756 protein-coding genes, 9 tRNA genes, 3 rRNA genes, 19 pseudogenes and 2 riboswitches (2 of these 789 cut by a window edge) are annotated in these 887,994 nt (G+C 72.5%); of the genes and pseudogenes, 494 read left to right on the plus strand and 293 right to left on the minus strand.

Going from position 1 to position 887,994, the window contains the following annotated elements; translation table 11 throughout:
* The 14 genes from CP967_RS25530 to CP967_RS25600 form a co-directional block, all read left to right on the plus strand.
* A protein-coding gene (locus CP967_RS25530) for a peptidoglycan D,D-transpeptidase FtsI family protein (protein ID WP_150490223.1) crosses the window boundary here: on the plus strand, positions 1–246 show its end. 1,752 nt of this gene lie to the left of the window's left edge; the window shows 246 of its 1,998 coding nt (coding positions 1,753–1,998); its start codon lies beyond the left edge, outside the window; the stop codon is at positions 244–246.
* Between the two features lie 16 nt (positions 247–262).
* Positions 263–1,981 (plus strand): UDP-N-acetylmuramoyl-L-alanyl-D-glutamate--2,6-diaminopimelate ligase, encoded by a 1,719-nt coding sequence (locus CP967_RS25535; protein WP_150490224.1) that lies wholly within the window; start codon positions 263–265, stop codon positions 1,979–1,981.
* Positions 1,982–1,985: 4 nt separating this feature from the next.
* Positions 1,986–3,407: a UDP-N-acetylmuramoyl-tripeptide--D-alanyl-D-alanine ligase gene (locus CP967_RS25540; RefSeq protein WP_150490225.1), complete on the plus strand. Its 1,422-nt coding sequence runs from the start codon at positions 1,986–1,988 to the stop codon at positions 3,405–3,407.
* Positions 3,404–4,474, plus strand: coding sequence for a phospho-N-acetylmuramoyl-pentapeptide-transferase (gene mraY / locus CP967_RS25545; RefSeq protein ID WP_150490226.1), 1,071 nt, complete (start codon positions 3,404–3,406; stop codon positions 4,472–4,474). Before CP967_RS25540 ends, mraY begins: the two co-directional genes overlap by 4 nt.
* A complete protein-coding gene (gene murD / locus CP967_RS25550) occupies positions 4,471–5,889 on the plus strand; it encodes a UDP-N-acetylmuramoyl-L-alanine--D-glutamate ligase (protein ID WP_150492044.1) in 1,419 nt (472 codons plus the stop codon). Before mraY ends, murD begins: the two co-directional genes overlap by 4 nt.
* A 107-nt stretch (positions 5,890–5,996) precedes the next feature.
* Complete coding sequence (gene ftsW, locus CP967_RS25555) at positions 5,997–7,460, plus strand: putative lipid II flippase FtsW (protein WP_190175054.1); 1,464 nt, start codon at positions 5,997–5,999, stop codon at positions 7,458–7,460.
* A gap of 6 nt (positions 7,461–7,466) precedes the next feature.
* Positions 7,467–8,561 (plus strand): undecaprenyldiphospho-muramoylpentapeptide beta-N-acetylglucosaminyltransferase, encoded by a 1,095-nt coding sequence (gene murG / locus CP967_RS25560; RefSeq protein ID WP_150490227.1) that lies wholly within the window; start codon positions 7,467–7,469, stop codon positions 8,559–8,561.
* Between the two features lie 50 nt (positions 8,562–8,611).
* Positions 8,612–9,406: a cell division protein FtsQ/DivIB gene (locus tag CP967_RS25565; RefSeq protein WP_150490228.1), complete on the plus strand. Its 795-nt coding sequence runs from the start codon at positions 8,612–8,614 to the stop codon at positions 9,404–9,406.
* Positions 9,407–9,683: 277 nt separating this feature from the next.
* The gene (ftsZ, locus tag CP967_RS25575) at positions 9,684–10,901 is read left to right on the plus strand and encodes a cell division protein FtsZ (protein ID WP_150490230.1); all 1,218 of its coding nucleotides are present in this window, start codon (positions 9,684–9,686) and stop codon (positions 10,899–10,901) included.
* 29 nt (positions 10,902–10,930) lie between these two features.
* Positions 10,931–11,653 carry a peptidoglycan editing factor PgeF gene (gene pgeF, locus CP967_RS25580; protein WP_373300351.1) on the plus strand — a complete coding sequence of 241 codons (723 nt, stop codon included), beginning with the start codon at positions 10,931–10,933 and terminating at the stop codon, positions 11,651–11,653.
* A 4-nt stretch (positions 11,654–11,657) separates the two neighbouring features.
* Positions 11,658–12,377, plus strand: a complete 720-nt coding sequence (locus CP967_RS25585) for a YggS family pyridoxal phosphate-dependent enzyme (RefSeq protein WP_150490231.1) — start codon at positions 11,658–11,660, stop codon at positions 12,375–12,377.
* Positions 12,378–12,505: 128 nt separating this feature from the next.
* Positions 12,506–13,123: a cell division protein SepF gene (locus CP967_RS25590; protein ID WP_150490232.1), complete on the plus strand. Its 618-nt coding sequence runs from the start codon at positions 12,506–12,508 to the stop codon at positions 13,121–13,123.
* An 89-nt stretch (positions 13,124–13,212) separates the two neighbouring features.
* Positions 13,213–13,509 (plus strand): YggT family protein, encoded by a 297-nt coding sequence (locus CP967_RS25595; RefSeq protein WP_150490233.1) that lies wholly within the window; start codon positions 13,213–13,215, stop codon positions 13,507–13,509.
* A 49-nt stretch (positions 13,510–13,558) separates the two neighbouring features.
* A complete protein-coding gene (locus CP967_RS25600; protein ID WP_150490234.1) occupies positions 13,559–14,695 on the plus strand; it encodes a DivIVA domain-containing protein in 1,137 nt (378 codons plus the stop codon).
* Between the two features lie 170 nt (positions 14,696–14,865).
* On the opposite strand, the gene ileS is transcribed toward CP967_RS25600, so the two are convergent.
* Entirely contained in the window at positions 14,866–18,015 is a 3,150-nt protein-coding gene (ileS, locus tag CP967_RS25605) for an isoleucine--tRNA ligase (protein ID WP_150490235.1), read from the minus strand.
* A 562-nt stretch (positions 18,016–18,577) separates the two neighbouring features.
* On the opposite strand from ileS, the gene CP967_RS25610 reads away from it, so the two are divergent.
* From CP967_RS25610 to CP967_RS25630, 5 genes are all read left to right on the plus strand, one after another.
* Positions 18,578–19,237: a TraR/DksA family transcriptional regulator gene (locus CP967_RS25610; protein ID WP_150490236.1), complete on the plus strand. Its 660-nt coding sequence runs from the start codon at positions 18,578–18,580 to the stop codon at positions 19,235–19,237.
* A 58-nt stretch (positions 19,238–19,295) separates the two neighbouring features.
* Positions 19,296–19,907 carry a signal peptidase II gene (gene lspA, locus CP967_RS25615; protein ID WP_150490237.1) on the plus strand — a complete coding sequence of 204 codons (612 nt, stop codon included), beginning with the start codon at positions 19,296–19,298 and terminating at the stop codon, positions 19,905–19,907.
* Between the two features lie 100 nt (positions 19,908–20,007).
* Positions 20,008–20,949, plus strand: coding sequence for an RluA family pseudouridine synthase (locus tag CP967_RS25620; RefSeq protein ID WP_150490238.1), 942 nt, complete (start codon positions 20,008–20,010; stop codon positions 20,947–20,949).
* Complete coding sequence (locus tag CP967_RS25625; protein ID WP_150490239.1) at positions 20,946–21,422, plus strand: GNAT family N-acetyltransferase; 477 nt, start codon at positions 20,946–20,948, stop codon at positions 21,420–21,422. Before CP967_RS25620 ends, CP967_RS25625 begins: the two co-directional genes overlap by 4 nt.
* Before the next feature lie 119 nt (positions 21,423–21,541).
* Positions 21,542–23,128, plus strand: a complete 1,587-nt coding sequence (locus CP967_RS25630) for a Na+/H+ antiporter (protein ID WP_150490240.1) — start codon at positions 21,542–21,544, stop codon at positions 23,126–23,128.
* Positions 23,129–23,151: 23 nt separating this feature from the next.
* Here the strand turns inward: CP967_RS25630 and CP967_RS25635 are convergent, their stop codons facing one another.
* Positions 23,152–24,288, minus strand: coding sequence for a mechanosensitive ion channel family protein (locus tag CP967_RS25635; RefSeq protein ID WP_150490241.1), 1,137 nt, complete (start codon positions 24,286–24,288; stop codon positions 23,152–23,154).
* Between the two features lie 36 nt (positions 24,289–24,324).
* Between CP967_RS25635 and CP967_RS25640 the strand changes: the two genes are divergently transcribed.
* A complete protein-coding gene (locus CP967_RS25640; protein ID WP_150490242.1) occupies positions 24,325–24,903 on the plus strand; it encodes a dienelactone hydrolase family protein in 579 nt (192 codons plus the stop codon).
* A 72-nt stretch (positions 24,904–24,975) separates the two neighbouring features.
* On the opposite strand, the gene CP967_RS25645 is transcribed toward CP967_RS25640, so the two are convergent.
* From CP967_RS25645 to CP967_RS25660, 4 genes are all read right to left on the minus strand, one after another.
* The gene (locus CP967_RS25645; protein ID WP_150490243.1) at positions 24,976–26,625 is read right to left on the minus strand and encodes an alkaline phosphatase D family protein; all 1,650 of its coding nucleotides are present in this window, start codon (positions 26,623–26,625) and stop codon (positions 24,976–24,978) included.
* A gap of 175 nt (positions 26,626–26,800) precedes the next feature.
* Entirely contained in the window at positions 26,801–27,616 is an 816-nt protein-coding gene (locus CP967_RS25650; protein ID WP_150490244.1) for a DsbA family protein, read from the minus strand.
* Between the two features lie 48 nt (positions 27,617–27,664).
* Positions 27,665–28,390 (minus strand): hypothetical protein, encoded by a 726-nt coding sequence (locus CP967_RS25655; RefSeq protein WP_150490245.1) that lies wholly within the window; start codon positions 28,388–28,390, stop codon positions 27,665–27,667.
* A 37-nt stretch (positions 28,391–28,427) separates the two neighbouring features.
* Positions 28,428–29,762, minus strand: coding sequence for a DUF2252 domain-containing protein (locus tag CP967_RS25660; protein ID WP_229888321.1), 1,335 nt, complete (start codon positions 29,760–29,762; stop codon positions 28,428–28,430).
* Positions 29,763–29,932: 170 nt separating this feature from the next.
* Here CP967_RS25660 and dnaE point away from each other — a divergent pair, with 170 nt between their 5' ends.
* Entirely contained in the window at positions 29,933–33,472 is a 3,540-nt protein-coding gene (gene dnaE / locus CP967_RS25665; RefSeq protein ID WP_150490247.1) for a DNA polymerase III subunit alpha, read from the plus strand.
* Positions 33,473–33,557: 85 nt separating this feature from the next.
* On the opposite strand, the gene CP967_RS25670 is transcribed toward dnaE, so the two are convergent.
* Positions 33,558–33,737, minus strand: a complete 180-nt coding sequence (locus CP967_RS25670; protein ID WP_150490248.1) for a hypothetical protein — start codon at positions 33,735–33,737, stop codon at positions 33,558–33,560.
* 270 nt (positions 33,738–34,007) lie between these two features.
* On the opposite strand from CP967_RS25670, the gene CP967_RS25675 reads away from it, so the two are divergent.
* The 4 genes from CP967_RS25675 to CP967_RS25690 all read left to right on the plus strand — a co-directional run bounded on the left by CP967_RS25675 (position 34,008) and on the right by CP967_RS25690 (position 38,241).
* A complete protein-coding gene (locus CP967_RS25675) occupies positions 34,008–35,288 on the plus strand; it encodes an NYN domain-containing protein (RefSeq protein ID WP_150490249.1) in 1,281 nt (426 codons plus the stop codon).
* Between the two features lie 138 nt (positions 35,289–35,426).
* The gene (locus tag CP967_RS25680; protein WP_150492047.1) at positions 35,427–36,410 is read left to right on the plus strand and encodes an ABC transporter ATP-binding protein; all 984 of its coding nucleotides are present in this window, start codon (positions 35,427–35,429) and stop codon (positions 36,408–36,410) included.
* Between the two features lie 37 nt (positions 36,411–36,447).
* A complete protein-coding gene (locus CP967_RS25685) occupies positions 36,448–37,296 on the plus strand; it encodes an ABC transporter permease (RefSeq protein WP_150490250.1) in 849 nt (282 codons plus the stop codon).
* Positions 37,297–37,428: 132 nt separating this feature from the next.
* Positions 37,429–38,241 carry a DUF2567 domain-containing protein gene (locus CP967_RS25690; RefSeq protein WP_150492048.1) on the plus strand — a complete coding sequence of 271 codons (813 nt, stop codon included), beginning with the start codon at positions 37,429–37,431 and terminating at the stop codon, positions 38,239–38,241.
* 34 nt (positions 38,242–38,275) lie between these two features.
* Here the strand turns inward: CP967_RS25690 and ybaK are convergent, their stop codons facing one another.
* The 4 genes from ybaK to CP967_RS25710 form a co-directional block, all read right to left on the minus strand.
* A complete protein-coding gene (ybaK, locus tag CP967_RS25695) occupies positions 38,276–38,773 on the minus strand; it encodes a Cys-tRNA(Pro) deacylase (protein ID WP_150490251.1) in 498 nt (165 codons plus the stop codon).
* A gap of 10 nt (positions 38,774–38,783) precedes the next feature.
* Positions 38,784–39,572, minus strand: coding sequence for an LON peptidase substrate-binding domain-containing protein (locus CP967_RS25700; protein WP_150490252.1), 789 nt, complete (start codon positions 39,570–39,572; stop codon positions 38,784–38,786).
* Between the two features lie 5 nt (positions 39,573–39,577).
* Entirely contained in the window at positions 39,578–40,621 is a 1,044-nt protein-coding gene (locus CP967_RS25705) for a hypothetical protein (RefSeq protein ID WP_150490253.1), read from the minus strand.
* Between the two features lie 275 nt (positions 40,622–40,896).
* On the minus strand, positions 40,897–42,498 hold the full coding sequence (locus tag CP967_RS25710; RefSeq protein ID WP_150490254.1) for an oxidoreductase: 1,602 nt from the start codon (positions 42,496–42,498) through the stop codon (positions 40,897–40,899).
* Between the two features lie 161 nt (positions 42,499–42,659).
* Between CP967_RS25710 and hisD the strand changes: the two genes are divergently transcribed.
* From hisD to bdeA, 9 genes are all read left to right on the plus strand, one after another.
* Positions 42,660–43,982, plus strand: coding sequence for a histidinol dehydrogenase (gene hisD, locus CP967_RS25715; protein WP_150490255.1), 1,323 nt, complete (start codon positions 42,660–42,662; stop codon positions 43,980–43,982).
* Positions 43,979–45,109, plus strand: a complete 1,131-nt coding sequence (locus tag CP967_RS25720) for a histidinol-phosphate transaminase (RefSeq protein WP_150490256.1) — start codon at positions 43,979–43,981, stop codon at positions 45,107–45,109. Before hisD ends, CP967_RS25720 begins: the two co-directional genes overlap by 4 nt.
* Complete coding sequence (gene hisB / locus CP967_RS25725; protein WP_150490257.1) at positions 45,106–45,699, plus strand: imidazoleglycerol-phosphate dehydratase HisB; 594 nt, start codon at positions 45,106–45,108, stop codon at positions 45,697–45,699. Before CP967_RS25720 ends, hisB begins: the two co-directional genes overlap by 4 nt.
* Positions 45,696–45,863, plus strand: coding sequence for a hypothetical protein (locus tag CP967_RS34150; RefSeq protein ID WP_167535442.1), 168 nt, complete (start codon positions 45,696–45,698; stop codon positions 45,861–45,863). Before hisB ends, CP967_RS34150 begins: the two co-directional genes overlap by 4 nt.
* A gap of 10 nt (positions 45,864–45,873) precedes the next feature.
* Positions 45,874–46,515: an imidazole glycerol phosphate synthase subunit HisH gene (gene hisH, locus CP967_RS25730; protein WP_150490258.1), complete on the plus strand. Its 642-nt coding sequence runs from the start codon at positions 45,874–45,876 to the stop codon at positions 46,513–46,515.
* A complete protein-coding gene (gene priA, locus CP967_RS25735) occupies positions 46,515–47,240 on the plus strand; it encodes a bifunctional 1-(5-phosphoribosyl)-5-((5-phosphoribosylamino)methylideneamino)imidazole-4-carboxamide isomerase/phosphoribosylanthranilate isomerase PriA (RefSeq protein ID WP_150490259.1) in 726 nt (241 codons plus the stop codon). Before hisH ends, priA begins: the two co-directional genes overlap by 1 nt.
* Positions 47,237–47,635, plus strand: a complete 399-nt coding sequence (locus CP967_RS25740; RefSeq protein WP_150490260.1) for a RidA family protein — start codon at positions 47,237–47,239, stop codon at positions 47,633–47,635. Before priA ends, CP967_RS25740 begins: the two co-directional genes overlap by 4 nt.
* The gene (gene hisF / locus CP967_RS25745; RefSeq protein WP_150490261.1) at positions 47,632–48,387 is read left to right on the plus strand and encodes an imidazole glycerol phosphate synthase subunit HisF; all 756 of its coding nucleotides are present in this window, start codon (positions 47,632–47,634) and stop codon (positions 48,385–48,387) included. The genes CP967_RS25740 and hisF overlap by 4 nt, the downstream gene beginning before the upstream one ends.
* Positions 48,388–48,583: 196 nt before the next feature.
* Positions 48,584–49,519, plus strand: coding sequence for a bis(hydroxyethyl) terephthalate hydrolase (gene bdeA, locus CP967_RS25750; protein ID WP_150490262.1), 936 nt, complete (start codon positions 48,584–48,586; stop codon positions 49,517–49,519).
* Positions 49,520–49,588: 69 nt separating this feature from the next.
* Here bdeA and CP967_RS25755 read toward each other — a convergent pair whose 3' ends face one another.
* A complete protein-coding gene (locus CP967_RS25755; RefSeq protein ID WP_150490263.1) occupies positions 49,589–50,407 on the minus strand; it encodes an alpha/beta fold hydrolase in 819 nt (272 codons plus the stop codon).
* Between the two features lie 161 nt (positions 50,408–50,568).
* On the opposite strand from CP967_RS25755, the gene CP967_RS25760 reads away from it, so the two are divergent.
* The 3 genes from CP967_RS25760 to CP967_RS25770 all read left to right on the plus strand — a co-directional run bounded on the left by CP967_RS25760 (position 50,569) and on the right by CP967_RS25770 (position 56,696).
* Positions 50,569–53,319: a LuxR family transcriptional regulator gene (locus tag CP967_RS25760; RefSeq protein WP_229888320.1), complete on the plus strand. Its 2,751-nt coding sequence runs from the start codon at positions 50,569–50,571 to the stop codon at positions 53,317–53,319.
* A 204-nt stretch (positions 53,320–53,523) separates the two neighbouring features.
* The gene (locus CP967_RS25765) at positions 53,524–54,873 is read left to right on the plus strand and encodes a PucR family transcriptional regulator (RefSeq protein WP_150490264.1); all 1,350 of its coding nucleotides are present in this window, start codon (positions 53,524–53,526) and stop codon (positions 54,871–54,873) included.
* Positions 54,874–55,094: 221 nt separating this feature from the next.
* Positions 55,095–56,696 carry a sodium/solute symporter gene (locus CP967_RS25770; protein ID WP_150490265.1) on the plus strand — a complete coding sequence of 534 codons (1,602 nt, stop codon included), beginning with the start codon at positions 55,095–55,097 and terminating at the stop codon, positions 56,694–56,696.
* Between the two features lie 99 nt (positions 56,697–56,795).
* On the opposite strand, the gene CP967_RS25775 is transcribed toward CP967_RS25770, so the two are convergent.
* Positions 56,796–57,428 (minus strand): TIGR03085 family metal-binding protein, encoded by a 633-nt coding sequence (locus CP967_RS25775; RefSeq protein WP_150490266.1) that lies wholly within the window; start codon positions 57,426–57,428, stop codon positions 56,796–56,798.
* An 84-nt stretch (positions 57,429–57,512) separates the two neighbouring features.
* Between CP967_RS25775 and hisI the strand changes: the two genes are divergently transcribed.
* From hisI to CP967_RS25825, 10 genes are all read left to right on the plus strand, one after another.
* On the plus strand, positions 57,513–57,893 hold the full coding sequence (gene hisI / locus CP967_RS25780) for a phosphoribosyl-AMP cyclohydrolase (protein ID WP_150490267.1): 381 nt from the start codon (positions 57,513–57,515) through the stop codon (positions 57,891–57,893).
* Between the two features lie 11 nt (positions 57,894–57,904).
* Positions 57,905–59,413, plus strand: coding sequence for an anthranilate synthase component I (locus CP967_RS25785; protein WP_150490268.1), 1,509 nt, complete (start codon positions 57,905–57,907; stop codon positions 59,411–59,413).
* Positions 59,413–60,066: a TIGR02234 family membrane protein gene (locus CP967_RS25790; protein ID WP_150490269.1), complete on the plus strand. Its 654-nt coding sequence runs from the start codon at positions 59,413–59,415 to the stop codon at positions 60,064–60,066. Before CP967_RS25785 ends, CP967_RS25790 begins: the two co-directional genes overlap by 1 nt.
* 136 nt (positions 60,067–60,202) lie before the next feature.
* On the plus strand, positions 60,203–60,454 hold the full coding sequence (locus CP967_RS25795) for an HGxxPAAW family protein (RefSeq protein ID WP_150490270.1): 252 nt from the start codon (positions 60,203–60,205) through the stop codon (positions 60,452–60,454).
* A gap of 225 nt (positions 60,455–60,679) precedes the next feature.
* Positions 60,680–61,207 carry a DUF2752 domain-containing protein gene (locus CP967_RS25800; protein ID WP_229888319.1) on the plus strand — a complete coding sequence of 176 codons (528 nt, stop codon included), beginning with the start codon at positions 60,680–60,682 and terminating at the stop codon, positions 61,205–61,207.
* Between the two features lie 112 nt (positions 61,208–61,319).
* Entirely contained in the window at positions 61,320–62,129 is an 810-nt protein-coding gene (gene trpC, locus CP967_RS25805) for an indole-3-glycerol phosphate synthase TrpC (protein ID WP_150490271.1), read from the plus strand.
* A gap of 47 nt (positions 62,130–62,176) precedes the next feature.
* A complete protein-coding gene (gene trpM, locus CP967_RS34835; protein WP_150492051.1) occupies positions 62,177–62,353 on the plus strand; it encodes a tryptophan biosynthesis modulator TrpM in 177 nt (58 codons plus the stop codon).
* Between the two features lie 171 nt (positions 62,354–62,524).
* On the plus strand, positions 62,525–63,805 hold the full coding sequence (gene trpB / locus CP967_RS25815) for a tryptophan synthase subunit beta (RefSeq protein ID WP_150490272.1): 1,281 nt from the start codon (positions 62,525–62,527) through the stop codon (positions 63,803–63,805).
* A complete protein-coding gene (trpA, locus tag CP967_RS25820) occupies positions 63,802–64,620 on the plus strand; it encodes a tryptophan synthase subunit alpha (RefSeq protein ID WP_150490273.1) in 819 nt (272 codons plus the stop codon). Before trpB ends, trpA begins: the two co-directional genes overlap by 4 nt.
* Positions 64,621–64,689: 69 nt before the next feature.
* A complete protein-coding gene (locus CP967_RS25825) occupies positions 64,690–65,514 on the plus strand; it encodes a DsbA family protein (RefSeq protein ID WP_150490274.1) in 825 nt (274 codons plus the stop codon).
* Positions 65,515–65,802: 288 nt separating this feature from the next.
* Here the strand turns inward: CP967_RS25825 and paaK are convergent, their stop codons facing one another.
* Positions 65,803–67,173 (minus strand): phenylacetate--CoA ligase PaaK, encoded by a 1,371-nt coding sequence (gene paaK / locus CP967_RS25830; RefSeq protein ID WP_150490275.1) that lies wholly within the window; start codon positions 67,171–67,173, stop codon positions 65,803–65,805.
* A 369-nt stretch (positions 67,174–67,542) separates the two neighbouring features.
* Here paaK and paaA point away from each other — a divergent pair, with 369 nt between their 5' ends.
* From paaA to lgt, 6 genes are all read left to right on the plus strand, one after another.
* On the plus strand, positions 67,543–68,520 hold the full coding sequence (paaA, locus tag CP967_RS25835; RefSeq protein WP_150490276.1) for a 1,2-phenylacetyl-CoA epoxidase subunit PaaA: 978 nt from the start codon (positions 67,543–67,545) through the stop codon (positions 68,518–68,520).
* Positions 68,517–68,810 (plus strand): 1,2-phenylacetyl-CoA epoxidase subunit PaaB, encoded by a 294-nt coding sequence (gene paaB, locus CP967_RS25840; protein ID WP_150490277.1) that lies wholly within the window; start codon positions 68,517–68,519, stop codon positions 68,808–68,810. Before paaA ends, paaB begins: the two co-directional genes overlap by 4 nt.
* Positions 68,811–68,819: 9 nt before the next feature.
* Positions 68,820–69,647 (plus strand): 1,2-phenylacetyl-CoA epoxidase subunit PaaC, encoded by an 828-nt coding sequence (gene paaC, locus CP967_RS25845; protein WP_150490278.1) that lies wholly within the window; start codon positions 68,820–68,822, stop codon positions 69,645–69,647.
* The gene (gene paaD, locus CP967_RS25850; protein ID WP_150490279.1) at positions 69,641–70,147 is read left to right on the plus strand and encodes a 1,2-phenylacetyl-CoA epoxidase subunit PaaD; all 507 of its coding nucleotides are present in this window, start codon (positions 69,641–69,643) and stop codon (positions 70,145–70,147) included. The genes paaC and paaD overlap by 7 nt, the downstream gene beginning before the upstream one ends.
* Positions 70,147–71,253, plus strand: a complete 1,107-nt coding sequence (gene paaE / locus CP967_RS25855) for a 1,2-phenylacetyl-CoA epoxidase subunit PaaE (RefSeq protein ID WP_150490280.1) — start codon at positions 70,147–70,149, stop codon at positions 71,251–71,253. The genes paaD and paaE overlap by 1 nt, the downstream gene beginning before the upstream one ends.
* A 128-nt stretch (positions 71,254–71,381) precedes the next feature.
* Entirely contained in the window at positions 71,382–72,404 is a 1,023-nt protein-coding gene (gene lgt / locus CP967_RS25860; RefSeq protein WP_150490281.1) for a prolipoprotein diacylglyceryl transferase, read from the plus strand.
* Between the two features lie 116 nt (positions 72,405–72,520).
* Here lgt and CP967_RS25865 read toward each other — a convergent pair whose 3' ends face one another.
* The 7 genes from CP967_RS25865 to CP967_RS25895 all read right to left on the minus strand — a co-directional run bounded on the left by CP967_RS25865 (position 72,521) and on the right by CP967_RS25895 (position 80,535).
* Positions 72,521–73,333: an HpcH/HpaI aldolase/citrate lyase family protein gene (locus CP967_RS25865; RefSeq protein WP_150492052.1), complete on the minus strand. Its 813-nt coding sequence runs from the start codon at positions 73,331–73,333 to the stop codon at positions 72,521–72,523.
* Positions 73,334–73,401: 68 nt separating this feature from the next.
* On the minus strand, positions 73,402–74,598 hold the full coding sequence (locus CP967_RS25870; RefSeq protein WP_150490282.1) for a CaiB/BaiF CoA transferase family protein: 1,197 nt from the start codon (positions 74,596–74,598) through the stop codon (positions 73,402–73,404).
* A complete protein-coding gene (locus CP967_RS25875; protein WP_150490283.1) occupies positions 74,595–75,473 on the minus strand; it encodes a ribokinase in 879 nt (292 codons plus the stop codon). Before CP967_RS25875 ends, CP967_RS25870 begins: the two co-directional genes overlap by 4 nt.
* Positions 75,470–76,837: an ADP-ribosylglycohydrolase family protein gene (locus CP967_RS25880; RefSeq protein ID WP_150490284.1), complete on the minus strand. Its 1,368-nt coding sequence runs from the start codon at positions 76,835–76,837 to the stop codon at positions 75,470–75,472. The genes CP967_RS25875 and CP967_RS25880 overlap by 4 nt, the downstream gene beginning before the upstream one ends.
* Positions 76,834–78,021 carry an ADP-ribosylglycohydrolase family protein gene (locus CP967_RS25885; protein ID WP_150490285.1) on the minus strand — a complete coding sequence of 396 codons (1,188 nt, stop codon included), beginning with the start codon at positions 78,019–78,021 and terminating at the stop codon, positions 76,834–76,836. Before CP967_RS25885 ends, CP967_RS25880 begins: the two co-directional genes overlap by 4 nt.
* Positions 77,963–79,246 carry an ADP-ribosylglycohydrolase family protein gene (locus CP967_RS25890; RefSeq protein ID WP_229888318.1) on the minus strand — a complete coding sequence of 428 codons (1,284 nt, stop codon included), beginning with the start codon at positions 79,244–79,246 and terminating at the stop codon, positions 77,963–77,965. Before CP967_RS25890 ends, CP967_RS25885 begins: the two co-directional genes overlap by 59 nt.
* Complete coding sequence (locus CP967_RS25895) at positions 79,243–80,535, minus strand: ADP-ribosylglycohydrolase family protein (protein WP_229888328.1); 1,293 nt, start codon at positions 80,533–80,535, stop codon at positions 79,243–79,245. The genes CP967_RS25890 and CP967_RS25895 overlap by 4 nt, the downstream gene beginning before the upstream one ends.
* A 274-nt stretch (positions 80,536–80,809) precedes the next feature.
* Between CP967_RS25895 and CP967_RS25900 the strand changes: the two genes are divergently transcribed.
* From CP967_RS25900 to CP967_RS25910, 3 genes are all read left to right on the plus strand, one after another.
* Positions 80,810–81,541: a VIT1/CCC1 transporter family protein gene (locus CP967_RS25900; RefSeq protein ID WP_150490286.1), complete on the plus strand. Its 732-nt coding sequence runs from the start codon at positions 80,810–80,812 to the stop codon at positions 81,539–81,541.
* Positions 81,542–81,915: 374 nt separating this feature from the next.
* Positions 81,916–86,475, plus strand: a complete 4,560-nt coding sequence (gene gltB, locus CP967_RS25905) for a glutamate synthase large subunit (RefSeq protein ID WP_150490287.1) — start codon at positions 81,916–81,918, stop codon at positions 86,473–86,475.
* Complete coding sequence (locus CP967_RS25910; protein WP_150490288.1) at positions 86,468–87,928, plus strand: glutamate synthase subunit beta; 1,461 nt, start codon at positions 86,468–86,470, stop codon at positions 87,926–87,928. Before gltB ends, CP967_RS25910 begins: the two co-directional genes overlap by 8 nt.
* A gap of 188 nt (positions 87,929–88,116) precedes the next feature.
* Here CP967_RS25910 and CP967_RS25915 read toward each other — a convergent pair whose 3' ends face one another.
* Positions 88,117–89,040 carry a rhomboid family intramembrane serine protease gene (locus tag CP967_RS25915; RefSeq protein ID WP_150490289.1) on the minus strand — a complete coding sequence of 308 codons (924 nt, stop codon included), beginning with the start codon at positions 89,038–89,040 and terminating at the stop codon, positions 88,117–88,119.
* Positions 89,041–89,365: 325 nt separating this feature from the next.
* Here CP967_RS25915 and CP967_RS25920 point away from each other — a divergent pair, with 325 nt between their 5' ends.
* The 3 genes from CP967_RS25920 to CP967_RS25930 all read left to right on the plus strand — a co-directional run bounded on the left by CP967_RS25920 (position 89,366) and on the right by CP967_RS25930 (position 92,269).
* On the plus strand, positions 89,366–89,863 hold the full coding sequence (locus tag CP967_RS25920; protein WP_150490290.1) for a pyridoxamine 5'-phosphate oxidase family protein: 498 nt from the start codon (positions 89,366–89,368) through the stop codon (positions 89,861–89,863).
* Between the two features lie 293 nt (positions 89,864–90,156).
* Positions 90,157–90,360 carry a cold-shock protein gene (locus tag CP967_RS25925; protein WP_003969786.1) on the plus strand — a complete coding sequence of 68 codons (204 nt, stop codon included), beginning with the start codon at positions 90,157–90,159 and terminating at the stop codon, positions 90,358–90,360.
* A 226-nt stretch (positions 90,361–90,586) separates the two neighbouring features.
* Complete coding sequence (locus CP967_RS25930; protein ID WP_150490291.1) at positions 90,587–92,269, plus strand: DEAD/DEAH box helicase; 1,683 nt, start codon at positions 90,587–90,589, stop codon at positions 92,267–92,269.
* Between the two features lie 212 nt (positions 92,270–92,481).
* Here the strand turns inward: CP967_RS25930 and CP967_RS25935 are convergent, their stop codons facing one another.
* From CP967_RS25935 to CP967_RS25945, 3 genes and pseudogenes are all read right to left on the minus strand, one after another.
* On the minus strand, positions 92,482–93,540 hold the full coding sequence (locus tag CP967_RS25935; RefSeq protein ID WP_150490292.1) for an ankyrin repeat domain-containing protein: 1,059 nt from the start codon (positions 93,538–93,540) through the stop codon (positions 92,482–92,484).
* Positions 93,541–93,590: 50 nt separating this feature from the next.
* Positions 93,591–94,502 carry a hypothetical protein gene (locus CP967_RS25940; RefSeq protein WP_150490293.1) on the minus strand — a complete coding sequence of 304 codons (912 nt, stop codon included), beginning with the start codon at positions 94,500–94,502 and terminating at the stop codon, positions 93,591–93,593.
* A 130-nt stretch (positions 94,503–94,632) separates the two neighbouring features.
* A pseudogene (locus CP967_RS25945) lies at positions 94,633–96,416 on the minus strand (glycoside hydrolase family 35 protein).
* A gap of 257 nt (positions 96,417–96,673) precedes the next feature.
* Between CP967_RS25945 and CP967_RS25950 the strand changes: the two are divergent.
* The 4 genes from CP967_RS25950 (at position 96,674) to CP967_RS25965 (ending at position 102,980) form a co-directional block, all read left to right on the plus strand.
* The gene (locus CP967_RS25950) at positions 96,674–97,009 is read left to right on the plus strand and encodes a chorismate mutase (protein WP_150490294.1); all 336 of its coding nucleotides are present in this window, start codon (positions 96,674–96,676) and stop codon (positions 97,007–97,009) included.
* A gap of 301 nt (positions 97,010–97,310) precedes the next feature.
* On the plus strand, positions 97,311–99,857 hold the full coding sequence (pepN, locus tag CP967_RS25955; RefSeq protein ID WP_150490295.1) for an aminopeptidase N: 2,547 nt from the start codon (positions 97,311–97,313) through the stop codon (positions 99,855–99,857).
* Positions 99,858–100,095: 238 nt separating this feature from the next.
* On the plus strand, positions 100,096–101,565 hold the full coding sequence (locus CP967_RS25960) for a pyridoxal phosphate-dependent decarboxylase family protein (RefSeq protein WP_150490296.1): 1,470 nt from the start codon (positions 100,096–100,098) through the stop codon (positions 101,563–101,565).
* Entirely contained in the window at positions 101,562–102,980 is a 1,419-nt protein-coding gene (locus CP967_RS25965; protein ID WP_150490297.1) for a lysine N(6)-hydroxylase/L-ornithine N(5)-oxygenase family protein, read from the plus strand. Before CP967_RS25960 ends, CP967_RS25965 begins: the two co-directional genes overlap by 4 nt.
* A 133-nt stretch (positions 102,981–103,113) precedes the next feature.
* Here CP967_RS25965 and CP967_RS25970 read toward each other — a convergent pair whose 3' ends face one another.
* Positions 103,114–104,931, minus strand: coding sequence for a bifunctional metallophosphatase/5'-nucleotidase (locus tag CP967_RS25970; RefSeq protein ID WP_150490298.1), 1,818 nt, complete (start codon positions 104,929–104,931; stop codon positions 103,114–103,116).
* 294 nt (positions 104,932–105,225) lie between these two features.
* Here CP967_RS25970 and pyk point away from each other — a divergent pair, with 294 nt between their 5' ends.
* Positions 105,226–106,659, plus strand: coding sequence for a pyruvate kinase (pyk, locus tag CP967_RS25975; RefSeq protein ID WP_150490299.1), 1,434 nt, complete (start codon positions 105,226–105,228; stop codon positions 106,657–106,659).
* A 9-nt stretch (positions 106,660–106,668) separates the two neighbouring features.
* Here pyk and CP967_RS25980 read toward each other — a convergent pair whose 3' ends face one another.
* Complete coding sequence (locus tag CP967_RS25980) at positions 106,669–107,448, minus strand: helix-turn-helix domain-containing protein (protein WP_150490300.1); 780 nt, start codon at positions 107,446–107,448, stop codon at positions 106,669–106,671.
* A gap of 111 nt (positions 107,449–107,559) precedes the next feature.
* Positions 107,560–107,632, minus strand: a tRNA-Leu gene (locus tag CP967_RS25985).
* A 100-nt stretch (positions 107,633–107,732) separates the two neighbouring features.
* On the opposite strand from CP967_RS25985, the gene CP967_RS25990 reads away from it, so the two are divergent.
* Positions 107,733–108,389 (plus strand): ANTAR domain-containing response regulator, encoded by a 657-nt coding sequence (locus CP967_RS25990; protein ID WP_150490301.1) that lies wholly within the window; start codon positions 107,733–107,735, stop codon positions 108,387–108,389.
* Between the two features lie 78 nt (positions 108,390–108,467).
* Here the strand turns inward: CP967_RS25990 and CP967_RS25995 are convergent, their stop codons facing one another.
* The 7 genes from CP967_RS25995 to CP967_RS26025 all read right to left on the minus strand — a co-directional run bounded on the left by CP967_RS25995 (position 108,468) and on the right by CP967_RS26025 (position 117,730).
* Positions 108,468–109,184, minus strand: coding sequence for an ABC transporter ATP-binding protein (locus CP967_RS25995; RefSeq protein WP_150490302.1), 717 nt, complete (start codon positions 109,182–109,184; stop codon positions 108,468–108,470).
* Positions 109,181–110,116, minus strand: a complete 936-nt coding sequence (locus CP967_RS26000) for an ABC transporter ATP-binding protein (RefSeq protein ID WP_150490303.1) — start codon at positions 110,114–110,116, stop codon at positions 109,181–109,183. The genes CP967_RS25995 and CP967_RS26000 overlap by 4 nt, the downstream gene beginning before the upstream one ends.
* Positions 110,117–110,121: 5 nt before the next feature.
* Positions 110,122–111,921 carry a branched-chain amino acid ABC transporter permease gene (locus CP967_RS26005; protein WP_150490304.1) on the minus strand — a complete coding sequence of 600 codons (1,800 nt, stop codon included), beginning with the start codon at positions 111,919–111,921 and terminating at the stop codon, positions 110,122–110,124.
* A 5-nt stretch (positions 111,922–111,926) separates the two neighbouring features.
* Positions 111,927–112,856, minus strand: a complete 930-nt coding sequence (locus tag CP967_RS26010) for a branched-chain amino acid ABC transporter permease (protein ID WP_150490305.1) — start codon at positions 112,854–112,856, stop codon at positions 111,927–111,929.
* A 108-nt stretch (positions 112,857–112,964) separates the two neighbouring features.
* Complete coding sequence (locus CP967_RS26015; RefSeq protein WP_150492054.1) at positions 112,965–114,179, minus strand: branched-chain amino acid ABC transporter substrate-binding protein; 1,215 nt, start codon at positions 114,177–114,179, stop codon at positions 112,965–112,967.
* Between the two features lie 623 nt (positions 114,180–114,802).
* The gene (locus CP967_RS26020; protein WP_150490306.1) at positions 114,803–115,273 is read right to left on the minus strand and encodes a PaaI family thioesterase; all 471 of its coding nucleotides are present in this window, start codon (positions 115,271–115,273) and stop codon (positions 114,803–114,805) included.
* A 186-nt stretch (positions 115,274–115,459) separates the two neighbouring features.
* Positions 115,460–117,730 carry an FdhF/YdeP family oxidoreductase gene (locus CP967_RS26025; protein WP_150490307.1) on the minus strand — a complete coding sequence of 757 codons (2,271 nt, stop codon included), beginning with the start codon at positions 117,728–117,730 and terminating at the stop codon, positions 115,460–115,462.
* 178 nt (positions 117,731–117,908) lie between these two features.
* Here CP967_RS26025 and polA point away from each other — a divergent pair, with 178 nt between their 5' ends.
* A complete protein-coding gene (gene polA / locus CP967_RS26030; RefSeq protein ID WP_150490308.1) occupies positions 117,909–120,623 on the plus strand; it encodes a DNA polymerase I in 2,715 nt (904 codons plus the stop codon).
* A 97-nt stretch (positions 120,624–120,720) separates the two neighbouring features.
* Here polA and CP967_RS26035 read toward each other — a convergent pair whose 3' ends face one another.
* Positions 120,721–121,767, minus strand: a complete 1,047-nt coding sequence (locus CP967_RS26035; protein WP_229888317.1) for a DUF4184 family protein — start codon at positions 121,765–121,767, stop codon at positions 120,721–120,723.
* 199 nt (positions 121,768–121,966) lie between these two features.
* Here CP967_RS26035 and CP967_RS26040 point away from each other — a divergent pair, with 199 nt between their 5' ends.
* A complete protein-coding gene (locus CP967_RS26040) occupies positions 121,967–123,664 on the plus strand; it encodes a lytic transglycosylase domain-containing protein (protein WP_150490309.1) in 1,698 nt (565 codons plus the stop codon).
* A 96-nt stretch (positions 123,665–123,760) separates the two neighbouring features.
* Here CP967_RS26040 and CP967_RS26045 read toward each other — a convergent pair whose 3' ends face one another.
* Positions 123,761–126,358, minus strand: a complete 2,598-nt coding sequence (locus CP967_RS26045) for an ATP-dependent RNA helicase (RefSeq protein WP_150490310.1) — start codon at positions 126,356–126,358, stop codon at positions 123,761–123,763.
* Between the two features lie 145 nt (positions 126,359–126,503).
* The gene (locus tag CP967_RS26050) at positions 126,504–127,331 is read right to left on the minus strand and encodes a class I SAM-dependent methyltransferase (protein ID WP_150490311.1); all 828 of its coding nucleotides are present in this window, start codon (positions 127,329–127,331) and stop codon (positions 126,504–126,506) included.
* Between the two features lie 400 nt (positions 127,332–127,731).
* On the opposite strand from CP967_RS26050, the gene rpsA reads away from it, so the two are divergent.
* Entirely contained in the window at positions 127,732–129,240 is a 1,509-nt protein-coding gene (gene rpsA / locus CP967_RS26055; RefSeq protein ID WP_150490312.1) for a 30S ribosomal protein S1, read from the plus strand.
* A 183-nt stretch (positions 129,241–129,423) separates the two neighbouring features.
* Here rpsA and CP967_RS26060 read toward each other — a convergent pair whose 3' ends face one another.
* The gene (locus tag CP967_RS26060; protein ID WP_150490313.1) at positions 129,424–130,374 is read right to left on the minus strand and encodes a right-handed parallel beta-helix repeat-containing protein; all 951 of its coding nucleotides are present in this window, start codon (positions 130,372–130,374) and stop codon (positions 129,424–129,426) included.
* A 374-nt stretch (positions 130,375–130,748) separates the two neighbouring features.
* Between CP967_RS26060 and CP967_RS26065 the strand changes: the two genes are divergently transcribed.
* The 3 genes from CP967_RS26065 to CP967_RS26075 all read left to right on the plus strand — a co-directional run bounded on the left by CP967_RS26065 (position 130,749) and on the right by CP967_RS26075 (position 132,766).
* Positions 130,749–131,687, plus strand: coding sequence for a PAC2 family protein (locus CP967_RS26065; RefSeq protein WP_150490314.1), 939 nt, complete (start codon positions 130,749–130,751; stop codon positions 131,685–131,687).
* Positions 131,688–131,733: 46 nt separating this feature from the next.
* On the plus strand, positions 131,734–132,336 hold the full coding sequence (coaE, locus tag CP967_RS26070) for a dephospho-CoA kinase (RefSeq protein ID WP_150490315.1): 603 nt from the start codon (positions 131,734–131,736) through the stop codon (positions 132,334–132,336).
* A 61-nt stretch (positions 132,337–132,397) separates the two neighbouring features.
* Entirely contained in the window at positions 132,398–132,766 is a 369-nt protein-coding gene (locus tag CP967_RS26075; protein WP_150490316.1) for a tetratricopeptide repeat protein, read from the plus strand.
* 34 nt (positions 132,767–132,800) lie between these two features.
* Here CP967_RS26075 and CP967_RS26080 read toward each other — a convergent pair whose 3' ends face one another.
* A complete protein-coding gene (locus tag CP967_RS26080) occupies positions 132,801–133,124 on the minus strand; it encodes a DUF6343 family protein (protein WP_381818067.1) in 324 nt (107 codons plus the stop codon).
* A 90-nt stretch (positions 133,125–133,214) separates the two neighbouring features.
* On the opposite strand from CP967_RS26080, the gene CP967_RS26085 reads away from it, so the two are divergent.
* Positions 133,215–134,345 (plus strand): ADP-ribosylglycohydrolase family protein, encoded by a 1,131-nt coding sequence (locus CP967_RS26085; protein ID WP_190175052.1) that lies wholly within the window; start codon positions 133,215–133,217, stop codon positions 134,343–134,345.
* Between the two features lie 100 nt (positions 134,346–134,445).
* Positions 134,446–134,571: pseudogene (locus CP967_RS34840) on the plus strand (SAM-dependent methyltransferase); the annotation flags it as partial.
* Between the two features lie 67 nt (positions 134,572–134,638).
* On the opposite strand, the gene CP967_RS26095 reads toward CP967_RS34840, so the two are convergent.
* Positions 134,639–134,995: a hypothetical protein gene (locus CP967_RS26095; protein WP_150490318.1), complete on the minus strand. Its 357-nt coding sequence runs from the start codon at positions 134,993–134,995 to the stop codon at positions 134,639–134,641.
* A gap of 220 nt (positions 134,996–135,215) precedes the next feature.
* Between CP967_RS26095 and CP967_RS26100 the strand changes: the two genes are divergently transcribed.
* From CP967_RS26100 to CP967_RS26110, 3 genes are all read left to right on the plus strand, one after another.
* On the plus strand, positions 135,216–136,211 hold the full coding sequence (locus CP967_RS26100) for a slipin family protein (protein WP_150490319.1): 996 nt from the start codon (positions 135,216–135,218) through the stop codon (positions 136,209–136,211).
* Between the two features lie 465 nt (positions 136,212–136,676).
* Entirely contained in the window at positions 136,677–139,775 is a 3,099-nt protein-coding gene (locus tag CP967_RS26105) for a DEAD/DEAH box helicase (RefSeq protein ID WP_150490320.1), read from the plus strand.
* Positions 139,772–141,049 carry an SWIM zinc finger family protein gene (locus CP967_RS26110; RefSeq protein ID WP_150490321.1) on the plus strand — a complete coding sequence of 426 codons (1,278 nt, stop codon included), beginning with the start codon at positions 139,772–139,774 and terminating at the stop codon, positions 141,047–141,049. Before CP967_RS26105 ends, CP967_RS26110 begins: the two co-directional genes overlap by 4 nt.
* Positions 141,050–141,191: 142 nt before the next feature.
* Here the strand turns inward: CP967_RS26110 and CP967_RS26115 are convergent, their stop codons facing one another.
* Positions 141,192–141,818, minus strand: coding sequence for a TetR/AcrR family transcriptional regulator (locus CP967_RS26115; RefSeq protein ID WP_229888316.1), 627 nt, complete (start codon positions 141,816–141,818; stop codon positions 141,192–141,194).
* Positions 141,819–141,972: 154 nt separating this feature from the next.
* On the minus strand, positions 141,973–142,395 hold the full coding sequence (locus CP967_RS26120; RefSeq protein ID WP_150490323.1) for a MarR family winged helix-turn-helix transcriptional regulator: 423 nt from the start codon (positions 142,393–142,395) through the stop codon (positions 141,973–141,975).
* Between the two features lie 175 nt (positions 142,396–142,570).
* Between CP967_RS26120 and eno the strand changes: the two genes are divergently transcribed.
* Positions 142,571–143,857, plus strand: a complete 1,287-nt coding sequence (gene eno, locus CP967_RS26125) for a phosphopyruvate hydratase (protein ID WP_150490324.1) — start codon at positions 142,571–142,573, stop codon at positions 143,855–143,857.
* Positions 143,858–143,982: 125 nt separating this feature from the next.
* Positions 143,983–144,561, plus strand: a complete 579-nt coding sequence (locus CP967_RS26130; protein ID WP_190175051.1) for an HXXEE domain-containing protein — start codon at positions 143,983–143,985, stop codon at positions 144,559–144,561.
* Between the two features lie 145 nt (positions 144,562–144,706).
* Here the strand turns inward: CP967_RS26130 and CP967_RS26135 are convergent, their stop codons facing one another.
* Complete coding sequence (locus CP967_RS26135; RefSeq protein ID WP_150490325.1) at positions 144,707–145,348, minus strand: cysteine peptidase family C39 domain-containing protein; 642 nt, start codon at positions 145,346–145,348, stop codon at positions 144,707–144,709.
* Complete coding sequence (locus CP967_RS26140) at positions 145,345–146,556, minus strand: pyridoxal phosphate-dependent aminotransferase (RefSeq protein ID WP_150490326.1); 1,212 nt, start codon at positions 146,554–146,556, stop codon at positions 145,345–145,347. Before CP967_RS26140 ends, CP967_RS26135 begins: the two co-directional genes overlap by 4 nt.
* Before the next feature lie 86 nt (positions 146,557–146,642).
* Here CP967_RS26140 and CP967_RS26145 point away from each other — a divergent pair, with 86 nt between their 5' ends.
* Positions 146,643–147,338, plus strand: a complete 696-nt coding sequence (locus CP967_RS26145; RefSeq protein WP_229888315.1) for a winged helix-turn-helix transcriptional regulator — start codon at positions 146,643–146,645, stop codon at positions 147,336–147,338.
* 146 nt (positions 147,339–147,484) lie between these two features.
* Positions 147,485–147,925 (plus strand): cupin domain-containing protein, encoded by a 441-nt coding sequence (locus CP967_RS26150; protein ID WP_150492057.1) that lies wholly within the window; start codon positions 147,485–147,487, stop codon positions 147,923–147,925.
* A gap of 13 nt (positions 147,926–147,938) precedes the next feature.
* Here the strand turns inward: CP967_RS26150 and CP967_RS26155 are convergent, their stop codons facing one another.
* From CP967_RS26155 to CP967_RS26165, 3 genes are read right to left on the minus strand one after another with little or no spacing between them, the layout of a single operon-like run.
* Complete coding sequence (locus tag CP967_RS26155) at positions 147,939–148,304, minus strand: nuclear transport factor 2 family protein (RefSeq protein WP_150490328.1); 366 nt, start codon at positions 148,302–148,304, stop codon at positions 147,939–147,941.
* Positions 148,305–148,363: 59 nt separating this feature from the next.
* Positions 148,364–148,738 carry a fluoride efflux transporter CrcB gene (gene crcB, locus CP967_RS26160; protein WP_150490329.1) on the minus strand — a complete coding sequence of 125 codons (375 nt, stop codon included), beginning with the start codon at positions 148,736–148,738 and terminating at the stop codon, positions 148,364–148,366.
* Entirely contained in the window at positions 148,735–149,208 is a 474-nt protein-coding gene (locus CP967_RS26165; protein WP_150490331.1) for a fluoride efflux transporter FluC, read from the minus strand. The genes crcB and CP967_RS26165 overlap by 4 nt, the downstream gene beginning before the upstream one ends.
* A gap of 189 nt (positions 149,209–149,397) precedes the next feature.
* On the opposite strand from CP967_RS26165, the gene CP967_RS26170 reads away from it, so the two are divergent.
* The 10 genes from CP967_RS26170 (at position 149,398) to CP967_RS26215 (ending at position 158,350) form a co-directional block, all read left to right on the plus strand.
* A complete protein-coding gene (locus CP967_RS26170; RefSeq protein ID WP_150490332.1) occupies positions 149,398–150,360 on the plus strand; it encodes an urea transporter in 963 nt (320 codons plus the stop codon).
* Positions 150,361–150,413: 53 nt separating this feature from the next.
* Positions 150,414–150,719, plus strand: coding sequence for an urease subunit gamma (locus tag CP967_RS26175; RefSeq protein WP_150490333.1), 306 nt, complete (start codon positions 150,414–150,416; stop codon positions 150,717–150,719).
* Position 150,720: 1 nt separating this feature from the next.
* The gene (locus tag CP967_RS26180) at positions 150,721–151,644 is read left to right on the plus strand and encodes a sirohydrochlorin chelatase (RefSeq protein WP_229888327.1); all 924 of its coding nucleotides are present in this window, start codon (positions 150,721–150,723) and stop codon (positions 151,642–151,644) included.
* Positions 151,641–152,087: an urease subunit beta gene (locus CP967_RS26185; protein WP_229888314.1), complete on the plus strand. Its 447-nt coding sequence runs from the start codon at positions 151,641–151,643 to the stop codon at positions 152,085–152,087. Before CP967_RS26180 ends, CP967_RS26185 begins: the two co-directional genes overlap by 4 nt.
* Entirely contained in the window at positions 152,087–153,811 is a 1,725-nt protein-coding gene (gene ureC / locus CP967_RS26190) for an urease subunit alpha (protein ID WP_150490334.1), read from the plus strand. Before CP967_RS26185 ends, ureC begins: the two co-directional genes overlap by 1 nt.
* Before the next feature lie 14 nt (positions 153,812–153,825).
* Positions 153,826–154,575, plus strand: coding sequence for an urease accessory protein UreF (locus CP967_RS26195; RefSeq protein ID WP_150490335.1), 750 nt, complete (start codon positions 153,826–153,828; stop codon positions 154,573–154,575).
* Positions 154,576–154,632: 57 nt separating this feature from the next.
* Positions 154,633–155,253 carry an urease accessory protein UreG gene (gene ureG, locus CP967_RS26200; protein WP_150490336.1) on the plus strand — a complete coding sequence of 207 codons (621 nt, stop codon included), beginning with the start codon at positions 154,633–154,635 and terminating at the stop codon, positions 155,251–155,253.
* Between the two features lies 1 nt (position 155,254).
* The gene (locus tag CP967_RS26205; protein WP_150490337.1) at positions 155,255–156,220 is read left to right on the plus strand and encodes an urease accessory protein UreD; all 966 of its coding nucleotides are present in this window, start codon (positions 155,255–155,257) and stop codon (positions 156,218–156,220) included.
* A 48-nt stretch (positions 156,221–156,268) separates the two neighbouring features.
* Positions 156,269–157,624: an ammonium transporter gene (locus CP967_RS26210; protein WP_150490338.1), complete on the plus strand. Its 1,356-nt coding sequence runs from the start codon at positions 156,269–156,271 to the stop codon at positions 157,622–157,624.
* Positions 157,625–157,711: 87 nt separating this feature from the next.
* Positions 157,712–158,350, plus strand: coding sequence for a nucleoside/nucleotide kinase family protein (locus CP967_RS26215; protein WP_150490339.1), 639 nt, complete (start codon positions 157,712–157,714; stop codon positions 158,348–158,350).
* Between the two features lie 34 nt (positions 158,351–158,384).
* Here CP967_RS26215 and CP967_RS26220 read toward each other — a convergent pair whose 3' ends face one another.
* A complete protein-coding gene (locus CP967_RS26220; protein ID WP_150490340.1) occupies positions 158,385–158,930 on the minus strand; it encodes a methylated-DNA--[protein]-cysteine S-methyltransferase in 546 nt (181 codons plus the stop codon).
* Positions 158,931–158,985: 55 nt separating this feature from the next.
* Complete coding sequence (locus tag CP967_RS26225) at positions 158,986–159,858, minus strand: glycerophosphodiester phosphodiesterase (protein WP_150490341.1); 873 nt, start codon at positions 159,856–159,858, stop codon at positions 158,986–158,988.
* Positions 159,859–160,073: 215 nt separating this feature from the next.
* On the opposite strand from CP967_RS26225, the gene CP967_RS26230 reads away from it, so the two are divergent.
* From CP967_RS26230 to CP967_RS26250, 5 genes are all read left to right on the plus strand, one after another.
* Complete coding sequence (locus CP967_RS26230) at positions 160,074–160,949, plus strand: MHYT domain-containing protein (protein ID WP_150490342.1); 876 nt, start codon at positions 160,074–160,076, stop codon at positions 160,947–160,949.
* Between the two features lie 39 nt (positions 160,950–160,988).
* Entirely contained in the window at positions 160,989–163,115 is a 2,127-nt protein-coding gene (uvrB, locus tag CP967_RS26235) for an excinuclease ABC subunit UvrB (protein ID WP_150490343.1), read from the plus strand.
* A gap of 131 nt (positions 163,116–163,246) precedes the next feature.
* Entirely contained in the window at positions 163,247–163,825 is a 579-nt protein-coding gene (locus tag CP967_RS26240; protein WP_018848651.1) for a TerD family protein, read from the plus strand.
* 119 nt (positions 163,826–163,944) lie between these two features.
* A complete protein-coding gene (locus tag CP967_RS26245; protein WP_150490344.1) occupies positions 163,945–165,954 on the plus strand; it encodes a TerD family protein in 2,010 nt (669 codons plus the stop codon).
* Positions 165,955–166,242: 288 nt separating this feature from the next.
* Positions 166,243–167,244 carry a TerC family protein gene (locus CP967_RS26250; protein WP_150490345.1) on the plus strand — a complete coding sequence of 334 codons (1,002 nt, stop codon included), beginning with the start codon at positions 166,243–166,245 and terminating at the stop codon, positions 167,242–167,244.
* A 116-nt stretch (positions 167,245–167,360) separates the two neighbouring features.
* On the opposite strand, the gene CP967_RS26255 is transcribed toward CP967_RS26250, so the two are convergent.
* Positions 167,361–168,017 carry an MBL fold metallo-hydrolase gene (locus tag CP967_RS26255; protein ID WP_150490346.1) on the minus strand — a complete coding sequence of 219 codons (657 nt, stop codon included), beginning with the start codon at positions 168,015–168,017 and terminating at the stop codon, positions 167,361–167,363.
* 10 nt (positions 168,018–168,027) lie between these two features.
* Positions 168,028–168,717 (minus strand): maleylpyruvate isomerase family mycothiol-dependent enzyme, encoded by a 690-nt coding sequence (locus CP967_RS26260; RefSeq protein ID WP_150490347.1) that lies wholly within the window; start codon positions 168,715–168,717, stop codon positions 168,028–168,030.
* Between the two features lie 175 nt (positions 168,718–168,892).
* On the opposite strand from CP967_RS26260, the gene uvrA reads away from it, so the two are divergent.
* The 14 genes from uvrA (at position 168,893) to CP967_RS26330 (ending at position 186,226) form a co-directional block, all read left to right on the plus strand.
* Positions 168,893–171,883 (plus strand): excinuclease ABC subunit UvrA, encoded by a 2,991-nt coding sequence (gene uvrA, locus CP967_RS26265; RefSeq protein ID WP_150490348.1) that lies wholly within the window; start codon positions 168,893–168,895, stop codon positions 171,881–171,883.
* Positions 171,884–172,108: 225 nt separating this feature from the next.
* Positions 172,109–172,537: a Rieske (2Fe-2S) protein gene (locus CP967_RS26270; RefSeq protein WP_150490349.1), complete on the plus strand. Its 429-nt coding sequence runs from the start codon at positions 172,109–172,111 to the stop codon at positions 172,535–172,537.
* A gap of 71 nt (positions 172,538–172,608) precedes the next feature.
* Positions 172,609–174,666 carry an excinuclease ABC subunit UvrC gene (gene uvrC, locus CP967_RS26275; protein ID WP_150490350.1) on the plus strand — a complete coding sequence of 686 codons (2,058 nt, stop codon included), beginning with the start codon at positions 172,609–172,611 and terminating at the stop codon, positions 174,664–174,666.
* The gene (rapZ, locus tag CP967_RS26280) at positions 174,663–175,643 is read left to right on the plus strand and encodes an RNase adapter RapZ (RefSeq protein WP_150490351.1); all 981 of its coding nucleotides are present in this window, start codon (positions 174,663–174,665) and stop codon (positions 175,641–175,643) included. The genes uvrC and rapZ overlap by 4 nt, the downstream gene beginning before the upstream one ends.
* 14 nt (positions 175,644–175,657) lie before the next feature.
* Entirely contained in the window at positions 175,658–176,677 is a 1,020-nt protein-coding gene (locus tag CP967_RS26285; protein ID WP_150492058.1) for a gluconeogenesis factor YvcK family protein, read from the plus strand.
* Positions 176,668–177,657, plus strand: a complete 990-nt coding sequence (gene whiA / locus CP967_RS26290) for a DNA-binding protein WhiA (RefSeq protein ID WP_150490352.1) — start codon at positions 176,668–176,670, stop codon at positions 177,655–177,657. The genes CP967_RS26285 and whiA overlap by 10 nt, the downstream gene beginning before the upstream one ends.
* Before the next feature lie 813 nt (positions 177,658–178,470).
* Entirely contained in the window at positions 178,471–179,481 is a 1,011-nt protein-coding gene (gene gap, locus CP967_RS26295; protein WP_150490353.1) for a type I glyceraldehyde-3-phosphate dehydrogenase, read from the plus strand.
* Between the two features lie 107 nt (positions 179,482–179,588).
* Positions 179,589–180,800 carry a phosphoglycerate kinase gene (locus CP967_RS26300; protein WP_150490354.1) on the plus strand — a complete coding sequence of 404 codons (1,212 nt, stop codon included), beginning with the start codon at positions 179,589–179,591 and terminating at the stop codon, positions 180,798–180,800.
* A gap of 6 nt (positions 180,801–180,806) precedes the next feature.
* A complete protein-coding gene (gene tpiA, locus CP967_RS26305; RefSeq protein WP_150490355.1) occupies positions 180,807–181,595 on the plus strand; it encodes a triose-phosphate isomerase in 789 nt (262 codons plus the stop codon).
* 121 nt (positions 181,596–181,716) lie between these two features.
* The gene (secG, locus tag CP967_RS26310; protein WP_028440313.1) at positions 181,717–181,950 is read left to right on the plus strand and encodes a preprotein translocase subunit SecG; all 234 of its coding nucleotides are present in this window, start codon (positions 181,717–181,719) and stop codon (positions 181,948–181,950) included.
* Positions 181,951–182,061: 111 nt separating this feature from the next.
* Positions 182,062–182,397, plus strand: coding sequence for an RNA polymerase-binding protein RbpA (locus tag CP967_RS26315; protein ID WP_147962889.1), 336 nt, complete (start codon positions 182,062–182,064; stop codon positions 182,395–182,397).
* A gap of 156 nt (positions 182,398–182,553) precedes the next feature.
* Positions 182,554–184,206 carry a glucose-6-phosphate isomerase gene (gene pgi, locus CP967_RS26320; protein WP_150490356.1) on the plus strand — a complete coding sequence of 551 codons (1,653 nt, stop codon included), beginning with the start codon at positions 182,554–182,556 and terminating at the stop codon, positions 184,204–184,206.
* A 2-nt stretch (positions 184,207–184,208) separates the two neighbouring features.
* Positions 184,209–184,712: a PH domain-containing protein gene (locus CP967_RS26325; RefSeq protein WP_150490357.1), complete on the plus strand. Its 504-nt coding sequence runs from the start codon at positions 184,209–184,211 to the stop codon at positions 184,710–184,712.
* Positions 184,709–186,226, plus strand: a complete 1,518-nt coding sequence (locus CP967_RS26330; RefSeq protein ID WP_150490358.1) for a PH domain-containing protein — start codon at positions 184,709–184,711, stop codon at positions 186,224–186,226. The genes CP967_RS26325 and CP967_RS26330 overlap by 4 nt, the downstream gene beginning before the upstream one ends.
* Positions 186,227–186,242: 16 nt before the next feature.
* Here the strand turns inward: CP967_RS26330 and CP967_RS26335 are convergent, their stop codons facing one another.
* Positions 186,243–187,421, minus strand: coding sequence for a SagB/ThcOx family dehydrogenase (locus CP967_RS26335; RefSeq protein WP_150490359.1), 1,179 nt, complete (start codon positions 187,419–187,421; stop codon positions 186,243–186,245).
* A gap of 689 nt (positions 187,422–188,110) precedes the next feature.
* Here CP967_RS26335 and CP967_RS26340 point away from each other — a divergent pair.
* The 6 genes from CP967_RS26340 (at position 188,111) to CP967_RS26365 (ending at position 194,049) form a co-directional block, all read left to right on the plus strand.
* The gene (locus CP967_RS26340; protein WP_150490360.1) at positions 188,111–188,479 is read left to right on the plus strand and encodes a hypothetical protein; all 369 of its coding nucleotides are present in this window, start codon (positions 188,111–188,113) and stop codon (positions 188,477–188,479) included.
* A gap of 49 nt (positions 188,480–188,528) precedes the next feature.
* Complete coding sequence (locus tag CP967_RS26345) at positions 188,529–189,755, plus strand: acyl-CoA dehydrogenase family protein (RefSeq protein ID WP_150490361.1); 1,227 nt, start codon at positions 188,529–188,531, stop codon at positions 189,753–189,755.
* Positions 189,752–190,753, plus strand: a complete 1,002-nt coding sequence (locus tag CP967_RS26350; protein WP_150490362.1) for a hypothetical protein — start codon at positions 189,752–189,754, stop codon at positions 190,751–190,753. Before CP967_RS26345 ends, CP967_RS26350 begins: the two co-directional genes overlap by 4 nt.
* Positions 190,750–191,676, plus strand: coding sequence for a HesA/MoeB/ThiF family protein (locus CP967_RS26355; RefSeq protein WP_150490363.1), 927 nt, complete (start codon positions 190,750–190,752; stop codon positions 191,674–191,676). Before CP967_RS26350 ends, CP967_RS26355 begins: the two co-directional genes overlap by 4 nt.
* A gap of 121 nt (positions 191,677–191,797) precedes the next feature.
* Positions 191,798–193,231 carry an MFS transporter gene (locus tag CP967_RS26360; protein WP_150490364.1) on the plus strand — a complete coding sequence of 478 codons (1,434 nt, stop codon included), beginning with the start codon at positions 191,798–191,800 and terminating at the stop codon, positions 193,229–193,231.
* A gap of 50 nt (positions 193,232–193,281) precedes the next feature.
* On the plus strand, positions 193,282–194,049 hold the full coding sequence (locus CP967_RS26365) for a LuxR C-terminal-related transcriptional regulator (RefSeq protein ID WP_208838878.1): 768 nt from the start codon (positions 193,282–193,284) through the stop codon (positions 194,047–194,049).
* 66 nt (positions 194,050–194,115) lie between these two features.
* Here CP967_RS26365 and CP967_RS26370 read toward each other — a convergent pair whose 3' ends face one another.
* Positions 194,116–194,640: a winged helix-turn-helix domain-containing protein gene (locus CP967_RS26370; RefSeq protein ID WP_150490365.1), complete on the minus strand. Its 525-nt coding sequence runs from the start codon at positions 194,638–194,640 to the stop codon at positions 194,116–194,118.
* 513 nt (positions 194,641–195,153) lie between these two features.
* Here CP967_RS26370 and CP967_RS26375 point away from each other — a divergent pair.
* Positions 195,154–195,354 (plus strand): hypothetical protein, encoded by a 201-nt coding sequence (locus CP967_RS26375; RefSeq protein WP_150490366.1) that lies wholly within the window; start codon positions 195,154–195,156, stop codon positions 195,352–195,354.
* Positions 195,335–196,591, plus strand: a complete 1,257-nt coding sequence (locus tag CP967_RS26380) for a beta-ketoacyl-[acyl-carrier-protein] synthase family protein (RefSeq protein WP_268253017.1) — start codon at positions 195,335–195,337, stop codon at positions 196,589–196,591. The genes CP967_RS26375 and CP967_RS26380 overlap by 20 nt, the downstream gene beginning before the upstream one ends.
* Before the next feature lie 121 nt (positions 196,592–196,712).
* On the opposite strand, the gene CP967_RS26385 is transcribed toward CP967_RS26380, so the two are convergent.
* Positions 196,713–198,437, minus strand: a complete 1,725-nt coding sequence (locus tag CP967_RS26385) for an alpha/beta fold hydrolase (RefSeq protein WP_150490367.1) — start codon at positions 198,435–198,437, stop codon at positions 196,713–196,715.
* 360 nt (positions 198,438–198,797) lie between these two features.
* Between CP967_RS26385 and CP967_RS26390 the strand changes: the two genes are divergently transcribed.
* Positions 198,798–199,859, plus strand: a complete 1,062-nt coding sequence (locus CP967_RS26390) for an esterase/lipase family protein (RefSeq protein ID WP_150490368.1) — start codon at positions 198,798–198,800, stop codon at positions 199,857–199,859.
* 67 nt (positions 199,860–199,926) lie between these two features.
* Here CP967_RS26390 and pgl read toward each other — a convergent pair whose 3' ends face one another.
* From pgl to tkt, 5 genes are read right to left on the minus strand one after another with little or no spacing between them, the layout of a single operon-like run.
* The gene (gene pgl / locus CP967_RS26395; RefSeq protein WP_150490369.1) at positions 199,927–200,709 is read right to left on the minus strand and encodes a 6-phosphogluconolactonase; all 783 of its coding nucleotides are present in this window, start codon (positions 200,707–200,709) and stop codon (positions 199,927–199,929) included.
* Positions 200,706–201,740 (minus strand): glucose-6-phosphate dehydrogenase assembly protein OpcA, encoded by a 1,035-nt coding sequence (opcA, locus tag CP967_RS26400; RefSeq protein WP_150490370.1) that lies wholly within the window; start codon positions 201,738–201,740, stop codon positions 200,706–200,708. The genes pgl and opcA overlap by 4 nt, the downstream gene beginning before the upstream one ends.
* Positions 201,737–203,269: a glucose-6-phosphate dehydrogenase gene (gene zwf, locus CP967_RS26405; protein WP_150490371.1), complete on the minus strand. Its 1,533-nt coding sequence runs from the start codon at positions 203,267–203,269 to the stop codon at positions 201,737–201,739. Before zwf ends, opcA begins: the two co-directional genes overlap by 4 nt.
* A 5-nt stretch (positions 203,270–203,274) precedes the next feature.
* Positions 203,275–204,393: a transaldolase gene (gene tal / locus CP967_RS26410; RefSeq protein WP_150490372.1), complete on the minus strand. Its 1,119-nt coding sequence runs from the start codon at positions 204,391–204,393 to the stop codon at positions 203,275–203,277.
* Positions 204,394–204,427: 34 nt separating this feature from the next.
* Positions 204,428–206,515: a transketolase gene (tkt, locus tag CP967_RS26415; protein WP_150490373.1), complete on the minus strand. Its 2,088-nt coding sequence runs from the start codon at positions 206,513–206,515 to the stop codon at positions 204,428–204,430.
* A gap of 290 nt (positions 206,516–206,805) precedes the next feature.
* On the opposite strand from tkt, the gene CP967_RS26420 reads away from it, so the two are divergent.
* Both CP967_RS26420 and CP967_RS26425 read left to right on the plus strand, forming a co-directional pair.
* Positions 206,806–207,759, plus strand: a complete 954-nt coding sequence (locus CP967_RS26420) for a heme o synthase (RefSeq protein ID WP_167535443.1) — start codon at positions 206,806–206,808, stop codon at positions 207,757–207,759.
* Positions 207,760–207,854: 95 nt separating this feature from the next.
* On the plus strand, positions 207,855–208,208 hold the full coding sequence (locus tag CP967_RS26425) for a hypothetical protein (protein WP_150490374.1): 354 nt from the start codon (positions 207,855–207,857) through the stop codon (positions 208,206–208,208).
* A gap of 114 nt (positions 208,209–208,322) precedes the next feature.
* On the opposite strand, the gene CP967_RS26430 is transcribed toward CP967_RS26425, so the two are convergent.
* The 3 genes from CP967_RS26430 to CP967_RS26440 all read right to left on the minus strand — a co-directional run bounded on the left by CP967_RS26430 (position 208,323) and on the right by CP967_RS26440 (position 211,146).
* Entirely contained in the window at positions 208,323–209,342 is a 1,020-nt protein-coding gene (locus CP967_RS26430; protein ID WP_150490375.1) for a COX15/CtaA family protein, read from the minus strand.
* A gap of 113 nt (positions 209,343–209,455) precedes the next feature.
* Positions 209,456–210,223 (minus strand): ABC transporter permease, encoded by a 768-nt coding sequence (locus CP967_RS26435; protein WP_150490376.1) that lies wholly within the window; start codon positions 210,221–210,223, stop codon positions 209,456–209,458.
* Positions 210,220–211,146, minus strand: a complete 927-nt coding sequence (locus CP967_RS26440; RefSeq protein ID WP_150490377.1) for an ABC transporter ATP-binding protein — start codon at positions 211,144–211,146, stop codon at positions 210,220–210,222. Before CP967_RS26440 ends, CP967_RS26435 begins: the two co-directional genes overlap by 4 nt.
* A 526-nt stretch (positions 211,147–211,672) precedes the next feature.
* Between CP967_RS26440 and CP967_RS26445 the strand changes: the two genes are divergently transcribed.
* The 9 genes from CP967_RS26445 (at position 211,673) to CP967_RS26485 (ending at position 218,802) form a co-directional block, all read left to right on the plus strand.
* On the plus strand, positions 211,673–212,425 hold the full coding sequence (locus tag CP967_RS26445; RefSeq protein WP_150490378.1) for a helix-turn-helix transcriptional regulator: 753 nt from the start codon (positions 211,673–211,675) through the stop codon (positions 212,423–212,425).
* Entirely contained in the window at positions 212,422–213,843 is a 1,422-nt protein-coding gene (gene sufB / locus CP967_RS26450) for a Fe-S cluster assembly protein SufB (RefSeq protein WP_150490379.1), read from the plus strand. Before CP967_RS26445 ends, sufB begins: the two co-directional genes overlap by 4 nt.
* Before the next feature lie 65 nt (positions 213,844–213,908).
* Positions 213,909–215,090: a Fe-S cluster assembly protein SufD gene (sufD, locus tag CP967_RS26455; RefSeq protein WP_150490380.1), complete on the plus strand. Its 1,182-nt coding sequence runs from the start codon at positions 213,909–213,911 to the stop codon at positions 215,088–215,090.
* 1 nt (position 215,091) lies between these two features.
* Positions 215,092–215,409: a bifunctional 3-phenylpropionate/cinnamic acid dioxygenase ferredoxin subunit gene (locus CP967_RS26460; RefSeq protein WP_037876151.1), complete on the plus strand. Its 318-nt coding sequence runs from the start codon at positions 215,092–215,094 to the stop codon at positions 215,407–215,409.
* A 7-nt stretch (positions 215,410–215,416) separates the two neighbouring features.
* Complete coding sequence (gene sufC / locus CP967_RS26465) at positions 215,417–216,181, plus strand: Fe-S cluster assembly ATPase SufC (RefSeq protein WP_150490381.1); 765 nt, start codon at positions 215,417–215,419, stop codon at positions 216,179–216,181.
* Positions 216,178–217,446 (plus strand): cysteine desulfurase, encoded by a 1,269-nt coding sequence (locus tag CP967_RS26470; protein ID WP_150490382.1) that lies wholly within the window; start codon positions 216,178–216,180, stop codon positions 217,444–217,446. The genes sufC and CP967_RS26470 overlap by 4 nt, the downstream gene beginning before the upstream one ends.
* 25 nt (positions 217,447–217,471) lie before the next feature.
* On the plus strand, positions 217,472–217,927 hold the full coding sequence (sufU, locus tag CP967_RS26475; protein WP_280116538.1) for a Fe-S cluster assembly sulfur transfer protein SufU: 456 nt from the start codon (positions 217,472–217,474) through the stop codon (positions 217,925–217,927).
* Positions 217,924–218,262 (plus strand): metal-sulfur cluster assembly factor, encoded by a 339-nt coding sequence (locus CP967_RS26480; protein ID WP_150490383.1) that lies wholly within the window; start codon positions 217,924–217,926, stop codon positions 218,260–218,262. The genes sufU and CP967_RS26480 overlap by 4 nt, the downstream gene beginning before the upstream one ends.
* 174 nt (positions 218,263–218,436) lie before the next feature.
* Positions 218,437–218,802: a VOC family protein gene (locus CP967_RS26485; RefSeq protein ID WP_150490384.1), complete on the plus strand. Its 366-nt coding sequence runs from the start codon at positions 218,437–218,439 to the stop codon at positions 218,800–218,802.
* Between the two features lie 340 nt (positions 218,803–219,142).
* On the opposite strand, the gene CP967_RS26495 is transcribed toward CP967_RS26485, so the two are convergent.
* The 7 genes and pseudogenes from CP967_RS26495 to CP967_RS26530 form a co-directional block, all read right to left on the minus strand.
* Complete coding sequence (locus CP967_RS26495; protein WP_229888312.1) at positions 219,143–219,949, minus strand: hypothetical protein; 807 nt, start codon at positions 219,947–219,949, stop codon at positions 219,143–219,145.
* 179 nt (positions 219,950–220,128) lie between these two features.
* The gene (locus tag CP967_RS26500) at positions 220,129–220,584 is read right to left on the minus strand and encodes an NUDIX domain-containing protein (protein ID WP_150490385.1); all 456 of its coding nucleotides are present in this window, start codon (positions 220,582–220,584) and stop codon (positions 220,129–220,131) included.
* A 774-nt stretch (positions 220,585–221,358) separates the two neighbouring features.
* Positions 221,359–222,162, minus strand: coding sequence for a helix-turn-helix domain-containing protein (locus tag CP967_RS26510; protein ID WP_229888311.1), 804 nt, complete (start codon positions 222,160–222,162; stop codon positions 221,359–221,361).
* 38 nt (positions 222,163–222,200) lie between these two features.
* On the minus strand, positions 222,201–222,731 hold the full coding sequence (locus CP967_RS26515) for a DUF6879 family protein (protein ID WP_341874677.1): 531 nt from the start codon (positions 222,729–222,731) through the stop codon (positions 222,201–222,203).
* Positions 222,697–222,963, minus strand: a complete 267-nt coding sequence (locus CP967_RS26520) for a hypothetical protein (protein ID WP_150492065.1) — start codon at positions 222,961–222,963, stop codon at positions 222,697–222,699. The genes CP967_RS26515 and CP967_RS26520 overlap by 35 nt, the downstream gene beginning before the upstream one ends.
* A gap of 369 nt (positions 222,964–223,332) precedes the next feature.
* Positions 223,333–223,380, minus strand: a pseudogene (locus CP967_RS35275) (hypothetical protein); the annotation flags it as partial.
* A 792-nt stretch (positions 223,381–224,172) separates the two neighbouring features.
* Positions 224,173–224,352: a hypothetical protein gene (locus CP967_RS26530; RefSeq protein WP_150490388.1), complete on the minus strand. Its 180-nt coding sequence runs from the start codon at positions 224,350–224,352 to the stop codon at positions 224,173–224,175.
* 327 nt (positions 224,353–224,679) lie between these two features.
* On the opposite strand from CP967_RS26530, the gene CP967_RS26535 reads away from it, so the two are divergent.
* Complete coding sequence (locus CP967_RS26535; protein WP_150490389.1) at positions 224,680–227,460, plus strand: glycosyl hydrolase; 2,781 nt, start codon at positions 224,680–224,682, stop codon at positions 227,458–227,460.
* A 492-nt stretch (positions 227,461–227,952) separates the two neighbouring features.
* On the plus strand, positions 227,953–229,422 hold the full coding sequence (locus CP967_RS26540) for a VCBS repeat-containing protein (RefSeq protein ID WP_229888310.1): 1,470 nt from the start codon (positions 227,953–227,955) through the stop codon (positions 229,420–229,422).
* An 89-nt stretch (positions 229,423–229,511) separates the two neighbouring features.
* Here CP967_RS26540 and CP967_RS26545 read toward each other — a convergent pair whose 3' ends face one another.
* Together CP967_RS26545 and CP967_RS35480 are read right to left on the minus strand one after the other, a co-directional pair.
* Entirely contained in the window at positions 229,512–229,886 is a 375-nt protein-coding gene (locus tag CP967_RS26545; protein WP_150490390.1) for a hypothetical protein, read from the minus strand.
* Between the two features lie 491 nt (positions 229,887–230,377).
* Complete coding sequence (locus tag CP967_RS35480) at positions 230,378–230,587, minus strand: hypothetical protein (protein ID WP_150490392.1); 210 nt, start codon at positions 230,585–230,587, stop codon at positions 230,378–230,380.
* A gap of 103 nt (positions 230,588–230,690) precedes the next feature.
* On the opposite strand from CP967_RS35480, the gene CP967_RS26560 reads away from it, so the two are divergent.
* Both CP967_RS26560 and CP967_RS26565 read left to right on the plus strand, forming a co-directional pair.
* On the plus strand, positions 230,691–231,521 hold the full coding sequence (locus CP967_RS26560) for a helix-turn-helix domain-containing protein (RefSeq protein WP_150490393.1): 831 nt from the start codon (positions 230,691–230,693) through the stop codon (positions 231,519–231,521).
* Positions 231,518–231,727 (plus strand): DUF397 domain-containing protein, encoded by a 210-nt coding sequence (locus CP967_RS26565; RefSeq protein WP_150490394.1) that lies wholly within the window; start codon positions 231,518–231,520, stop codon positions 231,725–231,727. Before CP967_RS26560 ends, CP967_RS26565 begins: the two co-directional genes overlap by 4 nt.
* An 83-nt stretch (positions 231,728–231,810) precedes the next feature.
* Here CP967_RS26565 and CP967_RS26570 read toward each other — a convergent pair whose 3' ends face one another.
* From CP967_RS26570 to CP967_RS26585, 3 genes are all read right to left on the minus strand, one after another.
* Positions 231,811–232,446 carry an HAAS signaling domain-containing protein gene (locus tag CP967_RS26570; RefSeq protein WP_150490395.1) on the minus strand — a complete coding sequence of 212 codons (636 nt, stop codon included), beginning with the start codon at positions 232,444–232,446 and terminating at the stop codon, positions 231,811–231,813.
* Positions 232,443–232,817, minus strand: coding sequence for a PadR family transcriptional regulator (locus CP967_RS26575; protein ID WP_150490396.1), 375 nt, complete (start codon positions 232,815–232,817; stop codon positions 232,443–232,445). Before CP967_RS26575 ends, CP967_RS26570 begins: the two co-directional genes overlap by 4 nt.
* Positions 232,818–233,254: 437 nt before the next feature.
* Positions 233,255–233,851 (minus strand): TetR/AcrR family transcriptional regulator, encoded by a 597-nt coding sequence (locus CP967_RS26585; protein WP_150490397.1) that lies wholly within the window; start codon positions 233,849–233,851, stop codon positions 233,255–233,257.
* Between the two features lie 152 nt (positions 233,852–234,003).
* On the opposite strand from CP967_RS26585, the gene CP967_RS26590 reads away from it, so the two are divergent.
* From CP967_RS26590 to CP967_RS26610, 4 genes are all read left to right on the plus strand, one after another.
* Positions 234,004–236,547, plus strand: a complete 2,544-nt coding sequence (locus CP967_RS26590) for an MMPL family transporter (RefSeq protein ID WP_150490398.1) — start codon at positions 234,004–234,006, stop codon at positions 236,545–236,547.
* An 82-nt stretch (positions 236,548–236,629) separates the two neighbouring features.
* A complete protein-coding gene (locus CP967_RS26600) occupies positions 236,630–237,220 on the plus strand; it encodes a hypothetical protein (protein ID WP_150490399.1) in 591 nt (196 codons plus the stop codon).
* A gap of 98 nt (positions 237,221–237,318) precedes the next feature.
* Positions 237,319–237,750 carry a hypothetical protein gene (locus CP967_RS26605; RefSeq protein WP_150490400.1) on the plus strand — a complete coding sequence of 144 codons (432 nt, stop codon included), beginning with the start codon at positions 237,319–237,321 and terminating at the stop codon, positions 237,748–237,750.
* A gap of 110 nt (positions 237,751–237,860) precedes the next feature.
* A complete protein-coding gene (locus tag CP967_RS26610) occupies positions 237,861–238,235 on the plus strand; it encodes a hypothetical protein (protein WP_150490401.1) in 375 nt (124 codons plus the stop codon).
* Between the two features lie 237 nt (positions 238,236–238,472).
* Here CP967_RS26610 and CP967_RS26615 read toward each other — a convergent pair whose 3' ends face one another.
* The 4 genes from CP967_RS26615 to CP967_RS26630 all read right to left on the minus strand — a co-directional run bounded on the left by CP967_RS26615 (position 238,473) and on the right by CP967_RS26630 (position 241,748).
* Positions 238,473–238,946: a hypothetical protein gene (locus CP967_RS26615; RefSeq protein ID WP_150490402.1), complete on the minus strand. Its 474-nt coding sequence runs from the start codon at positions 238,944–238,946 to the stop codon at positions 238,473–238,475.
* Positions 238,947–238,948: 2 nt separating this feature from the next.
* A complete protein-coding gene (locus CP967_RS34845; protein ID WP_229888309.1) occupies positions 238,949–239,425 on the minus strand; it encodes a hypothetical protein in 477 nt (158 codons plus the stop codon).
* 244 nt (positions 239,426–239,669) lie between these two features.
* On the minus strand, positions 239,670–240,395 hold the full coding sequence (locus CP967_RS26625) for a dienelactone hydrolase family protein (protein ID WP_150490403.1): 726 nt from the start codon (positions 240,393–240,395) through the stop codon (positions 239,670–239,672).
* Between the two features lie 489 nt (positions 240,396–240,884).
* The gene (locus CP967_RS26630; protein ID WP_150490404.1) at positions 240,885–241,748 is read right to left on the minus strand and encodes a carbon-nitrogen hydrolase family protein; all 864 of its coding nucleotides are present in this window, start codon (positions 241,746–241,748) and stop codon (positions 240,885–240,887) included.
* Positions 241,749–242,081: 333 nt separating this feature from the next.
* Between CP967_RS26630 and CP967_RS26635 the strand changes: the two genes are divergently transcribed.
* Together CP967_RS26635 and CP967_RS26640 are read left to right on the plus strand one after the other, a co-directional pair.
* Entirely contained in the window at positions 242,082–242,309 is a 228-nt protein-coding gene (locus CP967_RS26635; protein ID WP_167535444.1) for a DUF397 domain-containing protein, read from the plus strand.
* A 171-nt stretch (positions 242,310–242,480) separates the two neighbouring features.
* Complete coding sequence (locus tag CP967_RS26640) at positions 242,481–243,185, plus strand: hypothetical protein (protein WP_150490406.1); 705 nt, start codon at positions 242,481–242,483, stop codon at positions 243,183–243,185.
* A gap of 24 nt (positions 243,186–243,209) precedes the next feature.
* Here CP967_RS26640 and CP967_RS26645 read toward each other — a convergent pair whose 3' ends face one another.
* Complete coding sequence (locus tag CP967_RS26645; RefSeq protein ID WP_244338979.1) at positions 243,210–244,247, minus strand: glycerophosphoryl diester phosphodiesterase membrane domain-containing protein; 1,038 nt, start codon at positions 244,245–244,247, stop codon at positions 243,210–243,212.
* A 382-nt stretch (positions 244,248–244,629) separates the two neighbouring features.
* Between CP967_RS26645 and dapD the strand changes: the two genes are divergently transcribed.
* Entirely contained in the window at positions 244,630–245,628 is a 999-nt protein-coding gene (gene dapD / locus CP967_RS26650; RefSeq protein WP_150490407.1) for a 2,3,4,5-tetrahydropyridine-2,6-dicarboxylate N-succinyltransferase, read from the plus strand.
* Here the strand turns inward: dapD and dapA are convergent.
* A complete protein-coding gene (gene dapA, locus CP967_RS26655; RefSeq protein WP_150490408.1) occupies positions 245,625–246,548 on the minus strand; it encodes a 4-hydroxy-tetrahydrodipicolinate synthase in 924 nt (307 codons plus the stop codon). The genes dapD and dapA overlap by 4 nt on opposite strands.
* Positions 246,549–246,744: 196 nt before the next feature.
* Here dapA and CP967_RS26660 point away from each other — a divergent pair, with 196 nt between their 5' ends.
* From CP967_RS26660 to CP967_RS26680, 5 genes are all read left to right on the plus strand, one after another.
* Entirely contained in the window at positions 246,745–247,410 is a 666-nt protein-coding gene (locus CP967_RS26660) for a DUF4232 domain-containing protein (RefSeq protein ID WP_150490409.1), read from the plus strand.
* A gap of 360 nt (positions 247,411–247,770) precedes the next feature.
* Positions 247,771–249,264, plus strand: a complete 1,494-nt coding sequence (locus tag CP967_RS26665) for a hypothetical protein (protein WP_150490410.1) — start codon at positions 247,771–247,773, stop codon at positions 249,262–249,264.
* 237 nt (positions 249,265–249,501) lie between these two features.
* A complete protein-coding gene (locus CP967_RS26670) occupies positions 249,502–251,835 on the plus strand; it encodes an esterase-like activity of phytase family protein (RefSeq protein WP_150490411.1) in 2,334 nt (777 codons plus the stop codon).
* A gap of 432 nt (positions 251,836–252,267) precedes the next feature.
* Entirely contained in the window at positions 252,268–253,749 is a 1,482-nt protein-coding gene (locus CP967_RS26675) for an alkaline phosphatase PhoX (protein WP_150490412.1), read from the plus strand.
* A 187-nt stretch (positions 253,750–253,936) separates the two neighbouring features.
* The gene (locus tag CP967_RS26680; RefSeq protein ID WP_150490413.1) at positions 253,937–254,167 is read left to right on the plus strand and encodes a hypothetical protein; all 231 of its coding nucleotides are present in this window, start codon (positions 253,937–253,939) and stop codon (positions 254,165–254,167) included.
* A gap of 137 nt (positions 254,168–254,304) precedes the next feature.
* On the opposite strand, the gene CP967_RS26685 is transcribed toward CP967_RS26680, so the two are convergent.
* Together CP967_RS26685 and CP967_RS26690 are read right to left on the minus strand one after the other, a co-directional pair.
* On the minus strand, positions 254,305–255,540 hold the full coding sequence (locus CP967_RS26685) for a TerD family protein (RefSeq protein WP_190175047.1): 1,236 nt from the start codon (positions 255,538–255,540) through the stop codon (positions 254,305–254,307).
* A gap of 127 nt (positions 255,541–255,667) precedes the next feature.
* Positions 255,668–256,477 (minus strand): NAD-dependent epimerase/dehydratase family protein, encoded by an 810-nt coding sequence (locus CP967_RS26690; protein WP_150490414.1) that lies wholly within the window; start codon positions 256,475–256,477, stop codon positions 255,668–255,670.
* A 341-nt stretch (positions 256,478–256,818) separates the two neighbouring features.
* Here CP967_RS26690 and CP967_RS26695 point away from each other — a divergent pair, with 341 nt between their 5' ends.
* Positions 256,819–257,778 carry a 5-dehydro-4-deoxyglucarate dehydratase gene (locus tag CP967_RS26695; RefSeq protein ID WP_150490415.1) on the plus strand — a complete coding sequence of 320 codons (960 nt, stop codon included), beginning with the start codon at positions 256,819–256,821 and terminating at the stop codon, positions 257,776–257,778.
* Positions 257,775–258,962, plus strand: coding sequence for a hypothetical protein (locus tag CP967_RS26700; RefSeq protein WP_150490416.1), 1,188 nt, complete (start codon positions 257,775–257,777; stop codon positions 258,960–258,962). Before CP967_RS26695 ends, CP967_RS26700 begins: the two co-directional genes overlap by 4 nt.
* 145 nt (positions 258,963–259,107) lie before the next feature.
* Here the strand turns inward: CP967_RS26700 and CP967_RS26705 are convergent.
* Positions 259,108–259,332, minus strand: a pseudogene (locus tag CP967_RS26705) (MFS transporter); the annotation flags it as partial.
* Between the two features lie 266 nt (positions 259,333–259,598).
* Here CP967_RS26705 and CP967_RS26710 point away from each other — a divergent pair.
* From CP967_RS26710 to CP967_RS26785, 16 genes are all read left to right on the plus strand, one after another.
* Positions 259,599–260,255 (plus strand): GntR family transcriptional regulator, encoded by a 657-nt coding sequence (locus tag CP967_RS26710; protein ID WP_150490417.1) that lies wholly within the window; start codon positions 259,599–259,601, stop codon positions 260,253–260,255.
* Between the two features lie 50 nt (positions 260,256–260,305).
* Positions 260,306–261,208 (plus strand): dihydrodipicolinate synthase family protein, encoded by a 903-nt coding sequence (locus tag CP967_RS26715; protein WP_150492069.1) that lies wholly within the window; start codon positions 260,306–260,308, stop codon positions 261,206–261,208.
* The gene (gene araD / locus CP967_RS26720) at positions 261,205–262,956 is read left to right on the plus strand and encodes an L-arabinonate dehydratase (RefSeq protein WP_150490418.1); all 1,752 of its coding nucleotides are present in this window, start codon (positions 261,205–261,207) and stop codon (positions 262,954–262,956) included. Before CP967_RS26715 ends, araD begins: the two co-directional genes overlap by 4 nt.
* A gap of 247 nt (positions 262,957–263,203) precedes the next feature.
* Complete coding sequence (locus CP967_RS26725) at positions 263,204–264,157, plus strand: carbohydrate ABC transporter permease (RefSeq protein ID WP_150490419.1); 954 nt, start codon at positions 263,204–263,206, stop codon at positions 264,155–264,157.
* Complete coding sequence (locus tag CP967_RS26730) at positions 264,154–265,068, plus strand: carbohydrate ABC transporter permease (RefSeq protein ID WP_150490420.1); 915 nt, start codon at positions 264,154–264,156, stop codon at positions 265,066–265,068. Before CP967_RS26725 ends, CP967_RS26730 begins: the two co-directional genes overlap by 4 nt.
* Complete coding sequence (locus CP967_RS26735) at positions 265,065–266,252, plus strand: Gfo/Idh/MocA family protein (protein ID WP_150490421.1); 1,188 nt, start codon at positions 265,065–265,067, stop codon at positions 266,250–266,252. The genes CP967_RS26730 and CP967_RS26735 overlap by 4 nt, the downstream gene beginning before the upstream one ends.
* Positions 266,249–267,076, plus strand: coding sequence for a DUF6807 domain-containing protein (locus tag CP967_RS26740; RefSeq protein WP_150490422.1), 828 nt, complete (start codon positions 266,249–266,251; stop codon positions 267,074–267,076). The genes CP967_RS26735 and CP967_RS26740 overlap by 4 nt, the downstream gene beginning before the upstream one ends.
* A complete protein-coding gene (locus CP967_RS26745; RefSeq protein ID WP_150490423.1) occupies positions 267,073–268,638 on the plus strand; it encodes a glycoside hydrolase family 43 protein in 1,566 nt (521 codons plus the stop codon). Before CP967_RS26740 ends, CP967_RS26745 begins: the two co-directional genes overlap by 4 nt.
* A 102-nt stretch (positions 268,639–268,740) precedes the next feature.
* Positions 268,741–270,075, plus strand: coding sequence for an ABC transporter substrate-binding protein (locus CP967_RS26750; protein WP_150490424.1), 1,335 nt, complete (start codon positions 268,741–268,743; stop codon positions 270,073–270,075).
* A 194-nt stretch (positions 270,076–270,269) separates the two neighbouring features.
* Positions 270,270–271,106, plus strand: a complete 837-nt coding sequence (locus CP967_RS26755; RefSeq protein WP_150490425.1) for a rhamnogalacturonan acetylesterase — start codon at positions 270,270–270,272, stop codon at positions 271,104–271,106.
* Positions 271,107–271,491: 385 nt separating this feature from the next.
* Positions 271,492–272,835 (plus strand): pectate lyase family protein, encoded by a 1,344-nt coding sequence (locus tag CP967_RS26760; RefSeq protein WP_150490426.1) that lies wholly within the window; start codon positions 271,492–271,494, stop codon positions 272,833–272,835.
* Positions 272,836–272,939: 104 nt separating this feature from the next.
* Positions 272,940–274,043 carry a pectinesterase family protein gene (locus CP967_RS26765; protein ID WP_150490427.1) on the plus strand — a complete coding sequence of 368 codons (1,104 nt, stop codon included), beginning with the start codon at positions 272,940–272,942 and terminating at the stop codon, positions 274,041–274,043.
* 125 nt (positions 274,044–274,168) lie between these two features.
* Positions 274,169–275,296, plus strand: a complete 1,128-nt coding sequence (locus CP967_RS26770; protein WP_229888307.1) for a dienelactone hydrolase family protein — start codon at positions 274,169–274,171, stop codon at positions 275,294–275,296.
* A gap of 857 nt (positions 275,297–276,153) precedes the next feature.
* A complete protein-coding gene (locus tag CP967_RS26775) occupies positions 276,154–279,780 on the plus strand; it encodes a laminin G domain-containing protein (RefSeq protein ID WP_150490428.1) in 3,627 nt (1,208 codons plus the stop codon).
* Positions 279,781–279,869: 89 nt separating this feature from the next.
* Positions 279,870–286,649, plus strand: coding sequence for a polymorphic toxin-type HINT domain-containing protein (locus CP967_RS26780; RefSeq protein WP_150490429.1), 6,780 nt, complete (start codon positions 279,870–279,872; stop codon positions 286,647–286,649).
* Positions 286,603–286,971, plus strand: a complete 369-nt coding sequence (locus CP967_RS26785; protein ID WP_150492071.1) for an Imm53 family immunity protein — start codon at positions 286,603–286,605, stop codon at positions 286,969–286,971. The genes CP967_RS26780 and CP967_RS26785 overlap by 47 nt, the downstream gene beginning before the upstream one ends.
* A gap of 241 nt (positions 286,972–287,212) precedes the next feature.
* On the opposite strand, the pseudogene CP967_RS26790 reads toward CP967_RS26785, so the two are convergent.
* A pseudogene (locus tag CP967_RS26790) lies at positions 287,213–287,969 on the minus strand (transposase family protein).
* A gap of 323 nt (positions 287,970–288,292) precedes the next feature.
* The gene (locus CP967_RS26800) at positions 288,293–288,796 is read right to left on the minus strand and encodes a hypothetical protein (RefSeq protein WP_150490430.1); all 504 of its coding nucleotides are present in this window, start codon (positions 288,794–288,796) and stop codon (positions 288,293–288,295) included.
* A 117-nt stretch (positions 288,797–288,913) separates the two neighbouring features.
* Here CP967_RS26800 and CP967_RS34850 point away from each other — a divergent pair.
* Positions 288,914–289,069 (plus strand): annotated as a pseudogene (locus CP967_RS34850) (hypothetical protein); the annotation flags it as partial.
* Between the two features lie 400 nt (positions 289,070–289,469).
* Here CP967_RS34850 and CP967_RS26815 read toward each other — a convergent pair.
* A complete protein-coding gene (locus CP967_RS26815) occupies positions 289,470–290,267 on the minus strand; it encodes a hypothetical protein (RefSeq protein WP_150490431.1) in 798 nt (265 codons plus the stop codon).
* The gene (locus CP967_RS26820; RefSeq protein ID WP_150490432.1) at positions 290,264–290,836 is read right to left on the minus strand and encodes a SigE family RNA polymerase sigma factor; all 573 of its coding nucleotides are present in this window, start codon (positions 290,834–290,836) and stop codon (positions 290,264–290,266) included. Before CP967_RS26820 ends, CP967_RS26815 begins: the two co-directional genes overlap by 4 nt.
* A 337-nt stretch (positions 290,837–291,173) precedes the next feature.
* Here CP967_RS26820 and CP967_RS26825 point away from each other — a divergent pair, with 337 nt between their 5' ends.
* Positions 291,174–291,770, plus strand: a complete 597-nt coding sequence (locus tag CP967_RS26825; RefSeq protein ID WP_150490433.1) for a hypothetical protein — start codon at positions 291,174–291,176, stop codon at positions 291,768–291,770.
* A gap of 126 nt (positions 291,771–291,896) precedes the next feature.
* On the opposite strand, the gene CP967_RS26830 is transcribed toward CP967_RS26825, so the two are convergent.
* The 3 genes from CP967_RS26830 to CP967_RS26840 all read right to left on the minus strand — a co-directional run bounded on the left by CP967_RS26830 (position 291,897) and on the right by CP967_RS26840 (position 294,830).
* Positions 291,897–293,348 carry a peptidoglycan D,D-transpeptidase FtsI family protein gene (locus tag CP967_RS26830; RefSeq protein ID WP_150490434.1) on the minus strand — a complete coding sequence of 484 codons (1,452 nt, stop codon included), beginning with the start codon at positions 293,346–293,348 and terminating at the stop codon, positions 291,897–291,899.
* A 198-nt stretch (positions 293,349–293,546) separates the two neighbouring features.
* A complete protein-coding gene (locus CP967_RS26835) occupies positions 293,547–294,056 on the minus strand; it encodes a GNAT family N-acetyltransferase (protein ID WP_150490435.1) in 510 nt (169 codons plus the stop codon).
* Positions 294,057–294,059: 3 nt separating this feature from the next.
* The gene (locus tag CP967_RS26840; protein ID WP_150490436.1) at positions 294,060–294,830 is read right to left on the minus strand and encodes an IclR family transcriptional regulator; all 771 of its coding nucleotides are present in this window, start codon (positions 294,828–294,830) and stop codon (positions 294,060–294,062) included.
* A 193-nt stretch (positions 294,831–295,023) separates the two neighbouring features.
* On the opposite strand from CP967_RS26840, the gene CP967_RS26845 reads away from it, so the two are divergent.
* On the plus strand, positions 295,024–296,544 hold the full coding sequence (locus CP967_RS26845; RefSeq protein ID WP_150490437.1) for an aldehyde dehydrogenase (NADP(+)): 1,521 nt from the start codon (positions 295,024–295,026) through the stop codon (positions 296,542–296,544).
* The gene (locus CP967_RS26850) at positions 296,541–297,152 is read left to right on the plus strand and encodes a DUF1349 domain-containing protein (RefSeq protein ID WP_150490438.1); all 612 of its coding nucleotides are present in this window, start codon (positions 296,541–296,543) and stop codon (positions 297,150–297,152) included. The genes CP967_RS26845 and CP967_RS26850 overlap by 4 nt, the downstream gene beginning before the upstream one ends.
* 188 nt (positions 297,153–297,340) lie before the next feature.
* Here the strand turns inward: CP967_RS26850 and CP967_RS26855 are convergent, their stop codons facing one another.
* Entirely contained in the window at positions 297,341–298,447 is a 1,107-nt protein-coding gene (locus tag CP967_RS26855; protein WP_150490439.1) for a CU044_5270 family protein, read from the minus strand.
* Positions 298,444–299,094, minus strand: coding sequence for an RNA polymerase sigma factor (locus CP967_RS26860; RefSeq protein WP_150490440.1), 651 nt, complete (start codon positions 299,092–299,094; stop codon positions 298,444–298,446). The genes CP967_RS26855 and CP967_RS26860 overlap by 4 nt, the downstream gene beginning before the upstream one ends.
* A 152-nt stretch (positions 299,095–299,246) precedes the next feature.
* Here CP967_RS26860 and CP967_RS26865 point away from each other — a divergent pair, with 152 nt between their 5' ends.
* From CP967_RS26865 to CP967_RS26875, 3 genes are all read left to right on the plus strand, one after another.
* The gene (locus CP967_RS26865; RefSeq protein ID WP_150490441.1) at positions 299,247–299,870 is read left to right on the plus strand and encodes a DJ-1/PfpI family protein; all 624 of its coding nucleotides are present in this window, start codon (positions 299,247–299,249) and stop codon (positions 299,868–299,870) included.
* Between the two features lie 144 nt (positions 299,871–300,014).
* On the plus strand, positions 300,015–300,752 hold the full coding sequence (locus CP967_RS26870) for a DsbA family oxidoreductase (RefSeq protein ID WP_150490442.1): 738 nt from the start codon (positions 300,015–300,017) through the stop codon (positions 300,750–300,752).
* Positions 300,753–300,937: 185 nt separating this feature from the next.
* The gene (locus tag CP967_RS26875) at positions 300,938–301,999 is read left to right on the plus strand and encodes an aminotransferase class V-fold PLP-dependent enzyme (RefSeq protein WP_150490443.1); all 1,062 of its coding nucleotides are present in this window, start codon (positions 300,938–300,940) and stop codon (positions 301,997–301,999) included.
* A 142-nt stretch (positions 302,000–302,141) separates the two neighbouring features.
* Here CP967_RS26875 and CP967_RS26880 read toward each other — a convergent pair whose 3' ends face one another.
* On the minus strand, positions 302,142–303,176 hold the full coding sequence (locus CP967_RS26880; RefSeq protein ID WP_150490444.1) for a LacI family DNA-binding transcriptional regulator: 1,035 nt from the start codon (positions 303,174–303,176) through the stop codon (positions 302,142–302,144).
* A gap of 42 nt (positions 303,177–303,218) precedes the next feature.
* Positions 303,219–303,632 (minus strand): annotated as a pseudogene (locus tag CP967_RS35485) (carbohydrate ABC transporter permease); the annotation flags it as partial.
* A 386-nt stretch (positions 303,633–304,018) separates the two neighbouring features.
* Here CP967_RS35485 and CP967_RS26895 point away from each other — a divergent pair.
* Both CP967_RS26895 and CP967_RS26900 read left to right on the plus strand, forming a co-directional pair.
* Positions 304,019–304,498: pseudogene (locus CP967_RS26895) on the plus strand (Tn3 family transposase); the annotation flags it as partial.
* 81 nt (positions 304,499–304,579) lie between these two features.
* Positions 304,580–305,442 (plus strand): annotated as a pseudogene (locus tag CP967_RS26900) (IS5 family transposase).
* Positions 305,443–305,519: 77 nt separating this feature from the next.
* On the opposite strand, the gene CP967_RS26905 reads toward CP967_RS26900, so the two are convergent.
* A complete protein-coding gene (locus CP967_RS26905; protein ID WP_150490445.1) occupies positions 305,520–306,122 on the minus strand; it encodes a TetR/AcrR family transcriptional regulator in 603 nt (200 codons plus the stop codon).
* Between the two features lie 120 nt (positions 306,123–306,242).
* Here CP967_RS26905 and CP967_RS26910 point away from each other — a divergent pair, with 120 nt between their 5' ends.
* The 3 genes from CP967_RS26910 to CP967_RS26920 all read left to right on the plus strand — a co-directional run bounded on the left by CP967_RS26910 (position 306,243) and on the right by CP967_RS26920 (position 310,153).
* On the plus strand, positions 306,243–307,121 hold the full coding sequence (locus CP967_RS26910; protein ID WP_150490446.1) for a 4Fe-4S domain-containing protein: 879 nt from the start codon (positions 306,243–306,245) through the stop codon (positions 307,119–307,121).
* Positions 307,122–307,574: 453 nt separating this feature from the next.
* The gene (locus CP967_RS26915; protein WP_229888306.1) at positions 307,575–307,937 is read left to right on the plus strand and encodes a recombinase family protein; all 363 of its coding nucleotides are present in this window, start codon (positions 307,575–307,577) and stop codon (positions 307,935–307,937) included.
* 170 nt (positions 307,938–308,107) lie between these two features.
* Positions 308,108–310,153 carry a beta-galactosidase gene (locus CP967_RS26920; protein ID WP_150490447.1) on the plus strand — a complete coding sequence of 682 codons (2,046 nt, stop codon included), beginning with the start codon at positions 308,108–308,110 and terminating at the stop codon, positions 310,151–310,153.
* 67 nt (positions 310,154–310,220) lie between these two features.
* On the opposite strand, the gene CP967_RS26925 is transcribed toward CP967_RS26920, so the two are convergent.
* A complete protein-coding gene (locus CP967_RS26925) occupies positions 310,221–311,234 on the minus strand; it encodes a VOC family protein (RefSeq protein ID WP_150490448.1) in 1,014 nt (337 codons plus the stop codon).
* A 155-nt stretch (positions 311,235–311,389) separates the two neighbouring features.
* On the opposite strand from CP967_RS26925, the gene CP967_RS26930 reads away from it, so the two are divergent.
* Positions 311,390–312,223 carry an NAD(P)H-binding protein gene (locus tag CP967_RS26930; RefSeq protein WP_150490449.1) on the plus strand — a complete coding sequence of 278 codons (834 nt, stop codon included), beginning with the start codon at positions 311,390–311,392 and terminating at the stop codon, positions 312,221–312,223.
* Positions 312,224–312,374: 151 nt separating this feature from the next.
* Here the strand turns inward: CP967_RS26930 and thpD are convergent, their stop codons facing one another.
* From thpD to CP967_RS26955, 5 genes are all read right to left on the minus strand, one after another.
* On the minus strand, positions 312,375–313,271 hold the full coding sequence (thpD, locus tag CP967_RS26935; protein WP_150490450.1) for an ectoine hydroxylase: 897 nt from the start codon (positions 313,269–313,271) through the stop codon (positions 312,375–312,377).
* 3 nt (positions 313,272–313,274) lie between these two features.
* Positions 313,275–313,673, minus strand: coding sequence for an ectoine synthase (locus tag CP967_RS26940; RefSeq protein WP_150490451.1), 399 nt, complete (start codon positions 313,671–313,673; stop codon positions 313,275–313,277).
* 203 nt (positions 313,674–313,876) lie between these two features.
* Positions 313,877–315,139 (minus strand): diaminobutyrate--2-oxoglutarate transaminase, encoded by a 1,263-nt coding sequence (ectB, locus tag CP967_RS26945; RefSeq protein WP_150490452.1) that lies wholly within the window; start codon positions 315,137–315,139, stop codon positions 313,877–313,879.
* Between the two features lie 156 nt (positions 315,140–315,295).
* Positions 315,296–315,823, minus strand: coding sequence for a diaminobutyrate acetyltransferase (ectA, locus tag CP967_RS26950; RefSeq protein WP_268253016.1), 528 nt, complete (start codon positions 315,821–315,823; stop codon positions 315,296–315,298).
* Between the two features lie 360 nt (positions 315,824–316,183).
* Positions 316,184–317,290: a pyridoxal-phosphate-dependent aminotransferase family protein gene (locus CP967_RS26955; RefSeq protein ID WP_150490453.1), complete on the minus strand. Its 1,107-nt coding sequence runs from the start codon at positions 317,288–317,290 to the stop codon at positions 316,184–316,186.
* Positions 317,291–317,408: 118 nt separating this feature from the next.
* Here CP967_RS26955 and CP967_RS26960 point away from each other — a divergent pair, with 118 nt between their 5' ends.
* Both CP967_RS26960 and CP967_RS26965 read left to right on the plus strand, forming a co-directional pair.
* Entirely contained in the window at positions 317,409–318,509 is a 1,101-nt protein-coding gene (locus tag CP967_RS26960) for an amidohydrolase family protein (RefSeq protein ID WP_150490454.1), read from the plus strand.
* Positions 318,510–318,837: 328 nt separating this feature from the next.
* A complete protein-coding gene (locus CP967_RS26965) occupies positions 318,838–319,917 on the plus strand; it encodes an SCO1860 family LAETG-anchored protein (RefSeq protein ID WP_150490455.1) in 1,080 nt (359 codons plus the stop codon).
* A 264-nt stretch (positions 319,918–320,181) separates the two neighbouring features.
* On the opposite strand, the gene cobC is transcribed toward CP967_RS26965, so the two are convergent.
* Complete coding sequence (cobC, locus tag CP967_RS26970) at positions 320,182–321,693, minus strand: Rv2231c family histidinol phosphate aminotransferase CobC (protein ID WP_150490456.1); 1,512 nt, start codon at positions 321,691–321,693, stop codon at positions 320,182–320,184.
* A gap of 221 nt (positions 321,694–321,914) precedes the next feature.
* Between cobC and CP967_RS26975 the strand changes: the two genes are divergently transcribed.
* Positions 321,915–322,637 (plus strand): ZIP family metal transporter, encoded by a 723-nt coding sequence (locus tag CP967_RS26975; RefSeq protein ID WP_150490457.1) that lies wholly within the window; start codon positions 321,915–321,917, stop codon positions 322,635–322,637.
* 35 nt (positions 322,638–322,672) lie between these two features.
* Here the strand turns inward: CP967_RS26975 and CP967_RS26980 are convergent, their stop codons facing one another.
* The 7 genes from CP967_RS26980 to CP967_RS27010 all read right to left on the minus strand — a co-directional run bounded on the left by CP967_RS26980 (position 322,673) and on the right by CP967_RS27010 (position 331,212).
* Positions 322,673–324,067: a cobyrinic acid a,c-diamide synthase CobB gene (locus CP967_RS26980; protein WP_150490458.1), complete on the minus strand. Its 1,395-nt coding sequence runs from the start codon at positions 324,065–324,067 to the stop codon at positions 322,673–322,675.
* Positions 324,064–324,672, minus strand: a complete 609-nt coding sequence (gene cobO, locus CP967_RS26985) for a cob(I)yrinic acid a,c-diamide adenosyltransferase (RefSeq protein WP_150490459.1) — start codon at positions 324,670–324,672, stop codon at positions 324,064–324,066. The genes CP967_RS26980 and cobO overlap by 4 nt, the downstream gene beginning before the upstream one ends.
* The gene (locus CP967_RS26990; protein WP_150490460.1) at positions 324,672–326,699 is read right to left on the minus strand and encodes a putative cobaltochelatase; all 2,028 of its coding nucleotides are present in this window, start codon (positions 326,697–326,699) and stop codon (positions 324,672–324,674) included. Before CP967_RS26990 ends, cobO begins: the two co-directional genes overlap by 1 nt.
* Positions 326,696–328,297 (minus strand): cobyric acid synthase, encoded by a 1,602-nt coding sequence (locus CP967_RS26995; protein ID WP_229888305.1) that lies wholly within the window; start codon positions 328,295–328,297, stop codon positions 326,696–326,698. The genes CP967_RS26990 and CP967_RS26995 overlap by 4 nt, the downstream gene beginning before the upstream one ends.
* Positions 328,294–329,286 (minus strand): cobalamin biosynthesis protein, encoded by a 993-nt coding sequence (locus CP967_RS27000; protein WP_150490461.1) that lies wholly within the window; start codon positions 329,284–329,286, stop codon positions 328,294–328,296. Before CP967_RS27000 ends, CP967_RS26995 begins: the two co-directional genes overlap by 4 nt.
* Positions 329,287–329,414: 128 nt before the next feature.
* Positions 329,415–329,542: riboswitch (cobalamin riboswitch) on the minus strand.
* Positions 329,543–329,700: 158 nt separating this feature from the next.
* Complete coding sequence (locus CP967_RS27005; protein ID WP_150490462.1) at positions 329,701–329,922, minus strand: hypothetical protein; 222 nt, start codon at positions 329,920–329,922, stop codon at positions 329,701–329,703.
* A 12-nt stretch (positions 329,923–329,934) separates the two neighbouring features.
* Positions 329,935–331,212, minus strand: a complete 1,278-nt coding sequence (locus CP967_RS27010; RefSeq protein ID WP_150490463.1) for an inorganic phosphate transporter — start codon at positions 331,210–331,212, stop codon at positions 329,935–329,937.
* 271 nt (positions 331,213–331,483) lie between these two features.
* On the opposite strand from CP967_RS27010, the gene CP967_RS27015 reads away from it, so the two are divergent.
* From CP967_RS27015 to CP967_RS27040, 6 genes are all read left to right on the plus strand, one after another.
* Positions 331,484–332,182 carry a class II aldolase/adducin family protein gene (locus tag CP967_RS27015; RefSeq protein ID WP_150490464.1) on the plus strand — a complete coding sequence of 233 codons (699 nt, stop codon included), beginning with the start codon at positions 331,484–331,486 and terminating at the stop codon, positions 332,180–332,182.
* A 95-nt stretch (positions 332,183–332,277) separates the two neighbouring features.
* Positions 332,278–333,408 (plus strand): alpha/beta hydrolase, encoded by a 1,131-nt coding sequence (locus CP967_RS27020; protein ID WP_150490465.1) that lies wholly within the window; start codon positions 332,278–332,280, stop codon positions 333,406–333,408.
* 185 nt (positions 333,409–333,593) lie between these two features.
* Complete coding sequence (locus tag CP967_RS27025) at positions 333,594–334,892, plus strand: hypothetical protein (RefSeq protein ID WP_150492074.1); 1,299 nt, start codon at positions 333,594–333,596, stop codon at positions 334,890–334,892.
* Between the two features lie 203 nt (positions 334,893–335,095).
* On the plus strand, positions 335,096–336,694 hold the full coding sequence (locus tag CP967_RS27030) for an ABC-F family ATP-binding cassette domain-containing protein (protein ID WP_150490466.1): 1,599 nt from the start codon (positions 335,096–335,098) through the stop codon (positions 336,692–336,694).
* Positions 336,695–337,032: 338 nt separating this feature from the next.
* On the plus strand, positions 337,033–337,254 hold the full coding sequence (locus tag CP967_RS27035) for a helix-turn-helix domain-containing protein (RefSeq protein ID WP_006123601.1): 222 nt from the start codon (positions 337,033–337,035) through the stop codon (positions 337,252–337,254).
* A gap of 152 nt (positions 337,255–337,406) precedes the next feature.
* Positions 337,407–338,198 (plus strand): enoyl-CoA hydratase/isomerase family protein, encoded by a 792-nt coding sequence (locus CP967_RS27040; protein WP_150490468.1) that lies wholly within the window; start codon positions 337,407–337,409, stop codon positions 338,196–338,198.
* Positions 338,199–338,262: 64 nt separating this feature from the next.
* Here CP967_RS27040 and CP967_RS27045 read toward each other — a convergent pair whose 3' ends face one another.
* Complete coding sequence (locus tag CP967_RS27045) at positions 338,263–338,958, minus strand: hypothetical protein (protein ID WP_150490469.1); 696 nt, start codon at positions 338,956–338,958, stop codon at positions 338,263–338,265.
* Positions 338,959–339,050: 92 nt separating this feature from the next.
* Between CP967_RS27045 and CP967_RS27050 the strand changes: the two genes are divergently transcribed.
* The 5 genes from CP967_RS27050 to amaP are packed head-to-tail and all read left to right on the plus strand — an operon-like array spanning position 339,051 to position 341,402.
* A complete protein-coding gene (locus CP967_RS27050) occupies positions 339,051–339,542 on the plus strand; it encodes an Asp23/Gls24 family envelope stress response protein (RefSeq protein ID WP_150490470.1) in 492 nt (163 codons plus the stop codon).
* Between the two features lie 36 nt (positions 339,543–339,578).
* A complete protein-coding gene (locus CP967_RS27055; RefSeq protein ID WP_014045172.1) occupies positions 339,579–339,770 on the plus strand; it encodes a hypothetical protein in 192 nt (63 codons plus the stop codon).
* Positions 339,767–340,123, plus strand: a complete 357-nt coding sequence (locus CP967_RS27060; RefSeq protein ID WP_150490471.1) for an Asp23/Gls24 family envelope stress response protein — start codon at positions 339,767–339,769, stop codon at positions 340,121–340,123. Before CP967_RS27055 ends, CP967_RS27060 begins: the two co-directional genes overlap by 4 nt.
* Complete coding sequence (locus tag CP967_RS27065) at positions 340,120–340,818, plus strand: DUF6286 domain-containing protein (RefSeq protein WP_150490472.1); 699 nt, start codon at positions 340,120–340,122, stop codon at positions 340,816–340,818. Before CP967_RS27060 ends, CP967_RS27065 begins: the two co-directional genes overlap by 4 nt.
* 5 nt (positions 340,819–340,823) lie before the next feature.
* Positions 340,824–341,402 (plus strand): alkaline shock response membrane anchor protein AmaP, encoded by a 579-nt coding sequence (gene amaP, locus CP967_RS27070; RefSeq protein WP_150490473.1) that lies wholly within the window; start codon positions 340,824–340,826, stop codon positions 341,400–341,402.
* Between the two features lie 32 nt (positions 341,403–341,434).
* Here amaP and CP967_RS27075 read toward each other — a convergent pair whose 3' ends face one another.
* The 5 genes from CP967_RS27075 to CP967_RS27095 form a co-directional block, all read right to left on the minus strand.
* On the minus strand, positions 341,435–342,190 hold the full coding sequence (locus CP967_RS27075) for an SDR family oxidoreductase (protein WP_150490474.1): 756 nt from the start codon (positions 342,188–342,190) through the stop codon (positions 341,435–341,437).
* 4 nt (positions 342,191–342,194) lie between these two features.
* Complete coding sequence (locus CP967_RS27080) at positions 342,195–343,988, minus strand: glycoside hydrolase family 15 protein (protein ID WP_150490475.1); 1,794 nt, start codon at positions 343,986–343,988, stop codon at positions 342,195–342,197.
* 71 nt (positions 343,989–344,059) lie between these two features.
* A complete protein-coding gene (locus CP967_RS27085) occupies positions 344,060–344,854 on the minus strand; it encodes an SURF1 family cytochrome oxidase biogenesis protein (protein WP_150490476.1) in 795 nt (264 codons plus the stop codon).
* 67 nt (positions 344,855–344,921) lie between these two features.
* Positions 344,922–345,155: a hypothetical protein gene (locus CP967_RS27090; RefSeq protein ID WP_073747930.1), complete on the minus strand. Its 234-nt coding sequence runs from the start codon at positions 345,153–345,155 to the stop codon at positions 344,922–344,924.
* Positions 345,156–345,218: 63 nt separating this feature from the next.
* Positions 345,219–346,226, minus strand: a complete 1,008-nt coding sequence (locus CP967_RS27095) for a DEDDh family exonuclease (protein WP_150490477.1) — start codon at positions 346,224–346,226, stop codon at positions 345,219–345,221.
* Positions 346,227–346,366: 140 nt separating this feature from the next.
* Between CP967_RS27095 and CP967_RS27100 the strand changes: the two genes are divergently transcribed.
* A complete protein-coding gene (locus CP967_RS27100; protein WP_150490478.1) occupies positions 346,367–347,086 on the plus strand; it encodes a VIT1/CCC1 transporter family protein in 720 nt (239 codons plus the stop codon).
* A gap of 35 nt (positions 347,087–347,121) precedes the next feature.
* Here CP967_RS27100 and CP967_RS27105 read toward each other — a convergent pair whose 3' ends face one another.
* Positions 347,122–350,217 (minus strand): NACHT domain-containing protein, encoded by a 3,096-nt coding sequence (locus CP967_RS27105; RefSeq protein WP_150490479.1) that lies wholly within the window; start codon positions 350,215–350,217, stop codon positions 347,122–347,124.
* Between the two features lie 151 nt (positions 350,218–350,368).
* Here CP967_RS27105 and CP967_RS27110 point away from each other — a divergent pair, with 151 nt between their 5' ends.
* From CP967_RS27110 to CP967_RS27120, 3 genes are read left to right on the plus strand one after another with little or no spacing between them, the layout of a single operon-like run.
* Complete coding sequence (locus tag CP967_RS27110; RefSeq protein WP_150490480.1) at positions 350,369–351,280, plus strand: sterol desaturase family protein; 912 nt, start codon at positions 350,369–350,371, stop codon at positions 351,278–351,280.
* Positions 351,277–351,984, plus strand: coding sequence for a lysoplasmalogenase (locus CP967_RS27115; protein ID WP_150490481.1), 708 nt, complete (start codon positions 351,277–351,279; stop codon positions 351,982–351,984). The genes CP967_RS27110 and CP967_RS27115 overlap by 4 nt, the downstream gene beginning before the upstream one ends.
* A 12-nt stretch (positions 351,985–351,996) precedes the next feature.
* A complete protein-coding gene (locus CP967_RS27120; protein WP_150490482.1) occupies positions 351,997–353,040 on the plus strand; it encodes a zinc-dependent alcohol dehydrogenase family protein in 1,044 nt (347 codons plus the stop codon).
* A gap of 73 nt (positions 353,041–353,113) precedes the next feature.
* Here the strand turns inward: CP967_RS27120 and CP967_RS27125 are convergent, their stop codons facing one another.
* The gene (locus CP967_RS27125; RefSeq protein WP_150490483.1) at positions 353,114–354,643 is read right to left on the minus strand and encodes a S8 family peptidase; all 1,530 of its coding nucleotides are present in this window, start codon (positions 354,641–354,643) and stop codon (positions 353,114–353,116) included.
* 291 nt (positions 354,644–354,934) lie between these two features.
* Between CP967_RS27125 and CP967_RS27130 the strand changes: the two genes are divergently transcribed.
* The 3 genes from CP967_RS27130 to moaA all read left to right on the plus strand — a co-directional run bounded on the left by CP967_RS27130 (position 354,935) and on the right by moaA (position 358,076).
* Positions 354,935–355,300 carry a DUF485 domain-containing protein gene (locus tag CP967_RS27130; RefSeq protein ID WP_150492076.1) on the plus strand — a complete coding sequence of 122 codons (366 nt, stop codon included), beginning with the start codon at positions 354,935–354,937 and terminating at the stop codon, positions 355,298–355,300.
* The gene (locus tag CP967_RS27135) at positions 355,297–356,934 is read left to right on the plus strand and encodes a solute symporter family protein (protein ID WP_150490484.1); all 1,638 of its coding nucleotides are present in this window, start codon (positions 355,297–355,299) and stop codon (positions 356,932–356,934) included. Before CP967_RS27130 ends, CP967_RS27135 begins: the two co-directional genes overlap by 4 nt.
* Positions 356,935–357,086: 152 nt before the next feature.
* Positions 357,087–358,076 carry a GTP 3',8-cyclase MoaA gene (moaA, locus tag CP967_RS27140; protein ID WP_229888304.1) on the plus strand — a complete coding sequence of 330 codons (990 nt, stop codon included), beginning with the start codon at positions 357,087–357,089 and terminating at the stop codon, positions 358,074–358,076.
* Between the two features lie 2 nt (positions 358,077–358,078).
* Here moaA and CP967_RS27145 read toward each other — a convergent pair whose 3' ends face one another.
* Positions 358,079–358,327 carry a hypothetical protein gene (locus tag CP967_RS27145; RefSeq protein WP_150490485.1) on the minus strand — a complete coding sequence of 83 codons (249 nt, stop codon included), beginning with the start codon at positions 358,325–358,327 and terminating at the stop codon, positions 358,079–358,081.
* A gap of 243 nt (positions 358,328–358,570) precedes the next feature.
* Complete coding sequence (locus CP967_RS27150; protein WP_167535446.1) at positions 358,571–358,948, minus strand: DUF3099 domain-containing protein; 378 nt, start codon at positions 358,946–358,948, stop codon at positions 358,571–358,573.
* Between the two features lie 226 nt (positions 358,949–359,174).
* Here CP967_RS27150 and CP967_RS27155 point away from each other — a divergent pair, with 226 nt between their 5' ends.
* Positions 359,175–359,450, plus strand: coding sequence for a GlsB/YeaQ/YmgE family stress response membrane protein (locus CP967_RS27155; RefSeq protein WP_150490486.1), 276 nt, complete (start codon positions 359,175–359,177; stop codon positions 359,448–359,450).
* Between the two features lie 76 nt (positions 359,451–359,526).
* Here CP967_RS27155 and tyrS read toward each other — a convergent pair whose 3' ends face one another.
* From tyrS to CP967_RS27170, 3 genes are read right to left on the minus strand one after another with little or no spacing between them, the layout of a single operon-like run.
* The gene (gene tyrS / locus CP967_RS27160; RefSeq protein WP_150490487.1) at positions 359,527–360,795 is read right to left on the minus strand and encodes a tyrosine--tRNA ligase; all 1,269 of its coding nucleotides are present in this window, start codon (positions 360,793–360,795) and stop codon (positions 359,527–359,529) included.
* 53 nt (positions 360,796–360,848) lie between these two features.
* Entirely contained in the window at positions 360,849–362,243 is a 1,395-nt protein-coding gene (locus CP967_RS27165) for a metallopeptidase TldD-related protein (protein WP_150490488.1), read from the minus strand.
* Entirely contained in the window at positions 362,240–363,763 is a 1,524-nt protein-coding gene (locus tag CP967_RS27170) for a TldD/PmbA family protein (protein ID WP_150490489.1), read from the minus strand. The genes CP967_RS27165 and CP967_RS27170 overlap by 4 nt, the downstream gene beginning before the upstream one ends.
* Positions 363,764–364,017: 254 nt before the next feature.
* On the opposite strand from CP967_RS27170, the gene fabG reads away from it, so the two are divergent.
* The 3 genes from fabG (at position 364,018) to CP967_RS27185 (ending at position 366,097) form a co-directional block, all read left to right on the plus strand.
* Complete coding sequence (gene fabG / locus CP967_RS27175; RefSeq protein ID WP_150490490.1) at positions 364,018–364,737, plus strand: 3-oxoacyl-[acyl-carrier-protein] reductase; 720 nt, start codon at positions 364,018–364,020, stop codon at positions 364,735–364,737.
* A gap of 5 nt (positions 364,738–364,742) precedes the next feature.
* On the plus strand, positions 364,743–365,510 hold the full coding sequence (fabI, locus tag CP967_RS27180) for an enoyl-ACP reductase FabI (protein WP_150490491.1): 768 nt from the start codon (positions 364,743–364,745) through the stop codon (positions 365,508–365,510).
* Positions 365,511–365,728: 218 nt separating this feature from the next.
* A complete protein-coding gene (locus CP967_RS27185) occupies positions 365,729–366,097 on the plus strand; it encodes a hypothetical protein (RefSeq protein WP_150490492.1) in 369 nt (122 codons plus the stop codon).
* Between the two features lie 29 nt (positions 366,098–366,126).
* On the opposite strand, the gene CP967_RS27190 is transcribed toward CP967_RS27185, so the two are convergent.
* Entirely contained in the window at positions 366,127–366,801 is a 675-nt protein-coding gene (locus CP967_RS27190; protein WP_150490493.1) for a FadR/GntR family transcriptional regulator, read from the minus strand.
* 168 nt (positions 366,802–366,969) lie between these two features.
* Between CP967_RS27190 and CP967_RS27195 the strand changes: the two genes are divergently transcribed.
* The 4 genes from CP967_RS27195 to CP967_RS27205 all read left to right on the plus strand — a co-directional run bounded on the left by CP967_RS27195 (position 366,970) and on the right by CP967_RS27205 (position 369,343).
* A complete protein-coding gene (locus CP967_RS27195; RefSeq protein WP_150490494.1) occupies positions 366,970–368,244 on the plus strand; it encodes a CynX/NimT family MFS transporter in 1,275 nt (424 codons plus the stop codon).
* Between the two features lie 4 nt (positions 368,245–368,248).
* Positions 368,249–368,365 carry an SGM_5486 family transporter-associated protein gene (locus CP967_RS35155; protein ID WP_268253071.1) on the plus strand — a complete coding sequence of 39 codons (117 nt, stop codon included), beginning with the start codon at positions 368,249–368,251 and terminating at the stop codon, positions 368,363–368,365.
* 153 nt (positions 368,366–368,518) lie between these two features.
* Positions 368,519–368,728: a hypothetical protein gene (locus tag CP967_RS27200; RefSeq protein WP_150490495.1), complete on the plus strand. Its 210-nt coding sequence runs from the start codon at positions 368,519–368,521 to the stop codon at positions 368,726–368,728.
* Between the two features lie 96 nt (positions 368,729–368,824).
* Positions 368,825–369,343: a SixA phosphatase family protein gene (locus CP967_RS27205; protein ID WP_150490496.1), complete on the plus strand. Its 519-nt coding sequence runs from the start codon at positions 368,825–368,827 to the stop codon at positions 369,341–369,343.
* A gap of 114 nt (positions 369,344–369,457) precedes the next feature.
* On the opposite strand, the gene serB is transcribed toward CP967_RS27205, so the two are convergent.
* Complete coding sequence (gene serB, locus CP967_RS27210; RefSeq protein ID WP_150490497.1) at positions 369,458–370,714, minus strand: phosphoserine phosphatase SerB; 1,257 nt, start codon at positions 370,712–370,714, stop codon at positions 369,458–369,460.
* A 321-nt stretch (positions 370,715–371,035) separates the two neighbouring features.
* On the opposite strand from serB, the gene CP967_RS27215 reads away from it, so the two are divergent.
* The gene (locus tag CP967_RS27215) at positions 371,036–373,696 is read left to right on the plus strand and encodes an ABC transporter ATP-binding protein/permease (RefSeq protein ID WP_150490498.1); all 2,661 of its coding nucleotides are present in this window, start codon (positions 371,036–371,038) and stop codon (positions 373,694–373,696) included.
* Positions 373,697–373,840: 144 nt separating this feature from the next.
* Here the strand turns inward: CP967_RS27215 and CP967_RS27220 are convergent, their stop codons facing one another.
* A complete protein-coding gene (locus CP967_RS27220) occupies positions 373,841–374,587 on the minus strand; it encodes a transglycosylase SLT domain-containing protein (protein ID WP_167535447.1) in 747 nt (248 codons plus the stop codon).
* A 444-nt stretch (positions 374,588–375,031) separates the two neighbouring features.
* Here CP967_RS27220 and CP967_RS27225 point away from each other — a divergent pair, with 444 nt between their 5' ends.
* The gene (locus CP967_RS27225; RefSeq protein WP_150490500.1) at positions 375,032–376,177 is read left to right on the plus strand and encodes a GAF domain-containing sensor histidine kinase; all 1,146 of its coding nucleotides are present in this window, start codon (positions 375,032–375,034) and stop codon (positions 376,175–376,177) included.
* Entirely contained in the window at positions 376,170–376,814 is a 645-nt protein-coding gene (locus CP967_RS27230) for a response regulator (protein WP_150490501.1), read from the plus strand. The genes CP967_RS27225 and CP967_RS27230 overlap by 8 nt, the downstream gene beginning before the upstream one ends.
* Positions 376,815–377,074: 260 nt before the next feature.
* Here the strand turns inward: CP967_RS27230 and CP967_RS27235 are convergent, their stop codons facing one another.
* Positions 377,075–377,854 carry a hypothetical protein gene (locus CP967_RS27235; RefSeq protein WP_150490502.1) on the minus strand — a complete coding sequence of 260 codons (780 nt, stop codon included), beginning with the start codon at positions 377,852–377,854 and terminating at the stop codon, positions 377,075–377,077.
* A gap of 177 nt (positions 377,855–378,031) precedes the next feature.
* Here CP967_RS27235 and CP967_RS27240 point away from each other — a divergent pair, with 177 nt between their 5' ends.
* The 4 genes from CP967_RS27240 to CP967_RS27255 all read left to right on the plus strand — a co-directional run bounded on the left by CP967_RS27240 (position 378,032) and on the right by CP967_RS27255 (position 381,266).
* Positions 378,032–378,832 carry an ABC transporter ATP-binding protein gene (locus tag CP967_RS27240; protein ID WP_150490503.1) on the plus strand — a complete coding sequence of 267 codons (801 nt, stop codon included), beginning with the start codon at positions 378,032–378,034 and terminating at the stop codon, positions 378,830–378,832.
* Between the two features lie 63 nt (positions 378,833–378,895).
* The gene (locus CP967_RS27245) at positions 378,896–379,324 is read left to right on the plus strand and encodes an NfeD family protein (protein WP_150490504.1); all 429 of its coding nucleotides are present in this window, start codon (positions 378,896–378,898) and stop codon (positions 379,322–379,324) included.
* A 161-nt stretch (positions 379,325–379,485) separates the two neighbouring features.
* Positions 379,486–380,415: an SPFH domain-containing protein gene (locus tag CP967_RS27250; RefSeq protein ID WP_150490505.1), complete on the plus strand. Its 930-nt coding sequence runs from the start codon at positions 379,486–379,488 to the stop codon at positions 380,413–380,415.
* 77 nt (positions 380,416–380,492) lie between these two features.
* Positions 380,493–381,266 (plus strand): sulfite exporter TauE/SafE family protein, encoded by a 774-nt coding sequence (locus CP967_RS27255; RefSeq protein WP_190175482.1) that lies wholly within the window; start codon positions 380,493–380,495, stop codon positions 381,264–381,266.
* Between the two features lie 67 nt (positions 381,267–381,333).
* On the opposite strand, the gene CP967_RS27260 is transcribed toward CP967_RS27255, so the two are convergent.
* The 3 genes from CP967_RS27260 to CP967_RS27270 all read right to left on the minus strand — a co-directional run bounded on the left by CP967_RS27260 (position 381,334) and on the right by CP967_RS27270 (position 383,454).
* Positions 381,334–381,849 (minus strand): HNH endonuclease, encoded by a 516-nt coding sequence (locus CP967_RS27260; protein WP_150490507.1) that lies wholly within the window; start codon positions 381,847–381,849, stop codon positions 381,334–381,336.
* A gap of 141 nt (positions 381,850–381,990) precedes the next feature.
* Positions 381,991–382,524 carry a YbhB/YbcL family Raf kinase inhibitor-like protein gene (locus CP967_RS27265; RefSeq protein ID WP_150490508.1) on the minus strand — a complete coding sequence of 178 codons (534 nt, stop codon included), beginning with the start codon at positions 382,522–382,524 and terminating at the stop codon, positions 381,991–381,993.
* 147 nt (positions 382,525–382,671) lie between these two features.
* Positions 382,672–383,454 (minus strand): sporulation protein, encoded by a 783-nt coding sequence (locus tag CP967_RS27270; RefSeq protein ID WP_150490509.1) that lies wholly within the window; start codon positions 383,452–383,454, stop codon positions 382,672–382,674.
* 248 nt (positions 383,455–383,702) lie between these two features.
* On the opposite strand from CP967_RS27270, the gene CP967_RS27275 reads away from it, so the two are divergent.
* From CP967_RS27275 to CP967_RS34360, 6 genes and pseudogenes are all read left to right on the plus strand, one after another.
* Positions 383,703–384,344 (plus strand): DNA-3-methyladenine glycosylase, encoded by a 642-nt coding sequence (locus CP967_RS27275; RefSeq protein ID WP_150492078.1) that lies wholly within the window; start codon positions 383,703–383,705, stop codon positions 384,342–384,344.
* Positions 384,345–384,928: 584 nt separating this feature from the next.
* A 16S ribosomal RNA gene (locus CP967_RS27285) occupies positions 384,929–386,454 on the plus strand.
* Between the two features lie 302 nt (positions 386,455–386,756).
* Positions 386,757–389,881 (plus strand): 23S ribosomal RNA (locus CP967_RS27290).
* A gap of 128 nt (positions 389,882–390,009) precedes the next feature.
* Positions 390,010–390,126 (plus strand): 5S ribosomal RNA (gene rrf, locus CP967_RS27295).
* Together the 16S, 23S and 5S rRNA genes form the textbook arrangement of a ribosomal RNA operon.
* Positions 390,127–390,630: 504 nt before the next feature.
* A pseudogene (locus CP967_RS35535) lies at positions 390,631–391,191 on the plus strand (DEAD/DEAH box helicase); the annotation flags it as partial.
* A 432-nt stretch (positions 391,192–391,623) separates the two neighbouring features.
* On the plus strand, positions 391,624–392,394 hold the full coding sequence (locus tag CP967_RS34360; protein ID WP_194492916.1) for a tetratricopeptide repeat protein: 771 nt from the start codon (positions 391,624–391,626) through the stop codon (positions 392,392–392,394).
* Between the two features lie 105 nt (positions 392,395–392,499).
* On the opposite strand, the gene CP967_RS27305 is transcribed toward CP967_RS34360, so the two are convergent.
* Entirely contained in the window at positions 392,500–393,801 is a 1,302-nt protein-coding gene (locus CP967_RS27305) for a DUF1015 family protein (RefSeq protein WP_150490511.1), read from the minus strand.
* A 66-nt stretch (positions 393,802–393,867) separates the two neighbouring features.
* Between CP967_RS27305 and CP967_RS27310 the strand changes: the two genes are divergently transcribed.
* From CP967_RS27310 to CP967_RS27325, 4 genes are all read left to right on the plus strand, one after another.
* Positions 393,868–394,896, plus strand: a complete 1,029-nt coding sequence (locus tag CP967_RS27310; RefSeq protein WP_150490512.1) for an HAD hydrolase-like protein — start codon at positions 393,868–393,870, stop codon at positions 394,894–394,896.
* 74 nt (positions 394,897–394,970) lie between these two features.
* Positions 394,971–396,032 (plus strand): FecCD family ABC transporter permease, encoded by a 1,062-nt coding sequence (locus CP967_RS27315; protein WP_150490513.1) that lies wholly within the window; start codon positions 394,971–394,973, stop codon positions 396,030–396,032.
* 116 nt (positions 396,033–396,148) lie between these two features.
* A complete protein-coding gene (locus CP967_RS27320) occupies positions 396,149–397,168 on the plus strand; it encodes a FecCD family ABC transporter permease (protein ID WP_150492079.1) in 1,020 nt (339 codons plus the stop codon).
* Between the two features lie 92 nt (positions 397,169–397,260).
* Positions 397,261–398,061, plus strand: a complete 801-nt coding sequence (locus tag CP967_RS27325) for an ABC transporter ATP-binding protein (RefSeq protein ID WP_150490514.1) — start codon at positions 397,261–397,263, stop codon at positions 398,059–398,061.
* Positions 398,062–398,073: 12 nt separating this feature from the next.
* Here CP967_RS27325 and CP967_RS27330 read toward each other — a convergent pair whose 3' ends face one another.
* Positions 398,074–398,424: an SCP2 sterol-binding domain-containing protein gene (locus CP967_RS27330; protein WP_150490515.1), complete on the minus strand. Its 351-nt coding sequence runs from the start codon at positions 398,422–398,424 to the stop codon at positions 398,074–398,076.
* 42 nt (positions 398,425–398,466) lie between these two features.
* On the opposite strand from CP967_RS27330, the gene CP967_RS27335 reads away from it, so the two are divergent.
* The 5 genes from CP967_RS27335 (at position 398,467) to CP967_RS27355 (ending at position 404,244) form a co-directional block, all read left to right on the plus strand.
* A complete protein-coding gene (locus CP967_RS27335; protein ID WP_150490516.1) occupies positions 398,467–398,835 on the plus strand; it encodes a hypothetical protein in 369 nt (122 codons plus the stop codon).
* 7 nt (positions 398,836–398,842) lie between these two features.
* Positions 398,843–399,658, plus strand: a complete 816-nt coding sequence (locus CP967_RS27340) for a TlyA family RNA methyltransferase (protein WP_150490517.1) — start codon at positions 398,843–398,845, stop codon at positions 399,656–399,658.
* A 35-nt stretch (positions 399,659–399,693) separates the two neighbouring features.
* The gene (locus tag CP967_RS27345) at positions 399,694–400,623 is read left to right on the plus strand and encodes an NAD kinase (RefSeq protein WP_150492080.1); all 930 of its coding nucleotides are present in this window, start codon (positions 399,694–399,696) and stop codon (positions 400,621–400,623) included.
* 166 nt (positions 400,624–400,789) lie between these two features.
* Entirely contained in the window at positions 400,790–402,535 is a 1,746-nt protein-coding gene (gene recN, locus CP967_RS27350; RefSeq protein ID WP_150490518.1) for a DNA repair protein RecN, read from the plus strand.
* 545 nt (positions 402,536–403,080) lie between these two features.
* Entirely contained in the window at positions 403,081–404,244 is a 1,164-nt protein-coding gene (locus tag CP967_RS27355) for a glycosyltransferase family 4 protein (protein WP_150490519.1), read from the plus strand.
* 27 nt (positions 404,245–404,271) lie between these two features.
* On the opposite strand, the gene CP967_RS27360 is transcribed toward CP967_RS27355, so the two are convergent.
* Positions 404,272–405,927, minus strand: coding sequence for a PucR family transcriptional regulator (locus CP967_RS27360; protein WP_150490520.1), 1,656 nt, complete (start codon positions 405,925–405,927; stop codon positions 404,272–404,274).
* A 1,890-nt stretch (positions 405,928–407,817) separates the two neighbouring features.
* On the opposite strand from CP967_RS27360, the pseudogene CP967_RS27370 reads away from it, so the two are divergent.
* A pseudogene (locus CP967_RS27370) lies at positions 407,818–408,055 on the plus strand (transposase); the annotation flags it as partial.
* Between the two features lie 295 nt (positions 408,056–408,350).
* On the opposite strand, the gene CP967_RS27375 reads toward CP967_RS27370, so the two are convergent.
* On the minus strand, positions 408,351–410,153 hold the full coding sequence (locus CP967_RS27375) for a glycoside hydrolase family 15 protein (protein ID WP_150490522.1): 1,803 nt from the start codon (positions 410,151–410,153) through the stop codon (positions 408,351–408,353).
* Between the two features lie 439 nt (positions 410,154–410,592).
* Between CP967_RS27375 and CP967_RS27380 the strand changes: the two genes are divergently transcribed.
* The 14 genes from CP967_RS27380 to CP967_RS27445 all read left to right on the plus strand — a co-directional run bounded on the left by CP967_RS27380 (position 410,593) and on the right by CP967_RS27445 (position 426,090).
* On the plus strand, positions 410,593–412,263 hold the full coding sequence (locus CP967_RS27380) for a CTP synthase (protein ID WP_150490523.1): 1,671 nt from the start codon (positions 410,593–410,595) through the stop codon (positions 412,261–412,263).
* 76 nt (positions 412,264–412,339) lie between these two features.
* Entirely contained in the window at positions 412,340–412,966 is a 627-nt protein-coding gene (locus tag CP967_RS27385) for an NUDIX domain-containing protein (protein ID WP_150490524.1), read from the plus strand.
* Positions 412,967–413,230: 264 nt separating this feature from the next.
* Positions 413,231–415,294 (plus strand): tetratricopeptide repeat protein, encoded by a 2,064-nt coding sequence (locus tag CP967_RS27390; RefSeq protein ID WP_150490525.1) that lies wholly within the window; start codon positions 413,231–413,233, stop codon positions 415,292–415,294.
* A 162-nt stretch (positions 415,295–415,456) separates the two neighbouring features.
* Complete coding sequence (ald, locus tag CP967_RS27395) at positions 415,457–416,572, plus strand: alanine dehydrogenase (RefSeq protein ID WP_150492081.1); 1,116 nt, start codon at positions 415,457–415,459, stop codon at positions 416,570–416,572.
* A 382-nt stretch (positions 416,573–416,954) separates the two neighbouring features.
* Positions 416,955–418,073 carry a ParA family protein gene (locus tag CP967_RS27400; protein ID WP_150490526.1) on the plus strand — a complete coding sequence of 373 codons (1,119 nt, stop codon included), beginning with the start codon at positions 416,955–416,957 and terminating at the stop codon, positions 418,071–418,073.
* On the plus strand, positions 418,070–418,636 hold the full coding sequence (locus tag CP967_RS27405) for a hypothetical protein (RefSeq protein WP_150492082.1): 567 nt from the start codon (positions 418,070–418,072) through the stop codon (positions 418,634–418,636). Before CP967_RS27400 ends, CP967_RS27405 begins: the two co-directional genes overlap by 4 nt.
* 104 nt (positions 418,637–418,740) lie before the next feature.
* Entirely contained in the window at positions 418,741–419,880 is a 1,140-nt protein-coding gene (locus tag CP967_RS27410; RefSeq protein WP_150490527.1) for a segregation and condensation protein A, read from the plus strand.
* Entirely contained in the window at positions 419,877–420,527 is a 651-nt protein-coding gene (gene scpB / locus CP967_RS27415; protein WP_150490528.1) for an SMC-Scp complex subunit ScpB, read from the plus strand. The genes CP967_RS27410 and scpB overlap by 4 nt, the downstream gene beginning before the upstream one ends.
* Complete coding sequence (locus CP967_RS27420) at positions 420,527–421,675, plus strand: pseudouridine synthase (RefSeq protein ID WP_150490529.1); 1,149 nt, start codon at positions 420,527–420,529, stop codon at positions 421,673–421,675. Before scpB ends, CP967_RS27420 begins: the two co-directional genes overlap by 1 nt.
* Before the next feature lie 139 nt (positions 421,676–421,814).
* Complete coding sequence (gene pnuC, locus CP967_RS27425; RefSeq protein WP_150490530.1) at positions 421,815–422,471, plus strand: nicotinamide riboside transporter PnuC; 657 nt, start codon at positions 421,815–421,817, stop codon at positions 422,469–422,471.
* A complete protein-coding gene (locus tag CP967_RS27430; protein ID WP_150490531.1) occupies positions 422,468–423,601 on the plus strand; it encodes an AAA family ATPase in 1,134 nt (377 codons plus the stop codon). Before pnuC ends, CP967_RS27430 begins: the two co-directional genes overlap by 4 nt.
* The gene (locus CP967_RS27435; RefSeq protein WP_150490532.1) at positions 423,598–424,344 is read left to right on the plus strand and encodes an NUDIX hydrolase; all 747 of its coding nucleotides are present in this window, start codon (positions 423,598–423,600) and stop codon (positions 424,342–424,344) included. The genes CP967_RS27430 and CP967_RS27435 overlap by 4 nt, the downstream gene beginning before the upstream one ends.
* On the plus strand, positions 424,341–425,363 hold the full coding sequence (locus tag CP967_RS27440) for an ADP-ribosylglycohydrolase family protein (RefSeq protein ID WP_150490533.1): 1,023 nt from the start codon (positions 424,341–424,343) through the stop codon (positions 425,361–425,363). The genes CP967_RS27435 and CP967_RS27440 overlap by 4 nt, the downstream gene beginning before the upstream one ends.
* A 52-nt stretch (positions 425,364–425,415) precedes the next feature.
* A complete protein-coding gene (locus tag CP967_RS27445) occupies positions 425,416–426,090 on the plus strand; it encodes a maltokinase N-terminal cap-like domain-containing protein (RefSeq protein ID WP_150490534.1) in 675 nt (224 codons plus the stop codon).
* Positions 426,091–426,142: 52 nt separating this feature from the next.
* Here CP967_RS27445 and CP967_RS27450 read toward each other — a convergent pair whose 3' ends face one another.
* A complete protein-coding gene (locus CP967_RS27450; RefSeq protein WP_150490535.1) occupies positions 426,143–426,838 on the minus strand; it encodes a nucleotidyltransferase domain-containing protein in 696 nt (231 codons plus the stop codon).
* Between the two features lie 206 nt (positions 426,839–427,044).
* Here CP967_RS27450 and CP967_RS27455 point away from each other — a divergent pair, with 206 nt between their 5' ends.
* The 4 genes from CP967_RS27455 (at position 427,045) to der (ending at position 431,194) form a co-directional block, all read left to right on the plus strand.
* Complete coding sequence (locus CP967_RS27455) at positions 427,045–428,130, plus strand: prephenate dehydrogenase (protein WP_150490536.1); 1,086 nt, start codon at positions 427,045–427,047, stop codon at positions 428,128–428,130.
* Between the two features lie 156 nt (positions 428,131–428,286).
* On the plus strand, positions 428,287–429,003 hold the full coding sequence (gene cmk, locus CP967_RS27460) for a (d)CMP kinase (protein WP_150490537.1): 717 nt from the start codon (positions 428,287–428,289) through the stop codon (positions 429,001–429,003).
* Entirely contained in the window at positions 429,000–429,668 is a 669-nt protein-coding gene (locus CP967_RS27465) for a lysophospholipid acyltransferase family protein (RefSeq protein ID WP_150490538.1), read from the plus strand. The genes cmk and CP967_RS27465 overlap by 4 nt, the downstream gene beginning before the upstream one ends.
* A 56-nt stretch (positions 429,669–429,724) precedes the next feature.
* Entirely contained in the window at positions 429,725–431,194 is a 1,470-nt protein-coding gene (der, locus tag CP967_RS27470) for a ribosome biogenesis GTPase Der (protein ID WP_150490539.1), read from the plus strand.
* 163 nt (positions 431,195–431,357) lie between these two features.
* Here the strand turns inward: der and CP967_RS27475 are convergent, their stop codons facing one another.
* Positions 431,358–431,687, minus strand: coding sequence for a hypothetical protein (locus CP967_RS27475; RefSeq protein WP_150490540.1), 330 nt, complete (start codon positions 431,685–431,687; stop codon positions 431,358–431,360).
* Between the two features lie 137 nt (positions 431,688–431,824).
* Positions 431,825–432,631, minus strand: coding sequence for a hypothetical protein (locus tag CP967_RS27480; protein WP_150492083.1), 807 nt, complete (start codon positions 432,629–432,631; stop codon positions 431,825–431,827).
* Between the two features lie 324 nt (positions 432,632–432,955).
* On the opposite strand from CP967_RS27480, the gene CP967_RS27485 reads away from it, so the two are divergent.
* Both CP967_RS27485 and CP967_RS27490 read left to right on the plus strand, forming a co-directional pair.
* Positions 432,956–434,239, plus strand: a complete 1,284-nt coding sequence (locus CP967_RS27485) for a glycosyltransferase (RefSeq protein ID WP_150490541.1) — start codon at positions 432,956–432,958, stop codon at positions 434,237–434,239.
* 579 nt (positions 434,240–434,818) lie between these two features.
* Positions 434,819–435,034: an I78 family peptidase inhibitor gene (locus CP967_RS27490; protein WP_150490542.1), complete on the plus strand. Its 216-nt coding sequence runs from the start codon at positions 434,819–434,821 to the stop codon at positions 435,032–435,034.
* Positions 435,035–435,135: 101 nt separating this feature from the next.
* Here CP967_RS27490 and CP967_RS27495 read toward each other — a convergent pair whose 3' ends face one another.
* Entirely contained in the window at positions 435,136–436,323 is a 1,188-nt protein-coding gene (locus CP967_RS27495) for a phosphatase PAP2 family protein (RefSeq protein WP_150490543.1), read from the minus strand.
* 521 nt (positions 436,324–436,844) lie between these two features.
* Between CP967_RS27495 and CP967_RS27500 the strand changes: the two genes are divergently transcribed.
* Both CP967_RS27500 and CP967_RS27505 read left to right on the plus strand, forming a co-directional pair.
* A complete protein-coding gene (locus CP967_RS27500; RefSeq protein WP_150490544.1) occupies positions 436,845–438,590 on the plus strand; it encodes an MFS transporter in 1,746 nt (581 codons plus the stop codon).
* A 76-nt stretch (positions 438,591–438,666) separates the two neighbouring features.
* Positions 438,667–439,875, plus strand: coding sequence for an acyl-CoA dehydrogenase family protein (locus CP967_RS27505; RefSeq protein ID WP_150490545.1), 1,209 nt, complete (start codon positions 438,667–438,669; stop codon positions 439,873–439,875).
* Positions 439,876–439,950: 75 nt separating this feature from the next.
* Here the strand turns inward: CP967_RS27505 and CP967_RS27510 are convergent, their stop codons facing one another.
* Positions 439,951–440,391, minus strand: a complete 441-nt coding sequence (locus CP967_RS27510) for a cell division protein SepF (RefSeq protein ID WP_150490546.1) — start codon at positions 440,389–440,391, stop codon at positions 439,951–439,953.
* 311 nt (positions 440,392–440,702) lie between these two features.
* On the opposite strand from CP967_RS27510, the gene CP967_RS27515 reads away from it, so the two are divergent.
* The 3 genes from CP967_RS27515 to CP967_RS27525 all read left to right on the plus strand — a co-directional run bounded on the left by CP967_RS27515 (position 440,703) and on the right by CP967_RS27525 (position 443,772).
* Positions 440,703–441,902, plus strand: a complete 1,200-nt coding sequence (locus CP967_RS27515; RefSeq protein WP_208838880.1) for a DUF5685 family protein — start codon at positions 440,703–440,705, stop codon at positions 441,900–441,902.
* Positions 441,903–442,054: 152 nt separating this feature from the next.
* On the plus strand, positions 442,055–442,996 hold the full coding sequence (locus CP967_RS27520) for a DUF1684 domain-containing protein (RefSeq protein ID WP_150490547.1): 942 nt from the start codon (positions 442,055–442,057) through the stop codon (positions 442,994–442,996).
* 293 nt (positions 442,997–443,289) lie between these two features.
* Positions 443,290–443,772: a hypothetical protein gene (locus CP967_RS27525; protein WP_150490548.1), complete on the plus strand. Its 483-nt coding sequence runs from the start codon at positions 443,290–443,292 to the stop codon at positions 443,770–443,772.
* Between the two features lie 60 nt (positions 443,773–443,832).
* Here CP967_RS27525 and CP967_RS27530 read toward each other — a convergent pair whose 3' ends face one another.
* Positions 443,833–444,762: a DUF4231 domain-containing protein gene (locus tag CP967_RS27530; RefSeq protein ID WP_150490549.1), complete on the minus strand. Its 930-nt coding sequence runs from the start codon at positions 444,760–444,762 to the stop codon at positions 443,833–443,835.
* 211 nt (positions 444,763–444,973) lie between these two features.
* Here CP967_RS27530 and fxsA (CP967_RS27535) point away from each other — a divergent pair, with 211 nt between their 5' ends.
* From fxsA (CP967_RS27535) to fxsT, 4 genes are all read left to right on the plus strand, one after another.
* On the plus strand, positions 444,974–445,138 hold the full coding sequence (fxsA, locus tag CP967_RS27535; protein ID WP_150490550.1) for an FxSxx-COOH cyclophane-containing RiPP peptide: 165 nt from the start codon (positions 444,974–444,976) through the stop codon (positions 445,136–445,138).
* Positions 445,139–445,193: 55 nt separating this feature from the next.
* On the plus strand, positions 445,194–447,476 hold the full coding sequence (gene fxsBH / locus CP967_RS27540) for a radical SAM/SPASM protein FxsBH, inactivated beta-hydroxylase extension form (RefSeq protein WP_150490551.1): 2,283 nt from the start codon (positions 445,194–445,196) through the stop codon (positions 447,474–447,476).
* A 78-nt stretch (positions 447,477–447,554) separates the two neighbouring features.
* Positions 447,555–448,928, plus strand: coding sequence for an FxsC protein (gene fsxC, locus CP967_RS27545; RefSeq protein ID WP_167535523.1), 1,374 nt, complete (start codon positions 447,555–447,557; stop codon positions 448,926–448,928).
* A complete protein-coding gene (gene fxsT, locus CP967_RS27550) occupies positions 448,925–452,857 on the plus strand; it encodes an FxSxx-COOH system tetratricopeptide repeat protein (protein WP_150490553.1) in 3,933 nt (1,310 codons plus the stop codon). The genes fsxC and fxsT overlap by 4 nt, the downstream gene beginning before the upstream one ends.
* An 81-nt stretch (positions 452,858–452,938) precedes the next feature.
* On the opposite strand, the gene CP967_RS27555 is transcribed toward fxsT, so the two are convergent.
* A complete protein-coding gene (locus CP967_RS27555; protein WP_150490554.1) occupies positions 452,939–453,823 on the minus strand; it encodes an alpha/beta fold hydrolase in 885 nt (294 codons plus the stop codon).
* A gap of 358 nt (positions 453,824–454,181) precedes the next feature.
* On the opposite strand from CP967_RS27555, the gene CP967_RS27560 reads away from it, so the two are divergent.
* Positions 454,182–455,255 (plus strand): S1 family peptidase, encoded by a 1,074-nt coding sequence (locus CP967_RS27560; RefSeq protein WP_150490555.1) that lies wholly within the window; start codon positions 454,182–454,184, stop codon positions 455,253–455,255.
* Positions 455,256–455,351: 96 nt separating this feature from the next.
* Here the strand turns inward: CP967_RS27560 and CP967_RS27565 are convergent, their stop codons facing one another.
* From CP967_RS27565 to CP967_RS27585, 4 genes are all read right to left on the minus strand, one after another.
* The gene (locus CP967_RS27565; protein WP_150490556.1) at positions 455,352–456,578 is read right to left on the minus strand and encodes a vWA domain-containing protein; all 1,227 of its coding nucleotides are present in this window, start codon (positions 456,576–456,578) and stop codon (positions 455,352–455,354) included.
* Between the two features lie 122 nt (positions 456,579–456,700).
* Entirely contained in the window at positions 456,701–457,975 is a 1,275-nt protein-coding gene (locus CP967_RS27575; protein WP_150490557.1) for an AAA family ATPase, read from the minus strand.
* 115 nt (positions 457,976–458,090) lie between these two features.
* Positions 458,091–459,527: a hypothetical protein gene (locus tag CP967_RS27580; protein ID WP_150490558.1), complete on the minus strand. Its 1,437-nt coding sequence runs from the start codon at positions 459,525–459,527 to the stop codon at positions 458,091–458,093.
* Positions 459,528–459,696: 169 nt separating this feature from the next.
* Positions 459,697–460,869 carry a serine hydrolase domain-containing protein gene (locus CP967_RS27585; protein WP_150490559.1) on the minus strand — a complete coding sequence of 391 codons (1,173 nt, stop codon included), beginning with the start codon at positions 460,867–460,869 and terminating at the stop codon, positions 459,697–459,699.
* A gap of 854 nt (positions 460,870–461,723) precedes the next feature.
* On the opposite strand from CP967_RS27585, the gene CP967_RS27590 reads away from it, so the two are divergent.
* The 9 genes from CP967_RS27590 to CP967_RS27630 all read left to right on the plus strand — a co-directional run bounded on the left by CP967_RS27590 (position 461,724) and on the right by CP967_RS27630 (position 471,271).
* On the plus strand, positions 461,724–463,184 hold the full coding sequence (locus CP967_RS27590; protein WP_150490560.1) for a nitroreductase family protein: 1,461 nt from the start codon (positions 461,724–461,726) through the stop codon (positions 463,182–463,184).
* 7 nt (positions 463,185–463,191) lie between these two features.
* Positions 463,192–464,631, plus strand: coding sequence for a class I adenylate-forming enzyme family protein (locus CP967_RS27595; RefSeq protein ID WP_150490561.1), 1,440 nt, complete (start codon positions 463,192–463,194; stop codon positions 464,629–464,631).
* A gap of 31 nt (positions 464,632–464,662) precedes the next feature.
* The gene (locus CP967_RS27600) at positions 464,663–464,926 is read left to right on the plus strand and encodes an acyl carrier protein (protein WP_150490562.1); all 264 of its coding nucleotides are present in this window, start codon (positions 464,663–464,665) and stop codon (positions 464,924–464,926) included.
* A complete protein-coding gene (locus CP967_RS27605) occupies positions 464,919–465,638 on the plus strand; it encodes a dihydrodipicolinate reductase C-terminal domain-containing protein (RefSeq protein ID WP_150490563.1) in 720 nt (239 codons plus the stop codon). The genes CP967_RS27600 and CP967_RS27605 overlap by 8 nt, the downstream gene beginning before the upstream one ends.
* Positions 465,635–466,384 (plus strand): class II aldolase/adducin family protein, encoded by a 750-nt coding sequence (locus CP967_RS27610; RefSeq protein WP_150490564.1) that lies wholly within the window; start codon positions 465,635–465,637, stop codon positions 466,382–466,384. Before CP967_RS27605 ends, CP967_RS27610 begins: the two co-directional genes overlap by 4 nt.
* A 130-nt stretch (positions 466,385–466,514) precedes the next feature.
* Complete coding sequence (locus tag CP967_RS27615; protein WP_150490565.1) at positions 466,515–467,813, plus strand: MFS transporter; 1,299 nt, start codon at positions 466,515–466,517, stop codon at positions 467,811–467,813.
* A gap of 52 nt (positions 467,814–467,865) precedes the next feature.
* Positions 467,866–469,311 carry a condensation domain-containing protein gene (locus tag CP967_RS27620; RefSeq protein WP_150490566.1) on the plus strand — a complete coding sequence of 482 codons (1,446 nt, stop codon included), beginning with the start codon at positions 467,866–467,868 and terminating at the stop codon, positions 469,309–469,311.
* Positions 469,308–470,135 carry an HAD family hydrolase gene (locus tag CP967_RS27625; RefSeq protein ID WP_167535450.1) on the plus strand — a complete coding sequence of 276 codons (828 nt, stop codon included), beginning with the start codon at positions 469,308–469,310 and terminating at the stop codon, positions 470,133–470,135. The genes CP967_RS27620 and CP967_RS27625 overlap by 4 nt, the downstream gene beginning before the upstream one ends.
* Entirely contained in the window at positions 470,132–471,271 is a 1,140-nt protein-coding gene (locus CP967_RS27630) for an acyl-CoA dehydrogenase family protein (RefSeq protein WP_150490568.1), read from the plus strand. The genes CP967_RS27625 and CP967_RS27630 overlap by 4 nt, the downstream gene beginning before the upstream one ends.
* 172 nt (positions 471,272–471,443) lie before the next feature.
* On the opposite strand, the gene CP967_RS27640 is transcribed toward CP967_RS27630, so the two are convergent.
* Positions 471,444–472,472 (minus strand): DUF3533 domain-containing protein, encoded by a 1,029-nt coding sequence (locus CP967_RS27640; protein WP_150490569.1) that lies wholly within the window; start codon positions 472,470–472,472, stop codon positions 471,444–471,446.
* A gap of 481 nt (positions 472,473–472,953) precedes the next feature.
* Complete coding sequence (locus tag CP967_RS27645) at positions 472,954–474,528, minus strand: alkaline phosphatase D family protein (protein ID WP_150490570.1); 1,575 nt, start codon at positions 474,526–474,528, stop codon at positions 472,954–472,956.
* Between the two features lie 167 nt (positions 474,529–474,695).
* Between CP967_RS27645 and CP967_RS27650 the strand changes: the two genes are divergently transcribed.
* Complete coding sequence (locus tag CP967_RS27650; RefSeq protein WP_150490571.1) at positions 474,696–476,174, plus strand: trifunctional class I SAM-dependent methyltransferase/NUDIX hydrolase/VOC family protein; 1,479 nt, start codon at positions 474,696–474,698, stop codon at positions 476,172–476,174.
* Between the two features lie 44 nt (positions 476,175–476,218).
* Here CP967_RS27650 and CP967_RS27655 read toward each other — a convergent pair whose 3' ends face one another.
* Positions 476,219–476,962, minus strand: a complete 744-nt coding sequence (locus tag CP967_RS27655) for an SDR family NAD(P)-dependent oxidoreductase (RefSeq protein ID WP_150490572.1) — start codon at positions 476,960–476,962, stop codon at positions 476,219–476,221.
* Positions 476,963–477,069: 107 nt separating this feature from the next.
* Entirely contained in the window at positions 477,070–477,573 is a 504-nt protein-coding gene (locus CP967_RS27660) for a ribonuclease FAU-1 family protein (RefSeq protein WP_150490573.1), read from the minus strand.
* Positions 477,574–477,727: 154 nt separating this feature from the next.
* Between CP967_RS27660 and CP967_RS27665 the strand changes: the two genes are divergently transcribed.
* The gene (locus CP967_RS27665) at positions 477,728–478,102 is read left to right on the plus strand and encodes a GntR family transcriptional regulator (protein ID WP_150490574.1); all 375 of its coding nucleotides are present in this window, start codon (positions 477,728–477,730) and stop codon (positions 478,100–478,102) included.
* A gap of 86 nt (positions 478,103–478,188) precedes the next feature.
* Here CP967_RS27665 and CP967_RS27670 read toward each other — a convergent pair whose 3' ends face one another.
* Positions 478,189–479,283 carry a DUF5925 domain-containing protein gene (locus tag CP967_RS27670; protein ID WP_150490575.1) on the minus strand — a complete coding sequence of 365 codons (1,095 nt, stop codon included), beginning with the start codon at positions 479,281–479,283 and terminating at the stop codon, positions 478,189–478,191.
* A 360-nt stretch (positions 479,284–479,643) separates the two neighbouring features.
* Here CP967_RS27670 and CP967_RS27675 point away from each other — a divergent pair, with 360 nt between their 5' ends.
* On the plus strand, positions 479,644–479,907 hold the full coding sequence (locus CP967_RS27675) for a hypothetical protein (protein ID WP_150490576.1): 264 nt from the start codon (positions 479,644–479,646) through the stop codon (positions 479,905–479,907).
* A gap of 336 nt (positions 479,908–480,243) precedes the next feature.
* On the opposite strand, the gene CP967_RS27680 is transcribed toward CP967_RS27675, so the two are convergent.
* The 3 genes from CP967_RS27680 to hmgA form a co-directional block, all read right to left on the minus strand.
* Positions 480,244–481,473 (minus strand): type ISP restriction/modification enzyme, encoded by a 1,230-nt coding sequence (locus tag CP967_RS27680; RefSeq protein ID WP_150490577.1) that lies wholly within the window; start codon positions 481,471–481,473, stop codon positions 480,244–480,246.
* 115 nt (positions 481,474–481,588) lie between these two features.
* Positions 481,589–482,365, minus strand: a complete 777-nt coding sequence (locus CP967_RS27685; protein WP_150490578.1) for a GntR family transcriptional regulator — start codon at positions 482,363–482,365, stop codon at positions 481,589–481,591.
* Positions 482,366–482,413: 48 nt separating this feature from the next.
* A complete protein-coding gene (gene hmgA, locus CP967_RS27690; protein WP_150490579.1) occupies positions 482,414–483,733 on the minus strand; it encodes a homogentisate 1,2-dioxygenase in 1,320 nt (439 codons plus the stop codon).
* A gap of 197 nt (positions 483,734–483,930) precedes the next feature.
* On the opposite strand from hmgA, the gene CP967_RS27695 reads away from it, so the two are divergent.
* From CP967_RS27695 to CP967_RS27710, 4 genes are all read left to right on the plus strand, one after another.
* Positions 483,931–484,659, plus strand: coding sequence for a TetR/AcrR family transcriptional regulator (locus CP967_RS27695; protein ID WP_150490580.1), 729 nt, complete (start codon positions 483,931–483,933; stop codon positions 484,657–484,659).
* Between the two features lie 254 nt (positions 484,660–484,913).
* Complete coding sequence (locus tag CP967_RS27700; protein ID WP_150490581.1) at positions 484,914–487,094, plus strand: molybdopterin oxidoreductase family protein; 2,181 nt, start codon at positions 484,914–484,916, stop codon at positions 487,092–487,094.
* 202 nt (positions 487,095–487,296) lie between these two features.
* Positions 487,297–488,691, plus strand: coding sequence for an aldehyde dehydrogenase family protein (locus tag CP967_RS27705; protein ID WP_150490582.1), 1,395 nt, complete (start codon positions 487,297–487,299; stop codon positions 488,689–488,691).
* Positions 488,692–488,736: 45 nt separating this feature from the next.
* Entirely contained in the window at positions 488,737–489,816 is a 1,080-nt protein-coding gene (locus CP967_RS27710) for a Zn-dependent alcohol dehydrogenase (protein WP_150490583.1), read from the plus strand.
* Between the two features lie 108 nt (positions 489,817–489,924).
* On the opposite strand, the gene CP967_RS27715 is transcribed toward CP967_RS27710, so the two are convergent.
* The 6 genes from CP967_RS27715 to CP967_RS27740 all read right to left on the minus strand — a co-directional run bounded on the left by CP967_RS27715 (position 489,925) and on the right by CP967_RS27740 (position 496,154).
* The gene (locus CP967_RS27715) at positions 489,925–490,869 is read right to left on the minus strand and encodes an endonuclease/exonuclease/phosphatase family protein (RefSeq protein ID WP_208838881.1); all 945 of its coding nucleotides are present in this window, start codon (positions 490,867–490,869) and stop codon (positions 489,925–489,927) included.
* Positions 490,870–491,135: 266 nt separating this feature from the next.
* On the minus strand, positions 491,136–493,394 hold the full coding sequence (katG, locus tag CP967_RS27720; RefSeq protein WP_373300457.1) for a catalase/peroxidase HPI: 2,259 nt from the start codon (positions 493,392–493,394) through the stop codon (positions 491,136–491,138).
* A 145-nt stretch (positions 493,395–493,539) separates the two neighbouring features.
* Positions 493,540–493,836, minus strand: coding sequence for a DUF6510 family protein (locus tag CP967_RS27725; RefSeq protein WP_229888672.1), 297 nt, complete (start codon positions 493,834–493,836; stop codon positions 493,540–493,542).
* An 18-nt stretch (positions 493,837–493,854) separates the two neighbouring features.
* A complete protein-coding gene (locus CP967_RS27730) occupies positions 493,855–494,565 on the minus strand; it encodes an FAD-binding oxidoreductase (RefSeq protein WP_150490584.1) in 711 nt (236 codons plus the stop codon).
* A gap of 2 nt (positions 494,566–494,567) precedes the next feature.
* Positions 494,568–495,167, minus strand: a complete 600-nt coding sequence (locus CP967_RS27735; protein WP_150490585.1) for a sulfite oxidase-like oxidoreductase — start codon at positions 495,165–495,167, stop codon at positions 494,568–494,570.
* A gap of 159 nt (positions 495,168–495,326) precedes the next feature.
* Positions 495,327–496,154: an alpha/beta fold hydrolase gene (locus tag CP967_RS27740; RefSeq protein ID WP_150490586.1), complete on the minus strand. Its 828-nt coding sequence runs from the start codon at positions 496,152–496,154 to the stop codon at positions 495,327–495,329.
* 602 nt (positions 496,155–496,756) lie between these two features.
* On the opposite strand from CP967_RS27740, the gene CP967_RS27745 reads away from it, so the two are divergent.
* Positions 496,757–497,338: a GNAT family N-acetyltransferase gene (locus CP967_RS27745; protein ID WP_150490587.1), complete on the plus strand. Its 582-nt coding sequence runs from the start codon at positions 496,757–496,759 to the stop codon at positions 497,336–497,338.
* 76 nt (positions 497,339–497,414) lie between these two features.
* On the opposite strand, the gene CP967_RS27750 is transcribed toward CP967_RS27745, so the two are convergent.
* The 3 genes from CP967_RS27750 to CP967_RS27765 all read right to left on the minus strand — a co-directional run bounded on the left by CP967_RS27750 (position 497,415) and on the right by CP967_RS27765 (position 500,199).
* Positions 497,415–498,401, minus strand: coding sequence for an Acg family FMN-binding oxidoreductase (locus CP967_RS27750; protein WP_150490588.1), 987 nt, complete (start codon positions 498,399–498,401; stop codon positions 497,415–497,417).
* 596 nt (positions 498,402–498,997) lie between these two features.
* A complete protein-coding gene (locus tag CP967_RS34365) occupies positions 498,998–499,207 on the minus strand; it encodes a hypothetical protein (protein ID WP_190175106.1) in 210 nt (69 codons plus the stop codon).
* A gap of 134 nt (positions 499,208–499,341) precedes the next feature.
* On the minus strand, positions 499,342–500,199 hold the full coding sequence (locus tag CP967_RS27765) for a class I SAM-dependent methyltransferase (RefSeq protein WP_150490589.1): 858 nt from the start codon (positions 500,197–500,199) through the stop codon (positions 499,342–499,344).
* Positions 500,200–500,315: 116 nt separating this feature from the next.
* Here CP967_RS27765 and CP967_RS27770 point away from each other — a divergent pair, with 116 nt between their 5' ends.
* Positions 500,316–500,903, plus strand: coding sequence for a TetR family transcriptional regulator (locus CP967_RS27770; protein WP_150490590.1), 588 nt, complete (start codon positions 500,316–500,318; stop codon positions 500,901–500,903).
* A gap of 333 nt (positions 500,904–501,236) precedes the next feature.
* Here CP967_RS27770 and CP967_RS34875 read toward each other — a convergent pair.
* From CP967_RS34875 to CP967_RS27790, 4 genes and pseudogenes are all read right to left on the minus strand, one after another.
* A pseudogene (locus CP967_RS34875) lies at positions 501,237–501,462 on the minus strand (DUF6879 family protein); the annotation flags it as partial.
* Positions 501,463–501,480: 18 nt separating this feature from the next.
* Positions 501,481–502,410 (minus strand): DMT family transporter, encoded by a 930-nt coding sequence (locus CP967_RS27780; protein WP_150490591.1) that lies wholly within the window; start codon positions 502,408–502,410, stop codon positions 501,481–501,483.
* Positions 502,411–502,515: 105 nt separating this feature from the next.
* A complete protein-coding gene (locus CP967_RS27785; RefSeq protein ID WP_150490592.1) occupies positions 502,516–503,256 on the minus strand; it encodes an ArsR/SmtB family transcription factor in 741 nt (246 codons plus the stop codon).
* Positions 503,257–503,270: 14 nt separating this feature from the next.
* Positions 503,271–503,945: a TetR/AcrR family transcriptional regulator gene (locus tag CP967_RS27790; protein WP_150490593.1), complete on the minus strand. Its 675-nt coding sequence runs from the start codon at positions 503,943–503,945 to the stop codon at positions 503,271–503,273.
* Positions 503,946–504,010: 65 nt separating this feature from the next.
* Between CP967_RS27790 and CP967_RS27795 the strand changes: the two genes are divergently transcribed.
* Both CP967_RS27795 and CP967_RS27800 read left to right on the plus strand, forming a co-directional pair.
* Entirely contained in the window at positions 504,011–505,162 is a 1,152-nt protein-coding gene (locus CP967_RS27795; protein WP_150490594.1) for an acyl-CoA dehydrogenase family protein, read from the plus strand.
* 169 nt (positions 505,163–505,331) lie between these two features.
* Positions 505,332–505,955 carry a TetR/AcrR family transcriptional regulator gene (locus CP967_RS27800; protein ID WP_150490595.1) on the plus strand — a complete coding sequence of 208 codons (624 nt, stop codon included), beginning with the start codon at positions 505,332–505,334 and terminating at the stop codon, positions 505,953–505,955.
* 143 nt (positions 505,956–506,098) lie between these two features.
* Here the strand turns inward: CP967_RS27800 and CP967_RS27805 are convergent, their stop codons facing one another.
* Positions 506,099–506,560, minus strand: a complete 462-nt coding sequence (locus CP967_RS27805) for a MaoC family dehydratase (protein WP_150490596.1) — start codon at positions 506,558–506,560, stop codon at positions 506,099–506,101.
* Between the two features lie 162 nt (positions 506,561–506,722).
* Here CP967_RS27805 and soxR point away from each other — a divergent pair, with 162 nt between their 5' ends.
* On the plus strand, positions 506,723–507,196 hold the full coding sequence (gene soxR / locus CP967_RS27810; RefSeq protein WP_150490597.1) for a redox-sensitive transcriptional activator SoxR: 474 nt from the start codon (positions 506,723–506,725) through the stop codon (positions 507,194–507,196).
* Positions 507,197–507,354: 158 nt separating this feature from the next.
* Here the strand turns inward: soxR and CP967_RS27815 are convergent, their stop codons facing one another.
* Complete coding sequence (locus tag CP967_RS27815) at positions 507,355–507,966, minus strand: hypothetical protein (RefSeq protein WP_150490598.1); 612 nt, start codon at positions 507,964–507,966, stop codon at positions 507,355–507,357.
* A gap of 282 nt (positions 507,967–508,248) precedes the next feature.
* Between CP967_RS27815 and CP967_RS27820 the strand changes: the two genes are divergently transcribed.
* Together CP967_RS27820 and CP967_RS27825 are read left to right on the plus strand one after the other, a co-directional pair.
* Positions 508,249–511,086, plus strand: coding sequence for a penicillin acylase family protein (locus tag CP967_RS27820; protein ID WP_150490599.1), 2,838 nt, complete (start codon positions 508,249–508,251; stop codon positions 511,084–511,086).
* A gap of 75 nt (positions 511,087–511,161) precedes the next feature.
* A complete protein-coding gene (locus CP967_RS27825) occupies positions 511,162–511,653 on the plus strand; it encodes a GNAT family N-acetyltransferase (RefSeq protein WP_150490600.1) in 492 nt (163 codons plus the stop codon).
* 55 nt (positions 511,654–511,708) lie between these two features.
* Here CP967_RS27825 and CP967_RS27830 read toward each other — a convergent pair whose 3' ends face one another.
* Entirely contained in the window at positions 511,709–512,974 is a 1,266-nt protein-coding gene (locus tag CP967_RS27830; RefSeq protein WP_150490601.1) for an exo-beta-N-acetylmuramidase NamZ family protein, read from the minus strand.
* 172 nt (positions 512,975–513,146) lie between these two features.
* Between CP967_RS27830 and CP967_RS27835 the strand changes: the two genes are divergently transcribed.
* From CP967_RS27835 to CP967_RS27850, 4 genes are all read left to right on the plus strand, one after another.
* Positions 513,147–513,911 carry an SDR family oxidoreductase gene (locus CP967_RS27835; protein WP_150490602.1) on the plus strand — a complete coding sequence of 255 codons (765 nt, stop codon included), beginning with the start codon at positions 513,147–513,149 and terminating at the stop codon, positions 513,909–513,911.
* Positions 513,908–515,575: an AMP-binding protein gene (locus CP967_RS27840; protein ID WP_150490603.1), complete on the plus strand. Its 1,668-nt coding sequence runs from the start codon at positions 513,908–513,910 to the stop codon at positions 515,573–515,575. Before CP967_RS27835 ends, CP967_RS27840 begins: the two co-directional genes overlap by 4 nt.
* 68 nt (positions 515,576–515,643) lie before the next feature.
* Positions 515,644–516,237, plus strand: a complete 594-nt coding sequence (locus tag CP967_RS27845; RefSeq protein ID WP_150490604.1) for a TetR/AcrR family transcriptional regulator — start codon at positions 515,644–515,646, stop codon at positions 516,235–516,237.
* A 165-nt stretch (positions 516,238–516,402) separates the two neighbouring features.
* A complete protein-coding gene (locus CP967_RS27850; RefSeq protein WP_150490605.1) occupies positions 516,403–517,185 on the plus strand; it encodes an isoprenyl transferase in 783 nt (260 codons plus the stop codon).
* Positions 517,186–517,231: 46 nt separating this feature from the next.
* Here CP967_RS27850 and CP967_RS27855 read toward each other — a convergent pair whose 3' ends face one another.
* Both CP967_RS27855 and CP967_RS27860 read right to left on the minus strand, forming a co-directional pair.
* Entirely contained in the window at positions 517,232–518,446 is a 1,215-nt protein-coding gene (locus tag CP967_RS27855; protein WP_150490606.1) for an acyl-CoA dehydrogenase family protein, read from the minus strand.
* Between the two features lie 8 nt (positions 518,447–518,454).
* Positions 518,455–519,477, minus strand: coding sequence for a phosphotransferase family protein (locus CP967_RS27860; protein WP_150490607.1), 1,023 nt, complete (start codon positions 519,475–519,477; stop codon positions 518,455–518,457).
* 141 nt (positions 519,478–519,618) lie between these two features.
* Here CP967_RS27860 and CP967_RS27865 point away from each other — a divergent pair, with 141 nt between their 5' ends.
* Positions 519,619–520,911, plus strand: coding sequence for an enolase C-terminal domain-like protein (locus CP967_RS27865; protein WP_150490608.1), 1,293 nt, complete (start codon positions 519,619–519,621; stop codon positions 520,909–520,911).
* A 46-nt stretch (positions 520,912–520,957) separates the two neighbouring features.
* Positions 520,958–521,893, plus strand: a complete 936-nt coding sequence (locus CP967_RS27870) for an NADP-dependent oxidoreductase (protein ID WP_150490609.1) — start codon at positions 520,958–520,960, stop codon at positions 521,891–521,893.
* A gap of 84 nt (positions 521,894–521,977) precedes the next feature.
* On the opposite strand, the gene CP967_RS27875 is transcribed toward CP967_RS27870, so the two are convergent.
* The 4 genes from CP967_RS27875 to CP967_RS27890 form a co-directional block, all read right to left on the minus strand.
* On the minus strand, positions 521,978–522,289 hold the full coding sequence (locus tag CP967_RS27875; protein WP_150490610.1) for a DUF202 domain-containing protein: 312 nt from the start codon (positions 522,287–522,289) through the stop codon (positions 521,978–521,980).
* The gene (locus CP967_RS27880) at positions 522,286–522,660 is read right to left on the minus strand and encodes a YidH family protein (protein WP_150492088.1); all 375 of its coding nucleotides are present in this window, start codon (positions 522,658–522,660) and stop codon (positions 522,286–522,288) included. The genes CP967_RS27875 and CP967_RS27880 overlap by 4 nt, the downstream gene beginning before the upstream one ends.
* Before the next feature lie 86 nt (positions 522,661–522,746).
* Positions 522,747–523,286, minus strand: coding sequence for an NUDIX hydrolase (locus tag CP967_RS27885; protein WP_150490611.1), 540 nt, complete (start codon positions 523,284–523,286; stop codon positions 522,747–522,749).
* On the minus strand, positions 523,273–524,196 hold the full coding sequence (locus CP967_RS27890; protein ID WP_150490612.1) for a DMT family transporter: 924 nt from the start codon (positions 524,194–524,196) through the stop codon (positions 523,273–523,275). The genes CP967_RS27885 and CP967_RS27890 overlap by 14 nt, the downstream gene beginning before the upstream one ends.
* Positions 524,197–524,428: 232 nt before the next feature.
* Here CP967_RS27890 and CP967_RS27895 point away from each other — a divergent pair, with 232 nt between their 5' ends.
* The 3 genes from CP967_RS27895 (at position 524,429) to CP967_RS27905 (ending at position 529,314) form a co-directional block, all read left to right on the plus strand.
* Positions 524,429–526,084, plus strand: coding sequence for an FAD-binding dehydrogenase (locus CP967_RS27895; RefSeq protein ID WP_150490613.1), 1,656 nt, complete (start codon positions 524,429–524,431; stop codon positions 526,082–526,084).
* A 610-nt stretch (positions 526,085–526,694) separates the two neighbouring features.
* On the plus strand, positions 526,695–527,657 hold the full coding sequence (locus tag CP967_RS27900) for a hypothetical protein (protein WP_150490614.1): 963 nt from the start codon (positions 526,695–526,697) through the stop codon (positions 527,655–527,657).
* Between the two features lie 79 nt (positions 527,658–527,736).
* The gene (locus tag CP967_RS27905) at positions 527,737–529,314 is read left to right on the plus strand and encodes an APC family permease (RefSeq protein WP_150490615.1); all 1,578 of its coding nucleotides are present in this window, start codon (positions 527,737–527,739) and stop codon (positions 529,312–529,314) included.
* Positions 529,315–529,399: 85 nt separating this feature from the next.
* Here CP967_RS27905 and CP967_RS27910 read toward each other — a convergent pair whose 3' ends face one another.
* Entirely contained in the window at positions 529,400–530,797 is a 1,398-nt protein-coding gene (locus tag CP967_RS27910; RefSeq protein ID WP_150490616.1) for a GntP family permease, read from the minus strand.
* Positions 530,798–530,808: 11 nt separating this feature from the next.
* Positions 530,809–531,318: a gluconokinase gene (locus CP967_RS27915; protein ID WP_150490617.1), complete on the minus strand. Its 510-nt coding sequence runs from the start codon at positions 531,316–531,318 to the stop codon at positions 530,809–530,811.
* Positions 531,319–531,448: 130 nt separating this feature from the next.
* Here CP967_RS27915 and CP967_RS27920 point away from each other — a divergent pair, with 130 nt between their 5' ends.
* The 3 genes from CP967_RS27920 to CP967_RS27930 all read left to right on the plus strand — a co-directional run bounded on the left by CP967_RS27920 (position 531,449) and on the right by CP967_RS27930 (position 534,071).
* Complete coding sequence (locus tag CP967_RS27920; protein WP_150490618.1) at positions 531,449–532,150, plus strand: FadR/GntR family transcriptional regulator; 702 nt, start codon at positions 531,449–531,451, stop codon at positions 532,148–532,150.
* A gap of 206 nt (positions 532,151–532,356) precedes the next feature.
* The gene (locus tag CP967_RS27925) at positions 532,357–533,442 is read left to right on the plus strand and encodes an S-(hydroxymethyl)mycothiol dehydrogenase (RefSeq protein WP_150490619.1); all 1,086 of its coding nucleotides are present in this window, start codon (positions 532,357–532,359) and stop codon (positions 533,440–533,442) included.
* Complete coding sequence (locus CP967_RS27930) at positions 533,442–534,071, plus strand: MBL fold metallo-hydrolase (protein ID WP_150490620.1); 630 nt, start codon at positions 533,442–533,444, stop codon at positions 534,069–534,071. Before CP967_RS27925 ends, CP967_RS27930 begins: the two co-directional genes overlap by 1 nt.
* A 57-nt stretch (positions 534,072–534,128) precedes the next feature.
* On the opposite strand, the gene CP967_RS27935 is transcribed toward CP967_RS27930, so the two are convergent.
* On the minus strand, positions 534,129–535,073 hold the full coding sequence (locus CP967_RS27935; RefSeq protein ID WP_150490621.1) for a pseudouridine synthase: 945 nt from the start codon (positions 535,071–535,073) through the stop codon (positions 534,129–534,131).
* Positions 535,074–535,213: 140 nt separating this feature from the next.
* A tRNA-Leu gene (locus tag CP967_RS27940) sits at positions 535,214–535,301 on the minus strand.
* A gap of 201 nt (positions 535,302–535,502) precedes the next feature.
* Here CP967_RS27940 and CP967_RS27945 point away from each other — a divergent pair.
* The 3 genes from CP967_RS27945 (at position 535,503) to CP967_RS27955 (ending at position 538,239) form a co-directional block, all read left to right on the plus strand.
* A complete protein-coding gene (locus CP967_RS27945) occupies positions 535,503–536,837 on the plus strand; it encodes a M20/M25/M40 family metallo-hydrolase (RefSeq protein ID WP_150490622.1) in 1,335 nt (444 codons plus the stop codon).
* A gap of 199 nt (positions 536,838–537,036) precedes the next feature.
* The gene (gene chpH / locus CP967_RS27950) at positions 537,037–537,270 is read left to right on the plus strand and encodes a chaplin ChpH (protein ID WP_150490623.1); all 234 of its coding nucleotides are present in this window, start codon (positions 537,037–537,039) and stop codon (positions 537,268–537,270) included.
* Positions 537,271–537,411: 141 nt separating this feature from the next.
* Positions 537,412–538,239: a chaplin gene (locus tag CP967_RS27955; protein ID WP_150490624.1), complete on the plus strand. Its 828-nt coding sequence runs from the start codon at positions 537,412–537,414 to the stop codon at positions 538,237–538,239.
* Between the two features lie 145 nt (positions 538,240–538,384).
* Here the strand turns inward: CP967_RS27955 and CP967_RS27960 are convergent, their stop codons facing one another.
* Positions 538,385–538,573, minus strand: coding sequence for a DUF5703 family protein (locus CP967_RS27960; RefSeq protein WP_150490625.1), 189 nt, complete (start codon positions 538,571–538,573; stop codon positions 538,385–538,387).
* A 47-nt stretch (positions 538,574–538,620) separates the two neighbouring features.
* Here CP967_RS27960 and CP967_RS27965 point away from each other — a divergent pair, with 47 nt between their 5' ends.
* Complete coding sequence (locus CP967_RS27965; RefSeq protein WP_150490626.1) at positions 538,621–539,280, plus strand: hypothetical protein; 660 nt, start codon at positions 538,621–538,623, stop codon at positions 539,278–539,280.
* A 185-nt stretch (positions 539,281–539,465) separates the two neighbouring features.
* Here CP967_RS27965 and CP967_RS27970 read toward each other — a convergent pair whose 3' ends face one another.
* Together CP967_RS27970 and CP967_RS27975 are read right to left on the minus strand one after the other, a co-directional pair.
* Complete coding sequence (locus CP967_RS27970; protein WP_150490627.1) at positions 539,466–541,823, minus strand: ATP-dependent DNA helicase; 2,358 nt, start codon at positions 541,821–541,823, stop codon at positions 539,466–539,468.
* Complete coding sequence (locus tag CP967_RS27975) at positions 541,820–542,803, minus strand: aldo/keto reductase (RefSeq protein WP_150490628.1); 984 nt, start codon at positions 542,801–542,803, stop codon at positions 541,820–541,822. The genes CP967_RS27970 and CP967_RS27975 overlap by 4 nt, the downstream gene beginning before the upstream one ends.
* A gap of 145 nt (positions 542,804–542,948) precedes the next feature.
* On the opposite strand from CP967_RS27975, the gene CP967_RS27980 reads away from it, so the two are divergent.
* Together CP967_RS27980 and CP967_RS27985 are read left to right on the plus strand one after the other, a co-directional pair.
* Complete coding sequence (locus tag CP967_RS27980; protein ID WP_150490629.1) at positions 542,949–544,001, plus strand: LLM class F420-dependent oxidoreductase; 1,053 nt, start codon at positions 542,949–542,951, stop codon at positions 543,999–544,001.
* A 173-nt stretch (positions 544,002–544,174) separates the two neighbouring features.
* Positions 544,175–544,963, plus strand: coding sequence for a ferritin-like domain-containing protein (locus tag CP967_RS27985; RefSeq protein WP_150490630.1), 789 nt, complete (start codon positions 544,175–544,177; stop codon positions 544,961–544,963).
* Positions 544,964–544,978: 15 nt separating this feature from the next.
* Here CP967_RS27985 and corA read toward each other — a convergent pair whose 3' ends face one another.
* Positions 544,979–545,965, minus strand: a complete 987-nt coding sequence (gene corA, locus CP967_RS27990) for a magnesium/cobalt transporter CorA (protein ID WP_150490631.1) — start codon at positions 545,963–545,965, stop codon at positions 544,979–544,981.
* A gap of 113 nt (positions 545,966–546,078) precedes the next feature.
* Here corA and CP967_RS27995 point away from each other — a divergent pair, with 113 nt between their 5' ends.
* The 4 genes from CP967_RS27995 to mshC all read left to right on the plus strand — a co-directional run bounded on the left by CP967_RS27995 (position 546,079) and on the right by mshC (position 549,707).
* Positions 546,079–546,801 carry a histidine phosphatase family protein gene (locus CP967_RS27995; RefSeq protein ID WP_150490632.1) on the plus strand — a complete coding sequence of 241 codons (723 nt, stop codon included), beginning with the start codon at positions 546,079–546,081 and terminating at the stop codon, positions 546,799–546,801.
* A 105-nt stretch (positions 546,802–546,906) separates the two neighbouring features.
* Positions 546,907–547,500: a DUF3090 domain-containing protein gene (locus tag CP967_RS28000; RefSeq protein WP_150490633.1), complete on the plus strand. Its 594-nt coding sequence runs from the start codon at positions 546,907–546,909 to the stop codon at positions 547,498–547,500.
* Positions 547,461–548,375, plus strand: coding sequence for an SCO1664 family protein (locus tag CP967_RS28005; protein WP_150490634.1), 915 nt, complete (start codon positions 547,461–547,463; stop codon positions 548,373–548,375). Before CP967_RS28000 ends, CP967_RS28005 begins: the two co-directional genes overlap by 40 nt.
* A 102-nt stretch (positions 548,376–548,477) precedes the next feature.
* Positions 548,478–549,707, plus strand: a complete 1,230-nt coding sequence (mshC, locus tag CP967_RS28010) for a cysteine--1-D-myo-inosityl 2-amino-2-deoxy-alpha-D-glucopyranoside ligase (protein WP_150490635.1) — start codon at positions 548,478–548,480, stop codon at positions 549,705–549,707.
* A gap of 133 nt (positions 549,708–549,840) precedes the next feature.
* On the opposite strand, the gene CP967_RS28015 is transcribed toward mshC, so the two are convergent.
* Positions 549,841–550,917 (minus strand): PAC2 family protein, encoded by a 1,077-nt coding sequence (locus CP967_RS28015; RefSeq protein WP_150490636.1) that lies wholly within the window; start codon positions 550,915–550,917, stop codon positions 549,841–549,843.
* A gap of 231 nt (positions 550,918–551,148) precedes the next feature.
* Between CP967_RS28015 and CP967_RS28020 the strand changes: the two genes are divergently transcribed.
* Together CP967_RS28020 and CP967_RS28025 are read left to right on the plus strand one after the other, a co-directional pair.
* Positions 551,149–552,522 carry an L-fuconate dehydratase gene (locus CP967_RS28020; RefSeq protein ID WP_150492089.1) on the plus strand — a complete coding sequence of 458 codons (1,374 nt, stop codon included), beginning with the start codon at positions 551,149–551,151 and terminating at the stop codon, positions 552,520–552,522.
* Complete coding sequence (locus tag CP967_RS28025) at positions 552,519–553,292, plus strand: SDR family NAD(P)-dependent oxidoreductase (protein WP_150490637.1); 774 nt, start codon at positions 552,519–552,521, stop codon at positions 553,290–553,292. The genes CP967_RS28020 and CP967_RS28025 overlap by 4 nt, the downstream gene beginning before the upstream one ends.
* 53 nt (positions 553,293–553,345) lie before the next feature.
* Here the strand turns inward: CP967_RS28025 and CP967_RS28030 are convergent, their stop codons facing one another.
* The 5 genes from CP967_RS28030 to CP967_RS28050 all read right to left on the minus strand — a co-directional run bounded on the left by CP967_RS28030 (position 553,346) and on the right by CP967_RS28050 (position 559,321).
* Positions 553,346–554,017 carry a FadR/GntR family transcriptional regulator gene (locus tag CP967_RS28030; RefSeq protein WP_150490638.1) on the minus strand — a complete coding sequence of 224 codons (672 nt, stop codon included), beginning with the start codon at positions 554,015–554,017 and terminating at the stop codon, positions 553,346–553,348.
* 110 nt (positions 554,018–554,127) lie between these two features.
* Complete coding sequence (locus tag CP967_RS28035; RefSeq protein WP_150490639.1) at positions 554,128–555,738, minus strand: glycerol-3-phosphate dehydrogenase/oxidase; 1,611 nt, start codon at positions 555,736–555,738, stop codon at positions 554,128–554,130.
* Between the two features lie 5 nt (positions 555,739–555,743).
* Positions 555,744–557,279 (minus strand): glycerol kinase GlpK, encoded by a 1,536-nt coding sequence (gene glpK / locus CP967_RS28040; protein ID WP_150490640.1) that lies wholly within the window; start codon positions 557,277–557,279, stop codon positions 555,744–555,746.
* 52 nt (positions 557,280–557,331) lie between these two features.
* A complete protein-coding gene (locus CP967_RS28045; protein ID WP_150490641.1) occupies positions 557,332–558,123 on the minus strand; it encodes an MIP/aquaporin family protein in 792 nt (263 codons plus the stop codon).
* A 433-nt stretch (positions 558,124–558,556) separates the two neighbouring features.
* Positions 558,557–559,321, minus strand: coding sequence for an IclR family transcriptional regulator (locus tag CP967_RS28050; RefSeq protein WP_150490642.1), 765 nt, complete (start codon positions 559,319–559,321; stop codon positions 558,557–558,559).
* Positions 559,322–559,558: 237 nt separating this feature from the next.
* On the opposite strand from CP967_RS28050, the gene metH reads away from it, so the two are divergent.
* From metH to CP967_RS28065, 3 genes are all read left to right on the plus strand, one after another.
* Positions 559,559–563,071, plus strand: coding sequence for a methionine synthase (gene metH, locus CP967_RS28055; RefSeq protein ID WP_150490643.1), 3,513 nt, complete (start codon positions 559,559–559,561; stop codon positions 563,069–563,071).
* 141 nt (positions 563,072–563,212) lie between these two features.
* Positions 563,213–563,941: an HAD family hydrolase gene (locus CP967_RS28060; protein ID WP_150490644.1), complete on the plus strand. Its 729-nt coding sequence runs from the start codon at positions 563,213–563,215 to the stop codon at positions 563,939–563,941.
* 375 nt (positions 563,942–564,316) lie between these two features.
* Positions 564,317–565,909 (plus strand): ABC transporter substrate-binding protein, encoded by a 1,593-nt coding sequence (locus tag CP967_RS28065; RefSeq protein ID WP_150490645.1) that lies wholly within the window; start codon positions 564,317–564,319, stop codon positions 565,907–565,909.
* Between the two features lie 57 nt (positions 565,910–565,966).
* On the opposite strand, the gene CP967_RS28070 is transcribed toward CP967_RS28065, so the two are convergent.
* Together CP967_RS28070 and CP967_RS28075 are read right to left on the minus strand one after the other, a co-directional pair.
* Positions 565,967–566,638, minus strand: a complete 672-nt coding sequence (locus CP967_RS28070; RefSeq protein ID WP_150490646.1) for a response regulator — start codon at positions 566,636–566,638, stop codon at positions 565,967–565,969.
* Positions 566,578–567,667, minus strand: a pseudogene (locus CP967_RS28075) (RecB family exonuclease). Before CP967_RS28075 ends, CP967_RS28070 begins: the two are co-directional and overlap by 61 nt.
* Positions 567,668–567,726: 59 nt before the next feature.
* Between CP967_RS28075 and CP967_RS28080 the strand changes: the two are divergent.
* The 3 genes from CP967_RS28080 to CP967_RS28090 all read left to right on the plus strand — a co-directional run bounded on the left by CP967_RS28080 (position 567,727) and on the right by CP967_RS28090 (position 570,762).
* The gene (locus CP967_RS28080; RefSeq protein ID WP_150490647.1) at positions 567,727–568,977 is read left to right on the plus strand and encodes a site-2 protease family protein; all 1,251 of its coding nucleotides are present in this window, start codon (positions 567,727–567,729) and stop codon (positions 568,975–568,977) included.
* A 58-nt stretch (positions 568,978–569,035) separates the two neighbouring features.
* Entirely contained in the window at positions 569,036–569,944 is a 909-nt protein-coding gene (locus tag CP967_RS28085) for a tRNA (adenine-N1)-methyltransferase (RefSeq protein ID WP_150490648.1), read from the plus strand.
* Between the two features lie 218 nt (positions 569,945–570,162).
* Positions 570,163–570,762, plus strand: coding sequence for a hypothetical protein (locus CP967_RS28090; protein ID WP_150490649.1), 600 nt, complete (start codon positions 570,163–570,165; stop codon positions 570,760–570,762).
* A 55-nt stretch (positions 570,763–570,817) separates the two neighbouring features.
* On the opposite strand, the gene CP967_RS28095 is transcribed toward CP967_RS28090, so the two are convergent.
* Positions 570,818–571,129: a ferredoxin gene (locus tag CP967_RS28095; RefSeq protein ID WP_150490650.1), complete on the minus strand. Its 312-nt coding sequence runs from the start codon at positions 571,127–571,129 to the stop codon at positions 570,818–570,820.
* 241 nt (positions 571,130–571,370) lie between these two features.
* Between CP967_RS28095 and arc the strand changes: the two genes are divergently transcribed.
* The 6 genes and pseudogenes from arc to prcA all read left to right on the plus strand — a co-directional run.
* Positions 571,371–573,137, plus strand: coding sequence for a proteasome ATPase (arc, locus tag CP967_RS28105; RefSeq protein ID WP_150490651.1), 1,767 nt, complete (start codon positions 571,371–571,373; stop codon positions 573,135–573,137).
* Positions 573,138–573,373: 236 nt separating this feature from the next.
* Positions 573,374–574,885, plus strand: a complete 1,512-nt coding sequence (gene dop, locus CP967_RS28110; protein WP_150490652.1) for a depupylase/deamidase Dop — start codon at positions 573,374–573,376, stop codon at positions 574,883–574,885.
* Between the two features lie 120 nt (positions 574,886–575,005).
* Positions 575,006–575,224 (plus strand): ubiquitin-like protein Pup, encoded by a 219-nt coding sequence (locus CP967_RS28115; protein WP_150490653.1) that lies wholly within the window; start codon positions 575,006–575,008, stop codon positions 575,222–575,224.
* A 206-nt stretch (positions 575,225–575,430) separates the two neighbouring features.
* Positions 575,431–575,565 (plus strand): annotated as a pseudogene (locus tag CP967_RS34880) (endonuclease VII domain-containing protein); the annotation flags it as partial.
* Entirely contained in the window at positions 575,517–576,362 is an 846-nt protein-coding gene (prcB, locus tag CP967_RS28125) for a proteasome subunit beta (protein ID WP_150490654.1), read from the plus strand. The pseudogene CP967_RS34880 and the gene prcB, both read left to right, overlap by 49 nt.
* 55 nt (positions 576,363–576,417) lie before the next feature.
* Positions 576,418–577,218 (plus strand): annotated as a pseudogene (gene prcA / locus CP967_RS28130) (proteasome subunit alpha); the annotation flags it as partial.
* Positions 577,219–577,377: 159 nt separating this feature from the next.
* On the opposite strand, the gene CP967_RS28135 reads toward prcA, so the two are convergent.
* Positions 577,378–578,403 (minus strand): LacI family DNA-binding transcriptional regulator, encoded by a 1,026-nt coding sequence (locus CP967_RS28135; protein ID WP_150490656.1) that lies wholly within the window; start codon positions 578,401–578,403, stop codon positions 577,378–577,380.
* 126 nt (positions 578,404–578,529) lie between these two features.
* On the opposite strand from CP967_RS28135, the gene CP967_RS28140 reads away from it, so the two are divergent.
* From CP967_RS28140 to CP967_RS28195, 12 genes are all read left to right on the plus strand, one after another.
* A complete protein-coding gene (locus tag CP967_RS28140; protein WP_150490657.1) occupies positions 578,530–579,789 on the plus strand; it encodes an MFS transporter in 1,260 nt (419 codons plus the stop codon).
* Between the two features lie 9 nt (positions 579,790–579,798).
* Positions 579,799–581,160 carry a Pup--protein ligase gene (gene pafA / locus CP967_RS28145; RefSeq protein WP_150490658.1) on the plus strand — a complete coding sequence of 454 codons (1,362 nt, stop codon included), beginning with the start codon at positions 579,799–579,801 and terminating at the stop codon, positions 581,158–581,160.
* Between the two features lie 336 nt (positions 581,161–581,496).
* On the plus strand, positions 581,497–582,441 hold the full coding sequence (locus CP967_RS28150; protein ID WP_150490659.1) for an FKBP-type peptidyl-prolyl cis-trans isomerase: 945 nt from the start codon (positions 581,497–581,499) through the stop codon (positions 582,439–582,441).
* 44 nt (positions 582,442–582,485) lie between these two features.
* On the plus strand, positions 582,486–582,860 hold the full coding sequence (locus CP967_RS28155; RefSeq protein WP_150490660.1) for an FKBP-type peptidyl-prolyl cis-trans isomerase: 375 nt from the start codon (positions 582,486–582,488) through the stop codon (positions 582,858–582,860).
* A gap of 151 nt (positions 582,861–583,011) precedes the next feature.
* Positions 583,012–583,965: a helix-turn-helix transcriptional regulator gene (locus CP967_RS28160; protein ID WP_150490661.1), complete on the plus strand. Its 954-nt coding sequence runs from the start codon at positions 583,012–583,014 to the stop codon at positions 583,963–583,965.
* Positions 583,966–583,981: 16 nt separating this feature from the next.
* Entirely contained in the window at positions 583,982–584,938 is a 957-nt protein-coding gene (locus tag CP967_RS28165; RefSeq protein ID WP_150490662.1) for a helix-turn-helix transcriptional regulator, read from the plus strand.
* Positions 584,939–584,973: 35 nt separating this feature from the next.
* Positions 584,974–585,249, plus strand: coding sequence for a hypothetical protein (locus CP967_RS28170; RefSeq protein WP_150490663.1), 276 nt, complete (start codon positions 584,974–584,976; stop codon positions 585,247–585,249).
* Positions 585,250–585,285: 36 nt separating this feature from the next.
* On the plus strand, positions 585,286–585,483 hold the full coding sequence (locus tag CP967_RS28175; RefSeq protein WP_150490664.1) for a hypothetical protein: 198 nt from the start codon (positions 585,286–585,288) through the stop codon (positions 585,481–585,483).
* A gap of 219 nt (positions 585,484–585,702) precedes the next feature.
* Positions 585,703–585,996: a Sec-independent protein translocase subunit TatA gene (tatA, locus tag CP967_RS28180; protein WP_150490665.1), complete on the plus strand. Its 294-nt coding sequence runs from the start codon at positions 585,703–585,705 to the stop codon at positions 585,994–585,996.
* Between the two features lie 48 nt (positions 585,997–586,044).
* Positions 586,045–586,989 (plus strand): twin-arginine translocase subunit TatC, encoded by a 945-nt coding sequence (gene tatC, locus CP967_RS28185; RefSeq protein ID WP_150490666.1) that lies wholly within the window; start codon positions 586,045–586,047, stop codon positions 586,987–586,989.
* An 18-nt stretch (positions 586,990–587,007) separates the two neighbouring features.
* Complete coding sequence (locus CP967_RS28190; protein WP_150490667.1) at positions 587,008–587,898, plus strand: diacylglycerol kinase; 891 nt, start codon at positions 587,008–587,010, stop codon at positions 587,896–587,898.
* 94 nt (positions 587,899–587,992) lie between these two features.
* The gene (locus tag CP967_RS28195) at positions 587,993–590,824 is read left to right on the plus strand and encodes a DEAD/DEAH box helicase (protein ID WP_150490668.1); all 2,832 of its coding nucleotides are present in this window, start codon (positions 587,993–587,995) and stop codon (positions 590,822–590,824) included.
* A gap of 100 nt (positions 590,825–590,924) precedes the next feature.
* Here the strand turns inward: CP967_RS28195 and CP967_RS28200 are convergent, their stop codons facing one another.
* The 8 genes from CP967_RS28200 to CP967_RS28235 all read right to left on the minus strand — a co-directional run bounded on the left by CP967_RS28200 (position 590,925) and on the right by CP967_RS28235 (position 598,767).
* Positions 590,925–591,386 carry an SPW repeat protein gene (locus tag CP967_RS28200; protein ID WP_150490669.1) on the minus strand — a complete coding sequence of 154 codons (462 nt, stop codon included), beginning with the start codon at positions 591,384–591,386 and terminating at the stop codon, positions 590,925–590,927.
* A gap of 88 nt (positions 591,387–591,474) precedes the next feature.
* Positions 591,475–592,416 carry an ADP-ribosylglycohydrolase family protein gene (locus CP967_RS28205; protein WP_150492091.1) on the minus strand — a complete coding sequence of 314 codons (942 nt, stop codon included), beginning with the start codon at positions 592,414–592,416 and terminating at the stop codon, positions 591,475–591,477.
* Between the two features lie 289 nt (positions 592,417–592,705).
* Positions 592,706–593,350 carry a fasciclin domain-containing protein gene (locus CP967_RS28210; RefSeq protein ID WP_150490670.1) on the minus strand — a complete coding sequence of 215 codons (645 nt, stop codon included), beginning with the start codon at positions 593,348–593,350 and terminating at the stop codon, positions 592,706–592,708.
* A 110-nt stretch (positions 593,351–593,460) separates the two neighbouring features.
* Positions 593,461–595,080: a molybdopterin-dependent oxidoreductase gene (locus CP967_RS28215; protein ID WP_373300384.1), complete on the minus strand. Its 1,620-nt coding sequence runs from the start codon at positions 595,078–595,080 to the stop codon at positions 593,461–593,463.
* Between the two features lie 347 nt (positions 595,081–595,427).
* Complete coding sequence (locus tag CP967_RS28220) at positions 595,428–596,183, minus strand: anti-sigma factor (RefSeq protein ID WP_150490672.1); 756 nt, start codon at positions 596,181–596,183, stop codon at positions 595,428–595,430.
* Positions 596,180–596,764 carry a sigma-70 family RNA polymerase sigma factor gene (locus CP967_RS28225; RefSeq protein WP_150490673.1) on the minus strand — a complete coding sequence of 195 codons (585 nt, stop codon included), beginning with the start codon at positions 596,762–596,764 and terminating at the stop codon, positions 596,180–596,182. The genes CP967_RS28220 and CP967_RS28225 overlap by 4 nt, the downstream gene beginning before the upstream one ends.
* Before the next feature lie 190 nt (positions 596,765–596,954).
* On the minus strand, positions 596,955–597,797 hold the full coding sequence (locus CP967_RS28230) for a siderophore-interacting protein (protein ID WP_150490674.1): 843 nt from the start codon (positions 597,795–597,797) through the stop codon (positions 596,955–596,957).
* A gap of 61 nt (positions 597,798–597,858) precedes the next feature.
* The gene (locus tag CP967_RS28235; RefSeq protein WP_150492092.1) at positions 597,859–598,767 is read right to left on the minus strand and encodes a 5'-3' exonuclease; all 909 of its coding nucleotides are present in this window, start codon (positions 598,765–598,767) and stop codon (positions 597,859–597,861) included.
* A 264-nt stretch (positions 598,768–599,031) separates the two neighbouring features.
* On the opposite strand from CP967_RS28235, the gene CP967_RS28240 reads away from it, so the two are divergent.
* From CP967_RS28240 to CP967_RS28250, 3 genes are all read left to right on the plus strand, one after another.
* Positions 599,032–600,159 (plus strand): quaternary amine ABC transporter ATP-binding protein, encoded by a 1,128-nt coding sequence (locus CP967_RS28240; RefSeq protein WP_229888405.1) that lies wholly within the window; start codon positions 599,032–599,034, stop codon positions 600,157–600,159.
* Entirely contained in the window at positions 600,152–602,785 is a 2,634-nt protein-coding gene (locus CP967_RS28245; RefSeq protein WP_150490676.1) for an ABC transporter permease/substrate binding protein, read from the plus strand. The genes CP967_RS28240 and CP967_RS28245 overlap by 8 nt, the downstream gene beginning before the upstream one ends.
* 291 nt (positions 602,786–603,076) lie before the next feature.
* Positions 603,077–603,622, plus strand: a complete 546-nt coding sequence (locus CP967_RS28250) for a helix-turn-helix domain-containing protein (RefSeq protein WP_150490677.1) — start codon at positions 603,077–603,079, stop codon at positions 603,620–603,622.
* Positions 603,623–603,643: 21 nt separating this feature from the next.
* On the opposite strand, the gene CP967_RS28255 is transcribed toward CP967_RS28250, so the two are convergent.
* On the minus strand, positions 603,644–604,795 hold the full coding sequence (locus CP967_RS28255) for a TDT family transporter (protein WP_150490678.1): 1,152 nt from the start codon (positions 604,793–604,795) through the stop codon (positions 603,644–603,646).
* Positions 604,796–604,865: 70 nt separating this feature from the next.
* Here CP967_RS28255 and CP967_RS28260 point away from each other — a divergent pair, with 70 nt between their 5' ends.
* Positions 604,866–605,849 (plus strand): LysR family transcriptional regulator, encoded by a 984-nt coding sequence (locus tag CP967_RS28260; protein WP_150490679.1) that lies wholly within the window; start codon positions 604,866–604,868, stop codon positions 605,847–605,849.
* A gap of 25 nt (positions 605,850–605,874) precedes the next feature.
* Here CP967_RS28260 and CP967_RS28265 read toward each other — a convergent pair whose 3' ends face one another.
* Together CP967_RS28265 and CP967_RS28270 are read right to left on the minus strand one after the other, a co-directional pair.
* Positions 605,875–606,603: a gamma-glutamyl-gamma-aminobutyrate hydrolase family protein gene (locus tag CP967_RS28265; protein WP_150490680.1), complete on the minus strand. Its 729-nt coding sequence runs from the start codon at positions 606,601–606,603 to the stop codon at positions 605,875–605,877.
* Between the two features lie 114 nt (positions 606,604–606,717).
* The gene (locus tag CP967_RS28270; RefSeq protein WP_150490681.1) at positions 606,718–607,458 is read right to left on the minus strand and encodes a FadR/GntR family transcriptional regulator; all 741 of its coding nucleotides are present in this window, start codon (positions 607,456–607,458) and stop codon (positions 606,718–606,720) included.
* A 74-nt stretch (positions 607,459–607,532) separates the two neighbouring features.
* Between CP967_RS28270 and CP967_RS28275 the strand changes: the two genes are divergently transcribed.
* From CP967_RS28275 to CP967_RS28285, 3 genes are all read left to right on the plus strand, one after another.
* Positions 607,533–608,942 carry a glutamine synthetase family protein gene (locus CP967_RS28275; RefSeq protein ID WP_150490682.1) on the plus strand — a complete coding sequence of 470 codons (1,410 nt, stop codon included), beginning with the start codon at positions 607,533–607,535 and terminating at the stop codon, positions 608,940–608,942.
* Between the two features lie 133 nt (positions 608,943–609,075).
* Entirely contained in the window at positions 609,076–610,452 is a 1,377-nt protein-coding gene (locus CP967_RS28280; RefSeq protein ID WP_373300379.1) for an aldehyde dehydrogenase family protein, read from the plus strand.
* 6 nt (positions 610,453–610,458) lie between these two features.
* Complete coding sequence (locus tag CP967_RS28285) at positions 610,459–611,283, plus strand: 3-oxoacyl-ACP reductase (protein ID WP_150490683.1); 825 nt, start codon at positions 610,459–610,461, stop codon at positions 611,281–611,283.
* Positions 611,284–611,315: 32 nt separating this feature from the next.
* Here the strand turns inward: CP967_RS28285 and CP967_RS28290 are convergent, their stop codons facing one another.
* The gene (locus tag CP967_RS28290; protein WP_150490684.1) at positions 611,316–612,518 is read right to left on the minus strand and encodes an amino acid deaminase/aldolase; all 1,203 of its coding nucleotides are present in this window, start codon (positions 612,516–612,518) and stop codon (positions 611,316–611,318) included.
* Positions 612,519–613,219: 701 nt separating this feature from the next.
* Between CP967_RS28290 and CP967_RS28295 the strand changes: the two genes are divergently transcribed.
* The 4 genes from CP967_RS28295 to CP967_RS28310 all read left to right on the plus strand — a co-directional run bounded on the left by CP967_RS28295 (position 613,220) and on the right by CP967_RS28310 (position 618,920).
* Positions 613,220–614,092, plus strand: a complete 873-nt coding sequence (locus CP967_RS28295) for a hypothetical protein (RefSeq protein WP_150490685.1) — start codon at positions 613,220–613,222, stop codon at positions 614,090–614,092.
* The gene (mycP, locus tag CP967_RS28300; protein WP_150490686.1) at positions 614,089–615,327 is read left to right on the plus strand and encodes a type VII secretion-associated serine protease mycosin; all 1,239 of its coding nucleotides are present in this window, start codon (positions 614,089–614,091) and stop codon (positions 615,325–615,327) included. The genes CP967_RS28295 and mycP overlap by 4 nt, the downstream gene beginning before the upstream one ends.
* A gap of 62 nt (positions 615,328–615,389) precedes the next feature.
* Positions 615,390–616,154 carry an SseB family protein gene (locus tag CP967_RS28305; RefSeq protein ID WP_150490687.1) on the plus strand — a complete coding sequence of 255 codons (765 nt, stop codon included), beginning with the start codon at positions 615,390–615,392 and terminating at the stop codon, positions 616,152–616,154.
* 93 nt (positions 616,155–616,247) lie between these two features.
* Entirely contained in the window at positions 616,248–618,920 is a 2,673-nt protein-coding gene (locus CP967_RS28310; RefSeq protein ID WP_150490688.1) for a SpoIIE family protein phosphatase, read from the plus strand.
* A 33-nt stretch (positions 618,921–618,953) separates the two neighbouring features.
* On the opposite strand, the gene CP967_RS28315 is transcribed toward CP967_RS28310, so the two are convergent.
* Positions 618,954–619,319, minus strand: a complete 366-nt coding sequence (locus tag CP967_RS28315) for a DUF1844 domain-containing protein (protein WP_150490689.1) — start codon at positions 619,317–619,319, stop codon at positions 618,954–618,956.
* A 404-nt stretch (positions 619,320–619,723) separates the two neighbouring features.
* On the opposite strand from CP967_RS28315, the gene infC reads away from it, so the two are divergent.
* The 9 genes from infC (at position 619,724) to CP967_RS28360 (ending at position 629,675) form a co-directional block, all read left to right on the plus strand.
* Positions 619,724–620,371 carry a translation initiation factor IF-3 gene (gene infC, locus CP967_RS28320; RefSeq protein WP_150490690.1) on the plus strand — a complete coding sequence of 216 codons (648 nt, stop codon included), beginning with the start codon at positions 619,724–619,726 and terminating at the stop codon, positions 620,369–620,371.
* A gap of 120 nt (positions 620,372–620,491) precedes the next feature.
* Complete coding sequence (gene rpmI / locus CP967_RS28325; RefSeq protein WP_014044927.1) at positions 620,492–620,686, plus strand: 50S ribosomal protein L35; 195 nt, start codon at positions 620,492–620,494, stop codon at positions 620,684–620,686.
* Positions 620,687–620,802: 116 nt separating this feature from the next.
* Positions 620,803–621,186, plus strand: a complete 384-nt coding sequence (gene rplT / locus CP967_RS28330) for a 50S ribosomal protein L20 (RefSeq protein ID WP_003970214.1) — start codon at positions 620,803–620,805, stop codon at positions 621,184–621,186.
* A 180-nt stretch (positions 621,187–621,366) separates the two neighbouring features.
* Positions 621,367–622,206: a TrmH family RNA methyltransferase gene (locus CP967_RS28335; RefSeq protein ID WP_150490691.1), complete on the plus strand. Its 840-nt coding sequence runs from the start codon at positions 621,367–621,369 to the stop codon at positions 622,204–622,206.
* 144 nt (positions 622,207–622,350) lie between these two features.
* Positions 622,351–623,505, plus strand: coding sequence for a sensor histidine kinase (locus tag CP967_RS28340; RefSeq protein WP_150490692.1), 1,155 nt, complete (start codon positions 622,351–622,353; stop codon positions 623,503–623,505).
* Positions 623,506–623,652: 147 nt separating this feature from the next.
* Complete coding sequence (gene pheS, locus CP967_RS28345) at positions 623,653–624,780, plus strand: phenylalanine--tRNA ligase subunit alpha (RefSeq protein WP_150490693.1); 1,128 nt, start codon at positions 623,653–623,655, stop codon at positions 624,778–624,780.
* A complete protein-coding gene (pheT, locus tag CP967_RS28350; protein ID WP_150490694.1) occupies positions 624,780–627,293 on the plus strand; it encodes a phenylalanine--tRNA ligase subunit beta in 2,514 nt (837 codons plus the stop codon). The genes pheS and pheT overlap by 1 nt, the downstream gene beginning before the upstream one ends.
* Before the next feature lie 421 nt (positions 627,294–627,714).
* Positions 627,715–629,055, plus strand: a complete 1,341-nt coding sequence (locus CP967_RS28355; RefSeq protein ID WP_150490695.1) for an NsdA family TPR-like regulatory protein — start codon at positions 627,715–627,717, stop codon at positions 629,053–629,055.
* A 104-nt stretch (positions 629,056–629,159) separates the two neighbouring features.
* Positions 629,160–629,675: an NUDIX domain-containing protein gene (locus CP967_RS28360; RefSeq protein ID WP_373300377.1), complete on the plus strand. Its 516-nt coding sequence runs from the start codon at positions 629,160–629,162 to the stop codon at positions 629,673–629,675.
* Between the two features lie 146 nt (positions 629,676–629,821).
* Here CP967_RS28360 and CP967_RS28365 read toward each other — a convergent pair whose 3' ends face one another.
* On the minus strand, positions 629,822–630,682 hold the full coding sequence (locus CP967_RS28365; protein ID WP_150490697.1) for a 3-hydroxybutyryl-CoA dehydrogenase: 861 nt from the start codon (positions 630,680–630,682) through the stop codon (positions 629,822–629,824).
* A 198-nt stretch (positions 630,683–630,880) separates the two neighbouring features.
* Here CP967_RS28365 and CP967_RS28370 point away from each other — a divergent pair, with 198 nt between their 5' ends.
* Positions 630,881–632,182 carry a glycoside hydrolase family 10-like protein gene (locus CP967_RS28370; RefSeq protein WP_150490698.1) on the plus strand — a complete coding sequence of 434 codons (1,302 nt, stop codon included), beginning with the start codon at positions 630,881–630,883 and terminating at the stop codon, positions 632,180–632,182.
* Between the two features lie 58 nt (positions 632,183–632,240).
* Here CP967_RS28370 and CP967_RS28375 read toward each other — a convergent pair whose 3' ends face one another.
* The 4 genes from CP967_RS28375 to CP967_RS28390 all read right to left on the minus strand — a co-directional run bounded on the left by CP967_RS28375 (position 632,241) and on the right by CP967_RS28390 (position 636,228).
* A complete protein-coding gene (locus CP967_RS28375) occupies positions 632,241–632,621 on the minus strand; it encodes a peptidase inhibitor family I36 protein (RefSeq protein WP_150490699.1) in 381 nt (126 codons plus the stop codon).
* Positions 632,622–632,800: 179 nt separating this feature from the next.
* Entirely contained in the window at positions 632,801–634,789 is a 1,989-nt protein-coding gene (locus CP967_RS28380) for a CASTOR/POLLUX-related putative ion channel (protein ID WP_308436156.1), read from the minus strand.
* 213 nt (positions 634,790–635,002) lie between these two features.
* Positions 635,003–635,206 carry a DUF1918 domain-containing protein gene (locus CP967_RS28385; protein ID WP_150490701.1) on the minus strand — a complete coding sequence of 68 codons (204 nt, stop codon included), beginning with the start codon at positions 635,204–635,206 and terminating at the stop codon, positions 635,003–635,005.
* 14 nt (positions 635,207–635,220) lie between these two features.
* Positions 635,221–636,228 (minus strand): DMT family transporter, encoded by a 1,008-nt coding sequence (locus CP967_RS28390; protein ID WP_150490702.1) that lies wholly within the window; start codon positions 636,226–636,228, stop codon positions 635,221–635,223.
* On the opposite strand from CP967_RS28390, the gene CP967_RS28395 reads away from it, so the two are divergent.
* From CP967_RS28395 to CP967_RS28405, 3 genes are all read left to right on the plus strand, one after another.
* A complete protein-coding gene (locus CP967_RS28395) occupies positions 636,227–637,675 on the plus strand; it encodes an aminotransferase-like domain-containing protein (RefSeq protein ID WP_190175104.1) in 1,449 nt (482 codons plus the stop codon). The genes CP967_RS28390 and CP967_RS28395 overlap by 2 nt on opposite strands.
* A gap of 10 nt (positions 637,676–637,685) precedes the next feature.
* Positions 637,686–638,123: a GNAT family N-acetyltransferase gene (locus tag CP967_RS28400; protein WP_150490703.1), complete on the plus strand. Its 438-nt coding sequence runs from the start codon at positions 637,686–637,688 to the stop codon at positions 638,121–638,123.
* A 195-nt stretch (positions 638,124–638,318) separates the two neighbouring features.
* A complete protein-coding gene (locus CP967_RS28405; RefSeq protein ID WP_150490704.1) occupies positions 638,319–638,879 on the plus strand; it encodes a histidine phosphatase family protein in 561 nt (186 codons plus the stop codon).
* Between the two features lie 81 nt (positions 638,880–638,960).
* On the opposite strand, the gene CP967_RS28410 is transcribed toward CP967_RS28405, so the two are convergent.
* Both CP967_RS28410 and CP967_RS28420 read right to left on the minus strand, forming a co-directional pair.
* A complete protein-coding gene (locus CP967_RS28410; RefSeq protein WP_167535451.1) occupies positions 638,961–639,926 on the minus strand; it encodes a CU044_5270 family protein in 966 nt (321 codons plus the stop codon).
* Positions 639,919–640,551: an RNA polymerase sigma factor gene (locus tag CP967_RS28420; RefSeq protein ID WP_150490706.1), complete on the minus strand. Its 633-nt coding sequence runs from the start codon at positions 640,549–640,551 to the stop codon at positions 639,919–639,921. Before CP967_RS28420 ends, CP967_RS28410 begins: the two co-directional genes overlap by 8 nt.
* Positions 640,552–641,085: 534 nt before the next feature.
* Here CP967_RS28420 and CP967_RS28425 point away from each other — a divergent pair.
* Positions 641,086–642,297 carry a serine hydrolase domain-containing protein gene (locus tag CP967_RS28425; RefSeq protein ID WP_373300376.1) on the plus strand — a complete coding sequence of 404 codons (1,212 nt, stop codon included), beginning with the start codon at positions 641,086–641,088 and terminating at the stop codon, positions 642,295–642,297.
* Between the two features lie 283 nt (positions 642,298–642,580).
* On the opposite strand, the gene CP967_RS28430 is transcribed toward CP967_RS28425, so the two are convergent.
* The 3 genes from CP967_RS28430 to CP967_RS28440 form a co-directional block, all read right to left on the minus strand.
* Complete coding sequence (locus CP967_RS28430; protein ID WP_150490707.1) at positions 642,581–643,741, minus strand: acyltransferase family protein; 1,161 nt, start codon at positions 643,739–643,741, stop codon at positions 642,581–642,583.
* Positions 643,734–644,693 carry an alpha/beta hydrolase gene (locus CP967_RS28435; protein WP_150490708.1) on the minus strand — a complete coding sequence of 320 codons (960 nt, stop codon included), beginning with the start codon at positions 644,691–644,693 and terminating at the stop codon, positions 643,734–643,736. Before CP967_RS28435 ends, CP967_RS28430 begins: the two co-directional genes overlap by 8 nt.
* 238 nt (positions 644,694–644,931) lie before the next feature.
* A complete protein-coding gene (locus tag CP967_RS28440; RefSeq protein WP_150490709.1) occupies positions 644,932–645,795 on the minus strand; it encodes a LysR family substrate-binding domain-containing protein in 864 nt (287 codons plus the stop codon).
* 116 nt (positions 645,796–645,911) lie between these two features.
* On the opposite strand from CP967_RS28440, the gene CP967_RS28445 reads away from it, so the two are divergent.
* The gene (locus CP967_RS28445) at positions 645,912–646,319 is read left to right on the plus strand and encodes a DUF5997 family protein (RefSeq protein ID WP_150490710.1); all 408 of its coding nucleotides are present in this window, start codon (positions 645,912–645,914) and stop codon (positions 646,317–646,319) included.
* Positions 646,320–646,364: 45 nt separating this feature from the next.
* Here the strand turns inward: CP967_RS28445 and CP967_RS28450 are convergent, their stop codons facing one another.
* Positions 646,365–647,786 (minus strand): hypothetical protein, encoded by a 1,422-nt coding sequence (locus tag CP967_RS28450; RefSeq protein WP_373300375.1) that lies wholly within the window; start codon positions 647,784–647,786, stop codon positions 646,365–646,367.
* 207 nt (positions 647,787–647,993) lie between these two features.
* Here CP967_RS28450 and argC point away from each other — a divergent pair, with 207 nt between their 5' ends.
* The 5 genes from argC to CP967_RS28475 are packed head-to-tail and all read left to right on the plus strand — an operon-like array spanning position 647,994 to position 652,920.
* A complete protein-coding gene (gene argC / locus CP967_RS28455) occupies positions 647,994–649,022 on the plus strand; it encodes an N-acetyl-gamma-glutamyl-phosphate reductase (protein ID WP_150490711.1) in 1,029 nt (342 codons plus the stop codon).
* 47 nt (positions 649,023–649,069) lie between these two features.
* The gene (argJ, locus tag CP967_RS28460; RefSeq protein ID WP_150490712.1) at positions 649,070–650,224 is read left to right on the plus strand and encodes a bifunctional glutamate N-acetyltransferase/amino-acid acetyltransferase ArgJ; all 1,155 of its coding nucleotides are present in this window, start codon (positions 649,070–649,072) and stop codon (positions 650,222–650,224) included.
* Positions 650,221–651,165 carry an acetylglutamate kinase gene (gene argB / locus CP967_RS28465; protein ID WP_150490713.1) on the plus strand — a complete coding sequence of 315 codons (945 nt, stop codon included), beginning with the start codon at positions 650,221–650,223 and terminating at the stop codon, positions 651,163–651,165. Before argJ ends, argB begins: the two co-directional genes overlap by 4 nt.
* Complete coding sequence (locus tag CP967_RS28470) at positions 651,162–652,358, plus strand: acetylornithine transaminase (RefSeq protein WP_150490714.1); 1,197 nt, start codon at positions 651,162–651,164, stop codon at positions 652,356–652,358. The genes argB and CP967_RS28470 overlap by 4 nt, the downstream gene beginning before the upstream one ends.
* A 25-nt stretch (positions 652,359–652,383) precedes the next feature.
* Positions 652,384–652,920, plus strand: a complete 537-nt coding sequence (locus tag CP967_RS28475) for an arginine repressor (protein WP_150490715.1) — start codon at positions 652,384–652,386, stop codon at positions 652,918–652,920.
* Between the two features lie 121 nt (positions 652,921–653,041).
* On the opposite strand, the gene CP967_RS28480 is transcribed toward CP967_RS28475, so the two are convergent.
* Positions 653,042–653,641 carry a pyridoxamine 5'-phosphate oxidase family protein gene (locus CP967_RS28480; RefSeq protein WP_150490716.1) on the minus strand — a complete coding sequence of 200 codons (600 nt, stop codon included), beginning with the start codon at positions 653,639–653,641 and terminating at the stop codon, positions 653,042–653,044.
* Between the two features lie 234 nt (positions 653,642–653,875).
* On the opposite strand from CP967_RS28480, the gene argH reads away from it, so the two are divergent.
* A complete protein-coding gene (argH, locus tag CP967_RS28485; RefSeq protein ID WP_150490717.1) occupies positions 653,876–655,309 on the plus strand; it encodes an argininosuccinate lyase in 1,434 nt (477 codons plus the stop codon).
* An 85-nt stretch (positions 655,310–655,394) separates the two neighbouring features.
* On the plus strand, positions 655,395–656,366 hold the full coding sequence (locus CP967_RS28490) for an aldo/keto reductase (protein ID WP_150490718.1): 972 nt from the start codon (positions 655,395–655,397) through the stop codon (positions 656,364–656,366).
* 10 nt (positions 656,367–656,376) lie between these two features.
* Here the strand turns inward: CP967_RS28490 and CP967_RS28495 are convergent, their stop codons facing one another.
* Positions 656,377–656,886 carry an HAD domain-containing protein gene (locus CP967_RS28495; protein WP_150490719.1) on the minus strand — a complete coding sequence of 170 codons (510 nt, stop codon included), beginning with the start codon at positions 656,884–656,886 and terminating at the stop codon, positions 656,377–656,379.
* Positions 656,887–657,115: 229 nt separating this feature from the next.
* Between CP967_RS28495 and CP967_RS28500 the strand changes: the two genes are divergently transcribed.
* Positions 657,116–657,667, plus strand: a complete 552-nt coding sequence (locus CP967_RS28500) for a TetR/AcrR family transcriptional regulator (protein ID WP_150490720.1) — start codon at positions 657,116–657,118, stop codon at positions 657,665–657,667.
* Complete coding sequence (locus CP967_RS28505; protein ID WP_150490721.1) at positions 657,664–659,220, plus strand: MFS transporter; 1,557 nt, start codon at positions 657,664–657,666, stop codon at positions 659,218–659,220. The genes CP967_RS28500 and CP967_RS28505 overlap by 4 nt, the downstream gene beginning before the upstream one ends.
* 127 nt (positions 659,221–659,347) lie before the next feature.
* On the opposite strand, the gene CP967_RS28510 is transcribed toward CP967_RS28505, so the two are convergent.
* The gene (locus CP967_RS28510; RefSeq protein ID WP_150490722.1) at positions 659,348–660,019 is read right to left on the minus strand and encodes a lysophospholipid acyltransferase family protein; all 672 of its coding nucleotides are present in this window, start codon (positions 660,017–660,019) and stop codon (positions 659,348–659,350) included.
* A gap of 245 nt (positions 660,020–660,264) precedes the next feature.
* Between CP967_RS28510 and CP967_RS28515 the strand changes: the two genes are divergently transcribed.
* The 3 genes from CP967_RS28515 (at position 660,265) to CP967_RS28525 (ending at position 662,605) form a co-directional block, all read left to right on the plus strand.
* Positions 660,265–661,425 carry a glycerophosphodiester phosphodiesterase gene (locus tag CP967_RS28515; protein ID WP_150490723.1) on the plus strand — a complete coding sequence of 387 codons (1,161 nt, stop codon included), beginning with the start codon at positions 660,265–660,267 and terminating at the stop codon, positions 661,423–661,425.
* A gap of 117 nt (positions 661,426–661,542) precedes the next feature.
* Positions 661,543–662,064: a sigma-70 family RNA polymerase sigma factor gene (locus CP967_RS28520; RefSeq protein WP_150490724.1), complete on the plus strand. Its 522-nt coding sequence runs from the start codon at positions 661,543–661,545 to the stop codon at positions 662,062–662,064.
* Between the two features lie 37 nt (positions 662,065–662,101).
* Positions 662,102–662,605, plus strand: a complete 504-nt coding sequence (locus CP967_RS28525) for a GNAT family N-acetyltransferase (protein ID WP_150490725.1) — start codon at positions 662,102–662,104, stop codon at positions 662,603–662,605.
* Positions 662,606–662,723: 118 nt separating this feature from the next.
* Here CP967_RS28525 and CP967_RS28530 read toward each other — a convergent pair whose 3' ends face one another.
* Together CP967_RS28530 and CP967_RS28535 are read right to left on the minus strand one after the other, a co-directional pair.
* Positions 662,724–663,161, minus strand: coding sequence for a hypothetical protein (locus CP967_RS28530; RefSeq protein WP_150490726.1), 438 nt, complete (start codon positions 663,159–663,161; stop codon positions 662,724–662,726).
* Positions 663,162–663,163: 2 nt separating this feature from the next.
* A complete protein-coding gene (locus tag CP967_RS28535) occupies positions 663,164–663,523 on the minus strand; it encodes a hypothetical protein (protein WP_150490727.1) in 360 nt (119 codons plus the stop codon).
* Between the two features lie 660 nt (positions 663,524–664,183).
* Between CP967_RS28535 and CP967_RS28540 the strand changes: the two genes are divergently transcribed.
* The 8 genes from CP967_RS28540 to CP967_RS28575 all read left to right on the plus strand — a co-directional run bounded on the left by CP967_RS28540 (position 664,184) and on the right by CP967_RS28575 (position 675,560).
* Complete coding sequence (locus CP967_RS28540) at positions 664,184–665,251, plus strand: methionine ABC transporter ATP-binding protein (RefSeq protein ID WP_167535452.1); 1,068 nt, start codon at positions 664,184–664,186, stop codon at positions 665,249–665,251.
* Complete coding sequence (locus CP967_RS28545; protein WP_150490728.1) at positions 665,248–665,919, plus strand: methionine ABC transporter permease; 672 nt, start codon at positions 665,248–665,250, stop codon at positions 665,917–665,919. Before CP967_RS28540 ends, CP967_RS28545 begins: the two co-directional genes overlap by 4 nt.
* Before the next feature lie 73 nt (positions 665,920–665,992).
* Positions 665,993–666,853, plus strand: a complete 861-nt coding sequence (locus CP967_RS28550; RefSeq protein WP_150490729.1) for a MetQ/NlpA family ABC transporter substrate-binding protein — start codon at positions 665,993–665,995, stop codon at positions 666,851–666,853.
* 137 nt (positions 666,854–666,990) lie between these two features.
* Positions 666,991–667,641 (plus strand): GNAT family N-acetyltransferase, encoded by a 651-nt coding sequence (locus tag CP967_RS28555; RefSeq protein ID WP_150490730.1) that lies wholly within the window; start codon positions 666,991–666,993, stop codon positions 667,639–667,641.
* A gap of 311 nt (positions 667,642–667,952) precedes the next feature.
* Positions 667,953–669,188: a precorrin-6y C5,15-methyltransferase (decarboxylating) subunit CbiE gene (cbiE, locus tag CP967_RS28560; RefSeq protein ID WP_150490731.1), complete on the plus strand. Its 1,236-nt coding sequence runs from the start codon at positions 667,953–667,955 to the stop codon at positions 669,186–669,188.
* A gap of 334 nt (positions 669,189–669,522) precedes the next feature.
* Positions 669,523–673,167 carry a nicotinate-nucleotide--dimethylbenzimidazole phosphoribosyltransferase gene (gene cobT, locus CP967_RS28565; RefSeq protein WP_150490732.1) on the plus strand — a complete coding sequence of 1,215 codons (3,645 nt, stop codon included), beginning with the start codon at positions 669,523–669,525 and terminating at the stop codon, positions 673,165–673,167.
* Between the two features lie 196 nt (positions 673,168–673,363).
* A complete protein-coding gene (gene cobA, locus CP967_RS28570; protein ID WP_150490733.1) occupies positions 673,364–674,605 on the plus strand; it encodes a uroporphyrinogen-III C-methyltransferase in 1,242 nt (413 codons plus the stop codon).
* 130 nt (positions 674,606–674,735) lie between these two features.
* Positions 674,736–675,560, plus strand: a complete 825-nt coding sequence (locus CP967_RS28575; RefSeq protein ID WP_150490734.1) for a TrmH family RNA methyltransferase — start codon at positions 674,736–674,738, stop codon at positions 675,558–675,560.
* Positions 675,561–675,620: 60 nt separating this feature from the next.
* On the opposite strand, the gene CP967_RS28580 is transcribed toward CP967_RS28575, so the two are convergent.
* Positions 675,621–676,970 (minus strand): serine/threonine-protein kinase, encoded by a 1,350-nt coding sequence (locus tag CP967_RS28580; protein WP_229888403.1) that lies wholly within the window; start codon positions 676,968–676,970, stop codon positions 675,621–675,623.
* 206 nt (positions 676,971–677,176) lie between these two features.
* Between CP967_RS28580 and CP967_RS28585 the strand changes: the two genes are divergently transcribed.
* From CP967_RS28585 to CP967_RS28600, 4 genes are all read left to right on the plus strand, one after another.
* Positions 677,177–677,434 carry a hypothetical protein gene (locus tag CP967_RS28585; RefSeq protein WP_150490735.1) on the plus strand — a complete coding sequence of 86 codons (258 nt, stop codon included), beginning with the start codon at positions 677,177–677,179 and terminating at the stop codon, positions 677,432–677,434.
* 187 nt (positions 677,435–677,621) lie between these two features.
* Entirely contained in the window at positions 677,622–677,828 is a 207-nt protein-coding gene (locus CP967_RS28590; protein WP_150490736.1) for a hypothetical protein, read from the plus strand.
* Positions 677,829–678,325: 497 nt separating this feature from the next.
* On the plus strand, positions 678,326–679,327 hold the full coding sequence (locus CP967_RS28595) for a phosphotransferase family protein (protein WP_150490737.1): 1,002 nt from the start codon (positions 678,326–678,328) through the stop codon (positions 679,325–679,327).
* 64 nt (positions 679,328–679,391) lie between these two features.
* Positions 679,392–679,676: a TFIIB-type zinc ribbon-containing protein gene (locus tag CP967_RS28600; protein WP_014157293.1), complete on the plus strand. Its 285-nt coding sequence runs from the start codon at positions 679,392–679,394 to the stop codon at positions 679,674–679,676.
* A 171-nt stretch (positions 679,677–679,847) separates the two neighbouring features.
* Here CP967_RS28600 and CP967_RS28605 read toward each other — a convergent pair.
* The 5 genes from CP967_RS28605 to CP967_RS28625 all read right to left on the minus strand — a co-directional run bounded on the left by CP967_RS28605 (position 679,848) and on the right by CP967_RS28625 (position 680,291).
* Positions 679,848–679,919, minus strand: a tRNA-Val gene (locus CP967_RS28605).
* A gap of 23 nt (positions 679,920–679,942) precedes the next feature.
* Positions 679,943–680,014: transfer RNA gene (locus tag CP967_RS28610), tRNA-Val, on the minus strand.
* A 19-nt stretch (positions 680,015–680,033) separates the two neighbouring features.
* Positions 680,034–680,105, minus strand: a tRNA-Val gene (locus CP967_RS28615).
* 1 nt (position 680,106) lies between these two features.
* A tRNA-Cys gene (locus CP967_RS28620) sits at positions 680,107–680,180 on the minus strand.
* A gap of 38 nt (positions 680,181–680,218) precedes the next feature.
* Positions 680,219–680,291, minus strand: a tRNA-Gly gene (locus CP967_RS28625).
* A gap of 163 nt (positions 680,292–680,454) precedes the next feature.
* Here CP967_RS28625 and CP967_RS28630 point away from each other — a divergent pair.
* From CP967_RS28630 to CP967_RS28640, 3 genes are all read left to right on the plus strand, one after another.
* On the plus strand, positions 680,455–681,543 hold the full coding sequence (locus CP967_RS28630; protein ID WP_150492098.1) for a chorismate-binding protein: 1,089 nt from the start codon (positions 680,455–680,457) through the stop codon (positions 681,541–681,543).
* A complete protein-coding gene (locus CP967_RS28635; protein WP_150490738.1) occupies positions 681,540–682,361 on the plus strand; it encodes an aminotransferase class IV in 822 nt (273 codons plus the stop codon). The genes CP967_RS28630 and CP967_RS28635 overlap by 4 nt, the downstream gene beginning before the upstream one ends.
* A gap of 157 nt (positions 682,362–682,518) precedes the next feature.
* Positions 682,519–683,358, plus strand: a complete 840-nt coding sequence (locus CP967_RS28640; protein ID WP_150490739.1) for a GNAT family N-acetyltransferase — start codon at positions 682,519–682,521, stop codon at positions 683,356–683,358.
* 90 nt (positions 683,359–683,448) lie between these two features.
* Here CP967_RS28640 and CP967_RS28645 read toward each other — a convergent pair whose 3' ends face one another.
* On the minus strand, positions 683,449–683,964 hold the full coding sequence (locus CP967_RS28645; RefSeq protein ID WP_150490740.1) for a DsbA family protein: 516 nt from the start codon (positions 683,962–683,964) through the stop codon (positions 683,449–683,451).
* A 183-nt stretch (positions 683,965–684,147) separates the two neighbouring features.
* Between CP967_RS28645 and CP967_RS28650 the strand changes: the two genes are divergently transcribed.
* The 3 genes from CP967_RS28650 to CP967_RS34155 all read left to right on the plus strand — a co-directional run bounded on the left by CP967_RS28650 (position 684,148) and on the right by CP967_RS34155 (position 686,149).
* Positions 684,148–684,609, plus strand: a complete 462-nt coding sequence (locus CP967_RS28650; protein ID WP_150490741.1) for a hypothetical protein — start codon at positions 684,148–684,150, stop codon at positions 684,607–684,609.
* Between the two features lie 220 nt (positions 684,610–684,829).
* Complete coding sequence (locus CP967_RS28655) at positions 684,830–685,849, plus strand: LacI family DNA-binding transcriptional regulator (RefSeq protein WP_150490742.1); 1,020 nt, start codon at positions 684,830–684,832, stop codon at positions 685,847–685,849.
* Between the two features lie 144 nt (positions 685,850–685,993).
* Positions 685,994–686,149: a hypothetical protein gene (locus CP967_RS34155; protein ID WP_167535453.1), complete on the plus strand. Its 156-nt coding sequence runs from the start codon at positions 685,994–685,996 to the stop codon at positions 686,147–686,149.
* A 16-nt stretch (positions 686,150–686,165) separates the two neighbouring features.
* On the opposite strand, the gene CP967_RS28660 is transcribed toward CP967_RS34155, so the two are convergent.
* Together CP967_RS28660 and CP967_RS28665 are read right to left on the minus strand one after the other, a co-directional pair.
* Entirely contained in the window at positions 686,166–686,723 is a 558-nt protein-coding gene (locus tag CP967_RS28660) for a CGNR zinc finger domain-containing protein (RefSeq protein ID WP_150490743.1), read from the minus strand.
* Between the two features lie 487 nt (positions 686,724–687,210).
* Positions 687,211–687,624, minus strand: a complete 414-nt coding sequence (locus CP967_RS28665) for an SsgA family sporulation/cell division regulator (RefSeq protein WP_003959770.1) — start codon at positions 687,622–687,624, stop codon at positions 687,211–687,213.
* A 190-nt stretch (positions 687,625–687,814) separates the two neighbouring features.
* Between CP967_RS28665 and CP967_RS28670 the strand changes: the two genes are divergently transcribed.
* From CP967_RS28670 to CP967_RS28705, 7 genes are all read left to right on the plus strand, one after another.
* Positions 687,815–688,288 (plus strand): TIGR02611 family protein, encoded by a 474-nt coding sequence (locus CP967_RS28670; RefSeq protein WP_150490744.1) that lies wholly within the window; start codon positions 687,815–687,817, stop codon positions 688,286–688,288.
* A 54-nt stretch (positions 688,289–688,342) separates the two neighbouring features.
* Positions 688,343–688,414 (plus strand) — tRNA-Val (locus CP967_RS28675).
* Positions 688,415–688,683: 269 nt separating this feature from the next.
* Positions 688,684–689,970 (plus strand): ABC transporter substrate-binding protein, encoded by a 1,287-nt coding sequence (locus tag CP967_RS28685; protein ID WP_150490745.1) that lies wholly within the window; start codon positions 688,684–688,686, stop codon positions 689,968–689,970.
* Positions 689,971–689,989: 19 nt separating this feature from the next.
* Positions 689,990–690,976 carry a carbohydrate ABC transporter permease gene (locus tag CP967_RS28690; protein ID WP_373300382.1) on the plus strand — a complete coding sequence of 329 codons (987 nt, stop codon included), beginning with the start codon at positions 689,990–689,992 and terminating at the stop codon, positions 690,974–690,976.
* Entirely contained in the window at positions 690,973–691,833 is an 861-nt protein-coding gene (locus CP967_RS28695; protein ID WP_150490747.1) for a carbohydrate ABC transporter permease, read from the plus strand. The genes CP967_RS28690 and CP967_RS28695 overlap by 4 nt, the downstream gene beginning before the upstream one ends.
* A 10-nt stretch (positions 691,834–691,843) precedes the next feature.
* Positions 691,844–692,434: a hypothetical protein gene (locus CP967_RS28700; RefSeq protein ID WP_150490748.1), complete on the plus strand. Its 591-nt coding sequence runs from the start codon at positions 691,844–691,846 to the stop codon at positions 692,432–692,434.
* A gap of 64 nt (positions 692,435–692,498) precedes the next feature.
* Positions 692,499–695,246, plus strand: coding sequence for an exo-rhamnogalacturonan lyase family protein (locus CP967_RS28705; protein WP_150490749.1), 2,748 nt, complete (start codon positions 692,499–692,501; stop codon positions 695,244–695,246).
* Positions 695,247–695,298: 52 nt separating this feature from the next.
* Here the strand turns inward: CP967_RS28705 and CP967_RS28710 are convergent, their stop codons facing one another.
* Entirely contained in the window at positions 695,299–697,755 is a 2,457-nt protein-coding gene (locus CP967_RS28710) for an SCO7613 C-terminal domain-containing membrane protein (RefSeq protein ID WP_190175103.1), read from the minus strand.
* Between the two features lie 101 nt (positions 697,756–697,856).
* Here CP967_RS28710 and CP967_RS28715 point away from each other — a divergent pair, with 101 nt between their 5' ends.
* Together CP967_RS28715 and CP967_RS28720 are read left to right on the plus strand one after the other, a co-directional pair.
* Positions 697,857–698,303, plus strand: a complete 447-nt coding sequence (locus CP967_RS28715; RefSeq protein WP_150490751.1) for an SRPBCC family protein — start codon at positions 697,857–697,859, stop codon at positions 698,301–698,303.
* 39 nt (positions 698,304–698,342) lie between these two features.
* Positions 698,343–698,414, plus strand: a tRNA-Val gene (locus tag CP967_RS28720).
* Between the two features lie 77 nt (positions 698,415–698,491).
* Here the strand turns inward: CP967_RS28720 and CP967_RS28725 are convergent.
* Positions 698,492–699,217 carry a 3'-5' exonuclease gene (locus CP967_RS28725; RefSeq protein ID WP_150490752.1) on the minus strand — a complete coding sequence of 242 codons (726 nt, stop codon included), beginning with the start codon at positions 699,215–699,217 and terminating at the stop codon, positions 698,492–698,494.
* Between the two features lie 249 nt (positions 699,218–699,466).
* Between CP967_RS28725 and thrS the strand changes: the two genes are divergently transcribed.
* On the plus strand, positions 699,467–701,443 hold the full coding sequence (thrS, locus tag CP967_RS28730) for a threonine--tRNA ligase (protein ID WP_150490753.1): 1,977 nt from the start codon (positions 699,467–699,469) through the stop codon (positions 701,441–701,443).
* 29 nt (positions 701,444–701,472) lie between these two features.
* On the opposite strand, the gene CP967_RS28735 is transcribed toward thrS, so the two are convergent.
* Positions 701,473–702,150, minus strand: a complete 678-nt coding sequence (locus CP967_RS28735) for a potassium channel family protein (protein WP_150490754.1) — start codon at positions 702,148–702,150, stop codon at positions 701,473–701,475.
* A gap of 66 nt (positions 702,151–702,216) precedes the next feature.
* Here CP967_RS28735 and CP967_RS28740 point away from each other — a divergent pair, with 66 nt between their 5' ends.
* A complete protein-coding gene (locus CP967_RS28740) occupies positions 702,217–702,789 on the plus strand; it encodes an HIT family protein (RefSeq protein WP_150490755.1) in 573 nt (190 codons plus the stop codon).
* A gap of 71 nt (positions 702,790–702,860) precedes the next feature.
* Here CP967_RS28740 and CP967_RS28745 read toward each other — a convergent pair whose 3' ends face one another.
* Together CP967_RS28745 and CP967_RS28750 are read right to left on the minus strand one after the other, a co-directional pair.
* A complete protein-coding gene (locus CP967_RS28745) occupies positions 702,861–704,531 on the minus strand; it encodes a hypothetical protein (RefSeq protein ID WP_150490756.1) in 1,671 nt (556 codons plus the stop codon).
* Between the two features lie 448 nt (positions 704,532–704,979).
* Positions 704,980–706,381 (minus strand): annotated as a pseudogene (locus CP967_RS28750) (GTP-binding protein).
* Between the two features lie 331 nt (positions 706,382–706,712).
* On the opposite strand from CP967_RS28750, the gene pgsA reads away from it, so the two are divergent.
* The 15 genes from pgsA to CP967_RS28825 all read left to right on the plus strand — a co-directional run bounded on the left by pgsA (position 706,713) and on the right by CP967_RS28825 (position 722,458).
* Positions 706,713–707,393: a phosphatidylinositol phosphate synthase gene (gene pgsA, locus CP967_RS28755; protein WP_150490757.1), complete on the plus strand. Its 681-nt coding sequence runs from the start codon at positions 706,713–706,715 to the stop codon at positions 707,391–707,393.
* Entirely contained in the window at positions 707,390–708,364 is a 975-nt protein-coding gene (locus CP967_RS28760; RefSeq protein ID WP_150490758.1) for a phosphatidylinositol mannoside acyltransferase, read from the plus strand. Before pgsA ends, CP967_RS28760 begins: the two co-directional genes overlap by 4 nt.
* Positions 708,361–709,521: a glycosyltransferase family 4 protein gene (locus CP967_RS28765; RefSeq protein ID WP_150490759.1), complete on the plus strand. Its 1,161-nt coding sequence runs from the start codon at positions 708,361–708,363 to the stop codon at positions 709,519–709,521. The genes CP967_RS28760 and CP967_RS28765 overlap by 4 nt, the downstream gene beginning before the upstream one ends.
* Positions 709,522–709,687: 166 nt before the next feature.
* The gene (locus CP967_RS28770) at positions 709,688–710,233 is read left to right on the plus strand and encodes a hypothetical protein (protein ID WP_150490760.1); all 546 of its coding nucleotides are present in this window, start codon (positions 709,688–709,690) and stop codon (positions 710,231–710,233) included.
* A 303-nt stretch (positions 710,234–710,536) separates the two neighbouring features.
* Positions 710,537–711,457, plus strand: a complete 921-nt coding sequence (pdxS, locus tag CP967_RS28775) for a pyridoxal 5'-phosphate synthase lyase subunit PdxS (protein WP_150490761.1) — start codon at positions 710,537–710,539, stop codon at positions 711,455–711,457.
* A 7-nt stretch (positions 711,458–711,464) separates the two neighbouring features.
* Complete coding sequence (gene pdxT, locus CP967_RS28780) at positions 711,465–712,058, plus strand: pyridoxal 5'-phosphate synthase glutaminase subunit PdxT (RefSeq protein WP_150490762.1); 594 nt, start codon at positions 711,465–711,467, stop codon at positions 712,056–712,058.
* 61 nt (positions 712,059–712,119) lie between these two features.
* Complete coding sequence (locus CP967_RS28785) at positions 712,120–712,872, plus strand: YebC/PmpR family DNA-binding transcriptional regulator (RefSeq protein WP_150490763.1); 753 nt, start codon at positions 712,120–712,122, stop codon at positions 712,870–712,872.
* 130 nt (positions 712,873–713,002) lie between these two features.
* Complete coding sequence (gene ruvC, locus CP967_RS28790) at positions 713,003–713,536, plus strand: crossover junction endodeoxyribonuclease RuvC (RefSeq protein ID WP_150490764.1); 534 nt, start codon at positions 713,003–713,005, stop codon at positions 713,534–713,536.
* A complete protein-coding gene (ruvA, locus tag CP967_RS28795; protein ID WP_150490765.1) occupies positions 713,533–714,159 on the plus strand; it encodes a Holliday junction branch migration protein RuvA in 627 nt (208 codons plus the stop codon). The genes ruvC and ruvA overlap by 4 nt, the downstream gene beginning before the upstream one ends.
* A gap of 198 nt (positions 714,160–714,357) precedes the next feature.
* Positions 714,358–715,443 carry a Holliday junction branch migration DNA helicase RuvB gene (gene ruvB, locus CP967_RS28800; protein WP_150490766.1) on the plus strand — a complete coding sequence of 362 codons (1,086 nt, stop codon included), beginning with the start codon at positions 714,358–714,360 and terminating at the stop codon, positions 715,441–715,443.
* A gap of 164 nt (positions 715,444–715,607) precedes the next feature.
* Complete coding sequence (gene yajC / locus CP967_RS28805) at positions 715,608–716,048, plus strand: preprotein translocase subunit YajC (protein ID WP_150490767.1); 441 nt, start codon at positions 715,608–715,610, stop codon at positions 716,046–716,048.
* 147 nt (positions 716,049–716,195) lie between these two features.
* A complete protein-coding gene (gene secD / locus CP967_RS28810) occupies positions 716,196–717,944 on the plus strand; it encodes a protein translocase subunit SecD (protein ID WP_150490768.1) in 1,749 nt (582 codons plus the stop codon).
* A gap of 1 nt (position 717,945) precedes the next feature.
* Positions 717,946–719,049: a protein translocase subunit SecF gene (gene secF / locus CP967_RS28815; protein WP_150490769.1), complete on the plus strand. Its 1,104-nt coding sequence runs from the start codon at positions 717,946–717,948 to the stop codon at positions 719,047–719,049.
* Positions 719,050–719,054: 5 nt separating this feature from the next.
* Entirely contained in the window at positions 719,055–719,600 is a 546-nt protein-coding gene (locus CP967_RS28820; protein ID WP_373300381.1) for an adenine phosphoribosyltransferase, read from the plus strand.
* A gap of 242 nt (positions 719,601–719,842) precedes the next feature.
* Positions 719,843–722,458, plus strand: coding sequence for a RelA/SpoT family protein (locus CP967_RS28825; protein WP_150490771.1), 2,616 nt, complete (start codon positions 719,843–719,845; stop codon positions 722,456–722,458).
* A 126-nt stretch (positions 722,459–722,584) separates the two neighbouring features.
* On the opposite strand, the gene CP967_RS28830 is transcribed toward CP967_RS28825, so the two are convergent.
* Together CP967_RS28830 and CP967_RS28835 are read right to left on the minus strand one after the other, a co-directional pair.
* Complete coding sequence (locus CP967_RS28830; RefSeq protein ID WP_150490772.1) at positions 722,585–723,814, minus strand: DUF349 domain-containing protein; 1,230 nt, start codon at positions 723,812–723,814, stop codon at positions 722,585–722,587.
* A 213-nt stretch (positions 723,815–724,027) separates the two neighbouring features.
* Positions 724,028–724,813 carry a peptidylprolyl isomerase gene (locus CP967_RS28835; protein WP_150490773.1) on the minus strand — a complete coding sequence of 262 codons (786 nt, stop codon included), beginning with the start codon at positions 724,811–724,813 and terminating at the stop codon, positions 724,028–724,030.
* A gap of 150 nt (positions 724,814–724,963) precedes the next feature.
* On the opposite strand from CP967_RS28835, the gene CP967_RS28840 reads away from it, so the two are divergent.
* The 4 genes from CP967_RS28840 to CP967_RS28855 all read left to right on the plus strand — a co-directional run bounded on the left by CP967_RS28840 (position 724,964) and on the right by CP967_RS28855 (position 729,396).
* Positions 724,964–725,650, plus strand: coding sequence for an MBL fold metallo-hydrolase (locus CP967_RS28840; RefSeq protein ID WP_150490774.1), 687 nt, complete (start codon positions 724,964–724,966; stop codon positions 725,648–725,650).
* A gap of 14 nt (positions 725,651–725,664) precedes the next feature.
* Positions 725,665–726,927, plus strand: coding sequence for a histidine--tRNA ligase (hisS, locus tag CP967_RS28845; RefSeq protein WP_150490775.1), 1,263 nt, complete (start codon positions 725,665–725,667; stop codon positions 726,925–726,927).
* 365 nt (positions 726,928–727,292) lie between these two features.
* Entirely contained in the window at positions 727,293–727,937 is a 645-nt protein-coding gene (locus CP967_RS28850) for a vitamin K epoxide reductase family protein (protein ID WP_150490776.1), read from the plus strand.
* Positions 727,938–728,022: 85 nt separating this feature from the next.
* Entirely contained in the window at positions 728,023–729,396 is a 1,374-nt protein-coding gene (locus CP967_RS28855; RefSeq protein WP_150490777.1) for a replication-associated recombination protein A, read from the plus strand.
* Between the two features lie 10 nt (positions 729,397–729,406).
* Here the strand turns inward: CP967_RS28855 and CP967_RS28860 are convergent, their stop codons facing one another.
* Positions 729,407–730,102 carry a DUF2470 domain-containing protein gene (locus CP967_RS28860; protein ID WP_150492099.1) on the minus strand — a complete coding sequence of 232 codons (696 nt, stop codon included), beginning with the start codon at positions 730,100–730,102 and terminating at the stop codon, positions 729,407–729,409.
* Between the two features lie 188 nt (positions 730,103–730,290).
* Between CP967_RS28860 and rpsD the strand changes: the two genes are divergently transcribed.
* The 14 genes from rpsD (at position 730,291) to nusB (ending at position 744,541) form a co-directional block, all read left to right on the plus strand.
* Complete coding sequence (gene rpsD / locus CP967_RS28865) at positions 730,291–730,905, plus strand: 30S ribosomal protein S4 (protein ID WP_150490778.1); 615 nt, start codon at positions 730,291–730,293, stop codon at positions 730,903–730,905.
* Between the two features lie 277 nt (positions 730,906–731,182).
* Positions 731,183–731,623: a DUF948 domain-containing protein gene (locus CP967_RS28870; RefSeq protein ID WP_150492100.1), complete on the plus strand. Its 441-nt coding sequence runs from the start codon at positions 731,183–731,185 to the stop codon at positions 731,621–731,623.
* 7 nt (positions 731,624–731,630) lie between these two features.
* Positions 731,631–731,996: a hypothetical protein gene (locus CP967_RS28875; protein WP_150490779.1), complete on the plus strand. Its 366-nt coding sequence runs from the start codon at positions 731,631–731,633 to the stop codon at positions 731,994–731,996.
* Entirely contained in the window at positions 731,996–734,665 is a 2,670-nt protein-coding gene (gene alaS / locus CP967_RS28880; RefSeq protein ID WP_150490780.1) for an alanine--tRNA ligase, read from the plus strand. The genes CP967_RS28875 and alaS overlap by 1 nt, the downstream gene beginning before the upstream one ends.
* Positions 734,666–734,682: 17 nt before the next feature.
* Complete coding sequence (gene ruvX / locus CP967_RS28885) at positions 734,683–735,147, plus strand: Holliday junction resolvase RuvX (RefSeq protein WP_190175109.1); 465 nt, start codon at positions 734,683–734,685, stop codon at positions 735,145–735,147.
* Between the two features lie 99 nt (positions 735,148–735,246).
* Positions 735,247–737,049: an endolytic transglycosylase MltG gene (gene mltG / locus CP967_RS28895; protein ID WP_150490783.1), complete on the plus strand. Its 1,803-nt coding sequence runs from the start codon at positions 735,247–735,249 to the stop codon at positions 737,047–737,049.
* Positions 737,036–737,866, plus strand: a complete 831-nt coding sequence (locus CP967_RS28900) for a shikimate dehydrogenase (protein ID WP_150490784.1) — start codon at positions 737,036–737,038, stop codon at positions 737,864–737,866. Before mltG ends, CP967_RS28900 begins: the two co-directional genes overlap by 14 nt.
* Before the next feature lie 133 nt (positions 737,867–737,999).
* Positions 738,000–739,184: a chorismate synthase gene (gene aroC, locus CP967_RS28905; RefSeq protein ID WP_150490785.1), complete on the plus strand. Its 1,185-nt coding sequence runs from the start codon at positions 738,000–738,002 to the stop codon at positions 739,182–739,184.
* Entirely contained in the window at positions 739,181–740,827 is a 1,647-nt protein-coding gene (gene aroB / locus CP967_RS28910) for a 3-dehydroquinate synthase (RefSeq protein WP_150490786.1), read from the plus strand. The genes aroC and aroB overlap by 4 nt, the downstream gene beginning before the upstream one ends.
* Entirely contained in the window at positions 740,824–741,267 is a 444-nt protein-coding gene (gene aroQ, locus CP967_RS28915; protein WP_150490787.1) for a type II 3-dehydroquinate dehydratase, read from the plus strand. The genes aroB and aroQ overlap by 4 nt, the downstream gene beginning before the upstream one ends.
* 119 nt (positions 741,268–741,386) lie before the next feature.
* The gene (locus CP967_RS28920; RefSeq protein ID WP_150490788.1) at positions 741,387–742,271 is read left to right on the plus strand and encodes a Pro-rich N-terminal domain-containing protein; all 885 of its coding nucleotides are present in this window, start codon (positions 741,387–741,389) and stop codon (positions 742,269–742,271) included.
* Positions 742,272–742,356: 85 nt separating this feature from the next.
* On the plus strand, positions 742,357–743,463 hold the full coding sequence (locus tag CP967_RS28925) for a M24 family metallopeptidase (protein WP_150490789.1): 1,107 nt from the start codon (positions 742,357–742,359) through the stop codon (positions 743,461–743,463).
* A gap of 77 nt (positions 743,464–743,540) precedes the next feature.
* Positions 743,541–744,107 carry an elongation factor P gene (gene efp, locus CP967_RS28930; protein ID WP_150490790.1) on the plus strand — a complete coding sequence of 189 codons (567 nt, stop codon included), beginning with the start codon at positions 743,541–743,543 and terminating at the stop codon, positions 744,105–744,107.
* A 2-nt stretch (positions 744,108–744,109) separates the two neighbouring features.
* The gene (gene nusB / locus CP967_RS28935) at positions 744,110–744,541 is read left to right on the plus strand and encodes a transcription antitermination factor NusB (RefSeq protein WP_150490791.1); all 432 of its coding nucleotides are present in this window, start codon (positions 744,110–744,112) and stop codon (positions 744,539–744,541) included.
* Positions 744,542–744,720: 179 nt separating this feature from the next.
* Here nusB and bldD read toward each other — a convergent pair whose 3' ends face one another.
* The gene (gene bldD / locus CP967_RS28940; RefSeq protein ID WP_014157378.1) at positions 744,721–745,221 is read right to left on the minus strand and encodes a transcriptional regulator BldD; all 501 of its coding nucleotides are present in this window, start codon (positions 745,219–745,221) and stop codon (positions 744,721–744,723) included.
* Positions 745,222–745,442: 221 nt separating this feature from the next.
* On the opposite strand from bldD, the gene pyrR reads away from it, so the two are divergent.
* From pyrR to CP967_RS29010, 14 genes are all read left to right on the plus strand, one after another.
* Positions 745,443–746,027 carry a bifunctional pyr operon transcriptional regulator/uracil phosphoribosyltransferase PyrR gene (gene pyrR, locus CP967_RS28945; RefSeq protein ID WP_150490792.1) on the plus strand — a complete coding sequence of 195 codons (585 nt, stop codon included), beginning with the start codon at positions 745,443–745,445 and terminating at the stop codon, positions 746,025–746,027.
* Positions 746,028–746,119: 92 nt separating this feature from the next.
* The gene (locus CP967_RS28950; RefSeq protein WP_150490793.1) at positions 746,120–747,136 is read left to right on the plus strand and encodes an aspartate carbamoyltransferase catalytic subunit; all 1,017 of its coding nucleotides are present in this window, start codon (positions 746,120–746,122) and stop codon (positions 747,134–747,136) included.
* Positions 747,137–747,138: 2 nt separating this feature from the next.
* Entirely contained in the window at positions 747,139–748,425 is a 1,287-nt protein-coding gene (locus tag CP967_RS28955; protein WP_150490794.1) for a dihydroorotase, read from the plus strand.
* Complete coding sequence (locus CP967_RS28960) at positions 748,422–749,000, plus strand: PH-like domain-containing protein (protein WP_150490795.1); 579 nt, start codon at positions 748,422–748,424, stop codon at positions 748,998–749,000. The genes CP967_RS28955 and CP967_RS28960 overlap by 4 nt, the downstream gene beginning before the upstream one ends.
* Positions 748,997–750,139 carry a glutamine-hydrolyzing carbamoyl-phosphate synthase small subunit gene (gene carA / locus CP967_RS28965; protein ID WP_150490796.1) on the plus strand — a complete coding sequence of 381 codons (1,143 nt, stop codon included), beginning with the start codon at positions 748,997–748,999 and terminating at the stop codon, positions 750,137–750,139. The genes CP967_RS28960 and carA overlap by 4 nt, the downstream gene beginning before the upstream one ends.
* Complete coding sequence (carB, locus tag CP967_RS28970) at positions 750,132–753,440, plus strand: carbamoyl-phosphate synthase large subunit (RefSeq protein WP_150490797.1); 3,309 nt, start codon at positions 750,132–750,134, stop codon at positions 753,438–753,440. Before carA ends, carB begins: the two co-directional genes overlap by 8 nt.
* A 285-nt stretch (positions 753,441–753,725) precedes the next feature.
* Positions 753,726–754,835 (plus strand): quinone-dependent dihydroorotate dehydrogenase, encoded by a 1,110-nt coding sequence (locus CP967_RS28975; RefSeq protein WP_150492101.1) that lies wholly within the window; start codon positions 753,726–753,728, stop codon positions 754,833–754,835.
* Positions 754,832–755,671 (plus strand): orotidine-5'-phosphate decarboxylase, encoded by an 840-nt coding sequence (gene pyrF, locus CP967_RS28980; protein WP_150490798.1) that lies wholly within the window; start codon positions 754,832–754,834, stop codon positions 755,669–755,671. Before CP967_RS28975 ends, pyrF begins: the two co-directional genes overlap by 4 nt.
* A 244-nt stretch (positions 755,672–755,915) precedes the next feature.
* Entirely contained in the window at positions 755,916–756,239 is a 324-nt protein-coding gene (locus CP967_RS28985; protein ID WP_014044803.1) for an integration host factor, read from the plus strand.
* 38 nt (positions 756,240–756,277) lie between these two features.
* Positions 756,278–756,895 carry a guanylate kinase gene (gene gmk, locus CP967_RS28990; protein ID WP_150490799.1) on the plus strand — a complete coding sequence of 206 codons (618 nt, stop codon included), beginning with the start codon at positions 756,278–756,280 and terminating at the stop codon, positions 756,893–756,895.
* Between the two features lie 174 nt (positions 756,896–757,069).
* Positions 757,070–757,342, plus strand: coding sequence for a DNA-directed RNA polymerase subunit omega (gene rpoZ / locus CP967_RS28995; RefSeq protein WP_003970369.1), 273 nt, complete (start codon positions 757,070–757,072; stop codon positions 757,340–757,342).
* 197 nt (positions 757,343–757,539) lie between these two features.
* Positions 757,540–758,742 (plus strand): bifunctional phosphopantothenoylcysteine decarboxylase/phosphopantothenate--cysteine ligase CoaBC, encoded by a 1,203-nt coding sequence (gene coaBC / locus CP967_RS29000; RefSeq protein ID WP_150490800.1) that lies wholly within the window; start codon positions 757,540–757,542, stop codon positions 758,740–758,742.
* 305 nt (positions 758,743–759,047) lie between these two features.
* Complete coding sequence (gene metK, locus CP967_RS29005; protein WP_150492102.1) at positions 759,048–760,256, plus strand: methionine adenosyltransferase; 1,209 nt, start codon at positions 759,048–759,050, stop codon at positions 760,254–760,256.
* Positions 760,257–760,388: 132 nt separating this feature from the next.
* Positions 760,389–762,533: a primosomal protein N' gene (locus CP967_RS29010; RefSeq protein ID WP_150490801.1), complete on the plus strand. Its 2,145-nt coding sequence runs from the start codon at positions 760,389–760,391 to the stop codon at positions 762,531–762,533.
* Between the two features lie 136 nt (positions 762,534–762,669).
* Here CP967_RS29010 and CP967_RS29015 read toward each other — a convergent pair whose 3' ends face one another.
* Complete coding sequence (locus tag CP967_RS29015; protein WP_150490802.1) at positions 762,670–763,215, minus strand: hypothetical protein; 546 nt, start codon at positions 763,213–763,215, stop codon at positions 762,670–762,672.
* Between the two features lie 313 nt (positions 763,216–763,528).
* Here CP967_RS29015 and fmt point away from each other — a divergent pair, with 313 nt between their 5' ends.
* The 4 genes from fmt (at position 763,529) to CP967_RS29035 (ending at position 768,080) form a co-directional block, all read left to right on the plus strand.
* On the plus strand, positions 763,529–764,461 hold the full coding sequence (fmt, locus tag CP967_RS29020) for a methionyl-tRNA formyltransferase (protein ID WP_150490803.1): 933 nt from the start codon (positions 763,529–763,531) through the stop codon (positions 764,459–764,461).
* A 124-nt stretch (positions 764,462–764,585) separates the two neighbouring features.
* On the plus strand, positions 764,586–766,019 hold the full coding sequence (locus CP967_RS29025; RefSeq protein ID WP_150490804.1) for an RsmB/NOP family class I SAM-dependent RNA methyltransferase: 1,434 nt from the start codon (positions 764,586–764,588) through the stop codon (positions 766,017–766,019).
* A gap of 254 nt (positions 766,020–766,273) precedes the next feature.
* A complete protein-coding gene (rpe, locus tag CP967_RS29030; RefSeq protein WP_150490805.1) occupies positions 766,274–766,957 on the plus strand; it encodes a ribulose-phosphate 3-epimerase in 684 nt (227 codons plus the stop codon).
* A gap of 130 nt (positions 766,958–767,087) precedes the next feature.
* The gene (locus tag CP967_RS29035) at positions 767,088–768,080 is read left to right on the plus strand and encodes a sugar-binding transcriptional regulator (protein ID WP_190175388.1); all 993 of its coding nucleotides are present in this window, start codon (positions 767,088–767,090) and stop codon (positions 768,078–768,080) included.
* Between the two features lie 112 nt (positions 768,081–768,192).
* Here CP967_RS29035 and CP967_RS29040 read toward each other — a convergent pair whose 3' ends face one another.
* Positions 768,193–769,245: a terpene synthase family protein gene (locus CP967_RS29040; RefSeq protein ID WP_150490807.1), complete on the minus strand. Its 1,053-nt coding sequence runs from the start codon at positions 769,243–769,245 to the stop codon at positions 768,193–768,195.
* 401 nt (positions 769,246–769,646) lie between these two features.
* On the opposite strand from CP967_RS29040, the gene CP967_RS29045 reads away from it, so the two are divergent.
* The 5 genes from CP967_RS29045 (at position 769,647) to CP967_RS29065 (ending at position 776,265) form a co-directional block, all read left to right on the plus strand.
* A complete protein-coding gene (locus tag CP967_RS29045) occupies positions 769,647–771,113 on the plus strand; it encodes a GuaB1 family IMP dehydrogenase-related protein (protein WP_150490808.1) in 1,467 nt (488 codons plus the stop codon).
* 225 nt (positions 771,114–771,338) lie between these two features.
* Positions 771,339–772,799 (plus strand): aldehyde dehydrogenase family protein, encoded by a 1,461-nt coding sequence (locus tag CP967_RS29050; RefSeq protein ID WP_150490809.1) that lies wholly within the window; start codon positions 771,339–771,341, stop codon positions 772,797–772,799.
* Between the two features lie 116 nt (positions 772,800–772,915).
* Positions 772,916–773,371, plus strand: coding sequence for an Lrp/AsnC family transcriptional regulator (locus CP967_RS29055; RefSeq protein ID WP_150490810.1), 456 nt, complete (start codon positions 772,916–772,918; stop codon positions 773,369–773,371).
* Positions 773,372–773,722: 351 nt separating this feature from the next.
* Positions 773,723–774,520, plus strand: coding sequence for a carbon-nitrogen hydrolase family protein (locus tag CP967_RS29060; RefSeq protein WP_150490811.1), 798 nt, complete (start codon positions 773,723–773,725; stop codon positions 774,518–774,520).
* A 53-nt stretch (positions 774,521–774,573) separates the two neighbouring features.
* Entirely contained in the window at positions 774,574–776,265 is a 1,692-nt protein-coding gene (locus CP967_RS29065; RefSeq protein WP_150490812.1) for a flavin monoamine oxidase family protein, read from the plus strand.
* Between the two features lie 45 nt (positions 776,266–776,310).
* Here the strand turns inward: CP967_RS29065 and CP967_RS29070 are convergent, their stop codons facing one another.
* The 3 genes from CP967_RS29070 to CP967_RS29080 form a co-directional block, all read right to left on the minus strand.
* Positions 776,311–777,012 carry a DUF5995 family protein gene (locus tag CP967_RS29070; protein WP_190175389.1) on the minus strand — a complete coding sequence of 234 codons (702 nt, stop codon included), beginning with the start codon at positions 777,010–777,012 and terminating at the stop codon, positions 776,311–776,313.
* 163 nt (positions 777,013–777,175) lie between these two features.
* The gene (locus CP967_RS29075) at positions 777,176–778,582 is read right to left on the minus strand and encodes a uracil-xanthine permease family protein (protein WP_150490813.1); all 1,407 of its coding nucleotides are present in this window, start codon (positions 778,580–778,582) and stop codon (positions 777,176–777,178) included.
* 133 nt (positions 778,583–778,715) lie between these two features.
* Positions 778,716–779,945: an MFS transporter gene (locus CP967_RS29080; protein WP_150490814.1), complete on the minus strand. Its 1,230-nt coding sequence runs from the start codon at positions 779,943–779,945 to the stop codon at positions 778,716–778,718.
* A 165-nt stretch (positions 779,946–780,110) separates the two neighbouring features.
* Between CP967_RS29080 and CP967_RS29085 the strand changes: the two genes are divergently transcribed.
* Positions 780,111–781,328, plus strand: a complete 1,218-nt coding sequence (locus CP967_RS29085) for an ROK family transcriptional regulator (RefSeq protein WP_150490815.1) — start codon at positions 780,111–780,113, stop codon at positions 781,326–781,328.
* Between the two features lie 184 nt (positions 781,329–781,512).
* Here CP967_RS29085 and CP967_RS29090 read toward each other — a convergent pair whose 3' ends face one another.
* Positions 781,513–783,840, minus strand: coding sequence for a chitinase C-terminal domain-containing protein (locus CP967_RS29090; protein ID WP_150490816.1), 2,328 nt, complete (start codon positions 783,838–783,840; stop codon positions 781,513–781,515).
* Positions 783,841–784,237: 397 nt separating this feature from the next.
* Positions 784,238–784,368, plus strand: a riboswitch (FMN riboswitch).
* A gap of 160 nt (positions 784,369–784,528) precedes the next feature.
* Between CP967_RS29090 and ribD the strand changes: the two genes are divergently transcribed.
* The 10 genes from ribD to CP967_RS29140 all read left to right on the plus strand — a co-directional run bounded on the left by ribD (position 784,529) and on the right by CP967_RS29140 (position 793,147).
* A complete protein-coding gene (gene ribD, locus CP967_RS29095; protein ID WP_150490817.1) occupies positions 784,529–785,629 on the plus strand; it encodes a bifunctional diaminohydroxyphosphoribosylaminopyrimidine deaminase/5-amino-6-(5-phosphoribosylamino)uracil reductase RibD in 1,101 nt (366 codons plus the stop codon).
* Positions 785,630–786,250, plus strand: coding sequence for a riboflavin synthase (locus CP967_RS29100; RefSeq protein ID WP_150490818.1), 621 nt, complete (start codon positions 785,630–785,632; stop codon positions 786,248–786,250).
* Positions 786,247–786,891, plus strand: a complete 645-nt coding sequence (locus CP967_RS29105) for a nicotinamide mononucleotide transporter family protein (protein ID WP_150490819.1) — start codon at positions 786,247–786,249, stop codon at positions 786,889–786,891. The genes CP967_RS29100 and CP967_RS29105 overlap by 4 nt, the downstream gene beginning before the upstream one ends.
* Positions 786,888–788,168: a bifunctional 3,4-dihydroxy-2-butanone-4-phosphate synthase/GTP cyclohydrolase II gene (locus CP967_RS29110; protein ID WP_150490820.1), complete on the plus strand. Its 1,281-nt coding sequence runs from the start codon at positions 786,888–786,890 to the stop codon at positions 788,166–788,168. Before CP967_RS29105 ends, CP967_RS29110 begins: the two co-directional genes overlap by 4 nt.
* A 26-nt stretch (positions 788,169–788,194) precedes the next feature.
* Positions 788,195–788,680, plus strand: coding sequence for a 6,7-dimethyl-8-ribityllumazine synthase (gene ribH, locus CP967_RS29115; RefSeq protein ID WP_150490821.1), 486 nt, complete (start codon positions 788,195–788,197; stop codon positions 788,678–788,680).
* Positions 788,681–788,714: 34 nt separating this feature from the next.
* Entirely contained in the window at positions 788,715–788,987 is a 273-nt protein-coding gene (locus tag CP967_RS29120; RefSeq protein WP_150490822.1) for a phosphoribosyl-ATP diphosphatase, read from the plus strand.
* Positions 788,988–789,074: 87 nt separating this feature from the next.
* Positions 789,075–789,923 carry an ATP phosphoribosyltransferase gene (hisG, locus tag CP967_RS29125; RefSeq protein WP_150490823.1) on the plus strand — a complete coding sequence of 283 codons (849 nt, stop codon included), beginning with the start codon at positions 789,075–789,077 and terminating at the stop codon, positions 789,921–789,923.
* Positions 789,924–789,989: 66 nt separating this feature from the next.
* Entirely contained in the window at positions 789,990–790,469 is a 480-nt protein-coding gene (locus tag CP967_RS29130) for a PH domain-containing protein (protein ID WP_150490824.1), read from the plus strand.
* A 186-nt stretch (positions 790,470–790,655) separates the two neighbouring features.
* Entirely contained in the window at positions 790,656–792,035 is a 1,380-nt protein-coding gene (locus CP967_RS29135; RefSeq protein ID WP_150490825.1) for a hemolysin family protein, read from the plus strand.
* The gene (locus tag CP967_RS29140; protein ID WP_150490826.1) at positions 792,032–793,147 is read left to right on the plus strand and encodes a hemolysin family protein; all 1,116 of its coding nucleotides are present in this window, start codon (positions 792,032–792,034) and stop codon (positions 793,145–793,147) included. The genes CP967_RS29135 and CP967_RS29140 overlap by 4 nt, the downstream gene beginning before the upstream one ends.
* 54 nt (positions 793,148–793,201) lie before the next feature.
* On the opposite strand, the gene CP967_RS29145 is transcribed toward CP967_RS29140, so the two are convergent.
* Both CP967_RS29145 and CP967_RS29150 read right to left on the minus strand, forming a co-directional pair.
* Positions 793,202–795,112: an AAA family ATPase gene (locus CP967_RS29145; protein ID WP_150490827.1), complete on the minus strand. Its 1,911-nt coding sequence runs from the start codon at positions 795,110–795,112 to the stop codon at positions 793,202–793,204.
* A gap of 415 nt (positions 795,113–795,527) precedes the next feature.
* Positions 795,528–796,148, minus strand: coding sequence for a uridine kinase family protein (locus CP967_RS29150; protein ID WP_150490828.1), 621 nt, complete (start codon positions 796,146–796,148; stop codon positions 795,528–795,530).
* Positions 796,149–796,357: 209 nt separating this feature from the next.
* Between CP967_RS29150 and CP967_RS29155 the strand changes: the two genes are divergently transcribed.
* Complete coding sequence (locus tag CP967_RS29155) at positions 796,358–797,755, plus strand: peptidase C39 family protein (protein WP_150490829.1); 1,398 nt, start codon at positions 796,358–796,360, stop codon at positions 797,753–797,755.
* A 416-nt stretch (positions 797,756–798,171) separates the two neighbouring features.
* Here the strand turns inward: CP967_RS29155 and CP967_RS29160 are convergent, their stop codons facing one another.
* From CP967_RS29160 to CP967_RS29220, 12 genes and pseudogenes are all read right to left on the minus strand, one after another.
* Positions 798,172–799,002, minus strand: coding sequence for a DUF1295 domain-containing protein (locus CP967_RS29160; protein WP_150490830.1), 831 nt, complete (start codon positions 799,000–799,002; stop codon positions 798,172–798,174).
* Positions 798,999–800,285, minus strand: a complete 1,287-nt coding sequence (locus tag CP967_RS29165; RefSeq protein WP_150490831.1) for an SAM-dependent methyltransferase — start codon at positions 800,283–800,285, stop codon at positions 798,999–799,001. Before CP967_RS29165 ends, CP967_RS29160 begins: the two co-directional genes overlap by 4 nt.
* Complete coding sequence (locus CP967_RS29170) at positions 800,282–801,619, minus strand: SAM-dependent methyltransferase (RefSeq protein WP_150490832.1); 1,338 nt, start codon at positions 801,617–801,619, stop codon at positions 800,282–800,284. The genes CP967_RS29165 and CP967_RS29170 overlap by 4 nt, the downstream gene beginning before the upstream one ends.
* Positions 801,616–802,320, minus strand: coding sequence for a DUF1365 domain-containing protein (locus CP967_RS29175; protein ID WP_308436226.1), 705 nt, complete (start codon positions 802,318–802,320; stop codon positions 801,616–801,618). Before CP967_RS29175 ends, CP967_RS29170 begins: the two co-directional genes overlap by 4 nt.
* A 71-nt stretch (positions 802,321–802,391) precedes the next feature.
* Positions 802,392–803,654 (minus strand): NAD(P)/FAD-dependent oxidoreductase, encoded by a 1,263-nt coding sequence (locus tag CP967_RS29180; RefSeq protein WP_229888631.1) that lies wholly within the window; start codon positions 803,652–803,654, stop codon positions 802,392–802,394.
* Between the two features lie 445 nt (positions 803,655–804,099).
* On the minus strand, positions 804,100–804,417 hold the full coding sequence (locus tag CP967_RS34160; RefSeq protein WP_167535285.1) for a PIG-L family deacetylase: 318 nt from the start codon (positions 804,415–804,417) through the stop codon (positions 804,100–804,102).
* A 127-nt stretch (positions 804,418–804,544) separates the two neighbouring features.
* Positions 804,545–805,576: pseudogene (locus tag CP967_RS29185) on the minus strand (IS701 family transposase); the annotation flags it as partial.
* A gap of 160 nt (positions 805,577–805,736) precedes the next feature.
* A complete protein-coding gene (locus CP967_RS29190; protein WP_150490834.1) occupies positions 805,737–806,444 on the minus strand; it encodes an SMI1/KNR4 family protein in 708 nt (235 codons plus the stop codon).
* Between the two features lie 366 nt (positions 806,445–806,810).
* A pseudogene (locus CP967_RS35490) lies at positions 806,811–807,230 on the minus strand (winged helix-turn-helix domain-containing protein); the annotation flags it as partial.
* A 271-nt stretch (positions 807,231–807,501) separates the two neighbouring features.
* Positions 807,502–808,029 carry a GFA family protein gene (locus tag CP967_RS29210; RefSeq protein WP_150490837.1) on the minus strand — a complete coding sequence of 176 codons (528 nt, stop codon included), beginning with the start codon at positions 808,027–808,029 and terminating at the stop codon, positions 807,502–807,504.
* Between the two features lie 30 nt (positions 808,030–808,059).
* Positions 808,060–809,163: an NUDIX hydrolase gene (locus CP967_RS29215; RefSeq protein ID WP_150490838.1), complete on the minus strand. Its 1,104-nt coding sequence runs from the start codon at positions 809,161–809,163 to the stop codon at positions 808,060–808,062.
* Positions 809,164–809,208: 45 nt separating this feature from the next.
* A complete protein-coding gene (locus tag CP967_RS29220) occupies positions 809,209–809,985 on the minus strand; it encodes a PIG-L deacetylase family protein (protein WP_150490839.1) in 777 nt (258 codons plus the stop codon).
* 1,098 nt (positions 809,986–811,083) lie between these two features.
* Here CP967_RS29220 and CP967_RS29225 point away from each other — a divergent pair.
* Positions 811,084–811,852, plus strand: a pseudogene (locus CP967_RS29225) (IS5 family transposase).
* 9 nt (positions 811,853–811,861) lie between these two features.
* Here CP967_RS29225 and CP967_RS29230 read toward each other — a convergent pair.
* The 7 genes from CP967_RS29230 to ppk2 all read right to left on the minus strand — a co-directional run bounded on the left by CP967_RS29230 (position 811,862) and on the right by ppk2 (position 819,797).
* Complete coding sequence (locus CP967_RS29230) at positions 811,862–812,176, minus strand: CPCC family cysteine-rich protein (RefSeq protein WP_208838882.1); 315 nt, start codon at positions 812,174–812,176, stop codon at positions 811,862–811,864.
* Positions 812,177–812,544: 368 nt separating this feature from the next.
* Positions 812,545–813,138 (minus strand): TetR/AcrR family transcriptional regulator, encoded by a 594-nt coding sequence (locus CP967_RS29235; protein ID WP_150490840.1) that lies wholly within the window; start codon positions 813,136–813,138, stop codon positions 812,545–812,547.
* Positions 813,139–813,684: 546 nt separating this feature from the next.
* The gene (locus tag CP967_RS29240) at positions 813,685–815,934 is read right to left on the minus strand and encodes a cytochrome P450 (RefSeq protein WP_150490841.1); all 2,250 of its coding nucleotides are present in this window, start codon (positions 815,932–815,934) and stop codon (positions 813,685–813,687) included.
* A gap of 19 nt (positions 815,935–815,953) precedes the next feature.
* Positions 815,954–817,114 carry a serine hydrolase domain-containing protein gene (locus CP967_RS29245; protein WP_150490842.1) on the minus strand — a complete coding sequence of 387 codons (1,161 nt, stop codon included), beginning with the start codon at positions 817,112–817,114 and terminating at the stop codon, positions 815,954–815,956.
* A 50-nt stretch (positions 817,115–817,164) separates the two neighbouring features.
* Entirely contained in the window at positions 817,165–817,977 is an 813-nt protein-coding gene (locus CP967_RS29250) for an SDR family NAD(P)-dependent oxidoreductase (protein WP_150490843.1), read from the minus strand.
* Between the two features lie 259 nt (positions 817,978–818,236).
* Positions 818,237–818,836 carry an alkyl sulfatase C-terminal domain-containing protein gene (locus CP967_RS29255; RefSeq protein ID WP_150490844.1) on the minus strand — a complete coding sequence of 200 codons (600 nt, stop codon included), beginning with the start codon at positions 818,834–818,836 and terminating at the stop codon, positions 818,237–818,239.
* Between the two features lie 25 nt (positions 818,837–818,861).
* Positions 818,862–819,797 (minus strand): polyphosphate kinase 2, encoded by a 936-nt coding sequence (gene ppk2, locus CP967_RS29260; RefSeq protein ID WP_150490845.1) that lies wholly within the window; start codon positions 819,795–819,797, stop codon positions 818,862–818,864.
* 304 nt (positions 819,798–820,101) lie between these two features.
* Between ppk2 and CP967_RS29265 the strand changes: the two genes are divergently transcribed.
* Entirely contained in the window at positions 820,102–820,977 is an 876-nt protein-coding gene (locus CP967_RS29265) for an alpha/beta fold hydrolase (protein ID WP_150490846.1), read from the plus strand.
* 112 nt (positions 820,978–821,089) lie between these two features.
* Here CP967_RS29265 and CP967_RS29270 read toward each other — a convergent pair whose 3' ends face one another.
* The 10 genes from CP967_RS29270 to CP967_RS29315 form a co-directional block, all read right to left on the minus strand.
* Positions 821,090–822,346 carry a sulfate adenylyltransferase subunit 1 gene (locus tag CP967_RS29270; RefSeq protein WP_150490847.1) on the minus strand — a complete coding sequence of 419 codons (1,257 nt, stop codon included), beginning with the start codon at positions 822,344–822,346 and terminating at the stop codon, positions 821,090–821,092.
* A 2-nt stretch (positions 822,347–822,348) separates the two neighbouring features.
* The gene (gene cysD / locus CP967_RS29275) at positions 822,349–823,284 is read right to left on the minus strand and encodes a sulfate adenylyltransferase subunit CysD (protein WP_150486837.1); all 936 of its coding nucleotides are present in this window, start codon (positions 823,282–823,284) and stop codon (positions 822,349–822,351) included.
* Positions 823,281–823,841 (minus strand): adenylyl-sulfate kinase, encoded by a 561-nt coding sequence (cysC, locus tag CP967_RS29280; protein ID WP_150490848.1) that lies wholly within the window; start codon positions 823,839–823,841, stop codon positions 823,281–823,283. Before cysC ends, cysD begins: the two co-directional genes overlap by 4 nt.
* A gap of 84 nt (positions 823,842–823,925) precedes the next feature.
* A complete protein-coding gene (locus CP967_RS29285; protein ID WP_150490849.1) occupies positions 823,926–825,278 on the minus strand; it encodes an MFS transporter in 1,353 nt (450 codons plus the stop codon).
* Between the two features lie 60 nt (positions 825,279–825,338).
* Positions 825,339–826,184 carry a class I SAM-dependent methyltransferase gene (locus tag CP967_RS29290; RefSeq protein WP_150490850.1) on the minus strand — a complete coding sequence of 282 codons (846 nt, stop codon included), beginning with the start codon at positions 826,182–826,184 and terminating at the stop codon, positions 825,339–825,341.
* Between the two features lie 119 nt (positions 826,185–826,303).
* Entirely contained in the window at positions 826,304–827,446 is a 1,143-nt protein-coding gene (locus CP967_RS29295) for a hypothetical protein (RefSeq protein WP_150490851.1), read from the minus strand.
* A 72-nt stretch (positions 827,447–827,518) separates the two neighbouring features.
* Positions 827,519–828,250, minus strand: a complete 732-nt coding sequence (locus CP967_RS29300; protein WP_150490852.1) for an SDR family NAD(P)-dependent oxidoreductase — start codon at positions 828,248–828,250, stop codon at positions 827,519–827,521.
* Positions 828,247–828,999, minus strand: coding sequence for a sulfotransferase-like domain-containing protein (locus CP967_RS29305; RefSeq protein WP_150490853.1), 753 nt, complete (start codon positions 828,997–828,999; stop codon positions 828,247–828,249). Before CP967_RS29305 ends, CP967_RS29300 begins: the two co-directional genes overlap by 4 nt.
* A gap of 61 nt (positions 829,000–829,060) precedes the next feature.
* A complete protein-coding gene (locus CP967_RS29310) occupies positions 829,061–830,287 on the minus strand; it encodes a transaldolase family protein (RefSeq protein WP_150490854.1) in 1,227 nt (408 codons plus the stop codon).
* Between the two features lie 48 nt (positions 830,288–830,335).
* Positions 830,336–831,016 carry an HAD-IA family hydrolase gene (locus tag CP967_RS29315; RefSeq protein ID WP_167535455.1) on the minus strand — a complete coding sequence of 227 codons (681 nt, stop codon included), beginning with the start codon at positions 831,014–831,016 and terminating at the stop codon, positions 830,336–830,338.
* A gap of 358 nt (positions 831,017–831,374) precedes the next feature.
* On the opposite strand from CP967_RS29315, the gene CP967_RS29320 reads away from it, so the two are divergent.
* From CP967_RS29320 to CP967_RS29345, 6 genes are all read left to right on the plus strand, one after another.
* Complete coding sequence (locus CP967_RS29320) at positions 831,375–832,199, plus strand: AfsR/SARP family transcriptional regulator (RefSeq protein ID WP_150490856.1); 825 nt, start codon at positions 831,375–831,377, stop codon at positions 832,197–832,199.
* A gap of 75 nt (positions 832,200–832,274) precedes the next feature.
* Positions 832,275–833,633, plus strand: a complete 1,359-nt coding sequence (locus tag CP967_RS29325) for an MFS transporter (protein WP_150490857.1) — start codon at positions 832,275–832,277, stop codon at positions 833,631–833,633.
* Between the two features lie 78 nt (positions 833,634–833,711).
* Positions 833,712–834,944, plus strand: coding sequence for a methionine adenosyltransferase (gene metK / locus CP967_RS29330; protein WP_150490858.1), 1,233 nt, complete (start codon positions 833,712–833,714; stop codon positions 834,942–834,944).
* 94 nt (positions 834,945–835,038) lie between these two features.
* Positions 835,039–835,908 carry a methylenetetrahydrofolate reductase gene (locus CP967_RS29335; RefSeq protein ID WP_229888666.1) on the plus strand — a complete coding sequence of 290 codons (870 nt, stop codon included), beginning with the start codon at positions 835,039–835,041 and terminating at the stop codon, positions 835,906–835,908.
* A 116-nt stretch (positions 835,909–836,024) separates the two neighbouring features.
* Positions 836,025–837,008: a carbohydrate kinase family protein gene (locus CP967_RS29340; protein WP_150490860.1), complete on the plus strand. Its 984-nt coding sequence runs from the start codon at positions 836,025–836,027 to the stop codon at positions 837,006–837,008.
* Positions 837,009–837,083: 75 nt separating this feature from the next.
* On the plus strand, positions 837,084–838,193 hold the full coding sequence (locus tag CP967_RS29345; RefSeq protein WP_150490861.1) for a transaldolase family protein: 1,110 nt from the start codon (positions 837,084–837,086) through the stop codon (positions 838,191–838,193).
* A gap of 119 nt (positions 838,194–838,312) precedes the next feature.
* Here the strand turns inward: CP967_RS29345 and pabB are convergent, their stop codons facing one another.
* Positions 838,313–840,505, minus strand: a complete 2,193-nt coding sequence (gene pabB, locus CP967_RS29350) for an aminodeoxychorismate synthase component I (protein ID WP_150490862.1) — start codon at positions 840,503–840,505, stop codon at positions 838,313–838,315.
* Positions 840,506–840,559: 54 nt separating this feature from the next.
* Positions 840,560–841,321 carry a methyltransferase domain-containing protein gene (locus tag CP967_RS29355; protein WP_150490863.1) on the minus strand — a complete coding sequence of 254 codons (762 nt, stop codon included), beginning with the start codon at positions 841,319–841,321 and terminating at the stop codon, positions 840,560–840,562.
* Positions 841,322–841,594: 273 nt separating this feature from the next.
* Here CP967_RS29355 and CP967_RS29360 point away from each other — a divergent pair, with 273 nt between their 5' ends.
* Positions 841,595–843,559: a helix-turn-helix domain-containing protein gene (locus CP967_RS29360; protein WP_150490864.1), complete on the plus strand. Its 1,965-nt coding sequence runs from the start codon at positions 841,595–841,597 to the stop codon at positions 843,557–843,559.
* Here the strand turns inward: CP967_RS29360 and CP967_RS29365 are convergent.
* Together CP967_RS29365 and CP967_RS29370 are read right to left on the minus strand one after the other, a co-directional pair.
* Positions 843,499–844,695, minus strand: a complete 1,197-nt coding sequence (locus CP967_RS29365; RefSeq protein ID WP_150490865.1) for an IS701 family transposase — start codon at positions 844,693–844,695, stop codon at positions 843,499–843,501. The two genes, CP967_RS29360 and CP967_RS29365, sit on opposite strands and share 61 nt — an antisense overlap.
* Before the next feature lie 215 nt (positions 844,696–844,910).
* Positions 844,911–845,528 (minus strand): CGNR zinc finger domain-containing protein, encoded by a 618-nt coding sequence (locus tag CP967_RS29370; RefSeq protein WP_150490866.1) that lies wholly within the window; start codon positions 845,526–845,528, stop codon positions 844,911–844,913.
* A 151-nt stretch (positions 845,529–845,679) separates the two neighbouring features.
* Here CP967_RS29370 and CP967_RS29375 point away from each other — a divergent pair, with 151 nt between their 5' ends.
* From CP967_RS29375 to CP967_RS29385, 3 genes are all read left to right on the plus strand, one after another.
* Positions 845,680–846,165, plus strand: a complete 486-nt coding sequence (locus CP967_RS29375) for a TetR/AcrR family transcriptional regulator (protein ID WP_150490867.1) — start codon at positions 845,680–845,682, stop codon at positions 846,163–846,165.
* A 325-nt stretch (positions 846,166–846,490) separates the two neighbouring features.
* Positions 846,491–846,634 (plus strand): SCO1431 family membrane protein, encoded by a 144-nt coding sequence (locus CP967_RS29380; RefSeq protein WP_150490868.1) that lies wholly within the window; start codon positions 846,491–846,493, stop codon positions 846,632–846,634.
* 324 nt (positions 846,635–846,958) lie between these two features.
* Positions 846,959–848,131, plus strand: a complete 1,173-nt coding sequence (locus CP967_RS29385) for an acyl-CoA dehydrogenase family protein (RefSeq protein WP_150490869.1) — start codon at positions 846,959–846,961, stop codon at positions 848,129–848,131.
* 143 nt (positions 848,132–848,274) lie between these two features.
* Here the strand turns inward: CP967_RS29385 and CP967_RS29390 are convergent, their stop codons facing one another.
* Positions 848,275–848,673, minus strand: coding sequence for a hypothetical protein (locus CP967_RS29390; protein ID WP_150490870.1), 399 nt, complete (start codon positions 848,671–848,673; stop codon positions 848,275–848,277).
* A gap of 203 nt (positions 848,674–848,876) precedes the next feature.
* On the opposite strand from CP967_RS29390, the gene CP967_RS29395 reads away from it, so the two are divergent.
* From CP967_RS29395 to fxsA (CP967_RS29410), 4 genes are all read left to right on the plus strand, one after another.
* Positions 848,877–849,317, plus strand: a complete 441-nt coding sequence (locus tag CP967_RS29395; protein ID WP_150490871.1) for an Lrp/AsnC family transcriptional regulator — start codon at positions 848,877–848,879, stop codon at positions 849,315–849,317.
* Positions 849,318–849,389: 72 nt separating this feature from the next.
* Positions 849,390–851,039: an amidohydrolase gene (locus tag CP967_RS29400; RefSeq protein WP_150490872.1), complete on the plus strand. Its 1,650-nt coding sequence runs from the start codon at positions 849,390–849,392 to the stop codon at positions 851,037–851,039.
* A gap of 588 nt (positions 851,040–851,627) precedes the next feature.
* Positions 851,628–852,395 carry a polyprenol monophosphomannose synthase gene (locus CP967_RS29405; protein WP_150490873.1) on the plus strand — a complete coding sequence of 256 codons (768 nt, stop codon included), beginning with the start codon at positions 851,628–851,630 and terminating at the stop codon, positions 852,393–852,395.
* A gap of 120 nt (positions 852,396–852,515) precedes the next feature.
* Positions 852,516–853,109 carry an FxsA family membrane protein gene (gene fxsA / locus CP967_RS29410; RefSeq protein ID WP_150490874.1) on the plus strand — a complete coding sequence of 198 codons (594 nt, stop codon included), beginning with the start codon at positions 852,516–852,518 and terminating at the stop codon, positions 853,107–853,109.
* A 93-nt stretch (positions 853,110–853,202) separates the two neighbouring features.
* Here fxsA (CP967_RS29410) and CP967_RS29415 read toward each other — a convergent pair whose 3' ends face one another.
* The 4 genes from CP967_RS29415 to yczE all read right to left on the minus strand — a co-directional run bounded on the left by CP967_RS29415 (position 853,203) and on the right by yczE (position 856,692).
* Positions 853,203–853,577 (minus strand): RNA polymerase-binding protein RbpA, encoded by a 375-nt coding sequence (locus CP967_RS29415; RefSeq protein WP_014044757.1) that lies wholly within the window; start codon positions 853,575–853,577, stop codon positions 853,203–853,205.
* Between the two features lie 265 nt (positions 853,578–853,842).
* Positions 853,843–855,213 (minus strand): MFS transporter, encoded by a 1,371-nt coding sequence (locus tag CP967_RS29420; RefSeq protein ID WP_150490875.1) that lies wholly within the window; start codon positions 855,211–855,213, stop codon positions 853,843–853,845.
* Between the two features lie 40 nt (positions 855,214–855,253).
* Positions 855,254–856,024 carry a glycerophosphodiester phosphodiesterase family protein gene (locus tag CP967_RS29425; protein WP_150490876.1) on the minus strand — a complete coding sequence of 257 codons (771 nt, stop codon included), beginning with the start codon at positions 856,022–856,024 and terminating at the stop codon, positions 855,254–855,256.
* The gene (gene yczE / locus CP967_RS29430) at positions 856,021–856,692 is read right to left on the minus strand and encodes a membrane protein YczE (protein WP_150490877.1); all 672 of its coding nucleotides are present in this window, start codon (positions 856,690–856,692) and stop codon (positions 856,021–856,023) included. The genes CP967_RS29425 and yczE overlap by 4 nt, the downstream gene beginning before the upstream one ends.
* A 98-nt stretch (positions 856,693–856,790) precedes the next feature.
* On the opposite strand from yczE, the gene CP967_RS29435 reads away from it, so the two are divergent.
* The gene (locus CP967_RS29435) at positions 856,791–858,290 is read left to right on the plus strand and encodes an SCO1417 family PLP biosynthesis transcription factor (RefSeq protein WP_150490878.1); all 1,500 of its coding nucleotides are present in this window, start codon (positions 856,791–856,793) and stop codon (positions 858,288–858,290) included.
* Positions 858,291–858,331: 41 nt separating this feature from the next.
* Here CP967_RS29435 and CP967_RS29440 read toward each other — a convergent pair whose 3' ends face one another.
* Together CP967_RS29440 and CP967_RS29445 are read right to left on the minus strand one after the other, a co-directional pair.
* Positions 858,332–859,933 (minus strand): hypothetical protein, encoded by a 1,602-nt coding sequence (locus tag CP967_RS29440; RefSeq protein WP_150490879.1) that lies wholly within the window; start codon positions 859,931–859,933, stop codon positions 858,332–858,334.
* 38 nt (positions 859,934–859,971) lie between these two features.
* The gene (locus CP967_RS29445) at positions 859,972–860,166 is read right to left on the minus strand and encodes a hypothetical protein (protein ID WP_033304229.1); all 195 of its coding nucleotides are present in this window, start codon (positions 860,164–860,166) and stop codon (positions 859,972–859,974) included.
* A gap of 307 nt (positions 860,167–860,473) precedes the next feature.
* On the opposite strand from CP967_RS29445, the gene CP967_RS29450 reads away from it, so the two are divergent.
* From CP967_RS29450 to CP967_RS29480, 6 genes are all read left to right on the plus strand, one after another.
* Positions 860,474–860,866 (plus strand): ankyrin repeat domain-containing protein, encoded by a 393-nt coding sequence (locus CP967_RS29450; protein ID WP_150490880.1) that lies wholly within the window; start codon positions 860,474–860,476, stop codon positions 860,864–860,866.
* Positions 860,867–861,101: 235 nt separating this feature from the next.
* Complete coding sequence (locus tag CP967_RS29460) at positions 861,102–862,520, plus strand: HEAT repeat domain-containing protein (protein ID WP_150490882.1); 1,419 nt, start codon at positions 861,102–861,104, stop codon at positions 862,518–862,520.
* Between the two features lie 159 nt (positions 862,521–862,679).
* The gene (locus CP967_RS29465; protein WP_150490883.1) at positions 862,680–866,297 is read left to right on the plus strand and encodes a hydantoinase B/oxoprolinase family protein; all 3,618 of its coding nucleotides are present in this window, start codon (positions 862,680–862,682) and stop codon (positions 866,295–866,297) included.
* Positions 866,298–866,402: 105 nt separating this feature from the next.
* Entirely contained in the window at positions 866,403–867,929 is a 1,527-nt protein-coding gene (locus tag CP967_RS29470; protein ID WP_150490884.1) for a hypothetical protein, read from the plus strand.
* A 67-nt stretch (positions 867,930–867,996) separates the two neighbouring features.
* Entirely contained in the window at positions 867,997–868,908 is a 912-nt protein-coding gene (locus CP967_RS29475) for a hypothetical protein (RefSeq protein WP_150490885.1), read from the plus strand.
* A 64-nt stretch (positions 868,909–868,972) separates the two neighbouring features.
* Positions 868,973–873,763 carry a hypothetical protein gene (locus tag CP967_RS29480; protein WP_150490886.1) on the plus strand — a complete coding sequence of 1,597 codons (4,791 nt, stop codon included), beginning with the start codon at positions 868,973–868,975 and terminating at the stop codon, positions 873,761–873,763.
* A gap of 69 nt (positions 873,764–873,832) precedes the next feature.
* Here CP967_RS29480 and CP967_RS29490 read toward each other — a convergent pair whose 3' ends face one another.
* Positions 873,833–874,288, minus strand: a complete 456-nt coding sequence (locus CP967_RS29490; RefSeq protein WP_373300453.1) for a hypothetical protein — start codon at positions 874,286–874,288, stop codon at positions 873,833–873,835.
* A gap of 474 nt (positions 874,289–874,762) precedes the next feature.
* On the opposite strand from CP967_RS29490, the gene CP967_RS29495 reads away from it, so the two are divergent.
* Genes CP967_RS29495 through CP967_RS29510 form a run of 4 tightly spaced genes read left to right on the plus strand, consistent with a single transcriptional unit; the run spans position 874,763 to position 878,953 of the window.
* Positions 874,763–877,492 (plus strand): sensor histidine kinase, encoded by a 2,730-nt coding sequence (locus CP967_RS29495; RefSeq protein WP_150490887.1) that lies wholly within the window; start codon positions 874,763–874,765, stop codon positions 877,490–877,492.
* Positions 877,489–877,932, plus strand: coding sequence for a roadblock/LC7 domain-containing protein (locus CP967_RS29500; protein WP_150490888.1), 444 nt, complete (start codon positions 877,489–877,491; stop codon positions 877,930–877,932). The genes CP967_RS29495 and CP967_RS29500 overlap by 4 nt, the downstream gene beginning before the upstream one ends.
* A gap of 9 nt (positions 877,933–877,941) precedes the next feature.
* Positions 877,942–878,367 carry a DUF742 domain-containing protein gene (locus tag CP967_RS29505; protein ID WP_150490889.1) on the plus strand — a complete coding sequence of 142 codons (426 nt, stop codon included), beginning with the start codon at positions 877,942–877,944 and terminating at the stop codon, positions 878,365–878,367.
* Entirely contained in the window at positions 878,348–878,953 is a 606-nt protein-coding gene (locus CP967_RS29510) for a GTP-binding protein (RefSeq protein WP_150490890.1), read from the plus strand. The genes CP967_RS29505 and CP967_RS29510 overlap by 20 nt, the downstream gene beginning before the upstream one ends.
* A gap of 194 nt (positions 878,954–879,147) precedes the next feature.
* On the opposite strand, the gene CP967_RS29515 is transcribed toward CP967_RS29510, so the two are convergent.
* Positions 879,148–879,495, minus strand: a complete 348-nt coding sequence (locus CP967_RS29515; RefSeq protein WP_150490891.1) for an Mpo1-like protein — start codon at positions 879,493–879,495, stop codon at positions 879,148–879,150.
* A 127-nt stretch (positions 879,496–879,622) separates the two neighbouring features.
* Positions 879,623–880,429 carry a M15 family metallopeptidase gene (locus CP967_RS29520; RefSeq protein ID WP_150490892.1) on the minus strand — a complete coding sequence of 269 codons (807 nt, stop codon included), beginning with the start codon at positions 880,427–880,429 and terminating at the stop codon, positions 879,623–879,625.
* 60 nt (positions 880,430–880,489) lie between these two features.
* Between CP967_RS29520 and CP967_RS29525 the strand changes: the two genes are divergently transcribed.
* Positions 880,490–880,987 carry an NUDIX domain-containing protein gene (locus tag CP967_RS29525; protein ID WP_150490893.1) on the plus strand — a complete coding sequence of 166 codons (498 nt, stop codon included), beginning with the start codon at positions 880,490–880,492 and terminating at the stop codon, positions 880,985–880,987.
* On the opposite strand, the gene CP967_RS29530 is transcribed toward CP967_RS29525, so the two are convergent.
* Positions 880,978–883,347 (minus strand): glycoside hydrolase family 31 protein, encoded by a 2,370-nt coding sequence (locus tag CP967_RS29530; protein ID WP_150490894.1) that lies wholly within the window; start codon positions 883,345–883,347, stop codon positions 880,978–880,980. The genes CP967_RS29525 and CP967_RS29530 overlap by 10 nt on opposite strands.
* A 219-nt stretch (positions 883,348–883,566) precedes the next feature.
* On the opposite strand from CP967_RS29530, the gene CP967_RS29535 reads away from it, so the two are divergent.
* Both CP967_RS29535 and CP967_RS29540 read left to right on the plus strand, forming a co-directional pair.
* The gene (locus CP967_RS29535) at positions 883,567–885,543 is read left to right on the plus strand and encodes an acetoacetate--CoA ligase (RefSeq protein WP_150490895.1); all 1,977 of its coding nucleotides are present in this window, start codon (positions 883,567–883,569) and stop codon (positions 885,541–885,543) included.
* A gap of 79 nt (positions 885,544–885,622) precedes the next feature.
* A complete protein-coding gene (locus CP967_RS29540; RefSeq protein ID WP_150490896.1) occupies positions 885,623–886,558 on the plus strand; it encodes a hypothetical protein in 936 nt (311 codons plus the stop codon).
* Positions 886,559–886,650: 92 nt separating this feature from the next.
* Here CP967_RS29540 and ptsP read toward each other — a convergent pair whose 3' ends face one another.
* Positions 886,651–887,994, minus strand: the 3' portion of a protein-coding gene (gene ptsP, locus CP967_RS29545) for a phosphoenolpyruvate--protein phosphotransferase (protein WP_150490897.1). The gene runs 327 nt beyond the window's last position; 1,344 of the gene's 1,671 nt are visible here — the last part of the coding sequence; the start codon falls outside the window, past its right edge; it ends in the stop codon at positions 886,651–886,653.

Here is an 887,994-nt window from a genome sequence, read left to right on the forward strand (position 1 = left end):
GTCGACCCCGTCCGGGGCGTCTACAAGGGCTACACCTCCTCCTTCGCCGGCTTCGCGCCCGCCGACGACCCCCAGATCGCCGTGTACTGCGCGATCCAGAACCCCACCGAGGGCAGCTACTTCGGCGGCCAGATCTGCGGCCCGATCTACAAGAAGGTCATGGAGTTCGCCCTGAAGACCCTTCAGACCCCGCCCTCCGGCACCGCCCCCGCCCGGCTGCCGGTCTCCTTCGAGCCCGGCGAGTGAACTCGGGAAGACACACGTGACGACCATCACCCCGGACCCCGGGAACCGGAACGACAAGTACCGCGACCCCGGCCCCTCACTTCGCGATCGGCCGGGTCCGCCCGGTACGCTCACCGCCGTGCCCCACCCCGATCAGTCCCAAACCACGAAGGACGCTCCTGTGACCTACCCGGGAGCGCCCCGGCCGGACCGGCTCCGGCCGACTTCCCTCGGCGAGCTGGCAGCGCGCATCGGCGCCGCACCGCAGGAGTCCGGTGAGGTCACCGGAATCACCCACGACTCCCGGGCCGTGCGTCCGGGTGACGTGTACGCGGCCCTTCCCGGCGCCCGCTTCCACGGCGCCGACTTCGCCGCCCAGGCCGCGGGGCTCGGTGCCGCGGCCGTCCTCACCGACCCGGCGGGCGCCGGGCGGGCGGCCGCCACCGGGCTGCCCGTGCTGGTCACCGCGGAACCGCGGGCCCGCATGGGCGAACTCGCCGCCGAGATCTACGGGCACCCGGGCGCCGGCCTCCTCCAGATCGGCATCACCGGGACGTCCGGCAAGACCACCACGGCCTACCTCGTCGAGGGCGGCCTGCGCGGAGCGGGACGCAGCACCGGGCTGATCGGCACCGTCGAGATGCGGATCGGCGACGAGCGCATCAAGTCCGAGCGCACCACCCCCGAAGCCACCGACCTCCAGGCGCTGTTCGCCGTCATGCGGGAACGCGGCGTCGAGGCGGTCGCCATGGAGGTCTCCAGCCACGCCCTGGTGCTGGGCCGGGTCGACGGCTGCGTCTTCGACGTCGCCGTCTTCAACAACCTCAGCCCGGAGCACATGGAGTTCCACTCCGGGATGGAGGACTACTTCCAGGCCAAGGCGCAGCTGTTCACCCCGCGGCGCAGCAAGCTGGGCGTCGTCAACTTCGACGACGAGTACGGCCGCCGGCTCGTCGACGAGGCGTCGGTCCCCGTCGTCACCTTCTCCGCCGAGGGCCACCCGGACGCCGACTGGCGGGCGGCGGACGTCGAAGTCGGTCCGCAGGACAGCCGGTTCACGGTGCTCGGCCCAAAGGGCGAGCGGATCACCGCCAGGGCGCCGCTGCCCGGGCCGTTCAACGTCGCCAACACCCTGGCCGCGATCGTCACCCTGGCCGTGGCCGGTGTGGACCCGCAGACCGCCGCCGACGGCGTCGCCGCCGTCCCCGGGGTCCCCGGCCGGCTCGAACGCGTGGACGCCGGACAGCCCTACCTCGCCGTCGTCGACTACGCGCACAAGACCGACGCCGTCGAATCCGTACTGCGCTCCCTGCGCAAGGTCACCGAGGGCCGGGTGCACATCGTGCTCGGCTGCGGCGGCGACCGTGACACCACCAAGCGCGGTCCGATGGGCGCGGCGGCGGCCCGGCTCGCCGACACGGCCGTCCTCACCTCCGACAACCCCCGCTCGGAGGACCCGCTGGGGATCCTCGCCGCCATGCTGGCCGGCGCCGCCGAGGTACCCGTCCACGAACGCGGCGACGTCCTCGTCGACGCCGACCGCGCCGCCGCCGTCGCCGCCGCCGTGGCCCGCGCCGAGCCCGGTGACACGGTGCTGGTGGCCGGCAAGGGGCACGAACAGGGCCAGGACATCCACGGCGTGGTACGGCCCTTCGACGACCGGCAGGTCCTGCGTGAGGCCATCGAGCGCTCCCGCGCACGCGTGGACACCGCACCCGACCACGCACACACCCACGAGAACAACAGTCAGGGATGACCAAGTGATCGCCCTTTCCCTCGCCGAGATCGCCGAAATCGTCGGCGGACGCCCGCACGACATGCCGGACCGCTCCCTCGTCGTCACCGGCCCCGTCGTCATCGACTCCAGGGAGGTGCGGCAGGGGTCCCTGTTCGCGGCGTTCGCCGGTGAACGCGTCGACGGCCACGACTACGCGTCGCGCGCCGTCGAGGCGGGGGCCACGGCCGTACTCGCCGCCCGGCCCGTGGGCGTCCCGGCGATCGTCGTGGACGACGTCGTGGCGGCGCTCGGCGCCCTCGCGCGCACGGTCGTCGAGCGGCTGGGGGCCACCGTCGTCGCGCTCACCGGCTCGGCCGGCAAGACGTCCACCAAGGACCTCGTCGCCCAGCTGCTCCAGCACAAGGCCCCGACGGTCTGGACACCCGGCTCCCTCAACAACGAGATCGGCCTGCCGCTCACCGCGCTGAGCGCCACCGCCGAGACCCGGCACCTGGTCCTGGAGATGGGCGCCCGTGGCGTCGGCCACATCCACTACCTTGCCACGCTCACCCCGCCGAAAATCGGCCTGGTGCTGAACGTGGGCAGCGCCCACCTCGGCGAGTTCGGCAGCCGCGAGGCGATCGCCCGGGCCAAGGGCGAACTCGTGGAGGCCCTCCCCGCCGACGGCGTGGCGGTGCTCAACGCCGACGACCCGCTCGTGCGGGCCATGTCCTCCCGCACATCAGCCCGGGTCGTCCTCTTCGGAGAGGCCACGGATGCGGACGTACGGGGAGAGAACGTCCGGCTCACGGACGACGGGCGCCCCGCTTTCGCGCTCCACACACCTACCGGGTGCAGTGACGTGACCTTGCGCCTGTACGGTGAGCACCACGTGTCGAACGCGCTCGCCGCGGCCGCCGTCGCCCATGAGTTGGGCATGTCCGTGACCGAGATCGCCGAGGCGCTCTCCGGGGCGGGCACCCTCTCCCGCTGGCGCATGGAGGTCACCGAGCGTCCGGACGGTGTGACGGTCGTCAATGACGCCTACAACGCGAACCCCGAATCCATGAAAGCCGCACTCCGTGCGCTGGCCGCCATGGGCAAGGCCTCACGGGCGGAGGGGGGACGCACGTGGGCGGTGCTCGGTCAGATGGCCGAGCTCGGTGACGCGTCGCTCGCCGAGCACGACGCGGTCGGACGGCTCGCCGTCCGGCTCAACGTCAGCAAGCTCGTCGCTGTCGGGGGACAAGAGGCCTCCTGGCTGCAACTGGGCGCATATAACGAGGGTTCGTGGGGTGAGGAGTCGGTGCACGTGTCCGACGCACAGGCGGCCGTCGACCTGTTGCGCAGTGAACTGCGCCCGGGAGACGTCGTGCTGGTGAAGGCGTCCCGGTCGGTCGGCCTGGAGAAGGTCGCCCTGGCACTGCTGGAGAACGCGAACGAGGGCGAGGTCGCCGTCCGATGAGGCAGATCCTCTTCGCGGGAGCCATAGGGCTCTTCCTGACCCTGGTCGGCACACCGCTGCTGATCAAACTCCTCGCCCGCAAGGGCTACGGGCAGTTCATCCGGGACGACGGCCCGCGCACGCACGGCAGCAAGAAGGGCACGCCCACGATGGGCGGCATCGCCTTCATCCTGGCGACGATCATCGCGTACGTCCTGGCGAAGGTGATCACCGGCGAGGAGATGCGCTTCTCCGGCGTCCTCGTCCTGTTCCTGATGGCGGGCATGGGGCTCGTCGGCTTCCTCGACGACTACATCAAGATCGTCAAGCAGCGCTCGCTCGGTCTGCGGGCCAAGGCGAAGATGGCCGGCCAGCTGATCGTCGGTATCGCCTTCGCGGTGCTCTCGCTCCAGTTCGCGGACATCCGCGGCAACACCCCGGCCTCCACCCGGCTCTCCTTCGTCGAGGACTTCGGCTGGTCCATCGGACCGGTGCTGTTCGTCGTCTGGGCGCTGTTCATGATCCTCGCCATGTCCAACGGCGTGAACCTCACGGACGGTCTGGACGGCCTGGCCACCGGCGCGTCGGTGATGGTCTTCGGCGCGTACACCTTCATCGGGCTGTGGCAGTTCCAGGAGTCCTGCGCCAACGCGACCACCCTCACCAACCCCGAGGCGTGTTTCGAGGTACGCGACCCACTCGACCTCGCCGTCGTCGCCTCGGCCCTGATGGGCGCCTGCTTCGGCTTCCTGTGGTGGAACACCTCACCCGCGAAGATCTTCATGGGCGACACCGGTTCGCTCGCCCTCGGCGGCGCGCTCGCCGGCCTCGCGATCTGCTCGCGCACCGAATTCCTGCTGGCCATCCTCGGCGGCCTCTTCGTGATGATCACCATGTCGGTGGTCATCCAGGTCGGCTCCTTCAAGATGACCGGCAAGCGCGTCTTCCGCATGGCACCGCTCCAGCACCACTTCGAACTCAAGGGGTGGTCCGAAGTCCTTGTCGTGGTCCGCTTCTGGATCATTCAGGGCATGTGCGTGATCGTCGGACTCGGCCTCTTCTACGCAGGATGGGCAGCCAAGAAGTGAGCAACGTGGACTGGCAGGGCACACACGTCACGGTCGCAGGGCTCGGCGTCAGCGGCATCCCCGCGGCCCGCGCCCTGCACGAGCGCGGGGCACTGGTCACCGTCGTCAACGACGGCGACGACGAGCGTTCCCGCGCCCAGGCCGCCGGACTGGAGGCGCTCGGGGTCACCGTGCGCCTCGGCGACGGCGACACCCTGCCCGAGTCCACCGAACTGGTCGTCACGGCCCCCGGCTGGAAGCCCGGCAAACCGCTCTTCCAGGCAGCCGCCCGGGCAGGCGTCCCCGTCTGGGGCGACGTCGAACTCGCCTGGCGGCTGCGGGGGCCGGACGCCGCGCCCTGGCTCGCGGTCACCGGCACCAACGGCAAGACCACGACCGTGCGGATGCTCGCCTCGATCCTCGAAGCGGCCGGACTGCGCACGGCCGCGGTCGGCAACATCGGGGTCTCCCTGCTGGACGCGGTGCTCGGCGAGGAGACGTACGACGTCCTCGCCGTCGAACTCTCCAGCTACCAGCTCCACTGGGCGCCCTCGCTGCGCGCCCACTCCGCGGCCGTACTCAACCTGGCCCCGGACCACCTCGACTGGCACGGCTCCATGGACGCCTACGCGGCCGACAAGGGGCGGATCTACGAGGGCAACAGCGTCGCCTGCGTCTACAACGCGCAGGACCCGGCGACCGAGCACCTGGTACGCGAGGCCGACGTCGAGGAGGGCTGCCGGGCGATCGGCTTCACCCTCTCCACCCCCGGGCCCTCGCAGCTGGGCGTGGTCGACGGGATCCTCGTCGACCGGGCCTTCGTGGCCAACCGGCAGAAGCAGGCCCAGGAGCTGGCCCAGGTCGGCGACGTCGACCCGCCCGCCCCGCACAACATCGCCAACGCCCTGGCCGCCGCCGCCCTCGCCCGCGCCTTCGGCGTCGAGCCGGCCGCCGTACGCGACGGGCTGCGGTCCTTCCGCCCCGACCCCCACCGCATCGAACACGTCGCGGACGTCGCCGGGGTGAGCTACGTCGACGACTCCAAGGCCACCAACACCCACGCGGCCGAGGCGTCGCTCGCCGCCTACGAGCCGATCGTCTGGATCGCCGGCGGCCTCGCGAAGGGCGCGACCTTCGACGAACTGGTCACCGGCGCGGCGAAGCGGCTGCGCGGTGCCGTGCTCATGGGCGCCGACCGTGCGCTGATCCGCGAAGCACTGGCGCGACACGCCCCCGAGGTACCGGTCCTCGACCTGGACCGGACCGACACTGGGGCGATGTCCGAGGCCGTCCGGGAAGCCGCGCGGCTCGCCCGGCCGGGGGACACCGTCCTGCTGGCACCGGCCTGCGCCTCGATGGACATGTTCGTCAACTACAACAAGCGGGGCGAGGCGTTCGCGGACGCGGTCCGCGAACTCGCCGGCGAGAGCGCCTGACGGGCCCGGACCCCGTACCGTCCCGGGGACGGGGCACGTGTGGCACCGCCGCGGACCCGGGCTCCCGGCACCGGCCCCGGGCACGAGCAGTGGAGGGGACAGCGACCATGCCGGCAGACGAGAGCCCAGCCGCGCGCGGAGCGGAACGCCCGTGCGCGACCGCGGCGTTCCGCCGGGCGCTCACCCCGCGCCCGCTCGCCCGCCCGGCCGCCGCGCTGTACGCGGGCCACGACGCGCACCTCCTCCTGCGCAGCCGCCCCGCCACCGGCACCCGGCGGCCCCCCGGCCCCCGCGGCGGCGGCAGGCGCCCAGAGGCGCCCTCCCGGCCCCCGCGGGGCGCCGCGCTGAGACGGCTCCACGAGCGGGCCCGCCGGGCCTGGGACCGCCCCCTGACCGCGTACTACCTGATCCTCGGGGCCGGTCTGCTGATCACGGTCCTCGGCCTCGTGATGGTCTACTCGGCCTCCATGATCAAGGCGCTGGAACTCGACAAACCCAGCACCTACTTCTTCCGCAAGCAGTTCCTCGCCGCGGTCATCGGCGCCGGTCTGCTGCTGCTGGCCTCGAAGATGCCCGTGAAGCTGCACCGGGCGTTCGCCTACCCGCTGCTCCTGGCCACCGTCTTCCTGATGGTCCTGGTCCAGGTGCCGGGGATAGGGATGGCGGTCAACGGCAACCAGAACTGGATCTACCTCGGCGGCCCCTTCCAGCTCCAGCCCAGCGAGTTCGGCAAGCTGGCCCTCATCCTGTGGGGCGCCGACCTGATGGCCCGTAAACAGGACAAACGGCTGCTGGGGCAGTGGAAGCACCTGCTGGTGCCGCTCGTCCCGGTCGCCTTCATGCTCCTCGGGCTCATCATGCTCGGCGGCGACATGGGGACCGCGATCATCCTCACCGCGATCCTGTTCGGCCTGCTCTGGCTGGCCGGGGCCCCCACCCGGCTCTTCGCCGGGGTGCTCGCCTTCGCGGCGGCCATCGCCTTCCTGCTGATCAGGACGAGCCCCAACCGGATGTCCCGGCTGGCCTGCATGGGCGTCAGCGAACCCGACGAGAACGGCGGATGCTGGCAGGCGGTCCACGGGATCTACGCGCTGGCGTCCGGCGGGTGGTTCGGATCCGGACTCGGTGCCAGTGTGGAAAAATGGGGTCAACTGCCCGAACCGCACACCGACTTCATCTTCGCCATCACCGGGGAGGAACTGGGTCTGGCGGGGACGCTGTCGGTACTCGCCCTGTTCGCGGCTCTAGGCTATGCGGGTATCCGCGTGGCCGGACGCACGGAGGACCCCTTCGTGAGGTACGCAGCGGGAGGCGTGACCACCTGGATCACGGCGCAGGCCGTGATCAACATCGGTGCGGTGCTCGGCCTGTTGCCGATCGCCGGAGTCCCGCTGCCGCTGTTCTCCTACGGGGGCTCGGCCCTGCTGCCGACCATGTTCGCCGTCGGACTCATGATCGCCTTCGCGCGGCAGGATCCGGCGGCGAAAGCGGCCCTGGCCACGCGGAGGCCCGGGGTCAGATGGAAGACGATGAGACGGCGCGTCATGAAGCGTCCGTCCGGAGAGCGGTGAATTTCGGTGCATGTCGTACTCGCCGGCGGGGGGACCGCCGGCCACATCGAGCCCGCGCTTGCCCTCGCAGACGCCCTGCGCAGGCAGGACCCGACCGTGGGTATCACCGCCCTCGGCACGGAACGCGGACTCGAGACCAGGCTCGTACCCGAGCGGGGGTACGAACTGGCGCTGATCCCCGCCGTACCGCTGCCGCGCAAGCCCACACCCGAGCTGATCACCGTGCCGGGACGGCTGCGCGGCACCATCAAGGCCGCCGAGCAGGTCCTGGAGCGCACCGGGGCGGACTGCGTGGTCGGCTTCGGCGGCTACGTCGCCCTCCCCGGCTACCTCGCCGCCAAGCGCGCGGGTGTGCCGATCGTCGTCCACGAGGCCAACGCCCGCCCGGGCCTGGCCAACAAGATCGGCTCCCGCTACGCCCACGCCGTCGCCGTCTCCACCCCCGACAGCAAACTGCGCGGCGCCCGCTACATCGGCATCCCGCTGCGCCGCACCATCGCCACCCTCGACCGCGCCCGGGTGCGGCCGGAGGCCCGCGCCGCCTTCGGGCTCGACCCCAACCTGCCGACCCTGCTGGTCTCCGGCGGTTCGCAGGGCGCCCGGCACCTCAACGAGGTGGTCCAGCGGGTCGCGCCGCTGCTCCAGCGGTCCGGGATCCAGATCCTGCACGTGGTCGGCCCCAAGAACGAACTGCCGCGCATCGACAACATGCCCGGGATGCCGCCCTACATCCCGGTACCGTACGTGGACCGGATGGATCTGGCGTACGCCGCGGCCGACATGATGCTCTGCCGCGCGGGCGCGATGACCGTCGCCGAGCTCTCCGCCGTCGGGCTGCCCGCCGCCTACGTCCCGCTGCCCATCGGCAACGGCGAACAGCGGCTCAACGCCCAGCCGGTGGTGAACGCCGGCGGCGGCCTGCTGGTGGACGACGCGGCGCTCACCCCCGAGTGGGTGCAGGGCAACGTCCTGCCGGTGCTGTCGGACCCGCACCGGCTGTACGAGATGTCCCGCGCAGCCGCGGAGTTCGGCCGCCGGGACGCCGACGACCTGCTCGTCGGCATGGTGTACGAGGCGATTGCCGCACGCCGCCAGGCGTGAGGCGGTGCGGACCCGGGGCGCGCGCCCCGGGTCCGGCGTAAGGAGCGAGCGTGGCCGGACCGACGACCGCCCAGCGCGGAGCAGCCCACCTGGCCGACACCCCGGCGGGACCGCCGGGGACTTCTTCCGGCGGGCGCCGGCTGAGCGGCCGCGTGCGGCTGCTCTTTGCCGGGGCCGCGGTGCTCCTGGTGGCCGCGGCCGCCGTCTGGACCCTGTACGGCTCGTCCTGGTTCCGGGTCGAACAAGTGACCGTCACCGGAACCGATGTGCTGACCCCGGCCGAGGTGGAGGCCGCCGCGGCGGTCCCGGTGGGAGACCCGCTGCTGTCCGTGGACACCGGCGCAGTCGAGGCGCGGCTGGCCCGCGAGCTGCCCCGGGTGGACTCGGTGGACGTCGTGCGGTCGTGGCCGGACGGCATCGGCCTCGAAGTGACCGAGCGGAAGCCGGTGCTGGTGCTGGAGAAGGGCGCGAAGTTCATCGAGGTGGACGCGGGAGGCGTGCGTTTCGCGACAGTGGGCAGGAGGCCCGCACACGTCCCGTTGCTGGAACTGGAACCGGAACGGTCACCGAGTCTGCGTCGTTACGGCGCGGAACGGCTGCTCCGGGAAGCGGTCCGGATCGCGGGAGACCTTCCGGCCGGGGTGGCCGGGGAGACGAAGGCGGTGCGGATGACCTCGTACGATTCCGTTGTCCTGGAACTGACCCGGGACCGGACGGTGCTCTGGGGCAGTGGTGAACAAGGGCCTGTGAAAGCACGTGTTCTCACTGCTCTCATGAAATCGTCACCCAAAGCGGGACACTTCGATGTGAGTGCCCCCAGCGCCCCTGCGGTGTCGAAGAGTTGACGCGCATATGGCCAGGCCAGCACCCTGGTTGGTCAGCGCTACGGGTGATCACATAGGGTGAAAAGAAAAACGGGAGGTTCGGCGTGTTCGTTGAACACGCGCCACTTGTCGACTTAGTGTCCTGTCCGGAAGAGTCCATGAGGCAGACACACTGGTAACCCTAAACTTCAACGTTAGGGTTCGGGTCGGCGTCCGGACCGTCCCCATTCGACATCCGTCGTCGCGGCGGTGCCACCGCAGAGCGACGACACGTAACTCGAGGCGAGAGGCCTTCGACGTGGCAGCACCGCAGAACTACCTCGCAGTCATCAAGGTCATCGGTGTCGGCGGCGGTGGTGTCAATGCCATCAACCGAATGATCGAGGTCGGCCTCAAGGGCGTCGAGTTCATCGCGATCAACACCGATGCGCAGGCACTGCTGATGAGCGACGCCGACGTCAAGCTGGACGTCGGCCGTGAACTCACCCGTGGCCTCGGAGCCGGGGCGAACCCCGCCGTCGGCCGGAAGGCGGCGGAGGACCACCGTGAGGAGATCGAGGAGGTCCTCAAGGGGGCCGACATGGTCTTCGTCACCGCCGGCGAAGGCGGCGGCACCGGCACCGGCGGCGCCCCCGTCGTGGCCAACATCGCCCGCTCGCTGGGCACCCTGACGATCGGTGTGGTCACCCGCCCGTTCACTTTCGAGGGCCGGCGCCGGGCGAACCAGGCGGAGGACGGCATCGCCGAACTCCGCGAAGAGGTCGACACCCTCATCGTCATCCCCAACGACCGGCTGCTCTCCATCTCGGACCGCCAGGTCAGCGTGCTCGACGCCTTCAAGTCGGCCGACCAGGTGCTGCTCTCGGGTGTCCAGGGCATCACCGACCTGATCACCACCCCCGGCCTGATCAACCTCGACTTCGCCGACGTCAAGTCGGTCATGTCCGAGGCCGGTTCCGCCCTCATGGGCATCGGCTCGGCCCGGGGCGACGACCGCGCGGTGGCCGCGGCGGAGATGGCGATCTCCTCGCCGCTCCTGGAGGCGTCCATCGACGGCGCCCGCGGTGTCCTGCTCTCCATCTCCGGCGGCAGCGACCTCGGTCTCTTCGAGATCAACGAGGCGGCGCAGCTGGTGAGCGAGGCGGCCCACCCGGAGGCCAACATCATCTTCGGCGCGGTCATCGACGACGCCCTCGGCGACGAGGTGCGTGTCACCGTGATCGCGGCCGGTTTCGACGGCGGCCAGCCGCCCGCCCGCCGCGAGAACGTCCTCGGGGCGAGCACCGGCAAGCGGGAGGAGCAGGCCCCGGCCCGCGCCCCCGAGCCGGTGCGTCCGGCGAGCACGCTCGGTTCCGTGCCCGCGCGCGAGGAGCCCCAGCAGGTCCCGGCCGAGCAGCCGGCGCCGGTGGCGAACGAGACCTCGCTGCCCCCGGTCGCCCCGGCGCACGTCCCGACGGCCCGTCCCTACCAGGACACCCAGGCCGAAGAGCTGGACGTACCGGACTTCTTGAAGTGATAGATCCGCAGCACCCGGTGAAGACCGCGGTGGCTTCGACGGGCGGCGCGCACTTCGCCTTCACCGACAGGTGGGGCGGGGTGAGCGCCGCTCCGTACGAGCAGCTCAACCTCGGCGGCGCGGTCGGTGACGACCCCGCCGCCGTCCTCGCGAACCGCACCCTCGCCGCACGGGGCCTCGGCCTCGACCCGGAGCGGGTCGTCTGGATGAACCAGGTGCACGGCCGCGACGTCGCCGTGGTCGACGCCCCGTGGGACGGGGCGTCCCGGATCCCCGCGGTGGACGCGGTGGTGACGGCCCGCCGCGGACTGGCGCTGGCGGTGCTCACCGCCGACTGCACCCCCGTCCTGCTCGCCGACCCGGTGGCGGGCGTGGCCGCGGCGGCCCACGCGGGCAGGCCCGGTCTGGTCGCGGGCGTCGTGCCGGCGGCCGTCGAGGCGATGGCCGCGCTGGGCGCGGAGCCGTCGAGGATCGTCGCGCACACCGGGCCGGCGGTCTGCGGCCGGTGCTACGAGGTGCCCGAGGACATGCGCGCCGAGGTGGCCGGGGCCGTTCCTGCGTCCTGGTCGACCACGGGCTGGGGCACCCCCGCCGTGGACGTCACCGCCGGGGTCCACGCGCAGCTCGAAGCCCTCGGGGTGGGCGAACGGCACCGTTCGCCGGTCTGCACACGGGAATCCGGTGACCACTACTCGTACCGCCGCGACCGCACCACGGGGCGGCTCGCCGGTTATGTCTGGCTGGACGGATAGGGCGATGACGGATCGTAAGGACCAACTCGCGGCGAACCTGGCACGGGTGGAGGAGCGCATCGCCGCCGCCTGCGCCGCGGCCGGCCGTGAGCGGGAGGAGGTGACCCTCGTCGTGGTCACCAAGACCTACCCCGCGAGCGATGTGCGGATCCTGCACGGACTCGGTGTGCGTCATGTCGCCGAGAACCGTGACCAGGACGCGGCCCCCAAGGCCGAGGCGTGTGCGGATCTGTCGCTCACCTGGCACTTTGTCGGACAGCTGCAGACCAATAAGGTGCGTTCCGTGGTCGGTTATGCCGATGTGGTGCAGTCGGTGGACCGGGTCAGGCTGGTCACCGCGCTCTCGGCGGCGGCGGTGAGGAACGGGCGGGAACTCGGCTGCCTCCTGCAGGTGGCACTCGACGCGGAGAGCGGCGAACGCGGTGACCGCGGAGGCGTCGCGCCGGACGGCGTCGGGGAACTGGCGGCCGCGGTGGAGGCCGCGCCCGGACTCCGGCTCGACGGGCTGATGACCGTCGCCCCGCTCTCCGGGGTGTACGCGGGCCGTCAACGCGAGGCGTTCGACCGGCTGGTGGAAATCTCATCCCGCCTGCGCGGGAACCATCCGGCTGCCAACATGGTCTCCGCGGGAATGAGCGGGGATCTGGAGGACGCGGTGGCGGCCGGAGCGACACATGTACGCATCGGTACGGCGGTGCTCGGAGACCGACCCCGGCTCGGGTAACGTCGCGAAGCAAGTCGGACCACAGCAGAAAATATGGTCATTGCCACCCGAAAAGGGCAAGACCGGAGTGGATCTCGGGCACTTGGTGACACGAATGCCGATCCACCACAGAGCGGAGGACTCGGAGCATGGCCGGCGCGATGCGCAAGATGGCGGTCTACCTCGGCCTCGTGGAGGACGATGGGTACGACGGTCCGGGGTTCGACCCCGACGACGAATTCGAACCCGAGCCGGAGCCCGAGCGGGACCGGCGGCGGCATCAGCCCGCACACCAGGTGGAGCGGGAGCGCGAGCGTGAGGAACCGGTACGCGCGGTGACGCCGCCCGCCCCGCGCGAGCCGGTTCAGCTACCGGCGGACAGCCCGCGACCCGCCCGGATCGCACCCGTGGCATCCATCACACCTGACCGCCCGAACCTGGAGAAGAACGCACCGGTGATCATGCCCAAGGTCGTGTCCGAGCGGGAGCCCTACCGCATCACCACGCTGCACCCCCGTACCTACAACGAGGCCCGTACCATCGGGGAACACTTCCGCGAGGGCACTCCGGTGATCATGAATCTCACCGAGATGGACGACACCGACGCGAAGCGACTTGTCGACTTTGCCGCGGGACTCGTCTTCGGTCTCCATGGCAGCATTGAGCGAGTGACGCAGAAGGTGTTCCTGTTGTCGCCTGCTAACGTCGATGTCACGGCGGAGGACAAGGCCCGTATCGCAGAGGGCGGGTTCTTCAACCAGAGCTGAGAACACGACACCGGGAACAACCCGGCCGCGAGGCCGGTGCCGGCCGGGAGGCCGGGTCACGAAAGCCAGGGGAGAGGGAAGCGCGGGACATGGGCGTCGCACTGGATGTGGTCTATATCGCGCTGATGTGTTTCCTCATCGTGCTGATCTTCCGGCTGGTCATGGACTATGTCTTCCAGTTCGCACGTTCATGGCAGCCAGGCAAGGCGATGGTGGTCGTTCTGGAGGGCACTTACACTGTCACCGATCCACCGCTGAAGCTTCTGCGGCGGTTCATACCGCCGTTGCGTCTCGGGGGCGTGGCACTTGACCTGTCCTTCTTCGTTCTGATGATCATCGTCTACATTCTGCTCAGCATCGTGGGCAAGCTAGCGAGCAGCGTGTGAACGATACGGTCTTGCCGACTGCCGACGACTACGTAGAGGTGAAGAAGAGATGCCGTTGACCCCCGAGGACGTGCGGAACAAGCAGTTCACGACCGTCCGCCTCCGAGAAGGCTATGACGAGGACGAGGTCGATGCCTTTCTCGACGAGGTCGAAGCGGAACTGACCCGTCTGCTCCGTGAGAACGAGGACCTGCGGGCCAAGCTGGCCGCCGCCACGCGCGCGGCCGCACAGAACCAACAGCAGGGTATGCGTAAACCTCCGGAGCCGCAGGACCGGCCGGGGGCCCCGGTGCCCGCCGCCATATCGGGCCCGCCGGTGCAGCAGCAGCCCCCGCAGATGGGTCCCCCCCAGCTGCCCGGTGGAGCTCCGCAGCTGCCCGCCGGCCCCAGCGGCCACGGCCCCCAGGGCGGCCACGGCCCCGGTCCGCAGGGCCCGCACGGCCCCGGCCCCATGCAGGGCGGCCCCATGGGCGGTCCGATGGGCGGTCACGGCCCGCAGCAGATGCAGCCGCCGCAGATGCAGCAGCAGATGCAGCCGCCGCAGATGCAGCAGCCCGGCCAGGGCCCCGGCGGCGACAGCGCCGCCCGTGTCCTGTCCCTGGCCCAGCAGACCGCCGACCAGGCGATCGCGGAGGCCCGTTCCGAGGCCAACAAGATCGTCGGTGAGGCGCGCAGCCGTGCCGAGGGCCTGGAGCGCGACGCGCGGGCCAAGGCGGACGCGCTGGAGCGGGACGCGCAGGAGAAGCACCGTGTGGCGATGGGCTCGCTGGAGTCGGCCCGCGCGACGCTGGAGCGCAAGGTCGAGGACCTGCGCGGCTTCGAGCGCGAGTACCGGACCCGTCTGAAGTCCTACCTGGAGAGCCAGCTGCGCCAGCTGGAGACCCAGGCCGACGACTCGCTGGCCCCGCCGCGGACCCCCGCGGCCGCCTCGCTGCCGCCGTCGCCCTCGCTGGCTCCGGCCGGTGCGGGTGCCATGGGGCACGGCATGGGCGGCGGCAACCACGGCAACCCGCCGATGGGCGCCGGGAACCAGTCGATGGGCGGTGCGCCGTCGTACGGCGGGCAGCAGCAGATGTCGCCCGCGATGACGCAGCCGATGGCACCGGTGCGGCCGCAGGCGCCGCAGCCGATGCAGCAGGCGCCGTCGCCGATGCGCGGCTTCCTCATCGACGAGGACGACAACTGAGCGCTGGGCGCGCGGTGAGCGCGTAGCCGTCGGCAGGCTGTGAGGGCCGGGCCCCGGGGATCTTCCCCGGGGCCCGGCCCTTGTCGTACGCCGTACGCGCGAGGGAGGGGCCGGGAACGGCGCTGCCCGGCCGGGTGGGACCGGCCGGGCAGCGCGGGACGGGCGGTGGATCAGTGAGCCGTCCTGCGGAGGCGGAAGGTGAGGCCCAGCGCCTCGTCCTCGAACGGGGAGCCGTACGAGTCGTCCGCCTCGCCCTGGGCGTAGTCCGGGGCGAGGACCTCGTCCGCGATCAGCGACGCGTGCTCGGTCAGGGCGGCGGCCGTCTCGGGGGAGGCCGAGGTCCAGCGGACCGCGATGCGGTCGGCGACGTCCAGGCCGCTGTTCTTGCGGGCCTCCTGGATCAGCCGGATCGCGTCACGGGCCAGGCCCGCCGCCCGCAGTTCCGGGGTGATCTCCAGGTCCAGGGCGACCGTGGCGCCGGAGTCCGAGGCCACCGACCAGCCCTCGCGCGGGGTCTCCGTGACGATGACCTCCTCCGGGGTGAGGGCGACCTGCTCGCCGTCCACCTCGACGGTGGCCGTGCCCTCACGCAGCGCCAGCGACAGCGCGGCTGCGTCCGCGTCCGCGACGGCCTTCGCCACCGCCTGGACGCCCTTGCCGAACCGCTTGCCCAGGGCCCGGAAGTTGGCCTTGGCCGTGGTGTCGACGAGGGAGCCGCCGACCTCGGAGAGCGACGCCAGCGACGAGACGTTCAGCTCCTCGGTGATCTGCGCGCGCAGTTCGGGGGAGAGCGCCTCGAAGCCCGACGCCGCGACCAGGGCCCGTGAGAGCGGCTGGCGGGTCTTGACCCCGGACCCGGCACGCGTGGCACGGCCCAGCTCGACCAGGCGGCGCACCAGCGCCATCTGCGAGGAGAGCGCGGGGTCGGCCGCCGCCGGGTCCGCCTGGGGCCAGGAGGACAGGTGCACCGACTCCGGGGCGCCGGGGGTCACCGGGACGATCAGGTCCTGCCAGACCCGTTCGGTGATGAACGGGGTCAGCGGGGCCATCAGCCGGGTGACCGTCTCCACCACGTCGTGCAGCGTGCGCAGCGCGGCCTTGTCGCCCTGCCAGAAACGGCGGCGCGAACGGCGGACGTACCAGTTGGACAGGTCGTCCACGAACGCGGAGAGCAGCTTCCCGGCACGCTGGGTGTCGTAGGCCTCCAGTGCCCGGGTGACCTGCTCCACCAGGGTGCCCAGCTCGCCCAGCAGCCAGCGGTCCAGCACCGTGCGGCCGGCCGGGGCCGGATCGGCCGCGGACGGCGCCCAGTGGGACGTACGGGCGTACAGGGCCTGGAAGGCGACCGTGTTCCAGTACGTCAGCAGGGTCTTGCGGACGACCTCCTGGATCGTGCCGTGGCCCACCCGGCGCGCCGCCCACGGGGAACCGCCCGCCGCCATGAACCAGCGCACCGCGTCGGCACCGTGCTGGTCCATGAGCGGGATCGGCTGGAGGATGTTGCCCAGGTGCTTGGACATCTTCCGGCCGTCCTCGGCGAGGATGTGGCCGAGGCACACCACGTTCTCGTAACTCGACCTGTCGAAGACGAGCGTGCCGACGGCCATCAGCGTGTAGAACCAGCCACGGGTCTGGTCGATGGCCTCCGAGATGAACTGCGCCGGGTAGCGGGACTCGAAGACGTCCTTGTTCTTGTAGGGGTAGCCCCACTGCGCGAACGGCATCGAACCCGAGTCGTACCAGGCGTCGATGACCTCCGGGACGCGGTACGCCTCCAGCTGGCAGTTCTCCTGCGAGCAGGTGAACGTGATCTCGTCGATGAACGGCCGGTGCGGGTCCAGGGCCGACTGGTCGCGCCCGGTCAGCTCCGAGAGCTCGGCACGGGAGCCGACGCACGTCAGGTGGCCGTCCTCGCAGCGCCAGACCGGCAGCGGGGTGCCCCAGTAACGGTTGCGGGAGAGCGCCCAGTCGACGTTGTTGTCCAGCCAGTCGCCGAAGCGGCCGTGCTTGACCGAGTCCGGGAACCAGTTGGTCTTCTCGTTCTCCTCCAGCAGCCGGTCCTTGACCGCCGTCGTACGGATGTACCAGGAAGGCTGCGCGTAGTAGAGCAGCGCGGTGTGGCAGCGCCAGCAGTGCGGGTAGCTGTGCTCGTACGGGACGTGGCGGAAGAGCCTGCCGCGGGCGGCCAGGTCCTCGGTGAGCGCCTCGTCGGCCTTCTTGAAGAACACCCCGCCGACCAGCGGCAGGTCCTCCTCGAACGTGCCGTCGGGACGCACCGGGTTGACGACCGGCAGGCCGTAGGAGCGGCACACGGCGAGGTCGTCGGCGCCGAAGGCGGGGGACTGGTGGACCAGACCCGTGCCGTCCTCGGTCGTGACGTACTCGGCGTTGACGACGAAGTGCGCCTCGGCGGGGAAGTCGACCAGGGCGAAGGGGCGTTCGTACGTCCAGCGTTCCATCTCGCGGCCGGTGAAGGACTCGCCGGTCGGCTCCCAGCCCTCGCCCAGCGCCTTCGCGACCAGCGGCTCGGCGACGACCAGCTTCTCCTCGCCGTCGGTCGCGACGACATAGGTGACGTCCGGGTGGGCGGCGACGGCGGTGTTGGAGACCAGGGTCCAGGGCGTGGTCGTCCACACCAGCAGCGCGGCCTCGCCGGCCAGCGGGCCGCTCGTCAGCGGGAAGCGCACGAAGACCGAGGGGTCGACGACCGTCTCGTAGCCCTGGGCCAGTTCGTGGTCCGAGAGGCCGGTGCCGCAGCGCGGGCACCAGGGGGCGACCCGGTGGTCCTGGACCAGGAGGCCCTTCTTGAAGATCTCCTTCAGCGACCACCACACGGAGTCGACGTACTCCGGGTCCATCGTCCGGTAGGCGTCGTCCAGGTCGACCCAGTACCCCATGCGGGTCGTCAGCTCGGCGAACGCGTCGGTGTGGCGGGTCACCGACTCCCGGCACTTCGCGTTGAACTCGGCGATGCCGTACGCCTCGATGTCCTGCTTGCCGCTGAAGCCCAGCTCCTTCTCGACCGCGAGCTCGACCGGCAGTCCGTGGCAGTCCCAGCCGGCCTTCCGGCCGACGTGGTAGCCCTGCATGGTCCGGAAACGCGGGAACACGTCCTTGAAGACGCGGGCCTCGATGTGATGGGCGCCGGGCATGCCGTTGGCGGTCGGCGGCCCCTCGTAGAACACCCACTCGGGGCGGCCCTCGGACTGTTCGAGGCTCTTGGCGAAGACCTTGCTCTCACGCCAGAAGTCGAGCACGGCGTGTTCGAGGGCGGGCAGGTCGACCTGGGCGGGTACCTGGCGGTACTGCGGCGATGTCATGTGCGGTTTCCTCCGGCGGACGGCTTCCACTTCCGTCGGAGGGACGAGAGCCGGCCGGCTCCCGCGGTACCACCCTCCTTGGCCCCGGGCGTGCGCCCGCGGCCCCCTCATTGGGGTCGCGATGCCGGGTCTAGTGGCCTCGCACCCGGGGCGGTGCCCACGGGCCGAAGTTTTCTTCCGGCGGCTCCGGGGTGATCTTCACGACGCGCTCGCCCCCGGGCTCCCACCGTCCCCGGGTCGCTACGGGCTGCCTACGACGCTACTCGTCCCATCCACGCCTCTCGCTGCGCTCAGTGTACGGGGCCGTACGGGCGACGGCCGACCGGTCGGAACCGCGCAAGGCGTGTCCGCCCCGGACGGCCCCGCCGGTACGGCCCGCTCCCGGCCGGTGACCCGGGGCGGATTACCGCGCGGTGAGCTGGGCACAACGCTGGGGGGCACACCACCGTCCGGCGCGGGAAGGGCGAACCGGCGGCGTGCCCCGTTGCCGCGGAGGCGGGGCCGATCTATCGTCCCAGCACGATTCGCGCGCAAGATCACCTTATGTGAAGGGGCCGCGGCCATGGTGGCGGAGAAGAGCGCCGACGGGGAAAGCTCCGCGGGTCCACACCCGGACGCGGACCGGAAGCCGCCGGTGAAGAAGAGCGCGGCGGCCAGGAAGGCCGCGGCCAGGAAGGCCGCACAGGCCACGGGGGCGGCCGAGGCCGCCGAGCAGACGGGAGCCCACACGGTGGTAGCCAAGAAGAGCGCGGACCGGAGCACAGCGGCAGTGGAAGGGGCCCCGACCGCGGTGCCCCCGGCCAGGGTCGCCGCCGCGACGGCGCCGGGTGACCTCGCGGTCAGGCCGGGGGAGGACCCCTGGACCGCCGAGGAGGTCGACGAGGCGCGCACCGGGCTGACCGGCGAGGCCGTACGGCTGCGCAGCGAGCTGGAGGCCTCGGGCGCCGCCCTGGCCGGCCTGATGCGGGACTCCGGGGACGGTGCGGGCGACGACGACGCGGACACCGGGACCAAGAACATCACCCGGGAGCACGAGCTGTCGCTCGCGGCCCACGCCCAGGAGACGCTGGACCAGACCGAACGCGCCCTCGCCCGGCTCGACGCGGGCACCTACGGGCTCTGCGAGGTCTGCGGCAAACCGATCGGCAAGGCCCGGATGCAGGCGTTCCCCCGCGCCACCCTCTGCGTGGAGGACAAACAGAAGCAGGAGCGGCGGGGCTGATCCGTCCGGTGTTGTCGTACCCTCGTCCTCAGTCAGGCACCTAGGTTGAGGGACTCACGTGGCAGAGGCGGAGCGCATCATCGGTACGCCGGAAATCCCCGATGCCGAGGGGGCTGACGGAGCTGCGGCCCGGCAGCCCTCCGAGGGCGCGGACCCGGCCGGCGAGGCCCGGGGCGGCGGCCGGGGCAGGAAGAAGATCCCCGTTCTCCTCGGCGTGGCCCTCCTGGCCTATCTGCTGGACCTGGTCAGCAAGATGATCGTGGTCGCGAAGCTGGAGCACGAGGAACCCATCGAGATCTTCGGCGACTGGCTGAAACTCGACGCGATCCGCAACGCCGGTGCCGCGTTCGGGATCGGCGAGGCGTTCACCGTGATCTTCACGGCCATCGCGGCCGTCGTGATCATCGTGATCGTCCGGCTCGCGCGCAAGCTCTACAGCCTGCCCTGGGCGATCGCCCTGGGGCTGCTGCTGGGCGGGGCGCTCGGCAACCTCACCGACCGCATCTTCCGGGCCCCGGGCGTGTTCGAGGGCGCGGTGGTCGACTTCATCGCCCCCGCGCACTTCGCGGTCTTCAACCTCGCCGACTCCGCGATCGTGTGCGGCGGCATCCTCATCGTCATCCTCTCCTTCAGGGGCCTGGACCCCGACGGGACCGTGCACAAGGACTAGGGACTAGGGACCGCACCAGGGCCGGGGCCGCGCAGGGGTCAGGGGCCCGATCCGCCGCCCGAGGCCCGGGGCACCGGGCGGCGCAAGGCATACTCGACTGGTGAGCACGTATCCCGAGGTCCGCACCCTGCCCGTACCCGACGGCCTGGAGGGCGAGCGCGTCGACGCCGCCATCTCCCGTATGTTCGGTTTCTCCCGCACCAAGGCCGCCGAGCTCGCGGCCGCCGGCAAGGTGCAGGTGGACGGGGCCGTCGCCGGGAAGTCCGAACGGGTGCACGGCGGGGCCTGGATGGAAGTGGAGATGCCGCAGGCACCCGCTCCCGTCCAGGTCGTCGCCGAGCCCGTCGAGGGCATGGAGATCGTGCACGACGACGACGACATCGTCGTCATCATGAAGCCGGTCGGTGTCGCCGCCCACCCCAGCCCCGGCTGGACCGGTACCACCGTCATCGGCGGGCTGGCCGCGGCCGGCTACCGGATCTCGACCTCGGGCGCGGCCGAGCGGCAGGGCATCGTGCACCGGCTGGACGTCGGCACCTCGGGCCTGATGGTCGTCGCCAAGTCCGAGCGGGCCTACACCCTGCTCAAGGGCCAGTTCCGCGACCGGGTGGTGGAGAAGAAGTACCACGCGCTGGTCCAGGGCCACCCCGACCCGATGAGCGGCACCATCGACGCCCCCATCGGCCGTCACCCCCAGCACGACTACAAGTGGGCCGTCACCGCCGAGGGCAAGCCCTCCGTGACGCACTACGACCTCATCGAGGCCTACCGCGCGGCCAGCCTGCTCGACATCAAGCTGGAGACCGGGCGCACCCACCAGATCCGGGTGCACATGTCCGCCCACCGCCACCCCTGCGCCGGCGACCTCACCTACGGCGCGGACCCCACGATGGCCAAGCGTCTCGGACTCACCCGGCAGTGGCTGCACGCGGTCCGGCTGGGCTTCGAGCACCCCTCGGACGGCCGCTGGGTCGAGTTCGCCAGCGAGTACCCCGAAGACCTGCGGCGGGCCCTGGACATCATCGCCGAGGAGAGCCGGTGACCGGACCGGAGACCTCCTTCAGCACCCGCCGCGCCGACGGCGAGAGCGACCTCGCGGCCTGCTTCCAGGTCCGAAAGGACGTCTTCGTCGGTGAGCAGAACGTGCCCGAGGAGATCGAGTACGACGCCTACGACACCACGGCGGTGCACGTCGTCGCCGTCGCCGCCGACGGCACCGCCCTCGGTACGGGCCGGCTGCTGCACGGCGAGGACGCCGCCGGGAAGACCGGCGGTGACCCCGCCGTCGGCTCGCTGGGCCGCCTCGCCGTGACCGGCCGGGCCCGCGGCCTGGGGGTGGGCGCGGCGCTGGTCCGCGCCATCGAGGCCGAGGCCCGCGGACTGGGCCTGACCGCCGTCGACCTGCACGCCCAGACCCACGCCCTCGGGTTCTACGAGCGCCTCGGCTACACGGCGTACGGTCCGGAGTTCCCGGACGCCGGCATTCCGCACCGGGCCATGCGCCGGGCCCTGTGACCCGCGGCCCCGCCGGGGCGCCGCCGGAGGACCGGCTTCCGCATGGCAGGCTGGTACGCCTCACCGGCTGACCACCGGACTCCGAGCGAGCCCGGCCGTGCTGCGGAAGGCGAAGACCCGTGGACCAGATGGCGCTCCTGCTCCTGCTGCTGCTCGGAGCGGTGGTCACGGTGCCGCTGGGAGAGCGCCTCAAGCTGCCCGCCCCGGTGCTGATGACGCTCGCCGGGGTCGCGATGGCGTTCGCCAGTTTCGTCCCCGACATCGACATCCCACCGGAGTTCATCCTCCCCGCCCTGCTGCCGCCGCTGCTCTACGCCTCGGTGCAGCGCACCTCGTGGCGGCAGTTCGCGGCCAACAGGCGGCCCATCTTCCTGCTGGCCGTCGCCCTCGTCTTCGTCACGACCGCGGCGGTCGCCGCCGTCGCCGACGCCGTCGTCCCGGGTCTGCCGATCGCCGCCGCCGTGGCGCTGGGGGCCCTGGTCGCCCCGCCCGACCCGGTCGCCGCGACGGCCGTGGCCGGGTCGCTGGGACTGCCCCGCAGGCTCGTGTCGATCCTGGAGGGGGAGGGCCTGTTCAACGACGTCACCGCGATCGTGCTCTACCACGTGGCGATCGCGGCCGCGGTGAGCGGCAGCTTCTCGCTGCCCGAGGCATTCGGCCTGCTCGTCCTGTCGGCGGTCGTCGCCGTGGTGGTCGGGCTGGTGCTCGGCTGGCTCACCATCAAGCTGATGGGCCTGCTCGGCGACGCCACCCTCCAGGTCGGCCTCACCCTGCTGGTGCCGTTCGTGAGCTACGTACTCGCCGAGGAGCTGATGGGCTCCGGGGTGCTGGCCGTCCTCACCACGGCGCTCTTCCTCGCCGAGCACACCGCGGACGCCGACGACGTCCAGGGGCGGCTCACCGGCCGCTCCTTCTGGGAGATCGTCGACACCCTGGTCACCGGGGTCGCGTTCGGCCTCATCGGACTGGAACTCCACAGCGTCTTCGGCACGGCCGCCGGGCGGCTGCCGGAACTGCTGGGCTGGGGACTCGCCGTCGTCGCGGTCGTCGTCGGGGTGCGGCTGCTGTGGCTGCTGCCCGCGACCTGGCTCGCCCAGCGGATGCACACCCGCCGCGACTACAGCGAGGAGATCCCCACCAGCTGGCGGGAGACCGTCGTCATGTGGTGGGCGGGCATGCGCGGGGTCGCCTCGGTCGCCCTGGCCCTCGCCATCCCGCTGGAGACCGACGACGGCGCCCCCTTCCCCGGCCGGGACGAGATCGTCTTCATCGCCTTCACCGTCATCATGGCCACCCTCGTCGTCCAGGGGCTGACCCTGCCCTGGCTGGTGCGCAGACTGGGCGTACGGGCGGACACGGACGCCGAGCGGGCGCTGGAGCGCGACCTCGCCGTCCGGGCGGCGGGGGCGGCCAAGCGCTGCCTCAAGGAGATCGAGGCGCGGGAGGACCTCCCCGACGAGGTCGTCGAGCGGCTGCAACGCGCCGCGTACGACATCGGGGCGCGGATCAGCCCGGACGTCGTCGACGAGGAACGGCGCGAGGCGTACGCCCGGCGCGCGGAGCGCTTCAGGGCGGTCAGCCGCGTCCAGCGCGACATGCTCTCGGCCGCCCGCCACGAGGTGCTGGCGGCCCGCAACGAGCCCGGCTCCGACCCGGAGGTCGTGGACCGGGTGCTGCGCTACCTGGACGTACGCAGCCTGCGCTGAAGACCCGGCCCGGAGCGCGCCGGTCAGCCCCGGCCGGTGCGGGGCGCCGGCTCCCGGTCCGCCGCGCGGTCGGCCTCCGCCGCCGCCTCGGCGGCGGCCGGCTCCGGCAGGCTGACGCCGGGCGGCGGCACGGCGGCGGCGGTCGCGACCCGGGGCAGGGCGTACGGGTGGTTGTCGCGCAGCCAGGCGATCAGCTGCTCACGCACCGCGCAGCGCACCGTCCAGATGTCGTCCGCGTCCTTCGCGGTGACCACGGCCCGCACCTCGATGGTCGTCGGTGTGGTGTCGGTCACCGCCAGCGACCAGTCACGCCCGTCCCAGGCGGAGCATCCGCGGAGGATCTCGCGCATCTGCTCCCGCATCGCGGGCAGCGGCGCCGAGTGGTCGAGCTGGAGGTAGACCGTGCCGGTCATCTGGATGCCGCCGCGCGACCAGTTCTCGAACGGGCGGCTGGTGAAGTAGGAGACCGGCATGGTGATCCGGCGCTCGTCCCAGGTCCGTACGGTGAGGAAGGTCAAAGTGACCTCCTCCACGGTGCCCCACTCCCCGTCGACCACCACCGTGTCGCCGATCCGCACCATGTCGCCGAAGGCGATCTGGAAGCCCGCGAAGAGGTTGCCGAGCGTCGACTGCGCCGCGACACCGGCGACGATGCCGACCACACCGGCCGAGGCCAGCATCGAGGTGCCGACCGTCCGCATCGCCGGGAAGGTCAGCAGCATCGCGGCGACCGCCACCGTCGCCACCACCGCGGTGACCACCCGCTGGATGAGCGTCACCTGGGTCCGGACCCTGCGTACCCGGGCCGCGTCGCGCGAGGCCGAGGCGTAGCGGGCGTAGGAGGACTCCACGATGGTGGCCGCGATCCGGATGACCAGCCAGGCCGATGCCGCGATCAGCACCAGGGCCAGGGCCCGGCCGATCCCGGTCCGGTGGTCCCGCACCAGGTCCAGGCGTATCTGGGTGTAGGAGGTGCTGAGCAGCGCGGTGCAGAGGACCACCTGAAGGGGAGGGCGGCAGAGCCGCAGCAGCCCCCACAGAGGCGTCTCGTGGTGCCGCGCGTCGGCCCGCCGCAGCAGCAGGTCGACCAGCCACCCCACCGCGAGGGTGATCACCAGGGACCCGCCCACCACCAGGAGCGGGCGCAGTACGTTCTCCATTCCTCGTCCTCCATGCATCGGGGCACAGCTGGCACCATGGGGCCCATGAACATCATGCTTTTCCACTCGGCCTACGGTCTGCGACCGGCTGTGCACGCGGCCGCGGACCGGCTGCGTGCAGCCGGGCACGAGGTGCGCGTGCCCGATCTCTTCGAGGGCCACACCTTCGACACGGTCGAGGAGGGGATGGCCTTCAAGGACGGCGTCGGCAAGGACGAGCTGCTCAAGCGCGCGGTCATGGCGGCGGCGCCCTACTCGGACCAGGGCCTGGTGTACGCCGGGTTCTCCTTCGGCGCGTCGGTGGCGCAGACCCTGGCACTGGGCGACGCGAAGGCGCGCGGGCTGCTGCTGCTCCACGGCACGTCGGACATCGCGCAGAACGCCACGGTGGAGGAGCTGCCGGTGCAGCTGCACGTCGCCGACCCGGACGCCTTCGAGTCCCCGGACTGGCTGAACAGCTGGTACCTCCAGATGCGGCGGACCGGGGCGGACGTCGAGATCTACCGCTACCCCGGTGCCGGGCACCTGTACACCGACCCGGACCTGCCCGACTTCGACAAGGCCGCCGCCGACCTGACCTGGAAGGTCTCGCTCGGCTTCCTGGCCACCCTGTAGAGCCGCGCCACGGCACGGACGCGTACCGGTCCCGCCCCGGCGGCGGGACGGGACCGGTACGGGCAGGCGCCGTCAGTGCACCGGGGCGTCCGCCCGCTCGGCCCTCTGGGTGCCGCTGAGGGTGCGGTACGAGCGGACCCAGGAGGACACCGCGTCCTTCGCGGTCTTGTCCGAGACCTTGTAGTAGTCCATCTGGGAACGCTCCGCCGTGACGTCCAGGACGCCGTAGCCGTGCGAGTCCAGGTCGACCCACTTCACATGCCGGTTGGCGGCCCTGAGTGCCGTCGCCGCCACGAGGGAGACCGTCTGGGGGGCGACCCGCAGGATGTCGTCGAGGTTGTCCGAGGTCACCGACGTCACCACGAACTCGGTGGCCGCGGAGGCGGACAGCGGGTACGTCGCCGCCTTCACGGGCACGTCGTTGGCCCACGCCATGTGGATGTCACCGGTCAGGAACACCGTGTTGGTGACCGAGTGGTCCCGCAGGTGCGAGATCAGCTCCTCGCGGTCGGCGGTGTAGCCGTCCCACTGGTCGACGTTGACCGCCAGCCCCCCGGACGGCAGGCCCAGCAGTCCGGCGAGCGGGCCCAGCAGATGGGCGGGCAGCGACCCGAAGGCGACCGGCGAGATCATCACGGAGGTGCCGACCAGCTTCCAGACGGCGTCCGAACCAGCCAGCCCCGCCTTCAGCCAGTCCAGCTGGGCCCGCCCGGTGATGGTCCGCTCCGGGTCGTCCACCGCGCCGTCGCCGATGGACAACTGCTCGGAACGGAAGCTGCGCAGGTCCAGCAGGTGCAGGTCGGCCAGGCGGCCGAAGCGCAGCCGGCGGTGGACGGTGCCCTCGGTGGAGGTGCGTACCGGCATCCACTCGAAGTACGCCTGCTTCGCCGCGGCCACCCGGTCCCGCCAGGCCCCCTCCGTGTCCGGGCTGTGGTTCTCGGCCCCGCCCGACCAGGCGTCGTTGGCGAACTCGTGGTCGTCCCAGATGGCGATCACCGGGTGGGCGGCGTGCAGCGCCTGGAGGTCGGGGTCCGTCTTGTACGTGCCGTGCCGGACGCGGTAGTCGGCCCGCGTCGTTATCTCGTGGAGCGGGGCGTGGGGGCGTACGACGGTGTCCTGGGTGGGGTAACTGCCCGAGGCGTACTCGTAGATGTAGTCGCCCAGGTGCAGCACGGCGTCCAGGTCGGGGCGCGCCGCGAGATGGCGGTACGGGGAGAACCAGCCGGCCTCCCAGTTGGCGCAGGAGACCACCCCGAAGCGGACACGGCCGACAGCCGCGTCCGTTCCGGGCGCCGTGCGCGTGCGGCCGACGGGGGAGAGGACCGGCTGTCCGTCACCGGCCGAGAAGCGGAACCAGTACGTGGTGGCGGGGCTCAGACCGCGTACGTCCGCCTTGACGGTGTGGTCCGACGCCGCCCGGGCGACGGTGGTGCCGCGGGCGGTGATCCGGGTGAACGCCTTGTCCTCGGCTATCTCCCAGGAGACGGCGGTGTCGGCGCCGAGGCCCGAGCCGGGCACGGCCCCGGGGGAGGGCGTGACGCGGGTCCACAGGAGGATGCCGTCGGGCAGGGGATCGCCCGAGGCGACACCGTGCAGGAAGGCGGGACCGTCGGCGGCGCGGGCGCCGGTGGCGGTGACGAGCACGGGGACGGCGACCGCGGTGGCGGCGGCTGCCCTGACGACCGTGCGGCGGGTGGGTGCGGAGAGGTCTCGTCTGGTCACGGACGATCACCCTACTGGCGGGTAAGCCGAACAGGCAGGCGAACACGGGAAGTTCGCCTGCCTGTCAGCCGTCCGACGCCCGCAGCGGTGCCGGCGGCCCGGCGGGGGCCGGTGGTCCTCCGCCGGACCGGGCCCGGCGGAGCCGCCGGGCGGCTTCTCCGCCGCCCGGCGCGGATCAGCCCTTCAGGGCCTTGTCGATCGCCGCGGTGAACTCGGCCTCCGTCATGGGCGCGTTGTCGCTGCCCTCGGCGGTGACCTTCTTGCCGTCCATCATCAGCGTCGGGGTGCCCTGCACCCCGCTCTTGTCGAAGGCCCCGGACATCTTCATCGCCCAGGCGTCGTACGTCCCGTCCTCGACGGCCTTGCGGAACGCCTCGTTGCCCTTCAGCGCGTCCACCGAGTCCGCCACCTCGATGAGGTAGTCGTCCTTGGCGAACTTGTCGTCGCTCTCCTGCGGGTGGTACTTCGCGGAGTACAGGGCGGCCTTGTAGTCGAGGAACGCCTCCGGGCTCACGTCGAGCGCGGCGCCCAGGGCGCTCAGGGCGTTCTTGGAGCCCTCGCCGTTGTCGGTGTTGTCGATGAAGGTGGCGCCGACGTACTTGACCTTGTACTTGCCGGCCTCGACGTCCTTGGCGACCGTCTCGCCGACGCCCTGCTCGAACGTGGCGCAGATCGGGCAGCGGGAGTCCTCGTAGAGTTCGAGGGTCTTCTTCGCGCTGTCCTTGCCGATGACCACGGTCGTGCCGTCGTCGCCCGTGGTGTTCTTCGGGGCCGTGACGTTCTTGGCGTCCGACGCGGCCTCCCAGGCGGAGGGCTTGTTCAGCTGCATCACGCCGTAGCTGACACCGCCCGCGACGGCCAGGACGGCGACGACCGAGACGCCGACGACGATCTGCTTGCGGGTCTTGTCCTTCTTCGCCTGGCGCTCGCGCTCCGCGCGCAGCCGCTCGCGGGCGGCGGACTTGTTCTCGTGGCTGTTGCGCTTGCTCATGGGGGTTCTCCGGGGGTGGATGGGAAGGTGAGCGGGGTCACCGCGTACTCAGGCAGGGAGGTGTGCCGGGCGCGGGGGTCCCCTCCGTCCCACGGAGTGCACCAGGAGGCGGGCCGCGGAGAGCGGGCCCGGACGTCCCACCGGACGGGCGCGGCGCGGCGCCGGACGGCGGACGGCGCCCACCGCGGCGACCGCGGTGAGCAGCGGGCGGAAGGCGACCGCGCCGGCCGCGCGCAGCAGCGCGGCCAGGGCCGACTCGCCGCGCCGCAGCCAGGCCGCGGCGAGCAGTCCGACCGAGACATGGGCGGCCAGCAGCAGCCACGGCACGGCCGGCCCCGGCGAGGCCAGCAGGGCGGCGGCACGGTCGCCCGCGCCGGTCACCCCGGCCAGGGGCGCCCCGACCGCGGCCACACCGGTCAGCGAGCCGGAACCGGGTTCCGTCCCGCCGCCGCAGAGCACGTCCACCCCGACGGAGCGCAGCGGACCCGCGATCGGGCCGCCCGCCGCTCCGTAGCAGAGGTGCTGGCCCGTGGTGAAGACCGTGTCCGCGGCCAGCTCCAGCGGGACCAGCAGCCCGGCGATCGCCCCGAAGCCCCGCTCCCGTCCCGCCAGCGCGAACGCCACGGCGAAGACCACTCCCGCCAGCAGCGCTATCGACACCAGCGGCAGCGGGACCCGGGAGAGCAGCACATGGGAGGCCGAGGAGAGCGTGACGACGAGCGCGGTGAACAGCGCCGCGCGTACCGCTCTGACCGGGGTCCCTGAAACGTCCATCGCCGCAGAGTGTGCCATGTGTCCCTGTAAGCGGTCGCTAAGATCCGCGCAGCCCGGGGATCCGGCCGTTGCGGAACAGGTCCACGAAGATCTGATGATCGGCACGGGCGCGGGCGCCGTACCCGTGGGCGAAGTCGACGAGCAGCTCCGCGAAGCCCTCCTCGTCGGCCGCGATGGCCGCGTCGATCGCCCGCTCCGTGGAGAACGGCACCAGCGAGTGGCCGCTCTCGTCGTCGGCCGCCGCGTGCATCGTCGCCGTCGCCCGGCCGAGGTCGGCGACGACCGCCGCGATCTCCTCCGGCTCGTCGATGTCGGACCAGTCCAGGTCGACCGCGTACGGGGAGACCTCGGCCACCAGCTGGCCGGACCCGTCCAGCTCCGTCCAGCCCAGCCACGGGTCGGCGTGCGCCTGGAGGGCGCGCTGCGAGATCACCGTGCGGTGGCCCTCGTGCAGGAAGTACTCCCGCACGGCGCGGTCCGTGACGTGCCGGGAGACCGCCGGGGTCTGGGCCTGCTTGAGGTAGATCACGACGTCGTTCTCCAGGGCGTCGCTGTTGCCCTCCAGCAGGATGTTGTACGAGGGCAGGCCCGCCGAGCCGATTCCGATGCCGCGGCGGCCCACCACGTCCTTCACCCGATAGGAGTCGGGCCGGGCCAGGCTTGACTCCGGCAGGGTCTCCAGATAGCCGTCGAACGCCGCCAGGACCTTGTACCGGGTCGCGGCGTCCAGGTCGACCGCCCCGCCGCCGGCCGCGAAGCGGCGCTCGAAGTCCCGGATCTCCGTCATCGAGTCCAGCAGCCCGAACCGGGTGAGGGAGCGGGCGGCGCGCAGCGCCCCCAGCAGGGGGCCGTCGGCGGTGTCCAGGGTGAAGGGGGGCACCTCCTCGTTCTTGGCGCCGGTCGCCAGGGCGTGCACGCGCTCGCGGTACGCGGCGGCGTAGACCCGGACCAGCTCCGTGATCTGCCCGTCGCTCAGCGCCTTGGCGTAGCCGATCAGCGCGACGGAGGCGGCGAAGCGCTTGAGGTCCCAGGTGAAGGGGCCCACGTAGGCCTCGTCGAAGTCGTTGACGTTGAAGACCAGCCGGCCGTTGGCGTCCATGTACGTACCGAAGTTCCCGGCGTGCAGATCGCCGTGGATCCACACCCGGCTCGTCCGCTCGTCCAGGTACGGGCCGGTGCGCCGCTCGCGGTCCAGGTCGGCGTAGAACAGGCCGGCCGAGCCCCGGTAGAAGGCGAAGGCCGAGCCCGCCATCTTGCGGAACTTGACCCGGAAGGCGGCCGGATCGGCGGCCAGCAGCTCCCCGAAGGCGGTGTCGAATACGGCGAGGATCTGCTCCCCGCGCTCTTCCGCGCGGGCCTGCGTGTCCGGCATCGCTGGGTGCCTCCTGGGGTGCATGGCGTTCATGACACATGGGACGGGCGTCCCCGCACCTCCAACGCGCGGGGCCCTCCCGGAGTGCCCGACGTCCGCCGCCGTCACGACGTAGACTTCCAGGCTGTCCCCCCACCGCCCGTCACCCGTTCCCCCGGAGGCACAGCGCCGTGACCAAGCCGCCCTTCACGCACCTGCACGTCCACACCCAGTACTCACTGCTGGACGGTGCCGCGCGGCTCAAGGACATGTTCGAGGCGTGCAACAGCATGGGCATGTCGCACATCGCCATGACCGACCACGGCAACCTGCACGGCGCCTACGACTTCTTCCACTCGGCCAAGAAGGCCGGGGTGACGCCGATCATCGGCATCGAGGCGTACGTCGCCCCCGAGTCGCGCAAGCACAAGCGGAAGATCCAGTGGGGCCAGCCGCACCAGAAGCGCGACGACGTCTCCGGTTCCGGCGGTTACACCCACAAGACGATCTGGGCGGCGAACAGCACCGGGCTGCACAACCTTTTCCGGCTCTCCTCCGACGCCTATGCCGAGGGCTGGCTCCAGAAGTGGCCGCGCATGGACAAGGAGACCATCTCCCAGTGGTCCGAGGGCCTCATCGCGTCCACCGGCTGCCCCTCCGGCGAGGTGCAGACCCGGCTGCGGCTCGGCCAGTTCGACGAGGCGGTCCAGGCCGCCTCCGACTACAAGGACATCTTCGGCGAGGGCCGGTACTTCCTGGAGCTGATGGACCACGGCATCGAGATCGAGCGCCGGGTCCGCGACGGGCTGCTGGAGATCGGCAAGAAGCTGGGCATCCCGCCGCTGGTCACGAACGACTCCCACTACACCTACGCGCACGAGGCCACCGCGCACGACGCGCTGCTCTGCATCCAGACCGGCAAGAACCTCTCCGACCCGGACCGCTTCCGCTTCGACGGCACCGGCTACTACATCAAGTCCACCGACGAGATGTACGCCGTCGACTCCTCCGACGCCTGGCAGCAGGGCTGCGCCAACACCCTGCTCGTCGCGGAGCAGATCGACACCGCGGGCATGTTCGAGAAGCGCGACCTGATGCCGAAGTTCGAGATCCCCGAGGGCTACACCGAGGTCACCTGGTTCCAGGAGGAGGTCCGGGCCGGCATGGCCCGCCGCTACCCCGGCGGTGTCCCCGAGGACCGGCAGAAGCAGGCCGAGTACGAGATGGACATCATCATCCAGATGGGGTTCCCGGGGTACTTCCTCGTCGTCGCCGACTTCATCATGTGGGCCAAGAACAACGGCATCGCGGTCGGCCCCGGCCGGGGGTCCGCGGCCGGCTCGATCGTCGCCTACGCCATGGGCATCACCGACCTCGACCCGATCCAGCACGGACTGATCTTCGAGCGCTTCCTCAACCCGGAGCGCGTCTCCATGCCCGACGTCGACATCGACTTCGACGAGCGCAGGCGCGTCGAGGTGATCCGGTACGTCACCGAGAAGTACGGCGCCGACAAGGTCGCCATGATCGGCACCTACGGCAAGATCAAGGCCAAGAACGCGATCAAGGACTCCGCCCGCGTCCTCGGCTACCCCTACGCCATGGGCGACCGCCTCACCAAGGCGATGCCCGCCGACGTCCTCGGCAAGGGCATCGACCTCAGCGGCATCACCGATCCCAAGCACCCCCGCTACGGCGAGGCCGGCGAGATCCGGGGGATGTACGAGAACGAGCCCGACGTCCAGAAGGTCATCGACACCGCCAAGGGCGTCGAGGGGCTCGTCCGGCAGATGGGCGTGCACGCGGCCGGCGTGATCATGTCCAGCGAACCCATCGTCGACCACGCCCCGGTCTGGGTGCGGCACACCGACGGCGTCACCATCACGCAGTGGGACTACCCCCAGTGCGAGTCGCTGGGCCTGCTCAAGATGGACTTCCTGGGCCTGCGCAACCTGACGATCATGGACGACGCCATCAAGATGGTGAAGGCCAACAAGGGCGTCGAGCTGGAGATGCTCGCCCTGCCGCTGGACGACCCCAAGACGTACGAACTGCTCTGCCGCGGTGACACGCTCGGGGTGTTCCAGTTCGACGGCGGCCCGATGCGCTCGCTGCTGCGCCAGATGCAGCCCGACAACTTCGAGGACATCTCCGCCGTCTCGGCCCTCTACCGGCCGGGCCCGATGGGCATGAACTCGCACACGAACTACGCCGAGCGCAAGAACGGCCGCCAGGAGATCACCCCGATCCACCCGGAGCTGGAGGAACCGCTCAAGGAGACGCTCGGCCTGACCTACGGCCTCATCGTCTACCAGGAGCAGGTCCAGAAGGCCGCCCAGATCATCGCCGGCTACTCGCTCGGCGAGGCCGACATCCTGCGCCGCGTGATGGGCAAGAAGAAGCCGGAGGAGCTGGCGAAGAACTTCGTCCTGTTCCAGGCGGGCGCCAAGAAGAACGGCTACTCCGACGCCGCGATCCAGGCCCTCTGGGACGTCCTGGTGCCCTTCGCCGGATACGCGTTCAACAAGGCGCACTCCTCCGCCTACGGCCTGGTCACCTACTGGACCGCCTACCTCAAGGCCAACTACCCGGCCGAGTACATGGCGGCACTGCTGACCTCCGTCAAGGACGACAAGGACAAGTCGGCGGTCTACCTCAACGAGTGCCGCCGCATGGGCATCAAGGTGCTCCCGCCGAACGTCAACGAGTCGGAGTCCAACTTCGCCGCACAGGGTGACGACGTGATCCTCTTCGGACTCACCGCCGTCCGCAACGTCGGCCAGAACGTCGTCGACTCGATCATCCGGTGCCGCAAGGCCAAGGGGAAGTACTCCTCCTTCCCGGACTTCCTGGACAAGGTCGAGGCGGTCGTCTGCAACAAGCGCACCGTCGAGTCCCTCATCAAGGCGGGCGCCTTCGACGAGATGGGCCACACCCGCAAGGGGCTGGTCGCCCACCACGAACCGATGATCGACAACGTGGTGCAGGTCAAGCGCAAGGAGGCCGAGGGGCAGTTCGACCTCTTCGGCGGGATGGGCGAGGAGGAGAGCAGCGAGCCCGGTTTCGGCCTCGACGTGGAGTTCTCCGACGTCGAGTGGGAGAAGTCCTACCTCCTCGCCCAGGAGCGGGAGATGCTCGGGCTCTACGTCTCCGACCACCCGCTCTTCGGGCTGGAGCACGTGCTGTCCGACAAGTCGGACGCCTCGATCTCCCAGCTCACCGGCGGCGAGCACGCGGACGGCGCGATCGTCACCGTCGGCGGCATCATCTCCGGCCTCCAGCGCAAGATGACCAAGCAGGGCAACGCCTGGGCCATCGCCACCGTCGAGGACCTCGCGGGCTCCATCGAGTGCATGTTCTTCCCCGCCACCTACCAGCTGGTCTCCACCCAGCTCGTCGAGGACACCGTCGTCTTCGTCAAGGGGCGCCTGGACAAGCGCGAGGACGTACCGCGCCTGGTCGCCATGGAGATGCAGGTCCCCGACATCTCCTCGGCCGGGACCAACGCGCCCGTCGTGCTGACCATCCCCACGGTCCGGGTCACCCCGCCCATGGTGAGCCGGCTCGGTGAGGTCCTCGGCAACCACCGGGGCGACACCGAGGTGCGCATCAAGCTCCAGGGGCCCCGCAAGACCACCGTCCTGCGGCTCGACCGCCACCGGGTCAAGCCCGACCCCGCGCTCTTCGGCGACCTGAAGGTGCTGCTCGGCCCGTCCTGCCTGGCGGGCTGACCGCACCCCGCGCGCGAGGGCGCCCCGCCGGTCCGCCGGCGGGGCGCCCTTCTCCGGTTCTCGGCCGGTCCCGGTCTGGAGCCGGTCAGTTGTGGCCGAAGCGGCGCTGGTGCTTGCGGGCGACGTCGGCGGGGCTGCCCTGGGCCTGCGACTGTGCCTGCGTCTGCGACTCGTACGCCGTCGACCTGGCCTGCTCCGTGCCGCGCTCGGCGGCGGAGGAGCGGTCGTGCTGGGCGCCCTGCTTGCGACTCTTGTTCTTGGCCATGGTGATGCCTCCTCGGGCGGATCTCGGGGCCAGGACCGCTGTCAGACTCACATAGCACCCGATAAGCCGCATGTTGGATCATCACTCAGTGTGATTCGCGCTGTATCATGCCCGGTTTTCCCGGTCCGCCACGCCGATGATCGAGTTCCGGACCTTAACGCCCCCGCCGTCGGGCAGACTCGAAGGAAACCGCGAGTAAGCGAACCCCGAACAAGCGGACCACCCCCCACGTACGCGTCCGCTGATCCGTTCCCGAATTCCTGGAAGAGGGTGGAACGCGTGGACCGTTGCGTCGTCCTGGTGGACGCCGGTTACCTGCTGGGTGCGGCCGCGAGTCTGCTGGCCGGGGAGCCCGCCCGTTCCCGCATCACCGTCGATCACGCGGCCCTGATCCAGGGCCTGCGCGAGCGCGCCGAGGCCGATACGGAACAACCCCTGCTCCGCATCTACTGGTTCGACGGCGCGCCCGACCGCGTACCGCAGCCCGAGCACCGGCGGCTGCGCGTGATGCCGCGGGTGACGGTCCGGCTCGGCGCCCTGACCCGCAGCGACGGGCGGTGGGCGCAGAAGGGCGTCGACGCCGCGATGCACGCCGAACTCACCGAACTGGCCAGGAACCGCGCCTGCTCCGACGTGGTGCTGGTGACCGGCGACGGGGACCTGCTGCCCGGACTGATGTCCGCCAAGGAACACGGGGTGGCCGTCCACCTCTGGGCGGTCCAGGCCGCCGACGGCGACTACAACCAGTCCGAGGACCTGGTCGCCGAGGCCGACGAACGGCGGGTGCTGGACCGGGCCTGGATCACCAAGGCGGTCCGGGCCAAGGACATCGGGGGCGTGTGCGCCCCCACGCCCGCACCGCGCCCCGAGATCGCCGCGATCCTCTCCGCCCCGCTGCCCGAGGCCGCCCTGGCCGCCTCGGCCGAGCGGGCCTCCGAGGCCCAGGCAGCCGCGGCCCGCAACGGCTCCGCCGAGCCGGCCGCACGCGCACGGACCGCCCCACCGCAGCCCCCCGCCCCCGGCGGCAAGGGCGGCGTCCCCACGCCCAAGGACCTGGCGGGCCTGCGCGCCCCGGCCGAGCGCGTCGCCGCCCCCGCCGGCCAGCCGCCGGCCGCCAACGCCACCCTGCGCTGGTCCTCGGACCGGGGCTGGGTGGAACGCGGCGGACCGCTCGGCGAGCCGCCCGAGACGGCCTCCCTGCCCACTCTGGCCCAGCTCACCAGCGCCGAACAGCGCTGGGCCGACCGGGAGGAGGACATCACCACCGTCGGCGGCGACCCCTTCGAGGTCGGCCAGGTCTTCGCCCGGCGCTGGATGGAGCGCCTCCAGGAGACGGCCCTCCTGCAGAAGCTCTCCACCATGTACCCGCGCATCCCGCACCGCATCGACGGCGAACTGCTGCGGTACGCCGCCCGGTTCGGCCTGCTCGCACACAAGGACGACCAGATCGACGAGCACGACCGGTACGCGATCCGGGCGGGCTTCTGGCGCGAGATCGACGTGACGACCGCCGCCGGACACCTCCCGCTGGGGGAGCAGGGAGTGTCCTGAGAGCGGCGCCGTCCCCCCGGAGAGCGGGCCCGGCGGCGCGGCACTGTCCGGACCCGGACGCGATCCGGGGCGCCCGACCCCGTACCCTCGTACCTCGTGAGTACGGGCGCAGCGCAGGCACAGACGCAGAACCGGACCGTGTGCGCGGTACGTGATCTGGTCAGGACCTACCCCGCCGTGCGCGGGCGACGCGGCCGGCCCGCCACTCCCGAGGTGCGCGCCACCGACGGGATCAGCCTCGACGTCCGGCGCGGCGAGATCTTCGGGCTGCTCGGACCGAACGGCGCCGGCAAGTCCACCCTCGTACGCCAGCTCACCGGCCTGATGCGGCCCGATTCCGGCAGTGTGGAGGTGCTGGGGCACGATCTGGTGCGCCACCCCGAGCGGGCCTCCCGGCTCATCGGCTACCTCGGCCAGGAGTCCACCGCGCTCGACGAACTGACCGTCTCCCTGGCCGCCGAGACCACCGGGCGGCTGCGCGGACTGCCGGTCGGCGAGGCGCGGGCCGCGCGGGACGAGGTCCTGGAGGAACTGGGACTGACCGAACTCGCCGGGCGGCCCCTGAAGAAGCTGTCCGGAGGCCAGCGGCGGCTGGCGTGCTTCGCCGCCGCACTCGTCGGTGAGCGCCCCGTCCTCGTCCTCGACGAGCCGACGACCGGGATGGACCCGGTCGCCCGGCGGGCCGTGTGGTCCGCCGTCGACCGGCGGCGCGCCCGGCACGGAACGACCGTCCTGCTGGTGACCCACAACGTGATCGAGGCCGAGACCGTCCTGGACCGGGTCGCCGTCATGGAGCGGGGCAAGGTCATCGCCTGCGACACGCCGACCGGCCTCAAGGAGCGGGTCGCGGGCGAGGTCCGGGTGGAGCTCGTGTGGCGGGAACGGGCGCCGCTGGACGTCCCCGAGGTCGCCGCGCTCCGCGCGTCGGCCCAGGAGTCGGGCCGCCGGTGGGTGCTGCGGCTGGGCCCCGACGAGGCGCGGGCGGCGGTCGCCGCGGTGACCGGCGGGGCGGCCTTCTCCGCGCTGGACGACTTCACGCTGGCCACCCCCAGCCTGGAGGACGTCTACCTGGCACTCGGCGGGGACGCGTCCGGAGCCGCCGGGGGACTGGTGAAGGCGTGAACATCAACCGTGTGAAGACGAAGGGGAGCAGCGCCAGGTGACGAGCACCGTTTCCGCCCAGGCCGCACAAGGGGCGGACGGCCACCCGGCCCGTCCCGCCGGCCGGCCCGGCCACCCCGGTCCGGCCACCCCGGCGCCGCTCGCCCCGCGGGCCGGACTGCTGCCCTCGATGGCGGCGGTCTACCGGGCGCAGCTGTCACGGGCGAGGGTGGCCCGGATCCCGCTGCTGTTCGTCGCGACCTTCCAGTCCGTCGGGATCATGGTGCTGATGCGCGGGGTCGTCGACGGCGGTTCCGAGGCGCGGGCCGTGGTCGCCGGCTCCAGCGTGCTGGTCGTGGCCTTCGTCGCGCTCAACCTGCTCGCGCAGTACTTCGGCCAGCTCCGGGCGAGCGGCGGCCTCGACCACTACGCCACCCTGCCGGTACCGCCGGCCGCGGTGGTGCTGGGGGCGGCCGGCGCGTACGCCTCCTTCACCGTGCCCGGGACGATCGTCACCGCGGTGGCGGGGAGCGTGCTCTTCGGGCTGCCGCTGACGCATCTGTGGGTGCTCGTCGCCGTCATCCCGCTGTCCGGGGCCGCGCTCTCCGGCCTCGGGGCGGCCTGCGGGCTGCTGGCCCCCCGGGCCGAGCTGGCGACGCTGCTGGGGCAGCTGGGCATGTCCGCGGCGCTGCTGCTGGGTGTGCTGCCGGCCGAGCGGCTGCCCGGCCCGGTGGGCTGGGCGCGGGACCTGCTGCCGTCGACGTACGGGGTGGAGGCTCTCGCCCGGTCCTTCGACGAGCGCCCCGACTGGGCGGTCGTGGGGATCGACCTCGGGGTGTGCGCGGCGGTGGGCGTGCTGTCGCTGGCGGTGGCCACCTGGGCGTACCGGCGGGCCGCGGTGCGCTGAGGACCCGGCCGCGTGCCCGGGGCGTACGGCCAGTGGTCCGTCATCGGCGCCACGTCGGGCTCGACCCGGCCGCGTACCCGGGGCGCACGGCCGGAGCGTGCCCCCGGCCCGGCCGGTCCGGGGGCCGTCGGGATGCCGAGGTCCGGTGCGGCGGCGGCCGGGGCGGCCTGGCACGATGGCACGGTGAACGCACCGTCGACGCCGCCGCACCAGCCCGATCCCCACGACCCGTGGCAGGCTCCGCCGTCCGGGGCCCGTCCCGTGGCCGGCCTGCTGCCGCCGGACGCGGCCGAGCGCCGTGCGGAACTCGTCCAGGGCGCGGTGACCGCCCTGCTGCTGACCTGCGCCGGTCTGGTGCTCGGCCTGCTCTGGCTGTGGCTCGCCCCGCGGGTTCCGCTGGTCTCCGACGACACGGCCGTGTTCCTGAAGGACAGCGAGGGCGAACAGGCCATCGGGGCCGACGGCACCTTCGTGCTGCTGGCCCTCGCCTTCGGCCTGGTGTCCGCCGTGGCGGTCTTCCTCCTCCGCAGGCGCGGCGGCGTCCCGCTGGTGGCCGGCCTCGCCCTGGGCGGGGTGCTCGGCTCGCTGCTCGCCTGGGGCGTCGGGACCTGGTTCGGTCCCACGTCGGACGTGGTGGCCCACGCCAGGGAGGCCGGCAAGGGCGTGACCTTCGACGCCCCGCTGGAACTGCACGCGGTCGGTGCGGCGGTGCTGGCCTGGCCGGTCGCGGCGATGATCGTGCACCTCGCGCTGACCGGACTGTTCGGGCCGAGGGACCCCGAGCCGGAGTGGGAGCCGTTCGGCGGCCCCGGCAGCGCGTCCGCCGGCCCCGGGTCCGGGCCGGCGGACGGTACGGGCACGGGGGACGGGCCGGCGGCAGGGCCCGCCGGGTCCCCGGGGGCGGGCGGGGCCGCGGGGGCGGGCGGGTGGCCCGAGCGGCCGTAGACCGGGCGCCCGGGGTCGCGGGAGCGGGCAGCCCTCAGGCGCGGCCGATGGGCGCCAGGACGGCCCGGGTGAGCGCGGCCAGGTCGGCGGGGGCGAGTTCGACCTCCAGGCCCCGGCGGCCCGCCGAGACGCAGACCGTGGCGTGGCCGTCCGCCGAGGAGTCGAGCACCGTGCGCAGGCTCTTGCGCTGGCCGAGCGGGGAGATGCCGCCCCGGACGTAGCCCGTGGTCCGCTCCGCCGCCGCGGGGTCCGCCATCGCGGCCCGCTTGCCGCCCACCGCCGACGCCAGGGCCTTCAGGTCCAGCGAACCGGCCACCGGCACCACCGCGACGACCAGCTCGCCGTCCACGTCGGCCACCAGGGTCTTGAAGACCCGGTCCGGGGAGACGCCGAGCGCCTCGGCCGCCTCCTCGCCGTAGGACGCGGACGCGGGGTCGTGGTCGTAGGAGTGGACGGTGAACGCGGTACCCGCCGCGGTCAGCGCGACCGTCGCCGGGGTACCGCCCTGCTGCTTCTTCGTCTTCTTCGCCATGGGGCCGGTCTCAGTTGGGGTGGGTGGGGGAGCGGGTCAGGTCGACGGCCGGCAGCGACGGGAGGTGCCGGATCAGCGCGGTCTCCCCGCGCAGCAGGGCCAGTTCCTCACGCAGCCGCGTGGCGGCGTCCGGCGCCTGGAGCAGCCGCTGCTTCACCGGGACGTCCAGGACGGTCGCGGCCGCCACGAGGTAGGAGACCACCAGCGGGTCGTCCGGAAGTTCCGCACCGGTGGTCAGAGAACGCTCGTCGGCCCCGGCGAGCCGCTTCCGGTAGCTGCGGAAGGCCCGCAGGACGCTCTCGGCGAGGGCCCGCGTCTCGTCGTCCGCCCGCTTCGCGCCGGCCTCGTCACCCTCCCCGGTGCCCGGGTCCTCCGGGACCTCCTCGACCTCGGCGGTCAGGAACGGCCCGCCCGCGTCGACCGAGAGCAGCCTGACCCGGGTGGTGCCGGTCGCCAGGACCTCGTAGCTGCCGTCGGCCCGCTCCCTGATCTTGGCGGCGTCGGCGACACAGCCCATCCGGTGGAAGGACTGGACCGGATCGGGGCCGAAGCCCTCCCCCGGGGCGCGGCCGGCGGGGTCCGGAGCCGGGGCGGAGCCCGGCATCCCGGTGCCCGTGAGGGCCGTCTCACGGCCGTCGCGGATCGCGACCACCACGAAGCGGCGCGGTTCGTCCGCGTCGGCCCCGGCGAGTTCGCGCATCATGGCGCGATAACGCTCCTCGAAGACGTCGAGAGGGAGCACGAGGCCGGGGAACAGCACCGCGTTCAGCGGGAAGAGGGGCAGGCGAGCGGTGGTCACAGCGCTCAAGCGTAATGGCCGCGCGGCGCGCCGTGTCCGAACCGCCCGCGGGCCGGCGCCCAGGAGGCCGCTTCGAGGCGTACCGCCGCCCTGGCGTCCAGGAACCCGCCCAGCGCGTCGTCGGCCAGGAACGCCCAGGGGAAGGACGTGGCGTACGGCCCGATCAGCCGGAACTGCTCCAGGGCGTCGGCGGTCCTGCCCCGTGCGGACAGGACGCAGGCCAGGAGGTTGCGGACCTCGGCCGGCCAGGGGTCGCCGGCGGGAAACCCCGCGGACAGCCGGATCGCCGCGTCCGCTGCCGCGTCGATCCGGTCCTCCCGCACCGAGGACGCCCGCCCGGCCGCCACGGGGTCGCTGAGCAGCGCGAACGCGGCCCGCACGGGCAGCGCCTGCACCAGGGAGTCGGCGGCCGCGTCCTCGGCCGCCCGTTCGGCGAAGTCGAAGCACTCGCGGTGCGAGCCGTACCAGGCGGCCGAGAGGTACTGGAGCGCGGCGACGTGGCAGCCGTAGTGGTGCCGGGAACGCGTCAGGGCCTCCTCCCACAGGACCTCGAACACGGTGTGCGGGGCACGCGTGCCCCGGGCGTGGTCGAGGGCGAGCCGCCACGGCACCGGGTCACGGGGTTCGGCGTCGGCGGCCGCCGTGACCATCGGCCCCACCTCGCGCAGGAGTTCCGCCTGCGCGGGGGAGGCCCAGGCCCGCCGCACGGCCAGCTGCGCCTTGACGAGCAGGGCGTCGGGGTCGCCCGGGGCGGCGGACAGCCACTCGGTCAGCCAGCCGTCGCGGCTGTCGGCGAACGCCGCCAGCCGGGTCAGGAAGCGGTCGCGGATCTCCCAGTCGGCGGCCTCCCGGGTCGCGGCGAGGAGCTCGGCCGCGGGCCCGAACTCTCCCAGGGCCGCCGCCACCAGCGCGGGTGAGAGCCGCTCCTCGGGGGCGTCGAGCAGTACCGCGTCGTCGGCGGTCAGCCCGGCCGAAGGCACCGGGCGGCCATGCCGGGACGCGCGCGCGGAGCTCAGCAGTGCACGAAGGAATGCCATGGTGCAGACCATTGAAAAGCGCTGGTCCGGGCGGCGCCAGGGGAGCCCTGTGAATCTTCTGTGGCGAGTGGGAGGGTTGTACCGGAGAAGTTCAAGACACGGCAAAGGAAACGGGCCGGCGGCCCGGGCCGGGTCCGGGGCCGGCGGTCCAGGCCGGGGTCCGGGTCCGGCGGTCCGCAGAGGCCGCCGGCGCCCGGAGGGGCGGGCAGGTCCCCGGAGGGCCGGACGGGCCTCCGGAGGGGCGGGCCGGACGGGCCCCGCCCCCGCGGCGGGGGCGCCCGGCGCGGTCAGCCCCGGCGCAGCAGCCGCGAGGCCCCGGCCGCCACCGTGGTGGCCAGTATCCACCCCAGCAGTACGAGGACGGCCGCCCCCCACTGCCAGCTGCCCTCCATCCGCCAGTAGCCGTCCTGGCCGAGATTGATCACCGGCACCAGCAGGTCCAGCGCGTACAGCGCCGGGTTCCACAGCGGATGCTCGTCCTGCTTGATCGCCGAGGGCCGGTACTGCGAGAAGGCCACCGCCCCCGCCGCCCACAGCACCGCCATCCACACCAGGGCCCGCCCCGGCCGGTAGCCGTACGCCACCGCCCAGTCCTGGAGGTACCCCCACATCCGCCCCGCCATCGGCAGGGTCTCCCGCCGCCGGCGCTGCTTGGCCAGCAGCACCTCCCGGGCGTCGGCGTCCTCCCCGCAGCTGCGCAGCACCGTCGCCAGGCGCTCGTACGGTTCCGGTACGTACTCCGGGGTGGCGGCCAGCACCCACTCCAGGCGGCGGGAGAGCGGGAAGTGGCCGTACGGGACGAGGTTCTCGTACACGAAGCCGCTCATGGCCAGCCCGCCCGGGCCCGGCCAGCTGGTCGAGACGTCGATCAGCGTCACGACCTTCGCGCCGTTCAGCACGACGCGGCCCTCCTCCGGGCGCTCCAGGTTGAACCGCAGCTCCGGCACGACGATCCGGCGCAGCGACAGCTCCTCCTGGCCCGCCAGTACGAACCGGGCCTTGTGCAGGTCGACCGCGTCCCCGAACCGCCCGTCATCCAGCCGCGCCGCCCCCCTGCACTCGAAGACCTGGGAGCGGGTCCCGGGGGCCGGCCCGGCGCCGCGGGCGATACCGAACGGGGGAGTGGCGCCCTGGTACCCGGTGTCGACGCTCACCCACGCCTCGCTCAGGTAGAGCGTGCGCTCCACGGTCAGCTGCGGGGCGTTCAGCGCCCGCCGCCCGTCCGTGGCGCGCAGCCGGCTGCCGCGCAGGCTCAGCGACCCGCCGACGGTGGCCCCGCGCAGACTCAGCTCGCCCCGGGTCTCGACCATCTCGGCCTGGAGGTCCTGCGCCACCGTCATCCCGTCGCCGACGAAGGCGCGGCCCCGCCGGTCGGGCCCCACGGAGAGCTGGCTGATCAGCAGGTCCGTGCCGATCTGGGCGTCGGTCAGCCTGATGCCCCGGTCGATCCGGCAGCGCGGCAGATGGAGATCGCCCTCCGTGCGCAGCCGGGCCGCGTCCAGCCGCGGGATCACACAGCCCGCCATCCGCAGCGTGGTGAAGTGGCACTCGGGCAGCACGACCTCCTGCTCGAAGCGGCACCCCGTCAGCTCGACGTACGGCGACACCCGGCCGCCCGCCAGATCCAGCTTCCCCGTGATCCGTACGCCCCGGAGCTTCAGCGCCGCCACCCGGCCCGGCCGCGCGGGCGGGCCGTCCAGCAGCAGGCGCGCCACCGTCCGCGCGCCCACGCTGCGCTCGGGGCCCCAGACGTGCGGGGCGAACGGGTCGTCGCGCACCGGGTCGCGGGAGCGCAGATCGTATGTCGTGCCGTTCCGGAAGGACTGCCACATGCCCAGTTCCGCGGCGCTGAGCCCGTCCGGGATCTGGCCGTCGTGCGGTTCGGTCACTGCCTCACCTCCGCCGCGCGCGGATCGGCCCGCGCCTCGTACAGTCGTTCTTCCCGTTCCGTGACCATGTGAAAGCTAACGGTCACCTGTGACAGCCGGGACGTGTATCAGCCAGTGATACGGGCGGCCGGGTGCCGTGGGCGGTCTGAGAGAATTGGTGTGTGATCTCTCGAATCGATCTGCGCGGCACCGCCCTCCCCCGGGGCGGCGACCTGCGCGACCTGCTGCCCCGTGCCGAGTTCGACGTGGAAGCCGCCCTGGAGACGGTGCGGCCCATCTGCGAGGACGTACGCCATCGTGGCTCCGCGGCAGTGATCGACTGGGGGGAGAAGCTCGACGGTGTCCGCCCCGCGGCGCTGAGGGTCCCGGCCGCCGCGCTCACCGCCGCCCTGGAGGAGCTCGACCCCGCCGTGCGCGCCGCGCTGGAGGAGTCGGTCCGCCGCGCCCGCCTCGTCCACCGCGAGCAGCGCCGCACCACCCACACCACCCAGGTCGTCCCCGGCGGCACCGTCACCGAGAAGTGGGTGCCCGTCGGGCGTGTCGGGCTGTACGTCCCCGGCGGCCGTTCGGTCTACCCGTCCTCCGTCGTGATGAACGTCGTCCCCGCCCAGGAGGCGGGCGTCGAGGGCGTCGCCGTCTCCTCCCCGCCGCAGAAGGACTTCGGCGGCCTGCCGCACCCCACGATCCTGGCGGCCTGCGCGCTGCTCGGTGTGGACGAGGTGTACGCCGCCGGAGGCTCCCAGGCCGTCGCGATGTTCGCGTACGGCACCGAGGAGTGCCTGCCCGTCGACCTGGTGACCGGCCCCGGCAACATCTACGTCGCCGCCGCCAAGCGCCTCCTCAAGGGCCGTATCGGCATCGACGCGGAGGCCGGCCCCACCGAGATCGCGATCCTCGCGGACGCGACCGCCGACCCGGTGCACGTCGCCGCCGACCTGATCAGCCAGGCCGAGCACGACCCGATGGCCGCCGCCGTCCTCGTCACCGACTCCGAGGAACTGGCCGCCGCCACCGAGGCCGAGCTGGCCCCCCAGATCGCCGCGACCAAGCACGTCGCCGACCGGATCGAACCGGCCCTCGCGGGCAGCCAGTCCGCGATCGTCCTGGTCGACAGCATCGAGGACGGGCTGAAGGTCGTCGACGCGTACGCCGCCGAGCACCTGGAGATCCAGACCGCCGACGCCGCCGCCGTCGCCGGCCGGGTCCGCAACGCCGGAGCGGTCTTCGTCGGCCCGTACGCGCCGGTCTCCCTCGGCGACTACTGCGCCGGCTCCAACCACGTCCTGCCCACCGGCGGCTGCGCCTGCCACTCCTCGGGCCTGTCCGTGCAGTCCTTCCTGCGCGGCATCCACATCGTCGACTACACGCGCGACGCGCTCGCCGAGGTCGCCCACCACGTGGTGACCCTCGCCGAGGCGGAGGACCTCCCCGCCCACGGCGCCGCGGTCAAGGCCAGGTTCGGGTGGAAGGTGCCCCAGCAGTGACGACTCCCGCCCCGGCGAACGGCAACCCCTGGGACGAGCTGCCCCTCCGCGACGAGCTGCGCGGCCAGTCCCCGTACGGAGCCCCCCAGCTCGACGTACCGGTACGGCTCAACACCAACGAGAACCCCTACCCCCTGCCCGAGGCCCTCGTCGAGAGGATCGCCGAGCGCGTCCGCGAGGCCGCCCGCGACCTCAACCGCTACCCCGACCGCGACGCCGTCCAGCTCCGCACCGAGCTGGCCCGCTACCTCACCCGCACCACCGGTCACGAGGTCGGCGCCGCGCACGTCTGGGCCGCCAACGGCTCCAACGAGGTCCTCCAGCAACTGCTCCAGACCTTCGGCGGCCCCGGGCGCACCGCGATCGGCTTCGAACCGTCGTACTCCATGCACGCCCTCATCGCCCGCGGCACCGGCACCGGCTGGATCTCCGGACCGCGCAACGAGGACTTCACCATCGACGTCGCAGCGGCGAGGAAGTCGATCGCCGAGCACCGCCCCGGCGTGGTCTTCATCACCTCTCCCAACAACCCCACCGGGACCGCCGTCGACGCGGCCGCCGTCGTGGAGCTGTACGACGCCGCGCAGGCCGCCGGCCCGTCGATGGTCGTCGTCGACGAGGCGTACGGCGAGTTCAGCCACAGCCCCTCGCTGCTCCCGCTGATCGAGGGCCGGCGCCACCTGGTGCTCTCACGCACCATGTCCAAGGCCTTCGGCGCCGCCGGACTGCGCCTCGGCTACTTCGCCGCCGACCCCGCCGTCGTCGACGCGGTCCAGCTGGTGCGGCTGCCGTACCACCTCTCCTCGGTCACCCAGGCCACCGCGCTCGCCGCCCTGGAGCACACCGATACCCTGCTCGGATACGTCGACCGGCTCAAGAGCGAGCGCGACCGGCTGGTCGCCGGGCTGCGGGAGCTCGGCTACGACGTCACCGACTCGGACGCCAACTTCGTGCAGTTCGGCCGCTTCGCCGACAGCCACACCGCCTGGCGGCGGATCCTCGACCGGGGCGTGCTGGTCCGGGACAACGGCGTACCGGGATGGCTGCGGGTCTCCGCGGGGACCCCACAAGAGAACGACGCGTTCCTCGATGCGGTGCGCGAACTGAAGAAGGAGCACGACGCATGAGCCGCGTAGGCAGGGTGGAACGGACCACCAAGGAGACCTCCGTACTCGTCGAGATCGACCTCGACGGCACCGGCAAGGTCGATGTCGCGACCGGTGTCGGCTTCTACGACCACATGCTCGACCAGCTCGGCCGCCACGGCCTGTTCGACCTCACGGTCAAGACCGACGGCGACCTGCACATCGACTCGCACCACACCATCGAGGACACCGCCCTCGCGCTGGGGTCCGCCTTCCGGCAGGCGCTCGGCGACAAGGTCGGCATCTACCGCTTCGGCAACTGCACCGTCCCGCTGGACGAGTCGCTCGCCCAGGTCACCGTCGACCTCTCCGGCCGCCCCTACCTGGTGCACACCGAGCCCGAGAACATGGCGCCGATGATCGGCGAGTACGACACGACGATGACCCGGCACATCCTGGAGTCCTTCGTCGCCCAGGCACAGATCGCCCTGCACGTCCACGTGCCCTACGGCCGCAACGCCCACCACATCGTGGAGTGCCAGTTCAAGGCCCTGGCCCGCGCCCTGCGGTACGCCAGCGAGCACGACCCGCGCGCCGCCGGCATCCTGCCCTCCACGAAGGGCGCCCTGTGACCGGCCTGAACACCATCCTGATCATCGCCGGCCTCTTCCTGGCCGGCGGCGTCTACTCCTTCTGGAAGCAGGGCCTGCCCAAGGGCGTCGTCGTGCTCCTCGGAATCGGCTCCGTGATGTGCCTGGTGGCGGGCATCCTGCGGATCCAGGGACTCTGGGACTGAGGTAGCGGCAGTGAGCGACAAGAAGAAGGTCGTGGTCTTCGACTACGGCTTCGGCAACGTGCGTTCCGCCGAGCGGGCCCTGGCCCACGTCGGCGCGGACGTGGAGATCACCCGGGACTTCGACCGGGCGATGAACGCGGACGGCCTGCTCGTCCCCGGCGTCGGCGCCTTCTCCGCCTGCATGGACGGGCTGAAGAAGGCCCGCGGCGAATGGATCATCGGCCGCAGGCTGTCCGGCGGACGCCCCGTCATGGGCATCTGCGTCGGCATGCAGATCCTCTTCGAGCGCGGCATCGAGCACGGGGTGGAGACGGAGGGCCTCGACGAGTGGCCCGGCACCGTCGGCCCCCTGAAGGCCGACGTCGTCCCGCACATGGGCTGGAACACCGTCGAATCCCCCGAGGGCTCCCAGCTCTTCGCCGGCCTCGGCCCCGAGGAGCGCTACTACTTCGTGCACTCCTACGCGGCGCACGACTGGTCCCTCGAAGTGACCAACGCCAAGATCCGTGCCCCCAGGATCACCTGGGCCACGCACGGAGAGCGGTTCGTGGCCGCCGTGGAGAACGGCGCGCTGTGGGCCACCCAGTTCCACCCCGAGAAGTCCGGCGACGCCGGCGCCCAGCTGCTGACCAACTGGATCGAGACGCTGTAATGCCGAACCTTGAACTGCTCCCCGCCGTCGACGTCCGCGACGGCCAGGCCGTCCGCCTGGTCCACGGCGAGTCCGGCTCCGAGACCTCCTACGGCTCCCCGCTGGAGGCGGCCCTCGCCTGGCAGCGCGCCGGCGCCGAGTGGCTGCACCTGGTCGACCTGGACGCCGCCTTCGGCACCGGCGACAACCGCGCGCTGATCGCCGAGGTCGCCGGCGCCATGGACATCAAGGTCGAGCTGTCCGGCGGCATCCGCGACGACGCCTCGCTCGCCGCCGCCCTGGCCACCGGCTGCCGCCGGGTCAACCTCGGCACAGCCGCCCTGGAGACCCCCGAGTGGGTCGCCGAGGTCATCGCCGGACACGGCGACAAGATCGCCGTCGGCCTCGACGTCCGCGGCACCACGCTGCGCGGCCGGGGCTGGACCCGCGACGGCGGCGACCTCTACGAGACGCTGGCCCGCCTGGACTCCGAGGGCTGCGCCCGCTACGTCGTCACCGACATCGCCAAGGACGGGACCCTCCAGGGCCCCAACCTGGAACTGCTGAGGAACGTCTGCGCCGCCACCGACAAGCCGGTCGTCGCCTCCGGCGGCGTCTCCTCGCTGGACGACCTGCGGGCGATCTCCTCGCTCGTCCCCGAGGGCGTCGAGGGCGCCATCGTCGGGAAGGCGCTCTACGCCAAGGCGTTCACCCTGGAAGAGGCGCTGAAGGCGGTCTCCGGATGACGGACCCCGTACGCCGCATCTCCTCCGGCGGCCCCTGGGAGGACACCTTCGGGTACTCCCGGGCCGTCGCCCTCCCGAACGGTCTCGTCCTGGTGTCCGGCTGCACCTCGGTGGCCGACGGCAGGATCGTCGCCGGCAGCCCGTACGAGCAGACCCTCAACGCCTTCCAGGTGGCCTTCGACGCGCTGGCGCAGGCGGGCCTGGGCCGTGAGGACGTCGTCCGCACCCGGATGTACCTCACCCATACCCGGGACACCGACGAGGTGGGCCGCGCCCACAAGGAGCTGTTCGACGCCGTGCGCCCCGCCGCCTCCATGATCGTCGTGTCCGGGTTCGTCGACCCGGGCCTGGTCGTCGAGGTCGAGGTCGAGGCCTACCGGGGAGGGACGCGATGAGTCTCGCCGTACGGGTCATCCCGTGCCTGGACGTGGACAACGGCCGCGTCGTCAAGGGGGTCAACTTCCAGAACCTGCGTGACGCGGGGGACCCCGTCGAGATGGCGAAGCTCTACGACGCCGAGGGCGCCGACGAGCTGACCTTCCTGGACATCACCGCCTCCAGCGGCGACCGCGAGACCACCTACGACGTGGTGCGGCGCACCGCCGAGCAGGTGTTCATCCCGCTCACCGTCGGAGGCGGTGTGCGCACCGCGGACGACGTGGACAGACTGCTGCGGGCCGGGGCCGACAAGGTCGGGGTCAACACCGCGGCCATCGCCCGCCCCGAGCTGATCCGGGAGATCGCCGAGCGCTTCGGGCGCCAGGTGCTCGTGCTGTCCGTCGATGCCCGGCGCACCCCGGAGGGCACCTTCGAGGTGACCACCCACGGCGGGCGCAAGGGCACCGGCATCGACGCCGTCGAGTGGGCGCACCGGGCCGCGGAGCTCGGCGCCGGGGAGATCCTGCTCAACTCGATGGACGCCGACGGCACCAAGGACGGCTACGACACCGAGATGATCAAGGCGGTGCGGGCACACGTCACCGTCCCAGTCATCGCCTCCGGTGGCGCCGGCCGGCTGGAGGACTTCGCCCCCGCCGTCGAGGCGGGCGCCGACGCGGTCCTGGCCGCGTCCGTCTTCCACTTCGGTGACCTGCGGATCTCCGAGGTCAAGGGCGCCCTGCGGGAGGCCGGGAAGCCGGTCCGCTGAAACCGCCGCGGAGACGGCCGGTCGCCGAAGACCGGCCATCTCGCCGATGCCCGGGAGCCGGGTGCACCGCCAGAGTGGCCACCGCCAACGAATGACGGCGGTGGCCCACGCGGTGCATCCCTCCGAGAACCCCCGGACGACGGGTCCCCTCGGTGGCCGCGGCGCGGTTCACGCCACGACCGAGAGGACCCCCCTCGTGCAGCAGCACCTCCCCTCCGGCGACGTCTCCCCGCGCCACCCCCGGACGACGAAGAGCCGCTCCCGTACCGTCAGGGGCGCCCTGGCCGGCGCCGCCGCCACCGCCGGTCTGCTGATCTCGCTGGTGCCCGGCGGGGCACAGGCCGCGGACAACCCGTACGAGCGCGGCCCGGCGCCCACCCAGTCGAGCATCGAGGCGCTCCGCGGCCCGTACGCCGTCTCGGAGACCTCCGTCTCCTCGCTCCGGGTCAGGGGCTTCGGCGGCGGCACGATCTACTACCCGACGTCCACCTCGGACGGCACCTTCGGCGCGATCGCCATCTCGCCCGGCTTCACCGCCTACCAGTCGAGCATCGCCTGGCTGGGCCCGCGGCTCGCCTCGCAGGGCTTCGTCGTCTTCACCATCGACACCAACACCACGATGGACCAGCCCGCGAGCCGTGGCGACCAGCTGCTCGCCGCCCTCGACTACCTCACCGGGGAGAGCTCGGTGCGCAGCCGGATCGACACCTCCCGGCTCGGCGTGATGGGCCACTCCATGGGCGGCGGCGGCACGCTGGAGGCCGCGAAGGAACGCCCGTCGCTGCAGGCGGCGATCCCGCTGACCGGCTGGAACCTCGACAAGACCTGGCCCGAGGTCAAGACCCCGACCATGGTCATCGGCGCGGACGGCGACACCGTCGCGTCCGTCACCACCCACTCCAAGCCCTTCTACAACTCGCTGCCCAGCTCGCTGGACAAGGCGTACCTGGAGCTGCGGGGGGCCAGCCACTTCACCCCGAACACCTCCAACACCACGATCGCGAAGTACAGCATCTCGTGGCTGAAGCGCTTCATCGACAACGACACCCGCTACGAGCAGTTCCTCTGCCCGCTGCCGTCGGCCAGCCTCACGATCGCCGAGTACCAGGGCACCTGCCCGCACACCTCCTGATCCCGGGACGGCGGGGCCGGACCGCGCGCGCCGCGGTCCGGCCCCGCCGCGTGCCCGGCCTTCGGGGCGTCAGGCCCCGGTGCCCTTCGCGGTCTCCGCGCCCGCCCCGCCCCCGGAGTCCCGCGCCAGGAACGCGGTGAGCGCGCCGGCGAAGCCCGGTTCGCGGACCACGGTCAGATGGTCGCCGGGCAGCACGGCCAGCTCCGCGCCCGCTATCGCGCCGGCGAGCACCCCGGGCCGTACCGCGAGCGGGTCGTCCTCCCCGGCCAGCACCAGGGTGGGCACCGAGATCCGCTCCAGGGGCAGCGCGCCCCGGTGGACCGCCCGGATCTGCGCGGCCAGCGCGAACCGGTCGGCACCCGACGCCTCGGCCAGGACCCGGAAACCGCGGGCGCTTTCGGGCACGTCCGCGGGATCATCGGCGGTCAGGGCGGCGGACACCAGCTCCGGGGGCATCGCCCGGGTGTCCAGGCCGCCCACCTCCACCGCCCCGGCGCCGATCCCGCCGACCACCAGGCGGCTCACCCGGCTGTCGCCGGCCGCCGTCAGCAGCGCGACCACCGCGCCCATGGAGTAGCCCGCCAGATGCACCCGGTCCGCGCCGATCCGGTCGATCAGCCCCCGCACGTCACGGGCCATCAGCGCCTCGCCGTACCGGGCCGGGTCGTGCGGCCCGTCGGACCCGCCGTGACCGCGCGCGTCCAGGGCGTACACCTCGCGCCCCCGCGACACCAGGGCCTCGACGACACCGGGGCCCTCCCAGTTCAGACGGGCGTGGGCGGCGAAACCGTGCAGCAGCACCACCGGAGGGAGGGCCGCCACCGGCTCCCGGGACCAGGAGTGGTAGCGCAGGGTGAGACCGTCGTGGGTACGCAACTCATGAGTCATGCGGCGACGTTACGGGCCGTGCCCGGCCCGCCCGGCCCGCGCTGTGCCCGTGCACAGCGCTCCCGGCCGGGCGTTGGGAGCCCGCACCGCACCCGGCCGGCCGGGAACCGGGAGCGGACGCGCGTCTTCCGACGCTGTTTACGCAGAAGTAACGTCGAAGGGTGACCCCATCGACGACCGTGCACAGTCCGCTCCGGCTGTACGGCCGCAGCGGTGAACTCGCCATCCTGGAAGCCCTGTTGACCAGACTGCGGGCGGGTGACGGCGGAGCCCTCGTACTCACCGCGCCCCCCGGGCTCGGCCGCAGCGCCCTGCTGGGGCACGCGGCCGCCCACCACCGCGACCGCCACCACGGCCCGGTGCTCCACGCCTCGGCCGCCCCCGCGGAACAACGGCTGCCCTACAGCGGGCTGCACGCCCTGCTCTGCTCGGCCCCGGGCCCGCTCCCCGTCCCGGCCGACCGGATGCCGCGCTCCGGGCTCACCCCCGGCGGCCTGCTCGGCCTGCTGCGCCGGCTCGGCGCCGACGCGCCCCTGCTCGTCTGCGTGGACGACGCCCACGCCTGGGACCCCGAATCGCGGGCCGCGCTCGGCTTCGCCGCCCGCAGGCTCGGGGCCGGCAGCCGCGTCACGGTGCTGGTGTCCGCCACGGAGGAGACCGCCTTCACCGGGCTGCCCACGCTCCGGCTCGGCCCGCTCGACGACGACGCCGCGGCGGCCCTGCTGGACCGGCTCACCGACGCCACCGGTGACACCGATCCCGTCGTCCGCAGCGAACTGCTGCGGGAGGCGTCCGGGAACCCCCGGCTGCTGGCCGGGCTCGTCGGACGGCTCACCCCCGACCAGCTGGCCGGGCGCACCGCCCTGCCCTACCCGCTGCCCGGCGCCGAAGGCGTCCTGGACGCCCACGCCGCCCACCTCGACCACCTCGCCCCCGAGACCCGCACCCTGCTCCTGCTGGCGGCGGCCGCCCAGGAGCACGAACCCGACGGGGCGGGCGCGGACGCCGCCCTCCTGCTGCGCGCGGGAGACCGCGCGGGCCTCTCGCCCGCCCACCTCGACCGCGTCCTCTTCGCCCCGGCCGGCGGCACCGGGGCCCTCCAGCGCGCCGGCAGCCGCGTGCACTTCAGCCACCCGCTGCTGAGCCGGGCGGTGCTGCACCGGGCGGCACCCGGCCGCCGCCGGGCCGTCCACGAACTGCTCGCCACCCTGCTCGACGGGCCCGGCGCGCCCACCCTCCCCGCCCTCGTCCAGCGGGCCTGCGCCGCCCCCGGCCCGGACGCCGCGCTCGCCGCGCAGATGGAGGCCGCCGCCACGGCCCCGCGCCCGCACGCCGAACGCTCCGCCGCGCTCGCCCGCTCCGCCACCCTGTCCACCGACGAGGACCGGCGCTCCGCCCGTTTCGCCGCCGCCGCCGAACAGGCCCGGCTGGCCGGGGACACCGGCCGGGCCCGCGCCCTGCTCGCCCGGGTCGGCGCCGGAGCCGCCCAGGGCGCCGCCCCCTACGTACGGGGCATGCTCGCCCTGCGCGACGGGCCGGCCGCCGACGCCCGCGAAGTGCTCCTCGCCGCCGCCGCGCTGCTCGCCCCGCACGACCCCCGCCGCACGCTGGAGGCGCTCTTCGGCGCCGCGGAAGCCGCCTGGGACATGGGGGACGCCATCGCCTACCTGGACGCCATGACCCGTATCCCCGGCACCGGGGCCGACCGGCCCATGGCGCAGTACCGGGCCGGGATGTGCGCCGTGCTCGGCGGCCGCACCGAGCAGGGCCACGCGCTGCTGCGGTGCTGCCTCGACGCGGTCGAACGCGCCGAAGGGGCGGGGGAGCTGATGCGGGCCGGGGCCGCCGCCCTGGTGCTGGGAGAGATCGACGCCGCCTGCCGGGCCGGCGCCCGCGCACTGGCCGCCGTACGCACCCGGGGCCCCGAGGCCATGCTGCCGCAGGCCCTGGAACAGCTCGCCTACGCCGAACTCCGCGCCGGACGGCACGCCAGGGCCCGCGCCCACGCACTGGAAGGACTGCACGCGGCCCGCCGCACGGGACAGCCCAACGCCGCCACCCATCTGCACGCCGTGCTCGCGCTCGCCGCCTCCGTGGAAGGGCCGGCCGAGGCGTGCGCCGCCCACGCGGACGCGGCCCTGGCCGGCGCGGGCCCCCACGGCCTCACCCAGGCGGCCACCCTCGCCACCTGGGCCGTCGCCCGCGCCGACCTGGCGGCCGGACGGCCCGGCGAGGCGGCGGCCCGGCTCGGGCCGCTGGTCCGCCCCGGGCCCGCCACCGGGCACTTCGCCACCCGGCTGCTCGCCGTCCCGTGCTACGTCGAGGCGATGGCGCTCTCCGGCCGCACGGAGGAAGGAGCGGATGAACTGGAAGCGGCCGTAAGGGAGTTCACTCTCTGGGCCACCCGGACCGCCGACCTCCAGACGCCCGCCCTGCTCGCCCGCTGCCGCGCCCTGCTCGCCCCGCCGGACCGGGCCGCCGCCTGGTACGAGCAGGCCCTGGCCCATCACGACCGGGCCGGCGGCGACTTCGAACGCGCCCGCACCCAGCTGCTCCACGGCCAGTGGCTGCGCCGCCGCCGCCGCACCCGGGAGGCCCGCGGCCCGCTGCGCGACGCCCTGGTGGCCTTCGAACGCTGCTCGGCGCGTGCCTGGGCGGACCGGGCGGGCGGGGAACTGCGGGCGGCCGGCGAGGCGGTCGACGTACCGGACCCGGGCGGGGCCGGACCGCTGGCCGGGCTCACCCCCCAGCAGCAGCGCATCGCCCGCTGCGTGGCCGAGGGCGCCACCAACCGCGAGGTGGCGGTACGGCTCTCGGTCAGCCCGCGGACCGTCGACCACCACCTGCGCAACGTCTTCGCGACGCTCGGGGTCCGCTCCCGCACCGAACTGGCCCGGCTGCTGGACCGCTGACACCCCTGGGCGGCGTCCGGCACGCCCTGTTACCGGGAGGTTGCAGGACCGTGATGAGAAGAACGGCGCACACCCCTAGGTACCGACCGGGCGGTATGCCATTCTGCGGACGTCAGGATCATTCGGTGTGCGTGTGCCCGATGCCGGGCCGCGCGCACCGGGGCCGGTCCGTCCGGATCCGGCCGATTCCCGGTGGAGGCCGCCATGCCACAGGTCGTACGTTCACGGATCAGGGCGCTGCACGGAACCCCTCCCGCCGCGCCGCTGCCGCGCCGCTTCCGCTCGCTGGCCGACCGCGAGGCCGTCACCGTGCTGCACCGGGCCGCCCGTGTGCTGATGGACGCGCTGCCCGAACTCACGGACCGGCTCGTCGAGGCGCTGCGGGACCAGGAACCCGGCTACCGGGCCGCCATGGAGACCGAGCCCACCGAGATCTGGCAGGAGGTCCACCACTCGCTCCGGCACAACGTCGCCTCGCTGATCAGCCCCCGGGAATGCCGGGACGCGGCCCACCGCACCTCCCGGTGGATCGGCGAGACCCGTGCCGAGCAGGGCGTACCGCTCGACGCGGTGACGCACGCCTTCCGGATGGGCGGGGCGATGGTCTGGCAGGACCTGGTGGACGAGACCGCCCGGAGCCGGCCCGAGGACGTCCGGCTCCTCGTCCATGTCGCGGCCGACGTCTGGAACTTCGTCGACGAGCACTGCGCGGTGGTGGCCGAGGCCTACCGGCAGGCCGAGCGCCGCCTCGCCTGGCGCCGGGAGAACCAGCAGCGCCTGATGACGGCCGCCCTCCTGGACGGCACCGCCCGGATCGCCGACCTGCCGGACGCCGCCGCGGCACTGGGCCTGCCGGTGCACGGACGGTACGCCGTACTGGCGGTCGCCCCCGCCCACCGCGCCCCGCACGGCACCGAACGGCCGCCGCTGACGCTGGGACCGGGACGGACGGTCCTCTGGCACACCGCGGCCGACGCCGAACTGGCGATCGTGGCCCTGGACGACGGCGAGGGGGAGCCGCCCGGCCCGGACGGCGCCGGCCCGGCACCCGGGGACACCGCCGGGGAGCCGGGCGGCCCCGGCCGGGCCGAACCGGCCGCGATGGCGGCGGAGCTGACGGCCCCGCCCGGCACCCGTACGGGCATCAGCTCCGTCGTGGAGGGGCTCGCCGCGGTCGGGGAGGCCCGGCGCCTCGCGGAGACCGCGCTGCGCGCCTGTCCGGCGTCGGGCGGCACGATCCTGCTCGACGAACACCTGCCGGCCGCGCTCGTGGTCTCCGCGCCGGGGCTCGGGACCGCGCTGGCCGACCGGGTCCTCGGACCGCTGGACCGGCTCGACCCGGCGGACCGGGACGTCCTCATCGAGACACTGACCGCCTGGCTGGACTCCGACGGCTCGGCGCAGCGGGCGGGGGCACGGCTGTACTGCCACCGCAACACGGTGCTGAACCGGATGCGGCGGTTCGAGCAGTTGACCGGGCGCTGCCTGACCCGGCCGACGGACGCCGTCGAGGTGTCCCTGGCCCTGGCGGCACGGCGGCTGCTGACGGGCTGACCGGACCCGGCGCGGAAGCCGCCGCACCGGCCCTTGCGCCGGGGGAGCGGAGCCCCGTCCGCACACGGCTTGCCTTGTGCGCCAGCACAGTTGTGGGGGCGGCGGGGTGTACGGGCGCCGCGCCCACCGGCCCGGGGCTGTACCGGGACGCACCCGCCTGGTGCCCTGGCGCGCATGCCCTTCGCTGCCCCCGTCACATCCGCACCGGTGGAGCACACCCGGTGAGCGGCTCGTTCGACGCCCGGTCCCTGGCCGTGGTCATCTTCCTCGGCTTCGTCGCCGTCTCCCTGCTGCTGTGCGGGCTCGCCGCCGCCGACCAGGACGACCCCGACCACTTCTACGCGGGCGGGTCCTCCCTCGGTCCGGTCGGCGGCGGGCTCGCCATCGCCGGCGACTACGTGTCCGCCGCCACCCTGCTGTCCACCACCGGCTCCGTCGCGCTCGCCGGGTTCGACGGGGTGCTGTTCGCCCTCGCCACCGTCGCCTCCCTGGTGCTGGTAATGCGGCTGTTCGCCGAACGCCTGCGCCGCAGAGGCGTGTTCACCCTCGGTGACTTCCTCGCCGACCGGCTCGCCGACAACTCGGTCCGCAGGGCGCTGGGCGTGGCCACCCTCGTGGTGCTCGCCCCGCTGCTGATCGTGCAGCTGACCACCGCCGGGCACGTCATGACCGCCATGTTCGGCCTGCCCGAGGGCGCGCTCACCGGATGCACCGTCGCCAGCGGGACGCTGATGGTCTGCTACTCGGCGTTCGGCGGGATGCGGGGGACCGGGTACATCCAGATCCTCAAGGTCGCCGTCGTGCTGGCCGCGGTCACCCTGCTCGCCGGTCTCGTCCTGGCCCGCTTCGGCTGGTCGCCGTCGGCCCTGTTCGACGCCGCCCGGGAAGGCAGCGGGGCCGGGGACGACTACGCCGGGCCGGGGCTGCAGTTCGGCCACGGGCTCGCGGGCGGGCTCGACCTGATCGGCTTCCAGCTGACCCTGGTGCTCGGTGCCGCCTGCATGCCGCACATCACGATGCGGCTGCACCCGGTACGCGACGCCCGGACCGCGCGCCGCGCGGGCGTCTGGGCGGTGGCCCCCGTCGCCGTCCTGTGCGCCGGCATCGTCGTCGTCGGGCTCGGCGCCTCCGCGCTGGTCGGCCGGGAGCTCCTGTACGCCGCCGACCCCGCCGGAGGCACCTCGCTGCTGATGGTGACCGGGGCGCTGGACCCCGCCGCCGGCGGCCCCCGTGAGAGCCCGCTGTTCGCGCTCGTCGCCTGTGCCGCCTTCGCCACCACCCTGGCCGCGGTGGCCGGCATCACGCTGGCCGCCGCCTCCTCCCTGGCCCGCGACTTCACCACGAAGTCCGGTGCGCAGGGCGCGGGCAAGGCATCCGGCCGGGAGATCCGGCGGGCCCGCCTGGCGGTCGTCGCGATCGGCGCCGCCGCCGTCCTGCTCTCGGCTTACACCCACGACCGCAACCCGCAGGTCCTGCTCTCCCTGTCGTTCGCCGCCGCGGCCTCCGTGCTGCCGCCCGTCCTGTTCCACGCCCTGTTCCGGCCGGGTTTCGGGGCCCGGGGGGTGCGCTGGACGGTGTACGGGACCCTGCCGCTGATCGTCGTCCTGATGGTGCTGTCACCGGCGTTCTCCGGTACGCCGGTCGCGCTCTTCCCGGAGTGGGACTTCGCCGTGTTCCCGCTGCAGACCCCGGGGCTCGTCACCATCCCCGCCGGCTTCCTGCTGGGACTGCTGGCCTCACGCGCGAAACCCCCCGGCGCCACGCCCCCGGGCCCCCGGCACCGGGCCCGCTGGACACCGGCACGGGCGGGCACCGGCGCCTGAACCCGGCCGTACGCCTTCCGGCGGGCGGTAGGGGGCGGAGCCCCGAGGGGCCCCGGCAAAAGGGGCGCCACGAGCCGGGCGCCCCTCCGCCGGACCCCCCTAGAGACCCAGCTCCGCCGTGTGCAGCCGGGCCAGCGCGTCCTTGTCGCCGTCCAGCTCCACCCGGGCCGCGTCCTGCCGCCCGGCCGCGAACAGGAGCAGCTCCCCGGGCTCCCCGGTGACCGTCACCACCGGGGTCCCCCGGTGGGCCACCACCGTCTGGCCGTCGGGGCGGCGCAGCACCAGGCCCACCGGGGCGCGGCGCCCCATCACCCGGGCCGTCTTCTCGGTACGGGACCACAGCACATCGGCGAAGACCGGGTCCAGCTCGCGCCGCGACCAGTCGGGCTGGGCCCGGCGCACGTCCTCCGCGTGGAGGTAGAACTCGACGGTGTTGGCCGCCTCGTCGATCTGCTTCAGGCCGAAGGGGGACATCCTCGGCGGCCCCGTACGGATGAGCTGGATCAGCTCCTCGTACGGCTTCCCGGCGAACTCGGCCTGCACCCGCTCCAGCCGGTTCTTCAGCGCGCCCAGCAGGATCCCGCCCGCCGCGTCCGCGCGGCGCTCACGCACCACGACGTGGGCCGCCAGGTCCCGGGTCCTCCAGCCGTCGCACAGGGTCGGGGCCTCGGGCCCCGCCGCTTCCAACAGGTCGGCGAGCAGAAGACGTTCACGCTTCGCATGGGTCGACATGCCCGCCAGCGTACGACCGGGGCCGCCCGTCCGCCCAGTGGACGCGCGCCCGGGGCCCGCGTCCGGGCGCGGCACAATGGGCGCATGACCAGCACGCCCGGCCCCGCACCCGCCAGCAGTCTCGATCCGGCCGTCGCCGCCCGCCTCAGGCGCGGCGCCGACGGACTCTTCCCCGCCATCGCACAGCAGTACGACACCGGTGAGGTGCTCATGCTCGGCTGGATGGACGACGAGGCGCTGCACCGCACGCTCACCACCGGCCGCTGCACCTACTGGTCACGCAGCCGCCAGGAGTACTGGGTCAAGGGCGACACCTCCGGCCACGTCCAACGGGTGAAGTCCGTCGCCCTGGACTGCGACGCCGACACCGTCCTGGTGAAGGTCGACCAGACGGGCGCGGCCTGCCACACCGGCGACCGCACCTGCTTCGACAAGGACGTCCTGCCCCTCACCGGACCCCGGTAAGGTCTGCCGCCATGGATCTCGAGACCTTCCGCAAGCTCGCCGTCGACCGGCGTGTCATCCCCGTCAGCCGCCGGCTCCTCGCGGACGGCGACACCCCGGTGGGGCTCTACCGCAAGCTGGCCGACGAGCGCCCCGGCACCTTCCTCCTCGAGTCCGCCGAGAACGGCCGCACCTGGTCCCGGTACTCCTTCATCGGCGTACGCAGCGCCGCCACCCTGACCGTCCGCGACGGGCAGGCCCACTGGCTCGGCACCCCGCCCGTCGGGGTCCCCCTCGACGGGGACCCGCTGCACGCCCTGCGCGCCACCGCCGAGACCCTGCACACCCCCCGCGACCTGGTCGGCGACGAGGGCCTGCCGCCCTTCACCGGCGGCATGGTCGGCTACCTCGGGTACGACGTCGTACGCCGGCTGGAGAAGATCACCGAGCACGGCGGCGACGACCTGCGGCTGCCCGAGCTGACGATGCTGCTCACCTCGGACCTCGCCGTGCTGGACCACGGGAACGGCACGGTCCTGCTGATCGCCAACGCGATCAATCACAACGACACGGACACCGGGGTCGACGAGGCGTACGCGGACGCCGTCGCCCGCCTCGACGCCATGGAACGCGACCTGTCCCGGCCGGTGCCCAACGCCCCCGCCGCCCTCCCGCCCTCCGAGCTCCCGCCGTACACCGCCCGGTGGGGCGGCCCGGACTACCAGGACGCCGTCGAGGAGGTCAAGGAGCGCATCAGGGCCGGCGACGCCTTCCAGGTCGTCCCCTCCCAGCGCTTCGAGACCCCCTGCACCGCCTCGGCGCTGGACGTCTACCGGGTGCTGCGCGCCACCAACCCCTCGCCGTACATGTACCTCCTGCGCTTCGACGGCTTCGACGTCGTCGGATCGAGCCCCGAGGCCCTGGTCAAGGTCGAGGACGGCCGGGCCATGCTCCACCCGATCGCCGGGACCCGGCACCGCGGCCTCACCCCGCAGGAGGACCAGGCGCTCGCCGAGGAACTGCTCGCCGACCCCAAGGAGCGGGCCGAGCACCTGATGCTGGTCGACCTCGGCCGCAACGACCTGGGGCGCGTCTGCGAACCGGGCAGCGTGGAGGTCGTCGACTTCATGTCCGTCGAGCGGTACTCGCACGTGATGCACATCGTGTCCACGGTCACCGGACGCGTCGCGGACGACCGCACCGCCTTCGACGTCCTCACCGCGTGCTTCCCGGCCGGCACCCTCTCGGGCGCCCCCAAGCCCCGCGCCCTGCAGATCATCGAGGAGCTCGAACCCACCCGCCGCGGGCTGTACGGCGGCTGCGTCGGCTACCTCGACTTCGCCGGCGACTCCGACACCGCCATCGCCATCCGCACCGCCCTGCTCCGCGACGGCACCGCCTACGTCCAGGCCGGGGCCGGGGTGGTCGCCGACTCCGATCCCGCCGCCGAGGACACCGAGTGCCGCAACAAGGCGGCCGCCGTACTGCGCGCGGTGCACACGGCGAACCGGCTGAGGCCCGACGGAGGCCGTGAGGGATAGTGGAGTACGTGACTGCTGTCCCCGTACCCCAGCCCCGTACCCGAGCCGCCGCCCCCGAGGGCGCCGGAAGCCGCCGCAGCCTGGCCGCGGGCCTGCTGCTCGGGGCGGCCGGTGCCACCGTCGTCCTCCTCGCCTCCGGCCAGACCTGGGCCGAGGGCCGGGCGGCCGTCGGCGGCGGTGCCCTGCCGCTCAGCGCGGACGGCCAGGACATCACCGGGCTGCCCGCGGCGCTGGCCGTGGTCGGCCTCGCCGCCCTCGTCGCCGTCTTCGCGGTCCGCAGGGCCGGCCGCCTGGTCGTCGCCGGGCTCCTCGCCCTCAGCGGGCTGGGCGCCGGCCTCAGCGCCTACGCGGGCGCCTCGGACCGCGGCACCCTGGACGAGATGGCCGCGCAGACCACCGGGAACGCCTCGGCCACCGTCCAGGCCCTCAGCCACACCGCCTGGCCCTACGTCACCGCCGCCGGGGGCCTGCTGATCCTGCTCGCGGGCCTGCTGGCCCTGCGCTTCGGCAGCCGCTGGCCGGCCATGTCCGGCCGCTACGAGCGTGACGGCACCCCCCGCCCCCGCAAGGCCGCCCCCGTCACGGACCCGGACCGTCCCGAGGACCTGTGGAAGGCGCTGGACCGCGGCGAGGACCCGACGCGCGAGGCATGACCCCCCACCTCACGTCCCGCCGGTCCGTGCGGGACAATGGCCATGAGCTTCCAGTACAGCGCAGCAGCCTGTACGGCGAAGTGGTCCGTACAGCGAAACAGCGAACTTCCAGCGCAACACCAACGAGGAGCAACTCATGGCGGGCAGCAGCCACGGACACACCCCGGCCGCCTGGACCGGTGTCATCATCTCCTTCATCGGCTTCTGCGTCGCCGGCCTCTTCATGGTGGCGGCGAGCCCGGCGGGCTTCTGGGCCGGCATCGGCGTCGTCCTCCTCGGCGGGGTCGTCGGCTACGCCATGAAGATGGCGGGCCTCGGCATGCCGAAGGAGTCGGACGAGACCATCGCGGCCCGCAACCGCGCCGCGCGGGCCCAGACCGCTTCCTGACCCACGGCCGTACCGGCCCGCCCGCACCGGTTCCGGCCCGCGCCGGCCGCCTGTGCCGCACCGGCTCCGGGCCCGCGGCCCGGCGGTCCGCGTGCGCGGTACGGGCCACGGCCGGCGGCCGCGGGAGCCCCGGCCCGGACCCGCCGCACCGCGGTACGGGCCGACACGCGAGGCGCAGCCCCCGGCGGGCTGCGCCTTTCCGTGTCCCCGGGGCACAATCGGCGGGTGGACGCCTCAGCTACCCCCGCCCCGGACCCCGCCGCCCCCGCACCCGCCGGTCCGCCGTACCCCGGAACCCGGCCGGCGCCGGGCGCACCGGGCAGCGGGCAGCCGCCCCCGCGGACCCCCGCCCGGGCCTCCCGGCTCCGCGGCCTCCTCGCTCCCGCGGGCGTCATGGCGGTCGTCGTCGGCGCGTTCGGCTACGTGGCCGCGGTGGACCCCAACGAGTCCGGTCACTACCCGGCCTGCCCCCTGCTCCGCTTCACCGGGGTGTTCTGCCCCGGCTGCGGAGGGCTGCGCAGCGCCCACGCCTTCGCCCACGGCGACCTCGCCACCGCGTTCGGCGCCAACGCGGCCGCGGTCCTCGGCTACGCCGTCTTCGCGGCGGTGTGGCTGCTCTGGGTGGTCCGGGCCGCTCAGGGCAGGCAGCTGCGGATCGGTCTGACGAACACGCACTGGTGGGCGGTCGGCGCCGCCCTCCTGGTCTTCTCCGTCGTACGGAACCTGCCGTTCGGCTCCGCCCTGGCCCCGTGAATGCCCAGCTGGTGGGACGGACGGCCACCGGATGCGGACCCGGTGCCTTCCTGCGGATACCATCGATACGGCTGATCCTGTTCCATCACCGTTCCGGAAGGGGGCCGCTCACGTGAGTGTGCTCGACGAGATCATCGACGGCGTCCGCGCCGACCTCGCGGAGCGGCAGGCGCGCGTCAGCCTCGACGAGCTCAAGGAACGCGCCGCGCGCGCCCCCCGGGCCAAGGACGGGGTCGCCGCCCTGCGCGGCGAGGGCGTGACCGTCATCTGCGAGGTCAAGCGCTCCAGCCCTTCCAAGGGCGCCCTGGCCGCCATCGCCGACCCGGCCGCGCTCGCCGCGGACTACGAGGCCGGCGGCGCGTCCGTCATCTCCGTACTCACCGAGGAGCGCCGCTTCGGCGGGTCCCTCGCCGACCTGGAGGCCGTCCGCGCCAAGGTCGACATCCCCGTCCTGCGCAAGGACTTCATCGTCACCTCCTACCAGCTGTGGGAGGCGCGCGCGTACGGCGCCGACCTCGCCCTGCTGATCGTCGCCGCCCTCGACCAGGAGGCCCTGGTCTCCCTCATCGAGCGCGCCGAGTCGATCGGCCTGACGCCGCTGGTCGAGGCCCACGACGAGGAGGAGGCCGAGCGCGCCGTGGCCGCCGGGGCGAAGATCGTCGGAGTGAACGCCCGCAACCTGAAGGACCTGAAGGTCGACCGCTCCACCTTCGAGCGGGTCGCCCCCGAGATCCCCGACCACATCGTCAAGGTCGCCGAGTCCGGCGTCCGCGGTCCGCACGACCTCATCGCCTACGCCAACGCCGGCGCCGACGCGGTGCTGGTGGGCGAGTCGCTGGTCACCGGCCGCGACCCCAAGGCGGCCGTGGCCGACCTGGTCGCCGCCGGAGCCCACCCGGCGCTCCGCCACGGACGGGGCTGATCCAGGCCGTGTCCCCCGTCCGCCCCGCGCCCGGCGCCCTGCCGGGCCTGTGCCCCGTGGCCGCCCCGGCCAGGGAGCCGCACGCCCCGCTGGCGCGCGGCTGCCGGCCGCGCGGCTGCCGCGCGCCCGCCCGGCGCGTGCACGGACGGCGGGTGCGGTACGTGATCGGCGACGAGCCGGGACAGGTCAACGGGATGCGATGGCGCCCGGGGTCCGCGCCGTAGCGAGCCCCGGACGTCCACCGGCCCTCCGCAGCACCAGGGGGAGCCGCTCTCCGTGCCCGGAGGGCTCCGGACGGCCCGCCGTACCCGACCGCCCTGCGGCCGGTACGGCGCTCTGCCCACGGCGCATACGGTGCCATCACCCGTTGCGATGTTCCGAGGAGCACGTCGAAAATGTCGTCCGACTTCTTCATTCCGGACCCGGAGGGTCTGATCCCCAGCGCCGAGGGCTACTTCGGCGCGTTCGGTGGCAAGTTCATCCCGGAGGCGCTGGTCGCCGCCGTGGACGAGGTGGCCGTCGAATACGACAAGGCCAAGGCCGATCCGTCCTTCGCCGCCGAGCTCAACGAGCTCATGGTCAACTACACGGGCCGCCCCAGCGCCCTGACCGAGGTGCCCCGCTTCGCCGAGCACGCCGGGGGGGCCCGCGTCCTCCTCAAGCGCGAGGACCTCAACCACACCGGGTCGCACAAGATCAACAACGTGCTCGGCCAGGCGCTCCTCACCCGGCGGATGGGCAAGACCCGGGTCATCGCGGAGACCGGCGCCGGACAGCACGGTGTCGCGACCGCCACCGCCTGCGCCCTCTTCGGGCTCGAGTGCACCATCTACATGGGCGAGATCGACACCGAGCGGCAGGCGCTGAACGTGGCGCGGATGCGGATGCTCGGGGCCGAGGTCGTCGCCGTGAAGTCCGGCTCCAGGACGCTCAAGGACGCCATCAACGAGGCGTTCCGCGACTGGGTCGCCAACGTCGACCGTACGCACTACCTCTTCGGCACGGTCGCGGGGCCGCACCCCTTCCCGGCGATGGTCCGCGACTTCCACCGGGTGATCGGGGTGGAGGCGCGCCGCCAGATCCTGGAGCGCACCGGCCGGCTGCCCGACGCGGCGGTCGCCTGTGTCGGCGGCGGGTCCAACGCCATCGGGCTCTTCCACGCCTTCATCCCCGACCCGGACGTCCGGCTCATCGGCTGCGAGCCGGCCGGGCACGGGGTGGAGACCGGTGAGCACGCGGCGACCCTGACCGCGGGGGAGCCCGGGATCCTGCACGGTTCCCGCTCCTACGTCCTCCAGGACGACGAGGGCCAGATCACCGAGCCCTACTCCATCTCGGCCGGTCTGGACTACCCGGGCATCGGTCCCGAGCACGCCTACCTCAAGGACGTCGGACGCGGCGAGTACCGCGCGGTCACCGACGACGCCGCCATGCGGGCGCTGCGCCTCCTCTCCCGTACCGAGGGCATCATCCCGGCCATCGAGAGCGCGCACGCGCTGGCCGGGGCCCTGGAGGTCGGCAGGGAGCTCGGCAAGGACGGGCTGATCGTGGTCAACCTGTCCGGCCGGGGCGACAAGGACATGGACACGGCCGCGCGCTACTTCGGTCTGTACGACGGAGCGGACGCGGTCGTCGAAGCCGATGCGGCCGACGGGGACGTGGAGGTCACCAAGTGAGCGGCAACCGAGAACTGCTGAGCGACACCCTGGCCAGGACCGCCTCCGAGGACAGGGCCGCGCTGATCGCCTACCTGCCCGGGGGGTTCCCGACCGTCGAGGGCGGCATCGCCGCGGTGAAGGCGGCCGTCGCGGGCGGCGCCGACGTGATCGAGGTCGGCCTGCCGCACAGCGACCCGGTCCTCGACGGGCCGGTCATCCAGACCGCCGACGACATCGCGCTGCGCGGCGGGGTCCGGATCGCCGACATCCTGCGCACGGTCCGCGAGGCGTACGAGGCGACCGGTGCGCCGATCCTCGTCATGACGTACTGGAACCCCGTCGACCGCTACGGCGTGGAACGCTTCACCGCCGAGCTCGCCGAGGCGGGGGGCGCCGGGTGCATCCTGCCCGACCTGCCGGTCCAGGAGTCCGCGCTGTGGCGGGAGCACGCTGAGAAGCACTCCCTGGCCACCGTCTTCGTCGTCGCCCCGAGCAGCAAGGACGAACGGCTCGCCACCATCACCGCCGCCGGGTCCGGTTTCGTGTACGCCGCCTCCCTGATGGGCGTGACCGGAACCCGGGAGTCCGTCGGTGAGCAGGCTCAGGAGCTGGTGCGCCGCACCCGCGCGGCCGGCGAGCTGCCGGTCTGCGTGGGCATCGGCGTGTCGACCCGTGAGCACGCCCGGCAGGTCGCCGGCTTCGCGGACGGGGTGATCGTCGGATCGGCCTTCGTCAAGCGGATGCTGGACGCCCCGGACGAGGCGGCGGGGCTGGAAGCGGTCCGCGCGCTGGCGGGCGAACTCGCCGAGGGCGTGCGCGGGCGCGGCGTCTGACCGTCATCCTTCCGGGTGGACCTGGGACCGGGGAGGCGCTCGCGCGCCTCCCCGGTTCGTTTGCGCGGTGTGAGTGAGAACAGCCAAGAGCGAAAGAGAACCGCGCGTGACCGGCTCGTCCAGCAGCGTGAGCTGGACCGGGCGCGCGACCGCAGGCGCCGCACCCTGATCGTGTCGGCCGCCGTGGTGGGGGTGCTGGCGTTGGCCGCCGTCGTCGGCCTGATCGCGGCGAACACGGGGAAGGACGGGGGCGGCGGCACGGCGGGCCCGGTGGTGGCCCCGTCCGGGGCGACGGGGAAGGACAGGCTCGCCCTCCGGGTCGGGGCCGGCGACGCCCCGGTGACGCTCACCATCTGGGAGGACTTCCGCTGCCCGGTCTGCGCCCAGTTCGAGAACGCCTTCCGGGAGACCGTCGCGGAGCTGGTGGACAGCGGCCAGGTCAAGGCGGAGTACCACCTGGCCACGATCATCGACGGCAATCTCGGCGGCAGCGGCTCCCTGCGGGCGGCCAACGCCGCCGCCTGCGCGCAGGACGCGGGTGAGTTCGCCGCCTACCACGACGTCCTCTACCGGAACCAGCCCCCCGAGGCCGACGACGCGTTCGGCGACAACGCGAAGCTGATCGAGCTGGCCGGCGAGGTGAAGGGCCTGGACACCCCCGCCTTCCGCGACTGCGTGGAGGACGGCGCACACGACAGCTGGGTCGAGGAGTCGGACAAGGCGTTCTCGGAAGGCGGTTTCCGGGGGACACCGACCGTGCTGCTCGACGGGGAGTCCGTCTTCCCGAAGAAGGGGGACGAGGAGATCTCCGTCGCCCGCCTCAAGAAGTGGGTGGCCGACGCCGGCAGGGGCAAGGAGCCGGGCAGGGTGAGCGGGACCCCTCCCTTGTCCTGAGACCGGACCGCGCCGGGGCGTGGTCCCCGCCGGGGCCGGGGTGCGGATCCTGTCGGGGGCGGGATACGCACCCCACCGGGACCGGGGCGTGGTTCCCACCGGAACCGGGGTGTGTTCCCCACCGGCACGGGCCGGCTTCCGGACCGGTCGGCTCGCGGGCGGACCCTTCGGGCCGGCCGGATCGGGCCGGCCTGATCCGGCCGGTACCGGATCGGGCCGGCCGTTCCGGATCAGGCCGGCCGGCCCCCGGCCCCGGCCGTCCGGGGCTGTGGCCGGCCGGGGCCCTGGTCAGGTGCCGCGCAGGTCCTTGATGCGGTGGATCTTGCCGAGCGAGCGCTCCAGGGTCTCCGGCTCCACGACCGTCACCTCGACGCTCACCCCCACACCGTCCTTCACACCCTGCGCGATCGCCTCCGCCGCCGCCTCGCGCTGCCCGGCCCCGGCCCCGGGCCGGGCCTCGACGCGCACCGTCATCCGGTCCATCCGCCCACGGCGGGTGAGCTCCAGCTGGAAGTGCGGCGCGACGGCGGGCGTGCGCAGCACGATCTCCTCGATCTGGGTGGGGAAGACGTTCACCCCCCGCAGGATGATCATGTCGTCGCTGCGGCCGGTGATCTTCTCGATCCTGCGGAACGCGGGCCGCGCGGTCCCCGGCAGCAGCCGGGTCAGATCACGGGTCCGGTAGCGGATGACCGGCAGCGCCTCCTTGGTGAGGGAGGTGAGGACCAGCTCGCCTCGTTCCCCCTCGGGCAGGACGGCGGTCTCGAAGGGATCGACCACCTCGGGGTAGAAGTGGTCCTCCCAGACGTGCAGACCGTCCTTGGTCTCGGCGCACTCCTGCGCGACGCCGGGGCCCATGACCTCGGAGAGGCCGTATATGTCGACCGCGTGGATGTCCATGCGGTCCTCGATCTCCCGTCGCATCTCCTCCGTCCACGGCTCGGCCCCGAAGATGCCCACCTTCAGGGAGGTGCCGCGCGGGTCGACGCCCTGCCGCTCGAACTCGTCGAGCAGGGTGAGCATGTAGGACGGCGTGACCATGATGATCTCGGGCTCGAAGTCCGTGATGATCTGGACCTGCCGTGCCGTCATGCCGCCGGAGGCCGGGATCACGGTGCATCCGGCGCGCTCGGCCCCGTAGTGCGCCCCCAGGCCGCCGGTGAACAGCCCGTAGCCGTAGGAGATGTGGACCTTGTGCCCGGGGCGCCCGCCCGCCGCCCTGATGGAGCGGGCGACCAGGTCCGCCCAGACGGACAGGTCCCGCTCGGTGTAGCCGACGACCGTGGGGCGGCCGGTGGTGCCGCTGGAGGCGTGGACGCGCCGTACGTCCTCCATGGGCACGGCGAACATGCCGAAGGGGTAGGTCTCCCGCAGGTCGGCCTTGGTGGTGAAGGGGAAACGCGCCAGGTCCTCCGGCGTGCGGCAGTCCTCCGGGGCGACCCCGGCCGCGTCGAACTTCCGCCGGTACAGCTCCACGTTGTCGTACGCGTGACGGAGGGTCGATCTGAGGCGGCCGAGCTGAAGCGCCCTCAGCTCCTGCGCGTCAAGGCGCTCGGCGCCGTCCAGGAGGTCCTCGGGGAGGGCATCCCCCAGGCGGGCGGGGCGGTGCCCCGCGGCCGTCCGCGCCGGAGCCGCCACGCCCTTCGGTTCGGTACTCATCGCGACTCCCTCGTCGTCGTGCCCCGCGTGCCGTCCGCCGCGCCGCCCGGTGTCCCGGCGGTCCGGTGCCGGCCGCCCCCGCTGCGCTGGTGGACCGCTGTGCCGTCCGCCGGGCCGCACCGGCGGCGGACGCCACCGCCGTGGCGCACGTGTTCCGGGGGCGTTCCCGCGGCACGGGCCCGCGCACCGGACCCGTCTGCCGACCGACCATTCGGTCAGCATGCGCCACGGGCTCAGTAATCCAGCCGTGCCCGCCCCGTGTCAAGGGGCCGCGACTCCGCGCCGGCCCGGTCCGGCCGGGGTCTTGCCTGGCGGAGGAAGACGCGTCACACTGGACCGAACGAATGGTCGGTTGGGAAGTTGGTATCGATGACGACGACAGGCCCCGCCGAGGCGCCGCCCCCGGAGCCCGGGCAGAAGCACTTCGACGCGACGATCGCGCGCGACCAGCGGATCGAGCCGCGTGACTGGATGCCGGACGGATACCGGGCAACGCTCATCCGGCAGATCGCCCAGCACGCGCACTCGGAGATCATCGGGATGCAGCCGGAGGGCGAGTGGATCACCCGCGCCCCCTCGCTGCGCCGCAAGGCCGTCCTGCTCGCCAAGGTGCAGGACGAGGCCGGGCACGGCCTGTACCTGTACTCGGCGGCGGAGACGCTCGGCGCGGACCGCGCCGACCTCACCGAGCGGCTGATCGAAGGCCGCCAGAAGTATTCGTCGATCTTCAACTACCCCACGCCGACCTTCGCCGACGTCGGCGTGATCGGCTGGTTCGTCGACGGCGCGGCGATCTGCAACCAGGTGCCGCTCTGCCGCAGCTCGTACGGGCCGTACGCCCGTGCGATGGTGCGGGTCTGCAAGGAGGAGTCCTTCCACCAGCGCCAGGGCTACGAACTGCTGATGACGATGATGCGCGGCACCGAGGCCCAGCGCCGGATGGTGCAGGACGCGGTCGACCGCTGGTGGTGGCCCTCCCTGATGATGTTCGGCCCGCCCGACGACGCCTCGCCCAACTCCGCCCGGTCGATGAGCTGGAAGATCAAGCGGCACAGCAACGACGAACTGCGCCGGCGGTTCGTCGACATGACGGTCCCGCAGGCGGCCGCGCTGGGCGTCACCCTGCCCGACCCCGAGCTCCGCTGGAACGAAGAACGCGGCCACCACGACTTCGGCACCCCCGACTGGGACGAGCTGGCCCGGGTCATCAAGGGCGACGGCCCGTGCAACACCGAGCGGATCCGGCGACGCCGGGCCGCCCACGAGGAGGGCGCCTGGGTGCGCGAGGCGGCCACCGCCCACGCGGCCAAGCAGGCGGCCCGCGACCAGGAAGGAGCGGCGGCATGACCCCCGGCAAGCAGGGCTGGCCCCTGTACGAGGTGTTCGTACGCGGAAAGCGCGGACTCAACCACGTCCACGTCGGTTCGCTGCACGCCGCCGACGACGCGATGGCGCTCACCCACGCCCGCGACCTGTACACCCGGCGCAACGAGGGCGTCAGCATCTGGGTGGTGCGCTCGCAGCACATCGCCGCCTCCACCCGCGACGAGAAGGACCCGTTCTTCGCCCCCAGTGCCGACAAGGTCTACCGGCACCCCACCTTCTACGACATCCCCGACGACATCCCCCACATCTAGGAGCAGGGCATGAGTGACGACCGCGTCCACACGGCCCTCGCCGAGGGGGACCAGGACGGCACCCGGTGGGCGTTCGGCACCGGTTTCGAGGATCCCCTGCACGGCGTGGACACCTCCGTGCCCGAAGACATGGACACCGTGGCGCTGGCCGCACAGTGCGTGGCCCTCGCCGACGACGCCCTGGTCAGCGCCCAGCGGCTCGCCGAATGGATCACCCGGGCACCCGAACTGGAGGAGGAGGTCGCCCTGGCCAACATCGGCCTCGACCTCCTCGGCCAGGCGCGCCTGCTGTACGCCCGGGCCGGCCGGACCGACGGCACCGGCCGTGACGAGGACGCCTACGCCTACCTCCGCGACGCGGACGACTTCCGCAACGTGCGCCTCGCCGAACTCCCGGGCGGTGACTTCGCCTTCACCGTCGTGCGGCTGCTGGTGCTGTCCAGCTGGCGCCTCGCGCACTTCGGGCAGCTCACCGGCCACCGCGACCCGGTGCTGGCGGCCGTCGCCGCCAAGGGCGTCAAGGAACTCGCCTACCACCGCCAGTACGCGGCCGAGTGGACCGTGCGGCTGGGAGACGGCACCGAGGAGTCGCACCGCCGGACGGCCGAGGCGCTGGAGCGGATCGTCCCGTACCTGGGCGAGCTGTTCAGGGCCCACGACGTGCGGGAAGAGGTCCTCGCCGATCTGCGGCAGGTCACGGAGGCGGCAGGGCTGGACCTGCCCGCGAGCAGGCCGCTCCCGGAGAACGGCCGCGACGGCGAACACACCGGACACCTCGCCCCGCTGCTCACCGAACTGCAGAGCGTGGCCCGGGCGCACCCGGGGGCGACATGGTGACCGCCCGGGCCGACTCCCGGCGGGCCCGGCGGATCGCCGAACAGGTCCCGGACCCCGAGCTGCCGATGCTGACCCTGGCCGACCTCGGTGTCCTGCGGGACGTAGAGGTGGGCGAGGACGGCACCGTCGTCGCCGGCCTCACCCCCACCTACTCCGGCTGCCCGGCCATGGCGGAGATGCGCGCGGACGTCGCGGCCCGGCTGCGGGACGCGGGCTACGCCCGGGTGGAGATCCGCACCGTCCTCGACCCGCCGTGGACGAGCGACTGGATCACCGAGACCGGCCGCCGGAAGCTGGCCGAGCACGGCATCGCCCCGCCCGCGGCCGCCCCGCGCGGGCCCGTAGCCCTCGTCCTGTCGCCCACCCGGCGCACGGTGCCCTGCCCGCGGTGCGGTTCGCCGGAGACCGAGGAGACCTCGCGCTTCTCCGCCACGTCCTGCAAAGCGCTCCGGCGCTGCCGCGCCTGCCGTGAGCCGTTCGAGTACGTCAAGGAGATCTGATGGCCCCGCCCGCCCCCGCCACGGCGGTACCCACGCGCCCCCGCCGCCGTCCGGCCTTCCACCGGCTGAGGGTCGCCGCGGTGGAGCCGCTCTGCGCGGACGCCGCCGCCGTCGGCTTCGAGATCCCCGAGGACCTCGCCGAGGAGTTCGCCTTCGCCCCCGGCCAGTCGCTGACCCTGCGGCGCGAGATCGACGGCCGGGACGAACGCCGTTCGTACTCCATCTGCTCGCCGGCCGGTTCCGCGCCCCGTATCGGGGTGCGGGTCGTGCCCGGCGGCCTGTTCTCCTCCTGGCTGGTCCACGACGTACGCCCCGGCGACACCGTCGAGGTGATGGCGCCCACCGGCTCCTTCACCCCCGACCTGGGCACGCCGGGCCACCATGTGCTGATCGCGGCGGGCTCGGGCATCACCCCCATGCTCTCCATCGCCGAATCGGTCCTGGCGGCGGACCTCGCCTCGGCCGTCACCCTCTTCTACGGCAACCGCCGCTCCGGCACGGTGATGTTCGCCGACGAACTGGCGGACCTGAAGGACCTGTACCCGGACCGCTTCCAGCTGGCCCATGTGCTTTCCCGGGAACCCCGCGAGACGGAGATCCTCTCCGGCCGGCTGGACGCCGGGCGGCTCTCCCTCCTCATAGGGGCCCTGGTCGACGTGCGGACGGCGGACCACTGGTGGCTGTGCGGACCGCACGGCATGGTCCGTGACGCCCGGCAGGTCCTGGCCGGTCTCGGTGTCCCCGGGGACCGGGTCCACCAGGAGCTGTTCTTCGCCGACGACGAACCCGTCCACGGGGCCCGCCACGAGGAGGCCGGCCCCGGCGGCCTTGTCAGCGAGGTGACCGTGACCCTCGACGGCCGCTCGACCACCGCCTCCCTGCCCCGGGACCGGACCCTCCTCGACGGCGCCCAGCGCACCCGCCCCGACCTGCCCTTCGCCTGCAAGGGCGGTGTCTGCGGCACCTGCCGGGCCCTGGTGACAGACGGCGAGACGGAGATGCGGCGCAACTTCGCCCTGGAACGGGCCGAGGTCGAGGCCGGTTACGTGCTGACCTGCCAGACCTATCCGGTCTCCGGGAAGCTCTCCGTCGATTACGACAGCTGACGCCGCCGTGACCCCGCCACGGTGCCGGGCCGCCGCCCCGCGGAGGCCCGGCACCCGGCCCGACCCGCGACGAAGTTGCCGCACTGCTTGCCATACGTGCACTCCGGCAAGGTAGCGTCGACCCCGCCATGAACCTTGCCTTCATTCCCAGCCCGTCGACCGGCGTGATCGAGCTCGGCCCGATCCCGCTCCGCGGCTACGCGTTCTGCATCATCATCGGTGTCTTCGTCGCCGTCTGGATCGGCAACAAGCGCTGGATCGCCCGGGGCGGCAAAGCCGGCACCGTCGCCGACATCGCCGTCTGGGCGGTGCCCTTCGGTCTCGTCGGCGGCCGGCTCTACCACGTCGTCACCGACTACCAGCTGTACTTCAGCGACGGCGAGAACTGGGTCGACGCCTTCAAGATCTGGGAGGGCGGCCTCGGTATCTGGGGTGCCATCGCGCTCGGCGCGGTGGGCGCCTGGATCGGCTGCCGCCGCCGCGGGATCCCGCTGCCCGCCTGGGCCGACGCCCTCGCCCCCGGTATCGCCGTCGCCCAGGCCATCGGCCGCTGGGGCAACTGGTTCAACCAGGAGCTGTACGGCAAGCCGACCGACGTGCCGTGGGCGCTGGAGATCAGCGAGGGCGCCAACCGGGTGGCGGGCACCTACCACCCGACCTTCCTGTACGAGTCCCTGTGGTGCGTCGGTGTCGCCCTGCTGGTGATCTGGGCCGACCGCCGCTTCGAGCTGGGACACGGCCGGGCGTTCGCGCTGTACGTCGCCGCGTACTGCGCGGGCCGCGGCTGGATCGAGTACATGCGGGTCGACGAGGCGCACCACGTGCTGGGCCTCCGGCTCAACGTGTGGACGGCGATCATCGTCTTCGCCCTGGCGGTCACCTACATCGTGGTCTCGGCCAAGATCCGGCCCGGCCGCGAGGAGATCGTCGAGCCGGCCGCGGCGGAGCGGGCCGGGGACGGGACCCCGGACGCCGGAAGCGGCGCCGAGGACACCCAGGACACCGAGGGCGCCCCGGACGGCCAGGACACCGGCGGCGGCGCCGGGGGCACGGGAGCGGAGGCACCCGCCGGCGGTGCGGACCCCGGGCCGTCCGACGAGGACACCACCCCGCGGAAGGACGCCTCCCCGCAGAAGGCCGAGAAGAGCTGACGGCTTCCACGCCGCGAAGGGCGGGTGGGCCCGGTTCCCCGGAACCGGACCCACCCGCCCTTCGCGCTGCCCGGGGCCGTCCGCCCCCGTGCGCCCGCACCGTCGCGTCCCCGCGCTCAGCCGGCGTCCCCCCGGTGTGCCAGTGACAGGGTGCGCCGGGCCGTGGCGAGGACCGCCGCGTCCACGAACCGCCCGTCGGGCAGAGCCTGCGCCCCCCGTTCGGTGCGGGCCGCCTCCACGATCTGCTCCGCCGCCTCGATCTCCCGCGCGGTGGGCCGGAACGCCGCCTCGATCACCGGGAGCTGCCGGGGATGGATCGCGGCCCGGCCCAGCAGGCCCAGCCCCCGGCCGTGCCGGCAGGAGTCCCGCAGCCCCGCGAGGTCCCGCACGTCGGGGAAGACCGACATGACCGGCGGGGCCAGCCCGGCCGCCCGGGCGGCGACCACCACCCGGCTGCGCGGCCAGTCGAGCCCGGTGTCGTCCCGTACGCCCAGGTCGGCCCGCAGGTCCGCCTCGCCCAGGGCGACGCCCCGTACGCCGGGATGGGCGCCCGCGATCGAGTACGCGTGCTCGACGGCCAGCGCCGACTCCAGCAGCGGGTACAGCCCGACCCCCGGTGCCAGCGCGGCGACATGGTGCACCGACGCCGCGTGCGTGATCTTCGGGAGCCGTATCCCGGCCAGCCCCGGCAGCGCGGCCAGCGCCCGTACGTCGTCCTCCCCGTGGACCCTGACATGGACGGGGACCCCCGCCGGGTCCGCCGTGAGGGGATCGGACAGGAGCTCCGCGGTCGCCGCCCTCGCGTACTCCTTGCGGTCCGGCGCGACCGCGTCCTCCAGATCGACGATCACCACGTCCGCCCCCGCGCCGAGCGCCTTGCGCACCACTTCGGGCCGGTCCCCGGGGACGTACAGCCAGGTGAGCGCCACGGCCGCGGGGCCCGCGGCACCTGCCGGGCCGCCCGCCGCGCCCCCGGCCGGTCCGGGGGCCCGGACCCTCACAGCACCCCGTCCGCGCGCAGGGAGGAGATCCGCTCCGCGGACAGGCCCAGTTCCGCCAGGATCTCCTCCGTGTCCGCGCCGTGCGGACGGCCCGCCCAGCGGATCGCCCCCGGTGTGCCCGACAGCCGGAACAGCACGTTCTGCATCCTGAGCGGTCCCAGCTCCGGGTCGTCCACCTCGACGAGGGTGCCCAGGGCCCGGTACTGGGGGTCCTCCATGACGTCCCGGACGTCCTGGACCGGTGCGATCGCCGCCTCGGCCTTCTCGAACGCGGACACCGCCTCCTCCCGGGTGCGCCGGGAGACCCAGTGACCGACTGCCTCGTCCAGTTCGCCGGCGTGTTCGGCCCGGCCCGTCCCGGAGGCGAACCACGGCTCCTCGGTCAGCTCCGGCCGCCCCACCAGCCGCATCACCCGCTCCGCGACCGACTGGGCCGAGGTGGAGACCGCCACCCAGTGCCCGTCGGCGGTCCGGTAGGTGTTGCGGGGCGCGTTGTTGCGGGAGCGGTTGCCGGTGCGCGGCTGGACGTAGCCGAGCTGGTCGTACCAGAGCGGCTGCGGCCCCAGCACCGTCAGGATCGGTTCGATGATCGCCATGTCGACCACCTGGCCCTCGCCCGTCCGGTCGCGCCCGGCCAGGGCCGTCATCACCGCGTACGCCGTCGCGAGCGCCGCGATCGAGTCGGCGAGCCCGAACGGCGGGAGGGTCGGCGGGCCGTCCGGTTCGCCGGTGACCGCGGCGAACCCGCTCATCGCCTCGGCGAGGGTGCCGAAACCGGGGCGGCGGGCGTACGGGCCGAACTGGCCGAAGCCGGTGACCCGGGTCAGCACCAGGCGGGGATTGACGGCCCGCAGCTCCTCCCAGCCCAGCCCCCAGCGCTCCAGGGTCCCGGGCCGGAAGTTCTCGACGACCACGTCGGCCTCCGCGGCCAGCCGCAGCAGGACGTCCCGCCCGCCGGGGCAGGACAGGTCCAGCGTCATGGTGCGCTTGTTGCGGCCGAGCAGTTTCCACCACAGGCCGACCCCGTCCTTCGCGGGACCGTGCCCCCGGGAAGGGTCCGGCTTGAGCGGATGCTCGATCTTGACGACCTCGGCACCGAAGTCACCGAGCATGGTGGCCGCGAGCGGCCCGGCGAAGAGCGTGGCGAGGTCCAGGACCCGCAGACCGGCCAGGGGGGCGACGGACTCGTTCACGCCGCCTCGGTCCCACCGCGGCGGGGCAGGGACGCCGAGGCGCCGGGCCGCCGGACGCAGAGCGCGGCCGAGGCCGAGGCCAGGGACTCCGGCACGGCCCGGCCCTCGGCCAGTGCTGCCGCGAGGGTGCCCACGAAGGCGTCCCCGGCGCCGGCCGTGCCGGCCGCGGTGGCCTCCGGAGCCGGGAACAGGACGGGCTCCTCGCCCCTCGCCGCGTACAGGCAGCCCCGGGCGCCGAGGGTGACGACCACCTCCGGGACCTGCCGCAGGAGGATCTGCGCGGCGGCGTGCGGATCACCGAAACCGGTGAGCGCGGCCGCCTCGTGCTCGTCGGGGACCAGCAGGCCGACCGCGTCCAGCAGCCCCTCGGGCAGCGGCCGTACGGGGGAGGGCGTCAGGACGGTCCGTACGCCCAGGGAACGCGCGGCGCGTGCCGCGTCGGTCACCGCGGCCGCCGGGAGTTCCAGCTGGAGCAGGAGGAGGCCGGCCGACGCGATGGCGGCACGCTCGCCGGGGCCGAGTCCGGTGACCGTGCCGTTGGCGCCGGGGACCACCACGGCCGAGCGGGCGCCCCCGTCGTCCACGACGATGTGCGCGGTACCGCTGGGGCCCGGGACGGTGTGCAGCAGGCCCGTGTCCACACCGGCCTGTTCCAGGTGCGCCCGCAGCAGCGGGCCGTACCCGTCGGTGCCGACCGCGCCGATCATCACCACCTCCCCGCCGGCCCGGGCGGCGGCGACGGCCTGGCCGGTCCCCTTGCCGCCGGGTACGGCCGCGAACTCGCGGCCCGTGACGGTCTCCCCGCGCCCGGGCGCCCGGGCGACGTGGGCGACCAGGTCCATGCTGGTGCCGCCGAGCACCACGATCACTGTCATGGGCGGTGTACCTCCTGGTGGGTGAGAGCGGCGAGGGAGTCGAATCCGATGCCGTCGAATCCGGCGACGGACGTGGCGAGACGGTTCTTGAGCGGGGCCGTCCACCTCTCCGGCAGGGCGTCGGGCCGCCCGGCCAGCAGCCCCGCGAGGGAGCCGGCCGTGGCCCCGTTGGAGTCCGTGTCCCAGCCGCCGGACACCGCCAGGCAGACGGACCTGCCGAAGTCGCCGTCCGCGCGGGTGAGCGCGGCGGCCAGCAGCGCGGCGTTCGGCAGGACGTGCACCCAGTGATGGGTGGCGGCGTAGACGGCGTGCAGCCGGTCCACGACGGTGTCGAACCCCTCCTCCTCCCGGGCCGCCGCGATGCCCAGGCGCACCGCGCGGGCGTAGCGGGAGCGGGGCGGCACCACCCGCAGCCCGGCCGCGAGGCACCCGTGGACGTCGCTCTCGCCCCCCGCCGCCTCGGCGAGCGCGGCCGCGGTGAACATCGCCCCGTACACCCCGTTCGCCGTGTGGGACAGGACCGCGTCCCGGTGGGCCTGTCCGGCGGCCCCGCCCGGGTCGCCGGGGTGCGTCCAGCCGTGCACGTCCGCCCGGATCTGGGCGCCGATCCACTCCCGGAAGGGGTTGCGGTACCGGGCGGTGTCCGGCGGTTCGAGTCCCGCGAGGAGGTTGCGGTACGCGAGGCGCTCGGCGGTGAAGACCCGGCCCGCCGGGAGTTCGTCCAGCCACAGCCGGGCGACGTCACCGGTGGTGAACCCCCGGCCGTGGCGCCGGTACAGCAGCAGCGCCAGCAGGGGGTAGTTGAGGTCGTCGTCCTCCGGCATCCCGTCGATGTTCCCGGCGAGCGAGGTGGCCGCCGAACGCCGGTTCCACGGGTAGGCGGCGGCCAGTTCGCCGGGCAGCCCGCGGTCGGTGAACCAGGTGTCCAGCGGCCAGTTGCCGGTGGCCCGCGCCAGTGCGCGGATGCCCTCCAGGGGGAGCTTCTCGACCGGCTTGCCCAGCAGGCAGCCGGCCGCCCGGCCCAGCCAGGCGGCGTGCAGCCGCGCCGGCCCGAGCGGTACCGGGCCGTCCGGGCGGGCCGGCCACCGGGGGCAGGCGTCCCGGATCGCCGCCAGCTCCGTCGGCTCGTCATCCGCCGACGGGTTCTCCAGCAGGGCGAGTTCGTCCAGCAGCTGCCCGGCCAGCGCACGCAGCCCGGGCGGCGCCGGGGCCGCGGAGGCGCCCGCCCGCTCCGGCGCGGGGGAGCCGCCCGCCGCGTACCAGCGCCGCTCGACCCCGGACGCGTCCCGGCCGTCGAGCGCCGCCTGGCGCAGCTCATGGCCCACCAGGTCCTCCGGCTGCGCCCAGGTCAGGCGTACGGTCATCGCGGGCCGGCCAGCGCGGCGAACGCCGACTCGTGGGCCCGGCGGCGGGCGGTGTCCCGGCCGAAGACCTCACGGGCCACCTCCGCCAGAGTCCTGGCCGGTGCGTGCAGGTCCAGGCGGCTGGCGTCGGCGACCGTCTTCGCCCACTCGCCGGGGACCGCCCGCTCGCCGTGCAGCGCGCCCGCGATCGCCCCGCTCATCGTCGCGATGGAGTCGCAGTCCCGGCCGTAGTTGACCGATCCGAGCACCGCGTGCCGGTAGTCGCCGCCGGCCACCAGCAGCATGCCGAGCGCCACGGGCAGCTCCTCGACCGCGTGCAGCCGGGACGGCCGCCGGGCACCGAGCGAGGGGTCGCGGTAGTGCGGGCCCACCGTGTCGAAGGGCGCCACCGCGGCCCGTAGCGGAGCCAGCGCCGACTCGAAGTCCGTGTGGCCCGAGGCGGCTTCGCAGACCGCCTCGATCGCCGCGCGCGTCCCGTCCTTGGCGAGCGCCAGGCAGGTGTCGACGACGGAGGAGGGCGTCGCCCCCGGCACGCAGGCCGCGGCCACGGCGGCCGCGAGGACCCCGGCCGCCTCCCGCCCGTACGAGGACTGGTGCGCTCCGGCGACGTCCAGTGCCTCGGCGTACGCCGCCCGGGGGTGGGCAGCGTTCACCAGGCCGACCGGCGCCATGTACATCGCCGCACCGCAGTTGACGATGTTCCCGGAGCCCGCCTCACGGGGGTCGGCGTGCCCGTAGTGCAGCCGTGTGACGATCCACTTCTCGGCGAGGAAGATCCGCTGGAGGGGCAGCGCCTCGGCCTCCAGCTCCGGGATCCAGCGGGGGCGCGACATCAGGTCGGGCACGAGGTGGTCGGCGACCGCGTACGCGTCGAGGTGGTCGCGCACGGTGTCGTAGACCCGCACCAGCGCGTGGGTCATCAAGGTGTCGTCGGTGACGTGCCCGTCACCCTTGTGGTACGGGGCGATCGGCCGCGCGGTGCGCCAGTCGTCGCCGTGCCAGGGGCCCACGACGCCCCTCACCCGGCCGCCGTGGCGCTCGGCGATCTGCTGCGGGGTCCAGCCCTCGACGGGGCCGCCGAGCGCGTCGCCGACGGCCGCCCCGACGAGTGCGCCGGTGATGCGTTCATCCAGGGTGAGCGTCGTGGTGTCCGGCCCGGCCACTGCGGGCGTTCTGGGTGTCATGCCGGAATTGTCCACCCGGGGTGGCCGGTTCCGTGGCTGCCAGCATCCCGGCGAGTTCGATCAGGTCCGTTCCGGCGAACAGCGGCAGCGCGCAGCCGGCCAGGGTGCGGCAGGACTCCCGCCAGCCCGCCGGGACGGTGCCCGCCCCGCCCAGGGCGCCGGTCAGCGCACCGGCCAGGGCGGGCGCCGAGTCGGCGACCCGCGACAGGCAGGCCGCCGCGGGCACCGCCTGGGCGAACCGGCCCCGGGCCGCGGTCGCCAGGGCCAGGGCGACGGGCACGGTCTCGGCGGCGGCGATCCCGTAGCTGTAGACGTGGTCGACGATCTGGTGCTCCAGCACGGGCACCAGGGCGAAGGCCCCGTCCGGCTCGCCCGCGAACTCCCGGGCCAGACGCACCGCGTGGACCGCGTTCCGGGCGATCTCGGTTCCCTCGGGCAGTTGTCCGAGCGCGGCGTCCACCGCGGTGGTGACGTCCGCCCCGGCCAGCGCCTCGGCGATCGCGGCGGCGATCGCGCGGGCACCGTGCACCCCGTCGCCGTCCTGCGTGTAGCGGGCGTCGAACTCGGCGAGCCCCGCCGCTGCGGCCGGGTCCCCGGGGTGCACCACCGCGAGGACCGCGGCCCGCACACAGGCCGCGTCGTCGAAGTAGTGCGGGTTGTCGTGACCGGTGGCGGGCGGGCGCAGCCCGGCGGCGAGGTTGCCCAGCCCGGCCCGTACCGAGATCCGTGCCCGCAGCGGCAGCACGGCGGACTCCACCTCGGGCGCCCGGGCGCTGGCGGCGGCGACCTTCGCGGCCAGCGCGTTCCAGGACCGGTCGACCGCGTCCCGCATCCGCCGCCCGGGGGACAGGCCCGGCGCGTGGCAGGCCGCCGCGGCCAGCACCGTCCGGGCGGTGAAGGCGGCCCACTCGGCGTCGTCGGACGGCCCGAGCCGGAGGGGTTCGGGCGGCTGGTTCAGCGCGATCGGCACGGGGAGCGTGGTCGTCGCGTTCTGCTCGGCGAAGGTGTCCAGCTCCCGGGTGAGCCGCCGGGTCCACTCGGGCATCCGGGCCGCCCGGTGCCGTGCGGCGGGCCACCCCGCGGCGTCCCCCGCCGCCAGGCCGAGCAGCAGCCCCTCGGTCCGGGCCCGCCGGCCGGGGGCGGGCGTACGGGGCCGCGGGCCCTCCCGGCCCTCCCCGCCCGCCGGGCGCGTCCCGGTGCCGGCGGCGCCCGTGCGGGCGGTCATCGGACAGCCCCCGGACCGGCGGCGCCGGTGGCGGCCGTGGCCGCCGGTCCGGGCACGGCCTGCGGGGCGGCCGTGAAGGCCCCCGGACCGGCGAGAGCCCCGGCACCGGCCGCCCCGCCGTGCCAGGAAGGCGTCCCGGGCCCGCCGTGCCAGGAAGGCGTGCCCGTCCCGCCGTGCCATGAAGGCGCCCCCGTCCCGCCGCGTCCGGGAGGCGCCCCGGGCCCGCCGGGGTCGTCAGGGTCGTCCGGGGTCAGCAGCCCCGCGATGTCCAGCACGTGATACCCCCGCATCGACGGCAGGCAGCTTCCCCGGACCGGCCCGATCGCCGACGCCCAGTCCCGGGGGATCACCGACGCGCCGTGCAGCGCCCCCGCGAGCGCCCCCGCCACCGCCGCCGTCGTATCGGCGTCCCGCCCCATGTTCACCGCCGTCAGCACCGCCGTACGGAAATCGCCCCGCGCCGCCGTGAACGCGCCGAAGGCCAGGCCGACCGCCTCCGGTGCCAGGTCCGTCCAGGGGTAGCCGCCGATCACCACGGCCGAGCGCACCGCCCGTTCCCCGGTCAGCCGGTCCGGGTACGAGTGCTGCGCCGCGGTCACCGCGCGCCGCAGCGAGCGGGCCGTCCAGGAGTCCATCGGTACGACCGAGAGGGCGGCGGCCACCACCGAGGCGGGGCCCGCCCCCACCATCGCGGCGGCCACCCCGGCCGCCACCGCCTGCCCGCCGTAGATGCCCTCGCCGTCATGGCTGACCTGGCCGTCCACCGCGACCAGCCGGGCCGCCTCGGCCGGCCGGCCGGCCGCGAACACCCCGAACGGCGCAGCCCGCATGGCCAGCCCGTCGCTCCAGGCGTGCCGGTGCTGGGCCGAGATCGGGGCGGCGAGCCCGCGCCGCAGGTTCTCCAGCGTGCCGCGCTCGCTGAACCCGGCGCCCCGGAAGGGGCCTTCGTCCAGATCGGCGATCCAGCGGTGCCAGGCCCGTTCCACATGGGAGACGGTCAGCGCCGAACCGTGCCGGGCCAGCAGCAGCCCCGAGAAGATCGCGTACTCGGTGTCGTCCGTCCCCGCCGGGTCGTCACTGACGAAGCCCGTGATACGGCCCCAGCGGCGGCGGATCTCCGAGGGCCGCATGTTCTCCGCCGGGGCGCCCAGCGCGTCCCCGACCGCCAGCCCCAGCAGGGCCCCCCGCGCCCGGTCGGCCCTCCCGGCCGCCGCCGTCCCGCACCCCGCGGGGCCGCCGGGCGGCGTGCCCCCGCGCCGCTCCGCCGGACCGTCCGTCCTCAGCTCCATCGCGTCGACCTTTCGCTCGTGCGGAGCCATCCGCAGAGTGGTCCCCGCGGCCGCGCGGACCACCTGTGCGATGTGTCCCCCGCAGCCCCCGGTCCCTGGCCGGGAAATCAGACAAAAGGGCCACACGGGGGACGCCGGAGAAGGGCCGCAGGCGGCGGTAAGTACGGCCTTCCTTGCTGGCGGGAGGCGTTTTTCGTGCGTACTTTCGACAACCTGAGAGAGGGATGACCCATGGGCCCGGCGTATGGGCTCCCTCCCGGGGAAGGGGAGAGCTGTGTCCATCATCGAGACCGATGCCGTCCTGCACGAGGCCCACCGGGACAACCACACCCACCGGGACGTGAACGGCGGCTGGCTGCGGCCCGCGGTCTTCGGGGCCATGGACGGGCTCGTCTCCAACCTGGCGCTGATGACGGGCGTCGCCGGGGGAGCGGTCTCCCAGCAGACGATCGTCATCACCGGCCTCGCCGGCCTGGCCGCCGGAGCCTTCTCCATGGCGGCCGGTGAGTACACCTCCGTCGCCTCGCAGCGGGAACTCGTCGAGGCCGAACTCGACGTCGAGCGCCGTGAGCTGCGCAAGCACCCCAAGGACGAGATGCGCGAACTCGCCGCCCTGTACGAGTCCCGCGGGGTCGAGCCCGCGCTGGCCGGGGAAGTGGCGCGGCAGCTCTCCAGGGACCCCGAGCAGGCGCTGGAGATCCACGCCCGCGAGGAACTCGGCATAGACCCGGGGGACCTGCCCTCGCCGCTCGTCGCCGCCCTGTCGTCCTTCGGGGCCTTCGCGCTCGGCGCCCTGCTGCCCGTCCTGCCCTACCTGCTCGGCGCCACCGCGCTGTGGCCCGCCGTGCTGCTGGCCCTGGCCGGCCTCTTCGGCTGCGGCGCGGTGGTGGCCCGGGTGACGGCGCGCACCTGGTGGTACAGCGGACTGCGCCAGCTGCTGCTCGGCGGGTCGGCCGCGGCGATCACCTACGGTCTGGGCACACTGTTCGGCGTCGCGGTCGGCTGAGCGGACGTCCGCACAGATGTGACGTACGTCTTGGCGCGCGTCCCTGGCGGATCAGGAGGACGGCCGTAAAATGAGACGCTATGCAGTGCCGCACATAAGTACCCATTACCCGGTGGTTTCGACCGCGTGACCGCTGGGAAAGAGCCGTAGGCACCGCGGGCAACGACGCCTGCTCCCTGCGGCCCTCCCGGACCTTGATCCACCTGGATCGTCCGGCCGCGCGCCACTTCCACCGCCCTCGCGCGGTGTCCGCATAATGGAACGCTCCATTCGCTTTTTGAGAAGCGCTCCATCATGTAATCTGCACAAACTTTCGCAGAGGGCCAACGTCGTCCCTCGGCACAGCACATGCCACGACGACGACGGGAGAGCCGATGCGTTCCGACGCCTGGTCGCCCATGGACGGTCGCCCCGCCCAGCAGGGGATGTACGACCCCCGTAACGAACACGACGCCTGCGGTGTCGGGTTCGTGGCCACTCTGACCGGTGTGGCCAGCCATGAGCTGGTCGAGCAGGCGCTGACCGTGCTGCGCAACCTCGAACACCGCGGCGCCACAGGATCCGAGCCCGACTCGGGCGACGGCGCCGGAATCCTGCTCCAGGTCCCGGACGCCTTCCTCCGCGAAGAGACCGCCTTCACGCTCCCCGAAGCCGGCTCCTACGCCGTAGGCATCGCCTTCCTGCCCGCGGACGACTCCGCCCAGGCCGTCCGGCGGATCGAGAAGATCGCCGGCGAGGAGGGCCTCGACGTCCTCGGCTGGCGCCAGGTCCCCACCGCCCCCGACATCCTCGGCAACGGCGCCCGCGCCACCATGCCCGAGTTCCGCCAGCTGGTCGTCGCCGACGGCGAGAGCACCGGCATCGCGCTGGACCGCAAGGCGTTCACGCTGCGCAAGCGCGCCGAGCGCGAGGCCGGGGTGTACTTCCCCTCGCTCTCCGCACGCACGATCGTCTACAAGGGCATGCTCACCACCGGGCAGCTGGAACCGTTCTTCCCGGACCTCTCCGACCGCCGCTTCGCCACCGCCGTCGCCCTGGTGCACTCCCGCTTCTCCACCAACACCTTCCCGAGCTGGCCGCTCGCCCACCCGTACCGCTTCGTCGCGCACAACGGCGAGATCAACACGGTCAAGGGCAACCGCAACTGGATGAAGGCCCGCGAGTCCCAGCTCGCCTCCGGCCTCTTCGGCGACGCCCCGCTCGACCGGATCTTCCCCGTCTGCACCCCGGACGCCTCCGACTCCGCCTCCTTCGACGAGGTCCTGGAGCTCCTCCACCTCGGCGGCCGCTCGCTGCCCCACTCGGTGCTGATGATGGTCCCCGAGGCGTGGGAGAACCACACCTCCATGGACCCGGCCCGGCGCGCGTTCTACCAGTACCACTCCACGATGATGGAGCCCTGGGACGGCCCGGCCTGCGTCACCTTCACCGACGGCACCCAGGTCGGCGCGGTCCTCGACCGCAACGGGCTGCGCCCTGGCCGCTACTGGGTCACCGACGACGGCCTCGTCGTGCTCTCCTCCGAGGTCGGCGTCCTGGACATCGACCCCGCCAAGGTCGTCCGCAAGGGCCGCCTCCAGCCCGGCCGGATGTTCCTCGTCGACACCGCCGAGCACCGCATCATCGAGGACGACGAGATCAAGGCGTCCCTCGCCGCCGAGCACCCCTACGGCGAATGGCTGGAAACCGGCGAGATCCAGCTCCAGGACCTCCCCGAGCGCGAGCACATCGTCCACACCCACGCCTCGGTCACCCGCCGCCAGCAGACCTTCGGCTACACCGAGGAAGAACTCCGCGTCATCCTCGCCCCGATGGCCCGCACCGCCGGCGAACCGCTCGGCTCCATGGGCACCGACTCGCCCATCGCCGCGCTCTCCGAGCGCCCCCGGCTGCTCTTCGACTACTTCACCCAGCTCTTCGCCCAGGTCACCAACCCCCCGCTGGACGCCATCCGCGAGGAACTCGTCACCTCGCTGCGCTCCCCGCTGGGCCCCGCCGGCAACCTGCTGGAGCCCACCGCCGCCTCCTGCCGCAACGTCACCCTGCCGTTCCCCGTGATCGACAACGACGAGCTGGCCAAGCTGATACACATCAACGCCGACGGCGACATGCCGGGCATGAAGGCCGCCACCCTGGCCGGCCTCTACCGCGTCGGCGGCGGCGGCGAAGCCCTGGCCGCCCGCCTCGAACAGATCTGCGCCGAGGCCGACGCCGCCATCGAGGACGGCGCACGCCTCATCGTCCTGTCCGACCGGCACTCCGACGCCGAGCACGCGCCGATCCCCTCGCTCCTGCTCACCTCCGCCGTCCACCACCACCTCATCCGCACCAAGCAGCGCACCCAGGTGGGCCTGCTGGTCGAGGCCGGAGACGTCCGCGAGGTCCACCACGTCGCCCTGCTGATCGGCTACGGCGCCGCCGCCGTCAACCCGTACCTGGCGATGGAGTCCGTCGAGGACCTCGTCCGCGCCGGCACCTTCATCGAAGGCGTCGAGACCGAGCAGGCCATCCGCAACCTCATCTACGCCCTCGGCAAGGGCGTCCTGAAGGTCATGTCCAAGATGGGCATCTCGACCGTCGCCTCCTACCGCGGCGCCCAGGTCTTCGAGGCCGTCGGCCTCGACGGCGCCTTCGTCGACCGGTACTTCAACGGCACCGCCACCAAGATCGGCGGCGCCGGACTCGACGTCGTCGCCCAGGAGGTCGCCGCCCGGCACGCCAAGGCGTACCCCGTCTCCGGCATCGCCGCCTCGCACCGCGCACTGGAGATCGGCGGCGAGTACCAGTGGCGCCGCGAGGGCGAACCGCACCTGTTCGACCCGGAGACGGTCTTCCGCCTCCAGCACGCCACCCGCAACCGCCGGTACGACATCTTCAAGAAGTACACGGACCGGGTCAACGAGCAGTCCGAGCGCCTCATGACGCTCCGCGGCCTGTTCGGCTTCAAGGAGGGCCGCGCCCCGGTCCCCCTCGACGAGGTCGAGCCCGTCTCCGAGATCGTCAAGCGCTTCTCCACCGGCGCCATGTCGTACGGCTCCATCTCCAAGGAGGCGCACGAGACCCTCGCCATCGCCATGAACCAGCTGGGCGCCAAGTCCAACACCGGTGAGGGCGGCGAGGACCCGGACCGCCTGTACGACCCGGCGCGGCGCTCCTCCATCAAGCAGGTCGCCTCCGGCCGCTTCGGTGTGACCAGCGAATACCTGGTCAACGCGGACGACATCCAGATCAAGATGGCCCAGGGCGCCAAGCCCGGCGAGGGCGGCCAGCTGCCCGGCCACAAGGTCTACCCGTGGGTCGCCAGGACCCGGCACTCCACCCCGGGTGTCGGCCTGATCTCGCCCCCGCCGCACCACGACATCTACTCCATCGAGGACCTGGCCCAGCTGATCCACGACCTCAAGAACGCCAACCCGGCCGCCCGCATCCACGTGAAGCTGGTATCCGAGGTCGGCGTCGGCACGGTCGCCGCGGGCGTCTCCAAGGCCCACGCGGACGTCGTCCTGATCTCCGGCCACGACGGCGGCACCGGGGCCTCCCCGCTCACCTCGCTCAAGCACGCGGGCGGCCCCTGGGAACTCGGCCTCGCCGAGACCCAGCAGACCCTGCTGCTCAACGGCCTGCGCGACCGCATCGTCGTCCAGACCGACGGCCAGCTCAAGACCGGCCGCGACGTCGTCATCGCCGCCCTCCTGGGCGCCGAGGAGTTCGGCTTCGCGACCGCTCCGCTCGTCGTCTCCGGCTGCGTCATGATGCGCGTCTGCCACCTGGACACCTGCCCCGTCGGCATCGCCACCCAGAACCCCGTCCTGAGGGACCGGTTCTCCGGCAAGGCCGAGTACATCGTCAACTTCTTCGAGTTCATCGCCGAAGAGGTCCGCGAACTCCTCGCCGAACTCGGCTTCCGCACGATCGAGGAGGCCGTCGGCCACGCCGAACTCCTCGACACCGAGCAGGCCGTCACCCACTGGAAGGCCCAGGGCCTCGACCTGGCCCCCCTCTTCCACGTGCCCGCCCTGCCCGAGGGCGCCGTACGCCACCGGATCGCCGAGCAGGACCACGGCCTGGCCAAGGCCCTCGACAACGAGCTCATCAAGCTCGCCGCCGACGCCCTGAACGCCGGCAGCGCCGAGGCCGCCCAGCCCGTCCGCGCCCAGATCGCGGTCCGCAACATCAACCGCACCGTCGGCACGATGCTCGGCCACGAGGTCACCAGGAAGTTCGGCGGCGCGGGCCTGCCCGACGACACCATCGACATCACCTTCACCGGCTCCGCCGGCCAGTCCTTCGGCGCCTTCGTCCCCCGCGGTGTGACCCTGCGCCTGGAGGGCGACGCCAACGACTACGTCGGCAAGGGCCTCTCCGGCGGACGCGTCATCGTCCGCCCCGACCGCGGCGCCGACCACCTCGCCGAGTACTCCACCATCGCCGGCAACACCATCGGCTACGGTGCGACCGGCGGCGAACTGTTCCTGCGCGGCCGCACCGGCGAACGCTTCTGCGTCCGCAACTCCGGCGCCACCGTCGTCTCCGAGGGCGTGGGCGACCACGGCTGCGAGTACATGACCGGCGGCCACGCCGTCGTCCTCGGCGAGACCGGACGCAACTTCGCCGCCGGCATGTCGGGCGGTATCGCCTACGTGATCGACCTGGACCTCGACAACGTCAACACCGGCAACCTCGGCGCCGTCGAAACCCTCGACGACACCGACAAGCAGTGGCTGCACGACGTCGTGCGCCGCCACCAGGAGGAGACCGGCTCCACGGTCGCCGAGAAGCTGCTGGCCGGCTGGGACACCGCGGTGACCCGGTTCAGCAAGATCATCCCGTCCACGTACAAGGCAGTGCTCGCCGCCAAGGACGCCGCTGAGCTCGCCGGTCTCTCCGAGCAGGAGACCACCGAGAAGATGATGGAGGCGGCGACCAATGGCTGACCCCAAGGGCTTTTTGACCACGGGCCGCGAGGTCGCGCGGACCCGCCCCGTCCAGGAGCGCGTCAAGGACTGGAACGAGGTCTACGTTCCCGGCTCGCTGCTCCCGATCATCAGCAAGCAGGCGGGCCGCTGCATGGACTGCGGCATCCCGTTCTGCCACCAGGGCTGCCCGCTCGGCAACCTCATCCCCGAGTGGAACGACTACGCCTACCGCGAGGACTGGACCGCCGCGTCCGAGCGGCTGCACGCCACGAACAACTTCCCGGAGTTCACCGGGCGGCTGTGCCCGGCCCCCTGCGAGTCGGCGTGCGTGCTCGGCATCAACCAGCCGGCCGTCACCATCAAGAACGTCGAAGTCTCCATCATCGACAAGGCCTGGGACAACGGCGACGTCACCCCCCAGCCCCCCGAGCGCCTCTCCGGCAAGACCGTCGCCGTCATCGGCTCCGGCCCCGCCGGACTGGCCGCCGCCCAGCAGCTCACCCGGGCCGGCCACACGGTCGCCGTCTACGAGCGCGCCGACCGCATCGGCGGCCTCCTCCGCTACGGCATCCCCGAGTTCAAGATGGAGAAGTCGCACATCAACCGCCGCATCGAGCAGATGCGCGCGGAAGGCACCAAGTTCCGCACCGAGATCGAGATCGGCCGCGACATCGACGCCGCGAAGCTGCGCCGCCGTTACGACGCCGTCGTCATCGCCGCCGGCGCCACCGTCTCCCGCGACCTGCCGGTCCCCGGACGCGAACTGAACGGCGTGCACTTCGCGATGGAGTACCTCCCGCTCGCCAACAAGGTGCAGGAGGGCGACCTCACGGTCTCCCCGATCACCGCCGAGGGCAAGCACGTCGTCGTCATCGGCGGCGGCGACACCGGCGCCGACTGCGTCGGCACCGCACACCGGCAGGGCGCGGCCTCCGTCACCCAGCTGGAGATCATGCCGCAGCCGGGCGCCGAGCGGAACGCCGGCCAGCCCTGGCCGACCTTCCCCATGCTCTACAAGGTCACCTCCGCGCACGAGGAGGGCGGCGAGCGGGTCTACTCCGTCTCCACCACCCGCTTCGAGGGCGACGAGGACGGCAACGTCCAGGCCCTGCACCTGGTGGAGGTGGAGTTCAAGGACGGCAAGCTGGAGCAGAAGCCCGGCACCGAGCGCCGCATCCCCGCCCAGCTCGTCACCCTCGCCATGGGCTTCACCGGCACCGACCAGGCCAACGGCCTCGTCCAGCAGTTCGGCCTGGAACTCGACGAGCGCGGCAACATCGCCCGTGACAAGGACTACGCGACCAACGTCGAGGGCGTCTACGTCGCCGGCGACGCCGGCCGCGGCCAGTCCCTCATCGTCTGGGCCATCGCCGAGGGCCGCTCCGCGGCACGCGGCGTGGACCGCTTCCTGACCGGCAACAGCGCCCTGCCCGCCCCGATCCGCCCGACGGACCGCTCCCTGACGGTCTGACCCGGGCCCCACGACGTCCCGTACAACGGCGTACGGAACTCCACGCGGCGCCCGCCCCTGTCCCCGACCAAGGACCAGGGCGGGCGCCGCGGCACGCCCGCACCCCTCCGGGACGTACAGGACGGGACCGGACCCCGCCCGGGAGGAAGCCCCCGGACGGCCCGGAGACGGCCCGGGGGAGCGCGCCGTCAGGCGGACCCGGTCAGCGCGGCCGTCCGCACCAGCACCACCACGGCCAGCAGCACCACCAGGACCGCGCCGCCCGCCAGCTGCGCCGCCGAGGTGCGCAGCTTCGCCGGCGCGTAGGCCAGCCCGTACGTCACCAGCCCGCCGGCCAGCAGCCCGCCCAGGTGGCCCTCCCACGAGGTGAACGCCGCGGAGATCACCATCCACAGCAGGAAGCCCGCCAGGAAGCGGTTGACCGGCCCCATGTCCCGGCCCAGCCGCCGGTTGATCACGTAGAACGACGCCGCGAGGCCGAAGATCGCCCCCGACGCCCCGACCGCCGTGTCCAGCGGCGAGACCAGGTACACCAGCACCGAGCCGCCCACCGCGGCGAACAGGTACAGCGCCAGGTACCGGGCCCGGCCCAGCTGCCCTTCCACGACCCGGCCCAGGTTCCACAGCGCGAACATGTTGAACACCAGGTGCATCACCCCGAACGAGGCGCCGGGCGGCAGGTGCAGGAACGCGCCGGTCAGCAGCCGGTACCACTCGCCGTCGGCCACACCCGTCAGCTCGAACCCCGGGAAGACCCCGCTCTCGTAGGCGTAGTAGTCCCCGTTCACCCGGTCGACCAGCGCCGCCCCGAGCACCCCGAACCGGTCCACCACGTCCGGCCGGACGATCTCGACGACGTACGCCAGGACGTTCAGCAGCATCAGCGTGTACGTCACGACCGGAGCGGCCGCCCGCGGCACGGCGCCGCCGAACAGCGAACGCGCCTGACGGACCGAACGCTGCCCCTCCTTCACGCACTCCACGCAGTGATGGCCGACCGCGGCCTCCCGCATGCAGTCCGGGCAGATGTACCGGTCGCAGCGCGTGCAGCGCACATACGTCTCGTACGACGGGTGGCGGTAACACCGGGTGGCGGCGGCCTCGGCCTCCATGGCCGGCTCCTTCAATCGTGGACGGACAGGAGGGCCGCGGGGCGCGGCGGCGCTCAACATAGCGAACGCCGGTGAACGGCCCGCAGCCGGGTCGCCGGGCCCCGGCGCCGCGCCGCCGCCCCCGAGTCCCGTCGGCCACCGGCCGGTCCGGGACCGCCCCGGGCCCCTGACGGCCGTCGGCGAAGGCCCGGCCCGCCCCGGGCCCCTGACGGGCCGTCGGCGAAGGCCCCGGCCCGCCCCCGCCCGGACGCTCCGCCGGGACGGCACGGAAGGAACACGGGAAATCCCGACAGAAGGTGTCGGGATCACCCTGTTCCATGGGCTCATGACACGTTCCTGGGAAGACTTCCGAACCGACCAGCCGGCCTTCGCCGACACGGTGCGCGAGAGGTTCGAGCGGTACCGGCACCACGTGCTGGCCACCCTGCGCGAGGACGGCTCGCCCCGGGTCACCGGGCTGGAGGCGACCTTCGGCCGGGGCGAACTGTGGCTCGGCATGATGCCGGGCTCCCGCAAGGCACTCGACCTGCGGCGGGACCCGCGCTTCGCCCTCCAGGCCAACCCCGGCCCCGACGACTCGATGTCCGGCGGAGACGTGAGGATCTCCGGGCGGGCCGTCGAGGTGACGGACCCGGACGTCCTGGCACGCTTCGTCCAGGACGTGTCACCCCCCGAGCCGTTCCTCCTCTTCCGCGCCGAACCGCAGGAGGTCCTCCGCACCAGGACCGACGGCGACGATCTCGTCCTCCAGGTGTGGCGCCCCGGCCACCGGCTGCGCACCCTGCGCAGGGGCGGGGACGAGCGCCCGCCCCGGGAGATGTGACGTATCCGGCCCGACGGCGGACCGGGCCGGTCCGCACACCGGTCCCGGCCCCGCGGCGGGGCCGCACGACACGCCCGGAGACACGCCGGCCCACTCCGATCCGCCGCTCGGGCGCCGGACGTGCTACGGTTACCGAGTTGCAGTTTTGGTACCCATGAACTTTATGTGCGCCTGACGGGAACTCTCCTCAGGCGCATTATTGTTTTCCGGCTTTCTCCGGGTGGGGCTAATGCGGCGACTTGGAATCCGTAAAGTGCGGATTTCCGGCACTGCACCTCTTTTAGGAGAATGACATGGCTACTGGAACCGTGAAGTGGTTCAACTCGGAAAAGGGCTTCGGCTTCATCGAGCAGGACGGCGGCGGCGCCGACGTCTTCGCCCACTACTCCAACATCGCCACCTCGGGCTTCCGTGAGCTCCAGGAGGGCCAGAAGGTCTCCTTCGACGTCACGCAGGGCCAGAAGGGCCCGCAGGCGGAGAACATCGTCCCGGCCTGATCGCCGGACGCGTACCTCGCAGCCGGGGCCCGCACCGTGTAGGTGCGGGCCCCGGTTTGTGCTGTCTCCGACTCACCCCCACCCGGTCCCCCGTACCGGGAGTTCCCGCATTCCGGGACAACTGCTCCGTGCTCGCATCCTGGGGCGCACATCCAGCAGTCCACAGCAGTCGGCGGTCCGCAGCAGTCGGCAGTCACCCAGGAATCCCCCAGGAGGGAATTTCCGTATGACCCGTTTCGAACGCCAGAACCGAACCGACGGCAGCCGCCCCGCGAAGGGCCGCGGCACCGGCCGGGCACAGACCGGCACCCGGGGAGGCAGCCGCGGCGGCCCGTCCCGCCGCAAGTCCGTGCCCGCCCAGGGCGGCGACTTCGCCCTGCCGGAGACCGTGACCCCCGCCCTGCCCGCCGTCGAGGCATTCGCCGACCTGGACATGCCCGCCGCGCTGCTGAAGACCCTCGCGGCCCAGGGCATGACCGAGCCGTTCCCCATCCAGGGCGCCACCCTGCCGAACTCGCTGGCCGGCCGTGACATCCTCGGCCGCGGACGCACCGGCTCCGGCAAGACCCTCGCCTTCGGCCTGGCCCTGCTCGCCCGCACCGCCGGCCGCCGCGCCCAGCCGCACGCCCCGCTGGCCCTCGTCCTCGTCCCCACCCGGGAACTCGCCCAGCAGGTCACCGACGCGCTGACGCCGTACGCCACCTCCGTCAACCTGCGTGTCGCCACCGTCGTCGGCGGCATGTCGATCGGCCGGCAGGCCGGGACGCTGCGCCGCGGCGCGGAGGTCCTCGTCGCCACGCCCGGCCGGCTGAAGGACCTCATCGAGCGCGGCGACTGCCGGCTGGACGAGGTCTCCGTCACGGTCCTGGACGAGGCCGACCAGATGACCGACATGGGCTTCATGCCGCAGGTCGTCGGACTGCTCCAGCAGGTCGAGGCCGACGGGCAGCGGATGCTGTTCTCCGCGACCCTCGACAAGAACATCGACCGGCTGGTCCGGATGTTCCTCACCGACCCGGTGGTGCACTCGGTCGACCCGTCGGCCGGCGCGGTCGTCACCATGGAGCACCACGTGCTGCACGTGGCGGACGAGACGGACAAGAAGGCCGTCGCCGCCCGGATCGCCGCCCGCGACGGACGCGTGATCATGTTCGTCGACACCAAGCGCGCCGCCGACCGCTTCGCCAAGCGGCTGCTGGCCAGCGGTGTCCGCGCCGCCGCCCTGCACGGCGGCCGGTCCCAGCCGCAGCGCAACCGCACCCTGGACCAGTTCAAGAACGGCCAGGTCACCGCACTGGTCGCCACCAACGTCGCGGCCCGCGGCATCCACATCGACGACCTCGACCTGGTCGTCAACGTGGACCCGCCGACCGACCACAAGGACTACCTGCACCGCGGCGGGCGTACCGCGCGCGCCGGTGAGTCCGGAAGCGTCGTCACCCTGGTGCTGCCCGCGGAGAAGCGGGACATGACCCGGCTGATGGCCGACGCGGGCATCACACCGCGCACCACCCGGATCACCTCCTCCGACGAGGAGCTCGCCCGGATCACCGGTGCCCGCGAGCCGTCGGGCGTCGCCGTCGTCATCGAGGTGCCGCAGCCCACCCCGCCGGCCGCCCGCACCCGCACCGGCGCCACCGGCACCGGCGCCGCCCGCTCGGGCAGCCGAGGACGCGGCCGCCGCCGCTCCACGGGAGGCGGCACGGGCACGAGCGCCGCCGCCGGCACCCCGCAGGGCGGCGGCACCGGCCGCGGCACCACCCGCACCGGCGCCCAGGGCACGGCACGCACCGGCACGGGCACCGCCGGCACCCGGGGCGGCGCGCGTGGCGGCGCGGGCGGATCGGCCCGCCGGGCCGCGTCCGGCGGCACCGGGGGAGCCCCGGGCCGGAACCGCCGGGCCGCCTGACCGTACCCCGCCGCTCGTACACAGCCGCCCGGAACGGGAGGCGCCGGAACACCGGACGCCCCCGCGCCGGGCGGCCGCGTGTCCACAAGACCTCCCGGGCCACGGCGTTCCTCCCGGGCCACGGCGTCCCTCCCGGGCCACGGCGGAGTACCCGCCGCCCGGCCCCGGGAAGGCGCCCGGCCCACGGGCCCGAGGCCGTGGAGGGCCGGGCCCTACGGCCCGTACGCGGCCAGTGCCCGCTCCGCCGTCTCGGCCGCGGCCGGATGGACGGCGTCGCGGGCCAGGACCTGGAGCAACGGCACCGCACGGGCCGCGAACGGCTTCGCACCCCCACGGAAACCGAGCCGCGCCAGCACCTGCGCGCCCAGCATCTGCCGTGACGGATCCGCGCTCGCCGCCCACGCCGACGCCGCCTGGAACGTCTCCTCGTCACCGCGCAGCCGCAGCACCCGCACCACCTCCCGCCAGTCGTCCAGATCCTGGTCCCCGCCCCGCAGGGCACGCCCGGCCAGCTCCTCGAACGAGGCCCGCGCCCCCAGCTCCTCCTCCAGCAGCGTCGCGATCGCCCCGTGCCCCGTCTCCTGGTCCTGACCCGCGAACGGCACACCGTCCCGCAGCAGTTCGACCGTGACGAGCACCCCGCCCGGCACCGGGGAACGGCGTACGGTACTCCGGTGACCGGGCCCGTGTGCGGCGATCAGGGCGCGGCGCAGCTCGTCCGCCACGTCCACCGCCAGCAACCGCCGGGCCTCCTCCAGCGCGGGACGCAGATCCGAGGCGCCGTACCGCAACAGGGCCCGCACCGTCGCCGGGGAACCGCGCCGCGCGGCGACCACCAGCGGGGACTCACCCTGCGGGCCGGGCAGATCCGGATCCGCACCGTGGGCCAGGAGCAGCTCGGCGATCCGCGCCCGCCCCAGCCCGGCCGCCCAGCGCAACGCGGTGAAATCGAAGTCCTCCCGCAGATCCGGGCCGGCCCCGGCCGCCAGCAACGCCTCCACCACCTCGGTGTGACCACCGCACACCGCCCCGCACAGCGGCAGGTCGCCCCGGCCCGGACCGCCGCCCCCGTCGGGGTCGGCCCCCGCGGCGAGCAGCAGCCGCACCGTCCCCGGCAGATCCTCGACGGCCGCCCGGTACAGCACGGCCGTGCCGTCCTCGTCACGGGCGTCCGGGGACGCACCGGCCCGTAGCGCCCGCACGACGGCGTTCTCACCTTCGTACAGCGCCTCGAACAGGCCGCGGTCGGCTCCGACAAGGTCGTTCGTCATACAACGACCCTACGGCGGCACCGGTCCTCCCCGGATTCCCGGCCCACCCCTCAGGTGTCGCACTCCAGCACCGTCCGGCACAGCCCGCACCGCGCCCGCACCCACCCCCGGACCGGGACCCTCACCCGCTGATGACAGACCGGACAGGAGAAAGCGACCCGCAGCCCGTCCGGCCCGCCCGTGAACACGTACTCCGCCCCCGCCTCCCCGGGGCCGCCCAAGCGGCCCCGGGCCTCACGCCGCTCCCGGGCGTAACGCCACCGGTCCGCCCGCCCCGCCCCCCGCAGCGGAGGCCGGCGCAGATCACGCAGCGCCTCGGCCCGGCCCACGGTGTACGCGGTGTACGCCTGCGGGCTGGTGAACCACACCGACGGATCCTCACCGAAGACCAGCGCCCGCTTGGCCAGGACGTACCCGAACTCCTCCGGCGTGAGGTAACCCAGCTTCTGGCTGGACACCGCGTCCTGCCGGAACGCGTCCAGCAGCAGCCACCCCGCGCCGAGATAGGCCGTCACCGTGTCGGTGAGGATCTCGTTGTCCCGCTCACCGGGGAACTCCAGCCCCAGCCGGTGCAGCAGCACATGGGTGACCTCATGGGCCAGCGCCGCGCCGACATCCCGCCGGTGGGTACGGAAACGGTCGTTCAGCTCGACGAAGTACTCCGGCCCCGCGGTGAGTTCGACCGCGGCGGCGTGCTCCATCCGCCGGAACCCCACCACGACCCTGGCCCGCGGCAGACGGAGGTGCCGGACCAGCGCGCCCGCCACCCGCTGCGCGCCGGGATACAGGTCGTCCGCGTCGCCGAACGCCACGTCCTCCGGGGCGATACCGGTGGCGTAACGGGCCACCCCCTCAGGAGACAGCCGGCGGTACAGCGCGGTGATCGCGGAGCGGACCGTCTCCAGATGCGGGAAACCACGGACCACCGGCCCGCCGCCGGCACCGGCCCCGCCCTCACCCATGTCCCCGCCCTCCCTCACCGCCACCGGCCGCCCCACGACAGGACACCCGCCGGGCGGACACACCCTCACGCGAAGGAGGACGCACCGGGGGACCGGAGGGTTGGCCGCCCCCGGAGACCGGACCGGACCGTCAGCCCTCCCGGACCGGCACCCCCGGCCCCAGCTCCAGCACCGGGCCGCCCGCCCCCTCCAGCTCCAGCACCCACACCTCGTTGGTGCCCTCACGCAGCACCGGACCCGGGACGTACAGGGTGTGCTGCGGACCCGCCGACCAGTAACGGCCCAGACAGAAACCGTTCACCCAGGCGAACCCCCGCGTCCAGCCGGGCAGCCGGAGCCCGGCATGGCCGGCGCCCGCGGTCCCGGACAGCTCCGCATACCCCCGGAACAGACCCGTGGGACCCGCCTCCCGCACATCACCGAACGGCACCCCCTCCACCGCACCGGGCTCCCCGAACGCGTCCAGCCGCAGCGCCCGCGCCCGCACCCCGTGCAGGAACTGCCGCTCGTGCAGCACCCCGCCCGTGATGCCCTTGGACTCACCCAGCCGCGGCCCGTAGTTGACCCGCCCCAGCGACTCCACCCACAACTCGACCCGGGCGGGACCCGCCACCGGCTCCGGCAGGGTGTGGTCCTCCTCGGTGAGCACCCCGGCCCGCACCCCGTCGACGTACACCACCGCCCGGTCCCGCAACCCCGCGACCCCCAGCGGGTACGGCCGCCGGGGCCCCGGCACCCGCACCTCGTACCGCACCAGCCCCCGGTCCACCCCCAGGTCCTCGAACGTCGGCGGGACACCGTGCGGGCCGGACTCCGGATCGCCCAGGGCGGCCAGCACCCCGGACAACGGCGCCCCCTCCGACAGGCTGACCCGCACCGGCCCCGCGAGCCCGGCCGGCGCGGGCGGCGGATCGGGCAGCGGCCTCTCCGCGTACTCCGCCAGCACCTCGCGCAGCGCCCAGAACTTGGGGGTGGCCCGCCCGTACTCGTCGACAGGCGCGTCGTAGTCGTACGAGGTCACCGTCGGCAGCAGCGCCCCGTCCTGCAACGGCCCCGAACGGTTCGCGCCCGCCCACCCCGCGAAACTCGTCCCCCGTGCGCCATGTACACATTGACCGACGCCCCGCACTCCAGGATCTCCCGCAGCTCCTCCGCCGCCCCGGCCGCGTCCCGCACCACCGGCTCGACCCCCCACTGCCCGAACCAGCCGCACCAGAACTCCATACACATCAGTGGCCCGTGCGGACGGTGCCGGCGCAGCACCCCGAACCCCTCACGCGCCCCGGAACCGAAGTTCGCCGTGGCGAGGACCCCGGGCACCGAACCACCCGACAGCATGTGGTCCTCCGGCCCGTCCGAGGTGAACAGCGGCACCGTCACCCCGCACCGCCGCACCAGGGCGGCCAGCTCCTCCAGATACACCAGGTCCGAGCCGTAACTGCCGTACTCGTTCTCCACCTGCACCATGACCACCGGCCCGCCGGCCGTCACCTGGCGCTCCGCCACCTGCGGCAGCAGCTCCCCGAACCACCGCGCGACCGCCGCCGTGTACCCGGCGTCCCGGGTCCGCACCCGCCGCCCGTACCGGCCCGTCACCCACGCGGGCAGCCCGCCGTTCTCCCACTCCGCACAGATGTACGGACCCGGCCGTACGACCGCCAGCAGCCCGGCCCCCCGCACCGCGTCCAGGAAACGCCCCAGCGCCCCCACATCACGGAGGACACCCGGCGACGGCTCATGGAGATTCCACGGCACATACGTCTCCACGCAGTTGAGACCCATCGCACGCAGCATCGCCAGCCGGTGCGTCCACTGCGCCTCATGGACCCGGAAATAGTGCAGAGCACCCGACAACAGCCGGAACGGCCTGCCGTCCAGGGAGAAACCATCGTCCACCACCGCGAAACCGGTCATCGTGCCGGGCACTCCTGTCCACCGATCGGGAACCGGCCCCCAGACTGGCCCCCGGACGGCCCGGCCGTCCACGGGGCGTGACCACCGGACCAGGGACGCACCGGACCAGGGGCCCACCGGACCAGGGGCCCACCGGACCAGGGGCCCACCGGCGCAGGGATCCACCGGTGCAGGAGGGAGCGGGGCCGGAGGCCCGCCCGGCCCGGTTCCGCGCACCGGACACCCCGGCAGGACCCGCCCCGATACGTCTAAGCTCCATGACCATGAACGAGATCGACGAGCCGGTACGCGCGGAACTGAACCGCCTGCGCGAAAGCATCGACAACATCGACGCCGCGGTCGTCCACATGCTCGCCGAGCGCTTCAAGGCGACCCAGCAGGTCGGCCACCTCAAAGCCGAACACCACCTGCCGCCCGCCGACCCCGCACGCGAAGCACGCCAGATCACCCGGCTCCGCCAGCTCGCGGAGAGCGCCAGACTCGACCCGGCGTTCGCGGAGAAACTGCTGAACTTCATCGTCGCCGAGGTCATCCGCCACCACGAGCGCATCGCCGAACAGACAGGCAACGGAACCCCCGGCACACAGGCCTGAACCCCGCCACGGGGAGCGCGGGACCAGCACGGAGCACGTGGGCCTGCCCCCGGCACATGGACCCGGACCCCGGCACGGGGGGCGCGGGACCAGCACGGAGCACGTGGACCCGGCCCCCGGCACGTGGACCCGGGGCCCCCGCACAGGGGGCGCGGGACCAGCACGCGGGACGTGAACCCCGGCACGGGGGAGCGGGCCCGGCACAGCAGGCGCGAACCCCGCCACCACACCCGGCCGACCCCCGTCAGCCCTGCGTGAACCCGCCTCCCCGCACCACAGCCCGTACGGCAGCATGACCCCCATGTCCGTACTGACGCGCGACGAAGCGCAGACCCGTGCCCACCTCATCGACGTACACCGGTACACCGTCGACCTCGACCTCACCACCGGCGAGAACACCTTCGGCTCCCGTACCACCATCCGGTTCACCGCCAGAACCCCCGGTGACACCTTCGTCGAACTCAAGCCGGAGACCCTGCACACCCTCACGCTCGACGGACAGCCCCTCGACCCCCACCACCTCGACGGCAACCGCTACCCCCTCCACGGCCTCACCGCCGGCCCCCACGAACTCACCGCCGACACGACGATGCGCTACTCACGCACCGGCGAGGGCATGCACCGCTTCACCGACCCCGCCGACGGCGAGACCTACCTCTACACCCAGCTCTTCCTCGACGACGTCCAACGCGTCTTCGCCGCCTTCGACCAACCCGACCTCAAAGCCGCCTTCGACATCACCGTCACCGCACCCCCCGCCTGGACCGTCCTCGGCAACGGCACCGCCACCCGGACCGCCGAAGGCCACTGGACCCTCACCACCACCCCACCCATCTCCACCTACCTCGTCGCCGTCGCCGCCGGACCCTGGCACTCCGTCACCACCCACCACGCCGGCATCCCCTTCGGCATCCACTGCCGCCGCTCCCTCGCCCCCCACCTCGACACCGACGCCGACGAGATCCTCACCCTCACCCGCGCCTGCTACGACCGCTACCACGAGAAATTCGACGAGCCCTACCCCTTCGACTCCTACGACCAGGCCTTCGTCCCCGAATTCAACGCCGGCGCCATGGAGAACCCCGGACTCGTCACCTTCCGCGACGAATTCGTCTTCCGCTCCGCCGTCACCGACACCGAACGCCAGACCCGCGCCATGGTCATCTCCCACGAGATGGCCCATATGTGGTTCGGCGACCTCGTCACCCTCACCTGGTGGGACGACATCTGGCTCAACGAGTCCTTCGCCGAGTACATGGGCTACCAGACCCTCACCGAAGCCACCCGCTTCACCGGCACCTGGACCGAATTCGGTGTCTCACGCAAAGGCTGGGGCTACGACGCCGACCAACGCCCCTCCACCCACCCCGTAGCACCCCACCCCGACGCCGTACCCGACACCGCCTCCGCCCTCCTCAACTTCGACGGCATCTCCTACTCCAAGGGCGCCTCCGCCCTCCGCCAACTCGTCACCTGGCTCGGCGAGAAGGACTTCCTCGCAGGCATCAACACCCACTTCGCCCGCCACAAATTCGCCAACGCCACCCTCGCCGACTTCATCGACAACCTCGCCACCGCCACCGACCGCGACGTCCACACCTGGGCCACCGACTGGCTCCGCACCACCGGCCCCGACACCCTCACCGCACAGACCGACACCACCCGGAACACCTGGACCCTCACCGTCCACCACACCGGAACCCGCCCCCACCGCATCGCCGTCGGCGCCTACGACCACACCCTCGACACCCACACCGGAACCACCCGCCTCGCCCCCCGCGAACACTTCGAACTCGACATCCCCCAACACACCCCCACCACCCGCCCCGGCCCCCGCCCCGCCCTCGTCGTACCCAACGACCACGACCTCACCTACGCCAAGATCCGCCTCGACCCCACCTCCTGGAACACCGCCCTCACCCACCTCTCCGCCATCCCCGACGCCCTCACCCGCGCCGTCATCTGGAACACCGCCCGCGACATGGTCCGCGACGGCGAACTCCACCCCACCACCTACCTCACCGCCGCCCGCACCCACCTCCCCCACGAAACCGACCTCGCCCTCCTCCAAGGCGTCCTCACCTTCGCCCACACCCACATCACCGACCGCTACCTCACCCCCACCGAACGCCCCACCGCACTCACCACCCTCACCGCCCTCTGCCGCGACCTCCTCCGCCGCACCGAAGGCCTCACCCCCAACGACTGGGAACACACCACCCCCCACACCACCGACCCCGGCCTCCGCCTCACCGCCGTACGCCACTTCATCGACGCCGCCACCCAACCCGACACCATCCAGGACTGGCTCCACGACGGAACCGTCCCCGGCGGACCACACCTCGACCCCGAACTCCGCTGGCGCATCCTCACCCGCCTCGCCGTCCTCGGCGCCACCGACACCACCACCATCGACCACCACCTCGCCGCCGACCCCAGCGCCACCGGCCAGGAAGGCGCCGCCCGCTGCCGCGCCGCCCTCCCCACCCCCGAAGCCAAAGCCACCGCCTGGAACGCCCTCTTCCACGACGACACCCTGTCCAACTACCTCTTCACCGCCACCGCCCAAGGCTTTTGGCAACCCGAACAGAGCGACCTCCTCCACGACTACGTCCACCGCTACTACACCGACGCACCCGCCCTCGCCACCCGCCGGGGCCCCGCCATCGCCGAAGCCGCCGGCCGCCACGCCTTCCCCGCCCACGCCATCGACACCGACCACCTCACCACCGGCACCACAGCCCTCGACGACCCCCGGCTCACCCCCGCCCTCCACCGCAAACTCACCGACCAACTCGACGACCTGCGCCGCGCCCTCGCCGTACGCCGAGCCACCACCACCCCCTGACCGGCCCCACACCCACCCACCCACCCCGCAACCGTGCCCGGCCCCCCACCACACGAGGAGCCGGGCACAGACATACGGAAAACGCACACCCACGGCACCCGGAAGGACACACCCCCCACCGACCGAACACCCATACCCCTTTCGGATCCAGATCGTTGAGCTAAGGGTTGCCTTTCAACCGGCCCCAACCGAAGAACACGGACCAGCCGACACGACCACCCGAAGGACCCCACCACCCATGCCCACCCCACCCCTCGCGGGCGGCACCGCAGGCCCCACCCACCTGCGCCCCCTCCTCGACACCGTCCTCACCGCCCTCCACGACGGCGCCACCCGCCGCAACGGCCCCCTCCCCGCCGGCGGACCCGACACCGTCACCCACCACACCCGCACCACCACCGGACCCGTCCTCCCCGACCACGGAACCGGCCCCCACCACGCCCTGCGCACCCTCGTCACCGCCCTCACCGAAGGCGCCGCCGACCCCGCCCACCCCCACTGCGCGGCCCACCTCCACACCCCACCCCTCGCACTCGCCGCCGCAGCCGACCTCGCCGCCTCAGCCCTCAACCCCTCCATGGACTCCTGGGACCAAGCACCCGCCGCCTCCGCCCTCGAAGCCGACCTCACCCGCACACTCGCCACCGAGATCTACCCCCACACCCCCCACCCCGACGCCGTCATCACCACCGGCGGCACCGAAGCCAACCAACTCGCCCTCCTCCTCGCCCGCGAACGCCACGGCCCCCTCCAGACCATCTGCGCCGCCAACGCCCACCACAGCATCACCCGCGCCACCTGGCTCCTCGGCCTGCCCCGCCCCGTCGTCATCCCCGCCCCCCGCGGCGTCATGGACCCCACCGCCCTCCACGACGCCCTCACCACCCTCACCGGCCCCCTCCTCGTCACCGCCACCGCCGGCACCACCGACACCGGCCGCATCGACCCCCTCGACCACATCGCCGACCTCACCACCACCCACGGCGCCGACCTCCACATCGACGCCGCCTACGGCGGCCCCCTCCTCCTCAGCCCCACCCACCGCCACCTCCTCACCGGCCTCCACCGCGCCCACACCGTCACCCTCGACCTGCACAAACTCGGCTGGCAACCCGCCTCCGCCGGCATCCTCGCCGTCCCCGACCACCACCACCTCACCCCCCTCCACCACCACGCCCCCTACCTCAACGCCGACGACGACACCGAAGCCGGCCTCCCCGACCTCCTCGGCCGCTCCCTGCGCACCACCCGACGCCCCGACGCCCTCAAGATCGCCGTCACCCTCCAAGCACTCGGCCGCGACGGCCTCGCCGACCTCATCGACCGCACCCTCACCACCGCACACCACCTCGCCGACCTCATCGACCAGCACCCCCACCTCCAGCTCTACGCCCGCCCCACCATCAGCACCGTCCTCTTCCGCCCCACCGGCACCGACGACACCCACGTCGCCACCATCCGCCGCACCCTCCTCGACCAAGGCCACGCCGTACTCGGCCGCGCCCACGCCGACGGCCGCCTCTGGCTCAAAGCCACCCTCCTCAACCCCCACACCACCCCCGAGGACCACCACCGCCTCCTCACCCTCGTCACCCACACAGCCACCCGCACCCGCACCACCCCGGCCCCCGCACCCCGCCCGGCCGCACCCCCCGCCCCCAGGACCCCCGCACCCCACACCACCACGGAAGGCAGCAACCCCCGATGACCGAGCCGGCCACCCACAAGAACACCCACCGGATCCACGACCTCACCGGTATCGGCCTCGGCCCCTTCAACCTCTCCCTCGCCGCCCTCGCCCACCACACCCCCGGCCCACCCCTCACCACCGCCTTCTACGAACAACGCCCCGCCTTCCACTGGCACCCCGGCCTCCTCATCGACGGCGCCACCCTCCAGGTCCCCTTCCTCGCCGACCTCACCACCCTCGCCGACCCCACCAGCCCCTGGACCTTCCTCAACTACCTCCGCACCCACGACCGCCTCTACCCCTTCTACTTCGCCGAGCAGTTCCACATCCACCGCGCCGAATACGACGCCTACTGCCGCTGGGTCAGCGAACAACTCCCCACCACCCACTTCAACCACCACGTCGACGCCATCCACTGGAACCCCGACCACTCCCACTTCGACGTCGACTGGACCCGAACCCACCCCGACAACACCACCCGCACCACCGGCCGCACCCACACCCGCAACATCGCCCTCGGCATCGGCACCGCCCCCTTCGTCCCCGAACCCCTCCGCCCCCTCACCGACACCCCCCACCTCCCCGTCATCCACTCCGCCGACTACCTCGACCACCGCGAACAACTCCTGAGAGCCGGCCACATCACCGTCATCGGCTCCGGCCAGTCAGGCGCCGAGATCTTCCTCGACCTCCTCCGCGCCCGCCCCCACGGCACCGAACGCATCCACTGGCTCGCCCGCACCCAGGCCTTCGCCCCCATGGAGTACTCAAAACTCGGCCTCGAACACTTCACCCCCGACTACACCCGCTACTTCCACGCACTCCCCGAAGACGTACGCGACACCCTCGTCCCCCAGCAGTGGCAACTCCACAAAGGCATCGACACCGACACCATCGCCGCCATCCACGACGAGCTCTACCGCCGCACCCTCCACGGAGGCTGGCCCGACGCCACCCTCACCCCCGGCGTCACCGTCCGCACCGCCGGCCGCCTCACCGGCAACCGCATCGAACTCCACCTCGAACACACCCAGCAGAACACCCGCACCACCCTCACCACCGACGCCGTCGTCCTCGCCACCGGCTACCGCGAACGCCCCCTCGGCACCCTCCTCACCCACATCACCCCCCACCTCCGCCGCGACGACCACGGCCGCCCCCGCATCGACACCCACTTCCGCCTCGACCTCGACCCCGCCATCACCGGCAACATCTACGTACAGAACGCCGAACGCCACACCCACGGCGTAGGCGCACCCGACCTCGGCCTCGCCGCCTGGCGCAGCGCCACCATCCTCAACAACCTCACCGGCACCAACCCCTACCCCCTCCCGCAGCGCACCGCCTTCACCACCTTCGGCCTCACCCCCCACCCCACCCCCCGCATCCCCGGCCAGCACCGGCCCCGCACCCCCCTCACCCACCACCACTGACCTCACCCACCACCACTGACCCACCCCGCCCCACACACCAGAACCCCACCCCAGCACCCGCACCCCGGCACCCGCACACACGAAAGCGGCCGCCCCCTCGAAAGAGGAGACGGCCGCCACCACACCGACCCGGTCAGAAAACCGGCACACCATCCCGCGTCAGACGCCACCCCACCGAAGCGAACTCAGCAGGATCCACCGTCCCCTTCTCCCGCACCCACCCGATGATCGTGTTCCGGATCTCCTCCGAATCCGCCCACACCTGCTCCGCACCCGGCACATGCGGAAAATTACCCCCGCCACTCGCCCGGTAATTGTTCACCGCGAACACGAACCGCGCCGCCGGATCCACCGGCGCCCCCTCGAACGACAACCCCACGATCCGCGAACCCACCGGCTGCGCGATATCGATGTCGTACGACACACCCGACACCACGTCGTAGTTGTAATCCGGAATACCCTCAGCATTCGTCAGCGCCGACGTGTCCACCGGCACCCCCGCAGCCGTCCGCACGTAATACCGCGCCGAATACTCCAGATAATCCTTCACCTGAGCACCCGTCAACAGCCGCGCCTCCAAGGTGTTCTCGAACGGATACAACCCCGCCGCATCCCTGATCGTCACCTCACCCGCCGGAATCCCCGCCGTACGCGAGAAACACGCAGCCTGCGACAACACCGGCAACCCCGCGTACGCCCCACCCGCCAACGCCGCCCGCACCGTCTCCACCTGCACCAGATTGATCAGATCGATGACCGGCTCGTCCTTCCACGGCGCATCCGCCGTCGACATCGCCGCCACCGACGTACCGATCACCTGATTCACATACGCCACCACCTTCGCATGCTCATCCCCGAGCAACGACGTGATCCGCGCATCCTCCTCCACCGTGTTCGAATTCAGCACCTGGGCCCCCACCTTCTCGACCACCCAACGCCCCTTCTCCCACACCACATCGAAATCGAACAACGTCAACCGCTGCCCCCACTTCAACGGCTCCGACAGAACAACCCGCTGCCCCGTCTCCTTGTTCGTCACAAAATACTCAGGGATCTCCGCATGCGCGTGCCCCACCAGAATCGCGTCGATCCCCGGAACCTGCTCCGCCATCAGACCCGCCGCATTCTCCACATACGGCACCTGATCCCCGTACGACGACGTACCCGACGAACCCGAATGCGCCGAAACGACCACCACATCCGCACCCATCGAACGCAACTTCGGAACCCACTTCGCCGCCTGCTCCTCAAGACCCGGGAACACCATCCTCCCGCCCACGTTCGCCTTGTCCCAGATCGCGATACCAGGATTCGTCAACCCCAGAACCGCCACCCGCACATCACGACCGTGCGGCGTACGCAAACGCTTGATCACATACGGAGTGAACGCCGGCCGCAACGACTTCGCATCCAGCGCGTTCGCCCCCAGCAACGGGAAATCACACTGCTCCTCGAACTTCCGCAGCAACGGAATCCCGTAATTGAACTCATGGTTTCCGAGCGCCGCCGCGTCATAACCGATCCTGTTCATCGCCGACGCCATCGGATGCACCGGCCCACTCCTCGCCGTGATCGGATCGACCTTCGCGTAGTAGTACGAAAGCTGAGTGCCCTGGATCGTGTCACCCGCATCGATCAGCAGCGTATTCCGCCGGCCCCGCTCCTCACGCACCCGATCCACCAACGTCGAGATCTTCGCCAGACCCACATCGTTGTGCGCCTTGTCGTCGAACTCCGCATCGGTGAAGTAATCCCAGTTGAACACGTTCCCATGGAGATCCGTCGTCCCCATCACCGTGAACGAGTACCGCCTCGCCGGACGGCCGCGCCCCTGCCCGACCCCCTCGCCCCCGGCCGCGGCAGCAGGCCCCGCCACCACCCCGCCCGCCAGCGCCGCACCAGCACCGGCAACAGCCGAACCACCCAGGAACGCCCTACGGTTCAACGCCATGCCCAACTCCTCGTCCACGTACATCCGAGCGAACAACGCGCGTAGATTCTGACCCGGCCATCCCGCCCCGCAACACCCCGCACAGGTTGCGATCTGATGACCACCGGCGACACCCCCGCCCCGCCACACCCCCCGGCGCCGCACCCCGCCCGGCCCCACCGGAACACCCCGCCCCCGCTCAGAAGAGCACCCGCCCGCACAACTAAACAGTTGTCAATAACCTTTCACCAAAAGGATGTTGGACTGTCAGACAGACCCAATTTCCTACCCGTAGGTAAGGTCTAGGGTCGAACCATGCGCCGAGCAAAAATCGTTTGTACCCTGGGCCCCGCAACCGACACATACGACCAGATCAAGGCACTGGTCGAAGCCGGAATGAACATCGCCCGCCTCAACCTCAGCCACGGCACCTACACCGAACACGAACAGCGCTACCACCACGTACGCAAAGCCTCCGAAGAAACCGGCCGCAGCGTCGGAATCCTCGCCGACCTCCAAGGCCCGAAGATCCGACTCGGCCGCTTCACCGAAGGCCCCGTACTCCTCGAACGCGGCGACGACTTCACCATCACCGTCGAACCCGTCGAAGGTGACCGCCACACCTGCGGAACCACCTACCCAGGACTCGCCACCGACGTCACCCCCGGCGAACGCATCCTCATCGACGACGGCCGCGTCACCCTCGAAGTCACCCACGTCGACGGACCCCGCGTCCACACCACCGTCATCGAAGGCGGCATGGTCTCCGACCACAAGGGACTCAACCTCCCCGGCGTCGCGGTCTCCGTACCCGCCCTCTCCGACAAGGACATCGACGACCTCCGCTGGGCCCTGCGCACCGGCGCCGACATCATCGCCCTGTCCTTCGTACGCACCGGACGCGACATCGACGACGTCCACCGCATCATGGACGAGGAGAACCGCCGCCTCCCCGTCATCGCCAAAGTCGAAAAACCCCAAGCCGTCGACAACATCGACGACATCGTCGCCGCCTTCGACGGCATCATGGTCGCCCGCGGAGACCTCGGCGTCGAAATGCCCCTCGAACAAGTCCCCATCGTCCAGAAGCGCGCCATCAAACTCGCCAAACGCAACGCCAAACCGGTCATCGTCGCCACCCAGATGCTCGACTCGATGATCGACAACTCCCGCCCCACCCGCGCAGAAGCCTCCGACGTCGCCAACGCCGTCATCGACGGCACCGACGCCGTCATGCTCTCCGGCGAAACCAGCGTCGGCACCTACCCCGTCGAAACCGTCGCCACCATGGCCCGCATCGTCGAAGCCGCCGAGGAAGACATCCTCGCCAAGGGCCTCCCGCCCCTCACCGAACGCAACAAACCCCGCACCCAGGGCGGATCCGTCGCCCGCGCCGCCGCCGAGATCGGCGACTTCCTCGGCGCCAAGTACCTCGTCGCCTTCACCCAGACCGGCGACACCGTCCAACGCCTCTCCCGCTACCGCTCACCCATCCCCCTCCTCGCCTTCACCCCCGACGAAGCCACCCGCGCCCGGCTGAACCTCACCTGGGGCGTGGAAACATTCCTCGGACCGCACGTGGACTCCACAGACGCGATGGTGGCCCAGGTGGACGAGGAACTGCTGCGCATCGGGCGGTGCGAGAAGGGCGACGTGGTGGTCATCACGGCCGGCTCCCCGCCGGGCGTCGCCGGCACGACGAACCTGGTGCGGGTGCACCACATCGGCGAGGACGACAGCCCGGCGTGACGGCCGTCGTCAGTACTTCGGCCCGACGTGAGCGTCCATGAGGGCGACGGACGCCCGTCGGGCTACGGAGATGTTGTACTCCTTGCCCGCACGGGTGCAGTGGGTCCACTCGATGCCGAGCTTGTCGAGGGTGTCGGTGTACAGGCGGCGGATGTCGTCCGAGACGTTGGTGAACCAGTAGCGCGGGTACTCGTAGCGCTTGCGCTCACCTCCGATGAGGCGTGTGGTCCAGTTGATGCTTCTGCAGCCGTCGGAGTGGATCAGGCCGCGGATGAACTCCCACGGGTGGGCGTCCACGATGTCCTGCTGCCAGGGGGCGAGCACAATCGGACGTTCGTGCTTCTTGCCCGGACCATGTTGAGGGAAAAGGCAAGTCCAGTGGCTTGTGAAGGACTTGACCTCGATGCAGCCGTCCCGATGACGTCGGCCGATGCGGGGCATGGGCATCACCTGCCTCATGGCCGCCTCGGCTTCGTCGATCACTCCGGGCCACGCCTTGTCGCAGAAGACCGACAGGTGATGTTGCCTGGGCTTGGAGACGATGTGGCCGTCGCCGAGGTACAGGCCCAGTAGATAGGCGTAAGCCACCCGGTCGAAGGTGCGGCCTGTGCAGAGGGGGCAATCGGTAGGGCGTACGTACTGCACTCCATGTTGTTTGCGGTCCTCGTGTAGCCACCAGCCGATCGTTCCACGAGGCACGTTGAGGAGTTCTGCGGCTGCCCGGTTGGTGACCCCGCTGCGCAAAAGGGCGAGCGCTTCGTCACGTATCGACGGATTGTGCTGTTCCATGCCGTGAAGTCTTGTGCGACATTCGCGAATGGGTGCCGGATTCGAAGAGGCGTTCACCGGCAAGGGTGAAGATCACCAATATGCGGGTCAACCTTGGAATCGAAGGAGAAGTGCCCCGAGTCGGATTCGAACCGACGCTGTATGGGTTTTGAATCCATGGCCTCTACCGCTGGGCTACCGGGGCCCCTTCGAAACGAAGGATACCGAAGACCCTCCGTGCCTCAAACATACCGTAACTAGGTAGGCTCTTGGGAGCAGCACCCCTGTCTTGACCAAGGAGCCCCGTGACCACGCCCGAGTCACCCCAGCCCGAAGGCACCGTCGGCGACGACAAGTCGCACGTCCCGCCGATGACGACCCGCGTCGTCATCGCCGAGGACGAGGCCCTGATCCGTCTCGACCTCAAAGAGATGCTGGAGGAAGAGGGCTACTCGGTCGTCGGTGAGGCCGGGGACGGGCAGCAGGCCGTGGAGCTGGCCCGGGAGCACCGGCCGGACCTGGTCATCCTCGATGTGAAGATGCCGGTTCTCGACGGGATCTCCGCCGCCGAGAAGATCGCGGGGGAGTCCATCGCGCCGGTCCTGATGCTGACCGCGTTCTCGCAGCGGGAGCTGGTGGAGCGGGCCCGGGACGCCGGGGCGATGGCGTATCTGGTGAAGCCGTTCAGCAAGAGCGACGTGGTGCCGGCGATCGAGATGGCCGTGTCCCGGTTCGCGGAGCTGAAGGCGCTGGAGAACGAGGTCGCGGACCTGGCGCAGCGGCTGGAGACGCGGAAGCTGGTGGACCGGGCCAAGAGCATTCTGCAGACGGATTACGGGCTGTCGGAGCCGGCGGCGTTCCGGTGGATCCAGAAGACGTCGATGGACCGGCGGATGTCGATGCAGCAGCTGGCGGAGGCGCTGATCGAGGATGCCGAGGAGAAGAAGAAGGCGGCGGAGTAGGCGCTGTCGGCGGGTGTACGGAGGAGGCCCGCTCCCGGGTGAACCGGGGGCGGGCCTCCTTCGTGTGTGTGGCGGGTGTCAGTCCTCGCCGAGGTATGCCTTGCGGACGGATTCGTCGTGGAGGAGGTCTGCTCCGGTGCCGGAGAGGACGACCTTGCCGACTTCCATGACGTGGCCCTGGTCGGCGAGGGAGAGGGCTGCCTGGGCGTTCTGCTCGACGAGCAGGATGGTGGTGCCGGCGGCCTTGAGTTCGACGATGGTTTCCATGATCTTCTGCATCATGATCGGTGAGAGGCCCATGGAGGGTTCGTCGAGCATGAGCAGTTTGGGCTGGGACATGAGGGCGCGGCCCATGGCGAGCATCTGCTGTTCGCCGCCGGAGAGGGTGCCTGCGGCCTGTTTGCGGCGTTCGCCGAGGATGGGGAAGAGGTCGTAGGCGCGCTGGACGTCCTTCTCGATGCCTGCTTTGTCGCTGCGGAGGTAGGCGCCGAGGAGGAGGTTCTCGGTGATCGTCAGCCGGGGGAAGATGTGGCGTCCCTCGGGGGAGTGGGCGAGGCCCAGGGAGACGATCTTGTGGGCGGGTACGCCGGTGAGGGGTTTGCCGTCGAAGGTGATGCGTCCCGAGGTGGGTTTGAGGAGCCCGGAGAGGGTGCGCAGGGTGGTGGTCTTGCCGGCGCCGTTGGTGCCGATGAGGGTGACGACCTGGCCGGCTTCGACGCTGAAGGAGATGCCTTTGACGGCTTCGATCTTGCCGTAGGCGACGCGGAGGTCCTCGACTTCGAGCAGTGCGGTCATCGGTTGTCCTCCTCTTCTTCTTCGGTGCGGGTGTCGGTCCCGGTGGGTGTGCCGGTTCCGGGTGTACCGGTTCCGGGTGTGCCGGTCTTCGCGGTTGTGGCCGCGGTGGCGGCTTCGGCGGCTTCGACCTCGGCGGCTTCTTCGGCGCCGGGGGCGCCTTCGAAGGGGGTGCCGAGGTAGGCGGCGATGACGCGTTCGTCGCTCTGGACTTCGGAGGCGGTGCCTTCGACGAGTTTCTCGCCCTGGACGAGGCAGGCGACGCGGTCGCAGAGGTTGAAGATGAAACGCATGTCGTGCTCGATGACGAGTACGGCGATGCCCTGGTCGCGGATGGCGAAGATGAGTTCTTCGGTGACGCGGGTTTCCTGGGGGTTCATGCCGGCGGTGGGCTCGTCCAGGAGGAGGAGGCCGGGGTCGCTGGCGAGGGCGCGGGCGATTTCCAGCTTGCGCTGGTCTCCGTAGGGGAGGTTGCGCGCGAGGTGGTCGGCTTTGCCCGCGAGGCCGATGAACTCCAGGAGTTCCATGGCGCGTTCGCGGCTGGCGTTCTCGGCTCTGGTGAAGCCGGGGAGGCGCAGCAGGGCGGACCAGAGGCCTTCTTTGGTCCTGGTGTGGCGTCCGACGAGGACGTTTTCCAGGACGGTCATGTTGGCGAAGAGGCGGATGTTCTGGAAGGTGCGGGCGATGCCTGCCTGGGTGACGAGGTGGGGCTTGGGGGGCAGGACGGTGCCTTTGTAGCTGACTTTGCCTTCGGTGGGGATGTAGAGGCCGGTGAGGCAGTTGAAGAAGGTGGTTTTGCCGGCGCCGTTGGGGCCGATGAGGCCGACGATTTCGCCTGCGTTGACGGTGAGGTCGACGTCGCGTACGGCGGTGAGGCCGCCGAAGCGCATGGTGACGCCGCTTGCGTCGAGGACGGTGGTTGTGGTCGTGGTCATGGTGGTCACGTCCCCGCCTTGGTGGTGCCGGCGGCCTGGTCGGTGAGTGGTGTGTCGGGTGGTACGTCGAGTTGGCCGGTCTCGTGGAATTCGAGTTTCTTCCTGCGGTCGGCGACGAGGCCTTCGGGGCGGAAGCGCATCAGGAGGATGAGTGCGATGCCGAAGAGGAAGAGCTGGTAGTCCTGCATGAACTGGAGTTTGGCCGGGATGAGGTAGAGGAGTGCGGCGCCGACGAGGGGTCCGCTGAGGGTTCCCATGCCGCCGAGGATGACGGCGGCGAGGAGGAAGGCGGAGTTGGGGGGTGCGGAGCCGGCGAACTGGTACTGCTCGGGGGTGACGGTGTAGGAGACGTGGGCCTGGACGGTTCCGGCGAGGCCGGCGAGGGCGGCGCCGAGTGCGAAGGCGAGGAGTTTGAGCCGGAAGGCGTTGATGCCCATGGCGGTGGCTGCGGTCTCGTCTTCGCGGATGGCGACCCAGGCGCGGCCGATGCGGGATTCTCCGGAGCGTCGGAAGACGAGGACGACGACGGCGGTGAAGAGGAGCATCAGCAGGTAGTAGTTGGCGGACCGGCCGAGGGTGAGGCCGCCGATGTCGTGGCTGATGCCGAAGTCGAATCCGAAGAGGTTGAGGTCGGGGATGCTGGGGATGCCCTGGGATCCGTTGGTGAGGTCGGGGCCGCTGACGCCGTTGAGGTTGTTGACGGTCAGGCGGAAGATCTCTCCGAATCCGAGGGTGACGATGGCGAGGTAGTCGCCGCGCAGCCGGAGGGTGGGGGCGCCGATGAGGACGCCGAAGATGAGGGAGGCTGCGGCTCCGGTGAGGACGGCGGCCCAGAAGGGGAAGTGGACGCCGACGGGGGACATGGGGGAGCCGGAGACGAGTGCGGCGGCGTAGGCGCCGACGCCGAGGAAGGCGACGTAGCCGAGGTCGAGGAGGCCGGCGAGGCCGACGACGACGTTGAGGCCGAGTGCGACGGTCGCGAAGATGAGGATGTTCGCGCCGATGAGGGCGTACTGCTCGTTCTGCTGGGTGAAGGGGAAGCAGAAGGCGGCGACGAGTGCTGCGGCGAGTGTGACGTTGCGGTGTTCGGTGGTGAGTGCGGTGAGGCGGGCTATGAGTCCGGCCCGGGTGAGTGCGGTGAAGCCGAAGGCGAGGGTGATGAGGTAGCCGATGAAGAGTTCGGCGTATTCGGTGTCGATGCCGTAGGTGAGGAGGTGGAGGCCCAGTCCGAAGGAGACCGCGATGATGAGGATTCCGGCCCAGGCGGGGAGTGCTTCGGCGCGGCTGGGTGCGGGTGCGCTCAGGCTGTTGCGGAAGCGGGTGAGTGCGCTGGGGGTGGTGGTCTCGTCGAGGGGCTGGTCGCTGGGGAGTGCGAGGGATGCGGTGGCGGCGGTGAGTGCGCCGGCGAGGCTGATCCAGGCTCCGGGTTCGAGTTCGACGAGGCCGAGGAGGTTGCCGTTGCCGTCTTTCTTCACGATGACGGCGATGACGGTGTAGGCGGTGGTGGCGAAGGTGCCGAGGGCGAGGAGTCTGACGGGGCTGTGGGTGCCGCCGGGGGTGAGCCAGCGCAGGCCCTTGATGCCGTAGCCGGAGAGGGCGTAGAGCAGGGTGAGGGTGGCGCTGACGAGGGTGAGGACCTGGAGTCCGCCGGGGTATCCGGTGACGGTGAGGTCTCCGGGGAAGGTGGAGGTGTAGGTCCAGGCGAGGAAGGTGCCTGCGAGGGCGGCGGCGGCGCCGGTGGTGGTGATGGCGCGGGCTGCCGGTGTGGGCAGGGGGAGCAGGGCGGGTGCGGTGTGGGTGGTCATGGGTATCACGCCCTGTCCGAGACTCGTTCGCCCAGGAGGCCCTGGGGGCGGATGAGGAGGACGAGGATGAGGAGGGCGAAGGCCCAGACGTCCTTCCAGCCTCCGCCGCCGAAGAGTTCCATGCCGGGGATGTCGCCCATGTAGCCGGTGGCGAGGGCTTCGGCGACGCCGAGGACGATGCCGCCGAGCATGGCGCCGTAGATGTTGCCGATGCCGCCGAGGACGGCTGCGGTGAAGGCTTTGAGGCCCATGATGAAGCCCATGCGGAAGCCGATCTGGCCGTTTTTGAGTCCGTAGGCGACGGCGGCGACGGCGGCGAACGCGGCACCGATGGCGAAGGCCATGACGATGATGCGGTCGGTGTTGATGCCCATGAGTTTGGCGGTGTCGGGGTCCTGGGAGGTCGCTTGCATGCCGCGGCCGGTGCGGGTCTTGGAGACGAAGAGGCCGAGGGCGAGCATGCAGACGGGGGCGGCGATGAGGACGAAGAGGTCGCCGCGTTGGACGGTGGCGCCGAGGAGGTCGATGCCTTCGCCCTTGAACTGGGGGAAGGAGCGGTCCTTGGTGGCGTCGGGGTACCACATCCATACGGCTTGCTGGAGTGCGAGGGAGAGGCCGATGGCGGTGATGAGGGGGGCGAGGCGTGGTGCTGTGCGCAGGGGCCGGTAGGCGAAGCGTTCGGCGGCCATGCTGATGGCGACGGCGCAGATGACGCCGCCGGCGATCATGAGGGGTATCGCGGCGAGGAGGGAGAGTCCGGACGGAAGCCCGAGGTAGACCGTGAGGGCGCCGAAGCCTCCGATCATGAAGATCTCGCCGTGTGCGAAGTTGATGAGCTGGATGATTCCGTAGACCATCGTGTAGCCGATCGCGATGAGTCCGTACATCGCGCCGAGGATGAGTCCATTGGCCAGCTGTTGCGGCAGTTCGTTCACCGCAGGGCCTCCGTGGAGTGGTTCGGATATGGCACCGCGCGGGAGTGCTCGTAGCGCTCCCGCGCGGTTGTGTGCGTGCGCTTGGGTGCCCGGTTTCCGGGGCGGGTGTTACTTGACGGCCTCGCTGAGCTTGGAGGTCCACTTGCCGCCGGTGACCTGGTAGGCGGTCATCATGGTGTTGGTGGTGTCGCCGTATTCGTCGAAGGAGACGGGGCCGGTGACGCCGTCGAACTTGACCTTGTCCATGGCTTCGAGGACCTTGGCGCGGGCGTCGTCGGGGAGCTTGCCGTCGTTGTCGGCGAGGGCGATCTTGACGGCCTCGATGATGGACCAGGTGGCGTCGTAGGTGCCGCCGCCGTAGGCCTCGTAGGCGTCCTTGTATCCGGCGGTCTTGTAGTCGGCGATGAACTTCTTGGCGGAGTCGAGTTCTTCGACGGGCTTGCCGACGGAGGTGGCGATGTCGCCTTCGGCCTTCTTGTTGAGGCTGATGAAGTCGGCGCTGTACATGCCGTCGCCGCCCATGAGGGGGATCTGGACGCTGTCCTTGAGCTGCTGGCTCAGGGGTGCGCCGGCGGGGTATTCGCCGCCGTAGTAGACGGCTTTGGCGCCGGAGCCCTTGACCTTGGTGACGACGGAGTTGAAGTCGCGGTCGTCGGGGTTGATGTGGTCGGTGCCGACGATCTTGCCGCCGAGTTCGGTGAAGGTGTTCTTGAAGGAGGCGGCGAGGCCGGCGCCGTAGGGCTTCTGGTCGTCGATGAGGTAGACGTCCTTGATCTTCGCCTTGTCGAAGAGGTAGTTCGCGGCGAAGGCGCCCTGGATGGCGTCGGTGGTGGCGGTGCGGAAGTAGGTCTTGTAGGGGCGCTTCTTGTCGCCGGTCTTCCAGTTGTTGCCCTGGGTGAGCTCGGTGCCGGTGTTGGCGGGGGAGATCTGGGTGAGGCTGGCGTCGTTGAGGGGCTTCTGCATCGACTGGGAGACGCCGGAGTTCAGCGGGCCGATGACGCCGAGGACGTTCTTGTCGCCGATGAAGGTGGCGGCGTTCTGCTGGCCGACGGAGGGCTGGGCCTGGTCGTCGAGTGCCTTGAGTTCGAAGGTGACGCCGGGGACGACCTTCTCCTTGTTGGCGATCTTGATGGCGAGGTCGGCGGAGTTCTTCATGCCGAGGCCGAGGGCGGAGAGGTCGCCGGTCAGGGGGCCGTCGAATCCGATGACGACTTTCTGGTTCTCGCCGCCGCCGCCGTCACCGCTGTTCTTGTTGTCGTCGCGCGAGCCGCAGGCGGTGAGAGTCAGTGCTCCGGTGGTGAGGACTGCGGTGAGTATGAGCAGTGAACGGTGTCGCACGAAAGGTCCTTTCCCTGGCGCGGCTTCCTCTGCTTGAGGTGCCGTGGTGTTCGCCGGGCCGTACTGGTGGATACAGGCCGTGCAGCAGTCGCGCCCGGCGGCGCGGTGACTGGCCGTGACTCTAAGCGCAGGTGCGGGGGTGCGGGACGGGTCCGCTGATGATGTGACTGTCTTGTTATGCCATGGGGAAGGCTTGGTGGTCGCAGTGTGGACATGTGCGGCTTTTTCCCTGGCGGTGAAGTGACCGCATGGTGAGAACTCGCAGCTCTGCTAAGGGGCTTGGGGTGATCTTGGTGCTGTCGCGCGAATCGGGGCGCAGCGGGCGTGCCGGAACGGGCGGGCCGGGGTGGGCGGGGGCGGCCGGCTGTGGTTCGTGTATGGCGCAGTTGTTACGCAGTGTTACATCTGTGGGGTATGCCGGGTGGTCCGGTGGGGGTCCGGGGCCGGGTCGGTGCAGTGGCTCATGGAACGGCGGTGCAGGTCAAGGGGGTTGACCGTGTCCATGGGTCAACTGATGTGCTGTGCACCGGATATGGGTCTGCCCGGTCCGGAATACGGTGTGTATCGCGGGCCGGGCAGGGGGTGGGGCGGGGGAGGGCCGGGCCGGATCAGCCGGCGGCGGGCCGGGGGGCGTCGCGCAGGAGGCAGGTGAGGCGGGCGGTGCAGACCCGCTTGTCCTGGTCGTCGGTGATGACGATCTCGTAGGTGGCGGTGGTGCGGCCGCGGTGGACGGGGGTGGCGACGCCGGTGACGAGGCCGCTTTGGACGCCGCGGTGGTGGGTGCAGTTGAGGTCGACGCCGACGGCCAGCTTGGCGGCGCCGCCGTGCAGCATGGAGCCGACGGAGCCGAGGGTCTCGGCGAGGACGGCGGAGGCGCCGCCGTGGAGGAGCCCGTAGGGCTGGGTGTTGCCCTCGACGGGCATGGTGCCGACGACGCGGTCGGCGGACGCCTCGACGATCCGTACGCCCATGCGCTCGCCGAGGTGGCCGGCGGAGAAGAGTGCGGGGAGGTCGACGCCGAGTGCGGCGTATTCGTCGATGATCTCCTGGGGGAACGTGGGTGCGATGTGCTCGCCCATGGGTGCGGCTCCGATCGTCCGTGCGGTTCGTTGCTGTGCGCACCGTTCTTATCAGACGGGTGAGCGGACGCTTAGAGCTCCTGCGGAAGAGGTGCCCGGTGCCCGGCCTGCGGTGTCCCCGTTCCGTCCGGCCTCCCGGGGCCCGTCCGGGGGCGTTCTTCCGGACGGGCCCCGGGGCCGGAGGGGTCAGGGGGTCTCCAGGCGGATGACGACCGATTTGCCGGCCGGGGTGTTGCTGGTGTCGGCCGTGGCGTCGAGGGGGACCAGGACGTTGGTCTCGGGGTAGTACGCGGCGGCGCAGCCGCGGGCGGTGGGGTAGTGGACGACGCGGAAGCCGGGGGCGCGGCGTTCGGTGCCGTCGTGCCATTCGCTGACGAGGTCGGTGTAGGCGCCGTCGGCCAGGCCGAGGGCGCGGGCGTCGTCGGGGTTGACGAGGACGACGCGGCGGCCGTTCTTGATGCCGCGGTAACGGTCGTCGAGGCCGTAGACCGTGGTGTTGTACTGGTCGTGGGAGCGCAGGGTCTGCAGGAGCAGGCGGCCTTCGGGGAGGCGGGGGTATTCGACGGGGGCCGCGGTGAAGTTGGCCTTGCCGGTGGCGGTGGGGAAGCGCCGTTCGTCGCGCGGGGCGTGGGGGAGGGCGAAGCCCCCGGGTGCGGCGACGCGGGTGTTGAAGTCCTCGAAGCCGGGGACGACGCGGGCGATGCGGTCGCGGATGGCGGCGTAGTCGCGTCCGAACTCCTCCCAGGGGGTGGTGGAGGCGGGGCCGAGGACGGCGCGGGCGAGGCGGGCGACGATGGCGGGTTCGGAGAGCAGGTGAGGGCTCGCGGGGGTGAGGTTGCCGCGGGAGGCGTGGACCGTGCCCATGGAGTCCTCGACGGTGACGACCTGCCTGCGCCCCGCCTGTACGTCCTTGTCGGTGCGGCCGAGGGTGGGCAGGATCAGTGCGCGGGTGCCGGTGACCACGTGGGAGCGGTTGAGTTTCGTGGAGACGTGGACGGTGAGGCGGGCCTTGCGCATGGCGGCCTCGGTGACGTCGGTGTCGGGAGCGGCGGCGACGAAGTTGCCGCCCATCGCGAAGAAGACCTTGGCGTCGCCGTCGCGCAGGGCCTGGATGGAGCGGACGACGTCGTAGCCGTGGTGGCGCGGCGAGGTGATGCCGAATTCCTTGTCGAGGGCGTCGAGGAAGGCGGGGGCGGGGCGTTCGAAGATGCCCATGGTGCGGTCGCCCTGGACGTTGGAGTGGCCGCGTACGGGGCAGACGCCGGCGCCGGGGCGGCCGATGTTGCCGCGGAGCAGGAGGAAGTTGACGACTTCGCGGATGGTGGGGACGGAGTGCTTGTGCTGGGTGAGGCCCATGGCCCAGCAGACGATGGTGCGCTTCGAGGCGAGGACCAGGGCGAGGGCCTGTTCGATCGCGGTGCGGTCGAGGCCGGTGGCGGTGAGTGTCTCGTCCCAGTCCGCGGCGCGGGCGGCGCGGGCGAACTCTTCGTAACCGTGGGTGTGTCCGTCGACGAAGGCGGTGTCGACGGCGCCCTCGGTCTCGATGATCAGCTTGTTGAGGAGGCGGAAGAGCGCCTGGTCGCCGCCGAGGCGGATCTGCAGGAAGAGGTCGGTGAGGGCGGTGCCCTTCAGCATGCCGCGGGCGGTCTGGGGGTTCTTGAACCGTTCGAGGCCGGCTTCGGGGAGCGGGTTGACCGAGATGATCTTCGCACCGGCGGACTTGGCCCGTTCGAGGGCGGAGAGCATGCGGGGGTGGTTGGTGCCGGGGTTCTGTCCGGCGACGATGATCAGGTCGGCCCGGTGGAGGTCTTCGAGGCTGACGCTGCCCTTGCCGATGCCGATGGTCTCGGTGAGTGCGGAGCCGGACGACTCGTGGCACATGTTGGAGCAGTCGGGGAGGTTGTTGGTGCCGAACTCGCGGGCGAAGAGCTGGAGGAGGAAGGCGGCCTCGTTGCTGGTGCGGCCCGAGGTGTAGAAGAGGGCCTCGTCGGGGGAGGCGAGCGCGGTGAGCTCCTCCGCGATGATTCCGAAGGCGCGGTCCCAGGTCACGGGCTCGTACCGGTCGGCGCCCTCGGGCAGGTACACGGGCTGCGTGATGCGGCCCTGCTGGCCGAGCCAGTAGCCGCTGCGGCCGGCGAGGCCGGCGACGGGGTGGGCGGCGAAGAAGCCGGGGGTGACGCGGCGCAGGGTGGCTTCCTCGGCGACGGCCTTGGCGCCGTTCTCGCAGAACTCGGCGGTGTGCCGTTCGTCGCCCTCGGGCCAGGCGCAGCCGGGGCAGTCGAAGCCGTCCTTCTGGTTGACCTTGAGGAGGGTCCGGGCGGTGCGGCGCAGGCCCATCTGCCGCTGGGCGACGCGCAGGGTGTGGGCGACGGCGGGGAGTCCCGCGGCGGAGTGCCGGGCCGCTTCGACCCGTGGTGCGTCCTGGACCGGGTCGCCGGTCGGGGGCTCGGTGGCCATGGTGCTCCCCTTCGTCTTCGCTTCGCTGCTCCTCGATCCTGTCACGCGGCGGGGGCGGGCCGGGTGCGGAGGGCGGGGGTGGTGCGCGGGGCGTGCGGCGGGGGGTGCGGTGGTTCTCCAGTGGGGTGCGAGTGGCAGCCGGTCCGGATTGTCGGTGGTACGTGGCAGGATCGGGGGCGTGGCTGAGACGGCATCGAAGAAGACGGCAGACAACCGACCGCGCCTGCTCCTGATGGACGGGCACTCCCTGGCGTACCGGGCGTTCTTCGCCCTGCCCGCGGAGAATTTCACGACGGCGACGGGGCAGCCGACGAATGCCGTGTACGGCTTCATGTCGATGCTGGCGAACACGTTGCGTGACGAGGCGCCCACGCACTTCGCGGTGGCGTTCGACGTGTCGCGCAAGACGTGGCGTTCGGCGAAGTTCCCGGAGTACAAGGCGAACCGCTCCAAGACCCCCGACGAGTTCAAGGGGCAGGTGGAGCTGATCGGTGAGCTGCTGGACGCGATGCACGCGGACCGGTTCGCGGTCGACGGGTTCGAGGCGGACGACGTCATCGCGACGCTGGCCACCCAGGCCGAGGCGGCGGGTTTCGAGGTGCTGATCGTCACCGGTGACCGGGACTCGTTCCAGCTGATCACGGACAGCGTCACGGTGCTGTACCCGACGAAGGGCGTGTCGGAGCTGACCCGCTTCACCCCGGCGAAGGTCGAGGAGAAGTACGGCCTGACCCCCGCCCAGTACCCGGACTTCGCGGCGCTGCGCGGCGACCCGTCGGACAACCTTCCGGGCATCCCGGGGGTGGGGGAGAAGACCGCGGCGAAGTGGATCAACCAGTTCGGTTCGTTCGCGGAGCTGGTGGAGCGTGCCGACGAGGTCAAGGGGAAGGCCGGGCAGAACCTCCGGGACCACCTGGACGCGGTGAAGATGAACCGTGTGCTGACGGAGATGGTCCGGGACGTGGAGCTGCCCAAGGGGGCCACCGAGCTGGAGCGCGCCCCGTACGACCGCACGGCGGTGACGGGGGTGCTGGACGTCCTGGAGATCCGTAACCCGAGTCTGCGTGAGCGGCTGATGGCGGTGGACCCGGGCGCGGCCGGGGCGGAGGCCGCCCCGGCGCCGGCGGCCGGTGTCGAGCTGGACGGCGCGGTGCTGGGCGCGGGTGAGCTGGCGCCGTGGCTGGAGGAGCACGGCACCGAGCCGCTGGGCATGGTCACGGTGGACACCTGGTCGCTGGGCGCGGGCGAGGTGACGGAGGTGGCGCTGGCGGCGGCCGGCGGTGCCGCGGCCTGGTTCGACCCCTCCGGGCTCGACGAGGCCGACGAGCAGGCGTTCGCCGCGTGGGCGGCGGACCCCGCGCGGCCCAAGGTCATGCACAACGCGAAGAACGCCATGCGGGTCTTCCCCGAGCGGGGATGGCGGCTGGCCGGGGTCACCATGGACACCGCGCTGGCCGCCTACCTGGTCAAGCCCGGACGCCGTTCCTTCGCCCTGGACGCGCTGTCGGTGGAGTACCTGGGCCGGGAGCTGGCCCCGGCCGCCGCGTCCGACGGGCAGCTGGCGTTCGGCGCGGACGAGCGGGCCGAGGCCGATGCGCTGATGTCGCAGGCGCGCGCGGTGCTGGACCTCGGTGACGCGTTCGCGGTGCGGCTGGAGGAGGTCGGAGCCACCGGCCTGCTGCACGACATGGAACTGCCGACGTCCCTCCTGCTGGCCCGCCTGGAGCGGGCGGGCATCGCCGCCGACCGGGCGCACCTGGAGGGCATGGAGCAGCAGTTCGCCGGTGCCGTGCAGCAGGCGGTGAAGGAGGCGCACGCCGCGGTGGGCCGGGAGTTCAACCTGGGCTCGCCCAAGCAGCTCCAGGAGGTCCTCTTCGGGGAGCTGGCACTGCCGAAGACGAAGAAGACGAAGACGGGGTACACCACGGACGCCGACGCCCTGGCGTGGCTGGCGGCCCGGACCGAGCACGAGCTGCCGGTCATCATGCTGCGCCACCGCGAGCAGGCGAAGCTGCGGGTGACGGTCGAGGGCCTGGTCAAGACGATCGGCGGTGACGGCCGCATCCACACCACGTTCAACCAGACGGTCGCGGCGACCGGCCGGCTCTCCTCGACCGACCCCAACCTGCAGAACATCCCCGTGCGTACGGACGAGGGCCGGGCGATCCGCCGGGGCTTCGTCGTCGGCGAGGGCTTCGAGTCGCTGATGACGGCCGACTACAGCCAGATCGAGCTGCGGGTGATGGCGCACCTGTCCGAGGACGCCGGTCTGATCGAGGCGTTCACCTCGGGGGAGGACCTGCACACGACGGTCGCCTCCCAGGTGTTCGGCGTCGAGAAGTCCGCGGTCGACGCGGAGATGCGCCGCAAGATCAAGGCGATGTCCTACGGACTGGCGTACGGGCTCTCGGCGTTCGGGCTGTCCCAGCAGCTGAACATCGAAGCGGGCGAGGCCCGTGCGCTGATGGACACGTACTTCCTGCGGTTCGGCGGGGTGCGTGACTACCTGCACCGGGTGGTGGAGGAGGCCAGGGCCACCGGATACACGGAGACGGTCTTCGGCCGCCGCCGCTACCTCCCCGACCTGACCAGCAGCAACCGGCAGCGGCGGGAGATGGCGGAGCGGATGGCGCTCAACGCCCCGATCCAGGGGACGGCCGCCGACATCGTCAAGGTCGCGATGCTGAAGGTGGACCGGGCGCTGAGCGAGGCCGGGCTCACCTCGCGGATGCTGCTCCAGGTCCATGACGAAATCGTCCTGGAGATCGCCCCGGGCGAGCGGGAGCGGGTCGAGGAGATCCTGCGGCACGAGATGTCGACGGCGGTCGAACTCCGGGCGCCGCTGGACGTGTCGGTCGGCGTCGGAGCGGACTGGGAGTCGGCGGCCCACTGACCCCGCCGCACCGCCCCTGCCCCGCTCTCCGGGAGCGGGGCGGTGCTTCATCCCCTGGTGCCGGGCGGCGCTTCGCCCCTGGCTCCGGGCGGGTGCTTCACTCCCCGGGAGCGGGGCGGCCGTCCGCCGCCCCGTGACGGCCGGGTACGGCCCTCGTCGGCTCCGCGGCCCCCGTCGGCTCCGCGGCTCCTGGCAGTGCCGCGGCTTCGGCCGGACCCGCGGCCCCCGCGGGGCCCGTGCCTCCGGCCCGGCCCGCGGATCCTGCCGGGCCCGCCGGGGAAGGGCGGCCGGGACGCGGGCGCAGCCGCATCCACGCCCCGTACAGCAGCAGTCCGGCCGCCAGACCGGCCCCGGCTCCGAAGCACGCGGTCGGGATGATGTCGAGCGGGGTGTCGACGCGCCCGAAGTAGGCGTACCAGCGGGCGCACCGGTGGGCGGTGCCCAGCAGCACGCACAGCCCCAGCAGCGCGGCCGCCCAGCGGCGTTCCGCCCGGCCGAGCACCGGCAGCGACGCGGGCACGGGGGCGGGGCCGGTGCGCCGCAGACCGCTCGCCGTGAACCACACCAGGACCGCCAGGGCCAGTGCCGAACTCCCGTACTGCACCAGCTGGAACACCGGATGGCCGCCGACGCTCCCGCCGAGGGCGGGCACCAGCCGGGTGCCCCACCGGCCGTGGTGGGTGAAGGCGTCCCACACCACATGGGTGCCCGCGCCGACGACCGCGGACAGCACGAACCACCCGCCCCGGACGAACCACCCGCCCCGGACGAACCACCCGCCCCGGACGACCCGCCCGCCCCGGGCCGCCCGTGAGGTCCCCGGCTCACCGCCGTGCCCCCGTACGAACGCGTGCACCCGCCCCCGCCACCCGGCGGGCAGCAGCGCCACCAGCGGTTCCCGCAGCATCAGCCAGAGCGCCACCAGCACACCCGTGACGAGGACGTCCACGGTGAACACCCCCAGGACGGAATGGGTCACCTCACCGAACTCCATCGCCCCCGGAACGACGGTGTCCGCGTAGTACGTCAGGTCGGGCGCGAAGGAACCCGCCACCAGTGCCGAGGCGACGAACGGCCCGCGGCCCGAACCGGATCCGCGGATTCCCGGCAGGACGGCGGCGGCATGGCTGAGGGTGAACGGCATGGCGGCAAGTATGTGCGAGCCCGGGCGGGCCGCCCGGCGCCCTGAGACGAACAGCACCTGACGACATGCCTGTCCGGACGTGAAAAATCGGTAAGAACCGGCCGGGGGGCGGTGTCCGGGCAGCACAAGGTGCCGTAGGGTCACCGGAGTCCTCGCGCTGGGGAGCGCGGACAGCCGACGAGGGGGAGGACCCGGACACATGGCAGCGCAATTCGGCCGCCGGCTGCGCAAGGGAGCGACCAGCACCGCGGTCGCCGCGGCGGCGGTGGCGGCACTGGCCGCCTCGCAGGCCCCTTCCGTGACGGCTGACGACGCCGCGAACGGGGATCGGGCGGCCGCCGGCAACACCGACTCCCCGGACGGCGCGGCCACCGGCAACTCGCCCTACCACACCGACCTTCCGCCGCTCACCACGCCCGGCCCGCCCGGGACGTCCACCGGCATCCCCGCGACCGGGAGCACCCAGTCGGGGATACCCGCGACCGTCCTCGACGCGTACAAGAAGGCCGAACGCGAGGTCGCGGGCACCGATCCCGCGTGCCGCCTGCCGTGGCAGCTGCTGGCCGCGATCGGCAAGGTCGAGTCGGGCCAGGCCCGCGGCGGCAAGGTCACCGCCGACGGCACCACCCTCTCCCCGATCCTCGGCCCCGCCCTCAACGGGCAGGGTTTCGCGCTGATCCGCGACACCGACGACGGCGCGTACGACGGTGACTCCACGCACGACCGGGCGGTCGGCCCGATGCAGTTCATCCCGTCCACCTGGGCGACCTGGGGCCAGGACGGCAACGGCGACGGCCGCGAGGACCCCAACAACATCTACGACGCGGCGCTGGCCGCCGGACGCTACCTCTGCGCGGGCGACCGCGACCTGGCCCTCGCCGCCGACCTCGACCGGGCCGTGCTGAGCTACAACCACTCGCAGGAGTACCTGCGCACGGTGCGCTCCTGGTTCGACTTCTACAACCGAGGCACCCACGAGGTCCCCGACGGCACCGGCGTCCTCCCCTCCGGCCGGACCAGCGGCAGCACCGGCCAGGGCGGCGGCTCCCCGGCCACGGCCTCCCCGAAGCCCAGCTCCTCCCCGAAGCCCGGCGCCACACCGGCCGGTTCCGGCGGCGGTACGAAGCCGAGCCCGGAGCCCACCACCCCGAAGCCCGGCGGCACCACCACCCCGGCGCCCGACCCGACGACACCCCCCGCCACCCCCTCCCCCGCGCCGAGGCTCGGGTCCCTGCGGGACGCGGGGACGGGAACCCTGGCCGCCACGGCGGGCGAGGCCTTCGCCGAACGCGTCACCGTGCAGGCCCGGAACACCCTGGGCGACCCGCTCGCCAGGACCGAGGTGACCTTCACCGTGACCGGCTCCGACGCCCGGTTCCCCGGCGGCGAGGCCACGGCCACCCTGGTCACCGGGGCCGACGGCACCGCCACCGCACCGGTGCTGACCGCCGGTGAGAAGACCGGGACGTTCACGGTGACGGCCACCGCCGGTACCGTGCGGCCCTACACCGTCACCTTCACGGCGAGCGTCACCGCCCGCCGGGCCGACGCGATCACCCGCACCGGCGAGGAAGCCCTGACGGCCACCGCCGGCTCCGAGTTCGCCCCTGTCGAGGTCAGGACGACGTACAAGGGAACCGGCCTCGCCGACACCTCCTTCACCGCCGTGATGACCACCGACGCCGCCGCGCCCGCCGAGAACACCGAGGGCCCGTACTTCGAGACCACCGGCGACAAGCCGGTACGTACGCTCACCCTGACGACCGGCCCCGACGGCACCCTGGAACTCCCGCGGATCCACGCCGGCGACACCGCGGGCACCTACCTGCTCCGCCTCACCACCGGGAGCGGCGCCACGCTCACGCTCACACTCACCGTCCAGGAACCGCCCGCCTGACCCGCCGTCCGCGCACACGGCAGCCCCGGCCGGACCCGCTCCGGCCGGGGCCGCCGCGCGTACCGGCCGGGGCCCGCACACGCGGGCCGCGCCGGCTCACTCCCGGCGCGACCGCGCCGAAGTGGAACGTGTCGCCTTCACCGACGCCGGGTCCTCCGGCCAGGGATGCCTGGGGTAGCGCCCCCGCAGCTCCGCCCGCACCGCCCGGTAGCCCTCCCGCCAGAACGACGCCAGGTCCGCCGTCACCGCGGCCGGACGCCCGGCGGGGGACAGCAGGTGCACGAGGACGGGCACCCCCGCCACCCGCGGTGTCTCCCCCAGCCCGAACAGCTCCTGCAACTTCACCGCCAGTACGGGCTGTTCACCGCCGTACTCCACCCGGATCCGCGAACCGCTCGGCACCTCGATCCGCTCCGGGGCCAGCTCGTCCAGCCGCCCCGCCTCACCCGTCGCCCACGGCAGCAGCCGCCGCACCGCCTGCCCCGCGTCGATCCGCGCCAGATCCGCCCGCCGCCGCGCCCGCGACAGCTCCGGCTCCAGCCACTCCTGCGCCCGCGACAGCAGTGCACCGTCCGACACATCCGGCCACGGCGCCCCCAGCACCCGGTGCAGGAACCCCAGCCGGGCCCGCAGCGCCCGGGCGTCCCGGCTCCAGCCCAGCAGTCCCGTCCCCTCCCGGCCCAGGCCCTCCAGCAGCGCGCCGCGCACCAGGGCGGGGTCCGGATCGCGCAGCGGACGTACCGACAGCTCGATGGCGCCGAGCCGCTCCACGGCGCGGGCCACCACATCGCCGTCCGCCCAGCGGACCTCCTCGCCCGCGAACCGCAGCCGGTCCGCGGCCGACAGGGCGGTGTCCTCGTCCACCACGGCCGCGAGCCTCACCCGGGCCGACGCGGAGTGCGCCGGCCGGTCGGCCACCGCGACGGCCAGCCAGGGAGCCCGGCGCAGCGGCGAACCCTCCCGCAGCCCGGCGCCGGTACCGGACGCCATCAGGAACGCCCCCTCACCCCTGGCCCGCGCCACCCGCTCGGGGAACGCCAGCGCGGCCACCGTCCCGGCCGCCGCGTCGTCCGTGCCCCCGGGCCCGTCACCGGGGGCCGCCCCCGGCCCGCCCGCCCCGGACAGGCCGCCTCCGCCCCGCGCCCCCGGACCGGACGGCGCCCCCGCGCCGCCCCGGCCACCGCCCCGGGCGCCTTCCAGCGCCGAGGACAGCCGCCGTACCTCCTGCCGCCAGCGCGCCGCGTAGGCGTCACCGCCCCGCCGCGCCGTCCGCAGGGCGGCCGCCAGGTCGTCGCCGTACTCCCGCGGCGGCTCCTCGCCCAGCAGGGCCACCACCTCCGCCGCCCGGCGCCCGCCCACCTCCTCCGCCCCGTCGAGCAGGGCCCGGCCCAGGCGGGGGTGCAGGCCCAGCCGGGACATGCGTACGCCCCGGGGCGTCGCCCGGCCCGCCGCGTCCACCGCGCCGACCGCCGTCAGCACCTCCCGCGCCGCCCCCATCGCCCCGGCCGGCGGCGGATCCAGCAGGGCGAGACCCGAGGCGTCCGGATCACCCCAGCACGCCGCCTGGAGCGCGAACGCCGCCAGATCGGCCACCTTGATCTCCGGCGACGGGAACGCGGCGAGCCGCCCGTCCTCCGCCTCGTCCCAGCAGCGGTACACCGCGCCCGGCGCCTCACGCCCCGCCCGGCCGGCCCGCTGACGGCCCGTGGCCCGCGAGGCCCGCACCGTCGTGAGCGCGCTCAGCCCGCGGGCGTGATCCACCCGGGGCTCCCGGGCCAGCCCCGAGTCCACGACGACCCGCACCCCCGGCACCGTCAGGGACGACTCCGCCACCGACGTCGACAGCACCACCCGGCGCCCCCGCACCGGCCCGGCCAGCACCGCGTCCTGGACACCGGCCGGGGCCCGCCCGTGCACCTGGAGCACCTCGGCGTCCACCCCGGCGAGCAGCCCCGCCACCCGGCCGGCCTCCCCGACGCCCGGCAGGAAGCACAGCACGTCGCCGTCCCGCTCCGCGAGCGCCCGGCGCACCACCGCCGCCACATGCGCCAGGAACACCGGATCCACCCGCGTCCCGTGCGGCGGGCGCGTCGCCGAGGACGGCGGCGCCCACACCGTCTCCACCGGGTACGACACCCCCCGGGCCTCGACGACCGGCGCGTCACCCAGCAGCCGGGCCCAGCCCTCCGCGTCCGTGGTCGCCGACGCGGCGACCAGCCGCAGGCCGGGCCTGAGCGTCGCGCGTACGTCGAGGAGGAACGCCGCGACGGTGTCCGCGTCCAGGTGCCGCTCATGGCACTCGTCGATGATCACCACATCGGTCCCGGACAGCTCCTGGTCGCGCTGGAGCCGCTGGAGCAGCACCCCGGTGGTCACCACCTCCACCACCGTGTCCGGGCCCACCAGGCGCTCCCCGCGCACCGTGAAGCCGACCCGCCCGCCGGCCCGCTCCCCGAGCAGCCACGCCATCCGCCGCGCGGCCGCCCGCGCGGCGATCCGGCGCGGCTCGGCGACCACGACCCGGCGCACCGGCCCGTCACCGGTCAGCCCGGCGAGGACCAGCGGCACCAGGGTCGTCTTCCCCGTCCCGGGAGGCGCGCAGAGCACCGCCGCCCCGTGTTCGTCGAGCGCCCGCCGCAGAGCGGGCAGGGCGGTGCGTACGGGCAACTGGTCCAGGGCGTCGCTGCGGATCACGCCCCCAGTCTCGTCCCTCCGCGCCGGGCGCCGGGACGCCGGGGCGCGCGGACCGGCGGAGGCGCTGCCCCGAAGGGCGCGGACCCGAAGGGTGCGGAGCGTCAGGCCCCCGGCCCCCGCGGCCCCGGCCGCCCGGGCCGGCGGGTCACCGGGCGGGCCGGTCGTCCCGTTCGCAGACGAAGACCGCGGTGCCGGGGATCAGGCTGCCGCGCAGCGGGGACCAGCCGCCCCACTCCTGGCGGTTCCAGGCCGGCCACTCGGGCTCCACCAGGTCCGTCAGCCGGAACCCGCCCGCCACCACGTCCCGGACCCGGTCACCCAGCGTCCTGTGGTGCTCGACGTACACCGCCTCGCCCCGCTCGTCCTGCTCCACGTACGGCACCCGGTCGAAGTAGGAGGAGGCCACCGAGAGCCCCTCGGGGCCAGGCTCGTCGGGGAAGGCCCAGCGGATCGGGTGCGTCACGGAGAAGACCCACCGGCCGCCGGGGCGCAGCACCCGGTGGACCTCGCGGAAGACCTGGACCGGGTCGGCGACGAAGGGCACCGCCCCGTAGGCGGAACAGGCCAGGTCGAAGGAGTGGTCCCGGAAGGGCAGCGCACCCGCGTCCGCCTCGACCAGGGGCACCCGGCCGCCGATCCGCAGGGCGTGCTGGAGCTGGCGGTGGGAGAGGTCCAGGGCGACGGGACGGGCCCCCTGGGCGGCCAGCCACCGGGAGCACTGGGCGGCGCCCGCCCCGATCTCCAGGACGTCCAGGCCGTCCAGGGAGCCGGCCGGGCCCAGCAGGGCGGCGTCGGCCTCGTCCAGCCCTTCCGGCCCCCAGACGAAGCGGTCGTCCCCGAGGAAGGCCCCGTGGTCGCTCTGGTACTCGTCGGCGTTCCGGTCCCACCAGCCGCGGTTCGCCCGGCTGCTCTCCGCGCCCCCGGCGTCCCGGCGCGTCGCTTCAGGTTCCCACCCGTGGATCTCTTGGCTCATCGTGCCCGTCGTTGTAGTTTGCCTTCACCCGCCGCGGGCGCCCCGCGCACGCTCCGTGCGCCGGAAGCGCCCCCGTGCGCCCGCGACACGCCGCAGGGGACCGATCCGGCCTCGGCGGACGTGAGTTGTGCCGGGGTATGGGGCGTTGTGCCCCGGGTGTGCGCCTTCGCGCATTGACCCTGCCCGGCTGCCCCCGTATGCTACAAGTTGCGCTGCGAGCCTGCGCGCTTCAGACCTAGCAGGCCGCGCTCGCGTCTGTTGCATGTCCCCTCGGTTGTCGAGGCGCCTCCCGGTCATCGGGTCGGGTGCTTTCCAGGCTGTCCGGCGTCTGCAGAGGCGATACGGGCTTTCGGCGTAGCAGTACCTACGACTCACTGTCCGTACCGGAGCCCTTTCCCACATGACGAGCAGCACCGAGACCACCGCCACCACTCCGCAGGTTGCGGTCAACGACATCGGCGACGCGGACGCGTTCCTCGCGGCGATCGACGAGACGATCAAGTACTTCAACGACGGCGACATCGTTGACGGTGTCATCGTCAAGGTTGACCGGGACGAGGTTCTCCTCGACATCGGTTACAAGACCGAAGGTGTCATCCCGAGCCGCGAGCTCTCGATCAAGCACGACGTCGACCCCAACGAGGTCGTCAAGGTCGGTGACGAGATCGAGGCCCTGGTTCTCCAGAAGGAGGACAAGGAAGGCCGCCTGATCCTCTCGAAGAAGCGCGCTCAGTACGAGCGTGCCTGGGGCACCATCGAGAAGATCAAGGAAGAGGACGGCATCGTCACCGGTACCGTCATCGAGGTCGTCAAGGGTGGTCTCATCCTCGACATCGGCCTCCGTGGCTTCCTCCCGGCGTCGCTCGTCGAGATGCGTCGTGTGCGCGACCTCCAGCCCTACGTGGGCAAGGAGCTCGAGGCGAAGATCATCGAGCTGGACAAGAACCGCAACAACGTGGTCCTGTCCCGCCGTGCCTGGCTCGAGCAGACCCAGTCCGAGGTGCGCCAGACGTTCCTCACCACCCTGCAGAAGGGTCAGGTCCGCTCCGGCGTCGTCTCCTCGATCGTCAACTTCGGTGCCTTCGTGGACCTGGGTGGCGTCGACGGTCTGGTCCACGTCTCCGAGCTCTCCTGGAAGCACATCGACCACCCCTCCGAGGTTGTCGAGGTCGGCCAGGAAGTCACCGTCGAGGTCCTCGACGTGGACATGGACCGCGAGCGCGTCTCCCTGTCGCTCAAGGCGACGCAGGAAGACCCGTGGCAGCAGTTCGCCCGCACGCACCAGATCGGGCAGGTCGTTCCCGGTAAGGTCACCAAGCTGGTTCCCTTCGGTGCGTTCGTGCGCGTCGACGAGGGCATCGAGGGCCTGGTCCACATCTCCGAGCTGGCCGAGCGCCACGTGGAGATCCCGGAGCAGGTCGTCCAGGTCAACGACGAGATCTTCGTCAAGGTCATCGACATCGACCTCGAGCGCCGTCGCATCAGCCTCTCGCTGAAGCAGGCCAACGAGGCGTTCGGCGGGGACCCGGCGTCGGTCGAGTTCGACCCGACCCTGTACGGCATGGCCGCGTCCTACGACGACCAGGGCAACTACATCTACCCCGAGGGCTTCGACCCCGAGACCAACGACTGGCTCGAGGGCTTCGAGGCTCAGCGCGAGGTCTGGGAGACCCAGTACGCCGAGGCGCAGCAGCGCTTCGAGCAGCACCAGGCCCAGGTCATCAAGTCCCGCGAGGCCGACGAGGCTGCCGCTGCCGAGGGCGCTGCCGCCCCGGCGGGCAACGCCCCGGCCGCCTCCGGCGGTAGCGGTGGCTCCTACTCCTCGGAGTCCTCGGACAACTCCGGCGCCCTGGCGTCGGACGAGGCCCTCGCCGCGCTGCGCGAGAAGCTGGCCGGCGGCCAGAGCTGACGCTCCGGCTCCGGTAGCCCGGCGGTCGCGGTAACCGCCGAGCTGTAGTCGCCCATGAGGCCCGCCCCCTTCCCGGGGGCGGGCCTCATGCGTGTGCGCGCCCCCGTACCGCGCCCGGAGCGTACGCCGAGCCGGCGCAGCGCCCCTCCGAACCAGCAGGAGGGGCGCGGGGAGGGGAGGCGCTCAGGGCGTCACGGGGATGTTGGTCAGGCCGTTGCCACCGGTGACCGTGTTGCTGCCGTACACCGTGGTGGGGCAGGCGGGGGAGAGGTTGGTGACGTTCACGGCCAGCCGCAGGGCGCCGGTGGCGCCGGTCAGATCCGAGACGTTGCCGCGGAAGACCGTTCCGCAGCCCCAGCCGGCCCGCTGGGTGTGGGTCTCGTAGCCGTTGTTCGTGGTGCGTACGCCCCGGTTGTTCTCGACCAGCACGTCGTTGCCCTTCACGTCGACCCAGGAGTCGTCGTAGTTGGCGCCGGTCAGCCCGCTGCCGTCGAAGGTGTTGCCGATGACGTGTGTCCCGGTCGTGCCCTCCTTGATGTCGATGTTCTCGCCTCCCACGCCCGGACCGATCACATTGCCCGTGATCAGCACCCCGTCACTGCGGTCGGTCAGATCGCCCGCGGTGCCGACGTACACGCCCTCGCCCATGCCGCGCCCGTCGTGGCCCGTGTCATGGATGCGGGAGTCGCGGAGTACGCCGCCCCGGCTCGACCTGCGGAAGTGGACGCCCTCCATGTCGAGGTCGTGGACGGTCACCGAGTCGATGACCACCCCGGCCGCGGCGTCCGTGACGATCCCCTTCTGGCCGCCGGTGACGGTGACGCCGTACACCGTCCAGTACGACGCCCCGTTCAGATGCAGGCCGTAACCCCCGCCCGCCTTCAGCACGGCGCGCTCCGAGCCGGTCACCGTGATCCGGGCCGCGGCGGTGGCCGGCACGGTCGCCTTGAAGTTGCCGGTGTAGGTGCCGTCGGCGAGACGGATCGTGACCCCGGGCACCGCCGCGGCCAGCGCCGCCTTGAACTGGGCGGCCGTGGACACCTCGACGACCGCCGCCCCGGCCGCCGCGGACGGCAGCGCGCCCACGGTCAGCGCGCCGGCGAACAGGACGGGGAACAGGACGCGTACGCGCATGGGAGCCTTCCCGCCGAAGTGCCCGCCGGCGCTCGCGCGCCGAGGGGTGAAACCGCTCGGAGACGCTAGAGCTGAGACATGATCATGTCAAGGTCTGGACCAGGGGTCGGAGCGGAACGGGCTTCCCGTGCGCGGACCGGCGGGTCCCCGCACGCGGACCGGCGGCTCTTGCGCGCGGACCGGCGGTGCGCCACGCCCGGATCGGAGGGCGCCCCCGGAGGAGCGGAGCGCCGCCGTGTGCCGGGGCGACGGCCGCGCCGCGCGGCGGGCCCCTCATCTGACGGTGTGTGAAAGAGGCATGAAGACCGTGCGCGCGGGAATGCTGAGGCGGCTCGGTGTGTTCTTGTCCAGGAACACGAGGAGGAGCGGTAACCGTGCCTGATCCGCAGAGTTTGTACGAATGGGAGCCGAAGGGCCTGGCAGTCGTCGACATGGCGCTCGCCCAGGAGTCGGCCGGCCTGGTCATGCTCTACCACTTCGACGGCTACATCGACGCGGGTGAGACGGGCGAGCAGATCGTCGACGGTCTTCTGGAGGCCCTGCCGCACCAGGTGGTGGCCCGCTTCGACCACGACCGGCTCGTCGACTACCGCGCGCGGCGCCCGCTGCTCACCTTCCGGCGCGACCGCTGGACCTCCTTCGAGGCCCCGACGCTGGAGGTCCGGGTCGTCCAGGACGTCACGGGTGCGCCCTTCCTGCTGCTGTCCGGGCCCGAACCGGACGTGGAATGGGAGCGGTTCGCCCTCGCCGTCGAGCAGATCGTCGAACGGCTCGGCGTCCGCCTCGCGGTCAACTTCCACGGCATCCCGATGGGCGTCCCGCACACCCGCCCCGTCGGCATCACCCCGCACGGCAACCGCACCGACCTCATGCCCGGGCACCACAGCCCGTTCGACGAGGCCCAGGTGCCCGGCTCGGCGGAGGCGCTCGTCGAGTACCGGCTGATGGAATCCGGACACGACGTGCTCGGCGTGGCGGCCCATGTGCCGCACTATGTGGCCCGCTCCGCCTACCCGGACGCGGCGCTCACCGCGCTCGAGGCGATCACTGCGGCGACCGGCCTGGTCCTGCCGAGCGTCGCGCACACCCTGCGCACGGAGGCCCACCGGACCCAGACGGAGATCGAGCGGCAGATCGGCCAGGGCGACGAGGAACTCGTCGCCCTCGTCGAGGGGTTGGAGCACCAGTACGACGCGGTGGCGGGCTCCGAGAGCCGGGGCAACCTCGTCGCGGAACCGGCCGATCTCCCCTCGGCCGAAGAGATCGGCCAGGAGTTCGAGCGCTTCCTCGCCGAACGCGAGGGCGACGCCTGAGGATGACGCCTGACGGCGCGCCCGGCGCGCCCCGTAAGCTCACCGCATGCTGAAAGTGGGCCTGACCGGCGGGATCGGCGCCGGCAAGAGTGAAGTGTCACGGCTGCTCGCGGGGTTCGGGGCCGTGCTCGTCGACGCGGACCGGATCGCGCGCGAGGTGGTGGAGCCCGGCACCCCCGGGCTCCGGGCCGTCGTCGAGGAGTTCGGCCCGGACATCCTCGACGGTGAGGGCGCCCTGGACCGGCCCGCGCTCGGCGCGGTCGTGTTCGCCGACCCGGAGCGCCTGGCCGCGCTCAACGCCATCGTCCACCCGCTGGTCCGAGCCCGTTCCGCCGAACTGGAAGGGGCCGCCGACCCCGGCGCGGTCGTCGTCCACGACGTCCCCCTGCTCACCGAGAACGGCCTGGCCCCGCTGTACGACCTGGTCGTCGTGGTGGACGCGTCCCCCGCCACGCAGCTGGACCGGCTGGTGCGGCTGCGCGGAATGACGGAGCAGGACGCCCGCTCCCGTATGGCCGCCCAGGCCACCCGCGAGCAGCGACTGGCCGTGGCCGACCTGGTCATCGACAACGACGGCCCCCTCGACGAGCTGGAACCCCAGGTCCGCGCGCTCTGGTCGCGGCTGACCGCGCGCGCCGCCGAGGGCTGAGGCGGAATACCGGGGCGCGGGCCGGGCGTTGAAGGGCGGAAGGAGAGGGAAGGATACGGCCGTGCCCGAGAACAACCCGGAAACGCATGTCATCGACTTCCGCGCGGCGGAGCAGCTGCTCGCCGCGCGGGACCCGCGGGGCGCCGTCAAGCTGCTGGACTCGGTGATCGCCGCCCACCCGGAGAACACCGCCGCCCGTCTGCTGCGGGCGAGGGCCTTCTTCGCCGCCGCCCAGCTCCGTCCCGCCGAACTCGAATTCGAACTGGTCCTGGAGCGGGAACCCGACAACGCCTTCGCCCACTTCGCGCTGGCCCGGACCTTCCAGCGGGAGGGCCGCCCCGAACAGGCGACCCGGCACTTCCGGCTCGCCGCCGCCCTCGACCCCAAGCCGGAGTACCTGCGGGCAGCGCGCTTCGACGAGCCCTCCTGACGTCTCCCCCGGGGCCTGCCCGGCCCCGGGGCGGTCAGCGGCGCCCCGGCGGCCCCGGCCGGTCCTGCGGAGGGTCGTACGGCGGGACGTCGCGTCCCGGCTGGTAGCGCGGACCCTGGCGGATACGGCGGATCACCACCAGCAGGTCGACGGCCACGAGCAGCAGCAGGACCCCGCAGGCCGCCGCCCATCCGGGCCGCCCGGCCACCCAGAACGCCACCAGCCCGAACGTCGCCCACGCCACGCCCCATAGACTCAGCCAGAGTCGCATCCGCAGGGGACTGCGGGCGGTGGACGGTTCGCTTCCGGTACGCATCGGCATCGCCTCCCCCTCCCAGCATGACCCCGCGGCGGACATACGGAAAACGATGCCGGGCCATGTGCGGAGAACGGGCCCGGACACGACGGGGGGCGGGCTGTGCACACCACCGGGCCGATGGGGGACACGATGAGGCGGGACACCGGTGAGGGGGCCCGCGCGGACACCGCCGTCCGCCGCGCCCGGACGCGCGGCACCCTGCTGGGCGGAGCCGTCGGGGACGCCCTCGGCAACCCCGTCGAGTTCCTCTCGCTGGACGGTATCCGCCGCGCCCATGGCGAACAGGGCGTACGAGGGCTCACGGCGGACGGCGACGGTGTCACCGGACGGATCACCGACGACACCCAGATGACCCTCTTCACCGTCGAAGGACTCATCCGCGCACGCGTCCGGGCCAGGAGCACGGGCACGCCGGGCGCGGAGTACGCATGCGTCCGCGACGCCTACCTGCGCTGGCTGGACACCCAGAACCACCCCGCGCCACCGGCCCCGGGCGGTGGCGACACCGTACGGAACGGCCGGCTCCGCCGGCATCCCTGGCTGTACGCCCGCCGGGCCCCCGGCAACGCCTGCCTGACCGGGCTGGCCGCCGGCCACGTCCCCGGCCCGGACGCGCCGCTCGGGAAGCCGGGACCCGTCAATCCGCAGTCCAAGGGTTGCGGGACGGTGATGCGCTCGGCGCCCTTCGGACTGCTGGGCGCCGATGCGCGCACGGCCTTCGAGCTGGCCGCCCGGTGCGCGCGGATCACCCACGGCCACCCCACGGGCGCCTACGCGGCGGGAGCGCTCGCGGCGATCGTCACCCACCTGCTGGAGGGTGACTCCACAGCCGGAGCGGTACTGCGGACGACGGACCTGCTGAGCCGCTACGACGGCCACGAGGAGACCACGGCCGCCCTGCGCGCGGCCGTGGATCTGGCGGCCCGCGGCCGTCCGTCCGCCGGGCACGTCGAGAGCCTGGGCGCGGGCTGGGTCGCCGAGGAGGCGCTGGCCATCGGCGTGTACTGCGCGCTGGTGCTGCCGGACGCCGACGGTGTCGCCGAGGCGCTCCTGCTCTCCGTCAACCACTCGGGCGACAGCGATTCCACCGGCAGCGTCTGCGGCAACCTGCTCGGCGCCCGCCACGGGGACATGGCCCTGCCCGCGTCCTGGCTGGCCGCGACCGAGGGCCGGGCCGTCATCGCCGAACTCGCGGACGACCTCTCCCTGGAGCTGGAGCAGCGGGTGGTGTGGCCGCAGGACCGCTACCCGGAGTGCTGACACGGCTCCGCAGCGGGAACGCCCGCCTCCCGCCCCTCGTCGGACCGGCACGGGACAACGGCAGGCGCGCGAAAGGCATGCGGGGACGGGCCCCGGCCCGATCACACCGGACGGCCGCGCGGTCGAGCTGCACACACGGCTGTCCGCGGGGGACGAGCCGGACGTGATCGAAGCGGCGGTGCCCGCCGGTGCCGCCCTGCTCGGACTCGGCCGCCGGACCGCCCCCGGGCACGGCGCGTCCGGGGCCCGGTGCGGTCGGCGCTCCGGCGGAGGGGCCGTCCCGGGCAGGCGGGTCAGTGGACGAAGCGGTAGCTGCGCCAGGGCAGGCTGGGCGGCGCCTTGACGTCGGTGAACGTGGTGGCCACGTAGGTGGTCCCGCCGCCGGTGCAGTCACCGGTGCGGTAGAGGACCATGTCGATCAGCGTGCGGTTCACGACCTCGAACGCGCCGGAGGACGCCATCCGGTGGCAGCCCTTCACGGACGGGCTGTTCACGCTGACGGTCTTCTCGCCCTCGGTGACGTAGGTGACGGGGCCCACCGCCGTGCGGCCGAGACCCGAACAGCCCGCGAGGGCGACGATGAGCAGGACGGCGCCTGCGGCGACGCCGGTGCGGCGGCCTCGGCGGGGGCGGGGGGCGGTCACGGACATGGCGGGGTCCTCGTCTGCTCGTCCGGCTCATCGGTACGTCACAGGGACGTGCTGGCGCTGGCCACCCTGCCGTCTCGCCGTGATCCCGGCATCCGGTGCGCGCCCGGCCGGGGCCGCCGGCACCCGGACAGAGGTTCGACGGGTGCGCATATGGGGCATATCGTGGTAATAGGGCTGAACGAGCGGGCGCCTCGGGGCGCCTCGGACGCAGGGGGCCGCCATGGTCCAGGAACTGGTGACAGCGGCGGTGGCGCTGCTGGCCGTGTGCGTGCTCTACGCGCTGTCCGCGGCCCGGGTGGTCAAGCAGTACGAACGAGGAGTGGTGCTCCGGCTCGGCCGGCTCCACGACCGGGTACGTGACCCCGGCTTCACCCTGATCGTCCCGGGGGTGGACCGGCTCCGCAAGGTCAACATGCAGATCGTGACGATGCCGGTGCCCGCGCAGGACGGCATCACCCGGGACAACGTGACGGTCCGGGTCGACGCGGTCATCTACTTCAAGGTGGTCGACGCGGCGAGTGCCGTGATCCAGGTCGAGGACTACCGGTTCGCGGTCTCGCAGATGGCGCAGACCTCCCTGCGTTCGATCATCGGCAAGAGCGACCTGGACGACCTGCTGTCCAACCGGGAGAAACTCAACGAGGGGCTGGAGCTGATGATCGACAGCCCGGCCGTGGGGTGGGGCGTGCAGATCGACCGGGTGGAGATCAAGGACGTGTCGCTGCCGGAGACGATGAAGCGTTCCATGGCCCGGCAGGCCGAGGCCGACCGTGAACGCCGCGCCCGGGTCATCAACGCCGACGCGGAGCTCCAGGCATCGAAGAAGCTGGCCCAGGCGGCCGGGGAGATGTCCAGCCAGCCGGCGGCCCTCCAGCTGAGGCTCCTGCAGACGATGGTCGCCGTCGCCGCGGAGAAGAACTCCACCCTGGTCCTGCCGTTCCCCGTCGAACTCCTCCGCTTCCTGGAACGGGCGCAGCCCCGGCGGGAAGAGCAGAACCCGCCGCAGCACAGCGGGCCGCCCCAGGAGCCGGCCGCGGTGCCCCCGCCCACCGGTTCCGGCGCACCCGTACCCACCGGCCCGGACACCGCGGGCCCGGACGCACCCGTACCCGCCGGATCCGGTGCTGCCGGACCGGACACGTCGGAGACCGGCACCGCCGGACAACCGGAGCCGCCCCGCCGGAGCGGGGCGCGCCGGACCGGCGCGGCACCGTGACCGTTCCGCCGTCCGTACCCGGCGGGGCGCCGCCTCCCGAACCCGGCCCCCCGCCGGGCCGCGGGCCGAAGGGCCCGCTGCCGCGGCCCGGGCCGGACCTCGCCGGTCTCCCCGCCGGTCTCCCCGCCGTACAGGAGGAGCCGGGGCCGTCCCGGAGCAGGCCCCGCCCGGGAGGCATCCCACGACGGGGTGCCGGCGGCCGTCCCTCCGGCTGAGCGCCGTCCGCCGGGAGCGCGCGCCCGGCCCAGGGAGAGCGAGTGCCCGCCCCCGGGCGCCCGGCCGGAGCGCGAGCCGCTGCCGGGCACCCGGGGGCGGGCACCTCGCCGCCCGCCCCGTGGGAGCCGGGACCCGACCCCTCCGCCCGGCCCCGGCGACGGGCAGGTCAGGCGTTGTCGGACCCCCCGCCTAGACTCGCCGGAGCAGGGAGAGAACCAGGGGCAGGACCGGGCGGGAGGGGCGGTGGACATGGCACGGCGCATGCGGGACGAGGCGGTGGACCGGCTGCTGCGGTGTGCCGCGGTCCACCTTCCGGCCCCGCTGCCCAGGGACGGCCGGATCGCCTTCTGGGACCCCGAGGAGCGGGCCGACTTCACGGGCGCCGACGGCGGCCCGTTCGCCGGTGAGCCCTTCGCCGCGCGACCGCGCGGTGCGGAGCGTCTTTCCCCGGGACCTTCCGGTCCCCCCGGAGACCACACCGGGGAAGGCCCCCTCGCGGCGTCCTCCCCCCGCGACTCTCCCCCCGGGGAGGCGTCTCCCGCGGCTCTCCCCGCCGGAGGACCCGCCGCCGGCCGGCCCGCGCCCGGCGGGCAGCGGCAGCCGGAATACTCCGTCACCGAGCTGACGGTCGTCGCCCGGCACGGCTCCGACGGGGTCCGCCGCCGTAAGGTCCCGGCCCTGACGATGTCCCTCGCCACCGCCCTGCCCCTGCTCGCCGCGGCCCGCCACCGCGTGTCGGCGCACCCCGCCACCCGGGCGTGGGGCGCCGCGGCACTGCACGCGCTCACCCTCGTCGCCCGGGGGCGGCTGCTGCCCGGCCTCACCGCCGACGACCACGACGCATGGCGGGCCGGGCCGCGTGACGCGGAGGACATCGCCCACCTCCGGGCGATCGCCGCCGCCATGCCGCCCGAGGGCCACGCCGTCCCGGTGCCCGGCACCCCTCTGCGGCTCCCCGAGCCCCAGGCCCTGCTCGGGGCCTTCCTCGACGCGGTCGCCGACACCCTGCCCCGCACCCCCGCCGCGGCCCACGCGATGGGCGCGCCGTTCGCCGCCCGGGAACCGCAGGAACTGCCGGACGCCCGGGCCTGGGCGGTCGAGGTCGCAGCCGGACTCGACGCGGGCGTGCGGGTGTCCCTGCGCCTGGACCTGTCGGCGTACGAACTCTTCGACCGCGCGGGCGGGCCGGACCCGTGCACCGGGGGAGCGGAGGCCGGGGAAGGCAAGGGCCGAGGGGCCCGCCACGCCGCCGCCGCGATCACCCAGGTGCACAGCCTGGCCGACCCGACGTACGTCACCGACGCCGCCGCCTTGTGGAACGGCGGGGCGGGGGAGCCCTTCGGACCGCGGGCGAGGATCGACGCGGTGCTCGCCCTGCGCCGCGCCGCCCGCGTCTGGCCCCCGCTGGAGCGCCTGCTGGACCAGCCCGTCCCCGATGTCCTCGCCCTCACCGAGGACGAGCTGTACGAGCTGATCGGGGACGCCGGGCCGCGCCTCGCGGCGGCCGGCGTCGCCGTCCACTGGCCGCGCGAGCTGGCCCGCTCCCTGACCGCCGCCGCCGTCGTGCGTCCCGCGCCCGGCTCGGCCACCGACGGCACCTCCTTCTTCGACGCGGGACAGCTGTTCGCGTTCGACTGGCAGCTCTCCCTCGGGGAGGAGCGGCTCACCGAAGCCGAGATGGACGTGCTGGCGGAGGCCCACCGGCCGATCGTGCGGCTGCGCGACCAGTGGGTGGTGGCGGACCCCTCGCTGGTCCGCAGGGCACGCAAGCGCGAGCTCGGACTGCTCGGCCCGGTGGACGCGCTCGCGGTCGCCCTCACGGGCAGCGCCGAGGTCGACGGCCGGCAGGTCGAGGCCGTCCCCGAAGGCGCCCTGGCCGAGCTGCGCTCCCGGGTCCTGGACGAGGACGCCACGCTCCCGCCGCCTCCCGGTCTGCACGCCACCCTGCGCGACTACCAGCTGCGCGGACTGGCCTGGCTGGACCGGATGGCCTCACTCGGCCTCGGCGGCTGCCTCGCCGACGACATGGGGCTGGGCAAGACCATCACGCTCATCGCACTCCACCTGCACCGCGCCCACCCCGCGCCCACCCTGGTCGTCTGCCCCGCCTCCCTCCTCGGCAACTGGCACCGCGAGGTCAACCGGTTCGCCCCCGGCGTCCCCGTGCGCCGTTTCCACGGCGCCGAGCGGACCCTCACCGGCGTGGACGCCGGCTTCGTCCTCACGACGTACGGCACGATGCGCTCCAGCGCCGAACAGCTCGCCGGACACACCTGGGGGCTGGTCGTCGCCGACGAGGCGCAGCACGTGAAGAACCCGAACTCCTCCACCGCGAGGGCTTTGCGCACCATTCCCGCACCCGCCCGGATCGCCCTCACCGGCACCCCCGTCGAGAACAACCTCTCCGAGCTGTGGGCCCTGCTCGACTGGACCACCCCCGGGCTGCTCGGACCGCTCAAGGCGTTCCGGGCCCGGCACGCCCGGATCGTGGAGAGCACCGGCACCGCCGCCGGCCTGGGCAACGACGAAGCGGTGGAACGCCTCTCCCGGCTGGTCCGCCCCTTCCTCCTCCGCCGCAAGAAGTCCGACCCGGGCATCGCCCCCGAGCTGCCGCCGAAGACCGAGACCGACCACCCCGTCTTCCTCACCCGCGAACAGGCCACGCTCTACGAGGCCGCCGTGCGCGAGACGATGACGCTCATCGAGAACTCCGAGGGCATCACCCGCCGCGGCCTGATCATGAAGCTCCTCGGCTCGCTCAAGCAGATCTGCAACCACCCCGCGCAGTACCTGAAGGAGGAGGCGACCCGGCTCCCCGGGCGCTCCGGCAAGCTGGCCCTGCTCGACGAACTCCTCGACACGATCCTCGCCGAGGGCGGCTCCGTCCTGGTCTTCACCCAGTACGTCTCGATGGCCCGTCTGCTGGCCGCGCACCTCGCCTCCCGTGCCGTCCCCACCCAGCTGCTGCACGGCGGAACACCCGTGGCCGAACGGGAGCGCATGGTGGACCGCTTCCAGTCGGCGGAGGTCCCCGTCTTCCTGCTCTCCCTCAAGGCCGCGGGCACCGGCCTCAACCTCACCCGCGCCGCCCATGTGATCCACTACGACCGCTGGTGGAACCCCGCGGTCGAGGAGCAGGCCACCGACCGGGCGTACCGCATCGGCCAGACCCAGCCCGTGCAGGTGCACCGGCTGATCGCCGAGGGCACCGTCGAGGACCGGATCAGCGAACTGCTGGTATCCAAGCGGGCCCTCGCCGACGCCGTGCTGGGCTCCGGCGAAACCGCGCTGACCGAGCTCAGCGACCGTGACCTGGCCGACCTCGTCGCGCTCCGGAGGGAGACATGAGCCCTGCCACGAGCCCGGCCGCCCGCCCCGGCCCCGACGATCTGCGGCGCACCTTCGAAGCGGTCCCGGCCCGCACCAGCGACCCCGGCGGGCCGTTCGCGGACAGCTGGTGGGGACGCGCCTGGGTCGACGCCCTGGAAACCCTGTCGATGGACGAGGGCCGCCTCGCCCGCGGCCGGGTGTACGCCGACGGCGGCCACGTCGCCGCCGTGACCGTGACCCCCGGCCGGGTCATCGCCTACGTCCACGGCAGCCGCCCCCGCCCGTACCGGGCGGAGCTGAGACTGCGCACGTTCTCCGCGTCCGACTGGGACACCTTCCTCGACGCCGCCGCGGCCCGGCCCGGCCATCTGTCCGCGCTGCTGGACAAGGAGATGCCGCACTCCCTGGCCGACACGGCCGAGGAGACCGGCATCAGACTGCTGCCCGCCGCCGGGGACCTGGAGCCGGACTGCTCCTGCCCGGACCGGGACCGGCCCTGCAAGCACGTCGTGGCGCTCTGCTTCCAGGCCGCACGGCTCCTGGACAGCGATCCGTTCGTCCTGCTGCTGATGCGCGGCAGAGGCGAGCGCGAACTCCTCGACGAACTGGGCCGCCGCAACGCCGAGCACTCCGCGCGCGAGCGTCCGGCCGCGCCCGCCGCTCCCTCGGTCCCCGCCCGGGAGGCGTTCGCCGGCCGTTTCCTGCCGCCGCTGCCCGCGCCGCTGCCCCTACCCGCGCACCCGGGGGAGCCGCCCTCGTACCCGGAGCTGCCCGGGGCCCGTGACCCGCTCGGCCTGGAACACCTCGCCTCCGACGCCGCGGCCCGCGCCCACGCGCTGCTGACCACCGGTGACGACCCGCTCGCCGGCCTCACCACCTGGCAGGACGCGGTACGGATCGCCGCGTCGCGGCCCACCGCCGGGCTCACCGCCACCACCCGGGCGCTCTACCGGGAACTGGCCTTCGCCACCGGCCGCAGCACCACCGACCTCGCCCGGGCCGTGGCGGCCTGGCGGCAGGGCGGGGCGGCAGGCCTGGCGGTCCTGGAAGAGCCGTGGGACCCGCCGGCCGGCCCGTTCGACCGGGCGCGCCCCGCCCTCGCCGCCGCCGACTTCCCCCGCTTCACGCCCTGGCGCAACCACCTCACGAGTCCCGGCGGGACCCTTCAGCTCCGCTTCGGCCGTGACGGCCGGTGGTACGGCTACGAATCGGACCGGGGCGCCGACGACTGGTGGCCCCGAGCCGCACCGGATACCGACCCGGTCGCCGCGCTCACCGCCCTGCGGATCTGAACGCCCGTGGGCGCGCCGGGTGCGGCGGCCCGTCAGCTCCGCCGGGGCACCAGCGGTGCGATCGCCGGGACCGTGCACAGCGGCGACGTCACCCATGGCACGGATCCTGTGCCGCTGTACGCGCCATGGAGCGTACGGACACTCATGGGGACGGCGCCGGGGAGCCCGCTCCCGGCGGGCGAGCAGCGGTGAACGAGGGGAGCACCGCGTCGACCACCTCCGCGGCGAAGCCCTCCGGCAGCCGGGCGCGGCGCAGTACCGCCCGCACCCAGACCGCGCCGGCCAGCAGGTCCAGCAGCAGCATCGGGTCCGCGCCGGGCCGGAGTTCGCCGCGCTCCGCCGCGCGGCGGAAGACCGGTTGCTCACGCGTGAACCGGTCGGCGAAGAAATCACGTGCGAGCAGGGCGAGTTCGTCGTCCGGCGCGTCGCTGCCGGAGGCCATCGCACGGACGACGGACCGGGTGTCCGGCCCGGTGAGGAGGCCGGCGATCTGCTCGGTCAGCCCGATCAGGTCCCCCCGCAGCGACCCCGTGTCGGGCACATCGATGCCGAGCGTCCCGCCGTGCAGCAGGGCCGCCCGCAGCAGAGCGGGCTTCGAGGGCCACCAGCGGTAGATCGTCGTCTTGTTCACCCCCGCCTCCCGGGCGACGGCCTCGATGGTGAGACCCGCGTAACCGCGTTCCGCCAGCAGACGCAGGGCCGCGTCATGGATCGCCCCCGCGGCACGGGGGCCGGCACCGGGAGCCCGGCGGGGGTTCTGATCGGACAAGGCGGCTCCAGGGACGTGGTGCGACGGGGCGTTGTGCATCCTGGCACAGCGCCACCGGCACCACCCCGACGGGTGAACACCCCCGGACGGCCGGCGCCCCCGGCCGGGACCGGCGGGCCGTCACGGTGTCCCCGCGAACCCTTGGGTACAACCCTCAGCGTGACGCGAGCCGCTCCATCAGCCCGATCCCACGAGCCAGCAACTTCCTTTCCTCCCCGGTCAGTTCAGCCTCGATCGCCCGTGCGAGCCAATCCGCCCTGCGCTCCCGCTCCTCCTCCAGGAGCGCGCGCCCCGAGGCCGAGAGCTCGACCAGGCTCTTGCGGCCGTCGGTCGGATGTGCGCGGCGGGTGATCAGTCCCTGCTCCATCAGCAGACCGACGGCGCGAGCCATGGACTGCGGACGCACCCGCTGGCCGGCCGCGAGCTCGCTGGTCGTCATGGCGCCGTTGCGGTCCAGTTCGCCGAGGACGGCCACCTGGCCGAGCGGCATCTGGTCCTCGAGCTTCACGCGCCGCGTGAGCTTTCCCATCGCTGTGCGCAGTTCGGCCGCGACGGCGGCGGATTCCGGGAGGGGCATACCGCACTTTAACGCAGGACCTGACGCCCGCCTGCGCAGCTCAACTGTACAGCACATCTGAACAGCTAATCTGTACAGTTGAACTGAACAGCATTGCTGTATGGTTTTGTGTGCCGGGTCCAGCGCCACCGTCGTCGCAGCCGGATCCCGGCACGTGCCAACGGGAAGGACTCCCATGACCGCCATCACCTCCGTCACCGGCCGCCGCGTCCTCGACAGCAGGGGCAACCCCACCGTCGAGGTGGACGTGGAACTGGCGGACGGGTCCCTCGGCCGGGCCGCGGTCCCCTCCGGCGCCTCCACCGGTGCCCGCGAGGCCGTCGAACTCCGCGACGGTGACCCGGCGCGCTGGCACGGCAGGGGTGTCGACCGCGCGGTGCGCCACGTCGGCACGGAGCTCGCCGCGGCCGTCATCGGCCGCGACGCGGAGGACCAGGCCGGACTCGACGCCGCCCTCGTCGCGGCGGACGGCACCGCCACCAGGTCCCGGCTCGGGGCCAACGCGATCCTCGGGGTCTCCCTGGCGAGCGCCAAGGCCGCGGCGGCGGCCCACCGCCTGCCGCTGTACCGGTACCTCGGCGGGGCCGGTGCCCGGCTGCTGCCCGTACCGATGATGAACATCGTCAACGGGGGCGCGCACGCCGACAACCCCCTGGACTTCCAGGAGTTCATGGTCGCCCCGGTCGGCGCGGAGACCTTCGCCGAGGCCGTCCGGATGGGCTCGGAGATCTTCCACTCCCTGCGCCGAGACCTGCTCGCGGCCGGACACTCCACGGGTGTGGGCGACGAAGGGGGCTTCGCGCCCGCTCTGCGTACCGCCGAGGAGGCCCTCGACTTCGTCATGACCGCCGTCGAGCGCGCGGGATACCGGCCGGGTGCGGACGTCGGACTGGTCATGGACCCGGCGACGTCCGAGTTCTTCCGTGACGGCGTCTACGACTACACCGGGGAGGGGGTGCGGCGCACGCCGGCCGAACAGGTCGACTACCTGGCCGGGCTGATCGACGCCTACCCCGTCCTGTCGGTCGAGGACCCGATGGCCGAGGACGACCTGGAGGGCTGGCGGGAGCTCACCGCGCGGGTCGGATCGCGCTGCCAGCTCACCGGGGACGACGTGTTCTGCACGAACGAGGCCCTCCTGCGCGAGGGCATCGATTCGGGGGTCGCCAACTCGGTTCTGGTCAAGGTCAACCAGGTCGGCACCCTGACGGAGGCCCTGGCGACCGTCTCCGCCGCGCACCGCGCGGGCTACACCGCCGTCATGTCGCACCGCTCGGGCGAGACGGAGGACACCACGATCGCCGACCTGGCGGTGGCCACGGGCTGCGGCCAGATCAAGACCGGCTCGCTGTCCCGCTCCGACCGCACCGCCAAGTACAACCAGCTCATCCGTATCGAGGAGCAGCTGGGCGGGAGCGCGCGGTTCGCGGGCGCGGAGGCGCTGCGCCGCCGGGACCAGTAGGGGCCCAGGTGGAAGAGGCGCCCGACTGCGCTTGCCCCCGGAGCGGTACCGGAGTAGAAATGCAACGCAACGTTGCGTTGCATTCAGGGGTCGCGATCCGCCATGGAGGCGGCCGAGGGGGAGGGATGGACCAGCGGAAGGTGTCCGGCGCGGTGACCTGGGGGCTGTTCGCCGCCTGGGCGGTGCACGACCTGGAGGAGCTGGCCACCATGGCCCGCTGGGCGGCGGACGCCCGGCCCCGGCTCCAGGAGCGCTTCCCCCGGGTGCCCGGCCGGGTGTGGGAGCGGCTGGACCTTCGGCAGCGCGAGGCGGCCACCGCCATCGGCCTGATGGGCGGAGTCGTCGCGGCGGCTTCGGCGGCCGGGGCGCGCAGCGGGGGCCACAGCCCCTTCTTCGGGACCGCGGTGGCCGGATTCGGGCTGCACGGTGCGGTCCACCTGGCGCAGTCCGCGGCCTACCGCGGCTACACCCCCGGCGCTGTGACCGCCGCGCTGGTCGTCCTCCCGTACTCGGTCCGGGTGGTCCGGCGGCTGTCGGCGGCCGGGGTGCCTCCGGTCACGGGGCGTTCGGCCGCCGTCGGCCTGGCACTGTTCCCCGTCGCCGCGGTCGGGGTGCACGGCATCGCCCGCCGGCTGAACCGCCGGCGCCACGGCCCCGCTGTCCGCGAGGGGGCCGGAAACCGCGCTGCCGTACCCCGGACGTAGCACAGGCACCCTCGGGCCCCGGCACCCCGGACGTGGCACAGACATCCCCTCGGCCCCGGCACCCCGGACGTACCGCAGGCCCTTCCCGGGCCCCGACGGGACGCCTCCGCCGGGGTGCCGTCCGGTGCGGGCCCGCCGCGAGGTCTCACGCCCCGGCGCCCCGGCCGTCCCCGGCTTTGGGCAGCGAGACCCCCCGGCCCGCGAAGAACCGCTCGAACACCGCCAACGGCAGATCGGCGGCCCGGGTCGGTGCCGAGATCCCCGACGGGTTGTGGAAGTGCACTCCCACGCCCCCGGCCGCCGACCGGCCGGTCACCAGCACCAGGTGCCCGCCCCGCGCCGGGGCCGGCCGGTCCGGGTACCGGATCGCGAAGTGCACGGACGCCATCACGCTCCGCCCCGCGTCCAGCAGCCCGAGCAGCTCGGGGGAGGCCAGCCGCCGGTGCACGACCGCGTCGAGACCGTGGACCTCGCGCGCGTACCGGGCGAACGGGTCGTACACCAGCCCCCGGATCGTCCCGTCCGCGTCCTCGGTGTAGGCGTCGTACGCCCGGGCCCCGTCCCGCAGGGCGAACAGCGGCGGAGCACCGGCGCCGAGCGCCATCCGCAGACAGGCCATACCGCACAGATGGCCTGCCCAGCGCGCGTACTCGGCCGGCGACACGGCCCCCGACACCGCCCAGTCCGGGTCCTCGGCCGGATCGAGCCCGCGCTCCACGATCGCCTCCACCAGCCCCGGCGAGGCGAACTGGGTGAGGGCCGGGACACCGCAGGCCGGGCAGCTCACTGCCGGTACCCGTGCAGGAAGCGGCCGATACGGCTGATCGCCGCGTCGAGGTCGTCGGCGTGCGGCAGGGTCAGGATGCGGAAGTGGTCCGGGCGGGGCCAGTTGAAGCCCGTGCCCTGCACCACCTGGATCTTCTCCCGCAGCAGCAGGTCCAGGACGAACCGCTCGTCGTCGACGATCGGGTACACCTTCGGGTCGATACGCGGGAACGCGTACAGCGCTCCCTTCGGCTTCACGCACGAGACCCCGGGGATCTCGTTCAGCCGCTCCCAGGCGCGGTTGCGCTGTTCGTGGAGCCTGCCGCCCGGTGCCACCAGCTCCCGGATCGACTGACGGCCGCCGAGCGCGGCCTGGATCGCGTACTGCGCCGGGGCGTTGGGGCAGAGCCGCATGGAGGCGAGCATGGTGAGCCCCTCCAGATAGCTGCGGGCGTGCTGCTGCGGGCCCGACACCACCATCCACCCCGAGCGGAACCCGGCGACCCGGTAGGTCTTGGACAGTCCGCTGAAGGTGAGGCAGAGCAGATCCGGCGCCAGTACGGCCACCGAGTGGTGTTCGGCGTCGTCGTAGAGGATCTGGTCGTAGATCTCGTCGGCGAAGACCATCAGCCCGTGCCGGCGCGCCAGGTCGAGCATGCCCTCCAGGACCTCCCGTGAATACACGGCGCCCGTCGGGTTGTTCGGGTTGATGATCACCATCGCCCGGGTGCGGTCGGTGATCTTCGAGGCCATGTCGGCGAGGTCCGGGTTCCAGTCCGCCCCCTCGTCGCAGGTGTAGTGCACGGCCCTGCCGCCCGCGAGCGTGGCGACCGCGGTCCACAGCGGATAGTCCGGACTCGGGATCAGGATCTCGTCGCCGTCCTCCAGCAGCGCCTGCACGGCCATGGAGATCAGCTCGGACACGCCGTTGCCCAGGAAGACGTCGTCCACCCCGACCTCGGCCAGCCCCATCGCCTGGTACCGCTGCGCCACCGCGCGGCGGGCGGACAGGATGCCGCGTGAATCGGTGTAACCGTGCGCCTGGGGGAGCATCCGGATCATGTCCTGGACGATCTCCTCCGGGGGCTCGAAGCCGAACAGTGCCGGGTTGCCCGTGTTGAGGCGCAGCACGCTGTGGCCGGCCTCCTCAAGGGCGTTGGCCTGCTCGATGACCGGTCCCCTGATCTCGTAACAGACCTCGTTGAGCTTGCTGGACTGCCGGAACTCCATCTGGTGCCTCCCCGACCCGAATTGCGATACTTGGTTTTACCAAGCCAGTGCTTGGAAAGTCCAACAACATGTCTAGACTGCGTTGCATGCCACGTCAGCAGCAGCCAGCGACACGCACTGCCCGCCGCCGGAGTTACGACCAGTTCTGCGCCGCAGCCCGCGCCCTCGACACCGTCGGGGACCGGTGGACACTCCTGATCGTCCGTGAACTGCTGGCCGGACCGCGCCGCTACACCGATCTGCACGCCGACCTGCCCGGTGTCAGCACGGACGTGCTGGCCTCCCGGCTCAAGGACATGGAGCAGAACGGCCTGGCCGTACGCCGCAGACTCCCGCCGCCCGCCGCCGCCTCGGTCTACGAACTGACCGGCCGCGGCCGCGGACTGCTCCCCGTCCTCACCGCGCTCGCCCACTGGGGCGCGCCCGCGCTCGCCGAACGCCGTCCCACCGACGCGGTCCGCGCCCACTGGTTCGCCCTCCCGCTGCTCCGGGCCGTGCGGGGGCTGGGCCCCGGAACCGTCGAGGTCAGGCTGGACGAAGGGGAGTTCCACCTCCGCACGGGGCCGGAGGTGCCGGAGGAGAGCGCCTACGGCTACGGCCCCGCCCCGGACGCCGATGTCTCGCTCGTGCTCGACGCGGAACTCTGCCTGGCGCTGGGGGACGACGACTGCACACTCGCCGAAGCGGTCGCCGACGGCCGGGTCCAGGTGCACGGCGAGAGCGTGCTCGCCGAGGAGCTCCGTGCCCACCTGCCACGCGCATCACCGGTGACCACCGCGTAACTCGCGCGTACCGTAAGGGCTTTCCTGCGGTACGGCGACGAGTGAGGGAGCTGTCCATGCGATTCGGCGGCACGGCGGACACGGACGGACGGGCGGCGGGGAGCGGCCCGGGGAACGGTACGCGGAGGAGGGTGCCGCGCACGGTGATGCTGATGGGCGCCTGCGTGGCCGCCCTCGGCCCGGTGTCCGCGGCGGCCGTCGCGACACCGGGCGGCGGCGTGAGCGGCACGGTCGTCGCGAAGGGGACCTCCGAGGGAGAGCTGAAGGTGCGGGCGCCCGAGGGCCGTGCCGATGTGACCTTCCGGGAGATCGTCGTGGAACCAGGGGGCTCGACGGGCTGGCACACCCACCGGGGGCAGCTGATCGCCGTGGTCCAGTCCGGGACGCTGACCCGGACGCTCCACGACTGCTCCACCGAGGTGACCCCCGCGGGAACCTCGTTCATCGAACCCTCGGGGGCCGGCCACCGGCACATCGGCCGGAACCTGGGCACGGAACCCGTCGTGCTGTGGGTGACCTACCTGCTCCCCGAGGGCAGCGAGCTCTCCGACGACGCCGAGGCCGCCGACTGCCCGCCGGGGAAGTGAGGCGGCCCGCCGCTCAGCCGGCGGGCGTCTCGCCGTACGCGCCGAAGCCGGAGGCGACCAGCCCGTTCCGGAAGACCAGCACCTCGCTCACCCGGCCCCCGGCCTGGTTGCGGTAGTCGATCACCAGGGCGTCGACACCCGCCCGGACGTCCACCACCTCGAACTCCAGGCCGGGGATCTTCTCCAGGCCGGTGGCCCAGTACGCGCGCAGCGCGGCCTTGCCCCGCACCGTGCCCACCGGGTCACCGGTCAGCCGGGCGATCATGGGGGAGCTGAACGTCACGTCGTCGTGGTAGTGGGCCAGGATGCGGTCCAGGTCGTGGGAGTTCCAGTCGTCCTGCCACCGGGCCGCGAACTCCTGGGCGAAGGTGAGGTCCATGCGGCCCATCATGCGGCAGGGCACCGCCGCCGCGGGGGGAAACCGGCCGGCCGGGACGGTCAGAAGACGGCGTCGGCCACCGCGGCCCCGGCGAACGAGAGCCCGACGCCGGCCACCAGGCTGACCAGCAGATACGAGCCGGCGGTGGCCACCCGCCGGGCGGAGGTCAGCGTCAGCAGCTCGTAGGAGAAGGTCGACCACGTCGACAGCGCCCCGCAGAACCCGGTGGCCAGCAGCAGGTGCACCCGCGTCCCGAGATCCCCGTCCGTGGCGCCCTGGGAGACGAAACCCAGCACCAGGCAGGCCGCGGCGTTGGCCGCCAGGGTGCCCCAGGGGAAGGTGTTGCCGAAGCGGTACTTGGCGTCCACGCCGAGCAGATAACGCACCGGCGCGCCGACGAGCGCGCCGGCCAGGACCAGCAGCCAGTCGGTCATGCCGCACCCTCCCGGGCGCCCCGGCCGGGCCTCCCGAAGGCGGCATGGGCGAGCAGCGCGCCCGCCGTCACCCCCACCAGGGCCGCGGCGACCGTGCCCAGCAGGTTGCCCACCGCGTAACCGGGGCGGTCCTCGTCGAACAGCTGGCGCACGTCGTCCGTGTAGTGCGAGAACGAGGTGAAACCGCCCAGCACCCCCGTCCCCAGCGCCGGGCTGAGGAGGCGGGGCGCCGAGGGGAACCTCAGCTTGAGGGCGACCATGAGGACTCCCATCAGGAAACAGCCCACCGCGTTGACCCCGAGGATCGTCCAGGGGAAGTCCGCGGGCCCGGTGGGCCACAGGCGCTCCGCGCCGTAGCGGGCGGCCGCCCCGGCGGCTCCGCCGACCGCGACCGCGACCACGACGGAAGCCTGGACGCCCGGATGGTGATCAGGGTGCGGGTGGGTGTGCAACGCCATCTTCTGGAGCATGGGCGCACCGTAATGGTGCTGATCAGGAAGAATTGAGAGATTTTCCTCTTTCCTCTCCTTTTGCTTCGAATGGCTCAAGCAATCGGTGCATACCGTGGCAAGGCGTCAGAAACTGGCTAGCGTGCGGGTCGAGCGCAGTCCGTTTCGCGTCACCGCAGGCCCGTGTCCTTCCGAGAGCTGGAGCCATCCGTGCCCGTCGCCGAACCGGACGTCATCGCCAAGCTGCAGAAGAAGGAGCCCGCGGGCTTCCTGCTCGCCTCGGTACGGGGAGTGGGCCAGGTCGACTTCCAGCCCCTCCTGTGGACCGGCGTCCTCATCCTCGGTTCCCTGTGGGGGGCCGGCTGGGAGTACGGACTCTTCGCGACCCTGGGCGCCCTGTCCGCCACGGCCGCCGCCTACCTGCTGGGCGTCGACCGGTCGAACATCGCCCTCGGCCTCCAGGGGTTCAGCGGATGCCTGACCGGTATCGCCCTGTGGGTCTACCTGGGCAACCACGGCTCCACGTACGTGCTCACCCTCGTCGGCGCGGTCATGTGCGTCGTCATCAACGCGACCCTGACGGCCTTCCTCGCGCCGTACAAACTCAACGCCATGACCGCGCCGTTCTGCATCGTCACGGCGGTCATGGTCATCGGGGCCCCCTCGTACGGCCGGCTCTGGCACGGAGCGACGCCCCCAGCGGCCGATCCCACCTACGGGGGCAGCGGACTCACCTGGTCCGACCTGTGGCGGGCCTTCTTCACCAACGTGTCCCAGGTCTTCCTCGTCGACGAGTGGTGGGTCGGCCTCGTCATGCTGGTCGCCCTCACCCTCGCGGGATGGCGCGTCGGCCTCTTCGCCGCGGCGGGAAGCATCGTCGGCATCCTGGTGGCCTGGGCCTTCGGCGCCCCCGACGCGCAGATCGCCAACGGCATCTTCGGGTACAACGCCGTCCTGGTCTCCATCGGCATGGGCACGGTCTTCCTGGCGGCCACGGCGTGGAACTGCGTCTACACCCTGATCGCGGCAGGCGCCGCCACCGCCCTGACCGCGTCCCTGACCACGCTCTTCGACACCTTCGGCGGCCACACCTTCACCTGGCCCTTCAACCTCACGACCTGGGCGTTCATGGCCGCGGTCCCGTTCTTCCCGAAGATCCTCCGCACCGGCTGACCACTTTGCCCCTACCGCCCGCCCCACCCAGAAATCCGAGAAAGGCACCGACGATGAACCTCGCCCCCCGCGAGATCGACAAGCTGCTGGTGTACGTGGTGGCCGACCTGGCACGCAAGCGTCAGGGGCGCGGACTCAAGCTCAACTACAGCGAGTCCGTCGCCCTGATCACCGAAGCGATCCTGGAGGCCGCCCGGGACGGAAAGAGCGTCGCCGACTGCATGGAACTCGGCCGCCACGTCGTCGGAGAGAAGGACACCATGCCGGGCGTACGGGAGATGCTGGGCCTCCTGCAGGTCGAAGCCTCCTTCGTGGACGGCACCAAGCTGGTCTCCTGTCACGACCCCATCGGTGGCTGACGTGTCCGGCCGCTGCCGCCTCGTCGCCGTCTGCGGCCACGAGGCCGACGGCGGCGAAGCACTGCGCGGCCTCGCCGGTCCGGAGACGGCCGTCGTCACCGGCGGACGCGAGCTGATCCGGGCCCTCGCCGGACTGCGGCGGGCCGGGGAGAAGGCATGCGTCCTGCCGATGACCCTGGGCAGGGACCCCGAACTGGTCGCGGACACCGCCCGTACACTCCGCGCGCTGCCCGCCGCTCAGGTGTCCGGGACCCTGCTCGCCGAACCCTTCGGTACCGCACAGCACCTGACCGCCTGGCTGCGTGCCGCGGCCGGCCGGGTGCCGGCGTCGGCGGCGCTGCTCGTCACCGCGCCCACCGCCGGCCCGTTCGACGACGCCGAGCTGTACCGGGTCGCGCACCTGGTACGCAGCCACGGCCGCCATGAACTGGTCGAGGTCGCCCTGACCGGAGGCGTCCCCGGCCTGGCCGAGGGGGTGCGGCGCTGCGGACTGCTCGGTGCGCCCGAGGTGGCGGTGCTGCCCGCCGCGTTCCACCTGCCCCGCCTGCCCGGCGCGTTCGGCACGGCGGTCACCTGCGCCGGTCCGCTCCTCTCACGTGCCGCGCTCGGCCGGGTCATGGCCGAGCGGATGGCGGACGCCCTTCGCCGATGGGACGAACACGGCGACGACGGCATCGCGTCCGGCCTCACCGCGGCCGACGACCACGGCCACTCGCACACCCATCCACCGGGCGAGGACCACCACCACGGACACGGCCGGCCGGCCGCCACGGGACACGGCCACACCCACGCGGCGCACGGTCACACCCACGCGGCGCACGGTCACACCCACGCGGCACACGGGGAGCACGACCACGATCCCGCGTCCACGCATACGCACCCGCAGGTCCGCCGAGCGGACCGAGCCATCAGGAGCACCGTATGACATTCCGTCAGAAATACCTGTACGGCAAGGAACCGGTGGAGATCAACGCCGGCCGCCGCACCACGAAGCTCACCGTCCACAACACCGGCGACCGCGCCGTCCAGGTCGGCTCGCACTACCACTTCTTCGAGGTCAACTCGGCGCTGTCGTTCGACCGGCAGAAGGCGCTGGGCATGCACCTCAACATCCCCGCCGGCACCTCCGTCCGCATCGAACCGGGCGGCTCACGCGAGGTCGAGCTCTGCGAGTACGCCGGGACCGGGCGGCTGGTCGGTTTCAGCGGCCTGCTCAACGGCAGCCTCGTCTCGCACCCGCTGAGGGTCGAGGCGGTCCGCAAGGCCATCGAACGGGGCTTCGAGGGCGCGGGGCAGAGCGAGGGGACCGGCGCCTCCGACAGCGACGGCAAGGACAAGCCGAAGGCCAAGAAGAAGGGTTCGCACTGATGCCCATCCTGCCGCGCAAGCAGTACACCGACATGTTCGGGCCGACGGTCGGTGACCGGTTCCACCTCGGGGACACCAACCTCGTCGTCGAGGTCGAGAAGGACTACAGCGAGGGCCAGTACGGCGACGAGGTCCTGTACGGCGGAGGGAAGACCATGCGTGACGGCATGGCCTCCGACCCGCAGGCCACCGCCGCCCAGGGAGCCCTGGACACCGTCATCACCAACGTGGTGGTGATCGACCCGGTCGTCGGTGTCGTCAAGTGCGACATCGGGATCAAGGACGGCTTCATCGCCGGCATCGGGAAGTCGGGCAACCCGCAGACCCAGGACCGGGTCGACGCGGGCCTCATCATCGGCCCCGGCACGGAGGCCATCGCCGGCGAGCACCTCATCGCCACGGCGGGCGCCATCGACAGCCACGTCCACCTCATCGCGCCCCAGCAGGCGGAACAGGCGCTCACCAACGGGATCACCACGCTCATCGGCGGCGGCACCGGCCCCTCCGACGGGAGCAACGGCACCACCTGCACCCCCGGCCCGTACAACATCGCCCGGCTCCTCCAGGCGGCCGAGAGCATCCCGGTCAACATCGGGATCATGGGCAAGGGCAACGGCAGCCTCCCCGAAGCCCTCAACGAACAGGTCGTCGCCGGCGCCTGCGCCCTGAAGGTGCACGAGGACTGGGGCGCGACGCCCGCCGTGATCGACAACGCGCTCAGCGTCGCCGACCAGCACGACGTCCAGGTGGCCATCCACACCGACAGCCTCAACGAGAGCGGGTTCTTCGAGGACACCCGTTCGGCGATCGACGGCCGCACCATCCACACCTTCCACAGCGAGGGCGCGGGCGGCGGCCACGCCCCCGACATCCTGCGGGTCACGGGCGAGCCGAACATCCTGCCGTCCTCGACCAACCCCACGCTGCCGTACACCAAGAACTCGGTGGACGAGCTGCTGGACATGGTCATGGTCTGCCACCACCTCAGCCACGACATCCCCGAGGACGTCTCCTTCGCCGACAGCCGGGTGCGCGCCGAGACCATCGCCGCCGAGACCGTGCTGCACGACCTGGGCGTGATCAGCATGTTCTCCTCGGACTCGCAGGCCATGGGCCGGGTCGGGGAGTCCGTCACCCGCTGCTTCCAGACCGCCCACCACTGCAAGGACAAGCTCGGCCCCCTGGAGGGCGACTCCGAGCGCAACGACAACCAGCGGGTGCTGCGCTACCTCGCCAAGGTGACCATCAACCCCGCCATCGCCACCGGGATCTCCGACTACATCGGGTCGATCGAGAAGGGCAAGCTGGCCGACATCGTGCTCTGGCCCATCCACTCCTTCGGGGCCAAGCCGAAGATGGTGATCAAGGGCGGCATCATCTCCTGGGCGCAGATGGGCGACCCCAACGCCTCCCTCCCGACCCCCCAGCCGGTGATCTACCGGCCCATGTTCGGGCAGTACGGGAAGGCCCAGCAGTCCACCCACGTCACCTTCATGTCCCAGGCCGGCATCGCGGCGGGCGTCCCCGAGGAGCTGGGCCTGGACCGCACGGTGCTGCCCGTGCGGCGCACCCGGACCATCGGCAAGCACAACATGGTCCGCAACAGCGAACTGCCCGAGGTCAAGGTCGACCCCGAGACGTTCAAGGTCACGCTCAACGGCAAGGTCGCCACCATCGACCCGGCCGAGAAGCTGCCCCTCAACCACCTCTACTTCCTGGTCTAGGGCGGATCCGGGCGATGTACCAGGAAGAACGCCCCGCCCCCGGCACCGGCCCCACGACAGGGGCCGGTGCCGGGGAGCCGGCTCTGCGCCATCTGCTGATCGGCCTCCAGCTGACCGACTCGGCCTTCCCGAGCGGTTTCTACACGCTGTCGCACAGCCTGGAGGGCTTCGCCCAGGCCGGCGAGACCGACCCGGCGAGCCTGCCGCTGCTGCTGGAGTCGCTGCTGCTGCACGGGGTCGGCCCGGCCGACGCCACCGCCCTCGCCCTCGCCCACCGCGCCACCCTGGCGGGGCGGGCGGAGGAGGTGGCCGCCGTGGACGAGCACCTGTTCGCCACCAAGCTGGGGCAGGAGATGCGCCTGGCCGCCACCCGGACCGGACGCCAGCTGCTGGACCTGGCGGGCGAGGTCTACGGATGCCCGGAGATCGGTGACTACCACGCACGCGTCGTACGCCGAGAGGTCCCCGGGACCCAGGCGGTGGCCGCCGGGATCGTCTACGCGGCCACCGGCGTCCCGGTCCGCCAGGCCGTGGCCTGCGACCTGTTCGCGTTCTGCGCCAGCTTCGCGGGTGCGGCCCTCCGTCTGCGGCTGACCGACCACCGCAAGGCCCAGAGCATGCTCCACGGGGCCGCCCCCGTCATCGAACGGGCCGTCGAAGCCGCACTGCACCGGGAGCTCGCCGACGTCGGCGCGACGGTCTTCGCCTCCGACATCATGTCGGGCCGTCACGAAAGGGCCGAGGCCCGGCTCTTCGCCAGCTGAACCACCGGCCCCGCCCCGGGGCCGCCCCCCCCTCACGAACCAGAACCAGGGAGCACCATGGACGACAACGTACTGCGCGTCGGGATCGGCGGACCGGTCGGCTCCGGCAAGACGGCGCTGATCGAGGCGCTGGTGCCGCTGCTGATCGCACGGGGCAACCGCCCCTCGGTCATCACCAACGACATCTACACCCAGGAGGACGCCCAGCACATCCGCCGCACCCTCGCGGGCACCCTGGAGCCGGAGCGCGTCGTCGGCGTCGAGACGGGCGCCTGCCCGCACACCGCCGTACGGGACGACCCCACGATGAACCTGGCGGCGGGCGCCGAGATGCTGGAGCGCTTCCCCGACACCGACACGCTCTTCTACGAGTCCGGCGGCGACAACCTCACCCTGACGTTCAGCCCCGCCCTCGTCGACGTCTTCGTCTTCGTCCTGGACACCGCCGAGGGCGAGAAGATGCCCCGCAAGCGCGGTCCGGGCATCACCGAATCCGACCTGCTGATCATCAACAAGACCGACATCGCGCAGTACGTACGCACCGATCTCGGTGTCATGGAGTCCGACGCCCACAGGGTCCGCGACGGCCGCCCCGTCCTCCTCACCGACTGCCTGACCGGTGCGGGCGTCGAGGACGTCGCCGGCTTCATCGAGTCGCGCCGCAAGGTGCTGATCTGACATGGCGCCCACCCCGCTCCCGACCCGGTCCGACCGTCTCGACCCCGGTTACTACGGGGCCGGCCGGCTGCCCCCCGAGGTGGCCGCCCTGGCCTCGGTACCGGACACGCTCACCCCCGGCTCCCCCGCCAAGGTCGGCGTCCTCGATCTGGGCTTCGCCGTGCGGGGTGGGCGCACCGAACTCGTCGAGCGCTACCAGAAGACCCCCCTCCAGATCATGCGCCCGCACTGGACCGACCCCGCGCTGCCCGGCATGGCCCAGCTGCTGCTGATGGCCACCGGCGCCGGCGTCGCCCAGGCGGACCGCTACCGGATGGACTTCCGGTGCGGGCCCGGCACCCAGGTCCACCTGACCACCCAGGCCGCCACCAAGATCTTCCGGATGGAGCACGACTACGCCAGCCAGCGGGTGCACCTGACGGCCGAAGAGGGGGCCTACGTCGAGTACCTGCCGGACCCGCTGATCCCGTTCGCGGGCGCCCGGTTCTACCAGCGCACCGAGGTCACGGTGGCTCCCGGGGCCACGGTCGTCCTGGGGGACACCGTGACGGCGGGGCGGCTCGCCCGGGGGGAACGCCACACCTACCGGGTCGTCGCGGCCGACCTCCGCGTCACCCGCCCCGACGGCACGCTCCTGGCCCTGGACACCCAGCGGCTGGCGTCCGGCGCACGGACCCCGGGGGACAGCGTCCTGGGCCCGGCGGTCTTCGCCGGACGCGACCACGTCTCCTCGCTCTTCGTCGTCACCGACCGCGTCCCGGCCGGAGAGATCGCCGACGCGCTGCACGAGGCGGTCGCCGGCCACGGCGTCCTGTACGGGGTGAGCGTGCTGCCCCGGGACTGCGGGGCGTGGCTGCGGCTCCTCGACGACAGCCCCGTGCGGGTCGCGGGCGCCCACACGGCCGCCTGGCACGCCGTACACCTGCTGCTCACCGGCTGTCCGGCACCCGCCACGCGCAAGACGTGACCCTCCCGCCCACCCGCCCCGACGCACCCCCAGCGAGGTAACACGCCGATGAACACCGCCCCCGCGCCGATGCCGCCGGCGTACGACTCCGGCGACACCGCCTGGCTGCTCGCCTCCACCGCCATGGTGCTGCTGATGACGCCCGGACTGGCGTTCTTCTACGGCGGCATGGTGCGCACCCGGCACGTGCTGATGATGATCAAGATGAGCTTCGCCGCGCTCGCCTTCGGCACCCTGGTCTGGTGGATGATCGGCTACACCCTGGCGTTCGGGCCCGACGTCGGCGGCGCCGGGATCATCGGCAACCTCGACCACGTCTTCATGAACGACATCGGGCTGACCACCCTGACCGGACACATCCCGACCTATGTCTACAGCACCTTCCAGATGGGCTTCGCCGTCATCACGGTCGCGCTGATCAGCGGCTCGATCGCGGACCGGGCCACGATGAAGGGCTGGCTCGTCTTCGTCGTCCTGTGGCTGCTCATCGTCTACGTCCCGCTCGCCCACTGGGTGTTCGACCAGGACGGGTGGATCGTCAAGCACCTCGGCGCGCTCGACTTCGCCGGCGGACTGCCGGTCGAGCTGAACTCCGGGGTCGCCGGACTCGCCGTGGCGCTCGTCCTGCGGGCCCCGCGTGACTTCGCCCGCCGGGAGGAACGGCCCAACAACATCCCGCTCGTGGTGATCGGCGCCGCGCTCCTCTGGTTCGGCTGGTTCGGCTTCAACTCCGGTTCCGCGCTGAGCGACCAGGGCACCGCGGCGGCGGCCTTCATCAACACCCAGCTGGGCGCGGCCGGGGCCATGGTGACATGGCCGCTGGTCGAGAAGTGGCGCACCGGCAGGGTCACCACCATGGGGGTCGTCTCGTCCGCCGTCGCCGGCATGGTGGCCATCACCCCCGCCTGCGGCGAGATCGACACGCTCGGGGCCGTCGTCACGGGGCTCGTCGTCGGCGCGGTCAGCGCCTACGCGATCACCCTGAAGTACCGCTTCGGCGTGGACGACACCCTCGACGTGGTCGGGGTGCACGGGGTCGGCGGCTTCATCGGCCTGATCATGGTCGGGCTCTTCGCCACCGCCCGGATCAGCGGCAAGAAGGGCCTCTTCGAAGGCGGCGGCTGGTCCCTGCTGGGCAAGCAGCTCGTGGCGATCGTGGCGGTGATCGCGTTCTCCTTCGTCCTGACCTGGATCATCGCGAAGGCGGTCGACCTGACCGTGGGCTTCCGCGCCAGGGAGGAGTACGACAACGTCCCCGGCGAGGACGAGGAGCGCGCCTACGACTTCCGTACCGCCGAGAAGCTGGAGGACGTGGTGGACGCCGGCCGGCGAGGACGTCCTGCCAGGAGCGACGAGGAACTCGTCCGGGAGATCACCGCACTGCTGCGGAACCGCGAGCGGTAGGGCGCGGAGCTCCTCCCCGGGGCCCGCGCCCTCCCGGGGCCCGTGCCCGCCCCGCGGCCCGGCCGTCCGCGGCGCGATGATGGACCGGTGCGATTCGAACCGATCACCTGGGAACGACTGACCGCGGCCCTCGCCGGTCACGCCGACGGCCTCCGGCCCGCCGACGGCGGCACCCGGCTGCGGATCGGTGTCGACGGCGCCCCGGCCGCCTGCCCCGGCGAGCGGGCCGAACACCTCGCCGAGGCGCTCCGGGCCCGCGGACGTGCCGTACTCACCGTGTCCACCGCGGGGTTCCTGCGTCCGGCGAGCCTGCGGTTCGAACACGGCAGGCAGGACCCCGACGCGTACGCCGACGGCTGGTTCGACACCGGGGCGCTGTGGCGCGAGGTGTTCCGGCCCCTGGAACCCGGTGGCAGCGGGCGGGTGCTGCCCGACCTCTGGGACCCGGTCACCGACCGGGCCACCCGCAGCCCCTACCGGACCCTGCCGGACGGCGGGGTGCTGATCCTGCACGGGCCACTGCTCCTCGGCCACTGGTTCCCCTTCGACCTGAGCGTCCACCTCGCCCTGACCCGGGGCGCCCTGCGGCGGCGCACCGGGGAGGGGGAGCGGTGGACCCTGCCGGCCTTCGCGCGGTACGAGGACGAGGTGGCGCCCGCCGGGAAGGCCGATGTGGTCGTACGGACCGACGACCCGCACCGGCCCGCGTGGACGGGAACGGGCTGACGGACCGCCGGGCGGACCCCTCTGCCCGGAACCCTCAGAAGAGCGGCTGCGGGAGCACGCCCTCCAGCTCCAGCAGCCGCCGCTTGGTCTCCAGGCCGCCCCCGAACCCGCCGAGGCCCCCGTCACTCTCCACCACGCGGTGGCACGGCACCACCACCGGCAGCGGATTGGAACCCATGGCCGCGCCCACCGCCTGGGCGGCCCCGGGCTGCCCCACCCGGGCGGCGAGGCCGCCGTACCCGACGACCGTGCCGTAGGGGACGCCGGACGCCAGCTCCCGGAGCACCTCACGGGGGAAGCCGGAACTCAGCGACCAGTCCAGAGGGAGGCCGAACTCCCGCAGCGTGCCGGCGAAGTACGCGCCGAGCTGACGCACCGGCTCCGCGAGCCGCGCCGAGTCCGGGGCGTGCACCGGCTCGGCGCCCAGCCGGCTCCGCAGCCCCTCCAGCACCGCCTCGCACACCGCGGGGCGGGCGTGGAAGGCCACGGTCACCAGGCCGGTGTCCGTCGCGGCGAGCAGCAGCGCTCCGATGCCGCTCTCCACGACGGTCCAGTGCGGTCCCCGCGCATCGCTCTCCATGCGCCCACCGTACGGCCCGGCGCCGGCAGCGGGGCCCCGGCGGGGCGCGGACCCGTCAGCGGGTGGCGTCCCGGACGAGGTCGGGGTTGTTGGAGATGATGCCGTCGACGCCGTAACCCGCGACCCTCGCCGCCTTCTCCGCGTCGTTGACCGTCCAGGTGTTCACCCGCAGCGGCTTGCCGTGCGCGCCCTTGAGCTTCTGGACCTCGGCGACGTAGTCCGCGTCGATCGTCGTGTACGACGGGTTGATCTGGTCCGTGAACGCCGCGTACGCCGGCAGATCGGCCACCGCGGGAGTGCCCAGGAAGCCCGTCACGACGTCCGGGCGCTGCTCGTGGACAATCTTCACACTCTCTGCACCGAAGCTCTGGACGACCAGGCGGTGCTTCACATGACCCCGGTCGAGCCACCCCTCCTGGCGCAGGACCCGCAGGATCTCCTTCTCGATCCCGGGGTAGGTCGCGGGGCTCTTGATCTCCAGGAGCAGCTTCTGGCGGTTGCGCTCGACCCGCTGCAGATAACTCTTCAGGGTCGGGACCCGGGCGCCGGTGAACTCCGCGCCGAACCAGCTGCCCGCGTCCAGTTTCGCTATCTCCGCCGCGGTGAAGTCCTTGACGGCCCAGGGGGCGCGGTCCGGGTAGACCTGCTCGGCGTCGGTGGTCCGCGCCAGGGTGGTGTCGTGCATGACGACCAGCACGCCGTCCGCGGTGCGCTGGACGTCGTTCTCCACCCAGCTGATCCCCAGGTCGTCGGCCGCGTCCACCGCGGCCAGCGTGTTCTCCGGGGCGTAGGCGGAGGCGCCCCGGTGGGCGTAGACGACGGGGGTGTCCCCGGCGCCGGCGGCCTGGGTCTGCCCGGCGGACAGCAGGACGCAGCCGCCGAGCAGGGCGGCGACGGCGGTGGAGGCGGTGGCGGTGCGTGCGGACACGGGTACTCCTCGCATCGGGGTTGCGGTCCAGCCGAGAGTCGCATCCGGCTCCCAACGGAAGGGAGGGCGGCGATGGCCACAATGTGAACGGAATGTTGGGTACCGGAACGGCGGGCCCCGCGGGGACGGATAAAATGCCGCTCCTACGTTTGCCTGCCGGGCCTCGCCCTTTAGGGTCACCCCCGAACCCGGGCCTCCGTGAAGGGCGTACCAGCATGCAGGGCACAGTTGACGGTTTCAGTTACGGCCTCGTGACCCCCGTCGTGGCATTCCTCATGGCCTGCCTCGGGGCGGCCCTCGGACTGCGCTGCACCACACGGTCGCTGCGCGCGCGGAGCGCCGCCCGGGCCGGCTGGCTCGCTCTCGGGGCCACCTCCATAGGGTCCGGGATCTGGACGATGCACTTCGTGGCGATGCTCGGCTTCAGCGTCCGGGGGACGCCCGTCGCCTACGACAGGCCGCTCACCTTCGCCAGCCTCGCCGTGGCGGTCGTGATGGTCGGCATCGGCATCTTCATCGTCGGCTACCGCGGCGCCACGCGCATGGCCCTGGTCACCGGCGGCACGATCACCGGCCTCGGGGTGGCCTCCATGCACTACCTGGGCATGGCCGGGATGCTCTTCGAGGGGCGGTTCGCCTACGACACGCTCACCGTCACGCTCTCCGTCGTCATCGCCGTCGTCGCGGCGACCACCGCGCTGTGGGCGGCCGTCTCCGTCCACGGCTTCCTGCCCAGCCTCGGGGCCAGCGTGGTCATGGGGGTCGCCGTCAGCGGTATGCACTACACCGGAATGGCAGCGCTCCACGTCCATCTGGACCCCGAGGCCGTCCCGGTGCGGGGCGACACCCCCGTCTCCCTGCTGCTGCCGATGCTGATCGGGCCCGGCTGCTTCCTGCTGCTCGCCGGTGTGGTCGTGATGGTCGACCCGATGGTGGTGGCGGGCGGCGGCCCCGTGCCGGGCGACGCGCACCGGGCCGGGCGCGGCCACGGGCACGACGGCCGGGGGAGCACCGCCGCCCCGGTCCAGCGGCACCGCGCACCGTACGAGACCGCCGCCCGCGGGGGGTACCGGCAGTCGCGGAAGAGCTGATCCACCGCCGTTGTCGGTGGGGCGCCGTACGGTGGATCCATGCGGCCCGTTTCCCAGATCGAACGTACGGTGGCGCCCTTCGAGGTCGTCAGTCCCTACCAGCCCAGCGGCGACCAGCCGGCGGCCATCGCCGAGCTGGAGCGGCGCATCAGGGCGGGCGAGAAGGACGTCGTCCTGCTCGGCGCGACCGGCACCGGCAAGTCGGCGACGACCGCCTGGATGATCGAGAAGCTCCAGCGCCCGACCCTCGTCATGGCCCCGAACAAGACACTCGCCGCGCAGCTGGCCAACGAGTTCCGCGAGCTCCTGCCGAACAACGCGGTCGAGTACTTCGTCTCGTACTACGACTACTACCAGCCCGAGGCGTACGTCCCGCAGTCGGACACCTACATCGAGAAGGACTCCTCGATCAACGAGGAGGTCGAGCGGCTGCGCCACTCCGCCACGAACTCCCTGCTCACCCGGCGCGACGTCGTCGTGGTGGCCTCCGTGTCCTGCATCTACGGCCTCGGCACACCGCAGGAGTACGTGGACCGCATGGTCCGGCTCCAGGTCGGCGACGAGGTCGACCGGGACGACCTGCTGCGCCGCTTCGTCGAGATCCAGTACACCCGCAACGACCTGGCGTTCACCCGCGGCACCTTCCGGGTGCGCGGCGACACCATCGAGATCTTCCCGGTCTACGAGGAGCTCGCCGTCCGCATCGAGATGTTCGGTGACGAGATCGAGGCGCTCTCCACCCTCCACCCGCTCACCGGCGAGGTCATCAGCGAGGACCGCGCGCTCCACGTCTTCCCCGCCAGCCACTACGTCGCCGGACCCGAGCGGATGGAGAAGGCCGTCAGCGGCATCGAGCAGGAGCTGGCACAGCGCCTGGCCGAGCTGGAGAAGCAGGGCAAGATGCTGGAGGCCCAGCGGCTGCGGATGCGCACCACGTACGACATCGAGATGCTCCGCCAGATCGGTACCTGCTCCGGGGTCGAGAACTACTCGATGCACTTCGACGACCGCGCCCCGGGCACCGCCCCCAACACCCTCCTGGACTACTTCCCCGAGGACTTCCTCCTCGTCCTGGACGAGTCGCACGTCACCGTCCCGCAGATCGGCGCGATGTACGAGGGCGACGCCTCCCGCAAGCGGACCCTGGTCGACCACGGCTTCCGGCTGCCCTCCGCGCTGGACAACCGTCCCCTGAAGTGGGAGGAGTTCCTCCAGCGGATCGACCAGACGGTCTACCTCTCCGCCACCCCCGGCACGTACGAGATGTCCCGCGGCGACGGATACGTCGAGCAGATCATCCGGCCGACCGGGCTCGTCGACCCCGAGGTCGTCGTCAAGCCCACCGAGGGCCAGATCGACGACCTGGTCCACGAGATCCGCAAGCGCACCGAGAAGGACGAGCGGGTCCTGGTCACCACCCTCACCAAGAAGATGGCCGAGGACCTCACCGACTACTTCCTGGAGCTGGGCATCCAGGTCCGCTACCTCCACAGCGACGTCGACACCCTGCGCCGTATCGAACTGCTGCGTGAGCTGCGCTCCGGGGAGTACGACGTCCTGGTCGGCATCAACCTGCTCCGCGAGGGACTCGACCTGCCCGAGGTCTCCCTGGTGGCCATCCTCGACGCGGACAAGCAGGGCTTCCTCCGGTCGGGCACCTCGCTGATCCAGACCATCGGCCGTGCCGCCCGTAACGTCTCGGGCCAGGTCCACATGTACGCCGACCGGATCACCCCGGCGATGGCCCAGGCCATCGACGAGACCAACCGGCGCCGCGAGAAGCAGATCGCCTACAACACCGAACGCGGAGTCGACCCGCAGCCGCTCCGCAAGAAGATCAACGACATCGTCGCCTCCATCGCCCGCGAGGAGGTCGACACCGAACAGCTCCTCGGCACCGGCTACCGCCGGGCCAAGGACGCCAAGGACACCAAGGCGCCCGTCCCCTCCCTCGGCAGGACCGCTCCGGGGGGCGGGGCAGTCAAGGAGGGTGCCGCCGTCACCGACCGGCCCGCCGCCGAACTCGCGGGGATCATCGAGGAGATGACGGACCGCATGCGGGCCGCCGCCGCCGACCTGCAGTTCGAGGTGGCCGCGCGGCTGCGTGACGAGGTGGGCGAGCTCAAGAAGGAGCTGCGGCAGATGAGGGAGGCGGGACTGGCCTGACGGCCGGGGCGCGCGATGTTGCAGGACCGACACAAAAACGGCCCGTCCCTGCTTCCCGCCCCCGTGGACTGCGTAGGGTTCGGGGAAACCGCACACCGAGGGTTGCGGGGCAAGCGGAGAGGGGACAGCGCGTGACGGTCAACATGACCAAGGGCCAGGCCATCAGCCTGCAGAAGAGCGACGGGGGGACCCTGACCGCGGTACGGATGGGGCTCGGCTGGCAGGCGGCCCCGCGCCGCGGGCTGTTCGGCTCCCGCACCCGGGAGATCGACCTGGACGCCTCGGCGGTGCTGTTCGCCGACAAGCAGCCCGTGGACGTCGTGTTCTTCCGCCACCTGGTCAGCGACGACGGTTCGGTGAAGCACACCGGCGACAACCTGGTCGGCGGCGCCGGCTCGGGCGGCGACGACGAGGCGATCCTCGTCGACCTCCAGCGGGTCCCGGTCCACATCGACCAGATCGTCTTCACGGTGAACTCCTTCACCGGCCAGACGTTCCAGGAGGTGCAGAACGCCTTCTGCCGCATCGTCGACGAGACCAACGGCCAGGAACTCGCCCGCTACACCCTGGACGGCGGCGGCCAGTACACCGCCCAGATCATGGCCAAGGTGCACCGGGCCGGCAGCGGCTGGAAGATGACCGCCCTGGGCAACCCGGCCAACGGCCGGACCTTCCAGGACCTGATGCCGGCGATCCTGCCGCATCTGTAGCGGCGGACGGGGCCGCGGGCCCCGTCCACGGAACAGCACGAGCAGCTCCCGGAGGCGTCCGCCGCCGGGAGCTGCGCCCATGGCAGGGCGCCACACGGAACGTCGAGGGGGACAGGGCGATGACGGCCGAACTGGTCCGGGGGCAGAACCACGCCTTGCCCCAGACCCGTCTGGAGATCAGGGTGACGGCGGGCTCACCGGTGGTGGCCGGGGCCACCCTCGCGGACGAGGGCGGCACCGTCCACGGCGCCGAATGGGTCGCCCACCCCGGCGCTCCCCGGCTGCCGGGCCTGGAGGTGCCCCGGCAGGCCGCCGCAGGCCACCGGCTCGCCGTCGACCTCGGTGCCCTGCCCGAGGCGGTCCACCGCGTCACCGTACTGCTGGCCCTGCCCACCGGGCCGGGCCGGCCCGTCCGGTTCGGGGCGGTGGCGGCGCCGTTCGTGGCGGTCACCGGGCTCGACGGCACCGAGATCGCCACCTTCACCCTCACCGGCCTGGACTCCGAGTCCGCGGTCACGGCCCTGGAGCTCTACCGCCGCCAAGGCGCCTGGAAGGTCCGCGCGGTCGGCCAGGGATACGCCGCGGGCCTCGCCGAGATGCTCGCCGACCAGGGGCTCACGGAGGCGGCGGAGCTGGCCGCCTCGATACAGGAGGCCGTCGCCTCCGGGCTCGCCCGCTCCGTGGCGCCCCCGCCGCCGCGTACGCCGGACGGGGAGCGGGCCCGCCGTCCCGCACCGCCCGCCGCCCCGCCGTCCGGACCGGCGGCCACGACGCCTCCGGCCGTCACATCCCCGGCCATGACGCCTCCGGCCATGACGCCTCCGGCCGTCACGCCGGCCCCCGGACCGTCCGGTGACGCGGGCGGCGGTGTGCCGTATGCCGGTGCGCCGGGCGGTCCCTCCGCGGGTCCCATCAGCTACGCCCACCCCCGCCGTCAGACCTCCGCACCGCCTCCGCCGCCCTCCACGGCCCCTCCGGCGGCCCCGGGACAGCCCGCACGGCCCGTCGCGGGTGACGCCACCGGCTGGTCGATGGACGAACGCCTGTACAACCAGATCTGGGGCATGTTCGAGGACCTGGCGCGGGCCGTCGCCGCCTACCGCAGCGCCGTGGACTTCGCCGAGTCCCGGATGGACCAGGAACTCGAACGGACGCTTTCCGACCCCCGCAGCCGCATCGGCGGCACGGGCGACCTGGCGAGAGCCGCGGCCAGGGCCAAGTGCGAGGAGCTCACCGCGCGGGCCCGCGAGGCACTGGACCGCGACCTGGCCCAGCTCGCCGCGGAGTCCGGCGTCGTCGAGCCCGCGCTCCCGGCCCCGTACGCGGGCTGGGACAACCCCGTCTGGCACGGCTACCGCGTGCCCATGGAGATCCCGATGGCGCTGCGCCTGGGGGATCTGCACCTGCCCGAGCGGGCCGACCTGCGAATCCCCCTGCTGGTCCGGCTGCCCCTGGAGCGCGGTATCTGGATCGACAGCGGCCGTACGGCCTTTGAGGCCGCCGCGGCGGCGGGCGGGGGCCGGCTGCGGGCCCTGGCCATGGAGACCGCCGTCGCCCTGGCCGCACGGCTGCTCGCGGCCTACCCGGCGGGGGAGTTCTCCGTCCACGTCATCGACCCCGCCGGTTCCGCCGCGGGCCCCCTCGCCCCGCTGACCGCGTCCGGCGTCCTGTCCTCCCCGCCCGCCACGGGCCCCGCCGGGGTGAGCGCCGTGCTGGCCCACCTCACCCGGCGGGTCGACCTGGTGCAGATGGCGGTCAGGGCCGGTGCCGCGGACTCGCTCCCGCCCGATCTGGACACCGGCGAGCAGTTGCTCGTCGTCAACGACTTCCCGCACGGTTTCGACGACCGGGCCGTCACCCAGCTGCGCTACCTCGCCGACGAGGGTCCCTCGGCCGGCGTACACCTGATGATGGTGGCCGACCGCGAGGACGCCCGCGCCTACGGGCCCCTCCTCGACCCGCTGTGGCGTTCCCTGCTGCGCGTCACCCCGGTCGCCGACGACCACCTCGCCGATCCGTGGGTGGGGCACGCCTGGACGTACGAGCCGTCCCGGATACCGCCGGGCAGCCGCGTCCTGGAACAGGTGCTGGCGCTGGTGGCCGCCGCCCGGCGGACCGGACACCGCTGAGGCCCCCGCGCCGGGCCGGAGCCCGTGCCGACCGGACGGATACAGGAACGGCACAACCCCTCCGAGCTGGCCTTTTGATCAGCTTTTGCCTGGAGCTTTACCTTATCTTGGTGCTTCCTGTACTGTTCTTCGAGCGGAGGGGAGTACTCCCGATCGCGGCGTTCCCGTCAGTACGGACTGTGACCGGTCCCGGGGCGCCGGCCCGGCGCGCAGCCCGCGCCCCGGGTGGAAGAGACCTCCGGCAGCGACGACGCTGATCCATAGCCGTAGTGAACTGCCGGAGGCGCAGTGGACGTTTCATGGACCCTCTGGGCGCTGACCATTTTCGGTCTGGTCGCCCTCATCTCCGTCGACTTCTTCATCGGGCGCAAACCCCATGACGTGTCGACCAAGGAAGCCGGAATCTGGACGGTCGTCTGGATCGCGCTGGCCGTGCTCTTCGGACTCGGTCTGCTGGTGTTCGGCGAGAGCCAGGCATCGGGCGAGTTCTTCGCCGGCTTCGTCACCGAGAAGTCGCTCAGTGTCGACAACCTCTTCGTCTTCATCCTGATCATGGCGAAGTTCTCGGTGCCCTCCCACCTCCAGCAGCGGGTGCTGCTGATCGGTGTGCTGATCGCCCTGGTGCTGCGTGCGATCTTCATCGCGGCCGGCGCCGCGGTCATCGCCAACTTCTCGTGGGTCTTCTACATCTTCGGCGCGTTCCTGATCTACACCGCCTGGAAGCTGATCCAGGAGGCGCGGGCGGACGAGGACGAAGAGGAATGGGAGGAGAACCGCCTCCTGAAGTCGGTCGAGCGCCGTTTCGGTGTCGCCGACCGGTACCACGGGACCAAGCTCTTCATCCAGAAGAACGGCAAGCGCGTCCTGACCCCGCTCATGGTGGTCATGCTCGCCATCGGCACCACCGACGTGCTGTTCGCGCTGGACTCCATCCCGGCGATCTTCGGCCTGACCCAGGACCCGTACATCGTCTTCACCGCCAACGCCTTCGCCCTGATGGGCCTGCGTCAGCTGTACTTCCTCATCGGCGGTCTGCTGAAGAAGCTGGTCCACCTCAGCTACGGGCTCTCGGTGATCCTCGGGTTCATCGGCGTCAAGCTGGTGCTGCACGCGCTGCACGAGTCCGGGGTGCACGTCCCGGAGATCTCCATCGCGTTCTCCCTCGCCGTCATCGGCGGTGTCCTGGTGATCACCACCATCACCAGCCTGATGGCCACCAGGAAGCAGGCGGCGGCCGAGAGCGTGGAGCAGGCGAAGAGCGACGACGAGAACGTCGGCGCCGAGAAGTAACCCGCCCGCGGCACGGTGCCGCACCTGACACGGCCGGTGGCCGGGGCCCGGAAAGGGGTCCCGGCCACCGGCCGTGGTGCGTCGGCCCGCGGTCACGCGGGGCGGGCCGCCCGTCTTCACCAGCCGCGTGCGCGCCACTCCGGCAGGTGCGGGCGCTCGGCGCCGAGCGTGGTGTCGTGGCCGTGCCCCGGGTAGACCCAGGTCTCGTCCGGCAGCGGGCCGAAGAGCTTGGTCTCCACGTCGTGGAGCAGGTGCGCGAACGCCTCGGGGTCCTTGTGCGTGTTGCCCACGCCCCCGGGGAAGAGGCAGTCCCCCGTGAAGAGGTGCGGGGCGCCGTGCGGGTCGTCGTAGACCAGGGCGACGGAGCCCGGGGTGTGGCCCCTGAGGTGGCGGGCGGTGAGCGTGACCTCGCCCACCCGCACCGTGTCACCGTCCTCCAGGAGCACGTCCGTGCCGACCGGGATGCCCTCGGCGTCGTACCGTCCGGCGAAGGTGCGCGCGCCGGTGGCCCGGACCACCTCGGCCAGGGCCTGCCAGTGGTCGCCGTGCCGGTGCGTGGTGACCACGGAGCCGATGCCGTCCTCGCCGATCAGCCGCAGCAGTGTGTCCGCCTCGGCGGCCGCGTCGATCAGGAGCTGCTCACCGGTGGCCCGGCAGCGCAGCAGATAGGCGTTGTTGTCCATCGGCCCGACAGCGACCTTGGAGATCATCAGATCGGTCAGTTCGTGCACGTCCGCGGGCCCGCCGACCCTCACCGCTCCGCTGTACGTCATACGCCGCAGCCTATAGCGGAGGCAGCGCCGGGAGGGCGCCGCCTTCCACCGTGAGCCCCGAGCCGTCGCGGCGCCCGCAGAGCCAGCCGAGGATCTCGGCCGCCGTGCCCCGCACGGTGACCGGGGCGCCCTCGGCGCCCCCGCCCGTGGTCCAGATCCTGCCGTCCCCGGTCACCGCGGTGGTGGCGACCACACCGGGGTGCCCGGCGAACCGCTCGGCCAGGAAGTCGTTCTCCCGGACCACGAACTCCTCCGGGAGGTCCTCCAGCCCGTAGCCGAGGCCCAGGTCCACATGGTGCAGCCCGACCTCCGCCCAGCGGCGGAAGGGCACCCGCCACGCCTGGTCGGTCACACCGTTGCGCAAGGTGACTGTCCGCGACCAGTCGGCCGGCTCAGCGGCGGCCGCCAGGAACGCGTCCCCGCTCTCCCGCAGGTCGGCGAGCTGGGCGGCGGGCGTACGGGTCGCGTCCCGCTCGATCTCGGCGTCCCGGGTTTCGCTGTTCGCGTACATCGGCCGTCCCCGGAGAACATTCACGAGCGCGTCGGCGTTACGTGAGACGTGGGCGAGAACATGGCCGCGGCTCCAGCCCGGCAGGCGCGAGGGCGCTTCGAGTGCGGAGCCGTCCAGTCCGCCCGCGGCCTCGAGCAGGCGATCGGTCGCCTCACGTACGGCTTCCAGGTCGTGCGCATGATCGATCATGACCCGAGCGTAGCCGCCGACACTCGTTCGGGTGAAGGCGTCCGCGACCGGCCGTAAATCGAATGCGCGTGCTATACGCTCGAAGTCGAAAGCACATCACATCGCTGTGGCGCCCCCCATACCCTGGGGCCGGAGCGCAGTTCCCCGCTTCACCCGAAGAAAGGTGCGGACCGGCGTGGCCGACCGTCTCATCGTCCGTGGCGCGCGCGAGCACAATTTGAAGAACGTCTCGCTCGATCTCCCCCGCGACTCCCTCATCGTCTTCACCGGGCTGTCCGGGTCGGGCAAGTCCTCCCTCGCGTTCGACACGATCTTCGCCGAGGGGCAGCGGCGTTACGTGGAGTCCCTCTCCTCGTACGCCCGGCAGTTCCTCGGCCAGATGGACAAGCCGGACGTCGACTTCATCGAGGGCCTCTCGCCCGCTGTCTCCATCGACCAGAAGTCGACCTCGCGCAATCCGCGCTCGACGGTCGGCACCATCACCGAGGTCTACGACTACCTCCGGCTGCTCTTCGCCCGGATCGGCAAGCCGCACTGCCCCGAGTGCGGCAGGCCCATCTCCCGCCAGTCGCCGCAGGCGATCGTGGACAAGGTGCTCGCGCTGCCCGAGGGCAGCCGGTTCCAGGTGCTCTCCCCGCTGGTGCGCGAGCGCAAGGGGGAGTTCGTCGACCTCTTCGCCGACCTCCAGACCAAGGGCTTCAGCCGGGCCCGGGTCGACGGCGTGACGGTCCAGCTCTCCGAGCCGCCCCAGCTGAAGAAGCAGGAGAAGCACACCATCGAGGTGGTCGTCGACCGCCTCACGGTGAAGGAGAGCGCCAAGCGCCGCCTGACCGACTCCGTGGAGACCGCGCTGGGCCTGTCCGGCGGCATGGTCGTGCTCGACTTCGTCGACCTCGCCGAGGACGACCCCGAGCGTGAGCGGATGTACTCCGAGCACCTCTACTGCCCGTACGACGACCTCTCCTTCGAGGAGCTGGAGCCGCGCTCCTTCTCCTTCAACTCGCCCTTCGGCGCCTGTCCGGAGTGCACCGGCATCGGCACCCGGATGGAGGTCGATCCGGAGCTGCTCGTCCCGGACGAGGACAAGTCCCTGGACGAGGGTGCGATCCACCCCTGGTCGCACGGCCACACCAAGGAGTACTTCGGGCGGCAGATCGGCGCGCTGGCCGAAGCCCTCGGATTCCGCACGGACATCCCCTGGGCGGGGCTGCCGCAGCGTGCCAGGAAGGCCCTGCTGTACGGCCACAAGGTCCAGACCGAGGTCCGCTACCGCAACAGGTACGGCCGCGAGCGCGCCTACACCACCCCGCGCTTCGAAGGCGCCGTCCAGTACGTCAAGCGGCGCCACGGCGAGGCGGAGAGCGACTCCAGCAGGGAGCGCTTCGAGGGGTACATGCGAGAGGTCCCCTGCCCCGCCTGCGAGGGCACCCGGCTGAAGCCGATCGTGCTCGCGGTCACGGTGATGGAGAAGTCCATCGCCGAGGTCGCCGCGATGTCGATCAGCGAGTGCGCCGACTTCCTGGGCCGGCTGAAGCTGAACGCCCGGGACAAGAAGATCGCCGAGCGTGTCCTCAAGGAGGTCAACGAGCGGCTCCGCTTCCTCGTCGACGTCGGCCTCGACTACCTCTCGCTGAACCGCGCCGCCGGAACCCTCTCGGGCGGCGAGGCGCAGCGCATCCGGCTCGCCACCCAGATCGGTTCCGGGCTGGTCGGCGTGCTGTACGTCCTGGACGAGCCGTCCATCGGGCTGCACCAGCGCGACAACCACCGGCTGATCGAGACCCTGGTCCGGCTGCGGGACATGGGCAACACCCTGGTCGTCGTCGAACACGACGAGGACACCATCAAGGTCGCCGACTGGATCGTCGACATCGGCCCCGGCGCCGGTGAGCACGGCGGGAAGGTCGTCCACTCCGGTTCGCTGAAGGAGCTGCTGGCCAACGAGGAGTCGCTCACCGGCCAGTACCTCGCCGGCAAGCGGGCGATCACGGTCCCCGACGTCCGGCGGCCCGTCGACCCGAAGCGGCGGCTCACGGTCCACGGCGCCCGGGAGAACAACCTCCAGGACATCGACGTCTCCTTCCCGCTGGGCGTGCTCACGGCCGTCACCGGCGTCTCCGGCTCGGGCAAGTCGACCCTGGTCAACGACATCCTCTACACCCACCTGGCACGCGAGCTGAACGGCGCCAAGTCGGTCCCCGGGCGGCACACCCGGGTGGACGGCGACGACCTCGTCGACAAGGTCGTCCACGTCGACCAGTCGCCGATCGGGCGTACCCCCAGGTCCAACCCGGCCACCTACACCGGCGTCTTCGACCACATCCGCAAGCTGTTCGCGGAGACGATGGAGGCGAAGGTGCGCGGCTACATGCCGGGCCGGTTCTCCTTCAACGTCAAGGGCGGCCGCTGCGAGAACTGCTCGGGCGACGGCACGATCAAGATCGAGATGAACTTCCTGCCCGACGTGTACGTCCCGTGCGAGGTCTGCCACGGAGCGCGCTACAACCGGGAGACGCTGGAGGTCCACTACAAGGGCAAGTCCATCGCGGAAGTGCTGGACATGCCGATCGAGGAGGGCCTGGAGTTCTTCGAGGCCGTCCCGACGATCGCCCGCCACCTGCGCACGCTCAACGAGGTCGGCCTCGGGTACGTCCGGCTCGGCCAGTCCGCGCCGACGCTCTCCGGCGGCGAGGCGCAGCGGGTGAAGCTGGCGAGCGAGCTGCAGAAGCGCTCCACCGGGCGCACGGTCTACGTCCTGGACGAGCCGACCACCGGTCTGCACTTCGAGGACATCAGCAAGCTCATCACGGTGCTCTCCGGCCTGGTCGACAAGGGCAACACGGTGATCGTCATCGAGCACAACCTCGATGTCATCAAGACCGCCGACTGGGTGGTCGACATGGGCCCCGAGGGGGGCAGCGGCGGTGGCCTGGTGGTCGCCGAAGGCACCCCCGAGGAGGTCGCGGCGGCACCGGGCAGCCACACCGGAAAGTTCCTCCAGGACGTGCTGGGCGCGGAGCGGACCGATGCGGCCGCGCGGAAGCCCGCCCGCAGGACGGCGGCGAAGAAGACGGCCGTGGCGAGGAAGACGGCCGTGGCGAAGACCGCCGGACCGGCCGCCGCGAAGCCCGCGGCCCGGAAGACGGCGCGGGCCCGGAAGGCCTGACACCGCCCCTCCCGGCACACCGTCCGCGGGCGGCCCCCTCACGGCGGCCGCCCGCGGCGCTCCGCCGGGGCGGTGGGCGGGGGCGGTCGGAAGGGCGTGGTTCTCCGCCGGTATCGTCAGTTCTGTCGCCGATGCCTTCCGGCGCGGCCCGTGCCCCTTCCCCGCGGCACTCGGCGCCCCGGACCCATCGGACGGCCCCTTGTCCCCCCGACCAGTGGAGACCCTATGTCCGGCCTGCCCGCCGCCCGCCGCACCGTACTGAAGGGCGCCGCTCTCGCCGGTGCCGCCGGGCTGGGAGCGGCCGCCTGCTCCACCGATTCCAAGCTGGGCCACGCCGAGACACCCACACCCACGGCCCCCGTCCAGCTCGGCTCCCCGGACGAGGTGCCCGTCGGCGGCGCGAAGCTCTACCGCGAACAGCGGGTCGTGGTGAGCTGCCCGGCCGAGGGCCGGTACAAGGCCTTCAGCGCGCAGTGCACCCACGCCGGCTGCCTGCTGGACAAGGTCGAGGGCAACGAGGGCAACTGCCCGTGCCACGGCAGCCGCTTCGACATGACGACGGGCAAGGCCCTCAAGGGTCCGGCCACGGTGCCGCTGCCCGAGGTCCCGGTCAGGGTCGAGGGCGGGAAGCTGGTGGCGGGCCCCGAGGCCTGACCCGCGCCGGGGGCGGTCGCGTCCTTCCCGGAGATCCCGCTGTGTCACCGCCCGCAAGTAGGGTGTGAGACATGGCAGACCCCTCCAGCTACCGCCCCGCGCCGGGAGAGATCCCCGACACCCCGGGGGTCTACAAGTTCCGCGACGAGCACCGCCGGGTGATCTACGTCGGCAAGGCGAAGAACCTGCGCCAGCGCCTGGCCAACTACTTCCAGGACCTGGCCGGCCTGCACCCCCGTACGCGCACGATGGTCACCACGGCCGCGTCCGTGGAGTGGACCGTGGTCTCCACCGAGGTCGAGGCGCTGCAGCTGGAGTACTCCTGGATCAAGGAGTTCGACCCCCGCTTCAACGTCAAGTACCGCGACGACAAGAGCTACCCCTACCTCGCGGTCACCCTGAACGAGGAGTTCCCGCGCGTCCAGGTCATGAGGGGCGCCAAGAAGAAGGGCGTGCGCTACTTCGGCCCGTACGGCCACGCCTGGGCGATCCGCGAGACCGTCGACCTGATGCTCCGGGTCTTCCCCGTGCGCACCTGCTCCGCCGGGGTGTTCAAGAACGCCGCGCGTACCGGCCGGCCCTGCCTGCTCGGCTACATCGGCAAGTGCTCGGCCCCCTGTGTCGGGCGGGTCACCCCCGGTGAACACCGCGAGCTGGCCGAGGACTTCTGCGACTTCATGGCGGGCCGGACGGGCACCTACATCCGCCGCCTGGAGAAGGAGATGGCGCAGGCGGCCGAGGAGATGGAGTACGAGCGGGCCGCCCGGCTGCGTGACGACACCGAGGCGCTCAGGCGGGCCATGGAGAAGAGCGCCGTGGTCCTCGCGGACGCCACCGACGCCGACCTGATCGCCCTCGCCGAGGACGAGCTGGAGGCCGCCGTCCAGATCTTCCACGTCCGCGGCGGACGCGTCCGGGGCCAGCGCGGCTGGGTCACGGACAAGGTCGAGGCCGTCGGCACGGCGGACCTCGTCGAGCACGCGCTCCAGCAGCTGTACGGCGAGGAGGCCGGGGACGCCGTGCCCAAGGAGGTGCTCGTCCCCGCGCTCCCGGAGGACCCGGAGGCCGTCGCCCAGTGGCTCGCCGGACGCCGGGGCTCCCAGGTGAGCCTGCGCGTCCCGCAGCGGGGCGACAAGAAGGACCTGATGGCCACGGTCCAGCGCAACGCCCAGCAGGCGCTGGCCCTGCACAAGACCAGGCGCGCCTCCGACCTCACCACCCGCTCGCGGGCCCTGGAGGAGATCGCCGAGGCCCTCGGGCTGGGCGCCGCGCCCCTGCGCGTGGAGTGCTTCGACATCTCGCACCTGCAGGGTGACGACGTCGTCGCGTCCATGGTGGTCTTCGAGGACGGTCTGGCGCGCAAGAGCGAGTACCGCCGCTTCCAGATCAAGGGCTTCGAGGGCCAGGACGACGTCCGGTCGATGCACGAGGTCATCGGGCGCCGTTTCCGGCGCTACCTCCAGGAGACGGAGCGGACGGGGGAGTGGGGGGAGGCCCCGGCACCGACCGGCCCGGCACCCGCCACGGGCGGCACCGCCCCGGCGGGACCCCCGGACGCCGCCGGGGCCGAAGCGGCCGCGGAGGATGCGCGCGACGACGACGGCCGCCCGAAGCGCTTCGCCTATCCGCCGCAGCTCGTCGTCGTCGACGGCGGGCAGCCGCAGGTCGCCGCAGCCAAGCGCGCGCTGGACGAGCTGGGCATCGACGACATCGCCGTGTGCGGGCTCGCCAAGCGGCTGGAGGAGGTCTGGCTGCCGGACGAGGACGACCCCGTCGTCCTGCCGCGTTCCAGCGAGGGCCTCTACCTCCTGCAGCGCATCCGCGACGAGGCCCACCGCTTCGCCATCACCTACCAGCGCGCCAAACGGGCCAAGCGCGTCCGCAGCAGCCCCCTGGACGACATCGCCGGTCTCGGGGAGACCCGCAAGCAGGCGCTGATCAAGCATTTCGGCTCCGTCAAGAAGCTGAGGCAGGCGACGATCGCCGAGATCTGCGAGGTCCCGGGGATAGGCCGTCGCACGGCGGAGTCGGTGGCCGTCGCCCTCGCCGGGGCAGCGCCGGCCGCACCGGCCGTCAACACGGCCACAGGAGAGATCATCGAAGAGGACGACGGGGGCAGTACGCCATGACCGAGCACACGCAGGACCACGGTGACGAGCAGGCGCACCACCGGACCGACCGAACAGACGGAGCAGCAGACGTGAGTACGGGAAGCGCCCTGGACCAGGCGGACGCCGGCACGCCGCCCATCCCCGAGCTGGTGATCATCTCGGGGATGTCGGGGGCCGGACGCAGTACGGCGGCCAAGTGCCTGGAGGACCTCGGCTGGTTCGTCGTCGACAACCTGCCGCCCGCCCTGATCCCCACCATGGTGGAGCTCGGGGCCCGGTCCCAGGGCAACGTCGCCCGCATCGCCGTCGTCGTCGACGTACGGGGCCGCCGTTTCTTCGACAACCTCCGGGAGTCCCTCGCGGACCTGGAGGCCAAGCACGTCACCCGGCGGATCGTGTTCCTGGAGTCCTCCGACGACGCGCTCGTACGCCGCTTCGAATCGGTCCGCCGTCCGCACCCCCTCCAGGGCGACGGCCGGATCGTCGACGGCATCGCCGCCGAGCGCGACCTGCTGCGCGAGCTGCGCGGCGACGCCGACCTGGTGATCGACACCTCCAGCCTCAACGTGCACGAACTGCGGGCCAAGATGGACGCCCAGTTCGCCGGCGAGGAGGAGCCCGAGCTGCGGGCCACCGTGATGTCCTTCGGCTTCAAGTACGGCCTGCCCGTCGACGCCGACCTGGTCGTGGACTGCCGCTTCCTGCCCAACCCGCACTGGGTCCCGGAACTGCGTCCCTTCACCGGCCTCAACGAGGAGGTGTCCGACTACGTCTTCGACCAGCCCGGCGCCAAGGAGTTCCTCAACCAGTACACGGAACTGCTCCAGCTCATCGCGGCCGGCTACCGCCGTGAGGGCAAGCGCTACGTGACCATCGCCGTCGGCTGCACGGGCGGCAAGCACCGGTCCGTGGCCATGTCGGAGAAGCTGGCCTCCCGGCTGGCCACGGAAGGGATCGAGACCGTCCTCGTCCACCGGGACATGGGGCGCGAGTGAGCAGCAGCCGCCCTCTGCGCCGGCACCGGCTGAGCAGGGCCACCGCGGCCCTCTCCGGCCGCAAGCGCGGCGCGCAGCCCAAGGTCGTCGCCCTCGGCGGCGGCATGGGCCTGTCGGCGTCCCTCACGGCCCTGCGCCGGATCACCGGCGACCTCACGGCCGTGGTCACCGTCGCCGACGACGGCGGCTCCTCCGGCCGGCTCCGGGAGGAGCTGGGCGTCCTGCCGCCGGGCGACCTGCGCAAGGCGCTGGCCGCGCTCTGCGGGGACGACGAGTGGGGCCGGACCTGGTCCCAGGTCATCCAGCACCGCTTCGAGTCCAGGGGCGACCTGCACGGGCACGCGGTGGGCAACCTGCTCATCGTCGCCCTCTGGGAGCAGCTCGGCGACCACGTCCAGGCACTCGACCTGGTCGGCAGACTGCTCGGCGCACACGGCCGGGTACTCCCCATGTCCGCGGTGCCCCTGGAGCTCCAGGCCCTCGTCCGGGGCCACGAACCGGGGCGGCCCGACGACGTCGTCACCGTACGGGGACAGGCCACGGTCGCCCTCACGCCCGGTGAGGTGCAGTCCGTCCACCTGGTCCCGGCCGATCCTCCGGCGGTCCCGGACGCGGTCACGGCCGTCCTGGACGCCGACTGGGTGGTGCTCGGCCCGGGGTCCTGGTTCTCCTCGGTGATCCCGCACCTGCTGGTGCCGGAACTCCTCGACGCGCTGGTATCCACGAAGGCGCGTAAGGTCCTCTCCCTCAACCTCGCTCCGCAACCCGGTGAAACCGAAGGGTTCTCACCGCAGCGTCATTTGGAGGTTTTGGGACGACACGCCCCTAAACTCGCCATGGACGTGGTGCTTGCCGACGAGGCCGCCGTGCCCGACCGTGAGTCCCTCGCCGATGCCGCCGAGCGGCTCGGAGCAGCGGTCGAGCTGGCGCCCGTGGCCTCACCCGACGGTGTTCCGATCCATGATCCGGAGCTGTTGGCCGCCGCGTACGACCGTATTTTTCGGATGCATGGAAGGATCGGCCCATGGCGATGACGCCGGCGGTGAAGGACGAAGTCTCCCGGCTTCCCGTGACCCGGACCTGCTGCAGAAAAGCCGAGGTCTCGGCGATTCTCCGGTTCGCGGGCGGGCTGCACCTGGTGAGCGGCCGGATCGTGATCGAGGCCGAGCTGGACACGGGCATCGCGGCCCGCCGGCTCAAGCAGGACATCCTGGAGATCTTCGGGCACAACTCGGAGCTGATCGTGATGGCCCCCGGCGGGCTGCGCCGCGGTTCGCGTTTCGTCGTACGGGTGGTGGCGGGCGGGGACCAGCTGGCCCGCCAGACCGGTCTGGTGGACGGCCGGGGCCGCCCCATCCGCGGGCTGCCCCCGCAGGTGGTCTCGGGGGCCACCTGCGACGCGGAGGCCGCCTGGCGCGGGGCGTTCCTGGCCCACGGCTCACTCACCGAGCCTGGCCGTTCCTCCTCGCTGGAGGTGACCTGCCCCGGTCCCGAGGCCGCCCTCGCCCTGGTCGGCGCCGCACGCAGGCTCTCCATCGCCGCCAAGGCGCGCGAGGTGCGGGGGGTGGACCGGGTGGTCGTCCGTGACGGTGACGCCATCGGCGCGCTGCTGACCCGCCTCGGCGCCCATGACGCGGTGCTCGCCTGGGAGGAGCGCCGGATGCGGCGCGAGGTCCGGGCCACGGCCAACCGGCTCGCCAACTTCGACGACGCCAACCTCCGGCGTTCCGCGCGGGCCGCGGTGGCCGCCGGTGCCCGGGTCGGCCGTGCCCTGGAGATCCTGGGGGAGGAGGTCCCCGAACACCTGGCGGCGGCCGGGCGGCTGCGGATGGAGCACAAGCAGGCCTCCCTGGAGGAGCTGGGCGCGCTCGCCGACCCGCCGCTGACCAAGGACGCGGTCGCCGGCCGGATCAGGCGCCTGCTGGCGATGGCCGACAAGCGGGCCCAGGACCTCGGTGTCCCGGGCACGGAGTCCACCCTCAGCGAGGAGATGGCCGACGGCCTCGTCGGCTGACCCGCACGCCGCCGGCCGGCGTCCCCCGGGCTCCCCGGCCCATGGGACGCCGGCCGGCGGCGTGTGCGGTGTGTGCGCGGAGCGGGAGCCCGTACGGAAACGAGGGGAATCGGCGGGATCCGCGGAGCGGAAGTCAATTCCCCATCGCTTGAGAACGCCTCCGCACAATTGAGCGGCCGGTGTTCCGGATGGCGGTGATCCGGGCGGCGGGAGATCCGGTGGGCGGAAGGCGTCTTATTGCCCGGGGCCGTGTCCGGCCCGCCCGGCAGGCCGAAAAGTATGACCCCGGCAATTTTATCGGTTGAGAAGCCTTCCGCACAATTGAGCGGAAGTTCTGGGTGACCGTGCCGGTACTCTCCGGAAGTGGGCCGTCCGGCATATTCGCCGGGTGAGGGCGAGGGTGCCCGATTGAGCGCGGGGGCGCCCCCCGGAGCGCCGCCGCCGCGGTCCGCGCGCACACCGGGACGGTGATTTCCGGTCGTGAACCAGCCGGTGGGGCCGCCGTGCTGATGGCCCGTCAGTCCGGCCCGCGGGCCGGGTCCCGGCGGTCGTGGCCCCGGGTTGCGGCCGCAAGGGGCCTGTTCGGGACCGGGGTTGGCGGCCGGTGGCCGTCCGGGCGCGCGGCGCGGTATTCGCCCGGTGTCCCGGTCAAAGGGGCGTGCCCCTACCCGGGAGTACGGATATCCCTCTTGATAGCGCCCCTCTCGATGTCACTCCGGAGCCCGCGGAGAGGTAGGGTCGTAGGCGGTCGGGGACATCCCTATAAAACTCGCCGGAAACGAAAACCGGCGTACCTAACGAGGAGATCGGTTCGTGACGATCCGCGTAGGCATCAACGGCTTTGGCCGCATCGGTCGTAACTACTTCCGCGCGCTGCTCGAGCAGGGTGCGGACATCGAGATCGTGGCTGTCAACGACCTGGGTGACACCGCGACCACGGCCCACCTGCTGAAGTACGACACCATCCTGGGTCGTCTCAAGGCAGAGGTCAGCCACACCGCCGACACCATCACCGTCGACGGCCACACCATCAAGGTGCTCTCCGAGCGCAACCCGGCCGACATCCCCTGGGGTGAGCTGGGCGTCGACATCGTCATCGAGTCGACCGGCATCTTCACCAAGAAGGCCGACGCCGAGAAGCACATCACCGGTGGCGCCAAGAAGGTCCTCATCTCGGCTCCGGCCAAGGACGAGGACATCACCATCGTGATGGGCGTCAACCACGAGAAGTACGACGCGGCCAACCACCACGTCATCTCCAACGCCTCCTGCACCACCAACTGCGTGGCGCCGATGGCCAAGGTCCTCGACGAGAACTTCGGCATCGTCAAGGGTCTGATGACGACGGTCCACGCGTACACCAACGACCAGCGGATCCTTGACTTCCCGCACAAGGACCTGCGCCGCGCCCGCGCCGCCGCCGAGAACATCATCCCGACCACGACCGGCGCCGCCAAGGCGACCGCCCTGGTCCTGCCCCAGCTCAAGGGCAAGCTGGACGGCATCGCGATGCGCGTCCCGGTCCCGACCGGCTCCGCCACCGACCTCGTGGTCGAGCTGCAGCGCGAGGCCACCGTGGACGAGGTCAACGCCGCGTTCAAGAAGGCCTCCGACGACGGCGCCCTGAAGGGCTACCTGGCGTACACCGAGGACCCGATCGTGTCCTCGGACATCGTCAGCGACCCGGCCTCCTGCACCTTCGACTCCTCCATGACCATGGTCCAGGAGGGCAAGACGGTGAAGATCCTCGGCTGGTACGACAACGAGTGGGGTTACTCCAACCGGCTCGTCGACCTGACCGTCTTCGTCGGCGGCCAGCTCTGATCCTAGGATCGGTAGACACTCTGATGTGAGCAACGGGCTCGGCCGGCGTGACGACGCGCCTGCCGGGCCCCTTGCATGCTTCCGACCTCCAAGGAGTACCGCTACAGATGAAGACGATCGACGAACTTCTCGCCGAAGGGGTCGCGGGCAGGCGGGTATTCGTCCGCGCCGACCTCAACGTGCCGCTGGACGGCACCACGATCACCGACGACGGCCGTATCCGCGCCGTCGCGCCGACGATCGCCCGGCTCGCCGAGGCCGGTGCGCGGGTCGTCGTCGCCTCGCACCTGGGCCGCCCCAAGGGGGCCCCGGACCCCGCCTTCTCGCTGGCCCCGGCCGCCACCCGGCTCGGTGAACTGCTCGGCGCCGACGTGGCGTTCGCGTCCGACACCGTCGGTGACTCCGCCCGCGCCACCGTCGCCGCCCTCACCGACGGCCAGGTGGCCGTCCTGGAGAACCTGCGCTTCAACGCCGGTGAGACCTCCAAGGACGACGCCGAGCGCGGCGCCTTCGCGGACCGGCTCGCCGAACTCGCCGACATCTACGTCGGTGACGGCTTCGGCGCCGTCCACCGCAAGCACGCCTCCGTGTACGACCTCCCGGCCCGGCTGCCGCACGCGGCCGGCGCCCTGATCGCCACCGAGGTCGGCGTGCTGAAGAAGCTCACCGAGGACGTCGAGCGCCCGTACGCCGTCGTCCTCGGCGGTGCCAAGGTCTCCGACAAGCTGGGCGTCATCGACCACCTGCTGGACAAGGCCGACCGCATCCTCATCGGCGGCGGCATGATGTTCACCTTCCTCAAGGCCCAGGGCCACGAGGTGGGCGGCTCGCTGCTCCAGGAGGACCAGATCCCGGCCGTCCAGGGCTACCTCAAGCGGGCCGAGGAGCTCGGCGTGGAGTTCGTCCTCCCCGTCGACGTCCTGGTCGCGGACAAGTTCCCCGACCTGAAGACCAAGGCTCCGGCGAACCCCACCGCGGTCGCCGCCGACGCCATGCCGGCCGGACAGATGGGCCTGGACATCGGCCCCGAGTCCGCCGCGCTGTACGCGTCGAAGCTCGCCGACGCGGCCACCGTCTTCTGGAACGGCCCGATGGGTGTCTTCGAGCACCCGGACTACGCCGAGGGCACCCGGGCGGTCGCCCAGGCCCTGGTCGACTCCCAGGGCTTCAGCGTCGTCGGCGGCGGGGACTCCGCCGCCGCCGTCCGCATCCTGGGCTTCGACGAAAACGCATTCGGACACATCTCGACCGGTGGCGGCGCCAGCCTCGAATACCTCGAGGGCAAGACGCTTCCCGGCCTCGCCGCACTGGAGGACTGACCTTTCATGACTGCTACTGCCCAGGGCCGTACCCCGCTGATGGCGGGCAACTGGAAGATGAACCTCAACCACCTCGAGGCCATCGCCCACGTCCAGAAGCTCGCCTTCGCGCTGGCCGACAAGGACTACGAGGCGGTCGAGGTCGCCGTCCTCGCTCCCTTCACCGACCTGCGCTCCGTGCAGACCCTGGTCGACGGCGACAAGCTGAAGATCAAGTACGGCGCCCAGGACATCTCGGCGCACGACTCCGGCGCCTACACCGGTGAGATCTCCGGCCCGATGCTCGCCAAGCTGCGGTGCTCCTACGTGGCCGTCGGCCACAGCGAGCGCCGCCAGTACCACGGCGAGACGGACGAGATCTGCAACGCCAAGGTCAAGGCCGCCTACCGCCACGGCCTCACCCCGATCCTCTGCGTCGGCGAGGGCCTGGACATCCGCAAGGCCGGCGACCAGGTCTCCCACACCCTCGCGCAGCTCGACGGCGCGCTGAAGGACGTCCCGGCCGAGCAGGCCGAGTCGATCGTCATCGCGTACGAGCCGGTCTGGGCCATCGGGACCGGCGAGGTCGCCACCCCCGAGGACGCCCAGGAGGTCTGCGGCGCGATCCGCGGCCGGCTCGCCGAGCTGTACTCGCAGGAGCTCGCCGACGCCGTGCGCATCCAGTACGGCGGCTCGGTCAAGTCCGGCAACGTGGCCGCGATCATGGCGCAGCCCGACGTGGACGGCGCCCTGGTCGGCGGCGCGGCGCTGGACGCCGACGAGTTCGTCAAGATCGTCCGCTTCCGCGACCAGTGAGTATGCCCTAGCGCCGATCCGTCGTACCCTTGCGGGGGCCAGGGGGGTGATACCCCTCGGCCCCCGCTGTTCGCACACGCAGTCCGCAGTCCCGAGAATTTCCGGAAAGTAGGAGCCAGCCGTGATTTTGGCGTTCGAGATCGCCCTGATCGTCTTCAGCCTGCTGCTGATGCTGCTGGTGCTGATGCACAAGGGCAAGGGCGGCGGCCTCTCCGACATGTTCGGCGGCGGGATGCAGTCCTCCGTGGGCGGCTCCTCGGTCGCCGAGCGCAACCTCGACCGCATCACCGTGGTGATCGGTCTGCTGTGGTTCGCGTGCATCGTCGTCCTCGGCCTGCTCATCAAGCTGGACTGACGGCGCCTTCGGACAATTCCCTGTGACGGTGTAACTCCTTCTACTGGACGCGCGTTGGGCCTTACGTAGACTGGGGCAACCTCGAGCACCATCACGCAGGGAGTTACGACCGTGGCAAGTGGCAACGCGATCCGGGGAAGCCGGGTCGGAGCGGGGCCGATGGGGGAGGCCGAGCGGGGCGAGTCAGCTCCTCGCCTCCGCATCTCCTTCTGGTGCTCGAACGGGCACGAGACCCAGCCCAGCTTCGCCCATGACGCGCAGGTACCGGAGACCTGGGACTGCCCGCGCTGCGGTTTCCCGGCCGGGCAGGACCAGGACAGCCCGCCGGCCCCCCCGCGCACCGAACCGTACAAGACGCACCTGGCGTACGTGCGTGAGCGGCGCAGTGACGCGGACGGCGAGGCGATCCTCGCCGAAGCCCTCGCCAAGCTCCGCGGCGAGATCTGATCCTTCCGTCCACCGGCCGGCCACCCCACGGGTGCCCGGCCGGTGCCGGTGTGCCGCCCGGTGCCCCGACGTGCTCCGCTAGGCCCTCCTGATCAATTAGGTTGGAGGGGCAGCGGGGATGTTGCAGGTACCAAGAAGAAGTGGGCGATTCCCGGGATGAACGCACAAAGCCGAACCAAGCTCAGTCAGCTGCCCGAATGGACGGCCCTCGCCAAGCACCGCGAGGAGTTCGGCCGGACACACCTGCGGCAGCTGTTCGCGAAGGAGCCGGAGCGCGGGAGCGCGTACACCCTCAGGGTCGGCGACCTCCACATCGACTACTCCAAGCACCTGGTCACCGACGAGACCCTGGGGCTGCTGCGTGACCTCGCCGCGGCCACCGGCGTCGCCGGGCTGCGGGACGCCATGTTCCGCGGCGAGAAGATCAACACCACCGAGGACCGCGCCGTCCTGCACACCGCGCTCCGCGCCCCCAGGAACGCCGTGATCGAGGTCGACGGCGAGAACGTGGTACCGGCCGTCCACGCGGTCCTGGACCGGATGGCCGCCTTCGCGGACCGGATCCGGGCGGGCGAGTGGACCGGGCACACCGGCAGGCCCGTCAAGAACATCGTGAACATCGGCATCGGCGGCTCCGACCTCGGTCCCGCCATGGCGTACGAGGTGCTGCGCTCCTTCACGGACCGCTCGCTGACCGTCCGCTTCGTCTCCAACGTCGACGGCGCCGACCTCCACGAGGCGGTACGCGACCTGGACCCGGCCGAGACGCTGTTCATCGTGGCGTCCAAGACCTTCACCACCATCGAGACCATCACCAACGCCACCTCCGCCCGCGACTGGCTGCTCACCGGACTGAGGGCCGGTCAGGAGGCCGTCGCCAAGCACTTCGTGGCACTGTCGACCAACGCGGACAAGGTCGCGGACTTCGGCATCGACACGGCCAACATGTTCGAGTTCTGGGACTGGGTCGGCGGCCGCTACTCCTACGACTCGGCCATCGGCCTCTCGCTGATGATCGCCATCGGCCCGGAGCGTTTCCGGGAGATGCTCGACGGCTTCCACCTCGTCGACGAGCACTTCCGCACCGCCCCGGCCGAGGAGAACGCCCCGCTGCTGCTGGGCCTGCTGGGCATCTGGTACGGGCAGTTCTTCGACGCGCAGTCCCACGCGGTCCTGCCCTACAGCCACTACCTGTCCAAGTTCACCGCCTACCTCCAGCAGCTGGACATGGAGTCCAACGGCAAGTCCGTGGACCGCGACGGGAATCCGGTGGAGTGGGAGACCGGCCCGGTCGTCTGGGGCACCCCGGGGACCAACGGCCAGCACGCCTACTACCAGCTGATCCACCAGGGCACCAAGGTCATCCCGGCGGACTTCATCGGCTTCGCGTCCCCGGTCCAGGACCTGCTGCCGGGGCTGATCGCCCAGCACGACCTGCTGATGGCCAACTTCTTCGCGCAGACCCAGGCCCTCGCCTTCGGCAAGACACCCGACGAGGTGCGGGCGGAGGGCGTGGCCGAGGAGCTGGTGCCGCACAGGACCTTCCACGGCAACCACCCCACGACCACGATCCTCGCCGAGCGGCTCACCCCGTCGGTGCTGGGCCAGCTGATTGCGCTGTACGAGCACAAGGTCTTCGTCCAGGGCGCCGTCTGGAACATCGACTCCTTCGACCAGTGGGGGGTCGAGCTCGGCAAGGTCCTCGCCAAGAAGATCGAGCCGGTCCTGACCGAGGGCACCGGCGGTGAGGACCTGGACAGCTCCACCGCCCAGCTGGTGGCGGCCTACCGCGCACTGCGCGGCCGCTGACCGTGGGAACGGGGGAGGGGGCGGTACGGCTGCGCCCGCCGCGCAACGCGCCGGCGCGGCAGGCGGCCGGCTGGTGGCGGGCCCGGTGGCTGCTGCTGACGGCGGCCCCGGTGGCGGTGCTGGGCGTCCTGGGGGCGCTCATCACCCCGGCCAGGTTCTGGCTGCTGCTGCCCGCCGCGGTGCTGGCGGCCGTGGGACTGCTGTGCGCCGCCCTCCTCCCCGTGTGGTGGTTCCGTACGCACCGCTGGGAGGTCACCGGGGACGCCGTCTACGTGCGGACCGGGGTGTTCCTGCGGAAGTGGCGGATCGCGCCGATGTCCCGGATCCAGACCGTGGACACCGTGCGCGGCCCGCTGGAGCAGCTCTTCGGGCTGGCCACGGTCACCGTCACCACCGCCTCGGCGAAGGGCGCCGTGCGGATCGCGGGTCTGGCCCACGAGACGGCCGCCGAGCTCGCCGGACAGCTCACCCGGCTCACCCGGGACACCCCCGGGGACGCCACATGAGCACCGACGCGGACGCCGTGGGCCCGCCGTGGCGGCGGCTCCACCCGCGTACGGTCCTGGTCACCGCGCTCGTCACGGCGGGGGTGGCGGCGGGCGCCGCCGTACCCGTCGTGGCGGGGCTGTCCGGGTGGCTGGGATACCCGGCGGCCATCGGCTGGGCCCTGGCCGGAGCGGCCGTCCTCATCGGGTGCGCCACCGCCGGCGACCACGTCCGCCTGCGGCGCACCCGCTACCGCGTCGGCACCGAGCGCGTGGAGCTGCACACCGGGCTGCTGCTGGTCAAGCGGCGTTCGCTGGCCCGCGAGCGGATCCGTACCGTCGATCTCACCGCCCACCCGCTGCTGCGGGTCCTGGGACTGGTCACGGTACGGATCGGTACGGGGGACCGGAGCGGCGGTGAATCCCCCCTGGAACTCGACCCGGTGAGCCGGGCCGAGGGCGAGCGGCTGCGCCGCGAACTCCTGGACCGGGCCGCCGGGCCCTCCCCGGACGCGCACCGGGAGGGCGAGCTCGCCGTCCTCGACCTCCGCTGGATCCGTTACGCACCGGTCTCCTTCGCCGTCCCGGTGCTGGGCGGCGCGGCGGCCGGCGGTGTGATGCAGGTCAGCGAGTGGGCCGGGGTGCAGGGTGAGGTGATCGGCTGGGTCGGCGACCGGTTCAGGGACACACCGGTGCTCTGGACGGTCACGGCCCTGGTGGCGGCGGCGCTGGCCGCCGGGGTGGCCGGGGCCCTCGGCCTCTGGGCCGAGATGTGGTGGAACTACCGCCTGGAGCGCGAACCGGGCGGCACCCTGAGGGTCAGGCGCGGCCTGCTGACCTCCCGCTCGATCTCCTTCGAGGAACAGCGGCTGCGCGGGGTGGACCTGGTGGAGCCGCTGGGCGTCCGGCTGGCCGGTGCCGCCCGGGTGGACGTCGTCGCCACCGGCCTGGTGAAGGACGAGGAGGCGAAGAACCTCGACCACAGCACCCTCCTCCCGGCCGTTCCCCGGGCCCTGGCCGACGCGGTCGCGGCGAAGGTGCTGCGGGAACCCCTCTCGCCGGCCGCCGCCCCGCTGACCGCGCACCCGCCCGCGGCGCGCGGCCGGCGGCTGCGCCGGGCCGTCGCCGCGGCGTCGGCGCCCGTGCTGCTCCTGGCGGTGCTGGGCGCCTGGCTGACCCCGGTGCTGCTGTGGGCCGCGCTCGGCTGCGCGGCCGTGCTCCTGCCGCTCGCGGTGGCCCTGGCCCTGGACGCCTACCGGTCGCTGGGGCACACCCTCAGCGGTGCCTATCTCGTGACCCGCTCCGGCAGCGTCCGCCGCTCCACGGCGGTGCTGCAGCGGAGCGGCGTGATCGGCTGGACCGTGAAGCAGTCCGTCTTCCAGCGCCGGGCCGGGCTGATCGACCTCACCGCCACCACGGCCGCCGGGGCGGGCGCGTACACCGTGCGGGACGCCGGTACGGCGGAGGGGCTCGGCTTCGCCGCCGAAGCCGTCCCGGGGCTGCTGGAGCCTTTCCTGGAGCGCGGCAGCCCCTGAAGGAGCCCCGGGGGCCTCAGGGGCCCGAGAGGACGGTGGCGCCGAACGCGGCCACGCCCGCCGGGGGCGGGGCGTCCTCGTCCACCGGAGCGGGGCGGCCGGCGGCCAGGACGTACAGCGGGACGGAGCCGGTGCCGTCCAGGCCGCAGCGCCCGGCGACCTCGGAGTCGCGGAAGGCCCCGGTCTGGGCGGGGCCCAGGCCGAGCGCCGTCGCGGTCAGCGCGAAGGTCTGCCCCAGGTGCCCGGCGTCGAGGAGGCAGACCCGGTAGGCGCGGGGCGTCGGGTACTTCAGGCTCATCCGCTCCAGCCGTGCGGCGAGGACGACGAGGAAGGCGGGGCGCCCGGCCCACGCCTGGCCGGCGCAGAGGTGTACGGCGTCCTCGGGGGTGCAGCCCTCCGAGAGCAGTCCGAGCGCGTGCTCCAGGCCGTCGTAGTGGTACCAGCCCGGGTCCAGGCCGTCGACCCGGAGGGCACCCACATAGGCGTCGATCTCCTGCCGGGAGCCGCCCTGCGGGCTGGTCCGCCGGTACAGGGCGCCCCGGCCGCAGTCGATGAAGTCGACCGGCCCGAAGGTGGTGGCCAGCAGGGAGGCCAGGGTCTCCAGGGACACCGGGGCGCCGGTGAAATCACGGTGGGTACGGCGGTCGTACAGGACCTCGTCGAAGGGGGCCCTCAGCCCGGCCGGCCGCCGGGGCAGCAGGACGCGGGGAGCGTCGGGGAACCCGGTGAACAGCGGGGGCCGCGGGCCGGGCGCCTCCTGCGGTCCGGGGGCCGGGAGGCTCCCGGCGGGTGCGGGGTCCGGGGCGTCCGGCGTGGAAGGCGCGGAGCCCGGGGCGTCCGGCGTGGCGGGCGCGGGGTCGTAGACGCCCTGGGTGGCGTGGTGGAAGAAGGACGCCTCCGGCATCCAGGAACCCCACCGGCGGGCGGCCCGCTCGTCGTCCAGGGCTTCCTCGCTGCCGTGGAGCAGCAGCGCCCCGCAGCGGACCAGGGCCGTCACGGCCTCCTCGGCGGTCTCGGGCGCCAGATGGCCGAGCAGCTCCACGGCCTCACCGGGCGTGGTCCAGTCCTCGAACGCCGCCAGGACCTCCGCGGCGGCCGGGTGCAGGGCCGTGGGCATGCCGTGCGGGTGGGGGTGGACGACGAAGGCGCCGTCGTGCCAGTAGCAGGTCAGACAGCGGGAACGACGCAGACGCACAAGGACTCCGGAACAGGGGTGGGGAGAAACGGGACACCGGTGCGGGGCCGGGGCCGGTGAGGGGGGAAGGGGTGCCCCGGCCCCGCACGTCTGGGATCAGGCCTGGCGGTAGGCCCACGTCCAGTTCCAGCTGGAACTCTCACCGGCCCTGGGGCGGTCGGCCCGGACCGCGGCCTGAGCCCTCATCTCGATCCTGCGCATGTGTCACCTCCTTTCCGGGTGCGGTGTGCCTGTGTCACCGCGGTTTCTCCCGGTGACTTCTCCATGACGCTCCACAGAATTGCTCCGGCGCAAGAGGCGGCCCGCTCCATCACCCGATCGTGGTGGAATTCATGGCCTTGACTATTTCTCTGTGTCGCATTCCTGGGCAGTGGAATCACGGGCGGTGAGGGTTTTCGTATACGGTCGCCCCCTTGCCCGCGCCTGCTCGGTCCCGGGGGTGCGCCGGATCCGGGAGCAGTGCGCGATGACAGGCATTGCAGCAGCTCAGAGCGGTGAAGAGGGCTGCGCTTACCGATTTCTTTCAGTCTTTTTTCGGCTACCTGTCGATGCGGGCCGGGCTTCCGGGGCGGTGTCCTAACGTGCTCGGCGTCGACGCTCGCCGAATAGGTGGACCTGTCCGGCGGCGAAGAATCGCGCCAGCCGTCGAATCGCGAAGGAGAAGCATGAGCCTATTTCCGTCCAGCGAAATGGCCTACGACGTTTTCGGGAAACTTTTCACCGTGCTGCTCGCGGACGAGCAGTTCGTGGAGAAGGCCCGCAGGGAGTCGCTCTCGGTCCAGCTGGTGCACAGCAAGCCGGACTGCCGGATCTTCGTCTCCCCCGAAGGCCTGGTCCTCGGGGACGAGACGCCCTTCAAGCCGGCGATCACCCTCCGGATGTCCTGCGACACGGCGCACGCGCTGTGGATGGGACGTCTGCTGGTGCCCGCCGCCGTCGCCACCGGCAAGGTCCGCATCCGCGGCCGTATCGCCAAGGTGCTGGAGCTGGTCCCGACGCTCAGGCCGGCCTTCGACAGCTACCCGGCCATCGCCGCCGAATTCGGTGTCGACGGCTGACCCGGGCCGCCCCGCCCCCACCCACCACACCACCGAGGAGCCCCACCGCATGACCGCCGACGCGCACGCCGCCCCCTCGCCGGAGCTGAACTTCGACACGCTCCCGCCCGAGGTGCAGCGGCTCAAGGAAGAAGCACGGGAGTTCGCACAGGACATCGTCGCGCCCAGGGTCCAGGAACTGGACCGGGCACCGGCCGAGGACTTCGACTGGGACGTCGTACGCCGCGGCCACGAGATCGGCCTGACCCGGGCCGCGGTCCCCTCCGACCACGGCGGCCTCGGCGTCGGCATGCTCGGGGTCGCGGTCGCCCTGGAGGAGGTGGCCGCCGTGTGCCCGGGCACCGCACTCGTCTTCGGCGCCACCATGCTCGGCCAGGCCCCGCTCCTGCTCTCCGGCGACCCCCGCCTCCAGGCCCGCTACCTGCCGCTGTTCTCCGGTGACGAGCCGGTGCTCGCCTGCAACGCGGTGACGGAGGAGGACGCCGGCTGCGACCTGATCATCCCGGCCAACGCCGTCCACGCGCGCAACGTCATGACCGCACGGCGCGACGGCGACAGCTATGTGCTCACCGGCAGGAAGCGGTTCATCACCAACGCCCGCTTCGCCGCCTTCGCCTCCGTGTTCGCGAACATGGAGGGCAGCCCGGGGGCGAGCGGGCTCACCTCCTTCATCGTGCCCCTGGACCTCCCCGGAGTGGTCCGGGGACCGGTCGCCGACAAGATGGGCTACCGGGCCTGCCTGGGCAGCGAGCTGGAGTTCACCGAGGTCCGCGTCCCCGCCGAGAACATGATCGGCGGCGAGGGCGAGGGCATGGCCATCAACATGGCCCAGAGCAACATGGCCCGCGCGGCCGTCGCCGGCATCTCCACCGGCGTGGCACGCGGCGCGCTGCGCCAGGCCGTCGACTGGGCGGGCGAACGGGTACAGGGAGGCCTGCCGCTGCACCGCCACCAGTTCACCGCGGCGAAGCTGGCGGACATGAGCGCCAAGGTGGACGCCGCCCGGCTGCTGTACCTGCACGCGGCGAACACCGTCGACACCCAGCTCCCGCCCCCCGTCTACGAACCCGCCGTCGCGAAACTCTTCGCCGACCGGGCGGCCATCGAGGTGGCCGACGCGGCGATGTCCCTGGTCGGCGCACGCGGCTACCTGCGCTCCTACGGGGTCGAGAAGATGCTGCGGGACGCCTACGGCACACGTGTCTACGAGGGCACGCCCGAGGTGCTCGCGCTCGCCGTCACCGAGAGCCTCTACACCGAGGACGACGCCGAGTGAACGCCGACCTGCCCCGCCGCGCGAAGAGTGACGGGCCCGCCGGCCGTACCACCGTCCCCACCTCCGCCGACCCCGTCGGCTCGCGTGCGCTGCGCTACGTCGCCGACATCATCGAGCTGCACGAGCGGCTCAGCTACCGGCAGCTGCCCGCGGAGATCACCGGCACCCCGATCTACCACGCCCAGGACCCGCACAGCGGACTGGTCACCCTCACCGCGCGGGACAGTCAGTTCCCCACCCGCTACCTCAGGGGCATCCTCGGCTTCCGCCTCGCCCAGTACCTCCGGCTGAGCTGGATCTCCGCCGACCTCGTCTACCGGACGGCCGCCTACCACGAACCGCTGCCCCGGCCCGGCGGCCTGGAGAGCATCCACACCGTCACCCTCTGCTCGCGCACCGGGAGGATCCGCGGATACGTCGGGCTGAGCTGCTCCACGGACGCGGTGAGCCTGCCCCTCGACTCCCCCCGCCGCGCCCTGTTCCCGACCGAGACCGCCCACGGCATCGACCTGCTGGGACAGTACGCGCGGCCCGGCCTGGGAACCCACCAGGCGTTCGAGCTCAAGCGCTTCCTGCGGGACCAGGCGATGCCCCTCGGCATCCAGCACGACCGGGTGCCGTGGCACCTCATGCTGGGCATGGGCGAAGCGATGGTCCAGCTCGGCGACTCCATCCGCCTCGTGCTCGGCGACGCCAAGGAGCACGTGGCCCTGCGCCATCTGCGGCTGGCCGGCTTCGACCTCCGGGTCGTCGAGGGCACCGATCCGAGCCTGCCCCCGTCGGACCCGCTCGCCCCCATCTACCGCCAGGACGTCCTCGCCAAGCCCTTCGTCGCCCCGGTCCCCGACGACCTGCCCTGGTACGCCGACGTCGTCCGCTCCTACCTGGACGGCACCAGCGACCTCACCTCGTACCACGCGATGGTCGCCAGGCTCGCCGCGCGCAGGCAGCGGACCGACGGCCCCCTGATCCCCCGACAGCGCGGAGGTACGGCATGACACCGCACGGCATCGGCCGGACGGACGACGACGCGGAGTCGGTGCCGCACAGCGCCTTCTACGAGGAACTGACCATCCGGAACACCGGCGTCGTCCGGGCCGGCGCACAGCGCGCCCTGCGCCGGGCGACCGTCCTGGTGGCGGGATGCGGGTCGATCGGCGGGGCCGCGGTGGAGCCGCTGACCCGGCTCGGCGTCCAGCGCTTCCTGGTGGCCGACCCGGGGACGTACGAACTGAACAACCTCAACCGGCAGAGCGCGGTCGCCGCCGACATCGGCCAGAACAAGGCCGCCGGCGCGGGCGAGCGGATCATGGCGATCAACCCGCACGCCCGGGTGACCGTCTTCACCGAGGGCGTCACCTCCGAGACCGTGCAGCGGCTCACCGCGCCCGCCCAGCTGATCATCGACGGGGTGGACGTCACCACCGGTGAGGGGTGGCGGGCCAAGCACCTGCTGCACCGGGTGGCCGCCCAGCGGAAGGTCCCCCTCATCACCGGCTGGGACATGGCGGGCACCCAGTACGTGCGCTGCTACGACTACCGCAGGATCCGTGAGCCCTTCGACGGCGACATCACCCTGGCCGACATCGAGCGCATGGACACCTGGGACCTCCTCAGGCGTGCCGTGCCGCTGCGCCGGGTGCCGGCCGAGATGCTCGCGGAGATCCGCGCGAACCACACGAAGGCGGACTACAGCTTTCCCCAGGTGGCCTACACCGCGACGGCGTTCGGGGTGCTGAGCTCCTACATGGCGGTACGGCTCCTCGCCGGGGCCCCGGTACGCCAGGAGATCAGCGTCGATGTGCACCAACTCGCCAGGCCCCTCGGGCCGCGCTGGCTGAACCGGCTGCGCCGGCCGGTCGAACTCGCGGCCCTCGTCCCGCCGATGCTCCGCCTCGTACGCGGCGCCGGCAGGCACTGAACCGGTCCGCACCCGGCGGCTCCGGCGGCCGGCCCGCTCCCCACGGGGCCGGCCGCCGGTGGTCGGTGCGGCCGTACGCCCACCACCGGGAAAGCGGCACACCACTCGGAAGAGGTCAATCATGCGTGTCCCGAACCGGAACGTGCTGTGGACGTTCCTGTGCTGCGGCCTGGCCGTGGCCATGGTGTCCCTCGACAACCTGGTCGTCATCACGGCCCTGCCGGCCATCCGCGAGAGCCTCGGCGGCGACATCCAGCAACTCGAATGGACCGTCAACGCCTACACCCTCACCTACGCCGTCCTGATGCTGCCCGGCGCCGCCCTCGGCGACCGGTTCGGCCGGCGGCGGATGTTCGTCATCGGCCTGGGCGTCTTCACCGCCGCGTCCGCGGCCGCGGCGCTCGCCCCCGACATCGGCGCTCTCATCGCGGCCCGGGCCGTCCAGGGCCTCGGAGCCGCGGCACTGATGCCGCTCAATCTGACCCTGCTCACCGCGGTGGCCCCGGCGGCCCGCCGCGGCGCCGTCCTCGGGGCGCTCAGCGCCGTCGAAGGACTGGCCATCGCGACGGGCCCGCTCCTGGGCGGGGTGATGGTGGAACACCTGACCTGGCAGTGGATCTTCTGGATCAACGTGCCGATCGGGCTGCTCCTCCTGCCGCTCGGCCGGTGGAAACTGGCCGAGAGCCGCGGCAGCCACGCCCGGCTGGACCTCACCGGGACGGTCCTGGCCGGCACCGGACTGTTCGGCATCGTCTTCGGCCTCATCCAGGGGCCCACGGACGGCTGGACGAGCACCGGGGTCCTGACCGCGCTGACGGGCGGCACCCTGGTCCTGGCGGCCTTCGTCGTCTGGGAGCTGCGGACCGAGATGCCGATGTTCCCGATGCGGCTCTTCCGCCACCGGACCTTCAGCGGCATGAACGCGGCGGGGCTCCTGATGTTCGCCGGGATGTTCGGCTCGGTCTTCCTGCTCACCCAGTTCTTCCAGGGGCCGCGGGGCTACTCCCCGATGGAGGCCGGACTGCGCATCCTGCCCTGGACCATGGTGCCCGTGTTCGTCGCGCCGCTGGTCGGATTCCTCTCCGACCGGATCGGCGGCCGTCCCATCGTGGCCCTCGGACTGACCTTCCAGGCGTGCGGCCTGGGCTGGATCGCGTTCCGCATCTCACCGGAGGTGAGCTACGCGTCGCTGGTCCCGGCCCTCGTCCTGTGCGGACTCGGCATGACCTTCTACTTCTCCCCGACCGCGAACCTGGTGATGAGCGCGGTCCGGGCCGAGGACCGGGGCATGGCCTCGGGGTCGGTCAACGCGCTCCGCGAACTGGGCGGCGTCCTCGGGGTCGCCGTACTGGCCTCCGTGTTCACCGCCCACGGCGACCTCACCACCCCGGACAGGTTCACCGACGGCATGGTCCCCGCGCTGTGGCTCGGATCCTGCATCGTCGCGGTGGGCGCCCTGGCGGTCCTCGCGACCCCGAGGCACCCGCACCGGCGGGCGGCCGCCGGCAAGGACTCCGGGGCGAGCGCACCGGAACCCGAAGGCGCCCCGGCCTGAACCCGCCCCGACCGGTGGACCGCCCCCGCCCCCGCCCCGCTCCGGCCCCGGTGCGGCCGCCACGGCGTGATTCCACGCCCGAGAGAACGGAGAGACCGATCACCGCACCCGTCCGTGTCCTGCTCGTCGACGCCCGCTCCATCACCCGCGCAGGCATCCGGGCCGTTCTGGAGCAGGACGAGACCATCGCCGTGGCGGGGGAGGCCAGCGACGCCGCCGGAGCCGAGCGTGAGACGGCGGGCGCCGGCCCCGACGTGCTGCTCGCCGACGCCCAGTCACCCGGACTCGACGTGATCGGCATGGTCACCGCGCTGGCCACGCGGTTCGGCGCCGGCATGCCGGGCGTCCTGCTGATGACCCAGCACACCGACGAGGCCGCACACCAGGCCCTGCGGGCCGGCGCGAAAGGCGTGGTGCTGAACCGCGCCACGCCCCGGCAGCTGCTGGCCGCCGTCCACATGGTCGCGGCGGGCTACGCGGTCCACGCGGGCCCCGGGCCGTCCGGTCATCCGGACCGGGGCGACGGGCCCTGGCCGCCGGCGGGCTGCCGCCCGGGAGCGGGTCCGGAACGCGCACGCGCGGAACTGCTGACCCGGCGTGAACGGGAGGTGCTCCGGCTCCTCGCCCGCGGCCTCAGCAACGCCGAGATCTCCGCCGAACTCGTCCTCGGCGAAAGCACCGTCAAGTCACATGTGCAGCACCTGCTCGACAAGCTCCGGCTGCGCAACCGGGTGCACGCGGTGATCTACGCGCACCGGACCGGGCTGGTGCCCGCCGGGTGCGCCTGCCCCGGCCCGCGGCAGCCCGCCGAGCCGTGACCGTGCCGTCTTCCGGCACTTCTCGCGGTGCCCCTGCCGAGGACCGCGCCGGCAGGGGCACCGCGCTCAGGCCGGCCCCTCCAGCAGATAGCCCCGCCGGCTGGCGGTGCGCAGACGCAGCCCCAGGGGCAGGACCCGGCGGCGGATCCTCATGACGTGCAGGTCCAGGGCGTTCCTGCTCGCCGTGCTGTTCCGGGTACTGAGCAGGGCGAGCAGTTCATGGCGTGACACCAGGCTCCCGAAACGCTCCACAAGAGGCCGTAGCAGGTACATCTCGGTCGGGGACACGGGCACGACCCGGCTGCCGTACCTGAGCAGCCCGTCATGGTCCAGGGCCGGCACGTCACGCGACGCGGCCCTGGCGCGCAGCGCCGAGACCCGCGCGGCGAAGTCCTCGCGGGTGATGGGTGAGCGGACCCAGTCCTCCCGCGCGTCGGTGGACATCGGGGGCGTCGCCCCGTTCTCGATCACCAGCAGGCGCAGGGCGCCCGTACGCCGGTGATGCTCCAGCCTCGACGCTTCGAGAGGCCAGCGGACTACATGGACCTTCTCCTCGACCGAGGCCGTCCGGACCGTCGTGATCTGCGACATGAATCTCCCTTTCTTGGATTCTGCGGGAGAACGAAAAATCTCTGTAAATAACCCTCGGGTGTACCGGCCGCTCATTCTGTTTTAGCGTGTGCCGAGGTTGAGGGGTGAATGTGGGAACTGTTTCCCGCAACGTCCTACTTTACTATGCAGCATTCCTGAGGCTGATGGCAATCAGCAATAGCCGAAGGAATTGTACGACAAGTCGGAAAGTATTCGATCACGGTTCTGAGGGCGTCGCACTTCTCTCCCGGGAGGTGCGGTGAACCTCTACTCCCGTACAGGCAGGGGGAGTTCACTCTCCTCCTCAAGGGTGACGGCTCCCCTGAAAGGAGGAGTGGAAAATCAGCTGAATATCTGAAGCGGCCTCCGGTGGCGCACGCATAGGTTGGGCTCCGGTGGCAGTGCGGACGCCCTGCCACCGGTAAGCGTGCCGAGTCCCCGGCATTCCTTCGGACTGCTGATCGAACGGCTTTTTCAAGCCATGCAGGGTGTAAATTGAATTCAGGAGGCGGTATGAGTACGACCGTGGAAACCAATTCCGGTGGACACGTGGACGGAGCGGCCCCCACCCTCGCCCGTGACCCCGCGCAGGTGGCAGCCACCCGCGATCTGCTGCTGGCCGTGATGGCCCTCACCGCAGCCGGCCTCAGCAGCCGCGCCGGGCGCCCGGCCCCGTCGCCCGAGGGAGCCTCCCGTGCCGCGTACGCCGGGTGAGACCCCGGCCGGGCCGACCGCCCGGCAGAAGCGCGAGGTGCTGGTGACGGGCATGGGGGCCACTACCCCGCTGGGCGCCGACACCACCACCACCTGGGAGGGGCTGCTGGCCGGCCGGTCCGGTATCTCCCGGATCGACGCCCCGTGGGCGGCTGGGCTCCCGGTCCGTATCGCGGGCCCCATGGAACAGGACCCGTACACCGCGGTCGAGCGGATCCGGCAGCGGCGGCTGGACCGCAGCCAGGCGGCGGCCCTGGTCGCCGCCGAGGAGGCGTGGTCCGACGCGGGGCCGCCCGAGGTCGATCCCGCCCGCTTGGCGGTCGTGGTGGGAACCGGCATCGGCGGCGCGCTGACCATACTGGACCAGAACGACCGGCTCAGGGAGCACGGACAGCGCAGCCTCTCCCCGTACACGGTGCCCCGGCTCATGCCCAACGGCGCCTCGGCGGTGGTCAGTCTGGCCGTCGGGGCCCGTGCCGGCACCCACGCGCCGACCAGCGCCTGCGCCTCCGGCGCCGAGGCCATCGCGGTGGGCGCCCTGCTGATCCGGGCCGGCCGCGCCGACGTGGTCCTCGCCGGCGGCACCGACGCCTGCCTCCATCCCCTCTCGCTCGGCGCGTTCGCCCGGATGCGGGCCCTGTCCCTGCGCAACGACGCCCCCGACCGCGCGTCCAGGCCCTTCGACCGGCGGCGGGACGGCTTCGTGATGGCCGAGGGGGCGGGCATGGTGGTGCTGGAACGGGCGGAGTTCGCACAGGCGCGGGGCGCCCGCGTCCACGCCGCGCTGGCCGGCGCCGGCGTCACCTCCGACGCCCACGACATCACGCTGCCCGACGCCCGGGGCCAGGCGCGCGCCATCGGGGAGGCGCTGCGGGACGCCGGTCTGACCGGCCGGGACATCGGCCACGTCAACGCCCACGCCACCGGTACGCCCCAGGGGGACGTCGCCGAGTCCCGGGCCGTCCGCGCCGCGGTGGGAACGCACCCGGTGGTCACGGCGGCCAAGTCCGCCACCGGCCACCTGCTGGGCGCGTCCGGTGCGGTGGAGGCGATCCTCACGGTGCTGGCCCTGAAGAACTCCGTCGTGCCGGCAGTACGCAACCTGGAGGAGGTGGGGGACGGCATCGAACTGGACCTGGTGACCGGGCTGCCCCGCACAGCCGGCGCCACCGCGGCCCTGTCGACGTCCTTCGGCTTCGGCGGCCACAACGTCGTGCTGGCCTTCACCCGTGTCTGACCACCGCACGAGCCGCCGTACGGGTCTTCGGCCGGACCGCCGCACGGACGGCCCGCCGGAACGCACCGCACCCGGCGGGCCCCCGGACCCGTGCAGGCTGCGCTGGCTGTGCGGAACCCGCCTACCGGGCGGCGGTCCGCTCCCGCACCGCGACGAGGAGGGCCGCCACCTCGTCCGGGTGGGTCAGCTGCGGGTAGTGGCCCGCCGACGCGATCTCGGTGACCGGCAGACTGCTCGGCTCCTCAAGCGGGTCCAGCGCCCCCACGACCAGCTCCACCGGGCAGGCGACCTGCCCCAGGGCCTCACGCAACGGCCCCCGCTGCCGGTACGCGGAGCGGAGGGCGGCGACCACCCGGAGCGCCGCCCCGGCCCGCCGCAGGTTCGCCACCGCCCCGTCGAGGGAGCCGTCGTGCGGCAGGCCGAGCGAGTCGGCCAGCCGCTCGGCCGACATGGTGCGCAGGACCGGCACGGCGAGCGGGGAGCGCGTCGGCCACGAGGACGCCGGCTGGAGGAAGGCGGGGGAGACGAGCACCAGCGCCCCGACCCGGTCCGGGTACCGCAGCGCGTACCGCAGGGCCGGCCCGCAGGAGTACGAATGAGCGACCAGGACCGGCCTGCCCCGCACCGGGGCGAGGAGCGCCGTCAGCCACGCGTCGTGCGACTGGCGGGGCAGCCCGGACCGGCCGAACCCCGGCAGATCGGCCGCCAGGGTGCGCCCGCCCGTCCGGGCGGCCACCGGCGCCCAGGAATCGGCGTCGACCGGCAGCCCGTGCAGGAACACGTGGTCCGGGGCCTCCCGGTCGCCCGTCACCCACGTCCGGTCCGCCCCGACCTGCTGGAACCCGTACGGAGGGGCCGGCGCCGGGGACAGGCCGAAACGGGAGGCGACCAGGTCGTCGGCCCACCGGCGCAGGACCTCGTGCACCGGAGGCATCTCCAGCCCCGCCGACTCGGCGAGACTCCGGGCGGACGAGGTGTCGTAACGGTCGGTGGAGAGGAAGGAGAGCGTCTCCGGGTCGGCCTTGGTGACCGCGCGGGGCAGCCGCTTCAGGACCTCGACGGGGACGGAGCGGCGCGGGGCGGGCACCCCCATGTGCTCCGCCAGGAAGGCGATCAGCCCCGGCAGCGCGGGCGTCGCCTCGTCGAGCAGCCAGTAGGTGCCCTCCGCGCTTTCCGGCTGCCCGGGGAGGGAGGCCAGGAACCGTACGAGATAGCCGAGTTCGACCACGGGCAGGAAGACGTCGGGGCCCCCCGGCAGGGCGGCGAGCCGGCCCCGCCAGAGCTGGCCGACGAGATCGGCGAGCCCGACGTACTGGCCGGGGCCGGCCACGGTGGCCGGGTTCACGACGGTCAGCGGGACGCCGAGTTCGCGGGCGCGCCCGCGGACCGCCGCGTCGCCCTCCCGCTTGGACGCCTCGTACGCGCCGTCGCGCGCGTAGTCGGGGCGGTCCGCACCGGCCGCGGCCATGCGGTAGCCGCTGATGTGCACCAGCCGGCGCAGCCGGGGCCGGGCGGCCGCCCACTCGGCCACCCGCACGGCACCGGTCACGTTGACCGCCCTGGCCTCATCGGGGGACATCCCGAAGGCGAACCGGGCGGCCGTGTTGTACACGTCGCGGACCTCGTCCAGGCCCTGCTCCGGCAGGCCGAGCCCGGGCCGGGTGATGTCCGCGGTGAGGACGGTGAGCCGGCCGGTGGCGGCACCCCGGTCGGTGAGCCACCGGGTCAGCCGGTCGCCGCCGCCGTGCACGGCCGCGGCGACCTCCTCGCCGCGGCCGAGGAGTTCCAGGACCAGCGAGCGGCCGATGAAGCCGCCGGCGCCGAAGACAACGGAGTTCACGGGCATGCCATCTCCTTGCGGCCGGGCACGGGTGACGACGTCCCACGTGTCGGAGGGGGGCCGAGCGGGCTCACGGGCCGCCCGGGCACGACGCCTGCCACCGTACAGGGGCCGTCACTCGCTGTGAACGACACCGTTCGCGGCACCACCCGAACGCGCCGTGGCGTACGCCGTCCCCCGGCGCCTGCCGCCGGCCCGCCCGCCGGACCGGCCGACGGCAGGCGCCGGGAAGGCGGCGGGGTACGCCAGGGAACCGGCCGGCGCGCCCGGAGCCCGCCAGACGGAAGGTCTTTCACCCCAACGGATGACACACCACTCAGGCTCGCGCGCCACCCGGCCGCGAGAAACCGTCCGGGAGGCACCTCCATGCGGTTCCCGTTCCCCCACACCGGCCGCCCCGCCCACACCACCCGCCCCGGCCGCGCCCTTCCGCGCCGCTCGCTGCGCAGGGCGGCGGTCCTGCTCGCCGTGCTCGGCGCCCTGCTCCCCGCCGCCGCCGGCGCCGCCCCGTCCGCCCTGGCCGGCCATCCGGCACACCCGCGTGCCGCCGCTCCCGCGAGCGAGGCCGACGGGGGCGACGGGGCCGACTGGAAACGCGCCTTCCTCGCCTCCGTCGACCACCCCGACGCCCCGCCGCCCGGAGCGGACGACCCCGGCTGCCGCCCCGACGCCCGGCACCCCCGGCCCGTCGTCCTCCTCCACGGGACCTACGAGAACGCCTCCAGCAACTGGAGCCATCTCTCACCCCGGCTGAAAGCCGACGGCTACTGCGTCTTCGCCGCCAACGTCGGCGCGCCGCCGGGCGACGTCCTCAAGGGCCGGGCCGCCGTCCCGCTGTCCGCCCGGGAACTCGCCCGCTTCGTCGACCGGGTGCTCGAACGGACCGGGGCCCGCCAGATCGACCTCGTCGGCCACTCCCAGGGCGGCGGGATCCTGCCGCGCCAGTACCTGAAGTTCGCCGGCGGCACCGACCCCGCGGACCCCGCCCGCAACAAGGTGCACCACCTGATCGGCATCGCCCCGGCCAACCACGGCAGCACCGTCTCCGGACTGGCGACCCTCGCCCAGCGGCTGCACGTCCTCGCCCCGGCAGCCGCCATCGGCGGGCAGTCACTGGCCGACCAGACGATCGGCTCCGCGGTGAACCTGAGGCTCGACGCGGGCGGCGACACCCTGCCCGGCGTCCGCTACACCACGGTGGTCACCCGCCGGGACCTGATGGTCACCCCCTACGAGCGCCAGTACCTCCACCCCGCGCAACCCACCCACCCGGTCACCAACCTCACCCTCCAGGACATCTGCCCGCAGAACCGCACGGGCCACATGGGCACCCCCTACGACCCGCTCGTCGTCCGGCTGGTACGCAACGCCCTCGACCCCTCGACCGCCCGCCCGCCGGAGTGCGCACCCACCACCGGATCGGACTGAACCCCCGGGAACACGAACGGCCCGGCCCGCCCCGAAGGGCGGACCGGGCCGTGGCCACGCGTCCCCGTCAGACGGCCGCGGGCCGGTACAGCGTCCGCGGCAGCAGGGAGGCCGCTGCCGTGTCCAGCAGCCACAGGGTGCGGTCGAGACCGTACGCCCCCGCCGCCGGGGCCTGGATCTCCCCGGCCCCGGACAGCGCGGTCCGGACCGCCTCCGCCTTGTCCTCGCCGGCGGCGAGCAGCCACACCTCGCGCGCCGCCCGGATGGCGGGCAGCGTGAGCGAGACACGGGTGGGCGGCGGCTTCGGGGCACCGTGCACCCCGACGACGGTGCGCCCGGTCTCGCGTACCGCCCGGAGCTCCGGGAAGAGCGAGGCCACATGGGTGTCCGGGCCGACACCCAGCATCAGGACGTCGAACGCCGGTACGCCCCCGTGGTCCCCGGGCCCGGCCGCCTCGGCCAGCCGCTGCGCGTACCCGGCGGCGGCGGCGTCCGCGTCGTCGCCGTACGGCCCGTCGGAGGCGGGCATCGCATGGACCCGGGACGGGTCCACCGGCACCGCGTCCAGCAGAGCCGCACGGGCCTGGGTGACATTGCGCTCCGGGTCGCCCTCGGGCAGGAAACGCTCGTCGCCCCACCACAGGTCGAGCCGCGACCAGTCGACCGCGTCCCGGGCCGGAGCGGCGGCCAGCGCGGCCAGCAGGCCGTTGCCGTTGCGCCCGCCGGTGAGGACCACCGACGCGGTCCCGCGGGAGGACTGGGCGTCCACGACCGCGGTGATCAGCCGGGCGGCGGCGGCCTGGGCCATCAGCTCCTTGTCGCGGTGCACGACGAGCTGCGGAGCGCTCACTTGGACGCCGCCTTCTTGACCGCCGCCCGCTTCGCCGCGGGAGCGCCCGCGCCCGCGGCAGCGGCCGGGGGCTTCTGCCCGGCGTCGGACGCCGACGCCCCGTCGGGCCCGCCGAGGCGTTCCACCCCGAACTTCACCGTCGACGCGTAGATGTTGTCCGGGTCCAGCCGCCGGAGCTCCTCGGCGAGGAGTTCGGCGGTCTCCCGCCGCTTCAGCGCGACCGCGCGGTCGGGCTGGCCCACCATGCAGAGCGTGGCGAGCGAACCGTCGGCCCGGTCCAGGACGATGGCGCCCTTCTTCGTCTCCATCCGGACCGCCGTCAGCCCGGGACCGCCGGACAGGGTGCGCTCCACCGGGATGCCCAGGCGGTCCGCCAGCCACATGGCCAGCAGCTCGCAGCTCGGGTTGTCCGACTCGCCCTCGACCGTCGCCGAGACGATCTCGGCCGGCTGCTGGTCGAGCGCCGCCGCCAGCATCGAGCGCCACGGCGTGATCCGGGTCCACGACAGGTCGGTGTCGCCCGGCTGGTAGGTCGCCGCGCGCACCGCCAGCTCGTCGAGCGGGTGCTCGGCCGAGTAGGTATCGGTGATACGGCGCTGGGCGAGCGCGCCCAGCGGGTCCTTGGCCGGGTCGGCGGGAGCGTCCTCCGGCCACCAGACCACCACCGGGGCGTCCGGCAGCAGGAGCGGCAGGACGACCGACTGGGCGTGGTTGGCCAGCTCGCCGTGCAGGCGCAGCACGATCGTCTCGCCCGAGCCCGAGTCGGAACCGACCCGGATCTCGGCGTCGAGGCGCGCGTCGCGCCGGGCGCGCGGCGAACGGCTGACCCGCTTGATCACCGCGATGATCCGCGAGGGGTGCTCGCGCGAGGAGTCGCCCGCCGCCTTCAGGGCGTCGTAGGCGTTCTCCTCGTCGGTGACGATCACCAGGGTGAGCACCATGCCGATGGCCGGCGTACCGATCGAACGGCGCGCCGAGATCATCGCCTGGTTGATCTTGCTGGAGGTGGTTTCCGTGAGGTCGATCTTCATGGCCGGCGCCAGCTCCGTCCGTCGCGTGCGAGCATCTCGTCCGCCTCGGCCGGACCCCAGGTTCCGGCCGGGTACCGGGCGGGCTTTCCGTGCTTGTCCCAGTACTCCTCGATCGGGTCGAGGATGTTCCAGGAGAGCTCGACCTCCTGGTGGCGCGGGAAGAGGTTGGCGTCGCCGAGCAGTACGTCCAGGATGAGCCGCTCGTACGCCTCCGGGCTGGACTCCGTGAAGGACTCGCCGTACGCGAAGTCCATCGTGACGTCCCGCACCTCCATGGACGTGCCCGGCACCTTGGAGCCGAACCGCACCGTGACGCCCTCGTCCGGCTGCACCCGGATGACCAGGGCGTTGCCGCCCAGCTCCTCCGTGGCACCCGACTCGAAGGGCAGGTAGGGGGCGCGCTTGAAGACGACCGCGATCTCCGTGACCCTGCGGCCCAGCCGCTTGCCGGTGCGCAGGTAGAAGGGCACGCCCGCCCAGCGGCGGTTGTTGATCGTCAGCTTGACCGCGGCATAGGTGTCGGTCTTCGACTTGGGGTCGATGCCCTCCTCCTGGAGGTAGCCCGGCACCTCCTCGCCGCCCTGCCACGCGTGCGTGTACTGCCCGCGCACCGTGTGCTTGCCGAGGTCCTCCGGCAGCTCCACCGCGGTGAGCACCTTCAGCTTCTCGGCGACCAGGGCCTTGGGGTGGAAGGAGCCGGGCTCCTCCATCGCCGTCAGCGCCAGCAGCTGGAGCAGGTGGTTCTGGATGACGTCACGGGCCGCGCCGATGCCGTCGTAGTAACCGGCCCGGCCGCCGATGCCGATGTCCTCGGCCATCGTGATCTGGACGTGGTCGACGTACGACCTGTTCCAGACCGGCTCGAACATCGTGTTGGCGAAGCGCAGCGCCAGGATGTTCTGGACCGTCTCCTTGCCGAGGTAGTGGTCGATGCGGAAGACCTCGTTCGGCGGGAAGACGTCGTGCACGAGCTGGTTCAGCTCCTGCGCGCTCTCCAGGTCGTGCCCGAACGGCTTCTCGATGACGGCCCGCCGCCAGCTGCCCTCCGTCTGGTCGGCCAGCCCGTGCTTCTTGAGCTGCTCGACGACCTTGGGGAAGAACTTCGGCGGCACCGAGAGGTAGAAGGCGAAGTTGCCGCCCGTGCCCTGGGCCTTGTCGAGCTCCTCGATCGTGGCCCTGAGCGTCTCGAAGGCCACGTCGTCGTCGAAGTTGCCCTGGACGAAGCGCATCCCCTGGCTGAGCTGCTGCCAGACCTCCTCGCGGAACGGGGTGCGGGCGTGCTCCTTCACCGCGTCGTGGACGACCTGCGCGAAGTCCTCGTCCTCCCAGTCGCGGCGGGCGAAGCCGATGAGCGAGAAGCCCGGCGGCAGCAGGCCGCGATTGGCCAGGTCATAGACGGCAGGCATCAGCTTTTTACGGGACAAATCGCCCGTGACGCCAAAAATCACCAGCCCCGACGGCCCCGCGATACGCGGGAGCCGCCGGTCCTGGGCGTCACGGAGCGGGTTGGCTCCGGGAACACCAGACAAGGTGGTCAGCCCTTCGAAGGAGCGAGGCGGTCGAGCTCGGCCCCGGTCGACTTGAGCAGGTCGTTCCAGGCGGCCTCGAACTTCTCGACGCCCTCGTCCTCGAGCAGCTGCACGACGTCGTCGTAGTCGACGCCCAGCTCCTTGATCGCGTCGAGGTCGGCACGCGCCTGGTCGTAGCGGCCGCCGACGGTGTTGCCGGAGATCTCGCCGTGGTCGGCCACGGCCTCCAGGGTCGCCTCCGGCATGGTGTTGACCGTGTTCGGGGCGACGAGGTCGTCGACGTACAGGGTGTCCTTGAGGGACGGGTCCTTCACGCCGGTCGAGGCCCACAGCGGGCGCTGCTTGTTGGCGTGCGCCTTGTCGAGGGCGGCCCAGCGGTCGCCCGCGAAGACCTCCTCGTACGCCTCGTAGGCCAGCCGGGCGTTGGCCAGGGCCGACTTGCCCTTGGCGGCCTTCGCCTCGTCGGAGCCGACCGCGTCCAGCCGCTTGTCGATCTCGGTGTCCACGCGGGACACGAAGAACGAGGCCACCGAGTGGATCTCGGAGAGGTCCAGGCCCGCGGCCTTGGCCTTCTCCAGACCCGCCAGGTAGGCGTCCATGACCTCGCGGTAGCGCTCCAGCGAGAAGATCAGCGTGACGTTGACGCTGATGCCCCGCCCGATCGTCTCGGTGATCGCCGGCAGGCCGGCCTTGGTCGCCGGGATCTTGATGAGCGTGTTCGGCCGGTCCACCAGCCAGGCCAGCTGCTTGGCCTCGGCGACCGTGGCCGCCGTGTCGTGCGCCAGGCGCGGGTCCACCTCGATGGAGACCCGGCCGTCCTGGCCCTCGGTGGCGTCGAAGACGGGGCGCAGGATGTCGGCGGCGTCCCGCACGTCCGCGGTGGTGATCATGCGGATGGCTTCCTCGACCGTCACCTTGCGGGCGGCGAGGTCGGCGAGCTGCTGCTCGTAGCCGTCGCCCGAGGAGATCGCCTTCTGGAAGATCGACGGGTTGGTCGTGACACCCACGACGTGGCTCTGGTCGATCAGTTCGGCGAGGTTGCCGGAGGTGATCCGCTTGCGAGACAGGTCGTCCAGCCAGATCGCCACGCCCTCGTCGGAGAGGCGCTTGAGTGCGTCTGTCATGAGAATTGCATCTCCTACTAGTCGTATAACGGCGTCAGCGCGCGGCGGCCGCGAGAGATTCCCGGGCGGCGGACGCCACGTTCTCCGCGGTGAAGCCGAACTCGCGGAACAGCACCTTCGCGTCGGCCGAGGCGCCGAAGTGCTCCAGCGACACGATCCGGCCCGCGTCACCCACGTACCGGTACCAGGTGAGGCCGATGCCGGCCTCGACGGCGACGCGCGCCTTCACCGACGGAGGCAGCACGCTGTCCTTGTAACCCTGGTCCTGCTCCTCGAACCATTCGACACACGGCATGGAGACCACACGGGTCGGCACACCGGCCGCCTGGAGCTCCTCGCGGGCGCCCACGGCCAGCTGGACCTCGGACCCGGTGGCGATCAGCACGACCTCGGGGGCGCCGCCCTCGGCGTCGAGGAGCACGTAACCGCCCTTGGCCGCGTTCTCGTCCGCCGGGTAGGCGGGCAGGCCCTGGCGGGACAGCGCCAGACCGTGCGGGGCGCCCTTGCCGAACACCTTGGTGTGGCGGCGCATGATCTCGCGCCAGGCGGTGACCGTCTCGTTGGCGTCGGCCGGGCGCACGACGTTGAGGCCCGGGATGGCGCGCAGCGAGGCCAGGTGCTCCACCGGCTGGTGGGTCGGGCCGTCCTCGCCGAGACCGATCGAGTCGTGCGTCCACACGTACGTCACCGGCAGGTGCATCAGCGCGGACAGGCGCACGGCGTTGCGCATGTAGTCGGAGAACACCAGGAAGGTGCCGCCGTAGATCCGCGTGTTGCCGTGCAGCGCGATGCCGTTCATGGCCGCGGCCATGGCGTGCTCGCGGATACCGAAGTGGATCGTGCGGCCGTACGGGTCGGCCTCCGGCAGCGGGTTGCCCGCCGGCAGGAAGGACGACGTCTTGTCGATGGTGGTGTTGTTCGAGCCCGCGAGGTCGGCGGAGCCGCCCCACAGCTCGGGGACGACACTGCCGAGCGCCTGAAGGATCTTGCCGGAGGCCGCGCGGGTGGCGACGCTCTGGCCCTCCTCGAAGACCGGGAGCTTCTCCTCCCAGCCGGCCGGGAGCTCGCCCGCGGCGATCCGGTCGAACTCGGCGGCGCGCTCCGGGTTGCCCGTCCGCCACGCGGCGAAGGACTTCTCCCACTCCGCCCTGGCCTCACGGCCGCGGTCCAGCGCCCGGCGGGTGTGCCCGATGACCTCGTCGGAGACCTCGAAGCTCTGCTCCGGGTCGAAGCCGAGGACGCGCTTGGTGGCCGCGACCTCGTCGGCGCCCAGCGCCGAACCGTGCGAGGCCTCGGTGTTCTGGGCGTTCGGGGCCGGCCAGGCGATGATCGAGCGGGCCGCGATGAAGGAGGGGCGCTCCGTCTCGGCCCTGGCCGCCTGGAGCGCCTTGTAGAGGCCCTCGGGGTCCAGGTCGCCGTTGGGCAGCTGGTCGACGCGCTGGACGTGCCAGCCGTAGGACTCGTACCGCTTGACGGTGTCCTCGGAGACGGCGGTCTCGGTGTCGCCCTCGATGGAGATGTGGTTGTCGTCCCACAGCAGCACGAGGTTGCCCAGCTTCTGGTGGCCGGCCAGCGAGGACGCCTCCGCGGAGATGCCCTCCTGGAGGCAGCCGTCACCCGCGACGACCCACACCATGTGGTCGAAGGGGGAGGTGCCGGGGGCCGCGGCCGGGTCGAAGAGGCCGCGCTCGTAGCGGGCGGCCATGGCCATGCCCACCGCGTTGGCGACACCCTGGCCCAGCGGGCCGGTCGTCGTCTCGACACCGGCGGTGTGGCCGTACTCCGGGTGACCCGGCGTCCTGGACTCCCAGGTGCGGAAGGCCTTGAGGTCGTCCAGCTCCAGGCCGTACCCGGCGAGGTAGAGCTGGATGTACAGGGTCAGGCTGGAATGGCCCGCGGACAGGACGAAACGGTCACGCCCGGTCCACTCGGGGTCCGCCGGGTCGTGGCGCATCACCTTCTGGAAGAGGGTGTACGCGGCGGGAGCCAGGCTCATGGCCGTACCCGGGTGGCCGTTTCCGACTTTCTGTACGGCGTCCGCGGCCAGGACGCGGACGGTGTCCACGGCCCGCTGGTCCAATTCGGTCCACTGGAGGTCTGTGGTGGTCGGCATGGTGCTCACCCTGAGTCAGGGCTCCTCTCCGATGTCGTAAACCGGTGACTGGTTGACCGCACCGGGCAAGGCCGAGCCTACCCCCGTCCGAAGGCCCGGCTTCTGCCCTTTCCACAGTGCGGGCGACCTGCGGAGTTTCGTGTGACGTATGAGCGCGGCCGCTCACTTCTGCGCCCCCTCAACACGACCCCACCCCCGCGAAGAGCGGCGTATGCGCAACGTCTACAGTGGTCTGGTTCGCGCAAGTCCTTACCGGGCGCCACCGTGTCCGGGAGCTTGCTGGGATTTCTCTGTCAGGGGTGTGCGTGACGGCCGTCGAGTCCCGACCCGCGGGGGTCGCCTTGACTCCGAGCCCGGCGGGCCAGCGCCCGTTCGCGGCCCGCATCAAGGCATTCGTGGCGCTTACCAAGCCGCGCATCATCGAGCTGCTGCTCATCACCACCGTTCCGGTGATGTTCCTCGCCGCGCAAGGTGTGCCCGACCTGTGGCTCGTACTCGCCACCACCGTCGGCGGATATCTCTCCGCCGGTGGAGCGAATGCGCTCAACATGTATATCGACCGGGACATCGACGCGCTGATGGACCGTACGTCGCAGAGGCCGCTGGTCACCGGGATGGTGACGCCCCGTGAGTGTCTGGCCTTTGGAATCGCCCTCGCGGTGATTTCCACGGTCTGGTTCGGACTTCTCGTCAACTGGCTCTCGGCGGCTCTCGCACTCGGCGCACTTCTGTTCTATGTCGTCGTCTACACGATGCTGCTGAAGCGCCGCACCTCGCAGAACATCGTCTGGGGCGGAATCGCCGGCTGCATGCCCGTCCTCATCGGATGGTCCGCCGTGACCAATTCGATGTCCTGGGCCGCGGTCATTCTTTTCGCCGTCATCTTCTTCTGGACGCCGCCGCACTACTGGCCGCTGTCGATGAAGGTCAAGGACGACTACGCCCGGGTCGGCGTCCCGATGCTCCCGGTCATCGCCTCCAACCGGGTCGTCGCCCGCCAGATCGTCCTCTACAGCTGGGTGATGGTCGCCGTCTCGCTGCTGCTGACGCCGCTCGGCTACACCGGCTGGTTCTACACGGCGGTGGCGCTGCTGTCCGGAGGCTTCTGGCTCTGGGAGGCGCACGGCCTGCAGAACCGGGCGAAGGCCGGGGTGACCGGTGCCAAGCTCAAGGAGATGCGGCTGTTCCACTGGTCCATCACCTATGTGTCGCTGCTCTTCGTCGCCGTCGCGGTGGACCCCTTCCTCAGGTAGACCCGCAGACAGCTCCGCCGACGGGCGGGGGACGTGGCCCAGGCCACGCCCCCCGCCCGTCGCCACGTCATCTACCCGTCGGTAGCATCCTGTGCATGGCTAAGACCGCAGAGCAGCAGACGGACGACAGCAGGCAGGCGGCCCGCGCGGAGCGCAAGGCCGCCCGGCTCGCCAAGCAGATCGACTCCTTCGCCAAGGCGCACGGCGGGGCCGAGGGCCAGCTGGCGTACATCGGCCAGACGGGCACCCGCATCGTCCTCGTCGGCGAGGACGGCGGCTGGGGCGACCTGGTGGCCCCTTCGTACGCCGTCGCCGAGAGCGCCACGCGCAAGGCCGGCATCACGATGCACGAGGACTTCGACGGGGAGTTCGCGGCGAAGGTCCGCACCGGGCCGTACGAGTGGTCCCGGATGGCGGGCATCCAGGTCGGCGGCCCGTCCAACGGCTGAGCGCCCCGCTTCCCGGCCCCTTCGGGCAGGCGCCCGCCCGGCCACGCGAGAGCCCCCGCCACCACGCCCCTTCCGGGGCCGGTGACGGGGGCTCTCTCCGCCGGGTGCGGGGTGTCAGGCCGCGGGCGCGTGCTCCGGGAGCTCCTGTGCGGCGGGGCCGGGCACGGCGGTGTCCGGGGCCGCCGGGCGCTCGCGCAGCGACAGCAGCACCCGCAGGACCGCGATCCACACCAGGCACGAGCCCAGCATGTGCAGGCCCACCAGGATCTCCGGCGTGTCCAGGAAGTACTGCACGTACCCGATGACGCCCTGGGCCAGCAGGACGAGGAAGAGCTGGCCGGCCCGGCGCCGGGGGACGGCCGGAGCGTCCACGGCCTTCAGCACGAACCACAGGGCGACCGACAGGGCCACCACGATCCACGCGAGGTCCGCGTGCAGCTGCGAGACCAGCTTCCAGTCGACCGGGATGCGGTGGACGTCGCTGGAGTCACCCGCGTGCCTGCCCGCGCCGGTCACGACCGTACCGACGGCGACCAGCAGGCCCGTGGCCACGACCAGCAGCCAGGTCAGCTGCGAGACCGCCTTGCCGACCAGGGGCTTCGGCTCGGCGTCGCCCTCGTCGATGCGGTACCAGGTCAGTACGGCGACGGTGATCAGGGCCGTGGAGAGCAGGAAGTGGGCCGCGACGGTGTACGGGTTCAGCCCCACCAGGACGACGATGCCGCCGAGCACCGCGTTGCCCATGACGATCCAGAACTGGAGCCAGCCGAGCCGGGTGAGGCTGCGCCGCCACGGCACGGCCGAGCGGAGCGCGATGATCGCCCAGCCGACCGCCGCGCACAGGACGTAGGTCAGCATCCGGTTGCCGAACTCGATGGCGCCGTGCAGGCCCATCTCGCTGGTCGCCGTGAGGCTGTCGTCGGTGCACTTGGGCCAGGTGGGGCAGCCGAGGCCGGAGCCCGTCAGCCGTACGGCACCGCCGGTGACCACGATGACCACGGCCATCACGATCGCGGACATGGCGGCACGGCGGACGATCCGGTGGGACGGCGTCCAGCGTTCGGCGATGAACTGGAGCGGGTTCCGCGTGGCTTGAGCGACTTCGGCTCGGGTCAGCTTGGGCACGGGCACCATGGTAAGCGGCGGCTTGTGCAAGGTTTCACGAGGGGGACGAGTCGGCCCGAACCGTCACCCGCCGAGAGGGCCGGGGGCACCGTCGGTCACTTCCGGCGGAAGGGGGCCGCCGGTCACTCCCAGCGGAAGAACCTCGCCGCCGCGCCCAGCCCCAGCACCGCCCACACCGCGAGGACGCCCAGGTCGCCCCACGGCATCGACGCGCCGTGCTGGAGGACGTCCCGCAGCCCGTCGGAGAGCGCCGAGATCGGCAGCAGTCCCAGGACCTGCGCCACCGCGTCCGGGAACCTGTCCAGCGGCACGATCACCCCGCCGCCGACCAGCAGCAGCAGGAAGACCAGGTTGGCCGCCGCCAGGGTCGCCTCCGCCTTGAGGGTCCCGGCCATCAGCAGGCCGAGCCCCGAGAAGGCCGCCGTGCCCAGCACCAGGAGCAGCAGTACGGGGAGCGGGCCGCCCTGGGGCGACCAGCCCAGGGCGAAGGCGATGACGGTCAGCAGGACCACCTGGAGCACCTCGGTGACCAGCACGGCGAGGGTCTTCGCCGTCATCAGCGCCCAGCGCGGCAGCGGGGAGGCGGCCAGCCGCTTGAGCACGCCGTAACGCCGCTCGAAGCCGGTGGCGATCGCCTGGCCCGTGAAGGCCGTGGACATCACCGCGAGGGCCAGGATCCCGGGCGTCAGGAAGTCGACGGGCTCGCCCGTACCGGTGTCCACGATGTCCACCGACCCGAACAGCACCAGCAGCAGGGACGGGATGACCACGGTCAGCAGCAGCTGCTCGCCGTTGCGCAGCAGCATCCGGGTCTCGAACGCGGCCTGCGCGGCGATCATGCGGCCCAGCGGGGCGGCGCCGGGGCGCGGGGTGTACGTACCGGCGCTCATGCGCGCAGCTCCTTGCCGGTCAGTTCCAGGAAGACGTCCTCCAGGGTGCGCCGCTCCACCGAGATGCCCTGCGGCATCACCCCGTGCCGGGCGCACCAGGAGGTGACCGCGGCCAGCAGACCGGGGTCGACGGTGCCGGTGATGCGGTAGGAGCCGGAGGCGGTCTCGGCCGCCTCGCTGCCGTCGGGCAGCACCTTGAGCAGTGAGCCCAGGTCCAGACCGGGGCGGCCGGTGAAGCGGAGGGTGTTCTCGGCGCCGCCCCGGCACAGCTGTTCGGGGCTGCCCTGGGCGACGACCCGGCCCGCGTCGATGACGGCGACGTCGTCGGCGAGCTCCTCGGCCTCGTCCATGAAATGGGTGGTGAGGACCACCGACACGCCGTCCGCCCGCAGCTCGCGGATGAGCTCCCAGGTGGAGCGGCGGGCCTGTGGGTCGAGGCCCGCGGTCGGCTCGTCCAGGAAGACCAGCTCGGGGCGGCCGACGACGGCCATCGCGAGGGCCAGGCGCTGCTGCTGGCCACCGGAGAGCCGGCGGTAGGCGGTGCGTCCGCAGCTGCCCAGTCCGAGGCGTTCGACGAGGGCGGGGACGTCCAGCGGGTGGGCGTGCAGCTTCGCCGTGTGGCTCAGCATCTCGACGGCGCGGGCTCCGGAGTAGACGCCGCCGGACTGGAGCATCACCCCGATCCTGGGGCGGAGCCGCGCCGCGTCGGCGACGGGGTCGAGGCCGAGGACCCGTACCGTGCCGGCGTCGGGGCGGCGGTAGCCCTCGCACATCTCGACGGTGGTGGTCTTGCCGGCGCCGTTGGGGCCGAGGACCGCGGTCACCGCGCCCGCCGGGACCGCCAGGTCCAGGCCGTCCACCGCGGTCTTGTCTCCGTACCGCTTCACCAGGCCCCTGGCCTGCACGACGGGCTCACTGCTCATGGCGGACCAGTCTAGGTCCGTCCCGCGGGGCGGCTTCGCGCAGGGAGCGGTCCGGCGGTTTCCGGCCGCCGGACCACCGGATCGGGCCGGGTTCCGCCGGACCGGAGGCGGCGCCGGAGGCCGGGGCTCCGGCGTGACGGCCGGAGGGACGGGGCCCGTGCCGGGTTCCGGCCCGGCGCCGGAGACCCGGACGCGCGTCGGGTACGGCCGTGTGTCCACCGTGGAGGCCGCCGGCGGCCGGCCGGACCGGCGCCCCGCCGTCGACGGGGACAAGGCGGGGGAAGGCACTGGTCAGCTGCCTCCGGGGCGCCGGGCGGCCGGGCCCGGCCACCCGGCCGGAGGCCCCCGTGGGACCCGCCCGGACCGCGCCGGCGCCGGACGGAGCCCCCCTGGCCGGCGCCGGTCCGGGACGGCGTAGATCAACATTTCCGCAGGTCAAGTTAGGTCTGCCTAAGTGATGCACGGCACCGCGCCCGGATCCGGGCGCGGCTTGTCAGGCCCGAATGAATTACGCAACAATGGCGTTGTGAAATACGTGGGCGAGACTCCGCAGGAGGACCTCGCGACCGGTGAGCGCTCGACACGCAACCGCGTCGCGCGATCCATCCTGGACCACGGACCGTCCCTCGTCGCCGACCTGGCCAAGCGTCTCGGCCTCACCCAGGCCGCCGTGCGCCGCCACCTCGACGCCCTCGTCTCCGACGGCGTCGTCGAACCCCGCGAGCAGCGGGTCTACGGCGCGCGGACCCGCGGCCGCCCCGCCAAGGTCTTCGCCCTGACGGACTGCGGGCGGGACGCCTTCGACCAGTCGTACGACAAGCTGGCCGCCGACGCGCTGCGCTGGATCGCCGCCTCGGGCGGGGACGAGGCGCTCGTCGCCTTCGCCCGCGCCCGGATGGCCGCGCAGTCCGAGTCCTACCGCGCCGCGGTCGAGGCCGCGGACCTCGAAACACGCACCCAGGCTCTGGCCAAGGCCCTGTCGGCCGACGGGTACGCTGCTACGGCGCGCAGCGCGCCGGCCCCGCAGCAGGGCGAGCAGCTGTGCCAGCACCACTGCCCGGTCGCCCATGTCGCCGAGCAGTTCCCGCAACTGTGCGAGGCGGAGACGGAATTCTTCTCCAGCCTGCTCGGAACCCATGTGCAGCGCCTGGCCACCCTCGCCCACGGCGACGGCGTGTGCACGACGTTCGTCCCGCGCAGCGGCCCCACGGCACCACCGCAGACTTCACAGAACACCCATCCAGCATCCGCAAGCACGGCCGGGAGGAACCCCGCATGACACTCCCCACGGAGACTGCCCACCCTGAGCTCGAGGGCCTGGGCACGTACGAATTCGGCTGGGCCGACTCCGACGAGGCAGGCGCGGCGGCGAAGCGCGGCCTGTCCGAGGCGGTCGTCCGCGACATCTCCGAGAAGAAGAACGAGCCGGAGTGGATGCTGAAGCTCCGTCTCAAGGGCCTGAAGCTGTTCGAGAAGAAGCCCATGCCCAACTGGGGCTCGGACCTCTCCGGCATCGACTTCGACAACATCAAGTACTTCGTGCGCTCCACGGAGAAGCAGGCGGAGTCCTGGGAGGACCTGCCCGAGGACATCAAGAACACCTACGACAAGCTGGGCATCCCGGAGGCGGAGAAGCAGCGCCTGGTCGCCGGTGTCGCCGCCCAGTACGAGTCCGAGGTCGTCTACCACCAGATCCGCGAGGACCTGGAGGAGCAGGGCGTCATCTTCCTCGACACCGACACCGCGCTCAAGGAGCACCCGGAGCTCTTCAAGGAGTACTTCGGCACCGTCATCCCCGTCGGTGACAACAAGTTCGCCTCGCTGAACTCCGCCGTGTGGTCCGGCGGCTCCTTCATCTACGTCCCCAAGGGTGTCCACGTGGACATCCCGCTCCAGGCCTACTTCCGCATCAACACGGAGAACATGGGCCAGTTCGAGCGGACGCTGATCATCGTCGACGAGGACGCCTACGTCCACTACGTCGAGGGCTGCACCGCGCCGATCTACTCCTCGGACTCGCTGCACTCCGCGGTCGTCGAGATCATCGTGAAGAAGGGCGGCCGCTGCCGCTACACGACCATCCAGAACTGGTCGAACAACGTCTACAACCTCGTCACCAAGCGCGCCGTGGCGTACGAGGGCGCGACCATGGAGTGGGTCGACGGCAACATCGGCTCCAAGGTCACCATGAAGTACCCGGCCGTCTACCTCATGGGCGAGCACGCCAAGGGCGAGACCCTGTCCATCGCCTTCGCGGGCGAGGGCCAGCACCAGGACGCCGGCGCCAAGATGGTCCACATGGCCCCGAACACCTCCTCCAACATCGTCTCCAAGTCGGTGGCGCGAGGCGGCGGCCGTACCTCCTACCGCGGCCTGATCGAGATCGGCGAGGGCGCCCCGGGCGCCAAGTCCAACGTGCTCTGCGACGCCCTGCTCGTGGACACCATCTCCCGCTCGGACACCTACCCGTACGTCGACGTCCGCGAGGACGACGTGTCGATGGGCCACGAGGCGACCGTCTCCAAGGTCTCCGAGGACCAGCTCTTCTACCTCATGAGCCGCGGACTCACCGAGTTCGAGGCCATGGCGATGATCGTGCGCGGTTTCGTCGAGCCGATCGCCAAGGAGCTGCCCATGGAGTACGCGCTGGAGCTCAACCGGCTGATCGAGCTGCAGATGGAGGGCTCGGTCGGCTAGCACGGCCCCCCGCCGACCGTCTCCCCCCAGAGTTCTTGACTGAGAAAGCGAGCACTACGACAGCCATGGCTGAGGCTCAGAACATCCCGGTGGGCTCCACCACCGCCGGTTCCATCGCGGTGGCCGCCGAGTCGACCGTCGCCACGCGCATGAGCGCGCCCCCGTCCTTCGACGTCGCGGACTTCCCCGTCCCGCACGGCCGTGAGGAGGAATGGCGCTTCACTCCGCTGGAGCGGCTGCGCGGCCTGCACGACGGCACCGCCGTCGCCACCGGGAGCGGCGTCAAGGTCACCGTCGAGGCGCCCGAGGGCGTCACCGTGGAGACCGTCGGCCGGGACGACGCGCGGCTCGGCAGGGGAGGCGCCCCGGTGGACCGGGTCGCCGCCCAGGCGTACGCGTCCTTCGAGCAGGCGTCGGTCGTCACCGTCGCCAAGGAGGCCGTGCTCACCGAGCCGATCCGCATCGCCGTGCACGGCGAGGGCGGTGTCGCCTACGGGCACCAGGTGATCGAGCTGGGCGCCTTCGCCGAGGCCGTCGTCGTCATCGACCACACCGGTGACGCGGTGCTCGCCGCCAACGTCGACTACGTCCTGGGCGACGGTGCGAAGCTGACCGTCGTCTCCGTCCAGGACTGGGACGAGAAGGCCGTGCACGCCGGCCAGCACAACGCGCTGGTCGGCCGGGACGCCTCCTTCAAGTCCGTCCTCGTCACCTTCGGCGGCGACCTGGTCCGCCTCCACCCCCGGGTCGCCTACGCGGGCCCCGGCGGCGAGGCGGAGCTCTTCGGGCTGTACTTCACCGACAAGGGCCAGCACCAGGAGCACCGCCTCCTGGTCGACCACAACACCCCGCACTGCAAGTCCAACGTGGCCTACAAGGGCGCGCTCCAGGGCGAGGGCGCCCACGCCGTGTGGATCGGCGACGTCCTCATCCAGGCCGCCGCCGAGGGCACCGACACCTACGAGATGAACCGCAACCTGGTCCTCACCGACGGCGCCCGGGTCGACTCCGTACCCAACCTGGAGATCGAGACCGGCGAGATCGTCGGCGCCGGCCACGCCTCGGCGACCGGCCGTTTCGAGGACGAGCAGCTGTTCTACCTCCAGTCCCGCGGTATCCCGGAGGAGGAGGCCCGCCGGCTCGTCGTGCGCGGCTTCTTCGCCGAACTGGTCCAGCAGATCGGCCTGCCCGACGTCGAGGCCCGGCTCCTCGACAAGATCGAGGCCGAACTGAAGGCGTCGGTCTGAGATGGCCTTCGTCCGCGCCTGCGCGCTGAGCGAGCTGGAGGAGGACACCCCCAAGAGGGTGGAACTCGACGGCACGCCGGTCTCCGTCGTCCGCACCGAGGGCGAGGTGTTCGCGATCAACGACATCTGCTCGCACGCGAACGTCTCCCTCTCGGAGGGCGAGGTGGAGGACTGCTCGATCGAGTGCTGGCTGCACGGTTCCAGCTTCGACCTCCGCACCGGCAAGCCGTCCGGCCTTCCCGCGACGCGCCCCGTCCCCGTATACCCCGTAAAGATCGAAGGGGACGATGTGCTCGTCTCCGTCACCCAGGAGTCCTGAGTCACCCATGGCAACGCTTGAAATCCGCGACCTGCACGTCTCCGTCGAGGCGGACAACGCCACGAAGCCGATCCTCAAGGGCGTCGACCTGACCGTGAAGCAGGGTGAGACCCACGCCATCATGGGCCCGAACGGGTCCGGCAAGTCCACCCTCGCCTACTCGCTGGCCGGCCACCCCAAGTACACGATCACGGGCGGCACGGTGACCCTGGACGGCGAGGACGTCCTGGAGATGTCCGTCGACGAGCGGGCCCGCGCCGGCCTGTTCCTCGCCATGCAGTACCCCGTCGAGATCCCCGGCGTCTCGGTCTCCAACTTCCTGCGCACCTCCGCCACCGCCGTCCGCGGCGAGGCGCCCAAGCTGCGCACGTGGGTCAAGGAGGTCAAGGAGACGATGGCCGGGCTCCAGATGGACCCCGCCTTCGCCGAGCGCAACGTCAACGAGGGCTTCTCCGGCGGTGAGAAGAAGCGCCACGAGATCCTTCAGCTGGAGCTCCTCAAGCCGAAGGTCGCCATCCTCGACGAGACCGACTCCGGCCTCGACGTCGACGCCCTGCGCATCGTCTCCGAGGGCGTCAACCGGGTCCGCTCCACCGGTGAGGTCGGCACCCTGCTGATCACCCACTACACGCGGATCCTCCGCTACATCAAGCCCGACTTCGTGCACGTCTTCGCCGACGGCCGCATCGCCGAGTCCGGTGGCGCCGAGCTCGCCGACAAGCTGGAGAACGAGGGCTACGAGGCATATGTGAAGGGTGGCGCTTCCGCGTGACTGACGCCCGACAGGGGCTCTCCGGCCTCCTCGACACCGAGGCGATCCGTAAGGACTTCCCGATCCTGGACCGCACGGTCCACGACGGCAAGAAGATCGTTTACCTGGACAGCGCCGCGACCTCGCAGAAGCCGCGCCAGGTCCTCGACGCGCTCAGCGCGTACTACGAGCGGCACAACGCCAACGTCCACCGCGGTGTGTACACGCTCGCGGAGGAGGCCACCGCGCTGTACGAAGGCGCCCGTGACAAGGTCGCGGCCTTCATCAACGCGCCCAGCCGCAACGAGGTGATCTTCACCAAGAACGCCTCGGAGTCGCTGAACCTCGTGGCCAACATGCTCGGCTGGGCCGACGAGCCCTACCGGGTCGACAGCGACACCGAGATCGTCACCACCGAGATGGAGCACCACTCCAACATCGTGCCGTGGCAGCTGCTCGCGCAGCGCACCGGCGCGAAGCTGAAGTGGTTCGGCATCACGGACGACGGCCGGCTCGACCTGTCGAACATCGACGAGATCATCACCGAGAAGACGAAGATCGTCACCTTCACGCTGGTCTCCAACATCCTGGGCACCCACAACCCGGTCGAGAAGATCATCCGCCGCGCCCAGCAGGTCGGCGCCCTGGTCTGCGTCGACGCCTCGCAGGCCGCCCCGCACATGGTGCTCGACGTGCAGGCGCTCCAGGCCGACTTCGTGGCCTTCACCGGCCACAAGATGGTCGGCCCGACCGGTATCGGCGTGCTCTGGGGACGGCAGGAGCTCCTGGAGGACCTCCCGCCCTTCCTCGGCGGCGGCGAGATGATCGAGACGGTCTCGATGCACTCCTCGACCTACGCCCCGGCTCCGCACAAGTTCGAGGCCGGTACGCCCCCGATCGCCCAGGCCGTCGGCCTCGGCGCGGCCGTGGACTACCTCACCTCGGTCGGCATGGAGAACATCCACCGCCACGAGCAGGCCATCACCGAGTACGCGGTGCGCCGGCTCCTGGAGGTGCCCGACCTGCGGATCATCGGTCCGGCGACGGCCGAGGACCGCGGGGCGACGATCTCCTTCACGCTCGGCGACATCCACCCCCACGACGTGGGCCAGGTACTCGACGAGCAGGGCATCGCGGTCCGGGTCGGACACCACTGCGCACGGCCGGTCTGCCTGCGGTACGGAATTCCTGCGACGACGCGAGCGTCGTTCTATCTGTACTCCACGCCGGCCGAGGTCGACGCCCTGGTGGACGGCCTGGAGCACGTGCGGAACTTTTTCGGTTGATGGCGACACGGCTGAGGGTTGACTGGTGAAGCTGGACTCCATGTACCAGGAAGTGATCCTGGACCACTACAAGCACCCCCACGGGCGTGGCCTGCGGGACGGCGACGCCGAGGTGCACCACGTCAACCCGACGTGCGGCGACGAGATCACGCTCCGCGTGAAGTACGACGGCGAGACCCTCGCCGACGTCAGCTACGAGGGGCAGGGCTGCTCCATCAGCCAGGCCAGTGCCTCCGTCCTCAACGACCTGCTGGTCGGCAAGGAGCTGAGCGAGGCGCAGAAGGTCCAGGAGGCGTTCCTGGAGCTGATGCAGTCCAAGGGCCAGCTGGAGCCGGACGACTCGATGGAGGAGCTGCTGGAGGACGCGGTCGCGTTCGCCGGTGTCTCCAAGTACCCGGCCCGGGTCAAGTGCGCGCTGCTGAGCTGGATGGCGTGGAAGGACGCGACGGCGCAGGCGCTGTCCGAAGGGAAGACGGCATGAGCGAGAACGAGACTCTTACCACCAAGCCGGCCTCCGAGGAGGAGGTCCGCGAGGCGCTGTACGACGTGGTCGACCCCGAGCTGGGTATCGACGTCGTCAATCTGGGCCTGATCTACGGCATCCACATCGATGACGCGAACATCGCCACTCTCGACATGACCCTGACGTCGGCGGCCTGCCCGCTGACCGATGTGATCGAGGACCAGGCGAAGACCGCGACCGAGGGGATCGTCAGCGAGCTGCGGATCAACTGGGTCTGGATGCCGCCGTGGGGCCCGGACAAGATCACGGACGACGGCCGCGAGCAGCTTCGCGCGCTGGGCTTCAACGTCTGAGCCGTACTGCCGGGCTCCGAGGTCCGAGCCGTACCGCCGGGCTTTGACGTCCGAGCCGTACTTCCTCCCGTGAGGTGGCCCTTTTCCGGCCACGTCCCGTCGCGCACAGATGAACGGCCATGCCCTCCTTCCCGCTCTTGTGAGCGGGAAGGATCTTCCAGGAGACTGGCGGGCATGGCCGTTCACCTGCATCAGATCGCTGTCGACACCCATGACCTTCCCTCACTCGCCCGTTTCTGGTGCGCGGTGCTGGACTGGAAGGTGCTGTTCGAGGACGAGGGGGAAATCGTCATCGGCGCGGACGAGACGGCGCGGCCCGGTATGTGCTTCCTCCCCGTACCGGAGGGCAGGACCGCCAAGAACCGCCTCCACATCGACCTCGCCCCCGACGACCGGGACGCGGAGGTCGAGCGCATCATCGGGCTGGGGGCGACGCGGGTGGACGTGGGGCAGGGCGGGGACGCCACCTGGGTGGTGCTGGCCGACCCGGAGGGCAACGAGTTCTGCGTGCTCAGGCCGCGGAAGACGCTGACGGACTGAGGTGTGGCCCGCAGGCCCCGTACGCCACTTGGGCGTGCGGGGCGTTTCGCTGTCTGTGCGTGTGCCTCTACGGGCCCGCAACACGTCTTTGAGGATATCGAGTCGGGCACTCTCGCTGTGGACCGCCCGATCCCCTCGGAGTCCGCGTTGATCCAGCGATGGGGCGTGGCACGGGAGACCGCTCGCTGTGCGACACCTGCGGGAACTCGGGTACGTCTGCACCGTGCCGCAGCGGGGCACGTACGTGTGCGACCGCGGCGAGGATGAGCGCCAGGACGCGCAGTAGCCCCGTCCGCGCGCCACGGGGGCAGCACACGGGCGGGGCCGACCAGGTGACCGCCTATGCGGTCAGTCCGGGTCCGAAGTAGCCCGGGGTCCGGAACAGGCCCGCGAACGTGCCGGGGCCGTGCCGGTCGTCGAGCCATGCGCCGAGCGCCGTCGTGTCGCCACTGATGACGGCCGCGAGCAAGCGCGTGTGGCACTCGCACTCTTCCCCCGGGGCGAACTCCCCGAGGAAGTTCAAGTACCGGCGGTTGACGCCTATTTCGTAGTTCCGAAGTGCGGCGGCGTATTGCGCCCGCTCTGCGCTTTCCGAAACGTCCACCACTCGCTGGCTGTCCTGTTCGGTGAGCGTTCCCGTCATGTCCCGGAACGCGAGTGCACCGAGAACGTCTACGGGGCCCGTGATACCGAAGTGCTCAGCGGCTCTCCGGGTGATGGAGCGCGCTTCCCTGTCGCACGCGCCCTCCATGACGACTCCCAGATTCCGCGTGTGGCGGCTTCCGTGTCCGTCGGCTACCGAGTACTGCTGTCCTGTCGCGCGGCGGTAGTTGATTCCGTACTGAGTGCGCACGGGCAGGCCCGCCACTTCCACATATCGCCGACGCGATCCGTAGTGAAGACAGTCATGGGAGTACGCGCGAAGCAGGTCGAGAAGTGCCAGCGCGGGGCGCTCGGGGGTTCGTCGTTCCATGGGGCCGTGCATAGTGATGACGGCGACCATTTGAAGATGCCGGTATCCCTGGTCCGGGTGGTGGAATCCGCCGAAGGCTCCGGGGCGCGTGGACTCACAGCCGACCAGAACACGGTCGAACGGCAGTATCCGAGACAGCCCGTAGTGCGCGTATCGGCGCTTGGCATCCTCCACACCAGAGTGAAAGGGCGTGGTGTCGACACCATCGGCCGCCCATCGGCTGAGGATTTCCGAGAGTGGGCGGAAAACGTGGGCGGGGTGCTTGTCCGTGAGTGGGGATGCATCGGCGCGCATGGCGGAAAGGGCTGCCAGTGTCCGCGTTCCCATGACGGACTCGTTCGGGGCGAGTTCCGTTAAGTCGGGGAACCCGTCTTGATGAGCTGAATGTGAGACTCCTGCATCCCCTCCGGGAGCATGTCCGGGCTGAACCATTTCGCCTCCAGAATCTCGAAGCCGTCAATCTTGAGAGTCCCGCCCACGTGCAGAGCCTCGTACGCGATTTCCACGCGGAGTTTGTATCCGCTGGTCACTTGGACGAGTCGCCCCGGCACCACGTCAAGGCCCGTTTCTTCTTTGACTTCGCGAACAATGGTCTTCGGGAATTCCTCGCTCTTGATGGCGTATCCGGTAGGAAGACCCCACGGGCGGTCGGCGGGCCACATGCGGTGTTTCAGCAGCAGGACTTCCCCCGCCTCGTTGCGCACAATTCCCGTGACGCCGACCATGAATTTGGCATGCGCGAACCACAGGACACGCCATTGCAGCGGGCCGCGAATCAGCTTCCACATCCGCGCAACGATCCGCTTCATATGCACCCTTTCGATGAGGCAAGCACGTCCGGCGCTTGCGATGCTGGCTCAACCTGTGCCGTCGGGTGCAGGTCACGCCCAAACTTCTGCGGACCTGCCTCCGCCGCTCGACCTGACCAGGGTTTCCCCCGCCGGGGCGGGGGTCAGAGACGGTCTGCCGCCGCGAGGGTGGGAAGTGCTGTTGCGGGAGCAGCGACTGTGAAGACGAGCGCCGCCCATCCGAAGCAGCGGACCCGGCTCACAGGCTGTCCCGCCGGGGGGATGCAGTCCGGGCGGTCCTCGGGGTGGAACGGCGACGGGGGCGCGTCGGGCCCGGGAGGCGGAGCACGCGCGATGCCGCGTTCGGAGCCCCGCCGTACTGGTCCCACCACCCGGGCGGGGAGTTCGCGTAAGGGCCGCCCGGGTCGGTGTCTCTATGAGGCTCACGAGCTACGGGGCCGGGAGAGGGCGCGTGGGGCGTTGGTGACGCCGTGTCGGAGGGGCGGTCATCGCTGCGCGTCCGCGAGATGCCGGCTCATCCGCACGTTGCGGTCACTTACGCGGCTCGCGTCACCGTTCGCCTTGGCATGGTCGCGGTCCATGGCGCCTGTGCCGCAGTGCGCGCATCCCGGTACCGGCTTTGGTTCAACATCCAACCTCAGTGGCAAGGCCACTGGTGCACTTGGGCAGGTGTGGCGCTCGCTCATGCCGACCCCTTCACGTCGTCTGGATCACGACAATGCTAGGAAGGACAAGGCCTCAACTCACAGTTGATTGCACGTGATTGCAGACCAGTCAGACGAGTGAGTCCCGCGCCTTACAGATCAACGCACGTGCCCGTGCGCCGTGTACAGCCATGCCGGCGAGCTTGGAGTAGGCATCCGAATAGGCCTTGATCTCGCTGGGCTGAGTCAGCGTCAAGTAACCAGATACCAACTCCACATTGACTTGCGTGTTGTCATAGATCCAAAAGTTCTCAACGGGAAGTTGTGGGCGCTGCTGGGCGACAGGGATGACGCCGAGACTGATATTAGGAAATCTGCCTAAAGTGAGTAGGTGCTCTAGCTGTTCTTCCTGGGTTTCCGCAGTGCTAAGCGTATTCCTGAGAACAGGTTCTTCGATCAAGAAAGCAAATGCCCGTTGTCCCTCATGCAGTACTCGCTGTCGTTCCATGCGGGCCGCCACCGCGTCTGCCACGTCATCCATGGGCACCCGCTGCTGCTGAATTGCCCGAAGCACGTCTTCGGTGTACTGATAGGTTTGAAGGAGTCCGGGAAGTGCCCACACGCTATACGAGCGGAAACGACGTGTGCGCTGGTATAACGGTAGCCTTTCCTCTTGGGATCGTTTGAGTCCCGTGCGCTCCAGTCGGCGCCACGTCAGCCATGTGCCCTCTGCGGCCCGGAGTGATGCGATCAAGTCGCCTGTTTGATCCTCGGCGTCACACGCACGACACCACAACCGAATATCGTTCTCGCTCGGTTGTGTCTTCGCTGTCGAGATCCGGGAAACCTTTGAAGGGTGCCAGCCGCACAGGGCTGCGAGATCCTTGCCATCCAGCCCGGCATCCTTGACCAAATCGCGAAGGCGATTCGCCAAGGCTCGCCGAGCCTCTTGGACGCTAGATGATGATTGCACTAGACCGGCTTGTACTCCTCATGAGGCGTGGCCCGCTCCCAGACGGAATTGAATGCAGCAATGCACCACGCAGCCAAGGTTGCGTCGTTTACGTACTCTCGTTCCGTCAGAACACCGTCCCCGCTGAAGTGATGGAAGAGTGCCAACTCGCCGTCGAATACCCAGAAATCAACGGCGGGCACCGCGAGATCTTTTGCGTGACGCCGAGGAAGCCAACGAACATCCTCACCGGCAGCGATATTGGTCACCGCATAGGCGTGCTCCCACCGAACATATTCAGTCAGAGGCTCGGATACTACGCGTGCACGACGAACCGAGACCCCACGCGAAACGGCAGCCTGTACCGTCTCATGCCAGCCTTCCCACCAGTCCGCACGATTGTCCGGCGTGAACGTGCGTCGACCCTCACGCCATTCGAGGAAATCGGGGTCAGTACTTGCGTACTGATCACGTACCTCTAGATGGATTGCGGTTCGCCGTGCCCGAGACAGGGGCTCACGTGCCGGGGGCTTCATCGGCGGTGTCTCCATCCGGTCGAGGAATGTACTGGATCATGACCTTCGGTAACCGAATGATCGCTTCGTGGTCCGGAACCTCCGTGCCGTGGCCGGGAATCGAACCGATCTCCTGGCATGCCTTCACCTCCTCCTCGGTAGCCCGGTAGGACTGGATCAGCAGGTCTCCACTGTCCTCGTCCAGCCAGATGGTGGGTGAGTCGTCCTTACCGGTGGTCGGGATGATCCCCAGGAAACGCAAGCGCATGACCTCTCCCTGTGCCGATCCGATTGCAGCAGATTGCTTGAGCGTTGCCCACTCGGCCCTCTCGGTCAAGAGCCTCCATCCATAGGGCCGTTGACGCAATGCGGCAGCCCCCCGCGCCGCCGCCCCGGTGTGGGCGATGAGCGCGGGGATTCTGCGTCGGCGTGGGGACGGGGGTTCATTTCGGGAATTCCTCCGTACTGGCAACCAGCACGTCGCGGAGCGATGTGGCGACGAGAGCGGCCGGCACAGCGGCGAGCCGTTCAAGGTCCTCGGGTCCGTGGTCGTGCTCCTCGCCGAGCCACAGCACGCGCCCTCGAACTCGGTGGTGTTCTTGAGCTGGTGACAGCCGTGGCACAGGGCCTGAACGTCGCTGTCCACGTCCTCACCGCCGAGGGACGGCGGGCGTACGTGGTCCACTTACGCCCCGTCCGCGGGGAAGTCGCCCAAGCGCCAGGCGCACCAGGCCGGGCCCCGTTCCTGGACTCGCCGGCGGGGCCTCGCAGCAGCGTTCCGGCGGTTCGCCCGTCGTCGTCCCCGTGCCCGCCGAGAGCGGACCGCCCGGCCGACCCTCGTACGCCCCGTGATGGGCCTTGCAGCGGCCCCGACGGGTCGCCAGCCCGGTGCAGTCGATACAGCGCATGTGCGCCCCCTGTCAGTGGTGTGTCATACGTTGAGCAGATGACTTCAACCGAGGACCCGTCCGAGCCCGCGCCGGGCTACCGACGTTTCGCTGGTCGATGCTCCGTGTGTGAACTCGGGCTCCAGTGGGAGGCGTACAGCCACACCGCGTTGGTAGACAGCGAGGGGTCATCGATGTGCGCCCCGACACGGAGCAAGCATGAATTGATCTAGCGCCCGCTTTTGGATCCGAACCGGGGAACTCTGCGGGCTGCGTACGGATCTCCCCATGGAGGGGGCGGGTGCCGCGCACCTCCAGCCGTTGGGTCAGCGGGCATGATCGTCGTCCTGGCGCTCATAGACGCGTCGGGACGACGTGGGGACCGCACGGTCTTGCAACCCCGTTCGGCGCCCCCGGTCAAAGGAGGGACCGAAGGTTTCCCGAGGGGCCGAAGGGTGTCGATGGTGACGACAGGGGCCCCGATTTCTCTTTCTCTTAGGTTTTTCCGGGTTACCTCAAAAGTATTGAAACTCGACACCCTCTCGCCTCTCGCTGTGAGCGGCCCGCCCGAAGGGCAGCCGGCGAGGGCTTCACGTGTCCGTGTCCTTACGTTCCTTGTTGTCGATGCTGCGGGAGTCGAGAACCGCGCCGATGCGGTCGAACTCCTCACGGGTCATGATCGGCTCGGCCGTGGCCATGACCTGGTTGCCCTCTGCGTCGCGCTGCCGCTCGGGGCTGGTGGTCTCCTCGGTCAGAACGGAGAGACGCACGCACCGCACACCCCGGAGGGCAACGAGTGCCGCGTGCCCGGGCCGCGGAAGGCGCCGACGGGCCGAGGCGCCTGTGGTGGCGCTGCCCGCCGGTGCCCGAGGGGCACATGGCCGCAGGTGTTCCCACCCTCTGTAACGGCCGGGCCCCGTATGAGGGCCCGTCCCGTCAGGTCTCGAACACAAGGTCACGTGGCGTCGCGGTCCGGTGCGCCCAACTGCCGTTCGTGTGTGTTCTATTGACACCGAAGTTTCAGGGGTTTTACGTTTCCCGGACACGCTTGAGAGCGCTCTCAGGCGTCCCCCCCCCAGGATCCCGAGGTGCTGCCCATGCGAACCTCCCTGTCCAGATCTGCCGCGGCGGCCGTGCTGACCGTTGCCCTGGCCGCCGCCGGCCTGGGGCCTGCGGCGTCCCCGGCCGCAGCGGCCACCGTCCCCGCAGGCTCCGGCAGTTACAGCGACACCCGTCCCGCCGGTACGTCCGGTCCCACCACCGGCACGGGTGCGCCGGTGACCCCCAAGCTCACCGCCGCGGCGAGGAACAAGCCCGTGCCCACCAACGACTGGTGGTCCTCGCTCGCCTACCAGCGCTACGGCGACAACCCGTACTCCACCCCCATGTACGGGCATCCGCTCACCTACCAGGCCACCTCGGGCGGACTGCAGGTCGGCTATCCCACCGCACCCGCGATCGTCGGTGACGGCCGCCAGTACGAGTACGCCCACAAGGCCGACCTCACCGTGGGCCTCAGCGGTCTCAACTCACCGGACACCAAGGCCGACGCCTGGTCCGACTGGACGGTCACGCCCTACTGGTCCGACGGCACCCGGACCCTGCGTACGACCATCGGGCACGGCATGCCCTTCGTGTACGCCGAGGGCTCCGGCGGCGACGCCCGCATCACCACGGCGAGCACCCCCACCGTCTTCGCCGACCAGGGCAACGTCCTCGGCCTCACCGTCGCCGGCCACCACTACGCGCTGTTCGCCCCGACCGGCAGCGACTGGTCGGTCTCCGGCTCCGCGATCACCGCGGGGCTCGGCGGGAAGAACTACTTCTCCCTCGCCGTGCTGCCGTCCACGGACGCGCTCGCGACCTACCGGAAGTACGCCTTCAGCTTCGTCACCGGCTCCACGGTGGGCTGGGCGTCCGAGGGCGGCACCGTGAAGGCGACCTACACCCTGACCACCGAGGCCAAGGAGGGCACCGAGCGCGGCACCGTCCAGGCGCTGTACCGCCACCAGTGGCTGCACACCCCGGACCCGCTCACCTCCTGGACCTACGTCTCCCCGCGCGGAACGATGAAGGTGCGCGAGTCGGCCTCCTTCACCACCAGCCAGCGAAGCGCCGGTGTGCTGCCCGCGCTGCCCGCTTCGCCGGGCGTGGACAAGGCCCGTCTGACGGGATACCTGAACGAGGTGGCGAACGCCTCCGACCCGTTCTCCGGTGCCACCGACACCTACTGGACCGGCAAGGCGCTCGGACGCCTCGCCCAACTGGTGCCCGTCGCCGACCAGATCGGCCAGACCGGCATCCGGGACAAGCTGCTGGGCCTGATGAAGGGCCGCCTCCAGGAGTGGTTCACAGCGGGCGGTGCCAGTGAGTTCAGTTACGACAGGGACTGGAAGACGCTGACTGGCTACCCGGCCTCGTACGGCAGCGACACCGAACTCAACGACCACCACTTCCACTACGGCTACTACGTGTACGCGGCGGCCGTCATCGCCCAGTACGACCAGGCGTGGGCCGCGGACTCCGCCTGGGGGACCATGGTCAAGACCCTGGTCCGCGACACCGCCAACCCCAGCCGCACGGACACCGCGTTCCCGTTCCTGCGCGGCTTCGACGTGTACGCGGGCCACAGCTGGGCCTCCGGCCACCAGGGCTTCGCGGCGGGCAACAACCAGGAGTCCTCCTCCGAGTCCGTGAACCTCAGTGCCGGACTGGTCCTGTGGGGCGCCGCGACCGGCGACACCGGGCTGCGCGACCTGGGCAGCTACCTGCTGACCACCGAGTCCGAGGCGATCACGCAGTACTGGTTCGACGCGGACCGGCAGGTCTTCCCGTCCGGCTTCGGACACGGCACCGTCGGCATGGTCTGGGGCAGCGGCGGGGCGTACTCCACCTGGTGGACCGCGAACCCGGAGGAGATCCACGGCATCAACGTCCTCCCGGTCACCGGCGGTTCGCTGCACCTGGCCCGTGAGAAGGCCGCCATCGGGCGGAACATCGCGGAGATGGAGCGGGAGAACGGCGGGCCGGCCGTCGAGTGGCGCGACCTGCTGTGGGAGTTCGAGGCCCTGGCCGACCCGGCGGCGGCGAAGGGCAAGTGGGACGCGGGCAACGCCGGTTACACGCCGGAGCAGGGCGAGTCCAGGGCCCACACCTACCACTGGATCACCACGCTCGACAGCCTGGGCGCACCGGACATGACGGTCAGCGGCTCCATCCCCACCTCCGCGGTCTTCACCAGGAACGGCGTCCGCACCTACAGCGCCCACAACCACGGTTCCACCGCCCGGACCGTCACCTTCTCCGACGGTGCGACGCTCACCGTCCCGGCCCGGTCCACGGCCACCGGCACGGGCACCGGCGGCGGCGGTCCGGATCCGGAGGAACCGGGTCCCTCCACCGGCAACACCTTCCGGCTGAAGTCCGGCGGCGTCCTCACCACCGCCACGGACGGAGCGGCGGGAGCGGACACCCTGGCGGCCGCGGACGGGATCAACCGGGACGGCACGCCGTACCGGCCGACGGTCTACGAGGTCAAGGGGGTCGACGGGACGCTCGACCCCGGCGCGGCCACGACGTTCCGCCTCAGGGTCGACGCGGGCACGACGGTGGGCCTCGCCCCGCAGGTCAGGGTCGGTTACGACCTGACCGGGGACGGCACCTTCGACCGGACCGAGACCTTCCGGTACTTCGCGACCGACCCGGTCGCCGGCTGGGAGGAGTACACCCAGGCGGTGGGCACCAAGGCGGTGACCGGCAGCCTCGGCGACCTCAGGGGCGGGACGGTGCGCCTGGAGATCTGGAACGCGCTGGGCAACGCCACGTCCCGGGTGCAGACCGGCACGGAGGCGGCGGTCCTGCGGATCCCGTACGTCTGACCATCCAGCAGGTGGCCTCACCGCGCCAGGGGCGCGGTGAGGCCACCTGCCGTTCCCCTGGATGCGGATGCGGATGCGGATGCGGACGTGGATGTTGACGTGGACGTGAGGGGCGGGGCCGGGGCCTCGTACGGGGCCGTCCGCCGGCCGGATGCGCGAGCACCATGCCGAAGCGCTGGAGTCACCGCAGGCACTCCTGTGACGGGCCGTGACGTGGACTTCGGCGGCGGTGGGCTTTCCGGCCCCTCGCGGAGCCGGCCCGTCTCCGTGAGGAAACCGTCGCCACTGGAGAAGGGGGCGCAGGCGCGTCGCAGCTCGCGCCTCATGCCGCGGGACCGAGTGCGGCCCTTCCACGGAAGCTCGCTCCGCGTACAACCCTTGGCCGGAACCGATCGTCCTTACGTGTGCAGAGCAACTATCTCTCGAACGCGCGGAAACCACCGGGTGAACGATTCCGGGACGTTCCGCGCGTTCTTCCCGCAAGGAGTCCGCGTGACATCCCGTGCAACCGCCACACGTCTGGTCCTCGCCATCGCTGTGGCATCCGCCGTCATCAGCCTGCCGGCCGCCGCCCAGGCCGTCGCCCCCTCCGCCCCCGCGGGAGCGGCAGCCGCCCCGGCCGGGCTCCAGGCCGACTTCAACGGCGACGGGTACGGCGATCTGGCGTTCTCGGCACCCGGCGCCACTGTCAACGGCTTCGCGAACGCCGGGTTCGCCGGAGTGGTCTACGGGTCGAGCAGCGGCCTGAAACCCACCACCAAGCAGGTCATCACGCAGAACTCGGCGGGCATACCCGGCGTGGCGGAGGCGGGTGACGGCTTCAGCGGCACGCTCGCTTCCGCCGACCTCGACCAGGACGGCTACACCGATCTGGTGGTCGGCTCGCCCGGTGAGCAGGACGGCACCGCCGTACGGGCGGGGGCGCTGTCGGTCGTATGGGGCGGCCCGACCGGTCTCTCGGGCGGCGCCACGCTCCTGGTGGGCACCGCGTCCAGCGAGGTCGGCAGCGAGCTGGCCGTGGGCGACTTCGACGGGGACGGGGCGAAGGACCTCGCCACGTTCCGCCACGACGACCTCCAGGTCCTGTCCGGTCCGTTCACCCGTGCCGGAGCCGCGACCGCCGTCGCCCTGACCCCTGACACGGACGACAACCGCTGGCTCGACCTCGCGGCGGGCGATGTCGACGGTGACGGGCGCGACGACCTCGTCGGCCTGGCCCACAACGGGAACGAGGACGACCGGCGGCGCGTCAGCGTCGCCGCGGGCGGCACCTCCGGCCCGGGAGCGTTCAGCGAGGTGGCCGGCGGCAACGGGTCCGGTCTGGAGGCCGGGGAGACCCTCGCGGTCGGCAACATCAACGGTGACGCGTACGCCGACTTCGTCGTGGGCCGGCTCGAAGGTCACGACAGTGACGCCGAGAACCCCCTCTCGCTCGGCGGCATGATCACCTATGTGCCGGGTGGTGCCACGGGCGCCCAGGGCGCCAAGGCGAAGGTCTTCAACCAGGACTCGGCGGGCATCCCCGGCGCGGCCGAGCGCGGCGACCTGTTCGGTTCGTCCCTCGCCATCGGTGACACGGACGGGGACGGTTACGGGGAGGTGGCGGTCGGCGTCCCGGGCGAGGCGCTCGGGACGACCGCGCGGGCGGGCGGGATCGTCGTCCTGCCCGGTACGGCGGCGGGACCGACGGGGACGGGTTCCACGGGCTTCAACCAGGACACCCAGGGGGTCACCGGCACCGCCGAGCAGGGCGACCTGTTCGGCGGCGCCGCCGCCTTCGTGGACGGTGACAGGAACGGCCGCGCCGAACTCGCCGTGGGCGCCCCGGGCGAGAACGCCGGTGAGGGTTCGCTCTGGGTCCTGCCGTCCATGACGTCCGGCACCGGCTCCTTCACCTTCGGGCACGGCACGCTGGGCACGGTCGCGGTGAAGGCGGCCCTCGGGTCGTCCTTCAGCCGTTGACCCGCGCCCGTGCCGCCCCTGTGCCGGAGCGGCACGGGCCCGGGGGAGCCCGTCACGCCGCCGGAAGCCGGAGCGGAGGCCCGGGGCGGTCACTCCCAGCGGTCCGGGTTGCGGTCGATGTCGTCCCAGAGGGCCTGGCGTACGGGGTCCTCGACGTCCCAGGAGTGGTCCGCCGGGTGCTCCTCGTACAGCTCGCACGCGTCACCGCCGGCCGCCTTCACCGGGCACCAGGGCAGGGCGAGGAAACGGTGCCGGGAGCCGTTCCACAGGAACCAGATCGCCCCGTCCCGGGCGTCCTCGTCCCACACGTGGTCGGCGTGCTCGCCGTCGTGCCCGTCCCCGAGTTCACACACCGCGTGCCCGGACACGGCCTTCGTGGGGTGCTCGGGCGGGTCGCTGGACATGAGGAGCTGGACGATCGTCTCCACGGGCGGCAGGCTCGTGAACGCGGTGCACTGCAACATAGGGGCGTCCTGGTCGGAAAGGCCCGCCGCCTGTGCCGGCCCGCAGGGCGGCCGGGGGCGGGGCTCTTCGGTGGTGGGGGCTTTTTGGTGGTGGAGGGCTCTTCGGTGGTGGGGGCTCTTCGGGGGCGGGGCGAACAGGTGCGGACGAACGGTCGCGGGGTGGTGTTCCCGCCGTGGACAACGATGCCGTGCGGGGTCGCGCTACGGTGAGTTCCGGGGAAAGTGCTGACGCGGCCGACGAGACCCGCTACCGGACCGGTCGGCAGGTCAGGGGAGGTGCCGGACCGACCGGAACGACCCGCGCAGGCCGTTCTCCTCGGTGACCCGCGCGCGCAACTCCCGTAGTACGGGGGAGTCCTGGCCGGCTCCACCGGCTTCACCGCTTCCGGCTGCCCCCTCTTCCGCGTACCCCTTCCGGGTGATGCACCGTGCGCACGCGCACGGCGGGAAGAGCAGCGGGTTGAACTCGGGCAGGGACGACCCCGGCCCGGTCACGTCGCCTTCCGTTCCGGACAGTTCTCCGTCTCCCGGTGGCGCCGGAGCAGCACCCGGCAGTCCGTGGCCGCGCTGGGGTCGTGCCGCGCGGTGGCCACGGCCTCGGCCAGGAGGAGTTCCTGGCACCTCCGGCAGTCGGCGGGTGTGTTGGGGGCCGGGACCTGCGGCGGTTCCTGCCCAGAGGGAAAACCGACAGATGCACACACGAAAAGCACCTCTCCGTAGTCGTTTCGCTACACAGCGGGCTCAGCGTGGCTTACGGTTCTCTTATCCTCAACTTGCGGATGATGCTTGGAGGTTTGAGTAGCGGTGGTGAACCGTAAGGAGCTGAACCCGGAAGAGTCACCCAAAGCACGCTTCGGTCAACGGTTACGCCTGCTGAGAGAGGAGCGCGGGTGGACCCAGGAGGAGCTGGGAACGCGCATGGGCTGCTCCGGGACACATATCTCAGCTGTTGAAACTGGCCGACGTCCTCCAACTCTTCGTTTTGCGCGCGGCGCCGACAGAACGTTTGGTACCGGCGGCAAGCTGGAGCGTCAGAGCCTCGCTCTTCGGCAGACGGCGTTGCTGGAGGGGTTCCCGGAGTACGTGACACATGAAGCGCGAGCGGCGGAGATCAGGCTTTACGAAGTCGGGGTCATGCCGGGGATACTCCAGACACCGGAGTACGCGTCAGCGCTCACTGCTCGTACGGTTGAGCGAGGCGTGATCACCCCCGAGCAGGGTGAGGAACGCAACGCCCTCATCGCGATGCGTCAAGGAGCCGTCAACCGGACGCCGGCGCCACTTGTGTTCGTGGTGCTGGATGAAAGCTGCCTGAGACGGCCGGTCGGCAATGCTGCTGTCATGGATGGGCAGTTCGCTCGGCTGGTGGAGTTTGCGGGCTTGCCGAACACCGTCTTCCAGGTCGCGCCCTTCGCTCTGGGCGATCGTCGCCCGCTCAGCTTGCCGCTGTACATCCTGACGATGGAGAACCGGGCTCTGGTTTCGTACGCGGAGTCCGCCCAGCGTGGCCAGTTGGAGCGGGAAACCGCTTCAGTCGTGCCCTTGCTGACCGCTTACCATCAGCTACAGGCTGAAGCGCTGTCCCAGGCGGATTCCGTAGCCATGATCAAGCAGTTACGAAAGGGCACCCTGTGACGACCGACTCCATCCACTGGTTCACGTCCTCATACAGCGAGAATGGTGGCGCCTGCGTCGAGGTCGGCGCCGGGCTTATCGCTTCGCACGGAGTTGTTCCGGTGCGTGACTCGAAGAACCCCGGCGGTCCGGTGCTGGACGTGACCGCGCCCGCGTTCGCCTCGTTCGTGGCGGGTGTCAGGGCCGGGCGGTTCGGCGCTCTCTGACCGTGTGCCGCCGGGGCGATCCGCTCGCTCCCGGGCTGCCTCCGCTGCGCGGGCGGGGCGGGGGCAGCCCCAGGCCGGGGGCCTCAGACGCGGCGGACCCGCCAGAGCCATGCCGCGACGCCGGCCAGCAGGGCGAACACCACCAGGTTGGGCAGGAGGGCGGCGCCGTCCTCCTGTGAAGTGCCGTTGGACAGGTTCCAGGTGGCGAAGAGGACGCTCGGCAGCACGGCGGTGAGCAGGACGCCGGTGGTCTTCTGAACTGCCGTCCAGTGCACCGAGGTGCACAGGAGCACCGCGCCGACGATGCGGAACAGGACGCCGAACAGCGGTCCGGGCTGGGCGGAGAAGACCATCATGAACGGCAGCGAGAGGGTGAGCATCAGGAGCGGGACCAGGGGGTGCACCTTGCCGCGCCGGGCGGGCGGAGCCCCTCCGTCCCCGGCGGGGATCCCGGTCGGGCCGGCCGTCCAGGCTCCCGCTCCGGTTGCCCCGGCCGTGCCGTGACCCGCCTCGGCCAGCGCCGTCGCCGCGATGGTGCGCGGGTCCCCGAGCTCCGCCAGGATCTCGGCGGGCGAGGCGTCGGGGCGTTCGGCGCGGGCCACCTCTATGTGTTCGGCCAGGTCCGCGAGGAGTTCCTGGCGGCGGTCGGCGGGGAGGGCGGAGGCCTCACGCCCGACAGCGGAGAGGTAATCGCGCACGAGGTCGGCGGAAGTCTTCATGTGTGGTCTCCGGTGGGGAGGTACGGGGTGGTGAGGAAGGTGTCGACGGCATCGCGGAAGCCGGGCCAGACGCGGGTGAACTCGTCCAGCGCGGCCCGGCCGCTGTCGGTGAGCGCGTAGTAGCGCCGGGGCGGTCCGGAGGCGGACTCCTGCCAGGTGGTGGTGACCAGGTCGTCGCGGCGGAGGCGGGAGAGCAGCGGGTAGACCGTGCCCTGGCTGGTGGCCAGGGCACCGGACTCCTCCAGGGCCTGGAGGAGCTCCACGCCGTAACGGGGGCGGTCCCGCATCAGGGCGAGCACGCAGTACTCCAGGACACCCTTGCGCAGCTGGGCGGCTGCCCGTGCCTGCTTGGTCGAATCGCCTGGTTCCATGCGATGCAAGATACCTGGTGCGGCAAGTGAATGAGAAGGGGGGGCGTCGGCCCGGCCGCCGACGCTCCGTACCCGCTGCCCCCCGGAGGCGGCCCTGAGCGCTCCCCGGGCTTCGGGCGGACCTGGGCGCGGGTGCCGATCCTCTCGCTGAGGATCCTGTCGCGGGGGATGCCGTGCCTGCTGAGCGCATCGAGCTGGGAGCCGGGTCCCTGCCCGAGGGGCGGGCACCGCGCGTACCCGCGACGCGGATGCCCGTGCTCGGCAGGTCCGGGGCGATCGACGCCGGCGGCGGGGTGTCCGGCCGCCATGGCCTGCCCGGCCGCTATGACCTGCCCGGCCCCGGCCCGCGGCCGGCCGGGGCCGGCATCCGCAGCGCCTTTTTCAGCCGGGGCACCTTCGTGAAGCGGCGGGCCCGCGAGCCGCCCGGGCGGGGTGTGTCACGGGTGCTGCGGCAAGTCGTCGTCCGCGAGCAGCCGGCGCGTCGCTCCCGCCGCGAAGTCGGACACGGTCGTCAGATCGTCGCCCTGGTCGATTCTGCGGATGCACGCGTCGACGACTGCCTGGACCACCGCCACGATCAGCTCGGGCTGTGGCCGCCCCAGTTCGCGCACGACGCGGGCGAGTGCCTCATGGAGTGAGACGTGCAGATTCCTCACCCGCTCCCGCGCCGACGGGGAGAGCGAGTCGCGCGAGAGCGCGGCCAGCCAGCCGTGGGTGCCGCGAGCCGCCTGTTCGAGGTTGGCCCTGACGTAGGCGGCGGCCTGGGCGGCGGGCGTGGTCTCGGCTGCGATGGCCTGCTCCACCGCGTCGATCCAAGCGGGGAATTCGCGGGTGACGACGAGTTCGAGCAGGTCGTCGATGGAGTTGAAGTAGCGGTAGATGCTGTTGCGGGCGATCCCGGCCCGCGCGGCGACGGCTCCGGCTGTGAGGGCTTCGGCGCCGCCCTCCTCCAGGATCTCCTCGGCCGCGTCGATCAGCTGCGCGAGCCGCTGGGCCCGGTGCTCCCGGACGCTTCCGGCTTCGATCTTGGGCATTTTCTCCGCTTCACCTCGGGCAGTGTGCCGTCTCCCGCCAACCTACCCCTGCGCCCGGGAGGCCGAGCGGGCGTGTTAGCTTGCACAACTTAGAGACACCCTGTCGCTAAGTTCTGTCCGTGCCTCCTGCCGAAGGCTGCCCGATGCAACCGATGAACTCCCCCGCTCTGCTCCGATGTCTCCTGGGATCGAGGAAGCGCGCCGCCGTCGTGGTGGCCTTCTGGGTCCTGATCGCGGGCCTCCTCGCCGGGGTCGCCCCGGCCCTGGAGTCCGTCGAGGACAACGCGTCCGCCAACCTGCCGCCCGCCGCCTCGGACTCCATGAAGGCCCGTGATCTCGTCCGCGCCCAGCTTCCGGGCCAGGACGCGACGCCGGCGGTCATCGTGGTACGCGGCAAGGGCACCGACGCCGAGGCGAGCGCCGCGCAGGCGGTCGCCGCCATCACCTCGGCCCTCTCCGGGACCAGCCGGCCTCACCATGTCGTGAGCGTGGTCTCCACGGTGACCGCTCCCGACGCCGCGGCCGGGCTGGTCTCGCAGGACCGCGGTGCCCAGCTGGTCATCGTGCCCATGAAGGGAAGCCCTTCGGACGAGTCCTTCCAGAACGCGGTCGACGCGGTGCGTGACCTCGCGTCCGACCGGGCCGGGCCCGCCGACGTCGCGGTGACCGGCCCCGCCGGGATCGCCACCGACACCGTGAAGGTCTTCAGCGGCGGTGACAAGGTCCTGCTGCTGGCCACCATCGTGCTCGTCCTGATCATCCTGCTGGCGATCTACCGCTCGCCCCTGATGGCGCTCGTGCCGCTTCTCGCCGTGGGCGTGGCCATGCGCGTGGCGGAGACGCTCGGCGCGATTCTCGCGGACGCCGGGATCATCACGGTCAGCTCCCAGACCGCCTCGATCATGACCGTGCTGCTGTTCGGGGTGGGCACGGACTACGCGCTGATCATCACCGCCCGCTACCGCGAGACCCTGCTCGACGAGCCGGACCGCGCCCGCGCGATGCAGACCGCCGTGCGCCGCACCGCCGAGTCCGTCCTCGCCAGCGCCTCAACCATCGTGCTCGCCATGTTCGCCCTGCTCGTGGCCGCCTCCCCGGCACTTCACGGCTTCGGACCGTACCTCGCTCTGGGCGTGGCCGTCATGGCGCTGGTGGCGTTCACCTTCATCCCCGCCCTGGTCCTCCTGCTGGGCAGGGGCGTCTTCTGGCCCGGGGGCGTGGACAAGGCCGCCGAACGCGGTCGCGGCGCGGGCATCTGGCACCGCGTCGCCGCCCTGGTCGCACGGGCCCCCGTCAAGGTGGCCTCGGCCGTGATCGCGCTCCTCGTGGTGCTGAGCGCGGGACTGCTCGGCTACCAGGAGAGCTTCAACACCCTCAGCGGCTTCCGCGCCGCCACCGAGTCGGAACGCGGGCAGCATCTCATCCAGGAGGAATTCGGGCCCGGCGAGATCGCGCCCAGTACCGTCGTCGTCCACTCCCAGGACAGCCTGCGCTCCAGCCCCGCACCCGCCGGGATCGCCACCGCGCTCACCGACGCCGACCACGTCAGCCGTGTCGCGGACCCCCGCATGGGCAAGGACGGCAAGACCGTCTTCTACGAGGTCGTCCTCGACCTCGACCCCTACAGCTCCAAGGCGCTCGACGCGATCGGCCCCCTCGAGCAGGCCACCCGATCCGCGGCCCAGGCCGCCGGAGTGCAGGACGCCACGGTGCTCATCGGCGGCGAGACCGCGCAGAACGCCGACATACGCTCCGCTCTCGACCGCGACACGATCCTCATCGTGCTCCTGGTCCTGGCCATCGTCACCGCGGTCCTCGTCCTGCTGCTCCGCTCGCTCCTCGCCCCGCTCTACCTCGTCGCGACCCTGATCCTGTCGTTCCTGGCCACCCTGGGCGCCACCACCTTCTTCACCGTGACCGTCCTCGGTGACGACGGCATCGGCAACCGCGTCACCGCGTACATCTTCGTCTTCCTCGTCGCGCTCGGCGTCGACTACAACATCTTCATCATGAGCCGGTTCAAGCAGGAACTGCGCACCCGGCCCCCGGCGGAAGCGATCACCGCCGCCCTGACACGCACCGGCGGCGTCGTCTCCTCCGCCGGCCTCATCCTCGCGGCGACCTTCGCCGTCCTGATGACCCAGCCGATCCGCGAACTGTTCCAGTTCGGCTTCGCCATGGCCTTCGGCATCCTGCTGGACACCTTCCTCATCCGCCCGCTCCTGGTCCCCGCCATCGTCCGCCTGCTCGGCGACCGCGCCCTGTGGCCCGCACGCCAGGGCACCCCGAAGGCGCCTTCCACGCCCGCCTCCGGACCGCCTTCCGCCGGTGTGCCGGCCGCACGGGCCGCCGACACCGGCTCCAGCCTTCTGCTGCGCGCGTTCTCCTGGATCGCGATCATCGAAGCGTGCACGTGGGCAGGTCTGCTGGCCGGGATGTACCTCAAGTACATTCCCGAAACCACCGAACTCGGCGTACGGATCTTCGGCGCCCTCCACGGCGCCGCCTTCATCGTCTACGTGTCCCTGACCGTCCTGATCGCGATCCGTCTGAAGTGGCGGCTGGGCCGGACCACGGTCTTCGCCCTGCTGGCCGCCGTACCCCCGTTCATGACCGTCGCGTTCGAGATCTGGGCCCGCCGCACAGGCAGGCTCCCTCAGCCGGCCGCGGACCCGAGCCCGACTCCAGCCCTGTAACGGGTCAAACGAGCGGTGTAAATCGGGTTGTTGAGGGCTACTGACGTGCTGCGGAGAGTCGGCCGTCGAGGATGATGCGGGGATGACTGATCAGGGCTCCGCCGCGATTCCGGCGCTGGTACTCGATGACGAGCACGTGTCGGTGCTCGTCGGTGGCCCGGTGAGCACGGAGCGCTTCATGGTGGGGGATGCCAGCATCCCCATAGGCCGGGCGGGGACGGTGATCACCGTGGAAGCGGGTGCCCCGCCCGGCAGGAGCGGTGTGTGGAGTGCGGAGAAGGTCCGTCTGACCGGGCCCGCACCGGCTTCGGTCACAGAGCGGCTGATGGGATCGCCCTGGGCCGCGGACGAAAGCTCGTTGCCGATACACATTGCGGTCCGCCTTGGAGAGCAGACCCTGTACCTCGGCACTGCCGAGGTGAGCCGGGCCGGTACGGCCGACGGGGTTCTCACCGACTGCGAACTGCGCTTTGAAGCACCCCTGGGCCGACAGCTCCTCAACCGGGTGCGCCCACCGCTTCCCGCCGTAGACCTGCCGGGCCTGGAGTGGCTCAGGAACGTGAAGGATGATCGTGCGGCAGCGCTGGAACAGTTCATCACGGCTGGTATCCGGACGCAGACGCCACCGAACCACCTGCCGCCCGCTCTCCCTCGTGCCTGCCTTCTGGACTGAGGCAGCTGTACCGGCTCGCGAGGCAGCGGCCGGGCGCCCTCGGAACCCAGAACAGCATCCTGCCCGAACCGGACCTGCACACCGACCACCTGGGGGAGATGCTTGTCTTCGGCGTCGAGAACCAAGGAGGCTTCTTCTGGTCGCTCCTGTGGTCCCTCGACGGACCTGAGGCCGATCCGACTGTCTGGTTCCGTGAATTCGACGAGGAACCGATCGCCGAACAAGAACCGCTCAGCGGCTTCCTGATCCAGTTCTCCCTCTTCGAGGCCTCCATGAGTGCCGACTACGTGGCGCTGCCGCGCAGACTCACGGCGGCACAGGCCGCCCGGCTCACCGAAGCGCTGCACCTTGTGCCTCTGCGTCCTTTCTGGCCGTGGGCACCCACCCACTTCTACGTGGCCCCTGGCCTCGTCGTGCATGTCAGCAGCGAGGACGGCGAAGAATTCGATGTCTGGGCCGGCGCCAGCCACCGAAGCGCTCTGGCACCGCTAGCCGATCTGCCCGTCGACTGGATCCGCTTCGACGGCTGACATCGCGAGCCCGGCGACGGAGTCGACGGATGACCCCGGCCCTGACCGTGGGCAGCAGCACGGCAGAGGATCTCGCTTGAGATCGATGCCCCGAGGGGGATACTCGCATGATGAGCCGCAGCACATCGTCTGAAGCGATCGAGCGGGGGTGGGACGAGCCCTGGTACCGGATCCGTTCGGAGGGCTTCGAAGCATCGTTCCTGCCCAGCGACGGCGAGGACTTGGACGAGGTCTGCAACGTCGATGTCTTCGTCACTATGGAGGATGGATCTCGTTGGACCGCGACCGTGTTCACCGTCACGGAAGTCGAGCGCCTGATGAAACTCTGGGCAGGAACTGACGAGGCCCTCGGGGGCCGGTACTTCTGGGTCTCGGACGGTTTGATCGTCAGGGATCCCGGCATCGACAACATGACCGCCGTGATCACCGGACTGATCGAGAACGGCGAGTTCTCCGAGGTCTTTCAGCGGGTGACCAACCACTGATGAGGCTCTCGGTCGCCGGAAGCGGGGTGGGTCGTCAGGCCACATCGTTGTCCCGCTCGATTGCTTCGAGGCGGTTCTTGAGCCGGCAGCCGACCTCGTCGACAGCCTTCCGCCGCCTCTCACCGACCGAGCAGTGGAGTGCCGGACCGCGGATCTCAACGCATCAACAACTGCCTTTCCTCATCCGCACGCGGGTGGGGGCGTTCACGTGTACGCCGACAGGTGCCATCTCACCGGTCATGTGCTGAGCCGTGCATCACGCTGCACCCCCTCCCAGTAGTGGGTGGCGGCCGTGACGACCACGTGGAAGTCGTGCAGCGACATGACCGCGACGTGGGGCGTGCGCGTCCCCACGGGTGGTTCGGCGGGCTCGCCGATCACGATCGCGTTCGTGCCGTGGACATACCCATGGACCAGGCAATGGTCGAGGGACTCGGCAGCCCCCAGCAGCGACGCATCGTTCAGAGCGGCCTCGGAACGCAACACGGACAGCGCCGCGGCCGGGTCGGCGTCGGGCCGGGCCAGACGCGGGTCCTCAAGCCTGGCCATGTTCTGCAGAGCAAAGATCATCGAGCCGAGGATGCAGGGCTCTGAATCGCCCATGATGATCGAGTCCACGATGAGCTGGAAACGAAAGAAACGCGCATCCCAGGGGTCACCTGCTGGGGTCAAGATCAGCCCGAATCGGCCGTCGTCGGTTGAGATGCGCATGCTTATGAACTCCCGTGGTGTTCCTCGGTTTCTGATGCTGGAAGCTGCCGAGCGGCGTCACCGTAGCGGATGGCGGTCTTCTCGTCGATGCCGAAGACGAGCGCGAGGTGGAGCGGGTCGGCGCCGTGGGTGAGAGCCTCTTCGAGCTGCCGGTCGACGCGGAGCCGTTCCAGGGTGGCGGCGAGGTTGCGGGTGGCCCGGGTGGTCCAGAGCTTGCCGGCCGGGCCGAGTTCGGCAGGGGTCTTCTGGGTGATCAGCAGGCGGGGGCCGACCGTGTTCGGCCAGCGGCTGCGGCGGTGCCCGAGCCAGCCAGGACGGCACGCCCGACGTCCCCGCGGACGGTGCCGTCCGCCAGCCCCACCGAGGCCCGCACGAGGACGAACCCGGCAAGTACGTCGGTTGGTCCCGAACCACTCCAGTTCCTCAGCCGGGACCGGATCGCGGAACTCGCGCAGACCGCGTACGGCTGCCGGTGCCAATCCGAGCTTCCTCACCTTCACCCCGATCACAGGTTGACCGGACGAAGTGGGGGCACTTCAAGAATCCTGAAGTTACATCGCTGGCTCGAAGGACATCGCAAGGGGACAGAACACCCTGGCCATGGGGACGAGGACTCAGCAGTGCTCAGGGGAACTCGCGGGATGCCGCACAGGCGTTGGAGCCGGACGGAGACGGGGGCGACGGTGGCGGGCAGGAGCCGGGCGTCAGGAGCAGCCGAGCGGATCAATCCGCGACGGGCAGGCACTCGGCGAGCAGAGCGACGACGTCACGCCAGGCCCGCTGTGCGTGACGTGGGTGGTGGCCGACGCCGGGGCGCACGGTGTGGCCGACCGTCGGATGGTGGAAGGCGTGGAGGGCTCCGCCGTAGACCACGAGGCGCCAGTCGACGCCCGCGGCCTCCATCTCCGCCGTGAACGCGTCCCGTTGGGCGGGCGGCATGATCGGGTCCTCTGACCCGACCCCGGCCCACACCGGGCAGCGGATGCGTGCCGCCTCGCCCGGCCGGCCCGTGGTGAGCGCGTTGACCGTCCCGATCGCGCGCAGATCGGCACCGTCGCGACCGAGTTCCAGCGCGACCGCGCCCCCGGTTCCGTAGCCGATGGCGGCGGTCCGGCCGGGGTCGGCCCGTGGTTCGGCACGCAGCACGTCGAGCGCGGCGTGACCGATCCCTCGCATCCGGCCGGGGTCGGCGAGCAACGGCATGCAGCGGGCCAGCATGTCCTTTGGGTCTTCCAGATAGCGTCCACCGTGGAGGTCGAAGGCCAGCGCCACGTACCCGAGTCCGGCCAGAGCCTCGGCCCGGTGGCGCTCGACATCGCTGAGCCCCACCCCCTCGGGTCCGATCAGGACCGCGGGCCGGCGCCCGGTGCCGGCCGGGAGCGCGAGGTGTCCGATCATCGTCAGGTTGTCGGCCGGGTATTCGACCGTGCGGGTGGTGACCGTCGTCATGCGACTGGACGGTAATGACCGTTGCGCCCGCTCCGGGGTGGTGTTCACCGACGGCAGACAGCGGTCTGTGCCGACTGCGGTACCCGGACGTGTTGTTTCCCGTCGGCAGGCGACGGCACGCTTGAGTGGTCAACGCACCACCCGCAGGCGATCATGTGACCGCGGAGGCACAGGTGCGTGCCTACGGGTACTCGGCGGCTCGGCAGGACGAGGTCCGGAGGCGGTGATACGAAGGACGGCCGTTCAGCTTGACCGGGCGGGTACTCCTGGTGGCGAACCTCGTCCACAAGCGGATCCCGACCGACCCGAAGCCCACCGGCCGCCAGGACCTGGCCCTTCACGGGGACCGGGGCCGAGGACCCGTCTGCCAGGGACTCTGTCGTCGCGTAGGACCGTCCCACTCGTGGCTCGCCAGACGACGAGGGGAATCACCGGCCCGTCGAGAAGCGGCCGTGCGGGCCCCTCTTCGTCCGGGGTGCTGAGGGCGGATCAGCCGAGCCGGTGCCAGGCGCGCGCCTCAGTGGCCGTGTCCCGCAGATCGCGCAGCATCGGTTCCGAATCGCGGACCGTGAGCAGAGCTTCCGGATCGAGGTCGGCGGTGATCAACTCCGGGTGATCCGCACCGGCTTCGGCGAGGGGGCGCCCGTCGGGGCCCCAGATGGTGCTGGAGCCGCAGGCGTCCCAGCCCCCTGTCGTGCCGATGTGATTGGCCAGCACGACGTAGCAGGTGTTGTCCAGGGCCCGTGCGGGAAACCACGTGCGCAACTCGTGGTGCCCGTTGCCGACGCCGAACAAGGCGCCGACGACGTAAGCGTGACAGCCGTCCAGCGCTGCCGCACGGGCGTGCTCGGGGAAGCCGGAGTCGTAGCAGATACCCAGTCCCAGACGCCAGCCGTCGAGCTGGAGTGTGCACCCGGCCGTGCCTTCGCGGTAGATCTCGTGTTCCGATTTGAACAGGTTCTGCTTGTCGTAGCGGGCGACCAGTTCCCCGCTCGTGCCGATGGCCAGTGCCGAGATGTACAGGTCACCTTGATCGTGGACAGCAGCACCGACAACGGCAACCGTGCCGGTCTCACGGCAGGCTTCGGCGATGGGATCCAACCGCGGGTCGCCGGCTCCCACAGCGTACCTGCGCGGGTCGGCCCGGATGAGATCGGGCTCGTAGCCGCTGAGGAACTTCTCCGGGAAGACCACGAGCCGGGCCCCCGCCCGTCCGGCCTCACGAACCATGGCCGCTGCGGCGGCCGCATTCGCCTCGATGTCCCCGGCCGCTGCCTGAGCCTGCGCGGCAGCTATGCGTATCGGGCGCGTGGGAAGCGGGTGGGTCTGACGCTGAGCTGCATGTTCTCTCACGGTTCTTCAGCGTACCGCCCTCCTTCGCCCACTCGTCCACGCCCCTGGACGGGCTGACAGCCGGGGCGCGCCCACTGCTGTTCGGCGGGATCACCCCGCAGCGACGAGGCGGAGTGCCTGAGGGGTCGAGCCCTCGCCCCGAGCGGATGGGGGAGCCTGCGTGTCCGGTGCCCAGGCACTGCCCGGCATGTGCCGTGACCGGCAGACCGGCCGTCAGGGGCCGGGATCAGCGTGCGGTGAGTTCGGCGCTTTCTGATCTTGTGTGGCCGGGGTGCGCCCGTCACCCTGGGACTGCCTCCGCTTCGTCGGGCGGAGTGGAGGCGATCCCAGGCCATGACGGAAGGGCATCCCGTGACGACCGGTTCCCCTCGTTGGTTCACCTCCTCGTACAGCGACAACGGCGGCGCGTGCGTCGAGGTCGGTGCCGGGCTCGTCGCCTCGCGCGGCGTGGTCCCGGTGCGTGACTCGAAGAAGCCTGGCGGCCCGGTGGTGGACGTGGGCGCGCCCGCGTTCGCCGCGTTCGTCGCCGGTGTCAGGGCGGGAGGGTTCGCCACCGTCTGACATCCCGGCGTCACCGGCGCACGACAGCTCCGGGCCGCCCCACCGTGCCGGGCAGGGCAGGGTGGGGCGGCCGCAGGTCACGGCGGACCGTTCCGGGCCGGGGGACGGGTCTCCTCGCCGTGAGGTACGAGGCGGCCCGAAGCGGGCCTGTGCGGAGAGGGGCCGACGCCTTTGAAGCGTGCGGATGCCGTCAGGGCCACCTGGCTGTGCACCCGGCAGGGTTTCGTCGCGATCCGGGCTCTCGCACGGAACGGAGTGCTCGCCGCGGAGACGGTGGCGGTGGACGTCGTGCCGGGGTTCCCCGCCGTCGCGCCGTACATCGCCGACGTGGCGGAAACCTGTCTGGCCATCAGGATCGCCCGGTCGGACGGCGCGGACCCCCTCACGGCGCTGCTCGACGGCTGGGCGGCGGCCGGGCCGGTCGGCAGGTACTGGCTGGCCGAGACGGTACGGGACTACGCGGGGCGGAGCGCCTATCAGGGGCTGATGACGGCGGTGGGGAAGGACCCCTCGTCGTTCCCGGACCGGGGGGCGGACACCTCCGGCCGGTCGCGGCGGGTGGCCTGGTGCAACAACATCCTCCTGGCCGGCTTCCTCGACATCCGTGAGCTGGCGGCCCCCGGCGGACCGCTGGGGGAGGACGACGCGGCGCTGCGCAGGATCGAGGACATCGCCGACACCTGCCACCGCCTCCCGTGCCCCGACGGGCTGCCCGCCGTGCTGAGGCCCTGGCTGATCCGTCAGGAGCTCCGGGGCGGCTGGAGCTCCAACTCCGAGTCGGGGCGCCGCTGGTGCCGGGAGCGGTCCGAGGCCGGGGGCCTCCGTCCACCGGCCGCGATCCGGCGTCTCATCGCCCCCGACCGGGCGAGCGGGTGAGACCCCGGACCGGGGGAGGGCAGGTCACCACCGCGGGGCGCCACCGCCCGGGTACGGCGGGGGGTAGTGGCCCTGCGGGGGGAGGCCGGCGGCCTCGGTGAGGGCCGGGGCGAGGTCCTCCGTGCGGATCCGGCGGTCGATGTACAGCAGCGAGGTCACCACCTGGGGGAAGGTGGTGACGATGATCTGGGAGACCATCTGCCCCAGCAGCATGGCCACCATGTAGCCGCCCATCATGACCAGCACCGCGGCCACGCTCGGCTCCGGACCCAGCGACGCGCTGCCCAGCACGCTGGAGAACATGCCGAGGAACATGAACGGCAGCTGGACGAAGTAGCCCGCCACCCCGGCTATCGCGTACACGAGCAGGGTGATGCCGAAGACGCGCCACCAGTCACCGCGTATCAGCTGGGCCGAGCGGCGCATGGCGTCGACGGGGCGGCGCCCCTCGATGACCACGACCGCCGGTGCCAGGCAGAACCTGATCGCGATCCACACCGCCAGCGGAGCCGTCGCCAGGGCCCCGAGGATGCCGAGGACGGACGCCGTGACGGAACCCGTCCCGCTCTCCGCGGTGGCCGAGATGACGATCATCCCGATGAGCGCGACCATCAGGAGCAGCACCGGGACGATGATGACCAGCGCGGTGAGGAACACCGCCCCCATGACCGGGAACAGGGCGGCCCAGGCGCGGCGCCACACCGCGGCGAAGGTGACGGCCCGCCCCAGGACGGCCTCCTGCACCACCGCGGGCACGGCCGCGTACATCAGGCCCGAGACGACCAGCATGGTGGCGATCCCGAGGACGGCCAGGCAGATCCCGGCGATCACGAGGGTGGAGACGTCACCGGGAGCCGGGTCCTCGTCGTACCCCAGCGCCACCATGCGGTCCAGGGTGTCCGAGACCGCGGAGTAGGCGACGGCGACCGCCACCGCCATCAGCAGCAGCGCGCCGCCGTACAGGGCGGCGGACAGTCCGATCAGGTGCTTGAAGTACTTGCCCAGCGTGGCGAACGCCCCGCTGAACACATCGCCCAGCTTCAGCGGCGCGAGCGGTATCACCCCCGGTTTCGGCGCCGGCACCCAGCCGCCCCAGCCCGGCGGCACGGGCGGCGCACCGTAGGGGGCACCGCCGTGCGGCGCACCCCCGCCCGGTATGCCCCCGTACGCGTCGCCACCCTGTCCCGCGTCCTGTGTCACCGCTGCCCCCGCCGTGTCGTGTTGTTCCGCACCTGCTGACCGGTACGACTGTGTGACCGGTCGGAATACCGTAGCGCCCCGTGCTGCGTACACCTGTACGTATCCAGGTGCGCGGATGCGTACAGGGGGACACGGGCCGCCGGGCGCCGGCCTCGCCGTGGCGGGTGTGCGGTGGCCGGTCCGGGCCCTGCTGCCTCCTGAGACCGGTTCGCCCGCGCGGCACCCGGCCGGTTAGGTTCTGTCCATGACCGACACGACTTCCCAGGGCTCCGCCCGCACCACCGGCGCCGTCGCCGCCGGCCTCGCCACCATCGCCGGTGACGGCACCGTCCTCGACACCTGGTTCCCCGCCCCCGAACTGGTCGCCGACCCCGGCCCGGCCGGCACCCAGCGCCTGAGTGCCGAGGAGGCGGTGAACAAGCTGGGCGAGGGCGCCGCCAGGGCGATCGGTGTGGACGCCCGCCGCGGTGTGGAGACCGTCGCCGTGAACACGGTCATCTCCTCGCTGGACGACAAGCCGCTCGACGCGCACGACACCTACCTGCGCCTCCACCTGCTCTCGCACCGGCTCGTCCGGCCCCACGGGCTGAACCTGGACGGCATCTTCGGTTTCCTCGCCAACGTCGCCTGGACCTCGCTCGGCCCGGTCGCCGTCGACGACCTGGAGAAGGTCCGGCTCAACGCCCGCGCCGAGGGCCTGCACCTCCAGGTCACCTCGGTGGACAAGTTCCCGCGCATGACGGACTACGTGGCCCCCAAGGGCGTACGCATCGCGGACGCCGACCGGGTCAGGCTCGGCGCGCACCTGGCCGCCGGCACGACGGTCATGCACGAGGGCTTCGTCAACTTCAACGCCGGTACGCTCGGCACCTCCATGGTCGAGGGCCGCATCTCCGCGGGCGTCGTCGTCGGTGACGGCTCCGACATCGGCGGCGGCGCCTCCACCATGGGCACCCTCTCCGGCGGCGGCAAGGAGCGCATCGCCATCGGCGAGCGCTGCCTGATCGGCGCCGAGGCCGGGGTCGGTATCGCGCTCGGTGACGAGTGCGTCGTCGAGGCCGGGCTCTACGTCACCGCCGGCACCCGGGTGACCATGCCCGACGGGCAGGTCGTCAAGGCCCGCGAGCTCTCCGGCGCCTCGAACATCCTCTTCCGCCGCAACTCCGTCTCCGGTGCCGTCGAGGCCCGCCCCAACAACGCGGTCTGGGGCGGCCTCAACGACGTCCTGCACAGCCACAACTAGCTCGTAGCCGCCAGGAGTTCCTCCAGCGTCCGCCGCAGCCCGGCGACCGTACCCCGGTCGGCGGGCTGCAGCGGTTCGCGGACCGGGCCCGTCTCCAGCAGCGCCTTCACCGTGACCGTGCCGGGCAGCCCCGCGGCCATCACCGCCTCCACCAGCGGGGCCGTCAGCCCGTTCAGCCGGGCGGCCCCGCAGGTGTCGCCCGCGTCGAACGCGTCCAGCACCGCCCGCATCTGACGGGGCGCCACATTGGCGACCGTGCTCACGTAGCCCGCCCCGCCGAGGGCGTACAGCGGGAGGTTCAGCTCCTCGCAGCCCGAGTAGTACGCCAGCGAGGTCCCGGCCATCACCCGGGTGGCCGCGAGCAGGTCGTACGAGCAGTCCTTGACCGCGACGACACGCGGATGCTCCGCCAGCCGCAGCATCGTCTCCGGCTCGATCCGGGTGCCGGTGCGGCCGGGGATGTCGTAGAGCATCAGGGGGATGCCGGTGGCCTCGGCGACCCGCAGGAAGTGGGCCCGGACGGCGTCCTGCGGGGGACGGCTGTAGTACGGGGTGACCACCAGCAGCCCGTCCGCGCCCGCCGCCTCCGCCTCCCGGGCGAGACGGACCGTGTGCCGGGTGTCGGCGCTGCCGACCCCGGCGACCAGCCGCACCTCCTCGCCGACCGCTTCCCGCACCGCCTTCAGCAGGGCCGTCTTCTCCGCGTCGTCGGTGGTCGGCGACTCGCCTGTGGTGCCGTTCAGCACCAGCCCGTCGCAGCCGCCCGCCACCAGTGCGCGGGCGTGCCGCCCGGCCGCCTCCGTATCCAGGTCACCGGCGGCGGTGAACGGGGTGACCATGGCGCAGAGGGTGCGGCCGAAGGGCCCGGACGGCCGCGCGGGTCGGGGCGGGACGGAGGGGCGTGCCGGTGTCGTCGTCATGTCCGCAGTGTCGGCCGAGCAGACTGTGCAGGTCCACTTAGATCTTCTGGGTGTGAAGGTGAAGCAGAGCTGAAGAGTCGGGCGCGGGTGCCGGTGCCGCCGGGTCTGGCATGATCGAACGGGTGAGCGGTCGGCGGGGCCCGGCGGCCCCTCGCGGGCGGTTCGTGCCATTCGTGCCAGGGGGAGAGTGCGGAGCATGCGAGTACGGAACACGGTCGCGGCGCTTCTCGGCGCGGCCGGGGCGCTGGCACTCACGGGGTGCGCGGGCTTCCTCGTGCCGGCAGGGGAGGGGGAGCCCGATCCCACGCCGAGCAGGGCGTACGCCACCGGCCGGCCGGCCCCGCCCTACGCGGAGTCCCTGCCGGGCTCCCCGCCTCCCGTACCGGCCGCCCCCACGGCCCAGGCGCCCCCGCAGGGCGCGCCGGGCATCACCGCCCCGGCGGAGGACTGCCCGGCCTCCGGGGTGAGCGTCGGGATGGGGGAGGTGCAGACGGCGATGTTCCACCGCGCCGTCGTGCTCACCCTGACCAACTGCGGCACCGAGGACTACCCCGTCCGCGGCTACCCGGCCGTCCGCGCGCTCGACGACGGCGAACGGATCCCGGTCCCGGTGAACGCGGGCGGATCGATGTTCGGCCCGGACCCGGGGCCGAAGAACATCACGCTGAAGCCCGGCGGCACCGTCAAGTCCGTCCTGGCGTGGGTCTCCACGAAGGAGGGCGGCGACCTCATCGAGGGCGACGCCCTGGAGATCGCCGCGGCCCCCGACGCGGGCGCCCGGGTCTTTCCGCTGGAAGGCCACGACCTGCGCCTGATGGACGAGTTGAACACCACGGCCTGGCGCACCGAACTCGCCCGCTGAGCGGACGGGTGGCCGCGCGGGCGGGCAGGACGGGCGGACGGGCGGGCAGGCGGGACGGGGCCGCGTCCGGGCCGGGCACGGTGTGCGCGTGGGCCGGACGCGGCGTGCGCGTCGGGCGGTGTACGGCGTGCGGGCGGGGCGGAGCCGCGCCCCGGGGCGCGGGGGCGGCCCTCGGAGCCGCGGACGGAGGGGGAGCGCGGAGCCCCCACGAGGCCCCGTCCTCGGGCGGAACCGGGCGGCACGGGACGAAATACGTCTACGCTGGGACGCCGGTCCGCCCGCGACTCGGTGCAGTGACGGGTCCTCCCGTCGAGGCGGGCCGCTCGCACCCACCCCGCGTACCGCCCGAGGAGACCCCTGATGTCCGCAGAGCGCCCCTCCCTGCCGCCCGTACGGCTGCACTCCGAAGCCGAACTGGCGCGGGACGCGCTGGCCGCTCCGCTGCTCGCCCGCGCCGTCCGGCTCGCACGCTGGGCGGGACCCGATACGCGGGTCGGCGCCGGCGGCGAACTCGTCGAGGCCCAACTGCCCGCCGCCGCCGCGCACCTCGGGCTCGCCGACGACGAGGACGGGGCCGCCTACGCCAGCGAGGCGTGGCGCCTCGCGGTCGACACCGGGCTGGTGGACGTGGAGGACCCGGAGGACGCCGCCGTGTCCGGCTCCGGTGACGACCCGGCCGGTGAGGCCGGGGGGACCGTCACCGCGGGCGACAACCTGGCCCTGCTGACCGGGGGTTCCCCGCAGGACGTCCTCGGGATCTGGCTCGACGGCCTGGAGGCCGTGCACGCCGACGCCACCGCGCCCGCCTTCGACGACTTCGCCGACCTGGTCAACGAGGACGGCAGCGTCGACTTCGACGCCCTGGACTGGGACCCGGAGGCCGAGGCGGAGTTCCTCGACGGCGTACTCGGCAACCTCTACCTGCTCACCCTCTCGGAGAACGGCCCCGGGAACGGCCCCGTCCCGCTGCCCGCGCTGGCCGCGTCCGTCGTCGTCCCCGACGACATGGACGAGCCGACCGACGAGGTCCTGGAGGAGGTCTCGGAGGCGATGATGCGGCTCGACGACCAGTTCCGGGTCCTCGAACCCATGGGGATCGTCGAGTACCGGCCGGTGGACGAGACGCTGCTGGCCGGCGAGGGGGAGGACGGCGGGGACGGCCCCGAACCCGACGACGAGGACATGACCCGGTACGGCATGGTCCGCCTCACCCCGCTCGGCCTCTACGGCATCCGCGAACGCATGCTGGAGGCCGGGGTCGACGCCCCCGCCGTCGGCGACCTCGCCGACAAGGGCGCCGACGCTCTCCTCGACGGCATCGCGTACTACCCCGAGGACGCCGCCCGCGCCGAGGTGGTGCTCTGGCTCGCCGGGCGCGAGGACGAGGGGATCACCGCCGCGGCGGCCGAACTCCTCGCCGCCGCCCGGGGGTCCGACCAGGGCGGCCCCCTGCGCCGGCTCCACTGCCAGGAGGCCCTCGCGTCGGCCGGCCCGGAGGCCGAACCCGCGGTACGCGCCGTCCTGGACGACCCCGAACTCGGTGGTCTGGCCCGGGTCTGGCTCGTGGAACGAGGCGCCACCGACGTGCCCGCACCGCCCGAGGCGATGGTCTTCTGGCTCGCGGTGGACACCATCGCGGCCCAACTGGACGCCGACGGGGACATCGAGGAACTCCAGGAACTCGTGGAGGGGCTCAGCGGCCGGCACAGCGGGTTCTTCGACGAGGTCTGGCGCGTCGACCACCCGGCGACCGCCGAGGTCCTGGAGGCGATGGGCCGCCTGCACCGCGACCGGGGGACGGCCAAGGCGGCACGCAAGGCGGCCTACAAGGCGCGGTCGCGGCAGAAGGACTGACCGGGAGAGCGAGATGGGCGGGCGCGGCCGCGGCCCTGCCGCCACGGCCGCGCCCGCCCGCCGGTGCTGCCGGTGTCCGGCGGTGCTCCTGATATCCGCCGGTGTCCGGCGGTCCTCCCGGTGTCCCCGGTATCCGGCAGTGTTCCCGGTCTTCGCCGTCCGTTCACCGGGCCGTCCACCGGCACCGGCCCACGGCTGGGAGCATCCGGTTCCTCAGAGGAACGAACCGGAGGAACGATGCTCCCGAAGAGAACCTGTGCCGCGCTCGCGGTCCTGGCCGTGACCGCGGGCACCCTGGTGGGCGCGGGTGTGGCCAACGCGGGCCAGAACCACGGCGGAGGCGACCGCGGACCGAGGCCGGCGGCCTTCGAACGCACCGCCACCTACCCGGTGTTCCAGAACCGGCCGGCCGGCGAGGACGCCGCGGCGCAGACGGTCGCCGAGATCTCCGCGACCAGCGAGGACGGCCGCACGCTGGTCTACACGGACGCCGCCGCCAAGCGGATCGGCTTCCTCGACATCAGCGACGCCGCCCGGCCGAAGGGCCTCGGCACGCTCTCCCTGGCCGCACTGGGCGACGCCGAGGACGAACCGACCTCGGTGTCGGTCGTCGGCCCGTACGTCCTGGTCGTCGTGAACACCAGCGCGAGCCACACCCGGCCGTCCGGCCGCCTCGACGTCATCTCGCTGCGCACCCGCGAGCGGGTGGCCCGCCACGACCTGGGCGGCCAGCCCGACTCGATCGCGATCAGCAAGGACAAGCGGTACGCCGCCGTCGCCATCGAGAACGAACGCGACGAGGAGGCCGCCCCGGCCGGCGGTGAGGAGGGCGGACTCCCGCAGGCACCCGCCGGGTTCGTGCGGATCATCGACCTCAAGGACCCCTCGCCCGCCCGGTGGACCACCCGCGCGGTGCCGCTGACCCGGGCGGACGGCTCCGCACTGCCCGCCCTGGTGGCCGCGGGCATCACCGAGCCCACCGACCCGGAACCGGAGTACGTCTCCGTCAACAGCCGCGGCCAGCTCGCCGTGACCCTCCAGGAGAACAACGGCGTCGTCCTGATCGACCTCGCGTCCGGGCGCCTCACCAAGGCGTTCGGCGCCGGTACGGTCTCCCTCGACGGCATCGACACCGCCGAGGACGGTGTCGTCGACCAGAGCGGATCCCTCACCGGCGTACCGCGTGAACCGGACGCGCTCGGCTGGATCGACGACCGCTACCTGGCCACCGCCAACGAGGGCGACTGGAAGGGCGGCACCCGCGGCTGGACCGTCTTCGACAGCCGTACCGGCATGGTGGCCTGGGACGCCGGCAACACCTACGAGCACATCGCGGCGCGCCACGGCCTGCTGGACGACGGCCGCTCCGAGAACAAGGGCACCGAACCCGAAGGGCTGGCGATCGCCGCCTACGGCGGGAAGCGCTACGCCTTCGTCGGCTCCGAGCGCGGCAACTTCGTCGCCGTCTACGACGTCAGCAGGCCCACCCGGCCGGTGTTCGAGCAGGTACTGCCCACCACCAACGGCCCCGAGGGACTGCTGCCGGTCCCCTCGCGCGGACTCCTCGCCGTCTCCAGCGAGGAGGACGACGCCGGGGCCGGGGTACGCGCCTCGGTGAGCCTGTTCCGCCTGGGCGGGGGCGCCCCCGCCTTCCCGTCGCTCGTCTCGGCCGACGGCCCCACGGGCGCGCCCATCGGCTGGGGCGCGCTCGGCGCGCTGTCGGCCGTGCCGGGCCGCCCCGACGAGCTGTACACCGTCACCGACGCCGCGTACTCCACCACCCGCATCCTGACGGTCGACACGGGCGGCGGCCCGCGACGGGGCCCCGCCGTCATCACACGCGAGCTGACCGTCAAGGACGCCACGGGCGAGCCCGCCGACTACGACGCCGAAGGCATCCACGCCCGGCCCCAGGGAGGCTTCTGGCTGGCCGTCGAGGGGAGGACGGGCGCCGGCAACCAGCTGGTACGCCTGGACCGGAACGGTGTCACCCGGCAGGTCGTCCCGCTGCCCTCCGACGTCGCCGCGGGCCTCGGCGCGCAGGGCTTCGAAGGCGTCACCGCCACCACGGACCGGCGGGGCCACGAGATCGTCTGGACGGCGCTGCAGCGCCCGTCCTCCACCGACCCGGCCGGAGTGGTCCGGCTCGGCCGCTACGACGTCCGGGCCGGCACCTGGAGCTGGTACGGCTACCGGCTCTCCACCACCGCCACGGCCGGTGACTGGATCGGCCTGTCCGAGATCACCGTGTCCGGCGGCCGGCTCGCCCTCGTCGAACGCGACAAGCTGAACGGCCCCGCGGCCCGGGTGAAGCGGATCCACACGGTCCCCCTGCCGGAGGGCCCCGCCCCCGAGGGCACCCTGCCGGTCCTGCCGAAGACCCTCGCCCACGACGTGCTGCCCGCCCTGCGGGCCACGAAGGGCTGGACGCAGGAGAAGCTGGAAGGCCTCACCGTCGCCGGCAACGGCCACGTCTACGCCGTCACCGACAACGACGGCCTGGACGACTCCACGGGCGAGACGGTCTTCCTCGACCTCGGAAGAGCCCGCAAGGTACTCGGCGGGCACTGACCCGCCCGCCGACGGGGGAAACGGCCGCCTCCACCGCACCGCGGTGGAGGCGGCCGCCGCGTACCGGGGCCGGCCGGGAGCCGGGAGCCGGGTGCCGGGTGCTGGATGCTGGGTGCCCGTCCCGGACCGCCGTGAACGGCCGGCCGGCCCTGGTGACGGGTGGCTCCGGATGATTCCCGGTGCTTTCGCGGCGAACGCCCGTACCGTCCGGGACGGCGGGGCGCGCTCCAGGGTGCCTGCGCAGAGCCATCGGCCCTTTCCGGACCGGGAGTGGCCGGTAATGGCCGGAGGTAAGGGTGGGTTCGTCCCTGTATCGGGGGCGCATTGGTGTACAGGACGCCGGAGGGCCGGGTCGCGTTCAGCTGGAGTTGGGGGGCGGCAGGGATCGTGATCACGCCAACCACACGGTTCACGTTGCACCAGGAGTCCGCGATGTCCTTCACGCGCAGGGAATTCACCAGATCGTCCGCTCTCACCGGCGCGGGCATCGCCCTCACCGGGGCCGTCGGGGCGCTGGCGACCGCCCCCGGCGCACTGGCCGCCGAGGACGCCCGGCACGGGAACGGCCACGGGGACGGCCACGGCCATGGGAACGGCCACGGCCACGGTCACGACAAGGAGCTGGGCTACGGGCCGCTGATCGACGACCCGAAGGGGATCCTCGCGCTGCCCGCCGGGTTCTCGTACCGCATCGTCACCCACAGCGGTGTCACCAGGCTGGAGAGCGGCGAGTTCACGCCCTCGAACCACGACGGCACCGCAGCCTTCGAGGGCCGTCGCGGAGTCACCCTGCTCGTCAACAACCATGAGCTGTCGGGCACCCGCGCCGGATGGAAGTACCCGGTCCCCCTCACCGAGGGACTGGTCTACGACCCGGTCGCGGCCGGCGGCTGCACGGTCGTGGAGACCCGCGCCGACGGGCGTACCGCCGAGTGGGTCGGCATCGCCGGTACGTCCACCAACTGCGCGGGCGGCAGCACCTCCTGGGGCACCTGGCTGACCTGCGAGGAGACCGAGGACAAGGCCGGCAAGAACGGACTGCTGAAGGACCACGGCTACGTCTTCGAGGTCGACCCCTACGACCGGCGCGCCAACCGCGACCCGCGGCCCGTCAAGGCCTTCGGCCGGTTCGCCCACGAGGCCGTCGTCATCGACCCGAAGCGCGGCCACGCCTACCTGACCGAGGACGCCTCCGGCCCCAACGGGCTCCTCTACCGCTGGGTCCCGCCGCACGGCTTCACGCACGGGCGCGGCAAGCTGCGCACCCTCGCCGACGACGCGGGCGTCCTCCAGGCCGCCAGGTGCTTCGACAGGAAGGGCGTGTTCGTCGACGACCTCTCCCGGGCCACCGAGACCGGCACCGTCTACGGCGTGGACTGGGCCGACGTGCCCGACCGCGACGCGAGGACCGTCTCGATCCGCAAGCAGTTCACCGACGGGCAGGTCACCCGCGGCCGCAAGCTGGAGGGCATGTGGTGGGGCGACGGCGGCGCCTACTTCGTCTCCTCCTTCGCCCGCGGGGAGAGCCCCGTCGCGCACGACGGGCAGGTCTGGTTCTACGACCCGAAGCGCCGCACCATGACCCTCAAGGTGCTCCTCGGCGTCAACCCGGACCCGGACGCGGACGGCGCCTTCGACGGGCCGGACAACATCACCGTCTCCCCCTACGGCGGCATCGTCATCTCCGAGGACGGCGACGGCATCCAGCACCTCTTCGGCGCGACCGACAGCGGCCGCACCTACCCGATCGCCCGCAACGACCTCAACGCCGGCACGGAGGAGGACCCCTCCTACAGCGAGATCGCCGGAGTCACCTTCTCCCCCGACGGGAAGACGCTGTTCGCCAACATCCAGAACCCGGGCATCATGCTCGCCATCACCGGACCCTGGAAGCGCCAGCCGAACCGGCACTGACACCCCGGGCGCGCGGCGCGCGGCGGGACCCGCCCGCGCACCGCGCGGCCGCGGCCGGCCCCGGCGCGGCCGGGGTGTTCCGGGAGCCGCCGCCCGGGCCCCGCACGGGGAGGGGAGCGGGGGGAGGGACACGGGGGAGGGACACGGGCATGGCGCCGTGTGCCCTCGAAGGCGCATACTCAAGGTAATGAAACAGTCAGCCGGATCCCGGCGTCACCTGCCCTCCAGTCCCTTCAACCGCCCCGCCCAGGCGGCACCACCGGTGGAAAACTTCGATGTGGGCGACCGGGTGTCGCATGACCAGTTCGGACTCGGCCGCATCCTTGCCGTCGAGGGCGACAACGACGCAGTGCTCATCGACTTCTCCGGGCGCCAGGGAAGGATCCTGAGCCCGTACTCCAAGCTGATCAAGCTCTGACTCGCGTCACCCCTTCGCCCCCCGGGACGCCCCCGGGGGGCGAAGCCGTCGCCAGGCCGGGCCCCGGAGCCGCCCCGGCCCCGGGCCCTTCGGACGGCCCCGGGCCCCGGGCGCGTCCGGGGCCCGGCCCGCGCCGCTCAGAGCGACTTGGCTGCCGGCTTCACCATCCCGCGGACGGTCCGTGACTTCACGAACTCGCCCATGGCGGTCATCTCCCACTCGCCGGAGAACTGCTTGATCAGCTTGGCCATCATCACGCCGGTCTGCGGCTCCGCCCCCGTCAGGTCGAAGCGGACCAGCTCCTCCCCGGTGGCCGCGTCGATCAGCCGGCAGTACGCCTTGGCGACCTCGGTGAACTTCTGGCCGGTGAAGGAGTTGACCGTGAACACCAGGCCCGTCGCCTCGGCGGGGAGCCTGCCCAGGTCGACGACGATCACCTCGTCGTCACCGGCACCCTCCCCGGTGAGGTTGTCACCGGAGTGCTTGACGGCGCCGCCGAGAATGGAGAGCTTGCCGAAATAGCAGCTCTCCAGATGGTTGCGCTGGGGGCCGTAGGCGATCACCGAGGCATCCAGGTCGATGTCCTTGCCCCGGAACGCGGGCTCCCAGCCGAGCCCCATCTTCACCTGGGAGAGCAGCGGACGGCCGCCCTTGACCAGGGAGACCGTCTGGTTCTTCTGGAGGTTGACCCTGCCCTTGTCGAGGTTGATCCGCCCGGAAGCGGCGGGCGCCGCGGGCGCGGGAGGGGCCGGCGGAGCGGGCGGGGCCGCCGCGTGGGCGATGCGCGGGTCCAGCGGCGCGACGGGCGGGGCCGCCGGAGCGGGCGTGGCCGGGGGAGCCGGTGCCGCCACCGGCGCGGGGGCCGGGGCGGGCTCCTCGACCGACACGCCGAAGTCCGTGGCGATGCCCGCGAGGCCGTTCGCGTAGCCCTGGCCGACCGCCCGGGCCTTCCAGGCGCCGTTGCGCCGGTAGATCTCGATGACCAGCAGTGCCGTCTCGCCACCGAGCTGGGGCGGGGTGAAGGTGGCGATCGCACCGCCGTCGTCCGCGTTGCGCACGGTGGCGGTGGGCTCGACGCCCTGGAAGGTCTGGCCGGCGGCGTCGGGGCTCGCGGTCACGACGATCTTCTCGATGCCCGCCGGAACCGCCGCGGTGTCCACCACGATCGCGTCGGGGGACGTGCCGCCGCCGGAGCGGTAGGTCACGCCGGGCCCCGAGGGCTGGTTGTAGAAGATGAAGTCGTCGTCGGAGCGCACCTTGCCGTCGGCGGTGAGCAGCAGGCCCGAGACGTCGAGCCGCACCGGGGCGGCGACGTCCACCGCCACACGGGCGACGGAGAGAGGGATGTTCGAGCCGGGGGTCATTGCGGTCATGTCGGAGGTAACGAACGACCTGGCTTTGCCGTTCCCTTACCTTCCGGGTTATGGCCCGTACGGCCCAGCGCGCCCCCGCACCCCTGTTCGCGCAGGGGGCGCGGGGCGGTCCGGGCGGGCGCCCGGCTCAGTGGGGCCAGAGCGGCGGGTTCGTCACGAAGTGGCCGCCGACGCGGGCGTGGTCCGGGTTGTCCGGGTCCAGCTCCCCCTGCTCGGCGATCAGCTTGTCCGCGTACTGCTCCGAGTCGTCCTGCGGCTCGTAACCCAGCCCGCGGGCGGTCGTCAGGTCCCACCACAGGCGGGTGTTGGCGGACGAGCCGTAGACCACGGTGTGCCGCACGTCCTGGGCCGTCAGCGCGGCGTGGAAGAGGCGCGCACCGTCGCCGGGGCTCATCCACACCGACAGCATCCGTACCGAGGTCGGCTCCATGAAGCAGGAGCCGATCCGCACCGAGACGGTCTCCAGCCCGTGCTTGTCGGAGTAGAGCTGCGCCAGGTCCTCGCCGAAGGACTTGGACAGGCCGTAGAAGGTGTCCGGGCGGCGGGGCGTGCCGATGGGGATCAGCGGATCGCCCTCCCCGGGGCGCGGTGTGTAACCGATGGCGTGGTTGGACGACGCGAACACGATCCGGCCGACGCCCTCCTCCCGCGCCGCCTCGTACAGGTTGTACGTCCCCTCGATGTTGGAACGCAGGATCTTCTCGAAGGGGGCTTCCAGCGAGATGCCCGCGAGGTGGATGATCGCGTCGACCCCGCGTACGGCCTCGCGCACCGCCTCCTTGTCGCAGAGGTCGGCGACGACGGCGTCCGGTTCGCCCTCGACGGGGACCACGTCGAAGAGGCGGAGTTCGTAACCGTAGGCGGGGAGCAGCCCCCGCATCAGGGTGCCGAGGCCGCCTGCGGCGCCGGTGAGCAGGACGGTGCGGGGAGCGGGCATACGGGATCTCCTCGGTACGGGGCGCGGCGGCGGGCCCGGGGCACGCGGACGGCGGTGCCGTGCCCGGCGCGGTACGGGCCGCGGCCCGTACGGGCAGGGCGGGGCGCACGGGCAGGACGCAGCCACGCGGGTGCGTCAAATCCATGGATGACATTCACATGCGTGGACAAGCTAAGAAGCCCGGGCGGATCCCGTCAAGTGTGACCCGGAAGATGGGATTCCGCATGGGTGCCGCCGCCCCTGTCTTGACCGGCGCCGCGCAGCTGCCTTAGCGTGACCGTGTTCATGAATATGGACACCGATCATAATTGTGCACGCCTGAACCTGCTCAGGGAGCGCCCGTGACCTCAGCCCCCCTTGCCGCCCGCCTCACCGACGCCGCCGGGCCGCTCTTCTTCCCCGTCACCGCCTACCGCCCGGACGGCGGTATCGGCCTCGAAGCCTTCCGCGCCCATGTGCGGGCCGGGGTCGACGCCGGCGCGGCCGCGGTCTTCGCCTGCTGCGGGACCGGTGAGTTCCACGCGCTGACGCCGCAGGAGTTCGGGCAGGTGGTCGCCGCCGCCGTCGAGGAGACGGCCGGGGCCGTGCCCGTCGTCGCCGGAGCCGGCTACGGCACCGCCCTCGCCGTCCAGTACGCCCGCATCGCCGAGGAGTCGGGCGCCGACGGGCTGCTCGCCATGCCCCCCTACCTCGTGGCGGCCGGCCAGGAAGGGCTGCTCGCCCACTACACCGCGCTCGCCGCCGCCACCCCGCTGGAGACGATCGTCTACCAGCGGGACAACGCCGTCTTCACCCCCGAGACCGTCCTCGCCCTCGCCCGGACCCCCGGGATCATCGGCCTCAAGGACGGGTACGGCGACCTCGACCTGATGCAGCGCATCGTCAGCGCCGTACGCACCGGTCTGCCCGACGGGGACTTCCTCTACTTCAACGGGCTGCCCACCGCCGAGCTCACCGGCCTCGCCTACCGGGGCATCGGCATCACGCTCTACTCCTCCGCCGTCTTCGCCTTCGCCCCCGACATCGCCCTGGCCTTCTTCCGGGCCCTGGCCGACGGCGACGACGAGCAGGTGAACGCGCTGCTGGACCACTTCTACCGGCCGCTGGTCGAACTGCGGGCCAAGGGCCGCGGCTACGCCGTGTCGCTGGTCAAGGCGGGCGTCCGGCTGGAGGGCCTGGACGTCGGCACCGTACGCACCCCGCTCACCGAACCCCCCGCAGAGCACATCGGGGAACTGGCCGCGATCATCGCGGCCGGCCGCGCCCTGCTGGAGAAGCACCGCACGGAGGAGGACGCGTGAAAGCCTCCGCCTTCGTCTACCCCTGGGACGTCGTCGGCGACCCCGGCGCCCCGGCCCGGCTGGCCGGCCTCGGCGTCCAGCAGGTGACCCTGGCCTCCGCCTACCACTCCACCCGGGCCCTGACCCCCCGTCACCCCGGCCACAGGATCGTCACCGCGGAGCACGCCGCCGTGCTCTACCCGCCCGACGAGGCCCGCTGGAAGGGCCGCGGACTGCGCCCGTACGAGCAGAGCTGGGTGGCGGGCCGGGACCCGTACGCCGAGGCGGCCGGGGCCCTGGCCTCGGCGGGGCTCCAGGTGCACTCCTGGGTGGTGCTCGCCCACAACTCCCGGATGGGCGCCGAACACCCGGAGACCTCGGTGGTCAACGCCTACGGCGACCGCTACCCCTGGGCCCCCTGTATCGCCCGGCCCGACGTCCACGCCTACCTGGTGGACCTCGCGGCCGAGGCCGCCGTACGCCCCGGGGCATCCGGTACCGAACTGGAGTCCTGCGGCTGGTACGGCTTCGCCCACCTGCACGCCCACGACAAGACCGCGGGCGTCGGCCTCGGGGACGCCGCCCAGTACCTGATGTCCCTGTGCTTCTGCCCGGACTGCCGGGCCGGGTACGCGACGACGGGCCTGGACCCCGACGCCCTGGCCGCCGCCGTGCGGCGCGCCCTGGAACCGGTCTGGGCCGGACCGGGCTCCGGCGCCGCCGGCTGGGAGGGCGTACGCGCCCTGCTCGGCGCGGACCTCGCCGACGCCACCCGGCAGTGGCGCGACCAGGTCGCCCGCGGCCTCCAGGAAGCCGCCGTCGCCGCCGTGCGCCGGGAGGCGGGGGAGGGCTTCCAGGTCCTGCTGCACGCCGACCCCGCCTCCTACCGCACCGGCGCCAACGCCGGTGTGGACCCCGGCCGCATCCTCGCCACGGCGGACGGGGTGGTGCTGCCCTGCACCGGCGGTGACGCGGCGCGCGAGGCCGTCCTCGGGCCCTTCGCCGAGCCCTCCGCCCGGCACGGCGGAGTGCTGGCGGCCAACTTCTCCGTGGTCGGCGGCATGGGCGGCAGCCCCGCCACCCTGGCCCGGGACGCGGCCCACGCCCGGGACCTGGGCGCCACCGAGATCCGGCTGTACCACGCGGGCCTGGCCTCCGGGCCGGACCTGGACGCCGTCCGGGAGGCCCTCACGGCGTCCGGCTGAGAGGCGGGGCCGGGGGCCTTCCCGACCCCCGGCCCAGCCACCCCGCGACGCCCAGCCCCGCCACCGCCAGCAGCACCCGCACTCCCACGCCCGCGGCGAACAGGGCGGTCCCGGCCGCCGCGAAGCCCCGCTCCGGCGGCGCCCCCCTGCGGGGGAGGCGGTCGGCGAGTGCGCCGAGAGCCGGTCCGGCCAGGACCGGCGCCCACATCGCGAACACGGTCAGGCCCGCCCAGGTGTCCGACCCGGTCAGGGACTTGACCCAGATCCCGGCCGTGAGCCACATCGCCGACGTGCCGAAACCCGAGACCAGCAGACCCGTCAGGCAGAGCACCGCCGTGCGGTCCCCAGCCACCCCGCGCACCACCCGCACCCGCCCGCCCCCCGTCCCCGGCGCATCCCGGCGGGAGCGCTCCGGCGGCCATGGTGGCCGCTGAGGAGGGCCCGCCGGATCGGGCAAATGCCTTAGACCCAGCGGCAACAGGCACTCGGATGCCGCTCAGGCGAAAGACCTCGGAACTTCTTTCGTCAGAAGCGTTGACGAAACATTCAGGCCCGCTCTAGCTTCATCGCGTCGTACTTCGTACGTCATATATGAGACGCGATACGCCATACGCGAGATGCGAGAGCCCTGCACCCATGACCTTTGCGCCAGCACCGATCCCCTCCCGGACCCAGTACGTGCTGGAGGCGGTCAAGCACGCCATCCTCACCGCGCAGCTGAGACCGGGACAGGCGCTGGTGGAGACCGAACTCGCCGCACAGTTCGGGGTGTCCAAGACGCCGGTGCGTGAGGCGCTCAAGACGCTCGCGGGCACCGGCCTGGTGGTCATGAGCCAGTACAAGGGCGCCACCGTGCGCCTGGTCGACGCGGCCATGGCCCGGGAGGTGTACGACGTACGCCTGCTCCTGGAGCCCGAGGCGCTGCGCCGCTCCATCACCCGCAAGGCATCGCTGGAAGCCGCCCAGGAAGCCCTGGAGCGGTCCGACTCGGCCATCGACAAGGCGGACCGCTCGCTGGCCAACCGCGACTTCCACCGCGCCCTCTACCTGCCCTGCGGCAACCCGCTGCTGGCCCGGATGCTCGACGAGGTCCGCGACCAGGCCGCCCTGGTGTCGACCGTCGCCTGGTCCGCCAACCCCTCCTGGGAGCGCGAGGCGGCCGAGCACCGGAAGATCCTCGCCCTGGCACTCGCCGACGACGCGGCGGCCGCGGCGGGGGCCCTCCACGACCACATCGCATCGTTCGTACGCCGCGCGTTCCCCGACGACGAAGACGGGGGTGACACGGCGTGAACAACCAGCTGGACCTGAACGACCAGCACTTCGACGAAAGGCCAGTCCGCATGGACCTCTCCCCGCTGAAGGCGGCCCTCGCAGACGTCGTCGCGATCCCGGTGACCCCGTTCGCCGAGGACGGCACCATCGACACCACGGCGCACCGCGCCCTGCTGCGCAGGCTCCTCGACGGCGGCGTCCGCATCGTCACCCCGAACGGCAACACCGGGGAGTTCTATGCGCTGACCCCCGACGAGCGGCGCGCCGTCACCGAACTGACCATCGAGGAGGTGGCCGCGCGGGCCACCGTCCTGGTCGGTGTGGGACACGACGTGCCGACCGCCGTGGCCGCCGCCGAGCACGCCGGATCCGCCGGCGCCGAGATGGTGATGGTGCACCAGCCCGTCCACCCCTACGTGGCGCAGGACGGCTGGATCGACTACCACCGGGCCATCGCCGAGGCGGTCCCCGAGCTCGGTGTCGTCCCCTACATCCGCAACCCGCTGCTGTCCGGCGACAAGCTGGCCGAACTCGCCGACAGCTGCCCCAACGTCATCGGCGTGAAGTACGCCGTCCCCGACGCCGCCCGCTTCGGCGCGTTCGCCCGGGACGCCGGCCTGGAGCGCTTCGTCTGGGTCGCGGGGCTCGCCGAGCTGTACGCCCCCTCCTACTTCGCCACCGGCGCCACCGGCTTCACCTCCGGCCTCGTCAACGTCGCCCCCGGCGTCTCCCTGACCATGCTGGAGGCGCTGCGGGCCGGCGACTACACGGCCGCGATGAAGGTCTGGGAGCAGATCCGCCGCTTCGAGGACCTGCGCGCCGACCGGCAGTCCGCCAACAACGTCACGGTCATCAAGGAGGCCCTGGCCTCCCTGGGGCTGTGCCGCCGCGACGTACGCGCCCCGAGCCGGGTGCTGCCCGAGGCCCAGCGCGCCGAGGTCGCCGAGCAGATCGCCGGGTGGTCCGTATGAGCGACACCACCACGGGGACGACGGGGCGCCGCATCGCCCCCGAGGAGCTGCGCAGCCACCAGTGGTACGGCACCGACGGGCTCCGCTCGTTCAGCCACCGGGCCCGCACCCGGCAGCTCGGCTACCTCCCCGAGGAGCACCTGGGCAAGCCGGTCATCGCGATCCTCAACACCTGGTCGGACATCAACCCCTGCCACGTCCACCTGCGCGACCGCGCCCAGGCGGTCAAGCGGGGCGTCTGGCAGGCGGGCGGCTTCCCGCTGGAGTTCCCGGTCTCCACCCTCTCGGAGACCTTCCAGAAGCCGACCCCGATGCTCTACCGCAACATGCTGGCCATGGAGACGGAGGAGCTGCTGCGCTCCTACCCCGTCGACGGGGCGGTGCTGCTGGGCGGCTGCGACAAGTCGACGCCCGCACTGCTGATGGGCGCCGCCTCCGTGGACCTGCCGACGGTCTTCGTGCCCGCCGGACCGATGCTGCCGGGCCACTGGCGCAACGAGGTCCTCGGCTCCGGCACGGACATGTGGAAGTACTGGGACGACAAGCGTGCCGGGCTCATCGGTGACTGCGAGATGGGCGAACTGGAGAACGGCCTCGCCCGCTCGCCCGGCCACTGCATGACCATGGGCACCGCCTCCACCCTGACGGCCGCGGCCGAGGCACTCGGCGTCACCGTGCCGGGCGCCTCCTCCATCCCGGCCGTGGACTCCGGCCACGACCGGATGGCGGCGCAGTCGGGACTGCGGATCGTCGAACTGGTGTGGCAGCAGCTGACGCTGTCGAAGATCCTGACCGCCGACGCGTACGAGGACGCGGTCGCCACCGTGCTGGCCCTCGGCGGCTCCACCAACGCGGTCATCCACCTGATCGCGATGGCCGGCCGCTCCGGGGTGAAGCTCACCCTGGACGACTTCGACCGCATCGCCCGCACCGTCCCGGTCCTCGCCAACCTCCGCCCCGGCGGCGCGTACCTGATGGAGGACTTCCACTTCGCCGGGGGACTGCCCGGTTTCCTGTCCCGGCTCACCGACGTCCTGCACCTGGACCGCCCGACCGTCGCGCACACCACGATGGGCGAGCAGATCGAGGGGGCGCTGGTCCACAACGCGGACGTCATCCGCGACCGGGACGACCCGCTGGCCGAGGAGGGCGGCGTGGCGGTGCTGCGCGGCAACCTCTGCCCCGACGGCGCCGTCATCAAGCACATCGCCGCCGAACCGCACCTGCTGCGCCACACCGGCCCCGCGGTCGTCTTCGACGACTACAAGGAGATGCAGCGCACCATCAACGACCCGGCCCTGGCCCTCACCCCGGACCATGTGCTGGTGCTCCGCAACGCCGGCCCCAAGGGCGGCCCCGGCATGCCCGAGTACGGCATGCTGCCGATCCCCGACTACCTGCTGAAGCAGGGCGTACGGGACATGGTGCGGATCTCCGACGCGCGGATGAGCGGCACCAGTTACGGGGCGTGCGTGCTGCACGTCGCCCCCGAGTCCTTCGTGGGCGGACCGCTCGCCCTCGTCCGCACCGGTGACCTCATCACCCTGGACGTCGGGGCCCGGCAGCTGCACCTCGACGTCACCGAGGAGGAGCTGGAGGCCCGCAGGGCCGCGTGGACACCGCCGCCCGCCCGCTACGGGCGCGGCTACGGAGCGCTCTACCAGGACCAGATCACCCAGGCCGACACGGGATGCGACTTCACCTTCCTGGCCCGGCCGGGAGAAGTGCCCGACCCGTACGCGGGCTGACCCGCCGGCCGGAGAATTCAGCGCACCGACTGTCCGGCATACCGAACGCCATGCGGTAAGCGCTTGCACAACGCGGAGAGCGACGGAAGCGCCTCCCCGGAGCACACGCACCACCCCGAGCACACGCACCACCGAGAGCACCGGCACCGCCCCGAGCCCCGGCACCCCGAGCCCCGGCACCACCTCAAGCACCGGCACCACCGAAAGCACGGCACCCCCAGCACTTCCCAGAGATCGGAGACGCGTCATGGCCCAATCCGCAGCCGTGGCCACACCGCCGCCCAAGGCGAAAAAGCCCGAGCAGAAGGCGCCCAAGCGACGTACGGCCAGCCCCCGCCGCCTGCCGTATCTGCTGATCGCGCCCGCGGGCCTGCTGATGCTGGGCTTCATCGCCTACCCGGTGATCAGCGTCTTCTACTACAGCCTCCAGAACTACAACGTCACCAAGCCGTGGCGGAACGGCTTCGCCGGACTCGACAACTTCACCCGGATCTTCACCGAGGACGACCAGTTCTGGTCGACGCTCGGCTTCAGCGCCCAGTGGGTCTTCACCCAGGTCACCCTCCAGCTGGCACTCGGCCTCGCGCTCGCCCTGATCGTCAACCAGACCTTCATCGGACGCGGCATATCCCGCGCCCTGGTCTTCTCGCCCTGGGCCGTCTCCGGCGTGCTGACCAGCACCATCTGGATCCTGCTCTACAACTCCTCGACCGGTTTCAGCCGCTACCTCGCGGACGCCGGCATCGGCGACTACGGCACCTCGGTGCTCTCCGACACCGGAACGGTCTTCTGGGCCGCCACCGTCACCGAACTCTGGCGCGGGGTCCCCTTCTTCGCCATCCTCATCCTCGCCGACCTCCAGTCCGTCTCCAAGGAGCTGTACGAGGCGGCGGCGGTCGACGGCGCGGGACGCTTCCGGCAGTTCTTCCACATCACCCTGCCGCACCTGCGCGACGCGATCATCCTCGCCACCCTGCTGCGCGGGGTCTGGGAGTTCAACAACGTCGACCTGCTCTACACCCTCACCGGCGGCGGACCGGCCGGCGAGACCACCACCCTGCCCCTCTACGTCGCCAACACAGGCATCGAGGGCCACGACTTCGGATACGCGTCCGCGCTCACCACCGTCGCCTTCGTGATCCTCCTCTTCTGCTCGATCGTCTATCTGCGCCTGAGCAAGTTCGGAGGCGACCACAAGTGACTGCCGCACTCGTAGAGAAGAAGGACAGCGCACCGGGGAACGCACCCCGCCCCAGCTCCCCGCCGCCGTTCTCCGCCCGCCGCCCGAAGCGCGAGCGCGCCTTCGACGACGTACCGCGCTGGCAGATCTATGTGCCGCTCGGCATCTACCTGCTCTTCACGCTCATCCCCTTCTACTGGATGCTCCTCTTCGCCGTACGGCCCGCCGGCTCCACCTCGCTGGTGCCATGGCCGATGACGGGGGAGCACTTCTCCAAGGTCTGGAACGAACGCAGCTTCGCCGTCTTCTTCCAGAACAGCATGATCGTCGGCGTCGCGACGCTGATCGCCACCACCCTGGTCGCGCTGGCCGGCGGATACGCCCTGGCCCGCTTCGACTTCAAGATCAAGGGCGGCTTCATGCTGGCCCTGCTCTGCTCGCAGTTCATCCCGGGCGCGCTGATGCTCGTCCCGCTCTTCGAGATCTTCAAGAACCTCCAGCTGATCAACTCCCTGGTGAGCGTGGTCATCGCGGAGACCGTCTTCCAGCTCCCCCTGTCGATCATCCTGATCAGCGGATTCATCAAGAACGTCCCGGTGACCCTGGAGGAAGCCGCCTGGGTGGACGGCTGCTCGCGCTTCAAGGCCTTCTGCGCGGTCGTGCTGCCGCTGCTGCGCCCCGGGCTGATCGCGGTGGGCTCCTTCGCCTTCGTGCACAGCTGGAACCACTTCCTGTTCGCCCTGATGTTCCTCAGCGAGCAGGACAAGCAGACGATCCCGGTCGGCCTCAACACCCTGATCGGCGCGGACAGCGTGGACCTCGGCGCACTGGCCGCGGGCGGTGTGATCGCCGCGGTGCCCGTGGTGATCGTCTTCGCCTTCATCCAGAAGTGGCTCATCACCGGCTTCAGCGCCGGCGCCGTGAAGGGATGAGGAACGTGCCGACACACGCCACCACCCCCCTCCCCATCGTCCTGGCCGGAGCCCGGGGACACGGACGCTGGCACCTCGCCAACATCCGCCGGCTCCAGCACCAGGGCCTGGTCAGGCTGGCCGGCGTCTGCGAACTGAACCCGCTCACCGACACCGAACTGGAGGCGTTCGTCGGGGAGATGCCCGAGCAGTCCGGCGACTTCGGGGCGCTCCTGGACTCCACCGGCGCCCGCGCCGCCGTCATCTGCACCCCGATCCCCACCCACACCGCGCTGGCACTGACCGCGGCGGCCCGCGGTGTCCACCTCCTCCTGGAGAAGCCGCCCGCCGCGACCTTCGACGACTACGCCCGGATGGCTGACGGCGTACGGGAGGCGGGCATCGCCTGCCAGGTCGGCTTCCAGTCCTTCGGCTCACACGCCGTGCCCGCCGTCAAGGAACTCGTACGTTCCGGCGCCATCGGCGAACTGAAGGGGATCGGCGCCGCCGGGGCCTGGGTCCGAGACGACCTCTACTTCCGGCGGGCGCCGTGGGCGGGCCGCCGCAGGCTCGGCACCACCGACGTGGTCGACGGGGTGCTCACCAACCCGCTGGCCCACGCCGTCGCCACCGCACTCGAACTCGCGGACCGGGGAACGGCCGAGGACGTCCTGTCCATCGAGACCGAACTCTTCCGGGCCCACGACATCGAGGCCGACGACACCAGCTGCGTCCGTGTCACCACCACCGGGGGCCTCCCCGTCACCGCGGCGGTCACCCTCTGCGCCGAACAGGCCGGGGAACCCTATGTGATCGTCCACGGCGACCGGGGCCGGATCACCTTCTGGTACAAGCAGGACCAGGTCCTGGTCCAGCGCGCCGGACACGGCCCCGAGGAGACCGTGCACGGGCGGACCGACCTGCTGGAGAACCTCGTCGGCCACCTGGTGCGGGGCACCGCACTGCTCGTACCGCCCGAGCGCACCGGCGCCTTCATGCGGGTCGTCGAGGCCGTGCGCACCGCCCCCGAGCCGGCCGCCCTCCCCCAGGACGTCTGGCACACCCTGCCCGCCGGCACCGGCGACGGCGTACGGCGCGTCGTGCCCGGCATCGACGCCCTGGTCGCCGCCGGGGCGGACACCCTCAGCCTCTTCTCCGAACTAGGCGCCCCCTGGGCGCGGCACAGCGAGGTGAGCACCCCATGACCACCACCGCCCTCCTCAGCTGCGGCGGGCGCCCCGTCGGCCGCTACACCTACGGCGGCGAGGCGGTCACCCGCCCCTATCTCCACCCCGTCACCACCCTCGCCGGCGTCCCCGTCACCGAGGAACGCCCCGCCGACCACATCCACCACCTCGGTGTCTCCGTCGCCGTCCCCGACGTCGCCGGGTACAACTTCTGGGGCGGCCGTACCTACGTCCGCGGCCAGGGCCCCACCGCACTCGACAACCACGGGGCACAGCGCCACCTCGGCTGGAAGCTCCGCGACCCGGACGGCTTCGTGGAGGAACTCGGCTGGGAGGCCGGCGGCGCCGAACTCCTGCGCGAGCACCGGACGGTGGCCGCCGTCGAGCTCACCGGCACCGCCTGGGCGCTGGACCTCTCCTTCTCGCTCACCAACCGCGGCGAGAAGGACCTGTCCATCGGCAGCCCCGCCACCAACGGCCGCCCCGGCGCCGGGTACGGCGGCTTCTTCTGGCGCGCCCCGAAGGAACCCGCCGCCCCCGCCGTCTTCAGCGGCACCCTCGACGGCGAGGAGGCCGTGCACGGCAGGGCCGCCGACTGGCTGGCGCTCGCCGGCGACGGCTGGACCCTGGTCTTCGCCGGGGCCACCGAGGAGACCCGGCGCGACCCGTGGTTCGTGCGGACCACCGAGTACCCGGGCGTCGGCTCCTCCCTCGCGGCCGGCACCCGGCTCCCCGTACCCGCCGGGGCCACCGTCGTCCGCCGCGTCGTCACCGTCGTCGCCGACGGCCGGCTCGACCGGGAGGCCGCAGCCGCCCACGTCCGCAAGGTGGTCACCGCGTGAACCCGCCCTGGACCGCCGACCTCGGTGACGGCACCTACCGCAACCCGGTGCTGAACGCCGACTGGTCGGACCCCGACGTCGTGAGCGTGGGGGAGGACCACTACCTCACCGCCTCCAGCTTCGGCCGGTTCCCGGGGCTGCCCCTGCTGCACTCCCGGGACCTGGTCAACTGGACCCTGGCCGGCCACGCCCTCGACCGCCTGGAGCCCGCCTCCGAGTTCGTCGTCCCCCGCCACGACTGCGGGGTGTGGGCGCCCTCGCTGCGGCACCACGCCGGACGCTTCTGGATCTTCTGGGGCGACCCCGACCACGGCATCCAGCAGGTCAACGCCGAGCGCGTCGAGGGACCGTGGACCGCGCCGCACCTGGTCAAGGCGGGCAAGGGCCTCATCGACGCCTGCCCGCTGTGGGACGAGGAGACCGGCGAGGCCTACCTCGTACACGCCTGGGCCAAGTCCCGCTCCGGCGTCAAGAACCGGCTGACCGGCCACCGGATGAGCCCCGACGGGCGCACCCTGCTCGACGAGGGCACCACCCTGGTCGACGCGGACACCATCCCCGGCTGGTTCACCCTGGAAGGCCCCAAGCTCTACCGCCACGACGGCTGGTTCTGGATCCTCGCCCCCGCCGGAGGCGTGGAGACGGGCTGGCAGGGAGCCTTCCGCTCCCGCGACTTCTTCGGACCGTACGAGGAACGCGTCGTCCTGGAACAGGGCCGTACCGCCGTCAACGGCCCCCACCAGGGCGGCTGGGTCCGCACCGCGGCCGGAGAGGACTGGTTCCTGCACTTCCAGTCCAAGGGCGCCTACGGCCGGGTCGTCCACCTCCAGCCGATGCGCTGGAGCGAGGACGGCTGGCCCGTCATCGGGGACGCGGGCGAACCCGTCGCCGTGCACCGCAAGCCCACCGCCCCGGCGCAGCCCGTGACCGCGCCGGCCTCCGGTGACACCTTCCCCGGCGGCCGGCCCGGCCCGCAGTGGCAGTGGACGGCCGACCCCCGGCCGGAGTGGACCGGGGAGCACGACGGGCACGGGCTGCGGCTCACCTGCGTACCGACCGCCTACGCCCACGACCTGCGGGTCCTGCCCAGCGTCCTGGTCCAGCGGCTGCCCGCCGAGGAGTTCACCGCGGAGGTGGACCTCGCCCTGCACAGCGGCGTACCCGGAGCCAACGCCGGACTCGCCGTGCTCGGCGACGCCTTCAGCTGGATCGGCCTGGAGGCCGGCCCCGACGGCACACCGCTGCTCGTCCACCGGTACGCCGAAGGCGTCGCCGAACACGAACGGGACGCCGAGTACTCCCGCCCGGCACCCGGCGGACGGGCCCGGCTGCGCGTCGAGGTCACCACCGGGGCGCGCTGCCGCTTCCTCGCCGACACCGGCGACGGCTTCCGCCCCTCGGGCCAGGTCTTCGCCGCCACCCCGTGGCGCTGGGTCGGAGCCCTGCTCGGCCTCTTCGCCACCGCGCCGGCGGGCACAGAACCCGCCGGAACGGCCCACTTCACCGACTTCCGTACCGCCGCACCCGCTCCCGCCGGCAGCGGCACCCGCACGGGCGCCTGAGCCCGCCCCCCGACCGCCCCCCACGGCACGTACCGAACAGCACCCATCGAACAGCACCTGCGACACCAGCATTCACGACAGATCGAGAGAGAAGAGCCGACGATGACCATCTCGAAGACGCAGCGGGGGCGCGCCGCGGCCGCGGTCTCCCTCACGGCGGTGCTCGCCCTGACGGCCACCGCGTGCGGTGACGACGGCACCAGCTCCGGCAGCGACGGCAGCGGCAAGGGCGAGATCACCTTCTGGGACAACAACGGTGGTCCGCGCACCGCCATCTGGACCGAGATCATCAAGGACTTCGAGAAGAAGTACCCGGACATCAAGGTCAAGTACGTCCCGATCCCGATCGCCGACGTCCAGTCGAAGTACGACACGGCCATCGCGGGCGGCGGTCTGCCCGATGTCGGCGGTGTCGGCACCGCCTACCTCGCCAACATGGTGTCGCAGGAGGCCCTGGAACCCCTCAACGACCGGATCGAGGACTCCACGCTCCAGGGCAAGCTGGTCGAGAGCATGGTGGCCAGCGTCACCTCGGCCGCGGGCCGCGGGGACGACATGTACACCGTGCCGACCTCCGCGAACAACGGTGTCCTGTGGTACCGCACCGACCTGTTCGAGGCGGCCGGGCTGGAGGCGCCCACCACCTGGGCCAAGTTCTACGAGGCCGCGGACAAGCTGACCGACGCCAAGAACAACAAGTTCGGCTACACCATCCGCGGCGGGGCGGGCTCCATCGCCCAGGCCCTGGACGCCGTCTACGGCCAGAGCGGCATCACCTCGTTCTGGGACGGCGACAAGACGACGCTCAACGACCCCAAGAACGTCGAGGCGCTGGAGAAGTACGCCGGCCTCTTCAAGAAGACGACGCCGGCCGCCGACGTCAACAACGACTTCACGAAGATGGTCGCCCAGTGGGACACCGGCACCATCGGCATGCTGAGCCACAACCTCGGCTCCTACCAGGACCACCTCAAGGCGCTCGGCGAGGAGAAGTTCGCCGGCATCCCCGCCCCCATCGGGGACAGCGGCACCCGCGTCCAGGTCTCCAACCCCGTCGACGGTCTCGGCCTCTTCAAGTCCAGCGAGAACAAGGACGCGGCCTGGAAGTTCATCGAGTTCGCGGCCTCCCACGAGTCCAACAGCAAGTGGAACGAGTCCGCGGGCGCCATCCCGGCCAACACCGAGGCCGCCAAGGACCCGTGGATCAAGGAGTCCGAGCCGACCTCCCTGGCCGCCGGTGCCCTCACCGACGGTTCCACCAAGGTCGTGGACCTGCCGTACTACCTGCCGGACTGGAACAACATCAGCAAGGCCGACAACGAGCCCGAGTTCCAGAAGCTGCTGCTCGGCAAGATCACGGCCAAGGACTTCCTGGACAAGATGGCCGATGAGCTGAACGAGGCCAACAAGGAGTGGCAGGAGCGGAGCAACGGCTGAGCCGTCCCTCCCGCCACGGCCGGCACCCCGATGACCGGGGGACCGGCGGCGGTCAGGGTCGCGCCCCGCCGCCGGTCCCCCCTCAACCGTGCACAATCGGTACGCGCGTCACACACGCCCTTCACGTCACGCGCAGCTTTCACAGGTCCCGGCAACCCGGGACTCCCAGAGGTCCGAGAGAGGCAGTACCACCTGTGTCACTCACCCGCAGACAGACCGCAGCCGCGCTCCTGGCGCTGCCGCTCGCGCTGATCGCCACCCCCGCCGTCGCCCAGCAGGCCGGCTCCGGCGGCAGCAAGCCCCGGCTCCGCACCCTGCACATCGCGGGTGACTCCACGGCCGCACAGAAATACGCCGACGCCGCACCGGAAACCGGTTGGGGCATGGCCCTCCCGTTCTTCCTCGGCCGTCACCTCGCGGTCGCCAACCACGCCGTCAACGGCCGCAGTTCCAAGAGCTTCATCGACGAGGGCCGCCTCACCGCCCTGCTGCACCGCGTCGCCCCCGGCGACCTCGTCCTGGTCCAGTTCGGGCACAACGACGAGAAGACCGAGGACCCGGCCCGCGGCACGGACCCCTGGACCACCTACCAGCAGTACCTGCGCCAGTACCTCGACGGCGCCCGCAGGCGCCGGGCGCAGCCGGTCCTGATCACCCCGGTGGAGCGCCGCAGGTTCGCCGCCGACGGCACCGCCAAGCCCACCCACGGGGAGTACCCGGCGGCGATGCGCGCCCTGGCCGCCGAGGAAGGGGTGCCGCTGATCGACATGCAGGCCCTCTCCCTGGCCCGCTGGCAGGGACTCGGCCCGGACGGGACCGAGGCCCTGTTCAACTGGCTGGAACCCGGCGAGTCGCCGAACTACCCCGACGGCCGCCAGGACAACACCCACTTCAGCCCCGCCGGTGCCGTCGAGGTGGCCCGGATGACCACCCGCGCACTCCGGGACCGGGGAGTGCTCGTCCCGGGCGACGTCCGCAGTCTCGGCGCGCCGGTCTCCGGGCACCGGATCGTCTGGCCGCAGCCCGCCTGAGCCGGCACCCCGCCACGCCGGCGTGGCACCGGGGCCGTCCTCCTCGCGGGGACGGCCCGACGGGCCCGCCCCGCCGGCACCACCCGCCCCGCCCGTACCGCCGGACCGCACCGCCCGCGTCCGGCCGTACCACCCGCACCACCCGCGTACCGCTCATGCCGTGCGCGTACCGCCCGCACCACGTGTACCGCCCGCACCACGCGTACCCACCGCACCACGCATACCGCTTGCGACGCTTCCGCGACGTCCGCGCGGTGCCGGCCGGTACCGCCCCGGCCGCGTCCTGGGCCTCCGGCGCCCAGGGCCGCCCGCAGAACCCCACCCCCCGCGCGCACCACCCGCACCACCTCACCAGTCATTCCCGTACGACAGTGAAGGATCCGTCATGCCCGCACGCATGCGAAACGTCCGCGCCATCGCCGTGGTGATGGGCTGTGCCTCGCTCGCCCTCGCCGTGAGCGTCCCCGCCCAGGCCGCCCACGGCCACGGCCACGGCAACGGCCACAAGGGGATCGAGCGCGCCGTCCTCCCCGAGGGCGACGGCTGGGCCGCCGCCGAGGGCTCCACCACCGGTGGCGCGAACGCCACCCCGGACCACGTCTACACGGTCACCAACCGCGCCGAGCTGATCGCCGCGTTCCGGGACGCCGGCGACGCCCCCAAGATCGTCAGGATCGCGGGCACCGTCCACGGCAACTCCGACGCCAACGGCACCCCGATCGGCTGCGAGGACTACCAGCAGGACGGTTACACCCTGGAGAAGTACCTCGCCGCCTACGACCCGGCGGTCTGGGGCACCGAGGAGGTGCCCTCCGGCCCGCTGGAGGACGCCCGCGCGGCGTCCGCGAAGCTCCAGGCGGCCGCCGTCAACGTCAACGTCCCGTCCAACACCACGCTCGTCGGCGTCGGCGAGAACCCGACGGTCATCGGCGCGAGCCTCCAGGTGAAGGGCGTCTCCAACGTCATCATCCGCAACATCAACTTCGAGGACACCTACGACTGCTTCCCCCAGTGGGACCCCACCGACGGTGACAACGGCGCCTGGAACTCCGAGTACGACAACCTCGTCGTCTACGGCTCCGACCACGTCTGGGTCGACCACAACACCTTCAGCGACGGCGACCGTCCCGACGCCGGCCAGCCGTACTACTTCGGCCAGGTCTACCAGCAGCACGACGGCCTCTTCGACATCGTCCGCGGCGCCGACCTGGTCACCGTCTCCTGGAACGTCCTCAAGGACCACGACAAGACCATGCTCATCGGCAACAGCGACAAGGCCGGTGACACCGACCGGGGCAAGCTCCGCGTCACGCTGCACCACAACCTCTTCAAGGACGTGAAGGAGCGCGCGCCCCGCGTCCGCTTCGGCCAGGTCGACTCGTACAACAACCACTTCGTCGCCACCAGGGGTGCCGCCTACGGCTACACCTACGGCATCGGCGCCGAATCGCACCTGGTCGCCGAGCACAACGCGTTCACCGTGCCCAAGGGCTTCGACAAGGCCACCATCCTCAAGAAGTGGTCGGAGTCCTCCCTCACCGCGGGCGGCAACTACGTCAACGGCCGCAAGACCGACCTGATAGCCGTGCACAACGCGGGCGTCCCCACCGAGCACCTCACCGAGGGCGCCGGCTGGACCCCGACGCTCCGCACCAAGGTCAACCACCCGCTCGTCGTCCCCGTACTCGTGGGTCTGAAGGCCGGCGCCGGCAAGGCGCGCGCCAACTGACCCACCCCTGACCGGCCGGAGCGGCACCGCACCCTTCCACCACCCCGGAAGGCGCCGCTCCGGCCAGCCCGCCCCACCCCCCGCACGGACCAAGGAGTACCGCCATGCCCAGCAGACGCAGCGCCCTGTCCCTGCTCGCCGGCGCGGGTGCCGCCCTCGCCCTCTCCACCCCCGCCGCCCAGGCCCGGCCCGCCCGCCCCCGCCCCTTCGGCCGCTACGGCTCACCCGGCCGCCGCCTCGACCCGCTCACCCTGTACGTCGACCCGCACGGCCGCGGCGACCACACCGACGTACGCGCGGCCCTCGCCGCGGCCACCGGTACCGGGCACACCCTGGTCATCGCCCCCGGCACCTACCGCGGCACGCTCTCGGTGTCCGCCTCGCGGACCGGCCTCACCCTCATCGGCGCGAGCGGCGACCCCCGCGACACCGTCATCGTGTACGACAACGCGGCCGGCACCCCCAAGCCCGACGGCTCCGGCACGCTCGGCACCAGCGGCTCGGCCACCGTCACCGTCCAGGCCGCGGACTTCACCGCCCGCGACCTGACCTTCGCCAACGACTGGCTGCGCTCGGACAACCCCGGGTACACCGGTACCCAGGCCGTCGCCATCAAGGTCCAGGGCGACCGCTCGGCGTTCCACGGCTGCCGCTTCCTCGGCCACCAGGACACGCTCTACGCCGACTCCCTCTCCCTCACCTCGTTCGCCCGGCAGTACTACCGGGACTGCTACATGGAGGGCGACGTCGACTTCGTGTTCGGCCGGGCCACCGCCGTCTACGACCGCTGCCACTTCCGCACCCTGACCCGCACCGACCTGGCCGCGGCCCCCTACGGCTTCGTCTTCGCGCCCAGCACCGCCGGGCCCAACCCGCACGGTTACCTGGTCCTGCGCTCCCGCGTCACCAGCACCGCCCCCGACGGCTACTACAAGCTGGCCCGCCCCTGGGTGCCCTCCTCCGACCCCACCGCCCACCCCATGCTGACCGTCCGGGACAGCCACCTCGGCGCCGGCATCGACGCGGCCGCCCCGTACGGCACCATGTCCGCCGGATTCCCCTGGCAGGAACAGCGCTTCGCCGAGTACCGCAACACCGGCCCCGGCGCCCGGACCACCGTCCCCGGCAACCGCCCCCAGCTGAGCCGGTCCGAGGCCCGTGCCCACACCCCGGCCGCCTACCTCGGCGACTGGTGCCCCTACGCGTGACCACCCCGCCGGACCCGGCCCCTTCGGCCACCACCCGGCCGGACCCGGCGGCGCCCGGCCGGGCCGTCCCCGGCCGGACCTCCTCCGGTCCTGCCGCGGCCGGCGCTGCCGTGTCCGGTCCTGCCGTGGCCGGCGCTGCCTTCTCCGGCCCGGCCTCCTCCGGGCTGGTCCACGGGGTACTTCCCGCCTTCCACGGACTCCTCCGGGAAGAACTCACCTTCCCCCTCTCCCGGGAGAACTCCGCGGCGCGGGACTTCGGCACCTGGCGTGCCGGGGCCCGCGCCGCGGTGCACGGACTGCTGCTCCGGCCGCCCGGCGCCGACGCGCCCTTCGAACCGGTCACCCTCGACGCACATCCCCGCGCCGGCTACACCGCCCGCACCGTGGAGTTCGCCCTCACCCGCTACAGCCGGACCCGGGGCTCCCTGCTGCTGCCCGACGGGCCGGGTCCCTTCCCCGCGGTCCTGGTCCTGCACGACCACGGCTCGGAGTTCACGATCGGCAGGGAGAAGGCCGTACGCCCCTGGGCCGCCCCGGACCGCCTCGCACGGGCCACCGCCTGGACCGCCCGGTACTACGGAGGCAGGTTCACCGGTGACGAGCTGGCCTCCCGCGGCTACGCCGTGCTCGCCGTCGACACCCTCGGCTGGGGCGACCGGGGCCCGCTCACCTACGCCGGCCAACAGGCCCTGGCCGCCAACCTCTTACAGCTGGGCACCTCACCGGCCGGCCTCGCCGCCCACGAGGACCACCGCGCCGCGGCCTTCCTCGCCTCACTGCCCCAGGTGGACGAGCACCGTGTGGGAGCGCTCGGCTTCTCCATGGGCGCCTACCGCGCCTGGCAGCTCTCCGCCCTGTCCGACGACATCCGCGCGGCCGCCGCCATCGGCTGGATGACCACCCTCCGCCACCTCATGACCCCCGGCAACAACGCCCTGCGCGGCCAGTCCGCCTTCCACACGCTCCACCCGGGCCTGAGCCGCCTCCTGGACATCCCGGACGTGGCGTCCCTGGCCGCCCCCAAACCCGCCCTCTTCCTGACGGGCGGCGCGGACCCCCTCTTCCCGCCGGCCGGTGCCGCGGCGGCGTACGCGAAGCTGCGCCCGGTCTGGGCCTCCCAGGACGCCACCGACCGCCTCACCACCGAGATCTGGCCCGGCCAGGGCCACACCTTCGGGACGGGAATGCAGGAGGCGGTGTACGACTGGCTGGACCGGTGGGTGGGCGGGGGAGGGAGCCGGGGCCGGGTCTGAAGGGAACCGGTGTGTACGGGGTCCGGAAAGAGACCCCGCGCGACGTGTCCGGCAGTCGTTTCCAGCCGTCTTCGAACCGTCCTTCCCTAATCCTTTTCCATGTCGGCGAACACGTCCGAATTCTTCCTCGGTGCCGATCCGGGCCGAGGCGGCGAGCAGGTCCCGTCTGCCCGTCCAAGTAGGGTGATGCCGCCTTTTTCGCCTTCTCTCGCTGAAATTGGCTGTTCATTACGTGTAACGGTCATGTTCTTGACAGGGGTCAAGTCCCCGTTATTGCATTCGTTGACTGTGCGTCGTCGTGCGTTCACGCGCCCACCAGGGGTGGCCCTCGCACATTTCTGTGGGGGTGGGTGTGGTTATCAAATCCGGCATGTCTGGAATTCCTGTTGCGGTGGGCTTCGCGGTGGATCTTCCGGCCATCGCTGCTGGAGCGAGTGCCACGGGGCGGCCCCCCGTGTTCGCCGCGGCCTCCCGCGCGGGCACCGCCATCCCGGACCGTGACGGATACGGCCGAGCCGACACCGTTGTCACCGGACCACCGGACCACCGGACCACCGGCAACCGTGAACGGTCTCGAACGGGCGAGGCCGGCCCATGTGCTCCCCGGCGAGGGCGGGGGCGTGGGGGAACTCCCGAAGACCGCGCCCGGGGCGGGTGTGGCTCCTGAGGCCGGCGGCCGGTCCGGGGAACCGCCCCGGACGGCCAGGTGCCGGCCCGTCGGCCGGACCTGTAGCTCCGACGCCCTCCCGGCCGTCGGCATCTCCGATAAGGGCGCCGTGTTCGCCGCGGCCGGGTGACCGGCGGCAGATCCCGCCACCCCCATCGAACGACCAGACAGAAGAGAGCGGACCACGACCGTGAACAGACGTGATGACCGGGCAAGACGCCGCAGACCAGGCGTCGCGGTCACCCTGGCGGCCCTGCTCGCCACCGGCCTGGGCCTCGTCGCCCCGTCAGGAGCCCTCCCCCAGGCGGCAGCGGCCCCCGCCGACGACGGTGCCACGGCAGGGACCCGTGCCGCGCAGGAGGCCGCGGCCGGCCAGGGCACTCCTGTTGAGATACCCGGCCTGCGTGACGAGCGCAGCACCACGGTGGCCAACCCGGACGGCACCTTCACCACCACCACCGCCGTGCAGCCCGTCCGGACCCTCAAGGACGGGAAGTGGACGGACATCGACGCCACACTCGTCCGCCAGAAGGACGGGGCGTACGCGCCGAAGGCGGTACCGGCGGCCATGTCCTTCTCCGGCGGGGGCACGAACACGTTCGCCACCATCGGCCGGGACGGCCGTACGCTGTCCCTGGACTGGCCCGGTGAGCTGCCCGAACCCGCCGTCGAAGGCCCGACCGCGACCTACCCGGAGGTGCTCCCGGGGGTCGACCTCCAGGTCACCGCGAGCGCCGAGGGCTTCTCGCACCTGATCGTCGTCAAGGACGCGGAGGCCGCCGAGAACCCGGAACTGGCCGAACTCAGCCTGCCCGTCCACGCGTCCGCGGTCGAACTCCGGACATCCGAGGACGGCGGCCTGACCGCGACGGACTCCGCGGGCGGCACGGTCTTCGAGGCCCCCGCCCCGCTGATGTGGGACAGCGCCCAGGGCGAAGACACCGGACCGGCCGTCGCGAGGATGCAGGCGCCCACCACGGCCGCCCCCGCCGCCGGCAGCCCGCAGGAGACACCCCCGGACGGCACGCAGATCGCCGACGTGGCCCTCGACGTCACCGCGGACACCCTGACCCTGACGCCGGACCGGGAACTGCTCACCGGTGACGACACGGTCTACCCGGTCTACATCGACCCCGTGGTCAAGACGGCGAACCGCAGCGGCTGGACCATGGTTTCCTCGTACCACTCGTCGGCCGAGTTCTGGAAGTTCGGCGACGACGAAGGAGTCGGCCGCTGCCCGGCCGACGTCTCCTACCGCTGTGCGAGTTCCTCGGACACCAAGCGGCAGTTCTTCGCCATCCCGACGGCGCAGTTCGAGGGCAAGGACATCATCTCGGCCGAGTTCGGCGTGACGATGGTCCACACCTACAGCTCCTCCGCCAAGGAGGTCCAGCTCGGCAGGGTCAACTCCTCCGGGGCGAGCGCGATCAGCTCCGCCACCAACTGGGGGAACCAGCCCTCCCTGAAGGAGACCATCGGCAGCAAGTCGCCGACGAACCCCGCGGGCTCCTGCACCTCGACGAACCAGAACGTACGGTTCGACATCAAGAGCACGGTCCAGAAGGCCGCGGACAGCGGCTGGGACACCACGACGTTCCGGCTGCGCGCCGGTGACGAGGGCGACTACTCGTACTGGAAGCGGTTCTGCGGCAACGCCCAGCTGGAGGTCAAGTACAACCGGCCCCCGCTCGCCCCCGCGATGAGCGCTCTGACCATGTCACCGGGCGGCTCGTGCGAGTACGGGAACGCGGACGGCCACTACGTCTCCTCGGCCCCCGTGCTCAACGCCACCATCCGGGACTACGACCACAACGACATCGCCGGTTACGCGGAGAGCCTGAAGGCCCGGTTCCACATCTTCTGGACCAAGGACGGGAAGCTGGTCGAGCACTACGCCACCACCGGCGCCCGGACCACGACCGGCACCGGCCAGACCGGGTCCGCGTCGTTCAAGTACAAGGTGGGGTCCGACCTCAGCACCGACTCGTACGCCGGTTTCACCCTCCCGTCGAACACCACGATCGGCTGGGACGTCCAGGGCCACGACGGCACGGCCTGGGGCCCGTGGAGTTCCGCGGGCACCGCCACACGCTGCGAGTTCATCTACGACGCGTCGACTCCCGCCGCACCGGTGATCACCTCCGCGCAGTACCCGGACGACGACGCCTGGCACGCCGGTGTCGGTGACTACGGGAGCTTCACTCTGGACTCGCCCTCCGCCGATGTGGCCCGCTACCAGTACCGGTTCACCGGCGGGGCCTGGACGACGGTGAACACGGCGGCCCCCGGCGGCCCCGCGACGGTGAAGTTCATGCCGACGTCCGAAGGGCCGTGGAACCTGGAGGCCAAGGCGGTCGACGCGGCGGGCAACGCGCAGAAGACGGTGATGGGGTACCAGTTCCTCGTCTCCGACGGCCGGGCCCCCGTGGGAGGGTGGACCCTCGGTGACGTCGCGGGCTCCGGCTCCGCGGCCGGCACCGGCTCCTCGCCGGCCGCGGAACCCGGCACCGGGGTCGGCTTCGGTGCCGCCCCCGGCCCCCTCGGCGACGCCGACACCTTCGCCCGGCTGGACGGGACCGGGAACGCCTACCTGGACACGGGCAGGCACATGGTCAACACCACGGCCGGCTTCTCGGTCAGCGCCTGGGTGTCCCTCCCCGAGGTCCCTACCGAGGACCGGACCGTGGTCAGCCAGGACGGCACCGGTCTGCCCGGCTTCGACCTGGGGTACGACGCGGGCACCCGCCGCTGGGCCTTCCGCGCCCCGTTCAACGACCTGGAGTCCCTCGGCGACTGGCAGGTCACCGGCGGCAAGGTGGTGCCGGGCGCCTGGACCCACCTCGTGGGCTCCTACGACGGGGTCACGGGCGAGATGAAGCTGTATGTCGACGGCATCGCCGTCACCACGACCGTGAAGCGGCTGACGCCCTGGAACGCCATGGGCTCCCTCCAGATCGGCCGCAGGCTGGCCCTCGACGGGTACACCGCCCACTTCAAGGGCGGCATCGCCGACGTCCAGGTCTACGACCGTGTGGTCACCGCGCCGGAAAGCGCGGACCTGGGCGGCATCGTGGCACGGCAGCTCGCCTACTGGGACGTCGACAGCGCCCCCGGAGGCACGGCACCGGAGGCGGCGGGCGGCACAGGGCTGACGCTCGGCGGCGGCGCGGCCATCTACACACCGGCACCGGGCTGCGACCCGGAGGCCGACCCGGAGTGTGTCGAGACCGCCCCCGAGGACCCCGTATGGGGTGACGGGCATCTCATGCTCAACGGCACCGACGCCTATGCGGCACGGGCGGCCGGACTGCTCTCCCCGCAGGACAGCTTCTCGCTGACCATCCGCGCCCGGCTCTCCTCGGCGTCGCCGGCGAAGGACCAGACGGTCCTGTCCCTGACCGGAGCGAAGGGCAGTGCGCTCACGGTCGGCTACTCGGCCGCCGACAGCCGGTGGATCCTCACCGCCACCGATACGGACTCGGACACCCCGGTGACCACGACCGCGAAGGCTACCGGCTTCCTGCCCAGCACAGGACTCACGGGCGATCATTTCGCCCTGGTCTACTCGGCCGTCTTCGGCGACGTGGTGCTCTACGTCAACGGAGTGGAGAGCGCGCGGGTGCCCTGGGACAACACCTGGGACTTCACGGCCACCGCTCTCCAGGTGGGCAGGACCCTGACGGGTACGACGCCCTCCGCCTTCCTCTCCGGCGCCGTCGACGAGGTGCGCCTGTTCCAGGGAGCGCTGGACGCCAGCCTCGTGAACCTGGTCAGGGGCCTCGCGGACGACACCAGCATCGAAGCCACCCTGACCTGATCCCCGGCCCCGCCTCCGGACCGGACGGCACACGTCCGGTCCGGAGGCGGGGCCATCGACCCTTCCCACGTCTGACGACGGAGTTCCGCATGCGCGCATCCCCCTTCCGAAGATCCCGAATCCGCCTGTCGGCCCGACGCGTACGCAACGGCGTACTGGGCGTGTCCATAGCGCTGGCCGTCGGCCTGCTGCCCCAGTACGCGCCGGAAGCGGCCGCGGACGACGGGATCACCCGGCCGCACTCCGACAGCGGACTCGACGACCCGGTCTCCGGGCACAACGGCACCGCGAAGAAGTACACCGGTACCGACGAAGCCGCCCGTGCCGAGGTCACCGAGGCAGCCGACGTACGCTGGCCGAAGGCCGCCTCCGACGAGGTCGCGGTCGCCGCGAAGGGCTCCAGGGGCGCCCAGGCCGAAGGACTTCCGCTGAAGGTCGTGGCCACCGGCCGCACCAGCCCCAGCGCCGTCCGGCTGGCGGTCCTGGACCGTGACGCCTCCGAAGCCGCGGGCGTCGACGGCCCGTTGATGACCGTGTCCCGCAGCGACGAGGGCACGAAGAGCGGACCGGTCGGCGTCACCCTCGACTACGGCGGCTTCGCCGAGGCGTACGGCGGGGGCTACGGCTCCCGGCTGCGGCTGGTGACCTATCCGCAGTGTGTGCTCACCACTCCCGAGCGGCCGGAGTGCACGGTGGCGACCCCGCTCGCCACCAGCAACGACGAGTCCCGCACCACGCTCACCGCCAAGGTCCCGGCCGCACCCGAGGCGACCGTGGCCGACGGCACCGCCCGGGCCGCCTCGGCCCCGGTGACCGTGCTCGCCGCCACCGCCGGGACGTCCGGCGGCCAGGGCGACTACGGTGCCACGCCCCTGAAGGCGTCGTCGGAGTGGAGCGTCTCCAACTCCTCCGGCGTCTTCAACTGGTCCTACCCCATCAGCGCCCCGCCGGTGCCCGGCGGGCTGGGCCCGCAGGTCGCGCTGGCCTACAACTCCCAGTCCGTGGACGGCCAGACGGGGGCCACGAACAACCAGGGGTCCTGGATCGGCGAGGGCTTCGGCTACGAGCCCGGATTCATCGAACGCCGGTACAAGCCCTGCAGCGACGACGGCCACGACGACACCAACGGCGACCAGTGCTGGGGCTACGACAACGCCACGATCTCCCTGGCCGGCGGCACCACGGGCCAGCTGATCAAGGACGACACCACCGGTGAGTGGCACGTCAGCTCCGACGACTTCTCCAAGATCGAGAAGCTTGCCGGCGCCACCAACGGTGACGACAACGGCGAGTACTGGAAGGTGACGTCGGCCGACGGCACCCAGTACTACTTCGGCCGGAACCGGCTGCCCGGTTTCGCGACCGGCAACGAGACCACCAACTCCGCCTGGACCGTGCCCGTCTACGGGGACGACAGCGGCGAGCCCTGCTACAAGGCCGCCCTCGCGGACGCCTACTGCGACCAGGCGTGGCGCTGGAACCTGGACCACGTCGTCGACCCGCACGGCAACACCATGTCGTACTTCTACGGCACGGAGACCAACTACTACACCCAGGGCCTCAAGACCGGGGAGAACGGCAAGCCGTACATCCGCGGGGGCTACCTCAAGCGCATCGACTACGGTCAGCGCGAGGGCAAGGAGTACTCCACCAAGCCGTCCGCCCGGGTGCTCTTCACCCTCGCCGAGCGCTGCGTGGGAGACCTCACCGACTGCTCCGCGGCGGCCCTGAAGGACGACACGGCGGCGGACTGGCCGGACGTCCCCTGGGACCGCAACTGCAAGGCCGGGGCCAAGTGCCCGGGGCAGAACTCACCCACCTTCTGGACGCGCAAGAAGCTCACCGAGATCACCACGCAGATCCGCAACGGTGACACCACCTACGAGAACGTCGACCGCTGGAAGCTCGGCCACACCTTCACGGACAACGGCGACGGCTCCAAGTCGCTCTGGCTGAACACCATCGACCACGACGGTCTGGTCGGCACCGATGTGTCGGTTCCGTCCGTGCGGCTCTACGGCACGCAGCTGGCCAACCGCATCGACGTACCGGGCGACAACGTCCAGCCCTTCCACCGCTTCCGCCTGCACGGCGTGGAGAGCGAGTCGGGCAGCGTCCTGTCCGTCACGTACTCGTCCCCGCAGTGCACCCCCTCGACCCTGCCCGAACCCGGCAGCTCGACGGTGCGGTGCTACCCGGTCAAGTGGAACCCGCCGGGGGTCGAGGACCCCGTCACCGACTGGTTCAACAAGTACGTGGTCACCTCGGTGACCGAGTCCGACCTGGTCACCGGCAGCCCCGACCAGACCACCACCTACACCTACCTCGGTGACGCGGGCTGGCGGAAAGCGCGGCCCGACGGCCTCTCCAAGACCGACTACCTGACGTGGAGCGACTGGCGCGGCTACGGCAAGGTCCGGGTGGAGTCCTCGGACGGCAGTGTCAGCCCCTCCAACACCAGGTCCGAGCACACCTTCTTCCGCGGCCTGCACGGGGACACCGATCCGGACGGAGGGACCCGCTCGGTCAGTGTGACCGCCTCCGACGGGAAGACCTACGAGGACTCCGACTGGAAGTCCGGCACCGAACTGGAGACGACGACCTACAACGGGGACAAGATCGTCTCCAAGTCGGTCAACGTGCCGTGGACCAAGGTCACCGCCACCCGCGTCAAGGACTGGGGCACCTCCACCGCCCGTTTCGTGCGGCCCGGCCGCTCCGACACCTATGTGGCGCTCGACGGCGGAGCCTGGCGGCAGACCGCCGGCACCACCTCGTACGACGACAAGGGCCGCGCCGTCCAGGTCGCGGACTACGGTGAAGTCGACGTCGCCGACAACCAGTGCACCCGCACCGAGTACGCCGACAACCCCGGCAAGCACCTCTACAGCTACGTCTCCCGCGTGGAGACCGTCGCGGTCGACTGCGGCACCACCCCCGACCGCTCCAAGCACGTCGTCTCCGACGAGCTGACGTTCTACGACGGCACCACCACGCTCGGCGCCGCCCCCACCAAGGGTGAGCCGACCCTGCTGAAGCGGCTGGCCTCGCACAACGGCACGACCGCCACCTACCAGGAGGTCTCCACCGCCACCTTCGACGCCTACGGCCGCCCGCTGGTGGCGACCGATGCGGCGAAGACACCCGTCACCAACGTCTACAAGGACAACGCGTACGGCCTGGCGGTCTCCAAGACCGTGACCAACGCGCTCGGCTGGGCGGCCACCACCGAGTACGCCCCCCAGTGGGGAGCGGTGACCGCGCACACCGACGAGAACGGGAAGCGCACGGACCTCGCCCACGACGGGCTCGGCCGTACCGTGTCCGTCTGGCTTCCGGACCGCGCCAAGGCGGACCACACCCCCTCCATCACCTACGAGTACGGGATCCGCACCAACGGCCCCAACTACCTCCGTACGCGGAAGATCCAGGCGGACGGGGGCTCCTACAGCGACGAGTACACGCTGTACGACGGCCTCCTCAGGCCCCGGCAGATCCAGACCAAGGGCGAGAAGGGCGGACGTCTGGTCGCCGACACCTACTACGACGGCTCCGGACGCGTCGTCACCACCAACGACACCTACTACACCTCAGGCGCCCCCTCGTCCACGCTGTTCGTCCCGCTGAACGAGGACATCGACGCCCAGACGGTGACCGAGTTCGACGGCGCGGGCCGCACCACCGCGGCGATCCTGAAGGTCGCCGGGGTGGAGAAGTCCCGTACCACCTACAGCTACGGCGGCGACCGCGTCCACGTGGACCCGCCGAACGGCCAGACGCCCACCACGACGATCACGGACGCCAGGGACCGCACCGTCGAGCTGCGCCAGTACACGGGCGACAAGCCGCTCGTGCCGGGCACGGCCAACGACTACGTGTCCACCACGTACACGTACACACCGGCCGGGCAGCTGGGCAAGCTCACCGACGACAAGAACAACGTCTGGTCCTACACCTACGACCAGCGCGGCCGTAAGACGGGGTCGGTGGACCCGGACACCGGATCCACCGGCTACACCTACGACGACCTGGACCGCCTGGTCTCGACCACGGACGCCCGCAAGAACACGCATTCCACGGTCTACGACCAGCTGGGCCGGCCTCTGGAGACCTGGCAGGGGGCCCCGGTCACCGGGACCAAGCTGTCCGTCTCCAAGTACGACACCGTGGCGAAGGGCGAGCTGTACGGCACGTACACCTACAAGAACGGCGCCGTCCTGTCGTCGGTCACCTACCCGAAGCTCAGCGACGACCTCGAACCGGCCACGACGAAGTACTACCTCTCCAAGACCGCCGAGCCCGAACTGGGCGGCACCTACCAGTTCGACACCGAGTACAACGCCGACGGCACCGTCGGCACGCAGACCTTCCCCGGCGGAGGCGGCCTCTCCGCGGAGACGGTCTCCTACGACTACGACGACCTGCGGCGTCCGGTCGGCATGAGGACGTCACTCGGCGGAATGCGCTACGTCAGCGACGTCGGCTACTCGGCGACGAACCAGCTGACCGGCCTGGAGCTGACCACCGGCGGGACCGGCGCCAAGAAGGTCTGGCTGAACTACACCTACGAACAGGGCACCAACCGGCTCATCAACTCCAAGGTCGGGGTGGAGGGCGCCAGCTCCTTCATCTACGACGCCCACTACGCCTACGACGCGGGCGGCAACGTCCGGTCCGTCGTGGACGCACCGGCCGCCGGCACCACCGACACGCAGTGCTTCCGCTACGACGGCCTGCGCCGGATGACCGACGCGTGGACCTCGAAGGCCGCCCCGAGCAAGGCGGTCGGCACCGGCGCCACGGACACTGCCTGCGCCTCCGCGCCGTCCGCCACGACCGTCGGCGGCACGGCACCGTACTGGTCCACCTACGCCTTCGACACCCTCGGCAACCGGACCTCCACGACCAGCCACGGCACCGGCGGCTCCGCCACCTCCACCACGGCCTACACCTACGGGGAGAACGGCGAGGGCCCGCACCAGCTCACCAGCACCGTCGAGAACACCGCGGCCACGTCGACGACGCCCGCGGTCAAGTCGACCGACACCTACACCTACGACGACACGGGCAACACCGAGAACCGGGTGATCGGAGGGGACACCCAGAAATTCACCTGGGACAGCCGGGGCGAACTGACCAAGGTCACCAACGCGGACGGCACCACCACGGACTACGTCTACGACGCGGCCGGCAGCCGGCTGCTGAGCAAGACGGCGTCGGAGGCCACGTTCTACCTGCCCGGCATGGAACTCCACCTCACCAGGTCCACCGGTGAGGTCAAGGGGGCGCGCTACTACAGCCTGGCCGGCCAGACCCTGGCGGTCCGCGACACCGGCGGCGTCACCTTCCTCGCCTCGGACCACCACAGCACGGCCCAGATCACCGTGGACGCGGCGACAGGCGCCACCCAGCGCCGCCGGATGGACCCGTTCGGCCTGGCCCGCGGGCAGTCCCCGACGGACTGGGTGGACGACAAGGGCTTCGTCGGCGGCACCGTGCAGAAGTCCACCGGACTCACCACGCTCGGGGCACGCGAGTACGACCCGGGCACAGGCCGGTTCATCTCCGCCGACCCGCTCATCGACCACAGCGACCCGCAGCAGATCAACGGGTACGCGTACAGCCTGAACAACCCGGTCACCTTCTCGGACCCCGACGGCCTGATGCCCGACGACTGCATGTTGGTCGGCATCAGCTGCACCAAGAAGAGCAACAGCTGGGACATCAAGGCGACTCCGACCTACTACACGTACTACAGCGTCCAGGCACCCACGGAGACCCCGGCCCAGTACAAGGCCCGTGAGGCGCAGAACTCGGCGAACATCGCCAAGCAGCGGACCATCGCCGCCGCCAAGGAACTCGCCCAGATCGTCGCCAAGGAACTCGGCATCACCGATGCCCTGGACTGCTTCACCACCGGCGCTCTGGGAGCCTGCGGGGCGACGGCCGTCAACGTCGCGTCCAGCCTCGTCGGCGGTCTGCTCGGCAAGATGTTCAGCAAGTACCTCTTCAAGTGGAAGAAGGCCGAGGAACTTCTCACCCGCTTGACGGAGCTGGGCGACGAGCTCATGAGCAGGGTCAAGGACTGGTACAGCAAGACGAAGCTGGCCCAGCGCTATGGAGGCTCGTGCAAGGTACCGAACAGCTTCACATCCGGCACACGTGTCCTGATGGCCGACGGCACCACCAGACCGATCGAGGACGTCGACATCGGTGACGAGGTCCTGGCCACCGATCCGGAAACAGGAAAGACCGTGGCCCGCAAGGTCACGGCCGAGATCACGGGCAACGGCCTGAAGCACCTCGTCAAGGTCACCATCGACACCGACGGTGACAAGGGCGACAAGACCGCCTCGGTCACCGCGACCGACGGACACCCGTTCTGGGTCGAGGAGCTCGGTGACTGGATCGACGCCACCGATCTCAAGGCCGGCGAATGGCTCCGCACGAGCGCCAAGACGTACGTCCAGGTCTCTGCGGTCGACCGCTGGACGGCGGCGGGCGAGACGGTTCACAACCTGACTGTCAGTGACCTGCACACGTATTATGTTGTAACAGAGGGCATAAGCGTCCTGGTTCACAACATGGGGCGAAAGCCCGGGCAGCGGCCGAACTATGATGCGGAAGGCCCTCACACCACGTTTGTGCGCCATGGGGAGACGGGGCAAATCAAGAAATACGCGGAGTGGGCGCCGCAATCGAATCCCCGTAATCCGGCGCCATTCGAACTCGTGAAGAGATTCGACCTGGAGGGCCCCTTCCATACGAACGCGGACGGTACGAAAGTGGAAACCCCGCATATTAACTCTCCTAATGGAGGTGATGCGCGTGTGCTCGAAGACTGGGAGAAGCCCCTCGGGTGTCCCTGACAAGGATCGAGGGATTCAATTCATTCAGTCCTGGTACGCATCGAATTGCAATGGGGAATGGGAACATGAATTCGGTGTTCGCATGGCCACATCAGACAACCCCGGATGGCATATCGAAATCGATGTGACTGAAACCGATTTGGAGGGTGTTCATGTGGCGCGTGAAAAACATGAACTCCTGGAAGGGAGGTGGATGATCGCATGGAGCGATGGAGTGGTCTTCCAATTGGCCTGCGATCCGCTTTCCCTTTGTTGTGTGGATGTATTCTTCGAGGAAGTAGCTGGTAAGGCTGCTGCCTGTGCGGGGGATACCCTCGCGTAGTCTCGATCTTTCGTGACGGCCCGTCGGTTCTCGGCGGGCCGTTTCGGCAGTTTGGGTTGGTGATGGGCACGCGGGCGACCCGACTGCCGCGTTAGGCGGGCGCCGGGTTCCCTGACTTCGACGGGGTGCTGCTCGCGGTACTGTCGGCGGTCGCTGCAGATCTGACTGCGCCTGTGGCGCTGTGTCGGAGGCATTCCGGGCACCGCCGCCGTGGACCGTGTACACGGAGCCTCTTCCAACCTCACGCTGACGCGTGGTGAAGGACAAGAACGGCCTGGACGATCGCGGTGATGAGGTTGGTGCTGCAGCGGAGCTTCCACAGAAGGCGCCAGCCCTTCAGAGTGGCCATGGCCTGCTCGCTGAGACAGCGGATCTTGGCGTGCGTGCTGTTGAGCCGACGCTGCCACCGCTTGAGGCGACGGCCTCGGGACGGGACGCGGACAGGGTGGCCGGCTCCCTGGTACGCCTTGTCCGCCCAGCACTTCAGCTCGGCCGTGGCGAGTGCGTCGATGATCCCGTGGGTCCGTGCGGCGGTCAGGTCGTGAGCAGACCCGGGCAGGGCGGGGGAGGTCCACAGCAGCCGGCTGAACGGATCGGTGAGGACCTGAACGTTCATGCCGTGGCGCTTGTGTTTCCCGGGGTGGTCCGGGGTGTCGGCGGCGATCCGGTCGATCGGCAGGAGGGTGCCGTCCAGGATCACGAACGCCTTGGTCCGGATGGGTTTTCATCGCCTCGGTCAGGGTCGGGGCGAGGGTGGTCAGGAGGTCGATGACCTCACATATGTAGCGAGAGACGGTCGCGATGCCGATGCGGAACCCGGCGGCGAGCCGGGCACAGGTGTCGCCGCATCGCAGGCGGGCCAAGGCGAGCAGGGCCTGTCGGGCCGTGGGCGGACACCGCCGGCGCGTCCCGGCCTCCCGCCTCCGGGCCTGCAGTCGAGCACTCAGGTAGCGCAGGGTGCGGCTGGACAGATCAATCGACGACGGGCAGACAAGCACGCGAAGCTCCTGGTGGGGCACGGCGAATCTTGGCCGTGACACCTCCTGCCAAGAGCTTCATCGCGCTGCAGAGCCGCCCAAGTGACCTACACCGCCGTCAGGTTGGAAACAGCTCAAGGACGATTTTTCCGTCCGCTACATCAACCGGGAAGAGAACCAGGAAGCAGGCCGTCCTCTGGGCGCCTGGTACCACAGTGACCGGATCCTCGACTGGGAAGCCTTCACCGTCACCATCGGCGACTGACACTCCAGCAGTGATACTCCGGTAAACCACCGCAGGGCCGTCCCCATTCGGGGCGGCCCTGCGGTCCCTTCGGCGCGGCTCAGGCGGGGGCGGTCCGCCAGATCTGAACCAGACAGAACTGATCCTCCCCACCCAGAGCGGCCTCATGACCGACGGGCGTGGCCAACACGTCGGAACAACCCTGCAGGGGAGAGGCGAAAGGACCCGCGTCCGGGTTGAACACCCACTGCCACCGCATCCGGTACGTGCCCGGCGACGGCAACACCAGCGGAATCTCCCTTAGCCCGCCGTCGACGGTCTGCAAACCAAGGTCGCCCTCAGGAAGGTCCACCTCGACCTCCTCGCGCCCCGCCCACTGACCGGGCGGCAGCGTCGGTGCCATGGTCCACGACTCCAGACGTATCACCGTCGTGCCCACCTCCGACGGCACCTGCAGATACACCAGTCCCGGCCCCGGAAGCAGCCACTTCGATTTGTCCGCATCATCATCGAATGTTTCAGCCCCCATGGTCGTGTCGACCAGCCCGAACAGTCGATAGCTCGCCGACACCGTCGTATCGCATGAATCCAGCAACCTACCCATCAAGCACCTCGCAAGTCGAGGGAAACACCGCTCAATGGCAGTGCCGCCACCGACTGTAAACGCAAGGAAGGCGCCTTGTTCTTATTGATCAGAAACGCTTTGGGTTTATGCTCGTTGATGGTGTGTGAGCGATCTGGTGGGGATGCGCGGGCCTGGCCGTCGGACGCGCAGGAGGCCGTGCGGTTGCTGGCGGTGTCCGCGCTGGTAGGGGGTCGGGACCGGGCAGAGGTTGCCTCTCTGTTCAAGGTGTCGGCCAGGGCCGTGGACAACTGGTGGGTGAAGTGGCAGGTCGGCGGCCGGGATGCACTGCTCTCCCGCCCGCGAGGCCGTCGCGTGGGTGAGCATCAAGTCCTGTCGGAGGCCGAGCAGGCAGCCGTCCGGCAGGCGGTCCTCGATCACCTACCCTTTGACCTGGGGCTTTCGGGTCAACTGTGGACACGGGGGCAGATAGGCGCGCTGATCTTCAAGGTGTACCGGGCCGCTTCACCGAGCCCGGGTGGGCAAGTACCTCAAGCGTTGGGGGTTGACCTTCCAGCGTCCGGACAAGCGGGCGGTCGAGCAGGACCCGGAAGTCGCGTCGGCCTTCTCCCGTACGCCCGGGACCTCAGTGTGCGCCGACAGCGAACTACGCGGACTGGCGGTCGGGGAGGGAACCGGCCGCGGGGCCGCGTACTCACCGTGCCGTGGTGAAGTCCCCGCCCACCGAAGTCTGTTCACCGGCCGCGCGGGCCCGGACCGTGTAGTCGTCCCGGCCCGTCACCCGGTCGCCCTCGGCGTGGTTGTACTGCCCCGCGAAGGTGTGCGTCCCGGCCGGCACGCCGCGGCCCGGCTTCAGCGTCCACCGGTACACCAGGAAGCCGCCCTCCTCCTCGGCCGTCGCCGTGAAGTCGGAGTCCGGCAGCGAACGCCACGCGCCCGTGCTGTTCACCCCGCCGTTCAGCGCGATCCGCAGCTCCACCGTGAGCGCGGACAGCGGCTGCGAGGCCCTGAGCGTCAGGGTGCTCTGCGCCCAGTACCGGTTGGTGTTCGGATCCACCGTGCCCTTCGACCAGAGCGGCCCCGCCTCCGTGGGCAGCGCACCGCCGCGCACCGGTTCCCCTGACGCCGGGTCCTTGGGAGCGGCCGGGGAACCGGAGACCGCCGGGGCCCCGGAAGCCGTCGGCGTCCCGGAATCCGTGGCTCCGGTGCCCGGCGTCTCCGGAGACGCCGGCCCGGCCGCCTGCTGCCCGCCCTCCCGCTGCCCGGCCCCCGTCTGGGCCACCGCGAACGCCCCCGCCGCCAGCACCCCGCAGACCGCCACCGTCGCCCCCGCGACCCGCAGCCACGGCATCGGCGCACGCGGCGGCCGGGCCGGGCGCTCCGGCGCCTCCCCGGCCATGCCCCGTTCGATCCGGGCCAGCATCCGTGCCCGGTCGGGGTGGTGCCCGGCGGCGGCCGAACGCAGCCGCTGCCGCAGATCCTCGTCGTTCACTGTCTTCCTCCGGTGCGCTGTGCCGCGACGGCCACCTGTACCCGGGCAGCCGGTGCTTCGGGTCCCAGCAGCCGTTGCAGCTCCGCCATACCGCGCGAGGTCTGGCTCTTCACCGTACCGACCGAGATCCCCAGGACCAGAGAGGTGTCCCGCTCCGAGAGGTCGAACGCGTGCCGCAGCACCACGCACGCCCGTTTGCGGAACGGCAGGCACCGCAGGGCCCCCTGGACGTCCACCACCGCCGACACGTCCGGATCCTCCACCGCGTAACCGTCGCCGGCGCCGCGCGGAGCCCAGAACAACGCGATCCTGCGCCGCTCCCGCACCGCGCTGCGGATGCGCGTACGGGCCAGGTTGGCCACCACCCCCCGCGCGTACGCCAGCGGGTGGTCGGCGTCGCGTACCCGGTCCCAGCGGTGCCAGAGAGCCAGCAGCGCGTCCGCCGCCAGATCGTCCGCCGCGTCCGCCTCACCGGTCAGCAGATGGGCCAGCCGGGCGAGTTCGGCGTAATGCGCCTCGAAGAAGGCGTGGAACTCGGCGGCAGCGGCATCGTCCACGACTGTGCCCACGGGTACCTCTTCTCTGCACGGGATCCCTGCGCGCCCGAACGGGCCGGTCATGTCGCTGTGTACGTTCCCACGCGCGCCCACGGGGTCGAGAGATTACCAATGTGCCCCCGGGGACGCTTCGGCACGGTTACGTATCCCAGTAAGGCGTAACACGGGGAAAACCTGAAGCCCCCAGGGCAGGTGAACCGTGCGGCCGCCGCCGGACCGCCCGTCAATCCGCTCGCCTCCCGCGCCACTCGGGACGATCATGCGGGGATGACCCCATCCCGTACGCCTCAGCACGTTCGCCCTGCGCCAGGTCCCGGCCCCCGACTACTGGGCGCAGGTACGCCCCTGGGTGGACGGCGGGGACCTGCTGGCCGGGCTGCACCCCGGCGGACTTTCGAGCTTCAGCCACCGGGACTTCCTCGGTCCCGCGCGGGACCGGCCGTTCGCGGCCACCGGCCGGCCGCGCAGGATCGAGCTGTCGGACAACGACTGCGTCCCCGCCTGCTGCGGAGGGGTCTTCGTCACCGTCCGGCGCCAGGACGACCGTGTGGTCTGGTCGTCCTGGGAGAACACCCACGACTCCCGCGCGCCGCTCCCCGGCGCCCTCCACTTCGACGCGGCCCGCTACGACGGGGAACTGGCCCGTGCCGCGGCGGACCACACCTGGGAACGGACGGTGGACACCACGGCCCGCCTGCTGCTGCGCGCGATCGAGGACAGCGGCTGGTCCGAGCGGTGGGGCTGCGTCCTGGAGGGCGTGGCCCCCGTCCAGTACGACCCCCTCGACAGTGCCGGGCCCCCGACGGTCGAGGTGGACTTCCGGCTCCCCGGCGGGGGGCGGGGCTCCTACGAACTCCCGGTCGCCCCGCACATATCCGTCGAGGAGCAGGTACGCGCGTTCACCGAGCGGGTCATGGCCGGCGACCCCCACGAGGCCGCCTGCTGACCGGACGCCGCCCCGGGGCCGCCTGCTGACCGGACGCCCCCCGGGGGCGTGGTGCCCGTCCCCCGGGCGGTGTCCGGCCCGGCGAGGTCCTTGCGCGGGGAGGGCTCCTCCGCCCCCGCCGTAGCGTCACCTCCCCAGCGCCGCCGCCATCATCTTCTGCGCGACCGGTGCCGCCAGCCCGTTGCCGCTGACCTCCGAGCGGGCCGCGCCGGAGTCCTCCACGACCACCGCCACCGCGACCTGCTTCCCGGTCGCGTCGTCCTTCGCGTACGAGGTGAACCAGGCGTACGGGGTGTTGCCGTTGTCCACGCCGTTCTGCGCGGTGCCCGTCTTGCCGCCGACCTCGGCGCCGTCGATCCGGGCGTTGGTGCCGGTGCCCTCCTGGACGACCGTGACCATCGCGCTGCGCAGCTGCTCGGCGGTGGACGGTGACACCACCCGCTCGGTGTCGCCGTCCTCGTAGGTCCGCAGGGCCGCGCCGCCGGAGCCGGTGACCTCGGAGACCATGTGCGGGGCCGCCAGCTCGCCGCCGTTGGCCAGGGCCGCGGAGACCATCGCCATCTGCATCGGCGTCGCCGTCACCTCGAACTGCCCGATGCCGGTCAGCGCGGTCTGCGCGTCGTCCATACCGGTGGGGTAGACGCTGGTCGCCGCGCGCACCGGCACGTCCAGCTTCCCGGTGTCGAAGCCGAAGGCGTCCGCGGTCTCCTTCACCTTCTCCTGGCCGAGGTCGGCCGCCGCCTTCGCGAAGACGTTGTTGCAGGAGTACTTCAGCGCGGTGCGCAGGGTGGCGTCCTCGCAGGGGGCCGAGGCGTTCTCGTTGGTCAGTACCGTCCGGGTGCCCGGCAGGGTGTAGGGGGCGGGGCTCTCCGTCGGCTCGTCGACCGAACCGTACAGCCCGTTCTCCAGGGCCGCCGCCGCGACCACCAGCTTGAACGTCGAACCGGGCGGGAGCGGCTGCCGCAGGGCCCGGTTGAGGAGCGGTTTGTCCTCGTCGTCCAGCAGCGCCTGCCAGGCGTCGCCGTCCGTCGTCCCGCTGACGGTGGACGGGTCGTACGACGGGGTGGAGACCATGCCCAGGATCCGCCCCGTCTCCGGGTCCATGGCGACCGCGGCGCCCCGGTCGTCGCCGAGCGCCTCGAAGGCGGCCTTCTGCACCTTCGGGTCGATGGTCGTCACGACCGACCCGGGGTCCGGCCGCTTCCCGGTGAGCAGGTCCGCGGGGCTGCCGAGCCGGGTGTCGGTCCCGTCCAGTACCTCGCCGTAGATGCCCTCCAGCTGGGTCGCCCCGTACGCCTGCGAGCTGTAGCCCGTGACCGACGCGTACAGCTCCCCGTCGGTGTAGGTGCGCTTGTAGCGCAGGTCGTCGTCCTGTGTCTCCTTCGAACCGGTGACCGGGGAACCGGCCACGATGATGTCGCCCAGCGGGTGCGCGTACCGCGCGATGGTGTTCCGCCGGTTGTGTTCGTCGTCCGCGAGCGCCCGGGCCTCGTACGCCTGCACCCAGGTCGCCCGCACCAGCAGGGCGAGGACCATCAGCAGACAGAAGACCGAGGCGCGCCTTATCGTCTTGTTCATCCCGGGAAGGGACGAACGGGGCCGCGGCGGACGTTCCCGTTCGTGGCGCTTCTCACCGGTTTCTCACCTGGGCGTCCCAGGACCTCCCCGGGGTCACCGGGTCTTCACCGGGCGTCCCCGGACCCCGCGGCGCGTTCCCCGGGGCTCCGGATCCTCCCGGCGCGTCCCGCTCCGGGCCGGTCCTCCCGGCGCGCCCCCTCAGCCGTCCAGCCGGAACAGCAGCTCGTCCGTCTCCTCGCCCCGGGCCTCGGCGTACCCGCGGTCCGTGCCCGTCACGGTGAAGCCGCACCGGGTCAGCACCCGTACCGAGCCGGTGTTGTCGGCCGCCGCGCGGGCGTACAGGGGGCGCTCCGGTACGAGCTCCAGCAGGGCCCGGAGCGCGGCGGTCGCCAGGCCCCCGCCCCAGTGCGCGCGGTCGATCCAGTACGTGACCTGCCGCTCGGCCGGCGAGCCGTACACACCGGCGTTGCCCACCACCCGCCCGTCGTGGAGCACCGTGCGCATGACGATCGTGTCCGAGGCGCGGATGCGCTGCCAGTGGGCGTCGAACATCGCCCGGTCCGAGGGGTCGGCGCTGGTGAAGGCGGCGACCCGGACCGCCTCGGGATCGCTCATGAAGGCGAAGAACAGGGGCAGGTCGCCGTCCCGCACCTCACGCAGGGTGACTGACGGCCGTTCCGGTTCCCCGGGGACGGGGGAGGGGCACACGGTTCAGAGCCTCCGGGTCGCCAGGGTGAGCCGGTCGCGGGCGTCGAGCAGGGCGTCCTTCACCGTCTGCTCGTGGGCGGGCGTGAGCCGGGCGACCGGGACCGAGCAGCTGATCGCGTCACGCGCCGGGGTGCGGTAGGGGATGGCGACACCGAAGCAGCGCAGCCCCAGCGTGTTCTCCTCGCGGTCCACCGCGTACCCCTGCTCACGGACCAGGCGCAGCTCCTCGATGAGCTTCTCGCGGTCGGTGATGGTGTGCTCGGTCAGCGCGGGCAGCGTCTCGGGCAGCATCTTGCGGACCTGCTCGTCGCTGTGGGTCGCCAGCAGCGCCTTGCCGAGCGAGGTGGAGTGCGCGGGCAGCCGGCGGCCGACTCGGGTGAAGGGGCGCAGGTAGTGCTGGGACTGCCGGGTGGCCAGGTAGACCACGTTCGTCCCGTCCAGGCGGGCCAGGTGGATGGTCTCCGTGGTGTCGTCGGAGAGCCGGTCCAGGGCGGGGCGGGCCGCGGCGACCACCTCGTCACCGTCGATGTAGGAGGTGCCGACCAGCAGGGCCCGCACCCCGATCCCGTACCGGGTGCCCGTCGCGTCGGTCTCCACCCAGCCGAGCTCCACCAGGGTGCGCAGCAGCATGTAGAGGCTGGACTTGGGATAGCCGACCGCCTCCTGCACGGCCGCCAGCGAGTGCATGCCGGGACGCCCGGCGAAGTACTCCAGGAGCTCCACCGTCCGTACCGCTGACTTGACCTGTGTCCCACCGGCCTCGGCAACCGCCATCGCCCTGTGCCCCTTCCGCCTCTTCTTGTACGACCTTGCTGGTACAGCAGTGCTGTACGGCCTGCGCAACGCTGCGACTTCTTGCCAACACGGAACGCCCGGAAATAGAGTCCCTGTGTATTCACGTTCAGGAACGCTGTTCAGAATACCGAACACTTCCTGATTGTGTGGCAGTGGAGCGGAAGGAAACACGGTGGCAGCAGCACCAGTCTGGAGTGTCGACCCCCGAACCGGGAACCCGCGCGAGCAGGTTGCGGTGGAGGCCACAGCGCAGGAGGTCGACCGCGTGGTCAGGGCCGCGCACGCGGTGCGCGACGCGCTGGCCGACCGCACCGTGCGCGCCGCGTTCCTGCGCACCGCGGCCGATCTCCTCACCGGCGCGAAGGAGCACGTGGTCGAGGCCGCCGACGCGGAGACCGCCCTCGGCCCGACCCGTCTGACCGGCGAACTCGCGCGCACGGCAGCCCAGTTGCGGGCCTTCGCGGAGGTCGTCGAAGAGGGCGCCTACCTCGACATCCACATCGACCACGAGGACGGCAGCCGGACCCCGCCGTGGCCTGACCTGCGCCGCGTCAAGGTCCCGCTCGGTGTCGTCGCGGTCTACGCCGCCAGCAACTTCCCGCTCGCCTTCTCCGTCCCCGGCGGCGACACCACCAGCGCGCTGGCCGCGGGCTGCCCGGTCGTCGTCAAGGCGCACCCCGACCACCCGGCCACCTCGGAGCTCTGCGCCTCGCTCCTGCGCAGGGCCGCCGCCCAGCAGGGGCTGCCCGAGGACGTGGTGACCGTGATCCACGGCTTCGAGGCCGGGGTCGAACTGGTCAGGCACCCGCTGGTCTCCGCCGTCGGGTTCACCGGTTCCGTCCGCGGCGGACGGGCCCTCTTCGACGCGGCGGCGGCCCGCCCCGTCCCGATCCCCTTCCACGGCGAGCTCGGCTCCCTCAACCCCGTCGTCGTCACCGAGGCCGCCGCCGCCGAGCGCGCGGAGCAGATCGGCGAGGGCCTCGGCGGCTCCATGACGATGGGCTCCGGCCAGTTCTGCACCAAGCCGGGCTTCGTCCTCGCCCCGTCCGGTGAGGCGGGCGACCGGCTGGTGAAGTCCCTGACCGGGACCGTCAGCGGCACCGGCGCCGGGGTCATGCTCGACCACCGGATGCGGGACGCCTTCGTCGCCGGGGTCGCCGAACGCGCCGGACTCCCGGACGTGGAGAGCCCGGTCACCCCGGGCGCGGGCGGCGAACACACCGTCGCCGCCGGCTTCCTCACCGTCCCCGCCCGGCGGCTCGCCGAGGAAGGCCCGCACGACACGCTCCTGGAGGAGTGCTTCGGACCGGTCACGGTGATCGCCCGCTACGACTCCGAGGACGAGGTCACCGCCGTCCTCTCCCGCCTCCCCGGCAACCTCACCGCCACCCTCCAGACCGCCGTCGACGGGGACGACGCGAGCGCCGCGTCCCTCCTGCCGGCGCTCGTCCCGCTGGCCGGACGCGTCCTGGTCAACGGCTGGCCCACCGGCGTCGCGGTCGCCCCCGCCCAGCACCACGGCGGCCCCTACCCGGCCACCACCTCCACCTCCACCTCCGTCGGAGCCACCGCCATCGAGCGCTGGCTGCGCCCGGTCAGCTACCAGTCGGTCCCCGACGCCCTGCTGCCGCCGGAACTCCGCGAGGACAACCCGCTCGGCCTGCCGCGCCGGGTCGACGGGCGGCGCGCATGAGCACCGGACCGCACGGACTCCCCTTCCCGCTGGAGGCGTTCGGCCCCGACGGCCGGTGGGAGCACACCGACGGGGTACTGACCGGCCGGGCCGGCGCCCGGCAGGACCGTTTCGTCCCGCCGGGCGGCGACAGCCTGGAGTCCGTCTCCGACGCACCCAGGCTGCTGGGCGCCGCACCGGAGGGCGACTTCCGGCTCAGCGCCCGCGTGACGGTGGACTTCGCCGCGGCCTTCGACGCGGGGGTCCTCTACCTCCACGCCGGGGACCAGGAGTGGGCCAAGCTCTGCATGGAGCTCTCCCCTGAACTGCCCACCATCTGCTCGGTCATCACCCGAGGCCACTCCGACGACGCCAACTCCTCGGTGGTGGACGGCAACAGCGTCTGGCTGCGGCTCAGCCGCACCGGCGACGCCTACGCCTTCCACGCCTCGGACGACGGCGAGAAGTGGACCTTCGTCCGCACCTTCGCCCTCGGCGCCCCGGAGCGGAAGGCCGACGTCCGGATCGGCTTCCTCGTCCAGTCACCGACGGGCGAGGGCTGCCGGGCGGCCTTCGACCACATCGCCCTCCTGCCCGGGGGCCTCGCCGACCTGCGCGACGGCAGCTGACACCACCCCGCGCGCTCCCGCGGCCCCCCCTTGCCCTTCCCGTAACCGCGGAAGGGCACGGGGGCGCGCCTCAGGGCCGTACGCCCGGCCGGGGGCGCCTCAGGGCCGTACGGCCGATGGGAGCGCGCCTCAGGCCGTACGCCCGGCGGGGACGTGCCTCAGGGCCGTACGCCCGGCGGGGACGTGCCTCAGGGCCGTACGCCCGGCCCGTCCACCACACCCCAGGCTTCGCGTACCTCGGTCATCTCGAAACCGGTGTCGGGAACGGCGGCCTCCGGGGGCACACCCGGCGGCTCCGGCACCACAGACTCACCCCCGCCCACCGGGATACGCACACCGACGGGGGAGGCGTGGGCGGTCTCGCCCAGATAGGCGTACGTCCCCGCGTCGAAGAAGATCTCCTCCCTGCCCCGGCCCCCCGGGGACGAGGAGCCGGCGCCCTCCCTGACGACGGCGATGGCCGCACGCCCCAACGGATCGGTGACGCCCTTCTCCACCCGTACCCCCGGGATCTCCGAGAGCGCCCGGAACAGACCCGCCTGGACGTTCGGCGGGATCAGGACGGAACGGTAGAGGACGTGGACCTCCCGCCAGTCACGCTCCGCCCGGCTCTCCCCCTCGATGTCGCCGATGGCGTGCTCCTCGCGGATCCGCTCCATCATGCGGTCCGGATCGCTCGGCAGCGTGGCCAGGAAACGGTAGAACTGCCGCTGCGACCGGTCGTCGTACCCCTCCTCCTTCCGCTTCTCCTCCTGGTCCGGCCCGTACCAGACCTGGAGTTCGTCCGGATCGAAGCCCGAGATGTCCCCGGACGGAGGGACACCGGGCAGCCGCGCCGCCCCCGTGCCGTCCCAGCGGGTCCACTCCTCCGAGGTCTGCGGCTCGCCCTGGCCCGTCAGCGTGGTCTTCTCGTACACCCACTGCTCGGGTTCCGGTTCGGTGGCCGTGCGCTTCTCCACCGTGGCCGCCGCCAGTTCCAGGGTGTCGGCCGAGGCCCGGGCGGACAGCACCCGGCGCCCGTCGGCGGGACCGGCGGCCGGGCCGTCGCCGGGCAGCGTCACCACCACCCCGCCGGCCAGCGCGAACACCCCGGCCACCGCGGCCCCGAGCAGCACCGCCCGGCGCCCCGGCAGCGCGGCGCGTACGTTGCGGGCGGGCGGCACGACGGGGTGCCGGACTCCCCGCTCCTCCCGTCGGCACGCCTCCAGGAGCCGGGCGCGCTGCTCCGCCAGCCGCTCGTCGCCGGGGCCGGGGGCGTCCGCCCGCAGGGCGCGTGTCTCGGACAGCTCGTTCATACGGCTTCTCCCTTGCCGGTCAGACGCGGTTCGAGCGGGTCGCCGAAGGGGCTGTACGCGCCGGCGGCGGTACGCAGCTTCCTGCGGGCCCGGTTGAGCCGGGAACGGACGGTGCCCACCGGGATGCCGAGGGCCTCGGCGATCTCCTGGTAGGTGAAGTCCGCCCAGGCGAACAGCAGCAGCACGTCCCGGTCCCCCTCGGACAGCGCGGCCAGAGCCCTGGCCAGCGGTCGGGAGGCGGCCTGGGCGGCGACCCGGTCGTCCGCGGAGTCGGTCCAGCTCGCCGCCACCGGGTCGTGGCCGGTACGGGCCAGCAGCTTCAGCGCCCTGACCTCCTCGCGCCGGTGCCGGCTGATCAGCTTCGCCGCGATGCCGTACAGCCAGGGCCGGACACCGGCGCGCCCGCTGTCGTAACCGGCCCGGATCCGGAAGGCGGTGAGGAAGGTCTCCGCGGTGACGTCGTCGGCCGCGTCACGGCCGAGCCTTCGTGCGACGTACCGGTGGATGGCGGGCGCGTACCGGTCGAAGAGCTCCGCGAAGCGCTCCGGTTCACCCAGCGACGCCGCGACCAGCGCGGCGTCTCCCGGGTCGGTGCCGACGCCGGAGGCACCGGCCCCTGGGGAAGGGCGGCCCAGCGATTCAGTCATGGGGGTCCGTCGGTCGGAGGAAGTGGACAGCGTTCACCTGTACTTGCCGTCCGGCCGCGAACGGGTTCACGCGGTGGACCCGCCGACGGGGTCCACCGGACGGATCCACCCGGACCGGCGGCGGACCGGGGCGGCGGACCTATGCTGCGGTCATGGACATCGTGATCCCGCTCTTCGACGACTTCGAACCGCTCGACGCGATCGGCCCGTACGAGATCCTCGCGTACGTGCCCGGCGCCACCGTCCGGTTCGTCACGGACGAACCCGGCCCGGTACGGGACACGTTGGGCTCCCTGCCGGTACACGTCCCGGTCCGCTACTCCGAGGTGGAGCACTGCGACGTACTGCTGGTCCCGGGCGGGGGCAGCTTCCGGACCATGGCGGACGACCCCGCCTTCCTCGACTGGGTACGCCGGATCCACACCGGCACCCGCTTCACCACCTCGGTCTGCACCGGCTCCCTGGTGCTCGGCGCGGCCGGCCTGCTGGACGGCCTGACCGCCACCACCCACTGGGAGGCCGCCGCCCAGCTGGAGGCGTACGGCGCCTCCTACACACCCGAGCGGGTGGTCCGGCACGACCGGGTGATCACCTCGGCCGGGGTCTCCTCCGGTATCGACATGGCCATCCGGCTGGCCGCCCTGCTCACCGACGAGGTGACCGCCCAGGCGATCCAGCTCTACACCGAGTACGACCCCCAGCCCCCCTTCGACACCGGCTCGGTCACCAAGGCCCCGGCCGAGGTACTGGAACGGGCCCGCACCCTGGGGCGCTGAGCCGCTGAGCCGCTGAGCCGCCGGGCCGGTGCCCCGCCCGGCCCGGCGGCGGCCCCGGGGAATCAGTCACTCCCCCCGTGCGTTGAACCGGCGGCGGAGGCTGCCTCCGCGCTGGTTACGGCAGAGCTGGAGAGAAGAAGAGTCATGCGCGTCGAGATCTGGAGCGACATCGCCTGCCCCTGGTGCTACATCGGGAAGGCCCGCTTCGAGAAGGGCCTGGCCGGGTTCGCCCACCGCGACCGGGTCGAGGTGGTGCACCGCTCCTTCGAGCTCGACCCCGGGCGCGCCAAGGGCGACACCGAGCAGGTGATCGGCATGCTGGCGCGCAAGTACGGCCGGACCCCCGAGCAGGCCAGGGAGATGGAGGGCAACGTCGCCGCGAACGCCCAGGCCGAGGGCCTGGGGTACCTGACCGAGGGGCGCGACCACGGCAACACCTTCGACATCCACCGGCTGCTGCACCTCGCGAAGGCCCGCGGCCTCCAGGACGAGCTGCTGACCCTGGCCTACCGGGCCAACTTCGCCGAGGAGCGTTCCGTTTTCGACGACTCCGTGCTGGCGGACATCGCCGCGGAGGCCGGTCTCGACGCGGACGAGGTGCGCGCGGTGCTGGCCGACCCGGAGGCGTACGCGGACGAGGTGCGGGCCGACGAGCAGGAGGCCGCCCGGCTCGGTGCGACCGCCGTGCCCTTCTTCGTGTTCGACCGGCGGTACGGCATATCCGGCGGCCAGCCCTCCGAGGTGTTCGCCCAGGCGCTGGAACAGGCGTGGAAGGACCATGAGCCGGCCGGCCTCGTCCCCGTCGGCGGTGACGCGGCGGCCTGCGACGCGGACGGTGCCTGCGAGGTGCCCCCGGCCGGCGCGCCGGAGCGGAGTGCGTGAGCACGGCGGGCGGTGAGCGCGGCACCCCGCGGGTACGGCGGTGAGCGCGGCTCCCCGCAGGTACGGCGGGTGAGTATGCGCCCGGGGCCGTCCGCCGGGCGGCTCCGGTGCGCGGCCGTCCGCCGGGCGGCCCGGCCGGACCGCCCTCGTTGACCCGGGCCTGGGGGGCGGTCAGGCTGGGCCGCATGGAGACCTCAGCGATCGACCGGGCCCGCACCACCGAGTTCGCCCCCGACACCGTCTACCTGAACACGTCCAGTTGCGGCCTGCTGCCCCGTGGGACCGTCGATGCCGTCACGACGCTGGCCGAAGAGAACGCCCTGGGCCGCCGGCCCGGCGGCGGGGACCACGGTACGGTGGCGGCGGCCCGGGACGGCTTCGCCCGTTTCACCGGAACCGACGCCGGGCGGGTCGCGGTCGGCGGGTCCGTCGCCGGCCAGGTGGCACTCGTCGCCGCGTCCCTGCCAGCCGGATCCGAAGTCCTGGCACCCGAGGGCGAGTTCAGTTCGGTCGTGAGCCCGTTCGCGCAGCGCGGGAACCTGAAGATGCGGTACGTGCCGCTGGCCGGGCTGGCCGACGCGGTCCGGCCGGACACCGCGCTCGTCGCCTTCTCGGCGGTCCAGTCCTCCGACGGCAGGGTCGCCGGCCTGGAAGCGGTCCGGGAGGCGGCGGCCGCGTACGGCGCCCGCACCCTCCTGGACGCCAGCCAGGCCGCGGGCTGGCTGCCGCTGGACACCGGCGCCTACGACTACACGGTCACCGGCGCCTTCAAGTTCCTGCTGTGCCCGCGGGGCACCACCTTCCTCACGGTCACCGAGGAGGCGCAGGAGACGCTGCCGGCCCTGCACGCGGGCCTGCTCTCCGCGCAGGACCCCGACGCCGCCCTCTACGGGCCGGTCCAGCGGCTGGCGGACGAGGCCCGGCGCTTCGACGAGCCGGTCTCGTTCCTCTCGTACGCGGGAGCGGCGCACTCGCTCGCCCTGCTCGACGGGATCGGCGTGGACACGCTGCACGCCCACGCCACCGGACTCGCCGCCCGCTTCCGCGCCGGGCTGGCCGGTCTCGGGCACGAGGCGGTGCCCGGCGACTCCGCGGTCGTGGCCGTCCCCGGGCTCGGCAGCCGGCAGCCCGTGCTGGCCCGCGCCGGGATCGTCGTGTCCCAGCGGGCCGGGAACCTGCGCGCGGCCTTCCACCTGTACAACACGGAGGCCGACGTGGACCGCGCGCTGGACGTGCTGTCCGGCTGAGGCGGGGCGAGGGCGCGGAAGGGCGGGCACGGGGGAGCCGGCGCGCAGGCGGGGGCGCCGGAGGAGCGGGCGCGGGGCGAGGGCGGGGAGGGAGCCGGGCCGCGGGAGCGGAGTCGCGGGCCCCGGGAGGGCCCGCTCACGCTCACGCCGAGTCCCGCCGCACCAGCTCCGTCGGCAGGATGACCGCGGCCGGGTCGTCCCCACCGATCCGGGCCAGCAGCACCCGTACCATCTCCGAGCTGATCCGGTCCCACGGCTGGCGGACCGTCGTCAGCTCGGGGCGGGCCGCGAGGGCGGCGGGGGAGTCGTCGAAGCCGCCGACCGCGACGTCCTCGGGGACCCGCCGGCCCGCCCGCTCCAGCGCCGCCAGGACACCCTGGGCCATCAGGTCGGAGCCCACGAACACCGCGTCGATGTCCGGGGCCCGCTCCAGCAGCAGGGTGGCCGCGGCCTCCCCGCCCGCCCTGCTGTAGTCGCCCGGCACGATCAGCGCGTCGTCCGGCGGCAGCCCGCACTCCGCGAGCGTCGCCCGGTAACCGGCCAGCCGCTCCACCCCGCCCGGGGTGTCCAGCGGACCGGTGACCGTCGCGATCCGGCGGCGCCCCGACCCGTACAGGTAGCGCACCATGTCGCGGGCGCCGCCCAGGTCGTCGGCGGCCACGTAACTGACCTTCGAGCCCTGGCCCAGCGGCTTCCCGCAGGCCACCAGCGGCACCCCGGCCTCGTGGAGCCGGGCGGCGACCGGGTCGCCGGAGTGGCTGGAGACCAGCAGCACCCCGTCCACGTGCCCGGCGATGTAGCGCATGTTGCGGCGGCGCTCGGCCTCGGACCCGGCGATCATCAGCAGCAGCGGGATGTCGTGCGCGGCGAGCGCGGCGGTGCAGCCCCGGAGCAGCACGTTGAAGTTGGGGTCCTCGAAGAACCGCTCCTGCGGCTCGGTCAGCAGGAACGCCACCGAGTCGGAGCGGCCGGTGATCAGCGACCGGGCATGCCGGTTCACGGTGTAACCGGTCCGCCGGATCGCGTTCCGCACCGCGTCGAGCGCGGCCGGGCTGACATTGTGCCCCCCGTTGAGCACCCGGGAGACGGTGCCCCGGGAGACCCCGGCCTCCCGGGCGACGTCATGGATCGTCGGAGGCCGGCGGCGTCCCGTGCCGTTCTGTTCTGTGCGGCTCATGGTGCAAGATCTTTCATCAGGAGGAGCCCTGGTGAGGAGCTGTCAGGACTTTACGGCGCCGGAGAGCAGGTCCAGGCTCCAGAACCGCTGGATCACCAGGAAGAGCGCGATCAGCGGGATGATCGCCAGCAGTGCCCCGGTGATGACCAGCGTGTAGAGCGCCGGGGTGTTCGAGCCCTGCTGGAGCAGTGTGTAGAGCCCCAGGGTGACCGGGAACTTCTCGTCGTCCCCGAGCATGATGTACGGAAGCAGGAAGTTGTTCCACACCGCCACGAACTGGAACAGGAACACCGTCACCAGCCCCGGCAGCATCATCGGCAGCGCGATGGCGCGGAAGATCCGCCACTCGCCGCCGCCGTCCGTCCGGCCCGCCTCGATCACGTCGGCGGGCACGGCCGCCGTCGCGTAGATCCGGGCCAGGTACACGCCGTACGGGGAGAGGACCGCCGGCAGCAGTTTGGTCGGGAGGGGCGGAGCGCTCATCAGGATTCCCCCTGCTCGTACGGGAGTTGGACGCCTTCAGGAAGCCGGAGGGCAGGGCGGGGGCGGCCGAGAAGACGGGCTCGGGCAGCTCGGTGGCATCCAGCGGGTAGAGGAAGGGGCTGACGTCCGGCAGATGGAGGAAGCCCCACATCAGCGCGGCGACGACACCCGGGATCGCGTACGGCAGGAAGATCGCCGGCCGGGAAAAGCCGCGCAGCCGGACCCGCTCTGTGTCCAGGAGCAGGGCGAACAGCAGGGCCAGGCCCAGCATCACCGGGACGGTGATCACCCCGTGGCCGAGGACGCGCGGCGCCCCGCGCAGCAGCTCGGAGTCGGACAGGGCGTCACCGTAGTTGGCGCCGGACCTGTTGTTCGAGGTCCACTCCTGAACCGGCTTTCTGGACTCCTTCAAGCACGTGTCCGACCGGCCCACCCGCACGGAGGGGCTGCTCGTCTCCCTGGCGGCACTGCTGGTGGCGGTGGGCTGCAGCATCGGCCTGACCCCGGTCATCGACACCACCAACACCCGCAAGGCGCTGACTTGCTCACGGCTGTCCCACGTGGATCAGGACTATCTGCGCGCGGACACTGTCGCCGCGGCGAACGCCGCGCTGATCACCGCGCAGTCCCGTATCGGGCTGGCCCAGATATGGGGCGGTGGGCTGCTTGCCTCTGCCGACGGGCTGCGTTTCGTCGTCCCCGTCAAGAGCGTCAACGCTGCTCCCTCGCCCAAGTATTACGGATACAAGCGGGGACCGGCCTGGCTAAATGCCGTCAATGACCAGATCGCGGGGATCGGCGCGATGGTCGTGCGCGGTCCCCCGCGCTACAGCCTGTATGCCTTCGCGGACGACGAAGGCTGACGAGGACTGCACCTGGACTCGCCGCCGGACCGCTCTAGGCCATTTCGTTTGGATCAGTTGGTCGTTGGTCCGGGTGTGCCGTTGACTGACGCGCAGTGGGCGCGGATCGAGCCGTTGCTCCCGGACCGGACGCCGAAGCGGGGTGGCCGCTGGCGTGACCATCGTGAGGTGATCGACGCGATCGCCTACAAGTTCCAGACCGGTACGCAGTGGGTGCACCTGCCGGAGAAGTACGGCAACTGGCGGGGTGTCTACAACCGGCTGCGGATGTGGGCCGTCGACGGTACCTGGGAGCGGGTCTTCACCGCCCTGGTGGCCCAGGCCGACGCCGACGAGGACGTCAGCTGGGCCGTCTCGGTCGACTCCACGATCGTGCGGGCCCACCAGCACGCGGCCGGGGCCCGTAAAAAGGGGCCCCGGCCGGCGAACCCGGCGACCACGCCATCGGCCGTTCCCGCGGCGGACTGACCACGAAGATCCACCTCGCCGCCGATGCCCGCTGCCGGCCCCTCGCGTTCGTCCTCACCGCCGGACAGGCCGGTGACGCACCTGCCTTTCCCGAGGTCATGGCCCGCCTGCGGGTCCCCCGTCGGCGAGGACGACCCCGCACCAGGCCGGACGTGGTCCTCGCCGACAAGGCATACTCCTCCCGCGCCATCCGCGAACACCTGCGCAAGCGCGGCATCCGGGCCGTGATCCCCGTCCCCGCAGACCAACGCCGCCACCGGCTCCGCCGAGGCAGCCGAGGCGGCAGACCACCAGCCTTCGACCGCGAGACCTACAAACAGCGCAACACCGTCGAGCGGTGCATCAACCGCCTCAAACAGTGGCGAGGCATCGCCACCCGCTACGAGAAAACCGCCACCATCTACCTGGCCGGACTCCACGTCGCGGGCATCTTCCTCTGGTCCGCCCGATGATCCAAACGAAACTGCCTAGGCCTCTTCGGGCGTGGGGCGCCCATCATTCTGACCTGTTGGATGGCTGAGCTCGCGGCTCATGCCTGACGGTATTCCGGATTCGTCGTATGGATACCGTTTTCGAGCGTGCGGATGACAGTGGAGACGATGCCGTGCCTCGGCAGCCCACATGCCTCGGCGTCCTGGTACCCGGTGTACACCAGCGACCAGAGCACACGTTGGATCCAGGCGGGAGCGACGTCCGGGTCGAAGGCGCCTTCGGCTTGCCCGCGCTTGATGAGAGTGAGCACCGGGTCGTCGAGAGGCTCCGGTGTCTTTGCTGCGCCGTGGCCTTCCAGAACGCGTGGATCGCCGAAGAGGAATACCAGCCGCTCGCCGACCGCCACCATCGCCGTCACCAGCCTGCGCATCGCCTCGATGGGGGAGCCCTGGTCGATGGCCGCGCCGGCCACCGACTCATCGATCGCTGCGATGGAGTCCTCGATGGCTGCGCTGATGAGCCCGGTGCGGTCGGAGAAGTGGCGGTGCAGTGTTGTGCGGCCGACACCGGCGGCGTCTGCGATATCCGCCAGCGTGGCGTGATAGTCGCGGCCGAGCACAGAGGCGGCCGCGCTGAGGATGGCGCGGCGTGTACGAGTGCGCGTTCGTGCTCCTGCGGCCTCGGGGCCAGGCTCCTTCATGCTGGTCACTGTACTACCGAACCCCAATAAGTTACTTTGCTGATCATTAATGGAACATCGATGTTCCATTAGGTGATACGTTTGTCCCCCAGGTGACCTTTGCCCGGAGGAGGAACGGCGATGGCCCGCAGAGACCGGCGTCACCCTGAGAACGTGGCCGGAGACTGGTTTGTCGACGACCGCTGTATCGGCTGCGGAGGTTCGGTCTCGCTCGCGCCGACGCTGTTCGGGCCGGCAAGCGACGGCGAGCATTTCGTCATGACCCGCCAGCCGGCCACCGAAGGTGAGATCCTGCAGGCACAGCTCGCCGCCGAGGTGTGCCCGTCCCGGTCGATCGGCACCGAATCCGGCGTGACGTGGCGGCGACACCACCCCTTGGAGATCACACCCGGCACCTGGCGGACGGGCTCGAACTCGCCCGGAACCGCAGGCGGCAACGCCTTCCTCGTGCAGCGCGCCGAGGGCAACCTCCTCGTCGACGCGCCGCGCTTCACCCCGTCGCTCTGCGCCTGGATGGAATCGCTCGGTGGAATCACGACGATCTTGCTGACGCACCGCGACGACGTCGGCGACGCCGAGCGCTATGCCGATGCATTCGGCTCTCAAGTGGTCATCCATGCCGCCGACGCTGAAGCCGCCCCATTCGCAGGCCGGATCCTGAGAGGTGTCGAGACCTGCGAGGTTGCCGTCGGCGTGCTGGCGATCCCCACCCCCGGGCACACCGAGGGACACGTTATGTACCTGAATGACGACGGCACCCTGTTCACCGGCGACTCGCTCGGCTGGGACCCCTATCGTCATGACCTCGGCGCGGAGCCGTCCGTGTGCTGGTACTCCTGGCCCGCCCAGGTCGGCTCACTCCAGCGGCTCGACGGCTTCAATTTCGCACGGGTCGTTCCCACCCACGGCACGATGAGCCCGACGCTCGAACCGGGCGACATGCGTCGGCGGCTGCAGGCGCTGGTCGCCCGCCTGCAGCGCGACCTGGCGGACGAGTAGCACGCTCCACTCGCACGGGTCCGCGGCGCTGACGCGGACTGTGCGAGTGGAGCGTGATGTGCGGGCGGTCGGACGGTTCCCGCGTCGCCAGGCGCTGCCGGAGTCGGTGGTCGGCAGGCGCGCGGCACCGCTGAAGCCGTCTTGGGGCCACCACGCCGATCGGTACGGCCCCATCCGCGTGACGACCTTCAAGAGACCTTCGTTTCCGGAGATCACCCCGCAGTGTCGGCCAGGTCTCGCAGAGTCTTCAAGAACCCCCTGGGAAACCGGGGTCATCCAATAGCCCCGGACCACCGTTTCCTGACAAGGTTCGGGGCCGCCTCCCGCACCGGCCGAGCCGGGCCTCCTCGCCTCCGAACCCCTCGTCCGCACCGAAATCAAGACCGGATACGCCCGGGTCTCAACCGGCAGGCAGGAACTCGAGCGATAGTTCGACATACTCACCGCCGCCGGATGCCGGAAGATCTTCGCGGGCAAGAAGTCCGGCAAGAACATGCTCCCCCCGAGCTGAAGGCATGTCACGAATTCCTCGGCCCCGGCGACGCCCCCGTCGTCCCCTCGCTCGACCACTACGGCCGCAGCCTCCAGGACCTCATCAACATGGCCGCCGAACTCCGCACCCGCGGGATCGGCTTCACCTCGCTGCACGAGAACCTGGACACCACCACCCCCGGCGGCCGGCTCGTCTTCCACGGCTCCGCGGCTCTGGCCGAGTTCATCCACGAACCCATCGTCATCGGCGCCGACGAGGGACTGGCCGCTGCCCGCGAGCGCGACGGCCGACGGCCGGTCCAGCGCTGTGAGCGTTCACAGTAGAGAAACGAAACCGACACTTGTCAATGGTTGTTGCTGTGCGGTTATGTTGACCTTGGCGCCGCGCTGCTGCGGTTGTCGTGCTGTTCCCGCGCTGCTCAGGTGGCGCTGTGTGCGTGTGCACGTTCCCAGAACTTATTCCAGTGAGCCACCCTCTGAGCCAGGAGACGCCGATGTCGCACCCCGAACCCGCTCCCGCACCGGCCGGCCTGCGCAGACTGGCCTTCGGCGGCGACTACAACCCCGAGCAGTGGCCCGAGGAGGTCTGGCACGAGGACGCACGCCTGATGCGGGAGGCGGGCGTGACCATGGTCAGCGTCGGGATCTTCTCCTGGGCACTGCTGGAACCCGACCCGGGCCGCTACGACTTCGGCTGGCTCGACCGCCTGCTGGACCTCCTGCACGTCAACGGCGTCCGCGCCGACCTCGGCACCCCCACCGTCGTACCGCCGGCCTGGTTCTACCGCGCCCACCCCGAGGCCCTCCCGGTCGGCAAGGACGGCGTCCGGTACGCCTTCGGGGCGCGCGGCGCGATCTGCCACAGCTCCACCGCCTACCGCGAGGCCGCCGCCGGCATCACCGAACAGCTGGCCCGCCGCTACGCGAACCACCCGGCCCTCGCTATGTGGCACGTCCACAACGAGTACGGGGTCCCGGTCAGCGCCTGCTACTGCGACAGCTGCGCCGCCCACTTCCGCCGCTGGCTCACCGCCCGCCACGGCTCGGCCGACGCCGTCAACGAGGCATGGGGGACCGCCTTCTGGGGCCAGCGCTACCGCAGCCTCGACGAGATCGAACCGCCCCGCACCGCCCCCACGGTCGGCAACCCGGCCCAGCAGCTGGACTACGCCCGCTTCGCCGACGCCACCATGCGCGAGAACTTCACCGCCGAACGCGACATCCTGCACCGGCTCTCGCCCGGCATCCCCGTCACCACCAACTTCATGACCGCGCTCAGCCAGTGCGAGTCCGTCGACTACTGGGCCTGGGGCCGCGAGGTCGACCTCGTCACCAACGACCACTACCTCATCACCGACGGCCGCCGCACCCACGTCAACCTCGCCATGGCCGCCGACCTCACCCGCTCGGTGGCCGGCGGCGCCCCCTGGCTCCTGCTGGAGCACTCCACCAGCGGCGTCAACTGGCAGCCCCGCAACCCCGCCAAGCGTCCCGGCGAGATGGCCCGCAACAGCCTCGCCCACATCGCCCGCGGCTCCGAGGGCGCCATGTTCTTCCAGTGGCGGCAGTCCCGGCGCGGCGCCGAGAAGTTCCACTCCGCGATGGTCCCCCACGCCGGCACCGACTCCCGGGTGTGGCGTGAGGTCAGCGCGCTCGGCGCGGACCTCGGCCTGCTCGAAGGCGTCCGGGGCACCCGGACCGTCGCCGACGTCGCCATGCTCTGGGACTGGCAGTCCTGGTGGGCGCAGTCCCTGGACTGGCGCCCCAGCGAGGACCACGACGCCCGCGAACGCGCCGACACCTTCTACGCCTCGCTCTACGACCACCACCTCACCGTCGACTTCGCCCACCCCGACGCCGACCTGTCCGCCTACCCCCTGGTCGTCGTCCCCGCTCTCTACCTCGCCACCGAGGAGACCGGCCGCAACCTGCGCCGCTACGTCGAGCGGGGCGGCACCCTCGTCGTCTCGTACTTCTCCGGCATCGTCGACGCCGACGACGCCGTGCACCCCGGCCCCTACCCCGGCGCCCTGCGCGACGTCCTGGGCCTGACGGTCGAGGAGTTCTCCCCGCTCCTCGCCGGCGGCACGGTCCGTCTGACGACCCCCGAAGGCGCCCCCCAGGGCCCCGGACTCACCGGGGACGTCTGGTCGGACGTGATCGTCCCGCGCGGTGCCGAGACCTGCTGGTCGTACGCCGACGGCGTCCCCGCCGGCCGCCCCGCGATCACCCGCAACCGGCTGGGCGAGGGCACGGCCTGGTACATCTCCACCCGGCTGAGCGGCCCGGACCTGGACGCCGTGCTGGACCGCGCCCTGGCCGACGCCCGGATCGCACCGCGCACCTCGCTCGCCCGCGACGTCGAGGCCGTACGCCGTACCGGGGAGAGCGGCAGCTACCTCTTCCTGATCAACCACACCGGCACCGCGGCGGAGGTACCGCTGGAGACCCCCGGCACCGAACTCCTCACCGGTGAGCGGGCCGGGAAGGAGTGCACCGTCCCGGCCGGTGCCGTCCGCGTCGTACGCCTCGACGGCTGAGCCGCCGGACCGCGCACACGGGGCCGCCCCCGGAGGTGAGAGGCCGCGGCCCCCGCCCGCAGTACCTTCAGCCCGTCGGCGGGGCGCCGTACCACCTCCACGTGGTGAGCCGCTCCCGGCCCGGCAGGTCCGCACGGCCGGTGGACCACAGCAGCACGGTCCACCGGTCCGCGTCGTCCGGGGCGTCCGGGAAGAGCCGGGCCAGCACCCGGCCGCACAGATCCCCGGGCGGCGCCCACTCCAGCCCCAGCCCCCGGGCGATGTCGTACGCGTGCACCAGCGTCTCCACCACCCCCATCGCCGCGAACCCCTCGGGGTCCGACACCCCGAACACGTGGTGCGCGCGCAGGTCCGGTGAGGCCGTGCGCACCATCGCCGCGAGCAGGGCACCGCTCGCCTCCACGGTCTCCAGCAGCCCCGCGACCCCGGCGGACGGGTCGGCGAAGACCGAGTTCGCCGGCCCGCCCTCACGGTCCGGCGCGTACCTGAACGCCACCTCACGGTCCTGCGGGGGCCTGCGCGGGCCGAGTTGCACGGCGTACGCGAACAGGTCGTCGCCCAGGTGCTCGGCGGTCTCCCAGCAGTCCCACGCCAGCCCGCCGGCCGGTACCCGCCAGTCCCGGCCGGCGGCGGCCGCGAACGTGTCCACCACGAGCCGCACCGCGAGGTCCACGTCATCGGCGGTCACCGGCAGCCGTGCCCCGGTCAGCAGGGCCCGCTCGGCCGTCCCGCACTCCACGCAGAACTCGTTGCCCTCCGGATCCGCCAGGGTCACCCAGCCCCGCCCGTTCGGCTTGCGGTGATCGGCGACCAGGGCCGCGCCGAGCTCCAGCAGCCGCTCCACCTCCGCGTCCCGGGTGCGGTCCTCGGGCCGTAGGTCCAGATGGACCCGGTTCTTGCCGTGCCTGGGCTCGGGCACCATGACGAACAGCAGCGCGGCCCCCGGCGCCTCCACGAGTGCCTCGGGATCACCGGGCGCGTCCTCCCCGGACACGGAGGAGCCGAGCACCCCGGCCCAGAAGAGGGCCAGCCGGTAGGGGTCGGAGCAGTCGATGGTGATGTGCTGCACGAGAGACGTCATGGAGGCCACTGTTCCCTCCGGCCGCGGGCGCGGTCCAGCGGATTGTCCGCGCGCGAGCGGGCCGGGGCGCCCCGGAGGACTCCTTGACCTGAAGCAAGGTCGAGGTCCTAGCGTCACGGTGTACCGGCTACCGCCCGACGACAGGAGAAGACCCCGTGATCCTCGTGACCGGAGCCACCGGAAACATAGGAAGAGCCCTCGTACGGGAGCTGTCGGCGTCCGGCGCCGGGCCGACGGGAGGACTCACCCGCGACACCGCACGGGCCGGGTTCCCCGAAGGGGTCGAAGCCGTCGAGGGCGACCTCGCCCGCGCGGACTCGCTGGAACCCGTGCTGAGGGGGGTGCGGTCGCTGTTCCTCGTGTCACGCGTGGGCGAGGACGCCGGGATCATCCGGACCGCCCGGCAGGCGGGCGTGGAGCACGTGGTGCTGGTCTCGTCCATCACCGTCCGGACCCATCCGCATCTGGGCCCCGCGCGCGAGAACGCGGACGTCGAGCGGCTGCTCAGGGACAGCGGCATGGCGTGGACGGTCCTGCGGCCCACGCAGTTCGCCTCGAACGCGCTGTGGTGGGCGGAGACGATCCGGGAACGGGGGACGGTCCGCGCACCCTACGCCGACACCGGCCTCCCCACGGTCCACCCCGCGGACATCGCCTCGGTGGCCCGGGCGGCACTGACCGGGCCCGGCCATCACGGGCGGACGTACGAACTGACCGGCCCGGAGCGGATCACGGCCCGGCAGCAGGCCGCGGCCATCGCGGAAGTACTGGGGCGGGAGGTGCCGTTCGCCGAGGCAGGCCGTCAGGAGGCCCACCGCCGGATGGCCGCCTTCATGGGCGGCGAAGCCGCTGACGCGGTGCTCGACCTGATGGGCGGCGACGTCAACGACGAACTGCTCGCCGTCCGCGACACGGTCGCCCGGATCACCGGCGCACGGGCCAGGACGTTTCGGCAGTGGGCCGCGGAGAACGCCGCCGACTTCCGCTGAGCCGCCCGGCCCGGGCCCGGCACGGCCCGCGCGGCGGCCGGCCGTCCCGGCCCCGGAGGGCGGCCCGCCCCCGCGGACGACGGCGCCGCCCGGGCACGCGGCGGGGGCGGGGCGCACCAGGCGCCCCGCCCCTGCCGACCGGCGTACGCCGCTACCTCACCGGGGTGAAGTCCCGCGCCCCGATGAACTCGGGCCGGCGGATCGGAGCCGCGAAGGGCTCCTGGGCGGTGTTCTCGACACTGTTGAACACGATGAAGACGTTGCTGCGCGCGTACGGGGTGATGTTGTCCCCCGAGCCGTGCATCGCGTTGCAGTCGAACCAGGTCGCCGAACCCGCCTTGCCCGTGAAGAGCCTGATGCCGTGCCGGTCGGCCATCTTCGTCAGCGCCTCGTCGGACGGGGTGCCGGCGTCCTGCATCTGGAGGGACTTCTTGTAGTTGTCCTTCGGCGTCTCGCCCGCACAGCCCAGGAACGTCTTGTGCGAACCGGGCATGATCATCAGCCCGCCGTTGGTGTCGAAGTTCTCCGTCAGCGCGATGGAGACCGACACGGTCCGCATGTTCGGCAGCCCGTCCTCGGCGTGCCACGTCTCGAAGTCCGAGTGCCAGTAGAAACCGGAGGCCCCGAAGCCGGGCTTCACGTTGATCCGGGACTGGTGGACGTAGACGTCGGAGCCCAGGATCTGGCGGGCCCGGCCCACCACACGCTCGTCGCGGACCAGCCGGGCGAAGACCTCGCTGATCCGGTGGACCTCGAAGACGGACCGTACGCTCTGCGACTTCGGCTCGATGATCGAACGCTCGTCGGCCCGGACCGCCGGATCGGCGATCAGCCGGTCCAGTTCGGCGACGTACCCCGTCACCTCGTCCGGAGTGATGAGCTGGTCGATGGCGAGGAAGCCGTCGTGCTCGAAGGACTGGAGGTCCTTCGCGGCGATGGGCCCGGGCGCGCCCGGCGCGGACCAGATGACCGGGTCCTGGCGGGGAGTGGTCATCTCGGCGGCGCCGCGCGTGGGGTAGAGGTCGGTTCGCGCTTCGGCGGTGGTCATGGTTCAGCCCTCCTCGGTCAGCAGCGGGTAGACACCGTTCTCGTCGTGGTCCTCCCGCCCGGTGACCGGAGGGTTGAAGACGCAGACGCAACGGAAGTCGGTCTTCGGCCGCAGCGTGTGGTGCTCGTGCCCGTCCAGCAGGTACATCGTGCCCGGCGAGATCCAGTGCTTCTCACCGGTCTCGTCGTTGGTGAGTTCGGCCTCACCCTCGGTGCACAGCACGGCCTCGATGTGGTTGGCGTACCACATCGACGTCTCCGTGCCGGCGTACAGCACGGTCTCGTGCAGGGAGAAGCCCACCTTCTCCTTGGCGAGCACGATGCGCTTGCTCTCCCACGTACCGGAGGCCGACTTGATGTGCCGGTCGGTGTTCTCGATGTCACTGAACGAACGGACGATCACGGTGTGATGGTGCCTTTCTGCTCGGTACTGCTCATTCGGTGCCCGTGCCGGGAGCCTTCCCCGGCCGGGCGGTCTCGGTGCCCCGGCGCGCCGCACTCCGTGCCACCGGCCGGGGGCGGCGGGCCGGCGGCGAGGGGCGGCGGCCCCCGCCGTGCGGCGGTGTGCGCCGTCCGGCGGTGCGGTGCGCGCCGTGAGGGCGGGTGTCAGGCGGTCTCGCGGACGGACCGGGCCAGCGTGCGCAGACCCTCGTCCAGCTCCTCGGGGGAGATGGTCAGCGGCGGCAGCAGCTTCACGACCTCGCTCTGCGGGCCCGAGGTCTCCAGCAGCAGACCGAGCTCGAAGGCGCGGGCGCAGACGGCGGAGGCCCGCGCGGGGTCGGTGAACTCCAGGCCCCAGACCAGACCGCGGCCCCGGAACTGCGCCTCGGCCTCCTCGCCGCAGATCGCCAGCAGGGTCTGCTCCACCTGCTCGCCGCGGGCCAGGGTCTGCTTCTCCATCTGGCCGTCCGCCCAGTAGGCGTCGAGGGCGGCGGCGGCGGTCACGAAGGCCGGGTTGTTGCCGCGGAAGGTGCCGTTGTGCTCGCCCGGCTCCCAGATGTCCAGCTCGCCCTTGAAGAGGCAGAGAGACATCGGCAGGCCGTAGCCGCTGATGGACTTCGACAGCGTGACGATGTCCGGGACGATGCCGGCCTCCTCGAAGGAGAAGAACCCGCCCGTACGGCCGCAGCCCATCTGGATGTCGTCGACGATCAGCAGCATGTCCTGGCGGTGGCACAGGTCCTGGAGCGCGCGGAGCCACTCGGCGCGGGCCACGTTGATGCCGCCCTCGCCCTGCACGGTCTCCACGATCACCGCGGCCGGCTTGTTCAGCCCGGAACCCTGGTCCTCCAGGAGCCGCTCGAACCACAGGAAGTCCGGGACCGTGCCGTCGAAGTAGTTGTCGAAGGGCATCGGGGTGCCGTGCACCAGCGGGATGCCCGCACCGGCCCGCTTGAACGCGTTGCCGGTCACCGCGAGCGACCCCAGCGACATGCCGTGGAAGGCGTTGGTGAAGGAGACGACGGACTCACGGCCCTTGACCTTGCGGGCCAGCTTCAGCGCCGACTCCACGGCGTTGGTGCCGGTCGGGCCGGGGAACATCACCTTGTACGGCAGGTCGCGCGGACGCAGGATCACGTTCTCGAACGTCTCCAGGAACGCCCGCTTGGCCGTCGTGGCCATGTCCAGGCCGTGGGTGATGCCGTCACGCTCGATGTAGTCGAGCAACGCGCGTTTCAGCACCGGGTTGTTGTGCCCGTAGTTGAGTGATCCGGCACCGGCGAAGAAGTCGAGGTACGAGTGGCCGTCCTCGTCCGTGAGCCGGGCGCCCTGCGCACGGTCGAAGACCGCGGGCCAGCCGCGGCAGTAGCTCCGTACCTCCGACTCCAGGCTCTCGAAGACACTCAGGGCGGGCGGGGTGATGGTCACAGCGGATCTCCTGCTCGACGAGGGGTGTGACGGGTGGCGGGTGAGGCGGGCGCCGGGCGCTCCGGACGAGGCGTACGTCCGCCGGAAGGGGCGGTCACGGACACGTCGTACACGGCCCGGTAGGCCGGAGGGGGTGTACTTCCGGGCGGCCGGGACCTACGCGAACGGTCCGATGCGGTACAGGACTTCCGGCAGGTGCGTCCCCTCGGGGAACAGCCCGCCGTCGAAGAGGACCTCACGCTCCAGCGGCACGTCGTGGCGCTGCGCGTAGGAGGTGAACAGCCGGTCGGAGGCCGTGTTGTCCGGGGTCACGGTCGTCTCGACCGCGTCCAGGCCCCGCTCGGCGGCGACACGGGAGGTCAGCGCGTCCAGCAGCTCGGCGGCCAGCCCCCTCCCGCGGTGCGCGTGGTCCACGGCCACCTGCCAGACGACAAGGGTCCCGGGACGGTCGGGCCGGAAGTAGCCCGTCACGAAGGCGACGGGCTCGCCCTTCTCGTCGCGGGCGACCACGGAGGTCGCCGCGAAGTCACGGCACCACAGCAGGTAGCTGTACGAGGAGTTGAGGTCCAGGACCTCGGAATCGCGGGCGATACGCCAGATCGCGGCTCCGTCCTCCACTCGCGGGGTGTCGATCGTCAGGAATTCGGTTCGGGCACGGGCAATATCTGCTGGTGCGGCGGTCATGGGAATTGAATTTACCCAGCAAAAATCGAAATTGCATCGGCGCAAAGGGTTGGGCGGAAGCGGCTCCTGTGTTATCACGCGGGCGTGAGACGAGCCGATTCGCGTGAAGATTTCCCGCGATTTGGCATGGATTTTTCCGACATAACGCCCAGCTGTGTGGAGTTGGTCACAGGGTTGTAACTCTCCTGACACGCGCTCGGATCGAGTGATTCGAGCGCCCCCGAAAGAGCGGAGTTTAGGTTCGGGAATCGGGGGCAAAAGAATGCGGGGAGCTGCTTGGAAAAGCAGCTCCCCGCATTTGCCGATAATGTGTGCGCAGAGGTCCGGAGAGGGCGCCCGGAGACCTCCGTGCCCTTCGGGTCAGCCGCCCGGCCAGGTTTCGGAGACGGCCTTGCGGGCAGCATCCAGATCGGCCGGACGGCCGGTGTCCGCCAGTGCCGAGCCGAGGGCGGACAGCGAGGAGAGCACGGCCCCCCGCGTCGCGTCCACGCCGTAGTGGTTGACGCGGATCATCTCCGAGGAGAGCGCCCCGCCGCCCGCGATCAGCGGCAGCGAGGGGTCGGCCGCGAGCGCCCGCGCCACCAGGGCGGAGGCGTCGACCCCGGCCGGCGTACGCAGCGTCGTGGCCACCGGCGCGGCGTCCCGGGCGTCGTGGACGTACGGCCCGAGACCGCAGCCCAGCGCCAGGGCGCCCGCCCGCGTGGCGGCGGCGGCAGCGGCGTGACGGGCCGTCAGCGTGTCCAGGCCCTCCGCCTCGATCCGCTCCACACACGCCTCCAGTGCCAGCATCTCCAGCTGGGCCGGGGCGTGCGGGAGCGCGGTGCGGCCCGGGTCGATCCAGCGGGCCTTCCAGTCCAGCAGGGAGAGGTAGGAACGGCGGGGCGCCCGCGGGTTGGACTCCATCCGCTCCCACGCCCGCGCGCTCACCGACACCGCCGACACCCCGGCCGGCCCGCCCATCGCCTTCTGCGCGCCGATCACGCACAGGTCCACGCCCCACGCGTCCGGCAGCAGGGGCTCGGCCCCCACCGACGCGACGGCGTCCAGCATGAACAGCGCGCCGTGGGCGCGGACCACCTCGCCGATCTCCGCGACCGGGTTGGTGTTGCCGGTCGCCGCCTCGGCGTGCACCAGTGACACGAAATCGATCTCCGGGTGTGCGGCCAGCGCCTCCTCCACCTGCGCGGCGGTGACCGCGGTGTGGAAGGGCACCGCGAGATCGACGACCTCCGCGCCGCAGTCCCGCAGCCAGTTCCCGAAGGTCTGGCCGTAGGGGCCGGTCACGACGTTCAGGGCGGTCGAACCGGGGCGGGCGCCGCCCCGGATGCAGCCCTCCAGGGGCAGCAGCGCCTCGCCTTGGGTGATCACGACGTCCTGCTCGGTGGCGAGGAGGCCGGCCACCCGGCGCTCGATCGCAGCGAACCGTGCGGCGGTGAGCGGTGGGAGGTCGAGGAAGGGGTGCGTCACGGGAGTGCTCTCTTCGAATCTGTCGTTCCGCTGTGTCGTTCCGCGATCAGCGCTTGCGCGTTCGAGGGTACCGAGCACGCCCCGCGGGCCCGGACGGTGTGCCTCGTACAGTGCACACATGAGCGATCACGAGCCGGCGCGGACACTGAGGATCACGGGGCGGGTGCTGCTGGGCCCCGACGACGTCAGGGACGAGGTCTGGGCCGTCGGCGGCCGGATCACCCACGAACGGCCGCCCGGCGCCGACGACGCACTCACCCTCACCGGCTGGGCGCTGCCCGGCCTCGTCGACGCCCACTGCCACGTCGGCCTCGACAAGCACGGCCCGGTGGACGCCGCGACCGCCGAAGCGCAGGCGCTCACCGACCGCGATGCCGGAGCCCTGCTCGTCCGGGACGCCGGATCGCCCTCGGACACCCGGTGGATCGACGACCGGGAGGACCTCCCCAAGATCATCAGAGCGGGCCGGCACATCGCCAGGACCCGCCGGTACATCCGCAACTACGCCCATGAGATCGAACCGGGCGACCTGGTCGCCCACGTCGCGCGGGAGGCGCGGCGCGGCGACGGCTGGGTCAAACTGGTCGGTGACTGGATCGACCGCGACGCCGGCGACCTGACCGCCTGCTGGCCGCGCGGCGAGGTCGAGGCGGCCATCGCCGAGGCCCACCGGCTGGGCGCCCGGGTCACCGCGCACTGCTTCGCCGAGGACTCGCTGCGCGACCTGGCCGAGGCCGGGATCGACTGCGTCGAGCACGCGACCGGCCTCACCGAGGACACCGTCCCGCTCTTCGCCGAACGCGGTGTGGCGATCGTCCCGACCCTGGTCAACATCGCGACCTTCCCCGGTCTCGCGGCAGACGGCGAGGCCAAGTTCCCCCGCTGGTCCGCCCACATGCGGCGGCTCCACGCGCGCCGCTACGACACGGTGCGCGCGGCGTACGACGCGGGCATCGAGGTGTACGTCGGCACCGACGCGGGCGGTTCGCTGGCCCACGGCCTGGTGGCCGCCGAGGTCGCCGAACTGGTCAAGGCCGGCATCCCGCCCCTGGAAGCCCTCTCCGCGACCACCTGGGGCGCCCGGCGCTGGCTGGGACGGCCGGTCCTGGAGGAGGGGGCGCCGGCCGACCTGGTCCTGTACGACGAGGACCCCCGGGCCGACGTACGCGTCCTGGCCGGGCCCCGGCGGGTGGTGCTGAACGGACGGGTGATCGGCTGACCGGGGCGGGGCGCCGGTGGAAACGCCGGTGGTGTTGACCGACAGTGACTTCCGGCCGCCCCGCTCGTTGAATCTCTTCTGTGTGCGGGCGCGCCACTCGGCCGCAGGACGGCCGCCGTTCGGTGAAACGGGTGGCTTCAGCGAACTCCCGTGCCGAAAGATTCGAATGTACGCCCGGAAACCCCCCTTTGGGGTGAAGTGACGTCAGGTGTCTGCCAGTTCACCCTCTGTGCGTAAAGATTCACGGAGTCGAGGCCACCGGTGCCCGCGATGTCCCCCCTTGGACGGCACCGGTGGCTCCATGCTCACTTGTGGGGGTTCCACCACCTTGAACAGCAACACCTTCCGCCTGGCCGCCCTGGCGGTCGCCGCCGCACCCGTCGCCCTGCTGGCGGCCGTCCCCGCCCAGGCGGCCACCACGACGGTCCCCGCCACCCCGGGCGGCGGCGACGGAAAGGCGGGCGCCGTCGTCCTGCGTACCGGACTCGACGTGAAGCTCCTCGACAGGGCGGTCCATCTGCCGCTCACCGCCACCCTCAACGAGGTGCGGGCCCCCGAGACCGGGAAGAGGACCGCGCTCAGCGTGGAACTCGACGGGGTGGAGCGGGGCGAGCCGGTGAAGGTGCTGCGCGCCGACGTCGCCACGGCGCACGCCACCGCGGACGAACACAGGGCCGAGGGCTACACCAACCTGGTCAAGGCCCGGCTGCACGTGCCCGGACTGCCCCTCCTGTCCCTGATCGAGGTCGAGAAGGTCACCTCCAGGGCACTGTGCGAGACGGGGAGGAAGCCGGTCGCGGAGTCGAACGTGCTCGGGCACGTCTCGGTGCTCGGGAAGAGGACCACACTCTCCTCGGGCGGTACGACCCGCATCGAGGTGCCGGGCGTCGGCTCGGTCACCCTCGACCTGTCGAAGACCGGCACCACGACGGACACCGCCGCCGCGACCGCGCTCCAGCTGAAGATCGCCGTGGACCCGCTCGCCCTCAACGTCGCCGAGGTGGAGGGCGAGATCACCCTGGCCGAGGCCACCTGCCGGACCCCGAAGGGCGGCGGCCCGGACAACGGCGGTCACGAGAACGGCGGCTCGGGCAACGGAGGCTCCGGGAACGGCGGTTCGAGCTCCGGCACGTCCGGCACGTCCGGTGGTGCCACCGGCGGCGACGGGGGCGCCTCCGACGGCGGAGCCACGGCCGGCGGAAGCTCCTCCGGTACGGCCGCCGGCGGTGACGACGGCGGCGAGGTGAAGCCCCAGACCGGCACCGACGACACCGCGGCGCCCGGGACCGGGGACCTCGCCGAGACGGGCTCCAGCTCCTCGACCCCGTACATCGCGGGCGGCGCGGCGGTTCTGCTCGCCGCCGGCGCGGGTGCCACGGCCCTCGCCCGCAGGCGCGCCCGGAACTGACCGGGGCCCCCGCGAGAAGCCCGGACGGCGCCGAGGGGCAGGGCAGGCCCCTAGGCGGTGGCAGGGGCCGGGGAGGGCGGTGCCCACTGACGGGAGCACCGCCCTCCCCGGCAGCCCTCGCGTCCGGTCCGGCACCCGGACGCGGGGGCCGCCCGGCTCGCGGGGCCGGCGGCCCCGCGAGGGCACGCACCGGCCCGGCGCCTTCCGGCCCGGCGCCTTCCGGCCCGGCGCCTCCCGGCCCGGCGCCCTCCTGGCACAGAGCTCTCAGGTCCGCGGCTGCCGGGGCAGCCCCTGCAGGGCCAGGTCCAGTGCCTGCAGGAAACGGTTGGTCGTCGCCCGGTCCCTCACCGCCAGCCGCAGCCACTCCGCGCCGAGCCCCGGGAACGTGTCACCGCGCCGGGCCGCGAATCCGAGCGCCCGCAGCCGTTCCCGTACCTCACCCGCCCGCTCCAGCCGGATCAGGACGAACGGCCCGGCGGCCGGCTCCGCCACCCGTACCTCGCTGAACTCCGCGAGCCCGGCCAGCAGATGCGCCCGGTCCACCGCGATCCGGTCCGCCGCGTCCGCCGCCTCGGCCAGCGCCCGCGGCTCCACGCACGCCTCGGCCGCCGCCAGCGCCGGCGAGGACACCGGCCACAGCGGCTGGGCCTCCTGCAGGGCGGCCACCACCGCGGGATCGGCCAGCACATAGCCGATCCGCAGCCCGGCCAGCCCCCAGGTCTTGGTGAGGCTGCGCAGCACCACCAGCCCCGGGACGTCCGTACGCCCGCACAGCGCCTCGCGTTCACCGGGCACGGCGTCCATGAACGCCTCGTCGACCACCAGCGTCCGCCCGGGCCGCGCCAGCCGCTCCAGCGTGTCCGCGGGATGGAGCACGGACGTCGGGTTGGTCGGGTTGCCGACCACCACCAGGTCCGCCTCCTCGGGCACGGCCGCCGGATCCAGCCGGAAACCCTCCTCGGGACGCAGCAGCACCCGCCCCACCTCGTGCCCGGCCGCACGCAGGGCGGCCTCCGGTTCGGTGAACTGCGGATGCACGACGTACGGCCGCCGGGCCGGCAGGGCCCGTGCGACCAGGACGAACGCCTCGGCCGCGCCCGCCGTCAGCAGGACACGCTCCTCGGGCAGCCCGTGCCGCGCGGCGACGGCGGCCCGCGCCGGGCGGCCGTCGGGGTAAGCGGCCAGCGAGCCCAGCGAACCGGCTATCCGGTCCCGCAGCCAGCCGGGCGGGGTGCCGGTACGTACGTTCACGGCGAGATCGGTCAGGTCCAGGCCGCGCACTTCGGCGTCGCCGTGGTGCCGCAGGTCGGGCCCTGCGCTGTCGGGTTGCTTCGTGGGGGGGAGCATGGCAGCCATGGTGAACGGCGCGGCGCGATCCGTCGACGCCGGGGTGCCGCTGAACGGAACCCGGCGGGCCACCGCACACGTCACCGACGCCGACTTCCGCTTGGGGACCAGCAGTTCACCGCCGCCCGCCAGCGCGGCAGCCTCCGCGACCGACCCGGTCGCCACCAGGGCCCGCAGGGCGGCGGAAGGGTTCGGTACGCGCACCCGTGCCAGCGTCCCGGCGGAATACGGCCGCACCGGCACCCCCAGCCGCTCCGCGGCACCGGCGATCCCCGGTTCCTCCGCCCGCACATCGAGCGTCGCCAGCGCGGACACGTCCGCCACCCGCAGCCCGGCCGCCCCCAGCACGTCCAGAACCAGCCCCACCACCTCGCCGGCGGTTGCGCCACGCCGGGCACCGACACCGACGACGAGCACGTCACGGGCCACCGGGACACCTCCTTCCAGCACGGCGCAGCAGCGGGACAACGGGACAACGGAACAGCGGGACAGCGGGACAAACGGGACAAACGGGACAGCGGAACGAGCGGGGCGCCGGAAACGGAACGGGACGGAGGGCGAACACCCGCCCGAACGCGGGCCCGGCCGCGGCGCCCGGGTAAGGGCCGCCTGACATGCGGGAAGCGGGGTGCATCGGCTAGCAAGGGCCCATGGCGGTATTCGTCGCGCTCGGCGCGTTCCTGATGACCCTGGCGGGCGGCTGGGTCGCGCAACGCGTCACCGACCGCAGGCACCTCGTCCTCGGGTTCGCGGGCGGGCTGATGCTGGGCGTCGTCGGCCTCGACCTGCTGCCCGAGGCGCTGGAGGCGGCCGGGAACGAGATCTTCGGTGTCCCCGCCGCCCTCCTGCTCTTCGTGGGCGGCTTCCTGACGGCCCATCTCGTGGAGCGGTCCCTCGCCGTACGCCAGGCGGCACACGGTGCGAGCGAGGAACGGGTGCCGCAGGTCGGGATGACGGCGGCAGCCGCGATGGTGGGCCACAGCCTGATGGACGGCGTCGCGCTCGGAGCCGCCTTCCAGATCGGCGGAGGCATGGGGGCCGCCGTCGCACTCGCCGTCATCACCCACGACTTCGCCGACGGCTTCAACACCTACACGATCACCAGCCTCTACGGGAACGCGCGCCGCAAGGCGTTCCTGATGCTGTTCGCCGACGCCCTCGCACCGATCGTGGGAGCGGCGAGCACGGTGCTGTTCACCCTTCCGGAGCAACTGCTCGGCTGCTACATCGGTTTCTTCGGCGGAGCGCTCCTCTACCTCGCCGCCGCCGAGATCCTGCCCGAGGCCCACCACGACCACCCGGCCCGCTCCACCCTCCTGTGCACCGTGGGCGGAGTGGGCTTCATCTGGCTGGTCGTCGGCATCGCGGAATGAGCGTCCCGGCGCGAACCGGGGGAGAGGACGAGGAGTCACCGCGCCCATCGGCGGCAATGCTCCACGAAACGCCCGGCGACCCCGGGCGCCCCCGCCCAGTGCGTATGCACATAACTGGCGTGCACACCGCGCTGTACGAAGCCCTCCACCCGCCGCTCCGGCCGGTGCAGGCCCCACGCCGGTGTGTCCCCGGCCCCCGGCTCCAGCACCGTCCGGTGGAACTCGTGCCCCCGCAGCCGGGTACCGGCACCGGCCAGCACGCTGTCCGTCACCGCCACCGCCGACCGGTAGCCGAGCGTCAGCCGCTCCGACATCCGGGCCGAGGCGTCCAGCACCCCGCACATCGGCCGCCCGTCCAGCTCACGTGACAGGTACAGCAGCCCCGCGCACTCCGCCGCGACCGGAGCGCCGGCCGAGGCCAGCTCGGTGACCGCCCCGCGCAACGGCTCGTTCGACGACAGCTCCGGGGCGTACACCTCCGGGAACCCGCCGCCGACCACCAGGCCCGCCGTCCCGGCGGGCAGCTTCTCGTCCCGCAGCGGATCGAAGACGACGACCTCCGCACCGGCGGCCGTCAGCAGCTCCGCGTGCTCGGCGTACGCGAAGGTGAACGCCGCACCACCCGCCACGGCCACCACCGGCCGCACCGGCCCCCCACGGCCCGCCGGCCGCGCGGACTCCCCGCCCGCCACCGGGCGTCCGGGCGTCCACGCCTCCCCGGGCAGCGCGGGCGCCGAACGGGCCAGCGCCAGCAGCGCCTCCAGATCGCACCCCGCCCGTACCCGCTCCGCCATCGCCGCGACGGCGCCCACCGCGTCGGCCTGCCGCTCCGCCACCGGGACCAGGCCCAGGTGCCGGGACGGCGTCGCCACCTGCGGAGCCCGCCGCAGCGCACCCAGCACCGGCAGGCCCGTCTCGTCCAGGGCCTCCCGCAGCAGCGCCTCATGACGGTCGGAGCCCACCTTGTTGAGGATCACCCCGCCGATCCGCACCTCCGGGTCCCAGGACGCGAAACCATGCACCAGCGCGGCCACCGAACGGGACTGCGACGAGGCGTCGACCACGAGCACCACGGGCGCCCGCAGCAGCTTCGCCACATGCGCGGTGGACGCGAGTTCGCCCTCCCCGGAAGCCCCGTCGTACAGCCCCATCACCCCCTCGACGACCGCCAGGTCGCAGCCGGCCGCGCCGTGCCCGAACAGCGGCGCGATCAGCTCCGGCCCGCACATGTACGCGTCGAGGTTGCGCCCCGGACGGCCGGTGGCCAGCGCGTGGTACCCGGGGTCGATGTAGTCGGGGCCCACCTTGTGCGGGGACACGGCGAGCCCCCGCCCCGCGAACGCCGCCATCAGCCCCGTGGCGACCGTCGTCTTCCCGCTGTTCGAAGCCGGGGCCGCGACGACCAGGCGGGGGACACCGCAGCCACTCACCACTCGATGCCCCTCTGGCCCTTCTGGCCGGCGTCCATCGGGTGCTTGACCTTCGACATGTCGGTCACCAGGTCGGCGGCCCCGACCAGTTTCGCGGGCGCGTTGCGCCCGGTGATCACCACGTGCTGGGTGCCCGGACGGTTCCGCATCACCTCGACCACCTCGTCGGTGTCGATCCAGCCCCAGTGCATCGGATAGGCGAACTCGTCGAGCACGTACAGCCTGTACGTCTCCGCGGCCAGGTCGCGCTTGACCTGCTCCCAGCCCTCCCGGGCCTTCTCCTCGTTGTCGGTGTTGTCACCGTGCAGGCCCCGCTGGACCCACGACCAGCCCTCGCCCATCTTGTGCCAGGCGACCGTCCCGCCCTCACCGCTCGCCCCGAGGACCTTCAGCGCGTTCTCCTCGCCGACCTTCCACTTCGCCGACTTCACGAACTGGAACACCCCGATCGGCCAGCCCTGGTTCCACGCCCGCAACGCGAGCCCGAACGCCGCCGTCGACTTCCCCTTGCCTGTTCCCGTATGGACGAACAGCAGCGGCCGGTTGCGCCGCTGACGTGTCGTCAGTCCGTCGTCCGGTATCGAAACCGGCTGTCCCTGTGGCATTACGCGGCCCTCCCCGCTGCAGTGACGTCCTTGACCAGCCCGGCGATCGAGTCGGCCCGCAACTCGTCGAGCGTGACGGCGGTCCCTCCCAGATCCCGGGCGAGCTGTGCGGCGAGCCCCAGGCGTACGACACCCGTCTCGCAGTCCACCACCACCGAAGCGGTGCCCTCGGCCGCGTGCAGCCGGCCCGCCCGCGCCGCCAGCGCCACCGGCTCCGGACCACCGGTCGCCCGCCCGTCCGTCACCACCACCAGCAGCGGCCGCCGCGAGGGGTCCCGCAGCCGCTCCACCCGCAGCACGTCGTGCGCCCTCAGCAGTCCGGCCGCCAGCGGGGTACGCCCGCCCGTCGGCAGCGACTCCAGCCGCGCCGCCGCCGCGTCCACCGACGAGGTCGGCGGCAGCGCCACCTCGGCACCGGTGCCCCGGAAGGTCACCAGCCCCACCTTGTCCCGCCGCTGGTAGGCGTCCAGCAGCAGCGACAGCACGGCACCCTTCACCGCGCCCATCCGCCTACGGGCGGCCATCGACCCCGAGGCGTCCACCACGAACAGCACCAGGTTGCCCTCGCGCCCCTCCCGCGCCGCCTGCCGCAGATCGTCCCGGCGCACCACCAGCCCGCGCCCGGACCGCCCGCGCGCCCGCTGGTGCGGGGCCGCCGCCCGTACGGTCGCCGCCAGGTGCAGCTTCGTCAGCGCGCCCTCCGGCCGCCGCGCCCCCGTGGTCCGCCCGTGCTCGGTCCGGGCCCGCGAACGGCGCCCGGCCGTGCCCTCGCCCAGACCCGGCACGCTGAGCATCCTCGTCCGGAACGGCTCCGACGCCCCGACCGGCCGTTGCTCCGCACCCGCGCCGCCCGCGCCACCGCTCCCCGCGGCCGGCGCGGGCTCCGGCCCGTCGCCGCCCGCGTCCTCGCCCCGGTCCGGGGCGTCGGGGCCGCCGCCCTGCGAGGGCAGCCCCCCGCCGCCACCGGGCCCCGGACCGTCACCGCCCCCGTCACCGTCGCCGTCGCCGTCCGGACCGCCCTCCGCGTCCCGGAGCGCGTCGTCCAGCTTCTCCTCGTCCAGCCCCGGAGCGTCGAAGGGATTGCGCCGCCGCCGGTGGGGGAGCGCGAGCAGGGCGGCCTGCCGCACGTCCTCCCCGGTCACCTCGGCGCGCCCCGCCCATGCCGCCAGCGCGGTCGCCGTACGGGCCATCACGATGTCGGCCCGCATCCCGTCGACCTCGAAGGCCGCGCACGTGGCCGCGATCTGCCGCAGCACACCGTCGCCCAGCACCACCCCGGGCAGCAGGAGGCGCGCGGCGGCGATCCGCTCCCGCAGCGCCTCCTCCTCCTCGGCCCAGCGCGCCGCGAAACCGGCCGGGTCGTCGTCATAGGCCAGCCGCCGCCGCACGACCTCCACCCGCTCACCGGTGTCCCGCGACGCCGCCACCTCGACGGTCAGCCCGAACCGGTCCAGCAACTGCGGCCGCAGTTCGCCCTCCTCGGGATTCATCGTCCCGACCAGCAGGAACCGCGCCGCGTGCCGTACGGAGACACCCTCGCGCTCCACATACGAAGCACCCATGGCCGCGGCGTCCAGCAGCAGGTCCACCAGATGGTCGTGGAGGAGGTTGACCTCGTCGACGTACAGGATCCCGCGGTGCGCGTCGGCCAGCAGACCCGGCTCGAAGGCCTTCACGCCCTCCGAGAGGGCCCGCTCGATGTCGAGCGCCCCCACGAGCCGGTCCTCCGACGCGCCGACCGGCAGCTCCACGGTCCGCGCGGCCCGCGGCACACCGGGACCGTTCTCGTGGGGCCCGTCCGGACACGCCGGATCGGGCGCCGCGGGATCGCACGAGAAGCGGCACCCGGCCACCACGGACACCCGGGGCATCAGCGCGGCGAGCGCCCGTACGGCGGTGGACTTGGCGGTGCCCTTCTCCCCGCGTACGAGGACCCCGCCGACGGCGGGACTGACGGCGTTGAGCAGGAGCCCGAGCCGCAGATCGTCCTGCCCGACGATCGCGGTGAAGGGATAGGGCGTACTCACGGTGCCTCCTCGGTCGTGTGCGCTTGTGTCACGGCGTGCCCCGGCCCGGCCCCCGTGTCCCGGGCCGCCTGTCCGGGCCCGTCCGGTCCGGTTCCCGGCGCCCCCGGCGGGACGAACGGCAGTCCCGCCGGCGCCCCCGTGTCGATCAGCCGCCACAGCGCGTCCGTGTCGGCGTACCGCTCCACCAGGTCGCCCAGCCGGTCCAATTGCTCCTCCCGCAGCGCCGCGAAACACGTGTCCGGGGCCACCGCGAACCGGCGTCCCGCCACCCGCGCCACCTCCGTCAGGAACGCCCGCCGGAAACCGTCGCTCTCCAGCGACCCGTGCCAGTGCGTCCCCCACACGGATCCCACCCGGCACCCGTCCAGGAAGGGCTCACCGCCCCGCACGTCGGCGAGGCCGTGATGGATCTCGTATCCCTCCACCGTCTCGCCGAGCGCCGATCCCACCGGCCGGGCCAGCACCTTCTCCCGGCCGAAACGGATCCGTACCGGCAGCAGCCCGAGCCCCTCGACCAGCCCGGCCTTCGACTCCACGTCGTCCTCGATGCTCTCGCCCAGCACCTGGAAGCCCCCGCAGACACCCAGCACCGGGCGCCCCTCCGCGGCCCGCCGCGCCAGGGCGCCGGCCAGCCCCCGCTCCCGCAGCCAGGCCAGCGCCTTCACCGTGCCCCGGGTGCCCGGCACCACCACCAGGTCCGCGTCGGCGAGCTCCTCCGCCCGGTCCACGAACCGCACCACCACACCCGGCTCGGCGGCCAGCGCGTCCACATCGGTGAAGTTCGACATCAGCGGGACCGCGCACACCGCGACCCGCAGCACCTCCTCGCCGACCGGCGGCGCCACCACCGACTCGCGCACCGCGCCGCGCAGCGACACCCGCAGCCCGTCCTCCTCGTCGATGCCCAGCCCGTGGGCGAACGGCAGCACCCCGTACGTCCGCCGCCCGGTCAGCTCACGCAGCATGTCCAGGCCGGGCTCCAGCAGCGAGACGTCCCCCCGGAACTTGTTGACGAGGTACCCGGCGACCAGGGCCTGGTCCTCGGGATCCAGCAGCGCCGTCGTCCCGAAGAACGAGGCGAACACCCCGCCCCGGTCGATGTCCCCGACCACCAGCACCGGGAAGCGGGCGGCCCGCGCGATCCCCATGTTCACGATGTCCGTACGCCGCAGGTTGATCTCCGCCGGTGACCCCGCGCCCTCGCAGATCACCGCGTCGTACGTGCTCCGCAGCTGCTCCAGGCACTCCACGACCGTCCCGAACAGCGACTCCTGGTGGCCCCCGTGATAGCCGCGCGCGCTCATCTCCCCGACGGGCTTCCCCATCAGCACCACCTGGCTGGACCGGTCCCCGCCGGGCTTCAGCAGCACCGGGTTCATCAGCACCGTCGGCTCCACCCGGGCGGCCTGCGCCTGCATCGCCTGGGCGCGGCCGATCTCCGCGCCCTCATGGGTGACGAAGGAGTTCAGCGACATGTTCTGCGCCTTGAACGGGGCGACCTTCACCCCCCGGCGCACCAGCCACCGGCAGATGCCCGCCGTCACCACACTCTTGCCCGCGTCCGACGTGGTCCCCGCGACCAGCAGTCCGCCACTCATGTCCGCTCCTTCCCCGCCGCCGTGCGCGCCCGTACCCTCCCCGGGCGCGCGGTCATGTATCCCACCGCGAGCCGCCCGGCCACACACACCCCCAGGGCCAGCGCACCCACCCGGCGCGACAGCCGCACCGCGCGTTCGACATCCGCCACCCGGACCTCACGCCCGGCCTCCCCGTTCAGCACCGGCCGGTGCTCGACCCGCCCGCCGTACGCCAGCGTCCCGCCCAGCCGTACGCCGAGCGCACCCGCGAAAGCCGCCTCGACCGGGCCCGCGTTGGGGCTCGGATGGAGACCGGCGTCCGCCCGCCAGGCGCGTACCGCCGCACGGGGGCGCCCGCCCGCGGCCACGGCGAGCGCGGCGGTGAGCCGGGCGCCGGGCCAGCCGGCCAGGTCGTCGAGACGGGCCGAGGCCCAGCCGTACCGCCGGTACCGCGGCGACCGGTGGCCGACCATCGCGTCCAGGGTGTTCACCGCCCGGAAACCGGCCAGCCCCGGCACCCCGCCCAGGGCGCCCCAGACCAGGGCGCCCACCACGGCGTCGGAGGTGTTCTCGGCGACGGACTCCACCACCGCACGCGCGATCTGCGGCCCGTCCAGCGCCTGCGGGTCCCGGCCGCACAGGCGCGGCAGCCGCTCCCGGGCCAGGTCCAGGTCACCGGCGGTGAGCGCGTCCCCGACGGCCCGGGCCTCACGGCCCAGCGAGGTGCCCCCGACGACGGACCAGGCGGTCACGGCGGTCAGCGCCACAGCCGCGGCGGGACGGCCGCGCACGGCGCGGGCGGCGAGCGCCGCGGCGCCCACGGTGCCCCCGGCGCACAGCAGCGTGTGCAGGGCACCGGCGCCGCGGTGATCGCGCCACAGCCGCTTCTCGACGCCCGCGGCGGCCCGCCCGAAGGCGGCGACCGGGTGGCCCCGCCGGGGGTCACCGAGCAGCAGGTCACCGATCAGGCCGGCGGTGGCGCCGTACGCGAAGATGCGGTCGGCTCGCACGGATCAGCCCGCCGTCGCGCCTCGGAGGGACGGCGTCACGGGGGGCGGGGGGAACGGCGCACGGCGGCCGGGCATGGCAGATGTCCTCACTCAGGGTCCGCGCCCTGGTTCGACGTGACGGCGACGAGAGTCTCCTGGCTTCCGGATCCGCGCTTCCCCCGGCCTTCCAGCCCGCGGTGGCGGGCCGTGACTTCCGTGTGGGGGAGTGCTCCCCGGTGACAGTGGCGGGACCGCGCCGGATTCGCACCGGCTTCCTCTCCTGTCGCCGTAAATGGCTCCGGCAGTCCACCACGCCCCGTGAGCGCCCGTCAACCCGGCGCTGACCTGCGAGGCCGTGGCGTGGGCAGACGCACACGGGCCCGTACGCACCTCAGGTGCGTACGGGCCCGTGCGGAGACAAGGGGCGGGGGACCGTCAGGCGACGATCAGATAGATCCCGTAGGCGACGGCTGCCACGCACAGGGCGAAGCAGGCGTACGCCCCGGTGCGGACCAGTGCCGCCGGCCCGCCGTCGCGCGTGGCCGACGCCTGCTTGGCGAGGCCGACGATGCCGAGGGTGAACAGGCCCACCAGGGCGACGGTGACCACGAGACTGACTCCGAAGACGGAGCCGAGAGCTGCCCAGTCGATGTTCATACGGATCTTTCCTTACACCGTGGCCGGACGGGCCGGGTCGGCCGGGATCTCGGCGGTGGGGGGCGGGGCCGGGATGGTGGCCTTGAGGTCGGCGACCGCGGCGTCGGTGGGCGGCGGGCTGACCGCCGCGATGGCGGTGGTGACGACGCCCGCGGGCTCGGCGGCGAAGCCGTCGTCCTCGCTCGCGGTGACGTTGGTGTGGTCGACCGGCTTGCGCCGCGACAGCAGCCAGATGGCACCGGAGCCCGCGACGAGCAGCACGGCCACGACGGCGACGCCCCAGCTGCCCTGCTTGGTCAGGAGCTCCGCGCCCGCGCCGACCAGACCGGCGGCCGGCAGCGTCAGACCCCAGGCGACGAACATCCGGGTCGCGGTGGACCAGCGGACCGTGCCGCCCTGGCGTCCGAGACCGGCACCCATCACCGCACCGGAGCAGGACTGCGTGGTGGAGAGGGAGAAACCGAGGTGGGAGGAGGCCAGGATGACCGTGGCCGCACTGGTCTGGGCGGCGAAGCCCTGCGGCGGCTTCAGGTCGGTCAGACCGCTGCCCATGGTGCGGATGATGCGCCAGCCGCCGAGGTAGGTGCCCAGCGCGATGGCGATACCGGCCGACGCGATGACCCAGACCGGCGGGTTGGAGCCCGGGGCGAGCACCCCGCCGGTGACCAGTGCCAGGGTGATGATGCCCATCGTCTTCTGGGCGTCGTTGGTGCCGTGGGCCAGCGAGACCAGGCCCGCCGAGGCGATCTGCCCCACGCGGTAGCCCTTGGCCGTCGACTTCAGCTGCTCCTCGTCGGTGATCTTCCGGTTGATCCGGTACGTCAGCCGCGTGGCCAGCAACGCGGCCACACCGGCGACGAGGGGAGCGGCGAGCGCCGGCAGCAGCACCTTGGTGACGACGGTGCCGCCGTTGATCGAGGACCAGCCGGCCGACATCACCGCGGCGCCGATCAGACCGCCGAAGAGCGCGTGGGAGGAACTGGAGGGCAGGCCGACCAGCCAGGTCAGCAGATTCCACAGGATGGCGCCGACGAGCGCCGCGAAGATGACCTCGGTTCTGAGGCCGTCCTCGTCGACGATCCCGCCGGAGATCGTCCTGGCGACCTCCACCGACAGGAACGCGCCTACCAGGTTGAGAACGGCGGACATGGCCACCGCGGTCTTGGGCTTGAGAGCGCCGGTCGAGATGGTGGTCGCCATCGCGTTGGCGGTGTCATGGAAACCGTTCGTGAAATCGAACACGAGAGCTGTTACGACCACGATCGCAAGCAGCAGCGTGATGTGTTCCATTTACCCAGGCAATCGTTCGACGTCATTGGCAGTTTGAACGTAAGCATGCTGGGTGAACGGAAGATGAACTGGGCAGGGCGCTGCGGTGACCCCAAGCGTGTGCGGACATTCCGTTTGAGCCCTCCCGAGGTCACGGCACCCTCCCGGGGCGGCGGTGGCGCAAGCCTTTACCGGGCTTTGGCGAACTCTTGGCCCCGGCGGGGCGGAGCGTCCGAAGCCGTGAGGCAGCTCACCCGGCCCGCTTCGCGAGAGGTCGTTAGGATTCCCCCTCATGAGTGACGGCGTGGCGGGCGACGCGGTTGACGGAGGGCTGGGGGCGGCCGGCGGGGACGCCGTCGGACGGGCCTGGAGCGAGGTCGTGGCGACGGCCCGCAGGACGGCCGCCGAAGGGCTGGTCGTCGGCACCTCGGGCAACGTCTCCGCACGCGTCGGCCCGGTCGTGCTGGTCACACCCAGCGGTGTCCCCTACGACCGGCTCGGCCCCGGCGACGCGGTCGGCGTCGACCTCGAAGGCCGCCAGGTCCTCGGCACGCTGGCCCCGACCAGCGAGGTCCCCCTCCACCTCGCCGTCTACCGGCACACCTCCGCGACCGCCGTCGTCCACACCCACGCGGTGCACGCCACCGCCGTCTCCACCCTCCTCGACGAGGTCCCGCCGGTCCACTACGTCACCGCCCTGCTCGGCGGCACCGTCCGCACCGCCCCCTACGCCCGCTACGGCACCGCGGAACTCGCCGCCCACATGCTCGAAGCCCTCCGCGACCGCACCGGATGCCTCCTGCGCAACCACGGGACGGTCACCTACGGAGACACCCTCGACCAGGCGTACGAGCGCACCGCCCAGCTGGAGTGGATGTGCCGGCTCTGGCTCACCGCCGCCTCCGTGCCGGGCCGCAGCCCCTCCCTGCTCACCCCCGCCCAGCTGCACGACGTGCAGGAGGCCCTCAAGGACTACGGCCAGCGCGGCTGACCCCCCGGGGCCGCGGCCGCGAAGCGGCCCGTCCGGCGGGTCCCCAACGGCCGTGTCCGCTGGCAACGCCGTCCGGCGCCCGCGAGACTGAGGCGATGCGCCCGGCAAAAGCGACGGCAGCGGCCGTCACCACGATCCTCGGCATCGGCACGGCTGCGGTCGCGGCCGGCCGGTACGCCAGCGACGCCGCCCTCGGGGCCGGTACGCCGCACCCCCTCCCCGGAGACCGCAGGCTCACCGTGCACGCCACGGCCGCCGGGCAGGTCACCCTGACCCGCTCCTTCGCCGCCCTGCGCCCCGGTACCTACGGGCTGGCCGGGCGGGACGTCCACGCCGTCGTCGGCCCGGTCCTCGAACACGGCCCGGACGGCTCCGCCGACACCGTCGTACGCCGACTGGAACGCGTCACCCGCGGCAGCCTGGAACCCGGCGCCAAGGTCCGCATGACCCCGCAGCTCCACCACGGGGACCCGCTCGACGCCGTGGGCATCGCCTACGAGGACGTCGAGATCCCCGGGGAGCTGGGCATCCTGCCCGCCTGGTTCGTCCCCGGCGACCGCGACACCTGGGTGATCACCGTGCACGGCCTCGGCACCACCCGGGAGCACCCGCTGAACGTGCTGCCCTTCCTGCGCTCCCAGCAGCTCCCCGTCCTGGACCTGGCCTACCGGGGCGACGACGGCGCTCCCCGCTCGCCCGACGGCCTCGCCCACCTCGGCGCGTCCGAATGGCGCGACCTGGACGCGGCCATCCGTTACGCGGTGCGCCGCGGGGCCAGGTCCGTCGTCGTCCACGGCTGGTCCACCGGCGCGTCGATGGCCCTGCACACGGCGGTCAACTCGGCGCTCCGCGACCGTATCGGCGGACTCGTCCTGGACTCCCCGGTCATGGACTGGCAGGTCACCCTGCGCGCCCTGGCCGCTGCCCGCGGCGTCCCCGCCGCGCTGCTGCCCCTCGCCGTCCGCGCCGCGCAGGGCCAGACCGGCCTGCACGGGGTCCGGCTCCTCGACACCTCGGTGCCGGCCGCCCTGCACGCACCGACCCTGGTCTTCCACGGGCCCGACGACACCCTCGCCCCCTGGCAGCCCTCCCGGGACCTCGCCGCCCTCCGCCCCGACCTCGTCACCCTGCACGAGGTGCGGCAGGCTCCGCACGGCGCGATGTGGAACGCCGGACCGGACGCCTACGAGGAGACCCTCCGGCGCTTTCTCACGCCCCTGATGTGAGGTGATGGGAGGGAACAGCCCGTTTGGTGACGGCCCCCGGCCCCCCTCCGCACACCCGGGATCCGTCCTCCGTTTGGGCTTTCGGGCCGTCAGAGGCAAGACTGCTCCCCGTGACGTCCCGTACTCCGCGCGACTCCAGGCTGCGACTTGTCCGCCCGCGACCCCAGGTCACCGCCCGCAAGGCCGTGACGACCCGGCGCACCAGGCCGGCCCCCCGCCCGCCCGAGGGGACCCCGGCCCCCGCCGAACTGGCCCGCCAGGCCAGGACCGTGCTCGCCGACGCCGTACGGATCGCCCGCTGGGCGGCCGACGTCTCCGGCCCGGGGGGCGCCCCCCTCGCCGCCCGGGCCCTGGAACGGGCCGCGGCCGCGATGGAGCTCTCCCCGGCACAGCTGCGGGCCGGCTGGGACCGCGCCCGGCTCGCCGGACTGATCGAGCTCCACGGCGACACCGCCCGCCCCGGCTGGCGGCTGCGCGCGTGGAACCGGGACGACTCGGCGGTGCTCCGCGGCTGGGTGGCGCTCTTCGACGCCTGGTCGCTGGTCCACCCCGCCCCCGAGGACATCGAGGCCACCGCCGTGGCCGAGGCCGTCGAGGCCGTCCCGCAGGTCCTGTCCCTGCTCCAGCTCTCGGCCGGACCCGTCCCCGTCGCCACCCTCCTGGACCTGCTCGGCCAGCGCGTCGCCGAACTCCACGAGGAACGCTGCGAGGTCCCCTACGGCCCCCGGGAGGAGCGGGCCGCCGCCTCCGAGACCTCCGGCGACCTCAACGCACTGCTCCTGGACTGGGCCCTGGAAGGGCTCGCCGCCGTCGGCGCCCTGACCCTGGGCGACGGCCACGCCACCCTGACCCCCCTCGGCAACTGGGCGGTCTGGGTCAAGCTGGAGCAGATCTGCGTGGCCGCCCAGAGCCCCGCCGGGAACATCGAGCAGCCCGCCGCCGACATGCTGCTCGGCTGCGCCCGGCTCACCCCCGGACCGGCCCGTGCCGAGTACCGGGCCTGGCTCGCGGCCCGGCCCGTCGGCAGCGCCGTGGCCGAACTGCTGGCCGTCGCCCGCGGCGAGGACGCCCTGCTGCGCGGTCTCGCCTTCGAGGCGCTCCGCGTCGTCGGAGCCCCCGCCGAACCCGTCGTGCGCTCGGTCCTCACCGAGGCGCCCCTGCGCCCCTACGCCCTGATCTGGCTCGCCGAGTACGAGGGCGCCGACCCCGACGACGCCCAGGACGTCCTCAGCAGGGAGGAGGCGACCTGGCTCTGGGTCGACACCGCCGCGGCCGTCGCCGACCACGGTGAGACCGGACTGCTCGTCCGCCATCTGGACTCCGCGGTGCAGGGCACCGTCCCCGCCCTGCTGGACGAGGTCCGGGCGATAGGCCACCCGCGCACCGTCCAGGTGCTCGTCGCCCTGGCGGCGGCCCACCCGGACCCGGCCCTCGCCAAGGCCGTCCGGCGCGCGGCCTTCCAGGTGCACACCGGCGGCGTCTGAAGCACCCGCGCACCGCGCGCGGGTCCCAGGAGGCGGCCGCCGCCGGGGCCCGCGCGGTGCCGGGCCCCGGCGGCACGCGGAAAACCAGGTGGACACCGCCGGTAGGATGACCTCATGGCGTTTTTTCCAGCGCGTGAGTGAACGGCGTCGAGTCGTGAGTCCGTAACCGTCCTTCCGCCGTCCATACCGCCCTGGAGTTTTCCTTGATCACCGCTTCCGGCATCGAGCTGCGCGCCGGCGCCCGCATCCTCATCGAGTCCGCCTCCTTCCGCATCGCCAAGGGCGACCGCATCGGCCTCGTCGGCCGCAACGGCGCGGGCAAGACCACCCTCACCAAGTGCCTCGCCGGCGAGGGCACCCCGGCGGGCGGCACCATCACCAGCTCCGGCGAGGTGGGCTACCTCCCGCAGGACCCGCGCACCGGCGACCTCGACGTCCTGGCCCGCGACCGGATCCTCTCGGCCCGCGGCCTCGACGAGATCCTGCGCAAGATGCGGGAGAACGAGGACCGGATGGCGAACGGCAAGGGCGCCACCCGCGAGAAGGCGATGAAGAGGTACGAGCGCCTGGAGACGGAGTTCCTCACCAAGGGCGGTTACGCCGCCGAGGCCGAGGCCGCCACCATCGCCGCCGCCCTGAGCCTGCCGGACCGTGTGCTCGGCCAGCCGCTGCACACCCTCTCCGGCGGTCAGCGCCGCCGCGTGGAGCTCGCCCGCATCCTCTTCTCGGACGCCGACACCCTGCTCCTGGACGAGCCCACCAACCACCTCGACGCCGACTCCATCGTCTGGCTGCGCGACTACCTCAAGAACTACCGCGGCGGCTTCATCGTCATCTCCCACGACGTCGAACTCGTGGAGACCGTCGTCAACAAGGTGTTCTATCTGGACGCCAACCGCGCCCAGATCGACGTCTACAACATGGGCTGGAAGCTCTACCAGCAGCAGCGCGAGGCCGACGAGAAGCGGCGCAAGCGCGAGCGCCAGAACGCCGAGAAGAAGGCCGCGGCCCTCAACTCGCAGGCCGACAAGATGCGCGCCAAGGCCACCAAGACCGTCGCCGCCCAGAACATGGCCAAGCGGGCCGAGCGCCTCCTCTCCGGCCTGGAAGCCGTCCGGGTCTCCGACAAGGTCGCCAAGCTGCGCTTCCCCGAGCCCTCCCCGTGCGGCAAGACCCCGCTGATGGCCGAGGGGCTCTCCAAGTCCTACGGCTCCCTGGAGATCTTCACCGACGTCGACCTGGCCATCGACAAGGGCTCCCGCGTCGTCATCCTCGGCCTCAACGGTGCGGGCAAGACCACGCTGCTGCGCCTCCTCGGCGGAGCCGAGAAGCCCGACACCGGCCAGGTCATCGAGGGCCACGGCCTCAAGCTGGGCTACTACGCCCAGGAGCACGAGACCCTGGACCCGGACCGCACGGTCCTGGAGAACATGCGCTCGGCCGCACCCGACCTCGACCTCGTCGAGGTCCGCAAGACCCTCGGCTCCTTCCTCTTCTCCGGGGACGACGTCGACAAGCCCGCCGGGGTCCTCTCCGGCGGTGAGAAGACCCGGCTGGCGCTGGCGACACTGGTCGTCTCGTCCGCCAACGTGCTGCTCCTGGACGAGCCCACCAACAACCTCGACCCGGCCAGCCGCGAGGAGATCCTCGGGGCCCTGCGCACGTACAAGGGCGCGGTGGTCCTCGTCACCCACGACGAAGGCGCGGTCGAGGCGCTCCAGCCCGAGCGGATCATCCTCCTGCCGGACGGCGTCGAGGACCTGTGGGGTGCCGACTACCGGGACCTGGTCGCCCTCGCCTGACCCCCGGCCCCGCCCGGCGGCCCCCGCCTCTGGATCATTCGGCCCACACGCGGTCCGTCATCTGGGTGAGCGCGTCTCGTACCCCCGTAGTGCGCCCGGCAGATACCTGCCGGGCGCAGCCATGTGCGTGTACCACCCCCGTACAGCCCTGACCTGGCGGTTCTTCCGGGTGGAGGGGCCCGGGGTCCCGTAGCCTCTTCGGAATCAGGGATTCCGGTTGTGATGACCGGATTCGGGGGAGGGAATCGGGTCGTACAGACCTTGCCGAATGGGTGGCCAGGAAGCCCGGTAGGGGTGATCATGAGAAGTCCAGAGCGCACTTCCTTGAGGAGGCACGGGTGGCCGAGACTCTGAAGAAGGGCAGCCGGGTGACCGGCGCCGCGCGTGACAAGCTCGCGGCAGACCTGAAGAAGAAGTACGACTCCGGTGCGAGCATCCGGGCGCTGGCCGAGGAAACGGGCCGCTCCTACGGATTCGTCCACCGGATGCTCAGTGAATCGGGAGTGACGCTGCGGGGACGCGGCGGAGCGACACGAGGCAAGAAGGCCGCTTCGGCCTGACGGCGTGCGAGGGTCGGGGCGGGCGAGTCCACCGGCCCCGAAGGCCCGCCGGAACACCGGGTGGCCACCCGGTCGGCCCCCGGGCCGTCCGGGTGGTTACTGTTCAGTCACTTACCAGTGAGTGCTGACTGCACCCGACCCGGAGGCGCCTCATGACCTCGCTCGCCCCTGTGCTCGACCAGGACGGTGTCCGGCTCACCGTCGACGACGCGGTCGCCACGGTGACACTCACCAATCCGGCCAAGCGCAACGCTCAGTCTCCCGCTCTGTGGCGGGCGTTGACGGAGGCCGGACGGGTGCTGCCCGGTAGCGTCCGCGTCGTCGTGCTGCGCGGCGAAGGCGCGTCCTTCTCCGCGGGGCTCGACCGGAAGGCGTTCACACCGGAGGGGTTCGACGGCGAGCCGTCCTTCCTCGACATGGCGCGCGGCTCCGAGCGTGAACTCGACGCCACCATCGCCGCGTACCAGGAGGCCTTCACCTGGTGGCGCCGCAACGACATCGTGTCGATCGCGGCCGTCCAGGGCCACGCGATCGGCGCCGGATTCCAGCTGGCCCTCGCCTGCGACCTGCGGATCGCCGCCGACGACGTCCAGTTCGCCATGCGCGAGACCAGCCTGGGCCTGGTCCCGGACCTCACCGGCACCCACCCCCTGGTGCACCTGGTGGGCTACGCCCGTGCGCTGGAGATCTGCGCGACCGGCCGGTTCGTCCACGCCGAGGAGGCGGAACGCACCGGTCTCGCCAACCTCGTGGTGCCCGCCGGGCAGCTCGACGAGGCGGTCCGCGATCTGGCCGCCGCCCTGCTCGCGGCCCCCCGGGACGCCGTCGTGGAGACCAAGGCCCTGCTCGGCGGCGCGGTCTCCCGCACGTACGAGGAGCAGCGCGCCGCCGAGCGCGCGGCACAGGGACGCCGGCTGCGTGACCTGGCGGGCGTCACCGACTGACCGGGCCCCCACCCGCCCCGGGACCCGCACCCGCCTCGCGCGGGTAACGGGTCCCGGGGCGGGGTCATGCAGGGTCCACCACGGCCGTCACCAGTACGGTCACCGCCGTGCCGTCCTCCAGGGCCCCGGCCACCGCGGCGCGTACCGACCGGGCGACATCGAGCGCCCGGCGGTCCCGGGCCGTCGCCAGCTCCACCCGGACGTGGTCCGCGCCGGTGTGCACCGCGCTGCCCAGCACCCGCGTCAGCGCCACCACCCCCGGCACCCGGACGGCGGCAGCCCCGGCGGCCCCTTCCGGCTCGGCGGCGCGGACCGTGTCCGGCCCCTCCGCCCGCCGGGCGGGCTCCTCGTCCAGCAGATCCGTCACCCGCAGGTCCACCTCCCGGACGGTCAGGCCGAGCCGGCCGGCCGCCGCCGTCAGCAGCGCCGCCCGCAGGGCCCCGGCGGTCTGCGGGAGCGGACGCCGGGCGGTGGCCGCGAAGGCGCCCTCGATCCGCAGCGGCCCGGGCGGCAGGGCGCCGGGCGGGCCGGGGAGCCCGGAGACGGGGGAGTCCCCGGAGCCGGCCCACGCGAGTCTGAGCTCCTCCAGGAAGGCACCCGTGTCCGCGGTGGCGCTCCGGAGCACCGCCGCCGCCGCGCGTTCCGCGATCCACGCCCCGTCCTCGGGGCCGCCCAGGGGCAGCAGCCGCCCCAGGCCGAGTCTCCGGCGTACCGCCGCGGTCCATGGATCGGCCCGGTCCGGGCCGTCAGCCGTTGTCATCCCCCCAGCCTGCCGTATCCACGGCGCGGGACCGGGCAAGCGCACTTACTGTGGGCAGCAGAAGTCCGACCTGCTCGAAGGGAAGATTCGCGATGACCGAGACCCCACAGCGGAACCGGCCCGACAGCCCCGGCAGCGGCGGAGGTGACGGCGGCAAGACCTCCTTCGGCAAACGGGGCTCGGACCCCGCGAGCCGCGGACGCACCACCATCGCGGACGGGGTGGTCGAGAAGATCGCCGGAATGGCGGCCCGTGACGTCGTCGGCGTCCACGCCATGGGCAGCGGCCTCTCCCGGACGTTCGGAGCGGTCCGCGACCGCGTCCCGGGCGGAGGCAGCGGCAAGTCCGTCACCCGCGGCGTCAAGGCGGAGGTGGGCGAGTCGCAGACCGCCCTCGATCTGGAGATCGTCGTCGACTACGGCGTGTCGATCGCCGACGTGGCGGGCGATGTACGGGAGAACGTCATCGCGGCGGTCGAGCGCATGACCGGCCTCGAAGTCGTCGAGGTCAACATCGCCGTCAGTGACGTCAAGCTGCCCGACGATCCCGACGACGAGGACGAATCCGAGTCACGTCTGCAGTAGTCCTCGTCCCGGACCCGAGGCAGTTGAGGAGCACAGATGAGCATGGCTGTGGTCGGCCTGATCGCCGGCATGGCGCTCGGCTTCGCCGGGTACTTCGGAGGCTTCGGCGCGTTCCTGCTGGTCGCGGCGCTGGGAGCGGTCGGCTTCGTGGCCGGCCGCTTCCTGGACGGTGACCTGGAGCCCGGCGACTTCTTCCGGAGCCGCGAACGCGGCGACCGGCGACGGTGACGGCGGTGACGGACCGGGTCGCGGCGGCGGAGCGGGGCCGGACCCGGATCGCCGACCGGGTGGTCGCGAAGATCGCCGCGCAGGCGGCGAAGGAGGCCGTCGGCGCCCCGGGCAAGGACGCCGCTCCCCCGCACGCGACGGTCGCGGTCCACCGGGACACCGCCCGGGTCCGGATCGGCCTCGAACTCGGCTATCCCGGTGACATCGGCCGCCGGTGCGGCGAGGTGCGCCGTCGCGTGGCCGAGCGGGTGAAGGCTCTGGCGGGGATGGAGGTGCCCGAAGTGGCGGTGCGGGTCGAACGGCTGCACCTCGCCGAAGAAGGCACCGCGGCGGAGGGAGGAAGCACCCGATGAGCGAGCCCCACGACCCGCAGGACACCACGCGGCACCTGCCCGCCGCCGAGGCCGGCGCGGCACCCGGACAGGGCGCCGGAAGCCTCACGGCGGACCGGCCCGGGTCCGGCTCGACCCGTGAACCCGTCCTGTCGCCGGAAAGCTCCGGCGGCAGGACGGGCCGTTTCCGGTCCGGGCGGCGGATCCCCGCCGCCGTCGTGGCCCTGCTGCTCCTCGCCGGCACGGGGCTGCTGCTCTACGACGTCGCCGCGGTACGCGCCGGCCACCCGGCCATGCGATGGCGGCGCTCCCTCGCCGACGAGCTGGCGACCCGCCACCTCGACGACGTGTGGGTGCTCGCCGGGGCGGCGGCCGCCGCCGCCATCGGCCTCTGGCTGCTCGTGCTGGCCCTCACCCCCGGGCTGCGCGCCCTGCTGCCGATGCGCCGCGCGCACACCGGTGTGCGCGCCGCTCTCCACCGGGACGCCGCCGCGCTCGTGCTGCGCGACCGGGCGATGGAGGTGGCCGGAGTGCATTCCGTACGGGTGAGGACGCGACGCCGCAAGGCGAAGGTGCGGGCCCTCTCGCACTTCCGTGAACTCGACGACGTACGGGCGGATCTGGACACCGCCCTCGGGGCGGGCATCGCGGAGCTGGGGCTGGCCAGGCCGCCACGGCTGTCCGTGCGCGTCCGCCGGCCGGAGAAGAAGGGGTGAGCCGCGTGATCAGAAAGACCAACCGGACCCTGCTCGCGCTGGCCGGGCTGATCCTCCTGGTCCTCGGCGGCGGCGTGCTCGTCACCGGGCTCGGCGTCTCCGTGCCGTCCTGGTGGCCGTACAGCGGGAAGAGCGACGTCCTGCTCAGCGAGGCCGACCGCCTCCGGTGGCGGGACGAGGGCTGGTGGTGGCCGGCCGTCATCGCCGCCCTGGCCGTCCTGGTGGTGCTCGCCCTGTGGTGGCTGCTGGCCCAGCTGCGCCGGGGGCGGCTGTCCGAGGTGCTCGTCGACAGCGGGGACGGCGAGGGCGCGCTGCTGCGCGGCAAGGCGCTGGAGAACGCGCTGGGCGACGAGGCGGACACGCTGGACGGGGTGTCCGAGGCCAAGGTCCGGCTGACCGGGCGGCGCGGCTCGCCCCGGGCACGCGTCCGGCTCCTGATGGAACCGCACGCCGTGCCGGAGCGGGTGCTGCACGGACTGTCCGCCGGCGCGCTGGCACACGCGCGCACCTCGGCCGGCCTGGACGAACTGCCGGCCGAGGTACGGCTGCGTGCGGTCAAGCACCGGGCGGAACGCGTGAGCTGACGGCCCGGCACGTCCCGGTGCGGGCCGCCGGGTCAGAACCCGTGCCGGGCGCCGCCGTCGACGGGGACCATGATGCCCGTCAGATAGGAGGCGGCCGGGGAGAGCAGGAAGGCCGCGGTCCTCCCGAACTCCTCGGGGGTGCCGTAACGGCGCAGCGGGATCGCCGCCTCGTTGGCCGCGCGGGCCGCCTCCGCGTCGCCCGACAGCGCGTCCAGTTCACGGACCCGGTCGGTGTCGATCCGGGAGGGCAGCACACCGACGACCCGGATGCCGGCCGGGCCCAGCTCGTCGGCGAGCGACTTGGCGAAGCCGGCGAGACCGGGGCGCAGGCCGTTGGAGACGGTCAGCCCGGCGATCGGCTCGTACACGGAGGCGGACAGGACGAACCCGATGACGCCGCCCTCGCCCAGTGCGGCGGCGGCCGTACGGGCCAGCCGTACCGCGCCGAGGAAGACCGACTCGAAGGCGGACCGCCACTGGTCGTCCGTGTTGTCGGCGAGGAAGCCCGGAGCGGGCCCGCCGACGCTGATGAGGATGCCGTCCAGCCGGCCGAACCGGGCCTTCGCCGTGTCCACCAGGTGCTGCGCCGAGGCCGGGTCGGCGTTGTCGGCGGCGACGCCCGCGGCACCGGGGCCCAGACCCTCGGCGGCCCGGGAGACGCTCTCTTCGTCCCGGCCGGAGACGATCACCTTCGCGCCGTCCGCCACGAGGGCGTGCGCGGTGGCGTGGCCCAGGCCGCGGCTCGCGCCGGTGACGATGTACACGCGGTCCTTCAGTCCAAGATCCATGGCCCTATCCTGCCGCCTCCCACAGCGCGAGGTCGACCGCGCTGTTGACCAGCCCGATGTGGCTGAAGGCCTGCGGGTAGTTGCCCAGCTGGCGCCCCGCCACCGGGTCGTACTCCTCGGCCAGCAGGCCCACGTCGTTGCGCAGCTCCAGCAGCCGTTCGAAGAGCTCCTCGGCCTCGGTCCTGCGGCCCGTCCGCAGGAGGGCGTCGACCAGCCAGAAGGAGCAGGCGACGAAGGCGCCCTCCTCGCCCGGCAGGCCGTCCACACTGGCGCCCGCGGTGCTGTAGCGGCGGACCAGGCCGTCGGCGGCGAGTTCGGAGCGTACGGCGTCGACCGTGCCCGCGACCCGCGGGTCGTCGGGCGGCAGGAAACCGGTCCGGACGATGAGCAGGGTGGAGGCGTCCAGCTCCCGGGAGCCGTAGTACTGGGTGAAGGTGTTGCGCCCGGGGTCGTAGCCCCGCTCACAGACCTCGGCGTGCACGGCGTCGCGCATCGTCCGCCACCGCTCGGCGTCGCCCGGCAGGGAGGGGTTCTCCTCCAGGGTGCGCACGGCGCGGTCGGCGGCGACCCAGGCCATCACCTTGGAGTGCACGAAGTGGCGGCGCTCACCGCGGACCTCCCACAGCCCCTCGTCCGGTTCGCGCCAGGCCGACTCCAGGAAGCCGAGCAGGCTGAGCTGGAGGTTCCAGGCGTGCGGCTTGTCGTCGAGACCGGCCTCGCGGGCCACCCGGAGCGAGTCGATGACCTCGCCGTACACATCGATCTGGCGCTGCCGCACGGCGGCGTTGCCGGTGCGGACCGGCCGGGAGGACTCGTAACCGGCGAGCCACTCCAGCTCCGTCTCGGGGAGCCGGCGCTCGCCCGCCAGCCCGTACATGATCTGGAGGTCGGAGGGGTCCCCGGCGACGGCTCTCAGCAGCCAGTTGCGCCAGGCGCGGGCCTCCTTCAGATAGCCGGCCGCGATCATGGCGCCGAGGGTGAGGGTGGAGTCCCGCAGCCAGCAGTAGCGGTAGTCCCAGTTGCGTACGCCGCCGAGCTCCTCCGGCAGGGAGGTGGTCAGCGCCGCCACGATGCCGCCGGTCGGGGCGTAGGTGAGGGCCTTGAGGGTGATCAGGGAGCGCATCACGGCCTGCCGGTGCCTGCCGCGGTACGTGCACCGGGCCGCCCACTTCGCCCAGTCGGCCAGGGTGTGCTCCAGCGCCTTGTGCGGGTCGATCAGCTTCGGGCGGGGGGAGTGCGAGGCGTGCCAGGTGAGGACGAACGCCACGCTCTCGCCCTCCGCCACCGTGAAGGAGGAGCACGTGCTGAACTGCTGCCCCCACGTCCTGACCGGCGGCTCGCTGCGCAGCCAGACGGAATCGGGGCCCGCGACGGCCACCCGGTGGCCGTGGGAGCGGCGCATCCACGGCACGATGTTGCCGAAGTCGAAGCGCAGCCTCAGCACGGAGCTCATCTCGACACTGCCGCTGACCCCCTCGACGATGCGCATCAGGTCGGGGGCCTTGTCCCGCTGCGGCATGAAGTCGATGACCTTGACCGTGCCGGTCGCGGTCTCCCAGTACGTCTCCAGCACCAGGGACTCCCCGGCGTAGGCGCGCCGGGTGCACACACCGGTGGATCCGGTGCTCCGCGGGGCGATGCGCCAGTGGCCGTTGTCCTCGTCGCCCAGCAGCGCCGCGAAACACGCGCCGGAGTCGAAGCGGGGCAGGCACAGCCAGTCGACCGAGCCGTTCCTGCCGACGAGCGCACCGGTCTGCAGGTCACCGATGAGTGCGTAGTCCTCGATACGTGGGGTCACGTATCGGCGTCTTCCCGGACCGCGCCCCCGCTAAGCAACGGGCGCCGGACGGCGGGCGGGGCGCCCGGCCCTCAGGCGGAGGCCGGCTGCGGCTCCCCGGCGTCCTCGGACTCCTCCGCCGCCGTCGCGCGGTCGTGCTTCTCACGGCGTACGAGGATCACCCAGCCGACCGGGACGGCGGCGGCGAACAGCCACCACTGGACGGCGTAGGCCATGTGCGGGCCGATGGAACCGTCGTCGGGGGCGGCGATCGTCTCGGGGCTGCCGCCCTCCGGCACCGGCCCGGTCAGTTCGAGGTACCCGCCGAGGACCGGACGGCCGAGGAGATGCGCCTGCTGGGCGCTGTTGATGAGCATCACCTGGCGGTCCGGGAGGCCCTGGAGGTCCTTGATGCCGCTGGCACCCGTCGTCTCGTCGGCCTTCAGCCGCCCCGAGACCGTGACCTCGCCGGCCGGCGGGGCCGGGACCTCGGGGTAGGCCTCCTGGGTGGCCGCGGCCGGGATCCAGCCGCGGTTGACCAGGACGGTGCCGCCGCCCTTGAGGTCCAGCGGGGTCAGGACCAGGACACCGATGCGGTCGTCACGGGAGGTACGGCGGCGTACGACGACCTCGTGGTCCGTGTCGAAGGTGCCGGTGGCCGTGACCGTCCGCCAGTAGTCCGAGCGCGGGACGGTGTGCCCGGGGGAGGTGAGCCGGGAGACCGGGACCGGGTCCGCCTCCAGGTTCTTCTCGATCAGCGCGTTCTGCTCGACCCGGTGTTCGTGCCGGTGGAACTGCCAGAAACCCAGCTCGACCATCGTGGGGATCAGGACGAGGACGAGAAGGGTGAGGAACACCCACTGCCGGGTCAACAGGAAGCGGTACACCCCATGACCGTACAACCGGGGCCATGGGGTGCGGCACGGAGGGTCCGTCCTGGGGAGGAACGGACCGTCACACCTTGTCCACGATGCCCGCCCTTCCCTCGGCCCGGGCGCAGTGGCCGCCGCAGTACCAGTGGCCGTCGACCTCGACGCCCTGGCCGATGACCTGGACCCGGCAGTGCTCACAGATGGGCGCCATGCGGTGGATGGCGCAGGAGAAGCAGTCGAAGACGTGTACCGCGCCCTGCGCGTGCACCTCGAAGGACATCCCGTAGTCGTTTCCGCAAACCTCGCAACGTGCCATGCGCCACAGGGTGGGGCGCCGGGCGGCGAGGGGCGAGCGGCTACCGGGCGAGTCGCCCCCGGTTCACTCCGATGACGGCGACGGCGCGGGGAGGCGGACGCCCTCGGCCGGAGCCACGTCCCGCAGCAGATGGGTGAAGGCGCTCTCGTCCAGGACGGGCGTGCCGAACGACTTCGCCTTCACCGTCTTCGACGTCGCCGCGTCCGGGTCGTTGGTGACCAGCAGGCTCGTCAGCCGGGAGACGCTGGTCGCCACATGGAGCCCGGCCTCCACGGCGCGGTCCTCCAGGAGCTCGCGGTCGACGGAGGTGTCACCGGAGAACGCCACCCGCATGCCCTGCATCAGCGGCCTGTCCGGGTGGTACCGGCCGGGGTTCGGGTACGGGCACGCGGGGCGCTTCCGGGAGGCACGCCAGGTGCCCCCGCCGTACGAGGGCCGGTACCCGGCGCGCGGGACCACCGGGGAGTCGGTCCACTCGGTCAGCGGCAGGCACTCCAGCAACGGCAGCCGCAGGCCGCTCTCCGCCGCGGCGTGCAGGCTCGGCCGGAACGCCTCGGCCAGCACCCGGGCGTCGTCCAGGGCGTGGTGGGCGCGCTGCTGCACCACACCGAAGTGGGCGGCGAGCGACTCCAGCTTGTGGTTGGGCAGCGGCAGCCGGAGCTCCTTGGACAGCGCGATGGTGCACAGCCGCTGCCGCACCGGCGCGGTGACCGCCGCGCGGGCGTACTCCCGGGCGAGCATCGACCAGTCGAACGCGGCGTTGTGGGCGACGAGCACCCGGCCGTCGAGCCGCTCGGACAGCTCCGCGGCGACCTCCGGGAAGAGCGGCGCGCCCTCCAGGGCCTCGCTGGTCAGGCCGTGGATCCAGACCGGGCCCGGATCCCGCTCGGGATTGACCAGGGTGTACCAGTGGTCCTCGACGTCACCCAGGGCGTCCAGACGGTACACGGCGGCGGACACTATCCGGTCGTCGCGGCGGAGCCCGGTGGTCTCCACGTCGACGACCGCGTACCCCTGGGGATAGGCGGTCGGCCACGGCGCTGCGGTCTGACGGTCGTCGAGCATGGTCACAAAGAATACGGGCCCCGGCCGACAGTCCCTTGTCCGGGAGTACGGCGCCCCTGGAGCCGTCCGGGTCCACGGACGCCGGACACGGCCGGGGAGAGCGGGTCGTGCGGCGCCGGCGGGGCGCCCGGTGAGACCCTCCCGGTGTGAAGGAGACACAGGCGCGGACACATGAGGAACCTCACGAGGGGGGCCTGGGGACCCGGCTCAACTGGCTGCGGGCCGCGGTCCTCGGCGCCAACGACGGCGTCGTCTCCACCGCGGGGCTGGTCGTCGGCGTCGCCGGGGCCACCGGCGACCGGGGGACCCTGCTCACGGCCGGCCTGGCCGGGCTGCTCGCCGGATCCATGTCGATGGCCGCCGGCGAATACGTGTCGGTCTCCACCCAGCGGGACTCGGAGAAGGCGGCACTGGCCACGGAGGAACGCGAGCTGAAGGAGACCCCGGACGCCGAACTGGACGAACTGACCGGCCTGCTGGCGGGCAAGGGGCTGAGCCCCCGGGTCGCCCGGGAGGCCGCCCTCCAGCTCACCGAACGCGACGCGCTGCGCGCCCACGCCGAGGTGGAGCTGGGCATCGACCCGGACGAGCTGACCAACCCGTGGCACGCGGCGGGGGCCAGCTTCCTGGCGTTCACCGTCGGTGCGCTGCTGCCGCTGCTGGCCGTCGTGCTGCCCCCGGCCCCGCTCCGGCTGCCGGTCACCGTCCTCTCGGTGCTGGCGGCGCTCGCCCTCACCGGCTGGTGGAGCGCGCGGCTGGGCGCGGCGCCGGTGGCACGGGCGATGGGGCGGAACATGGGCGGGGGAGCGGTGGCGATGGCGGTGACCTATGCGGCGGGGGCGCTGCTGGGGGCGGCCGGGGTGTGAGGGCTCCGCGCAGAAAGGGCGCCCGGCGGGCGCGCTCAGCCCCGGTAGGTCAGCCGCTCGGGCGGGAAGAGGCCGGTACCGGTGGCGGGGGTGTCGGAGCCCAGGACGACGGTGATGTCCTCCCGGGCGGCCAGCGGGGAGAGGTCGAAGGGGGGCGCCCCGGGCAGCGTGTACAGATGCACGGACGTCAGTTCCGGCAGGTCCCGCAGCGGCGCCAGGTCGACGACGTTGCGGCAGCGGTTGAGGACGAGCGTGCGCAGGGCGGTGAGGCCGGCCAGGACGCCCAGGTCCGGGAGGTCCTGCCAGCCGAGGGTGAGCAGGTTCAGCCGGTCCGGGACCCGCCCGCGCGTCACGTACTCCAGGTGCCGCCGGTCGTACAGCCCCAGCTCCTTCAGGCCGGGCCACCGCTCCAGGCCCTCCAGGCCGATGTCCCCCGCCTCCCCCGACAGGGTCAGCGACCGCAGATGACGGCTCAGGGCCAGCTCGCCGATGTCGTCCACGGGGAAGCGGTGCCCGAGGTTGAGATCGCGGACCTCCGTGAGCGGCTCCAGGTGCTCCTTCGGCACCCCCGGGTGCAGCCGGACCAGTGAGAGCCAGTTCAGGGCCAGGCCGGACAGGGCGCTCAGGTCCCGGACCCCGGGGCAGAGGCTGAGGCCCACCTCCGTGAGCGACTCCATCGAGGCGATCGGGGTGATGTCGGTCAGGGTCCTGTTCTCGTAGACGAAGAGCCTCTCCAGCTCCTCGCGGGGCACCAGCGGCGCCAGGTCCCTGCGGTCGCCCTGCAGCCAGACCCCACGGACGACCGGGATGTGCCGCAGGGCGGCCAGCCGGGCGTCGCTCGTCACGGAGACACTCGCGTTCTCCCAGGTGCCCGCCGCGAGCACCTCCCGGGCGTAGACGTCGGCGTCGAACGACTCCCAGGCATGGCTCAGCCGGTCGGCGACCCAGGGGCGCCGGTCGCCCCGGTAGCGCTTGATCACCTCCAGGGCCGCCTCGCCGCCGACCAGGGCCGCGGTGAGCACCACGAAGCCGGCCGCGTTCTCGTCCGGCACCCTGTCGGGCCCCGGCAGCAGTTCCAGGACCAGTTCGCCGACCGCCGCCAGCTGCTCCGCCTCCGCCCGGGTGCGCGGGGGCAGCAGGCCCGCCGTGCGCTCCTGGACCTCGGCCCGTACGGCGGGGTCCAGCTCCGGGGCGTGCGCCAGGCTGGCCGCGGCCAGCAGGACGAGCCGGTGGCTGTGCTCGGGCGCCGTCCCGCTGCGGTCGAGCAACTGGCGCAGGAGCCGGGCGCGTTCGTCGGCGCGGGCGTGCCCCACCGCCATCTGGACCACGTCGTGCCACTGGTCGTCGTGGGCGTGCTCGACCAGCACCCCGAAGTCATGGGCCTCCACGGCGGCCTTCGCGCCCAGGTAGTCCTGGAAGGTGCGGTGCACGAAGCCCACGGCGCCCGGGGCGGGTTCACGGAGCAGACCGCTGCGGATCAGCAGGTGCGCGAACACATGCTCCGGGCTCCCCTGGACCTGGGACATGGCCGTCAGCCATTTCGTCACCATCGCCTCGGCCTCCTCGCGGTCGGCCTCGACCTGACCGTTGCGGATCAGCCAGTACGCCAGCCGCTGGAGCAGCGCCGTCTGCTCCTCCCGGGTCAGGTACACCCCCTCGACGCCCGATATCTCCCGCTCGTTGTCGCGGCGTACGAGCAGCATGTCCAGCGCCGCGTCGTACAGCTCCTTGCGGGCGCGCGGAAGCTGCATCCGCCGGTCCCGGTTCAGCGCGCACAGCAGCGCGCACATGAGGGGGTTGGTGGCCAGGCGCCCCAGGTCGCGGCGCCGGGTCACCGCCTGCCGCAGAGCGGTCTCGTAGCCGTCGAGTTCCTCGCGCCGGCGGGCCGAGGAGCACTCGGACCGGGCGGCCTCGTGCCAGTGGCCGATGAACGCGTGGATGTCCCGCTGGTCCATCGCCACCAGGGAGTGGGTCTCGAACCCGCAGTCGGACAGCCAGCCCTCGGGGACGGCGGACGGCCGGGTGGTCACCACGTAACGGGCCTTCGGGTACGCCGTGATCAGGTCCTTCAGCCACTTCTCCGTACGGTGGCGCAGCCGCATCGGCACCTCGTCGACCCCGTCGACCAGGATCAGCCCGCGCCCCGCGCCCAGCAGGGTGTCCACCCAGCCCGACGGCGCCGAACCGTGCAGGGGGATGCCCGCCGCGCGCAGGAACTCCTCCGGCGTCGGCAGCGTCCCCTGCGCGGTGAAGGCGCGCAGCCTCAGCACGAAGGGCACACAGCGGTTCCAGTCGCCGAGACCGTCGGTGAAGGTGCGGCGGGCGGCGTTCAGGGCGAGCCACTGGACCAGCGTGCTCTTCCCCGAGCCGGCGGGGCCGCGCAGCAGCATCCGCTCCGTTCCGGCGAGTGCCTGCTCCACCGACATCGTCACCTGCGCCGTGTGGTCGCGGCCCTGCTGCCGGGCGGGCTCGCCGTTCACCGCGAGCGTCAGATACGCCGTCTCCAGCGGCCACTCGCTCGCCGACCGGCCCAGGGTCAGCCCGAAGAGCCCCATCCGGCTGTTCGCCGTGGCCATGAAATCGGCGTACCGCTGTTCGAAGGCGAGTGCCGCCGCGTCCGGCCGCTGGCCGAGCCGGGCGCGTACGTCGTCGACCAGCTCCCGGATCCTGGCGCCGGCCCTGGCCTGCTCGACCGCCGCGCGAGGGGCGAACGACGGGTGGGCGGTGAACTGCTCCAGCACGTGTGCGCAGCAGCGGTGCAGCAGCTCGTCGTAGAGCTCCGCCGCGCGGCCGGACAGCCCGGCGGGCGGGGCAAAGAGTTCGGCGTGCAGCCGGTCCTCGTCCAGGTCCAGCGCGAACAGCCGCTCCGCGGTCAGCTCACCCGCGCGCGCGAAGGTGTCCTGCACGGCGGCGAGCGCGGCCAGCCGCTCCGGCTCCGGCAGATCGGCGTAGGAATCCGCGAGCCGCCCGCCCAGCACCTTCGCCAGCCGGTCCGGCTTCGCGGGCCGGGGGAGCGGACGCACCGGGTCCGGCACCAGCCGTGCGCCGGGCTTCGGGGTCAGCAGTGCCCTGGCGGCCGCGCCGACGACCGTGGTGGCCAGGCGGAGCAGAGCAACTTCCGTACTGGGCACGTCTGTTCCTCCCGGAGTCCGGTCCGTGTGCCGGAAATCCTACGACGCGCGCCCCTTGGCGGAACCCGACAGACACCGAGGACGTCCGCTCTCGGATACTTGTCGGTAACAACGTCTGTTCCCAGCCCGCCTGCGGCCCTACGGTGCTCGCATGGAGCCGAACCTGCCCGATGTCGTGCTGTGGTCGATCCCGGCCTTCGCCCTGCTCACCGTCCTCGAAATGGTGGCGCACCGGCTCCACCCCGACGAGGAGGCCGCCGGGTACGAGGCCAGGGACGCCGTCACCAGCGTCACCATGGGGCTCGGCAGCCTGGGCTTCGACCTGCTGTGGAAGATCCCCGTCGTGGCGGTCCACACCGCCGTGTACGGGCTGACCCCGCTGCGCGTGCCCGTGCTGTGGTGGACGCTCCCGCTGATGCTGCTGGCCCAGGACTTCCTCTACTACTGGTCGCACCGGGGGCACCACGTCGTCCGGATCCTGTGGGCCTGCCACGTGGTCCACCACTCCAGCCGGAAGTTCAACCTCACCACCGCGCTCCGCCAGCCCTGGACCTCGCTGACCGTCTGGCCGTTCTACCTTCCGCTCGTCGCCCTCGGGGTCCACCCGGCGGCGCTCGCCTTCTGCTCCTCGGCCAACCTCGTCTACCAGTTCTGGGTCCACACCGAGCGGATCGGCCGGCTGCCCCGCCCCGTGGAGTACGTCTTCAACACGCCCTCGCACCACCGGGTGCACCACGCCTCCCAGGGCGGCTACCTCGACCGGAACTTCGGCGGGATCCTCATCGTCTGGGACCGGCTCTTCGGCTCGTTCACCGCCGAGACCGAGCGGCCCGTCTACGGCCTCACCAAGAACATCACCACCTGCAACCCGCTCCGCGTCGCCACCCACGAGTACGCCGCCATCGCCCGCGACGTGCGCGCCGCGGGCAGCTGGGGCGAACGGGCCGGGCGGATCTTCCGCGGCCCGGGATGGCAGCCCGCTGCCCCCGTCCCCGCGGCCCCTGACCCCGGGACTCCCGGGGCCCCCGCGGACGTCCGTCCCGCCGCCGGGCGTGCCCGGTGAACGCCCGCCCGGGTGCGCCCCGGCTCGTCCGCCCGCTGCTCGCCGCCTTCCTCGCCGCCGCCGCCCTCGACCTGGCCGGGCTCCTCGCCGGGTGGGACACGGCCCACCTGATCGCCAAGCCGCTGCTGATGCCGCTGCTCGCCGCCCTCGCCGCGGCCCGCGGCGGGCCCCGGACGCTGATCGCCGCACTGCTGTGCGGCTGGGGCGGCGACGTGCTGCTGATGCCGGACTCCGACACCGCCTTCCTGGCCGGCATGGGCTGCTTCGCGGCGGGGCACCTCTGCTACCTGCGGCTCTTCGGGCGGACCGGGGTCCCGCTGTGGGACAGGACCTCGCTGCGGGCCGGGGCCGGATACGCGGTCGTCCTCACGGTCTTCGTCGCCGCCCTGTGGTCCGGCCTGCCGGCCGGCATGAGGATCCCGATGACCTGCTACGGCCTGCTGCTGGCCACCATGGCCTGGCGGGCCGGGACCCCCGGCCGGCGGACGGCGGCGGGCGGGGCGCTCTTCCTGCTCTCCGACGCGCTCATCGCGGCCGGTGTCGCCGGTCTGCCCGGGCCGCCCGCCCACGACTTCTGGATCATGCTGACCTACCTGGCCGCGCAGTACCTGCTCACCACCGGGATCCTCGCGTGCAGAAACGATTCCACCAGGGGTGTTTCCCGGGCGTACGGTGAAGGGAGCACCCGTACCCGACCTCGATGAGGATCTTCACGCATGCGCGCCACCGTCATCCACGCTCCCCGCGACATCCGCGTCGAGGAGGTGGCCGACCCCCGGATCCAGGAACCCACCGACGTGGTCGTACGGGTCCTGCGGGCCTGTGTCTGCGGCAGCGACCTGTGGGCCTACCGCGGGGAGTCCGCCCGGGAGCCCGGCCAGAGGATCGGCCACGAGTTCCTCGGCGTCGTGGAGGAGGCGGGGGCCGGGGTGCAGGGCTTCGTCCCGGGGGACCTGGTCGTCGCCCCGTTCGTCTGGTCCGACGGCACCTGCGCCTACTGCGCGGACGGGCTGACCACCTCCTGCGACCGGGGCGGTTTCTGGGGCTCGGCGGGCTCCGACGGAGGCCAGGGAGAGGCCGTACGGGTCCCCTACGCCGACGGGACCCTCGTGGGCCTCCCGGCGGCGGCGGCCTCCGACGACCGGCTGCTCACCGCGCTCCTGTCGCTCTCCGACGTGCTGGGCACCGGGCACCACGCGGCGCTCGGCGCGGGTGTCACGCCCGGCAGCACCGTCGCCGTCGTCGGTGACGGCGCGGTGGGCCTGTGCGGGGTCATGGCGGCCAAGCGGCTCGGCGCCGGGCGGATCATCGCGCTCGGGCGCCACCGCACCCGTACGGACATCGCCCGCGGCTTCGGCGCCACGGACGTGGTCGCCGAGCGCGGGGAGGCCGCCGTCGCCGCCGTACGCGAACTGACGCGGGGCGAGGGCGCCCACGGGGTGATCGAGGCGGTCGGCACCGAGCAGTCGATGCGGACGGCCTTCGGGATCGTCCGCGACGGCGGCTCCATCGGCTACGTGGGCGTCCCCCACGGCAGCGGCACCGGTGTCGACCTCGGTGCCATGTTCGACCGGAACATCGCCCTGCGCGGCGGTGTCGCCCCCGTGCGCACGTACATCCCGGAACTGCTCCCCGACGTACTGGACGGCACCATCGACCCGTCGCCGGTCTTCGACCTGACCGTCGGCCTGGACGGGGTGCCCGGCGGCTACAAGGCGATGGACGAGCGTACGGCGCTGAAGGTACTGGTCAAGCCGTAGGCGGTGTCCGGCGGACGACGGCCGGGACCGCCGCGGGAGGGCCGGGGCGGGTGCCCCGGCCCTCCCGCCCGTCCTACTTGCGGACCGCGTCCAGCGCGTCCACGACACCGGCTCCGTAGAAGCCGTTGTAGTTCTTGCCGCCCTCGCAGACCGCGTCGACGGTGCCGTCACCGTCGATGTCGTACGGGGCACCGCACGCGGTGGCGTCCGCCTGCTGCGTCAGCAGCGCCTTCACCACGCGCGGCGAGGCGTGCGGGTGCGTCGACTTGATCAGGGCCGCGACGCCCGCCACGTGCGGGGACGCCATGGACGTACCGGCCATGTAGCCGAACTTGCCGTCGGGCAGCGTGGAGAGGATCAGACCGCTGGTGGCCGGGGCCTCGGGCTTCTGGTAGACCGTCGAGTCGCCGCCCGGGGCCGCCACGTCGACGACGCCCAGACCGTAGTTCGAGTACGAGGACTTGAGGCCCTTCGCACCGGTCGCGGAGACCGTCACCACACCCGGCAGCATCGTCGGGATGTCGGGGCAGGCGCTCGGGTCGACCGTGCGCGTGACCGTCGTGGTGTCGTTGGGGCTCGACGCGTCCTCGATCGCGTCGAGCGCGAGGTCGTAGTCGGAGTTGCCGGCCGCCGCGACGTTGACGACACCCTTGTTCTCCGCGTACCGCGAGGCGCGGGTGACCGCCTCGACCAGGGCGCCCTGGTCGGGGTCGTTCTTGCAGTTGAACATCCACGGGTCGGTGTAATAGCTGTTGTTGGTCACGTCCACGCCGTGTTCGGCCGCCCAGACGAAACCGCAGACGACCGCCTCGGTGTAGAAGAAGCCGTCCGGGTTGGACACCTTGATGCCGGAGACCTTCACCCCGGGCGCGACACCGGTGACACCGGTGCCGTTCTTCGCCGCGGCCACGGTGCCGGCCACGTGCGTGCCGTGCGGGCTCTCACCGGCGGCCGGCCGCCAGGCGCCGTCGGTGGTGTCCGGGGCGCCGGACACGCAGTTCACCGACGCGTTCCGGTCGAAGTTCGGCGCCAGGTCCGGGTGCCTGTCGTCCACACCCGTGTCGATGACGGCGACCGTCACCCGCTCGCTGCCGAGCGACTTCTGGTGGGCCTTGTCCGCCTTGATGGCGGGCAGGTCCCACTGCAACGGCTCCAGCTCGTCCTGGCCCGCCGCCGCCTTCGCCGCCGCGGCACCGGCCTGCGCGGCCGTGAGCGGCTGCTCCACCCCGATGTCCTTGGTGGCCTGCGGCACGATCGGGTTGGTACGGGTGGCACCGGCCGACTGCACGCCCTTGACCTTGCGGATCGCCGGGCCGAAGTCCGGGTTCTGCGAGTGGACGACGATCACGCCGATCCGGTCGTACGAGGTGACGACGGTGCCGCCCGCCTTGGCTATCGCCTTCTTCACCTGCTTGACCGTGCCGTGGCCGCCACGGGTGTTCACGACGTACGACAGCTTCGGGCCGTCCGTCCGGACCACCGTCGCCGGCCCGTCCGCGGGAGCGGCCGCCGCTGTCCCCGGGAGGAAGCCGAGCGAAGCCGTGAGCGCCAGTCCGACGGGGAGCGTGAGTGCGCGCGTCCGCCGGGATGCCAGATGAGCCATGGGTTCTCCACATCATCCGCCTGCGGCCCGGCACGGAATGTGCCGGGCCTGTACATGACCAGTGAAGCTATCGCTGATCATGCCCAGACAGCAATGAATGTGGGCAAGTGAGTTCGAGGTGTGATCTTCGCGCGGCGGATACGCCGGACGGGGGTTCGAGAAGAGCGAAACCGGCGTGAACCGCTTCGCCGCGCCCTCCGTGCCGTTGTCAGGGAGTCGACGCCCCCACGCAGAGGACTCCCCATGCACACCACCCCCGAGACCACCGCACCCGCGTCGCGAGGAGAATCCGTGGCCACCGAAGCACCACCGCCCCAGGGCAGCGCGGACAACAGTCCGGTACAACCGACCACCGAGGCGTTCGTCCAGGCGCAGCGGAGCCCGGAGTTCGCCGAACTGCGCCGGTCCCACCGGTCGTTCGCCTTCCCGCTGACCATCGGCTTCGTCGTCTGGTACCTGCTCTACGTGCTGCTGTCGAGCTATGCCGGCGACTTCATGGGCACCAAGGTCGTCGCCAACTTCAACGTGGCCTTCGTCTTCGGCCTGGCCCAGTTCGCCACCACGTTCCTCATCGCCTGGTTCTACTCGCGCCACGCCGCGAAGCAGCTCGACCCCAAGGCGGAGGCCATCAAGTCCCGTCTGGAGGCCGACGCATGAGCGCCGTACACCATTCCCACTCCGTCGTCCAGCTCGCCGCCTCGTCCACGACCGAGCACCGGCCGCTGATCATCAGCCTTTTCGCCGTGTTCGTCGCCGCGACCCTGGCCATCACCGTCTGGGCCGGACGCCAGACCAAGAGCGCCTCCGACTTCTACGCGGGCGGGCGCCAGTTCACCGCCTTCCAGAACGGCCTCGCCGTCTCCGGCGACTACATGTCGGCGGCGTCCTTCCTCGGCATCGCCGGCGCCATCGCGCTCTTCGGATACGACGGCTTCCTCTACTCCATCGGCTTCCTCGTCGCCTGGCTGGTCGCCCTGCTGCTCGTCGCCGAGCCGCTGCGCAACTCCGGCCGCTACACCATGGGCGACGTCCTCGCCTACCGCATGCGCCAGCGGCCCGTCCGCACCGCCGCCGGTGTCTCCACCATCGTCGTCTCGATCTTCTACCTGCTGGCCCAGATGGCCGGCGCCGGCGTCCTCGTCGCGCTGCTGCTCGGTATCACCAGTGACGCCGGCAAGGTCCTCATCGTGGCGCTGGTCGGCGTACTCATGATCGTCTACGTCACCATCGGCGGGATGAAGGGCACCACCTGGGTGCAGATGGTCAAGGCCGTCCTGCTCATCGCGGGCGCCCTGCTGATGACCTTCATGGTGCTGTGGAAGTTCGACTTCAACGTCTCGGACCTGCTGGGCACCGCCGCCGAGAAGAGCGGACACGGCGCCTCGTTCCTGGAGCCGGGCCTCAAGTACGGCGTCACCGACGTCTCCAAACTGGACTTCATCTCCCTGGGCATCGCCCTGGTCCTCGGCACCGCGGGCCTGCCGCACATCCTGATCCGCTTCTACACCGTGCCGACCGCCAAGGCCGCCCGGAAGTCCGTGAACTGGGCCATCGGCATCATCGGCGCCTTCTACCTCATGACGATCGCCCTCGGCTTCGGCGCCGCGGCCCTGATCGGCCCGGACGAGATCAAGGCGAAGAACCCGGCGGGCAACGCCGCCGCGCCGCAGCTCGCCGAATACCTCGGCGGTGTCGGCACCACCGGCGGCGCCGTCCTGCTCGCCGTCATCTCCGCGGTCGCCTTCGCGACCATCCTCGCCGTCGTCGCGGGCCTCACCCTCGCCTCCTCGTCCTCCTTCGCCCACGACATCTACGCCAACGTCATCCGCAAGGGGAAGGCCACCGAGAAGGAGGAGATGCGCGCGGCCCGCTGGGCCACCGTCGCGATCGGCGTCGTCTCCATCGCGCTGGGCGCCATGGCCCGCGACCTCAACGTCGCCGGACTCGTCGCCCTGGCCTTCGCCGTCGCCGCGTCGGCCAACCTCCCCACCATCCTCTACAGCCTCTTCTGGAAGCGCTTCACCACCCAGGGCGCCCTCTGGTCCATCTACGGCGGTCTCGCCTCGTCCGTCCTCCTCGTGCTGTTCTCGCCGGTCGTCTCCGGCAAGGCCAGCTCGATGTTCCCGGACGTCGACTTCGCCTGGTTCCCCCTGGAGAACCCCGGCCTGATCTCCATCCCGCTGGGCTTCCTGCTCGGCTGGCTCGGCTCGGTGCTCTCCAAGGAGGAGCCCGACGCCGCCAAGTACGCCGAACTCGAGGTCAAGTCCCTCACCGGCACCGGCGCCCACTGACGCCCACCGCCGCCCCGGCGGGGCCCCTCGTAGCTCCCTACGAGGGGCCCCGCCCCGCCTCGTACCGAAACGGTTACCCCCGCCACCGCACCTCTCGCGTACTCTCGAAGACCTCAGACCGCGATCGCGGACACCACCGGGGAGGGGCCACGTTGCTCATCGACACCTACGGCCGGGTCGCCACCGACCTGCGTGTCTCGCTGACCGACAGGTGCAATCTGCGCTGCACCTACTGCATGCCCGAAGAAGGCCTGCAGTGGCTGGCCAAACCGGACCTGCTCAGCGACGACGAGATCGTCCGGCTCATCCGCATCGCCGTCACCGTGCTCGGCGTCACCGAGGTCCGCTTCACCGGCGGGGAACCGCTGCTGCGCCCCGGGCTCGTCTCCCTCGTGGAGCGGTGCGCCGCTCTCGAACCCCGTCCGAGGATGTCCCTCACCACCAACGGCATCGGCCTCGAACGCACCGCCGCCGCGCTGAAGGCGGCGGGTCTCGACCGGGTCAACGTCTCCCTGGACACCCTGCGCCCGGACGTCTTCAAGACCCTCACCCGCCGCGACCGCCACAAGGACGTCCTGAACGGCCTGCGCGCCGCCCGGGAAGCCGGACTCACCCCGGTCAAGGTCAACTCCGTCCTGATGCCCGGCCTCAACGACGACGAGGCCCCCGACCTCCTCGCCTGGGCCGTCGAGAACGACTACGAACTCCGCTTCATCGAGCAGATGCCGCTCGACGCCCAGCACGGCTGGAAACGCGACGGAATGATCACCGCGGGAGACATCCTCACCTCGCTGCGCACCCGCTTCACCCTCACCGGGGAAGACGACGGCGAGCGCGGATCCGCGCCCGCCGAGCGCTGGAGGGTGGACGGCGGGCCGCACCGCGTCGGCGTCATCGCCTCGGTGACCCGCCCCTTCTGCCGCGCCTGCGACCGCACCCGGCTCACCGCCGACGGCCAGGTCCGCACCTGCCTGTTCGCCCGCGAGGAGACCGACCTGCGCGGAGCCCTGCGGGCGGGCGCCCCCGACGAGGAGATCGCCGCGGTCTGGAAGCGCGCGATGTGGGGCAAGAAGGCGGGCTCCGGACTGGACGACCCGTCCTTCCTCCAGCCCGACCGCCCGATGTCCGCGATCGGCGGCTGACGTCAGCCGCCCGAGGCGGAGGACTCCCACTCGGCCAACGGCACGACGTCCTTGAGGAAACCGCGCACCCCGAGGAACGCCGCCAGGTGCTCGCGGTGCTCCCCGCAGGCCAGCCAGGTCTTGCGGCGCTCCGGGGTGTGCAGCTTCGGGTTGTTCCAGGCGAGTACCCACAACGCGTCGGCGCGGCAGCCCTTGGCCGAGCAGACGGGCGCGCCGGTGGCGCTTTCGGCGGAAGTGTCAGGGAAGTTCACGGCGCCCACCCTACGGGGCGTCCCGTGGCGCGTACGGCGGGCATCCGCCCGCCCGCGCACCGCCGGCCCCGCCGGAGAAATGGCGACGCCGGGCAGCCACGGGGGGAGCTGCCCGGCGTCGGTCCGTCGCTCCGACGGGGGATGCGGAGCGCGTACGAAGTATGTCACGCACACAGGGGTGCGGGGCACGGGAAACCGATGATTGATCTGAGCTTTTCCTGAGCTTTCCGGGGGCGGACGGGCTCACTCCGCCGCGGACGCACCACCGGCGGTACCCGGTGTCCCGGAATGCGGGACGGGAGCCGCCCCGCCCACCGGGTCGGCCGTACCGAGAGCGGGCCGCACGGACGCGGGCACGAATGTCGAAGGGAGCGAAGCGGCGTTCTCACGGCCCGCGTTGGCGATGACGACCGCCACATAGGGGAGCAGGACACCCAGGGCGAGCCCCACCACCGCCACATGCCGCTCCACGTTCCACAGCGCCGCGGCCAGCACCACCGAGAGGGTCCGCACGGACATCGAGATGATGTAGCGCCGCTGTCTGCCGCGCACGTCCTCGGCGAGGCCCTGCCGGGCGCCCGTGATCCGGAACACCTCCGCGCCTTTTCGCTTCCCCACCATGTCCCACCACCAGATCGCCGTGCCGGCCTACCCCGGGCCGGACCGGTTCCTACCGTACGCCCGGGACCCGCCCGCGCCGGTACCGGGGCCGCCGGCGCGGGCGGGGCGCGGACCCGTCCCCCGTGCAGCCGCTCCCCACGTACGGCCGCCCCCCGGGTGCGCCGTACACCGGGCGGGCCGAGACTGGGGCACACGTGCGCACACCGCGCCGCACGAGGAGGCGATCATGGGCTGGTTGTGGGCAATCATCGTGGGTCTGGTGCTGGGTGTGATCGCCCGGGCCATCCTGCCGGGCAAGCAGAGCATCCCTCTCTGGCTGACGGTGGTGTTCGGCATCCTGGGCGGCATCCTCGGCAACGCCGTCGCCGGCTGGATCGGCGTCCGCCACACCAACGGCATCGACTGGATACGCCATGTGCTCCAGCTGCTCGGCGCGATCGCCGTCGTCGGGGTCGGCGACATGGTCTGGCAGTCCATCCGGGGCAACAGACAGCGGACCTGAGCCGCCGGTACACGGCACCGCGGCCGCCACACACCCGTGTGGCGGCCGCGGTGCCGTGTACCGGGCGGAACGGCGGTCAGCCGGCCGCGACCTCCACGGCCGCCAGGTTCTTCTTGCCCCGGCGCAGCACCAGCCAGCGGCCGTGCAGCAGCTCCTCGCGGGCAGGCGCCGCCTCACCGTCGGCGACCTTCGCGTTGTTCACGTAGGCACCGCCCTCCTTGACCGTGCGGCGGGCCGCCGACTTGCTGGCCGACAGGCCGACCTCCACCAGGAGGTCCACCACCGGGCCCAGCTCGGTGACCCGCGCGTGCGGCACCTCGGACAGCGCCGCGCCGAGCGTCGCCTCGTCCAGTTCGCCCAGGTCGCCCTGGCCGAAGAGCGCCTTGGAGGCCGCGATGACCGCCGCGCACTGCGCGCCGCCGTGCACCAGCGTCGTCAGCTCCTCGGCCAGCGCACGCTGGGCCGACCGGGCCTGCGGGCGCTCCAGGGTGAGCTGCTCCAGCTCCTGGAGCTCCTCGCGGCTCCGGAAACTGAGGATCCGCATGTAGGTCGAGATGTCCCGGTCGTCCACGTTCAGCCAGAACTGGTAGAACGCGTACGGCGTGGTCATCTCCGGGTCCAGCCAGACGGCACCGCTCTCGGACTTGCCGAACTTGGTGCCGTCCGCCTTCACCATCAGCGGCGTCGCCAGCGCGTGCACCTCGGCGCCCGGCTCCAGGCGGTGGATCAGGTCGATACCCGCCGTGAGGTTGCCCCACTGGTCGCTGCCGCCCTGCTGGAGGGTGCAGCCGTGGCGGCGGTACAGCTCCAGGAAGTCCATGCCCTGGAGCAGCTGGTAGCTGAACTCCGTGTAGCTGATGCCCTCCTGGGACTCCAGCCGGCGGGCGACCGAGTCCTTGGTGAGCATCTTGTTGACCCGGAAGTGCTTGCCGATGTCCCGGAGGAACTCGATCGCGGACAGGCCCGCCGTCCAGTCCAGGTTGTTCACCATGGTCGCGGCGTTCGGGCCCTCGAAGGTGAGGAAGGGCTCGATCTGCCCGCGCAGCCGCTCCACCCAGGCCGCGATGGTCTCCGGGTCGTTCAGCGTGCGCTCCGCCGTCGGACGCGGATCACCGATCTGGCCGGTGGCCCCGCCGACCAGGGCGAGCGGCTTCAGACCGGCCAGCTGGAGCCGGCGCATCGTGAGCACCTGCACCAGGTGGCCGACGTGCAGGCTCGCCGCCGTCGGGTCGAAACCGCAATAGAAGGTGACCGGGCCGTCCGCGAGAGCCTTGCGCAGTGCGTCCTCGTCGGTGGACTGGGCGAACAGCCCACGCCACTTCAGCTCGTCGACGATGTCCGTCACGGTCGTTTCTCTCCTCGAAGCGTTCGTCGGGTGGTCCGGCCAGTCTATGGGGGTCACACACCCCGGCTGACCGAGCTCATGTGGAAATCGGGGACCCGCAGCGCGGGCATCGCGGCCCGGGTGAAGTAGTCGCCCCACTCACGCGGCAGGGTCCGTTCGGTGCGGCCCGCCTCCGTGGCGCGCGACAGCAGTCCGACGGGGGACTCGTTGAACCGGAAGTTGTTCACCTCGCCGACGACCTCGCCGTCCTCCACCAGATAGACGCCGTCCCGGGTCAGCCCGGTCAGCAGCAGCGTCGCCGGATCGACCTCCCGGATGTACCAGAGGCAGGTCAGCAGCAGCGCGCGGCCGGTCGTCGCCGCGACCATCTCCTCCAGCGACCGCTCCCCGCCGCCCTCCAGGACCAGGTTGTCCAGGGCGGGGGAGACCGGCAGGCCCGTCAGCCCGGCGGAGTGCCGGGTCGTGGTCAGCCGCTCCAGCCTGCCGTCGCCGATCCACCGGGTCGGCTCCAGGGGCAGCCCGTTGTCGAAGACGGAGGCGTCGTCGCCGGAGGCGTGGGCGATCACGAACGGGGCCGCCTCCAGCCCCGGCTCGTACGGGTCGCTGCGCAGGGTCAGCGGCAGCCGCGAGAGGTTCTCGCCGAGCCGCGTCCCCCCGCCGGGCCGGGAGAAGACCGTACGGCCCTCGGCGGCGTCCCGGGCCGAGGCCGACCAGTACTGGTAGATCAGCAGGTCCGCCACCGCGGTCGGCGGCAGCAGCGTTTCGTACCGGCCGGCGGGCAGCTCCGTGCGGCGCTCGGCCCAGCCCAGGCGCACGGCCAGCTCCGCGTCCAGGGCCGCCGGGTCCACATCGGTGAAGTCCCGGGTGGCGCGCCCGGCCCATGCGGACCTGGTGCGGTCGGGGGACTTGGCGTTCATCTCCAGCGTGCCGTCGGGCTGGTCGTGGCGGAGCCGCAGGCCCGTCGAGGTACCCAGGTAGGTCGAGGTCAGCTCGTGGCTGGCGAAGCCGTACAGCTCGCGGCCGCCGGACCGGGCACGGGCGAAGGAGTCGCCCAGGGCCAGGGCGAAGGCGGCGAAGACGTCGGATCCGGTCTCGGCCGGGGCGTCGGTGAAACCGGCGGACACCGGGACGCCGGTGACCAGCGGCCGGGCGTCCTCGGCCGGCCCGGCGGCGCGGGCCGCCGCCTCCGCGGCCCGGACGAGGTCCTCCAGGTCCTCGGACGTGACCGCCGAGCGGGAGACCACACCGGAGGCGGTGCCCCGGGCGCCGTCCACGGTGGCGATGACGGTCAGGGTGCGGCCCCGGGTCACCCCGTTGGTGGTGAGCGCGTTGCCGGCCCAGCGCAGATTGGCGGAGGAGTTCTCCTCGGCGATGACCACACAGCCGTCTGCGGTGGACAGTCCGAGCGCCCGCTCGACGATCTCGTGCGGCTTGCTGACGCGGCTCATCGCCCGCCCTCCTGCGACGTGTTGAGGATGTTGACGTCCCGGAAGAGGGCGGACGGGCAGCCGTGGGAGACGGCCGCGACCTGGCCCGGCTGGGCCTTGCCGCAGTTGAACGCCCCGCCGAGCACATAGGTCTGCGGACCGCCGACCTTCTCCATCGAACCCCAGAAGTCCGTGGTCGTGGCCTGGTACGCCACGTCCCGCAGCTGGCCCGCCAGCCGGCCGTTCTCGATGCGGAAGAACCGCTGCCCGGTGAACTGGAAGTTGTACCTCTGCATGTCGATGGACCACGAGCGGTCCCCCACCACGTAGATCCCGCGCTCCACCCCGCCGATCAGGTCCTCCGTGGACAGCCCGCCCGGGTCGGGCCGCAGGGACACGTTCGCCATGCGCTGGACGGGCACATGGCCGGGGGAGTCCGCGTACGCGCACCCGTTGGACCGGCCCAGGCCCGTCAGCTTCGCGATCCGCCGGTCCGTCTGGTAGCCCACCAGCGTGCCGTTCCTGACCAGGTCCCAGGACTGGGCCTCGACGCCCTCGTCGTCGTAACCGACCGTCGCGAGCCCGTGCTCGGCGGTGCGGTCGCCCGTCACGTTCATCACGGAGGAGCCGTACGCCAGCTTGCCCAGCTGGTCGAACGTGGCGAACGACGTGCCCGCGTACGCCGCCTCGTACCCCAGGGCCCGGTCCAGCTCGGTGGCGTGGCCGATCGACTCGTGGATGGTCAGCCACAGGTTGGACGGGTCCACGACCAGGTCGTACGTGCCCGCTTCGACGCTCGGCGCGCGCATCTTCTCGGCCAGCAGCCCGGGGATCCGCTCCAGCTCGGCGTCCCAGTCCCAGCCGGTGCCGGTGAGGTACTCCCAGCCCCGGCCGGCCGGCGGCGCGATGGTGCGCATCGAGTCGAACTCACCGGTCGAGGAGTCCACGGCCACCGCGGTCAGCTGCGGGTGCACCCGCACCCGCTGCTGCGTGGTGACGGTGCCGGCCGTGTCCGCGTAGAACTTGTTCTCGTGGACGGCCGTCAGCGAGGCGTCCACATGGGCCACCCCGTCGGCCGCCAGCAGCCGCGAACTCCACTCGGCGAGCCGCTCCGCCTTCTCCCCGTCCGGTACGGAGAAGGGGTCCACGTCGTACGCCGAGACCCAGGTCCGCTCGCCGTGCACCGGCTCGTCCGCCAGCTCCACCGCCTCGTCGGAGCCCGCCGCCGCGATCACCTTCGCCGACAGCCTGGCCATGGCGACGGCCTGCGAGGCCACCTTCGCCGCCGCGTCCATCGTCAGGTCCACCCCGGAGGCGAACCCCCAGGCGCCACCGTGCACCACCCGGACCGCGTACCCGAGGTCGGTGCTGTCCGAGGACCCGGAGAGCCGGGCGTCCCGCAGCCGCCAGGAGGCGCTGCGCACCCGCTCGAACCGGAAGTCGGCGTGCGCGGCGCCGAGCGCGCGGGCCCGGGCGAGCGCCGCGTCGGCGAGGGCGCGCAAGGGCAGGGCCAGAAAGGACTGATCTACCTCGTGGGCCACGCGGGCCTCCCCTTCTCAGATGGTCCTGGCAGTGAATCATGGAGGGGGCGGCGGCCGGGCGGCTACCGGTTTGCGGGCGGTTCCCCCGCCGGCGCACATGCCGAAGCGGCGTGCCGGAGGGCGGTCCCGGACGCCTCGTACTGTAGGAACCCGACAGTGCCGTGCCGAAGGCGCTGTCAGGGGGCGATTCTCTTTCCACGGCGCGGTACCGATAGGTTTTCGACGTACCAGACCGCCAAGGAAAGGGTGATCCGATGAGCCGCTCGGTTCTCGTCACCGGAGGAAACCGGGGCATCGGCCTCGCCATCGCCCGCGCCTTCGCCGACAACGGCGACAAGGTCGCGATCACCTACCGCTCCGGCGAGCCTCCGCGGGAGCTCACCGAGGCGGGCTGCCTGGCGGTCCGGTGCGACATCACCGACACCGAGCAGGTGGAGCAGGCCTACAAGGAGATCGAGGAGAAGCACGGTCCCGTCGAGGTGCTGGTGGCCAACGCCGGTATCACCAAGGACCAGTTGCTGATGCGGATGTCCGAGGACGACTTCACGTCCGTCGTCGAGACCAACCTCACCGGCACCTTCCGCGTCGTCAAGCGCGCCAACCGCGCGATGCTGCGCGCGAAGAAGGGCCGGGTCGTCCTGATCTCCTCCGTCGTCGGCCTGCTGGGGTCGGCCGGACAGGCCAACTACGCGGCCTCCAAGGCGGGTCTGGTCGGCTTCGCCCGGTCGCTGGCCCGTGAGCTGGGCTCGCGGAACATCACGTTCAACGTCGTCGCGCCCGGGTTCGTCGACACCGACATGACCCAGGTGCTCACCGACGAGCAGCGCAAGGGCATCGTGGCGCAGGTGCCGCTCGGCCGCTACGCGCAGCCCGCCGAGATCGCCGCCGCGGTGCGCTTCCTGGCGTCCGACGACGCGTCGTACATCACTGGAGCCGTCATTCCCGTTGACGGCGGATTGGGCATGGGTCACTGATCACCATGAGCGGAATTCTCGACGGCAAGCGCATCCTCGTCACGGGGGTGCTGACGGAGGCGTCCATCGCCTTCCACACCGCGAAGGTGGCCCAGGAACAGGGCGCCGAGGTCATCCTCACCGCCTTCCCCCGGCCGACGCTCACCGAGCGCATCGCCAAGAAGCTGCCCAAGCCGGCCAAGGTCATCGAGCTGGACGTCACCGACACCGGGCACCTGGACCGGCTGGCCGGTCTCGTCAAGGACGAACTCGGTTCGCTGGACGGCGTCGTGCACTCCATCGGCTTCGCTCCGCAGGACGCGCTGGGCGGCAACTTCCTGAACGCGCCGTTCGAGTCGGTCGCCACGGCGATGCACGTCTCGGCGTTCTCGCTGAAGTCCCTCGCCATGGCCTGCAAGCCGCTGATGACCAACGGCGGCTCGATCGTCGGACTCACCTTCGACGCGCAGTTCGCCTGGCCGCAGTACGACTGGATGGGCCCGGCCAAGGCCGCGCTGGAGGCCACCTCCCGCTACCTCGCCCGCGACCTGGGCGGGGACGACATCCGCTGCAACCTGATCTCGGCGGGCCCCCTCGGTTCCATGGCCGCCAAGTCCATCCCCGGCTTCACCGACCTCGCGGACGTGTGGAACCACCGCTCGCCGCTGGAGTGGGACATGGGCGACCCCGAGCCGGCCGGCCGCGGCATCGTCGCGCTGCTCTCGGACTTCTTCCCGAAGACGACGGGCGAGATCATCCACGTCGACGGCGGCGTGCACATGATGGGCGCCTGACCCCCGCCCGGACCCCACGACGGCCGCGTACCGCTCCCCACCGGGCGGTACGCGGCCGTCGCGCGTCCCGGGCGGGGCGCCGGCCGTGTCCGGTGTACGGCGCCCCGGCCGTGTCCGGTGTACGGGGCCCCGCCGTGTCCCGGGTCGAAAAGATGGCCCCGCCCCCGCAGAATGTGGAGGAACCGGACTTCCGGTCAGGCTGTGGGGAGGAGGACGCCGTGCGCTCCACACGTCGCCGAACCCGGGCCCTGACGGCCACCGCGGCCGTCGTCGCCGCCCTGCTCGCCCCGGTGGCCGTCAGCGCGGCGAACCGGGCGGGGGAGGGCGCCGCGGCTCCCGCGGCCCCGTCCCCCGAACCCGCGGGCGCCGAGTGCCGTACGGCCGTCGAAGGGTCCGAGGTCGTCGCCTACTGCCACAACCCCTACCCCACGACGGACCTGGTCCAGCTCCACACCGAGTGCGTCCGCTGGTGGGACGTCGACGCCGACGGCGAGGCGGCCGTCGTGCAGCCGGGCCGGACCGTGCGGCTGGAGGGCCGGTGCTGGAAGGAGGTCGGCGCGGCCTGGGTGAGCCACCGGGTGTCCTGAGGTCCTTCCCGCCGCGTCCGGCGAGCGGCTCAGGCGCGTTCGCGCAGGCAGTTCATCGCGTGGCTCGCCGCCTCCGCGGCCGCCGTCTCCGCGTCGCCCGCCCGGATCGCCTCCACGAGCCGGCCGTGGTCCATGTACACCTCGGGGCGCAGGTCCGTGCCCACGTCACCGCGCAGGTAGTCGCGGAGCAGGTCGTTCAGGTCGGCGTACAGCTCGGTCAGCACGTCGTTGTGGGCGGCGGCGACCACGGCCAGGTGCAGGGTCGCGTCGGCGGCGACGAAGGCCTCGGCGTCCCCGGCGCTCCAGGTCTCCTCGCGCCGGGCCATCAGCGTGTCCAGCTGCCGCATGTCCCGGTCGGTGCGGCGCAGGGCCGCCAGCCGGGCCGCGGAGGACTCCAGGGTGGAGCGCAGTTCGGCGATGTGCCGCGGATCGGCGTCCGCGAACCTGCGGTGCATCACCCCGGCCAGCTCGCTGGTGGCGACGACATAGGTGCCGGAGCCCTGGCGGATGTCCAGCAGTCCGTTGTGCGCCAGGGCGCGCACGGCCTCGCGCACCGTGTTCCGGGCGACCCCCAGCTGCTCGACCAGCTCGGGTTCGGTCGGGATCCGCGAGCCCACGGGCCACTCGCCCGCGGTGATCTGGTTCCTCAGCTGGGCAATCACCTGGTCGGCGAGAGCCGAACGCCGTGGAGACGTCAGCGCCATGGTGCTCCTTGCTCGTGCTCCGGGGAGAGCGGTCCGGAGTCGGTGGTCCGGAAGGGCTTCGGAAAGGACCGGTCCGGGAGGTGCGGGCCCGTCGGATCCGTGCCCCGATTCTCGCAGGAGGAGAAGCGGAGTGGACACCCAATCATCCCATGATTCTATGATGGGCCCATGCGCCCTGACGAACCCCCGGTCCTGAGCCCCGCCGCCCCCGCCCGGGACGGGACCCCCGCCGGTCCCTCGCCCTGGATCCCGCGGCTGGTCACCGTCGGTCTCGTCCTGGCCGCGCTCAACCTCCGGCCCGCCATCACCAGCCTCGGCCCCCTCCTGGAGGAGGTGCGGGACGGACTGCACATGAGCGGCAGCATCGCGGGGGTCCTCACCTCCGTGCCGCCGCTCTGCTTCGCGCTCTTCGGCTTCATGGCGCCGCGGCTCGCCCGGCGGTTCGGCCCCGGCGCCGTCGTCTGCGCGGGCATGGCCGCCATCGCGGCGGGCCTGCTGCTGAGGCCGTACGCCGGGAGCACCGCCGGGTTCCTGGCCGCCAGCGCGCTCGCCCTGATGGGCATCGCCGTCAGCAACGTCCTGATGCCCGTCATCGTCAAGCGCTGGTTCCCCGACCGGGTCGGCAGCATGACCGGGCTCTACTCCATGGCGCTGGCCCTGGGCACTGCCGTCGCCGCCGCCCTCACCGTGCCCATGACCCGGGCACTGGGCGGCGGCTGGCAGACCGGCCTGGCCGTCTGGGCGGTACCGGCCGTCGCGGCCGTGCTGCCCTGGCTCGTCCTCGTACGGGACCGGAACGGCTCGCCCGCGCCCGCCGGGCAGGAGCGCGGGCCCGTGGCCCAGGAGCCCCCGCTGCGCCTGGCCCGCAGCCGCACGTCCTGGGCGCTCGCCTGCTTCTTCGGGCTCCAGGCCACCGCCGCCTACATCACCATGGGCTGGATGCCGCAGATCTTCCGGGACGCCGGCCTCTCCGCCGGCACCGCCGGCATCCTGCTCGCCGTGATCATGGCCATGGGCGTGCCCCTGGCCTTCGTCATCCCGCGGGTCGCCACCCGGCTGCGCACCCAGGGCCCGATCGTCCTGGTCCTCGGCGGCTGCGGTCTGCTCGGCTACGCGGGCCTCTACCTGGCACCGGTGGGCGGCGCCTGGGTCTGGGCGCTGCTGCTCGGGGTCTCCAACTGCGCCTTCCCGCTGGCCCTCACCATGATCGGGATGCGCTCCCGCACCGGCGCCGGAGTGGTCAGGCTCTCGGCCTTCGCCCAGTCCACCGGCTACCTGATCTCCATCCCCGGCCCGATGCTCGTCGGCGCGCTGTACGAGTACAGCGGCGGCTGGGGGCTGCCGCTCGCGCTGATGGCCGCCCTGCTGGTGCCGCAGACGATCGCCGGGGTGCTCGCGGGGCGGGACCGGACGATCGAGGACGAGGCCGGGATGCGAGACTGAGCCCATGCCAGTCCTCGACCCACATCCCCAGAACGGCCAGAAGAAGCTCCTCCTCGTGCTCGGGACGATGCTTCTCATCTCGGTGGTCATCGGTGTGATCGCCACGATCGCCTCCCCCTGACCCCCGGGGCCCGCCCCGCGGGGGATGGTGGGGCCAGCCCCACCATCCCCTAGGGGGCCAGGTTCAGGGTCGAGTGGGTGGGCTGCCGGATGGGCCCGCCACCGGCCGTTCCGTAGGTTCTCCGGTATCGGAACCGAGGACCTGGAGGCGGACATGCCGGCCCCTACGCACACCCGGACGCCCCGCACCGCCCCAAAGGACGCTGCCGAGGTCCGGCTGCCGTGGTGGGCCGTCGCACTCCCGGCGCTCGCCTTCGCCGCCCTCCTGATGCTGATCGCGGGGCCCGGCCAGGCCCACGCCGCGGCCGGTGACCCGGCCCTCGGACGGCTGCTCGGCATGATCATGGAGCTGTTCTGGGCCTGAGGCCGCGCCGGTGCGGTGCGCACCGCCGTCATCCGTACCGGGCGAGCACCTCAACACCCTGCGCCCGGACAGGGTTTTCATGCGAAGCTGAGGTGCATGAGCGCCGAAACACCTCGCAGGATCGTTCTTCTCAGGCATGCGAAGGCGGAGTGGTCGCAGCAGTCCGACCACGAGCGGCCGCTGGCCGAACGAGGGCGCAAGGACGCCCCCGTCGCAGGCCGCCGGCTCGCCGACTCCGGAATCGCCTTCGGCCTGGCTCTGTGCTCGACCGCCGCCAGGACCCGCGAGACCTGGAAACTGGCGGTCCACGAATTCCCCCGGCGTCCCAGGACCGTCTACGAGGAGCGGCTGTACGAAGCCTCCGTGGGCGAGCTGATCGCCCTGTTCAACGAGGTCTCCGACGACATCCGCGACCTGCTCGTCATCGGCCACAACCCCGGCGTGCACGGTGTGGCGGACACACTCGCGGGCCGTGCCGAGGGCGACGCGCTGACCCGGATGACCAGGGACGGCTTCTCCACCGCCGCCTACGCGGTGGTCGAGTTCCCCGGCACCTGGAAGAGCCTGGAGCCGGGCGTGGGCAAGCTGGCGGAGTACTGGACGCCGAACGGCTGAGCGGCCGGGCGGAACACGGCGGAGGCCCCGGACGACGCAGGACGTCCGGGGCCTTCGCCGTACCGCCTGGCCGCCGTACCGCCTGGCCGTCGGCGCGGGTGGTACGGGCGGGGGTCAGCCGACGAGGCCGTCGGCCGCCTCGACCTCCTCGCGGGTGATGCCCAGCAGATACAGCACGGTGTCCAGGAAGGGGACGTTGACCGCCGTGTGCGCGGCCCGGCGGACGACCGGCTTGGCGTTGAACGCGACACCCAGCCCCGCGGTGTTCAGCATGTCCAGGTCGTTCGCACCGTCACCGATCGCCACCGTCTGCGCCAGCGGCACCCCCGCCTGCTCGGCGAAGCTCCGCAGCAGCCGCGCCTTGCCCGCACGGTCCACCACGTCCCCCACGACCCGGCCGGTCAGTCTGCCGTCGACGATCTCCAGCGTGTTGGCGGAGGCGAAGTCCAGCCCGAGGCGCTCCTTGAGGTCGTCGGTGACCTGGGTGAAACCGCCCGAGACCACACCCACCTGGTAACCCAGGCGCTTGAGGGTGCGGATCAGGGTGCGCGCGCCCGGGGTCAGCCGGACCTCGGCCCTGACCTTGTCCACCACCGACGCGTCGAGACCCGCCAGCAGCGCCACCCGCGCGTGCAGCGACTGCTCGAAGTCCAGCTCGCCGCGCATCGCCTGCTCGGTCACCTCGGCGACCTTGTCCTCGCACCCGGCGTGGGCCGCGAACAGCTCGATGACCTCGTCCTGGATGAGCGTGGAGTCCACGTCCATCACGACCAGCCGCTGCGCCCGGCGGCTCAGCCCGGCCGAGACGACGGCGATGTCGACGCCGATCCCGGCGGCCTCCGTCGCCAGGGCCGTCCGCAGCTCCTCGGTCCCCGTACCCGAGACGGCGAACTCCACAGCCGTCACCGGGTACTTCGCCAGCCGGAAGACACGGTCGATGTTGCCGCCGGTCGCGGTGATCCTGGCCGCTATGGCCGCCGTGGACCGGGCGGTCAGCGGGTTCCCCAGAACCGTCACATGGGAGCGGCCGTCGCCGCGCGGACGGTTGTCGCCCGTGCCCGAGATGATCTCCGCCTGGAGCTTCAGCGAATCCGCCCAGCTGTGGACGGTCGCCCGGAGGTCGCCCTCGGTGGCGCCCCCGGCCGCCGGGGCGGTGACCAAGGCGCAGAGCACTATCCGGCCGCGGGTGACGACCTGCTCGATGTCGACCACGTCGACCGAGTAGGCGGCGAGGGTGTCGAAGAGACCGGCGGTGATGCCCGGCCGGTCCTTCCCGAAGATCTTGACGAGAAGCGTGGGCGTACCCGTGTCCTCACCGGACTCGGGGGGCTGGGGAGACCGGGGGGACAGAGGGGGCTGGGATGCGCTCATGGTGGCTCCCACCGTATAGGGCCCGCCCCGGCGGCCTTCAAGCCGTCCCGAGTGGCGGACAGCGGCGGCGCCCCGCCGGGGAGCCCTCGGGAGCCGCTCCCGGAGCCGGCCGTGGCCGCCCTCCGGCGGGGGCGTGGCGGGGCGGGGACGCGGATGGCCCGTTGCCGACCCATTCCTCCCGAGTCGGCCGGCGGGGTGCCGGGCCCGCCCGCCGTCTTCGCACCGCCCGGCTTCCCGTCGGGCCACCGGCCCTGGAATAGTTCGCCCCGATGTGAAGCATCCCTAGGCCCCCTGCGACGGGGGCGACACGGGGGACGACTAGTGGGGCGCGGAGTGCCGGAACTCGTACTGGAATTGAACGGAAGGACCTGGACGCTCGATCCGTCCAGGTCGTACACCCTCGGGCGCGATCCGCAGGGCGATCTGACGCTCGACGACGCCCGGGTGTCGTGGCGGCATGCCACGATCAGCTGGAACGGGCGGAGCTGGTCCGTCGAGGACCACGGGAGCACCAACGGCACCTATGTGCAGGGGCAGCGGGTCCAGCAGGCGGAGATCGGCCCCGGCTCCGCGGTCAACCTGGGCAACGCCACCGACGGACCGCGGCTGGACTTCACCGCCGGCGCGGGCGCCGGGGGGTACGGCGGGCAGCCGGCGGCCGCGCAGCCGCAGCAGGGCGCGCCCGTCCGGTCCGCCCCGTCGCCGCAGCAGGCCGCCCCGCAGCACCAGCCGCAGGCCGCCCCGCAGCAACCGCAGCAGTATCAGCCGCCGCAGCAGGCCGCCCCGCAGCAGTACCAGCCGCAGCAGGCCGCTCCTCAGCCGCAGCAGTACCAGCAGGCCGCCGCCCAGCAGCAGGCCCCCTACGCCCCCGTCCCCCCGCAGCAGCAGATCCCGCACCAGCAGGGTCCCGCCGGGCATCCGCCCGGGGCGGGCGGCCCCGGCGGCGCGGCGGGGGCGCCCGTCTACGGCGACCGCAGCCCGACCACCTTCTACCAGCTGGATCTCGGCCGGGTCATGCGGATCGGCCGCGCCCTGGAGAACGAGCTGGTCGTCTCCGATCTCCAGGTCTCCCGGCTGCACGCCGAGTTCCGGGCGACGCCCGACGGCCGCTTCGAGATCCGCGACCTGGGATCGCACAACGGCACGTACGTCAACGGCCTGCCGCTCAGCAAGTCCGGCTCCGCGCTCATCGGGCCCCACGACATCGTCGGTGTCGGTCACTCGACCTTCCGTCTGGTCGGGGACCGGCTGGAAGAGTTCGTCGACACCGGTGAGGTCTCCTTCTCCGCCCGCCACCTCACGGTGACGGTCGACGGCGGCAAGGACATCCTCAAGGACGTCTCCTTCGGTGTCCCGGAGAAGTCCCTGATCGCGGTCATCGGTCCCTCGGGATCCGGCAAGTCCACCCTGCTCAAGGCGCTCACCGGTTACCGGCCCGCCAACCAGGGCGACGTCCTCTACGACAACCGGAACCTGTACAAGCAGTTCGCCGAGCTGCGGCAGCGCATCGGGCTGGTCCCGCAGGACGACATCCTGCACAAGGAACTCACGGTCAGCAAAGCCCTCCGCTACGCGGCCAAGCTCCGCTTCCCCGCGGACACCACCGACACCGAGCGCACCGCCCGTATCCACGAGGTCCTCGCCGAGCTCAAGCTGGACATCCACAAGGACAAGAAGGTCACCTCGCTCTCCGGTGGCCAGCGCAAGCGCGTCTCAGTGGCGCTGGAGCTGCTCACCAAGCCCTCGCTGATCTTCCTGGACGAGCCGACCTCCGGCCTCGACCCGGGCATGGACCGCGACGTCATGCAGCTGCTGCGGGGACTGGCCGACGACGGACGTACGGTCCTGGTCGTCACGCACTCCGTGGCCGAGCTGGCCATCTGCGACAAACTGCTGGTGATGGCGCCCGGCGGGTCCGTCGCCTACTTCGGGCCGCCCGAGGAAGCCCTGAACTTCTTCGGGTACACCAGCTGGGCCGACGTCTTCTCGGCCTTCGAGAACTACCGCGACTACGACTGGGCGGGCCGCTGGCGCGGCTCGCAGCACTACCAGATGTACGCGGCGGACATCGACGCCGTCGCCGCGCAGCCCGTGCACATGCCCCCGCCGCAGCGGATCCGCCCGCCGAAGCCGCAGGGCTGGACGGCGCAGCTGTTCACGCTGATGCGCCGCTACCTCTCGGTGATCGCCTCCGACAAGGGCTTCCTCGCCCTGATGGTGATCCTGCCCGCGGTGCTCGGCGTGGTCAGCGTGGTCATCCCCGCCGAGTTCGGCCTCGCCGCGCCCGATGTGCCCGGCAAGCGCTTCAACGCCAAGGCCGGGACGATCATGCTGATCATCGCGGTCGGTATGTGCTTCGCCGCCGCGGCCAACTCCGTACGAGAACTGATCAAGGAACGGGTGATCTACGAGCGGGAACGGGCCACCGGCCTGTCACGTTCCGCGTATCTGACGTCCAAGGTGATCGTCCTCGGGATCATCACGGCCTTCCAGGGCGTGATCCTCTGCGGCATCGGCTTCTCCACCCGGCAGCTTCCGGAAGAGGGGCTGTTCATGCCCCCGGCCGCGGAGATCTGCCTGTCGATCATCGTGCTCGGGTTCACCTCGATGATGTTCGGCCTGATGATCTCGGCCCTGGTGAAGACCGCCGAGAAGACCATGCCGCTGCTCGTCATGTTCGCGATCGTCCAGGTCGTCTTCACCGGGGTGCTCTTCCAGGTCTACGGTTCACCCGGCCTGGAGCAGTTCGCCTGGCTGATGCCGTCGCGCTGGGCGATGGCCGCGGCCGGCACCACCCTGGACCTGGCCCACCTGATGCCGCCGTGGGACCCGGAGAACCCGGCCGACCTGGACCCGCTCTGGGAGCACTCGGCGACCCAGTGGGGCATCGACATCGGGGTGCTCCTCCTTATGGGCGTCGTCCTCTTCGCCGTCGTCTCGCGGCTGCTGCGCCGCCACGAGCCCGAGGTGATGCGCAAGTAGCGCACCCGTGCGGCCGGGCCGGAACACGGCCGCGGAAACGCCCGAGGGCGGCACCCCGTGGGGTGCCGCCCTTCGGCATGTGTCCGCGCGGCCGGACGGTCCGCCCGGCGCGCCGGTCATACCCGGCCCTGCTCGGTGCGTGGCTCAGTAGGCGCTGTCGACGTTGTCGATCGAGCCGTACTTGTCCGCGGCGTAGTTGGCGGCGGCGGTGATGTTGGCGACCGGGTCGTACTGGTCGTGCTTGGTGCCGTCGACGTGGTAGTAGTCGAAGGTCGGCTTGATGACCTGCAGCAGGCCCTTGGACGGGATGCCGTTGATGGCGTTGATGTCCCAGTCGTTGATGGCGCGCGGGTTACCGCTGGACTCGCGCATGATGTTGCGGTGCAGGCCCTCGTAGGTGCCCGGGATGTTCTTCTCGTCCATGATGTGGAGGGCCTCGCGGATCCAGCCGTCCAGGTTGTTCGCGTAGAGCGGCTTGCGGTCGGCCGCACGGCTCGGCTTCTCGGCCGAGCGCTTCTGGGTGTCGGCCTTGGCCTTCGCGGCGGCCTCGCTCCTGGCCTCGGCGACGGCCTTGGCCTTCGCCTCGGCCTTCTCGGCCGCTTCCTTCTTCTCGGCGGCGGCCTTCGCCTTGGCGGCGTCGGCTGCCTTCACCAGCTGCTCCGCGGTGGAGTGCTGCTCGATGACACTGGCCTGGACGGCGTCGGTCTGCGCCTTGCCGGCGATCGCGACCGGAGTACCGGACACGGCCTGCGACCCGGTGGTCGCCGACGCGTCGTCGGGGGCCAGGGAGAAAGCGAGAGCGGCGGCGGCCAGGGTGGAAACACCCGCGACGGAGAGCTTCTGCGCCTTGTTCAGGCGACGGTTACGGCTGGTGATGCGGGAGACAGACATACAGTCGTACCTCTTCGAATAGCAGGGGTCCTCGGCGAGGACGCGGACGGAAGCGCCGAGGCGCATCTCCGTCGGGGACGCTTGCAATTCTTAGCGAGCGCAAAACTGCCTGGCAAAGGTGTGACGTACGAAGCTCCTTAGTGGAAGGTCTGGCCGTTAAGGCCCTTCTGTCCGTTTTAGTTCCTGCCGTATTGACCGTTTTGGTGCAACTATCCGACTTCGTAAGTGACGTGGATCCTATGCCTGGGCTCACATGGGGCACCCCTCGGCCTCACCTTTAGTTGCTTGTGCGATGCGCACGGTGAGCGATATCGGCGTGTCGGAGACCCCGGGCCCTCCGGTGCGGACCGGGCGCGGCCGGACCGGGGGCCTAGGGCCCGCGCCCCATGCCGCACCCGCCCCGGGGCCGATCCCGGGGGCCGGGGGCGCCGGTACGGTGAGCGCATGAGTCATCGCCCGCCGTCGGGTCTCGCCGCGGTCAGCGCCGCACTGCTCGCCATGAACCGGCAGCTGGAGATGAGGGACGTCCTCAAGACGATCGTCGCCTCCGCGCGCGAGCTGCTGGACGCCGAGTACGCGGCCCTGGGCGTCCCGGACGACCACGGGGGCTTCGCCCAGTTCGTGGTGGACGGTGTCAGCGACGAACAGTGGAAGGCCATCGGGCCGCTGCCGCGCCAGCACGGCATCCTCGCCGCGATGCTCCACGAGGCCCGGCCGCAGCGGCTGGCCGACGTCCGCGAGGACCCCCGGTTCGAGGGGTGGCCCTCCGCCCACCCCGACATGTCCGACTTCCTCGGCCTGCCCGTCCAGGACGGCGACGAGACCATCGCCGCCCTCTTCCTCGCCAACAAACGCTGCCCCAGACCGGCCGGCGGCTGCGGCTTCACCCAGGCCGACGAGGAACTGCTGGGGATCCTCGCCCAGCACGCGGCGATCGCCCTCACCAACGCCCGGCTGTACGAACGCAGCCGCGAGCTCACCATCGCCGAGGAACGCTCACGGCTCGCCCACGAGCTGCACGACGCCGTCAGCCAGAAACTCTTCTCCCTCCGGCTCACCGCGCAGGCCGCCGCCGCCCTCGTCGACCGCGACCCCGCCCGCGCCAAGGGCGAACTCCAGCAGGTCGCCGTACTGGCGGCCGAGGCAGCGGACGAACTGCGCGCCGCGGTGACCGAACTGCGCCCCACCGCCCTGGACGAGGACGGGCTGACCGCCACCCTGCGCACCCAGGTCCAGGTCCTGGACCGGGCCCACAGCGCCCGGGTCACCTTCGGGACCCACGGGGTCAGAGCACTGCCCGCCGCCCAGGAGGAAGCGCTGCTCCGGGTCGCCCAGGAAGCCCTGCACAACGCCCTGCGCCACTCGGGAGCCGCACACGTCCAGGTCCGCCTCGGCCGGCACGGCCCGGCCACGGTGCTGCGGATCACCGACGACGGCAGCGGCTTCGACACCGACGCGGTCCGCAGCGAGGGCCGTCACCTGGGCCTCGTCTCGATGCGGCACCGGGCCGACAGCGTCGGCGGCGAACTCACCGTCGTATCGGAGCCCGGCAAGGGCACCACGGTCCGGATGGAGGTCCCCGGTGGCTGACAAGACCATCAAGGTTCTGCTGGTCGACGACCACCAGGTGGTACGGCGCGGCCTCCGTACCTTCCTGGAGGTACAGGACGACATAGAGGTGGTGGGGGAGGCGTCCGACGGCGCCGGAGGCGTCGCCGAGGCGGAGGCGCTGCGGCCCGACGTGATCCTGATGGACGTCAAGATGCCGGGCACCGACGGCATCGAGGCCCTGCGGCGGCTGCGTGAGCTGGACCACCCCGCCCGGGTCCTGGTCGTCACCAGCTTCACCGAGCAGCGCACCGTCGTCCCCGCCCTCCGCGCGGGCGCGTCCGGTTACGTGTACAAGGACATCGACCCGGACGCGCTCGCCGGCGCGATCCGCTCCGTCCACGCCGGCCACGTCCTGCTGCAGCCCGAGGTCGCCGGGGCGCTCCTGGCCCAGGAGGACACCGGCGGCGGGACCGGACGCGGAAGCACCCTGACCGAGCGGGAACGGGAGGTGCTGGGGCTGATCGCCGACGGCCGGTCCAACCGTGAGATCGCCAGGGCACTGGTCCTGTCGGAGAAGACGGTCAAGACCCACGTCTCGAACATCCTGATGAAACTGGACCTCTCGGACCGGACCCAGGCGGCACTCTGGGCGGTACGCCACGGGGCGGCGGGCTGAGCGCACCGCGGAGGGGGCCTCCGGCTCGTGGCACCTGGGCCCGTGTCGTCCGGCCCGTGGTGCCCGGTTCAGGGCGTCCGGGCACGTGGTGCCCGGCCTCTTCCTGTCCGGCCTCCGCAGGGCCCTGGCCCCGCGTCCCTCCCCGAGGGCGGCGGCTCCCTCCCCGAGGGCGGCGGTTCCCGCCCCGCCGCCCTCGCGCTCCGCAGTTCTAGCAACCGGGCTGCCCTCACGCCCCCGCCGCTCTCACACCCCGGCCGCCCTCACCGGCTCCGCTCCTCCACATACGCGTTGTACGCCGCGACCTGCGCCCGCCGCGCCACCCGCTCCACCGGCCGCAGAGCCTCGCTCCGGGCCGCGATCTCCGACGAGCTCACCGCGCCCCCGTGCCCGGCCCCCTCGGCCACCGAAACCAGCAGCCCCACCCGCTGGGCCAGCTCCAGCACCCGTACCGCCCGGGGCGGATAACCCGGCGCCAGCACCTCGCGCCCCCGCTCCGCCCGAGCCCGGTACGCCTCCACGGCGGCCTGGGCCACCGGCCCGGAACCGGCCACGTCCAGCCGCGACAGCACCGCCGTCGCGTCCCGCAGTGCCTCCGCGAGCTCCCGCTCCGCCTCGCCCAGCGACGGCACGTCCGCGGGCGGCGCCTCCCGCACCGGCAGGCAGTGCCACACCACCTCGACGTGCACATCCCCGGCCGGGCCCGCCTCAGTCACCTCCGGCACCAGCCCGTACGCGGCCCCGGAGACCACCACCGCCTCCCCGGCCTCCAGGGCCCGCGCGTTGAAATCCGGCGGGCCGCTGAGCCCCAGCGGGTGGCCGGACACCGGCAGCGCGACCCGGAAGCCCGTCGCGCCGAGCCGTCTCAGCCGCCCCAGGGCCAGCGTCAGCCCGACCGGACCGGTCTCGCCGGCCAGTCCCCCGACACGGTGAACCGCGTCCGGTCCGACGATCGCGTGCGCCGCGTCGTCCGGCGGGACGAGTCCGGCGAGAAGCGCGTTTCCCCATGCGGCGAGCCGCCCTGAGCGTGGTTCCGAAAGCATGGGGACAGCCTAAGGACTGATCCGCGATCCCCGGCGGTCGCAGGGGACGGACCCCGGACGGCGGCCCCCGAGCCGGACCTCCGCACCGGAGCACTCCGCGAGTGGCGTAGGTTTTCCCTGGGAGCCGTGCCCGCCGGCACGCGACGATCTCGACACTGCATGGGGAGACAACGCGCCATGAGCGATGTACTGGAGCTGGTGGACGTATCCGTGGTCCGCGACGGACGGGCTCTGGTGGACGACGTCTCCTGGTCGGTCAAGGAGGGGGAGCGCTGGGCCATCCTCGGCCCGAACGGCGCCGGCAAGACGACCCTGCTGAACATCGCTTCCAGCTACCTCTTCCCGAGCAAGGGCACCGCCGAGGTCCTCGGCGAGCGGCTCGGCGGCGTCGGCACCGACGTGTTCGAGCTCCGCCCCCGCATCGGCATCGCGAGCATCGCGCTGGCCGAGAAGCTCCCCCGGCGCCAGACCGTCCTGCAGACGGTGCTCACCGCCGCCTACGGCATGACCGCCACCTGGCACGAGAACTACGAGGCCGTCGACGAGGAGCGCGCCCGCGCCTTCCTCGACCGGCTCGGCATGACCGAATACCTCGACCGCAAGTTCGGCACCCTCTCCGAGGGCGAGCGCAAGCGCACCCTGATCGCCCGCGCCATGATGACCGACCCCGAACTCCTCCTCCTCGACGAGCCCGCCGCCGGGCTCGACCTCGGCGGCCGCGAGGACCTGGTCCGCCGGCTCGGCCGGCTCGCCCGCGACCCGTACGCCCCCTCCATGATCATGGTGACCCACCACGTCGAGGAGATCCCGCCCGGCTTCACCCACGTCCTGATGATCCGCCAGGGCAAGGTGCTGGCCGCCGGACCCATGGAGACCGAGCTGACCTCCCGCAACCTCTCCCTCTGCTTCGGCCTCCCGCTCATCGTCGAGCACCTCGGCGACCGCTACACCGCGCGCGGACTGCCCCTCGGCAAGTAGGAGTTCACCACCCGGCTCCCCGGCGCCCTGTCGGGGAGGGCCCCGCGGTCCTACGATGACGGGGTGGACATCGACGCGTGGGTGTGGTGGCTGATCGGCGCGGTGGGACTGGGCATCCCCCTCGTGCTGACCGCGATGCCCGAATTCGGAATGTTCGCCGTCGGAGCGGTGGCCGCGGCCGTCGTCGCCGCACTCGGCGGAGGCATCGTCGCCCAAGTCCTGGTGTTCGTCGTGGTGTCGGTGGCGCTGATCGCCGTCGTACGCCCCCTCGCCGCCAGGCAGCGCAAGGGACAACCGGTGCACACCAGCGGCATCGACGCACTGAAAGGCCGTCAGGCCGTCGTCCTGGAACGGGTCGACGGCAGCGGCGGCCGCATCAAGCTGGCCGGGGAGGTCTGGTCCGCACGCTCCTACGACGGCGACCAGAGCTACGAACCCGGGCAGCAGGTCGACGTCGTGGAGATCGACGGCGCGACAGCCGTCGTCATGTGAGCGAACCGGTCACACGGCAGGCCGCAGTCTGCCAGACTCGAAGTCGATCATCATGACAATGCGACCGCGACCACCGGCCCCCCGGCGGCCGTCACCGCGACCGCCATGACAACGACCCCGACCACCGCGATCCGCCGGCTACCGAAGGGCACGAGCACACGATGCAACCGATCATCATCGTCCTGATCATTCTGGTGGTGCTCGTCTTCATCGCCCTGATCAAGACGATCCAGGTCATCCCGCAGGCCAGTGCCGCCATCGTGGAGCGGTTCGGCCGCTACACGCGCACCCTCAACGCCGGGCTGAACATCGTCGTCCCGTTCATCGACTCGATCCGCAACCGGATCGACCTCCGCGAACAGGTCGTCCCCTTCCCGCCGCAGCCGGTGATCACCCAGGACAACCTCGTCGTCAACATCGACACCGTCATCTACTACCAGGTGACCGACGCCCGCGCGGCGACGTACGAAGTCGCCAGCTACATCCAGGCGATCGAGCAGCTCACCGTCACCACCCTGCGCAACATCATCGGCGGCATGGACCTCGAACGGACCCTGACCTCGCGCGAGGAGATCAACGCGGCACTGCGCGGTGTCCTCGACGAAGCCACCGGCAAGTGGGGCATCCGCGTCAACCGCGTCGAACTCAAGGCCATCGAACCGCCCACCTCCATCCAGGACTCGATGGAGAAGCAGATGCGCGCCGACCGTGACAAGCGCGCCGCGATCCTCACCGCCGAGGGCATCAGGCAGTCCGCGATCCTCACCGCCGAGGGCGAGAAGCAGTCCGCGATCCTGCGCGCCGAAGGTGAGGCCAAGGCATCGGCCCTGCGCGCCGAAGGCGAGGCCCAGGCCATCCGTACGGTCTTCGAGTCCATCCACGCCGGTGACCCGGACCAGAAGCTCCTCTCCTACCAGTACCTCCAGATGCTCCCGAAGATCGCCGAGGGCGACGCCAACAAGCTCTGGATCGTCCCCAGCGAGATCGGCGACGCGCTCAAGGGCCTCAGCGGGGCGTTCGGCAACCTCGGCAGCGGCGCCCCCGGCTTCAACACCGGGGCCGAACGCCGCGAGCAGCCCCCCGTCGACTGACCCGTCCCCCCTTCGTGCATGATCGGTGAGGCCCCCCGACCTTGATGGCGGGGAGGCGTCACTGACCACCGAAGGGGATGGCCTTGTCCATCTGGGAAATTCTCGCCGTCTTCGCGGCCGGGGTCGGAGCCGGCACGATCAACACCATCGTCGGCTCCGGCACGCTGATCACCTTCCCCGTACTCCTCGCGACCGGCCTGCCACCGGTCACCGCGACCGTCTCCAACGCCCTCGGTCTGATCCCCGGATCGATCAGCGGGGCCATCGGCTACCGCGCGGAACTCGCCGGGCAGCGCCGCCGGATCATCAGACTCGGCGTCGGCGCGCTGATCGGCGGCTTCACGGGAGCCACCCTCCTGCTGGCCCTGCCCTCGACCGCCTTCGAGACGATCGTCCCCGTACTGGTGGCGCTCGCCCTGGTCCTCGTCATCCTCCAGCCCCGGATCAGCAAGGCCGTCCAGCGGCGCCGCGAGCACACCGGCACCCCGGCCCGTACCGACGGCGGGCCCCTGCTGTTCGTGGGGCTGATGCTCGCCAGCGTGTACGGCGGCTACTTCACCGCCGCCCAGGGGATCATCTACCTCTCCCTGATGGGCATGCTGCTCGACGACACGATGCAGCGCCTCAACGCCGTGAAGAACGTCCTCGCGGCCGTCGTCAACAGCATCGCCGCCCTCTTCTTCCTCTTCGTCGCCGACTTCGACTGGACCGCCGTCCTGCTCATCGCCGTGGGCTCCGCGATCGGCGGCCAGATAGGCGCCAAGGTCGGCCGGCGCCTCAGCCCGCGCGTGCTGCGCGCGATCATCGTCGTGGTCGGCACCGCGGCCATCGTCCAACTCCTGCTGCGCTGACCGGACAAGCACACGGGGCCCGTTCCTCCCGCGGGCGGGAGGAACGGGCCCCGTGGCGCCACGCGGGCTACGCGGCCGCGTCACCCGCCGGCGCCGGCCACCGGAACGGCGAGGACCGGACACCAGCACCCATCGCGAGCAGCATGGCGTCCGCCGGCGACGGTACGAACGGCTGCCGCAGCAACGGCATCCCCGCCTCCTCCGGAGTCCGGGCCGCCTTGCGGTGGTTGTCCTCGGCGCAGGAGGCCACGGTGTTCAGCCAGGTGTCCTGCCCGCCCTGGGCGCGCGGCACCACATGGTCGACGGTGCTCGCCCGCCGCCCGCAGTACGCGCACCGGTGCTGGTCGCGTACGAGCACCCCCCTCCTGGACCAGGGGGCGTGTCTTCGGAACGGCACGCGGACGTACCTGCAGAGCCTGATGACCCGCGGTACCGGGATGTCGATCGCGGCACCACGCATGCGGAGCCCGGGGTGCGCCTGCTCGACCACGGCCTTGTCCTGCAGGACCAGGACCACCGCACGGTTCAGTGTCACCGTCGACAGCGGTTCGAAGCTCGCGTTGAGTACCAGTGTGTCGCGCATCCCGTCCACCTCCCGTGTGCCGCCCGCCACGCGGCAGGCCCGGAACAACTCTGGCCGGGAGCGCCGTGAGGGACAACGCAATAAAAAGTGCCCTGCCCTGATCTCTCCAGGACCAGGGCAGGGCAAACAACGGGTGAACCATCAGCTCACGGGAGCGGCGTACTCACCGATCAACTGGGCGCGGCCCAGAGTGTGGAAGCGGAGGTTGAAACCGACCGCGGCGGGCGACGCGTCGCTGTCCGGACCGAGCTTCCCGGTGTCCACCGCGTACACGGTGAAGACGTAGCGGTGCCTCTCGCCGGGCGGGGGAGCGGCACCCCCGAAGTCCTTGGAGCCGTAGTCGTTACGCGCGTGCACGGCGCCCGGGGGCAGCCCCTCGAAGCCGCCGCCGCCCGCTCCGGCCGGCAACTCGGTGACGGAGGCGGGAATGTCGAAGAGCACCCAGTGCCAGAATCCGCTGCCCGTGGGGGCGTCGGGGTCGAAGCACGTCACGGCGAAACTCTTCGTCTCCGCGGGGAAGCCCTCCCACCGCAACTGCGGGGAGGTGTTCCCCGCGGCCTGCACCTGGGCCTCGCCCAGCACACCGCCCGGCGCGAGGTCCTCGCTCACCACGGTGAACGAAGGCACCTCGGGATGGAAGTCGTGCGGCAGCGGTGCCCTGTTCGGCTCGGTCACATCAGCACCTTTCCTGGTCGGTCGTAGAGCGCGGTCCCTTCGACCCTAAGGGCTGTCCCGCGGTCCCCGGCGGACGACGCCGTCGTCCGCCGGCAGCCGGGGAGACACGACCGGGGCCGGGGGCCCGGGGCTTTCGGACCGGTGCGGTCACAGCCAGTTGCGCTGGCCGCCGACCTGGGAGAGCCACTGGTTGAGGTACGCGGCCCAGTCGGTGCTCTGGTAGTCGTGAAGACCGACCTTGAAAGCCCGGTAGGAGTCGCTGCCCTCGCTGAAGAGGCCCGGCTTCTTGTCCATCTCCAGGACGACGTCCATCTCACGGTCGTCGGCGACGAACGTCAGCTCGACCTGGTTCAGCCCGCGGTACTGCTGCGGCGGGGCGAACTCGATCTCCTGGTAGAACGGCAGCCGCTGGCGGGTACCGCGGATGTGGCCGCGCTCCATGTCCGCGCTGCGGAAGGCGAAGCCCAGCTGCCCGAAGGCGTCCAGAATGGCCTGCTGCGCGGGGAGCGGGTGCACGTTGATGGCGTCGAGGTCACCGGAGTCCACGGCGCGCGCGATCTCCAGCTCGGTGGTCACGCCTATGTCCATCCCGCGCAGGTGCTGCCCGGCGAACATCGTGACCGGGGTCTCCCACGGGATCTCCAGCCCGAAGGGCACGACGTGCACGGCCCCGGCCTGGACCTGGAAGGCACCGCCGAGACGCAGCTTGGTGAACTCGATGTCCTGCTTGGTCTCCTGTTCCCCTCCCTCGACCTCGACCCGCGCCTGGAGGCCGACCGACAGCCCCTCGATCTGCTGGTCCACGGAGCCGCCCTGGATACGCACCTCGCCCTGGACGACGCCACCGGGAACGACGTTGAGTTCGGTGAGCTCGGTCTCCACCGAGGCACCGCCGGCACCCATGCTCGCGAGCAGCCGCTTGAAGCCCATGTTTTCCTCCTAGGTCCTGTCCCCTACATACGCGCCACGACCGTAGCCGGTTCCCCGGACCGCGGTCCGGCTGCCCCGGGGCCCCGGTACGGGTGACACCTGCGGCGGTCCGGCCTTCCGCGGCGGTGCTCCGGTCCCCTGCCGGCAGTGGTCCGGTTTCCCGTGGCGGCGGCCCCGGTACCCTGCCGGCAGTGGTCCGCTCTCCCACGGCGGCGGTCCCGGTACCCTCGGACGGCATGGAAACCGCCATGGCCCGCACGCCGCTCCCCCGGGACTTCTTCGACCGGTCCGTCCTGGACGTGGCTCCCGATCTGCTCGGCCGGACCCTCGTCCGCCTCACCGAGGACGGTCCCATCGAGCTCCGGCTGACGGAGGTCGAGGCGTACGCGGGGGAGATCGACCCCGGCTCGCACGCGTTCCGCGGGCGCACGGCCCGTAACAGCGTGATGTTCGGCCCGCCGGGCCATTCCTACGTGTACTTCACCTATGGCATGTGGCACTGCCTCAATCTGGTGTGCGGACCCGAGGGCATGGCGAGTGGTGTCCTGCTGCGGGCCGGTGAGATCACGGTGGGTGCCGAAGCCGCGCGCAAACGTCGACTCTCGGCCCGTCATGACAGAGAACTGGCCAAAGGGCCGGCACGTCTGGCCACAGCCCTGGATGTCGACCGGAGGCTGGACGGCACCGACACGATCGCCGGCGCCGGCGGGGCCCTGTCCGTACTCCACGGCACCCCGCCGCCCCGTGACCAGGTGTGCAGCGGCCCCCGCACGGGGGTGGGCGGTGACGGGGCGCATCAGCCGTGGCGCTTCTGGATCGACGGCGATCCCACGGTCAGCCCCTACCGCGCCCATGTACCGCGCCGTCGCCGCACGGGTAGCGCAACTTGACTCGCCCTCGGGGTTTCCCTAATGTAGTCCGAGCCGCTTGAACGGATGCAGTGTTGTCGGCGCGGTCCAACGGACCGGGTCGGGGCACCGTGAAAGGGTAAAAACACTACTGACGATTCGCCCTGGTGGGCGCTGTTTCGGCATGCCGAAATATGGTTGACGGACTCGATTATGAGTCGCAGCGGAAATCGGTTAACGTAGTGATCGCCGGAAAGGGAAAGCGCGAAAGCGTGGGACCGGGAAGGCGAGTGCAGGAATCCCGCTTCGGCCGGGAATCGGACACGGAAGAGTCTGATAGAGTCGGAAACGCAAGAACGAAGGGAAGCGCCCGGAGGGCCCGGTGAGACGGGACCGAAGGAAGCGTCCGTTCCTTGAGAACTCAACAGCGTGCCAAAAGTCAACGCCAGATATGTTGATACCCCGGCCTGCTTCGGCAGGTTGGTGGTTCCTTTGAAAAGACCTGCCCGGTCCGGAACTTTTTCGGATGCGGTCAGGCACACACAGCGAGGACGCTGTGAACGACCGGTCATATTCCGACCTGGTCGTTCCGCTCTCGTGGTGTTCATCCCGATCACGGGAAAACATTCACGGAGAGTTTGATCCTGGCTCAGGACGAACGCTGGCGGCGTGCTTAACACATGCAAGTCGAACGATGAAGCCCTTCGGGGTGGATTAGTGGCGAACGGGTGAGTAACACGTGGGCAATCTGCCCTTCACTCTGGGACAAGCCCTGGAAACGGGGTCTAATACCGGATAATACTCTGTCCCGCATGGGACGGGGTTGAAAGCTCCGGCGGTGAAGGATGAGCCCGCGGCCTATCAGCTTGTTGGTGGGGTGATGGCCTACCAAGGCGACGACGGGTAGCCGGCCTGAGAGGGCGACCGGCCACACTGGGACTGAGACACGGCCCAGACTCCTACGGGAGGCAGCAGTGGGGAATATTGCACAATGGGCGAAAGCCTGATGCAGCGACGCCGCGTGAGGGATGACGGCCTTCGGGTTGTAAACCTCTTTCAGCAGGGAAGAAGCGAAAGTGACGGTACCTGCAGAAGAAGCGCCGGCTAACTACGTGCCAGCAGCCGCGGTAATACGTAGGGCGCAAGCGTTGTCCGGAATTATTGGGCGTAAAGAGCTCGTAGGCGGCTTGTCACGTCGGATGTGAAAGCCCGGGGCTTAACCCCGGGTCTGCATTCGATACGGGCTAGCTAGAGTGTGGTAGGGGAGATCGGAATTCCTGGTGTAGCGGTGAAATGCGCAGATATCAGGAGGAACACCGGTGGCGAAGGCGGATCTCTGGGCCATTACTGACGCTGAGGAGCGAAAGCGTGGGGAGCGAACAGGATTAGATACCCTGGTAGTCCACGCCGTAAACGTTGGGAACTAGGTGTTGGCGACATTCCACGTCGTCGGTGCCGCAGCTAACGCATTAAGTTCCCCGCCTGGGGAGTACGGCCGCAAGGCTAAAACTCAAAGGAATTGACGGGGGCCCGCACAAGCAGCGGAGCATGTGGCTTAATTCGACGCAACGCGAAGAACCTTACCAAGGCTTGACATATACCGGAAAGCGCCAGAGATGGTGCCCCCCTTGTGGTCGGTATACAGGTGGTGCATGGCTGTCGTCAGCTCGTGTCGTGAGATGTTGGGTTAAGTCCCGCAACGAGCGCAACCCTTGTTCTGTGTTGCCAGCATGCCCTTCGGGGTGATGGGGACTCACAGGAGACTGCCGGGGTCAACTCGGAGGAAGGTGGGGACGACGTCAAGTCATCATGCCCCTTATGTCTTGGGCTGCACACGTGCTACAATGGCCGGTACAATGAGCTGCGAAGTCGTGAGGCGGAGCGAATCTCAAAAAGCCGGTCTCAGTTCGGATTGGGGTCTGCAACTCGACCCCATGAAGTCGGAGTTGCTAGTAATCGCAGATCAGCATTGCTGCGGTGAATACGTTCCCGGGCCTTGTACACACCGCCCGTCACGTCACGAAAGTCGGTAACACCCGAAGCCGGTGGCCCAACCCCTTGTGGGAGGGAGCTGTCGAAGGTGGGACTGGCGATTGGGACGAAGTCGTAACAAGGTAGCCGTACCGGAAGGTGCGGCTGGATCACCTCCTTTCTAAGGAGCACTTCTTACCGAGTTCGCTCGGTCAGGGGCCAGTACACCGGCGAGTGTCCGGTGCTGGTTGCTCATGGGTGGAACGTTGACTATTCGGCACGGCTGGTCTGGTTTCTGTTAGTACTGCTTCGGCGTGGAACACGGGGAATGGGCTGGTCGGGTCGGGCACGCTGTTGGGTGTCTGAAGGTACGGCCGTGATGGTCGCCTTCGGTTGCCGGCCCCAGTGCACTCACCTGTTATGGGTGGGGTGATGGGTGGCTGGTCGTTGTTTGAGAACTGCACAGTGGACGCGAGCATCTGTGGCCAAGTTTTTAAGGGCGCACGGTGGATGCCTTGGCACCAGGAACCGATGAAGGACGTGGGAGGCCACGATAGTCCCCGGGGAGCTGTCAACCGAGCTTTGATCCGGGGGTTTCCGAATGGGGAAACCCGGCAGTCGTCATGGGCTGTCACCCGCTGCTGAACACATAGGCAGTGTGGAGGGAACGAGGGGAAGTGAAACATCTCAGTACCCTCAGGAAGAGAAAACAACCGTGATTCCGGGAGTAGTGGCGAGCGAAACCGGATGAGGCCAAACCGTATGCGTGTGATACCCGGCAGGGGTTGCGCATGCGGGGTTGTGGGAGTTCTCTTTCACAGTCTGCCGGCTGTGAGACGAGTCAGAAACCGTTGATGTAGGCGAAGGACATGCGAAAGGTCCGGCGTAGAGGGTAAGACCCCCGTAGCTGAAACATTGACGGCTCGTTTGAGAACCACCCAAGTAGCACGGGGCCCGAGAAATCCCGTGTGAATCTGGCGGGACCACCCGCTAAGCCTAAATATTCCCTGGTGACCGATAGCGGATAGTACCGTGAGGGAATGGTGAAAAGTACCGCGGGAGCGGAGTGAAATAGTACCTGAAACCGTGTGCCTACAAGCCGTGGGAGCGTCGCGCATCGAGCTTGCTCGGTGCGTCGTGACTGCGTGCCTTTTGAAGAATGAGCCTGCGAGTTAGCGGTGTGTAGCGAGGTTAACCCGTGTGGGGAAGCCGTAGCGAAAGCGAGTCCGAACAGGGCGTTTGAGTTGCACGCTCTAGACCCGAAGCGGAGTGATCTAGCCATGGGCAGGTTGAAGCGGAGGTAAGACTTCGTGGAGGACCGAACCCACCAGGGTTGAAAACCTGGGGGATGACCTGTGGTTAGGGGTGAAAGGCCAATCAAACTCCGTGATAGCTGGTTCTCCCCGAAATGCATTTAGGTGCAGCGTCGTGTGTTTCTTGCCGGAGGTAGAGCACTGGATAGGCGATGGGCCCTACCGGGTTACTGACCTTAGCCAAACTCCGAATGCCGGTAAGTGAGAGCGCGGCAGTGAGACTGTGGGGGATAAGCTCCATGGTCGAGAGGGAAACAGCCCAGAGCATCGACTAAGGCCCCTAAGCGTACGCTAAGTGGGAAAGGATGTGGAGTCGCAGAGACAACCAGGAGGTTGGCTTAGAAGCAGCCACCCTTGAAAGAGTGCGTAATAGCTCACTGGTCAAGTGATTCCGCGCCGACAATGTAGCGGGGCTCAAGCGTACCGCCGAAGTCGTGTCATTCATACACATAGGGCCAACGCCTGTATGGATGGGTAGGGGAGCGTCGTGTGCCGGGTGAAGCAGCCGCGGAAGCGAGTTGTGGACGGTTCACGAGTGAGAATGCAGGCATGAGTAGCGATACACACGTGAGAAACGTGTGCGCCGATTGACTAAGGGTTCCTGGGTCAAGCTGATCTGCCCAGGGTAAGTCGGGACCTAAGGCGAGGCCGACAGGCGTAGTCGATGGACAACCGGTTGATATTCCGGTACCCGCTTTGAAACGCCCAGTACTGAATCAGGCGATGCTAAGTCCGTGAAGCCGGCCCGATCTCTTCGGAGTTGAGGGTAGTGGTGGAGCCGATGAACCAGACTTGTAGTAGGTAAGCGATGGGGTGACGCAGGAAGGTAGTCCAGCCCGGGCGGTGGTTGTCCCGGGGTAAGGGTGTAGGCCGTGTGGTAGGCAAATCCGTCACACGTTAAGGCTGAGACCTGATGCCGAGCCGATTGTGGTGAAGTGGATGATCCTATGCTGTCGAGAAAAGCCTCTAGCGAGTTTCATGGCGGCCCGTACCCTAAACCGACTCAGGTAGTCAGGTAGAGAATACCGAGGCGTTCGGGTGAACTATGGTTAAGGAACTCGGCAAAATGCCCCCGTAACTTCGGGAGAAGGGGGGCCATCACCGGTGATCCGATTTACTCGGTGAGCTGGGGGTGGCCGCAGAGACCAGCGAGAAGCGACTGTTTACTAAAAACACAGGTCCGTGCGAAGCCGTAAGGCGATGTATACGGACTGACGCCTGCCCGGTGCTGGAACGTTAAGGGGACCGGTTAGTGCACTTTCGGGTGTGCGAAGCTGAGAACTTAAGCGCCAGTAAACGGCGGTGGTAACTATAACCATCCTAAGGTAGCGAAATTCCTTGTCGGGTAAGTTCCGACCTGCACGAATGGCGTAACGACTTCTCGACTGTCTCAACCATAGGCCCGGTGAAATTGCACTACGAGTAAAGATGCTCGTTTCGCGCAGCAGGACGGAAAGACCCCGGGACCTTTACTATAGTTTGATATTGGTGTTCGGTTCGGCTTGTGTAGGATAGGTGGGAGACTTTGAAGCGGCCACGCCAGTGGTTGTGGAGTCGTCGTTGAAATACCACTCTGGTCGTGCTGGATGTCTAACCTGGGTCCGTGATCCGGATCAGGGACAGTGTCTGATGGGTAGTTTAACTGGGGCGGTTGCCTCCTAAAGAGTAACGGAGGCGCCCAAAGGTTCCCTCAGCCTGGTTGGCAATCAGGTGTTGAGTGTAAGTGCACAAGGGAGCTTGACTGTGAGACCGACGGGTCGAGCAGGGACGAAAGTCGGGACTAGTGATCCGGCAGTGGCTTGTGGAAGCGCTGTCGCTCAACGGATAAAAGGTACCCCGGGGATAACAGGCTGATCTTCCCCAAGAGTCCATATCGACGGGATGGTTTGGCACCTCGATGTCGGCTCGTCGCATCCTGGGGCTGGAGTCGGTCCCAAGGGTTGGGCTGTTCGCCCATTAAAGCGGTACGCGAGCTGGGTTTAGAACGTCGTGAGACAGTTCGGTCCCTATCCGCTGTGCGCGTAGGAATATTGAGAAGGGCTGTCCCTAGTACGAGAGGACCGGGACGGACGAACCTCTGGTGTGCCAGTTGTCCTGCCAAGGGCATGGCTGGTTGGCTACGTTCGGAAAGGATAACCGCTGAAAGCATCTAAGCGGGAAGCCTGCTTCGAGATGAGTGTTCCCACCACCTTGAGTGGTTAAGGCTCCCAGTAGACGACTGGGTTGATAGGCCAGATGTGGAAGCCCGGTAACGGGTGGAGCTGACTGGTACTAATAGGCCGAGGGCTTGTCCTCAGTTGCTCGCGTCCACTGTGTTGTTCCCAGGCCACGAACGGTCGTGCTGGTTGAACAACTACTTAAACTGAAAAGTGTGCTTGTTCGCTAAGTGCCGATACTCCGCTTTGCGGAGTGGCCGATAGTGTTTCGGTGGTCATTGCGTTAGGGAAACGCCCGGTTACATTCCGAACCCGGAAGCTAAGCCTTTCAGCGCCGATGGTACTGCAGGGGGGACCCTGTGGGAGAGTAGGACGCCGCCGAACAATCTTTCAGGACCCTTGGTCCCAGCGTTCAACGCTGGGACCAAGGGTCCTTTTGTTTTTCCGAAGCGCGTCGGATGGTCGACTGCGCGAGAATGTCTGTGGTACCCGATGACAGGAGTCACCCCCATGTCCACCAACTCTTCCGACGACCGTCCGGAGCGCGAGCCGCGTCGCCGGGAAGACGGTGACAGGGGCGGTTTCCGAGGCAGTCGGGACGACCGCTCGTCCGCACCCCGGCGTGACGGAGACCGTGGCGGTTTCCGCCGTGACGACCGCGACCGTGGTCCGCGCCGCGAAGGTGGCCGAGGCGCCGGCGGCGGGAACTTCCGGCGTGACGACCGTGCTCCGCGCCGCGATGACGACCGTTCCGGCGGCGGCTTCCGCCGTGACGACAACCGTGGTGGCGGTTTCCGCCGCGACGACCGCGACCGTGACCGTGGTCCGCGTCGAGACGATGACCGTTCCAGTGGTGGCTTCCGTCGTGACGACAACCGTGGCGGTGGCTTCCGCCGCGACGACCGTGCTCCGCGTCGGGACGATGACCGTTCCAGTGGTGGCGGTTTCCGTCGCGATGACAACCGTGGCGGTGGCTTCCGCCGCGACGACCGTGGCCCGCGCCGGGACGATGACCGTGGTGGGTTCCGTAGCGGTGGCGGGTTCGAGCGGCGTGACGACCGTCCGCGAGGCCCGCGCCGTGATGACGACCGTTCCGGCGGTGGCTTCCGTCGTGACGACAGCCGCGGTGGTGGCTTCCGCCGCGACGACCGCGACCGTGGTCCGCGTCGGGACGATGACCGTTCCAGTGGTGGCGGTTTCCGCCGTGACGACAACCGTGGTGGCGGTTTCCGCCGCGACGACCGTGCTCCCCGCCGTGACGACCGTGGTCCGCGTCGGGACGATGACCGTTCCAGTGGTGGCGGTTTCCGTCGCGATGACAACCGTGGCGGTGGCTTCCGCCGCGACGACCGCGACCGTGGTCCGCGCCGGGATGACGACCGTTCCGGCGGTGGCTTCCGTCGTGACGACAGCCGCGGTGGCGGTTTCCGCCGCGACGACCGCGACCGTGACCGTGGTCCGCGTCGGGACGATGACCGTTCCGGCGGCGGCTTCCGCCGTGACGACAACCGTGGCGGTGGCTTCCGCCGCGACGACCGTGACCGTGGTCCGCGTCGCGACGATGACCGTGGTGGGTTCCGTAGCGGTGGCGGGTTCGAGCGGCGTGACGACCGTCCGCGAGGCCCGCGCCGGGACGATGACCGTTCCGGCGGCGGCTTCCGCCGTGACGACAACCGTGGTGGCGGTTTCCGCCGCGACGACCGCGACCGTGGCCCGCGCCGCGACGGCGACCGGGGGTTCGACCGGGGCGGGTACCGGGGCCGTGACGACCGAGGCGGCTACCAGGGCCGTGACGACCGCGACCGCGAGCCGGTCAAGCGCCTCCCCATCCCCGACGACGTCACCGGCGACGAGATCGACAAGGACGTACGGCAGGAGCTGATGAGCCTGCCGAAGACCCTCGCCGAAGACGTCTCCCGCAACCTCGTCATGGTCGCCCGCCTCATCGACGAGGACCCCGAGCAGGCCTACGCCTACTCCCGTATCGCTCTGCGCCTCGCCTCCCGGGTCGCCGCCGTACGTGAGGCGGCCGGCTTCGCCGCGTACGCCACGCAGAAGTACGGGGAGGCGCTGGCGGAGTTCAGGGCCGCGCGCCGGATGACGGGTTCCGTCGAGCTGTGGCCCGTCATGGCCGACTGCGAGCGCGGTCTCGGCCGGCCCGAGCGGGCCATGGCCATGGCCGGCGAGCCCGAGGTGCAGAAGCTGGACAAGGCCGGCCAGGTGGAGATGCGCCTGGTGGCCGCCGGCGCACGCCGGGACATGGGGCAGCTCGACGCCGCCATCGTCACCCTGCAGAGCCCCGAACTCGCCTCCAACGCCGTCCACTCCTGGACCCCGCGCCTGCGGTACGCCTACGCGGACGCACTGCTGGCGGCCGGCCGCGAGGACGAGGCACGCGAGTGGTTCGGCAAGGCGCTGGAAGCCGACAAGGACGGCTCCACCGACGCGTCGGACCGGCTCGCCGAACTCGACGGTGTGGAGTTCGTCGACGCCCTGGACGGCGAGGACGAGGCCGAGAACCCCGTTGCCCGTGACCGTGGCCGCGACGCCGGCCAGGCAGATCCGGACGACGAGGACGTCGACGACGAGGACGACGATGTGGCCGAGGCCGAGGCCGAGGCCGACGGTACGGACGGTTCCACGAAGGCGTAAACGCTGAAGCAGGACAGGTGAAGGGCGGCACCGCGACACGGTCGTGGTGCCGCCCTTCACCGTTGTGAGCCGTCGGGCACCGCCTGGCCCCCCGCCCGGCCCCGGTCAGCCGGACGCCCGGCCCGGTTCCGTCCCGAGGCTCCGCAGCACCAGACCGGTGGCCGGTTTCGGCCCGAACGACGTCGACTTGCGGGGCATCGTGACGCCCTGCCGTGCCAGGTCGCGTACGACGTCCTCGCTCACCGGGTGCATCAGTACCGCCGTGCCGCCGTGCCGCTCCGCCTGGCCGACGGCCGCCGCCGTGTCATGGATGTAGGAGATGTGATCCGGGGCGTCCGGAATCCGCCACACCTCGTCCAGGAGCGCGGAATGCAGCACCGTCGCGTCCAGGGCGCGCCACGCGGCCGGCCGGCCGGCCGGTACCGAGTGGTCCAGCAGCCCCTCGTCCGGCCGGTCCACCAGATGGAGCGCCCCGTCGCCCGCCAGCAGGAAGGCGTTGCCCAGGAGGGCCGCCTCCGCCAGCGCGTCCAGCGCCCGGGGCAGCGGTCCGCCGAGGGTGCGGACCCGGAAACGGCCCTCCAGCGCGGCCAGCGCCTCGGCGACCGGGAAACGGTGCAGCAGGCGGTGGATGGCCCGTACCCGCAGCGGATAGCGGGCGGTGTCCACCAGCAGGACCAGCCCGGAGTCCCACGGGCCCGGGCGCCCGGACCGCTCCCGCTGGAGCCGCAGATAGGTGGCCCAGCGGTGATGGCCGTCGGCGATGAGAGCCTGGCGGCCGGCCAGGTCCTCCGCCATCCGCCCCTGCTCGGCCGGGTCGGCGACCGCCCAGAGCCGGTGGGTGACACCGTCCTCCGTCGTGGTGGTCAGCAGGGGCCCGCGCTCCACGACGTCCTCGATCACGGCCGCCGCCCCGCCGGACCCGCCGTCACCGGCGTAGCTCAGGAGCAGGGGTTCGAGGTGGGCGCCGGTCGCGCGCATCAGGTCGGCACGGTCCTCGACCACGTCCGCCATCACGTCCTCGTGCGGCAGCACGATCCCCTCGGCGGCCGGGGAGAGGGCCAGGGCCCCGATCACCCCGCGCTGCAGAAGATCCCCGGACCGCTGCTCGTACACGTAGAAAACCGGCTCGGGGTCGGTGGCCAGGACGCCTTCGGCCAGCCAGCGGCGCAGGGTCTCGGCGGCCTGCCGGTTGCGGTCCCGGGCGCTGCCGCCCTGGGGCAGGATCAGCCGCACGATGTTGTGCGGGTCCAGCGACTCCAGGTGGTGCAGGCCGTCCGGCCGTACGACGACGTCGTACGGCGGTGAGGTCACCGAGGCCAGACTGCCGACCCGTTCGGGGACGTAACGCAGGCCGCGGAAGGGGATCAGCCGCAGCCCGGGGTAGGTGGCGCGCTCTGATGTCTTCATCAGTGCATCGTATGTGTGCTCCGGGATACGCGATGATCGGGGGAGAAGCATGGAAAGAGGAGCGCGATGAGTCAGCAGTACAGGTCCCGTCCGAGCGGGAGCGGCGCGGCGCTGAGCACGGCGTACGACACGGCCCTGCTCGACCTGGACGGGGTGGTGTACGCGGGCGGGCACGCCATCGGGCACGCCGTCGAGTCGCTGGGCGCCGCACGGGACGCCGGGATGCGGCTGGCGTACGTCACCAACAACGCGCTGCGCACCCCGCGGGCGGTGGCCGAGCACCTGACGGAACTGGGTGTCCCGGCCGAGTCCGCCGATGTGATCACCTCGGCGCAGGCGGTGGCCCGGCTGATGGCCGATCAGCTGCCGGCCGGAGCCCGGGTACTGGTCGTCGGCGGGGAGGGGCTGCGCGTCGCACTCCGCGAACGGGGCCTGGTGCCGGTCGAGTCGGCCGATGACGAGCCCGCCGCCGTGGCCCAGGGCTTCGGCGGCCCCGACCTGCCGTGGGGCCGGTTCGCGGAGGCGGCGTACGCCATCGCACGCGGGGCCCTGTGGTTCGCGTCCAACACGGACCTGACGATCCCCGGCGCCCGGGGCATCGCACCGGGCAACGGTGCCGCGGTGGAGGTCGTCCGTATCGCCACCGGCGCCGAACCCCAGGTGGCCGGCAAGCCCCTGCCGCCCATGCACCGCGAGACGGTGCTGCGGACCGGGGCCGAACGGCCGCTGGTCGTCGGTGACCGGCTGGACACGGACATCGAAGGCGCGTTCAACGGCGGTGTGGACTCACTGCTGGTCCTCACCGGCGTGACCGACGCCGAGCTGCTGCTCACGGCCGAGCCGAAGTACCGGCCGACCTATGTGGACCGGGACCTGCGCGGCCTGCTCACCGGACAGCCCGAGGTGACCGGGGACGAGGACGGGTTCCGCTGCGGCGGCTGGAGGGCCACCGCCAGCGAGGACGCACTCGTGCTGGACGGGGAGGGCGACCCCCTGGACGGACTGCGCGCCCTGTGCGGGGCGGCGTGGACGCACGCCGGGGCCGGCGTATGCGGGCTGGACACGAAGAAGGCGGTGGCCGCGCTGGGCCTGTGAGCGGACCGGGCCCCGGGGCCCGGTGTGCGGAACCGGACAGCCGAAATCACACCAGGATAGGCTAACCTAACCCGGTGTTGGTCGAGAGTCCCCCCGAATCGAATTCCGGCTCCGCGAAGGCGCAGGGCCCGTCCCGGCGCGCCGGACGTCACGCGGTGCGTGCCGCGGGACTCCTGGCCGCGGTCGGTGTCCTGGTACTGGTGTGCCTGGCGAGCATCGCCGTCGGCGCCAAGGCGCTGCCGCTCTCCGAGGTCTGGAACGGCCTGTTCCACCACACCGGGAGCAACAGCGACGTCCTCGTACGCGATGTCCGGGTACCCCGCACGCTTCTCGGACTCCTCGTCGGGGCCGCGCTCGGCCTGGCCGGCGCGGTGATGCAGGCGCTGACCCGCAACCCGCTGGCCGAACCCGGACTGCTGGGCGTCAACGCGGGGGCGTCGGCGGCCGTCGTCTCGGCGATCAGCTTCTTCGGTGTCACCTCGCTGACCGGCTACGTCTGGTTCGCCTTCGCCGGTGCCGCGGTGGTGTCCGTCGCCGTGTACCTGCTCGGTGGCAGCCGGTCCGCGAACCCCGTCCGGCTCGCGCTCGCCGGGACCGCCGTCACCGCGGCCCTCTTCGGCTACGTCAACGCCGTACAGCTGCTCGACGCGGCGGCGCTGGACCGGCTGCGGTTCTGGACCGTCGGGTCGCTGGCGTCCGCCGACACCGAGACCGTCGGCAAGGTCTGGCCGTTCATCGCGCTCGGCGTCCTGCTGACCGTGTTCATCGCCCGGCCGCTGAACGCGCTGGAGATGGGTGACGACACCGCGAAGGCCCTCGGCGCCCATCTGACCCGCACCCGCGTCCTGGCCATGGCCGCCGTCACCCTGCTCTGCGGGGCCGCGACGGCCGCGTGCGGGCCGATCGTCTTCATCGGGCTGATGATCCCGCACCTGGTCCGCACCCTCACCGGGCCCGACCTGCGGTGGATCCTGCCCTACGCCGCGGTCCTCGCGCCCGTGCTGCTCCTGGGCGCCGACGTGGCCGGCCGGGTCGTCGCCCGCCCCTCCGAACTGCAGGTCGGCATCGTCACCGCGCTGCTGGGCGGGCCCGTCTTCATCCATCTCGTACGACGCAAGAGGATGGCCCAGCTGTGAAGGCCGCGCACGACACCCCCGCCCACGGCACTCCCGGGCAGGGCACCCCCGCCCACGGCACCGGGTCCCGGGGCCCGGACCGGGGGCCGCGGGACGCCGCGCGGGCAGTCCGGGCGGTGCGCACCGCCGGCGGGCTGTCCTTCCGGCTGGACACCCGGACCGCCCTCGTCGTCGTGCTGCTCCTCGCGGCCGCGGCCGCCGCGGCCGTGGTGCTCATCGGGAGCGGTGACTTCTCGATGGCGCCGGGCGAGGTCGTCACCACCCTGTTCGGCGGCGGAACCTTTCAGCAGGAGTTCGTCGTCACCGAGCTCCGGCTGCCCAGGGTCCTGGTCGGGCTCCTCGTCGGGGCCGCCCTCGGTATCGGCGGCGCCGTCTTCCAGAGCCTCTCCCGCAACCCCCTGGGCAGCCCCGACGTGCTCGGCTTCGGCCAGGGCTCCGCGGTCGGCGCCCTCGTCGTCATCGTGCTCTTCCAGGGCGGCGCCACCGAGGTCGCCCTCGGCGCCGTCTGCGGCGGCGTACTCACCGGCTTCGCCGTCTACCTGCTCGCCTGGAAACGCGGGGTGCACGGCTACCGCCTCGTACTCGTCGGCATCGGCGCCGCCGCCATGCTCACCGCCGCGACCCACTACCTGATCACCAAGGCGAACCTCGTCGACGCCACCCGCGCCGTCGTCTGGATGACCGGCTCGCTCGACGGCCGCGACTGGGCGCAGGTCTGGCCACTGCTCGTGGTCTGCGGGATCCTCGTCCCCCTGGTCCTGGGCCACGGGCGCCCCCTGCGCATGCTGGAGATGGGCGACGACGCCGCGCACGCGCTCGGCGTACGCGTCGAACGGACCCGGCTCGTCCTGCTCGCCTGCGCCGTCCTCCTCGTCGCCGTGGCCACCGCCGCGGCCGGCCCCATCGTCTTCGTCTCGCTCAGCGCCCCCCAGGTCGCCCGCCGCCTCACCCGCGCCCCCGGACCGAACCTCGCCGCGGCCGGCTGCACCGGCGCCGCCCTGCTGCTCGTCGCCGACTGGACCGCGATGAACGCCTTCGGCGACCGCCAGCTGCCGGTGGGAGTCGTCACCGGGGTGCTCGGCGGCTGCTACCTGCTCTGGCTGCTGGTCACCGAACGCCGGGCGGGACGCATATGAGACCCCGCACCGGCCCGCAGCCCCGCCCCGCACGGCCCGCCGCGCCGGGCACCGACCCCCAGCCCCGCCTCTCCACCTCCGGGAGTACGACCATGCAGCGCCTCACCGCGGACTCGGTGACCCTCGGCTACGACCAGCGGACCATCGCGGAGGGCCTCTCGGTCGAGATCCCGGACAACTCCTTCACCGTCATCGTCGGCCCGAACGCCTGCGGGAAGTCGACCCTGCTGCGGGCCCTCTCCCGGATGCTGAAGCCCAGCCGCGGAAAGGTCCTGCTGGACGGCCGGGACATCCACCGGCTGCCCGCGAAGCAGGTGGCCCGCACCCTCGGCCTGCTGCCCCAGTCCTCCATAGCACCCGACGGGATCACCGTCGCCGACCTCGTCTCCCGCGGCCGCTACCCGCACCAGGGACTGCTGCGCCAGTGGTCGCCCCAGGACGAGCGGATCGTCCAGGAGTCCATGGTGTCCACCGGCGTCGGGGAACTCGCCGACCGCTACGTCGACGAACTCTCCGGTGGCCAGCGCCAGCGCGTCTGGATCGCCATGGCCCTCGCCCAGCAGACCCCGCTGCTGCTGCTGGACGAACCGACGACCTACCTGGACATCCAGCACCAGATCGACGTACTCGACCTGTGCGCCGAGCTGCACGAGACCCAGGGGCGCACCCTGGTCGCCGTCCTGCACGACCTCAACCACGCCGCCCGGTACGCCACACACATCATCGCCATGCGCCAGGGCGAGATCGTCGCCGAGGGCGCCCCCGGCGACGTCGTCACCGCGGACCTCGTCGAACAGGTCTTCCAGATGCCCTGCCAGGTCATCGACGACCCCGAGACGGGCACGCCCCTCGTCGTCCCGGCGGCCCGCAGGAAGCGCGTACAGGCTTCCTGAACCGCCGGGGCGTCAGCGCAGCAGGGACTTCAGTCTCAGCAGGTCACGGAAGCCCGCCTCCAGCCGGACCCGGCCCGAGGCCCAGGCCTTCGGGAAGTCGAGCTCGCCGCCCACCAGGGCCACCAGGTCGTCGCCGGTCATCGCCAGCCGGATCTCGGCCCTGCTCCGGGGCGGCCCCTGGAGCGTGTCCAGCACCAGGATCCGGCCGTCCGACAGCCGCCCGGTGAACGTGACGTCCAGATCCCTGATGTGGCAGCTCAGCGAACGGTCGAGAGCGGCCGCGCCGCGTACGTCGCCGTCGGCCGCCGCGAGATTGCCGGAAAGTGTGTCGAGTGCGCCGCGGCACTCCTCCAAGGTCGCCATCGTCACCGACGGTACACCGGCTCCGGAAGGTAGCGTTCCCGCATGAGCGACTGGACGCCCGAGCCGGCGACGACGCCCGAGGCCGCACCCGGGACCGGGAGCCACGCGCCCCCGGCGGCCCCCCGCGCCACGGCCCCCGGGCCCCCGGGCGCCCCCGGGGCCGAGGAGGCGCCCGCCCCCGCTCCCTCCCACGAACCGGCGCCGCCCGCTCCGCTCGGCGTCCCGCGCACCCCCACCGGGCACGCCGGGGTGGACGCGCGGCTGGAACGGCTGGCCGACGCCGACCACCTCGCGGCCCACGGACACATCGAGGTGTACGAGGATGTACACCGTGGGCTGCGCGACGAGCTGACCGCGCTGGACGCCCGGCCCGCACCCTCACCGACGCCTCCGTACGACAACAGGAGCTGAACCGAACGTGGCAGGAGTGGCACGACGCCGCCTCGACGCCGAACTGGTGCGCCGCAAGCTGGCCCGCTCACGCGAGCACGCGAGCCAGCTGATCGCGGCGGGGCGGGTGACCGTCGGCGGCAGCACGGCGACCAAACCCGCCACCCAGGTCGAGACCAGTGCGGCACTCGTCGTCGTCAAGGACGACAGCGACCCCGAGTACGTCTCCCGCGGCGGGCACAAGCTGGCGGGCGCCCTCGCCGCCTTCGTCCCCCGTGGGCTGGAGGTCGAGGGCCGGCGGGCGCTGGACGCCGGGGCGTCGACCGGAGGCTTCACCGACGTACTGCTGAGAGCCGGAGCCGGCCATGTCGTCGCCGTCGACGTCGGCTACGGGCAACTCGCCTGGTCACTGCAGTCCGACGCACGCGTCACCGTCAAGGACCGCACCAACGTACGTGAGCTGACGCTCGAACAGATCGACGGGCAGCCGGTCGACCTGGTGGTCGGCGACCTGTCGTTCATCCCCCTCGGCCTCGTGCTGCCCGCCCTCGCGCGCTGTACCGCCCCGGGCGCGGACCTGGTACTCATGGTCAAGCCGCAGTTCGAGGTGGGCAAGGAACGCCTCGGCAGCGGCGGAGTGGTACGCAGCCCCGAACTGCGTGCCGAAGCCGTACGGGACGTGGCCCGCCGGGCCTGGCAGCTCGGGCTGGGGGTGCTCGGAGTCACCGCGAGCCCACTGCCCGGACCGTCGGGGAACGTCGAGTACTTCCTGTGGCTGCGGGCCGGAGCACCCGAACCGGATCCCGCGGATGTCGATCGCGCAGTGGCGGAGGGGCCTCGTTGACGACACGAACAGCACACGAGAACACGGCGGACGCGGTGGAGACGACGAGGGGCGGGGGGCGGGAGGACGACGGGAAGCGGACCGTCTTCCTGCTGGCGCACACCGGCCGCCCGGCCGCCGTCCGCAGCGCCGAACTCGTCGTCCAGGGCCTGCTCCGGAACGGCCTGGGGGTCCGGGTGCTGGCCGTGGAGGCCCAGGACCTGCCGCTCCCGCCGTCCGTGCAGACGGTCACCGACGTCACACCCGCCGTGGTCGACGGCTGCGAGCTGCTGATCGTGCTCGGCGGGGACGGCACCCTGCTGCGGGGCGCCGAGATCTCCCGCGCCTCCGGGGTGCCCATGCTCGGCGTCAACCTGGGACGCGTCGGATTCCTCGCCGAGGCCGAACGCGACGACCTGGACCAGGTCGTCGACCGGGTCGTCACCCGGGCCTACCAGGTCGAGGAACGCATGACCATCGACGTCCTCGTCCACAGCAACGGCGACATCGTGCACACCGACTGGGCGCTCAACGAGGCGGCCGTGCAGAAGGTGTCCCCCGAGCGGATGCTGGAGGTGGTGCTGGAGATCGACGGCCGCCCGGTGACCGGCTTCGGCTGCGACGGCATCGTCTGCGCCACCCCCACCGGCTCGACCGCCTACGCCTTCTCCGCGGGCGGCCCCGTCGTCTGGCCCGAGGTCGAGGCGCTGCTGATGGTGCCCATCAGCGCCCACGCCCTCTTCGCCAAGCCGCTGGTGACCTCGCCCACGTCCGTACTGGCCGTCGAGGTCCAGCCGCACACCCCGCACGGCGTCCTGTGGTGCGACGGCCGCAGGACCGTCGAACTGCCCGCCGGGGCACGGGTCGAGGTGCGCCGCGGAGCCGTACCGGTACGGCTCGCCCGGCTGCACCGGGCGTCCTTCACGGACCGGCTGGTCGCCAAGTTCGCCCTGCCCGTACAGGGCTGGCGGGGCGCGCCGAACTGACCACCGGCCGGTTGTGAGGATCCTGTGCGCGCGGCCCGCCGGGGCCATGTCCTCCGGCGGGCCGCCACGGCCCCGCTCCCCGCGCCCGGGGCGCGGAGCCGTCCGCCGGTCCGCCCCTGTCGCGGGCGAGGCCGTTAGCGCGCCGGGCCCCGGACCTCGTAAGGTCATGTCCGTGTTGGAGGAGATGCGGATACGGTCGCTCGGAGTCATCGACGACGCGGTGGTGGAGCTGTCACCCGGCTTCACCGCGGTGACGGGTGAGACCGGCGCGGGCAAGACCATGGTCGTGACCAGCCTCGGGCTGCTGCTCGGCGGGCGTGCCGACCCCGCGCTGGTGCGTCTCGGTGCCAAGGCCGCCCTCGTGGAGGGCCGGATCACGGTGCGGCCGGGTGACGCGGCCGCGCTGCGCGCCGAGGAGGCCGGGGGCGAGATCGAGGACGGGACGCTGATCGTCAGCCGCACCGTCTCGGCCGAAGGCCGCTCCCGGGCCCACCTCGGCGGCAGATCCGTGCCCATCGGGGTACTGACCGAACTCGCCGACGAACTCGTCGCCGTGCACGGCCAGACCGACCAGCAGGGGCTGCTCAAGGCCGCCCGGCAGCGGCAGGCACTCGACCGGTACGCCGGTGACGGCGTGGCCGTCCCGCTCGTCGCGTACACGGCCGCCTACCGGCGGCTGCGGGCGGTCGCGGCGGAGCTGGACGAGCTCACCACCCGGGCCAGGGAACGCGCCCAGGAAGCCGACCTGCTGCGCTTCGGCCTGGACGAGATCGCCGCCGTCGAACCGCTGCCCGGCGAGGACACCGAACTCGCCGCCGAGGCCGAACGGCTCGGCCACGCCGAAGCCCTGGCCTCCGCCGCGGCCCTCGCGCACGAGGCCCTGGCGGGCAACCCGGAGGACGCCGAAGGACTGGACGCCACCACGGTCGTCGCGGCCGCCGGGCGGGCCCTGGACGCCGTACGCGCCCACGACCCGGCGCTGGCCGCGCTCGCCGACCGCACCGGGGAGATCTCCATCCTGCTCGCCGACGTCGCCGGGGAACTCGCCGGTTACGCCGACCAGTTGGACGCCGACCCGCTGCGGCTCGCCGCCGTCGAGGAGCGCCGCGCCGCGCTCACGGCGCTCACCCGCAAGTACGGCCAGGACATCTCCGCCGTCCTCACCTGGTCCCGGGAGAGCGCGAGCCGGCTGACCGAGCTGGAGGGCGACGACGACCGGATCGGCGAACTCACCGCGGAACGCGACGCGCTGCGCGGCGAACTCTCCGGACTGGCCCAGGCGCTGACCGACGCCCGCACCGAGGCCGCCGCCCGCTTCGCCGGTGCGGTGACCGAGGAGCTGGCCTCGCTCGCGATGCCGCACGCCCGGGTCTCCTTCGCCGTCCGGCAGACGGAGGCCGCGGACGAGGCGTCCGGCATCGACGTCGGCGGGCGCAGCGTCGTCTACGGGCCGGCCGGGGCGGACGAGGTCGAACTCCTGCTGGCTCCGCACCCCGGCGCCCCGCCGCGGCCGATCGCCAAGGGGGCGTCGGGCGGTGAGCTCTCCCGGGTGATGCTCGCCGTCGAGGTGGTCTTCGCGGGCTCCGACCCCGTGCCGACCTACCTCTTCGACGAGGTCGACGCGGGCGTCGGCGGCAAGGCTGCCGTCGAGGTGGGCCGCCGGCTGGCCAAGCTGGCCCGTTCCGCGCAGGTCGTGGTGGTCACGCACCTGCCGCAGGTGGCCGCCTTCGCCGACCGGCAGCTGCTGGTCGAGAAGACGGTGGACGGATCGGTCACCAGGAGCGGCGTCAAGGTCCTGGAGGGCGAGGACCGGGTACGGGAACTGTCCCGGATGCTGGCCGGCCAGGAGGACTCGGAGACGGCCCGCGCCCATGCCGAGGAGCTGCTGGAGACCGCCCGCGCGGACGCCTGATCCCCTGGCGCCCGCCGTCCGGTGCCCGGCCCTTGACTCCGGCCGCCCGGTGTCCGCCGCCCGCCCGGAACAGGCGGCGGGCCCGGGGCGGCGGGTGTGCCCCCGGGCGTGGCATCGAGCGCGGGACCCGGTGCGGGCCCGGGGCGTGGGCGCCTCGGCGGGCCTCCCGTACGCCCGGCCCGTTCGCGCCGGCCGGAGGCTTCACCGGGAGCCGGGAGCCGGGAGCCGGGAGCCGGGACCTCACCGGAGAGCGGAGGCCGGAGGACCGGAGACTTCACCGGGGGCCGGGCCTCACCGCAACGGCCGGACCGCGCCCGGCGTGGAATGCCGCCAGGCCACCCCTGCATGTCAACTCTTGGTGACTGTCTCACTCGAAAGGGCGAGGTGGGCCGATCGGCTGCCGTCGCGTGTGGGGCAAGAACGTTTCGCCGGTCCCGGAACGCGCGTACGGACTGGCATCCTGGGCACAGCACTTCCCTTCGCCGTTCCCCGTCCGTCCCACCGACGGCCCCGCCCCTTCCCCGCCTACTCCGGAGCCCCTCGACGTGTCACAGCTGCGTACGGTCCAAGTCCTGGGCGGCGGTGCCGTGAGCAGCGCTCACGTCGCCCCGCTCGTCACGGGCCTGGCCGCGCGGGGGGTGCAGGTCACCGTCTGCGCCCCGGCCGGGGGCGAGCACACCCGCACGATCCCCGGTGCCGGCGTCCGTTTCAGCCCCGTGCCCCGGCGCGGTGACCCCCTCGCCGTGGCCGCCCTGCGGGCCGCCTGCGCGGACGCGGACGTGGTCCACGCGCACGGCCTGCACGCCGCCGTGCGCGCCGGGCTCGCGCTGAGCGGCCGCAGCACCCCGCTGGTGGTGACCTGGCACACGCGGGGCCACGCCGGGGGAGTGCGTGGACTGCGCCACCTGTTGGAGCGAAGGGCCGTACGTGCGGCGGCCGTTGTGCTCGGTACGTCCCCGGAACTCGTCGACCGGGCCCGCCGGTGCGGGGCCCGGGACGCCAGGCTCGCGCCCACCCCGGTCCCGGCGGGCCGGCCCCCTCTCGTCCACGACGGCAAGGTGCGCGCCGAACTGGGTGCGGTGGGGCGGCCGTTAGTGGTCTCGGCCGGGCCCGCCGGACCGGGCCGCGGCCTCGGCACACTGCTGGACGCCGTCCGCCTGTGGCGCGAACGGGAGCCCGTGCCCCTGCTGGCCGTCGTGGGGGAGGGGAGCGAGTCCCTCCGGCGCCGGGTGGCGGACGAGGAGCTGCCGGTGGTCCTCGCCGGGCACGGCCCCGAAGACGGGCCCGCTCCTGAGGACGGCCCCGCTCCTGGGCACGTGCACGGGCATGACCCTGGGCACGGGCATGACCCTGGGCACGGGCACGGCCCTGGACACGGCCTCGGTGAACTCCTCGCCGCCGCCGACGTCGTCGTCCTGCCCGGCAGCCGGGAGACCCGGCCCGGCCTCGCCCAGGACGCGCTGCGGCTCGGGGTCCCCCTGGTCGCCGCCGCGTCCCACCCCCTGCGCGACCTGGCCGGCCCGGCCGCCGTGCTGGTGCCGGACGAGGACGCCGGGGCGCTGGCCGCCGCCGTCGTACGGCTCCTGGACGACCCGGACCAGCGGGAGCGGCTCGCCGAGGCGGGGCGGCGGCAGGCAGCGGGCCGGCCCACCGAGGAGGACTCCGTCGCCCATGTGCTGTCCGTCTACGACGAGCTGACCCGCCCCTGAGGACGGCGGGCCCCGACCGTACGCCGCTCAGGCCGTGTGGCGGCGGGCGCGCAGGGCCAGACTCAGCGCCAGTACCGTCTGCGGGTCGTCCAGATCGGTGCCGAGCAGCTCCCCGATGCGGGCCAGCCGGTTGTAGAGCGTCTGCCGGTTGAGATGGAGACCGCGTGCCGTCTCCGCCTTGCGGCCCGTGTGGGCGACGTACGCCTCCAGCGTGGGCAGCAGCGCGGGGCGCGAGGTCCGGTCGTGTGCGAGCAGCGGGCCGATCGTCCGGTCCACGAACGCCGCCAGATCCGGATGGTCCCGCAGCCGCCACAGCAACAGGTCCACATCCAGCCGCCGCGCGTCGTGCCACGGCCGCTCCGGCAGCCCCTGCGCGGCCCGGGCCGCCTCCGCCGCGTGCCGCAGCCCGGCCCCCACCGACTCCCAGCCGCCCGTGGCACCGGCCACCACCACCGGCGCCCGGCCTCCGGCCCGCTCCAGCCCCGCCCGCTCCACGCCGGCCCGCAGCGCCGCGGCGGCCCGGCCGGCCTGCGCGGTACGGTCCGCACCCGGGCGGAGCGCCAGCAGCACCAGCACCTTGCCCTCGGCGGGGCGCACCCCCAGCAGCACCGGCGTGCCCACGGCCGCCAGCTCCCGCGTCACCGCACGGGCCAGCTGCGACCAGCCGCCCGAAGGCCCCGCCTCGGGGGCCAGCCGCATCACCACCGGCAGCAGCGGATCACACCCCGGCCTGAACCCCAGCACCCCGGCCTGCGCGGGCGCGTCCCGGGACGCGACGCGCCCCTCGGCCAGATCGGTCAGGAAGTCACCCCGCCCCCGTGCCGCCAGCTCCTCCTCCTGCCGGGCCTGCATCAGCACCACCGCCAGCAGTTCCGCCGCCCGCTCGGCCGCCATCCGGTGCACCGCCGCCGTCGGTACGGCCACGGCGAGCAGCACCAGCCTGGCCCGCACCGCCCCACCACCGGCGCCCCCGCCCGGCACCTCCACCAGGACCGCCCCGGCCGGCGGCGCCTCACGCGCCTCCCGGCCGCCCCGCAGCCCCTCCCCGACCTGGAGCGGACCGGCACCGTCCGGACCGGCCCGCCGTTCCCCCGCCGCACGCGCCCCGGCCCCCGGCGCCGCCGCGTACAGCAGCCTGCCGTCCGCGGTCTCCAGGAAGGCCGGATTGCCGGTGAAGTCCGCGAGGATCTCCAGCACCTGGGCCGCGCCACCCCCGCCGAGCACCGCCCGGGTGCAGCGCAGATGCACCTCCTCGGCCCGTCGCAGCAGCGCGTAGTGGCCGTTGACGATCTCCGTGTGGATCTCCTCGGTGACCGCGACGAAGGGCACCTCGCGATGCAGCTGCACCAGCGGCAGACCCGTTGTGCGCGCGGCGTCGACGAGCGCCCCCGGCAGCCGTCCGAAGCGCGGCCCCAGCTCCACCACCAGGGCCGCGATGCCCCGGTCCGCCAGCCGGCGTACGTACGCGCGCTGGTCGGCGGGCCGCGTACCGATGCCCAGCCCCGTCGTCAGCAGCAGTTCGCCGCCCTTCAGCAGGGCCGGAAGGTTCGGGGCCTCACCCGCGTGGACCCAGCGCACCATCCGGTCCAGCCCCTCGGCCGACGCCACCACCTCCGGCAGCCCCACGCGCAGCCCCGGCAGCTCCAGCGCCCGCCGTACCGTGATCCCGCCCTCTGTCCCCACCGGCCGCGGCCTCGTGCTTCCACTCGCTCCAGCTGTCGGCCGGACGCTACCGGGCCGGAGACGGCCGCGTCACACCACCACCGGGCCCCGCCGGTGACGGCCGCCTTCCGGATGCCGCCGGAGGGCGGGGCGCGGGCGCGGTGCCGGGCGCGGGGAACCGGCGGGCGGGAGGAACCGGCCCGCCCGCCGGCGTCATGGACGAGCCGTCGCGCCGACGGCCCAGGATCAGACGGATGTACAGAAGCCGAGCTCGGCGAGGCACTCATTGATGAGCTGGCGCAGGTACTCCCGGCTGGGCGGATCACCGGGGTCGCCCTGCGGGCCCCTGGGGCCACGGGAGCCGGCGGGACCGACCGGCCCCTGCTCACCCTGCGGCCCCTGGGGGCCGCGGGGGCCGGAGGGACCTTCACGGCCGTCGGCCCCCGGCAGCCCGTGGGCACCGGGCTTCCCGTCCCTGCCGTCCCGCCCCTGCGGGCCCTCGCCGCCTTCCGGCCCCTGGGGGCCTTCGGGTCCGGGCGGACCGGACGGACCGACGCGGCCGGGCGGGCCTTCCGACCCGCGAGGACCCCGCGGACCGGGCGGCCCTTCCGGGCCGGCGGGACCGGCCGGACCCGCCGGCCCGGTCCCGCCCGCAGGTCCCGTGGGGCCGGCGGGACCGGTGTTCCCCGTGCGGCCGGGCACTCCCTGGGGCCCGGGGGCCCCCTGCGGACCGGGAGGGCCCTGAGGGCCGGGAGGGCCCTGGGGTCCGGGCGGCGGCTCCGTGGGTTCTTCAGGAGGGGGCTCGCACGAGGGTCCGGGAACAGTCGTGGGATCGGGAGCGTCCGCGCCGTCAGGCGTCCGGGAAGCCTGCGCGGGGACGGTCGTGGAATGGGCCGCTGAGGGTGAAGCCATGGTGCCTCCCGGTGCCGTAGTCCTGCACGTCGCGCCCGGCGACAGCCGTTTTGTGGCCGAGGCGCGCGGTGTCATCGGGTGAGATGGTCCGTGGGTCCGGGTCTTCGTCCGGCGGGGCGCGTCGCTCAGCATCCAGACGAATGAACTCCCGGATTCATCTCCTTGCTCGTAACCAATGTGCCCACCTTTTCGGCCGGGGTAACCAGGAGAGCCCGCCGGATGAAAAGTATTACTTAGGCGGTTTATCCGGGGAGTTAATTTCCGTTTCGCCTTCCGGTCCACCCGAAAATCTGTGGGACGTACAGACGGGCGGGAACGGGAACTCTTCCGGGGTGTCGGCGACGCGAGATGCGGAGGACCTCTTCGCCGGCCCGTGACCGGGGCGGCAAAACGCCGCGCCCGTATGAAGCGGGCCGGTGCCACGGGCCCGCAGATGGTAATCCCCGCCCGGCCGGCACGTGCCGGCCCTGTGCCGGCGAAAGGCCGCGCCCGCCCCCGGGCGGTGGCGGACGCGGTGTCTTGCCGGAACGGCCGTGTGCAGGTCAGGATGCGGGCGTTCTCCGTCTCGCGGGCGCGCCGCGTCCCCGCCGCGCGCCCGGCCGACGGGAACCGGGGGTCGGAAAACCCTTTGCCCGTTGCATGTCGGACAACCATCGAAAGCAGGAGGCAGTCGAGCACCCGGGCGGGTTCTCCCGTAATTGGGCGGAACTTCCTCACCCCGTTGCCGAAACCGAAGGGGGGTGCCGTGCGGGCCGCTGTTTTATTTGTTCCCGGGAGGTCTTGCCGTCGTTTCGGGCTCCGACCGCTCCGGGGAAATGTTTTTTCTTCCCGGAGTGTCCCTGCCGGGCCGCCGGGTGGGTGGCGGGGCAGCATCGGGCAGGGAATGGCCTGTCTCAATTACCTCGCTGCGAGCAGTTGGAGTGAGGCTTTCGGTAAAAGCCCCCCGGCAACCCCCCACACGCCCTTCCGGGCAACCGCCCGCACCGGTATCCCGGCAGTATGCGATCCCGCTCGTCCTATCCCAGCGACCTGTCCGACGCCCGCTGGGAACGCATCCGCCCCGCCCTGGAGGCATGGCGCCGTGACCGGGCCGGTATCCGCCGGCCCACCCACGACCTGAGGAGGCTGATGGACGCCATCCTGTACGTCGAGCGGACCGGCATCCCCTGGCGCTATCTGCCGCACGACTTCCCGCCCTGGCAGAGTGTCTACGGCTACTTCGCACGCTGGCGGGCCGACGGCCTCCTCGACCGGCTCGACAGCCTCCTGCGGCACGAGTCCGACCGGACGGAGGAGTCCCATGAAAGGGCGGGCGCGGAGGAGCCCCGCGAAGGGGCGGACGCGGAGCAGTTCCGCGAAAGGGCGGACGCGGAGGAGTCCCCGCTGCCCGTGCACACCCTCCACCGTGAGCGTGCGCGCGCCTCACGGTGAAGCGGCCGGAAACCCGCCTGCCCCCGCCGGCGGGTCCCGGCGGGGGCTGGCGGGGGCGGCAGCCTCGGCCGGGACCCGGTCACGCTCCCCGGCGGGGCCGCTCAGCCGACGTAGGCGCCGCTCGCCGTCAGCCGCAGTGCCGTGTCGATCAGCGGGACATGGCTGAAGGCCTGCGGGAAGTTGCCCACCTGCCGTTGCAGCCGGGAGTCCCACTCCTCCGCCAGCAGACCCAGGTCGTTGCGCAGCGACAGCAGCTTCTCGAAGAGCTGCCGGGCCTCGTCGACCCGTCCGATCATCGCCAGGTCGTCCGCCAGCCAGAACGAACAGGCCAGGAACGCGCCCTCGTCGCCCGCCAGACCGTCCACCCCGGCCGCCTCGCCGTCGGTGGGGTAGCGCAGCACGAACCCGTCCTCGGTGGACAGCTCCCGCTGGATCGCCTCGATCGTCCCGATGACCCGCTTGTCGTCCGGCGGCAGGAAGCCCACCTGCGGGATCAGCAGCAGCGACGCGTCCAGCTCCTTGGAACCGTAGGACTGGGTGAAGGTGTTGCGCTCCGGGTCGTACCCCCGCTCGCAGACATCGCGGTGGATGTCGTCGCGCAGCCGGTACCACCGGTCCAGCGGGCCCTCGGTGTCCCCGGCCTCGATCAGCCTGATCGTCCGGTCCACCGCGACCCAGGCCATCACCTTGGAGTGCACGAAGTGCCGGCGCGGCCCGCGGACCTCCCAGATGCCCTCGTCCGGCTCCTCCCAGTGCTTCTCCAGGTACTCGATCAGCCTCAGCTGGAGCCCCATCGCGTAGTCGTTGCGGGTCAGCCCCGTCATGTGCGCCAGGTGCAGCGCCTCGATGACCTCGCCGTACACATCGAGCTGGAGCTGGTTCGCGGCGCCGTTGCCGACCCGGACCGGGGTGGAGTTCTCGTAACCGGGCAGCCAGTCCAGCTCCGCCTCCCCGAGTTCGCGCTCACCAGCGATCCCGTACATGATCTGCAGGTTCTCCGGGTCGCCGGCGACCGCCCTCAGCAGCCACTCACGCCAGGCGCGGGCCTCCTCGCGGTAGCCGGTGCGCAGCAGCGAGGACAGGGTGATCGCCGCGTCCCGCAGCCAGGTGTAGCGGTAGTCCCAGTTGCGCGACCCGCCGAGGTCCTCCGGCAGCGACGTCGTCGGAGCCGCCACGATGCCGCCGGTCGGCGCGTAGGTGAGCGCCTTCAGGGTGATCAGCGAACGGACCACCGCCTCCCGGTAGGGGCCGTGGTAGGTGCACTGATCGACCCACTCGTTCCAGAACTGCTCCGTCGCCTCCAGGGCCCCCTCGGGGTCCGGCAGGGCGGGCGGCTCGTGGTGCGAGGGCTGCCAGCTGATCGTGAACGCGATCCGGTCGCCGGGGGAGACGGTGAAGTCCGAGTACGTCGTCAGGTCCTTCCCGTACGTCTCGGCCCGGGTGTCCAGCCACACCGAGTCGGGGCCCGCGACGGCGACCGTACGGCCGTCCACCTTGTGGACCCAGGGGACGACCCGCCCGTAGCTGAAACGCATCCGCAGCTCCGAGCGGACCGGCACCCGGCCACTGACGCCCTCCACGATCCGGATCAGCTGCGGGGCGCCGTCACGCGGCGGCATGAAATCGGTCACCCGGACCGTGCCGCGCGGGGTGTCCCATTCGGACTCCAGGACGAGTGAGTTGCCGCGATATCGGCGCCGGTCGGCGGCCGGCGGCTCGGCCCCCTCCGGACGGGCGGGTCCCAGCCGCCAGAAACCGTGCTCCTCGGTGCCGAGGAGCCCGGCGAAAATGGCATGCGAGTCGAAGCGGGGCAGGCACAGCCAGTCTGCTGTCCCGTCCCGGCAGACCAGGGCGGCGGTCTGCATGTCTCCGATGAGTGCGTAATCCTCGATGCGCCCGGCCACGTGCATCTCCAGTCGAACGGCCAGTCGCCCCGTGGGGCGCTAACTGCGGGTCAGGGGGGTCGTTGTAAGAGAACCGACGAGCTCTTGCGCGGATGAGCGGTCTGGGGTAGTGCCGCTGGGCCGGCCGACTCGGCAGCGAGTGTCCGAGCAGGATACGACGCACCAGGAAGATCCGCGCGACGCTGTCATATGTTGTCCGCGCCGCGTGATTATGAGGTAAAGGGGCTGCGAGGACCCTGTGACCTTCCGCGCGGCGGGTCCGGGAAGGGGATGGCTGGAAGCAGTCCCCCTCCGGCGCTGATACCCTGGTAGCCCGTGGACCGGTGGTCGTCCCGACAGTGGACGAGGCCCCCGAACCGCAGCGACGGCACCCCGGAAACATCCGCGCGGCACGCCGGCACGCACCTCACGATCGCGACCACGGGAGCCCCCTTTGGCTATGCAGCCCACATCCACGACGACCAAGCACATCTTCGTCACCGGGGGTGTCGCCTCCTCCCTCGGCAAGGGTCTGACTGCCTCCAGCCTGGGTGCCCTGCTCAAGGCGCGTGGCCTCAGGGTCACCATGCAGAAGCTGGACCCCTATCTCAACGTCGACCCCGGCACGATGAACCCCTTCCAGCACGGTGAGGTGTTCGTCACCAACGACGGCGCCGAGACCGACCTGGACATCGGCCACTACGAGCGCTTCCTCGACGTCGACCTCGACGGCTCGGCCAACGTCACCACCGGCCAGATCTACTCGCAGGTCATCGCCAAGGAGCGGCGCGGCGAGTACCTCGGCGACACCGTCCAGGTCATCCCGCACATCACCAACGAGATCAAGCACCGCATCCGCCGCATGGCGACCGACGACGTCGACGTCGTCATCACCGAGGTCGGCGGCACCGTCGGCGACATCGAGTCGCTGCCCTTCCTGGAGACGGTCCGCCAGGTCCGCCACGAGGTCGGCCGCGACAACGTCTTCGTCGTCCACATCTCGCTGCTGCCCTACATCGGCCCGTCCGGTGAGCTGAAGACCAAGCCCACCCAGCACTCCGTCGCGGCCCTGCGCAACATCGGTATCCAGCCGGACGCCATCGTGCTGCGCGCCGACCGCGAGGTGCCGACCGCCATCAAGCGCAAGATCTCGCTGATGTGCGACGTCGACGAGACCGCCGTGGTGGCCTGTCCGGACGCCCGTTCGATCTACGACATCCCGAAGGTCCTGCACACCGAGGGCCTGGACGCCTACGTCGTCCGCAAGCTGGACCTGCCGTTCCGCGACGTCGACTGGACCACCTGGGACGACCTGCTGGACCGGGTCCACAACCCCGACCACGAGGTCACCGTCGCCCTGGTCGGCAAGTACATCGACCTGCCCGACGCCTACCTCTCGGTCACCGAGGCCATCCGGGCCGGCGGCTTCGCCAACAAGGCCCGGGTCAAGGTCAAGTGGGTCGCCTCCGACGACTGCAAGACCCCGGCCGGCGCGAAGAAGGCCCTCGGCGACGTCGACGCCGTCTGCATCCCCGGCGGCTTCGGCGAGCGCGGTGTGATCGGCAAGGTCGGCGCCATCCAGTACGCCCGCGAGAACAAGGTGCCGTTGCTCGGCCTCTGCCTCGGCCTGCAGTGCATCGTCATCGAGGCCGCCCGCAACCTCGCCGGCATCCCCGACGCCAACTCCACCGAGTTCGACGCCGCCACCGCCCACCCCGTCATCTCGACGATGGAGGAGCAGCTGGCCTACGTCGAGGGCGCCGGCGACCTCGGCGGCACCATGCGGCTCGGCCTCTACCCGGCGAAGCTGGCCGAGGGCTCCGTCGTGCGCGAGGCGTACGCCGGTGAGCCCTACATCGACGAGCGCCACCGCCACCGCTACGAGGTCAACAACGCCTACCGCGCGGAGCTGGAGAAGAAGGCCGGACTGGTCTTCTCCGGCACCTCCCCGGACAACAAGCTGGTCGAGTACGTCGAGTACCCGCGCGAGGTCCACCCCTACCTGGTCGCCACCCAGGCCCACCCGGAGCTGCGCTCCCGCCCGACCCGCCCCCACCCGCTCTTCGCCGGACTGGTGAAGGCGGCCGTGGAGCGCCAGGCCGCGGCGCGCGGGACGGGCACCGAAGCGTAGGCGATACGGTTGACCGGGGTACGGATCCTTCACGGATGCGTGCCCCGGTTCTTCGTTCGTTCGTGGGAGGACGTACATGGGTTTCCAGGACACCCCCGAGGAGTGGCAGGTCACCGCGTCGGTGACCCCCTTCACCGGGAACAAGACCAGCGTCCGCACCGACGACGTGGTGATGCCCGACGGCAGCGTTCACAGCCGCGACTACCAGGTCCATCCCGGTTCCGTCGCCGTGCTGGCCCTCGACGAGGACGGCCGGGTCATCGTCCTGAGGCAGTACCGCCACCCCGTGCGCCACAGGCTCTGGGAGATCCCGGCCGGACTGCTCGACGTCCCCGGCGAGAACCCGCTGCACGCCGCACAGCGGGAGCTGTACGAGGAGGCGCACGTCAAGGCCGAGGACTGGCGGGTGCTGACCGACGTCTACACCACCCCCGGCGGCTGCGACGAGGCCGTCCGCATCTTCCTGGCCCGGGACCTCTCCGAGGCGGAGGGCGAGCGGTACGCCGTCGCCGAGGAGGAGGCCGACATGGAGCTGGCCAGGGTGCCGCTCGCGGAGCTCGTCCGGGGCGTACTCGCCGGTGACCTGCACAACAACTGCCTGGTCGTGGGCGTGCTCTCGCTCACCGCGGCCCTCGCGGGCGACGGGCCGGACGCCCTGCGCCCGGCCGAGGCGCCGTGGCCGGCCCGCCCGTTCGAAGCCTGACCGGCCCGTCCGCCCGCCGGGCGCCCCCGGCGGGCGGACGCCACGGCCGAAAGCCCGCGCCGGCCGGTCCCGCGCCTCCCGGACCACCGCCCCCGGCGCCGTGCGCCGGCCCGCGGGGAAGGCCGGGGGAGCCCCCGGAGGGCCGCCTCACCCTCCCCGGCGCCGTGCGCCGATCCACGGGGAAGGCCGGGGCAGCCCTTAGGCTCGAAGGGCCCGGCCGGGGCTCCGGCGGGTAACCGCGTGGAGTGAAGTGGAGCGTGGCCCGTGACCGATCAGGCGGTGGACACCAGCAGCCCGGCGGATGCGGCCAGGAAAGCGGCGGCTGAGGTGCCGTCAGATCTCACGCCGCCTCACTTCTACGGGCGGGAAAGGGAGTTGAAAGCTCTTCAGGCCGACATCGCGCGGGCCGGCCTGGACACCCTGGCCGGCCGCAAGGCGGCCCGCGCCCGGGTACTGCTGATCGCCGGACGGCCGGGAACCGGACGCTCCGCCCTGGCCGCCGAACTCGCCCGCAGGCTCACCGCATCCGGTGACTACCCCGACGGGGTCTTCCGCGTCCCGCTCATGGAACCCGGCGGCGAGCGTATCCCCGCCGAGCGCACCGCCCGCGGGTTCCTGGAGCAGCTCGGCGTCACCGCGCCGCCCGGCGCCGGCGGGGACGAGCTCTCCGAGAGCGTCCGCGGGGCGCTCTCCGGGCGCCGCGCCCTGATCCTGCTGGACGACGCCGTGGACGCCGAACAGGTCGACCCGCTGCTCCCGGACAACCCCGACTGCCTGGTCGTCGCCACCTCCACCGGCCCGCTCACCGGCATCCCCGGCGTCCGGCCGTGCACCGTGGGAGGGCTGGACACGGGCTCCGCCGTCCAGCTGCTCACACGCATCGTCGGCGAGGTCCGGGTCACGGTGGACCCCCGGGCCGCCGAGGCGCTCACCGAGGAATGCCTCGGGCAGCCCACCGCGCTCATCCTCGCCGCCGGCTGGCTCGCCGCCCGGCCGGGCGCCTCCGTCGCCGACGTCACCAAGCAGCTGCGTGAGCTGCCGCGGGACGCGGGACAGCCCGCCGGGGCGCACCCCCCGGCCCGTGCCTTCCGGCTGGTCCACGCCTCGCTGCCGCCGGCCGCCGCACGGATACTGCGCCTGCTGGCGCTCGCCCCCGCCGGACTGGCCGACGCGCACACCGCGTCCGCGCTGGCCGGATGCTCGGTCTCCTCCGCCGGGACCCTCCTGGAGGACTTCACCCGCTCCGGGCTGCTGCGGTCCAACGGGGCCGCCCACCCGCAGTACGAGGTGCCCGGGGTCCTCGCCCCACTGCTGCGCGCCGTGCTGGAGGAACGGGAGAGGCCCGCCGAGATCCAGCTGGCCCGGGCCCGGATGCTGGAGCGGACCGTACGGCAGCTCCAGTCCTGCCGGGCGGTCACCGAACCGGAGGGCTCGCCCGCCCGCCGCAGACTGGCCGGGCTGCCCCGCTCGCTGCGCTTCACCGGCCCGGAGGAGGCCGCCGAATGGCTGCGGAACCGGTTGCCCGCCCTGCTGGCCTCGGCCCGGCTCGCCGTGCGGGACGGGGAGCTCGACACCCTGGCCCGCCGGCTGGTGGCCGCGCTCGTCCGCGCGCTGGCCGTGCACCGGGGCACCGAGGACGCCGCCCCCGAGCTGTACGGGCTGCACGGGCTGGTCCTCGACGTCGCCGAGCGCCGCGGCCTGCACCGCGAGAAGGCCGCCGCCCTGCTCAACCTCGGCGACCTGGACGCCGGGACCGGCCGTACCGAGGCGGCGCTGGCCCGCTACCGGGCGGCCCTGGACGCCGGACGCGCGGCGAAGGACCTCTACGCCACCGGCCGTGCCATGGAGTCCGTCGGCGGCGCCTACGCCGAACTGGGCGACTACAGCAGGGCCTCGGACTGGTACGGCCGGGCGCTCGCCCAGCGGCTCACCCAGAAGGAGCGGGCCGACGAGGCCAGGCTGTACGGGCGCCTCGGCTCCGTCCACAGCTACCAGGGGCGCTACGGCGAGGCCCTGCGGAACTGGCGGGCCGCCGCAGCCTGCCACCGCAGGCTCGGCGACCCGGCCGCCCAGGCCAGGGCGCTCAGCGAGGCGGCCAGGGTGCAGGAGTACGCGGGACGCCCCCGGGAGTCCCTGCACACCTGCCGCGAAGCGGTCGAGCTGGCCCGGGGGACGGACGACGTGCGGCTGCAGGCCGCGCTCCAGCTCAGACTGGCCGACACCCTGGACCGGCTCGGCGACCCCGCGGCCGCCGGTCTGCACCGGGCGGCGGCCGACCGCCTGCTGGGAAGCCAGGCCCCGGACAGAGGCGACCTGCGAAATCTGTAGTGTCTCGTCAGAAGTTTAATGCTTTGTAAGGCTGGACAGGGAGAACTCCTTCATTAATGATGGTGCAGCCGCGTACCCCTGCGGTGTATCCCTTTATGCTTGGTTCATGCGGGTAACTCCCGTCATGTCCGAGCTACCTTCGAGCCAAGGACCGTGATCGACGTGAAGGTCGGCATCCCCCGCGAAGTCAAGAACAACGAGTTCCGGGTGGCGATCACCCCCGCCGGAGTCCATGAACTCGTCCGTCACGGCCATCAGGTCCTGGTCGAACAGCACGCCGGCGAGGGCTCCTCCATCCCCGACGAGGAGTACCTCGCGGCGGGCGCGCGGATCCTGCCCACCGCCGACGAGGTCTGGGCCGCCGCCGACCTGCTGCTCAAGGTCAAGGAGCCGGTCGCCGAGGAGTACCACCGCCTCCGCAAGGGCCAGACCCTCTTCACCTACCTGCACCTCGCCGCGTCCCGCGCCTGCACGGACGCCCTGCTGGCGTCGGGCACCACCGCCATCGCCTACGAGACCGTCGAGAGCGCCAACCGCGCGCTGCCGCTGCTCGCCCCGATGTCCGAGGTCGCCGGACGGCTCGCCCCGCAGGTGGGCGCCTACCACCTGATGCGCTCGGTCGGCGGGCGCGGGGTGCTGCCCGGCGGCGTCCCCGGCACCGGGGCGGCCCGCGCGGTCGTCATCGGCGGCGGTGTCTCCGGCTGGAACGCCACCCAGATCGCCGTCGGTCTCGGCTTCCACGTCACCCTGCTCGACAAGGACATCAACAAGCTCCGCGAGGCCGACCGGATCTTCGGCACCAAGGTGCGGACCGTCGTCTCCAACGCCCTGGAGCTGGAGAAGGCCGTCGTCGAGGCGGACCTCGTCGTGGGCGCCGTGCTCATCCCCGGCGCGAAGGCCCCGAAGCTGGTCAGCAACGAACTGGTGGCCAGGATGAAGCCGGGAAGTGTTCTTGTCGACATCGCGATCGACCAGGGCGGCTGCTTCGAGGACTCGCACCCGACCACTCACGCCGACCCGACCTTCACGGTCCACGGCTCGGTCTTCTACTGCGTCGCCAACATGCCGGGAGCCGTCCCCAACACCTCGACGTACGCCCTGACCAACGCCACGCTGCCCTACATCCTGGAGCTCGCGGATCGTGGCTGGCGGGACGCGCTCCGCCGGGACGCGGCGCTGGCCAAGGGTCTCAACACCCATGACGGGCAGGTGGTTTACCGCGAGGTGGCCGAGGCGCACGGCCTCGACCACGTCGAGCCGGCCACGCTCCTGGGCTGAGCGGGCCGACGTCCCGGGTCAACGCACCGGGTCAACCTGACGCGTCCGGCCGGACCTTGCGGGGCAGGGTCCGGCCGGACGCGTACCCGTGCCCGGAAGCGGCCCCGCCGACTCGTCGGAGAGGTGACCCTCTACCCTTTTTGCACCCCCGGGAAAAGTGCCCGGCGGGCGCCGTGCACTCTTGACAGGAGGGTGTTCGATTGCCGACACATCGGGCCGGGTCCGGCGGATTGTGTTGCTGCGAACCGGTGACACGCCATAGAGTCGCCAATCGTCGGCATGGTGCCACGCTGACCTATCGATAAGTTTCCTGGTCACATCCAAGGAGGTAAGACGACTTGTGAATGAGTCGACAATTACTCCCGGGGGTGGTCAACCGGGGATGCCTGTACGGGGTCTGAGCCCGAGCGGGCTCGAAGCTGTCGGCTCCGTCGCGGTCCGCACCTTCGCCACCCACACGCACATGACGACAGCCCCCCAGATGATGGACGGCCTACACGTGAACGCCATGGCCGGCAACGAGAGTGGCCGAGACACCGCCCACTTCGCCGACTTCGCCGAGGTGCCCGAGGGGCACTTCTACGACCCCGACGCCGAGTACGAGCCCGATCCCGAGTACGCGGCCACCCTCGCGCCCGACGCCGCCCGCCAGCGCCGCGAGCGGATCGGACCGACCGGCCGCCCCCTGCCGTACTTCCCGATCCCCGGTCCGCTGACCGAGCACGGCCCCGCGAAGATCATCGCGATGTGCAACCAGAAGGGCGGCGTCGGCAAGACCACGTCGACCATCAACCTGGGTGCCGCGCTCGCGGAGTACGGACGGCGTGTGCTGCTCGTCGACTTCGACCCGCAGGGTGCCCTGTCGGTCGGCCTCGGGGTCAACCCGATGGAACTCGACCTGACGGTCTACAACCTGCTCATGGAGCGGGGCATGTCCGCGGACGAGGTGCTGCTGAAGACGGCCGTGCCCAACATGGACCTGCTGCCGAGCAACATCGACCTCTCCGCCGCCGAGGTGCAGCTGGTGAGCGAGGTGGCCCGCGAGTCGACGCTCCAGCGCGCCCTGAAGCCGCTGCTGGCCGACTACGACTACATCGTGATCGACTGCCAGCCCTCGCTCGGCCTGCTCACCGTGAACGCCCTGACGGCGGCTCACAAGGTGATAGTCCCGCTGGAGTGCGAGTTCTTCGCCCTGCGGGGCGTGGCTCTGCTCACCGAGACGATCGAGAAGGTCCAGGAGCGGCTCAACCCCGAGCTGGAGCTCGACGGGATCCTCGCCACGATGTACGACTCCCGCACCGTGCACAGCCGTGAGGTGCTGGCGCGTGTCGTCGAGGCCTTCGACAACCACGTCTACCACACGGTCATCGGCCGGACGGTCCGCTTCCCCGAGACCACCGTGGCCGGTGAACCCATCACCACCTACGCGTCCAACTCGGTCGGTGCCGCCGCCTATCGCCAGCTCGCCAGGGAGGTGCTCGCCCGGTGTCACGCCGAGTGAGTCTGCCCGGTGCCGACGAGCTGTTCCGTACGACCGGGGGCATGGGCCTCCAGGCCTCCACCCCCGCCGAGCGGCGGCGCAAGGCCAACGGCGAGGCGCAGATGCCCGCGCCCGCCGGGACGAAGGACTCCCCGGCCGCGGACGGGGCCGGCCAGGGAGCGGCGCCGGGCGCCGGCGGCCCCGCCCCGGCCGCCCGGGAGGAGCACTCCGCCGCGGAATCGGAGGGCGCCGCCCACCGGCGCGCCGACCCCGCCCCGCCGCAGCCCCGCAGCGCTCCCCCGCAGGAGCCGGTACCGGCCGTCCAGCCGCAGCGCGGACGCGGCGGCGGACGGGGGGCCAACCGCCGGCCGAGCGGCCGGGAACGCCACGACGAGAAGATCACCGTCTACGTGTCGGCCGAGGAGCTGATGGACCTCGAACACGCGCGGCTCGTCCTGCGCGGTGAGCACGGCCTGGCCGTCGACCGCGGGCGTATCGTCCGCGAGGCGGTCGCCGTGGTCCTCGCCGACCTGGAGTCCCGGGGCGACGCGAGCATCCTCGTACGCAGGCTGCGCGGCCGCTGAGCGGTGCGCCGCCGGTAGCCTGCGGGGGAGCGGGCCGCCGGACGGGCGGCTCCGCCGGCCGGGCCGCCCGCCCGGACCGACGCCGCACCCCTGGACCCCAGCACATGCCGACTGCCGACGACCCGCCCCGCCCGACCCGCCGCACCCTCGGCCGCGGGCCGGGGACGAGAGCGGCCCGGGTCCCGCAACCGGCGCTCCCCGCGGCCCCGGGAACCCCCATGGAGACCCCGGCCCCGGGAGCCCCCGCGGAGGCGGACGGACCGGCCTCCGCCGGCACCGCTGTGCGGCCCCCACGGACGCCGGAGCCCGCCCCAGGGCCCCCGAAGGCGCCCGGGGCCGCCCCGGCCCTCCGGCGGCGGCCCGGGGGCGCCGAGGGGGCCCGTGGGGACGCGGACCTCCCGGACACCCCGGAGGAGGACGGACCGGCAGCCGCCGGCGACCGGCGGTTCACAGTGCGGCTGGTCAACTTCGAAGGACCCTTCGACCTGCTGCTCCAGCTGATCTCCAAACGCAAGCTGGACGTCACCGAGGTCGCCCTCTCCGAGGTCACCGACGAGTTCATGGCCCATCTCCGCGCCATGGGCCCCGACGGCGACCTGGACCAGACCACCGAGTTCCTCGTGGTCGCCGCCACCCTCCTCGACCTGAAGGCCGCCCGGCTGCTGCCCGCCGCCGAGGTCGAGGACGAGGCGGACCTCGCCCTGCTGGAGGCGCGGGACCTGCTCTTCGCCCGGCTGCTCCAGTACCGCGCGTACAAGAGGATCGCCGAGATTTTCCAGGACCGGCTGGAGTCCGAGTCCCGCCGCCACCCGCGCACCGTCGGCCTGGAGCCGCACCACGCCGAGCTGCTGCCCGAGGTGGTCATCAGCATCGGCCCGGAGGGCTTCGCCCGGCTCGCGGTGAAGGCCATGCAGCCGAGACCCGAGCCGCAGGTCCACGTCGACCACATCCACGCCCCGCTGGTGAGCGTCCGTGAACAGGCCGGGGTCGTGGTGGCGCGGCTGCGGGCGGAGGGCGAGGCCACCTTCCGGACGCTCACCGAGGACGCCCCGGACACCCTCACGGTCGTCGCCCGCTTCCTGGCGCTCCTGGAGCTCTACCGGGAGAAGGCCGTCGCCCTCGACCAGGAGGAGGCGCTCGGCGAGCTCGTCGTGCGCTGGGCGGGCGGACAGGACACCGAACCCGTCGTGACCGACGAGTTCGACCAGGAGGCGCGCGAGCCACAGGAGGACGGACAGGAATGAGTACGGACGAGGACGGGCGGGCCGCCGGGGTCGCCGGGCTCGGCCTCAGGCCCGCGCTGGAAGCGGTCCTCATGGTCGTCGACGAGCCCGCCACCGAGGAACACCTCGCGAGGATCCTCCAGCGGCCCCGCGGGGCCGTCGCGGACGCCCTGCGGGAACTGGCCGACGAGTACACGCTCCAGCGCCGCGGCTTCGACCTGCGGCTCGTCGCCGGCGGCTGGCGTTTCTACACCCGCCCCGCCTACGCGGACGCGGTCGAGGCATACGTCCTGGACGGCCGGCACGCCCGGCTCACCCAGGCCGCGCTGGAGACGCTCGCGGTGGTCGCGTACCGGCAGCCGGTGAGCCGGTCGAGGGTCTCCGCGGTGCGCGGGGTGAACTGCGACGGCGTGATGCGGACCCTGCTCCAGAGGGGCCTGGTCGAGGAGGCGGGCGCGGAACCCGAAACAGGTGCGATCCTGTACAGGACGACGAACTACTTTCTGGAGCGCATGGGCCTGCGTGGCCTGGACGAGCTCCCGGAACTCGCGCCCTTCCTCCCGGAGGCGGACGCGATCGAGGCTGAGACGCCAGAGGGTGTGCCGTCGTTCGATCCGGACGCACCGGACACCCCGGAAACTCACGCAGACGACAAGACGGAATTTTGATGCGAAGCAGTGGCAGGAACAGCGGAAGCGGCGGCGGCAAGAGCGGCGGCAACCGGAATCCCCGGGGCGGCTCGGGCGGCTCCGGCGGCTCCTTCCGGCCGAAGGGCTCGGGCGGTGCCGGCGGCTCCGGCGGGCGTGACGACCGGCAGGGCCAGCGCCCCCGCAAGCCGCGCCCCGAGGAGCGCCGTTACGACGTGGGCTTCGAGGAGCAGGGCGGCGCCCCCCGCAAGGGACGCGGCGCCGCGGCGCGCGGCGGTGCCAAGGGCGCCCCGCGCTCCGCGCAGAACGCCCCCGGCAAGTCCGGCAGGCGCCAGGGCGCCCCGGCCCGGCCGCGCGAGCTCGACGCCAAGATCGAGCAGCGTAACCGCGACCGGTACGCGGACAGGCCCGAGATCCGGACGCCGAAGACCCACCCCGGCGCCGAGCAGGAGGGCGAGCGGCTGCAGAAGATCCTCGCCCGGGCCGGCATGGGCTCGCGCCGGGCGTGCGAGGAGCTGATCGAGCAGGCCAGGGTCGAGGTGAACGGCGAGATCGTCCTGGAGCAGGGCATGCGGGTGGATCCGCAGAAGGACGAGATCAAGGTCGACGGCCTGACCGTGGCCACCCAGTCGTACCTCTTCTTCGCGCTGAACAAGCCCGCCGGTGTGGTCTCCACCATGGAGGACCCCGACGGCCGCCAGAGCCTCGGCGACTACGTCACCAACCGGGAGACGCGGCTCTTCCACGTCGGCCGTCTCGACACCGAGACCGAGGGCATCATCCTGCTCACCAACCACGGCGAGCTGGCCCACCGTCTGACGCACCCGAAGTACGGCGTGAAGAAGACCTACCTGGCCGCCATCCAGGGCCCGCTCCCGCGCGACCTCGGCAAGCGGCTCAAGGACGGCATCCAGCTGGAGGACGGCTACGCCCGCGCCGACCACTTCCGGGTCGTCGAGAACACCGGGAAGAACTACCTGGTCGAGGTCACCCTGCACGAGGGCCGCAAGCACATCGTCCGCCGGATGCTGGCCGAGGCCGGTTTCCCGGTCGAGCGCCTCGTCCGCACGTCCTTCGGCCCGATCCCGCTGGGCGACCAGAAGTCCGGCTGGCTGCGCCGGCTGACCAACACCGAGGTCGGCATGCTGATGCGCGAGGTCGGCCTGTAGCCGTCCCGCCCGCCGCGGAGGCCCGCGGCCGGTTCCCCTCCACCGGCGAGCACCCGCCGGAAAAGGGACCGGCCGCGGGCCTTCCGCCGTCCCCGCTTCTTCTTTATAGTCAGGGTGACTATTAAAGAGAGGCGGCGGTGTGGCACTCGCGGACATCCTCGGTCCCCTGCAGCAGCCCCTGGTGACCGTGCTGGACACCCCGGTGAGCTGGACCGAGGTGCTCGGCTTCGGCAGCGGGGCGCTGTGCGTCTGGCTGGTGGCCCGCCAGCACCTCGCCAACTGGCCGGTCGGCATCGCCAACAACCTGTTCTTCGTCCTGCTGTTCGCCCAGGCCGGCCTGTACGCCGACGCCGGCCTGCAGATCGTCTTCATCACCCTCGCCGCGTACGGCTGGTGGACCTGGACCCACGGGGGTGGACCGGGTGCGTCCGTCCTGCCGGTGCGCAGAACGACCCGCGCCGAATGGGCCTGGCTGTCCGCGGCGGGGGTGGTGGGGACCCTCGGCCTGACCCTGCTGCTCTCACGGGCCACCGACTCGACCGTGCCGTTCTGGGACGCCCTGACGACCGCGCTGTCCCTGACGGCGACGTACGGCCAGTGCCGCAAGCGCGTCGAGTCCTGGTGGCTGTGGATCGCCGCCGACGTGGTCTACATCCCGCTCTACGCGTACAAGGAGCTCTACCTCACCTCCCTGCTGTACGCCGGATTCCTCACGCTCTGCCTGATCGGACTGCGCAACTGGACCCGCGACCTGGACACCGCCGGGCCGCGCCGCACCCTGGAGGCGACGGCGTGAAGCGCCACCGGCACGGACTGGTCCTCGGCAAGTTCTACCCGCCGCACGCCGGCCACCACCACCTCGTCCGCACCGCCCGGGACCGCTGCGAACGGCTCACCGTCCTCGTCTGCGCCGCCTCCGTCGAATCGGTCCCGCTCGCCGACCGGGTCGCCTGGATGCGCGAAGTGCACCCGGACGTACGGGTGGTGGGCACCGTCGACGACATTCCGATGGACGTCACCGACCCGGCGGTCTGGGACGCCCACATGGCCGTCTTCACCGCGGCCGTCCCCGGACGCGTCGACGCGGTGTTCACCTCCGAGGCATACGGCGGCGAACTGGCACGCCGCTTCGGCGCCGAGTCCGTCCTCGTCGACCCCGCCCGCACCGTCTTCCCCGTCTCCGGCACCGCCGTCCGCGCCGACCCGGCCGGCTGCTGGGACTTCCTGGAGCCGCCCGTCCGCGCCGCCCTCACCCGCCGGGTCGTCGTGCTGGGCGCCGAATCCACCGGGACCACCACCCTCGCGCGGGCACTCGCCGAGCACTACCGCCGGCGCGGCGGTGTCTGGGCGCGTACCCGGGACGTCCCCGAGTACGGACGGGAGTTCAGCGAAGGGAAACTGGCACGGCTGCGCGAGAGGCGGCCCGGCGCGCGGTGGGAGGACGTCACCTTCACCACCGACGACTTCCCCCGTATCGCGAGGACGCAGAACGCCCGGGAGGAGGCCGCCGCACGCATCGGCTCCCCGGTGCTCTTCTGCGACACGGACTCCTTCGCCACCACCGTCTGGCACGAGCGCTACATCGGCGGACGCAACCCCCTGGTCGAGGAGATCGCCGACCGCGTCCCCCACCACCTGTGGCTCCTCACCGACCACGAAGGCGTCCCCTTCGAGGACGACGGCCTGCGGGACGGCGAAGAACTGCGGCCCTGGATGACGGACCGCTTCCGCGCCGAACTCACCCGCACCGGACGGGCGTTCACCGAACTGACCGGGCCGCACCCCGTGCGGATGGCCGCCGCGACCGCCGCCGTGGACCGGCTCCTCGCCGACGGCTGGGACTTCGCCCCGCCCCTCCCGGAGAAGCGTTTCCCCGGGCAGCGGCCCGCGGAACCCTGCGGGCCCCCCCTCCCGGAACGGCGATGAGCACCGCACCCGAGGGGTACGACCCGCACGCCTACACCCCGTTCGCCGTGACCGTCGACCTCGCCGTCTTCACGGTCCGCGCCGGACGGCTCCACGTCCTGCTCGTGGAACGCGGCGAAGCGCCGTACAAGGGCCGCTGGGCACTGCCCGGAGGCTTCGTGCTGCCCCGGGAGTCCGCCGAGGAGGCGGCCCGCCGCGAACTCGCCGAGGAGACCGGACTCACCCAGCGGTCCGTGCGCGCCTTCCACCTCGAACAGCTGCGCACCTACAGCGACCCGGACCGCGACCCCAGGATGCGGGTCGTCTCCGTCGCGTACGCCGCCCTCGTGCCGGACCTCCCCGAACCGAAGGGCGGCGGGGACGCCGCACACGCCCGGTGGTGGGAGACGGGCGGCACCGGTCCGCTCGCCTTCGACCACGACCGCATCCTCACCGACGCGTACGGCCGGGTGGGGGCCAGGCTGGAGTACACCTGCCTGGCCACCGCCTTCTGCCCGCCCGAGTTCACCCTCGGCGAGCTCCAGCGGGTGTACGAGACCGTCTGGGGCGTCGAACTCGACCGCCCCAACTTCCGGCGCAAGGTCCTCGCCACCCCCGGATTCGTCCAGGCCGTGGAGGGCCCGCCGCGCCGCACCGGCGGCCGGGGCAAACCCGCCGCCCTCTACCGGGCCGGTGCCGCCACCGCCCTGCACCCACCACTCCTGCGCCCGGAAGGACGCCCGGAAGGACGGACGACACCATGACCGAGGCAAGGACCCTCACCAAACGGGCCGCCACCGGTGCGCTGACCGGGCTCGCCCTCGGCGACGCGCTCGGCTTCCCCACCGAGTTCAACAGCGTGCCGTCCATCCTCGCCAAGTGCGGCCCGTGGCGGCAGATGCGCCTCCCGAAGCCCGCGTACGTCACCGACGACACCCAGATGACCCTCGCCGTCGCCCGCGGCCTCCGCACCGCCATGGACCGGGGCCTCCTCACCGGCCCGAGGCTGCTCCGCCCGCTGCGTGAGGAGTTCGTCGACTGGTACCACTCCCCGGACAACAACCGCGCCCCCGGCCACACCTGTATGACAGCCTGCCGGCTGCTGGACGGCGACCGGCCCTGGCAGGAGGCCAGCCGGACCGGCTCCAAGGGGTGCGGGGCCAACATGCGGGTCGCCCCGGTCGGGCTCGTCCCCGGACTCAGCGAGGAGCAGCGCTCCGGCGCCGCCCAGCTCCAGGCCGCCCTCACCCACGGCCACCCCACCGCCCTGGCCGCCTCCGACCTGACGGCCCGCGCCGTGCACCTCCTCGCCAACGGCACCGAACCCATGGGCCTGCTCGGCCAGTTGCGCAGCTACGCCTACGAGAACAGCGGCCGCTACCTGCACCGCTGGCTCGGCGACCTGTGGCGCCACGCGGGCGACCCGACCCCCGAGGCGTACATCACGCGTGGCTGGGAGGAGTGCCTGGCCGCCCTGGCCACCGTCCAGGACGCCCTGCGCGACCCGTCACCCGAGACCGACCCCTGCGAACGGACCGGCGACGGCTGGATCGCGGAGGAGGCCCTCGCCACCGCCCTGCACTGCTTCCTGCTCTTCCCCGGAGAACCGGTCACCGCGCTGCGCCGGGCCGCCTGCACCCGCGGGGACTCCGATTCGCTGGGCTGCCTGACGGGGGCCTTCGCCGGGGCGTACCAGGGCGCGGACGCCTGGCCCGAGGAATGGGCCGGGCGCATCGAGTACCGCGGCGACCTGCTGTCGCTGGGGGCGCTCTGGGACGTGTGAGACTTCCGGGGCGGAACGGGAACCCCTGGCCGCCCCGCCCGGTTCAACAGGTATGGCAGTCATCCACAGAACCACCATGACCCCGGGCAAGCTGGAACTCCTGGCCGGCTGGCTCCCCGCCCGGCCCTGGTACACCGGCGCGGGCGCGCCGGAACTGGCCCGCGCGGGAGGCTTCCGGCTCGACGACCCGCAGGGTGAGGTGGGCCTCGAGTTCATGGTGGTCACGGACACCTCGGGCGAGTTGCCCGTCTCCTACCACGTACCGGTCACCTACCGCGGAGCGCCGCTCGACGGAGCGGAGCAGGCACTCGTCGGCACGAGCGAGCACGGCGTCCTCGGCCGGCGCTGGGTGTACGACGGCGCCCACGACCCGGTGCTGCTCGCCCAGGTGCTCGCCCTGTTCCAGGGGCGTGCCGAGCCGCAGGACCAGAACCTGAGCGACACCCCCGACCGGACCGTCACCGCCTCCCGCCCCGGCACCGGCCACCCGGTGATCACGTCCGCGACCGCCCGGGACGGGGCGCAGGGCACCACCGTCACGCTGGCCACGGCGGACCGGGACGGGGAGGAGACGTCGTCCGCGACCCTGGCGGTGACGCGCGTCCTCCGGCCGGACCCGGAGGACCCCTCCGCCGGCGGGGCGGAGGCCGGCGGGCGGATCACCGCCGGGTGGCGGACCCCGGACGGTGCCGTGGCCCGCGGCCCGTTCTTCGTCCTGACCGGCTGAGGCACCCCGGTTCCGCCCCGGCCTTGCCCTGGCCTGGGCCCGGCGGCCGGTCTCAGCCGGCCGCCGCCGAGGCCCTGCGGGTACGCACCAGGAAGTCCTCCACCCGGGCCCGGTCCGGTTCCGGGGGCAGCGGGGAGCGGGTGACCGCCTCGTCGTTCCCCTCGGTGAGGCGGGTCATCCGGCGCTCCACCTCCGCCCACGGGACCTCGCCCCGCCTGACCGCCAGAAGATCCTCCCGGGCGTCGCCGACACCGACGGCCAGTTCGCCCGTCCGCAGCAGATCCCGGGAGCTCGTCAGCAGGCGCAGCAGGTGCATGGCGTGCTTCCAGCGGGGGGCGCCGTGCGTGCGGAGGTCCGCCTCCAGCCTCCGGCGCTGCCCCACCGCGTAGCGTACGAAGGCCGTGTGGGCCCGACGGGACAGGAACGCCCCGCGCAGGGCGAGGAGCTCGCGACCGGTGGCGTCGGCCCGTTCCACCAGCGGGGAGTGCAGGCACTCCAGCACATTGGGGTTGCTCCGCAGAGCCAGCTCGCAGAAGCGCTCCAGCTCCCAGGAGAACTGCTCGGCCGCCGGCCCCTCGACATGGGCCGGCGGCTTCTCGAAGCGCCAGAACAGCGGGGTCGGCGCGAGGAAGACACCGCGCCGGTCGGTGTCGCTGGCCCGGGTGGCCAGTCCGAAGGCACGGGAGCCCGTCACACACGCGTAGACGGTGTGGTCGCGGACGAGCGCGACGGCATCGGGGGAGGTCATGGGCGGGAGCCTATGCGGACCGCCCGCGACGCACGATCCGTTTTCCCCGGGGCGCCCGGGGGCGGTCGCGCCCGGGGGCGGGAGCCCGGCCGCCGGCGTGGCGGGGGCACCGGGGCGCCGCTCCCTTTGGGCAGACCCCGGCTGCCGCGGCACTAGGCTGACGGGCGTCGCCACCGGCTCGTCACGGACCCCAAGGACATCGCCCAGTGAGAACAGCAGTCGTCATCGGAACCGGCCTGGTCGGCACCTCCGCAGCACTCGCCCTGGCCGGGCGGGGGGTCCGCGTCCACCTCGTCGACCGGGACCCGTCGTCCGCCGCGACGGCCGCGGCGCTCGGAGCGGGCACCGACCAGGCTCCCGAGGGCCCCGTGGACCTCGCCGTGATCGCCGTACCCCCCGCGCACACCGCCTCCGCCCTGGCCGGAGCCATGCGGGACGGCCTGGCCCGCGGCTACCTGGACGTCGCCAGCGTGAAGGGCGGCCCGCGCCGCGAGCTGGAGGCGCTCGGCGTGGACCTCGCCGCGTACATCGGCACCCACCCCATGGCCGGCAAGGAGCGCTCCGGCCCGCTGGCGGCCACCGCCGACCTCTTCGAGGGCCGGCCCTGGGTCCTCACCCCGACCCGGGACACCGACACCGAGGTGCTCAACCTCGCCCTCGAACTCGTCGCGCTCTGCCGCGCCGTCCCCGTCGTCATGGACGCCGACGCCCACGACCGGGCCGTCGCCCTGGTCTCCCACACCCCGCAGCTGATCTCCTCGATGGTCGCCGCCCGGCTGGAGGAGGCCGACGAGACCGCCGTACGCCTGTGCGGGCAGGGCATCCGGGACGTCACCAGGATCGCCGCCTCCGACCCCCGGATGTGGGTGGAGATCCTTTCCGCCAACCCCGGCCCCGTCGCCGACGTGCTGGCCGGCGTCGCCGCCGACCTGGACGAGACGGTCCGTGCGCTGCGCGGCCTCCAGACCACCGACGAGGACGAGCGCCGCCGCGGTACCGACGGCATCGAGGACGTCCTGCGCCGCGGCAACGCGGGCCGGGTCAGGGTGCCCGGGAAGCACGGGGCGGCCCCGGCGGCGTACGAGGTCGTGGCGGTCCTCATCAGCGACCGGCCCGGCGAGCTGGCCGGGATCTTCGCCGACGCCGGACGGGCCGGGGTCAACATCGAGGACGTCCGCATCGAGCACGCCACCGGGCAGCAGGCGGGACTGGTCCAGCTGATGGTGGAACCCAGCGCGGCCCCCGCGCTCGCCGCCGCCCTCGGCGAGCGCGGCTGGCAGATCCGGCCCTGAGGGCCCCGCGCACCGCCCCGGGCCCGCCGAAACGGCCCGCGGCGGCGCCCCCGGGAGAGCGTCGGAGACAGGGGTACAAGGGCACCGCTCGCACTCGGTAACCTTGGGGGAGGCCGTCCCGTGGCCCTGCTCCGCCCGTCCCCGTGTACCAGGAAGGTGTCCACCACCGTGGAAACCGTAAGCGCCGCCGCCCGGACCGCCCCGCCCGCAGTGATCGTCGCCATCGACGGCCCCTCCGGCACCGGCAAGTCGAGCACCTCCAAGGCCGTGGCCGCCCAGCTCGGCCTGAGCTACCTGGACACCGGCGCCCAGTACCGCGCCATCACCTGGTGGATGCTGAACAACGGCGTCGACGTCGGCGATCCCGCGGAGATCGCCACCGCGGCGGCCAAGCCCGTGATCGTCTCCGGCACCGACCCCACCGCCCCCACGATCACCGTGGACGGCGAGGACGCCTCCGGACCGATCCGCACCCAGGAGGTCACCTCCAAGGTCAGCGCCGTCAGCGCCGTCCCGGAGGTGCGCACCCTGATCACCGGGCTGCAGCGCTCCATCGCGGCCGGGGCCGAGCGGGGCATCGTCGTCGAGGGCCGTGACATCGGCACCACCGTGCTGCCCGACGCGGACATAAAGATCTTCCTGACCGCCTCCCCGGAGGCCCGCGCCGCCCGCCGCAGCGGCGAGGTCAAGGGGTCCGACCTCGCCGCCACCAAGGAAGCCCTGATCAAGCGGGACGCCGCCGACTCCGGCCGCAAGACCTCCCCGCTGGCCAAGGCCGCCGACGCCGTCGAGGTGGACACCACCGAGCTGACCCTCGCCCAGGTCATCGAGTGCGTCGTCACCCTCGTCGGGGAGAAGCAGGCCGCCAAGTGACCGAAGCCACCACCGCGCCCGGCCCGCGCGGAGCGGCCGTCGGGCGCGGGATCGGCATCGGACTCATGTACGGGCTGTTCAGGCCCCGGGTGCTCGGAGCCTGGCGGGTCCCCGCGAGCGGACCCGTCGTACTCGCGGTCAACCACGCCCACAACATCGACGGACCGATGCTGATGGGCACCGCGCCGCGGCCCGTCCACTTCCTGATCAAGAAGGAGGCGTTCGTCGGTCCCCTCGACCCGTTCCTGCGCGGAATCGGCCAGCTGAAGGTGGACCGCGCGGCCGCCGACCGCACCGCCGTCACCCGGGCCCTCGCGGTCCTGGACGACGGCGGAGTCCTCGGGATCTTCCCCGAGGGCACCAGGGGCGAGGGCGACTTCGCCTCGCTGCGCGCGGGACTCGCGTACTTCGCGGTACGCGGCGGGGCGCCGATCGTGCCCGTCGCGGTCCTGGGCAGCACCGAACGCCGCGGCCGGCTGATATCCGCGCTGCCCCCGCTGCGCAGCCGGGTCGACGTCGTCTTCGGCGACGCCTTCGACGCGGGGGACGGCAGCGGCCGGCGGACCAGGAAGGCCCTGGACGAGGCGACGCTGCGGATCCAGGCGGAGCTGACCGCGCACCTGGAAAACGCCAGGCGTCTCACCGGACGCCTGGGCGACACTTGAGTAGTGGGCCACGCGATCGCGGCCCATCGATGATGATGCAAAGAGGAACGGACTTCATGAACGACCAGATTCACTCCGAGGGCTCGGACCACGAGCACGGAGCGCTTGGCGATGCCGAGTACGCGGAGTTCATGGAGCTCGCCGCGCAGGAGGGGTTCGACCCCGAGGAGGTCGAGGGAGCGATCGGTGAGGCCGGTCACGGCCCGCTGCCCGTGCTCGCCGTCGTCGGCCGCCCCAACGTGGGCAAGTCGACGCTGGTGAACCGGATCATCGGCCGCCGTGAGGCCGTCGTCCAGGACAAGCCCGGCGTCACCCGCGACCGCGTCAGCTACGAGGCCGAGTGGGCCGGACGCCGCTTCAAGGTCGTCGACACCGGCGGCTGGGAGCAGGACGTCCTCGGCCTCGACGCCTCCGTCGCCGCCCAGGCCGAGTACGCCATCGAGACCGCCGACGCGGTCGTCTTCGTGGTCGACGCGACCGTCGGCGCCACCGACACCGACGAGGCCGTCGTCAAGCTGCTGCGCCGGGCCGGCAAGCCCGTCGTGCTCTGCGCCAACAAGGTCGACGGGCAGAGCGGTGAGGCGGACGCCGCCTCCCTCTGGTCGCTGGGCCTCGGTGAGCCGCATCCCGTGTCCTCGCTGCACGGGCGCGGCACCGGCGACATGCTCGACGCCGTGCTGGAGGCACTGCCCGAGGCACCCGCCCAGACCTTCGGCACCACCGTCGGCGGCCCCCGCCGTATCGCGCTCATCGGCCGTCCCAACGTCGGCAAGTCCTCGCTGCTGAACAAGGTCGCCGGTGAGGACCGCGTCGTCGTCAACGCCCTCGCGGGCACCACCCGCGACCCGGTCGACGAGCTGATCCAGCTCGGCGGGATCACCTGGAAGTTCATCGACACGGCCGGCATCCGCCGCCGGGTGCACCTCCAGGAAGGCGCCGACTACTACGCCTCGCTGCGTACCGCGGCGGCCGTCGAGAAGGCCGAGGTCGCCGTCATCCTGATCGACGCCAGCGAGTCGATCAGTGTCCAGGACCAGCGGATCATCACCATGGCCGTCGAATCCGGCCGTGCCGTGGTGGTCGCCTTCAACAAGTGGGACACCCTCGACGAGGAGCGCCGCTACTACCTCGAGCGCGAGATCGAGACCGAGCTGGGGCAGATCGCCTGGGCCCCCCGCGTCAACGTCTCGGCGGTCACCGGCCGGCACATGGAGAAGCTGGTCCCGGCGATCGAGACCGCCATCGAGGGCTGGGAGACCCGTATCCCCACCGGCCGGCTGAACGCCTTCCTCGGTGAGATCGTCGCCTCCCACCCGCACCCGGTACGCGGCGGCAAGCAGCCCCGTATCCTCTTCGGCACCCAGGCCGGCACGAAGCCGCCCCGGTTCGTGCTCTTCGCCTCCGGCTTCCTGGAGCACGGCTACCGCCGCTTCGTCGAGCGCCGGCTGCGTGAGGAGTTCGGCTTCGAAGGCACCCCGCTGCACATCTCCGTACGCGTACGGGAGAAGCGCGGCCGCAAGAAGTAGCCGCGCGAGCGGCACGGCGAAGCCCCGGACCCCCGCGGGAACGCGGAACGGTCCGGGGCTTCGCCGTACCCCCGGCCGGCCGTCCTGCTCTCAGCCGGCCGCCGTACCCTCAGTCGGCCGTCGTGCCCCGGGCACCCGGTGGCCCTCAGACATCCGGTAACCCTCAGACATCCGGCGTACCCGAACCGGGCGGCAGGGCCGCAGGAGGCCGGACGCTCCGCCCCGCGTGCCGCCCGACGCGCTGCCAGGAGCCGGGGTTCGGGGGCGGGGCGTGCGTGCTCTGACTGCTCTGGCTGCCCTGACCGTTCGCCGCGAAGCCGCTCAGCGGGGCCCGGCCGGCGGCCAGGCCGGTCCCGAACCCCCGGAAACCGAGACCCTCCTCGCCGGTCCGGTCCCCCGGGAGCGCCCTGAACGACCGCCGGAACTCGGAGTACAGCGCGTCGTAGATGGGCGTGGGGGACGCGCCGCCCGACGGGTCCCGGGCGGGACGCATGGCCGGGATCGGGCTCTGCCGCTGGCGAGAAGGGTCGTATGAGTGCACATAGGTGCCAACGACCTCACCGCCCGTCGGATGCGGGCCCGCCGGAGAAATCGTCGTGCGACGGCCGTACGGAGAAGGCGCGGGCACGGTCAGGTCCCGGCCAGCGGCATCGACGCGGCGACCAGGAGGCCGTTGACCGCGGCCTTGTCCAGGGCGTCGCGGAGCAGATCCTCACGCGGCTGCTGGCCGATCGAGCCGGCCGGGGCGCAGAAGACGAGCACGGTCTGCGACTTGTTCGCCGCGGTACGCCAGCCCTCCGTCACCTGGAGCGGCTGATGGGCCTGCCACCAGGCGACCTGGCCGCCGCCGGTGCCGGGCTGCAGCACCGCGTGCAGCCGGCCCACCGCGAGCAGTACCGACCAGCCGGGCAGGGTCGTCGGCAGCCTGTTCAGGTCGTGCGCCGGCTGGAAGCCCTGCTCCAGCAGCAGCTGGAGGAACTGGTCGCCCCCGCGGCCGTCCGTGCCCGGCCGCGCGATGGGTCCCGTCGGCTCGACGACCAGGGCGGGCCGCAGGTCGTCCTCGATCAGGACGAGTCCGCTGGTGATCCCGAGGACGGCCTGCTCGGGCACCCGGCCCTCGACGCCCGCGGCGCTCCCGGCGTCGCCGGAGGGCTGCGGCGCGGTGCCGGTGATGGACTGCATGGCGCCCTTGAGCTGGTCCTCCGCGACCCTGACGACCTGTGAGGGGATGCAGGTGGCGTGGGCGAAGGCGAGCACGGCGGTCTCCTCGCCCACGAAGAGCACCGTGCTGGTGCGCTCCTGGTCGCTGTCGCCGGGGGTGCGGCAGGAGGTGCAGTCGTAATGGCCCGGGGCGCTGTCGCCGACGAGCAGCCGGTCGGCTTCGGCGTCGCCGATCTCGGCACGTACGTCCTCGCTGACGTCGAGCATGCGCGGCACAGGTGGCTCCTCGAACTCGGTGCGTGAGACGGGCTGTTCCCGGCTCACCAGGACAACGTGCGACCGGGCGCCGGGGTCACGCGCGAATGACGGGAGGGAACAGGGAAGTCGACAGGGAGACACATCGACAGGTGGGTGGAGGGAGGAGGGAACCCGCCCTGTCCAGGGCCGTTCGACCGGACCATCCGTCAACTAGTCGGATCCGTACAGTCGTTCGTTCGAATTGTCACGAGTCTGTGCGACTGCTGTACGAATGCTGTGTCATTTCCCGGTGCCGCGTAGGGTCCGGTACAGACCAGTTCGACCAGGGGAAACGACGGCTTCATGCACCTTTCTTTTCTGCTTCACAACGCGTACGGCATCGGGGGAACGATCCGTACCACTTTCACGCTCGCCCGCACCTTGGCGGAACACCACGACGTGGAGATCGTCTCGGTCTTCCGGCACCGGGACGCCCCGGCGCTGGGGGCGCCCGAGGGTGTACGGATGAGCCATCTCGTCGACCTGCGGAAGAAGAGCCCCGGATACGACGGCGAGGACGCCGGGCACGCCAGGCCCGCCGTGGTCTTCCCCCGCGGCGACACCCGCCACCGGCAGTACAGCAGGCTCACCGACAGCCGGATCGCCGCCCACCTCGGCGCGCTGGAGGCCGACGTCGTCATCGGTACACGGCCGGGCCTCAACGTCCACATCAGCAGGCAGGCGCGCCGGGGCCCGGTGCGCGTCGGCCAGGAGCACCTCACCCTGGAGAGCCACGGCTACCGGCTCCGCAGGGAGATACAGCACCGGTACGGCCTGCTCGACGCGGTCACGACCGTCACCGAAGCCGACGCCCGCGACTACCGGGAACGGCTGCGGCTGCCCGGGGTGAGGATCGAGGCGATCCCGAACAGCGTGCCCGCCCCGGAGGCCCCGCCCGCCACGGCCGACGCCCGGTGGATCGTCGCCGCGGGCCGGCTGCACCGGGTCAAGCGGTACGACGTCCTGGTGCGGGCCTTCGCCCGGGTCGCCGAGGCCCGCCCCGGGTGGGGGCTCCGGATCTACGGCGCCGGGGACGCCACGGGCGACGAGCAGCAGGCCCTGCGCGCACTCGTGGACGAGCTCGGCCTGGGGGAGCGGGTGCACCTGATGGGGTCGGTGCACCCCATGGAGGCGGAGTGGCCCAAGGGCTCGATCGCCGCCGTCACCTCGGAGCGCGAGTCGTTCGGCATGACCATCGTGGAGGCGATGCGCTGCGGGGTGCCGGTGGTCGCCACCGACTGCCCGCACGGACCCGCGGAGATCATCGAGGACGGTACGGACGGGCGGCTCGTGCCGCTCGGGGACACCCGGGCCTTCGCCGACGCCCTGCTCGCACTCGTGGACGACGACGACCTGAGGCGGCGGATGGGGCGCGCCGCGCTGACCGCCTCGGCCCGCTTCGACCCGGCCCCCATCGCCGAACGCCATGAGCGCCTCTTCGCGGAGCTGGCCGCTCAGGGCCCGGCGGTCCGGTCGCGGAACGTCCTGCGGACCGTGCTGCACCGCTCCAGGGGCTCGGTGCTCGACGGGGCGTACGCCCTGCGCTACAAGGCGGCCGGGGTCGTCCGGGGCGCGCGGGGGCGCTGAGCGGTACGGGCCGGGACGCGGGAGGCGCTGGGCGGTACGGGCCGGGGTGTGAGGGCGCTGGGGGGTGCGGGGGCGCTGGGCGGTACGGGCCGGGGTGTGAGGGCGCTGGGGGGTGCGGGGGCGCTGGGCGGTACGGGCCGGGGCGCCCCGGCCGGGAGGCGTTCCGGACTCCGGGATTCCGGACAGCGGGCGGAACACACGGCACGGAACGCGGCGCCGGCGCGGGGCCGGCCGAGGGGCGGCGGACTTCCGGCCGGGCGCCGGCCGGGAAAGACAAGAACCGTGCAAGGCGGTGTGAATTCCGGGTGTCCGGATCATTTCGTCTTTTCCCCGACGCCTTTCCGGATACCCCGCCGCAGGCGGCGACCGGAATTCCTCCCGTGTGCCCGGGTGCTTATGCGTAAGGGTGGAACACATTCATTCCGTGAACGGGAGAACTGCCCGTACGGGTGACACGGCGTCGCGTAAACACGCGTGGGGATCCTGTGACACAAGCGTGACCACGCGGGGACACGCGACTGCCTCACGGTCCGGGCGGACGTCTTCCGTCACGGTGCGTCTGTGCCTACGGTGAGAGGTATGGCATCTCTACCGACCCCTCCCGCCCAGCCGGACGACAGCCCCGGGGCCTATGTCGGCCTCGACGCGGAGGCCGCCGAGCAGCGGGCCAGAGCCCGGGGGTGGAGCACGGTCCGGGCGCTCCCGCCCGGTGCGGTCATCACCATGGAGTTCCGTGGCGGCCGGATCAACTTCGAGGTCTCCGGCGAAACCGTGACCCGCTGCTGGGTCGGCTGACCCGGCCCGGCACGCGAAGGCCCCGGCCGCTGGTGCGGCCGGGGCCTTCGCGTGCCGGGTATCCGGCGTGTCCGGGCCTGCGGGGCGTCTGCCGCCGGGGTTCAGGGTGAGACGGTCCCCCCGGCCACCGGCCGGGTCTGGGTGCCGCCGTTGCGCGGGGTGCGGTCCGCGTGCGGCGGGCGGCGGGAGCCGGCCGGGGCGAGCGGCGTCCGCTCCGAACGGACCGGGTGCGCGGAATGGGCCCGGGCCCTGGCCGTGGGGCCGGGGTGGCCGGGGACCTGCGGCGGCCCGTCGGCCCCGCCCGGCCGCGCCGGATCCTGCGGCCCGCCGTGGGCAGCCGTGCCGCTTCCTGGGGCGCCGGGCCCCGTACCGTCTTCGGTGCGCGTGCCGTCCTGCCCCTCGGCGGCCTCAGGGTCCCGTACCACCGCGGCCGGCGCCGCAACGCTGTCCGGGCCGTCCGGGACCGGGGCGCCGCTGTCCGTTACAGCACCGTCCGGGGCCGGCGCGTCGGCCGCCCCGGGGGAGTCGGGGGAGCTGGCACCCCCGCGGCGCTCGGCGAGACGGGCGCGCCAGGAGTTCCGTACCGAGAGGATCCAGATCTCGGCGCGGGTGATCAGCGGCTCGAACCAAGGCAGCCCCAGCATGATCAGCAGACCGGCCGCCCAGCCCAGCAGGACGTCGCTGAGCCAGTGCGTACCGATGTACACGGTCGTGAGCCCCACGCCCAGCGAGACGAACGCCGAGAGGGCCGACAGATAGCGCCTGGCGCGCGGGGTGGTGGCCAGATAGGCGAGGATTCCCCAGGTCACCACGGCGTTGGCGGTGTGACCCGAGGGAAATATATCGCCGCCGGCGAAGAGCTCCGCCGAACCGATCTGGGTGGCGTAGTGCGGCCCGAGCCGGCCCAGGCCGATCTTGACCGCGCCCACCGAGACGTTGAGCAGCAGCAGCGAGGTCCCCAGGGTGAGCAGGGGGCGCAGGGTGTGCTGCCGCCAGGAGCGCCAGCCGAGCCAGGCGGCGACCATCACGGCCGTGGGGCCGCGCTGGCCGAGCACGACGTAGTAGTCGAGGAAGGCGTGGAGCTCGGGCCACTGCTGGTACGGCCGGAAGAGCATGACCTTCCAGTCGAGGGCCACCAGCCAGGACGAGGCCAGCACGGCGACGACGATGGCGAGATAGAACACCAGAGTCCCGCCGAAGAGAGCGGTGCGGTGACGGCTCATCCGCGGGATCTCTATCTTCGGCGGTTCCGGCTCCCGGTCCAGACGGGCAAAGATGTCGGTACGCACGCAATGGACGTTACAGCGAGTGAGTGTGTGATCCGGTCCATCCCGCGTCTTCGTGATGACGATGTGATGTGGACTTTGTCTCAAGGGGCTTCCATTCCGTGCCCGCCGGAGAATCCCGCCGCAGCCCCGGGCTATTCGTTCCGGCGTCGAATTCGCAGGAATGTTTGATGGTCGATGAATGGTCCGCGGGGTCGGGGCGAACGCACCGGACGGCATTCGGCGCCTCTCCTCCGGCTCCCCGGGCGGCCGTCCGGGGGCCGCCCGGGGAGCCCGTCCCCGGCGTGCCCGAAGGCGCGGCTCGCGGGCGCCCGGACCGGCCGGGAGGAGCCCCGGCACCCGGCCGCCCTGTGGCGTAGGACACACTTCGGCGCGGGCGAAGGTATGAGGTGTACCACGTGTGACCACGCGGAACTCGCGTACGCTGACGCATCACCCGCCCCTCGATGCCGGGCCTGGGACACCGTGAGTCCGGTCCCCGGGAGGCCCGCCGGGCGCGGGGACACAGTGTGGGAGGTACGTACATGACGGGCACGTCCACGGCCGCGACACGGCTGCGGGGAGCGGCCGGCCATGCCGACCGGTGGGTCGTCCTGGTCGTCCTCTGCCTCAGTCTGCTGCTGGTGGCGCTCGACGCGACCGTGCTGCACGTCGCCGTGCCGGCCGTCACCGAGGACCTGCGGCCGAGCGCCGAGGGCCTGCTGTGGATCGTGGACGCCTACCCCCTGGTCTGCGCCGCGCTGCTCATCCTCTTCGGCACTCTGGGTGACCGGATCGGAAGACGGCGCGTCCTGCTCTCCGGTTACGCGCTCTTCGGCATCGCCTCCGTGCTGGCCGCGACGGCCGACACGGCCGCCGTGCTGATCGGGGCCCGCGCCCTGCTCGGCGTCGGCGGCGCGATGATCATGCCGGCCACCCTCTCGATACTCCGCCAGGTCTTCCCCGACCGCCGTGAACGCGCTCTGGCCATCGGGGTGTGGACGGCGGTCGCCGCCGTCGGCGCCGCCACCGGACCGGTCATCGGGGGCTTCCTCGTCCAGCACTACTGGTGGGGCTCGGTCTTCCTGATCAACGTCCCGCTGATGGCCGTGATCCTGCCCGTCGCCCGTCTGCTGCTGCCCGAGTCGCGCGGGGGCGGCGACGGCCCCTGGGACGTGTCCGGCGCGCTGATGGCCGCCGCCGGGATCCTCGGTGTCGTGCTCGGCATCAAACGGCTGGGGGGCGAAGGGGCGGGGATGGACCCCTTCGCCCTGCTCCCCCTGCTGGCCGGGGCCGCGGTCCTCGTGCTCTTCGTGCGCAGACAGAAGCGCCGCGCCTACCCGCTGGTCGACATCACGATGTTCTCCCGGCCGGCCTTCACCACGGCCGTGGGCTGCATCGTCCTGGCCATGCTGGCGCTGGTCGGCCTGGAGCTGATCGCCGTCCAGTACCTCCAGCTGGTCCTGGACCTGACCCCGCTGGAGACCGGTCTGCGGCTGCTTCCGCTGACCTTCGCGGCGATGGCGGCCGGTGCCACCGGCTCCTACACGCTGCGCCGCGTCGGGCCGCGCCGCATGGTCGGCTGGGGCTTCGTCCTCACCGCCGGCTCCGTGCTCCTGCTGACCCTCATGGGACAGCACGACCGGCCCGTCCTGCTCACCGCGGGATTCGTGCTGCTGGGCTTCGGGCTCCAGTCCACGCTCTTCGGAGCCTACGAATCGATGCTCAGCGAGGCCCCGGCCGAGCGGGCCGGAGGCGCGGCCGCGATCGGTGAGACCTCCTACCAGCTGGGCGCGGGCATGGGGATCGCCCTGCTCGGCAGTGTCATGAACGCGGCCTACGCACCCGGGCTGGCGGGGCTCCACGAACAGGGCGTGCCCGCTGCCGCCGGGGCGGCGGCGTCGCGTTCGCTCGGCGAGGCGTACCAGGTGGCCGGAGAGCTCGGCGGCCCCGCGGGAGAGGCGCTGCGGTCCACGGCCCGCCACGCCTTCGTCGGCGGGCTCCATGTGACCTTGCTGGTCAGCGCCGGTCTGCTGCTGCTCGGCGCGCTCGCCGCCGTGCGGCTGCCCCGCCTCATGGAATGCGCCCAGCGCGAGCACGACGCCGGACCGCCCCCCGCCGCACCCGTCCCGGTGCCCGCGCAGCACCGGCCGGCGCCCGTACAGAACCTGGCGGCGCCCGTGGTGCAGGAACAGGGGGTGCCCGCCCAGGGCCCGGCGGGCCGCCACCGGCCGCGTCCGGGCCTCCGGGAGCCCGCCGAGGCAGGCGGTCCTGGACGGGCGGGACAGTGAGCCGTAACGTCGGGGCGAAACCGTAACTACCACTGCTAGTTTCTGGTACCCGCGCGAGCCACCGGAGGCATCCCCCTTGTCCGCGAACCAGCCGAAACTCCCGCCGTTCGACCCGGCCGACCCGCTCGGCATCGACGACCTCCTCGGCCCGGAGGACCTCGCGATCCGCGACACCGTGCGCACCTGGGCCGCTGACCGGGTCCTGCCGCACATCGCCGAGTGGTACGAGAAGGGGGAACTGCCCGGCATCCGGGAGCTGGCCCGCGAACTCGGTGCCCTCGGTGCCCTCGGCATGTCCCTCCAGGGCTACGGCTGCGCGGGTGCCACCGCCGTCCAGTACGGCCTGGCCTGCCTGGAACTGGAGGCCGCCGACTCCGGGATCCGCTCCCTGGTCTCCGTCCAGGGCTCCCTCGCCATGTACGCCATCCACCGCTTCGGCTCCGAGGAGCAGAAGCGGCGCTGGCTGCCCGGCATGGCGGCCGGCGAGACCATCGGCTGCTTCGGGCTCACCGAGCCCGACCACGGCTCGGACCCGGCCGGGATGCGCACGTACGCCAGGCGCGACGGCGAGGACTGGGTCCTCACCGGCCGCAAGATGTGGATCACCAACGGCTCGGTCGCCGGGGTCGCCGTGGTCTGGGCGCAGACCGACGGGGCGGGCGGGGGCCAGGGCATCCGAGGCTTCCTCGTCCCCGCCGGCACGCCCGGTTTCTCCGCGCCGGAGATCAGGCACAAGTGGTCGCTGCGCGCCTCGGTCACCAGCGAACTGGTCCTGGACGGCGTACGGCTGCCCGCCGACGCGATGCTGCCCGGGGCGGCCGGACTGCGGGGGCCGCTCAGCTGCCTGAGCCACGCGCGTTACGGCATCGTCTGGGGCGCCATGGGCGCGGCGCGCGCCAGCTTCGAGGCGGCCGTGGACTACGCGCGCACCCGCGAGCAGTTCGGCAGGCCGATCGGGGGGTTCCAGCTGACCCAGGCCAAACTGGCGGACATGGCCGTGGAACTGCACAAGGGCGTCCTGCTCGCCCACCACCTGGGCCGGCGGCTGGACGCGGGCAGGCTCCGTCCCGAACAGGTCAGTTTCGGAAAGCTCAACAACGTGCGGGAGGCCATCGAGATCTGCCGCACCTCGCGCACGATCCTGGGCGCCAACGGCATCTCGCTGGAGTACCCGGTGATGCGGCACGCCACGAACCTGGAATCGGTGCTCACCTACGAGGGCACCGTGGAGATGCACCAGCTCGTGCTGGGCAAGGCGCTCACCGGCCTGGACGCCTTCCGCTGATGCCGTGGCCGGCACCGCGCCCGGGGCGTACCGGCCGGGCGGGGGCCCGGGGGGGTCCGAGGGCGGGCGCCCCGCTCAGCTCTGGTTGAAGAAGCCGTCGGCCGGGCGGCCGGCGGCTTCCCCCGTGATCACCCGCGTGTGCGCGGGGGTCAGCAGGAAGACCCGGGTCGCCACCCGTTCGATCGAACCGCGCAGCCCGAAGGTCAGCCCCGCCGCGAAGTCCACCACCCGCTTCGCGTCGGCGGGGTCCATGCCCGTGAGGTTGACGATGACCGGTACCCCCTCCCGGAAGAGCTCACCGATGCCGCGTGCGTCCCGGAAGCTGTCCGGTGTCACGGTGGCGATCCGCCGGCCGGCGTCCACGGCCTTCTCCGAGGCCACCTGTACACGGGGGTCGGTCACCCACGCCTGGTGCGTACCGGTGTCGGCGTCCTCGGTGTACTCGTCGTCGTAGTACCGCTCGTCGTTGTCCTCCACGAGGCCCAGCCAGGCACTCGCCTTGCGCACCGATCCCATGGACGCCTCCTCTCACCGCGGTTCTGTGGTGTTCCGCATGTCTTTCCTATCCCTATGGTCGTCCATGATGCGGACCAAGCACCAAGGGGATGGTCGGCGCGTACGGGATTCGTGACGCTACTGGTGCAGATCATGTGGTGAATCGTCAGGTTTCGTCGCATGTAGGCAGCTTGTGGAAAGAAAATATGATGCATCTGCCCGTACGGGTGACATGGGGGGCGTACGGGTGAACGGGTGGACGGATACGATGCACGGCGCGCGCCCGAGCGATGGTGCGCCGCACCAGGATGAACGGCGTACGGGGGGATGTCGTGTTCGGAATCGTGAGGCCGTGCAGCCACCGGCTGTCCGACAGGCTCAAGACGGAATGGATGGCCCATCTCTGCGGGCTCTGCCTCGCACTCCGGGCCGATCACGGGCAATTCGCCCGAATAGTAACGAACTATGACGGCCTGATCGTCTCGGTCCTGACGGAGGCTCAGACCGAGCGCGCCCCGGAGATGCGGCGCACCGCCGGGCCCTGCCCCCTGCGCTCCATGCGGACCGCCCCGGTGGCCAAGGGGGAGGGGGCCCGGCTCGCCGCCGCCGTCTCCCTGGTACTCGCCTCGGCCAAGGTGCGCGACCACGTGGCCGACCGGGACGGGCTGTTGAAGCGCCGGCCGGTGGCCGCCGCAGCGCGCAGGGTCGCCGCAGGGTGGGACAGGGCCGGAGCGCGCACCGGGGCCGAGCTGGGCTTCGACACCGCGGTCCTGGTCGACGCCGTCGACCGGCAGACGGGCATCGAGTCGCTCGCCGGGCCCGGCACCAGCCTGCTGACGGTCACCGAACCCACCGAGACGGCGACCGCGGCCGCCTTCGCGCACACCGCCGTACTCGCCGGCCGGCCGGAGAACGCCGCGCCGCTCGCCGAGGCCGGACGGCTCTTCGGCCGGCTCGCCCACCTGCTGGACGCCGTGGAGGACAAGGAAGCCGACGCGGCGTCGGGAGCCTGGAACCCGCTCACCGCGACCGGTACTCCGGCCGGCGAGGCGCGCAGGCTCTGCGACGACGCACTGCACGGCATCCGGCTCGCCCTGGCGGACACGGAGTTCACCGACGGCAAGCTGGCCCATGTGCTGCTCGTGCACGAGCTGCGCCGCTCGGTGGACCGGGCCTTCGGCTCCACGCTGTGCTCGCACGGCCCCGGCGGGGAACCGGCCGGCAGTTTCGGGCCCCCGCCCGGCAACCCCTACGCCCCCGGCGGCCCCCACGCCCCGGGAGGTCCCGCCGGGCCGCCGCTCCCGCCCGAACCGCCCCGCGGACGCGGCCTGCTGGCCGGCTGCATGGTCTGGGCGGGGCTCGCCTGCACCTGCCAGCTGTGCTGTGCCGGAACGTTCCACGACCCCTGGAGCGGTCAGGAACGCGAGGGGCTCTGCCACAAGTGCGACTGCGGTGACTGCTGCGAGGGCTGCGAGTGCTGCAGCTGCGGAGGAGAGGACGGCGGCTGCTGCGACTGCGGGTGCGACTGCTAAGGGTCGCCCCGGGAGCCGGCAGGCCGGGCGGCCTCGACGGCTTCACCGTCCCAGCTCCTCCGGGAACGCGGTGCCTTCCGTTCCGAACGCGCCGGCACCACCCACAGGTCGCGCCCCGGGCCGGGCCGGCCGGTGTGGAAGGGTGGAGCGTCATGAGCACGGACGACGACGTACAGCAGGGCGCCCCCCGGGAACCCGGTGACACCCGGAACGACGGAGGGCCTCAGGGCGTACGGGAGACCCGGCGCCCCCAGGGCGCACAAGATTCGCAAGAGCCCCAGGAACTCCGGGAACCGCAAGAGCCCCAGGACCTCCGGGAGGCCCGGGCGTGGCAGCGCTGGCACGAGGAGCGCGTCGTCGTGGTGGCGGCACCGCACGGCCCGCTCTCCCTCACCGGCACGCACTGGCTCTCGGACCACCCCGACGGCCTCCTCCCGGGCGTACCGGGGCAGTGGCGCGAGGAAGGCGAGGAGGTGGTGCTCACCGCCGCGCCCGAGGACGGACTGACCCTCGACGCCGAGCCCTTGACGGGCCGGGCGCGCCTGGCCCCGGACCGCGGTCCGGCCGGCGCCTCACGGGTGGCCCGGGGCGAACGCAGACTGGTCGTCCTGCGGCGCGAAGGACTTTGGGCGGTGAGGGACTTCGACCCCGGATCGGCCGCCCGGCACGCCTTCCGCACCATCGACGCCACCCCCTACGACCCGCGCTGGTCCCTGGACGGTGTCTTCCGCCCGTACGCCGAAGACCGAAACGTCCGGGTCGGGAACGCCGACGGCCGGGAGCGGGAACTCGGACTCGGCGGGGAGGTCGCCTTCACCCTGGACGGCACCGAGCACACCCTCCGGGTGGCGGTGGAGCCGGACGGCTCGCTCTGGGCGGTCTTCGCCGACGCCACCAGCGGCACCAGCAGTTACCGGTTCCGTTTCCTCCGGCCCCCCGCGCCCGACGCACAGGGCAGGGTGAAGATCGACTTCAACCGGGCACTGCTGCCGCCGTGCGCCTTCGCCGACCACTTCATCTGCCCCTTCCCGCCGCCCGGCAACACCCTGACGGCCCCGGTGCCGGCGGGGGAGCGCAACCGCGTCGACGCCTGACGCGCCGCCGCCGTCCGGGACGGAGACGGGACCGCCCCGCCCGCGCCCCGCGGACACCGCGGTCCGGTCCCGCCGAAGCACGCGGGCGTACGGGGCCGGCGCGCACCGGCCCGCTGTCACCCCCGCACTCCCGTGAGCCCCCGCCGATTTCCGGCGGGGGCTCCCGCTCGGCCCGCGGCTCTTGAGAGGATGGCAGGACGGTCGGTCGCAGAGGTTACGACGGGGGCGCACATCGTGCCTGTCCGGAGAAGCTCCTTCCGGGCCCCCGCAGACACCCAGGGGGTCCCAGATCCGTGAAACGCATCGGAGTCACCGGTCACCGTTCCATCCCCCGGGCGGCGCGCGCCCATGTGCTGGAGGGGATGCGGGCCGCGCTGCGCGGACACGACGAGGGTTCGCTGGAGGCGCTCTCCAGCCTCGCCGTCGGCGCGGACCAGATCTTCGCCGATCTCGCCCTGGCCCATGGTGCGGAACTGACCGCGGTGATCCCCAGCGGGGACTACGAGGACGGCTTCGACGACGCGGCGGACCTCGCCCGCTACCGGATGCTCAAGGCCCGCGCGGTCCGCGAGGTCCGTCTCGGCTACCCGCACTCCACCGACGAGGCCTACTACGCCGCCGGCACCTACATCGCCGACCACTGCGACCGGCTCCTCGCGGTCTGGGACGGTCTTCCGGCCCGGGGCCTGGGCGGCACCGGTGACATCGTGACGTACGCCCGCACCCTGGGCCGTCCGGTCACGGTGATCTGGCGCGAGGGAGTCACCCGCGACTGAACGCGAAGGGGCGCCCCCGCCGGACACGGCGGGAACGCCCCGGGACCGGCCGGCGGCCCGTCATGTCCGGTGGCGGGCCAGCCAGTCCGTGTGCTCCGGGCTGACGATCCGCTCCGTCTCGAACACCGCGGCGGCCCACTGCCGCTCGGTCAGCGTCGTCTCCATCGCCGCCTGCATGTTCTCCAGATCGTCCTCCACCAGTGAGTGCGCGGACACCAGCGGGTGATGGCGGCGCGTCTCGTTCCAGGCCAGACAGGCCGCCGCCGCCGCGGACAGCGTCCCCGTCAGTGCGAAGGAGCCGGCACCGCCGAACGCCTGGACCGCGGCGAGCACCAGTGCCGGCAACGTCAGCGCGGCGATGGTGCTGGACCAGACGAGCGCCCCCTTGCGCGAGACCTGCTGCCGTCTGCGGTACCAGCGCCGCTGCTCGATCAGCCGGTCCCGGATGTACGTCTCCTTGCGTACGGTGAACGCCTTCTCCCGTAACTCCCGCATGGACGCGGTGATGACCCCGCCCCCCTCGTCGTCCATCTCCTCCCGGGGGTCCCGCCACCCCACCTTCCGCAACTCCTGGAGCCCCTCCTCCAGCCGGTTGGCGAACAGGGCCTCCGGATGCAGGGTGTTGGTGTCGAAGGGGGCGCCGTGCACGGCGTAGCGCCAGCAGTTGGACTTGATGAACTCCGCTGCTGAGCGGTTGAGTTGCCAATGCGACTTTGCTTTGCGCCGGGACGCGAGGTACGTCGTGATCAGGACACCCAGATAGGCCAGCACCGCGATACAGTCCAGGAGTTGGACGGAGCCACCGACCTCGACCCGCCACGGGAGCGCGGCGGGCACGGTACCCAGCACGAGGAGGAACAACTGGCCGCGCGTGGTGTTGACCGCCTCCCGCTGGCGCGCGACGGCCACGGCGTCCGTGTGGTGGAAGAGCGCGGGAAGGTCAGCGCTCCTGAAGACCATGCTCTGCAGGGGACCGGGAATCGCCGTCATGGTCGCTCCTGTATTCGAAGTAGTGGTGCTCGATCCTGGGGATGAAAGGGTTACCGCCCATTTGGAGTAGTCCTGTAAATCGCTCGGGTTACACGAGTGCGAGCTGAGTTGCACACCAGGGTCATGAGAGTAAAGTCGTGCCGCCGGACACTGCAATGGTGCAGGTGCCGGTGCTGTTTCCGTGTCCGGAACGAGCCCCTCAAGGACGGCCGTGAAGACCTACGAATCATCTCCGAACTTCGCTCCCGCGAAGAGTCACCTGCCCCTCGCGAAGATCGAGGCCTCCGGTAGCACGGCTGCCACGAAGATGGGGCGCGTGCTCGCCACCGCAGGTGGCCGGCCGAAGCAGATCTCGACCTTCAACTCCGCGCTGTAACGAGGTCTGGACGGCGCTGTCGGATTTCCCTCTGCCCGCTGGCTAGAATGAGGGAATGACAGGGCCCGCGGTGCCATTCCGCGAAATCGTTCTGAAGGTTCATAGCAGATGTGATCTTGCTTGCGATCATTGCTATGTCTACGAACATGCAGATCAGAGCTGGAGAACCCGGCCCAGAACGATTCCTGATCATGTGATTTCCCGGACGGCGCAGCGTCTCGCTGAGCACGCCAAGGCACACGCACTGCCCTCCGTGTCAGTGATCCTGCACGGAGGGGAGCCTCTGCTGGCGGGCCCGGACCGGCTGCGGCGGGTCTGCGAGGAACTCGGCTCGTCCCTGGCGGGGATCGCCGAACTGGATCTGCGGATCCACACCAACGGCCTCCAGCTCAGCCCGCGTTATCTCGACCTCTTCGACGAGTTCGGCGTCAAGGTGGGTATCTCCCTCGACGGCGACCGCGCGGCCAACGACCGGCATCGCCGGTTCGCCGACGGACGCAGTAGCCATCCGCTCGTCCTCAGGGCCGTGGAGCTGCTCAGGCAGGAGCGCTACCGGCATCTCAATCTCGGCCTTCTGTGCACCGTCGACATCGAGAACGACCCGTACGCGGTTCTCGACGCGCTCGTCGAGCTGGAACCGCCCCTCATCGACTTCCTGCTGCCGCACGCCACCTGGGACGATCCGCCGCCGCGCCCCGACGGCTCGCCCACCGCGTACGCCGCCTGGCTGCTGAAGGTCTTCGACCGCTGGCAGGAGCTCGGCGGCCCGGTACCGGTGCGTCTCTTCTCCTCGGTGCTCTCCACGCTGAGCGGTGGTCCGAGCCTCACCGAATCCCTCGGGCTGTCCCCCACGGACCTGGTGGTGGTCGAGACCGACGGCCGGCTCGAGCAGGTCGACTCGCTCAAGAGCGCCTACGAGGGGGCGGCGGACACCGGGTTCGACGTGTTCTCGCACTCCTTCGACGAGGTGGCGGGCCATCCCGGAGTGCGCGCGCGCCAACTGGGCCTGGCCGGCGTCAGCGAGACGTGCCGCAGATGCCCCGTCGTACGTTCGTGCGGTGGAGGGCTTTATACGCACCGGTACCGCTCGGAGAACGGCTTCGACAACCCCTCGGTCTACTGCGCGGACCTGGAAGCCCTGGTGCGCGGGATCGCGCAACGGACCGAAGCGGCCGCCGTCCCGCCCGTGCTGACCGACCGGCGTGAACTCGCGGAGGCGCAGTACGACCTGACCCGCACGCTCCTCGCCGGCCTGCACCACGCGCTGGACGGCCGTGGTGGCGCCCGGTGGGAGGAGGCGTGGGAGCTCGCCGGAGCTCTCGAGGGGACGGACCGGGGAGCGGGGGCCCTGGAGAGGGTGCTGACCCACCCCTACACCCGCACCTGGCTCCTGGACGCCCTGGAAGGGCTGCACGCCGGACGGCCGGAAGCCGTGGGGCAGGCGCTGCGTCTGCCGCTCTACGTGGCCGCCGCCGCCGTGCGGGCGGGCCACGGTCCGGCGGTGCCGGTGGACCACCGGGACGGCAGGCTCTTCCTGCCCACGCTGGGTGAGCTGCGGGTCGGTGAGCCGGGAAGGCCGGGCCGGGTCCTGGTGCGTGCCACCGACGACGGGTTCCTGGCCCGGACGGGGAGGGGGGAGGAACGGAGGGTCCGCCTGGCCGGAGAGGGCGACCCGGACTGGCGGCCGGTGCGGTACCTCACGCCTGACCGGGCGCCGCACTTCGCGATCGACGACCTCGACCCCTACCGGGACTGCTTCGGCGTTCCCGCGACGCCCCGGCTGGGCCGGGCCGACGCCGAGGCGTGGTGTGACGCCGTCGACGCGGCGTGGGAGGTGATGGAGCGGGCGGCGCCCGGCCGACTGGCGGATGCGGCGGCAGGCTTCAGCACGCTCACCCCGCTCGCCGCGGGACCGGCGGTGTCCCGGCGGCCGCACGGCTACGGAGCGATCGGCCTCGTGATGACAGATGACACGCACGGGCTGGCGGTCGAACTGCTGCGCGGGCTTCGGCGGGCACGCCTGCGCGCGCTCCTGGACGTCACGGACCTCTACGCACTGGACGGAGGCTGGACGTATCCGTCACCGTACGGTCGGAATTCAGAAATCCCTTTTTCCGAGCTGCTGGCTGAAACCTATGAGCGGGTCGGACTCGTCCCCCTCGACGAAGGGTTTCTCGACGGGGTCCCTCAGGCACTCGACATGCTGTACGCGGCGGCTGAGCCGACCGTCGGCGGCACGCGGTTGCTGCACGCGCTCGGGGAGGAGGCGGAGGCGCACAAGGGGACAAGCCGGAGAAACATCCACGTGAATGTCCGAGATCAAGAACGTGTTCATTGAATCTTGGGTATGGATGACTGAAAAGCGGCGTTGATTGACCGAACGCCATGGGGGTGGAGCAAGGTCCGCTCCGGAATGATGAATTCGCTCGCACCCTCTCCACAGTCCTGGGATGCGGGTGCCTCACAGGACGGGGGTCGTGTGCACGCAACGACGCAACAGCGAGCGGACCATCGGCCGTACTTCTTTCTGAGTTACGCGCACACACCGGGGTACGGCGGTGGATCGGACCCGGACATGTGGGTCGAACGGCTCTTCCATGACCTCTGCGGCCATGTGATGGCCATGACCAACCTGCCCGCCGGTGCGGCGGCAGGTTTCATGGACCGGGAAATACGTTCGGGTGAGGGCTGGTCGGAACGCCTGGGCGGGGTGCTGGCCACCTGCAGGGTCTTCGTACCGCTGTTCTCGCCGCGCTATTTCGCCAGTGAGATGTGCGGCAAGGAGTGGTACGCCTTCGAACAGCGGGCCATCCATCACCGGGCACGCTCGAACCAGCCCGCAGAGGCGATCGTCCCCGCTCTGTGGGTTCCGGTCCCACCGACCCAACTCCCTGGCCCGGCAGAGCGGTTGCAGTTCAATCACCGCGACTTCGGCGACCGGTACGTCAGCGACGGCCTCTACGGCTTGATCAAGCTCAGGCTGTTTGCCCAGGAATACGAGCGGGCAGTCTACGAGCTGGCCAAACGCATCGTCAGCGTGGCCGACACCGTGCAGATCGAATCGGGCAGGCCCCTTGACTACCGCCTCGTACCCAGTGCCTTCGGCCCGCCGGGCAGCGGTGCCGGCGCTCCGCGCCCCATGCGGATCACCGTCGCCGCGCCCTCCCGCCACGACCTGCCGGAGGGCCGTAGCTCCGACTACTACGGCGACAACCCGCAGGAGTGGAATCCGTACCACCCGGTCGCGGCCAGGCCCCTCGCCTACATCGCGGAAGAGCTGGTGCGCTCCCTCAACTACCAGGCGGTCGTGGCCTCCTTCGACGAGGAATCCGGTTCTTCGGGGGGGAAGCAGTCACCCACCACACCCGAGATACTCCTCGTCGACCGCTGGGCCCTCCAGGACGAGGACCGCCGCAGGCGGCTCGCCGCCTTCGACAAGGAGAACCGGCCCTGGGTGACCATGGTCGTCCCCTGGTGCCGTGAGGACCGTCAGAGCCGGGCGGCCGAGGCCGAGCTGATCGAGAAGCTGGAGCAGACGATGCCGGTCAAGATGCGGCAGGGACGGGCCTTCTGCCGCGCCGCGGCCAAGGGCGTCCCCACCATCGAAGCGTTCGGACAGGTCCTTCCCCAGGTGGTGGAAGTGGCCGCCCAGCAGTATCTGAGGCATGCCACGGTCTATCCGCCAGCGGGAGGACGGCACAGCGAACGTACGCGCCTGATGGGGCCCATGGGCCAGACACAGTTCATACCCGACAGGCACGATCCTGCGACGGATGCGGAGGACGTATGACAGCCGGCCGTGACGGACGCATCGTCACTTTCTACTCGTACAAGGGCGGCACCGGGCGCACCATGGCTCTGGCCAACACCGCCTGGATTCTGGCTGCCAACGGTAAACGGGTGCTGGCCGTCGACTGGGACCTCGAAGCCCCCGGGCTCCACCGGTTCTTCCATCCTTTCCTGGACCCCTCGACCCTCGGCGCCACCACCGGTGTGATCGACCTGATCACCGAATACGCCTGGGCCGCGACCAACCCCGCGCAGCGCACCGAGGACTGGCACCGCGACTACGCCCGCATCCAGCCCCACGCGGTGTCGCTCAACCCGGAGGCCCTGGGCTGGGAGTTCCCGAAAGGGGGCACCCTCGACTTCGTCTCGGCCGGGCGGCAGAACCGCGACTACTCCGCGACCGTCTCCACCTTCGACTGGGACAACTTCTACGACCGGCTCGGCGGTGGCCACTTCTTCGACGCCTTACGCGACGACATGAAGGAGAACTACGACTACGTCCTCATCGACAGCCGCACCGGCCTCAGCGACATCGCCGACATCTGCACCGTCCACCTCCCGGACGTCCTGGTCGACTGCTTCACCCTCAGCGACCAGTCCATCGACGGTGCCGCCTCCGTCGCCCGGCAGATCGCCGAACGCTACACCGGCAGGCCCATCACCATCTTCCCCGTCCCGATGCGCATCGACGAGGGTGAGAAGGAGAAGGCGGACGCCGGCCGGGCTCTGGCCCGGCTGAAGTTCGACCGGCTGCCACGCAACCTCTCGGGCGACGAACTCACCGCCTACTGGGGAGCGGTGGAGATCCCCTACCGGCCCTACTACGCCTACGAGGAGACCCTCGCGACCTTCGGCGACGAGACCGGGCTGAGCAACTCGCTGCTCTCCGCGTTCGAGCGACTCACCGCCGTGGTCACCGAACAGCAGATCACCGCGATGCCGCAGGTGAGCGAGGAGGTGCGGCTCCGCATCCGTGACGCCTTCACCCGGCGCAGGCCGGCCCTGCCCGCGGATCTCTTCCTCAGCTATGTGGCGGAGAACCGCATGTGGGCGGACTGGGTCGAGTCGGTCCTGACCCGGGCGGGGTTCCGGGTGGTTCCCCGGGACGTCTCCGCGGACCCCGGGACGTCGGACACGCACGCCGCCCCGGAGAACGCGGCCAGGACCGTGGTCCTCCTCTCCAGCGCCTACCTCAAGTCGCAGCGTGCCGTGGAGCAGTGGGAGCGCGTGGTGTCCGAGGACCCGGGGGGCGGGCGCCGTCTGCTGCTGCCGCTGCGCGTGGGCGACGTGCGCCTCTCGGCGCCGTACATCGACCGCAACCCGGTCGATCTGTTCCGTCTGGACGAGGTCCACGCCACCGGCGCGCTGATGCGTGCGCTGGACCGGCCGGTCCAGCTCGGTGACGGGGTGTCGCCCGGCCCCCGGTTCCCGGGCACCGTGCCCCGCATCTGGAACGCGCCGCCCAGGAACCCCGGGTTCACCGGCCGTTCGCTGGTCCTGGAGCGGATGCGTGACCAGCTCGGGGGCGGGATGGCCGTCGTGCTGCCGCAGCCGCAGGCCCTGTACGGGCTCGGCGGTGTCGGGAAGACCCAGGTGGCCCTGGAGTACGTACACCGCTTCATGGCCGACTACGACCTCGTGTGGTGGATATCGTCCGAGCAGATGGACGACGTGGTGGCCAGCCTCGCCGAGCTGGCGGTGAGACTCGGAGCCCAGGGCGGCGACGACATGTCCGCGGCCTCGCAGGAGGCGGTGGACCTGCTGCGCCGCGGGGTTCCTTCCGACCGCTGGCTGCTGGTCTTCGACAACGCGGACGACCCCGAGCGGCTCAGCCGCTACTTCCCGCAGGGCGGTTCCGGCCACATCCTGGTCACGTCCAGGAACCAGGCGTGGTCCCAGCACGGCGACGCGCTGCCCGTCGACGTCTTCCTGCGCGAGGAGTCGATCGAGCACCTGAAGCGCCGGGCGCCGGGTCTGAGCGAGGAGGAGGCCGCGCAGGTGGCCACCGCCGTCGGTGACCTGCCGCTCGCCGTCGAACAGGCGGCCGCCTGGATCGCGGAGACCGCGCCCCCCATCGACACCTACCTGGAGCAGCTGGCCCGCCAGGCCCCCCAGGTCCTGGCCCTGAACCAGCCGGCCGGTTATCCGGAGCCCGTCGCGGCGACATGGAACATCTCCATCACGCGGCTCAAGGAGCGGTCACCGGCCGCGGTGCGGCTGCTCCAGCTGTGCGCGTTCTTCGCTCCCGAGCCGATCTCGGCGAATCTCCTGTACAGCAAGGAGATGATCGAGGCGCTGAAACCGTACGACCCCTCCCTCCAGGAGAAGCTCGTCCTGGGCCGGGTCATCCGGGAGATCGGCCGTTTCGCCCTCGCCAAGGTCGACCAGGTGTCGAACTCCATCCAGGTACACCGTCTGGTGCAGGCGGTGATCAGGGCCCAGCTCAGCGAGGAGGAGCAGCGGGAGGCCCGGCACGTGGTCCACCGGATCCTGGCGGGCGCCAGGCCGGATGACGACGAGCCGATCGACAACCCCGAGACCTGGCCGCGTTTCGCGACGATCTGGCCGCACCTCGGCCCGTCGGACGCGCGTAACTGCCGGGAGCCGGAGACACGCCGGCTGCTGATCGACCGTGTGCGCTACCTCTGGAAGCGCGGGGACGTGAGGACGGCGGGAACGCTGGGCGACGAACTGCGGGAGACCTGGCTGGAGATGCTGGGGGAGCGGGACCTGCAGTACCTGTACCTCTGCTTCCACCTGTCCAACATCCTCCGCACCCGCGGGCGTTACGTGGAGGCCAAGGAGCTCGACGAGTTCACACTCAGCCGGCAGCGGGAGGTCCTGGGGCCGGAGCACCCGCACACCTTCATGACCACCAGCAGTCTGGCGATCGACCTGGGGCTGCTCGGGGACTACGAGAGCGCGATCGAGCTGGCGACCCAGGCGCACGACGGCTTCAGCCAGATCTTCCACGAACGGCACCCGCGGACGCTCGCCGCCGCCAACAACCTGGCGCTGAACCTGCGGAGCGTCGGCCAGTACGCGCGGGCGAGGGAGATCGACCAAGACGTCTACGACCTCCGGTCGGAGGTCCTGGGGCCGGAACACCCGTACAGCCTCTCCTCGGCCTACAGCCTGGCCCGCGACCTGCGTGAAGTCGGGCGCTACGAGGACTCGGTCGTTCTGCTCAGCCGTACGTACGACAGCTACAAGGCCACCCTCGGCCGGACCTATCCCACCACGCTGAGCGCCGCCAAGAGCCTGGCGGTGTCGCTGCGCAGAGCCGGGCAGCTGGAGGACGCCCGGCGGCTGACGGCGGCGACCAGGGCCCGGTACCGGGCCAAGTACACCGTGGCCAACCCCGACTCGCTGGCCTGTGACCTCAACGTGGCGGCGGACCTGTTCGCCGCCGGGGAGGCGGAGGAGGCCAGGGACACCGCGCAGGAGGTCGTCGACCAGTACATGAAGGTGCCGGGGGAGAGGCACCCGTACACCCTGGCGGCGCAGAACAACCTCGGGGTCTACCTCTCGGGCACCGGCGCCGCCGAGGACGCGGAGAAACTGCTGAAGAGGGTGGTCGCCTCGATGCGGGAGGTCTTCGGCAGGGAGCACCCCAACACCCTGTTCTGCGTGATGAACCTGGCGAACGCCACGGCCGACCTCGGCAGACTGCCGATCGTGCTGGAGACGGAGTACACGGTGTCCGGCCAGCTCAAGGAGGTGCTGGGGGCGCATCACCCGGAGACCCTGGCCATGACGTCCAACCTTGCCGTCACGCTGGACGCGCTGGGCCGTAAGGACGAGGCGCTGCGGGTGCGGGCGGAGACGGGTGACGAGCTGGCCCGGCAGCTCGGTGACGAGCATCCGCTGACCCGGATAGCCCGGAGCGAGGCCAGGTTCCGGCGCGAGCTGGAGCCGATGACGGTGTGACCCGCCGGCACCTGTGGGGCCTCTCCCGGCCGGGCGAGGCGGGAGAGGCCCCACAGGCGCACAGGGCCGTGGCGGTACGGGTCAGCCGACCGGGGCCGGTCCGTAGTCCAGGAGCCAGTTGAGTACCTCCGGCAGCACCGACAGCGCGTCGAAGTGCGCCGCCGCCGGTTCCAGTACGGCGGTGGCACCGGGGATCCGGCCGGCCAGCCAGCGGGAGTGCCCGACCGGGGAGAACACGTCCTTCTCGCCGTGCCACAGCATCACGGGACCGGTGATGTCCGCCAGGTCGAAGCCCCACGGCTGGGCGAAGGCGATCGCGTCGTCGATCCAGCCGTACGCGGAAGTGCGCAGCCCTTCACGGTAGTTGGCCAGCAGCAGCGAGCGGATGCCCGCGTCGTTGACCACCGTCCGGTCGGAGTCGGTCAGCTCCCGGCGCAGATCGTCCAGGAGCCGGACGGGGTCCTGCCGGATCTCCGCCGAGCGGCTGATGAAGGACGCGGCGAGCCCGTCGGGGTCGGACGCCGCGGTGGAGTACGCGAGCACGTTGGAGGCGGCCATGCCGTCGAACCAGTCCAGCTCCGCCGCGTCCCAGGGCGCCAGGCTCACCAGCGCCGCCGTGCGGGTGACCCGGTCCGGCATCATCGCGGCACAGGCCAGGGCGTGCGGAGCACCGCCCGAGCGGCCGACCACGGCGAACCGGTCGATCCCGAACGCGTCCGCGATCGCCCGGACGTCCTCGACCACGTCCACCACCCGCCGCCCGGCCAGCCGGTCCGAACCGCCGTACCCCGGGCGGTCGTACGCGATGAGCTGGGTCTTGCGCTGGTAGAGCACCATGCCGCGTGGAGCGGGGCCCAGCCTGCTGCCCGGAGTCCCGTGCAGCAGGAAGACCGGTCTGCCCTGCGGATCTCCCTGACGCTCCACCATCAGATGCCGCCCGTCCGCCACGCGCACCCGACTGCGCACTACGCCTCCTCCGCTGGGTGGGAACCCGACCCGGTCCGGGCAACAGGTGCCCGGCGCGTGCTGTCAGTTCGATGATGGACCATCAAGGCCATTACCGTCACTGCCTGCCGCAGGCAACCCGCCTTCGCCCTTCCGTTTCCGGGGTCGCGCCGGAGCGATCGGGCTTCGCGAAACGGAACAGGTGCGCCGGAGCTGCGCCCCCGGTGTGAACGGGCGGCGGGCGAGGTGTCGTTGTCGTGTGTGCGTCCCGGAGGCGGTCTTGTGCGCGCCCGGTGGCCGTCGGAATAGTTGTGTACCTCATCCTCCGTGCTCCGGGTGCCCCACTCACCCCCGCACGGCCCCCCACAGGAGGTCGAAGTTGAAGCACCGACGCATATCCGTGAAGCGCGCCACGATCGCGGGCTCGGCCGTCGTGGCCCTCGTCGCGGCCGGAACCACCTTCCAGACTGCGAACGCCAGTGAAGACGCCGCCCGGACCCTGACGGCGTCCGCGGCCGGAGACCTCGCCGCCACCCTGGAGAGGACCCTGGGCGCCGGCGCGGCCGGCGCGTACTACGACGCCGGTGCCGGGCACCTCGTCGTGAACGTCCTCGACGAGAACGCCGCAGAACAGGTGCGCCGGGCGGGCGGCAGGGCCAGGGTCGTCCAGCACTCGCTCACCGAACTGCGCGAGGCACAGGAGACCCTCGCCGGCCGGGCGGCCCTGCCGGGCACGTCCTGGGCGCTCGACCCGGTCGGCAACAAGGTGGTCGTGACGGCCGACCGCACGGTCGACGGCACGGCCTGGGACACGCTCGCCGGAGTCGTCGAAGGGCTCGGCTCCAAGGCCGAACTGGTCAGGTCGGAAGGTGAGTTCAAGCCGCTCATCGCGGGCGGCGACGCCATCTGGGGAGACGGCGGGCGCTGCTCGCTCGGTTTCAACGTGGTCAAGGACGGCGAACCGTACTTCCTGACGGCCGGCCACTGCACCGAGGCGATCACCAGCTGGTCCGCTGCCCAGGGCGGCACGGAGATCGGCGCCAACGAAGCCTCCAGCTTCCCGGGGGACGACTACGGCCTGGTCAGGTACGCCTCCGGCGTGGAGCACCCCAGCGAGGTCGACCTGTACGACGGCTCCGCCCAGGCGATCGCCCGGGCCGGCGAGGCGACCGTCGGCATGCGGGTGACCCGCAGCGGCTCTACCACCCAGGTCCACGACGGTGAGGTCACCGCCCTGGACGCCACCGTCAACTACGGCAACGGCGATGTCGTCGACGGGCTCATCCAGACGACGGTCTGCGCGGAGCCGGGCGACAGCGGCGGCTCGCTCTTCGCGGGTGACACCGCCCTCGGCCTGACCTCGGGCGGCAGCGGTGACTGCACGTCCGGCGGTACGACCTTCTTCCAGCCGGTGCCCGAGGCGCTGGCGGCGTACGGGGCCGAGATCGGCTGACGGCCAGTCAGTCCCACCAGGTCCGGTGGCCGCCCTCCCCGCCCTTCCGGCCGGCGAGGGCGGGGAGCGGGCCACCGCCTGGCGGGGTCCGGCCGGTCAGCCGATCTCGATCACCCGCGCCCAGTCGGGCGGCGAGTCCGGTACGTAGTCCGGGTCGTCCTCGTCCCAGGAGCCGCCCACCCGGGGGAAGAGGCCCACCACCGTCCGGCACGGCGGCCGGGAATCCGGCCAGGGCGTCTGGCCGTCGGTCAGGGCCACGACGACGTCCGGTGCGGGCCGGGCCCGGAGCGCTCTGGCGAAACCCGTCCGCAGATCCGTCCCGCCGCCGCCCACCAGGGGGATCCCCTCCGCCCGGCAGAGCGGGTGCACGACCCGGGTCGCCGCGTCGCAGGACAGGACGGTGACCAGGTCGCGGCGGCCGCCCACGGCACGGGAGATCGCCGCCACCTCCAGGAGCGCACTGCCCAGCTCGGTGTCGCTCACCGACCCGGACGTGTCGACGATCACGCTGACCCGGGGCGGCATGCGCCGCAGGCTCGGCAGTACGGCACCGGGCACCGAGGCGGAGCGCCGCGACGGGCGGCCGTAGGTGTAGTCCTCGCCCGCACCGGCGCCCGAGGCCGCCGAACGTACCGCCGCGCCCAGCAGCTGCCGCCACGGCTGGGGCGGGTGGAACGCCTCCTCGGCCCACCGCTGCCAGCCCCGCGAGGTGTCCCCGGGCCGGCCGGTGATCCCCTGGGCCACCCGGAAGCGCACCGCGTCCCGTTCCTGGCGGCTGAGACCGTGGGCGCCGTCCGGGCCCAGGTCCCACGCGCGCTCCAGCCCGTCGGCACCGCTGCCGCAGTCCAGCCAGGACAGGTCGTGCGTCAGCCGGCCCAGGCTGAACCGACGCAGGTAATCCTCCATCAGCTCCCCCTCGGGGAGCCCCAGGGACGACGGCACGACGGCGCCCTGCGGCTGGACCAGACCGTCCCCGTACACGTCGTCGTTGATCTCGCAGTCCGCGGCGATGTTCATCCGCAGCCGCTCCCCGGCCCCGGCCAGCCCGCGCTCACGCGCGACCCTGTCACTGCGCCCGTGGTGGTCGCGCAGCAGGTGCGAGACCTCGTGCACCCACACCCCGGCGAGTTCCTCCACCGGGGTCCGTGCCACGAAGCCCGGTGAGACGTAGCACCTCCAGTGCCGGTCGACGGCCATGGTGGGGACCGACCGCGACTCCACGACGTGCAGCGCGAACAGCGCCGACGCGAGGTACGGGCGGGCCCGGACGGCGTGCAGCCGGGCGGTGTAGAGCTTGTCGAGGTCCAGACCGCCGGTGCTCACGGGAGCGGGGGCGGGGGCGGACGAGGGGGCGTGACGGGGCGCGGAGGGCTGTGCGGGCGGGCCTGCGGGCGCGGGTGCCGGGGCGCCCGCCCGGCTGCCCGGCCGTGTACCCGCCGGGGCGCTCACCGGCCCGCCTTCGCGGAGGCCGTGGCCCGGTCCGCGACCCGGGCCGCCGTGCGGTCCGCCCGGCGGGACAGGGCGACCACGCCCGAGAGCCGCTCGATCGACGCGGGTACGTCCCAGTCCTCCCGACGCAGTGCGGCCAGTGTGTTCGCCGGGACGACCACGAGGTCCGGCGCCCCGGTGTCCAGGGCCCGCACCAGCAGGTCCCAGGCCGCGTCCCAGCGGGCCTTCTCCGGGCGGGCACGTACCGCGGCGACGACACCGTCCAGCACCGCCTGGCGCAGGTCGCCCCGCCGGGGCAGCTCGGCGGAGGCCGGATCGGCGAGCAGGGTCTCGGGATCGGGGAGGTCCATCCGGTCCACGCACGCCAGCAGTTCCAGCCCGGGGCCGTCCCCGACCGTCCCCCTGACCAGCAGGGACAGTACGTCCCGGGAGGAACCGGCCGCCGTCGCGAAGGCGATCAGCCGGAGCGTCATCTCCCAGCTGCGGGGCGACGGCCAGGGCCCGCCGCGGCGGGCCTCGCTGCCGGGCAGCTGATGGACCAGCCCGGGACGGGCGGTGAGAAGCCCGCACACCGCACGCCGGGCGAAGTCCACCGCATCGGCGAGCCGGCCCGGGTCGAGCCGCGGCAGGGTCGCCAGCGGCCAGGTCCCGCCCAGGCCGCGTACCACCACCTCATGGTCGTGGGCCCACCGCAGATGCACGAACCGGTTGGCCAGCGGCGGGCTCAGCTCCCAGCCGTCGGCCGCCGAGGACCGGGGGTTGGCGGCGGCCACGATCCGTACCCCGGACGGCAGCCGGAGCGCGCCGATGCGGCGTTCGAGCACGACCCGCAGGAGCGCCGCCTGGACGGCCGGCGGTGCGGTGGACAGCTCGTCGAGGAACAGCAGCCCGCGTCCCGCGCGTACCAGCCGGACCGCCCAGTCCGGCGGTGCCATCGGGACGCCCTGCACGGCGGGGTCGTCCCCGACGACCGGCAGGCCGGAGAAGTCCGACGGCTCGTGCACGCTGGCGATGACGGTGGTCAGCGGAAGGTCCAGGGCCTCGGCGAGCTGGGTGAGGGCCGCGGTCTTGCCGATCCCCGGCTCCCCCCACAGCAGGACGGGCAGGTCGGCGGCGACCGCCAGGGTGAGGGCCTCCAGCTGGGTGTCGGGGCGCGGCTCGGTGGCGGTGTCACGCAGCAGCGCCGTCAGCGCGTCGGCCACATCGAGCTGGGAGGCGGGGGCGGGGGTGGGAGCGGTGGAGGGGGCAGGGGCAGGGGCAGGTGTGGGCATGTCGGATCACCTCGGGGTCGTCGGGGCGGGCCCGGGGGCGCCGCGGAGTACGGGGCAGGTCAGGTCAAGGCAGGGCGGAAGGTCCGGCGGGGACGCACCGGGTGGAGAGGCGGGCTCAGACGGAGGAGGCCGGGCGGTGGCGGCCACGGGGGCGCCGCCGACGGGTGCCGGGGAGGGAACGGCGCGGCGCGGCACCGGCCAGGCCCGCCCGGAACAGTCCGTAGGCGATGCGCCGTTCCGCCGCCGCCTCCAGCTCGTCCCGCAGGGCACCCTCGCGCAGTTGCGCGCCGGGTCCCAGCAGACCCTCGACGACGGCCAGCGCACCGGCGATGTCACCGTGGTCCAGGCGTTCGCGTACGCCGGTGAGGCAGTCGGGGCGGCGGTGCGCCTCGTCGATGGCCCGGAGGCAGGGGAGCGGGGTGCCGGTCAGCGCGACCAGCAGCTCCTCCCGGCGGATCTCGGCCGCCTCGTGGTCCAGAGGGACCAGGACCCCGTCGACCAGGCCGATCCGGTGCCGGGCACCCCGGCACTCCACGACGCGGGGCCGTCCCGCCTCGTCCGGGACGCTCTTCGGGCCGGTGGCGGGCGGGTGCCCCGGAAGCAGCTCCGGTACGACCAGCGGATGCAGCCGGTCCGGGTCGGCCGAACCGCTGCGGATCAGCTCCAGGTCGGGCAGCACCCAGGTCGCCGCGTCCGGCAGGACCGGAAACGTGGAGACGTCGTCACGCGGGGAGAGCACCGCCTCGCGCAGTACGGGCGGGCCGCCCCCGGTGTCCGCGTCCAGCTCCAGGAACAGCCGCCGGGCGCCGGCCCGCACGGTGAAGGGGCCTGAGCGCCGGCCCTCGGCCCGGAGCAGCACCGACGCCTCGGCCGCCCAGCGGTTCACGGCGAACCCCTGGCCGGGCGCGGCGAACCCCTGGCCGGGCGCGGCGGACCCCCGGCCGGGCGCGGCGGACTGCACCGCGTCCGGAAGGTGTTCGTCGTCCGGGCCGGTCGGTGGCAGGCCGGCCCCGGACCGTTCCCGCAGTTCGCCGGTCCTGCGCGCGTCCCAGAGATGGCGGTGCAGGTCGAGGCGGAACCGCGGGTTCGGGTGGGGGTGCGGATGGAGCCGGGCGGCGGGCTCGTCGCGGGTGCCGTCCCACAATGCGAGGCTGATCCGCTGACCGGCGTCCGCCCGGGCGGGCGGGGTCCGCACCACCAGACGCACCGGGGGCCCGTCCCGTCCGCCGGGGTCGTACCGGGCCAGTGCGATGGTCAGCCCGGGCCGCAGCAGTCCGCGCGGAGCGATCCGCGGCATGTGCCAGCGCAGCAGGTCAGGAGCCAGATGGCGCAGGTCGGCCCGGAGCCGGGCGGTGAGTTCACGGCCGTGGGCGCGTGCCACGGACCGCAGGTCGAGATCGACGTCGACGCCCGCGGCGGCGCAGGCCCCGGCCCAGTCCCCGGTCAGGCGGCGGGCGGTGGCTGTCTCGATCATGGAGGGCGGCACGGCGAACTGTCGCACGCGCAGCCAGAGGGCCAGTCGGGAATCCTCGTACGCGGTGTGAGTGGGCATCAGCACTCACCTTGCGCGGACGGTTCCCCCATTCTGCTGAGAGAGTGAGTCGTCATCGCGGGGGAGCCTAGCGCGCCTCTCCGGTATCCGCCACGAATTAAAAGGCTGTCCCGAAAGCCCCGCCGCGGACTTCACGGACCGGTGCCCCGTCCGGCGCCCGGCCCGCGGATCAGGCGGTGCACAGGGCGTGGTCCACCAGGTCGCCGACGCCCTTGTTCTGCAGTTCCGCGGTCTCCTGGTCGCCGGGCCGGCTGTGCGCGGTGACGGTGAGGGCGGCGGGCCGGGCGCCCTCCGTGACGGCGGGCGCCACCAGATAGCCGAAGCCGCTGCCGCTGTGCCCCCAGTAGCCGCCGCCGCAGGACAGCGGGGTCCATGAGATACCGAGCCCGTAGCGGGTCCCGGGCGGGGAACCGTGCTCCTCGGGCTCCGGGACGGTCCGCCGCATCTCGGCGAGCCGGGCGGGGGAGAGGAGTTCGCCTCCGAGCAGGGCGGTGAAGAACCTGTTGGTGTCGGCCGCCGTACTGATCATCGCTCCGTCGGCGTCACCGTCGAAGGGCAGGTAGGCGGGGGTGGTGTCGGTCAGCGGCTCCCCCGGCCCGAACTGCTGGTAGTTACGGGCGTGGGGGTGCGGCAGCCGCGGATCGTCGCCGGGGGCCGTGGTGCCGGTGAGCCGCAGCGGGCGCAGGATCCTGGAACGGACCTCCCGCTCCCAGGAACGTCCGGTGACCGCTTCGATCACCAGGCCGGCCAGCACGTAGTTGGTGTTGGAGTACTGCCAGCCGGTCCCGGGCCCGAAGGCCGGCGGATGCCCCATGGCCAGCTGCACGCGCCGCAGGGAGGAGTAGGCGGTCAGGCGGTGCTCGTGGTAGCCGGCGGCCGTGGGATCGGGAAGGGCGTCCCCGGTGTAGTCGGGCACCCCGCTGGTGTGCTGGAGCAGCTGGCGCAGGGTGACCCGGCGGCCGTCGTTGCCCTGCCCGCGGACCACCCCGGGAAGCCACCGCTCCACCGTGTCGTCGAGCGAAAGCCGCCGCTCGTCGGCGAGTTGGAGTACCACGGTCGCCACGAAGGTCTTGGTGGTGCTGCCGATCCGGATGTAGGCGTCCCTGGGCACCGGCCGTCCGGTCCGCAGGTCACCGGTTCCGCTGCGCGCGGTGGTGACCGTACGCCCGGTCTCCAGCCGGGCCGACACCCCGGTGACACCTGTGGCGTGCAGCGCGTCGGTGGCCTGCCGCAGCGAGGCGGCCGGGCGGCCGGCGGCCCCCGCGGAGGCTGCCGGAGGGACGAGCGTGGCGAGAAGGGCGGCGGCGCAGAGTGCGGCCGTCCGGCGGAGGTCCGAGGGCATGGACCGACCGTAGGAGCGGCCGCGCACGCGAGCCATCCGGCCTCCCCGACACCGGGGTTCGGGTTTTCCCCCGTGCGCCCGGTGTTTCGTGCCCTGCGCCCGCCCCCCCCGGGAGGCCGTGCCGTGCGCCGTCGTCCGGCATCGTCCACGGGCCGTCAGGCATACGGCATCGTCCACGGTCCGTCAGGCATACGGCATCGTCCACGGGCCGTCAGGCATACGGCATCCGCCATCGGGCACCCGTCATCCGGAATCTCCCGCCCGCCGGACAGGAACCGTTCCATGGATTTTCCTGCCGCTATGGCGGGACGCGCCGTAGTGAGTGCACCCAACCGTCCTGATATCGGCATGAGTCAGAGAAAGAAGGGTGGGCGCGGAGCGGACGGAACCGGAATGCATTCATTGACTTGTCCGGAATTCGCTGCGGGAAGCGCTCGGCCTTCCGGTGCGGAGGGAGGGCGGACCGGATCCCGCGGTCCGCCCCCGACCTGTTGAACTCCCTTGTGAAGTAAGGGAGTTGGCGTAAACACGCCCGTCCGGTCCCGGGTCCGCCCAGCTCGCCGGCCGGTCGCCGCGCGCTGACTGGTCTAGGCCAAAGCCTTGACATGTCCGAAACCGCGATCAAGGATGATCGTCGTCGCCCGACAGCGGCACGGAACAAAAGGTCCTTGCTCGACGCGAATTACTCGCCGCGGACCGATCGCGTGCATCCTCGATGGTGCGGATGGCGTCTCCGATTCCGTGTCATCCCGATTTTCCGTAATTGCCGCACACCGTTATCCGGCTGTTCCGAAGGCATGCATGCGCATCCTTCCCAGCACGATCCGTGAATTCGGCACCGAACGAAATGAGGTATGCCAGAAGTGCAGGGCAACGCGTTAACCACGGCCGCCCGTACCCCGGCCGAGGGCGGATCTCCGGACTTCGCGGCCGGCATGTGGGCCAGGATGGCCCTGTCCCCGGCACCGCGTGAGGCACCCGCCGAGCCGGTCGAGGCTCCCGGGCTGCGACTGGCGCTCTCCCTCCTCGAAGAGGGGGTGCTGACGGGCGGAACCGGCCGCGGCCCGGGGGCGAAGGCGGTCCCGTCGGCCGGGGCGGTGTACCCCTACGGCTTCGCCGTGATCACCGCGGAACGGGGGGCGCCCGCCCTCTTCAGGATCGACGGGGACCGCCGCTCGTGCGCCCGGCTGGCCACCGGCCCCCGCATACCGAAAGCGCTGGCCGCCTCCGGGCTGGAGGCACCAGCCGACGGCGGGGCCGTGATCATCACGCTCACCCGCCCCTGGCTCTCGATGCGCAAGTACGGCGACCGCGGATACCTGTACACCCAGATCGACGCCGGGCACGCCGTGGGGAACCTGCTGCTCGCCTCGGCCGGCCGGGGAGCCGAGGCGTTGCTCTCGCTGCGCTTCCCGCGTGAGCCCCTCTCCGGGCTGCTGGAGGCGTCCGGCAACTACCGGGAAGTCCACTCGGCCGTCCTGGTGCCCGCCGCAGCGGCCGGCGAGCTCCGCGGCAGCTGGACGGTCCACGACGAGAGCGACCGCTCCCTGGCCGCCCCCACCTGGCAGTCCTGGCTGGAAGCCGCGTGCTGGGAATCCCTCTCCGCCCGGCCGGACCGGCCCGCACCACCGCGTCTGCCGGGCGCACCGGCCCCGCTGGCCGGCCTCCGGACCGGCCTCCCCCTCTCCGGCGGGACGGACGGGCTGGGCGCCCCCGACGGGTGGCCGGCCCTGCTCGCCGCCCGGTCCTCCAGCAAGGCGTTCGCCCCGGGCACCGTCCCCGCCGCCGCGATCCGGCAGGCCGTCGCGGCGCTGACGACCCCGGTGGGAACCGATCTGCCGGCCTCCTCCCCGCTCGCCGCCACCCTGGTCGTACGGTCGGCGGCGGAGCCGGAGTACAACGGGGTCCACCCGCTCACCCGGCACGGGAAGCAGTCCGCCGGCACGCCGTCCGCCGAAGAGGTGGCACAGGCGTGCATGCGGCAGCGGCCCCTCGCGGAAGCGGCGGCGGCACTGCTGCTGCACGCACCCCGTACCGCGCTCGGCGGTCCACGGAGACGGCCGGACGACGGGGCCGGGAACCTGCGCGAACTCGCCTTCCGGTGCGGAGCGCTGGGCCAGCTGCTGTATCTGGGAGCGGCCCGCTCGGGTACCGGGGTGACCGGGGTCGGCGGTTTCGACTCGGCGCTCTGGCGCTCCCTGGCCGGGCTCCCTCAGACCGAGGAGATCCTGTACGTCCTGCTGCTGGGCCGCCCGGACGAATCAGGTGCCAAGCTGGACCGGCTGAGCACCGCACACGCCCAGAACGAGCGGTGAGCGCGCGATGACCTTCCTTCTCCCGGAGGCGTTCTCCGACGCGCTCTCCCGCCACGGCGGCCGTCTGGCGGTCGCCGACCCGGACGGCTCCCTCGACTGCGCCGGACTCGCCGAACGGGCCCACGCGGCGGCAGCACGGATCACCGGGCACGCCACCTCCGGCGACCGTCTGCGGGTGGGGCTGTACGCCACCAACTCGACGGATTACCTGGTGAGTTACCTCGGCACCCTGTTCGCCGGTGCCGTACCCTTCCTGATCGACTCCGCCTTCGGCCCCTTCGAGCTCTCCCGCATCGCCGAGGACTGCGGCCTGGACCTGCTGATCCACGCGCAGGACGCGGCCGTGTCCCCGCCGGCCACGGAGCCGCCGGTGAGGGAGGACGAGTTCGGCGCCCTGGTGGTCAGCCGGGTGCGCGAGGGGAGCGGACCGCGGCCGCGGCTGCTCGGCACCACCGAGGTGTGCCGCTTCACCTCGGGCTCCACCGGGCGCCCGAACTGCATCGAGTTCTCGGGCCGCGCCGTTCACGCGGCCGCCGCCAACTGGGCCCGGGGCACCGGACTCTCCGCGGAGGACCGGATCGCCTGCCTGGCGGCGCTCTCGAACGGCCTGGCCTTCAACACCTCGCTGCTGGCGGCCTTCCTGTCCGGGGCGTCCCTGCACCTCTCCCGCGGCCTTCCCACCGCTTCACGCGTCACCCGGCTGCTCGAAAGCACCGGGGCGACCCGGCTGGTGGCCTTCCCCGCGCTGTACGAATCCATCGTGCGGCGCTCCACCGTGACGGGCTTCACGACCGTCCGGACCGCGATCTCCTCCGGCGCACCGCTGCGCGAGAGCGTGCGCGAGCGGTTCACCCACCTGACCGGGGTACCGGTCCACAACTACTACGGCGTCGCCGAGACCGGACCGCTGACCTACGCGCCCGAGGGGGGCGGCTCCGGACTCGGCGCGTCCCTGCCCGGCGTACGGCTGCTCGCGGGCCCGGACGGCATCAGGGTGCGCAGCGAGTCGATGGGCTCGCGCTACCTCAACGCACCCGGTGTGTTCGAGGACCGGATCGACGCCGAGGGCTTCTACCGCACCGGCGACCAGGGCTACCTGCGCGACGGGGCGCTGCACCTCACCGGCCGTACCGGGCGGATGGTCAACGTCGGCGGACGCAAGATCGACCCCATCGAGGTCGCCGGCGTACTGCGCGGGGCACCGGACGTCACCGACGCGGTGGCCTTCGAGTACGAGAACCAGCACGGGGAACCGACGCTGGCGGCCGTCGTCGCCACCGGCCCCGGAGCGACCGTGCGGGAACTGCGGGAGCACTGCGCCGCGGTCCTGCCCTCTTTCAAGGTTCCCGGAATCCTCCACCTGGTGGACGAGATCCCGGTGAACTCGATCGGCAAACCGTCCGTCGTGCGACTGCGCCGCCTTCTCGACGACGCCCAGACGGGCTGAATCCACACACTCATCTCCCGGGAGCCGTTACATGGACCACAATTCCCTCCGTACGAAGATCGCCGAGCTCAGTGTCGCCGCCGGCGACGGCGGATTCTCCGCGCGTGAACTCGCCGAGGCCGGCTATTCGCTGACCGCGCTCGGATACTCCTCGCTCTCCTACATGCGCCTGATCGACAGCATCGAGAACGAACTGGGCGTCTACCTGGACCCGGAGGCGGACGCCGAGCACTACGAGACCATCGACAGCATCACCGCGCTGGTGGTGGCCGGCGACGCGGGTGCCGATGCCTGAGGTCCACGGGCCCGGGGCCCTCAGGGTCGGCATCGTCGGCCGGGGGCGGCTGGGCGGGGCCGTACGGGAGGCATGCCGGACCGAAGGCGCCGCGGTGGTGTTCACCGTCGGCAGGAACGGCGGCTGGCACACCGGCCCCGTACCCGACGTCGTCATCGACGCCAGCGCCCCCGCCGCCCACCAGGACGTGCTGGACTACTGCACGGCCCACCGCGTACCGCTGGTGGCCTGTGTCTCCGACCTGGCGGAGGCCCAGTGGGCGGCCCTCGGCCGGCTGGCGGAGACGGTGGCGGTGGTGCGGGCCACCAACCTCTCCTTCGCCCACTACCTCCAGTCACGCATCGCGGAGTTCACGGCCGGTCTCGTCGCCGGCTCGCCCCGGCCGGCCTCGACCACCGTCCGGGAGCGGCACCCGCAGGGAAAGGCGCACCGCCCCAGCGCGACCGCGCTGGCGCTGGCGGAGACCTGGACCAGGGCGAGCGGCCGGCCCGTGGAGGACATCGCCGACGAACGCGCGGGACTGCCGGTCAGCGAACACGAGCTGACCCATTCCTGGACCGGTGAATCCCTGCACGTCCGGCACCACGTCGCCAGCTGGGCCGTGCCCGCCCTGGGCGCGCTGACCGCGGCCGCGTGGGCCCGGTCCGCCGGGCCGGGCACGGCGACGATGCGCACCGTCTACGACGACCTCACAGCAAGGAGTTCGCCATGAGCAGCACGGAACAGCCGGAGCTCGGCCCCGCCGAACGCCGGCTCGTCCACCAGGTCGCCTTCGGGGCCAGGATGCTGTCGCTGGACGGGCACGACGATTTCAACCAGGGCCAGATCTCCGCCCGGCTCCCCGGCCGGGACGAGTTCTTCATCAAGGGCGCCCTGGTCGGGTTCGACGAGGCGGCCCCCCGGGACGTGGTGCGGTGCTCCACCGACCACACCCTGGCCCCGCCGCCCCTCGCACCGCCGGAACTCCCGCTCCACCAGGCGATCTACCGGGCCCGCCCGGACGTCAACGGCATCGTGCACAGCCACGCGCCGTACACCCTGCTGTTCGGCGCGACCGACCTGCCGGTCCGGCCCCTCTCGCACGACGGGGCGTACTTCCGCGACCGTGTCGGCCTGTTCACCGAGACCAGCAACACCGTCCTGGACATCGGCACGGGCGAACACATCGCCAAGGACCTCGGCGACCACCCCGCCGTACTGCTCCGCAACCACGGCGGGGTGATCGTGGGCAAGAGCGTCCGCCACGCGGCGGTGTTCGCCCAGGTCCTCGAACGGGCCTGCAGGCTCCAGCTGCTCGCCGAGGGGACCGGGGTCCCCTACGTCTGGTCGACGGACCAGGACGTGGCCGCCAAGCAGGACTTCATCTACGCCGACCTCTCCGTCCGCTCGTACTGGGACTACGCGGTCCGCCGGGTCGTCCGGCACTGGCCCGAGGCTTCCGACTGGGACCGGCGCTGACACCACCCGCACCACCTGAACCATCAGCACCATCTGAACCACCCGCACCACTTGAACTATCCGCACCACCCGCACCATCTGCGTCACCCGTACCACCGCCATCAGAGACAGCATCAGAGAAGGGGGCCCTGTGAAGGCCTCGGACGAGAGCGCCGGTCCGCCACCGCCGGACCACTCCCGGGTACAGCGACGGACGGTCCGTACCCTGGTCGTCGCCGAAGTGGTCAGCGGCAGCGGTATCGCGACCGGCTTCGCCGTCACCAGCCTCCTCGCGGAGGACATCGGCGGCAGCGCCACCCTGGCGGGGCTCTCCCAGACAGCGGCGACCCTGGGCGGTGCCGTCGCGGCCGGTGCCGTCGCCGCCCTCACCCACGTGCGGGGCAGGCGCCCCGGCCTGGCCGCCGGATACCTGGTGGCCGCGGTCGGCGCGGTGGTCTGCACGGTGTCGGCCGTCCAGCGGGACTTCGCGCTCTTCCTGGTCGGCATGGTCCTCTACGGGGCCGCGGGGGCGACCGGGCTCCAGGCCAGGTTCGCCGCCGCCGACCTCGCCGCACCGCAGCAGCGGGGCAAGGCCATGTCCCTGGTGCTGACCACGACCGTGGTCGGCGCGGTGGTCGGCCCCAACCTCACCGGCCCCGGCGCCGAGCTGGCCCGGAGCGTCGGGCTGCCCCCGCTGTCCGGGACCTTCCTCTTCGCCATGGTGGGCTTCGGGATCGCGTTCGCCGCGATCGCGGTCTTCCTGCGGCCCGACCCGCTCCTCCTGGCGCGGGGGGAGGACACCGAGACCGGCGAACGGGTGAAGCCGCCGCCGCTGCGCGAGATGCTGGGGGCGCTGCGCGGCAACGGGCCCGCCGTACTGGCCATCCTCGCCATCGTCGCGGGGCATCTGGTGATGATCGCCGTGATGGCCATGACCGGTATCCACATGCACCACGCCCAGGTGGGCCTGGGCGTCATCGGCATGGTCCTCAGCGGCCACCTGGCCGGCATGTACGGCTTCTCCACCCTCTTCGGCTGGCTGGTGGACAAGTACGGCAGCCGCCCGGTGCTCTACGGCGGACTCGCCGGGATGCTGCTGTCCCTGTGGATCTCCGGCAGCGCGGACGGCGCGGACGTCGCCCAGCTCGCCGTCGGTCTCGCCCTGCTGGGGCTGACCTGGTCCGCCGTGCTCGTGGCGGCGTCGGTACTGCTGTCCGAGAGCGTCGACCTGGCCGCGAGGCCGGCGGCCCAGGGCTTCTCCGACATGGCGATGAACATCGCCGCGGCCGGCGGGGCCGCGTTCTCCGGTGTCGTCCTCGAACGGTTCGGCTTCGGGACCCTGACCATGATCAGCGCCTTCGTGCTGCTCCTGCCCCTGTTCGCCCTCCCCGCGGTACGGCGGTCCGCCGCCTCCCGGCGGGCCGTTCCGTCAGCCGACCGCCCTTCCTGACCTCCCGGGGCCCTCCGCGGCCCCGCCGAACCGCCGAACGGAGCACCTCACCATGACGACCACCGTCCCGCGGGTGACGCGGCCGATCCCCAGCCCCTCGACCGAGGTCCGCCCCGCGGCCCGGGGCGAGGCGGTCCCGGCCACCCACACCCAGACCGAACGCCTGGTCCGGGGCCGGCACGTGCACCAGGTGAACAACAACATCGCGCTCGGCCTGCGATTCGACGGCCGGCTCGACGTCCCCCTGCTGGAACGCAGCCTCCACCTCCTGGCCGAACGCCACGAGACACTGCGCACGGTCTTCCCCGAGGTGGACGAGGAGGCCGGCGAGGAGCAGGTGATGCTGCTGCTGCCGGCGCGGCAGCGGGACCTGCCGGTCATCGAGGCCCCGGACGTCCCGGAGGAGGACCGGCTGAGCGCGGTGCTCGCCCTGCTGGCCGAGCACTCCAACCAGCCCTTCGACCTGGCCGCGGGGCCGCTCTTCCGCCCGGTGCTGGGCAGGGTCCACGAGGAGCTGCACGTCCTCTCCCTGACCACCGACCACATCGTCTTCGACGCCTGGTCGGCCCGCATCATGATCAACGACCTGCTGAACCTGTACGCGGCCGCGCTGGGCGACGACGTCCCCGCCCTGCCCGAACTGCCCGTACAGTTCCCCGACTTCGCGCTCTGGCAGCACGGCCACCTCACGGGCACGCAGCTGGACCGCCAGCTCGGGTACTGGCGCAAGCAGCTGGACGGCATCACCCCCATCCCCGCCTCGGGACTCACCGATCCCGACGCCCCGGCCGGTGCCGATCCGGGCGTCAGCAGGACGACGGAGACACTGGGAAGCGAACTCGGCACCGCGATCGAGGAGTTCGCCCGGCAGGAGAGGACGACGGAGGCCGTCGTGGTGTCCGCGGCCCTCAAGGCCGCCATGTGGGACCTGCGCAGGCACGGCCTCGACGACACCGAGGCCGGTGACGTGGCCACCTTCGGCTCGCTCGCCAACCGCACCCGCCCGGAGATCGAGCACATGGTCGGTTACGTCGCCACCCCGGCCACCTTCCGCACCCGCTTCACCGCCCGGACCTCCTTCCGGCACCTGGTGCACCTGGAGTCGCAGACCCTGTTCAACGCCATGCGCCACCAGCGGATCCCGTTCTCGCTGATCACCCGGGAGCTGGCGCCCGAGCAGTACGGAGTGCGCTTCGAGGAGGCCGGCAAGGTCCCGGTCTACCTCAACTTCGACATGGACATGGTCGAGGACGAGCGGGAGCCGCTGCTCAGCCCCACCGGCCTGGAGGTACGGCCCGTCGGCATCCCGATGCCCGAGGTGCCCCGCGGCGGCCTGCGCATCATCGGCTACCGGCGCCGCGAGGGCACCGCACTCGAACTGCGCTACCGCCACGACCTGTACGGCCGTGACTGGGCCACCCGATTCCTCCGCTCGGTCCGCACCTTCCTGGAGCGCGGCGTGGCGGAGGCCGACCTCACCCTCGAGGAGCTCGCGTGACCACGCCCCCCGCCCTTCCCCGTCTGCTGGCCGTGGACCTGGACGGCACCCTGCTGCGATCGGACTTCTCCGTCTCCCCGCGCACCCGGCGGGCGGTCGCGGCGGCTCAGGCCGACGGCATCGAGACGGTCTTCGTGACCGTCCGCCACGCGGCCGCCATCGAGTACATCGTCGAGGCCCTCGGGCTGTCCGGCGAAGCCGTCTGCTGCGGTGGCGCCGGGCTCTGGCGGATCCCGTCGATGGAACTGACCGAGGCGTACCTGATCGACACCGAGACGGCACGTGAGACGGCGGCCCGGGTCAAGCGGGCACTGCCCGACGCCAGGATCGGCTGGATGCTCCCCGACCGCCGGGTCGGCTACGCACCGGACTACCCCGAACCGCTGCTGATCGGCGAATCCTTCCGCCAGGACCCGGCCGCTCTCGACACGCCCGTCCTGAAGCTCTTCGCCGTGTCACCCCGGCTGCGCGAGATCACCACCGGCGAGGTCGAGGGCTTCCTCGGCGGGCTGGTGGACGTCTCCCACCACAACAGCGGGGTCATCGACCTGGTCGTCCCCGGCGTGAGCAAGATCGTCGCCCTGGAGAAACTCTGCGCCGCACGCGGCGTCACCCCCGCCGAGGTGATCGCCTTCGGCGACGCCCGGACGGACCTGGAGATGATCCGCTGGGCAGGCCGGGGGGTGTTCATGGGCAACGCCGAGCCCGCCCTGCACGCCGAGGCCGACCTGATCGCCCCCTCCAACGACGAGGACGGGGTCGCGGCCGTCCTGGAACGCCTGCTGGCCGACCCGTCCACTGTTCCCGTGAAGGTGTCCCGATGAAGGTCCAGCGCATACTGCCCACCGAGGAAGCGGGCGACCTGCTCGGCCTCACCCGTGAGATCTGCGCCGGCGAACTCGCCCCCCGGGTGGCCGAGTACGAGGCCAACCACGAGTTCCCCAGGGAGACCGTACGCACCCTCGGCAAGGCCGGGCTGCTCAGCCTTCCCTACCCGCAGGAGTACGGCGGCGGAGGGCAGCCCTACGAGGTGTACCTCCAGGCGCTGGAGGAGATCGCCTACCACTGGCTGGCGGTCGCCGAATCCGTCAACGTCCACAACCTGTCGTGCTACGGCACCGCGACGTACGGCACCCCGGCCCAGCGCGCGGAGCTGCTGCCCGCCATGCTGGGCGGCGACCAGCTCGGCGCCTACTGCCTGTCCGAGCCCGAGGCCGGATCGGACGCGGCCTCGCTCACCACCCGTGCCGAGAAGGGGGAGGGGACCTACCGGATCTCCGGTACCAAGTCCTGGGTCACCCACGCCGGACACGCGGACTACTACAACGTGTTCAGCCGTACCGGCGGGCCCGGCGCGCGCGGGCTCTCCTGCCTGGTGGTACCCGCGGGCACACCGGGCATGGAGGTGCACGCCCGGGAGCGGAAACTGGGGGTCTGGTCCTCTCCCACCGCGCAGATCGGCTTCGACAACGCCGAGGTGTCCGCCGACCGGCTGATCGGCCGCCCCGGCAAGGGCTTCCTGATGGCCATGGGGGCCCTGGACTGCGGGCGGCTCGGAATCGCGGCCTGCGCGGTGGGCCTGGCCCAGGCCGCCGCGGACTACGCGATCGGCTACGCCAGGGAACGGCAGCAGTTCGGGCAGCGGATCATCTCCTTCCAGGGCGTCGGCTTCATGCTGGCCGACATGGCCACCCAGATCGCGGCCGCCCGGGCGCTCACCCTCTCCGCCGCCAGGCTCAAGGACGCCGGGCTGCCGTTCTCCCTGGAGGCGGCCAAGGCCAAGCTGTTCGCCACCGACATGGCCATGAAGGTCACCACGGACGCGGTGCAGGTGCTCGGAGGGGCGGGCTACGTCGCCGACCATCCGGTCGAACGCTGGATGCGTGAGGCCAAGCTGTTGCAGATCGTCGAGGGCACCAACCAGATCCAGCGCCTGGTCATCTCACAGGGCCTGGACTGAGGAAGGCCGGAGGGGAGGAGCCGTGCACCGGCTCCTCCCCTCCGCCCCGGCGCCCCGGGCCGGAGCACCCCTTCGCACGGGCCTGCCGGGCCTGCCGGACCTGCCGGACCTCCCGGATCTGCCGGACCTCCCGGGTCTCCGGAGCTCCCGGCGGAAGGGGGCCGGGGGGCTCTCAGAGCGAGGAGCCCATCGTCGTACGCCGGTCCGGCTCCGGCTTGCGCCGCATCGACAGCAGCAGGGTCAGGACCGTCCCGCCGACCGCCCAGGCGGACAGCACCAGGAGCGGGCCGGTGAGCGCGTTGCCCCGGAAGTAGGCGATCGAACGGGCGGACCAGGTGCCCGCGCCCGGGGGCAGGGCGGGGCCGATGGCGCGCCAGAAGTCGGGGAGCATCGGCAGCGGGAAGGCGCCGCCCGCGCTCGGGTTGCCCGCGATCACGACGATCAGGACGGCCAGCCCGATCCCGACGATGCCGGTGAGCGCCTCCAGGGCGAGCGTCGTCATGCCGACGGCGAAGACGACCAGGGCGCCCAGTCCCGCCATGCCCCACACACTGCCCGGCAGCGCGCCGAGGACCGGCCCGACGACGATCGCGCCGCCGATCCCGCCGCCGATCGAGTACAGCGCCATGACGAGGGTGCGGATCAGCGCACGCTGCCGGTTGGCGGGCTTGGAACCCGCGCTGATGGCCAGGATCGAGGCGCAGAGGTAACCGCCGACGCACCAGCCGACGACCAGGTAGAACGACGAGAGCCCGTCGAAGTCGTCCTTGGACGCGGGGGCCACGTCCACGGTCCGTACCGTGCGGTGCTGGGATGCCTCCGCCTTCTTGACGATCGTGCCCAGGGAGTTCGCCAGGACGGTACCGCCGCCCGAGGCGACGAGCAGGGTGTCGGTCGTGCCCTCGGGGTCGACGACCAGGGCGCCGTCCAGTTCGCGGTCGACGACCTTGCGGTGCGCCTCGGCCGCGTCGGAGACCTCCCGGGCGTCCAGTGGGCCGCCCGGCAGACCGTCCAGCCGGGTGACGAGCTGCCGGGACACCTGCTGGGGGGCGACGACCCCGAAGGGGACGTCCGTCGGGTCGGGCCGGTGCAGCGCCCCGACGTACGACGCGATGAACAGCAGCTGGAGTGCCAGCACCCCGATGACGAGCAGTGCGGCCCGCACGGTGACGGCGTTCTTCACTTCCCCGGCGAAAGTCATGCCCCCACCGTCCGTTGGGCCCCCCGCCCGTGCAGGCGGGACTGGGCTGGATGGAGGACACGGGAGCCGGGGAGCGTGTGCCGGGAGCGGGCCGGGGCCCCTGCGCGGTGGGGATGCGCAGGGACCCCGGCGGTCAGAAGGCCCGGGCCCGGGAGGCCCACGTTCGGGAGGTCCGGGCCCGAAGGCTCCGGCTCCGAAGGCTTACGGCCCCGGTGACCTCCGCGCCGGTGGAGGCGTCGTCGTCATGGCGGGCTTGAGGAAGGGTTGGGAGGCGGCTGGGGAAAGAGGGCGGCGAAGGAGTGTCCGCCGGGGATCACGGGGCCCTTCGGGCACACGGGGGCCGGGAACACCGCTGCCGGGCACCCGCGAGGAGGGGCCCGGCAGCGGAGCGGAAGAGGGGGCGGCGGAGGAGGGGAGAGGGGCCGGCGGGGAGGGGAAGAGGGCCCGGTGGGGAGGGGGAGGGGGTCCGGCGGGGCGGGCGTCAGACCTGGACGCCGGGGACGCCGTCCTCCACGACCACGCTCGCGCGCGTGCTGACCGGCGCGTCCGGCTTCGTGACGAAGGGCAGGACGCGGAAGTCGCTCGTCCACCGTTCCCGGTCCACCGTGACACGGACGTAGCCGCGCTGGCTGTTGAAGAACTTCATGTGCGGGTTGGCCGCGAGGAACGTCCGCCCCTGGGCCGTCATGTCGGCGCCGTCGCCGCCGCTGGTGATCGAGGTGCCGACGAACTCCGAGCCCACGGTGGCCGATTCCGGGTCGGCGAAGTCGCGTTTCAGATCCCAGGCGTAGTTCTGGTGCCGGTCGCCCGTGATGACCACCAGGTTGCGCACCCCGCGGGTCCCGGCCTCGGCCAGCAGGCGGTTGCGCTCGGCGGCGTAACCGTCCCAGGGGTCCATCCAGACCGTGGTGCCCGGTCCCGGGTCGTGGTCGGTCTGGCCCATCGGGGCCTGGTTGCCGAGGATCTGCCAGCGCGCCCGGGAGCGGCTGAAGCCCTTCAGGACCCAGTCCCGCTGGCGGGCGCCGAGCAGGGTCCGGTCCGGGTCGAAGCGGTCCGCGCAGTCGGCCGACGTACCGTCACCGCAGGGCTGGTCGTCGCGGTACTGGCGGGTGTCGAGCATGGTGAAGTCGGCGAGCCGGCCGTAGGGGAGCCTGCGGTACATCTGGACGTCGGGGCCCTGCGGCAGCTGGGCGCGGCGCAGCGGCGCGTGCTCGTACAGCGCCTGGAACGCCTCGGCCCGGCGGACCAGGAAGGTCCCGGGGTCCTCGCCGTTCTCGGAGGTCTCGTCCGCCCAGTTGTTCTCCACCTCGTGGTCGTCGAAGGTCATGACCCACGGGAAGGCGGCGTGCGCCTCCCGCAGCGGGGCCTCGGACTTGTAGAGGCCGTACTGCAGGCGGTAGCGGGCCAGGTCGAGGGTCTCGGTGTGGAACTTCGGATCGGTCGTGACCCCGCGGCTGTTCGTCCTCACCCCGGACTCGTACAGGTAGTCCCCCAGGTGCACCACCAGGTCCAGGTCCTCCCGGGCCATGTGGTGGTACGCCGTGTAGAAGCCGGCCTGCCATGCCTGGCAGGAGGCGAAGGCGAACCTCAGGCCGCGCGGGGAGGCCCAGGGCTCCGGTGTGGTCCGGGTGCGCCCCACCGGGGAGACCGCGGAGCCCGCCCTGAAGCGGTACCAGTACACGCGGTCCGGGGCCAGGCCGTGGATCTCGGGATGGACGGAGTGGGCCAGCTCGGGCGTCGCCACCACGCTGCCGCGGCGGACCACCCGGCGGAACCGTTCGTCGAGCGCGACCTCGTACCCCACCCGGACCGGCCGGGCCGGCATCCCGCCGAAGCCGTCCTGCGCGAAGGGGTCGGGGGCCAGCCGCGTCCACAGCACGACGCCGTCCGCCGTCGGGTCGCCCGAGGCGACACCGAGGGTGAAGGGATCGCCCGGCAGGGCGGGCGCGGCGAACGCGGACGGCGTGTCCCACGCTCCCGTGCCGAGCATCAGTGCGGTGGCCGCGGCCCCGCCGAATCCGAACATCTGCCGACGGGACACGGATCGTGCGACCACGGGTTCCTCCTTGGTTGATCTGCGCCAACCTCAGTGACCCTGCCGGGAGTTGATGTCATGTCCGCGCGTAACGCGTGGCCGGGGACCGAGCGGTACGTGAACATGCCAAATTCTCGGGTCCCGGCGGACGGCGGCGGACCGCCGGCCGCGGCTGAGAGGATCGCCGTATGACCACGACCGACTGGGACGACGCCGCCGGCTCCTTCGACGACGAACCCGACCACGGCCTCCTCGACCCCGTCGTCCGTGACGCCTGGGCCCGGCGGATGGAGACCTGGCTGCCGTCCTCCCGCTCCGAGGTGCTCGACCTCGGCTGCGGCACCGGAAGCCTGGCGCTCCTCGCCGCCGGGCAGGGGCACCGGGTCACCGCCGTCGACCGGTCCGGGCGGATGGCCGAGCGGGCCCGGGCCAAGCTGGCCGGGACCGGTGCCGAGGTGCTCGTCGGCGACGCCGCCCGGCCCCCCGTCGGCGGGCAGCGCTTCGACGTGGTCCTGGCCCGGCACGTGGTGTGGCTGCTCCCGGACCCCGCCGCCGCCCTCGGGCACTGGTTCTCCCTGCTGAGGCCGGGCGGCCGGCTGGTGCTCGTCGAAGGCGTGTGGGGCGGCACCGGGCTGTCCGCGGCCCGCCTCACCGCCCTGCTCACCCCGTTCACCGAGCGCATCCACCACGAGCCGCTCTCCGGCGACAGCCGTCTCTGGGGCAAGGAGGTCGACGACGAGCGGTACGCCCTGGTCGCCCGCGCCGTGCCCGCCCACCGGCACCGGGAGGTCGTCGACGTCCACCTGATCCTGCGGCGCGGCCCCGAGGTGCTGCTGGCCCGCAGGGCGGGCACGGGATACGCGGACGGCCTGCTCCACGCGCCCTCGGGCCACGCGGAGGACGGCGAGGACGTCCGGGAGGCCATGGTCCGGGAGGCCGCCGAGGAGATCGGCGTCGTGCTCGACCCGGACGAGCTGAGGGTCGCCCTGGTCATGCAGCACCGGGGGCCCGGCGGCAACCCCCGGATGGGCTGGTTCTTCGAGGCGGAGTACGACCCGGAGCGCCCGCCCCGCAACGCCGAACCGGAGAAGTGCTCGGGCATCGGCTGGTACCGGCTGGACGCGCTGCCCGACGACATGGTCGCCTACTGCCGCGCCGGGCTCGACGGCTACCGGGCCGAGGAGCGCTTCCTGATCCACTGGCACGAGGACGGCGACACCGTCGCCCACGCCCCCGGGGGCGTGGACCGGGCCGTACCGCTGCCGGTGTCCGCCACCCCCACCGGCCGGGTACACCACATCGAGGTGTGGGTCCCCGACCTGGCGCGGGCGGAGAAGGACTGGGGCTGGCTGCTCGAAGAGCTCGGCCACATCCCGTACCAGCGCTGGGCGCACGGCCGCAGCTGGCGGCGCGGGGACGGCTACGTGGTCGTGGAGCAGTCGCCGGACGGGACCGGGGCGACGCACGACCGGCGGCGCCCCGGCGTCAACCACCTGGCGTTCCACGTCCGGGACCGGGCCGCGCTCGACGACCTGGTGGCCCGCGCCCCGGCGCACGGCTGGCGGCTGCTCTTCCCCGACCGGCACCCGTACGCCGGCGGCAGCGGGCACTACGCGGCGTACCTGGAGAACGCGGCGGGATACGAGGTGGAACTGGTCGCCCCCTGAACCGCCGCGTCCCGCGGCGGGCGCGCCGCCGCGGGACGGCGGGCTCAGCGGAGCTTGATCGCTCCGCCGTCCGCCATCAGGGTCTGGCCCGTGATGTACTGCGCGTCGTCGCTCGCGAGGAAGGCGACGACCGGCGCGACGTCCTTCATGGGGTCGCCGAAGCGGCCGAGCGGGACCTTGGCGGCGGAGAGCGCGTACTGCTCCGGATTGGCCTCGGCCCACTGGGCGACCCCGGCGGTCTTCGCCATCGGCGACACCACGTTGACCCTGATCCGGTCGGCGGCCCACTCGTTGGCCACGACCCGGCTCAGGCCGCGGATGGCCTCCTTGGCCGCCGCGTACGACGCCTGGTTCGGCTGGCCGTCGATGCCGGCGCCGGAAGCGAAGTTGACGACCGCGCCCCGGGTCTTCCGCAGCTCCTCGTACGCGGCCACCATGAAGTTGCGGGTGGCGAAGAGGCCCGTGTCCAGGGCGAGTTTCCAGTCGTCCTCGGTCTGCTCCACGAAGGGCCGCACCCGTGAGGCGCTCGCGTTGTTCACCAGGACGTCCAGCTTGCCGAAGCGCTCCACGGCCGTGGCGACCGCCTGCTCGGCGACCGAACGGTCCGAGACGTCGCCGCGGATGAACGCCACCGCGTCACCCAGCTCCGCGACGACCGCGTCCCCGGCCGCCTGCTGCAGGTCGATGACGACGACCCGCGCACCGCGCTCGACGAAGAGCCTGGTGACGGCCTCACCGATGCCCGAAGCGCCGCCCGTGACGACCGCAACCTTGTTTTCCAGGGTCATTGCTGCACTGTTCCTTCGCCTTGCCTGTTCCGGCGCGTACCCCCGGTATGACGCCCTTGTGTGCATCATACCCATCTTGTGTATGATGCATATAAGCCGGAGGGTGGTCAGCCGAGCAGCTCCTCCAGGCCGCCGGCGCGGGCGAGCAGCTCCAGCTCGTCCAGCGCCCGTACGGCCGCCGACGCCGCCGCCGGGTCCCGCTCCGCGAGTCCGCTCCGCTCGAACTCGTCCTCGTCCAGCCGCAGTACCCGCGATCCGTCGGCCGACACCCACAGGTCCAGGTCCAGATCCTCCACCAGCAGCTCGGACCCGCGCAGCACGGCGGGCCGGGTGATGTCGCAGTACCAGCCCTTCAGCCCGCCGTCCCCGGTGCGGACCTCCTTCACCGCGAACCACCTGGTGCGCCAGTAGTGCTCGGTGAGGACGTCGCCCGGCTCGAACCGCACGAAGCCGAAGTCCCGCACCCCCTCTGCCGCCCACGGCGCCCGGACCGTGAGGCGGTCCCCGTCGTCGCGCACCGTCCCGGCCGGATACCGGATCTTGGTACGGCCGGCCTTGACCAGGACGACCGTCAGCGTGTCCGCCGTGCCGGGGCGGGTGGGGACGGACATGGCGGGTTCCTCCGTTTCGTCCGTGGCCGGTCTCCGCGCGCTCCGTGGCGCCGCCGGGCGGGGCGCCACGGACCCCGGCCGACGTGCCGGACGGTACGCGGCCGCACCGGGGGGCCGCCTCCCCGTTTCGCGGCGGCGGGGGCAGAATCGGCCCGTGACCCTGAAGATCGCCGTTGACCCGGACTCCGCCACCGCCCCCTACGAGCAGGTGCGCGACCAGCTCTCCGAACAGGCCCGCTCCGGCGCCCTGCCCGTCGGCTACCGGCTCCCGACCGTACGCGGCCTCGCCGGGGAACTGGGGCTCGCCGCCAACACCGTGGCCAAGGCCTACCGGGCGCTGGAGGGCGACGGGGTCATCGAGACCCGCGGCCGCAACGGGACCTTCGTCGCCGCGGCGGGAGGCGCGGCGGAGCGGAGAGCGGCCACCGCCGCCCAGGTGTACGCCGAGCAGGCGCGGCGCCTGGGGCTGTCCCGTGCCGAGGCGCTGTCGCTGGCCCAGGACGCGGTGCGCGCGGCCTACGGGGGCTGACGGGCCCGGCCCGCGGCGGGCCGCCGCGGGCGGCGCCCCGGAGCTTCGGACAGGAGGGGCCCCGGCTCGCCCTCTGCCCGGAGCTCTCAGAGGTACAGTCCGGCGTCCGCCCCCGTGTCCTGCTTCGGCACCGAAGCGGGAGGGCTGCCGCGCCGCAGCGAGAACAGTTCCGCCAGGGTCGCGCCGTCCCGGCCCAGCCCTTCCTCCGTGCCCAGCCAGGACACCGCCTCCTCGCGGGTCAGCGGGCCGACCTCGATCCGGGCCAGGCAGCGGCCCGGCCTGACGACCGCGGGGTGCAGCCGTTCCAGGTCCTCGTTGGTCGTCACCCCGACCAGTACGTTGCGGCCCTGGCCCAGCAGGCCGTCCGTCAGGTTCAGCAGCCGCGAGAGCGCCTGCCCCGCGGTGTGCTTGGCCTCGCCGCGGATCAGCTCGTCGCAGTCCTCCAGGAGCAGCAGCCGCCAGCGGCCCTTCGCCGAGCCCTCGTCCTCGCCGATGGCGATGTCCATCAGATAGCCGACGTCGTTGAAGAGGCGCTCGGGGTCCAGTACGCAGTCGACCTGGCACCAGTCCCGCCAGGAACGGGCCAGCGTGCGCAGCGCCGAGGTCTTGCCGGTGCCCGGAGGGCCGTGCAGCAGGAGCAGCCGGCCGGCGATGTCGTCCGGCGTGACCTTCATCAGCCGGTCCATCGCACCGGCCACCGGGGCCGTGTAGTTGGGGCGGACCTCGTCCCACGTGCCGGCGGCGATCTGCCGGGTGGTGCGGTGGGGGCCCCGGCGGGGGGAGACGTACCAGAAGCCCATCGTCACGTTCTCGGGCTGCGGTTCCGGTTCGTCGCGGGCGCCGTCGGTGGCCTCGGCCAGCACCTTCTCGGCGAGTTCCGGGGAGGTGGCGGTGACGGTGACGTCGGCGCCCCGGTTCCACCGGGAGACCAGCACGGTCCATCCCTCGCCCTCGGCGAGGGTCGCGCTGCGGTCGTCGTCGCGGGCGGAGCGCAGTACCTCGGCCCGCGCCGGGAGCAGGGTGGCGCCCGGCTTCACCCGGTCGAGGGAAGAGCTGTGCGAGTACGGCTGCTCGCCCGTCGCGAAGCGGCCGAGGAACAGGGCGTCCACGACATCGGACGGGGAATCGCTGTCGTCGACGGTGAGCCGGATCGGCAGAGCTGACTCGGGGTTGGCAGGCATGGCGCCCATGATCCGGCACGGTGGCACCCCGCGCACCCAGGTTTCGGGAGCTGCCCTTCCGGGGCCGGGCGCCCCGTCGCGGGGCCGCACGGCAAGCGCGGGGCCGCACGGGGAGCCGGTGCCGGTCCGCGGGGGACACGCCCGGGGCGGGCGGTGGTGCGGTGGCGTACGGCGAGGGGAGGCGCACGCCCCCCGGAGCGGAGCCGGGGCGGGGAACAGGGCGTGAAACGGGGCCCGGTAACGGGGTGTCAACCCCCGTACACACGGGGGCAATCCTGCGGCCGGGATACACGGGTGTCCGTGCGGGACGATAGGGTTACCCTGCCCGGGCCGGGTGCCCTCGTACGGGTGGGGAGTGACATGGAACAGATAACAGTGCGCAGCAGGCCGCGTGTGCCTGCCATCACGTGTGGGAGCAGTGCGACCAGTTCGCGGCTCGACCGCCATCTCGCGGTGCTGGGCGGTCCCGCCGTCCCGCAGCGGGAATCCGCGGAAGCGACGCTGCTGATGCTGGAGCTGACCTCGCGCGACGCCTCGCACAGCCACAGGAGCAGGGGCGCGCGCGTCTCGCTCTTCAACCCGCTGCGGCGGTTGCGGCGGTCGTTGTTCGGCAGCCGCCACTGACCGAGGCAGCCGAACCCGGTCCGGCCCCCCGCTCGGGGCCGCGTCCGAGACCACCTCGCCCCGGCGCGGTGCCGCTGCCCGCCCGCCCGTCATCCCCAGGGCCCGCAGCGCCGCGCCGGTGTGCTCCCCAGCGCCGGTACGGCACCCATCGGCGCCCCCGCCCCCACCCGGCAGCCCCACCCGGTGGCAGCGGCGCCCCGCGACGGCCTCACGGGTGACGCGGCCCCCTGCGGCGTTTCCGGAGCGGAGCGGTCCCGGGCCAGCGCGGATCCGGGCCGCGCGGATCCGGCGCAGCGCGGATTTCGGAGCGCCGCGTATGGCAGAGCGCCGGGTATGTCAGAGCAGGGCGAACTGCCCTTCCGGGCCCTCCTCGCGGTGGTCGAGCACGGACGCGGGGCGGCGGGCCGGCGCGGGTACCGGGAGTATCCCGGCGGCGCGCAGGTCCTGCCGGGTGAAGGCCGGCGCATCCAGGAGACGGCCGTGCAACGCGGCCTGCCGCGGCGCCAGTTCGTCCAGCAGGGCCAGCACCGTGATCAGCTCCAGCAGTTCGGAGGTCCACTCCTGGGGCCAGACCCGCGGCCCCAGCGAGGCCAGCCCTTCCGCCTCGGCCGGCGCGGCGCGGCGCGCGAACCACAGCTCCAGCACCCGCACCCCGCCGACCCGGAAGTTCCACGCACCGGAGGGCACGGGCGAGATACGGCCCGTGCCGAGCAGGAGCGCCCGGTCCTCGGCGTCGTAACGCAGCAGGTCCGGGCGGTGCGGCAGCGCGGCCCGCACATAGGGGCGCCGGCCGCCCGGCAGCCGGGGCCGCTCCCCGCCGCGCGCCCCGCGCAGGTGCAGCCGCAGCAGCTCCCGGCCGAGTTCCACGCCCTCGGCCCACAGCGCCCCGTCGGCGGGCAGCGGGACCCTGGGGCCCGCCGGGGAGGGGCGGGCGGCGGCGAGGGCCCAGGCCAGCACGGCCTCGGGGGGCACGGGCACGCCGTAGCGGGTGCGCAGGAGTTCCGGCAGGCCGGGCGCGAGGTTCGGCTCCCGGCCGCCGGGCCGCCGGTGGAGCGGCCGGACACGGCCGGGACGGCCCGCGGGGGAGTGGCCGTCGGGCAGCAGGGCGGTCACCGACAGGACGGGCCCCGCCCCGCCGGGTACACGGCCGTGCTCCACGGCGAACAGCTGATGGCCGTCGGCGACCCGCCACAGCTCCGGCCGGGCGGCGTCCAGCAGCCGGTGGTCCGGGATCAGCCACTGCTCGTCGAAGGGGCCGTGCTGGACCCGTACCGGATCCGGGTACGGCCCGGGATCCCGGGCGAAGCGGCCCGTCGCCGTGGAGCGGCCCGGCAGTGAGGCGGCGGCCGTGAGCGGTGTCCGGTGGCGGCTCGGCCGGAACAGCCGCTCCTGCTCGGCGCCCTCGGCCGCCACCAGCAGGTCCCAGCGCGCCCGCAGGGAAGGCGCGTCGGGCGCCGTCACCCAGGCACGCCCGGTCCGCATCGGCCGTACCGACCAGGGCATGAGGTCGTCCAGCAGCGGAAACCGGGCCTCCCCGCCGATTCCGGCCGCCTCCCGTGCCGCCACCGCCCGGTCCCCCCGTCGCCCTGCCCGCAGCCGTCCCCGGCATCGTAACGAGAGGGCCCGGCCGGGCGGGAGCGGCGGGTCAGGGGCCGCCGCTCCCACCCGGCACGGGGTCCGGTCAGTGCGCGTCCACCGTCACCGAGAAGGAGAAGCGGTCGCCCCGGTAATGGATCCGCGCCACATCCACCACCCGGCCCTCGTCGTCGTAGGTCACCCCGGTGTAGTGCAGGATCGGGCTGAGCAGCGGGACCTGGAGCAGTCCGGCCGTGGCCGGGTCCGCCAGCCGCGCCTCGACGGTGTCGGTGATCCGGGAGATCCGCACCCCGACGGCGTCACGCAGCACCTTCGTCATCGGCCAGCGTTCCAGATCGGCCACGTCGATGCGGTCGGCGATCTCGGGGCGCACCGCGTTCTCCGCCCAGTTCGTCGGCTCCCCGCCGGTCCCGTCGAAGCGCAGCCGCCGGTAGCAGGCCACTTCGGCGCAGTCCGGGAAGAACTCGGCCAGTTCCCCCGGCACCGGGGCCGGGCCGTGGCCGAGCACCGTGGTCCGCTCACCCGACTGCTGGGCGACGATCGCGTCGACCGATCCCAGCAGCCGGACCGGCGACACCCGCCGGGCCCGGGGCTCGATGAAGGTGCCGCGCCGCCGGTGCCTGGAGATCAGCCCCTCCTCCTCCAGCTCCTTGAGGGCCTGGCGCATGGTCAGGACGCTGACGCCGTAGTGGACGGCGAGCTTCTCCTCCGTCGGCAGCCGGGAGGAGGCGTCCTGCGGGCGGCCCAGTATGGACGCCCGCAGCGACTGCGAGACCTGGTACCACAGGGGCAGTTTCCGGTTGAGCACCAGCGAGTCGGGGGCGAAGGCGGGCGGGTGCCGTACCTCGTTCACCTGGTCCATCCGGTTCCACCCGGCCTCTCTGCGCGCTGGGACCGGCCGCGCGGTTCCTCACGGCCGGAAGGTGCGGCTCAGACCCTGCCACACGTCGTCGTAGCCCCGCTGGAGATGCCCGGCCCCGGCCGCCTGCGCGGTCGCCGTCACCGGCCAGCGGGTCTCGAACATGAACGCCAGGCCGTCCTCGATCTTCTGCGGCCTCAGCTCCGCCGCGCTCGCCTTCTCGAAGGTCTCGCGGTCCGGCCCGTGCGCCGACATCATGTTGTGCAGCGACCCCCCGCCCGGCACGAACCCGCCCGCCTTCGCGTCGTACGCGCCCTCGATCAGCCCCATGTACTCGCTCATCACGTTGCGGTGGAAGTACGGCGGCCGGAAGGTGTCCTCGCCGACCAGCCAGCGCGGCGCGAAGACCACGAAGTCGACACCGGCCAGGCCCGGGGTGTCCGACGGGGACGTCAGCACCGTGAAGATCGACGGATCCGGGTGGTCGTAGCTGATGGAGCCGATGACGTTGAAGCGGCGCAGGTCGTAGACGTACGGCGTGTGGTTGCCGTGCCAGGCCACCACGTCGAGCGGCGAGTGGCCGTACGTCGCCGACCACAGGTTGCCGCAGAACTTGTTGACCACCTCGACGGGCTCCTCGCGGTCCTCGTACGCCGCCACCGGAGCCAGGAAGTCCCGTGCGTTGGCGAGGCCGTTGGCACCGATCGGACCGAGGTCGGGCAGGACGAAGGGCTGCCCGTAGTTCTCGCAGACGTACCCCCGGGCGGTGGCGTCCAGCAGCTCCACCCGGAAGCGGATCCCGCGCGGGATCAGCGCCACCTGCCCCGGGGAGGCGCTCAGCAGGCCCAGTTCGGTGCGGAGCAGCAGCCCGCCGCGCTCCGGGACGATCAGCAGCTCACCGTCGGAGTCGCTGAACACCCGGTCGGTCATGGAGGTGTCGGCGCTGTACAGATGCACCGCCATGCCCGTGCGCTGCGTGGCGTCGCCGTTGCCGCCGAGGGTCCACAGCCCGGCCAGGAAGTCCGTGCCCGGCGCCGGGTCCGGGAGCGGGTCCCAGCGCAGCCGGTTGGGATCGGCGGCCGTCTCGGTGAACGGCGCGGTGCGCAGGGCCCCGTTGCCGGTCCGGACGAAACGCGGATGCGCGGCGGACGGACGGATCCGGTACAGCCAGGAGCGGCGGTTGCGGGCGCGGGGCTCGGTGAAGGCCGAACCGCTCAGCTGCTCCGCGTAGAGCCCGAGCGGGGCGCGCTGCGGGGAGTTGCGGCCGTGCGGCAGGGCGCCGGGGGCCGCCTCCGAGGAGTGCTCGTTGCCGAAACCGGCGCTGTACGCCAGACCTTCGGACACTTTCCTCGCCTGCTCGATACCGCTCATCCCGCGCTCCCGGTGGAAGAGGTCCCGTGAAGGACAGGACCCCGACAAGGAATCCTATGGGTAACCGTAGGAATGAGAACGCCGCCCGTCAACGGCACACACGGCGCGCCGGGGACCGGCCGGTCCCCGGCGCGCCGGGCGTGCGGTGGATGAACAGGGCGGGGCGGGGGCGCCGGGCGCCACGGGGCCACGGCATCATGGGGCGTGTGCCCCCTCCGCATACGAACCTCCGCCGTGTCCCCGTACAACGACGCAGCGCCGAACGCCTGGCGCGGATCCTCGACGCGGGAGCCGGGCTCCTCGACGAGGCCGGGTACGAGCAGCTCTCCACCCGTGCGGTGGCCGACCGCGCCCAGGTGCCCATCGGTTCCGTCTACCGGTTCTTCCCCAACAAGCGCGCCCTGGTCGACGCCCTGGCCGAGCGGAACCTGGAGCTGTACGCGGAGCGGATCACGGGCCGCCTCGCGGACATCCCGGCGCGGGAGTGGGGCGCGGCGATCGACGCCGTGCTGGACGAGTACCTGGCGATGAAACGGACCGTCCCCGGCTTCACCCTGGTCGACTTCGGCCCGCCCGCGCCGCTCGTCGACTCCCCCGACGAGGCCAACCGGAGAGTCGCCGGCCGGCTGGCGACCCTGCTCGCGGACCACCTCGGCCATGTGTCGGGCGGGCGGGGCGGCGGGACCGCAGGCCCCGCCACCGGAGCCGGCGGGGAGCCGGGGCCGCTCTTGGTGCCGGACGGGGGCGCCGGGGGCGGACCGGCCGCGACGGACGACGCCGGCCTGCTGCGCACGGTGCTGGTCTGCGTGGTGGCCGCGGACGCACTGCTCCAACTCGCCTTCCGTACCGACCCGTCGGGCGACCCCGGGCTGATAGCGCAGACGCGGCTCGTGGTCCGCTCCTATCTGGCACAGGTCCTCGGCTGAGGCGCCGCACCGCACCGCACCGCACGTGGTGCCGCACCGCACCGCACGTGGTGCCGTACCGCGCACGGCGGGGCGCCGGGCGCGGAGGGGTACCGCACACGGCGGGTCCCGAGAACGTCCGTCCGACCGGTCTCTCGCCAGCATCCGTACCGGTCGGTATGCTCGGTCGGCCGGGAGCCGCCACCCGCCGTGCGGGCGCGCGCGCCCCGCCGTATGCCCGCGTGCCACCGCTGCCGCCGCCCCGGGGAGGGCCCATGTCCCACGATTCCCGTACCGCCCTGCGTATCTGTCCGCTCTGCGAAGCCACCTGCGGGCTCACCCTCACCATCGAGGGCACCACCGTCACCGGTGCGCGCGGCGACCGCGACGACGTCTTCAGCCGGGGCTTCATCTGCCCCAAGGGCGCTTCCTTCGGCGGACTCGACAACGACCCCGACCGGCTGCGCACCCCGCTCGTCCGCGTGGACGGCGTCCTGCGCGAGGCGAGCTGGGACGAGGCGTTCGAGACGATCGCCGCCCGGATACCGCCCCTGGCCGAGGAGCACGGCGCACAGGCGGTCGGCGTCTACCTGGGCAACCCCAACGTGCACACCGTGGCGGGGGCCCTCTACCCGCCGCTGCTGCTGGCCGCCCTCGGCACCCGCAACGTCTTCACGGCCAGCACCCTGGACCAGATGCCCAAGCACGTCTCCAGCGGACTGCTCTACGGCGACGCCCAGGCCATCCCCGTACCCGACCTCGACCGCACCGCCCATCTGCTGCTGATCGGCGCCAACCCCCTGGAGTCCAACGGCAGTCTCTGCACCGCCCCCGACTTCCCCGGCAAGCTCAAGGCGCTGCGCCGGCGCGGCGGCACCCTCACCGTCGTCGACCCGCGGCGCACCCGCACCGCGCGCCTCGCCGACCGGCACGTCGCCGTCCGGCCCGGCACCGACGCGCTGCTGCTCGCCGCGCTCGTCCAGGTCCTGATCGAGGAGAAACTCGACGAGCCCGGAGCACTCGCCGGACACCTCGACGGATACGGCGAACTGGCCGACGCCGTCGCAGACTTCACCCCCGAAGCGGTGGCCGCCGCCTGCGGCACCGACCCGGACACCATCCGGGGGACCGCCCGCGAACTGGCCGCGGCCCCCTGTGCCGCCGTCTACGGCCGGATCGGCAGCTGCACCGTCGAACACGGCACCCTGGCCAGCTGGCTCGTCGACGTGCTCAACATCCTCACCGGCAACCTCGACCGGCCCGGCGGCGCGCTCTTCCCGCTCTCCGCGACCGCCCGCGCCCCCCGCCCCGCAGGCCCCGGCAAGGGCTTCGCCCTCGGCCGCTGGCGCAGCCGCGTCTCCGGGCACCCCGAGGCCAAGGGGGAACTGCCCACCGCCGCGCTCGCCGAGGAGATCGAGACCCCCGGGCAGGGCAGGATCCGCGCCCTGATCGTCGTGGCGGGCAACCCGGTGCTCTCGGCACCCGACGGGGACCGGCTGGAAAGGGCGCTCGCGGAGCACCTCGACTTCATGGTCTGCGTCGACCCCTACCTGGGCGAGACCTCCCGGCACGCCGATGTCGTCCTGCCCCCGCCGCCGCCCTCGCGGAGCGCCCACTTCGACTTCGCGCTGAACTCCCTCGCCGTGCGCAACCAGGTCCGCTACAGCCCGCCCGCCGTGCCCCTCCAGGACGGGGAGAAGGACGAGAGCGAGATCCTCGCCCGGCTCGTCCTCGCCGTCGGCGGTGTCCACGACGCGCCCCCCGGCGCCGTCGACGACGCGGCCGTCGCCGACGCGCTCGCCCGGGCGGGCGCCCCCGCCTCGCTCGCCGGCGAACTGACCGGCCGCACCGGAGCCGAACGGCGCCTCGACCTGATGCTGCGCCTGGGCCCCTACGGCCTCACCCTGGAACAGCTCCTCGCCCACCCCCACGGCATCGACCTCGGACCGCTGGAGCCCCGCGTACCGCAGCTGCTGAAGACCCGCAGCGGGCGTATCGAGCTGTTCCCCGCACCGATCGCCGCCGACCTGCCCCGGCTCCGGGAGGCCCTCGGCACCCGCCCCGCCGGACTCGTCCTCGTGGGCCGCCGCCATCTGCGCTCCAACAACAGCTGGATGCACAACATCGCCTCACTGCGCGGCGGTTCCAACGTCTGCACCCTGCAGATACACCCCGAGGACGCGGCCCGCGCCGGACTCGCCGACGGCGACCGGGCCAGGATCACCGCGGCGGGCGGCACCGTCGAGGCCCCGGCCGAACTCACCGACTCCGTACGCCCCGGGGTGGTGAGCCTGCCGCACGGCTGGGGACACGGCCGGCCGGGCACCCGGCTGTCCGTCGCCGCGAGGGAACCGGGCGTCAACGTGAACCAGCTGCTGGACGGCACCCTGCTGGACCCGCTCTCCGGCACCGCCGTGCTCAACGCCGTACCCGTGACCGTCACCCCGTCGGCCTGACGCGCCCGTACGCCCCAGGGTGCTCCGGAGGGCGGGGGAGTCCCGCGTGACCTGTGTCTCCAGCCATTCCCTGGCGCCGAAAAACTAACAGCGCTAGTTTGGGGCGGGGCGGCGAACCGCCCGTACGGCGACCGCCGGTACGGTGCCCGCCCGCACGGCACACGGCTTCGGCGGCAGCACAGCGAGTCCGGGAGGAACAGCCATGAAGGCGCATGACGGGATGTACATCGGCGGCCGGTGGCGGCCCGCGTCCGGACCGGACACGATCGCGGTCGTGAACCCGGCCGACGAGGAGGTCATCGGCCACGTGCCGGCGGGCACCGCCGAGGACGTCGACGCCGCGGTACGCGCCGCACGCGCCGCGTTCCCGGGCTGGGCGGCGACCCCGCCCGCCGAGCGCGCCGCGCTGATCGGGGCGCTGCGCGACGTACTGGCCGCCCGCAAGGACGAGATCGCCCGGACCGTCACCGCGGAGCTGGGCTCCCCGCTGCCGCTGTCGCAGGCGGTGCACGCCGGTGTCCCGGTCCTGGTCGCGGGTTCCTACGCCGAGCTGGCGGCCTCGTACCCCTTCGAGGAGAAGCTGGGCAACTCCACCGTCCTGCTGGAGCCCGTCGGCGTGGTCGGCGCGATCACCCCCTGGAACTACCCGCTCCACCAGATCGTCGCCAAGGTGGCCCCGGCCCTCGCCGCCGGCTGCACCGTCGTCCTCAAGCCCGCCGAGGACACCCCCCTCACCGCACAGCTCTTCGCCGAGGCGGTCCACGAGGCGGGGCTCCCCGGAGGGGTCTTCAACCTGGTGACCGGCGTCGGGACGGTCGCCGGACAGGCCCTGGCCGGGCACGAGGACGTCGACCTGGTGTCCTTCACCGGCTCCACGGCCGTCGGCAGGCAGATCGGCGCCACGGCGGGCGCGGCCGTCAAGCGCGTCGCCCTGGAACTCGGCGGCAAGTCCGCCAACGTCATCCTGCCCGGCGCCGACCTCGCCAGGGCCGTCAACGTCGGCGTCGCCAACGTGATGTCCAACTCCGGTCAGACGTGCAGCGCCTGGACCCGGATGCTGGTCGACGCCGAACGGTACGAGGAAGCCGTCTCCCTCGCGGCCACCGCCGTCGCCAAGTACGTCCCCGGCGAGCGCGTCGGCCCCCTCGTCAACGCCAAGCAGCAGGCCAGGGTGCGGGACTACATCACCAAGGGCATCGAGGAGGGGGCCCGCCTCGTCGCCGGCGGCCCCGAGGCCCCCGGGGAGCGGGGCTACTACGTCAGCCCCACCGTCTTCGCCGACGTCACCCCGGACATGACCATCGCCCAGGAGGAGATCTTCGGCCCGGTGCTCTCCATCCTCCGCTACGAGGACGCGGACGACGCCCTGCGCATCGCCAACGACACCGTGTACGGTCTCGCCGGAGCCGTCTGGGCCGCCGACGACGAGACGGCGGCGGCCTTCGCCCGCCGTATGGACACCGGCCAGGTCGACATCAACGGCGGCCGCTTCAACCCGCTGGCGCCCTTCGGCGGTTACAAGCAGTCGGGCGTGGGGCGGGAGCTGGGCCCGCACGGCCTGAGCGAGTACCTCCAGACCAAGTCCCTCCAGTTCTGAGCCACCCGACCGACCGATCCGAGCCCCCGACCGAGGAGTCCCTTCGTGGTCCGCGCCGCTGTCCTGCCCGCCGTCGGAGCTCCACTGGAGATCACCGACATCGAACTGCCGGAGCCCGGACCCGGCCAGGTGAGCGTCTCCCTCGCCGCCGCCGGGGTCTGCCACTCCGACCTGTCGCTCACCAACGGCACCATGCGCCTGCCCGTCCCCGCGGTACTGGGCCACGAGGGCGCCGGCACGGTGCTCGCCGTCGGCGAGGGCGTCACCCACGTCGGCGTGGGCGACCCCGTCGTCCTCAACTGGGCGCCCTCCTGCGGATCCTGCTTCCACTGCGGGATCGGCGAGGTCTGGCTCTGCGCCGACGCGCTCAAGGGCGCGGCGAACATCCACGCCCGTACCGCCGACGGCACCGAGCTCCACCCCGGGCTGAACGTCGCCGCCTTCGCCCAGGAGACGGTCGTCGCCGCCAACTGCGTGCTGCCCGCCCCGGCCGGCATCCCGCTCACCGACGCCGCCCTGCTCGGCTGCGCCGTACTCACCGGCTACGGGGCCGTCCACCACTCCGCCCGGGTACGGGAGGGCGAGAGCGTGGTCGTCCTCGGCATCGGCGGGGTCGGCCTCGCGGTGCTCCAGGCGGCCCGCATCGCCGGCGCGTCGAAGATCATCGCGGTCGACGTCTCACCGGAGAAGGAGGAACTGGCCCGCCTGGCCGGTGCCACCGAGTACGTCGTCGCCTCCGACACCACCCCGCGCGCGATCCGCAAGCTGACCGGCGGCCAGGGTGCGGACGTCGCCGTGGAGTGCGTCGGACGGCCCGCCACCATCCGGGGGGCCTGGGAGTCCACCCGCCGGGGCGGCCGCACCACGGTCGTCGGCATCGGCGGCAAGGACCAGGTGGTCACCTTCAACGCCCTGGAGATCTTCCACTGGGGCCGCTCGCTGACCGGCTGCGTGTACGGCAACAGCGACCCGGCGCGTGACCTGCCCGAACTGGCCGAGCACATCAGGGCCGGACGGTTCGACCTGTCGATGATGGTCACCGAACGCATCGGGCTGGACGGCATCCCCGCCGCGTTCGACAACATGGTCGCGGGCAAGGGCGGGCGCGCGCTGGTCGTGTTCTAGCCGGATTCTCCGGCCTGCGCGGCGGGGCGTACGGTGCCCCGCCGCGCAGGCCGCCCCGGTCGCCCTCGTGCGACGGGCCGCCGCACGAGGGCGACCGGGGCGGGGGAATCAGCCGACGGTCACCGTGCCGACGACGATCCGGTGGTCCGAGCAGGCCGCGACGCCCGTGCAGGACGTCGAGATGGCGAGCGAGTCCCCGCTGTACGGCCCGGCCAGCGCGCTCTCCCGGACGAAGATGAGGTCGATCTTCGCGTTGCCCCCGCAGGGCGGGGCCGCCCCGGGGGTGCCCTGCGCCGTCCACTCCCCGTAGCCGGGGCAGTGGGCCGGGTCGTTGTCGTCGAGCTCCCGGTACGCACCGGTGTTGTCGCTGTTGGCCGGGACGTCGAGACTCGGCGCGTAGTAGGAGTTCAGCCGTCCGTAGTGCGGCTGGGCGTTGAAGTCGCCCGCGGTCAGGACCGTCCCGCCGGCGGCGTGGTAGTCCTCCAGCTTCTGCCGCACAGCCTCCAGCTGGGCCACGTTGAACGACTGGTTCGTGGTGATGTGCGTCGTGCAGAACCGGTGCCCGGTCCCGTCGGCCAGCGGCGCGCACAGCAGGTTGCGCTTCTCGGCCGTGCCGTCGTCCGGCAGCGCGAACCGGTCCGCCGTGCCCAGCGGCCGCTTGCTGAACAGCGCGTTGCCGAACGCCTCGCCGCCGCACACCGAGGCGTTGCCGGCCTGGCGGCTCGGCTCGAAGCGGGCGAAGTTCTGCGGGTCCGCCGGCCAGCCCTTGGCACGCAGCTCGTTCACGAGCGCGCTGTACTGCCCCTGGCACAGCTCGTTGAACGCGGCGAAGTCCGCCCCCCGGTTCACGATCGAGGCGGCCGCCTGCACGACCATGCCGTCGGTCGTGGAACCGCCGTGGATGGTGTTCCCCGCCACGTTCCACTGCCACACCGTGTAGGTGCGAGGCGCCGCCGCCCCGGCCTCTGCCGCCGTCGCCGGCAGCAACACCGCCGCCAGCGCCCCCGCGAGCGCGAGGCGGACGCCGCCCCACCGGATGCCGTGAAGTCCCATCGCCGATTCCCCTCCCTGGACCGGCCGCGTGTCCGGCGGCCGGGTACCGCGCTGCGTCGGTACGAGGGTGATCCTAAACAGGGCCGGAAGCGGGGCGCGTCCCCTCGTCCGGCGGTTCTCCCGGACGGTCCTCGCGCTGCCGTGCGGTGACGGTGCGGGACGGGAAGCCCGGCTGCGGGAGTGCCGGGCTTCCCGCGCGTCCTTCCCGCTCCGTCCGGCGGCCCGGAGGCGTGGCCCCCGGACCGTCCCGCTTCCGGGGCCGTCGCTCAGGTGCTCCGTGCGCGGTGGCGCCGGAGGTCGAAGCGGTCCAGGTCCATCACCTTGGTCCAGGCGGCGGCGAAGTCCTGGGCGAACTGCTCTCCTCCGCCTGCGGAGGCGTAGATCTCGGCCAGGGCACGCAGTTCGGCGTTGGAGCCGAAGACCAGGTCGGTGCGGCTGCCGGTCCAGCGCAGCTCCCCGGTGGCGTCCCGGCCCTCGAAGACTTCCGGGTCGTGGGCCGTGGGGGTCCAGGTCAGCCGCTGGTCGAGCAGATTGACGAAGTAGTCGTTGGTCAGGGTGCCGGGGGCGTCGGTGAGGACGCCCATGGCCGACTTCTGGTAGGTGGCTCCGAGCACCCGCAACCCGCCCACCAGGACGGTCATCTCCTTGGGTGTGAGGCCGAGCAGGTCGGCCCTGTCGACGAGGCGGTACTCGGCGGGGAGGGTGTCGTCCTTGCCGAGGTGGTTGCGGAAGCCGTCGGCGTCGGGCTCCAGATAGGCGAAGCCGTCCACATCGGTCTGTTCCTGGGTGGCGTCGACCCGGCCCGGGGTGAAGGCGACCCGGACCTGGAAGCCGGCGTCGGCCGCGGCCTTCTCGACGGCCGCGGTGCCGGCGAGGACGATGAGATCGGCGGTGGAGACGCCGTGGCCCGCGGGGCGGGAGGAGGTGAACGTCTCGCGGACACGTTCCAGCTCCTCCAGAAGGGAGTTCAGCCGGTAGGGCTCGTTGACGCTCCAGCTCTTCTGGGGCTCCAGACGGATCCGGGCTCCGTTGGCGCCGCCCCGCTTGTCGCTGCGGCGGAAGCTGGACGCGGACGCCCAGGCGAGCCACACCAGGTCGCGGACCGGCAGACCGGAGGCCAGGACCATGGACTTCAGCTCCGCGACGGCGGCGTCGTCGAGCGGTGCGTCGGCGGGTTCGGGCAGCGGATCCTGCCAGATCGGGTGCTCGGCGGGGACCTCGGGCCCCAGATAGCGGGTGACGGGGCCCATGTCCCGGTGGGTGAGTTTGAACCAGGCACGGGCGAAGGCGTCGGCGAACGCGTCCGGGTCGTCGAGGAACCGGCGGCAGATCCGGGCGTAGTCGGGGTCCACGCGCATGGCGACGTCGGTGGTGAGCATGGCCGGGGTGCGGCGTGCGGACGGGTCGTGGGGGTCCGGCACCGTGCCTTCTCCGGCGCCGTTCTTGGGCCGCCACTGGTGGGCGCCGCCCGGACTGGTGGTGAGCTCCCACTCGTAGCCGAGCAGGATCTCGAAGTAGCGGTTGTCCCAGCGGGTCGGGGTGTCGGTCCAGATCACCTCCAGGCCGCTGGTGGTCGTGTCGTTGCCCGTTCCGGTGCCGAAGGTGCTCTTCCAGCCCAGCCCCTGCTGCTCGATCGGAGCCGCCTCGGGTTCGGGGCCGAGACTGTCGGCGCCCGCCGCGCCGTGGGTCTTGCCGAAGGTGTGGCCACCGGCGCAGAGGGCGACCGTCTCCTCGTCGTTCATGGCCATGCGGGCGAAGGTCTCGCGGATGTCGGTGGCGGACGCCATCGGGTCCGGATTCCCCCGGGGGCCTTCGGGGTTGACGTAGATCAGGCCCATGGTGTCGGCGGCCAGCGGGGTGAGCAGTTCGCCGTCGTCCTTGTGCCGCTCGTCGGTGAGCCAGTTCGTCTCCGGCCCCCAGTAGACGGCTTCGTCGGGGCCCCAGGTCTCCTCCCGGCCGCCGCCGAAGCCCACGGTGTCCAGACCCATCGATTCCAGGGCGACGTTGCCGGAGAGCACCATCAGGTCGGACCAGGAGAGGGCGCGCCCGTACTTCTGCTTCACCGGCCACAGAAGCCGGCGCGCCTTGTCCAGGTTGACGTTGTCCGGCCAGCTGGCGACCGGGGCGAAGCGCTGCAGACCGGCGCCGTTGCCGCCGCGGCCGTCGGTGGCCCGGTACGTACCCGAGAAGTGCCACGCCATCCGGATGATGAAGGGGCCGTAGTGGCCGAAGTCGGCGGGCCACCAGTCCTGGGAGGTCGTCAGTGTCCGCGCGATGTCCTGCTTGACCGCGTCCAGGTCGAGGGCGCTGAACGCCTCGGCGTAGTCGAACCCCTCACCGTAGGGGTCGGCGGAGCGTTCGTGCCGTCTCAGGATCTCCAGGTTGAGGCGGTTGGGCCACCACTGCCGGATGCCGTCCCCCTTCATCGGATCGGCGGCGGCCTGCTGGACGGGGCATCCCCCGGCTGCCGGGTCCGTGTTGTCCGGCAGGGACTTCATATCGGCCGGTACGCGTTCTTCGTGCATGGGGGAAGCCCTTTCGGCTCGGAGGAAGGAAGCGACGAGGTCCGCCGGACGTCCGGCGGGATGTCCCTCCGCGGCCCGGGAGGGGAGGGACGCGGGCCGCGGACGCGAAGGCCCGGGCGCCCGCGGAGCTCCACGACGGGCGTCGTCAGGAGCGGGGGAAGCGGAAGGCGCCCTGGCCTCCGCCCATCTGGAGCCAGAGGTGCCCGGGCTGCTCGACCAGGCGCAGGGCCAGCGCCTCGCAGCCGGGGCAACGCCCCGTGAGCCCGGGTTCCGGTCCGTAGACGTGCAGTTGGGCGAGCGATCCCGTGAGCCCGCAGCGCGGGCAGCGCCGCCAGGCGGTGGTCGGATCCACGGAGAGGATCTGCGACAAGGGGCCGGCGAGGGAGTTGCCGTCGAGGTGGGAGAGGGAGGTCACGGTGTTCTCCAGGGAGAGGCTGCGCACGGCAGCGGTGGGGGCGGGTCAGCCGAAGCGTTCGGTGCGGATGCGGTCGGGTGCGTGGCCGGCGGCGGACAGGAGACCGGCGGCGTGTTCCACGAAGCCGGTGGGCCCGCAGACGAAGCACAGGACCGGGAGGCGGCCGGCCCCCTCGGGCGGCAGCAGGTCACCGGCACCGATGTGTCCGGGCGGCCGGGAGGAGCCCGGTGGCGCCTGCCGGGTGTAGAGGATCCGGGAGGCGGCGGCCGCGCCGGTGCCGGTGGTGAGTTCCTCGCGGTACCAGACCTGGCCGGGATCGCGGACCGAGTAGACCAGTCGCATCGGAGCCCGGGATCCTTCGAGGCGGTGGGACCGGACCATGCCCATCAGGGGCACGATGCCGCAGCCTCCCGCCACCAGCAGGACCGGATCCTCCTGCCCGGGCCGCCATACGAACCATCCGCCCAGCGGGCCCCTCACCTCGACCTCGGCGCCCACCGGGAGTTCGTGTGCGAGGTAGGGGGAGACCTCACCGCCGGGTACGGTCTGCACACCCAGTTCGATCCCGGTCCCCCGCGCGGGTGCGGCGAGGGAGTAGCTGCGTACGGCCCGGTAGCCGTCGTCCGCGCTCAGCCGTACGTCCACGTGCTGGCCGGCGAGGTGTCCGGGCCACCCGGGGACGTCGAACAGGAGGGTGCGCCCTGTCCGGGACTGCTCCCGGCGTCCGACGAGGCGGGCGCTGTGCCACGCGCTCATGGTCAGTCGCTCCAGGCCCGCTGCTCGCGCCAGGGGTCACCGTAGTTGTGGTAGCCGGCCGCCTCCCAGAAGCCCGGTTCGTCCTGGAGGGTCAGGCTGAGGCCGGTGACCCATTTCGCGGACTTCCAGAAGTACAGGTGGGGGACCAGGAGCCGTACGGGGCCGCCGTGCTCGGGCGACAGAGGGAAGCCGTCATAGGTGTGGACGAGCCACGCCTTGCCGCCCCGGAGGTCTTCGAGCGGCAGATTGGTGGTGTAGCCGCCCTCGCCGTGGGCGACGGCGAAGTCCGCCGTGGTCTCCACGCCGTCGAGGAAGGTGTCCACGGACACGCCCCGCCACACGGTGTCGAACTTCGACCACCGTGTGACGCAGTGGATGTCGACGGTCACCTCCTCCTGAGGGAGCGACATCATCTCCTCCCAGTCCCAGCGGCGGGCCCGCCCCTGCTCCGCCGTGACGGTGAAGGACCAGTCCTCGGTGGGGACATGAGGCGTCGGGCCGGCCGAGAGGACGGGAAACGACTCGGTGGGGTACTGCCCCGGCGGCAGCCGCCCCTCGAAACGGTGCGTACGGCCGTGGAAGCCCGGAGAGAAATTGCTCATGGCTGTGCGTCCGTCCTCGCGTTCTGGCCCCGCCGGGGACCGGCGGGGGAGGAAGAGGTCACGGGTGGCCCGTGCCCGTACCCGAGAGGTCCGGGTACGGGCCGGTGAACTCCCCCGGCCGCCCGCCTCCTCGGACGCGGCGACCGGCGCGGTGGTGTCTCAGACGGCGAGGAAGTCGAGGAGGTCGGTGTTGAACTTCTCTTTGTCGCCGGGGACGAGGGCGATGCCGTGGGAGCCGCCTTCGTAGACCTTGAGGGTGGCGTCCGGGATGATTTTCGCGGATTTGCGGCCGGTGGCGTCGATGGGGACGACCTGGTCGTCGTCGCCGTGCACCACCAGGGTCGGCACGTCGAACTTCTTCAGGTCTTCGTGGAAGTCGGTGGCGGCGAAGGCGTCGACGCAGTCGACGCCGCCTTCGATGGTCTGGGCCATGGCCATGTACCAGAAGGCGTCCTTGTTGCCCTGGGTGACCTTGTTGCCGTTCCGGTTGGCGCCGAAGAAGCCGACGGCGGTGTCCTTCCAGAACTGGGAGCGTTCGGCGAGGATGCCGTTCTTGATGTCGTCGAAGACGGACTGGGGGACGCCTTCGGGGTTGTCCGGGCCCTGGAGCATCAGCGGGGGGACCGCGGAGAGCAGGACGGCGGAGCGGATGCGGCTGGTGCCGTGGCGGCCGATGTAGCGGGCCAGTTCGCCGCCGCCCATGGAGTGGGCGACCAGGGTGACGTCCCTTAGGTCGAGGTGGGTGATGAGGTCGTTCAGGTCGTCGGCGAAGGTGTCGAAGTCGTATCCGTCGTAGACCGGGGTGGAGCGGCCGTGGCCGCGGCGGTCGTGGGCGATGCCGCGGAACCCGGCGTCGGCCACGGCCTTCAGCTGGTCCTGCCAGGCGTCGCCGTTGAGCGGCCAGCCGTGGATGAAGACCACGGGGCGCCCCTGGCCCCAGTCCTTGTAGAAGATCTCGACACCGTCACGCGTCGTACACACAGGCATGAGCGGACTCCTCTCGTTCCGTGAGTGTCCGGCTGCCGGGGAGGGCGGCCGGACGTGAGGGAGAAGGCCCCGATGCGGGGGAGTCCCGGACCGAGGACGTTCGGGAGCAGCACGTACGGGTCCTTCTCGCCCCCCTGTTCCATCTTCCATGGCCCGGGACTTCCCGCACGTCGGGCCTTCCGCACGCTCGCGGGCGCGCACCGCGCCGGAAAGCGGACCGGCGCCGGAAATTCCTGGCCGGACGCACCGCGCGGGCACACCGGCCCCGGCCGGGAACCGCCGGTCCGGAGCGAGGACCGCCCCGGCGGGGGCGTAGCAGGCCCTCACGGATCTCCTGCGGGCCGCGGCCACGCCCGAGGGAGACCTCCACGGACAGGGCGGCGTTGTGGGGCTGGTGCTCGCCGGGCCGGCTGACCTCGTACTCCTGGCCGTGCGGCTGGAACCGCATCGCTCGCCCGCGACGGGGTCGGGACGCACGGCGGTCATCTCCGACACGAACGGTTCCAGGTGCTCCGCGGCCGGGGCCATGTGTGTGCGAGAAGCGCCGGGGCGCGCCACAAATCGATGGACGGGCGCAGGGGCGGGCGCCAGGATCAACGCGTATGGAACCTGTCTCGCTGACGACGCGGCGCCTGCTCCTGCGCCCGCACGACGCAGGCGACGAGGACGCGGTCCTCGCCGCCTGCCAGGATGCCGGCATCCAGCGCTGGACGAACTTCCCCGTGCCGTACGAACGTCAGCACGCCGCCTCCTACCTGCGCGAACTCGTGCCACGCGGCTGGCACGACGAGACGATGTACCACTTCGCTGTGGAGGACCGGGAGAGCGGAGCGCTGGTGGCATCGGTCAATGCGCACCGCTACGCCGACACCTGGGGGATCGGGTACTGGACCGTGGCGGAGCACCGGGGCCGGGGCTATGCGACGGAGGCGGTGCTCGCCCTGGCCACGTGGGCCTTCACCGAACGAGGGGTCCAGCGCCTGGAGTGGAGAGCCGAGGCGGGGAACAGGGCCTCCTGGGCCGTGGCGGAGAAGGCCGGCTTCGTCAGGGAGGGCACCCTGCGCGCGGCGCGGACCAGGGGGAACATCCTGAGGGACATCTGGATCGGTGCCCTCCTGCCCGCCGACCTCGGTCTGCCCTTCGCCCTCCCCTACCGCCCCGTACGGAGCGGCCTTCCGGAGTGAGGCGCACAGAAGTGCCCGCGTACGCGAGCCCCACGGCGACGCGCCCGGCCCGCAGGCGACCGTAGCGCCGCGCGCCTCACTCCTCCACGCGGCGGTGCACCTCCGCCAGCGGCCGGCGCGGAGTGGCGGGCGGGCGCACACGCGGGTACCCCAGACGCAGCACCATCTGCGGGTGGCCGTAGTGCGCGGCGCTGCTGGAGACGTCCTCGCGCAGATCCGGGTCCTCCAGCGGCTGGTTGGCGAAGGAGGCCGCCACACCGTGCCCCGTGGCCTCCAGCAGCAGACGCTGGAGGGCCTGGCCGGCGGCGATCCACGCGGCGGGGTCGTCACCGGGGGTCTCCAGGACCGCGAGGTCGGGACGGGGTTCGAAGGCGGCCGCCCCGCGCCCCGGCAGGTCCAGGCCCTCGGCCAGGTCCCGCACGGGCGGAACGTCCGGGCCGGCGGCCCGGGGCACCGGCCCGAGGTTCCCGACCGGGATGGACGCCGGGGCCGCCCCGTCCGAGATCCGGGCCGCACGGTCCTCGCGTACCGGTTCCTCCTCGACCAGGGTCGCCTTGCGGATCAGCGTGAGTATCCGCTGGTACTCCGGCTCCCCGTCCAGCAGCCGCAGCGTGGCGCCCTCCCGGGCCGCCGCGTCGTGCAGCAGCGCCAGTACGCCGGCGGGCAGCGCCCGGTCCCGGAACGGGAACCGGTTGGTGCGGCGGTCGGCCACCCAGGGGTACAGGGCGTCCAGGTCCGGGTCCGGGGCGTCGCCGGTCACCTCGACCCGGGCGACGAGCAGCGGGTTCTCGGGGTCGGGCAGCACCGACACACGGGCCCCGCGGCCCAGCCGGGCGAGGGCGACGCGGATGTTGAACACCGCCGCCCCGCACGAGAGCCGGACGTCCCGGGCGGCCGAAGGGGTCGGGATGGAGGCGCTGCCCGGTTCGGCGTAGACCTCGACGAGGGCGGGGGTGGTGACGAACGACCAGGGCTGGGCGTTGAGCACGGAGGGTGCCGAGGACGCGGCGGTGGCCACCATGGTCTGTGCCTGCGTGTCGAGGGCATGTGCGGTGTGCGGCATGGCTCGCTGTCCTCCTGTGGTCGGCCGGCGCGGACAGCCCTTGCCGTCCGCGCGGTGATGTGGCTCACCTTCCAGCGTCCGGCGCCGAGCGGGAGGGCGTCAGGGGCGTCGGGCCCTCGTGGAAGGGCCGTTCGTCCCGGACCCCGGTAAGGGCGGGCCCGGCCTTTGCCGCCCCGCCCGGACCGCCACGGGCCTCAAGGGGAGAGGGCCGCCCCGGGGAGGGCGCACTCGGCCCAGACCGCCTTCCCCGGCGCCCGGTCGCGCGGGTACCGGCCCCAGCGGTCGGCGAACCCTTCGACGAGCATCAGCCCCCGGCCCCCGTCGGTGGGCCCGGAGCCGGACGGGTGGGCGATGGCGGAGGTAGTTCGAGGCGGTGCCGAGGCGTGCTGCGCCGAGGCCGGGGGCAGCTTCGAGTACGTCACGGGCGTGACCGGAGCGGTATGGCCCGAGGACGACATCTCCGTCAGTGGTTCGCGCAGACCCTCCGTGATGAGCAGGACGGCGAGGGCGGTGGTGTCCTCGTCCGGCGCCGTAGAGGCGGACCGGGCGACCCGGCAGGAGGGCGCGCAGGCCCGGTTCCGCGCGCTCGTGGAACGTCAGCCGTTTGCCCCGCCGCAGACCTGGACCGTGTTGCCGGAGCGGATGACGGAGGGGGTGGACCCGGTGACGGCGGCGATCTCCGCCGGCCGGTCGAAGGCGGTCGCACAGGGCATGTGGCGTGCGGGCGGGGTGCGGGACCGCAGTTCGTCCAGGTACCGCTCGGGGCTGCAGGCGGCGGCTGGAAAGCCGAGTCTGTCCGTCAGCACTCTGTGCCCGGTTCTCCCGGAAGCGTGCGGGTCCGCGAATTCCAGAACGCGATACAGCATGAACCCGCACGTTTGACGGCCGTGAGGGCTGCCAGGAGTGCGGGTTCATCGGGTCACGTGGCAGGTGGTACGGCTCAGCCGTGTGCTGAACCGCCGCGGACGGCGGTGACCAGCCAGGAACTGCTCCGCAGCCACACCCCGCCGTCCGCCTCGTGGGGCTGCAGAGCGGCCGTCAGCGCCTGGCGCGCGGCGTCCTGCGCGGACGGGATCACCTGGTCGAGGTGGTGACGTACGGGGCCGGAGTCCAGGAGGAACGCGGCGGCGTCCGCCGCGTCGGTGCCCCACTTCCCCGCCGCTTCGGTGCGCTGCACGTCCACCTCCTCGAACCTGCTCGCGGCGAGCAGGTCGCGGATGCGGCGGGGATCGGTGAGGGAGAACATGCCGGGGCCTCCGGCCTTCCCGAAGCCGCCGAGCGGCAGGGTCTCCTTGAGCGAGGTCAGCGCGGCGAGCCACTCGTTGGCCCCGGCTTCGGCCGCGCAGACGAAGGCCAGCCGGCCGCCGGGGCGCAGAGCGCGGTGGAGGTTGGCGAACGCGGCGACGGGGTCGGTGAAGAAGGTCATGCCGTACCGGCTGATGACCGTATCGAACGCCCCCTCGTCCAGGGCGTGGACCTGGGCGTCGCCCTGCACGAAGGCCACGTTCTCGACCCCTTCGCGTACGGCGCTCTCCCGGGCTCTGTCCAGCATCGGCTCCGACAGGTCCAGGCCGAGCGCCCGGCCGCGTGCGGCGCGCCGGGCGGCGAGGCGGGTGGTCCGGCCGGCTCCGCAGCCGACGTCCAGCACGGCGTCGGTCCCGGAGATGGCCGCGGCGTCCAGGAGGGGCTGGTTGAAGCCGTCGTTGACAGCGTCCCAGCGCTCCTGGCTGCGGGCCCACTGTGCGCCCTCGTATCCGTTCCACGCCTCGGCCTGCGCGGTGTTGGCGAACTGCCCCATGGGTGAACTCCCTCCCGCCGGGGTGTGGTGGGGCACCCCGACCCTAGAATGGGCATGTGCCCAAACAATATGGGCGAGTGCCCATACTTGCAATCGACTGACGTGAAGGGGCTGTTGTGTCACCTCGTGGAGTAGCGATTCCGGACTTGCGCGAGCGGCTGTTCGCGGCTGCGGAACGGGTGGTGGCCCGCGACGGCGCCACGGCCCTGACCAGCCGCGCGGTCACCGCGGAGGCGGACTGCGCCAAGGGCGTCCTGCACACGCACTTCTCCGGCCTGGACGAGTTCGTCGCCGAGCTGGTCCTGGACCGCTTCGCACGCAGCGCCCGCCAGGCCGAGGCCCTCGGGGCCAAGGTGGGACAGGCCACGGTCGCGGAGAACCTCCAGGAGGTCGTCGGGGCCCTGCTGGACTCCCTGCCGCCGGCGGTGGTGGGCCTGGCGATGACCCGGCCCGCGGCCGCGTCGCACACCCGCGAGGGCTTCCGGTCGGGCGCGCCGGCGTTCGATGCGATCCAGGACGCCGTCAGCGACTACCTCCAGGCGGAACAGCACGCCGGTCGGCTCCCGGCGGGCAGCGACGCCGCCGCCGTCGCGCTCGCGCTCGTCGGTACGACCCATCACTTGCTGATGACCCGCAGCCCCGCGCAGACCGCCGGCACCGCGGCGACCGTGAAGCGCCTGCTGGCTGTCCTTCTCGGCGACTGAGTGCCGGTCACCGCCCCGGCACTGTCCGGTTCCAGGGTCCCTGGGCACGCTTCGACCGGCGGATCCTCCAGGCGGCCGAAGGCCCCGGCCGGGGGCGGATCGTACGAGGGGCGCACGGCGACCTCCTCCGCGCAGCCTTGGAGCCGCCCTGCCGGGCGGCTGTCCGTGCCGCTGGTGATGGCGGTGCTCACCGGCCTGCCGGACATGCACGTCCTCGGCCCCGGGGTGCACCGCAGTCGCCGCGTGCGGAGGAAGGCCACCACGGCATGGCGATGGCCATGGCCGCCGACGACGCGTCGCACGCGAGCGCGGGGTGCTCGCACACGGACGGCGGAACCAGTGGAACATCACCCGCCGGTCGTCTATCAGCCACAGGTCGTTTCCGGGAGGGCGATGCCGGAGGCGAGACGGCGGGGAGCCGGCGGACCTGTCCACCGACGGCGACGCCGACCGGGGTCAGGGCGTGTTCCCGCCGGATGTCATCGGTCACCGGCTCGGAGACGATCCGGGCCCGGCGCACTTGGACATCCCTGGCGACGGCTTCGCGCACCAGCGGCGTGACGTGAGGCCCGGACCGTCACCGGCGGTCTTCAGGTCCGCCCCGGCCCGCCCGCCCCGCCCGGGACCGGGAGAGCGCCACCCCCGCCAGGCAGAGCACGCCGCCGCCGACCGCGAGCGGCGCGGGTATCTCGTCGAGCAGGACCCAGGACATCAGCACCACCAGCGCCGGTACCGCGTACGTCGTCGCGCCCATCCGGCCCGCGGTGGTGCGGGCCAGCGCGTAGGCCCAGGTGGTGAAGGCCAGGGCCGTCGGGAAGACACCGAGATAGACCATGTTCAGCGTCGCGGGGACGGGGGCGGCGGCGGCCTCGGAGACCAGGGTCCCGGCGAACGGCAGACAGGCGACCGTGCCGGTCAGGCAGCCGAACGTGGTGACCTGGAGCGCCGAACCGTGCCGCAGCGCGGGCTTCTGGGCGACCACCCCGCCCGCGTACGCCACCGCCGCCAGCAGGCAGAGCAGGACACCGAGCACCGAGGCGCCCTCCTCCCCGGACAGCGACACCCCCACCACGGCCGCGCCCGCGAAGGACACGGCCATCCCGGCGAGCAGCCGGCGCGGCAGCCCCTCGCCGAGCAGCCCGGCGCTCAGCAGGGCGATCAGGAGCGGGCCGGTGTTCACCACCATCGCGGCGGTGCCCGCGTCGACCTCCCGCTCGCCCCAGTTGAGCACCACCATGTACAGCCCGAACCAGAGCAGTCCCGAACCCGCGATGCCGGGCCACGCGCCGCGGCCCGGCAGTCCTTCACGGCGTACGAGCAGGATCGCCCCGAGGACCAGGGTCCCGGCGAGCAGCCGGCCCAGCGCCAGCGCTCCGGGGGAGTAGGCATCGCCCGCGCTGCGGATGGAGACGAAGGCGGAGGCCCACAGGACCACCGTGGTGCAGGCGGCGGCCAGGGCGCGCCGGTCGCGGGCGGGGGCCGGCGCCGGGGGCGGTGTCGAAGTCATGGGACGACCGTAGGGGCGCGGGATTTCGGCCCCCGCCGAACTGTCGGGGGGCGCTGAGGAGCCGTCAGGGACGGTCGGGAGCCATCAGGAGCTGTCAGGGAGTCGTCAGGAGCCGTCGGGGGCGTCGAGCGACGCGGGGTCGATGCCCAGATGGGCCCGCAGGGACCGCAGCCCGAGCGCGGTGGGCCGGACCGCCCGCCCCGTCCCGATCCGCTCGCACCAGCCCGCGTCCAGGGTGTGGCGGCACAGGGCCGCGCCCGCGCCGCCCGCCAGATGGGGCCGCCGCTCGGTCCAGTCAAGGCAGGCGCGCGCCAGGGGGCGGCGGGAGGCGGTGTCCAGCGCCACCCCGAGCGCCCCGAACCACTCCAGGCCCTCCCCGGTGAGCGCGAAACCGGTGTCCTGCCGCAGCAGCCCCCGCTCGGTCATCGCGTCCGTGATCCGGATGCCGAGCCGCCCCGCGAGATGGTCGTAGCAGGTGCGCCCCCGGGCCAGCGCCCGGCCCGCGCTCACCTCCCGCAGGGAGCGGGGCGCCGCCTCCGGACCGCCGTGGGGCACGGCGTACGCGGCCAGTTCCTCGACGAGCTGGGCGGCCCGGGGCCCGGCGAGACGCAGATAGCGGTGGCGGCCCTGGCGCTCCTCGGCCAGCAGCCCCCCGGCCACCAGCTTCCCCAGGTGCTCGCTGGCCGTCGACGCGGCCACCCCCGCCCCCCGGGCCAGCTCGCCCGCCGTCCAGGCCCGGCCGTCCAGCAGGGCGAGGCAGAAGGCGGCGCGGGTCTCGTCCGCCAGCAGCGCCGCCAGGGCGGCGAGCCGGGGCGCCGAGGGAATGTGCGGTGTCGTACGGGCCATGGGACCAGGATGCGTCAGCGACGGTTCGGTCCCCGCCGAACGGTGGCGGAGGTGACCATCTGCTCGTACTGGAGCGACAGCCCGTCCAGCAGGGCCCGCAGGCCCGTCTCGAAGGCCCCTTCGTCGACCTGCTGGCGCCGTTCGGCCAGCAGGTGGGCCTGGCCCAGGTGCGGGTAGTCCGCCGGGTCGTACGCCGTCTCGTCGTCGACGAAACCGCGGGCGAAGGAGCCGAGCGCGGAGCCGGTGACGAAGTAGCGCATCAGCGCGCCGATGTACGTCGCCTGGGCGGGCGGCCAGCCCGCCTCGACCATCGCGCCGAAGACCGCGTCGGCGACCCGCAGCCCGGCCGGGCGGCGGCCGGGGCCCTGGGCGAGCACCGGGACGATGTGCGGGTGCGCGGCGAGCGCGGCCCGGTAGGAGACGGCCCAGTCGTGCAGGGCGGCCGGCCAGTCGCGCGGGTCGGACTCCTCGAACATCGACAGGTCGACCTGGGCCGAGACGGCGTCGGCGACCGCGTCGAGGATCTCGTCCTTGTTGCGGAAGTGGTTGTAGAGCGAGGGCCCGCTGACCCCCAGCTCGGCGGCCAGCCGGCGCGTCGAGACCGCGTCGAGCCCTTCGGCGTCCACGAGCGCGCCCGCCGCCTCGACGATGCGGTCTCTGCTGAGGAGGGGCTTGCGCGGTCGGGCCATGCGGCTCATAGTAGGGCCTGCACAGATAAAACTAGCAGTGCTAATTTAAAGTGGGGTGCCGCAGGATGAACCTGGAGCTGAGCGAGGAGCAGGAAGCCGTACGGCAGCTTGCCGAGGACTTCGTCGCACGGGAGATCACCCCGCACGTCGTCGAGTGGGACCGCGCCGAGAGTGTCGACAAGTCGATCGTGAAGAAGCTGGGCGCGCTGGGCTTCCTCGGGCTGACGATCCCCGAGGAGTACGGCGGCTCCGGCGGGGACCACCTGGCGTACTGCCTGGTCACCGAGGAGCTGGGGCGCGGTGACTCCTCCGTGCGCGGCATCGTGTCCGTCTCGCTGGGCCTGGTCGCCAAGACCATCGCCTCCTGGGGGAACGAGGAGCAGAAGCGGCAGTGGCTTCCGCGCCTCACCTCGGGGGAGGCCGTCGGCTGCTTCGGGCTCACCGAACCGGGCACCGGCTCCGACGCGGGCAGCCTGAGCACCCGTGCCGTACGCGACGGCGACGACTACGTGATCAACGGCTCCAAGATGTTCATCACCAACGGCACCTGGGCCGACGTCGTCCTGCTCTTCGCCCGTACCGGCGACGCCCCCGGCCACAAGGGCGTCTCCGCCTTCCTGGTGCCGGCCGACGCCCCCGGACTGACCCGGCGCACGGTCCACGGCAAGCTGGGGCTGCGCGGCCAGGCCACCGCCGAACTGGTGCTGGAGGACGTCCGCGTCCCCGCCGCCACCCTCCTGGGCCCCGAGGGCAAGGGCTTCTCCGTCGCCATGTCCGCCCTGGCCAAGGGGAGGATGTCGGTCGCGGCCGGCTGCGTCGGCATCGCCCAGGCCGCACTGGACGCCGCCGTGCGCTACGCCGGTGAGCGCGAGCAGTTCGGCAGGCCCATCGCGGGCTACCAGCTCGTCCAGGAGCTCATCAGCGACATCTCCGTCGACGTGGACGCCGCCCGGATGCTGACCTGGCGCGTCGCCGACCTCATCGACCGCGGCCAGGACTTCGCCACCGCCGCCTCCACCGCGAAGCTCTTCGCCTCCGAGGCCGCCGTCCGCGCCGCCAACAACGCCCTCCAGGTGTTCGGCGGTTACGGCTACATCGACGAGTACCCGGTCGGCAAGCTGGTCAGGGACGCCCGCGTGATGACCCTGTACGAGGGCACCAGCCAGATCCAGAAGCTGATCATCGGGCGCGCGCTCACCGGGGTCTCCGCCTTCTGAGGCCCCCGTGTCCGGGGCGGCCCCCCGGGGCCGCCCCGGCCTTCGTCCCCCGTCCCCGCGCGCCCGGTGCGTGCCCGGTGCGCGCCGGCCCGTACGGGCAAAGGCTTCTAAGCGCTTGCTCAGGGTCGGGTATGGTATGCCTCCGACGAGGGGAAAGGGGCATGTGGCGATGAGCACGGCGGAGGAGACCCGCGGCGAGGACACGCCGTGGAGCGAGGTCACGCCCGAGGCGGCCAGGCGACTGCTCGTGGCCGCCGTCGAGGCATTCGCGGAGCGCGGGTACCACGCGACCACCACCCGTGACATCGCCGGCCGGGCCGGGATGAGTCCCGCCGCGCTCTACATCCACTACAAGACCAAGGAAGAGCTGCTCCACCGGATCAGCCGGATCGGCCACGACCGCGCCCTGCGCCTCCTGGAGGCGGCGGCCGACGGGGAGGGCAGCGCGGCCGGCCGGCTGGCCGACGCCGTACGTTCCTTCGTCCACTGGCACGCCGAGCGCCACGCCACGGCACGCGTGGTGCAGAACGAACTCCAGGCGCTCGGCGACGAGCACCGCGCCGAGATCCTCGACCTGCGCCGCAAGAGCGACGCGATGGTGCGCCGGATCATCAACGACGGTGTGGAGGCGGGGGAGTTCGACGTCCCGGACGTCCCGGGGACCACCCTGGCCGTGCTGTCGCTCTGCATCGACGTCGCCCGCTGGTTCAACGCCCAGGGCAGCCGGACGCCCGAAGAGGTCGGCACGCTCTACGCCGGGCTCGCGCTGCGCATGGTGGGCGCCCGCGTGTGAGGCCGGCCGCCTGCGCCCGCATGTGAGGCCGGCCGCTTACGCCCGTGTGCGAGACCGGCCGCCTGCGCCCGCGTACGAGACCGGCCGACGGTGCGCGCCGGGGACGGGCCCCGGCGCGCGAGGCCCGGAGGGCGGCCCGCGGCTCAGAAGTAGTAGCGGGACACCGACTCGGCGACGCAGGCCGGCTTGTCGCCGCCCTCACGCTCGATCGTGACGAGGGCGGTCACCTGGACCCCGCCGCCCGCCTCCTCGACGTTCTTGAGCACGGCCGTGGCGCGCACCCGTGAGCCCACCGGCACGGGGGAGGGGAAACGGACCTTGTTGGTCCCGTAGTTGATGCCCATCTTGGCGCCCTCGACCGTGAGGACCTGCGGTACCAGCACGGGCAGCAGCGACAGGGTGAGGTAGCCGTGCGCGATCGTCGTGCGGAAGGGGCCGGCCGCGGCGCGCTCGGGGTCCACGTGGATCCACTGGTGGTCGCCGGTGGCCTCGGCGAACTGGTCGATCCTCTTCTGCTCGATCTCCAGCCAGTCGCTGTGGCCGAGTTCCCGGCCCACTCCGTCCCGCAGCTCCTGGGCGGACGTGAAGATCTTCGGCTCTGCCATGTTCCTGCTCCCTGCCTTCCGGCGCCCCTCCTCGGGGCTCGGTCGTCGCGATGTCTAAGCGCTTGCTCAGCATGGTTGGGCGGTGCGCCCCTGTCAACGACGGGCGGCCGTGAGGTGAAAACCACGGGCGGACGCGGCACGGGGAGCAGTAGGGTCCATGGAGTGCCACAGATCCCGCAGACGCTCAACGAACTCTCGGTCGGCCAGCTCTCCGCGCGCAGCGGGGCCGCCGTGTCCGCCCTGCACTTCTACGAGACCAAGGGCCTGATCAGCAGCCGCCGCACCAGTGGCAACCAGCGCCGCTACACCAGGGACGCACTGCGCCGGGTCGCGTTCGTCCGCGCCGCGCAGCGGGTCGGAATCCCGCTCGCCACCATCCGGGAGGCGCTGGCGGAACTGCCCGAGGAGCGCACCCCCAACCGCGACGACTGGGCGCGGCTCTCCCGGGCGTGGCGCTCGGAACTGGATGAGCGGATCAGGCAGTTGGGGCGGCTGAGGGACCACCTGACGGACTGCATCGGCTGCGGGTGCCTGTCCTTGGAGACCTGCGTGCTCTCCAACCCGGACGACGTCTCCGGCGAGACCATGGCGGGCTCCCGGCTGATGCCCGAACGCCGCCCGAAGGGCCACCGGTAGGCCGCACCCGGTGCCCGGTGCCCGGTGCCCGGTGCCCGGTGCCCGGAGCACGCCGCGGAGCCCGGACGGGCCGGGCAGCCCGGCGCGCGGATCCGCGCACGTCCGGCCCGGTGGCCGGCGGCCCGCCTCCCCGGCGGGCCGCGCCGCCCCCGCGCCGCTCACGCCGCCGACGCCAGCCGCTCCCCCCGGGACCGGTGGGCCCGCTCCACCGCCTCGGAGGTCAGCACCGGCCGCGGCACCAGGATCCCGCACCCCGTGCAGACCGGCCCGTACCAGGGCTCGCGGTCCAGGTCCCGCCGCCAGACGATCTCCGTCGCCGCGCACACCGGGCAGGCCGGTCCCGGCTCGCCCCCCAGGGCGGAGATCAGCCGGCCCAGCACCTCGGCGAGCGGCGCGTCCGGATGGACCGCCGGGTCGTCGCAGGGGGCGATGTCCCGGCCGCCCCAGGTCCGCCGGTGCCAGTCGTCGAACGAGCCCGGCCGGCGCAGCCCGCCGTGCTTCTCCCGCCGCCGGCGCTCGGCGAACCCCGCCTCGTACGCGAGCCAGACGGCCCGCGCCTCCTCCAGCTCCTCCAGCGCGCCGATCAGGCGCTCCGGATCGGGCGCCCGGTCCTCGGGACCGATCCCGTGCCGGGCGCACAGATGGTCCCAGGTCGCCCGGTGCCCGTAAGGGGCGAACCGTTCCAGGCATTTGCGCAGCGAGTACCGCCGCAACGCCAGATCGCCCCGCGGGTCGCGGACCTGTCTCGCAAGACTCCGGAAACCGGCCATCGCACTGCCACCTCCGTCACTCGTACTCCGGCTCAAGGGATGGACGTACGACTGCCCGGTTCGGCTCCATCGAAAGGTGGAAAGCGTCCATGGAACGAGACGGCGCACGTGGGGCGGCGCACACGGAGAGGGGAACGGGGGGCGTGCGCGGAGGGCGTGCCGGTGCGCGGGGCGCCGGGCGGGCGGATGTGTGCCGATTCGGAAAAGGTGACTGATGTTCATCTTACCGAGTGGCCATACCGCCGGTAACCTCCGGCGCATCGGCCACCCGGAGGAGCACGCATGCCCCCACGCACCCGCACGCTCAGAGCCGCCACAGCCGCGGCCGCCCTCGCTCTCGGTACGTCCCTGCTCGCCGCCGCACCCCAGGCCACGGCGACCCCCGCCGAGCCCGCCGCCACCGCCGCCGCCACCGACCACTGCCAGGGGCGGTGCGCCGACATCCTGCCGCCCGGCCAGAACGGCAACGCCACCCTCGTCGAGATCCTCGGCAACAAGGCGTTCGGCACCCACCCCGCCCACAGCGACGACCAGATCGACCGCTACAACGGCCTGGTCGCCGGCCACACGGGCCTCACCGACCAGAAACTGACCGACTTCTTCAACGACGCCTCGTTCGGTGTCCCCGCGGACCAGGTCGAGTCCGTCACCAAGCCCCGCGAGGACGTCACGATCACCCGGGACAAGAAGACCGGCGTCCCCCACATCCAGGGCACCACCCGCTACGGCACCGAGTACGGCGCCGGCTACGCGGCCGGCCAGGACCGGCTCTGGCTGATGGACCTCTTCCGGCACATCGGGCGCGGGCAGCTGACCTCGTTCGCCGGCGGAGCGCTCGCCAACCAGGGCCTGGAGCAGCAGTTCTGGCCGCAGGCCCCGTACACCGAGGCCGACCTGGAAGCCCAGATCGAGCGGATCCGCACCACCGAGGGCGCCCGCGGCGAACAGGCCATGGCCGACGCGCAGGCCTACGTCGACGGGATCAACGCCTACCGCGACAAGGCCAAGAAGGGCCGCTACTTCCCCGGCGAGTACGTCCTCACGGGCAAGATCGACGCCATCACCAACGTGGGCGAGATCCAGCCGTTCAAGCTGACCGACCTCATATCGATCGCCTCCGTCGTCGGCGGGCAGTTCGGCGGGGGAGGCGGCGGCGAGGTCCAGGCCGCGCTCTCCCTGCTCGCCGCCCAGCAGAAGTACGGGCTGGAGGAGGGCACCCGGGTCTGGGAGTCCTTCCGCCAGCGCAACGACCCCGAGGCCGTCCTGACCGTCCACGACGGCACCTCCTTCCCGTACGCCACCAAGCCCGACCGGGCACGCGGCACCGCCCTGCCCGACGCCGGTTCCGTCACCGCCGAACCGCTGATCCACGACCGCACCGGCTCGGCGGGCACAAACAGGAAGGACCCCGTCGACGCCCCGGCGGACCTGAAGCCGGCCCAGGGGATGTACGACGACGGCGTCATCCCGGAGGGCTCCCTGCCCGGCTCCGGCGACGGTGCGGCCAAGCGCGGCATGTCCAACGCCCTGCTGGTCGCCGGGAAGCACACCGCGAGCGGCAACCCCGTCGCCGTCTTCGGCCCCCAGACCGGCTACTTCGCCCCGCAGCTGATGATGCTCCAGGAGCTCCAGGGCCCGGGGATCAGCGCCCGCGGCGTCTCCTTCGCCGGGGTCGGCATGTACGTCCAGATGGGCCGCGGCCAGGACTACGCCTGGAGCGCCACCTCGGCCGCGCAGGACATCACCGACACCTACGCCGTCGAACTCTGCGAACCCGACGGCTCCGCGCCGTCCAAGAACTCCGCCCACTACCTCTACCGGGGCACCTGCACCGCGATGGAGAAGATGGAGCGCACCAACTCCTGGAAGCCCACCGTCGCGGACTCCACCGCCGAGGGCTCCTACCGGATGCAGGTGTGGCGGACCCGCTACGGCGTCCTCACCCACCGGGCCACGGTCGGCGGCAAGCCCGTCGCCTACACCTCGCTGCGCACCACCTACCGCCACGAGGCCGACTCGATCATCGGCTTCCAGATGCTCAACGACCCGGCGTACGTCACCGACGCGGCCTCCTTCCAGCAGGCGGCCTCCCACATCGACTACGCCTTCAACTGGTTCTACGCCGACTCCCGCACCACCGCGTACTACAACAGCGGCATGAACCCGGTGCGCGCCCCCGGGGTGGACGCGGCGCTGCCGGTGAAGGCCGAGAAGGCGTACGAGTGGCAGGGCTTCGACCCGGCCGCCAACACCACCGACTACACGCCGTTCGCCCAGCACCCGCACTCCAGCGGCCAGGACTACTACATCTCCTGGAACAACCGGCAGGCGAAGGACTACTCCACCGCCGCGTTCGGCTTCGGCGCGGTGCACCGCGGCGACCTGCTCGACGACCGGGTGGCCGCGCTCGTCGCCGACGGCGGGGTGACCCGGGCGTCTTTGACCCGGGCCATGGAGGAGGCCGCCCTCACCGACCTGCGGGGCGAGCAACTGCTGCCGGAACTCCTGAAGGTCATCCGCTCCCAGCCGGTCACCGACCCGGCCCTGAACACGGTGGTGCAGCAGCTGGACTCCTGGCGGGCGGCCGGCGCCCAGCGCAAGGAGACCGCCCCGGGATCGCACACGTATACGCACGCGGACGCGGTCCGGATCATGGACGCGTGGTGGCCGGAGCTCGTCGAGGCGGAGTTCCGCCCCGGACTCGGTGACGACCTGTACGCGGCGCTCACCGCGAGCCTGGCCACCGACGAGTCCCCGGCGGCCAGCCACGGGCCGAGCGGGGCGCACAGCGGCTCCGCCTTCCAGTACGGCTGGTGGGGCTTCGCCGACAAGGACCTGCGCCAGGTGCTCGGACAGACCGTCAAGGGACCGCTGGCCAGGACGTACTGCGGCAACGGCGACCTGAGCGCCTGCCGTGACGCGCTGCTGACCACCCTGAAGCAGGCGGCCGCCGCACCCGCCACGGAGGTCTACCCGGGCGACGACAGCTGCGAGGCCGGGGACCAGTGGTGCGGCGACGCCATCGTCCACCGCGCCCTGGGCGGGATCGGCCACAAGACGATCCACTGGCAGAACCGCCCGACCTACCAGCAGGTCGTGGAGTTCCCCTCGCACCGGTAGCCGCCGGCGCGGCCCCGGCCCGGCCGCCGGATATCCGGTGGCCGGGCCTCACGGTGCGCGGATACGGTCCGGATCATGAAAGCGACCGTACGCCTCGAAGAACTCACCCCGGACAACGTGCTCGACGCCTGCCGGCTGGAAGTGGCCCCGGGCCAGGAGGGGTTCGTGGCCCCGGTCGCCCGCTCGATCGCCGAGGCGTATGTCCACCCGGACGTCGCCTGGCCCCGGCTGATCTGCGACGGGGACCGCGCGGTGGGCTTCGTGATGGCCTTCTTCGGCATCCCCTTCGCCTACGACCGGGGCGTCCCCGGGGCCCCGGCGCGCTCCGGGCTCTGGCGGCTGGCCGTCGCCGCCGGCGAACAGGGCCGGGGGTACGGCCGGTTCGCCGTCACAGCCGTGAACGACGAGATCCGCCGGCGGGGCGGCACGCTGTCCACCGTGACCTGGCGTTCCGGGGAGGGCGGGCCGCAGGAGTTCTACCTGCGCCTGGGCTACCGGTGGCGGGGGCTGACCGAGGACGGCGAGAACCTCGGCGAGATGGACCTGGCCTCACCCGGCCCCGCCTGACCCGCCCGCCGGGACGCCCGGGGGCGGCCCGGACCGCCCGGCCGCCCCAAACGCCTCACCGGTACAGCAGGTACTCCCGCCGCACCTTCCGGAACGCGGCCAGGTCCGCCTCCCAGGCGCCCACCACCTCGTCCGTGTCCGCACCCGCGTCGATCATGGTGCGGACCAGGGTGCTCCCGGTGAGCTTGTCGATCCAGTGGTCCGCGCGCCAGGCGAAGCCGCTCCAGGTCCGCTTCGCCGTCACCAGCAGCCCGATCCCCGTACGTACCGGGTCGAAGGACTCCCGGTCGTGGACGTGCAGCTGCACCCCGCCGGCCGTCCTGCCCTGGAACTTCGAGAAGGACGGCGTGAAATACGCCTCCCGGAACGTCACGCCCGGCAGCTCCAGCGCGTTCGCCGCGGCCGCCCACCGGCGGTCGATCCCCTCCGCGCCCAGCAGTTCGAACGGGCGGGTCGTGCCCCGGCCCTCCGACAGGTTGGTGCCCTCGAACAGACAGGTGCCCGGATAGACCAGCGCCGTCTGCGGCGTCGGCATGTTCGGGCTGGGCGGCACCCACGGCAGGCCGGTGGCGTCGAAGAAGTCCGAGCGCCGCCAGCCCGACATCCTCACCACCTCCAGCTCCACGGGCCGCTCGGTCAGGAACTCCCCGGCGAACAGCAGCGCCAGCTCGGCGACCGTCATCCCGTGCGCCTGGGCGATCTCCCGGCGCCCCACGAACGTCGCGAACGCCGGGTCCAGCACCGGCCCCGAAGCGGCCCGCCCGGCCACCGGGTTCGGCCGGTCCAGCACCACGAACCGCTTCCCCGCGAGCGCCGCCGCCTCCATGCAGTCGTACAGCGTCCAGATGTACGTGTAGAAGCGGGACCCGGCGTCCTGGATGTCGAAGACGACCGTGTCCACCCCGGACGCGGTGAAGACGTCCGCCAGCGCCTGACCGCTCTTCAGATAGGTGTCGTGGACGGGCAGACCGGTCGCCGGGTCGTCGTACCGCCCCTCCGAGCCGCCGGCCTGCGCGGTGCCCCGGAAGCCGTGCTCGGGGCCGAAGACCGCGGTCAGTTCCACCCGGTCGTCGGGGTGCATCACGTCCACGATGTGCCGCACGTCCGAGGTGACGCCCGTCGGGTTGGTGACCACCCCCGCCTTCTGCCCCGCCAGCAGCCGGTACCCGTCGGCCGCCAGCCGCTCGAAGCCCGTACGCACACCGGGGCGGCCGGGGCCGCGGCCCGGGGAGGCCGCGGCGGGACCGGCCTGGGCCGCGGTGACCGCGAGCGCCCCCACCGCACCGCCGACGGCCAGCACACCACGTCTGGACAGGGTCATCCCACTACCTCCATGATCGCGCCGACTGTCATGGCCATGCACGCTAGCGCGGCCGGCGGCGGCGCGGAACGCCTCCGGCTGGGCAGGTTCCCAGTCCTGCCCCGAACCCCTTCCCCGATCACATACCGACTGGTTAGTCTGCCCGCAGGACGGACAGGAGAGGCGGAGGCGCATGGGTACGGTGCAGGGCGCGGGCGTAGTGGTGACCGGGGCGGGCGGCGGCATCGGCGCCGCGCTGGCCCGCAGATTCGCCGCGGAGGGTGCCCGGGTCGTCGTCAACGACCTCGACGGGGACCGCGTGAAGGCGCTCGCCGACGAGATCGGCGGCACCGTCGTGGCCGGCGACGCCTCCGGCATCGTGGACGCGGCCCGCGAGGCCCTCGGCGGGACGGTGGACGTCTACTGCGCCAACGCCGGCCTCGCCTCCGGCGGCGACGCCTTCGCCGAGGAGGACGTCTGGGCCAGGGCCTGGGACGTCAACGTGATGGCCCACGTGCGCGCGGCCAGGGCGCTGCTGCCCGGCTGGCTGGAGCGCGGCAGCGGCCGCTTCGTCTCCACCGCCTCGGCCGCGGGCCTGCTCACCATGATCGGCGCGGCCCCGTACAGCGTCACCAAGCACGGCGCCGTCGCCTTCGCCGAATGGCTCGCGCTGACCTACCGGCACCGCGGGATCAAGGTCCACGCGATCTGCCCGCAGGGCGTACGCACGGACATGCTCACCGCGTCCGGCTCCGCCGGCGACCTGGTGCTCGCGCCCACCGCGATCGAGCCGGAGGCCGTCGCCGACGCCCTGTTCGACGCCATGGAGCAGAACCGCTTCCTGGTCCTGCCCCACCCCGAGGTCGCCGGCTACTACCGGGCCCGGGCCGAGGACCCCGACCGGTGGATCGGCGGCATGAACCGCCTCCAGCGCGCATGGGAGGGGACCGGCGCATGAGCGGGTCGATCTACGCGGCCAGGCCCTGGACCGCCCTGCTCAGCGAGGCGCAGCTGGCCCCCGTCCACCCGGCCGAGACACTGGTCCACGCCTTCCGCGCCGCCGCGGACAGGGCCCCGGACCGCACCGCCCTCGCCTACTTCGACGGCCGTCTCGGCTACCGGGAGACCGACGCGCTCTCCGACTCCGTGGCCGGCCACCTCGCGGCCGAAGGGCTGGAGCGCGGCGACCGGGTCGCGATCATGCTCCAGAACACCCCGCACTTCGTCCTCGCGCTGCTGGGCGCCTGGAAGGCCGGCGCCACCGTCGTGCCGCTGAACCCGATGTACAAGTCCGGCGAGGTCGGCCACGTCCTGAAGGACGCCGGGATCAGCGCACTCATCTGCTCCGACCGGGCCTGGGAGTCCTATCTGCGGGACACCGCCGAGGCCGCCCCCGGCGTGCGCATCGTCCTGACCGCCTGCGAACTCGACCTGCAGAGCGCGGACGACCCCCGCGTGCTCGGGTTCGAGCGGCTCCCCGCGCCCGGCCCCGGCGACCGGGCCGCCGACCTGGTGGCCGTCGCCCGCAAGGGCACCGCCGCGCCCGGGGGCAGGGGACCGGCCGCCTCGGACACCGCGCTGATCAGCTACACCTCGGGAACCAGCGGCACCCCCAAGGGCGCCATGAACTCCCACCGCAACATCATGGTCAACGCCGAGCGCCAGCGGACCGGCCACCCCATCGGGGAGGGGGCCGCCTACTTCGCGCTCGCCCCGCTCTTCCACATCACCGGCATGGTCTGCCAGCTCGCCGCCTGCGTCGCCAACGCGGGCACCCTGGTGCTGGCCTACCGCTTCGAGCCGGGCGTCGTCCTGGACGCCTTCGCCGAGCACCGCCCCGCCTACACCGTGGGGCCCTCCACCGCCTTCATGGCGCTCGCCGCGCACCCCGGGGCCACCCGGGAGCACTTCGCCTCCTTCCAGGTGATCTCCTCCGGCGGCGCACCGCTGCCGCCCGCCCTGGTCGAGAAGTTCCGCGACGGCCTCGGCCCGTACCTCCGCAACGGCTACGGCCTCACCGAGTGCACCGCGCCCTGCGCCGCCGTGCCCCCGGAGCGCGAGGCCCCCGTCGACCCGGTCTCCGGCACCCTGTCCGTCGGCGTCCCCGGCCCCGACACCCTGGTGCGGATCATCGACGAGAAGGGCGACGACGTCCCCTTCGGCGAGCTGGGCGAGATAGCCGTACGCGGCCCGCAGGTCGTCTCCGGCTACTGGAACCTCCCCGAGGCCACCGAGGCCGCCTTCCCGGACGGGGAGCTGCGCACCGGCGACATCGGCTTCATGGACACCGCGGGCTGGCTCTACGTCGTCGACCGCAAGAAGGACATGATCAACGCCTCCGGCTTCAAGGTGTGGCCGCGGGAGGTCGAGGACGTCCTCTACACCCACCCCGCCGTCCGCGAGGCGGCCGTCGTGGGCGTCCCCGACGCCTACCGGGGCGAGACCGTCCGCGCCTACGTCAGCCTGCGTCCCGGCGCACAGGCGGAGCCCGCCGAACTGAGCGCGTACTGCAGGGAGCGCCTCGCCGCCTACAAGTACCCCCGCGAGGTGGAGATCCTGACGGAGCTGCCCAAGACCGCGAGTGGGAAGATCCTGAGGCGGGAACTGCGTTCCTCCCGTTAGACGGCGTACGAAGAGGTCCGGACAGGACGCAAGACGGTCCGGACAGGACGAAAGGGCAGGTGGCGGCAATGGCCAAGGCGACGGAGGGGAACGGCACACCCGTTCCCCAGAGGCTGCTGGCCGCCGCCACCCGGCTCTTCGCCGAGCGCGGTTACGACCGCACCTCGGTCCAGGAGATCGTCGAGGCGGCAGGAGTCACCAAGGGGGCCCTCTACCACTACTTCGGCTCCAAGGAGGACCTCCTCCAGGAGATCTACGCCCGGGTGCTGCGGCTCCAGCAGGAGCGCCTCGACGCCTACGCCCAGGCCGACGCGCCGGTCGAGCGGAGGCTGCGGGAGGCCGCGGCGGACGTGGTGGTCACCACCATCGACAACCTCGACGACGCCTCGATCTTCTTCCGCTCGATGCACCACCTGAGCCCGGAGAAGAACAAGCAGGTCCGCACCGAGCGCCGCCGCTACCACGAGCGGTTCCGCGCCCTGGTCGAGGAGGGCCAGCGGGCCGGGGTGTTCTCCACCGCCACCCCCGCCGACCTGGTCGTCGACTACCACTTCGGCTCGGTCCACCACCTGTCCACCTGGTACCGCCCGGCCGGCCCGCTCAGCCGCCAGGAGGTCGCCGACCACCTCGCGGACCTGCTGCTGCGCGCCCTGCGCCCCTGAGGGCCACGGCCCGCCGGGGCGCGATGTCAGCGCCCGACCCCGGAAGCGACACCTCCGGATGGTCAAGTAACCTGTTGTGTACCGCCGTTGGATCCGCCCGCCGGGAGCGGCGTGACGGCCCTGGTAAGGCCCGCCGAGGCCGCCACCACACGACGGAGATGGTCGATGAAGCTCCTCCCGCTGTTCCTCCGCAGGCCCATCGAGGCGGTGTACGAGCGACGGCTGGCCACCGGGCTGGCGGGGCTGCCGCGCCCCCAGCACGTCGGGATCATGCTCGACGGCAACCGCCGCTGGGCCCGGAAGGAGGGCCTCGCGGACGTCCGCGACGGCTACCGGGCCGGCGGGGCCAAGGTGACGGAGTTCCTCACCTGGTGCACCGCCGCGGGGATCGAGCGGGTCACCCTCTTCATGCTCTCCGACGACAACCTCGGCCGACCCGCCGAGCAGCTCGGCCCGCTGATCGAGATCATCGAGCAGACCGTCCGGGACATCACGGCCGAGGGCCGCCCCTGGGAGGTCCAGGTGATCGGCTCCCTGGACATGCTGCCCGGCGCCAGCGCCCGGGTGCTCAAGGAGGCCACCGCCACGACGGCCGGACGCGGCGGCCCCAAGGTGGACGTCGCGGTCGGCTACGGCGGCCGGCGCGAGATCGTCGACGCGGTGAAGAGCGCCTTCCAGGAGCACATCGCGGCCGGCGGCGACCCCGCCGAACTGGCCGAGCGGTTCGACATCGACGACATCTCCCGGCACCTGTACTCGCCGACCGCCGACCACACCGACTTCATCATCCGGACCTCCGGCGAGCAGCGGCTCTCCGGCTTCCTGCTCTGGCAGTCCGCGTACGCCGAGATGCACTGGGTGGACTGCTACTGGCCGGCCTTCCGGCACGTGGACTTCCTGCGCGCCCTGCGTTCGTACGCGAACCGGGAGAGGCGCTTCGGCAAATGACGGCCGGCCGGGCCCGCCGAGGGCCCGGCCGTGACCCGCCGCGAGGTCAGAGGTACTTCTTGATCTCCCGGCGCGCCAGCGAGCGCTGGTGCACCTCGTCCGGACCGTCGGCCAGCCGCAGGGTCCGCGCCGACGCCCACAGCTCGGCGAGCGGGGTGTCCTGGCTGACCCCGCCCGCGCCGTACAGCTGCACCGCCTGGTCCAGGAGCGAGACCACCGCGCGCGGGGTGGCGATCTTGATGGCCTGGATCTCGGTGTGCGCGCCCCGGTTGCCCACGGTGTCCATCAGCCAGGCGGTCTTCAGCACCAGCAGCCGCAGCTGCTCCACCGTGACCCGGGCGTCCGCGATCCAGTTCTGCACGACGCCCTGCTGGGCGAGCGGCTTGCCGAAGGCCGTACGGGACACCGCCCGCTCGCACATCAGCTCGATCGCCCGCTCGGCCATCCCGATCAGCCGCATGCAGTGGTGGATACGGCCCGGCCCCAGCCGGGCCTGGGCGATGGCGAAGCCGCCGCCCTCCTCACCGATCAGGTTCGAGGCGGGCACCCGGACGTCGGTGAAGACGACCTCGGCGTGACCGCCGTGGGAGTGGTCCTCGTAGCCGTACACCCGCATCGCGCGGCGCACCTCCACGCCCGGGGTGTCGCGCGGCACCAGGATCATGGACTGCTGGCGACGGATGTCCTCGCCGTCCGGGTCCGTCTTGCCCATCACGATGAAGACCGCGCAGTCCGGGTTCATCGCCCCGGAGATGTACCACTTGCGGCCGTTGACGACGTAGTGGTCACCGTCGCGCTCGATCCGGGTCTCGATGTTCGTGGCGTCCGAGGAGGCCACCTCGGGCTCCGTCATCGCGAACGCCGAACGGATCTCCCCGGCCAGCAGCGGCTCCAGCCACTGCTTCCTCTGCGCCTCGGAGCCGAACTGGAAGAGCACCTCCATGTTCCCGGTGTCCGGGGCCGCGCAGTTCAGCGCGGTCGGCGCCAGGTGCGGGCTGCGGCCGGAGATCTCGGCCAGCGGCGCGTACTGGAGGTTGGTCAGCCCGGCGCCGTACTCCGCGTCCGGCAGGAAGAGGTTCCACAGCCCCTGCCGCCGCGCCTCCGCCTTGAGGTCCTCGACGGCCTGCGGGGTGTCCCAGGGGGACGCGAGCCGCGCGCGCTGCTCCTCGGCGACCGGCTCGGCCGGGTACACGTGCTCGTCCATGAAGGCGAGCAGCCGGGTGCGCAGCTCTTCGGTACGGGCGTCGAATGCGAAGTCCATGAGGTGGATCAGCCTTCCTGGAGGGTGGTGAGGCCGTGCGCGATGAAGACGGGGACCAGATCGCCGATACGGTCGAAGCCGGCGCCGACCGTCCGGCCCAGGGTGTAGCGGTAGTGGATGCCCTCCAGGATCACGGCCAGCTTGAACCACGCGAAGGCCGTGTACCAGGAGAGGGCGGAGGTGTCCCGGCCGGACCGGGCGGCGTAGCGCTCGATCAGCTCGGCGGGGGCGGGGTGGCCCGCGGCCCCGCTGGTCGTGGAGACCGGCGACTCGGGCAGGCCCAGGTCGGAGCTGTACATCACCAGCAGGCCGAGGTCGGTCAGCGGATCACCGAGCGTGGACATCTCCCAGTCCAGGACCGCCTTGATCCGGTCGTCCGCGCCGATCAGCACGTTGTCCAGGCGGTAGTCGCCGTGGACCACGGTGGGGGCGGGGGAGGAGGGCAGGTCCCGGCCGAGCGAGGCGTGCAGCTCGTCGATGCCGGCCAGCTCCCGGTTGCGGGAGGCGTCCAGCTGCTTGCCCCAGCGGCGCAGCTGCCGGTCCAGGAAGCCCTCGGGCCGCCCGAAGTCAGCGAGGCCGGCCTCCCCGGGGTCCACCGCGTGCAGGTCCACCAGGGTGTCCACGAGCCCCAGCACGGCCGCCCGGGTCCGCTCGGCCCCCAGCGGCGCCAGCTGCTCGGCCGTACGGAAGGGAGTGCCCTCCACGTACTCCATGACGTAGAACTGCGAGCCGATGACCGTCTCGTCCTCGCAGAGCAGGACCGGCTCCGGCACCGGGACGGCCGTCGGGTGCAGGGCGCTGATCACCCGGTGCTCGCGCTTCATGTCGTGCGCGGTGGCCAGGACATGGCCCAGCGGCGGCCTGCGGACGACCCAGCGCCCGGTGCCGTCCGTCACGACGTACGTCAGGTTCGAGCGCCCGCCCTCGATCAGCCGGGCTTCGAGCGGTCCGTTCACCAGCCCCGGCCGCTCCCGGTCGAGGTGTCCGCGCAACAGGCCGAGATCGAGACCTGGCGGGTGGACTGGGCTCATGGCGGCTACCTCCGGGGGCGGTCGAACGGTCGGCACCATGATGCCGACCAGTCGGTATGTCGTCCAGTGCCCGCCCGGAATCGATGCGTGATCTGTGCGCGCACCCTGGTGGACGGTCGCACTGCTGAATAGGGTTCATGTATGGATACCGCCTTGCTGATCGACGACGTCCGGCTGACCCCGATCCTCATCGCCGACCCGCCCCTGCTGAACACCCAGGGCGTCCACCAGCCGTACACCCCGCGGCTCGTGGTGGAGGTGGTCACCCGGGGCGGGGTGACCGGAGTCGGCGAGACCTACGGCGACGGCGCCTACCTGGAGCCCGCCGAGTCGCTGGCCCGCGCGCTCGTCGGCCGCCCGGTCAGCGATGTGAACGGCCTCTTCACCCTGGCCGACCAGGTGTGCGGTGACTCACGCACGGCTGACGAGGGGGTGGACGCCGGCGGACTGCGCGGCGTCCGGAACGCCGGGAAGCTGCGGCTCTCGGTCGTCTCCGGGTTCGAGGTGGCCTGTCTGGACGCCCTCGGCAAGACCCTCGGCCTCCCGGTGCACGCCCTGCTCGGCGGCAAGGTCCGCGACCGGGTCGAGTACAGCGCCTACCTCTTCTACCGCTGGGCCGCCCACCCCGGCGGCAGCGGCGAGAAGGACGACTGGGGCGCCGCGCTCGACCCCGCCGGAATCGTCGCCCAGGCCCGGCGCTTCGCCCGCGAGCACGGCTTCGGCTCCTTCAAGCTGAAGGGCGGGGTCTTCCCGCCCGACGAGGAGATCGCCGCCGTTTGCGCGCTCGCCGAAGCGTTCCCCGGGCAGGCGCTGCGGCTGGACCCCAACGGAGCCTGGTCGGTCGCGACCTCCCTCCACGTGGCCGGCCGGCTGAAGGACGTACTCGAATACCTGGAGGACCCGGCGAGCGGTATCCCGGCGATGGCGGAGGTCTCGGCGGGCACGGACCTGCCGCTCGCCACCAACATGTGCGTCACGACCCTCGCCGAGCTGCCCGAGGCCCTCGCCCGGGACGCCGTCCAGGTCGTCCTGTCCGACCACCACTACTGGGGCGGACTGCACCGCACCCGCGAACTGGCCGCGATCTGCCGGACCTTCGGCGTGGGGCTCTCCATGCACTCCAACACCCACCTCGGCATCAGCCTGGCGGCGATGAACCACGTCGCCGCCACCGTGCCCGGCCTCGGCCACGCCTGCGACACCCACTACCCCTGGCAGAGCGAGGACGTCCTCACCACCCGCCACACCTTCCAGGACGGCTTCCTCACCGTGTCCGACGCCCCCGGACTCGGGGTGGAACTCGACCGCGACCGGCTCGCGGACCTGCACCGCCGCTGGCTGGACGACGACGGCACGATGCGCGCCCGCGACGACGCCGCGGCCATGCGCAAGGCCGACCCCGACTGGGTGGCCCCGGCCGTCCCGCGCTGGTGAGAGGGGCTGAGTTGCGGGCGCCCCGGGCCGCGCGGATGGTCGGAACATGAAGGCGATCAGCTACAGCAGGTACGGCTCGGCCGGCGTCCTGGAGTACGGTGAGCGGCCCGACCCGAAGGTCGGCCCCGACACGGTCCTGGTGAAGGTACGGGCCGCCGCCGTGAACCCGGTCGACTGGAAGGCCCGCGAAGGCTACCTCCGCAGCACACTGGAGGCCGTCTTCCCGGTCGTCCCCGGCTGGGACGTCTCCGGGGTCGTCGTGCAGCCGGGCGCCGCCGTCGACGAGTTCGAGGTCGGGGACGAGGTCATCGGCTACGTACGCGAGGACTTCCTCTCCCGCGGCACCTTCGCCGAGTACGTCGCCGCCCCCGTGCGCACCCTCGCCCGCAAACCGCTCAGCGTCGGCTTCGAGGAGGCCGCCGGTCTGCCGCTCGCCGGACTGACCGCCTACCAGGTGCTCCACAAGGTCCTGAGGATCCAGCCCGGCGAGAGGATCCTCGTGCACGCCGCGGCCGGCGGGGTCGGCTCGCTCGCCGTCCAGCTGGCCCGGCACGCCGGCTGCCGGGTCGTCGGGACCGCGAGCCCCCACAACCACGACTACGTGACCGGGCTCGGCGGGGAACCCGTGGAGTACGGCGACGGACTGGCCGGACGGCTGCGCGCCCTGGCCCCGGACGGCTTCGACGCCGCGTTCGACACCGTCGGCGGCGAGGCGCTCCGCGTCTCCGCCGACACGCTCGCCCCGGGCGGCCGGCTCGCCTCGATCGCGGACGCCGAGGTCTTCTCCTACGGCGGGCGCTACGCCTACGTCCGGCCCGACGCCGACGACCTCGCGCACCTGGCGGGCCTCGCCGAGCAGGGCATCGTCTCCGTCCGCGTGGCCCGGACCTTCCCGCTGGAACAGGCCGCCGAGGCATACCGCCTCAACGAGGAGGGCCGCGCCCGCGGCAAGGTCGTCGTCACGGTGGACTGGGACGCCTGAACCGGGCCGGCGCCGGGGCGCCTCCCGGGCGGCGCGGCCCCCGGCCACAGGCCCCGCCCCCGGCCACAGGCCCCGCCGCGGCCGTCAGTACAGCATCGCGGCGGCGAACACCGCCAGCGCGACCGTGCACACCGCGACCGTCAGCGCCCGGCGCGGCCCCAGCGGGCCCGGCTCGGCGGCTTCCATCGACGCCATCCGCCGGTGCGCGGTCCGCAGGAACCCCAGCCATGCCAGCAGGCTCAGCGCCACGGCGACCGCCCCGGCCGCACCCGCCCCGCCCTGAAGGGCCTGGCGTACCCCGAGCAGCGCCACCACCGTGCAGGACAGCGTCGTACGCCGCCACGCCAGCCGGGTCCGCTCCGGCTGGAGCCCGGGATCCCGGGGCGCGCCGGTCACCGGCCCTCCCAGCCGAACAGGACCACCACCACCATCGCCAGGGCCACCACACCGACGGCCAGGCTCAGCAGCACCGGGAACCGGGACACCGGCAGATCCTCGCCGCGCCGCATCGCGCGTTCGCACCGTACCCAGTGGTTCACGGCCCGCAGCGCGCACAGCACCCCGGCCACCAGCAGGGCGAGCGCGAGCCCGGACCGCACCGCCGAGGTCAGACGGGGCAGGAACTGGTCGACTGCGAAACCACCGCCGATCAGCGCCAGCGCCGTCCGGATCCAGGCCAGGAACGTGCGCTCGTTGGCCAGCGAGAAACGGTAGTCCGGGGTGTCGCCCTCCTCGCGGATCCCCTCGGGGGCGAACCACAGGCGCAGCCCCCGCGCGAAACCGCCCCGCGCCCCCGTGCCGCCGGTCCCGTCGTCCGTCCCGCCGGTGCTGTCCGTGCCCCCGTCCGTGCCGCTCACGCCGCCGGTCCCGCCGTCCGTCCCGCCCGGCCGGCGCGGAAGGCGCGGAGCCGGTGGTAGGCCTCCAGCCCGTCCGGCACCCACAGCCGGTCGCCCAGCCGGTGCTCCAGTTCCCCGTCGCTCAGGAAGGCGTGCCAGGCGACCTCCTCCACCTGCGGGCGCACCGGGAGCGCGCACCGCACCTGGTGGACGTACGACCACCAGCGGTGCTCGCCGTCCTCGTAGAGGAACTTGAACAGCGGTTCGGGCCGGGGGAGCCCCGGGACGCCCAGTTCCTCGCCGGCCTCGCGCAGGGCCGCGTCGCCGTAGGTCTCGCCCGCACCCACGACCCCGCCGACGAACATGTCGTAGTACGAGGGGAAGACCGCCTTGGCGGACGTCCTGCGGTGCACGAAGATCCGGCCCTCCGGATCCCGGGCCTCGATGAAGACGCAGCGGTGGCGAAGGCCGCGTGCGGTCGCCTCACCGCGTGGCGCCTGCCCGACGACCTCGTCGTTCTCGTCGACGATGTCCAGGATCTCGTCAGCCGGATTCATGCCCTCCATCCAACCTCACCGCGTCCGCGGCCGTGGAACCGTGTCCCGTCCCGTTCTTCCCGGCGGGCATCGCCGGGTGCCGGCCGAGCAGCACGATCCCCGTCACGATCGCGGCGAGTCCCACCGCCTGCCAGGCCAGGGCGGCGGCGTCGGTACGCACCTGGTCGCCCAGGAAACCGATGCCGCACACGATCCCGGCGAGCGGCTGGGCGGCGGTGAGCGGAGGGAGGGACACCCGCAGCGGCCCCGCCTCGAAGGCGCTCTGGACCATGATCAGGCTGGTGACGCCCATGACGACCAGGGCGTACGGCTCCCAGCTGGTGAACAGCGCCCCCCACCCGCCCTCGCTCAGCCGCAGGGTGCAGACCCGGGTCAGGGCGTCCTGGAGTCCGTACAGCAGACCACCCGCCAGACCGAGCAGCGCGGGAGTCGCGGGCGCCCGGGGGTGGCGGGCGAACGCCGTCAGCAGCAACGAGAGCCCGGCCACCAGGCCGATCACCAGCCAGCGCCGCAAGGGCTCCGTCACCGCCTCGCCGCCGGACGGGCGGCCCGCCAGCAGGAACAGGGCGACCCCGCCCGCCAGCAGCCACAGCCCGCCCCAGCCCTGCCGGCCGAGCCGCTGGCCGGTGAGCCACCGGGAGAGGCCCATCGCGAACAGCAGGTTGGTGGCCATCAGAGGCTCGACGACCGACACCTCTCCCTGCCCCAGCGCGAATGCGCCGAGGACCATTCCGCAGATCATCAGACCGATTCCGGCGAGCCAGCTCGGGACCCGCATGAGGTCGAGCAGCAGCCGGGGGGAGAGGAAGTCACCGGGAGGCGCGGTGCGGGCCGCGGCCTGTTGCAGGACAAAACCGAGGCCCAGACAGCAGGCGGCGCCGAGGGAGAGCAGGACGACCAGCAAGGACACGGTCCGACGATAGCCCCGGGAACGCGCAGGATCCGTGAAGCCGCTCCCGGCGGAACGGTTGACGGGAGGGGCCGGTGGTACCGAAGATCTGACGCACCGGTAACTTGCGGGCCCGCCCACCGCCCGCACGTCCCGCACGTCCCGCACGTCCTGCACCGCCCGTACGTTCCGCACCGCTCGTACGTCCCGTATCTCCCGCGCTTCCCGCATCGCCCCCCGGAGGACACCACCCATGGCGTACGACGCTGACGTGATCGTGATCGGGGCAGGGCTTGCGGGGCTGGTCGCCACCGCCGAACTCGTCGACGCGGGCCGGACGGTGATCCTGGTGGACCAGGAACCCGAGCAGTCCATCGGCGGGCAGGCCCACTGGTCCTTCGGCGGCCTCTTCCTCGTCGACTCACCCGAGCAGCGGCGCCTGCGGATCAAGGACAGCCGCGAACTCGCCCTCCAGGACTGGTACGGCACCGCGGGTTTCGACCGCAAGGAGGACCACTGGCCCCGGCGGTGGGCCGAGGCGTACGTCGACTTCGCGGCCGGTGAGAAACGCTCCTGGCTGCACGCCCGGGGGGTCCGGTTCTTCCCGGTCGTCGGCTGGGCCGAGCGCGGCGGCTACGACGCGGGCGGCCACGGGAACTCCGTCCCCCGCTTCCACATCACCTGGGGGACCGGCCCCGGCCTCGTCGCGCCCTTCGAGCGCCGGGTGCGCGAGGGTGTGGCCAAGGGGCTCGTCCGCCTGGAGTTCCGCCACCGGGTGACCCGGCTGGGCCGCACCGCCGGGGTGACCGACACGGTCTCCGGCGAGGTGCTGGAGCCCAGCGGCGCCGAGCGGGGCACCGCGAGCAGCCGTGAGGTCACCGGCGCCTTCGAGTTCCGGGCGCAGGCCGTGATCGTCACCTCCGGCGGCATCGGCGGCAACCACGACCTCGTACGCGCCCAGTGGCCGGACCGGCTGGGGACCCCGCCGGAGAAGATGCTGTCAGGCGTCCCCGCCCATGTGGACGGCCTGATGCTGGGCGTCGCGGAGAAGGCCGGCGCCCGCCACATCAACCGCGACCGGATGTGGCACTACACCGAGGGCATCGAGAACTGGAACCCGATCTGGGCCCGGCACGGCATCCGGATCCTGCCCGGCCCGTCGTCCCTCTGGCTGGACGCGCGCGGCAAACGGCTCCCCGTGCCGCTCTTCCCGGGCTTCGATACCCTGGGGACGCTCGAACACATCATGCGGTCCGGATACGAGTACACCTGGTTCGTGCTCGACCAGAAGATCATCGGCAAGGAGTTCGCCCTCTCGGGGTCCGAGCAGAACCCGGACCTGACCGGCAGGTCCGTCCGCGGCGTGATCGGCCGGGCCCGCGCCGACGTCCCCGGGCCCGTCAAGGCGTTCATGGACCGGGGCGCGGACTTCGTCGTGGAGAAGGACCTGGGCGCGCTGGTCCGCGGCATGAACGCGCTGACCGGCGACGGCCTGATCGACGAGGACGAGCTGCGCCGCGAGGTCACCGCACGCGACCGGGAGATCGCCAACCCGTTCACCAAGGACCTCCAGATCACGGCGATCCGGGGCGCCCGTACCTACCTGGGCGACAAGCTGATCCGTACGGCCAGGCCCCACCGCATCCTCGACCCCGCGGCCGGCCCGCTCATCGCCGTACGGCTCAACATCCTGACCCGCAAATCGCTGGGCGGCCTGGAGACGGACCTGTCCTCCCGGGTCCTGACCGAGGACGGCACCCCGCTGGCCGGCGTCTACGCGGCCGGCGAGGCGGCGGGCTTCGGCGGCGGGGGCGTCCACGGCTACCGCTCCCTGGAGGGCACCTTCCTGGGCGGCTGCGTCTTCTCCGGCCGCGCGGCGGGGCGGGCGGCGGCCGCGGCCACCGCCTGAGGGCTCCGGACCGAGGACTCCGGACCGGGGACCCTGGGCCGGGGACCCCGGGCCAAAAACCCCGGCCCGAGGCCCCGGGCGGAAAGGGCTTCTTCCCAGGCCGGCTCCCGCGCCCCTGCGCACGGGGCCAGGCGCGCGTGGTGCCGTCCGCGCCCCGCGCCGGATCCGTGTGCGCCGTCCGGGCCCGTACGTGCGCACTTCCCGGGCCTCGCGTGCGCGCTCCCCGGGGCCTGTACGTGGCGCACTTCCCGGGCCGTGCCCGTGCACTCCCGGGCCGTACGCATGCCCTCCGGGCCCCTGTCCGTGCCCGAAGGGCCCGACTCCGGGTGTGGTGCGCGTCACTTCCGCCCCGTCCGCCCCGGGCACCCCACGGCTCCCGTGCCCCGGTCAGCTGCGCCGATACCCCCGGACGCCCTCCTCGGTCCGCCAACCGGCCACATCCGCGAGCCGGTTGGGTGAAAGTCGTCCTTGACGCCGAACGGCACCTACCGCTTTGCTGTGCGCGATCAACTGCTCGCACAGAGCATCGAACACCGGACTCCTGACCACCGAACCACCCCGCACCCCGATCCGCCCGCACAGCGCGCCGAAGCCGAAAAGGAACCCGCGGATGTCTCCGCCTCCGCCGCCCCTGGGCCGCGCCCGCCGCAAGGCGGGGCGCTCGGCCCACAGCTTCGACCCGGCGCTCGGCGACGGCGAACTCATCGAGGTACGGCACCGGTTCGCCCAGGGCAGATGGACCGGGGCCCGCGCCCTGCTCGCCGCGACCGGCACCGACTGGGACCGCCGGGGCCACCGCGTGATGGTCCTGGCCGGGGTTCCGTCCGCCGCCGGATGGGCCCGTGACTGGCTGCTCGCCGAACCCGGCAGCCCGGACGCCACCACGCTCCTGGCCTGCGCCGACGTCCTGCGTTCCTTACGGCCCAAGGCCCGGCCCGCCGAACGGGACAGAGCCCGCGAGGCATGCCTGGCCGCCGCGGCCCTCGCCCCCGCCGACCCCACCCCCTGGCTCGGCCTGATGACCCTGGACCGCACCCACGGCACCCAGGACACCGTCAGCGCGCACTTCGAGCAGATCCGCTCCCGCCACCCCGAGCACCACCAGGCGCACCACCTGATGACGGCCCGGCTCGCCGAAGCGGGCTCCGGCAGCGACCCGCTCCACCAGGTGTACGACTTCGCCGCGTGGGCCGCCGAACACGCCCCCGCGGACTCCCCGCTCGCGGTGCTCCCCGTCGTCGCGCACGCCGAGCGCTACCGTGTCATGGCCGCCGAGGGCAGCGCGCCCGGCGACCCCGCGGCCTCCGGCCACTGGACCGGGCGCCGGGCCCGGCAGGTCATGAAGGCGGCCTTCGACTGGTGGCTGGAGTGGGAGCGCGAGGACCACCCCCGCCACCACACCGACCTCAACTTCCTCGCCCACGCCAAGGTCTGCGAAGGCCGGTCCGCCGAGGCCGCCGCCCTCTTCCACCGCATCGGCCCGCACGCCACCGAGGCCCCCTGGTCGTACGCGGGGCGCGACCCCTACCCCGCGTTCGTCGCCGCCCGCGCCCATGCCCTGGGCGCCCCCTGACCCCGCACGCGACAGACCGGGACCGGCGCCCGTACACACCGCGACCCGCCCGTTCCCCCGACGAAGGGACCACCCCGCCATGCCGACAGGCAGCACACGGACCGGCGCGCCCGGTACCGGGAAGACACCGCGCGACGCCGGCACCGGCGGCATCAGCACCTACAAGGGGGAGGAGCGCGCCCTGCGCGCGGACCGGCTCGGTACCCCGGGGCTGCTGCTCTCCGTCCTCGCCGCGAGCGCCCCCCTGATGGTCGTCGCCGGGGTGATGCCCACCGTCTTCGGCGTGATGGGCATCGTGGGGCAGCCCCTGCTGTACGTCATCCTCGGCATCGTCCTGATGCTGTTCGGCGTCGGATACGCCGAGATGAGCCGGCACGTCCACAACGCCGGCGCCTTCTACGCCTACATCGCCCGCGGCCTCGGCCCGACAGCCGGCGCCGGGGCCTCGCTCGTCGCCCTGGTCGCCTACAGCGCCATGCAGGTCGGCATCTACGGCATCCTCGGCTTCGAGGTGTCCGGTCTCTTCGCCACCTACCTCGACACCGAGCTGAGCTGGTGGATCCCCGCGCTGGTGGCGGTCGCCGTCGTCGGTGTGCTCGGCTGGCTGAAGATCGACCTCAACGCCAGGGTGCTCGGCGTGCTGCTCGTCATCGAGTGCGCCCTGGTCGTCGTCTTCGACATCGCCGCCGTCGGGAAGCCCGGCCCCGAGGGCCTGTCCCTGCAGGCATTCGACCCCGGCACTCTCACCGGGGCGGGCCTGGGCACCGCGCTCTGCTTCTGCATCGCCGCGTTCGTCGGCTTCGAACAGGCCCCCGTCTACGCCGAGGAGACCAGCCGCCCGCAGGTCGTCGTCTCCCGGGTGATGTTCCTGGCCGTCGGCTACGCGGCGCTCTTCCTCGCCGTCAGCTCCTGGGCCCTGAGCGTCGCCGCCGGCCCCGGCTCCGTGGTCAGCACCTCCCTGGAGGAAGGGCCGGGCATGCTCTTCGGGCTCACCGAGGACCGGCTCGGCTCCACCTTCACCGACGTGCTGCACGTCCTGTTCGTCACCGGCATGTTCGCCGCGTTGCTCAGCTTCCACAACGTGGTCGCCCGCTACGCCTTCGCCATGGGCCGCGAAGGGCTGCTGCCGGCGGCCTTCGGCCGGACCAGCCGGACCAGCGGCGCGCCCGCCACCGGGTCGGTGCTCCAGTCCGCGGTGTCCGCCGTCATCGTGCTGGCCTTCGCCCTCACCGACGACAAGCCGGCCGGTGACCCCACCGCGCCCGTCCTCCATTTGTTCACCTGGATGGGCAACGTGGGGGCGCTCGGCGTGATCGTCCTGATGGCCGCGGCGTCCTTCGCCGTCATCGCGTTCTTCGTGCGCCGGGGCGCCGGCCGCGCCCAGGCCCCCCGGCTCGTCGCCTCCGGCCTCGCGGGGACCGCCCTGCTGACCATCGCCGTGTTCACCGTCCGGGACTTCGGCGTACTCGTCGGCTCGGGCCCCGGGTCCGTACTCAACTGGCTGCTGCCCGGTGTCATCGTCCTCGCCCTCGCCGGCGGGCTGGTGTACGGCGCGGTGCTGCGTTCCGTCAAGCCGGACGTGCACGCGCGCATCGGACTCGGCAACGAGGCGTTCCAGCTGGAGAAGGCGGCCGGGGACACCCCCGCCCCGCGCTGAACCCCCTGGACACGGCACCCCTGGACACGACGGAACCCGCGGCCCCCGGGAAGGGGCCGCGGGTGTCCGCGTACGGGCGCGGCGCCTACAGCACCAGCGACAGCAGCAGGATGAAGACCAGCGAGACGACGGAGATGATGGTCTCCATCAGCGACCACGTCTTGACCGTCTGGCCGACGTTCATGCCGAAGTACTCCTTCACCAGCCAGAAACCCGCGTCGTTGACGTGGCTGAAGAAGAGCGAACCCGCGCCGACGGCGAGGACCAGCAGGGCCGCCTCGGGCGTGGACATGTCCGCGGCCAGCGGGGCGACCAGACCGGCGGCCGAGATGGTCGCCACCGTCGCCGAACCGGTCGCCAGCCGGATCGCGACCGCGATCAGCCAGCCCAGCAGCAGGGCGGGGATCGACCAGTCCTCGGAGAAGTCCAGGATCATCTGGCCGACACCGGCGTCGATGAGCGTCTGCTTGAAGCCGCCGCCCGCGCCCACGATCAGCAGCACACCCGCGATCGGGGCGAGCGACTTCTCCACGGTGGAGGAGAGGCGGCCCCTGGTGAACCCGGCCGCCCGGCCGAGGGTGAACATGCCCACGATCACGGCCGCGAGCAGCGCGATCAGCGGGGAGCCGATCACATCGGTGACCTTCTGGACGCCGTTCCCGGGGTCGTCCACCACGATGTCGACCAGCGCCTTGACCAGCATCAGCACGACCGGCAGCAGAATCGTCGCCAGCGTCGCGCCGAAGCCCGGACGGCGGTCCAGGTCCTCGGACGGGCGCTGCGGGATCATCTTCTCCGGCGCGGGGATGTCCACCCAGCGCGCGGCGTAGCGGGAGAAGACCGGACCCGCGATGATCACCGTCGGGACGGCCACCAGGACACCGAGGGCCAGGGTGACGCCCAGGTTGGCGCCGAGCGCGTCGATCGCGACCAGCGGGCCGGGGTGCGGCGGGATCAGCCCGTGCATCACGGAGAGACCGGCCAGCGCCGGGATGCCGATCCGCATCAGCGAGTAGTTGCCGCGCTTGGCGACCAGCAGCACCACCGGGATCAGCAGCACGATCCCGACCTCGAAGAAGAGCGGCAGCCCGATCACCGACGCGATGAGCACCATCGCCCACGGCATCGCGCGCCCGCTCGCCTTCGCGAGGATCGTGTCGACGATCTGGTCGGCACCGCCCGAGTCGGCGAGCAGCTTGCCCAGGATCGCGCCCAGCGCGATGAGCACGCCCACACCGGCCACCGTGGAGCCGAGCCCCGCGGTGAAGCTGGCGATCGTCTTCGCGGGGGCCGCCCCGGCGAAGGAGCCGAGGGCGAGCGAGCCGATGGTCAGCGCGAGGAACGCGTGCACCTTCAGCTTGGTGATGAGCAGGACGATGACGGCGATGCCCGCCAGTACGGCGATGCCCAGCTGTGCGTTACCCGCCGAAGTGATGGGTTCGACGGCATCCGCTGCCAGCATCTCGACGCTGAGACCGGTCACGGTGGTGATCCTTAGTTGTCGAGCCGGCGCAGCGCGGCGACGGCCCGGTCGGTGATTTCCTGGGGAGTGCCGGACACGTCCACGGCCACGCCCGCCTCGTCCTCCTGCAGGGGCTGCAGGGTGGCGAACTGCGAGTCGAGCAGCGCGGTCGGCATGAAGTGGCCCTTGCGGTCCGCCATCCGGCGTTCGATCAGGGCCCGGTCGCCGGTCAGATGCAGGAAGACGGCGTCAGGGGCCCCGGTGCGCAGCCGGTCGCGGTAGACCCGCTTCAGGGCGGAGCTGCTGACCACCCCGCCGAGCCCCGCCCGGCTGTGCGCCCACTGCCCGATCGCGTCCAGCCAGGGCCACCGGTCCGAGTCGTCCAGCGGGGTGCCGGCCGACATCTTGGCGATGTTGGCGGGCGGGTGGAAGTCGTCGCCCTCGGCATAGGGAACGCTGAGTGCGGCGGCGAGCAGGGGGCCGATCGTGGTCTTGCCGGTCCCTGCAACGCCCATCACCACGACGACGTGGGGGGTGCTCATTGGTGCCTCGCTGTCTTCTTCGACATCGGTCCGTCGCGCTACTGAAACTCATTACATGTGATTTATTCAAGTGGGTGTGACGTAAACGTCGTACTTATTCGCCGTGAAGGGCGCCCCGTAGGCTAAGGGCATGACCGCACAGAGCCCGGGGCTGCATACCCATGTGCTGGACACCCTGGGTCTGGAGATCTCCTCCGGCGCATGCCCCCCGGGACACGTCCTACGCACCGACGAACTCGCCCGGCGCTTCGACGTCTCCCGCACCGTCGTCCGCGAAGTGATCCGCGTCCTGGAATCGATGCACCTGGTCGAATCGCGCCGCCGGGTCGGCGTGACCGTACGGCCCACCGAGGAGTGGAACGTCTACGACCCCCGGGTCATCCGCTGGCGGCTGGCCGGCACCGACCGCCCCCGCCAGCTGCGCTCCCTCACCGTGCTGCGGTCCGCGATCGAACCCGTCGCCGCCTCCCTCGCCGCCCGCAACGCCACCCCCGAGCAGTGCGCCGCGCTCACCGAGTGCGCCCTCGGCATGGTCGCCACCTCGCGGGGCCGGCAGCTGGAGGGCTACCTGCGGCACGACATCGCCTTCCACCGGATCGTGCTCAACGCCTCCGGCAACGAGATGTTCGCCCGCCTCGGCGACGTCGTCGCCGAGGTCCTCGCGGGCCGCACCCACCACCAGGTCATGTTCGAGGACCCCGACCCCGCCGCCGTCACCCTGCACGTCCGCCTCGCCGAGGCCGTACGCGAAGGCGCCGCGGACGAGGCCGAGCGGCTCACCAAGGAGATCGCCGTCGGCGCGCTGCACGAACTCGACGTACTGGCCCCCTGAGGGCGCCCGGCGGAAGAGGGGCCCGGCCCCGGCTCGCGGTGTGCCGGTGCGTGCGGGCGCGGGGCGCCGTGAGCCGGACGCCCCTTCCTTTCCTTCCGGACCTCCGGGAGCCCGCCGGGCGCCTCCGGGAGGGGCGCGCGCCCCGGTACGGTGGTTGCTGTTCGATCTTCGGAAATACCGGATCAGTCGGGATGGGAGGCCGCGCCATGGCGCAGCAGGTACAAGGGGTCATCGCACCGGGTAAGGACGAGCCGGTGCGCGTCGAGACGATCCTGGTGCCGGACCCCGGCCCCGGTGAGGCCGTCGTGAAGATCCAGGCGTGCGGTGTCTGCCACACCGACCTGCACTACAAGCAGGGCGGCATCAACGACGACTTCCCCTTCCTCCTCGGCCACGAGGCGGCCGGTGTCGTGGAGTCGGTCGGCGACGGCGTCACCGACGTCGCCCCCGGCGACTTCGTCGTCCTCAACTGGCGCGCGGTGTGCGGCCAGTGCCGCGCCTGTCTGCGCGGCCGCCCCTGGTACTGCTTCGACACCCACAACGCGAAGCAGAAGATGACCCTCCTGGACGGCACGGAGCTGAGCCCGGCCCTCGGCATCGGCGCCTTCGCCGAGAAGACCCTCGTCGCCGCCGGACAGTGCACCAAGGTCGACCCCGGGGTCTCCCCGGCCGTCGCCGGGCTGCTCGGCTGCGGCGTCATGGCGGGCATCGGCGCCGCCATCAACACCGGCCAGGTCGGCAGGGGCGACTCCGTCGCCGTCATCGGCTGCGGCGGCGTCGGCGACGCGGCGATCGCTGGCGCCCGCCTCGCCGGCGCGGCGAAGATCATCGCGGTGGACATCGACGACCGCAAGCTGGAGACGGCGAAGAAGATGGGGGCCACCCACACCGTCAACTCCCGCACCGAGGACCCCGTCGAGGCCATCCGCGCCCTCACCGGCGGCAACGGCGCCGACGTCGTCATCGAGGCCGTCGGCCGCCCCGAGACCTACCGGCAGGCCTTCTACGCCCGCGACCTGGCCGGCACCGTCGTCCTCGTCGGCGTCCCCACCCCCGAGATGAGCATCGAACTCCCGCTCCTCGACGTGTTCGGCCGCGGCGGCTCCCTCAAGTCCTCCTGGTACGGCGACTGCCTGCCCTCCCGGGACTTCCCGATGCTGATCGACCTGCACCAGCAGGGCCGCCTCGACCTCGGCGCGTTCGTCACCGAGACCATCGGACTCGGCGACGTCGAGCAGGCGTTCGCCCGCATGCACGAGGGCGACGTACTGCGCTCGGTGGTGGTCCTCTGATGGCCGCCCGCATCGACCACCTGGTCACCTCCGGGACCTTCGCCCTCGACGGCGGCGAGTGGGACGTCGACAACAACGTCTGGATCGTCGGCGACGACACCGAGGCCGTCGTCATCGACGCCGCCCACGACGCCGCCGCGATCCGGGCCGCGCTCGGCGGACGCGCACTGCGCGCCGTCATCTGCACCCACGCGCACAACGACCACGTCGACGCGGCCCCCGCCCTCGCCGACGCCACCGGCGCGCCGGTCCTGCTGCACCCGGACGACCTGCCGCTCTGGCGGCAGACCCACCCGGACCGGGCCCCCGACGCCGAACTGGCCGACGGTCAGGAGATCGAGGTCGCGGGCGTCCGCCTGACGGTCCTGCACACCCCCGGACACGCCCCCGGGGCCGTCTGCCTGTACGCGCCGCAGCTGAACACCGTCTTCACCGGGGACACCCTCTTCCAGGGCGGGCCCGGAGCCACCGGACGGTCCTTCTCGCACTTCCCGACCATCGTCGGCTCCATCCGGGAGAAGCTGCTCACCCTCCCGGCGGACACCGTCGTCCGTACCGGCCACGGGGACTCCACCACCATCGGCGCGGAGGCCCCGCACCTGGACGAGTGGATCGCCCGCGGCCACTGACGGCCCGGCGCCCGCCGGCGGCGGGACGGTCCGTCCGTCCCGCCGCCGCCCGGCCGTTCACCGGTCCGGCCACGCGGCGAGCCGCAGCCCGCTCTCGAAGCGGCGCGGCGCACCCGTGACCGGGTCGGTGAACTCCAGTACCCGCGCCAGCAGTTGCAACGGCCGCGCGAAGTCCTCCCGGCCGTCCTCCGGTTCGGGGAGCACCACCGGATAGACCGGGTCGTGGACGAGCGGCAGCCCCAGCCCGCTCATGTGCACCCGCAGCTGATGCGTACGCCCGGTGGCGGGCAGCAGCCGGTAACGGCCCAGCCCCTCCCGGTGCTCCAGCAGCTCGATACGGCTCTCGCTGTTCGGCTCACCCGGCTCCACCCGGGCCGCGATCACCCCGCGCTCCTTCACGATCCGGTTCCGCACGGTGCGGGGGAGCGCCACCTCCGGGCCGTACGGCGCCACCGCCTCGTACTCCTTGCGCACCAGCCGGTCCCGGAACAGCGTCTGGTAGGCGCCCCGCTCCCCGGGCCGCACGACGAACAGCACCAGGCCCGCCGTCAGCCGGTCCAGCCGGTGGGCGGGCTGGAGCGCGGGAATCCCCAGTCCGTCCCGCAGCCGGGCCACCGCGGTCTCGGTGATGTGCCGGCCGCGCGGGGTCGTGGCCAGGAAGTGCGGCTTGTCCGCGACGACGACGTGCTCGTCTTGGTACACCACCCCCACCGGGAACGGCACCGGTACCTCGGGCGCGAAGTCCCGGTGGAACCAGAGGAGGCGCCCGGCGGTGTACGGCTCGCCGCCGCCCACCGCACGGCCGTCCGCCCCGACGAACCGCCCCCCGGCCAGCATCTCCTCCACCCGCCCGGCCCCGACCGCCCCCGCGAACCGGTCCAGCAGGTGGTCCCGCACGGTCGGCCACGCCCCGGCGGCGTCCTCCGGCAGCCGCACCCGCACCGGATCGACCCCGGCACGCTGCGGCAACGGGGCGGCGGGGGGCCTGGCCCGGCCTCTCATCCAGGGAGTTCCTCTCAGGCGACGGGGCGCGGGCCGCCCTCGAAGGCGCCCGGCGGGCCCGTGCGACGCGGGACCGGGGCCATGGCCCCGCCCTCACGGCTCCGGAAACAGGAAAACCCCACACGAAGTGGGGTTCCTGCTGGTGTCCGAGGGGGGACTTGAACCCCCACGCCCGATAAAGGGCACTAGCACCTCAAGCTAGCGCGTCTGCCATTCCGCCACCCGGACCGGGTGCGTCTTCCCGGGCCTCGCCCGTTCCGACGTGGAAAACCATAGCAAACATTCGGGGGTGCTCGATCACACCCCCGGGGCCGCCGGCCCGGGAGCGCGTGTGACAGGCGCGTGACGCCGGGCGGGCGGCCTTGGGTGTGCGGGGCGGGCGCGGGAGGATGGGGGGCACGCACCACCGCGCCAGTGGAAGGAAGCAGCGTGAGCGAGAGCAGCACGGCCGAAACCGTGTCCGGCGGGTCCGCCGAGAGCGAGGTCGTGGACCTCTGCCGTGACCTGATCAGGATCGACACCAGCAACTACGGCGACCACTCCGGGCCCGGTGAGAGGAAGGCGGCCGAGTACGTCGCCGAGAAGCTCGCCGAGGTCGGGCTGGAGCCGCGGATCATCGAGTCCCACAAGGGCCGCGCCTCCACCGTGGCCCGTATCGAGGGCGAGGACCCCTCCAGGCCCGCTCTGCTGATCCACGGCCACACCGACGTGGTGCCGGCCGACGCGGCGGACTGGACGCACGACCCGTTCTCGGGGGAGATCGCGGACGGGTGCGTGTGGGGACGCGGCGCGGTCGACATGAAGGACATGGACGCCATGACCCTCGCGGTCGTACGCGAACGCATGCGCAGCGGCCGCAAGCCCCCGCGCGACATCGTGCTCGCGTTCCTCGCCGACGAGGAGGCGGGCGGCACGTACGGCGCGCGCCACCTCGTCGACCACCACCGCGACCTCTTCGACGGCGTCACCGAGGCGATCGGCGAGGTCGGCGGCTTCTCCTTCACCGTCAACGAGAAACTGCGCCTCTACCTGGTGGAGACCGCGCAGAAGGGCATGCACTGGATGCGGCTCACCGTGGACGGCACCGCCGGGCACGGTTCGATGACCAACAGCGACAACGCCATCACCGAGCTCTGCGAGGCCGTCGGGCGGCTGGGGCGGCACACCTGGCCGGTCAGGGTCACCAAGACCGTCCGGTCCTTCCTCGACGAGCTGTCCGACGCGCTGGGCACCCCGCTCGACCCCGAGGACATGGAGGCCACGCTCGCCAAGCTGGGCGGGATCGCCAAGATGATCGGCGCGACCCTGCGCAACTCCGCCGCGCCCACCATGCTCGGTGCCGGTTACAAGGTCAACGTGATCCCCGGGCAGGCCACCGCGCACGTCGACGGGCGCTTCCTGCCCGGTTACGAGGACGAGTTCCTCGCCGACCTCGACCGCGTCCTCGGCCCCCGCGTCCGGCGTGAGGACGTGCACGGGGACAAGGCGCTGGAGACCAGCTTCGACGGCTCCCTCGTGGACGCCATGCAGATCGCGCTGAAGGCCGAGGACCCCATCGCCCGTGCCGTGCCCTACATGCTCTCCGGCGGCACGGACGCGAAGTCCTTCGACGACCTCGGCATCCGCTGCTTCGGCTTCGCCCCGCTGAAGCTGCCGCCGGAGCTGGACTTCGCCGGGATGTTCCACGGCGTGGACGAGCGGGTCCCGGTGGACGGCTTGACGTTCGGGGTACGGGTGCTCGACCGGTTCCTCGACCACGCCTGAACCGGGGATGCCAAGAATGGCAGGGAAGCCAGGGACGCCAGGGAAATCAGGGGTTCCTGGGGCACCTGAATTCGCCAGCGTGTACGTACATAGCCGGAAAGAGTGAAACACGTGACGCGCTCGTAGCTCCTTCACCCTCTCCTCGTTGCACATGATGCGGTCCGCGGCTGGGATCGCACATACCGACACAGGAGGAATAATGATCAAGAAGGTCGTCGCCATCGCGGCTGCCACCGGTGGTCTCGTGCTCGCGGGTGCGGGCATGGCCGCCGCCGACGCGGGTGCCCAGGGTGCCGCCATCGGCAGCCCCGGCGTGCTCTCCGGCAACGTCGTCCAGGTTCCGGTCCACGTCCCGGTGAACGTCTGCGGCAACACCATCAACGTCATCGGTCTGCTGAACCCCGCCTTCGGCAACGTCTGCATCAACGACTGACGTCGTCGTACGTCAACCCGTAAGGGTGTGAGTCCGGCCGGCCTCGGAGTGCGCGCCATGCACTCCGGGGCCGTCGGCCATTTGTCCCCGCACGGTTGTGCCGGGGGGTGTTCCAGAAGCCAGAAGGCAGGAAAGCAACCTATGCGACAGGTCACACGTAAAGGCCTGATCACCATGGCAGCGGCGGGCGGCGTTCTCGCGCTCGGCGGGGGGTACGCACACGCGGACGCGGGTGCGGCAGGCGGTGCGTCGAACTCACCGGGCGTACTGTCGGGCAATTCCATCCAGGTTCCCGTCCACGTTCCCGTGAACGTCTGCGGAAACTCCGTGGACGTCGTGGGCGCGCTCAACCCGGCGAGCGGGAACGGCTGCGGCAACGGGCCGGCGTACGCCGCTCACGCACAGTCCCCGGACAGCGCCCCGGCCGGCGGGCACGGGGCCGGCGGCCGGGAAGCCGGCGACCGGGGGACCGGGAGCCACACGTCCGAAGGACACGGCCCGGACGCCTACGGCTCCGGCGGCCAGGCGTCCGCGTACGACGAGACCCGCGGCAGCGGGGCGGGCACCGGCAGGCACCGGGCGTCCGGCGCCTCGGCGGAGGGTGAGGCGACGGGTTCGCCCGGCATCCTCTCCGGCAACCAGGTACAGGTCCCGATCGAGGTGCCCGTCAACCTCTGCGGCAACAGCATCACCATCGGCGGTCTGCTCAACCCGGTCTTCGGCAACGACTGCGAGAACGGGACCGGCCCGGCCACCCCCGAGGTGCCGCAGACGCCCGGGACCCCGCACGAGCCGGTGAAGCCGTCGGAGCCCTCTGAGCCCAGGGCCCCCGAGACCCAGTTCCTGTCCGACGAACAGCTCGCCCAGACCGGTGCGGGCGGCGCCGGACTGCTGATCCCGGCCGGCGCCGGGGCGCTGCTCGCGGGTGCGGGCGCGGTTCTCTACCGCCGGTCGCGCGCGGCCGCGTAACACCGGTACGCCCGGCCGTACGCCGGAAGAAGGAGCGGGTTCCGCGGGACGCGGGGCCCGCTCCGTGGTTCCGGGAGGCGGCCCGGGGTGTGAGCGAAGTCTCCGGGCGAGGAACCACGGGGCCGGACCCCGGGGCGGCCCCCGGTTACCAGGTCGCCCGTATCTGGCGGATGATGCGGCGCCGTAGCCGCACTCTCCGGCTGCCGTCGAGGCGCAGCGTCAGGCGGTCCAACTCCCAGTGTCCGTACTCGGCGTGATCGGTCAGCAGGCGGGTCGCGTCCTTGCGGGACACCCCGCGTGGGACGTACACATCGATGAATTCGTATTCCGGCATCGCATCTATTGTGCGGGCAGAGGTCCGGTACGGATAGCGTCTGCACCATGTCTGATGCTGCGCAGCCCACCGCTGCCGAGGTACGCTCCGCCGCCGATGCAGTCAAAGCCGCGATCGACCGCCACCTCGAGGCCGTCGAACGCCGCACCGGGGACGACGACCCCGCCGTCTACGACGCGTTCAACGCGCTGGCCGCCGCGGCCGAGGTCTACGACGAACTCCTCTACGACCGCCACGACGAGGTCACGCCCTTCGAGATCCCGGGCGTGGACGAGTCCCTGCCGCCGTACGCGGGTCCCGCCGAACCGCACGCCCTGAGCGTGCTGATCCGGCGCGACTACGCGGTGGCGGAACCCCAGCGGCTGATGGCCCAGGCGCAGCGGCTCGCGGACCTGGATCCGGACCGGCCCGACGACACCGCGGCACCGGCCGGCGGCAGTGTGCACGCGGCACTCGGGGTGCTCTTCGGTGAGTACGAGCCGGACGAGATCGCCACCAGGCACCTGGAGTTCGGCCTGGAGGAAGGGGACTCCACCCTCTGGGTCGCGGCGGCCGACGACCTTCCCGAACCGGGGGAATGGCTGGGCGCGCCCTTCGACGACACCGATCCCGCCACGGTCGTGTGCCGCTTCGACGTCAGCTCGGTCTTCGACGAGGACGACGAGGACGGTACGGACCCGGGCGCCGGGGGAGTACGCCGGATCTGAGGTCCGCCGTGTGGTCCGGGACGCCGGGGCGGGGTCTTCCCGCCGTGCCCCGGGAGGGCCGGGACGTCCCCGGAGCACGCGGCACCGCCGCCCCGGCCCGGGGACACGGCGGCCGGCGTCCCGGCCCCGGACCACGCCGGCGCCGCACCGCCCGGCGTCCCCCGCCGTCCGGGCCGTGCCGGTGGCTACGGCGCCCGGCCGTCCGGGGCGGGCAGTGCCTCCAGCAGCGGGCGGAGACGGGTCGTCCGCTCCTGCACCGGGACCGCGGCCACCGCGTGGGGGAGCGCCTGGTCCGCACCGTGCACCACGGACAGGTGCCGCTCGCCCCGGCTGAAGGCGGTGTACACCCAGGGCCGGCTCAGACCGCGTGCCACGTCGCCCGGCAGGACCACGACCACGGCGGGCCAGCGCGTCCCGGCGGCCTGGTGGGCGCTGACCGCCCAGCCGTGCCGTACCGAGGACTCGACCCGGTCCGGGGGCACGACGACCGGCGTCCCCGCGCAGTCCAGGCGCAGCCCCTCGGCGTCCGCCGAGACGACCGTCCCGGGGACGGCCCGCCCCGGAGCCGGTACGTGGATCACCCGGTCCCCGGGGTCGAAGCCGCCGAACCGGCCGGGCCCGGGGTTCAGACGCTGCTTCAGCGCCGCGTTCAGCGCCGTGGTGCCGGCCGGGCCGCGGTGCCCCACGGTGACCACCTGGGTGCCGGCCGGCGGGACGCCGATGGCGCGCGGCACCGAGTCGGCGACCAGCTGCACCGTGCGGTGCACCGCCTCACCCGCGTCCCGGACGGGAACGATCACGACCTCCTTGCCGGGGGCGTCGACCTGGCCGAGCTCCCCGATACCGATGCCGGACACCAGCTCGCCGATGGGCCCGGGGTCCGGTGTGCGGGAGACCACCACGGGGCACGCCCCGGACGCGAGCACATCCGCGAACACCCGCCCCGCACCGGCCGATCCGAGGACCCCCGGGTCGCCGCTCAGCACCAGGCGGGTGCCGTCCGCGAGCGACTCCACCAGCATCGCGGCCGTCTCCACATCGAGCTGCGGGGCGTCCAGCACCACCAGCAGATCGACGGCGAGCGCCCCGTCCGCGTCCCGCCCGGGACCCGACGCCCCCGAGAGCAGATCGGCCAGGACCACGGCGGAGCGCGGGTCCCCGGTCGCGGCGGCCAGCCTGCGCGCCCCGTCCGGGCTGTGGGCCGTCCCCAGGGCGCGCAGCCCGAGGCCTGCGGCGGCGGTGATCAGGGCCGCGGGCTCGGCACGGGCGGCCTCGCCGCCGCTGTGCGCGAGCAGACCCGCCGTCGCGGCCGCCCGGATCAGCTCACCCGCCGAAGGGGACGGCGCGGCCGCGACGGCCCCGGACCAGTCGGCGCCCCTCTCGCAGGAGTTGGCGAGCCTGGCCAGGCCGTCGGCGAGCGCCTCCTCGGCGAGCGCGTACCGGTCGAGACCCAGCAGGACCCGGGCCGGAGGCCCCTCGTCCCCGCCCGGCCCGGAGCCCTCCGCCGGGGCTCCGGGACCGTCGTCCACGGGTTCGGCCCGCCCGGCGCCGTCCTCCGCGGGATCCGGCCCCTCGTGGAAGGCGAGTACGACGCCCTCGGCCACCGCACGGGCCACGGCCTCCCCGGCATCGGTGACACCGCGCCCGGCCAGCGCCGCCCGGACCTCGGAGGCGTCCAGCGCGGTGTGCCCCTGCAGCGCGGCCCGCTCCAGCAGCCAGCCCACCAGGGCCGCCGTACGCCGTTCGTCGTCCGGGGAGCAGCCGGGGCCGAGCAGGGCACGGGCGAAACCGTCCGCCTGCTCCGGGCGTACGCCGGGCACCGCCAGCAGCTGCCACGGATCCTCGCCGAGCAGTGCCGCGGCCTGCTCACCGAGCGTGGCAGCCGTCGGCGGGGCCAGCGACCCGGGGGCCCCGCCGCGGGCGAGTACCGCCGCCACCGAGGACACCGCCTCGGGCGGGACCGGGCGCACGGCGGCGGGCGCGGGCCGGTGGGCGGGCCGCTCCGCGGGCGCGGGAGCAGGCTCGGCCCGGCGCGGCGCGGGCGCGGGGGAGTCGAAGAAGGCCGTCCCGGCCTTCTCGCCGCTCTCCACGGCCCGCACGGCCGCCAGCAGATCGGCCGCGGGGCCGCTCAGCTTCGCGCCCGCGGAGACGGGGCCGCCCCGGGCCGCCTTGCGCTTCTCGATCCGCTCCCGCAGCTCCCGCTGGGCGGCCAGCTCGGCCTCGGCCTCCGACAGCTCCGCGGCCTTCCCCGCCCCGTCGGCCTCCCCGCCCTCCCCACCAGGGCTGCCGCCCGGGGTACCGGGACCGTCGTCCTCCCCGTCGGGGCCGCCGTCCGGGGCGCCATGGACGCCGTCCTCCCCGTCGGAGCCGCTGTCCGGGATGCCGGGGCTGCCTTCCGGGGTACCGGGACCGTCGTCCTCCCCGTCGGGGCCGGCCTCCGCGCCGTCCCCGGCGGGTGCGCCGGCGTCGTCGGCGGCCTCCGCGCGCGCCTCGTCGTTCTCGGCCGCGGGGTCCGGGGATTCGCCCCGGGGAAGCGCAGTCACAGCGTGCTCCAGTCCTGGTCGGGATAGCGGTGCACGGGCGCCGACACATCGTCGAGCGCCTGGCAGATCTCGTCAGGAAGCGTAAGCGCCTCCACCGACAGCGCCTCCGACAGCTGACGCGCGTTGCGTGCGCCGACGACCGGGGCCGCCACCCCGGGGCGGTCACGGACCCAGGCCAGCGCCACCTGCAACGGCGTGGCCGCCAGCCCGTCCGCGGCCGTCACCACCGCGTCCACGATCCGGCCCGCCGCCTCGTCCAGATACGGTTCGACGAACGGGGCCAGCAGTTCCGAGGCGCCCCGCGAGCCGGACGGCGTCCCCGTCCGGTACTTCCCCGTCAGCACCCCCCGCCCGAGCGGGGACGACGGCAGCAGCCCCACCCCCAGGTCCCGCGCGGCCGGCAGTACCTCCCGCTCCACGCCCCGCTGGAGCAGCGAATACTCCATCTGGGTACTCGCCAGCCGGGTGCGGACCCCCGGTGCGGCCAGCTGCCAGGTCGCGGCCTTGGCCAGCTGCCAGCCGCTGAAGTTCGACACCCCGGCGTATCTGGCCCGCCCCGACGACACCGCCAGGTCCACCGCCTGCAGGGTCTCCTCCAGCGGGGTCCGGGGGTCGAAGGCGTGGACCTGCCACAGGTCCACGTAATCCGTCCCCAGCCGCTCCAGGGACGCGTCCAGGGAGGCGAGCAGGTGCCCGCGCGACCCGTCGAAGCGGCGGCAGGGGTCCGGGACGCTCCCGGCCTTCGTCGCGACGACCAGATCCTGCCGGGGCACGATGTTCCCGACGAGCCGCCCCAGCAGGTACTCCGCCTCCCCGCTCCCGTACACATCGGCGGTGTCGACCAGGGTCCCGCCCGCCTCCCAGAAGGCCCTGAGCTGTTCGGCGGCGTCGTGCTCGTCGGTGTCCCGGCCCCAGGTCAGGGTGCCGAGCCCGATCCGGGACACACGAAGGCCGGTGCGGCCGAGATGCCTCTGCTCCATGGGCGCTGAGATTACTGGCCGGGGCCCCGCCCGCGGGAAGCCTGTGGACAACCCGGCCCCCTGAGCCGGGGCCTGCCGGATTCCCGCGGCCCGCGCTAGAGTCCGGACACACGTACGTTACTGATCGGTAGAGGGAGTGTGGCCCATGCGGCTCGGCATCAATCTCGGTTACTGGGGAGCCGGTATGGACGGCGACAACCTCGCCGTCGCCCAGGAGGCGGACCGCCTCGGTTACGACGTCTGCTGGGCGGCCGAGGCCTACGGCTCCGACGTACCGACGGTGCTGGCCTGGGTGGCCTCGCAGACCGAGTCCATCGACGTCGGCTCCGCCATCATGCAGATCCCCGCCCGCCAGCCCGCCATGACGGCGATGACCGCGGCCACCCTCGACTCGCTCTCCAAGGGCCGCTTCCGGCTCGGCCTCGGCGTCTCCGGCCCCCAGGTCTCCGAGGGGTGGTACGGCGTCAAGTTCGACAAGCCGCTGGCCCGCACCCGCGAGTACGTCGAGATCGTGCGCAAGGCGATGTCCCGGGAACGGCTGTCCTACGAGGGCGAGCACTGGACGCTGCCGCTGCCCGACGGCCCCGGCAAGCCCATCAAGCTGACCGTCCACCCGCAGCGCGAGCACATCCCGCTCTACATCGCCGCCATCGGCCCGAAGAACCTGGAGCAGACCGGCGAGATCGCCGACGGCGCCCTGCTCATCTTCCCGTCCGCCGAGCACCTGGAGGAGACGGCGGTCAGCCACCTGCGGGCCGGACGCGAGAAGGCCGGCAAAACCATGGACGGCTTCGACGTCTGCCCCACGCTGCCCCTCGCCGTCGGCGAGGACGTCAACGGCCTCGCCGACATGTTCCGCCCCTACACCGCCCTGTACGTCGGCGGCATGGGCAGCCGCAAGCAGAACTTCTACAACAACCTCGCCCGGCGCATGGGCTACGAGAAGGAAGCCGCCGAGATCCAGGACAAGTACCTGTCCGGTGACAAGAACGGCGCCGCGGCCGCCGTCCCGCACGAGCTCATCGACCGCACCACCCTGCTGGGGCCCGTCGAGCGGATCGCCGACCGGATGCAGGCCTACGCCGCGGCGGGCGTCACCACCCTGACGCTCGCCCCCGCCGGTTTCACCCTCGACGAGCGTCTCGCCGCCCTGCGCGCCGGCACCGAGGCACTGGAGCGGTCGGGCCTCGCCTCCTGACCCCGCGGGGCCGACCGGCCCGCCGCCCCACGCCGGTGGCGGGCCGGGGGGCCGGTGCCGGGAAGCGGTGCCGCCCGGCGGCGGACCCCCCCGGCGGACCACCTCGTGTTGCCTACCGGCGGGTACGGAAATTGACTGTCGCTCCGCGGACACCGGTGCGAAAGGCGGCAGTGATGCTCTCGGCGAAGAGTCTGTTCCAGGAGATCCTCGACAACGACGACTCGTACCGCCTGTTCTGCTCGATCGCGGCGGGCGGGGAGGCCCAGGGCGGCTGGGAGAACGGCCGGATCGCCGCCCTCGTCCCCGCGTCGCTCCGCGGTCTCGGCCCCAAGATCGCCCGGCACGGCGCCGACGAGGACAAGCACGGACGCATCTTCAACGCCCTGCTCAGGCAGCGCGGTCTGACACCGGCCGAGGTGCCCCACGAGACGGACTACACCCTCCTCCTGGAACGCCGGGGCATCGGGCTCGCCCACGAGCGGCTCAGCCGCGACACCCCCCTCACCGAGCGGGACATCATCGTCTACCTGTGCCACAGCCGGGTGACCGAACAACGGGCCTCCGAACAGATGCGGCTGCTGCTCCGGCTGTTCGCGGACCACCCCGCCGTCGGACGCGCCGTCCGGATGATCTCCCGCGACGAGGACAACCACCTCGCCTACTGCCACGAGGAACTGCTCCGCCTCGCCGCCGCCGGGCACGGCCGCACCGTCCGGGCCGTGCTGCGTGACTGCGCGCTCGCGGAGATCAGGGTCTACCGGGACGTCAGCCTCGCCGTGATGGACCACATGGGCGCCCTGCTGGGCTGGACCCGCGCCAGGAACGCCGTCCTGGCCGCCGGGATCCACGCGACGTACGCCTACGAGAGGCTGGGCGGCTGGCGCCGGATGGTGAGCCTGCGGCAGCCGGCCCGCACCGACGCGCTGGGCACCGGCACGGCCCCCGAGGCGGAGTACGCCTGAACCCGGCCCGCGCCCTCAGAGCCAGCCGCGGCGCTTGAACTGGCGGTACAGACCGAGGACCGTGAGCACCATCAGCGCCAGCACCGCCGGGTACGCCCACACCTGGCGCAGTTCCGGCATGTGCTCGAAGTTCATCCCGTAGATCCCGGCGACCATGGTGGGGACGGCGGCCATCGCCGCCCACGCCGAGATCTTCCGCATGTCGTCGTTCTGCCGCACACCCACCTGCGCCAGATGCGCGGACAGGATGTCCGAGAGCAGCCGGTCCAGGCCCTCCACGTGCTCGTTGGCCCGGGTCAGATGGTCGCTCACGTCCCGGAAGAAGGGCTGCGAGTCCTTGTTCACGAAGGGCACCCCCGCGCTCGCCAGCCGCGCGACCGGTGCGGCCAGCGGCCCGGTGGCCCGGCGGAACTCCAGGATCTGCCGCTTGAAGGTGTAGATGCTCGCCGCGGTGTTCCTGGTGTCCGAGCCGGTGTCCGGGGCGAAGACCTCCGCCTCCAGCTCCTCCAGGTCGTTCTGGAGCTCGGCGGCCACCTCGATGTAGTGGTCCACCACCGCGTCACCCACCGCGTACAGCACCGACGTCGGCCCGTGCCCGAGCACCTCCGGCTCGGCCTCCAGACGCCGCCGTACGGCCGCGAGCGGCGCGCCCTCGCCGTGCCGCACCGTCACCACGAAGGAGTCGCCGATGAACAGCATCAGCTCGTCCGCGGTGACCACGTCGTTCTCCGCGTCGTAGACCACCGGCTTGACGACCACGAAGAGCGAGTCGTCGTAGACCTCCAGCTTGGGCCGCTGATGGGCGCGCAGGGCGTCCTCCACCGCCAGCGGGTGCAGCCCGAACTCGCTGCTGACCCGGTCGAACTCCTTCTCCGTCGGCTCATGGAGCCCGACCCAGACGAAGGCGTCCCCCGCCTCCCGGGCCAGGGCGAGGGCGTCGGCGAAGTCGGCGGGGCCCTCGGTCCGGCGTCCGCCCCGGTAGATGCCGCAGTCCACGATCACGCGCGCATTCTTCCCTGCTGTCGGTTTCCGTGCATCCCCCGTGTGCCCTCCCCGGGACGATCCGTAACCCGGACCCGGCCGGGGACGGCCGGGCAGCCCGTACGCTGGCAGGTATGCCCACGCTCATCCTCGTACGCCACGGACGCTCGACCGCCAACACCGCGGCGGTCCTCGCCGGGCGGACCCCCGGGGTCGCGCTCGACGGACACGGCGCGCGGCAGGCCGCCGCGCTGCCCGGCCGGCTGGCCGGCGTACCCCTCGTGGCCGCCGTCAGCAGCCCCCTGCAGCGCTGCCGCGAAACCCTCCAGCCCCTGCTCGCCGCCCGCCCCGGCCTCCCGCTGCACACCGAGGAGCGGATCAGCGAGTGCGACTACGGCGACTGGTCGGGGCGCAAGCTGGCCGAACTCTCCGACGAGCCCCTGATGTCCGTGGTCCAGCAGCACCCCTCGGCCGCCGCGTTCCCGGGCGGCGAGTCCATGCGGGCCATGCAGGCCAGGGCGGTCGACGCGGTACGCGACTGGAACAGCCGGATCAAGAGCGCGCACGGCGACGACTCGGTCTATCTGATGTGCTCGCACGGCGACATCATCAAGGCGGTCGTCGCCGACGCGCTGGGCATGCACCTCGACCTCTTCCAGCGCCTCCACGCCGACCCCTGCTCGGTCACCGCGATCCGCTACACCCGGCTCCGCCCCTTCCTGCTGCGGCTGGGAGACACCGGCGACCTCGGCGCCCTGGCACCGCGCGAACCCGCCGCGGACGCGGACACGCCGGGCGGCACGGGGACGGACACGGCATCGGACGCGGCCGTAGGGGGCGGCGCGGGGGCACCGTGATCGCATCGCGCAGTAGGGTGGACGCGCCGTAGCGGCCTCGCGGGCCAACTCCCGCCGGGCCCCGGCCGCCCCATCCGCCGTCACATTTCTCAAGGGAGACAGGACGTGTCCCGTCAGGTGTTCCTCTACGACCCACCGGACCGCTTCGTGGCCGGCACGGTCGGGCTGCCTGGCCGCCGTACGTTTTTCCTGCAGGCGTCCTCGGGCGGGCGGGTCACGAGTGTGGCCCTGGAGAAGACCCAGGTCGCCGCGCTGGCCGAGCGGATCGACGAGCTCCTCGACGAGGTCGTACGCCGTACCGGGGGCAACTCGCCGGTGCCCGCCGTGGCACCCGTCGAAGTCGCCGACACCGCGCCGCTCGACGTCCCCGTCGAGGAGGAGTTCCGCGTCGGCACGATGGCACTCGCCTGGGACGGCGAGGAGCAGCGCATGATCGTCGAGGCGCAGGCCCTCGTCGAACTGGACGCCGAGTCCGAGGACGACCTCGCCGAGGCGGAGGAACGCCTCCTGCAGGACGAGGAGAACGGCCCGCCCATGCTGCGGGTCCGGCTCAGCGGCGCCCAGGCGCGGGCGTTCGCCAAGCGCGCCCTGGACGTCGTGAACGCCGGCCGGCCGCCGTGCCCGCTGTGCAGCCTCCCCCTGGACCCGGAAGGACACGTATGCCCGCGCCAGAACGGATACCGTCGCGGCACCTCCTGAGCGGGGACGGGCTGCGCACCCTGCTCGCCGAAGGCGAACTCACCGTCCTCGGACAGGTGCGGGGCGCCTCGAACGCCGTCCTGCACTGCACGGTCTCCCACGCGGGCGAGGAGCGCCTCTGCGCCTACAAGCCCGTCGCCGGGGAGCAGCCGCTGTGGGACTTCCCCGACGGCACCCTCGCCCAGCGGGAGGCGGCCGCCTACGAGATCTCCGAGGCCACCGGATGGGGCCTCGTACCGCCCACCGTGCTGCGGGACGGCCCCTACGGCCGCGGGACGTGCCAGCTGTGGATCGAGGCCGACGACGCGCAGGAGGCGGACGAAGCCGCCCCGGCGGCCCCCGGGGACGGTTTTGGAGCGGCGGACGAGGCGGCGGGGGCGCTCCGGCTCCTGACGCCGCTGCTCGCGCTCGTGGCGGGCGAGGAAGCCCCAAAGGGCTGGAAGGCCATCGGCTTCGCCGAGGTGGGGCAGGGGCGGACCGCTCTTCTGGTGCACGCCGACGACCCCCGGCTGCGCAGGCTCGCGGTCCTCGACGCGGTGATCAACAACGGCGACCGCAAGGGCGGCCATCTGCTCTCCGGCCCCGGCGGCCAGCTGTACGGCATCGACCACGGCGTCACCTTCAACGCCGAGGACAAGCTGCGGACCCTGCTGTGGGGATGGGCCGGCGAGCCCCTCACCGCCGAGGCCGCCGCCGTCCTCGACCGGCTCGCCGCCGGCCTGGAACCGGGCACGCCGCTCGCCACCCGGATGGGCGAGCTGATCACGAGCGCCGAGCTGGACGCGCTGCGGGCCCGGGTCGGTGCCCTGCGGGCGTCGGGCCGCCACCCCGTCCCCGGCGGGGAGTGGCCCGCCATCCCCTGGCCGCCGGTCTGACGCCCTCCTACGGCAGGGCGCCCGTATCCGCAAGACCGCCTCTTCGGACAGGATCCCCGGTCCGGTTCGTATCCGGAAGCATCGTCCGGTTACGCTCATGACATGCATGCCTGGCCCGCTTCTGAGGTCCCCGCCCTGCCCGGCAAGGGCCGCGACCTTCGGATCCACGACACCGCGACCGGCGGACGGATCACCCTTGACCCCGGTCCCGTCGCCCGCATCTACGTCTGCGGCATCACGCCGTACGACGCGACCCACATGGGTCATGCGGCGACCTACAACGCGTTCGACCTCGTGCAACGCGTGTGGCTCGACACCAAGCGGCAGGTCCACTACGTCCAGAACGTCACCGATGTGGACGACCCGCTGCTGGAGCGGGCCGTGCGCGACGGCGAGGACTGGACGGAGCTCGCCGAGCGCGAGACCGCCCTGTTCCGCGAGGACATGACCGCCCTGCGCATGCTCCCCCCGAAGCACTACATCGGGGCCGTCGAGGCGATACCCGGCATCGTCCCGCTCGTGGAGCGCCTGCGGGACTCGGGCGCCGCCTACGAGCTGGACGGTGACGTGTACTTCTCCGTCGAGGCGGACCCGCACTTCGGCGAGGTCTCCCACCTCGACGCCGAGGCGATGCGCCTGCTCTCCGCCGAACGCGGCGGAGACCCGGAGCGCCCCGGCAAGAAGAACCCCCTCGACCCGATGCTGTGGATGGCCGCCCGCGAGGGCGAACCGAGCTGGGACGGCGCGAGCCTCGGCCCCGGCCGGCCCGGCTGGCACATCGAGTGCGTGGCCATCGCGCTGGACCACCTGGGCATGGGCTTCGACGTCCAGGGCGGCGGCTCCGACCTGGTCTTCCCGCACCACGAGATGGGCGCCTCGCACGCCCAGGCGCTGACCGGCGAACACCCCTTCGCCCGTGCCTACGTGCACGCCGGCATGGTCGCCCTGGACGGCGAGAAGATGTCCAAGTCCAAGGGCAACCTCGTCTTCGTCTCTGCGCTGCGCCGCGAGGGAGTGGACCCCGCGGCGATCCGGCTCGCCCTGCTCGCCCACCACTACCGCTCCGACTGGGAGTGGACCGGCCAGGTCCTCGCCGACGCCGTCGAGCGGCTCGCCCGGTGGCGGGCCGCGGTCTCCCGGCCCGACGGCCTGTCCGCCGACGCGCTCGTCGACGAGGTGCGGGACGCGCTGGCCGACGACCTGGACTCCCCGGCCGCGCTCGCTGCCGTCGACCGCTGGGCCGAGCGGCAGAGCGCGGGCGGCGGTACGGACGAGGGCGCACCCGGCCTGGTCTCCCGCACCGTCGACGCGCTGCTGGGCGTCGCGCTGTAGGAGGCATGGCGAGGAGGGGAGCCCCTTCTCGTCAGCCCCCCGCCCCTTCGCGGGACCCGCGCTGAGGCGCCCCCGCCGGACGGGAACGGCCCCGGACCTCACCGTGAGGTCCGGGGCCGTTCCCGTGCCGGTGTCACTCCGCGGGCGGTCCGCCGCCGGGGCCGGCGGCCGGATCGTCGGGCCCGTCCTTCTCCCCGGAGCCGTCGCCGCCCGGGCGGGCGCTCCCGGGGCCGTCCTTCCCCGGACGGCCGCCCTCCGCCCGGTCCGGACGCGGGGGCCGCGGCGGCCGGGTCCGGCCGCCGGAGGTGTCCCGCAGATAGGGGACGTCCCCGCTCTCCGCTACGGGCCCGGGCGCCTGCCCCGGACCGCCGACGTCCCGGCGGCGGAGGCAGCGCTCGAACTCGCGGGCGATGGCCTCGCCCGACGCCTCGGGCAGCTCCGCGGTGTCCCGGGCCTCCTCCAGCGTCTGCACGTACTCCGCCACCTCGCTGTCCTCGGCGGCGAGCTGGTCCACGCCGAGCTGCCAGGCGCGGGCGTCCTCGGGGAGCTCGCCCAGCGGGATCCGCAGGCCGAGCAGATCCTCCAGCCGGTTGAGCAGCGCCAGCGTCGCCTTGGGGTTCGGCGGCTGCGACACGTAGTGCGGCACCGCCGCCCACAGGCTCACCGTGGGCACCCCGGCGTGCGTGCAGGCCTCCTGGAGGATGCCGACGATGCCCGTGGGCCCCTCGTACTTCGTCTCCTCCAGGTCCATCGTCCTGGCCAGGTCCGGATCGGAGGTGACCCCGCTGACCGGGACCGGCCTGGTGTGCGGGGTGTCGCCCAGCAGCGCCCCCAGGATGACGATCATCTCGACGCCGAGCTCATGGGCGAAGCCCAGGATCTCGTTGCAGAACGACCGCCAGCGCATGGAGGGTTCGATACCGCGGACGAGCACCAGGTCGCGGGGCTTCTCCCCGCCGACACGGACCACCGACAGCCGGGTCGTCGGCCAGGTGATCCTGCGGGCTCCGTCCTCCAGCCACACCGTGGGCCGGTTGACCTGGAAGTCGTAGTAGTCCTCGGCGTCGAGCGCCGCGAAGACCTCGCCCTTCCACTCCCGGTTCAGATGTCCGACCGCTGTGGAGGCGGCGTCACCGGCGTCGTTCCAGCCTTCGAACGCGGCCACCATGACCGGGTCGATCAGCTCGGGTACTCCCTCGAGCTCGATCACCCAGGCCTCCTTCCGAAGTTCCCTTGCGTACGCATCAACCTTACGACTTCCCCGCCCTCTCCCCGCAGCCTGTTTGCGTGGACGAGCGAACCATGCCGACCAGTGATTCATCCGAGCTGTTTCCTGCCGAAACCGGGCGAATATCGGCCTGCCCCTGGACCGGGGGGTCGGAGCGGGGATATACATCGGATGACCAAGAAGAGGTCCGATGTTATTTCCCTGGGGGCGCACATGAGTCTGACCGTCACAGGCGTCGAGGTCCACGACGTCCGCTTTCCCACCTCGGAGGAGCTCGACGGTTCCGACGCCATGAACCCCGACCCCGACTACTCCGCCGCCTACGTCGTCCTGCGGACGAACGGGACCGCCGGGGCCGACGGGACCGGAGAGGGGCCCGCGCCCGAGGGGCACGGTTTCTGCTTCACCATCGGGCGCGGCAACGACGTCATGGCGGCCGCGATCGGCACACTCCGCCCCCATCTGCTGGGCCGCCCCGTCTCCCGCACCGCGGCCGGACTCGGCGCCCTCTACCGCGAACTCACCCATGACTCCCAACTCCGCTGGCTGGGACCGGAGAAGGGGGTGATGCACATGGCGGCGGGCGCGGTCGTCAACGCCGCGTGGGACCTCGCCGCGAAACTCGCCGGGCAGCCCGTGTGGCGGTTCCTGGCCGGGATGACCCCCGAGGAGCTAGTCTCCCTGGTCGACTTCCGCTACCTCACCGACGCCCTCACCCCCGACGAGGCCCTGGCCCTCCTCCGGGCCGCCGAACCCGGCCGGGCCGAGCGCACCGAACGGCTGCTGGCCGAGGGGTACCCCGCCTACACCACCTCGCCGGGCTGGCTCGGCTACGACGACGACAAGCTGGTACGGCTCGCCCGGGAGGCCGTCGCCGACGGCTTCACCCAGATCAAGCTCAAGGTGGGCGGCGACCTCCACGACGACGTCCGCCGCCTCGCCCTGGCCCGCCGGGCGGTGGGCCCGGACATCCGGATCGCCGTCGACGCCAACCAGCGCTGGGACGTGGAGGGGGCGATCACCTGGATGAAGGCCCTCGCCCCCTACGACCCGTACTGGATCGAGGAGCCGACCAGCCCCGACGACGTACTCGGCCACGCCGCCGTGCGCGCGGGACAGCCGGTCAAGGTCGCCACGGGCGAACACATCGCCAACCGGGTCGTGTTCAAGCAGCTGCTCCAGGCCGGCGGCACCGACTTCGTGCAGATCGACGCGGCCCGGGTGGCCGGCGTCAACGAGAACCTCGCCGTCCTGCTGCTCGCCGCCAAGTACGGCGTACCGGTCTGCCCGCACGCGGGCGGCGTGGGACTGTGCGAACTGGTCCAGCACCTGTCGATGTTCGACTACGTCGCCGTGTCCGGCACCTGGGAGGACCGGGTCATCGAATACGTCGACCACCTCCACGAGCACTTCGCCGACCCGGCCGTCATCCGGGCCGGACGCTACGTCACGCCCCGCGCCCCGGGCTTCTCCGCCCGGATGCTTCCCGCCTCGCTCGCGGACCACGCCTACCCGGCCGGCCCCGTCTGGCGGGCACGCCGTACTCCCGCCCCCGCCCACCGCGTCCCCGAGGAGACCACCCGATGACCACCGCACGGGAATTCGACGGACTGTCCGCCCTCGTCACCGGCGGCGCCTCCGGCATCGGCGCCGCCGTCGCCGCACTGCTGCTGGCCCGGGGCGCCCGGGTCGCCGTACTTGACCGGGACACCGCCGGGGCGCCCGCCGGGGTGCTGGCGATCGAGGCGGACGTCACCGACGACGGGGCCGTACGCGCCGGGGTGGAGCGGGCGGCCGGTGAACTCGGCGGCCTGCACACCCTCGTGTCCAACGCGGGGATCGGCTCCATCGGCACCGTCGAGGAGAACGACGACGAGGAGTGGGCCCACGTCCTGGACGTCAACGTCCTCGGCATGGTCCGCACCGCCCGCCACGCCCTGCCCCACCTGCGCGCGGCCGCCGCCGAACGCCCCGGAGCCGTGTCGATCACCCAGACCTGCTCGATCGCGGCCACCGCCGGCCTGCCCCGGCGCGCCCTGTACGGCGCCGCCAAGGGGGCGGTGCTCGCCCTCACCCTCGCCATGGCCGCCGACCACGTCCGCGAAGGGGTCCGCGTCAACTGCGTCAACCCCGGTACGGCGGACACCCCGTGGGTCGGCCGGCTGCTCGACCGGGCCGAGGACCCGCACGCCGAACGCGCCGCCCTGGAGGCCCGCCAGCCGATGGGCCGGCTCGTCTCCGCCGACGAGGTCGCCGCCGCCATCGCCTATCTGGCGAGCCCGTCCGCCGCCTCTGTCACCGGCACCGCGCTCGCCGTCGACGGCGGGATGCAGGGCCTGCGGCTGCGTCCCGCCTGAACCCGGCGGCCCCGCCCGGCCCGGCGCTCTCCGGCGGGCCCGCCCGGGGGGCGTCACAGCGTCGAACGCAGCCACTGCTCCACACTCGCCACGTGCACCGTCGCCCAGGACCGGGCCGCCTCGGCGTCGCGGTCCCGCAGCGCGGCGAGGATCGCCCGGTGCTCGTGCAGGGTACGGCTGACCGCGTCCCGCTGGGTGAGCCCGCGCCAGACCCTGGCGCGGGTGGTCGGCCCGGACAGGCCGTCCAGCAGCGAACACAGCACCGAGTTGCCCGACGCCTGGACGATGCCCCGGTGGAACTCCAGATCGGCGGCGACCAGCTCCTCCACCGACGGGCCGGGCCCCAGCGCGTCCAGCTGCGCGCCCAGGGCGTCCAGCCGTTCCTCGTCGATGCGCGGCGCCGCCATCGCCGTGGCCGCCGGCTCCAGGATCCTGCGTACCGCGAGGAACTCCAGCACCGTGTCGTCGCGGTGGAAGTCCACCACGAAGCTGAGCGCCTCCAGCAGGAGCTGGGGGTCCAGGCTGGTGACGTAGGTGCCGTCGCCCTGACGGACGTCGAGGATCCGGATCAGCGACAGCGCGCGCACCGCCTCGCGCAGCGAGTTGCGGGACAGCCCCAGGCCGGCGGCGAGTTCGCTCTCCTTGGGAAGCCGGTCGCCGGGTGCCAGGGCGCCCGAGACGATCATCCCCTTGATCTTCTCGATCGCTTCGTCGGTGACGGCCATGAGGGGCCTCCTCGCACAAGACATCCGATGTATGGAGTCATTATGCGGCCAGAACCCCGTACCGCTCCCCGAGGGGGCGGCCCGGCCGCGCCGCCCCCTCCCGGCCGCCGTCAGCCCCGGGCGGCCAGCAGCCCCTCGACACCGGCACGGACCTCGTCCGTCGCCAGCCCGCGGACCGTCAGGGTCGTCCGGCGGCGCAGCACGTCCTCCGCCGTCTCCGCCCACTCCCGGTCGCGCGCGTACACGACCTGGGCCCAGATCTCCGGGGCGTCCGGGTGGATCCGCTTCGCCAGCGCCGGGTCCTCGTTCGCCAGGCGTGCGATGTCGAAGGCGAGCGAACCGTAGTGGGTGGCCAGGTGCCGGGCGGTGTCCGCCGCCATCCGGGGCCCGGGGGCCCCGCCGTCCACCAGCAGCCGGTGCGCCACCGCGTCCGGGTTGGCGATCCCGGGCAGCGGCAGCTTCCGGGGCAGCCGCGCCATCGGCTCCATGTCCTCGGCCAGGCCGTGGCCGGGCAGTGCGGCCAGCTTGCTCATCACCGTACGGCCGATGTGGCGGAAGGTCGTCCACTTGCCTCCGGCGACGGACAGCATCCCGCCCCGCCCCTCCGTGAGGACCGTCTCCCGCTTCGCCCTGGACGTGTCGCCCGGGCCGCCCGGCAGCACCCGCAGTCCGGCGAAGGAGTAGGTGATCAGATCGGGCGAGAGCTGCTGGTCACGGACCGAGAAGGCGGCCTCGTCCAGGATCTGCGCCGTGTCCTTCGCGGTCACCGAGACATCGGCCGGATCGCCCTCGTACTCCTCGTCCGTCGTGCCGAGCAGGAGCATGTCCTCCCACGGGAGGGCGAAGGTGATGCGGTAGCGGTCGATCGGGGTGGCCAGCGCCGCCTTCCAGGGGCGGGTGCGCCTCAGGACCAGGTGGGCGCCCTTGGACAGGCGTATCGAGGGCGCCGCGCCCGCGTCCTCCATACGGCGCAGGTGGTCCACCCACGGGCCGGTGGCGTTCAGCACCAGACGGGCGTTTACCCCGAACTCGGTGCCGTCCGTACGGTCCTCCAGATCGGCGCCGGTGACCCGCCCCCGGGTGAAGCGCAGCCCGGTGACCGCGGCGTGGTTGAGGACCACGGCGCCCGCGTCGGCGGCCGCGCGGACCGTCATCAGCGCCATCCTGGCGTCGTTCATCTGGTCGTCGCCGTAGACCGCGACGGCCTTCAGGTTGTCCGTACGCAGCTCCGGCACGTCGCGCCGGGCGCGTGCCGGGCTGATCACGTGCCCGACGCCGTCGCCGAAGGCGGACAGCGCCGAGTAGGCGAAGACGCCCGCGCCCAGCTTCGCGGCGCCGTGCGGGCCGCCCTTGTAGACGGGGAGGTAGAAGGTGAGCGGGTTCGCCAGGTGCGGGGCGACCTGGCGGGAGACCGCGCGCCGTTCGAAGTGGTTCTCCGCCACCAGCTTCACCGCGCCGGTCTGGAGGTAGCGCAGACCGCCGTGGAGCAGCTTGGAGGAGGCGGAGGAGGTGGCGCCGGCGAAGTCGCCGGCGTCCACCAGGGCCACCCGCAGTCCCGACTGCGCGGCGTGCCAGGCGGTGGAGATGCCCAGGATGCCGCCGCCGATCACCAGGAGGTCGTACGTCGCCCCGGAGAGCCGTTCCCGGGTCTCGGCCCGGCCCGGGAGGGAGCCGGAGGCCGGATGCGTCCCGAGGGAGGGGACGCTCTGCAGGGTGGTCATGTTCTCTACTCCTCTGCGGTGTTCTCGTCGAGCCAGCCCATCGACCGCCGGACGGCCTTGAGCCAGCTCCTGTACTCGCGGTCCCGGGTCGCCGCGTCCATCCGGGGCGTCCACTCGGCGGCCCGGCGCCAGTTGGCGCGCAGGGCGTCGGTGTCGGGCCAGAAGCCGACGGCGAGGCCGGCGGCGTAGGCGGCGCCGAGACAGGTGGTCTCGGCGACCATCGGGCGCACCACCGGCGCGTCCAGGAAGTCCGAGAGCGTCTGCATCAGCAGGTTGTTGGAGGTCATGCCGCCGTCGACCTTGAGGGCGGTCAGCTCGACCCCGGAGTCCTTCGTCATGGCGTCGCTGATCTCACGGGTCTGCCAGGCGGTGGCCTCCAGTACGGCCCGGGCGATGTGCGCCTTGGTCACGTAACGGGTCAGGCCCGCGATGACACCGCGCGCGTCGGGACGCCAGTAGGGCGCGAACAGGCCGGAGAAGGCCGGCACGAAGTAGGCGCCCCCGTTGTCCTCGACGGAGGAGGCGAGCGTCTCGATCTCCGCCGCGGAGTTGATCAGGCCCATCTGGTCGCGCATCCACTGCACCAGCGAACCGGTGACCGCGATGGACCCCTCCAGGGCGTACACCGGGGCCTGGTCGCCGATCCGGTAACCGACCGTCGTCAGCAGGCCGTTGTACGAGTTCACCGGGCGGTGGCCGGTGTTCATCAGCATGAAGGTGCCCGTGCCGTAGGTGGACTTGGCCTCACCCTGGGCGAAACACGTCTGCCCGAACAGCGCGGCCTGCTGGTCACCGAGCGCCGAGGCCACCGGGACGCCGTCCAGCACACCCCCCTTGGCACGGCCGTACACCTCGGCGGAGGAGCGGATCTCCGGCAGCACGGCGGCCGGTACGTCCATCGAGTGCAGGATCTTCTCGTCCCACTCCATGGTGTGCAGGTTCATCAGCATGGTGCGCGAGGCGTTGGTGACGTCCGTGACGTGCACCCCGCCCTCGGTTCCGCCGGTCAGGTTCCAGATGACCCAGGAATCCATGGTCCCGAAGAGGATGTCCCCCCGCTCGGCCCGCTCCCGCAGCCCCTCGACGTTGTCGAGCAGCCAGCGGGCCTTGGGCCCCGCGAAGTACGAGGCGAGCGGCAGGCCGGTCTCCCGCCGGAAACGGTCCTGGCCGACGTTGCGGCCGAGCTCCTTGCACAGGGCGTCGGTACGGGTGTCCTGCCAGACGAGGGCGTTGTGGACGGGCTCACCGGTGTGCCGGTCCCACAGCAGCGTGGTCTCGCGCTGGTTGGTGATGCCGATCGCCTCGACGTCGGCGGAGGTGATCCCCGCCTTGGAGACGGCCCCGGCGACGACCTCCTGGACGTTGCGCCAGATCTCCGTCGCGTCGTGCTCGACCCAGCCCGGCTTCGGGAAGATCTGTTCGTGTTCCTTCTGGTCGACGGCCACGATCCGGCCGTCCGTGTCGAACACGATGCAGCGGCTGGACGTGGTGCCCTGGTCGATGGCCGCGATGAACGGCCCGGTGGTGTGTGCGTCGGTCACGGTGTGCTCCCGGAGGTCTGTGTGGTGGTGGAGGGTCGCGTCCCGGTGCGGCTCAGGCGAAGGCCAGGTTGTACAGCCCGCCGGCCAGCGCCCCGCCGATGAGGGGTCCCACTACCGGTACCCAGGCGTAACCCCAGTCGGAACCGCCCTTGTTCGGCAGCGGCAGCAGCGCGTGCACGATGCGCGGCCCGAGGTCGCGCACCGGGTTGATCGCGTAACCCGTCGGCCCGCCCAGCGAGAGGCCGATGCCGACGACGACCAGGGAGGTGATCAGCGCGCCCAGCGGCCCCAGGCCGTTGCCGGCGTCGTTGAGGCCCTGGGTCAGGATCGCCAGGATCAGGACGACGGTGGCGACGACCTCCGTGACCACGTTCTGCACCGCGTTGCGGATCTCGGGGCCCGTGGAGAAGACGCCGAGGACCGGGCCGGCCTTCGGAGCCGTCGCCTGGTCGACCATGCCCTCCTCGGCGGGCTGCGCCCGGATGATCCCGGGATCTGTCAGGTGCGCGTGGAACTGCCCGTAGTACACGGCCCACACCAGCACCGCGCCGATCATCGCGCCGAGCAGCTGCGAGGCGAGGTACAGCGGTACGTCGCCCCAGGCGGTACCGCCCTGGACGGCCAGACCGAGCGTGACCGCCGGGTTGAGGTGGGCGCCGGAGACACCGGAGGAGATGTAGGCGCCGGTCAGCACCGCGAAACCCCACCCGAAGGTGACGGCGAGCCAGCCGGCGTTCTGCGCCTTCGAGCGCTTGAGTGTGACGGCGGCACAGACACCGGCGCCGAGCAGGATGAGTACGGCGGTACCGATGGTCTCGCCGATGAAGATGTCGGAGCTGGACACCCGAGACTCCTTTGTCCTTCGTCCAGGGGAACGCGATCCGCCGGATCCCTCCGGTGGATCGCGCCTCAGGCGGGTACCCATGGAAACGGGGCACCCGCCCGCGGGGGCTTGACCGGCCCTCGGCATTGCCACACCCTAACGCTTCATGCCGTCAGGTGTTCGACAATGTCGACCGGTGAACGGCAGTGTTTCTCCCCGGGGAGGACACGTCAAGGGTCCGCGGCACGGAAGCGGCGAGTGCCGTGACCGCCGCGGCGCGGCCGGAGCGCTGTGCACCAGGGGGCTCCGAGGCGTCGGCGCGACCGGCGCCGGCCGGAGCGCGGCGGGCGTCACACGGTACGGAGCGGCGGGAGCCGCCCGGTACGGCCCGGCGGGAGCCGTACGGTGCGCCCCGGCGGGAGCCGTACGGCAGGGAGCGGAGGGCCGGACCGGCTCAGAACCGGCCCGCGCCCAGGTCCCGGGAGACCGCGCGGGCGCAGTCGCGCACCGCGCCGATCAGCTCGGGGCGCAGCTCGCCCCCGGGGCACAGGCGCTCCACCGCGCCCGTCACGGCCACCGCGCCCACGGGCATCCTGCGCCGGTCGTGGACGGGGGCGGCCACGGCGGCCACCCCTTCCCAGGTCTCCTCCCGGTCGGCGGCCCAGCCCTGCGCCCGTACCAGGTCCAGCAGCGCCTCGAACCGCTCGCCGTCGGTCACGGTGCGCGAGGTGAAGGAGCCGCGCTCCGACTCCGTGGCCTCGCTGTGCGCGACCGGGTCGTAGGCGCAGAGCACCTTGCCCAGGGCCGTGGAGTGCAGCGGCTGCATCGCGCCTACCTCCAGGACCTGGCGGCTGTCGTCCGGCCTGAAGACGTGGTGGACGATCAGCACCCCGTGCTGGTGCAGCACCCCCAGGTGCACGCTCTCGCCGCTGGAGCGGGCCAGGTCGTCCGTCCACACCAGGGCGCGGGCCCGCAGCTCGTGGACGTCGAGATAGCTGTTGCCCAGCCGCAGCAGCTCGGCGCCGAGCTGGTAGCGGCCGGAAGCGGCGTCCTGCTCGACGAAGCCCTCGTGCTGGAGGGTGCGGAGGATCCCGTGCGCCGTGCCCTTGGCCAGGTCCAGCGAGGAGGCGATGTCGGACAGTCCGAGCCGGCGCTCGCCCCCCGCCAGCAGACGCAGCATCGCCGCTGCCCGCTCGAGCGACTGGATGTTCTTGGCCATCGCGCCGTACTCCTCCACCTCGGTTCGACAATGCTGAACACTATCGGTCGATGCCGACCTTTGTCCGTTCCTGCGATGCATCAGCGCCACCACCCCGGCCGGCCGTCCCCGCACAGCATGCAGTCCGTCTCCTGGGACGCGACGACCGGCCCGCGCGCCCTCCCGCTACCCTGGCCGCGTGCCCCTTCGGCAGAAGGGCGCAAAGCCGACAGCCGTCGCATCCCAGGGAGAACATCCATGGCCTCGTCGCCGACCCCTTCCGCTGACAGCCGGACACGCGCCACAGAGCTCCGTGAGGCCCTCGCCACCCGTGTGGTGGTGGCGGACGGTGCCATGGGCACCATGCTCCAGGCGCAGGACCCCACCCTCGAGGACTTCCAGAACCTGGAGGGGTGCAACGAGGTACTGAACGTCACCCGCCCCGACATCGTGCGGTCGGTGCACGAGGAGTACTTCGCGGTCGGCGTGGACTGCGTGGAGACCAACACCTTCGGCGCCAACGCGTCCGCGCTGGGGGAGTACGACATCCCCGGGCGGATCCACGAGCTCTCCGAGGCGGGCGCCCGGATCGCCCGCGAGGTGGCGGACGAGTTCACCGCGTCGACGGGGCAGCAGCGCTGGGTGCTCGGCTCGATGGGACCGGGGACCAAGCTGCCGACCCTGGGACACGCCCCCTACACCGTCCTGCGCGACGGCTTCCAGCAGAACGCGGAGGGGCTGATCGCCGGGGGCGCCGACGCGCTCATCGTCGAGACGACCCAGGACCTGCTCCAGACGAAGGCCGCCGTGCTGGGCGCGCGGCGTGCGATGGAGGCGACGGGCCGGGACCTGCTCCTGCTGTGCTCGCTGGCGTTCGAGACGACCGGCACGATGCTGCTGGGCTCGGAGATCGGCGCCGCGCTGACCGCGCTGGAACCGCTGGGCGTGGACATGATCGGGCTGAACTGCTCGACCGGCCCCGCGGAGATGAGCGAGCACCTGCGGTACCTGGCCCGGCACTCCCGGATCCCGCTGCTGTGCATGCCGAACGCGGGCCTGCCGGTCCTGACCAAGGACGGGGCGCACTTCCCGCTGGACGCCGAGGGCCTCGCCGACGCCCAGCAGAGCTTCGTGGCCGAGTACGGCCTCTCCCTGGTCGGCGGCTGCTGCGGTACGACGCCGGAACACCTGCGCCAGGTGGTGGAGCGGGTCCGCGGCACGGTCCCCACCGCCCGCGACCCGCGCCCGGAACCGGGCGCCGCGTCGCTCTACCAGAGCGTGCCGTTCCGGCAGGACACCTCGTACCTCGCGATCGGCGAGCGTACGAACGCGAACGGGTCGAAGAAGTTCCGCGAAGCGATGCTGGAAGGCCGCTGGGACGACTGCGTGGAGATGGCCCGGGACCAGATCCGCGAGGGCGCGCACATGCTCGACCTGTGTGTCGACTACGTGGGCCGCGACGGCGTCGCGGACATGGAGGAGCTGGCGGGCCGCTTCGCGACCGCCTCCACCCTGCCCGTCGTCCTGGACTCGACCGAGGTGCCGGTCCTGCGCGCCGGGCTGGAGAAGCTGGGCGGCCGCGCGGTCCTGAACTCCGTCAACTACGAGGACGGCGACGGCCCGGAGTCACGGTTCGCCAAGGTCAGCGCGCTCGCGGCGGAACACGGCGCGGCGCTGATCGCGCTGACCATCGACGAGCAGGGCCAGGCCCGCACCGCGGAGCACAAGGTCGCCATCGCCGAACGGCTCATCGAGGACCTCACCACCAACTGGGGCATCCACGAGTCGGACATCCTCATCGACTGCCTGACCTTCACGATCTGCACCGGCCAGGAGGAGTCCCGCAAGGACGGCATCGCGACGATCGAGGCGATCCGCGAGCTGAAGCGGCGCCGCCCGGACGTCCAGACCACGCTGGGCCTGTCGAACATCTCCTTCGGACTGAACCCCGCCGCCCGGGTGGTGCTGAACTCGGTCTTCCTGGACGAGTGCGTCAAGGCCGGCCTGGACTCGGCGATCGTCCACGCCTCGAAGATCCTGCCGATCGCACGGCTGGAGGAGGAGCAGGTCAAGACCGCACTCGACCTGATCCACGACCGGCGGTCCGAAGGCTACGACCCCCTCCAGCGGCTGATGGAGCTGTTCGAGGGCGTCAACATGAAGTCGATGAAGGCGGGCAAGGCCGAGGAACTGGCGGCCCTGCCGCTGGACGAGCGGCTGCAGCGGCGCATCATCGACGGCGAGAAGAACGGCCTGGAAGCGGACCTGGACGAGGCGCTGGGGTCCCGGCCGGCTCTGGACATCGTCAACGACACCCTCCTGGAGGGCATGAAGGTCGTCGGCGAGCTCTTCGGATCGGGGCAGATGCAGCTGCCGTTCGTGCTGCAGTCGGCCGAGGTGATGAAGAGCGCGGTGGCCTACCTGGAACCGCACATGGAGAAGACCGACGACGAGGGCAAGGGCACGATCGTGCTGGCCACGGTCCGCGGTGACGTCCACGACATCGGGAAGAACCTGGTGGACATCATCCTGACCAACAACGGCTTCAACGTCGTGAACCTGGGCATCAAGCAGCCGGTCTCGGCGATCCTGGACGCCGCCGAGGAGCACCGGGCCGACGTCATCGGGATGTCCGGACTCCTGGTGAAGTCGACCGTGATCATGAAGGAGAACCTCCAGGAGCTCAACCAGCGCAAGATGGCGGCGGACTACCCCGTCATCCTGGGCGGCGCGGCCCTCACCCGCGCCTACGTCGAGCAGGACCTCCACGAGCTCTACGAGGGCGAGGTCCGCTACGCCCGCGACGCGTTCGAAGGACTGCGTCTGATGGACGCCCTCGTCGCGGTCAAACGCGGGGTCCCGGGCGCCACCCTGCCCGAGCTGAAGCAGCGCCGGGTCCCCAGGCGGGAGGCCCCCGCGGCCGAGGAGCCGCAGCCGGAGGAGGGCGTGCGCTCGGACGTCTCGGTCACCAACCCCGTGCCCACCCCGCCGTTCTGGGGGACCCGGGTGGTCAAGGGCATCCAGCTCAAGGAGTACGCCTCCTGGCTGGACGAGGACGCCCTGTTCAAGGGCCAGTGGGGGCTCAAGCAGGCCCGGACCGGCGACGGCCCGGCCTACGAGGAACTGGTGGAGAGCGAGGGCCGTCCGCGTCTGCGCGGCTGGCTCGACAAGCTCCAGACCGAGAACCTGCTGGAAGCCGCCGTCGTCCACGGCTACTTCCCCTGCGTGTCCAAGGGCGACGACCTGATCCTCCTCCACGAGGACGGCTCCGAGCGCACCCGCTTCACCTTCCCGCGCCAGCGCCGCGGGCGCAGGCTCTGCCTCGCCGACTTCTTCCGCCCCGAGGAGTCGGGGGAGACGGACGTGGTCGGTCTCCAGGTCGTCACGGTCGGTTCGAGGATCGGCGAGGCCACCGCGGAACTGTTCGGCGCGAACTCCTACCGCGACTACCTCGAACTGCACGGCCTGTCCGTCCAGCTCGCCGAGGCGCTCGCCGAGTACTGGCACGCCCGGGTCCGCGCCGAACTCGGCTTCGCCGGGGAGGACCCGGACGTGGTCCAGGACATGTTCGCGCTGAAGTACCGCGGCGCGCGGTTCTCCCTCGGGTACGGCGCCTGCCCCGACCTGGAGGACCGGGCCAAGATCGCGACGCTGCTGGAGCCGGAGCGCATCGGTGTCCACCTCTCCGAGGAGTTCCAGCTCCACCCCGAGCAGTCCACCGACGCCATCGTCATCCACCACCCCGAAGCCAAGTACTTCAACGCACGGTAAGAAGATGTCCGCCCCCCGGTGAGGACGCGTTCCGCGCGCCGTGTCCGGGCCCGTCGTAGACTGGTCGGTCCAGTGCAGGCCGGCCGCCGCTCCCACCGGGGCGGCGGCCGGCCTTCTCGTCCCTTCATGGAGGTGTGCCGGATGACCAGTACGGTCCCCGCGTCCTTGCCCCGCACAGCCGATGGTCCGGCGCTCCAGGCGGTCCTGCTCGACATGGACGGCACCCTGGTCGACACGGAGGGATTCTGGTGGGACGTGGAGAGCGAGGTCTTCGCCGACCTCGGCCACCGGCTCGACCCGGCCTGGCGGGACGTGGTCGTCGGCGGGCCGATGACCCGCAGCGCCAGCTACCTCATCGAGGCCACCGGTGCCTCGATCCCGCTGGACGAGCTCACCGTGCTGCTCAACGACCGCTTCGAGAAGCGCATCGCCACCGGTGTCCCCCTGATGCCGGGTGCCGCCCGGCTGCTGGCCGAGCTGGCCGCCCACCGGGTGCCCGCCGCCCTGGTGTCCGCCTCCCACCGCAGGATCATCGACCGGGTGCTGGACTCCGTCGGCCGCCACCACTTCGCCCTGACCGTCGCCGGTGACGAGGTGACGCGGACCAAGCCCCACCCCGAGCCCTACCTCGCCGCCGCGGCCGGTCTGGGGGCGGAGCCCTGGGGGTGCGCGGTGATCGAGGACACCGCCACCGGGGTCGCGGCCGCCGAGGCGGCGGGCTGCCCCGTGATCGCCGTACCCTCCGTCGCCCCGATCGCCCCCGCCCCGGGGCGCACGGTCGTGGACTCCCTCGAACAGGTCGATCTCGCGTTCCTGAAGGCCCGGGTGACCGGGGTCCGCCGGCCCTCCGCCCGGCCCGGCCCGATCTGATCCGGTCCCGAGAAGAAGCGCGCACGCTCCGGAGGCATCGCGAAATGCCCCCGGAGCGTGCGCACTTGAGCACGGTGAGGAGCGCCCCGGCCCAGAAGGTCAGGTTCACGTCAACCCCTTCCCCGGACACCCGCTGTGAGCTTCGTCACTCTTCGTGACGGAGGCCCGGTCCTGCGACCGGCCCGCGCGGCCGGTTGCGGAGGCCATACGTCCGGTTTCATGAAGCGCTGTACGAAACATTCCCGAGGGCGTCGTAGACGCGCCGTCATGGCCGATGACCGAGCGGATCGGGCCCGCGGTTGTACTGGTCAACCGCCTCTGCGGGGCCTACTACTGTCGGTTTCCGCACATGCCGGAATGAGGGAGAACGTCGGAATGAACCGCAAGACGCTGGTGTTGCCGGCCGTCGTCGGCCTGCTCGCACCCGTACTCGCCGCCTGTGGCGGATCGGACGGCGGGAGCGATGCCATCGTTGTCGGAACCACGGACCAGTTCTCCGCCTCCGCGGACAACCCCGCGCCGCTCGACCCGGCGATCGGCTACGAAGCGGGCGTCTGGAACGTCCTCCGGCAGACGGTGCAGACCCTCACCCACATACCGCGCGGCGGCGGCGAGCCGGTGCCCGAGGCGGCCGAGAGCTGCGAGTTCACCGACCACGAGAACGAGAGCTACCGGTGCAAGCTGCGCGAGGGCCTGACCTTCGCCGACGGCACGCCCCTCACCCCCCAGGACGTGAAGTACTCCGTCCAGCGCGTCATCGACATCAAGGACGAGAGTGGACCGGTCGGTCTGCTCGACAACATCGACGCGATCGAGACCAAGGGCGAGCGGGAGATCGTCTTCCACCTGAGCACCCCGGACGCGACCTTCCCCTACAAGCTGGCGACCCCGGCGGCGGGGATCGTCCAGAAGGACAAGTACCCGGCGAAGTCCGCCCGTGAGGGCTTCCAGGTCGACGGCTCCGGCCCGTACACCATGGAGCCCGAGGTCGAGGACGACCAGGTCGTCAAGGTGGTCTTCACCAGGAACCCCAAGTACAAGGGCGACCTGAAGATCCTCAACGAGAAGGTCGAGCTGGACCTCTTCCCCGACGCCGAGGCGATGGGCAGGGCGCTGGACGACAAGAAGATCGACATGATGACGCGCACCATGTCGCCGGAGCAGTCGCAGAAGCTCCTCGTCGAGCCGAAGGAGGGCATCAAGCTCACCGAGATGCCCAGCCTCGCCATCAGCTACCTCGCCTTCAACACCGAGGCCCCCGCGGTGAAGGACAAGGCGGTGCGCCGGGCCATGGCCCAGGTCATCGACCGCGGCGCCATCGCCGGCGAGGTCTACGGCAGCACCGCCGAGCCCCTCTACTCCCTCATCCCGACCGGGATCACCGGCCACACCAACTCGTTCTTCAACACCTACGGCGAGCCGGACACCGAGGCCGCGGCCGAGACCCTGCGGAAGGCCGGGATCAGCACCCCGGTCTCCTTCACCATGCACTACACGACGGACCACTACGGGCCCGCCACCGGGACCGAGTTCAAGGCCCTGGCCAAGCAGCTGAACGACTCGGAGCTCTTCGACGTCACGGTCGAAGGCGTTCCGTGGTCCGAGTTCCGCCCCGCCCAGCGGAAGGGCGAGTACGCGGTCTACGGCATGGGCTGGTTCCCGGACTTCCCGGACCCGGACAACTACACCGCGCCGTTCCTCGGCAGGAACAACTTCCTCAACACGCCCTACAGCTCCGCCCTCACCCAGAACACCCTCATCCCGCAGTCCCGCAGCGCGGCCGACCGCAGCACGGCGTCCAGGACCTTCGAGCAGATCCAGGACATCGTCGCCGAGGACGTCCCGATCCTGCCGGTGTGGCAGGGCAAGCAGTACGTCGCCTCGCGCGACGGGCTGACCGGCGTGGAATGGGCCGTCAACTCCTCGGCGGACCTCCAGCTCTGGGAACTCGGCCACGGCACCTCCTGACACGGCGGTCCGGCCCCGGGGCGCACCGCCCCGGGGCCGGACCGTACCGGCGGGGCCTCACTGGGCGCCGGGACGCACCAGACCGCTCTCGTAGGCGTAGACCGCGGCCTGCACCCGGTCACGGAGGCCCAGCTTCGTCAGGACGTGGCCCACATGCGTCTTGACCGTCGTCTCGCTGACGAACAGGTCCGCGGCGATCTCCGCGTTGGACAGCCCCCGGGCCACCAGCTTCAGCACCTCCACCTCACGCTCGGTGAGGGTGTGCAGCGCGTCCGGTACGGACTCCTCGCCCGAGGGCAGATGGTCGGCGTACTTGTCGAGCAGCCTGCGCGTGACGCTCGGCGCCAGCATGGCCTCCCCGGCGGCCACCACACGGATGGCCTGCACCAGCTCATGGGCCGGCGCGTCCTTCAGCAGGAAGCCGCTGGCCCCGGCACGCAGCGCCTCCACCACGTACTCGTCGAGATCGAAGGTCGTCAGGACCAGGACCTTCGCCGGACCGTCCCGGCCGGGCCCGGTGATCTGGCGGGTCGCCTCCACACCGTCCATCCGCGGCATCCGGATGTCCATCAGGACGACGTCGGGCTGGAGCGCCCGCACCTGGTCGATGGCCTGCAGGCCGTCGCCGGCCTCGCCGACCACCGCGAGATCACCCTCCGCCTCCAGGATCATCCGGAAACCGGTACGCAGCAGTGGCTGGTCGTCGACCAGCAGGACGCGGATCGCCACACGAACTCCTCAGACCGACCGGCGACGGGGGCGGCACCATTCCTCCACCCGCCCCCGGTCGCCGGTCGGTCCTCAAGGCTGGCGGGGGCCACGGGCGGGCCGGCCTCGGCCCGGACCGGCTCCATTGTGCCCTGCGCATCCTCCCCCCGGTCAGGCCGGGCGGACGGGCAGCGGATAAACCGGGGGAGTCCCGCCGAACTCCGGGCAGACCGCCTGGTGGTCGCACCAGCCGCACAGCTTGGTCGGCCGGGGCCGCCACTCACCCGTCTCGGTCGCCTGCGTGATCGCCTCCCACAGCGCCAGCAGCTTGCGCTCCACCCGCTCCAGGTCAGCGGGGACCGGATCGTAGGTGAGCACGTCCCCGCTGCCCAGGTAGACGAGCTGGAGGCGGCGCGGCACGACCTTCTTCAAGCGCATGATCACCAGCGCGTAGAACTTCATCTGGAACAGCGCGCCCTCGGCGTACTCCGGCCGCGGCGCCTTGCCCGTCTTGTAGTCGACGATCCGGACCTCACCCGTCGGAGCCACGTCGACCCGGTCGATCACCCCCCGCAGCCGCAGCCCCGACTCCAGCTCCGTCTCGACGGACATCTCACGCTCGACGGGCTCCAGCCGCGTCGGGTCCTCCAGCGAGAACCAGCGCTCCACCAGCCGCTCCGCCTCACCCAGCCATGTCGCCAGCCGCTCACCCGCCTCGTCCCCGGCGAACAGCTCCGCCAGCTCCGGCCTCGCCTCCCGCAACCGGTCCCACTGCCCGGGAACCAGCGCCCTGGCCCGCGGCGCCGTACGCTCCGCCGCCGGGGCGTCGAACAGCCGCTCCAGCACCGCATGCACCAGCGTTCCCCGGGTAGCCGCCTCACTGGGCTTCTCCGGGAGCCTGTCGATGACCCGGAAGCGGTACAGCAGCGGGCACTGCATGAAATCGCTCGCGCGCGACGGGGACAAGGAGGAGGGTGGCCGAGGCGGGCGCGGTACGGAGGTCATGTCGCAGACCCTACGGCCCCCCACCGACACCGAGCGGCATACCATCGACCCCAGAGCTCGCACACAGCAGGGAAGTGGCGTACGCCACCGGCCGAAGGGACCACGTGGACAACAGCGGCGACAGCGGGCGCCCGCAGCCCGGCGCGGGGGGCACCGGCCCCGGCACCGGACCGGAGAAGGACGGACCGCGCCGCCCGGAGGAGCCCGGCGGCGGCCTGCTCATGGGCCGCCCCTTCGGCGTACCCGTGTACGTCGCGCCCAGCTGGTTCGTCGTCGCGGCCCTGATCACCTGGGTCTTCGGGGGCCAGCTCGACCGGGTCCTGCCCGAGCTCGGCGCCGCCCGCTACCTGGTCGCCCTGTTCTTCGCGATCGCCTTCTACGCCTCCGTACTCGTCCACGAACTCGCCCACACCATCGCGGCCCTGCGCTACAAGCTGCCCGTCCGCCGGATCCAGCTCCAGTTCTTCGGCGGCGTCTCCGAGATCGAGAAGGAGTCGGAGACCCCCGGCCGCGAGTTCGTCCTGGCCTTCGTCGGCCCGCTGCTCTCCCTCGTGCTCGGAGGCCTCTTCTACGTCCCGCTCCAGTTCGTCGAGGCGGGCACCGTCCCCGGCGTGCTGCTCGCCGGGCTGATGGTCTCCAACCTCATCGTCGCCGCCTTCAACCTGCTCCCCGGCCTCCCGCTCGACGGCGGACGCATGCTCCGCGCCGTCGTCTGGAAGATCACCGGCAAGCCCATGAGCGGCACCGTCGCCGCCGCCTGGGTCGGGCGCGGACTGGCCGTCACCGTCCTCGTCGGCCTCCCGCTGCTCACCCACACCGGCGCGCTCGGCAACCCCACCAGCGAGATCAGCGGGTTCGAGACCGTCACCGACGCCCTGCTCGCGGCGATCCTCGCCGCGATCATCTGGACCGGCGCGGGGAACAGCCTGCGGATGGCCCGGCTCCGCGAACACCTCCCCGGCCTGCGCGCCCGCACCCTCACCCGGCGCGCCGTGCCCGTGGAGTCGGCCACCCCGCTCTCCGAGGCCCTCCGCCGCGCCAACGAGGCCGGCGCCCGCGCCCTGGTCGTCGTCGACGGGCAGGGCAGCGCCAAGGGCGTCGTACGCGAGGCGGCCATCGTCGGCGTCCCCGAGCACCGCCGGCCCTGGGTCGCCGTCGGCTCCCTCTCCCAGGACATCACCGAAGGCATGCGGATCCCCGCCGAGCTCGCGGGCGAACCCCTGCTGGACCGGCTCAAGGCGACCCCGGCCACCGAATACCTGGTCGTCGAGGAGACCGGCGAGATCTACGGCGTCCTGTCCACCGTGGACGTCGAACGCGCCTTCGTCGCCGCCATGGCGCGCCCCGCCTCCTGACCCGCCCCGCCGCGGCGCCCCGGGAAGGGAGACCCCGGACTACCGGTAGGCTGAGCACATGTCCGAACCGACCGGAGCCGCCCGCCGTCGCGGCCCATTCAAGGTCGGGGACCAGGTCCAGCTCACCGACCCCAAGGGACGCCACTACACCTTCACGCTCGAAGCCGGGAAGAACTTCCACACCCACAAGGGTTCTTTCCAGCACGACGAGCTGATCGGTGCTCCCGAGGGCAGTGTTGTCCGTACCACGGGAAACGTCGCCTACCTCGCGCTGCGCCCCCTGCTCCCCGACTACGTCCTGTCCATGCCCCGCGGTGCCGCCGTGGTCTACCCGAAGGACGCGGGGCAGATCCTGGCCTTCGGCGACATCTTCCCCGGCGCACGCGTCGTGGAGGCCGGCGTCGGCTCCGGGGCGCTCAGCACCTTCCTGCTGCGTGCCATCGGCGAACAGGGCATGCTGCACTCCTACGAGCGCCGTGAGGACTTCGCCGACATCGCCCGGCAGAACGTCGAGCGCTACTTCGGCTCGCCGCACCCCGCCTGGGAGCTCACCGTCGGCGACCTCCAGGACAACCTCTCGGACACCGACGTCGACCGGGTCGTCCTGGACATGCTCGCCCCCTGGGAGTGCCTGGAGGCCGTCTCCAAGGCCCTGGTGCCCGGCGGCATCCTCTGCGCCTACGTCGCGACGACCACCCAGCTCTCGCGGACCGTCGAGTCCATCCGCGAGATCGGCTGCTTCGCCGAGCCGCAGCCCTGGGAGTCGATGATCCGCAACTGGCACGTCGAAGGCCTGGCCGTGCGTCCCGACCACCGGATGATCGGCCACACCGGCTTCCTGGTCACCGCCCGCCGCCTCGCGGACGGCGTCGAACCGCCGCTGCGCCGCCGCCGTCCCTCCAAGGGCGCCTACGGCGAGGACTACGACGGCCCCGGCCGCCGCAGCGGCTCCGCCGGCCGCGACTGACCCGCACAACACCAGGACGCCGCCGCCGATTTCCCGGAACGACCCGGGAACCGGCAGGCGGCGTCCGCGCGTTGGACGGCACTAGGCCCGCGCGCACCCCGGCGTTCCCCCGCGGTGTGAGGTGTGGCACGATGCTGGCCACCCACCCCGCCCGCACGGCGGCGCACCGCCGGCGGACGCCTCACCAGGCCTCCAGGAACCATCAGGAGACATACCGCGTGCAGACCTCCGCGCTCCCGGACCTCGCGCACACCGGTGCCAAGCCGGTGCACTGGCTCGCCACGGCCGCGGCGACGGCCGCCGTCGTCGCCCTCGCGGGGCTGCTCCAGCCCCACGCCGCCACGGCCACCGCCCCGGCCCCGGAGCACGGCACCGGCTCCGCGGCGGCCCCCGGGACCGCCCCCGCCACCGCGCCCGACCCGTCCGGTGCGGTCTTCCCGCTGGACTGCGGCCCCGTGGGACAGACCGTGGCCGCCTCGGTCCCCGGCGACCTCGACGGCGACGGCAGGCCGGAGACGGTCGCCTCGGTGCACTGCGACGCGGGCTCCGGTACCCCGCCCAGCGGGCTCTACGTCCTGACACAGACGGGCGGGGCCGCACCCCGGGTCGTGGCGACCCTGGTGGACCCCGCTGGAAAACTGACCGTCACCGGCCTCGCCGTCCACGACGGCACCGTCTCGGCGGACCTGCTCGGCTACTCGTCGGCCGGCGTACCGCGCTGCTGCCCCGACGAGCGGGAGAGCGTGACCTGGCGGTGGGAGGGCAACGCCTTCGTCAGGTCGGCCGGGCCCGCCGCCGACGGCTCCGAGGCCGCCTGAGGAAGAGGCCCGGCCCCTTCCGTCCCGGACGCCCCGGTCCGCCCGCCCGGAGCGTTCAGTCCGCGTCCGGGCCGTAGACCTCCACGCTGTCCGAAACGCGACGTACGTGGATGCAGTCGCCCGGGCACTCCTTGGCCGAGTCCACCACGTCCTGGAGCAGGGGCAGCGGCACCGGTGTGGTGGCACCGGCGTCCTGGAGCAGTTCGTCGTCGGCGCTCTTCACATACGCGAGCCCGTCGATGTCCAGCTCGAACACCTCGGGCGCGTACTGCACGCAGATGCCGTCGCCGGTACAGAGGTCCTGGTCGATCCAGACCTCCAGTTCCTCTGTGCCACTGCCGCCCGGAGCGTCCTGCTGCACGGTCATGTGTCCTGCCGTTCCCTGCGTATGCGTACCCGTGGAAGCCGGTCCTGACGGGTGCTGAACGCCTCGACGATACAACCGGCTGCTTTCCGGAGGCGAAGGGTGGGTATTCCCTTCGCGAGGGGGAGAGCGCAAGGGTGAAGATCGGACACACCCTGATCTCTTTGTGATCTAGGGGTTTCAATCACCACCCACGCAGGTAGGGTCAGGAAGCGTCCAGCTCCCCTTGGAGGAGGTGAGGACCGTGGCAGCCCACGACGACGACATCAACCGCGGCATCCGGCCCGGGCGGGGGTCCGATGACCCAGCCGGCCAGGTTGCCTTTCTCGAGCAGGAAATCGCCGTCCTGCGACGTAAGCTCGCCGACTCTCCGCGGCACACGAGGATTCTCGAAGAGCGGATCGTCGAGTTGCAGACGAACCTGGCGGGCGTGTCCGCGCAGAACGAGCGGCTCGCCGGAACACTGCGCGAGGCACGCGACCAGATCGTGGCCCTCAAGGAAGAGGTCGACCGGCTCGCGCAGCCGCCGGCCGGCTTCGGCGTCTTCCTGCAGGCCAACGAGGACGGCACCTGCGACATCTTCACCGGGGGCCGCAAGCTCCGGGTGAACGTCAGCCCCAGCGTCGAACTCGACGGCCTCCGGCGAGGCCAGGAAGTCATGCTCAACGAAGCGCTCAACGTGGTCGAGGCCATGGAGTTCGAGCGGGCCGGGGACATCGTCACCCTCAAGGAGATCCTCGAGGACGGCGAGCGCGCCCTGGTCATCGGGCACACCGACGAGGAACGGGTGGTGCGGCTCGCCGAGCCGCTGCTGGACATCACCATCCGCCCCGGCGACGCCCTCCTGCTCGAACCCCGTTCCGGCTACGTCTACGAAGTGGTCCCCAAGAGCGAGGTCGAGGAGCTCGTCCTCGAAGAGGTCCCGGACATCGACTACGACAAGATCGGCGGTCTGGGCGACCAGATCGAGCTGATCCGCGACGCGGTCGAGCTCCCGTACCTCCACCCCGACCTCTTCAAGGAGCACGAGCTGCGCCCGCCGAAGGGCATCCTGCTCTACGGCCCGCCCGGCTGCGGCAAGACGCTCATCGCCAAGGCGGTGGCCAACTCCCTGGCCAAGAAGGTCGCCGAGGTCACCGGCCAGCCCGCGGGGAAGAGCTACTTCCTCAACATCAAGGGCCCCGAACTGCTCAACAAGTACGTCGGTGAGACCGAGCGGCACATCCGCCTGGTCTTCCAGCGTGCCCGGGAGAAGGCGAGCGAAGGCACCCCCGTCATCGTCTTCTTCGACGAGATGGAATCCCTCTTCCGCACCCGCGGTTCCGGTGTCAGCTCGGACGTGGAGAACACCATCGTCCCGCAGCTGCTCGCCGAGATCGATGGTGTGGAGGGCCTGGAGAACGTCATCGTCATCGGCGCCTCCAACCGCGAGGACATGATCGACCCCGCGATCCTGCGGCCCGGCCGCCTCGACGTGAAGATCAAGATCGAGCGCCCGGACGCGGAGGCGGCGAAGGACATCTTCGCGAAGTACCTCACCCCCACCCTGCCGTTGCACGCGGACGACATCGACGAGCACACCGGTTCCAAGGAAGCCGCCGCCCAGGCCATGATCCAGTCGGTCGTGGAGCGGATGTACACGGAATCCGAGGAGAACCGCTTCCTCGAGGTCACCTACGCCAACGGCGACAAGGAAGTCCTGTACTTCAAGGACTTCAACTCCGGCGCGATGATTCAGAACATCGTGGACCGGGCGAAGAAAATGGCCATCAAGGCATTCCTTGAGCAGGGCCAGAAGGGCCTGCGCGTCTCCCACCTCCTCCAGGCGTGTGTGGACGAGTTCAAGGAGAACGAGGACCTGCCCAACACGACGAATCCGGACGACTGGGCCCGGATTTCCGGCAAGAAGGGCGAGCGGATCGTCTTCATCCGCACCCTCGTCACCGGAAAGCAGGGCGCGGACACCGGACGCTCCATCGACACGGTGGCGAATACCGGACAGTACCTGTAAAACGAGGACCGGCTGCGGATGCCCGCCCGGGCATCCGCAGCCGGCCGTTTTTCCGGGAATCCCGGCCACGGCCGAAGAATGACGTAATGGATCTCCCCACCGGCGCAGAGGCGTTCTAGGCTCTGCCCTACCGCCGGTCTTCCGCGTCGCGCGGGGAGGGCACCGCACGCGCAGGGACCAGCAGCGGTACTTGAGCGCCGCTCCCGGACGGGGGCGCGCCGGGCAAGGAGGGCCGCATGACCGTACGGCGAGTGATGGGCATCGAGACGGAGTACGGGATCTCCGTCCCCGGTCAACCCCATGCCAATGCGATGCTCACCTCGTCCCAGATCGTCAACGCCTACGCGGCGGCGATGCACCGGGCGCGCCGCGCCCGCTGGGACTTCGAGGAGGAGAATCCGCTGCGCGACGCGCGAGGCTTCGACCTCGCCCGCGACACGGCCGACTCCAGCCAGCTCACCGACGAGGACATCGGCCTGGCCAATGTCATCCTCACCAACGGTGCGAGGCTGTACGTCGACCACGCGCACCCCGAGTACAGCTCACCGGAGATCACCAGCCCGCTGGACGCGGTGCTCTGGGACAAGGCCGGCGAGCGCGTGATGGCCCTCGCGGCGGAGCGGGCGGCCGCGATCCCCGGTGCCCAGCCGATCCACCTCTACAAGAACAACACCGACAACAAGGGCGCGTCCTACGGCACCCACGAGAACTACCTGATGAAGCGGGAGACCCCCTTCTCGGACATCGTGCGCCATCTGACGCCGTTCTTCGTCTCCCGCCAGGTGGTCACCGGCGCGGGCCGCGTCGGCATCGGCCAGGACGGCCACGAGCACGGCTTCCAGCTCAGCCAGCGCGCCGACTACTTCGAGGTCGAGGTCGGGCTGGAGACCACGCTCAAGCGCCCCATCATCAACACCCGGGACGAGCCCCACTCCGACGCCGAGAAGTACCGCCGGCTGCATGTGATCATCGGCGACGCGAACCTCTCGGAGATCTCGACCTATCTCAAGCTGGGCACCACCGCACTGGTCCTCTCGATGATCGAGGACGGGTTCATCAACGTCGACCTGGCCGTCGACCAGCCGGTGCGCACCCTGCACCAGGTGTCGCACGACCCGGACCTGAAGCAGCTCGTCACCCTCCGCAACGGGCGGACCCTCACCGCCGTACAGCTGCAGATGCAGTACTTCGAGCTGGCGCGCAAGTACGTCGAGGAGCGGTACGGCGCGGACGCCGACGAGCAGACCAAGGACGTCCTGGCCCGCTGGGAGGACACCCTGAACCGGCTGGAGAACGACCCGATGAGCCTGGCGGGCGAGCTGGACTGGGTCGCCAAGCGGGAGCTCATGGAGGGGTACCGGCGCCGGGACGGCCTGGACTGGGACGCCCCGCGCCTGCACCTGGTGGACCTCCAGTACGCCGACGTGCGCGCCGACAAGGGCCTGTACAACCGCCTGGCGGCCCGCGGGAGGATGAAGCGGCTGCTCGACGAGGCCGACGTCGAGCGCGCCCGTACGAAGCCGCCGGAGGACACCCGGGCCTATTTCCGGGGCCGGTGCCTGGAGCAGTACGCGGACCACGTGGCGGCGGCCTCCTGGGACTCGGTGATCTTCGACCTGCCCGACCGCGACTCCCTGCAGCGCGTGCCGACCATGGAACCGTTGCGAGGTACACGTAGTCATGTGGAGGAGCTGCTGGACCGCTGCCGCACGGCGGACGAGCTGGTCCGGACGCTCACGGGGGGCTGAAAGGCGCTCCGGCTGGGAATCAATCAGACGACCCGAGGACGTTGAGGAAAGTACCGGGCCGATGTCGGACCCCGTAGGTAGGGTCTGATCAAGTGCTTCGAACCGAGCGGGGTGAGCTACATGGCGACCAAGGACACCGGCGGCGGACAGCAGAAGGCGACACGCTCCACGGAGGAGACCGAGGAGCAGGTGCAGGACGCACAGGCGTCCGAGGACCTCAAGGAGCGGCAGGAGAAGCTCAGCGAGGACGTCGACGACGTCCTCGACGAGATCGACGACGTACTCGAGTCCAACGCCGAGGACTTCGTGCGGTCGTTCGTGCAGAAGGGCGGCGAGTAGCCGCCGGGGCCACCGGCCCGCTCCACCCGGGCCGGATGCCCGGCCCGTTCTACCCGCCGGCCCGTCCGGGCCGGCGGCAGGTGCTTCCGCGGGCCGTCCGCGCCCGTACAGGGCGTCCCGCGGAAGCGCTTCCCTGCCGGGATCCGTGTTGACCAGCACCGTCGGGCGGGTAGGGTCCGTGGCACAGTGCTTCAGCGGCACGACAGTGCTTCGACCGCAAGTGGGCCATCGGCAGGTCGGGGGAGGATCCTGACTCCTTGCGCAGGGCCATCGCATACCTGGAGGGAAACGCGTGGAAGCCAACACTCGTAGCACCGGGCGTCTACCAGCTGCCTTCCTGACGCCCGGGTCGTCCTCGTTCATGGACTTCCTGGCCGGCCACTCACCCGAGATGCTGCCGGGCAACCGCAGCCTCCCGCCCGTGCAGGGCGCGTTCGAGGCGCCGCACGGCACGACGATCGTGGCGGCCACCTTCCCCGGCGGGGTGGTGCTCGCCGGGGACCGGCGCGCCACCATGGGGAACATGATCGCCCAGCGCGACATGCAGAAGGTCTTCCCCGCCGACGAGTACTCGGCGGTGGGCATCGCGGGCACGGCCGGCCTCGCGATCGAGATGGTCAAACTGTTCCAGCTGGAGCTGGAGCACTTCGAGAAGGTCGAGGGCGCCACGCTCTCCCTGGAGGGCAAGGCCAACCGCCTGTCCACGATGATCCGCGGCAACCTCTCGATGGCGATGCAGGGCCTGGCCGTCGTCCCCCTGTTCGCGGGTTTCGACGTGGACCGGGAGAAGGGCCGTATCTTCTCCTACGACGTCACCGGCGGGCGCTCCGAGGAGACCGGGTACGCGGCCACCGGATCCGGGTCCCTCTTCGCCCGGGGGTCGATGAAGAAGCTCTACCGCGACGACCTGACGGAGGACCAGGCCATCACCCTGGTCGTACAGGCGCTGTACGACGCCGCGGACGACGACTCGGCGACCGGCGGTCCCGACGTGGCCCGCCGGCTCTACCCGATCGTCACGGTCATCACCGACGACGGTTTCCGGAAGCTGACGGACGATCAGGCGTCCGCGGTCGCGCGTGCGGTCGTGGAGCACCGGCTCCAGCAGCCCGAAGGCCCGCGCGCCGCACTGCTCTGATCCGTCCCACGCCTCCTGGATCCTCTCGCCACTGACAGAAAGGGACGGATAGCCGGTGTCGACGCCGTTCTATGTCTCACCCCAGCAGGCCATGGCCGACCGGGCGGAGTACGCCCGGAAGGGCATCGCCCGTGGACGCAGCCTGGTCGTGCTGCAGTACGCCGACGGCATTGTGTTCGTCGGCGAGAACCCGTCCCGCGCGCTGCACAAGTTCAGCGAGATCTACGACCGGATCGGCTTCGCGGCCGCCGGCAAGTACAACGAGTACGAGAACCTCCGCATCGGCGGGGTCCGCTACGCGGACCTGCGCGGATACACCTACGACCGCGACGACGTGACGGCCCGCGGGCTGGCCAACGTCTACGCGCAGACGCTCGGCACCATCTTCTCCAGCGCGGCCGAGAAGCCGTACGAGGTGGAGCTGGTGGTCGCCGAGGTCGGCGCCGGGCCCGAGGGCGACCAGATCTACCGGCTGCCGCACGACGGCTCGATCGTGGACGAGCACGGCTCGGTCGCGGTCGGCGGCAACGCCGAGCAGATCAGCGGCTTCCTCGACCAGCGCCACCGCGACGGGATGTCGCTCGCCGAGGCGCTGAAGCTGGCCGTCCAGGCCCTGTCCCGTGAGGCCAACGGCAACGAGCGGGAGATCCCCGCCGAGCGGCTGGAGGTCGCGGTCCTGGACCGGACGCGGCCGCAGCAGCGCAAGTTCAAGCGGATCGTCGGAGCGCAGCTGGCCCGGCTCCTCGGCGCGGACGACGCGGCGACCGCGCCGACCGACGCGCCGTCCGACACCGAGGGCGGCGACGGGGACTCCGGCACCGGCACGGACAGCGCGTCCGGAGGCACCGGGGACGACGCGCCCGCGGACGGCACGTCCACGGACGACGCACCCGCGGGCGGCGCGTCCCCGGACGCCGGGGACGAGAAGCCCGGTGGTTCCGGGAGCACGCAGGAGTAGCCGCCGTACGGGCGGTACCGGTGCCCCCGGCGGTCCTCGCGGCCGCCGGGGGCACCGTCATGTCCGGGGGCGCGCCGTCGACCCCCGGGCCACCAGGCGGACGGGAAGGTCTCCCCGCTCGGCCGGGCGGCCGTCCAGGACCGCGAGCAGGGCGTCCATCCCGCGCCGGCCGACCTCCTCGGCGGGCAGCCGCACCGTGGTGAGCTCCGGCTCCACCGCGGTGGCCAGGGCGAGGTCGTCGAAGCCGGACACGGAGATGTCCTCGGGCACCCGGAGCCCGAGCCGCCGTACGGCCTTGCAGGCGCCCGCGGCCAGGATGTCGTCGTCGCAGACCACCGCGGTCGGCAGGGGGCCCGGGGCCGCCAGCGCCGCCTGGAGCGACTCCAGGGCGGCCCGGACCTCCAGCGGTGCCCGCACGGTGCGTACGCGGGCGTCGGGGACGGCCCGCAGCGTCCCGTGCAGGGCGCGGGCGCGCACCGCGAAGGTCCAGGTGTCCACGGCGGAGGCGAGGTGGACGAAACGGCGGTGTCCCAGGCCCAGCAGATGCTCCGTCACCTGCCGCATGCCGTCCGCGATGTCGAGGTTGACGCGTGCCGCCGCGCTCCGGTCCCCGGGGTCGCTGTCCAGCATCACCAGGGGCAGGTCCGCGCCCCGCAGCGCCCCCAGGGCATCGGCCGCCATGGACGAGGCGATCACCCCGTCGAGTGCGGCGCGGGCGGAGGCGAAGGGATCCCTGGCCGGCCCGGCGCCGTCCGGGGAGGGATAGAGCACCACACCGAAGCCGTGCTCGGCGGCGACCGCGGCGGCACCTGTGTAGACCCGGGCGAAGAACTCGTTGGTGAGCGCGGGGACGACGAGGAGGGCGGTGCGGGTGCGGCCCAGCCGGAGGCTGCGGGCGGCCAGGTTCGGCTGGTAGCCCAGAGCCTCGGCGCGCTCCCGTACCCGCCCGGCGGTCGCCTCGGACACCCGCCCGCGCCACTTGCCGCCGAACACGAGCGAGACCGTGGCCTGGGAGACCCCGGCCTCCCTCGCCACGTCACGGCTGGTGGGCCGGGGTGGGGCGGGCTGCCGCGCGCTGCTCACTCGTGCCTCCGTGCTGGGACCGTGCGGATGCCGTGGGATGGACCCACGAGCTGGGCACATGGTACGTATGGACTCCGACGTTATACGTAAAACCCCGGGTGGACGACCCGGACGAGAGGGGCGGGCATGGGCGCGGGATATCTGGAGATCCTCCGGGCGAAGCACGCGACCCGGCTGCTGACCGGCACGCTCGTGGGGCGGCTGCCGAACGCCACCGCCCCCATCGCGATCGTCCTGTTCGTCCGGGCCGAGGGCGGCAGCTACACCCTGGCCGGGGTGCTCGCCGCCGTGTACGGCCTGGGCACGGCGGTGGGGCAGCCGCTGCTGGGGCGGGCCGTGGACCTCCACGGGCAGCCCAGGGTGCAGCTGCCGGCCGCGGTGCTCTCCGCGCTGGGCACGGCCCTGCTGGCGGTGACCGGTCTCGGCGTACTCCCGCTCGCCTACGCGGCGGTGGTGGTGGCCGGGGTCTTCACCCCGCCCCTGGAGGGCGGCCTGCGCGCCCTGTGGCCGAGCGTGCTCGGCCGGGAGGACCGGGTGCACCGGGCCTACGCCATGGACGCGATCGCCCAGGAGGTCATGTTCACCGCCGGGCCGCTCCTGGTGACCCTCCTGGTGTCGCTGTGGTCCCCCGCCGCCGCCCTGCTGGTCATCAACGCCCTGGGGGTGCTCGGCGCCCTGTCGGTGGTGCTCAGCGAACCCTCCCGGGCCTGGCGCTCCGCGCCCCGCGAGGCGCACTGGCTGGGCGCCCTGCGCTCACCCGGGCTGCTGGCCCTGCTGGGGGCGTTCTTCTTCGTCGGGCTGGCGCTCGGCTCGATCACGGTGGCCGCCCTGGCCTACGCCGACGGCCACGGGGACGAGTCGGTGTACGGCCGGCTCATGGCGGCCCTCGGCCTCGGCGCGCTGATCGGCGGCGCGGTCTACGGGGCGCGCCAGTGGGCCGGGGAGCCCGAACGGCGGCTGCGGGCCGTCGTCGGCCTGCTGGCCCTGGGCTACCTGCCGTTGACCCTGACCCCCGGCGTGCACGCCATGACCGCGCTCGCCGCCCTCTCCGGGGTCTTCCTGGCACCGGCCATCGCCTGCTCCTTCATCGTGGTGGACCGGCACGCGCCGCGGGGCACCGTGACCGAGGCCTTCTCCTGGCTCGTCACCACCTTCGGCGTGGGCGCGGCGGCCGGCACCGCCGTCGCCGGACCGGTCGTCGAACTCGGCGGGACGGCGTGGGGATTCGCCGTCGCGGGGGGCGGGGGAGCGGCCGCCCTGCTGGTCCTGCTGGTCACCGGGAGGGTCCTCACGGCCCCCCGGCCCGGCACCGCTGTCGTGGCCGGTTCGGAAAATGATCGGAACGGTGCTGCCGAACCCGGTTTCAGCTCAGGCCATAAGGCGTAATGTTCAGTCATGGACCGCCGCATTTTCGGGCTGGAGAACGAGTACGGCGTCACGTGCACGTTCAGGGGACAGCGCCGACTGTCACCTGACGAAGTGGCGCGCTACCTCTTCCGCCGTGTTGTGTCATGGGGCCGCAGCAGCAATGTCTTCCTGCGGAACGGCGCCCGCCTCTACCTCGACGTGGGATCGCATCCGGAATACGCCACACCCGAATGCGACAACGTGACCGAGCTGGTCACGCACGACAAGGCGGGCGAACGCATTCTCGAGGGCCTGCTCGTCGACGCCGAACGCCGCCTGCACGAGGAGGGAATCGCCGGCGACGTCTACCTCTTCAAGAACAACACCGACTCGGCGGGAAACTCCTACGGCTGCCACGAGAACTACCTCGTGGCCCGGCACGGGGAATTCTCCCGGCTCGCGGACATCCTCATTCCGTTCCTGGTCACCAGGCAGCTCATCTGCGGTGCCGGCAAGGTGCTCCAGACGCCGCGGGGAGCCGTCTACTGCGTGAGCCAGCGCGCCGAGCACATCTGGGAGGGCGTCAGCTCCGCGACGACCCGCTCCCGGCCGATCATCAACACCCGGGACGAACCGCACGCGGACGCCGAGCGGTACCGCCGCCTCCACGTCATCGTCGGCGACTCCAACATGTCCGAGACGACCATGCTGCTCAAGGTCGGCGCCACCGACCTGGTCCTCCGCATGATCGAGGCGGGCACGGTGATGCGCGACCTGACCCTGGAGAACCCGATCCGGGCCATCCGCGAGGTCAGCCACGACCTCACCGGCGGACGCAAGGTGCGCCTCGCCAGCGGCCGGGAGGCCTCGGCCATAGAGATCCAGCGGGAGTACTACGAGAAGGCCGTCGACTTCGTCGAGCGCCGGGGCATCCGCACCGGCACCGTCGACCAGGTCCTCGAACTGTGGGGCCGCACGCTGGACGCCGTCGAGGAGGAGGACCTCGACCGGGTCGCCACCGAGATCGACTGGGTCATGAAGTACAAGCTCCTGGAGCGGTACCGGGCCAAGCACAACATGACCATGTCGAACCCGAGGGTCGCCCAGATAGACCTCGCCTACCACGACATCCACCGGCGGCGCGGGCTCTACTACCTCCTGGAGCGCAAGGGGCAGGCCGCCCGCATCTGCAACGACCTGAAGATCTTCGAGGGCAAGTCGGTGCCCCCGCAGACCACCAGGGCGCGGCTGCGCGGTGACTTCATCCGCCGGGCCCAGGAGCAGCGGAGGGACTTCACCGTCGACTGGGTCCACCTCAAGCTCAACGACCAGGCGCAGCGCACCGTGCTGTGCAAGGACCCGTTCCGGTCGGTCGACGACCGGGTGGAGAAACTGATCGCCGGCATGTGATCCAGAACGGACAGCGGTGATCCGGTCCGGTCGTAAGTGATCCGGGCCGGGTTCCCGGCGCCGGGGCCCCGTACGTTCTGCGTACGGGGCCCCGCCATGTCCGCCCGGAGGAGGCGCCGGCCGGAGGGCTCTGCCGTACGGGGCGCTCAGCCGCGAGGCGGAGGGGCGTCCGCATACGCGTGGGGCGCCCCCGGGCGAAGCCGCCGGGGGAGTACGCGGACGTTCCAGCGTCCCCGCGGGGTGCCGTGACCGTTGCCGCACGCCCGCCGGGGAGCGCGGGGCAGCCCTTAGAGTGTCAAGGACCCCTGTACGCGCCGTCTGAGATCTGAGGAACCAGTGCGCCGACTTGCCGGCCTTCTCGTCGTCCCCCTGCTGCTGCTGTCCACGGCGGCCTGCGGTGACGACAAGGCCTCCGACTCCGCCTCGACCGCCCCGACCGAGAAGGGCGTCCCGGCGATCACCGCGGGCGCGAAGTTCGGTGAGAAGCCCACCCTGGCCAAGGGGGAGGGAAATCCCCCCAAGGAACTGAAGACCGAAGTCATCAGTGAGGGTGACGGCGCGAAGCTCAAGAACGGCGACGCGATCCAGGTCAACTACCTCGGGCAGTCCTGGGACTCCGACAAGCCGTTCGACAACAGCTTCGACAAGGGCCAGCCCTTCGACCTGACGCTCGGTGCCGGCATGGTGATCCAGGGCTGGGACAAGGGCCTGGTCGGCCAGAAGGTCGGCAGCCGCGTCCAGCTGGTCATCCCCCCCGACCTCGGCTACGGCGAGCAGGGCCAGGGCGACATCAAGCCCGGCGCCACGCTGGTCTTCGTCGTCGACGTCCTGAAGGCGAAGACGATCCCGGCGTCCGCCGAGGGCACCGACGTCGCCCAGGACAACATCGACCTGCCCAAGGTCGGCACCAACACCGACGGCAAGGCGCCCTCGGTGAAGATCCCCGAGAGCGACCCGCCGAAGAAGCTGGTCTCCAACTACGTCATCGAGTCCGACGGGGACGCCCTCAAGGAGACCGACAGCGTCGTCGTCCACTACAAGGCGATGCTGTGGAAGGGCGCGAAGGAGTTCGACAGCACCTACACCTCGGGCACGACCGCGACCTTCCCGCTGACCAACATCGCGGTCAAGGGCCTCAAGGACGGGCTGGTCGGCAAGAAGGTCGGCAGCCGGGTGCTGCTGGTGATCCCGCCGGACCAGGGGTTCGGCGACGAGGTCCAGCAGACCGTCCCCGCCAACTCGACCCTCGTATGGTCCGTGGACCTGCTGGCGAAGATGTAAGACTGTCCCGGTTGCGCAGTTCATCGGTTTGAGGAGCAAGTTCAGTGAGCATCGAGAAGCCCGAGATCGACTTCCCGGGCGGCGAGCCGCCGGCCGACCTGGAGATCAAGGACATCTGGGAAGGCGACGGACCGGTGGCGGAGAAGGGGCAGACCGTCTCCGTGCACTACGTCGGTGTGGCGTTCTCCACGGGTGAGGAGTTCGACGCCTCCTGGAACCGCGGCGCCCCGCTGCAGTTCCAGCTCGGCGCCGGACAGGTCATCCCGGGCTGGGACCAGGGCGTCCAGGGCATGAAGGTCGGCGGGCGCCGCCAGCTGACCATCCCCGCGCACCTCGCCTACGGCGACCGCGGGGCCGGCGGCGGCCGTATCGCCCCGGGCGAGACGCTGATCTTCGTCTGCGACCTGGTCGGCGTCTGAACCGCCGAAGACGGGAACGAGGGCCCGCGCCGTGAGGTGCGGGCCCTCGCCGTCGTCCGGTGCACCGGCGGGCGGCGGGCCCTCGCTTTTGGTCCGGGCACCCCGGGGCGGTACGGTCGAGCGTCGTGGAGCACGTACAGAAAGGGCGTCGATGGCGATCGCCAAGGCCGAACGGCTGATGAACCTGGCCCTGTGCCTGCTGGGCACCCGGCGCCCGCTCAGCAAGCGCGAGCTCCGCGGGTCCATCGAGGCCTACCTGGAGGCGGGCTCCGACGAGTCCTTCAACCGGATGTTCGAGCGCGACAAGGACGACCTGCGCGAACTCGGCCTGGTCATCGAGACCGTGGACAACCTGGACGGGGACACCGGCTACCTCGCGCGCCGCGACAGCAACCGGCTGCCCCCGATCACCCTGGACGCCGAGGAGGCCGCGGCCCTCGGCCTCGCCGCGAAGGTCTGGCAGCAGGCCCGGCTGGCCGGCGCCGCCAGCGGCGCCCTGCAGAAGCTGCGCGCCGCCGGCATGCCGGAATCCGAGGACGCCTACGAGGTGCACAGCGCCCTGGAGCCCCGTATCCCGGTCCACGAGGCCGCCTTCGAGCCGCTGATGCTCGCCTGCCGGGACCGCCGCCCGGTCACCTTCGACTACCGCAAGGGCAACTCCGCCCGCCCCGAGCAGCGCCAGGTGGAGCCCTGGACGCTGGAGTGCTGGCGCGGCCACTGGTACCTGGCCGGCTGGGACCGCGAGCGCGGCGCCGAGCGGGTCTTCCGGCTGTCCCGTATCTCGGGCAAGGTCCGGTCCCGGGCGGGTGCTTTCAGCGCACCGGTGCCCGACGCGGTCACCGTCAGGGAGACCGTGGAGAGCTGGGCGGGCGAGACCGCCACCCGGACCGCCCGGATCAGGCTGCGGGCCGGGGCCGGCTACCCGCTGCGGGCCCGCGCGATATCGGTCAGGGAACTCGGCGGCGGGTGGGACGAGTTGGAGATCCCGTACGGCCACGGCCTGGACGCCTGGCTCGTCGAGTTCGGGCCCGACGTCGTCGTCAGCGAACCCGCGGACCTGCGGACCGATGTGATGGACCGGCTGCGCGCCGTGGCCGAGGACTGAGAGGACCAGCGCACGCATGGCCACGAACGCGATCGACCAGACCCGGCGGATGCTCTCCCTGGTGACCTATCTCCGCGAGCGCCCCGGCGCCCACGTCCAGGACGTGGCCCGGGCCTTCGGGATCACCGAGGACGAGCTGATCTCCGACCTCGACGTCCTGCCCATGTGCGGAACCAGCTTCCGCGGCGGCGACCTCCTCGACATCGACACCGACGGCGACCGGATCTGGTGGCACAACCCGGACGACGTCGCGGCCCCGCTGCGGCTCGCCGCGGACGAGGCGACCGCCCTGCTCGTCGCGGCCCGCGCGGTGGCCACCCTGCCGGGTCTCAGGGAGAGCGACCGGCAGGCGCTGGTACGGGCGACGGCGAAGCTGGAGACCGCGGCCGGCGAGGTCGGCGCCGCGAGCTCGCGGCTCTCGGTCACCTTCGAATCCGAGGGCGGGGTCTTCGCCGACGTCGACCGGGCGATCTCCGAGCGGCGCCGGCTGTGGCTGCGCTACTACTCGCCCGCCCGCGACGAGCTCACCGAGCGCGAGGTGGACCCGATCCGGCTGTTCGCCGTCGGCCACACCTACCTGGAGGGCTGGTGCCGCCTCACCGAGGCGCGGCGCACCTTCCGCCTCGACCGGGTCGCCGAGATCCGGCTGCTGGACGCCCCGTCCGCGCCGCCCGAACTCGAACTGCGCGACCTGTCCGAAGGACTGGTGCAGCCCGCCGCCGAGGACCCGGAGGTCGTGGTCGAGGTGGGCCCGGGCGGCCGGTGGGTCGCCGAGTACTACCCGCACGACCGCGCGGAGGAACTGCCCGACGGAGGACTGCGGATCACCCTGCGCACCCCCGACCCCGCCTCACTGCGCCGGCTCGCCCTGCGGCTCGGCGGTGAGGGGCGCATCACCTCCCCGCCGGCCCTGGCCGAGAGCGCCCGCGAGGCGGCCCGCGAGGCGCTGGCCGCCTACGGCGGCACGCTCTGAGCCGCGGACCCGTGCATCCAGGAGACAGGAGTCACATGACCGTCATAACGGACGCGCCCGCCGGCCCCGTCCCGGTCCCGGTGTCCGCCGCCGTACGGTTCCGGGCGGCCTGCCCCGACTGCCGGGCGCGGTTCGAGCTCGGCGCGGAGGCGCTGCGGCTGGCCATAGGGGCCAGCCGCCGTACCACCTTCTACTCCTTCACCTGTCCCGACTGCGGGTCGGCCGTCCGCAAGCCCGCCGGGGAGCGCATCGTGGAACTCCTCACCGGCGGCGGGGTGCGGACACTGCGCCTGCACACCGCCGCCCGGTAACGCACGCGGCACCCGAGAGACTTCGAGGCTTCGTCCATGTTCTGGCCCATGCTCGCCATCGCTCTGGGATTCCTCGGCCTGGCCGTACTCGGTGTCCTGGCCGTCAGGGTGTTCGTCGAGGCGCGGCGCCTCGGCCTGCAGGTCGCCGCGACCACACGGCGGATCAACCGGGCGGCCGAGGACCTCGAACGGGCGGCCACCCGCCTCGCCGACACCGGGGAGGCCTTGCGCTAGCGGGGCGGGCCCCTCCTGATCCGCCCGCGTGGAGGGTACGCTTCCTAGGGTCGGCCCAGGCAGGGAGGTGCGGGCCGCAAGCAGGAGTACGCACGGGCATTGCCTGGCGTTTACCCCTGCGGGTTACGATCGCTGCCAGCGCGAAGGTCGGACGTATGTTCCGGCGCACGGGTAGCGAGCCCCCACCCTCCAGTCGCCTCAGTGAGAAGGAAGTCGCACATGATCGGCAATCTGAAGCCCCTCGAGATCGTTCTGATCATCGCTGTCATCCTGCTTCTCTTCGGTGCCAAGAAGCTCCCCGACATGGCGCGTTCGCTCGGCAAGTCGGCCCGCATCCTCAAGAGCGAGGCCAAGGCGATGAAGAAGGACGACGCGGACGCCGCGGCGCCCACCACGGAGACCGTGGCCGACACCGCCCCGCCGGCCACGTCCGCCCGCACGATCCAGGCCGCCCCGGGAGACGTCACCAGCTCCCGTCCGGTCGGCGAGGCCAAGCCCACCACCCAGAGCTGACGGCCGTCCGCACCACCGACGGCTGACGCACGAGACGAGGGAAGTGGGTTGCTCAAGTCCGCCCGCAAGCAGGAGAAGGACGACGAGGGGCGGATGCCGCTCCTCGATCACCTGCGTGAACTGCGTAACCGGCTGCTGAAGGCCGTCCTGGCCATCGCCGTGGTGACGGTCGTCGCCGCCTTCTACCAGAAGGAGATCTACGACTTCCTCCTGCGTCCGCTGATCAGCTCGGTCGGCTGCGAGGACGGCGTGGTCAGGACCGTGGACGGCAAGGCCTGCGCGGTACTCAAGACCGACACCCTGATGGGGCCCTTCACCAACGCGCTGAAGGTCGGCCTGATGTCGGGTGTGCTGATCGCGACCCCGGTCTGGCTCTTCCAGCTCTGGGCCTTCGTGGCGCCCGGCCTCCACCGGAACGAGAAGCGCTACGCCTACGGCTTCGTGCTGATAGGCGCACCCCTGTTCGTCGCGGGCGGTTACCTGGCCTACGCGATCCTGCCGCAGACCGCGGAGATCATGCTGGGCTTCAGCCCCGCCGACGTACAGAACCAGATCGCACTCGACAGCTACCTCGACCTGCTGACCCGCATGGTCCTCGTCTTCGGGTTCGCCTTCGAACTCCCGCTGCTCCTCATCGCGCTGAACATGACGGGCGTGGTGTCCGGCAAGAGGATGCTCGGCTGGTGGCGGGGCATGATCGTCGGCCTCACCGCCTTCGCGGCGATCGCCACCCCCGGCGGCGAGCCGGTCTCCATGCTGCTGCTCGCCGGCCCGCTGGCCGTCCTGTACTTCGTCGCCACCGGGTTCTCCCTCGTCAACGACGCGCGGCGGAACCGCAAGAACCCCGACGCCGGGCTCGACGACGACGAGGCGTCGGAGCTGGACCTCACGCCGGAGGACATCGGACCCGTGCCCACCCTGCCCGAGCAGGCCGGAAGCGGCGCGGACGGTTCCCGGTCCCACCGGCTCAACGGTTACGACGACATCACCTGACCTTGTAGGGTCCGGCGGGTGACCAGCGAGATCACCCTCTTCGTCAATCCCACCGCGGGAAGCGGCCGGGGCGCGCGTGCCGCGCAGCCGGCCGCTTCCGCTTTGCGGGACGCCGGTTTCCTCGTACGCACGGTGCTCGGCGAGAACGCCGACGACGCCCTGAGGAGGGCCAGGGAAGCCGTGGCCGGCGGGACGGGCGCCCTGATAACCGTGGGCGGGGACGGCATGATGTCCCTCGCCCTGCAGGCGGTGGCCGGAACCGCGACCCCCCTCGGCGCCGTCGCCGTCGGGACCGGCAACGACTTCGCGCGGGCCCTCGGGCTCCCGGTCCGCGACCCCGCCGCGGCGGGGCGGCTGGCCGCCGAGGCCCTGAAGCGGGGCCGGGTGCGGGAGATCGACCTCGGCCGGGTCGGGGAGCGGTGGTTCGGTTCCGTCCTGGCCTCCGGTTTCGACTCCCGGGTCAACGACCGGGGCAACCGGATGCGCTGGGCCGGCGGGCGGTTCAAGTACGACCTGGCGATCCTCGCCGAGCTGGCCGCCTTCCGGCCCATCGGCTACCGGCTGAGGCTGGACGGGGGGCCGGTGCGCGAGATCGAGGCCACGCTGATAGCCGTCGGCAACGGCACGACGTACGGCGGCGGGATGCGGATCTGCGCCGACGCCGTCATGGACGACGGGCTCTTCGACGTGACGGTGGTCGGGAACTGCAGCCGCACCACCCTGCTCCGGGTCTTCCCCCGCGTCTACCGCGGCACGCACCTGGACCACCCGGTGGTGAGCGTCCACCGGGTCTCGGCGATCGAGCTGGAAGCGGAGGGTGTCACGGCGTACGCGGACGGTGAGCCGCTGGGCGCGCTGCCGCTGACGGCCCGCTGCGTGCCCGGCGCGGTGCGGGTGCTCGTGCCCTGACCGCCGTGGCGGCGGGCCGCGGCCGCCGTGGCGCCGTGCTCCGCGATAAAGGCCGGGCTGACTGTCGGACCCGGCGGGTAGGCTCGACAGCAAGATGACAGAGGACCTCTCACCAGCTGAGCGATACCAGGCGTCCCGGGTCCGTGCGGCCGAAGCGGCCACGGCTCTCGGCCCCTTCCGCGACCTGTACGACTTCCCCCTGGACCCGTTCCAGATCGAGGCGTGCAAGGCGCTGGAGGCGGGCAAGGGGGTGCTGGTCGCCGCCCCGACCGGGTCGGGCAAGACGATCGTCGGCGAGTTCGCCGTGCACCTGGCCCTGGAGCAGGGCCGCAAGTGCTTCTACACCACCCCCATCAAGGCCCTGTCCAACCAGAAGTTCACCGATCTGGTGAAGCGGTACGGCGCGGACCGGGTCGGCCTTCTGACCGGTGACAACAGCGTCAACGCGGACGCGCCCGTGGTCGTCATGACCACCGAGGTGCTGCGGAACATGCTGTACGCGGGCTCCCAGGCCCTCACCGGTCTCGGCCATGTCGTGATGGACGAGGTGCACTACCTCTCCGACCGCTTCCGCGGCGCCGTGTGGGAGGAAGTGATCATCCACCTGCCGGAGTCGGTGACCCTGGTGTCACTGTCGGCGACCGTGTCCAACGCCGAGGAGTTCGGCGACTGGCTGGACACCGTGCGCGGCGACACCCAGGTGATCGTCTCCGAGCACCGGCCGGTGCCGCTGTGGCAGCACGTCATGGCCGGCCGCCGGGTGTACGACCTCTTCGAGGAGGAGACCGACCACGGCGGCCGGGGCACCGGCCGGCGCGAGGTCAACCCCGATCTGCTCCGGCTCGCCCGGATGGAGAACCAGCGCACCTACAACCCGCGCGACCGCCGCCGCGGCAAGATGGTCCGCGAGGCGGACCGCGAGCGCGAGCGGCGCCAGCGCGGCCGTATCTGGACCCCGGCCCGGCCCGAGGTCATCGACCGGCTCGACGCCGAGGGGCTGCTGCCCGCCATCACCTTCATCTTCAGCCGGGCCGGCTGCGAGGCGGCCGTCCAGCAGTGCCTGGCGGCCGGACTGCGGCTCAACGACGAGGACAAGCGCCGCCTGGTGCGGGAGATCGTCGAGGAGCGGACCGCGTCGATCCCCGCCGAGGACCTCCACGTCCTCGGCTACTACGAGTGGCTCGAAGGGCTGGAGCGGGGCATCGCCGCGCACCACGCGGGCATGCTGCCGACCTTCAAGGAGGTCGTCGAGGAGCTGTTCGTCCGCGGTCTGGTCAAGGCGGTCTTCGCGACCGAGACCCTGGCGCTCGGCATCAACATGCCGGCCCGCTCGGTGGTGCTGGAGAAGCTGGTCAAGTGGAACGGCGAGCAGCACGCCGACATCACTCCCGGCGAGTACACCCAGCTGACCGGCCGGGCGGGCCGCCGCGGCATCGACGTCGAGGGCCATGCGGTCGTCCTGTGGCAGCGGGGCATGGACCCGGGCGCCCTCGCCGGCCTCGCGGGCACCCGTACCTACCCGCTGCGGTCCAGTTTCCGGCCCTCGTACAACATGGCCGTCAACCTGGTGCAGCAGTTCGGGCGGCACCGCTCGCGTGAACTGCTGGAGACGTCCTTCGCGCAGTTCCAGGCCGACCGGTCCGTCGTCGGCATCTCCCGCCAGGTCCAGCGCAACGAGGAGGGCCTGGAGGGCTACAAGGAGGGAATGACCTGCCACCTCGGGGACTTCGAGGAGTACGCGCGGCTGCGCCGCGACCTCAAGGACCGCGAGACGGAGCTGGCCAAGCAGGGCGCCGCCCAGCGGCGGGCCGCCGCGGCGGCGTCCCTGGAGAAGCTGAAGCCCGGTGACGTGATCCATGTGCCCACCGGCAAGTTCGCCGGGCTCGCGCTGGTCCTGGACCCGGGCGTCCCCGCCGGACGGGCCAACGGGCACCGGGGCCTGGAGCACCACGACGGCCCCCGTCCGCTGGTGCTGACCGCCGAGCGGCAGGTGAAGCGGCTCGCCCAGATCGACTTCCCGGTGCCGGTGGAGGCGCTGGAGCGGATGCGGGTGCCGAAGTCCTTCAACCCGCGCTCCCCCCAGTCGCGCAGGGACCTGGCCTCCGCGCTGCGCAGCAAGGCCGGGCACATCGACCCGGGCCGGCACCGCAAGCAGCGGGCCGCGGCGGCCGACGACCGGGAGATCGCCCGGCTGCGCACCGAACTGCGGGCCCACCCCTGCCACGGCTGCGACGAGCGCGAGGACCACGCGCGCTGGGCCGAGCGCTACCACCGCCTCCAGCGGGACACCCGTCAGCTGGAGAAGCGCATCGAGGGCCGGACGAACACCATCGCCCGGACCTTCGACCGGATCGTCGCCCTGCTCACCGAACTCGACTACCTGCGGGGCAACGAGGTCACCGGCAACGGCCGGCGGCTGGCGCGCCTGTACGGCGAACTCGACCTGCTGGCGAGCGAATGCATCCGGGACGGGGTCTGGGAGGGGCTGAACCCGGCCGAACTGGCGGCGTGCGTCTCGGCGCTGGTCTACGAGGCCCGCCAGGCGGACGACGCGGTGGCACCCAAGCTGCCGTCCGGGCCGGCCAAGGTGGCGCTGGGCGAGATGGTCCGCATCTGGGGCAGGCTCGACGCCCTGGAGGAGGACTTCAAGATCAGTCAGTCCGAGGGCGTCGGCCAGCGTGAGCCCGACCTCGGATTCGCCTGGGCCGTCTACATGTGGGCCTCCGGCCGGACGCTGGACGAGGTGCTCCGCGAGGCGGAGATGCCGGCCGGTGACTTCGTACGGTGGTGCAAGCAGGTCATCGACGTGCTCGGCCAGATCGCGGCCGCCGCACCGCGCGAGGGCGGCTCGACGGTGCCGAAGGCCGCCCACAAGGCGGTGGACGCGGTGCTGCGGGGTGTGGTCGCGTACAGCTCGGTGGGCTGAGCGCCGAGCCGTCCCGGCAGAGCTGTGGCCGGAGTTCCGGTGGGTCACCGGTCCTCCGGCCGCAGCCGGGGCGTCAACGCCCCGTGCGCCGCCTTCCGGGTCAGGTCTTCCTGTTCTTCATCGCGACCCCGGCGCAGATCGCCCCCAGCACGACGGCCAGACCTCCGACGATCACGTTGTTGAGGATGACGCCCGTATCGGGGCTCTGGCCCACGATCCAGGTCGATGCGATCAGCCAGGCACCCAGCGCGGAGATGGCCAGGCTCATTCCGGTCATCCGTTCCGGCATGGCGGTGAAGCAGAGCGCCAGCACGGCGATCGCGATGCCGATGACGAGGTTGTGGGTCACCAGGGACGGCTGGTTCGCCGTGAAGTGCAGCACCCAGGGCGAGACGGCGCAGTACAGACCCAGCAGGAACACCGGGGCGTCCGCGAGACCCGTGCTCCGGCCGCCGCCGCGCATGACGCGGTCGTGCCGTGCTCGCATCTCGGAGGCGTCGGGGTGGCCCGACAGATCGGTGTGCGTGTCAGCGCGCCGGCTGCTGTGCGAGACGTTGCTCATGGATTTCGTCTCCTTCGCACGATTGGAAGAGCGGCCGCGGTGGGGTTGCGGCCCTTGTCTCTTCCGCCAGTGTGCTCTTATTCGTCCCTTATGTGTAGTTTTTTCCGGCATGGGATTCTGCGGAATCGTCGAGCCGGACGGCCAGCGTGACCAGGTCGGCCGTCCGCAGTACCCGGTCCCCGTACCCCGGAAGCGGCACGTGCAGGGTCTTCCTCCAGCGTTCCGGGACCGCGCCGAGGCCGTACAGCGCGCCTGCCAGCGCACCGGTGACCGCCGCGACCGTGTCGGTGTCCCCGCCCACGTCGAAGGCGGCCGCCAGGGCGTCCTCGAAACCGGTGGTGGTGCGCACCGCCCAGAGGGCGGTGCCCAGGCAGGGCCGGACCGCGCCGTTGAACTCGGTGGTGTCGTCGGGGTGCCAGCCGGGCGCCAGGACGGTGGACCAGCGCGCCCGGTGGTCCGGGTGGACCTCCGCCAGGGTCCGGCCGACGGCCGCGAGCGGATCACCGCCGTCCAGGGCGACCCGGATCAGCTCGTGCAGTACGGCGGTGCCCTCCCAGGCGGCGCGGTCGCCATGGGTCAGTGCCGCGATCCGCCGGGCGGCCTCCATGGTCGCCGCCCGTCCCGAACGCGCGAAGTACACCGCGGAGGTGGAGGCCCGCATCAGCGAACCGTTTCCCGCCGCACGGCTGTTGACCTGGAAGTGCAGGGCGGCCGCCAGGTCCCAGGGCTCACCGCTCGTCAGGACGTCCTCGGTCTGGAGCCCGATGTCCTTCGGGTCGCCCGCGGCCCACCGCCTGAACCGGGCGAAGACATCGGGGAGTTCGAGCCCGCCCCGTTCCAGCAGCGACTCGCCCACCAGAACGGCCATCTGGGTGTCGTCCGTCGCCTCCCCCGGATCCCAGCCGCCGCCCCCGCACAGGGCCCCCGCGCCGTCGGGGAAGCGGGCGGTGAACACCCCGGGCGGCCCGAACTCGAAAGGGGCGCCCAAGGGCTGTCCCGTGATCCGTGGTGGATCGGCGTGCGGCGTCAGACGGTGGGGGTCCCTCCCGCGCCGTTCGGGCTGTGGGGGAGCATCGCAAGGCGGAGGGGCGTTCGCATACTGGATGTATGCGGACGTTCCGACAACGCCGCGAGGTGCCGTGACTGTCGTCGCACGCCCACCAGGGATCATGGGACAGCCCTCAGGGCGTCACCGGCGGCGGAACCCACCACGGCACCCGCCGCCCGGTCCGCCCGGGCCGTGTCCCGCCGCGCACCGCCGGGGCCACGGCCCGGTGAACCTGTTCCGCTCATACGGTCAAGCGTACGAGGGGAACGGATCAGCTCATCGGCATCAGGACGGTGTCGATGATGTACACGGTGGCGTTGGAGGTCTGCACATTGCCGCAGACGACCTTCGACGAGTCGTTCACGGTGTAGTCCGTGCCCGAACCCGCCGTCGTCAGCTTCGTCTTGGCGAGCGTGTCGAAGGAGCCCTTCTCCAGCTGCGCCGGTGCCAGCCTCTGGCCCACCACGTGCGAGGTGAGCACCGTGGTCAGCTGCTCCTTGTCGGCGAGCAGCTTGTCCAGGTCGGCCTTCGGGATCTTGGCGAAGGCGTCGTTCGTCGGGGCGAACACGGTGAGGTTCTCGGCGTTGTTCAGCGTGTCCACCAGCCCGGCCTGCTTCACGGCGGCGACCAGCGTGGACAGCGCCGGGTTGTTGGACGCGGCCGTGGCGACCGGGTCCTGGGCCATGCCGGCGAAGGACCCCGCGCCGTCCTGCGGGACGGTCGAACACGCGGGGCCGAACGGCTCGTTCAGGGGCTTCGTCTCCTCGGCCGGGGCGGCGGACGAGGACTTCGCGGCACTCGCACCGGAGCCCGACGCGGAGGTGTCACCGTCCCCGGAGCAGGCGGTCAGGACGAGCGGCAGCACGGCCGCCGCGGACACGGCGAGGGCGACACGGCGGAAGGCGCGGTTGTTCACGGGTTCTCCTGGGTGGGTCGTGGTTCCGGAAAGGAAAGGAAAGGAAAGAGGGAGGGACAAGGGATGAGGAAAGGAAGAGCGGTCCGTGGAGGACCGGGGAGGGGAGGCGGTCAGGGCACGTCGACCACCACCGAATGCCATCCGGTCGCACCGTCGGGCACGGTGCCCGCCCGCTCGCCGGTCTGGGTGGCGCCCGTACCGTCCGTCGCGCGGACCTCCAGGGTGTGGTGGCCGGGCGTGGCGGGCCATTCCCACACCCACTGGCGCCAGGTGTCCGTCCCGGCCGCCTCGGCGAGCCGGGCGGTGTGCCAGGGGCCCCGGTCCACGCGGACCTCGACCCGGGTGATGCCCCGGTGCTGGGCCCAGGCGACCCCGGCGACCGGGACGGTGCCCGCGCGCGGGGAGGCGAAGGGGCGCGGGGTGTCGATACGCGCCTGGGTCTTCACCGGTGCCCGGCGCGACCAGCCGCGCTCGGCCCAGTAGGCGTCGTACGCGGCGAACGTGGTGAGTTCCAGCTCCTTGAGCCACTTGCACGCCGAGACGTAGCCGTACAGACCCGGCACCACCATGCGGACCGGGAAACCGTGGGTGAAGGGCAGCGGTTCACCGTTCATCCCGAACGCGAGCAGCGCGTCACGGCCGTCCATGACGGTCGAGACCGGGGTGCCGGTCGTCATCCCGTCGACGGAGCGCGCCACGAGCTGGTCGGCCGGGCCGCCCCTGGACGGCGGTACCACCCCGGCTTCGGCGAGCAGGTCGGCCAGACGTACGCCGAGCCAGCGGGCGTGGCCGGTGTACGGACCGCCGACCTCGTTGGACACACAGGTCAGCGTGATGTCCCGCTCGACGGTCTCCCGCTCCAGCAGGTCCTGGAAGCTCAGGGTGAGGGGGCGTGCCACGCCCTCGCCGTGGATCCGCAGCCGCCACCGGGCCACATCGACGCGCGGCACCACCAGAGCGGTGTCCACCCGGTAGAAGTCCTTGTTCGGGGTGGTGAACGGGCCCAGTCCCCTGACGTCCAGCTCGGCACCCCGGGGGAGCGGGGGGGCGGGGGAGGCGGGCGCCGGCAGGACGACCGCCTCACGCGAGGCGGCGGCACCGGCCTCCCCGGACGCCCGCAGTGCCCGTCCCAGGAGTCCCGCACCGGCCGACGCGGCCGCGGTGGCGCCCGCAGCGACGACGAAGCCGCGCCGGTCGAAGGTTCCCGCCGCCCCGCCGTCCGTCTCTCCAGCCGCGGGAGACGGAACGGCGGGACGGCCGATGAGCCGGCCGGCCAGGAGGTGGAGCACCCCCGCGGCCACCACGGCGCCCACGGCCGAGGGCAGCGCGTCGGCCGCGCCGCCCCCGGGCCGCCCGGCCGCCGCGGCGGCCCCGGCCGCACCGAAGACCAGTACCGCCACACAGCCCGCCCGCCGGTGCCTCAGCGCGAGGACACCCACCGCCATGGCGAAGACCGCCAGCAGCGTGAGGATCCCCAGCTGGAGCACCAGCTTGTCGGCGGTGCCGAACGTCCGTACGGCGAAGTCCTTGACGGCGGCCGGCGTGCGGTCGATGACCGCCCCGCCCACCGCCGCGACCGGACCGGCCTCGGGACGTACGGCGGCCGCGGCGAGTTCGGCCACGCACAGGGCGGCGAACCCCGCGACCAGCCCGCCGAGCGCGGCGCACACGGTGCGTGACCGGGGGAGACGCCGGTCCTCCGGGGCTTCGCGCTGCTGCGTGACGTGCAGATCTGTGCTCACACCGGGTCTTCGGAGCCGGCCCCGCCACCGGATGGGTCCGGAGAGCCGATTCACCCGTTCGGGTGAGATCTGGACGTGCGTACGGGAGAAGGCCCCGGCCTGGTGGGCCGGGGCCTTCCTGTGGTTCGCGGCCCGGGTCCGGGGCCCGGGGCCGCAGATCGGGATCGCCGCCCGGGTTCGCGGTCCGGGGCCGCAGATCAGGTCTGCGACTCGGGACCGCGGCCAGGGCCGGGGGTCAGGGCCTGCGGTCCGGGGCCGGGGGTCAGGGCCTGCGGTCCGGGGTCGGGGCCGACGGTCCGGGGCCGCGGCTCAGGCTCGCGGCCCAGGTCCGCGGTTCAGCCTCGTGGGAAGCCCATCAGGCCGAGAGGGGGTGTGGTCGGCTGCTCGGACCCGCCCGCGGGTTCCACCGTGACCCCCATGCCGGAGGCCCGGCCGACGGGGCCGTCCATCAGCACCGCCTCGCCCGCCCGGTCCGCGGTCACCAGCCCGGCCGGCCGCATGGCCCCGGCCTCGTCGAACCACAGCTGGTACACCTTGTCCCGGGGCAGCGCCTCCAGCCCGACGGCCACGAAGACCGCCCGGTCCACGTCCCGGGAGACCACCACCGTGCTCCGCCCGCCACCCGCAAGTCCGGCCGAGGCGGTCCTGGCGTCGGGAGCCGCCAGCACCTGTGACATCCGCTCGTTCTGCTGCCGCGCCTCCCGCGCCTCCTGACGGGCGTCCCGCGCCACCTGGTTCTGCCACACGGCGACCCCGCCGAAGGCCACCGCCGCCGCGAGACAGGCGGCGAGGGCGTACGCCGGGAGCCGGCGGGTCCGCCGGAGGAGGGACACGGGGCGGGTGCCGCGGCCCTCCTCCGGGGGCTCCTGCCGGACGGTCGTCACCTCCCGCAGCACCCGCTCACGCAGGCCGGGCGGTGCGGGGACGGACACGGCGAGCCCGAGCCGGGCGGCGGTGGCCGACAGCTCGCGTACCTCCTGGGCGCACGGCTCACAGGCACTCAGATGCCGCCGGAAGGCCCGCCGTTCGTCGTCCGGCAGGGCGTGCAGGGCGTACGCCCCGGTCAGCGTGTGCAGTTCCGCCGTGCTCACGCGGTCACCCCCAGGCAGTCGCGCAGCCGGATGAGCCCGTCGCGCAGCCGGGTCTTGACCGTTCCCAGCGGAACGGACAGCAGCTCCCCGACCTCCCGGTAGGTCAGCCCGCGGTAGTACGCCAGCGTCACCGATTCCCGCTGGAGTTCGGAGAGGGTCCGCAGACAGCGCCGCACCTGCTCCCGCTCCAGTCTGCTCTCGACCTGTTCGGTCACCTGGTCGAAGTCCGGCGTACGGTCGAGCAGCGCGGCCCTGTGCTCGCGGGCCGTGGACGCCTCGGCCGACCGGACCCGGTCCACGGCACGGCGGTGGGCCAGCGTCAGCACCCAGTTCATGGCGCTGCCCCGGGACGGCTGGAAGCGCGGCGCGGTCCGCCAGACCTCGACCAGCACCTCCTGGGCCACCTCCTCGGACTGGGCGGGGTCGCGGAGCACCCGGAGGACCAGGCCGAACACCGGCCCGCTGATGTGGTCGTACAGCCGTGTGAAAGCGTCCTGGTCCCCGCGGGCCACCCGGACGAGCAGCTCCTGGGGGTCGGGCCCCGGCGCGGGACGCTCACTGATGTGGACGGCTTCTCTCACGGGGCTGTTCCTTCCGGGGACGACGGCTTCCGTGCTGATTCGGAGCCGACAGCCCCGCGGATTGCCCGGACGGCCGGAAACCTCCGCCCGCCGGCCCCGGCCGGGAACGCCGGCGGACGGCACCGGAGCCCGGCCGCCGCCTTCGGGCGGGGGCCGGGCTCCGGTGCGGGTCAGCGGGTCGGCGGTCAGCTCAGGCGTTGCTCTCCTGCTCGCGTTCCACCTGCTCGTTCCACTCACGCTTCACCGCGCGCCACGCGTCGTCGTTCTGGCCGAGCCGCCAGTAACCCGAGACGGACAGCTGCGCGAGCGGAATCCCGCGCTCCAGACGCAGATGGCGCCGGATCTCCTTCACGAAGCCCGCCTCGCCGTGCACGAACGCCTGCACCCGGCCCTCGGGGAACTCCAGCCCCTTCACCGCGGCGACCAGCGGTTCGCCGACCGGGCGGTCGCCCCGGTGGAGCCAGACCACCTCGACGCCGTCCGGCGCGACCAGCTTCTGCTCCTCCGCCGCGTCCGGGACCTCCACGAAGGCGTACCCCCCGGCCTCCGCCGGCATCTGCTCCAGCGCGGCGGCGATCGCGGGCAGCGCGCTCTCGTCGCCGGCCAGCAGGTGCCAGTCGGCCGAGGGGTCCGGAGCGTAACCCCCGCCGGGCCCCAGGAAGGTCACCTGCTCACCGGCCCGCGCCCGGGCCGCCCACGGTCCGGCGAGCCCCTCGTCCCCGTGCACCACGAAGTCGACGGCCATCTCCCGGGCCACCGGGTCCCAGGAACGCACCGTGTACGTACGCGTGGTCGGCCACTGCTCGCGCGGGTACTCCTCGCGGATCTTCGCCATGTCGTACGGGTGCGCGTAATCGGCGCCCTCGGGGGCGAAGCACAGTTTGATGTAGTGATCGGCGAACCCGGCGAGGGCGAAGTCCGCCAGGCCGTCACCGCCGAGGACCACACGCACCATGTGCGGGGTGATCCGCTCGGTGCGCACGACCCGCGCCCCCTGTGCCTTCGGTGTCCGGCGTGCCGGCCGCTCTGCCACGAGGTTCTCCCTGCTCTGGACGTCCCTGGATTTCGCACTTAGGTATACCTAAGCTAGCACCCTACGTCCGCAGCGTCACAAGCAGACGCCGGAGCGAACCGCCCAGCCCCCACCGCGCGGCCAGTGCCTCCAGCGCCGCGGGATCCCGCGGCTCCCGGGGGAGCGCGGGGTCGAAACCGGGCAGCGGCACGTCGTCGGCGACCCTGACCACCTCGGGCGCGACCGCCACATAGGCCCGCGCCTCGTCCAGCCGCCTGCGCTGCGACGGGGTCAGCCGTGAGGCCGGGTCGTCGACCGCGGCCATGATCCCCGCCAGGTCGCCGTAGGCGTCCAGCAGCTTCGCCGCCGTCTTCTCGCCGATGCCGGGGACCCCCGGCAGGCCGTCGCTCGGGTCACCGCGCAGCAGCGCGAGGTCCGCGTAGCCCGCGCCGCCCACGCCGTACTTCTCCCGCAGCCACGCCTCGTCCGTCAGCTGGAGCGTCCCCATCCCCTTCACCGGGTAGAGGACCCGCACCCGCCGCTCGTCGTCGACGAGCTGGTAGAGGTCGCGGTCGCCCGTGACGATGTCGACCGGCCCCGCCGCCCGCCGGGCCAGCGTGCCGATGACGTCGTCCGCCTCGTACGGGGAGACCCCCACCCGGGCGACGCCTAGCGCGTCCAGCACCTCCTCGATGACCGGGACCTGCGGGGACAGCGTGTCGGGGACCTCCTCCTCGTCGGGCGCGCCGTCGGGAGCCGGTGAGGCCACCCGGTGCGCCTTGTACGTCGGGATGAGCTCGACCCGCCAGTGCGGGCGCCAGTCGGCGTCCATGCACGCGACCAGCTCGTCCGGCCGGTGGTCCTGCACCAGCCGTGCGACGAAGTCGAGCAGTCCGCGCACGGCGTTCACCGGGGTGCCGTCAGGGGCGCGCACCGAGTCCGGTACGCCGAAGTAGGCGCGGAAATACAGGGAGGCGGTGTCGAGGAGCATCAGGCGTCGCGTCACACACCTGATCATGCCGCACACCACCGACAGCCCCGGGCCCGGAGCGTACGGTTCCCGCGGTCACGGGGTTCCGGAGTGTCATGGGTCACACATGTGTTTGGGGTGTGTAAGCGCGGGCAGGCGCGCCGACGGAGCGGACCACGTCCATTTTTCGATCAGATGCGCGTGCGCCGCGGACCGGATCCGCCCGCTCCACGGTCTGCCGAAGGGGGTGGCAGGCCGTTTTTCGGTTCAACGCGTGAGGTGTATGTGTCCAGGCTGCAAGCCGAGCACTTGTACAAAGTGTTCGGCAGACGACCCGATCAAGCCGTCCGGAAGCTCGAAGGCGGTGCCCACCGCGACGAGTTGCGGGCCGACGGAACCACCGCAGCGGTGATCGACGCCTCGTTCACCGTGGAGCCGGGGCAGATCTTCGTCGTCATGGGCCTCTCCGGCTCGGGGAAGTCCACCCTGCTCCGGATGCTCAACGGCCTGCTGGACCCCACCGCGGGGCGCGTGCTCTTCGACGGGCAGGACCTCACCGCTCTGACCCCCCGAGAGCTGCGCGGTGTCCGCTCGACCAGGATCAGCATGGTCTTCCAGCACTTCGCGCTCTTCCCCCACCGGAGCGTGCTGGAGAACGCCGCCTACGGCCTGGAGGTCCAGGGCGTACCGCGCGAGGCGCGGGAGGCGCGGGCCGCCGAGGCCCTGGAGCTGACCGGCCTCGCGGGCTGGGAGAAGTCCTGGCCGGACGAGCTGTCCGGCGGCATGCAGCAGCGTGTGGGCCTGGCCCGCGCGCTCGCCACCGACGCCGACCTGCTGCTGATGGACGAGTCCTTCAGCGCGCTCGACCCGCTGATCCGCCGGGACATGCAGGACCAGCTCCTGGAACTCCAGCAGCGGCTGAAGAAGACCATCGTCTTCATCACCCACGACCTCAACGAGGCCATGCGCCTGGGCGACCGCATCGCCGTCATGCGCGACGGCCGGATCGTCCAGCAGGGCACCGCCGAGGACATCCTGGTGCGGCCGGCCAACGACTACGTGGCCTCCTTCATCCAGGACGTGGACCGCTCCCGGGTGCTCACCGCCGGTGCGATCATGGAGGAGCCCGAGTCCGGGCGCCCCCACGCCGAGCTGGTGGCCGAGGCCCCCGCCACGGTGACCGCCGAGACGCCCGTCGCGGAACTCTTCGCCCCGTGCTCCACCAGCGGTGTCGCCGTCGCCGTGACCGACGGGGACGGCGCCCTCCTCGGCGTCGTACCGCGGTCCAGGCTGCTCGCCGCGCTCGGTGAGGAGCCGAAGGCCGAGGCCGCCGCCGGCGCGCGGGGCTCCGGGAAGGCCGCCACGGCCCCGCCGGGCCCGCGCGGCGCGAAGAAGGTGAACGCCGGTGCCTAGGTTCTCCTTCGGTGAATGGGTCGAGAGCGCCGTCGACTGGCTGCAGTCCCACCTCACCTGGATCTTCGACGCGGTCAAGACCGTCCTCGGCGCCATGTACGACGGGGTCGACGCGGTGCTGGGCGGTGGCGAACCGCTGCTCGTGGCCGGGATATTCGCGGTCCTCGCCTTCTGGCTGCGGGGCGTGCTGCCCGCCGTCCTGACCTTCGTGGGCTTCGCGCTCATCGACGCCCTCGCCCTCTGGGACGAGGCGATGGGCACCCTCTCGCTGGTCGTCGTGGCCGCCGCCATCACCATCGTGATCGCGGTGCCCACAGGCATCTGGGCCGCCCGGAACAGCAGGGTCGGCGCCGCGCTGCGGCCGGTGCTCGACGTCATGCAGACCATGCCGGCCTTCGTCTACCTGATCCCCGGCGTGATGTTCTTCGGCGTCGGTGTCACCCCCGGCGTGATCGCCACCATCATCTTCGCGATGCCGCCCGGCGTCCGGATGACCGAACTCGGCATCCGCCAGGTCGACAGCGAACTCGTCGAGGCGGCCCAGGCGTTCGGCACCACGCCCAAGCACACCCTGACCCGGGTCCAGCTGCCGCTCGCGCTGCCGACGATCATGGCCGGGATCAACCAGGTCATCATGCTGGCCCTGTCGATGGTCGTCATCGGCGGCATGGCCGGCGCCGGCGGCCTCGGTGAGAAGGTCTACGCGGCCATCACCCAGCTCCAGGTCGGTCTCGCAGCCGAGAGCGGTATCGCCGTCGTCATCCTCGCCATGTACCTCGACCGGATGACCGGCGCGCTCAACGAGCGGGTCTCCCCGCTCGGCCGCCGGGCCGCGGCCAAGGCCGCCGCCGGCGCGCGCCGGCTGAAGTTCGCCCACTACAAGCCGGGCACCGCCGTCGCGATGACCGGTGTCGTCGTCCTCGCGCTCGTCGCGGGCGGTCTGAACATCGCCGGCTCCGCGGGCGACTCCGGGGAATCGCGGGCGGCCGGCACGGACGTCGGGCAGGGCCAGAAGATCAACATGGGCTACATCCCGTGGGACGAGGGCATCGCCTCGACCTTCCTCTGGAAGGAGATCCTGGAGCAGCGCGGTTTCGAGACGGGCGTCACCCAGCTCGACGCGGGCCCGCTGTACTCCGGTGTCGCCCGCGGTGACATCGACTTCCAGACGGACTCCTGGCTGCCCACCACGCACAAGGACTACTGGGACAAGTACAGCGGCCGGCTGGAGGACTACGGCTCCTGGTACGGGCCGACCTCGCTGGAGCTGACCGTCCCGTCCTACGTGAAGGGGATCGACTCGCTGGAGGACCTCAAGGGCCAGGGCGAGAAGTTCAACGGCAAGATCATCGGCATCGAGGCCAGCGCCGGGATGATGGGCACGCTCGACAAGAAGGTGCTCAAGGCCTACGGCCTGGAGGGGGAGTACGAGGTCGTCTCCTCCAGCACCTCCTCGATGCTGGCCGAGCTGAACGCCTCCATCAAGAAGAAGGAGCCGGTCGTGGTGACCCTGTGGTCGCCGCACTGGGCCTACGGCAAGCACGACCTGAAGAAGCTGAAGGACCCCAAGGGCGCCTGGGGCAAGGGTGAAGAGGTCCACACCGTCGCCCACAAGGACTTCGCGAAGAAGTCCCCGGTCGTCGCCGGCTGGCTGAAGGACTTCGAGCTCACCGAGGAACAGCTCACCGGTCTGGAGAACACCATCCAGGAGGCCGGCCAGGGCAAGGAGCAGGACGGCGTCCGCACCTGGCTGAAGGACAACCCGGACGTCCTCGACAAGCTGGCCCCGCTGCCCGGCGGCCAGGGCGGCACCCAGCAGGGCAAGGACGCGGGCAAGACCGTCGACATGGCCTACTTCCCGTGGGACGAGGCCATCGCCTCGACCTATCTGTGGCAGAACGTGCTGGAGGACCGGGGGTACCGGACCACGGTCAAGCAGCTCGACCCGGGGCCGCTCTACACCGGCCTCGCCCAGGGACAGCTCGACGTGCAGTTCGACTCCTGGCTGCCCACCACGCACAAGGACTACGTCAACCGGTACAAGGACCGGCTCACCGACCTCGGCTCCTGGTACGGGCCGACCTCGCTGGAGCTGACCGTCCCGTCCTACGTGAAGGGGATCGACTCGCTGGAGGACCTCAAGGGCCAGGGCGAGAAGTTCAACGGCAAGATCATCGGCATCGAGTCGAGCGCCGGGATGATGGGCACGCTCGACAAGAAGGTGCTCAAGGCCTACGGCCTGGAGGGGGAGTACGAGGTCGTCTCCTCCAGCACCTCCTCGATGCTGGCCGAGCTGGACCGGTCGATCAAGAAGAAGGAGCCGGTCGTGGTGACCCTGTGGTCGCCGCACTGGGCCTACGGCAAGCACGACCTGAAGAAACTGGAGGACCCCAAGGGCGCCTGGGGCGAGGGGGAGCGGATCCACACCGTCGCCAAGAAGGACTTCGCCGAGGAGTTCCCCGAGTTCACGGGCTGGCTGAAGGACTTCGAGCTGAGCGAGGAGCAGCTGGCCTCGCTGGAGGTGGAGATGCAGAAGGGCGGTGCGGGCAAGGAGAAGGAGTCCGCCCGCCGCTGGATGGACGCCAACCCCGGCATCGTGGACGAGATGGCGCCGGTGGCCGGCTGACCCGGACACCCGCGCTCCCGCCCTGGTCCGCCGGACGGGCCCGGGGGACCGGACAGGGGCCCGCCGGGACCCCCGCAAAGGTCCCGGCGGAGCCTTCTCCGGCGGGGGCGGGCGCCCGCCCGCCAGGACTCCCTGAGGGGGACGGCCCCGGTCGCGTACCGGAGCCGTCCCCCTCAGGCTTGTCCGGGAGGCCCCGTGAGGTTCGCCGCCCGGCTGCTTCCCCTCCATCGCCCGGACGACATGCGTAGGGTGCTGGCTACCGGGACACGGCGATCGGGGGAGGGAGCGGACATGGACGAGAAGGAAGCCCTACGGGTGGGAGCCGCGGTGCGGCGGCGGCGCAGGGCTCTCGGGCTCACCCTGGCCGCGGTGGCCGCGCGCAGCGGGCTGTCCGTGCCCTTCCTCAGCCAGGTCGAGAACGAGCGCGCCAGACCCAGCCCCGGGTCCCTGAGCAGGGTGGCCGAGGCGCTGGAGACCACCACCGAACGCCTCCGCGCCGCAGCTGACTCGGCGCGCTCGGTGGAGGTGGTGCGGGCCCACGAGGAGGACGGCGTCCACCGGCTGGTGCACGGGCGCCACCAGCTCAGCGCCCTGGAGTTCGTGGGCGAACAGGACCTCGGGCGGGAGTTCCAGCACCGCAACGACGAGGTGATGTACGTGGTGGAGGGTGCCGTGGACGTCGAGGCCGAGGGCCGGGCCCACCGGCTGGGGCGCGGCGACACCCTGTTCCTCACCGGCGGGGTCCGGCACCGGTGGCGGGCGACCGAGCCGGGCACCCGGCTGCTGGTCGTCTCGGTCGCCGAACACATCGACGCGACGTACGACTCCAGGCGGTGACCGCGCGGCCGGGCCCGGTCCTCAGGCTGCGGGCGCCGTCGCCGGCCGGGGGGCTTGGAGCAGTGCCCCACCGGCCAGCCCGCGTGCCGTCCGCACGGCGGCCACCGCCCAGCCCGTGAGCAGGGCCGCGTACAGCGCGACGGTCAGCCAGTCGAAGGCCGCGAGCCCCGTGTGCCGGGCCAGCCCCGCCGAGCCCGTGACGCACGTCCCGACGGGGAAGGTGAACCCCCACCACGTCATCGAGAACGTCATGCCCCGGCGTGCCGCGCGTACCACCAGCGCCGCGGTCAGTGCGATCCACAGCAGCGCGAACCCCATGACGGGCACCCCGTACAGCACCGCGAACGCGCCGAGCGCGGACGCGTAGGGGGTGCCGATCGCGTCCGGCGCCACATCGGCCAGGGCGCCCAGGGCGGTGGTGGACTGCCCGAGCGGTCCGAGCACCAGGCACAGGGTGGGCGTCAGCGCGAGCGGCAGCGGGCCGTGGTGCACCAGCCGCCCGAACACCAGCGGGAGGACCACCAGCGTCGCCAGCAGCGACATCCCGAACATCGCGTAGCAGCCCAGCAGCAGGGCCTCACGCCACTGGCCGGGCGGCAGCTCGGGCACCAGCGCCGGTCCGACCGCGGCCGAGACCATCGGCGCCACCAGCGGCAGCAGCCACACCGGCGACGCGGCCCCGGGGCCGGGCCGGTGGTGTACGACCATCAGATACGGGACCACCACGGCGACGGCGAGCGCCGTCACCGTACCCAGGGTGAACAGCAGGGCGTGCACCGTGACGGCGGCGGTGTGGCCGATGAGGTCCCGGCCGGTTGTCAGCGTGGCCGCGCCCACCGCGAGCAGCGCCATCGGCATGCACCCCTGGAAAGGGGCGACCGCCGGGTCCAGGAGGTGGGCGCGGCCCTGGTCCCGGTGCAGGGCCCAGTGCCCGGCGCGGGCGGCGAGCACCGCGAGGAGCATGACCGCCGAGAGGGCCCACACGAGGAGGCAGAGACCGCGCAGACCGGGCACCCGGACCGGCAGCGCCGAGCCGGCGGTCGCGACGACGGCGGTGCCCATGACGGGCGCGTACCAGTTCGGGCCGAAGTGCCGCAGCAGGGGGGACCCGGGCGCGCCCGTGAAGGGGACGGCGGCGCGTGCCGGCGATCGGGACCGCAGATAGATGGCCATGCCACGATTCTCCGGGGGGAGGACGGGCCCCGCCAGGGACCCCGGAGCTATAAGGTCATAAGCTGGCTTTATGGCTCCTCCCGAACCCTCCGCCGCCCTCCCTCCCGGCAAAGGCCCCTCTGGGGAGCCGCCGGCCCCCCTCTCCCACCGGGTGCCCGACCTGGGGGCGATGGTGCTGCTGCTGGCCGTGGCCCGCCACGGCAGCCTGGGGCGCGCGGCGCGGGAGGTCGGCGTCAGCCAGCCCGCGGCCTCCAGCCGTATCCGGTCGATGGAGCGGCAGCTCGGTGTGGCGCTGCTGGACCGTTCGCCGCGCGGCTCGCGGCTGACCGGCGCGGGCGCCCTCGTCACCGACTGGGCGCGCCGGGTCGTCGAGGCCGCCGAAGCCTTCGACGCCGGGGCGCAGGCGCTCCGCGACCGGCGGGACTCCCGGCTGCGGGTGGCGGCGAGCATGACCATCGCGGAGTACCTGATGCCCGGATGGCTGATCGCCCTGCGGGCGGAACGCCCCGGCACGGCCGTGTCGCTGCTGGCCGGCAACTCCGCGGCGGCCGCCCTGCGCCTGCTCTCGGGGGAGGCGGACCTGGGCTTCGTCGAGGGGCTCTCCGTGCCGGAGGGCCTCGACGGCACCGTCATCGCGCACGACCGGCTCGTCGTCGTGGTGGCCCCGTCCCACCCGTGGGCGCGCCGGCGCACGCAGGTGACGCCCCGGGAACTCGCCGAGGCCCCGCTGATCCTGCGCGAACACGGCTCGGGCACCCGCCAGGTACTGGACGCGGCGCTCGCCGTACACGGCGGCCTGGCCCGCCCGCTGCTCGAACTCTCCTCCACCACCGCGGTCAAGGGCGCCGCGGAGAGCGGGGCCGGCCCCTGCGTGCTGAGCGAACTCGCCCTGGACGAGGAACTCTCGGCCCGGCGCCTGGTCGAGGTGCCCGTCGCGGGCATCCGGCTGCGCCGCCAGCTGCGCGCCGTCTGGCCCGCAGGCCACCGCCCGGCGGGCCCGGCCCGCGACCTGCTCTCGCTGACCGCGCGCCCCTTCGGCCCGGCCCGCGGCTGAGGGGCCGGCGGCCGGTGCCGGTCCGTCAGACCCGCTCCGCGGCCGGGCGCCCGGCCCCCGCACCGGCCCGGGCCGCGTCCACCAGGGCCTGCACGACCCGCGGGTCGTCGCCCATCTCCGGATGCCACTGCACCCCCAGCACCCACTGCCCGCCGGGCAGTTCGACCGCCTCCACCGTGCCGTCCGCCGCGTGCGCGGACGCCACCAGCCCCGGCGCCAGCCGGTCCACGGCCTGGTGGTGGTACGTCGGTACGGAGGCATCCTCGGGCACGAGTGAGGCGTACAGCGTCCCCGGGACCGGTGTCACCGTGTGCTCGCCGAGCACCCCGGCCTTGCCGAACGGACCGGTGTGGCCGTCCAGGTGCTGGGTCAGGGTGCCGCCCAGGGCGACGTTCACCAGCTGCAGCCCGCGGCAGATGCCGAGCACGGGCACCCCGGCCTCCAGCGCCGCCCGGAACAGGGCCAGTTCCCAGGTGTCGCGCTCGTGCACCGGCGGGCCCGTGCGGAAATCGCGCTCCGCGCCGTACAGCCCGGGTTCGATGTCCGCCCCGCCCGCGATCACCAGGCCGTCCAGCCGCTCCACCACCGCGCCCGCCCGCTCCGGGGCGTCGGGCGGCATCAGGGCGGCCAGGCCGCCGGCGCGCTGGACCATCTGCGGATACGCGGAGGGCAGCAGCGCCGCGGGGAGCTCCCAGACACCCCAGCGGGCCGACGGCTCCAGATAGGTGGTGATGCCGATGAGCGGTTCGTGCATGGCGCGGTCCCTCCGGCGGACGGGTCCGCGGACCCGTCCGAATGCAATGGTGATGCGCCATACCTTTGTTCGTACCAGACCGCCGCGCAAGAGAGGTGATCCGGAACGGCTGGTTCAAGCCAGGGAGTCCCGCAGGAGGGCCTCCGTCCCCGCGCAGTGCCCGGCCGCCACCGCGCGGGCCGCCGCCCCGTCGCCCGCCAGCACCGCGTCCACGAGCGCCGTGTGCTGGTGCTGGGAGCGCTCCAGGTTCCGCACCAGCAGGGGGACGCACTCCAGCAGGTCGTTGACCGTCGCCCGGACGGCGGCGTACCGGTCGGCCAGGGAGGGGCAGCCGGAGAGCCGGACGAGCGTCAGGTGGAAGAAGGTGTCATGCCTGCGGTAGTCGGGCAGAGGTGCTTCGTGTGTCGCCGCCAGAGCCGCCCGCAGCCGGTCCGCCCCCTCGCCGCCGAGGTCCTGTGCCGCGCACAGCCCGGCCGCCCCGGTCTCCAGGACCTCACGGAAGCGCAGGACGTCCTGGAGGTCGACGGCGCCCGCCCGGCGGCGGAGCTCCTCCCCGCCGCCCGGAAGCCCGGGCCGGGGGAGCACGAACGTACCGCCGTGTCGCCCGCGCCGGGCTTCCACCAGACCCCGGTCCTGGAGCACCTTCAGCACCTCGCGCAGCGTGACCCGGCTGACACCCAGGCGCCCGGCCAGCTCGCGCTCCGGCGGAAGGCGCCCGCCGGCGGGCACCAGGCCGAGCCGGATCACCTGGAGGACCTGCTCCAGGGCCTCCTCGGAGCCGTTGCCCCCGCGGACCGGGCGCAGCACCGGCAGCGGGCCCCCGGGACCCGGCGGTACGCCGGTCACGTCCGTCATGTCGTGATCCCCCTCCCCCTGAAGGTTCCGACCCATACCTTAGGCCGACCGGCCCGCCGAACGAGGAGTACCCCGTGGCAGACCGCACACCCCCGCTCCGTACCGAGGAACTGCGCGCGCTCGTCGCGGACGGCGGCATCGACACCGTCGTCCTCGCCTTCACCGACATGCAGGGCCGGCTCCAGGGCAAACGGTTCGCGGCCTCCTTCTTCCTGGAGGAGGTGCTCGACCACGGCACGGAGGGCTGCGCCTACCTGCTCGCCGTCGACACGGACATGAACACCGTCGACGGGTTCGCGATGTCCTCCTGGTCCAACGGCTACGGCGACTTCGTCATGCGCCCCGATCCGGCCACCCTGCGCCGTGTCCCCTGGCACGAGAAAACCGCCATGGTCATGGCCGACCTCACCTGGGAGGACGGCTCACCGGTCGCCGCCGCCCCCCGCCAGATCCTGAGGCGGCAGCTGGAACGGCTGGCGGTCCGCGGCCTCACCGCCCACGTCGGCACCGAGCTCGAGTTCCTCGTCTTCAAGGACACCTACGAACAGGCGTGGGAGAGCGACTACCGGGGCCTGACCCCCGCCAACCGGTACAACGTCGACTACTCCGTCCTCGGAACCGGCCGCGTCGAACCCCTGCTGCGCCGGATCCGCAACGAGATGGCGGGCGCCGGACTCACCGTCGAGTCCGCCAAGGGCGAGTGCAACCCCGGCCAGCACGAGATCGTCTTCCGCTACGACGAGGCCCTCGTCACCTGCGACCAGCACGCCGTCTACAAGACCGGCGCCAAGGAGATCGCCGCCCAGGAAGGGGTGGCGCTCACCTTCATGGCCAAGTTCAACGAGCGCGAGGGCAACTCCTGCCACATCCACCTCTCGCTCCGCGACGACGGCGGCAGCGGCGGCGGCAGCAGTGGGGACGGAGGCAGCGGTGACGGCCGCGGCCGGAGCGTCATGGCGGACGGGACCGGCGGGATGTCCCCCCTCATGCGGCACTTCCTCGCCGGACAGCTCGCCGCCCTGCGCGACTTCTCCCTGCTGTACGCGCCCAACATCAACAGCTACAAACGCTTCCAGCCGGGCTCCTTCGCCCCGACGGCCGTCGCCTGGGGGCACGACAACCGCACCTGCGCCCTGCGGGTCGTCGGCCACGGCCCGTCCCTGCGCTTCGAGAACCGGCTGCCCGGCGGCGACGTCAACCCCTATCTCGCGGTCGCCGGTCTCGTCGCCGCCGGGCTGCACGGCATCGAGCACCGGCTGGAACCCCCCGAGGCGTGCGAGGGGAACGCCTACACCGCCGGATACGACCGGGTCCCCGGCACGCTCCGCGAGGCCGCCGGCCTGTGGGAGAAGAGCGAGGTGGCCCGGGAGGCCTTCGGCGACGAGGTCGTCGCCCACTACCGCAACATGGCCCGCGTCGAACTGGAGGCATTCGACGCCGCGGTGACCGACTGGGAACGCCGGCGCTCCTTCGAACGCCTGTGAGGCGCCCTGCCCCCGCGGGGCTCCGCACCCCCGTCCGAGCCGCCCCGCCGGCACGCCGGGAAGGACAGCGAAGACGCCTGCGGCCCCCCGGAGCCGGAACCCGCCCGCGACGCCCCCGCCCGACGGAAACCCTGTGAGGCAGCCCGTGACCCTTGAGCACCACGTACTGAACCCGGCGACCGGGGAGCACGTCGCCACCGTCCCCGCCACCACCGCCGCCGAGGTCCACACCGCCGTCCTCCGGGCCGCCGGGGCCCAGCGGACCTGGGCCGGCCTGTCGCCCGCCGACCGTGCCCGGCTGCTGCGCCGCTTCGCCGTACTCGTCGGCGAACACGGCGAACAGCTCGCCCGGCTGGAGGTCACCGAGGCGGGGCACACCCTGGGCAACGCCCGGTGGGAGGCGGCCAACGTCCGGGACCTGCTGGACTACGCGGCCGGGGGAGTGGAACGCCTGACGGGCCGGCAGATCCCGGTGCCCGGCGGTGTCGACCTCACCTTCCTCGAACCGATCGGTGTCGTCGGGGTGATCGCCCCCTGGAACTTCCCCATGCCGGTCGCCGCCTGGGGCTTCGCCCCCGCCCTCGCCGCGGGGAACGCCGTCCTCCTCAAACCCGCCGAGACCACCCCGCTCACCGCTCTGCGGCTGGCGGGCATCGCCCTCGACGCCGGGCTGCCCGAGCACCTCTTCCAGGTACTGCCGGGGGCCGGTGACGTGACCGGCGCCGCTCTGGTGGAGCACCCCGGCGTAGGCAAGATCGTCTTCACCGGTTCGACCCGTGTGGGCAAGCGGATCATGGCGCGGTGCGCGGACCGGGTGAAACGGCTGACCCTCGAACTCGGCGGCAAGAGCCCCAACATCGTCTTCGCCGACGCCGACATCGAGACGGCCGCGGCCACCGCCCCCATGTCCTTCCTGGACAACGCGGGGCAGGACTGCTGCGCCCGCACCCGCATCCTGGTCCAGCGGACGGTGTACGACCGGTTCCTCGCGCTGCTGGAACCCGCCGTGGCCGCGGTCACCGTCGGCGACCCCGCCGACGAGAAGACCCTGATGGGCCCGCTGATCTCCGGCACCCAGCTGGAACGCGTCCGCGGCTACGTCCCCGAGGGCGCGGAGGCGATCCGGGGCAGCGCGCCGGACGGGCCCGGCTTCTGGTTCCCGCCGACCGTCCTCACCGGCGTGCGCCCCGACGCGCCCGTCGCCACCGAGGAGGTCTTCGGCCCGGTCGCCGTCGTCCTGCCCTTCGAGGACGAGGCCGACGCCGTACGGCTGGCGAACGCCACCGACCACGGACTGGCCGGCTCCCTCTGGACCCGCGACGTCGGCCGCGCGCTCCGGGTCTCCCGGGCCGTCCGCGCCGGGAACCTCTCCGTCAACTCCCACTCCGCCGTCCGCTACTGGACACCGTTCGGCGGCTGCAAGCAGTCAGGACTGGGCCGCGAACTGGGGCCCGACGCCCTCGCGGCGTTCACCGAGACCAAGAACGTCTTCATCGGCACGGAGGACTGAGCACCCATGAGCACCGACCCGAACCCCGCGTCCCCCGCCCCCGGCTCCCCGAGCGCCCCGGCCGTCTGCCGCCGCCTGGTGGGACGTACCGCCGTCGTCACCGGAGCGGGCAGCGGCATCGGCCTGGCGACCGTCCGCCGGCTCGCGTCCGAAGGCGCCCGGGTCGTCTGCGCCGACATCGACCGGGAGACCGGCGCCGCCGCCGCGGAGGAGGCGGGCGGCGTCTTCGTCCCCACCGACGTCACCGACCCCGGCCAGGTCGAGGCGCTCTACGCGACCGCGTACGACACCTACGGCAGCGTCGACGTCGCCTTCAACAACGCGGGCATCTCCCCGCCCGACGACGACTCCATCCTCACCACCGGGCTGGAGGCGTGGAAACGCGTCCAGGACGTCAACCTCACCTCCGTCTACCTCTGCTGCAAGGCCGTCCTGCCCTACATGCGGCGCCAGGGCCGCGGCTCGATCATCAACACCGCCTCCTTCGTCGCCAGGATGGGCGCGGCCACCTCCCAGATCTCCTACACCGCCTCCAAGGGCGGGGTGCTCGCCCTCTCCCGTGAACTGGGCGTGCAGTTCGCCCGCGAGGGCATCCGCGTCAACGCCCTCTGCCCGGGGCCGGTCGACACCCCGCTGCTGCGGGAACTGTTCGCCGCGGACCCGGAACGCGCCGCCCGGAGGCTGGTCCACATCCCGCTGGGCAGGTTCGCCCGGGCCACGGAGATCGCCGCCGCGGTGGCCTTCCTGGCCAGCGACGACTCCTCCTTCGTCAACGCCACGGACTTCCTCGTGGACGGCGGGATCGCGGGGGCCTACGTGACCCCGCTGTAGGCGTACGTGCCGGGGCGCGGGGGGCCGCGAGGTCAGAGGAACGTGCGGCCCTCACCGCGGTACGTCGGCACGGCCGCCGTGACCCGGTCGCCCTCGATCAGCCGCAACGTGTCGAAACGCTCGCACAGCTCACCGGCCTTGGCGTGCCGGAACCACACCTTGTCCCCGATCAGCAGGTCGTCGGCGGGGGAGCCGAGCAGCGGGGTCTGCACCTCGCCCGGCCCCTCCATCGGGTCGTACCGCAGCCCCTCGGGGAGGTAGGGGACCGGGAGCCGGTCCGCGCCCGCCGCGCCCGAAGCCGGGTAACCGCCGCCCAGCACCGTCACCACCCCCACGCCCGGCCTGCGGACCACCGGCTGGGCGAACAGCGCGGCCGGACGGCCGGTGAACGAGGTGTAGTTGTCGAAGAGGCGCGGGACGTACAGCCCCGACCCGGCGGCGATCTCCGTCACCGCGGCCTCCGCGGCCGTGTGCTGCACACTGCCCGTCCCGCCGCCGTTCACGAACTCCAGGTCCGGGGCCACCGCCCGCACCGCCCGCACCACCTCCGCGCGCCGCGCCACCAGCTCCCGGCGGGCGGTCGCCTGCATCAGACGTACGGCCCGCGAGCGCAGCGGGTGCCCCGCCACCGAGTCGCCGACCCCGGCCACATGGCCTTCGTACGCCATCAGCCCGACCAGCCGGAACCCCGGCCTGCGGACCACCGAGCGGGCCAGCTCCGCCAACTGCGCCGGGGTGCGCAGCGGGGAGCGCAGGGCACCGACCCGCACCCGGCCGCCCAGCAGCCGCAGCGAGGTGTCCAGCTCCAGGCAGACCCGGATCTCCTCGCGCCCGCCGGCCCGTGCGGCGTCGATCAGCTCCAGCTGCGCCGGGTCGTCCACCATCACGGTCACGGCCGCCGCCTGCTTCGGATCGGCCGCCAGTTCGGCGTACGCGGCCCGGTCGGCGGACGGATAGGCGAGCAGCACGTCGTCGAAACCGGAACGGGCCAGCCAGAGCGACTCCGCCAGCGTGAACGACATGATCCCGGCGAACCCCTCGCGGGCCAGCACCCGTTCGAGCAGCGCCCGGCAGCGCACCGACTTGCTCGCCACCCGCACGGGCTTCCCGCCCGCACGCCGCACCAGGTCGTCGGCGTTGGCGTCGAAGGCGTCCAGGTCGACGACGGCGAGGGGTGCTTCGAGGTGGGCGGTGGCCCGGTCGTAACGGGTCCGGTCAGAGGTACGGGCAGCCATGGCCGCAGCTTGCCAGACAGTCGTACCCATGGGTAGGGGATGTTCGGCGCAGAACACCCCGCTCCCTCCGTCCCGTGCCCACGGGGAGCCGCGCACCCCGTAGAGTGACGGTCAGGCGGTTGACCGACCACCCTGTCCGGGACGGCGTGACGCCGGCGGTACGGGGACGTGAACGTGAACCAGGGGGCGGGATGAGTACCGAGGCGCAGCACGCTCCGGTGCCGCCCCGGCCGGTCTCCCCTCCGCCCGCCGCCCCGCCGACGGCCCCGCCACCCGTCCCGCCCCGCGCCCCCGCACCCCCGTCGGCTCCCGCGCCCGGCCGGGTTCCCGCATTCCCGCAGGCCCCTGCGCCCGGCCGGACGCCCGCGCCCGTTCCGGGGCCGGGGCCCGTGTCCGGTGGGGCACCCGCTCCGGCGTCCCCGCAGGCCCCTGTGCCTCAGCAGGCCCCCGTGCCTCCGCAGACCCCCGTAGCTCCACAGACCCCTGCACCTCCGCAGCCTCCCGTGCCCGGTCAGGCTCCCGCTCCTGTGTGCCCGCCCCCGCCCCCGCCCGTGGAGACGACCGCCAGGCTGCGCCCTGTGCCGACGGCACCGCCCGCCTCCCCGGTACCGCCCGCCTCCCAGGCTCCTCCGGCCCCCTCCGCCCGGACCGCCCCGGTTCCGCCGCCGCCCGAGCCGACCCGGCGCAGACCAGTCGGCGCGGTGGACCTCACCCCGCGCCCCGGCGCCCTCCCCCCGCTGCCCGGTCCCGGCATGTACACGCAGGCGTACGCCGAGACCCCCGCCGAGACGACCACACGGCTGCGTCCCGTACCCGCCCGGACCCCGGCCAGGGCCGCCGTGGCCGCCGTCTGCGCCGTGCTGGGCCTCGGGCTGACCGGCGGTGCCGCCGCCGGGACCTGGCTCACCGGGGGTCCGGCGGACGGGCCCCGGACGGACGACGCGTACACCGTCGGCCGGTCCGTCTGGCACAGCGTCCCCGTCGACACGCTCTTCCCCCGCACCCTCAAGGGCGACGGCGCCGGACCGGGCGCCACCGACCGCACCTGGACCCGGGTCGCGGTCGCCGCCGACAGCGGCTGCGCGGCCGGCCTGGACCCCCTGCTCCTGAAGACGCTCCGGCCGGTCGGCTGCGAACGCCTGGTGCGGGCCACCTACACCGACGCCACCCGCAGCAGCGTCACCACCGTGGGACTCGTCTTCACCGAGGCCGACGCCGAGGCCATGAGCGCGCTCGGCACCCGCTTCACCGGCCAGCGTCTCGCCGAACGCGCGGACCTGATGCCCCGTACGTACCCGGTGAAGGGGACCGTCGCCGCCGGGTTCGGCGACGACCAGCGCGCCAGCTGGACCGTCCGTGTGCTGACCGAGGCACCCGTCGTGGTGTTCTCCGTCTCCGGCTTCGCCGACGGCCGCGCCGTCGCCGAGCCCCAGCCCGCCGCCGGGGCGACGGAGGCCGGGGCCACCACCGCCCCCGCCGAGGCGGGCCTCGGCCACGAGGCGAAGGGCATCGCCGACCGCGTGGAGCGCGCGCTGCGCAGGACGATCACCGACCTCACGGAGAAGCCGGAATGACCCGTCCCAGCCGGCCGCGCGCGCTCGCCGCGGTGGTCACCGCCACCGCGTTCGCCCTGCTGCCCGCCGTACCCGCGCAGGCCGACGCCATCCGGGCCCAGGAATGGGGACGCCAGGCCCTGCACACCGACGAGGCATGGCGGACCACCAAGGGCGAGGGCATCACCGTCGCCGTCCTGGACACCGGGGTCGACGGAAGCCACCCCGACCTGGAGGGCCAGGTCCTGTCCGGCAAGGACTTCATAGGCTTCGGTGCCACGCGGGGCGACGCGTCATGGGCCCTGCACGGCACCGCCATGGCCGGCATCATCGCGGGCCACGGCCACGGGCCGGACCGCGGTGACGGTGTGCTCGGGGTCGCCCCGGAGGCGAAGATCCTGCCGGGACGGGTGATCCTCGAATCCACCGACCCCTCCCGCGGCAAGGCCCGCGAGTCACGCGGCACCGCCCTCGCCGACGGCATCCGCTGGGCCACCGACCAGGGCGCCGACGTCATCAACCTCTCCCTCGGCGACGACAGCAAGTCGGCCCACCCCGACCCGAGCGAGGACTCCGCCGTCCAGTACGCCCTGGGCAAGGGCGTCTCCGTGGTCGCCTCCGCCGGCAACAGCGGGGACAAGGGCGACCGCCCCTCCTACCCGGCGGCCTACCCCGGGGTGATCGCCGTCACCGCCGTCGACCGGTACGGCACACACGCGTCCTTCTCCACCCGCCGCTGGTACGCCACCGTCAGCGCCCCCGGGGTGGACATCGTCGTCGCCAACCCCGACCAGCACTACTACATGGAGTGGGGCACCTCGGCGGCCGCCGCCTTCGTCTCCGGGGCGGTCGCCCTCGTCCGCGCCGCCCACCCCGGCCTGTCGCCCGCCCAGATCAAGAAGCTCCTCGCCGACACCGCCCGCGACGCCCCGGAGGGCGGCCGGGACGACGCCCGCGGTCACGGGACGGCCGACCCCGCCGCCGCGATCGAGGCCGGGGCGGAGCTGCGCCCGGAAGGGGCGGCGGAGAAGCCGTCCCGGTCCGGCTACCGGGGGCAGTACTTCGGGCCGGGCCCCGCCCCGGCGCGGGACGACGACGGGCCCGCCGCCTGGCTCGCCCCGGCCGCGGGCGGCGCCGGCGTGGTACTGCTGGCCGTCGCCGTGGTGCTGTGGCGCACCAGGACCACGTCAGGGACCGGGCCGGGCGCACCCGCCACACCCGGTACCGGCCTCCCGGGCTTCCCCGGCCGCCGCTGAGCCCGCCCCGGGAGACCCGACCTGTCGACGGGCCGGGAGAGCCGACCCACTACGCTCGTCCCGTGGCGCTCAAGAACATCCCTGACCCCGGCTTCTCCGACGACGACGGCTCGGCCGCCCCCGCACTCACGGCCGCGCTGGCCGCCTGGTCCCAGGACCGGACAGCCGTCGGCCCGGTCCTCACCGCACTCCGGGACGCCCGGCTGCTCGTCCCGGTCGTCGCCGTCCTCGGCGAGGTCGAGGAGGGGGACGGAACCCCGGCGGAGGACGGGAACGCGCGGCGGGGGAGCGGGCTGCGCCGCGAGAAGACCAGCGACATGGCGGTGCCCACCCTGCAGGCCGGGGACCGGCGCGCGCTGCCCGCCTTCACCTCCACCGCCTCGCTGGCCCTCTGGGACCCCCAGGCCAGGCCCGTCGCCGTACCCCTGCACCAGGCACTCCAGGCCGCCGCGCACGAGAAGGCCGACACCCTGGTGCTCGACCTGGCCGGGCCCGTCGCCTTCGAGCTGACCGGCCCCGCGCTGCTCGCGCTGGCCGAGAACCGCACCAGCACCGACCCGCTGGACGACCCGCTGGTGGTCGCCGCCGTACGGGAGGCCGCCGCCGCCGAACCGGCGGTGCTGCGCGCCCACCTCGGCCCCGGCCGGGCCGACGGCACCCTGGCGCTGGTCCTCGCCCCCGACGCGGTGGTGGCCGAGGCGGCCCGGCGCGTCGCCGAGGCCCTGGCGTCCAGCGAGGTCCTGCGCGCCCGCCTGGTACGCGGCCTCGACCTGGCCGTGCTCCCGTCCGGTGCCGAGGCCCCGGGCGAGCCGCTGTTCAGCCGCTGAGCCGGACTTCCCCGGGCCGCGCGCTCACCCGTCCGCCACGGTGCGCGGCTCGGGCGGGCCGCGGGGCGGGGGCCGCTGGTGCAGACTGGGCCCATGGGTGACCCCAGTGCCACCAGTGCCTCGGAGACACCGTCACAGCGGTTCCCTCCGGCTCCGGAGAGCGTCGCGCGAGCCCGGCGGTTCGTGCGGACCGCCCTGGAAGAGGCCGTACCGGGCGCCATGCCCGACCTGCTGGACACCGCGGAATTCCTCACGGGCGAGCTGGTGACCAACGCGGTGCTGCACGCCGGTACCGAGATCGGGGTGGCGGCCGGGGAGTCGGGCGGCCGGATCCGCGTAGCGGTCCTGGACCACCGCCCCTCGCGGATGCCGGTGGCGCGGGAGTGCCCCCCGTACGCCGGGATCGGACAAGGGCTGGTGCTCGTCAGCCGGCTGGCGTCCCTGTACGGCGTCGAGACCGGCGACGGCACCAAGACGGTCTGGTTCGAGCTGTGGCCGGACGGGGCACGGCACCCCTCGGCATGGGAGCTCCCCGCACCCCCCGCCGGACCGGCGGAACCGGTGGTCCTCGTCGACGTACCGGGCGCGCTGTACTCGGCCTCCCAGCAGCACCGGCAGGTACTGCTGCGGGAGCTGAAGCTGGCCGAGGCCGCCGGGAGGAGCGTCGTGCCGCCGCGGGACCTCGCCACCGCCCACGACATCAGCAACGTGATCAGCGAGTGCGTCACAGCCGCCCTCCGCGACGAACCGGCCGAGGGGGAGATCCGCTCCCTGCCCCTGGCGATGCGGCCCGGTGCCGCACCGGCGGTCGAGGCCCTCAGCCGCGTACTGGACGCGGGGGAGCGGGCCGCACGGGAGGAGCGGCTGCTCACCCTGCCGGCGCTGCCCCGCAGCCGGGTCTTCCACACATGGCTGTTCGACGAGATCACCGGCCAGCTCGCCGGCGCCCGCCCCACCGCGTGGACCGTGGTCCCGCGGGAACCGGGCGCCGGCCCGGCGGAACTGGTGCCCTGGGACCCCGGCCACGTCCGGACCAGCAGGGTCCCCACGATCGCCGCCGACGAACAGAACCGCATCATCGCGGTGAACGGGCCCGCCGCCGGCCTCCTGGGCTGGGACCCGGAGGAACTCGTCGGACAGCCGCTCACCGCACTCATCCCCGAGCATCTGCGCGGACGGCACGTCAAGGCGTTCACCTCCCTGCTGCTCAGCGGAGAGCCCCACATCCTGGGCCGCTCCGTCCCGCTCCCCGCGCTGCACCGCGAGGGACGGCTCGTACCGGTGCGGCTGTTCATCCAGACCCAGGAGACCGCGGACGGCCGCACGGTGTTCGTCGCCCAGCTCTCCCCCCGCGCCGCCACCCCCGGCCCCACGGCACGCCGCCCCGGCGCCAGGCGCTCCGCCGGCCACCGGGACCAGGCCCCCGCCCCCGACGGACGGGGAGCCCCGGGGCTCCCCCCGGTCGCCGCCCCGCGGCCCGGAACCGCACAGCGCCGCGAAGCGGTGCTGCCCGTACTGGAACGGTTGTCGCTCCTGGCGGAGACCGGAGCGGCGATGAGCAACGCCTCCGACCTGGACGACGGCCTCCAGCGGGTCTGCCGGATCCTGACCGAGCGGTTCGCCGACTGGTGCGCCGTGGACCTGCTCACCGAGGACGCGCGCGTGGAACGGGCGTGCGTGGCGCGCCGCGGCCCCGGCGCGCCGTACGCGGAGGACCTGGAGGGCATGCTGCCGCCGCTCACCGACACGGCGCGCGGCCCTCTCGCCCGGGCGCTCAGCGGTGCCGGCCCGCTGCTGCTCACCGAGCCCCCGGAACACGCCGGGATGAGCCCGCTGGACGTGGACTACGGGCGCCTGTTCGAGCGGCTCGGCGCGGACAGCGCCGTCGTCATCCCGCTGCGTGCCCGCCAGGAGACCATCGGGGTGCTGACCGTGGCGCGTACGGGACGGGAGTGGCCGTTCACCGAGGAGGAACTGCCGCTCGTGGACGACCTGGGGCACGCCCTGGCCCTGGGCGTGGACAACGCGCGCCTGCACCAGGAGACCCGGAACATCGCCGAACAGCTCCAGCGGTCACTGCTGCCCGTACTGCCGGCGGTCCGCGGCCTGGACCTGGCGGCCCGGTACGCCGCGTCGTCCACCACCGCGCAGGTCGGCGGCGACTGGTACGACAGCTTCGTCCTGCCGACCGGCGACCTCGCGCTGGTCATCGGCGACGTGGCCGGGCACAACCTGGACGCGGCCATCGCGATGAGCCAGCTGCGGAGCATGCTGCGGGGCATCGCCGTCGACCGCCGGGAACCACCGGAGACGGTGCTGCGCCGCCTCGACATGGCGAACCACAGCCTGTCCCGGGAGGCCACCGCGACCTGCGTCTACGGCCTGCTCAAGGGAGCGGAGGAGGGCCCGTGGGAGTTCGTGCACTCCTCGGCGGGGCACCTGCCGCCGCTGCTGGTCATGGACGACGGCCGCACCCGGTACCTGGAAAACGGCTCGGGGCTGCTGCTCGGCATGGACCCGGACATGCTCCGCCCCCGCGCGGAGGACGCCGTCCCGGCGGACGCGACGGTGCTGCTGTACACGGACGGCCTGATCGAGCGCCGGGACGAGTCGCTGGACGAGGCCATGGGACGGCTGGGGCGGCACGCCGCCGAGCTGGCCCGTGAATCCCTCGACGTCTTCTGCGACGAACTGCTGATCGGGCTCGGCGCCGACAACACCGACGACATCGCGATCCTCGCGGTGCGTCCCGTGTCCCCCTCCTGACGCGCCGCTCCGCCGGAGGCGGCGGGGCGGCCCTCAGCCGTAGACCGGGCCCGTGTACTTCTCGCCGGGGCCCCGGCCCGGCTCGTCCGGCACGAGGGATGCCTCGCGGAAGGCCAGCTGGAGGGACTTCAGCCCGTCCCGCAGCGGGGAGGCGTGGAAGGTGCTGATCTCGGTGGTGCTCGCGTCGAGCAGACCGGCCAGCGCGTGCACCAGCTTGCGGGCCTCGTCGAGGTCCTTGTGCTCCTCGCCCTCCTCGGTCAGGCCCAGCTTCACGGCGGCCGCGCTCATCAGATTGACCGCGACCGTCACGATCACCTCGACCGCGGGGACCTCCGCGATGTCGCGGGCCATGTCGTCGAAGCCGGGGTTGCCGCCGCTGGGGGTGGTCGCGTCACTCATGCCCCACACGATAAGGCCAGGCCGGGCACGCCCCTCCCACGGGACCCGGGCGCGGACCCGGGCGGAACAGGGGGATTGGTTTCCGCGCGGGCGGGCTGCTAACCTTGTGTAACGACCGGCTGGACACATGTGTGCCCGGCCCGCAAGTGGAGGCTCCGATCTCCCACCTGACCGCCCTCCGGGACGGCAGGTCACCGGTCAGACGGCAGCCATCGTTCCGTACGGACGATGGGGCCGTCCGATGCGCCCCGTGATGGTATGCGGTGGTGTTCCGGTAGTACCTGGAGCCCCGCCTGTGTCCCGTCCGGGGCATTTTCTGTCTCCCGGTTCGGTTGGTCTTACCGAAATGAAGACGTTACGCGGCTGCCCGCCAGGCGGTCGCGTGGTGCTACCGAGGAGGATCCATCAGCGCCGAGCCCCGCATCAACGACCGGATTCGCGTTCCCGAGGTGCGACTTGTCGGTCCCAGCGGCGAGCAGGTCGGGATTGTCCCGCTTGCCAAGGCCCTTGAGCTCGCACAGGAGTACGACCTCGACCTGGTCGAGGTGGCGGCGTCCGCCCGCCCGCCCGTGTGCAAGCTCATGGACTACGGGAAGTTCAAGTACGAGTCGGCCATGAAGGCCCGTGAGGCGCGCAAGAACCAGGCGCACACGGTCATCAAGGAGATGAAGCTCCGGCCGAAGATCGACCCGCACGACTACGACACCAAGAAGGGTCACGTCGTCCGGTTCCTCAAGCAGGGGGACAAGGTCAAGATCACGATCATGTTCCGTGGTCGTGAGCAGTCCCGTCCCGAGCTGGGCTTCCGACTGCTGCAGCGTCTCGCTTCGGATGTCGAGGACCTCGGTTTCATCGAGTCCAACCCGAAGCAGGACGGCCGGAACATGATCATGGTTCTGGGCCCGCACAAGAAGAAGACCGAAGCCATGGCCGAGGCCCGTGAGGCCCAGGCCGCCCGCAAGGCCGAGCGTCAGGGGAACACCCCCGACGCCGCGTCCGAGGGGGACGCCGCAGGGGCCGAGGCCCCGGGCGAGACACCTTCCGAGGGCTGATCGCGGGGGCCGCCATCCAGGCGGCCCCGGGGTCCCCCCGGAACCACCAGAGATCTGACGCCCCCGCCATTCCGGTGCCCGCACCGTGAGGGGCGCCACCGACGAGGAGATAACGGCGCGATGCCGAAGAACAAGACGCACAGCGGTGCCAGCAAGCGCTTCAAGATCACCGGCTCCGGCAAGGTGCTGCGCGAGAAGGCGGGCAAGCGCCACCTGCTCGAGCACAAGTCGTCCAAGAAGACGCGCTCGCTGACCGGCACGACCGTCGTGGCTCCGGCCGACGCCAAGAAGATCAAGAAGCTTCTCGGCAAGTGAGGCCGCTGCCTCCGGGTGAACCGGGGGCGCGTTCTCGATCCGACCGGGACCCCATTCGTTTCCGGGTCGGGTGAGTCTGGACCATGACCACCTGACCCCGCTGCAAGGAGTTAAAAGTGGCACGCGTCAAGCGGGCAGTAAACGCACACAAGAAGCGCCGGGCGATCCTCGAGGCCGCCAGCGGTTACCGCGGCCAGCGTTCGCGCCTGTACCGCAAGGCCAAGGAGCAGGTCACCCACTCCCTGGTCTACAACTACAACGACCGCAAGAAGCGCAAGGGCGACTTCCGTCAGCTCTGGATCCAGCGCATCAACGCCGCTGCCCGCCAGAACGGCATGACGTACAACCGCCTCATCCAGGGTCTGAAGGCCGCCAACATCGAGGTGGACCGCAAGATCCTGGCCGAGCTCGCGGTCAACGACGCCAACGCGTTCGCCGCGCTCGTCGAGGTGGCCCAGAAGGCCCTCCCGAGCGACGTCAACGCCCCGAAGGCCGCCTGATCCAGGCCCCCTTCCAGCGTGTTGAGCCGGACCCGCAGGCGCGAGCCGTCTGCGGGTCCGGTGCGTTGCGCACCGCGCAGCCGCCCCCGGGGTACGGACGCGGGCCCCGTACGTAGACGTGCGTACGCGAAGAAACGTACGCAGTGAAGCAGAGTTACGCAGAGAGGCTCGCCGCCGACCATGGGCACCCCCGAACTGATCTCCGCCCGATCACCGCGCGTCGCCGCCGCACGGCGCCTCGCCCGGCGCAACTTCCGCGGCAAGGAGCGCCGGTTCATCGCCGAGGGCCCCCAGGCCGTCCGGGAGGCCGCCGCGCACCGGGGGAGCGACGGCGGGGCCACGCTGACCGAGCTGTTCGCCACCGTCGAGGCCGCCGACCGGTACGCCGACATCGTCCGCGCCGCGCACGAGGCCGGGGCCCGGGTCCACCTGGCCGACGCCGGAGTGCTCGCCGACGTCTCGCAGACCGTCACCCCGCAGGGCCTGATCGGCGTCTGCCGCTTCCTGGACTCGCCGTTCGAGGAGGTCCTCGCCGCGAAGCCCACGCTGGTCGCGGTGCTCGCCCACGTACGCGACCCGGGGAACGCCGGGACGGTGCTGCGCTGCGCCGACGCGGCCGGCGCGGACGCCGTCGTCCTCACCGACGCCTCCGTCGACCTCTACAACCCGAAGTCCGTCCGCGCCTCGGTCGGCTCCCTCTTCCACCTCCCGGTCGCCGTCGGCGTCCCCGTGGAACAGGCCGTGCGGGGCCTGCGCGGGGCCGGGGTGCGGATCCTGGCCGCCGACGGGGCGGGCACCGACGACCTCGACGACGAACTCGACGCGGGCACCATGGGCGGCCCCACCGCCTGGGTCTTCGGCAACGAGGCATGGGGCCTGCCCGAGGAGACCCGGGCGCTCGCCGACGCGGTGGTCCGGGTCCCGATCCACGGCAAGGCCGAGAGCCTGAATCTCGCCACCGCCGCCGCGGTCTGCCTCTACGCCTCCGCGCGCGCCCAGCGCCCGCGCCGTACCGGCTGAAACGCGCCCGCGCGCGCTTTCACCGATCGATACCGGCCACACCTCCCGGTGCGCCCCCGCAGGGTGTCGCTCGCCGTCCGGCGCCTAGTAGGGTGACGGACTCGGGGGCCCACTGCACCGGTTCGAGAGGTGGGGTACGGGAAGATGGCTGTCGGCATGAGCACGCCGCGACACACACAGACAGCAGCCGCGTACGCCCTCGGCGTCCAGGACGGCACGGGCGAGGCCGCCGGCCCGTCCGCGCCTCCCGCGGGCATCGATCCCGACCACCTCCCCGACGGTCTCGTCGTCGCCGACGAGACCGGCCGGATCGTCTGCTTCAACACCGCCGCCGCCCGCATCACCGCGACACCCCGGGCCGCCGCCCTCGGCCGGCCCCTGGAACACGCCCTGCCCCTGGAGGACCTCAAGGGCAGGCGCTGGTGGCCCCTCACCGACCCGTACGGCGGGCTCGCCACCCGGGTCGGACAGCCCGAACGCAGCCTGCTGCTGCCCGGCGGCCGCGAGGTGCTGGTCTCCGCCCGGTACGTACGCGACACGCCCAGGGGGCCGGTCAGCCGGGTGGTGGTCTCCCTGCGCGGCACCGAGGCCCGCCGGCGCAGCGAGCGCAGCGACGCCGAACTGATCGCCACCGTCGCCCACGAACTGCGCTCCCCGCTGACCTCGGTCAAGGGGTTCACCGCGACCCTGCTGGCCAAGTGGGAGCGGTTCAACGACGACCAGAAGCGGCTGATGCTGGAGACCGTCGACGCCGACGCCAACCGCGTCACCCGGCTCATCGCCGAGCTGCTCGACATCTCCCGCATCGACTCCGGCCGGCTGGAACTGCGCCGCCAGCCCGTGGACATCTCGGCCGCCGTCGAACGCCACGTCCGGGCCCTCACCGCGAACGGCCAGGCCCCCGGCCGCTTCCTGCTGCGCACCCGGCAGCCGCTGCCCGATCTCTGGGCGGACCCGGACAAGGTGGACCAGGTCCTCGGCAACCTCCTGGAAAACGCGGTGCGCCACGGCGAGGGAACCGTCACCATCGACATCACCCCCGCGCACGGCGAGGGCGACGAGAGCGGAACGGCGGTCACCGTGAGTGACGAAGGCCCCGGCATCCCCGAGGAGTCGATGGGCCGTGTCTTCACCCGCTTCTGGCGGGGGAGCAAGCGCGGCGGGACCGGTCTCGGCCTGTACATCGTCAAGGGCATCGTCGAGGCGCACGGAGGCACGATCACCGTCGGCCGGGGGCCCGGAGGCGGGGCGGAGTTCCGATTTATCCTGCCCGTGAGCGCGCCGGCCTATCTGAGCTGAGCGGCCCACGGGCTTCTTCGCCTCCCGGCGGCCCGTAGACTCGACTTTTGGCACCTTTGCGCCCTCGGTCGTCGAGGCAGGGGTCGCGGGGTCCGGGGCGGTCCCCGGTACGGAGCAGTATCCAGCCAATCGGAAGCACGGGAAGAGATGTCGGCACCGAACAAGTCGTACGACCCGGTCGAGGTCGAGGCACTGAAACCGGAAGAGATCGAGCGCATGCGGGACGAGGCGTTCGCCGCCTTCGCCGCCGCAGGCGACCTCGACGCGCTCGCCCAGGCGAAGACCGCGCACACGGGCGGCGCCTCGCCCCTGTCGCTCGCCAACCGGGAGATCGGCGCCCTGCCCCCGCAGGCCAAGGCCGAGGCGGGCAAGCGCGTGGGCCAGGCCCGCGGCGCCGTCTCCAAGGCACTGGCCGCACGCCAGGCCGAGCTGGAGGCCGAGCGCGACGCGCGCGTGCTGGTCGAGGAGGCGGTGGACGTCACCCTGCCCTACGACCGCACCCCGGCGGGCGCCCGCCACCCCCTGACGACCATCATGGAGCGCGTCGCCGACGTCTTCGTCGCCATGGGCTACGAGATCGCGGAGGGCCCCGAGGCCGAGGCGGAGTGGTTCAACTTCGACGCCCTGAACTTCGTGCCCGACCACCCGGCGCGGCAGATGCAGGACACCTTCTTCGTCCAGGGCGCCGACGGCGCGAAGACCGACGAGTCCGGTGTCGTGCTGCGCACCCACACCTCGCCCGTCCAGGCCCGCTCGCTGCTCAGCCGCAAGCCCCCCGTCTACGTGGTCTGCCCCGGCCGGGTCTACCGCACCGACGAGCTCGACGCCACGCACACCCCGGTCTTCCACCAGATCGAACTGCTCGCCGTCGACGAGGGCCTCACCATGGCCGACCTCAAGGGCACCCTCGACCACATGGTCCAGGCGCTCTTCGGCCCGGACATGAAGACCCGGCTGCGGCCGAACTTCTTCCCCTTCACCGAGCCGTCCGCCGAGATGGACATGGTCTGCTACGTCTGCCGCGGCGAGTCCGTCGGCAACCCGGACCGTCCCTGCCGCACCTGCGGCAGCGAGGGCTGGATCGAGCTCGGCGGCTGCGGCATGGTCAACCCCAAGGTGCTCGTCGCCTGCGGCGTCGACCCCGAGAAGTACAGCGGATTCGCCTTCGGGTTCGGCATCGAACGGATGCTGATGTTCCGCCACAACGTAGAAGACATGCGAGACATGGTCGAAGGTGACGTCCGTTTCACCCGGCCGTTCGGGATGGAGATCTGATGCGCGTCCCGCTTTCCTGGCTGCGGGAGTACGTCGACCTGCCGGCGACGGAGACCGGCCGTGACGTACAGGCCAAGCTGGTCGCCGTGGGCCTCGAGGTGGAAACCGTCGAGCAGACCGGCGCCGGCCTCAAGGGCCCCCTGGTCGTCGGACAGGTACTGACCATCGAGGAACTGGAGGGCTTCAAGAAGCCCATCCGCTTCTGCACCGTCGACGTCGGCGACGCCAACGGCACCGGCGAACCGCAGGAGATCGTCTGCGGCGCCCGTAACTTCGCCGTCGGCGACAAGGTCGTCGTGGTCCTCCCGGGCGCCGTCCTGCCCGGCGACTTCGCGATCGCCGCGCGCAAGACGTACGGCAAGACCTCGCACGGCATGATCTGCTCCACCGACGAGCTCGGCATGGGCGACGACGGCACGCACGGCATCATCGTGCTCCCGCCGGAGTACGAGCCCGGAACCGACGCGATCGAGCTGCTCCAGCTCGTCGACGAGGTGCTGGACATCGCCGTCACCCCGGACCGCGGCTACTGCCTGTCCATGCGCGGCGTCGCCCGCGAGACGGCCACCGCCTACGGCCTGCCGCTGCGCGACCCGGCCCTGCTGGACGTGCCCGCGCCGAACGCCTTCGGCTACCCGGTCAAGGTGTCCGACCCCATCGGCTGCAGCCGCTTCACCGCGCGCACCGTCACCGGGCTGCGGCCCGAGGCGCGCTCCCCGATCTGGATGCAGCGCCGGCTGCAGAAGGCCGGAATGCGCCCGATCTCGCTCGCCGTCGACGTCACCAACTACGTGATGCTCGAACTCGGCCAGCCGCTCCACGCCTACGACCGCACCCGGGTCGAGGGCGCCATCGGCGTACGCCGTGCCGAGCAGGGCGAGAAGCTCACCACGCTCGACGGCACCCAGCGCGTCCTGGACGCCGAGGACCTGGTCATCACCGACGACCGCGGTCCGATCGGTCTCGCCGGTGTCATGGGCGGTGCCCACACCGAGATCGCCGACGCGGCCACCGAGGACGCCGGGACGACCGAGGTCGTCATCGAGGCCGCGCACTTCGACGCGATCTCGATCGCCCGGACCGCGCGCCGCCACAAGCTGTCCTCCGAGGCGTCCAGGCGCTTCGAGCGCGGTGTGGACCCGCAGGCCGCCGCCGCTGCCGCGCAGCGCACCGTCGACCTGCTGGTCCTCCTCGCGGGCGGCACCGCCGAGGCGGGCGTCACCGAGATCAGTGCCCCCTCCGCACCCCGCACCATCGCGATGCCCGCGGACCACCCCGACAGGGTCGCCGGTGTCCCCTACGGCCGTGAGACCGTCGTACGCCGCCTCCAGGAGGTCGGCTGCGACGTCTACGGACAGGACGAGCTGCTCGTCACCGCGCCGTCCTGGCGGCCCGACCTCACCGCGCCGAACGACCTCGCCGAAGAGGTCATCCGGCTGGAAGGGTACGAGAACCTCCCGTCCACCCTGCCCACCCCGCCGTCCGGGCGCGGGCTCACCGAACGCCAGCGGCTGCACCGCCGCGTCGGCCGCGCGCTGGCCGGCGCCGGTTACGTCGAGGCGCTCAGCTACCCGTTCATCGGCCGCGCCGTCCTGGACCAGCTCGGCCTGGAGCAGGACGACGCACGCCGCCGTACGGTCACCCTCGTCAACCCGCTCTCCGACGAGGAGCCCTCGCTGCGCACCACGCTGCTGCCGGGCCTGCTCGGTGCGCTGCGGCGCAACGACGGCCGGGGCAGCCACGACCTGGCGCTCTTCGAGACCGGCCTGGTCTTCCGGCCGACCGGCGAGGAGACCCGCGCGGTCAGGCTGCCCGTGGACCGCCGTCCCACCGACGAGGAGATCGCCGCCCTGGACGCGGCCCTCCCGCGCCAGCCGCGCCGCGCCGCCGTCGTCCTCGCGGGCGCCCGCGAGCAGGCCGGCTGGTGGGGCAAGGGCCGCCCCGCCACCTGGGCGGACGCGATCGAGGCGGCCCGCACGATCGCCCGTGAGGCGGGTGTCGAGCTGACGGTGCGCGCCGACCGGCACGCCCCGTGGCACCCCGGCCGCTGCGCCGCGCTGTACGTCACGGTCGACGGCGAGGAGGTCCTCTTCGGACACGCGGGCGAACTGCACCCGCGCGTCCTCAAGGAACTCCACCTGCCCGAGCGGACCAGCGCCATGGAGGTCGAGCTCGACACGCTGGAGCGGGCCGTGGACGGCGCCCTCCAGGCCCCGCGGATCTCCACCTTCCCGGTGGCGACCCAGGACGTCGCGCTCGTCGTCGCCGACGGTGTCCCCGCCGCCGCGGTGGAGCAGGCCCTGCGCGAGGGCGCCGGGGAACTCCTCGAATCGCTGCGGCTGTTCGACGTGTTCACCGGCGAGCAGATCGGTGAGGGCAACAAGTCCCTGGCGTACGCGCTGCGGTTCCGTGCCCCGGACCGCACGCTGACCGTCGAGGAGGCCACCGCGGCCCGCGACGCCGCGGTCGCCCTGGCCGCCGAGCGCACCGGCGCGGTGCTGCGCGGCGCGTAGGGACCGGCCGGCGGGCACGGCCGGATCCGTGGCCGGAGTCGTGTGACGAAGGGGAGGGGCGCATCCGTTGAGCGGATGCGCCCCTCCTTTCTCGCGTACGGGCGGGGCACGGACGCCGGCCCGGGGCCGGACCGCGGGCCCGGTGCCGCCGACGGGGACGCCGACGGGCGAGGGGGGCGTGCGGCCCGGCGCCGTCCGCCCCGCCACGGAGTGTCGGGCAGGCCGGCGGAGCGGACGGCGCGGACGCGGGTCGTCGAGCTGTACGAGGGGGAGCCGACGACCCGGCCGCCTCTTGCGAGACGTTCATTCAAGCGGCCCGGTGATCCCTCCGGGAGAGCGCACAGCCGGACGGTTCGGGCATTTGGTTCACACCCCGTGTGAATCGCTTCTAAGCTCGTCGGGAAGCGCACATGGGGGGGCAATGGAGCCCAACGTCCTGCTCGAATCCCTGATCGACGAGGCCGGTGTGTCCCGCGCCGGACTCGCCGGTCACATCAACCTGGCCGGCCGGGCCCGGGGCCTCGCCCTGCGCTACGAGCACACGGCCGTCGCCCGCTGGCTCAACGGCCAGCGCCCCCGCGGCCAGGTCCCCGACCTGATCTGCGAGGTGCTGGCCGCCCGTCTCCACCGGCCGGTGACACTCGACGACATCGGGATGGGCACCTCCGGTCCGCACACCGCGACCCGGCCCGGCGGTCTCCCGGGCTTCGTCGAGCACGCCACCGCCCTGTGGCGCGCCGACGACCAGCAGCGCACCGGGCTCGTCGGCACGCCCGCCGTCACCGGCACCCCGGCCGTGATGCCGGTATGGGACTGGGAGAACCCGCCGGAGGACACCGACGTCTCCCGGCCGGGTGAGCGCCCGGTGGGCGCCGACGACCTGGAGATGCTCCGCGCCGCCCGTACCCACTACGAACAGATGTACCGGAAGGCGGGCGGGCTGGCGACCAGGTCCCGGGTCGTCGGCTTCCTCAACGCCGAGGCCGCCCCCCTGCTGCGCGGCGGCTACGACGACGCGCTGGGACGCCGGCTGCACCGGGCGGTCGGCGCGCTCGCAGCCGTCGCCGGTATCTGCGCCTACGACTCCGACGCCCAGGGGCTCGCCCAGCGCTACTTCCACCAGGCGCTGCGGCTGGCCAAGGCCAGCGGGGACCGGGGGCTCGGAAGCTATGTGATCGCCCTGCTGGTCAACCAGTCGCTGTTCCTGGCCGACTACCGCCGTTCCGTGGCCTTCGCCGAAGCCGCGCTGCGGGCGGCGGGCCCGCACGTCACCCCGGCCCTGGCCGCCGACCTCCACGCGATGCAGGCCAAGGCCTACGCCCGGCTCGGCGACCCCGGCAGCGCCCTGGAGCGCATCCACCGCGCCGAGGCGGAGGCCGCCCGGATCCTTCCCGGACGGGAACCGGAGGAGACGGGATACGTCCAGCCCGGGCTCGTCGACGTACAGGTGGCGGAGGCGCTGCTCGACCTGGGGGACCTCGGCGCCGCGCGGGAGCACGCCGCCGCGGCCGTACGCTCCCCGGCGCACGACCGGGGCAGGGTGCACCGCCTCGCTCTGCTCGCCCATCTCGAACTGCTCCAGGGGGAGGCCGACAAGGCGGCCCGGACCGCCTGTGAAATGGCCGAGTACGCGCGGGGGATGGAGTCCCGGCGGCTGCGGGAGCGGCTCCGCGCCGTACGGGAACGGCTCGCCGCCAGTGGCTCGGCCGACGCCGGGGCGGCGGCCGGTGTGATCGACGGAGCGCTGCGCGTGCCTCTGTGAGCCCCGCGCGGAAGGGCCGGTGAGCATTCCCCGGGGCGGCCACGCCCGCTGAAGATGTTGCCTTCGACCAGTCGGAAGGCGGCAGAACTGTGCGGTGGGCGAACATGGGTGAACAAACGGTCTACGAGAACCCGTGGTTCCGGGTCAATCTGGCCGATGTCGAACTTCCAGACGGCCGGCACCTGGACCATTTCCTGGTGCGTCTGAGGCCCGTCGCCGCGGCGACCGTCGTCAACGACGCGGGCGAAGCCCTGCTGCTGTGGCGGCACCGCTTCATCACCGACAGCTGGGGCTGGGAACTCGCGGCCGGCGTGGTCGAGGACGGCGAGTCGCCCGTCGCCGCGGCGGCCCGTGAGATGGAGGAGGAGACCGGCTGGCGCCCTGGACCGCTGAACCCGCTGATGACCGTCGAGCCGGCCGGCGGCCTCATCGACGCCCGCCACCACCTCTTCTGGACCCGGGAGGCGGTCCACACCGGGCCCCCGGCGGACGGCTTCGAGTCCTCGCGCCGTGAATGGGTGCCGCTCAAGCTGGTACCCGACATGATCGCGCGGGGCGAGATACCGGCGGCCGGCATGGCGGCCGGACTGCTGATGCTGCGTCACCTGCTGGCGGAGTGAACCGGCGGTGGCCGGACACCGGGCCCGGCCACCGCGCTTCGGGTTCCGGGCCCGGCCACCGCGCTTGCGGTTCCGGACCCGGCCACCGCGTTTCCGGTTCCGGGCCCGGCCACCGCACTTGCGGTTCCGGGCCCGTGGGCCGGACGTCAGACGTACGGGTAGAACCCCGACCCCGTCTTCCGGCCCAGCCGGCCCGCGTCGACCATGCGCTGGAGCAGCGGGGGAGCGGCGTACAGGGGCTCCTTGTACTCCGCGTACATCGAGTCGGCGACCGAGGCCACGGTGTCCAGGCCGATCAGGTCGGCCAGCTTCAGCGGGCCCATCGGGTGGGCGCAGCCGAGCTCCATGCCGTTGTCGATGTCCTCGCGGCTGGCGATGCCCGACTCGAACATCCGGATCGCGGAGAGCAGATACGGGATGAGCAGGGCGTTGACCACGAACCCGGAGCGGTCCTGGGCGCGGATCGCGTGCTTGCCGAGCATGCCCTCGACCGCGGCCTCGGCACGCTTGACGGTCTCCTCCGACGTCGTCAGCGCGGGGATCAGCTCCACCAGCTTCTGGACCGGGGCCGGGTTGAAGAAGTGGATACCGATGACCTGGTCCGGCCGGGAGGTGGCGACGGCCAGCTTCACCAGCGGGATGGAGGAGGTGTTCGAGGCGAGGATCGCGTCCGGGCGGGTCACCACCTGGTCCAGGACCTGGAAGATCTCCGTCTTGACCTGCTCGTTCTCCACGACGGCCTCGATGACGAGGTCGCGGTCGGCGAACTCACCGAGGTCGGTGGTGAAGCTGAGACGGCCGAGCGTCTCGTCGCGCTCCTGCTCGGTGATCTTGCCGCGTTCGGCGGCCTTCGAGAGGGAGTTGTGCAGCCGGGTGCGGCCGATCTCCAGCGCCTCGCCGGTGGTCTCCGCCACCTTGACCTCGAGGCCGCTGCGGGCGCACACCTCCGCGATGCCCGCGCCCATCTGGCCACAGCCCACCACTCCGACGCGTGCAATGTCGGCCATAGAGTCCGTCACCTCGTGCCTTTCGCTGATCTCAGTGCGGCAGTTCCCGTTCGTTCCCGGTGTCCGCCTCGACCCCACGACGTTACTCCGCGATCCCGTCCGGGTGACCCGCGGGTCGCGGAGCCCGCGGATGGGCATGATCTGCGTCACATGCACACCGGGTGACGGACCGGGACACGGCAGTGGAAGGCGGAACAGATGCGGCGATTCGGCCGGAGGTCATTCGTGGCGGGCGCGGTGGCGGTGGTGGCCGCGGTGATGGCGGCGGGTGACGCAGCGGCGGGCGGGCCGGAGCGTGCGGGCGCGGCCGGCCCGTCCCGGCGGCGCCGGGCCGCCGGCGACGGGCTGCGCGGTGTGTGGATCGCCACGGTCGCCAACCTGGACTGGCCCTCGAAAGCCGGGCTGAGCGCCGCCGCGCAGAAGGCGGAGCTGATCGCCCATCTGGACCGCGCGGTCGAGCTGAAGCTGAACACGGCCGTCCTCCAGGTGCGCCCGGCGGCGGACGCCCTGTGGCCCTCGCCGCACGAGCCTTGGGCGCAGTGCCTCACCGGGACGCAGGGCAAGGACCCCGGCTGGGACCCGCTGGGCACCGCCGTACGCGAGGCGCACGCCCGCGGGCTGGAGCTGCACGCCTGGTTCAACCCCTACCGGGTGGCCAACCACACCGACCCGTCGAAGCTGGCCGCCGGCCACCCGGCCAGGACCCACCCCGGCTGGGTCCTGCCCTACGGCGGGAAGCTCTACTACAACCCCGGACTGCCCGAGGTCAGGAAGTTCGTCCAGGACGCGATGCTCGACGCGGTCGGCCGCTACGACATCGACGCCGTCCACTGGGACGACTACTTCTACCCCTACCCGGTCGCCGGGCAGACCTTCGACGACGACGCCGCGTACGAACGGTACGGCTCCGGCTTCTCCACGAAGGCCGCCTGGCGCCGGGACAACATCGACCGCCTGGTCCGCGAGACGGCCGAACGCGTCAAGGCGGTCAAGAAGGACGTACGTTTCGGCATCAGCCCCTTCGCCGTCTGGCGCAACGCGGCCACCGACCCGGCGGGTTCGGACACCCGGGCCGGTGTGCAGACGTACGACGACCTGCACGCCGACACCCGGAAGTGGGTGAAGGAGGGGTGGGTCGACTACGTGGCCCCGCAGGTCTACTGGCACATCGGCAACGCCGCCGCGGACTACGCGAAGCTGGTGGAGTGGTGGGCCCGGACGGTCCGGGGGACGGGCGTCGACCTGTACATCGGGGAGGCGCTCTACAAGTGCGGCGACCCCGCGCAGCCCGCCGCCTGGCAGGACCCCGCCGAACTCTCCCGCCACCTCGACCTGACGGCGGACCACGCACAGGTCGGCGGGCACCTCTACTTCTCGGCCGGTCACGTCATGAAGGACCCGACGGGCGCGATGGCCCGGGTGGCCGCCGACCACTACGGGGCCGGAGCCCGCGCACCGCGCACGGGGCACCACCGGGTACGCGAACGGGGGGCGCGCTGACGGCCGCGGCGCAGCGCGGACCGGTGCGGGCCCGGGGCCCGGTCCCGCACCGGCCGGGTCACCAGCAGGGGCTGCCGTCGTCCTCACGCCAGGCCACGTCCGTGACCGTCATGGGGACGGTGAAGTAACTCCCCTGCTTCCCGCTGACGCAGGCCGTGTACGTGGGTCCCTGCCCCGCGTCCTGGACGACGAGGTACGTCATCGTGACGTCCCGGGACGTGTTGTTGTAGAAGATGTGGCCGCGTGCGCTGCCCGACCACTCGTCGTCGGTCACCAGCGACGGGGGCATCCCGGTGTCGCCGTACCACCAGTCGGGCCAGACGCAGAAGGACCCCGGGGGGCAGTTGCCGGGAGACCATGCCGAGGCGCTGGGCGCGGACGCCATCACACCGAGAAGGGCCGCGGGTACCGCCGCGAGGGCGATGGTCCTCATGCGCATGGGGGCTCCGTTCCCGAAGACGTCATGTGCACGCTAACAATGGAGATGTTGAAAGATCAAGCGCCTGTTCCCGCTTTCCTGCCGCACCCGTGCGGTCCGAGTGCGTGGTCGCGGCGCGCACGCGAATCCCCCGGACGGGCTCCGGAGGCTCCGCGCCCGCTCCCCGGCGGGGGCCGGGATCAGTGCCGGGTGATCACGATGACGTCGTCGTGCTCGCCCCAGTACCGGACGCCGGCCTTGCGGGGGTTCACCCGTACCCCGTAGTCGGGGGCCGTGGTCGTACGGTCACGGCTCCGGTACCCGATGGCGCACTCCCCCCGGAGCGAAGCCGACGCGACGACGGTGGCGAAGGACGCGCGGCACCCCGTCCTCACGTAGTGGCCGGCCGGCTTGAGCTGGATCGTGGCACCGCCGGGAGCCAGGAGTTCCTCGAACAGCCCGGAGAGATGCCGGTTCTGCGAGATCTGGGACATCAGCAGCCCGACCAGTTTGCCGCTGACGACGAAGTCCGCCCCGGGGCCGACCGGCGCGATCGCCCTGTTGCGGTCGTCGGTCATCTCGGTGACCACGGCGGCCGAATGCCCCGATGTGCGTTCCAGGTCGCGCAGGAGGAGCAGGGTGACCAGGGTGCGGTCGTCCGGTGCGCCCCCGCATGCCTCGCGGTCGGGGCCGAGCACGATGACGCCGTCGTACACGGCGAGGTCCAGGCCGTTCACCGTCCCCGGCAGGGTCGGGTCCCCGTGGCGCAGGACGACCGTGAGACCGGCGTGGACCTCCGCGTCCGGCGTCACGGGCTCCGGGCCGTCCGCCACGACGTGGAGGACCGAGCCGGGGGCGACGTGCTCGGACAGATGGCGGACGATGCGGTGCGCGCGATGGTTCCACCCCAGCAGGAGCAGCGTCTCGGGCCGCGCCGCCGGCACCGTCCGGGAGACGATCACCGAGACGTCGGCGGCCGCGGGCTCGGGTGCCTCCACCGTGGTGTCGTCGTCCTCCGCGATCACGACGAGCCGGTCGCCCGGGCGGATGAGCGAGTCGGGCGGCGGGGCGAGCCGCAGCGCCCCGTCCGCCCGTACGACACCGACCACGGTCGACGCCGTATGGACCATCAGGACCTCGGCGAACGTGCGGCCGGCCTGGGCCGGAGCCTCGACGACGTAGAACTCGTCACCGGCGAAGTCGAGCAACTCCTGGAACACGAGGGAGAGGCCGGGCTGCCGGGCGCACTGCGCCACGAGCCGCGCGGTGATGTCGTCGATCTCCAGGACGACGGCGTCCGGGCCGGCGGCGAGCGTGGCGGCGAGCCGGTAACGGCCGTCCCGGACCACGGCCAGGATCCGGGCACGGCAGTCGTCGCCGACCGTGGCCCGGAGGGACAGCAGACTCCTGACGATCTCGGCGTCCTCGCCGGGTTCGTCACGCGGGAGCACCAGGACGACGTCCGCCGTGGCCGGACTGACCCGTTCGAGCGCGGCCGGGTCCGCCGGGCGCCCGTTGCGGCAGATGATCCGCGTGTGCCCGGTGTCGCCCACCGCGGTGCGCAACTCCTCCTCCATGTCCGTCTTGTCCCGGTCGGCCAGGACGGCGACGGCCCCCCGCCCCTGGTTGGCGTTGGCCTCCACGATCTCGGCGACGACCGTGGAGATCTGGTCGGACCAGCCGAGCACCACGGTGTGGCCGTGCTCCAGGACGGTGGAGTGACCGCGCCGCAGGGCGAGGAGCTTCTCGGTGATCGCGGTGGTGATCAGGCTGACGAGGGTGGACACGTAGAAGAGGGCGACCAGGGCGAGGAGGACCGACAGGGCGACGCGCAGCGGCGGTCCGGCCTCGCCGCCCAGCCGGAGCGTCTGGCCGACGCTCCGCCACACCGCCGCCGCCTTCGCCCACCGCCCGTCGGGAGCCCGGTCGTCCGTCCACACCAGGACGGCGCTCGCCGGTACGACGACGACCAGGCACGCGACGGCGAGCCAGCCGATGAGGGCGGCGCCGCCGCCGGCCAGCGTGTTGTCGAACCAGTACCGCGCCTGTTCGCCCGGTGCGGCCCGGCGCGGAGCATCCGCCGGGGGAGCCGCCGGGGCGGCGGGGGTGCCACGGCCCTGCCGCTGCCTCCCCACCCCGGCGGGCCCGGTTCGACGGCGTCCGGCCTGACCGTTGTTCGTCTTGTGCACAGCAGTAGCGTGAGGAGTCGCCGGCCACGGCATACCGGTATCAGGCCACAGTTCATCCTTTAGAGCTCCGGACGAAGGGCCGGACGAAGGGGGAGTCCGGCCGGTACGCGCCCCTGCCGTCCGGAGCTTCCAGAGGGGCAGGCGCACGGTGAGGGCCGTCCGTGTCCGCCGGAACCCGTGGTGCGGGCGGACTCCGGCGGACACGGACGCGCGTCAGCGGTCCTTGTCCTCGGGGGCGGTGTGCTGGACGACGCTGTCGGGGCCGGGCGCCATGACCGACTCGTGCCCGTCCTCGTTGCGCAGCCGGTACGGGGGGCTTCCCCCGTCGCCCAGCACCTCGACGATCTCTGCGACCCGGTCGTGCCGGCCCACGGTCCTGCCGTGGGTCAGCAGCCGGTCGCCCGCGTGTGCCTCCATCGGGAGTGGCCTCCTCACGGGTGGCGGTCCATGTCTACAAGTCTATGACCCGGTGCGGTCGCCGTCCCTTCACGCGGGCCCCGGCCCCGCCCCGCACGCTGGGTGACGGCGATGCAGACCAGGACCGCCACCGCGGCCGCCGGCGCGGCCGGTGAGATCTCCTCGCCCAGTGCCAGGAACGACCAGACCAGGGTCAGCAGCGGCTGGGCGAGCTGGAGCTGGCTCGCCCGGGGGACACCGATCTCCGCCATGCCCCGGTACCAGACGTACAGGCCGAGGAAGGTCGATCCCGCGGCCACCCAGACCAGCCCGATTACCCCGTGCGCCGAGAGGCGGACCGGCTCGAAGGGCAGGGCGACGGCCGCGCCCGCCACCGCGAGCGGCAGCGCCAGGACCAGCGCCCAGCCGATCACCTGCCAGCCCGGCATCACCCCGGCCAGCCGCCCGCCCTCGGTGTAGCCGGCGGCGCACACCAGCAGCGCCCCGAACAGGTAGAGATCGCCGCGCGAGAGGGCACCACCGCTCTCCCGGACCGTGAAGGCGATCACCACGGCGGCACCGGCGAGCGCCGCGGCCCAGAAGGCGCGCGGCGGACGGGCACCGGTGCGCAGCGCCGCCAGGAGCGCCGTCGTCAACGGCAGCAGGCCCACCACCACGGCGGCGTGCGAGGTGGTCGACGTCTGGAGCGCGAGCGTGGTCAGCAGCGGGAACCCGATCACCACCCCGCCCGCCACGACCGCCAGGCCGGCCCGATGCTCACGGGCCGGCAGTGGCACCCGGCCCGCCAGCAGCGCACACCCCGCGATCAGTGCCGCGAGGACGCTGCGGACCGCGACCAGGGACCAGGGCCCGAAGCTCTCCAGCCCCCACACGGTGGAGGGGAAGGTCAGGGAGAAGGCGACGACACCGAGAGCGGCGAGGACGACACCGCCCCGCGGAACCCCCGACGTGCTCCCGGACGCTTCACCGGAGGACTCGACCGCTATCGTGGACTGCCCTGTAGCGCTATTCTGTGCTGTCATGCAAGAGCGTAGCAGCGTGGCCGAGCTGGTGAGTTCACTGAAGAGTGAGCTGTACCGCTACTCTCCGGGTGGAAAACTGCCGTCGAGCCGGTCCCTCGTCGAACGGTTCCGGGTCAGCCCGGTGACCGTCTCCCGGGCCGTCGCCCAGCTCGCCGCCGAAGGGCTGGTCGTCACCCGGCCCGGCGCCGGCGCCTTCCGGGCCGAGGCCCGCGCCGCCCTGCCCGCGCCGGGCGACACCTCCTGGCAGGAGGTGTCGCTCAGCGGAGACGGCGGACCCCAGGTCGTGCCCCGCACCGTCGACGCCTCCGGCCTCCTCGTCACCCTCTCCGCGCCTCCGCCCGGGATCGTCGAACTGAACGGCGGCTACCTCCACCCCGGCCTCCAGCCGGAACGCGCCCTGGCCGCCGCGCTCGCCCGGGCGGGCCGCCGCCCCGGCGCCTGGGACAGACCGCCGACCGACGGACTGGGCGAACTGCGCGCCTGGTTCGCCCGGCAGATCGGCCCCGCCCTCACCGGCGACGACATCCTGATCACCGCGGGCGGGCAGAACGCCCTGGCCACCGCGCTGCGCGCGCTCGCCCCGCCCGGAGCCCCCGTCCTCGTCGAATCCCCCACCTACACCGGCATGCTGGCCGCCGCCCGCGCCACCGGGCTGCGCCCCGTCCCCGTACCCATGGACACCGAAGGGGTACGGCCCGATCTGCTGGAAGCGGCCTTCCGGGCCACCGGCTCCCGGGTCTTCGTCTGCCAGCCGCTCTTCCAGAACCCCACCGGCACCAGCCTGGCCCCCGCGCGCCGCGAACAGGTCGTACGCGCCGCCCGCGCCGCCGGAGCCTTCGTCGTCGAGGACGACTTCGCGCGCCAGCTCGTCCACCACGACGCCGGACCGCTCCCCGACCCCCTGGCCGCCCACGACCCGGACGGCGTCGTCGTCCACGTCCGCTCCCTCACCAAGGTCACCTCGCCCAGCTTCCGGATCGGCGCGCTCGCCGCCCGCGGACCGGTTCTGGAACGGCTCCGCGCCATCCAGGTCGTCGACAGCCTCTTCGTACCGCGTCCGCTCCAGGAGGCCGCGCTGGAGCTCGTCGGCTCCCCGTCCTGGGAGCGGCACCTGCACACCGTCTCCGCCGAACTGGGCGGCCGCCGCACCGCGATGCTCGCGGCTCTGCGCGCCCGGCTGCCCGAACTCGCCCTGCCGCACGTCCCGTCGGGCGGCGGGAGCCTCTGGCTCCGGCTCCCCGGCCCGGCGGCCGACGAGGCGGCCCTGGTGTCCGCGGCGCTGCGCGCCGGGGTGGCGGTCGCACCCGGCCGCCCCTACCACTGCGCCGAACCCCCGGCGGGTCACATCAGACTGAGTTTCGCCGCCGTGCCGGGGCCGGCCGAGATCGCCGAAGGGGTGCGCCGGCTGCGGATGGCCGTCGACGAGCTGCGGAACAGGGGAGGATAGCCTCCCGGGCATGAGCGACCTCGAACTCACCGAACAGCGTTACGAGATCTCCGCCGACCCCTCCCGTCTCGATGTGCCCCTGGTGCACCGCTGGCTGTCCACCGACGCCTACTGGGCGCTGGGGCGCACCCGTGGGCAGCAGGACCGCGCCATAGCGGGTTCCCTCAACTTCGGCGCGTACGACGTGGCATCCGGAGAGCAGACCGCCTACGCGCGCGTCGTGACCGACCACGCCACCTTCGCGTGGATCTGCGACGTCTACGTGGCCCCGGAGGCGCGCGGAGCCGGCCTCGGCACCCGGCTCGTGGCCGCCGTCCGCGACCGGCTGGCCCCGCTGGGCGTGCGCAGGTTCATGCTGGCGACCAAGGACGCCCACGGGGTGTACGCCCGGCTGGGCTTCGAGCCGCTCGCGGAGCCGGACATGTGGATGGCCCTCCAGGTGAACTGACCGGGGCACGGGCCGGGACACGGGCTGGGACCGGGACCGGGACACGGGCGGGGGCACGGGCCGGGGTGCGGGCCGGGCGGGTGTCCGGACCGCTCGCCGGGCCCGGCGAGCGCCGGCTCCGCCGGGCCCGGCCCGGCCGCGTGCGCCGGTCGGCCCTCTTGACCGGCGGGTCGCGGCCCCCCCACGATCGCCGCCATGAGTGTTCGGGTCTCCCTCGTCGCCGCGGCACGCAGCTCCGCCGTGCTCGCCGAGCGCTTCGGCGACGAACTGCCGCTGGACCACATGGGCTGGCGCGAGATCCAGTACGCCGCGCACGCCCTGGTGCCCCTGGGCGCCGCCGAGCTGCGCTACTGCTCGCCGACCCCGCGCAGCCGGGCCACCGGCGACGCCCTGGGCTACGCCCCGCTCGTCCAGCTCGCGCTGCGCGACTGCGACATGGGCCGCTGGCGGGGCCTGACCCTGGCGGAGGTGGCGGCCCGGGAGCCGGGCGCCGTGGACGTCTGGCTGGCCGACCCGCGCTCGGCCCCGCACGGCGGCGAGCCCCTGCTGGCCTTCATCTCCCGCGTAGGGGGATGGCTCGACACCCGGCCGGTCCACGACGGCTGGATCGTGGCGGTCGCCGAACCCGCCGTCATCCGCGCGGCCCTCGTCTACGCCCTGGGAGCCCCGCCCGGGTCGTACTGGAACGTCGACGTCCACCCGCTCTCGGTCACCACGCTCACCGGACTGCCGGGCCGCTGGCACCTGAGCCTCTGAGTGTTCCCGGACCGAGGGGTCCGGACGGGAGGGGCGCCGCGAGGCCGGCGGCCCCGCGGGTCCCGGACGCGGGGCGGCGGCCTACGGGCGCTGCCTCACCCGCTCGACGATCCCCCAGTCCACCACGTGCGACAGCTGGACGTACTTCTCCTTCCCGGAGGCCGAGGTCCGCTCGTCGCGGAAGCCCAGGAACTCGTACGACGCCGGGTCGAAGATCAGGTACTTGCCTTCGTAGGGCCGGCGCCCGGTATGGGCGATCCCCACCCCGGCCCGCCCGGCGGAGTCCCTCACTCCCCGGATCGTCTTGACGCCGGGCACGAGGGCCAGTGCCTCGTACGCCGCGGGGCGCAGTCCCCGGGGCAGCACCGGGTTCTTCAGGAGCTCGCCGAGCAGCCAGTAGGCCTCGTACCGGTCGGGCTCGTCGAGATCGCCGACCGGCCGGTCCTCGACGCGGGAGCCGAAGGAGAGGATGACCGGGACGAGCTTCTCCGGGTCCCGGGGCAGCTTCTCCAGCTCGCTCCACTTCCGGGGCGGCCACACCCGGCCGCCCTCCCCCGAGGGCTCCTCCCACATCTCGCGGCCCAGTTCCATGCTCAAGGAGGGCTTGGAGGCGTCCACCGAGTCCCACATCTCGTCGGTGTAGGTCCTGACCTCGCCGGTCCTCTGCTCCGTCTCCCTGATGACCCGCTTCGAGTAGACGAACTGGTCGTCACGCGGCACCACCGGCTCCTTCTCCCGCTCGCGCTCCCACGCCGCCGCCCCGTTCAGCACCGTCGCGGCGGCGTGCTCCACCCGTGGGGCGCTCACGCCCGGTGCGCCGCCCCCGCCGGAGCCGGACGTGCCGATCAGCGCCGCCGTCCCCGTGACCGCCGTGGCGACCACCGCGGCCGCCGCGAGGCGCAGTGCACGGCGGCGGCCGGGGCGGGTGCGCCGGCCCGCGTGGGCCATCGCGTCGAGCAGCTGGTGCCGGGCCCGGCTCCGGGCCGGACCGGTGAGCGGGGTCGCGTCCGCGTCCCACTCCCTCAGGAGTTCGAGTTCGTCATTCATGGCCGGATGCCTCTCGCAGTGCCGTCGGGTTGGATCCGCCCAATGCTTCGCGCAGCTTGCCGCGAGCCCGGTGCAGCCGTGATCTGACCGTGCCCACGGGGATACCGAGGGCCTGGGCCGTCTCCTCGTAGCTGAGGTCCCCCCAGGCCACCAGCAGGAGCACGTCCCGGTGCCGAGCGGGCAGCGCGGCCAGCGCCCCCGCCAGCTCGCGGCGTACGGCCCGCGCCACCACCCGGTCCGCGGCCCGGTCGGCCAGCGGCTCGTCGTGGTCGGCGGGGGCCGGGACCCGGGCCATGGCCCTGAACCGGCGGGCCTCGGCCCGCCGGTGCCGGCCGGCCAGGTTGGTCGCTATGCCGAACAGCCAGGGCCGGGCACCGGCGCCCGCGCCGCGGGCCGGGTCGTAGCGATGCCGCTGCTGGAACGCGGTGGTGAAGGTCTCCGCCACGAGGTCGTCGGCGGCCTCCCCGCCGAGGCGGCGGGCCGCGTAGCGGTGCACGGCGTCGGCGTGCCGGTCGAAGAGCGCGGCGAACGCCTCGGGCTCGTCCCGGGACCGCGCGATCACTGAGGCGTCGCTCTCGGCACCGGCACGCGCGGTGCCGACGCCGACGCCTGGTCCGACGGTCATCGGGGCTCCTCTCGTCCAAGGGACGATGCTCGAATACCTGGGCTTTCACCTGTCCTTCGCCCCTCGCGCCGAAGCGGTTCCCCGCACCCCCCCCCGGCGGCACCGCGGTCCGCGCCCGTATCCGCATGCCGTCCGCCCGCCCGCGGCCTGCTCGTGACCGGCCCCGCCGGCATCGGCATGCCCTGCGGACGGGCCGGAGCGCGCCGGACCCTGACGGCTCCTTGCCGGACTCGACGGCCACGGCCCCGGCGCCGCGCAGGCCGGCGCCCGCGGCACGGCCCGCGGTTCCCCCGTCACCGGCGCCGGCCGGCCGGGCGACCGGCCCGTCCCCCCGGGTGCCGACGTGACGCGTGGTGCGCGGTGTCTTCCCGCCGGTCCGACCAGTCGGTATGGTGCCAGTCCCCTGAGCCGGACGGCGCGGGCGGCGGCACACCGGACGGCGTTGACCGGTGGGACACCGGACCGCCGGACCGGCGCCACACCGGACCGCCGGGACACCGGGCCGCCCGGCGAGCCCCGGCAGAGGAGAAGACCGTGCCGCAGACCCAGGACCCGCAGACACGAGCCCCGCGGCCCCAGGGAGGCCCGCGGATCCACGGCACCTGCGACGAGCGGTTCACCGCGGTCCGCGAGGCGTTCGAGGCGAACTTCACCGAGCGCGACGAACTGGGCGCGGCCGTCACCGTCCTCCTCGACGGCGTCCCCGTGGCCGACCTCTGGGGCGGCTGGGCCGACGGCGCCCGCACCCGCCCGTGGGAACGCGACACCGTGGTCAACGTCTGGTCCACGACGAAGGGCCCGACCGCGCTCTGCGCCCACATCCTGGCCGACCGGGGCCTGCTGGACCTGGACGCCCCCGTCGCCGCGTACTGGCCCGAATTCGCCGCCGCGGGCAAGGAGTCCGTACGCGTACGGCATCTGCTCTCGCACCGTTCCGGCGTCGCGGGACTCCGCGAGCCGCACACCCTGGACGAGCTGTACGACTGGGAGCTGACCTGTGCCCGGCTCGCCGCCACCGAACCCTGGTGGGAGCCCGGCACCCGCTCCGGCTACCACGCGATCTCCTACGGATTCCTTGTCGGCGAGGTCGTCCGCCGGATCACCGGGCTGCTCCCGGGGGAGTTCCTGCGCGAGGAGGTCACCGGGCCGCTCGGCATCGACTTCACCGTGGGCCTCCCCGAGGAGGAGGCCCACCGGGCCGCCGAACTCGTCCAGCCCAAGCACGTCGTCAGGGAACAGGCCGCCCTCTTCGCGACGATGGAACCCGTCGCCATCGCCTCCCTGCTCAACCCCGGCACGGGCACGGCCGCGGCCAACACCCCCGGATGGCGAGCCGCCGAGATCCCCGCGGCCAACGGCCACGGCACCGCACGGGCGGTCGCCGCCCTCTACGGCGTCATCGCCGGACGCGGCAGCCTGGACGGTCGGCGGATCCTGTCCGAAACGGCCGCCGAACGCATCCGCGAGGGCCAGGGCAGCTGCCGAGACCTCGTACTCGGTGCCGGATTCCGCCACGAGACCGAACTGGGCCTCGGCCTCTGGCTGAGCGGCCCCAACGCCTCCTACGGACCCAACCCGCGCGCGGTCGGCCATGACGGGGCCGGCGGCTCCTCCGGCCTCGCCGATCCCGAGGCCGGGCTCGCCCTCGGCTACGTCATGAACCGCATGGGCCCGCACATCGCCGACGACCCCCGCAAGACGGCCCTGGTCGAAGCGGCCTACGCCTCCCTGGCCGCAGCCCGCTGAGAACCCCGGGCGGGAGGGGCCGCCCCCTCCCGCCCGGACACGGCCTGACCCGCCGGCGGCACCGGCCCCGTCCCGTACGCGTACACCGCCGCCTGCGTCCGGTCGCGCGGGACCGGTCCGACCAGGATCCGGAGATCCTCGGCCGGCCCGCCGCCCGCCGCCCGCCGCCCGTCACCCGCCGCCCGTCACCCGCCGCCCGCCGCCGTCCCGTGCGTGCGGCGAGCTCCCCCGTCCCCGTCATGACGGCCGGCCCAGGCTCTCCCCGGGGCTCCCGGGCCCGCCCTCAGACGCGGTGCGGCGCCGAGGGCCGGGCAGGGGAGCCGGCCCGTACGACCGCCGAACGGCCGGCGCCGGACCGCTCGTACGCCCCGAAGGCCGCCCGGCACACCAGCAGCACCGCCGCGAACACCGGCAGCCAGGCCGGCCGGGCGAGCACCCAGCCGGAGCCGTCGGGCACGGTGTGCAGACCGGGCACCGGGCCTGCCAGGAACAGGACGGCACAGGTGGCCGTGATCATCGCCGTCTGGTGCCACAGGAATATCGTCATCGCCGACAGGTTCGTCAGCGCCACCGCCGTCCAGACGGCCGGCCGCGCCAGCAGCCGCCGCAGCGGACCGAGCAGCAGCAGAGCACCCCCGCACTGGGCCAGCCCGAAGGCCACCGCGGCGAGCGAGGGCGGGTCCAGGTTGGACAGTTCACCGCCCGGCACCCCGACCATGGAGGCGGGGTAACCCGCGAACAGCACCAGCCCCGCCGCGGCCGCCGCGCCGCCGGCCAGCAGCGCCCACCCGGTACGGCGGTCACGCAGCCCGCCCCGCGCCCAGGCGGCCCCCAGGCAGTACGGCACCAGCCAGCCCGCGGCCACGTTGATCCACCCGGTCCACGCCGGACCGTCCAGCCCCAGCCGGAACACGTCGACGTGCAGCACCACCGCCAGCGGCCACAGCGGATGCAGCCGCGCCACCAGCGGGGTCGCCGCCGTCAGCACCGCGAAGACCAGCAGGAACCACAGCGGCGACCACACCAGCTTGCCCAGCGTCCGGACCGTGCCCTCGTCCACCCCGGAGGCCAGCATCACCCCGGCCGCCACCGCCCACACGGCCAGGACCACCACGACCGGGCGGAACAGCCGGGCCGTCCGGGTCCGCAGCCAGCGCCCGTACGACTCGCCCCGCGCCCGCGCCGAGGCGTACCCCCGGGCCCCCACCAGCCCGCCCACCAGGAAGAACACCGCGAGCGTCTGGAACACCCAGGAGACCGGGGTGAGAGCGGGCATGTACCGCAGCGGGCTCGCCCCGCGCAGGGTGCCGCTGTCCGCGACCAGCGCCGTCACCAGCCAGTGGCCGCACACCACGCCCAGGATGGCGAAGGCGCGCAGCGCGTCGACCGCCCGGTCGCGGTCCTTCGGGGTCGCCGCCTCGACACGCCGGACCAGGTCACGCACGCCCGTCCTCCGTCCCGGCGACGATCCGGGCGATGGCCCGCAGCGGGACCGAACCCGGTGCCAGATAGTCGCTGTGGCCGCCGTCCCCCGCGTCGAAGACCTCCGCACCGAACTCCGCCGACACGGGATCGGTCCCGAACCCGACCGTGGCGAACGGCAGTTCCAGCGCCAGATGCGGGACGTGCGCGATCCAGTCGCCACTGCTCCGGCCCGCGTGGACGGCCGCGGTGGTGCGCAGCTCCGCCGCGCCGGCCACCCCGGTGCCCGGACTGCCGTACAGCACGATGTCCGCCACGTCGAGCCCGCGCGCGCCATGGGCGCACACCACCGAACCGTAGGAGTGGCAGAGCAGCGAGACGCGCGCCCCGGGCTCCGCCGCGGCGCTCAGCTCCCGTACGAAGGAGGCCAGCCGCGGGGCCGCTTCCCGTGCCCGCCCGGGGGTCGCCGCGGCCGGGCTCACGGTGGCGGGGGTGCGGTACCCCAGCCACGCGACGACGGCGGATCCGCCGCCCAGCTCGGCGGCGAGCGCCTCCGCGCCACGCCGCAGCCGCCCGTAGTGGTCGAGGTCGACCCCGGCACCCGGCACCAGTACGGCGATGCGCCGGGCCCCGGCCAGTTCGCCGAAGACCTCCGCCGTCCGGCCGCCGTCGCGCCCGTCGAAGGCCAGGAAGCGGCGCTCCGGCGCGGCCATGGCCCGCAGGCCCTCCGCCCTGCGCCGGTCGCCGTGCCCGGCCGCGGCCCGCTGCGCGGCCAGCACGTCCTCACGGACGGCGGCGTACCGCGCGCCCAGCGCGGCGGGCGTCGTGGCGCTCAGCGGGGCACGGGCGGCGGGCGCGGGCGCCGGCACCGCCGAGGGGCGCGCGGCCCCCGACACCGGCAGCGCCACGGACGCGGTGACGAGCACGGCGAGCAGGGCGCGGCGCAGACGACGGGTGCGTGGGCGGGACGCCATGGAAGGTCCTTCCGTACCGGGCGGGTGGTGAATCCGGTACGAAAGCTATGGAGCGGGTCCCCTCGTCGGCGTCCCGCCGGAGAGTGGACCCTGGGCGTAGCTCCGGAGTATGACGGGTAGGGGGTGCGGCCGGGGCCGCCCGGGGGAGGCGTGGTGCGGCCCGGACCGCCCGCGAGACGTGGTGCGGCCCGGCCTGCCGGCTGGACGCCGCGGCGCCGCCCGCGGCCGGCGGCCCGCTCTACGGCCGGCGGCGCGGCTTCCCGCCCCGGCCGGTGCTCTTCCCCTTGCCGCCCTGGGACCGCGCACCGCCCTGGGACCGCGCACCGCCCCGGGAACCCGAACCGCCCTTGCCCGAAGCCGGCCCGGCCTTGCGGGAGGCACCGCCGTCCTTGCGTCCGGAGCGCTCGGCGGACTTCTGCTGCCGGGCCGCCGGCTTCTGCGGGCCCCGGGTGCTGTTGACGGTGCGCCCGCGCACGATCCCGATGAACTCCTCCACCAGGTCCGTGGTCCTCTCCTCCGGCCAGGAGAGGGCCACCCGGGACCCGGGGACCCCGGGCCCCTGCCCGTCCTCCGGTCCCGGCTCCCCGGCGGACCCCTCCGCCGCCCCGGCCAGCGGCCGGTAGGTGAGGTCCTTGCGGTGGTACAGCCGCGCCAGGGACTGCGGTACGACGAGCAGCCCCACCCCCGCCGCCACCAGCTCGACCGCGTCGGGTGTCGTGGCGGGCCGCTCGAAGGCGGGCCGGCCGGGCGGCCGTTCCCAGTCGAGGGTGTCGTCGAGCGGATGCAGCACGATCTCCTCGGCCAGGTCCGCCACCGACAGCTCCTCGGCGGCGGCGGCGACATGGTCCTTGGGGATCACGACCACGGTCGTCTCGGTGTAGAGGGGGATCGCGCTGAGTTCCGTACGGTCCACCGGCAGCCGCAGGAAGCCCGCGTCGGCCTCGCCGCGCCGCAGCAGACCGGCCGCGTCGGCGGCGGCCACGGCCACCAGGGTCAGCGGGACACCGGGCAGCCGCTCGTTCCAGATCCGCACCCACTTGGCGGGGGTCACGCCCGGGACGTAGGCGAGCCGGAACGACGGGGGTACTTCCGAGCCTGTCACCCCGCAAGGCTACCGGCCCCGGGACCCCGCCCGCGGACCGCGCCCGGCCCCGGAGCAGGGACGCCGCCGTCCCCGGCGTGGTCGAAGGGCCCGCACACGCTCGTTACCCTTGACCCATGACGTCGCACCAGAGCACCCAGACCATGAAGCCCGCCACCGCGGCGAAGAAACTGGGTGTGTACCTCGAAGCCACCCCCGCGGAGTTCCAGGAGGGCGTCGTCTCGCGTGCCGAGCTGAACGCCCTGCAGTCCGACCCGCCGGCCTGGCTCCAGGAGCTGCGGCGCAACGGCCCGCACCCCCGCCCGGTGGTCGCCTCCAAGCTGGGCGTCTCCATCGCCGGCCTGGCCCGCGGCGGCGTCACCGAGCCGCTCACGACCGAGCAGATCGACGCGCTGAAGCAGGACGGCCCGGAGTGGCTGCAGAAGGAGCGCGCCATCCAGGCCGAGGTCCGCAAGGAGGCCGTACGCATCAAGGAGCGCAACGCGGCCCGTGCCGCGCAGGCGGACGGGGACGGCCGCTCCTGACGCGCCCGCCCCGGCCGGCCCGCGCGTCGCGGCCCCGGGGCGGACTCAGCCGTCCGCCCCGGCCTCCCACTTGCGCCGCCGCAGGACGTAGTCGCTGAAGAGGTGCCGGCTCCGGTCGAGCAGTTCCCCCACCTCCGCGGCGTGGTGCCGCTCCACCGACGAGGGGCGCCACTGCTGGACTGTCTGCCCCGCCCGGGTCCGCAGTTCCACGTCCGGGTCCTCCAGCATTCCCACCGCCGCACGCAGCGCCATGATCCCGCCGTGCGCGACGAGCAGCCGCAGCGCGGCGCTCCGGAGGTGCCGGGGCCGCTCGGAGCCGGTGAGCTCCAGCAGCCGGCCGGCGGGCAGCTCCTTCGCCGACGGCAGCAGGGCCGCGGCGGTCTCGCCCACGACACCGGGGGCGGGGTCGTCGAGAAGCGGCAGCAGGCGGTCCGCGTCCACGCGGTCCAGCGCCCGCAGTCCTGCCACCGCCCGCGCACGGACCCCGGCCACCGGGTGCGCGAGCAGCGGCCACAGCAGCCCGGCGTCCGCGCGGTCCCCGCACTCGGCCAGCCCGATGACCGCACCGGGCGGCGGACCGGGGGCCTCCGGTGCCGCGCACCGCCGCCGGTACCAGGCCACCGGATCACCCCCGTGCTGCCGTACGACGTACCGGGCGCACGCGCGCACCAGGGCGGACCGGTCGCCGAGGAACGGTTCTGCCCGCTCCGGCCGCCCCGCCCGCCGCAGCGCGGTCACACCGGCCGAGCGGGCGCGCGGGTTGCGCGCGGCCAGCAGGAGCGGCAGTACCTCCTCGTACGCCTCCTCGTCGCACAGGGCCGTGAGCGCCGCCGTGGCACACAGGTCCTGGACCAGGGTGTCCTCGTCCAGAGCGGCCGCGCGGGCCAGTTCGGCGGGGCGGAACCGCAGGCCGTCGACGGCCGACCGCCAGGCGAAACGGCGTACGGCGCGGTCGGGGGAGGAGAGGAAGGGCGCGAGCTGCCCGCCGGACGCCCGGCGCAGGACCTCCCCGAGCACCTCCACGCCGAAGGCGCCCCTGTCCCGGTGGCCGACGCGCAGGACCAGCGGCGCGAGGCCGGCGGCGGCATCCGCGTCCAGGGCCTCGCGCAGCAGCCGCCGGGCGTGCTCGCGCACGGGCCCGGCCCAGTCGGCGCAGCGGACCACGACCAACGGCAGCAGACCGGGGTACCGGGCCGCCCGGCACACCGCCTCCTGGCGGATCCGCCCGTCGCGGTGGCAGAGGGCGAGCGCGAGCCGGGGTTCGTCGAGCTCCGCCGGAGCGGCGGGCAGCGGGCCGGAGAGCCCCCACTCCGGCAGGGACCGCGAGTCGTACCAGGCCACCTGGCGCACCCCCGCGTCCAGGGCGAGCCAGTCACCGGGATCGGTGACATCGAGGGTGCCGCGAAGCGGCGCACCTCCCGCGAGCCGCACCGCGGCTCCTGTCCCGCCCCCGGGCTCCCCGCGCATCCCCGCCCCCTCCCGGCCCGGCCGCCTTCCGGCCGTACCGGGCGATCGTAGGCCGCGCGGGTGTGCGGAGGAGGCCCCTCCGGCACCGGGGGCAGCCGGCCGGGGCCGCGCCCGCCCGCGGGGGTCCCGCGCCCGCCGGAACCCCGTACACCTTTGCATAAACGTGCATCTCTGCGTATAGTCATGCCATCAACGAGGAGGGTTCCGATGGTGGTACGTGCGGCAGTGGCAGGGGCGAGCGGATACGCCGGCGGTGAGCTGCTGCGCCTGCTCCTCGGACATCCCCAGGTCGAGATCGGCGCCCTCACCGCCCACTCCAGCGCCGGCCAGGAGCTGGGCGCGCTCCAGCCGCACCTGCGGCCGCTGGCCGGCCGGGTGCTGGAGCCGACCACCGCCGAGGTGCTGGCGGGGCACGACGTCGTGTTCCTGGCGCTGCCGCACGGGCAGTCCGCCGCCGTCGCCGAGCAGCTGGGCGAGGAGGTGCTGGTGGTCGACATGGGGGCCGACTTCCGGCTGAGGGACGCCGCCGACTGGGAGAAGTTCTACGGTTCCCCGCACGCCGGCACCTGGCCCTACGGCCTGCCCGAACTCCCCGGCGCCCGCGACGCCCTCCGGGGCACCAGGCGGATCGCCGTGCCGGGCTGCTACCCGACCGCCGTGTCGCTCGCCCTCTTCCCGGCGTACGCGGCCGGGCTCGCCGAGGCGGAGGCCGTCGTCGTCGCCGCGTCCGGCACCTCCGGCGCCGGCAAGGCCGCCAAGCCGCACCTGCTCGGCTCCGAGGTCATGGGGAACATGTCGCCGTACGGCGTCGGCGGGACCCACCGGCACACGCCCGAGATGGTCCAGAACCTGAGCGCCGTCGCGGGGGAGCCCGTCACCGTGTCGTTCACCCCGACCCTCGCGCCGATGCCCCGCGGCATCCTCGCCACGTGCAGCGCGAAGGCGAAGCCGGGCGTCGACGCCGGGGCCCTGCGCGCCGCGTACGGGAAGGCCTACGCCGACGAGCCGTTCGTCGACCTGCTGCCGGAGGGCCGGTGGCCCTCCACCGCCGCGGTGTACGGCTCCAACGCGGTCCAGATCCAGGTCGCCCACGACGAGGCGGCCGGCCGGATCATCGTGATCGGCGCCATCGACAACCTGGCCAAGGGCACGGCGTCCGGCGCCCTGCAGAGCATGAACATCGCCCTCGGACTCGCCGAGGAGACGGGCCTTTCCACCGTCGGGGTCGCACCGTGAGCGACGCAGGGGCGCGGCACGGAAGCGGAAGCCAACGAGGAGATGCAGTGAGCGTCACGGCAGCGAAAGGATTCACGGCGGCGGGCATCGCCGCCGGGATCAAGGAGAACGGGAACCCGGACCTGGCCCTGGTGGTCAACAACGGGCCCCGGCGCGCCGCGGCCGGCGTCTTCACCTCCAACCGCGTGAAGGCCGCGCCCGTCCTCTGGTCGCAGCAGGTCCTCAAGGGCGGCGAGGTCACCGCCGTCGTCCTCAACTCCGGTGGCGCCAACGCCTGTACCGGCCCGCTGGGCTTCCAGGACACCCACGCCACCGCCGAGAAGGCCGCCGAGGTGCTGCCCGGCCACAGCGCCGGTGAGATCGCCATCGCCTCCACCGGGCTGATCGGCATCAGGCTCCCGATGGACAAGCTGCTGCCCGGGATCGAGCAGGCCGCCGCGGCGCTCAGCGAGCACGGCGGCGAGAAGGCCGCCATCGCCATCAAGACCACCGACACCGTCCACAAGACGGCCGTCGCCGGCGGCGAGGGCTGGAGCGTCGGCGGGATGGCCAAGGGCGCCGGCATGCTCGCCCCCGGTCTCGCCACCATGCTCGTCGTGCTGACCACCGACGCCGACGCCGACTCCGCCATGCTGGACACCGCGCTGCGCGAGGCGACCCGCACCACCTTCGACCGGGTCGACTCCGACGGCTGCATGTCCACCAACGACACGGTGCTGCTGCTCGCCTCCGGCGCGTCAGGGATCACCCCCGCGAAGGACGAGTTCGGGCAGGCCGTGCAGAGCGTCTGCGCCGACCTCGCCCGGCAGCTGATCGGCGACGCCGAAGGCGCCTCCAAGGACATCCGGATCGAGGTGATCAACGCCGCCGACGAGGACGACGCCGTCGAGGTGGGCCGCAGCATCGCCCGCAACAACCTGCTCAAGTGCGCGATCCACGGCGAGGACCCCAACTGGGGCCGCGTCCTGTCCGCCATCGGCACCACGGCGGCCGCCTTCGACCCGGACCGGCTGAACGTCGCCATCAACGGCGTCTGGGTCTGCAAGGACGGCAGCGTCGGCGAGGACCGCGACCTGGTCGACATGCGCTACCGGGAGGTCCGGATCACCGCGGACCTCGCCGCCGGCGGCGAGTCCGCCGTCATCTGGGCCAACGACCTGACCGCCGAGTACGTCCACGAGAACAGCGCGTACAGCTCATGAGCGCCGCGAGGAAGCACACCGCGCTGCCGAAGGCCCAGATCCTCATCGAGGCCCTGCCCTGGCTGACCCGGCACAACGGCAAGACCGTCGTCATCAAGTTCGGCGGCAACGCCATGATCGACGAGGAGCTGAAGGCCGCCTTCGCCCAGGACGTCGTCTTCCTGCGGCACGCCGGGCTCAAGCCGGTCGTCGTGCACGGCGGCGGCCCGCAGATCAGTGCCCAGCTCGACAAACAGGGCCTGGTCAGCGAGTTCAAGGCGGGGCTGCGCGTCACCACGCCCGAGGCGATGGACGTCGTACGGATGGTGCTGGCCGGGCAGGTCCAGCGCGAGCTGGTCGGCCTGCTCAACCAGCACGGGCCGCTCGCCGTCGGTATGACCGGCGAGGACGCCCACACCATCACCGCCGTCCAGCACCGGCCCGTGATCGACGGCGAGGCCGTGGACATCGGACGCGTCGGCGAGATCACCGACATCGATACCGGGGCCATCCAGGCGCTGCTGGACGACGGCCGGATCCCGGTCGTCTCCTCCATCGCCCGCTCCGCCGAGGACAACCACGTCTACAACGTCAACGCCGACACCGCGGCCGCCGCGCTCGCCGCCGCGCTCGGGGCCGAGACCCTGATGGTCCTCACCGACGTCGAGGGCCTCTACGAGGACTGGCCCCACAGCGACGACGTGATCAGCCGGCTCACCGCCACCGAGCTGGAGAAGCTGCTGCCCGACCTGTCCAGCGGCATGGTCCCCAAGATGCAGGGCTGCCTGCACGCCGTACGCAACGGGGTGGAGACCGCCCGCGTCATCGACGGCCGGGTCCACCACTCGATCCTGCTGGAGATCTTCACCGACGAGGGCGTCGGCACGATGGTCGTCCCCGACGGCCCGCGGCAGGAGCGGTCCGCCCACCACGCACACCACACACAGCAGGGGGAGTCATGAGCAACGAGGAGACCGCCCGGCGGTGGCGGGACGCCCTGATGGACAACTACGGCACCCCGCGGCTGGCCCTGGCCCGCGGCGCCGGAGCGAAGGTGTGGGACGCCGACGGCACCGAGTACCTCGACTTCGTCGGCGGTATCGCGGTCAACGCCCTCGGCCACGCCCACCCGGCCGTCGTCAAGGCCGTCTCCACGCAGATCGCCTCCCTCGGCCACGTCTCCAACCTGTTCGCCGCGGAGCCGCCCGTCGCGCTCGCCGAACGGCTGCTCCAGCTGTCCGGCCGCACCGGACGGGTCTTCTTCTCCAACTCCGGGGCCGAGGCCAACGAGGCAGCCTTCAAGATCGGCCGGCTCACCGGACGCACCCGCATGGTCGCCACCGACGGCGGTTTCCACGGCCGGACCATGGGCGCCCTCGCCCTGACCGGCCAGCCGGCGAAGCGCGACCCCTTCCTGCCGCTGCCCGGCGACGTCACCCATGTGCCGTACGGGGACACCGAGGCGCTCCGGGCCGCCGTGACCACCGACACCGCGCTGCTGGTCATCGAGCCCATGCAGGGCGAGAACGGCGTGGTCGTCCCGCCCGGGGGCTACCTGGAGGCGGCCCGGGAGATCACCCGGGCCACCGGCACCCTGCTCGTCCTGGACGAGGTGCAGACCGGTATCGGCCGTACGGGCCACTGGTTCGAGCACCAGGCCCACCAGGGTGTCGAGCCGGACGTGATGACCCTGGCCAAGGGGCTGGGCGGCGGACTGCCGATCGGCGCGACCATCGCGTTCGGCGCGGCGGCGGACCTGCTGAAGCCCGGCCAGCACGGCACCACGTTCGGCGGGAACCCGGTCGCCTGCGCCGCCGGCCTCGCCGTCCTGGACACCCTGGCCGCCGACGGGGCCCTGGACCGCGTCAAGCGGCTCGGTGAGAAGATCAGGGAGGGCGTCGAGGGACTGGGCCACCCCCTGGTCGACCACGTCCGCGGCTCCGGGCTGCTGCTGGGTATCGTGCTCACCGGGCCCCTCGCACCGCAGGTGCAGCGGGCGGCCCAGGAAGCCGGCCTCCTGGTGAACGCGCCCGCACCCGACGTCGTACGGCTCATGCCGCCGCTGATCATCGGCGACGCGGAGGCGGACACGTTCCTGCGGATCCTGCCGGCGGCCCTCGACGCGGCCCAGGGGGACGGACGCCCCGGCCAGTGACCACCCGGAGAATGAGGCGACGACGATGACCGATGCGCACGACACCGAGCACGGCGGGCCGTCGGTGCCGCAGACCCGCACGGCGCGCCACCGCAGGATCGTGGACATCCTGAACCGCCAACCGGTGCGCTCGCAGAGCCAGTTGGCGCGACTGCTGTCCGACGACGGGCTGAGCGTCACCCAGGCCACGCTCTCGCGCGACCTGGACGAGCTCGGCGCGGTGAAGATCCGCAACACCGGTGGTGAGCTGATCTACGCGGTACCGAGCGAGGGCGGCTTCCGTACCCCGCAGGCTCCGCTCGGCGAGTCGGCGAAGGAGGAGCGGATGCGTCGCCTCTCCGCGGAACTGCTCATCTCCGCGGAGGCGTCCGCCAACCTGGTGGTGCTGCGCACACCGCCCGGCGCCGCCCAGTTCCTCGCCTCGGCCATCGACCAGGCCGAGCTGAGCGCGATCCTCGGGACGATCGCCGGGGACGACACCCTGATGCTGATCAGCCGTGACCCGAACGGCGGCCAGGCGCTGGCCGACCACCTGCTGCGGCTGGCGCAGAACGACCGCTGACAGGACGGCGGAGCCCGGACCGCGGCCGGACCGGGGACGGTCCGGCCGCGGTGTGCGGGGCGGCCCCGCGGCGCCCCGCACCGGCCTCCCGGGGCGCCCCCAGGAGTGCCCCCGGGGCGGCTCAGTCGGCCCGGAGGGCCGGCATCCCGGGCAGTGGCAGCGGGAGTCCGGGCAGCCCGTCGATGCTCGTGGGGACGTCCGGCTTCTTCTCGAAGTAGGCGCTCAGGCTCCCGTCGTCCTCGCGCCGGAACCGGTCGGCGTGCAGCGAGCGGTCCTCGTCGTACGTCATGAACGGCACGGCGTACCCGCAGGTGTCCCTGATCAGTCCGGCGGTCACCACGATGACCGCCCGCAGCCCGTGCGGAACGGGGTCCACCCCCGGGAAGCGGCCGAGCAGCGCGGGGAAGCGCGGATCGTCACGGAAGACCGGCTCGCCCCGGCCGTGCACCCGGACGATGTTCGGCGGCCCCTGGAAGGCGCACCACATCAGCGTGATGCGGCCGTTCTCCCGCAGATGGGCGATGGTCTCGGCGTTGCTGCCGGCGAAGTCGAGGTAGGCCACAGTCCGTTCGTCCAGCACCGCGAACGAACCGCGGACACCCTTGGGGGAGAGGTTGACCGTGCCGTCGCCGTCCAGCGGCGCCGTCGCGGTGAAGAACAGCGGCTGCTCCTCGATGAAGGTCCGGAGCCGGCCGTCGATGCGTTCGTATGTCTTTCCCATGGACGCATTCTTGTGCGGATCGCGCGGGGCGACCCGGTATTTACGAGGGCGGGTGCGGACGGACGCGGGCGGGCACAAGCGGGCGCGGACGAACCCGGGCGGGCGCGGGCCGGGGAGCGTGCGGTCTCATCGGCGTCTTTGACAATCCATACGGACCACTGCATAGTTATGCCTGTTCGTGATCGCGCCGTGCGGCGGACGCACAGACCCCCTTGCACTCCCGAGGAGCACGCAGTGAGCAACGGCACCGGCAACAGCGACGTACGCCTCTGGGGCGGCCGTTTCGCCGACGGCCCGGCCGAGGCGCTGGCCAGGCTGTCCGCCTCCGTCCACTTCGACTGGCGGCTCGCGCCGTACGACATCGCCGGCTCCCGCGCCCACGCGCGCGTGCTCAGCAAGGCGGGGCTGCTCACCGAGGACGAGCTGACCCGCATGATCGCCGGACTCGACGAGCTGGAGGCGGCCGTCGCCGACGGGTCGTTCACCGGCACCCTCGCGGACGAGGACGTGCACACCGCGCTGGAGCGCGGCCTGCTGGAGCGGCTGGGCCCCGACCTCGGCGGCAAGCTGCGGGCCGGCCGGTCCCGTAACGACCAGGTCGCCACGCTCTTCCGGATGTACCTGCGCGACCACGCCCGGATCATCGGCGGGCTGATCGCCGAACTCCAGGACGCGCTGGTCGGCTTGGCCGAGGCGCACCCGGACGTGGCCATGCCCGGACGTACCCACCTCCAGCACGCCCAGCCCGTGCTCTTCGCCCACCACGTCCTGGCGCACGTCCAGTCCCTCTCCCGGGACGCCGAGCGGCTGCGGCAGTGGGACGAGCGGACCGCCGTGTCCCCCTACGGCTCCGGCGCGCTGGCCGGATCGTCGCTCGGACTGGACCCGGAGGCCGTCGCCGCCGACCTCGGCTTCGAGCGCGGCTCCGTCGCCAACTCCATCGACGGCACCGCCTCCCGGGACTTCGTCGCGGAGTTCGCGTTCATCACCGCGATGATCGGCGTCAACCTCTCCCGGATCGCCGAGGAGATCATCATCTGGAACACGAAGGAGTTCTCCTTCGTCACCCTCCACGACGCCTTCTCCACCGGCTCCTCGATCATGCCGCAGAAGAAGAACCCGGACATCGCCGAGCTGGCCCGAGGCAAGTCGGGCCGGCTCATCGGCAACCTGACCGGCCTGATGGCGACGCTCAAGGCGCTCCCCCTCGCGTACAACCGCGACCTCCAGGAGGACAAGGAGCCGGTCTTCGACTCCCTGGACCAGCTGGAGGTCCTGCTGCCCGCCTTCACCGGGATGATGGCCACCCTCACCGTCAACCGCGAGCGCATGGAGGAGCTGGCCCCGGCCGGGTTCTCGCTCGCCACCGACATCGCCGAATGGCTCGTCCGGCAGGGCGTGCCCTTCCGGGTCGCCCACGAGGTCGCCGGCGAGTGCGTGAAGGTCTGCGAGCAGGAGGGCATCGAGCTGGACCAGCTGACGGACGACCAGTTCGCGAAGATCTCCGAACACCTCACCCCCGAGGTGCGCACCGTGCTCGACGTCCCCGGCGCCCTGGCCTCCCGCGACGGCCGCGGCGGCACGGCACCGTCCGCCGTCGCCGTCCAGCTCGCCGAGGTGAAGGCCGACCTGGTGACACAGCACGCCTGGGCGGCCGCCCGCGGCTGACCCCGGGGCGTCGCGGGCTACGTTGGACGGGCGGGGCCCTCCGGGCGGAGGGCCCCGGTGCCCGCACCGACCGGAGGAGCCCGCGATGCCTTTCGCCCGTCTGGCCCGAGCGACCACCCCGACCGCCCGCATCGGGCTGGGCCTGGCCGCGGTCGGCCGCCCCGCCTACATCACCCCGCACCGGGACCGCGACCTCCCCGCCGGACGCGGGGAGGAGGCGCTGCGGGAGCGGACCCGCGAACTCCTGGACGCCGCGTACGCGCAGGGCGTCCGCTACGTCGACGTGGCGCGCTCCTACGGCCGTTCCGAGGAGTTCCTCGCCGGATGGCTCGCCGCCCGCCCGGACGCGACCGATGTCGTCGTGGGCAGCAAGTGGGGCTACACCTACACCGGCGGCTGGAGCACCGAGGCGGGGGAGCACGAGGTCAAGGACCACAGCCTCGCCGCCTTCGAACGCCAGCTCGCCGAGAGCACCGCACTCCTCGGCGACCGGATCGACCTCTACCAGATCCACTCGGTCACCCCCGAGAGCCCGGCCCTCGGCGACCGGGAGCTGCACGCACGGCTGGCCGGCCTCGCGGACCGGGGCGTCACCGCCGGCCTCTCCGTCAGCGGCCCCGCCCAGGCCGACACCATCCGTGCCGCCCTCGCGGTCACCGTGGACGGCGAGCCCCTCTTCCGTACCGTCCAGGCCACCTACAACGTCCTGGAGACCTCGGCGGAGCGGGCGCTCGCCGAGGCCCACGACGCAGGGGTCACCGTCATCGTCAAAGAGGCCATGGCCAACGGCCGGCTCGCGGCGCCCGAGGCGCCCGCGGTGCTCCAGGAGATCGCCGCCGAGGCCGGAACGGGCGCCGACGCCGTCGCCCTGGCGTTCGTCCTGAGCCGGCCGTGGGCCGGCGTCGTCCTGTCCGGGGCCGCCACCGCCGGCCAGCTCGCCGGCAACCTGCACGCCCTCGTCCCCGACCTCGGCGAGGCCGTCACGGACCGGCTGAGTGCCCTGGTGGAGGAGCCCGAGGCCTACTGGCGGTACCGCTCCGGCCTGCCCTGGAACTGAGTCCGCCCCGTCACCCGGCGGCGGCCCAGCCGGCCAGGGCGGTGAAGTCCCCGGCCACCAGCCCCACCCCGGGGTCGATCCGGCGCAGTAGCGCCCGCCCGGGATGATGCGCGGCCACCCAGGCCGTGTCGCGGTCGGTGATCTCGTCGTCGATCCAGGCGAACGGCCTGCCCCCGGCGTACGTGACGACGTGCCGCGTCTTCCAGTACGTCCCGTCCCCGGTGGCCAGGTGCATCTCGGGCCAGTCGACGAACGGCAGCGGCGGCAGCCCCAGATGCGGGCCGATCCACTCGTTGGCCTCCTCCTTCCACGTGGTGGCCCAGACCAGTTCGTACCGGTCGGCGAGGTTCAGCAGCTCGCCGCCGTGGCCCGGGTCGAGCAGCACCGGCAGGGCGGGCCCCGCCGTCCATCCGGTCGGCCGCATGAGGTGGCGGCGATAGCCCTCCGGGGCGGTGCGGCGGGAGAGCGCCGCGTACGGGTTGAGCGGACCGTCGACGTCGATCAGCAGCAGCGGCTTCATGGCGCCATGGTGCCCGCGACGGCCTTGCGCCGTTGGGAATTAACGCGCGGCGGGCGGACGCGGGCGGTATCCGGCCACCGTGCCGGGCTGTGTCCGCCAGGCCGCGGTGTGTCCGCCATGTCGCGGTGTGTCCGCTGTGCCACGGTGTATCCGCCGTGTCGTGACGCGTCCGCCGCGTCCGCCCTGAAGGAGTGAGACATTGGTGTCTCAAATGGGTTAGTGTCGTCTCATGACGTTCGACCGTGAGCAGGTACTGCGCAGTGCCGCCGCCCTGCTGTCCCGTAGATCCACCGCGACGATGGACGAGGTGGCCAGGGCCGCCGGCATCGGCCGGGCCACCCTGCACCGCCACTTCGCGGGCCGGGACGCCCTGGTCGGGGCGCTGGAGGAACTCGGCATCCAGGAGTTCGACGCCGCGCTGGACGCGGCGGCCCTGGACGAGGGCCGCGCCGAGGACGGGCTGCGGCGGCTGGTCGCCGCCCTGGAGCCCTCCGCCGGGCTGCTGTCCTTCCTGGTCGCCGAGAACCAGCTCTTCGAGGGCGACCAGGTGAACGAGGGCTGGGACCGGCTCGACGCCCGTATCGCCGCCTTCTTCCGGCACGGGCAGGAGCGCGGCGAGTTCCGCATCGACCTCACCCCCGCCTGGCTGGCAGAGGCGCTGTACGCGCTCATCGCGTCCGGCGCGTGGGCCGTACAGACGGGCAGGGTCGCCCGGCAGGACTTCTCGTACATGATCACCGAGTTGCTGCTCGGCGGAGCGCGCCGGAGCGTGGAGAAATGAGCACCGCCCGCATCCCCCGACAGCAGTCCGCCCCCGCGGACGGCCTCCGGCCCCCGGGGCGGTGGGTCGCCCTCGCCGTCCTCGCCCTCGCCGTGCTGCTGGTCGCGGTCGACGCCACCGTGCTCGGTCTCGCGACCCCGTTCCTCAGCGAGGACCTCGAACCGACCGGCACCCAGCTGCTGTGGATCGGTGACGTCTACTCCTTCGTCATCGCCGGGCTCCTGGTCTCCATGGGCAGCCTGGGCGACCGGATCGGCCGCAAGAAACTCCTGCTGACCGGTGCCGTTGCCTTCGGCGCGGTCTCCGTGCTGAACGCCTACGCCACCGGCCCCGAGATGATGATCGCGGCCCGTGCCCTGCTCGGGGTCGCCGGCGCCACCCTCATGCCGTCCACCCTGGCCCTCATCCGCAACCTCTTCCACGACCCGCGCGAACGCAGTCTCGCCATCGGCATCTGGGGCGCCATGGCCTCCGCCGGCGCGGCGGTCGGTCCCGTCGTCGGCGGAGTGCTGCTCGAACACTTCTGGTGGGGCTCGGTCTTCCTGATCAACCTGCCGGTCATGGCGGTCCTCGTCCTCGTCGGCGTCAAGCTGATCCCCGAGTCGAAGAACCCGGCCCCCGGCCCCTGGGACCTGCTCAGTGTGCTGCTCTCCCTCGTCGGCATGATCGGCGTCGTCTACGCCGTCAAGGAACTGGCGGCCCACGGGGCGGGCTGGGGCGTAGCCGTCGCGGCCGCCGGCGGTGTGCTCGCGCTCACCTGGTTCGTACGCCGGCAGTTCCGCCTGCCCGCACCGCTGCTGGACATGGCGCTCTTCCGCCACCGGGGTTTCTCGGGCGCCGTCCTGGCGGACCTCCTGACCATCCTCGGCCTGTCCGGCCTGATCTTCTTCCTCTCTCAGTTCCTGCAACTGGTCCAGGGACGCAGCCCGCTGGAGGCCGGCCTCGCCGAACTGCCCGCCGCCGTCGGCGCGGTGGCCGCCGGACTGCTGGCGGGCAGGGCGGCCCGCCGCCTCTCGGTACGCGTGGTGGTCACCGGCGGGCTCGCGGCGATCGGGGCGGCCCTCGCCCTGGTCACCCTCGTCCACCAGGAGACCGGCTACCCGATGCTCGGGGCGGTGCTGCTGATCGTCGGTACGGGCGCGGGCTTCTCCTTCACCGTCACCGCCGACGTGATCCTCTCCAGCGTCCCCAAGGAACACGCCGGCTCCGCCTCCGCCGTCTCCGAGACCGCCTACGAGCTCGGCGCGGCACTCGGCATCGCCCTGCTCGGTTCCGTCGTCACCGGGGTGTACCAGGGCTTCGCCACCCCCGGCGGCGTCCCCGCGCCGGTCTCGGCCGCCGCGCACGAGTCGCTCGGCGGTGCCGTGGAAGCCTCCCACGCGCTGCCGCCGGACCAGGCGCACGCCCTGCTCTCCGCCGCGCAGAAGGCGTTCGTCGACGGACTCGGCACCGCGGCCGGCGTCTCGGCGGCCGTTCTGCTGGCGACCGCCGTCGCCGCCTGGTTCCTGCTGCGCGGCCAGGAGCTGGAGGAGGGCGCCGACGCCCACGGCTGACCGGCGCCCGGCGGGCGGAGACGGCCCCGGACGCGGGTGAGGGCCTGCGCCCCGGACACGCATGAGGGCCTGTGCCCCGGGAGCACCCCGGGGCACAGGCCCTCACCCGTACCGGACGGCGGCGGTCTCAGGCCGCCTTGGCCTTGGTGGCGTACATGTCCACGTACTCCTGGCCGGAGAGCAGCATCACCTCGGTCATCACCGAGTCGGTCACCGCCCGCAGCACATAGCGGTCACGGTCCATGCCCTCGTAGCGGGAGAACTCCATCGGCTCGCCGAAACGCACCGTGACCTTGCCCGGCCGGGGCAGCCCCGCGCCGCCCGGCTGCAGCTTGTCCGTGCCGATCATCGCGAACGGGACCACCGGCGCGCCCGTCATCAGGGTGAGCCGCGCGATGCCCGTGCGGCCCCGGTACAGACGGCCGTCGGGGGAGCGGGTGCCCTCCGGGTAGATGGCGAAGGCGTTGCCCTCCTCCAGCACCCGGCGTCCCGTCATCAGCGCCGCGACACCGCCGCGCCCGCCGTCCCGGTCCACCGGGATCATGCCGCAGCCGGTGAAGAACCAGGCCATCAGCCGGCCCTTGAAGCCCTTGCCGGTGACGTACTCGTCCTTGCCGATGTAGAACACCGGACGGTCGCAGCAGATCGGCATGATCATCGAGTCGATGAACGTCAGATGGTTGCCCGCGAGGATCACCGGCCCGGTACCCGGAATGTTCTCGGCCCCTTCCACCTGGGGGCGGAACAGCAGCCGCAGGATCGGTCCGAGCACTGCCTTGATGACGGTGAGGCGGGACAACGCGTCCTCCGGTGTCGTGGCCGGGCCGGCCGGGTCGGGAATGTCGCCATGGTCTGTGCAGGTGAGGACGATACTCGCGGGTCACACCCACGCGCACATCGGGTTCACGGAGCGGATACCCCGTGTCGGCCCGTGTTTGCGCCGTGTTCGTCCACGGTCCGCCCGTCGGACGGGGTACCTCCCTACGATCGCACTCGCCCGGGAAGGTGCCGGACATCACACGACATCACATGCGAGGAGCAAGCATGACAGAGCGCGCGCAGCCAGGCCCCGGACGGCGGACCCTGCTGGGGGCGGCCGCCCTCGGTACGGCGGCCCTCACGGTGACCGGTGCCGCCGGTACCGCGCACGCCGGCCGGGGAGCGGCCGGCCGGGGCCACGGCACCTACCGCGACCTCCCCGTGCCCACCGTCATCGGCCACCGCGGCGCCAGCGGCTACCGGCCCGAGCACACCCTCGGCGCCTACCAGCTGGCCCTCGACATGGGCGCGCACATCGTGGAGCAGGACCTGGTCCCCACCAAGGACGGCCACCTCGTCTGCCGCCACGAGAACGACATCACCGGCACCACGGACGTCGCCGACCACCCCGAGTTCGCGAGCCGCCGCACCACCAGGACGGTCGACGGCACCACCCTCACCGGCTGGTTCACCGAGGACTTCACCCTGGCCGAGCTGAAGACCCTCCGCGCCACCGAGCGCATCCCCGGCAACCGCCAGGAGAACACCCTCTACGACGGCCGCTGGGACGTGCCCACCTTCGAAGAGGTGCTGCGCTGGGCCGAGAAGGAGGGCCGCCGGCGCGGCGCCCCCGTCTGGCTGTACGCCGAGACCAAGCACCCCACCTACTTCCGCGGCATCGGCCTCGGCCTGGAGGAACCCCTGGCCCGGCTGCTCCGGCGCCACGGGCGGCACCGCGCGGACTCCCCGCTGATCCTCCAGTCCTTCGAGCCGGGCTCGATGCGGCGGCTGGCGGAGCTGGTCTCCACCCCCCGCGTCGTCCTGCTCTCCAACGCCTCCTCCCGGCCCTGGGACTTCGTGCGGTCCGGCGACCCCCGCACCGTGGCCGACCTGGTGACCCCCGCGGGCCTGAAGTGGATCGCCTCCTTCGCCCAGGGCATCGGCCCGACCCTCGACCTCGTCATCCCCAGGGACGCGCAGGGCCGGCTCACCTCACCGACCGGACTGGTCGCCGACGCGCACGCCCGGGGGCTCGTCCTGCACCCGTACACGATGCGCAACGAGAACACCTTCCTGCCCGCCGACTTCCGCCGCGGCGGTGACCCCAACGCCTACGGCGACGTGTTCGGCGCCCTGAAGGCCTACTTCGACACCGGTATCGACGGGATCTTCTCGGACAACCCGGACACCGCCCTCCTCGCGGCGGCCGAACACGCCGGCCGCTGAACACGCCGGCCGCTGAACGGCCGGAGCGGGACGTCAGCCACCCGGCCCGCCGTGCCCCGGTCGGGTGGCCCCGCTCCGCCACGGCAACCGTCCGCGCCCGGCCCGCGTTGTCAGGGCATGACACACTCCGCCCTCGTGGGCACCCTGCACCCGCTGGTGCGGGCCGAGGCCACGGCAGAGGCGCCCGGCGCCGGACTCGAACCCGCGGACCTCGAACAGTCGGTCTGGGTACGGCTGCTGGAGCGCCGGCCCCGCCGCGGACGGGCCGCCGACCCGGCCGGCTGGGTGCGGGCCGCCGTACGCGCCGAGGTGCGCGCCGCCCGGACCAGGGCACGGCACGAACAGGCGTACCGGGCCGACGTGTTACCGGGGGGCCCGGGCGGGAGCCCCGAAGGGATCGTCGAGGACGCCGACGAACGGCGTGCCCTGCGCGCCGCGGTGGACCGGCTCCCCGGGAAGTGCCCTCTGATCCTCGCGGCGATGCTCGCCTCCCACGATCCGACCTACCGGGAAATCGCAGGGGAGTTGGGTATCTCACAGGGCAGTTTGGGGCCGATGCGTTCCCGATGCCTTGGATGTCTGCGCAGAATGCTCGCGGCGGAGGTTGCGGCCTCCGGCAGCGGGGGTATGGAGCGTTAGGCAACCAGCGGATCAGGTGAGCGGGAGGCATGCGCACATGGGCATGAGCGTGACCATCTCGGCGGCGAGCGCACAGGACGTCGAGCAGATCTTCAGACTTCAGTACCTCTGTTTCCAGAGCGAGGCGGAGCTGTACGGCAACTACCGGATCGACCCGCTCACCCAGACCCTCTCCTCGGTCCGCGAGGAGGTCGCCACCGACCTGGTCTTCGTGGCCCGGCTCGGTGACGAGATCGTCGGCTCGGTGCGCGGCGCCATCGACGAGGAGGGCACCGGCCGCATCGGCAAGCTCTGCGTCCATCCGCGGCTCCAGGGCCACGGGCTGGGCACCCGGCTGCTGCGCGCCGCCGAATCCGCCCTGGCCGGCGAGCGTGCGGCCACGCGTTTCCGGCTCCACACCGGGGAGCGCAGCGAGGGCAACCTCCGGCTCTACCGCAAGGCCGGTTACGCGCGCGTGGGCGACACCACGGGCGAGGACGGGGTGCGGCTGATCCTGCTGGAGAAGGAGGCGGCCGCACCGGAGTTCGTCGCCAGCGCCTGAGACCGCGACCGGCGCGGAGCCGCCGGGGGGACAGGACGACCGGCGCACGGAAGGGCCTGCGGACGGAGCGGCCGCGCGCGGAGCCGCGCGCCGGCCGCTCCGTGCCCGCCGCGCGGACTCAGGCCGTACGGGCGCGGCGCAGCCAGATCATCCCGGTGACCGGCAGGATCACCGGGATGAGCAGGTAGCCCGCCCCGAAGTCCGACCACACCGTGGCGTCCGGGAAGGCCGACGGCTCCAGCAGGGTCCACGTGCCGACGACCAGCACACCGGCCAGCTCGGCCGCGCAGCACACCAGTGCCGCCCGGCGCGCCTTCTCCCCGCCCCGCACCAGCGAGTAGGTGATGAAGCCGTAGACCGCGGCCGCCACGGCCGACAGCACGTACGCCAGCGGCGCCCTGTCGAAGTCCATGATCATCTGGACGATCGAGCGGGAGGCGGCGGCCACGGTGAACACCCCGTAGAACCAGACCAGGACCCGGCCGGGCCCGCTGCCCAGCTGGAACTGCTGCTTCTGCGGAGCCTCGGGCGTGCCGGTGCGCTCGGTGTCGGTCACGGTCAGTTTCCCCAGATGTCGTAGAGCCGCACTTCCAGGACGGCCAGGACGACCGCCCCGGCCGCCACCGTCACCGACCCCCAGCGGGTCCGCTCGGTGAGCGACAGGAAGCCCGCCGCCGGTACCGCCGCGAAGGCGCCGACGAGATAGGCGATGAAGACCGCCATGCCCTGGTCCGGCCGCTCGCCGCGGGCCAGCTGCACCACGCCCACCACCAGCTGGGCCAGCGCCAGCACGGAGACCACGGCCATCCCGATGAAGTGCCAGTCCTTGGTGGGCTGGTCCCGGTAGGCGGCGAATCCGCACCAGGCGGCGAGGGCGAGCGCGGTCACGGCGACCGCGACCGTCAGGGCGTCGAGCATGGACCGAGGGTAGTACGGGCGGCGGGCGCCCCCGCGCACGGGCCCCGTACGCCCGCGACCGGGCGGGCGGGGCCGCGCACGGGCCGTGCCGGGCGGGGCCGCACGGGCCGTGCCGGTGGGCGGCCCGTCCGGGAATCGTGGCCTTGGCCACAGCGGCCCCGCCCCCGACCCTCTGTCCGGCGCGACCGGCCGGAACTTCACCACTGCGAAATGATTTGGATCAACACAGGTCAGCGCGGTTCCAACAGCAAAGTGGAGTGAGGTGTCCGGGGCTGGGCACCCCCGTCCGGCGCTGTCCGCTATGCGGACAGTCTGGCCGGCCCCCCGGCGGTGTCTGTTTTACTGGGCCCATGACCACGACGAGCTACCGCAGCCCTGCGACCGAGGCGGACACCACGCCCGGTGCTCGTTGTATGTGTCGAATGCGCGCCTTCTGAGGGCCCACGCCTGATCTCGCGCCCCGAAGCGAGACCGAGCCCGTGCCGTCCGCACCCGTGCGGACCGGAGCAGGCCCGAGCACGCGTCACCCCGGACATACCGGGCCAGGACGTGCCGAGACCCCACCGGTCGGCCACCGGAACACCGGAGACGGTCTCCTCGGACGAACGCCCCGTGCCCGGCGGACACCGCGCCGCGCACTCGACAGCGACGGAAACCCCTGTGATCACCACCTCGGGCCTCACGAAGGTCTACCAGTCACGCGGCCGTGAGGTCACCGCCCTGGACGGCGTCGACCTCCACGTACGCGAAGGCGAGGTCTACGGCGTCATCGGCCAGAGCGGCGCCGGGAAGTCCTCCCTCATCCGCTGCGTCAACCTCCTCGAACGCCCCACCTCCGGCACCGTCACGGTCGCCGGCCAGGACCTGACCGCCCTCGCGGGCCGGGGCAGGCGGGCGGGCAGGGAGCTCCGCGAGGCGCGCAGCCGCATCGGCATGGTCTTCCAGCACTTCAACCTGCTGTCCTCACGGACCGTCCGGGCCAACGTCGAACTCCCCCTGGAGATCCTCGGCGTCCCGGCGGCGGCCCGCAGCCGCAAGGCCCTCGAACTCCTCGACCTCGTCGGCCTCGCCGACAAGGCGAAGGCCTACCCCGGACAGCTCTCCGGAGGGCAGAAGCAGCGCGTCGGCATCGCCCGCGCCCTGGCCGGCGACCCGAAGGTACTGCTCTCCGACGAGGCGACCTCCGCACTCGACCCCGAGACCACCCGCTCCATCCTCCAGCTGCTGCGCGACATCAACCGGGAACTCGGCCTCACCGTCCTGCTCATCACGCACGAGATGGACGTCGTCAAGACCGTCTGCGACTCCGCGGCACTGATGAGGAAGGGCCGCGTCGTCGAATCCGGCACCGTCAGCGGACTGCTGGCCACGCCCGGATCCGAACTGGCCCACGAACTCTTCCCCGTCGGCGGCACGGCGTCCGGCCCCGACAGCACCGTCGTCGACGTCACCTTCCACGGCGAGGCCGCCGCCCGCCCCGTCATCTCGCAGCTCTCCCGTACCTACAACATCGACATCTCGATCCTCGGCGCGGCCATGGACACCGTCGGCGGCAAGCAGATCGGCCGTATGCGGATCGAACTGCCCGGCCGCTACGAGGACAACGTCGTGCCCATCGGCTTCCTGCGCGAACAGGGCCTCCAGGCCGAAGCCGTCGACGCCGGCCCCGGGACCGCCCCGGCCCCCGCGCGAACCCCCGACCCGCTCACCAAGGAGGTGGCGAAGTGACCTGGTCCGAAATGCAGCCACTGCTCACCCAGGGAACCGTCGACACCCTCTACATGGTGCTCTGGTCCGCCCTGGTCACCGTCGCCGGCGGACTGCCGCTGGGCATCCTGCTGGTCCTCACCGACAAGGGCGGACTGCTCCAGAACATCGTGGTGAACAAGGTCGTCGGCGCGATCGTGAACATCGGCCGCTCGCTGCCGTTCATCATCCTGCTGATCGCCATCATCCCCTTCACCACCTGGGTCGTCGGCACCTTCATCGGCCCGTCCGCCATGATCGTGCCCCTCGCGGTGGGCGCCGTCCCGTTCTTCGCCCGGCTCGTCGAGACCGCCGTCCGCGAGGTCGACCACGGACTGGTCGAGGCCGTCCAGTCGATGGGCGGATCCGTCCCGACCATCGTCCGCAAGGTCCTGCTGCCCCAGGCCCTGCCCTCGCTCGTCGCCGGCGTCACCACCACCGTCATCGTGCTCATCGGCTACTCCGCGATGGCCGGCGCGGTCGGCGGCGAAGGGCTCGGCTCCCTGGCCATCACCAACGGCTTCCAGCGCTTCGACAACCGGTTCATGGTCGTCACCGTCGTCCTGCTGGTCGTCATCGTGACCGTGGTCCAGCTGATCGGCGACACCGCCGTACGCCTGCTGGCCCGCCGGGGCCGCGCCACCTCCTGACCACCCCTCCCCATGAAGCCCGAACTCCTTGTCCGGGCGCACCACCAGTCACCACCGGAAAGAGGCACTCTTCGTGCGTAAGAACATCAAGCTCACCGCCGCCGCGGCCGCGACCGCCGCGCTCGCCCTCGGCCTCAGCGCCTGCGGCACCGACTCCGACCCGGCCGCCAAGAGCGGCTCCGGCGCCGACGCGTCCGGGCCCCTCGTCGTCGCCGCGTCCCCGACGCCGCACGCCGACATCCTGAACTACGTCAAGGACAACCTGGCCGAGAAGGCCGGCCTCGACCTGGAGGTCAAGGAGTTCACGGACTACGTCCTGCCGAACACCGCCACCGAGAGCGGCCAGGTCGACGCCAACTTCTTCCAGCACAAGCCCTACCTGGACGACTTCAACAAGAAGAACGGCACCCACATCGTGCCGGTCGTCGACGTCCACCTGGAGCCCCTCGGCCTCTACTCCAAAACGGTCAAGGACCTGAAGGACATCAAGCCCGGCCAGACCGTCGCCGTCCCCAACGACACCACCAACGAGGGCCGCGCGCTCCAGCTGCTCGCCGCGAACGGCCTGATCACCGTCAAGGACGGCGTCGGCACCAACGCCAAGCTCAGCGACATCACGGACAAGAAGGGGCTGGAGTTCAAGGAGCTGGAGGCCGCGACCGTGCCCCGCGCCCTCGGTGACGTCGACGCCGCCGTCATCAACGGCAACTACGCCATCGAGGCCGACCTGAAGCCCGGTCAGGACGCGCTCGCGCTGGAGGACGCCGACGGCAACCCCTACGCCAACTTCCTCGCCGTCAAGGAGGGCAACGAGAAGGACGCCCGCGTCCAGAAGCTGGTGAAGCTCCTCAACAGCGACGAGGTCAAGAAGTACATCGAGGACACCTACCAGGGCTCGATCGTCCCCGCCTTCGGAGCGCCCGCCGCCTCCTGACCCCGAAGTCCCGTGCCGCGGGCCCCGTACACCCCCACCGGGTGTGCGGGGCCCGCCCGCGTGGACCCGGCCATGCGCGCCCCGGGGCCGATGCTGCATGCTGGTGCCTTTACAGGGCCTTCGGTACGGAGCTGCGCATGACTTCCACCTTCCCGTCCATCTCCATCAGCACGGACAGGTTGGTGCTGCGTCCCTTCGACATGGCGGACGTCCCCGCGTACATCGAGATGATGAACGACGAGGCGGTCGTCGCCTCGACCGACGCCCCCCACCCCTACACGCAGACCGACGCCGAACGGTGGGTCCGCAGGATCGCCCCCGCCGAACGCACCCACGGCCACGGCATCGTCCTCGCCGTCACCGAGTTCCTCACCCAGCGCCTCGTCGGCTCCGTCCGGCTCCTGAACACCGACTGGCGCACCCGGTCCACCGAGGTCCGCTACATCACCGCCCCCTGGGCACGCGGCGAGGGGTACGCCACCGAAGCGGTGCTCGCCGTCGCCGAATGGCTCTTCCGCGACCAGACGTTCGAACGCATCGAGCTGCGCACCTCCGCCGACAACACCTCCGCCCAGCAGGTCGCGCAGAAACTGGGCTGCATCAGCGAGGGCGTCCTGCGCAACGCGCGGATAGCGCGGACCCGCACCGACAACGGCACCGACGGCGGCTGGACCGACATCAGGACCGACCTCATCGTCTGGGGCCTGCTGCCCGAGGACCTGGAGGGCGTCGCCGAACAGCTCGCCGGCGCGGGCGGCTACGGCCCCTACGACGACTGGACCCGCTGACGGCCCGGTCCCGCCGAGGACACGGCCACCAGGGACTGCGGTACGGTCCACGACCCCGCCCCCGGCCACCGGCGTACGAGGCGTCCCGCCGCCCGGCCCGGACCGTCCGCCCCCGCGAAGCCCACGGTCCGCCTGCCGTGAAGCCCACCGCCTGCCGTGAAGCCCGCCGCCCGCCCGGGAGAGCCCGCCGCCGGGCCGGGCGCGCTCCAGGAAGCCACCGGCCGGACGCGGGCACGGACCGGCTACGCTCACCCTTGCTCCCGCCGCCCGGCCCGGAGCCCCCGCCCCGCGAACCCTGGAGAACCCCCACGATGTCCGACCGGGTCACGGTGATCGGCTGGGACGGCTCGCCGCTGACCACGGCGGCCACGGCCGCGCTCTCCGCCGCCACCCTCGTCGCCGGAGCCGCCCACCACCTCGCGCTCCCCGAGGTCCCCGAAAACGCCGAACGCATCCGCCTCGGCAGCGTCGACCTCGCGGCCCGCAGGATCGCCGGCCACCGCGGCACCGCCGTCGTCCTCGCCGACGGCGACCCCGGCTTCTTCGGCGTCGTACGCACCCTGCGCGCGCCCGAACACGGACTCGAGGTGGAGGTCGTGCCCGCCGTCTCCTCCGTGGCCACCGCCTTCGCCCGCGCCGGGATGCCCTGGGACGACGCCCAGACCGTCGTCGCCCACCCCCGCACCCTGCGCCGCGCGGTCAACGTCTGCCGCGCCCACCACAAGGTCGCCGTCCTCACCTCACCCGGAGCCGGACCCGCCGAACTCGCCCTCCTCCTCGAAGGCGTGCACCGCACCTTCGTCATCTGCGAGGAACTCGGCACCGCCCGCGAACGCGTCACCGTTCTCACCTCCGACAAGACCGCCGACCACGCCTGGCGCGACCCCAACGTCGTCCTCGTCATCGGCGGCGGTCCCGAGACCACCGCCGGCGGCGCCTGGTTCGCCGGGCGCAACCCCGTGCCCCCGCGGGGAGTCCGCGGCTGGGCACTGCCCGCCGCCGCGTACGCCCCCCGGGAGGGCGGCGCCCAGGTGCCCGCCGAGGGGGAGTCGCCCGAACTGCGGGCCGCCCAGCTGGCCCGGCTGGGCCCGCGGACCGGCGACCTCGTCTGGGACATCGGCTCGGGCTCCGGAGCCCTCGCCGTGGAGGCGGCGCGCTTCGGCGCCGCGGTCCTGGCCGTGGACAGCGACCCGGACGCCTGCGCCCGTACGACGGCCGCGGCCCGCGCCTTCCAGGTGCCCGTCCAGGTCGTCCGGGGCAGCGCCCCGCACGTCCTGGAACGGCTCCCCGAACCCGACGTGGTGCGCATCGGGGGCGGCGGGGTCCCCGTCGTCACCGCCGTCGCCGCCCGGCGGCCGGAACGCATCGTCACCCACGCCTCGAACCGCGACGAGGCCGAAGCCCTGGGCAAGGCGCTCGGCGAGAACGGCTACGCCGTCGAGTGCGCCCTGCTCCAGTCCGTCGCCCTGGACACCTCCGCCTGGCGGGAGCGCGAACGCTCCGTCGTCTTCCTGCTTTCCGCGGTCCGTTCCGACCTCGCCCCCTGACCCGTTCGCCGCGGAGCGCGAGGTAGGCTGAGCGATTGTTGTACCGCGCCCGGCCGTTCGACGGTTCGTTCGTCAATGTCCGGAAAAGTGGAGAGTTTTGGTCCGCGATGTGGTACGGCGCACCTGGGGGACGCGCAACGTGGCGCAGTCCACAACGAGCCGTGACGGAACGGCCTTCCGCTCCGGCGGAAGGCCGCGAGAATGGACACGATCCGCGCGCGTCTCGTGCCGCGCGGCGTGCCCGCTCGTTGTTCTCGACGAGCACCCGCGTGCCGTGGTTCCGGCACCCCGGGCGAAGGGCCGAAGGAGCACTGACGATGGGCGAGGGGTACGCATGACTGACACCGGCCAGATCCCGGGCGAGGGGCTGCCGGAGCACGCAGGCATGGTGGAGCAGCCGGGCGTCCCCGCCCCGGACGCGTACACCTTCCTCGATCCCTCCGAGCACGCCCCCGAGGACGACGACCTCCTGCTGATGCCCGCGCCCCAGGGCGCGTGGAGCGACGGACCGGCCGAGCAGGTGCCCGCGCAGGGCCAGGCCGCGGGCGGCGCGTACGGCGCGGGAGCCGCCGGCCTCGACGGGACACGGATCCCGGCACCGGCCGCGCAGGCCCCCGCCCAGGTCCCGGCGCACGCCGCCGCGGCCCCCGCGCCCGCCCGGCGCCCGCTGAGCCGGGGGCCCGTCGAGGCACCGTCGTACGGCGGCAACGCCACCGGCGGGGTCGTGCGTTCGCTGGCCGACCGAGGTCCGGCCGGTGCCCCGCAGAGCCCGGCGGCCGGGCGGCACGCGGGCCCGCCGACCACGGGCCCCGAATACCTCGACACCCCCGAGGTCCTCGCCGAGGCCCCGGTGCCGCAGGCGCGGCCGGAAAGCCTTCCGCCCCAGGGCGCGGCCCCGTGGACCACGCAGGAGCCCGGCGCGGCGGTGGCGCAGGAGTCCGTACCGCAGCCGGAGCCCGTACCGCAGCCGGAGCCCGTACCGCAGACGGCCCAGGCTCCCGGGCCCGTACCCGCACCGGTCCCCGGACCCGAACAGGTGGACATCGCAGAAACGGTCGTCCCCGAGCCGGCGGCGGACGCCGCGGTCTCCGGGGTCTCCGAGGCCGAGACCCCCGTGTCCGCAGCCCCCGACACCGCGCCCGTCGCCCCCGCCGCGGAACAGCCGGCGCCGCAGGCGTCCGCGCCGGACCCGGCGGACAGCGGCGGAACACCGGCCGAAACGGCGGCCCCGGCCGACGGGACGCTCACGGGCGTGCCGGCCCAGGAGACCGGGACCATGGGCGGCCAGTTCGTCGCGGTGGAGGGCTCCGTGCCCTCCGGCGGGGACCTGGCGCCCACGCCCGCGCAGCCGGAGGCCGTCCAGACGGAAGCGGTTCACCCGGAGGCCGTCCGGGCCGAGGCCCAGCAGCCGTCCCGGGCCGTCGAGGCCCCGGCGGCCGTGCCCGGGCGGCAGGCGACCGTGCCGGCACCGCGGGCCGCGGAGCCCGCGCCGTTCGTCGAGGCCGCCGCGGCCCACGCCGCGGCCGCCCAGGCCGCGGAAGCACATGCCGCGGCCGTCCAGGCCGCAGGAGCCCAGGCCGCAGAAGCCCAGGCCCAGGCCGAGCCGGAGCAGCCGGCGGGGGAGCGGCAGCCCGAGCCCTCGCAGGCACCGGCACAGGAGGCCCCGGCCGCCGAGGCCCAGCAGCCCGGGACCCCGGCGACTCGGCCGGAACCGGCGGCGGACCCTCAGGCGCCCCAGGACGCACAGGCACCTCAGGAACCGCAGGCGCCCCAGGAACCGCAGGTGCCCCAGGACCCGCAGCCGGCGCAGGCTCCGGCCGCGGAGGCCGCCGTTCCCGTACCGGCGGAACAGCCGGCCGCCGACCCCGGCACCACGGCTCCCGACGCGACGGCTCCCGCGCCCGAGGAGGCCGGACCCGCCGGGGCCGCGCCCGAGGAGGCGGAGGCCGCCACCGGGGCCGCGCCCGCCGAGGAGCAGGTCGCGGAGCCCGCCGCCGATGACACCTCCGTGCCGGAGGCCGGTGCGGGGACCGCCCCGGAAGCCCCCGCCGAGGCACTCCCGGCGCACGCGCCCGAACCCGCGAACGCGCCCGAACCCGGAACCGCGGACGCTCCCGAAGCCCCCGCAGCCGAGGAGGCCCCCGCAGCCGGGGAGACTCCGGCAGCCGGGGAGGCTCCCACCCCCGAAGAGGCTCCCGCGGGCCTGCCGGACGACGAGGCGGCCACCACCGAGGACGTCCCCTTCACCCCGCCGGCCCCCGGTTACGACGACGCCGAGCGGGAGGCCGTGCTCCGTGTCATGCGTGAGCGCCGCGACATCCGCAACGGCTTCCGCAGCGACCCCATCCCGCACGAGGTGCTGCTGCGGGTGCTGGAGGCGGCGCACACCGCGCCGAGCGTCGGACACTCCCAGCCCTGGGACTTCGTCGTCATCCGCTCCGCCGAGACCCGCCGCGCCATGCACGAACTGGCCCAGCGTCAGCGCGACGCCTACGCCAAGTCGCTGCCCAAGGCCCGGGCCAAGCAGTTCAAGGAACTGAAGATCGAGGCCATCCTCGACACCCCCGTGAACATCGTCGTCACGGCCGACCCCACCCGCGGTGGCCGCCACACGCTCGGCCGCCACACCCAGCCGCAGATGGCCCCGTACTCCTCGGCGCTCGCCGTCGAGAACCTCTGGCTGGCGGCCCGCGCCGAGGGCCTCGGCGTCGGCTGGGTGAGCTTCTTCGACGAGCGGGAGATGGTCCGCGCGCTGGGCCTGCCCGAGCACCTCGAGGTCGTCGCCTACCTCTGCGTCGGCTACGTCGACGAGTTCCCGGACGAGCCCGAGCTGATGCAGGCGGGCTGGTCCAAGCGCCGCCCGCTGTCCTGGGTCGTCCACGAGGAGACGTACGGCCGCCGGGCCCTGCCCGGGGAGGCCCCGCACGACCTGTTGCAGGAGACCATCTCCAACATCCGCCCGCTGGACGCCAAGGCGCTCGGCGAGGCGTGGGAACGCCAGAAGCGGATGACGAAGCCGGCCGGCGCCCTCGGCATGCTGGAGATCATCTCCGCCCAGCTGTCCGGGCTCTCCCGGATCTGCCCGCCGCCGGTCCCCGAGCCCGCGGCGGTCGCGGTCTTCGCCGGGGACCACGGGGTGCACGCCCAGGGGGTCACGGCGTGGCCGCAGGAGGTCACCGGCCAGATGGTCGCCAACTTCCTGAGCGGCGGCGCCGTCTGCAACGCCTTCGCCGCACAGGTGGGGGCCGAGGTCTGCGTCGTCGACGTCGGTGTCGCGACCGACCTGCCGGCGTCCCCCGGACTGCTTCCCCGCAAGGTCCGCCCCGGCACGGCCGACTTCACCACCGGGCCGGCCATGACCCGCGAGGAGGTGCTCGCCGCGATCGAGGTCGGCATCGAGACCGCCCGCGACCTGGTCTCCGCAGGCAACAAGGCACTGCTCACCGGTGAGATGGGCATCGCCAACACCACCGCGTCGGCCGCGCTGATCTGCGTGTACACCGGTATGGACCCGGCCGAGGTCACCGGGCGGGGCACCGGCATCAACGACGAGATGCACGCCCGCAAGGTGGACGTGGTCCGCCGGGCCCTGGACCTCCACCGGCCGGACGCCACCGACCCGATCGGCGTGCTGGCCGCGGTCGGCGGCCTGGAACACGCGGCGATGGCGGGCTTCCTCCTCGGAGGAGCCTCCCTGCGCACGCCGGTGATCCTGGACGGCGTGAGCGCCGGCGCCGCGGCCCTGGTCGCCCGGGCGATCGCCCCGGAGGCCCTGGCCGCCTGCATCGCCGGCCACCGCAGCGCCGAACCCGGCCATGTGGCGGCCCTGAACAAGCTGGGACTGCGCCCGCTGGTCGACCTGGACCTGCGGCTCGGCGAGGGCACCGGGGCCCTGCTGGCGCTTCCCATCGTGCAGAGCGCGGCGCGCGCCATGCACGAGGTCGCCACGTTCGACTCGGCGGGCGTGACGGAGAAGTAGCCGTACGGGTGCCCCGGTCCCGGCCGGGGCACCCGCCGCTCCGAAAGGGGCCCGCACCACCACCCCGTATCGTGGTCCCACCCGCACCGCCCCGGCGCCGCGGACCGGCCCGCACCGCACCGCCTCATGTCACCGCCGCTCCACCGCCGCAGCGGCCCGCAGCACACAGCCACCCTGCACGAGGAGCCGTACGACCATGGCCGAGTACGACGATCACCCCGCCTACCCCGTCGGACTGCGCCTGACCGGTCGCCGCGTCGTCGTCGTGGGCGGTGGCCAGGTCGCGCAGCGGCGGCTTCCCGCTCTCATCGCGGCCGGGGCGGACATCACCCTGGTCTCTCCGTCCGCCACACCCTCGGTCGAGGCGATGGCCGAGGCCGGCGAGATCCGCTGGGAGCGCCGCCGCTACCGGGACGGCGACCTCGCCGACACCTGGTACGCCCTGATCGCGACCACCGACGCCGTCGCCAACGACGCCGCGTCCGCCGAGGCCGAACGCTCCCGCACCTGGTGCGTCCGCAGCGACGACGCGGAGGCCGCGACCGCCTGGACACCGGCCACCGGCCGCAGTGAAGGCATCACCGTCGCCGTCCTCACCACCACCTCGCACGGCCGCGACCCCCGCCACTCCGCGGCCGTCCGGGACGCCATAGTCGAGGGCCTGCGCGACGGCACCCTCGCGGCCCCGCACCACCGCACCCGCGCCCCGGGCGTCGCCCTGGTGGGCGGCGGCCCCGGTGACCCCGACCTGATCACCGTCCGGGGCCGCCGCCTCCTCGCCGAGGCCGACGTGGTCATCGCCGACCGGCTCGGCCCCCGCGACCTGCTCGACGAACTGCCCCCGCACGTCGAGGTGATCGACGCGGCGAAGATCCCGTACGGCCGCTACATGGCCCAGGAGGCCATCAACCAGGCGCTGATCGACCACGCCAAGGCGGGCAAGGCCGTCGTCCGGCTCAAGGGCGGCGACCCCTTCGTCTTCGGCCGTGGCATGGAGGAGGCCCAGGCGCTGGCCGCCGAGGGCATCGCCTGCACCGTCGTCCCCGGCATCTCCAGCACCATCTCCGTGCCGGGAGCCGCCGGTATCCCCGTCACCCACCGGGGGGTGGCCCACGAGTTCACCGTGGTCAGCGGCCATGTCGCACCCGACGACCCGCGCTCGCTGGTCGACTGGGAGGCGCTCGCCCGGCTGCGGGGCACCCTGGTCCTGCTGATGGCCGTGGACAAGATCGGCGCCATCGCCCGCGCGCTCATCGGCCACGGCAAGTCCCCCGACACCCCGGTCGCCCTGGTCCAGGAAGGAACGACCGCCGCCCAGCGCAGGGTCGACGCGACCCTCGCGACCGTGGGGGACAAGGCCGTCGCCGAAGAGGTACGCCCGCCCGCGGTGATCATCATCGGCGACGTCGTGGGAGTGGGCGTCGGCCCCCTGGCCTGACCCCGGTTCCGCCCCCGGCACTGGAACCCCCCGGCCCGCCCCGGCGCGGGTCCGGGGCCGGGCGGCCCCGGGCCCGGACACACCCCCACCCCGCCCGCACACCCCCCGCACGGACAAGGCAGTACGACCCGTGGCTGAACTCCTCACCGTCGACGACCCCGACGACCCCCGCCTGGCCGACTACACCGGCCTGACCGACGTCGAGCTCCGACGCCGCCGCGAGCCCGCCGAAGGCCTCTTCATCGCCGAGGGCGAGAAGGTCATCAGACGCGCCAGGAACGCCGGGTACGAGATGCGCTCCATGATGCTGAGCGCCAAGTGGTTCGACGTGATGCGCGACGTGATCGACGAGGAGAGCGCCCCGGTCTACGCGGTCACACCGGAACTCGCCGAACGCGTCACCGGCTACCACGTGCACCGCGGTGCCCTGGCCGCCATGGCACGCCGGCCGCTGCCCCCCGTCGCCGGCCTGCTGGCCCCCGCGACCGGCGAGGTCCGCCGGGTCGCCGTCTTCGAGGACATCGTCGACCACGCCAACCTGGGCGCCGCCTTCCGCAACGCGGCCGCGCTCGGTGTCGACGCCGTCCTGCTCACCCCGCGCTGCGCCGACCCGCTCTACCGGCGGGCGGTCAAGGTGTCGATGGGCTCCGTCTTCCACGTGCCCTGGACCCGGCTGGAGTCCTGGCCGCAGGACATCGGACTGCTCCGCGAGGCCGGCTTCACCACCGCGGCACTCTGCCTCAGCGACCGGTCCATCACCCTCGACGAACTCGTCGCCCGCCGGTACGGCAGGCTCGCCCTCGTCTTCGGCACCGAGGGCGACGGGCTCACCGACCGGGCACTCGCCGCCGCCGACACCCACGTCCGCATCCCGATGGACGCCGGGGTGGACTCCCTCAACGTCGCCGCGGCCTCGGCCGTCGCCTTCTACGCGACGAGGGCCGGCGCACCCTGAACCCCGGGCACGGCCCCTGACCGTACGCACCGGGCCCCGCCGCCGTGGGCGGACGGCGGGCTACCCCCCGGACCGGCCCTGGACCCGCTCCTCGTACGCCGGGGCGGCCGCCGCCGGACCCCGGTCCGCCCCCGTACCGCCCATCCCGCGCGCCGGCCCCTGGCAGCCCTGGGCAGCCGCGATCCCCAGCGCCATCAGCAACGTCACCACGACGAACACCACGAGCCGCTGACGCAGCAGCCGCGGATTGGCGGGACGCCGCTTCCCGGCCCTGCCCGCCGACGTCGTCCGCACGCCGGGCCGTACACCCGGCCGGCTCTTCGCACCGCCCGCCCCACCCGTGCCCGGCGGACGCTGCCCGGAACGCGAACCACCGCCCCGCGCCGCCTGCGGCCGCGACCCACCGGTACGGGAGGACGCCCCCGACCGGGACACCGCAGGCCGCCGGGAGGGGGAGCGCTGCGCCGGAGCGGACCCGCCCTCGGACCGCCTGGTCTGCTGCTCGGTGTACGGGCCGTCCAGCCGGCCGGTCGGCCGGTCCAGCTCCTGCTCCCCGCGCTGGGCGGGAGGCCGGCGCTCATGGAGCCCCTGGGCCTCGCGCGCCGCGATCTCCTTGAGCCGCATGGACAGCTGCAGAGTGCTCGGCCGGTCCTCGGGGTCCTTCGCCAGACAGGCCCGCACCAGAGGGGCGAGCGCGTCGTGCACCTCCAGCAGATGCGGCTCCTCGTGCACCACGCGGTACAGCATCACCTCGGAACTGCCGTGCCCGAAAGGCGAGTCGGCCATCGCCGCGTACGCCAGCGTGGCGCCCAGCGAGAACACGTCCGTGGCCGGGGTCACCGCCGCGCCGCGCACCTGCTCCGGCGCCAGGAAACCGGGGGAGCCGACGGCGGTACCGACATGGGTGAGGGTGCTCGCCCCGGTCGCCCAGGCGATACCGAAGTCGATGATGCGCGGGCCCTTGGGGGAGAGCAGGATGTTCGAGGGCTTCAGGTCCCGGTGGACGACACCGGCCTCGTGCACCGCGACGAGCCCCTCGGAGAGGGCCGCCCCGATCGAGGCCACCTCGGAGGCCGCCAGCGGCCCCTCCTCCGCGACCTTGTCGTGCAGCGAGGGCCCGGGGACGTACTGCGTCGCGAACCACGGGCGGTCCGCCTCCAGGTCGGCGGCCACCAGCCGGGCCGTGCACCCGCCCCGGATGCGCCGGGCAGCGGACACCTCCCGCGCGAAACGCGAACGGAACTCCTGGTCCTCCGCGAGATCCGGCCGGATCACCTTCAGGGCCACCCGCTGACCACGCCGGTCGGACCCCAGATAGACGACACCCATGCCGCCCGCGCCGAGCCGCCGGTGCAGTCTGAACGAGCCGACGACACGCGGGTCCTCGCGCCGGAGCCGCATCATCGCCATCGTCTGCCCATCCCCGCTGCCTGGTCCGCCTGACGAGGCACAGCTTACGTACCCGTGGCGCGGCGCGCTCTCAGGCCGCGCCCTCGTCCCGCAATCGATTGTCAGTGCCCGATGAGACGATTGAGCGGTGGTCAGGAAGCCGGAGATCCAGGCTTCGTGACCCGTGCGAGATCTCAACGGACCATCGCAGAAGGGGGCTTGGATCGATGAAGGGTGACCGGGTCGAGATAGTCGTGGACGCGGGGGACACCACCCGCACCTACGAGGTGGTGGCCTCCAGGGCGGGCCGCCGCGTGGAGACCGCCGTCCGCCGGGGCGTGGTGGAAGTGAGTGAAGTCACCAGGAGCGGGTCCGTCGTCCGCACCGCCCGTTTCATGGCGACCAGGGTGCTGGCCCTGGTCGAGCAGCCGGTCCCCCGGGTGGACGCCTCCGAGCGTCCCCTCGGGGAAGACCCCAAGGCATAGCGCCTCGTCTCCACCCAGGGGAGTACTCCCCCGGGGGCGGGCTCATCCTCCGGGAGGCCCGCCAATCGGTACGCGGGCATGACGCCGAGCCGTCCCCGCGTCCCTAGTGTTGAGGTCAAGCGGCGGGTGTGGAACTCGTCCCCCGAGGCAGACGCCCGCCGCTCCGGAACGGTCAGGGAGAGGAACCATGGCGGACACGGCTACGCGGACCATGATCCGCACGCGAGGCCGCCGGGCGTACGCGACAACCGGCGCACGCCCGTCCGGCCGTCGCCACCCGGTGGTGGCGACCGCCATGGTGCTCCCCCTGGCGGCCCTGCTCGTCGTCGTCTTCGGCGGCTGGGAAGCAGTGGTCACACAGGCGTCGTCCGTGGGCGTGATGCTGGGGCGCTGAGCGGCGCCCCGGGTCCGGAAGAGCGGTCCGGACCGGGACATCCGGCCGAACAACCCCGTGGGGACGGGGGTGCGGCGGACGGCAGCGTTTGCCCGGCCAGCTGGGGAGCTGGCCGGGCATCGCGCTGCCCGGAACCGTTCCGGCCGCCCCGGCTCCCGCCCCCGGCACCCCACCGCCCGCCTCGGCCTCCCACCGCCCGCGGTGCCCGCCCGGCCCCTCCCACCACCCGCGGTGCCCGCCCCGAGCCGGACCCGTCCCTCGCGCCCGGCCGTCACGTACGGCAGAACGGGACCGCCCCGGCCCACGGCCTCCCGCCCGCCCGCCCATCCGCCTCCCGCCCGCCGTGCCCGCCCGCGTACGCTCGTCGCCGTACCGGCGGACCCGCGCCGCACCGGCCCCCGCCGCGGGGCCACCGGGAGCCGGTGCCCGCCGGACCCCGGAGCGGCAGCGGACCGCGGGAGCACGTGCGGGCACCGGACGACCACCGGGGGAGGACCATGACGACGACCATGTCCGCCGTCCAGGCACTGGGCGAGGCGGCACACCGGGGCGCCCACGCCCCCACGGCCCCCTGCGACTGCGGGCCTCCCCGGGTCCTGGCCGACCGGCCCGACGGCACAGTGGTCCGGAGCGGCCCCGTGGTGGCCAAGGCGCACGCCCCGGACACCGACGTCCCGGGCCTCCGCGCCCGCCTGGCCCTGGCCGGATCCCCCCGTCTGGCGGGCGTCCTGCTGCCCCCGCTCGGCCCCGCCCCCGCCCCCGCCCCCCGGGCAGGCGGCACCCCGGACACGCCCCCCGCCGCCCTCCACGACCGCGTCGTGAGCCTCTGGCCCTACGGCCTGCCCGTCGACCCGGCGGACCCCGGCGCCGCCCCCTGGGAGGAGGCAGCCGCCCTGCTGGCCCGGCTGCACCGCACCCGGCCCCCGCACCCCCTCCCGCCGATGCGGGGCCCCGCCAAGGCCGCCCGGGCCGTCGCCCGCATGCGGACGGCCCGCCCGGCCCCGGACCCGGCCACCGGAGCCGTCCTCGCGGCCTGGGAAGGGCTGCCCGCCTGGGCCCGCGGCCAGGGCCCGTTCCCCCCGCACCGGTCCGGCTTCCTCTGCCACGGCGACCTCCACCTCGGCCAGCTCGTCCGGCACCCGGCACCGGACGGCCCCTGGCTGCTCATCGACGTGGACGACACCGGCCTCGGCGACCCCGCCTGGGACCTCGCGCGCCCCGCCGCCTGGTACGCGGCGGGACTGCTGGACCCCGGGACCTGGCTGCGCTTCCTGGACGCCTACCGGACCGAAGGCGGCCCGGCCGTACGGCCCCACGGCGACCCCTGGCCCGGACTCGACGTCCCCGCGCGCGCCCTCACCGTGCAGACGGCCGCACTCGCCCTGGCCAAGTCGGCGGCGGAACAACGCGATCCGGACGAGGTGGAACAGCTGATGATCGACGCGTGCGCCCGAATCGCGGGCCTCCCAGCCGAGTTGGCGGGGGAACACACGTCGTAGGGTGATCCGGCGGACGCCGGGCATGCATTCCGGCGACGTCGAAACGACGGTGAGGAGCCGACCGATGATCCAGTGCCCCAAGTGTCACGCCCAGATGCACACGTACAACCGCAACGGTGTACAGATCGAACAGTGCAGCGGCTGCCGGGGGATATTCCTCGACTACGGCGAGCTGGAGTCCCTGACCCGCCTGGAGTCCCAGTGGGCCCAGCAGGCCCCGCCCGCGCCGCCGGCCCCGCAGGCGTACCCCGCCGCACCGGCCCCCGCCTGGGGCGCACCGCACCAGGGCGGCCACTACGGCGGCCACCACCGCCAGAAGAGCTTCGGCCGGATGCTCTTCTCCTCCTGAGCCCCGGCCGGTCCGCCCGCGGACCGGCGTACGGCCCGGGGCCGCGACCGCCCCGGGCCGCACACCCGGCCCGCAGCGGAAAGCCCCGGGGCCGTACACCCGCCCGCCACGGAGAACCCCGGCCGCACGACGAAGCCCCCGGCCGTCGAAACGGCCGGGGGCTTCCCGTTGTGCGCGATACTGGGATTGAACCAGTGACCTCTTCCGTGTCAGGGAAGCGCTCTCCCGCTGAGCTAATCGCGCAGGGTGAACCTGCGTGTACTGCGTGCGCGATACTGGGATTGAACCAGTGACCTCTTCCGTGTCAGGGAAGCGCTCTCCCGCTGAGCTAATCGCGCGGGGGTCCTTGCGGACCGGTGGACGATACTGGGATTGAACCAGTGACCTCTTCCGTGTCAGGGAAGCGCTCTCCCGCTGAGCTAATCGTCCTTGGAGGTGGAGACGGGATTTGAACCCGTGTAGACGGCTTTGCAGGCCGTTGCCTCGCCTCTCGGCCACTCCACCAGGGATGGGGGCTCGGGAAGAATCCCCCACCTTCTGCGAGCGGACGACCAGGTTCGAACTGGCGACCTCAACCTTGGCAAGGTTGCGCTCTACCAACTGAGCTACGTCCGCTTGTCTTTCCCGTTTCGCTTGCGCGTCCCGGCGACGTGTTGAACTCTAGCGGATTCCCGGGCCAGCACAAAAACGCGTTTGTGCAGCGTGCTGCGGCCGGCCGGCTCACCGCAGGTGGCGGAGCGGCCGCCCTACACTCGACGGCGTGCACGACCTCGCTCCCATGGCCCGCTTCGGCGGCCTCGTCGCCTCCGGTCTCAGGGACGTCACCAGCGATCCCGCGGCTCTCGACTCCTCGGGCTTCTGGGCCGTCCGCGCCGACTTCGAGGGCGGCCTGACCTGCGCACGCTTCTCGGACGTACGGAGCGAGCCGGTGCCGCCACCGGTGCCAGGGGCCTGGCGCGGACCCGGGCCCGGGGACTGGACCTCCTCGCTCGACCGGGACGCCTACACGGCGGGCGTGCGGCGGATCCGCGCGCACATAGCCGCCGGCGAGGTCTACCAGGCCAACCTCTGCCGGGTCCTGAGCGCGCCGCTGCCGGACCCCGCCGCCGACGTCGACGCCCTCACCGCCCTGCTCGCCCGGGGCAACCCCGCCCCCTACGCGGGAACGATCAGGCTTCCCGGCCACGGGGTGGAGATCGCCACCGCCTCCCCCGAACTCTTCCTCGCCCGCGACGGCCGCACCGTGGAGTCCGGGCCCATCAAGGGCACCGGGCGGACGGAGGACGACCTGCTGGAGAAGGACCACGCCGAGAACGTGATGATCGTGGACCTCGTCCGCAACGACCTCGGCCGGGTCTGCGAGACCGGCAGCGTCAGCGTCCCCGACCTCTGCGTGACGGAGAAGCATCCGGGACTCGTCCACCTGGTCTCCACCGTGCGGGGCAGGCTCGCGGAGGGCACCGGCTGGCCCGGACTGCTCACCGCCGCCTTCCCCCCGGGCTCGGTGACCGGCGCCCCGAAGTCCAGCGCCCTGCGGATCATCGGCGCCCTGGAGACCGCCCCCCGCGGTCCCTACTGCGGAGGCATCGGCTGGGTCGACGCCGACCGGGCCACCGGCACCCTGGCCGTCGGCATACGCAGCTTCTGGATCGACCGCACCGGCCCCGCGCCCCTGCTCCGCTTCGGCACCGGCGCCGGCATCACCTGGGGGTCCGACCCGGAACGCGAGTGGGCGGAGACCGAACTGAAGGCGTCCCGGCTGCTCGCGGTAGCGTCGGGCACATACGCGGACGCCTGCCCGGACGCGTACGACGACGGTCCGCGCGGGCCGTCCGCACACCAGGACACGGGAAGGACCGGGACATGAGGATCTGGGTCAACGGCGGCCTGCGGGACGCCGACGACGCGACGGTGTCCGTGCTCGACCACGGCCTCACCGTGGGGGACGGCGTCTTCGAGACGGTCAAGGTCACCGGGGGCCGCCTCTTCGCCCTGACCCGGCACCTCGACCGGCTGACCCGCTCCGCCCGCGGTCTCGGCCTGCCCGACCCCGACACGGACGAGGTCCGCCGCGCCGCCCTGGCCGTCACCGAGGCCGACCCCCTGCCCCTCGGCCGGCTGCGGATCACCTACACCGGCGGACTCTCCCCGCTCGGCTCCGAACGCGGTGACAAGGGCCCCGGTCTCGTCGTCGCCCTCGGAGAGGCCGCCCGCCGCCCCGACAGCACCGCCGTGGTCACCGTCCCCTGGACCCGCAACGAACGCGGGGCGCTGGCCGGGCTCAAGACCACCTCGTACGCCGAGAACGTCGTCGCCCTGGCACGGGCCCACCGGCACGGGGCGTCCGAGGCGCTGTTCGCCAACACCGTCGGGCAGCTCTGCGAAGGCACCGGTACCAACGTCTTCGTGGTCCTCGACGGCGAGATCCACACCCCGCCCGTCACCTCCGGGTGCCTCGCCGGCATCACCCGGGCGCTGACCGTGGAGTGGACCGGCGCCCGGGAGACCGAACTCCCGCTGGACATCCTCGAAAGCGCCGACGAGATCTTCCTGACCTCCACCCTGCGCGACGTCCAGGGGGTCCACCGGGCCGACGGACGCGAACTCCCCGGCGCCCCCGGCCCGGTGACCGCCAAGGCCATGAGGATCTTCGACGAGCGCGCGGCGGACGGCCTCGACCCCTGAGGGCTCCGGACGGAAGGCGCGCCCGGAGCTCCCGGGGCCGGACCTTCTTCCGCCCGAACCCCCCTTCGGCCCGGAGCCCCTTCCGCCCGGAGCCCCGGGACCGGGTGACGGAGGAACCCGGGTGACGAAACGGCCCTCCACCGGATAGAAACCTCTGATGACCACCACACTGCGGCCGGCCGGGCCGGCCGAAGAAGGCGCGGACGGCGCACGGACACGTACCTACGAGGTGTGCGACAACGGCCGCCCGGTCGGTGCCGTCGAGATCGGCACCGACCCGCGCTTCGGATCCTCGGCGGCCGTGCTGCGCTCCCTGCGCATCGACGAGGGCGACCGCAGGCGCGGCCGCGGCACGATCGCCGCCCTCGCTGCCGAAGAGGTGCTCCGCGGCTGGGGCTGCACCCGGATCAGCCTCGTCGTCCCCGAGGGGAACGAGGCCGCCACCGCCTTCGCCACCGCCCTCGGCTACACCCCGCGCAGCCGCAACATGGCCAAGTCCCTCCAGGCCCCCGCCCCCGCCCTCCCCGACGGGGTCACCGAGCGCCCCATGACGGAACAGGAGTACGCGGCCTGGGCGAGCACCTCCGTCGAGGAGTACGCGCGCAGCTGGATCGAGCGGGACGTCCCCGAGGACCAGGCCCGCCTCAAGGCCGAACGCGACCACGCCACCGGACTGCCCGACGGCCTGGCCACCGAGGGCATGCACTTCCACGTCCTCGTCCGCGGGGACGACGTCCTCGGCCACGTCTGGGTGGCGCGGCACAGCGCTGCCCCGCACGACGCGCCGATCGGCTACGTCTTCGACGTCGAGGTCCGCGAGGAGGTGCGGGGACACGGCTACGGCCGCGCGCTGATGCACCTCGCCGAGGACCTCACCCTGCGCGCCGGACTCGGCCGGCTCGGCCTGCACGTCTTCGAGACCAACACCCCCGCCCTCCGGCTGTACGAGTCGCTGGGCTACACCACCACGCAGTACAACCTGGCCAAGGCGCTCTGACGCCCCCGGGCCCGGACCGGCCCCCGCGGTCACCGCCCCGGGCCCGGACCGGCCCCCGTAATCACCGGCCGCGGGGGAGGGGCGGCGCGGTCAGTCCCGGTCCGCCAGCAGCCGGTCGGCGATCTCCTCGATCCGGGCGCGCAGGCCCTCCTGGCTCTTCCCGCCGTCCAGCCGCTGGTCACCGATGACGTACGTAGGCGTCCCCGTGACGCCGATGGCCTTCCCCTCGGCCTGGTCCGCGTCGACGATCAGCAGGTGCCGGCCGTCGATCAGGGCCGTGTCGAACTCCTCGGCGTCCAGTCCGAGCCTGCGGGCCACCTCCAGCAGTACCGGCTCGCCCCCGCGGGCCAGACCGGCGGTGCGCGCCAGTACCGCCTCGGCGTACGGCCACCCCAGGCCCTGCGCCACGGCCTCCTCGGCCGCCTGCGCCGCCGCGTAGGCGTGCTTGTGCTTCTCCAGCGGGAAGTGGCGCAGCCGGATCTCCAGACGGTCCCCGTAACGCGCGCGCAGCGCGTGGACATCGGTCAGGGCCTGGTGGCAGTCGGGACATTCGAGGTCGAACCAGGCGTCGAGGACGACCGGTGCCGCGGAGGTGGAATCGCTCATGGCACCAGTCTCCCAGGCGGCCGGGCCGCCCCCTCCCGGCCCGGGCCCGGCCCGGCCCCCCGTGGGCACTCCTCAAGGAGGAGCCCGGCCCTGAGAAGTCCCTGATGTGGGCCCGGCCCGTGGCCTGCGCCCGGGGCGGGGGTGCACGATGGAAGAGATGTCCCCGACGCGCTGGAGGCCGTGATGCTTGCCGAGACCATCTGTTCCGCGGTGTCGGCGGCCGGACTGGGGATCGCCGCGATCAGCGCGTACCGCAGGCGTTTCCTCACGGCGACCCGGATCGCCGCCTACGCGCTGGTGCCCATCGGCCTCGTACTGACCGGTGTCGTGGAGTGGCTCACCGGGATCGTCTTCGAGCCGGTCGTCTGGCTCGGTTTCGGACTGCTGGCGGTGGCCTGGCTGCTGTTCGTGACCGCCCGGACCGTCGAACGAAGGGGCGGCGGCACCCGCAAGGAGCGCAAGGCCGCCCGCGCGGCGGGCCGGGCGGACGCGGTCGCCCCCGGTGCGTCCGCACCGAATCTGACGGCCGGGAGCACCGCGCCCTCCGGCTCCCGGGCCGGGAACGCGAAGAAGAAGGGTCCCGCCGCGACGGGCGGCGACGACTTCAGCGACATCGAGGCGATCCTCAAGAAGCACGGCATCTGAACGGAGGACCCGGGAGAGCCCGGCATCCGGACGCCTCCTCGGCGGACACGGGCCCTCCGCCTTGACGGTGTCCCCGCGCCGGGGCTAGCGTCCGCTCGGATTGAATCAATTCAAACCTCCTGGGAGCGGGCCCGGCGGCCCGGACCGCCCGTACGCCCTGCTCCCGGGGACGGGGACGCGCCGCCGTACGACGGCCGTACACACCAGTGGGGCGGGGCAAGTGGGGCGTGTGGCAGGGATCAAGGACGTGGCGCGGCGGGCCGGTGTCTCGGTGGGCACCGTCTCCAATGTGATCAACCGCCCGGAGGCGGTGCTTCCGGACACCCGGGCCCGTGTCCTCACGGCGATCGAGGAGCTCGGTTACGTACGCAGCGAATCGGCCCGCCAGCTGCGGGCGGGCCGCAGCCGCATCATGGCGCTGCTCGTCCTCGACATGGGCAACCCCTTCTTCGTGGACATCGCCCGCGGCGCCGAACGCGCGGCCCGGGACGCCGGTCTCGGCGTCATGGTCTGCAACAGCGACCAGAGCCAGGAGGAGGAGGCCGAGTACCTCGGACTCTTCGCCGAGCAGCGCGTCTGCGGCGTCCTCATCACCCCGGCCGACGCCACCGGCGGCACCCTGGAGGCGTTCGGCCGCCACCGCATCCCCTATGTGCTGGTCGACCGGGTGGCGGCGGGTCCGGACACCTGCGCGGTGTGCGTGGACGACGTCCGCGGCGGCATGCTCGCCGTGCGGCACCTGGTCGCGGCGGGCCACCGGACCGTCGCCTACGTGAGCGGGCCGGGGGACCTGTACCAGATCAGGGACCGCCGTCAGGGAGCCCTCCAGGCGCTGGCGGAAGCCGGTCTCGGGCCCGGGGCGCTGGTGGAGATCTCCGGCGGCCGGCTGGACGTGGCGGCCGGCCGGGACGCCGGCGCCCGGCTGCTCGGTCTCGTCCCGCGGCCCACCGCGGTGTTCTGCGCCAACGACCTGCTGGCGCTCGGGGTCCTGCAGTCGCTGTACGCCGCGGGCGTCCGGGTGCCGCAGGACATCGCCATCGTCGGGTACGACGACATCGAGTTCGCCGCCGCCGCGGCCGTCCCCCTGACGTCCGTGCGGCAGCCCGCCACGGCCATGGGCAGGATGGCGGCCGAGATGCTCCTGGAGGAGGCGGACGACCCCGACGGCAGCCACCGCCACCGCAACGTGGTCCTCCAGCCCGAACTCGTCGTACGTGCCTCCAGCGCCGCCCCGCGCTGACCGCACCCCGGCCCACCGGGCCGAAAATCTGACCGGATGTCAGACAACGGAGCGATTCCGCACAGCCCGGAGAGAGTGAACCGGCCCCGTACAGGGGGCTGTTGGCGCGGTGCACGGGTCTCTTTGCGTCATGATCGCTACGAGATGGTGGACACATACCGGGGCGAGGCCCCCGCACCCCCTGCCGAGGAGCCGCGCGGCTGCCTCTTCGCGCTGTCGCAGCCGCCCCTGATGATCTTCCTGACGGTGGTCGGCGGTCTGCTGCTGATGGCCGCCCTGCACGACCTCTTCCTGCTGTGACCGGTGCGACGGTCGCTCAGCCCGCCGCCTCCCGGCGCCTGGCCCGGTACGCCGCGACGTGCAGGCGGTTACCGCAGGTGCGGCTGGAGCAGTAACGGCGCGAGCGGTTGCGGGACAGGTCGGCGAACGCGTACCGGCAGTCCGGCGCCTCGCACCGGCGCAGCCGCTCCTGCTCCCCGGCCACGACGATGAAGGCCAGGGCCATGCCGCAGTCGGCGGCGAGGTGGTCGGAGACCGACGCGTCCGGCGCGAAGTAGTGCACGTGCCAGTCGTACCCGTCGTGGTCGGTGAGCTGCGGCGTGGTGCCGGCCGCCGCCACCAGCCGGTTGACGAGTTCCGCCGCGGTGCGCGCGTCGGGCGCGGCGAATATCTCCGCGAACCGCTCGCGCACCGCGTGCACCGCGCGCAGGTCCTTCTCGTCGAGCACCCCCACGCCGCTGATGTGGTGCCGCTCGGCGAAGCCGTAGAGCGCCTCGACGTCCGCGAGCCCGTCGTCGCGCCCGCTCTCCGGCGCGGTGTTCACCAGATCCACCACCGTGTCGAGGGCGATCCGGGTGTCGTGTGGGATCAGCACGCTTCGCTCCCTGGCCTCCGGCGGGCGGGCGCCCGCCGATGGCGGAAGACTCTACTGGCTCGGCCCGGACCCACCCGGCCCCGGTAGGGTCCCGCCCGCCGCCACGGCCGGTGCCCGCCGCCACGCCCTGCGGGGGCGCGGCTTCGCCGGAGGGCCGCCCGGAACCCCGCCGCGGGGCCCGCGGGGCCTGTCTGCGGGGCCTGTGCGGACCGGTGGGGCCTGCGCCGGGGCCCGGGCGGGGCTCCAGGGCCCGGTTGCGGCGCCCGGCCGGTCCTGCGGAGCCCCGCCGGGCCCGGGAGGCCCGCGGAAGGGCCCGTACGGACGGCGGGCCCGGCACCCGGACGCGCCCGTGCCCGCTGGCCCCGGACGCGACGGCGCCGCCGCCGCGGTGGGTTCCGCGGCGACGGCGCCGTCGTCTGCCGTATGAGGTTGTCCGCGCGACGCCGTCTCCCCGAGTCGGACGGCGTCCCGCAGCTCTCGGCCTGGCTCAGCTCTCGGCCAGGATGTGTGAGAGCTCCGTATCGAGGTCGAAGTGACGGTGCTCGGTACCGGGCGGAACCGCGGCGTCGGTCCTCTTCAGGAACGACTCCAGGGCCCGCGCCGGGGCTTCCAGCAGTGCTTCGCCCTCCGGGGAGCTCAGCGCGATACAGACGACGCCCTGACCGTGGCTACGGGATGGCCAGACGCGGACGTCTCCGGTGCCGGTGGGCCTGTGCAGCCCCTCGGCGAGGAGGTCACGGGCGAAAACCCACTCGACCGTCTCCTCCGCTCCGGTGTGGAAGGTGGCGTGCACGGCATAGGGATCGGCCGTGTCATACCGCAGGCCCGCAGGTACAGGCAGTGAGGACTCGCTCGACACAACGAGGCGCAGGTGCAGCTCGCAGCTGACCGTGGTGTTCATAAGCGCCAGGGCCTTTCGCTCAGTGTGCGCTCGGGGATTCGCACGTCGGCGAAATCGACATGCCACCTACGGTGGCGTTGTAAACCCCTCTGACCCATTTGTGACGCTTCGGCCCCCTCGTCCAGCGGTGTGTAACTTTGAGTCATGCGTCCATTCCGGTGACGCGAGCCGTTCCGGTAGGTTGGGCATCATGAACGCGGAGAGTGACGAGCGGAAGAAGGAGGCCGCCGCGCCGGCGGCCTCGGGATCCGCTGCGGGGGACGGGCGGACGGCGGACGGGAAGCCGGAGGAGCGGGAGCTGGGATCGCGGGCGCCCGCGTACATCCGCTCCTCGCGGGTGCTGCTGGTGAGCTGGCAGGTGGGGATCTTCGTCGTGGGCCTGGCGGTCGTCGCCGCCGGTGCCGCGATGCTGGTCCTGCCCGGACCGGGCTGGCTGGTGATCTTCGGAGGGATGGCGATCTGGGCGACGGAGTTCGTCTGGGCGCAGCTGGTCCTGCGCTGGACCAAGCGCAAGGTCACCGAGGCCGCCCAGCGGGCTCTCGACCCCAAGGTGCGGCGCCGCAACATCATCCTGACCACCCTCGGACTCGTGATCATCGCCGTGCTGGTGGGGGTCTACGTCTGGAAGTTCGGCATAGTCATGCCGTGGAAGATCGATCAGTGACCCGGAAGTGGTCCGGGAGCACCGCTGACATGGGGTAATGTTTGCGGTGCGCCGGGGCGATTAGCTCAGTGGGAGAGCGCTTCGTTCACACCGAAGAGGTCACTGGTTCGAACCCAGTATCGCCCACCCCGTACCGATGGCCGGAAGTCTCACCGAGGCTTCCGGCCATCGGCGTTCGTGCGTGTGGTCCACCCGGAGGCAGGCCCCGCCCCCGCGGGAGCCCCGGCCCCGCCGCGCGGGCCCGCCCTGCCGGCCGCCGCCCCGGCCGGCGGATCCTCCGGGCCGGTCGTCCGGCAAATTTTCGTCCGAACCGTTGACGTGTCCGTCCCCGCTCCCTACGTTGACCCGGCAAGCGCTTTCTAAAACGATTCAATGCGAATGGACGGGGGCGAGCCATGTCTCGGAACAACGGCATCGACCGGCGGCAGATGCTGAAGCTGGCCGGTCTCTCGGCGGCCGGGCTCGGACTGACGGCGGCCGGGTGCGGCTCGGGGAGCAGCGGTTCCGGGGGCACGGTCACCATCCGGCACTCCTGGTGGGGCGCCGACGACCGGGCGAAGAAGGTCCAGCAGTGCGTGACCCTCTTCGAGAAGAAGCACCCGAAGATCAAGGTGAAGACGGACTTCCAGCAGTACGCGGACTTCTGGAAGAAGTTCAACACCCAGGCGGCAGGCGGCAACCCGCCCGACGTCATCCAGAACGCCGTGACCTTCCTGCGCAAGTACGAGGCCAAGAACGTGCTCCTCGACCTCAAGCCCCAGGCGGAGAAGGGGAACCTGGACCTCACCGGCTTCCGCGCCGGGCTGGAGAAGTTCGCGGAGATCGACGGCAGGCTGTTCGGGGTGCCGGTCGGCAGCAACTCGATGGCCCTGGTCATCGACGAGAAGGTCTACGAGAAGGCGGGCGTCGCCCCCGGGGCCGGCTGGACCTGGGACGACTGGTACGCGGGCATGCAGAAGATCAAGAACGGCCAGGGCATCGCCGGCGACGCGGGACCGCACGGGGTGATGTACCTCTACGACCTGATGCTCCGCCAGAACGGCAAGGCGTTCTTCACCGAGGACGGCATGGGCTTCGGCGAGGCCGAACTGCTGCCGTACTGGACCGAGGCCCTGGCGCGGGTGAAGTCGGGCGTCTACGCCGACCCCAAGAAGGTCGAGCAGATCAAGCCCGCCTCCGCGACCGCCAAGGGGCTCTCCGCGGGGGAGTTCACCTGGGACAACTTCTCCGTGCGCTACAGCGCCGAGGGCAAGAGCAGTTACGGCCTGGCGCCGATCCCCACCACCGACGGCAAGAGGACCGGCCAGTACCTGGGCTCGCTGATGCTCAGCGGGTCGGCCCGCACCAAGCACCCGGCCGAGGTCGCCACCTTCATCAGCTTCATGACCCACGACCCCGAGGTCGCCCGCATCATGGGCTACGACCGCGGCGTACCCGCCACCACCGCCCAGTTCGAGGCGTACGAGCCCGCCGACGCCCCCAACAAGGCGATCGGCGCCTACGAGACCGCCATCGCGGACGCGGGGGTCCTGGAGCCCATCACCCCGCACCCGGCGGGCGCCGACGTCATCGAGGCCGCCTTCCTGCGCATAGGCACCGACCTGTCCCTGGGCAAGAGCTCGCCGGAGGAGTCCGTGAAGCAGTTCTTCTCCGAGGCGAAGACCGCCCTCGCCTCGAACTGAGAGGACCGCGGTGACTCACATCCAGACCTCCCCGGGCGCGCGCGCCCCGGAGGCCGGCGGCCCCGTCGGCAAGCGGAACGGCCCCGGGGGGAGCGGGCCCCCGGCCGGCGCGCCGAAGCGGCCCGGGGGCCGGGAGAACCTGACCGGCTACCTGTTCATGTCGCCCTGGATCGCCGGCTTCCTGTTCCTGGTCGCCGGGCCCATGGTGTTCTCGCTGTACCTCTCGTTCACCGAGTACAACCTGTTCGACGCGCCCCGCTGGGTCGGCCTGCAAAACTTCACCGACATGTTCGCGGACCCCCGCTGGCGCCAGTCGGTCGAGGTCACCTCCTGGTACGTGCTGATCGGCACCCCGGTCAAGCTCGCCGCCGCGCTCGCCGTCGCCATGCTGCTGGCGCAGAAGCGGTGGGGCCAGTCCTTCTACCGGGCGGCCTTCTACGCCCCCTCGCTGATCGGCGCGAGCGTGTCGGCGGCCATCGTCTGGCGGGCGCTGTTCTCGGACGACGCCCTCGTCGACCGTACGCAGAAGGTGTTCGGCATCGAGGTGGGCGGCTGGATCGGCGACCCCGAGATGATCATCTACGCGCTGGTCGCGCTGACCGTCTGGCAGTTCGGCGCACCGATGGTGATCTTCCTGGCCGGCCTCAAACAGGTGCCGCGCGAGCTGTACGAGGCGGCCGAGGTGGACGGGGCCGGCCGCTGGCGCCGGTTCTTCCACATCACCCTGCCGATGATCTCGCCGGTGCTGTTCTTCAACGTCCTGCTGGAGACCATCCACTCCTTCCAGGTCTTCGGCTCCGCCTACATCGTCTCCAACGCCACTTGCGGGCCCGCCGACGCCACGCTCGTCTACACCTGTTACCTGTATGAACAGGGCTTCGTGAACAGCCGCATGGGCTTCGCCTCCGCCATGGGATGGCTGCTGCTCGTCGCCGTGGGCCTGGTCACCGCCGTCCTGTTCTGGTCCCAGAAGCGCTGGGTGCACTACGAGGAGGGCGGCCGATGAGCCTCCTGACAGCAGCCGTACGACGCCGCGGGCCGGGCGCCCTGGCCTGGCACCTCGGCGCGCTCGTGCTCCTCGCCGTGGTGCTCTACCCCGTGGTGTGGACCATCGGGGCGTCCTTCAAGCCGAGCGCGGACATCATCGGCGCGCTCGACCTGTTCCCCGCCGACCCGGTCACGGACAACTACACCCGCCTGACCGAAGGCATCGCGGACATCCCGATCTCCACCTTCTTCCTGAACTCGGCCTACATCGCCGTCGGTTCGGTCATCGGTGTGGTGCTGTCCTGCTCGCTGACGGCGTACGCCTTCGCCAAGGTCCGCTTCGCCGGCCGCAACGCCATGTTCGCCGTCATGATCGGCACCCTGCTGCTGCCGTACCACGTGCTGATCATCCCGCAGTACGTGATGTTCCAGAAGCTGGAACTGATCAACACCTTCACCCCGCTGCTCATCGGCAAGTACCTCGCCACCGACGCCTTCTTCGTCTTCCTGATGGTGCAGTTCATGCGGGGCCTGCCCAGGGAACTCGACGAGGCCGCCCGGCTCGACGGCTGCGGGCACCTGCGGATCTACTGGTCCATCGTCATGCCGCTCTGCCGGCCCGCGCTCATCACCAGTGCGATCTTCACCTTCATCAACGCCTGGAACGACTTCATGGGCCCGCTGCTCTACCTCAACGAGCCGGACAAGTACACCGTCTCGATGGGGCTCAAGATGTTCATCGACCAGGACGCCGTGGCCGACTACGGCGGCATGATCGCCATGTCGCTCGTCGCCCTGCTGCCGGTGCTGGCCTTCTTCCTGGCCTTCCAGCGCTACCTGATCGACGGCATGGCCACCTCCGGCCTGAAGGGCTGAGGAGGACACCATGAGGAACGGTTCCCGCAAGGCCGCGCGCGGTTCACGGGTGAAGGACCGCTTCGCCCTGTTCGCCGAGTGCATGCTCACCGGGGTGTGGATCGCCGCCGCCGCGCTGCCGCTCGTCACCTTCCCCGCGGCCCTCGCCGCCGGGACCCGGCACCTGCGCCGCCATCTGGCCGGGGAGCGGGGCGGCCTGCGGGAGTTCGCCGCCGACACCCGCGCGGCGGCACGCGGCGGATGGCTGGTCGGCGCCGCCGTGCCGGCCGCCGGAGCGCTGCTCCTGGTGGACCTGGCGGCCGTACGCGCCGGGCTGCCCGGCGGCCCCTTCGTGGGGGCCGTCGGCGTCCTCGCCCTGATCGGGCTCCTCGTCGCGGTGGTACGGGCCGCCGCGCTCTGGGAACCCCGCGCCACCTGGCGGACGCTGCTGGCCGACGCGGGACGGCGCACGGTCCAGGACCCGGCCGGCTCCCTGCTGCTGGTCTGCGGGATGGCCGTCGTCGCCCTGTCCGGCGCCCTCGTGCTGCCGCTGGCCGTCCCCGTCCTCGGGGCCCTCGCCGCCGCGGCCACCGCCGTGGAAGCCCGCCGGCTCGCCCGCTGACCCGGCCGGCACCCCCTCTTCCCCCTGTCGCATGACCCCGATCCGTACGGAGAGAGGCACCACCATGTCCAGGATGCCCCGCAGAACCCTCCTGAAGGCAGCGGCGGCGGCCGGCGCCGCCGCGCAGCTCGGCTGGACCGCCGGCGCCGCCACGGCCACCGCCGCCCCCGGCACGCCGGAGACCGCGGAACCCGTGACCCTCACCTGGCTGGAGTCCGGCGGACTCGGCGCCGCCCCCGGCACCACCCTCGGAGTGCCCTGGCCCCAGGGGCGGCACCCGGGCGACCAGACCTTCGCGCTGGCCACCGAGGACGGCGAGGACGTCCCCGTGCAGACCTGGCCCATCGGCTACTGGCCGGACGGCTCGCTCAAATGGACCGCGCACGCCGTCGGGCCCGAGGTCACCGCCGAGAAGTTCACCCTCACCCCGGGCGCCGCCGCCGCCCCGGCGAACAAGGTCACGGCCGTCCGCAAGGGCGGCACCGTCACCGTCTCCACCGGAGTGATCACCGCGAAGCTGGGCACCGGCGGCTCCGCCCTCGTCAGGACCGTCACCCGCGGCTCCACCGAGATCGCCCGCGACGGCCGGCTCGTCCTGCTCCGCCAGGACGAGATCGAGGACGGCGACCAGGGCGCCTGGAAACACGAGCGGTTCGAGAGCGTCGTCGAGGAGACCGTGATCGAACAGGACGGGCCCGTCCGCGCCGTCGTCCGCATCGACGGCAGGCACCGCAAGGGATCGCGCTCCTGGATGCCCTTCTCCGTACGCCTCTACTTCTACGCCGGCGCCGACTCCTTCCGGATGGTGCACACCGTCACCTACGACGGCACCCAGGAACCCGGCAAGGCGAGCGGCGACTTCGTCCGCGGGCTCGGCGTCCGCTTCACCGTCCCCCTGCGCGACGCCGCCTACGACCGGCACATCCGGATCGGCGGCGACGGCACCGGGCTGCTGCGCGAAGCGGTCAAGGGCATCACCGGCCTGCGCCGCGACCCCGGCGCGGCCGTCCGCGAGGCACAGTTCGCCGGGAAGCGGCTGCCCGACCCCGCCACCTGGGATCAGCGCGTCACCACGCGCCTGCGGTACATCCCCGAATGGGGCGACTACACCCTCTCCCAGCTCTCCGCCGACGGCTTCACCCTGCGCAAGCGCACCGGGAAGGGCCACGGCTGGATCGGCGCCGGCGGCGGACGGCGGGCCTCCGGATTCGGCTACGTCGGCGGGCCCAGCGGCGGATTCTCCTTCGGGCTGCGCGACTTCTGGGAGAAGCACCCCGCCCAGCTCGACATCCGCGGCGCCCACACCGACGAGGCCGAGGTCACCCTCTGGCTCTGGTCACCCGAGGCCCAGCCCATGGACCTGCGCTTCTACCACGACGGCATGGGCCAGGACACCTACCCCGAACAGGTCGAAGGGCTCAACATCACCTACGAGGACTACGAACCCGGCTTCGGCACCCCCTACGGCATCGCCCGCACCAGTGAACTCCTCTTCTGGGCCAACGGGGCCACCCCCGCCCCCGAGACCCTCGCCCGGCAGGCCGAAGCCGTCCGTACCCCGCCCCAGCTGGCCGCCCCGCCCCGGCAGCTGATCAAGGCCAGAGTCTTCGGCGGGCTCTTCTCCGAACCCGACCGCTCCACCGCCGCCAAGTCGAGGATCGAAGACCACCTGGACTTCCTCTTCACCTATTACAAGGACCAGGTGGAGATGCGCCGCTGGTACGGCTTCTGGGACTACGGCGACATCATGCACACCTACGACCCCACCCGCCACCAGTGGTGCTACGACGTCGGCGGCTACGCCTGGGACAACTCCGAACTCTCGCCCGACCTCTGGCTCTGGTACGCCTACATGCGCTCCGGCCGCGCCGACATCTACCGCTTCGCCGAGGCGATGACCCGCCATACCGGCGAGGTCGACGTCTACCACCTCGGCACATGGGCAGGCCTCGGCACCCGGCACGGGGTCCAGCACTATGCCGACAGCGCCAAGCAGCAGCGCATCGCCAACACCACCTACCGGCGGATGTTCTACTTCCTCACCGCCGACGAACGCGTCGGCGACCTCATGCGCGCCAACGTCGACTCCGACGAGACCTTCCTCGCCCTCGACCCCCTCCGCAAGATACGCACCGAGCCCTACACCCCCGACCGCAACGCCCTCTCGATCGGCTTCGGCACCGACTGGAGCGGCCTCGTCTCCGCCTGGCTCACCGAGTGGGAACGGCGCGGCCCCCAGTGGGAGAAGGCCAGGGACCGGGTCCTGTCCACGATGGAGACCATCGCCGCCCAGCCCAACGGCTTCGTCCAGGGCACCGCCCTCTACGACCTCGACACGGGGAGGTTCGCCGTCGCCGGAAAACCCGAGGTGGGGGTCTCGCACCTGTCCGCCATGTTCGGACTGGTCGAACTCAACGCCGAACTCATCGACATGATCGACATGCCGGCGTTCAAGGCCGCCTGGATCGACTACTGCCGCTACTACAACGCCACCAAGGCCGAACAGGCCGCCCGCTACGGCTCCCACTTCGGCACCCTGCTGCTCTTCCAGGGCCACTCGCGCCAGGACGCCTACGCCGCCGTGCAGACCGGTGACGTCACCCTCGCCACCCGGGCCTGGAAGCAGTTCTACGGCAGCGCCGACGCCTGGGACTACAAGGAGGGCACCGACTGGAGCATCAAGGAGATCGACGGCCCCACCGCCCTCGTACAGGGCGGTGAAGCCGCCTGGGTCTCCACCAACTCCACCGCCCTGTACGGCCTCGCGGCCATCCAGAACCTCGCCCTCGTCGGCGACCGGATGCCCTCCTGAGGGCTGTCCGGGACACGCCCCGGACCCGGTGGGGCCGTCCGGCGGACAGGCCCTACCGCATCCGGCCCAGGCTCTCCCGCACCCGGCGCGCGTCGCGCAGCCTCTGCTCGTACGTCGCACCGACGGCGAGCAGCAGCAGCCCGGCGAGCGCCGGGAACGCCCAGCGGGGGAGCGCGTCGAAGACCTGCACCACATGCGGGGCCAGCTCGTGCAGCGCGTCCAGCGCCAGCACCGCACCGCCCAGCACCAGCGGTGCCTGGAGCCTGCGGTGGGCCCCCACCAGCGTCACCGCCAGCGCCGCCGCCCCCAGCACCAGCGGACGCAGCCAGTGCGGGTCGCCCCAGGCGGCCATGAGGCTCGGCACCAGCGTCACCCCCAGCGCCGGGCCGTACGCCGCCCAGGACGACGTCTCCGCGTCCCGGCGGCGGCGCAGGAGACCGACCGCGAAGGCCGCCACCGACACCGGCAGGGTGTAGGCCTCCGGCTCCGCCACCTCAGAGGCCGCCAGCCGTACCCACGACGCCAGGACGAACAGCACGGCGGCCAGATACCCGGCGAACGGCCGCCGCGCGGCCCGCAGCGCCGTCGCGGCCGCCAGCACCCCGGCCAGCGCCAGCACCAGGGCGAGGACCGGCGGACGCGGTACCGCGACCACCACCGCCACCAGCGCCCCGGACGCGCCCGCGCCCTCCACCGAAAGCGCCACCGCGGCCTGCCGCAGCCGCGCGCCCAGCACCACCGTCGCCGCCGGGACCGCCAGCACCACCACCGCGCCGTACGCACCCCAGCCCAGCGACACGCCCACGCACACCGCCGGCACGACCGCGCACAGCACCGCGCCCACCGCCAAGGCCGCCCGCACCACGAGCGCCCCCGCCCGCACCGCCGTCACCGCGCACACCGCGGCCAGCACCAGGAACACCGCGTAGGTGGCGGGCTCCGAGGCCGCCGCGAGCAGCCCCGCGCCCACCGCGCCCGCCCCGGCGCATCCCAGGGCCGTCCCCGTCACAGCGTCCGGCTCCCGCCGTACCGCCCACGCCAGCAGCCCGGCCACCGAGAGGAGTTCCACCGCCACCGCCACCGCGTACGGCGCGTCCGCCACCAGGAGCGCCGCGGGCACCGCGCACCAGACCAGCCCCAGCGCCCCCGCACCGGCGGCCGTACGCACCCGGGCACCCGGAACCGCGCCCGGCGCCCCGGACAGGGCACGGCCCGAGCACAGCCACCCCAGCAGCGCCGCGGCCACCAGCAGCGCCACCGGCGCGGCACCCCCCTGCCACGGAGCCGGCGAACCCGAAGCCGCCCGCAACCCCTCCGGAGCCCCGGACCACGGCCCGGCCGCGGCCTCCACGGGCCCCAGCAGCGCCACCGCCGTCACCGGCAGCGCCCACAGCACCGCCCACCCCGCGACCGCGGCCGACGCCCCCAGCACACCCCCGCCCAGCGGACGCGGCACCGCGCGCACCCGCAGCACCGGCACCAGCGCGGCCGCGCACAGCAGATACACCACCGTCGCCCAGTTCCCCGGCACACCGGGGCGCACCACCCCGCCCACCGCGGCCACCGCGGCCGAACCCGCCACCGCACCGGCAGCCACGGCCCACTCCCTCGGCGCCCGCCACCCGCAGGCCGCCGCCACCCCCGCACCGGCCAGCAGCAGCACGCCCGGCCCGACCGCGCCCGCCACCCCGCCCGCCGACAGCGACAGGAACACCGCGGTCAGCAGGGCCAGGGGTCCGGCGCACCCCGCCCCGGCACCGGCCGTCACCCGCACCGCGAGCCTCCCGCCCCGCAGCACCAGGGCCAGGTCCGCCGCGGCCGTCAGCAGCAGCGCCCACCCGGTCACGAGCGCCGAGGCGTCCGCCGCCGCCGCGCCCAGCACCAGCGGCAGCTGGGCCGCCACCACCGCCGCGGGCAGCGGCAGCCGCAGCCGGCCCAGCACCACGCCGTACACCGCCCAGCCGCCGGCGAGCACCGCGGCGGCCGTCGCCGCAAAGGCCAGGCCGTCCGCGTCCGGAAGCGCCACGGCGTGCAGCGCGTACGCGTCCAGCACCGTCAGCAGCAGCGCCACCGCCGCCAGCGCCTCCGCCGTCGAGGTCAGCCCCCGGCGCAGCAGCGCGGCCGGGGCCGCCAGCGCGCCGGCCGTCACCGCCGCCAGCACCGCCGAACGGCCCGCGATCCCCATCTCGCCCCAGCTGAACAGGGTGAACGCGATCGCGGCGACCGCCAGCAGCAGACCGCCCAGCACCAGCAGCACGTTCTGGGCGCCGCGCCCGCCGGACACGGCGGCGGGCCCGGCGGGCACCGGAGCGCTCCACACGGGCGGCGCCGCCGGGCCGGGTCCGGAGACCGCCCGTGCCGGCGGCCGGGACGGCGGCGCGACGACGGGCCCCAGCACGCTCAGCAGCCAGGCGCGGCGGTGCAGCAGCTGGAGCCGGCGGGCGTCCAGCCGGGCCAGTTCACGGTCGAGGAGCACCAATTCCTCGGCGGGCGGCGGCACATGAGTCATGTACCGGAGTGTCGCGGCGGCCCCGCCGCCGTGCATGCGCTCAGGTACTCAGTTCCGCGGCGGACGCGCCTGAGTAGGGCCGGGACACGCAGACTTGCCCCATGGACCCGAACCACTACCGCTTCACCAGCGTCTGGGAGCTGCCCGCCCCGCCCGCCGCCGTCCACCACGCCCTCGGCCGGCCGGAGGACTACCCGCGCTGGTGGCCCCAGGTCCGCCGGGTCACCCGCGTCGACGACACCACGGCACGGGCGTACTTCCGTTCCTTCCTCCCCTACGGCCTCCGCCTGACCCTGCGCCGCGGCCGGTACGACCCCGCGGCCGGGGTCCTGGAGGCCGTCCTGGGCGGGGACCTCGACGGCTGGGCGCGCTGGACGGTCGCCCCGTACGGGACCGGCAGCCGGGTCCTCTACGAACAGGAGGTGGTCGTCCGCAAGGCGCTGCTGCGCCGGCTCGCCGTACCCGGACGCCCGTTCTTCCGCGTCAACCACACCCTGATGATGCGTGCCGGACGCCGGGGGCTGGCGGCGTGGCTGCGAGCGGTTTGAACACAGGGCGCCGGGCCCTGTATGGTTCAACCCGTTCCCGGGCGATTAGCTCAGTGGGAGAGCGCTTCGTTCACACCGAAGAGGTCACTGGTTCGAACCCAGTATCGCCCACCCGGGGAGAGCCGGTCCGTCAGCAGTACCGACGGGCCGGCTTTCGCGTTCCCCGTGTCTCCCCTGTCTCCGGGCCCTCAGGCCACCGCCGGCAGCGCCGGACGCAGGGGCCACGCCGGGTCCACCGCCTCCGGCGTACCGTTTCTCGCGAACCACGCCTCCAGGCCCCGGGCCTGCGCCGCGTGCCACCCGGCCTGCAGGTCGTGCAGCTCCGCCGGGCTCAGCCCGCCCAGCCGCGAGGAGAACCGGCGCCCCACCGCGCGCACCAGCTCCAGCGAGGCCGTGGCGTCGGCCGCCGCGTCGTGCGCCTCCTCCAGCTCCACCCCGTACAGCCCGCACAGATCCGCCAGCGTGCGGCGGCCCTTGCGGTAGCGGTCCAGATGCTTGTCCAGGACCCGCGGATCCAGCACGCACAAGGGCTTGCCCCCCAGATATCCGGAGAGCGGGGACGCCCGGTGGCGCCGCAACTCCCGGTCCAGCAGGGTCAGGTCGAACGGCGCGTTCATCACCACCAGCGGCCGCCCCGCCGCGCACTGCTCGGCCAGCCCCCGCGCCAGCTCCTCCATCACCGGCGCCGGCCACCGGCCGTTGCGCTGGAGGTGGTCCTCGGTGAGCCCGTGGACCCGCGTCGCCTCCGCGGGGACCGGGACCCCCGGGCTGACCAGCCAGCGGGTGACGCGCGGCCGCCCGCCCGCCGTGTCCTGGAGCACGAGCGCGGCCGACACGATCCGGTCCTTCTCGACGTCCACGCCCGTCGTCTCGGTGTCGAAAGCGGCCAGCGGGCCGTCGAACCAGTGCGTCATCACCGAACTCCTCGCCCGTGAGCGGCAGATGACCCCGTCGCCTCTGCCCGGACCGGTGATACCCGCCCGCCCGGCCGGATACGCCGCCCCCCGCCCCGCCGGAGGCACCGCACACCTCCCCGTACGCCGCCCCGGGTGACCGCCGCCACCCGGGGCGGTATCCCTTTCGCGCAGGGGGCCCGTGGCTCGGTACGATTCGTCTTGCGTCCGCAGGAGGAAGCGGCGCACCCCCTCAGTCAGGAGAGACCGGTGTCAGACGTCCGTGTGATCATCCAACGCGATTCCGAGCGGGAAGAGCACGTGGTGACGACGGGCACGACGGCCGCCGAACTCTTCCCCGGACAGCGCACCGTCGTCGCCGCACGGGTCGACGGCGAGCTGCGTGACCTGGCGTACGCGCTGCGTGACGGCGAGGTCGTCGAGCCCGTGGAGATCTCCTCCGAGGACGGCCTGAACATCCTGCGCCACTCCACCGCGCACGTGATGGCGCAGGCGGTCCAGGAGCTCTTCCCCGAGGCCAAGCTGGGTATCGGCCCGCCGGTCAAGGACGGCTTCTACTACGACTTCGACGTGGAGAAGCCGTTCACGCCCGAGGACCTCAAGGCCGTCGAGAAGAAGATGCAGGAGATCCAGAAGCGGGGCCAGCGGTTCTCCCGCCGCGTCGTCACCGACGAGGCGGCCCGCGAGGAGCTCGCCGACGAGCCCTACAAGCTGGAACTCATCGGCATCAAGGGCTCCGCCTCCTCGGACGACGGCGCGGACGTCGAGGTGGGCGGCGGCGAGCTGACCATCTACGACAACCTCGACCCCAAGACCGGCGACCTGTGCTGGAAGGACCTCTGCCGGGGCCCGCACCTGCCCACCACCCGGTTCATCCCCGCGTTCAAGCTGATGCGGAACGCGGCGGCGTACTGGCGGGGCAGCGAGAAGAACCCGATGCTCCAGCGCATCTACGGCACCGCCTGGCCCACCAAGGACGAGCTCAAGGCGCACCTGGAGTTCCTGGAGGAGGCCGCCAAGCGCGACCACCGCAAGCTGGGCAACGAGCTGGACCTCTTCTCCTTCCCCGACGAGATCGGCCCCGGCCTCGCGGTCTTCCACCCCAAGGGCGGCGTCATCCGCCGGGCCATGGAGGACTACTCGCGGCGCCGCCACGAGGAGGAGGGCTACGAGTTCGTCTACAGCCCCCACGCCACCAAGGGCAAGCTCTTCGAGAAGTCCGGCCACCTGGACTGGTACGCCGACGGCATGTACCCCCCCATGCAGCTCGACGACGGGGTGGACTACTACCTCAAGCCGATGAACTGCCCGATGCACAACCTGATCTTCGACGCGCGCGGCCGCTCCTACCGTGAACTCCCGCTGCGCCTCTTCGAGTTCGGCACGGTGTACCGGTACGAGAAGTCGGGCGTCGTGCACGGCCTGACCCGCTCGCGGGGCTTCACCCAGGACGACGCGCACATCTACTGCACCCGGGAGCAGATGGCCGAGGAGCTGGACCGGACGCTCACCTTCGTCCTGAACCTGCTCCGGGACTACGGCCTGACCGACTTCTACCTGGAGCTGTCCACCAAGGACCCGGAGAAGTTCGTCGGCTCGGACGAGGCATGGGAGGAGGCCACCGAGACGCTGCGCCAGGTCGCCGAGAAGCAGGGACTCCCGCTGGTCCCGGACCCGGGCGGCGCCGCGTTCTACGGCCCGAAGATCTCGGTGCAGTGCAAGGACGCCATCGGCCGCACCTGGCAGATGTCGACCGTGCAGCTCGACTTCAACCTGCCCGAGCGCTTCGACCTGGAGTACACCGGCCCGGACGGCACCAAGCAGCGCCCGGTCATGATCCACCGTGCGCTGTTCGGTTCCATCGAGCGCTTCTTCGCGGTTCTGCTGGAGCACTACGCGGGCGCGTTCCCGGTGTGGCTGGCCCCGGTCCAGGCGGTCGGCATCCCGATCGGCGACACCCACGTCGAGTACCTCCAGGAGTTCGCCGCCGAGGCCCGGAAGAAGGGGCTGCGCGTCGAGGTGGACGCCTCCGCGGACCGGATGCAGAAGAAGATCCGCAACCACCAGAAGGCCAAGGTCCCCTTCATGGTCATCGTCGGTGACGACGACATGAACGCCGGCACGGTCTCCTTCCGCTACCGCGACGGTTCGCAGGAGAACGGCATCCCGCGCGACGAGGCCCTCGCGAAGATCGCGAAGGCCGTGGAGGACCGCGTACAGGTCTGATCCGCGGCCCGGCGAAGGCCCCCGGCGAGCTATCCGCCCGCCGGGGGCCTTCGCTCGTCCTCCCGGGAGAACACCTGGATCAGCCACGACGAGAACGACCCCGTCACCGCCCCCAGCAGTCCCAGCCCGCACGCCATGAGCCCCACCGCGACCACCCGGCCGGCCGGGGTGACGGGGGTGGCGTCCCCGTACCCCACCGTCGTCAGCGTCGCGCACGCCCACCACACGGCGTCGCCGAACGTGCGGATGGAGGCGCCCGGGGCGTCCCGTTCCTGCTGGTAGACGGCGAGGGAGGCGGCGAAGCCGAGCAGGACGGCCGCGACACCGGCGTAGGCCATCACCCGTGCGTACAGGCTCAGCCGGGGGTGCTCCCGGCGCTGCTGGACCGCCGTGTACAGGTGCACCACCCGCAGCGGGCGCAGCAGCGGCAGCAGGACGACGAGGGTGTCCAGCCCGTGCGAGCGGACGAAGCGCCGGCCCAGGCCGCTCAGCCGGACCCGCACGCCGTAGTCCAGGACGAACAGCAGCCAGACGGCGCCGACGAGGGCGGCGGCGAGGTCCCGCCAGAACCCGGCCCCGGCGGGGGCGAGGACGCGGACCGCGTAGCCGGCGAGGAAGAGGAGGGAAGCGGCGAGGAGGGGCACCTCCACGCGCTGTTCCCATTCCCTGAGCCGGCGGGGGGCGGGGGCGGCGGTGCGGTCGCTCATGGCGCCAGCATCGCGGGGCTCCGCCGGGGGCGCCCCCGGCGACACGCGCGGCGGGGGTGACGCAATATGCTGGCGGGCATGACGAGCGAGCCGGAACAGCAGATCGGAGTGGGGACGCCCGACGCCTTCCAGCGCCTGTGGACCCCCCACCGGATGGCCTACATCCAGGGCGAGAACAAGCCGAGCGGGCCGCTGGCCGGGGACGGCTGTCCGTTCTGCGTGATCCCCTCGAAGTCCGACGAGGACGGACTCGTCGTCGCGCGGGGCGAGAAGGTCTACGCCGTGCTGAACCTGTACCCGTACAACGGCGGGCACCTGATGGTCGTGCCCTACCGCCATGTCGCCGACTACACCGGGCTGGACGGGCCGGAGACGGTGGAACTGGCCGACTTCACCAAGCGGGCGATGACCGCGCTGCGGGCGGCGTCCGGGGCGCACGGATTCAACATCGGCATGAACCAGGGCGAGTCCGCCGGCGCGGGCATCGCCGCCCACCTGCACCAGCACGTGGTGCCGCGCTGGGGCGGGGACACCAACTTCATGCCGGTGGTCGGGCACACGAAGGTGCTGCCGCAGCTGCTCGGGGACACCCGGACGATGCTGGCCGCCGCATGGCCGGCCGGACCGCTGACGGTCTGAACCCGCGGTACGACCGGGAGGGGCGCCCCGCGCGGGGCGCCCCTCCCGTGCGCGCGGGCCCGGCCGCGCCGTCAGGCGTCGTAGACGTCGGCCTTCTTCGGGGCCGCCTCCTGGACCGCGCCGCTGAGGGCCATGGAGCGGCTGTCGAAACGGCTGGTGTCCACGCCGTGGTCCTTCAGGACCTGGATGGCCGCCGAGTGCACGACCCGCAGGATCGGGGTGGCCGCCCGCATCGCGTCGTCGGCCATGAAGCGGTGGCCCCAGGGCTTGGCCGCCCAGGCGTGGCGCAGCCCGAACGGCTCCGGAAGCACCATCTTCCCGCCGAGGTACTCCAGCAGGGGCGGGTACCAGGTGAGCGGGGCCCGCAGGGCGAGGCGGACCACCTCGTTCGCCTTGACCAGCGGCAGGGTGATCGAACGGGTCTCCCAGAACCGGACGGCCTTCTTCACCGTCTTCGTCTCGGCCGCGGGCTTGGTCAGGAAGAGCCCGTGCACGGGACCGAGCGCGTGTCCGGTGACCTCGATGCGCAGGGTCTCGTAGAGCACCGTCACGGTGATCAGCATGGTGATGACGAGCTGGCCGTCCCACAGGACGAACTGCACCCCCAGGTAATGCCGGTCCCCGCTGCTGAACTGCTGGTGGTTGCAGATCCGCTGGATCTCGTGCGGCTTGACCTGGAAGGTGGCGACGTCCTCGCCGGTGGGCCGCGTGACGGAGTCGGCGCCCTCCCCGACGGGGGAGACGATCCAGTGCTTCACGGACGGCTTGGTGAAGCCGCCCGTCTTCAGCGGGCCGCGCTCCAGCAGCTTGAGCTGGTCGTGGATGGCCTTGACCACGTCCCAGCTGTGGAAGTGGTGGAACTCCTTCGCGGGGTCGGCGGAGACGAGCTCCTCCGCGAGATGCCAGCTGCCCCAGCGGGTGCCCATGCCGAGGATGCCCTTGGCACCGGCGTAGAAGACGGAGTTGGACTGCTGTTCGGCGGCGAGCTTCTCCAGCCCCTGGCGCAGCGCCTCGCGCGCGGTCTCGTTGGGGTTCTTCGGAGCCGCCTCGGGGATCTTGGCGCTGATCCCGCCGCCGCTGAGCAGACCCTCCCAGCGCGCCCGCATGTCCTTGGCGGAGGCCTCGGCGATGCGTTTGGCGAGCAGCCAGCCGATGACCGGCGCGACCACGGCGGCACGCAGGTAGAGGGCGATGAGACCGGTCAGGGGCATGGCGATCAGGAAGACCACCGCGAGACCGCCGACGACGAGGAGCAGCAGGCCGCCGAGCGACCTGAACGCCTTGTCCTTGGACTTGGCGAAGGAGTCGCGCGCCCGGAAGGCCAGGACCCAGAGGAGGAAACCGGGCAGGAAGAGCACACCGCACAGGACGGTGACCAGGGTGAGCTTGACGTCACGCGCCCGGCGCAGCCGGGTCGCGGCCAGGCAGTGCTCGACGACGGTCTGCGGATCCGTCCCGAAGGACTGGATGAGCGCGGCCCGGCCACCGCCGAGCATCCGCTCCTGGACCGCCCGCGAGAACGCCTCACCGAAGTTCGGCTTGAAGTAATCGGATTTGAAGAGCTTCGAACTGCCCGGTTTCACCTCGGACTTGTGCCAGTCACTGTTGGCTTTGAGGATCTCCGTCACATCGCTGTCACGGTACGCGGCGGAGGCGAGGGCGTTGGTCGCCACCGCCTGCGCGCCCGCACCCTGGAGCGGGATCTGCGCTCCAGGAGAGAAGTCGAATCCGCTGTCGGCCATCGTCGCCCCCACTCGCCCGCACGGTCTGCTCCTGCGGCTGTTCCCAACTACCGTACGTCGCACACCTGCTGAATCGGGGCCAACATCCTGAGGGATGTCCTGGGATCCGCGGTGGACCGGCCTGCGGCGCCGGGCGGCGGGGGCCCTCCCGCGCCGTTCAGGCCGCGGGGGAGCGTCGCGGGACGGAGGGGCGTTCGCCTGCGTGGGGGGCGCCCCGGGCGTAGCCGCCGGGGGAGTACGCGGACGTTCCGGCGACGCCGCGAAGTGCCGTGACCGTCGTCGCGCGCCCGTCAGGGACCACGGGACAGCCCCGGGTGCCCCGGCCGGCGAGCGTGCGGGCCGAACGGTGCGACGGGGCGGACGACGCGACGCGACGGGGCGCGGGTACCCCTCCGGCCGGCGTGCCCGGCCCGAGCCGCCGGGCCGGGGCGTGGCCGGGCGGTTGACGTCAGTGCCCCTTGGTCAGGGCCTGCCGCGATATGCCGAGGCGCTCGGCGCGTTCGGGCGGCATGGGTTCGTGCCGGGCGTACGCCCGGTCGAAGCGGCCGGTGCCGTGCGTCAGGGAACGGAGGTCCACGGCGTACCGGTCGATCTCGATCTCGGGGACCTCGGCGCGCACGAGGACGCGGCCGTCGGATTCCTGTTCCGTACCGAGGACCCGGCCACGGCGTCCGGCGAGATCACCCATCACGGTGCCCGCATAGGCGTCGGGGACGGACACGCGGACCTGGGCCACCGGTTCGAGCAGCCGCAGGTCCGCCTCGACCGCGGCCTCGCGCAGCGCCGGCGCACCCGCCGCCCGGAAGGCGGCGTCGGAGGAGTCCACGGAGTGCGCCTTGCCGTCGAGCAGGGTGACCCGTACGTCCACCAGCGGGTAGCCGGCCGCCACCCCGCGGGCCGCCTGGCCGCGTACCCCCTTCTCCACGGAGGCGACGAACGGCCGGGGCACCGCGCCCCCGGTCACCCGGTCCGCGAACTCGACGCCCGAGCCGCAGGGGAGCGGCTCCACCTGGATCTCGCACACGGCGTACCGGCCGTGACCGCCGGACTGCCTGACCTGCCGCCCCCGGCCCCGGGCGCGCGAGGCGAACGTCTCACGCAGCGGGACGAGACGGGGGACCGCGTCGGCCCGGACGCCGTACCTCTCGCGCAGCCGCTCCAGGGCGAGACCCGCGTGGGCCTCGCCCATGCACCACAGGACGGTCTGCCCGGTCTCCGGGTCCCGCTCCAGACGCATACCGGTGTCCTCGGCGGCCATCCGCGCCAGGCCCTGGGAGAGCTTCCCCCCGTCGGCCCTGCCGTGGGCGCGTACCGCGAGCGGCAGCAGGGGCTCGGGGGCCGTCCACGGCCGGATCATCAGCGGATCGCCGGGCGGGGAGAGCGTGTCCCCGGTTCCGGCACCGTCCAGCCCGGACACCCGGACCAGGCCCCCGGCGGCATGCCGGCGGCGGCGCACTCCTGCCAGAGCCCCCGGGAGGCACCGGCCACGGCGTCCGCCTCCTGGGCCGCGGAGAGGACGAACAGAGCCGCGTCCGCCGCGCGCAGCCCCGCCCTGACCTCCCCGAGGAAGTCCGCGTACCCCGGGGTGTCCAGCAGGTTGACCCGGCATCCGCCCCGGTCGACGGGGACGACGGAGAGCTGTACGGAGCGGTGCCGGTGCGGCCCGTCGCCCCGTGGCCCCCGGTCCGGCCCGGCCGGGCGCCCGCCGTCCGCGCCAGCGCCTCCACCAGCGCGGTCTTGCCGGACCCGCTGTGGCCGACCAGCACCACGTTCCGTATCCGGGCGGGCGGCGGTACCGCCGCCGCGACCCCTTCGCCGGCCCCGGTGCGCGGCTGTGTCCTGTCGTCCATGACGCGTGCCTCCCGGTCGGTGGCGCCCGCCCGCCGGGCGGGCGAGCGGGGCACCGGCACAAGATCCGCCCGGGCGGCCCCGGCGGCGCCCACTCGTCGAGAGCCGGACGGCGGGAGGCGCGGCAGAAGAGGCGCGGCCCGGCCGCCGGACACTCTTCTCCGAGCTTTCCACCCCCGCCGGACGGCGTCCACATCTCAGGAGCGGCGCCCGGCCCCGGGCCGGGCGCCCGCCGGGGCGGGGTGCCCGGCCGTGGGGAGGGTCCGCTCGTGACTACGATGGGCCAGCCGGTGGCCGCAGGGGCCGCACGGCCCGCCGAACCTCGGGAAGGCCATGCTGAACAAGTACGCGCGTGCATTCTTTACGCGTGTCCTCACACCGTTCGCCGCTCTGCTGCTCCGGCTCGGGGTCAGTCCCGACGCGGTCACCCTCGTCGGCACGGCCGGGGTGATGGCAGGTGCGCTGGTCTTCTTCCCGATGGGGGAGTTCTTCTGGGGCACGATCGTCATCACGGTCTTCGTCTTCTCCGACCTGGTCGACGGGAACATGGCCCGGCAGGCCGGGATCTCCAGCCGGTGGGGCGCGTTCCTGGACTCCACGCTGGACCGCGTCGCCGACGGGGCGATCTTCGGCGGCTTCGCGCTCTGGTACGCGGGCGGCGGTGACAACGACGTGATGTGCGCGGTGTCGATCTTCTGCCTGGCCAGCGGCCAGGTCGTCTCGTACACCAAGGCGCGCGGCGAGTCGATCGGGCTGCCCGTCGCGGTGAACGGGCTGGTGGAGCGCGCCGAGCGGCTGGTCATCTCGCTGGTCGCCGCCGGCCTCGCCGGGCTGCACGCCTTCGGGGTGCCGGGCATCCAGGTCCTGCTGCCCGTCGCCCTGTGGATCGTGGCCGTGGGCAGCCTGGTCACGCTGGTCCAGCGGGTGGTGACCGTACGCCGGGAATCGGCCGAGGCCGACGCCGCGGCGGCCGCCGCCGGCGGCGCGGAGCAGGGGAGCGGGGCCGAGCGGTGAGCGGCGACGGCCCCGGGGTCCGGGACAGGCTGACCGACGGGCTCTACGGACTGGGCTGGAGCGCCGTCAAGACGCTCCCCGAGCCGGCCGCCCGCGCCCTCTTCAGGACCCTGGCCGACCAGGTGTGGAAGCGGCGCGGCACCGCCGTGCTGCGACTGGAGTCCAACCTGGCGCGGGTGGTGCCGGACGCGGACGCCGCCCGGCTCGCCGAGCTGTCGAAGGCCGGCATGCGCTCGTACATGCGCTACTGGATGGAATCGTTCCGGCTGCCCACCTGGGACCCGCGACGGATCAGGGAGTCGATCGACGTCCAGGACGCCCACCGGCTCACCGGGGGGCTCGACGCCGGCAAGGGCGTCATCCTGGCGCTGCCGCACCTGGGGAACTGGGACCTGGCGGGAGCCTGGGTCACCACCGGCCTGAAGGTGCCCTTCACCACGGTCGCCGAACGGCTGAAGCCGGAGAGCCTGTACGACCGGTTCGTGGCCTACCGGCAGGGACTCGGCATGGAGGTCCTCCCGCACAACGGGGGAACGGCCCTCGGCACGCTCGCCCGGCGGCTGCGCTCGGGCGGGCTGGTCTGCCTGGTCGCCGACCGGGACCTGTCGGCCTCCGGCGTCGAGGTGGACTTCTTCGGCGACACCGCGCGGATGCCCGCCGGGCCGGCCCTGCTCGCCCAGCAGACCGGCGCGCTGCTGCTGCCCGTCACCCTCTGGTACGACGGGACACCCGTCATGGGAGCCCGGGTCCACCCGCCGGTCCCCGTACCGGAGACGGGCACCCGGGCCGAGAAGACGTCCTCCATGACACAGGCGCTGGCCGACGCCTTCGCCACCGGGATCGCCGAGCACCCGGAGGACTGGCACATGCTGCAACGGCTCTGGCTCGCCGACCTGGAACCGCGCCCCGGCGGGGCGCCGCACGCCGGGCCGCGGGGCGCCGGTCCGGAACCGCGAGGGGAAGCGCCGTGAAGATCGGCATCGTCTGCCCGTACTCCTGGGACGTACCCGGCGGAGTGCAGTTCCACATCCGGGACCTGGCCGAACACCTGATCCGGCTCGGACACGAGGTGTCGGTGCTGGCGCCGGCCGACGACGAGACCCCGCTGCCGCCGTACGTCGTGTCCGCGGGCCGCGCCGTCCCCGTCCGGTACAACGGCTCGGTCGCCCGGCTGAACTTCGGCTTCCTGTCCGCCGCCCGGGTGCGGCGCTGGCTGCACGACGGCACCTTCGACGTCGTCCACATCCACGAGCCGACCTCGCCGTCCCTGGGACTGCTCACCTGCTGGGCGGCGCAGGGCCCCATCGTCGCCACCTTCCACACCTCCAACCCGCGCTCCCGGGCGATGATCGCCGCGTACCCGATCCTCCAGCCGGCGCTGGAGAAGATCAGCGCCCGGATCGCGGTCAGCGAGTACGCCCGCCGCACCCTGGTCGAACACCTGGGCGGCGACGCCGTGGTCATCCCCAACGGCGTCGACGTGGACTTCTTCGCCCGGGCCGAGCCCAAGGCCGAGTGGCAGGGCTCCACCCTCGGCTTCATCGGACGCATCGACGAACCCCGCAAGGGGCTGCCCGTCCTGATGAGGGCGCTCCCCGCGATCCTCACCGCACGCCCGGACGCCCGGCTGCTGGTGGCCGGCCGCGGTGACGAGGAGGAGGCGGTCGCCACGCTGCCCGCACCGATGCGTGAGCGCGTCGAGTTCCTCGGCATGGTCAGCGACGAGGACAAGGCCCGGCTGCTGCGCAGCGTCGACGTGTACGTCGCCCCCAACACCGGCGGCGAGAGCTTCGGCATCATCCTGGTCGAGGCCCTGTCGGCGGGCGCCCCCGTGCTCGCCAGCGACCTCGACGCCTTCGCCCAGGTCCTGGACCACGGCACGGCGGGGGACCTCTTCGCCAACGAGGACGCCGACGCACTGGCCGCGGCGGCGATCCGGCTCCTGGACGACCCGGCGCGCAGGGACGGGCTGCGGGAGCGGGGCAGCGCGCACGTCCGCCGGTTCGACTGGACGACGGTCGGCGCGGACATCCTCGCGGTGTACGAGACGGTGACCGACGGGGCCGCGGCGGTGGACACCGACGAACGCCCGGGGCTGCGCGGCCGGTTCGGCCTGGCCAGGGACTGAGTCCGGAGCCCGGCCCGGGAGCGGTCCGCCGGGCGGCGGCCGGCGGACCCGTGGTCCCGTGCGGTCAGGGGCCCGGCGGACCCGTGGTCCCGCGCGGTCCGGCGGCCAGGGTCCCGTGCGGCCCGGCGGTCCGGGGCGCGGGCCCCCGACGGTAGCCTTGCCGCCCGTGATCGAAACCCTCATCTGGATCGTCGTCGCGCTCGTCGCGATCGGCCTGTACCTCAGCTGGACCGCCGGCCGGCTCGACCGGCTCCACACCCGCATCGACGCGGCCCGCGCCGCCCTGGACGCGCAGTTGCTGCGCCGTGCCTCGGTCACCCAGGAGATCGCCACCTCCGGCGTCCTGGACCCCGCGGCCTCGATCGTCCTCTACGAGGCGGCGCACGCGGCCCGGCAGGCCGAGGAGGAGCGGCGCGAGGTCGCCGAGAGCGAGCTGAGCAGCGCGCTGCGGGCCGTGTTCGGCGAACCGGGGCAGGTCGAGGCGGTCAAGGACTTCCCCGGCGGGGACGAGGCCGCGGCCGAACTCGCCGCCGCCGTACGCCGCGTACCGATGGCACGGCGGTTCCACAACGACGCGGTGCGCGCCGCCCGGGCCCTGCGCTCCCACCGTACGGTCCGGCTGTTCCGGCTCGCCGGGCACGCGCCGTTCCCGCCGGCCGTCGAGATGGACGACGAGCCGCCGGTGGCGCTGGCGGACCGGCCGGGCAGCTGACGGGCCTTCGGCGCTAGGGCTCCCGGGGCGGGGCCCCGGGGCCGGGCTCCCGGAGCGGTGCGTTCCGGGGCGGGCTCTCCGGAGCGGTGTGTGCCGGGGCGGCACGGGGCGGCGCCCCGGAGCGGTGCGTTCCGCGGCCGGGCGTCCGGAAGCGGCCCCGGCGGCGGCAGGAAAACGATCCACCGGCTGTCCATTGGCCCTTGCTGTGGACTGCTCGCAAGGAGTTTCCTCAGCTCTGCGGCGGTCCGCGGCCCCAGGCCCGCGACCGCGGCATCCCGTGTCCCGCCACCCCAGTGAGGTCCCGTGTCCACGCTTCCCAGCACCCCGCAGTCCACCGACGCCCCCGCCACCGGCACCGCCCGGGTGAAGCGCGGCATGGCCGAGCAGCTCAAGGGCGGCGTGATCATGGACGTCGTCGACGCCGAGCAGGCGAAGATCGCCGAGGACGCGGGCGCCGTGGCCGTCATGGCCCTGGAGCGGGTGCCCGCCGACATCCGCAAGGACGGTGGGGTCGCCCGGATGTCCGACCCCGGCATGATCGAGGAGATCATCGGGGCCGTCTCCATCCCCGTCATGGCCAAGTCCCGTATCGGCCACTTCGTCGAGGCCCAGGTCCTCCAGTCGCTCGGTGTCGACTACATCGACGAGTCCGAGGTCCTCACCCCGGCCGACGAGGTCAACCACAGCGACAAGTTCGCCTTCACCACCCCCTTCGTCTGCGGCGCCACCAACCTCGGCGAGGCCCTCCGCCGTATCGCCGAAGGCGCCGCGATGATCCGCTCCAAGGGCGAGGCCGGCACCGGCAACGTCGTCGAGGCGGTCCGCCACCTGCGCCAGATCAAGAACGAGATCGCCCGTCTGCGCGGCTTCGACGACAACGAGCTGTACGCCGCCGCCAAGGACCTCCGCGCCCCCTACGAGCTGGTCAAGGAGGTCGCCGGGCTCGGCAGGCTGCCCGTCGTCCTCTTCTCGGCCGGCGGCGTCGCCACCCCCGCCGACGCGGCCCTGATGCGCCAGCTCGGCGCGGAGGGCGTCTTCGTGGGGTCGGGCATCTTCAAGTCCGGCGACCCCGCCAGGCGCGCCGCGGCCATCGTCAAGGCCACCACCTTCTACGACGACCCGAAGGTCGTCGCGGACGCCTCCCGCAACCTCGGCGAGGCCATGGTCGGCATCGACTGCGACACCCTGCCCGAGACCGAGCGCTACGCCAACCGCGGCTGGTAGGCACCCGGTGAACGACACCCCGGTCGTCGGAGTCCTGGCGCTCCAGGGCGACGTACGGGAGCACCTGACCGCCCTGACCGCGGCCGGCGCCGCGGCCAGGCCGGTCCGGCGGCCCGAGGAACTCGCCGAGGCCGACGGCCTGGTGCTGCCCGGCGGCGAGTCCACCACGATGTCCCGGCTGGCCGTCCTCTTCGGGATGATGGACCCGCTGCGTGAGCGGGTCGCCGCCGGGATGCCGGTCTACGGCACCTGCGCCGGGATGATCCTGCTCGCCGGCCGGATCCTGGACCCGCGGGCGGGCCAGGAGACCGTCGGCGGCATCGACATGACCGTGCGCCGCAACGCCTTCGGGCGGCAGAACGAGTCCTTCGAGGCGGCCGTCGACGTCGCCGGGGTGCCCGGCGGGCCGGTCGAAGGCGTCTTCATCCGGGCCCCCTGGGTGGAGTCCGTGGGCGCCGGCGCCGATGTCCTGGCGGTGTACGGAGGGCATGCCGTCGCCGTACGGCAGGCGAACGCCCTGGCGACGTCGTTCCACCCCGAGCTCACGGGGGACCACCGGATGCACGGGCTCTTCGTCGACATGGTGCGCGCCGTGGGCTGATCCGATCCCGGTAGGATCTCTCGGGTTCGGATCGATTTTGGTGACGCGAAGGAGAAGGCAGATGTCCGGCCACTCTAAATGGGCTACGACGAAGCACAAGAAGGCCGTGATCGACGCCAAGCGCGGCAAGCTCTTCGCGAAGATGATCAAGAACATCGAGGTCGCGGCCCGCACGGGCGGCGCCGACGTGTCCGGTAACCCGACCCTTTTCGACGCCATCCAGAAGGCCAAGAAGAGCTCGGTCCCGAACAAGAACATCGACTCCGCCGTCAAGCGCGGCGCCGGCCTGGAGGCCGGCGGTGCCGACTACGAGACGATCATGTACGAGGGCTACGGACCGAACGGTGTCGCGGTGCTCATCGAGTGCCTCACCGACAACCGCAACCGGGCCGCCTCCGACGTCCGTGTCGCCATGACCCGCAACGGCGGCTCCATGGCCGACCCGGGCTCGGTCTCGTACCTGTTCAACCGCAAGGGCGTCGTCATCGTCCCCAAGGGCGAGCTGACCGAGGACGACGTCCTCGGCGCCGTCCTCGACGCGGGCGCCGAGGAGGTCAACGACCTCGGTGACACCTTCGAGGTGCTCAGCGAGGCCACCGACATGGTCGCGGTCCGCACCGCGCTCCAGGACGCCGGCATCGACTACGACTCGGCCGAGGCCAACTTCGTCCCGACCATGCAGGTCGAACTGGACGAGGAGGGCGCGCGCAAGATCTTCAAGCTGATCGACGCGCTGGAGGACAGCGACGACGTGCAGAACGTCTTCGCCAACTTCGACGTCTCCGACGAGGTCATGGAGAAGGTCGACGCCTGAGAGGCGCGGGCACGGCGGAACGGCGGGCCGGCGGGGACACACCCCGCCGGCCCGTCCCGTTGTCGGTGCGAGCCGATAGCCTGCTGGAACAGTTGACCGAGCGTACGGGCAGTGAGGACGAGGGGGCTCCATGCGGGTACTCGGCGTGGACCCGGGGCTGACCCGGTGCGGTGTGGGCGTCGTCGAAGGCGTCGCGGGCCGGCCGCTGACGATGGCGGGCGTCGGCGTGGTGCGCACCCCGCCCGACATGGGGCTCGCCCACCGGCTGGTCGCCGTCGAGCGGGGCATCGAGCAGTGGCTCGACGAACACCGCCCGGACTGCGTCGCGGTGGAGCGCGTCTTCAGCCAGCACAACGTCCGCACGGTCATGGGCACCGCCCAGGCCAGCGCGGTCGCCATGCTCTGCGCGGCCCGCCGGGACATCCCCGTCGCCCTGCACACCCCCAGCGAGGTCAAGGCCGCCGTCACCGGGTCCGGCCGCGCCGACAAAGCCCAGGTCGGGGCCATGGTGACGCGGCTGCTCCGACTCGACGCACCGCCGAAACCGGCCGACGCCGCCGACGCGCTCGCCCTCGCCATCTGCCACATCTGGCGCGCGCCCGCGCAGAACCGCCTGCAGCAGGCCGTCGCCGCCCACCGCACGCTGAAAGGCCGCCCCGCATGATCGCCTTCGTCTCGGGCCCGGTTGCCGCCCTCGCCCCGACCACCGCCGTGATCGAGGTCGGCGGCATCGGCATGGCCCTCCAGTGCACCCCGGCCACCCTCGCCGGCCTGCGGATCGGGCAGGAGGCCAGGCTCGCCGCCTCCCTCGTCGTACGCGAGGACTCCCTCACCCTCTACGGCTTCGCCGACGACGACGAGCGGCAGGTCTTCGAGCTGCTCCAGACCGCCAGCGGCGTCGGACCGAGGCTCGCCCAGGCGATGCTCGCCACCCACAGCCCCGACGCCCTGCGCGTCGCCGTCGCCACCGGGGACGAGAAGGCGCTCACCGCCGTGTCCGGCATCGGCAAGAAGGGCGCCCAGAAGCTCCTTCTGGAGCTGAAGGACCGGCTGGGTGAACCGGTCGGCGCGCGCATCGGGCAGCAGGGGACCGGCACCGGCGCCCCCTCCTCCTGGCGCGACCAGCTCCAGGCCGCCCTGATCGGCCTCGGATACGCCACCCGCGAGGCCGACGAAGCGGTGACGGCGGTGACGCCGCAGGCCGAGGCGGCCGTCGCCGAGGGCGCGGCCCCGCCCGTGCCGCAGCTGCTGCGGGCCGCGCTCCAGACCCTCAACCGGGCGCGCTGACCCCGAACCGCGCACCCGGCCGCACGCACCTTCGAACCCCACGCATCCCTGAACCCCACGCACCTTCGAACCGCACACCCGACCGCACACCCCGACCGTCCCCGGACCGCGCACCCCGGCCGCGCCCAGCGGCCGGGCCGCGTCCGCCGGCCGGGACACCGCACGGCCGACACCGAAACACCCGAGGCGGGACACACGATGAACTGGGACGAGACCGGGCCCGACACCGGCGACCTGACGGACGAGCGGCTCCAGGACCGGCTGGTTGACGCCGGGGCCGACGGCGAGGACACCGCCGTCGAAGCCGCCCTGCGCCCCAAGGACCTCGACGAGTTCGTCGGCCAGGAGAAGGTCCGCGAACAGCTCGACCTGGTCCTCAAGGCCGCCAGGGCCCGCGGTGCCACCGCCGACCACGTCCTGCTCTCCGGCGCCCCCGGGCTCGGCAAGACCACCCTGTCCATGATCATCGCCGCCGAGATGAACGCACCGATCCGCATCACCTCCGGCCCCGCCATCCAGCACGCCGGCGACCTCGCCGCGATCCTCTCCTCGCTCCAGGAGGGCGAGGTCCTCTTCCTCGACGAGATCCACCGCATGTCACGGCCCGCCGAGGAGATGCTCTACATGGCGATGGAGGACTTCCGCGTCGACGTCATCGTCGGAAAGGGCCCCGGCGCCACCGCCATCCCCCTGGAACTCCCGCCGTTCACCCTCGTCGGCGCCACCACCAGGGCCGGACTGCTGCCGCCCCCGCTCCGCGACCGCTTCGGCTTCACCGCGCACATGGAGTTCTACGCCCCCGCCGAACTCGAACGCGTCATCCACCGCTCCGCCGGCCTGCTCGACGTGGCCATAGACCCCCAGGGGGCCGCCGAGATCGCCGGGCGCTCCCGCGGCACCCCCCGCATCGCCAACCGGCTGCTGCGCCGCGTCCGCGACTACGCCCAGGTCAAGGCCGAGGGCCGGATCGACCGGGACATCGCGGCGGCCGCCCTGCGGGTGTACGAGGTCGACGAACGCGGCCTGGACCGGCTGGACCGCGCGGTGCTCCAAGCCCTGCTGAAACTCTTCGGCGGCGGGCCCGTCGGCCTGTCCACGCTCGCGGTGGCGGTGGGGGAGGAGCGGGAGACGGTCGAGGAGGTCGCCGAGCCCTTCCTCGTACGGGAGGGACTGCTGGCCAGGACACCGCGCGGCCGGGTCGCCACCCCCGCCGCCTGGGCACATCTGGGTCTCACGGCCCCGCAGGGCGGCGCAATGGGACAACAGGGCCTGTTCGGGGCGTGATGTGTCACAGGTTTTCCCGGAGGGGAACCAGGGTGTCATGCTGGGCGTTGTTCCAATGATGCGGACTCGCTTAGACTCCGCCGATGCCGCCCGTACCGGGCTGGTGTACCCACCCCCGTAGTCAAGGCCGTGCCAGCGCGGTCGTGCGAAGGAAGTACCGTCCCGTGAGTATCGTGACCCTCCTCCCCTTCATCGTGCTCATCGGGGCCATGTTCCTGATGACCCGGTCCGCCAAGAAGAAGCAGCAGGCGGCTGTGCAGATGCGCGACGAGATGCAGCCCGGCACCGGCGTCCGCACGATCGGAGGCATGTACGCCACCGTCAAGGAGATCCAGCAGGACACGGTGCTGCTGGAGGTCGCGCCCGGCGTCCACGCCGTCTACGCCAAGAACGCCATCGGCGCCGTCCTCGAGGACGCGGAGTACAACCGCATCGTCCACGGCGACGAGGACCTGAGCGTCGAGGGCGCGGTCGTCCCCGACGACGCCTCCTCCCTCACCGACGGCCCGGACGACTCCGGCGACGCGAAGATCGACCTCGGCAAGAAGACCGAGAGCGACGCCGCGCCGAAGGACGCCAAGGGCGACGAGGACGGCTCCAAGTAGTTCGACGATCCAGGGACGCCGGACACCCGCGGGTGTCCGGCGTCCCTGGGGCAGTGCGGTCTTCTGCGGGGCGGGGTCCCCACACCACTTCATGGCCGCTCGGGCCCGTACCCGGCGCGGAGCGGTTGGACAGGGAGAAACGAGAAGGTGGCAGTTCCGAAGAAGGGCAAAGGGCGCGCCGGCGGTCAGAGCAGGCCGGGGCGCGCCCTGGCCCTGATCCTGATCGCCATGGTCGCGCTCACCGGCGGGATGTTCTTGTCCGGCCACACCACGCCTCGGCTTGGTATCGACCTGGCAGGCGGTACGTCGATCACACTCAAGGCGAAGAGCCAGCCCGGCAAGCCTGAGGCGATCAACGAGACCAACATGAACACGGCTGTCGAGATCATCGAGCGCCGCGTCAACGGTCTGGGCGTGTCCGAGGCCGAGGTGCAGACCCAGGGCGCCTCGAACATCATCGTCAACATCCCCAAGGGGACGAACTCCGCGCAGGCCCGCGAGCAGGTCGGCACCACCGCGCAGCTCTACTTCCGGCCGGTGCTCTCCGTGACCGGCGGGGAACCGACGCCCACCGGGACCGCCAGCCCTTCCGCGTCCGGCTCCCCGGCCCCGTCGGCGGAGCCCGGCGACAAGGAGACCGCCTCCGGCTCCGAGGCCACGCCCTCCTCGTCCGCCACCACGCAGGGCCGTGCCGTGACCGGCGGCCTGAAGCAGGACGGCTCGCCCACCCCGGCCGCCGGTGACGCCTCCGGCGACGCCGCCGCGACCCCCGCGGCGTCCCAGACGCCCGACGCCGCGACCGCCGCGCTGGAGAAGAAGTTCACCGAGCTGGACTGCACCGACGAGAAGGCCCGGGTCGCGGCCGGCGACGGCGTCAAGCCCGAGGACCCCACCGTCGCGTGCAGCTCCGAGGGTGACGCCAAGTACCTCCTCGGCCCCGCCGAGGTCTCCGGTACGGACGTCGACGACGCCAAGGGGCAGTTCGACCAGCAGCGGGGCATCTGGCTCGTCTCGATGGAGTTCACCGACAAGGGCTCCAAGAAGTTCCAGACGATCACCAAGAAGCTCTCCGCCCAGCAGTCGCCGCAGAACCAGTTCGCGATCTCCCTCGACGGCGAGGTCGTCTCCGCGCCCCAGGTCAACGAGACCCTGAGCGGCAGCGCCGAGATCTCCGGCAGCTTCACCCAGCAGTCCGCCGAGGACCTGGCCAACGTGCTGTCCTACGGCGCGCTCCCGCTGTCCTTCAGCGAGGACACGGTCACCACCGTCACCGCCGCCCTGGGCGGCGAGCAGCTGGAAGCCGGTCTGATCGCCGGTGCGATCGGCCTGGCCCTCGTGGTGATCTACCTGGTCGCCTACTACCGCGGCCTGGCGCTCATCGCGCTCCTGAGCCTCCTGGCCTCCGGCATCCTCAGCTACACGATCATGGCGCTGCTCGGCCCGGCCATCGGCTTCGCGCTGAACCTCCCCGCCGTCTGCGGCGCCATCGTGGCGATCGGTATCACGGCGGACTCGTTCATCGTCTACTTCGAACGGGTCCGGGACGAGATCCGCGAGGGCCGCACGCTGCGCCCCGCCGTCGAGCGCGGCTGGCCGCGTGCCCGGCGCACCATCCTGGTGTCCGACTTCGTGTCGTTCCTCGCCGCCGCGGTGCTCTTCCTGGTCACGGTCGGCAAGGTGCAGGGCTTCGCCTTCACCCTCGGCCTCACCACCCTGCTCGACGTCGTCGTGGTGTTCCTCTTCACCAAGCCCCTGCTGACGCTCATGGCGCGCACCAAGTTCTTCTCCAGCGGCCACCCGTGGTCCGGTCTGGACCCCAAGCGCCTCGGAGCGAAGCCGCCGCTGCGCCGTTCACGCCGTGTCTCCGCCCCCACCGACCACCCGAAGGAGGCGTGAGATGTCGCGACTCGGCAATCTCGGCGCCCGGCTCTACCGAGGCGAGGTCGGCTACGACTTCATCGGCAAGCGCAAGATCTGGTACGGCGTCTCGATCCTGATCACCATCACGGCCATCCTCGGCCTGGCGGTCAGCGGCCTGAACATGGGCATCGAGTTCAAGGGCGGTGCCGTCTTCACGACCGACACCAAGGCCAAGGTCTCGGTCTCCCAGGCCCACGAGGACGCGGTGGAGGCATCGGGCCACGAGGCGATCGTCCAGGAGCTCGGCAACGGCGGACTCCGGATCCAGATCACCGAGGTCGACACCGCCAAGGCCGACCAGATCAAGACCCAGCTCTCCGAGGACCTCGGCATCCCCGAGGAGCAGATCAACGCGGACCTCGTCGGACCCAGCTGGGGCGCGCAGATCGCCAACAAGGCCTGGACCGGCCTCGGCATCTTCATGATCCTGGTGGTCGTCTACCTCGCCATCGCCTTCGAGTGGCGCATGGCCGTCGCCGCGCTCATCGCGCTGATCCACGACATCACCATCACGGTCGGTGTCTACGCCCTGGTCGGCTTCGAGGTCACCCCGGGCACCGTGATCGGTCTGCTGACCATCCTCGGTTACTCCCTCTACGACACGGTCGTCGTCTTCGACAGCCTGAAGGAGGGCACCAAGGACATCACCAAGCAGACCCGCTGGACGTACAGCGAGATCGCCAACCGCTCCATCAACAGCACCCTGGTGCGTTCCATCAACACCACCGTGGTGGCGCTGCTGCCGGTCGCCGGCCTGCTCTTCATCGGCGGCGGCGTCCTCGGCGCCGGCATGCTGAACGACATCTCGCTGTCGCTCTTCGTCGGTCTCGCCGCCGGCGCCTACTCCTCGATCTTCATCGCCACCCCGCTGGTCGCCGACCTGAAGGAACGCGACCCGCAGATCAAGGCGCTGAAGAAGCGGATCCTCGCCAAGCGCGCCGCGGCCGCGGCCAAGGGCGAGAGCGAGGAGGCGGGGCAGGAGCCGTCCTTCGACGGCGCCCCGGACGCACCCGAGGCCGCGGTCGTCGGCCAGCGCCGTCAGCCCAGGGGCAACGGCCGGACCCCGGGGAACCGCCGATGACCGCCATGGCCGCCGCGTCGGTCCGCGAACTGCTGCTCAGCCGGATCCGTGACGTACCGGACTATCCGAAGCCGGGCGTGGTGTTCAAGGACATCACCCCGCTGCTCGCGGACCCGGCCGCCTTCACCGCGCTGACCGACTTCTTCGCGGAGCTGTGCGTGGAGCACGGAGCGACCAAGATCGCCGGCCTCGAGGCCCGCGGTTTCATCCTGGCCGCACCGGTCGCGGTCCGGGCGGGCATAGGGTTCGTGCCCGTCCGCAAGGCCGGCAAGCTGCCCGGAGCCACCCTCGGCCAGGCGTACGAGCTGGAGTACGGCACCGCCGAGATCGAGATCCACGCCGAGGACCTGTCCGCCGACGACCGGGTCATGGTCATCGACGACGTCCTGGCCACCGGCGGCACCGCCGGGGCGTCGCTGGAGCTGATCCGGCGGGCCGGGGCCCAGGTCGCCGGGGTCGCGGTCCTGATGGAGCTCGGCTTCCTCCCCGGCCGCGCCCGGCTGGAGACCGTTCTGCGGGACGCCCCGCTGGAGGCGCTGATCACCGTCTGACCGCACCGCGCACGACGTACGCGGTCCAGGCTGTCGAGCCGAGCCGACGGGCACCCGGGGAACACCGGGTGCCCGTCGGGCGTTGTGCGAGCCATCGGTGCCCTTCGCCGCCGGAGGAGCCCCGCGGCGGGGACCCGCCGCAGGCACCGGCGGGCACGGGCCGTACGTCCCCGGGCGAGGCCCCGCCGGGCGGTCGATACCATGGGCTTTCCGGGTAGCCCGGATCCGCACGAGGAGCGCTCTTGCCAGACGAGGTCCGTCCAGTCGCCGCCGCGCAGCCCGACAAGCCCGCGGCGGAATCCGCCACGCCCTCCGAGGAGGCGCGGCCCGCCCCGGCGGCCGGGTCCGGCCCGGCCCGGCCCGCGGACGACCGGGCGGAGCCCGCCCCCGGGACCGCGGCACGGGTGGACCCGGCGCGGGGCCCCAAGCCCCCCGCCCCCGACCCCGCGGTGCCCCCGGCCGCCCCCGGCGCCGCCCAGCCGCCGGTACCGGCCGCCCCCCGGCCGGCCGCGCCCAAGCCGCCGCCCCCGGCCCCCGCGCCGCCCGTGCGCTCCGGCGGCTCCTCCAGCCGGGTGCGGGCCCGCCTCGCCCGGCTCGGCGTGCAGCGCTCCAGCCCGTACAACCCGGTCCTGGAACCGCTCCTGCGGACCGTGCGCGGCAACGACCCCAAGATCGAGAGCGCCACGCTGCGCCAGATCGAGAAGGCGTACCAGGTCGCCGAGCGCTGGCACCGCGGCCAGAAGCGCAAGAGCGGCGACCCCTACATCACGCACCCGCTCGCCGTCACCACGATCCTCGCCGAGCTCGGCATGGACCCGGCGACGCTGATGGCCGGACTGCTCCACGACACGGTCGAGGACACCGAGTACGGCCTGGACACCCTGCGCAAGGACTTCGGCGACCAGGTCGCCCTGCTGGTCGACGGGGTCACCAAGCTGGACAAGGTGAAGTTCGGCGAGGCCGCGCAGGCCGAGACCGTCCGCAAGATGGTCGTCGCCATGGCCAAGGACCCCCGGGTCCTGGTCATCAAGCTGGCCGACCGGCTGCACAACATGCGCACCATGCGCTACCTCAAGCGGGAGAAGCAGGAGAAGAAGGCCCGCGAGACCCTTGAGATCTACGCGCCCCTCGCCCACCGCCTGGGCATGAACACCATCAAGTGGGAACTGGAGGACCTCGCCTTCGCGATCCTCTACCCCAAGATGTACGACGAGATCGTCCGCCTCGTCGCCGAACGCGCCCCCAAGCGCGACGAGTACCTCGCCGTGGTGACCGACGAGGTGCAGGCCGACCTGCGCGCCGCCCGGATCAAGGCGACCGTCACCGGCCGGCCCAAGCACTACTACAGCGTCTACCAGAAGATGATCGTGCGGGGCAGGGACTTCGCCGAGATCTACGACCTGGTGGGCATCCGCGTCCTCGTCGACACCGTCCGCGACTGCTACGCGGCGCTCGGCACCGTCCACGCCCGGTGGAACCCGGTGCCGGGACGGTTCAAGGACTACATCGCGATGCCCAAGTTCAACATGTACCAGTCGCTGCACACCACGGTGATCGGCCCCAGCGGCAAGCCCGTCGAACTCCAGATCCGTACGTTCGACATGCACCGCCGTGCCGAGTACGGCATCGCCGCCCACTGGAAGTACAAGCAGGAGGCCGTCGCCGGGGCGTCCAAGGTACGAACCGACGTGCCCAGGAACACCGGCGGAGGCCGGAGCCAGGACACCGTCAACGACATGGCGTGGCTGCGCCAGCTCCTGGACTGGCAGAAGGAGACCGAGGACCCCAGCGAGTTCCTGGAGTCCCTGCGCTTCGACCTCTCACGCAACGAGGTCTTCGTCTTCACGCCCAAGGGCGACGTCATAGCGCTGCCCGCCGGCGCCACACCCGTCGACTTCGCCTACGCCGTCCACACCGAGGTCGGCCACCGGACCATAGGGGCACGGGTCAACGGACGGCTCGTACCACTGGAGTCGACCCTGGACAACGGCGACCTGGTGGAGGTCTTCACCTCCAAGGCCGCCGGCGCGGGCCCCTCCCGGGACTGGCTCCAGTTCGTCAAGTCGCCCCGGGCACGCAACAAGATCCGGGCCTGGTTCTCCAAGGAACGGCGCGACGAGGCGATCGAGCAGGGCAAGGACGCCATCGCGCGGGCCATGCGCAAGCAGAACCTGCCGATCCAGCGGATCCTGACCGGCGACTCCCTGGTCACCCTCGCCCACGAGATGCGCTACCCCGACATCTCCTCGCTCTACGCGGCGATCGGCGAGGGCCATGTCGCGGCGGCCGGTGTCGTCCAGAAGCTGGTCCAGGCACTGGGCGGCGAGGACGCGGCCAACGAGGACCTGGCGGAGAGCTCACCGCCCTCGCACGGCCGCGGCAAGCGCCGCAGCAAGGCGGACCCGGGCGTGGTCGTCAAGGGCGTGGAGGACGTCTGGGTCAAGCTGGCCCGCTGCTGCACACCGGTCCCCGGCGACCCGATCATCGGCTTCGTCACCCGGGGCAGCGGGGTGTCGGTGCACCGGGCGGACTGCGTCAACGTGGACTCGCTCTCGCAGCAGCCCGAGCGGATCCTCGACGTCGCGTGGGCGCCCACCCAGTCCTCGGTCTTCCTGGTCGCCATCCAGGTCGAGGCGCTGGACCGCTCGCGACTGCTCTCCGACGTCACCCGCGTCCTGTCCGACCAGCACGTCAACATCCTCTCGGCGGCCGTCCAGACCTCCCGCGACCGGGTGGCCACCTCGCGCTTCACCTTCGAGATGGGCGACCCGAAGCACCTGGGCCACGTCCTGAAGGCCGTACGGGGCGTGGAGGGCGTCTACGACGTCTACCGGGTGACCTCGGCCCGACGGCCCTGACACCGGGGGTCCGAGGGACGGCCCGGCGGGATCGGGGCCGGACCCGGCCCCGGACGTGGCGGACGACGCGGGAGGGCTCCCGCACACCGTGTGCGGGAGCCCTCCTCTGCCTGCGGCCCGGGTGTTTCAGCCGCCGAACTCCTCCAGGCCCTTCAGCGCCTGGTCCAGCAGGGCCTGACGGCCCTCCAGCTCGCGGGACAGCTTGTCCGCGCGCGCGTTGTTACCCGACGCGCGGGCCGTGTCGATCTGCCCGCGCAGCTTGTCCACGGCGGCCTGGAGCTGGCCGGTCAGACCCGCCGCGCGGGCCCGCGCCTCCGGGTTGGTCCGGCGCCACTCGGTCTCCTCGGCCTCCTGGATCGCCCGCTCCACCGCCTGCATCCGGCCCTCGACCTTCGGCCGGGCGTCACGCGGCACATGGCCGACGGCCTCCCAGCGCTCGTTGAGGGAACGGAACGCGGCCCGGGCCGCCTTCAGGTCCGTCACCGGCACCAGCTTCTCGGCCTCGGCGGCGAGCTCCTCCTTCAGCTTGAGGTTCTCGCCCTGCTCGGCGTCCCGCTCCGCGAAGACACCGCTGCGGGCCGCGAAGAACACGTCCTGGGCGCCGCGGAAACGGTTCCACAGATCGTCCTCGGCCTCCCGCTGGGCACGCCCCGCGGCCTTCCACTCCGTCATCAGGTCGCGGTAACGCGCCGCCGTCGCACCCCAGTCGGTCGACCCCGACAGCGACTCGGCCTCGGCGACCAGCTTCTCCTTGGCCTTGCGGGCCTCCTCGCGCTGGGCGTCCAGCGACGCGAAGTGCGCCTTGCGGCGCTTGGAGAAGGCGGAACGCGCGTGTGAGAAGCGGTGCCACAGCTCGTCGTCCGACTTGCGGTCCAGACGCGGCAGCCCCTTCCACGTGTCCACCAGCGCCCGCAGACGCTCGCCCGCGGAACGCCACTGCTCGCTCTGCGCCAGCTCCTCGGCCTCGGCGACCAGCTTCTCCTTGGCCTCGCGGGCCTCGTCGGCCTGCTTCGCCTTCTGGGCCCTGCGCTCCTCGCGCCGCGAGTCGACCGACGCGACGAGCGCGTCCAGCCGCTTGCCGAGCGCCGCGAGGTCGCCGACGGCATGGTGCTCGTCGATCTGCCCGCGCAGATGATCGATGGCCGTCGCCGCGTCCTTCGCCGACAGGTCGGTGGTCTTCACCCGCCGTTCGAGGAGGCCGATCTCGACCACCAAGCCCTCGTACTTGCGCTCGAAATAGGCCAGAGCCTCCTCGGGAGAACCGGCCTGCCACGATCCGACGACCTTCTCGCCGTCGGCTGTACGCACGTACACGGTGCCCGTCTCGTCGACACGGCCCCACGGGTCGCTGCTCACAGCGCCTCCTCCACCTGATGCCCGCGAGAGGGTTCGCCCCCCTGGCATCGTCCACAGTTTCCTGGGGCGGGCAGCGCCCGCCCTGCACCACGCCAATCTAGGCGACGCCCCGCCCGCCTGTCCGCACTCAGCGCGGCTGAAATTATCCGGTACCCGCCGGACGGTCCGCCGGCCCCGCCCGGCGGACCGCCGCGGGGCGGGCGGGAGTCCGGGTCAGGACTTCTCGACGGTGGCCTTCTCGACCGTGACCGCCTCCTTCGGCGCGCCGTCGGGAGCACCGCCCTCGGCACCCGCCTTCGCGATCTTCTCCACGACCTTCAGGCCGGCGGCGTCCATGGTGCCGAACGGCGTGTAGCTGGGCGGGAGCTTGGTGTCCTTGTAGACCAGGAAGAACTGGCTGCCGCCGGTGCCCGGCTGGCCGGTGTTCGCCATCGCGACCACACCCGCCGGATAGGTCACCGAACCGTCGTCACCGGCCTTGCCCAGAGCGGTCAGGTTCTCGTCCGGGATCGTGTAGCCCGGCCCGCCCATGCCCGTGCCCTCCGGGTCGCCGCACTGGAGGACGTAGATGCCCTCCGTGGTCAGGCGGTGGCACTTCGTGTCGTCGAAGTAGCCCTTGTCCGCGAGGTGCTTGAAGGAGTTCGTGGTGTGCGGGGTCTTCGCCGCGTCCATCGCGATCGCGATGTCGCCCTGGCTGGTCTTCATCGACATCGTGTACGCGGCCTTCTTGTCGATGGCCATCTCCGGTTCCGGCACACTGCTCTCGGACGGGGCCGGGGACGGGCTCGCGCTCGCCGCCGCGTCCGCGGTGTCCTTCTTCGTGTCCTCGCCGTCGACCGTGAGGTACGCGCCCACCCCGATGATCGCGACCACGGCCACCGAGGAGGCGATGATCGCGGTCAGCCGCCGGGACTTCCGGCGCGCTTCCTCCCTGCGCTGCTGCTGCCGCTCGAACTTCTCCCGGGCGAGCTGCCGCCGCCGCTGATCGTTGCTGACCACCGGTTGGTCTCCTTGTACGTCGTGTGATCGGGCCTGAGTTGCCCCGTACGGTATATGGGTTAGCTGTGGAATGAGGAGCGCCGGTAGGCTCTGATCTGCCGCATCCCCTTTCCGCGGCCCTCCCTCGTCGGACGAACACTAAGGACGAACGTGCTGATTGCCGGGTTCCCCGCCGGGGCCTGGGGGACCAACTGTTACCTGGTCGCCCCCGCCGCGGGCGAGGAGTGCGTGATCGTCGACCCCGGCCACCAGGCCGCCCGCGGAGTCGAGGAAGCGATCCGGAAGCATCGGCTCAAGCCCGTCGCCGTCGTCCTCACCCACGGCCACATCGACCACGTCGCCTCGGTCGTCCCCGTCTGCGGCGCCCACGACGTCCCCGCCTGGATCCACCCCGAGGACCGCTACATGATGAGCGACCCGGAGAAGGCGCTGGGCCGGTCCATCGGGATGCCGCTCATGGGCGAGCTGACCGTCGGCGAACCCGACGACGTCCACGAGCTGGCCGACGGAGCCGTGCTGGAGCTGGCCGGCATGGAGTTCGGCGTCGCGCACGCGCCCGGCCATACCAAGGGGTCGGTGACGTTCAGGACGCCCGGGGCCGCGGACGTCCCGCAGATCCTCTTCTCGGGCGACCTGCTCTTCGCCGGCTCCGTCGGACGCACCGACCTGCCCGGCGGCGACCACGCCGAGCTGCTCGAGTCGCTGGCCCGCGTGTGCCTGCCGCTCGACGACTCGACCGTGGTGCTGTCCGGCCACGGCCCCCAGACGACCATCGGCCGCGAGCGCGCCTCCAACCCGTATCTGCACGGACTGGCCGCGCCCCGCCGAGGAATGTGACGAGAGAAAAAACCGTGAGCACCTTCCAGGCCCCCAAGGGCACGTACGACCTGACCCCGCCGGACTCCGCGAAGTTCCTGGCGGTGCGCGAGGCCATCTCCGCGCCCCTGCGCACCTCCGGCTACGGCTACATCGAGACCCCCGGCTTCGAGGACGTGAACCTCTTCGCCCGCGGTGTCGGGGAGTCCACCGACATCGTGACCAAGGAGATGTACACCCTCACCACCAAGGGCGGCTCCGAACTCGCGCTGCGCCCCGAGGGCACCGCCTCCGTGCTGCGTGCCGCGCTGGAGGCCAACCTCCACAAGGCCGGCAACCTCCCGGTCAAGCTCTGGTACTCCGGCTCGTACTACCGCTACGAGCGCCCGCAGAAGGGCCGTTACCGCCACTTCTCGCAGGTCGGCGCCGAGGCCATCGGTGCCGAGGACCCGGTGCTGGACGCCGAGCTGATCATCCTGGCCGACCAGGCCTACCGTTCGCTCGGCCTCGCGCAGTTCCGCATCCTGCTGAACTCGCTGGGCGACAAGGAGTGCCGCCCGGTCTACCGCGAGGCGCTCCAGGGCTTCCTGCGCGACCTCGACCTCGACGAGGACACCCGCCGCCGCATCGAGATCAACCCGCTGCGGGTGCTCGACGACAAGCGGCCCGAGGTCCAGAAGCAGCTCACCGGCGCCCCGATGCTGCGCGACTACCTCTGCGACGCCTGCAAGGCGTACCACGAGGAGGTCCGCTCGCTGCTCACGGCGGCCGGTGTGGCCTACGAGGACGACGAGAAGCTGGTCCGGGGCCTCGACTACTACACCCGCACCACCTTCGAGTTCGTCCACGACGGGCTCGGCTCGCAGTCCGCGGTCGGCGGCGGCGGACGCTACGACGGGCTGTCCGAGATGATCGGCGGTCCCGCGCTGCCCTCCGTCGGCTGGGCGCTCGGCGTGGACCGCACGGTGCTCGCCCTGGAGGCGGAGGGCATCGAGCTCGACATCCCCGCCCCCACCAGTGTCTACGCGGTACCGCTCGGCGAGGAGGCCCGACGGGTGCTCTTCGGTCTGGTCACCGAGTTGCGCAAGGCCGGTGTCGCCACCGACTTCGCCTTCGGGGGACGGGGCCTCAAGGGCGCGATGAAGAGTGCCAACCGCTCCGGAGCCCGTTACACCGTGGTCGCCGGCGAGCGGGACCTCGCCGAAGGCGCCGTCCAGCTCAAGGACATGGAGACGGGGGAGCAGCGGCCGGTCCCCGTAGGCGACCTCGTCGCCGTGCTCCGGGCCGCGCTGGCCTGACACCGCCCGCCCCGCCCGCTGTGCCCGCCCGGTCCCGACCGGGCGGGCACAGCGCGTACGGGCCCCTGCCCGCACCCCACCGTCAACTCCGGGCCTGCTCATTCATCCTGGCGGGCGGATCCGTAGGGAACGCCCCCGGTTCCCCCGGGGTCCTGGCCGTGTCCGGGACCGGACCGCCGGCGCGGCGGCGGCGGCCCCGACGGCGCCGGTCACCCGCGGGGAGCCGCCCCCCCGCGGGACCACTCGGCGGCCGCCCGGCCCCGGGACCTTCGGGGCACACCTTTACCCCGATCGGACAGATGTCCGGAGCTCTCGTGCGGCACAATGACCGTGCCCGGCTGGTTACTCAGTGATGGAACGGCGATATGACGATGGCAGCGGTAGACCACCCCTCCTCCGACCAGGATCAGGGCCCGGAAGACGGCGGGGCGAGGACCTACGGCGGCAGCCGTGCGCTCGCACTGCTGCTGGTGATCACGGGAGCGGCGGGACTGCTCGCCGCCTGGGTGATCACCATCGACAAGTTCAAGCTGCTGGAGGACCCGTCCTTCACACCGGGCTGCAGCCTGAACCCGGTGGTCGCGTGCGGCAACATCATGAAGAGCGAGCAGGCGTCCGCCTTCGGCTTCCCCAACCCGATGCTCGGCCTCGCCACCTACTCGGTGGTCATCGGCATCGGTATGGCCCTGCTGGCCGGGGCGCGCTTCCGCCGCTGGTACTGGCTCGGCCTCAACGCCGGCACCCTGTTCGGTGTCGGCTTCGTCACCTGGCTCCAGTACCAGTCGCTGTACAACATCAACTCGCTCTGCCTCTGGTGCTGCCTGGCCTGGGTCGCCACGATCGTGATGTTCTGCTACGTCACGACGCACAACGTCAAGCACGGCATCCTGCCCGCGCCCTCCTGGCTGCGCGGCGCCCTGACCGAGTTCCACTGGGTGTGGCCGGTCCTGTGGATCGGGATCATCGGCATGCTGATCCTGACCCGCTGGTGGGACTTCTGGACCAGCTGAGCGGCCACCGGGTGCAAGGGGGCCGCGGCCGTCCGCGGCCCCGGCCTCCCGGGGGCCTGTCGGCGGGGTGGCATAGGCTTCACACGTGGAGCCCGACCTCTTTACCGCAGCAGCCGAAGAACGCCAGGAGAAGGACCCGTCCAGCAGCCCCCTCGCTGTCCGGATGCGCCCGCGCACGCTCGACGAGGTCGTCGGGCAGCAGCACCTGCTGAAGCCCGGCTCCCCGCTGCGCCGGCTGGTCGGGGAGGCGGGCAGGGGCCCCGCCGGTCCTTCCTCGGTGTTCCTCTGGGGGCCGCCCGGCACCGGCAAGACGACACTCGCCTACGTGGTCAGCAAGGCCACCGACAAGCGCTTCGTCGAACTCTCCGCGATCACCGCGGGCGTCAAGGAGGTCCGCGCGGTCATCGAGGGCGCGCGCCGTGCCGCCGGCGGCTTCGGCAAGGAGACCGTCCTCTTCCTCGACGAGATCCACCGCTTCTCCAAGGCCCAGCAGGACTCCCTGCTGCCCGCCGTGGAGAACCGCTGGGTGACGCTGATCGCGGCCACCACCGAGAACCCGCACTTCTCGGTCAACTCCCCCCTGCTGTCGCGCTCCCTGCTCCTGACCCTGGAGCCGCTCACCGACGAGGACCTGCGGGCCCTGCTGCGCCGGGCCCTGGCCGATGAGCGCGGCCTGGGCGGCGCGGTCACCCTGCCCGGGGACGCCGAGGCGCACCTGCTGAGGATCGCCGGGGGCGACGCCCGGCGGGTGCTGACCGCGCTGGAGGCGGCGGCGGGGGCGGCGCTGGCCAAGCGCGAGCCGGAGATCACGCTGGAGACGCTGGAGGAGACCGTCGACCGCGCCGCCGTGGCGTACGACCGGGACGGCGACCAGCACTACGACGTGGCGAGCGCGCTGATCAAGTCGATCCGGGGCTCCGACGTCGACGCCGCCCTGCACTACCTCGCCCGGATGATCGAGGCGGGGGAGGACCCGCGGTTCATCGCCCGGCGCCTGATGATCTCCGCCAGCGAGGACATCGGGCTCGCCGACCCGACGGCGCTGCCCACGGCGGTCGCGGCGGCGCAGGCGGTGGCCATGATCGGTTTCCCGGAGGCGGCACTCACCCTCAGCCACGCCACGATCGCGCTGGCCCTGGCACCCAAGTCGAACGCGGCCACGCTGGCGATCTTCGCCGCGCGGGAGGACGTACGCCGCGGGCTGGCGGGCCCGGTCCCGGCCCATCTGCGGGACGGCCACTACAAGGGCGCCGAGAAACTGGGCCACGCCCAGGGGTATGTGTACCCGCACGACGTACCCGGCGGCATCGCCGCCCAGGAGTACGCTCCCGAGGCCGTCCGGGACCGGCGTTACTACGAGCCCACGCGGTACGGCGCCGAGGCACGGTACGCGGACGTCGCCGACCGGGTCCGGGAGCGGCTCGGCCGGACCGGGAGGGACGGCTCCGCACCCGCGTGATCCGGGCCGTTCAGCAGGCGGCGGCCTCGAAGAGCGTGTACAGCGCGCGCTGGAGCCCGGCGGCGTCCCGCACCGGCCCGGGGAAGTCGAAACGGGCGTCGAAGCAGGTCCCCGCCTCCTCGACGAAGCGGACCCGGAGCCCGAAGCGGTCCAGTGCGAGCGGCACGGCGCGGGGGAGCGGCCCCCGCCCGGCGCTCCGCTCGCCGAGCAGCGCGGACAGGCTCGCCATCTGCTCGGCGTGGGCCGTGTGCAGATGCTGGAGCAGTTCCGCCTCATGGGCGGCGAGCGGGTCCGCCCCGGCGTCCCGGAGGTCCTCCGGCTCCACCTCCCGCGCGCCCCACAGGTCGTCGACCGAGGCCCCGGAGACCTCCAGCCGGAGCATCGTACGGCCGGGTGCCGCCAGGCCCGGCAGGGCGGTGAGCCATCCCGCGATCCGGGCCCGTCCGCGGATCCGGTGGGGCACGGAGACCGGGGCGACGTCGGTGAGTTCCAGCACAGCGGGAAGTTCGCCGTCCCCGGCGCGGGCGGCGGCCCGGACGACCGGGGAACCGGTGGCGAAACAGAGGAGGAGGTCCCCCTCCGGCCCGACGGCCCGGCTCTCGGGCATGAGCTGCCCCGGGTGGGCCGCGTCCGGCCCCGGTACGAGCAGTACCGCGGAGCAGGTACTCTGTACGAGAGTTCGTGTGCGCTCGGCTGCTGACGGCAGCCGGGTGATTTCTGGCCCGCTGGGACGCGGCTGACCACGATCAGATCGGCCTTCCGTCGTTACGGCACCCGTGTGCGTGCCGTCGCTGTCTGTGCTGTCCGTGACGTGAGTGGTGTTCCCAGAGCAAGACATGCGATCTCCTTGAGTAAGGTAAGCCTAACCTAACCTACAACGGAGGTCTGGAGAACGTGCCTAACCAGTCGCGTCCCAAGGTCAAGAAGTCGCGTGCCCTCGGCATCGCCCTGACGCCGAAGGCTGTCAAGTACTTCGAAGCCCGTCCGTACCCGCCGGGCGAGCACGGCCGTGGCCGCAAGCAGAACTCGGACTACAAGGTCCGTCTGCTGGAGAAGCAGCGCCTGCGCGCCCAGTACGACATCAGCGAGCGCCAGATGGCGCGCGCCTACGACCGCGCCCGTAAGGCCGAGGGCAAGACGGGCGAGGCGCTGGTCGTCGAGCTCGAGCGCCGCCTCGACGCCCTGGTCCTGCGGTCCGGCATCGCCAAGACCATCTACCAGGCCCGCCAGATGGTCGTCCACGGCCACATCGAGGTCAACGGCGGCAAGGTCGACAAGCCGTCCTTCCGCGTGCGCCCCGACGACGTCGTGCAGGTCCGCGAGCGCAGCCGCTCCAAGGTCCCCTTCCAGGTGGCCCGTGAGGGTGGCAACGACACCGAGGGCGAGACGCCGCGCTACCTCCAGGTGAACCTGAAGGCCCTGGCCTTCCGCCTGGACCGCGACCCGAACCGCAAGGAAATCCCGGTCATCTGCGACGAGCAGCTCGTCGTCGAGTACTACGCCCGCTGATCCAGGCGTAGACACCCGAGAGCCCGGGCCCGCCGTCACCCCCTCACCGGGTGGCGGCGGGCCTTCGCGTATCCCGGGGCCCGCACCGGCCGGGAGCACGGACGCGCCCCCGCCCCGCCGGTAATGCGGTACGGGGCGCAACCCCCGGCGCGATAGGCTCAAGGAACGACGATCGGCCGTGGTGGCAGCACGCTCCGGCCGGAGCGACGCAGGCAGGACGAGGCCCCGCCCGGGGCGAACGACGAGCAGAGAGCGGTGCGCTGTGTCCGGTGGAGAGGTGGCCGGGATCCTGGTGGCCGTCTTCTGGGCGATCCTGGTGTCCTTCCTCGCCGTGGTGCTGGTGAGGCTGGCCCAGACGCTCAAGGCGACCACCGCGCTGGTGGCGGACGTGACCGAGCAGGCCGTACCCCTGCTCGCCGACGCCTCCGCGACGCTGCGTTCCGCACAGACCCAGCTCGACAAGGTGGACGCGATCGCGAGCGACGTCCAGGAGGTCACCTCCAACGCCTCCGCGCTCTCCACCACCGTCGCCTCGACGTTCGGCGGACCGCTGGTGAAGGTCGCGGCCTTCGGCTACGGCGTACGCCAGGCGCTCGGCCGCCGGACCGCCCCCGAGCAGGAGGGCCGCACCCCCCGCCGCACCGTCGTCGTCGGCCGCACCCTGCCGTCCGCCCGCAGGAAGCGGGACGGCCGCACCACCCGCGGACAGAAGGACTGAACCAGCGATGTTCCGCCGTACCTTCTGGTTCACCGCCGGCGCAGCCGCCGGCGTCTGGGCCACCACCAAGGTCAACCGCAAGATCAAGCAGCTGACCCCCGAGAGCCTCGCGGCGCAGGCCGCCGACAAGGCGCTGGAGACGGGGCACCGGCTGAAGGACTTCGCCCTCGACGTACGCGACGGCATGGTCCGGCGGGAGGCCGAACTGGGCGGAGCGCTGGGTCTGCACGACCCGGTGGACGCCGGACTCCCGCCGCGCCACCACCTGGCCGTCGAGGCGGCCGCGCCGCTCGGTGAAGCGGGCGGCCCCCACCGCACCACCACGTACCGCACCCTTCCCTCCAACTCGAACAACCGGAATGAGGACCACTGATGGAGTCGGCTGAAATTCGTCGCCGCTGGCTGAGCTTCTTCGAGGAGCGCGGTCACACCGTCGTGCCTTCGGCGTCGCTCATCGCGGACGACCCGACTCTGCTGCTGGTCCCGGCGGGCATGGTCCCCTTCAAGCCGTACTTCCTCGGCGAGGTCAAGCCGCCCGCCCCGCGCGTCACCAGCGTGCAGAAGTGCGTGCGTACGCCGGACATCGAAGAGGTCGGCAAGACCACCCGGCACGGCACCTTCTTCCAGATGTGCGGCAACTTCTCCTTCGGGGACTACTTCAAGGAAGGCGCCATCAAGCTCGCCTGGGAGGCCCTCACCAACTCCGTGGCGGAGGGCGGCTTCGGCCTCGACCCCGAGCGCCTCTGGATCACGGTCTACCTGGACGACGACGAGGCCGAGCAGATCTGGCGCGAGAAGATCGGCGTCCCGGCCGAGCGCATCCAGCGCCTGGGCAAGAAGGACAACTTCTGGTCCATGGGCGTCCCCGGCCCCTGCGGCCCCTGCTCGGAGATCAACTACGACCGCGGCCCGGAGTTCGGCGAGGAGGGCGGCCCCGCCGTCAACGACGAGCGTTACGTGGAGATCTGGAACCTGGTCTTCATGCAGTACGAGCGCGGCGCCGGCGAGGGCAAGGAGGACTTCCCGATCCTCGGCGACCTCCCCTCGAAGAACATCGACACGGGTCTCGGCCTCGAACGCCTCGCCATGATCCTGCAGGGCGTACAGAACATGTACGAGACCGACACCCTGCGCGTCGTCATGGACAAGGCCACCGAGCTCACCGGCGTCCGCTACGGCGCCGAGCACGGCTCGGACGTCTCGCTGCGCGTGGTCGCCGACCACATCCGCACCTCCGTCATGCTCATCGGCGACGGCGTCACCCCCGGCAACGAGGGCCGCGGCTACGTGCTGCGCCGCATCATGCGCCGTGCCATCCGCAACATGCGGCTGCTGGGCGCCACCGGCCAGGTCGTCAAGGACCTCGTCGGCGTGGTGATCGACACGATGGGGCAGCAGTACCCGGAGCTGGTCACCGACCGCAAGCGCGTCGAGACCGTCGCCCTCGCCGAGGAGGCCGCCTTCCTCAAGGCCCTCAAGGGCGGCACCAACATCCTCGACACCGCCGTCACCGAGACCAAGGCCGCCGGCGGCAAGGTGCTCGCCGGCGACAAGGCGTTCCTGCTCCACGACACCTGGGGCTTCCCGATCGACCTCACCCTGGAGATGGCCGCCGAACAGGGCCTCTCGGTGGACGAGGAGGGCTTCCGCCGCCTGATGAAGGAGCAGCGGGAGCGGGCCAAGGCCGACGCCAGGGCCAAGAAGACCGGCCACGCCGACCTGTCCGCCTACCGTGAGGTCGCCGACAACTCCGGCGTCACCGAGTTCACCGGCTACACCGCCACCCAGGGCGAGTCGACCGTCGTCGGCCTGCTCGTCGACGGTGTGCCCTCGCCGGCCGCCACCGAGGGCGACGAGGTCGAAGTCGTCCTGGACCGCACCCCGTTCTACGCCGAGGGCGGCGGCCAGCTCGCCGACCAGGGGCGTATCCGCCTCGACAGCGGAGCCGTCATCGAGGTCCGCGACGTCCAGCAGCCCGTCCCGGGCGTCTCGGTGCACAAGGGTTCGGTGCAGGTCGGCGAGGTGACCGTCGGGGCCTCCGCCTACGCCGCCATCGACATCACCCGCCGCCGGGCCATCGCCCGCGCCCACAGCGCCACCCACCTCACGCACCAGGCACTGCGCGACGCGCTCGGCCCGACCGCCGCCCAGGCCGGCTCGGAGAACTCCCCCGGCCGCTTCCGCTTCGACTTCGGCTCGCCCGCCGCCGTACCCGGCACGGTCCTCACCGACGTCGAGCAGAAGATCAACGAGGTCCTCTCCCGGGAACTCGACGTCCAGGCCGAGGTCATGTCGATCGACGACGCCAAGAAGCAGGGCGCCATCGCCGAGTTCGGCGAGAAGTACGGCGAGCGGGTCCGGGTCGTCACCATCGGCGACTTCTCCAAGGAGCTGTGCGGCGGCACGCACGTCCACAACACCTCCCAGCTCGGCCTGGTGAAACTGCTCGGCGAGTCCTCCATCGGCTCCGGCGTCCGCCGCATCGAGGCCCTGGTGGGTGTCGACGCGTACAACTTCCTCGCCAAGGAGCACACGGTCGTCGCCCAGCTCCAGGAACTGCTCAAGGGCCGCTCCGAGGAGCTCCCCGAGAAGATCTCCGGCATGCTCGGCAAGCTGAAGGACGCCGAGAAGGAGATCGAGAAGTTCCGCGCGGAGAAGGTCCTGGCCGCCGCCGCCGGACTGGTCGAGTCCGCCAGGGACGTCCGGGGCGTCGCCCTGGTCACCGGGCAGGTCCCGGACGGCACCACCGCCGACGACCTGCGCAAGCTGGTCCTCGACGTACGCGGACGCATCCAGGGCGGCCGGCCGGCCGTCGTGGCCCTGTTCGCCGTGGCGGACGGCCGTCCGCTGACCGTCATCGCCACCAACGAGGCCGCCCGCGAACGCGGTCTCAAGGCCGGTGACCTGGTGCGTACCGCCGCCAAGACCCTCGGCGGCGGAGGCGGCGGCAAGCCGGACGTCGCCCAGGGCGGCGGCCAGAACCCGGACGCCGTCGGCGACGCCGTGGCCGCCGTCGAACGCCTCGTCACCGAGACGGCATGACCCAGGAGACGCCGCGGATGCGCCGTGGCCGCCGCCTGGCGATCGACGTCGGCGACGCCCGGATCGGGGTCGCCTCGTGCGACCCCGACGGGATCCTCGCGACGCCGGTGGAGACCGTGCCGGGACGCGACGTCCCGGCCGCCCACCGGCGGCTCGCCGCCGTCGTCGCGGAGTACGAGCCGATCGAGGTCGTCGTCGGGCTGCCCCGTTCCCTGGGCGGCGGTGAGGGCCCGGCGGCGGCCAAGGTGCGTGCCTTCGCCCAGGTGCTGGCCAGGGGCATCGCACCCGTCCCGGTGCGCCTCCTGGACGAGAGGATGACCACAGTGACGGCCGCTCAGGGGCTGCGCGCTTCGGGCGTGAAGTCCAAGAAGGGCCGTTCTGTCATCGACCAGGCTGCCGCTGTGGTGATCCTCCAGAACGCTCTGGAGTCCGAACGGGCGTCAGGCACTGCGCCGGGCGAAGGCGTCGAAGTGGCTGTCTGATCGCGATACGGTAACGTTCCGCGCGATGCGCCGGTGTTCGAACAGACACCGCACAGCAAGCGAAGAGGCGGATCCTCGTCTCGCGGCTCTAGGGGACCGATGACTGAGTATGGCCGGGGCTCCGGCTCCGAACCGTGGCGTCCCGAGGACCCGTTGTACGGGGACCAGGGATGGGAAGGCCCTCAGGCCGCCCACGGCCGGGGCCAGGACCCGTACCAAGCGCAGCAGCCCTACCCGCAGGACCCCTACGCCCAGCAGGGCTACCCGCAGGAGCCGTACGCCCAGCAGCACCAGCAGGATGCGTACGGGCAGCAGGACCCCTACGCGCAGCAGCACCAGCAGGACCCGTACGCCGCCGCACACGATCCGTACGCCCAGCACCCGCAGCAGCCGCAGTACGGCGACGGCGGCTGGGACACGGGCGGGCAGCCCGGCGCCCCCTACGCCCCGCAGCCCGCCTACGACCCGCAGTCCCCCTACGACCCGCAGCCCGTCTACGGCCACGGCCAGGGCGCCTACGGAGAACAGGCCGACCACTACGGCACGCCCGATGCCTACCCCCCGCCCGAGCCTCCCAACCACCGGAACCAGGCCCAGGAGCCGGCGCCCCGGCAGCAGCACCAGGACTGGGACCCGGAGGTGCCGCAGGAGGAGACGCACCCCTTCTTCACGGGCGAGGACGCCCCGGGCGAGGACCGCGACACCCGCTCCCGGACCCGCGGGGACGACCGTGACGACCGTGACGCCCCCGGTGACGAGGACGACCACGACGACGGGCCCCGCGACTCCCGGCGGGGCCGGGGCAAAGGCGGCAAAGGCAAGAAGAAGAACCGCAACGGCTGCGCCTGCCTGGTCGTCTCCCTGGTCCTCGTCGGCGGCCTCGGCGGGGTGGCGTACCTCGGTTACTCCTACTACCAGAGCAAGTTCGGTGAGGCCCCCGACTACGCGGGGGACGGCACCGGGTCGGTCGAGGTCGTGATCCCCGACGGTGCGCTGGGCAACGAGATCGCCAACATCCTGAAGACGGCCGGAGTCGTGAAATCGGTCGGAGCCTTCACCTCGGCGCAGGGCAAGAACCCCAAGGGGCAGTTCATCCAGGCCGGGGCATACCTCCTGAAGAAGGAGATGTCCGCCAAGAGCGCCCTCGAGATGATGCTGGACCCGAAGAGCCAGAACGGCCTGATGGTCGCCCCCGGCTGGCGGAACGCCAAGATCTACGGCGAGATCGACAAGAAGCTGGGCCTCGCGGAGGGAGCGACCGAGGAGGCCGCCAAGGCCAACATGGACAGTCTCGGGCTGCCCGACTGGGCGGAAGAGGATCCGGTCATAAAGGATCCGCTGGAAGGCTTCCTCTATCCGGCCACGTATGCCGTCTCCAAGGGGACGAAGCCCGAGGACGTACTGAAGAAGATGGTCCAGCGGGCCACCGCGGAGTACAAGAAGTTCGACCTCGAAGCGGCGGCCGAGGAGCACGGCCTCGACAGCCCCTGGCAGGTGATCACGGTCGCCAGCCTGGTCCAGGCCGAAGGGCTCACGCATGACGACTTCCGCAAGATGGCGGAGGTCGTCTACAACCGGCTGGAGCCCGACAACACGGTCACCAACCGGAAACTCGAATTCGACTCCGCCTTCAATTACCTGATGAAGCAGAGCGAAATCAAGATCACCACCAAAGAGATCCGCAGTAACGACGACCCGTACAACACCTATTACCACACGGGCCTGACCCCGGGGCCGATCAGCAATCCCGGGGCGGACGCCCTGAAGGCCACGCTCAATCCGACGAGCGACGGCTGGATGTTCTTCATCTCGCTCGACGGGAAGAAGACCGATTTCACGAAGACGGCCGCTGAGCACGAGAAGCTCAACCAGAAGTTCAAGGAAATCCATGGCCTCGACTGAGAGGCGCCGCGCCGCCGTCCTCGGCTCGCCGATCGCCCATTCCCTCTCCCCGGCCCTGCACCGGGCGGCCTACGCCGAACTCGGCCTGGACACCTGGTCGTACGACCGCTTCGAGGTGGACGAGGCGGCGCTCCCCGGCTTCGTCGAGGGCCTGGACCCCTCCTGGGCCGGGCTGTCCCTCACCATGCCGCTCAAGCGGGCGGTGATCCCGCTGCTGGACGAGATCACCGAGGCCGCCGCCTCGGTCGAGGCGGTCAACACCGTGGTGTTCGCCGAGGACGGGCGCCGTCTCGGCGACAACACCGACATCCTCGGCATGGTCGCCGCACTCTACGAACGCGGGGTCGACAAGACCGAGTCCGCCGCGATCCTCGGCGCCGGCGCCACGGCCTCCTCCGCGCTGGCGGCCCTCACCCGGATCTGCGCCGGCCCGGTCACCGCCTACGTCCGCAGCGCGGCGCGGGCGGACGAGATGCGCGGCTGGGGCGAGCGCCTGGGCGCCGACGTCCGGATCGCCGACTGGTCCGACGCGGCACAGGCCCTGGACGCCCCCCTGGTGATCGCGACCACCCCCGCGGGGGCGGCCGACTTCCTGGCGGACGCCGTACCCGACGCCCCCGGCACCCTCTTCGACGTGCTGTACGAGCCCTGGCCGACGGCGCTCGCCGCCCGCTGGGCGGCAGCGGGCGGACCGGTGGTGGGCGGCCTGGACCTCCTGGTGCACCAGGCCGTGCTCCAGGTGGAGCAGATGACCGGCCGGGAGGCCCCCCTCGCCGCCATGCGCGCCGCGGGTGAGGCCGCACTCGCCGCCCGGTAGGGCGCGGCACCGTCCGTCTGCTGGACCGGCGGCAGGGCGGCGCTCCTGATCGTGGGAGGATCGGAGGCGGCGGGCCAGGGCCGCGCACCCGGTCGCGCCGTCGCAGTGACAGGCGCGAGCATGAGGAGCACCGTTGAGCAGGTTGCGCTGGCTGACCGCCGGAGAGTCCCACGGCCCCGCACTGGTGGCGACGCTGGAGGGCCTTCCCGCCGGTGTCCCCGTCACCACGGAGATGGTGGCCGACGCGCTCGCCCGGCGGCGGCTCGGTTACGGGCGCGGCGCCCGGATGAAGTTCGAGAAGGACGAGGTCACCTTCCTCGGCGGTGTCCGGCACGGTCTCACCATGGGCTCGCCCGTCGCCGTCATGGTGGGCAACACCGAGTGGCCGAAGTGGGAGCAGGTCATGTCGGCCGACCCGGTCGAGGCCGGCGTGCTGGCCGAGCAGGCCCGCAACGCCCCGCTGACCCGCCCCCGCCCCGGGCACGCGGACCTCGCGGGCATGCAGAAGTACGGCTTCGACGAGGCCCGCCCGGTCCTGGAACGCGCCAGCGCCCGGGAGACCGCGGCGAGGGTCGCGCTCGGCGCCGTCGCCCGCTCCTACCTCAAGGAGACCGCCGGTATCGAGATCGTCTCCCACGTCGTCGAACTGGCCGCGGCCAAGGCGCCCTACGGTGTCCACCCCGAGCCCTGTGACGTGGAGCGGCTCGACGCCGACCCGGTCCGCTGCCTGGACGCCGACGCGTCGAAGGCGATGGTCGCGGAGATCGACCAGGCCCACAAGGACGGCGACACCCTCGGCGGTGTGGTCGAGGTCCTCGCCTACGGCGTCCCGGTCGGCCTCGGCTCGCACGTGCACTGGGACCGCAGGCTGGACGCCCGGCTCGCCGCCGCGCTGATGGGGATCCAGGCCATCAAGGGCGTCGAGGTCGGCGACGGCTTCGACCTGGCCCGGGTGCCCGGTTCGAAGGCCCACGACGAGATCGTGGCCACCGAGAACGGCATCAAGCGCACCTCCGGCCGTGCCGGAGGGACGGAAGGCGGGCTCTCCACCGGCGAACTGCTGCGGGTCCGCGCCGCGATGAAGCCCATCGCCACCGTGCCCCGCGCGCTCGCGACCGTCGACGTCGTCACCGGCGAGGCGGCCAAGGCCCACCACCAGCGCTCCGACGTCTGCGCCGTCCCGGCCGCCGGGATCGTCGCCGAGGCCATGGTCGCCCTGGTGCTCGCCGACGCCGTCGCGGAGAAGTTCGGCGGCGACAGCGTCGCCGAGACCCACCGCAACGTGCAGTCCTACCTCGCGCACCTGCAGATCCGGTGAGCGGCCCGCTGATCGTCCTGGTCGGCCCCATGGGGGCCGGCAAGTCCACGGTGGGCGAGCTGCTGGCCGAGCGGCTGGGAGCCGTCTACCGGGACACCGACGCGGACGTCGTCGCCACGGCGGGCAAGGAGATCGCGGAGATCTTCTTCGACGAGGGCGAGGAGCACTTCCGGGCCCTGGAACGGCAGGCCGTCGAGGCGGCCGTCGCCGGGCACACCGGGGTCCTCGCGCTCGGCGGGGGAGCGGTCCTCGACGAAGGCACCCGCGCCCTGCTCGCCGGCCGGCCGGTCGTCTACCTCTCCATGGACGTGGACGAGGCCGTCCGCCGGGTCGGCCTGAACGCCGCCCGTCCGCTCCTCGCCGTCAACCCGCGACGGCAGTGGCGCGAACTGATGGACGCCCGGCGCCACCTCTACGAAGAGGTCGCCCGGGCGACCGTCGCCACCGATGAACGCACCCCCGAAGAGGTCGCCCAGGCGGTCCTCGACGCACTGGAACTGCCGGAGGCCACGGGCGGGCCCGTGACGTCCGGCCGGGAGAACACAGCCATGACCCAGCAGGCCACCACGCGCATCGAGATCGCCGGCACGGCGGGCACCGACCCGTACGAGGTGCTCGTCGGCCGGCAGCTCCTCGGCGAGCTGCCCGGTCTCATCGGCGACCGCGCCAAGCGGGTCGCCGTCCTGCACCCCGAGGCGCTCGCCGAGACCGGTGAGGCGGTCCGCGCGGACCTCGCCGCCCAGGGCTACGAGGCCATCGCGGTCCAGCTGCCCAACGCGGAGGAGGCCAAGACCGCCGAGGTCGCCGCCTACTGCTGGAAGGCGCTCGGCCAGACCGGCTTCACCCGCACCGACGTCATCGTCGGCGTCGGCGGCGGCGCCACCACCGACGTCGCCGGCTTCGTCGCCGCCACCTGGCTGCGCGGGGTGCGCTGGATCGCCGTACCGACGACCGTGCTCGGCATGGTCGACGCGGCGGTCGGCGGGAAGACCGGCATCAACACCGCCGAGGGCAAGAACCTCGTGGGCGCCTTCCACCCGCCGGCCGGGGTGCTCTGCGACCTCGCCGCACTGGACTCGCTGCCCGTCCACGACTACGTCTCGGGCCTCGCCGAGATCATCAAGGCCGGTTTCATCGCCGACCCGGTGATCCTCGGCCTCATCGAGGAGGACCCCGGAGCCGCCCGTACGCCCGCGGGCCCGCACACCGCGGAACTGATCGAGCGCTCCATCCGGGTCAAGGCCGAAGTCGTCTCCAGCGACCTCAAGGAGTCCGGCCTGCGGGAGATCCTCAACTACGGGCACACGCTGGGCCACGCCATCGAGAAGAACGAGCGCTACAAGTGGCGCCACGGCGCCGCCGTCTCGGTCGGCATGGTCTTCGCCGCCGAACTGGGCCGCCTCGCCGGGCGCCTCGACGACGCCACCGCCGACCGGCACCGCGCAGTCCTGGAGTCCGTCGGCCTGCCGCTCACCTACCGCGGCGACCAGTGGCCCAGGCTCCTGGAGAACATGAAGGTCGACAAGAAGTCCCGCGGCGACCTGCTGCGCTTCATCGTGCTGGACGGCCTCGGCAAGCCCGCCGTGCTGGAGGGCCCCGACCCGGCGGTGCTGCTCGCTGCCTACGGGGAGGTCTCCGCGTGAGCACCCGCAGGGTCCTCGTGCTCAACGGCCCGAACCTCGGACGTCTCGGCTCCCGCGAGCCCGACGTGTACGGGGCCACGTCCTACGCCGGTCTGGTGGACACCTGCCAGGCCCTCGGCAGGGAACTCGGCTTCGAGGTCGAGGTCCGCGAGACCAACGACGAGGGCGAACTGATCCGCTGGCTCCACGAGGCCGCCGACGGAACGATTCCGGTCGTTCTCAACCCGGGCGCCTTCACGCACTACTCGTACGGGATGAGGGACGCGGCGGCCCAGCGCACCGCCCCCCTGATCGAGGTGCACATCTCCAACCCGTACGCGCGCGAGGAGTTCCGCCACACCTCCGTGGTCGCCCCGGTGGCCACCGGCACGGTGGCAGGGTTCGGCATCGGCTCCTACCGGCTCGCACTGCGGGCCCTGGCCGACGAACTGACGGGCTGACAGGGACCGGCCATCCGGGCACTTCACGCCGTCCCCGGCCGTTCACCCCATGACGGCCGGGGACGGTACCGTTGCCGTCGACCAGCGCCAGTTGCAGTGACGAGACGGAGTGGCACCGGATGCAGCACGCAGGGGGAGCCCCGCTGCCGCCGCCCCACGGCCCCGGAGACGGACCGTGGACGCGCCAGGCCGCCCAGCACCCGGGCCATCCCGGTCCCATGCCGGGCACGCCGCCGATACCGCCCCGGGGACCGGGGCACCCGCCCGGCCCCGGACAGCCCGGACCCGCGCAGGGCCCGGCCGCGCGGGGGAGCGCACAGGGGTGGGCCGGTCCCGCGCCGCAGCACGCCCCCGGCCCCCCGTCCCGGGAGACCACCGGACACGTCCAGCTGCCGCCCGGCGGACCCGTCCCGCTGCCCGCGCCGCCCGCCGACCCCGGCACCGGCACGGCCACCCTCGCGGTGCTCCTGATCGGCCCGGCCGGCGCCGGCAAGACCACCGTCGCCAAGCTGTGGGCGGGCCGCCGCCGTGTCCCCACCGCGCACGTCTCCCTGGACGACGTCCGCGAGTGGGTCTGCTCCGGCTTCGCCGACCCGCAGGCCGGGTGGAACGACCACTCCGAGGCGCAGTACCGCCTGGCCCGCCGCACCTGCGGCTTCGCCGCCCGGAACTTCCTCGCCAACGGCATCTCCTGCATCCTGGACGACGCCGTCTTCCCCGACCGGCCCGTCGTCGGCCTCGGCGGCTGGAAACGCCACGTCGGCCCCGGCCTGCTGCCCGTCGTCCTGCTCCCCGGCCTGGAGGTCGTCCTGGAGCGCAACGCCGCCCGCAGCGGCAACCGCAGGCTCTCCGACGAGGAGGTCGCCCGTATCCACGGCCGGATGGCCGGCTGGTACGGCTCGGGCCTCCCGATCATCGACAACTCGGCGTACGACGTCGAGACGACGGCGCGGGCCCTGGACGACGTCCTGGCCCGCTCCATAGCCAGCCCCCCGGCCTGGTAGGGGCCCCGGCGTGGCGGCGGACCGGGCCGCCCGGTCGGATGCGCTGACCGGGCGGGGCGCCGTTCCCGCTCGTACGCTCGAATACATGTCAGAGGTGTACGCCGTCCGACGCGGGCTGCTGCGCGACCGGTACGCCGCCGCCGGATCCGCGGCCGCCCTGGTCTCCCGCCCCGCCAACGTCCGCTATCTAGCGGGCGGGGCTCCGCCCGGCGCCGTGCTGCTGCTCGGCCCCGGGGAGGACGTCCTGCTCACTCCCCGCGCCCCCACCGGCGATCCCGCCCACGGGCGCCCCGACGAACAGCTGCGGCTGACCGTGCTGCCCGAGCCGGAGGGCGACCCGGTGGTCGCCGCCGCCGGCCTCGCGGGCGGTCTGGACACCGACTCCCTGGCCGTCGAGGAACACGACCTGACGGTCTCCAGGCACCGCGCCATGGCCTCCGTGGCGCCCCGGCTGCGCCTGACGGACCTGGGCAGCACGGTGGAGCAGCTCCGCCTGGTCAAGGACGAGGAGGAGATCGCCTGTCTGCGGATCGCCGCCGAGATCACCGACCAGGCGCTCGGTGAACTCCTGGAGTCCATCCTGGTGGGCCGTACCGAACGCCACCTCGCCCTGGAACTGGAGCGGCGGCTGGTCGACCACGGAGCCGACGGCCCCGCCTTCGCCACCTCGGTCGGGACGGGCCCGCACTCCGGCCAGGGCCGCCACCGGCCCACCGACCGCAGGGTCGAGGAAGGCGATTTCCTCTCCGTCTGCCTCGGCGCGACCTACCGCGGCTACCGGTGCGAGATCGGCCGTACCTTCGTCATCGGCACCGCCCCGGCGGACTGGCAGATCGAGCTCTACGACCTCGTCTTCGCCGCTCAGCGGGCCGGCCGTGAGGCTCTCGTCCCCGGCGCCGCCTACCGCGACGTGGACCACGCGGCCCGCCATCTCCTGGACTCCGCGGGCCACGCCGGCCGCCTCCCGGCCCGCACCGGGCACGGGGTCGGGCTCGAAATCGACGAGGACCCGCAGTTGGCACCGGCGGCCATGGGTAAACTGGACGCTTGCGTGCCGGTCACCGTCGAACCGGGGGTCCACATCCCGGGCCGGGGCGGTGTCCGGATCGATGACACGCTCGTCGTACGCCCCGAGGCGGACGGCGGCCCCGAGCTACTCACCATTACGACCAAGGAGCTGCTCGCGCTCTAGGAGATTGTCCTCGCGGAAGTCTTCTCGCACGCGGTCCTTGGCCGTCCACCAGCTTCAGTCCAGGAGATTCCGCAACCGTGGCTTCCACGAACGACCTCAAGAACGGCCTGGTGCTCAAGCTCGACGGAGGCCAGCTCTGGTCCGTCGTCGAGTTCCAGCACGTCAAGCCCGGCAAGGGCCCGGCCTTCGTGCGCACCAAGCTCAAGAACGTGCTGTCCGGCAAGGTCGTCGACAAGACGTTCAACGCCGGCGTGAAGGTCGAGACCGCCACCATCGACCGCCGTGACATGCAGTTCTCGTACATGGACGGCGACTACTTCGTCTTCATGGACATGGACACCTACGACCAGCTCATGGTCGACCGCAAGGCCGTCGGCGACGCCGCCAACTTCCTGATCGAGGGCTTCACCGCCTCCGTCGCCCAGCACGAGGGCGAGGTGCTCTACGTCGAGCTGCCCGCCGCGGTCGAGCTGACCGTCAAGCACACGGACCCGGGTGTCCAGGGCGACCGTTCCACCGGTGGCACCAAGCCCGCCACCCTGGAGACCGACTACGAGATCGGTGTCCCGCTCTTCATCACCACCGGCGAGAAGATCAAGGTCGACACCCGCACGGGCGACTACCTCGGCCGGGTGAACAGCTAACCGTGGCTGCCCGTAACAAGGCCCGCAAACGCGCCTTCCAGATCCTCTTCGAGGCCGATCAGCGCGGGGCGTCCGTGCGAGACGTCCTCGCGGACTGGGTGCGGCTCTCGCGGACCGACGAGCGTCAGCCGCCGGTCGGCGAGTTCACGATGGAACTCGTCGAGGGGTACGCGCAGTACGCGGACCGGATCGACGATCTCATCGTCACCTACGCCGTGGACTGGGAGCTGGACCGTATGCCGGTCGTCGACCGGAACATCCTGCGGCTCGGTGCCTACGAGCTGATCTGGATGGACTCCACCCCGGACGCCGTGGTGATCGACGAGGCCGTCCAGCTCGCCAAGGAGTTCTCCACCGACGACTCCCCGTCCTTCGTGAACGGCCTGCTGGCCCGCTTCAAGGACCTCAAGGCGAACCTGCGCCGCGAGCAGTAGCCCGCGGGGCGTACGCCGGCCGAAGGGCCCACGGCCGTCACCGGCCGTGGGCCCTTCGGCGTACCGGGCCTCGCGCGGCCCCTCCCGGCCGCACGAGGGCCCCGGGAGCGGCGAACGCCGGGCAGGCGGGGCGGTGCGCCCCGGGCCTGCCCGGCGTCCTGGTACTGCGTGGGGCCCGCTCAGCCCTCGTCGTGGGCGACGGCGCGGCGCGCGTCGGCGTCCAGCACACCCCAGCTGATCAGCTGCTCGGTGAGCACGGACGGCGACTGGTCGTAGATCACGGCCAGGGTGCGCAGGTCGTCCTGGCGGATCGACAGGACCTTGCCGTTGTAGTCGCCGCGCTGGCTCTGGATCGTCGCCGCGTAACGCTGGAGGGGGCCTGCCTTCTCCGGCGGGACGTGGGCGAGGCGCTCCAGGTCGAGGACGAGCTTCGGCGGCGGCTCGGCGGCACCGCCCGGCGTCGTGCCGGGCAGGAGCTCCTGCACCGGGACGCCGTAGAAGTCCGCCAGCTCGGCGAGTCGCTGCACGGTCACGGCGCGGTCGCCGCGCTCGTACGAACCGACCACGACGGCCTTCCAGCGGCCCTGCGACTTCTCCTCCACGCCGTGGAGGGAGAGGCCCTGCTGGGTGCGGATGGCGCGGAGTTTGGCCCCGAGCTGCTTTGCGTATTCGCTGGACATAAGGCTCCCCGGACGCTGGAACATTCTGCGGTTGGACCGCGAGACTGGTAACTCACTGTGAGGTTACGCAGCGTTACCTGGTCGCGTCAAGCCGAGAAGGTCCGGACCGCGGCCCCGGGGGGCCCTGCCCGGGGCCCGCGCGGGCCCTGGTAACGTGGACGACGCAATTTCGACGTCCTTTAACCACCGTCCCGTGAGGCGGAGAAGGAGGTCCGTTTCTTATGGACGCACAGCACGACCACCCCGGCAACGCCGCCAGGCCCGTTCTGGAGGCACCCGACATCGCCCGGGTGCTCACCCGCATCGCCCACGAGATCGTCGAACGCGCCAAGGGCGCCGACGACGTGGTGCTGCTCGGCATCCCGACGCGAGGGGTCTTCCTCGCCCGCCGTGTCGCGGCGAAGCTGGAGGAGATCACCGGCCGCGCCGTGCCGGTCGGATCGCTCGACATCACGATGTACCGCGACGACCTGCGCATGCGCCCCGCGCGCGCCCTCGCCCGCACCGACATCCCCGGCGACGGCGTCGAGGGCCGGCTGGTCGTCCTCGTCGACGACGTGCTCTTCTCCGGCCGCACGATCCGCGCCGCGCTCGACGCGCTGGGTGACATCGGCAGGCCCCGGGCCGTGCAGCTCGCCGTCCTCGTCGACCGCGGCCACCGCGAGCTCCCGATCCGCGCGGACTACGTCGGCAAGAACCTCCCCACCTCCCTCCGGGAGACGGTCAAGGTCCAGCTCGCCGAGGAGGACGGCCGCGACGCCGTGCTGCTCGGTGTGAAGCGGACCGCCCCGGCCGGCGAGCGATAGCTTCCCGCACGTTCGTACGCCTTTGTGGCGGTGCGACGGCTTCGCACGCGCCCGCATGCCTGATTCCTCCATATCTACGGAGACCCTCCCAGATGCTGTGCTCTCCCGGGGACACCTCCCGGACCCCCCGCCACCTCATCTCGGCCGCCGATCTCACCCGTGACGACGCCGTCCTGATCCTCGACACCGCGGAGGAGATGGCCCGGGTCGCGGACCGGCCGATCAAGAAGCTCCCCACCCTGCGCGGCCGTACCGTCGTCAACCTCTTCTTCGAGGACTCGACGCGTACCCGCATCTCCTTCGAGGCGGCCGCCAAGCGGCTCTCCGCGGACGTCATCAACTTCTCCGCGAAGGGCTCCTCCGTCTCCAAGGGCGAGTCGCTCAAGGACACCGCCCTGACCCTGGAGGCGATGGGCGCCGACGCCGTCGTCATCCGGCACGGCTCCTCCGGCGCCCCTTACCGCCTGGCCACCTCGGGCTGGATCGACGGAGCCGTCGTCAACGCCGGTGACGGGACGCACGAGCACCCCACCCAGGCCCTGCTGGACGCCTTCACCATCCGCCGCCGGCTGGTCGGGGCCGACGCCGGCCTCGGCAAGGACCTCGAAGGCCGCCGGGTCACGATCGTCGGCGACGTCCTGCACAGCCGGGTCGCCCGGTCCAACGTCCACCTGCTGACCACGCTCGGCGCCGAGGTCACGCTGGTCGCCCCGCCCACCCTCGTACCGGTCGGCGTGGAGGGGTGGCCCTGCGAGGTCAGCTACAGCCTGGACGAGGTGCTCCCGGCGTCGGACGCCGTCATGATGCTGCGGGTGCAGCGCGAACGGATGAACGCCGCGTACTTCCCGACCGAGCGCGAGTACTCCCGCCGCTACGGCCTCGACGGGCTGCGCATGGCGAAGATGCCCGAGCACGCCGTCGTGATGCACCCCGGGCCGATGAACCGCGGCATGGAGATCACCGCCGAGGTCGCCGACTCCGGCCGCTGCACCGCCGTCGAACAGGTCGCCAACGGCGTCTCCATCCGCATGGCCGTCCTCTACCTGCTGCTGGGCGGTTCCGAGACCGCCCTGCCGTCCGCCGCCGCCCGTACCGAGGAGAACAAGTAACCATGAGCAAGATCCTGATCCGCGGCGCGAAGATCCTCGGCGGCGAGCCGGCCGACGTCCTCATCGACGGTGAGACCATCGCCCGGGTCTCCACCGGCATCGAGGCCGGCGACGCCACCGTGATCGAGGCGGAGGGCCGCGTCCTGCTGCCCGGCCTCGTCGACCTCCACACCCACCTGCGCGAGCCCGGCCGCGAGGACTCCGAGACCGTCCTCACCGGGACCAGGGCCGCGGCGGCGGGCGGCTTCACCGCCGTCCACGCCATGGCCAACACCTTCCCCGTCGCCGACACCGCCGGCGTGGTCGAGCAGGTCTGGCGGCTCGGCAGGGAGTCCGGCTACTGCGACGTGCAGCCCGTCGGCGCCGTCACCGTCGGCCTGGAGGGCAAGCAGCTCGCCGAACTCGGCGCCATGCACGACTCCGCGGCCGGTGTGAAGGTCTTCTCCGACGACGGCAAGTGCGTCGACGACGCCGTGATCATGCGCCGGGCCCTGGAGTACGTGAAGGCCTTCGACGGCGTCGTCGCCCAGCACGCCCAGGAACCCCGCCTCACCGAGGGCGCCCAGATGAACGAGGGCGTCGTCTCGGCCGAGCTCGGCCTCGGCGGCTGGCCCGCCGTCGCCGAGGAGTCGATCATCGCCCGCGACGTGCTGCTCGCCGCACACGTCGGTTCCCGCGTGCACATCTGCCACCTGTCGACCGCCGGCTCCGTCGAGATCGTCCGCTGGGCCAAGTCCAAGGGCTGGAACGTCACCGCCGAGGTCACCCCGCACCACCTGCTCCTCACCGACGAGCTGGTGCGGTCCTACGACCCGGTCTACAAGGTCAACCCGCCGCTGCGCACCGAGGCCGACGTGATGGCCCTGCGCGAGGCGCTCGCCGACGGCACGATCGACTGCGTCGCCACCGACCACGCCCCGCACCCGCACGAGGACAAGGACTGCGAGTGGGCCGCCGCCGCCATGGGCATGGTCGGCCTGGAGACCGCGCTCTCCGTCGTCCAGCACACCATGGTGGACACCGGCCTCATCGACTGGGCGGGCGTCGCCGACCGCATGTCCGTCCGCCCCGCGGCCATCGGCCGGCTCGGCGGACACGGCCGGCCCGTCTCGGCGGGTGAGCCCGCCAACCTCACCCTGGTCGATCCGTCATACCGTGGAGCAGTGGACCCCGCGGGCTTCGCCTCCCGCAGCCGCAACACCCCCTACAAGGGCCGCGAGCTGCCGGGACGCGTCACCCACACCTTCCTGCGGGGCCGTGCCACGGTCGTCGACGGGAAGCTCGCGTGACAACACTGAACACCCTCCACCAACTGGCCGCCGAGCAGAGGTCGGCCGAGGTGACGGACTGGTCCGCCCGCGTCAGCTGGGTCATCGGCCTGGCGGTCTTCATCGCCTTCGTCTACTGGCTGATGCGCCAGGGATGGAAATGGCGCGGAAGCCTCCAGTCCGGCCTGCCCGCCCTCGCCACCACCCCCGAAGGATTCGCCGACCGCGAGCCCCTGCTCACGCTCAGCGGCCGCTACCACGCCTCGACGACCGCCGGACAGTGGCTCGACCGGATCGTCGCGCACGGCCTCGGCACCCGCAGCCGGGCCGAGCTCACCCTCACCGGCGAGGGCCTCGACGTCCGCCGCCCCGGAGCCGCCGACTTCTTCGTCCCGGCCGGCGCCCTGCGCGAAGCCCGGCTCGACAAGGCGCTCGCCGGGAAGGTCCTGCCCGAGGGCGGCCTCCTGGTCATCACCTGGGCCCACGGCGAGACCCTGATCGACTCCGGGTTCCGCTCCGACCACGCGGCCGAGCACCAGGCCTGGGTCGACGCCGTCAACCACCTCACCAGCACTACGGAAGGCACCGCACGATGACGACCTCCACCCGGGGAGCCGGAAAAGCTCCCGCCGTACTCGTCCTGGAGGACGGCCGCTCCTTCCGCGGCCGCGCCTACGGGGCCGTGGGGGAGACCTTCGGCGAGGCCGTGTTCTCCACCGGGATGACCGGCTACCAGGAGACACTGACCGATCCCTCCTACCACCGCCAGGTCGTCGTCATGACGGCCCCGCACGTCGGCAACACCGGCGTGAACGACGAGGACGCCGAGTCCAAGCGGATCTGGGTCTCCGGATACGTCGTACGCGACCCCGCGCGCGTCCCGTCCAACTGGCGCTCCCGCCGCTCCCTGGACGAGGAACTCGCCGCCCAGGGCGTCGTCGGCATCAGCGGCATCGACACCCGCGCCCTCACCCGCCACCTGCGCGAGCGCGGCGCCATGCGCGTCGGCATCTTCTCCGGCAACGCAGTCCAGGACGAGGGCGTACTCCTCGCCAAGGTCCGCCAGGCCCCGGAGATGAAGGGCGCCGACCTCTCCGCGGAGGTCGCCACCGAGCAGGCCTACGTCGTCCCCGCCGCCGGCACGAAGAAGTTCACCGTCGCCGCGATCGACCTCGGCATCAAGGGCATGACCCCGCACCGCATGGCCGAGCGCGGCATCGAGGTGCACGTCCTGCCCGCCACCGCCACCCTCGACGAGGTCTACGCGGTGCGGCCCGACGGCGTCTTCTTCTCCAACGGCCCCGGCGACCCCGCGACCGCCGACCACCCCGTCGCCCTCATGCGGGGCGTCCTGGAGCGGAAGACCCCGCTCTTCGGCATCTGCTTCGGCAATCAGATCCTGGGCCGCGCCCTCGGCTTCGGCACCTACAAGCTGAAGTACGGCCACCGCGGCATCAACCAGCCCGTGCAGGACCGCACGACGGGCAAGGTCGAGGTCACCGCGCACAACCACGGCTTCGCCGTCGACGCCCCCCTCGACAAGGTCTCCGACACGGAGTTCGGCCGCGCCGAGGTCTCCCACGTCTGCCTGAACGACCAGGTGGTCGAGGGCCTCCAGCTGCTCGACCAGCCGGCCTTCAGCGTCCAGTACCACCCCGAGGCCGCCGCCGGCCCGCACGACGCCGCGTACCTCTTCGACCGCTTCGTATCCCTGATGGAGGGCCAGCGTGCCTAAGCGCTCCGATATCCAGTCCGTCCTGGTCATCGGCTCCGGCCCGATCGTCATCGGGCAGGCCGCCGAGTTCGACTACTCCGGCACCCAGGCCTGCCGCGTCCTCAAGTCCGAGGGCCTGCGGGTCATCCTGGTGAACTCCAACCCCGCGACGATCATGACCGATCCGGAGATCGCCGACGCCACCTACGTCGAGCCGATCACCCCCGAGTTCGTCGAGAAGATCATCGCCAAGGAGCGCCCCGACGCGCTGCTCCCCACCCTCGGCGGCCAGACCGCGCTCAACACCGCGATCTCCATGCACGAGAACGGCGTACTGGAGAAGTACGGCGTCGAGCTCATCGGCGCCAACGTCGAGGCCATCAACAAGGGCGAGGACCGCGAGCTCTTCAAGGGCGTCGTCGAGGCCGTCAAGGCCAGGATCGGGCACGGCGAGTCCGCCCGCTCGGTCATCTGCCACTCCATGGACGACGTCCTGGCGGGCGTCGACACCCTCGGCGGCTACCCCGTCGTCGTCCGCCCCTCCTTCACCATGGGCGGCGCCGGCTCCGGCTTCGCCCACGACGAGGAGGAGCTGCGCCGCATCGCCGGACAGGGCCTCACGCTCTCCCCGACCACCGAGGTGCTCCTGGAGGAGTCCATCCTCGGCTGGAAGGAGTACGAGCTGGAGCTGATGCGCGACAGGAACGACAACGTCGTGGTCGTCTGCTCCATCGAGAACTTCGACCCGATGGGCGTCCACACCGGCGACTCCATCACCGTCGCCCCCGCGATGACCCTCACCGACCGCGAGTACCAGCGGCTCCGCGACATCGGCATCGCGATCATCCGCGAGGTCGGCGTCGACACCGGCGGCTGCAACATCCAGTTCGCGGTGAACCCGGACGACGGCCGCATCATCGTCATCGAGATGAACCCGCGCGTCTCGCGCTCCTCGGCCCTGGCCTCGAAGGCCACCGGCTTCCCGATCGCCAAGATCGCCGCCAAGCTGGCCGTCGGCTACACCCTCGACGAGATCCCCAACGACATCACCGAGAAGACCCCGGCCTCCTTCGAGCCGACCCTCGACTACGTCGTCGTCAAGGCCCCCCGCTTCGCCTTCGAGAAGTTCCCCTCCGCCGACTCCACCCTCACCACCACCATGAAGTCGGTGGGCGAGGCCATGGCGATCGGCCGCAACTTCACCGAGGCCCTCCAGAAGGCCCTGCGCTCGCTGGAGAAGAAGGGCTCGCAGTTCACCTTCACCGGGGAGCCCGGCGACAAGGACCAGCTGCTGGCCGAGGCGGTCCGCCCGACCGACGGCCGCATCAACACCGTGATGCAGGCGATCCGGGCCGGCGCCACGCAGGAAGAGGTCTTCGACGCCACGAAGATCGACCCCTGGTTCGTCGACCAGCTCTTCCTGATCAAGGAACTCGCCGACGAGCTCGCCGCCGCCGAGCGCCTCGACACCACCCTGCTCGCCGAGGCCAAGCGGCACGGCTTCTCCGACGCCCAGATCGCCGGCATCCGGGACCTGGGCGAGGACGTCGTCCGCGAGGTCCGGCACGCGCTCGGCGTCCGCCCGGTCTACAAGACGGTCGACACCTGCGCCGCCGAGTTCGCCGCGAAGACGCCGTACTTCTACTCCTCCTACGACGAGGAGAGCGAGGTCGCGCCCCGCACCAAGCCCGCGGTGATCATCCTGGGCTCCGGCCCGAACCGCATCGGCCAGGGCATCGAGTTCGACTACTCCTGCGTCCACGCCTCCTTCGCGCTGAGCGACGCGGGCTACGAGACCGTCATGGTCAACTGCAACCCGGAGACCGTCTCCACCGACTACGACACCTCCGACCGGCTCTACTTCGAGCCGCTCACCCTGGAGGACGTCCTGGAGATCGTGCACGCCGAGTCGCTGGCCGGCCCGATCGCCGGTGTGATCGTCCAGCTCGGCGGCCAGACCCCGCTCGGCCTCTCGCAGGCCCTCAAGGACAACGGTGTACCGGTCGTCGGCACCTCCCCGGAGGCCATCCACGCCGCCGAGGACCGCGGCGCCTTCGGCCGGGTGCTCGCCGAGGCCGGCCTGCCCGCCCCCAAGCACGGCACCGCCACCACCTTCGCCGAGGCCAAGGCCATCGCCGACGAGATCGGCTACCCCGTCCTCGTACGCCCCAGTTACGTGCTCGGCGGACGCGGCATGGAGATCGTCTACGACGAGACCCGGCTCTCCGCCTACATCGCCGAATCCACCGAGATCAGCCCCACCCGGCCGGTCCTGGTCGACCGCTTCCTCGACGACGCCATCGAGATCGACGTCGACGCCCTCTACGACGGCACCGAGCTCTACCTCGGCGGCGTCATGGAGCACATCGAGGAAGCCGGCATCCACTCCGGCGACTCCGCCTGCGCCCTGCCCCCGATCACGCTCGGCGGCTTCGACATCAAGCGGCTGCGCGCCTCCACCGAGGGCATCGCCAAGGGCGTCGGGGTCCGCGGACTGATCAACATCCAGTTCGCGCTCTCCGGCGACATCCTCTACGTCCTGGAGGCCAACCCGCGCGCCTCGCGGACCGTGCCCTTCACCTCGAAGGCCACCGCGGTCCCGCTCGCCAAGGCCGCCGCCCGCATCTCGCTGGGCGCGACCGTCGCCGAGCTGCGCGAGGAGGGCCTGCTGCCGAGGAGCGGCGACGGCGGCACCCTGCCGCTGGACGCGCCGATCTCCGTCAAGGAGGCCGTCATGCCGTGGTCGCGCTTCCGCGACATCCACGGCCGCGGCGTCGATACCGTCCTCGGCCCGGAGATGCGCTCCACCGGCGAGGTCATGGGCATCGACTCGGCCTTCGGCACGGCCTACGCCAAGTCGCAGGCCGGCGCCTACGGCCCGCTGCCCACCACAGGCCGCGCCTTCATCTCCGTCGCCAACCGCGACAAGCGCTCGATGATCTTCCCGGCCCGTGAACTCGTCGCCCACGGCTTCGAGCTGCTGGCCACCTCCGGCACCGCCGAGATCCTGAAGCGCAACGGCATCGACGCCACCGTCGTGCGCAAGCAGTCCGAGGGCGAGGGCCCGAACGGCGAGAAGACCATCGTCCAGCTCATCCACGAGGGTGCGGTCGACCTCATCGTCAACACCCCCTACGGCACCGGCGGACGGCTCGACGGCTACGAGATCCGCACCGCGGCCGTCGCACGGGCCGTGCCCTGCCTCACCACGGTCCAGGCGCTCGCCGCCGCCGTCCAGGGCATCGACGCGCTCACCCACGGCGACGTCGGCGTACGTTCCCTCCAGGAACACGCGGAACAGCTGACAGCGGCCCGAGACTGAGGGCTGTCCCGTACTTCCTGGTGGGCGTGCGACGACAGTCACGGCACCTCGCGGCGTTGGCGGAACGTCCGCATACTCCCCCAGTGGCTTCGCCCGGGGGTACCCCCATACGTATGCGGACGCCCCTTCGCCTTGCGATGTTCCCCCACAGCCTGAACGGTGCGGGAGGGACCCCCACCGTCTGACGCCGCACGCCGATCCACCACGCATTACGGGACAACCCCTAGGAAAGCCCGGCAGGGGGACACCGGAAACGGTGTCCCCCTCTTCATGAGGACACCCGAGATGTACAAACTCTTCTTCCAGCTGGTCTTCACGAGGATGGACCCGGAGCAGGCCCACCACCTCGCCTTCCGCTGGATCCGCCTCGCCGCCCGGATCCCGGTGCTGCGCACCTTCGCCGCCGCCGCGCTCGCCCCCCGCCACGAGGAACTGCGCACCGAGGCGTTCGGACTGCGGATGCACGGGCCGTTCGGGCTGGCCGCCGGCTTCGACAAGAACGCCGTCGCCATCGACGGCATGGCGATGCTCGGCTTCGACCACATCGAGATCGGCACGGTCACCGGCGAGCCCCAGCCCGGCAACCCGAAGAAGCGGCTCTTCCGGCTCGTCGCGGACCGGGCCCTGATCAACCGCATGGGCTTCAACAACGAAGGCTCCGCCGCCGTCGCCCGGCGCCTGGCCGCGCGCACGCCCGTCTTCCGCACGGTGGTCGGTGTCAACATCGGCAAGACCAAGGCCGTCCCCGAGGCGGAGGCCGTGGGGGACTACGTGAAGTCCACCGAGCGGCTCGCCGCCCACGCCGACTACCTCGTCGTCAACGTCTCCTCGCCCAACACCCCAGGCCTGCGCGACCTCCAGGCCACTGAGGCGCTGCGCCCGCTGCTCACCGCCGTACGCGAGGCCGCGGACCGCACGGTCCCCGGCCGCCGGGTGCCGCTGCTCGTCAAGATCGCGCCCGACCTCGCCGACGAGGACATCGACGCGGTCGCCGACCTCGCCGTCGAACTCGGCCTGGACGGCATCATCGCCACCAACACCACCATCGCCCGCGAGGGCCTCGGCCTGGCCTCCCCGCCGTCCCTGACGAAGGAGACCGGCGGACTCTCCGGCGCCCCCCTCAAGGAGCGCTCGCTGGCGGTCCTCAGCCGCCTGTACGCCCGTGTGGGGGACCGGATCACCCTGGTCGGTGTCGGCGGCATCGAGAGCGCCGAGGACGCCTGGCAGCGCATCCTGGCCGGCGCCACGCTGGTCCAGGGCTACAGCGCCTTCGTCTACGAGGGCCCCTTCTACGCCCGAGCGATCCACAAGGGGCTGGCGGCCCGCCTGGCGGCCTCCCCGTACGCCACCCTCGCCGACGCCGTCGGCGCCCGGACACGGAAGGCCGCGCAGTGACCCCCGAACCCTTCGGCGCCCGGCTGCGCCACGCCATGGACACCCGCGGACCGCTCTGCGTCGGCATCGACCCGCACGCCTCGCTCCTCACCTCCTGGGGCCTGGGCGACGACGTCGCGGGCCTGGAGCGCTTCACCCGTACGGTCGTCGAGGCCCTCGCCGACCGGGTCGCGGTGCTCAAGCCGCAGTCCGCGTTCTTCGAGCGCTTCGGCTCGCGCGGCATCGCCGTGCTGGAGAAGGCCGTCGAGGAGGCGCGGGCCGCCGGGGCGCTGGTCCTGATGGACGCCAAGCGCGGTGACATCGGCTCCACGATGGCCGCCTACGCGGCCACCTACCTCGACAAGGACTCCCCGCTCTTCTCCGACGCGGTCACCCTCTCGCCGTACCTCGGCTTCGGCTCGCTGCGCCCGGCGCTGGACGCCGCCGCGGTCTCCGGCGCGGGGGTCTTCGTCCTCGCCCTCACCTCCAACCCGGAGGGCCCCGAGGTCCAGCGGGCCACCGCCGCGGACGGCCGGCCGCTGGCCCAGGTGATGCTGGACCACATGGCCGCCGAGAACGCCGGGGCGACGCCGCTCGGATCCGTCGGCGCGGTGGTCGGCGCCACCCTGGCCGACGCCGGGGTTGACCTGGCGGTCAACGGCCCGCTGCTGGCCCCCGGCATCGGCGCCCAGGGCGCCACGCCGGCGGATCTGCCCCGCGTCTTCGGCGCCGCGGTGCGCAACGTGGTGCCCAGCGTGAGCCGGGGCGTGCTGCGCCACGGGCCGGACGCGTCAGGGCTGCGCGAAGCCGCAGCACGGTTCGCGGACGAGGTCCGAACGGCCGTGCCGGAAAGCTGACCATGCCACGTAACAGCGGGTTGACGGAATCCTGACCAAAAAACAGGGTTGTTATGTCCGGAAAGTCCCGGTCGGCGGAGGCTGACCAGGACTTTTCGTTCATTCTCGCTGACTCAGGCGGCCATGGCCGCTAGTCTCCGTCGAGAGCCGACGAGTACAACTCGTCCGTTGCTCACCAGGTGGGGAGCCATGGGGTTTCCCGCCGGTCCGTATCCGACAGATCGACATCCGAGGTGACGTAGGCGTGGCTCTTCCGCCCCTTACCCCTGAACAGCGCGCAGCCGCGCTCGAAAAGGCCGCCGCGGCTCGCCGGGAGCGGGCCGAGGTCAAGAATCGACTCAAGCACTCCGGCGCCTCGCTCCAAGAGGTCATCAAGCAGGGCCAGGAGAACGACGTCATCGGCAAGATGAAGGTCTCCGCTCTTCTCGAGTCCCTGCCGGGCGTGGGCAAGGTCCGCGCCAAGCAGATCATGGAGCGGCTCGGTATCTCCGAGAGCCGGCGGGTCCGGGGTCTCGGCTCCAACCAGATCGCATCCCTGGAGCGTGAGTTCGGCGGCACCGCCGCCTGACGTTCTCAGGCACTCCTGAGAACCTGGATAATCGCTCCATGGCTGCAACATCCCGGGGGACGTCCCCCGTACCCCCGGACGTACGTCCGCGGCTGACCGTGCTCTCCGGCCCCTCAGGGGTCGGCAAGAGCACGGTCGTCGCCCATATGCGCTCGGTCCACCCCGAGGTCTGGCTCTCGGTCTCCGCCACGACGCGCAAGCCGCGACCCGGCGAACGCGACGGTGTGCACTACTTCTTCGTGGACGACGAGGAGTTCGACAAGCTGATCGCCAACGGCGAGCTGCTGGAGTGGGCCGAGTTCGCCGGCAACCGGTACGGCACGCCGCGCCGGGCCGTGCTCGACCGCCTGGAGGCGGGCGAGCCGGTACTGCTGGAGATCGACCTCCAGGGCGCCCGGCTGGTCCGCCAGTCGATGCCCGAGGCGCGGCTGGTCTTCCTGGCCCCGCCCAGCTGGGAGGAGCTGGTGCGCCGGCTCACCGGCCGGGGCACCGAGGCCCCGGACGTGATCGAGCGCAGGCTCGCCGCGGCGAGGACCGAGCTGGCCGCCGAGGCGGAGTTCGACACCACGCTCGTCAACACCTCCGTCGAGGACGTGGCGCGCGAGCTGCTAACGTTGATGCTGCAGGCTTCCGGCCTCTCCGGCACCGGCGACTGACCTCACCGGCAACCGGCCCCACCGGCCGGTCGACGCCCCGGCCGAACCCCTCGGCCGACGGCCGCGGAGGCAGAGCGGACGCAGAGCACCATCCCTGCGGAACCGGACAGCACCACCGCGGAACCAGCATGATCAAAGATCTCTTTGATCTCGATCCCCTTCGGAAGGCAGAGAGTGTCCTCTTCCATCACCACGCCCGAGGGCATCATCAACCCGCCGATTGATGAGCTCCTCGAGGCCACCGACTCGAAGTACAGCCTCGTGATCTACGCCGCCAAGCGTGCGCGCCAGATCAACGCGTACTACTCGCAGCTCGGTGAAGGCCTCCTCGAGTACGTCGGTCCGCTCGTCGACACCCACGTGCACGAGAAGCCGCTCTCGATCGCGCTGCGCGAGATCAACGCGGGCCTGCTGACCTCCGAGGCCATCGAGGGCCCCGCGCAGTAAGCAGTGCCCGCGCCCCCGCACCGGCGGGGGAAGACGCGCCCCCACCTCAGGCCCGGCGGCCCGCCCGCCGGGCCTGAGGCGTGTCCGGGCCGGGGCCGTCGCGGGCGGCGCGGGGCGGTGAGGCAGCATGGAGCCCGTATGCCATGGTGCCGCCCACCGGCCGGGGTGCGCGGAGGATCACGAGTGCGGGAGACGCAGTGGACAAACCGAAGGTCGTCCTGGGGGTCAGTGGGGGCATCGCCGCCTACAAGGCGTGCGAGCTGCTGCGCAGGCTGACCGAGTCGGGGCACGACGTACGGGTCGTACCGACCGGCGCGGCGCTGAACTTCGTGGGCGCGGCCACCTGGTCGGCGCTCTCCGGCCATCCGGTGTCCACCGAGGTCTGGGACGGCGTGCACGAGGTGCCGCACGTCCGGACCGGCCAGGGCGCCGACCTGGTGGTGGTCGCCCCCGCCACCGCGGACATGCTGGCCAAGGCCGCCCACGGACTGGCCGACGACCTGCTGACCAACACCCTGCTGACCGCCCGCTGTCCGGTCGTCTTCGCCCCCGCGATGCACACCGAGATGTGGGAGCACCCCGCCACCCGGGAGAACGTGGCGACGCTGCGGCGCCGGGGCGCCGTCGTCATCGAGCCCGCCGTCGGCCGGCTGACCGGCGCGGACACCGGCAAGGGGCGGCTGCCCGACCCCGGCGAGATCTTCGAGGTCTGCCGCCGGGTGCTGTCCCGGGGCTCCGCCGTCCCCGACCTGGCCGGCCGCCATGTGGTGATCAGCGCCGGCGGGACCCGGGAGCCCCTCGACCCGGTCCGCTACCTCGGCAACCGCTCCTCCGGCAAGCAGGGCTACGCCCTGGCCCGCACCGCGGTGGCCCGCGGCGCCCGGACGACCCTGATCGGGGCGAACACCGCACTGCCCGACCCGGCCGGGGCCGACGTCCTGCGGGTGGGGACGGCCCTGGAGCTGCGCGAGGCGGTGCGGAAGGCGGCGGCCGACGCGGACGTGGTGGTGATGGCGGCGGCGGTCGCCGATTTCCGGCCCGCCGAGTACGCCACGGGCAAGATCAAGAAGAAGGACGGCCAGGAGCCGGCCCCCCTCGTGCTGGTCCGCAACCCCGACATCCTCGCGGAGGTCTCCGCCGGGCGCGCCCGGGCCGGGCAGCTCGTCGTCGGATTCGCCGCCGAGACCGACGACGTCCTCGCCAACGGCCGCCACAAGCTCCGCCGCAAGGGCTGTGACCTGCTGGTCGTCAACGAGGTCGGGGAGGACAAGACCTTCGGTTCCGAGGAGAACGAAGCCGTGGTGCTCGGAGCGGACGGCTCCGAGACGGCTGTTCCGTACGGCCCCAAGGAAGTGCTCGCCGACGTGGTGTGGGACCTGGTGGCGGCCCGGCTCGGCTGATCCGGCCCCTTCGCCGGCCGCGTCCGCGGGCGGCGCGAGAGGGGAGAACCCGCCGGAATCCGGGCCGGGGCGCACGGATTCCGGCCCGGCGGGGGATACTCGGACGAGCACGTGCCTGACCCGTGGGTAAAGAGTGATTTTCGTACCGTGGTCAACGGTGTGGCAGGTCACAGATCTCCCAAGGGGCGAGACACGTGACCCAATCACCGGAAGCGACCGATAAACTGGCCGCCGGACGTGCCGGGCGCAGCTCCCGGTGGTCCACCAATGATCAGCCAGCAGCCGCTGCAACCACAGGGAGCGATGTGTCCCGCCGTCTCTTCACCTCGGAGTCTGTCACCGAGGGTCATCCCGACAAGATCGCCGATCAGATCAGCGACACCGTTCTCGATGCGCTTCTGCGTGAGGATCCTTCTTCGCGTGTGGCGGTCGAGACCCTGATCACTACGGGTCTCGTGCATGTTGCGGGAGAGGTCACGACCAAGGCTTATGCCGATATTCCCACTCTTGTGCGTAACAAGGTGCTGGAGATCGGTTACGACTCCTCGAAGAAGGGTTTCGACGGGGCTTCGTGTGGTGTTTCGGTGTCCATCGGGGCGCAGTCGCCGGACATCGCGCAGGGTGTGGACACCGCGTACGAGAAGCGGGTCGAGGGGGATGAGGACGAGCTCGACAAGCAGGGTGCCGGTGATCAGGGGCTGATGTTCGGGTATGCCTGTGATGAGACGCCGGAGTTGATGCCGTTGCCGATTCATCTGGCGCACCGGTTGTCGCGGCGGTTGTCGGAGGTGCGTAAGAACGGGACGATTCCGTATCTGCGGCCGGACGGCAAGACGCAGGTGACGATCGAGTACGACGGTGACAAGGCGGTGCGTCTGGACACGGTGGTGGTGTCTTCGCAGCATGCTTCGGACATCGATCTGGATTCGTTGCTGGCGCCTGACATCCGTGAGTTCGTGGTGGAGCATGTGCTGGGTCAGCTGGTGGGGGACGGTATCAAGCTGGATACCGAGGGTTACCGGTTGTTGGTGAATCCGACGGGGCGTTTCGAGATCGGTGGGCCGATGGGGGATGCGGGTCTGACCGGGCGGAAGATCATCATTGACACCTACGGGGGTTATGCCCGTCATGGTGGTGGTGCTTTCTCGGGGAAGGATCCGTCGAAGGTGGACCGTTCGGCGGCGTACGCGATGCGGTGGGTCGCCAAGAACGTGGTGGCCGCGGGGCTGGCGGCGCGGTGTGAGGTCCAGGTCGCGTATGCGATCGGGAAGGCGGAGCCGGTGGGTCTGTTCGTGGAGACCTTCGGTACGGCGACGGTGGACACGGAGCGGATCGAGCACGCGATCGGTGAGGTCTTCGATCTGCGTCCGGCGGCGATCATCCGTGATCTCGATCTGCTGCGTCCGATCTACGCGCAGACCGCGGCGTACGGTCACTTCGGGCGTGAGCTGCCCGACTTCACGTGGGAACGCACCGACCGCATCGACGCACTGCGTGAGGCCGCCGGCCTGTAGGACGGCCCGCCGTTTCCGTACACCGGGGCCCGGACACCGCGCAGGCGGTGCCCGGGCCCCGGCGCGTGCCCCGGGGGCGCGGGGTCCGGGAGCGGGGCGGCGCTGTCGGTGGCCTCTGGTAGGAAGGATGCCGTGAGCAGCGACGACGAGCGGTCCGACGAGCCCGGCACAGGACAGCCGGAGCAGCTCGCGCTCATCCGGGAGACCGTCCGCCGGGCCGAGGTGCCGCGCGCGAAGCCCCGGACCTGGCGGGGCGCCGCGCTCGCCGGGAAACTGCCCGTCGCCCGCGTCCTGGTGAACAAGGGCGTGCTCCACCTCGACCAGTACTTCGACTACGCGGTGCCCGAGGAGCTCGACGCCGACGCGCAGCCCGGCGTCCGGGTCCGCGTGCGGTTCGGCGCGGGCGGCCGGCAGGTGCGCGGCGGACGCCGCGAGGGCGGCGGGCTCATCGACGGGTTCCTCGTCGAGCGCCGGGCCACCTCCGACTACCCGGGCGCTCTGGCCGCCCTCGCCTACGTCGTCTCGCCCGAGCCGGTGCTGGGGCCCGAACTGCTCGCACTCTCCCGGGCCGTCGCCGACCGCTACGCGGGCAGTCTCGCCGATGTGCTCCAGCTCGCCGTGCCCCCGAGGAACGGCAGAGCCGAGTCCAGGCCCTCGCCCGCCCCGCCGCCCCCGCCGCCCGTACCCTCGCCCGGACCGTGGGAGCGGTACGCCCAGGGCCCGGGCTTCCTGCGGGCGCTGGCCGGGGGGGAGGCGCCCCGGGCGGTGTGGACCGCGCTGCCGGGACCGCACTGGCCCGAGGAGATCGCCCGCGCCGTCGCGGCGACGCTCGCCTCGGGCCGGGGCGCCCTCGTCGTCGTACCGGACGGGCGCACGGCGGGCCGGGTGGACGCCGCGCTGACCGCTCTCCTGGGCAAGGGCCACCACGCCCTGCTCACCGCCGAGTCCGGCCCGGAGAAGCGCTACGGGCAGTGGCTCGCGGTCCGGCGCGGATCGGTGCGCGCGGTCGTCGGGACCAGGGCCGCGATGTTCGCCCCCGTCACCGGTCTAGGCCTGGTCGCCGTCTGGGACGACGGGGACTCCAGCCACAGCGACGACAACGCCCCCTTCCCGCACGTGAGGGAGGTCCTGGAGCTGCGCGCGGCGCACAGCCGGTGCGCCTTCCTGCTGGGCGGCGTCAACTGCACGGTGGAGGCGGCCCAGCTGGTCGAGAGCGGCTGGGCGCTGCCGCTGCGCCCGGACCGGGAGCAGGTCCGGATCGCGGCCCCTCTCGTCCGTACCGTCGACGACGGCGAGCTGGCACGGGACGGCGCGGCGCGCTCGGCGCGGCTGCCCAGCCTGGCCTGGCAGACCGTACGCGACGGCCTGCGCGACGGCCCCGTCCTGGTCCAGGTACCGCGCCGGGGATACGCCCCCCGCCTGGCCTGCGAGCGCTGCCGGGAGCCCGCCCGGTGCCGGCACTGCGCGGGCCCGCTCCAGGCGCCGGACCGGCAGAACCTGGAATGCGCCTGGTGCGGGCGGACCGAGACGGCCTGGAACTGCGCGGCCTGCGGGGGCACCGGACTGCGGGCGCAGATCGTCGGGGCCCGCAGGACCGCCGAGGAGCTGGGCCGGGCCTTCCCGGACGTCCCCGTACGGACCTCGGGGCGCGACCACGTCCTGGACTCCGTACCCGGACAGCCCGCGCTGGTCGTCAGCACACCCGGGGCCGAACCGGTGGCCGAGGGCGGCTACACGGCCGCGCTGCTGCTGGACGGCTGGGCGATGGTCGGCCGCCCCGACCTGCGGGCCGGGGAGGAGGCCCTGCGGCGCTGGACGGCCGCCGCCGCCCTGGTCCGCGGCCGTCCGGAGGGCGGGACGGTCGTCGTCGTCGCCGAACCGGCCCTGCGGCCCGTCCAGGCACTGGTGCGCTGGGACCCGGTCGGCCACGCCCGCCGCGAGCTCGCCGAACGCGCCGAACTCGGCTTCCCGCCGGTGTCCAGGATGGCCGCGGTCACCGGCCCGCCCGAAGCCCTCGCCGCCTTCCTGGCCACGGCGGAACTGCCTGCCGAGGCGGAGATCCTCGGACCCGTCCCGGTGCCCGCGGCGCCCACGGGCCGGCCCCGCAGGCCGGGCGACGCCCCACCGGGCGCTCCCCGGGAACGAGCTCTGGTCAGGGTCCCGCCGGGGCGCGGCGCGGCGCTCGCCGCCGCCCTGAAGGCGGCGTCGGCGGCCCGGACCGCCCGGGGGAGCGGCGATCCGGTACGCATCCGGATCGACCCGCCGGACATCGGCTGAGGCCGGGGAGCAGCCGGAGCGGCGGTGCCGCGGCCCGTTCCCCGGCCTCGGGCCACCTGGCTTCGGGGCCGCCCGGCTTCGGGCCGCCCGCCCCCCAGGGCCCGTGCGGCGCCCCGGAGGGCGCCTTTTGCCGCCGTCAGCCGTTGCGCGGCCCGGGGAAGGCCCCGGGCCGCAACTCCTCACGCGACACCGCCCCGTCGGGCGACGGCGGGGGCGGCTGCGGAGGCATCGGGCGGGCCGACGGCACGACGGGCAGCGGCTGCCCCGGGCCCGCCGCCGCGGACGCCTTACGGGGCGCGGCGCCCTCCGCCTCGGCGGCCGGAGGCTGCGGGGCGCTGCGCCGGGTGCCGTAACGACGGTGCACCGCCTGCTTGGTGACACCGAGAGCCGAACCGACCGCGTCCCACGAGAAACCGAGCGAGCGGTCGAAGTCCACCGCCGCCGTCACCAACGTCTCGACGCTGTCCCGCAGTTCCTGGGCCAGCCGGACCGTGGGGGCGGGGGCCCGGCCGTAGACGACGAAGCCCGCGGAGGGGCCGGAGCGGCGCGGACGGTAGACGTTGCCGAGCTGCGCAGTGAGGGTGCGCAGCGCGTCCACCTGCCGCCGGACCCGCTCGATGTCACGCACCAACAGGTGCAGACTGGCACGCGCTTGGGCGTCATGGGTTGCGTGGTCGGCCATGAACAAGCCTCTCGAACCGGCGTTGAGGGATCGGACCGCGTCGCGGCGGCCCACTTCGGTCAATCTCCCTTGACCAACGCGCCACCCGCCGCCGGGTCACGCATCAGGGGCGTATGCGCATATGCGCGGGGCGCGCGGACCCGTGTACGCCCCCGCCGGGCAGCGCTTCGGCGCGGAGGCCGGGACGGGGCGCGGACCACCCGCCGCCGCCCCGTGCCCTTCCCCGCAGGCCACCGGGGTCCGCCCGCGGATCAGGCCCTAGACTGGTGCGCTGCTCGTCGTCCGTTCTCCGCCGAGAGGCAGCGCGCCACCCATGAAGCTGGTCTTCGCAGGCACCCCCGAGGTCGCCGTTCCCGCCCTGGACGCCCTGATCGCCTCCGGACGCCACGAGGTGGCCGCGGTCGTCACCCGCCCCGACGCGCCCGCCGGGCGCGGACGCCGGCTGGTCGCCAGCCCCGTCGCCGAACGCGCCGAGGAGGCCGGCATCGAGGTGCTCAAGCCGGCCCGGCCGCGCGACGAGGACTTCCTCGCCCGGCTCCGGGAGATCGGGCCGGACTGCTGCCCCGTCGTCGCCTACGGCGCGCTGCTGCCCGGGGCCGCACTCGAGATCCCCGCCCACGGCTGGGTCAACCTGCACTTCTCCCTGCTCCCCGCCTGGCGCGGAGCCGCACCCGTCCAGCACGCGGTGATGGCCGGTGACGAGGTGACCGGCGCGTCGACCTTCCTGATCGAGAAGGGCCTGGACTCCGGACCGGTCTACGGGGTGCTGACCGAGGAGGTACGGCCCACGGACACCAGCGGTGACCTGCTCACCCGGCTCGCCTTCGCCGGAGCGGGACTTCTCGCCGCGACCATGGACGGCATCGAGGACGGCACCCTGCACGCCGTACCGCAGCCCGCCGAAGGCGTCACCCTCGCACCCAAGATCACCGTCGAGGACGCCCAGGTGCACTGGCAGGCCCCCGCGCTGCGGGTCGACCGGGTGGTGCGCGGCTGCACCCCAGCGCCGGGCGCCTGGACCCTCTTCCGCGGCGAACGCCTCAAGCTGGTCCAGGCCGTCCCGGTCCCCGGCCGCACCGATCTCACCCCCGGCGAACTCTCCGCGGGCAAGAACAACGTGTACGTGGGCACGGGCTCCCACGCGGTGGAACTCCTCTGGGTCCAGCCCCAGGGCAAGAAGCCGATGAAGGCCGCCGACTGGGCCAGGGGCGTACGCATCACCTCCGGCGAACTCCTGGGGGCCTGAGGGCGGGGTTTCCCGCGGCGGGTCCCGGGAGCCCGGGAGCGGCCCCGGGGGGCGGGCCGTCCGCCCCGGGGCCGTCGTAGGCTGGACGGGATCGCCCCCTCACCCTCCGCGGAGCACCTTTCACGTGAACGACCAGCAGCGTCGCCGTCCCGCCAAGCAGCACCGACGCCCCAAGAAGGACCCCGTCCGGTTCCTCGCCTTCGAAGCACTCAGGGCCGTCGACGAGCGTGACGCCTACGCCAACCTCGTGCTGCCCCCCCTGCTCAAGAAGGCCCGCGCCAAGGGGGATTTCGACAGCCGGGACGCGGCGCTCGCCACCGAGCTGGTCTACGGCACGCTGCGCCGCCAGGGCACCTACGACGCGATCGTCGCCGCGTGCGTCGACCGGCCGCTGCGCGAGGTCGACCCGCCGGTCCTCGACGTGATCGAGATGGGTGTGCACCAACTGCTCGGCACCAGGATCCCCACCCACGCGGCCGTGTCCGCCAGCGTCGAGCTGGCCAGGGTCGTCCTGGGGGAGGGGCGCGCCAAGTTCGTCAACGCGGTGCTGCGCCGGGTCACGGCCCATGACCTCGACGGCTGGACCGAGCGGGTCGCGCCCCCCTACGACGAGGACCCCGAGGAGCACCTCGCCCTCGTCCACTCCCACCCCCGCTGGGTGGTCTCCGCCCTCTGGGACGCCCTGGGCGGCGGCCGGAGCGGGATCGAGGACCTCCTGGAGGCCGACAACGAGCGGCCCGAGGTGACCCTGGTGGCCCGCCCCGGGCGCTCCACCCCCGAGGAGCTCCTCACCGCCCTCGGCGAGGAGCGCGGCCTGCCCGGCCGCTGGTCCCCCTACGCCGTACGCATGGCCGAGGGCGGCGAGCCCGGCGCCCTGGCCGCCGTACGGGAGGGCGGAGCGGGGGTGCAGGACGAGGGCAGCCAGCTCGTCGCGGCGGCGCTCGCCCACGCGCCCCTCGAAGGTGACGACACCCGCTGGCTCGACGGCTGCGCCGGCCCGGGCGGCAAGGCCGCCCTGCTCGGTGCGCTCGCGGCGGAGCGCGGCGCGGCACTGCTCGCGTCCGAGAAGCAGCCGCACCGGGCCCGACTCGTCGAACGGGCGCTGGCCGGCAACCCCGGCCCCTACCAGGTGATCACGGCGGACGGCACCCGCCCGCCGTGGCGGCCCGGCTCCTTCGACCGGGTCCTGATGGACGTACCCTGCTCCGGCCTCGGCGCGCTGCGCCGCCGCCCGGAAGCGCGCTGGCGCCGCCGCCCCGAGGACCTGGAGGGCTTCGCCCCCCTCCAGCGCGGTCTGCTGCGCGAGGCGCTGAAGGCCGTCCGGGTCGGCGGCGTGGTCGGCTACGCCACCTGCTCCCCGCACCTGGCGGAGACCCGGGTGGTGGTCGAGGACGTGCTCAAGGGGCGGGGCGGGCAGCCGGCCGAAGCGGAATGGGTGGACGCCCGGCCGCTGTTCCCCGGCGTACCGGCGCTGGGCGACGGGCCCGACGTCCAGCTCTGGCCGCATCTGCACGGCACCGACGCGATGTACCTGGCGCTGCTGCGGCGCACGGCCTGAGCGGGCGCACCGGACGCACCGGCGCCCCGGCGGGGGAGACCTCTCCGGGGCCGGCCGGAGCGCGGGGCGCCCGGCCCTGGCCTGGTTTCGGTCCTGGTTCCGGCCCGGCCCTGATCCCGGCCCTGGCCTCGCCCAGGCGGTACGGCCCCGGCTCCGGAGGTGAAAAGCCGGAAATGCGCGAACTGTAATGATCCCGTGAGGCTTTGGGACGCACCGGGGCGGGGAAGTGGCCCGGAGCATGGCAGGCTTGGCCCATGGCGCAGATCAATCCCAGCATCCTGTCCGCCGACTTCGCGCGTCTCGCCGAGGAGGCGAAGGCCGTCGACGGAGCCGACTGGCTCCACGTCGATGTCATGGACAACCACTTCGTCCCCAACCTGACCCTCGGCGTGCCGGTGGTCGAGGCGCTGAGCAAGGCCACGGACACCCCGCTGGACTGCCATCTGATGATCGAGGACGCGGACCGCTGGGCGCCGCAGTACGTCGAAGCCGGCGCGGGCTCCGTCACCTTCCACGTGGAGGCCGCGGCGGCCCCGGTGCGGCTGGCGCGGGAGATCAGGGCGAAGGGGGCGCGCGCCTCGATGGCGCTCAGGCCCGCGACGCCGATCGAGCCGTACGAGGACCTCCTCCCCGAGCTCGACATGCTGCTGATCATGACGGTGGAGCCGGGCTTCGGCGGCCAGGCGTTCCTCGACATCATGCTGCCGAAGATCCGCCGCACCCGTGAGCTGATCTCCAAGCACGGTCTCGAACTGTGGCTCCAGGTCGACGGCGGGGTCTCCGCCACCACGATCGAGCGATGCGCGGAGGCCGGCGCGGACGTCTTCGTGGCCGGCTCGGCCGTCTACGGGGCGGAGGACCCGGCCGAAGCGGTACGCGCGCTGCGCGCCCGGGCGGAGGCGGCCACGGCCGGCGCCCCCTGGGCATGCGGACACTGAACAAAGGGCAGATGAACGCGGCCCCACGGGCCTGATCAAGGATCGCCGGATCTGACAGGATGGCGGCGTATCGAGCGCAAGAGAGTTGAGGGAGATCGCGGTGTCTGGCATCTCGGCGGGTCGGTCAGCCATGCGGATGGGACCCGCGGAGCTGGTCCAGGCGGCGGCCATGGCCCGCCGGTTCTATCTCGAGGGGAAATCGAAGATCCAGATCGCCGAGGAGTTCGGCGTGAGCCGCTTCAAGGTGGCCCGGGTCCTGGAGACGGCCCTCGAACGTGATCTCGTACGGATCGAGATCAGGGTTCCGGCGGAGCTCGACGCGGAGCGCTCCGACGCGCTCCGCGCACGGTACGGCCTGCGGCACGCGGTCGTGGTGGAGTCCCCGGCGGAGGAGCAGGACGACGCCGCCGACCCGGAGAACCTGGGCGAGGTGGCCGCCGACCTGCTCGGCGAGCTGGTGAACGAGGGCGATGTGCTGGGCCTGGCCTGGGGCCGGTCCACCATCCACATGGCGGCGGCCCTCGACCGGCTGCCGCCCTGCACCGTCGTACAGCTGACCGGGGTCTACGACGCCGGGACGGCCGAGCGCGGCTCCGTCGAGGCGGTCCGCCGGGCCGCCCAGGTCTCCGGCGGCGAGGCGCATCCGATCTACGCGCCGATGCTGCTCCCCGACCCGGCCACCGCGGCGGCCCTGCGCCACCAGACGGGGATCGCCCGCGCCTTCGAGCACTTCGACAAGGTGACCGTCGCGGCCGTCTCCATCGGTTCGTGGGAACCGGGCATCTCCACCGTCCACGACATGCTCTCGGACGACGAGCGGGCGCACTACGCCTCGCTCGGGGTGGCGGCGGAGATGTCCGCGCACCTCTTCGACGCCGACGGGCGCAGGGTCGGCCGGGACCTCGGCGAGCGGTGCATCACCGTGGAGGCGGACCGGCTGCGCCGGATCCCCGAGGTCGTCGCCATCGCCGGCGGCCAGCGCAAGGCGGCGGCCATCGGCGCGGTGCTGCGGTCCGGGCTCGTCACCAGCCTCGTCACGGACACGGCGGCCGCCGACTACCTGCTGACGGAGTCGGCCGCCGGTCCCAGGCCGGCCCTGGAGCGCGCCGACCCGGACGACTGAGCCGCGTCCGGCCCGGACGGGGGCCGCGCCCGGCCGGGCCGGAGCCCGGCCGGACAGGGGGCGCCGGACACCCCGTGCGGGTGGAGCCCCCCGGCGCCCTTCCCCCGCCCGCTCAGTCGCCCGTACGCGGAGCCGCCACGGCGCCGTCCGTGGCCACACCGAGGACCGTCTCCTCCAGGTACTCCCCGGGCGCCGCGTACTGGCTGACGGCCGCCGGGTTGTAGCGGGGCGTCTGCCGCGACCAGTCCAGGTTGCCGCGCATCCAGCTCCGCATCCCGTCCAGATAGGGCACGAGCGTCCGGGTCAGCTGCGGGAACACCTCCAGCAGCTCGTCCTCGGCGGTGAGGAACCGCTCGGTCTCCGTGGCTATCGCCGCGCAGACGTGTTCGAGGGCCTGCCGCTCGCCGTAACCCCGGTGGTGGCGCACCAGGTGGACGAGGTTGTGGATTTCGCCGAGCATCTGCTCCTTCTCGTAGGAGTAGACGTCGTTGGCCCAGCACACCACGTTGCACGAGGCCTCCAGCGCGGTGACGAACCGGGGATCGCCATGGACCGCCTCCGGGGCCTGTATGCCCGCGACGATCTCGATGAGGTCCATGCACACATGGATCGCCCCGGTGTGGCGGCGCTTGGAGATGTACGCGGCCTCGCTCGGTACCGCACCGGTCGCGCGGTTCCCGGCCTCCCAGGTGGTGGTCATCGTCAGATAGGTCATGAGGTGCCCCGTGAAGCGGGTGCGCCAGTGGGGCGCCGCGCGCGGGACCGTGCGTTCCCACAGGTCGGCGAGGGCGACGAGGGCCGCGGGCGCCTCCTCCCCGGGCGGGACGCGGGGTGCGGTGCCTTCGACCACCGCCCGCATCCGCGCGACCACGTCCCGCACGCGCTCGGGGTTCCGGCCCAGGTGCCCGTCGTCCAGCTGGTCGTCGACGAGGAACAGCCACACGAACCAGTCGGCGACCAGATCCAGGTGCTCGGGGCTCGCGGTGGGGTGGACCATGCCGACGAAGGACCCGAAGTCGGCCTGTTCGAAACGGGCCCGTGCGGACTCCCGGTGCACCAGGCCGGTGCGCCGGGTCCACTCGTCGAGATGCGCGCGGGTGTGCGCGACGTGCGGATTGCTCCGCTGCGGGAACGGGCAGTAGATGTCCGGCAGTTCGCTCTCCACAGGTGTGTCCGGGTCCTCTCCGGTCGAAGGCGTGCGGGGGCACCCCGGGCACCGGTGGGCGGACGCCGGACGCCCCGGGGACCTGCGCTTTTGAAGCTACCTGACCCTCTGTCACCCGGTCCAGAGAAGACGATCACACCGATCGGCCGGGAGTTCGAGCAAGGTCCCCCGGCAAGCCCCCCCCGGACGGTTACCGGGTACCGGGGCTGCCCCGGGCGGGTACCGGGCAGGGCGACGGCCGGTCTCCGGGAGGGCGGGCTTTTGCCCCGCGCCGGCCCCGGGTCGGCGCAACGACCGGCACCGGGACGGACCGCCCCTTGTGGGAAGCTACGAACACGGGGTGCGTCTGCTGTGCCTTCGGAGGCGTGACCTGCGCCGATTCCCGTGTAACGATGGGCATCATGCGTTTTCTCGAGCCCGGAACCGGCCGCTACACGGCTACCCCTTCGGTCCCTTACGACCTCACGTACGACGATGTCTTCATGGTCCCCGGCCGTTCCTCGGTCGGTTCCCGGCAGGCGGTGGACCTGTCCTCGCCGGACGGCACCGGCACCACCATCCCGCTCGTGGTCGCGAACATGACCGCCATCGCCGGCCGCCGGATGGCCGAGACCGTGGCCCGCCGGGGCGGGCTGGTCGTCATTCCGCAGGACATCCCGCTCGATGTGGTCACCGAGGTCATCGGCTGGGTCAAGAAGCGCCACCTCGTGCTGGACACCCCGATCGTGCTGGCGCCCGGCCAGACCGTCGCGGACGCCCTGTCCCTGCTGCACAAGCGGGCCCACGGAGCGGGTGTCGTCGTCGACGCGGAACACCGGCCGGTCGGTGTGGTCACCGACCACGACCTGGCCGGGGTGGACCGCTTCACGCAGCTGTCCGAGGTCATGTCCAAGGACCTGGTGGTACTCGACGCCGGGATCGACCCGCGTGACGCCTTCAACCGGCTGGACGGCGCCAACCGCAAGCTGGCCCCCGCGGTGGACGCGGACGGCAGGCTGGTCGGCATCCTCACCCGCAAGGCCGCGCTGCGGGCCACGCTCTACACCCCCGCCACGGACGCCGACGGCAAGCTGCGTGTCGCCGCCGCCGTCGGCATCAACGGCGACGTGGCGGGCAAGGCGGAGCAGCTGCTCGCCGCGGGCGTGGACACCCTGGTCGTGGACACCGCCCACGGCCACCAGGAATCCATGATCAGCGCGGTCGCCGCGGTGCGGAAGCTGGACCCGGGGGTGCCGGTCGTCGCGGGCAACGTCGTCGCCGCCGAGGGGGTGCGCGATCTGATCGAGGCCGGTGCCGACATCATCAAGGTCGGCGTGGGCCCCGGTGCCATGTGCACCACCCGCATGATGACCGGTGTGGGACGCCCGCAGTTCTCCGCCGTACTGGAGTGCGCCGCGGAGGCCCGCAAGCACGGCAAGCACGTCTGGGCCGACGGCGGGGTCCGCCACCCGCGTGACGTCGCCATGGCACTGGCCGCCGGCGCCTCCAACGTGATGATCGGTTCCTGGTTCGCCGGTACCTACGAGTCCCCGGGCGACCTCCAGCAGGCGGCCGACGGCCGCTTCTACAAGGAGTCCTTCGGCATGGCCTCGGCGCGGGCGGTCAGGAACCGCACGTCGGAGGAGTCCGCCTACGACCGGGCCCGCAAGGGGCTGTTCGAGGAGGGCATCTCCACCTCGCGGATGTTCCTCGACCCCGCCCGCCCCGGGGTGGAGGACCTGATCGACTCGATCATCGCCGGGGTCCGCTCCTCCTGCACCTACGCGGGCGCCGCGTCGCTGGAGGAGTTCGCCGAGAAGGCCGTCGTGGGCGTCCAGAGCGCCGCGGGCTACGCCGAGGGCAAGCCGCTGCACGCCAGCTGGAGCTGACCATCCGCCCGCCGTGCACAGGTGCCCTTCCCGGAATAGTCCGGGAGGGGCACCCGCGCGTGTGCGGGGCCCCGCTCCGGGGCGCCCGCCGGGGAGGGGGTCCCCGCGGATCCGTACCGGGGCCAGGGCCTTTCCACAGGGCCGGTCGGCACCTTCAACTCTGCTGTTTTATAAGTAATATGAATGCCGATCAGCTGCCCGTCCCCCTCTGCGGTAAGGGAATCCATGTCTGCCTTCTTCACCGATCTGGCCCTTCAGTACATCGACGGTGAGTGGAGGCCGGGAAAGGGCGCCTGGGACATCATCGACTTCAACCCGTACGACGGGGAGAAGCTGGCGTCGATCACCGTCGCCACGGCCGACGAGGTCGACCAGGCGTACCGGGCAGCCGAGCGTGCCCAGGAGGGGTGGGGCCGGACCAACCCCTACATCCGCCGGGCCGTGATGGAGAAGGCGCTGCGGGTCGTCGAGGAGCGCGAGGCCGAGATCGCCGAGGCGATCGTCGCGGAGCTCGGCGGCACCCATGTCAAGGCCGGGTTCGAGCTGCACCTCGCCAAGGAGTTCCTGCGCGAATCGGTCCAGCTCGCCCTGCGCACCACCGGGCAGATCCTCCCGTCGCCGACCGAGGGCAAGGAGAACCGGGTCTACCGCGAGCCGGTCGGGGTCGTCGGCGTCATCAGCCCCTTCAACTTCCCCTTCCTGCTGTCGCTGAAGTCGGTGGCGCCCGCCCTCGCCCTCGGTAACGCCGTCGTCCTCAAGCCGCACCAGAACACCCCCGTCTGCGGCGGGACCCTGGTCGCCAAGGTGTTCGAGGAAGCCGGTCTCCCGGCGGGACTGCTGAACGTCGTGGTCACCGACATCGCCGAGATAGGCGACGCCCTGCTGGAGCACCCCGTCCCGCGGCTGATCTCCTTCACCGGATCCGACAAGGTCGGGCGGCACGTGGCGACCGTCTGCGCGTCCCACCTCAAGCAGACCGTGCTCGAACTCGGCGGCAACAGCGCGCTGATCGTCCTCGACGACGCCGACATCGACTACGCCGTCGATGCCGCGGTCTTCAGCCGGTACGTGCACCAGGGCCAGGTCTGCATGGCGGCCAACCGCATCCTCGTGGACCGGGCCGTCGCGGACGAGTTCACCGAGAAGTTCGTCGCCAAGGTCGCCTCCCTGCGGATCGGCGACCCCGCCGACCCGGCGACCCACATCGGCCCGCTGATCAACTCCTCGCAGGCCGAGGCGGTCTCCAAGCTGGTCGACCGGACGGTCGGGGAAGGCGCCACGGCGCTGCTGCACGGCACCGCCGACGGCAACCTGGTGAGCCCTTCCGTGCTCACGGACATAGCCGCCGGCTCGCCCGTGCTGCAGGAGGAGATCTTCGGCCCCGTCGCCCTGCTCATCCCCTTCGACGGCGAGGACGAGGCCGTCCGGATCGCCAACGACACCCCCTACGGACTGAGCGGCGCCGTACACACCGCCGACGTCGAGCGCGGGGTGCGGGTGGGGCGGCGCATCCGCACCGGCATGATCCACATCAACGACGGAACGGTCCACGACGAGCCCATCGTGCCGTTCGGCGGGGAGAAGAACTCGGGCCTGGGACGGCTCAACGGGGACGCGACCGTCGATGCCTTCACCACCCGGAAGTGGATCTCGGTGCAGCACGGCCGTTCACGGTTCCCCTTCTGAGCCGGCGGCTCCGGCGCCCGGGTCCCGCGCGGGAGCGCGGGTGAGCCCATGGTGTACTTCGGGGGGCGGCCCGGGCCGCCCCCCGATTCCGCCCGCAGAGAAGTGAACCGCCCGACGTGCGCCTGAACGACCTCGACGAACGCATCGTCCACGCCCTCGCCGAAGACGCCCGGCGCTCCTACGCCGACATCGGCGCGGTCGTCGGCCTGTCCGCCCCGGCGGTGAAACGCCGGGTGGACCGGCTGCGCGCCGAAGGCGCCATCACCGGCTTCACCGTCCGGGTGGACCCGGGAGCGCTCGGCTGGGAGACCGAGGGGTTCATCGAGATCTACTGCAGCCGCAACACCGCGCCCGAGGCGATCAGGCAGGGCCTGGCCCGCTTCCCCGAGGTCGCCTCCGCCTCCACCGTGACCGGGGAGGCCGACGCGGTCGTCCAGGTGTTCGCCGCCGACATGCGCCACTTCGAGCAGGTACTGGAACGGATCGCGGGCGAGCCCTACATCGAACGCACCAAGTCCGTCCTGGTGCTCTCGCCCCTGCTGCGCCGGTACTCCCAGGGTCCGCCCGCCTGAAGGCGCCGCGCGGGCCGAGCCCCGCCCCGCGCGGGAGGCCATGGTGCCCGCCCGGCCCCGGCACGCAGCCCCGTCCGGCCGGCCGGGTCGTGGCCGGGAGCGGCGGAGGGCGACCCCCCGTACGCGATCGCAGCCCCGGGCCCGGGGCGGGGCCCGCCCCGGGCGGTCCGGATCGCCTTTCGGCCCACTCCTGACCTGCGGTGACGTCCGGCGCAACGAATCGCCGCCGCTGCGGCCCTCCACGCAACGGATCGACGGTGGACGCGCAACATCCGCGTCTTGTCGGCCCCGATCGCGGCCCCGTACCTTCGATACGTCTCCCCGCCCCGCCCGCACCGTCCGAGGTCAGCCATGCCGCTGTTGCGTACCGCCCTGCTCCAGAGCTCCGGACGCCCCGGCCTCGTGGGCCACAACCTCGCGCTGCTCGACGAGGCGGCCGGACGGGCCGCCGCCGCGGGAGCCCGTCTGCTGGTCAGCCCCGAACTCTTCCTCACCGGCTACGCCGTGGACGACGCCCTGCCCGGCCTCGCCGAACCCGCCGACGGGCCCGGGGCCGAGGCCGTCTCCGCCATCTGCGTACGCCACGGCATCGCCGTCGCCTACGGCTACCCGGAGCGGTCCGGCGGACGGCTCTTCAACGCCGTCCAGCTCCTCGGCCCGGACGGCACGGCGCTCGCCGGCTACCGCAAGACCCACCTCTACGGGTCCTTCGAGCAGCGCTGGTTCACCCCCGGCGACCGGACCGTGGTGCAGGCCGCGCTGGACGGCGTCCGGATCGGGCTGCTGATCTGCTACGACGTCGAGTTCCCGGAGAACGTCCGGGCCCACGCACTGGCCGGCACCGACCTGCTGCTGGTGCCGACCGCGCTGATGCGGCCCTTCGGGTTCGTCGCCGAATCCGTCGTACCGGTCCGCGCCTTCGAGAACCAGCTGTACGTGGCCTACGTCAACAGGGCCGGCCCGGAAGGGACGTTCGACTTCACCGGGCTGAGCTGCCTGGCCGGCCCCGACGGCACCGCACGGGCACGCGCCGGGCAGGGCGAGGAGCTCCTCCTCGCCGACGCCGATCCCGCCCGCCTGGCGGCCTCGCGCGAGGCCAACACCTACCTCCGGGACCGGCGGCCCGCCCTGTACGGCTCCCTGCTCTGAGACCCCCGCCCCGCCCGCTCGCCCCCGCACGTCCGCCAAGGAGTCCGTACCCCATGACGTCCACGGTGCCCACCGCCGTCCAGCACACCGACGCCCAGCCGCCGATCACCATGTTCGGACCGGACTTCCCCTACGCCTACGACGACTTCCTGGCGCACCCCGCGGGCCTCGGCCAGATCCCGGCCACCGAGCACGGGAGCGAGGTCGCCGTCATCGGCGGCGGGCTCTCCGGGATCATCACCGCCTACGAGCTGATGAAGATGGGCCTCAGGCCGGTCCTCTACGAGGCCGACCGGATCGGCGGCCGGCTGCGGACGGTCGGTTTCGAGGGCTGCGACCCGTCGCTGACCGCGGAGATGGGCGCCATGCGCTTCCCGCCCTCCTCGACCGCGCTCCAGCACTACATCGACCTGGTGGGGCTGGAGACCCGGCCCTTCCCCAACCCGCTCTCCCCGGCCACCCCGTCCACCGTCGTGGACCTCAAGGGCGAGTCCCACTACGCACGGACCGTCGACGACCTCCCCCAGGTGTACCGGGACGTGGCCGCGGCGTGGAACGCCTGCCTGGAGGAGGGCGCCCGCTTCTCGGACATGAACCGGGCCCTGCGGGAACGCGACGTGCCCCGGATCCGCGCGATCTGGTCGGAGCTGGTCGAGAAGCTGGACAACCAGACCTTCTACGGCTTCCTCTGCGCCTCACCGGCCTTCAGCTCCTTCCGGCACCGGGAGATCTTCGGCCAGGTCGGCTTCGGCACCGGCGGCTGGGACACCGACTTCCCCAACTCCATCCTGGAGATCCTGCGGGTCGTCTACACCGAGGCGGACGACCACCACCGCGGCATCGTGGGCGGCAGCCAGCAACTGCCCCTGCGGCTCTGGGAACACGAACCGGCCAAGGCCGTGCACTGGCCCCCGGGGACCTCCCTGGCCTCCCTGCACGACGACCGCCCCAGGCCCGCCGTGACCCGGCTCGGCCGCACCGCCGGGAACCGGATCACCGTGACCGACGCGGACGGCGACATCCGCACCTACCGGGCCGCCGTCTTCACCGGGCAGTCCTGGCTGCTGCTGTCCAGGATCGCCTGCGACGACGCGCTGTTCCCCATCGACCACTGGACGGCGGTGGAGCGCACCCACTACATGGAGTCGTCCAAGCTGTTCGTGCCGGTCGACCGCCCCTTCTGGCTGGACGAGGACCCGGCGACCGGGCGGGACACGATGTCCATGACCCTCACCGACCGGATGACCCGGGGCACCTACCTCCTGGACGACGGCCCCGGCCGGCCGGCCGTCATCTGCCTCTCGTACACCTGGTGCGACGACAGCCTGAAGTGGCTGCCGCTCTCCCCGAACGAGCGCATGGAGGTCATGCTCAAGTCACTGGGCGAGATCTACCCGGGCGTCGACATCCGCGGACACGTCATCGGCAACCCGGTCACGGTCTCCTGGGAGAACGAGCCCTGGTTCATGGGCGCCTTCAAGGCCAACCTGCCCGGCCACTACCGCTACCAGCGCCGGCTGTTCACCCACTTCATGCAGGACGGGCTGCCCGCCGACCGCAGAGGGCTCTTCCTGGCCGGTGACGACATCTCGTGGACCGCCGGCTGGGCGGAAGGCGCCGTCCAGACCGCGCTCAACGCCGTCTGGGGCGTGATGCACCAGTTCGGCGGCGCCACGGACCCCTCGAACCCGGGCCCCGGCGACGTCTTCGACGCGATAGCGCCGGTGGAACTGCCCGAGGACTGACAGGAGCCGCGGGAACCGGGGCGGGCGGAGGACGGCGGAAACGTATCAGCGGCACGGGGTGAGCAGGAAGCGCCCCACCAGGCCGACCCCCGCGTCCATCCGCGCCCGGAACTCCTCCGCCAGCGACGGGACCGCGCGCAGCCGCCACAGCACCCGCGCCGCCGACCACGCGGCCTCCCGGGCCCGCTCCAGGCTCCACGTACCCGCCAGATGGGTCAGCGGATCCGCCAGCTCCAGCAGGTCCGGCCCCGGCATCAGATCCTCGCGGATCTGCTCCTCCAGCAGCACCAGGAGATCACCCACCCGCTCGAACTCGTCCTCCAGGTCCCGCGGACCGCAGTCGAGCGTGCGGCAGGTGTCCACCACCGCCAGGGCCAGATCGTGCCCGATGTGCGCGTTGATCCCGGCGAGCGCGAACTGGAGCGGCCGTACGCCGGGATGGCGCCGGTAGGCGAACAGCGGGCGCCAGCAGTCCGGCGGCCGGCCGCCCCCCGACTCCGCGTCCACCGCCGACAGATAGCGCTCGGCGAAGCGCACGTCCAGCGCGGACAGGGCCTCCGGATCCGGGAACGAGCCGTCCGCGAGCCTGCCGCCGACGGCCTCGGTGACCGAGAGGTACACCTGGTTGAACACCGCGACCCCGTCACCGGGGGGCCACCCCGAACCGAGCGCGCGCATCCGCTCGGTCACCCCGCCGACACCGGCCACCGGGCCGGCCGGAACTGCCACCTGCTCGAACCGGTCCATGCGGGCAGGCTTCCAGCCGCGGGCCCGCCGCGGTGCCGACGGGCCGGGACATTCATCGGAACGGGCGAACACCGGGCACCGGGGGAGGGAACGGGCGGCGCCCGGTGTACGGGCACGGACCGCCCCCGGCCGGGGGACCGGGGGCGGGGCGGGACGGGCCCGGTCAGCCGGCGCCGGGCCCCCGGCCGGGGCCGCCCTCCGCGTCGTACCGCGAGGTGCCCTCGTCCAGGAGGGGCTCCTGGGTCTTGAGGTGGGCCGGGGCGAAGGCCCGCAGGACGTGGTAGCCGGTGATCACGACCAGGGTGCCGAGCGCGATCCCGCCCAGCTCGAAGTTGTCGCTGATCTTCAGGCTCACACCGCCGACCCCGATGATGATGCCCGCCGCGGCGGGCACCAGGTTCAGCGGGTTGCGCAGGTCCACCCCGGCGTTCAGCCAGATCTGGGCACCCAGCAGGCCGATCATGCCGTAGAGGATCACGGTGATACCGCCCAGGACCCCGCCCGGGATCGCCGCCACGACCGCGCCGAACTTCGGGCACAGCCCGAAGAGCAGCGCGAAGCAGGCCGCCGCCCAGTACGCGGCGGTGGAGTAGACCCGGGTCGCCGCCATGACGCCGATGTTCTCGGAGTACGTCGTGTTGGGCGGTCCGCCCACGGCGGTGGACAGCACCGAGGCGGCGCCGTCGGCCGCGATGGCGGTGCCCAGCTTGTCGTCGAGCGAGTCACCGGTCATCTCGCCGACGGCCTTCACATGCCCGGCGTTCTCGGCGATCAGGGCGATCACCACGGGCAGGGCGACCAGGATCGCCGACCACTCGAAGGCCGGGGCGTGGAAGGAGGGCAGCCCGATCCAGTCGGCGTCCGCCACCCCGGACAGGTCCAGACGCCAGTGGTCCACGGCCTCGGCACCGCCCGCCGGGGAGTGGATCTTCCCGAACACCAGGTCCAGCACCCAGGACAGGACGTATCCGAAGACCAGCCCCAGGAAGATCGCGATGCGCGAGAAGAAGCCGCGCAGACAGACCACGGCCAGACCGGTGAACAGCATCACCAGCAGGGCGGTCCACTGGTCCTGCGGCCAGTACGTCGAGGCGGTGACCGGTGCCAGGTTGAAGCCGATCAGCATGACCACCGCACCGGTCACCACCGGCGGCATCGCCGCGTGGATGATCCGCGCCCCGAAACGCCGCACCGTCAGACCCACCAGGAACAGCACCGCGCCGACCACCAGCACGGCACCGGTGACGGTGGCGCTGGTGCCGCCGCTCGCCCGGATCGTGGCCGCGACCCCGACGAAGGAGAGCGAGCACCCCAGGTAGCTCGGCACCCGGCCGCGCGTCGCCAGCAGGAAGACGGCGGTGGCGACACCGGACATCATGATGGCGAGGTTCGGGTCCAGCCCCATCAGGACCGGCGCCACGAAGGACGCGCCGAACATCGCCACCACGTGCTGGGCGCCCAGGCCGAACGTACGCGGCCAGGACAGCCGCTCGTCGGGCCGCACCACCGCTCCGGGCGCCGGGGTCTTCCCGTCGCCGTGCAAGGTCCAGCGCACGCCGAGGCCGCCCATGGTCACTCCCTGTGTGGTGGGTGCGGCGCGTCCCTGACGAGCCCGTCAGGAAGGCCGCCGCCGAAAAGATCAGCGCAATGGTAGTGCCGTACGGCGCTGACCTCGTGCGCGGGTCCCGGCCGGGCGGGTCCGGTCAGCTCCCGGCCGGGACCCCGAGCGCCCCGGCACGCGGGGCGTCACCCTCCGCGGCCTTCCGGTCGCCGCCGCGCATCACCCCGGCCCCCAGCACCAGCCCGAACGCCAGGGCCGTCACCAGACCGAAGGACACCAGCAGCGAGGTCGCCTCGGCCAGGGCGCCGATCGCCGAGGGGGCGATCAGCCCCGAGGTGTACGTGATGGTGGCGACACCCGCGATGGCCCGGCTCGGGTTGTCCCCGCTGCGCCCCGCCGCGGCGAACGCCAGCGGGACGGCGACCGCGACACCCAGGCCGATCAGCCCGAAGCCGCTGAGCGCCAGCGCCGTGTTCGGGGCCGTCACCACCAGCAGGCCGCCGGCGGTGGCCAGCACACCGCCGGCCCGGACCGTCCGGACGGCGCCGAAGCGGTCCACCACCCTGTCGCCGGCGAGCCGGGCGACGGCCATCATCAGGGCGAACGCCGTCGTCGAGGCCGCCGCGATGCCGGCCGAGCTGCCGAGGGTGTCCCGCAGATAGATCGCCGACCAGTCGAGACTGGCGCCCTCCGCGAACACCGCGCAGAACCCCACCGCGCCGATCACCAGCGCGGACTTCGGCGGCAGGGTGAAGCGCGGGGGCGGCTCCTGGTCCGGCTCGCTGTGCAGGTCGAGCACGCCCCGGCAGGCGATCAGACCGAGGACGGTGAGGGCCAGCGCGGCGACGGTGTGGTGCAGCCGGGCGTCGGCCCCGGTGTGCGCGGCCACCGTGCCGGCCGTCGAACCGATCAGGGCGCCGACGCTCCACATCCCGTGCAGTCCGGACATGATCGACTTGTCGAGGCGGTTCTCCACCTCCACGCCGAGCGCGTTCATCGCCACGTCGGACATCCCGGCCGACGCCCCGTAGACGAACAGGGCCGCGCAGAGCGTGAGCAGGTTCGGGGCGAGGGCCGGCAGGACCAGCGAGAGCGTCCAGAGGGCCAGCAGCCCGCGCAGGGCCGTCCGCGCGCCGAAGCGGTGGCTGACACGGCTCGCCAGGGGCATGGCGAGCGAGGCGCCGATCGCCGGGAAGGCGAGGGCGAGGCCGAGCTGGCCCGCGCTGACCGAGGCGTGGTCCTGGATCCAGGGGACCCGGGTGGCGAAGCTGCCGGTCACCGCGCCGTGGACGGTGAAGACCGCCATGATCGCGTACCTGGCCCGTCTGACCTGGGCGGTACCGAAGTCCGGGGCCGTGGGAACCGATGTCATACGCCGTGCCCTTCCCTGAGCAGTGCCCGTGCGCCGGTCTCTCCGGCTTCCCGCGCCGGGCCTGTCCCGGCGTTCGTGTGCGGTGCGGGCAGTAAACTATCAGGAACCCTGCCTGATAAATAGCCCGCGGCAGAGCGGCGGGCAGTGATCTGGAAGGATCCCGGCATGCCCGCATCCCCGAGCACCGCCCGGGCCATCAACGACCGGCTCGCCCTGCGACTGCTCCAGCAGGACGGCCCGCTGACGGCCACTCAGCTGAAGAACCTGACCGGTCTCTCCCGCCCCACCGTCGCCGACCTGGTGGAACGGCTCCAGGAGGCCGGGCTGGTCCATGTGGTGGGGGAGAGCGGCTCCCAGCGGCGCGGCCCGAACGCCCGGCTGTACGGGATCGTCGCCGACCGGGCGTATCTGGCCGCTCTCGACGTACGCACCGACGGTGTGGCGGTGGCCGTCGCCGACCTGCTCGGGGTCACGCGCGCGGAGGCGTCCCTGCCCGTCGAGGAGGGGACGAAGACGCGGCCCGCCGTCGAGCGGGCCGTGGCGATGGTCGAGCGCGCCGCGCGCGGCGCGGGCGCGGCCTCGCTGCACAGTGTCGCCGTCGGGGCCCCCGGCCTGATCGACCCGGTCTCCGGCGAGCTCCGGGACACGGCGGGCCTCCCGGCCTGGCACCGCGAACTGGTCAAAGAGCTCCAGCGGCGGCTGCCGGCGACGGTCGTCGTGGAGAACGAGACCAATCTGGCGGCCGTGGCCGAACACCGTGCCGGTGCCGCCCTCGGCCGGGACACCTTCGCCCTGTTCTGGCTCGGCCACGGTGTCGGTGCCGCCGTCATGCTGGACGGGGTGCTGAGGCGCGGCGCCTCCGGCGGTGCGGGCGAGATCGGCTTCCTGCCGGTGCCCGGCACCTCGGGAATCCCCTCGGCGCTGCACTGCGACGGCGGGTTCCACTCACTGGTCGGCTCGGTCGCGGTCCGTGAACTCGCGGCCGGACACGGCATCGCCACGGGCGGGGCAGCCGGACAGGGGGGGACGGGCGGGGGAGCGGAGCGCGAACAGGATCCCGCGGCCGCCTTCGCGGTGCGGGCCGCGCTGGCCGACGGGAGCGGCCGGGGCGAGGCGTTCCTCTCGGCGCTGGCCGACCGGGTGGCGCTGGGCGCGGCCTCCGTGGTGGCCGTGCTCGACCCGGGCTGCGTGGTGCTCGCCGGGGAGGTCGGCCGCGCGGGCGGCGAGGTGCTCGCCGCCCTGGTGGAGGAGCGGCTGGCCCGGCTCTCCCCGCTGCCCACGGAGGTCAGGGCGGGGACCCTCGGGGGCGGGGCGGTCCTGCGGGGGGCCGTCCTGGCCGCCCGCGACGCGGCCCAGGACGCGCTGTTCGCCCCGGCCCTCTGAGGACGCCGGACCGGAGCCGGCCCGCGTGGTGCCGAGCGGGCCGGCCCGGGGAAGCGCGGCCGGCCCCGGCCGGGGACGGGCGGGCCCGGCCGGAGGGGGAAGGGACTCCGGCCGGGCGGAGGAGGGCCGGGCGGCGGCGGGACGGCGCGGGCCGCCGCCGCCCGGTGCGGGGGGAGGGAGGGGCTCAGCAGGCCCCGAGGTCCTGCCAGACCCCCCATTCACCGGTGGTGCCGGGCGTCTCGCCCTTCGTCCACCAGCGGGACTTCCAGGTGCGGGAGCCGTGGCTCACGGTCGTACCCGAGCCGTACTCCGCCGTGGCGCTCCAGGCCGCGGCCTGGCACTTGCCGCCGCCCGGGTCCGGGGTGGGGGTGGGCGAGGTGCCGCCGCCGGTGCCCGGCTGGACCACGGTCGTCCCGCGGGCCAGGTCGCCGGCCAGGGCGTAGGTGGAGCCGCCGAAGGCGACCGTCCAGTTGGACGGGGTCGAGGTGGGCAGGTAGTAGACGAAGTCCAGCTGCACCGAGGCGCCCGGGGCGAGCGTCTGCCAGGCGGGCAGCTTCAGCGAGACGCGGTGGTAGTCGCCCTTCAGTCCGCCGACGTTGTTCCCCGCGGTGTGGTCGCTGCGGATGACCGTCGTGCCGAAGCCCGACTGGTCCTTGGCGTTGGCCGGGGCGGAGGTGGCGTAGTCGAACTGGAACTCCGTACCGCCCGGCAGGGTCGCCGTGGTGTTGTTGGTGATCTTCAGCTTCGGGCTGATCGGGTAGTTCGAGTCGCCCAGTGCGAACTGCTCGAAGGAGACACCGATGTCCAGGGCCTCGGACGGCAGGTCGACCGTGGACCGCTTCGCGCCGTACGGGGTGGCCGACCTGAACTTCTCGTACATCGTCGAGGTCAGCGTGGAGCCGGGCTCGTACTGCCCCTTCGCGGCGTTCCAGCCGTAGTCGCCGGCCAGTTCCCAGATCATCGTGCCGCCGATGCCCCGGTCGACGACGTAGTCCGCCTTGGCGGCCACCGACTGCTCGTCCTCGGTGGACAGGAAGACCTTCTTCTCGGCGTTCCACAGCCAGGGAGCGACCAGCGTCGAGTCGTAGTTGCGCACGTACGTCCCGGTCAGCGAGGTGTCCGCCGGGAAGCCGTACCGCGTGACGTAGTCGCCGACGACCCCCTTCTCCAGGTTCTTGGCGTGCCACATGGGGTTGGAGCCCGCCGGGGACTCCTTGCCGTTCGTGTCGAGGTCGTGCCAGAGGTTGTCGATGCCGACGGCGCCGTCACCGCACTTGGTCAGACCCGCGCCCGCCGGGCAGTCGGTCGTGGCGGCCCTGCCCCACAGGCCGTTGGTGCCGCCCTGCACGTTCTTGAAGCCGCGGGTGTAGTAGGGCAGCCCGATGTTGATCCGGCCGGCCGGCATCGAACCGCGGAAGTAGTGGTAGGCCCAGTCCGTGTTGAGGTAGCCGGTGCCGCCGTACTGCGAGGTGGAGTACACGCCCGCCTGGGCCAGTTCGGCGTCCTTGCCGTCGTCGAAGAGCGAGGCGTTCGGGCCGACGTACTCGTTCCAGGCGCCGTGCAGGTCGTACGACATGATGTTCACGTAGTCCAGGTACTTCTGGACCTGGAAGGTCTCCATGCCGCGCAGCAGATAGCCGGAGGACGGCGCCGCGACGGTCAGCATGTAGTGCGTGCCGGAGGCGGCCGACGCGCGGTCCAGCTTCTCGCGGAGCGTCTTCATCAGGGCGGCGTAGCCCTTGACGAGACCGGCGCGGCGCGCGTTGGCCAGGGTGTGGTCGAGCGGGTTGCCCGCGTCCTTCATCGTCGTCGGGTACTCGTAGTCGATGTCGACGCCGTCGAAGCCGTACTTCTGGAGGAACGCGACGGTGGAGTCGGCGAAGGTGTCGATGCCCTTCTGGTTGACCGAGCCGTCGGCGTTGGTGGCCATCGAGTAGAAGCCGCCGGAGTCCACCCGGTCGCCGTTCCCGTCGAAGTAGCCTCCGGTCTCGGCCCAGCCGCCCACCGAGATGAGCGTCTTGACCGCCGGGTGCTGCTTCTTGAACTTGGTGAGCTGGTTGAAGTGGCCCTTGTAGGGGAGGGCCGGGTCCATCTCGGCACCCGCCACGCCGGGCCAGGTCATCCCGGTGGAGGCGTTCTCCGGGCCGTCGGCGCCCACGGAGATCTTGTTGTCACCGTCGATGTGCGCGAAGGCGTAATTCAGATGGGTGACCTTGTCCCAGGGGATGTCGGAGGCGAGGTAGGCGGGCTTGCCGTCCTTGCCGGTCCGCCAGCTGGTGAAGTAACCGATGACGCGCCGCTGGTGGTCGGCGCCCATCTTCTCGCGGCCCTCGGAGTCGTAGACGGAGCAGTAGGGCACGTCCACACCGGGGGTCTGGTAGAGCCCGTCGGGCCGGCAGGACTCCTGGCCGGCCGCGGCCGACGGGGTCGCGGTGAGCGAGCCCAGCAGCAGGCCGGCGGCGGCTGCGCCGGCTGCGAGCAGGGTGGCTCTCGCACGGGTGGGGGACAGCATGTGTTGTTCCTCCTGGGAGGTCGGCAGAACACAACTGGCAAGGGGAATGCGTTGCATGGGCCGGATGTGCGCACACCCGGCAGACGTACCTCGGAGGTGACACGGAGATTAAGAGGACTAGACCAGTCAGTCAATAGGTCTGGACCATTCCGGAGCCGGCGGGCCCGCGGAACCCCGCCCCGCCCGCGGAACCCCGCCCTCGCCCGCGGATCCCCGCCCCTGCCTGCGGGTCTTCGCCCTCGTCCGCGGGTCCCGTCCCGGCCCGCGGACCCCCGCCCCGGACGGCGGCCCCGGCCCCGGGCCGGCGGCCCCTCCCCGGAGGCCCTGTGAGCGAATCCACTGGAAACACCTGATCGGCTCAAGGCGGACCGTGGCACAATGAGTGCTGTACCAGCAGCAGCGCACTCCGGGGTCGGTGCAATTCCGAACCGGCGGTTATAGTCCGCGACCCGTCCGCATCCAGCGGCCGGTTGACCAGGTGGGATTCCTGGACCGACGGTTAAAGTCCGGATGGGAGGCAGTGCGCGGCGGGCCGTCATCAGGTACGCCGCCGTAGGCGGACGGGTTTCCGGGTTCTCCCGGCGCAGCCGTGTCCGTTCCCTCGGTCCGGCGTTCCCTGTGCGCGTACCGCTTCCTCTGCCGTCCTCGGCAGCCCCGGAGTCCGTGCCCGAAGAGGCAGGAGGACCCGGTGGCCGAAACAGCCGACATCACCGCCATGCGACGCGCCGTCGCGCTCGCGGCCCGCGGTCTCGGCGCCACCAGCCCCAACCCGGTCGTCGGCTGCGTCGTCCTCGACGCCGCCGGACAGCTCGCCGGAGAGGGCTTCCACCAGCGCGCCGGAGGCCCGCACGCCGAGATCCACGCCCTGCGCGAGGCCGGGGACCGGGCCCGCGGCGGCACCGCCTACGTCACGCTGGAGCCCTGCAACCACACCGGCCGCACCGGCCCCTGCGCCCAGGCGCTGATCGAGGCCGGCGTCCGCCGCGTCGTCTACGCCGTCGCCGATCCGGACCCCCGGGCCACCGGGGGCGCCGGCACCCTGCGGGCTGCCGGGACCGAGGTCGAGTCCGGCCTCCTCGCCGACGAGGCCGAGGCGGGCAACACCGCCTGGCTCACCTCGGTCCGCCTCGGCCGCCCCCACGTCACCTGGAAGTACGCGGCGAGCCTCGACGGCCGGGTCGCCGCCGCCGACGGCACCAGCCGCTGGATCACCTCCGCCGAAGCCCGCGCCGACGTCCACCGGCTGCGCGCCGGGGCCGACGCCGTCGTGGTCGGCTCCGGGACGGCCCGCGCCGACGACCCCCAGCTCGGCGTACGCGGCATCGACGGCGCCGTCCAGCCGCTCAGGGTCGTCGTCGACACCGGGGCCCGTGCGGTACGCCCCGGAGCACGCGTCCTGGACGGCACCGCGCCCACCCTGATCGCCGTCGCACAGGACGCGGACGCCGCCCACCTCCCCGCCGGCGCCGTCCTGCGGCTGCCGCGCGCCGCCACGGGCCCCGGACTGGACGTACCCGCCCTGCTCGACGCCCTGCACACCCGCGGCGTCCGCTCCGTACTCCTCGAAGGCGGCCCCGTACTGGCCGGCTCCTTCGTCACCGCGGGAACGGTCGACACCGTCGTCGGCTACCTCGCCCCGGTCCTCCTCGGCGCGGGCCCCGCGGCCCTCGCGGAGGCCGGAATCCCCACCCTCTCGCAGGCGTTGCGCCTCGCAGTGACCGAGACCGTGCGCATCGGCCCCGATCTGCGCGTCACCGCCGTCCCCGTCCCTGCTCGGAAGGGAAACTGAGTGTTCACCGGAATTGTCGAAGAACTGGGTGAGGTCACCGCCGTCGAGAAGCTCGGCGACGCGTCCCGCTTCCGGCTGCGCGGCCCCGTCGTCACCGAGGGCGCCCGGCACGGCGACTCCATCGCCGTCAACGGCGTCTGCCTCACCGTCGTGGACCTCGGCGGGCACGAGTTCACCGCCGACGTCATGGCGGAGACCCTGAACCGCTCCAGCCTCGGCGCCCTCACCACCGGCTCCAGGGTCAACCTGGAGCGCCCCATGGCGCTCGGCGGGCGGCTCGGCGGCCACATCGTCCAGGGGCACGTCGACGGCACCGGCCGCGTCCTGGAGCGCACCCCCTCGGAGCACTGGGAGATCGTGAAGGTCTCCCTGCCCGAGGCGCTCTCCCGCTACGTCGTGGAGAAGGGCTCCATCACCGTCGACGGCGTCAGCCTGACCGTGGTCGACGCCGGAGCGGACTTCTTCACCATCAGCCTCATCCCCACCACCCTCGCGCTGACCACCCTCGGCTTCAAGCAGCCCGGCGACCCGGTCAACCTGGAGGTGGACGTCCTCGCGAAGTACGTCGAGCGGATGCTCGGACCGAACGCCGCGGCACAGCACCGGGAGCCGTCCGCATGAGCGCGCTGGACTGGCTGAACTCGGAGGCGTTCACCGCCTTCGGGCAGCACATCATCTGGTCGGACATGCTCGGCAACACCATCGGCCTGATCGCCCTGGCCCTCGGCTGGCTCCGCTCCGTGTGGACCTGGCCCGCCCAGCTGCTGTCCGGCGCGGTGCTGGTCGCCGCCAACGTCTCCGTGCAGCAGGCCGGCAGCGTCGGCAAGCAGGTGATCGTCATCGCGGTCGCCGTGTGGGGCTGGCAGCAGTGGACCCGCGGCCGGCGGCAGGCCCAGGACGGCACCCTCGCCGTCCGCTTCGCCACCTGGCGTGAGCGCGGCTACCTGGTGGGCGGCGCGGCCGTCGGCACCCTCGCCGTCGGCGGGCTGTTCACGGCCTTCCCGTCGCTGTCCTGGAGCCCCTGGGCCGACGCGTACATCTTCGCCGGCACCCTCGCCGCGATGATCGCCCAGGCCCGCGGCATGGTCGAGTTCTGGTTCGCCTGGCTGCTCGTCGACCTCGTCGGCGTCCCGCTCAACTTCCACAGCGGACTCGCCTTCTCCGGTCTCATCTACGTCGTCTACGGCGCGCTGGTCCTGTGGGGCATGCGCGACTGGTGGCTGCGCACGCGTACGCCCGCTCTGGAAGGAGCCACGGCATGAACGCCCTACCGCACGACCTCTTCCGCGAGGACCTGAGGCTGGACCCCGTCGAACAGGCGGTCCGCGACATCGCCGCCGGCCGGCCGGTCGTGGTCGTCGACGACGAGGACCGGGAGAACGAGGGCGACCTCGTCGTCGCCGCCGAGAAGGCGACCCCCGAGATCATCGCGTTCATGATGAGCGAGTGCCGCGGACTGATCTGCGCGCCCATGGAGAGCGACGAGCTGGAACGCCTCGAACTCCCGCAGATGGTCACCCGCAACACCGAGTCGATGCAGACGGCCTTCACCGTCTCCGTCGACGCCTCCGGCGCCCACGGGGTGACCACCGGGATCTCCGCCGCCGACCGCGCCACCACGCTCCGGCTGCTGGCGAGCGGCAAGGCGGCCCCCGGCGACCTCGTGCGGCCCGGCCACGTCTTCCCGCTCCGCGCACGGGCCGGCGGCGTCCTGGTCCGCAACGGCCACACCGAGGCCGCGGTCGACCTGGCCCGGCTCGCCGGGCTGCGTCCGGCGGGCGCCATCGTCGAGATCGCCGGCGAGGACGGCGTGATGCTGCGGCTGCCCGAACTCGTCCCCTTCGCCCGCAAGCACGGCCTCACGATCATCTCCATCGAGGACCTGATCGCCTACCGCCGCAGCAGTGAGCCGACCGTCCGCCGCGAGGCCGAGGTCCACCTGCCCACCCCCTTCGGACCGTTCACCGCCTACGGCTACCGCTCCACCGTCGACGGCGTGGAACACGTCGCCCTGGTGCACGGTGACCTCGGCGACGGCCAGGACGTCCTCGTCCGGGTCCACTCCGAGTGCCTGACCGGCGACATCTTCGCCTCCCAGCGCTGCGACTGCGGCCCCCAGCTGCACGCCTCCATGGAACGCGTCACCGCCGAGGGGCGCGGCGTCGTCGTCTACCTGCGCGGCCACGAGGGCCGCGGCATCGGGCTGCTGTCCAAACTCCGCGCCTACGAACTCCAGGAGCGCGGCTCGGACACCCTCGACGCCAACCTCGAACTCGGCCTGCCCGCCGACGCCCGCGACTACGCCGCCGGCGCGCGGATCCTCACCGACCTCGGCGTGCGCACCTTGCGGCTCATGACCAACAACCCGGACAAGACCGCGGCGCTGGTACGCCACGGGCTCGGCGTCACCGGCCGTGTCCCGATGCCCGTCCAGGCGGGCGAGCACAACCTGCGCTACCTGCGCACCAAGCGCGACCGCATGGGCCACGACCTGCCCTGGCTCGACGCCACCGCCGCGTCGGCCTGCGGCAACCAGTAACCACCCCGACCCACACCAGGAGAGACATGAGCGGCAAGGGCGCACCCGAACTGTCCGTACGCAACTGCGGTGACCTCAGGGTCGCCGTGATCGCCGCCCAGTGGCACGAGAAGGTCATGGACGGGCTGGTCGACGGCGCCCTGCGCGCCCTGCACGACCTGGGCATCGACGAGCCCACCCTGCTCAGGGTCCCCGGCAGCTTCGAGCTCCCCGTGGTCGCCAAGGTCCTCGCCGGCCGAGGCTACGACGCCGTCGTCGCCCTCGGCGTGATCATCCGCGGCGGCACCCCGCACTTCGAGTACGTCTCGCAGGGCGTCACCCTCGGCCTCACCCAGGTCGCCGTGGACACCGGGGTCCCCGTCGGCTTCGGCGTCCTCACCTGTGACACCGAGGAACAGGCGCTGGACCGCGCGGGCCTCGAAGGCTCCAACGAGGACAAGGGGCACGAAGCGGTCACCGCCGCCGTGGCCACCGCCACCACCCTGCGCACCGTCAGCGAACCCTGGCGCTGAACGGCGGCCGGGACCCCGTATTCTGAGGACCATCATGGCGAACAAAACCTTCGAAGAGCTCTTCGCCGAGCTCCAGCTCAAGGCCGCCGAAGGCGACCCCTCCACCTCCCGCACCGCCGAACTGGTGGACAAGGGCGTGCATGCCATCGGCAAGAAGGTCGTCGAGGAGGCCGCCGAGGTCTGGATGGCCGCCGAGTACGAGGGCAAGGACGCCGCCGCCGAGGAGATCTCGCAGCTGCTGTACCACGTCCAGGTGATGATGGTCGCCCGCGGGATCTCCCTCGACGACGTCTACGCCCACCTCTGAGCGGACCCGCACGCCTCCGGCACCCCGCAGGACCCTTCGGTACCCCGCAGGACCCCGACACTCCTCCGACATAAGGAACCCGACCTCATGCTGCGCATCGCCGTCCCCAACAAGGGTTCACTCTCCGGGCCTGCGATGGCGATGCTCCATGAGGCCGGTTACCAGCAGCGCAAGGAGTCCAAGGAACTCGTCCTGGTCGACCCCGCCAACGAGGTCGAGTTCTTCTACCTGCGGCCGCGCGACATCGCCATCTACGTCAGCTCCGGCCGCCTGGACATCGGCATCACCGGCCGGGACCTGCTGCTGGACTCCGGAGCGGACGCCGAGGAGATCCTCCAGCTCGGTTTCGCCCGCTCCACCTTCCGCTACGCCACCAAGCCCGGCACGGCGAAGGGCCCGCAGGACTTCGGCGGGATGACGATCGCCACCTCCTACGAGGGCATCGTCGAGAAGCACCTCGCCGAGGCCGGTGTCGACGCCTCCGTCGTCCACCTCGACGGGGCCGTCGAGACCGCCGTCGAACTCGGGGTCGCCCAGGTCATCGCCGACGTCGTCGAGACCGGCACCAGCCTGCGCAACGCCGGACTGGAGGTCATCGGCGAGCCGATCATGACCTCGGAGGCCGTGGTCATCCGCCGCACCGGCGCCCCCGCGGACGAGCCCAAGGTGCAGCAGTTCCTGCGCCGCCTGCAGGGCGTCCTGGTGGCCCGGTCCTACGTGATGATGGACTACGACTGCCGCGTCGAGCACCTGGAGCGCGCGGTCGCCCTCACCCCCGGCCTGGAGTCGCCGACGATCTCCCCGCTGCACCACGAGGGCTGGGTCGCCGTCCGCTCCATGGTCGCCGCCAAGGAGGCCCAGCGGATCATGGACGACCTGTACGAGCTGGGCGCCCGCGCCATCCTCACCACAGCCATCCACGCCTGCCGCCTCTGACGGCAGGGCCCCGCGCCCGCCGCCGACGGCGGCGGGCACCGAACAGCACCCCCGAAGGACCCGCGCATGTCCGCCCCCGCGTCCCGGCCGTCCTCACCCCCCGCGCTCCCGGCCACCTTCCGGCCCACCCTCACCCGGGTGGTCCTGCTGGCCGTGGGGGCGGCGATGTTCGCCGTCATCACCGCCGTCGCGATGATCCTGGAGAACCTGAGCCCGGGGGAGCGGACCAGCTTCGTCTTCGTCGCCCTGCTCTTCTTCGGCGTACTCGCCCTGCTCAGCCGGCCCAAGGTCGTCGCCGACGAGAACGGCGTCACCGTGGTCAACATCACCCGGACGCGCCGACTGGCCTGGGCCGAGATCGTGCGCGTCAACCTGCGCGCCGGCGACCCGTGGGTCTTCCTCGACCTCAGTGACGGAACCAGCCTGCCCACGCTCGGGATTCAGCCCGGAATCGCCCGTGAGCACGCCATCCGCGACGCCCGCGCACTGCGCGCGCTCACCGAGCTCCACGGCGACGGAGCGGACGCGAGCGCGCCGAACCGCTGAGCCCCCTGCCCCCGACGGCCCGTTCTTGACTACTCTGGAACGCGGCGGCGCCCCGCGCGCGCCCCGCCCCGCACCGAAGGCCCCCGTGGCCGGCGGGGCCTTCCTGCGACCCAAGGAGTGACTCCCTCCAGCAATGGACGGATCGTCCGGTAGTACCTGCGCCGCCCCCTCCCCGGAGGCGGCGGCATGACAACCCCCCTGCTGCTGCTCACCGCGGCATTCCTCCTCATCCTCGCCAACGGATTCTTCGTGGCCGCCGAATTCGGCCTGGTCACCGTGGAACGGCCGGACGCCGAACGCGCCGCCGCCGAAGGCGACCCCCGCGCCCGCACCGTCGTGGCCGCCCTGCGCGAACTCTCCTTCCAGCTGTCCGGCACCCAGCTCGGCATCACGATCACCTCACTGGTCGTGGGCATGCTCGCCGAACCGGCGCTCGCCCAGCTGCTCGAAGGACCGCTCACCGCCACCGGCCTGCCCGAAGGGGCCGTGCCCGGGGTGAGCGTCGTGATCGGGATGCTCCTCGCCTCCGCCGTCCAGATGGTGATCGGCGAACTCGTACCGAAGAACTGGGCGGTCTCCCGGCCGCTCCAGGTCGCCCGGTTCGTCGCGGGGCCCCAGCACCGCTTCTCCGCCGTCCTGCGCCCGGTGATCAGCGCGCTGAACACCGCCGCCAACCGGCTGGTGCGCCTGCTGGGCGTCGAACCCACCGAGGAACTGGACTCCGCCCGCACCCCGGGCGAACTGGTCTCCCTGGCCCGGCACTCCGCCGAGGCCGGAACCCTGGAGCAGGACACCGCCGACCTCTTCGTGCGGACCCTGTCGCTCGCCGGGCTCACCGCCCAGCACGTCATGACCCCCCGGGTGAAGGTCAGCGCCCTGCAGTCCTCGGCGACCGCCCAGGACGTCCTCAACCTCACCCGCGCCACCGGCCTTTCGCGCTTCCCCGTCTACCGGGACCGCATCGACGAGGTCGTCGGCATGGTGTACCTCAAGGACGCCCTCGCCGTGCCCGCCCGGGAACGGCCGCGCGCCCCGGTGGGACGCATCGCCGTACCGCCGCTGATGGTCCCCGAGACCCTGCCGGTGGAACAGCTGCTCCAGCAGCTCCGCAAGGAGCAGCCGATCGCCGTCGTCGTCGACGAGTACGGCGGTACCGCCGGTGTCGTCACGCTCGAGGACATCATCGAGGAGCTCGTCGGCGAGGTACGCGACGAGCACGACACCGAGAGCGCCGACCGCCCCGACCTCACCCCCGTCGTCACCGACGACGGCCGGCCGGGCTGGGACGCCGACGGCAGCTGCCGGGTGCTCACCCTGCGGCGCATAGGACTCGACGTGCCCGAAGGGCCGTACGAGACGGTGGCGGGGCTGGTCGCCGACCTGCTGGGCCGCATCCCCGCCCCCGGTGACCGCGCCGAACTGCCCGGCTGGTGCGTCCTCGTCCGCCAGGTCGGCCACTACCGGGCCGAACAGGTCCGCTTCGTCGAACTGGCGGACGCGGACACGGCGGGCACGGCCGGCCCCGCGCCCGCCGGGCCCGTCCGGGTCCTGGAGGGTGTGCGATGAGCGTCGTCCAGCTCCTCTTCGCCGGACTGCTGGTGCTGGCGAACGGCTTCTTCGTCGGAGCCGAGTTCGCCCTCGTCTCCGTCCGCCGCAGCCAGATCGAACCGCTCGCCGCCGCCGGGTCCGCCAGGGCCCGCCAGGTCCTGTACGGCCTGGAGAACCTCCCGCAGATGATGGCGGCCGCACAGTTCGGCATCACCCTCTGCTCCCTCACCCTCGGCGCGGTCGCCGAGCCGACCGTGGCCCATCTGCTGGAGCCCGTCTTCCACGCGGCGCACGTCCCCGAGGGACTCGTCCACCCCCTCGGCTACGCGCTCGCCCTGGTCTGCGTGGTCTTCCTCCACCTCGTCATCGGCGAGATGGTCCCGAAGAATCTGGCGATGGCCGCCCCCGAGCGGACCGCGCTCTGGTTCAGCCCCGGCCTCGTCGGCTTCGCCCGGCTCTGCCGGCCGGTCACCTCCGCGCTGGGCGCCTGCGCCCGCGCGGTGCTCCGGCTCTTCGGCGTCGAACCGAAGGACGAGGTCGAGGCCGTCTTCACCAGCGAGCAGCTCAACCGGCTCGTCGAGGACGCCGGACAGGCCGGACTGCTGGAACCCGCGGCGAGGGAACGCCTGGAGGACGCCCTGGAACTCGGCAGCAGGCCGGTCACCGACGTCCTCCTGGAGCACGCTTCCCTGGTCACCGTCGACCCGTCCGTCACCCCGCGCCGGATCGAGGAGCTCACGGTCCGGACCGGCTTCTCGCGCTTCCCCGTCCGCGCGGAGGGCCAGGGCGCCTTCATGGGCTACCTGCACGTCAAGGACGTCCTGGACCTGGAGGACACCGAACGCGCCGTCCCCCAGCACATCTGGCGCCCGATGGTGACCGTCCGGGCCGAGCTCCCCCTGGACGACGCCCTGACGGTGATGCGCCGCGCCGCGACGCACCTGGCGCAGGTCTCCGACGCCTCGGGCAAGGTGCTCGGCCTGGTCGCCATGGAGGACGTCCTGGAGATGCTCGTGGGCGAGGTCCAGGACCCCGCCCACCGTGTCTCGGTGCCCCGCCGCACCGTACCGGTGCCCACGGAGCAGAAGACGAAGGCGCCCGCACCGCTGGGTGCCGCCGTCACCGGATGACCGGAGCCGCCGGACGGGCCCCGACGGCCCGTCCGGCGGCACGGCCCGCCCGTCTCACAGCTGGCCCGGCTCCTGGGTGCCCCGGTCCACCGGGCCCCGCCCGGACAGCACCTCGCCGTACGCCTGCATCAGATCCCCCAGCCGCAGCGTCGACAGATCGTCCCGGCCCGGGGCCGAGGCGTAGCCGGAGAGCCGCAGATCCCGGTAGGCGCAGCTCTTCTCGTACAGGGTGCGCAGGAACCGGCCGTTGCCCAGTTCGTCGATCCAGCCCTGGTCGACCACGTGCCCGCTGATGCTGCGCAGCTCCTCCAGGGACTCCTCGTCCCACACGTCGCCGTTCTCGGCGGCCAGCACCTCACCGATCGCGGTGAGCTCCGCCGGGCGGTAGCTGGGGAAGTCCACCCGGGTGGTGAAACGGGAGGACAGGCCCGGGTTGGCGGACAGCAGCCGGTCCATGCCCTCCGGATAGCCGGCGAGTATGACCACCAGATGGTCCCGGTTGTCCTCCGCACGCTTCAGCAGGACCTGGAGGGCCTCGTCCCCGTAGGCGTCGCCCTTGCTGTAACCGGTGTTGGAGAGGCTGTACGCCTCGTCGACGAAGAGCACCCCGCCCAGCGCGGAGTCGATCAGCTCGTTGGCCTTCACCGCCGTCTGCCCCAGGAACTCCCCGACCAGATCCGAGCGCTGGGCCTCCACCAGATGGTCCCCGCCCAGCAGGCCGAGCGCGTAGAACACCCGGCCGAGGATACGGGCGACCGTCGTCTTGCCCGTCCCGGACGGGCCCGAGAAGACGAAGTGCCGCTTCGGCGGCTGCACCGGCAGGCCCTGCTCGGCACGCAGCCGTGCCATGTTCAGCTGGGCGGACAGCGCCTTGACCTGGCGCTTGACCGGTTCGAGCCCCACCATGCGCTCCAGCTCGGCCAGCGCCTCGGCGAGCAGCACCGGGTCGCTCGGCCCCGCCGGGAAGACCCCGGACACCGGCTGTCCCGCGCTCCCCGGTTTCCTGCGCGTGCCGCCGGCCCGGGGAGAGGGCACCACCGTACCCGGTATGTCCTGCGGGCCGCCCGCCGGCCAGGGGTCGGGGGCGTCCACCAGATCGGTGCCCAGCACCATGTCCCCGTCCGGCAGGGGCTCCGTGCCGGAACCGGCCGGGCCGGGGCCCGCCAGGGAGACCGGGGCCAGATCGGCGGCCTCGTCGTAGCCGTCGCCCTCGGAGATCGCCGCCAGCCGGGCCGAGGTGTCCATGAACGCCGGGTCCACCCGGTGCACCGCGCGGTACAGCGGCAGGGCCGCCGCACTGCGCCCGGTCCCCTCGTGGGCCCGCGCCAGCCAGTAACGCAGCTCCTTGCGCTGGGGCTGTTCGCTGCGGCAGCGCATCAGGGCCGCCGACAGCAGGGGCTCGGCCTGGCCGTACATCTCCAGCCGCACCCGGGCCATGCCCCCGAAGAGCCCCGCCTCGATACCGAGCAGAGGATCGTCCACCAGGGGCTCGGTGGTGCGCACGAGCTGGTCCCAGTCCTTGACGAGATAGGACCGGCAGGCGTGCAGGAACCGCACCTGCGGGTCCGTGTCCACCGGGGGCAGGCCCGCCAGCGCCTGGTCCAGCTCCGGGACATGGCGTCCGTCCAGCCAGTGCGAGGCGTGCGCGAGCAGCAGATCGCGCGGGCTCTCCAGTACCGGCTGCACCCACCAGCCCAGCCAGTACCAGGAGTTGAGCGTACGGCGGTACCGCCTGCGCTGCTCGCCGAAACGGTCGCGATGGCGGTACATGTGCAGGAGGGCGGCGGTCGTGTCGACCCGCAGGGCATGCAGCCCGAGCCAGCCGTCCGCCATCCCCGGATCGAGGCGTACCGCCGCCCTGAACTCCTCCTCGGCCTGCGGATATGCGCCCATCGTGTACGCGTCCACGCCCCGCAGCCAGGCGAGATCGGCCGGGGCCTGTCCGCCCTGCATGCCGATGTCCATCAGGTCCCCCACAAACCGTGCCCCCAGAATGTCTCCCGCTCGCACAGCATGCCCACCCGGGAGCGTCGAATCACCGTGCAAAGGACGGGAATTGCCCACACCCGGGTGCATCGTACCCGCGGGGTCACCGGGCGGGAGAGGGGTGATCCACGCACCTTGCGGTTACCCAGGGTGAGCGCGGAACGTCACCGGGGCATCCGCGGAGCCGGGGAGGGAAGGGGCGTGAGGACAGGACGAAGCCCCCGGTCACGGGGGAACAACCGGGGGCTTCGCGTCTGCGGGGGCCGGAAAGGGCCCGCGAGGGGCTCCGAAAAGCCGCACATTCAGAACGTAAGTCCTGTACGCCCCCTGGGTCAAGCCGAGTTGGCGGTGCCGTGGAGCGGCGCGCCGCACGGTCCGCGGCCGGCCGGACGGATCACTCCTCCGGTTCACCCTCCGTGACGATCCGGCTCGTCACCGCTGTCGCACCGGCTCCTTTCAGCCACTCGTACCCCTCGGGCACCTGCCGGATCACGGCGTCCGCGTACGGACGGGAGGGGTCCTGCGCGAAATGGCGCCGCTCGGCGACGGTCCAGCCGTCCCAGAAACCGCTGAGCGCCGGCCCGTCGCGGCGCCTGCCCCGCTCCCAGGAGCGCTCCGGGTCCAGCTCCAGCCACAGCAGCCCCGCGAGGAACGGCCGCACCGCGGCACGGCCGGCACCCACCCCCTCGACCAGGACCACCGGCGCGGGATCCAGCGCCCGTACCGGGCCGAAGCGCCGGGCGGTCCAGTCGTAGGGGGCATAGCGCGCGGGCTCACCGCGCGACAGAGGGCCGAGCACCTGGTCCCGCAGCCGGTCCGTCCAGGCGAAGAGCTCCCCGTGGGTGGCCAGGTCGTCCAGGTGCAGCACGGGGGCGCCGCCGAGCGCCGCCGCGAGCCGGGCGGCGAACGTCGTCTTGCCCGATCCCGCGTGCCCGTCGACCGCCACCAGCCGTACGGGTCCGCAGGACGGCGGCAGCAGCCACAGCCGGCGGGCGTGAAGGGCCAGGTCGTCCATGCCCCGACCCTACGGGACCCCGGGCCCCGCACGGTGCCCGACCGGAACCACCCCTGTGGCGCAACCGCAGGCGGTGCCAGTGGTCCAGACCCATATTGGTCGCCGCGGCACGGGCCGATCCGCTGGCCGGACCCCGCCCCGGGGCGCGATAGTTGGCCCACCGACCGGCACCGCAGCCCCACATCCGCCCACGACCGGGGGTCTCGCCCATGACCAGTTCGACTTCACGCAGGACCGTGCTCGCCGCCGCTCTCGTGGCCGCGGCCGGAGCGGGCACGGCGTCCGCCGCGGGACCCGCGGCGGCGGCCCCCGCCGTCCCTCCGGAGACCGCCCCGCCGGGGCCCGCCCCGGAGGGGGGCGTTCCGCCGGTGACCGCGCCGCTCGTGGACAACCGGTTCTTCCGTACATACACCGACTGGCGCTGCGGCACCGCGGCGGGCACCCGCGCGGTCGCCGGCCGCCGCCCCGGCCTGGAGATCGCCACCCCGGCCGGCACCACCGACCACACCGACCCGCACACCGGGACCACGGCCACCTGGGAGTACGCGACCTGGACCTCCCCCCTGCACCGCTCCACCGTCCCCGCCACCGAGGTGATCGCCTCCTGGAACGCGCACACGCCCGCGGGCACCTGGATCCAGGCCGAGCTGGCCGGCCGCTACTCGGACGGCACCGGCACCCCCTGGTACGTCATGGGGCGCTGGGCCTTCGGTGACACGGACATCCGCCGGGCCTCCGTCGACGACCAGACCGACGGGAGGAGCACGGTCTGGACCGACACCCTCGCGGTGGACGACCCCGCGAGCGGACTCCGCCTGACCGCGTACCGGCTGCGGCTCACCCTCCACCGGACCCCCGGCACCCGCCTCACCCCCACGGTCCACCGGTTCGGCGCGATGGCCTCCGACATCCCCGACCGCTTCACCGTCCCGGCCGCGCCGCCGGCCGTCACCCGGGAGCTGGCGGTGCCCCGCTACTCGCAGAACGTCCACGTGGGGGAGTACCCCGAGTACGACAACGGCGGTGAGGCGTGGTGCAGCCCCACCTCCTCGCAGATGATCACCGAGTACTGGGGGCGGGTCCCGACCGCCGAGGACCTCGCCTGGGTCAAGCCCGGCATCGCCGACCCGCAGGTCTGCCACGCGGCCCGCCACACCTTCGACTACCAGTACGAGGGGTGCGGCAACTGGCCGTTCAACGCCGCCTACGCGGCGACGTACCGGGACATGAACGCGGTCGTCACCCGGCTCGGCTCGCTCACCGACGTCGAACGGCTGATCGCCGTGGGCATCCCGGTGATCACCTCCCAGTCCTTCCTGGCCACGGAACTCACGGGAGCGGGCTACGGCACCTCCGGACACCTGATGACCGTCATCGGCTTCACCGCCGACGGCGACGTCGTCGCCAACGACCCCGCCTCACCGGACAACGAGGCGGTGCGCCGGGTCTACCGCCGGCGCGAGTGGGAGAACATCTGGCTGCGGACGAAGAGGTACGACGCGAACGGCAAGGTCAGAGGCGGTACGGGGGGTGTCTGTTACATCTTCTGGCCGGTCAGGCCGGCACCGGGCCAGCGCCGCGTTCTGCGCTCGCTCGGACTGGAGTGACCTTGTGAGGCCCCGCGGCCGCCCCGCCGGTCCGACGGCAGCGCTCTTGGCCGTCCTGGGTGAGGCGGCCGTACCGGTCCACCGTGCCCCCGGCCATGGAGGCCCGGGCAGCACGGCGGGCAGAGGAGCGGCCCTGTCCGCAGGTTCGGCCAGGGCGCCGCGTGTCGTGCACGGGGCCGGCGCGCTCCGCGTTCCAGCCGCGCATCCGGTGGCGGACGTACCCGATGAGGACGCGGGCGTGGTGAGGGTCTTCGCCGCGTACCCGGGCGAACGCTCTCGTCCGCAGGCCGGGCGGGCCGGGGGTGGCCGGGGGCGCGGGGGAGCCGGCGCGTCCGCCGTGCGGCAGCGGTACCGCGCCGGCCGCGTGCGGAGAAGGCGGCTCGGGCATGCGGAGAGCACGGAAGGCGCTGCTTCGTTCACCTCGTACTCCCCGGCCCGCCGCGAGCGCTCCTCCGGGGCGGCAGGGGGAGGAAGCCGCTGGTGCGGGCGGCGTACGCGGCGTAGCCGGGGCGGCGGGCCATGTGCTTCTCCAGGAGGCGCTTGCCGCTGCCGACGGTGAGCAGCAGGGTCATCAGGACCGGGGAGACGAGGACGGCGAGGGCCGGCTGCCACGCGGTGCAGGCGAGCAGGTACAGGCCCCACCAGACGAGACCGTCCCCGAAGTAGTTGGGGTGCCGGGTCCAGGCCCACAGCCCCCGGTCCATGATCCTTCCGCGGTTGGCCGGGTCCGCCTTGAAGCGTGCCAGCTGGTGGTCGCCGACGGCCTCGAAGGCGAATCCGAGCGCCCACAGCGCGATCCCGCAGAAAGCCGGGGGGCCCAGGGGCGCGGAGCTGTAGGAGGCGGCCTGGACGGGCAGGGAGATCAGCCAGACGAGCGCCGCCTGGCCGAGGTAGACGGTGCGCAGCGCGTAGAGGGTCCGGTTGCCGGGGGCCTTGTCGAGGAGGGCGGTGTAGCGGGGGTCCTCGCCGTGGCCGCGGGAGCGCCGTGCGATGTGTGCGGCCAGCCGCAGTCCCCAGACGGCCGTCGCCGTGGCCACGACCAGACGCCGGCCGTCGTCGCCGTGTCCGGCGGAGAGCAGCCAGGTGACGACGGCGACGGCGCCGAAGGCGAGGCCCCAGGCGATGTCGACGACGCGGTGCGGCCCACGGCGGCCGGCGACGGCGAAGGCGGCGAGGAGGACCGCCCCCGCCACGGCCGCGCAGGTGGCGAGGCTGACGGCGAGGGCGTCCCAGTCGGTGCCGTTCACGACGGGCCCACCCGCGTGTACCGGGCGGCGGGGGTGCCCGGCATGCCGGATGCCCCTTCCCGGGTGGGCCGTACGGCGAGGATGTGGTCCACGCCCATGCGGCGTTCGGCGAAGGCGAGCGACGCTCCTGCCAGGTAGAGGCGCCAGACCCGGGCGGTGGCCGTTCCGACGAGCGCCTCGACGGCGTCCCACCGCTCTTCGAGGGTGGAGCGCCAGGCGTCGATGGTGGCCGTGTAGTGCTCCCGGAGCGATTCGACGGAACGGGCCTCCAGGCCCGCGGCCTCCAGCAGGCCGATGGTCCGGCCCACGGGGCGCATGTGCATGTCGGGGGCGATGTACGTCTCGATGAAGGCGCCTCCGCCGGGTGCGCGGGCGCCACGGGACATCTGCTGGATCAGGAGCCGGCCTCCGGGGCGCAGCGCGTCGTGCAGTCCGGTGGCGAAGACGGGGTACTCGGCGTCGCCGACGTGTTCGCCCATCTCGACGGCGGCGGCCGCGTCGTAGCCGCCGCCGTCGATGTCCCGCCAGTGCCGCAGCCGGATGTCGACGAGGGCGGCCACTCCCTCGCGCGCGGCCCGTTCCGTGACGTACTCGTACTGGGCCCGGGAGAGGGTGACGGCGGTGACACGGACCTGGTGTGCACGGGCCGCGTGGACGGCCAGGGAGCCCCAGCCGCAACCGACGTCGAGCAAGCGGTCCCCGGGGCCCAGCCCCAGTTTCCGGCAGATCAGTTCGAGTTTGTCGCGCTGGGCGTCGGCCAGCGTGTACGCGGGGTCGTCGGGCCGGGCCCAGTAGGCGCATGAGTACGCCATCGACTCGTCGAGGAGGAGGGCGTAGAAGTCGTTGGAGAGGTCGTAGTGGTGGCTGATCCCCGCGCGGTCCCGCGAGACGCTGTGCAGACGGCCCGTCGGACGCGCCCGTCCGTCGGGGCGCTCCGGGGGCGGGCCGACGGCGCCCAGGCGTACCGCGAGAGCGGCGGCCGCGGCCATGCCCGCCGGACCGGGGCGGGTCCCCGGCCGGTCGCGGACGGTCCGGCCGGCCCGGGAGAGGGCTTCGGCCAGGTCGCCTTCCACATCGAGGTCACCGGTGATGTAGGCCTCGGCGAGCCCGAGTTCGCCCGGCTGCCACAGCAGGCGGCGCAGGGCCCCGGGTGAACGCAGGGTCACCAGGGGCGCGTCCGCGGGGCCTGCCTGGCTGCCGTCCCAGGCGCGGAAGCGCACCGGGAGCGGACCGGGCAGGAAGTGGCCGAGGAGTTGTCCGAGCAGGTCGGCGGCGGGCCTCATCGGTGGGTCCCTTCGGTGAGGAGGAGCTGGCGGACGTCGAGGTAGCGGGAGCGGAACCCGGCTTCCGAGTAGGCGAGGTAGAACTCCCACATGCGCTGGAAGACCGGGTCGAACCCGAGGTTCGTGACGGCGGTCCGGGCGGCGAGGAACCTTTCCCGCCACAGACGCAGGGTCTCGGCGTAGTGGTCGCCGTAGCCGTGGTCGGCGACGGTGGTCAGCCCGGCTGCGGCGGAGTGTCCCGCGACGGCCTCACGGGAGGGGATCAGTCCGCCGGGGAAGACGTACTTGCTGATGAAGGTGTGGGTGGTGGCGGTGCGGAGCATCTGCCGGTGGCCCATGGTGATGGTCTGCAGGGCGATCCTGCCGCCGGGGGCGAGCGCGCGGCGCAGGGCCGTGAAGTAGGCGGGCCAGTACTCGGCGCCGACCGCCTCGATCATCTCGACGCTGACCACGGCGTCGTACCGGCCTTCGACGTCGCGGTAGTCGCGCAGCTGGACCTCGGCCCGGCCGGCGAGTCCGGCCGCCGCGATCCGCTCGCGTGCCAGGGCCGCCTGCTCGGCGGAGAGGGTCAGGGTGGTGACCCGGGCGCCGCGGGCGGCTGCCCGCAGGGCGAGTTCGCCCCAGCCGGTGCCGATCTCCAGCAGCCGTGTGCCCTCCTCCACGCCGGCGAGGTCCAGGAGCCGGTCGATCTTGCGGTGCTGTGCGGCGGCGAGGGACTCGAAGCGGGCGGGGAAGGCGGCGAAGACCGCGGAGGAGTAGCTGAGGGTGGGGTCGAGGAACACCGAGAACAGATCGTTGGACAGGTCGTAGTGGTGGTGGATGTTGTCGCGGGCGCCGGCCCGGGTGTTCCGGTCGGCGGAGGGACGTGCGGACACCCACAGGCGGCGGAACCCGCGCAGAGGGGCGGGCACCAGCTCGTCGACGTGGTGTGCGAGGACGGTCAGGACGCCGGCCAGGTCGTCGCTGTCCCATTCGCCTGCCATGTAGGACTCGCCGAAGCCGATCAGTCCGCGGCGGCCGATGCGCCGGTGGAAGGCATCGGCGTCGTGGAGCGTCAGCCGCGGACCGGCGGCCGGAGGGCGGGCGCCGGCGGGAGGACCGGTCAGGGCCAGCCGGTCCAGGGCCCGGCCCACCAGATACCCGGCGACGGCCGTGCGGCCGGGTCCGGCGGGCGGGAGCCGGGCCACGTCCGGCCAGCGGCCGGCGTCGACGCCCTCACGGCGAACGGCGGACGCGGGGCGGGCGTCCGGGCTCCGGCGAGGGGGCCCGACCGTGCCGCCGGCGGGCTGGGGCAGGGGCCGGGTCCGGGGGGAGGCGGAAGCGGGGCGGGTCACGGCAGCATGCCTTTCTGCGGGGTGGGACGGGGGCGGGGGTGTACGGGCAGACCGCGCAGCAGCAGGCGGATACCGTGCCCGCTGATGCCCGCCCGGACCGTGGCGGTGGACCAGGGCCTGCGCACGGCCGCGGACAGCAGGCCGGACGCGGTGGCGGGCCGGCGGCGGCCCCGGACGACCGCGGTGAACGCCCGGCCGCCTCCGTGCTCCAGGTGGACGGTCAGGCGGAGCAGTTCGCCGGGCAGCGGCAGACGCATCCGGTAACGTCCCTCGACCGCGAAGAACGGCGAGACGTAGAACGACTTGTCCACCTCGGCCGCGCCGGCGCCGTCCGTCCGCAGCAGATAGCAGTGGCGCTGCCCGTAGGTGTTGTGGACTTCGGCGACGACGCAGACCAGGGCGCCGGAGGAGTCGTGGCACCAGAACACGCTCAGCGGGTTGAAGACGAACCCGAAGACGCGGGCGTGTGCCAGCATCACCACCCGGCCGCCCCCCAGAGCGATGCCGTGAGCGGCGAGGAAGGTGTCGAGCCCGGCACGGAGGGACCCGGCGGTCCCGCCGAAGTGGTCGCGGGCGTCGAAGCGGGCGAGGGGACGCAGCGCCCGGGGCAGCACCGGCAGCCGGTCGAGGTCCACGCACCACAGGTAGGTGCGGTGCCGCAGCGTGTGGCGCAGAGGCGTGCGCCGGACGTGCGTGATCACGCACTCGTACAGTGCCGGGACCGGCTCCGAGCCCGGGAGGTCCGTGGATATGCCGCTTCCTTTGGCGCGGGTCACCACCGCACCCCCAGGGCGCGGGCCGCCTCCACGCCGGAGCGGCAGCCGTCCTCGTGGAACCCCCAGCCGTGCCAGGCTCCTGCGTACGCGGTCACGCTCGTGCTGAGGCGGGGCAGTTCCCTCTGGGCCGCGACCGAGGCGGGTGTGTAGACCGGATGCCCGTAGACCATCCGCTCCACCACCCGGTCCGCGGCGATGCCGTCGTCACCGCCCAAGGTCACGACGTAACCGGATCCGGCGGGCAGGCGCTGGAGGCGCTCCATGTCGTAACTGACGTGTACGGGGGCGGTGGAGGGCTCGCAGCCGGTCATGCGGTAGTTCCAGCTCGCGCGTGCCCTGGGTGAGCGGGGCAGGACGGAGGTGTCGGTGTGCAGCACGGTGGGGTTGCGCGAGTACGTGAAGGCGCCCAGGAGCCGCTTCTCGTCCGCTGTGGGGTCCGCGAGTATCCGCAGCGCCTGGTCGGGGTGGGTGGCGACGACCACGGCGTCGTACGCCTCGGTGGAGCCGTCGCGGGTGGTGACCAGAGCCCCCTGCCCGGTGCGCCGGACGGCGCCGACCGGGCTGGAGGTGCGGATGTGCCGGACGCGCTCGGCGGCTGCGGTGACGTACGCGGCGGAGCCGCCGGTGACGGTCTTCCACCGCGGTGAGCCGGTGACGGACAGCAGGCCGTGGTGGTGCAGGAAGGTGAACAGGTAGGCGGCCGGGTAGGACAGGGCCGTCCGCGCGGGGCAGGACCACACCGCGGCGACCAGCGGGAGGGCGAAGTGGCTGACGAAGTAGGGGGAGAACCCGCTCTGCCGCAGGAAGTCCCCGAACGTGACGCCGGTGCGCGGCTGCCGGGCCAGGAGGCGCCGGGCACCTCGGTGGAAGACCGGAACCTCGGCCAGCAACCGCAGGTAGCGGCCTCGCAGCGAGGCCCGGGAGGAGAACAGAGCGGCCGGGCCGCGGGCGCCCGCGTACTCCAGGCCGCAGCCGTCGCACCGGACGGACATGCTCATCTCGGCGTCCTGCGTGCCGATCCCGAGTTCACGGAAGAGCCGGAGGAGGGTGGGGTAGGTGCGCTCGTTGTGGACGATGAACCCCGAGTCCACCGCCACCGTGCGCCCGCCGGGGGCCGGCAGGTCGCGGGTGTGGGCGTGCCCGCCGAGCCGGCCGTCGGCCTCGTACAGGGTGACCTCGTACGAGCCGGTCAGGAGGTAGGCGGCTGTCAGGCCGGCCACCCCGCTTCCCACGACCGCCGCTTTGCGCTGTTTCTCCACAACCGCTCCCGCCACTCGACACGCCGCCAGGCTGCTGCGCTCCACTCGTACTTCGCAGCGGCCCGGCGAGCGGATTGGGGGAGATTCGCAGCGGTGCGGCGCCTCGCCGCGGGAGTCGCGGGTGTGTTCGGGCTTACAGGCGCGCGAGTCGTGCGGCCGGCGTGGCGATGGGCGGGCGGGCGGCGCCCACGGCGGTGACCTGTTTTTGGTGCGGGAGGCCGGTGACGGCCCCCTGCCGAGGAGGGCGACGTACGCCGTCGCGGTGATCCCGCCTCCCGCTCTGCTGAGGGAAGCCGGGAGAGGGTCTTGGGAAGGGGCCGCTCCCGTGCCGCTTCGCTGCGGTGTGCCGGGATCGCGGCCGGCTTCCGGTCCGTGCAGCCGCTCACGCCGGCCATCTCGGTGACGTGCTCGTCCGGCATGCCGGACACCGTCCTGCCGACCCGCGTCACCAGCACACCCGGTTCGCCCGCCTCCGGATCCGGGTGCCTCGCGGCGTACAACGCGTCGGGCTGCCACGGGCCCCGGCCTGCGGGCAGAGGTGTTCCAGGCCCGCGGCGTGGAACACCGACGGGGTCGCCCGGTGGGTGCCGAGGTGGTCCGGATGCCCGGTCAGCCGGCCGTGGACGCCGTGGGTGACGGCGATCCGTGGCCGTACGGCACGGATGCGTCCGGCGATCAGCCCCGCTGCCTCCTCCAGTGGGGCGTCGCGGAGCCGGGGCCGGGCGTGGAGTTGGGGCGGGCGCGGAGCCGGGGGTGCGGGCATCGGCGAACCCCCCGCATTCGCGGCCTGCCCGCTCCCAGGATGTCCGAGGCGTCGGCGGGTTCACCGGCCCGGTGGTTGCCGGGCGCCCAGGTGGCGGTGACCACGGTGGTCGCGGCGCCTGCGGCGCCGTGCCGCGGACGACAGCGAGGAAGGCATGGGCGAGCACGGCGAGAGTGACCCAGCGGGACCAGGCAGCGTAGCGGCGAACCTGGTGCTCATCCAGGGTGGCCAGGCCCTTTCCGGACTGAAAGAACCCCTCCACCCGCCACCTTGATCCAGCCACCCGCACCAGCCCGGCCAGCGGCACTACGGCGGGCGAGCAGCAGCGGCAGTGGGCGAGTTCGCCGGTACTGCGACTGCGCCGGATCAGCAGCCGACGGCTCCCGGACCGGGTGCCGTCGAGATCGATGACGGCCCAGTCGCAGAAACGGTGCCCCTTGGCGCCGGCCCCTGCCGGCAACTTCTGCCAGGCCCGCCTGGGCACCTTCGCGGCCAGGGCGTCCGCGCGGAACTTCCCAGCACCGGTGGTGACTTCGGCCGAGCAGGCGACGGCGAGTACATAGCCGATCTTGCGCTCTCCCAGCGCGGACCGCGGTTTCGGGTCGCCGCCGTAGACCTCGTCGCCCGGGACCCGGCCCACCTGGTGCCCGGCGTCCGGGAACCGGCCGATCATACGGGCGGCCAGCTCCGGCTTGGCGGCAAAAGCGGTCTCCTCACCGAGTCCGGCGGCGCGGCAGCGGTCAGGGTCAGTGGTCCAGGAGCGCGGGACGTACAACTCCCCGGTCCACCGCAGCATGCCCGTGCAATGTAGGCGGCAACTTGGACGTTCTCGATCCGGCCGGCAGACCCGGTGTACTGGCGCTGGACGCCGATCGTGCCGACACCCTTCTTCACGTCACCGGTCTCGTCGGCCACCAGCACCGCCCGCTCGTCGTGCAGATGCTCCACCACGTAGCCCGCAGGGCGTCATGGACCGCGTCGGCATCCCACCGGCCCGGCTGGGCAAGTGCCGCACACCGTCCGGGGTGGGCTCCCCAGCCCGCTCGGCGATGGTCCAGCAATTCCTGCGAGGCAGGTCCGACAGGAGCCCGAGCACCAACCGCCGGACCCGGCGCCGGAGTTCGACTTGCGCGGAACAGCCTGCGATCCGCGCCCTCAGGCCCTCGAACGCCGCCTGCCGGTGGACAGGATCTACGCTGCGCCCTGCGGCCGCCGCATGATCTTCAGCCTTCACCCACCGATGGTCAACGGTGGCCTTACCTGTTCCTGCACCGGCCCCCACCAGCACGAACGCGACTCGCGGTCAGGGCACTGACGGATCACGAATCGAACCAGCGCCGCCAGATGGGCACGTCCGTCCCGGCGTTCCACCGGTCGTTCGCCGCACGACGCAGTTCCGGAGTCGTCAGCGTCTCCTCGCGGGTGAGCCAGTCCAGGTACCACTCTTTGAAGGTGGCGGGCTGTCCGTCATCGTTCAGGAGCGGGTTGAGGCGATCGCAGGTCGCGCGTCCGTCGAACCACATGGTGCCACGCATAGGCCCGCTGACCACGAGGAGGGTGTAGAAGCCGCAGCCGTCATCGCAGAGGGGGACGGTCCCGGAAGTCCGCGCGTCCTCGGCGGCATCCGCCGACTCCCGCCACGCGTCATGATCGGCTTGGTAGGCCGCAGCAGAGGCGTAGTCCCCCTCCTGGGGCTCGGTCAGCCAAAGATCTTCGCTCGCTGCGAGAGCGGTGTCGTGGTCCGGAAACGGAACACGGAGGTTCGCACGGTCCGCAGGCTGGTCGCCCTCCCAGCGCCAGCCACGCTGATCGACCTGAAGCGTGCGCACCCGCCCGCCGGCACTGACGCGCAGCAGGTACTGGCGATAGTCGTCGGGGAACACCACGCCGAACTGTTCCTCGGCCTGACGCACCTGAACCTCACTCAGGACCGGCGGGAGAACGGCACCGGCACCGGCCCTCGCTCCCTGCCGTGCGTAGAGCGCGATGGTCCGCTCCCGGACATCGCTCCAGTTCGCAGTCTGCATGCCTGGCAAGATAGCCCGTCGGCCTGGACCACTCAGGCAGCCCTCGGCAGATATGCCGGGTTGCAGCCGGGGTATCCCCTACGTCCTGTACAACGACATCGCCTGGCAACCGCTCCCCCTTGGGCCAGGGTTCGGCTCCGGCCGGACCTGCTGGCGGCGCATCGAGCGCCGGCAGCGGGCCGGAGCCTTCGACCAACCGCACCGCGTCCTGCTCGCCAGGCTGCACGCGGCCGGCGAGCTGGACCGGTCCAGAGCATGCGCCGACGGTTCCCATGTCCGCGCCGAAAAGGGGGAGCCGACACCGGCCCGTCGCCGGTCGACCGGAGGAAGACGGGCAGCGAACACCACCTGATCCGCGACGGACGCGGCGGCCATGGATATCCGTCTGCGGGAACGGTCCCGGACCCGGACCACCGGGGTGCGGCCTCGTGGCGACCACGTCCTGGCGTGCGGCGGCGTCATGGGGAAGCCGGCTTCGCCCTCGCAGACCAGCCATAACGTACCAACAGCTTCCGCACACCCTGGATCGTGCAGGTCAGATGGAAGCGCCGGCCCATCACCGTCTTCACGCGGTTCAGCGTCCAGTGCTGGTCCTCCAGCCATGCGCGGCCGGCCCTGGCCGGCTCAGCCTCGGCAGTGCCGCCGGTCTCTGCGACCGCAGGGACCGGGGGCCGCCCTGGGCCCACGCGTGACGCCACCGCTGGACCGAGCGCACACCGACCGCGGATCTCCGGCGGTCGCGGTACCGCCCTCGCCCAAGGCGAGCCGCTCGGCTGCCTGGAGCCGTGGAACTGCTGCCGTGCACCGCGCGGTATCGCCGTGGCTCCGTTCCTGCCCCCGGCCGACGGGCTCTGGCCCTCCGCCCAGCGCGTTACCTCCCTGTGGGCCTTGGCCCCGTCGGCCTCTCCGCCCGGATCCGGACTCCTGCCGGAACCCCGAGCCGCTCGAAGCCGCGGTCCGAGGGTGTGTCGCTGTACTCGCCCCTTCCGGGGCAGGAGGTACGGACGCACGTGTCCCCGGCCGCGTACGAGCCGCCGTACCCCATCGCGGTACGGAGTTATGCACTCGGTCCTCCGGTGACAGGGATGGCCGCCACGCGCGGGTCGGACATCAGGACGATCGGGCCGGGCGCGAGGGTGATGCGCATCCAGGGCGCTGCGTTCTCGCGGTGGGAGTGGCCGAGGGGCTCGATGCCGCTCTGGTCGGTGAGGCTGAACCCCGTCACCATGACCATGCTGGACCCGTCGGCCACGGACGCAAGGTGCGTCCCGCAGTCGGGGCAGAAGCCTCGTCGTAGGGTCGGGTGGGTCGCGTACCACTTCGGCTCACCCCCGGGCCCGGTCCAGATCAGGGAGTCCAGAGGGAAGCCCACCCATAGCACCGCGGGCCCGCCGGAGATCCGGGTCTCATGGGCGCATGAACACAGATGCGGATCATCCGGGACGCCGCTGACCTGGTAGGAGATCCGGCCGCACTGGCAGTGTCCCGTTCGAACCGGCGGTGGGGCATCCGATACGGCTTTTGTGGCCGGCAGGGGCCGAGCGACCGCAGGGGGAGTGCCCAGGGCGGGTGATGTGTTGCTCATGCGGGTCCTCGCTTCGGGATGGACCGGGGGCTACAGGGTGGTGAGGTCGGTGGCGTCCGGTAGTTCGGTGAGGGGCTGTCGCGCGGCACGGGGGATCCCGAGCCGTGCGCGGGCCTGGTGGACGGCGGCGAGCTGGCCGGCCGCCGGGAGTCCCCAGTCGAAGAGCTCCAGGGCCTGTTCGGGTGTGGCCAGGACCCGGATGTGGGTGCGGCCGGTGGCCGGGTCGACGGGGGGCGGGCCGAGACGGGTGAGGGGCGAGGCGTAGCGGAGGCGTGCGTACGGCTTGTCGGGGTCGCGGAGGTGGCCGAGGAACAGCGCTTTGCCGAGCCCGGCCGCGGCTTCCTCGCGTACCTCCCGGCGCAGTGTGATGAGCGGGTCGTCGCGGTCCGGGAGTTCGGGGGCGCCGCCCGGCAGGAGTGCCGCGCCGGTGTCCGGCTCCAGAAGCACCAGGACACGGCCGTCGGGTCCGAGGAGCCAGCCCCACACCTGGACCACCGAGAGCCGCTCCGGGGCGGGGCCGGCGTGGAAGGGCAGGTGGTGCCGGGCGCGGGCGGTGCGAAGGGCGCCGGCCCGGTCCAGGACAGTGGGGGAGATCGGCAGGCCGTTCTCCAGCAGGGCGGGCCCGGCGGCGTTGATGCGGGCGCGCAGGGCGGACAGGGCCCGGCGGGCGTCGCCGGGGGACATCAGGTCCGGTAGCCGGGCGGGTTCGACGAACTCGACGGACCTGATCTCGTGGTCGGGCAGTCGGATGGCGGCGATCTGCTCGTCGTCCCATGTGCCGCCGTCGTAGACGTGCAGGATCTCGCCGGGGAAGCGCATGCCGGCGGGCGCGTTGAGGCTGTCGGCGCTGACCCAGTCGACGGCGAGCCCTCGGCCGACGATCATGGTGACGCCGAGTTCCTCGTGCAGTTCCCGCGCGGCGCCCTGGGCCGGGGACTCGTTCGCATCGACGGCGCCGCCGGGCAGGAGGCAGGTGGTGCGGTAGTCGACGTGCTGGATCAGGACGCGGCCGCGTTCGTCTGTGATCAGCACGGACGTTCCGGCCCACAGGGCGGCCGAGGCGCGTAAGGCCCCGTACTCCTCGTCGGTCATCATCGTGCTGGGCGGCGTGTCAGGGGAGGGCGTGGCGGTCATCTGGTCTCCGATCGTGCGGGGAGGGGCCGAGCGGACGGCGGGCGGTCAGGCGACGAGCCGGTGAGGGTCGCCCGGTGCGGGGCCGGGGGTGAGGCGGGTGAAGTACTCGGTGCTGATGATCTCGTCGCGTTCCGGCTCGGGCAGGCGGGCGAGCAGGCCGGGCAGGGACCGTTCGCGGGCGGCTTCGCTGCGGTGCGCGAGGATCGCCTCCATCTTCACCGCGGCCCAGGGGGAGGCGTCGATGGTCGTGGTCAGATACGTGTCCGGCACCGCGAGGAGCGTCTTCCCGACGCTCCGGAGGAGCGGGCCCAGCCTGCCCGCACCGGATTCCGAGTGCGTGGCCGCGTAAAGGGCCGCCGGCTGCCAGGGCTCCCCGGCTTCGGGGTACAGGTGCGGCAGGCCGGCGGCCTCGACAGCAAGGAGGGTGATCTGGTGGGCGCGCCGGTGGTCCGGGTGCCCCGTGAGCTGGCCCAGGGCATCGTGGCCGATCACGATGTCGGGCCGGACCTCACGGATGTGTGCGACCAGGCGGCCGACGGCTTCGTCGAGAGGCGCGTCGACGAGGCGCACGGCCCCGTCGGGTGCCGAGGCTGGATTGCGGGCATCGGCGTAGCCGAGCAGCCGCGGAGCCCCTGCACCCAAGACGTCCAGGGCCTCGGCGAGTTCGGTGGCCCGGTGGCTCGCCGGCCCCCAGGTGGCGGTGACGACGCAGGTGCGGGCGCCGACGGCGTGGTGCTGTGCGAGCACACCGCCGGTCAGCAGGCTCTCGTCGTCGGGATGGGCGAACACACCCATCAGCGAGGGCAAAGACGGCTGGTTCATGGCGAAGAGGACTCCTCGAAGTGGCGGGCGGGGCAAAGAGGCCGGATGGCCGGCGGCCGCCCGGCGGCGGTGAGCCGGTACACGGCGCGCCAGCTCATCGGACGCCGCCGCTGCGTATGCCGGCTCGTCCGTCCTTCGCGCATGCCGCGCGGTGTCTGACCCGGTCCGCCGCCGCGCACGGCCCGGGCCGGACCGAGGTGATCGTGGTCCAGGCGCTCAGGTGGAGGGGGAGGAGCGTGGTGGGGAGGTCGCGGTGGGCGATCCGGATCCGGCTGCGGGCGGCGAGCCGGTGGTACAGCGCGTGGCAGGCGGACAGGCGGACAGGCCGGCGGGCTCGGTGGGGGGTGGTGCATGCGGATCGATGCCGCGTACCAGCCGCTCCAGCCCGCCTCGTGCAGCCGCCAGGCCAGGCCGAACCCCTCGTGATAAAGAGAGAGTTGATCTCCCCGTCCGCGTGCCGCGTCGAAGGCGTCGCGCCGGATCAGGACGACGCCTTCGGCCGTCGATGCGCCCTTTCCCGGCCGTCCCGGGTTCAGGGCGCGCAGCCGGGGGACCCAGCGGCGTGGCGTGGCCATATCGTCCGGGCCGGTCAGCCGGGGCCGCACCCAGGCGGCTTCTGGATGCCGCTCGGCCTCGGCGACGAGAAGACCCTTCGTGGCGGACGTAGGACCGGCCGTGGCGGAGCCGGCCGCCGTACAGCTCACGCTCGGCCTTTGAGATGCCCGTCGTGGCCGTCCCGGCGGTCCTCGGCGGGCTCGCGGTCTCATCGCTGTCCGGTCCGGCTTGCGTCAATGTGTTCCCTCCCGAAGGTGTGCCGGTGGCGTCAGCGTGCTCAACGACGCAGCACCGATTTCGAGCATGTGTTCTTTCGGACGGTTCTCGCGCCCGGAATTCCGCGGTCGTTCGAAGGTGCGCAGTGCACCGACCCTTGCTGGGCAAGAGCCGACGGGCGAGAGCGAGTTGGCTGAAACACCGATGTTCGGTTGCTTACTGATCGTTTCAGAATGAGATCGGCGTGTCGGCTGACAGCCGATGATATTCGTGGGCAGTGCCTGCGGGGTGTCCGACGATCTTGTCCCTGATGGCCTGTGAGAGCGCATAGCCCCACTGCTGCCACAACAGCCCGCGCGAAGGCACCGGCACCCAGGCCGGCTTCGGGTGCCTGACCGGGTTGCACTGGCGGGCATTGTCTACGTGCTGCGCAAGGTGTGGCCTGGCGGGATGTGCCCGCCAGCGTGGTTGGCTGCTCGGGCGTGACCGCCTGGCGCCGCCTGCGGGACTGGACCGAAGCCGGGGTCTGGCCCCAGCTGCACACGGAACTCCTCGTCGAACTGCGCAAGACCGGCTTGCTGGAGATGGACGACTGCGCGATCGACGGCTCTCATGTCAGGGCCTTCAAAGGGGGGATCACGTCGGGCCGTCGCCGGTCGATCGAGCCCGCCCCGGCTCCAAGCACCACCTGATCGTCGACCGCCGTGGAACCCCACTGGCCGTGTCCGTGACCGGCGGGAATCGGCATGACGTCACCCAACTGATCCCGCTGCTGGACGCGATCCCCCGGATACGGGGACTGCGGGGACGTCCGCGCAGCAAACCCAAGCGACTCTACGCCGACCGCGACTACGACTACGACAAGTACCGCCGGCTGCTGTGGCGGCGCGGCGTCAAGCCACTCATTGCACGGCGCGGCGTCACTCACGGCTCCGGCTTGGGCAAGACCCGCTGGGTCGTCGAGCGCACCTTCGCCTGGCTCCACCAGTTCAAACGACTGCGGATCCGCTACGAACGCCGCGTCGACCTCCACCAGGGCCTCCTGGAACTCGCCTGCGGCATCATCTGCCTCCGACGACTCCGCACGTCATCCTGAAACGACCAGTCAGCGGCAACGACGGTTCGGGCGTGAACGCCACCTGCCTGGGCCGCCATTGGCTGCCGATCTCGGATCTGTTGCCCTCATTGTGGCGACGTACTGCGCGTAGCGACGACGTGCGTCGGTCAGGCTATCCGCCCCGTTGGGGCCGCCCCAGACCTCGTCGGCGTTCGGGTCGTCCTGGCCATCGTCTTCCCAGCTGCACTCGTCACAGATCTGGAATTGTCCGCGGGCGTCCAGCGTCGAGAGCTTGCAGCAGGGACAGGCATACGAACCGCCGCTGGGCAGGCTTGCTTTGGGCGGTTCTTCGGGCGCTGTCACGCGTTGAGTGTTGCATGATTTGCGAGGACGCTCTGGGCTGGTCGCGTCATTCAAACCTCATTCTGAAGCCATCAGTTAAAGGCTGTCCCGTGATCCGTGGTGGAGCAGCGTGCGGCGTCAGGCGGTGGGGGCCCCTCCCGCGCCGTTCAGGCTGTGGGGGAGCGTCGCAAGGCGGAGGGGCGTTCGCGTACGTATGGGGGTGCCCCCGGGCGAAGCCACTGGGGGAGTATGCGGACGCTCCGGCAACGCCGCCATTGCCTTCAGGCCCTGCCCGGCACCCATGATTCAGGATGTGCCCTGCAGCTGACGGCGAAGGACGCGTCCCGAGCGAGCTCCTTGACCCCTGGGATGTCTTCCCCGCGAGCCGGTCAGCCGCGGAGGAGGGCGCTCCACTGGGTGGCCAGGACGGCGACCACCGCGTCGTGGTGGTCATCGTGGCCGCGTACCAGGCTGAAGTGGAAGGCCCGTTCCAACTGCATCATCAGGGTCATCAGATGCAGCCGGGCGGTGTTTCGCGCCTCGTCGTCGGGCATCCGTGCGAGCAGCCGTTCCATCACCCCCGGGACCTTCCACAGCATGGCGTGCCACTCCTCGGCGACCAGCGGATCGTCCGCCATGGCCTGTTCGATCGCGGCGAACTCCATGCGGTAGCGGCGCCACATCCCGGCGTGCCCGTGCAGCCAGGCGGCGATGGACTCGGGATCCGGGTCCTCCAGGCCGTCGAGGACACGGAACGAGTCCATGATCTCCAGCTCGATCCGGCGCATCAATTCCACCACCACCTCCGCCTTGGAGCGGAAGTGGAGGTAGAAGGTGGCCCGGGTGACGCCCGCCGCGCGGGCGATCGCCTCGGCTCCGACCGCGCCGTACGACTCACGGGTGAACAGCTCATGGGCGGCGGCGATGAGAGCTTCGCGAGTGGCCTGCTTCTGCCGCTCCCGGGTGCCTTGTGCCGTCGCCATGATCTCCGCTCCGTTCGGTGGCACGCGTCTGCCGCGTGCCACCCAACGGTATACCGGCGCCGGTCCGCCGCGGATGGCGCCGGTACACCGCCGGCCGGCGCGCCGGTACCTGGGCCGGCCCCAGGTGTCCGGAGAACGCCGCGCCCGCCGCCACCGCGGCCAGGGAGGCGACGGCCGTCCCCGGGAAGCCGGCCGCCTTCCTGCGGCCGCCTTCCTTCGGTCAGCTGCCGGCAGGCGGTGGTTCACGGAGCCGAGGGCACAGCTGACCGGCGCGGGTACCGGGCAGTACGCGGCCGGCGGGCCGCGCCGCCAGGCCGGACCGCGCGGGAACGGACCCCGTGGGGGCGGCGGCAGTGGCCTCGGACATGGGTGTTCCCCTGCACTCGTCGTTGAGGAGCGCAAAGAGAACGGCAAAGAGAACGGCAAAGAGAACGGAAGAGGCGGGGTGGACAGGGCCGGCCGGATCCGGTGCGGTGGGAACGGAACCGGCCGTGCCGCGTGCCGCCGGTACGCCAGGGGGCACCGCCGGTGTCCGTCAGAGGCCCGTCAGAGATCGAGCACCAGGCGCGGGCAGGTACCCGCCGCCCGGGACACGCAGATCATGATCGTGTCCTGGGCCTGTCGCTCGGCTTCGGTGAGGACGGCGTCCCGGTGTTCGGCCTCGCCGCTCATCAGCGGGGTCTCGCAGGTGCCGCAGGTGCCCTCGGCGCAGGAGGACAGGGCCGGCAGGCCCAGTTCCTCGGCGACCTGGAGGATGCTCCGGCCGGCGGGGATCTTCGCGGTGAGACCCGAGGCGGCGAACTCCACCTCGAACTCCTGCTCCTGCCCTGCGGTTTCGGCTGTCTTCGGGGCGAACCGCTCGACGTGCAGCGAGCCCTGCGGCCAGTGCGCTGACGCCGCCCCGGCGGCGCGCAGCAGCGGCTCGGGGCCGCAGGCGTAGATCAGCGTGCCGTCGGCCGGCTCGCCGAAGTGGCCGGCCAGGTTGAGCAGGCCGAACTCGTCCTGCGGCCGGACCAGCACCCGGCCGCCGTAGGGGGCGAGTTCGGCCAGGAAGGCCATCGAGGCCCGTGTGCGACCGCCGTAGAGCAGCGTCCAGTCGGCGCCGTCGGCCTCGGCTTGACGGATCATCGCCAGGATCGGGGTGATGCCGATGCCGCCGGCCACGAACAGGTAGCGCTCCGCGGTCCGCAGCGGGAAGTGGTTGCGCGGGCGGGACACCTTGAGGACGGTGCCGGCCTGGACCGTGTCGTGCAGGTGGGCGGAGCCGCCGCGGCCGGCCGGCTCGCGCAGCACGCCGATGCGCCAGCGGTGCGCCTCTGCGGGATCCGAGCACAGCGAGTACTGGCGGGACATGCCTCCCGGCAGATCCACCTCGATGTGTGCGCCGGGCTTCCAGGCCGGCAGGGCGCCGCCGTCCGGGTGTTCGAGGACGAAGGAGGCCACGCCCTGCGACTCCTCACGCCGCTCGGCCACCCGCAGGGTGAGCCGGTGGGTGGTCCGTGCGAGGGTCCGGCGTCCGGTGTCCTCGGGGTCCCAGGTCACCGGCAGTGAGCGGCGTACCGGCAGCAGTGCCATCCGGACGAAGTCCAGCGGGGCGTCCTGGACCGGGCGCAGCGAGGGCAGGCGCTCGAACAGCACCTTGAGGCCGATAGCGCCCTGTACCCGGGCCAGGTCCTGGCCGAGGCAGGTGTGCCGGCCCTGGGTGAACGCCAGGTGCCCGCCGGCGTCGTGCCGGTGGATGTCGAAGGCGAACGGGGCCTCGGTGTGCTCCGGGTCGGTGTTGGCGCTGGCCAGCGCCAGCCACACCATGTCGTCGGCCTTGATCTCCACCCCGCCGATCACCGTGTCACGTACGGCCTGGCGGGAGGCGAAGGAGGAGGACGGACGACGGCGGACGGTCTCCTCGAAGACGGAGGACCACAGGTCGGGGTCTGCTTGCGCGTCGGCCAGCGCCTGCGGGTTGTCGGCGAGGAACAACACCGCGTTGGCCATGGCCTGGGCGGTGGTGTCGGTGCCGGCGGCGGCGAACTCGGCGAGGTGCAGGGCGATCTGGGCGCTCGTCAGGACCGGAGCGCCGTCCTTGTCACGGACTGAGGCCATGTCGGATATGAGGTCGGTGCCGGGGTTCTCACGACGCTCGTCGATGATCTCCCGGAGGTACAGGGCCGCCCGGGTGAAGCGTTCCCAGACCTCGCCGCGGCGCGGTTCGGGCAGCGGTTCCTGGGCGCTGGCGAGGACCTGGAAGAGGTCGTCGCGCAGCTGGCGCATCATCGGGTCGTCCTCGGCGCCCAGACCCATGTGTGCCATGATCGTCTGGGTGGTGAGCTCCAGGCAGTAGTCCTCCATGAGGTTGCCGGAACCGTTGGCCTCGAAGCGGTCGACGATACGGTGGGCACGGGCCTCGATCCCGGGGGCGAGCGCCTCCATCCGGGACCGGGTGAAGCCGCGCTGGGCGACCGCGCGGTGCCGGGTGTGGCTGGGCGGGTCGGAACCGACCAGCATCTGGGACATCAGGTCCGGGGGGATCACCGCCCGGTGCTGTTCGGGCACGTCGATCAGAGCGCTGTTGGCGGCGGAGCTGAACGCCTGCCAGTCGGAGAGTACGGCCTCGACGTCGGCGCGCCGGGTGACGATCCAGGCGTTGAGGTACGGGTAGAAGAACACCGGGTGTTCGCCGCGGACCTCGGCCAAGTGCTTGGCCGGGTCGGTGTAGTAGGCGTCGCCCATCGCGTCGAAGCCGTGAGCGACGGGACAGCGGCCGGGGGCGGGGGCGGGAGCTTCGGGGGGCGTCGTCATGCTGGTTCGGGTTCCTTCGTCAGAGCGCCGCGGCGACGGCCATGGTGGAGATCTTCTGGAAGCGGGCCACGTTGTCGCCCTCGTCCATCACGCCCGCCGACAGGAAGACGAGCGTCATGTCGCGCTCCGGGTCGACCCAGAACAGGGAGGAACCGGCGCCGTAGTTGCCGTAGGTGCGCGGGCTGGTGAACGGGCCGAAGAACGAGGGGTGGGTGCCGGTCCCGCTGAGCGAGAAGCCGAGGCCGAAGTTGCCGGGCGGGGTCTCCCAGCCGCGCGTCTGCGCGATACCGGCGTAGAGGTCGTTGACCATGTCGCCGGTCTGCAGCCGGGTCGCATGGTCCAGAACGGCGGGTGCGATGAGCTGCTCGCCGCTGTGCTCACCGCCGCGGCGCAGCATCTCGGCGAAGGCGAACACGTCCTGGGCGGTGGATACCGCGCCCACCCAGGGGAGTTCGGCGTCCTCGGAGATGCAGGTGTTGAGGCACTCGATGTCGTCCGGGGACAGCCAGCCGTCCTCGGGGACGTACACCTTGAGCGGCACGGCGCGTCCGGCCCACTTCCGGGGGAGACCGAAACGGGTGGAGTCCATGCCGAGCGGTGCGAACAGCCGGTCGTGGGCGAGCTGCCGGAAGGAGTCGTAGCCGTACACCCGGCGGACCATCTCGCCCATCAGTGCGTGGTTGACCGAAGGGCTGTAGTTGAGGTCGGTGCCGGGCTCGTTGACCGCGTCGACCGAGCAGAGCGCCTCGATCACGTCCGCGAGCACGCCGAACCGGTCCGGGCCGAGGCCCGGGTCGGGGGTGGCGGGCATGCCGGAGCGGTGGGTGAGCAGGTGACCCAGGTTGATGCGGTCCTTGCGGACGGCCCGGAAGCGGTCGGTGCCGAGGAACTCGGGGATCACGTCGACGACCCGGGTGGACAGCGCCAGTCTCCCCTCACCGATCGCCATCAGGGCGAGTGTGTTGGTGAACGCCTTGGTCAGCGACAGGATCCGGAAGACGGCGTCATGCTCCAGGGGGCGGGAAGTGGCGCGCTCGGCCTGGCCGATCACCGCGTTCAGGGCGATCTCGCCGTGGCGGGCCAGGATGAGGTGGACGCCGTCGTAGGAGCCGGCGTCGATGTCGCGCTCGATCTCGGCTGTGAGCCGGCTGAGCGCCTTCGCGTCGAGGTGCGCGGACATGGGTGTCTCCGTTGGCATGGTGCGAGATGTGCTGGTGAAGGGGAGGGGCGTCACAGCATGACGAGGCCGCCGGACGGCGAGAGCGTCTGCCCCGTGTAGTAGGAGCCGGCCTCGGACGACAGGAAGAGCACCGTCTCGGCGACCTCCTCCGGCGTGGCGGCCCGCTGGATGGGCTGCAGGCTCAGCAGGAAGCCGATGAACTCCTCGTCGCTCTGCCGGAACAGCGGGGTGTCCACCGCGCCCGGCGCGAGGGCGTTGACCCGGATACCGAACGGGGCGAGCTCAGCAGCGGCCTCGCGGGTCAGGCCCAGCACGGCGGCCTTGGAGGCCGGGTAGTACGCGGGCATGGTGACGGCCTGCAGCGCGGCGGCGCTGGAGAAGTTGGTGATCGTGCCGCCGCCGGCCTTCTTCAGCAGCGGAGCGGCACTGCGCATCGTGTAGAAGGTGCCGTGGAGGTTGATCCGCAGCGTACGGTCGAACTCCTCGTCGCTGATGTCCTCGAGGAACTCCGGGTGGTGGCGCCGTCCTTCCTTCATCGCCTCGAAGCCGAGCCGGTTCTGCTCGTTGAGCCGTTCCAGGGCGTCCTGACTGGGCGCGTTCACGCCCGCCGCGTTGACCAGCGCGTCCAGGGTGCCGCGCTCCTCCTCGACCCTGGCGAACGCGGCACGTACAGCGGTGCTGTCCGCGATGTCCAGCGGGACGGAGCGGGCGCCGGGTACGGCGGCGAACTCCCTGTCCAGCGCCTCGGCGGAGATGTCCGCCCCGTAGACGACGGCGCCTTCCCGGGCAAATGCGCGGGCGGTGGCAAGGCCCATCCCGGAGGCGGCTCCGGTGACGAAGACGGTCTGGTCCTGAAACTTCATCGTTGCTCCTAGAGCGGGCGGAGAGGTGCGCCGTCATCAGCGACGGGACGCCCGCAGAGCAGGAGACTGGCACTTCAGTAGACACGTGTCTAGTGAGTTGACATGTGTATTTTTAATTTTGCCGGACGTCTTCCCGGCCGCCCTCGGGCGGGTGACAATGCGACGGTGGACCGCAGGCCGGCTCCGGCCGGCGAGCCCCACCGCTCACCGCCGGTGCGACAGGCGTCGCCGGCGGATGAGCGCATCCCGGAGGGAAGGGTCAGGGGGTGACGAGGGGGAAGTCGGGATCGAAGTCGTCGAGGAGGCCGGCGAGGGTCTGCAGGACGGTCTTGTCCCCGTCGAGGCTGATCTTCCCGGCCCGGGCGAGCTCGGTCGCGCCCGCAGGCTTGAGGAGGGTGCTGACCAGGGCGGCCTTGGGCCCGGCGACGGTGAGGAGGGGGTCGAGGGAGGCGCCGGGGCGGGCGTTGAGGACGCCGCGGCGGATCCACATGGCCCAGGTCTCGTCGCCGTGGTCGGTGAACTGGAAGTCGATGCGCAAGTCGGCCTTGGCGGCCTTGTCCCCGATGAGGTGGACGGCTGCGAAGTCGAAGAGGATGTCGATCGGCATCGCGAGGACGGTGTCGGGGCCGGCGGTGGAGAAGGCGGCCGGGACCACGCCCTCGCGCAGCTCCCTGGCCGCGGTGAGGAAGATGCCGCGCCACTGCGGCCCCTCGGCCTGGTAGCCCATCTGCTCGTACGCGTCGGCCTGGATGTTCTTCGCCTCGGTGTGGCCGGGGTCGGCGAAGACGAGGGCGTGCAGGATCTGCGTGGCCCACCGGTAGTCGCCCTCCTCGAAGGCACGGCGGCCCTCGGCGAGGATCCGGGCCCGGCCCGCCGGGCAGCCCTCAGGGGTGGTCGCCCGGGCCGTCGGGGTTGGGGGCGAGCCGGGTGGGTGAGAGCGCGGTGTCCTCCTCGCCCTGCTCCAGCAGCGTGGCCGCGGCCCCCACGATGAGCGGGTCGGGGCGGCCGACGATATCGGGGTCCTTCGCTGCGTAGTCGATGCGGGCCAGCAGGCTGCGCATCGCTTCGAGACGGGCCCGGCGCTTGTCGTTGCTCTTCACCACGGTCCACGGCGCGTGGCCGGTGTCGGTGGCGCGGAACATGTCGACCTTCGCGGTGGTGTAGTCGTCCCAGCGGTCGAGGGAGTCGATGTCCGTGGGCGAGAGCTTCCACTGCCGCACCGGGTCGACCTGGCGGATGGCGAACCGTGTGCGCTGCTCGGCCCGGGAGACGGAGAACCAGAACTTCACCAGGATGATGCCCTCGTCGACGAGCATCTTCTCGAAGACCGGGCACTGTTCGAGGAAGAGTTCGTACTCCGGGGGCGTGCAGAACCCCATGACCCGTTCGACGCCGGCCCGGTTGTACCAGGAGCGGTCGAAGAAGACGAGTTCGCCCGGGCCCGGCAGATGCGCCACATAGCGCTGGAAGTACCACTGGCCGCGCTCGCGGTCGGTGGGTTTGTCGAGGGCGACGATACGGGCGCCGCGCGGGTTGAGGCGCTCGGTGAAGCGCTGGATCGTGCCGCCCTTGCCTGCCGCGTCGCGTCCTTCGCAGACCACCACCACCCGCGCACCGGTGTCCTTGCACCACCGCTGGAGTTTCAGCAACTCGATCTGCAGGGTGCGCTTGACGCGGTCGTACTCCCTGCGCCGCACTTTCCGGTCGTACGGGTAGTTCTCCCGCCAGGTCTTGATGGCCCGGCCGTCTTCGTCGAGCAGTACCGGCTGCTCCGGCCTGCTGGTGTCGACGGTCAGCCCGTCCAGCAGCTGTCTGCTCATCTCGTCACGGTCCACCGGGACAGGCTGTCACCCGTTCGCCTCATCCGCCACCCGGACCCGCCGGGGGGCGCGGACCCGCGGGTGCGGCCGGCGCGCCGTCGTTCCCGCGTGTCCTCGTACGGCCCGCGCCGGCGGACGGCATACGGCCCGCGCGCGTCCGCCGCCACGTGACCGGGCGCAGGTGAAATCGTTGTCCGGGTCCGGGTCCGGGCACGGGGCCGCCGGGGTGAGCCCACGCCGCCCGGGCCGGACCCGGTCCGATCACCCGGGCGGGCCGGAAGCACAGCTGAGAGGAACAGCACCCGTGAGTGAATGGCACCTGTCCGAGACGTTCCGCAGCACATCGGGCGAGGTCCGCTGGGGCAGCCTCGGGGAGCCCGGCCGGGACCCGGTCGTGCTCCTGCACGGCACCCCCTTCTCCTCGTACGTCTGGCGCGCCGTCGCCCGCGCGCTCGCCCGCCGCCACCAGGTGTTCGTGTGGGACATGCCCGGCTACGGGGCGTCGGAGATGTCCCTCGGCCAGGACGTCTCCCTGGCCGCCCAGAGCAGGGTCTTCACCGAGCTCCTGGAGCACTGGGGGCTGGCCGAACCCCTGGTGGCCGCCCACGACTTCGGCGGCGCCGTCTCCCTGCGCGCCCATCTGCTGCACGGTGCCCGCTACCGCGCGCTCGCCCTGGTGGACCCGGTCGCCCTGGCACCGTGGGGGTCGCCGTTCTTCCGGCTGGTCGGCGAGCACTCCCAGGTCTTCGAGCAGCTGCCGCCCGCGCTGCACCACGCCCTGGTACGGGAGTACGTGAGTTCCGCCAGCAGTCCCGGTCTGCATCCGGCGGTCCTGGACCGGCTCGTCCGGCCCTGGCTCGGCGACCTCGGCCAGGCGGCCTTCTACCGGCAGATCGCCCAGGCCGACCAGCGCCACACCGACGAGGTACAGGACCGGTACGGCGAGATCACCGTCCCGACGCTGGTGTGCTGGGGCCAGGACGACACCTGGATCCCCCCGGCCAGGGGGCGGGAACTCGCCGCCCGCATCCCGGGCGCCGGGCTCGAACCGATCGCCGGCGCCGGCCACCTCGTCCAGGAGGACGCGCCCGCCGAGCTCACCGCCGCTCTCCTCACCTTCCTCCGGGATCCGCGAGCGGACCGGGATCCGCGAGCGGGCCGGGGCCCGGCAGCACGGTGAGCCCGCCCGGCCGCGGCACCGCGTGCGACGGCTCGCGCCCCGCCCCACGGCGGCCGGGGCGCCTGACCGGCCCCGTGCCCGCCGCGGCGCGGGGCGTCCCGCCGTCCGTGGCTCACCGGACGCCATCGGCCATGCCGGCCGCGAGTGTGGTGCCGTCGGCGGGGTCGATCAGGAGGAACGAGCCGGTGCGCCGGGAGGCGGCGTAGGCGTCGAGGGCGAGGGGTTCGGCGGTGCGTATCACGACCCGGCCGATGTCGTTGGCGACCAGCTGTCCGGGGGCGGGGTGCTGGGAGAGGTCGTCCAGGGTGAGCCGCGAGGGGATGTCCTTGACGATCGCCTTGACGGTGCGGGTGGTGTGCTTGAGCAGCACCCGCTGGCCGACGGTGAGCGGCTGGTCGGCGACATGGCAGACAAGAGCGGTGACGTCGCGCGACAGGGCGGGCGCCGACGTACTGGGGGCGATCAGGTCCCCGCGCGAGATGTCGACCCCGTCGTGGAGCCGCACGGTCACCGACTGCGGCGCCCAGGCGGCGTCCACGGACCGGCCGAGCACGTCGATGGCCTTGACGGTACTGGTGCGGCCCGACGGCAGGACGGTGACCCGCTCGCCGACCCGGAACGCCCCGGAGGCGATCTGTCCGGCGTATCCCCGGTAGTCGGGGTGCTCGGCGGTCTGCGGGCGGATCACGTACTGGACCGGGAAGCGGCCCTGGGACGTGGTGAGCTCCCGCGCGACCGGCACCGTCTCCAGGTGTTCCAGGACGGTCGGGCCGCCGTACCAGTCCATGCGGGCGGAGGGTTCGACGACGTTGTCGCCGGCGAGTGCGGAGATCGGGATGGCGGTGATCTCGGGTACGCCCAGGGAGGCGGCGTATGCGGTGAACTCCTCGGCGGTCTTCGCGAAGACGGGTTCGGCGTAGTCGACGAGGTCCATCTTGTTGACGGCCAGGACGACGTGCGGGACGCGCAGGAGTGCGGCGACGGCGGCGTGGCGGCGGGTCTGTTCGACGACGCCGTTGCGGGCGTCGACGAGGACGACGGCGAGTTCGGCGGTGGAGGCGCCGGTGACCATGTTGCGGGTGTACTGCACGTGGCCGGGGGTGTCGGCGAGGATGAACCGGCGGCGGGGGGTGGCGAAGTAGCGGTAGGCCACGTCGATGGTGATGCCCTGTTCGCGTTCCGCGCGCAGTCCGTCGGTGAGCAGGGCGAGGTCGGGGGCTTCCTGGCCGCGGTTGCGGGAGGCGTGCTCGACGGCTTCCAGCTGGTCGGTCAGGACCGACTTGGAGTCGTGGAGCAGGCGCCCCACCAGGGTGGACTTCCCGTCGTCCACGGAACCGGCGGTCGCGAAACGCAAGGTGTCGATGGTCATGGCTAGAAGTACCCTTCGCGCTTGCGGTCTTCCATCGCGGCTTCGGACATCTTGTCGTCGGCGCGGGTGGCGCCGCGTTCGGTGAGCCGGGAGGCGGCGATCTCGGTGATGACGGCGTCCAGGGTGGTGGCGTCGGAGTCGACGGCGCCGGTGCAGGACATGTCGCCGACGGTGCGGTAGCGGACCTGGCGGACCTCGGTCCTCTCGTGGTCCCGGGGGCCGCCCCAGTCGCCGGCGGTCAGCCACATCCCGTTGCGGGCGAAGACCTCGCGCTCGTGGGCGAAGTAGATGCCGGGCAGCTCGACGCCCTCCCGGGCGATGTACTGCCACACGTCCAGCTCGGTCCAGTTGGAGAGGGGGAAGACCCGCACATGCTCCCCGGGGGCGTGGCGGCCGTTGTAGAGCTGCCACAGCTCGGGGCGCTGACGGCGGGGGTCCCACTGGGAGAACTCGTCCCGCAGCGAGAAGACACGCTCCTTCGCGCGGGCCTTCTCCTCGTCACGCCGCCCGCCGCCGAAGACCGCGTCGAAGCGGTGGTGCTGGATCGCCTCGGTCAGCGGCACGGTCTGCAAGGGGTTGCGCGTCCCGTCGGGACGCTCCCGCAGCTTCCCCGCGTCGATGTACTCCTGGACCGAGGCCACGTGCAGCCGCAGCCCGTGCTCCGCCACGGTACGGTCGCGGTACTCCAGGACCTCGGGGAAGTTGTGCCCGGTGTCCACATGGAGCAGCGAGAAGGGCACCGGCGCCGGAGCGAACGCCTTCAGCGCCAGATGCAGCATCAGGATCGAGTCCTTGCCGCCGGAGAACAGGATCACCGGCCGCTCGAACTCCCCCGCCACCTCACGGAAGATGTGCACCGCCTCCGACTCCAGCGAGTCCAGATGACTGAGCGCGTACGGGTGATCGGTGCCCTCCGGCACGGTGACGACGGCACTCACGCCAGACCCCTCTCGGTGAGCAGCGCGTGCAGCGCCGCGGCGGACTCCTGCACGGTCTGCCGGTGCGACTCGATGCGCAGGTCCGGCGACTCGGGGGCCTCGTAGGGGTCGTCGACCCCGGTCAGCCCGCTGATCTCGCCCGCCGCCTGCCTGGCGTACAGCCCCTTCACGTCACGGACCGAGCACACCTCGACCGGAGTCGCGACATGCACCTCCAGATAGGGCGTGTCGCTGGCCCGGTGCCGCTCGCGGACCGCCCCGCGGCTGTCGGCGTACGGGGCGATCACCGGCACGAGGGTGGTGATGCCGTTGCGGGCCAGCACCTCCGCCACCAGGCCGATGCGCTGCACGTTGGTGTGCCGCTCCTCGCGGCTGAAGCCGAGACCGGCCGAGAGGAACGAGCGGATCTCGTCGCCGTCCAGGACCTCCACGCGGCGGCCGTCGTCGCGCAACCGTCCGGCGAGTTCGAGGGCGAGGGTCGTCTTGCCCGCGCTCGGCAGGCCGGTGAGCCATACCGTGGCCCCCGGCCGGCAGGTGCATATCGCTTGCTGTTCCATCAGGTCCCTTCCGTTCGTGGTCGTGTCGGCCCCGGTCGCGCACGGGGGTCTCGGAGCTGCGGGCTCCTCTTCCGCCCGGTGCGTTCAGCCCGCGGACGGGACGGAGTTCCTGGGGGAGCCCGGGGCCGTGGCCTTCGCGCCCACGGAACTCTCCGGCGATCCCTCGCGGGGCAGCTGGAGGGTGAGGAACCCGAGAACCACCGCGACCACCGCGACCACGACGTAATACCACATGAAATCGCCGGTGATGTCCTTGAGGAATCCTGCCGTGTAGTTCCCGACGATTCCCCCTATTCCTTGCGTCACATTGGTGACGCCGAAGATGACGGTGGCCGCCGCCCCCGATGCCGACTTCGACACATAGGCGGGGACCAGTCCGTAGATCGGGTAGAACGCGAGGGCGAAGAGGACGCCGGAGACCATCGGGAGAAAACCGACCGGGGCGAGGACGAGCAGGACCGCAGAAAGGAAGAAGAGCGTGTAACACATCACCAGCGAGGCGCGTACGCCGATCCGGTCGGAGAGCCATCCGACGGCGAAACCGGCGAACATCCCGATGACGCCGATGGTTCCCCAGACCTGGGCTGCGAAATCGATGTCGAACCCCAGGCCTTCCCGCAGATACGGTGAGAGGTAGTTCTGGAACGGCATGCAGGCGAAGCCGTTGAGGAATTTCATCGTCCAGACGATGACCACCCAGCGCACCAGCACCATGCGCCAGCCGGCGCGGGCGCTGTCGTCCCCGCCGCCGGGCGCCGGAGCGTGGCCGCCGCCGGCCGGAACGGCGTCGTCCGGTGTGCCGGCGGCCGGACCGGCGGCCACGTCCTCCTCGCGGCGGAAGAGCCCGAGCCGGTGGAAGGTGAAGAAGGCCACCGCGGTCACCATCAGGGTGCCGGCCCCGACCGAGTACCACAGGCCCCGCCAGTTGTCGTCCCGGACGAAGCCCGGGACCAGGAGGCTGTTGACGAAGACCCCGTAACTGGTGCCGCTGGACACGAGCCCCAGCACCTTGCCCCGGTGCCGGTAGTCGATGACCCGGCCCACGATCTCGACCAGCGGTACGTACACGGAGGCCGCCGTACCGCCCATGACCGTCAGCAGGACCGCGATCACGACGATGCTGTCGGTCACCGGCACCAGCACCAGGCACAGGCCGCACAGCGCGACGGACCCGATCACGACCTGCCCGCCGCCCACGCGGGTCGACAGCCAGGTGCCGAGCAGGGCGAACAGCAGGAAGCCGAGCTGTCCCGCCGCGGTGATGGTCCCGACCACCGTGTAGTCGAAGCCGAGGTCTCTGCGCATGTCGGTGACGAGTTGCGCGAAGAGGTAGAAACCGAATCCGTAGGTCGCCGCCACAAAACTGGTCAGCAGCACGGTGGTGGCGAATCCGGCAAGCGTGCGGGACCGCTTTCCTTTGGTCTGCTCGGTAGTCACTGCCGTTGTGGCCTTTCTGGCTGCTTCACTGCTGACGGCTCAGGAGACGTACTTCACGGCTCACGGCTTCCGGGCCACGTGGATGACGAAATCGACCTCGTTGATGTCGAAGTCCTCCTGGAAGTCGCCGAAGGTCTGGATGGTGTCGAACCCCGAATCGATGAGCAGTGAAGAGAGTTCCGCCGCGAGAACGGGATAGACCTCCAGATGGTGCGTCCCGCCGTCCTGGAAGTCGTATCGGAAGCGGCACAGCTCCTCGTCCACGTGCGCCACGGTCACGGTCGCCCCGGTTCCGCAGTAGTAGTAGTTCCCGGTGCTCCGGTAGCGGTGCCGGCGGATCGCGTCGAAGTTCCGGTGGTCGACGATGAGGATCCCGCCGGGGTTCAACGCCTCGTAGAACTCCGAGAGAACCGCCCGGCGGTCGGCCTCCTGGAACAGGTGCGGGAAGGAACTGCCCAGGCAGACGATCGCGTCGTAGCGCCCGTCGATGTGCCGGCGCAGGCTGCGCCAGTCGGCCTGCAGGACCGTGAAGGACTGCCCGTGCCGTTCGGCGTTGCGCCGGGTGCGTTCGATCATCTGGGCGCTGCCGTCGGCGGCGGTGACGTCGAAACCCTGCTGCGCGAGGGTGACCGAGTGGTAGCCGGTGCCCGCGGCCACGTCCAGCACCCGGCGGGCCTCGGCGCCGTTCAGGAGCTCCACGAAGAAGTCCTGCTCGCTCGCCCGGCGCCGGTCCCAGTCGATCAGCTGGTCCCAGAGGTCCACGAGGGTGGGTATGTACTGGGCCTCGAAGTCGTCCGGGGCCGCGTCCGCCCGGTCCGGCACGTCCTGGGGGCGCGCGTCCGGGGTGCGGTGCGGGTCCTGTGCGAGGGGGGCGGTGCGGCTGACCCGGGCTGCGGGTGTGGACATGATGGTCCTCCGGCTCTCTGAAGGCGGTTGCGGTCCGCGCGGCTTTGCGGGCGTGCCGCGCGGACGGACGGGTGTACGCGGGGCGCGGACCGGGACGGGACTCTCCGCGCCGTGCGGGCTCAGCGGTACGTCGCGGCGAACGCCGCGTACTTCGCCGCGAGTTCGGCGGCCCATTCGCCGACGTCGCCGAGCTTCATGCTCCGGCACTCGTAACCGAGCAGCCGCTTCATGACCGCCATCTCCGCTTCGGCGAAGTAGACCGTCCCCTCGTCGTCGATGCGGTCGATGCCGTCGGCTCGCTGGCACTCCTCGTTGAGCCGTACCGCCTCCTCCCGTCCCAGGCCCGGGGGGAGGTCGAGGGTGCCGCCGCCGCGGTGGACGCGGACCGGGTAGCCGCCCGGCAGCCCGCCGGGTGCGGGGGCGTGTGCGAGCACCCTGCTGTCGGTCGCCATGCCTCTGAGCACCCGTACGGCGGAGGACGCGGTCAGCAGCTGGCCGTCGATCCCGCCGATCCGCTTCAGCCGGTCGTCGAGCTGGGCGAACAGCGCGTGGTGGTCCAGCTCCGCGGGCCGGCCCCGTACCGTGACCGCGAGGTGGTACGCGCCCTTTCCGGCGTCGCCGAAGCGCGGCACGTAGTGGCTGAAGTAGTGCTGCGCGGTGAGCCGGAGCTCGATGTCCGAGGGGTGCGCGTCCAGCAGGTGGGCGGCGCCCAGGGTGAGCGCGGGCACGATGTTGGCGACGTTGCCCACGCCGATCGTGGGGGCCAGGCCCACCTTGCCGAGGACCGGGCCCACCGCGTCGGGGAACGCGGCGTTGACCACCTCGGCGCCGGTGCCCGAGTTCCGTACCGCCTGCATCAGCAGGTGGTTGAGGCTCAGGTGCATCGGCAGCCACGGTCCGAACTGCGCTTCGTCGAGCTCCTCGAACACGTCCCGGGGCAGCGTGGTGATGACCCGCCAGGACTGGAGCGAACCGCCCATGAAGATGATGTCGGGGCGCACCCGGGCGAGGGTCTCGGCCGTGGCGTCCACGTCACAAAGATCGACGTGGACGGTGTCGACCGTGCCGTGCAGGCCGAGGTTGGCGGCGGTGAACAGGGCCAGGTTCCCGCGCCGGCGGATCGCCTCGGTGTCCCGCCCGGCCAGCACGACCCGGTTGGTCGACGGGTCGCCGAGGAGCATGGTGAGCACCCGGGCGCTCAGGTCGCCCATGCCCAGCAGCATGATGAGGGGTTTGTCCGGACCGTCGGTCGGGGAAGTCAAGGGGTGCCTCCATGGCGTGTGGAGAGAAAGCGGCGGCGGGTGCGTGCGGGGGACGCACCCGCCGGGGGCGGTTCAGCGCGGGTAGGAGCCGTTGTCCGCGCGCAGCAGCGCGCCGGTCAGGATCCGGGACCGGTCGCTGAGCAGGTAGGCGCACACATCGGCCACGTACTCGGGCAGGATGTCGCCGTCGAGCTGCTCCTGGCGCTTGTACTCGGCGTAGCGGTAGTCCGGTATCCGGTCGGCGATGGCGGTGTTGACGATGAGACCGGGCGACACGACGTTGACCCGGATGTAGGGGGCGAAGTTCATGGCGTTGGACTTGGTGAGGCCGATGACACCCGCCTTGACCGTCCCGTAGAGCGCGTCCGAGCTGCCCACCTCGCCCGCCACCGAGGCCAGGTTCACGATCGCGCCGCGCCGCTCGGCGGGCAGCAGGTGGGCGGCGAAACGACGGGAGAGCCACACCGGGCCCTTGATGTTCACGGCGATGACCCGCTCGATGGTGGCGTCGTCGTAGTCCTGGACCGGTCGGCCGAGGTAGAGGCCGGCGTTGTTGACCAGGCCGTTCACTCCGGGGTGCGCGGCGAGGACCCGGTCCATGAAGGCGTCGCACTCCTCGTGCGAGGCGACGTCGGTGACGTGCGTGTCCAGCGGCCGGCCCCGGTGCTCGTCGGCCAGCGACTTCAGGCCCGGCTCGTCGATGTCGCAGGTGATGACGGTCATGTCCGCGTCCAGCAGCCTGCCCACCAGGGCCCGGCCGACGCCGCTGGCCCCGCCGGTGACGATGACGGTGTCGACGCTCATGTGTGTGCCTCCTCGGCCGGCTGAAGCCGGTACTGGTCCAGGTGTTCGTAGAAAGGGCGGCAGTGGCGCTCGAACTCACGCAGGTCGGGCCGTGACTCGTAGGTGAAGCGGTAGGCCCCCCGGGGCCTGCTGAGCCCGTCGCTGGCCGCCACGTCCGTGTGCCAGCCGCTCCAGGTGGACCACTGCGGCTGCTCGCCCGCGCTCCACCGCAGGGCCTCGGGCAGGAAAGGGATCCCGACCGCGTCGCAGTAGGCGGCGAGGGTGGCCTCCGGACGGGCGGCGAGGTCCGCGGCGTTGACGACGACCGGTGTGCTGCCCGTCAGTTCCCGTACGAAGTCGAACGTCCTGGCCAGCTGTTCGTAGCCGAGCACCTCGCGGGTGAGTTCGGGGTGCACCGTGGCGTGGGAGAGGACGGCTTCCCCGGGGTCGCGGATCAGGAAGGTGTTCACCTGGCCCGACAGGTAGCCGGGATCGTCCAGCAGGTGGTCGAGGCAGTGGTAGGGGAAGTCCTTGTGGAACACCGGGCGTTCGAGGCGCGCGGTCTCCATCATCCGCTTGATCTCCGGATAGGTGAGCGGATGGTCCGGGTCCGGGTTCTTGTGCGGGATGGCGGCCCGCTCCTCGTGCATGAAGAACACGTAGGCGAAGGCCTCGTGGAAGACCGTGAAGTCGCGCCGTTCGATGAACGAGCGCTCCAGAGCGGTCGACATCGACCGGGGATGGCTCCAGAGGGCGATGGACTTGTGCATGACACCTCCTTGACGAGGGGGTACGGGGCCCCGCCCGCGCGCCGGGCGGGTGCCGGACGGCTCAGACCAGCAGCAGGGGCCGGGCGGAGGCGGTGACGGTCTGGAACTGGTGCGCGACGAAGTCGATCAGCTTCCGGGTGTTCGACATGACCTCGGCGTACGTCGACACGAACGGCCCGTAATGGGCGAACTCCTCGGGACGCATGCCCTCCGGCTCGTACGCGCGGTGGAAGGAGGGGAGCCACATCAGCTTCTCCAGGACGTCGGCCGGCACCTCCTGGTCGATGGCCGAGGGGTCGAAGACCGGCAGCTCGCTCTCACGGCGCATGACGTCCGCGATGAACTGCGGTTTGCAGGTGTACGCGACCGCGCCCCCGGCGCTCTGCTCCAGATGCATGCTCAGCGTGCCGCCGCCCTGACCGGGCTCGTCGACCTCCAGACTGGACAGCAGCGGCTTGACGGGGTGGCCGTTCTCCCGGATGAGCCGGTGGATGCGCTTGAGTACGGCGACCTCGGCCCAGCGCAGGTCGGTCCGGGTGAGCTCGATGTCGCGGATGGACGCCTCGTACCGCAGGTCGCTGTTGGAGCCGAAGCGGCCGATCATGTGGGTGAAGACGGCGCGCCAGCGGCCGGTGCCGATGCCCTGGGAGCGCGCCTCGGCCAGCCCCGCCTCCACGGCCCGGACGCAGGCGCTGAACTGGGGGACCGTGTAGGAGAGGGTGGAGTTGACGGAGATGCCGCGCGCCACCAGCTGCCGGACGACCCGGTAGCCCTGTTCGGTCCCCGGCACCTTGACCATGAGGTTCGGGGATATCCGCGCGATGCGCAGGGCCTGTTCCAGCATGCGGTCGGCGTCGAGCACGTGGCGGGGGTCGAGCTGGCCCGACACCCAGCCGGACTTCCCGTCGGTGGCGTGCCACATCGGCAGCATCTCGCGGGCCGCCCGGCGCAGGGCCTCCTCGTAGACGAGCGCGAAGGTGCTCTCGATACCGGGGTTCACCTGGTAGCGGATGAGTTCCTGGATGTCGCCGCGCCAGCTGTCCGGGGAGGCCAGCACGCTCTGCGCGACCAGGGACGGATTGGTCGTGACGCCGCGCACCAGGCACCGGTCGGGTGTCGCGGGACACAGGAACCGGTCCAGCTGCTCCTGCCAGCGGTCCCTCGTCTCCTTGTCGGGCGCGGCGGCCAGCTGCTGCCGGCGCCAGCGGGGGAAGTCGAGGGGCGAGGAGTCCCACCAGATCTCCGCCGACTCACCGGCCTGTTGAAGCTCGTGAAGAACACTCGGCATGCGGATCGTGCCTTTCCGACTCGGTGTCTCGGGAGGGGAGGACGGTGGTCACCGGAGCGCGCGGGCGGCCGGGAGCCGGGCGGCCCATCCGCTCAGCAGGCCGGGGAGCTCCTCCATCGATTCGAAGGTCACCGCCCCGGCGGCGGCGAGGCGCGTCGCCGTTCCGTTCCGCGGCGGCGCGTAGGCGAACACCGGCATACCGGCCGCGATGCCCGCCTGGACGCCGACGAGACTGTCCTCGACCACCACGCAGTGCTCGGGGAGCACTCCGCAACCGGCTGCCGCGTGCAGGAAGAGGCCGGGGTCGGGCTTCCACGCACCGACCTCGTAGGCGCTGTAGATACGGTCCTGGAAGTAGGGCAGCAGACCTGTCAGGCCCAGGGTGCCGAGGATCTTCTCGCGCGGTGCGCTGGAAGCCGTGCAGAAGGGCAGGGTGAGCCCCTCCACGACCTGCCGCACCCGGGGGACCGGCCGCAGCTCGGTGGAGAACAGTTCCGCGCACCGGGCGCGGAACTCCGGGACGAAGCGGGCCGGCAGCGCCCTGCCCAGCATCTCCTCCAGCTGGCCGACCCATTCGGCGACCTTCCGCCCCCGGATGAATTCGAGCGCCTGCTCCAGCGAGAAGACGGACCCTTCCTCGGCGGCCATGTCCCGCATGACACGCGCACTCAGTGTTTCGCTGTCGACCAGGACCCCGTCGCAGTCAAATATGACCAGACCCTTCGTCATGAAGACGCCTTTCCTTATCCGGATACCGGTGCCGGCATCGTGCGTGGGGGTTCCGATGCAGGGACCGGGACCTTCCGGCGGCGGGACGGCTCCAGTCAAGCAAGGCATTCTTACGATTCGCTCATCGCTCGATACCGAGACATCCGAAAGAGCGGCCATAACAGCCCAATCCGGGCGCGCGTGACAGAGTCTGCGGCTTTTCCCGGCGCGTCGCCGCCGTGCGGCTAGCCTCGGGACCGTCCTGCCCGACATTCCGGTGCGCGGCCCTCGTCCGGCCCCAGGCGCCGCCCCGTCGTCCCAGCCGTCCACCTCGGCCGTTGGATTCTTCGACCAGCCGTCCGGTGCGAGAGGATTCCCCATGAAGTTCGCGGTTCTCGGCCCCCTGTCCCTCACGGACGGAAACGGGTCCCTCCTCCCGACCGCGCCCAAGACGCGTCAGCTGCTGGCCCTTCTGCTGCTCCACGCGAACTCCTTGGTGACACTGGAGACCTGCCTCCAGGAACTGTGGGGCGAGTCCTCGCCGCGCAGCGCCGTGCAGAGCGTGCACACCCGGGTCTTCCAGATCCGGCAGGCGCTGGCCGGCGACCTGTCGGGCCGGACGACGGAGGAGAGCAAGCGCATCCTGAAGACGCATCACCAGGGCTATTCACTGGAGGTGGAAAAAGGGTCCCTCGATCTGGACGTACTCGAAACACACCTGACGAAGTACCGTCGGGCCCAGTCGCGCCAGGACGATGTCGGAGTTTCCACGGAACTCCGCGCCGCGCTCTCCCTGTGGCGCGGCCGCACTCTGCTGGACATCCAGCAGGGGGAATGTATACAGGCTTATGCGACGGGCATGGAAGATCTCCGTATGACCGTGCTGGAACAGTGCATCGAAGCGGAATTACGGCTCGGTATGCACCACCGTCTTCTTTCGGAACTGAGCACGCTCGTTTCCCGGTACCCGGTGCACGAGAACCTCCATGCCCAGTACATGATCGCCCTGTACCGGTCGGGCCGTACCGTGGAATCACTCAGGACCTATCACCGGCTCCGCAAGACCCTCACGGAAGAACTCGGAATCGAACCTTCCCACCGGGTCAGGCAGTTGCAGACCGCCGTACTGGCGAAGAGCACCGAACTCGACGTGGTGCCGCAGGACAGGGCGGTCCTCTCGATGAGTCTGATGTCGGGCCGTTGACGGCGCTTCGCACCGGGACCCCTCTTCGCCGCAGGCCTTCGACAGCCGTGGCACCGCCGACCGAGGAGAGCGTACGTGTCAGCCGTGGATGTGCACTCCGCGCCCGGTCACGGGCCCGGCCCCACCGGGAAGGAAGCCAGACGGATCCGCCGGTTCGAGACCCGGATCGCCGTCTGCGCGGGCGGCGGCGAGATCTGCGACGGGTGGGTGCTCGGCGTCGTGGGGGCGGCGCTGCCGCTGGCGCGCGACGACCTGCGGCTCACCCCCGCATGGGTCGGCCTGATCGGTTCGGCGTCGCTGATCGGCCTGTTCCTCGGCGGCCTGGTCTTCGGATGGCTGACCGACAGGATAGGCCGGCAGAAGATGTACCTCATCGATCTGCTGGTCTTCCTGATCGGTTCCCTGCTGCAACTCGTGGTCCAGGACCCCGTCCAGCTGCTCGCCGTACGCCTGGTCATGGGAGCGGCGGTGGGCGCCGACTACGCCATCGCGGGGGCGCTGGTCGCGGAGTTCGTGTCACCCGCGCGACGAGGACGCCTCCTGGCCTCCCTCATCGTCTTCTGGTACGTCGGCTACACCCTGGCGACCGGGCTCGGCATCGCGATGGCGTCCCTCACCGACGACGCGTCCGCGTGGCGGTGGATACTCGCCAGCAGTGCGCTGCCCTCCCTCGTGGTGCTGCTCGCCCGGCTGGGAACCCCGGAGTCCCCGAGCTGGCTGGCGAGCAAGGGCCGGATCGCGGAGGCGGAGGCGATCAGCCGGCGACGGCTCGGCCGGGAACTCGAACGGCCCGCGGCCGAGGACCCGCCCGTACGCACCCGCCACACCACCCTCTTCGCCCCGGAGTATCTCCGCCGCACCCTGTTCACCAGCCTGTTCTGGCTCTGCCAGGTGACCCCGTTCTTCGCCATCTCCACCTTCGCGCCCCAGGTGCTCGGCCTGCTCGGCGCCCCGGACAACGGTCTCGGCGAACTGCTGCTCAACGTCTTCCTGCTGGTGGGCTGCCTGACCGGTATGGCCGTCATCGACAGGGTGGGCCGCCGGGCCCTTCTCCTGTGGCCCTTCTGCGTCACCGCCGTGGCCCTCCTCGTCCTCGGGCTGTGGCCCCAGGCGCACCAGGGGGTCGTCGCCCTCTGCTTCGGGGTCTTCGCCCTGTTCCACGCGGGGTCGAGTGTGCTCCAGGCCGTCTACCCCAGCGAGGTGTTCCCCACCGCGATCAGGGCCACCGGCATCGGGCTGGCCGCCGCGGTCAGCCGGATCGGAGCGGCAGCGGGCACCTTCCTCGTCCCGCTGGGGCTCCAGGCCTGGGGGGTCGGCGCGGTGATGCTGCTGGGCTGCGCAGTCTCCGTGCTGGGGGCCCTGGTGACGGCCGCTTGGGCACCGGAGACCGGCGGCCTGGAACCGGCCCGGGCGAGCCGCCCGCGAAGCCGCTGAGCGGACCCGCGGCACGGCCCGCCCCCCGTACCCCCAGCCCTTCACCCCGTATCCCGAACCCCTCTCACCAGGAGTGCCATGTCCCGCCGTCTCTTCACCTCGGAGTCTGTCACCGAGGGTCATCCCGACAAGATCGCCGATCAGATCAGCGACACCGTTCTCGATGCGCTTCTGCGTGAGGATCCTTCTTCGCGTGTGGCGGTCGAGACCCTGATCACTACGGGTCTCGTGCATGTTGCGGGAGAGGTCACGACCAAGGCTTATGCCGATATTCCCACTCTTGTGCGTAACAAGGTGCTGGAGATCGGTTACGACTCCTCGAAGAAGGGTTTCGACGGGGCTTCGTGTGGTGTTTCGGTGTCCATCGGGGCGCAGTCGCCGGACATCGCGCAGGGTGTGGACACCGCGTACGAGAAGCGGGTCGAGGGGGATGAGGACGAGCTCGACAAGCAGGGTGCCGGTGATCAGGGGCTGATGTTCGGGTATGCCTGTGATGAGACGCCGGAGTTGATGCCGTTGCCGATTCATCTGGCGCACCGGTTGTCGCGGCGGTTGTCGGAGGTGCGTAAGAACGGGACGATTCCGTATCTGCGGCCGGACGGCAAGACGCAGGTGACGATCGAGTACGACGGTGACAAGGCGGTGCGTCTGGACACGGTGGTGGTGTCTTCGCAGCATGCTTCGGACATCGATCTGGATTCGTTGCTGGCGCCTGACATCCGTGAGTTCGTGGTGGAGCATGTGCTGGGTCAGCTGGTGGGGGACGGTATCAAGCTGGATACCGAGGGTTACCGGTTGTTGGTGAATCCGACGGGGCGTTTCGAGATCGGTGGGCCGATGGGGGATGCGGGTCTGACCGGGCGGAAGATCATCATTGACACCTACGGGGGTTATGCCCGTCATGGTGGTGGTGCTTTCTCGGGGAAGGATCCGTCGAAGGTGGACCGTTCGGCGGCGTACGCGATGCGGTGGGTCGCCAAGAACGTGGTGGCCGCGGGGCTGGCGGCGCGGTGTGAGGTCCAGGTCGCGTATGCGATCGGGAAGGCGGAGCCGGTGGGTCTGTTCGTGGAGACCTTCGGTACGGCGACGGTGGACACGGAGCGGATCGAGCACGCGATCGGTGAGGTCTTCGATCTGCGTCCGGCGGCGATCATCCGTGATCTCGATCTGCTGCGTCCGATCTACGCGCAGACCGCGGCGTACGGTCACTTCGGGCGTGAGCTGCCCGACTTCACGTGGGAACGCACCGACCGCATCGACGCACTGCGCGCCCTCACAGGGGGTGTGGACCGTGGAGCCGCCGCCGTGTAGGACGCCCGCCGGCCCCCCGCCCCCGGGGAGCGGCGCCCCCTATGCCTTCTCCTTCGAGTTCTTCCCGGCGAGGACCGAGGCGGGGGAGCGGGCCCTGTGGCAGGCGATCCGCAGGGCCGAGCCGCTGTCGCCCGCGTTCGTGTCGGTCACCTACGGGGCGGGCGGCTCCTCCAAGGCCCGCACGGTCGAGGTCGCCCGGCGCATCGCGGCGGAGACGACGCTGCGGCCCGTCGCGCACCTCACCGCGGTCGGCCACTCGGTGGCCGAACTACGGGGCATCGTCGGCCGGTACGCGGACGCCGGCGTCCGGGACGTCCTGGTGCTCCGCGGGGATCCGCCCGGGAACCCCCGGGGGGAGTGGACGCCGCACCCGCAGGGCCTGCGACACGCGTACGAACTGGTGGAACTGGTCCGGTCCCTGGGGAACTTCACCATCGGCGTCGCGGCGTTCCCCGAACGGCACCCGCGGTCGCCCGACTGGGACAGCGACATCCGGCACTTCGTCGCCAAGTGCCGGGCGGGCGCCGACTACGCGATCACGCAGATGTTCTTCGACGTGGAGGACTACCTGAGGCTGCGTGACCGGGTGACGGCCGCGGGGTGCGACATCCCGCTCATCCCGGAGATCATGCCGGCCACCGGCATCCGCCAGGCCGCCCGGTTCGCCGAACTCAGCGGCGCCGTGTTCCCCGCCGGTCTCGCGCGCCGCCTGGAGGCGGCCGGGGACGACAGGGACGCCTCGTACCGGATCGGCGTGGAGCACGCGACCGCCATGGGCCGCCGCCTGCTGGCCGAAGGCGCGCCGGGACTCCACCACATCACGCTCAACCGCTCCGGCGCGGCCTTCGACGTCCACCACGGCGTCCTCGGCGCGGGGGAGGAAACCCTTGTACCGCCCCCCGCGCGAGCGGCGCGTGCCGTGCCCGGACCGCCCTCCGCGGCCACCGGGCCCCGGCCGTGGTGACCACGCGGGCGGGCCCGGCCCCCGCCGGCCCGGACCGGACGGAGAGATCCGGTCAGGGCCCGCCGGAAAGCGGACCGGCCCATGACGACCACCGGACACCCCTGGGGGACGACACCGTGCGTATCGCGATCACCGGTTCCATCGCCACCGACCATCTGATGACCTTCCCCGGCCGGTTCACGGAGCAGCTGGTACCGGGCGGGCTCGGTCACCTTTCGCTCTCCTTCCTCGCCGACGACCTGGAGGTGCGGCGGGGCGGGGTCGCCGCGAACATCGCCTTCGGGCTCGGCCGGATGGGCCTGACGCCCCATCTGGTCGGCGCGGTGGGAGCGGACTTCGACGACTACCGCAGCTGGCTGGAGGAGAACGGCGTCGACACCGGGTACGTCCGCGTCTCCAGCCGGCTGCACACCGCACGCTTCACGTGCACCACGGACCAGGACCAGAACCAGATCGCCACGTTCTACGCCGGGGCCATGGCGGAGGCCGCGCGGATCGACCTCACCGGCCTCGCCGCCCGGCCGGGCGGGCTGGACCTGGTGCTGGTCGCGCCCGACGCCCCCGACGCGATGATCCGGCACACGAGGCGGTGCGCGGAACTGGGCGTCGCGTTCGCGGCCGATCCCTCGCAGCAGCTCGCCCGGCTCACCCGTGACGAGGCGCGCCTGCTCGTCACCGGGGCGCGCTGGCTGTTCACCAACGCCTACGAGGCCGGCCTCCTGACCGAACTGAGCGGCTGGGACCGGGAGGAGATCCTCTCCCGGGTGGGGGCCTGGATCGTCACACACGGTGCCGACGGGGTCCGTATGGCCACCGCCGGCGGTGTGCGGGAGTCCTTCCCGGCCGTGCCGTCCGGGAGCGTGGTGGACCCCACCGGCGCCGGCGACGCCTTCCGTGCCGGCTTCCTCGCCGCCACCAGCTGGGGGTTCGCACCCGACACGGCGGTCCCGCTCGGCTGCGCCCTGGCGGCCGAGGCGCTGGAAGCCGTGGGATCCCAGCTCTACCGGGCGTCCGGGAAGGACCTGCTGGCGCGTGTCACGGCGACGTACGGGGAGTTCGTGGGCGCCCGCCTGGCCCCGCACCTGGAACAGCTGGGGTGACGGTGCGCCCCCGGGCGTCCCCGGTGCCGGGCCCCGGCACCGAGGACGCCCGACGAGAGGAGAAGTGAGTGAACAGTGGACGAAGCAGAGACGGCTCGTAGCGGCTCCGCTCTGTCGGACCTGGCCCATGAAGGGGTCTCCGTCTGGCTGGACGAGGTCACCCGCCGGACCCTCACCGACGGGACTCTGAGCCGCCTGGTCTCGAACGCCTCGGTGACCGGCGCCCTCCTGCCCCTGCGGGAGCTCGGGCGCGAAGTGCGGGAGGGCACCGCCTACCGCGGGCAGATCGGCGCGCTCGGCGAGCGGGGCGCCGGAGCCGAAGAGGTCCTGCGGGCACTGCACCGCCAGGACGCCCGCCGGGCCTGCGACATGCTCGCGGCACGGTTCGCGTCCACGCACGGGGCGGACGGATGGGTGTGCGCCGAACTGGACCCGAGGTCCGCGGACGACGTCCGCGGCTCGCTCGCCGAGGCGCGCGGCCTGGTCCGCGCGGTGGACCGTCCCAACCTGCTGATCACGGTGCCCGCCACCGCGGCGGGCCTGCAAGTGGTGAGCGGCTGCCTCGCGGAGGGGATCGGGGTGAACATCAGCCACCTCTACGCGCCGCGCGCGTACGAGGAAGCGGCCGACGCCTGCTTCGAAGGGCTCGAACGGGCCCTCGCCGCCGGGCGCCCGCCGGTCCGCGGCTCGGTCGCCTCCTTCGGCGCGGTCCGGATGGAGACGGCGCTCCGCGAGCGGCAGGGGCGCACGGTGCCGCACGGCCGCTTCGCACTGGCTCTCGCCCGTGTCGTGTACCACCTGTACGAGGAACGCCTCGGTACGAGCCACTGGCGCAGGCTCCGCAGCGCGGGGGCCGGGCAGCAGCGGCTGCTCTGGTCCGGCGCCGCGGAGGCGGACGGCGCGACGGCGGTCCGCCGGGCGGAGGACCTGGTGGCGTGGAACACCGTCCAGGCGATGCCGGCGCGCACCGTCGACGCGGTGGCCCGGCAGGGCCGGCTGCGGGGCGACACGCTCTTGGGGGAGTCCGCGGCCGCGCGGAGAGACCTGTCGGAACTACGGGCCGGGGGTGTGGACATCGAGGAGCTCGCGGGGGAGGTGGCGTCCGCGGAGCTCCGCGGGCGGGCGGAGGAGCGGGCGGCACTCGCCGGATCGCTGTGGGAACTCGCGGCAGGAGCCGGGGGATGAGGGACGCGGGGCAGGACGGACGAGGCCCTCCGACGGGCGGGCACGGGACCGGGCGGGTGCGGGGCCGGACCGGCGCCCGCCCGCCCCCGCCCCCGGCTCCGGCCCCGTGCGGATTCGCCTCAGGCGGGACGCGTACCGGTGGAGACGTTTTCGGAGGCGGTGTCGCGGCCGGGGAACACGGCTCCCAGCAGTGCCAGCAGCGGCGCCGCCTTGACGGCCGTCTCCTCGAACTCGGCCTCGGGGTCCGACAAGGCGGTGATCGCCCCGCCGATGCCGTACCTCACCAGGCCGGGCGTGAGGAGGGCCGTACGGATGGCGATGCTCAGATCGGCCGCCCCGGAGAGCGAGAAGTACCCGATGGCTCCCGCGTAGACGCCGCGTGGGCCGCCTTCGAGCCGGTCGATGATCTGCATGGTCCGTTCCTTGGGGGCTCCGGTCATGGAGCCGCCCGGATGCGCCGCGCGCACGCAGTCGACGGCACTGCTGCGCGGGTCCAGGACGGCGGTGACGGTGCTGACGAGCTGGTGGACGGTGGCGTACGTCTCCACACGGAAGACGTCGTCGGCGGCGACCGAACCGGTTCGCGCGCACCGGCCCAGGTCGTTGCGGACCAGATCGACGATCATCAGGTTCTCCGCCAGCTCCTTCTCGTCGGTGCGCAGTTCGTCGGCCAGGGCGGCGTCGTGCTCGGGTGTGCTCCCGCGCGGCCTGGTGCCCTTGATGGGCCTCGACTCCGCCGTACCGTCCGCGCCGACGCGCAGGAAGCGCTCGGGGGAACTGCTCAGCACCGACAGCTCGTCGAACTTCAGCAGCGCCGCGAACGGGGCGGGTGCGAAGCGGCGCAGATACCGGTAGCTCCGCCACGGGTCGAGGTCCACCCGTGCCGAGGCCATGTTGGTGAGACAGATCTCGTACGACTCACCGGACCTCAGCTCCGCCTGGCAGGCCCTGATGAGGTCCAGGTACTCCTGGCGGCTGTGCCGCAGGTCCACCCGGACACCGTGGGCGGGCGGCGCGGGGGCGGGTGCCGGTCCGTGGCCCGCCAGGGCTTCGAGACGGCGGGCGGTCCTCGTCAGCCACGCACGTGCCGTGTCCCGCTCCCCGGCGCCCTCACCGCCAGGGTCCGTGGGCGCGTCGCCGCCGGGGGCCGCCGGTGCCTCGCCCTCCAGGGCGAGGAGGTACGTCATGCCCTCGCGGTGGTCGAGGACCACGGCACGGTCGGCGAAGAGCATCGCCGCGTCCGGCTCCCGCGAGGGGTGCGCCGCGGCCCTGCCGGAGACGGGGGTCAGCCCGTACCCCAGACAGCCGACCCAGCCGAGCGTGAAGTCGAAGGGGAGCCCGGGCACCCGGGTGTCCGTACGGCGCAGGTCCTCGTCGAGCCAGCTCAGGAAGTCACCGGTGACGATCTCCGTGCCGGTACGGGAGTCGACGCGCACCGTGCGGCTGGACACGTCGGCCGTGGCGACGCGGGCGAGGGGGCCGGAGGCGTCGCCCATGAACGAGAACCGGTCAAGTTCGCCGGTGGCGGTGGCACTGTCCAGCCAGAAGGAACGCGGGGCGGCTCCGTACAGGTCCTGGAAGACGGCTTCGCCGTCCCACCGGGTCCGCAGCCGTCGTGCGCGGACCCGCAGACGGCGTCGTGGGGGCCGGTTCCGCTCCGGGCCGGGCGTCTCCTCCCGCGGGTTTCCGGACTCCCGCGGCCGGGTGGCGCCGAGAGGGCCTGAGAAGAACGTCCTCCGGCCCGGGGAAAGGTCCACGAAATTCTTCAGGAGCTGCATCCCGTATTCGGTCCCGATCGACTCCGGGTGGAACTGGACTCCGTGCAGCGGCCGGTGCCGGTGCTGCATCCCCATGAGAATTCCGTCAGACGTCCATGCTGTCGCCTCGATCTCCTCCGGGAGCCGGGTGACGGCAAGCGAGTGGTACCGTGCGGCGTCGAACGGGGAGGGAAGGCCGTCGAAGACCCCTGCCCCCGTGTGCACCACGGAAGAAATCCTCCCGTGGCAGGGTTCCGGCGCCGGGGACACCTTTCCGCCGCCGGCCAGAGCGATTCCCTGATGCCCGAGGCACACACCGAGCAGGGGAACCGCGGCCTCGCGTACGATGTCCTCGCATATTCCGAAATCGGCCGGGCGCGCGGCGTTTCCGGGGCCCGGTGAAACAACCACCCTGTCGAAATCCGCGAGATGCCCGGAACGCCATCCCGGGTCGTCGTTGCGGACGACCGTCGGCTCCTCACCGGAAATCTGTGCCAGGTAGTCGAACAGGTTGTAGGTGAACGAGTCGTGATTGTCGACCAGCAGAGTGCGCATCGGTGGTGACGTCTCCTGGAAGTCGTGGCCGGCCGGACCGCGGCGGTGCGGGAGTCAGCCGCGCACCGGCAGGCCGGAGGCGGTGTCACGGGCGCCGCTTTGGGCGTGCCGGCCCGCCGGACGCACTTCGAGCAGGGTGTGCTCGACCGGGTCGGTCCCTTCGAGCACCGTGCGGCGGCGCAGGACCCGCAGTTCGCGCCCGGTCTCCTCGGCGATGCCCGCCAGCCCGGCCGCGTCGCCCCGTTCGCAGAAATGCAGCAGCGCCGAGCCGGTGTCGGTCAGGTGGTGCACCGCCTGCTCCAGGTATCTGCGGTGGGTGCGGTATCCGGCGTCCACGTAAGCGCGTTCGTGGACCGATCCGTAGCGGTAGTCGGCCGGGGCCCTCACGTAGTTGGAACTCCAGAAGACGCGGTCGAACCGGGCCCCGTCGTCCAGTGCGTCGAACAGGTCGCTGTGCAGCACCGTCAGGCGGTCGGTGACACCGTGCCGTTCCGCGTTCATCCGGGTGTTCTCGACGGCGCTCCGGTTGATGTCCGCCGCCACGGTCGTGCAGTTGGAAAGGGCGGCCTGAACGGAAATGACCCCGGAGCCGCAGCCGATCTCCAGCAGGGAGGAAGGTGCTGCCCCGGGGTCCGGTTCGGTGAGTCCGAGGAAATCGAGAGCGATGCTCGTCGAAGGGGAATGGATCGGTGCGAAAACCTCGTCCAGTAAGTCCCATTCACGGCCGGCGAGGGAGAAGACGCCGGGGCGTTTTGGGTCGGACCTCGAAAGCCTGCTCCGTTCCAGGGATTTGAGGTGGCTTCGCACGTCGGACATCGGACCTCCGGAACTCGGGGGTGAATCCTGTCTGGCACATTACTCTTCTACGAATTCCCCCGCCGAGGAAGGTGATCCGGTGACACGTCTGACGGCGGTGGTGGTGACGGGAACACCGTCCATGATGTGTGATGCACATCACATGGGGTGATGCGGCCCCCTCGCAGGGAAGGTGCTCGCAGAAAAGTCGTGTAATCAGCGGGTGCGATCGGGAATCGCGCACGCCCTGTCGGACAAGGCAGCCAATAGATGAATTCATCAGGATGTTCCGGTATGCGACAGATGCTCAGTGTTCTCGAACTGCTCGCCGCGGAGGCGCCGCTGACCGATATCGAGGACCTGCTCCGACAGGCCCGGAAGGACGCGGGGGAGACCGGTGCGGCGCGGTACCTGGAGAGGGCCGGAGACATGGCGGCCGGGATCCACGCCCTGTTCTCGCGCCGGCAGCAGCGCGAGAGCGAACTGTCCGCACTCGTGGACACCGCGCGCGACCTGATCCTCCCCTACGACCTGGACGCCCTGCTGGCGACCATCACCCGTCGTACCCGTACCCTGCTCGGCCTGGACATGTCCTACATCAGCTTCCGCGATCCCGGGGCGGGCGACAGCTTCGTCCGCACGGCGGACGGCCACGCGTCCGCCCTGACCGTCGGCTACCGCGTCCCCTACTCCGCGGGCCTGGGCGACGAGGCCGTCAAGCAGTCCGTACCGATGTGGAGTGCCGACTACCTCGCGGACGAACGGCTGCGGCATACGAGGGTCCTGGACGAGGTGGTCCGGGCCGAGGGGCTGCGGGCCGTCATCGCGGCCCCGCTGAAGTTCGGCGAGGAGGCGTTCGGGGTGCTGTACGCCGCGGACCGCAACGTGCGGCACTTCACCGTCGGCGAGGTGTCCCTGATGAGCTCGCTGGGGGACATGGCCGCCGTGGCCATCGAGAAGACGCGCACCCTGGAGCGGAGCCGTGCCGAGGTGCTTGCCCTCCAGTCCGAGACGGCACGGGTCACCTCGCGGCTGAACGGGCTCAGGGAGCAGGCGGAACGGCACGCCGGGCTGGTGGACCGCGCTCTCGGGGGAGGCAGCCTGGGCGTCCTGGTCTCCGGGCTCGCCGAGATGTTCCACGGAGCGGTGGGGGTGCGGGACATGGAGTACCGGCCGCTCGCGGCCTGCGGGACGATACCCGAGGCGGACGGGGCCGAGGTACGGGAGGCCTCCGGCAGGGTGTCCGTACGGCGCGGGCCCGTCCTCCTGTCCACGGGCACCTGGGCCGTGCCGGTGGTGGCGGGAGGCGAAGAGCTCGCCGTCCTGCTCGTGCACCCCGGTGAGCCGCTGGACGGCCCGGACGGGATCTCGCTGCGGCTGGCGGCCCAGTCGGTCGCGGTGCTGCTCCAGACGCACCGCGGGGAGGCGGCCGCCGCGAGCCCGTTCCGGGACGAACTGTTCGAGGACCTGCTGGCCGCGCCCCACCGGTCCGCCCAGCAGTTCGTCCAACGCGCCCGAAGACTGGGCGTCGACCTCGAAAGGCCGCATGTCGTCGTGGTCGTACGCCCCGAGGGCGGCGCCCAGGGCAGGGTCGCGAGCTGGGCGGCGGCCTACGCGCGGCGGACGGGCGGGCTGAGGAGCATGCAGAACGGCTGCATCTCCCTGCTGCTGCCCTCCCGGGACTCCAGCGTCACGGCCGCCGAGGTCTCCACCGAACTCGCCCCCCTGCTCGACCACCCGGCGACGGTGGGGGCGGCGGGCCCGGTCTCCAGCCCCGCCCTGGTCCAGCAGGTCCACCAGGAGGCGCTGCGGTGCCTGGACGCGCTGGTCTCCCTCGACAGGGTCGGCGCCCACGCCTCCACGGAGGACCTCGGTTTCCTCGGTGTGCTCCTGTCGGACGACCGGGACGCCGCGGGCTTCATCGCCGCCACGATCGGACCGGTCCTCGACTACGACGCCCAGCGTTCGACCGAACTCACCAGGACCATCGACGAGTACTTCGCCGCCGGAGGCAGCCCGCGCCGTGCCGCGGAGGCGCTCCACGTCCACCCCAACACCGTCTCCCGCCGGCTGGAGAGGATCACCGAACTGCTCGGTGCCGACTGGCTCGGGCCGGAGCGGGCCCTCGAGGTGCAGGTGGCGCTCCGGCTGCACCGTACGCACGGCGTGCTGCTGCAGAAGAAGGACGACGCGAGCGGTCAGGCGACCAGGGAGGAGCCGCCCGAGGACCCGGCGGACCGCAGCTCCGCCATCGCGTAGGCGCAGGAAGCCAGGGTCATGTGGCGGTGCCACCCCCGCAACGAGCGCCCCTCGTAGTCCCGCAGTCCGGCCTGCCTGCCGCGGGTACGCCACCCGGCACCGACCGCGCGGGCCAGCCGTGCCGCACGCAGCAGGGACGACGGCGAAGGGGCGCCGGCGTTGGTGAGCCACAACTCGGCGGGGTCCCCGCGGAGTTCGTTCCACACGCCGACGAGGGCGAGACCGTCCGCCGGTCCGGGGCGCCCCGCGTCCGGCGGGCCCGGGAGGCGTACACGCGCCGTCGCGGTCGAGAGCGGGCTCTCCCTGCCCCGCCCCGGGCACCCGGAGCGCGTCCTGCGCGCCCGGTCGAGAGCGGAGTGCGCCGGAGCGAGGCGCTCATGGCGCCCGGCTCCCGGGCGCCGGGTGTCCACGGCGAGCAGCGTGTGCCCGCTGATGCGCACGGCGAGAGGGGACGTACGTCCGAACAGCCGGGCCACCCGCTCCTGCTCGTCGTCGCCCCGGGCGTCCGTCACGAACAGCCGCGGGTGGCCCTGCCAGGCGCAGACGTCGTCCAGGAGATCCGTGACGCAGTCCCGCGCGCCGGGGACACCGGCTTCGCGCGGGAGTTCCCGCCCGGAGCCGGAGCCGGAGCCGGAGCCGGGCAGGCCGAGCCGCCAGCCGACCGGTGCGATCATCTGTTCGGAGGCGTACCACACCCCGTAGGCCCGCTGCCCGACGATCCGGTGACCCTCCTCGACGGAGAAGTGCGGGGACACCCCCACCATGTGTCTGCCCGTCTTGGGTATCGACACCGGCAGGGCGACCCAGGCCGAAACGGGGGCGTTCCCGCACAGGAAGGCCGCGAGCGCCCTGCGCACCGGGCCCACGGCCCAGCGGGAGCTGCTGACGAAGTGGTGCAGCCGCTGCTCGTCCCCCGGCACGCCGGCCGAGGCCGCGATGTTCGCGATCGACTTGCGTCCCTCGGCCCGGAGCAGCCCGTCCATGTACTGCCGTGCCAGGACCCGCTGGTCGTAGCCGCAGAACCCGGCGAAGAGAGCGGCGCAGAGGTCGGTGACGGTGTCCGCGGGGGCGGCGGGGTGAGGGCGCGCCGGACGGGCGGGGCGGGCGAGTCGCCGGAGTGACGGGGTGTCGGGCATGGGGGCGCCTCCCGGAGCACGAGATGTCCTGCGTACGCACACCAGGTTTCACGCGACGGGCCGCCCGCGGCGAGGTGCGCCGGCGACACCGTGCCCGGCCGGTGTGGTGGCCGGACCACCACGGAAGGCCCCGTCCGCGGTCCCGCGGGGCCGGGAGGAGCCGCGCGGGTGGTGACCGGGTCACACACCACCCGCCTCGTGCCCCCTTCGCCGGTTCACCGCGGGCCCCGGCCGCCCCCGCGGTCCGGGCGCCTTTCGCCCTCCTGGTGGCGGGCCCGGTAGTTGGCCACGTTCTGGCGGTTCCCGCACAGGCCGGGCATGCAGTAACGGCGGCGGCCGGCCTTGCTGGTGTCGATGAACATGCCCTCGCAGACGGGGGAGGCGCAGTGCCGGAACCGGGTGTGGCCGAGGGTGCGCAGCACACCGAGCAGCCCGATCCCCACGAGGGCGCCGAGTTCCTCGGCCGCGGAGGCCCGCGGACCGGTGGTCATGTGCCACTCCCAGTTCCCGGCGGGGTCCCGGAGCAGGGACAGGCCCGCGGACGCCCGTGCGACCAGTCCGTTCGCACCTTCGGCCACCGCGTCCTCGTGCCCGGCCTCCAGCAGCGCGCGTGTCTCCCGGCGTAGCGCGAGTGTCTGGGCGAGATCGGTCCCGGTCGGCGGACGGCCCCGGGGCAGGGCGTCCAGCCGTACCTCGTGTTCGTGCAGAAAGCGTTCCAACGCCCCCGGCCCGGTGAGGACTTCACCGGTGCTGAGCCGGACGGCGGCTGACGTGTTGACGAGGTCGGTGGCGACACCGGCCCCGAAGCTGTAATCGGAAAAAATAATCTTCACGCCTTACCCCCCATGCTACGGTAATGAGAGAAAATCGATTATATCCATTACGCGTTCCCTGTCCTGGAGCCGGGCCCGGGCCGCGGGCGCCGGTTCTGCGCCCCGGACCGCCCGCAGCGCGCCCGGGGCGCGCCCCACAAGGAGAGACTCCGTGAACACAACCGCGTTCCTCGCCTACCTCGACGGCCGCCAGGTGCGCTGGAAGCTCGTTCTCGACCGGTGCGCGAAGGCCGCGGACCAGGACCCCCGCGCCCAGCTGGTCGCGGTCTTCGACGCACTCGGGGAGTGGGCCCACGCGCCGTGCGACGGCCTCCGCAGCAACGCGTTCGTCAACGCGCAGGCGGTGCTGGCCGAGGACGGCGGTGTGGTCCGTACGGCCGCCGCCCGGCACAAGCGCGCGCTGCGCGGCAGGCTGGCCGCCCTCGCCGGGGAGGCGGGGGCGGCCGACCCCGGTCTCCTCGCGGACCAGCTGCTGCTGATCTTCGAAGGGGCGGTCCTCGCCCACGCGCTGGACAGCGTCGCGGAGCCCGTGGAGAAGGCGCGCCACACGGCCTGCCGGCTCATCGCCGCCGCGACCACCCGGACCCCCGGTGTGCGGGGGGCGACGGGGCGGGGAGCGGAAGGCCCCGGGTTCTGACCGCACCGCCACCGTGCCCCGCCCCGCCCGCCCCGGCGGCCGGCGCGCCCGGGGCGGACGGGCCGGGCGGGCGGCCCCCGGGGCGCGTGTGCGAACGGAGAGGCGCCCGAAGGCCCGACGGGCGAGGTACACGGGTCTGTGTCATGCCCCACAGCGGCCAACCCTCCCCGCCGCCCGGAGCCGTACGGGAACAGGGGACCGTGCCCGCCGCGTCCCCGGCGTCCCCGTCGCTGTGACGCGGATCTCTACCGTGCCGCCCCGGTTCGCTGGCACTGTGTCCGGGTCACGGGGGGACGTCCGACACCGAACAACCGAGCGAGATGCCATGACCGCGACCAGCTCTGCCGAGAACCTCCGCCACGCCCGCACCGGCGGCCCCGAGGACGGGCCGAAGATCCTGGAGCACGTCCTGGGCTGGACCCTCGTCGTCGTCCTCGCCGTGTTCGTCACCCAGGCGGGTCTCATGTGAGCCCGGCCGCGCGGCTCTCCTCCCGCGCGGACTCCACGGGTGGCGGGCCCGCCCCGGTTGACGCTTCGTCAACCGGCCGTGGCCGCCGTGCCCGTACCGCGACCGCCCCGTGATCATCAGGGCTCCGGAACCCGGTGACGGGGACGCTCCTATCGGGCATACTCAAGCCGCCACAGTTGCTGGTCAGCACCCCTCGTGATCCGAGCGGGCGGGATCGGCCGGGCAGCCACAGATCTCCGGGCACCGCCCGGGACCACCCGGCGGCGCCGCTCACACCCCGCGCGTGCGACCGTCGCAACGCCCGTCAGGGAGGAGAGCGCCGTCATGTCCGACCGTGCCCCGCAGCCGGTGGAACGCCGTCTGCCCACCGAGGAGTCCCGGCAGCTCGTCGCGCTGGTGCGCGACATCGTGTCGAAGGAGATCGCCCCGAGGGCCTCCGAGGAGGAGGAAGCGGGCCGCTTCCCGCGTGAACTCTTCACCCTGCTCTCCGAGGCCGGTCTCCTCGCCCTGCCCTACGATTCCGCTTTCGGCGGCGGCGACCAGCCGTACGAGGTCTACCTCCAGGTACTCGAAGAACTGGCTGCGGCCCGCCTCACCGTCGGCCTCGGCGTCAGCGTCCACTCGCTGGCCTGCCACGCCCTGGCCGGCTTCGGCACCGAGGAGCAGCGGCTCGCCCATCTTCCGGCGATGCTCTCCGGAGGCCTGCTGGGCGCCTACTGCCTCTCCGAGCCGGCCTCCGGTTCCGACGCCGCCTCGCTGCGCACCAGGGCCGTGAAGGACGGGGACGACTGGGTCCTCACCGGCACCAAGGCATGGATCACCCACGGCGGCGTCGCCGACTTCTACACGGTCCTGGCCCGCAGCGGCGGCGAGGGGCCGCGCGGCATCAGCGCGTTCCTGGTGCCCGGGGACGCCACGGGGCTCAGCGCGGCCCTCCCGGAGAAGAAGATGGGCATGAAGGGCTCGCCCACCGCCCAGCTGCACTTCGACGGCGTACGCGTCCGCGGCGACCGGCTCCTCGGCGCCGAGGGCCAGGGCTTCGCCATCGCCCTGTCCGCGCTCGACTCCGGGCGCCTGGGCATCGCCGCGTGCGCCGTCGGAGTGGCCCAGGCGGCCCTGGACCAGGCGGTCGGATACGCCGCCGAACGGCGCCAGTTCGGCCGTCCCGTCGCCGACTTCCAGGGCCTGCGCTTCATGCTCGCCGACATGGCCACCCAGGTCGAGGCCGGGCGTGCCCTCTACCTGGAGGCCGCCCGGCTCCGCGACGCGGGCCTGCCGTTCTCGCGGCAGGCGGCGATGGCCAAACTCTTCTGCACCGACGCGGCGATGCGGGTCACCACCGATGCCGTCCAGGTCCTCGGCGGCTACGGCTTCACCCTCGACTTCCCGGTCGAACGGCTGATGCGCGAGGCCAAGGTGCTCCAGATCGTCGAAGGCACCAACCAGATCCAGCGGATGGTCATCGCCCGCCATCTCGCGGGGCCCGAGACGCGCTGAGCCGCGCCGGCCGGCCCCGTCCGGGGCGGTGCCCCCACGGCCCGGTCCCCACACGGCCGTGACGGCCCGGCACCCTCCGGGGCCGGGCCCGCAGGGCCCGTACGCCGCCGTGCCGGACGCGCGGCGGCGCAAGGGGCAGCCTCTCAGGCCGCCTGGCGGCGGCGCTGCACCGGCAGCCGCAGCGGGCGCGAACCCGGGCCGCCGGCGTGCGAGAAGGGCTGCATCCGCCAGTCCAGCCCCTGCGGGAGCGTCAGCAGCAGCCCCGCCTCCTGCTCCCGGTCCTCGGGCGACTCGTCGGCCGGGCGCGCCAGCGAGGCGGTGGTGCCCGTGCCGGGGCACACGGTGAGCACGAACGGGTTCCACGGGGTGGGGCACAGCGCGTGCTCCGGCAGGACGTCCTCATCGGCCGGCAGGGCGATGGGCCGCGTGCAGGCCGGGCAGATCACCCGGTAGGTCTCGACGTCGTACGCGTCGTCCTCCGGATCCTCCTCCGTATCGGCGGGGTCCGCCTCGAAACGGCCGGTGAGCTTCAGGCTCTGCATGGGAAATTCCCCCCTCGGGTGGGCCGGCTCTTCGCCACGGCCTCGACCACAGCAAGCACTTCCCACCGGATGCCGGCCGTAACCGCCGGTCCGGTGGCTACTGATCCGTAGCTGTGTGGCGTTGGTCACATGCCGTCCGAACGTGCCCTTCCAGGGCCCTCGCGGCTGTGCCTGGAGGGGGTCGTGGCCATAGGTTGATCCGCATGGAGGAGCTGGACCGTCAGATCGTGGAGTTGCTCGTCAAGGACGGGCGGATGAGCTATACCGACCTGGGCAAGGCCACCGGCCTGTCCACCTCGGCGGTTCATCAGCGCGTCCGCAGGCTGGAGCAGCGCGGGGTGATCCGCGGTTACGCCGCGGTCGTCGACCCCGAGGCCGTCGGCCTGCCCCTCACCGCTTTCATCTCGGTGAAACCCTTCGACCCCAGCGCCCCCGACGACATCGCCGAACGGCTTGCCGGGATCCCCGAGATCGAGGCGTGCCACAGTGTGGCCGGGGACGAGAACTACATCCTCAAGGTCCGGGTGGCCACGCCCCTGGAACTGGAGCACCTCCTCACCCGCGTCCGCACCCTGGCCGGCGTCTCGACCCGTACGACCGTCGTCCTGTCCACCCCGTACGAGGCACGTCCTCCGAGGATCTGAGGCACGGGCCGCGAGGCGCGCCGAGAGGGGGGCGCGGACCGGTCCGTTCCGGGCAGGCGGGAAACTGGTCCCATGACCGAGAGCACCGCCCCCCAGGGCGAACACCGCACCGTGCTGCTGCGCGGTGGAGACGTCCACAGCCCCGCAGACCCGTTCGCCACCGCGATGGTCGTCGAACGCGGCCATGTCGCCTGGGTGGGATCGGAGGGAGCGGCCGACGCCTTCGCGAGCGGCGTCGACGAGGTGGTCGACCTGGAAGGCGCCCTGGTCACCCCGGCGTTCACCGACGCCCATGTGCACACCACCGCGACCGGTCTCGCCCTCACCGGGCTCGACCTCTCCGCGGCGCGCACCCTCACCGAAGCCCTCGATCTGGTGCGTGCGTACGCGAACGGCCGCCCCGCCGGCGAACGCGAGGGGATCGTCCTCGGCCACGGCTGGGACGCGGCGCGCTGGCCCGGACAACGGCCGCCCGGCCGTGCCGAACTCGACGAGGCGGCCGGCGGCCGCCCCCTCTACCTGACCCGGATCGACGTCCACTCCGCCGTCGTGTCCACCGCGCTGCTGGACCTCGTCCCCGGTGTCAGGGACCTGGCCGGCTACCACCCCGACGCCCCGCTGACCGGCGCCGCCCACCACGCGGTACGCGCCGCCGCCTACGCGGCCGTCACCCCGGCCCAGCGCGCCGGGGCCCAGCGCGCCGCCCTGGCGCGCGCGGCCTCGCTCGGCATCGGCTCCGTGCACGAGTGCGCGGGCCCGGACATCTCCGACGAGGACGACTTCACCGGGCTGCTGCGGATCGCCGCCGAGCGCTCCGGGCCCCGGGTCTTCGGTTACTGGGCCGAGGCGGTCGAGGACGAGAAGGACGCCCGGCGGATCCGGGAGCTCGGCGCCGTCGGGGCGGCCGGAGACCTCTTCGTCGACGGCTCCCTCGGCTCGCACACCGCCTGCCTCCACGAGCCGTACGCCGACGCGCCGCACACCGGCACCGCCCAGCTGGACGCCGCACGGATCGCCGCCCATGTCACCGCCTGCACCCGGGCCGGACTGCAGGCCGGCTTCCACGCCATCGGCGACGCGGCGCTGAGCGCCGTCGTCGCGGGCGTACGCGCCGCCGCCGAAACGCTCGGGCTCGCCCGGATCCGCGCGGCCCGGCACCGGGTGGAACACGCCGAGATGCTCACCCCCGAGACCGTCGCCGCCTTCGCCGAACTGGGGCTCACCGCCTCCGTGCAGCCCGCCTTCGACGCCGCCTGGGGCGGCGGGAGCGGTATGTACGCCCAGCGGCTGGGCGTGGAACGGGCCGCCACGCTCAACCCGTACGCCGCGATGCTGCGCGCCGGAGTGCCGCTGGCCTTCGGCTCCGACAGCCCGGTGACACCGCTGGACCCCTGGGGAACCGTCCGCGCCGCCGCCTTCCACCGGACCCCGGAGCACCGCGTCTCGGTACGGGCCGGCTTCACCGCGCACACCCGGGGCGGCTGGCGGGCGGTCGGCCGTGACGACGCGGGCGTGCTGGTCCCCGGCGCACCGGCCGACTACGCCGTCTGGCGTACCGGGGACCTGGTGGTCCAGGCCCCCGACGACCGGGTCGCCCGCTGGTCCACCGACCCGCGCTCCGGCACCCCCGGCCTGCCCGACCTCACCCCGGGCGAGGCCCTTCCGGTGTGCCTGCGCACCGTTGTCGGCGGCCGGACCGTCCACGAGGGGCCGAACGGGTGACGGCGAGGTGCCGGGTACAGCCGATCGAAGGCGCCCGCGCCCCCCGGAGGCTGCCCACGCGCGGGCACTGACCTGGTGCTTTCGGGAGAAACCGCAGGTCGCACAGGTGTTGACAGGGTGCGCCCGGAGGCGGGTAGGTTCGGCCGGGTCCACCACTGGACGTCCGGCCGGGCAGACCTCCACGCAGTCGTCGAACGCCGCTGGGTCACGGGGTCGGGGCGCCGCACCGGCACCCCGCCACTGGCAGCCAGGTTCAGCGCCCGCGCCTCGGGGGCGAGGGAGGGTACCGCCCGGACGGCAGGTGAGACCCGGACGGGGCCCGGAGTTCAGTAGACAACGGCTCTCGGTCGGCCCGCAGCCAGCGGGCCCCAGGCCGGCCCGAAGGACACCGGGCCCCATCCGCAGCGCCGCCCGGCAGGCCCGGCGGGACACCGGCCCCCGCCCGCGACGGCGCCCGGTCTGTCCGCGTATCCACGCTTCTCACCGGGCCGCCGGGAGATCCGGCGCCGAACCTCCCCACCGTGTCTCGGTCCGCCGGCCCCACGCTGGATATGGTGTGCACCTGCGTACGGAGATTAAGGGGCAGTAGTGAACGACGGCGGTCAGAGGCAGTTCGGCCCGCTCGGCAAGGTCCTGGTGATCATTCCGACCTACAACGAGGTCGACAACATCAGGCTGATCGTCGACCGGGTGCGCACCGCGGTCCCGGACGCCGACATCCTGGTCGCCGACGACAACAGCCCCGACGGCACCGGCAAGGTCGCCGACGAACTCGCGGCGGACGACGGCCAGGTGCACGTCCTGCACCGCGAGGGCAAGGAGGGCCTCGGCGCCGCCTACCTCGCCGGTTTCCGCTGGGGCTCCGAGCACGGCTACGGCGTACTCGTCGAGATGGACGCGGACGGCTCCCACCAGCCGGAGGAACTGCCCCGGCTCCTCACCGCGCTGAAGAGCGCCGACCTGGTGCTCGGGTCCCGCTGGGTCCCCGGCGGCCGGGTCGTCAACTGGCCCAGGCACCGCGAGATGATCTCCCGCGGCGGCAGCCTCTACTCGCGGATGCTGCTGGGCCTCGCGGTCCGCGACGTCACCGGCGGGTACCGCGCCTTCCGCACCCCCACCCTCCAGGGCCTCGGCCTCGACGAGGTCGCCTCCCAGGGCTACTGCTTCCAGGTCGACCTGGCCCGCCGCGCCGTCGAGGCCGGCTACCACGTCGTCGAGGTACCCATCACCTTCGTCGAGCGCGAGATCGGCGACTCCAAGATGAGCCGCGACATCCTCGTCGAGGCGCTGTGGCGGGTCACCGGCTGGGGCATCACGGGCCGGGCCGACAAGCTCCTGGGCCGCAAGAAGCCCTGACCGCCCCCGCAGGCGGGCCGCCCCCGGCAGGAGCAGCGAGAGCCCCCGGAGCGGTACCGCGCTCCTCGGGAGCCCGGCCCGCTTACGCGGCGCGGACGCCGGTACAGGCACACTGGGGGCATGACGACCGGCACCCCGCCCACCCACCGTCCACGGCGCTCGCGCGCCCGTACCCTCCTGCCGCTGTGCCTCGCCGCCTGGCTGGTGCTGGAGATCTGGCTGCTGACGCTGGTGGCCGGCGCGGCGAACGGCTTCACCGTGCTGCTGCTCCTGGTCGCCGGAGCCGTGCTCGGCGCCCTGGTGATCAAGAGGGCGGGCCGCCGGGCCTTCCGCAACCTCACCGAGACGCTCCAGCAGATGCCCGGTCAGCCCGGCGCGGGCGCCGCCCCGGCCCCGCCCGCCTCCGGGAGCAAGGGCAACGGCTTCCTCATGCTGGGCGGCCTGCTGCTGATGATCCCCGGCATGATCTCCGACGTCGCGGGGCTGCTGCTCCTGCTGCCGCCCGTACGCTCCCTGCTCGGCCGGTACGCGGAGCGTTCGCTGGAACGCCGGATGCGCGACTCGGTGCCCGGAGGGTTCTCGGACGCCTTCCAGCAGGCCCGGATGCACCGCCCGGACGGAAAGGTCGTCCAGGGGGAGGTCATCCGCGAGGACGGCGCCCCGGCCCGTCCCGACGACGGCACCGGCGACCGGCGTCCGCCGCTCGGCCGCTGACCTCCGGCGACGGCCGCACACAGAAGCCGCGGGCCGTGACACCTTGTCGGTGTCACGGCCCGCGGCTTCTGTGTGCTGTTCTGCTTACACGGGTCAGGCGGACTTCCTGCTGTCCCGCGGGTGCACGGCGATGTTCATGGCTCCCGAGCGCAGGACGGCCAGCCTCTCGGCCAGCACCTCCTCGAGCTCCTCACGGGTACGCCGCTCCATGAGCATGTCCCAATGCGTACGCGCAGGCTTGCCCTTCTTCTCCTCGGGGCCGTCCCCGTCCACCAGGAGTGCCGTGGCGCCGCACGCCTTGCACTCCCACTCCGGCGGAATCTCCGCCTCTACCGAGAACGGCATCTCAAATCGATGTCCGTTCGGGCATGCGTACTCCACCGCCTGGCGCGGGGCCAGATCGATGCCGCGGTCCGTCTCGTAGCTGGTAACCACGAGTCGCGTGCCGCGGAGAGCTCGCTCACTCATGAATCGTGCCTCCCGGGCTTGTCGCCCACAGGACATGTGTCGCTGTCGTCGTCATCCGGTCAACGTCCGGTCGGCGGTAAAGATTCCCGTTGCCGGTCCTGCGTCGCCCGTCGTGCCGCTGCCTTTGTCAGGGTCCAGTACCCATCACCGCCCGGTTTGTCACCTCTGACGGAAGATGTCACCCAACGGTTCGGTGTCATCCACTCGCAGTAACGGTCCTCCGGGCAGGCCAAAGGCGTACACTACCGGCCTTTCACTTCAACGTCTAAATCCGGTCCGGAACGGGGTTGCCCGCGGCGGCCACGCCCGCACGCACGGGAACCCGCGCCAGCAGCACGGCACCGAGCACGAAGAAGATCACCAGGGACAGGATGGCATCCCGGTAGCTGCCCGTCAGCTGATATCCGAGACCGAACACCAGTGGCCCGAGCCAGCTGAGCCCCCGGTCGCTCATCTCGTACGCCGAGAAGTACTCCGCCTCCTTGCCGCGCGGCACCAGATGGGAGAACAGCGAACGCGAGAGGGCCTGGCTGCCGCCGAGCACCAGGCCGATGGCCGCGGCCAGGACGTAGAAGAAGGCGGGCGTGCCGGCGGGCATCGCGAAGGCGCCGGCGAGGATCAGCGTCCAGACGGCCAGGGACACCAGCACCGTGCGCTTCGCGCCGTACACCAGGGCCAGCCGGCCCATGCCGAGCGCTCCCGCCACCGCCAGCACCTGCACCAGCAGCACCGCGGTGATCAGCGTCGTCTGGCCGAGTCCGAGTTCCTCGGAGCCGTACACCGACGCCTGGGAGATCACCGTCTGGATGCCGTCGTTGTAGACGAGGTAGGCGAGCAGGAACGCCAGGGTGACGGGGTGGCGGCGCATGTCCCGCAGCGTCGCCGCCAGCTGCCGCCAGCCGGAACCCGCGGCCCCCTCGCCGTCCGGGGCCACCCGCCGGTCCCGCAGGCGGCGCAGCGGTACGAGCGTGAAGGCGCCCCACCACACACCGGCCGACGCCAGGCAGATCCGGACGGCGTCGCCCTCGGAGAGCCCGAAGGAGTCGTGGCCCGTGTAGAGGACCAGGTTCAGCACCAGGACCAGCGCGCCCGAGGTGTACCCGAAGGCCCAGCCGCGCGAGGAGACCGCGTCGCGTTCGGCGGGCGTGGCGATCTGGGGGAGGTAGGCGTTGTACATCACCATCGACACCGCGAGCGACGCGTTCGCGACGATCAGCAGGAAGGCGCCCAGCAGGTAGCGCTCCCCGCCCAGGAAGAACATCCCGGTGGTCGCCGCCGCCCCGGTGTACGCGGCGGCGGCGAGCAGGGGCTTCTTCCGCCCCGTCCGGTCGGCGGCGGCCCCGGCGAGCGGCATCACGAGCACCGCGAGCACGAGGGACGCCGAGACGGAGTACGGGAAGAGGGATCCCGCGCGCACCGGTATCCCCAGCGGGTGCACATACCCCTCGGCGTCGGCCGCGGCCTTCGCGACCGACGTCAGGTAGGGGCCCAGGAAGACGGTCAGGACGCTCGTGGAGTAGACGGAGCAGGCGAAGTCGTAGAAGTACCAGCCGCGTTGCTCCCGCCGCCGGCCGGCCGGTGCCTCCCCGGCGGGCCCTGCCGCCTCTCCGGTCCCCGTACCCGTGCCCGTGCTCACCTGGCGCCCCCCGCTCGTCCCGTGCGCGGCCGGAGCGGCGTCAGGCCCACGCCCCCCGCTCGTCCAGCACCGTACGCAGCGTCTCGATGTGATCGGTCATGATGCCATCCACCCCGAGGTCCAGGAGAGCCGCCATCTCCTCCGCTTCGTTGACGGTCCACACGTGGACCTGCAGGCCGCGCGCGTGCGCGGTGCGGACGAACGCGCGGTCGACGACCCGGATGCCGCTCCGGCTCCGGGGCACCTGGACGCACACCGCCCCCGCCCGCACGGCCGCCGGTACGCCGTACGAACGCAGCCGCAGCCCGAGCACCCCGCGGACGCCGTAGGAGGTCGCCAGACGGGGGCCGGCCAGGCGGTGCGCCCTGGCCACCCGCGACTCCGAGAACGACCCCACGCACACCCGGTCCCAGGCCCCGGTCCTGCGGACCAGGTCGACGAGGGGCCGCAGCGCGGGCTCCGCCTTGATGTCCACGTTCCAGCGGGCCGCGGGGAACTCCTCCAGCAGCTCCTCGAAGAGCGGCAGCGGCTCGGTGCCGGCGACCCGGGCCCGGGACACCTCGCTCCACGGGAGTGCGGCGATCGGCCCCCCGGCGTCCGTCACCCGGTCCAGGGTCGCGTCGTGGAAGGCGACGAGCCGGCCGTCGGCCGTGGCGTGGACATCGGTCTCGAAGTAGCGGTAGCCCGCGTCCGCGGCCCGCCGGAAGGCGGCCGCGGTGTTCTCCAGCCCGTCCGAGGCCCCGCCGCGGTGGGCGAACGGGATCGTCGAGGGGTGGTCCAGATAGGGGTGGCGCCCCGGAGCTGTGTTCACCGCGGAAGTATCGCTCCCCCCGGTGTCCGGCCGACGGCACCCCGGGGGCCGGCGTCCGGCTCCGGGAGGGCGAACACACGCAGGAAGAACTGGGCGAGCGGGCCGATCGACAGTGCGTACAGCAGGGTGCCGGCCCCCAGCGACCCGCCCAGCAGGAACCCGGTCACCACGACGGCCGCCTCGATCGCCGTCCGCACCAGCCGGACGGACCGGCCGGTCAGCCGGTGCAGCCCGGTCATCAGCCCGTCGCGCGGACCGGGCCCGAAGCGGGCGGAGATGTACAGCCCGGTGGCCGCCCCGTTGAGCACGATGCCCGCGACCGCCAGGGCGACGCGGGCCGCCGCCCCGTGCGCATCCGGTACGAGGGCCAGTGTGCCGTCCATCGCGATGCCCACCGCGAAGACGTTGGAGACGGTGCCCAGCCCGGGGCGCTGCCGGATCGGTATCCACAGCAGCAGGACGACGGCCCCCACGACGACCGAGACGGCACCGATGGAGAGGCCGGTCCGCTCGGCGAGGCCCTGGTGCAGCACGCCCCAGGGTTCCAGGCCGAGTCCGGCGCGTACCAGGAGAGCCGAACTCGCCCCGTACAGCGCCAGCCCCGCGTAGAGCCGGGTGAGCCGGCGGGCGAGCCGGGCCTCGCCGCCCCGGGCGGTCTGGATGGACACGTGGTACCCCCTGTGGTGGTAGTGGACTGCTCCGTGCCACTCTGTGGCGGGGGAACAGCCGCCAAGTAGGGCCAATTAGAGGAAGGTGGACTGATTTCATGGCGCAGTGGACTTCAAGTGTGGGTGCCGCCCAGCTGGCCCGGCAGCTCCGCGCGCAGCAGCCCCGCCCGGTGCCACCGGGCAGCCGCAGGCCGCCCGCCTACCGCGCGCTCGCCGACGGCGTCCGGCTGCTCGTCCTGGAGGGCCGCGTGCCGGTCGCCGCCCGGCTGCCCGCCGAGCGGGAACTCGCGCTCGCCCTCTCGCTCAGCCGGACCACCGTCGCCGCCGCCTACGAGGCCCTGCGCACCGAGGGCTTCCTGGAGTCGAGGCGCGGGGCCGGCAGCTGGACGGCCGTCCCGGCGGGCAACCCGCTGCCCGCCCGCGGCCTGGAGCCGCTGCCCCCCGAGTCACTCGGTTCCGTGATCGACCTGGGCTGCGCCTCACTGCCCGCCCCGGAACCCTGGCTGACCCGGGCCTTCCAGGGCGCTTTGGAGGAACTCCCGCCCTACGCGCACACACACGGCGACTATCCGGCGGGCCTGCCCGCGCTGCGGCGGACGATCGCCGACCGGTACACCGGGCACGGCGTCCCGACGATGCCGGAACAGATCATGGTGACCACCGGCGCGATGGGTGCCATCGACGCGATCTGCCACCTCTTCGCGGGGCGCGGCGAGCGCATCGCCGTGGAGTCCCCGAGCTACGCCAACATCCTCCAGCTGATGCGGGAGGCGGGCGCCCGGCTGGTCCCGGTCGCCATGGAGGAAGGGCTGGGCGGCTGGGACCTGAACCGCTGGCGCCAGGTCCTGCGGGACGCGGCGCCCCGGCTGGCGTACGTCGTGGCGGACTTCCACAACCCCACCGGCGCGCTGGCCGACGAACAGCAGCGCCGGGCCCTGGTCGAGGCCGCGCGCTCGGCGGGGACGGTGCTGGTCGCCGACGAGACGATGCAGGAACTGCGGCTGGACCCGGAGGCCGGCATGCCCCGACGGGTCTGCGCCTTCGACCCCGCGGGCAGCACGGTGCTGACCGTCGGATCGGCGAGCAAGGCGTTCTGGGCCGGGATGCGGATCGGCTGGGTCAGGGCCGCCCCGGACGTCATCCGCAGTCTGGTCGCCGCGCGCGCCTACGCCGACATGGGGACACCGGTACTGGAACAGCTCGCCGTCAACTGGCTGATGGGGACCGGAGGCTGGGAGCAGGCGGTGACCGTCCGGCGCGCCCAGGCGCTGGAGAACCGGGACGCGCTGGTACGGGCGCTGCGCCGGGAGCTGCCGGAGTGGGAGTTCGAGGTGCCCCGCGGCGGGCTGACCCTCTGGGTGCGCACCGGCGGACTGTCCGGCTCACGGCTCGCGGTGGCGGGCGAGCGGGTGGGGGTACGGGTCCCGTCGGGGCCCCGGTTCGGGGTGGACGGTGCCTTCGAGGGCTATGTGCGCCTCCCCTTCACCGTGGGCGGGCCGGTGGCGGACGAGGCGGCGCTGCGGCTGGCCGCGGCGGCGGAACTGGTCGGCTCGGGCGCCGGCGCGGGAGTGGAGTCCCCCCGGACGTTCGTGGCCTGAGGCGTTCGAAGTGCCCTGAGGTCTCCTGAAGTGTTCCGGGGTCACCCCTCCGCGGTGGCGGGTGCCGCCACCAGCGGGCCCGTGCGGCCGGGCGCGGGCTCCCGCCCGTCGCCCTCCGCAGCCCGGCCGGCCGGATCCGCCGCGCCGGGCAGCAGACCGAGCACGGCCTGCCGGTGCGCCTCACCGGTCGCCTCGTCGTACGGGTCGGGGGTCGCGGGCACCTGGAGCCGCAGCACGGGCCCCGCGCCCAGCCGGGCGTACCCCCGGCCCGGCGGTACCTCGGGCACCGGCGTGGTGTGGGGCGGGACGCCCAGCACGGCCTCGGCCTGCTCGCGGGTGGCGGGGCCGAGCACGGCACGGGCCCGGGTGTGCCGGAGTACGGCCTCGGACAACGTGTCCAGGCTGTCGAACTGCTCCGCGACGACGACCGTCACCCCGGCCGCCCGGCCGTGCCGCAACGGCACCTGGAGCAGCTCCTGCGGCTCGGGCCGGCCCTCGGCCGCCGCCAGGTGGCCCAGGGCGCTCGGCCGGTCCAGCAGGATCCACAGGGGCCGGCGGATGTCCTCCGGCTCGGGGTGGCCGGCCTGGCGGGCGCGGTCGGCGGCGATCAGCCGGCGCTGTGTCTCGTGCGCGGCCCATTCGAGCGTGGCCAGGGCCCCGGACAGGCCGCACTCGACGGCCAGGACGCCGTCGCGCCCGTTCAGGAAGCCGTACCCGCCGCTCCCGCCGCCCTCCACGACCAGCAGGTCACCGTGCTGGAGGGCCTGGAGGGCCAGCGAACGCAGCAGGGTCGTGGTGCCGCTGCCGGGGTGCCCGACGGCCAGCAGATGGGGTTCGGTGGAGCGGGTGCCGGTGCGCCAGAGGACCGGGGCCGCGTCGCGGGTCCCGTCCCCGTCCCGTACCGGGACCGTGCGCCGCACCGAGCCGTCGTCGGTGAAGCCGAGGACCGTCTCACCCGGGGCGGCCACGAAGCGCTGGGCGGCGATCGTGTCCGGCAGCGGGTCCAGCACCGTCATCAGCAGGCGGTTGTTCTCCTCGTCCCAGGCGAAGTGGTACTCCCGGCCCCGGCCGGCCTTGGCGTCGAGCACCTGCTCGACACGGGCCCGCAGGGCCGGGTCGCCGTCGGCGACGTACGCGGGGTAGCTCACCTCCAGACGGGTGAGGCGGCCGTTCCCGTCGAACGCGAACGAGGTGCCGAAGGCTTTCTCCCAGTCGCCGCCGTGGGCGAACAGCGGGCCGGGGTCGTCGGCTGCCGAGAAGTGCGGCACCAGGGCCTCGTAGAGCGACCGGAGCCGCGCGGCCTCCGCCTCGCCCGGACCCTTCACCGCGGGGGCCCGGTCCCTGCCCCTCCACGCGGCGGCGCCCATCAGCGAGACGGCCGCCAGCAGGAACCCGTACGGGAGGAGCGCCACGCCCAGGACGCAGGCCGCGACGAGGAACAGCACGTGCCCGCGCCGGTCCCCGGGTGTCGCGGCCCACCTCCTGCGCCCCGCTCCCGCCAGCAGCCGCAGGCCGCGGACGATTGTGATCAGCGGATGGAGGACGTCGGTGGCACCGCCGGCGGCGGTGCGCGCGAACGCGCGGCCGCGCGTGATCGAAGCGCTGCCACCGGTCAGGATGCGGGGGAGGGGTCGCCGGGCCACGTCGGTCTCCTGGAGGGGGCGGGAACGGATGCGGGGTGTCAGAACTTGATCCCGCCCAGCATGCCGGCGAGGCTCGCCCCGCCCGCGGTGATGCTGGGCGCGATGGCGGTGCCGGCCAGGTAGAAGCCGAACAGGGCGCAGATGAGGGCGTGGGACGCCTTGAGCCCGTCCTTCTTGAAGAACAGGAAGACGATGATGCCGAGCAGGACCACGCCCGAGATGGAGAGGATCATGAGCAGTTCTCCTGGTTGAGGGGACAGTCACCATGAGTACTTACAGCATCACCCGGTGCGTCTATATGAAAATAGATCCAATGGGGTGAAAGGTGATGTTTTTCACCCGGGCGGTGGGGAGAAGGCGGCTGCCGCCGGCCGCGCCCGCCCGGGGAGACCCGGGCCGGGCCGCAGGTGATCTTTCGCCGCGCATGGGCAGGATCACCGCGTCCGCGGGGCAGTACCCTGTCGATTCACTCGTACGGCCCTGTGCCGTACCCCACCAGGTCGGCAACGGCGAGAACGGTTATGGAAGGCGGCCCGTCCGATGAGCGAAACCCCCGACCCCGAGGTGGTCGAGCTGGCGACCAAGGTCTTCGACCTGGCCCGCCGCGGTGAGGCGGACGCCCTGGCCGCCTATGTCGACGCGGGCCTCCCGGCGAACCTCACCAACGACCGGGGCGACACCCTGATCATGCTCGCCGCCTACCACGGCCACGCACCGGCCGTCGCCGCCCTCGCCGCCCGCGGGGCGGACCCGGACCGGGCCAACGACCGGGGCCAGACCCCGCTCGCCGGCGCCGTCTTCAAGGGGGAGCGCGCGGTGATCGAGGCGCTGCTGGCGGCGGGGGCCGATCCGGCCGCCGGAACACCCTCCGCCGAGGACACCGCGCGCATGTTCGGCAAGGACGACCTGCTGGAACTCTTCGGTGCGCGCTGAGGCGCCCACCGGGCGGGCGGTGGACCGGTGTGCCGTAAATGTGGTCGCGTCGGCGAAATGGCTGGGCCATCATGACGTCGCGGGTCCGCTCAGGACCACCGACGAGAGGCAGAGGAAGATGAGCACCAGGCTAAAGACGGCGGCCGGCCGGTCATGTTGTCGCGCGGCCTAGTCCCCCCGGTACGTGAACAGCACGGTCCCGGTCGCGTCGACAGCTTGATGTGAGGCTTTCCCCATGTTCGATCCGTTCATAGCGCCGAGCGGCACTCTGCTCGGTCTGCTGCAGAGGGGCCGCGGCGACGGCACACTCCACGCACTCGCAGCACCCCGTACCGAGGCCCTCGCGGCCCTCAACCACTGCGTCCTGAGCGACCCGCGCCACGACTGGCAGGTCGAGAACCGCTCCCTCTACTACGCCCGCCTGTACATCGATCTCGACGGCGGCACCGAGGAGATCGAGCGGCACCTGTGGGACGCCGAGGACCGCCTCGACACCGACGAGTCGCGCACGGGCCTCGCGCTCTCGGTCCTGGGCCACCTCGCCTCGTACGGGCGTGACGACGCCCTCACGCTGCTGCGGCGCTACGCCGCGACCGGCACCAACTGGGCCTGGGCCCTCGACGAGCTGGCGCTGCGCGACGACGACGCCGGGCTGCGCTCACTCGCCGGGCCCGTGCTCGCCCGGTTCCCCGCCACCCCGCAGGGCGCGGCCGAGCTGGCCGCCGCCGTGCGGGACGCCTTCGAGCCCCGGCCCTGGCGGCTCTGGGCCGACGACCCGCGCGAAGCGGTCGGCGCCCGGGTGCGCGCCGCCGGCGAGCAGGGCTCCTTCGACCGGTGGCAGCGGCAGATGCGGCCCGCCGGGCCCCGGCCCGGCTGGAGCGTCCAGGCGGTGTTCGACTGGGCCCAGCAGGGACTCGAACGCGGCAGCGTGCTGCATGTGCCCGCCGCCCGCTGCCTGTCGGCCGTCGCCGGCACCGAGGACCGGCCGCGGATCGTCGAGGCGGCCCGGAGCGGCCCGGACGGCGCCCGCTGCGCCGCCCTGCACTACCTGGCCGAAGCCCGGGACCCCGTCGTGCTGGACCTGATCGAACAGGCCGCCGCGGACCCGTCCCCCACCGTGGCGGAAGCCGCCGTGGCGGCCTTCGAGCGCATGTGCGACGAGACGGCGGTCGACCGTGCGCGCCGGTGGGCCCGCCGGCCGGACGCCCTCGGCGTCTCGGCGGCAGGTGTGCTGGCCTGCCGGGGCACGGCCCAGGACGCCCCGCTCGTCCTCGCGGCCCTGCGCGAGGCCGTCCGGGGCGACGGCCCCGACGGCCGGAGCCTGTGGACCCTGGTCGACGGGGCGGGCCGCCTCGGCATCGCCTGCGCCGCACCGGTGCTGCGCCACGTCTACCGCGAGACCTCCTCCTCCCATCTGCGCGGCCGGACCGCCCGCGCGCTGGCCGCGACCGACCCCTCCTTCGCCACCGGCTTCGCCGTCGAGTGCCTCTGGGACTGCGAGGAGACCACCCGGGAGCTGGCCGCGCTCCACGCCGAGACCGGCGACATCCGGGTCGCCGAACGCCTGCGCAGGCTCGCCGCCGACCCGGCCGAGGAGGCCGAGGTGCAGACCGCGGTACGCAGCCGCATCGGCCCGGACGCGCAGACCGGCTGAGGGAGCCGGGAGCCGGGGCGCGGGACGGCTGAGGAGCCGGACGTGCGGGGCCGGTCCCCGCGCAGCGCCCCCGGGCGGTGGCCCGCCGCCCGGGAACGCCCCGCCGGTCCCGCTCCCCGGCCCGCTGCGGACGGGGGACGGCCGCGCGAGAATGGGGGGATGACCGGGCGCTGGGAGTTCTGGATCGACCGCGGCGGCACCTTCACGGACGTCGTGGGACGGGACCCGGACGGACGCCTGGTCACCCGCAAACTGCTCTCCCACGACCCCGGCCGGCACCGCGACGCGGCCGTCGAGGGGATCCGGCTGCTGCTCGGACTCGGCCCGGACGACCCGGTTCCCGCGCACCGGGTCGCGGGCGTCAGGATGGGCACCACGGTCGCCACCAACGCCCTGCTGGAACGGCGGGGCGAACCGACCGTCCTGGTCATCACCGAAGGTTTCCGGGACGCCCTGCGGATCGCGTACCAGAACCGCCCACGCCTCTTCGACCGCCGCATCGTGCTGCCCGAGGCCGTGTACGACCGGGTGATCGAGGTACCGGAACGCGTCGACGCCCACGGCCGGACGGTACGGCCCCTCGACCGCGGCACCCTCGTCCGGCGGCTGGGCGAGGCGAGGGCGGCCGGGTTCCGCAGCGCCGCGGTCGTCCTGATGCACGGCTACCGCCACCCCGCACACGAGAACGCCGTCGCCGAGGCCGCCCGGGAAGCCGGCTTCACCCAGGTCAGCTGCTCGCACGAGGTCAGCCCGCTGATCAGACTGGTACCGCGCGGCGACACCACGGTCGTCGACGCCTACCTCTCGCCCGTCCTGCGCCGCTACGTCGACGAGGTGGCCGCCGAACTGGGCGGGATCCGCCTGATGTTCATGCAGTCCAACGGCGGCCTGCGGGAGGCGGCCCACTTCCGCGGCAAGGACGCGGTGCTCTCCGGCCCGGCCGGCGGCGTCGTCGGCATGGCCCGTACGTCCGGACAGGCCGGCCACGACCGGGTCATCGGCTTCGACATGGGCGGCACCTCCACCGACGTGTCGCACTACGCCGGTGAGTTCGAGCGGGAACTCGGCACCCAGGTGGCCGGTGTGCGGATGAGCGCCCCCATGATGAGCATCCACACCGTCGCGGCGGGCGGCGGATCGGTCCTGCACTTCGACGGCCGGCGCTACCGGGTCGGTCCCGGATCGGCGGGCGCCGACCCGGGGCCCGCCTGCTACCGGCGGGGCGGCCCGCTCACCGTCACCGACGCCAACGTCATGCTCGGCCGGATCGACCCCGCCCACTTCCCGGCCGTCTTCGGCCCCCGGGGCGACCGGCGGCTCGACCCGGACGTCGTGCACGAGCGCTTCGAGGCCCTGGCCGCCGAGGTGGCCCGGGCCACGGGACGGCGGCAGGACCCCGCCGGGGTGGCCGCCGGCTTCCTGGAGATCGCCGTACAGAACATGGCCAACGCCATCAAGAAGATCTCCGTCCAGCGCGGCCGCGACGTCACCCGTTACGCCCTGGCCAGCTTCGGCGGGGCGGGCGGGCAGCACGCCTGCGCGGTCGCCGACGCGCTCGGGATCGGCACCGTCCTGGTACCGCCGCTGGCCGGTGTCCTGTCCGCGTACGGCATCGGCCTCGCCGACGTCACGGCCATGCGGGAGCAGTCCGTCGAGACCACGCTGGACGAGGCCGCCCGTACCCGCGTGGAGGAGACCGCCGAGCGGCTGGCGGAACGCACCCGCGCCGAGCTGCGGGCCGACCACGTCCCCGACAGCGCCGTCTCCACCCGCGCGCGGGTGCTGCTGCGCTACGCGGGGACGGACGCGGGCCTGCCCGTCCGGCTCGGCACCGTCGCCGCCATGACCGAGGAGTTCACCACCGCCCACCGGGCCCGTTACGGGTTCACCACGGACAGGCCCCTCGTCGCCGGGACCGTCACGGTGGAGGCGACGGGAAGGACGGGAGAACGCGGACACCGCCCGCCGGGCCCGCCCCCAGGCCGCCGGGGGACGGCGCCCGCGGCGGGGGCCGTCCGGATGTTCACCGGGGGGAGATGGCGGGAGGCCCGCCTCCACCGGCGCGCGGACCTGCTCCCCTCCGGCACCGTGGACGGCCCCGCGATCATCGCCGAGGACGACTCCACCACCGTCGTGGACCCGGGCTGGCGGGCCACCGCGGAACGCTCCGGGCACCTGGTACTCCACCGGGTGCGACCGCGCCCGGAACGCACCGCGGCCGGCACCCGGGCCGACCCCGTCATGCTGGAGGTGTTCGACAGCCTCTTCATGTCGATCGCCGAGCAGATGGGCGTACGCCTGGAGAACACCGCGCACTCCGTCAACATCAAGGAACGGCTGGACTTCTCCTGCGCGGTCTTCGACGCGGAGGGCGGCCTCGTCGCCAACGCCCCGCACATCCCGGTGCACCTCGGATCGATGGGGGAGTCCGTCAAGGAGGTGCTGCGGCGCAACGGGACCACCCTGCGGCCGGGCGACGTCTACGCCGTCAACGACCCGTACCACGGCGGTACCCACCTGCCCGACGTCACCGTCGTCACCCCCGTGTTCGACGGGCCCGACGACGGCGCCCGGCCCCCGCGGCCGCGCTTTTTCGTCGCGTCCCGCGGCCACCACGCGGAGATCGGCGGCATCACCCCCGGATCCATGCCCGCCTTCAGCCGGACCGCCGACGAGGAGGGCGTCCTGTTCGACAACTGGCTCCTGGTCCGCGACGGGCGGCTGCGCGAGGAGGAGACCCGCCGCCTGCTCACCACCGCGGCCCACCCCTCGCGCGATCCTGAGGCCAACCTCGCCGACCTGCGCGCGCAGATCGCCGCCAACGAGAAGGGCATCGCGGAACTCCGCGGGATCACCCGGCAGTTCGGCCGGGACGTCGTCCAGGCGTACATGGGCCACGTCCAGGACAACGCCGAGGAGTCCGTGCGCCGGATCGTCGCGGGGCTGCGCGACGGCTCCTGCCGCTACGAGACGGACAACGGCGCGTTCATCGAGGTCGCGGTCACCGTGGACCGCGAACGCCGGCAGGCCGTCATCGACTTCACCGGCACCTCCCCCCAGCAGCCCGGCAACTTCAACGCCCCGCGCTCCGTCGTCACGGCCGCCGTCCTCTACGTCTTCCGGACGCTCGTCACCGGCGACATCCCGCTCAACAGCGGCTGCCTGACCCCCCTGGACATACGCGTCCCGGAGGGATCGATGCTGGCCCCCGCCCCGCCGGCGGCGACCGTCGCGGGCAACGTGGAGACCTCCCAGGCGGTCACGGGCGCCCTGTACGCCGCGCTCGGGATACAGGCCGAGGGGTCCGGCACGATGAACAACCTGACCTTCGGCAACGACCGCGTCCAGTACTACGAGACCGTCGCGAGCGGATCGGGCGCCGGGGACGGATTCGACGGCGCCGACGCCGTCCAGACCCATATGACCAACTCCCGCCTCACCGACCCCGAGATCCTGGAGTGGCGCTGCCCCGTACGGGTCGAGAGCTTCACCGTGCGCGAGGGCAGCGGCGGCACGGGACGGTGGCACGGCGGAAGCGGTACCGAACGCCGCCTCCGCTTCCTCGAACCCGTCACCGTCACCCTGCTGTCGGGGCACCGCCGCGTGCCACCGTACGGAATGGCGGGCGGCGGGCCGGGAGAGCCGGGCGGGCAGCACATCGAGCGGGCCGGCACCGGGGACGTCGTCCCGCTGAAGGGCTGCGACAGCGCGGACCTGGACACCGGGGACCTGCTGGTGCTGCGGACGCCGGGCGGGGGCGGCTACGGGGCGGCCTGACGCACGGGCGCGCCGGAGCGGCCGGGGAGGGCGCCGCGTGCCCGCCGGGCGGCCGGTTCTGCGCCGTTTCGACCGTTGTCGGTGCGAGGACCTAATCTGTGCAGCGTGACTTCGCCTGCCGACACCCACACCGCTGCGCCGCAGCTCAGCGCGGGGCCGCGGCCCGCCCCGGGCCCCGCCGCCGACGAGGGGCTCTCGCGTCGGCTGCGCGCGCTCGCCTGCACCGCCCCGCTGCACGACCTCGACGCACGCAAGGCGAACCTGGCCGGCGAGTACACGGTCTACGCGATGGCGGAGGTCGCCCTCGCCGCGATCGACCTGGTCACCCTCAACATGGACTTCGACACGGGCGCGGACCACGACCAGATAGTGGCCAGACTCCTCCCCAGGGTCGGCGCCCAGGCCCCCGGCCGCCCCGCCACCGAACACGAGCGGGTCGCCCGCTGGGTCCTGGAGAACCTGATCAACGTCGGCAGCGTGGACCGGGGCTTCCGCGCGGTGTACGGCACCTTCGGCCCGGACGGCGTGTACGTCCGCCGGGACTACGACTTCAAACTCGTCGAGGAGGTACCGGGCCCCGACGGCGCCGTCTACCTCCGGGCCACCGACGAAGCGGTCAACGTCCTGGTCGGCGCCCTGGACACCGATGTCACCAGCGCGCAGATCGCCGCCGAGGTGAAACTGGAGGTCCTCATCAGCCGGGGCCGCCTCGCCGACGCCCAGCTCGCCGCCGAACAGGCCCGCTACCGCACCGTGCAGTACGCGGAGACCCTCCGCCGGACCCTGGAGGCGACCCGGCGCAACGTCCGCGCCGTCGACTGGCTCAACGCCGTCCCCGACATGATCGCCGAAGCCCTCGACCACGTCGCCGACCGCTACCGCCACGAGAACGCCATCCTCACCAACATCCGCAAGGCCAGGGACGAGGCCGAGGACCCCGAGCACAAACGGCGCGCCGCCGAGCTCGTCGACATCGTCAAGGACTGCATCCGCCGCCACACCCAGCTCCAGTCCCGGCTGCTGGAGGCCGGGCCGCTCTTCCGCGCCGAACAGGACCGGCAGGCCTTCGCCGCCCCCGCCTCCCGCCTGGGACTCGACCTCTACGGCCAGCTCGTCGCCCCCCTGCTGCCGCTCCCCGTCGAAGAGGCGTCCCGGGTCACCGACGCCTTTTTCACCCACGGCACCGGACTGCGCACCCCGGTCTCCGTCCGCGTCGGCGACCTCGTCGACCTGCTGCTCACCCCGCCCGTCGAACGGGAGCACCTCGGCGCGGAGATGCCCGAACCCGACCTCGTGGCCACCCCCGACGACAGCCGGTTCAGCGAGGAGCAGCTCGCGCACGCCCTGGACCTGCTCGACCTGGAGCACGACGCCCCCCGCCGGCTCTCCGGCCTGCTGGCCGAGGCCCGGCTCCACGACCCCGACCTGCCCTATCTGGTCGCCCTGCTCGCCGTCCACGCGGCGAGCCCCCCGGTCGGCACCGCCTACCGCCAGGGAGAACGCAGACTGCTCTTCGCGGTCGACGACGGAATCCCGCTGGAGGACCCGGAGTTCGGCGGGGCCGACCTGATAGTGGGCACCGCCCTGCTGGACGCCGCGGGCATGGCCGCGGACCGCAAGGACGCCTCGTGAGCGTCCGCCCGGCCGGCCCCCGCCTCCGCCCCACGAGCGCAGCCACCCGTACCGAGGAGCCCCCGCAGTGACCGAGCAGTACGCCGAACCCGCCGACGCGTGGGCGGACCCGCAGCCCGGGTACACGGCGGACCCCGCCCCGGCGGCGGCCCCCGCCGGGGCCACCCCCGCCGACGCGGCCGACGCGGCCCGGCTCGTCTCCTTCGGACTCCAGCCCAGACTGGTGCCCGCCCGGGACGCCGAATACGCCGAACTGCTGCGCCGCTACCGCGAGGAACCGGCGTTCGCCCGGCTCGCCGACGCCGTCGCCACCGGACTCGGACTCGTCGTCCTGGAGGTCTCCGCCCGCGCCGGTATGGCGGTGACCGCCGCGGAGGACTCCGTGTTCGCCGTACGCATGGGCGACTACGCCCGGCGCGCCTCCTCCGACACCGCCGACCGCTTCCTGCACGGACTGGCCCACCTCGCCGTCGCCGCCATGGCCTTCCCCCGGCCCGAGGACCTCGCCGACGACGCCTACATCGGGCGGATCACGGTCAACGGCGTCGACGCCTTCGTCCGCCAGGCGTGCCGCCGACTGGAGGAGCGCGCCGAACAGCGGGGCGACAACACCGACCCCGCCTCCGACGCCCCGGGGCTGGAGTCGGGCTGGCGCGTCTACGCCCGCCGCAGCGCCACCGGAGCCACCAAGGACGCCCGGCGGCTCGCGGGGTCGACCACCGGCATCATCGGCAAGGCCGTCGCCTTCCTCGGCGACTCCGGCTTCCTCCAGCGCACCGGCGACGACGCGGGCGGCACCTACCGCACCACCGCCCGCTACCAGCTCCAGGTACGCGACATGGCCGGCGGCGCCGCGATGGCCGAGCTCCTGGAACTCGGTGTCGTACCGGTCACCGACGGGTCGGCCACGCTCCTGCCCCCGCCCGACGCCGACGGCCTGGAGCTCGCCCCCGACGCGGGCCTGCCCTTCCACTCCTGACCCCGCCCGCACTCCCGTGCGGCCGCCGCCCCCCCCGCCACCTGAACGACGAGAGTCCGCCGCCATGTACGAGTTGTCCCGGGTCCGCCTCTACTCCATCGGACCCGCCGGTGCGCGCTACGCCGACACCGTGCTCGACCTGCGCGGAGTAGGGGAGCCCGTGCCCCACCCCGCCCCGGCCCAGGCGGAGTTCTTCGAGGAGGAGCCGGTCGGGCCCCCGCGCCGCCCGGCACCCGCGGGAGTGCTCTTCCTGGAGAACGGCGGCGGCAAATCCGTCCTCCTCAAGCTGATCTTCTCGGTGATGCTGCCCGGGCACCGCAACACCCTGGGCGGCGCCAGCTCCGGCGTACTGCGCAAGTTCCTGCTGGCCGACGACTGCGGGCACGTCGCCCTGGAATGGCAGCACACACTCACCGGCGAATGCGTCGTCGTCGGCAAGGTCAGCGAATGGCGCGGCCGGCAGGTCTCCAATGACCCGCGCAAGTTCGCCGAGGCCTGGTACTCCTTCCGCCCCGGCCCCGGGCTCAGCCTCGACAGCCTGCCCGTCGCCGAGGCCACCTCGGTGGGCCGCCCTGCCGAGGGCGCCTCCGGGGCGCGGGGCCGGCGGCGCACCATGAAGGGCTTCCGCGACGCCCTCATGGACGCAGGCAAGTTCTACCAGCACCTCGACGTGCACTGGGAAGAGATCCACGACCGGTGGAACGAGCACCTCGGCGACCTCGGCCTCGACCCCGAACTCTTCCGCTACCAGCGTGAGATGAACGCGGACGAGGGCGAGGCGGCCGGCCTCTTCGCCGTCAAGAAGGACTCCGACTTCACCGACCTGCTGCTGCGGGCGGTCACCGACACCCGCGACACGGACGGCCTCGCCGACCTGGTCAGCGGCTTCGGCAACAAACTCGGCCGCCGCGCCGAACTCACCGCCGAACGCGACTTCACCGCCGGATCCGTCGACCTGCTGGGCCGGATCGTCGAAGCCACCGGGGCCCGGGCCCGCAGCCGCGACATCCACGCCGCGGCCGAGCGGCGCACCCGCACCCTCGCCCGCGGACTGTCCGCCCGCGCCGCCGGGGAACGCGCCCGCACCGCGGAACTCGCCGGGCAGGTCACCTCCGCCGCCCGCACCGTCACCGAGGCCGAGAGCACCCGCGGGCACCGCGACCTGATCGCCGCCGAACTCGCCTACCGGCACGCCTCGCTGGCCCTCGCCGCCGCGGAGAAGGGCGCGGCGGCCCAGCGCCGTGAACTGGGCGACGCCCGCACCCTGCACGCCGCCTGGCAGGCCGCCGAGGCGGTCCTGCGCCACCGCGCGGCCGCCGACCGCTCGGCCAGGGTCGCCGTGGCCATCCGCGAGGCCGAACGCGACGCCGCCCCCGCCCTCGCCGCCCGTGCCACCGCCGCCGCCGATCTCGTACGCGCCCTGCACACCGCCGCCGAGGAAGGCGAGCGGGTCGCCGACGAGGAGGAGGAGCGCTCCGCGGTCCTCCAGGCCACCGGCGAGGCCGCCCACCGCGACGCCACCACCGCGGCCACCGAGGCCCAGCGCGCACGCAGCGAGGCCGGGCACCTCCGCCAGCGCCTCGTGGAGGTCGAACAGGAGACCGCGGAAGCCGTGCGGGCGGGCTGGCTCGACGACACCGCCCCCGACGCCGACCCGGCCCGCGCGGCCCTCGCCGCCAACGACGCGGAGAAGGCCGCCGTCGCGGCCTGGGACACCGCACGGGAGGCGGCCAGGAGCACCGCCGACCACGCCCGCGAGGCGGCGGCGGCCGAAAGCCGGGCCGAACTCGCCGCCGCCCGGGCCGCCGACCGCGCCCAGAGCGCCGAGCGGTCGTACGAGGCGGAGCGCGGCGCCGCCGCGTCGATCGCCTCCGACCCGCGCCTCGCCGAACTCCTGGGACTGCCCGGGGCCGCCGGGGTGCCCCGCCCCCGGCGCACCGCCGGCCCGGACGCACCCGGCCCGGCCGACGGCGCGCCGGCGCTCACCGCCGAGGAACTCGACACCGGAGCCGAGGAGGTGCGCGAACTGCTGGAGACGGGCATCGCCGCCGCCGAGCGCAGGCTCTTCGACATGCGTACCGCCGCCGCCGACGACTCCCGCATCCTCGGCGCCCTCGGCGACGGCGGACTGCTGCCCCCGGGCCCCGACGTCCTGGCCACCGTCGAGTACCTCGGCGAACACGGCATCCCCGCACTGCCCGGCTGGCGCTACCTCGCCCAGTCCGTCGACCCCCTGGACCACGCGGCCGTGCTCGCCGCCCGCCCGGAACTCGTCGACGGGGTCGTCATCACCGACCCGGACGCGCACACCAGGGCCCGCGAGGTGCTCGGCTCCGCCGCCCTGCTGCCCCGCTCCGCCGTGGCCGTCGGTACCGCCGCGGCGCTCCTGGCGCCCGTACCCGCCGGGGGCGGTCCGGCCGCGGACGGCGTCTTCCTGGTACCGCCGAACCCCGCCATGCACGACGAGCACGCAGCCGACGAGGAACGCCAGGCCCTGCGGGCGAGGGCCGCCGCACGGGACGAGGACATCCGCGCGCTCGCCGCGCGGCTCGGGGCCGACCGCGCCCTGGCCGCCAGGATCGGCTCCTGGCGGGCCGACTGCCCGCCGGGCATGCTCACCGAACTCCGGGAGGCCGCCGCCGCCGCACGCACCGCCGCCGAGACCGCGGAGACCCGTCTCGCGGAGGCCCGCACCGTCCGGGCCGAGGCGGACGAGGCGGCGGCGGAGGCCGCCCGCGTCCGCGACGAGAGGCAGGAGGCGGCCCAGCGCGCCCGCCGGGCCGCCGACGCGCTGGCCGGGCTCGCGCACCGGCTGCGCGACCGGGCGGCCTGGCAGGCCAGGCTGCGGGAACTCACCGACGAGGCGGCCGAGTCCGAGGCCCGTGCCGCCGCCTGCCTCGACCGGGCCCGCGCCGCCGACGAGGACCGCAGGGCGGCCCAGCGCGCGGCGGACGACGCCCATCGCACCTCCCGCGCCCTGCGCGCCGAACGCGCCGAGATCGCCGGTGCCCCGGAAACACCGCCCGACCCCGTGCCCGGTGGCGCACGCGTCTCGCTGCCCGCCCTGCGCGAGGCATACCGGGCGGCCTCCCAGCTGTACGAGAAGGTCGGTGTCGGCGCGGACCTGCGGGCCGAGCAGGCCCGGGCGGAGAGCGACGAGAGCGCCGCCCTCGCCGAACTCGACCGCCTCACCAACAAGGTGCGCACCCGCGCCGCCCAGCTCCTGGAGGGCACCGACGGCGCCGACGGACCTTCCCGGCAGGCCGCGGCGGCCCGCGCGGAGTCCCTCGTACAGCTCCTGGAGACCCGGGCCTCCTCGGCCAGCGAGCAGCTGGGGCGGCTGCGCGGTGAAGCGGAACGCCTCGCACCGGCCGACGGCGAGGCCCGGCACACCGAACTCCCCGGGGACCTCGTCCCCGCCGACGCGGAACAGGCGCAGGCCCTGCTGCGGACCGCGACCGCCGAACTGGCCGCGGCCACCGCCGCCCTGGAGACGGCACGCGCCGTCCACACCGAGCTGCTCCGCGCCCACCGCACCGCGGAGGACTCCGCGAGCGGCTTCGACGAGATGGCGGCCCTCCTGCGCGACCTGCTGCGGGAGGCCGCGTCCGACGAGGCGCCGGAGGAGGACGCCCCCTACCCGGGCACGCTGGAGGAGGCGAGGCGGTCCGCGGCCGAGGCCCGCCGCTCGCTGCGCGGCTGCTCGGCGGACCTCTCGGCGGCCGAGGGCTCGGTGCGGGAGGCGAGCGACGTGCTCGTACGGCACGCCAACTCCACCCGCTACGAGCAGGTCCGCACCCCGGCCCGGCAGCAGATCCGTGAACTCCCCGCCTCCGCCCTGCCCGACCACGCGGAGAAGTGGGCCGCGGCCTTCGCGCCCCGGCTGCGCGTACTCACCGACGAGCTGGCCCAGCTGGAACGCAACCGCGACTCCATCGTGGACCGGCTGCGCGGGCTGGTGGAGTCCGCGCTCACCACCCTGCGCTCCGCCCAGCGCCTCTCCCGGCTCCCCGAAGGGCTGGGGGAGTGGTCGGGCCAGGAGTTCCTCCGGATCCGTTTCGAGGAACCCGACCAGGCCACCCTCACCGAGCGGCTCGGCGAGGTCGTCGACGAGGCCACCCACGCGGCCCTCAGGAAGAACTCCGACCTCCGCAGGGACGGCATGTCCCTCCTGCTGCGCGGTGTCCAGGCGGCGCTCCGGCCCAAGGGCATCGCCGTGGAGATCCTCAAGCCCGACGCGGTGCTCCGCGCCGAGCGGGTCCCGGTGGGACAGATGGGCGACGTCTTCTCCGGGGGGCAGCTCCTCACCGCCGCCATCGCCCTGTACTGCACCATGGCGGCCCTGCGGAGCAACGACCGGGGCCACGACCGGCACCGCCACGCCGGGACCCTGTTCCTGGACAACCCCATCGGCCGCGCGAACGCCACGTACCTGCTGGAACTCCAGCGCGCGGTCTCCGACGCACTCGGGGTCCAGCTGCTGTACACGACCGGTCTCTTCGACACCACGGCCCTCGCCGAGTTCCCCCTGGTCATCAGGTTGAGGAACGACGCGGACCTGCGGGCCGGGCTGAAGTACATCAGCGTGGAGGAGCACCTGAGGCCGGGGCTCCCGCAGCAGGACCCGCAGGGCGAGACGGTGCATGGTGAGATCACCGCGACCCGGATGTTCAAGCGGGCCGCGCCGTCCGAGGAAGCAGCGGGCGGGCCGGCGGTCCCGAGGACACGCGCGGAGACCACCCCCCGGCCCCCGGCGGACCGGCCGAAGCCCGCGGATCAGCCGAAGCCTGCGGATCAGCCGGACCTGGCGGGACAGCCGGACCTGGCGGACCTGGCGGACCGGCCGGACCGCTGACGGTCCGGGAGCACCCCCGGGCTCCCCGGGCCGCCACCGGCCCCGGGAGCCCGGCCGGCCGCGCCCCGCTCAGGCCCGGGAGAGGCCGCCGGCGCCCCGGCGGCGTATTCGGGAGTCACGCCGGGCCTGCGCCTTCGCGGCCGCCCGCGCCCTGCGCCGCTCACGCCGCATCCGGCGCGCCGTGCTGCTCGGCACCGACACCACACCGTGGCGCTGGTTCCACACCTGGCGGGTCACCCAGACGTCCAGCACCGACCAGGTGGCGACCACCGTGCTCGCCACGCCGCTGAGGATCATCGGGAACGCCAGCCACGACCCCGCCAGGGTGCACAGGAAGGCCACCACGGCCTGGATCAGCGTCAACGACATGATCAGGACGGCCCGCACGGCCGCGGCGCGTACCGGGTCGGGCATCCGTCTGCGTATCGCGGGCTCCTCCACCCACAGCTGCTGCCGGGGCACCGCGGCGCCGCCCGCCGGCCCCGCTCCCGGCACCGGCGTCCCCCGGCGTCCATCCGTCACCACGGACCTTCAACTCCCCTCCGCCGTACGAGTCAGGGGTGGCTGCCCGGTGCGTGCCCGTTCTACGCCGGCGGAGTGCTCCGCCGTGCCGGACGTACCCCGAAAGGTCGTCTGCCCCCGTACAGGGGGACGAACGCCGGGGTACGAAGATTCCCGTCGAACGCCCTCAATCAGACCCGAATACCCACAGGGCGAAGAGATCCGGCCAACTGCCTGCCGCTGAGATGTGGCGTTCGTCCAGGTCTTCTGTGTCACTTGCGCGAATTTCTTCGCCCGGAATACCGGGACAACTGGTGATCAACGCGCGGAAGGGAGGCCGAAAATCGTCCGGGCACACCTTCGAGTTGTCTGTGAGTCAGTAGTAGGCTCGCGCCGTTTGTTGACGGAACACCGACGATCCTCCGGCGCACCACCGGACGACCGGAACGACGCCGGAACGACCAACCCCCGCCGGGCGGGGTCGAGCTGGGGGAGGCCATGCGCTTTCGCGGGAAGTCCATCCGCCGGAAGATCGTGGCGTTGCTCCTCGTGCCGCTCGTCTCTCTCACGGCCCTCTGGGTCTTCGCCACCTACGTCACAGGCCGGGAGGCCCGCGCCCTGATCGGCGCCGGTTCCGTCGTGGAGAACATCGGCCACCCGCTTGAAGACACCGTCCGCGCCGTCCAGGACGAACGCCGCCAGACCCTCGTCTTCCTCGCCGACCCCCGCGCCTCCGACGCCCTGCCGGTCCTCCTGCGGCAACGTGCCGCCACCGACCGGGTCGTGGCCGGTGTCCGCCGCAGCGCCGGGCGCGACGACGTCCGCGACGCCCTGAGCCCGGACGCCGAGGCCCGGCTCGACTCGATCCTCGGCAAGGTCGACGGACTGGACGCGCTGCGGTCCTCCGTCGAGCGGCGCACCATCGACCGGACCAGGGCGCTGGAGTTCTACAACGGCCTGATCGACCCGTGCTACCGCTTCCTGAACGGGCTCCACACCATGGAGAACGTCTCGATGGACAAGCAGGTCAGGGCGCTGGTCGGCGTGTCCCGGGCCCGCGAGATGCTGTCCCGTCAGGACGCGCTCATCGCCTCCGGCCTGATCGCCGGACGGCTCGGGGCGCCCGAACTGCGTGCCGTGTCCGACCTCGCGGCGAGCCGCGAGCTCCTCTACGAGGTCAACCTCGAACTGCTCCCGGCCTCCGAACGGGCCCGCATGGAACAGTACTGGTCCGGCCCCGGCACCGAGCCCCTGCGCACCGCCGAGCAGAAGCTCATCGCCGCCGGGCCGTTCGAGCGGCCGGGGGCCGTCGACGCCGCACGGTGGCAGCAGGTGGCGCCGCCGGTGCTGGACCACCTGGCCGACGACAGCACCGAGATGGCCAACCGCTTCCAGGACCGTGCCGAGCCCGCGGGCTACCGCGTCCTCATCCGGGCCGGGGTGGCCGGTGTCCTCGGATTCGTGGCCCTGGTCGTCTCGGTCTTCGTCTCCGTCCGTGTGGGACGCGCGCTCGTGCGCGATCTCTCCCGGCTCCGCAAGGACGCCCACGAGGTGTCCGGCGTACGGCTGCCGAGCGTGATGCGGCGCCTCGCCGCGGGCGAGCAGATCGACGTGGAGACCGAGGCCCCGCACCTCGACTACGACAAGGACGAGGTCGGCCAGGTCGGCCAGGCGCTCAACACCCTCCAGCGGGCCGCCGTCGAGGCCGCCGTCAGACAGGCCGACATGCGCCGCGGCGTGTCCGAGGTGTTCGTCAACCTGGCCCGCCGCAACCAGGTGCTGCTGCACCGCCAGCTGACGCTCCTGGACGCCATGGAGCGGCGTACCGAGGACAGCGACGAACTCGCCGACCTGTTCCGCCTCGACCACCTCACCACCCGCATGCGCCGCCACGCCGAAGGGCTGGTCATCCTCTCCGGGGCGGCCCCCTCCCGGCAGTGGCGCAAGCCCGTCCAGCTGATGGACGTGGTGCGCGCGGCGGTCGCCGAGGTGGAGGACTACGAACGCATCGAGGTCAGGCGGCTGCCCCGGATAGGCGTCGGCGGGCCCGCGGTCGCCGACCTGACCCATCTGATCGCCGAACTCCTGGAGAACGCCACCGTGTTCTCGCCCCCGCACACCGCGGTCCAGGTGCACGGTGAACGCGTGTCCAACGGCTTCACCCTCGAGATCCACGACCGGGGCCTCGGTATGACCCCCGAGGTCCTGCTGGACGCCAACCTCCGGCTCGCCGAGACCCCGGACTTCGAACTCTCCGACACCGACCGGCTCGGCCTCTTCGTGGTCAGCCGGCTCGCACAGCGGCAGAACGTACGGGTCTCGCTGCAGACCTCACCGTACGGGGGGACCACCGCGGTCGTCTTCATCCCGGCGCAGCTGCTCACCGACGCCCCCGACACCCACGGAACGGGCTTCCGCCTCGACCGCAGGGCCGAGAAGGCCGTCGGGGGCCAGGACACGGGCGGCACCGGAGCGAAGTCCTCCGGAACGGCCGGACCGGGACCGGGCCTCGTACCGGTACCCGCCGGCCTCGCCCCGCTGGACGGGCCGGTCGAGCTCGAAGGGCCGGTCGAGGCACGGGAACTCGCCGCGGACCCGGCGCTCGACCGCGCCCTCGACCCGGCGCTGGGACCGGTCCTCGACGGCGTGTCCGACCTGGAGGACACCGAGAGCGAGCGCGGCGGCATCTTCCGCGCCCGTGGACTGCGCCGCGACGCCGAGCGCGAACAGCACCAGCAGGCAGCCGACCAGCCGGAGGGGCACACCGCGGAGGTCCGGCCGATGCGGCCCGCCGGACCCGTCCCGCTGCCCCGGCGCAAACCGGCGGGCCAGGCCGCCCGGACCCGCCGGATCCCCGAGACGGGCCGCGCCCGCCCCGCGCCCGCCGGCCGGACCCCCGGACTCCACGCCGACGGCCCGGCCGGGGACCGCCGGACACCGGCGGCCCCCGCGCCCGGCACCGCCGCACCCGGCACCATCGGCGGACTGCCCCGCAGGATCCGCCAGGCCAGCATCGCCCCACAGCTCCGGGAGGACGCCGCAGGGCGGACCACCGGCCAGGCCCCCGCACACACCGTCGATGACTTCGAACGTGACGCGGACGAAGTACGCAACCGCATGGCCTCGCTCCAACGCGGCTGGCAGCGCGGCCGTCGGCAGAACGCCGAGGACGCGACCGGCCCCGGCGAGACCGCACCAGGAACCACTCCGGGAGGGGACGGTCGATGACCGCACCGAACGCCACAGCAACCGACACCGCACGCCAGGACTCCGGCCGGCTCAACTGGCTCCTCGACGAACTGGTCGAGCGCGTCTCCAGCATCCGCAAGGCGCTGGTGCTCTCCAGCGACGGCCTGGCCACCGGCGCGTCCCGGGACCTGGCCCGTGAGGACAGCGAACACCTGGCCGCCGTCGCCTCCGGGTTCCACAGCCTCGCCAAGGGCGTGGGGCGCCACTTCGACGCGGGCCGGGTCCGCCAGACCGTGGTCGAACTCGACGAGGCGTTCCTCTTCGTCACCGCGGCGGGCGACGGCAGCTGCCTCGCCGTCCTCGCCGACGCCGACTCGGACGTCGGACAGGTGGCGTACGAGATGACCCTGATGGTCAAGCGGGTGGGGGCCCATCTCGCCAACAGCCCCCGGACGACCGGTATGCCCGCCGGAGGGTGAGGGGATGGGATGAGCGCCGACTCCGTCCGGAAGACCCCCGCAGCGACCGGCACCCCGGCCGGCTCCCGCTGGTACGACGCCGAAGCGGGACCGGTGGTACGCCCCTACGCCATGACCAGGGGACGCACCGGCAGCGCCTCCCGCCACCGTCTCGACCTGATCGCGATCGTCGTCCCCGAACCCGAGGCCGACGATCCCGGCCGGGACCGGACGCTCTCCCCGGAACACGTGGAGATCGTCGAACTGTGCAGCGACATGCCCCAGTCGATCGCCGAGCTCGCCTCCGGACTGGACCTCCCCGTGGGGGTGGTCCGCGTCCTGGTCGGTGACCTCGTCGAGGAACAGCTGGTGCACGTCACCCGTCCCGTTCCGCCGGCCGAACTGCCGGACGTGAACATTCTCCGCGAGGTGATCAATGGCCTTCGGGCGCTCTAGCCGCAAGAAGCGGCCCGTGGAGCCCGTCACCCTGAAGATCCTGGTGGCGGGCGGCTTCGGGGTGGGCAAGACGACCCTGGTCGGCGCGGTCAGCGAGATCCGCCCCCTGCGGACGGAGGAGAGGCTGAGCGAGGCCGGGCGCCCCGTCGACGACGTCGCCGGCGTCGAAGGGAAGAACACCACCACGGTGGCCATGGACTTCGGCCGGATCACCCTGCGCGAGGACCTGGTGCTCTACCTGTTCGGGACCCCCGGGCAGGACCGGTTCTGGTTCCTCTGGGACGAACTGGCCCAAGGAGCCCTGGGCGCGGTCGTCCTCGCCGACACCCGGCGGCTGGAGGACTGCTTCGCCGCCGTCGACTACTTCGAGCGGCGCGCCATCCCGTTCACCGTGGCCGTCAACCTCTTCGAGGGCGCGGCGCGGTTCCCCGTCGAGACGGTACGGGCGGCGCTCGACCTCGACCCGGGTGTACCGGTGCTCATGTGCGACGCACGTGACCGCGCCTCCGTACGCGATGTGCTGGTGGCGGTCGTGGAACACGCCCTGGCACGCGCGGACGCCCCCAGGGAACCCGTCGGGACCTGACGGCCGGGGCACCGGCAGGACCGGACCCGCGTGCGCCCCGCGCCCGGACCCGCCCGGGCCGGCAGAAGACCCGGGCGCGGTCCGTACCCCCGCCGACAGGGGTACGGACCGCGCGCCGGGACCGGCCGGCGACGGCCGTGGCAGGAGTGTTCACCCACCGTGACCACGCGTCAACCCTGTGCGCCGGAAGGCCGTCAGCCGTTCTCCGCCAGCCACTTCTCCGCGGTCTCCGCCAGTTCGTGGTCCCGCCCGGCGAGCATCATCCGGATCATCTGCGCGTCACCGCGCAGCGACCACGCCGGGTGCCCGAACGTCGCCGGATTGTTCTTCTCGATCAGGAAATGCGCCGGCCAGGCGGCTCCGTAACCGAGGAGCGGCAGGGCGGCCAGATACCTCTTCCGGCCACGGGCGAGCCCGTACGCGCTGACGGCGAGCCCGGTCAGGGTGCCGGTCAGATGGACCCAGCGGGTCGCCGCCTTCGAGTGCATCGCGACGTAGTAGGGCCAGAATTCTTCATACGATCCGAATCTCTGCTGGGACATACAGGCACCGTAACGGTTCCGCTCGCAACCGGACACGCCTCTGCGGCGTCAGGAACAAGTGCGGGCGGCCGGAGCCCACGGGGGTGGTCCCGGTCGCCCGCACCGGCCGGCCCCGTGCCCGCGCGCCTCAGTGCCCCGCCACCGACCGCCGGTCCACCGGGAAGTCGAAGTAGGTGTCCGGGAAGGTCTCCGGCCTGTAGGTGAAGTGCCACCACTCCTCGGGCAGGTTCACGAAACCGGCGTCGGTCAGCGTCCCCTTGAGGAGTTGCCGGTTCGCCCGCTGCTCGCCCCCGATCCGCGGATCGTCCGTGTGCGACAGCGTGTCGAAACAGTCGTACCCCGTGCCCATGTCCACCGAGCTGTCCGGGAAACGCTCGCCCCGGGGCGCGTAGCACGGGACCAGCTCCTCACCCGGCACGTACGGCCCGGCCGGCCGGGCCGGCAGCCTCACCAGCGTGAGATCGACCGTGCTGCCGCGACTGTGCCCGGACTTCTCCGCGATGTAACCGTCCGCGAACAGCCGCGACTTGTCGACCCGCGGATAGAACTCGCCCTTCATCACCTGGTCGTCGAGATCCTTCGCCCACCGCACGAAGTGGTCCACCGCCCGCTGCGGCCGGTAGCAGTCGTACACCTTCAGCGAGTACCCCTGCCGCACCAGCCGCCGCTGTGCCGTGCGCAGGGCCTCGGCGGCCGGACGGGTCAGGATGCAGACGGGCCGGCGGTAACCGTCGACCGCCTCGCCCATGAAGGTGTGCGCGGTGGCGTACCGCATCTCGGTCAGGACGGTCGGGTCCACGGACCGCAGATCGACGAACTCCCGGGGAGCCCTGGGCTCGGGCACCGCCAGGGCCGGGGGAGAGAACGCGGTCACGGCGAGCAGAGCGGCGGCCGCGGTGGCCAGGACACGGAGGGTACGGGCAATTCCTGTCATGGGCACATCGTCTACCAGTTCCACGGTCCCAGGAGAAGAGCGATCGGATACAGTCCGGCCGTGAAGGACTCCCACTGCGGCAGCTGCGGAACCTCCTGGTCCACCGGCACCTGGCCCCGGACCTGCGCCCACTGCGGCCACACCGCCTACCGCAACCCGCTCCCGGTCGCCGTCGCCCTGCTCCCCGTCACCGGCCCGGCCGCCACCGGCCTCCTGGTCATCACCCGCACCATCGCCCCCCGACGGGGCGGCATCGCCCTGCCCGGCGGATTCATCGACCACACCGAGGACTGGCGCCACGCGGTCGTCCGCGAACTGCGCGAGGAGACCGGCGTCCTGGCCGAAAGCGGCGACGTACGCCTCGCGGACGTCCTCAGCTCCCCGGACGGCCACCTGCTGGTCTTCGGTCTGCTCCCGCCCCGGCCCGCCGCCGCCCTCCCGCCCTCCGCGCCCACCGGCGAGACCTCCGGACACCACGTGCTCCACGCCCCGGACGAACTGGCCTTCCCCCTGCACACCGAGGCCGTACGCAACTGGTTCGCCGGCCGCTACCGCTGATCCGCGCCGGCCGCCCCCCGCACCCGCACCGGATAGGGAACCGCCTCCCGCGAACCGTCCCGCTCGACCACCACCCGCCCGTCCGCCAGCCGCGACGTGTACCGCTCCGCCTCCGGCCGGACCCACCCGTCGCCCACGTCCCGTACGACCACCCCGCCCCCGCCCCGCCCCGCCACCGGAGCCCACGCCTCCAGCTCCAGGCCGCCGTCCGCACCCCGCACCGGGATCACCGCACCCGCCCGGGCCAGCACCGGGATCCGCGCCAGGGGCGCTTCCACCAGCACCCGCCCCGGACCCTCGTACACCGCCCCGGTCGCCGTGTCGTACCAGCGCCCCCGGGGCAGCCGCACCACCCGGTGCTCCGCACCGCTCTCCAGCACCGGCGCCACCAGCAGCCCACCGCCCAGCAGGAACTGGTCCTCGCAGTCCCGCAGCGCCCGGTCCCCGGGCGCCGACCACCACACCGGCCGCACATAGGGCGCGCCGGTCAGCCGGGCCAGATGGGACAGCGTCACGAAATACGGGCGCAGCCGCTCCCGCTCCACCAGCGCCGCCCTGGCGTGCGCCAGCACCGCCGGCCCGAACTCCCACGGCTCCCGCCGCCCCGCACCGGTTGCCGCGTGCGCCCGGAACAACGGCAGATACGCCCCCAGCTGGAACCACCGCAGATACAGCTCCGGCGACGGCGACCCGCCGGAACCGCCCACGTCCGGACCCGAGTAGGGCACCCCGCACAGCCCCGTCCCCAGCACCAGCGCCAGCGACGCGCGCAGCCCCGGCCAGCCCGTCGCCACCTCACCCGACCAGGCGCCCCCGTACCGCTGCATCCCCGCCCAGCCCGACCGCGAGAACAGGAACGGCCGCTCCTTCGGCCGCAGCCGCCGCAGCCCCTCAGAACCGGCCCGCGCCATCGCCAGGCCGTACACGTTGTGCGCCTCACGGTGATCGCCCCCACGGCCCTCCAGCACATGCCGGGCCGAACGGGGCAGCGTCGGGTCACCGAACGCGGAGAAGGCCACCGGTTCGTCCATGTCGTGCCAGACCCCGGAGAAACCCTGCTCCAGCCGCTCCGCGTACAGCCCGCCCCACCACTCCCGCACCAGCGGATCGGTGAAATCCGGATAGACGCACTCACCCGGCCGCGCCTCCCCGCGCACCTCGCGCCCCCGCGGATCCCGGACGAACGCCCCCGAGGCACCCACACCCCGCCCCGCCTCGAACACCGCTTCCCCCGGCGCCGCCCGGACCGCCGGACCGACGGCCGACACCAGCCTGGTCCCGTCCTCCCGCAACTCCTTCGCCAGCCCCGGCAGACCGGGGAACCGGGAGCGGTCCACGGTGAACACCCGGTGCCCGTCCAGATGGCCGGTGTCCAGGTGCAGCGCCGACAGCGGCAGCCCGTGCTCCCGGTACCCGGCCGCCACCCGCCGCACCTCGCGCTCACCGCCGGAGCCCCGCCACGCGTGCTGGAGACCCAGCGCCCACGAAGGCGGCACCGCGGGCGCCCCGGTCAGCGCGGCCCAGCCGCTCAGCACCCGGGCCGGCGTCCCCGCCACCAGCCAGCAGCGCAGCGGACCCCCCTCCATCCGCACCTCACAGGTGCCCGGCCGGTCATGGCCCGACCCCGCACCCTCCTCGCCCTCCCGGAGCGTCACCCGGCCCGCCCAGCTGTTGTCGTGGAACGCCAGATGGGTCCCCGCGTCCGACACCACCAGCTGCACCGGCATCGTCAGATGCAGCGGATCGTCCCCCGGCCCGAACCGGCCCCCCGGACCGGTGTTCCACAGCCCGTACGTCCCCCCGCGCAGCCGCGGCCCGCCGGCCCGCCCGCCCAGCCCGAAGAAACGCGCGTCGGCCGGCACCCGGGACCGCTGCACCCACCGTGCCGCGCCCCCGTCCGCCGGCTCCCACCACCGCGGCGGCAGCTCCCGGCGCAGCAGCACCCCGCCCGGCGTACGCACCTCCACCGCCCCGTGCCGCGACACCGCCACCGTCAGCCGCTCCGACACCACCTGCCAGCCACCGTCGGTGTCCGGCTCCAGCTCCGCCCGCGGATCGGCCTCCGGGGCGGCCCCCGGCAGCGCGTACGAAGGGAGCGGCTCCGCACCGTCCCACGACCAGAACACCGCACCGCCCACCGCCACCCGGATCCGCAGCCGCGAGCGGGCGAACCGCACCACACCCCCGCCCGGCCCCGGCTCGGCACTCACCAGCAGACCCGGCACACGGGCCCGCTCGGCACCACGCGGCGCCAGCGCCCGCGCGTCCGTACGCCGCCGGCGCCATGCCGAGCGCACCGTACGCATCCCCTGTACAGAACCCGCCGACCTCACCGAGCGCACCAGATCACGACCGTCCATGCGGGCCACCCTGCCACTCGCCGGCCCGGCAACGGGCTCCGTTCAGCCTCCGTTCACCTGCGCCCCGCCCACGGGACGGACAACCGGAGGAACCACCCACCCCGAGGACCCTGGTGCGAAGGACGATCACATGGCATCGTCCGTAACTGCCGCTCACGCGCACACCCCAGCCCGTGCGCGCGAGACGCCCACCCGCGTACCCGTACCAGGAGCCGCCCCATGACCACAGCAGCCGGCGAAGCGCCCCTCTGGCAGCCCGGCCCCGAACGCATCGGGGCGGCGGCCGTCACCCGCTTCCAGGACTGGGCGGCCGGACGGTACGGCGCCCCCGCCGGCGGCGGCTACGAAGCCCTGCACCGCTGGTCGGTCGAGGAACTCGACACCTTCTGGAAAGCCGTCGCCGACTGGTTCGGCGTACGCTTCTCCACCCCGTACGAGCAGGTCCTCGGCGACCGCGCCATGCCCGGCGCCCAATGGTTCTCCGGCGCCGCCCTCAACTACGCCGAACACGCCCTGCGCACCGCCGAGGACCCCCTGCGCGCCGACGCGCCCGCCCTGCTGTACGTCGACGAGTCGCACACCCAGACCCCGGTCAGCTGGAGCGAACTCCGGCGCCAGGTGGGCTCCCTGGCCGCCGGACTCCGGGCCCTCGGCGTCACCCCCGGGGACCGCGTCAGCGGCTACCTCCCCAACATCCCGCAGGCCGTCGTCGCTTTCCTCGCCACCGCCGCCGTCGGCGCCGTCTGGACCTCCTGCGCCCCCGACTTCGGCGCCCGCAGCGTGCTCGACCGCTTCCAGCAGGTCGAACCCGTCGTCCTGTTCGCGGTCGACGGCTACCGCTACGGAGGCAAGGAGCACGACCGCACCGCCACCGTCGCCGAACTCCGCGGCGAACTGCCCGGGCTGCGCGCCGTCGTCCACATCCCGCTCCTGGGCACCGAAGCCCCCGAAGGCGCCCTGGACTGGGCCGCGCTGACCGCCGCCGACACCCCGCCGGTCTTCGAACAGGTCCCCTTCGACCACCCGCTCTGGATCCTCTACTCGTCCGGGACCACCGGACTGCCCAAGGCGATCGTCCAGTCCCAGGGCGGCATCCTCCTCGAACACTTCAAGCAGATCGGGCTGCACTGCGACCTCGGCCCCGACGACCGCTTCTTCTGGTACACCTCCACCGGCTGGATGATGTGGAACTTCCTCGTCTCCGGCCTGCTCACCGGCACCACCGTCGTCCTCTACGACGGCAGCCCCGGCTTCCCCGACGTCCAGGCCCAGTGGAGGGTCGCCGAACAGACCGGCGCGACCCTCTTCGGCACCTCGGCCGCCTACGTCATGGCCTGCCGCAAAGCCGGCGTCCACCCCGGCCGGGACCTGGACCTCAGCAGGGTCCAGTGCGTCGCCACCACCGGCTCACCCCTCCCGCCCGACGGTTTCCGCTGGCTCCACGACGAGATCGCCGAAGACCTGTGGATCGCGTCGGTCAGCGGCGGCACCGACGTCTGCAGCTGCTTCGCCGGAGCCGTCCCCACCCTGCCCGTCCACATCGGTGAACTCCAGGCCCCCTGCCTCGGCACCGACCTCCAGGCATGGGGCCCGGCCGGCGAACCGCTCACCGGCGAGGTCGGCGAACTCGTCGTCACCGCACCCATGCCCTCCATGCCGGTCCGCTTCTGGAACGACCCCGACGGCAGCCGCTACCACGACAGCTACTTCGACGTGTACCCCGGCGTCTGGCGCCACGGTGACTGGATCACCCTGACCGACCGCGGCTCCGTCGTCATCCACGGCCGCTCCGACTCCACACTCAACCGGCAGGGCGTCCGCATGGGCTCCGCCGACATCTACGAAGCGGTCGAACGGCTCCCCGAGATCCGCGAATCCCTCGTCATCGGACTGGAGGAACCGGACGGCGGCTACTGGATGCCCCTCTTCGTCCACCTCGCCGAAGGCGCCGTACTGGACGACAGGCTCCGCGACAGCATCAGGCGGACCATCCGCGAGAACCTCTCCCCGCGCCACGTACCCGACGAGGTCATCGAGGTCCCCGGCATCCCGCACACCCTCACCGGCAAACGCATCGAGGTCCCGGTCAAGCGGCTCCTCCAGGGCACCGCCCTCTCCAAGGCGGTCAACCCCGGCTCCGTCGACAACCTGGAACTCCTCCACTTCTACGAGGACCTCGCCCGCAAGCGCCGCTGAACACCCCGGACCGGCCCCGCTGTCAGTCCCCCTGTTTACGCTGGGTGAGCAAGTGATCACCGGTACGACAGGGGGACCCATGGAACGCACCAGGAACCACCGGAACACCGGACACGGCCGCCGGGCCGCCCGCCGCCGGCCCGGCCCGTCCGCACGGCGCGCGCTGCGCCGCGAAGCACCGAGCACCGTCGGCCTCCTGGTCGACCCCGGCGACTTCGCGGCCATGCGCGACTACCGCACCTTCACCTTCGACGACCACACCGAGTACCTGCGGCAGGTCGAGGGCCTCCTCAGGACACTGACCGCCCACGGCACCCACACCACCGTCGCCCTCTTCGACCCCGGGGACTACGCGGAGTACTGCGCCGGGTCGGGCCTCGACCCCGACCGGTACGAGAGCCGCAGCCGCTACACCGCGGAGATCGCCGCCACCGGCGCCACCGTGGCGTACACGGGCCAGCCCATCGACACCCTCATCCCCCTGCTGGTCTCCCGCGCCGTCCGCCGCGCCACCTGGGAGTACGCCACGATGCTCCTGGCCGGACTCGGCGACTGCGCCGACTGCGGACAGGACGTCGGACGCGCGGCGTTCGACCGGGCCTCCCATCTGCTCTCCCGCCTGCTGGAGACCGCGGGCCCGGGCACGCACCACCTGGTCTGCAGCACGCCCGCCCAGGACGAGCAGCTCCTCGCACTCCTGCACACCACGGGGGACGCCGGCGGCGGGAACCACACCGACCCCTCGGAGGGCGCCGAATTCGCCACGGTCCTCGCGGTGGGCGTCGCCCTCGGGACCGAGGGAGGCGTCGTCCTGCGCACCACCGCGCCCGGCGCCCCGGACCGCGTCCACGGCTGGCGCCTGATCCGCGGCAGCCTCGTCCCGCTCACCGCCGGCGAGGTCTTCGACGCCTACTGCACGGACGCCGACACCGGGGAGCCCGTGGCACCGGAGCCGGACGTGGAGTACCGCGCGGGCTTCGACCTCGGCGCCGACCGGCCGGAGGCGCACCACTGACCGGACCGGCACGACGGAGGGGTCCCCGCCGGACCGGCGGGAACCCCTCATCCTCACTTCACCCCGGCGCGGACGCGGGCGGGGCCGCGGCCTCACTCGCCCGACAGCACCGCCTGCGCCGCCAGCCGCGCCTCCTCGGCGGAATCCACCGCGCGCGCGGCCGAAGCGGCACGCTCGCACTGCGCGAACGTGTGCTTCGCCAGCGTCGCGCGCACATAGGGGATGGACGCCGCTCCCATCGACAGCGAGGTGACCCCCAGCCCGGTCAGCACACAGGCCAGCAGAGGATCCGCCGCGGCCTCGCCGCAGACGCCGCAGCTCTTGCCCTCCGCGGCGGCGGCCTCGGCCGACAGCGCCACCAGATCCAGCAGGGCCGGCTGCCACGGGTCCTGCAACCGGGACACCGCACCGACCTGGCGGTCGGCGGCGAAGGTGTACTGCGCCAGGTCGTTGGTCCCCAGCGACAGGAACTCCACCTCCCGCAGGATCGACCGCGCCCTGAGCGCCGCCGACGGGATCTCCACCATCGCCCCGAACTTCGCCCGCAGCCCGGCCTCCCGGCACGCGTCGGCGAACGCCTTGGCGTCGGCCCGGTCCGCCACCATCGGCGCCATGACCTCCAGGTACACGGGAAGCCCCTCGGCGGCCCCGGCCAGCGCCGTCAGCTGCGTACGCAGCACCTCGGGGTGGTCCAGCAGGCTGCGCAGCCCCCGCACACCGAGCGCGGGGTTCGGCTCGTCGGCGGGGGTGAGGAAGTCCAGCGGCTTGTCGGCCCCCGCGTCCAGCACCCGCACCACCACGCGCCCCTCGGGGAACGCCTCCAGCACGGCCCGGTAGGCCGCGAGCTGCTTCTCCTCGGAGGGCGCCCGCGTGCTGTCGTCCAGGAACAGGAACTCCGTACGGAACAGACCGACGCCCTCGGCACCGGCCTCCAGGGCGGCCGGAAGATCGGCGGGCCCGCCGATGTTGGCCAGCAGGGGCATCCGGTGCCCGTCGGACGTGGCCCCCGGCCCCTTCGCGGCCGACAGTGCCGCCTTGCGGGCAGCGGCGGCCGACTCCATCTCCGTCCGGCGGTCCTCGCCGGGATCGACGAAGACCTCGCCGGTGCTGCCGTCGACGGCCACCACCGTCCCCTCGGCGATCTCGACCGCTCCCGGCAGGGCCACCACGGCCGGCACACCGAGCGCCCGGGCCAGAATGGCGCTGTGGCTGGTGGGCCCGCCCTCCTCCGTCACGAACCCCAGGACCAGCGCCGGGTCGAGCAGGGCCGTGTCGGCCGGAGCCAGGTCGCGGGCGATCAGCACATACGGCGCGTCACTGTCCGGCACCCCGGGCATCGGCACACCGAGCAGCCGCGCCACGATGCGGTTGCGCACGTCGTCCAGATCGGCGACACGCCCCGCCAGGTACTCCCCGGCGTTGGCCAGCAGGGCCCG

Source organism: Streptomyces nitrosporeus (assembly GCF_008704555.1).
Lineage (GTDB): Bacteria > Actinomycetota > Actinomycetes > Streptomycetales > Streptomycetaceae > Streptomyces > Streptomyces nitrosporeus.

Coding starts and splice junctions, on each gene's coding strand:
- CP967_RS26105 (WP_150490320.1), top strand. CDS start 136,677: ATGGCACGGCGCATGCGGGACGAGGCGGTGGACCGGCTGCTGCGGTGT.
- ppk2 (WP_150490845.1), bottom strand. CDS start 819,797: ATGAGCAGACAGCTGCTGGACGGGCTGACCGTCGACACCAGCAGGCCG.
- CP967_RS28115 (WP_150490653.1), top strand. CDS start 575,006: ATGGCGACCAAGGACACCGGCGGCGGACAGCAGAAGGCGACACGCTCC.
- dapA (WP_150490408.1), bottom strand. CDS start 246,548: ATGACGACGACACCGGCACGCCCCTCCGTCCCGCCCCGACCCGCGCGG.
- mshC (WP_150490635.1), top strand. CDS start 548,478: ATGCATGCCTGGCCCGCTTCTGAGGTCCCCGCCCTGCCCGGCAAGGGC.
- CP967_RS25895 (WP_229888328.1), bottom strand. CDS start 80,535: ATGGAGCTGAGGACGGACGGTCCGGCGGAGCGGCGCGGGGGCACGCCG.
- uvrC (WP_150490350.1), top strand. CDS start 172,609: ATGGCAGACCCCTCCAGCTACCGCCCCGCGCCGGGAGAGATCCCCGAC.
- CP967_RS28705 (WP_150490749.1), top strand. CDS start 692,499: ATGTCCAGGATGCCCCGCAGAACCCTCCTGAAGGCAGCGGCGGCGGCC.
- fsxC (WP_167535523.1), top strand. CDS start 447,555: ATGAATTCGCTCGCACCCTCTCCACAGTCCTGGGATGCGGGTGCCTCA.
- CP967_RS26690 (WP_150490414.1), bottom strand. CDS start 256,477: ATGCCCGCTCCCCGCACCGTCCTGCTCACCGGCGCCGCAGGCGGCCTC.
- CP967_RS27965 (WP_150490626.1), top strand. CDS start 538,621: ATGTCTGATGCTGCGCAGCCCACCGCTGCCGAGGTACGCTCCGCCGCC.
- CP967_RS28250 (WP_150490677.1), top strand. CDS start 603,077: ATGGACGAGAAGGAAGCCCTACGGGTGGGAGCCGCGGTGCGGCGGCGG.
- CP967_RS26185 (WP_229888314.1), top strand. CDS start 151,641: ATGACATTCCGTCAGAAATACCTGTACGGCAAGGAACCGGTGGAGATC.
- CP967_RS27475 (WP_150490540.1), bottom strand. CDS start 431,687: ATGCGTCCCGCCCGGGACCCGTCGGGCGGCGCGTCCCCCACGCCCATC.
- CP967_RS28850 (WP_150490776.1), top strand. CDS start 727,293: ATGACGATGGCAGCGGTAGACCACCCCTCCTCCGACCAGGATCAGGGC.
- CP967_RS27270 (WP_150490509.1), bottom strand. CDS start 383,454: ATGGGCTTCAAGCGGCTGCTCGCGAGCATGGGTGCCGGCGGTGCCTCG.
- CP967_RS29445 (WP_033304229.1), bottom strand. CDS start 860,166: ATGATCCTCTCCATCTCGGGCGTGGTCCTGCTCGGCATCATCGTCTTC.
- chpH (WP_150490623.1), top strand. CDS start 537,037: ATGATCAAGAAGGTCGTCGCCATCGCGGCTGCCACCGGTGGTCTCGTG.
- CP967_RS26005 (WP_150490304.1), bottom strand. CDS start 111,921: ATGACCACCCACACCGCACCCGCCCTGCTCCCCCTGCCCACACCGGCA.
- CP967_RS27445 (WP_150490534.1), top strand. CDS start 425,416: ATGGCAGTCATCCACAGAACCACCATGACCCCGGGCAAGCTGGAACTC.
- CP967_RS28260 (WP_150490679.1), top strand. CDS start 604,866: ATGGCTCCTCCCGAACCCTCCGCCGCCCTCCCTCCCGGCAAAGGCCCC.
- CP967_RS27310 (WP_150490512.1), top strand. CDS start 393,868: ATGAGTCAGCAGTACAGGTCCCGTCCGAGCGGGAGCGGCGCGGCGCTG.
- CP967_RS26050 (WP_150490311.1), bottom strand. CDS start 127,331: ATGAGCCAAGAGATCCACGGGTGGGAACCTGAAGCGACGCGCCGGGAC.
- CP967_RS26360 (WP_150490364.1), top strand. CDS start 191,798: ATGCGTGTCCCGAACCGGAACGTGCTGTGGACGTTCCTGTGCTGCGGC.
- CP967_RS26195 (WP_150490335.1), top strand. CDS start 153,826: ATGTACCAGGAAGAACGCCCCGCCCCCGGCACCGGCCCCACGACAGGG.
- CP967_RS27630 (WP_150490568.1), top strand. CDS start 470,132: ATGAAGGTCCAGCGCATACTGCCCACCGAGGAAGCGGGCGACCTGCTC.
- carA (WP_150490796.1), top strand. CDS start 748,997: ATGACGACCTCCACCCGGGGAGCCGGAAAAGCTCCCGCCGTACTCGTC.
- CP967_RS27830 (WP_150490601.1), bottom strand. CDS start 512,974: ATGACCCTGTCCAGACGTGGTGTGCTGGCCGTCGGCGGTGCGGTGGGG.
- CP967_RS27500 (WP_150490544.1), top strand. CDS start 436,845: ATGACGGGCACGTCCACGGCCGCGACACGGCTGCGGGGAGCGGCCGGC.
- CP967_RS27205 (WP_150490496.1), top strand. CDS start 368,825: ATGAGCGCCGAAACACCTCGCAGGATCGTTCTTCTCAGGCATGCGAAG.
- CP967_RS27675 (WP_150490576.1), top strand. CDS start 479,644: ATGGAACAGATAACAGTGCGCAGCAGGCCGCGTGTGCCTGCCATCACG.
- CP967_RS27165 (WP_150490488.1), bottom strand. CDS start 362,243: ATGAGCCGCGTCAGCAAGCCGCACGAGATCGTCGAGCGGGCGCTCGGA.
- CP967_RS26085 (WP_190175052.1), top strand. CDS start 133,215: ATGAGGCGGGACACCGGTGAGGGGGCCCGCGCGGACACCGCCGTCCGC.
- CP967_RS27995 (WP_150490632.1), top strand. CDS start 546,079: ATGCCCACGCTCATCCTCGTACGCCACGGACGCTCGACCGCCAACACC.
- CP967_RS29145 (WP_150490827.1), bottom strand. CDS start 795,112: ATGGACATCGGCATGCAGGGCGGACAGGCCCCGGCCGATCTCGCCTGG.
- CP967_RS27225 (WP_150490500.1), top strand. CDS start 375,032: ATGAGTCATCGCCCGCCGTCGGGTCTCGCCGCGGTCAGCGCCGCACTG.
- paaD (WP_150490279.1), top strand. CDS start 69,641: ATGGTGACCGCCCGGGCCGACTCCCGGCGGGCCCGGCGGATCGCCGAA.
- CP967_RS27930 (WP_150490620.1), top strand. CDS start 533,442: ATGGCCGCCCGCATCGACCACCTGGTCACCTCCGGGACCTTCGCCCTC.
- CP967_RS26520 (WP_150492065.1), bottom strand. CDS start 222,963: ATGCGCTTGCGTTTCCTGGGGATCATCCCGACCACCGGTAAGGACGAC.
- CP967_RS28050 (WP_150490642.1), bottom strand. CDS start 559,321: ATGGCCAAGAACATCCAGTCGCTCGAGCGGGCAGCGGCGATGCTGCGT.
- coaE (WP_150490315.1), top strand. CDS start 131,734: ATGCTGAAAGTGGGCCTGACCGGCGGGATCGGCGCCGGCAAGAGTGAA.
- dop (WP_150490652.1), top strand. CDS start 573,374: ATGACCGTACGGCGAGTGATGGGCATCGAGACGGAGTACGGGATCTCC.
- CP967_RS27275 (WP_150492078.1), top strand. CDS start 383,703: ATGGCCCGCACGCCGCTCCCCCGGGACTTCTTCGACCGGTCCGTCCTG.
- fabG (WP_150490490.1), top strand. CDS start 364,018: ATGAGCCGCTCGGTTCTCGTCACCGGAGGAAACCGGGGCATCGGCCTC.
- CP967_RS28640 (WP_150490739.1), top strand. CDS start 682,519: ATGACCACCACACTGCGGCCGGCCGGGCCGGCCGAAGAAGGCGCGGAC.
- CP967_RS28085 (WP_150490648.1), top strand. CDS start 569,036: ATGTCCGAACCGACCGGAGCCGCCCGCCGTCGCGGCCCATTCAAGGTC.
- ureC (WP_150490334.1), top strand. CDS start 152,087: ATGCCCATCCTGCCGCGCAAGCAGTACACCGACATGTTCGGGCCGACG.
- CP967_RS28410 (WP_167535451.1), bottom strand. CDS start 639,926: ATGAATGACGAACTCGAACTCCTGAGGGAGTGGGACGCGGACGCGACC.
- CP967_RS28255 (WP_150490678.1), bottom strand. CDS start 604,795: ATGGCCATCTATCTGCGGTCCCGATCGCCGGCACGCGCCGCCGTCCCC.
- CP967_RS27985 (WP_150490630.1), top strand. CDS start 544,175: ATGCTCTCGGCGAAGAGTCTGTTCCAGGAGATCCTCGACAACGACGAC.
- mycP (WP_150490686.1), top strand. CDS start 614,089: ATGACCCGTCCCAGCCGGCCGCGCGCGCTCGCCGCGGTGGTCACCGCC.
- CP967_RS27090 (WP_073747930.1), bottom strand. CDS start 345,155: ATGGCACGTTGCGAGGTTTGCGGAAACGACTACGGGATGTCCTTCGAG.
- CP967_RS27780 (WP_150490591.1), bottom strand. CDS start 502,410: ATGACTTCGACACCGCCCCCGGCGCCGGCCCCCGCCCGCGACCGGCGC.
- paaE (WP_150490280.1), top strand. CDS start 70,147: ATGGCCCCGCCCGCCCCCGCCACGGCGGTACCCACGCGCCCCCGCCGC.
- CP967_RS28535 (WP_150490727.1), bottom strand. CDS start 663,523: ATGCTCGACGCCCTGACGGTCGCGGTCGCCGTGACCGCGCTCGCCCTC.
- araD (WP_150490418.1), top strand. CDS start 261,205: ATGAGCGACACCACCACGGGGACGACGGGGCGCCGCATCGCCCCCGAG.
- CP967_RS27670 (WP_150490575.1), bottom strand. CDS start 479,283: ATGCCTGCCAACCCCGAGTCAGCTCTGCCGATCCGGCTCACCGTCGAC.
- CP967_RS27605 (WP_150490563.1), top strand. CDS start 464,919: ATGCCTGAGGTCCACGGGCCCGGGGCCCTCAGGGTCGGCATCGTCGGC.
- CP967_RS27020 (WP_150490465.1), top strand. CDS start 332,278: ATGCGCCCGGCAAAAGCGACGGCAGCGGCCGTCACCACGATCCTCGGC.
- CP967_RS28005 (WP_150490634.1), top strand. CDS start 547,461: ATGCCCGCGCCAGAACGGATACCGTCGCGGCACCTCCTGAGCGGGGAC.
- CP967_RS26715 (WP_150492069.1), top strand. CDS start 260,306: ATGGACCTCTCCCCGCTGAAGGCGGCCCTCGCAGACGTCGTCGCGATC.
- CP967_RS28095 (WP_150490650.1), bottom strand. CDS start 571,129: ATGACCGTGCAGCAGGACGCTCCGGGCGGCAGTGGCACAGAGGAACTG.
- CP967_RS28495 (WP_150490719.1), bottom strand. CDS start 656,886: ATGAAGCCGCTGCTGCTGATCGACGTCGACGGTCCGCTCAACCCGTAC.
- CP967_RS28875 (WP_150490779.1), top strand. CDS start 731,631: ATGTTCCGCCGTACCTTCTGGTTCACCGCCGGCGCAGCCGCCGGCGTC.
- CP967_RS28785 (WP_150490763.1), top strand. CDS start 712,120: ATGTCCGGCCACTCTAAATGGGCTACGACGAAGCACAAGAAGGCCGTG.
- CP967_RS26960 (WP_150490454.1), top strand. CDS start 317,409: ATGAGCGATCACGAGCCGGCGCGGACACTGAGGATCACGGGGCGGGTG.
- CP967_RS28395 (WP_190175104.1), top strand. CDS start 636,227: ATGCAAGAGCGTAGCAGCGTGGCCGAGCTGGTGAGTTCACTGAAGAGT.
- CP967_RS28525 (WP_150490725.1), top strand. CDS start 662,102: ATGGGCATGAGCGTGACCATCTCGGCGGCGAGCGCACAGGACGTCGAG.
- CP967_RS27400 (WP_150490526.1), top strand. CDS start 416,955: ATGCCTGTACGGGGTCTGAGCCCGAGCGGGCTCGAAGCTGTCGGCTCC.
- CP967_RS29400 (WP_150490872.1), top strand. CDS start 849,390: ATGACCGAGAGCACCGCCCCCCAGGGCGAACACCGCACCGTGCTGCTG.
- CP967_RS27715 (WP_208838881.1), bottom strand. CDS start 490,869: ATGGGACTTCACGGCATCCGGTGGGGCGGCGTCCGCCTCGCGCTCGCG.
- CP967_RS29355 (WP_150490863.1), bottom strand. CDS start 841,321: ATGTCCGACGTGCGAAGCCACCTCAAATCCCTGGAACGGAGCAGGCTT.
- CP967_RS28385 (WP_150490701.1), bottom strand. CDS start 635,206: ATGGAGGCACACGCGGGCGACCGGCTGCTGACCCACGGCAGGACCGTG.
- serB (WP_150490497.1), bottom strand. CDS start 370,714: ATGAGCGCATCCCAGCCCCCTCTGTCCCCCCGGTCTCCCCAGCCCCCC.
- CP967_RS29415 (WP_014044757.1), bottom strand. CDS start 853,577: ATGAGTGAGCGAGCTCTCCGCGGCACGCGACTCGTGGTTACCAGCTAC.
- CP967_RS29390 (WP_150490870.1), bottom strand. CDS start 848,673: ATGCAGAGCCTGAAGCTCACCGGCCGTTTCGAGGCGGACCCCGCCGAT.
- CP967_RS26110 (WP_150490321.1), top strand. CDS start 139,772: ATGAGCCCTGCCACGAGCCCGGCCGCCCGCCCCGGCCCCGACGATCTG.
- CP967_RS25755 (WP_150490263.1), bottom strand. CDS start 50,407: ATGACTCATGAGTTGCGTACCCACGACGGTCTCACCCTGCGCTACCAC.
- CP967_RS28370 (WP_150490698.1), top strand. CDS start 630,881: ATGCGGCGATTCGGCCGGAGGTCATTCGTGGCGGGCGCGGTGGCGGTG.
- CP967_RS27855 (WP_150490606.1), bottom strand. CDS start 518,446: ATGGACTTCGCATTCGACGCCCGTACCGAAGAGCTGCGCACCCGGCTG.
- CP967_RS25965 (WP_150490297.1), top strand. CDS start 101,562: ATGACCGAGCCGGCCACCCACAAGAACACCCACCGGATCCACGACCTC.
- CP967_RS25660 (WP_229888321.1), bottom strand. CDS start 29,762: ATGCCGGACACGCAGGCCCGCGCGGAAGAGCGCGGGGAGCAGATCCTC.
- CP967_RS27805 (WP_150490596.1), bottom strand. CDS start 506,560: ATGGCAGAGCCGAAGATCTTCACGTCCGCCCAGGAGCTGCGGGACGGA.
- CP967_RS28710 (WP_190175103.1), bottom strand. CDS start 697,755: ATGACTCATGTGCCGCCGCCCGCCGAGGAATTGGTGCTCCTCGACCGT.
- CP967_RS26330 (WP_150490358.1), top strand. CDS start 184,709: ATGAGCACCGACGCGGACGCCGTGGGCCCGCCGTGGCGGCGGCTCCAC.
- opcA (WP_150490370.1), bottom strand. CDS start 201,740: ATGAAGATCGACCTCACGGAAACCACCTCCAGCAAGATCAACCAGGCG.
- CP967_RS27735 (WP_150490585.1), bottom strand. CDS start 495,167: ATGAGCAATTTCTCTCCGGGCTTCCACGGCCGTACGCACCGTTTCGAG.
- CP967_RS25670 (WP_150490248.1), bottom strand. CDS start 33,737: ATGGCCAAGAACAAGAGTCGCAAGCAGGGCGCCCAGCACGACCGCTCC.
- CP967_RS29505 (WP_150490889.1), top strand. CDS start 877,942: ATGAGCGCCGACTCCGTCCGGAAGACCCCCGCAGCGACCGGCACCCCG.
- CP967_RS27450 (WP_150490535.1), bottom strand. CDS start 426,838: ATGACCTCCCCCGATGCCGTCGCGCTCGTCCGCGACCACACCGTCTAC.
- CP967_RS28335 (WP_150490691.1), top strand. CDS start 621,367: ATGGGCACCCCCGAACTGATCTCCGCCCGATCACCGCGCGTCGCCGCC.
- CP967_RS27610 (WP_150490564.1), top strand. CDS start 465,635: ATGAGCAGCACGGAACAGCCGGAGCTCGGCCCCGCCGAACGCCGGCTC.
- CP967_RS27815 (WP_150490598.1), bottom strand. CDS start 507,966: ATGGCCGGTTTCCGGAGTCTTGCGAGACAGGTCCGCGACCCGCGGGGC.
- tpiA (WP_150490355.1), top strand. CDS start 180,807: ATGACTGCTACTGCCCAGGGCCGTACCCCGCTGATGGCGGGCAACTGG.
- CP967_RS26575 (WP_150490396.1), bottom strand. CDS start 232,817: ATGGAACCAGGCGATTCGACCAAGCAGGCACGGGCAGCCGCCCAGCTG.
- ftsW (WP_190175054.1), top strand. CDS start 5,997: ATGCCGGCAGACGAGAGCCCAGCCGCGCGCGGAGCGGAACGCCCGTGC.
- CP967_RS28740 (WP_150490755.1), top strand. CDS start 702,217: ATGCTGGCGGGCATGACGAGCGAGCCGGAACAGCAGATCGGAGTGGGG.
- CP967_RS29270 (WP_150490847.1), bottom strand. CDS start 822,346: ATGACCATCGACACCTTGCGTTTCGCGACCGCCGGTTCCGTGGACGAC.
- CP967_RS26710 (WP_150490417.1), top strand. CDS start 259,599: ATGACCTTTGCGCCAGCACCGATCCCCTCCCGGACCCAGTACGTGCTG.
- gltB (WP_150490287.1), top strand. CDS start 81,916: ATGCGTTCCGACGCCTGGTCGCCCATGGACGGTCGCCCCGCCCAGCAG.
- CP967_RS28900 (WP_150490784.1), top strand. CDS start 737,036: ATGGCCTCGACTGAGAGGCGCCGCGCCGCCGTCCTCGGCTCGCCGATC.
- CP967_RS26255 (WP_150490346.1), bottom strand. CDS start 168,017: ATGACGTACAGCGGAGCGGTGAGGGTCGGCGGGCCCGCGGACGTGCAC.
- CP967_RS26675 (WP_150490412.1), top strand. CDS start 252,268: ATGTCCTTCACGCGCAGGGAATTCACCAGATCGTCCGCTCTCACCGGC.
- CP967_RS29105 (WP_150490819.1), top strand. CDS start 786,247: ATGAGCGCGCTGGACTGGCTGAACTCGGAGGCGTTCACCGCCTTCGGG.
- CP967_RS25595 (WP_150490233.1), top strand. CDS start 13,213: ATGGGCGTCGCACTGGATGTGGTCTATATCGCGCTGATGTGTTTCCTC.
- rapZ (WP_150490351.1), top strand. CDS start 174,663: ATGACCGAGCACACGCAGGACCACGGTGACGAGCAGGCGCACCACCGG.
- CP967_RS27955 (WP_150490624.1), top strand. CDS start 537,412: ATGCGACAGGTCACACGTAAAGGCCTGATCACCATGGCAGCGGCGGGC.
- CP967_RS27905 (WP_150490615.1), top strand. CDS start 527,737: ATGCCGACAGGCAGCACACGGACCGGCGCGCCCGGTACCGGGAAGACA.
- CP967_RS29290 (WP_150490850.1), bottom strand. CDS start 826,184: ATGTCCACACCCGCAGCCCGGGTCAGCCGCACCGCCCCCCTCGCACAG.
- CP967_RS27925 (WP_150490619.1), top strand. CDS start 532,357: ATGGCGCAGCAGGTACAAGGGGTCATCGCACCGGGTAAGGACGAGCCG.
- CP967_RS28630 (WP_150492098.1), top strand. CDS start 680,455: ATGGCCCGCTTCGGCGGCCTCGTCGCCTCCGGTCTCAGGGACGTCACC.
- CP967_RS34360 (WP_194492916.1), top strand. CDS start 391,624: ATGAGCCTGCCGAAGACCCTCGCCGAAGACGTCTCCCGCAACCTCGTC.
- CP967_RS28520 (WP_150490724.1), top strand. CDS start 661,543: ATGACACACTCCGCCCTCGTGGGCACCCTGCACCCGCTGGTGCGGGCC.
- CP967_RS28315 (WP_150490689.1), bottom strand. CDS start 619,319: ATGAGTGACGCGACCACCCCCAGCGGCGGCAACCCCGGCTTCGACGAC.
- CP967_RS25705 (WP_150490253.1), bottom strand. CDS start 40,621: ATGGTCTGCACCATGGCATTCCTTCGTGCACTGCTGAGCTCCGCGCGC.
- CP967_RS25935 (WP_150490292.1), bottom strand. CDS start 93,540: ATGACGAACGACCTTGTCGGAGCCGACCGCGGCCTGTTCGAGGCGCTG.
- CP967_RS27685 (WP_150490578.1), bottom strand. CDS start 482,365: ATGGACCAGGTGAACGAGGTACGGCACCCGCCCGCCTTCGCCCCCGAC.
- CP967_RS26155 (WP_150490328.1), bottom strand. CDS start 148,304: ATGGACCTCACCTTCGCCCAGGAGTTCGCGGCCCGGTGGCAGGACGAC.
- CP967_RS25970 (WP_150490298.1), bottom strand. CDS start 104,931: ATGGCGTTGAACCGTAGGGCGTTCCTGGGTGGTTCGGCTGTTGCCGGT.
- CP967_RS28285 (WP_150490683.1), top strand. CDS start 610,459: ATGAGCACCGACCCGAACCCCGCGTCCCCCGCCCCCGGCTCCCCGAGC.
- sufB (WP_150490379.1), top strand. CDS start 212,422: ATGACACTCCCCACGGAGACTGCCCACCCTGAGCTCGAGGGCCTGGGC.
- hisF (WP_150490261.1), top strand. CDS start 47,632: ATGAGTCTCGCCGTACGGGTCATCCCGTGCCTGGACGTGGACAACGGC.
- CP967_RS29210 (WP_150490837.1), bottom strand. CDS start 808,029: ATGAGCAACACATCACCCGCCCTGGGCACTCCCCCTGCGGTCGCTCGG.
- CP967_RS28175 (WP_150490664.1), top strand. CDS start 585,286: ATGTTCTGGCCCATGCTCGCCATCGCTCTGGGATTCCTCGGCCTGGCC.
- rpsA (WP_150490312.1), top strand. CDS start 127,732: ATGACGAGCAGCACCGAGACCACCGCCACCACTCCGCAGGTTGCGGTC.
- CP967_RS28025 (WP_150490637.1), top strand. CDS start 552,519: ATGACCACCGCACGGGAATTCGACGGACTGTCCGCCCTCGTCACCGGC.
- CP967_RS26765 (WP_150490427.1), top strand. CDS start 272,940: ATGCCCAGCAGACGCAGCGCCCTGTCCCTGCTCGCCGGCGCGGGTGCC.
- CP967_RS28505 (WP_150490721.1), top strand. CDS start 657,664: ATGAGCACCGCCCGCATCCCCCGACAGCAGTCCGCCCCCGCGGACGGC.
- CP967_RS27305 (WP_150490511.1), bottom strand. CDS start 393,801: ATGAAGACATCAGAGCGCGCCACCTACCCCGGGCTGCGGCTGATCCCC.
- CP967_RS27255 (WP_190175482.1), top strand. CDS start 380,493: ATGGCCTTGTCCATCTGGGAAATTCTCGCCGTCTTCGCGGCCGGGGTC.
- CP967_RS29465 (WP_150490883.1), top strand. CDS start 862,680: ATGACCGGGCGCTGGGAGTTCTGGATCGACCGCGGCGGCACCTTCACG.
- CP967_RS27920 (WP_150490618.1), top strand. CDS start 531,449: ATGACCGCACAGAGCCCGGGGCTGCATACCCATGTGCTGGACACCCTG.
- CP967_RS26425 (WP_150490374.1), top strand. CDS start 207,855: ATGGCTAAGACCGCAGAGCAGCAGACGGACGACAGCAGGCAGGCGGCC.
- CP967_RS25980 (WP_150490300.1), bottom strand. CDS start 107,448: ATGGAACAGCACAATCCGTCGATACGTGACGAAGCGCTCGCCCTTTTG.
- CP967_RS26175 (WP_150490333.1), top strand. CDS start 150,414: ATGAACCTCGCCCCCCGCGAGATCGACAAGCTGCTGGTGTACGTGGTG.
- CP967_RS26590 (WP_150490398.1), top strand. CDS start 234,004: ATGAACTCCCCCGCTCTGCTCCGATGTCTCCTGGGATCGAGGAAGCGC.
- CP967_RS27740 (WP_150490586.1), bottom strand. CDS start 496,154: ATGCCTGTGTGTACGACGCGTGACGGTGTCGAGATCTTCTACAAGGAC.
- eno (WP_150490324.1), top strand. CDS start 142,571: ATGACCGCCATCACCTCCGTCACCGGCCGCCGCGTCCTCGACAGCAGG.
- CP967_RS25785 (WP_150490268.1), top strand. CDS start 57,905: ATGGATCTCGAGACCTTCCGCAAGCTCGCCGTCGACCGGCGTGTCATC.
- CP967_RS25925 (WP_003969786.1), top strand. CDS start 90,157: ATGGCTACTGGAACCGTGAAGTGGTTCAACTCGGAAAAGGGCTTCGGC.
- CP967_RS26370 (WP_150490365.1), bottom strand. CDS start 194,640: ATGTCGCAGATCACGACGGTCCGGACGGCCTCGGTCGAGGAGAAGGTC.
- CP967_RS26120 (WP_150490323.1), bottom strand. CDS start 142,395: ATGCCCCTCCCGGAATCCGCCGCCGTCGCGGCCGAACTGCGCACAGCG.
- CP967_RS27325 (WP_150490514.1), top strand. CDS start 397,261: ATGCAGCGCCTCACCGCGGACTCGGTGACCCTCGGCTACGACCAGCGG.
- CP967_RS29015 (WP_150490802.1), bottom strand. CDS start 763,215: ATGGCCGACCACGCAACCCATGACGCCCAAGCGCGTGCCAGTCTGCAC.
- CP967_RS35155 (WP_268253071.1), top strand. CDS start 368,249: ATGCCAGTCCTCGACCCACATCCCCAGAACGGCCAGAAGAAGCTCCTC.
- CP967_RS25875 (WP_150490283.1), bottom strand. CDS start 75,473: ATGACAGTGATCGTGGTGCTCGGCGGCACCAGCATGGACCTGGTCGCC.
- CP967_RS28715 (WP_150490751.1), top strand. CDS start 697,857: ATGGACCCGAACCACTACCGCTTCACCAGCGTCTGGGAGCTGCCCGCC.
- CP967_RS26435 (WP_150490376.1), bottom strand. CDS start 210,223: ATGAGCGCCGGTACGTACACCCCGCGCCCCGGCGCCGCCCCGCTGGGC.
- uvrB (WP_150490343.1), top strand. CDS start 160,989: ATGCGGCCCGTTTCCCAGATCGAACGTACGGTGGCGCCCTTCGAGGTC.
- CP967_RS26660 (WP_150490409.1), top strand. CDS start 246,745: ATGCGAGTACGGAACACGGTCGCGGCGCTTCTCGGCGCGGCCGGGGCG.
- CP967_RS26345 (WP_150490361.1), top strand. CDS start 188,529: ATGACCGCCGACGCGCACGCCGCCCCCTCGCCGGAGCTGAACTTCGAC.
- pgi (WP_150490356.1), top strand. CDS start 182,554: ATGAACGCACAAAGCCGAACCAAGCTCAGTCAGCTGCCCGAATGGACG.
- CP967_RS27640 (WP_150490569.1), bottom strand. CDS start 472,472: ATGACTTTCGCCGGGGAAGTGAAGAACGCCGTCACCGTGCGGGCCGCA.
- CP967_RS27700 (WP_150490581.1), top strand. CDS start 484,914: ATGTCCCACGATTCCCGTACCGCCCTGCGTATCTGTCCGCTCTGCGAA.
- CP967_RS26915 (WP_229888306.1), top strand. CDS start 307,575: ATGCCGGAAGATCTTCGCGGGCAAGAAGTCCGGCAAGAACATGCTCCC.
- CP967_RS26150 (WP_150492057.1), top strand. CDS start 147,485: ATGCTGATGGGCGCCTGCGTGGCCGCCCTCGGCCCGGTGTCCGCGGCG.
- CP967_RS26300 (WP_150490354.1), top strand. CDS start 179,589: ATGAAGACGATCGACGAACTTCTCGCCGAAGGGGTCGCGGGCAGGCGG.
- CP967_RS29245 (WP_150490842.1), bottom strand. CDS start 817,114: ATGTCCGCGCACCTCGACGCGAAGGCGCTCAGCCGGCTCACAGCCGAG.
- CP967_RS29360 (WP_150490864.1), top strand. CDS start 841,595: ATGCGACAGATGCTCAGTGTTCTCGAACTGCTCGCCGCGGAGGCGCCG.
- CP967_RS27150 (WP_167535446.1), bottom strand. CDS start 358,948: ATGGTGGGGAAGCGAAAAGGCGCGGAGGTGTTCCGGATCACGGGCGCC.
- CP967_RS28920 (WP_150490788.1), top strand. CDS start 741,387: ATGCAGCACGCAGGGGGAGCCCCGCTGCCGCCGCCCCACGGCCCCGGA.
- pafA (WP_150490658.1), top strand. CDS start 579,799: ATGGACCGCCGCATTTTCGGGCTGGAGAACGAGTACGGCGTCACGTGC.
- CP967_RS26080 (WP_381818067.1), bottom strand. CDS start 133,124: ATGTCCGCCGCGGGGTCATGCTGGGAGGGGGAGGCGATGCCGATGCGT.
- cobA (WP_150490733.1), top strand. CDS start 673,364: ATGGCCGAGTACGACGATCACCCCGCCTACCCCGTCGGACTGCGCCTG.
- CP967_RS25960 (WP_150490296.1), top strand. CDS start 100,096: ATGCCCACCCCACCCCTCGCGGGCGGCACCGCAGGCCCCACCCACCTG.
- CP967_RS27220 (WP_167535447.1), bottom strand. CDS start 374,587: ATGTCTGTCTCCCGCATCACCAGCCGTAACCGTCGCCTGAACAAGGCG.
- CP967_RS29380 (WP_150490868.1), top strand. CDS start 846,491: ATGACCGCGACCAGCTCTGCCGAGAACCTCCGCCACGCCCGCACCGGC.
- CP967_RS29120 (WP_150490822.1), top strand. CDS start 788,715: ATGGCGAACAAAACCTTCGAAGAGCTCTTCGCCGAGCTCCAGCTCAAG.
- CP967_RS26780 (WP_150490429.1), top strand. CDS start 279,870: ATGCGCGCATCCCCCTTCCGAAGATCCCGAATCCGCCTGTCGGCCCGA.
- CP967_RS28480 (WP_150490716.1), bottom strand. CDS start 653,641: ATGGGAAAGACATACGAACGCATCGACGGCCGGCTCCGGACCTTCATC.
- CP967_RS26040 (WP_150490309.1), top strand. CDS start 121,967: ATGGCAGCGCAATTCGGCCGCCGGCTGCGCAAGGGAGCGACCAGCACC.
- scpB (WP_150490528.1), top strand. CDS start 419,877: ATGAGTACGGACGAGGACGGGCGGGCCGCCGGGGTCGCCGGGCTCGGC.
- CP967_RS26585 (WP_150490397.1), bottom strand. CDS start 233,851: ATGCCCAAGATCGAAGCCGGAAGCGTCCGGGAGCACCGGGCCCAGCGG.
- CP967_RS26880 (WP_150490444.1), bottom strand. CDS start 303,176: ATGAGCCGCACAGAACAGAACGGCACGGGACGCCGCCGGCCTCCGACG.
- CP967_RS26165 (WP_150490331.1), bottom strand. CDS start 149,208: ATGCTCCAGAAGATGGCGTTGCACACCCACCCGCACCCTGATCACCAT.
- CP967_RS26995 (WP_229888305.1), bottom strand. CDS start 328,297: ATGAGTGGCGGACTGCTGGTCGCGGGGACCACGTCGGACGCGGGCAAG.
- CP967_RS29035 (WP_190175388.1), top strand. CDS start 767,088: ATGCGGATGGGACCCGCGGAGCTGGTCCAGGCGGCGGCCATGGCCCGC.
- CP967_RS28500 (WP_150490720.1), top strand. CDS start 657,116: ATGACGTTCGACCGTGAGCAGGTACTGCGCAGTGCCGCCGCCCTGCTG.
- cbiE (WP_150490731.1), top strand. CDS start 667,953: ATGTCCGACCGGGTCACGGTGATCGGCTGGGACGGCTCGCCGCTGACC.
- CP967_RS26480 (WP_150490383.1), top strand. CDS start 217,924: ATGAGCGAGAACGAGACTCTTACCACCAAGCCGGCCTCCGAGGAGGAG.
- CP967_RS26750 (WP_150490424.1), top strand. CDS start 268,741: ATGACCATCTCGAAGACGCAGCGGGGGCGCGCCGCGGCCGCGGTCTCC.
- CP967_RS26570 (WP_150490395.1), bottom strand. CDS start 232,446: ATGAAGACTTCCGCCGACCTCGTGCGCGATTACCTCTCCGCTGTCGGG.
- CP967_RS26605 (WP_150490400.1), top strand. CDS start 237,319: ATGCTTGTCTTCGGCGTCGAGAACCAAGGAGGCTTCTTCTGGTCGCTC.
- metK (WP_150490858.1), top strand. CDS start 833,712: ATGTCCCGCCGTCTCTTCACCTCGGAGTCTGTCACCGAGGGTCATCCC.
- pepN (WP_150490295.1), top strand. CDS start 97,311: ATGTCCGTACTGACGCGCGACGAAGCGCAGACCCGTGCCCACCTCATC.
- CP967_RS26925 (WP_150490448.1), bottom strand. CDS start 311,234: ATGACGTCTCTCGTGCAGCACATCACCATCGACTGCTCCGACCCCTAC.
- CP967_RS26000 (WP_150490303.1), bottom strand. CDS start 110,116: ATGACCACGACCACAACCACCGTCCTCGACGCAAGCGGCGTCACCATG.
- CP967_RS26140 (WP_150490326.1), bottom strand. CDS start 146,556: ATGGAGTTCCGGCAGTCCAGCAAGCTCAACGAGGTCTGTTACGAGATC.
- CP967_RS34160 (WP_167535285.1), bottom strand. CDS start 804,417: ATGCCCGCACCCCCGGCTCCGCGCCCGCCCCAACTCCACGCCCGGCCC.
- CP967_RS27190 (WP_150490493.1), bottom strand. CDS start 366,801: ATGGCGCTGACGTCTCCACGGCGTTCGGCTCTCGCCGACCAGGTGATT.
- CP967_RS29305 (WP_150490853.1), bottom strand. CDS start 828,999: ATGCACAAGTCCATCGCCCTCTGGAGCCATCCCCGGTCGATGTCGACC.
- argB (WP_150490713.1), top strand. CDS start 650,221: ATGAGCGCCGCGAGGAAGCACACCGCGCTGCCGAAGGCCCAGATCCTC.
- katG (WP_373300457.1), bottom strand. CDS start 493,394: ATGCACGAAGAACGCGTACCGGCCGATATGAAGTCCCTGCCGGACAAC.
- alaS (WP_150490780.1), top strand. CDS start 731,996: ATGGAGTCGGCTGAAATTCGTCGCCGCTGGCTGAGCTTCTTCGAGGAG.
- CP967_RS28160 (WP_150490661.1), top strand. CDS start 583,012: ATGGCGATCGCCAAGGCCGAACGGCTGATGAACCTGGCCCTGTGCCTG.
- CP967_RS28360 (WP_373300377.1), top strand. CDS start 629,160: ATGGGTGAACAAACGGTCTACGAGAACCCGTGGTTCCGGGTCAATCTG.
- CP967_RS29150 (WP_150490828.1), bottom strand. CDS start 796,148: ATGGACGACCTGGCCCTTCACGCCCGCCGGCTGTGGCTGCTGCCGCCG.
- CP967_RS26385 (WP_150490367.1), bottom strand. CDS start 198,437: ATGCCCGTGAACTCCGTTGTCTTCGGCGCCGGCGGCTTCATCGGCCGC.
- CP967_RS26685 (WP_190175047.1), bottom strand. CDS start 255,540: ATGACCGCAATGACCCCCGGCTCGAACATCCCTCTCTCCGTCGCCCGT.
- CP967_RS29090 (WP_150490816.1), bottom strand. CDS start 783,840: ATGCTGTCCCCCACCCGTGCGAGAGCCACCCTGCTCGCAGCCGGCGCA.
- CP967_RS27195 (WP_150490494.1), top strand. CDS start 366,970: ATGCGCCCTGACGAACCCCCGGTCCTGAGCCCCGCCGCCCCCGCCCGG.
- CP967_RS27820 (WP_150490599.1), top strand. CDS start 508,249: ATGCCCCCACGCACCCGCACGCTCAGAGCCGCCACAGCCGCGGCCGCC.
- CP967_RS28585 (WP_150490735.1), top strand. CDS start 677,177: ATGAAGGGTGACCGGGTCGAGATAGTCGTGGACGCGGGGGACACCACC.
- CP967_RS29250 (WP_150490843.1), bottom strand. CDS start 817,977: ATGAAGTTTCAGGACCAGACCGTCTTCGTCACCGGAGCCGCCTCCGGG.
- CP967_RS27590 (WP_150490560.1), top strand. CDS start 461,724: ATGCCAGAAGTGCAGGGCAACGCGTTAACCACGGCCGCCCGTACCCCG.
- CP967_RS26260 (WP_150490347.1), bottom strand. CDS start 168,717: ATGATCGATCATGCGCACGACCTGGAAGCCGTACGTGAGGCGACCGAT.
- CP967_RS27840 (WP_150490603.1), top strand. CDS start 513,908: ATGAGCGGGTCGATCTACGCGGCCAGGCCCTGGACCGCCCTGCTCAGC.
- CP967_RS29450 (WP_150490880.1), top strand. CDS start 860,474: ATGAGCGAAACCCCCGACCCCGAGGTGGTCGAGCTGGCGACCAAGGTC.
- CP967_RS27650 (WP_150490571.1), top strand. CDS start 474,696: ATGACCACGACCGACTGGGACGACGCCGCCGGCTCCTTCGACGACGAA.
- CP967_RS27580 (WP_150490558.1), bottom strand. CDS start 459,527: ATGCCCACTCACACCGCGTACGAGGATTCCCGACTGGCCCTCTGGCTG.
- CP967_RS27850 (WP_150490605.1), top strand. CDS start 516,403: ATGAAGCTCCTCCCGCTGTTCCTCCGCAGGCCCATCGAGGCGGTGTAC.
- ribH (WP_150490821.1), top strand. CDS start 788,195: ATGAGCGGCAAGGGCGCACCCGAACTGTCCGTACGCAACTGCGGTGAC.
- CP967_RS29060 (WP_150490811.1), top strand. CDS start 773,723: ATGCCGCTGTTGCGTACCGCCCTGCTCCAGAGCTCCGGACGCCCCGGC.
- CP967_RS29530 (WP_150490894.1), bottom strand. CDS start 883,347: ATGGACGGTCGTGATCTGGTGCGCTCGGTGAGGTCGGCGGGTTCTGTA.
- CP967_RS26100 (WP_150490319.1), top strand. CDS start 135,216: ATGGTCCAGGAACTGGTGACAGCGGCGGTGGCGCTGCTGGCCGTGTGC.
- CP967_RS28725 (WP_150490752.1), bottom strand. CDS start 699,217: ATGACGCACTGGTTCGACGGCCCGCTGGCCGCTTTCGACACCGAGACG.
- CP967_RS27490 (WP_150490542.1), top strand. CDS start 434,819: ATGGCATCTCTACCGACCCCTCCCGCCCAGCCGGACGACAGCCCCGGG.
- CP967_RS29300 (WP_150490852.1), bottom strand. CDS start 828,250: ATGAGCGTCGACACCGTCATCGTCACCGGCGGGGCCAGCGGCGTCGGC.
- CP967_RS27005 (WP_150490462.1), bottom strand. CDS start 329,922: ATGAACATCGACTGGGCAGCTCTCGGCTCCGTCTTCGGAGTCAGTCTC.
- CP967_RS28600 (WP_014157293.1), top strand. CDS start 679,392: ATGATCCAGTGCCCCAAGTGTCACGCCCAGATGCACACGTACAACCGC.
- CP967_RS29385 (WP_150490869.1), top strand. CDS start 846,959: ATGTCCGACCGTGCCCCGCAGCCGGTGGAACGCCGTCTGCCCACCGAG.
- CP967_RS25775 (WP_150490266.1), bottom strand. CDS start 57,428: ATGTCGACCCATGCGAAGCGTGAACGTCTTCTGCTCGCCGACCTGTTG.
- CP967_RS26910 (WP_150490446.1), top strand. CDS start 306,243: ATGGCCCGCAGAGACCGGCGTCACCCTGAGAACGTGGCCGGAGACTGG.
- CP967_RS28955 (WP_150490794.1), top strand. CDS start 747,139: ATGAGCAAGATCCTGATCCGCGGCGCGAAGATCCTCGGCGGCGAGCCG.
- CP967_RS27800 (WP_150490595.1), top strand. CDS start 505,332: ATGAGCACGGCGGAGGAGACCCGCGGCGAGGACACGCCGTGGAGCGAG.
- CP967_RS26635 (WP_167535444.1), top strand. CDS start 242,082: ATGACGGAAGGGCATCCCGTGACGACCGGTTCCCCTCGTTGGTTCACC.
- CP967_RS28975 (WP_150492101.1), top strand. CDS start 753,726: ATGTACAAACTCTTCTTCCAGCTGGTCTTCACGAGGATGGACCCGGAG.
- CP967_RS25690 (WP_150492048.1), top strand. CDS start 37,429: ATGCCGAGGTCCGGTGCGGCGGCGGCCGGGGCGGCCTGGCACGATGGC.
- CP967_RS26625 (WP_150490403.1), bottom strand. CDS start 240,395: ATGACGACGGTCACCACCCGCACGGTCGAATACCCGGCCGACAACCTG.
- CP967_RS25890 (WP_229888318.1), bottom strand. CDS start 79,246: ATGACCGCCCGCACGGGCGCCGCCGGCACCGGGACGCGCCCGGCGGGC.
- CP967_RS25920 (WP_150490290.1), top strand. CDS start 89,366: ATGACACGTTCCTGGGAAGACTTCCGAACCGACCAGCCGGCCTTCGCC.
- CP967_RS27705 (WP_150490582.1), top strand. CDS start 487,297: ATGAAGGCGCATGACGGGATGTACATCGGCGGCCGGTGGCGGCCCGCG.
- CP967_RS26060 (WP_150490313.1), bottom strand. CDS start 130,374: ATGCGCGTACGCGTCCTGTTCCCCGTCCTGTTCGCCGGCGCGCTGACC.
- CP967_RS27155 (WP_150490486.1), top strand. CDS start 359,175: ATGGGCTGGTTGTGGGCAATCATCGTGGGTCTGGTGCTGGGTGTGATC.
- CP967_RS26865 (WP_150490441.1), top strand. CDS start 299,247: ATGGACATCGTGATCCCGCTCTTCGACGACTTCGAACCGCTCGACGCG.
- CP967_RS27575 (WP_150490557.1), bottom strand. CDS start 457,975: ATGCCCACACCTGCCCCTGCCCCTGCCCCCTCCACCGCTCCCACCCCC.
- CP967_RS27335 (WP_150490516.1), top strand. CDS start 398,467: ATGAGCGACTGGACGCCCGAGCCGGCGACGACGCCCGAGGCCGCACCC.
- CP967_RS27795 (WP_150490594.1), top strand. CDS start 504,011: ATGAACCTGGAGCTGAGCGAGGAGCAGGAAGCCGTACGGCAGCTTGCC.
- CP967_RS26035 (WP_229888317.1), bottom strand. CDS start 121,767: ATGCCGTTCACCCTCAGCCATGCCGCCGCCGTCCTGCCGGGAATCCGC.
- CP967_RS29495 (WP_150490887.1), top strand. CDS start 874,763: ATGCGCTTTCGCGGGAAGTCCATCCGCCGGAAGATCGTGGCGTTGCTC.
- whiA (WP_150490352.1), top strand. CDS start 176,668: ATGGCGATGACGCCGGCGGTGAAGGACGAAGTCTCCCGGCTTCCCGTG.
- CP967_RS26760 (WP_150490426.1), top strand. CDS start 271,492: ATGCCCGCACGCATGCGAAACGTCCGCGCCATCGCCGTGGTGATGGGC.
- pheT (WP_150490694.1), top strand. CDS start 624,780: ATGCGCGTCCCGCTTTCCTGGCTGCGGGAGTACGTCGACCTGCCGGCG.
- CP967_RS25635 (WP_150490241.1), bottom strand. CDS start 24,288: ATGGAGAACGTACTGCGCCCGCTCCTGGTGGTGGGCGGGTCCCTGGTG.
- bldD (WP_014157378.1), bottom strand. CDS start 745,221: ATGTCCAGCGAATACGCAAAGCAGCTCGGGGCCAAACTCCGCGCCATC.
- CP967_RS28515 (WP_150490723.1), top strand. CDS start 660,265: ATGACAGAGCGCGCGCAGCCAGGCCCCGGACGGCGGACCCTGCTGGGG.
- CP967_RS29540 (WP_150490896.1), top strand. CDS start 885,623: ATGGAACGCACCAGGAACCACCGGAACACCGGACACGGCCGCCGGGCC.
- CP967_RS27045 (WP_150490469.1), bottom strand. CDS start 338,958: ATGACAACGGCTGACGGCCCGGACCGGGCCGATCCATGGACCGCGGCG.
- CP967_RS26725 (WP_150490419.1), top strand. CDS start 263,204: ATGGCCCAATCCGCAGCCGTGGCCACACCGCCGCCCAAGGCGAAAAAG.
- CP967_RS27380 (WP_150490523.1), top strand. CDS start 410,593: ATGCAGCCCACATCCACGACGACCAAGCACATCTTCGTCACCGGGGGT.
- fxsA (WP_150490874.1), top strand. CDS start 852,516: ATGACGACCGGCACCCCGCCCACCCACCGTCCACGGCGCTCGCGCGCC.
- CP967_RS26875 (WP_150490443.1), top strand. CDS start 300,938: ATGGAGACCTCAGCGATCGACCGGGCCCGCACCACCGAGTTCGCCCCC.
- CP967_RS29240 (WP_150490841.1), bottom strand. CDS start 815,934: ATGACGACGCCCCCCGAAGCTCCCGCCCCCGCCCCCGGCCGCTGTCCC.
- CP967_RS29520 (WP_150490892.1), bottom strand. CDS start 880,429: ATGACAGGAATTGCCCGTACCCTCCGTGTCCTGGCCACCGCGGCCGCC.
- secF (WP_150490769.1), top strand. CDS start 717,946: ATGTCGCGACTCGGCAATCTCGGCGCCCGGCTCTACCGAGGCGAGGTC.
- cysC (WP_150490848.1), bottom strand. CDS start 823,841: ATGGAACAGCAAGCGATATGCACCTGCCGGCCGGGGGCCACGGTATGG.
- CP967_RS26025 (WP_150490307.1), bottom strand. CDS start 117,730: ATGGCCACCGAGCCCCCGACCGGCGACCCGGTCCAGGACGCACCACGG.
- CP967_RS27785 (WP_150490592.1), bottom strand. CDS start 503,256: ATGGCCCGTACGACACCGCACATTCCCTCGGCGCCCCGGCTCGCCGCC.
- ruvX (WP_190175109.1), top strand. CDS start 734,683: ATGCGCCGTGGCCGCCGCCTGGCGATCGACGTCGGCGACGCCCGGATC.
- CP967_RS28435 (WP_150490708.1), bottom strand. CDS start 644,693: ATGGCGTCCCGCCCACGCACCCGTCGTCTGCGCCGCGCCCTGCTCGCC.
- CP967_RS25910 (WP_150490288.1), top strand. CDS start 86,468: ATGGCTGACCCCAAGGGCTTTTTGACCACGGGCCGCGAGGTCGCGCGG.
- CP967_RS27055 (WP_014045172.1), top strand. CDS start 339,579: ATGAGCATGGCTGTGGTCGGCCTGATCGCCGGCATGGCGCTCGGCTTC.
- CP967_RS29045 (WP_150490808.1), top strand. CDS start 769,647: ATGCGTTTTCTCGAGCCCGGAACCGGCCGCTACACGGCTACCCCTTCG.
- CP967_RS28490 (WP_150490718.1), top strand. CDS start 655,395: ATGCCTTTCGCCCGTCTGGCCCGAGCGACCACCCCGACCGCCCGCATC.
- CP967_RS27960 (WP_150490625.1), bottom strand. CDS start 538,573: ATGCCGGAATACGAATTCATCGATGTGTACGTCCCACGCGGGGTGTCC.
- CP967_RS27900 (WP_150490614.1), top strand. CDS start 526,695: ATGTCTCCGCCTCCGCCGCCCCTGGGCCGCGCCCGCCGCAAGGCGGGG.
- CP967_RS27585 (WP_150490559.1), bottom strand. CDS start 460,869: ATGCCCTCGGACCTCCGCCGGACGGCCGCACTCTGCGCCGCCGCCCTT.
- CP967_RS27745 (WP_150490587.1), top strand. CDS start 496,757: ATGGAACCTGTCTCGCTGACGACGCGGCGCCTGCTCCTGCGCCCGCAC.
- CP967_RS28700 (WP_150490748.1), top strand. CDS start 691,844: ATGAGGAACGGTTCCCGCAAGGCCGCGCGCGGTTCACGGGTGAAGGAC.
- paaK (WP_150490275.1), bottom strand. CDS start 67,173: ATGAGTACCGAACCGAAGGGCGTGGCGGCTCCGGCGCGGACGGCCGCG.
- CP967_RS27660 (WP_150490573.1), bottom strand. CDS start 477,573: ATGTCCGTCCCCACCCGCCCCGGCACGGCGGACACGCTGACGGTCGTC.
- CP967_RS29050 (WP_150490809.1), top strand. CDS start 771,339: ATGTCTGCCTTCTTCACCGATCTGGCCCTTCAGTACATCGACGGTGAG.
- CP967_RS28420 (WP_150490706.1), bottom strand. CDS start 640,551: ATGACCGTCGGACCAGGCGTCGGCGTCGGCACCGCGCGTGCCGGTGCC.
- CP967_RS27330 (WP_150490515.1), bottom strand. CDS start 398,424: ATGGCGACCTTGGAGGAGTGCCGCGGCGCACTCGACACACTTTCCGGC.
- CP967_RS29435 (WP_150490878.1), top strand. CDS start 856,791: ATGGCGCAGTGGACTTCAAGTGTGGGTGCCGCCCAGCTGGCCCGGCAG.
- CP967_RS28290 (WP_150490684.1), bottom strand. CDS start 612,518: ATGGCTGCCCGTACCTCTGACCGGACCCGTTACGACCGGGCCACCGCC.
- CP967_RS25590 (WP_150490232.1), top strand. CDS start 12,506: ATGGCCGGCGCGATGCGCAAGATGGCGGTCTACCTCGGCCTCGTGGAG.
- CP967_RS26830 (WP_150490434.1), bottom strand. CDS start 293,348: ATGAACAAGACGATAAGGCGCGCCTCGGTCTTCTGTCTGCTGATGGTC.
- CP967_RS28745 (WP_150490756.1), bottom strand. CDS start 704,531: ATGGCCGACAGCGGATTCGACTTCTCTCCTGGAGCGCAGATCCCGCTC.
- CP967_RS28265 (WP_150490680.1), bottom strand. CDS start 606,603: ATGCACGAACCGCTCATCGGCATCACCACCTATCTGGAGCCGTCGGCC.
- fabI (WP_150490491.1), top strand. CDS start 364,743: ATGAGCGGAATTCTCGACGGCAAGCGCATCCTCGTCACGGGGGTGCTG.
- CP967_RS26355 (WP_150490363.1), top strand. CDS start 190,750: ATGACACCGCACGGCATCGGCCGGACGGACGACGACGCGGAGTCGGTG.
- CP967_RS27250 (WP_150490505.1), top strand. CDS start 379,486: ATGCAACCGATCATCATCGTCCTGATCATTCTGGTGGTGCTCGTCTTC.
- CP967_RS26205 (WP_150490337.1), top strand. CDS start 155,255: ATGGCGCCCACCCCGCTCCCGACCCGGTCCGACCGTCTCGACCCCGGT.
- CP967_RS27420 (WP_150490529.1), top strand. CDS start 420,527: ATGCGAAGCAGTGGCAGGAACAGCGGAAGCGGCGGCGGCAAGAGCGGC.
- CP967_RS28165 (WP_150490662.1), top strand. CDS start 583,982: ATGGCCACGAACGCGATCGACCAGACCCGGCGGATGCTCTCCCTGGTG.
- CP967_RS29155 (WP_150490829.1), top strand. CDS start 796,358: ATGACCAGTTCGACTTCACGCAGGACCGTGCTCGCCGCCGCTCTCGTG.
- CP967_RS28555 (WP_150490730.1), top strand. CDS start 666,991: ATGACTTCCACCTTCCCGTCCATCTCCATCAGCACGGACAGGTTGGTG.
- CP967_RS29080 (WP_150490814.1), bottom strand. CDS start 779,945: ATGACATCGGTTCCCACGGCCCCGGACTTCGGTACCGCCCAGGTCAGA.
- sufD (WP_150490380.1), top strand. CDS start 213,909: ATGGCTGAGGCTCAGAACATCCCGGTGGGCTCCACCACCGCCGGTTCC.
- CP967_RS27235 (WP_150490502.1), bottom strand. CDS start 377,854: ATGCTTTCGGAACCACGCTCAGGGCGGCTCGCCGCATGGGGAAACGCG.
- rpe (WP_150490805.1), top strand. CDS start 766,274: ATGGCGCAGATCAATCCCAGCATCCTGTCCGCCGACTTCGCGCGTCTC.
- CP967_RS27240 (WP_150490503.1), top strand. CDS start 378,032: ATGAGCGATGTACTGGAGCTGGTGGACGTATCCGTGGTCCGCGACGGA.
- hisG (WP_150490823.1), top strand. CDS start 789,075: ATGCTGCGCATCGCCGTCCCCAACAAGGGTTCACTCTCCGGGCCTGCG.
- CP967_RS27485 (WP_150490541.1), top strand. CDS start 432,956: ATGCACCTTTCTTTTCTGCTTCACAACGCGTACGGCATCGGGGGAACG.
- CP967_RS28670 (WP_150490744.1), top strand. CDS start 687,815: ATGAACGCGGAGAGTGACGAGCGGAAGAAGGAGGCCGCCGCGCCGGCG.
- CP967_RS26800 (WP_150490430.1), bottom strand. CDS start 288,796: ATGGGTAGGTTGCTGGATTCATGCGATACGACGGTGTCGGCGAGCTAT.
- CP967_RS29235 (WP_150490840.1), bottom strand. CDS start 813,138: ATGGCGACGGCACAAGGCACCCGGGAGCGGCAGAAGCAGGCCACTCGC.
- CP967_RS29215 (WP_150490838.1), bottom strand. CDS start 809,163: ATGACCGCCACGCCCTCCCCTGACACGCCGCCCAGCACGATGATGACC.
- CP967_RS28635 (WP_150490738.1), top strand. CDS start 681,540: ATGAGGATCTGGGTCAACGGCGGCCTGCGGGACGCCGACGACGCGACG.
- mltG (WP_150490783.1), top strand. CDS start 735,247: ATGACTGAGTATGGCCGGGGCTCCGGCTCCGAACCGTGGCGTCCCGAG.
- CP967_RS25795 (WP_150490270.1), top strand. CDS start 60,203: ATGGCGGGCAGCAGCCACGGACACACCCCGGCCGCCTGGACCGGTGTC.
- paaC (WP_150490278.1), top strand. CDS start 68,820: ATGAGTGACGACCGCGTCCACACGGCCCTCGCCGAGGGGGACCAGGAC.
- CP967_RS26210 (WP_150490338.1), top strand. CDS start 156,269: ATGAACACCGCCCCCGCGCCGATGCCGCCGGCGTACGACTCCGGCGAC.
- pyk (WP_150490299.1), top strand. CDS start 105,226: ATGCGCCGAGCAAAAATCGTTTGTACCCTGGGCCCCGCAACCGACACA.
- CP967_RS26870 (WP_150490442.1), top strand. CDS start 300,015: ATGCGCGTCGAGATCTGGAGCGACATCGCCTGCCCCTGGTGCTACATC.
- CP967_RS25885 (WP_150490285.1), bottom strand. CDS start 78,021: ATGACACCCAGAACGCCCGCAGTGGCCGGGCCGGACACCACGACGCTC.
- CP967_RS27750 (WP_150490588.1), bottom strand. CDS start 498,401: ATGCCGCACACCGCACATGCCCTCGACACGCAGGCACAGACCATGGTG.
- CP967_RS26735 (WP_150490421.1), top strand. CDS start 265,065: ATGAGGAACGTGCCGACACACGCCACCACCCCCCTCCCCATCGTCCTG.
- CP967_RS25585 (WP_150490231.1), top strand. CDS start 11,658: ATGACGGATCGTAAGGACCAACTCGCGGCGAACCTGGCACGGGTGGAG.
- CP967_RS27935 (WP_150490621.1), bottom strand. CDS start 535,073: ATGAGAGGCCGGGCCAGGCCCCCCGCCGCCCCGTTGCCGCAGCGTGCC.
- CP967_RS27825 (WP_150490600.1), top strand. CDS start 511,162: ATGAAAGCGACCGTACGCCTCGAAGAACTCACCCCGGACAACGTGCTC.
- crcB (WP_150490329.1), bottom strand. CDS start 148,738: ATGACCGACTGGCTGCTGGTCCTGGCCGGCGCGCTCGTCGGCGCGCCG.
- CP967_RS27975 (WP_150490628.1), bottom strand. CDS start 542,803: ATGGAGCAGAGGCATCTCGGCCGCACCGGCCTTCGTGTGTCCCGGATC.
- CP967_RS26680 (WP_150490413.1), top strand. CDS start 253,937: ATGAAACAGTCAGCCGGATCCCGGCGTCACCTGCCCTCCAGTCCCTTC.
- CP967_RS28195 (WP_150490668.1), top strand. CDS start 587,993: ATGACAGAGGACCTCTCACCAGCTGAGCGATACCAGGCGTCCCGGGTC.
- CP967_RS29460 (WP_150490882.1), top strand. CDS start 861,102: ATGTTCGATCCGTTCATAGCGCCGAGCGGCACTCTGCTCGGTCTGCTG.
- CP967_RS26245 (WP_150490344.1), top strand. CDS start 163,945: ATGACGGCCGAACTGGTCCGGGGGCAGAACCACGCCTTGCCCCAGACC.
- CP967_RS28475 (WP_150490715.1), top strand. CDS start 652,384: ATGACCGATGCGCACGACACCGAGCACGGCGGGCCGTCGGTGCCGCAG.
- CP967_RS26500 (WP_150490385.1), bottom strand. CDS start 220,584: ATGAAGCGGATCGTTGCGCGGATGTGGAAGCTGATTCGCGGCCCGCTG.
- CP967_RS29085 (WP_150490815.1), top strand. CDS start 780,111: ATGCCCGCATCCCCGAGCACCGCCCGGGCCATCAACGACCGGCTCGCC.
- CP967_RS29220 (WP_150490839.1), bottom strand. CDS start 809,985: ATGAACCAGCCGTCTTTGCCCTCGCTGATGGGTGTGTTCGCCCATCCC.
- paaA (WP_150490276.1), top strand. CDS start 67,543: ATGACGACGACAGGCCCCGCCGAGGCGCCGCCCCCGGAGCCCGGGCAG.
- CP967_RS29190 (WP_150490834.1), bottom strand. CDS start 806,444: ATGCAGACTGCGAACTGGAGCGATGTCCGGGAGCGGACCATCGCGCTC.
- CP967_RS29480 (WP_150490886.1), top strand. CDS start 868,973: ATGTACGAGTTGTCCCGGGTCCGCCTCTACTCCATCGGACCCGCCGGT.
- CP967_RS25940 (WP_150490293.1), bottom strand. CDS start 94,502: ATGGGTGAGGGCGGGGCCGGTGCCGGCGGCGGGCCGGTGGTCCGTGGT.
- gmk (WP_150490799.1), top strand. CDS start 756,278: ATGGCTGCAACATCCCGGGGGACGTCCCCCGTACCCCCGGACGTACGT.
- CP967_RS26855 (WP_150490439.1), bottom strand. CDS start 298,447: ATGAACGAGCTGTCCGAGACACGCGCCCTGCGGGCGGACGCCCCCGGC.
- CP967_RS25640 (WP_150490242.1), top strand. CDS start 24,325: ATGGGGCCCATGAACATCATGCTTTTCCACTCGGCCTACGGTCTGCGA.
- CP967_RS26545 (WP_150490390.1), bottom strand. CDS start 229,886: ATGTTGCAGTGCACCGCGTTCACGAGCCTGCCGCCCGTGGAGACGATC.
- CP967_RS27200 (WP_150490495.1), top strand. CDS start 368,519: ATGCCGGCCCCTACGCACACCCGGACGCCCCGCACCGCCCCAAAGGAC.
- CP967_RS26860 (WP_150490440.1), bottom strand. CDS start 299,094: ATGACTGAATCGCTGGGCCGCCCTTCCCCAGGGGCCGGTGCCTCCGGC.
- CP967_RS28235 (WP_150492092.1), bottom strand. CDS start 598,767: ATGCTCCTCGACACCGCCTCCCTGTATTTCCGCGCCTACTTCGGCGTA.
- ruvC (WP_150490764.1), top strand. CDS start 713,003: ATGCGGGTACTCGGCGTGGACCCGGGGCTGACCCGGTGCGGTGTGGGC.
- argC (WP_150490711.1), top strand. CDS start 647,994: ATGGTGGTACGTGCGGCAGTGGCAGGGGCGAGCGGATACGCCGGCGGT.
- CP967_RS27040 (WP_150490468.1), top strand. CDS start 337,407: ATGACCTCGCTCGCCCCTGTGCTCGACCAGGACGGTGTCCGGCTCACC.
- CP967_RS27730 (WP_150490584.1), bottom strand. CDS start 494,565: ATGAGCGCGTGGCACAGCGCCCGCCTCGTCGGACGCCGGGAGCAGTCC.
- CP967_RS27845 (WP_150490604.1), top strand. CDS start 515,644: ATGGCCAAGGCGACGGAGGGGAACGGCACACCCGTTCCCCAGAGGCTG.
- thpD (WP_150490450.1), bottom strand. CDS start 313,271: ATGACCACCGCCGAAGCGCGAACCGACCTCTACCCCACGCGCGGCGCC.
- CP967_RS29065 (WP_150490812.1), top strand. CDS start 774,574: ATGACGTCCACGGTGCCCACCGCCGTCCAGCACACCGACGCCCAGCCG.
- mraY (WP_150490226.1), top strand. CDS start 3,404: ATGAGGCAGATCCTCTTCGCGGGAGCCATAGGGCTCTTCCTGACCCTG.
- CP967_RS27075 (WP_150490474.1), bottom strand. CDS start 342,190: ATGGATCTTGGACTGAAGGACCGCGTGTACATCGTCACCGGCGCGAGC.
- fmt (WP_150490803.1), top strand. CDS start 763,529: ATGAAGCTGGTCTTCGCAGGCACCCCCGAGGTCGCCGTTCCCGCCCTG.
- CP967_RS29515 (WP_150490891.1), bottom strand. CDS start 879,495: ATGTCCCAGCAGAGATTCGGATCGTATGAAGAATTCTGGCCCTACTAC.
- CP967_RS28035 (WP_150490639.1), bottom strand. CDS start 555,738: ATGACCACCCTGCAGAGCGTCCCCTCCCTCGGGACGCATCCGGCCTCC.
- CP967_RS26840 (WP_150490436.1), bottom strand. CDS start 294,830: ATGGCGGTTGCCGAGGCCGGTGGGACACAGGTCAAGTCAGCGGTACGG.
- CP967_RS27765 (WP_150490589.1), bottom strand. CDS start 500,199: ATGGGGCAGTTCGCCAACACCGCGCAGGCCGAGGCGTGGAACGGATAC.
- CP967_RS27440 (WP_150490533.1), top strand. CDS start 424,341: ATGACCGAGGCAAGGACCCTCACCAAACGGGCCGCCACCGGTGCGCTG.
- CP967_RS26270 (WP_150490349.1), top strand. CDS start 172,109: ATGTCCGGCCTGCCCGCCGCCCGCCGCACCGTACTGAAGGGCGCCGCT.
- CP967_RS29130 (WP_150490824.1), top strand. CDS start 789,990: ATGTCCGCCCCCGCGTCCCGGCCGTCCTCACCCCCCGCGCTCCCGGCC.
- lgt (WP_150490281.1), top strand. CDS start 71,382: ATGAACCTTGCCTTCATTCCCAGCCCGTCGACCGGCGTGATCGAGCTC.
- CP967_RS29310 (WP_150490854.1), bottom strand. CDS start 830,287: ATGCCGAGTGTTCTTCACGAGCTTCAACAGGCCGGTGAGTCGGCGGAG.
- CP967_RS26485 (WP_150490384.1), top strand. CDS start 218,437: ATGGCCGTTCACCTGCATCAGATCGCTGTCGACACCCATGACCTTCCC.
- CP967_RS27865 (WP_150490608.1), top strand. CDS start 519,619: ATGGATACCGCCTTGCTGATCGACGACGTCCGGCTGACCCCGATCCTC.
- CP967_RS25995 (WP_150490302.1), bottom strand. CDS start 109,184: ATGACCGCACTGCTCGAAGTCGAGGACCTCCGCGTCGCCTACGGCAAG.
- CP967_RS29320 (WP_150490856.1), top strand. CDS start 831,375: ATGAAGTTCGCGGTTCTCGGCCCCCTGTCCCTCACGGACGGAAACGGG.
- sufC (WP_150490381.1), top strand. CDS start 215,417: ATGGCAACGCTTGAAATCCGCGACCTGCACGTCTCCGTCGAGGCGGAC.
- CP967_RS25655 (WP_150490245.1), bottom strand. CDS start 28,390: ATGGACGTTTCAGGGACCCCGGTCAGAGCGGTACGCGCGGCGCTGTTC.
- CP967_RS25880 (WP_150490284.1), bottom strand. CDS start 76,837: ATGACCGTACGCCTGACCTGGGCGCAGCCGGAGGACCTGGTGGGCCAT.
- CP967_RS25915 (WP_150490289.1), bottom strand. CDS start 89,040: ATGGAGGCCGAGGCCGCCGCCACCCGGTGTTACCGCCACCCGTCGTAC.
- CP967_RS26785 (WP_150492071.1), top strand. CDS start 286,603: ATGCGCGTGTGCTCGAAGACTGGGAGAAGCCCCTCGGGTGTCCCTGAC.
- pgsA (WP_150490757.1), top strand. CDS start 706,713: ATGCTGAACAAGTACGCGCGTGCATTCTTTACGCGTGTCCTCACACCG.
- CP967_RS28355 (WP_150490695.1), top strand. CDS start 627,715: ATGGAGCCCAACGTCCTGCTCGAATCCCTGATCGACGAGGCCGGTGTG.
- CP967_RS28405 (WP_150490704.1), top strand. CDS start 638,319: ATGAGTGTTCGGGTCTCCCTCGTCGCCGCGGCACGCAGCTCCGCCGTG.
- tal (WP_150490372.1), bottom strand. CDS start 204,393: ATGACAGACGCACTCAAGCGCCTCTCCGACGAGGGCGTGGCGATCTGG.
- pheS (WP_150490693.1), top strand. CDS start 623,653: ATGTCGGCACCGAACAAGTCGTACGACCCGGTCGAGGTCGAGGCACTG.
- CP967_RS27050 (WP_150490470.1), top strand. CDS start 339,051: ATGACCGAGACCCCACAGCGGAACCGGCCCGACAGCCCCGGCAGCGGC.
- CP967_RS26515 (WP_341874677.1), bottom strand. CDS start 222,731: ATGGAGACACCGCCGATGAAGCCCCCGGCACGTGAGCCCCTGTCTCGG.
- rpmI (WP_014044927.1), top strand. CDS start 620,492: ATGCCGAAGAACAAGACGCACAGCGGTGCCAGCAAGCGCTTCAAGATC.
- CP967_RS27135 (WP_150490484.1), top strand. CDS start 355,297: ATGAGCGCCGTACACCATTCCCACTCCGTCGTCCAGCTCGCCGCCTCG.
- CP967_RS27620 (WP_150490566.1), top strand. CDS start 467,866: ATGACGACCACCGTCCCGCGGGTGACGCGGCCGATCCCCAGCCCCTCG.
- CP967_RS26390 (WP_150490368.1), top strand. CDS start 198,798: ATGCGGTTCCCGTTCCCCCACACCGGCCGCCCCGCCCACACCACCCGC.
- CP967_RS27010 (WP_150490463.1), bottom strand. CDS start 331,212: ATGGAACACATCACGCTGCTGCTTGCGATCGTGGTCGTAACAGCTCTC.
- CP967_RS26430 (WP_150490375.1), bottom strand. CDS start 209,342: ATGGTGCCCGTGCCCAAGCTGACCCGAGCCGAAGTCGCTCAAGCCACG.
- CP967_RS29075 (WP_150490813.1), bottom strand. CDS start 778,582: ATGGGCGGCCTCGGCGTGCGCTGGACCTTGCACGGCGACGGGAAGACC.
- CP967_RS25765 (WP_150490264.1), top strand. CDS start 53,524: ATGCCACAGGTCGTACGTTCACGGATCAGGGCGCTGCACGGAACCCCT.
- CP967_RS27530 (WP_150490549.1), bottom strand. CDS start 444,762: ATGACGGCGATTCCCGGTCCCCTGCAGAGCATGGTCTTCAGGAGCGCT.
- CP967_RS28580 (WP_229888403.1), bottom strand. CDS start 676,970: ATGGCGATGATGCGGCTCCGGCGCGAGGACCCGCGTGTCGTCGGCTCG.
- ileS (WP_150490235.1), bottom strand. CDS start 18,015: ATGACATCGCCGCAGTACCGCCAGGTACCCGCCCAGGTCGACCTGCCC.
- tatA (WP_150490665.1), top strand. CDS start 585,703: ATGATCGGCAATCTGAAGCCCCTCGAGATCGTTCTGATCATCGCTGTC.
- CP967_RS25950 (WP_150490294.1), top strand. CDS start 96,674: ATGACCATGAACGAGATCGACGAGCCGGTACGCGCGGAACTGAACCGC.
- CP967_RS25740 (WP_150490260.1), top strand. CDS start 47,237: ATGACGGACCCCGTACGCCGCATCTCCTCCGGCGGCCCCTGGGAGGAC.
- CP967_RS26130 (WP_190175051.1), top strand. CDS start 143,983: ATGGACCAGCGGAAGGTGTCCGGCGCGGTGACCTGGGGGCTGTTCGCC.
- CP967_RS28310 (WP_150490688.1), top strand. CDS start 616,248: ATGGGTGACCCCAGTGCCACCAGTGCCTCGGAGACACCGTCACAGCGG.
- CP967_RS26850 (WP_150490438.1), top strand. CDS start 296,541: ATGAGCACCGGACCGCACGGACTCCCCTTCCCGCTGGAGGCGTTCGGC.
- CP967_RS28375 (WP_150490699.1), bottom strand. CDS start 632,621: ATGCGCATGAGGACCATCGCCCTCGCGGCGGTACCCGCGGCCCTTCTC.
- CP967_RS28140 (WP_150490657.1), top strand. CDS start 578,530: ATGGGCGCGGGATATCTGGAGATCCTCCGGGCGAAGCACGCGACCCGG.
- pyrR (WP_150490792.1), top strand. CDS start 745,443: ATGGACGCACAGCACGACCACCCCGGCAACGCCGCCAGGCCCGTTCTG.
- CP967_RS28270 (WP_150490681.1), bottom strand. CDS start 607,458: ATGACGGACGTGACCGGCGTACCGCCGGGTCCCGGGGGCCCGCTGCCG.
- CP967_RS28950 (WP_150490793.1), top strand. CDS start 746,120: ATGCTGTGCTCTCCCGGGGACACCTCCCGGACCCCCCGCCACCTCATC.
- trpB (WP_150490272.1), top strand. CDS start 62,525: ATGTCGTCCGACTTCTTCATTCCGGACCCGGAGGGTCTGATCCCCAGC.
- CP967_RS26230 (WP_150490342.1), top strand. CDS start 160,074: ATGCAGGGCACAGTTGACGGTTTCAGTTACGGCCTCGTGACCCCCGTC.
- dapD (WP_150490407.1), top strand. CDS start 244,630: ATGACCGACACGACTTCCCAGGGCTCCGCCCGCACCACCGGCGCCGTC.
- CP967_RS27835 (WP_150490602.1), top strand. CDS start 513,147: ATGGGTACGGTGCAGGGCGCGGGCGTAGTGGTGACCGGGGCGGGCGGC.
- CP967_RS27885 (WP_150490611.1), bottom strand. CDS start 523,286: ATGAATCCGGCTGACGAGATCCTGGACATCGTCGACGAGAACGACGAG.
- CP967_RS29165 (WP_150490831.1), bottom strand. CDS start 800,285: ATGAGGCCCGCCGCCGACCTGCTCGGACAACTCCTCGGCCACTTCCTG.
- recN (WP_150490518.1), top strand. CDS start 400,790: ATGTCCGTGTTGGAGGAGATGCGGATACGGTCGCTCGGAGTCATCGAC.
- ruvB (WP_150490766.1), top strand. CDS start 714,358: ATGAACTGGGACGAGACCGGGCCCGACACCGGCGACCTGACGGACGAG.
- CP967_RS27595 (WP_150490561.1), top strand. CDS start 463,192: ATGACCTTCCTTCTCCCGGAGGCGTTCTCCGACGCGCTCTCCCGCCAC.
- CP967_RS26665 (WP_150490410.1), top strand. CDS start 247,771: ATGTCCGCAGAGCGCCCCTCCCTGCCGCCCGTACGGCTGCACTCCGAA.
- CP967_RS28170 (WP_150490663.1), top strand. CDS start 584,974: ATGACCGTCATAACGGACGCGCCCGCCGGCCCCGTCCCGGTCCCGGTG.
- CP967_RS29110 (WP_150490820.1), top strand. CDS start 786,888: ATGAACGCCCTACCGCACGACCTCTTCCGCGAGGACCTGAGGCTGGAC.
- hmgA (WP_150490579.1), bottom strand. CDS start 483,733: ATGAGCGGTATCGAGCAGGCGAGGAAAGTGTCCGAAGGTCTGGCGTAC.
- CP967_RS26610 (WP_150490401.1), top strand. CDS start 237,861: ATGAGCCGCAGCACATCGTCTGAAGCGATCGAGCGGGGGTGGGACGAG.
- CP967_RS26020 (WP_150490306.1), bottom strand. CDS start 115,273: ATGGGCGAGCACATCGCACCCACGTTCCCCCAGGAGATCATCGACGAA.
- CP967_RS27870 (WP_150490609.1), top strand. CDS start 520,958: ATGAAGGCGATCAGCTACAGCAGGTACGGCTCGGCCGGCGTCCTGGAG.
- CP967_RS26460 (WP_037876151.1), top strand. CDS start 215,092: ATGGCCTTCGTCCGCGCCTGCGCGCTGAGCGAGCTGGAGGAGGACACC.
- ectA (WP_268253016.1), bottom strand. CDS start 315,823: ATGACCGCCGCACCAGCAGATATTGCCCGTGCCCGAACCGAATTCCTG.
- CP967_RS26340 (WP_150490360.1), top strand. CDS start 188,111: ATGGCCTACGACGTTTTCGGGAAACTTTTCACCGTGCTGCTCGCGGAC.
- ureG (WP_150490336.1), top strand. CDS start 154,633: ATGGACGACAACGTACTGCGCGTCGGGATCGGCGGACCGGTCGGCTCC.
- CP967_RS26440 (WP_150490377.1), bottom strand. CDS start 211,146: ATGAGCAGTGAGCCCGTCGTGCAGGCCAGGGGCCTGGTGAAGCGGTAC.
- CP967_RS27695 (WP_150490580.1), top strand. CDS start 483,931: ATGGGGCGTGTGCCCCCTCCGCATACGAACCTCCGCCGTGTCCCCGTA.
- CP967_RS28450 (WP_373300375.1), bottom strand. CDS start 647,786: ATGCGCGGGGAGCCCGGGGGCGGGACAGGAGCCGCGGTGCGGCTCGCG.
- CP967_RS26920 (WP_150490447.1), top strand. CDS start 308,108: ATGTCGCACCCCGAACCCGCTCCCGCACCGGCCGGCCTGCGCAGACTG.
- CP967_RS28020 (WP_150492089.1), top strand. CDS start 551,149: ATGAGTCTGACCGTCACAGGCGTCGAGGTCCACGACGTCCGCTTTCCC.
- CP967_RS27065 (WP_150490472.1), top strand. CDS start 340,120: ATGAGCGAGCCCCACGACCCGCAGGACACCACGCGGCACCTGCCCGCC.
- CP967_RS28695 (WP_150490747.1), top strand. CDS start 690,973: ATGAGCCTCCTGACAGCAGCCGTACGACGCCGCGGGCCGGGCGCCCTG.
- fxsT (WP_150490553.1), top strand. CDS start 448,925: ATGACAGCCGGCCGTGACGGACGCATCGTCACTTTCTACTCGTACAAG.
- CP967_RS28470 (WP_150490714.1), top strand. CDS start 651,162: ATGAGCAACGAGGAGACCGCCCGGCGGTGGCGGGACGCCCTGATGGAC.
- metH (WP_150490643.1), top strand. CDS start 559,559: ATGGCCTCGTCGCCGACCCCTTCCGCTGACAGCCGGACACGCGCCACA.
- CP967_RS29315 (WP_167535455.1), bottom strand. CDS start 831,016: ATGACGAAGGGTCTGGTCATATTTGACTGCGACGGGGTCCTGGTCGAC.
- CP967_RS28925 (WP_150490789.1), top strand. CDS start 742,357: ATGTCAGAGGTGTACGCCGTCCGACGCGGGCTGCTGCGCGACCGGTAC.
- cobO (WP_150490459.1), bottom strand. CDS start 324,672: ATGCCACAGGGACAGCCGGTTTCGATACCGGACGACGGACTGACGACA.
- CP967_RS28590 (WP_150490736.1), top strand. CDS start 677,622: ATGGCGGACACGGCTACGCGGACCATGATCCGCACGCGAGGCCGCCGG.
- CP967_RS27260 (WP_150490507.1), bottom strand. CDS start 381,849: ATGCGCGACACACTGGTACTCAACGCGAGCTTCGAACCGCTGTCGACG.
- CP967_RS27385 (WP_150490524.1), top strand. CDS start 412,340: ATGGGTTTCCAGGACACCCCCGAGGAGTGGCAGGTCACCGCGTCGGTG.
- der (WP_150490539.1), top strand. CDS start 429,725: ATGAACGACCAGATTCACTCCGAGGGCTCGGACCACGAGCACGGAGCG.
- CP967_RS25650 (WP_150490244.1), bottom strand. CDS start 27,616: ATGAGCAAGCGCAACAGCCACGAGAACAAGTCCGCCGCCCGCGAGCGG.
- CP967_RS26095 (WP_150490318.1), bottom strand. CDS start 134,995: ATGTCCGTGACCGCCCCCCGCCCCCGCCGAGGCCGCCGCACCGGCGTC.
- CP967_RS26905 (WP_150490445.1), bottom strand. CDS start 306,122: ATGAAGGAGCCTGGCCCCGAGGCCGCAGGAGCACGAACGCGCACTCGT.
- CP967_RS28065 (WP_150490645.1), top strand. CDS start 564,317: ATGAACCGCAAGACGCTGGTGTTGCCGGCCGTCGTCGGCCTGCTCGCA.
- cobT (WP_150490732.1), top strand. CDS start 669,523: ATGACTGACACCGGCCAGATCCCGGGCGAGGGGCTGCCGGAGCACGCA.
- CP967_RS27125 (WP_150490483.1), bottom strand. CDS start 354,643: ATGGCTCATCTGGCATCCCGGCGGACGCGCGCACTCACGCTCCCCGTC.
- CP967_RS25610 (WP_150490236.1), top strand. CDS start 18,578: ATGGTGGCGGAGAAGAGCGCCGACGGGGAAAGCTCCGCGGGTCCACAC.
- pabB (WP_150490862.1), bottom strand. CDS start 840,505: ATGCGCACTCTGCTGGTCGACAATCACGACTCGTTCACCTACAACCTG.
- CP967_RS27110 (WP_150490480.1), top strand. CDS start 350,369: ATGGAGCCGAACCTGCCCGATGTCGTGCTGTGGTCGATCCCGGCCTTC.
- CP967_RS27510 (WP_150490546.1), bottom strand. CDS start 440,391: ATGGGATCGGTGCGCAAGGCGAGTGCCTGGCTGGGCCTCGTGGAGGAC.
- CP967_RS28650 (WP_150490741.1), top strand. CDS start 684,148: ATGCTTGCCGAGACCATCTGTTCCGCGGTGTCGGCGGCCGGACTGGGG.
- CP967_RS28340 (WP_150490692.1), top strand. CDS start 622,351: ATGGCTGTCGGCATGAGCACGCCGCGACACACACAGACAGCAGCCGCG.
- CP967_RS26220 (WP_150490340.1), bottom strand. CDS start 158,930: ATGGAGAGCGATGCGCGGGGACCGCACTGGACCGTCGTGGAGAGCGGC.
- CP967_RS28200 (WP_150490669.1), bottom strand. CDS start 591,386: ATGAGCAACGTCTCGCACAGCAGCCGGCGCGCTGACACGCACACCGAT.
- CP967_RS28665 (WP_003959770.1), bottom strand. CDS start 687,624: ATGAACACCACGGTCAGCTGCGAGCTGCACCTGCGCCTCGTTGTGTCG.
- paaB (WP_150490277.1), top strand. CDS start 68,517: ATGACCCCCGGCAAGCAGGGCTGGCCCCTGTACGAGGTGTTCGTACGC.
- CP967_RS26975 (WP_150490457.1), top strand. CDS start 321,915: ATGGCGGTATTCGTCGCGCTCGGCGCGTTCCTGATGACCCTGGCGGGC.
- ybaK (WP_150490251.1), bottom strand. CDS start 38,773: ATGGCGAAGAAGACGAAGAAGCAGCAGGGCGGTACCCCGGCGACGGTC.
- CP967_RS28595 (WP_150490737.1), top strand. CDS start 678,326: ATGACGACGACCATGTCCGCCGTCCAGGCACTGGGCGAGGCGGCACAC.
- CP967_RS26740 (WP_150490422.1), top strand. CDS start 266,249: ATGACCACCACCGCCCTCCTCAGCTGCGGCGGGCGCCCCGTCGGCCGC.
- CP967_RS27915 (WP_150490617.1), bottom strand. CDS start 531,318: ATGAGCACCCCCCACGTCGTCGTGGTGATGGGCGTTGCAGGGACCGGC.
- CP967_RS29535 (WP_150490895.1), top strand. CDS start 883,567: ATGACCACAGCAGCCGGCGAAGCGCCCCTCTGGCAGCCCGGCCCCGAA.
- fxsBH (WP_150490551.1), top strand. CDS start 445,194: ATGACAGGGCCCGCGGTGCCATTCCGCGAAATCGTTCTGAAGGTTCAT.
- CP967_RS25930 (WP_150490291.1), top strand. CDS start 90,587: ATGACCCGTTTCGAACGCCAGAACCGAACCGACGGCAGCCGCCCCGCG.
- CP967_RS28735 (WP_150490754.1), bottom strand. CDS start 702,150: ATGAGCGACCGCACCGCCGCCCCCGCCCCCCGCCGGCTCAGGGAATGG.
- CP967_RS29070 (WP_190175389.1), bottom strand. CDS start 777,012: ATGGACCGGTTCGAGCAGGTGGCAGTTCCGGCCGGCCCGGTGGCCGGT.
- CP967_RS29510 (WP_150490890.1), top strand. CDS start 878,348: ATGGCCTTCGGGCGCTCTAGCCGCAAGAAGCGGCCCGTGGAGCCCGTC.
- CP967_RS27410 (WP_150490527.1), top strand. CDS start 418,741: ATGCCGACTGCCGACGACCCGCCCCGCCCGACCCGCCGCACCCTCGGC.
- CP967_RS26375 (WP_150490366.1), top strand. CDS start 195,154: ATGAGTACGACCGTGGAAACCAATTCCGGTGGACACGTGGACGGAGCG.
- CP967_RS29365 (WP_150490865.1), bottom strand. CDS start 844,695: ATGCCCGACACCCCGTCACTCCGGCGACTCGCCCGCCCCGCCCGTCCG.
- CP967_RS28030 (WP_150490638.1), bottom strand. CDS start 554,017: ATGGCCGTCACCGACGAAGCGATCGAGAAGATCAAGGGGATGATCGTC.
- CP967_RS28445 (WP_150490710.1), top strand. CDS start 645,912: ATGACGTCGCACCAGAGCACCCAGACCATGAAGCCCGCCACCGCGGCG.
- CP967_RS34155 (WP_167535453.1), top strand. CDS start 685,994: ATGGTGGACACATACCGGGGCGAGGCCCCCGCACCCCCTGCCGAGGAG.
- CP967_RS28820 (WP_373300381.1), top strand. CDS start 719,055: ATGGCCGCCGCGTCGGTCCGCGAACTGCTGCTCAGCCGGATCCGTGAC.
- CP967_RS28645 (WP_150490740.1), bottom strand. CDS start 683,964: ATGAGCGATTCCACCTCCGCGGCACCGGTCGTCCTCGACGCCTGGTTC.
- hisB (WP_150490257.1), top strand. CDS start 45,106: ATGAGCCGCGTAGGCAGGGTGGAACGGACCACCAAGGAGACCTCCGTA.
- CP967_RS27980 (WP_150490629.1), top strand. CDS start 542,949: ATGCGGCTCGGCATCAATCTCGGTTACTGGGGAGCCGGTATGGACGGC.
- CP967_RS27120 (WP_150490482.1), top strand. CDS start 351,997: ATGCGCGCCACCGTCATCCACGCTCCCCGCGACATCCGCGTCGAGGAG.
- CP967_RS26145 (WP_229888315.1), top strand. CDS start 146,643: ATGCCACGTCAGCAGCAGCCAGCGACACGCACTGCCCGCCGCCGGAGT.
- CP967_RS27520 (WP_150490547.1), top strand. CDS start 442,055: ATGAGCACGGACGACGACGTACAGCAGGGCGCCCCCCGGGAACCCGGT.
- CP967_RS28685 (WP_150490745.1), top strand. CDS start 688,684: ATGTCTCGGAACAACGGCATCGACCGGCGGCAGATGCTGAAGCTGGCC.
- CP967_RS29500 (WP_150490888.1), top strand. CDS start 877,489: ATGACCGCACCGAACGCCACAGCAACCGACACCGCACGCCAGGACTCC.
- CP967_RS28390 (WP_150490702.1), bottom strand. CDS start 636,228: ATGACAGCACAGAATAGCGCTACAGGGCAGTCCACGATAGCGGTCGAG.
- CP967_RS29140 (WP_150490826.1), top strand. CDS start 792,032: ATGAGCGTCGTCCAGCTCCTCTTCGCCGGACTGCTGGTGCTGGCGAAC.
- CP967_RS25600 (WP_150490234.1), top strand. CDS start 13,559: ATGCCGTTGACCCCCGAGGACGTGCGGAACAAGCAGTTCACGACCGTC.
- CP967_RS28365 (WP_150490697.1), bottom strand. CDS start 630,682: ATGGCCGACATTGCACGCGTCGGAGTGGTGGGCTGTGGCCAGATGGGC.
- CP967_RS27600 (WP_150490562.1), top strand. CDS start 464,663: ATGGACCACAATTCCCTCCGTACGAAGATCGCCGAGCTCAGTGTCGCC.
- ruvA (WP_150490765.1), top strand. CDS start 713,533: ATGATCGCCTTCGTCTCGGGCCCGGTTGCCGCCCTCGCCCCGACCACC.
- hisI (WP_150490267.1), top strand. CDS start 57,513: ATGACCAGCACGCCCGGCCCCGCACCCGCCAGCAGTCTCGATCCGGCC.
- CP967_RS27860 (WP_150490607.1), bottom strand. CDS start 519,477: ATGAGCCCAGTCCACCCGCCAGGTCTCGATCTCGGCCTGTTGCGCGGA.
- CP967_RS28400 (WP_150490703.1), top strand. CDS start 637,686: ATGAGCGACCTCGAACTCACCGAACAGCGTTACGAGATCTCCGCCGAC.
- CP967_RS26535 (WP_150490389.1), top strand. CDS start 224,680: ATGCGAACCTCCCTGTCCAGATCTGCCGCGGCGGCCGTGCTGACCGTT.
- CP967_RS27435 (WP_150490532.1), top strand. CDS start 423,598: ATGAGCACCGCACCCGAGGGGTACGACCCGCACGCCTACACCCCGTTC.
- CP967_RS29395 (WP_150490871.1), top strand. CDS start 848,877: ATGGAGGAGCTGGACCGTCAGATCGTGGAGTTGCTCGTCAAGGACGGG.
- CP967_RS29135 (WP_150490825.1), top strand. CDS start 790,656: ATGACAACCCCCCTGCTGCTGCTCACCGCGGCATTCCTCCTCATCCTC.
- CP967_RS27655 (WP_150490572.1), bottom strand. CDS start 476,962: ATGACCCTGGAAAACAAGGTTGCGGTCGTCACGGGCGGCGCTTCGGGC.
- CP967_RS26615 (WP_150490402.1), bottom strand. CDS start 238,946: ATGCGCATCTCAACCGACGACGGCCGATTCGGGCTGATCTTGACCCCA.
- CP967_RS27895 (WP_150490613.1), top strand. CDS start 524,429: ATGGCGTACGACGCTGACGTGATCGTGATCGGGGCAGGGCTTGCGGGG.
- CP967_RS27790 (WP_150490593.1), bottom strand. CDS start 503,945: ATGGCCCGACCGCGCAAGCCCCTCCTCAGCAGAGACCGCATCGTCGAG.
- CP967_RS28060 (WP_150490644.1), top strand. CDS start 563,213: ATGACCAGTACGGTCCCCGCGTCCTTGCCCCGCACAGCCGATGGTCCG.
- CP967_RS27015 (WP_150490464.1), top strand. CDS start 331,484: ATGAGTGACGGCGTGGCGGGCGACGCGGTTGACGGAGGGCTGGGGGCG.
- CP967_RS26600 (WP_150490399.1), top strand. CDS start 236,630: ATGACTGATCAGGGCTCCGCCGCGATTCCGGCGCTGGTACTCGATGAC.
- CP967_RS26670 (WP_150490411.1), top strand. CDS start 249,502: ATGCTCCCGAAGAGAACCTGTGCCGCGCTCGCGGTCCTGGCCGTGACC.
- priA (WP_150490259.1), top strand. CDS start 46,515: ATGCCGAACCTTGAACTGCTCCCCGCCGTCGACGTCCGCGACGGCCAG.